Annotated in this window: 887 protein-coding genes, 18 tRNA genes, 4 other RNA genes, 16 pseudogenes, 1 riboswitch and 1 other annotated feature (1 of these 927 only partly in view); of the genes and pseudogenes, 545 read left to right on the forward strand and 380 right to left on the reverse strand. The window is 55.1% G+C overall.

What is annotated here, in order from left to right:
* Positions 1–1,500: the 5' portion of a gamma-glutamyltransferase family protein gene (locus FA91_RS03370; protein WP_034912527.1), read on the reverse strand. 75 nt of this gene lie to the left of the window's left edge; only the first 1,500 of its 1,575 coding nucleotides appear in the window; it begins with the start codon at positions 1,498–1,500; its stop codon lies beyond the left edge, outside the window.
* Positions 1,501–1,644: 144 nt separating this feature from the next.
* Here FA91_RS03370 and FA91_RS03375 point away from each other — a divergent pair, with 144 nt between their 5' ends.
* From FA91_RS03375 to hpxK, 7 genes are all read left to right on the forward strand, one after another.
* Positions 1,645–2,484: a MurR/RpiR family transcriptional regulator gene (locus FA91_RS03375; protein WP_034912528.1), complete on the forward strand. Its 840-nt coding sequence runs from the start codon at positions 1,645–1,647 to the stop codon at positions 2,482–2,484.
* A gap of 262 nt (positions 2,485–2,746) precedes the next feature.
* On the forward strand, positions 2,747–3,532 hold the full coding sequence (locus FA91_RS03380) for a transporter substrate-binding domain-containing protein (RefSeq protein ID WP_034912529.1): 786 nt from the start codon (positions 2,747–2,749) through the stop codon (positions 3,530–3,532).
* Between the two features lie 9 nt (positions 3,533–3,541).
* Positions 3,542–4,210: an amino acid ABC transporter permease gene (locus tag FA91_RS03385; RefSeq protein ID WP_034912530.1), complete on the forward strand. Its 669-nt coding sequence runs from the start codon at positions 3,542–3,544 to the stop codon at positions 4,208–4,210.
* Complete coding sequence (locus tag FA91_RS03390; RefSeq protein WP_034912531.1) at positions 4,207–4,863, forward strand: amino acid ABC transporter permease; 657 nt, start codon at positions 4,207–4,209, stop codon at positions 4,861–4,863. Before FA91_RS03385 ends, FA91_RS03390 begins: the two co-directional genes overlap by 4 nt.
* Positions 4,844–5,581, forward strand: a complete 738-nt coding sequence (locus tag FA91_RS03395; RefSeq protein ID WP_034912535.1) for an amino acid ABC transporter ATP-binding protein — start codon at positions 4,844–4,846, stop codon at positions 5,579–5,581. Before FA91_RS03390 ends, FA91_RS03395 begins: the two co-directional genes overlap by 20 nt.
* A 30-nt stretch (positions 5,582–5,611) precedes the next feature.
* The gene (locus FA91_RS03400) at positions 5,612–6,850 is read left to right on the forward strand and encodes an alanine--glyoxylate aminotransferase family protein (RefSeq protein WP_034912539.1); all 1,239 of its coding nucleotides are present in this window, start codon (positions 5,612–5,614) and stop codon (positions 6,848–6,850) included.
* A complete protein-coding gene (hpxK, locus tag FA91_RS03405) occupies positions 6,850–8,097 on the forward strand; it encodes an allantoate amidohydrolase (protein ID WP_034912542.1) in 1,248 nt (415 codons plus the stop codon). The genes FA91_RS03400 and hpxK overlap by 1 nt, the downstream gene beginning before the upstream one ends.
* A 4-nt stretch (positions 8,098–8,101) precedes the next feature.
* Here the strand turns inward: hpxK and FA91_RS03410 are convergent, their stop codons facing one another.
* Complete coding sequence (locus tag FA91_RS03410; protein ID WP_034912544.1) at positions 8,102–8,896, reverse strand: sulfite exporter TauE/SafE family protein; 795 nt, start codon at positions 8,894–8,896, stop codon at positions 8,102–8,104.
* A 121-nt stretch (positions 8,897–9,017) separates the two neighbouring features.
* Here FA91_RS03410 and FA91_RS03415 point away from each other — a divergent pair, with 121 nt between their 5' ends.
* The gene (locus FA91_RS03415) at positions 9,018–9,806 is read left to right on the forward strand and encodes a helix-turn-helix transcriptional regulator (protein ID WP_034912547.1); all 789 of its coding nucleotides are present in this window, start codon (positions 9,018–9,020) and stop codon (positions 9,804–9,806) included.
* Between the two features lie 3 nt (positions 9,807–9,809).
* Here the strand turns inward: FA91_RS03415 and FA91_RS03420 are convergent, their stop codons facing one another.
* Together FA91_RS03420 and FA91_RS03425 are read right to left on the reverse strand one after the other, a co-directional pair.
* Positions 9,810–10,577, reverse strand: a complete 768-nt coding sequence (locus FA91_RS03420; RefSeq protein WP_034912549.1) for an amidohydrolase — start codon at positions 10,575–10,577, stop codon at positions 9,810–9,812.
* On the reverse strand, positions 10,565–11,725 hold the full coding sequence (locus FA91_RS03425) for a pyridoxal phosphate-dependent aminotransferase (RefSeq protein ID WP_034912550.1): 1,161 nt from the start codon (positions 11,723–11,725) through the stop codon (positions 10,565–10,567). Before FA91_RS03425 ends, FA91_RS03420 begins: the two co-directional genes overlap by 13 nt.
* 138 nt (positions 11,726–11,863) lie before the next feature.
* Here FA91_RS03425 and FA91_RS03430 point away from each other — a divergent pair, with 138 nt between their 5' ends.
* Genes FA91_RS03430 through FA91_RS03440 form a run of 3 tightly spaced genes read left to right on the forward strand, consistent with a single transcriptional unit; the run spans position 11,864 to position 13,703 of the window.
* Positions 11,864–12,478, forward strand: a complete 615-nt coding sequence (locus FA91_RS03430) for a methylthioribulose 1-phosphate dehydratase (RefSeq protein WP_034912553.1) — start codon at positions 11,864–11,866, stop codon at positions 12,476–12,478.
* A complete protein-coding gene (gene mtnC / locus FA91_RS03435; RefSeq protein WP_034912556.1) occupies positions 12,475–13,164 on the forward strand; it encodes an acireductone synthase in 690 nt (229 codons plus the stop codon). Before FA91_RS03430 ends, mtnC begins: the two co-directional genes overlap by 4 nt.
* Entirely contained in the window at positions 13,161–13,703 is a 543-nt protein-coding gene (locus FA91_RS03440) for an acireductone dioxygenase (protein WP_034912558.1), read from the forward strand. The genes mtnC and FA91_RS03440 overlap by 4 nt, the downstream gene beginning before the upstream one ends.
* Positions 13,704–13,712: 9 nt before the next feature.
* On the opposite strand, the gene mtnA is transcribed toward FA91_RS03440, so the two are convergent.
* Positions 13,713–14,738 (reverse strand): S-methyl-5-thioribose-1-phosphate isomerase, encoded by a 1,026-nt coding sequence (mtnA, locus tag FA91_RS03445; RefSeq protein ID WP_034912560.1) that lies wholly within the window; start codon positions 14,736–14,738, stop codon positions 13,713–13,715.
* A 125-nt stretch (positions 14,739–14,863) separates the two neighbouring features.
* On the opposite strand from mtnA, the gene mtnK reads away from it, so the two are divergent.
* A complete protein-coding gene (gene mtnK / locus FA91_RS03450; protein ID WP_034912561.1) occupies positions 14,864–16,054 on the forward strand; it encodes an S-methyl-5-thioribose kinase in 1,191 nt (396 codons plus the stop codon).
* A 56-nt stretch (positions 16,055–16,110) separates the two neighbouring features.
* Here the strand turns inward: mtnK and fadE are convergent, their stop codons facing one another.
* A complete protein-coding gene (gene fadE / locus FA91_RS03455) occupies positions 16,111–18,555 on the reverse strand; it encodes an acyl-CoA dehydrogenase FadE (protein WP_034912564.1) in 2,445 nt (814 codons plus the stop codon).
* Positions 18,556–18,768: 213 nt separating this feature from the next.
* On the opposite strand from fadE, the gene lpcA reads away from it, so the two are divergent.
* The gene (lpcA, locus tag FA91_RS03460) at positions 18,769–19,347 is read left to right on the forward strand and encodes a D-sedoheptulose 7-phosphate isomerase (RefSeq protein ID WP_034912567.1); all 579 of its coding nucleotides are present in this window, start codon (positions 18,769–18,771) and stop codon (positions 19,345–19,347) included.
* 46 nt (positions 19,348–19,393) lie between these two features.
* Positions 19,394–20,161, forward strand: coding sequence for a class II glutamine amidotransferase (locus FA91_RS03465; RefSeq protein WP_034912568.1), 768 nt, complete (start codon positions 19,394–19,396; stop codon positions 20,159–20,161).
* Here the strand turns inward: FA91_RS03465 and dpaA are convergent.
* Positions 20,132–20,863, reverse strand: a complete 732-nt coding sequence (gene dpaA / locus FA91_RS03470) for a peptidoglycan meso-diaminopimelic acid protein amidase (RefSeq protein WP_034912569.1) — start codon at positions 20,861–20,863, stop codon at positions 20,132–20,134. The genes FA91_RS03465 and dpaA overlap by 30 nt on opposite strands.
* Before the next feature lie 238 nt (positions 20,864–21,101).
* On the opposite strand from dpaA, the gene dinB reads away from it, so the two are divergent.
* Positions 21,102–22,157: a DNA polymerase IV gene (gene dinB, locus FA91_RS03475; RefSeq protein ID WP_034912570.1), complete on the forward strand. Its 1,056-nt coding sequence runs from the start codon at positions 21,102–21,104 to the stop codon at positions 22,155–22,157.
* A 41-nt stretch (positions 22,158–22,198) separates the two neighbouring features.
* Here the strand turns inward: dinB and pepD are convergent, their stop codons facing one another.
* Positions 22,199–23,656 (reverse strand): beta-Ala-His dipeptidase, encoded by a 1,458-nt coding sequence (gene pepD / locus FA91_RS03480; RefSeq protein ID WP_034912571.1) that lies wholly within the window; start codon positions 23,654–23,656, stop codon positions 22,199–22,201.
* A 251-nt stretch (positions 23,657–23,907) separates the two neighbouring features.
* Here pepD and gpt point away from each other — a divergent pair, with 251 nt between their 5' ends.
* From gpt to crl, 3 genes are all read left to right on the forward strand, one after another.
* Positions 23,908–24,366, forward strand: coding sequence for a xanthine phosphoribosyltransferase (gpt, locus tag FA91_RS03485; protein ID WP_034912572.1), 459 nt, complete (start codon positions 23,908–23,910; stop codon positions 24,364–24,366).
* Between the two features lie 117 nt (positions 24,367–24,483).
* Positions 24,484–25,734, forward strand: a complete 1,251-nt coding sequence (gene frsA, locus FA91_RS03490) for an esterase FrsA (protein WP_034912573.1) — start codon at positions 24,484–24,486, stop codon at positions 25,732–25,734.
* 45 nt (positions 25,735–25,779) lie between these two features.
* Positions 25,780–26,181: a sigma factor-binding protein Crl gene (crl, locus tag FA91_RS03495; protein ID WP_034912576.1), complete on the forward strand. Its 402-nt coding sequence runs from the start codon at positions 25,780–25,782 to the stop codon at positions 26,179–26,181.
* Between the two features lie 81 nt (positions 26,182–26,262).
* Here crl and ompC read toward each other — a convergent pair whose 3' ends face one another.
* Positions 26,263–27,369, reverse strand: coding sequence for a porin OmpC (ompC, locus tag FA91_RS03500; RefSeq protein WP_034912579.1), 1,107 nt, complete (start codon positions 27,367–27,369; stop codon positions 26,263–26,265).
* A gap of 241 nt (positions 27,370–27,610) precedes the next feature.
* Between ompC and proB the strand changes: the two genes are divergently transcribed.
* The 4 genes from proB to FA91_RS03520 all read left to right on the forward strand — a co-directional run bounded on the left by proB (position 27,611) and on the right by FA91_RS03520 (position 30,846).
* On the forward strand, positions 27,611–28,714 hold the full coding sequence (gene proB, locus FA91_RS03505) for a glutamate 5-kinase (RefSeq protein WP_034912581.1): 1,104 nt from the start codon (positions 27,611–27,613) through the stop codon (positions 28,712–28,714).
* 9 nt (positions 28,715–28,723) lie between these two features.
* Positions 28,724–29,977, forward strand: coding sequence for a glutamate-5-semialdehyde dehydrogenase (proA, locus tag FA91_RS03510; protein ID WP_034912584.1), 1,254 nt, complete (start codon positions 28,724–28,726; stop codon positions 29,975–29,977).
* Between the two features lie 50 nt (positions 29,978–30,027).
* The gene (locus FA91_RS03515; protein WP_034912585.1) at positions 30,028–30,657 is read left to right on the forward strand and encodes a LysE family translocator; all 630 of its coding nucleotides are present in this window, start codon (positions 30,028–30,030) and stop codon (positions 30,655–30,657) included.
* A gap of 113 nt (positions 30,658–30,770) precedes the next feature.
* Positions 30,771–30,846, forward strand: a tRNA-Thr gene (locus tag FA91_RS03520).
* Positions 30,847–30,860: 14 nt separating this feature from the next.
* On the opposite strand, the pseudogene FA91_RS21490 reads toward FA91_RS03520, so the two are convergent.
* Positions 30,861–30,992: pseudogene (locus FA91_RS21490) on the reverse strand (integrase); the annotation flags it as partial.
* A gap of 330 nt (positions 30,993–31,322) precedes the next feature.
* Between FA91_RS21490 and FA91_RS03525 the strand changes: the two are divergent.
* The 5 genes from FA91_RS03525 (at position 31,323) to FA91_RS03545 (ending at position 37,525) form a co-directional block, all read left to right on the forward strand.
* Positions 31,323–31,862 (forward strand): DUF2058 domain-containing protein, encoded by a 540-nt coding sequence (locus FA91_RS03525; RefSeq protein WP_034912588.1) that lies wholly within the window; start codon positions 31,323–31,325, stop codon positions 31,860–31,862.
* 688 nt (positions 31,863–32,550) lie between these two features.
* Positions 32,551–33,141, forward strand: a complete 591-nt coding sequence (locus FA91_RS03530; protein WP_034912590.1) for a fimbrial protein — start codon at positions 32,551–32,553, stop codon at positions 33,139–33,141.
* 67 nt (positions 33,142–33,208) lie between these two features.
* Positions 33,209–33,874, forward strand: coding sequence for a molecular chaperone (locus FA91_RS03535; protein ID WP_034918887.1), 666 nt, complete (start codon positions 33,209–33,211; stop codon positions 33,872–33,874).
* Positions 33,837–36,422 carry a fimbria/pilus outer membrane usher protein gene (locus FA91_RS03540; RefSeq protein WP_082212567.1) on the forward strand — a complete coding sequence of 862 codons (2,586 nt, stop codon included), beginning with the start codon at positions 33,837–33,839 and terminating at the stop codon, positions 36,420–36,422. Before FA91_RS03535 ends, FA91_RS03540 begins: the two co-directional genes overlap by 38 nt.
* An 8-nt stretch (positions 36,423–36,430) precedes the next feature.
* Positions 36,431–37,525 carry a fimbrial protein gene (locus FA91_RS03545; protein WP_034912593.1) on the forward strand — a complete coding sequence of 365 codons (1,095 nt, stop codon included), beginning with the start codon at positions 36,431–36,433 and terminating at the stop codon, positions 37,523–37,525.
* A gap of 198 nt (positions 37,526–37,723) precedes the next feature.
* Here FA91_RS03545 and FA91_RS20920 read toward each other — a convergent pair whose 3' ends face one another.
* The 4 genes from FA91_RS20920 to gcvA all read right to left on the reverse strand — a co-directional run bounded on the left by FA91_RS20920 (position 37,724) and on the right by gcvA (position 40,634).
* Positions 37,724–37,885 (reverse strand): hypothetical protein, encoded by a 162-nt coding sequence (locus FA91_RS20920; protein WP_156103037.1) that lies wholly within the window; start codon positions 37,883–37,885, stop codon positions 37,724–37,726.
* Positions 37,886–37,898: 13 nt separating this feature from the next.
* Complete coding sequence (locus FA91_RS03550) at positions 37,899–38,789, reverse strand: oxidoreductase (RefSeq protein WP_034912596.1); 891 nt, start codon at positions 38,787–38,789, stop codon at positions 37,899–37,901.
* Positions 38,790–38,827: 38 nt separating this feature from the next.
* Positions 38,828–39,655 (reverse strand): DMT family transporter, encoded by an 828-nt coding sequence (locus FA91_RS03555; RefSeq protein ID WP_034912599.1) that lies wholly within the window; start codon positions 39,653–39,655, stop codon positions 38,828–38,830.
* Between the two features lie 67 nt (positions 39,656–39,722).
* Positions 39,723–40,634 carry a transcriptional regulator GcvA gene (gene gcvA / locus FA91_RS03560; protein WP_034912601.1) on the reverse strand — a complete coding sequence of 304 codons (912 nt, stop codon included), beginning with the start codon at positions 40,632–40,634 and terminating at the stop codon, positions 39,723–39,725.
* 152 nt (positions 40,635–40,786) lie between these two features.
* Here gcvA and FA91_RS20015 point away from each other — a divergent pair, with 152 nt between their 5' ends.
* Positions 40,787–41,155, forward strand: coding sequence for a hypothetical protein (locus tag FA91_RS20015; protein ID WP_051936979.1), 369 nt, complete (start codon positions 40,787–40,789; stop codon positions 41,153–41,155).
* A gap of 12 nt (positions 41,156–41,167) precedes the next feature.
* Here FA91_RS20015 and FA91_RS03570 read toward each other — a convergent pair whose 3' ends face one another.
* Complete coding sequence (locus FA91_RS03570; protein ID WP_034912604.1) at positions 41,168–42,082, reverse strand: LysR family transcriptional regulator; 915 nt, start codon at positions 42,080–42,082, stop codon at positions 41,168–41,170.
* Between the two features lie 118 nt (positions 42,083–42,200).
* On the opposite strand from FA91_RS03570, the gene FA91_RS03575 reads away from it, so the two are divergent.
* Positions 42,201–43,352, forward strand: a complete 1,152-nt coding sequence (locus FA91_RS03575) for a M20 family metallopeptidase (protein WP_034912606.1) — start codon at positions 42,201–42,203, stop codon at positions 43,350–43,352.
* On the forward strand, positions 43,340–44,725 hold the full coding sequence (locus FA91_RS03580; RefSeq protein WP_034912609.1) for a Na+/H+ antiporter NhaC family protein: 1,386 nt from the start codon (positions 43,340–43,342) through the stop codon (positions 44,723–44,725). Before FA91_RS03575 ends, FA91_RS03580 begins: the two co-directional genes overlap by 13 nt.
* A gap of 45 nt (positions 44,726–44,770) precedes the next feature.
* On the opposite strand, the gene FA91_RS03585 is transcribed toward FA91_RS03580, so the two are convergent.
* Both FA91_RS03585 and FA91_RS03590 read right to left on the reverse strand, forming a co-directional pair.
* Complete coding sequence (locus tag FA91_RS03585; protein WP_034912612.1) at positions 44,771–45,967, reverse strand: L-talarate/galactarate dehydratase; 1,197 nt, start codon at positions 45,965–45,967, stop codon at positions 44,771–44,773.
* A 274-nt stretch (positions 45,968–46,241) separates the two neighbouring features.
* Positions 46,242–46,736 (reverse strand): CinA family protein, encoded by a 495-nt coding sequence (locus tag FA91_RS03590; RefSeq protein ID WP_034912615.1) that lies wholly within the window; start codon positions 46,734–46,736, stop codon positions 46,242–46,244.
* Positions 46,737–46,896: 160 nt separating this feature from the next.
* On the opposite strand from FA91_RS03590, the gene FA91_RS21425 reads away from it, so the two are divergent.
* Genes FA91_RS21425 through FA91_RS03600 form a run of 3 tightly spaced genes read left to right on the forward strand, consistent with a single transcriptional unit; the run spans position 46,897 to position 49,316 of the window.
* Positions 46,897–47,028 (forward strand): hypothetical protein, encoded by a 132-nt coding sequence (locus tag FA91_RS21425; RefSeq protein ID WP_255350078.1) that lies wholly within the window; start codon positions 46,897–46,899, stop codon positions 47,026–47,028.
* Positions 47,021–48,385, forward strand: a complete 1,365-nt coding sequence (locus FA91_RS03595) for a cytochrome ubiquinol oxidase subunit I (protein WP_051937385.1) — start codon at positions 47,021–47,023, stop codon at positions 48,383–48,385. Before FA91_RS21425 ends, FA91_RS03595 begins: the two co-directional genes overlap by 8 nt.
* Positions 48,378–49,316 (forward strand): cytochrome d ubiquinol oxidase subunit II, encoded by a 939-nt coding sequence (locus tag FA91_RS03600; protein WP_034912616.1) that lies wholly within the window; start codon positions 48,378–48,380, stop codon positions 49,314–49,316. Before FA91_RS03595 ends, FA91_RS03600 begins: the two co-directional genes overlap by 8 nt.
* 2 nt (positions 49,317–49,318) lie before the next feature.
* Here FA91_RS03600 and FA91_RS03605 read toward each other — a convergent pair whose 3' ends face one another.
* The 7 genes from FA91_RS03605 to FA91_RS03635 all read right to left on the reverse strand — a co-directional run bounded on the left by FA91_RS03605 (position 49,319) and on the right by FA91_RS03635 (position 54,601).
* Complete coding sequence (locus FA91_RS03605; protein ID WP_034912617.1) at positions 49,319–50,110, reverse strand: OBAP family protein; 792 nt, start codon at positions 50,108–50,110, stop codon at positions 49,319–49,321.
* Between the two features lie 51 nt (positions 50,111–50,161).
* Entirely contained in the window at positions 50,162–51,082 is a 921-nt protein-coding gene (locus tag FA91_RS03610; protein WP_034912618.1) for a manganese catalase family protein, read from the reverse strand.
* 73 nt (positions 51,083–51,155) lie between these two features.
* Positions 51,156–51,662 (reverse strand): DUF892 family protein, encoded by a 507-nt coding sequence (locus FA91_RS03615; protein WP_197060480.1) that lies wholly within the window; start codon positions 51,660–51,662, stop codon positions 51,156–51,158.
* A 42-nt stretch (positions 51,663–51,704) separates the two neighbouring features.
* Positions 51,705–52,181 (reverse strand): DUF892 family protein, encoded by a 477-nt coding sequence (locus FA91_RS03620; RefSeq protein ID WP_034912620.1) that lies wholly within the window; start codon positions 52,179–52,181, stop codon positions 51,705–51,707.
* 267 nt (positions 52,182–52,448) lie between these two features.
* Positions 52,449–52,619 carry a KGG domain-containing protein gene (locus tag FA91_RS03625; protein WP_034912621.1) on the reverse strand — a complete coding sequence of 57 codons (171 nt, stop codon included), beginning with the start codon at positions 52,617–52,619 and terminating at the stop codon, positions 52,449–52,451.
* 440 nt (positions 52,620–53,059) lie between these two features.
* Complete coding sequence (locus tag FA91_RS03630) at positions 53,060–53,824, reverse strand: SDR family oxidoreductase (RefSeq protein WP_034912624.1); 765 nt, start codon at positions 53,822–53,824, stop codon at positions 53,060–53,062.
* Between the two features lie 84 nt (positions 53,825–53,908).
* Complete coding sequence (locus FA91_RS03635; RefSeq protein WP_197060514.1) at positions 53,909–54,601, reverse strand: SDR family NAD(P)-dependent oxidoreductase; 693 nt, start codon at positions 54,599–54,601, stop codon at positions 53,909–53,911.
* Between the two features lie 135 nt (positions 54,602–54,736).
* On the opposite strand from FA91_RS03635, the gene FA91_RS03640 reads away from it, so the two are divergent.
* The 3 genes from FA91_RS03640 (at position 54,737) to crcB (ending at position 57,781) form a co-directional block, all read left to right on the forward strand.
* Entirely contained in the window at positions 54,737–55,633 is an 897-nt protein-coding gene (locus FA91_RS03640) for a LysR family transcriptional regulator (protein WP_034912629.1), read from the forward strand.
* Positions 55,634–55,795: 162 nt separating this feature from the next.
* Positions 55,796–57,088, forward strand: a complete 1,293-nt coding sequence (locus FA91_RS03645) for an MFS transporter (protein WP_034912632.1) — start codon at positions 55,796–55,798, stop codon at positions 57,086–57,088.
* Positions 57,089–57,403: 315 nt separating this feature from the next.
* Positions 57,404–57,781, forward strand: coding sequence for a fluoride efflux transporter CrcB (gene crcB, locus FA91_RS03650; protein WP_034912635.1), 378 nt, complete (start codon positions 57,404–57,406; stop codon positions 57,779–57,781).
* Positions 57,782–57,786: 5 nt separating this feature from the next.
* Here crcB and FA91_RS03655 read toward each other — a convergent pair whose 3' ends face one another.
* The 4 genes from FA91_RS03655 to FA91_RS03670 all read right to left on the reverse strand — a co-directional run bounded on the left by FA91_RS03655 (position 57,787) and on the right by FA91_RS03670 (position 60,810).
* Entirely contained in the window at positions 57,787–58,554 is a 768-nt protein-coding gene (locus FA91_RS03655) for a hypothetical protein (RefSeq protein WP_034912638.1), read from the reverse strand.
* A gap of 1 nt (position 58,555) precedes the next feature.
* On the reverse strand, positions 58,556–58,753 hold the full coding sequence (locus FA91_RS03660) for a hypothetical protein (protein ID WP_034918898.1): 198 nt from the start codon (positions 58,751–58,753) through the stop codon (positions 58,556–58,558).
* A gap of 87 nt (positions 58,754–58,840) precedes the next feature.
* On the reverse strand, positions 58,841–60,292 hold the full coding sequence (locus tag FA91_RS03665) for a sugar porter family MFS transporter (protein WP_034912640.1): 1,452 nt from the start codon (positions 60,290–60,292) through the stop codon (positions 58,841–58,843).
* A gap of 206 nt (positions 60,293–60,498) precedes the next feature.
* Positions 60,499–60,810 (reverse strand): hypothetical protein, encoded by a 312-nt coding sequence (locus FA91_RS03670; protein ID WP_051936981.1) that lies wholly within the window; start codon positions 60,808–60,810, stop codon positions 60,499–60,501.
* Positions 60,811–61,099: 289 nt separating this feature from the next.
* On the opposite strand from FA91_RS03670, the gene iraP (FA91_RS03675) reads away from it, so the two are divergent.
* The 3 genes from iraP (FA91_RS03675) (at position 61,100) to FA91_RS03685 (ending at position 62,535) form a co-directional block, all read left to right on the forward strand.
* A complete protein-coding gene (gene iraP / locus FA91_RS03675; protein WP_034912643.1) occupies positions 61,100–61,396 on the forward strand; it encodes an anti-adapter protein IraP in 297 nt (98 codons plus the stop codon).
* 82 nt (positions 61,397–61,478) lie between these two features.
* The gene (locus tag FA91_RS03680) at positions 61,479–62,036 is read left to right on the forward strand and encodes a TetR family transcriptional regulator (RefSeq protein ID WP_034912646.1); all 558 of its coding nucleotides are present in this window, start codon (positions 61,479–61,481) and stop codon (positions 62,034–62,036) included.
* A 19-nt stretch (positions 62,037–62,055) separates the two neighbouring features.
* Positions 62,056–62,535 carry a nuclear transport factor 2 family protein gene (locus FA91_RS03685; protein ID WP_034912649.1) on the forward strand — a complete coding sequence of 160 codons (480 nt, stop codon included), beginning with the start codon at positions 62,056–62,058 and terminating at the stop codon, positions 62,533–62,535.
* 4 nt (positions 62,536–62,539) lie between these two features.
* Here the strand turns inward: FA91_RS03685 and FA91_RS03690 are convergent, their stop codons facing one another.
* Together FA91_RS03690 and yjbE are read right to left on the reverse strand one after the other, a co-directional pair.
* Entirely contained in the window at positions 62,540–62,749 is a 210-nt protein-coding gene (locus tag FA91_RS03690; RefSeq protein WP_034912652.1) for a hypothetical protein, read from the reverse strand.
* A 147-nt stretch (positions 62,750–62,896) separates the two neighbouring features.
* Positions 62,897–63,145: an exopolysaccharide production protein YjbE gene (gene yjbE, locus FA91_RS03695; protein WP_034912654.1), complete on the reverse strand. Its 249-nt coding sequence runs from the start codon at positions 63,143–63,145 to the stop codon at positions 62,897–62,899.
* Positions 63,146–63,606: 461 nt separating this feature from the next.
* Between yjbE and FA91_RS03700 the strand changes: the two genes are divergently transcribed.
* Complete coding sequence (locus tag FA91_RS03700; RefSeq protein ID WP_034912656.1) at positions 63,607–63,834, forward strand: hypothetical protein; 228 nt, start codon at positions 63,607–63,609, stop codon at positions 63,832–63,834.
* A 71-nt stretch (positions 63,835–63,905) separates the two neighbouring features.
* Here the strand turns inward: FA91_RS03700 and FA91_RS03705 are convergent, their stop codons facing one another.
* A complete protein-coding gene (locus tag FA91_RS03705; RefSeq protein ID WP_034912659.1) occupies positions 63,906–64,919 on the reverse strand; it encodes an acyltransferase family protein in 1,014 nt (337 codons plus the stop codon).
* Positions 64,920–65,042: 123 nt separating this feature from the next.
* A complete protein-coding gene (locus tag FA91_RS03710; protein ID WP_051936983.1) occupies positions 65,043–65,264 on the reverse strand; it encodes a hypothetical protein in 222 nt (73 codons plus the stop codon).
* Between the two features lie 546 nt (positions 65,265–65,810).
* Between FA91_RS03710 and FA91_RS03715 the strand changes: the two genes are divergently transcribed.
* Both FA91_RS03715 and FA91_RS03720 read left to right on the forward strand, forming a co-directional pair.
* On the forward strand, positions 65,811–66,155 hold the full coding sequence (locus FA91_RS03715; RefSeq protein ID WP_034912662.1) for a DUF305 domain-containing protein: 345 nt from the start codon (positions 65,811–65,813) through the stop codon (positions 66,153–66,155).
* A gap of 84 nt (positions 66,156–66,239) precedes the next feature.
* The gene (locus tag FA91_RS03720; protein WP_034912665.1) at positions 66,240–66,434 is read left to right on the forward strand and encodes a hypothetical protein; all 195 of its coding nucleotides are present in this window, start codon (positions 66,240–66,242) and stop codon (positions 66,432–66,434) included.
* Here FA91_RS03720 and FA91_RS03725 read toward each other — a convergent pair.
* The 6 genes from FA91_RS03725 to FA91_RS03750 form a co-directional block, all read right to left on the reverse strand.
* Entirely contained in the window at positions 66,420–67,097 is a 678-nt protein-coding gene (locus FA91_RS03725; RefSeq protein WP_034912667.1) for an ABC transporter ATP-binding protein, read from the reverse strand. The two genes, FA91_RS03720 and FA91_RS03725, sit on opposite strands and share 15 nt — an antisense overlap.
* On the reverse strand, positions 67,090–67,938 hold the full coding sequence (locus tag FA91_RS03730) for an ABC transporter ATP-binding protein (RefSeq protein ID WP_034912669.1): 849 nt from the start codon (positions 67,936–67,938) through the stop codon (positions 67,090–67,092). Before FA91_RS03730 ends, FA91_RS03725 begins: the two co-directional genes overlap by 8 nt.
* Positions 67,928–68,788, reverse strand: coding sequence for an ABC transporter permease (locus tag FA91_RS03735; RefSeq protein WP_034912671.1), 861 nt, complete (start codon positions 68,786–68,788; stop codon positions 67,928–67,930). Before FA91_RS03735 ends, FA91_RS03730 begins: the two co-directional genes overlap by 11 nt.
* Positions 68,785–69,837: an ABC transporter permease gene (locus FA91_RS03740; RefSeq protein WP_034912673.1), complete on the reverse strand. Its 1,053-nt coding sequence runs from the start codon at positions 69,835–69,837 to the stop codon at positions 68,785–68,787. The genes FA91_RS03735 and FA91_RS03740 overlap by 4 nt, the downstream gene beginning before the upstream one ends.
* The gene (locus FA91_RS03745) at positions 69,837–71,405 is read right to left on the reverse strand and encodes an ABC transporter substrate-binding protein (RefSeq protein WP_034912675.1); all 1,569 of its coding nucleotides are present in this window, start codon (positions 71,403–71,405) and stop codon (positions 69,837–69,839) included. The genes FA91_RS03740 and FA91_RS03745 overlap by 1 nt, the downstream gene beginning before the upstream one ends.
* Positions 71,406–71,532: 127 nt before the next feature.
* Positions 71,533–72,198, reverse strand: coding sequence for a CPBP family intramembrane glutamic endopeptidase (locus tag FA91_RS03750; RefSeq protein ID WP_034912676.1), 666 nt, complete (start codon positions 72,196–72,198; stop codon positions 71,533–71,535).
* A gap of 199 nt (positions 72,199–72,397) precedes the next feature.
* Between FA91_RS03750 and FA91_RS03755 the strand changes: the two genes are divergently transcribed.
* Both FA91_RS03755 and FA91_RS03760 read left to right on the forward strand, forming a co-directional pair.
* The gene (locus FA91_RS03755; RefSeq protein WP_051936984.1) at positions 72,398–75,010 is read left to right on the forward strand and encodes an EAL domain-containing protein; all 2,613 of its coding nucleotides are present in this window, start codon (positions 72,398–72,400) and stop codon (positions 75,008–75,010) included.
* Between the two features lie 280 nt (positions 75,011–75,290).
* Complete coding sequence (locus FA91_RS03760; RefSeq protein ID WP_034912677.1) at positions 75,291–75,587, forward strand: I78 family peptidase inhibitor; 297 nt, start codon at positions 75,291–75,293, stop codon at positions 75,585–75,587.
* 34 nt (positions 75,588–75,621) lie between these two features.
* Here FA91_RS03760 and FA91_RS03765 read toward each other — a convergent pair whose 3' ends face one another.
* Together FA91_RS03765 and FA91_RS03770 are read right to left on the reverse strand one after the other, a co-directional pair.
* Positions 75,622–76,185: a redoxin family protein gene (locus tag FA91_RS03765; protein ID WP_051936986.1), complete on the reverse strand. Its 564-nt coding sequence runs from the start codon at positions 76,183–76,185 to the stop codon at positions 75,622–75,624.
* A gap of 172 nt (positions 76,186–76,357) precedes the next feature.
* Entirely contained in the window at positions 76,358–76,651 is a 294-nt protein-coding gene (locus FA91_RS03770) for a biofilm development regulator YmgB/AriR family protein (protein ID WP_051936988.1), read from the reverse strand.
* A 540-nt stretch (positions 76,652–77,191) separates the two neighbouring features.
* On the opposite strand from FA91_RS03770, the gene cspA reads away from it, so the two are divergent.
* Both cspA and FA91_RS03780 read left to right on the forward strand, forming a co-directional pair.
* Positions 77,192–77,404: an RNA chaperone/antiterminator CspA gene (cspA, locus tag FA91_RS03775; protein WP_013200976.1), complete on the forward strand. Its 213-nt coding sequence runs from the start codon at positions 77,192–77,194 to the stop codon at positions 77,402–77,404.
* A 196-nt stretch (positions 77,405–77,600) separates the two neighbouring features.
* Positions 77,601–78,809: a multidrug efflux MFS transporter gene (locus tag FA91_RS03780; RefSeq protein ID WP_034912678.1), complete on the forward strand. Its 1,209-nt coding sequence runs from the start codon at positions 77,601–77,603 to the stop codon at positions 78,807–78,809.
* Position 78,810: 1 nt separating this feature from the next.
* Here FA91_RS03780 and FA91_RS03785 read toward each other — a convergent pair whose 3' ends face one another.
* Complete coding sequence (locus FA91_RS03785) at positions 78,811–81,876, reverse strand: beta-galactosidase (RefSeq protein ID WP_034912679.1); 3,066 nt, start codon at positions 81,874–81,876, stop codon at positions 78,811–78,813.
* A 250-nt stretch (positions 81,877–82,126) separates the two neighbouring features.
* On the opposite strand from FA91_RS03785, the gene FA91_RS21180 reads away from it, so the two are divergent.
* The 3 genes from FA91_RS21180 (at position 82,127) to FA91_RS03795 (ending at position 84,447) form a co-directional block, all read left to right on the forward strand.
* Positions 82,127–82,288 (forward strand): hypothetical protein, encoded by a 162-nt coding sequence (locus FA91_RS21180; protein WP_197060481.1) that lies wholly within the window; start codon positions 82,127–82,129, stop codon positions 82,286–82,288.
* Positions 82,289–82,428: 140 nt separating this feature from the next.
* Positions 82,429–82,731, forward strand: coding sequence for a PsiF family protein (locus FA91_RS03790; protein ID WP_034912680.1), 303 nt, complete (start codon positions 82,429–82,431; stop codon positions 82,729–82,731).
* Positions 82,732–82,908: 177 nt separating this feature from the next.
* The gene (locus FA91_RS03795; RefSeq protein WP_034912681.1) at positions 82,909–84,447 is read left to right on the forward strand and encodes an FAD-dependent oxidoreductase; all 1,539 of its coding nucleotides are present in this window, start codon (positions 82,909–82,911) and stop codon (positions 84,445–84,447) included.
* Between the two features lie 33 nt (positions 84,448–84,480).
* Here the strand turns inward: FA91_RS03795 and proC are convergent, their stop codons facing one another.
* A complete protein-coding gene (gene proC / locus FA91_RS03800) occupies positions 84,481–85,290 on the reverse strand; it encodes a pyrroline-5-carboxylate reductase (protein ID WP_034912682.1) in 810 nt (269 codons plus the stop codon).
* 96 nt (positions 85,291–85,386) lie between these two features.
* On the opposite strand from proC, the gene FA91_RS03805 reads away from it, so the two are divergent.
* Together FA91_RS03805 and FA91_RS03810 are read left to right on the forward strand one after the other, a co-directional pair.
* The gene (locus FA91_RS03805; protein ID WP_034912683.1) at positions 85,387–85,902 is read left to right on the forward strand and encodes a hypothetical protein; all 516 of its coding nucleotides are present in this window, start codon (positions 85,387–85,389) and stop codon (positions 85,900–85,902) included.
* A gap of 9 nt (positions 85,903–85,911) precedes the next feature.
* On the forward strand, positions 85,912–86,361 hold the full coding sequence (locus tag FA91_RS03810; RefSeq protein ID WP_034912685.1) for a YetF domain-containing protein: 450 nt from the start codon (positions 85,912–85,914) through the stop codon (positions 86,359–86,361).
* 61 nt (positions 86,362–86,422) lie between these two features.
* Here the strand turns inward: FA91_RS03810 and FA91_RS03815 are convergent, their stop codons facing one another.
* Positions 86,423–87,616 carry a zinc-dependent alcohol dehydrogenase gene (locus FA91_RS03815; RefSeq protein WP_034912687.1) on the reverse strand — a complete coding sequence of 398 codons (1,194 nt, stop codon included), beginning with the start codon at positions 87,614–87,616 and terminating at the stop codon, positions 86,423–86,425.
* Between the two features lie 167 nt (positions 87,617–87,783).
* Between FA91_RS03815 and FA91_RS03820 the strand changes: the two genes are divergently transcribed.
* On the forward strand, positions 87,784–88,239 hold the full coding sequence (locus FA91_RS03820) for a YaiI/YqxD family protein (protein ID WP_034912689.1): 456 nt from the start codon (positions 87,784–87,786) through the stop codon (positions 88,237–88,239).
* A 35-nt stretch (positions 88,240–88,274) separates the two neighbouring features.
* Here the strand turns inward: FA91_RS03820 and FA91_RS03825 are convergent, their stop codons facing one another.
* Positions 88,275–88,931, reverse strand: a complete 657-nt coding sequence (locus tag FA91_RS03825; protein ID WP_034912690.1) for a DUF2076 domain-containing protein — start codon at positions 88,929–88,931, stop codon at positions 88,275–88,277.
* 279 nt (positions 88,932–89,210) lie between these two features.
* Between FA91_RS03825 and aroL the strand changes: the two genes are divergently transcribed.
* From aroL to ppnP, 4 genes are all read left to right on the forward strand, one after another.
* Complete coding sequence (aroL, locus tag FA91_RS03830) at positions 89,211–89,735, forward strand: shikimate kinase AroL (RefSeq protein WP_034918908.1); 525 nt, start codon at positions 89,211–89,213, stop codon at positions 89,733–89,735.
* Between the two features lie 95 nt (positions 89,736–89,830).
* Positions 89,831–90,022: a YaiA family protein gene (locus tag FA91_RS03835; RefSeq protein WP_034912691.1), complete on the forward strand. Its 192-nt coding sequence runs from the start codon at positions 89,831–89,833 to the stop codon at positions 90,020–90,022.
* Between the two features lie 228 nt (positions 90,023–90,250).
* Positions 90,251–90,925, forward strand: a complete 675-nt coding sequence (locus tag FA91_RS03840) for an AroM family protein (protein WP_051937391.1) — start codon at positions 90,251–90,253, stop codon at positions 90,923–90,925.
* 54 nt (positions 90,926–90,979) lie between these two features.
* Positions 90,980–91,270, forward strand: coding sequence for a pyrimidine/purine nucleoside phosphorylase (ppnP, locus tag FA91_RS03845; protein ID WP_034912692.1), 291 nt, complete (start codon positions 90,980–90,982; stop codon positions 91,268–91,270).
* Between the two features lie 27 nt (positions 91,271–91,297).
* On the opposite strand, the gene rdgC is transcribed toward ppnP, so the two are convergent.
* Positions 91,298–92,209 carry a recombination-associated protein RdgC gene (rdgC, locus tag FA91_RS03850; RefSeq protein WP_034912693.1) on the reverse strand — a complete coding sequence of 304 codons (912 nt, stop codon included), beginning with the start codon at positions 92,207–92,209 and terminating at the stop codon, positions 91,298–91,300.
* Between the two features lie 142 nt (positions 92,210–92,351).
* Between rdgC and mak the strand changes: the two genes are divergently transcribed.
* The gene (gene mak, locus FA91_RS03855) at positions 92,352–93,263 is read left to right on the forward strand and encodes a fructokinase (RefSeq protein WP_034912695.1); all 912 of its coding nucleotides are present in this window, start codon (positions 92,352–92,354) and stop codon (positions 93,261–93,263) included.
* A gap of 19 nt (positions 93,264–93,282) precedes the next feature.
* Here the strand turns inward: mak and FA91_RS20020 are convergent, their stop codons facing one another.
* From FA91_RS20020 to sbcD, 3 genes are all read right to left on the reverse strand, one after another.
* The gene (locus FA91_RS20020) at positions 93,283–93,675 is read right to left on the reverse strand and encodes a cell envelope integrity protein TolA (RefSeq protein WP_051936990.1); all 393 of its coding nucleotides are present in this window, start codon (positions 93,673–93,675) and stop codon (positions 93,283–93,285) included.
* A 92-nt stretch (positions 93,676–93,767) separates the two neighbouring features.
* Positions 93,768–97,439, reverse strand: a complete 3,672-nt coding sequence (locus tag FA91_RS03865) for an AAA family ATPase (protein WP_034912698.1) — start codon at positions 97,437–97,439, stop codon at positions 93,768–93,770.
* The gene (gene sbcD, locus FA91_RS03870) at positions 97,436–98,659 is read right to left on the reverse strand and encodes an exonuclease subunit SbcD (RefSeq protein ID WP_034912701.1); all 1,224 of its coding nucleotides are present in this window, start codon (positions 98,657–98,659) and stop codon (positions 97,436–97,438) included. The genes FA91_RS03865 and sbcD overlap by 4 nt, the downstream gene beginning before the upstream one ends.
* A gap of 194 nt (positions 98,660–98,853) precedes the next feature.
* On the opposite strand from sbcD, the gene phoB reads away from it, so the two are divergent.
* The 6 genes from phoB to proY all read left to right on the forward strand — a co-directional run bounded on the left by phoB (position 98,854) and on the right by proY (position 106,230).
* On the forward strand, positions 98,854–99,543 hold the full coding sequence (gene phoB / locus FA91_RS03875) for a phosphate response regulator transcription factor PhoB (protein ID WP_034912705.1): 690 nt from the start codon (positions 98,854–98,856) through the stop codon (positions 99,541–99,543).
* Between the two features lie 19 nt (positions 99,544–99,562).
* Positions 99,563–100,876, forward strand: coding sequence for a phosphate regulon sensor histidine kinase PhoR (phoR, locus tag FA91_RS03880; protein WP_034912708.1), 1,314 nt, complete (start codon positions 99,563–99,565; stop codon positions 100,874–100,876).
* A 17-nt stretch (positions 100,877–100,893) separates the two neighbouring features.
* Positions 100,894–101,811 (forward strand): phosphate ABC transporter substrate-binding protein PstS family protein, encoded by a 918-nt coding sequence (locus FA91_RS03885; RefSeq protein WP_034918914.1) that lies wholly within the window; start codon positions 100,894–100,896, stop codon positions 101,809–101,811.
* Positions 101,812–102,009: 198 nt separating this feature from the next.
* Complete coding sequence (locus FA91_RS03890; protein ID WP_034912709.1) at positions 102,010–103,122, forward strand: cobalamin-independent methionine synthase II family protein; 1,113 nt, start codon at positions 102,010–102,012, stop codon at positions 103,120–103,122.
* A 379-nt stretch (positions 103,123–103,501) separates the two neighbouring features.
* Positions 103,502–104,824: a branched-chain amino acid transport system II carrier protein gene (gene brnQ, locus FA91_RS03895; RefSeq protein WP_034918915.1), complete on the forward strand. Its 1,323-nt coding sequence runs from the start codon at positions 103,502–103,504 to the stop codon at positions 104,822–104,824.
* Positions 104,825–104,877: 53 nt separating this feature from the next.
* Complete coding sequence (gene proY, locus FA91_RS03900) at positions 104,878–106,230, forward strand: proline-specific permease ProY (RefSeq protein ID WP_034912712.1); 1,353 nt, start codon at positions 104,878–104,880, stop codon at positions 106,228–106,230.
* Positions 106,231–106,278: 48 nt separating this feature from the next.
* On the opposite strand, the gene FA91_RS03905 is transcribed toward proY, so the two are convergent.
* From FA91_RS03905 to FA91_RS03915, 3 genes are all read right to left on the reverse strand, one after another.
* Entirely contained in the window at positions 106,279–108,231 is a 1,953-nt protein-coding gene (locus tag FA91_RS03905) for an acyltransferase family protein (RefSeq protein WP_034912715.1), read from the reverse strand.
* Between the two features lie 213 nt (positions 108,232–108,444).
* Complete coding sequence (locus FA91_RS03910; protein WP_034912718.1) at positions 108,445–109,047, reverse strand: peroxiredoxin C; 603 nt, start codon at positions 109,045–109,047, stop codon at positions 108,445–108,447.
* A 182-nt stretch (positions 109,048–109,229) separates the two neighbouring features.
* Positions 109,230–109,811: an ACP phosphodiesterase gene (locus FA91_RS03915; RefSeq protein WP_034912720.1), complete on the reverse strand. Its 582-nt coding sequence runs from the start codon at positions 109,809–109,811 to the stop codon at positions 109,230–109,232.
* Between the two features lie 137 nt (positions 109,812–109,948).
* Between FA91_RS03915 and queA the strand changes: the two genes are divergently transcribed.
* Positions 109,949–111,019 (forward strand): tRNA preQ1(34) S-adenosylmethionine ribosyltransferase-isomerase QueA, encoded by a 1,071-nt coding sequence (gene queA, locus FA91_RS03920; RefSeq protein ID WP_034918918.1) that lies wholly within the window; start codon positions 109,949–109,951, stop codon positions 111,017–111,019.
* A gap of 196 nt (positions 111,020–111,215) precedes the next feature.
* Here the strand turns inward: queA and FA91_RS03925 are convergent, their stop codons facing one another.
* Positions 111,216–112,313 (reverse strand): acyltransferase, encoded by a 1,098-nt coding sequence (locus tag FA91_RS03925; RefSeq protein ID WP_034912722.1) that lies wholly within the window; start codon positions 112,311–112,313, stop codon positions 111,216–111,218.
* A gap of 128 nt (positions 112,314–112,441) precedes the next feature.
* Between FA91_RS03925 and FA91_RS03930 the strand changes: the two genes are divergently transcribed.
* From FA91_RS03930 to secF, 5 genes are all read left to right on the forward strand, one after another.
* Entirely contained in the window at positions 112,442–112,696 is a 255-nt protein-coding gene (locus tag FA91_RS03930; protein ID WP_034912724.1) for a hypothetical protein, read from the forward strand.
* Between the two features lie 118 nt (positions 112,697–112,814).
* Positions 112,815–113,939 carry a tRNA guanosine(34) transglycosylase Tgt gene (gene tgt / locus FA91_RS03935; protein WP_034912728.1) on the forward strand — a complete coding sequence of 375 codons (1,125 nt, stop codon included), beginning with the start codon at positions 112,815–112,817 and terminating at the stop codon, positions 113,937–113,939.
* A gap of 24 nt (positions 113,940–113,963) precedes the next feature.
* A complete protein-coding gene (yajC, locus tag FA91_RS03940; protein ID WP_034912731.1) occupies positions 113,964–114,296 on the forward strand; it encodes a preprotein translocase subunit YajC in 333 nt (110 codons plus the stop codon).
* Positions 114,297–114,322: 26 nt separating this feature from the next.
* A complete protein-coding gene (gene secD, locus FA91_RS03945) occupies positions 114,323–116,170 on the forward strand; it encodes a protein translocase subunit SecD (RefSeq protein WP_072032281.1) in 1,848 nt (615 codons plus the stop codon).
* Between the two features lie 10 nt (positions 116,171–116,180).
* Positions 116,181–117,149, forward strand: coding sequence for a protein translocase subunit SecF (gene secF / locus FA91_RS03950; RefSeq protein ID WP_034912737.1), 969 nt, complete (start codon positions 116,181–116,183; stop codon positions 117,147–117,149).
* Positions 117,150–117,192: 43 nt separating this feature from the next.
* Here the strand turns inward: secF and FA91_RS03955 are convergent, their stop codons facing one another.
* Positions 117,193–117,747, reverse strand: a complete 555-nt coding sequence (locus FA91_RS03955) for a DUF3251 domain-containing protein (RefSeq protein WP_051936992.1) — start codon at positions 117,745–117,747, stop codon at positions 117,193–117,195.
* Positions 117,748–117,771: 24 nt separating this feature from the next.
* Positions 117,772–118,212 (reverse strand): peptidoglycan-binding protein LysM, encoded by a 441-nt coding sequence (gene lysM / locus FA91_RS03960; protein ID WP_034912738.1) that lies wholly within the window; start codon positions 118,210–118,212, stop codon positions 117,772–117,774.
* A gap of 212 nt (positions 118,213–118,424) precedes the next feature.
* Here lysM and nrdR point away from each other — a divergent pair, with 212 nt between their 5' ends.
* The 6 genes from nrdR to pgpA all read left to right on the forward strand — a co-directional run bounded on the left by nrdR (position 118,425) and on the right by pgpA (position 122,486).
* Complete coding sequence (gene nrdR, locus FA91_RS03965) at positions 118,425–118,874, forward strand: transcriptional regulator NrdR (RefSeq protein ID WP_034912741.1); 450 nt, start codon at positions 118,425–118,427, stop codon at positions 118,872–118,874.
* Between the two features lie 3 nt (positions 118,875–118,877).
* Complete coding sequence (gene ribD / locus FA91_RS03970) at positions 118,878–119,978, forward strand: bifunctional diaminohydroxyphosphoribosylaminopyrimidine deaminase/5-amino-6-(5-phosphoribosylamino)uracil reductase RibD (RefSeq protein ID WP_034912743.1); 1,101 nt, start codon at positions 118,878–118,880, stop codon at positions 119,976–119,978.
* A gap of 89 nt (positions 119,979–120,067) precedes the next feature.
* The gene (gene ribE, locus FA91_RS03975; RefSeq protein WP_034912747.1) at positions 120,068–120,538 is read left to right on the forward strand and encodes a 6,7-dimethyl-8-ribityllumazine synthase; all 471 of its coding nucleotides are present in this window, start codon (positions 120,068–120,070) and stop codon (positions 120,536–120,538) included.
* Between the two features lie 17 nt (positions 120,539–120,555).
* A complete protein-coding gene (nusB, locus tag FA91_RS03980; RefSeq protein WP_034912750.1) occupies positions 120,556–120,975 on the forward strand; it encodes a transcription antitermination factor NusB in 420 nt (139 codons plus the stop codon).
* Between the two features lie 52 nt (positions 120,976–121,027).
* A complete protein-coding gene (thiL, locus tag FA91_RS03985) occupies positions 121,028–122,002 on the forward strand; it encodes a thiamine-phosphate kinase (protein WP_034912753.1) in 975 nt (324 codons plus the stop codon).
* Positions 121,992–122,486 (forward strand): phosphatidylglycerophosphatase A, encoded by a 495-nt coding sequence (gene pgpA / locus FA91_RS03990; RefSeq protein WP_255350079.1) that lies wholly within the window; start codon positions 121,992–121,994, stop codon positions 122,484–122,486. The genes thiL and pgpA overlap by 11 nt, the downstream gene beginning before the upstream one ends.
* Positions 122,487–122,516: 30 nt before the next feature.
* Here the strand turns inward: pgpA and FA91_RS03995 are convergent, their stop codons facing one another.
* The 4 genes from FA91_RS03995 to xseB all read right to left on the reverse strand — a co-directional run bounded on the left by FA91_RS03995 (position 122,517) and on the right by xseB (position 126,613).
* Positions 122,517–123,491 carry an aldo/keto reductase gene (locus FA91_RS03995; protein ID WP_034912756.1) on the reverse strand — a complete coding sequence of 325 codons (975 nt, stop codon included), beginning with the start codon at positions 123,489–123,491 and terminating at the stop codon, positions 122,517–122,519.
* A 95-nt stretch (positions 123,492–123,586) separates the two neighbouring features.
* The gene (gene dxs, locus FA91_RS04000) at positions 123,587–125,452 is read right to left on the reverse strand and encodes a 1-deoxy-D-xylulose-5-phosphate synthase (protein WP_034912758.1); all 1,866 of its coding nucleotides are present in this window, start codon (positions 125,450–125,452) and stop codon (positions 123,587–123,589) included.
* Between the two features lie 19 nt (positions 125,453–125,471).
* Complete coding sequence (gene ispA, locus FA91_RS04005; protein ID WP_034912760.1) at positions 125,472–126,371, reverse strand: (2E,6E)-farnesyl diphosphate synthase; 900 nt, start codon at positions 126,369–126,371, stop codon at positions 125,472–125,474.
* Positions 126,371–126,613 carry an exodeoxyribonuclease VII small subunit gene (xseB, locus tag FA91_RS04010; RefSeq protein WP_034918922.1) on the reverse strand — a complete coding sequence of 81 codons (243 nt, stop codon included), beginning with the start codon at positions 126,611–126,613 and terminating at the stop codon, positions 126,371–126,373. The genes ispA and xseB overlap by 1 nt, the downstream gene beginning before the upstream one ends.
* Positions 126,614–126,844: 231 nt before the next feature.
* Between xseB and thiI the strand changes: the two genes are divergently transcribed.
* Positions 126,845–128,293, forward strand: a complete 1,449-nt coding sequence (gene thiI / locus FA91_RS04015) for a tRNA uracil 4-sulfurtransferase ThiI (RefSeq protein ID WP_034912763.1) — start codon at positions 126,845–126,847, stop codon at positions 128,291–128,293.
* Positions 128,294–128,329: 36 nt separating this feature from the next.
* Here thiI and yajL read toward each other — a convergent pair whose 3' ends face one another.
* Both yajL and panE read right to left on the reverse strand, forming a co-directional pair.
* A complete protein-coding gene (gene yajL / locus FA91_RS04020) occupies positions 128,330–128,938 on the reverse strand; it encodes a protein deglycase YajL (RefSeq protein ID WP_034912767.1) in 609 nt (202 codons plus the stop codon).
* Positions 128,892–129,806, reverse strand: coding sequence for a 2-dehydropantoate 2-reductase (panE, locus tag FA91_RS04025; protein WP_034912768.1), 915 nt, complete (start codon positions 129,804–129,806; stop codon positions 128,892–128,894). The genes yajL and panE overlap by 47 nt, the downstream gene beginning before the upstream one ends.
* 153 nt (positions 129,807–129,959) lie before the next feature.
* Here panE and FA91_RS04030 point away from each other — a divergent pair, with 153 nt between their 5' ends.
* Positions 129,960–130,451 carry a YajQ family cyclic di-GMP-binding protein gene (locus FA91_RS04030; protein WP_034912770.1) on the forward strand — a complete coding sequence of 164 codons (492 nt, stop codon included), beginning with the start codon at positions 129,960–129,962 and terminating at the stop codon, positions 130,449–130,451.
* A 29-nt stretch (positions 130,452–130,480) separates the two neighbouring features.
* On the opposite strand, the gene FA91_RS04035 is transcribed toward FA91_RS04030, so the two are convergent.
* The 8 genes from FA91_RS04035 to FA91_RS04070 all read right to left on the reverse strand — a co-directional run bounded on the left by FA91_RS04035 (position 130,481) and on the right by FA91_RS04070 (position 139,330).
* Complete coding sequence (locus FA91_RS04035) at positions 130,481–131,845, reverse strand: MFS transporter (RefSeq protein ID WP_034912773.1); 1,365 nt, start codon at positions 131,843–131,845, stop codon at positions 130,481–130,483.
* 156 nt (positions 131,846–132,001) lie between these two features.
* Positions 132,002–132,889 (reverse strand): heme o synthase, encoded by an 888-nt coding sequence (cyoE, locus tag FA91_RS04040; protein WP_034912776.1) that lies wholly within the window; start codon positions 132,887–132,889, stop codon positions 132,002–132,004.
* Between the two features lie 13 nt (positions 132,890–132,902).
* On the reverse strand, positions 132,903–133,232 hold the full coding sequence (locus FA91_RS04045) for a cytochrome o ubiquinol oxidase subunit IV (RefSeq protein ID WP_034912778.1): 330 nt from the start codon (positions 133,230–133,232) through the stop codon (positions 132,903–132,905).
* Positions 133,232–133,840: a cytochrome o ubiquinol oxidase subunit III gene (locus FA91_RS04050; RefSeq protein WP_034912780.1), complete on the reverse strand. Its 609-nt coding sequence runs from the start codon at positions 133,838–133,840 to the stop codon at positions 133,232–133,234. Before FA91_RS04050 ends, FA91_RS04045 begins: the two co-directional genes overlap by 1 nt.
* Entirely contained in the window at positions 133,830–135,821 is a 1,992-nt protein-coding gene (gene cyoB, locus FA91_RS04055) for a cytochrome o ubiquinol oxidase subunit I (RefSeq protein WP_034912782.1), read from the reverse strand. The genes FA91_RS04050 and cyoB overlap by 11 nt, the downstream gene beginning before the upstream one ends.
* 4 nt (positions 135,822–135,825) lie before the next feature.
* On the reverse strand, positions 135,826–136,746 hold the full coding sequence (gene cyoA / locus FA91_RS04060) for a cytochrome o ubiquinol oxidase subunit II (protein WP_034912783.1): 921 nt from the start codon (positions 136,744–136,746) through the stop codon (positions 135,826–135,828).
* 478 nt (positions 136,747–137,224) lie between these two features.
* Positions 137,225–138,706 (reverse strand): muropeptide MFS transporter AmpG, encoded by a 1,482-nt coding sequence (gene ampG / locus FA91_RS04065; protein ID WP_034912784.1) that lies wholly within the window; start codon positions 138,704–138,706, stop codon positions 137,225–137,227.
* A gap of 45 nt (positions 138,707–138,751) precedes the next feature.
* Positions 138,752–139,330 (reverse strand): lipoprotein, encoded by a 579-nt coding sequence (locus FA91_RS04070; RefSeq protein ID WP_034912785.1) that lies wholly within the window; start codon positions 139,328–139,330, stop codon positions 138,752–138,754.
* Between the two features lie 286 nt (positions 139,331–139,616).
* On the opposite strand from FA91_RS04070, the gene bolA reads away from it, so the two are divergent.
* Positions 139,617–139,931, forward strand: coding sequence for a transcriptional regulator BolA (bolA, locus tag FA91_RS04075; protein ID WP_034912786.1), 315 nt, complete (start codon positions 139,617–139,619; stop codon positions 139,929–139,931).
* A 54-nt stretch (positions 139,932–139,985) separates the two neighbouring features.
* Here the strand turns inward: bolA and FA91_RS04080 are convergent, their stop codons facing one another.
* Complete coding sequence (locus tag FA91_RS04080; protein WP_051936994.1) at positions 139,986–141,347, reverse strand: hypothetical protein; 1,362 nt, start codon at positions 141,345–141,347, stop codon at positions 139,986–139,988.
* 381 nt (positions 141,348–141,728) lie between these two features.
* On the opposite strand from FA91_RS04080, the gene tig reads away from it, so the two are divergent.
* From tig to FA91_RS04120, 8 genes are all read left to right on the forward strand, one after another.
* On the forward strand, positions 141,729–143,033 hold the full coding sequence (gene tig, locus FA91_RS04085; RefSeq protein WP_034912787.1) for a trigger factor: 1,305 nt from the start codon (positions 141,729–141,731) through the stop codon (positions 143,031–143,033).
* Positions 143,034–143,364: 331 nt separating this feature from the next.
* Positions 143,365–143,988 carry an ATP-dependent Clp endopeptidase proteolytic subunit ClpP gene (gene clpP / locus FA91_RS04090; RefSeq protein ID WP_034912788.1) on the forward strand — a complete coding sequence of 208 codons (624 nt, stop codon included), beginning with the start codon at positions 143,365–143,367 and terminating at the stop codon, positions 143,986–143,988.
* A gap of 112 nt (positions 143,989–144,100) precedes the next feature.
* Complete coding sequence (clpX, locus tag FA91_RS04095; RefSeq protein WP_034912789.1) at positions 144,101–145,375, forward strand: ATP-dependent protease ATP-binding subunit ClpX; 1,275 nt, start codon at positions 144,101–144,103, stop codon at positions 145,373–145,375.
* A gap of 177 nt (positions 145,376–145,552) precedes the next feature.
* A complete protein-coding gene (gene lon, locus FA91_RS04100) occupies positions 145,553–147,907 on the forward strand; it encodes an endopeptidase La (protein WP_034912790.1) in 2,355 nt (784 codons plus the stop codon).
* 211 nt (positions 147,908–148,118) lie between these two features.
* Positions 148,119–148,391, forward strand: coding sequence for a nucleoid-associated protein HU-beta (gene hupB / locus FA91_RS04105; protein ID WP_034912791.1), 273 nt, complete (start codon positions 148,119–148,121; stop codon positions 148,389–148,391).
* A 221-nt stretch (positions 148,392–148,612) separates the two neighbouring features.
* Complete coding sequence (gene ppiD, locus FA91_RS04110) at positions 148,613–150,484, forward strand: peptidylprolyl isomerase (protein WP_034912792.1); 1,872 nt, start codon at positions 148,613–148,615, stop codon at positions 150,482–150,484.
* Positions 150,485–150,623: 139 nt separating this feature from the next.
* Positions 150,624–150,944: a helix-hairpin-helix domain-containing protein gene (locus tag FA91_RS04115; protein WP_152601435.1), complete on the forward strand. Its 321-nt coding sequence runs from the start codon at positions 150,624–150,626 to the stop codon at positions 150,942–150,944.
* Between the two features lie 106 nt (positions 150,945–151,050).
* Entirely contained in the window at positions 151,051–151,446 is a 396-nt protein-coding gene (locus FA91_RS04120) for a thioesterase family protein (RefSeq protein WP_034912794.1), read from the forward strand.
* Between the two features lie 2 nt (positions 151,447–151,448).
* Here the strand turns inward: FA91_RS04120 and queC are convergent, their stop codons facing one another.
* Both queC and FA91_RS04130 read right to left on the reverse strand, forming a co-directional pair.
* The gene (gene queC / locus FA91_RS04125; RefSeq protein ID WP_034912795.1) at positions 151,449–152,144 is read right to left on the reverse strand and encodes a 7-cyano-7-deazaguanine synthase QueC; all 696 of its coding nucleotides are present in this window, start codon (positions 152,142–152,144) and stop codon (positions 151,449–151,451) included.
* A 29-nt stretch (positions 152,145–152,173) separates the two neighbouring features.
* A complete protein-coding gene (locus tag FA91_RS04130; protein ID WP_034918926.1) occupies positions 152,174–153,232 on the reverse strand; it encodes a PLP-dependent cysteine synthase family protein in 1,059 nt (352 codons plus the stop codon).
* Between the two features lie 117 nt (positions 153,233–153,349).
* On the opposite strand from FA91_RS04130, the gene FA91_RS04135 reads away from it, so the two are divergent.
* From FA91_RS04135 to amtB, 5 genes are all read left to right on the forward strand, one after another.
* On the forward strand, positions 153,350–153,817 hold the full coding sequence (locus FA91_RS04135; RefSeq protein ID WP_034918929.1) for an Lrp/AsnC family transcriptional regulator: 468 nt from the start codon (positions 153,350–153,352) through the stop codon (positions 153,815–153,817).
* A 29-nt stretch (positions 153,818–153,846) separates the two neighbouring features.
* Complete coding sequence (locus FA91_RS04140; RefSeq protein ID WP_034912796.1) at positions 153,847–155,610, forward strand: SmdA family multidrug ABC transporter permease/ATP-binding protein; 1,764 nt, start codon at positions 153,847–153,849, stop codon at positions 155,608–155,610.
* Positions 155,603–157,381 (forward strand): SmdB family multidrug efflux ABC transporter permease/ATP-binding protein, encoded by a 1,779-nt coding sequence (locus FA91_RS04145; protein ID WP_034912797.1) that lies wholly within the window; start codon positions 155,603–155,605, stop codon positions 157,379–157,381. The genes FA91_RS04140 and FA91_RS04145 overlap by 8 nt, the downstream gene beginning before the upstream one ends.
* Before the next feature lie 193 nt (positions 157,382–157,574).
* Entirely contained in the window at positions 157,575–157,913 is a 339-nt protein-coding gene (glnK, locus tag FA91_RS04150) for a P-II family nitrogen regulator (protein ID WP_034912798.1), read from the forward strand.
* A 35-nt stretch (positions 157,914–157,948) separates the two neighbouring features.
* Positions 157,949–159,238 (forward strand): ammonium transporter AmtB, encoded by a 1,290-nt coding sequence (amtB, locus tag FA91_RS04155; RefSeq protein ID WP_034918930.1) that lies wholly within the window; start codon positions 157,949–157,951, stop codon positions 159,236–159,238.
* 48 nt (positions 159,239–159,286) lie between these two features.
* Here the strand turns inward: amtB and tesB are convergent, their stop codons facing one another.
* The gene (gene tesB / locus FA91_RS04160) at positions 159,287–160,147 is read right to left on the reverse strand and encodes an acyl-CoA thioesterase II (RefSeq protein WP_034912800.1); all 861 of its coding nucleotides are present in this window, start codon (positions 160,145–160,147) and stop codon (positions 159,287–159,289) included.
* Positions 160,148–160,356: 209 nt separating this feature from the next.
* On the opposite strand from tesB, the gene FA91_RS04165 reads away from it, so the two are divergent.
* Entirely contained in the window at positions 160,357–160,914 is a 558-nt protein-coding gene (locus FA91_RS04165) for a YbaY family lipoprotein (RefSeq protein ID WP_034912803.1), read from the forward strand.
* A gap of 26 nt (positions 160,915–160,940) precedes the next feature.
* Here the strand turns inward: FA91_RS04165 and FA91_RS04170 are convergent, their stop codons facing one another.
* Positions 160,941–161,252, reverse strand: coding sequence for an MGMT family protein (locus FA91_RS04170; protein ID WP_034912807.1), 312 nt, complete (start codon positions 161,250–161,252; stop codon positions 160,941–160,943).
* A gap of 159 nt (positions 161,253–161,411) precedes the next feature.
* Here FA91_RS04170 and ffs point away from each other — a divergent pair.
* Positions 161,412–161,508, forward strand: an RNA gene (gene ffs, locus FA91_RS20310) — signal recognition particle sRNA small type.
* Between the two features lie 971 nt (positions 161,509–162,479).
* Here the strand turns inward: ffs and FA91_RS04175 are convergent.
* From FA91_RS04175 to FA91_RS04185, 3 genes are all read right to left on the reverse strand, one after another.
* Positions 162,480–162,698 (reverse strand): HHA domain-containing protein, encoded by a 219-nt coding sequence (locus FA91_RS04175; RefSeq protein ID WP_034912809.1) that lies wholly within the window; start codon positions 162,696–162,698, stop codon positions 162,480–162,482.
* Positions 162,699–162,724: 26 nt separating this feature from the next.
* Positions 162,725–163,102: an Hha toxicity modulator TomB gene (tomB, locus tag FA91_RS04180; RefSeq protein WP_034912812.1), complete on the reverse strand. Its 378-nt coding sequence runs from the start codon at positions 163,100–163,102 to the stop codon at positions 162,725–162,727.
* Positions 163,103–163,235: 133 nt separating this feature from the next.
* Positions 163,236–163,589, reverse strand: a complete 354-nt coding sequence (locus FA91_RS04185; protein ID WP_034912815.1) for a hypothetical protein — start codon at positions 163,587–163,589, stop codon at positions 163,236–163,238.
* A 284-nt stretch (positions 163,590–163,873) separates the two neighbouring features.
* Here FA91_RS04185 and FA91_RS21430 point away from each other — a divergent pair, with 284 nt between their 5' ends.
* The 4 genes from FA91_RS21430 to FA91_RS04200 are packed head-to-tail and all read left to right on the forward strand — an operon-like array spanning position 163,874 to position 166,414.
* Positions 163,874–164,002 (forward strand): hypothetical protein, encoded by a 129-nt coding sequence (locus tag FA91_RS21430; RefSeq protein WP_255350080.1) that lies wholly within the window; start codon positions 163,874–163,876, stop codon positions 164,000–164,002.
* Positions 164,002–164,667 (forward strand): ABC transporter ATP-binding protein, encoded by a 666-nt coding sequence (locus FA91_RS04190; protein ID WP_051936998.1) that lies wholly within the window; start codon positions 164,002–164,004, stop codon positions 164,665–164,667. The genes FA91_RS21430 and FA91_RS04190 overlap by 1 nt, the downstream gene beginning before the upstream one ends.
* A gap of 2 nt (positions 164,668–164,669) precedes the next feature.
* Positions 164,670–165,533 carry a metal ABC transporter permease gene (locus FA91_RS04195; protein ID WP_034918935.1) on the forward strand — a complete coding sequence of 288 codons (864 nt, stop codon included), beginning with the start codon at positions 164,670–164,672 and terminating at the stop codon, positions 165,531–165,533.
* 2 nt (positions 165,534–165,535) lie between these two features.
* Positions 165,536–166,414: a metal ABC transporter substrate-binding protein gene (locus tag FA91_RS04200; RefSeq protein ID WP_034912817.1), complete on the forward strand. Its 879-nt coding sequence runs from the start codon at positions 165,536–165,538 to the stop codon at positions 166,412–166,414.
* A 35-nt stretch (positions 166,415–166,449) separates the two neighbouring features.
* Here the strand turns inward: FA91_RS04200 and ykgO are convergent, their stop codons facing one another.
* From ykgO to FA91_RS04220, 4 genes are all read right to left on the reverse strand, one after another.
* A complete protein-coding gene (gene ykgO, locus FA91_RS04205) occupies positions 166,450–166,590 on the reverse strand; it encodes a type B 50S ribosomal protein L36 (RefSeq protein ID WP_034912820.1) in 141 nt (46 codons plus the stop codon).
* A complete protein-coding gene (locus FA91_RS04210) occupies positions 166,590–166,856 on the reverse strand; it encodes a type B 50S ribosomal protein L31 (protein WP_034912822.1) in 267 nt (88 codons plus the stop codon). The genes ykgO and FA91_RS04210 overlap by 1 nt, the downstream gene beginning before the upstream one ends.
* Before the next feature lie 136 nt (positions 166,857–166,992).
* Positions 166,993–170,142, reverse strand: coding sequence for a multidrug efflux RND transporter permease subunit AcrB (locus FA91_RS04215; RefSeq protein ID WP_034912825.1), 3,150 nt, complete (start codon positions 170,140–170,142; stop codon positions 166,993–166,995).
* Between the two features lie 17 nt (positions 170,143–170,159).
* Complete coding sequence (locus FA91_RS04220; RefSeq protein ID WP_034912827.1) at positions 170,160–171,344, reverse strand: efflux RND transporter periplasmic adaptor subunit; 1,185 nt, start codon at positions 171,342–171,344, stop codon at positions 170,160–170,162.
* A 140-nt stretch (positions 171,345–171,484) separates the two neighbouring features.
* On the opposite strand from FA91_RS04220, the gene acrR reads away from it, so the two are divergent.
* The gene (gene acrR, locus FA91_RS04225) at positions 171,485–172,126 is read left to right on the forward strand and encodes a multidrug efflux transporter transcriptional repressor AcrR (RefSeq protein WP_034912830.1); all 642 of its coding nucleotides are present in this window, start codon (positions 171,485–171,487) and stop codon (positions 172,124–172,126) included.
* Here acrR and rsmS read toward each other — a convergent pair.
* Both rsmS and FA91_RS04230 read right to left on the reverse strand, forming a co-directional pair.
* Positions 172,117–172,281 carry a pleiotropic regulatory protein RsmS gene (gene rsmS / locus FA91_RS20315; protein WP_072016870.1) on the reverse strand — a complete coding sequence of 55 codons (165 nt, stop codon included), beginning with the start codon at positions 172,279–172,281 and terminating at the stop codon, positions 172,117–172,119. The two genes, acrR and rsmS, sit on opposite strands and share 10 nt — an antisense overlap.
* A 62-nt stretch (positions 172,282–172,343) precedes the next feature.
* The gene (locus tag FA91_RS04230) at positions 172,344–172,874 is read right to left on the reverse strand and encodes a primosomal replication protein (protein ID WP_034912831.1); all 531 of its coding nucleotides are present in this window, start codon (positions 172,872–172,874) and stop codon (positions 172,344–172,346) included.
* A gap of 57 nt (positions 172,875–172,931) precedes the next feature.
* Between FA91_RS04230 and FA91_RS04235 the strand changes: the two genes are divergently transcribed.
* From FA91_RS04235 to htpG, 6 genes are all read left to right on the forward strand, one after another.
* Positions 172,932–173,309 (forward strand): DUF454 family protein, encoded by a 378-nt coding sequence (locus tag FA91_RS04235; protein WP_034912834.1) that lies wholly within the window; start codon positions 172,932–172,934, stop codon positions 173,307–173,309.
* 156 nt (positions 173,310–173,465) lie between these two features.
* Positions 173,466–174,017: an adenine phosphoribosyltransferase gene (apt, locus tag FA91_RS04240; RefSeq protein ID WP_034912836.1), complete on the forward strand. Its 552-nt coding sequence runs from the start codon at positions 173,466–173,468 to the stop codon at positions 174,015–174,017.
* A gap of 81 nt (positions 174,018–174,098) precedes the next feature.
* A complete protein-coding gene (gene dnaX, locus FA91_RS04245) occupies positions 174,099–176,024 on the forward strand; it encodes a DNA polymerase III subunit gamma/tau (RefSeq protein WP_034912840.1) in 1,926 nt (641 codons plus the stop codon).
* Positions 175,366–175,427 (forward strand) — a sequence feature (DnaX frameshifting element). (Overlaps the previous gene by 62 nt.)
* A 51-nt stretch (positions 176,025–176,075) precedes the next feature.
* Positions 176,076–176,405, forward strand: a complete 330-nt coding sequence (locus FA91_RS04250) for a YbaB/EbfC family nucleoid-associated protein (RefSeq protein ID WP_034912843.1) — start codon at positions 176,076–176,078, stop codon at positions 176,403–176,405.
* Positions 176,405–177,010, forward strand: coding sequence for a recombination mediator RecR (recR, locus tag FA91_RS04255; RefSeq protein WP_034912845.1), 606 nt, complete (start codon positions 176,405–176,407; stop codon positions 177,008–177,010). Before FA91_RS04250 ends, recR begins: the two co-directional genes overlap by 1 nt.
* A gap of 95 nt (positions 177,011–177,105) precedes the next feature.
* The gene (htpG, locus tag FA91_RS04260; RefSeq protein WP_034912849.1) at positions 177,106–178,980 is read left to right on the forward strand and encodes a molecular chaperone HtpG; all 1,875 of its coding nucleotides are present in this window, start codon (positions 177,106–177,108) and stop codon (positions 178,978–178,980) included.
* Positions 178,981–179,024: 44 nt separating this feature from the next.
* Here htpG and FA91_RS04265 read toward each other — a convergent pair whose 3' ends face one another.
* Complete coding sequence (locus FA91_RS04265; protein ID WP_034912852.1) at positions 179,025–179,900, reverse strand: LysR substrate-binding domain-containing protein; 876 nt, start codon at positions 179,898–179,900, stop codon at positions 179,025–179,027.
* A 162-nt stretch (positions 179,901–180,062) separates the two neighbouring features.
* On the opposite strand from FA91_RS04265, the gene FA91_RS20925 reads away from it, so the two are divergent.
* The 5 genes from FA91_RS20925 to FA91_RS04285 all read left to right on the forward strand — a co-directional run bounded on the left by FA91_RS20925 (position 180,063) and on the right by FA91_RS04285 (position 184,237).
* Complete coding sequence (locus FA91_RS20925) at positions 180,063–180,218, forward strand: DUF6024 family protein (RefSeq protein ID WP_156103041.1); 156 nt, start codon at positions 180,063–180,065, stop codon at positions 180,216–180,218.
* The gene (locus tag FA91_RS04270) at positions 180,215–181,117 is read left to right on the forward strand and encodes a DMT family transporter (RefSeq protein ID WP_034912854.1); all 903 of its coding nucleotides are present in this window, start codon (positions 180,215–180,217) and stop codon (positions 181,115–181,117) included. The genes FA91_RS20925 and FA91_RS04270 overlap by 4 nt, the downstream gene beginning before the upstream one ends.
* A 92-nt stretch (positions 181,118–181,209) precedes the next feature.
* Entirely contained in the window at positions 181,210–181,854 is a 645-nt protein-coding gene (adk, locus tag FA91_RS04275; protein ID WP_034912856.1) for an adenylate kinase, read from the forward strand.
* 114 nt (positions 181,855–181,968) lie between these two features.
* Entirely contained in the window at positions 181,969–182,955 is a 987-nt protein-coding gene (hemH, locus tag FA91_RS04280; RefSeq protein ID WP_034912859.1) for a ferrochelatase, read from the forward strand.
* A complete protein-coding gene (locus FA91_RS04285; RefSeq protein WP_034912862.1) occupies positions 182,933–184,237 on the forward strand; it encodes an inosine/guanosine kinase in 1,305 nt (434 codons plus the stop codon). Before hemH ends, FA91_RS04285 begins: the two co-directional genes overlap by 23 nt.
* 35 nt (positions 184,238–184,272) lie before the next feature.
* Here the strand turns inward: FA91_RS04285 and ybaL are convergent, their stop codons facing one another.
* A complete protein-coding gene (gene ybaL / locus FA91_RS04290; RefSeq protein WP_034912863.1) occupies positions 184,273–185,955 on the reverse strand; it encodes a YbaL family putative K(+) efflux transporter in 1,683 nt (560 codons plus the stop codon).
* Between the two features lie 467 nt (positions 185,956–186,422).
* On the opposite strand from ybaL, the gene ushA reads away from it, so the two are divergent.
* The gene (gene ushA / locus FA91_RS04295; RefSeq protein ID WP_034918936.1) at positions 186,423–188,138 is read left to right on the forward strand and encodes a bifunctional UDP-sugar hydrolase/5'-nucleotidase UshA; all 1,716 of its coding nucleotides are present in this window, start codon (positions 186,423–186,425) and stop codon (positions 188,136–188,138) included.
* Positions 188,139–188,175: 37 nt separating this feature from the next.
* On the opposite strand, the gene FA91_RS04300 is transcribed toward ushA, so the two are convergent.
* Positions 188,176–188,613, reverse strand: a complete 438-nt coding sequence (locus FA91_RS04300; protein ID WP_034912866.1) for a multidrug/biocide efflux PACE transporter — start codon at positions 188,611–188,613, stop codon at positions 188,176–188,178.
* An 87-nt stretch (positions 188,614–188,700) separates the two neighbouring features.
* Here FA91_RS04300 and FA91_RS04305 point away from each other — a divergent pair, with 87 nt between their 5' ends.
* Positions 188,701–189,567 carry a LysR family transcriptional regulator gene (locus FA91_RS04305; RefSeq protein WP_034918939.1) on the forward strand — a complete coding sequence of 289 codons (867 nt, stop codon included), beginning with the start codon at positions 188,701–188,703 and terminating at the stop codon, positions 189,565–189,567.
* Here the strand turns inward: FA91_RS04305 and ybaK are convergent.
* The 4 genes from ybaK to FA91_RS04325 form a co-directional block, all read right to left on the reverse strand.
* Entirely contained in the window at positions 189,564–190,043 is a 480-nt protein-coding gene (gene ybaK, locus FA91_RS04310; RefSeq protein WP_034912867.1) for a Cys-tRNA(Pro)/Cys-tRNA(Cys) deacylase YbaK, read from the reverse strand. The two genes, FA91_RS04305 and ybaK, sit on opposite strands and share 4 nt — an antisense overlap.
* Before the next feature lie 20 nt (positions 190,044–190,063).
* Positions 190,064–190,858: a TraB/GumN family protein gene (locus FA91_RS04315; protein ID WP_034912869.1), complete on the reverse strand. Its 795-nt coding sequence runs from the start codon at positions 190,856–190,858 to the stop codon at positions 190,064–190,066.
* 85 nt (positions 190,859–190,943) lie between these two features.
* Positions 190,944–193,445 (reverse strand): copper-exporting P-type ATPase CopA, encoded by a 2,502-nt coding sequence (copA, locus tag FA91_RS04320; protein WP_034912871.1) that lies wholly within the window; start codon positions 193,443–193,445, stop codon positions 190,944–190,946.
* A gap of 200 nt (positions 193,446–193,645) precedes the next feature.
* Positions 193,646–193,942, reverse strand: coding sequence for a TM2 domain-containing protein (locus FA91_RS04325; protein ID WP_034912872.1), 297 nt, complete (start codon positions 193,940–193,942; stop codon positions 193,646–193,648).
* Between the two features lie 305 nt (positions 193,943–194,247).
* On the opposite strand from FA91_RS04325, the pseudogene cueR reads away from it, so the two are divergent.
* Positions 194,248–194,637: pseudogene (cueR, locus tag FA91_RS04330) on the forward strand (Cu(I)-responsive transcriptional regulator); the annotation flags it as partial.
* Between the two features lie 45 nt (positions 194,638–194,682).
* Here the strand turns inward: cueR and FA91_RS04335 are convergent.
* The 5 genes from FA91_RS04335 to tesA all read right to left on the reverse strand — a co-directional run bounded on the left by FA91_RS04335 (position 194,683) and on the right by tesA (position 198,523).
* Positions 194,683–195,135 carry an NfeD family protein gene (locus FA91_RS04335; protein ID WP_034912876.1) on the reverse strand — a complete coding sequence of 151 codons (453 nt, stop codon included), beginning with the start codon at positions 195,133–195,135 and terminating at the stop codon, positions 194,683–194,685.
* On the reverse strand, positions 195,135–196,049 hold the full coding sequence (locus tag FA91_RS04340) for an SPFH domain-containing protein (RefSeq protein ID WP_034912878.1): 915 nt from the start codon (positions 196,047–196,049) through the stop codon (positions 195,135–195,137). Before FA91_RS04340 ends, FA91_RS04335 begins: the two co-directional genes overlap by 1 nt.
* 110 nt (positions 196,050–196,159) lie before the next feature.
* Positions 196,160–197,017, reverse strand: coding sequence for a co-chaperone YbbN (locus FA91_RS04345; protein ID WP_034912881.1), 858 nt, complete (start codon positions 197,015–197,017; stop codon positions 196,160–196,162).
* Between the two features lie 77 nt (positions 197,018–197,094).
* The gene (locus tag FA91_RS04350; RefSeq protein ID WP_034912884.1) at positions 197,095–197,868 is read right to left on the reverse strand and encodes an SDR family oxidoreductase; all 774 of its coding nucleotides are present in this window, start codon (positions 197,866–197,868) and stop codon (positions 197,095–197,097) included.
* Between the two features lie 31 nt (positions 197,869–197,899).
* Complete coding sequence (gene tesA, locus FA91_RS04355) at positions 197,900–198,523, reverse strand: multifunctional acyl-CoA thioesterase I/protease I/lysophospholipase L1 (RefSeq protein WP_034912886.1); 624 nt, start codon at positions 198,521–198,523, stop codon at positions 197,900–197,902.
* Between tesA and ybbA the strand changes: the two genes are divergently transcribed.
* From ybbA to FA91_RS04370, 3 genes are all read left to right on the forward strand, one after another.
* Complete coding sequence (gene ybbA, locus FA91_RS04360; protein WP_034912889.1) at positions 198,494–199,180, forward strand: putative ABC transporter ATP-binding protein YbbA; 687 nt, start codon at positions 198,494–198,496, stop codon at positions 199,178–199,180. The genes tesA and ybbA overlap by 30 nt on opposite strands.
* Positions 199,177–201,594, forward strand: a complete 2,418-nt coding sequence (gene ybbP, locus FA91_RS04365; RefSeq protein WP_034912891.1) for a putative ABC transporter permease subunit YbbP — start codon at positions 199,177–199,179, stop codon at positions 201,592–201,594. The genes ybbA and ybbP overlap by 4 nt, the downstream gene beginning before the upstream one ends.
* A gap of 180 nt (positions 201,595–201,774) precedes the next feature.
* Positions 201,775–202,434 (forward strand): acyl-homoserine-lactone synthase, encoded by a 660-nt coding sequence (locus FA91_RS04370; protein WP_034912892.1) that lies wholly within the window; start codon positions 201,775–201,777, stop codon positions 202,432–202,434.
* Here the strand turns inward: FA91_RS04370 and FA91_RS04375 are convergent.
* From FA91_RS04375 to ppiB, 5 genes are all read right to left on the reverse strand, one after another.
* Positions 202,396–203,139, reverse strand: coding sequence for a LuxR family transcriptional regulator (locus FA91_RS04375; RefSeq protein WP_034912895.1), 744 nt, complete (start codon positions 203,137–203,139; stop codon positions 202,396–202,398). The genes FA91_RS04370 and FA91_RS04375 overlap by 39 nt on opposite strands.
* Before the next feature lie 371 nt (positions 203,140–203,510).
* The gene (purK, locus tag FA91_RS04380) at positions 203,511–204,602 is read right to left on the reverse strand and encodes a 5-(carboxyamino)imidazole ribonucleotide synthase (RefSeq protein ID WP_034912897.1); all 1,092 of its coding nucleotides are present in this window, start codon (positions 204,600–204,602) and stop codon (positions 203,511–203,513) included.
* On the reverse strand, positions 204,599–205,108 hold the full coding sequence (purE, locus tag FA91_RS04385; protein WP_034912900.1) for a 5-(carboxyamino)imidazole ribonucleotide mutase: 510 nt from the start codon (positions 205,106–205,108) through the stop codon (positions 204,599–204,601). The genes purK and purE overlap by 4 nt, the downstream gene beginning before the upstream one ends.
* Positions 205,109–205,263: 155 nt before the next feature.
* Complete coding sequence (gene lpxH / locus FA91_RS04390; RefSeq protein ID WP_034912901.1) at positions 205,264–205,989, reverse strand: UDP-2,3-diacylglucosamine diphosphatase; 726 nt, start codon at positions 205,987–205,989, stop codon at positions 205,264–205,266.
* The gene (gene ppiB / locus FA91_RS04395) at positions 205,989–206,483 is read right to left on the reverse strand and encodes a peptidylprolyl isomerase B (RefSeq protein WP_034912905.1); all 495 of its coding nucleotides are present in this window, start codon (positions 206,481–206,483) and stop codon (positions 205,989–205,991) included. The genes lpxH and ppiB overlap by 1 nt, the downstream gene beginning before the upstream one ends.
* Before the next feature lie 221 nt (positions 206,484–206,704).
* Here ppiB and cysS point away from each other — a divergent pair, with 221 nt between their 5' ends.
* Positions 206,705–208,090 (forward strand): cysteine--tRNA ligase, encoded by a 1,386-nt coding sequence (gene cysS / locus FA91_RS04400; protein ID WP_034912909.1) that lies wholly within the window; start codon positions 206,705–206,707, stop codon positions 208,088–208,090.
* A gap of 41 nt (positions 208,091–208,131) precedes the next feature.
* On the opposite strand, the gene ybcJ is transcribed toward cysS, so the two are convergent.
* Together ybcJ and folD are read right to left on the reverse strand one after the other, a co-directional pair.
* Entirely contained in the window at positions 208,132–208,344 is a 213-nt protein-coding gene (gene ybcJ, locus FA91_RS04405) for a ribosome-associated protein YbcJ (protein ID WP_034912911.1), read from the reverse strand.
* On the reverse strand, positions 208,344–209,210 hold the full coding sequence (folD, locus tag FA91_RS04410) for a bifunctional methylenetetrahydrofolate dehydrogenase/methenyltetrahydrofolate cyclohydrolase FolD (protein ID WP_034912914.1): 867 nt from the start codon (positions 209,208–209,210) through the stop codon (positions 208,344–208,346). Before folD ends, ybcJ begins: the two co-directional genes overlap by 1 nt.
* 184 nt (positions 209,211–209,394) lie before the next feature.
* Here folD and FA91_RS04415 point away from each other — a divergent pair.
* Positions 209,395–209,471, forward strand: a tRNA-Arg gene (locus tag FA91_RS04415).
* A gap of 15 nt (positions 209,472–209,486) precedes the next feature.
* On the opposite strand, the gene FA91_RS04420 is transcribed toward FA91_RS04415, so the two are convergent.
* The 22 genes from FA91_RS04420 to FA91_RS20935 form a co-directional block, all read right to left on the reverse strand.
* Positions 209,487–210,644 (reverse strand): site-specific integrase, encoded by a 1,158-nt coding sequence (locus tag FA91_RS04420; RefSeq protein ID WP_231566795.1) that lies wholly within the window; start codon positions 210,642–210,644, stop codon positions 209,487–209,489.
* A complete protein-coding gene (locus FA91_RS21300; RefSeq protein WP_072032283.1) occupies positions 210,527–210,874 on the reverse strand; it encodes a helix-turn-helix domain-containing protein in 348 nt (115 codons plus the stop codon). The genes FA91_RS04420 and FA91_RS21300 overlap by 118 nt, the downstream gene beginning before the upstream one ends.
* A gap of 39 nt (positions 210,875–210,913) precedes the next feature.
* Positions 210,914–211,465 (reverse strand): hypothetical protein, encoded by a 552-nt coding sequence (locus FA91_RS04425; RefSeq protein WP_034912920.1) that lies wholly within the window; start codon positions 211,463–211,465, stop codon positions 210,914–210,916.
* Positions 211,462–211,686, reverse strand: a complete 225-nt coding sequence (locus tag FA91_RS04430; protein WP_034912921.1) for a hypothetical protein — start codon at positions 211,684–211,686, stop codon at positions 211,462–211,464. Before FA91_RS04430 ends, FA91_RS04425 begins: the two co-directional genes overlap by 4 nt.
* The gene (locus tag FA91_RS04435) at positions 211,670–211,993 is read right to left on the reverse strand and encodes a hypothetical protein (protein ID WP_034912923.1); all 324 of its coding nucleotides are present in this window, start codon (positions 211,991–211,993) and stop codon (positions 211,670–211,672) included. The genes FA91_RS04430 and FA91_RS04435 overlap by 17 nt, the downstream gene beginning before the upstream one ends.
* Positions 211,990–212,199, reverse strand: coding sequence for a hypothetical protein (locus FA91_RS04440; protein ID WP_034912925.1), 210 nt, complete (start codon positions 212,197–212,199; stop codon positions 211,990–211,992). The genes FA91_RS04435 and FA91_RS04440 overlap by 4 nt, the downstream gene beginning before the upstream one ends.
* Before the next feature lie 68 nt (positions 212,200–212,267).
* Complete coding sequence (locus FA91_RS04445) at positions 212,268–213,212, reverse strand: HEPN domain-containing protein (RefSeq protein ID WP_051937000.1); 945 nt, start codon at positions 213,210–213,212, stop codon at positions 212,268–212,270.
* Between the two features lie 75 nt (positions 213,213–213,287).
* Entirely contained in the window at positions 213,288–213,446 is a 159-nt protein-coding gene (locus tag FA91_RS21185; RefSeq protein WP_197060482.1) for a hypothetical protein, read from the reverse strand.
* Positions 213,446–213,898, reverse strand: a complete 453-nt coding sequence (locus FA91_RS04450) for a hypothetical protein (protein ID WP_034912929.1) — start codon at positions 213,896–213,898, stop codon at positions 213,446–213,448. Before FA91_RS04450 ends, FA91_RS21185 begins: the two co-directional genes overlap by 1 nt.
* Complete coding sequence (locus tag FA91_RS04455) at positions 213,891–214,532, reverse strand: hypothetical protein (protein WP_034912932.1); 642 nt, start codon at positions 214,530–214,532, stop codon at positions 213,891–213,893. Before FA91_RS04455 ends, FA91_RS04450 begins: the two co-directional genes overlap by 8 nt.
* On the reverse strand, positions 214,525–214,701 hold the full coding sequence (locus FA91_RS20930) for a hypothetical protein (RefSeq protein WP_156103043.1): 177 nt from the start codon (positions 214,699–214,701) through the stop codon (positions 214,525–214,527). The genes FA91_RS04455 and FA91_RS20930 overlap by 8 nt, the downstream gene beginning before the upstream one ends.
* Before the next feature lie 101 nt (positions 214,702–214,802).
* Entirely contained in the window at positions 214,803–215,240 is a 438-nt protein-coding gene (locus tag FA91_RS04460; protein ID WP_034912934.1) for a hypothetical protein, read from the reverse strand.
* A gap of 48 nt (positions 215,241–215,288) precedes the next feature.
* Complete coding sequence (locus tag FA91_RS04465; protein WP_034912937.1) at positions 215,289–215,771, reverse strand: siphovirus Gp157 family protein; 483 nt, start codon at positions 215,769–215,771, stop codon at positions 215,289–215,291.
* A complete protein-coding gene (locus FA91_RS04470) occupies positions 215,768–216,679 on the reverse strand; it encodes a recombinase RecT (protein ID WP_034912940.1) in 912 nt (303 codons plus the stop codon). Before FA91_RS04470 ends, FA91_RS04465 begins: the two co-directional genes overlap by 4 nt.
* Positions 216,679–216,987 carry a hypothetical protein gene (locus FA91_RS04475; protein ID WP_034912943.1) on the reverse strand — a complete coding sequence of 103 codons (309 nt, stop codon included), beginning with the start codon at positions 216,985–216,987 and terminating at the stop codon, positions 216,679–216,681. The genes FA91_RS04470 and FA91_RS04475 overlap by 1 nt, the downstream gene beginning before the upstream one ends.
* Positions 216,988–217,096: 109 nt before the next feature.
* Positions 217,097–217,225 carry a protease FtsH-inhibitory lysogeny factor CIII gene (locus FA91_RS20325; protein WP_072032284.1) on the reverse strand — a complete coding sequence of 43 codons (129 nt, stop codon included), beginning with the start codon at positions 217,223–217,225 and terminating at the stop codon, positions 217,097–217,099.
* Between the two features lie 20 nt (positions 217,226–217,245).
* Positions 217,246–218,217 (reverse strand): hypothetical protein, encoded by a 972-nt coding sequence (locus FA91_RS04480; RefSeq protein ID WP_034912946.1) that lies wholly within the window; start codon positions 218,215–218,217, stop codon positions 217,246–217,248.
* A 99-nt stretch (positions 218,218–218,316) separates the two neighbouring features.
* Positions 218,317–218,508, reverse strand: a complete 192-nt coding sequence (locus FA91_RS04485) for a DUF551 domain-containing protein (RefSeq protein ID WP_051937002.1) — start codon at positions 218,506–218,508, stop codon at positions 218,317–218,319.
* 10 nt (positions 218,509–218,518) lie between these two features.
* Complete coding sequence (locus FA91_RS20025; RefSeq protein ID WP_051937003.1) at positions 218,519–218,842, reverse strand: hypothetical protein; 324 nt, start codon at positions 218,840–218,842, stop codon at positions 218,519–218,521.
* A gap of 180 nt (positions 218,843–219,022) precedes the next feature.
* The gene (locus FA91_RS04495; protein ID WP_034912948.1) at positions 219,023–219,337 is read right to left on the reverse strand and encodes a hypothetical protein; all 315 of its coding nucleotides are present in this window, start codon (positions 219,335–219,337) and stop codon (positions 219,023–219,025) included.
* Between the two features lie 6 nt (positions 219,338–219,343).
* Positions 219,344–219,628: a hypothetical protein gene (locus tag FA91_RS04500; RefSeq protein WP_034912950.1), complete on the reverse strand. Its 285-nt coding sequence runs from the start codon at positions 219,626–219,628 to the stop codon at positions 219,344–219,346.
* A gap of 37 nt (positions 219,629–219,665) precedes the next feature.
* Positions 219,666–219,914, reverse strand: coding sequence for a hypothetical protein (locus FA91_RS20935; RefSeq protein ID WP_156103044.1), 249 nt, complete (start codon positions 219,912–219,914; stop codon positions 219,666–219,668).
* Between the two features lie 442 nt (positions 219,915–220,356).
* Between FA91_RS20935 and FA91_RS20940 the strand changes: the two genes are divergently transcribed.
* Positions 220,357–220,530, forward strand: a complete 174-nt coding sequence (locus tag FA91_RS20940; protein WP_156103046.1) for a hypothetical protein — start codon at positions 220,357–220,359, stop codon at positions 220,528–220,530.
* 38 nt (positions 220,531–220,568) lie between these two features.
* Here FA91_RS20940 and FA91_RS04505 read toward each other — a convergent pair whose 3' ends face one another.
* Together FA91_RS04505 and FA91_RS04510 are read right to left on the reverse strand one after the other, a co-directional pair.
* Positions 220,569–221,489 carry a hypothetical protein gene (locus FA91_RS04505; RefSeq protein ID WP_034912952.1) on the reverse strand — a complete coding sequence of 307 codons (921 nt, stop codon included), beginning with the start codon at positions 221,487–221,489 and terminating at the stop codon, positions 220,569–220,571.
* A gap of 311 nt (positions 221,490–221,800) precedes the next feature.
* Entirely contained in the window at positions 221,801–222,442 is a 642-nt protein-coding gene (locus FA91_RS04510; RefSeq protein WP_034912955.1) for a S24 family peptidase, read from the reverse strand.
* Positions 222,443–222,545: 103 nt separating this feature from the next.
* Here FA91_RS04510 and FA91_RS04515 point away from each other — a divergent pair, with 103 nt between their 5' ends.
* The 17 genes from FA91_RS04515 to FA91_RS04590 all read left to right on the forward strand — a co-directional run bounded on the left by FA91_RS04515 (position 222,546) and on the right by FA91_RS04590 (position 230,954).
* Positions 222,546–222,761: a helix-turn-helix transcriptional regulator gene (locus FA91_RS04515; RefSeq protein WP_034912956.1), complete on the forward strand. Its 216-nt coding sequence runs from the start codon at positions 222,546–222,548 to the stop codon at positions 222,759–222,761.
* Between the two features lie 109 nt (positions 222,762–222,870).
* On the forward strand, positions 222,871–223,164 hold the full coding sequence (locus tag FA91_RS04520; RefSeq protein ID WP_034912958.1) for a lambda phage CII family protein: 294 nt from the start codon (positions 222,871–222,873) through the stop codon (positions 223,162–223,164).
* A 53-nt stretch (positions 223,165–223,217) separates the two neighbouring features.
* Entirely contained in the window at positions 223,218–224,012 is a 795-nt protein-coding gene (locus FA91_RS04525) for a ParB/RepB/Spo0J family partition protein (RefSeq protein WP_034912959.1), read from the forward strand.
* On the forward strand, positions 224,006–224,920 hold the full coding sequence (locus FA91_RS04530; RefSeq protein ID WP_051937005.1) for a replication protein: 915 nt from the start codon (positions 224,006–224,008) through the stop codon (positions 224,918–224,920). The genes FA91_RS04525 and FA91_RS04530 overlap by 7 nt, the downstream gene beginning before the upstream one ends.
* The gene (locus FA91_RS04535) at positions 224,917–225,678 is read left to right on the forward strand and encodes a replication protein P (protein ID WP_034912964.1); all 762 of its coding nucleotides are present in this window, start codon (positions 224,917–224,919) and stop codon (positions 225,676–225,678) included. Before FA91_RS04530 ends, FA91_RS04535 begins: the two co-directional genes overlap by 4 nt.
* A gap of 46 nt (positions 225,679–225,724) precedes the next feature.
* Positions 225,725–225,991, forward strand: a complete 267-nt coding sequence (locus FA91_RS04540; protein WP_034912966.1) for a hypothetical protein — start codon at positions 225,725–225,727, stop codon at positions 225,989–225,991.
* A gap of 345 nt (positions 225,992–226,336) precedes the next feature.
* Entirely contained in the window at positions 226,337–226,519 is a 183-nt protein-coding gene (locus FA91_RS04545; protein ID WP_034912969.1) for a hypothetical protein, read from the forward strand.
* A 3-nt stretch (positions 226,520–226,522) separates the two neighbouring features.
* Complete coding sequence (locus tag FA91_RS04550; protein ID WP_034912972.1) at positions 226,523–226,972, forward strand: DUF1367 family protein; 450 nt, start codon at positions 226,523–226,525, stop codon at positions 226,970–226,972.
* A 9-nt stretch (positions 226,973–226,981) separates the two neighbouring features.
* Positions 226,982–227,635, forward strand: coding sequence for an MT-A70 family methyltransferase (locus FA91_RS04555; protein ID WP_034912975.1), 654 nt, complete (start codon positions 226,982–226,984; stop codon positions 227,633–227,635).
* Entirely contained in the window at positions 227,632–227,916 is a 285-nt protein-coding gene (locus FA91_RS21190; protein WP_197060545.1) for a winged helix DNA-binding protein, read from the forward strand. The genes FA91_RS04555 and FA91_RS21190 overlap by 4 nt, the downstream gene beginning before the upstream one ends.
* A gap of 150 nt (positions 227,917–228,066) precedes the next feature.
* Positions 228,067–228,594: a hypothetical protein gene (locus FA91_RS04560; RefSeq protein ID WP_034912978.1), complete on the forward strand. Its 528-nt coding sequence runs from the start codon at positions 228,067–228,069 to the stop codon at positions 228,592–228,594.
* Positions 228,587–229,216, forward strand: a complete 630-nt coding sequence (locus tag FA91_RS04565; protein ID WP_034912980.1) for a recombination protein NinG — start codon at positions 228,587–228,589, stop codon at positions 229,214–229,216. Before FA91_RS04560 ends, FA91_RS04565 begins: the two co-directional genes overlap by 8 nt.
* The gene (locus tag FA91_RS04570; RefSeq protein ID WP_034912982.1) at positions 229,213–229,455 is read left to right on the forward strand and encodes a hypothetical protein; all 243 of its coding nucleotides are present in this window, start codon (positions 229,213–229,215) and stop codon (positions 229,453–229,455) included. The genes FA91_RS04565 and FA91_RS04570 overlap by 4 nt, the downstream gene beginning before the upstream one ends.
* Positions 229,456–229,561: 106 nt before the next feature.
* Positions 229,562–230,053: an antiterminator Q family protein gene (locus FA91_RS04575; protein WP_034912983.1), complete on the forward strand. Its 492-nt coding sequence runs from the start codon at positions 229,562–229,564 to the stop codon at positions 230,051–230,053.
* A 104-nt stretch (positions 230,054–230,157) separates the two neighbouring features.
* Positions 230,158–230,232, forward strand: a tRNA-Asn gene (locus tag FA91_RS04580).
* Positions 230,233–230,321: 89 nt separating this feature from the next.
* On the forward strand, positions 230,322–230,498 hold the full coding sequence (locus tag FA91_RS04585) for a type II toxin-antitoxin system HicA family toxin (protein WP_034912984.1): 177 nt from the start codon (positions 230,322–230,324) through the stop codon (positions 230,496–230,498).
* Positions 230,499–230,546: 48 nt separating this feature from the next.
* Entirely contained in the window at positions 230,547–230,954 is a 408-nt protein-coding gene (locus FA91_RS04590; RefSeq protein WP_034912985.1) for a type II toxin-antitoxin system HicB family antitoxin, read from the forward strand.
* A 46-nt stretch (positions 230,955–231,000) separates the two neighbouring features.
* Here the strand turns inward: FA91_RS04590 and FA91_RS04595 are convergent, their stop codons facing one another.
* Genes FA91_RS04595 through FA91_RS04605 form a run of 3 tightly spaced genes read right to left on the reverse strand, consistent with a single transcriptional unit; the run spans position 231,001 to position 232,747 of the window.
* On the reverse strand, positions 231,001–231,843 hold the full coding sequence (locus tag FA91_RS04595; RefSeq protein WP_051937007.1) for a tyrosine-type recombinase/integrase: 843 nt from the start codon (positions 231,841–231,843) through the stop codon (positions 231,001–231,003).
* A gap of 19 nt (positions 231,844–231,862) precedes the next feature.
* The gene (locus FA91_RS20030; RefSeq protein ID WP_051937009.1) at positions 231,863–232,351 is read right to left on the reverse strand and encodes a hypothetical protein; all 489 of its coding nucleotides are present in this window, start codon (positions 232,349–232,351) and stop codon (positions 231,863–231,865) included.
* A gap of 18 nt (positions 232,352–232,369) precedes the next feature.
* The gene (locus FA91_RS04605; protein ID WP_034912986.1) at positions 232,370–232,747 is read right to left on the reverse strand and encodes a hypothetical protein; all 378 of its coding nucleotides are present in this window, start codon (positions 232,745–232,747) and stop codon (positions 232,370–232,372) included.
* A gap of 212 nt (positions 232,748–232,959) precedes the next feature.
* Between FA91_RS04605 and FA91_RS04610 the strand changes: the two genes are divergently transcribed.
* The 6 genes from FA91_RS04610 (at position 232,960) to FA91_RS20340 (ending at position 235,307) form a co-directional block, all read left to right on the forward strand.
* The gene (locus tag FA91_RS04610; RefSeq protein ID WP_034912988.1) at positions 232,960–233,373 is read left to right on the forward strand and encodes a hypothetical protein; all 414 of its coding nucleotides are present in this window, start codon (positions 232,960–232,962) and stop codon (positions 233,371–233,373) included.
* Between the two features lie 2 nt (positions 233,374–233,375).
* Positions 233,376–233,606, forward strand: a complete 231-nt coding sequence (locus FA91_RS04615; RefSeq protein WP_231566747.1) for a hypothetical protein — start codon at positions 233,376–233,378, stop codon at positions 233,604–233,606.
* Entirely contained in the window at positions 233,603–234,142 is a 540-nt protein-coding gene (locus tag FA91_RS04620; RefSeq protein ID WP_034912989.1) for a glycosyl hydrolase 108 family protein, read from the forward strand. The genes FA91_RS04615 and FA91_RS04620 overlap by 4 nt, the downstream gene beginning before the upstream one ends.
* Complete coding sequence (locus FA91_RS04625; RefSeq protein ID WP_034912992.1) at positions 234,142–234,399, forward strand: hypothetical protein; 258 nt, start codon at positions 234,142–234,144, stop codon at positions 234,397–234,399. The genes FA91_RS04620 and FA91_RS04625 overlap by 1 nt, the downstream gene beginning before the upstream one ends.
* A complete protein-coding gene (locus tag FA91_RS04630; RefSeq protein WP_034912996.1) occupies positions 234,396–234,665 on the forward strand; it encodes a hypothetical protein in 270 nt (89 codons plus the stop codon). Before FA91_RS04625 ends, FA91_RS04630 begins: the two co-directional genes overlap by 4 nt.
* A gap of 186 nt (positions 234,666–234,851) precedes the next feature.
* Complete coding sequence (locus tag FA91_RS20340) at positions 234,852–235,307, forward strand: XF1762 family protein (protein ID WP_072032337.1); 456 nt, start codon at positions 234,852–234,854, stop codon at positions 235,305–235,307.
* 64 nt (positions 235,308–235,371) lie between these two features.
* Here FA91_RS20340 and FA91_RS04640 read toward each other — a convergent pair whose 3' ends face one another.
* Positions 235,372–235,650 (reverse strand): hypothetical protein, encoded by a 279-nt coding sequence (locus FA91_RS04640; RefSeq protein WP_034912998.1) that lies wholly within the window; start codon positions 235,648–235,650, stop codon positions 235,372–235,374.
* Between the two features lie 26 nt (positions 235,651–235,676).
* Between FA91_RS04640 and FA91_RS21305 the strand changes: the two are divergent.
* The 38 genes and pseudogenes from FA91_RS21305 to FA91_RS04830 all read left to right on the forward strand — a co-directional run.
* Positions 235,677–235,849, forward strand: a pseudogene (locus FA91_RS21305) (terminase small subunit); the annotation flags it as partial.
* A 27-nt stretch (positions 235,850–235,876) separates the two neighbouring features.
* Positions 235,877–236,251, forward strand: a complete 375-nt coding sequence (locus FA91_RS21195; protein ID WP_034913002.1) for a hypothetical protein — start codon at positions 235,877–235,879, stop codon at positions 236,249–236,251.
* A 2-nt stretch (positions 236,252–236,253) separates the two neighbouring features.
* Complete coding sequence (locus FA91_RS20035) at positions 236,254–237,015, forward strand: terminase small subunit (RefSeq protein ID WP_051937011.1); 762 nt, start codon at positions 236,254–236,256, stop codon at positions 237,013–237,015.
* Positions 236,993–238,300 (forward strand): terminase family protein, encoded by a 1,308-nt coding sequence (locus FA91_RS04655; protein ID WP_034913004.1) that lies wholly within the window; start codon positions 236,993–236,995, stop codon positions 238,298–238,300. Before FA91_RS20035 ends, FA91_RS04655 begins: the two co-directional genes overlap by 23 nt.
* A 4-nt stretch (positions 238,301–238,304) precedes the next feature.
* Positions 238,305–239,723, forward strand: coding sequence for a DUF4055 domain-containing protein (locus FA91_RS04660; protein ID WP_034913006.1), 1,419 nt, complete (start codon positions 238,305–238,307; stop codon positions 239,721–239,723).
* Positions 239,698–240,807: a phage Mu F like family protein gene (locus FA91_RS04665; protein ID WP_034913009.1), complete on the forward strand. Its 1,110-nt coding sequence runs from the start codon at positions 239,698–239,700 to the stop codon at positions 240,805–240,807. The genes FA91_RS04660 and FA91_RS04665 overlap by 26 nt, the downstream gene beginning before the upstream one ends.
* An 87-nt stretch (positions 240,808–240,894) precedes the next feature.
* Positions 240,895–241,593: a hypothetical protein gene (locus FA91_RS04670; RefSeq protein ID WP_034913011.1), complete on the forward strand. Its 699-nt coding sequence runs from the start codon at positions 240,895–240,897 to the stop codon at positions 241,591–241,593.
* Between the two features lie 13 nt (positions 241,594–241,606).
* On the forward strand, positions 241,607–242,590 hold the full coding sequence (locus FA91_RS04675) for a major capsid protein (protein ID WP_034913013.1): 984 nt from the start codon (positions 241,607–241,609) through the stop codon (positions 242,588–242,590).
* Between the two features lie 390 nt (positions 242,591–242,980).
* A complete protein-coding gene (locus FA91_RS04685; protein WP_034913018.1) occupies positions 242,981–244,438 on the forward strand; it encodes a glycosyl transferase in 1,458 nt (485 codons plus the stop codon).
* Entirely contained in the window at positions 244,420–245,001 is a 582-nt protein-coding gene (locus FA91_RS04690; protein WP_034913020.1) for a hypothetical protein, read from the forward strand. Before FA91_RS04685 ends, FA91_RS04690 begins: the two co-directional genes overlap by 19 nt.
* A 7-nt stretch (positions 245,002–245,008) precedes the next feature.
* Complete coding sequence (locus FA91_RS04695) at positions 245,009–245,494, forward strand: DnaT-like ssDNA-binding protein (protein WP_034913022.1); 486 nt, start codon at positions 245,009–245,011, stop codon at positions 245,492–245,494.
* Complete coding sequence (locus tag FA91_RS04700; RefSeq protein WP_034913024.1) at positions 245,494–245,844, forward strand: hypothetical protein; 351 nt, start codon at positions 245,494–245,496, stop codon at positions 245,842–245,844. Before FA91_RS04695 ends, FA91_RS04700 begins: the two co-directional genes overlap by 1 nt.
* A 1-nt stretch (position 245,845) precedes the next feature.
* The gene (locus FA91_RS04705; RefSeq protein ID WP_034913027.1) at positions 245,846–246,430 is read left to right on the forward strand and encodes a hypothetical protein; all 585 of its coding nucleotides are present in this window, start codon (positions 245,846–245,848) and stop codon (positions 246,428–246,430) included.
* Positions 246,427–246,837, forward strand: coding sequence for a phage tail terminator-like protein (locus tag FA91_RS04710; RefSeq protein WP_034913029.1), 411 nt, complete (start codon positions 246,427–246,429; stop codon positions 246,835–246,837). Before FA91_RS04705 ends, FA91_RS04710 begins: the two co-directional genes overlap by 4 nt.
* A 66-nt stretch (positions 246,838–246,903) precedes the next feature.
* On the forward strand, positions 246,904–247,581 hold the full coding sequence (locus FA91_RS04715; RefSeq protein ID WP_034913032.1) for a phage tail protein: 678 nt from the start codon (positions 246,904–246,906) through the stop codon (positions 247,579–247,581).
* A gap of 55 nt (positions 247,582–247,636) precedes the next feature.
* Complete coding sequence (locus FA91_RS04720; RefSeq protein WP_034913034.1) at positions 247,637–247,948, forward strand: phage tail assembly chaperone; 312 nt, start codon at positions 247,637–247,639, stop codon at positions 247,946–247,948.
* Positions 247,948–248,259, forward strand: coding sequence for a DUF1799 domain-containing protein (locus tag FA91_RS04725; protein ID WP_072032286.1), 312 nt, complete (start codon positions 247,948–247,950; stop codon positions 248,257–248,259). The genes FA91_RS04720 and FA91_RS04725 overlap by 1 nt, the downstream gene beginning before the upstream one ends.
* Positions 248,259–251,762 carry a phage tail tape measure protein gene (locus FA91_RS04730; RefSeq protein WP_051937013.1) on the forward strand — a complete coding sequence of 1,168 codons (3,504 nt, stop codon included), beginning with the start codon at positions 248,259–248,261 and terminating at the stop codon, positions 251,760–251,762. The genes FA91_RS04725 and FA91_RS04730 overlap by 1 nt, the downstream gene beginning before the upstream one ends.
* Positions 251,763–251,801: 39 nt before the next feature.
* Positions 251,802–252,149, forward strand: coding sequence for a phage tail protein (locus FA91_RS04735; RefSeq protein ID WP_034913039.1), 348 nt, complete (start codon positions 251,802–251,804; stop codon positions 252,147–252,149).
* A complete protein-coding gene (locus tag FA91_RS04740) occupies positions 252,146–252,901 on the forward strand; it encodes a phage minor tail protein L (protein ID WP_034913041.1) in 756 nt (251 codons plus the stop codon). Before FA91_RS04735 ends, FA91_RS04740 begins: the two co-directional genes overlap by 4 nt.
* Before the next feature lie 2 nt (positions 252,902–252,903).
* The gene (locus tag FA91_RS04745) at positions 252,904–253,635 is read left to right on the forward strand and encodes a C40 family peptidase (RefSeq protein WP_034913043.1); all 732 of its coding nucleotides are present in this window, start codon (positions 252,904–252,906) and stop codon (positions 253,633–253,635) included.
* Positions 253,622–255,967, forward strand: coding sequence for a prophage tail fiber N-terminal domain-containing protein (locus FA91_RS04750; protein ID WP_034913045.1), 2,346 nt, complete (start codon positions 253,622–253,624; stop codon positions 255,965–255,967). The genes FA91_RS04745 and FA91_RS04750 overlap by 14 nt, the downstream gene beginning before the upstream one ends.
* Position 255,968: 1 nt before the next feature.
* Positions 255,969–256,742, forward strand: coding sequence for a hypothetical protein (locus tag FA91_RS04755; protein WP_034913049.1), 774 nt, complete (start codon positions 255,969–255,971; stop codon positions 256,740–256,742).
* Positions 256,742–257,419 (forward strand): DUF6246 family protein, encoded by a 678-nt coding sequence (locus FA91_RS04760; RefSeq protein ID WP_034913052.1) that lies wholly within the window; start codon positions 256,742–256,744, stop codon positions 257,417–257,419. The genes FA91_RS04755 and FA91_RS04760 overlap by 1 nt, the downstream gene beginning before the upstream one ends.
* A 262-nt stretch (positions 257,420–257,681) precedes the next feature.
* Positions 257,682–258,158, forward strand: coding sequence for a type II toxin-antitoxin system YafO family toxin (locus FA91_RS04765; RefSeq protein WP_034913054.1), 477 nt, complete (start codon positions 257,682–257,684; stop codon positions 258,156–258,158).
* 76 nt (positions 258,159–258,234) lie between these two features.
* Positions 258,235–258,618 (forward strand): hypothetical protein, encoded by a 384-nt coding sequence (locus FA91_RS04770; RefSeq protein WP_034913057.1) that lies wholly within the window; start codon positions 258,235–258,237, stop codon positions 258,616–258,618.
* A 1-nt stretch (position 258,619) separates the two neighbouring features.
* Positions 258,620–259,018: a hypothetical protein gene (locus FA91_RS04775; protein ID WP_034913060.1), complete on the forward strand. Its 399-nt coding sequence runs from the start codon at positions 258,620–258,622 to the stop codon at positions 259,016–259,018.
* A gap of 54 nt (positions 259,019–259,072) precedes the next feature.
* Positions 259,073–259,678 (forward strand): tail assembly protein, encoded by a 606-nt coding sequence (locus FA91_RS04780; RefSeq protein ID WP_034918956.1) that lies wholly within the window; start codon positions 259,073–259,075, stop codon positions 259,676–259,678.
* 53 nt (positions 259,679–259,731) lie between these two features.
* Positions 259,732–262,914, forward strand: coding sequence for a host specificity protein J (locus FA91_RS04785; RefSeq protein WP_034913064.1), 3,183 nt, complete (start codon positions 259,732–259,734; stop codon positions 262,912–262,914).
* A complete protein-coding gene (locus FA91_RS04790; RefSeq protein WP_034913067.1) occupies positions 262,914–263,225 on the forward strand; it encodes a hypothetical protein in 312 nt (103 codons plus the stop codon). Before FA91_RS04785 ends, FA91_RS04790 begins: the two co-directional genes overlap by 1 nt.
* The gene (locus tag FA91_RS04795; RefSeq protein WP_034913070.1) at positions 263,225–263,878 is read left to right on the forward strand and encodes a hypothetical protein; all 654 of its coding nucleotides are present in this window, start codon (positions 263,225–263,227) and stop codon (positions 263,876–263,878) included. The genes FA91_RS04790 and FA91_RS04795 overlap by 1 nt, the downstream gene beginning before the upstream one ends.
* 89 nt (positions 263,879–263,967) lie before the next feature.
* Positions 263,968–264,192, forward strand: a complete 225-nt coding sequence (locus tag FA91_RS04800; RefSeq protein ID WP_034913073.1) for a hypothetical protein — start codon at positions 263,968–263,970, stop codon at positions 264,190–264,192.
* 61 nt (positions 264,193–264,253) lie between these two features.
* On the forward strand, positions 264,254–265,429 hold the full coding sequence (locus FA91_RS20040) for a tail fiber domain-containing protein (protein ID WP_051937015.1): 1,176 nt from the start codon (positions 264,254–264,256) through the stop codon (positions 265,427–265,429).
* Positions 265,430–265,450: 21 nt separating this feature from the next.
* Positions 265,451–265,720: a type II toxin-antitoxin system HigB family toxin gene (locus tag FA91_RS04810; RefSeq protein ID WP_034913076.1), complete on the forward strand. Its 270-nt coding sequence runs from the start codon at positions 265,451–265,453 to the stop codon at positions 265,718–265,720.
* A complete protein-coding gene (locus tag FA91_RS04815; protein ID WP_034913078.1) occupies positions 265,720–266,085 on the forward strand; it encodes a helix-turn-helix domain-containing protein in 366 nt (121 codons plus the stop codon). Before FA91_RS04810 ends, FA91_RS04815 begins: the two co-directional genes overlap by 1 nt.
* Before the next feature lie 473 nt (positions 266,086–266,558).
* Positions 266,559–266,978: a translesion error-prone DNA polymerase V autoproteolytic subunit gene (locus FA91_RS04820; protein WP_034913081.1), complete on the forward strand. Its 420-nt coding sequence runs from the start codon at positions 266,559–266,561 to the stop codon at positions 266,976–266,978.
* The gene (gene umuC, locus FA91_RS04825) at positions 266,978–268,240 is read left to right on the forward strand and encodes a translesion error-prone DNA polymerase V subunit UmuC (RefSeq protein WP_034913083.1); all 1,263 of its coding nucleotides are present in this window, start codon (positions 266,978–266,980) and stop codon (positions 268,238–268,240) included. The genes FA91_RS04820 and umuC overlap by 1 nt, the downstream gene beginning before the upstream one ends.
* Positions 268,237–268,536: a hypothetical protein gene (locus tag FA91_RS04830; RefSeq protein ID WP_051937017.1), complete on the forward strand. Its 300-nt coding sequence runs from the start codon at positions 268,237–268,239 to the stop codon at positions 268,534–268,536. The genes umuC and FA91_RS04830 overlap by 4 nt, the downstream gene beginning before the upstream one ends.
* Before the next feature lie 194 nt (positions 268,537–268,730).
* Here FA91_RS04830 and FA91_RS20355 read toward each other — a convergent pair.
* From FA91_RS20355 to FA91_RS20760, 3 genes and pseudogenes are all read right to left on the reverse strand, one after another.
* Positions 268,731–268,934, reverse strand: a pseudogene (locus tag FA91_RS20355) (tyrosine-type recombinase/integrase); the annotation flags it as partial.
* Between the two features lie 107 nt (positions 268,935–269,041).
* Positions 269,042–269,617: a hypothetical protein gene (locus FA91_RS04840; RefSeq protein ID WP_034913085.1), complete on the reverse strand. Its 576-nt coding sequence runs from the start codon at positions 269,615–269,617 to the stop codon at positions 269,042–269,044.
* Between the two features lie 127 nt (positions 269,618–269,744).
* Positions 269,745–270,857 (reverse strand): annotated as a pseudogene (locus FA91_RS20760) (IS3 family transposase).
* Between the two features lie 69 nt (positions 270,858–270,926).
* Between FA91_RS20760 and FA91_RS04855 the strand changes: the two are divergent.
* From FA91_RS04855 to FA91_RS21310, 4 genes and pseudogenes are all read left to right on the forward strand, one after another.
* Positions 270,927–271,394: pseudogene (locus tag FA91_RS04855) on the forward strand (DUF6387 family protein); the annotation flags it as partial.
* A 107-nt stretch (positions 271,395–271,501) separates the two neighbouring features.
* A complete protein-coding gene (locus tag FA91_RS20950; protein WP_072032289.1) occupies positions 271,502–272,128 on the forward strand; it encodes a zinc-ribbon domain-containing protein in 627 nt (208 codons plus the stop codon).
* Between the two features lie 334 nt (positions 272,129–272,462).
* Positions 272,463–273,571, forward strand: a pseudogene (locus tag FA91_RS04865) (IS3 family transposase).
* A gap of 61 nt (positions 273,572–273,632) precedes the next feature.
* Positions 273,633–273,827: pseudogene (locus FA91_RS21310) on the forward strand (integrase); the annotation flags it as partial.
* 428 nt (positions 273,828–274,255) lie between these two features.
* Here FA91_RS21310 and FA91_RS04875 read toward each other — a convergent pair.
* The 3 genes and pseudogenes from FA91_RS04875 to FA91_RS04880 all read right to left on the reverse strand — a co-directional run bounded on the left by FA91_RS04875 (position 274,256) and on the right by FA91_RS04880 (position 275,645).
* A complete protein-coding gene (locus FA91_RS04875) occupies positions 274,256–274,858 on the reverse strand; it encodes a LysE family translocator (RefSeq protein WP_034913095.1) in 603 nt (200 codons plus the stop codon).
* A pseudogene (locus FA91_RS21315) lies at positions 274,849–275,184 on the reverse strand (VOC family protein); the annotation flags it as partial. The gene FA91_RS04875 and the pseudogene FA91_RS21315, both read right to left, overlap by 10 nt.
* Positions 275,185–275,207: 23 nt before the next feature.
* Positions 275,208–275,645, reverse strand: coding sequence for an ATP-binding protein (locus tag FA91_RS04880; protein WP_343205761.1), 438 nt, complete (start codon positions 275,643–275,645; stop codon positions 275,208–275,210).
* Here FA91_RS04880 and FA91_RS21320 point away from each other — a divergent pair.
* The 12 genes and pseudogenes from FA91_RS21320 to pdxH all read left to right on the forward strand — a co-directional run.
* A pseudogene (locus tag FA91_RS21320) lies at positions 275,632–275,829 on the forward strand (LysR family transcriptional regulator); the annotation flags it as partial. The gene FA91_RS04880 and the pseudogene FA91_RS21320 sit on opposite strands and share 14 nt — an antisense overlap.
* Before the next feature lie 853 nt (positions 275,830–276,682).
* Entirely contained in the window at positions 276,683–277,852 is a 1,170-nt protein-coding gene (locus FA91_RS04890; RefSeq protein ID WP_034913102.1) for an iron-containing alcohol dehydrogenase, read from the forward strand.
* Positions 277,837–278,847: an alcohol dehydrogenase catalytic domain-containing protein gene (locus FA91_RS04895; protein ID WP_034913106.1), complete on the forward strand. Its 1,011-nt coding sequence runs from the start codon at positions 277,837–277,839 to the stop codon at positions 278,845–278,847. The genes FA91_RS04890 and FA91_RS04895 overlap by 16 nt, the downstream gene beginning before the upstream one ends.
* A complete protein-coding gene (gene argC, locus FA91_RS04900; protein ID WP_034913108.1) occupies positions 278,844–279,911 on the forward strand; it encodes an N-acetyl-gamma-glutamyl-phosphate reductase in 1,068 nt (355 codons plus the stop codon). Before FA91_RS04895 ends, argC begins: the two co-directional genes overlap by 4 nt.
* Entirely contained in the window at positions 279,901–280,881 is a 981-nt protein-coding gene (locus FA91_RS04905; RefSeq protein ID WP_051937021.1) for a hydroxyacid dehydrogenase, read from the forward strand. Before argC ends, FA91_RS04905 begins: the two co-directional genes overlap by 11 nt.
* 20 nt (positions 280,882–280,901) lie before the next feature.
* Positions 280,902–281,753 (forward strand): phosphoenolpyruvate mutase, encoded by an 852-nt coding sequence (gene aepX / locus FA91_RS04910; RefSeq protein WP_034913110.1) that lies wholly within the window; start codon positions 280,902–280,904, stop codon positions 281,751–281,753.
* Between the two features lie 109 nt (positions 281,754–281,862).
* Positions 281,863–284,022, forward strand: coding sequence for an FAD/NAD(P)-binding protein (locus FA91_RS04915; protein WP_082212572.1), 2,160 nt, complete (start codon positions 281,863–281,865; stop codon positions 284,020–284,022).
* 102 nt (positions 284,023–284,124) lie between these two features.
* Complete coding sequence (locus FA91_RS04920) at positions 284,125–285,378, forward strand: aminotransferase class III-fold pyridoxal phosphate-dependent enzyme (protein ID WP_197060483.1); 1,254 nt, start codon at positions 284,125–284,127, stop codon at positions 285,376–285,378.
* Positions 285,375–286,460 carry a phosphoglycerate kinase gene (gene pgk, locus FA91_RS04925; protein WP_034913118.1) on the forward strand — a complete coding sequence of 362 codons (1,086 nt, stop codon included), beginning with the start codon at positions 285,375–285,377 and terminating at the stop codon, positions 286,458–286,460. The genes FA91_RS04920 and pgk overlap by 4 nt, the downstream gene beginning before the upstream one ends.
* Positions 286,450–287,667: an MFS transporter gene (locus FA91_RS04930; protein WP_034913120.1), complete on the forward strand. Its 1,218-nt coding sequence runs from the start codon at positions 286,450–286,452 to the stop codon at positions 287,665–287,667. The genes pgk and FA91_RS04930 overlap by 11 nt, the downstream gene beginning before the upstream one ends.
* 4 nt (positions 287,668–287,671) lie before the next feature.
* Complete coding sequence (locus tag FA91_RS04935) at positions 287,672–290,611, forward strand: AMP-binding protein (RefSeq protein ID WP_034913123.1); 2,940 nt, start codon at positions 287,672–287,674, stop codon at positions 290,609–290,611.
* Positions 290,612–290,616: 5 nt separating this feature from the next.
* A complete protein-coding gene (pdxH, locus tag FA91_RS04940) occupies positions 290,617–291,204 on the forward strand; it encodes a pyridoxamine 5'-phosphate oxidase (protein WP_051937024.1) in 588 nt (195 codons plus the stop codon).
* Between the two features lie 553 nt (positions 291,205–291,757).
* Here pdxH and FA91_RS21325 read toward each other — a convergent pair.
* A pseudogene (locus FA91_RS21325) lies at positions 291,758–292,049 on the reverse strand (transposase); the annotation flags it as partial.
* Between the two features lie 447 nt (positions 292,050–292,496).
* Between FA91_RS21325 and FA91_RS04945 the strand changes: the two are divergent.
* Together FA91_RS04945 and FA91_RS04950 are read left to right on the forward strand one after the other, a co-directional pair.
* Positions 292,497–293,540 carry a papain-like cysteine protease family protein gene (locus FA91_RS04945; protein ID WP_156103054.1) on the forward strand — a complete coding sequence of 348 codons (1,044 nt, stop codon included), beginning with the start codon at positions 292,497–292,499 and terminating at the stop codon, positions 293,538–293,540.
* A gap of 344 nt (positions 293,541–293,884) precedes the next feature.
* Positions 293,885–294,055 (forward strand): hypothetical protein, encoded by a 171-nt coding sequence (locus tag FA91_RS04950; protein ID WP_156103056.1) that lies wholly within the window; start codon positions 293,885–293,887, stop codon positions 294,053–294,055.
* A 62-nt stretch (positions 294,056–294,117) separates the two neighbouring features.
* On the opposite strand, the gene FA91_RS20380 is transcribed toward FA91_RS04950, so the two are convergent.
* Entirely contained in the window at positions 294,118–295,113 is a 996-nt protein-coding gene (locus FA91_RS20380; RefSeq protein ID WP_034913131.1) for a bifunctional helix-turn-helix transcriptional regulator/GNAT family N-acetyltransferase, read from the reverse strand.
* 685 nt (positions 295,114–295,798) lie between these two features.
* Between FA91_RS20380 and FA91_RS04960 the strand changes: the two genes are divergently transcribed.
* Entirely contained in the window at positions 295,799–296,674 is an 876-nt protein-coding gene (locus FA91_RS04960) for a hypothetical protein (RefSeq protein WP_034913134.1), read from the forward strand.
* Between the two features lie 3 nt (positions 296,675–296,677).
* On the opposite strand, the gene FA91_RS21435 is transcribed toward FA91_RS04960, so the two are convergent.
* The 5 genes from FA91_RS21435 to FA91_RS04985 all read right to left on the reverse strand — a co-directional run bounded on the left by FA91_RS21435 (position 296,678) and on the right by FA91_RS04985 (position 299,881).
* Complete coding sequence (locus FA91_RS21435) at positions 296,678–296,914, reverse strand: DUF6173 family protein (RefSeq protein ID WP_255350087.1); 237 nt, start codon at positions 296,912–296,914, stop codon at positions 296,678–296,680.
* 62 nt (positions 296,915–296,976) lie between these two features.
* Positions 296,977–298,209: a DUF6056 family protein gene (locus FA91_RS04970; protein ID WP_343205749.1), complete on the reverse strand. Its 1,233-nt coding sequence runs from the start codon at positions 298,207–298,209 to the stop codon at positions 296,977–296,979.
* Entirely contained in the window at positions 298,172–298,615 is a 444-nt protein-coding gene (locus FA91_RS04975; RefSeq protein WP_034913142.1) for a hypothetical protein, read from the reverse strand. Before FA91_RS04975 ends, FA91_RS04970 begins: the two co-directional genes overlap by 38 nt.
* On the reverse strand, positions 298,608–299,525 hold the full coding sequence (locus FA91_RS04980) for a glycosyltransferase family 2 protein (RefSeq protein ID WP_034913146.1): 918 nt from the start codon (positions 299,523–299,525) through the stop codon (positions 298,608–298,610). Before FA91_RS04980 ends, FA91_RS04975 begins: the two co-directional genes overlap by 8 nt.
* Positions 299,522–299,881 (reverse strand): GtrA family protein, encoded by a 360-nt coding sequence (locus FA91_RS04985; protein WP_034918970.1) that lies wholly within the window; start codon positions 299,879–299,881, stop codon positions 299,522–299,524. Before FA91_RS04985 ends, FA91_RS04980 begins: the two co-directional genes overlap by 4 nt.
* Positions 299,882–300,793: 912 nt before the next feature.
* On the opposite strand from FA91_RS04985, the gene FA91_RS04990 reads away from it, so the two are divergent.
* The 11 genes from FA91_RS04990 to gndA all read left to right on the forward strand — a co-directional run bounded on the left by FA91_RS04990 (position 300,794) and on the right by gndA (position 315,643).
* A complete protein-coding gene (locus FA91_RS04990; RefSeq protein ID WP_034913147.1) occupies positions 300,794–302,209 on the forward strand; it encodes a mannose-1-phosphate guanylyltransferase/mannose-6-phosphate isomerase in 1,416 nt (471 codons plus the stop codon).
* 14 nt (positions 302,210–302,223) lie between these two features.
* Positions 302,224–303,597, forward strand: a complete 1,374-nt coding sequence (gene cpsG, locus FA91_RS04995; protein WP_034913149.1) for a phosphomannomutase CpsG — start codon at positions 302,224–302,226, stop codon at positions 303,595–303,597.
* A gap of 10 nt (positions 303,598–303,607) precedes the next feature.
* Positions 303,608–304,402 carry an ABC transporter permease gene (locus tag FA91_RS05000; protein ID WP_034918973.1) on the forward strand — a complete coding sequence of 265 codons (795 nt, stop codon included), beginning with the start codon at positions 303,608–303,610 and terminating at the stop codon, positions 304,400–304,402.
* Complete coding sequence (locus tag FA91_RS05005) at positions 304,402–305,625, forward strand: ABC transporter ATP-binding protein (RefSeq protein WP_034913152.1); 1,224 nt, start codon at positions 304,402–304,404, stop codon at positions 305,623–305,625. The genes FA91_RS05000 and FA91_RS05005 overlap by 1 nt, the downstream gene beginning before the upstream one ends.
* Positions 305,622–306,773 (forward strand): FkbM family methyltransferase, encoded by a 1,152-nt coding sequence (locus FA91_RS20050; protein WP_051937028.1) that lies wholly within the window; start codon positions 305,622–305,624, stop codon positions 306,771–306,773. Before FA91_RS05005 ends, FA91_RS20050 begins: the two co-directional genes overlap by 4 nt.
* 2 nt (positions 306,774–306,775) lie before the next feature.
* Entirely contained in the window at positions 306,776–309,868 is a 3,093-nt protein-coding gene (locus tag FA91_RS05015; RefSeq protein ID WP_051937030.1) for a glycosyltransferase, read from the forward strand.
* A gap of 38 nt (positions 309,869–309,906) precedes the next feature.
* On the forward strand, positions 309,907–310,947 hold the full coding sequence (gene gmd, locus FA91_RS05020) for a GDP-mannose 4,6-dehydratase (RefSeq protein ID WP_034913155.1): 1,041 nt from the start codon (positions 309,907–309,909) through the stop codon (positions 310,945–310,947).
* Between the two features lies 1 nt (position 310,948).
* On the forward strand, positions 310,949–311,851 hold the full coding sequence (locus FA91_RS05025; RefSeq protein ID WP_034913157.1) for a GDP-mannose 4,6-dehydratase: 903 nt from the start codon (positions 310,949–310,951) through the stop codon (positions 311,849–311,851).
* The gene (locus FA91_RS05030; protein WP_197060484.1) at positions 311,827–312,990 is read left to right on the forward strand and encodes a glycosyltransferase family 1 protein; all 1,164 of its coding nucleotides are present in this window, start codon (positions 311,827–311,829) and stop codon (positions 312,988–312,990) included. The genes FA91_RS05025 and FA91_RS05030 overlap by 25 nt, the downstream gene beginning before the upstream one ends.
* A complete protein-coding gene (locus FA91_RS05035) occupies positions 312,987–314,102 on the forward strand; it encodes a glycosyltransferase family 4 protein (protein ID WP_034913160.1) in 1,116 nt (371 codons plus the stop codon). The genes FA91_RS05030 and FA91_RS05035 overlap by 4 nt, the downstream gene beginning before the upstream one ends.
* 131 nt (positions 314,103–314,233) lie before the next feature.
* Positions 314,234–315,643 carry an NADP-dependent phosphogluconate dehydrogenase gene (gndA, locus tag FA91_RS05040; RefSeq protein ID WP_034913162.1) on the forward strand — a complete coding sequence of 470 codons (1,410 nt, stop codon included), beginning with the start codon at positions 314,234–314,236 and terminating at the stop codon, positions 315,641–315,643.
* A gap of 333 nt (positions 315,644–315,976) precedes the next feature.
* On the opposite strand, the gene FA91_RS05045 is transcribed toward gndA, so the two are convergent.
* Positions 315,977–316,204 (reverse strand): YgdI/YgdR family lipoprotein, encoded by a 228-nt coding sequence (locus tag FA91_RS05045; protein WP_034913165.1) that lies wholly within the window; start codon positions 316,202–316,204, stop codon positions 315,977–315,979.
* Positions 316,205–316,358: 154 nt separating this feature from the next.
* On the opposite strand from FA91_RS05045, the gene FA91_RS05050 reads away from it, so the two are divergent.
* Positions 316,359–316,595 (forward strand): hypothetical protein, encoded by a 237-nt coding sequence (locus FA91_RS05050; protein WP_034913168.1) that lies wholly within the window; start codon positions 316,359–316,361, stop codon positions 316,593–316,595.
* A 522-nt stretch (positions 316,596–317,117) separates the two neighbouring features.
* On the opposite strand, the gene FA91_RS05055 is transcribed toward FA91_RS05050, so the two are convergent.
* Positions 317,118–318,329, reverse strand: a complete 1,212-nt coding sequence (locus tag FA91_RS05055; protein WP_034913171.1) for a diguanylate phosphodiesterase — start codon at positions 318,327–318,329, stop codon at positions 317,118–317,120.
* Positions 318,330–318,570: 241 nt separating this feature from the next.
* On the opposite strand from FA91_RS05055, the gene iraP (FA91_RS05060) reads away from it, so the two are divergent.
* From iraP (FA91_RS05060) to FA91_RS05070, 3 genes are read left to right on the forward strand one after another with little or no spacing between them, the layout of a single operon-like run.
* Positions 318,571–318,906 (forward strand): anti-adapter protein IraP, encoded by a 336-nt coding sequence (gene iraP, locus FA91_RS05060; RefSeq protein ID WP_034913173.1) that lies wholly within the window; start codon positions 318,571–318,573, stop codon positions 318,904–318,906.
* Positions 318,907–318,921: 15 nt separating this feature from the next.
* On the forward strand, positions 318,922–319,344 hold the full coding sequence (locus FA91_RS05065; RefSeq protein WP_034913175.1) for a DUF4186 domain-containing protein: 423 nt from the start codon (positions 318,922–318,924) through the stop codon (positions 319,342–319,344).
* Positions 319,345–319,398: 54 nt separating this feature from the next.
* The gene (locus FA91_RS05070) at positions 319,399–319,695 is read left to right on the forward strand and encodes a hypothetical protein (RefSeq protein ID WP_034913177.1); all 297 of its coding nucleotides are present in this window, start codon (positions 319,399–319,401) and stop codon (positions 319,693–319,695) included.
* A 29-nt stretch (positions 319,696–319,724) separates the two neighbouring features.
* Here the strand turns inward: FA91_RS05070 and FA91_RS05075 are convergent, their stop codons facing one another.
* Positions 319,725–320,108 carry a DUF1090 domain-containing protein gene (locus FA91_RS05075; protein ID WP_034913180.1) on the reverse strand — a complete coding sequence of 128 codons (384 nt, stop codon included), beginning with the start codon at positions 320,106–320,108 and terminating at the stop codon, positions 319,725–319,727.
* Positions 320,109–320,282: 174 nt separating this feature from the next.
* Between FA91_RS05075 and FA91_RS05080 the strand changes: the two genes are divergently transcribed.
* Together FA91_RS05080 and FA91_RS05085 are read left to right on the forward strand one after the other, a co-directional pair.
* Positions 320,283–320,765, forward strand: a complete 483-nt coding sequence (locus tag FA91_RS05080) for a DUF1198 family protein (protein ID WP_034913183.1) — start codon at positions 320,283–320,285, stop codon at positions 320,763–320,765.
* Between the two features lie 82 nt (positions 320,766–320,847).
* Positions 320,848–321,054, forward strand: a complete 207-nt coding sequence (locus FA91_RS05085) for a DUF2767 family protein (protein ID WP_034913184.1) — start codon at positions 320,848–320,850, stop codon at positions 321,052–321,054.
* 16 nt (positions 321,055–321,070) lie between these two features.
* Here the strand turns inward: FA91_RS05085 and FA91_RS05090 are convergent, their stop codons facing one another.
* The 4 genes from FA91_RS05090 to FA91_RS05105 are packed head-to-tail and all read right to left on the reverse strand — an operon-like array spanning position 321,071 to position 325,673.
* Positions 321,071–322,198, reverse strand: a complete 1,128-nt coding sequence (locus FA91_RS05090) for an ROK family protein (RefSeq protein ID WP_034913186.1) — start codon at positions 322,196–322,198, stop codon at positions 321,071–321,073.
* A 54-nt stretch (positions 322,199–322,252) separates the two neighbouring features.
* The gene (locus FA91_RS05095; RefSeq protein WP_034913187.1) at positions 322,253–323,398 is read right to left on the reverse strand and encodes an amidohydrolase family protein; all 1,146 of its coding nucleotides are present in this window, start codon (positions 323,396–323,398) and stop codon (positions 322,253–322,255) included.
* On the reverse strand, positions 323,391–324,167 hold the full coding sequence (locus FA91_RS05100) for a 6-phosphogluconolactonase (RefSeq protein ID WP_034913189.1): 777 nt from the start codon (positions 324,165–324,167) through the stop codon (positions 323,391–323,393). Before FA91_RS05100 ends, FA91_RS05095 begins: the two co-directional genes overlap by 8 nt.
* 12 nt (positions 324,168–324,179) lie before the next feature.
* Positions 324,180–325,673, reverse strand: a complete 1,494-nt coding sequence (locus tag FA91_RS05105; protein WP_034913191.1) for a sodium:solute symporter family protein — start codon at positions 325,671–325,673, stop codon at positions 324,180–324,182.
* Positions 325,674–325,953: 280 nt separating this feature from the next.
* Here FA91_RS05105 and FA91_RS05110 point away from each other — a divergent pair, with 280 nt between their 5' ends.
* The 3 genes from FA91_RS05110 to FA91_RS05120 all read left to right on the forward strand — a co-directional run bounded on the left by FA91_RS05110 (position 325,954) and on the right by FA91_RS05120 (position 332,724).
* Positions 325,954–331,713, forward strand: coding sequence for an AvrE-family type 3 secretion system effector (locus tag FA91_RS05110; protein WP_034913194.1), 5,760 nt, complete (start codon positions 325,954–325,956; stop codon positions 331,711–331,713).
* A gap of 17 nt (positions 331,714–331,730) precedes the next feature.
* Positions 331,731–332,141: a type III secretion system chaperone gene (locus FA91_RS05115; protein ID WP_034913195.1), complete on the forward strand. Its 411-nt coding sequence runs from the start codon at positions 331,731–331,733 to the stop codon at positions 332,139–332,141.
* Positions 332,142–332,307: 166 nt separating this feature from the next.
* Entirely contained in the window at positions 332,308–332,724 is a 417-nt protein-coding gene (locus FA91_RS05120) for an RcnB family protein (RefSeq protein ID WP_034918984.1), read from the forward strand.
* Here the strand turns inward: FA91_RS05120 and FA91_RS05125 are convergent.
* Positions 332,698–333,639: a LysR family transcriptional regulator gene (locus tag FA91_RS05125; protein ID WP_051937033.1), complete on the reverse strand. Its 942-nt coding sequence runs from the start codon at positions 333,637–333,639 to the stop codon at positions 332,698–332,700. The genes FA91_RS05120 and FA91_RS05125 overlap by 27 nt on opposite strands.
* 96 nt (positions 333,640–333,735) lie before the next feature.
* Between FA91_RS05125 and FA91_RS05130 the strand changes: the two genes are divergently transcribed.
* Entirely contained in the window at positions 333,736–334,596 is an 861-nt protein-coding gene (locus FA91_RS05130; protein WP_034913198.1) for an aldo/keto reductase family oxidoreductase, read from the forward strand.
* Here FA91_RS05130 and FA91_RS05135 read toward each other — a convergent pair.
* Positions 334,593–335,732: an iron-containing alcohol dehydrogenase gene (locus FA91_RS05135; RefSeq protein ID WP_034913201.1), complete on the reverse strand. Its 1,140-nt coding sequence runs from the start codon at positions 335,730–335,732 to the stop codon at positions 334,593–334,595. The genes FA91_RS05130 and FA91_RS05135 overlap by 4 nt on opposite strands.
* 63 nt (positions 335,733–335,795) lie before the next feature.
* Positions 335,796–336,167, reverse strand: coding sequence for a hypothetical protein (locus FA91_RS05140; RefSeq protein ID WP_034913203.1), 372 nt, complete (start codon positions 336,165–336,167; stop codon positions 335,796–335,798).
* A 396-nt stretch (positions 336,168–336,563) separates the two neighbouring features.
* On the opposite strand from FA91_RS05140, the gene pqqU reads away from it, so the two are divergent.
* The 4 genes from pqqU to fetB all read left to right on the forward strand — a co-directional run bounded on the left by pqqU (position 336,564) and on the right by fetB (position 342,677).
* Positions 336,564–338,642 (forward strand): TonB-dependent receptor PqqU, encoded by a 2,079-nt coding sequence (gene pqqU, locus FA91_RS05145; RefSeq protein WP_051937405.1) that lies wholly within the window; start codon positions 336,564–336,566, stop codon positions 338,640–338,642.
* Between the two features lie 98 nt (positions 338,643–338,740).
* Positions 338,741–341,134, forward strand: coding sequence for a glucose/quinate/shikimate family membrane-bound PQQ-dependent dehydrogenase (locus tag FA91_RS05150; protein WP_034918990.1), 2,394 nt, complete (start codon positions 338,741–338,743; stop codon positions 341,132–341,134).
* Positions 341,135–341,260: 126 nt separating this feature from the next.
* Entirely contained in the window at positions 341,261–341,923 is a 663-nt protein-coding gene (gene fetA, locus FA91_RS05155; protein ID WP_034913205.1) for an iron ABC transporter ATP-binding protein FetA, read from the forward strand.
* Complete coding sequence (gene fetB, locus FA91_RS05160) at positions 341,910–342,677, forward strand: iron export ABC transporter permease subunit FetB (RefSeq protein ID WP_034913206.1); 768 nt, start codon at positions 341,910–341,912, stop codon at positions 342,675–342,677. The genes fetA and fetB overlap by 14 nt, the downstream gene beginning before the upstream one ends.
* A 46-nt stretch (positions 342,678–342,723) precedes the next feature.
* Here fetB and FA91_RS05165 read toward each other — a convergent pair whose 3' ends face one another.
* From FA91_RS05165 to FA91_RS05175, 4 genes are all read right to left on the reverse strand, one after another.
* Entirely contained in the window at positions 342,724–342,981 is a 258-nt protein-coding gene (locus FA91_RS05165; protein ID WP_034913209.1) for a CsbD family protein, read from the reverse strand.
* 120 nt (positions 342,982–343,101) lie between these two features.
* The gene (locus FA91_RS20385; protein WP_072032293.1) at positions 343,102–343,266 is read right to left on the reverse strand and encodes a DUF2474 domain-containing protein; all 165 of its coding nucleotides are present in this window, start codon (positions 343,264–343,266) and stop codon (positions 343,102–343,104) included.
* A complete protein-coding gene (cydB, locus tag FA91_RS05170; RefSeq protein WP_034913213.1) occupies positions 343,250–344,257 on the reverse strand; it encodes a cytochrome d ubiquinol oxidase subunit II in 1,008 nt (335 codons plus the stop codon). The genes FA91_RS20385 and cydB (FA91_RS05170) overlap by 17 nt, the downstream gene beginning before the upstream one ends.
* Positions 344,258–344,259: 2 nt before the next feature.
* Positions 344,260–345,681 carry a cytochrome ubiquinol oxidase subunit I gene (locus FA91_RS05175; protein WP_034913216.1) on the reverse strand — a complete coding sequence of 474 codons (1,422 nt, stop codon included), beginning with the start codon at positions 345,679–345,681 and terminating at the stop codon, positions 344,260–344,262.
* A gap of 842 nt (positions 345,682–346,523) precedes the next feature.
* Between FA91_RS05175 and gntT the strand changes: the two genes are divergently transcribed.
* Positions 346,524–347,840 carry a gluconate transporter gene (gntT, locus tag FA91_RS05185; protein WP_034918992.1) on the forward strand — a complete coding sequence of 439 codons (1,317 nt, stop codon included), beginning with the start codon at positions 346,524–346,526 and terminating at the stop codon, positions 347,838–347,840.
* Positions 347,841–348,144: 304 nt separating this feature from the next.
* Positions 348,145–349,212, forward strand: coding sequence for a hypothetical protein (locus FA91_RS05190; protein WP_051937035.1), 1,068 nt, complete (start codon positions 348,145–348,147; stop codon positions 349,210–349,212).
* An 8-nt stretch (positions 349,213–349,220) separates the two neighbouring features.
* On the opposite strand, the gene FA91_RS05195 is transcribed toward FA91_RS05190, so the two are convergent.
* The 3 genes from FA91_RS05195 to FA91_RS05205 form a co-directional block, all read right to left on the reverse strand.
* Positions 349,221–349,862 carry a response regulator transcription factor gene (locus tag FA91_RS05195; RefSeq protein WP_034913221.1) on the reverse strand — a complete coding sequence of 214 codons (642 nt, stop codon included), beginning with the start codon at positions 349,860–349,862 and terminating at the stop codon, positions 349,221–349,223.
* Between the two features lie 48 nt (positions 349,863–349,910).
* Complete coding sequence (locus tag FA91_RS05200) at positions 349,911–351,347, reverse strand: PAS domain S-box protein (RefSeq protein ID WP_231566748.1); 1,437 nt, start codon at positions 351,345–351,347, stop codon at positions 349,911–349,913.
* Positions 351,348–351,569: 222 nt separating this feature from the next.
* Positions 351,570–352,109: an RNA polymerase sigma factor gene (locus FA91_RS05205; RefSeq protein WP_051937036.1), complete on the reverse strand. Its 540-nt coding sequence runs from the start codon at positions 352,107–352,109 to the stop codon at positions 351,570–351,572.
* Between the two features lie 289 nt (positions 352,110–352,398).
* Here FA91_RS05205 and sctW point away from each other — a divergent pair, with 289 nt between their 5' ends.
* From sctW to FA91_RS05270, 13 genes are all read left to right on the forward strand, one after another.
* Positions 352,399–353,550: a type III secretion system gatekeeper subunit SctW gene (gene sctW / locus FA91_RS05210; protein ID WP_051937038.1), complete on the forward strand. Its 1,152-nt coding sequence runs from the start codon at positions 352,399–352,401 to the stop codon at positions 353,548–353,550.
* A 12-nt stretch (positions 353,551–353,562) separates the two neighbouring features.
* Positions 353,563–355,674: a type III secretion system export apparatus subunit SctV gene (gene sctV, locus FA91_RS05215; RefSeq protein WP_034913225.1), complete on the forward strand. Its 2,112-nt coding sequence runs from the start codon at positions 353,563–353,565 to the stop codon at positions 355,672–355,674.
* Positions 355,675–355,684: 10 nt separating this feature from the next.
* Positions 355,685–356,587, forward strand: coding sequence for an FHA domain-containing protein (locus FA91_RS05220; RefSeq protein ID WP_034919000.1), 903 nt, complete (start codon positions 355,685–355,687; stop codon positions 356,585–356,587).
* On the forward strand, positions 356,587–357,945 hold the full coding sequence (gene sctN, locus FA91_RS05225) for a type III secretion system ATPase SctN (protein ID WP_034913228.1): 1,359 nt from the start codon (positions 356,587–356,589) through the stop codon (positions 357,943–357,945). Before FA91_RS05220 ends, sctN begins: the two co-directional genes overlap by 1 nt.
* Positions 357,929–358,390, forward strand: coding sequence for a hypothetical protein (locus FA91_RS05230; RefSeq protein WP_034913231.1), 462 nt, complete (start codon positions 357,929–357,931; stop codon positions 358,388–358,390). The genes sctN and FA91_RS05230 overlap by 17 nt, the downstream gene beginning before the upstream one ends.
* Positions 358,387–359,052 carry a type III secretion system HrpP C-terminal domain-containing protein gene (locus FA91_RS20055; RefSeq protein ID WP_051937042.1) on the forward strand — a complete coding sequence of 222 codons (666 nt, stop codon included), beginning with the start codon at positions 358,387–358,389 and terminating at the stop codon, positions 359,050–359,052. Before FA91_RS05230 ends, FA91_RS20055 begins: the two co-directional genes overlap by 4 nt.
* The gene (sctQ, locus tag FA91_RS05240; protein ID WP_051937044.1) at positions 359,049–360,095 is read left to right on the forward strand and encodes a type III secretion system cytoplasmic ring protein SctQ; all 1,047 of its coding nucleotides are present in this window, start codon (positions 359,049–359,051) and stop codon (positions 360,093–360,095) included. The genes FA91_RS20055 and sctQ overlap by 4 nt, the downstream gene beginning before the upstream one ends.
* 4 nt (positions 360,096–360,099) lie before the next feature.
* Entirely contained in the window at positions 360,100–360,753 is a 654-nt protein-coding gene (sctR, locus tag FA91_RS05245) for a type III secretion system export apparatus subunit SctR (protein ID WP_034913234.1), read from the forward strand.
* Between the two features lie 7 nt (positions 360,754–360,760).
* Positions 360,761–361,021, forward strand: a complete 261-nt coding sequence (gene sctS, locus FA91_RS05250) for a type III secretion system export apparatus subunit SctS (RefSeq protein WP_034913236.1) — start codon at positions 360,761–360,763, stop codon at positions 361,019–361,021.
* A gap of 1 nt (position 361,022) precedes the next feature.
* Complete coding sequence (sctT, locus tag FA91_RS05255) at positions 361,023–361,826, forward strand: type III secretion system export apparatus subunit SctT (RefSeq protein WP_034913239.1); 804 nt, start codon at positions 361,023–361,025, stop codon at positions 361,824–361,826.
* Positions 361,826–362,914: a type III secretion system export apparatus subunit SctU gene (gene sctU / locus FA91_RS05260; protein WP_034913243.1), complete on the forward strand. Its 1,089-nt coding sequence runs from the start codon at positions 361,826–361,828 to the stop codon at positions 362,912–362,914. The genes sctT and sctU overlap by 1 nt, the downstream gene beginning before the upstream one ends.
* Positions 362,915–363,040: 126 nt before the next feature.
* Positions 363,041–363,289, forward strand: coding sequence for a hypothetical protein (locus FA91_RS05265; RefSeq protein ID WP_034913246.1), 249 nt, complete (start codon positions 363,041–363,043; stop codon positions 363,287–363,289).
* Positions 363,290–363,415: 126 nt separating this feature from the next.
* Positions 363,416–363,613, forward strand: coding sequence for a hypothetical protein (locus tag FA91_RS05270; RefSeq protein ID WP_034913250.1), 198 nt, complete (start codon positions 363,416–363,418; stop codon positions 363,611–363,613).
* 244 nt (positions 363,614–363,857) lie between these two features.
* Here the strand turns inward: FA91_RS05270 and FA91_RS05275 are convergent, their stop codons facing one another.
* The 10 genes from FA91_RS05275 to FA91_RS05320 form a co-directional block, all read right to left on the reverse strand.
* Positions 363,858–364,175 (reverse strand): hypothetical protein, encoded by a 318-nt coding sequence (locus tag FA91_RS05275; RefSeq protein ID WP_034913254.1) that lies wholly within the window; start codon positions 364,173–364,175, stop codon positions 363,858–363,860.
* Positions 364,172–364,357 (reverse strand): HrpT family type III secretion system protein, encoded by a 186-nt coding sequence (gene hrpT, locus FA91_RS05280; RefSeq protein ID WP_034913255.1) that lies wholly within the window; start codon positions 364,355–364,357, stop codon positions 364,172–364,174. The genes FA91_RS05275 and hrpT overlap by 4 nt, the downstream gene beginning before the upstream one ends.
* 21 nt (positions 364,358–364,378) lie before the next feature.
* Entirely contained in the window at positions 364,379–366,496 is a 2,118-nt protein-coding gene (gene sctC / locus FA91_RS05285) for a type III secretion system outer membrane ring subunit SctC (RefSeq protein WP_231566749.1), read from the reverse strand.
* Between the two features lie 13 nt (positions 366,497–366,509).
* On the reverse strand, positions 366,510–366,905 hold the full coding sequence (locus tag FA91_RS05290; RefSeq protein WP_034913257.1) for a hypothetical protein: 396 nt from the start codon (positions 366,903–366,905) through the stop codon (positions 366,510–366,512).
* Entirely contained in the window at positions 366,892–367,119 is a 228-nt protein-coding gene (locus tag FA91_RS05295) for an HrpF protein (protein ID WP_034913260.1), read from the reverse strand. Before FA91_RS05295 ends, FA91_RS05290 begins: the two co-directional genes overlap by 14 nt.
* A gap of 106 nt (positions 367,120–367,225) precedes the next feature.
* Complete coding sequence (sctL, locus tag FA91_RS20060) at positions 367,226–367,843, reverse strand: type III secretion system stator protein SctL (RefSeq protein WP_051937046.1); 618 nt, start codon at positions 367,841–367,843, stop codon at positions 367,226–367,228.
* Positions 367,809–368,417, reverse strand: a complete 609-nt coding sequence (locus FA91_RS05305; protein WP_051937047.1) for a hypothetical protein — start codon at positions 368,415–368,417, stop codon at positions 367,809–367,811. Before FA91_RS05305 ends, sctL begins: the two co-directional genes overlap by 35 nt.
* 3 nt (positions 368,418–368,420) lie before the next feature.
* The gene (gene sctJ / locus FA91_RS05310) at positions 368,421–369,200 is read right to left on the reverse strand and encodes a type III secretion inner membrane ring lipoprotein SctJ (protein WP_034913262.1); all 780 of its coding nucleotides are present in this window, start codon (positions 369,198–369,200) and stop codon (positions 368,421–368,423) included.
* A gap of 8 nt (positions 369,201–369,208) precedes the next feature.
* Positions 369,209–369,580 carry an EscI/YscI/HrpB family type III secretion system inner rod protein gene (locus FA91_RS20390; RefSeq protein ID WP_034913264.1) on the reverse strand — a complete coding sequence of 124 codons (372 nt, stop codon included), beginning with the start codon at positions 369,578–369,580 and terminating at the stop codon, positions 369,209–369,211.
* A 254-nt stretch (positions 369,581–369,834) separates the two neighbouring features.
* On the reverse strand, positions 369,835–370,839 hold the full coding sequence (locus tag FA91_RS05320) for a sigma 54-interacting transcriptional regulator (protein ID WP_082212574.1): 1,005 nt from the start codon (positions 370,837–370,839) through the stop codon (positions 369,835–369,837).
* Between the two features lie 436 nt (positions 370,840–371,275).
* Between FA91_RS05320 and FA91_RS05325 the strand changes: the two genes are divergently transcribed.
* Entirely contained in the window at positions 371,276–372,118 is an 843-nt protein-coding gene (locus FA91_RS05325) for a hypothetical protein (RefSeq protein WP_034913266.1), read from the forward strand.
* Between the two features lie 70 nt (positions 372,119–372,188).
* Here the strand turns inward: FA91_RS05325 and FA91_RS05330 are convergent, their stop codons facing one another.
* On the reverse strand, positions 372,189–373,040 hold the full coding sequence (locus FA91_RS05330) for a transglycosylase SLT domain-containing protein (protein ID WP_197060486.1): 852 nt from the start codon (positions 373,038–373,040) through the stop codon (positions 372,189–372,191).
* Positions 373,041–373,074: 34 nt separating this feature from the next.
* Between FA91_RS05330 and FA91_RS21200 the strand changes: the two genes are divergently transcribed.
* Entirely contained in the window at positions 373,075–373,464 is a 390-nt protein-coding gene (locus tag FA91_RS21200) for a hypothetical protein (protein WP_197060487.1), read from the forward strand.
* 33 nt (positions 373,465–373,497) lie between these two features.
* Here FA91_RS21200 and FA91_RS05340 read toward each other — a convergent pair whose 3' ends face one another.
* Positions 373,498–373,749, reverse strand: a complete 252-nt coding sequence (locus tag FA91_RS05340; RefSeq protein WP_034913271.1) for a hypothetical protein — start codon at positions 373,747–373,749, stop codon at positions 373,498–373,500.
* Between the two features lie 1,133 nt (positions 373,750–374,882).
* On the opposite strand from FA91_RS05340, the gene cspE reads away from it, so the two are divergent.
* Entirely contained in the window at positions 374,883–375,092 is a 210-nt protein-coding gene (gene cspE, locus FA91_RS05345; protein WP_004156612.1) for a transcription antiterminator/RNA stability regulator CspE, read from the forward strand.
* 55 nt (positions 375,093–375,147) lie between these two features.
* Here the strand turns inward: cspE and FA91_RS05350 are convergent, their stop codons facing one another.
* Entirely contained in the window at positions 375,148–376,515 is a 1,368-nt protein-coding gene (locus FA91_RS05350; protein WP_034913273.1) for an aminotransferase class I/II-fold pyridoxal phosphate-dependent enzyme, read from the reverse strand.
* Between the two features lie 126 nt (positions 376,516–376,641).
* Here FA91_RS05350 and FA91_RS05355 point away from each other — a divergent pair, with 126 nt between their 5' ends.
* From FA91_RS05355 to tatE, 6 genes are all read left to right on the forward strand, one after another.
* Positions 376,642–377,607: a nitrate ABC transporter substrate-binding protein gene (locus FA91_RS05355; protein ID WP_034913274.1), complete on the forward strand. Its 966-nt coding sequence runs from the start codon at positions 376,642–376,644 to the stop codon at positions 377,605–377,607.
* Positions 377,604–378,392, forward strand: a complete 789-nt coding sequence (locus FA91_RS05360) for a deaminated glutathione amidase (protein ID WP_034913276.1) — start codon at positions 377,604–377,606, stop codon at positions 378,390–378,392. The genes FA91_RS05355 and FA91_RS05360 overlap by 4 nt, the downstream gene beginning before the upstream one ends.
* A gap of 25 nt (positions 378,393–378,417) precedes the next feature.
* The gene (locus tag FA91_RS05365; protein ID WP_034913278.1) at positions 378,418–379,305 is read left to right on the forward strand and encodes an ABC transporter substrate-binding protein; all 888 of its coding nucleotides are present in this window, start codon (positions 378,418–378,420) and stop codon (positions 379,303–379,305) included.
* On the forward strand, positions 379,302–380,255 hold the full coding sequence (locus tag FA91_RS05370; protein ID WP_034913281.1) for an amino acid ABC transporter permease: 954 nt from the start codon (positions 379,302–379,304) through the stop codon (positions 380,253–380,255). The genes FA91_RS05365 and FA91_RS05370 overlap by 4 nt, the downstream gene beginning before the upstream one ends.
* Positions 380,252–381,022, forward strand: a complete 771-nt coding sequence (locus FA91_RS05375) for an amino acid ABC transporter ATP-binding protein (RefSeq protein ID WP_034913284.1) — start codon at positions 380,252–380,254, stop codon at positions 381,020–381,022. The genes FA91_RS05370 and FA91_RS05375 overlap by 4 nt, the downstream gene beginning before the upstream one ends.
* Before the next feature lie 122 nt (positions 381,023–381,144).
* Positions 381,145–381,351: a twin-arginine translocase subunit TatE gene (tatE, locus tag FA91_RS05380; protein ID WP_034913286.1), complete on the forward strand. Its 207-nt coding sequence runs from the start codon at positions 381,145–381,147 to the stop codon at positions 381,349–381,351.
* Between the two features lie 84 nt (positions 381,352–381,435).
* Here tatE and lipA read toward each other — a convergent pair whose 3' ends face one another.
* The 13 genes from lipA to leuS all read right to left on the reverse strand — a co-directional run bounded on the left by lipA (position 381,436) and on the right by leuS (position 394,913).
* A complete protein-coding gene (gene lipA / locus FA91_RS05385) occupies positions 381,436–382,401 on the reverse strand; it encodes a lipoyl synthase (protein ID WP_034913289.1) in 966 nt (321 codons plus the stop codon).
* 155 nt (positions 382,402–382,556) lie between these two features.
* Entirely contained in the window at positions 382,557–383,216 is a 660-nt protein-coding gene (gene lipB, locus FA91_RS05390) for a lipoyl(octanoyl) transferase LipB (RefSeq protein ID WP_034913294.1), read from the reverse strand.
* Between the two features lie 75 nt (positions 383,217–383,291).
* Positions 383,292–383,555: a DUF493 family protein YbeD gene (gene ybeD / locus FA91_RS05395; protein ID WP_034913297.1), complete on the reverse strand. Its 264-nt coding sequence runs from the start codon at positions 383,553–383,555 to the stop codon at positions 383,292–383,294.
* Positions 383,556–383,663: 108 nt separating this feature from the next.
* Positions 383,664–384,875 carry a D-alanyl-D-alanine carboxypeptidase DacA gene (gene dacA, locus FA91_RS05400; RefSeq protein ID WP_034913299.1) on the reverse strand — a complete coding sequence of 404 codons (1,212 nt, stop codon included), beginning with the start codon at positions 384,873–384,875 and terminating at the stop codon, positions 383,664–383,666.
* Positions 384,876–385,018: 143 nt separating this feature from the next.
* Positions 385,019–386,104, reverse strand: a complete 1,086-nt coding sequence (gene rlpA / locus FA91_RS05405; protein ID WP_034913302.1) for an endolytic peptidoglycan transglycosylase RlpA — start codon at positions 386,102–386,104, stop codon at positions 385,019–385,021.
* Between the two features lie 12 nt (positions 386,105–386,116).
* Positions 386,117–387,229, reverse strand: coding sequence for a peptidoglycan glycosyltransferase MrdB (gene mrdB, locus FA91_RS05410; protein ID WP_034913305.1), 1,113 nt, complete (start codon positions 387,227–387,229; stop codon positions 386,117–386,119).
* Positions 387,230–387,231: 2 nt separating this feature from the next.
* A complete protein-coding gene (mrdA, locus tag FA91_RS05415; RefSeq protein ID WP_034913309.1) occupies positions 387,232–389,136 on the reverse strand; it encodes a peptidoglycan DD-transpeptidase MrdA in 1,905 nt (634 codons plus the stop codon).
* Positions 389,137–389,170: 34 nt separating this feature from the next.
* A complete protein-coding gene (gene rlmH, locus FA91_RS05420; protein WP_034913312.1) occupies positions 389,171–389,641 on the reverse strand; it encodes a 23S rRNA (pseudouridine(1915)-N(3))-methyltransferase RlmH in 471 nt (156 codons plus the stop codon).
* A gap of 3 nt (positions 389,642–389,644) precedes the next feature.
* Positions 389,645–389,962 carry a ribosome silencing factor gene (gene rsfS, locus FA91_RS05425; protein WP_034913314.1) on the reverse strand — a complete coding sequence of 106 codons (318 nt, stop codon included), beginning with the start codon at positions 389,960–389,962 and terminating at the stop codon, positions 389,645–389,647.
* A gap of 62 nt (positions 389,963–390,024) precedes the next feature.
* Complete coding sequence (gene nadD / locus FA91_RS05430) at positions 390,025–390,699, reverse strand: nicotinate-nucleotide adenylyltransferase (RefSeq protein ID WP_034913317.1); 675 nt, start codon at positions 390,697–390,699, stop codon at positions 390,025–390,027.
* A complete protein-coding gene (gene holA, locus FA91_RS05435) occupies positions 390,692–391,723 on the reverse strand; it encodes a DNA polymerase III subunit delta (RefSeq protein ID WP_034913318.1) in 1,032 nt (343 codons plus the stop codon). Before holA ends, nadD begins: the two co-directional genes overlap by 8 nt.
* The gene (gene lptE / locus FA91_RS05440) at positions 391,720–392,316 is read right to left on the reverse strand and encodes an LPS assembly lipoprotein LptE (RefSeq protein WP_034913322.1); all 597 of its coding nucleotides are present in this window, start codon (positions 392,314–392,316) and stop codon (positions 391,720–391,722) included. Before lptE ends, holA begins: the two co-directional genes overlap by 4 nt.
* 14 nt (positions 392,317–392,330) lie before the next feature.
* Complete coding sequence (gene leuS / locus FA91_RS05445) at positions 392,331–394,913, reverse strand: leucine--tRNA ligase (RefSeq protein ID WP_034913325.1); 2,583 nt, start codon at positions 394,911–394,913, stop codon at positions 392,331–392,333.
* Positions 394,914–395,274: 361 nt separating this feature from the next.
* Here leuS and FA91_RS05450 point away from each other — a divergent pair, with 361 nt between their 5' ends.
* On the forward strand, positions 395,275–395,535 hold the full coding sequence (locus FA91_RS05450) for a hypothetical protein (protein ID WP_034913327.1): 261 nt from the start codon (positions 395,275–395,277) through the stop codon (positions 395,533–395,535).
* 163 nt (positions 395,536–395,698) lie between these two features.
* Positions 395,699–396,181 (forward strand): zinc ribbon-containing protein, encoded by a 483-nt coding sequence (locus FA91_RS05455; RefSeq protein ID WP_034913330.1) that lies wholly within the window; start codon positions 395,699–395,701, stop codon positions 396,179–396,181.
* A gap of 39 nt (positions 396,182–396,220) precedes the next feature.
* On the opposite strand, the gene FA91_RS20965 is transcribed toward FA91_RS05455, so the two are convergent.
* From FA91_RS20965 to miaB, 9 genes are all read right to left on the reverse strand, one after another.
* On the reverse strand, positions 396,221–396,946 hold the full coding sequence (locus tag FA91_RS20965; RefSeq protein ID WP_034913332.1) for an amino acid ABC transporter ATP-binding protein: 726 nt from the start codon (positions 396,944–396,946) through the stop codon (positions 396,221–396,223).
* Positions 396,947–397,624 (reverse strand): glutamate/aspartate ABC transporter permease GltK, encoded by a 678-nt coding sequence (gene gltK, locus FA91_RS20970; RefSeq protein WP_034913334.1) that lies wholly within the window; start codon positions 397,622–397,624, stop codon positions 396,947–396,949.
* Positions 397,624–398,364, reverse strand: a complete 741-nt coding sequence (locus tag FA91_RS05470) for an amino acid ABC transporter permease (protein WP_034913337.1) — start codon at positions 398,362–398,364, stop codon at positions 397,624–397,626. Before FA91_RS05470 ends, gltK begins: the two co-directional genes overlap by 1 nt.
* A gap of 197 nt (positions 398,365–398,561) precedes the next feature.
* Positions 398,562–399,464 (reverse strand): amino acid ABC transporter substrate-binding protein, encoded by a 903-nt coding sequence (locus FA91_RS05475; RefSeq protein WP_034913338.1) that lies wholly within the window; start codon positions 399,462–399,464, stop codon positions 398,562–398,564.
* 378 nt (positions 399,465–399,842) lie between these two features.
* Positions 399,843–401,375: an apolipoprotein N-acyltransferase gene (gene lnt / locus FA91_RS05480; RefSeq protein ID WP_034913339.1), complete on the reverse strand. Its 1,533-nt coding sequence runs from the start codon at positions 401,373–401,375 to the stop codon at positions 399,843–399,845.
* A 7-nt stretch (positions 401,376–401,382) separates the two neighbouring features.
* Positions 401,383–402,261: a CNNM family magnesium/cobalt transport protein CorC gene (gene corC, locus FA91_RS05485; protein ID WP_034913341.1), complete on the reverse strand. Its 879-nt coding sequence runs from the start codon at positions 402,259–402,261 to the stop codon at positions 401,383–401,385.
* Between the two features lie 83 nt (positions 402,262–402,344).
* A complete protein-coding gene (gene ybeY / locus FA91_RS05490; protein ID WP_034913343.1) occupies positions 402,345–402,812 on the reverse strand; it encodes an rRNA maturation RNase YbeY in 468 nt (155 codons plus the stop codon).
* On the reverse strand, positions 402,809–403,870 hold the full coding sequence (locus tag FA91_RS05495) for a PhoH family protein (protein WP_034913347.1): 1,062 nt from the start codon (positions 403,868–403,870) through the stop codon (positions 402,809–402,811). Before FA91_RS05495 ends, ybeY begins: the two co-directional genes overlap by 4 nt.
* A 211-nt stretch (positions 403,871–404,081) precedes the next feature.
* Complete coding sequence (gene miaB / locus FA91_RS05500; RefSeq protein WP_034919012.1) at positions 404,082–405,506, reverse strand: tRNA (N6-isopentenyl adenosine(37)-C2)-methylthiotransferase MiaB; 1,425 nt, start codon at positions 405,504–405,506, stop codon at positions 404,082–404,084.
* Positions 405,507–405,689: 183 nt separating this feature from the next.
* Here miaB and ubiF point away from each other — a divergent pair, with 183 nt between their 5' ends.
* Positions 405,690–406,868, forward strand: a complete 1,179-nt coding sequence (ubiF, locus tag FA91_RS05505) for a 3-demethoxyubiquinol 3-hydroxylase (protein ID WP_034913352.1) — start codon at positions 405,690–405,692, stop codon at positions 406,866–406,868.
* An 80-nt stretch (positions 406,869–406,948) separates the two neighbouring features.
* Here the strand turns inward: ubiF and FA91_RS05510 are convergent.
* The 11 genes from FA91_RS05510 to nagB all read right to left on the reverse strand — a co-directional run bounded on the left by FA91_RS05510 (position 406,949) and on the right by nagB (position 413,071).
* Positions 406,949–407,023 (reverse strand) — tRNA-Gln (locus tag FA91_RS05510).
* A gap of 39 nt (positions 407,024–407,062) precedes the next feature.
* Positions 407,063–407,137 (reverse strand) — tRNA-Gln (locus FA91_RS05515).
* A gap of 7 nt (positions 407,138–407,144) precedes the next feature.
* Positions 407,145–407,221: transfer RNA gene (locus FA91_RS05520), tRNA-Met, on the reverse strand.
* A gap of 36 nt (positions 407,222–407,257) precedes the next feature.
* Positions 407,258–407,332, reverse strand: a tRNA-Gln gene (locus FA91_RS05525).
* A 36-nt stretch (positions 407,333–407,368) separates the two neighbouring features.
* A tRNA-Gln gene (locus FA91_RS05530) sits at positions 407,369–407,443 on the reverse strand.
* A gap of 23 nt (positions 407,444–407,466) precedes the next feature.
* A tRNA-Leu gene (locus tag FA91_RS05535) sits at positions 407,467–407,551 on the reverse strand.
* Between the two features lie 8 nt (positions 407,552–407,559).
* Positions 407,560–407,636: transfer RNA gene (locus FA91_RS05540), tRNA-Met, on the reverse strand.
* 220 nt (positions 407,637–407,856) lie between these two features.
* Positions 407,857–409,521, reverse strand: coding sequence for an asparagine synthase B (gene asnB / locus FA91_RS05545; protein WP_034913353.1), 1,665 nt, complete (start codon positions 409,519–409,521; stop codon positions 407,857–407,859).
* A 289-nt stretch (positions 409,522–409,810) separates the two neighbouring features.
* Positions 409,811–411,037, reverse strand: a complete 1,227-nt coding sequence (locus tag FA91_RS05550; protein WP_034913355.1) for an N-acetylglucosamine repressor — start codon at positions 411,035–411,037, stop codon at positions 409,811–409,813.
* 7 nt (positions 411,038–411,044) lie between these two features.
* Entirely contained in the window at positions 411,045–412,193 is a 1,149-nt protein-coding gene (gene nagA / locus FA91_RS05555; RefSeq protein WP_034913357.1) for an N-acetylglucosamine-6-phosphate deacetylase, read from the reverse strand.
* Positions 412,194–412,270: 77 nt separating this feature from the next.
* Positions 412,271–413,071 (reverse strand): glucosamine-6-phosphate deaminase, encoded by an 801-nt coding sequence (gene nagB, locus FA91_RS05560; RefSeq protein WP_034913360.1) that lies wholly within the window; start codon positions 413,069–413,071, stop codon positions 412,271–412,273.
* A gap of 340 nt (positions 413,072–413,411) precedes the next feature.
* On the opposite strand from nagB, the gene nagE reads away from it, so the two are divergent.
* The 5 genes and pseudogenes from nagE (at position 413,412) to FA91_RS05585 (ending at position 421,684) form a co-directional block, all read left to right on the forward strand.
* Positions 413,412–415,355: a PTS N-acetyl glucosamine transporter subunit IIABC gene (nagE, locus tag FA91_RS05565; protein ID WP_034913363.1), complete on the forward strand. Its 1,944-nt coding sequence runs from the start codon at positions 413,412–413,414 to the stop codon at positions 415,353–415,355.
* Positions 415,356–415,499: 144 nt separating this feature from the next.
* The gene (gene glnS, locus FA91_RS05570) at positions 415,500–417,167 is read left to right on the forward strand and encodes a glutamine--tRNA ligase (RefSeq protein ID WP_034913365.1); all 1,668 of its coding nucleotides are present in this window, start codon (positions 415,500–415,502) and stop codon (positions 417,165–417,167) included.
* A gap of 287 nt (positions 417,168–417,454) precedes the next feature.
* Positions 417,455–418,789: pseudogene (locus FA91_RS05575) on the forward strand (OprD family outer membrane porin); the annotation flags it as partial.
* A 29-nt stretch (positions 418,790–418,818) separates the two neighbouring features.
* Positions 418,819–419,013: a ChiQ/YbfN family lipoprotein gene (chiQ, locus tag FA91_RS05580; protein ID WP_034913371.1), complete on the forward strand. Its 195-nt coding sequence runs from the start codon at positions 418,819–418,821 to the stop codon at positions 419,011–419,013.
* A 16-nt stretch (positions 419,014–419,029) separates the two neighbouring features.
* Positions 419,030–421,684: a beta-N-acetylhexosaminidase gene (locus FA91_RS05585; RefSeq protein WP_034913374.1), complete on the forward strand. Its 2,655-nt coding sequence runs from the start codon at positions 419,030–419,032 to the stop codon at positions 421,682–421,684.
* 188 nt (positions 421,685–421,872) lie between these two features.
* Here the strand turns inward: FA91_RS05585 and fur are convergent, their stop codons facing one another.
* From fur to ybfF, 4 genes are all read right to left on the reverse strand, one after another.
* On the reverse strand, positions 421,873–422,316 hold the full coding sequence (gene fur / locus FA91_RS05590) for a ferric iron uptake transcriptional regulator (protein ID WP_034913377.1): 444 nt from the start codon (positions 422,314–422,316) through the stop codon (positions 421,873–421,875).
* Positions 422,317–422,594: 278 nt separating this feature from the next.
* Positions 422,595–423,125 carry a flavodoxin FldA gene (gene fldA / locus FA91_RS05595; protein WP_034913380.1) on the reverse strand — a complete coding sequence of 177 codons (531 nt, stop codon included), beginning with the start codon at positions 423,123–423,125 and terminating at the stop codon, positions 422,595–422,597.
* 153 nt (positions 423,126–423,278) lie between these two features.
* The gene (gene ybfE / locus FA91_RS05600) at positions 423,279–423,560 is read right to left on the reverse strand and encodes a LexA regulated protein (protein WP_034913382.1); all 282 of its coding nucleotides are present in this window, start codon (positions 423,558–423,560) and stop codon (positions 423,279–423,281) included.
* 145 nt (positions 423,561–423,705) lie between these two features.
* Complete coding sequence (gene ybfF, locus FA91_RS05605) at positions 423,706–424,470, reverse strand: esterase (RefSeq protein ID WP_034913384.1); 765 nt, start codon at positions 424,468–424,470, stop codon at positions 423,706–423,708.
* A gap of 257 nt (positions 424,471–424,727) precedes the next feature.
* Between ybfF and seqA the strand changes: the two genes are divergently transcribed.
* From seqA to FA91_RS05620, 3 genes are all read left to right on the forward strand, one after another.
* Positions 424,728–425,261 carry a replication initiation negative regulator SeqA gene (gene seqA, locus FA91_RS05610; protein WP_034913386.1) on the forward strand — a complete coding sequence of 178 codons (534 nt, stop codon included), beginning with the start codon at positions 424,728–424,730 and terminating at the stop codon, positions 425,259–425,261.
* A gap of 32 nt (positions 425,262–425,293) precedes the next feature.
* Positions 425,294–426,934, forward strand: coding sequence for a phosphoglucomutase (alpha-D-glucose-1,6-bisphosphate-dependent) (gene pgm, locus FA91_RS05615; protein ID WP_034913387.1), 1,641 nt, complete (start codon positions 425,294–425,296; stop codon positions 426,932–426,934).
* A gap of 246 nt (positions 426,935–427,180) precedes the next feature.
* On the forward strand, positions 427,181–427,387 hold the full coding sequence (locus tag FA91_RS05620) for a YbfA family protein (RefSeq protein ID WP_034913389.1): 207 nt from the start codon (positions 427,181–427,183) through the stop codon (positions 427,385–427,387).
* 54 nt (positions 427,388–427,441) lie between these two features.
* Here the strand turns inward: FA91_RS05620 and FA91_RS05625 are convergent, their stop codons facing one another.
* Entirely contained in the window at positions 427,442–428,908 is a 1,467-nt protein-coding gene (locus tag FA91_RS05625; RefSeq protein ID WP_051937051.1) for a sulfatase-like hydrolase/transferase, read from the reverse strand.
* 382 nt (positions 428,909–429,290) lie between these two features.
* Between FA91_RS05625 and FA91_RS05630 the strand changes: the two genes are divergently transcribed.
* The 10 genes from FA91_RS05630 (at position 429,291) to nei (ending at position 438,110) form a co-directional block, all read left to right on the forward strand.
* A complete protein-coding gene (locus FA91_RS05630) occupies positions 429,291–430,238 on the forward strand; it encodes a DUF523 and DUF1722 domain-containing protein (RefSeq protein WP_034913390.1) in 948 nt (315 codons plus the stop codon).
* Between the two features lie 14 nt (positions 430,239–430,252).
* Positions 430,253–431,698, forward strand: a complete 1,446-nt coding sequence (gene phrB / locus FA91_RS05635; RefSeq protein ID WP_034913392.1) for a deoxyribodipyrimidine photo-lyase — start codon at positions 430,253–430,255, stop codon at positions 431,696–431,698.
* Complete coding sequence (locus FA91_RS05640; protein ID WP_034913395.1) at positions 431,691–432,434, forward strand: type 2 GTP cyclohydrolase I; 744 nt, start codon at positions 431,691–431,693, stop codon at positions 432,432–432,434. The genes phrB and FA91_RS05640 overlap by 8 nt, the downstream gene beginning before the upstream one ends.
* Positions 432,435–432,553: 119 nt before the next feature.
* On the forward strand, positions 432,554–433,210 hold the full coding sequence (gene pxpB / locus FA91_RS05645; protein WP_034913397.1) for a 5-oxoprolinase subunit PxpB: 657 nt from the start codon (positions 432,554–432,556) through the stop codon (positions 433,208–433,210).
* Complete coding sequence (gene pxpC / locus FA91_RS05650) at positions 433,204–434,136, forward strand: 5-oxoprolinase subunit PxpC (RefSeq protein ID WP_034913400.1); 933 nt, start codon at positions 433,204–433,206, stop codon at positions 434,134–434,136. Before pxpB ends, pxpC begins: the two co-directional genes overlap by 7 nt.
* A complete protein-coding gene (pxpA, locus tag FA91_RS05655; protein ID WP_034913403.1) occupies positions 434,126–434,863 on the forward strand; it encodes a 5-oxoprolinase subunit PxpA in 738 nt (245 codons plus the stop codon). The genes pxpC and pxpA overlap by 11 nt, the downstream gene beginning before the upstream one ends.
* 64 nt (positions 434,864–434,927) lie before the next feature.
* Entirely contained in the window at positions 434,928–435,656 is a 729-nt protein-coding gene (locus FA91_RS05660) for a DUF969 domain-containing protein (protein ID WP_034913404.1), read from the forward strand.
* The gene (locus FA91_RS05665) at positions 435,656–436,645 is read left to right on the forward strand and encodes a DUF979 domain-containing protein (RefSeq protein WP_034913406.1); all 990 of its coding nucleotides are present in this window, start codon (positions 435,656–435,658) and stop codon (positions 436,643–436,645) included. The genes FA91_RS05660 and FA91_RS05665 overlap by 1 nt, the downstream gene beginning before the upstream one ends.
* Positions 436,646–436,652: 7 nt before the next feature.
* Positions 436,653–437,300 carry a pyroglutamyl-peptidase I gene (gene pcp / locus FA91_RS05670; protein WP_034913409.1) on the forward strand — a complete coding sequence of 216 codons (648 nt, stop codon included), beginning with the start codon at positions 436,653–436,655 and terminating at the stop codon, positions 437,298–437,300.
* A gap of 18 nt (positions 437,301–437,318) precedes the next feature.
* Entirely contained in the window at positions 437,319–438,110 is a 792-nt protein-coding gene (gene nei, locus FA91_RS05675; protein ID WP_034913413.1) for an endonuclease VIII, read from the forward strand.
* An 89-nt stretch (positions 438,111–438,199) separates the two neighbouring features.
* On the opposite strand, the gene FA91_RS05680 is transcribed toward nei, so the two are convergent.
* Positions 438,200–439,480 (reverse strand): citrate synthase, encoded by a 1,281-nt coding sequence (locus tag FA91_RS05680; RefSeq protein ID WP_034913415.1) that lies wholly within the window; start codon positions 439,478–439,480, stop codon positions 438,200–438,202.
* Between the two features lie 605 nt (positions 439,481–440,085).
* On the opposite strand from FA91_RS05680, the gene sdhC reads away from it, so the two are divergent.
* From sdhC to FA91_RS20415, 25 genes are all read left to right on the forward strand, one after another.
* Positions 440,086–440,475, forward strand: coding sequence for a succinate dehydrogenase cytochrome b556 subunit (sdhC, locus tag FA91_RS05685; RefSeq protein WP_034913418.1), 390 nt, complete (start codon positions 440,086–440,088; stop codon positions 440,473–440,475).
* Positions 440,469–440,816 carry a succinate dehydrogenase membrane anchor subunit gene (sdhD, locus tag FA91_RS05690; RefSeq protein ID WP_034913421.1) on the forward strand — a complete coding sequence of 116 codons (348 nt, stop codon included), beginning with the start codon at positions 440,469–440,471 and terminating at the stop codon, positions 440,814–440,816. Before sdhC ends, sdhD begins: the two co-directional genes overlap by 7 nt.
* On the forward strand, positions 440,816–442,582 hold the full coding sequence (gene sdhA, locus FA91_RS05695; protein WP_034913423.1) for a succinate dehydrogenase flavoprotein subunit: 1,767 nt from the start codon (positions 440,816–440,818) through the stop codon (positions 442,580–442,582). The genes sdhD and sdhA overlap by 1 nt, the downstream gene beginning before the upstream one ends.
* A 17-nt stretch (positions 442,583–442,599) precedes the next feature.
* Positions 442,600–443,316 carry a succinate dehydrogenase iron-sulfur subunit gene (locus FA91_RS05700; protein ID WP_034913424.1) on the forward strand — a complete coding sequence of 239 codons (717 nt, stop codon included), beginning with the start codon at positions 442,600–442,602 and terminating at the stop codon, positions 443,314–443,316.
* Positions 443,317–443,549: 233 nt separating this feature from the next.
* Entirely contained in the window at positions 443,550–446,357 is a 2,808-nt protein-coding gene (gene sucA / locus FA91_RS05705) for a 2-oxoglutarate dehydrogenase E1 component (protein WP_034913425.1), read from the forward strand.
* Between the two features lie 14 nt (positions 446,358–446,371).
* Positions 446,372–447,604 (forward strand): 2-oxoglutarate dehydrogenase complex dihydrolipoyllysine-residue succinyltransferase, encoded by a 1,233-nt coding sequence (gene odhB, locus FA91_RS05710; protein ID WP_034913428.1) that lies wholly within the window; start codon positions 446,372–446,374, stop codon positions 447,602–447,604.
* Positions 447,605–447,698: 94 nt separating this feature from the next.
* On the forward strand, positions 447,699–448,865 hold the full coding sequence (sucC, locus tag FA91_RS05715; RefSeq protein ID WP_034913430.1) for an ADP-forming succinate--CoA ligase subunit beta: 1,167 nt from the start codon (positions 447,699–447,701) through the stop codon (positions 448,863–448,865).
* Complete coding sequence (sucD, locus tag FA91_RS05720) at positions 448,865–449,737, forward strand: succinate--CoA ligase subunit alpha (protein ID WP_034913433.1); 873 nt, start codon at positions 448,865–448,867, stop codon at positions 449,735–449,737. Before sucC ends, sucD begins: the two co-directional genes overlap by 1 nt.
* A gap of 546 nt (positions 449,738–450,283) precedes the next feature.
* Positions 450,284–451,858, forward strand: coding sequence for a cytochrome ubiquinol oxidase subunit I (gene cydA / locus FA91_RS05725; protein ID WP_034913436.1), 1,575 nt, complete (start codon positions 450,284–450,286; stop codon positions 451,856–451,858).
* Entirely contained in the window at positions 451,855–452,994 is a 1,140-nt protein-coding gene (cydB, locus tag FA91_RS05730) for a cytochrome d ubiquinol oxidase subunit II (protein ID WP_034913440.1), read from the forward strand. Before cydA ends, cydB (FA91_RS05730) begins: the two co-directional genes overlap by 4 nt.
* Before the next feature lie 15 nt (positions 452,995–453,009).
* Positions 453,010–453,117: a cytochrome bd-I oxidase subunit CydX gene (cydX, locus tag FA91_RS20400; protein ID WP_072016831.1), complete on the forward strand. Its 108-nt coding sequence runs from the start codon at positions 453,010–453,012 to the stop codon at positions 453,115–453,117.
* Positions 453,117–453,410 carry a cyd operon protein YbgE gene (gene ybgE / locus FA91_RS05735; protein WP_197060488.1) on the forward strand — a complete coding sequence of 98 codons (294 nt, stop codon included), beginning with the start codon at positions 453,117–453,119 and terminating at the stop codon, positions 453,408–453,410. The genes cydX and ybgE overlap by 1 nt, the downstream gene beginning before the upstream one ends.
* Positions 453,411–453,634: 224 nt before the next feature.
* Complete coding sequence (gene ybgC / locus FA91_RS05740) at positions 453,635–454,039, forward strand: tol-pal system-associated acyl-CoA thioesterase (protein WP_034913443.1); 405 nt, start codon at positions 453,635–453,637, stop codon at positions 454,037–454,039.
* A complete protein-coding gene (gene tolQ / locus FA91_RS05745; protein WP_034913446.1) occupies positions 454,036–454,722 on the forward strand; it encodes a Tol-Pal system protein TolQ in 687 nt (228 codons plus the stop codon). The genes ybgC and tolQ overlap by 4 nt, the downstream gene beginning before the upstream one ends.
* A gap of 14 nt (positions 454,723–454,736) precedes the next feature.
* Positions 454,737–455,168 carry a colicin uptake protein TolR gene (gene tolR / locus FA91_RS05750; RefSeq protein WP_034913449.1) on the forward strand — a complete coding sequence of 144 codons (432 nt, stop codon included), beginning with the start codon at positions 454,737–454,739 and terminating at the stop codon, positions 455,166–455,168.
* A 29-nt stretch (positions 455,169–455,197) separates the two neighbouring features.
* The gene (tolA, locus tag FA91_RS05755; protein ID WP_034913452.1) at positions 455,198–456,385 is read left to right on the forward strand and encodes a cell envelope integrity protein TolA; all 1,188 of its coding nucleotides are present in this window, start codon (positions 455,198–455,200) and stop codon (positions 456,383–456,385) included.
* Between the two features lie 120 nt (positions 456,386–456,505).
* A complete protein-coding gene (tolB, locus tag FA91_RS05760) occupies positions 456,506–457,798 on the forward strand; it encodes a Tol-Pal system beta propeller repeat protein TolB (RefSeq protein ID WP_034913454.1) in 1,293 nt (430 codons plus the stop codon).
* 44 nt (positions 457,799–457,842) lie between these two features.
* On the forward strand, positions 457,843–458,367 hold the full coding sequence (gene pal, locus FA91_RS05765) for a peptidoglycan-associated lipoprotein Pal (protein WP_034913457.1): 525 nt from the start codon (positions 457,843–457,845) through the stop codon (positions 458,365–458,367).
* 9 nt (positions 458,368–458,376) lie between these two features.
* The gene (cpoB, locus tag FA91_RS05770; protein WP_034913460.1) at positions 458,377–459,168 is read left to right on the forward strand and encodes a cell division protein CpoB; all 792 of its coding nucleotides are present in this window, start codon (positions 458,377–458,379) and stop codon (positions 459,166–459,168) included.
* A 160-nt stretch (positions 459,169–459,328) separates the two neighbouring features.
* Positions 459,329–459,404: transfer RNA gene (locus FA91_RS05775), tRNA-Lys, on the forward strand.
* Between the two features lie 13 nt (positions 459,405–459,417).
* Positions 459,418–459,542, forward strand: a non-coding RNA gene (locus tag FA91_RS20405) — RtT sRNA.
* 22 nt (positions 459,543–459,564) lie between these two features.
* Positions 459,565–459,640: transfer RNA gene (locus FA91_RS05780), tRNA-Lys, on the forward strand.
* Positions 459,641–459,653: 13 nt separating this feature from the next.
* Positions 459,654–459,778, forward strand: a non-coding RNA gene (locus tag FA91_RS20410) — RtT sRNA.
* A 24-nt stretch (positions 459,779–459,802) separates the two neighbouring features.
* Positions 459,803–459,878, forward strand: a tRNA-Lys gene (locus FA91_RS05785).
* Between the two features lie 30 nt (positions 459,879–459,908).
* Positions 459,909–460,034: non-coding RNA, RtT sRNA (locus tag FA91_RS20415), on the forward strand.
* 213 nt (positions 460,035–460,247) lie between these two features.
* Here the strand turns inward: FA91_RS20415 and FA91_RS05790 are convergent.
* Positions 460,248–461,702: a DNA-3-methyladenine glycosylase 2 gene (locus tag FA91_RS05790; protein ID WP_034913462.1), complete on the reverse strand. Its 1,455-nt coding sequence runs from the start codon at positions 461,700–461,702 to the stop codon at positions 460,248–460,250.
* Positions 461,703–461,882: 180 nt separating this feature from the next.
* Between FA91_RS05790 and FA91_RS05795 the strand changes: the two genes are divergently transcribed.
* From FA91_RS05795 to pnuC, 3 genes are all read left to right on the forward strand, one after another.
* Positions 461,883–462,392, forward strand: coding sequence for a methylated-DNA--[protein]-cysteine S-methyltransferase (locus FA91_RS05795; RefSeq protein ID WP_034913464.1), 510 nt, complete (start codon positions 461,883–461,885; stop codon positions 462,390–462,392).
* 136 nt (positions 462,393–462,528) lie between these two features.
* On the forward strand, positions 462,529–463,575 hold the full coding sequence (gene nadA / locus FA91_RS05800; RefSeq protein ID WP_034913466.1) for a quinolinate synthase NadA: 1,047 nt from the start codon (positions 462,529–462,531) through the stop codon (positions 463,573–463,575).
* Between the two features lie 10 nt (positions 463,576–463,585).
* On the forward strand, positions 463,586–464,308 hold the full coding sequence (gene pnuC, locus FA91_RS05805; protein WP_034913469.1) for a nicotinamide riboside transporter PnuC: 723 nt from the start codon (positions 463,586–463,588) through the stop codon (positions 464,306–464,308).
* Here the strand turns inward: pnuC and zitB are convergent.
* A complete protein-coding gene (gene zitB / locus FA91_RS05810) occupies positions 464,305–465,234 on the reverse strand; it encodes a CDF family zinc transporter ZitB (RefSeq protein ID WP_034913470.1) in 930 nt (309 codons plus the stop codon). The genes pnuC and zitB overlap by 4 nt on opposite strands.
* Positions 465,235–465,386: 152 nt before the next feature.
* Positions 465,387–465,746, reverse strand: coding sequence for a YbgS-like family protein (locus tag FA91_RS05815; RefSeq protein ID WP_034913473.1), 360 nt, complete (start codon positions 465,744–465,746; stop codon positions 465,387–465,389).
* A gap of 280 nt (positions 465,747–466,026) precedes the next feature.
* Here FA91_RS05815 and aroG point away from each other — a divergent pair, with 280 nt between their 5' ends.
* The gene (gene aroG / locus FA91_RS05820) at positions 466,027–467,079 is read left to right on the forward strand and encodes a 3-deoxy-7-phosphoheptulonate synthase AroG (protein ID WP_034913475.1); all 1,053 of its coding nucleotides are present in this window, start codon (positions 466,027–466,029) and stop codon (positions 467,077–467,079) included.
* Positions 467,080–467,124: 45 nt separating this feature from the next.
* On the opposite strand, the gene gpmA is transcribed toward aroG, so the two are convergent.
* The 6 genes from gpmA to modE form a co-directional block, all read right to left on the reverse strand.
* On the reverse strand, positions 467,125–467,877 hold the full coding sequence (gene gpmA / locus FA91_RS05825; RefSeq protein ID WP_034913478.1) for a 2,3-diphosphoglycerate-dependent phosphoglycerate mutase: 753 nt from the start codon (positions 467,875–467,877) through the stop codon (positions 467,125–467,127).
* Between the two features lie 136 nt (positions 467,878–468,013).
* Positions 468,014–469,045 (reverse strand): galactose-1-epimerase, encoded by a 1,032-nt coding sequence (gene galM, locus FA91_RS05830; protein WP_034913480.1) that lies wholly within the window; start codon positions 469,043–469,045, stop codon positions 468,014–468,016.
* A complete protein-coding gene (gene galK / locus FA91_RS05835; protein ID WP_034913483.1) occupies positions 469,039–470,187 on the reverse strand; it encodes a galactokinase in 1,149 nt (382 codons plus the stop codon). Before galK ends, galM begins: the two co-directional genes overlap by 7 nt.
* A 2-nt stretch (positions 470,188–470,189) precedes the next feature.
* The gene (gene galT, locus FA91_RS05840) at positions 470,190–471,236 is read right to left on the reverse strand and encodes a galactose-1-phosphate uridylyltransferase (protein ID WP_034913485.1); all 1,047 of its coding nucleotides are present in this window, start codon (positions 471,234–471,236) and stop codon (positions 470,190–470,192) included.
* A 242-nt stretch (positions 471,237–471,478) separates the two neighbouring features.
* Positions 471,479–472,948: a molybdate ABC transporter ATP-binding protein ModF gene (modF, locus tag FA91_RS05845; protein ID WP_034913487.1), complete on the reverse strand. Its 1,470-nt coding sequence runs from the start codon at positions 472,946–472,948 to the stop codon at positions 471,479–471,481.
* A gap of 71 nt (positions 472,949–473,019) precedes the next feature.
* Complete coding sequence (gene modE, locus FA91_RS05850; protein WP_034913488.1) at positions 473,020–473,799, reverse strand: molybdenum-dependent transcriptional regulator; 780 nt, start codon at positions 473,797–473,799, stop codon at positions 473,020–473,022.
* 144 nt (positions 473,800–473,943) lie between these two features.
* On the opposite strand from modE, the gene FA91_RS20420 reads away from it, so the two are divergent.
* The 4 genes from FA91_RS20420 to modC all read left to right on the forward strand — a co-directional run bounded on the left by FA91_RS20420 (position 473,944) and on the right by modC (position 476,761).
* Positions 473,944–474,102, forward strand: coding sequence for an AcrZ family multidrug efflux pump-associated protein (locus FA91_RS20420; protein ID WP_034913490.1), 159 nt, complete (start codon positions 473,944–473,946; stop codon positions 474,100–474,102).
* Positions 474,103–474,243: 141 nt separating this feature from the next.
* Positions 474,244–475,017 (forward strand): molybdate ABC transporter substrate-binding protein, encoded by a 774-nt coding sequence (gene modA, locus FA91_RS05860; protein ID WP_034913491.1) that lies wholly within the window; start codon positions 474,244–474,246, stop codon positions 475,015–475,017.
* Entirely contained in the window at positions 475,014–475,703 is a 690-nt protein-coding gene (gene modB / locus FA91_RS05865) for a molybdate ABC transporter permease subunit (protein WP_034913492.1), read from the forward strand. The genes modA and modB overlap by 4 nt, the downstream gene beginning before the upstream one ends.
* The gene (modC, locus tag FA91_RS05870) at positions 475,703–476,761 is read left to right on the forward strand and encodes a molybdenum ABC transporter ATP-binding protein ModC (RefSeq protein ID WP_034913493.1); all 1,059 of its coding nucleotides are present in this window, start codon (positions 475,703–475,705) and stop codon (positions 476,759–476,761) included. The genes modB and modC overlap by 1 nt, the downstream gene beginning before the upstream one ends.
* On the opposite strand, the gene FA91_RS05875 is transcribed toward modC, so the two are convergent.
* Positions 476,758–477,576, reverse strand: a complete 819-nt coding sequence (locus FA91_RS05875) for a pyridoxal phosphatase (protein WP_034913495.1) — start codon at positions 477,574–477,576, stop codon at positions 476,758–476,760. The two genes, modC and FA91_RS05875, sit on opposite strands and share 4 nt — an antisense overlap.
* A 142-nt stretch (positions 477,577–477,718) precedes the next feature.
* Here FA91_RS05875 and pgl point away from each other — a divergent pair, with 142 nt between their 5' ends.
* Positions 477,719–478,717 carry a 6-phosphogluconolactonase gene (gene pgl, locus FA91_RS05880; protein ID WP_034913498.1) on the forward strand — a complete coding sequence of 333 codons (999 nt, stop codon included), beginning with the start codon at positions 477,719–477,721 and terminating at the stop codon, positions 478,715–478,717.
* Positions 478,718–478,752: 35 nt separating this feature from the next.
* On the opposite strand, the gene FA91_RS05885 is transcribed toward pgl, so the two are convergent.
* The 4 genes from FA91_RS05885 to bioA form a co-directional block, all read right to left on the reverse strand.
* Positions 478,753–479,229: a kinase inhibitor gene (locus FA91_RS05885; RefSeq protein ID WP_034913499.1), complete on the reverse strand. Its 477-nt coding sequence runs from the start codon at positions 479,227–479,229 to the stop codon at positions 478,753–478,755.
* A 14-nt stretch (positions 479,230–479,243) separates the two neighbouring features.
* On the reverse strand, positions 479,244–479,924 hold the full coding sequence (locus tag FA91_RS05890) for a type 1 glutamine amidotransferase domain-containing protein (RefSeq protein ID WP_034913502.1): 681 nt from the start codon (positions 479,922–479,924) through the stop codon (positions 479,244–479,246).
* Between the two features lie 11 nt (positions 479,925–479,935).
* Positions 479,936–480,979, reverse strand: a complete 1,044-nt coding sequence (locus tag FA91_RS05895; RefSeq protein ID WP_034913503.1) for an NADP-dependent oxidoreductase — start codon at positions 480,977–480,979, stop codon at positions 479,936–479,938.
* A 95-nt stretch (positions 480,980–481,074) separates the two neighbouring features.
* Positions 481,075–482,367 carry an adenosylmethionine--8-amino-7-oxononanoate transaminase gene (bioA, locus tag FA91_RS05900; protein ID WP_034913506.1) on the reverse strand — a complete coding sequence of 431 codons (1,293 nt, stop codon included), beginning with the start codon at positions 482,365–482,367 and terminating at the stop codon, positions 481,075–481,077.
* An 88-nt stretch (positions 482,368–482,455) separates the two neighbouring features.
* Here bioA and bioB point away from each other — a divergent pair, with 88 nt between their 5' ends.
* The 4 genes from bioB to bioD are packed head-to-tail and all read left to right on the forward strand — an operon-like array spanning position 482,456 to position 486,045.
* Positions 482,456–483,487, forward strand: a complete 1,032-nt coding sequence (gene bioB / locus FA91_RS05905) for a biotin synthase BioB (protein WP_034913507.1) — start codon at positions 482,456–482,458, stop codon at positions 483,485–483,487.
* Complete coding sequence (gene bioF / locus FA91_RS05910; RefSeq protein WP_034913510.1) at positions 483,488–484,639, forward strand: 8-amino-7-oxononanoate synthase; 1,152 nt, start codon at positions 483,488–483,490, stop codon at positions 484,637–484,639.
* Positions 484,623–485,378: a malonyl-ACP O-methyltransferase BioC gene (bioC, locus tag FA91_RS05915; RefSeq protein WP_034913513.1), complete on the forward strand. Its 756-nt coding sequence runs from the start codon at positions 484,623–484,625 to the stop codon at positions 485,376–485,378. Before bioF ends, bioC begins: the two co-directional genes overlap by 17 nt.
* Entirely contained in the window at positions 485,371–486,045 is a 675-nt protein-coding gene (bioD, locus tag FA91_RS05920) for a dethiobiotin synthase (RefSeq protein ID WP_034913516.1), read from the forward strand. The genes bioC and bioD overlap by 8 nt, the downstream gene beginning before the upstream one ends.
* 21 nt (positions 486,046–486,066) lie before the next feature.
* Here bioD and FA91_RS05925 read toward each other — a convergent pair whose 3' ends face one another.
* A complete protein-coding gene (locus FA91_RS05925) occupies positions 486,067–486,795 on the reverse strand; it encodes an ATP-binding cassette domain-containing protein (RefSeq protein WP_034913518.1) in 729 nt (242 codons plus the stop codon).
* A gap of 869 nt (positions 486,796–487,664) precedes the next feature.
* Between FA91_RS05925 and uvrB the strand changes: the two genes are divergently transcribed.
* Positions 487,665–489,695 (forward strand): excinuclease ABC subunit UvrB, encoded by a 2,031-nt coding sequence (gene uvrB, locus FA91_RS05930; RefSeq protein WP_034913520.1) that lies wholly within the window; start codon positions 487,665–487,667, stop codon positions 489,693–489,695.
* 32 nt (positions 489,696–489,727) lie between these two features.
* Here the strand turns inward: uvrB and yvcK are convergent, their stop codons facing one another.
* Positions 489,728–490,636 (reverse strand): uridine diphosphate-N-acetylglucosamine-binding protein YvcK, encoded by a 909-nt coding sequence (gene yvcK, locus FA91_RS05935; RefSeq protein WP_034913521.1) that lies wholly within the window; start codon positions 490,634–490,636, stop codon positions 489,728–489,730.
* A 185-nt stretch (positions 490,637–490,821) separates the two neighbouring features.
* A riboswitch (molybdenum cofactor riboswitch) is annotated at positions 490,822–490,956 on the forward strand.
* Here yvcK and moaA point away from each other — a divergent pair.
* The 6 genes from moaA (at position 490,943) to FA91_RS05965 (ending at position 494,855) form a co-directional block, all read left to right on the forward strand.
* Positions 490,943–491,932: a GTP 3',8-cyclase MoaA gene (gene moaA / locus FA91_RS05940; RefSeq protein WP_156103058.1), complete on the forward strand. Its 990-nt coding sequence runs from the start codon at positions 490,943–490,945 to the stop codon at positions 491,930–491,932. It overlaps the preceding riboswitch by 14 nt.
* Before the next feature lie 14 nt (positions 491,933–491,946).
* A complete protein-coding gene (gene moaB / locus FA91_RS05945) occupies positions 491,947–492,462 on the forward strand; it encodes a molybdenum cofactor biosynthesis protein B (RefSeq protein ID WP_034913527.1) in 516 nt (171 codons plus the stop codon).
* A gap of 4 nt (positions 492,463–492,466) precedes the next feature.
* The gene (gene moaC / locus FA91_RS05950; RefSeq protein WP_034913529.1) at positions 492,467–492,952 is read left to right on the forward strand and encodes a cyclic pyranopterin monophosphate synthase MoaC; all 486 of its coding nucleotides are present in this window, start codon (positions 492,467–492,469) and stop codon (positions 492,950–492,952) included.
* A complete protein-coding gene (gene moaD / locus FA91_RS05955; protein ID WP_034913531.1) occupies positions 492,945–493,190 on the forward strand; it encodes a molybdopterin synthase sulfur carrier subunit in 246 nt (81 codons plus the stop codon). The genes moaC and moaD overlap by 8 nt, the downstream gene beginning before the upstream one ends.
* A gap of 1 nt (position 493,191) precedes the next feature.
* Entirely contained in the window at positions 493,192–493,665 is a 474-nt protein-coding gene (gene moaE, locus FA91_RS05960) for a molybdopterin synthase catalytic subunit MoaE (protein ID WP_034913533.1), read from the forward strand.
* A gap of 83 nt (positions 493,666–493,748) precedes the next feature.
* Positions 493,749–494,855 carry a DUF1615 domain-containing protein gene (locus tag FA91_RS05965; RefSeq protein ID WP_034913536.1) on the forward strand — a complete coding sequence of 369 codons (1,107 nt, stop codon included), beginning with the start codon at positions 493,749–493,751 and terminating at the stop codon, positions 494,853–494,855.
* Positions 494,856–494,869: 14 nt separating this feature from the next.
* Here the strand turns inward: FA91_RS05965 and FA91_RS05970 are convergent, their stop codons facing one another.
* Entirely contained in the window at positions 494,870–496,807 is a 1,938-nt protein-coding gene (locus FA91_RS05970; protein ID WP_034913538.1) for a methyl-accepting chemotaxis protein, read from the reverse strand.
* Positions 496,808–497,015: 208 nt separating this feature from the next.
* Between FA91_RS05970 and FA91_RS05975 the strand changes: the two genes are divergently transcribed.
* On the forward strand, positions 497,016–497,720 hold the full coding sequence (locus FA91_RS05975) for a Bax inhibitor-1/YccA family protein (protein WP_034919015.1): 705 nt from the start codon (positions 497,016–497,018) through the stop codon (positions 497,718–497,720).
* Between the two features lie 54 nt (positions 497,721–497,774).
* Here FA91_RS05975 and FA91_RS05980 read toward each other — a convergent pair whose 3' ends face one another.
* The 3 genes from FA91_RS05980 to FA91_RS05990 are packed head-to-tail and all read right to left on the reverse strand — an operon-like array spanning position 497,775 to position 500,745.
* The gene (locus FA91_RS05980) at positions 497,775–498,743 is read right to left on the reverse strand and encodes a lysylphosphatidylglycerol synthase domain-containing protein (RefSeq protein ID WP_156103059.1); all 969 of its coding nucleotides are present in this window, start codon (positions 498,741–498,743) and stop codon (positions 497,775–497,777) included.
* On the reverse strand, positions 498,740–499,987 hold the full coding sequence (clsB, locus tag FA91_RS05985) for a cardiolipin synthase ClsB (RefSeq protein WP_034913542.1): 1,248 nt from the start codon (positions 499,985–499,987) through the stop codon (positions 498,740–498,742). The genes FA91_RS05980 and clsB overlap by 4 nt, the downstream gene beginning before the upstream one ends.
* Entirely contained in the window at positions 499,984–500,745 is a 762-nt protein-coding gene (locus FA91_RS05990) for an endonuclease/exonuclease/phosphatase family protein (RefSeq protein WP_034913543.1), read from the reverse strand. Before FA91_RS05990 ends, clsB begins: the two co-directional genes overlap by 4 nt.
* A 181-nt stretch (positions 500,746–500,926) precedes the next feature.
* Here FA91_RS05990 and FA91_RS05995 point away from each other — a divergent pair, with 181 nt between their 5' ends.
* The 3 genes from FA91_RS05995 (at position 500,927) to dusC (ending at position 503,898) form a co-directional block, all read left to right on the forward strand.
* The gene (locus FA91_RS05995) at positions 500,927–501,316 is read left to right on the forward strand and encodes a YbhQ family protein (RefSeq protein WP_034913546.1); all 390 of its coding nucleotides are present in this window, start codon (positions 500,927–500,929) and stop codon (positions 501,314–501,316) included.
* A 204-nt stretch (positions 501,317–501,520) separates the two neighbouring features.
* Positions 501,521–502,891 (forward strand): ATP-dependent RNA helicase RhlE, encoded by a 1,371-nt coding sequence (gene rhlE / locus FA91_RS06000; protein ID WP_034913548.1) that lies wholly within the window; start codon positions 501,521–501,523, stop codon positions 502,889–502,891.
* Between the two features lie 59 nt (positions 502,892–502,950).
* On the forward strand, positions 502,951–503,898 hold the full coding sequence (gene dusC, locus FA91_RS06005; RefSeq protein ID WP_034913551.1) for a tRNA dihydrouridine(16) synthase DusC: 948 nt from the start codon (positions 502,951–502,953) through the stop codon (positions 503,896–503,898).
* A gap of 11 nt (positions 503,899–503,909) precedes the next feature.
* Here the strand turns inward: dusC and FA91_RS06010 are convergent, their stop codons facing one another.
* The gene (locus tag FA91_RS06010) at positions 503,910–505,511 is read right to left on the reverse strand and encodes an inorganic phosphate transporter (RefSeq protein WP_034913553.1); all 1,602 of its coding nucleotides are present in this window, start codon (positions 505,509–505,511) and stop codon (positions 503,910–503,912) included.
* Between the two features lie 230 nt (positions 505,512–505,741).
* On the opposite strand from FA91_RS06010, the gene FA91_RS06015 reads away from it, so the two are divergent.
* Positions 505,742–507,403, forward strand: a complete 1,662-nt coding sequence (locus tag FA91_RS06015) for a methyl-accepting chemotaxis protein (RefSeq protein ID WP_034913556.1) — start codon at positions 505,742–505,744, stop codon at positions 507,401–507,403.
* A gap of 118 nt (positions 507,404–507,521) precedes the next feature.
* On the opposite strand, the gene FA91_RS06020 is transcribed toward FA91_RS06015, so the two are convergent.
* A complete protein-coding gene (locus FA91_RS06020; RefSeq protein ID WP_034913559.1) occupies positions 507,522–508,757 on the reverse strand; it encodes a L,D-transpeptidase family protein in 1,236 nt (411 codons plus the stop codon).
* A 199-nt stretch (positions 508,758–508,956) separates the two neighbouring features.
* On the reverse strand, positions 508,957–510,771 hold the full coding sequence (locus tag FA91_RS06025; RefSeq protein WP_034913561.1) for a glycoside hydrolase family 15 protein: 1,815 nt from the start codon (positions 510,769–510,771) through the stop codon (positions 508,957–508,959).
* Between the two features lie 122 nt (positions 510,772–510,893).
* On the opposite strand from FA91_RS06025, the gene FA91_RS06030 reads away from it, so the two are divergent.
* On the forward strand, positions 510,894–511,676 hold the full coding sequence (locus FA91_RS06030) for an SDR family oxidoreductase (RefSeq protein ID WP_034913563.1): 783 nt from the start codon (positions 510,894–510,896) through the stop codon (positions 511,674–511,676).
* A gap of 14 nt (positions 511,677–511,690) precedes the next feature.
* On the opposite strand, the gene FA91_RS06035 is transcribed toward FA91_RS06030, so the two are convergent.
* A complete protein-coding gene (locus tag FA91_RS06035) occupies positions 511,691–512,278 on the reverse strand; it encodes a DedA family protein (protein WP_034913566.1) in 588 nt (195 codons plus the stop codon).
* 205 nt (positions 512,279–512,483) lie between these two features.
* Here FA91_RS06035 and FA91_RS06040 point away from each other — a divergent pair, with 205 nt between their 5' ends.
* The 3 genes from FA91_RS06040 (at position 512,484) to FA91_RS06050 (ending at position 516,658) form a co-directional block, all read left to right on the forward strand.
* Positions 512,484–513,071, forward strand: coding sequence for a Yip1 family protein (locus FA91_RS06040; RefSeq protein ID WP_034913568.1), 588 nt, complete (start codon positions 512,484–512,486; stop codon positions 513,069–513,071).
* Positions 513,072–513,243: 172 nt separating this feature from the next.
* Positions 513,244–514,188, forward strand: a complete 945-nt coding sequence (pbpG, locus tag FA91_RS06045; protein WP_156103113.1) for a D-alanyl-D-alanine endopeptidase — start codon at positions 513,244–513,246, stop codon at positions 514,186–514,188.
* A gap of 40 nt (positions 514,189–514,228) precedes the next feature.
* Positions 514,229–516,658 (forward strand): DUF3772 domain-containing protein, encoded by a 2,430-nt coding sequence (locus FA91_RS06050; RefSeq protein WP_034913572.1) that lies wholly within the window; start codon positions 514,229–514,231, stop codon positions 516,656–516,658.
* A 17-nt stretch (positions 516,659–516,675) separates the two neighbouring features.
* Here the strand turns inward: FA91_RS06050 and dld are convergent, their stop codons facing one another.
* Positions 516,676–518,412, reverse strand: a complete 1,737-nt coding sequence (dld, locus tag FA91_RS06055; protein ID WP_156103060.1) for a D-lactate dehydrogenase — start codon at positions 518,410–518,412, stop codon at positions 516,676–516,678.
* A 191-nt stretch (positions 518,413–518,603) separates the two neighbouring features.
* Between dld and bglX the strand changes: the two genes are divergently transcribed.
* The 7 genes from bglX to FA91_RS06090 all read left to right on the forward strand — a co-directional run bounded on the left by bglX (position 518,604) and on the right by FA91_RS06090 (position 528,414).
* The gene (bglX, locus tag FA91_RS06060; RefSeq protein ID WP_034913577.1) at positions 518,604–520,901 is read left to right on the forward strand and encodes a beta-glucosidase BglX; all 2,298 of its coding nucleotides are present in this window, start codon (positions 518,604–518,606) and stop codon (positions 520,899–520,901) included.
* Positions 520,902–520,905: 4 nt separating this feature from the next.
* Positions 520,906–521,772: an oxygenase MpaB family protein gene (locus FA91_RS06065; RefSeq protein WP_034913580.1), complete on the forward strand. Its 867-nt coding sequence runs from the start codon at positions 520,906–520,908 to the stop codon at positions 521,770–521,772.
* A gap of 720 nt (positions 521,773–522,492) precedes the next feature.
* Positions 522,493–523,776 carry an HAAAP family serine/threonine permease gene (locus tag FA91_RS06070; protein ID WP_034913583.1) on the forward strand — a complete coding sequence of 428 codons (1,284 nt, stop codon included), beginning with the start codon at positions 522,493–522,495 and terminating at the stop codon, positions 523,774–523,776.
* 61 nt (positions 523,777–523,837) lie between these two features.
* A complete protein-coding gene (locus tag FA91_RS06075) occupies positions 523,838–525,205 on the forward strand; it encodes an L-serine ammonia-lyase (RefSeq protein ID WP_034913585.1) in 1,368 nt (455 codons plus the stop codon).
* 495 nt (positions 525,206–525,700) lie between these two features.
* A complete protein-coding gene (locus FA91_RS06080) occupies positions 525,701–526,765 on the forward strand; it encodes a mechanosensitive ion channel domain-containing protein (RefSeq protein WP_034913588.1) in 1,065 nt (354 codons plus the stop codon).
* 172 nt (positions 526,766–526,937) lie between these two features.
* On the forward strand, positions 526,938–527,966 hold the full coding sequence (locus FA91_RS06085) for an LLM class flavin-dependent oxidoreductase (protein ID WP_034913590.1): 1,029 nt from the start codon (positions 526,938–526,940) through the stop codon (positions 527,964–527,966).
* Positions 527,967–528,168: 202 nt separating this feature from the next.
* Complete coding sequence (locus FA91_RS06090; protein WP_034913592.1) at positions 528,169–528,414, forward strand: YmjA family protein; 246 nt, start codon at positions 528,169–528,171, stop codon at positions 528,412–528,414.
* Positions 528,415–528,532: 118 nt separating this feature from the next.
* Here the strand turns inward: FA91_RS06090 and FA91_RS06095 are convergent, their stop codons facing one another.
* Positions 528,533–528,973, reverse strand: a complete 441-nt coding sequence (locus tag FA91_RS06095; protein ID WP_034913594.1) for a helix-turn-helix transcriptional regulator — start codon at positions 528,971–528,973, stop codon at positions 528,533–528,535.
* 287 nt (positions 528,974–529,260) lie between these two features.
* Between FA91_RS06095 and FA91_RS06100 the strand changes: the two genes are divergently transcribed.
* Entirely contained in the window at positions 529,261–530,388 is a 1,128-nt protein-coding gene (locus FA91_RS06100; RefSeq protein ID WP_034913596.1) for a suppressor of fused domain protein, read from the forward strand.
* 94 nt (positions 530,389–530,482) lie between these two features.
* Positions 530,483–532,375, forward strand: a complete 1,893-nt coding sequence (locus tag FA91_RS06105; RefSeq protein ID WP_034913599.1) for a methyl-accepting chemotaxis protein — start codon at positions 530,483–530,485, stop codon at positions 532,373–532,375.
* Between the two features lie 75 nt (positions 532,376–532,450).
* Here FA91_RS06105 and FA91_RS06110 read toward each other — a convergent pair whose 3' ends face one another.
* Positions 532,451–533,920, reverse strand: a complete 1,470-nt coding sequence (locus FA91_RS06110; protein ID WP_034913600.1) for an MFS transporter — start codon at positions 533,918–533,920, stop codon at positions 532,451–532,453.
* Between the two features lie 217 nt (positions 533,921–534,137).
* On the opposite strand from FA91_RS06110, the gene FA91_RS06115 reads away from it, so the two are divergent.
* Genes FA91_RS06115 through FA91_RS06130 form a run of 4 tightly spaced genes read left to right on the forward strand, consistent with a single transcriptional unit; the run spans position 534,138 to position 537,920 of the window.
* Positions 534,138–535,058 (forward strand): ABC transporter substrate-binding protein, encoded by a 921-nt coding sequence (locus tag FA91_RS06115; protein ID WP_034919016.1) that lies wholly within the window; start codon positions 534,138–534,140, stop codon positions 535,056–535,058.
* A gap of 43 nt (positions 535,059–535,101) precedes the next feature.
* Entirely contained in the window at positions 535,102–536,262 is a 1,161-nt protein-coding gene (locus FA91_RS06120; protein WP_034913601.1) for an ABC transporter permease, read from the forward strand.
* Positions 536,259–537,191 carry an ABC transporter ATP-binding protein gene (locus FA91_RS06125; protein WP_034913603.1) on the forward strand — a complete coding sequence of 311 codons (933 nt, stop codon included), beginning with the start codon at positions 536,259–536,261 and terminating at the stop codon, positions 537,189–537,191. Before FA91_RS06120 ends, FA91_RS06125 begins: the two co-directional genes overlap by 4 nt.
* 3 nt (positions 537,192–537,194) lie before the next feature.
* Entirely contained in the window at positions 537,195–537,920 is a 726-nt protein-coding gene (locus FA91_RS06130; protein WP_034913605.1) for an ABC transporter permease, read from the forward strand.
* Here the strand turns inward: FA91_RS06130 and FA91_RS20975 are convergent.
* Both FA91_RS20975 and FA91_RS06140 read right to left on the reverse strand, forming a co-directional pair.
* The gene (locus FA91_RS20975; protein ID WP_034944941.1) at positions 537,907–538,011 is read right to left on the reverse strand and encodes a protein YohO; all 105 of its coding nucleotides are present in this window, start codon (positions 538,009–538,011) and stop codon (positions 537,907–537,909) included. The genes FA91_RS06130 and FA91_RS20975 overlap by 14 nt on opposite strands.
* Positions 538,012–538,120: 109 nt before the next feature.
* Positions 538,121–538,870 carry a MerR family transcriptional regulator gene (locus FA91_RS06140; RefSeq protein WP_034913607.1) on the reverse strand — a complete coding sequence of 250 codons (750 nt, stop codon included), beginning with the start codon at positions 538,868–538,870 and terminating at the stop codon, positions 538,121–538,123.
* 485 nt (positions 538,871–539,355) lie between these two features.
* Here FA91_RS06140 and FA91_RS06145 point away from each other — a divergent pair, with 485 nt between their 5' ends.
* The 5 genes from FA91_RS06145 (at position 539,356) to ybiB (ending at position 544,878) form a co-directional block, all read left to right on the forward strand.
* A complete protein-coding gene (locus FA91_RS06145; protein ID WP_034913609.1) occupies positions 539,356–539,838 on the forward strand; it encodes an Ail/Lom family outer membrane beta-barrel protein in 483 nt (160 codons plus the stop codon).
* Positions 539,839–540,015: 177 nt separating this feature from the next.
* The gene (locus tag FA91_RS06150; RefSeq protein WP_051937053.1) at positions 540,016–540,813 is read left to right on the forward strand and encodes a DUF3750 domain-containing protein; all 798 of its coding nucleotides are present in this window, start codon (positions 540,016–540,018) and stop codon (positions 540,811–540,813) included.
* A gap of 178 nt (positions 540,814–540,991) precedes the next feature.
* Positions 540,992–541,576: an Ail/Lom family outer membrane beta-barrel protein gene (locus FA91_RS06155; RefSeq protein WP_156103061.1), complete on the forward strand. Its 585-nt coding sequence runs from the start codon at positions 540,992–540,994 to the stop codon at positions 541,574–541,576.
* A gap of 147 nt (positions 541,577–541,723) precedes the next feature.
* Positions 541,724–543,886, forward strand: coding sequence for an ATP-dependent DNA helicase DinG (gene dinG, locus FA91_RS06160; protein WP_034913612.1), 2,163 nt, complete (start codon positions 541,724–541,726; stop codon positions 543,884–543,886).
* A gap of 17 nt (positions 543,887–543,903) precedes the next feature.
* Positions 543,904–544,878 (forward strand): DNA-binding protein YbiB, encoded by a 975-nt coding sequence (ybiB, locus tag FA91_RS06165; protein ID WP_034913615.1) that lies wholly within the window; start codon positions 543,904–543,906, stop codon positions 544,876–544,878.
* Positions 544,879–544,881: 3 nt separating this feature from the next.
* Here the strand turns inward: ybiB and FA91_RS06170 are convergent, their stop codons facing one another.
* From FA91_RS06170 to hutH (FA91_RS06180), 3 genes are all read right to left on the reverse strand, one after another.
* Positions 544,882–546,036 carry a M20 aminoacylase family protein gene (locus tag FA91_RS06170; protein ID WP_034913619.1) on the reverse strand — a complete coding sequence of 385 codons (1,155 nt, stop codon included), beginning with the start codon at positions 546,034–546,036 and terminating at the stop codon, positions 544,882–544,884.
* Between the two features lie 124 nt (positions 546,037–546,160).
* A complete protein-coding gene (gene hutU / locus FA91_RS06175; RefSeq protein WP_034913622.1) occupies positions 546,161–547,846 on the reverse strand; it encodes a urocanate hydratase in 1,686 nt (561 codons plus the stop codon).
* Between the two features lie 27 nt (positions 547,847–547,873).
* Positions 547,874–549,418: a histidine ammonia-lyase gene (gene hutH / locus FA91_RS06180; RefSeq protein ID WP_034913624.1), complete on the reverse strand. Its 1,545-nt coding sequence runs from the start codon at positions 549,416–549,418 to the stop codon at positions 547,874–547,876.
* 354 nt (positions 549,419–549,772) lie between these two features.
* Between hutH (FA91_RS06180) and hutC the strand changes: the two genes are divergently transcribed.
* Positions 549,773–550,528: a histidine utilization repressor gene (gene hutC / locus FA91_RS06185; protein WP_034913626.1), complete on the forward strand. Its 756-nt coding sequence runs from the start codon at positions 549,773–549,775 to the stop codon at positions 550,526–550,528.
* A gap of 7 nt (positions 550,529–550,535) precedes the next feature.
* On the opposite strand, the gene FA91_RS06190 is transcribed toward hutC, so the two are convergent.
* The 3 genes from FA91_RS06190 to FA91_RS06200 form a co-directional block, all read right to left on the reverse strand.
* Positions 550,536–554,495: a hypothetical protein gene (locus FA91_RS06190; protein ID WP_034913629.1), complete on the reverse strand. Its 3,960-nt coding sequence runs from the start codon at positions 554,493–554,495 to the stop codon at positions 550,536–550,538.
* Positions 554,496–554,640: 145 nt separating this feature from the next.
* Positions 554,641–555,204 carry a HutD family protein gene (locus FA91_RS06195; RefSeq protein WP_051937057.1) on the reverse strand — a complete coding sequence of 188 codons (564 nt, stop codon included), beginning with the start codon at positions 555,202–555,204 and terminating at the stop codon, positions 554,641–554,643.
* Complete coding sequence (locus FA91_RS06200; RefSeq protein WP_034913630.1) at positions 555,201–556,556, reverse strand: formimidoylglutamate deiminase; 1,356 nt, start codon at positions 556,554–556,556, stop codon at positions 555,201–555,203. Before FA91_RS06200 ends, FA91_RS06195 begins: the two co-directional genes overlap by 4 nt.
* 74 nt (positions 556,557–556,630) lie before the next feature.
* On the opposite strand from FA91_RS06200, the gene hutI reads away from it, so the two are divergent.
* Together hutI and hutG are read left to right on the forward strand one after the other, a co-directional pair.
* Positions 556,631–557,851 (forward strand): imidazolonepropionase, encoded by a 1,221-nt coding sequence (gene hutI / locus FA91_RS06205; RefSeq protein ID WP_034913632.1) that lies wholly within the window; start codon positions 556,631–556,633, stop codon positions 557,849–557,851.
* A complete protein-coding gene (hutG, locus tag FA91_RS06210) occupies positions 557,848–558,627 on the forward strand; it encodes an N-formylglutamate deformylase (protein WP_034913634.1) in 780 nt (259 codons plus the stop codon). Before hutI ends, hutG begins: the two co-directional genes overlap by 4 nt.
* Positions 558,628–558,632: 5 nt before the next feature.
* On the opposite strand, the gene FA91_RS06215 is transcribed toward hutG, so the two are convergent.
* Complete coding sequence (locus tag FA91_RS06215) at positions 558,633–559,154, reverse strand: 5'-3'-deoxyribonucleotidase (protein ID WP_034913639.1); 522 nt, start codon at positions 559,152–559,154, stop codon at positions 558,633–558,635.
* Between the two features lie 328 nt (positions 559,155–559,482).
* Between FA91_RS06215 and FA91_RS06220 the strand changes: the two genes are divergently transcribed.
* Genes FA91_RS06220 through hutH (FA91_RS06240) form a run of 5 tightly spaced genes read left to right on the forward strand, consistent with a single transcriptional unit; the run spans position 559,483 to position 564,085 of the window.
* Complete coding sequence (locus FA91_RS06220) at positions 559,483–560,337, forward strand: transporter substrate-binding domain-containing protein (RefSeq protein ID WP_034913641.1); 855 nt, start codon at positions 559,483–559,485, stop codon at positions 560,335–560,337.
* Between the two features lie 12 nt (positions 560,338–560,349).
* The gene (locus FA91_RS06225) at positions 560,350–561,069 is read left to right on the forward strand and encodes an ABC transporter permease subunit (protein WP_034919023.1); all 720 of its coding nucleotides are present in this window, start codon (positions 560,350–560,352) and stop codon (positions 561,067–561,069) included.
* Between the two features lie 11 nt (positions 561,070–561,080).
* Positions 561,081–561,812 carry an ABC transporter permease subunit gene (locus FA91_RS06230; RefSeq protein WP_034913643.1) on the forward strand — a complete coding sequence of 244 codons (732 nt, stop codon included), beginning with the start codon at positions 561,081–561,083 and terminating at the stop codon, positions 561,810–561,812.
* Positions 561,805–562,587, forward strand: coding sequence for an ATP-binding cassette domain-containing protein (locus FA91_RS06235; protein ID WP_034913645.1), 783 nt, complete (start codon positions 561,805–561,807; stop codon positions 562,585–562,587). The genes FA91_RS06230 and FA91_RS06235 overlap by 8 nt, the downstream gene beginning before the upstream one ends.
* Positions 562,588–562,594: 7 nt before the next feature.
* Positions 562,595–564,085: a histidine ammonia-lyase gene (hutH, locus tag FA91_RS06240; protein WP_034913648.1), complete on the forward strand. Its 1,491-nt coding sequence runs from the start codon at positions 562,595–562,597 to the stop codon at positions 564,083–564,085.
* 117 nt (positions 564,086–564,202) lie between these two features.
* Here the strand turns inward: hutH (FA91_RS06240) and FA91_RS06245 are convergent, their stop codons facing one another.
* Positions 564,203–564,838, reverse strand: coding sequence for a flavin reductase family protein (locus tag FA91_RS06245; RefSeq protein ID WP_034913650.1), 636 nt, complete (start codon positions 564,836–564,838; stop codon positions 564,203–564,205).
* Positions 564,839–564,962: 124 nt separating this feature from the next.
* On the opposite strand from FA91_RS06245, the gene rlmF reads away from it, so the two are divergent.
* The gene (gene rlmF, locus FA91_RS06250; RefSeq protein WP_034913653.1) at positions 564,963–565,895 is read left to right on the forward strand and encodes a 23S rRNA (adenine(1618)-N(6))-methyltransferase RlmF; all 933 of its coding nucleotides are present in this window, start codon (positions 564,963–564,965) and stop codon (positions 565,893–565,895) included.
* A 33-nt stretch (positions 565,896–565,928) separates the two neighbouring features.
* Here rlmF and FA91_RS06255 read toward each other — a convergent pair whose 3' ends face one another.
* The 3 genes from FA91_RS06255 to rhtA form a co-directional block, all read right to left on the reverse strand.
* Positions 565,929–566,195 (reverse strand): DksA/TraR family C4-type zinc finger protein, encoded by a 267-nt coding sequence (locus tag FA91_RS06255; protein WP_034919024.1) that lies wholly within the window; start codon positions 566,193–566,195, stop codon positions 565,929–565,931.
* Positions 566,196–566,282: 87 nt separating this feature from the next.
* A complete protein-coding gene (gene dps / locus FA91_RS06260; RefSeq protein WP_034913655.1) occupies positions 566,283–566,786 on the reverse strand; it encodes a DNA starvation/stationary phase protection protein Dps in 504 nt (167 codons plus the stop codon).
* A gap of 319 nt (positions 566,787–567,105) precedes the next feature.
* Positions 567,106–567,990 carry a threonine/homoserine exporter RhtA gene (gene rhtA, locus FA91_RS06265; RefSeq protein WP_034913658.1) on the reverse strand — a complete coding sequence of 295 codons (885 nt, stop codon included), beginning with the start codon at positions 567,988–567,990 and terminating at the stop codon, positions 567,106–567,108.
* 350 nt (positions 567,991–568,340) lie between these two features.
* Between rhtA and ompX the strand changes: the two genes are divergently transcribed.
* From ompX to FA91_RS06290, 5 genes are all read left to right on the forward strand, one after another.
* Positions 568,341–568,853, forward strand: coding sequence for an outer membrane protein OmpX (gene ompX / locus FA91_RS06270; RefSeq protein WP_034913661.1), 513 nt, complete (start codon positions 568,341–568,343; stop codon positions 568,851–568,853).
* Between the two features lie 343 nt (positions 568,854–569,196).
* Positions 569,197–569,649, forward strand: coding sequence for a manganese-binding transcriptional regulator MntR (mntR, locus tag FA91_RS06275; protein WP_034913663.1), 453 nt, complete (start codon positions 569,197–569,199; stop codon positions 569,647–569,649).
* Between the two features lie 160 nt (positions 569,650–569,809).
* Positions 569,810–570,958: an HlyD family secretion protein gene (locus FA91_RS06280; RefSeq protein ID WP_152601381.1), complete on the forward strand. Its 1,149-nt coding sequence runs from the start codon at positions 569,810–569,812 to the stop codon at positions 570,956–570,958.
* The gene (locus tag FA91_RS06285) at positions 570,955–572,523 is read left to right on the forward strand and encodes a DHA2 family efflux MFS transporter permease subunit (RefSeq protein ID WP_034913668.1); all 1,569 of its coding nucleotides are present in this window, start codon (positions 570,955–570,957) and stop codon (positions 572,521–572,523) included. Before FA91_RS06280 ends, FA91_RS06285 begins: the two co-directional genes overlap by 4 nt.
* A 1-nt stretch (position 572,524) precedes the next feature.
* Positions 572,525–574,081 carry an efflux transporter outer membrane subunit gene (locus tag FA91_RS06290; RefSeq protein WP_034913671.1) on the forward strand — a complete coding sequence of 519 codons (1,557 nt, stop codon included), beginning with the start codon at positions 572,525–572,527 and terminating at the stop codon, positions 574,079–574,081.
* Here the strand turns inward: FA91_RS06290 and FA91_RS06295 are convergent.
* The 3 genes from FA91_RS06295 to FA91_RS06305 are packed head-to-tail and all read right to left on the reverse strand — an operon-like array spanning position 574,062 to position 577,862.
* A complete protein-coding gene (locus FA91_RS06295) occupies positions 574,062–574,685 on the reverse strand; it encodes a Crp/Fnr family transcriptional regulator (protein ID WP_051937059.1) in 624 nt (207 codons plus the stop codon). The genes FA91_RS06290 and FA91_RS06295 overlap by 20 nt on opposite strands.
* Positions 574,660–576,174: a sulfatase-like hydrolase/transferase gene (locus FA91_RS06300; RefSeq protein WP_034913673.1), complete on the reverse strand. Its 1,515-nt coding sequence runs from the start codon at positions 576,172–576,174 to the stop codon at positions 574,660–574,662. Before FA91_RS06300 ends, FA91_RS06295 begins: the two co-directional genes overlap by 26 nt.
* Entirely contained in the window at positions 576,171–577,862 is a 1,692-nt protein-coding gene (locus FA91_RS06305) for a solute:sodium symporter family transporter (RefSeq protein ID WP_051937061.1), read from the reverse strand. Before FA91_RS06305 ends, FA91_RS06300 begins: the two co-directional genes overlap by 4 nt.
* A gap of 387 nt (positions 577,863–578,249) precedes the next feature.
* Between FA91_RS06305 and FA91_RS06310 the strand changes: the two genes are divergently transcribed.
* Positions 578,250–579,842: an ABC-F family ATPase gene (locus FA91_RS06310; protein WP_034913675.1), complete on the forward strand. Its 1,593-nt coding sequence runs from the start codon at positions 578,250–578,252 to the stop codon at positions 579,840–579,842.
* 110 nt (positions 579,843–579,952) lie between these two features.
* On the opposite strand, the gene FA91_RS06315 is transcribed toward FA91_RS06310, so the two are convergent.
* The 3 genes from FA91_RS06315 to moeA are packed head-to-tail and all read right to left on the reverse strand — an operon-like array spanning position 579,953 to position 583,487.
* Positions 579,953–581,500, reverse strand: a complete 1,548-nt coding sequence (locus FA91_RS06315) for a sensor domain-containing diguanylate cyclase (RefSeq protein WP_051937063.1) — start codon at positions 581,498–581,500, stop codon at positions 579,953–579,955.
* The gene (gene moeB / locus FA91_RS06320; RefSeq protein ID WP_034913678.1) at positions 581,493–582,251 is read right to left on the reverse strand and encodes a molybdopterin-synthase adenylyltransferase MoeB; all 759 of its coding nucleotides are present in this window, start codon (positions 582,249–582,251) and stop codon (positions 581,493–581,495) included. The genes FA91_RS06315 and moeB overlap by 8 nt, the downstream gene beginning before the upstream one ends.
* A complete protein-coding gene (gene moeA, locus FA91_RS06325; RefSeq protein WP_034913681.1) occupies positions 582,252–583,487 on the reverse strand; it encodes a molybdopterin molybdotransferase MoeA in 1,236 nt (411 codons plus the stop codon). It abuts the gene before it with no gap.
* 245 nt (positions 583,488–583,732) lie between these two features.
* Between moeA and FA91_RS06330 the strand changes: the two genes are divergently transcribed.
* The 6 genes from FA91_RS06330 (at position 583,733) to FA91_RS06355 (ending at position 590,552) form a co-directional block, all read left to right on the forward strand.
* Positions 583,733–584,695, forward strand: a complete 963-nt coding sequence (locus FA91_RS06330; RefSeq protein WP_034913683.1) for an isoaspartyl peptidase/L-asparaginase — start codon at positions 583,733–583,735, stop codon at positions 584,693–584,695.
* Between the two features lie 15 nt (positions 584,696–584,710).
* Positions 584,711–586,543, forward strand: a complete 1,833-nt coding sequence (gene gsiA, locus FA91_RS06335) for a glutathione ABC transporter ATP-binding protein GsiA (RefSeq protein WP_034913685.1) — start codon at positions 584,711–584,713, stop codon at positions 586,541–586,543.
* Positions 586,544–586,584: 41 nt separating this feature from the next.
* Positions 586,585–588,120, forward strand: coding sequence for a glutathione ABC transporter substrate-binding protein GsiB (gene gsiB / locus FA91_RS06340; protein WP_034913687.1), 1,536 nt, complete (start codon positions 586,585–586,587; stop codon positions 588,118–588,120).
* A 62-nt stretch (positions 588,121–588,182) separates the two neighbouring features.
* Positions 588,183–589,103, forward strand: coding sequence for a glutathione ABC transporter permease GsiC (gene gsiC / locus FA91_RS06345; RefSeq protein WP_034913689.1), 921 nt, complete (start codon positions 588,183–588,185; stop codon positions 589,101–589,103).
* Between the two features lie 9 nt (positions 589,104–589,112).
* The gene (gene gsiD / locus FA91_RS06350; RefSeq protein ID WP_034913690.1) at positions 589,113–590,018 is read left to right on the forward strand and encodes a glutathione ABC transporter permease GsiD; all 906 of its coding nucleotides are present in this window, start codon (positions 589,113–589,115) and stop codon (positions 590,016–590,018) included.
* A gap of 84 nt (positions 590,019–590,102) precedes the next feature.
* Positions 590,103–590,552 carry a DUF4385 domain-containing protein gene (locus FA91_RS06355; RefSeq protein ID WP_034913693.1) on the forward strand — a complete coding sequence of 150 codons (450 nt, stop codon included), beginning with the start codon at positions 590,103–590,105 and terminating at the stop codon, positions 590,550–590,552.
* 54 nt (positions 590,553–590,606) lie between these two features.
* On the opposite strand, the gene rimO is transcribed toward FA91_RS06355, so the two are convergent.
* The 3 genes and pseudogenes from rimO to FA91_RS06375 all read right to left on the reverse strand — a co-directional run bounded on the left by rimO (position 590,607) and on the right by FA91_RS06375 (position 593,460).
* The gene (rimO, locus tag FA91_RS06360; RefSeq protein WP_034913695.1) at positions 590,607–591,932 is read right to left on the reverse strand and encodes a 30S ribosomal protein S12 methylthiotransferase RimO; all 1,326 of its coding nucleotides are present in this window, start codon (positions 591,930–591,932) and stop codon (positions 590,607–590,609) included.
* 226 nt (positions 591,933–592,158) lie between these two features.
* Positions 592,159–592,830 (reverse strand): annotated as a pseudogene (locus FA91_RS20425) (IS3 family transposase); the annotation flags it as partial.
* 150 nt (positions 592,831–592,980) lie between these two features.
* Entirely contained in the window at positions 592,981–593,460 is a 480-nt protein-coding gene (locus tag FA91_RS06375) for a type VI secretion system tube protein Hcp (protein ID WP_034913701.1), read from the reverse strand.
* A 79-nt stretch (positions 593,461–593,539) separates the two neighbouring features.
* Between FA91_RS06375 and FA91_RS06380 the strand changes: the two genes are divergently transcribed.
* Positions 593,540–594,352, forward strand: coding sequence for a DUF4225 domain-containing protein (locus FA91_RS06380; protein WP_034913704.1), 813 nt, complete (start codon positions 593,540–593,542; stop codon positions 594,350–594,352).
* 2 nt (positions 594,353–594,354) lie between these two features.
* Here FA91_RS06380 and FA91_RS06385 read toward each other — a convergent pair whose 3' ends face one another.
* A complete protein-coding gene (locus FA91_RS06385) occupies positions 594,355–594,684 on the reverse strand; it encodes a hypothetical protein (RefSeq protein ID WP_034913706.1) in 330 nt (109 codons plus the stop codon).
* 605 nt (positions 594,685–595,289) lie between these two features.
* Between FA91_RS06385 and FA91_RS06390 the strand changes: the two genes are divergently transcribed.
* Entirely contained in the window at positions 595,290–596,405 is a 1,116-nt protein-coding gene (locus tag FA91_RS06390) for a PQQ-dependent sugar dehydrogenase (protein ID WP_034913709.1), read from the forward strand.
* 16 nt (positions 596,406–596,421) lie between these two features.
* On the opposite strand, the gene FA91_RS06395 is transcribed toward FA91_RS06390, so the two are convergent.
* Complete coding sequence (locus FA91_RS06395) at positions 596,422–597,078, reverse strand: HAD family hydrolase (RefSeq protein ID WP_034913710.1); 657 nt, start codon at positions 597,076–597,078, stop codon at positions 596,422–596,424.
* A gap of 274 nt (positions 597,079–597,352) precedes the next feature.
* Between FA91_RS06395 and FA91_RS06400 the strand changes: the two genes are divergently transcribed.
* The gene (locus FA91_RS06400) at positions 597,353–598,558 is read left to right on the forward strand and encodes a serine hydrolase (RefSeq protein WP_051937067.1); all 1,206 of its coding nucleotides are present in this window, start codon (positions 597,353–597,355) and stop codon (positions 598,556–598,558) included.
* A 52-nt stretch (positions 598,559–598,610) separates the two neighbouring features.
* Here FA91_RS06400 and ybjG read toward each other — a convergent pair whose 3' ends face one another.
* A complete protein-coding gene (gene ybjG / locus FA91_RS06405; protein ID WP_034913712.1) occupies positions 598,611–599,216 on the reverse strand; it encodes an undecaprenyl-diphosphate phosphatase in 606 nt (201 codons plus the stop codon).
* Positions 599,217–599,518: 302 nt separating this feature from the next.
* A complete protein-coding gene (locus FA91_RS06410; RefSeq protein WP_034913713.1) occupies positions 599,519–601,207 on the reverse strand; it encodes an aspartate:alanine antiporter in 1,689 nt (562 codons plus the stop codon).
* A 273-nt stretch (positions 601,208–601,480) separates the two neighbouring features.
* Here FA91_RS06410 and ybjM point away from each other — a divergent pair, with 273 nt between their 5' ends.
* Positions 601,481–601,852 carry an inner membrane protein YbjM gene (ybjM, locus tag FA91_RS06415; protein WP_051937070.1) on the forward strand — a complete coding sequence of 124 codons (372 nt, stop codon included), beginning with the start codon at positions 601,481–601,483 and terminating at the stop codon, positions 601,850–601,852.
* Positions 601,853–601,921: 69 nt separating this feature from the next.
* Here the strand turns inward: ybjM and FA91_RS06420 are convergent, their stop codons facing one another.
* Positions 601,922–602,188: a GrxA family glutaredoxin gene (locus FA91_RS06420; RefSeq protein ID WP_034913715.1), complete on the reverse strand. Its 267-nt coding sequence runs from the start codon at positions 602,186–602,188 to the stop codon at positions 601,922–601,924.
* A gap of 196 nt (positions 602,189–602,384) precedes the next feature.
* Here FA91_RS06420 and nfsA point away from each other — a divergent pair, with 196 nt between their 5' ends.
* The 9 genes from nfsA (at position 602,385) to rlmC (ending at position 610,836) form a co-directional block, all read left to right on the forward strand.
* Positions 602,385–603,107, forward strand: a complete 723-nt coding sequence (nfsA, locus tag FA91_RS06425; protein WP_034913717.1) for an oxygen-insensitive NADPH nitroreductase — start codon at positions 602,385–602,387, stop codon at positions 603,105–603,107.
* A gap of 22 nt (positions 603,108–603,129) precedes the next feature.
* Positions 603,130–604,032: a 30S ribosomal protein S6--L-glutamate ligase gene (rimK, locus tag FA91_RS06430; RefSeq protein WP_034913719.1), complete on the forward strand. Its 903-nt coding sequence runs from the start codon at positions 603,130–603,132 to the stop codon at positions 604,030–604,032.
* A gap of 87 nt (positions 604,033–604,119) precedes the next feature.
* Positions 604,120–604,599, forward strand: coding sequence for a YbjN domain-containing protein (locus FA91_RS06435; protein ID WP_034913721.1), 480 nt, complete (start codon positions 604,120–604,122; stop codon positions 604,597–604,599).
* Between the two features lie 387 nt (positions 604,600–604,986).
* Positions 604,987–606,090, forward strand: coding sequence for a spermidine/putrescine ABC transporter substrate-binding protein PotF (potF, locus tag FA91_RS06440; protein ID WP_034913724.1), 1,104 nt, complete (start codon positions 604,987–604,989; stop codon positions 606,088–606,090).
* A 115-nt stretch (positions 606,091–606,205) separates the two neighbouring features.
* Positions 606,206–607,339 carry a putrescine ABC transporter ATP-binding subunit PotG gene (gene potG, locus FA91_RS06445; RefSeq protein ID WP_034913725.1) on the forward strand — a complete coding sequence of 378 codons (1,134 nt, stop codon included), beginning with the start codon at positions 606,206–606,208 and terminating at the stop codon, positions 607,337–607,339.
* 10 nt (positions 607,340–607,349) lie between these two features.
* Positions 607,350–608,291, forward strand: coding sequence for a putrescine ABC transporter permease PotH (gene potH, locus FA91_RS06450; RefSeq protein WP_034913727.1), 942 nt, complete (start codon positions 607,350–607,352; stop codon positions 608,289–608,291).
* Entirely contained in the window at positions 608,288–609,142 is an 855-nt protein-coding gene (potI, locus tag FA91_RS06455; protein ID WP_034913728.1) for a putrescine ABC transporter permease PotI, read from the forward strand. The genes potH and potI overlap by 4 nt, the downstream gene beginning before the upstream one ends.
* A 29-nt stretch (positions 609,143–609,171) precedes the next feature.
* Positions 609,172–609,651 (forward strand): YbjO family protein, encoded by a 480-nt coding sequence (locus FA91_RS06460; RefSeq protein WP_034913731.1) that lies wholly within the window; start codon positions 609,172–609,174, stop codon positions 609,649–609,651.
* A gap of 51 nt (positions 609,652–609,702) precedes the next feature.
* Positions 609,703–610,836, forward strand: coding sequence for a 23S rRNA (uracil(747)-C(5))-methyltransferase RlmC (rlmC, locus tag FA91_RS06465; RefSeq protein WP_034919037.1), 1,134 nt, complete (start codon positions 609,703–609,705; stop codon positions 610,834–610,836).
* On the opposite strand, the gene FA91_RS06470 is transcribed toward rlmC, so the two are convergent.
* The 6 genes from FA91_RS06470 to FA91_RS06495 all read right to left on the reverse strand — a co-directional run bounded on the left by FA91_RS06470 (position 610,827) and on the right by FA91_RS06495 (position 615,259).
* Positions 610,827–611,564, reverse strand: coding sequence for a transporter substrate-binding domain-containing protein (locus tag FA91_RS06470; protein ID WP_034913733.1), 738 nt, complete (start codon positions 611,562–611,564; stop codon positions 610,827–610,829). The two genes, rlmC and FA91_RS06470, sit on opposite strands and share 10 nt — an antisense overlap.
* A gap of 129 nt (positions 611,565–611,693) precedes the next feature.
* Complete coding sequence (gene artM, locus FA91_RS06475) at positions 611,694–612,362, reverse strand: arginine ABC transporter permease ArtM (RefSeq protein ID WP_034913736.1); 669 nt, start codon at positions 612,360–612,362, stop codon at positions 611,694–611,696.
* Positions 612,359–613,078, reverse strand: coding sequence for an arginine ABC transporter permease ArtQ (artQ, locus tag FA91_RS06480; RefSeq protein ID WP_034913738.1), 720 nt, complete (start codon positions 613,076–613,078; stop codon positions 612,359–612,361). The genes artM and artQ overlap by 4 nt, the downstream gene beginning before the upstream one ends.
* 6 nt (positions 613,079–613,084) lie before the next feature.
* Positions 613,085–613,816, reverse strand: coding sequence for an arginine ABC transporter substrate-binding protein (gene artJ / locus FA91_RS06485; protein ID WP_034913740.1), 732 nt, complete (start codon positions 613,814–613,816; stop codon positions 613,085–613,087).
* A gap of 14 nt (positions 613,817–613,830) precedes the next feature.
* On the reverse strand, positions 613,831–614,559 hold the full coding sequence (artP, locus tag FA91_RS06490; RefSeq protein ID WP_034913742.1) for an arginine ABC transporter ATP-binding protein ArtP: 729 nt from the start codon (positions 614,557–614,559) through the stop codon (positions 613,831–613,833).
* 166 nt (positions 614,560–614,725) lie between these two features.
* Positions 614,726–615,259 carry a lipoprotein gene (locus tag FA91_RS06495; RefSeq protein WP_034913745.1) on the reverse strand — a complete coding sequence of 178 codons (534 nt, stop codon included), beginning with the start codon at positions 615,257–615,259 and terminating at the stop codon, positions 614,726–614,728.
* 98 nt (positions 615,260–615,357) lie between these two features.
* Here FA91_RS06495 and FA91_RS06500 point away from each other — a divergent pair, with 98 nt between their 5' ends.
* Together FA91_RS06500 and FA91_RS06505 are read left to right on the forward strand one after the other, a co-directional pair.
* Positions 615,358–615,678 carry a heavy metal-binding domain-containing protein gene (locus tag FA91_RS06500; protein ID WP_034913747.1) on the forward strand — a complete coding sequence of 107 codons (321 nt, stop codon included), beginning with the start codon at positions 615,358–615,360 and terminating at the stop codon, positions 615,676–615,678.
* The gene (locus tag FA91_RS06505; RefSeq protein ID WP_034913750.1) at positions 615,678–616,502 is read left to right on the forward strand and encodes an N-acetylmuramoyl-L-alanine amidase; all 825 of its coding nucleotides are present in this window, start codon (positions 615,678–615,680) and stop codon (positions 616,500–616,502) included. Before FA91_RS06500 ends, FA91_RS06505 begins: the two co-directional genes overlap by 1 nt.
* 4 nt (positions 616,503–616,506) lie before the next feature.
* On the opposite strand, the gene ltaE is transcribed toward FA91_RS06505, so the two are convergent.
* The 6 genes from ltaE to cspD form a co-directional block, all read right to left on the reverse strand.
* Positions 616,507–617,508, reverse strand: coding sequence for a low-specificity L-threonine aldolase (gene ltaE / locus FA91_RS06510; RefSeq protein WP_034913751.1), 1,002 nt, complete (start codon positions 617,506–617,508; stop codon positions 616,507–616,509).
* A gap of 127 nt (positions 617,509–617,635) precedes the next feature.
* Entirely contained in the window at positions 617,636–618,622 is a 987-nt protein-coding gene (gene hcr, locus FA91_RS06515; RefSeq protein ID WP_034913753.1) for an NADH oxidoreductase, read from the reverse strand.
* 11 nt (positions 618,623–618,633) lie between these two features.
* A complete protein-coding gene (gene hcp / locus FA91_RS06520) occupies positions 618,634–620,280 on the reverse strand; it encodes a hydroxylamine reductase (RefSeq protein ID WP_034913755.1) in 1,647 nt (548 codons plus the stop codon).
* 122 nt (positions 620,281–620,402) lie between these two features.
* Entirely contained in the window at positions 620,403–621,302 is a 900-nt protein-coding gene (locus tag FA91_RS06525; RefSeq protein WP_034913758.1) for a lysine exporter LysO family protein, read from the reverse strand.
* A gap of 119 nt (positions 621,303–621,421) precedes the next feature.
* Complete coding sequence (locus FA91_RS06530) at positions 621,422–622,930, reverse strand: 5'-nucleotidase C-terminal domain-containing protein (RefSeq protein WP_034913761.1); 1,509 nt, start codon at positions 622,928–622,930, stop codon at positions 621,422–621,424.
* Between the two features lie 369 nt (positions 622,931–623,299).
* Positions 623,300–623,527, reverse strand: coding sequence for a cold shock-like protein CspD (cspD, locus tag FA91_RS06535; protein ID WP_034913763.1), 228 nt, complete (start codon positions 623,525–623,527; stop codon positions 623,300–623,302).
* 316 nt (positions 623,528–623,843) lie between these two features.
* On the opposite strand from cspD, the gene clpS reads away from it, so the two are divergent.
* Positions 623,844–624,164: an ATP-dependent Clp protease adapter ClpS gene (clpS, locus tag FA91_RS06540; RefSeq protein ID WP_034913765.1), complete on the forward strand. Its 321-nt coding sequence runs from the start codon at positions 623,844–623,846 to the stop codon at positions 624,162–624,164.
* Between the two features lie 28 nt (positions 624,165–624,192).
* On the forward strand, positions 624,193–626,469 hold the full coding sequence (gene clpA / locus FA91_RS06545) for an ATP-dependent Clp protease ATP-binding subunit ClpA (protein WP_034913767.1): 2,277 nt from the start codon (positions 624,193–624,195) through the stop codon (positions 626,467–626,469).
* Positions 626,470–626,561: 92 nt separating this feature from the next.
* On the opposite strand, the gene infA is transcribed toward clpA, so the two are convergent.
* From infA to trxB, 5 genes are all read right to left on the reverse strand, one after another.
* On the reverse strand, positions 626,562–626,780 hold the full coding sequence (gene infA / locus FA91_RS06550) for a translation initiation factor IF-1 (protein WP_002211347.1): 219 nt from the start codon (positions 626,778–626,780) through the stop codon (positions 626,562–626,564).
* A gap of 343 nt (positions 626,781–627,123) precedes the next feature.
* Positions 627,124–627,816, reverse strand: coding sequence for a leucyl/phenylalanyl-tRNA--protein transferase (gene aat / locus FA91_RS06555; protein WP_034913768.1), 693 nt, complete (start codon positions 627,814–627,816; stop codon positions 627,124–627,126).
* 31 nt (positions 627,817–627,847) lie between these two features.
* A complete protein-coding gene (cydC, locus tag FA91_RS06560) occupies positions 627,848–629,575 on the reverse strand; it encodes a cysteine/glutathione ABC transporter ATP-binding protein/permease CydC (protein WP_034913769.1) in 1,728 nt (575 codons plus the stop codon).
* Positions 629,572–631,341, reverse strand: coding sequence for a cysteine/glutathione ABC transporter permease/ATP-binding protein CydD (gene cydD, locus FA91_RS06565; RefSeq protein ID WP_034913772.1), 1,770 nt, complete (start codon positions 631,339–631,341; stop codon positions 629,572–629,574). The genes cydC and cydD overlap by 4 nt, the downstream gene beginning before the upstream one ends.
* 130 nt (positions 631,342–631,471) lie before the next feature.
* Positions 631,472–632,440 carry a thioredoxin-disulfide reductase gene (gene trxB / locus FA91_RS06570; protein WP_034913774.1) on the reverse strand — a complete coding sequence of 323 codons (969 nt, stop codon included), beginning with the start codon at positions 632,438–632,440 and terminating at the stop codon, positions 631,472–631,474.
* Between the two features lie 510 nt (positions 632,441–632,950).
* Between trxB and lrp the strand changes: the two genes are divergently transcribed.
* The 6 genes from lrp to FA91_RS06600 all read left to right on the forward strand — a co-directional run bounded on the left by lrp (position 632,951) and on the right by FA91_RS06600 (position 641,846).
* On the forward strand, positions 632,951–633,445 hold the full coding sequence (lrp, locus tag FA91_RS06575; RefSeq protein ID WP_006118610.1) for a leucine-responsive transcriptional regulator Lrp: 495 nt from the start codon (positions 632,951–632,953) through the stop codon (positions 633,443–633,445).
* A 119-nt stretch (positions 633,446–633,564) separates the two neighbouring features.
* Positions 633,565–636,846, forward strand: coding sequence for a DNA translocase FtsK 4TM domain-containing protein (locus tag FA91_RS06580; RefSeq protein ID WP_034913782.1), 3,282 nt, complete (start codon positions 633,565–633,567; stop codon positions 636,844–636,846).
* Between the two features lie 198 nt (positions 636,847–637,044).
* Entirely contained in the window at positions 637,045–637,656 is a 612-nt protein-coding gene (gene lolA, locus FA91_RS06585; protein ID WP_034913783.1) for an outer membrane lipoprotein chaperone LolA, read from the forward strand.
* Positions 637,657–637,663: 7 nt separating this feature from the next.
* Complete coding sequence (locus tag FA91_RS06590) at positions 637,664–639,007, forward strand: replication-associated recombination protein A (RefSeq protein WP_034913786.1); 1,344 nt, start codon at positions 637,664–637,666, stop codon at positions 639,005–639,007.
* A gap of 98 nt (positions 639,008–639,105) precedes the next feature.
* A complete protein-coding gene (gene serS, locus FA91_RS06595; protein ID WP_034913788.1) occupies positions 639,106–640,398 on the forward strand; it encodes a serine--tRNA ligase in 1,293 nt (430 codons plus the stop codon).
* Between the two features lie 296 nt (positions 640,399–640,694).
* Complete coding sequence (locus tag FA91_RS06600; RefSeq protein ID WP_034919038.1) at positions 640,695–641,846, forward strand: MFS transporter; 1,152 nt, start codon at positions 640,695–640,697, stop codon at positions 641,844–641,846.
* 45 nt (positions 641,847–641,891) lie between these two features.
* On the opposite strand, the gene pflA is transcribed toward FA91_RS06600, so the two are convergent.
* The 4 genes from pflA to ycaO all read right to left on the reverse strand — a co-directional run bounded on the left by pflA (position 641,892) and on the right by ycaO (position 648,105).
* Positions 641,892–642,632, reverse strand: coding sequence for a pyruvate formate lyase 1-activating protein (gene pflA, locus FA91_RS06605; protein WP_034913790.1), 741 nt, complete (start codon positions 642,630–642,632; stop codon positions 641,892–641,894).
* Positions 642,633–642,789: 157 nt separating this feature from the next.
* A complete protein-coding gene (gene pflB, locus FA91_RS06610; protein ID WP_034913792.1) occupies positions 642,790–645,072 on the reverse strand; it encodes a formate C-acetyltransferase in 2,283 nt (760 codons plus the stop codon).
* A 72-nt stretch (positions 645,073–645,144) separates the two neighbouring features.
* On the reverse strand, positions 645,145–646,002 hold the full coding sequence (gene focA / locus FA91_RS06615) for a formate transporter FocA (RefSeq protein ID WP_034913795.1): 858 nt from the start codon (positions 646,000–646,002) through the stop codon (positions 645,145–645,147).
* Between the two features lie 345 nt (positions 646,003–646,347).
* Entirely contained in the window at positions 646,348–648,105 is a 1,758-nt protein-coding gene (gene ycaO, locus FA91_RS06620) for a 30S ribosomal protein S12 methylthiotransferase accessory factor YcaO (protein ID WP_034913797.1), read from the reverse strand.
* Positions 648,106–648,300: 195 nt separating this feature from the next.
* On the opposite strand from ycaO, the gene serC reads away from it, so the two are divergent.
* From serC to FA91_RS06680, 12 genes are all read left to right on the forward strand, one after another.
* Positions 648,301–649,386, forward strand: coding sequence for a 3-phosphoserine/phosphohydroxythreonine transaminase (gene serC, locus FA91_RS06625; RefSeq protein ID WP_034913798.1), 1,086 nt, complete (start codon positions 648,301–648,303; stop codon positions 649,384–649,386).
* A gap of 79 nt (positions 649,387–649,465) precedes the next feature.
* Entirely contained in the window at positions 649,466–650,752 is a 1,287-nt protein-coding gene (gene aroA / locus FA91_RS06630) for a 3-phosphoshikimate 1-carboxyvinyltransferase (protein WP_034919041.1), read from the forward strand.
* A gap of 209 nt (positions 650,753–650,961) precedes the next feature.
* Positions 650,962–651,645, forward strand: a complete 684-nt coding sequence (gene cmk, locus FA91_RS06635; protein WP_034913800.1) for a (d)CMP kinase — start codon at positions 650,962–650,964, stop codon at positions 651,643–651,645.
* 131 nt (positions 651,646–651,776) lie between these two features.
* Entirely contained in the window at positions 651,777–653,450 is a 1,674-nt protein-coding gene (gene rpsA, locus FA91_RS06640; protein WP_034913802.1) for a 30S ribosomal protein S1, read from the forward strand.
* Positions 653,451–653,537: 87 nt separating this feature from the next.
* A complete protein-coding gene (ihfB, locus tag FA91_RS06645; protein WP_013201528.1) occupies positions 653,538–653,822 on the forward strand; it encodes an integration host factor subunit beta in 285 nt (94 codons plus the stop codon).
* Positions 653,823–654,033: 211 nt separating this feature from the next.
* Positions 654,034–656,298, forward strand: coding sequence for a ComEC family protein (locus FA91_RS06650; RefSeq protein ID WP_034913806.1), 2,265 nt, complete (start codon positions 654,034–654,036; stop codon positions 656,296–656,298).
* 35 nt (positions 656,299–656,333) lie between these two features.
* Positions 656,334–658,082 (forward strand): lipid A ABC transporter ATP-binding protein/permease MsbA, encoded by a 1,749-nt coding sequence (gene msbA / locus FA91_RS06655; protein ID WP_034913809.1) that lies wholly within the window; start codon positions 656,334–656,336, stop codon positions 658,080–658,082.
* The gene (gene lpxK / locus FA91_RS06660; RefSeq protein WP_034913812.1) at positions 658,079–659,065 is read left to right on the forward strand and encodes a tetraacyldisaccharide 4'-kinase; all 987 of its coding nucleotides are present in this window, start codon (positions 658,079–658,081) and stop codon (positions 659,063–659,065) included. The genes msbA and lpxK overlap by 4 nt, the downstream gene beginning before the upstream one ends.
* Before the next feature lie 39 nt (positions 659,066–659,104).
* Positions 659,105–660,313 carry a winged helix-turn-helix domain-containing protein gene (locus FA91_RS06665; protein ID WP_034913815.1) on the forward strand — a complete coding sequence of 403 codons (1,209 nt, stop codon included), beginning with the start codon at positions 659,105–659,107 and terminating at the stop codon, positions 660,311–660,313.
* A gap of 85 nt (positions 660,314–660,398) precedes the next feature.
* A complete protein-coding gene (locus FA91_RS06670; RefSeq protein WP_034913817.1) occupies positions 660,399–660,581 on the forward strand; it encodes a Trm112 family protein in 183 nt (60 codons plus the stop codon).
* Positions 660,578–661,324: a 3-deoxy-manno-octulosonate cytidylyltransferase gene (gene kdsB, locus FA91_RS06675; protein WP_034913819.1), complete on the forward strand. Its 747-nt coding sequence runs from the start codon at positions 660,578–660,580 to the stop codon at positions 661,322–661,324. The genes FA91_RS06670 and kdsB overlap by 4 nt, the downstream gene beginning before the upstream one ends.
* A gap of 94 nt (positions 661,325–661,418) precedes the next feature.
* On the forward strand, positions 661,419–662,312 hold the full coding sequence (locus FA91_RS06680; RefSeq protein ID WP_034913820.1) for a YcbJ family phosphotransferase: 894 nt from the start codon (positions 661,419–661,421) through the stop codon (positions 662,310–662,312).
* On the opposite strand, the gene elyC is transcribed toward FA91_RS06680, so the two are convergent.
* Positions 662,289–663,080, reverse strand: a complete 792-nt coding sequence (gene elyC, locus FA91_RS06685; protein WP_034913822.1) for an envelope biogenesis factor ElyC — start codon at positions 663,078–663,080, stop codon at positions 662,289–662,291. The genes FA91_RS06680 and elyC overlap by 24 nt on opposite strands.
* Before the next feature lie 120 nt (positions 663,081–663,200).
* Here elyC and cmoM point away from each other — a divergent pair, with 120 nt between their 5' ends.
* The 8 genes from cmoM to FA91_RS06725 all read left to right on the forward strand — a co-directional run bounded on the left by cmoM (position 663,201) and on the right by FA91_RS06725 (position 676,053).
* A complete protein-coding gene (cmoM, locus tag FA91_RS06690; protein WP_034913824.1) occupies positions 663,201–663,986 on the forward strand; it encodes a tRNA uridine 5-oxyacetic acid(34) methyltransferase CmoM in 786 nt (261 codons plus the stop codon).
* On the forward strand, positions 663,979–665,301 hold the full coding sequence (mukF, locus tag FA91_RS06695) for a chromosome partition protein MukF (protein ID WP_034913826.1): 1,323 nt from the start codon (positions 663,979–663,981) through the stop codon (positions 665,299–665,301). Before cmoM ends, mukF begins: the two co-directional genes overlap by 8 nt.
* Entirely contained in the window at positions 665,282–666,004 is a 723-nt protein-coding gene (mukE, locus tag FA91_RS06700) for a chromosome partition protein MukE (protein WP_034913829.1), read from the forward strand. Before mukF ends, mukE begins: the two co-directional genes overlap by 20 nt.
* Positions 666,005–670,468, forward strand: a complete 4,464-nt coding sequence (gene mukB / locus FA91_RS06705) for a chromosome partition protein MukB (protein ID WP_034913831.1) — start codon at positions 666,005–666,007, stop codon at positions 670,466–670,468.
* 244 nt (positions 670,469–670,712) lie between these two features.
* Complete coding sequence (ldtD, locus tag FA91_RS06710; RefSeq protein ID WP_231566798.1) at positions 670,713–672,461, forward strand: L,D-transpeptidase; 1,749 nt, start codon at positions 670,713–670,715, stop codon at positions 672,459–672,461.
* Between the two features lie 186 nt (positions 672,462–672,647).
* Positions 672,648–673,196, forward strand: coding sequence for a YcbK family protein (locus tag FA91_RS06715; RefSeq protein ID WP_034913837.1), 549 nt, complete (start codon positions 672,648–672,650; stop codon positions 673,194–673,196).
* Positions 673,197–673,238: 42 nt separating this feature from the next.
* On the forward strand, positions 673,239–673,868 hold the full coding sequence (locus FA91_RS06720; RefSeq protein ID WP_034913840.1) for an MBL fold metallo-hydrolase: 630 nt from the start codon (positions 673,239–673,241) through the stop codon (positions 673,866–673,868).
* A gap of 229 nt (positions 673,869–674,097) precedes the next feature.
* Positions 674,098–676,053, forward strand: a complete 1,956-nt coding sequence (locus FA91_RS06725) for a glycoside hydrolase family 3 N-terminal domain-containing protein (RefSeq protein ID WP_034913844.1) — start codon at positions 674,098–674,100, stop codon at positions 676,051–676,053.
* A gap of 40 nt (positions 676,054–676,093) precedes the next feature.
* On the opposite strand, the gene FA91_RS06730 is transcribed toward FA91_RS06725, so the two are convergent.
* From FA91_RS06730 to pncB, 4 genes are all read right to left on the reverse strand, one after another.
* Positions 676,094–677,284, reverse strand: a complete 1,191-nt coding sequence (locus FA91_RS06730) for an amino acid aminotransferase (protein ID WP_034913846.1) — start codon at positions 677,282–677,284, stop codon at positions 676,094–676,096.
* 190 nt (positions 677,285–677,474) lie between these two features.
* On the reverse strand, positions 677,475–678,626 hold the full coding sequence (ompF, locus tag FA91_RS06735; protein ID WP_034913848.1) for a porin OmpF: 1,152 nt from the start codon (positions 678,624–678,626) through the stop codon (positions 677,475–677,477).
* Positions 678,627–678,927: 301 nt separating this feature from the next.
* Positions 678,928–680,328 (reverse strand): asparagine--tRNA ligase, encoded by a 1,401-nt coding sequence (asnS, locus tag FA91_RS06740; protein ID WP_034913851.1) that lies wholly within the window; start codon positions 680,326–680,328, stop codon positions 678,928–678,930.
* Between the two features lie 168 nt (positions 680,329–680,496).
* Positions 680,497–681,717 carry a nicotinate phosphoribosyltransferase gene (gene pncB / locus FA91_RS06745; RefSeq protein ID WP_034913853.1) on the reverse strand — a complete coding sequence of 407 codons (1,221 nt, stop codon included), beginning with the start codon at positions 681,715–681,717 and terminating at the stop codon, positions 680,497–680,499.
* A gap of 236 nt (positions 681,718–681,953) precedes the next feature.
* Here pncB and pepN point away from each other — a divergent pair, with 236 nt between their 5' ends.
* Positions 681,954–684,569, forward strand: coding sequence for an aminopeptidase N (gene pepN / locus FA91_RS06750; protein ID WP_034913856.1), 2,616 nt, complete (start codon positions 681,954–681,956; stop codon positions 684,567–684,569).
* A 35-nt stretch (positions 684,570–684,604) separates the two neighbouring features.
* Here pepN and ssuB read toward each other — a convergent pair whose 3' ends face one another.
* The 3 genes from ssuB to ssuE are packed head-to-tail and all read right to left on the reverse strand — an operon-like array spanning position 684,605 to position 686,748.
* Entirely contained in the window at positions 684,605–685,393 is a 789-nt protein-coding gene (gene ssuB / locus FA91_RS06755) for an aliphatic sulfonates ABC transporter ATP-binding protein (RefSeq protein WP_034913858.1), read from the reverse strand.
* Complete coding sequence (ssuC, locus tag FA91_RS06760; RefSeq protein WP_034913859.1) at positions 685,390–686,181, reverse strand: aliphatic sulfonate ABC transporter permease SsuC; 792 nt, start codon at positions 686,179–686,181, stop codon at positions 685,390–685,392. The genes ssuB and ssuC overlap by 4 nt, the downstream gene beginning before the upstream one ends.
* A 15-nt stretch (positions 686,182–686,196) precedes the next feature.
* Complete coding sequence (gene ssuE / locus FA91_RS06765; RefSeq protein WP_034913863.1) at positions 686,197–686,748, reverse strand: NADPH-dependent FMN reductase; 552 nt, start codon at positions 686,746–686,748, stop codon at positions 686,197–686,199.
* A 331-nt stretch (positions 686,749–687,079) separates the two neighbouring features.
* Between ssuE and pyrD the strand changes: the two genes are divergently transcribed.
* Together pyrD and FA91_RS06775 are read left to right on the forward strand one after the other, a co-directional pair.
* Positions 687,080–688,087 carry a quinone-dependent dihydroorotate dehydrogenase gene (gene pyrD / locus FA91_RS06770; protein ID WP_034913866.1) on the forward strand — a complete coding sequence of 336 codons (1,008 nt, stop codon included), beginning with the start codon at positions 687,080–687,082 and terminating at the stop codon, positions 688,085–688,087.
* Between the two features lie 180 nt (positions 688,088–688,267).
* On the forward strand, positions 688,268–688,810 hold the full coding sequence (locus tag FA91_RS06775; protein ID WP_034913869.1) for a cell division protein ZapC: 543 nt from the start codon (positions 688,268–688,270) through the stop codon (positions 688,808–688,810).
* Positions 688,811–688,813: 3 nt separating this feature from the next.
* Here the strand turns inward: FA91_RS06775 and FA91_RS06780 are convergent, their stop codons facing one another.
* A complete protein-coding gene (locus FA91_RS06780) occupies positions 688,814–689,929 on the reverse strand; it encodes a YcbX family protein (RefSeq protein WP_034913871.1) in 1,116 nt (371 codons plus the stop codon).
* 138 nt (positions 689,930–690,067) lie between these two features.
* Between FA91_RS06780 and rlmKL the strand changes: the two genes are divergently transcribed.
* From rlmKL to rmf, 6 genes are all read left to right on the forward strand, one after another.
* A complete protein-coding gene (rlmKL, locus tag FA91_RS06785; protein WP_034919042.1) occupies positions 690,068–692,191 on the forward strand; it encodes a bifunctional 23S rRNA (guanine(2069)-N(7))-methyltransferase RlmK/23S rRNA (guanine(2445)-N(2))-methyltransferase RlmL in 2,124 nt (707 codons plus the stop codon).
* On the forward strand, positions 692,191–694,095 hold the full coding sequence (locus tag FA91_RS06790; protein WP_034913874.1) for an ABC transporter ATP-binding protein: 1,905 nt from the start codon (positions 692,191–692,193) through the stop codon (positions 694,093–694,095). Before rlmKL ends, FA91_RS06790 begins: the two co-directional genes overlap by 1 nt.
* 17 nt (positions 694,096–694,112) lie before the next feature.
* Entirely contained in the window at positions 694,113–695,387 is a 1,275-nt protein-coding gene (pqiA, locus tag FA91_RS06795; RefSeq protein WP_034913876.1) for a membrane integrity-associated transporter subunit PqiA, read from the forward strand.
* Complete coding sequence (gene pqiB / locus FA91_RS06800) at positions 695,374–697,014, forward strand: intermembrane transport protein PqiB (RefSeq protein ID WP_034913879.1); 1,641 nt, start codon at positions 695,374–695,376, stop codon at positions 697,012–697,014. Before pqiA ends, pqiB begins: the two co-directional genes overlap by 14 nt.
* Positions 697,014–697,580, forward strand: a complete 567-nt coding sequence (gene pqiC, locus FA91_RS06805) for a membrane integrity-associated transporter subunit PqiC (RefSeq protein ID WP_034913882.1) — start codon at positions 697,014–697,016, stop codon at positions 697,578–697,580. Before pqiB ends, pqiC begins: the two co-directional genes overlap by 1 nt.
* 280 nt (positions 697,581–697,860) lie before the next feature.
* Positions 697,861–698,028 carry a ribosome modulation factor gene (rmf, locus tag FA91_RS20430; protein WP_072016874.1) on the forward strand — a complete coding sequence of 56 codons (168 nt, stop codon included), beginning with the start codon at positions 697,861–697,863 and terminating at the stop codon, positions 698,026–698,028.
* 48 nt (positions 698,029–698,076) lie between these two features.
* Here rmf and fabA read toward each other — a convergent pair whose 3' ends face one another.
* On the reverse strand, positions 698,077–698,595 hold the full coding sequence (fabA, locus tag FA91_RS06810) for a bifunctional 3-hydroxydecanoyl-ACP dehydratase/trans-2-decenoyl-ACP isomerase (protein WP_034913884.1): 519 nt from the start codon (positions 698,593–698,595) through the stop codon (positions 698,077–698,079).
* Positions 698,596–698,663: 68 nt separating this feature from the next.
* Positions 698,664–700,418 carry a Lon protease family protein gene (locus FA91_RS06815; protein ID WP_034913886.1) on the reverse strand — a complete coding sequence of 585 codons (1,755 nt, stop codon included), beginning with the start codon at positions 700,416–700,418 and terminating at the stop codon, positions 698,664–698,666.
* A 172-nt stretch (positions 700,419–700,590) separates the two neighbouring features.
* Between FA91_RS06815 and matP the strand changes: the two genes are divergently transcribed.
* Complete coding sequence (matP, locus tag FA91_RS06820; protein WP_034913889.1) at positions 700,591–701,052, forward strand: macrodomain Ter protein MatP; 462 nt, start codon at positions 700,591–700,593, stop codon at positions 701,050–701,052.
* 70 nt (positions 701,053–701,122) lie between these two features.
* Here matP and ompA read toward each other — a convergent pair whose 3' ends face one another.
* A complete protein-coding gene (gene ompA, locus FA91_RS06825; protein WP_034913892.1) occupies positions 701,123–702,196 on the reverse strand; it encodes a porin OmpA in 1,074 nt (357 codons plus the stop codon).
* Positions 702,197–702,546: 350 nt separating this feature from the next.
* Complete coding sequence (sulA, locus tag FA91_RS06830; RefSeq protein WP_034913895.1) at positions 702,547–703,056, reverse strand: SOS-induced cell division inhibitor SulA; 510 nt, start codon at positions 703,054–703,056, stop codon at positions 702,547–702,549.
* Positions 703,057–703,271: 215 nt separating this feature from the next.
* Here sulA and FA91_RS06835 point away from each other — a divergent pair, with 215 nt between their 5' ends.
* Entirely contained in the window at positions 703,272–703,868 is a 597-nt protein-coding gene (locus FA91_RS06835; protein ID WP_034913897.1) for a TfoX/Sxy family DNA transformation protein, read from the forward strand.
* Between the two features lie 26 nt (positions 703,869–703,894).
* Here the strand turns inward: FA91_RS06835 and yccS are convergent, their stop codons facing one another.
* Complete coding sequence (gene yccS / locus FA91_RS06840) at positions 703,895–706,021, reverse strand: YccS family putative transporter (protein WP_034913900.1); 2,127 nt, start codon at positions 706,019–706,021, stop codon at positions 703,895–703,897.
* Between the two features lie 7 nt (positions 706,022–706,028).
* On the reverse strand, positions 706,029–706,475 hold the full coding sequence (locus FA91_RS06845; protein WP_034913903.1) for a YccF domain-containing protein: 447 nt from the start codon (positions 706,473–706,475) through the stop codon (positions 706,029–706,031).
* Positions 706,476–706,597: 122 nt separating this feature from the next.
* On the opposite strand from FA91_RS06845, the gene helD reads away from it, so the two are divergent.
* Positions 706,598–708,652 (forward strand): DNA helicase IV, encoded by a 2,055-nt coding sequence (gene helD, locus FA91_RS06850; RefSeq protein WP_034913907.1) that lies wholly within the window; start codon positions 706,598–706,600, stop codon positions 708,650–708,652.
* Positions 708,653–708,657: 5 nt separating this feature from the next.
* Here the strand turns inward: helD and mgsA are convergent, their stop codons facing one another.
* Positions 708,658–709,116, reverse strand: a complete 459-nt coding sequence (gene mgsA, locus FA91_RS06855; protein WP_034913910.1) for a methylglyoxal synthase — start codon at positions 709,114–709,116, stop codon at positions 708,658–708,660.
* Between the two features lie 83 nt (positions 709,117–709,199).
* Complete coding sequence (locus FA91_RS06860) at positions 709,200–709,838, reverse strand: DUF2057 family protein (RefSeq protein WP_034919046.1); 639 nt, start codon at positions 709,836–709,838, stop codon at positions 709,200–709,202.
* Positions 709,839–710,024: 186 nt separating this feature from the next.
* Between FA91_RS06860 and FA91_RS06865 the strand changes: the two genes are divergently transcribed.
* On the forward strand, positions 710,025–710,441 hold the full coding sequence (locus FA91_RS06865) for a CoA-binding protein (RefSeq protein WP_034913911.1): 417 nt from the start codon (positions 710,025–710,027) through the stop codon (positions 710,439–710,441).
* Between the two features lie 27 nt (positions 710,442–710,468).
* Here the strand turns inward: FA91_RS06865 and hspQ are convergent, their stop codons facing one another.
* Positions 710,469–710,783, reverse strand: coding sequence for a heat shock protein HspQ (gene hspQ / locus FA91_RS06870; RefSeq protein WP_034913912.1), 315 nt, complete (start codon positions 710,781–710,783; stop codon positions 710,469–710,471).
* Between the two features lie 59 nt (positions 710,784–710,842).
* A complete protein-coding gene (gene rlmI, locus FA91_RS06875; RefSeq protein WP_034913914.1) occupies positions 710,843–712,033 on the reverse strand; it encodes a 23S rRNA (cytosine(1962)-C(5))-methyltransferase RlmI in 1,191 nt (396 codons plus the stop codon).
* An 87-nt stretch (positions 712,034–712,120) separates the two neighbouring features.
* On the opposite strand from rlmI, the gene yccX reads away from it, so the two are divergent.
* A complete protein-coding gene (gene yccX / locus FA91_RS06880) occupies positions 712,121–712,399 on the forward strand; it encodes an acylphosphatase (protein ID WP_034913917.1) in 279 nt (92 codons plus the stop codon).
* Here the strand turns inward: yccX and FA91_RS06885 are convergent.
* On the reverse strand, positions 712,396–712,722 hold the full coding sequence (locus FA91_RS06885; RefSeq protein WP_034913919.1) for a TusE/DsrC/DsvC family sulfur relay protein: 327 nt from the start codon (positions 712,720–712,722) through the stop codon (positions 712,396–712,398). The genes yccX and FA91_RS06885 overlap by 4 nt on opposite strands.
* 100 nt (positions 712,723–712,822) lie before the next feature.
* Positions 712,823–713,479, reverse strand: a complete 657-nt coding sequence (gene yccA, locus FA91_RS06890; protein WP_034913922.1) for an FtsH protease modulator YccA — start codon at positions 713,477–713,479, stop codon at positions 712,823–712,825.
* Positions 713,480–713,697: 218 nt separating this feature from the next.
* Between yccA and FA91_RS06895 the strand changes: the two genes are divergently transcribed.
* From FA91_RS06895 to agp, 3 genes are all read left to right on the forward strand, one after another.
* A tRNA-Ser gene (locus tag FA91_RS06895) sits at positions 713,698–713,785 on the forward strand.
* A gap of 215 nt (positions 713,786–714,000) precedes the next feature.
* Positions 714,001–714,088: transfer RNA gene (locus FA91_RS06900), tRNA-Ser, on the forward strand.
* Between the two features lie 293 nt (positions 714,089–714,381).
* Entirely contained in the window at positions 714,382–715,905 is a 1,524-nt protein-coding gene (gene agp / locus FA91_RS06905; RefSeq protein WP_034919047.1) for a bifunctional glucose-1-phosphatase/inositol phosphatase, read from the forward strand.
* Between the two features lie 65 nt (positions 715,906–715,970).
* On the opposite strand, the gene FA91_RS06910 is transcribed toward agp, so the two are convergent.
* The 3 genes from FA91_RS06910 to wrbA form a co-directional block, all read right to left on the reverse strand.
* Positions 715,971–717,341: an NAD-dependent succinate-semialdehyde dehydrogenase gene (locus FA91_RS06910; protein WP_034913925.1), complete on the reverse strand. Its 1,371-nt coding sequence runs from the start codon at positions 717,339–717,341 to the stop codon at positions 715,971–715,973.
* A 164-nt stretch (positions 717,342–717,505) separates the two neighbouring features.
* Positions 717,506–717,736 (reverse strand): YccJ family protein, encoded by a 231-nt coding sequence (locus FA91_RS06915; protein ID WP_034913927.1) that lies wholly within the window; start codon positions 717,734–717,736, stop codon positions 717,506–717,508.
* 18 nt (positions 717,737–717,754) lie between these two features.
* Positions 717,755–718,354, reverse strand: coding sequence for an NAD(P)H:quinone oxidoreductase (gene wrbA, locus FA91_RS06920; RefSeq protein WP_034913929.1), 600 nt, complete (start codon positions 718,352–718,354; stop codon positions 717,755–717,757).
* A gap of 493 nt (positions 718,355–718,847) precedes the next feature.
* Here wrbA and FA91_RS20435 point away from each other — a divergent pair, with 493 nt between their 5' ends.
* A complete protein-coding gene (locus FA91_RS20435) occupies positions 718,848–719,027 on the forward strand; it encodes a general stress protein (protein WP_072016872.1) in 180 nt (59 codons plus the stop codon).
* Between the two features lie 71 nt (positions 719,028–719,098).
* Here FA91_RS20435 and cycA read toward each other — a convergent pair whose 3' ends face one another.
* A complete protein-coding gene (gene cycA / locus FA91_RS06925) occupies positions 719,099–720,493 on the reverse strand; it encodes a D-serine/D-alanine/glycine transporter (RefSeq protein WP_034913933.1) in 1,395 nt (464 codons plus the stop codon).
* A 252-nt stretch (positions 720,494–720,745) separates the two neighbouring features.
* Here cycA and FA91_RS06930 point away from each other — a divergent pair, with 252 nt between their 5' ends.
* The 3 genes from FA91_RS06930 to FA91_RS06940 all read left to right on the forward strand — a co-directional run bounded on the left by FA91_RS06930 (position 720,746) and on the right by FA91_RS06940 (position 724,004).
* Positions 720,746–721,435, forward strand: coding sequence for an extensin family protein (locus tag FA91_RS06930; RefSeq protein ID WP_197060516.1), 690 nt, complete (start codon positions 720,746–720,748; stop codon positions 721,433–721,435).
* Between the two features lie 1,090 nt (positions 721,436–722,525).
* Complete coding sequence (sdiA, locus tag FA91_RS06935) at positions 722,526–723,248, forward strand: transcriptional regulator SdiA (protein WP_034913938.1); 723 nt, start codon at positions 722,526–722,528, stop codon at positions 723,246–723,248.
* A 129-nt stretch (positions 723,249–723,377) separates the two neighbouring features.
* Positions 723,378–724,004 carry an acyl-homoserine-lactone synthase gene (locus FA91_RS06940; protein WP_034913942.1) on the forward strand — a complete coding sequence of 209 codons (627 nt, stop codon included), beginning with the start codon at positions 723,378–723,380 and terminating at the stop codon, positions 724,002–724,004.
* Positions 724,005–724,153: 149 nt separating this feature from the next.
* Here FA91_RS06940 and FA91_RS06945 read toward each other — a convergent pair whose 3' ends face one another.
* Positions 724,154–724,378 carry a DUF2594 family protein gene (locus tag FA91_RS06945; protein ID WP_034913944.1) on the reverse strand — a complete coding sequence of 75 codons (225 nt, stop codon included), beginning with the start codon at positions 724,376–724,378 and terminating at the stop codon, positions 724,154–724,156.
* Positions 724,379–724,609: 231 nt separating this feature from the next.
* Between FA91_RS06945 and uvrY the strand changes: the two genes are divergently transcribed.
* From uvrY to FA91_RS06975, 6 genes are all read left to right on the forward strand, one after another.
* Positions 724,610–725,269, forward strand: a complete 660-nt coding sequence (gene uvrY, locus FA91_RS06950; protein WP_034913946.1) for a UvrY/SirA/GacA family response regulator transcription factor — start codon at positions 724,610–724,612, stop codon at positions 725,267–725,269.
* On the forward strand, positions 725,262–727,094 hold the full coding sequence (uvrC, locus tag FA91_RS06955; RefSeq protein ID WP_034913948.1) for an excinuclease ABC subunit UvrC: 1,833 nt from the start codon (positions 725,262–725,264) through the stop codon (positions 727,092–727,094). The genes uvrY and uvrC overlap by 8 nt, the downstream gene beginning before the upstream one ends.
* Before the next feature lie 71 nt (positions 727,095–727,165).
* The gene (gene pgsA / locus FA91_RS06960; RefSeq protein ID WP_034913951.1) at positions 727,166–727,714 is read left to right on the forward strand and encodes a CDP-diacylglycerol--glycerol-3-phosphate 3-phosphatidyltransferase; all 549 of its coding nucleotides are present in this window, start codon (positions 727,166–727,168) and stop codon (positions 727,712–727,714) included.
* A 152-nt stretch (positions 727,715–727,866) separates the two neighbouring features.
* Positions 727,867–727,942: transfer RNA gene (locus FA91_RS06965), tRNA-Gly, on the forward strand.
* Positions 727,943–727,982: 40 nt separating this feature from the next.
* Positions 727,983–728,056: transfer RNA gene (locus FA91_RS06970), tRNA-Cys, on the forward strand.
* A gap of 11 nt (positions 728,057–728,067) precedes the next feature.
* A tRNA-Leu gene (locus tag FA91_RS06975) sits at positions 728,068–728,154 on the forward strand.
* 899 nt (positions 728,155–729,053) lie between these two features.
* On the opposite strand, the gene FA91_RS06980 is transcribed toward FA91_RS06975, so the two are convergent.
* The 3 genes from FA91_RS06980 to FA91_RS06990 all read right to left on the reverse strand — a co-directional run bounded on the left by FA91_RS06980 (position 729,054) and on the right by FA91_RS06990 (position 731,299).
* Positions 729,054–729,380, reverse strand: a complete 327-nt coding sequence (locus FA91_RS06980; RefSeq protein ID WP_034913952.1) for a hypothetical protein — start codon at positions 729,378–729,380, stop codon at positions 729,054–729,056.
* Between the two features lie 237 nt (positions 729,381–729,617).
* On the reverse strand, positions 729,618–730,760 hold the full coding sequence (locus FA91_RS06985) for an MFS transporter (protein WP_034913954.1): 1,143 nt from the start codon (positions 730,758–730,760) through the stop codon (positions 729,618–729,620).
* Positions 730,757–731,299 carry a TetR/AcrR family transcriptional regulator gene (locus tag FA91_RS06990; protein WP_034919050.1) on the reverse strand — a complete coding sequence of 181 codons (543 nt, stop codon included), beginning with the start codon at positions 731,297–731,299 and terminating at the stop codon, positions 730,757–730,759. The genes FA91_RS06985 and FA91_RS06990 overlap by 4 nt, the downstream gene beginning before the upstream one ends.
* A gap of 110 nt (positions 731,300–731,409) precedes the next feature.
* Here FA91_RS06990 and FA91_RS21440 point away from each other — a divergent pair, with 110 nt between their 5' ends.
* The gene (locus FA91_RS21440; RefSeq protein ID WP_255350081.1) at positions 731,410–731,535 is read left to right on the forward strand and encodes a hypothetical protein; all 126 of its coding nucleotides are present in this window, start codon (positions 731,410–731,412) and stop codon (positions 731,533–731,535) included.
* 6 nt (positions 731,536–731,541) lie between these two features.
* Here FA91_RS21440 and FA91_RS06995 read toward each other — a convergent pair whose 3' ends face one another.
* Both FA91_RS06995 and FA91_RS07000 read right to left on the reverse strand, forming a co-directional pair.
* The gene (locus FA91_RS06995) at positions 731,542–731,949 is read right to left on the reverse strand and encodes a DUF2000 domain-containing protein (protein WP_034913956.1); all 408 of its coding nucleotides are present in this window, start codon (positions 731,947–731,949) and stop codon (positions 731,542–731,544) included.
* A 51-nt stretch (positions 731,950–732,000) separates the two neighbouring features.
* Positions 732,001–732,831 (reverse strand): AraC family transcriptional regulator, encoded by an 831-nt coding sequence (locus FA91_RS07000; protein ID WP_034913958.1) that lies wholly within the window; start codon positions 732,829–732,831, stop codon positions 732,001–732,003.
* Between the two features lie 237 nt (positions 732,832–733,068).
* Here FA91_RS07000 and FA91_RS07005 point away from each other — a divergent pair, with 237 nt between their 5' ends.
* The 23 genes from FA91_RS07005 to FA91_RS21205 all read left to right on the forward strand — a co-directional run bounded on the left by FA91_RS07005 (position 733,069) and on the right by FA91_RS21205 (position 754,440).
* Positions 733,069–733,500, forward strand: a complete 432-nt coding sequence (locus tag FA91_RS07005) for a MarR family transcriptional regulator (RefSeq protein ID WP_034913960.1) — start codon at positions 733,069–733,071, stop codon at positions 733,498–733,500.
* 1 nt (position 733,501) lies between these two features.
* Positions 733,502–735,202: an MFS transporter gene (locus FA91_RS07010; protein WP_034913963.1), complete on the forward strand. Its 1,701-nt coding sequence runs from the start codon at positions 733,502–733,504 to the stop codon at positions 735,200–735,202.
* Complete coding sequence (locus tag FA91_RS07015; RefSeq protein WP_034913966.1) at positions 735,199–736,293, forward strand: HlyD family secretion protein; 1,095 nt, start codon at positions 735,199–735,201, stop codon at positions 736,291–736,293. The genes FA91_RS07010 and FA91_RS07015 overlap by 4 nt, the downstream gene beginning before the upstream one ends.
* On the forward strand, positions 736,293–737,672 hold the full coding sequence (locus FA91_RS07020; protein ID WP_034913969.1) for an efflux transporter outer membrane subunit: 1,380 nt from the start codon (positions 736,293–736,295) through the stop codon (positions 737,670–737,672). The genes FA91_RS07015 and FA91_RS07020 overlap by 1 nt, the downstream gene beginning before the upstream one ends.
* Positions 737,673–737,801: 129 nt before the next feature.
* A complete protein-coding gene (locus FA91_RS07025) occupies positions 737,802–738,182 on the forward strand; it encodes a lipoprotein (protein ID WP_034913971.1) in 381 nt (126 codons plus the stop codon).
* A gap of 192 nt (positions 738,183–738,374) precedes the next feature.
* Positions 738,375–739,100 carry a beta-ketoacyl synthase chain length factor gene (locus tag FA91_RS07030; protein WP_034913973.1) on the forward strand — a complete coding sequence of 242 codons (726 nt, stop codon included), beginning with the start codon at positions 738,375–738,377 and terminating at the stop codon, positions 739,098–739,100.
* The gene (locus FA91_RS07035; protein WP_034913975.1) at positions 739,093–739,878 is read left to right on the forward strand and encodes a lysophospholipid acyltransferase family protein; all 786 of its coding nucleotides are present in this window, start codon (positions 739,093–739,095) and stop codon (positions 739,876–739,878) included. The genes FA91_RS07030 and FA91_RS07035 overlap by 8 nt, the downstream gene beginning before the upstream one ends.
* A gap of 15 nt (positions 739,879–739,893) precedes the next feature.
* Complete coding sequence (locus FA91_RS07040; RefSeq protein WP_034913978.1) at positions 739,894–740,163, forward strand: phosphopantetheine-binding protein; 270 nt, start codon at positions 739,894–739,896, stop codon at positions 740,161–740,163.
* A gap of 22 nt (positions 740,164–740,185) precedes the next feature.
* Complete coding sequence (locus FA91_RS07045; RefSeq protein ID WP_034913981.1) at positions 740,186–740,434, forward strand: acyl carrier protein; 249 nt, start codon at positions 740,186–740,188, stop codon at positions 740,432–740,434.
* Between the two features lie 5 nt (positions 740,435–740,439).
* Positions 740,440–741,003 carry a hypothetical protein gene (locus FA91_RS07050; RefSeq protein ID WP_231566750.1) on the forward strand — a complete coding sequence of 188 codons (564 nt, stop codon included), beginning with the start codon at positions 740,440–740,442 and terminating at the stop codon, positions 741,001–741,003.
* A 1-nt stretch (position 741,004) separates the two neighbouring features.
* Positions 741,005–742,339, forward strand: a complete 1,335-nt coding sequence (locus tag FA91_RS07055) for an AMP-binding protein (RefSeq protein WP_051937072.1) — start codon at positions 741,005–741,007, stop codon at positions 742,337–742,339.
* Complete coding sequence (locus tag FA91_RS07060) at positions 742,326–742,676, forward strand: hydroxymyristoyl-ACP dehydratase (protein WP_034913983.1); 351 nt, start codon at positions 742,326–742,328, stop codon at positions 742,674–742,676. Before FA91_RS07055 ends, FA91_RS07060 begins: the two co-directional genes overlap by 14 nt.
* Positions 742,667–744,358 (forward strand): glycosyltransferase family 2 protein, encoded by a 1,692-nt coding sequence (locus tag FA91_RS07065; protein ID WP_034913985.1) that lies wholly within the window; start codon positions 742,667–742,669, stop codon positions 744,356–744,358. The genes FA91_RS07060 and FA91_RS07065 overlap by 10 nt, the downstream gene beginning before the upstream one ends.
* Positions 744,359–744,360: 2 nt before the next feature.
* Positions 744,361–744,780: a thioesterase family protein gene (locus FA91_RS07070; RefSeq protein ID WP_034913986.1), complete on the forward strand. Its 420-nt coding sequence runs from the start codon at positions 744,361–744,363 to the stop codon at positions 744,778–744,780.
* A complete protein-coding gene (locus tag FA91_RS07075) occupies positions 744,780–745,385 on the forward strand; it encodes an outer membrane lipoprotein carrier protein LolA (protein ID WP_034919056.1) in 606 nt (201 codons plus the stop codon). Before FA91_RS07070 ends, FA91_RS07075 begins: the two co-directional genes overlap by 1 nt.
* A complete protein-coding gene (locus FA91_RS07080) occupies positions 745,357–747,675 on the forward strand; it encodes an MMPL family transporter (RefSeq protein ID WP_034913988.1) in 2,319 nt (772 codons plus the stop codon). The genes FA91_RS07075 and FA91_RS07080 overlap by 29 nt, the downstream gene beginning before the upstream one ends.
* Complete coding sequence (locus FA91_RS07085; protein WP_034913989.1) at positions 747,672–748,241, forward strand: DUF3261 domain-containing protein; 570 nt, start codon at positions 747,672–747,674, stop codon at positions 748,239–748,241. The genes FA91_RS07080 and FA91_RS07085 overlap by 4 nt, the downstream gene beginning before the upstream one ends.
* Positions 748,238–749,395: a beta-ketoacyl-[acyl-carrier-protein] synthase family protein gene (locus tag FA91_RS07090; protein WP_034913992.1), complete on the forward strand. Its 1,158-nt coding sequence runs from the start codon at positions 748,238–748,240 to the stop codon at positions 749,393–749,395. The genes FA91_RS07085 and FA91_RS07090 overlap by 4 nt, the downstream gene beginning before the upstream one ends.
* Complete coding sequence (locus tag FA91_RS07095; protein WP_034913995.1) at positions 749,388–749,864, forward strand: hotdog family protein; 477 nt, start codon at positions 749,388–749,390, stop codon at positions 749,862–749,864. Before FA91_RS07090 ends, FA91_RS07095 begins: the two co-directional genes overlap by 8 nt.
* The gene (locus FA91_RS07100; protein WP_034913997.1) at positions 749,861–750,592 is read left to right on the forward strand and encodes a 3-ketoacyl-ACP reductase FabG2; all 732 of its coding nucleotides are present in this window, start codon (positions 749,861–749,863) and stop codon (positions 750,590–750,592) included. The genes FA91_RS07095 and FA91_RS07100 overlap by 4 nt, the downstream gene beginning before the upstream one ends.
* Positions 750,592–751,821: a beta-ketoacyl-ACP synthase gene (locus FA91_RS07105; RefSeq protein WP_034914000.1), complete on the forward strand. Its 1,230-nt coding sequence runs from the start codon at positions 750,592–750,594 to the stop codon at positions 751,819–751,821. Before FA91_RS07100 ends, FA91_RS07105 begins: the two co-directional genes overlap by 1 nt.
* Positions 751,822–751,934: 113 nt before the next feature.
* A complete protein-coding gene (locus FA91_RS07110; RefSeq protein ID WP_034914003.1) occupies positions 751,935–754,118 on the forward strand; it encodes a TonB-dependent siderophore receptor in 2,184 nt (727 codons plus the stop codon).
* A 154-nt stretch (positions 754,119–754,272) separates the two neighbouring features.
* Positions 754,273–754,440, forward strand: a complete 168-nt coding sequence (locus FA91_RS21205; protein WP_162834959.1) for a hypothetical protein — start codon at positions 754,273–754,275, stop codon at positions 754,438–754,440.
* Here FA91_RS21205 and FA91_RS07115 read toward each other — a convergent pair.
* Complete coding sequence (locus tag FA91_RS07115; RefSeq protein ID WP_051937073.1) at positions 754,428–755,600, reverse strand: beta-glucosidase; 1,173 nt, start codon at positions 755,598–755,600, stop codon at positions 754,428–754,430. The genes FA91_RS21205 and FA91_RS07115 overlap by 13 nt on opposite strands.
* Positions 755,601–755,772: 172 nt before the next feature.
* Between FA91_RS07115 and FA91_RS07120 the strand changes: the two genes are divergently transcribed.
* Positions 755,773–757,236 (forward strand): phospholipase D family protein, encoded by a 1,464-nt coding sequence (locus FA91_RS07120; protein ID WP_034914006.1) that lies wholly within the window; start codon positions 755,773–755,775, stop codon positions 757,234–757,236.
* Here the strand turns inward: FA91_RS07120 and mdoC are convergent.
* On the reverse strand, positions 757,213–758,382 hold the full coding sequence (mdoC, locus tag FA91_RS07125) for a glucans biosynthesis protein MdoC (RefSeq protein WP_051937076.1): 1,170 nt from the start codon (positions 758,380–758,382) through the stop codon (positions 757,213–757,215). The two genes, FA91_RS07120 and mdoC, sit on opposite strands and share 24 nt — an antisense overlap.
* 261 nt (positions 758,383–758,643) lie before the next feature.
* Here mdoC and FA91_RS07130 point away from each other — a divergent pair, with 261 nt between their 5' ends.
* The 3 genes from FA91_RS07130 (at position 758,644) to FA91_RS07140 (ending at position 763,129) form a co-directional block, all read left to right on the forward strand.
* A complete protein-coding gene (locus FA91_RS07130) occupies positions 758,644–760,173 on the forward strand; it encodes a glucan biosynthesis protein G (protein ID WP_197060517.1) in 1,530 nt (509 codons plus the stop codon).
* The gene (gene mdoH, locus FA91_RS07135) at positions 760,166–762,727 is read left to right on the forward strand and encodes a glucans biosynthesis glucosyltransferase MdoH (RefSeq protein ID WP_034914008.1); all 2,562 of its coding nucleotides are present in this window, start codon (positions 760,166–760,168) and stop codon (positions 762,725–762,727) included. Before FA91_RS07130 ends, mdoH begins: the two co-directional genes overlap by 8 nt.
* A gap of 165 nt (positions 762,728–762,892) precedes the next feature.
* Positions 762,893–763,129 (forward strand): YceK/YidQ family lipoprotein, encoded by a 237-nt coding sequence (locus FA91_RS07140; protein WP_231566751.1) that lies wholly within the window; start codon positions 762,893–762,895, stop codon positions 763,127–763,129.
* Between the two features lie 45 nt (positions 763,130–763,174).
* On the opposite strand, the gene FA91_RS07145 is transcribed toward FA91_RS07140, so the two are convergent.
* The 3 genes from FA91_RS07145 to FA91_RS07155 all read right to left on the reverse strand — a co-directional run bounded on the left by FA91_RS07145 (position 763,175) and on the right by FA91_RS07155 (position 765,922).
* The gene (locus FA91_RS07145; protein ID WP_034914013.1) at positions 763,175–763,573 is read right to left on the reverse strand and encodes a MysB family protein; all 399 of its coding nucleotides are present in this window, start codon (positions 763,571–763,573) and stop codon (positions 763,175–763,177) included.
* 185 nt (positions 763,574–763,758) lie between these two features.
* Positions 763,759–764,679 (reverse strand): Kdo(2)-lipid IV(A) acyltransferase, encoded by a 921-nt coding sequence (locus FA91_RS07150; protein WP_034914015.1) that lies wholly within the window; start codon positions 764,677–764,679, stop codon positions 763,759–763,761.
* A 148-nt stretch (positions 764,680–764,827) separates the two neighbouring features.
* Positions 764,828–765,922, reverse strand: coding sequence for an NADH:flavin oxidoreductase/NADH oxidase (locus tag FA91_RS07155; protein WP_034914017.1), 1,095 nt, complete (start codon positions 765,920–765,922; stop codon positions 764,828–764,830).
* Positions 765,923–766,112: 190 nt separating this feature from the next.
* Here FA91_RS07155 and FA91_RS07160 point away from each other — a divergent pair, with 190 nt between their 5' ends.
* Positions 766,113–767,165 carry a rhodanese-related sulfurtransferase gene (locus FA91_RS07160; RefSeq protein ID WP_034919067.1) on the forward strand — a complete coding sequence of 351 codons (1,053 nt, stop codon included), beginning with the start codon at positions 766,113–766,115 and terminating at the stop codon, positions 767,163–767,165.
* A gap of 36 nt (positions 767,166–767,201) precedes the next feature.
* Here the strand turns inward: FA91_RS07160 and FA91_RS07165 are convergent, their stop codons facing one another.
* The 9 genes from FA91_RS07165 to grxB form a co-directional block, all read right to left on the reverse strand.
* Complete coding sequence (locus tag FA91_RS07165; protein ID WP_034914018.1) at positions 767,202–767,777, reverse strand: YceI family protein; 576 nt, start codon at positions 767,775–767,777, stop codon at positions 767,202–767,204.
* Positions 767,778–767,795: 18 nt separating this feature from the next.
* Positions 767,796–768,350, reverse strand: coding sequence for a cytochrome b (locus tag FA91_RS07170; protein ID WP_034914022.1), 555 nt, complete (start codon positions 768,348–768,350; stop codon positions 767,796–767,798).
* 455 nt (positions 768,351–768,805) lie between these two features.
* The gene (gene solA, locus FA91_RS07175) at positions 768,806–769,918 is read right to left on the reverse strand and encodes an N-methyl-L-tryptophan oxidase (protein WP_034914025.1); all 1,113 of its coding nucleotides are present in this window, start codon (positions 769,916–769,918) and stop codon (positions 768,806–768,808) included.
* 104 nt (positions 769,919–770,022) lie between these two features.
* The gene (gene bssS / locus FA91_RS07180) at positions 770,023–770,277 is read right to left on the reverse strand and encodes a biofilm formation regulator BssS (RefSeq protein ID WP_034914027.1); all 255 of its coding nucleotides are present in this window, start codon (positions 770,275–770,277) and stop codon (positions 770,023–770,025) included.
* 225 nt (positions 770,278–770,502) lie between these two features.
* A complete protein-coding gene (locus tag FA91_RS07185) occupies positions 770,503–770,772 on the reverse strand; it encodes a hypothetical protein (protein ID WP_034914030.1) in 270 nt (89 codons plus the stop codon).
* Positions 770,773–770,899: 127 nt separating this feature from the next.
* Entirely contained in the window at positions 770,900–771,145 is a 246-nt protein-coding gene (gene dinI / locus FA91_RS07190) for a DNA damage-inducible protein I (protein ID WP_034914032.1), read from the reverse strand.
* A gap of 82 nt (positions 771,146–771,227) precedes the next feature.
* Positions 771,228–772,277: a dihydroorotase gene (gene pyrC, locus FA91_RS07195; protein ID WP_034914035.1), complete on the reverse strand. Its 1,050-nt coding sequence runs from the start codon at positions 772,275–772,277 to the stop codon at positions 771,228–771,230.
* Between the two features lie 118 nt (positions 772,278–772,395).
* Complete coding sequence (locus FA91_RS07200) at positions 772,396–772,962, reverse strand: lipoprotein (protein ID WP_034914037.1); 567 nt, start codon at positions 772,960–772,962, stop codon at positions 772,396–772,398.
* 144 nt (positions 772,963–773,106) lie between these two features.
* Positions 773,107–773,754: a glutaredoxin 2 gene (grxB, locus tag FA91_RS07205; protein ID WP_034914040.1), complete on the reverse strand. Its 648-nt coding sequence runs from the start codon at positions 773,752–773,754 to the stop codon at positions 773,107–773,109.
* Positions 773,755–774,020: 266 nt separating this feature from the next.
* On the opposite strand from grxB, the gene rimJ reads away from it, so the two are divergent.
* The 3 genes from rimJ to murJ all read left to right on the forward strand — a co-directional run bounded on the left by rimJ (position 774,021) and on the right by murJ (position 777,184).
* Entirely contained in the window at positions 774,021–774,611 is a 591-nt protein-coding gene (rimJ, locus tag FA91_RS07210) for a ribosomal protein S5-alanine N-acetyltransferase (RefSeq protein WP_034914043.1), read from the forward strand.
* Positions 774,608–775,531: a Gfo/Idh/MocA family oxidoreductase gene (locus tag FA91_RS07215; RefSeq protein ID WP_034914046.1), complete on the forward strand. Its 924-nt coding sequence runs from the start codon at positions 774,608–774,610 to the stop codon at positions 775,529–775,531. Before rimJ ends, FA91_RS07215 begins: the two co-directional genes overlap by 4 nt.
* Before the next feature lie 114 nt (positions 775,532–775,645).
* Positions 775,646–777,184 (forward strand): murein biosynthesis integral membrane protein MurJ, encoded by a 1,539-nt coding sequence (gene murJ / locus FA91_RS07220; RefSeq protein WP_034914048.1) that lies wholly within the window; start codon positions 775,646–775,648, stop codon positions 777,182–777,184.
* A 37-nt stretch (positions 777,185–777,221) separates the two neighbouring features.
* On the opposite strand, the gene flgN is transcribed toward murJ, so the two are convergent.
* The 3 genes from flgN to flgA form a co-directional block, all read right to left on the reverse strand.
* Positions 777,222–777,653, reverse strand: coding sequence for a flagellar export chaperone FlgN (flgN, locus tag FA91_RS07225; protein ID WP_034914051.1), 432 nt, complete (start codon positions 777,651–777,653; stop codon positions 777,222–777,224).
* A gap of 4 nt (positions 777,654–777,657) precedes the next feature.
* Positions 777,658–777,954 (reverse strand): flagellar biosynthesis anti-sigma factor FlgM, encoded by a 297-nt coding sequence (flgM, locus tag FA91_RS07230; protein ID WP_034914054.1) that lies wholly within the window; start codon positions 777,952–777,954, stop codon positions 777,658–777,660.
* A 101-nt stretch (positions 777,955–778,055) separates the two neighbouring features.
* Complete coding sequence (gene flgA, locus FA91_RS07235; protein ID WP_034919070.1) at positions 778,056–778,724, reverse strand: flagellar basal body P-ring formation chaperone FlgA; 669 nt, start codon at positions 778,722–778,724, stop codon at positions 778,056–778,058.
* A gap of 156 nt (positions 778,725–778,880) precedes the next feature.
* On the opposite strand from flgA, the gene flgB reads away from it, so the two are divergent.
* The 11 genes from flgB to flgL all read left to right on the forward strand — a co-directional run bounded on the left by flgB (position 778,881) and on the right by flgL (position 788,809).
* Positions 778,881–779,294: a flagellar basal body rod protein FlgB gene (gene flgB / locus FA91_RS07240; RefSeq protein WP_034914056.1), complete on the forward strand. Its 414-nt coding sequence runs from the start codon at positions 778,881–778,883 to the stop codon at positions 779,292–779,294.
* Positions 779,295–779,297: 3 nt separating this feature from the next.
* Positions 779,298–779,702 (forward strand): flagellar basal body rod protein FlgC, encoded by a 405-nt coding sequence (flgC, locus tag FA91_RS07245; RefSeq protein WP_034914058.1) that lies wholly within the window; start codon positions 779,298–779,300, stop codon positions 779,700–779,702.
* Between the two features lie 11 nt (positions 779,703–779,713).
* Positions 779,714–780,385 carry a flagellar hook assembly protein FlgD gene (gene flgD / locus FA91_RS07250; RefSeq protein WP_034914059.1) on the forward strand — a complete coding sequence of 224 codons (672 nt, stop codon included), beginning with the start codon at positions 779,714–779,716 and terminating at the stop codon, positions 780,383–780,385.
* Positions 780,386–780,414: 29 nt separating this feature from the next.
* Positions 780,415–781,641 carry a flagellar hook protein FlgE gene (gene flgE / locus FA91_RS07255; RefSeq protein ID WP_034914060.1) on the forward strand — a complete coding sequence of 409 codons (1,227 nt, stop codon included), beginning with the start codon at positions 780,415–780,417 and terminating at the stop codon, positions 781,639–781,641.
* A gap of 21 nt (positions 781,642–781,662) precedes the next feature.
* Complete coding sequence (locus FA91_RS07260) at positions 781,663–782,418, forward strand: flagellar basal body rod protein FlgF (RefSeq protein WP_034914061.1); 756 nt, start codon at positions 781,663–781,665, stop codon at positions 782,416–782,418.
* A gap of 17 nt (positions 782,419–782,435) precedes the next feature.
* Positions 782,436–783,218: a flagellar basal-body rod protein FlgG gene (flgG, locus tag FA91_RS07265; RefSeq protein WP_034914063.1), complete on the forward strand. Its 783-nt coding sequence runs from the start codon at positions 782,436–782,438 to the stop codon at positions 783,216–783,218.
* Between the two features lie 76 nt (positions 783,219–783,294).
* Positions 783,295–783,996 (forward strand): flagellar basal body L-ring protein FlgH, encoded by a 702-nt coding sequence (locus FA91_RS07270; RefSeq protein WP_034914064.1) that lies wholly within the window; start codon positions 783,295–783,297, stop codon positions 783,994–783,996.
* Between the two features lie 9 nt (positions 783,997–784,005).
* A complete protein-coding gene (locus FA91_RS07275) occupies positions 784,006–785,112 on the forward strand; it encodes a flagellar basal body P-ring protein FlgI (RefSeq protein ID WP_034914067.1) in 1,107 nt (368 codons plus the stop codon).
* Positions 785,112–786,050, forward strand: coding sequence for a flagellar assembly peptidoglycan hydrolase FlgJ (gene flgJ, locus FA91_RS07280; RefSeq protein ID WP_034914068.1), 939 nt, complete (start codon positions 785,112–785,114; stop codon positions 786,048–786,050). Before FA91_RS07275 ends, flgJ begins: the two co-directional genes overlap by 1 nt.
* Positions 786,051–786,169: 119 nt before the next feature.
* Complete coding sequence (gene flgK / locus FA91_RS07285; protein WP_034914070.1) at positions 786,170–787,822, forward strand: flagellar hook-associated protein FlgK; 1,653 nt, start codon at positions 786,170–786,172, stop codon at positions 787,820–787,822.
* A 21-nt stretch (positions 787,823–787,843) separates the two neighbouring features.
* Entirely contained in the window at positions 787,844–788,809 is a 966-nt protein-coding gene (flgL, locus tag FA91_RS07290; protein WP_034914072.1) for a flagellar hook-associated protein FlgL, read from the forward strand.
* Between the two features lie 180 nt (positions 788,810–788,989).
* Here the strand turns inward: flgL and rne are convergent, their stop codons facing one another.
* Positions 788,990–792,400 carry a ribonuclease E gene (rne, locus tag FA91_RS07295; protein WP_034914075.1) on the reverse strand — a complete coding sequence of 1,137 codons (3,411 nt, stop codon included), beginning with the start codon at positions 792,398–792,400 and terminating at the stop codon, positions 788,990–788,992.
* Between the two features lie 649 nt (positions 792,401–793,049).
* Between rne and rluC the strand changes: the two genes are divergently transcribed.
* The gene (rluC, locus tag FA91_RS07300) at positions 793,050–794,009 is read left to right on the forward strand and encodes a 23S rRNA pseudouridine(955/2504/2580) synthase RluC (protein WP_034919073.1); all 960 of its coding nucleotides are present in this window, start codon (positions 793,050–793,052) and stop codon (positions 794,007–794,009) included.
* A gap of 13 nt (positions 794,010–794,022) precedes the next feature.
* Here the strand turns inward: rluC and FA91_RS07305 are convergent, their stop codons facing one another.
* Positions 794,023–794,613: a nucleoside triphosphate pyrophosphatase gene (locus FA91_RS07305; protein ID WP_034914076.1), complete on the reverse strand. Its 591-nt coding sequence runs from the start codon at positions 794,611–794,613 to the stop codon at positions 794,023–794,025.
* A gap of 143 nt (positions 794,614–794,756) precedes the next feature.
* On the opposite strand from FA91_RS07305, the gene yceD reads away from it, so the two are divergent.
* The 22 genes from yceD (at position 794,757) to FA91_RS07415 (ending at position 813,347) form a co-directional block, all read left to right on the forward strand.
* Positions 794,757–795,278 carry a 23S rRNA accumulation protein YceD gene (gene yceD, locus FA91_RS07310; RefSeq protein WP_034914079.1) on the forward strand — a complete coding sequence of 174 codons (522 nt, stop codon included), beginning with the start codon at positions 794,757–794,759 and terminating at the stop codon, positions 795,276–795,278.
* Positions 795,279–795,292: 14 nt separating this feature from the next.
* The gene (gene rpmF / locus FA91_RS07315) at positions 795,293–795,463 is read left to right on the forward strand and encodes a 50S ribosomal protein L32 (protein WP_016192161.1); all 171 of its coding nucleotides are present in this window, start codon (positions 795,293–795,295) and stop codon (positions 795,461–795,463) included.
* A 26-nt stretch (positions 795,464–795,489) separates the two neighbouring features.
* Positions 795,490–796,524, forward strand: a complete 1,035-nt coding sequence (gene plsX, locus FA91_RS07320) for a phosphate acyltransferase PlsX (RefSeq protein WP_034914083.1) — start codon at positions 795,490–795,492, stop codon at positions 796,522–796,524.
* A 6-nt stretch (positions 796,525–796,530) separates the two neighbouring features.
* The gene (locus tag FA91_RS07325; protein WP_034914086.1) at positions 796,531–797,484 is read left to right on the forward strand and encodes a beta-ketoacyl-ACP synthase III; all 954 of its coding nucleotides are present in this window, start codon (positions 796,531–796,533) and stop codon (positions 797,482–797,484) included.
* 17 nt (positions 797,485–797,501) lie between these two features.
* Positions 797,502–798,425: an ACP S-malonyltransferase gene (gene fabD, locus FA91_RS07330; RefSeq protein WP_034914087.1), complete on the forward strand. Its 924-nt coding sequence runs from the start codon at positions 797,502–797,504 to the stop codon at positions 798,423–798,425.
* A gap of 20 nt (positions 798,426–798,445) precedes the next feature.
* Entirely contained in the window at positions 798,446–799,180 is a 735-nt protein-coding gene (gene fabG, locus FA91_RS07335; RefSeq protein WP_034914089.1) for a 3-oxoacyl-ACP reductase FabG, read from the forward strand.
* 154 nt (positions 799,181–799,334) lie between these two features.
* Positions 799,335–799,571: an acyl carrier protein gene (gene acpP / locus FA91_RS07340; RefSeq protein ID WP_004157115.1), complete on the forward strand. Its 237-nt coding sequence runs from the start codon at positions 799,335–799,337 to the stop codon at positions 799,569–799,571.
* Between the two features lie 83 nt (positions 799,572–799,654).
* Positions 799,655–800,896: a beta-ketoacyl-ACP synthase II gene (gene fabF, locus FA91_RS07345; protein WP_034914090.1), complete on the forward strand. Its 1,242-nt coding sequence runs from the start codon at positions 799,655–799,657 to the stop codon at positions 800,894–800,896.
* Positions 800,897–801,049: 153 nt separating this feature from the next.
* Positions 801,050–801,865 carry an aminodeoxychorismate lyase gene (pabC, locus tag FA91_RS07350; protein ID WP_034914093.1) on the forward strand — a complete coding sequence of 272 codons (816 nt, stop codon included), beginning with the start codon at positions 801,050–801,052 and terminating at the stop codon, positions 801,863–801,865.
* Positions 801,862–802,881: an endolytic transglycosylase MltG gene (mltG, locus tag FA91_RS07355; protein WP_034914095.1), complete on the forward strand. Its 1,020-nt coding sequence runs from the start codon at positions 801,862–801,864 to the stop codon at positions 802,879–802,881. The genes pabC and mltG overlap by 4 nt, the downstream gene beginning before the upstream one ends.
* Positions 802,871–803,503, forward strand: coding sequence for a dTMP kinase (gene tmk / locus FA91_RS07360; RefSeq protein ID WP_034914098.1), 633 nt, complete (start codon positions 802,871–802,873; stop codon positions 803,501–803,503). Before mltG ends, tmk begins: the two co-directional genes overlap by 11 nt.
* Positions 803,500–804,492 (forward strand): DNA polymerase III subunit delta', encoded by a 993-nt coding sequence (gene holB, locus FA91_RS07365; protein WP_034914100.1) that lies wholly within the window; start codon positions 803,500–803,502, stop codon positions 804,490–804,492. Before tmk ends, holB begins: the two co-directional genes overlap by 4 nt.
* A gap of 18 nt (positions 804,493–804,510) precedes the next feature.
* On the forward strand, positions 804,511–805,305 hold the full coding sequence (locus FA91_RS07370) for a metal-dependent hydrolase (protein WP_034914103.1): 795 nt from the start codon (positions 804,511–804,513) through the stop codon (positions 805,303–805,305).
* A gap of 287 nt (positions 805,306–805,592) precedes the next feature.
* A complete protein-coding gene (ptsG, locus tag FA91_RS07375; RefSeq protein ID WP_034914104.1) occupies positions 805,593–807,026 on the forward strand; it encodes a PTS glucose transporter subunit IIBC in 1,434 nt (477 codons plus the stop codon).
* Positions 807,027–807,179: 153 nt separating this feature from the next.
* The gene (gene hinT / locus FA91_RS07380; protein WP_034914107.1) at positions 807,180–807,530 is read left to right on the forward strand and encodes a purine nucleoside phosphoramidase; all 351 of its coding nucleotides are present in this window, start codon (positions 807,180–807,182) and stop codon (positions 807,528–807,530) included.
* Between the two features lie 25 nt (positions 807,531–807,555).
* A complete protein-coding gene (locus FA91_RS07385; RefSeq protein ID WP_034919076.1) occupies positions 807,556–807,924 on the forward strand; it encodes a DUF1425 domain-containing protein in 369 nt (122 codons plus the stop codon).
* Between the two features lie 11 nt (positions 807,925–807,935).
* Positions 807,936–808,538, forward strand: a complete 603-nt coding sequence (lpoB, locus tag FA91_RS07390) for a penicillin-binding protein activator LpoB (RefSeq protein ID WP_034914109.1) — start codon at positions 807,936–807,938, stop codon at positions 808,536–808,538.
* Positions 808,498–809,358: a thiamine kinase gene (gene thiK / locus FA91_RS07395; protein ID WP_231566752.1), complete on the forward strand. Its 861-nt coding sequence runs from the start codon at positions 808,498–808,500 to the stop codon at positions 809,356–809,358. Before lpoB ends, thiK begins: the two co-directional genes overlap by 41 nt.
* Positions 809,359–809,387: 29 nt before the next feature.
* Positions 809,388–810,398: a beta-N-acetylhexosaminidase gene (gene nagZ / locus FA91_RS07400; protein ID WP_197060489.1), complete on the forward strand. Its 1,011-nt coding sequence runs from the start codon at positions 809,388–809,390 to the stop codon at positions 810,396–810,398.
* Positions 810,399–810,427: 29 nt separating this feature from the next.
* Positions 810,428–810,970, forward strand: coding sequence for an alpha/beta hydrolase YcfP (gene ycfP, locus FA91_RS07405; protein WP_034914115.1), 543 nt, complete (start codon positions 810,428–810,430; stop codon positions 810,968–810,970).
* Between the two features lie 233 nt (positions 810,971–811,203).
* Positions 811,204–812,508, forward strand: coding sequence for an NAD(P)/FAD-dependent oxidoreductase (locus FA91_RS07410; protein WP_034914118.1), 1,305 nt, complete (start codon positions 811,204–811,206; stop codon positions 812,506–812,508).
* 299 nt (positions 812,509–812,807) lie between these two features.
* Positions 812,808–813,347, forward strand: coding sequence for a glycine zipper 2TM domain-containing protein (locus FA91_RS07415; RefSeq protein ID WP_034919080.1), 540 nt, complete (start codon positions 812,808–812,810; stop codon positions 813,345–813,347).
* 180 nt (positions 813,348–813,527) lie between these two features.
* Here the strand turns inward: FA91_RS07415 and mfd are convergent, their stop codons facing one another.
* Together mfd and FA91_RS07425 are read right to left on the reverse strand one after the other, a co-directional pair.
* Positions 813,528–816,971, reverse strand: a complete 3,444-nt coding sequence (gene mfd, locus FA91_RS07420; protein WP_034914121.1) for a transcription-repair coupling factor — start codon at positions 816,969–816,971, stop codon at positions 813,528–813,530.
* A gap of 76 nt (positions 816,972–817,047) precedes the next feature.
* Positions 817,048–817,257 carry a hypothetical protein gene (locus FA91_RS07425; protein WP_034914124.1) on the reverse strand — a complete coding sequence of 70 codons (210 nt, stop codon included), beginning with the start codon at positions 817,255–817,257 and terminating at the stop codon, positions 817,048–817,050.
* Positions 817,258–817,499: 242 nt separating this feature from the next.
* Between FA91_RS07425 and lolC the strand changes: the two genes are divergently transcribed.
* The 6 genes from lolC (at position 817,500) to FA91_RS07455 (ending at position 823,300) form a co-directional block, all read left to right on the forward strand.
* On the forward strand, positions 817,500–818,699 hold the full coding sequence (gene lolC, locus FA91_RS07430) for a lipoprotein-releasing ABC transporter permease subunit LolC (protein WP_034914125.1): 1,200 nt from the start codon (positions 817,500–817,502) through the stop codon (positions 818,697–818,699).
* A complete protein-coding gene (gene lolD / locus FA91_RS07435) occupies positions 818,692–819,387 on the forward strand; it encodes a lipoprotein-releasing ABC transporter ATP-binding protein LolD (RefSeq protein WP_034914128.1) in 696 nt (231 codons plus the stop codon). The genes lolC and lolD overlap by 8 nt, the downstream gene beginning before the upstream one ends.
* Complete coding sequence (lolE, locus tag FA91_RS07440) at positions 819,387–820,631, forward strand: lipoprotein-releasing ABC transporter permease subunit LolE (protein WP_034914129.1); 1,245 nt, start codon at positions 819,387–819,389, stop codon at positions 820,629–820,631. The genes lolD and lolE overlap by 1 nt, the downstream gene beginning before the upstream one ends.
* Before the next feature lie 3 nt (positions 820,632–820,634).
* Positions 820,635–821,552, forward strand: coding sequence for an N-acetylglucosamine kinase (nagK, locus tag FA91_RS07445; protein ID WP_034914131.1), 918 nt, complete (start codon positions 820,635–820,637; stop codon positions 821,550–821,552).
* Positions 821,549–822,385 carry a Sir2 family NAD+-dependent deacetylase gene (gene cobB / locus FA91_RS07450; protein ID WP_034914133.1) on the forward strand — a complete coding sequence of 279 codons (837 nt, stop codon included), beginning with the start codon at positions 821,549–821,551 and terminating at the stop codon, positions 822,383–822,385. The genes nagK and cobB overlap by 4 nt, the downstream gene beginning before the upstream one ends.
* A gap of 369 nt (positions 822,386–822,754) precedes the next feature.
* The gene (locus FA91_RS07455) at positions 822,755–823,300 is read left to right on the forward strand and encodes an Ail/Lom family outer membrane beta-barrel protein (protein WP_034914134.1); all 546 of its coding nucleotides are present in this window, start codon (positions 822,755–822,757) and stop codon (positions 823,298–823,300) included.
* A 96-nt stretch (positions 823,301–823,396) separates the two neighbouring features.
* Here FA91_RS07455 and FA91_RS07460 read toward each other — a convergent pair whose 3' ends face one another.
* Positions 823,397–824,587: a benzoate/H(+) symporter BenE family transporter gene (locus FA91_RS07460; protein ID WP_034914136.1), complete on the reverse strand. Its 1,191-nt coding sequence runs from the start codon at positions 824,585–824,587 to the stop codon at positions 823,397–823,399.
* Between the two features lie 84 nt (positions 824,588–824,671).
* Here FA91_RS07460 and FA91_RS07465 point away from each other — a divergent pair, with 84 nt between their 5' ends.
* Together FA91_RS07465 and pepT are read left to right on the forward strand one after the other, a co-directional pair.
* Positions 824,672–825,265, forward strand: coding sequence for an XRE family transcriptional regulator (locus FA91_RS07465; RefSeq protein WP_034914138.1), 594 nt, complete (start codon positions 824,672–824,674; stop codon positions 825,263–825,265).
* Between the two features lie 101 nt (positions 825,266–825,366).
* A complete protein-coding gene (pepT, locus tag FA91_RS07470) occupies positions 825,367–826,602 on the forward strand; it encodes a peptidase T (RefSeq protein WP_034914141.1) in 1,236 nt (411 codons plus the stop codon).
* Between the two features lie 29 nt (positions 826,603–826,631).
* Here pepT and FA91_RS07475 read toward each other — a convergent pair whose 3' ends face one another.
* The 8 genes from FA91_RS07475 to rluE all read right to left on the reverse strand — a co-directional run bounded on the left by FA91_RS07475 (position 826,632) and on the right by rluE (position 834,469).
* Positions 826,632–827,759, reverse strand: a complete 1,128-nt coding sequence (locus tag FA91_RS07475) for a cupin domain-containing protein (RefSeq protein WP_034914143.1) — start codon at positions 827,757–827,759, stop codon at positions 826,632–826,634.
* A 72-nt stretch (positions 827,760–827,831) separates the two neighbouring features.
* Positions 827,832–829,286 carry a two-component system sensor histidine kinase PhoQ gene (gene phoQ / locus FA91_RS07480; RefSeq protein WP_034914146.1) on the reverse strand — a complete coding sequence of 485 codons (1,455 nt, stop codon included), beginning with the start codon at positions 829,284–829,286 and terminating at the stop codon, positions 827,832–827,834.
* A 3-nt stretch (positions 829,287–829,289) separates the two neighbouring features.
* Entirely contained in the window at positions 829,290–829,958 is a 669-nt protein-coding gene (phoP, locus tag FA91_RS07485; RefSeq protein WP_034914148.1) for a two-component system response regulator PhoP, read from the reverse strand.
* A gap of 94 nt (positions 829,959–830,052) precedes the next feature.
* Positions 830,053–831,423, reverse strand: a complete 1,371-nt coding sequence (purB, locus tag FA91_RS07490; RefSeq protein WP_034914150.1) for an adenylosuccinate lyase — start codon at positions 831,421–831,423, stop codon at positions 830,053–830,055.
* Between the two features lie 25 nt (positions 831,424–831,448).
* The gene (gene hflD, locus FA91_RS07495) at positions 831,449–832,093 is read right to left on the reverse strand and encodes a high frequency lysogenization protein HflD (RefSeq protein ID WP_034914153.1); all 645 of its coding nucleotides are present in this window, start codon (positions 832,091–832,093) and stop codon (positions 831,449–831,451) included.
* 51 nt (positions 832,094–832,144) lie between these two features.
* On the reverse strand, positions 832,145–833,248 hold the full coding sequence (gene mnmA / locus FA91_RS07500) for a tRNA 2-thiouridine(34) synthase MnmA (protein WP_034914156.1): 1,104 nt from the start codon (positions 833,246–833,248) through the stop codon (positions 832,145–832,147).
* 59 nt (positions 833,249–833,307) lie between these two features.
* The gene (locus FA91_RS07505) at positions 833,308–833,784 is read right to left on the reverse strand and encodes an NUDIX hydrolase (protein WP_034914158.1); all 477 of its coding nucleotides are present in this window, start codon (positions 833,782–833,784) and stop codon (positions 833,308–833,310) included.
* Positions 833,785–833,806: 22 nt separating this feature from the next.
* Positions 833,807–834,469 carry a 23S rRNA pseudouridine(2457) synthase RluE gene (rluE, locus tag FA91_RS07510; protein WP_072032296.1) on the reverse strand — a complete coding sequence of 221 codons (663 nt, stop codon included), beginning with the start codon at positions 834,467–834,469 and terminating at the stop codon, positions 833,807–833,809.
* A gap of 101 nt (positions 834,470–834,570) precedes the next feature.
* On the opposite strand from rluE, the gene icd reads away from it, so the two are divergent.
* From icd to FA91_RS07525, 3 genes are all read left to right on the forward strand, one after another.
* Positions 834,571–835,821 (forward strand): NADP-dependent isocitrate dehydrogenase, encoded by a 1,251-nt coding sequence (icd, locus tag FA91_RS07515; protein WP_034914163.1) that lies wholly within the window; start codon positions 834,571–834,573, stop codon positions 835,819–835,821.
* Positions 835,822–835,996: 175 nt separating this feature from the next.
* A complete protein-coding gene (locus tag FA91_RS07520; RefSeq protein ID WP_034914166.1) occupies positions 835,997–836,614 on the forward strand; it encodes a TetR/AcrR family transcriptional regulator in 618 nt (205 codons plus the stop codon).
* A 70-nt stretch (positions 836,615–836,684) separates the two neighbouring features.
* A complete protein-coding gene (locus FA91_RS07525; protein WP_034914168.1) occupies positions 836,685–837,608 on the forward strand; it encodes an alpha/beta hydrolase in 924 nt (307 codons plus the stop codon).
* Positions 837,609–837,651: 43 nt separating this feature from the next.
* Here the strand turns inward: FA91_RS07525 and FA91_RS07530 are convergent, their stop codons facing one another.
* Positions 837,652–838,095, reverse strand: coding sequence for a hypothetical protein (locus FA91_RS07530; RefSeq protein WP_034914170.1), 444 nt, complete (start codon positions 838,093–838,095; stop codon positions 837,652–837,654).
* Between the two features lie 566 nt (positions 838,096–838,661).
* Between FA91_RS07530 and FA91_RS07535 the strand changes: the two genes are divergently transcribed.
* The 3 genes from FA91_RS07535 to FA91_RS07545 all read left to right on the forward strand — a co-directional run bounded on the left by FA91_RS07535 (position 838,662) and on the right by FA91_RS07545 (position 839,923).
* On the forward strand, positions 838,662–839,042 hold the full coding sequence (locus FA91_RS07535) for a putative holin (protein WP_034914171.1): 381 nt from the start codon (positions 838,662–838,664) through the stop codon (positions 839,040–839,042).
* Positions 839,029–839,319 (forward strand): phage holin family protein, encoded by a 291-nt coding sequence (locus tag FA91_RS07540; protein ID WP_034914173.1) that lies wholly within the window; start codon positions 839,029–839,031, stop codon positions 839,317–839,319. Before FA91_RS07535 ends, FA91_RS07540 begins: the two co-directional genes overlap by 14 nt.
* Before the next feature lie 403 nt (positions 839,320–839,722).
* Complete coding sequence (locus tag FA91_RS07545) at positions 839,723–839,923, forward strand: hypothetical protein (protein WP_034914175.1); 201 nt, start codon at positions 839,723–839,725, stop codon at positions 839,921–839,923.
* Here the strand turns inward: FA91_RS07545 and FA91_RS07550 are convergent.
* Positions 839,920–840,171: a hypothetical protein gene (locus FA91_RS07550; RefSeq protein ID WP_034914177.1), complete on the reverse strand. Its 252-nt coding sequence runs from the start codon at positions 840,169–840,171 to the stop codon at positions 839,920–839,922. The two genes, FA91_RS07545 and FA91_RS07550, sit on opposite strands and share 4 nt — an antisense overlap.
* 107 nt (positions 840,172–840,278) lie before the next feature.
* Positions 840,279–840,524: a DinI-like family protein gene (locus tag FA91_RS07555; RefSeq protein ID WP_034914180.1), complete on the reverse strand. Its 246-nt coding sequence runs from the start codon at positions 840,522–840,524 to the stop codon at positions 840,279–840,281.
* A gap of 162 nt (positions 840,525–840,686) precedes the next feature.
* Here FA91_RS07555 and FA91_RS07560 point away from each other — a divergent pair, with 162 nt between their 5' ends.
* A complete protein-coding gene (locus FA91_RS07560; protein ID WP_034914182.1) occupies positions 840,687–840,911 on the forward strand; it encodes a YgdI/YgdR family lipoprotein in 225 nt (74 codons plus the stop codon).
* A 94-nt stretch (positions 840,912–841,005) separates the two neighbouring features.
* Here the strand turns inward: FA91_RS07560 and FA91_RS07565 are convergent, their stop codons facing one another.
* Positions 841,006–841,665, reverse strand: a complete 660-nt coding sequence (locus FA91_RS07565; protein WP_034914184.1) for an MBL fold metallo-hydrolase — start codon at positions 841,663–841,665, stop codon at positions 841,006–841,008.
* Between the two features lie 15 nt (positions 841,666–841,680).
* Positions 841,681–842,601 (reverse strand): muramoyltetrapeptide carboxypeptidase, encoded by a 921-nt coding sequence (gene ldcA, locus FA91_RS07570; protein ID WP_034919086.1) that lies wholly within the window; start codon positions 842,599–842,601, stop codon positions 841,681–841,683.
* Between the two features lie 265 nt (positions 842,602–842,866).
* On the opposite strand from ldcA, the gene emtA reads away from it, so the two are divergent.
* On the forward strand, positions 842,867–843,493 hold the full coding sequence (gene emtA, locus FA91_RS07575; protein ID WP_082212630.1) for a membrane-bound lytic murein transglycosylase EmtA: 627 nt from the start codon (positions 842,867–842,869) through the stop codon (positions 843,491–843,493).
* A gap of 35 nt (positions 843,494–843,528) precedes the next feature.
* Here emtA and FA91_RS07580 read toward each other — a convergent pair whose 3' ends face one another.
* A complete protein-coding gene (locus FA91_RS07580; protein WP_051937080.1) occupies positions 843,529–844,686 on the reverse strand; it encodes a mechanosensitive ion channel family protein in 1,158 nt (385 codons plus the stop codon).
* Positions 844,687–844,836: 150 nt separating this feature from the next.
* Positions 844,837–845,574, reverse strand: coding sequence for a flagellar brake protein (locus FA91_RS07585; protein WP_034914186.1), 738 nt, complete (start codon positions 845,572–845,574; stop codon positions 844,837–844,839).
* 170 nt (positions 845,575–845,744) lie between these two features.
* Here FA91_RS07585 and FA91_RS07590 point away from each other — a divergent pair, with 170 nt between their 5' ends.
* Positions 845,745–845,993: a GlsB/YeaQ/YmgE family stress response membrane protein gene (locus tag FA91_RS07590; RefSeq protein ID WP_034914188.1), complete on the forward strand. Its 249-nt coding sequence runs from the start codon at positions 845,745–845,747 to the stop codon at positions 845,991–845,993.
* A 64-nt stretch (positions 845,994–846,057) separates the two neighbouring features.
* Here FA91_RS07590 and treA read toward each other — a convergent pair whose 3' ends face one another.
* Positions 846,058–847,722: an alpha,alpha-trehalase TreA gene (treA, locus tag FA91_RS07595; RefSeq protein ID WP_034914189.1), complete on the reverse strand. Its 1,665-nt coding sequence runs from the start codon at positions 847,720–847,722 to the stop codon at positions 846,058–846,060.
* Between the two features lie 568 nt (positions 847,723–848,290).
* Here treA and FA91_RS20070 point away from each other — a divergent pair.
* Complete coding sequence (locus tag FA91_RS20070) at positions 848,291–849,142, forward strand: type VI secretion system ImpA family N-terminal domain-containing protein (RefSeq protein ID WP_197060490.1); 852 nt, start codon at positions 848,291–848,293, stop codon at positions 849,140–849,142.
* Here FA91_RS20070 and FA91_RS07605 read toward each other — a convergent pair.
* Complete coding sequence (locus tag FA91_RS07605; protein WP_051937084.1) at positions 849,139–849,774, reverse strand: GntR family transcriptional regulator; 636 nt, start codon at positions 849,772–849,774, stop codon at positions 849,139–849,141. The two genes, FA91_RS20070 and FA91_RS07605, sit on opposite strands and share 4 nt — an antisense overlap.
* 291 nt (positions 849,775–850,065) lie before the next feature.
* On the opposite strand from FA91_RS07605, the gene FA91_RS07610 reads away from it, so the two are divergent.
* The 6 genes from FA91_RS07610 to FA91_RS07635 are packed head-to-tail and all read left to right on the forward strand — an operon-like array spanning position 850,066 to position 857,032.
* Positions 850,066–850,926, forward strand: coding sequence for an alpha/beta hydrolase (locus FA91_RS07610; protein WP_051937086.1), 861 nt, complete (start codon positions 850,066–850,068; stop codon positions 850,924–850,926).
* Positions 850,927–850,938: 12 nt separating this feature from the next.
* Positions 850,939–852,045 carry a C45 family peptidase gene (locus FA91_RS07615; protein ID WP_034914194.1) on the forward strand — a complete coding sequence of 369 codons (1,107 nt, stop codon included), beginning with the start codon at positions 850,939–850,941 and terminating at the stop codon, positions 852,043–852,045.
* A 15-nt stretch (positions 852,046–852,060) separates the two neighbouring features.
* On the forward strand, positions 852,061–853,614 hold the full coding sequence (locus tag FA91_RS07620) for an ABC transporter substrate-binding protein (protein WP_034914196.1): 1,554 nt from the start codon (positions 852,061–852,063) through the stop codon (positions 853,612–853,614).
* Positions 853,615–853,629: 15 nt separating this feature from the next.
* A complete protein-coding gene (locus tag FA91_RS07625; RefSeq protein ID WP_034914198.1) occupies positions 853,630–854,571 on the forward strand; it encodes an ABC transporter permease in 942 nt (313 codons plus the stop codon).
* Positions 854,571–855,389, forward strand: a complete 819-nt coding sequence (locus FA91_RS07630) for an ABC transporter permease (RefSeq protein WP_034914201.1) — start codon at positions 854,571–854,573, stop codon at positions 855,387–855,389. Before FA91_RS07625 ends, FA91_RS07630 begins: the two co-directional genes overlap by 1 nt.
* The gene (locus FA91_RS07635) at positions 855,389–857,032 is read left to right on the forward strand and encodes an ABC transporter ATP-binding protein (protein ID WP_034914203.1); all 1,644 of its coding nucleotides are present in this window, start codon (positions 855,389–855,391) and stop codon (positions 857,030–857,032) included. The genes FA91_RS07630 and FA91_RS07635 overlap by 1 nt, the downstream gene beginning before the upstream one ends.
* Before the next feature lie 32 nt (positions 857,033–857,064).
* Here the strand turns inward: FA91_RS07635 and FA91_RS07640 are convergent, their stop codons facing one another.
* From FA91_RS07640 to FA91_RS07710, 15 genes are all read right to left on the reverse strand, one after another.
* Complete coding sequence (locus FA91_RS07640; RefSeq protein ID WP_034914205.1) at positions 857,065–857,895, reverse strand: phosphodiesterase; 831 nt, start codon at positions 857,893–857,895, stop codon at positions 857,065–857,067.
* Between the two features lie 9 nt (positions 857,896–857,904).
* Positions 857,905–858,888, reverse strand: a complete 984-nt coding sequence (locus FA91_RS07645) for an ABC transporter ATP-binding protein (protein ID WP_034914208.1) — start codon at positions 858,886–858,888, stop codon at positions 857,905–857,907.
* Positions 858,889–858,890: 2 nt separating this feature from the next.
* Positions 858,891–859,676: an ABC transporter permease subunit gene (locus tag FA91_RS07650; protein ID WP_034914210.1), complete on the reverse strand. Its 786-nt coding sequence runs from the start codon at positions 859,674–859,676 to the stop codon at positions 858,891–858,893.
* Positions 859,673–860,548, reverse strand: a complete 876-nt coding sequence (locus FA91_RS07655; protein ID WP_034914213.1) for an ABC transporter permease — start codon at positions 860,546–860,548, stop codon at positions 859,673–859,675. Before FA91_RS07655 ends, FA91_RS07650 begins: the two co-directional genes overlap by 4 nt.
* The gene (locus FA91_RS07660; protein ID WP_034914216.1) at positions 860,548–861,549 is read right to left on the reverse strand and encodes an ABC transporter substrate-binding protein; all 1,002 of its coding nucleotides are present in this window, start codon (positions 861,547–861,549) and stop codon (positions 860,548–860,550) included. Before FA91_RS07660 ends, FA91_RS07655 begins: the two co-directional genes overlap by 1 nt.
* 26 nt (positions 861,550–861,575) lie before the next feature.
* Entirely contained in the window at positions 861,576–862,574 is a 999-nt protein-coding gene (locus FA91_RS07665; protein ID WP_034914218.1) for a substrate-binding domain-containing protein, read from the reverse strand.
* A gap of 282 nt (positions 862,575–862,856) precedes the next feature.
* Entirely contained in the window at positions 862,857–864,482 is a 1,626-nt protein-coding gene (locus tag FA91_RS07670; protein WP_034914220.1) for a gamma-glutamyltransferase family protein, read from the reverse strand.
* Positions 864,479–865,975 (reverse strand): class I adenylate-forming enzyme family protein, encoded by a 1,497-nt coding sequence (locus FA91_RS07675; protein ID WP_034914221.1) that lies wholly within the window; start codon positions 865,973–865,975, stop codon positions 864,479–864,481. Before FA91_RS07675 ends, FA91_RS07670 begins: the two co-directional genes overlap by 4 nt.
* Complete coding sequence (locus FA91_RS07680; protein ID WP_034914223.1) at positions 865,972–866,754, reverse strand: VOC family protein; 783 nt, start codon at positions 866,752–866,754, stop codon at positions 865,972–865,974. Before FA91_RS07680 ends, FA91_RS07675 begins: the two co-directional genes overlap by 4 nt.
* A gap of 10 nt (positions 866,755–866,764) precedes the next feature.
* Positions 866,765–867,181 (reverse strand): PaaI family thioesterase, encoded by a 417-nt coding sequence (locus FA91_RS07685; protein WP_034914225.1) that lies wholly within the window; start codon positions 867,179–867,181, stop codon positions 866,765–866,767.
* 10 nt (positions 867,182–867,191) lie between these two features.
* Positions 867,192–868,208 (reverse strand): zinc-binding dehydrogenase, encoded by a 1,017-nt coding sequence (locus FA91_RS07690; protein ID WP_034914228.1) that lies wholly within the window; start codon positions 868,206–868,208, stop codon positions 867,192–867,194.
* A 12-nt stretch (positions 868,209–868,220) separates the two neighbouring features.
* Entirely contained in the window at positions 868,221–869,201 is a 981-nt protein-coding gene (locus FA91_RS07695; protein ID WP_034914231.1) for an ABC transporter substrate-binding protein, read from the reverse strand.
* 3 nt (positions 869,202–869,204) lie between these two features.
* Positions 869,205–869,969, reverse strand: coding sequence for an ABC transporter permease (locus tag FA91_RS07700; protein WP_034914232.1), 765 nt, complete (start codon positions 869,967–869,969; stop codon positions 869,205–869,207).
* Complete coding sequence (locus FA91_RS07705; RefSeq protein WP_034914234.1) at positions 869,970–870,725, reverse strand: ABC transporter ATP-binding protein; 756 nt, start codon at positions 870,723–870,725, stop codon at positions 869,970–869,972.
* Complete coding sequence (locus FA91_RS07710) at positions 870,722–871,420, reverse strand: GntR family transcriptional regulator (RefSeq protein WP_034914236.1); 699 nt, start codon at positions 871,418–871,420, stop codon at positions 870,722–870,724. The genes FA91_RS07705 and FA91_RS07710 overlap by 4 nt, the downstream gene beginning before the upstream one ends.
* A gap of 408 nt (positions 871,421–871,828) precedes the next feature.
* On the opposite strand from FA91_RS07710, the gene FA91_RS07715 reads away from it, so the two are divergent.
* The 5 genes from FA91_RS07715 (at position 871,829) to FA91_RS07735 (ending at position 881,130) form a co-directional block, all read left to right on the forward strand.
* Positions 871,829–872,893: an ABC transporter substrate-binding protein gene (locus FA91_RS07715; RefSeq protein WP_034914240.1), complete on the forward strand. Its 1,065-nt coding sequence runs from the start codon at positions 871,829–871,831 to the stop codon at positions 872,891–872,893.
* Positions 872,890–874,185 carry an acyl-CoA thioester hydrolase/BAAT C-terminal domain-containing protein gene (locus tag FA91_RS07720; RefSeq protein WP_034914243.1) on the forward strand — a complete coding sequence of 432 codons (1,296 nt, stop codon included), beginning with the start codon at positions 872,890–872,892 and terminating at the stop codon, positions 874,183–874,185. The genes FA91_RS07715 and FA91_RS07720 overlap by 4 nt, the downstream gene beginning before the upstream one ends.
* Positions 874,182–874,937, forward strand: coding sequence for an ABC transporter ATP-binding protein (locus tag FA91_RS07725; RefSeq protein ID WP_034914245.1), 756 nt, complete (start codon positions 874,182–874,184; stop codon positions 874,935–874,937). Before FA91_RS07720 ends, FA91_RS07725 begins: the two co-directional genes overlap by 4 nt.
* A complete protein-coding gene (locus tag FA91_RS07730; protein WP_034914249.1) occupies positions 874,930–875,703 on the forward strand; it encodes an ABC transporter permease in 774 nt (257 codons plus the stop codon). The genes FA91_RS07725 and FA91_RS07730 overlap by 8 nt, the downstream gene beginning before the upstream one ends.
* Before the next feature lie 348 nt (positions 875,704–876,051).
* Positions 876,052–881,130 carry an autotransporter outer membrane beta-barrel domain-containing protein gene (locus tag FA91_RS07735; protein WP_034914251.1) on the forward strand — a complete coding sequence of 1,693 codons (5,079 nt, stop codon included), beginning with the start codon at positions 876,052–876,054 and terminating at the stop codon, positions 881,128–881,130.
* Between the two features lie 40 nt (positions 881,131–881,170).
* Here the strand turns inward: FA91_RS07735 and FA91_RS07740 are convergent, their stop codons facing one another.
* Positions 881,171–882,361, reverse strand: a complete 1,191-nt coding sequence (locus FA91_RS07740) for an MFS transporter (RefSeq protein WP_034914253.1) — start codon at positions 882,359–882,361, stop codon at positions 881,171–881,173.
* Between the two features lie 127 nt (positions 882,362–882,488).
* Between FA91_RS07740 and FA91_RS07745 the strand changes: the two genes are divergently transcribed.
* The 3 genes from FA91_RS07745 to FA91_RS07755 all read left to right on the forward strand — a co-directional run bounded on the left by FA91_RS07745 (position 882,489) and on the right by FA91_RS07755 (position 885,237).
* Positions 882,489–883,304, forward strand: coding sequence for a helix-turn-helix transcriptional regulator (locus FA91_RS07745; protein ID WP_034914254.1), 816 nt, complete (start codon positions 882,489–882,491; stop codon positions 883,302–883,304).
* A gap of 177 nt (positions 883,305–883,481) precedes the next feature.
* Positions 883,482–884,666: an FAD-binding oxidoreductase gene (locus FA91_RS07750; protein WP_034914257.1), complete on the forward strand. Its 1,185-nt coding sequence runs from the start codon at positions 883,482–883,484 to the stop codon at positions 884,664–884,666.
* Between the two features lie 43 nt (positions 884,667–884,709).
* Positions 884,710–885,237 carry an O-acetyl-ADP-ribose deacetylase gene (locus FA91_RS07755; RefSeq protein WP_034914259.1) on the forward strand — a complete coding sequence of 176 codons (528 nt, stop codon included), beginning with the start codon at positions 884,710–884,712 and terminating at the stop codon, positions 885,235–885,237.
* An 86-nt stretch (positions 885,238–885,323) separates the two neighbouring features.
* Here the strand turns inward: FA91_RS07755 and proP are convergent, their stop codons facing one another.
* Together proP and FA91_RS07765 are read right to left on the reverse strand one after the other, a co-directional pair.
* Positions 885,324–886,760: a glycine betaine/L-proline transporter ProP gene (gene proP / locus FA91_RS07760; RefSeq protein ID WP_034914262.1), complete on the reverse strand. Its 1,437-nt coding sequence runs from the start codon at positions 886,758–886,760 to the stop codon at positions 885,324–885,326.
* A 283-nt stretch (positions 886,761–887,043) separates the two neighbouring features.
* The gene (locus tag FA91_RS07765) at positions 887,044–887,775 is read right to left on the reverse strand and encodes an SDR family NAD(P)-dependent oxidoreductase (protein WP_034914263.1); all 732 of its coding nucleotides are present in this window, start codon (positions 887,773–887,775) and stop codon (positions 887,044–887,046) included.
* Between the two features lie 70 nt (positions 887,776–887,845).
* Here FA91_RS07765 and FA91_RS07770 point away from each other — a divergent pair, with 70 nt between their 5' ends.
* Entirely contained in the window at positions 887,846–888,475 is a 630-nt protein-coding gene (locus FA91_RS07770) for a TetR/AcrR family transcriptional regulator (RefSeq protein WP_034914265.1), read from the forward strand.
* A gap of 76 nt (positions 888,476–888,551) precedes the next feature.
* On the opposite strand, the gene FA91_RS07775 is transcribed toward FA91_RS07770, so the two are convergent.
* The 5 genes from FA91_RS07775 to paoA are packed head-to-tail and all read right to left on the reverse strand — an operon-like array spanning position 888,552 to position 893,817.
* Positions 888,552–889,121, reverse strand: coding sequence for a nucleotidyltransferase family protein (locus tag FA91_RS07775; RefSeq protein ID WP_034914267.1), 570 nt, complete (start codon positions 889,119–889,121; stop codon positions 888,552–888,554).
* On the reverse strand, positions 889,121–890,053 hold the full coding sequence (locus tag FA91_RS07780; RefSeq protein WP_051937413.1) for an XdhC family protein: 933 nt from the start codon (positions 890,051–890,053) through the stop codon (positions 889,121–889,123). Before FA91_RS07780 ends, FA91_RS07775 begins: the two co-directional genes overlap by 1 nt.
* 41 nt (positions 890,054–890,094) lie before the next feature.
* A complete protein-coding gene (paoC, locus tag FA91_RS07785; RefSeq protein ID WP_034914269.1) occupies positions 890,095–892,293 on the reverse strand; it encodes an aldehyde oxidoreductase molybdenum-binding subunit PaoC in 2,199 nt (732 codons plus the stop codon).
* A gap of 4 nt (positions 892,294–892,297) precedes the next feature.
* Positions 892,298–893,248, reverse strand: coding sequence for a xanthine dehydrogenase family protein subunit M (locus FA91_RS07790; protein ID WP_034914271.1), 951 nt, complete (start codon positions 893,246–893,248; stop codon positions 892,298–892,300).
* Positions 893,245–893,817 carry an aldehyde dehydrogenase iron-sulfur subunit PaoA gene (gene paoA, locus FA91_RS07795; RefSeq protein ID WP_034914273.1) on the reverse strand — a complete coding sequence of 191 codons (573 nt, stop codon included), beginning with the start codon at positions 893,815–893,817 and terminating at the stop codon, positions 893,245–893,247. Before paoA ends, FA91_RS07790 begins: the two co-directional genes overlap by 4 nt.
* A gap of 385 nt (positions 893,818–894,202) precedes the next feature.
* On the opposite strand from paoA, the gene FA91_RS07800 reads away from it, so the two are divergent.
* From FA91_RS07800 to FA91_RS07875, 15 genes and pseudogenes are all read left to right on the forward strand, one after another.
* Entirely contained in the window at positions 894,203–895,930 is a 1,728-nt protein-coding gene (locus tag FA91_RS07800; protein ID WP_082212578.1) for a ShlB/FhaC/HecB family hemolysin secretion/activation protein, read from the forward strand.
* A gap of 47 nt (positions 895,931–895,977) precedes the next feature.
* Entirely contained in the window at positions 895,978–904,200 is an 8,223-nt protein-coding gene (locus tag FA91_RS07805; protein WP_034914275.1) for a hemagglutinin repeat-containing protein, read from the forward strand.
* Positions 904,197–904,463: a hypothetical protein gene (locus tag FA91_RS07810; protein WP_034914279.1), complete on the forward strand. Its 267-nt coding sequence runs from the start codon at positions 904,197–904,199 to the stop codon at positions 904,461–904,463. The genes FA91_RS07805 and FA91_RS07810 overlap by 4 nt, the downstream gene beginning before the upstream one ends.
* 12 nt (positions 904,464–904,475) lie before the next feature.
* Positions 904,476–905,605, forward strand: a pseudogene (locus FA91_RS07815) (VENN motif pre-toxin domain-containing protein); the annotation flags it as partial.
* Positions 905,602–905,844 carry a hypothetical protein gene (locus FA91_RS07820; RefSeq protein WP_034914282.1) on the forward strand — a complete coding sequence of 81 codons (243 nt, stop codon included), beginning with the start codon at positions 905,602–905,604 and terminating at the stop codon, positions 905,842–905,844. The pseudogene FA91_RS07815 and the gene FA91_RS07820, both read left to right, overlap by 4 nt.
* 156 nt (positions 905,845–906,000) lie before the next feature.
* Positions 906,001–906,537: a hypothetical protein gene (locus FA91_RS07830; RefSeq protein WP_051937091.1), complete on the forward strand. Its 537-nt coding sequence runs from the start codon at positions 906,001–906,003 to the stop codon at positions 906,535–906,537.
* A complete protein-coding gene (locus tag FA91_RS20440; protein WP_072032297.1) occupies positions 906,534–906,794 on the forward strand; it encodes a hypothetical protein in 261 nt (86 codons plus the stop codon). Before FA91_RS07830 ends, FA91_RS20440 begins: the two co-directional genes overlap by 4 nt.
* A gap of 25 nt (positions 906,795–906,819) precedes the next feature.
* Positions 906,820–908,214: pseudogene (locus FA91_RS20445) on the forward strand (VENN motif pre-toxin domain-containing protein); the annotation flags it as partial.
* Positions 908,186–908,449, forward strand: coding sequence for a hypothetical protein (locus FA91_RS07840; RefSeq protein WP_034914287.1), 264 nt, complete (start codon positions 908,186–908,188; stop codon positions 908,447–908,449). The pseudogene FA91_RS20445 and the gene FA91_RS07840, both read left to right, overlap by 29 nt.
* Before the next feature lies 1 nt (position 908,450).
* Positions 908,451–908,834: a hypothetical protein gene (locus FA91_RS07845; RefSeq protein ID WP_231566754.1), complete on the forward strand. Its 384-nt coding sequence runs from the start codon at positions 908,451–908,453 to the stop codon at positions 908,832–908,834.
* 229 nt (positions 908,835–909,063) lie between these two features.
* Positions 909,064–910,359, forward strand: a complete 1,296-nt coding sequence (locus FA91_RS07855) for a VENN motif pre-toxin domain-containing protein (protein WP_051937093.1) — start codon at positions 909,064–909,066, stop codon at positions 910,357–910,359.
* Complete coding sequence (locus tag FA91_RS07860; RefSeq protein ID WP_197060491.1) at positions 910,356–910,604, forward strand: hypothetical protein; 249 nt, start codon at positions 910,356–910,358, stop codon at positions 910,602–910,604. The genes FA91_RS07855 and FA91_RS07860 overlap by 4 nt, the downstream gene beginning before the upstream one ends.
* A 23-nt stretch (positions 910,605–910,627) precedes the next feature.
* A pseudogene (locus FA91_RS20770) lies at positions 910,628–911,053 on the forward strand (adhesin); the annotation flags it as partial.
* A gap of 58 nt (positions 911,054–911,111) precedes the next feature.
* The gene (locus FA91_RS21330; protein WP_231566755.1) at positions 911,112–911,261 is read left to right on the forward strand and encodes a hypothetical protein; all 150 of its coding nucleotides are present in this window, start codon (positions 911,112–911,114) and stop codon (positions 911,259–911,261) included.
* A gap of 65 nt (positions 911,262–911,326) precedes the next feature.
* Positions 911,327–911,881, forward strand: a complete 555-nt coding sequence (locus FA91_RS07875; RefSeq protein WP_034914297.1) for a chorismate mutase — start codon at positions 911,327–911,329, stop codon at positions 911,879–911,881.
* A 5-nt stretch (positions 911,882–911,886) separates the two neighbouring features.
* On the opposite strand, the gene FA91_RS21335 is transcribed toward FA91_RS07875, so the two are convergent.
* Entirely contained in the window at positions 911,887–912,165 is a 279-nt protein-coding gene (locus tag FA91_RS21335) for a helix-turn-helix transcriptional regulator (RefSeq protein WP_231566756.1), read from the reverse strand.
* Between the last annotated feature and the right edge of the window lie 34 nt (positions 912,166–912,199).

Consider the following 912,199-nt stretch of genomic DNA (forward strand, 5'->3'; position numbering starts at 1 on the left):
GGCGCCCGCATGCCCGACGGCTTCGCTAAAATCGGGCAGCTTTTCAAGCTGATGCCCCAGCGCGCTCAGCGCATCAAAAGTGCTTTGGGGAAAGCGGCCCTCAAGCTTGAGCGAATCAGACGATTCGCCCCAGGTACGGCCGAGCAGCCAGCGCGGCGCGGTAACGCATTGCTGAAGCGGCATGCCCTGCATCACGTAGCGCGTGAAGATCGCTGCCTGCGTCTGCGGCTGCCCGTCGCCGCCCATTGAGCCATAAACCAGCGTGCGGCCATCTTTCAGACGTGCTGCGGCCGGATTCAGCGTGTGGAAAGGCTGCTTGCCCGGTGCCAGCGCCAGCAGGTGGGTGGGATCAAGGCTGAAAGCGGCGCCGCGATTCTGCCAGACGATCCCGGTGCCGGGCAGCACCACGCCGCTGCCAAATTCGTGGTAGATACTCTGAATAAACGAGACGGCCAGCCCGTTTTTGTCGATGACGCCCATCCACACCGTGTCGCCCGGCCCTTTGCCTTCTGCGCCAGGCATGGCGCGCGCATCGTCGATCTGGCTGGCCATCATTGCCAGTCGCTGAGGATCCAGCAGTGACTGCGCCTCTTGCTGCATGTGCCGCGGATCGGTGATGTGGCGATCGCGCAGATCGAACGCCAGTCGGGTTGCCTCAACGATGCGGTGAAGGGTCTGCACCTCGCTGGCCTGGGCCATGTCCAGTTGGTTCGTGATGCCGAGGATGGCCAGTGAAACCACGCCCTGAGTTGGCGGCGGCGTATTAAAAATGTCGCCCATGTCGTGCCGGAGGCGCAGCGGCATGCGGCGCTTTACCTGATGCTGATGGAGATCCGTAAGGGTAATCGGCATGCCGAGGCGCGACATCTCTGCGGCCATCTTCTCTGCCAGCGCACCGCGATAGAAGCTGTCCAGGCCGTGGCGGGCGAGCTGGCTGAGCGTGTCGGCGAGGTCGGGCTGGATAAAGCGGCTGCCCGTGGGCGGCACGTCGCCGTCAGGCATGAACAGGTCAGTAAAACCGGGCAGGTCGGCCAGTTCGTGAACTTTGCTGCGGGTTGCCGCCGCCTGCGAATCTGTTACCGGAAAACCTGCCCGCGCGTAACCCGTTGCGTCGGCTAACAGGCGTGAGAGCGGCAGTTTCCCGCTGCTGAGCGCAAGCGCCCCGGCCCAGCCGCTGACGGTGCCCGCCACGGTCAGCGCCGCTTTTGCCCCGCGATGCGGGATTTTTTCCGCGCCCTGATAAAAAGCGATATCCGCCAGCGAACCCGCCGCGCCGCTGGCGTCGAGAGCAATCGGATCGCCGTCGGGCGGTACGATCAGCCAGAAACCGTCGCCGCCCAGCCCGTTCATATGTGGGTAAACCACCGCGATGGTGGCGGCGGCGGCAACCATCGCCTCAATGGCATCGCCGCCTTCTCGCAGCACCGCCAGCGCGCTCTCGCTGGCAAGATGATGCGGCGTGACGGCCATGCCGGATGGGGCAGTTTTACTGTGGATCATGACGGCTTCTCATTAAGAAATGACATAACCCGTCAAGCAAGAGGTGTTCCAGGTTGCATAAAGCGTTGCGGAAAATAGTGCTTTTGTGCCGCGCCGTTTTGTTTATGCTGTCTGCACTGAAACGAAAGTATCAAAGGTTGAGCCATGAAGCCGCTTGATGAACGTCTGAAACATCACTATTCGCAGCTCTCCGGTCAGGAGCAGCGCATCGCGGATTTCATTTTCGATCACTACGACGACCTGATGGGCTACAACAGCGCCGAGCTGGCGCGTCTCAGCGGGGTATCGAAGGCCACCGTCAGCCGCCTGTTTAAGCGGTTGGGTTATGAAAAATATAAGGATATGCGCGACGAACTGCGAACCCTGCGCCAGAGTGGAATGCCGCTGGCGGGCGACCGTGATGTGGTTCAGGGAAACACGCTGCTGGCGCGTCACTACAAACAGGAGATGGCAAACCTCACGCAGTGGGTGAATCAGATTGATGCAGACGCCTTCAACGACATTATCCAGCGTCTGGCCAGCAGCAAACGCCTGTTTATCATTGGCATGCGCAATGCCTGGCCGGTTGCGCTGCACCTTCGTCAGCAGCTTTTGCAGGTCAGAGGCGACATTCACCTGCTGCCGCAGCCGGGGCAAACGCTCTCCGAAGAGCTGGTGGCGATGAATGAAAACGATATGGCGGTGGTACTGGCCTTTCGCCGTCGCCCGCGAATTATCAAACCCCTTCTGCAACAGATGCAGCAACGTGGCATCCCCTCGCTGGTGATATGCGAGCCGCAGGCGCAGTCGGTACGCGCGCTGGCGCGCTGGGAACTTTGCGTCCCGCTGGACAGCGTTTCCGCTTTTGACAGCTACGCCGCTGCCAACAGTCTGGTAAACCTGTTATCGAATGCGCTGCTGCACGAATTACTGCAAACGGGGCGGCAGCGAATCCATCACATCGCCGATCTTTACGCTGCGCTGGACGAGCTGGAACAACGTTAGTTGGGCACCATTATAGTGCATTGCATTATTTTGACGCAGCGGCAGCGTACTTTTTTTACACGGCAGGGCAAAAGAGCTGAGATGGCTTAAACGCACTTAATTTCATGCAATTATGCTCAAATTCCTTGTTTTTCATTTTCTGTTTTGCATCTGACATTCTGCTGATGGCGGGTTAATGACCCACCGCTTCCTTTGGCACATTAGTTGCAAAGATAAAAATTAAGAATCTTTTGTTTCAATGCTACGCTACCGGGGAAGAGAGATGAAAAAACGATTACTGACCGTACTGGGCGCAATACTGATGCTGATGCAGGTGACACAGGCAATGGCCGATCAGCTACAGGAGATTGAAAAACGCGGCGTCATTCGTATCGCCATTCCGCAGGACTTCCCGCCGTTTGGATCGGTCGGCACCGATCTCCAGCCGCAGGGTTACGATATCGATATGGCAACCTATCTGGCAAAACAGATGAAACTTAAGTTGCAGCTGGTGCCGGTGAGCAGCGCCAATCGTGTGCCTTATCTGCAAACCGGTAAAGTTGACCTGGTGATTTCCAGCCTGGGGAAAAATGCCGAGCGTGAAAAAGTCATCGCCTTCAGCCGCGCTTACGCGCCATTCTTTTTAGGCGTATTTGGCCCCAAAGAGAGCGCGTTACCCGATGCAAAAGCGCTCAGCGGGAAATTAATCGGCGTCACCCGTGGCGCGGTGGAAGATATGGTGTTGAGCGAGGTGGCGCCGAAAGATGCTCAGGTAAAACGCTATGAGGACAACAACACCACCTTATCCGCTTACCTCTCCGGTCAGGTTGAATTTATTGCCACCGGTAATCTGGTGGTGGCGGCCATTGCGCGACAGAACGCCGATAAAGCGCCGGTGGCGAAATTTATGCTTAAAGATTCGCCGTGCTATATCGGCATGAAAAAAGAGCAGCCCGCGCTGAAAGCGAAAGTGGATGCGCTGATCGCACAGGCGATCAAAGACAAGACGCTGAACGGCCTGTCTGAAAAATGGCTGAAAGCGCCGCTGCCTGCGGATCCGGGCGCATAGAGGCGGATAATGATGGGCCAACTTGATTTCGCCGCGCTGCTACCTTACCTGCCGTCCCTGCTGCTGGGGTTGTGGGTAACTATTCAGCTTACCGCGTTGGCCACGGTCGGCGGCGTGACGCTTGGGATTGTCGGTGCAGCGCTGCGCTGCGGCAAGCCGTCGCTGGCGGGCCGGTTATGGGGGATCTACGTTGAACTGATCCGCAATACGCCGTTCGTGGTGCAGCTGTTCTTTATTGTTTTCGGACTGCCAAACCTGGGCCTGAAGCTGACGGCGGGCGAGGCCGCCCTGCTGGCGATGCTGGTCAACCTGGGCGCCTACAGTACTGAAATCATCCGTGCAGGAATTCAGGTGACACCGCAAGGGCAGTGGGAGGCGGGCCGCGTGCTGGGGCTGAGCCGCAGACAGACTTTCCTTCGGGTGATCCTGCCGCCCTCGCTGAAGCGCATTTACCCGGCGCTGGTCAGCCAGTGCATTATCGTGATGTTAGGTTCATCGGTGGTGTCGCAGGTGTCTTATGAAGAGCTGACCTTTGCCGCCAACGTGATTCAGTCACGCACCTTCTTAAGTTTTGAGGTGTATCTGGTCACCACGCTTATTTATCTTCTGCTGTCTGTCGCCATGCGGCAGGTGCTGCTGGCGGCGGGACGCCGCTGGCTGGGAGGCGGTCAATCATGAACACCTTTACCGACTGGGACATTCTGCGCAACCTGCTGCTGGCGGCGCGCTGGACGCTGCTGCTGTCGCTGGTCGCATTTGTCGGCGGCACCGTGGTGGCGATGCCGCTGGTGGCTGTTCGCCTGAGCGGACGTCGCTGGCCGGGACGCGTTGTCCGCGCCTGGAGCGAACTGTTTCAGGGCACGCCGCTGCTGATGCAGCTGTTTCTGGCTTTTTTCGGCGTGGCGCTGTTTGGTATCGACGTGTCGCCGTGGACGGCCGCCTCGCTGGCGTTAACGTTTTACACCAGCGCCTTTCTGGTGGATATCTGGTTCGGCAGCATTCGCGCGCTGCCCAAAGGGCAATGGGAAGCCTGCCGATGTCTTGGGCTGAGCGTGGGACAGGCGCTGTTTCGCGTGGTGCTGCCCCAGGCGTTGCGCATCGCCATTGCGCCGACCGTCGGCTTTGCCGTGCAGGTGGTGAAAGGCACCGCGCTGGCCTCGATCATCGGTTTTGTCGAGCTGACCCGCGCCGGAACGATCCTCAATAATGTCACCTTCGAACCTTTTAAAGTGTTCGGACTGGTGGCGCTCGGCTATTTCCTGATCTGTTATCCGCTGTCGCGATACAGCAAGTACCTGGAGAAGAAATTCAATGCCGCTCATCACCATTAATCAGGTGCAGAAATACTACGGCGAGAACCATGTGTTGAAAGGCGTGGATCTTGATATCGACATGGGCGAGGTGGTCTCGATTATTGGCCGCAGCGGCTCAGGTAAAAGCACGCTGTTGCGCTGTATCAACGGCCTGGAAGCCTATCAGGATGGCAGCATCAAGCTGGGCGGCATGACCATTACCCACCGCGATGCGCAGGCGCGCGAAATCAGCCGCTCCATCGGCATGGTGTTTCAGAACTGTAACCTGTTTCCGCACATGACCGCGCTGGAAAACGTGATGCTGGCGCCGCGTCGGGTACTGAAGAAGAAAGAAACCGCGTGTCGCGAACTGGCGGCGCGCATGCTGGAAAAGGTCGGGCTTGGCGATCGCATGGATTACTATCCTTCCAGCCTGTCCGGTGGTCAGCAACAGCGCGTGGCGATTGCCCGCGCGCTGGCGATGAACCCCAAAGTGCTGCTCTGCGACGAAATCACCTCGGCGCTGGATCCGGAACTGGTTGGCGAAGTGCTGAAGGTGCTGGAGCAGCTGGCGAAAGAGGGCATGACCCTGATCCTGGTGACGCATGAAATGAATTTCGCCCGGGAAGTGGGCGATCGCGTGGTATTTATGCATGAGGGCCGTGTCCGGGAGCAGGGCGAGAGCAAAGCGCTGTTCGCCAGTCCGCAAACCCCGGAACTGAAGCAGTTTATCTCGTCCGTGCGCGGTCTGAGCTGACTCTGAGTATCAAAAAGAAGGAGAGAACGGATGGATATCACCCACTACCCACAAATTAATCCGCCGCCGCGCCTGCTGATGGGGCCCGGCCCGATCAATGCCGATCCGCGCGTGCTGCGCGCCATGTCCAGCCAGCTACTCGGCCAGTACGATCCGGCGATGACGCACTACATGAACGAGGTGATGGCGCTCTATCGCGGCGTGTTTCGCACCGAAAACCGCTGGACGCTGCTGGTGGACGGCACCTCGCGCGCGGGCATCGAGGCGATTCTGTTGTCGGCCATTCGACCCGGCGACAAAGTGCTGGTGCCGGTTTTTGGCCGTTTCGGCCATCTGCTGTGCGAAATCGCCCGTCGCTGTCGCGCGGAAGTTCATACCATTGAAGCGCCGTGGGGCGAGGTGTTCACTCCCGATCGCATCGAAGACGCGCTGAAAACCGTGCGGCCGCGCATGCTGCTGACCGTGCAGGGCGACACCTCAACCACCATGCTTCAGCCGCTGGAGGCGCTCGGCGCGCTGTGCAGACAATATGGCGCGCTGTTCTATACCGACGCCACCGCCTCGCTGGCGGGCAATCCGCTGGAAACCGATGCCTGGGGGCTGGATGCGGTTTCCGCAGGCATGCAGAAATGCCTTGGCGGGCCGTCCGGCACCTCGCCGGTGACGCTCAGTCCGCAGATGGAGGCGGCGATCCGCAGGCGTAAATGCGTGGAAGAGGGCATTCGCACCGCCGATCATCAGGATGGCGACGAAGAGATGATCTGGTCGAACTATTTCGATCTGGGCATGATCATGGATTACTGGGGGCCGGAGCGGCTTAACCACCACACCGAAGCCACCAGCGCGCTGTTCGGCGCGCGCGAATGCGCCCGGTTGATCCTTGAGGAAGGGCTGGAAAACGGCATCGCCCGCCATAAGCTGCACGGCGACGCGATGCTGAAAGGCATCCAGGGCATGGGACTGGACACCTTCGGCAACCTGAAACACAAAATGAACAACGTGCTCGGCGTGTGCATTCCACCGGGCATCAACGGCGACAGCGTGCGCAAAGTAATGCTGGAAGACTTCGGCATTGAAATCGGCACCTCGTTTGGCCCGCTGCACGGTAAGGTCTGGCGCATTGGCACTATGGGCTATAACGCGCGCAAAGAGTGCGTGATGATGACGCTCAGTGCGCTGGAGTCCGTGCTCACCCGGCTGGGCTTTAAAACGCCGCAGGGCGCGGCGATGCAGGCTGCCTGGGATCACTACGCAAACGGGAGCGCCTGATGAATGCGGCAGACGCCGCACGGGCGGCAGCGAGGGTGATGGCGCGCTGTGATGCGCTGGCGGCGATCAGCGAAGCGCCGGACGGGCTGACGCGCGTTTATCTTTCGCCGGAACACCTGCGGGCCAATGCGCTGACCGGCGAATGGATGCGCGCGGCGGGCATGCGCGTCTGGCAGGACAGCGTCGGCAACATCTGCGGGCGCTACGAAGCCAGCACGCCAGGCGCGCCTGCGCTGCTGCTGGGATCACACCTTGATACCGTGCGCGATGCGGGCCGTTACGACGGCATGCTGGGCGTGCTGAGCGCCATCGAAATCGTGCACGCGCTCAACGCCAGCGGGACGCGCCTGCCACATGCCATTGAAATTATTGGTTTTGCCGATGAAGAGGGCACGCGCTTTGGCATCACTCTGCTGGGCAGTCGCGGTATCACCGGGAGCTGGCCGGAAAGCTGGCTGACTCACCGTGACGGCAACAGTATCACCGTGGAACAGGCGATGAGCGACGTGGGTTTCAGCGCGCACAACGTGCAGCAGGCGGCGCGAAAACCCGACGAGATCATGGCCTATCTGGAACTGCATATAGAACAGGGGCCAAGCCTGGAGCAGGAGGGGCTGGCGCTGGGCGTGGTGACCGCCATCAACGGTGCGCGCCGACTGAACTGCCGTTTTCTCGGCGAAGCCGGGCACGCCGGCACGGTGCCGATGGCGCACCGTCGCGACGCGCTGGCCGCTGCCGCAGAATGGATGGTATTTATCGAGCAGGCCACCGCCGCGCACGGCCCGCAGCTGGTCGCCACGGTGGGCGCGCTGCACTGTGCGCCCGGCGCGGTAAACGTCATTCCTGGCGAGGTTTCGCTCAGCCTTGACGTGCGCGGCCCGGACGACGACGCGCTGGCGACGCTGCTTGCCGAACTGCTGACGCAGGGCGAGGCGATAGCCCAGCGGCGCGGGCTGAACTTCAACGCCGAGCAGTATTATCAGATTGCCGCCACGCGCTGCGACGACACGCTACAGGCGGCGCTGCGCCGCGCGGTAACCGGCGTGCAGGGGCGCAGCCTGTCGCTGCCCAGCGGTGCGGGACACGATGCTATTGCCATTGCTGCGCGCTGGCCGGTGGGCATGCTCTTCGTGCGTTGCGCGGGCGGCGTCAGTCACCATCCCGACGAATCGGTGCAGGAAAGCGACGTTGCGCTGGCGGTTCAGGCTTACCTGCAAGCCGTGATTGAGGTCGCGGGCGCGCACTGACTTATCAGAGTGATATCGCGATGGTGACGCCCGTCAGCAGCAGGATGTAGATGCGGGCGTGGAGTAAATCCGGCACCGGCGGAATGAACTTGCGGGTAAAGGCAATGCCCGCAAAGCCGGTCACGATCAGCAGCCCCAGAATTTGCAGGTTAATGTACCCGAGGTAGCCGTTTTCAGGCATGCCATCCGGCGCGCTGAAAATGTAAACCAGTGAAGCAACCACGGCGACGGGCACAGAAAGCGGATTTGCCGCACTGATGCAGTGCTGCATCGCGTAGCCGTGACGTCGAAGCAGCGGCACGGTCATCACGCTGCCGCCCACGCCGAGCAGGGCGGCAACCGTGCCAATAACCACGCCGCCTGCGCTCGCGGTAAATGAAGAAAGGCGTTTTTTCTCCCGCTGCATGAAAAAACCTTTTCGCAGCAGACAATCCGCCACGGTGAAAAGCATATAAAGAATGTAAAGCATCCTGATGCGGTTATCCGGCAGCGCGCCTGCCAGCAATGCGCCAAGAAGCGCGCCGGGTACAATAAAGAAGATCAGTGGACAGAGCGTTTCCGCAAGCAGCGTTCCCGCTTTCCAGTTTTTGTAGCTCGCCAGCGAGGCATTCAGCACCATCACCGCCGTCGAGGTGGCCACCGCAATATGCATCGCCTGGCCCGCCACGGCGTCACCGCCATGATGCGAGATAAAGCGATACACGAAGGGAACAACCACAAAACCCCCGCCAAACCCAAATAAAACGGTCGTCATACCGGTTGCAACACCGGCCAGCACAATTATCACGATGTCGCTCATTTCGCCTGCCCTGTACAGAAGAAAATAGTGGCGGCAAGCATACCGTCTGCCCCTCCGGCTTCCCATTTTCGGCCCGCTCATTTACCCTTGCGAAACGGTCAAAATAAAGGCTGACGAGCTGATGCGTAACGTCCATATTGACGATCATGACAACCTTAAGCGGGACGTGGTGGCGCTGGGAAATGACTATCCCGGCGGCTATCTGCTGTCGAAACACCGCCACCGGCGGGCGCAGCTGCTCTATGGGGCGACGGGCCTGATGGAAGTGATGACCGACAGCGGCTGCTGGATTGTGCCGCCGCAGCATGCGGTCTGGCTCCCGTCCGGCATGGAGCATCGTGTGAAATTTATGGGCGTCACCACCCGCAGCCTGTATATCGAACCGGCAAAAGCGGACGATCTGAACATGGGGAACGCCTGTAAAATCATTGCTGTCTCTTCGCTGCTGCGTCAGTTGCTGATTGAGGCGGTAGATCTTCCCCCTCTTTACGAGACGCAGCGCGATTGCGCGCTGATGACGCTGCTGTTAGCTGAAATGGCGACCATGCCCCGCCGTGCTTTTGACATTCCGCTGCCGCAGGAGAAAAGGCTGCTGCTGAAGTGTCATCGCTTCCTGAACAGGCCGTCGGTACAGGCCGCATCGGTTGACTGGGCCGCCGATCTTTTTATGAGTGAAAGCACCTTCCGGCGTCATTTCAGGCGTGAAACGGGGTTGTCATTCTCTGCCTGGCGACAAAGAGCGTGCGTGGTGGTATCGCTGGCGCGGCTGGTGGAAGGCGAGGCGGTGAACGTTATCGCGCTGGAGATGGGTTATGAAAGCGGCTCGTCATTTTCGACCATGTTCCGCCGGGTGACCGGGCAGTCTCCCTCGCACTATCTTCCCCCGGCGCAAACGCGCAGGGGGACGTAAGCGTTAAAAATAAAACGCGTCCGCATCGCGCCACGCCGGAAAGCGTTGGCGATAATCGCGAAGTGCTTCAAGTGACAGTTCAGCATGAAGCACGGCAGGCTGATGAGGCTCGCCCGCTGCCACGATATCGCCCTGCGGGTTGATGATCCGGCTGTCGCCGCTGTAGTGATGGTCGTTACCGTCGCGGCCCACGCGGTTGCAGCCCGCCACCCAGGCCTGATTCTCAATGGCGCGGGCCAGCAGCAGCGCCTGCCAGTGAGCGGCGCGCGGCGCGGGCCAGTTGGCGACGTAAAGCGCCAAATCGTAGTCATTGCGGTTGCGGGAAAAGACCGGAAAGCGCAGATCGTAACAAACCTGCGGCAGAATGCGCCAGCCGCGCCATTCGACGATCTCACGGCGGCTGCCGGCCAGGTAATGATGATGCTCATCGGCCATGCGGAACAGATGCCGTTTATCGTAACGGTGAACACGGCCGTTTGGCTCGACCAGCAGAAAGCGATTGACGGCACCGTCCGCTGTCTGAATCGCGGCGCTGCCGCCCACCAGCGCGTCGGCCGTGCGGGCTTTCTCGTGCAGCCACTCTGCGACCCGCGCTTCAGGCAGCGAGCTTTTCGCCGCCTCCATCGCAAAGCCGGTGGTGAACATTTCCGGCAGCACAATCAGGTCGCGCCCGTGCAGGCCGGCCAGCAGCGTATCAAAGTGACGCAGATTGGCTTCGCCTTCCATCCACGCCAGCGGCTGTTGCAGCACGGTAAGGTTTAAAGTTGACACAGGCGCTCCGCGGCGGCGTCCAGCGTGGCTTCCTGTTTGGCGAAGCACAGCCGGATCAGCTTATGGGGGAAAGGATCGGCGCAGAATACCGACAGCGGGATCGCCGCCACGCCAACCTCCGTGGTCAGCCACTGGCAGAACGCCACGTCGTCCAGATCGGAAACGGCGCTGTAGTCGGCGAGCAGAAAATAAGTGCCTTCACAGGGCAGCACCTTGAGGCGGCTTTTCGACAATGCCTGCACAAAACGATCGCGCCGCGCACGGTAAAATGCGGGTAATTGTCGATAGTGCTCAGGCTCGGCGTTCAGCATATCCGCCAGCGCCAGCTGTGCGGGCGTGTTTACCGCGAAGGTCAGATACTGATGCACCTTACGAATTTCCGCCGTTAACTCGGCGGGCGCCACGCAGTAACCCACTTTCCAGCCGGTCATATGGAAGGTTTTACCAAACGAGGACACCGCAATGGCGCGCGCACGCAGTTCAGGGTGCGCCAGCACGCTGGCGTGGCCGTCGTCGGCAAAACAGATGTGTTCGTAAACCTCATCGCTCAGCACATAGATTTCCTGCGCGCGAATGGCCTGCCACAGCGACGCATAATCGCTTTTCTGCCAGACGGTGGCGGAAGGATTGTGCGGCGTATTCAGAATGACTAACCGGGTGCGGGAGGAGAGCTGCGTGGCGAAGGCCTGCCAGTCAACGCGAAACGACGGCGGTTGCAGTGCGATGCGCTTCATAACGCCGCCCGCCAGCGTCACCGCAGGCGCGTAGCTGTCGTAGCTGGGATCGAAGCAGATCACCTCATCGCCAGGCCGAACCAGCGCGGTGATCGCGGCATAGAGCGCTTCGGTTGCGCCTGCGGTCACGGTCACCCCGGTCGTGCTGTCCGGCCGGTAGCCATAAAGTTCCGCCGTCTTTGCGACAATCGCGTCGCGCAGCGGCTGCACGCCCGCCATGGGCGCATACTGGTTCGCGCCCGTACTGACATGGTGCGCCAGGCGCGATTTAAGATAGTCGGGGCCGTCGAAATCGGGAAAACCTTGCGACAGATTGATGGCGTTGTGCTGCTGGGCGAGCGCGCTCATCTGCGAAAAAATAGTGGTGCCGAGAGCGGGCAATTTGCTCTCAGGGATCAGGTGAGTCTGGCTCATGAATAGTCATCCTTCGGCGCGGGATTTACGCTCTGTATTGCTGCCACTATAGCCGCGATGCTACTATTTGGCAATCGAGACGCTTAGACGTCTAAATGCCCTGTCGGTTCAGGCGGACGGGCTATGATAAGGAGCGGTATGACCTTGAGTTCACAGTTAGATCAGCTGGTGGCAGCCTGCCACTGGATTGGCGAAAAAGGCTGGGCGCCTGCCACCGGCGGCAATATGTCGGTGCGTCAGGACGCGGAATTTTGCCTGCTCAGCGAATCCGGCAAAGACAAAGGTGCGCTGACGCGCAATGACTTTATTCAGGTGGCGATTGCGACAAACGCGGTGCCGTCAGGGCGTAAGCCCTCTGCCGAAACCGGCCTGCACACGCTGATATATCGGCTCTTTCCTGATGCGGGCGCGGTGCTGCACACGCATACGGTCAACTCGACCGTGCTCTCACGCGTTGAGAAGAGTGCCGCACTGATTCTGCAAGGTTATGAAATGCAGAAAACGCTGGCCGGACAGCACTCGCATCTCAATCGCGTGGCCCTTGCGCTTTTCGATAACGATCAGGATATTGATGCACTGGCAGGACGCATTGCGCATTACGCCGAAACCTCGCCGCTGCGCTATGGTTTTTTGCTGCGCGGCCACGGCCTCACCTGCTGGGGCAGGGACGTGCAGGAAGCGCGTCGCCATCTTGAAGGGCTGGAGTTTCTTTTCCAGTGTGAACTACAACGCCGCGTGCTGGAGGCCAGATGATCCGCGCCATTGTTACCGATATTGAAGGCACCACCAGCGATATCCGCTTTGTCCACAACGTGCTGTTTCCCTATGCGCGTGAAAACCTCGCCGCGTTCATTGCCGCCTTTCAGCACCGCGAAGACGTGGCGCAGGCGTTAAGCGATCTGCGGGACGAAATCGCCCGGCCGCAGGCGACGGTGGAGGATCTGATCGCCGTGCTGTTTGGCTTTATGGATGAAGATCGCAAGTCTACGGCGCTGAAGGCGCTTCAGGGCATGATCTGGCGTGATGGCTACCTCAACGGCAGCTTTACCGGCCATCTCTATCCTGACGTGCTGCCGTCGCTGACCAGCTGGAAGCAGCAGGGCATTGATTTATATATTTATTCCTCCGGCTCCGTCGCTGCGCAAAAATTGTTATTTGGCTACAGCGATGAGGGTGATATTACTGGTCTCTTCAGCGGCTATTTCGATACGCACGTCGGCGCCAAGCGAGAAACGACGTCCTATCGCAACATTGCCGGAAAGATCAACCTGCCGGCGAATACGCTGCTGTTTTTATCAGATATGCGTCAGGAGTTGGATGCCGCTAAAGAGGCGGGCTGGCATACCTTACAGTTACTGCGTGACGACGCGGATGAGCAGAGCCGCCATCGTCAGGTAAACCGTTTTGATCAGATAACCCTGGAGCCGTTTGCTTTATGAGTGCACTGACTATTTTTACCGATATTGAAGCCACCAAACCGATCTGGCACAGCACCGATGCCGAAGAGATACGCCAGAAGCTGAATGCGAAAGCGGTGCGGTTTGAGCGATGGGAAGCGGATCGCGATTTAGGTAAAGATCCCGCGCCGGAAACGGTGATCACCGCCTATCAGCACGCAATTGACCGGCTGGTGGCTGAAAAAGGCTATCAGAGCTGGGACGTCATCAGCATGCGGGCGGACAATCCGCAGAAAGAGACGCTGCGTACTAAGTTTCTCTCCGAGCACACGCACGGCGAAGACGAAGTCCGCTTCTTTGTTGAAGGTTCCGGGTTGTTTTGTCTGCATCTCGACGGACACGTTTACCAGATCCTCTGCGAGAAGAACGATCTGATCTCCGTGCCAGCCGGGACGCCGCACTGGTTCGACATGGGATCGGCGCCCCATTTTACCGCTATACGCATCTTTGATAATCAGGAAGGCTGGATAGCAAACTTTACCGGCGATGCGATTGCCGATGCCTATCCACGCCTGCCGTAGGTCAATGCGTTATCGGGCTGGCTGAAACACGCCTGCCTCAACCTGCGCTGCGGTGACCACGCCGGTGTCCAGCACCCAGCCCGCGATCAGCGCGGCGGGCGTGACGTCAAAGGCCGGGTTATAGACCTGCGCATCGTCCGGCGCCCAGCGAACGTCGCCAAAGCTGCCGGCAACGCCGGTGACTTCGGTCGCGGCGCGCTGCTCAATAGGGATGGCGGCACCGTTGGGACAGGCGGGATCGAGCGTGGTATGCGGCGCGGCAACGTAAAACGGAATGCCGTGAAAATGCGCCAGTACCGCCAGGCTGTAGGTGCCAATTTTGTTCGCCACGTCGCCGTTGGCGGCGATGCGGTCGGCGCCGACCCAAATCGCATCGACCTGCTTTTGCGCCATCAGGCTGGCGGCCATGCTGTCACAAATAAGCCGATAAGGCACGCCGAGTTCGCCGAGCTCCCATGCCGTCAGGCGGCCGCCCTGAAGAAGCGGGCGGGTTTCATCCACCCAGACTTTCTCAACGCGGCCATCCTGCCAGCCGCGCGAAATAACACCCAGCGCCGTCCCCACGCCGGCCGTTGCCAGGCCGCCGGTGTTGCAGTGGGTGAGGAGACGGCTGCCGGGCGCGATCAGTTGGGCACCATGAGCGGCAATTTTATCGCACAGCGCGCGATCTTCCTCCACCAGGCGCAGCGCTTCAAACGTCAGGGCGGTGACATAATTGTCCTGCGCCAGCGCAAGCTTCATGCGATCGAGATTGTTCATCAGATTCACGGCGGTGGGGCGAGCGGCGCGGAGGATTTCCAGCGAGCTGGCGAGTTCCGCTTTCGCCATGCCGTTTTCTGCCAGCAGGGCCAGCAGCAGGCTGGCGGAGAGGCCAATCAGCGGTGCGCCACGAACCCGCAGCGTTTTGATATGTTCTACCAGGTCAGCGACACCGGGCGTTGGACACCAGATCGTTTTTTGCGGCAGCGCCTGCTGATCGAGTATCCAGAGTTGGTTGTCACGAATTCGTAAGCTGGTGGTTTGCAAAGTCTGCATGAACGTTAAATCCTGGTTGCGTTATTGCGGCATATTGTGCCAACATGCCTTTCGGAAGTATAGACGTCTGAACGGCTTATATTAAAAGAATTGTTGGATTCATCGCGATCGAAGAGGGGCAGGCAATGTCGCAATACCGTACGTTCACCGCAGCAGATGCCGTTGAATACGCGCGCCAGTTTGGCGGCGTGGCGGATCTGGTGGATTCCCTTGAGGTGGGTGATGGCAACCTCAATCTGGTGTTTAAAATTTTCGACACGAAGGGCATCAGCCGAATCATCATCAAGCAGGCCCTCCCTTATGTCCGCTGCGTCGGGGAATCCTGGCCGCTGACGCTCGATCGCGCACGCATTGAAGCCGAAGTGCTCAATATACATGGTCAGTTCTGCCCGGAACATACGGTAAAAATCCTGCACTACGATCCGCAGTTAGCGGTGATGGTGATGGAGGATCTCTCCAGCCTTGCCATCTGGCGCGGCGAGCAGGTAAAAGGCGTGGACTATCCGCAGGCTGCCGCGCAGCTCGGCGAGTATCTGGCGAAGACGCTGTTTCACACCTCCGATTTTTTCCAGCATCCGCATCAGAAGAAGGCGGATGTCGCGCGCTTTACCAACCCGGAACTGTGCGACATCACGGAAGAGCTGTTTTTTAACGAACCCTATGAGGTGCATGAACGCAATGGCTATCCGCGCGCGCTGGAGCCGCTGGTAGCCTCGCTGCGCACCGATGACGCGCTGCGGCTGAACGTCGCGGCGCTGAAGCACCGGTTTCTGTCCAACGCTGAGGCGCTGCTCCACGGCGACGTGCACAGCGGATCGATATTCGTGGGTGACAATACGCTGAAGGTCATCGATGCGGAGTTTGGCTATTACGGCCCGATAGGTTTCGACGTGGGCAGTGCGCTGGGTAATCTGCTGCTTAACTACTGCGCGCTGCCGGGCCTGCTGGTGCCGCGGGAAGCCGCCGATGCGCGCGAAAAGCGCCTTAATGACGTGCGCAGACTGTGGCGGCGCTTCTCTGAACGCTTCCTGGCGCTGGCGGCGGAAAATTCACGCGACCGCGCGCTGGCGTATCCCGGCTATGGTGACGCCTTCATGCGTAAAATCTGGCAGGACACGCTGGGCTTCTGCGGTACAGAGCTGATCCGTCGTACGGTGGGCATGTCGCAGGTGGCGGATATTAAAGAAATTGACGATGAAACGATGAAGATCGAGTGCGTGCGTCAGGCGATAACGCTGGGCAGAACGCTGATCCTCGCGGCACATCAGATCGACGATATTGATGCGCTGATCGCCCGCGTCAGGCAGAACGGATAAACGAAACCCCCCGCCTTTCGGCGGGGCGTTATTCCCTCATACTTCAGCGCAACGCGCTAGGCCGCCTCAGTTTTTCTTTCCTGCTCCATCATCTTTACCGGCTGCGTTGCCAGCGCATCCGCCTCAAACTCATCGACGTTGATGGCGCGCAGGCGGCTGGCTTCCGCACGGATCAGCACCGCGGCTTCTTCATCATTGAGCCATTTTTCCGCCAGCCCGCGTTTTGCCAGCTCGTCCAGCCGGGTAAACGGCAGCGGCTTCTTCTGCTCCTTACACAGGCGATCGTGAATAACCTCCGCCGCCATAACGTGACTGAGCGCCTCTTCCAGCTGCCCCGCAGGATTGTGCTCAGACGGCGTCAGGTACTGCCCGCGCCCAAGACGCGTGCGGGTGGCGGAAGGCAGTTGCAGAATGCGTGCCAGTTGGTGATCGAGGCGATCGGACGGCTCACGGCAGTGGCGACCGGTCGGGAAAATCACCGCGTGGAGCAGACCGGCAACCAGTCGATTCGGGAAATTACGCAGCAGCGCTTCCACCGCCGTTTCGGCCTGATACATCGCATCCTGCACGCCCCAATGCAGCAGCGGCAGATCCGCTTCGTTGCGGCCTTCGTCCTCATAGCGTTTCAGCGCCGCCGAGGCCAGATAGAGCTGGCTGAGCACGTCGCCCAGGCGGGCAGAGATGCGCTCACGACGCTTCAGGCTTCCGCCCAACACCGACATCGACATGTCGGCCAGCAGCGCCATGTTGGCGCTCAGGCGGTTCAGATGCTGATAGTAGCGGGCGGTCACGTCGCGGGTCGGCGTGCGGCTGGTGCGGCCGCCGGTCAGTCCAAGCCACAGGCTGCGCGCCACGTTACTCCCGACGTGTCCGACGTGGCTGAACAGCGCGTTGTCAAACGCGTGCAGATCGTGATTGTGCGCGGCGGCCATCTCTGTCAGCACATACGGATGGCAACGGATCGCGCCCTGGCCAAAGATGATCATGCTGCGCGTCAGAATATTGGCGCCTTCCACGGTGATGGCAATAGGCGCGCCCTGGTAGGCGCGGGCCAGGAAGTTGCTTTTGCCGAGCATAATGCCTTTGCCGCCAGCAATATCCATCGCATCCAGAATGGCGCGCTGCCCACGATGGGTACAGTGGTATTTCACAATAGCAGAGAGCACCGCCGGTTTTTCGCCCTGCACGATGCCGTAGGTAATTAATGAAGCGGCGGCGTCCATCACCCAGGCATTACCGGCAATGCGTGCCAGCGGCTCTTCGATGCCCTCCATTTTGCCGATGGGCAGACGAAACTGGCGGCGAATATGCGCATAGGCGCCGATGGCCAGCGCAATGCTTTTGACGCTGCCGGTGGAATTGGAGGGCAGAGTGATGCCGCGTCCGACGGAGAGGCATTCAACCAGCATCCGCCAGCCCTGACCGGCCATTTTCGGCCCGCCAATAATGGTATCAATTGGGACAAAAATATCGTTACCGCGCGTCGGGCCGTTCTGGAAAGGTACGTTCAGCGGGAAGTGGCGTTTGCCGATCTCCACGCCCGGCGTGTGTGCCGGGATCAGCGCGCAGGTAATGCCCAGGTTTTCCGTCTCGCCCAGCAGATGTTCGGGATCGGAGAGCTTAAACGCGAGGCCGAGGACGGTAGCGACCGGTGCCAGCGTGATATAACGTTTGTTCCAGGTGAGGCGCATGCCCAGCACGCGTTCGCCCTGCCATTCGCCCATACACACCACGCCGGTGTCCGGGATGGCACCGGCATCGGAGCCGGCTTCCGGGCTGGTCAGCGCAAAGCAGGGGATTTCGTCGCCCCTGGCCAGACGCGGCAGATAATGATTTTTCTGTGCTTCCGTTCCGTAGTGCTGAAGCAGTTCACCGGGGCCGAGTGAGTTCGGCACGCCTACGGTAATGGCCAGGATGCCGGAGACGCCCGCCAGCTTTTGCAACACCTGCGCCTGCGCATACGCTGAGAATGCCAGTCCGCCGTACTCTTTCTTAATGATCATGGCGAAAAAGCGCTGTTCTTTCAGGTACGCCCACAGCTCAGGCGGCAAATCGGCCATTTCGTGCGTGATGGCGAAGTCGTTCGCCATGCGGCAGGCCTCTTCAACCGGGCCATCCAGAAACGCCTGCTCATCGGCGGTCAGACGCGGCTGCGGATAATTGTGCAGCTTCTGCCAGTCCGGCGCGCCGCGAAACAGCTCGCCTTCCCACCAGGTGGTGCCTGCTTCAATCGCCTCTTTTTCTGTGCGGGACATCGGCGGCATCACTTTCTGAAAGGTTTTCAGCATCGGTTTTGAGAACAGTGACTGGCGCAATGAGGAGAGGTTAAACGGCAGCAGCAGCAGCGCCACCGGGATCACCATCCACATCGTCCAGACGTGCGCCAGCGCCCAGGCCACCGTCCAGACCAGCAGGATCAGACTGCTGAGCCGCAGGCTGATGCGGTGATAAAACAGCACGCCAATCAGCACAAGTGTTGCAACGCAACTGAGAAGCATCATAAAAATCTCCATCATCTAGTAAGAGGTCTGACCTGTTGGCTACAGATTTAGATGAGATGCATTTGCTTAGCAATGCATTTACATAATAATTACAACGTGGGTCACATTCCGCGCGCACTTAATGTCAATGTGACAGCCCAACCGGAAAGGCGCTTTTCGCGCTTCGTCCGGGTTGTTAAACTAAATCTGACCTCACTCTTAAAGGACTCCCCTATGTATCAGGACATCATTCGCGCCGAGCTCAACGAAGCCGCTGAAACGCTCAGTAACTTTCTCAGCGACGAAGCCAATATTCACGCCATCCAGCGCGCGGCGGTGCTGCTGGCAGATGCTTTCAAAGCGGGCGGCAAGGTGCTCTCCTGCGGAAACGGCGGTTCACACTGCGATGCCATGCATTTTGCAGAAGAGCTGACCGGCCGCTATCGTGAGAATCGCCCCGGCTATCCGGCGATTGCCATCTCTGACGTCAGCCATCTCTCCTGCGTCAGTAACGATTTTGGCTATGAGTTTGTCTTCTCGCGCTACGTGGAAGCGGTGGGCAAATCGGGCGATGTACTGCTTGGTCTTTCCACCTCCGGCAACTCGGCCAACGTGCTGAAAGCCATTGAAGCCGCGCGCGCGCAGGGCATGAAGGTGATTGCGCTGACCGGCAAAGACGGCGGAAAAATGGATGGTCTGGCCGACGTGGAAATTCGCGTCCCGCACTTCGGTTACGCCGATCGTATTCAGGAGATCCATATCAAAGTGATCCATATCCTGATGCTGCTGGTTGAAAAAGAGATGGTTAAATAATCCTTTTGCCGCCCCGTGCGCGGGGCATTGTTTGCGAGGTAGCGCTATGTGCGAACTGCTCGGGATGAGCGCGAACGTTCCGACCGATATCTGCTTCAGCTTTACCGGGCTGGTTCAGCGCGGCGGAGGAACCGGCCCGCATAAGGACGGCTGGGGCATTACCTTTTATGAGGGAAAAGGCTGTCGCACATTCAAAGATCCTCAGCCCAGCTTCAACTCGCCTGTTGCGCGCCTGGTGCAGGAGTATCCGATTAAATCCTGCTCGGTGGTGGCGCACATTCGTCAGGCCAATCGCGGCAAGGTGTCGCTGGAAAACACGCATCCGTTTACGCGCGAGCTGTGGGGGCGTAACTGGACGTTCGCACACAACGGCCAGCTAAAAGGCTACCGACGTCTTGATACCGGGCAGTTCCGTCCCGTCGGGGAAACCGACAGCGAACACGCTTTTTGCTGGCTGCTGCACCAGCTGACCCTGCGCTATCCGCGCACGCCGGGCAACTGGCCGGCGGTTTTTCGCTACATTGCCGAACTGGCGGCGGAGCTGCGTAAAAAGGGCGTGTTTAATATGCTGCTGTCGGATGGACAATTTCTGATGACGTACTGCTCAACCAATCTGTTCTGGATCACCCGGCGGGCACCGTTCGGCAAGGCGACGTTGCTGGATCAGGATGTGGAAATTGATTTTCAGAAGCAGACCACGCCGAACGACGTGGTCACGGTAATCGCGACTCAGCCGCTGACCGCTAACGAAACCTGGCACAAAATTGCGCCAGGCGACTGGACGTTATTTTGTCTCGGTGAGCGCCAACGCTGAGCGATCCGTAAAGGTACTGCCTGCGCTGCCCATCACGTAGCGACCGTCGCTAACGCTGACAGCAGGTGGCAGGCGCGTTTTTACAAACTGCGCGTAGCCCGGCTGAAGCTGCCGCCAGAAACTGTAGTAGACCGAGTTGCGGTGGCGTTGCAGGTTGCTGTCGGTCATGCGGAACGGGTAAATGCTGACGTCCACGCGTGGCTGACCGTTACGCAGCGCTGCTTCCACGTAGCGATAAATATCTTCAATGTAGGTATCGGTCATCGCATAGCAGCCGATAGAGACGCAGCTGCCGTGGATCATCAGGTACTTACCTTCGTAACCCTGCTGGCGATCGTATTCATTGGGGAAGCCAACGTTGATCGCGCGATAAAAGCGGCTGTCCGGCTTCAACTGGGAAAGCCCGACGCTGTAGAATCCTTCCGGGCTTTTAAAATCACCCTGACGTCGCTTTGGCCCCAGGCCACCGGAAAAATTACAGATCCGATAGCTGTCGATCAAACGATACTCGGTGCCGATTTTGCCATACAGCTCAAGCGTGCGCTCTTCTTTGAAGATCTGAATATAGACAGGCGTGCCAAGTAACTGTTTCTTTAATTCTTTGCTGACCGGAGCCAGCGGCAGAACCGGTGCGGTCGGTTCGCTGGCAAAAACAACGGCTGGCATTAAAAACATCGCAAACAGCAGTGCGATTTTGCCCATTCTGTTTCCCTTAAAAGAGGGTTGGAGACAGCGTCGGAGACGCCTTTAACTGGCAATATAGGAAAAGTCCTTAATTGCAGCGCCACATTAGCATTGTCTGTTTTTTTATCAAGAGAGCGACGGTGAAAATACGCATAAAAAGCGATCAAAAATCCCTGCCGCTGCGCTTTGACGTTGCACTGAGAGATTGAAAACGGTCTGATTAACTGTATACTTATCCAGTGATGACGGAGGGGGCATGCGCAAGATCATTCACGTTGATATGGACTGCTTTTTTGCCGCAGTAGAAATGCGTGACGATCCTGCGTTGCGCAATATTCCCATTGCTATCGGGGGCAGCCATCTCAAGCGCGGCGTCATCAGCACCGCAAATTACCCGGCGCGAAAATATGGCGTACACAGCGCGATGTCCACGGCGATGGCGCTGAAGCTTTGCCCTCACCTGAAAGTGATCCCCGGTCGCTTTGACGCCTATAAAGAGGCCAGCGCGCACATTCGTGAAATCTTTTCCCGTTTTACCTCGCTGATTGAACCGCTTTCTTTGGATGAAGCCTATCTGGACGTGTCCGACAGCCATCACTGTCGGGGCTCGGCCACGCTTATCGCGCAGGAGATCCGCCGCACCATCGCCCATGAGCTGAACCTGACCGCCTCCGCAGGCATCGCGCCGGTCAAATTCCTCGCCAAAATCGCCTCCGATCTTAACAAGCCTGACGGACAATATGTCATCACGCCGGACGAGATGGCGCCGTTTCTGCTGACGCTGCCGCTGGCGAAAATTCCCGGCGTCGGCAAAGTGACGGCAAAGAAGCTGGAGGAGATGGGGCTGCTCTCCTGCGGCGACGTGCAGAAAACCGACCTGGCCACGCTGTTAAAACGCTTCGGGAAATTTGGTCGGGTCATCTGGGAGCGCAGTCACGGTATCGACGAGCGGGCGGTGATCACCGAGCGCCTGCGCAAATCTCTCGGCGTTGAACGCACGCTGTCGGAAGATATCCATAGCTGGGAAGCCTGTCTGGAAATTATCGATTTTCTCTATGAAGAGCTGGAACGGCGACTGGAGAAGATCAAGCCGGACAAGCTGATTGCCCGTCAGGGCGTGAAGCTGAAGTTCAACGATTTCCAGCAAACCACCCAGGAGCACGTCTGGCCGGTACTGAATAAAGACGACATGATTGCGGTGGCAAAGAAAACCTGGGAGGAGCGGCGTGGCGAGCGCGGGGTCAGGCTGGTCGGGCTGCACGTTACGCTGCTCGATCCTCAACTGGAGAGGCAACTGCTGCTGGGGCTGTAAAAACCGGCGTCTGCCTCATAGCCGACGCCGGTTGGCACGATCTACTTCGCGGGGATCGCCTTCAGCAGGGCGGTCAGCAGCTGCCAGTACAGGCCGACGCTTGCGATATGCACCTGCTCATCCGGCGAGTGAGGGCCGGTGATGGTCGGGCCGATAGAAACCATATCCATGTCCGGATACGGTTTTTTGAACAGCCCGCACTCCAGTCCGGCGTGGATCACCTGAATGTTCGGCGTCCTGTCAAACAGCTTCTTATAGGTGTCGCTCACCAGCGCCATCATCGGTGAGGAGGCATCCGGCTGCCACCCGGGGTAGCTGCCTTTGGCGACGGTTTTCGCACCAGCCAGTTCGCCCAGCGCGGTGAGCGTCTCGACCAGGTACTCTTTACCGCTGTCGATCAGTGAGCGAACCAGACTGTTGATTACCGCCTGGTTCTCCTCCAGCTTGACCACGCCGACGTTCAGCGAGGTTTCCACCACGCCTTTCATCACGTCTGAGTTGCGGATCACGCCGTTTGGCGTGCTGTTCAGCAGCGCAATAAACGCATCGCGGCTGACGTCGGTCAGCGCCTGGCCGGAAGCCGCGACGTTCTCGACCACCAGGTTTATATTCTTCTCTTTCAGGCTCAGCTCGTTTTGCAGCGTTTCCAGATAGCTCAGCGCTGCGCTTTTCAACTGATCGATCTTATCGGCAGGAACGGCAAGCGAGGCGATAGCTTCACGCGGAATAGCGTTACGCAGCGTACCGCCGGTAAAATCGACCAGACGCAGATCCAACGTCTTCGCATGGGCAAACAGGAAGCGCGCCAGCAGCTTGTTGGCGTTGCCAAGTCCGACGTGAATATCGCAGCCGGAGTGGCCGCCTTTCAGCCCCTTCAGGATGAGCTGAATATGCTGATAACCCGCCGGGACGGCTTCACGCTCCACCGGCAGCGTGGCGGTAAAGTCGATGCCACCCGCGCAGCCCATGTAGATCTCGCCCTCTTCTTCAGAGTCGGTATTGATCAGGATCTCTGACTGAAGCCAGCCGGGCTGGAGGCCAAACGCGCCGACCATGCCGGTCTCTTCGGTCATGGTCAACAGCACTTCAAGCGGGCCGTGTTCGACGTTTTTGTCCGCCAGCACCGCCAGCGCGGAAGAGAGGCCAATGCCGTTGTCGGCGCCAAGCGTGGTGCCGCGTGCTTTCACCCATTCGCCATCCACCCACGGCTGAATCGGATCTTTGGTGAAATCGTGCACGGTGTCGTTATTCTTCTGCGGCACCATATCAAGATGCGCCTGCAACGCCACAGGCTTCAGGTTTTCCAGACCGCGGGTTGCCGGTTTGCGGATCAAAATATTGCCCACCGCATCGCGCTCGGCCCAGAACCCCTGCTCTTTTGCCCAGGACAAAATAAAGTTCGCCAGCTCTTCTTCATGGTACGACGGGTGGGGAATAGAGCAGACTTTGGCAAAAATATCCCACAGCGGCTGTGGCGACAGTTGAGACAATTCAGACACGATAACTCTCCTGTGTCAGCATCCCCGGTCAGCAGTGGCCGCGGATAGCAAGCATGATTAGCGGTTGAGAAACTCCCGTCAGTCAATCTGACGCGATGGGCAAAGAATATCACCCTTTGCCTGTCGTTGCTCAAGGGCAGCGGGAAAAACTCAGGTCAGCGCTGGTTTTTGACGGCTCAGATCTCTATAATTCCGCGCAACCACTCCCATTGTACAAATTTTAAGCCAACACCATTGGTCGGGATTCCTTTATGAGCGAAAAATACGTCGTCACCTGGGACATGCTTCAGATCCATGCCCGCAAACTGGCTCAGCGCCTGCTACCCGTTGAGCAGTGGAAAGGCATTATCGCGGTCAGCCGCGGTGGTCTGGTGCCTGCTTCTCTGCTGGCCCGTGAATTGTGTATCCGCTATGTGGATACGGTCTGCATCTCCAGCTACGACCACGACAACCAGCGCGAAATGACCGTGCTGAAGCGTGCGGAAGGCGACGGTGAAGGTTTTATCGTGATTGACGACCTGGTCGATACCGGCGGTACCGCGCAGGCGATCCGCGACATGTATCCGAAGGCGCGTTTTGTGACCATTTTCGCCAAACCGGCCGGTCGTCCGCTGGTGGATGACTACGTGGTCGACATTCCGCAGAACACCTGGATTGAGCAGCCCTGGGATATGGGCGTGGTTTATATCCCGCCGATTGTGAAAAGCTGATTGACCGACATCAATACAACGTCCGGTTCTGCCGGGCGTTGTGGTTTTTACGCTTACCACCGCCAGCCATGCTGCGTTAGACTACGCAGAACCCGTGCGTTGGAGGAGTGTTACGCCATGCCGTCAAAAAATCTGAGTGAAGAACTGTTCAAACCTCGCTTTAAACATCCCGAAACCTCATCGTTAATCCGTCGTATTCAACATCAACCTCTTCAGACTGTCTCTTCTGCGCTGGAAGGCGAAAGCCATCGCGGCTGGTACCGGATGATCAACCGGATGCTGTGGAGCTGGCGCGGACTGCCGCCGCTGGAGCTGGGCGAAGTGATGGCCAGGATCGCCGCCAGCAGCGCCGATCGCACCCGTGAGACGCTGCTGGATACGGTGGTGGGCTATCGTGGCGGCAACTGGATTTATGAGTGGTCAAAACAGGCGGCGGTCTGGCAGCAAAAGGCCTTTGATGCAGACAGCGACGAGGCGGCAGGGCGCTGCTGGCTTCATGCCGCCAACCTGTATGGCGTGGCGGGGTATCCGCATCTGAAAGGCGATGAACTGGCCGAACAGGCGCAGATGATGGCGAGCCGCGCCTATGAGGAAGCGACCGGTCGGCTGACCGGCGAGCTGAAAGAGCTGACGTTTCCTGTTGCTGACGGCGGTTCCATCGTGGGCTTCCTGCATATGCCTTCCGGCGTCAGCGCGCCTTATCCTACCGTGCTGATGTGCGGTAGCCTCGATGCGCTGCAAACCGATCACTACCGCCTGTTTCATGACTACCTTGCGCCGCGCGGTATCGCGATGCTGACCATCGATATGCCTTCCGTGGGCTTCTCGTCGAAGTGGACGTTAACGCAGGACACCAGCTTTCTGCATCAGCAGGTGCTGCGCCATCTGGAAAATATTCCCTGGGTTGATCACACCCGCGTTGCGGCATTTGGCCTGCGTTTTGGCGCCAACGTGGCGGTGCGCATGGCTTTTCTGGAGTCGCAGCGTCTGTGCGCCGTTGCCTGTCTCGGGCCGGTCGTACACAGCCTGCTGAGCGAAACAGCCTTGCAGGATCGCATTCCGCCGATGTATATGGATGTACTGGCCAGTCGGCTTGGCATGCGTAGCGCCTCTGACGACGCGCTTCGCGCCGAACTGAATCGCTATTCGTTAAAAACGCAGGGATTGCTGGGCCGACGCACGCCGGTGCCGCTGCTTTCTGCCTGGTGGCCAGACGACGTTTTCAGTCCGGAAGAGGAGTCAACGCTGATTGTGCGGTCGTCCGGCGACGCGAAACGGTTGCCGATTGCGCGCTCGCCTGCAATGCATAACTTTGATAAAGCATTACGTGATATTGTTGACTGGTTGGCAAAGCGATTGCGCTGCTAATATTGAACCCTTTGCTTTTACAGGCTGATGAATGGAGATTTGACAATGTCGTTACCGAGTGGACATCCTAAAAGCCGCTTAATGAAGCGTTTTGGTGCACTGGGGCCGTATATCCGTGAAGCGAAGTGCGAAGACAATCGCTTTTTCTTTGACTGCCTGGCCGTTTGCGTCAACGTTAAACCTGCTCCGGAACTGCGCGAGTTTTGGGGCTGGTGGATGGTGCTGGATGCACAGCAGGACCATTTTGCCTATGAATATCATTTCGGCCTGTTCGATAAAGAGGGCAACTGGAAGCCTTCTGCGATTAAAGGCAAAGAGAACAACCAGCGGCTGGAAGAGACACTGCGTAATTTCCACGAACGCCTGGTCGCCACGCTGGCCGAACTGGAGCTGGGCCTGAAACCGGCGGCGGGCTTTGCCGATGAGCCAATCAAGCTGACCGCCTGACAACGAACCTGAAAGAAAAAGGCTGGCGATTGCCAGCCTTTGCTTCAGACACAGAATGAGAAGCCGCGCTCCGGCGCCTGCTCAGAACTGATAGGTCAGACCTACCGCAACCACGTCGTCGTTATTCAGACCAAGCGCGTTATCATCATCCAACTGATTGATTTTGTAATCGACAAAAGCGCTCATGTTTTTGTTGAAGTAGTACGTCGCGCCCACATCGATGTATTCAACCAGGTCAACGTCTCCCACTCCTTCAATGTCTTTGCCTTTGGTTTGCACGTAGCCGACAGACGGACGCAGACCGAAATCAAACTGATATTGCGCTACCAGCTCAACGTTTTGTGCTTTATTTGCCGCGCCGGCAACGGATCCCGCCGTGCCCGCAACGGCCGCAGGCACGGTAATCGGCGTCATATTGCGGGTTTCAGTGTAGATCGCCGCCAGATAAACGTTGTTGGCATCATACTTCAGACCGCCGCCCCAGGAATCGGCTTTGTCGCCGCTGCCATACGGCGAGGCCTGCTGCGCATTGGTGCGATCGGAGGTGGTGTAAGCGCCGCTGATGCTCAGGCCGGTGTCGGCAACAGCGTACACGGCTGAAAGACCGTAGCCGTCGCCATTCTGCTTCGTCAGGTCGGTGCGTGATGACGGCTCATTTTTACCCTGGTATTGCAGCGCAAATTTCAAACCGTCAACCAGACCGAAGAAAGTGTTATTACGATACGTTGCCACGCCGGTGGTGCGCTGAGTCATAAAGTTATCGCTGCGTGCCGTGCCGTCGCCGCCGAATTCCGGGAACATGTCGGTCCAGGCCTCCACATCGTACAGCACGCCATAGTTGCGGCCGTAGTCAACCGATCCATAATCGCCGAACTTCAGGCCAGCAAAGCCCAGACGCGTTTTATTGCCGGTGTTGGCGTCTGAACCTTCACTGTTGTTAAGATTGTACTGATATTCCCACTGACCGTAGCCGGTCATCAGGTCGTTAATCTGTGTCTGACCTTTGAAGCCGATACGCGTATAGGATTTGTCGCCATCCGAGCCGGCGTTATCGCTCATGTAATGCATGCCTTTCAGCTTGCCGTAAAAATCCAGCTTGTTGCCGTTCTTATTATAAACTTCTGCGGCATGGGCGGCGGAGGTCAGTGCCAGGGCTGCGATTACCATTGCCAGTGCGCTTTTCTTCATTTTGTTATCAATCCCAAATAAGTAACGTGGTTGTAGCCTTAAGACTTCTCTGAAGACAGCAACGTTTTACGCCGTGATGATTAAAGATTTATTACATTCGGACGCATTTCCTGTTAATTGCAAAACGCGGTTCTGCCCACGCGCCTGTGATTTTCTCCTTTTCATCCACTGCCTGTTGGCTTCCGCTGGCACACCTGCTAAAACGTCCTCTTGCACACTTTTTTACGTAACGGCAGGAAATATGAGCAGCAGCCAGACCCTGGTAGTGAAACTGGGGACCAGCGTATTAACCGGCGGATCGCGTCGGCTGAACCGGGCGCACATCGTCGAACTGGTGCGCCAGTGCGCGCAACAGCACGCGGCGGGCCATCGCATTGTGATTGTGACCTCTGGCGCGATGGCCGCCGGACGTGAACATCTTGGCTACCCGGAACTGCCGCCGACCATCGCCTCAAAGCAGCTGCTGGCTGCGGTGGGGCAGAGCCGGTTAATTCAGCTGTGGGAGCAGCTCTTCTCAATTTATGGCCTGCATATCGGGCAGATGCTGCTGACGCGCGCCGATCTTGAGGATCGCGAACGCTTTCTCAACGCGCGCGACACGCTGCGCGCGCTGCTCGATAATCATATTGTTCCGGTGATCAATGAGAATGACGCGGTGGCGACGGCCGAGATCAAAGTGGGCGATAACGACAATTTGTCAGCGCTGGCGGCAATTTTAGCCGGTGCCGACAAGCTGCTGCTGCTGACCGATCAGCAGGGGCTGTTCACCGCCGATCCGCGCAACAACCCTGAAGCGGAACTCATTCAGAACGTGCACAGTATTGATGACGCGCTGCGTGCGCTGGCGGGCGACAGCGTTTCCGGGCTGGGAACCGGCGGGATGACCACCAAACTTCAGGCGGCGGATGTCGCCTGTCGCGCGGGCGTTGATACAATTATTGCCGCAGGCAGCCGTCCGGGCGTGATTGGCGATGTGATTGCCGGTAATCCGGTTGGCACGCGTTTTCACGCGCTGCAATCGCCGCTGGAGAACCGCAAGCGCTGGATCTTTGGCGCGCCGCCGGCGGGCGAAATCACCGTTGACGACGGCGCGATCTCCGCGATTCTGGCGCGCGGCAGCTCGCTATTGCCGAAGGGCATCCGTGAAATCAGCGGCAACTTCTCCCGCGGCGAAGTAATCCGCATTCGCAGCCTTGAAGGGCGCGATGTGGCGCACGGCGTCTGCCGTTATAACAGCGACGCGATGCGCCTGATTGCCGGGCATCACTCGCAGCACATCAGTGACATTTTAGGCTACGAATATGGTCCGGTGGCGGTTCACCGTGACGATATGATCGTCAGTTAAGGAACCTCCATGCTTGAAGAAATGGGAAAAGCGGCCAGGGCCGCATCGCACCGACTGGCGGTGCTCTCGACCGCCGAAAAGAACCAGGTGCTGATGACCATCGCCGATCGGTTGGAAGCGCAAAGCGCGACGATTCTGGCAGCGAACGAACGCGATCTGGCTGACGCCCGTCAGAACGGGTTGAGCGAGGCGCTGCTGGATCGCCTGATGTTGGATCCGGCGCGGCTGGCTGGCATTGCCCACGACGTGCGTCAGGTCTGTCGCCTGGCCGATCCGGTGGGTGAGATAATTGACGGCGGCCTGCTTGACAGCGGGCTGCGCATTGAGCGTCGCCGCGTGCCGCTGGGCGTGGTCGGCGTGATTTACGAAGCGCGGCCGAACGTCACCGTCGACGTGGCCAGCCTGTGCCTGAAAACCGGCAACGCGGTGATCCTGCGCGGCGGCAAGGAGACGTACCGCACCAACACGGCGACGGTACGCGTGATTCAGGATGCGTTGCAGCAGCACGGCCTGCCTGCCGGCGCGGTTCAGGCGATTGAGAACCCGGATCGCGAACTGGTGAACCAACTGCTAAAGCTGGATCGCTATGTCGATATGCTGATCCCGCGCGGCGGTGCGGGCCTGCACAAGCTCTGTCGTGAACAGTCGACCATCCCGGTGATCACCGGCGGCATCGGCGTCTGTCATATTTATGTGGATCGCGACATGGAGATCGATGCCGCACTGAACGTTATCGCCAATGCGAAAAAACAGCGTCCCAGCGCCTGTAACTCAGTGGAAACGCTGCTGGTGCATTCGGCGGTTGCCGACGGTTTTCTGTCTGCTCTGAGCCGCCGTATGGCGGAGGAGGGCATTGCACTGCATGCCGATCCGCACGCGCTGCCGCTGTTGCGACATGGCCCGGCCGCGCTGAGTGAGGTTACCGACGCGCAGTATCGCGACGAGTGGCTGTCGCTGGATCTGAACGTGAAGGTAGTGGCGTCGCTGGACGAAGCGATTGATCATATTCGCGAATACGGCACGCAGCACTCCGATGCGATCCTGACGCGCAGCATTCACAACTCGCAGCGATTTGTGAATGAGGTCAATTCGTCAGCAGTATACGTCAATGCCAGCACGCGTTTCACCGACGGCGGACAGTTCGGCCTGGGCGCAGAGGTGGCCGTCAGCACGCAGAAGCTCCACGCGCGCGGCCCGATGGGGCTGGAGGCGTTGACCACCTATAAGTGGATTGCCTGGGGCAGCGATACCGTGCGAGGTTAGCCGACTGCCGGGCGGGCGCGACGTATTTTTTCTCTACAGGAGTACAGGATATGGTGACGTTTTCGCAGCTTATTCCTTTCGCCGCCATCGCGCTTGGTATGGTGTTGACGCCCGGTCCGAACATGATTTATCTCATCTCCCGCTCGCTGTGTCAGGGGCGCAGGGCCGGTTATGTCTCACTGCTCGGCGTGGCGCTGGGTTTTATGTTTTACATGCTTTGCGCCGCAATGGGCATTACCGCGCTCATTATGGCCGTGCCGCTGGCGTATGACGCCCTGCGTATTGCGGGCGCGCTTTACCTGCTTTATATGGCATGGCAGGCGGTGTTTGGCGGAAAATCACCTTTCGAAGTCCGCGACCTGCCGCCGGACAGCCCGAAAAAGCTGTTCACCATGGGATTGCTGACAAATTTACTGAATCCAAAAACGGCCGTTATTTACCTCTCGCTGCTTCCGCAATTTATCCATCCTGAGCAGGGGCACGTGCTGGCGCAGTCCCTGACGTTAGGTTTTACGCAAATCATCACCAGCCTGTTGGTCAATGGCATCATCATCTTTGCAGCTGGCAGCATCGCGATTTTTCTGGCGCAGCGGCCCACATGGCAAAAAATCCAGCGCTGGGTAATGGGAACCGTGCTGGCGGGTCTGGCGGTAAGAATGGTATTTGATGGCAAGAAATAGCGCATCGTCTGGAGATTGAGCATCATCGTCGAAAAAAGCCGCAGGCAGCGCGCTGCCTCTTGACTCGCTGCCCGGTTTTTTTTAACGTATCGCCCCGTAGTTCCTTCCTCAACGCCGATATAGCTCAGTTGGTAGAGCAGCGCATTCGTAATGCGAAGGTCGTAGGTTCGACTCCTATTATCGGCACCAGTATTTTCAACGGCTTATGCATCATTAGTTCCTTCCTCGTTTTCCGTGTGGGACAGATTTGCGACACAAGTTCTGAAAATCGCCTCGGTTTGCTTTGCGTATTGCGTCAAAGGGTTCGGCGCCAGCTTTGCATACCTGCAAACCATGAGGCCAGCAAGCGAATTGCAACGGCGAGCGCTGTCGTATTCCTTGATATAAATAGCTCACCCATTACGCCGACTTGAGTCCAGACCCTGCGCAACGCTGCCCGCATGATGTCCCGGTCGCCGACGAAAATTGAGAAGCCATAAAGACTAAGCCCGCCGCTGTCGGGTTTTGTTGTCCTGCCAAAATCCACTCAGATGGGCGTTGTGCCGCCGGTAAAATGGCCCTGACAATCGTCACGGGTATGACATCGGGATGAGGGTGCAACGTGGCACTTCCCGCAAATTTACCGTTATAATCCCACAAATTATTCAACTGGCTCAGAAACGACTATGACAAAACTCACCTTGCAAGAACAGCTGCTTAAAGCTGGGTTAGTAACCAGCAAAAAAATGGCTAAAGTCCAGAAAACGGCTAAAAAATCTCGCGTTCAGACTCGTGAGGCGAGGGCGGCCGTGGAGGAAAATAAAAAAGCCCAGCAGGAGCGTGATAAACAGCTGAGCGAACAGCAAAAGCAGGCTGCTTTATCTAAAGAGTATAAAGCTCAGGTAAAACAGCTGATTGAAATGAACAGGGTTGTCATTTCAAAAGGTAATATTGATTTTAACTTCACCGATAATAATCTGATTAAAAAAATAGTGGTTGATAAGCTGACGCAAACTCAGCTGATCGGTGGCCGTCTCGCCATTGCGCGTTTGGTGAATGATAACAGTGGTGAGAGTGAATACGCGATTATTCCTGCCAGCGTAGCGGACAAAATTGCCCAGAGAGAGGCGAACAGTATTGTATTAAACAGCGCGCTTAGCCAGGAAGAGCAGGATGAAGAAGATCCCTATGCCGATTTTAAAGTGCCCGACGACTTAATGTGGTAATGAACGCACCGATACGAAAGCGCTCCGGGGCTTTTCATTTCAGGCGGATCGCCTCTTAATCCGCCTCTGTTTACCGCAAAGAGTGAACCCTGTTCCTGTGGGGCAATCCTGTCATTGATGATAGAAATGTCTTATAGGAGATCGTCGCCAGCCGCAACATTTTGCGCACTTCTTCGTCGTTTATCGATCGCAGCGCCCTCTGTTGTGCGTTTTTTACGCGAATCGATATTCTTAATTGAAATTATACCGGCGCCTTCTATAACACTTCTGCCTGGTCGTGTATGACTAATTACGTTATTGATGTTAACGGTCTTGGTAAATAAATGAATATTTTAGGCATGGCATTGTATTTAAGTAATATTTAATTTGTAGATTCTGGGAATGTGCAACCAGGCATCAAAAAATGTGCAAGAAGTTAACGTCTGCTTTACCTTATTGTCGGTTGCAGTTCGTTTTTTAATTCACTAGTATAAATAAGTATTGGATATGCAACTTTATATAATGGCATATCAGTCACTTCACATCGTTGCCCCGTTCATTGCCTTACTGGCGATGAGCGCGTTGCGTATATAAAATTAACTGATGGAACGATTCTTAATTTCAGAGGAAGGAGTTGCCGGTAAAAGAGGGTATGCCCAGTGTGGACGCTGCCTGATTATCGGATTATATGTTAAATAAGAGATCTCTAATGAAAACGCAGTTTCGTATTATGGCTTTTGCTGTATCTGTTCTTGTATCTGGTGCGGCAATGGCTGAAAATTCAGGCGTAACCGAAAACCCAAATTCGAATGCCGGTACGCAAAGTACGGGCGGCCAGGTCAGGTTTACCGGTTCTGTCACCGATACGTCCTGTAATATCGATGCTGAAAGCGCCAGCCAGGTGGTTGACCTGGGTAAATGGGCGGGTAATTATTTTACCGCGGCGGGTACGTCAACCACCAAAACCCCTTTCCATATCAAAGTGCAGGATTGCCCCGAGTCCGTTACTTCTGTTGCCGTACTTTTTGATGGCAACCATGATGCCACTGATAAAAATTTACTGGCTATCGACGCGGGTGAAAATGCGGCAACCGGTATTGCGATCGAGCTCTATGAAGCCAACCAGTCTGAAAAAATCAGTGTTGGTTCGATATCAGAAGCCTATCCTGTCAACGCGGGCAGCAATGACAACGATGGCAGTGCCGATCTTACCTTCTACGCCGATTATCGATCCATTGCTGAAAACGTTACGGCGGGCGATGCGAACGGTGTGGCAAATTTCAACATGATCTACAACTGAGTCATCACAGAGCAGGGGCATGACCTGCTTTGTTTCATTCTGTTTTTTCTCCCTTTGGTTGTCACTTATGAAACGGTTAACCGCTGGCATTGCTGGCTTATTTTTATTGTTATCTGGCTCAGTTCAGGCGGGTATTATCGTCGGTGGAACACGGGTGATTTATCAGGAAGGCAGCCGTGAGGCGTCTGTTTCAGTCACCAATGCGGACAGCCATACACCGTATTTAATTCAGTCATGGATAGAGAATTATCACCAGGGCGATAAAACCCGGGCGCCATTTATTGTTACGCCGCCGCTCTTTCGACTCGATCCGGAACAAAAAAATGTTCTGCGTATTAATTTTATTGGTACCACGTTGCCAGCCGATCGTGAATCTGTTTACTGGCTCAACGTTAAAAGTATTTCACCCTCGCAGAAGGGCGTGTCAAATAAGTTACAAGTTAATATTAAATCAAAATTTAAACTCTTTTATCGGCCGGATGGCCTGCCAGGCGATTCGGCGATGGCCTGGCAGGCGCTGCGTTTTCATCTGGAAGGTAAGCGTTTAATTGCGAAAAATCCTTCACCCTGGTTTGTTTCTCTCTTTTCACTGAGCGTCGGCGGAAAAGAGATTGATGAACCCGGCATGATTGGTCCGTTTGAAACCAGAGAATGGCCCGTAACCTCTGCGGGTGAGATCAGATGGCGCGCAATTAATGATTTTGGCGGTATTACTGATTACGCAAGACAGTGAAATGGCGTGCGGCACTGGCAAAGTGAAAAAGACAATAAATCCGCAGCAATTTTCATTGCTATCTGTATCTACAAAAACCGCCCGGTTACTCACCACGTTTCCTGCACTTTTTTTGCTGTTGGGCCACAACAGGCAGGCGATGGCGGATGATTATTTCGATCCGGCGGCGCTGGAGTTAACCGATCCCCAACACGAAACCGCCGATCTGCACTATTTCTCAAGGGCGGGCGGCCAGCAGCCGGGTTTTTACCCGGTAAGCATTGTGGTGAACAACCAGGAAGTCGCGCAGGAAACCATTAAATTTATTGATGATGGCGGCACCCTGAAACCGCTGCTGACTCCGTCACAGTTAACAGCATACGGGATAAACGTCAGCGCCTTTTCATCATTCAGCACGCTTCATGAGGGCGAGACGCTGAGTCAGATCGAGCGCTTCATTCCTGATGCCAGCAGTAAATTCGATTTCGCCGCCCGACGCCTCTCGTTAAGCATCCCGCAGGCAGCGATGGTGGTGCAACGCCGTGGCGATACCGATCCCGCCCGCTGGGATGAGGGGATCCCGGCTGCGTTTGTCAATTACAACCTGACGGGGGCGCAAAGCCAAACGCAGGATGGCGGAACTGATTCAAACTACCTGAACTTACGCAGTGGGATCAATCTGGGCGGCTGGCGCTTACGCAACGTTGCGTCAATGGTCTATGACAAACGCAGCCGCTGGCAGTCGCAGAGCACCTGGCTTCAGCATGATGTGAAAGCGCTTAAAAGCCTTTTACGGGCAGGCGACACCTACACTTCCGGCGATATGTTTGACAGCATTCAGTTTCGTGGCGTGCAGTTGACCTCGGAAGAGGGGATGCTGCCGGACAGCATGCGTGGCTTTGCCCCGGTCATTCGTGGCATGGCGCACAGCAACGCGAAAGTGACGGTTTCACAGCACGGCTACGTTATTTACGAAACCTGGGTTGCACCGGGCGCATTTGCCCTGAGGGATCTCTATCCCACGGCACAAAGCGGCGATCTGGAGGTAAAGGTAACTGAAAGCAATGGCATCGTCCGATCCTTTACCCAACCCTATTCCGCCGTCCCCTTTATGCTGCGTGAAGGACGCAGTAAATTCAGCATAAGCGTCGGACGCTATCATCCCGCGGGTGAGGGAGCCCGAACGCCGTCGTTTATGCAAACCACGTTGTCTTATGGCCTGCCGTATGCGTTTACGCTTTCTGGCGGCGTACAGTTTGCAGAAAATTATCAGGCCTGGGGGGCAGGTATCGGGCGTGGATTTGGTGAACTGGGAGCGCTGGGCGCCGATGCTATTTTTTCAACGACAAAAATGCCTTCCCGACAGCCCGCCGCCGGACAGGCTGTTCGCGTACAGTATCAGAAGGATCTGGAGACGACGGACACCGCCTTCAGCCTCGCCAGCTACCGCTACTCTTCCCGCGGTTATTACAGCCTGAGTGAAGCGAATACCCGCAGCCCCCGCGATCGGGCAGGCAACAAACGCAGCCGAGAAGAGCTCTCAGTGACGCAGTCACTGGGCGTCGCCGGAAGCCTTTCTGCGTCCGTCTACACCCAGACATACTGGCATGGCAGAGGTGACGATAAGACGTTCCATGTGGGGCTTTATAGCGGCTGGAAGGGCGTCTCCTGCGGCCTGGCTTACTACTTCACTCAATCCCCGGAGAGAAAGGCGGATCGTGCCGTTTCGTTCAACATCACTATTCCGCTGGAGCAGTGGTTGCCAGAGCATGCCGTCACCTACACCACCACGTCAGACAATAACGGTTATACGTCACAGCAGGTCTCCCTGAATGGTACCGTGCTGGATAATCACAACCTTTACTACAACATTCAGCAGGGTTACGGTAACAGCGGGCAGGGCAGCAACAGCAGCGCATCGCTTGATTATCATGGCGTATACGGCACATCGCAGCTCGGCTATCGTCACGATTCGCTGAACAACCAAATCACCTGGGGCGCAGCGGGATCGGTTGTTGCTCACCCGCACGGTATTACCTTAGGTCAGCCTACCGGCGACAGCTTTGCCATTGTTCGGGCGCCTGGCGCGGCAAACGTAGCCGTTCAGAACGGCAGCAATATCTATACCGACTCACGCGGCTATGCCATCGTGCCGACGCTCACCACCTGGCGGAAAAATTACATCACGCTCGATACGGGAACGATGGACAACGATACGGACGTTGAACTGGAAGGGCAGACGGTCGTTCCCGGCGGTGGGGCAGTGGTGCAGGCGAATTACCAAACGCATATTGGTAACCGGGTGCTGTTTACCCTGAGCGACCGCCGCGGCCCGCTGCCATTTGGCGCCAGTGCGCATGTCATTCAGCAGAGTAAAGAGGACGGGATGCCCGCCAGCGGGATGGTGGCCGATCGTGGAGAGGTCTATCTGAGCGGTGTTCCGGAACAGGGGACGCTCGAAGCGCGTTGGGATGTGCAAAACGTCACTCATACCTGCACCCTGTCTTTTTACCTTCCCAAAAATCAGCAGCAGAAGGCGGTGAAGACCTTCGGCGGCCTGTGCTTATAAGGAACACAATGTCTCACACGCTTCGCTCCGCCTCTTTTTTCCTCCTGCTTCTGGCGACGGTTTACTGTCAACCAGGCCTGGCAGAAACCTGTAATGCCAGCGTAGGACAAATGACGCTGAATACGCAGAACATCCGCTATCAACCCACCTTGCCGGTTAATACGCAAATGACAAATTCGCTGTCGGTTAACGGAGACGGCATTCACTTTACCTGTGATTTACAGGCTCCCGTGGACACCGTGAAACGCATTATTTATCAACAGATGGATACATCCGGCGCGGGGCTGGTGATTAATGGCCATCACGTCTACGCGTCAAAACTGGAGGGGATAGGTTACTCGCTTGGTTTTCAGTGTGCCGGCGGCGCTATCCGTTACATTGACGACATCGGCTCGCCTGCCGGAAGTGAGTCTGCGACCGTTTGTGAGAGCTCACAGATCCCCGACATGCTTACGCAGCGCGAGCTGATGGTAAAAATCTATATCACATTCTACAAAACGGGCGAGCTGGCGCTGGCAGGCGGAAACCACATTAACGCGCCCGCTCAGCCGCAGATCGGTAAGCTTTATATTGATCAGGGCGCGGGCAACGCGGCAGGCGCATCAACAACGCTCGATCTTGCGGCGCTGAATGTCGATATTGGGGCCAGTGGGAGTTGCCAGGTGACAACATCGACGATCAACGTGAACTTAGGCCCGGTGAGCAAAGCCGAATTTCAGGGTAAAAATACCCGCGCCGGTGCGGCCCGGGACTTTGCCATACCGGTTTTCTGCTCCATGCCGACGGATATCAGAATTGGATTTTTCGGCGTCGCCGCTGATCCAGACTTTACCGATACGCTGGCCCTGAGTGACGTAACGGGCGCGGCAAAAGGCGTCGGCGTAAGGCTGAGCTATGGCAATAATACGGTTCCGGCCCCGGCCCCAGGCACGGCAGTGAAAATTAATGAGGCCAGTAACTTGCCCGTTCTTAAACATGTTGTCGCCGGCAGCGCGGGAAGCGCCGAAAATATTAATTTCGTGGCGCAATTCGTTCAAACGGAAAACACGGTATCAGCCGGCACGGCCAACACCATGGCGACATTTTCGCTGATATATAATTAATGCAGCGGGTTAAGATGGCACTCTTCAGCCAGCGCTATTTGTAGCACTGGCGCAGAGAATAAAAAAGATCTTAAGCGTGAAAGGTGTTAGGGTGGTGGCTCGTAAATTAAAAAAATGAAGGTTTGTATCATAAATTTTAAACTCCAATGTCCCTCTTGCTTCAGCAGTCAGTATCGCTTCTCCCAACTGGACATCACCTCAAAAAATCCTCACGGTGCAAAATGCATTTTCTGTAAATCCATCATGCAGGTAAGCGCTAAACGCCTGACCGCTGCGTAATCCCGCACAAAAAACCGCCCGTTGGACGGTTATTGTTGCGTTCACGCCTGTTTTCCCGGCAAAACGAAATAGCTGAATCATACCCGGACTCTCCTCAGCCCGGCCCGTCGCTCGCCGCAGCCAGTAGCGGCACAATCACATCGCTGATCGGCGTAGAAATGCCATGCGCCTGGCCGTATCGCTGCACAACGCCGTTGCGGATATCCCACTCCAGCGGATGGCCTCCCTCGCGATCCACCAGAATTGAGGTGCCCGTGTCGGCCGGATAGCCCTGAAAGCTCCGGACAATGTCCTGCGGCACGTCATCGCTCAGTTTAGCGCCTGCGGCGCGCGCCACCGCCAGACACTCCTGTAAATAGGCCAAAGCCAGCCCGGTGATATCACTGCGTGAAAACATGCCGGCGCGCCGGCCTGACAGCACCATCAGCCCGGCGACCGCGTTTTGCAGCAGCTTTCTCCATGCGACGGTCGTGAAATCTGCCGCAACATCAACGGCGCAGCGCGTTCCTTCCAGCGCCGTCAGCACCACGCGAGCGGCAGGCAAATCCGGCAGGGTGAGACGCGGCTGGCTCCGTAGCGACACGACGTTATCCGCTTCCCGCTGAGCAGGAAACCACACCACCGAAGGCAGTATCTGGCTGGCGGCGAGCCAGGGCGCAAAGCGCGCTTTCTGCTCCACGCCATTTTGCAGTATGCAGACAACGGTCTTCTCATCGCATAAGGCCGCGAGCCACGGAACAGCCGCTTCCACCTGGGTTGACTTAATTGCCACAAACACCAGGTCGACGGTTTTTTTTATACTGCCGGGATCGGTTTTGACCGGGCCAGGTACCACAATCTGGCCATCCCCGAAGCGCACTTCCAGCAATTGATGCGCAGTGCGGCCAAAAAGGGTTGGCGTGCGGCCGGCTTCATGAAGCGCCGCCGCGATGGTCGCGCCAATCGCACCCGGCCCGACAAGCGCAATACTCAGATTTTCAGCCATACCGTTATCCTCTGTTCATCATGTCTCTCAGACCATCGTCAGCCGATGACCATGGTGCCGACGGCTATCAACATACACGCCAGTATCTTACGAACGCTCAGTTTTTCACCCAGAAAAAAGTAACCGATAAAGGCGGCGAACAGCACGCTGGTTTCACGCAGGGCCGATACCGCGCCCATTGGCGCGCCGGACATGGCATAAATCACCATGCCGTAGGCCAGAAGCGAAACCAGCCCGCCGCCGAAAGCCGCGGAGAATCCGGGCCGCAGCGTAAATAAACTGCGCGCGCCGCGCAGAGAAATGTATACCGCGGGCATCAACACGCCCCAGAGCGCGCTCATCCAGACCGTATAGGCCAGCGCATCGCCGGAAAGCCGTACGCCAATGCCGTCCGTTACGCTATAAGCAGCAATGAAGCAGCCGGTGCCCAGCGCATAGGGCAGATTAGGCGCCGCCAGCCTGCGTCCGTTAAAGGCAAGAAAAATAATGCCACCCGATACCAGCGCAATACCCGCCATCGCGCTTGCCTCTGGCCGCTCTCCGGCGAAAACGGCGGCCGCGAGGGTAATTAACAGGGGTGAAGATCCCCGCGCGATGGGATAGGTTTGCCCGAGATCCCCTGTCTGATAGCTTTTCACCAGAAACAGGTTATAGCCCACGTGCAGCAGTGCTGACAGCGCCGCACACATCCAACTTGCCCTGGCGGGCGGCGCCAGAAACATCGCCATCACGGCGCTGGCAAGCGTAACGGCCAGACACATAACGGTCATCGACCAGAGTCTGTCGCTGCCGCCGCGCAGGAGCGCATTCCAGCTCGCATGCAGAAGCGCTGCAAAAAGCGTCAGTGCAATAATATTAAGAGGCATACCTTAGCTTAAGCATCTCCGACCGTTTAGTGAAACGATGTCTCCTCATCCGGGCATGAGCAAAAACTCATGCCTGTCCATAGCGGTGCTGCGCCTTTTCAGATGCCTGAAGGAGCCAGTGGCGAAAATTAATAATGTGTGGCTGGGATTCAATCCCTTTCGGACAGACGAAATAGTAGGCAACCGGCGAAGAAAAGGGAACGTCAAACAATCTCACCAGCGCGCCGCTGTCGATCTCCGCCTCGACATGCCCACTGCGGGCCAGCGCAATCCCCTGGCCCAACAGCGCCGCCTCAAGGGTCATATTGGTATCCGCAAAGCGGACGCTTTCACGCAGCGCAGAAATCGTGGTACCCACGTGCTGGAACCACACCTCCCATTTTGGCACCAGATCGGCGCCATCGCGCGTCAGCAGCGGATAACGCAGCAGTTCTGCCGGTTCATGCGGTACGCCGAAGCGGTTAAGTAAATCGGGGCTGGCGACCGGGAAGATCTGTTCACGAAACAGGAATTCTGAAAACAGCGCCGGGTAGTTGCCCTGACCAAAACGGATCGCCACGTCTGATTCGCTGTCCGCAAAGTTAATCGCTTTATCGGTGGTTTCCAGCGTGAGCAGAATTTCAGGATGCTGACGTGACAAATCCGGTATACGCGGCAGCAGCCATTTCAGTGCGAAGGAGTAGGTGGTGCTGACGCTCAGGCGCACTTTACCTTTTTGCTCACGCAAATCGGACAGGGTCGCTTCCAGACGGGTAAAAAATTCCCGTACGATGGGCGCGAGCGCCGCACCGGCGGGCGTCAGGCTTAACGACCTGCCGCGTTGAAAGAGCTGCAATCCCCACAGATCTTCCAGATTTTTTAACTGATGACTCACCGCGCTTTGGGTAATGTGCAGTTCTTCGGCGGCGGCGGTGAAGGTTGCGTGCCGCGTGGCAACCTCAAAGGCGCGCAGCGTCGCGCCGGGCGGCAGATCTTTCATGGCAGGGTATCCCGGTTAACGTTTAACACGCGTCGTTGATGAACAGAATGTCATAGTAGAGCATTTCGGCCGTGCGGCGGAAGAGACGCGGTGAGACGTATTTTTGCGTGCTACGCTTTAAGCACTGTTTCCTTCCAGGAGCGCGTCATACGGTGACCTGTAAATCTTATTTTAACCTGCTGTTTCCCCTCTTACTGCTCGCCGCTCATGCCGATGCCGCGAAAAACGACGCGCCGTTTATGACCTGCGGCAAGTTCCTTTTCACCCATTCTTCCGGCAATAAAGAGCAGATCCGCATCAACGGCGTGCAGCCAAAGGTGCAGAAAATCACCTTTCTGAAGAAAGAGGGCGATTGGGATAACGTGAAGGCGCACTGGATCGTTGCCGCGACAAAATTCCAGGGCGATTACAAAATGGACTATGTGAAACAGGGCGGGCCGGGGCAGCTGCATGCAGAGATCGTCAGAACCAGCCGCAGCCAGATAAAAATCTCCGGCGACTACGATTGCGTGCAGCCTTAAGCCGCACGGAAATCATCGCGTTTCAACGGCGTTGAAAAATTTACTCAACAACTGCCAGAGGAAATGCGCGGCGGGTGTGAGACGCCGGTCGGCGCTGCGCAGCAAATGGCACTGGCTTTCCTGCGCAATGCGGTGGTCGATCGGTACCGCCACCAGGCTTCCCTGGCGGAGCGGCATTTTCACCGTATGCGCGGTCATAAAAGCAATCCCCAGACCGGCCTGGCTGAGCGCAATAGCGCTGGAAAACAGGTTGCAACAGTAGTGCGGCGTAAAAATCAGGCCCTCGCTTTTGAACATGGCGTTGATGTGATGTTGCAGCCCAAAGTTATCGCTCATGGCAATCAGTCTGTGATGCGTTAACGCCTCAACGGTGACCTGATTCAGGCGGGCAACAGGATGTTCCGGCTGCACGATGGCGCAAATGGGGCCGCGATGGAAACTGTGGCGCTTCAGGGCCGCAGAGCCCATCGGCCCAAAAGCCACCGCCATGTCGACTTCGCCCCTGGCGATCAGCGTCAGCGTGGTTTGCATGTCACCGGACATAATATCGACAAACACGCCGGGCCAGGCGGCAGAGAACGGCCGGATAACGTGCTGTATCACATCCTCCACCATGCCCTGGCCCACGCGCAGGGAGACGGAGCCGCCGCGCATGTGGCGCAGATCGCTGAGCTGGCGGGAGAGCTTCCTGCGGCGCGCGCTGGTTTGCGCATAATCTTCAGCCAGCATTCTGCCCGCCTCGGTCAGCACCACGCCGCGCCCGCGGCGTTCAAGTAAAGGAAGCTGCATGGTTCGCGACAGTAGCGCAATCTGGCGGCTGACCACCGACGGGTTCACGCCAAGCATATCTGCCGCCCGGCGGATCCCACCCTGAACGCCCACTTCATACAGATAACTTATGGATTTTTCCGGCCATGTAGACGACATCACACTTTCCCGCTAACCGTTGCTCACAGAGCAACAATATTAGCAGTTACGCGACATTCTTTTTGCGCAGAATTTCTGCACATACTGCTTTACTCCACTCTGACAGGCGGGTAATAGCATGGAAAACATAAAAAATTATTTAACGCAGCATGCCGGTGAGATTCTGGCTGATATCAAACGGCTGGTGCGGGCAGAATCGCCCTCGACGGACAAAGACGCGGTGGATCGCTGCGGCGACGTTCTGCAAAGCATCATGCAGCAGCGGCTTGGCATCGCGGCGGAGGTTGAACCTCAGCAGGATTACGGCAACCTGCTCAAATTCTCGCTGGGCGACAGTGGCCCTCAAACCACCCTCCTCGGGCATTTTGATACGGTCTGGGACAACGGCGAGCTGCCGCTGCGCGAAGAAGAGGGCAGGCTGCACGGCCCCGGCGTGCTGGATATGAAGGCCGGCCTGGTGCAGGCCATCTGGGCGGTGCGCGCGCTGGTGGAAACTGAAGGACTTGCCGGGCGAATTGTTTTTCTCTGTAACAGCGATGAAGAGCTGGGCAGCCCCTGCTCCAGCGACTGGATAGCCGATCACGCTCGTGGCTCTGCGCAGGTACTGGTGGTGGAGCCGGCCACGGCGGGCGACGGCGCGCTGAAGATTGCCCGCAAAGGCACCGGACGGTACGACGTTGCCATCACCGGGTTTGCCGCCCATGCGGGGAACAATCCGGAAGAGGGGATCAGCGCAGTCCAGGAAATGGCGCAGCAGATCCTCTATCTGCACGGGCTGAACGACCCGGAATGCGGCACAACGGTCAATGTCGGCATCGCGCGCGGCGGCAGCCGCATCAACGTGGTGGCAGACCGGGCCGAACTTGGCATTGATACGCGGGTCACCAGCGCGGCAGAAGCGCAGCGTATTCATCAGGCCATCAGCCAGCTTTCGCCCTGCCTTGACGGGATTACGCTGACGGTGAACGGCGAGCAGTCGCGTCCTCCGATGCAGCAGACGCCTGCTTCGCTGGCGCTCCTGGCGCAGGCGCAGCGTGTGGCGCAGGCGCTTGGCTTCGCCGTGGAGGGGAAAGCGGTCGGCGGCGGCAGCGACGGCAACTATACCGCCGCGCTGGGCATACCCACGCTCGACGGGCTGGGCGCCACCGGCGCAGGCATTCATGCCAGGCATGAACATATTATCATTGCCGACATCGTACCGCGCACGGCGTTGCTGGCCGGTTTGCTGCTGGAGATCACCCGCGATAAGGAGGACGCATGCCGCAGGTAAACACCAATGCTTCTGCGCCGCCGTCCAGCGAACAAAGCCCCTATCTGTTGCTTTTTATCATTCTGGTGGTGGCGACGATGGCGACGTGGCTGATCCCGGCGGGAAAATTTGATTATGTCACGCGCGATGGGATCAAGTTTGCGGTAAAGGGGAGCCTGCACGCGGTGCCGCAGGCGGGCGTATACCCTTTGGAGATCTTCACCGCTATCGCCAAAGGGATGGTGAAATCTGCCTCGGTGATTTTTCTGATCCTCTTCACCGGCGGCGTGCTGGCAGTGGTGGAGGCGACCGGCGCGATTGCTACGGCGCTCAACGCGCTGTCACGAAGTACGCGCCTGAGCGATACGCGTATTGTGTTAATCTTCGGGGCCATATTCGCCCTGCTGGGCACCACGGGCGTGGTGGTCAATGCGGTGGTGGCGTTCGTGCCTATCGGGCTGCTGGTGGCGCGATCGCTTGGCCTGCCGCCGATTCTCGGCGCGTCGCTGGTCTACCTGACCTGCGCCGCCGGTTTTAACGTCGCCATCATGAATCCGGCCACCACCGGTCTGACTCAGCATCTTGCGCAGCTGCCGCTCTTTTCAGGGATGCTGCTGCGCGGCCTGACCTGCCTGCTGTTTGTGGTCAGCGCCGTGCTGTTTCTGATCCGCAGCCTGCGCCGCGCGCGTCGGGAAGGGAACCTGCGCCCCACCCAGCCGGTTGAGGCGGGTGAAATCCACCAGGTGACGGGGCGCCATAAACTGATCCTCGCCACCGTGGTAGTGGCGCTGCTGATCTTTATCGGCGGCGTGATCCGCTACCATTGGGAAACCAATGAGATGTCGGCGATGTTTGTGCTGCTGGCGGTGGTGGTGGGCATAACCGGGCGCATGTCCGGTTCCGACATTGCCAACACCTTTCTCAGCGGCTGCGCGAAACTGGTCAAAGGCGCGTTTATCGTCGGCATGGCCGGGGCGATTTCGCTGGTGTTGCAGCAGGGCGACGTGCTCGATCCTATCGTTGGCTTCCTCTCTGATTTGCTGGCGCCGATTCCTCCGTCGGGGGCCACCATCGGCATGTTTATCAGCGCGGCGCTGATGCACTTCGGCATCTCCTCAGGCTCCGGAGAGTCGGCGCTGCTGGTACCGATCTTCACGCCGCTGGGCGACAACCTCGGTCTGACGCGTCAGGTGATGGTGCAAACCGTGTTGCTGGGCGAAGGAATTGTCAACAGCATCAGCCCGACCTCTGGCGTGCTGATGGCGGTGCTGGCAACCGCCAACGTCTCCTTTGGCAAGTGGCTGCGTTTTGTCGCGCCGCTGGTCGCCGTCTGGTTTGCGATCTGCGTGGTGATGCTGCTGATCGGTGTCGCCATCAAGTGGGGCCCCTTTTAGTCCAGCCGGTCGCGCACCTTATCAACGGGGCGCGACCGACAACCGTTACGGTTTTTTTCCAAACTCGCACTGCAACACGGTCCATTTACGCGCCTGTTCGCTCAGCGTGAAGCCCAGGCCGTGTCGGTCAGAGATCCACATCCGCCCGTCGCGCAGTTCAAGCTGTTCGTTGAACAACGGATTGAGCCACTCGAAATGCTCCAGCCACGGCTCCAGCGGGTAGGCCGCCGCCAGATGGATGTGCACCTCCATGGCAAAATGCGGCGCCAGTTTGCGGCCGTGCTTCGCCGCCAGATCCATAATTTTCAGGAATGGCGAAATACCGCCGACGCGCGGCGCGTCAGGCTGCACGACGTCGCTGGCGTTGCCAAGGATCAGCTGCTCGTGTTCACGGAAGCTGGTCAGCATCTCGCCGGTAGCGATCGGCGTATCCAGCGCCGCCGCCAGCTGCGCATGGCCTTGTACGTCGTACGCATCCAGCGGCTCCTCAATCCAGATCAGGTTGAACGCCTCCATTTTGCGGCCCATACGAATCGCGGTTTCGCGATCCCACTGCTGATTGGCGTCCACCATTAACGGAAAATCGTCGCCCAGCGCCTTACGTACGCCGGTCAGACGGCGAATGTCCTCAGCGGCGTTGGGCTGCCCGACCTTGAGTTTGATACCGCCGATGCCGCTCTCCTGCGAAATCACCACGTTCTTCAGCACCTGATCGAGTGGTGTGTGCAGGAAGCCGCCGGAGGTGTTGTAGCACTGCACAGAGTCACGATGGGCGCCCAGCAACTTTGAGAGCGGCAGCCCGGCGCGCTTTGCTTTCATGTCCCACAGCGCGATATCGAAAGGCGAAATCGCCTGCACCGCCATGCCGCTGCGGCCAACCGACGCGCCCGCCCAGAGCAGTTTGGTATAAATTTTATCGATATCGTTTGGGTCTTCGCCCAACAGGTTGTCGGCGATCTCTTTCGCGTGGGCGTAGATGCCCTGGCCGCCCGCGCGTTTTGAGTAGCTGAAGCCAATACCTTCAAAACCGTCGCGGCTGCGGATCTCAGCGAAAATGAGGGCAACTTCGGTCAGCGGTTTCTGGCGACCGGTCAGGACTTTGGCGTCGCTGACCGGCGTGGCCAGCGGCAAAAAAGCCAGCGAAAGCTGAATGCTCTCGATACGATCGCCGCTGTCGGCGGCGGTAGCGTTAGCGGTAGAGGTCGCATAGCTCACTGCGTCTGAATTTGCGCTGGAAGACATGGTTGGCTCCTTGTGAACAGGGTTCTGTCACTTGTAACCTGTCTTCATGCTCGGCGCGAAGCGTTCATAACGCTTGTGAACGCGTCATCACGAATTCATCAAAAAGACCTTCGCGGCGGTCACGTTTCACTGAAATTTGGGGAATTGCACGAAGAAACCGCGCGCACAACCCTGTATGACTTTTCGACGTTTTACCCACCGTCAGCGACAGCCCCGCTCTTCACAGCCATTGTGCAACGCCACCATGATGCGAGCAGGTGCCCCGACGATGCAATTACGCCGGGTGATGCAACAGCTGGCGGCAGCGCTCCAGCGCAAACAATGCCGCCTGATGAATAACCGCCTCGCTCTCGCCGCGGAAATACTTCATCTCGCTTTGCACCCGTCCATCGGGAAATGCCCAGGCAAACCAGACGGTGCCCGCTGGCGTACCGTCTTCGCCGCCGTCCGGCCCGGCATAGCCGGTTATCGCCAGGCTCACCGCCTCGCCGGTCAGCGCCTTCGCGCCAGTGGCCATTTCCCGCACGGTGGCTTCGCTGACAGCGGTATACTCACGCAGCGTCCCGGCAGAGACATTAAGCACCCGATGTTTGGCCTCATCGGTGTAGGTCACCAGCCCGGTGGTAAAGAAATCACCGCTGCCCGGCGCGGCGCCGAGCGCCATACTCACCAGACCGGCGGTACATGACTCTGCCGTAACGCTTTTTAACGCCATTGCTTTCAGCGCCTTACCTAACGCTTCCGCCGCATCGACCAGTTGCTTATTCATTGCCGCTCCTTGCCTGACATAAAAAAATCTTATCTGGGAAGTATAGATAATCGCGACAGAGGCGGGATCCCCTGCCAGCGACTACGCTGGAAAGTACATAACGTTGCAAAGAAATGGAAAGGGCGCAGGGAAGCGCGCTTTGCCCTGTCGGAGCCATGAAATGAGCCATATCACCTGCACCCTTACCTGCGAGGGGCAACGGCTGTGGGGGCTGTGTGCGGTTTCCGCCTCGCTGGAGAGCAGCCCGCAAAAGCCCATCACCCGCAATAGTGGGGAAAAAAGCCATGCCTGATGCCGATCTGACGCTGCTACTGTCGCGCGGGCAGTTTGCGGTGACGATCGGGCTGCATATTGTGCTCGCCGCCTTTGCGCTGGGTCTGGCGCAGTTTCTGGCTTTTCTTGAGGGAGTATGGCTCTGGACAGGCGATCGGCGCTATCGCAGCCTCTATCGCTTCTGGCTGAAGATTTTTGCGCTGACTATCGCCGTCGGCACCGTCTCCGGGGTGGTGATGGAGTTTCAGTTTGCCACCAACTGGAGCGAGCTGGTGCGGCGAACCGGCGGCATTCTCGGCCCGCTGATGCTGTATGAGGTGCTGGTGGCATTTTTTATGGAGTCGGCGCTGGCCGGGGTGATGATTTTCGGAATGGATCGCATCCGTCCGGGCGTGCACTTCCTGGTGACGCTGCTGGTGGCGCTGGGCGCGTTGATCAGCGCTTTCTGGATCCTCGCAGCCAACGCCTGGATGCAGACGCCGACCGGTTTTACGCTTGATGCGGCGGGCATCCTTCAGCCGGAGAGCTGGCTGACCATTCTTCGCGCGCCCTCATTCCCGTGGCGGCTGACGCACATGGTGCTGGCCGCGCTGCTGGCTACGGCTTTTCTGGTGGCGGGCGTGGGGGCGTGGCGGTTGCTGAAAGGAATACAGCCGGAAACCGCGCGCCTGATGCTGTCGCTGGCAATGTGGCTGGCGCTGATCCTGATGCCCGTGCAGATTATTATTGGCGATCTGCACGGCGAAAACACACTGGAACATCAGCCGCAGAAAGTGGCGGCGATGGAGGGCAACTGGCGCAGACCGCCGCAGGGTGAAGGCGAACCGCTGCGGCTGTTCGCCATTCCCGATGCAGAGGCGCAGCGTAACCGGGCGGAGGTAGCCATACCGGATATCGCTTCGCTCTATCTGCGGCACAATCTGCACGGCCACATTCAGAGCCTGAGCGAGTTTCCCAAAACCGATCTGCCGCCGGTGGCGCTGGTGTTTTTTGCTTTTCGCCTGATGGTTGGCCTGGGCGTCATCATGTTTGCCGCCAGCCTGGCCGCTTTTCTCCTGCGCCTGCGCAAAAGGCTGTACGGCGCGCGCTGGCTGCTGAAAAGCCTGGTGCTGCTGTCGCCGGCGGGCTTTGCGGCGATGCTGGCGGGCTGGGTGGTCACCGAGGTGGGCCGACAGCCGTGGGCAGTGTGGGGCGTTCTGCGCACCGCGCAGGGCGTTTCGCCGCTGCCTTCCGCCTGGGTCAGCGCGTCGCTGACCGCCGTGGTGATTATCTATGCCATCGCCTTTGCCGCCGGTCTGCGCTACTTCCTGCACTATGTTGCTTCCCCCCTGCCGCCGGACAACGCAGCCGGTAAGGAGAAAGAGGGTGATGCTTAATCTCCCGGATCTGGCCGCCGCCGCGCTGGCCTTTACCCTGATGATGTACGTGCTGCTGGACGGTGCCGATCTTGGCGTTGGCATGCTGTTTGGATGGTTTCACGGTGAGGAGGAGCGGCATCGACTGGCGCTCACCATCCTGCCTCTCTGGGACGCCAACGAAACCTGGCTGGTGCTGCTGGCGGGCGGCCTGCTGGCGCTCTTTCCGGCGGCGGCCGCGCAGCTGTTTACCGCGCTTTATATTCCGCTGTTTATTATGCTTTTTGCGCTGTTTGTCCGCGCCTTTGCGCTGGAGTACCGGGGTCACGCTTCGGCGCGGACGAAGCGCCTGCTGGATCGCGCTTTTGCGCTTGGCTCGGCAACGGCGGCATTCTTTCAGGGCGTGCTGACGGGGGCAATGCTGAACGGCGTGTCGTCCGGCAGTTGGTTCTCATTAACGTCGGCGCTCTGCGGCTGCGGCGCGATGGCCGGTTACCTGCTGCTGGGCTGCTGCTGGACGCGCTGGCGGCTGGGGGGCGAAACCGGCGAACGCGCCAGCCTGCTCGCCGGGTTGTTTCTGGTTATCGCCATTGTGATGACGATCGGCGTGGCGCTGTTGCTTCCTGCGCGACTGGAGGCAACCTGGCACTTTGCGGCCGGGAAAGCGTTCTGCGCAGCGGCGGGCGCGCTGTGCATTGCGCTGCCTGTACTGCTGTACGGTGAGCGTCCTTTTGCCCCGTTGCTGGCGGCGCTGCTGCTCACCGTGTGCTGGCTGGCGGCCGGGATGCTGAGCGTCTGGCCGTGGCTGATCCCCGATCTTCTGCCGCTAAACGCAACCGCCGCGTCGCCGGTTGCGCAGCGCTTTGTGCTGTGGGGACTGGCGGTGGTGATGCCCCTGACGCTTGCCTATAACAGCTGGGCGTTCCGGGTGCTGAAAGGCAGGGTCATCTGACATCAGGGAATTTTGCCTTTTTCCGCCTGCTCAGACGTCGTAAAACCGGTATGGCCTTTGGCATGCTCACCCGCGCCCTTCACGCGTTTGAGCTGAATAACATCGCCCTGTTGCCAGGCGTCAGCGCCTTTCACCACCGGATCGGCGACGATATCGCTGCGTTCCTGACGGATTTTTTTGGTATCGATATCGAATCGCTTATCGCGATCGACCAGCAGACGCGAGTCCATCTGGCCATCGGCGGTGAAGCCCATCATCAGCGAGGGAATGCCGAGCGGGAGCGTCTTGTCGCGATCGGTGTGCCAGGTGTGCCACGTTTTGCCATAGGTGTTCACAATCTTTCTCATCAACGGTTTTTCAGCGGCGGCGGGCAGGCCGGGAGCGATCAGACTGCCGGATTTCACCTCGTACTGATGGCTGTGCCAGAGCTTTTTCTCTTCCGGCGGCAGCGTGGCGAAAAGGCGTGCGCTGATAATGTATTCCACGCCCATCAGATGTGCGTCACGGGTGTTTCCGTCGTAGATCACCGCCTGCATCACGTCATCGTTGAGTATGGTGATGTAGTGGTGCGCTTCCATCTGGCCATTTTTGTCGCCGTTGTAGAAGTGAAAACCGTCGAGATAAGCATTCATCGCATCAATTGGCGGACGTGACTGAAGGAGCGCCGCGCCCGTATCCAGCGCCTGAAGTTTTGCCGAGGTTGGCGCGCCGGGTGAAATCACCTGCGGCGGCGTGTTGGCGCCGCATCCGGCGAGCAGTAACAGGGAACAAAAGAGGGGAGGGAGTCGTTGCATCAGCGTTTTCCTTGCCGGGAAGAAACAGGCGACCGGGAGGCCGCCCTGAAACTATTTCTTTTTTGTCGGTGTGCGACCGGGCTTTTTCGGCGCTGAATCATTCTCAATTGGCGGCACTGCGCCAATATCCGTTCCGGTCACCGGATTAACGGCAGGATCGGAGGCGGTGCGCGCAATCATGCTGTCGAGATTCCTCTGCTGTTCAGCGGGTAACGTAACGCTGGCGCTGCCGTCGCCACCATCCACTGCCGGGCCGGGATCGGCAACATAGTTGAAATTCTCATCGGAATTCCAGCTTCCACGCACTTCACCCCCTTCAGACATGTTGTAGTAGGTGCTGGCGTACTTCTCAATCGGTGGCAGTTTGCCCGGCGGGAAGTTATTGCGAATAGAGTAAAGCGCCTTCTCAAAGGAGATCTGATGCGCGACTTCTCGCGTCATTAAAAAACCCAGCGCGTCTTTTACGCCCGGATCGTCCGTCAGATTAATCAGGCGCTCATAAATGATTTTCGCTCGCGCTTCTGCTGCGATGTTGGAGCGCAGATCGGCCGTCACTTCGCCAATGGTATCAATGTAGGCTGCCGTCCACGGCGCGCCAGCGGAGTTAGTCAGCGCCGGGCCGCCGCCATACAAAAGCGAGGTCAGGTGACTGTCATTGCCCTTGCCACTCAGCGAGCGATAAAGGTCGCCTTCCTTTTCAGTACCTTCAGCAAGGTCGCCCTTCGCGCCCTTATTGAGCATGCCCACCAGCGATCCAATGATTTCCAGATGGCTCAGCTCTTCGGTGGCGATATCCATTAACAGATCTTTACGACCCGGATCGTCATCACTCAGGCCCTGGGTGAAGTAGCGACAGGCGGCAGCCAGCTCGCCCTGCGGGCCGCCAAACTGTTCCAGAAGAAGATTTGCCAGCCCTGGATTGGGGCCAGCCACCCTGACGGTGTACTGCAATTGTTTTACGTGTCTGAACATAGCTCACTCTGCTTAAAGAAAATTTCATAAAAAAGCCGCGCGATGGCGGCCTGTTTCCGTTGGAGTCACGGTTCTATTTCTTGGCTTCTACGCCCGGCGCGGCGGATCGCACCAGGAACTGCTCGGTCACATCCGGCAGGTGTTTCAGCGACCAGTCGGCCATTGCCACTTCCTGCTCGCGGATTTGAGAAAAAATGCGCGCGCCCTCTACGTCGCCCACCACCTGAGCGGCGGCGATCAGCGAGGTATAACTGGCGATTTCGAGATTTTCAAAAACGTAGCCGCTGATAGCGCCTTTAACGACTTCGTCATCGGCCATCATGCCGCCCATCGCCTGCCCAAAAGCAGACAGTTTGCCCAGGGTGTCTTTGAAGGTTGAACTGGAGGTATCAAAGCGGTCGATCACCGATTGCACCATCACCTGTTGCTGACGCGTTTCTTCAATATGCTGTTTAATGCGCGCTTTCAAATCAGGATAGTGCTCCAGACGATCGGCCATTTTTTCCAGCATACTTTCTGCCTGTTTTTCCATGGCGTGCGCGTCTTTCACCCACGCCAGATAATTCTCTTCATGTGTCATGATCCCGGTCTCCGTAAATGTTGTGTCGAAGACGCTGCGCCGTTAAGCCTGCTGCTCTGCAATAACGGTCAACTTCTCATCGGTCGCTTTTTCTTCTTTCAGCGTTTCAGCCAGCAGACGCGCCGCCTCTTTGTAACCCAGCTTCACGGCCAGGGCATAGAGCGTGCCGTAGGTGGCGATTTCATAGTGCTCAACTTTCTGCGCTGCGCCGATCAGGCCTGCATCACGTACCGGGCCAGCCTCAACCGAATCGATAATTTCCTGCGCTTCTTCAGCAAGGCCTTCCAGCGCATGACACTTCATTCGTTTGATTTTTAAACCGTCGGTGATCTCAACCAACTGGTCAAGACGTTCGATCTGCCCCTGAGTTTCTTCAAGGTGTTGTTTAAACGCGGCAACCAGTTTTTCATCCGTTGCGGCACGCGCCATTTTTGGCAAAGCGCGGGTAATCTGTTTTTCTGCACTGTAAACGTCTGACAAATCATGAATAAATAAATCTTCGAGGGTTTTAATTGTCATAATTAACCTTTTTTAATCGTAGGGAAATAAATCCGGAGGTGTTTTTTAAATTCAAATAAAGCATAGTTGATAAAAGGATAAGGAAACGAGAAATGCATAATAAATAAAGTATTAAGACTAATCTTAGATGAAATAAATTTATAAATCAGCCTGTAGCCTGTCTGTCATTAATTTTCATAAAAATAAAACCCGCAATCCATAAAAGTGATGGCGGGTTTTACTTAGCGTTAATGCTAACTACATGTTATGCAAAAGGTTAAAAAGCGACTATTTTTTCTGGCCGCCTTTTTTGCCCGCTTCAGAGGCTTTTTCGGGATCGTTTTTGAAATTACCGCTTCCGCTCCCGCTGTTACTACTTTTTCCGCCTTTTTTACCGGCTTCTGAGGCTTTTTCACGATCTTCGGCAAAATTACCGGCATTTCCACGATGCTGAGTCATATCAATTTATTCCTCTTCATGTTTAAAAGCTCCACCGATTGTCATAATGTTCCGTACCATAATTTCATGGACAGGAATCGGTGAACGTCGTGCATTAATAAATCTAGCAAGCGTTTCGTTATTTGCAATATCTGCAAGAAAAAATCTTGTGCCGGTTTATTTCTATTAACCTGATGAAGTTAAAGCGTATTTAAAATAAGCGAAGCCGCAGTTTATATTTTGAAATACAGAGTTTGTATAAAAATCAACGGATAACGCGGGTGAGAAAATATCAATTAAATTTCAGAGGCGTCCCTTCCTCTGAAGGATAAAACAGGCGGGAACCAGAGCGTGCCGGTACCGCCCTCAGAACACCACACCTGACCAGAGGTGTGGCTGTTTTCATTGGACGCCAGCGTGACATAAAGCGGTGCGATTTCAGCGGGCTGCCCAATACTCGCTTACGCCTGTTTTGGCTGGCCGTTTGATGCGGTCAGGCCGCCGTCAACCGGCAGATTCGCACCGGTAATGTAGCGTGCGTCGTCGCTGGCGATAAAGGCAATGGCATCGGCAATATCTTCCGGCTCGCCCGCGCGATTCAGCGGGATGCGATCATAGAATTTATTCAGCAGCGACGGATTGTTCTTCATCTCTTCCGTGAGGTCGGTAAAGGTGAAGCCGGGGCAGATCGCGTTGACGCGAACGCCATCCTCGCCGTAATCCATCGCCAGCGAGCGGGTGAAATTGGTCACCGCGCCTTTCGCCGCATTATAGACGCTCATGCCCCAGTCGCCGCCCAGACCGGAAACCGACGAGATATTTACCACGTTGCCTTTGCTCTTCAGCAGGGCAGGCATAAAGTAGTGCACGCAGTGATACACGCCGTCCAGATCCACCTTCATCAGCTTTTTCCAGTCGTCCGGTTCGATCTCATGAATGCGCCCCTGCACAATCACGCCAGCGTTATTGACCAGCACGTCAACACGCCCGTACTTTTCCAGCACCTTCTGCGCCAGCGCCTTCACGTCGTCCGCCTCGCCCACGTCGGCGGGGGCGACAAGATGGTCGCCCGCGCCGAGCGTTTTCAACGTTTTTTCCAGCTTGTCGGCCGTACGACCGATTAATACTACGGAGGCGCCTTCACTGGCGAAACGTCGGGCCGTCGCCGCGCCGATCCCGGAGCCTGCACCGGTGATTACCACTATTTTTTTCTCAAAACGCGCCATTTTTTTCCTCCATTTTTTCGCTGAGTCGGTACTAAACCTGGCAAACATGGCGCGAAGTGCAAGCGGGACTTTCCTTCAGAATGTTTACCAGGGCACCTCGCGACCCAGGTAGTCGAGGTAATGCAGGCCGGTGCGGCCCTCGCTGGCGGTAAGGGTATCAACCAGCGCCGGAATGCTCTCCTCAATTGTCAACCGTGCATCGGGGCCGCCCATATCGGTGCGCACCCAGCCCGGCGCCATCAGCAGTAGCGTTTCTGGCGCATCGCCCTGACGTGCGGCAAAACTACGCATAAACATATTCAGCGCGGCTTTGCTGCCGCGGTAGACATCGTATTGTCCGTTGGTGTTATTGGTAAGGCTGCCCTGACCGGAAGACATCACGGCGATTGTGCCGCCCGGCGTCACGCAATCTTTAAGCCGTTCAATCACCCTGATCGGGCTCAGCGCATTTGTCACCATTACCCTGACAAATTCCCCGGTGGAGACGTTGGCGGCCGTTTCGCTATCGTCATTTTTAACGCCAGCGTTAACAAACAGGATATCCACGCGCGTGGCGCCGAGTCGGCTACGCAAGGCGTCGACTTCGTCAGGTTGGGTAATTTCCACCGTTTCGACACGCAGCAGAGCAGGGTAGCGTGCCGCCAGCGCAGAGAGCGCCTTGCGTGAGTTTTCCCGCCCGGTGGCGATCACCTGAACACCACGCTTCAGATACTCTTCCGCCATCGCAAAGCCCAGACCGCGCGAGGCGCCAATCAGTAAAACCGTTTTTTGTGCCATCATCCTTCTCCTCATTGACAGGCAAGCGAGCGTGCTGATGATAAAAGATACGCTGAAGGCAGACAGGGCGGAAGACGCAGGGGATGCATGTTATACCTGCATCAAACGCCATCTGTAACGATAACAGGAGACGAAATGGCCGCACCCGATTTCAACTTGCTGATGGCGCTGGATAACCTGCTGGCGGAGGAGAGCGTGGCCGGCGCCGCGCGGCGCCTGGGGCTCAGCGCGTCCGCCATGAGCCGTACCCTCGCGCGCCTGCGCGCTGTCACCGGCGATCCGCTGCTGGTGCGGGCCGGGCGCGTCATGGTGCTGACGCCTTATGCACAGGCGATCCGTGAGCGAACCCGTCAGGCCGTCTCAGAAGCGCAGGCCATTTTGCGCCCTGCGTTTTCGGAAATAAGTCTCCCGACGCTGGAACGCACCTTCACGCTGCGCACCAACGACGGGTTCGTCGAGGCATTTGGCGCGCAGCTGATCGCGGCGGCGGCGGACGTGGCGCCGCAGGTGCGGCTGTGCTTTACGCCTAAACCGGAAAAAAGCGCAAAGCCGCTGCGTGACGGCACAGTGGATCTTGAAATCGGCGTGCTGGGTGAAACGGGGCCGGAGATCCGTTTACAGGGACTGTTCCGGGATCGTTTTATTGGCGTGGTCAGAAAGGGGCATCCGCTGATAAAAAACGTCACGCCGGAAGGCTTCGCCGCCGCCGCACACGTGGTCGCTTCCCGGCGAGGTATCGCCAGCGGGCCGGTGGACGAGGCACTGGCGAAACGGGGGCTTGAGCGGAAAGTGTCCGCCGTGGTGGCCAGCTTTCAGGCTGCGCTGGCCGTGGCGATAAGTTCCGATCTGGTGGCGCAGGTGCCGGCCTCGTTCATCATGCATCAGCCCGACAGGCATGCCGCGCTGGAGGCGTTTGAACTGCCGGTCAGCGTTGGGGGCTTTACCGTTTCGCAGATGTGGCATCCGCGTTCAGAATCCGATGCAGCGCATCGATGGCTTCGACAGTTGATTAATGAGGTTTGCCGTCAATAAACAGAGCCACATGCCAGGCAATTCCGTGCGCTGACAGAACGCCCTGTACAGATAACACCCTGTCTCTGATGTTTTTTATCCAGGGCTTGCCCCTGCTTATGGATTACGTCTACTGTTATTGTTCTGGTAAATGGTTACCAATAAAGGCGACAGGGAGCCGTAATGAAAAAAGTCCTCGGCACATTCTTACCGCTCTATACCACCACGCTGCTAATGCTGCTCGGCTCCGGCCTGTTGACTACCTGGGTTTCATTGCGCCTTGCCCATGAGCAGGTAAGCGGCGGGGTGATCGGGGCAATCATTGCTGCCCATTACATCGGCCTGGTTATCGGCGGCAAGGTAGGGCATAACCTGATCGCCCGCGTCGGGCATATTCGCACCTATGTCTCCTGTGCCGGGATCATTACCGCCTCGGTGCTCGGCCACGGTTTGACCGAGTTTCTGCCGCTGTGGATCTTTCTGCGGCTGATTATCGGTCTGTGCATGATGTGCCAGTACATGGTGCTGGAGAGCTGGCTTAACGATCAGTCAGAAGCCAGCCAGCGCGGGACGATATTTGGTTTATACATGGTGGCAACCTACCTCGGCCTGTCGGCCGGGCAAATTATTCTGATGTCGCCGCTCGGCACCGACAGCAGCAGCCTGTTGATTGTGGCGCTCTGTTTCGCACTCTGCCTGGTGCCGATTGCACTTACTACCCGCACGCATGCGCATCCGTTGTCGCCTGCGCCAATGGAGCTGGGCTACTTCGTGCATGCCATTCCTCAAATTTTAGTGATGACGCTGGTGATCGGCATGGCGGTCGGGGCATTTTACGGGATGGCGCCGGTCTACATCAGCCAGCTGGGTTTCAGTACCCGGCAGGCCGGTCTGTTTATGGGCATCACCATCTTCGCCGGGCTGGTGTCGCAGTTTCCCCTGAGCTGGCTCTCTGACCGTGTCAGTCGCCCGCGCCTGCTGTTTTATACCGGCGTGCTTTACGTGCTGGCAGCGCTGCCGCTGACGCTACCGGCGCATTTTTCGTTTTTCTGGGTGGCGTTAATTGCTTTTATCGCCAGTATGATGCAGTTCTCACTCTATCCGCTGGTAGTGGCGATGGCCAACGACAGCGTGGTGCCGGAGCGGCGCGTCTCGCTGACCGCCTGCCTGCTGATGGCATTTGGTATAGGCGCGTGTATCGGGCCGCTGGTCACCGGCGCGCTGATGCAGCCGCTGGGCGGCAACATGCTCTATCTCTTTTTCTGCCTTTGCGGCGTGCTGATTGCCACGCTGGCGGGCTTCAGCAGCCGACGCCGCACGGTGAGTAACGAGTTGCCCATTCCGCACGTGCCGATGCCGGATACGATGGCCAGCTCACCGCTGGCGGCCGCGCTCAATCCCAATATTGCCGAAGAGGAAATTCAGTCGGTGATGGTCAATAACGATGAAACCACGGAAGAGAATGTGGCCGGGTGACCAGCGTTTTTTATAAAAAGCGCCGATTCGGCATCAATTTAATAGTGAAATCAACGGATAAACTTTCAAAAAATACGTCGGAAAACAGAGTGGTAGTATCTAAGGAAAATCCGAAAGTTGATCGCATTATCTAAATGTTTATACTCAGATCACTTAAACGCTGCTTCAGGAGTGGTTATGAGGGAACGCCTGTCAGCCAGAGGGAAAATCTGGCTTGTTGTGATCGTCTGCTGTGCGCTGTTCTGGAGTCTGTTGTTCTGGATTTTGTGATAGTAAACTCCACAACGATGTCCAATTTCTGATGATGAGAAGCTGATGGTGAAGTCTTTAGTCGCCGTAATAGTCGGTGGTTCGCTGGGATGCGTTATCCGCTGGCTGTTGGGTGTACGTCTCAACGCGCTCTTTCCTAATCTGCCGCCCGGCACGCTGGTCGTTAATCTGCTTGGCGGGTTTATCATTGGCGGCGCGATGGCCTGGTTTCTGCGTCATCCGCAACTCGATCCGGCCTGGAAGCTGTTGATCGCCACCGGTCTGTGCGGCGGCATGACCACCTTTTCCACTTTTTCTCTGGAGATCATGACGCTGCTTCAGGCCGGTAACTATACGTGGGCAATGGCGTCGGTGCTTATTCACGTCGTAGGCGCATTGCTGATGACCTTCGCCGGTTTCTGGCTGGTGTCGCTGATGCTGTAGGCGAATCAGTCCTCGTTTTGCGACTCTAACGCCAGCGCGCTGGCGGTCGCCGCGTCAAACAGCGAAAGACTCTCTACCTGATCGAGCATGATCACTTTACGAAATGCCATGGCAGATTTCGGCTCGGAATCGAGGGTAATGCCATGCTCAGCGTAATATTTGCTGTAGTTGTGCTCAATGTGCAGGTTGAGCGTTTCACCGTCCCGGTAGCCGCTGAGCATCGGGATCAGCACCAGATTGGCCGTCGAGGGGAGTTCATAATGCGCGGTATGGATCATGCCGATATAGATCCGCCGCGATTTCAGCGTGACCCAGGCCAGCTCACCCTCTTCCATGCACTGATAGAGCAGCCCTTCAACGCCGTTCGCGCGCGTCAGATTTTTATAGAGCTTTTTACGGCCTTCGCTGCTTAATTTAGCGCTGCCTGACCAGTTTGAACGGTAGACGCAGAAGACAATAGCAAAACTCAGCATGACGACAACCGGCGCCTGAATGCCCAAAAAGCTCCAGGTCATAAATTCAATTTGCCAGTGATAATGCACGCCTTCGCCCAGCGCCGGAACCGCATTCATCACCGCCGACGCCGCCAGCAGCAGTATCCAGACGATCCCGGTGGCGATCACCCCCTGCAAAACGAAGATGCAGCCATAGAGCGCCACCAGAAAATAGACGTCCCAACCAAACGAGCGTTTGATTTTGAAGCGGGTAGTGAGGTCGCGGCTGGTGTACCAGTAGCCACAGACCATCAACACCATAAATATCGCCGTTCCCATTTTACGCCCTCTTCAACGCATTCACGTGGCGGGCAAAGTCCTCATGCACTTCTTTGCTGTAAATATTGACGGTTGCGCTGCCGTCTTCATCAATCAGAATGCGCTCGTCATCTTCAATCGATTCGGCGATATCGCGCTGGCTCATCACCTGCAACAGCAGTTCCGGACTTGAAAACAGAGAGAGTAGAAATTTAAACACGGTTTTGCTCCAAATATTGTCTTCACCAAGTCTGGCAGGCGCAGAAGATCTGCGCCATGAGAACAATGTGAATCTGAAACCGCAGGCTTACTGGCCTGACTGCGGTGCCGGGTCATCCTGAAGCTCTTTTTTGAAGTGTTTTTCTAACTGCTCAAGCGATTTGCCCTGCGTTTCCGGGGCAAACATCACTGCGAAAATACCCCCGGCGACGCCGACGGCGGCAAAGATGAAGAAGCTGGTTGTCAGCCCTAATCCCTCAAGCATAATCGGGAACATAAACGCAATGGAGAAGTTAGTCATCTGCATGGCGAAAACCGAAATACCGTTTGCCGTACCGCGAATGCGCATCGGAAACATTTCAGACAGCAGCAGCCAGGTGACCGGCGACAGCGCACCCTGCTGGAAGCAGAGAAATACCAGCATTCCGCCCAGCACCAGGTAGCTGCGCACCACGTCAGGATGCCCGTTTACCGTTTCCGGCATCATCAGCATGATAAGACCGATGACAAACAGCGTACAGGTACAGCCAATCTGACCGACCAGCAATAACGGGCGTCGCCCGAAGCGGCTGAGCAGCATGATACCCACAAAGGTCATGATCACCGAGATCACCCCGTTGGCGATGGTCGCCATCAGCGAGGCGTTGGTGCCCAGGCCTGTCGCCTGAAGCATGGTCGGCGCGTAAAACATAATGGTATTCACGCCCGAGAGCTGTTGCAGCATAGCGATACCGATGCCCAGCGCCACCAGCCGCTTCATCCACACCGAGATGGTTTTCTGTCGACGCGCATGTTTATCATTAAGCGAGGTGAAAGACTGACGAATCTCCTTCATCTCTTTCTCGACATGCCGTGAGGCCCGCGTGCGCTCCAGCACGTCGCGCGCTTCGCGATAGCGACCATGCATGGCGTACCAGCGCGGCGTATCCGGCAGAAAAAGCATGCCAACCCACAGAATGACCGCCGGGACGCAGGCCACGCCGAGCATCCAGCGCCAGGTGGTTTCGCCGCCCCAGACTTCATTGATGGCGGCGTTGCTGGTGTAGGCAATGAGCTGTCCGGAAACAATCATCAGCTCCTGAAGAGTGACAAACTGCCAGCGTCGGTTAGCGGGAACGATTTCCGCAATGTAGATCGGCACAATAGCCGCCGCGCCGCCAACGGCCAGGCCAAGCGTAAAGCGAAACGCGATCATGACCTCAACGTTCGGGGCCATTGCACAGCCCAGCGAGCCGATCATAAAGACGATAGCCATCAGCAGGATAATCTTTTTGCGGCCAAAACGATCCGCAACGCGCCCGGCGCAAATCGCGCCAATCGCCGATCCCAGGATCAGAAAGCTGGTGACCATGCCCGTAGTGACCGATGTCAGATGCAGATCGTGCTTCATAAACAGCAGTGCACCCGCTATAACGCCGGTATCGTAGCCAAACAGCAGCCCGCCCAGCGTGGCGATAAACGCAATGACTTTTACCAGCGGTTCGGTCGCTTGTGTCTTCGACGTCTCATTCTGTGGCCCGCTTTTCAAATTAACCGTCACAACTTACTCCCTGAATAATTGATAGGCGAAATGACATGTGACGTAGATCACACGCATGATAAATCTATGTCACGCTGAGAATTGTGCCAGGAAAAGCATGAATTAAATTTCAGAGAGGGCATTTGCAGGGTGAAAAACGGCGCCGGAGATAGCGCCGGCGCATATTTTATTGTGACCGGGCGTTGGTCAGAAACAGAGCGATCGCGTTAATGCGTCATGGCAACGCGACGAGATTCGCGATTAAACTGTATGACCGGGTTTTCCTGGTGCGTTGAAACTTCACATTCCTGGTTATATTCAGCAAGCCAGTTCAGATACTCTTCCATGACCAGCGTCGTATTCTCTCCGCTCTGGGTGGTGCGAATATAGAGCTGGGCAGCGGGACGCGAGTTGTCCTGAATATAGATTTCGTATTTTTTATCCCATGCTGGCGTATCAGGGCGTTCGCGCAGGATGACATCGTTAAAGCGCAGATGCTGCCAGCGCGTCAGGCGTTGGTAAAAGTGTTTTTTATTCATGACGGATTAACCTCTCCGTTTTTTTTGTCATTACTGTGTTGTTCTCTGCACAATGTGTTTACACCGTTGGGCTGGCGTATTTTTGAGCAGAGGGATAGCGACAGCGCCCCGTTTCAGAGACCCTGGTTGCTTAAATGTAGTAGAAATCCTTCTTCACGCCACTTGGCATCTTGTTTTCAGATATTTCCCTGATGCGATTAGGGTCAAAACGGCGTCTACTTGATTTGGCAGAACTTTTTCGCGGACTCTCTCGGTGCGCGCCTATCAGGATCGGTTTCAGGAGCGGAGTATGAAGCAGTTGGTTATCGATGTTTTAATGAAAATCGCCAATATCGAAGTTGAGGCAAAAGAACTTACCGCGCAGGTTGAAGCACAGTCCTTGCTGGTCGCCGCGCTGTTGCTGACGGCAGGTAAAGAGGGCAATAACAGTGACTCAATTTCAGAAAATATTAATAACGCGATCGTAGTGGCATCCCATTCAGGGAAAGGCTTTTTGCGCTCGGACGTTGACCTGCTGCTGACGCACGTCAATCGTCTGCTGGCGGTGACCAGTTTTGTCGACGAAAAGGCCAAAGAGGAAAAGTAATTTTTTTACACCATCAAACCGATTTAGCCCCTTCTATCAAATAAGGCTTGTGAAGGTAGAACGGTTGTTCTACCTTTGCAGGATGCAAACCACAACCCCGATATACGAACAGCTGCTGGATATCGCTGAACAGCTCATCTATCAACATGGCATTCACGCTACGGGCATTGATATGCTCGTTAAAACCTCCGGCATTTCACGTAAAACTATCTATCGCTATTTCGCCAATAAAGAGGCGCTGTGCGCGGCCGCGCTTGAGCGCCGCGATCGCCGCTGGATGGCCTGGTTAGCGCGTGAATCGCAGGCGGACGATCCTCACGAGCGCATACTGGCGCTGTTTAGCGCGTTGAAAAAATGGTTTGGCAGCGATGATTTTCGCGGATGCGCGTTTATCAATACGGCGGGTGAAATTAGCGATCCGTCGCATCCGCTGCGTCACATCGCCCGCGACCATAAAAACAACCTTAAAACATTTATCACCGGGCTTTGTCGTGAGGCGAATGTCGTTGATTGCGACATCATGGCCAGCCAGCTGTTATTGCTGATTGACGGCGCGATAACCGTTGCGATGGTAATGAACGATGTTTCTGCGGCAGACGACGCGCAACAGATCGCGCGCCGCCTGCTCGCTCCTGTCTGATCCTCCTGAGGAGAAAATGATGTCTGGAAACAGTGAACGTAGACTGCCGCTGCCGCCTTTTACGCATGAAACGGCTATTGAAAAGGTTCGTCTTGCAGAAGACGGCTGGAACAGCCGCGATCCGCAAAAGGTGGCGCTGGCTTACACCGTTGACACACAGTGGCGAAACCGCGCGGAATTTGTCACCAATCGTCAGGAAGCCGCCGATTTTCTGAGCAGAAAGTGGGCGCGCGAACTGGACTATCGATTGATCAAAGAACTGTGGGCGTTTGAAGGCAACCGCATTGCGGTGCGCTATGCCTATGAATGGCATGACGACTCCGGCAACTGGTTCCGCTCTTATGGCAATGAGAACTGGGAGTTTGATGAAAATGGATTGATGGCGCGGCGTTTCGCCTGCATTAACGACCTGCCAATAGCGGAAGCCGGGCGCAAATTTCACTGGCCGCTGGGACGCAGGCCGGACGACCATCCGGGACTGAGCGAGCTGGGTCTGTAGTGTTTCAGTGGATGTGCGTGGTTTCTTCGCTGTCGCTGCCGTGACTGCGGTAAACCTCACCGCAAAGCAGCACAGCGTTGGGGCGTCGTTCTTTGATACGCGCCGCCATACGCTCGCACACTTCCCGCGAGGGAAAAAGATGTTCAGAGATCGGCAGCGCTTCGCAGGCGTCATTCCCGCAGGCGCTGACCAGTAAGACAAAACCAATCAACATGGCTCACTCCGTTGAAAGAAAGTATCGCTAAGTATAGGTGATGAGCGAGACGGTGACGGCAGCATACTGATGGATGTCGTGTGAAGGGCGGTTTTGTTGCAGAAACGGATGATAACGGCCCTTCCGCAGAAGGGCCGTGTGTAACACTTAGTGAGCGACGGTATTGGTCGTCGTGCCGGTGCTGGTGGTAGAGCCATCGCCGTCACCGCCGCCGCCCATGGTGGCTAAAGCCACGCCCAGCAGCGCGCCTACTGCGCCAACGCCCACGGCGTTGGAATCGCCTTCAGACATCGTGGTGGCTTCGCTACCTGCCGCCGCGCCTTCGGTTGTTGCAGCCTGAGCGCCTACGGAGCCGACCAGGGTAATTAACAGTGCCAGTGCAGTCATTTTTTTCATTTTTTATACTCTTCTCAGTCGGGATCGAATCACAATGTGAGGAAGCATAATCGAAAGCGCCGCCTTTGGAAGCGGGCTTTTAGCCGATTTTGTGCGGGTTATGACCGGCATGTGACAGAAACAGATCCGACGTAATATTGAGCTTTTCTTTCACTTTTTAAACGAGGCGTTGCGGTTCCGGTATACGGATCGGCCTGCCGCTGTGCTTTATCGTCGGGAAGCTGAGATTTATCGCAGCGAAGCGGTGCGAAATCTTCTTAAACAGCATAAATTCAGGCGGTCATAAAAAAGCGCCGATCATTATCAGAATTTCTGTCTGCTTTTAGGATTAATTCCCGAGGGGTATTTCTTTCACAATATCAGTGAGATCGCCCTGGTCGCGTTAAGCAGCTTGTACAACTATTGGCAAAGCTGTGCAGCCTTTGCCAGGCTTAGCGTTCACCCAACAACAGGAGGAGACCATGCGAGATGAATCAGAAGCAACCGTAGGCAGTGAGGAAGAGGTGTGTAACATTATTGGTAAAGCGGTGGTTGACCTGAGCATCACAGGGCAGCCGGTAAATAAAGCGACTCTGGTGCTTAAGCTATTAACCATGGCCGATCAGGATGATGATGACGAGAGAATCCTTCTTTACTGGATTGCCCGTAAAGCAATTAACCAACCGCAGAGATTTGCGACAGCCTGGTGATTTTTATGGCATCTGGCATTTCAAGCCTGTCGAACGGCCGCTCATTATGAGCGGTCGTTTTCGTTATTAACTCAGGCAATTTTTCTCATCCAGGGGATAAGCCGCAGAAGCCAGCAAATCAGGGCAGACAGCGCATAAGAGGCGATCGCCACGCCGGGAATAATCAGGACGGAATCGTAGTTATTAAAGCTGAAATTAAATATCCGCAGCAGCGTCTCCAGCACCATCATATGTACAAAGAATATGCCCAGACTTAAACGCGACAGCGTTCTGATGACGGCGATACCTCTTCTGCTCCATGAAAAACGCGCATTTAACAGCATAAAAAAAGCGGAGACGGAGATCGCAACAATAGTGGGGGCAGAATAGAATAAGAATATCGGGTTGGGTGTCTGAGTGCTGACGGAGAGAGAATAAGTCAGAACCGACGTCAGCACGGCGGAAAGAATAAACACGATTGTCGCTATGGTCACCTTGGGATTAATATTAAAGCGCCGTGCCACGCCGCCAAAAATATAGAATCCTGACAGATAAACCACCATATCGATATTACTGAGGATGGCTTCCGTTTTACCCTCAATCAGGTTCGCCTTCACGTTATCAAAAAGCACGTAGACCGACGCCAGCACGAACCAGACGGTAAGCGTATAGTTGATGCGCTGGCGGCTGCCGTTCTGAATGAAGGTGTTCAGCAGCGGCGTAAGCAGGTAAAGCAGGATCAGCGTGTAGATAAACCATAAATGGGGATAGACCGGCTGGCTGAGCACATCCAGCAGGCTGACAGGCTTACTGATCCCGCTGACATAGCGCGCATAAAAAATATAAACAATTGACCAGACAACCAGCGGAATGATCAGATCCAGCACGCGCGTTTTCAGCGCGCTGAGCAGTGATTCATTTTTATTAAGTGAAACGTAACCCGCAATAAGTAAAAAAAGCGGGAACGCCGTGCGGCCGAGCGCTTCATACAGCACCGAAACGGACCAGGCGCGGTGAAAATAGTTAAATGAGAATGCTGCCGTATGCAGCAAAATAACCAGAAACGTCGCCAACAGCGTCAGCAACTTAATATTGATCGTTTTCAACGCCTAACCCCTTGTCAAAAAGCATAAACCGCCCCGGCAGGGCGGGATAGTGCTGCCAGATAAAGGTAACATATTCCTTATGGCTGACGTATCTTCAGACGTGAAAAAAGGCGTTTTAAAGCATTACCCGCGCGATGAAGCGCGTTCGATAGTGATGGCGCCGGGGCAGTTTTCTGCGGGCGGCACCAGCCGATATTCGGCTTTGCCCTGGTGAATATAAATACAGGCGCGTCCAGCTTCGCCGCCGTCCTGCTCCTGCGCCAGCCGCAGCGTGACGGGCTCTGCCTGAGCGGCCGTCCAGCACAGCGCGGTGAATAACAGAGAAGACGTCAGCTTTTTCAACATGCTAAATCCGTTCATTGATATGCGACCAGAAGTAAGAAATTTCAAAAAGTGACAGGGCATAATCCTGTCGGCCGCTATGAAGTTAGCGCCAGCACCGGGCAGGCTGCAAGGTCGTGACTGCATTATCAGACGAAGCCGGTATGAGAAAGCAGGCGTTGAACAGGCGAGTTGAGAGATCTGGTGTTAATTTTTACAGTAAAATCAATAGGATAACGCGTTATGCGCTTCAATTCAGGGCGGCAAACACACGATTTGACTTAGGGAATAAAAGGCAGGAAAAGAGGGTGAAGAAAAAATAGCCTCGGGAAGTGGGAAACCCACATACACTTCCTGAGGCCATGCAAATGCATAATTCGTTACGAGTAATAAACTACCTGAGCCCTTAACATTTGTACAACTTTTTCACGCGCGTTGTACAACTTTGTGTAAGCGAATGTATATCCGTGTAAATTGTAGGGTTTAGGCGAATGCCGTATCTTGACCTTCCCCCTGCTGGAAGGTGGAAGATGCCTCGCGTTACCCACCCACGCCAATGAAGGAAAGAGTATGAACGCCATTAAATGCGGCCTGATTTTTTCACTGTTACTCTCCTGCGCCGCGCAGGCTGAAACCATGAAGAACCACCCGACCGACGCCGCCGCGCAGCAGAGCTATCATGCAGGCATGAGCAAAATGCATGAAGATATGATGGCCGGAATGAAAGAGAGTAATTCTGATGTCGCCTTCGCCAAAGGCATGATCGCTCATCACCAGGGCGCCATCGATATGGCGCAAACCGAGCTGAAATACGGTAAAGATCCGGAAATGCGCAAGCTGGCAGAGGCGATTATCAAAGCGCAGCAGCCAGAAATCGATCAGATGCAGGATTGGCTCAAACAGCAGAAGCGCTGATGACGCGCGCGGACGAGAAAAAATCCGCCCAAAAAAGGGAAAAGCGTTAAAATTACTCTTTTCCCCTTCAATTATGGAATACCTATGTCATCAGAAATCGCACACCCTTCCACCAATCCTAAACAGGCCGCGCTGCAACTGGTCATCGAACTGGTTCGTGCAGGCAAGCTCAGTCCGCTTCAGGGCGATGCGTCGAATATGATCTCCATTTACGAGCAGTTCAAAGCCCATTTCGAAGCGGACAAGCAGAAAAAAGCCTCTGTTTCAGCGATCCTGTAATGCCTGAACGCGGCCGTTATGCATAGTGACGGCGCGATCGCACATATGGTCGATCACATCGGCATCGTGGCTCACCAGCACCATCGTCAGATTATCCTGCTGCTTGAGCCGGTTAAGCAGATTCAGAATCTCTGCCTGCACCGACATATCCAGCGCCGAGGTAGGCTCATCCAGCAGCAGGATCTTCGGCTCCAGCAGCAGCGCCCGCACAATGGCGACGCGCTGCCGCTGGCCGCCGGAAAGCTGATGCGGATAGCGATCCGCCAGCGACGGATCGAGTCCCACATGACGAAATCCGTTTTCTATCCGCGCGTTAATATCGCTTTTCTTTAACAGCTTCAGCGGCTCTGCCAGCGTGCGCCGCAGGCGATGTCGCGGGTGCAGAGATGCGTAAGGGTCCTGAAACACCATTTGCACGTCCTGACGCAGTTGACCGGTAAAGGCGTCCCCCGGCGTCACCGGGCGTCCTGCAAGGTTCATCGCGCCCTGCCAGTGGGGATTCAACCCTGCAAGCACCCACAGCAGCGACGATTTGCCGCAGCCGGACGGGCCGACCAGGCCAAAACACTCGCCGCTGGCAACCGACAGCGAGACGTTATGCACCACGGTTCGGCTCTCATACCCCTGGCGATGCGAGACGCTCAGGTCATTCAGCTCAATCATGTTCACGCAATGCCTCCATCGCCGTGCGATCCAGCACCGGCAGCGGCTTACCGTGCGTCGCCTTGCCCGGTCGACAGGCCCACAGCGTGCTGGTGTAGGGATGCGTGGCATGCGGCAGGTCGGCGGCGGGTAGCCTGTCGAGGATCCTGCCCTGATACATCACCATCACGCGTTCGCAGTGTTCGGAAACCTGTTGGAGGTCGTGACTGATCAGCAGCAGGCCCATATTGCGTTCGTCGACCAGGCGGCGGATCAGCGTCAGTACCTGGTCGCGCATCGCATGATCCAGTGCCGAGGTGGGTTCATCGGCAATCAGCAACTGCGGATCGGCAATCAGCGCAATCGCCAGCATCACGCGCTGGCCCATGCCGCCGGAGAGCTGATGCGGATAGCGATCCATCAGCGTCTTCGGCTGAGGAAGACCGACCGCGTCGAGCATCTCACACACTTTCTCTTTTATTTCTGCCCGGCTCAGGCGGCCATGCAGTTTTAACGGTTCTGCCACCTGCCAGCCGATGGTGCGCATCGGGTTAAGCGCGTATTTCGGGTCCTGCATTACCATCGCCATCTGGCTGCCGCGCAGCTGGCTCCATTGCCGCTCGCTCAACGACGTGGCGTCCTGCCCGGCGACGCTCAGCGTTCGGGCGGTCAGGTGCAGCGAAGGCGCGAGCAGGCCCATCAGGCTGCGCGCGGTGAGCGACTTGCCGGAGCCGGACTCGCCCACCAGCGCCACGCGTTCACGGCCAAGTGAAAAGCTGATAGCGTCCACCAGCGTGCTGCCCGCTGCGGTGGCGATGGTCAGGTCGTTCGCCACGATCAGATTTGAAGTCTCAGTTGCCATGTCGGGTATCCAGTCTGTCGCGCAGGCCGTCGCCCGTCAGGTTAAAGGCCAGGCTGGCAAGCAGGATAGCGCCGCCGGGCGCGGCAGCGACCCACCACTGATCGAAGATCACTTTGCCGCCTTCCGCCACCATCGATCCCCATTCGGCGGTAGGCGGCTGAATACCCATGCCGAGGAAACCCAGACCGGCTGCGGAGAGAATAATACCGCCAAGGCTCAACGCGGCGCGTACCACGGCGCTGGGAACGCACAGCGGCAGAATATGCCCGAACATCAGGCGCGGGCCGGTAATGCCCTGCATTCGCGCAGCGGAAAGGTAGTCACTGCGACGCAGAGCCAGCGTTTCGCCGCGCGCCTGGCGGGCAAACGGCGGCCAACTGGTCAACGCCAGCGCCAGCGCGCCGTTCATCAGGCCGGGGCCGAGCATGGCCACCAGCGCCAGCGCAATCACCAGGTTTGGCAGCGACAGAAAGATATCGGTAATGCGCATCAGCACGCGCTCGGTCCAGCCGCCAAGGTAGCCCGCGCAAATGCCGACCAGCATGCCCACCGGAATGGTCAGCACGAGGATCAGCGAAACCAGCAGCAGGGTGGGACGCGCGCCGTAAATCACGCGGGAAAGCAGGTCGCGTCCGAAGCCGTCGGTGCCGAACCAGTGTGCGGAGGAGGGCGGCATCAGCCTGGCGGACATCGTCTGCACATTCGGATCGAACGGCGCCAGCAGCGGAGCAAAAAGCGCCGCGCAAATCAGCACCAGCACCAGGCCGCCGCCGATAGCCAGCGACGTTATGCGTTTACGTCGATGCCGACGCGGCGCGGCGCTTTCAGCATCGGTTAAATGTTGCGTCATCGTGTTCTCGGATCGCTAAGGTAAGTGAGTGCGTCAGCCAGCGCATTCAGGGTGATAAAGCAGCCGCCAATCAGCAGCGTCGATCCCAGAATGGCGGGCGTATCGGTGGCGAACAGCGCGGAAGTCATATAGCGCCCGACGCCGGGCCAGGCAAACACCGTTTCCGTCAGCACCGATCCCTCCAGCAGCGACGCATAAGCAAGGGCCAGCACGGTAATCAGCGTGCCGCGCACGTTCGGAAAGATATGCAGCAACAGGATCCGGCCACGGCTGGCGCCTTTGGCGCGGGCAAGGGTAACGTACTCTTTGTTGCTTTCTTCAAGCAGAGCGCTGCGCAACAGGCGAGTGATGGATGCCATCGCCAGCAGTCCCAATACCACCACCGGCAGCCAGAGGTGAGCAACCGCGTTGCGAAACATCTCCGCATCGCCCGACAGCCAGCTGTCAACCAGCACCAGTCCGGTTTTGGGTTCCAGCGTATAGAGCCAGATATCATCCAGCCGTCCCGGGCCGGCAGACCAGTGCAGCACGGCGTAGAACAGCAGCAGCCCCAGCAGACCGAGCCAGAACACCGGCACGGAAAAGCCCAGCAGCGAGATCAGGCGCGCAGCGTGGTCCACCACGCTTCCCGGTTTCCATGCGGCCAACAGCGCCAGCAGAATGCCGAAGGTCGCGCCGAAGATCATCGCGCAGGTTGCCAGCTCAAAGGTGGCGGGAAAGGTGCGCAGCAGATCGCTGGCTACCGGCTGATGCGTCAGGCGGGAAATGCCTAAATCGCCGTGGAACAGGTGCACCAGATAGCGCCAGAACTGCGTCAGTACCGGCTGATCCAGCCCCAGATCGTGGCGAATTTGTTGATAGGTAGATTCGCTGGCGTGATCCCCGGCCAGTTGCAGCACGGGATCGACCGGCGACAGATGTGAAAGCATAAAAGTGAAGGCCAGCAGGCCGAGCAGCGTCACCACCAGCGACAGGACGCCGGTCAGCAGCCGCTGGCTTTGTCGCCATACCAGCCGGGCGGACCCGGCTTCTGTTGCAGCGTGCGCCATTACTTACTGACCTGACCGTAGTAAACCATATCCGGATTGATGCCCTGCACGTATCCTTTCAGGTTATCACGCAGCGCAATCAGGTTACGCGCCTGAAGGCCAACCACAAACGGCGAGCTTTTCTGCACGTCGCGCTGCATGTCCTGGTACAGCGCCACGCGCTTCGCTTTGTCATTTTCAGCAGTCGCGGCCAGCGTCTTTTTATTCAGTTCAGGAATATGCCAGTTGGCGCGCCAGGCAAGCGTGGTGCTGCCGTTTTCCGGGTTCCAGGCGAATGCCGACGCGTTGGTATTCGGATCGAAATAGTCTGCGCCCCAGGAGTTCAGCGTCGCTTCATAGCGATGCGATTTCACATTGGTGGAGATTTCATTGCTCAGGCCCGGGAGCAGCTCAACCTTCACCCCGCCTTTAGCAAAGCTGGCCTGAAGCGCCTGCGCAATATCCAGGTATGGCGGCTGGTTGCTGACGACCAGCTTGAAGCTGACGTTCTTCAGGCCGGCCTTGCTGAGAATGGCCTTCGCTTTTTCCGGATCGTACTGATAAGGGTTGTCCTTCAGCGCGCCCAGATAGCCTTCCGGCAGGAACGACTGATGCACCTGGAACTGGCCTTTCAGCAGGTCGTCAGCGATGCCGTGATAGTCGAACAGATAGCGGGACGCCTCCCACAGCGCGGGATTCTTCAGTACCGGATTGGCTTCAGCATTGAACATAAGGTAGTAGAGCGACGCCATCGGGATGGCCATCGGCTTCACGCCCGGTTTGCCTTTCAGCGCGGCCAGCTGGTCGGTGCCCAGGTTACGTGCGATATCGGCATCACCCTGCTCCAGCAGCAAGCGGCGTGCGGCAGGATCGGGAACGTTTTTGATCAAAACATTTTTCAGTTTCGGTGCGCCGCCTGGCGACGTTGGGTTGGCGCTCAGCAATACCACCTCATGCGGCACATATTTGCGGAGCTGGAACGGGCCGCTGCCCGCCGAATGCGCGCCCAGCCACGCGTTGCCGAAATCGCCTTTCTGCACGTGGGCCGAGGCCGTTTTTTCATCAACGATGGAAGAGACCGGTGCCGCCAGCAGGCTGAGCACGTAGTTTGCGCTGACGTCTGCCGTCCAGTTTATCTGCACATGGCTGTCATCGATTTTTTTGAGCTGGCCGTCAACGTTATCTTTTGTCCAGCCCAGCTGCGTCAGAATAAAAGAGGGATCGAGGTTCAGCTTCACCACCCGGCTCAGCGAAAAAATCACGTCTTCAGGACGAACAGGGTTACCGGAAGCGAATTTCGCGCCATCGCGCAGGGTAAAGATCAGGCTGCGATTATCACTGCCCGCCTGCCAGCTGCTGGCCAGCGTCGGTTTCAAATCAACCGGGTTCTGCGGATCGGACTGCACCAGGCGTTGATACAGGTTAGTAAAGGCCTGCACCGACGTCAGCTCAAAACCTTCTGCCGGGTCAAAGCTGCTGGCATCGTCAATGGACTGTGCGATGACCAGCGTATCCGGCGGCGTGGCGGCCTGCGCGGTAAATGAACCAGCCAGCGCGACAGCCAGCATTGACGGAACAATAATCTTCATGACATTTCCTTACCTTTTTTGATTACGCGAGTGTAGATGAGCGGACGTAAGGAAGAATAGTTGATTAATCGCTATCGTTATTCTTTTGCGTTATAACTCGCGCAAAGTAGTTATAAAAATTAATCATTCAGGCGAGCGAATGCGAAAAAGAGCGCCAGATCCACGGCGACATGCCGATTGCGTTATTCAACATATGCAGCATGACGGGCAGCAACAGGCCGCCAGAAAGCAGCCTCGCATAACAGAGCAGCAGCGAAAGCGCGCTGAGGGCAATAATGGTCTGTAAATGTGCATACTGTGTATGCATGGCGGCAAAGAGCAGTGAGGTCAGCAGCGCGCAGGCGAAGCGCTGGTCGGGCGCCCACAGCAGCAGACCCTGAAGTACAAAACCCCGAAACAGGATCTCCTCAAATACCGGCGCAAGTACAATCACCGCCAGCGCGAAAAGCAGAAGCTGTGGCTGTCCGCCGCTGAGCTGGCCGGCGGTCCAGCTCTCCTGCCGCAGGAAAAACGACTGCGAGATAATCAGCGCCAGCAGCAGCAGGCTGAACAGCGCGAGCTGTTGCACCTTCACCGTCGCCAGCGGGATAGTGGCGTAGTGTCGACAGTACCAGTAATAAAGCGGTACCAGTACGCAAAACTCCAGCGCACACAGTAGCGGCATCAGCATACCGTTACTGCGCAGTGCAGTCTGATAAGGCAGCATGCTGATGATAAGGGTGATGGCATACCAGACCACGAACATGCCTGCACACAGCAGGGTGTGGATCACTCTGTCGGAAAGGTTGCGCATGGTCGGTTCTCTGGCCGGGGAGCAGCGGATAGTAACAAGCGCTGCCGGGGCCTGTCGAGACGGCGAGCCGGGTTATCAGCCTAAACTGTTCGCATCACGGGCCGATAACAGATCAATAAGGCGTCGGTAAATCCGGCGCGCAGAGCAAGCTAACGGGTCGCGTTGCTTGATGAGGCAACTGAAAAAGGGTCCGTAGTGAATGAATTATCCTCCGCTGCCAGAACATCAAATCGTCACTGACGATCACAAAGCGGCTTTTTTCACGCGAAGGCTGCTGATGTCGCTGATCCTGCTGCTCTCCGGCGTCATCCTGCTGGCGATGCTGTTGCTTGTGGGCATTGCCTGGCGGCAGAATGAAGACGCCGTGCAGCAGCAGCGTTTCCTGCTCAGCAATATCTGGAAAGACAAGCGGCAAAGCATCCTCACCGATATTCGTGACTACGCCTTCTGGAGCGAGGCGTGGAACCATCTGCATTTACAGGTCGATACGGTCTGGGCCTTCGATCAGCAAAATTTTGGTCCTGGCTTGTTCCAGGAGTATCACTACGAAGGCATTTTTGTTGTGGACGGTCAGGGGCGCACGCGCTATTCGGTGATTAATGGCAAGCTGGATACGTTACCGCTTGAGAGCTGGCTCGGCATCCACGCTGCGCCGTTGATCAGAAAAGCGCGGTCGCTGGCGGCGGCGGAGGGCGCGACAACGCAAAATGTCATTATCGGCACCACGCCCGCGCTGGTCGCTGCCGCCGCCATCACCCCCGGCAAAGTGCCCGGAACCGGCACTCTCCCAGGTCCACCCTCGGTTATGGTCTTTGTCTCTCGCTTCACACCGGAAAAGCTGAAGCAGTTGGGCAACGCCGTCGGGGTAAAAAATGTCAGGGTGCCAACCACCACGCAGGATGCCTTCGTGGCACCTTTTATGGTGGAGGAGGTGGCGGAAGACGCGCCGATTATCATCCGCTGGGATCCGCGCCAGCCGGGGCGCAATCTGCTTATCTGTCTGCTTCCGGCACTTTTTTTTGCCGCGTTCGTGCTGGGCTTGATTGCCCGCAGAGTGATTAACCATGCCATGTCCAGCGCGGTGCTCGCCGACCGGCGATTTGCCCAGTTGAAGCACAGCGAGCGCGAACTGGCGGCAAGCGAAGCGCGTTTTCGCGACGTGGCGGAAACCGCCTCAGACTGGATTTGGGAAACCAATCCGCAGGGCGTGATCACCTATCTTTCCCGCCGCTTCACCTCGGTGACCGGCTTTGAAATAAGTCGCATGCTGGGTCGCTCTGTCGACGATATTCTGCTGCATGAAACGGAAGCGGTTTCACTGTGGATTTTCCAGCAGCGCGCTGACGGGCAGCGCAGACAGCTACGCTGCTACTCGTATTCTGCGCAAAATGAGAAACGTATTTGTAGCCTGGTGGCGAATCCGGTGTTGCTGAAAGGCCAGATTGCAGGCTATCGCGGCACGGTATCGGATATCACCCAGGAGGTCGAGGCCGAAGCGCGACTGCACTATCTGTCGCAGCACGATACGCTCACCGGGCTGCCTAATCGCGTTTACATGCTGGAATTTCTGCGCGGTAAACTTCACGCGCAGCCAACGGCCGAGCGCCCGCTGGTATTGATCAGTCTCGATCTCGATCGCTTCAAGCCCGTTAACGATGCCTTTGGTTATGCGGCGGGCGACAGCGTGCTGGTGGAAGCCTCACACCGACTGCGCGGCGCGCTGAACGCGGGCGATCTGGTCTCCCGGACAGGCGGCGACGAATTTATGCTGCTGGTTTGCGATCTGACCAATGAAGAAGAGATTGATCACTGCTGCGTTCGGTTGCAAAGCGAACTGTGTCGGCCTTTTTATATCGGGCAGCAGGAGCTCTTTATTGGCGTCAGCATGGGGATTGCGCTGGCGCCGGTTGACGCGATGCAGGCAGATGAGCTACTGCGTCTGGCGGACATTGCACTTTATAAATCCAAGCGGGAAGGGCGCAACTGCTGGACGTGGTATCGCCCGGATATGGCGGAGCAACTGATTCATCGACGCGAGCTGGAGCGAAACCTGCGCATGGCTATCGTCAATGACGAGCTGAAACTCTACTATCAGCCGCGCTACTGCCTGCAAAAATCCCGAATGGAAGGGGCCGAAGCGCTGATCCGTTGGGCGCATCCGCCAACCGGCCTGATCATGCCGGACAGCTTTATTCCGCTGGCGGAAGAAACCGGTCTTATCATCGACGTCAGCAACTGGGTGCTGTTACGCGCCTGTACTGACGCGCTGGCGTGGCCGAACATGATGTATGTATCGGTTAATATTTCGCCGGTGGAGTTCCGCAGCGGTAATCTGGCGAAGCGCGTGGCTGATGCGCTGCACAAAAGCGGTCTGGCGCCCAGTCGACTGGAGCTGGAGATCACGGAAAATATTACGCTTGAGAATCCACAAAACGCGCTGACAATGATGCAGGCGCTGAAAAAACTGGGCGTCAGGCTGACGGTGGATGACTTTGGCGCGGGCTATGCCTCGCTCAACTATCTTAAGACCTTCCCGTTTGACGGCATGAAAATGGATCGCTCTTACCTGCATGACTTTCCGCAGTCGCGACAGGCGGTATCGATTGTGGAGGGCATCATCGCCCTTGGCAAAGCGTTCTCGTTGACGGTGACGGCGGAAGGTATTGAGACGCAGGCGCAGTGGGAGGAGCTGAAGGCGATTTCGTGCCAGGAAGGGCAGGGTTACTATCTGGGGCGTCCAATGCCGCTGGAGAGTTTTTTACCCCTGCTGAATACGCCGCTCCTGTTAGAAAGCCACCACGTAGAGCATTAAAAAAGCCCGTCAATACGGGCTTTTTAATTAGCGGACTTTCACCGCGACCAGCGTCATGACCGCTGCAAAAGCAACAAAGCTGAACAGTGCCATTGTGCCCTCCTCATCTGAGATTATTCTTAATTATAATGCAGTACTGCTGATTATTTGAACACTTCGTGCCCCATTTTGTCTCAGGCCAGGTTTTTTAGTCCCTGCGTAAAAGCCGTACGCCTGTTAGCATGAATCTGCTAACCTTTGCCGGGTCTTAAGGTCGTTAAAGAATGAAAAGGAGAGATAAATGATATTTTCCAGAAGGATGATGGTCGCCGCCGCGCTGGTTATGCTGGCGGGATGTCAGTCTGACGCAAAGCCGGACGCTGCCGCTGCGCAGGCCGATCCTGAAATGGATCGCTGTGGCGCATCGCAATACCAGCAGTACGTGGGCAAGCCGCTCTCATCGATTTCATCACTGAAGTTCGGGCATGCCGTGCGCGCTATCCCGCACAACTCGGCGGTCACGATGGACTTCAACCTCAATCGTCTGAACTTCCTGGGCGACGAAAAAAACAACATCACCAAAGTCTATTGCGGCTAGCGTCCGGGCCGGGTTAACCGGCCCTTTGCACCGCTTAGCGATACCATTTACTTGCCCACCACAGACGCAATCGCATCCCGGTATCGCTTGTCCAGCCGCTGGTACTCAGCACCACCTGGCCTTTTGAGACGACGATCAGCGTCGGCATGACGTTAAGCCCCCATTCGGCCACCATCTCGCCCTGCGGATCGTTAACGATGGGTTGCGTCAGATGCCGGCCCCGCAGGAGGCGAATGATCCGGATGTCATCACCCGAGTTCAGCGTTACGGTCAGCACGTTGCCACCGCTCGCGCGCAGCCGTTGAACGTTTCGCGACGCATACTCACAAACACCGCAGGTACCGGACCAGACATAGATCAACAGCGGTTTTTTAGCGCTCAGTTCAGCGAGGGTGACGGCCTTGCCATCAATGGTGTAAAGCGGCCTGTCGGCGAAATCTGTGGGGAGGTGCGGGGCGCGTAGCCAGTCCATGATCGCAAGCGTTGCCACCAGCAGCGCAACCAGTAACAGTACGACGCGGAGATCCTGTCGCTGTTGATGACGACAGGCGTTTTTCCAACTGTCGTTATAAAAAAGGGGTAATTTTCGGCTATCCATGCCAGTGTTTCGCTATCCATAGGCTTCGTTCATTTATCCCGCCATAATAGCCAGCATATTTTCTGTGGCAATCATTTCATACCTGAACCAGACATCTGTCATCCGGCTGTCACACCTGCGCGCTACGCTGCGCTGGCAATTTCTCTCTTATTCTAAAAATGATCAACCCGTCTCATTCCCGCCGCGTGCGGGTTTTTTTTGGATGGCTGACGCCGCGCGACGCCTGCTTTTCATCCATTACCTGCGCCAGCAGATTGCGATAACCGTTCAGCCTTGCTTCGTCCACCTCGCCTTCCAGACGCGCAATAATAATGCTGACGATCGCTTTATTGGTGGCCGGACGCCCGTCGCGCATCAGTTCAATCATCACGGCAGCCAACAGCTCGCTGACATTTGGCGTGTGAAAGGCCGGACTGTTGAAGTAGTCAGTAATAGCGCGTCCCGCGCCGGGGAGAGAGCGGCCCATCGTTAACCTCCGCAAAAGCGCCAGCGACCGCCTTTTGGCGGAGCGAAGAGAGTAAAAAGTGATACAGAGCCGATTCGCCAGAACGGCGGACAGCGACATAGCCTGAAAAATAATCAGGCGGGAATTTTTAAACTCTAGATGTGGCGGTCAGAAAGTCCAGTAACAATCAGAAATATTTTCAACAAGGCCGATTAAAGGCGTTAAAGACATTACAGAAATGTTGCTTCAGCAGGAAAACAGCCAGTAAAGGGATCGGCAATAAGCAGGGGAATTAAAAAAGTACGATAAATAACAATGGCTTATTTTTTATTTGCGATTATTTGCCAGCAAGGGGTTGTACTCCCTCCTCCATTATGAGTAAATGCACCGTCGGTTTTGAAACAGACAGCGTATGCGAGCCATTTTAGTAAAGCAGTTTTCAGTTAAAGCGTTATCTCAGATATCTCTTCTTCCTGACTTCCTTCTTAAGTGCCCCATAAGTCCATCCTGTTCACAAAGCCCCACGCCATTATGGCCTCACACTTATTGAAGGAAAGACACATGTCTAACAAAATGACTGGTTTAGTAAAATGGTTCAACGCTGAGAAAGGTTTCGGCTTCATCTCTCCAACCGACGGCAGCAAAGACGTGTTCGTACACTTCTCTGCTATCCAGAACGGTGGTTTCAAAACCCTGGAAGAAGGTCAGAAAGTTGAATTCTCAATCGAAAACGGCCAGAAAGGCCCGGCAGCTGCTAACGTAACTGCACTGTAATTTCGATTGCTGAATACTCAGCATAAAAAACCCGCCAACTGGCGGGTTTTTTGCTTTCTGACGTCGCGCTGGCTTCAGGTTTGACATCCGTTCTGGTTAGTGTTTCGCTATAAATCTCACCACCTGACCTCTTCGCCCAACGCCAGCGTGTTAGACTTTACGTTCACACGCAATCATAGGTTAAACGCGCCGCGCGATGGAATCCTGGAAAATTAACCTCATTTCAGTCTGGTTTGGCTGCCTTTTTACCGGGCTGGCTATCAGTCAGATCATTCCCTTTCTTCCTCTCTACGTCGAGCAGCTTGGCGTCACCGATCACGATTCGTTAACGCTCTGGTCAGGTCTGATTTTCAGCGTAACTTTTATGATTTCCGCCATCGTTTCACCGATGTGGGGCAGCCTTGCCGATCGCAAAGGGCGCAAGCTGATGCTGCTGCGCGCCTCGCTGGGCATGGGCATCGTGATTTTTCTTCAGGCTTTTGTCACCAACGTCTGGCAGCTTTTCCTGCTGCGGGCGCTGATGGGATTGACCTCAGGTTATATTCCCAACGCGATGGCGCTGGTGGCGGGGCAGGTACCGCGCGAGCGCAGCGGTTGGGCGCTGAGCATGGTATCCACCGCGCAGATTTGCGGGGTGATCATGGGGCCGATGATGGGCGGCTTCCTGGCTGATAAAGTCGGGCTGCGCGCGGTATTTTTCATTACCGCCGCGCTGCTGCTGATCAGCTTTCTGGTCACGCTCTTTTTGATCAAAGAAGGCGGTCGCGTGCAGATAAAGAAAGCGGACAAGCTCAGTGGCAGCATGGTTTTCCGCTCGCTGTCACATCCCGGCCTGATCGTCAGCCTGTTTATCACCACCCTGGTTATTCAGCTGTGCAACGGTTCGATTAGCCCGATCCTGACGCTGTTTGTACGTGAACTGGAGCCGAACGTGCAGAACATCGCTTTTCTCAGCGGCGTGGTTGCGGCGATCCCCGGCGTCTCTGCGCTGTTTTCTGCGCCGGCGCTGGGCAAGCTGGGCGACAGAATCGGCGCGCAGCGGGTTCTTTTTGCCGCGTTGATCCTGACATTTTGCCTGTTCGTCGCCATGTCATGGGCAGGCAGCGCCTTTGAACTGGCGGCACTGCGCTTTATGTTAGGTTTCGCGGAGGGCGCGATGATGCCGGCGGTGCAAACGCTGCTGCTGCGCTACTCCAGCGATCGCGTTACCGGGCGCATATTTGGTTATAACCAGTCGTTTATGTACCTCGGCAACGTGGTCGGGCCGCTGACCGGATCGGCGGTCTCCGCCATTGGGGGCTTCCGCTGGGTTTTTGCCGCCACTGCAACGTTCGTACTGATCAATACGGTTCAACTGATGCTGGTGTGGCGTCGCCGTAAAACGACGCCGGGCCGTATGGAATAGGCTATACCATCGTTAACGTTACCGACCAGACATAGCGTGAACCGTCCAGTAGAAACTCAGGGCTGACGCTCGGACTCCAGGAGTCGTCGCCGCCAACGCCCATGTGATAGCCATCAAGGCTTAACCAGCAACCCTCTTCCTCTTCCAACAGGTGTCTGTGCGAGGTGTCGCGCAGTTGTTCCAGACCATAGCGGCTGAGCGAAAAGTGGAAGTCGCCCGTCACGCGGAGCGCGCCAGCCTGCAACCTTTTTACACCGCCGCGCAGGCCGTTTTCCGACGGAAACACATACGGCGTACAGAGCGCATCCAGCGGCAGCGTCCAGCGGGAAAACTGCGCCGCCAGCCGCCGGTCGGGATAGTTTTCATGCGGCCCCAGCCCCAGCCAGCTTGCCTCGGCGGGCACGTCGCGCAGCCGACAGCGCAGGCCGATACGCGCCGGGAAGGGCTGGCCCGCCGCGACGCTAACGTCCATGGTCACGCAGAGCGCGCCGCTGGCGTCAATTTCAAAACGTTTCTGACTGACAAAGCGGGTTTCCCCGGCGAACTGCCATGCCTGTACTATCGTCACGCGTCCGCCGGGACGGTCGCAGCGCAGATCAATGAGGTGACAGGTCAGATCGTTGTATCCTGCCTGCTGCCAGCGCGACACCCAGGCGTTGGGATCGACTTTCGCCACTTCGCTGATGCCGATGTCGTTGTCCAGCGGCGCCCGCACGAAGAGGTCGCGCAGCGGTGAGAGCAACTGCGGCGCGCCATCCACCCGCCACTGCACCAGATCGCCGCTGCGCGTGCAAAACTGCCAGCATTGCCGCCCGTGCGTGATTTCAAGGCGATCGGGGTGTTCATCTATAGCCGGCGCGATCGGCGATCCCAAGCGAGCAGGCAGCACCAGCGCCGACGGCAATCGCCACTGATCCCAGGCGACGCGATGATCCTCTGGTGACCAGGCGGTAGCCGCTGGCTGAATAACTGAGACATTCAGCCATACGTCGCCGTCTGATTGTGGCGCGTCGCCCAGCGTCAGCGTGACGCTGCCTTGTGGGACAAGGACTAACGCCAGTTCGCCGCCGTCGATCCGCTCACCGTTATGCTCAATGTTCCAGCGCAGACGTTCATTATCTGTCTGGCGAAACAGGTATTCACTGCGCACGGTGAGCGTCAACGGTGCGGTGCTGTCCAGCGTAAACTGAAAAAACTGCTGCGCGCGCTGGGCCTCATACAGCGCCGGATGCGGCGTGCGATCGGCAAAGACCAGCCCGTTCATGCAGAACTGGCGATCGTTCGGGCTGTCGCCGAAATCGCCACCGTAGGCCTGCCAGGCGGTGCCGCGCTGGTCATAGCGCGTCAGACTCTGATCCACCCAGTCCCAGACAAAGCCGCCCTGAAGCCGCGGAAACTGACGAAACGCCTGCCAGTATTTGGCGAAACCACCCAGGCTGTTGCCCATCGCATGTGCGTACTCGCACAGGATCAGCGGGCGCGTCTCCTCCGGCAGGCCGATCCATTTCTTGATCGACCATTTCGGCACCGCCGCAAACGGCTGATCCTGATCCACCCGCGCGTACATGGGACAGATAATATCCGTGGCGGCGGTGTCGGCGCCGCCGCCTTCGTACTGAACCGGCCGGGTGCCGTCGCTACTTTTTACCCAGCGCCACAGCGCATCATGGGTTGAACCGTGGCCGGACTCGTTGCCAAGCGACCAGATAATAATGCACGGATGATTGCGGTCGCGCTGCACCATCCGCGTCACCCGTTCACTGAAGGCGTTAAACCAGACTGGATCGTCGGAGAGACGGTTCATCGGCGTCATGCCGTGGGTTTCAATATTCGCCTCATCGACGACGTAAAGCCCGTAGCGGTCGCACAGACGATACCACAACGGATGATTGGGATAGTGCGAGCAGCGCACGGCGTTGAAATTGTGCTGCTTTATCAGTTGAATATCGCGCAGCATGGTAGACGCGTCCATCACCTGGCCCTGCTCGGGATGGTGTTCATGGCGATTGACGCCGCGGATCAGCAACGGTTTGCCGTTCAGTTTCAGCAGACCTTCATGGATCGCCACCTGACGAAAACCGACATCAAACGCTTCCACCTCCTGCAACTGCCCGTCGTTATCAAACAGGGCAATGGTTGCGCGATACAGATGAGGCGTTTCAGCGCTCCACAGATCGGGGCGATCGACGTGCAGGCTGAGCGTGGTGCGATCCTGATAGCGGCCGCGCTCATCAATGACTTCGCTGCCCATGCGCTGGCGTCCGCTGGCGATAAGCGCTTCGCCGCGCCAGAGCTGGACGGCGGCCTCGGCCTCGCCGGATGAGCACACCACCTTTACCTCAAGACTCGCGGAGAGAAAAGCCGGACCGAGCCGCGTTTCGATCTGCACGTCTTTCAGATGCAGCGCGGGCTTATGCAACAGGCTGACGTCGCGGAAAATCCCGCTCATCCGCCACATATCCTGATCTTCCAGATAGCTGCCGTCGCTCCAGCGTAACACCAGCGCCGCCAGACGGTTTTCGCCCTCTTTCAGACTGTGGGTGAGATCAAATTCGGCGGGAAGCCGGCTGTCCTGCGAATAGCCGATAAACTGCCCGTTACACCACAGATAGAAGGCCGAGCTGACGCCGTCAAACTGAATGCGCGTCTCGCCATGGGCCAGCCAGCCCGCAGGCGCGGTAAAGGTCAGCGAATAGCAGCCGGTGGGATTCCCGGCGGGAACATACGGCGGGTTTACCGGGATCGGATACTGCACGTTGGTATAAACAGGCGCGTCAAAACCAGCCAACTGCCAGTTCGACGGTACGCTGATCGACGAAGCATCGTGAAGATCCTGCATCAGCCAGCGGTCAGGCACGTGCTCAGGCGCAGAAAAATAGCTGAACTGCCAGTCGCCGTTTAACAACAGAAGGCTGGTGCTGGGCACATCGTCGCGGGCGGCGGTCAGATCGCGCCAGCTACTAAAGGGCGGATGGGCAGGAAGGCGATGAATATGCGTAACGGCGGGGTTTTCCCAGTCACGGCGGCTGAGCTGCTGTTGAAGGTTCATTGGCGCGAGCAAGGTCATAACGATCTCTCTGCTGTGGAATGCGCTCACAATGCTGCCCGCAACAAAATTTGTAAAGTGCGGCGCGGGCAGCCTGCGAGCCTGACATCAGGAATTTACCGTGACAGGCAGCTTTTTTGCCGCTTTCCGACAGCAAAGCGTTAAGCGTGGTTACGTCGGGTTAATAGCCGCCCGAACAGGAGAATTCTGCATTGTCGGGGCTGCGGCCGCAGCTTAGTATCAGCGGCACAGCAATGGGAGGTATAAAAATATGAATCGTCTTATTAAAGTAGTGAGTGTGATTGCGCTGGTTACGGCGCTGAGTGGTTGCCTGTTTCCTCCTCCGGGCGGTGGCGGTGGCTGGGGTGGTCACGGTGGCGGCGGCGGCGGCGGCGGCCCGCGCGGTGGCTTCGCCATGGGGCCGGGACGCTAAAAAAATTCATCCGGGGGCGTAATGCCTCCGTTTTTCCATCCCGCTTTTGCGATCCCGCCGCGTTATTTTAACCTCTCTTCTCACCGACAAAAAATTTCCTGCCAGAATTGATCTGACTCACTTACATAAGGAATGCACCAATGAAAGCGATCTGTTTCATCGCAGGACTGGCGGCTATCGTCAGCAGCTACGTAACTGCCGCAGAACCCGGCGTGCAGCAGCAAAAAATGACGCAGTGTAATCATCAGGCCGGCGAAAAATCATTAAAGGGCGATGACCGCAAAACCTTTATGCAGGGCTGCCTGAAAAAAGAGGGCGGCAATATGGAAAAGATGACGCCTCAGCAGATCCGTATGAAAACCTGTAACGCACAGGCGGGCGAAAAAAGCCTTAAGGGCGCTGACCGTAAAACCTTCATGAGCGCCTGCCTGAAAAAAAGCTAATGGGTGGGGCCGTCCGGCCCCGCTTCACTGTTTGCATAAATTTTTTTACGTTTTTAAAGCCCTTTATCAACAAAGGGTTATCCTGCCCTCTTTGCCGTTCCGCCTTCTTCTATGTTGTTCAATTCCTTATCAATGCCAGGCTTAATACTGTTAAATATAAAAATAAGGAGCGCTGTCGTGAGCTATCAGAACGCCCTGGTATTACAGGATTTACCTGAGGGTAAACCGGTCAGAGTGCCCATCGGGGACACTGACATTCTGCTGATCCGTAATGGCGAAGCGGTGAATGCCTTTCAGGCAAAATGCCCGCACTCTGGCGCGCCGCTGGAAGAGGGCGCCATCTGCGAAGGCAAACTCATTTGCCCGTGGCATAAAGCCAACTTTGATATCAGCGACGGCCATCTGTGCGAACCGCTGGCGCTGAGCGATTTGCAACGCTATCCGGTCAACATTGTGAACGGCATGGTTCAGGTTGAACCTGAAGCTCTACCGCCGCTTTATCGTTTTTCAGCCGATCGGGAAGAGCCGGTTTTTGTGGTGCTGGGAACGGGCGCGGCGGGCAGCGCCGCCGCCTGGACCCTGCGTCGTGAAGGTTTTAAAGGGCGATTGGTACTGGTAGATCGGGAAACTGAAGCGCCCTATGATCGCACCGTACTGACCAAATTTGTCCCTGCCGGAAAAATGACCATTGACGAGGTGCCGTCGGTACTTGATGACGACTTTTTTGATGTCGCCGAACGTAAACAGGGTGACGTTGAGCAACTCGACACACAAGCGCAGACGCTGCGCTTCGCTGATGGCTCGACGCTGCGTTATGACAAACTGCTGATCGCCACCGGCGGCATACCGCAGCGCCCGGATCTGGAAGGGAAGGCGCTGTTTGGCGTGCATGTCCTACGCAGTCTCGAACAGGCGGAGACGCTGCTCAACGAGGTGGATAGCAGTAAAAAGCTGGTGATTATTGGCAATAACTTTATCAGCACCGAACTGGCCTCTGCGCTACGCAGTCGTGATATTGACGTGCAAATTATCACCCGCTCACCGCTGCCGTTCGAAAAACAGTTTGGCGAAGAACTGGCGCGCTACTTCCGCAGGCTGCATGAAGAGAACGGCGTGCGCTTTGTCGAAGGTGAACCAGACAAACTTGAAGGCGCAGACGGAAAGGTGAACGGTGTCCGGCTGAAAAGTGGCGTCACCGTGGCGGCAGATGTGGTGCTGTTGGCAACCGGCGTGGCGCCGGGCACGGACTTTATTCACGATATCCCGTTACGTGATGACGGCAGCCTGACCGCAACCGAAACGCTTGAGGTGGCGCGCAACGTCTGGGCGGCAGGCGACATCGTCAGCTATCCGGTCGCAAGCGGCTATCAGCGCATTGAACACTGGCGCGTGGCGCAGCAGCAGGGGCGCATCAGCGCAAAAAACATGCTGGAGAAAACCGAACCGTTTAACCGGGTGCCTTTTTTCTGGACGGCGCAGTTTGGCACGCGCTATGAGTATCTCGGTCACGCCAGCGAGTGGGACGATTACACGCTGTTGGGTTCACTGGAAGACAAAACCTTCGTGGCGCTGTACGGGCAAAAAGGGCAACTGGCAGCGCTGGCCTCCTGCGGGATGTACACCTTTACGGCAGAGATGATACGTCGCATGCAGCATCCGTTAAGCGTTGACGAGGCGGCCTCGCTGGCGCAGAAGGCGCTTGATGAAAAACGCTAGTGCAACAGGGGCGCGAAGCCCCTTTTTTTGGCGTCAGGATTTACCCATGCTTTCTGATTTCGCCATACACTGCTGCATCGCGCCGATCACCGCCGCGCGGAAACCCTTCTCCTCCAGCACCTTCACCGCTTCAATGGTGGTGCCGCCCGGTGAACAGACCATGTCTTTCAGTTCGGCCGGATGTTTTCCGGTTTCCAGCACCATCTGCGCGGCGCCCTTAACCGCCTGCGCCGCAAACTGATAAGCCTGCGCACGCGGCATTCCGCCCAGCACCGCGGCATCCGCCATCGCTTCAATAAATAAAAATACATAGGCGGGCGCCGAACCGCTCACGCCCACTACCGCGTGGATCATAGACTCCGGCACGCGCTGCGCCTTACCGAACCCGTTGAAAATAGCGATGATTTCATTGGCTTCTTCCTCGGTGACCAGCACGTTAGGCGTTACCGAGGTCATGCCTTCATTCACCAGCGCAGGCGTGTTTGGCATCACCCGCACCAGCTTGCGATCGTGGCCCAGCACGCCCGCCAGTGAATCCAGCGTCACGCCCGCCGCAATGGACACCACCAGCGTCTCTTTATTCAGGCTGCCGGAAATCTCCTTCAACACGCTGAGGATCACGTTGGGTTTTACCGCGCCAAAGAGAATGTCCACCTGGCGGGCCAGTTCGTCCGCGCTGTTGGCGGGCGTGATGCCGTACTTCTCGTGCATGGCCTGGTTTGTGGCTGGCTTATGGTCATAAACCCAGATATTTTCTGCCTTAATCTGACCCGCGGAAATCATGCCGCCAATAATGGCCTGGGACATATTGCCGCAGCCAATAAAACCAATTTTCTTGTCCATTTCATGCTCTCTGTTTCGGTTACCTGCGTTTAGCTTACGTCATTCATCTTCTTAATCCAGTTTCGGCTACGCTTAAGCAACAATCAGGAGAAAAATATGCAGCCCAATCCGCAGGATGAAGAGCAAAGCCGACACTACCCCATTGAAGAAAATCTGCGCTGGCAGCGCATAGAGTGGGCCATTCAACGCGTGGGTTACCTGCTGCTGTTCGCCGTGGTGATACTTGGCGCGTGTGGCCTGTTTTCCAAAGGCGTACTCAGCGACGTAACCGCGACCTCGTCCGACGGCACGCTACAGGTCAACTACGAACGTTTTGGCCTGCGTGACAGTGACATGACGATGACTATCCGGGTAAAACCGCACCAGCCGGGACGGTTTACCCTGGTCGTGAGCGGCGAGGAGATGGAGAATTTTCAGATTCAGTCGCTTCAGCCGCAGCCGCAGCGCGCCGTTACGCGTAATAACAGCCTTGAATTAACCTGGGAAACGTCGATGAATGACGGCGCCACGGTATGGATAGGATCGCAGGCGCTAAACCCAGGCCGTTACCCGGTAACCATCACCCTGGATAACGCCGCAAAAGTGAATTTTACTCATTATATTTATCCGTAGGAGTCAGGCATGGAAACGGTAATGCGTGCGGCGAGCATGTATCTGCTGCTGATGATCGTGTTGAAAATTGCGGGCAGGCGCACCCTGCTGGAGATGACCTCGTTTGATTTGATCCTGCTGCTGATTATCAGTGAGGCGACGCAGCAGGCGCTGCTGGGCAACGATTTCTCCATAACCGGTGCATCGCTGACCATCATTACGCTGATCGTGGTGGATATTCTTTTCGGGATGCTGAAATCACGCTTTCCGCGGCTCGATATGCTGATTGACGGCACGGCATTGATTCTGGTGGAAAACGGACGCGTATTGCCTGAACGCGCCCGGCGCGCGGGGATCTCTGAAGACGATATTCTGAATTCGGCGCGCAGTTCCGGCCTCGAACGCCTCGATCAGATCAAATACGCCATCCTTGAAAAGAACGGCAAAATTTCAATTATTCCTGAACAGCAGAACGGGTAGGTTTGGGGGACAAACGTTCCCCTACAAACAAGCCCGGTGTCCGCCGGGCCTGGTTCTGTTTTTACAGCGTGGCCTGCGTTGACTGCATGCCCGGCACCAGAATCACCTTACGGCAATCTTCCTCGCGTTTTTCAAAGATTTCGTAACCCCTTGCCGCATCTTCCAGCGGCAGGTGATGCGTCACGATCTCTTCCGGCTTCAGCAGACCTTTCTCAATGAGCGACAGCAGATCGGGCAGGTAAGCATGCACGTGCGTCTGACCCATTTTAAAGGTCAGCCCTTTATCGAAGGCGTCGCCAAACATAAAGCCGTGAATAGGGCCGGCATAGACGCCTGGTACGCTGACAATGCCGCCCCGGCGTACCGCCGCGATGCACTGGCGCAGCGCTTTGCCGCTGCTTCCCTCGATTTTCAGATTGGTCAGGATGGTTTCAGTGAGGCTGCCTTTCGCCTCAAACCCCACCGCATCAATCACCGCATCAACGCCGCGATGACCCGCTGTGTTATCGATAATCCACGCCGCCGGATCGTCGTTTTCATCGAAGTTAATGGGGATCACGCCATAACGCTCACGGGCGAACGCCAGCCGATAGTCGTTATGGTCGATCATAAAGATCTGTTCGGCGCCTTCCAGACGCGCACAGGCCGCGCTCAGCAGGCCAACCGGCCCGGCACCGAAAATGGCGACGCTCGATCCCTTTTTGATCTCCGCATTTTTAACCGCCTGCCACGCGGTGGGAAGAATATCGGAGAGAAAAAGCACTTTCTCATCCGGCAGCGTATCGGGGACTTTGAAAGGGCCGGTGTTGGCTTTCGGCACGCGCACATACTCGGCCTGCCCGCCAGGGATACCGCCATACATGTCGCTGAAACCAAACAGCGCCGCCGGAGGCGTGATGTTTTTACGGTTCAGTGCGGCGCCTTTACCGCTGTTGGTGCTTTCGCAGGCTGAATACTGCTGAAGGTGGCAATAGAAACAGTCGCCACAGGCGATGACAAACGGCACCACCACGCGGTCGCCTTTACTGACGGCGGTGACGCCGGGGCCGGCTTCAACCACTTCGCCCATAAATTCATGGCCAAAAATATCGCCGTGATGCGTGCCGGGCATCTTGCCGCGGTAAAAGTGCAGGTCTGAACCGCAGATTGCGGTGGCCGTTACGCGGAGAACAATATCATCTGCCGCTTCAATCGTTGGATCAGGAACATTATCGACGCTGACCTTATGCGGGCCATGATAGGTAAGGGCTTTCATATTTTCTCCCGTTCAAAGAATTTCATCGAGCTGTAAATACACAGCCCGGCCTTAAGGCTGCATGGATAAAGGTTAGTCCAATTTTTTTAATGTTGTTCGCTACACTGGATTCAGAGCGGCGATTACGTTCTACTTCTCGCCAGCAAAAAAAATGAAAGGAGAGAGCAATGCCAATCTGGGTGGATGCGGATGCGTGCCCGAAAGTGATCAAAGAGGTGCTCTACCGTGCGGCGGAGCGGGCGGAGATGATGGTGACGCTGGTGGCCAATCAGTCGCTCAGCGTACCGCCGTCGCGCTTTGTGCGTACGCTGCGCGTCGCGGCGGGCTTTGATGTCGCTGATAATGAGATTGTGCGTCGGGTTGAAAAAAACGACCTGGTGGTCACCGCAGACATTCCGCTGGCGGCCGAGGTGATGGAGAAGGGCGCGATTGCACTCAATCCACGCGGCGAGCGCTACAGTGACGCAACCATTCGTGAGCGTCTGACCATGCGCGACTTTATGGATACCCTGCGCGCCAGCGGCGTACAGACCGGCGGCCCGCCGACGCTCAGCCAGCGCGATCGGCAGCAGTTTGCTAATGAGCTGGATAAGTGGCTGGTGGCGCAGAAAAAGAAAAGCTGAACGCGCGGGTGAGCGATGCGCACCCGCGCCCGATATTAAACGAAGGTGTCGTCGTCACCAAAGTCATCATTGTTGTAATCGCTGAAGTCGTCGGCGGCGTAATCCTGCTGAAGATCGTCATTCTGATCCAGAAAGCTTCCCTCGCCTGCATTATCACCCGACGCCTGCGGCTGCGCCGGTTCGTTGATAATATTGACAATCTCCTCTGGCTGGGTGTGATGGAACATGCTGGTCAGCATGTCTGCCATCACCACGCCGCCCGCAACGCCCACCGCCGTTTGCAATGCGCCGCCAAGGAAGCCGCGCGTGGCGGAAGGTGTGCCCGCGCCGCCAAACGGTTGCTGCTGTTGCTGTGGCGCGCTGTTCCAGGCGGGCTGCTGCTGCGGGGCGGGCTGGCGCTGCTGACCGCCGCCAAACAGGCCGGAAAGAAAACCGCCGCTGCTCTGCCGCGCGGGCTGTTGTTCAACCTGCTTGAGTCTGGCTTCCAGTTCGCTGACCCGATCGTTGAGCTGCTTCATGGCCGCTTCCTGAATCAGGACGGTTTGCGCCATATAGTAAACGGCCGCAGGCTGTTGCTGAACCTGCTGATGAATAAGGTTTTCGGCTGCCGCATCGCGCGGGCCTGACTGTGTCTCCGCCTGCTTTAAACGGCTGAACAAACTTTCAATTAGCTGCTGTTCCTGGCTCTGCATAATGTATCCTCTGCCTGTGTGTCATGCTTATCTTGGGGCGGCGACGCCGAAAGTAAACACGCGACGGGTAAGCAAATGTTGCCGGTTAACGTTAAGTCAAGCGCAAGGCCCGGCCTTTTGCAAAATCTGCGTTAACGTCCCCGCAATATTTCACTTTTTCTGAAAGGGCGGCGTCGGCTGGTCGCACAGAAAAAATCCCGGTATGATGCGTCGCAAAGTGGAAAACGGTTGCTGCACGACGCAGAAACCGTTGCAGGCAAGGCTGAGGAAGTTGCTGGTATGGCGTTACCCCTTTATCTTATTGGCGCGCGTGGTTGCGGTAAAACCACCGTTGGACAGAAGCTGGCTGATGCGTTGGGCTACGCCTTTTGTGATACCGATCGTCATCTCCAGCAGGTGAGCGGACGCAGCGTTGAGCAGATCGTGGCCGCAGAGGGATGGCAAAGCTTTCGCCAGCAGGAAACCCTCGCGCTGCATGCGGTAACGGCGCCGGACACGGTGATCGCGACCGGCGGCGGCATGGTGCTGGCACCGGAAAACTGCCGCTATATGCGCGAACACGGGCAGGTTATCTACCTGAACGCCGAGGCCGGCATACTGGCGGCACGCCTTGAGGCCGATCCTGAACAGGCGCAGCGGCCTACGCTCACCGGCAGGCCCATTGTCGATGAAGTGGATGAAGTGCTTGCCGCGCGCGATACGCTTTACCAAAATGCCGCGCATCGGGTGGTTAACGCCATGCAATCGCCTGAAGGCGTGATTGAGGAGATCATCACGCTGCTTTCCCTGGCGCGCGCGGGGTAAAACGCCGTCCGGCAAAAAAAATCGTTGGCATTGTCTATACTTACTAAACCTGTCCCTTACGGACACCCTCTGTCTTTCTTACAGGAGTAAGTTGTATGCCAACCAGACCGCCCTATCCACGCGAAGCGCGCATTGTACCGGTGGAAAAAGGTACAGCAGGCAACCCTGTCACCTGGTACGAGCTGCGCGCCGACCACCCCCGACCTGATACGCTGATCAGCGAACATGAAACCGAGCAGGAAGCACTGGATTCAAAAGCGCGCTACGAGGATGTCGAAAAAGAGTAGTGTGACGCGCCATCCTGATTTATGCGATGTAAAAAAAGTACCTGTATGGATGCGTTATGGATAACGCATCACGTTTTTCGAACGTATTGCAGCCTGCCAAACGCTTTTTCCCCCGCTTTTTCTTGACCCGTGCCTTTCATCCCCTTATTTTCGCCTGAAGCAATGGTTAAACGGGTGCCGGAACTGCGCCTGAGTGACATCAACAGAAAGGACGTTGTGGAAAGTGAAATGATAAAAAATAAACTGGTTGCCCTTTTACCAGGCGGGGTTTCACGCAGCGACATCTTTCCGTTGCTGACTGAACATCTGTCGGAGGAGAAAATCGTCTGCATCGGGCTGCTCGACGGCATCAGCGATGAGGAAATCCAACGACTTTATGCGCCGTCTCAGGGCGAAAATACCCTACACCTGCGACGCAAAGCGCAAGCAACGCTGGCGCTCTCGGCTGAACGCGTTGAGGCCGCGCTGCAAAAGCGTATCCGCGATCTTGAAGCGCAGGGCGCGGAAACCATTCTTCTTCTGAACGCGAACGCGTTTGAAAACCTGCGTGCCGGAAGCACCGTGCTGCTTGAACCGCGCAGGATCGTGCCGCCGATGATTGAAGCGATCGTTAATGACCATCAGGCCGGCATCATTGTTGCCGCAGACGACGCCGCGGCCGGAAGTGCCCATTACTGGCGCAGGCTCAGCAAGCGGCCCCACTTTGCCGTTGCCAGTCCGTGGGAGGATGAGGCGCTGATTGACGCGGCGCTGGCGCTTCAGGAAAAAGGGGCGGATGTGCTGATCCTGGATTGTCTGGGTTACCACCAACGGCACCGTGATTTTTTACAAAAATTATTGGGGATCCCCGTGCTGCTGTCGCATTTGCTGATTGTAAAACTGGCAGCAGAACTGGTGATGTGATGAAGTTTGCATCTGTGTACGTTTTTTGTCTCACTATCATGTAAGGATAAAATAATGCTCAACGTTAGCGAGTACTTCGACGGAAAAGTGAAATCTATTGGTTTCGACAGTGCCAGTACAGGACGTGCCAGCGTGGGCGTAATGGCGGAAGGGGAATATACGTTTGGTACCGGACAGCCCGAAGAGATGACGGTGGTGAGCGGTTCGCTGAAGGTGCTGCTGCCAGACGAAACGGAGTGGACGCTCTACCAGCCGGGCCAGGTATTTAACGTTCCCGGCCACAGCGAATTTCATCTTCAGGTGGCCGAGCCGTCTTCTTATCTCTGTCGCTATCTGAAAGGATAACCGCAGGGCGACGCCGCGCCCCGTTCCTCAGCGCTGTGCTTCGCCGCCCAGCGCTTCAATGGTATTGGCGATCAGCGCGGCAAGCTCACCGGTCATCAGAATAAAGTCGGCATCAAAACGTGCCGCCACGTCTTCGCGGTCGATATCATCATTCTGCTCACGCAGCGCATCGGCGAATTTCAACCGTTTAAACGACCCGTCGTCCGACAGCACAAGCTGAACGCGCTCCTGCCAGTCCAGCGCCAGTTTTGTCACCAGTTTGCCCGCTTCGATATGATTGGCTATCTCATCGCAAACCAGATCCTGCTTTTTACAGCGAATAACGCCGCCGTCTTCCAGCAGCGCCTTCAGCTCGGCTTCATCCATTAACGCAAAACCCGCAGGCGTCTCGCCGGAGCGCACCCATTCCGTCATGGTCAGCTCAATGGGGCTTTCCAGCGTCAGCGGCACCACCGGCAGCGAACCGAGGCTTTTACGCAGCAGCGCCAGCGTGTCTTCAGCTTTTTTTGCGCTGGCTGAATCAACCATAATCAGGTTGTTAACAGAATCGATCCACAGAAAGGTCTGGCTGAAACGGCTGAAGGCGCGCGGCAGCAGGCTGTGCAATACTTCATCTTTCAGCGAGTCCTTTTCCGTTTTCTTCAGCTTGCGCTGCTGCTCTGTTTCAAGCTTGCCAATTTTGGCTTCCAGCGCCTGTTTGATCACCGGAGAAGGCAGGATTTTTTCTTCTTTGCGCGCGCAAATCAGGATCTGGCCGTTGTTAAGGTGCGTAAACGCCTCGCCGCGCGAACCCATTGGCGACACCCAGCCGGTTTTTGCCATATCCTGGCTGCCGCAGGGAGTGAAAGCAAAGGCTTCAAGCTGTTTTTCCATCTCATCAATCGCCAGTGGGATCTCGCGATTCAGACGATATACCATTAAATTTTTAAACCACAGCACTATGCTTTTCCTCTCCGTGCGCCTATCTGGCGCGCCAGTGTAAACGTCAGCGCGCATGATAGCGAATCGGCGGCGACGTTTCATTGCCTTTCCGCCTGCTTCACTCTACGCTCAGAGTCAGGCCATTGAATAGTGAGGAATTATGCGTATCGGGATTGATTTGGGCGGCACAAAAATTGAAGTCATTGCGCTGTCGGCAGAAGGTGATGCACTTTTTCGCCATCGCGTGAGCACGCCGCGCGACGACTATCCAAAAACGCTGGAGGCCATCGTTGGTCTGGTAAAACTGGCGGAAGAGAAAACCGGCCAGCAGGGCAGCGTCGGGCTGGGCATTCCCGGCACGCTTTCGCCGTTCACGCGACGGGTGAAAAACGCCAACTCTACCTGGCTCAATGGCCAGCCGCTGGATAAAGATCTGCATAAAATGCTTGGGCGCGAAGTGCGGATTGCCAACGACGCCAACTGTCTTGCGGTATCCGAAGCGGTTGACGGCGCGGCGGCAGGCTGTCCGACGGTATTTGCCGTGATTATCGGTACCGGCTGCGGCGCGGGCGTGGCGCTCAACGGCAAGGCGCACACCGGCGGCAATGGCAACGCCGGTGAATGGGGGCATAATCCGCTGCCGTGGATGGATGAAGACGAGCTGCGCTATCGCGATGAGGTTCCGTGCTACTGCGGTAAATCAGGCTGTATCGAAACCTTTATTTCAGGCACCGGTTTCGCTGTCGACTACCAGCGGTTAAGCGGCGTTGAGCGTAAAGGCGCGGAGATCATCAAACTTGTCGGGGAGCAGGATCCGGTTGCTGAGCTGGCGATGAGCCGCTACGAACTGCGCCTGGCGAAATCGCTGGCGCATGTGGTGAATATTCTCGACCCGGACGTGATTGTGATGGGCGGTGGAATGAGCAACGTTGATCGTCTTTATCAGACGGTGCCGATGCTGATGAAAAAGTGGGTGTTCGGCGGCGAATGCGAAACGCCGGTGCGCAAAGCGCGACACGGCGACTCCAGCGGCGTGCGCGGTGCCGCGTGGCTCTGGCCTCAGGATAATTGACGGTACGTGCATCGCCGTATTATTTTTCGGGTTTAAATTCCAGTACCATCTCCCCCGGAAGATTTTCAGGCGGCGGCGGCAGATCGTCGGCGCTGCCAATGACGCTCCATGCCTTCAGACACAGCGCTTCGTCGCCGTTTGTGCTTTTAACGCTATAGCGGCCGTTGCCGCTCCAGCCCACCGTCACCAGGCACTCGCGGCCATGATAGCGATCGGCCTCGTTAAAGTTGCGCTGAATGGCGTACTGCATTTTTGCAAAGTAGACGCAGTCGCCCTTTTTAGCGGACGTCTCGTGGCGGCACGCTTTGTCAGCCGCAGCCTGAATCGCCTGCGCGTCAGGCGGCGTTTTGCCGTCCTGTACGGACTGACATCCCGCCAGCACCATCGCGATGCCGATAATACCTGTACGCATTGCCATCCCTTCTTTCATTCTCTGATGCCGCATAGTCTACAGGCTGTATGTCTGTGAAAAAGGCAAGTGCGCTATTTACAGATTTTTCGCGCTCAGGTCGGCGTCTCCAGCCTGCTGTAACCCAGGCCATTTATTTTGCGCACCTTAATCTGTACCGGAATGCGCTCTTTCATCGCTTCGACGTGGCTGATCACGCCAATGGTCTTACCGCTGGCATTCAGCGCATCCAGCGCATCCAGCGCGCTCTCCAGCGTTTCGGCATCCAGCGTGCCAAAACCCTCATCAAGGAACAGCGATTCAATGCGCGTTTTATGGCTGACCAGATCCGAAAGCGCCAGCGCCAGCGCGAGACTTACCAGAAAACTTTCGCCGCCGGACAGCGTACGCGTATCGCGTTCGGCGTCCGCCTGCCAGGTATCGACAACCTGTAATTCCAGCGCCTCCTGAGATTTTCGTTGCAGCAGATAGCGTCCGTGCAGGCGATCGAGCTGCCTGTTAGCCAACCAGACCAGGTGATCCAGCGTCAGGCCCTGGGCGAACTTACGGAACTTGTCGCCCTCTTTTGAACCAATCAGCTGGTTGAGATAGCTCCACTCCTCAACCTGCGCCTCAACGCGGCCGATTTCCGTCAGCAGCGACTGCTGCTGCTGGCGACGGGCGGCATCGCTGGTCAGCTGCTGGCGTGCTTCTCCCTGCCACTGCGCATTGTCGCGGAGCTGGCGGGCAAGGGCGGCAACGGCGTCCTGTATGTTTTCATTTTCCGGCGGCATATCCAGCGGTTTTTGCGCCAGCAGCGCGGCGAGGTTGCTTTCCGCCTGCCGTAAAAGCGCCGTGGTTTGCTGACGCCGCTCGTCATGCTGCTTTTGCAGCGCGCTGAGCCGCAGCATCTGCGCCTCATCCATCAGAGCCGCAGTAAACGCGGCTTCATCGCTGAACTGACTGGCCGTCAGGGCCGTATCAAAAGCCTGCTCAGCCTCTTTCAACCGCGTCTCAAGTACGGACGCGCTTTCGGTTAAGGTGGTCAACTGCCCGTGAAGGGTAGTCAACTGATTCTGCTGCGTTTGCCACTGCTGCTGACGCAGTTGACACTGCTCCGCGTGCTGTGCGGAAAGCGCGCGGAGCTGCTGCTGCCACTCCGCAGTAAGCTTGTCGCCAAACAGCCGCTGACGCTGCTGCGTTAACTCTGCCCGGGATGCCAGCGCCTGCTTCTGCTGTTGCTCCTGCGCGGCAAGTTTCTCCTGCTCGTTAGCGATTGTCTCGTTTATTGCCTTCTGTTCAGAGGCCAGCGTTGCCAGCGCAGGGCCGAGATCGGTAAGCACTTGCTCCGTTTGCCGCCACTGCCGCCATTCGGCCTGCCTCGCCGACAGCCAGCTTTCGTCGCCACCCGGCGTCGGGAGCGTCAGGCCGACATCGGCCAGCGATGCTTCCAGCGCGCTACGCTGCTGCGCATGTTGCTGTTGAACGGCATGCAACTGTCTTTGCAGTTCATCAAGCGATTGCCGCGAAGTAAGCAGTTGCTGACCGCTCAGTTCCCGCTTCTGCTGAAGAGCGCTGAGCGTATTTTGCTGTTGCGCCTGAAGATCCTTCTGCGTCTGTAGCGTGCGGACGGCCTGTTGCAATGCGGCGAGCTGTGCCTGGCGCTGCATTTCCTGCGCGTCCTGTTCTTCCAGCCAGGTCGTAATTGAATCGGTATCATCCGGCGAAAGCGTCAGCGAAAGCGCGTGCGTGGCGAGCTGCCACTGATTTTGCAGCCTGACGCGCTCTGCCTCTGTCTCCGTCCACTCCTGCTGCTGCTGCTCCGACTGCTGGTTGAGGTTTTTGACCTCTTCGCGCTTCGCGGTGCCGCGGTCGTGAAGCTGTTGCTCCTCAGCCCGAAGCCGCGCAAGACGCTGTTGATTTTCCGAAGGCTCAAGCGCCTGGTAATCGGCGATGGCCGGATGCTCGCAGGCGCCGCAGAGCGGGCAGGGCTGCCCGGCCTCAAGGCGGGCGCGATGCTGTTCCAGACTGGCGATGCGCTGCTCCAGTTCGCAGCGCGCTTCAAGATCGGCCAGGTGCTGCCGTTTCTCTTTCCACTCGGCACGCAGTGATTGCAGCGCGTTTTCCGACTGCTGAAGCTGTTGCGTGGTGGCCTGTTGGGCATGCAATACACGCTGACGCCGTTGGTGACACTGCTGCCACTGCGGCATCAGCAGCGCCAGCGCCTGCCGCTGCGGGCGCTGCTGTTGCAGCAAACTCAACGCGTGCTGAACGTCTGCTTCTGCATGCTGCTGCCGGAGCCGGGCCAGCGCCTGCTCTGCCTGCTGAACCGCATTCAGGGACGTTTCTGCCTGCTGCCGTTGCGGCTGGATCTGCACATCCAGCGCGCTGAGCGCCTGCTCCAGTTCCTTTATGCCGTTTTGCTGAGCGGCAATGCGCTGTTGCAGATGGGCGACATCTTCATGATGTTGCTGATGCTGACTCAGAGTCATGCGCCACACCTGAAGCGATTCGCCCCATGCCGCCAGCCGTGTATTATCGGCCTGCCAGCGTTGATGGGTTGACTGTGCAGCCAGCGCCTCTTTCTGCGCCTGCTGATTTTGTAGCAGTGCTGTCTGACGTTCTCGCAAAGAGTGTTGGCGCTCACTAATCTCTTGCGCCAGCTCCGTAAGGCGCTTTTCCAGCGCGGCGAGCTGATTATCAAGCGGTATCACCTGCCCGGCGATCAGCGTTTCCTGCGCCAGGCGTAGCGCTTCATGCTGTTGTCGTGCGTCTTCCGCCTCTTGCAGCGAGGCCGTGCAGCTTTCAAGCGTGCGAGCGGCCTGCTCATGTTGTTGTGCAAGCTGCGCGCGCTGCTGTTGCAACGCGGCGGCGTCCTGCTGTTGACGCTGACGCTGCTGCCAGAGCGGGCGCAGCTTCCCGGCGGGTTCTGCCTGCGCCAGTTTTTGCAGCGTCGGCTGTGCGGTTTGCCAGTCTGCCGCTGCCTGCTGATGTTCGCTACGGGCGGTGTCGGCGGCGCTACGCAGCGACTGATGCTGCTGCTGCCAGTGAAGTAACTGCTGATGGCGTTGCCAGGTTGAAGTAAGCACCTGCTCATCTGCAATAAGCTGCTCTAACCGGGTGTTGAGCTCGCGCAACTGTTCTTCAGGCAGAAGCGACATCCCGCTGGCCTGCGCGCGCAGCGTCTCCAGCGCGGTACGCGCATTTTTATGGCGCTCGAACACGCTGGCGGAGAGGCGTCCATAGATTTCCGTGCCGGTCAGCTCTTCAAGCAGTTCGGCGCGGCTGTTGGCATCGGCGTTGAGAAAGGCGGCGAACTGCCCCTGAGAGAGCATCATCGACCGGGTAAACCGTTCGAAATCCAGTCCGGTCAGGGCGGTGAGCATCTCCAGCTTGTCTTTCACCTTATCGGCAACGATATGATTGTCGCTGCATCGCGCCAGCTCCACGCGCGGCGCCTGAAGATTGCCTTCCGCCGCGCCGCGCGCCCGGTTCTGGCTCCAGAAGGCGCGCCATGCTTCGCCCTTGACCTCAAATTCAACCTCCGCCAGGCACTCTGCTGTGTCGCGGGTCATCAAATCGTTTTGCGACTGCGACAGTTTGCCCAGCCGCGAGGTTTCGTGGTAAAGCGCCAGGCAGATGGCATCCAGCAGGGTGGTTTTTCCGGCGCCGGTCGGCCCGGTGATAGCAAAAAGGCCATTGCTGGCGAACGGTTCTTTCGTGAAATCAATCTTCCACTCGCCCTTCAGCGAGTTGAGGTTTTTAAAACGCAGCGTCAGGATTTTCATTGCGCGACCTCGTCATCGAGTGCCGCCAGCGTCTGATTAAACAGCAGCGTGGCGCGCGCCAGCCGCTCCGGCGTTTCGTTTTCTTCCATCGCCAGCCGACGCGCAAACACCTCCTGTACGCTGAGTTCGCTCAGCGTCTCATTGCTTTGCCGGGCAATGGTCTGTTCGCGCTGCTCACGGCTGCGGCGCAGCAGCACTACCTCCACCGGCAGCGTGTCGGTGAGTGCCTCAATACGGCGCTGAATATCATTCAGCCATGCCTGGCTGACGATTTCGATATCGAGCCACGTTGGTTTGCCGTCTGTGCGCGGCGCGATGGCGGCGAGCTGGCGTTCTATCTCCGCCAGCGAGCCTTTAATCATCTGCATGGGCTGAAACAGCGGGATAGCAAGCGGTTGCACCTGACTGAGTTTCCCCTCCTGAAAATCCACCAGAAAAACGCTCTTTTCTTTGCCCAGTTCATCAAAACTGAGCGGGATCGGCGAGCCGCTGTAGCGAATATGTTCGCTGTTGGCAACGCGCTGCGCGCGATGGATATGGCCCAGCGCGATATAGTCGGCGGGGGGAAACGCGTTCGCAGGAAACGCATCCAGCGTGCCGATATAGATATCGCGCACCGCATCACTTTTCGTCACGCCAACGGTGGTCAGATGGCCGGTGGCGATAATCGGCAACGGCAGGCCAAGCGACTCGCGCTGAAGCAGTGCCGCCTGCCAGCAACGCTGATAGTGGTCAGCAATCGCCTCCAGCAGGGTTTGCTGTTTTTCCCGGCCGGACTGGCCTGCGCGGCTCAGCAGGATATCGCGCGGCCGAAGAAAAGGAACGGCGCAGAGCAGCGCGCCCGGCTGGCCATCACGCGTGTTGAGCAACAGCACCTGTTCGGCCGGATCGTTCATGGCGGCGGCGATCACGCGGGTATTCAGGCAGGCCAACAGCGCGCGTGACTCATTCAGCGTGGCGACCGAGTCATGATTGCCGCCCAGCACCACTAACTGGCAGCCGGTTTGCTGGAGATCAACGACGAAGCGATTATAGAGTTCGCGCGCGTAGCTGGGCGGCGAACCGGTATCAAAAATATCGCCGGCCACAATAATGACGTCGACCTGATGATCAACTGCCTGCGTCAGTAACCAGTTAAGAAACGCCTGGTGTTCAGCCGCGCGGCTTTTGGTATAGAAATGCTGGCCCAGGTGCCAGTCGGCGGTATGAATAAGTCGCATGAAGCCTCTGTGGCAGCGAAGCGGATGCGACGATTATAAACAGCGACGCTAAAAAACCTACCCCGCATGTTGGAAAGCGCTTCGCAAAACAGTCATAAAAGCCGCAGTGTACCCGTGCTTTTTTCATAAAACTGTCATAAAACTGACGCATAATGGCGCCGCAAATCCCAGAAGCATCCGTTGCAGGAGCAATAATGGCTAAGCGTATTTTGGTGGTGGAAGATGAAGCCCCTATCCGTGAGATGCTGTGTTTCGTACTTGAGCAAAATGACTATCAGCCGATTGAAGCGGAAGATTATGACAGCGCCATCAACTTGCTGATTGAACCCTGGCCCGATTTGATCCTTCTGGACTGGATGTTGCCCGGCGGAACCGGCCTTCAGTTTATTAAGCACTTAAAGCGTGAGGCGATGACGCGCGATATTCCTGTCATGATGCTGACCGCGCGCGGCGAAGAGGAAGACCGCGTGCGTGGTCTGGAAGTGGGCGCGGACGACTACATTACGAAACCCTTTTCACCCAAGGAGCTGGTGGCGCGCATCAAAGCGGTGATGCGGCGTATTTCGCCGATGGCGTTGGAAGAGGTGATTGAAATCCAGGGGCTGAGTCTCGATCCCTCGTCGCATCGCGTGATGTCGAACACCCAGCCGCTGGATATGGGGCCGACTGAGTACAAGCTGCTGCACTTCTTTATGACCCATCCGGAGCGGGTATACAGCCGTGAACAGTTGCTTAATCATGTCTGGGGCACTAACGTGTATGTCGAAGATCGTACCGTTGACGTGCATATTCGCCGCTTACGTAAAGCGCTTGAGCACACCGGTCACGACCGCATGGTGCAGACGGTGCGCGGAACAGGCTACCGCTTCTCTGCACGCTACTGATCGCTCGGGAGCCTGAACCGTGTTGGAACGCCTCTCCTGGAAGAGATTGCTGCTGGAGCTGGTACTGGTTTGCCTGCCCGCGCTGATTATCGGGCTGCTGGCGGGCGGACTACCCTGGCTGCTGTTGCTCTCCTTGCTGGCCCTGCTGGGCTGGCACTTCATCAATTTGCTGCGCCTTTCTTACTGGCTGTGGGTCGATCGCAGCATGACGCCGCCCGCCGGTCGCGGTAGCTGGGAGCCGCTTTTTTATGGGCTTTACCAGATGCAGGCGCGCAACCGGCGTCGGCGCCGCGAACTGGGCAATCTGATTAAACGCTTTCGCAGCGGCGCGGAATCGCTGCCCGATGCGGTGGTACTGACCACCGAAGAGGGGATGATTTTCTGGTGTAATGGTCTGGCTCAGCAGATGCTTGGCCTGCGCTGGCCGGAGGATAATGGTCAGAACATCCTCAACCTGCTGCGTTATCCTGAGTTTACCCGCTATCTGCGCCAGCGCGATTTCTCGCGTCCCCTGACGCTGGTGCTGAACAACCAGCGCCATCTTGAGTTTCGCCTGATGCCTTATACGGAAGGGCAGTGGCTGCTGGTAGCGCGTGATGTTACCCAGAGACATCAGTTAGAGGGCGCGCGGCGAAACTTTTTCGCCAACGTCAGCCACGAACTGCGCACGCCGCTGACGGTGTTGCAGGGCTACCTTGAGGTTATGAGCGACTCGGTTCTTGAAGGGCCGCTGCGCGAGAAGGCCCTGCACACCATGCAGGAGCAAACGCGGCGTATGGATGCGCTGGTCAGCCAACTGCTGACGCTGTCGCGCATTGAGGCCGCGCCCGCACTGGATCTGCGTGAAAAAGTCGATGTGCCGCTGATGCTGCGCCTGCTGCAACGCGAAGCGGAAACGCTCAGCCACGGACGCCACGAGATTCGTTTTAATACCGATCCGCATCTTAAAGTCTACGGCAACGATGAGCAGCTGCGCAGCGCCATATCGAACCTGGTGTATAACGCGGTAAACCATACGCCGGACGGCACGCGCATCGATATCAGCTGGCTGAAAACGCCGCTTGGCGCGCAGTTTAAAGTAAAAGACAACGGGCCCGGGATCCCGGCAGAGCATATCCCCCGCCTGACCGAGCGTTTCTACCGCGTGGATAAAGCGCGCTCGCGCCAGACCGGCGGCAGCGGGCTGGGGTTGGCGATTGTTAAACACGCGCTGGGACACCATAATGCACGGCTGGATATTACCAGCCAGCCGGACATTGAAACCTGTTTCAGCTTCCTGCTGCCGCCGGGGTTGATTGTCAGTGGTGAATCGCCACAAAATGCCTCTCGCTGAGGCAATCGGAAAAGATGATGAAAACGCTGTTTCTAGCCGTCGCGCTGCTGTTCAGCACCCTTGCACAGGCTGGCACGCTGGTCGGTAACCTGAGCGGCGTCGGCTCGGATACGCTGGGCAACCTGATGGCGCTGTGGGGCGAAAATTTTAACCGGCAATATCCCGGCGTGAACGTGCAAATTCAGGCTGCGGGTTCTTCGACCGCACCAACCGCGCTGGCTGCGGGCGCCGCACAGCTGGGAGCGATGAGCCGCCCGATGCAGGCTGTAGAGCGTGAACTTTTTGAGGCCCGCTACGGCTATCCGCCGCTGGCGATCCCCGTCGCGCTGGATGCGCTGGTAGTGGTGGTGAATCAGGACAATCCTTTACCGGGCCTGAATATACGCCAGCTCGACGCGATTTTCTCAATTACCCGGCGCTGTAGCGGCACCGCCGCCATCAACCGCTGGGGCGATCTTCAACTGATGCCGCCTGGCTGGAAGGATCGTGTCCTTCAGCGGTTTGGCCGTAACTCCGCCTCCGGCACCTGGGGCTTCTTCCGGCAGCAGGCGCTGTGCAATGGCGATTTCCGCAAAGACGTGGGGGAATACCCCGGCTCGGCGGCGGTGGTGCAGGCCGTTGCCGGAACGTTAAACGGCATTGGCTATGCCAGCATGGGCATTCGCCTGAGCGGTGTGAAGACTCTGCCTGTCGCCCGCGAAGGCACTGCCTGGGTGCAGCCAACGGCGGAATCCATTCGCAATGGCCGCTATCCCTGGGCACGTCCGCTTTACATTTATGTCAACAAAGCGCCAGGTAAACCGCTGGCCCCGCTTACGGCGGCTTTTCTGCGCAATGTCCTTTCGCCAGAAGGGCAGGCGCTGGTGACGCAGGCAGGCTATCTGCCGCTTTCGGAGACGCAGCGTGCACAGGCGCTGACTGCGATGAATGAGTGAAATGGCTGTACCTCGCGTTCATCCCTCTTTCTGAGTGAATTTTTTTCATGCATCATGAATTTTCCTCGTTTGCGTCTGAATCTTTCTCATGACACTCTTCTTCTCAGCCATATAGACATCCAGAAGTCTAAATATAACCAGGCGTAATTATTTCACCGGTAAATTATGCGCATGATGCGCAGGCCAGGAGTAGCCAATATGCAAAACAAGTCCGCTCAGTCACGTGCCGAAGTTGTCGGCAGTTTTCTGCGTCCCGCCGCCGTTAAACAGGCGCGCGAACGGTTTCAGGCTGGCGCGCTTGATGCCACTGCGCTTCGCCGCGTCGAAGACGAAGCGATTCGCGATGTGGTGACCAAACAGCGCGCCTGCGGCCTGAAGGTGGTCACCGACGGCGAATTCCGCCGTGCATGGTGGCATTTTGATTTCTTTGACGGCCTGGAAGGCGTGGAGCGTTATGAGTCTGAGCAGGGCATTCAGTTTAACGGCGTGCAAACCAAAGCCCACGGCATCCGCGTGACTGGCAAACTGGGCTTCGGCAACCATCCGATGCTGGAAGATTTTCGCTATCTGAAAAGCATCAGCGGCGACGCGGTGCCCAAAATGACCATTCCCAGCCCAAGCGTTCTGCACTTTCGCGGCGGACGTAAAGCGATTGATGCCAGCGTCTATCCTGACCTGAATGTTTATTTCGACGATCTGGCGCAAACGTACCGCGATGCTATTCAGGCTTTCTACGCGGCGGGCTGCCGCTATCTGCAACTGGACGATACCGTCTGGGCCTACCTCTGTTCCGAAGATCAGAAGGCGCAGATCCGCGCGCGCGGCGACGATCCGGAAGAGCTGGCTTATATCTATGCTCAGGTGCTTAACAAAGCGATTGAAGGGAAGCCGGATGATTTGACCATTGGTCTGCATGTCTGTCGCGGTAACTTCCGCTCAACGTGGATCTCTGAAGGCGGCTATGAGCCGGTGGCGGAAATTCTTTTCGGCACGGTGAATATTGATGCGTTTTTCCTGGAGTATGATAATGAGCGCTCCGGCGGTTTTGAGCCACTACGCTTTATCAAACCGGGCAGGCAGCAGGTGGTGCTGGGATTAATCACCACCAAAAACGGTGAACCCGAAGATCCGGAAACGGTAAAAAAACGCATCGCTGAAGCGGCGCAGTACGTCAGCCTCGATCAGATCTGCCTCAGCCCGCAGTGCGGCTTCGCCTCAACGGAAGAGGGCAACAGTCTCAGCGAGGAGCAACAGTGGGCGAAACTGCGCCTGGTGGTTGATATCGCCGATGAAGTGTGGAAAAACGCATAGTCATTGATGAAAAGCGCGTGAGAACGCGCTTTTCACGCATTCTGCCCCGAAGTTTTGCAAGAATGCCATTAAGCGAATAAAAAATAAGCAAATCATCTCGCGCATCTGCGCAATAATCTGAACAGTTACGCTGCCTGATGCGTTTTCTACGCGATATCCTTCTGGTTTTCCGATTCAGCATTGCCTTTCGCCGCTATAAACGGTTTACTTAGCGCCGTTTTTCCCGATCGCCTGCAAGTAAAGTAAAACTCAGTGCGAATCTGCTGCCAAAGTGTTAATGGGTTATATATTTCCCTTTAACGGTTTGATTACGTGGTTTTTAAGCACATGCACATGGCATCACTTTTTTATTAACACCGTATGGGCCAATCCACAGCTTATGACTAACCGTTTATCTTCTAAAGACATCCTCGCGCTGGGTTTTATGACTTTTGCCCTGTTCGTGGGGGCTGGCAATATTATTTTTCCGCCTGTAGTGGGGATTCAGTCCGGCGAACACGTCTGGATTGCCGCACTCGGCTTTCTGATCACCGCCGTGGGGCTGCCGGTTGTCACCGTTATCGCGCTGGCGCGCGTTGGCGGCGGCATTGATGCGCTGAGTTCGCCCATTGGTAAAACGGCAGGCGTGGTACTGGCGACCGTATGCTACCTGGCGGTCGGGCCGCTGTTTGCCACGCCGCGTACCGCCACCGTTTCGTTTGAGATCGGCATCGCGCCGTTAACCGGCGAAAGCCCCGGCGCGCTGCTGATTTACAGCCTGATCTATTTCGCGATCGTTATCGGCGTTTCACTCTACCCGGGAAAGCTGCTGGATACCGTCGGCCATTTTCTTGCGCCGCTGAAAATCGTCGCGCTGGCCATTCTTGGCGTTGCGGCGCTGCTGTGGCCGGTCGGCGGGATGGCCCCCGCCACGGAAACCTATCAGCAGGCGGCGTTCTCCAGTGGGTTTGTGAACGGCTATCTGACCATGGATACGCTGGGCGCGCTGGTTTTTGGCATTGTGATTGTTAACGCGGCGCGTTCGCGCGGCATTACCGAAGCAAAACTGCTGACGCGCTACACCGTACTGGCCGGTTTGATTGCCGGTATCGGTCTGACGCTGGTTTATCTGGCGCTGTTCAAGCTGGGTTCCGGCAGCGCATCCATTGTCCATCAGAACGCTAACGGCGCGGCGATCCTGCATGCCTATGTTCAGCAGACGTTCGGTAGCATGGGCAGCATTTTCCTCGGCACGCTGATTTTTGTCGCCTGCATGGTGACGGCGGTAGGCCTGACCTGCGCCTGCGCGGAGTTTTTCGAGCACTATCTGCCGCTGAGCTATCGTCAGTTAGTGTTTACCCTGGGTCTGTTCTCAATGCTGGTATCTAACCTTGGGCTGGCCGATCTGATTAAGTTTTCGATCCCGGTGCTGACCGCCATCTACCCGCCCTGTATTGTGCTGGTGTTACTGAGTTTCACGCTGAGCTGGTGGAATAAAAATTCGCGTATTATTGCGCCAACGATGCTGATAAGCCTGGTGTTTGGTATTATCGACGCGATCAAAGCCAGCGATCTGAAGACGATATTGCCTGCGTTTGCTCAGCATCTGCCGCTGGCCGATCAGGGGCTGGCATGGTTGCTGCCCTCGCTGGCGATGCTGGTGCTGGTGGCAATTTGCGACCGGATGCTGGGACGTCAGCAGGTTAAGGCGCATGAGCAGTGAGTAATAAAATCGCTTCGCCTGACCTCAGGGGAGCTACGGATGCAGAAGCTAAGATGAAAAATAATACCCTCAAAAAGGGATTGAGCACGCGCCATATCCGCTTTATGGCGCTGGGTTCGGCTATCGGGACGGGGTTATTTTATGGCTCCGCCGACGCGATGAAAATGGCCGGCCCGAGCGTCATGATCGCCTACATCATTGGCGGCGCTGTCGCCTATATTATTATGCGCGCGCTGGGTGAAATGTCGGTGAACAACCCGCAGGCCAGCTCCTTCTCCCGCTATGCGCAGGACTATCTGGGCCCGCTGGCGGGTTATATTACCGGATGGACCTACTGCTTCGAAATTCTGATTGTCGCCATCGCCGACGTTACCGCCTTCGGCATCTATATGGGAGTCTGGTTCCCTGACGTGCCGCACTGGATCTGGGTTCTGAGCGTGGTGCTGATTATCGGCGCCATTAATATGGCGACCGTAAAAGTGTTTGGTGAGGTCGAATTCTGGCTGTCGCTGTTTAAAGTCGCCACCATCATTATCATGATCGTTGCGGGCATCGGCATCATTTTCTGGGGGATCGGTAACGGCGGTCAGCCGACGGGCATTCATAATCTCTGGACCAACGGCGGATTCTTCGCGCACGGCGTAACTGGCATGGTGCTGTCGTTGCAAATCGTCATGTTTGCCTATGGCGGCATTGAGATTATCGGCATCACCGCGGGCGAAGCCAAAGATCCGGCGACCTCTATTCCAAAGGCGATTAACACCGTGCCGCTGCGCATTCTGGTGTTCTACGTTGGCACGCTGTTCGTCATTATGTCGATTTTCCCATGGGATCAGGTTGGCACCAACGGCAGCCCGTTTGTGCTGACCTTCCAGCATATGGGCATCGCGGCGGCGGCGGCCATTCTGAATTTTGTGGTGATTACCGCGTCATTATCTGCCATCAACAGCGACGTATTCGGCGTGGGTCGTATGCTGCACGGTATGGCGGAACAGGGACATGCGCCGAAAGCCTTTGCCACCGTTTCGCGTCGCGGGATACCCTGGGTGACCGTATTGGTGATGATGATGGCGATGCTGATCGCCGTCTGGCTTAACTACCTGATGCCGGAGAAAGTCTTCCTTGTTATCGCGTCGCTGGCGACCTTTGCGACCGTTTGGGTGTGGATTATGATCCTGTTTGCGCAGATCGGTTTCCGTCGCTCACTCACCAGCGAGCAGACAAAAGCGCTGAAGTTCGCCATGCCCGGCGGACGCTACACCGCAATGGTGGGTATTCTGTTCCTGGCCTTTATTATTGGTTTGATCGGTTACTTCCCGGATACGCGCATATCACTCTATGTCGGCGTTGGCTGGCTGTTACTGTTGTTGATAAGTTGGCTTTTTGTCAGAAAGACCACCGCTTAAAAGCGAAGCCGGAACCTGTTCCGGCTTTTTTATGCGCTGCGGTCATGACTAATTCAGACGATTTCGCAACGCGATGGTGCTGCCCAGCGCCGTCAGGTGATGCGTATCGTAATAAACGGGCAAACCGCGATTGGCAATCAGGCAGCCCTGCTGGCTACAGAGGTTGTCTTTCAGCCTGATCACCTTCACGCCCGGCTGTGCGTACCGGTCAAGCAGCGTGTCAACGTGGTCGGTTTCCGGGTAAAGGCGGAGTGTGCGTTCGGGATCGGCTGAGGATACCGTGTTTTCGGTCAGCAGCGCGTGGATTCGCTTACGCAGCGGAATTTGCTGAATGTTGTTAAAACGCAGCGGATCGATATCCAGACGAGGGGCATCCTCAATAATGGTGACCTTTTTATTTGCGGCACGCAGTTTCGCCACGGCATTTTTCAACCCCCGATCCAACGCCTGATAATTATCGGTGACGCGTCTGTCGAGCGAGTTGTAGCCGTAGCCACGCGTCGGCAGGAATCCGGAAGACCAGTAGGCGGCAATGATGACTTCATCAACCTTGTTGCTGAGTAAAATTTTCAGCGTCTCTTCGTTGAAGGCCTGGCACTGCGCGCCGTGTTTAGGGTGATCGACCATATAGCGGCTGGCGCCCACCAAAAACGGGCAGGAAGATTTGGTCAGTTCGAATAAAGGTTTCTTTTTGTTTTCAGCGTATTGTGCGACAGCCGTATGCAGCGCGGCGGCATGGCTATCGCCCACCAGCGCCACGGCAGGCACGTCTGATGATGGCAGACAGCGGCTACCCGGTACCGGCAGCTGCGGGCCATAATCAATCAGGCAGGGGTTTTTCTCGGCGGAAACTTTGAACATTTCACCTTCATTGACCAATGGATTGACCCTGTCCGGCAGGCCGCCCAGTGTATAAATCGCGGTGAAAGATAAAATTCCTGCGGCGCACAGCGCACAATAAACGGAAATAACACGCTGACGCGGGCGCGCCGGTTGGCGGAAAGGTTTTTCGACAAAATACCAGGAGAACGCCGCAATGATAAAGGCAGCGGCGCTAATGGAGAGTCCCTGTATGGCAGTGAGATCGTGGTCGGCGGAGAGGCGGGCCAGGCTCAGCAATGGCCAGTGCCAGAGATACCATGAGTAGGAGACTCTGCCGATAAATACCATGACACGATTCTCCAGCAGCCAGCGGCTCAGGCTACTGCGGGCGAAAATAATCAGTACGCCGCCCAGCACCGGTAACAGGGCCAGATAGCCCGGAAAGACGCTGTCTTTATTCAGTACTGCGGCGGGGATCAGAATCAGTAAAAAACCAGCCAGTGAAAAAGGCAGGCTTTTCGCACCGGTAAGCGGCCTGCTGCGGTAAAGCGCCAGCAGTACGCCAGCGCCTAATTCCCACGCGCGCGTATGCAGCAAATAAAAAGCGTTGTTCGCATCGTTTGGTGTAACAACAATATTCACTGCCAGCGAAATCAGACTGATAATCGCAATAAACAGCCTGATGGAAAAACGGATGCGACGCGCGAAAAGCATGATGACCGGCAGGAAAAAGTAGAATTGCTCCTCAATGCCCAGCGACCAGGTCATCAGCAGCGGATTAAGATCCGCATTGGGATTAAAATAGTCAATTCCCTTTAATAACATGATATTAGGCACGCAAAGCAGTACCGAAACAATATACTTTGCCATATCGCGGAATTCCAGCGGCGACAGCATGCTATAGCCGAGCGCGCTGATACAGAGCAGCATAAAGAACAGCGCCGGCGCGATGCGGCGAATTCGCCTGACATAAAACCGCTGATAGGAAAAGGCATTATTGTTTATTTCGCGATAGATGATATTGCCAATCAGGAAACCTGAAATAACAAAAAAGACATCTACGCCAATAAACCCGCCGCTGAATATATTGGCACCTGAGTGAAAAAGAACAACTAACAGAATCGCCAGCGCGCGCAGACCGTCAATATCCGCTCTGTATTCGGGATTTTTATCAGACATGAGAGGCTTATCCTTATTTTTTCCCACACCATAAAGCAAGTTGTGAGTGTTTCCAATATAGAAACAAAAAATAGGGTAATTCCCAGGAAAGGCTGTTAAAACCTTCTAAAGCGAGGGGAGGTGAAGGAAGAGGGAAAGGCGTTATAAAGCAAGGATCAGGCGGGAAAGGCATAAAAAAACCCGCCGAAGCGGGTCTTGAATGAGGACGCGGAATTACAGCTTTGTCGCGTGCTCAGAGAGGAATTTGGCAACGCCGTCCGGAGACGCGCCCATGCCTTCTTTCCCTTTTTCCCACTGTGCCGGGCAAACTTCACCGTGCTCTTCGTGGAATTGCAGCGCGTCAACCATACGCAGCATTTCGTCAATGTTACGGCCCAGCGGCAGATCGTTAACCACCTGGTGACGAACGACACCCGCCTGATCGATCAGGAATGAACCGCGCAGCGCAACGCCAGCGTCCGGATGTTCAATGCCGTAAGCTTTCTGAACTTCACGTTTGATGTCAGCAACCATGGCGTATTTGACTTCGCCGATGCCGCCTTTTTCGATAGGGGTTTTACGCCATGCGTTATGAACGAACTCAGAGTCAAAGGAAACGCCCACAACTTCAACGCCGCGTTTCTGGAATTCTTCGTAACGCTTGTCGAAGGCGATCAGCTCAGATGGACATACAAAGGTAAAATCCATTGGCCAGAAGAACACAACGGCGGCTTTACCGGCGGTGTGTTTTTTAAAGTTAAAGTTATCGACGATTTCACCGTTGCCCAGTACGGCGGCGGCAGTAAAATCAGGGGCTTGACGAGTTACCAGGACCATGTTTACTCCTGTAAAAGTGGTTTGTGAATAAAACAGGACGCAAGTATACGTGTGGCGTCCATCCTTGAACCAGCCGGAGAGACCGATTGCTCAGATAGGTTTAACCTATCGAAAATACTGTATTTTCAAAGTTGCTTTATACAATACCCGTTTTTAGCGAAAGGGCAAGCGGCAGCATGCTCTCAAAGTTTTTTTTGCGTAGCAAGTTCCATCATCCGCGGATAGAACTGCCAGAAAAAATCATTAAGCACCTGATAGTTATCAATGAAATCCTGCCAGGACGCTTCAAGCGCCGCCAGCCGGGGCCGTCGGCTGGCCATGCCTGACAGCACCTGTTGCAGGTAAACCGCTTCTGCGTAGCGTTCCATCCAACGCTCACGCCACAGATAACGATTCAGATTCTGAAAGCGCGCCGGCGTGCCGGGCAGGTCGGGCCGGATTGCCGCCTGCGCCTGCGCCAAAAAACGAGGCAGGGGCAGGGCGGGATGCAGTGTGTCCCAGTGCAGGGAAAGAAAGTGATCCCACACGACGTCCAGCGTGATGGGTGCGACGCGGCGCGTCTCTGCGCGAAAATAGCGTTTCGCCGCCAGCACTTCGGGTAGCGAGTCGGTCATCACATCAATACGACGATGTAGCAAAATGCCTTCCACGATATCGGCAGGCCAGTCGGCACAAGGGTTGCCACGAACAAAATCCGCCATCAGGTTGCCGGTAAGGGAACTGTTGGCAAGCGTGGCCAGGTGAAGATGCGCAAGAAAGTTCATGCTGCGAGTATATCGCCTGTTAGGACGGTGTGTTAGCGGCACCGTTGCATTATTGCAGCGGGAATGACGGCGAATGTTTAGATACGCGTGTTTTTCAGCTAGAATGTGCGCCCTGATTTCCCGAACTGTAAATAATGATGCGCGTTGCCGATTTTTCCTTTGAGTTGCCAGAATCTCTGATTGCCCGTTATCCGCAGGCCAGCCGCAGTGGCTGCCGTCTTCTTTCGCTTAACGGCCCTGACGGCGCGCTGACGCACGGCGTGTTTACGGATCTGCTGGACAAGCTGAATCCGGGCGATCTGTTGGTATTCAATAATACGCGCGTTATTCCGGCAAGAGTGTTTGGCCGCAAGGCCAGCGGTGGAAAGATTGAGGTGCTGATTGAGCGTATGCTCGACGATCGGCGCGTACTGGCGCATGTTCGCGCCTCTAAAGCGCCGAAAGCCGGAGCAGAACTGCTGTTGGGCGATGATGAAAGCGTTAAAGCGACCATGTTTGCACGCCATGATACGCTGTTTGAACTGCATTTTGACGACCCGCGTCCGGTGCTTGATATTCTTAACGACATCGGTCATATGCCGCTGCCGCCGTACATTGATCGCCCTGACGAAGAATCCGACCGCGAGCTTTATCAGACCGTCTACAGCGAGCGTCCCGGCGCGGTGGCTGCCCCCACGGCCGGTTTGCACTTTGATGAGCCGCTGCTGGCTGCGCTGCGTGAGAAAGGTATTGAAACGGCCTTTGTCACGTTGCACGTTGGCGCGGGCACCTTCCAGCCAGTCCGCGTGGAGAGCATTGAAGATCACATTATGCATGCCGAATACGCTGAAGTGCCGCAGGAGGTGGTTGACGCGGTGCTGGCCTGTAAAGCGCGCGGCAAGCGCGTGGTTGCGGTCGGCACCACGTCGGTACGCTCGCTGGAGAGCGCGGCGCAGGCGGCAGAGCATGCACTGATTGCCCCCTTCTTTGACGATACGAAAATTTTTATCTATCCGGGCTATCGCTATCAGGTGATTGACGCGCTGGTGACCAATTTTCACCTGCCGGAATCGACGCTGATCATGCTGGTTTCCGCCTTTGCCGGCTACCGCAATACATTACATGCTTACCAGCAGGCCGTGGCGGAGCAGTACCGCTTCTTCAGCTATGGCGATGCCATGTTCATCACCCATAATCCGCAGGCGGTCGACGAGCGGGTGGGCGACTAATTTTATTCCGCCGCATCCTGCGGTGGAAATTTTAATTGTAAGTATCCCGCATAATTGTGCCATTCACATTCAGAGATCTTCCGGCATAACAACACCAATCTTTGCCGGGGCCGCAAAAAGCGCTGGAACTAAAACGGGTGTTTTCACACAACCTTCGATTACTTGCATTACAGAATGAGCACTATCTACTTAACTTTTATTTAATCAAGTTAGCAGGGGGCGGGCTGGCAACCCGTTTCCCCAGTTGTAAAGAGCGCATTTCTATGGTGAGGTGAATAAAATAAGCACACATAATTGATAATGAAGCAGCAACGAAAAATGACAGGGAGAAACTGTACCCAAGCCTCATCATAATATTTATAGAGTAATATCCCAAAACAGAATGTATTAAATAGAGCGGATAGCTTATATTTGCAAGGAAATCTAACAGCAAGCCGCTCTTGAATTTTTCTCGAAACAGATAACAGGTTGCGAACAATATTATCGCAATGGCATAATTTACAACCACTATCCTTTTAATAAGGACGTTATCTGAAATTAATTCAGTAGCAAAGAAAATAAAGCAACTAAACACTATAAAGCTAATGCCTGTAACAGAGCCGCAACTCCTCTCAAACACCCTGTTTAAATAAAAGCCAACAAGCATAAATGGTAAATATTTAAAGTCCTGCAAAAAAAATTCAAGATAGCCTCCGCCATAACTACCGTGCACAATTAAGTAAAAAACACATAAAACCAGAGACATCGCCAATGTAGCGGTGAGCCTGTTTTTTTCAGGGAACCTGTACATTAAAGCCATTAAAATATAAAATTTTAACTCGACGGAAAGGCTCCAGCTTACAAAGTTAATATCAGGAATGCCAACGGTCTGATTGACTAAGAGAAAGTTAGAGATAATATATTTAGCGTCTAAGTAATCAGGTAGCTCACCATGCGAAAACATATTAAACGCACATATCAATCCCAGACATACTGCGAGACAGAATATGTAGGTAGGGTATATTCTGAAGAATCTTTGAGTAAGAAAATCGCCTGTGTTTAACTTTTTCAGTGAGTAGTCAATAACGAATCCACTTATCAAAAAGAACACGGCGACACCGATTACGCCAATGTTGAAAACGTTATTGCAGAACCAGATAAATGAGTGATTTGAAGTGCTTGTGACACGTTCAAACCCAAGCCTTCCGGAAATGTAAGCGTTGCTGTCGAAATATACTGCGCAAAGGTGCGCTATCATCACGGACACAGCTGCCAGACCACGAAGGCTGTTAGCGAAAACGACCTTTCTTTTCATTGCCAACCCTCAAATCTTTAGCTTTATTCTAAAGCAAAAGTTAACTAAATTCCTGATGAATTGCTCCTTAAATCTAAGCCATTGATGTTATTAGTTATGAAAAATTGCTGGAGTTAACAAGGAGGTGAATGAGTGATAGCCTCACATACATTTATGTAATTATATACAGTGTTTCCTGTGAATTATTCGGCGAGGCAGACACGGGCAAACTGATGGGCTGCGCTATCGTAACAAGGAACGGCGATGCGATTGCAGGCGGCGCGCAGGAAGATGTGATCATCATCGGCAGGGTGACGCTGATGATCCAGACGATGTTGGATGACAAGTGGCCAGTCATTCAGGTGTGCCAAATTTGTGCCGGAATCGTGACACAAAAAGGCTGAAAGCTGTATGCGTGATATAAACGCTAACTTCGCGGGCTGGCTTGTGTAGCGGCTTCAACGGTTGATAGAATGCGCTCCTTTTTACTAATCATCAGACTGTTTCTCTGGTGGAGGCAACGTGAAGTTTGAACTTGATACCACTGATGGACGCGCGCGTCGCGGACGTCTGATCTTTGAGCGCGGCGTGGTGGAAACGCCGGCCTTTATGCCCGTCGGCACCTATGGCACGGTAAAAGGCATGACGCCGGAAGAGGTGCAGGAGACGGGAGCGCAGATTATTCTGGGCAACACTTTTCACCTCTGGCTGCGTCCGGGCCAGGCGATCATGAAGCTGCATGGCGATCTGCATGATTTTATGCAGTGGAAAGGGCCGATCCTCACCGATTCCGGCGGTTTTCAGGTGTTCAGCCTGGGCGACATTCGTAAGATCACCGAAGCGGGCGTGCATTTTCGCAATCCGATTAACGGCGACGCTATTTTTCTCGATCCTGAAAAATCGATGGAGATACAGTTCGATCTCGGCTCCGATATCGTCATGATCTTCGACGAATGCACGCCTTATCCATCCGACTGGGACTACGCCAAACGCTCGATGGAGATGTCGCTTCGCTGGGCACAGCGCAGCCGCGATCGCTTTGATTCGCTGGGAAATAAAAACGCGCTGTTCGGGATTATTCAGGGCGGCGTTTACGAAGATTTACGAGATGTCTCCGTGAAAGGGCTGGTAGATATCGGCTTTGATGGTTACGCTGTGGGCGGCCTGGCGGTCGGCGAGCCAAAAGAGGATATGCACCGTATTCTGGCGCACGTTTGCCCACAGATCCCGGCAGATAAACCGCGTTATCTGATGGGCGTCGGTAAACCGGAAGATCTGGTTGAGGGCGTGCGTCGCGGCATTGATATGTTTGACTGCGTGATGCCGACGCGTAACGCCCGTAACGGCCATCTTTTTGTGACCGACGGCGTGGTGAAAATCCGCAACGCCAAATATAAAGACGACGTATCCACGCTGGATGCCGAATGCGATTGCTATACCTGTCGTCATTACAGTCGTGCCTATTTGCATCATCTCGATCGCTGCAATGAGATTCTGGGCGCGCGGCTGAACACGATTCATAATCTGCGCTATTACCAGCGTCTGATGGCGGGTTTACGTCAGGCTATTGAAGAGGGTAAATTAGAGCACTTTGTTACCGAATTCTATGACCGGACGGGCAAGGCGGTTCCGCCTTTAAACGACTGATAATTAAACAATGAGGGAAATTTAATGAGCTTGTTCATTTCTGACGCAGTGGCTGCCGCAGGCGCGCCGTCACAGGGAAGTCCTTATTCACTGGTCATCATGCTGGTGGTATTTGGCCTGATTTTTTATTTTATGATCCTGCGTCCGCAGCAGAAACGTGCGAAAGATCATAAAAAGCTGATGGACTCCATCGCGAAAGGTGACGAAGTGCTGACCACGGGTGGCCTGGTTGGACGCGTGAACAAAGTTTCTGATACCGGTTATGTAACCATCGCGCTGAATGAGACGAATGAAGTTGTCGTCAAACGTGATTTCGTGGCTGCCGTTCTGCCGAAAGGTACGATGAAGGCGCTTTAATTTTTGTTTTCCCGAAGGGAATTGCCGTGCTAAACCGTTATCCTTTGTGGAAGTACATTATGCTTGCCGTCGTATTGATCGTCGGCCTGCTCTATGCGCTCCCCAACCTCTATGGTGAGGATCCGGCTGTTCAGGTGACTGGTGCGCGCGGAAGCGCCGCCAGTGAACAAACGCTGGGTCAGATTCAGACCGCCTTAAAAGAAGAAAATATCCAGAGCAAATCGCTGGCGCTGGAAAATGGCGCCATCATGGCGCGATTCGCCAACGGTGACGTACAGCTTCGCGCCCGCGATGCCATCACTAAAGTGCTTGGCGAAGACTATGTCGTCGCCCTTAACCTTGCGCCAGCCACCCCACGCTGGCTCACGCTGCTGGCCGCTGAGCCGATGAAGCTGGGCCTGGATCTGCGCGGCGGCGTGCACTTCCTGATGGAAGTGGATATGGATACTGCCCTGGGCAAGCTTCAGGAGCAGAATATCGACAACCTGCGCAGCGATCTGCGTGACAAAAGCATTCCTTACACCAACGTCCGCAAAACCGATAACTATGGCATGGAAATCCGTTTCCGCGATGCGCAGGCGCGCGACGATGCCGTGAGCTATCTGACCGGACGCCACCGCGACCTGGTGATCAACAGCGCCGGCGGTAATTTGCTGCGTGCGGTAATGACCGATGACAGGCTGCGTGAAGCGCGTGAATATGCCGTTCAGCAGAACATAACCATCCTGCGCAACCGCGTAAATCAGCTCGGCGTGGCTGAGCCGCTGGTGCAGCGTCAGGGGGCCGACCGTATCGTGGTTGAGCTGCCGGGTATTCAGGATACCGCGCGTGCGAAAGAAATTTTAGGCGCGACCGCTACGCTGGAATTCCGTCTGGTGAATACTACGGTTGATCCGAATGCTGCCGCCAGCGGCCGCGTACCGGGTGATTCAGAAGTAAAAAATACCCGTGACGGACAGCCGGTAACGCTGTTTAAGCGCGTTATTCTGACCGGCGATCATATTACCGATTCCACCTCCAGCCAGGACGAGTACGGGCAGGCGCAGGTTAACATCTCGCTCGACAGCGCCGGTGGCAACACCATGTCCAACTTCACCAAGGACAATATCGGTAAGCCGATGGCGACGCTGTTTGTTGAATATAAAGACAGCGGCAAGAAGGACGCGAACGGCAGAGCCATTCTGGCGAAGCAGGAAGAGGTGATCAACGTGGCGAATATCCAGTCGCGTCTCGGTAACAGCTTCCGCATCACCGGTATTAACAATCCGAATGAAGCACGCCAGCTCTCGCTGCTGCTGCGCGCCGGTGCGTTGATTGCGCCGATTCAGATTGTTGAAGAGCGCACTATCGGCCCGACCATGGGACAGCAGAATATTACCCAGGGTCTGGAAGCGTGTCTTTGGGGCCTGATCGCCTCCATCGTCTTCATGGTGGTTTACTACCGTAAGTTCGGCGTGATCGCCACCACGGCGCTGATTGCCAACCTGGTGCTGATTGTGGGTATCATGTCGCTCCTGCCGGGCGCCACGCTTACCATGCCGGGTATCGCCGGTATCGTACTTACGCTGGCGGTTGCGGTGGATGCGAACGTGCTGATCAACGAACGTATCAAGGAAGAGCTGAAGAACGGACGATCTGTTCAGCAGGCGATTCATGAAGGTTATAAAGGTGCGTTCTCCAGTATCATCGATGCCAACGTCACCACGCTGATTACGGCGATTATCCTTTACGCCGTGGGCACCGGTTCGATTAAAGGCTTTGCCATCACCACCGCAATTGGTGTGGCAACCTCGATGTTCACCGCCATTGTCGGCACCCGCGCCATCGTAAACCTGTTGTACGGCGGCAAACGCATTAACAAGCTGTCTATCTGAGGAGTGCGTTGTGGCACAGGACTATAGCGTTGAACAATTAAACTACGGGCGTAAAGTATATGACTTTATGCGCTGGGATAAACTGGCCTTCTCCCTTTCCGGACTGCTCCTGATCGCCTCTCTGGCGATCATGGGCATTAAGGGTTTTAACTGGGGCCTGGATTTCACCGGCGGTACGGTCATCGAAATTACCCTGGAAAAACCGGCCGAACTGGATAATCTGCGCGATGCGCTGCAAAAATCGGGCTTCGCCGAGCCGCAGGTGCAAAACTTCGGCAGCGCCCGCGACGTGCTGGTTCGCATGTCGCCCGCTGAGGGCAATGCCGGTCAGGAGTTGGGAAGCAAGGTGGTGAGCGTCATCAGCCAGGCAACCCAGCAGAATGCTACCGTTAAGCGAATCGAGTTTGTAGGGCCAAGTGTGGGCGGCGATCTGGCGCAGGCGGGCGGTATGGCGCTGTTGGTTGCGCTTATTGCCATCCTGATTTACGTCGGCTTCCGCTTCGAATGGCGCCTGGCGCTCGGGGCGGTACTCGCGCTGGCGCACGATGTGGTGATCACCATGGGCATCCTTTCGCTGTTCCATATTGAAATCGATCTCACCATTATTGCGTCACTGATGTCGGTCATCGGCTACTCGCTGAACGACAGCATCGTGGTATCGGATCGTATTCGTGAGAACTTCCGCAAAATTCGTCGAGGTACGCCTTACGAAATCTTTAACGTCTCGCTGACGCAGACGCTAAGCCGAACCATTATGACCTCGGCGACCACGCTGGTTGTGGTGCTGATGCTGTTTATTTTCGGCGGCGCGTTGCTGGAAGGGTTCTCGCTGACCATGCTGATTGGCGTATCAATTGGTACGATCTCATCAATCTACGTTGCCTCGGCGCTGGCGCTGAAGCTGGGTATGAAGCGTGAACATATTATTCAGCAGAAGGTTGAGAAAGAGGGCGCCGATCAGCCTTCAATCCTGCCGTAATCATCATAACTGAATAAAAAACGCCGCAATCGCGGCGTTTTTTTTAAGGTGCTGAAGGCGTTTGCACCACAATGTTGTGAATGCGCACGTAGCCCAGTTGGTCGGGAGCAATCGTGGTTAAATGCAGAGAAACGGTAACGTCGCTTTGCGGCAGCAGCGGGGGCGTAACGCGTATCGGCTGACTTTGCGCCGACAGCGGTTTCCCTGTTGCGCTATCCAGTTCACCCCATTCAATCTGTGCATCAAAAGCAGGAACCGGCTTTCCACTGGTAGCGCCGATGTGCAACACCGCGCGCGTCCCGTTGGCTTCGCCATCAATATCGCTCAGCGACAGACGAAGTTCACCGGCCTGACTGTGTAGCAGCACCGCCGTTTTTGTGGCGGGTAGCAGCCACGCACCCTGCGCCGAGTGACCGTTCAGGCTGTTTTGCTGTTCAAGCGAAGCGGCCTGCCGGGTCAACTGATGCATCTCGTTATTGAGCTTACTCACTTCACTATGCAGCTGATTTAATTCCGGCTGCTTTTGCGGAGAGACGCATCCCGCCAGCAACAAAATAATCGGTAACGGATAAAACCGGCTTAATGCTCTGCTTGCCATAGCCTGAACGCTCTCCTGAATGACTTAATCAGGAATACGCAGCGTCTGGCCCGGATAGATCTTGTCCGGATGCGACAGCATTGGCTTGTTGGCTTCGAAAATTTTGTTGTACTTGCTGGCATCGCCATACACTTCTTTTGAGACCGCGCTCAGCGTATCGCCCTTTTTCACCGTATAAAAACGCGCTTCTTTTGCAGGCTCAGCGACGTTTACATTGTCTTCCACCGCGGTGATGCCGGCGACGTTACCCGCAGCCACAAGGATTTTCTCTTTCAGTTCCTGAGAAATGGCATCGCCAGTAATCGTGGCTTTGTCATTTTCAACCTTTACGTCAACTTTATCGCTGCCGGGAAGACCCAGTTTGGTAATGTGCTCCTGAAGCTTTTTAGACTGATCGTGAGCCTCACCGGTGACGCTGTCCCACAACTTTTCACCCGCTTCTTTTACAAAATTAAATAATCCCATATATCCTCCTGTTAATCCCCGATTAGGGAAGAAATTAAGCTAAAAGCAACAGGAACTATAGCGGATAAATAATATTTGCGCCTTCAGACGCGCTCTGAAAGTCTACAGGTAAGCATTACGCGAGTCGGGCCGCAAATATGCCGCATATTATTTTGTTGCCAGCCACTTCGCGTTACACTATCCGTCACTTTCATGAATACTCAGGGATCATCATGCATTGCCCGTTCTGTTCAGCCGTGGATACTAAAGTGATCGATTCCCGCCTGGTGGGCGAAGGAACCTCGGTACGTCGTCGTCGCCAGTGCCTGGTGTGTCATGAGCGTTTTACCACGTTTGAAGTTGCCGAGCTGGTTATGCCGCGGGTGGTGAAAAGCAATGATATTCGCGAACCCTTCAATGAAGACAAGCTTTGTAGCGGAATGTTGAGAGCCCTGGAAAAGCGCCCCGTCAATTCAGAGGACGTGGAAAACGCCATCAGCCACATTAAAAGCCAACTGCGTTCAACCGGCGAACGCGAAGTGCCCAGTAAAATGATCGGTAATCTGGTAATGGATGAGTTGAAAAAGCTCGATAAAGTCGCCTATATCCGCTTCGCTTCGGTTTATCGCAGCTTTGAGGATATTCGCGAATTTGGCGAAGAGATCGCCCGCTTACAGGACTGACACATGCGCGATGAACATTATATGGCGCGCGCCCTTGAGCTGGCGCGCCGTGGACGCTTTACGACCTCGCCAAATCCCAACGTCGGCTGCGTGATCGTTCATAACGGCAATATTGTCGGCGAAGGCTATCATTTTCGTGCAGGCGAACCTCATGCTGAAGTTCACGCGCTGCGCATGGCGGGCGACCGCGCCCGCGGCGCCACGGCCTATGTGACGCTGGAACCGTGCAGCCATCATGGGCGCACGCCGCCGTGCTGTGATGCGCTGATTGCCGCTGGCGTCGGGCGGGTCGTGGTGGCGATGCAGGATCCCAATCCGCAGGTGGCTGGTCGCGGCCTTTACCGTTTACAGCAGGCGGGTATCGAGGTCAGCCATGGCCTGATGATGCAGGAAGCCGAGGCGCTGAATCGCGGTTTTCTCAAACGGATGCGCACCGGGTTTCCTTTCGTACAGCTTAAAATGGGCGCGTCGCTTGATGGACGCACCGCCATGAGCAGTGGCGAAAGCCAGTGGATCACCTCTGCGGAAGCCCGTCGCGACGTGCAGCGGCTGCGTGCGCAAAGCTCGGCTATTCTCAGCAGCAGCGCCACCGTGCTGGCAGACGATCCGTCGCTGACCGTACGCTGGAACGAGCTGAGTGCCGACAGCCAGAGCGTCTTCTCCGAGGGCGATCTTCGTCAGCCGGTACGCGTTATTATCGACAGCCAGAACCGCGTGACGCCGCAGCATAAGATTATCAGTCAGCCGGGGCAAACCTGGCTGGCACGCCTACAGCCAGACGTGCAGCCCTGGCCGGAAGGCGTCGAACAGTTTACCGTACCGCTGCACAACGGCAGGCTCGATCTGGTGGCAATGATGATGTTGCTGGGGCGTCGTCAGATCAACAGCGTCTGGGTGGAAGCCGGGGCGCAACTGGGCGGCGCACTGATTTCCGCCGGCGTGGTGGACGAGCTGATCGTTTATCTGGCGCCGACATTATTGGGCGACGCCGCGCGCGGCCTGTGCCATCTGCCGGGTTTAACACAGCTTGCTGAGGCGCCCGCATTTACCTTTCGTGATGTCCGCCAGGTTGGGGCGGATATACGGCTGACGCTTACCGCTTAAACGCAAACGAAAAGCGGAAGCAGACCGGCCGGGAATGTGATAGAATCCGCCCCCCTGCGGGGCCACAACTGAACCCTTGAAGGAAGATTATGAACGTTATTGAAGCTGCTGTTGCCACACCTGATGCGCGCGTTGCCATTGTCATTGCGCGTTTTAACAATTTTATCAATGACAGCCTGCTTAGCGGTGCCCTTGACGCGCTGAAACGCATTGGCCAGGTGAAAGATGAAAATATCACCGTGGTCTGGGTGCCCGGCGCCTATGAAATGCCAATGACGGCACGCGCGCTGGCTAAAGCAAACAAATATGACGCTGTCGTTGCGCTCGGCACGGTTATCCGTGGCGGCACTGCCCATTTCGAATACGTTGCGGGCGAAGCCAGTTCTGGCCTGGCCAGCGTGGCGATGCACAGCGACATTCCGGTCGCCTTTGGTGTATTGACCACGGAAAACATCGAGCAGGCCATCGAACGCGCCGGAACGAAAGCGGGTAACAAAGGGGCGGAAGCCGCGCTGACCGCACTTGAAATGATTAACGTATTGAAAGCTATCCACGCCTGATTTGTAAGGGGAATTTTGTGAAACCTGCTGCTCGCCGCCGCGCCCGTGAATGTGCTGTCCAGGCGCTTTACTCCTGGCAGTTATCTCAGAACGACATCGCTGATGTCGAATACCAGTTTCTGGCGGAGCAAGACGTCAAAGACGTTGATATCGGCTATTTTCGTGAGCTGCTTAATGGCGTTGCGACTAACAGTGACTATCTTGATGGTCTGATGAAGCCCTGGCTGTCCCGTCAGTTAGAAGAGCTGGGCCAGGTCGAAAAGGCCGTTTTGCGCATTTCACTTTATGAACTGAGCAAGCGTGCCGACGTGCCGTATAAAGTAGCTATCAACGAAGGCATTGAGCTGGCAAAAACCTTCGGCGCCGAAGACAGCCACAAGTTTGTCAACGGCGTGCTGGATAAAGCCGCTCCGCAAATCCGCCCCAACAAGAAGTAATCCTCCGAGGCCGTTTTCGCGGCCTCTGTCATTTTCAACTCTGGATTAGCCTATGGCATGTGGAGAATTCGAACTAATCACACGCTATTTTGACCGCGTGACCAGTTCCCGTCGTGATGTGGAAAAAGGCATTGGCGACGACTGTGCGTTACTGACGGTGCCTGAAAAGCAGATGCTGGCGATCAGTACGGACACGCTGGTTGAAGGCGTACATTTTCTGCGTGACATTCATCCTGCGGATCTGGGCTACAAGGCGCTGGCGGTAAATCTCAGCGATCTGGCGGCAATGGGCGCCGATCCGGCGTGGCTGACGCTGGCAATGACGCTGCCATCAGTCAATGAGGCCTGGCTGAAGGACTTCAGCGACAGCTTGTTCGAGCTGCTGGACTATTACGATATGCAGCTGATAGGCGGTGACACCACGCGCGGCCCGCTGAGCCTGACGCTGGGTATTCACGGCATGGTACCGGCAGGCAAAGCGCTGAAGCGTGCCGGTGCGCGACCGGGCGACTGGATCTATGTGACCGGGACGCTGGGTGACAGCGCGGCAGGCCTGGCGCTGTTGCAGCACCGCGTGAAAATCAGCGATCCTGCCGCGCATGAGGCCTTGATCAAGCGTCACCTGCGACCGATGCCGCGTATCTTGCAGGGGCAGGCGTTACGCTCGCTGGCCAGCGCGGCAATTGACATTTCAGACGGCCTGATTTCTGACGTTCAGCACATTCTTCGCGCCAGCGGCTGCGGCGCGCGGATCAATATCGATGCGCTGCCGCTCTCGCCGGCCATGAAGCAGCATTTTGAACCTGAGCAGGCGCTTCGCTGGGCGCTGGCTGGCGGAGAAGATTACGAGCTGTGCTTTACCGTACCGGAAATCAATCGCGGCGCGCTGGACGTGGCGCTCAGCCATTTTGGCGTGCCTTTTACCTGTATTGGTCAGATGGCACCGCAGTCAGAAGGGCTGACGCTGCTACAGGATGGCAAACCAGTGGATATCGACCTGAAAGGATTTGACCACTTTGATCAGTGATAAATTTGTGGCAAAGAGCCGCCTGAAAATGAGCAATCCGTGGCATCTGCTGGCCACCGGTTTCGGCAGCGGGCTCAGCCCTTACGTACCCGGAACCGTCGGCTCGCTGGCCTCTCTGCCTTTCTGGTATCTGATGACCTTTCTGCCGGCGGACATCTACTCGCTGGTGGTTATGTTCGGTATCTGTATCGGCGTATATCTCTGCCATCGCACGGCAAAAGATATGGGCGTCCACGATCACGGCAGCATTGTCTGGGATGAGTTTATCGGCATGTGGATCACGTTGATGGCGATCCCGGTCAACAGTTGGCAGTGGGTGTTGGCGGGATTTGTGATTTTTCGCATTCTGGATATGTGGAAGCCGTGGCCAATCCGCTGGTTTGATCGTAATGTCCACGGCGGTATGGGGATCATGATCGATGATATCGTGGCGGGTATTATCTCAGCAGGCATCCTTTATTACGTCGGTCACCACCTGCTGTAATGAAAAGGCGACCACCGTCGCCTTTAACTTTTATTCAAATCCAACCACGCTGTGAGGCTGATAGACGCTCTCCAGTTCAATAATTTCCTGGCGGGTCAGCGTCACCTCCACTGCCTTTACCAGATCCGCCAGTTGCTCTGCGCGCGATGCGCCGATGATGGGTGCGGTCACCGCCGGTTTCGCCAACATCCACGCCAGCGCGACCTGCGCCCGGCTGATGCCTTTATCTTCTGCGATGCGCGCCACGCGTCCGGCAATCGCGCCGTCATTCTCCTCCGTAGTGGCGTAGAGCGTGCTGCCAAACTCATCGGAAACCGAACGGGCGGTCGTCTCTCCCCACGGTCGCGTCAGGCGTCCGCGCGCCAGCGGGCTCCAGGGGATCACCGCGATGTTCTCTGCCTGGCAAAGCGGATGCATTTCGCGTTCCTCCTCACGCTGGATCAGGTTGTACTGATCCTGCATGCTGGCGAAACGCGTCCAGCCATTAGCATCGGCCGTGTAGAGTGCTTTGGCGAACTGCCACGCATACATTGATGATGCGCCGATATAGCGCGCCTTGCCGGATTTCACCACGTCATGCAGCGCTTCCAGCGTCTCTTCCAGCGGCGTGTCGTAGTCCCAGCGGTGGATTTGTAACAGATCGACGTAATCCATGCCCAGCCGGCTCAGGCTGTCATCAACAGATTGCAGAATGTTTTTACGCGACAGACCGCCGGAGAGGTTGCTCATGGGAAAGTAAACCTTGGTGGCCACAACGATCTCATCGCGACGCGCAAAATCCTTCAGTGCACGACCGACAATCTCTTCGCTGCTGCCGTCGGAATAGCTGTTTGCGGTATCAAAGAAGTTAATGCCTGACTCCAGCGCCTGCCTGATCAGCGGGCGGCTGCTCTCTTCCGGCAGCGTCCATGCGTGGCGTCCGCGATCCGGTTCGCCAAAGGTCATGCAGCCCAGGCAAAGGCGGGAAACGGTCAGGTCGGTGTTGCCTAATGGAATGGTTTTCATGCTGGCTCCTGCTTATCGGTGTGCGGCCTTCAGGTCGATTTTGATAAGTAAGGATAGCAGGTGAAAGGCTTCCCGAAGAGGAAGCCCTGTGAGCATTATTGTGCCAGCCAGCGGCTGATTTGCTGCTCAATGCCTTCAGCATCCAGTTGATAGTCCTGACGGATCTCCTCCTGGGTGCCCTGTGGAATAAACTCATCCGGCAGGCCAATCGTCAGCACCGGCACCAGCAGGCGCCGCGCCATCAGCGCTTCAATCACGCCGCTGCCCGCGCCGCCTTTGATGGTGCCTTCTTCTAACGTTATCAGAGCCTCATGGCTGGCGGCCAGCTCAGCAATCAGCGCGTCGTCCAACGGTTTAACAAACCGCATATCCACCAGCGTGGCGTTGAGCGATTCGGCAACGGCTTCTGCTTCCGGCAGCAGCGTACCGAAATTCAGGATCGCCAGTTTTTCGCCTTCACGTTTCATCACGCCCTTGCCTAACGGCAGCGATGCCAGCGGTTGCAGATCGGCGCCGGTACCGGTACCGCGCGGGTAGCGCACCGCGCTTGGCCCCTGCATATAGTGATACCCGGTGTAGAGCATCTGGCGACATTCGTTTTCGTTACTGGGCGTCATGATCACCATATTCGGGATACAGCGCAGAAACGCGATATCAAACGCGCCCTGATGCGTCTGTCCATCGGCACCGACAATGCCGCCGCGATCGATGGCAAACAGCACTGGCAGCTTCTGGATGGCCACGTCATGGATCAGCTGATCGTAAGCGCGTTGCAGGAAGGTGGAGTAGATCGCCACCACGGGGCGATAACCGCCAATCGCCAGGCCGGCAGCGAAGGTGACAGCGTGCTGTTCGGCGATGGCCACATCAAAATACTGTCCCGGATAGTCGCGCGAAAAGCTCACCATGCCGGACCCTTCACGCATGGCAGGCGTTACCGCCATCAGTCTGGCGTCATCGGCGGCGGTTTCGCACAGCCACTCACCAAAAATTTTCGAATAGGTTGGCAGGCCGCCTGCGGATTTTGGCAGCAGGCCGCTGACCGGATCGAATTTTGGCACGGCGTGCCAGGTAATAGGATCCTTTTCCGCCGGGGCGTAACCCTTGCCCTTTTTCGTCATGATGTGCAGAAACTGCGGGCCTTTCAGGTCGCGCATGTTTTTCAGCGTACTGACCAGCGCAAGCACATCGTGTCCGTCCACCGGGCCGATATAGTTGAAGCCCAGTTCTTCAAATAGCGTGCCGGGCGCCACCATTCCTTTAAGATGCTCTTCGGTGCGCTTTACCAGCTCCTTAATCGGCGGCAGGCTGGTCAGCACTTTTTTGCCGCCTTCACGAAAGCGTGAATAGGTTTTGCCCGAGAGGATCTGCGCCAGACGGTTGTTCAGCGCGCCGACGTTTTCGGAAATAGACATTTCGTTGTCGTTGAGCACCACCAGCAGATCGGCTTTGATGTCGCCCGCGTGGTTCATGGCTTCGAAGGCCATACCGGCGGTGATGGCGCCGTCGCCGATCACGCAAACGGTGCGGCGACCCTGGTCTTCCTTACCTGCGGCCACGGCCATGCCAAGCCCGGCGCTGATAGAGGTGGAAGAGTGACCGACGTTGAGCACGTCATATTCGCTCTCGTCGCGCCATGGAAAGGGGTGTAAACCATTTTTTTGCCGGATGGTGCCGATGCGATCGCGGCGTCCGGTCAGAATTTTGTGCGGATAGGCCTGGTGGCCGACATCCCATACCAGATGATCAAACGGCGTGTTATAGACGTAGTGCAGCGCAACGGTCAGTTCGACCACGCCCAGCCCTGAAGCAAAATGCCCGCTGGAGCGGCTGACGCTGTCGAGCAGGTACTGGCGCAGCTCATCGCAGAGTTTTGGCAGGCTCTCTTTCGGAAGCAAACGTAATTCCGTTGCTTCGCTGGCCTTTGCCAGCGTTGGGTATTTCGCAGTATCAAAACTCATCAGAGACTCATTGTGGAAGTTATTTATCGCGTTCAATGATGTAACTCGCCAGCGCCTGAAGCGGGGCCGTGTCACAGGATTGCGCAGAAAGCTGTTCTAAAGCGCTCAGCGATTCATGGTAAAGATCGCGTGCTTTGGCCCGTGCGCCGTCCAGCCCCAGCAGTGCCGGATAGGTGCTTTTTCCCAGATCCTGGTCGGCGCCCTGACGCTTGCCGATAATCGCGGTATCGCCAATAACATCCAGAATGTCATCCTGCACCTGAAATGCCAGGCCGATGGCGTTGGCATAGCGATCCAGCGCCGGTAGCGCGGCGCGGCCGCGTTCACCCGCGGCCAGCGCGCCGAGACGCACGGCGGAGCGGATCAGCGCGCCAGTTTTATGGCGGTGGATCTGTTCAAGAGCCGTAAGGTCAATCTGTCTGCCCTCGGCCGCCAAATCAAGCGCCTGTCCGCCGCACATACCACGCGCGCCGCTGGCCTGGGCCAGCTCGGCGATCATCGCAAGACGGCTTTCCGTGGATACATTCGGCATATCCGCCTCAGCCAGAATCGAAAAAGCCAGCGTTTGCAGCGCATCTCCCGCCAGAATGGCGGTGTCCTCGCCAAATTTCACGTGGCAGGTGGGCTGGCCGCGGCGCAGGCTGTCGTCGTCCATGGCGGGAAGATCGTCGTGGATCAGCGAATAGGCGTGAACGCATTCAACGGCGGTGGCGGGCGCATCAAGCGCGGTGCCATCGGCATCAAGCATTTCACCTGTCGCATAGACCAGAAACGGGCGCAGGCGCTTACCGCCCAATAGTGCACCGTACGCCATGGCCTCTAACAGCGGAGAATGCTGAAAAGGGAGCGGGGCGATAAACCGGGTAAGCGCCTGGTTTACGCGAGCGTGATGCGCGTTCAGAATGGCAGCAAAATCCATTACTCATTTTCCGGCGTAAAGGGCGACAGTTCTGCATCTTTATCATCGCTCAGCAGGATCTGCACGCGCTGCTCCGCCTGCTGGAGTTTTTGCTGGCCGGCACGCGCGAGCTGGACGCCGCGTTCAAATTCGCCAAGCGCCTCTTCAAGAGGAAGGTCACCGCTTTCAAGGCGAGAGACAATGTGCTCAAGCTGCTCAAGAGAGGTTTCAAAGCTGGCAGGCTGTTCGGCTTTTTTCGGCATAATAGCGTTACGTCTGGTTATTTTAATCGGCATGAAGTCATTCATGTTAGCCGACTCAATCCGATTAGCAAAATAATGATCCGCGCCGCCATTGAATAAGCAGTCAGCGGAAGAGTGTGGTAGACTCCCGTCCCGGAATGTAAAGGGCGAACGTCGCTTTGCAAAACATCAATTTTATCTGTCAGCGACAGATATTTCAGCACTTATCTTACTTAACGAACCCGTGCCGCCATGAAGTTTATTATTAAGCTGTTTCCTGAAATTACCATCAAAAGTCAGTCTGTTCGCCTTCGTTTTATCAAAATTTTGACCACCAACATCAGAAATGTGCTGAAGCATCTGGATGAGACGCTGGCCGTTGTGCGCCACTGGGATCATATTGAGGTGCGCTCAAAAGACGAAAGCAAACGCAGTGTCATCGTTGACGAACTGACGCGTATTCCCGGCATCCACCACGTGCTGGCGGTAGAAGACAGCGCTTATACGACCATGCATGATATTTTTGAGCAGACGCTGGCGCTCAATCGCGAGCGAATTGAAGGGAAAACGTTCGCCGTGCGCGTTAAGCGCCGCGGTAAGCAAGACTTCAGCTCGCAGGACGTTGAGCGCTACGTTGGCGGCGGGTTGAATCAACACGTTGCCAGTGCGCAGGTCAGGCTCAACCGGCCGGAGGTGACGGTCAATCTGGAAATCGAAGACGATCGGCTGGTGCTGGTTACCGGACGTTTCGAAGGTATTGGCGGCTTCCCCATCGGCACACAGGAAGACGTGTTGTCACTGATCTCGGGCGGTTTCGATTCCGGCGTGTCGAGCTACATGCTGATGCGTCGCGGCTGCCGCGTGCACTATTGCTTTTTCAATCTGGGCGGCGCGGCGCACGAAATCGGCGTGCGTCAGGTTGCGCATTATCTGTGGCACCGTTTTGGCCGCTCCCATAAAGTGCGCTTCGTGGCGATCAATTTTGAGCCGGTGGTGGGCGAGATCCTGGAAAAAGTGGAAGACGGGCAGATGGGCGTGGTGTTGAAGCGGATGATGGTGCGCGCAGCATCGCAAATTGCAGAGCGTTATGGCGTGCAGGCGCTGGTAACCGGTGAAGCGCTGGGCCAGGTCTCCAGCCAGACGCTGACCAACCTCCGCCTGATCGACAATGCTTCTGACACGCTGATTTTGCGTCCGCTGATCTCGCACGATAAAGAGCACATCATTAACCTGGCGCGGGAAATAGGGACAGAGGATTTTGCGCGCACCATGCCGGAATACTGTGGCGTGATTTCGAAAAGTCCAACGGTGAAGGCGGTAAAAGCCAAAATAGAAGAGGAAGAGCAGAATTTTGATTTTGCGATTCTGGACCGCGTGGTGCAGGACGCCACCAACGTGGACATTCGAACCATCGCGGAAGAGACGCAGCAGGAGGTGGCTGAAGTGGAAACCGTTGCGTCCTTCACCGCTAATGATGTGGTGCTTGATATTCGATCCCCCGACGAGCAGGACGATCGCCCGCTGGCGTTAGAGGATGTTGAGGTGAAAGAGCTGCCGTTCTATAAGCTCGCTACGCAATTCGGCGACCTCGATCAGAACAAGACCTGGCTGCTTTACTGCGAGCGCGGCGTGATGAGTCGGTTGCAGGCGTTGTATTTGCACGAGCAAGGGTTTACGAACGTGAAGGTGTATCGTCCATAGAAAGTCACCGGGGCCGCACGCCCCGGTTTGTTATTCTCAGGCTTCTTCCTGGTCACGATAATCATAGATACCGGCGGCCAGCACCAGCTGTTGCGCCACTTCATGCGCCTTCGCTCTCCCTGCCAGAAGGTCAATCAGCTTGAGCGCGAAATCCATGGCCGTGCCGGGCCCCTGGCTGGTAAGCAAATTGACGCGACGATCCCACACTACGCGTTTGTCCTGCCATTTTTCTTCCGCAATGGTCTCTTTCAACCCTGGAAAACCGGTCATATTTCCTACCGGGAAAAGATCGTGCGGCTCCAGCACCGTTCCCGCCGCGGCGCAAATGGCGGCAACGATACGGCCCGATTGATGAAACTGGCGAACGGTTTCCACTAACAGCGGACTGTCGCGAAAGGCTTGCGCGCCTTTCAGGCCGCCCGGCAATACAATGGCATCAAATTCATTATCCGCAACCTCTATCAACGGCGCATCGGCCAGCAGCCGGACGCCACGCGAGCAGACAATGTCGGTACTGCCGTCATCGGTCACGCTGGCGGTGGTGACGCGCACTCCGCCGCGAACCAGCAGGTCAATCGTCGTTACCGCTTCAGTTTCTTCACTGCCAGGTGCCAGGCAAACCAGCACCGATGGAATCGTGCTCATTGTAATGTTCCTTTCGTTTAACCATCTCAAAAAGACGGGTGTTTTCCGGCAGGCTCAGGCCCTGCGCGCGCGCCCGACGGATCACATAACCAGTAATATAATCAATCTCGGTTCGCCGGCCCGCGCGGATGTCCTGCAACATCGAAGAGATGTTTGCCGCCGTGCTGTCGATAACGTCCATTACAAAAGACAGCAGCGCTTCCGGTGAGGTGTGCTGCCCTTCACGCGCCATGATCATCGCCAGTTCGCGACAGAGCGCGGCAATCTCCTGCGGATGGTTCAGCAATTCGCCGTTTGGACAGTCGTATTGCACGGTAAGCGGATTTATCACGCAGTTAACGGCCAGCTTTTGCCAGGCGGCGGAAGCGACGTTGTTGTGCCAGGCGACATCCGGCAGAGCCTGATGCAAAACTTCAGCCAGATAGCTGAGTGCCGCACCTTCCGGAGAGAGGGGACCAATATGCGTGGTGCCTGAGGCGACATGCACTACGCGCGAACCGTCGCGCATTGCCGCATGGGTGGTCACGCCTTTCAGCACCGGTTGGCGCAGCGATTTTAATTCATCCAGCGTGCCCATACCGTTATGCAGCAGCAAAATGGGGCAGCGATCAGGCAAAGGTAAGTTTTTTACCGCTTCAGAAACCTGCCACGCTTTTAACGTGACCAGCAGCAGATCGCTTCCGGCAAGAAACTGCGCATCGTTTGCCATAAAGGTTTTGCTGTAGGTAATACCGTGTGGCGTCACCACCTGCACGGCGCAGTGGGATTGCGGAACGCGCAGCCAGCCTTGTACGCTGTGTCCCTGCTTATCCAGCGCCGCCAGCCAAATTTGTCCTAATGCACCGCACCCCAAAACGGTTATTCTCATTTCGCCTCCCTGTCCGTAAAAAGCATTGTCGCAGTTCGCCTGCGATGGGTTTTACCTGCATGCTGTCTCTATTATAGCTTTCAACGCCCATGGTTTTTTTAAAACGCCTAAGTAGGTATTATGCATGTCACTTTAGAATTTGGAGAAAAAATCATGCCTTCTTTCGATATCGTTTCAGAAATTGACATGCAGGAAGTGCGAAACGCGGTGGAAAATGCCAACCGCGAACTGGCAACCCGGTTTGATTTTCGCAACGTGACCGCCAGTTTTGAGCTGAATGAGAAAAACGAATCCGTTAAGGTGCTCAGCGAATCAGATTTTCAGGTTAAGCAGCTTGTCGAGATCATGCGTGAAAAACTGCTGAAGCGCGGCATCGAGGGTGCCGCGCTGGACGTGCCGGAAGAGATTGAGCATAACGGCAAGCTCTGGAGCGTTGAGGCCAAACTGAAATCGGGCATCGCTACCGAGGTGGCAAAAAAAATCGTCAAGCTGATTAAAGACAGTAAAATTAAGGTTCAATCGCAGATTCAGGGCGAAGAAGTGCGGGTCAACGGTAAGTCACGTGACGATTTGCAAAGCGCGATGGCGCTGGTACGCGGCGGCAATCTGGGCCAGCCGTTTCAGTTTAAAAACTTCCGCGACTAAAAATAGGCGGGGAGTGGCTCCCCGCTGTATCAGCCGGACGCGACCAGCGCTTCCAGCTCAACCCGGTTGGTCACTTTGCTGTCGATTTTTACATAGGCGCTTTTCTCTTCCGGTACAATTAATACCGCCTTCACGCCGGGCTGCGCCCACAGTCGTTTCTCCAGCTTCGCCGTATCATGATGGTTTTCACCCAGCAAAATACGCAGGCTGCTGACATACGGCGGCTCTTTCATCGTGCAACTCAGCAGCAGCCAGGCGGTAGCGATAACTGCTCCGCCAGCGAAAACCATCTGCGCGTCAAAATGGCCATAGAGCCAACCGCCAAGGCTGCCGCCAATGGCCACGCCAATAAACTGGCTGGTTGAATAGATCCCCATCGCCGTACCTTTGTAGCCGGGCGGCGACTCTTTGCTGACCAGCGAAGGAAGGATCGCTTCCATCAGGTTGAAACCAATAAAAAAGATCTGCACGCCGATCACCAGCGTCCAGAAATGGTCGCCTGCGCCCCACAACACGATCTCGGCAATCAACATCAGCGCCACGCAGCAGACAAACACACGCTTCATGCGGCGTTTCACTTCTGCATAAATAATGAAAGGAACCACGCTGGCAAAGGCGACCAGCATTGTTATCAGATACACTTTCCAGTGTTGTTCGGCAGCGAAGCCCGCCTGCTCAAAAACGCCGGGTAAGGCCACAAAGCTCGACATCAGCAGAATATGCAGGCAAAGAATCCCCACGTTCAGCTTTACCAGACGCGCATTCGCCAGCACGTGGCGGATGCTTCCCTTTACCATGCCGGATTCACGATTAAGTATATGGTTGGGCGCGGCAGGCACCACCGACAGGGTGATGATAATTCCGCCGGTCGCCAGTAGCGCAATCATCCAGAACAGCGCGTGCAGTCCCAGCGCGTGGGTGATGATGGGGCCGAGCACCATCGCTATGGCAAAGGTGATACCAAAGCTGATGCCGATAAACGCCATCGCCTTGGTGCGATTCTGCTCACGCGTCAGGTCGGAGAGCAACGCCATTACGGCCGCCGCGATAGCGCCGGAGCCCTGTAGCGCACGGCCAAGGATCACGCCCCAGATCGACGTTGTCATCGCGGCAATAACGCTGCCCAGGACGAAGATCAGCAGTCCGCCGATTATCAGCGGCTTACGGCCAATACGATCCGACAGCAATCCAAACGGGATCTGAAAAACAGCCTGCGCCAGACCATAAATACCAATAGCAAGGCCAATTAAGGTTTCACTGGCTCCCTGAAGAGCCATGCCGTAAGTGGTGAGTACGGGGAGTACCATAAACATGCCAAGCATACGCAGAGAAAAAACAGTCCCTAAACCCCATGTCGCGCGCAGTTCGACCGGCGTCATTTTGTTATCGTTCATTACTACCTCGGTTCATCTGGTGCGGGTATTTTAAGGGGGCAGGGGAGGGCGGTAAAATGAAAGTCGTAACAAAAAGAAAGATACCCTGCATATCTGACGCTGTCGCTGCGCAGAGATGAAGGGTATCGGGTATTACGTGGTAAAACGCGTTGTGCATTACCAGACGTAAGTCAGCAGATCCTTTGACGCTGGCGTCATAAAGTCAATCGACATCATTACGCTCAGAGCGGTAATCGCCACGATGGAGAAAACGAACAGCTTACGTGCCCAAACGCGATCGTTCTGCGTTTTATAGCCGGACAGCGCCATTCCTAACCACCACAGGCTGACCGCGGACGCCACAATCAGATATTTGTAGCCCGCGTAGCCCACCAGCGTCAGCATCAGGGTTGCCACCATAAACGCCACGATGTACAGCGTGATATGGTTTTTCGCCACGGAGATGCCTTTCACCACCGGCAAAACCGGGATGTTTGCCGCCTGATAATCCTTAAAGCGGAAGATGGCAATCGCGTAGGAGTGCGGCATCTGCCAGAGGCTGAAGATCGCCAGCAGGATCAGCGCGCCCGCATCAAACTGTCCGGTGACGGCACAATAGCCAATCACCGGTGGTGCCGCGCCGGACAGGCTGCCAATCAGCGTGCCGTAAACGGATTTGCGTTTCATGTACAGGCTGTAAACGCCGACATACACCACAAAACCCATCACTGACAACCACATAGCCAGCGGATTAGCGCCAAAGTACAGCAGTGCGAAACCAGCAATACCCAGAACGGTGGCATAAACCAGGGCGACATTAACGGAGATGAGACCTTTGACCAACACCCGATTCCTGGTCCTCTCCATTTTTTTGTCGATGTCCCGGTCAATCAGGTTGTTATAAACACAGCCTGACGCAATCACCAGTGAGACGCCCACTAAGGTGGAAAGAAACAGGGCGTAGTCGATGCTGCCTTTGGAAGCCAGCAGGAATCCCCCGATGACAGAAATTAAATTGCCAAAAATAATTCCTGGTTTCGTTACTTGCAGGTATTGCTTCATCATCACGGTAGCCCGGTTAGTCCGCCATCATGTTGTAGTTGAGGTTCCACATGATCCACAGCGAGCCAGCAACAACGATCAAGATGATTATCGAAGAGAAGACAATTGCCACGAGGTTCCATCTCTCTTCGGACGAGGTGTTGAGATGCAGGAAGTAGACCAGGTGCACCAGCACCTGAACCACCGCACAAACAATGACAACACCGAGAATGGTCGCTTTTGACGCGCTGCCGTCCATCACCATCCAGAAGGGAATGGCGGTTAGAATGATCGACAGGATAAAGCCGACCATATAAGACTTCACGCTGCCATGCGAAGCGCCATGTTCGTTTACAGAATGACTCATTACATGGCCCCCATCAGATAAACAATGGTAAATACGCAGATCCACACCACATCCAGGAAGTGCCAGAACAGGCTCAGACACAGGATTCGGGTGCGGTTAGTCGCGGTCAGACCGCGCGTCGCAATTTGATACATCAGCACCAGCATCCAGATCAGACCGGACGTGACGTGCAGACCGTGGGTGCCGACCAGCGTAAAGAACGCCGAGAGGAAACCGCTGCGCTGCGGGCCAAAGCCCTCTTCAATCAGGTGATGGAATTCATAGATTTCCATGCCGATGAAGCCCAGACCGAACAGGAAGGTCAGAGCCAGCCAGCCGATGACGGCGCTTTTATTTTCCCGGTTCATGTTGATGACGGCAAAGCCGTAGGTAATCGAACTCAACAGAAGCAGGGCGGTTTCTACCAGTACAAACGGCAGTTCAAAAATATCTTTACCCGCCGGGCCGCCGGCGGTGTTGTTCACCATGACGCCGTACGTGGCGAACAGGGTGGCAAAGATAATGCAGTCACTCATCAGGTAGATCCAGAAACCAAACACCTTGTTGGATCCTGAATCGTGATGGTGTTGCCCATGCTTAGCATGGGCGTCCAGGTTTTCAGTTACCATTTTTCAGACCTGCTTTGCTAATTTCGTCAAAATGCTGATTTTCGATTTTCTCAATCTCGGCGACCGGAACGTAGTAATCCACGTCTTCGTCAAAGCTCTTGATAATCCAGGTCAGGATCATGCCGAGGAAAGAGAGACCTGCCAGCCACCAGATATGCCAGATCGCGGCGAAACCAAATACGATGCTGAACAGGCCGATGATCAGACCCGCGCCGCTGTTTTTCGGCATATGGATCTCTTCATAATGCGCAGGCTTCTTATACGCTTCGCCTTTCTCTTTCATTTCCCAGAACGCGTCGCGCTCATCAACCAGCGGCACTTCTGCAAAGTTATAGAAAGGAGGCGGAGAAGAGGTTGACCACTCCAGCGTACGTGCGCCCCACGGATCGCCCGTCAGATCGCGGTTCAGATGACGGTCGCGTACCGATACCCAGAACATGATCAACTGGCACAGAATACCGATAGCGATCAGTCCCGCGCCGACTGCGGCAATTACCAGCAGAGGATGGAACTGCGGATCGATGTCCTGACTCAGGCGACGGGTCATGCCCATAAAGCCCAGCGCGTACAGCGGCATAAAGGCCACGAAGAAGCCAATAATCCAGAACCAGAAGGCGCGTTTACCCCATGTTTCATTCAGGGTGAAACCAAACGCTTTCGGGAACCAGTAGGTTACGCCAGCCATACAACCGAACACCACGCCGCCGATGATAACGTTGTGGAAGTGCGCGATCAGGAACAGGCTGTTGTGCAGCACAAAGTCCGCGCCCGGCACGGCCAGCAGTACGCCGGTCATGCCGCCTACGGAGAAGGTGACCAGGAAGCCTACGGTCCACAACATCGCCGAGTGCATCTGGATGCGGCCCTGATACATGGTGAACAGCCAGTTGAAGATCTTAACGCCGGTTGGAATGGCGATAATCATCGTCATGATACCGAAGAAGGCGTTAACGTTGGCGCCTGCGCCCATGGTAAAGAAGTGGTGCAGCCAGACAATAAAGGAAAGTACGGTAATCACCACCGTTGCCCATACCAGCGAGGTATAGCCAAACAGGCGTTTTTTCGAGAAGGTTGCCACGACTTCGGAGAAGACGCCGAACACAGGCAGAACCAGGATGTACACTTCCGGATGACCCCAAACCCAAATCAGGTTGACGTACATCATCATGTTGCCGCCCATGTCATTGGTGAAGAAATGGAAGCCTAAATAGCGATCCAACGTCAACAATGCCAGAGTAACGGTAAGCACCGGGAAGGAAACAATGATCAGCACGTTAGTACAGAGCGAGGCCCAGGTGAACACCGGCATTTTGAACATGGTCATGCCAGGCGCGCGCATGTTCAGAATGGTCACGAAGAAGTTAATCCCGGTCAGCGTCGTTCCGATCCCGGACAGCTGTAAACTCCATATCCAGTAATCAACCCCGACGCCCGGACTGTACTCGCTGCCCGACAGCGGCGGATAGGCCAGCCAGCCGGTCTGCGCGAATTCACCCACGCCCAGCGACAGGTTAACCAACACCACGCCCACCACCGTGAACCAGAAGCTCAGGTTATTCAGGAACGGGAAGGCCACGTCACGCGCGCCGATCTGCAAAGGAACCGCAATGTTCATCAGACCGATAACAAACGGCATCGCCACGAAGAAGATCATGATCACGCCGTGCGCGGTAAAGATCTGGTCGTAGTGGTGCGGCGGCAGGAAGCCCGCTTCGCCCGCAGAGGCAAGCATCTGCTGGCTACGCATCATGATGGCATCGGCGAAGCCGCGGAGCAGCATCACAAACGCCACAAGGATATACATGATACCCAGTTTTTTATGGTCGACCGACGTCAGCCACTCAGACCACAAATATTGCCATTTACCGAACCAGGTAATGGCACCAACAACAGCCACACCACCAAGAATGATGGCGGCTACCGTGATCATGATAATGGGTTCATGATACGGTACAGCATCAAGGGTTAATTTTCCCAACATCGTCTTATTCCTCGGCTCCCGCGTGAGAGACTTCGCTCATGCCTTCATGTTCAGACATGTTCATTTTCCCGTGGCTCATCTTGTATTTGCCGATAACCTGCTTAAACAGCTCAGGATTTGCCGTAGAGAAAAACTCAACCGGATGGTTTTCGCTTGGCGCAGCCAGCTTCTCGAAGTCATCCATCGTCGTCAGCGTATGAGACGAGGTCTTCGCATTGGCTACCCACTGCTCAAACGCAGCGTTATCCGGGGTGGCAATCGCTTTAAACTTCATACCTGAGAAGCCGCGACCGCTGAAGTTAGAGGAGATACCGTTGAACGTACCAGGTTCATTCGCAATCAGGTGCAGTTTGGTCTGCATGCCTGCCATGGCGTAGATCTGGCTGCCAAGCGTAGGAATGAAGAAGGAGTTCATTACGCTGTTAGAGGTGATCTTAAAGTTCACCGGCGTATTGGCGGGGAAAGCAATCTGATTAACCGTAGCAATACCCTGTTCCGGGTAGATAAACAGCCACTTCCAGTCCAATGCAATCACGTCGATTTCTATCGGCTTCACATCAGAAGCAATCGGCTTACCCGGCTCCAGCGCGTGCGTGGATTTCCACGTCAAAATAGCGAGAAACAGGATAATCAGGATAGGAACCGTCCAAACCACGGCTTCCACTTTATTAGAGTGTGACCAGTTCGGGCTGTATTTTGCATTGGTATTGGATGCCCGATATTTCCAGGCGAACACCACGGCCATTAAGACTGCGGGAATAACGACGATCATCATCAGGCCAAAGGCCGTCAGGATCAGCGAGCGTTGCTCCATTGCAATCTGTCCTTTGGGACTTAACAATGCACTATCACAGCCACTTAACACTAAAGTGGCCGTAATTAATGACAAAATCCCCAAACTTTTATTGTATTTCATGAGTCTCATTTAACGACCTCAATGACAAGGGCTCTATGTCGTTTAAGTGTGGCGGCATTTTACGGGAAGGTTTCAGGACTGTAAACCAGCAACAGGTAGTGTCAGCGCCGTGTTGACGCCTTTTGCAAGGGTTGTCACAGATGTTACATAAGGTGACAAGATATGAATACTAGCAGCTATTTCGGGGTTATATAACAAAAACCGATGAAAGATTTGTCAGGAAAATCAGCTTTGCTATAACCACAAAAAATAACGCCCAATTATTTAACATCCCTGCATCATTTTGTGCGATAAGATGCCATTTAATATAATTACGCACCGGTTTTAAATACCGATAAAGTGTGTTCAGGCATATCGAAAAGCGCAATTAATCGAGCATGATAAAAATTAACTTTCGCAAAAAATGTTAAAAAATTGTCTCTAACATAGATATGTCATTGCTGTTTTGCCGGGCGCTAATGGCCTCTGAATGAGGGAACGATTAACATTACTCCCTCAAAGACGGTTTTCGCATCGCCATATAGTCCAGCAGGCTACCGACTATCACCCCAAGCAGCGTAAGCGCCAGGCCAGCTTCTGGTAACAGATCGAGTAAACCGCCCGCATTAAAAACTGTCAGTGCGCGTGCCGCCAGCAAAAGCAGCCAGATGCCTAGCAGTACACCTCCGGCTTTTAGCGCTCTTAGCGCCCAGCGATAGCCGGATGTAAAGTGCTCTCGTTGGGAAAAATGTTGTTCTGATTGGGCCTGCTCCAGCGTGTTGCTGCAACCCGCCAGCAACAGCAGGCCGGGGAGTGCGGCCACCACAGAAAAAGCATAAAAGGTGGGCCAGCCCCAGGATTCAACAAACCAGCCCGCTACCGGCCCGACGTAGACGCGACCTGTTGCCGACAGGGCAGACAGCAACGCAAACTGCGTGGCGGAAAATGACTTATTACACAGCGTCATCAGCAACGCGACAAACGCCGCCGTGCCCATCCCGCCGCAGAGGTTTTCAACAAATACCGCAGACGCCATGCTCCACAGATGCTTATCGGTAACGGAGAGCAGCCAGTAGCCCAGATTAGAGATCGCCTGCAAAATACCAAACAGCATCAGCGCACGAAACAGATTCAGGCGCTGCATCAACAGACCACCGAGAAGCGCGCCAACGATGGTGGCGATCAGCCCCAGGCTTTTATTCACCAGGCCGACGTCGCCGGCATCAAACCCCACGCCGCGAATAAGGAAAATGGTGGTAAGACTGGCGGCAAAAGCGTCGCCGAGCTTATAAAGAACGATAAGTGAGAGGATCAGCCAGGCGTTATTACGATTGAAAAAGTCACGCAGCGGCGCAGACACCGCCTCTTCAAGGCTGCGTGGCCGGGCTGTCGCTCCCTCCGGTTCCTTCGCCAGCAGCGTGGCGATGACGCCAGGGATCATCATCGCCGCCATCAGCCACCAGATTGCCTGCCAGCCCAAAAAACGGTCCGCCAGCCACAGTGCCAGCCCGCCGGAAACCAGCATCGCAAGGCGATAGCCGAGTACGCTGATCGCCGCGCCGCTGCCGCGTTCTTGCGGCGGCAACACGTCCGTTTTCCATGCGTCGAACACAATATCCTGCGAGGCGGAACAGAAGGCGATCAGCACCGCCAGCGCAGCCAGCAGCGTCAGATCGCGGGCGGGCGTCATAAATCCCATCAACGCGATGCCCACGATCAGTAAAATTTGCGTCACCAGTAGCCAGCCGCGTCGGCGTCCGGCGATCGGCGGCGTGTAACGATCCATCAGCGGCGACCAGAGAAACTTAAAGACGTAGGCCTGGCCGACCAGGGAAAAGAAGCCAATCGTTTTAATATCGACATTTTCAACGGCCATCCACGCCTGAAGCGTTCCGGAGGTTAGCGCCAGCGGCAACCCGGAGGCAAATCCAAGGATGAGAAGCAGCGCGGCGTTGCGTTGTGTGAAGATTTTAAGATACTGGCTGTCCATAGAAACCTTAAAATAGCGCCCGCCGATGGACGGCGGGCGAAGAGATTATCGAGCGTTCTGCTTGATAAACTGGTGAATGCTGGTGTCCTGCGCCATGTCGGCGATCACGTCGCTGAGCGTGGCATTAACCGCGTTAGTGATTTTTGTGTTGTTTGCATTGAAGGCGCCTTCAACGCTGTAGGTCTGACGATAGTTTTTAACCTGCTTGTTACCGTTTTTGGCGGTGGCAATAATCGAGATATCCGCCCTGGTAGTGATGCTGTAGCGCACGTTGCCCTGGGTAACGTCAGAATAGAGATTGTTCACCACGATCTGTAGATCAACGGCGCCGTCAGGGCCAATCATGTAACCGCGCGCGCCCATCTGTTTTTCTAACACTTCCTGAAGCAGGAAGCGAAGATCGCGCGATGGCGTCAGGGTGACTAACTGATTATCGCGGGTGACTTTCGCCAGCGCCTGATCGCTGCGCTGATCGGCACCGTTAATGCTGACGGTAATGCCCATCAGGCTTGGGTCTTGCTGCGGCAGCTGAATTTTAGGCGTAACGTTAAGAGTGTTGCTGTTGCTTGCACAGCCAGCCAGAATCAGAGCGGCCAGAAGAGGGAAAAACAGTTTTTTTAACATGCTTATTTTCTCGTTTGCGTAAGAGGTGATGCAGATAAAACTGCGGCTATCATAACATCGCCTGAGGCAAGAGGAAGCCCCCGGCTGCGCGTAAATTCATCATATTTCGTTAATTCCTGGCAAGCGCCGGGCGCTCAATCATTCAGGGTTGCAGCATTGGCCGAAAAAATGCAGAGTAGCTCGCTTTTAGTGCGGGTTATTTTTCGTCAAGTGAAACCTGAAGCGGCGTAAACCAGCTAATATTTAAAGCAATGAGGCGCGGCTCAGGTTGCAGAGGAGTAGGGGTATGATGCGTGAACGTATTGAAGAAAAGTTAAGAACGGCATTTTCACCCGTACATCTGGACGTGCATGATGAAAGCTATCGTCATAATGTCCCTGCCGGCGCGGAAAGCCATTTTAAGGTCGTTATCGTCAGCGACAGCTTCGTGAACCAGCGCTTCCTGCAACGTCATCGCGCCATTTACGGCCAGTTAACGGAAGAACTTGCCGGCAGCGTCCATGCGCTGGCGCTGCACACTTATACCGTGAAAGAGTGGGAAAGCTTGCAGGATACCGTACCGGCTTCGCCCGGCTGCCGCGGAGCCGGTACGCTGGCGTGATTTTCCGGTCAACATAAAGCGGCAATTATGCCGCTTTGGTTTTTGATACTTCCTTTATACCTGACGTTCAGCCTGATTGAGTGAGGTGGTTTGGCGGTCAATGCCGCGCCGAAGCTGGTTGGCAGCCCAGTCAGTGGCGCTGTTCAACGCCTCAGGAAGTTTCTCTTGTAAAAGTTCTACCGCTTTATCGGCCAGGGGGCCACCCATGATCTCAGCGGGAGGCACTGCGCTAAACACTGGAGCTGAGGTGACTACGTTGACGAAATGACTCATAGCAGCGATCGACGCCGCATTGTAGCCCCGACTGGCCATTGCCGTACTGACTGCACTGCGCGCTGAGAGAACACCAGCGAAACCGCCGCCAATGCCTGCGGTTTTAGCCAGGCTGCCAGCCGAGAAGACGCTGGCGAGCGCCTTAGGTGTATCAGTCACAATATCAACAGGCAATTTTGCAAGGCGTTTTGCCACGCCTTTAACCGGATCGGTATACGGATTAGTGGCCTTTAACGCCAGATACTGTTCTTTCCAGTCCGTACGCGCCAGCATATATTCCGGCCCAATGCGCCCTTTTTTATTATCCAGTTCATTCAGCCCTGCGCCGACCAGTCCTCCCGCCGCCAGGCCTCTTGCTCCGGTAAGCCAGGTATCAAAATTGCTTCCCGCCGCCGCGCCGTAAAAATGCGTAACAGCGGGCGTGGCGCCGAGACGCACTGTATTACCAAGTGTATAAGCCTGGAAGGCGGCTGAAATTTCCTTCGCGGTTTGCCAGGGCGTTGGCTGTTTCTCCAGCAGTGCATCGCGTATTTCAGGTTCAAGTTGTGCGGCGTTCGCTGTAAACCAGTGGGTATTGCTTGTCGCGCGATCGATCAGTCCAATCCCGACAGTATCGGCAAGCGAAGCTTGAATGCCGGCATGCAGGCCCAGTTCGGCTGCACTGTTGGCAAATGAACTGAGTAAGGGGATTTTATCAAACGCGACTGAGGCCACGGCAAAAGGAAAAGCGCGGGCACTCACCCTGGCCACCGATGCCAGGCGGTTAAGGTTTGTCCCTTTTGAAAAAACAGCGTCGATATCTGCCGGACTCTCCTTCATCGCGTGTAACTCTCGCGTACGATCGGCAATCAGGCCGATAAATTTCTCGCGATTATCGCTGGTAATATGTTTCTCATATAAGAGACTAATTTTCTGGTGAATATTCACTTCGTCAGCGGTGGCATAGCTGACGCCGTCTACTGTATGAGCCGTACTCTCCTCCGAAGGAGCCTGAGTCTGCTGTAAGGATTCATGGCTCAGAGCAGAGGCTTGTGATCCAGGCGGGGTAAGTTGAAGAGGGTTATGAGCGTCATTATCAAGGTCAAACGCACGATCGCAAATGCGTTCAAAGCTGGTTCTTTGAGAAGGAGGTAACAGTGCCATTTTACGGATTTCCATTAATACAAATAATCAAAATGTGAAACTCAGAAAGTGATAGGTAGGCCGTATGTCACTTGTGGTTCCATCCTGTATTCTGAAATAACGGCAGTTCGTGTTTTAACCTCAGGCAGTCTCGCAGGGGTTTGATTAAAAAAGAGGCAGTGAAATCACGCTCGCTGCGAAACGGCGTGTTTGCTTTCTCGACTCGCCCGAACGTTGCCGCTATAATGCTGCGTCTATTTTTCCAGAATGTCTTCGGGACGCTTCTGGCAACAGGGAACGCGGTTCTGACATCAGAGGCCGTCCCGGTTCCGGGCCGTTTGTCCGCCTGGCGGAATGAAGGGCCCGAAGTTGACCGAGCACGTGATTTTTTGAGGTAATAAGATGCAAGTTTCAGTAGAAACAACTCAGGGCCTGGGCCGTCGCGTAACGATTACCGTAGATAAAGATGTGATCGAAACCGCAGTGAAAAATGAGCTGGTCAACGTCGCTAAGAAAGTGCGTATCGACGGTTTCCGTAAAGGAAAAGTACCTATGACCGTTGTTGCGCAGCGCTATGGCGCATCCGTTCGTCAGGACGTGTTAGGCGATCTGATGCAGCGCAACTTCGTTGACGCGATCATTAAAGAAAAGATCAATCCGGCCGGTGCGCCGAACTACGTACCGGGCGAATACAAGAACGGCGAAGACTTCACTTTCGCGGTTGAGTTTGAAGTTTATCCGGAAGTCGAACTGAAAGGCCTGGAAACAATCGAAGTTGAAAAACCGGTTGTTGAAGTGACCGATGCAGATGTCGACACCATGCTGGACACCCTGCGTAAGCAGCAGGCGACCTGGAAAGATGTCGATCGCGCTGCGGAAGCCGCTGACCGCGTGACCGTGGACTTTTCCGGCTCCGTAGACGGCGAAGAGTTTGAAGGCGGTAAAGCGTCTGACTTCGTTCTGGCCATGGGCCAGGGCCGTATGATCCCGGGTTTTGAAGAGGGCGTCATTGGCCACAAAGCGGGCGAAAATTTCACCATCGACGTGAATTTCCCGGAAGATTACCACGCTGAAAACCTGAAGGGTAAAGCGGCTAAATTCGACATCGTGCTGAAGAAAGTTGAAGAAAGCGAGCTGCCTGAGTTTACCGAAGAGTTCATCAAGCGCTTTGGCGTGGAAGATGGCTCCGTTGCCGGTTTGCGTACCGAAGTGCGTAAAAACATGGAGCGTGAGTTAAAAGGCGCCGTGCGTAACCGCGTTAAGTCGCAGGCCATTGACGGACTGGTTAATGCTAACGAAATCGACGTACCGGCTGCGCTGATTGACGGCGAAATTGACGTGCTGAAGCGTCAGGCCGCACAGCGCTTCGGTGGAAACGAGCAGCAGGCGCTTGAACTGCCTCGTGAACTGTTCGAAGAGCAGGCAAAACGTCGCGTTGTCGTTGGCCTGCTGCTGGGCGAAGTGATTCGCACGCACGAGCTGAAAGCAGACGAAGATCGCGTAAAAACGCTGATCGAAGAGATGGCTTCCGCCTATGAAGACCCGGCAGAAGTGATCGAGTTCTACAGCAAAAACAACGAGCTGATGAACAACATGCGTAACGTTGCGCTGGAAGAGCAGGCGGTTGAAGCCGTTCTGGAAAAAGCAAAAGTGACTGAAAAGGCCACTAACTTCCAGGAACTGATGAACCAGGCTCAACCGGCTTGATTTCACCGTTCATGACGCGTTAATGAAAGCCCGTGGCCGCTATGGCCGCGGGCTTTTTGCTTTAATCATGCGGCCGGAAGTACCTTATGCTGTTTATTCGCGCATTAAAACCGCAAAAGATCGGCTAAGCTAATTTCCTTGTTAGCAGTTGATATAAACGTTGTTATGCTTGAAACAGCGGGGCAGCATCCCCAAATAGTAGCTTTAGTTGTACTGAATCTTGATTGGCCTGTGATTTTTAGGCGTGGAGTTGGTGACATTGTGTTTCCGATCGCTCTCAACCGGAATCGGTACGGCATGTAGCCAAATGAAATTTATCCAGGAGACGGTAATGTCATACAGTGGCGAACGTGAACAAACTGCACCTCATATGGCTCTGGTGCCGATGGTGGTCGAACAAACCTCTCGCGGAGAGCGTTCTTACGACATCTTTTCCCGCCTGCTCAAGGAACGTATTATCTTCCTCACCGGTCAGGTTGAGGATCACATGGCGAACCTGATCGTTGCCCAGATGCTGTTCCTGGAAGCAGAGAACCCGGAAAAAGATATCCATCTTTATATTAATTCGCCTGGCGGGGTGATCACCGCTGGCATGTCGATTTACGACACCATGAAGTTCATCAAGCCCGACGTCAGCACCATTTGTATGGGCCAGGCGTGCTCAATGGGCGCGTTTTTGCTGACGGCCGGCGCGAAAGGCAAGCGTTACTGCCTGCCGAATTCACGCGTAATGATCCATCAGCCGCTGGGCGGCTATCAGGGTCAGGCGACGGACATTGAGATCCATGCGCGCGAAATTCTGAAAGTGAAACAGCGCATGAACGAGCTGATGGCTGAACATACGGGCAAAACTCTTGAAGAAATCGAGAGAGACACCGAGCGCGACCGTTTCCTCTCCGCCAGCGAAGCTGTAGAGTATGGTTTGGTTGATTCAATCCTGACGCATCGCGCTTAGTGCCCGTCAGTCGACTATATTGATAGTTGACATACGTGACGATTAAGGGTGTCGCGGGGCGACACCATCGCCGCAACCAAGTGCGGACGAAGATAACAGAAGAGGTTAACTGATGACAGATAAGCGCAAAGACGGTTCAGGAAAGCTGCTGTACTGCTCTTTCTGTGGCAAAAGCCAGCATGAGGTGCGCAAGCTGATTGCCGGCCCGTCAGTGTATATCTGCGATGAGTGTGTCGATTTATGCAATGACATCATTCGCGAAGAGATCAAAGAAGTTGCGCCGCACCGCGAACGCAGTGCGTTACCGACACCGCATGAAATTCGCCACCACCTTGATGACTATGTTATTGGTCAGGAGCGGGCGAAAAAGGTGCTGGCGGTAGCGGTTTATAACCACTACAAGCGCCTGCGTAACGGCGATACCAGCAACGGCATTGAGCTTGGTAAAAGTAACATTCTGCTGATTGGTCCAACCGGTAGCGGTAAAACGCTCCTGGCAGAAACGCTGGCCCGCCTGCTGGACGTGCCGTTCACCATGGCTGACGCCACCACGCTGACCGAGGCCGGTTACGTGGGTGAAGACGTTGAAAATATCATTCAGAAGCTGCTGCAAAAATGCGACTACGATGTGCAGAAAGCGCAGCGCGGCATCGTTTATATCGATGAAATTGATAAAATTTCCCGTAAGTCTGACAACCCTTCTATTACCCGCGACGTCTCGGGCGAAGGCGTGCAGCAGGCGCTGTTGAAGCTGATCGAAGGCACGGTGGCAGCGGTGCCGCCACAGGGTGGCCGCAAGCATCCTCAGCAGGAGTTTTTGCAGGTGGATACCTCCAAAATCCTGTTTATTTGTGGTGGCGCTTTTGCCGGACTCGATAAAGTGATTTCCCAGCGTGTTGAAACCGGTTCAGGTATTGGTTTTGGCGCCATGGTGAAGGGCAAATCGCAGAAGGCAACCGAAGGCGAACTGCTGGAGCAGGTGGAGCCGGAAGATCTGATCAAATTTGGCCTGATCCCGGAGTTCATCGGCCGTCTGCCGGTTGTGGCAACGCTGAATGAGCTGAGCGAAGAAGCGCTGATTCAGATCCTGCGCGAGCCGAAAAACGCCCTGACTAAGCAGTATCAGGCACTGTTCAATCTGGAAGGTGTCGAGCTTGAGTTCCGTGAGGAGGCGTTGAACGCCATTGCCAAAAAGGCGATGTCGCGTAAAACAGGCGCGCGTGGTTTGCGTTCGATCGTTGAAGGCGCGCTGCTGAACACGATGTATGATCTGCCTTCAATGGATGACGTTGAGAAAGTGGTTATCGATGATTCCGTTATCGACGGACAAACCGACCCAATGCTGATTTACGGTAAACATGAAGCGCAGCAGGCTTCTGGTGAATAAATAAGCAAATCTTTCCAGTCAGTTAACTCAAAAAGGGAGAATTTATTCTCCCTTTCGTTTTTCTCAGGCACAGGCCGTTGAATGTCGCATGTTCATCCCCATATACTCAACTATCTGTGGGATAACCGTCCATTGCGGTACCCTTGCCCTGGCGGAAATTAACTAAGAGAGAGCTCTATGAATCCTGAGCGTTCTGAACGCATTGAAATCCCTGTGTTGCCGTTGCGTGACGTAGTGGTTTATCCGCACATGGTCATTCCGTTGTTTGTTGGTCGTGAAAAATCGATCCGCTGCCTTGAAGCCGCCATGGATCATGATAAAAAAATCATGTTGGTCGCTCAGAAAGAAGCTTCAACGGATGAACCTGGCATCAACGATCTCTTCTCCGTAGGGACCGTCGCATCCATTCTGCAAATGCTTAAATTGCCCGACGGCACGGTGAAAGTGCTGGTGGAAGGCCTTCAGCGCGCGCATATCACCACGCTTGCTGATAACGGCGACCATTTTACCGCTCAGGCCGAATATCTGGCCTCGCCTGAAATTGACGAGCGCGAGCAGGAAGTGCTGGTTCGTACGGCTATTAATCAGTTTGAAGGCTATATCAAGCTGAACAAAAAAATCCCGCCGGAAGTTCTTACCTCGCTGAACAGCATTGAAGATGCCGCTCGCCTGGCGGACACGGTGGCTGCGCATATGCCGCTGAAGCTTGCCGATAAGCAGTCCGTGCTGGAAATGTCTGACGTTAACGAACGTCTCGAGTTTCTGATGGCGATGATGGAGTCGGAGATCGACCTGTTGCAGGTTGAGAAGCGCATCCGTAATCGTGTCAAAAAGCAGATGGAAAAAAGCCAGCGCGAATACTATCTGAATGAGCAAATGAAGGCGATTCAGAAAGAGCTGGGCGAAATGGACGATGCGCCTGATGAAAACGAGGCGCTGAAGCGGAAAATCGACGCGGCGAAAATGCCGAAAGAAGCGCGCGAAAAAACCGAAGCCGAGCTGCAAAAACTGAAAATGATGTCGCCGATGTCTGCCGAAGCTACCGTAGTACGCGGCTATATCGACTGGATGGTTCAGGTGCCGTGGAACGCGCGCAGCAAAGTGAAAAAAGATCTGCTGAAGGCGCAGGAGACGCTGGACACCGACCACTTCGGTCTGGAGCGCGTCAAAGATCGCATCCTCGAATACTTAGCCGTACAGAGCCGCGTCAGCAAAATTAAAGGGCCAATCCTCTGTCTGGTTGGGCCTCCCGGCGTAGGTAAAACCTCGCTGGGCCAGTCCATTGCGAAAGCAACCGGTCGTAAATACGTTCGTATGGCGCTGGGCGGCGTGCGCGATGAGGCGGAAATCCGCGGACATCGCCGCACCTATATTGGCTCTATGCCGGGCAAACTTATTCAGAAAATGGCGAAAGTTGGCGTGAAAAACCCGCTTTTCCTGCTGGATGAGATTGACAAAATGTCCTCGGACATGCGGGGCGATCCGGCTTCGGCGCTGCTTGAGGTGCTGGATCCGGAACAAAATATTGCCTTTAACGATCACTATCTGGAAGTGGATTACGATCTCTCCGACGTGATGTTTGTGGCAACGTCGAACTCAATGAACATCCCGGCGCCGTTGCTGGATCGTATGGAAGTTATTCGTCTTTCCGGCTACACCGAAGACGAAAAGCTGAACATCGCTAAACAGCATCTTTTGCCGAAGCAGATTGAACGCAACGCGCTGACCAAAACTGAAATAACTGTCGACGACAGCGCCATTGTCGGCATTATTCGTTACTACACCCGCGAAGCGGGCGTGCGTAGCCTTGAGCGCGAGCTTTCCAAACTTTGTCGTAAAGCGGTTAAAACGCTGCTGATGGATAAGACCATCAAGCATATCGACATCAATGGCGACAACCTGAAAGATTTCCTTGGCGTACAGCGCTTCGACTACGGCCGCGCCGATAGTGAAAACCGTGTAGGACAGGTTACCGGCCTGGCGTGGACGGAAGTGGGCGGCGATCTGCTGACCATTGAAACCGCGTGCGTGCCGGGCAAAGGTAAACTGACCTACACCGGCTCGTTGGGCGAAGTGATGCAGGAGTCAATCCAGGCGGCATTGACCGTTGTGCGCGCGCGGGCGGAGAAGCTGGGTATTAATGGCGACTTCTACGAAAAACGCGACATTCACGTTCACGTGCCGGAAGGCGCAACGCCAAAAGATGGCCCGAGCGCCGGTATCGCCATGTGTACCGCGCTGGTATCATGCCTGACCGGTAATCCGGTGCGTGCAGACGTCGCGATGACCGGCGAAATCACGCTACGCGGTCAGGTATTGCCCATTGGCGGCCTGAAAGAAAAACTGCTGGCAGCGCATCGCGGCGGCATCAAAACCGTCTTGATCCCGGACGAGAACAAACGCGATTTGGAAGAGATCCCTGACAACGTCATCGCCGACCTGGATATTCATCCGGTAAAACGTATCGATGAAGTACTGACGCTGGCGCTGCAAAACGCGCCTTACGGCATGCAGGTCGCCACGGCAAAATAGTGATTTAAGACAAAAACACGGGAAAACCAGAGCTGGTGAGCAAAAAGTGACTTGCCAGCTTTTTTTTGTGCCGCTAATTTAGAGAGCGGTTTAGCCAGTAACGGCAACGTTTTGAGCGTTACGGCTCGACAGGCGCAATCTTGATAACTGGCACACATAGAGGGTGATCAAACCCCATTATGTTGTGAATAATAACAGAGGGGATGGGTGAGTGAATAAGTCACAGTTGATCGACAAAATAGCTGCTAATGCGGATATTTCTAAAGCAGCCGCCGGACGTGTTTTAGATGCTTTCATGGATGGCGTTTCAGATTCTCTTAAAGCTGGCGATGACGTCGCGTTGGTTGGATTTGGTACTTTTTCCGTACGCGAACGTGCAGAGCGCACCGGCCGCAATCCGCAAACCGGCAAAGAAATCACGATCCCGGCGGGTAAAGTTCCCGGTTTCCGCGCCGGTAAAGCGTTGAAAGACGCTGTAAACTAACGTATTGCTTCCCGCAGAGTAATTTCTTTGGCGGAGAGAAGATTGTCATAGCGTTCTCATGTACCATACGGGGCACTTCAGGATTCTGATGTGCCTTTTTTTATGTTTCAATGATTGAGACGGGCTGACGTGTTGGCACGCAGCGGCGCGAAGCGTTCTCCGGATCACAGGACGCAGGCGCAAAGTTTTACATTCACATTACAGCGGAGTGTTGTCACACTATGATGGACAATTTACGTGCGGCATCGAACCATGTCGTGCTCAAAATTCTACTGGCTTTAATTATCCTGTCGTTTGTACTGACGGGCGTGGGCAACTATCTGATTGGCGGTAACGGTGATTACGCCGCTAAAGTTAACGGCGACGAAATCAGCCGCGCGCAGCTTGAACGCGCCTTCACTAATGAACGTTCCCGTCAGCAGCAGATGCTCGGTGAACAGTTCTCTCAGCTTGCCGGTAACCCGGGCTATATGCAGCAGATCCGCCAGCAGGCGCTTTCTCAACTGGTTGATGAAAAATTGCTCGATCAGTATGCAAAAGAGCTTCGTCTGGGGATCAGTGACGATCAGATCAAACAGGCGATATTCACTCAGCCTGCGTTCCAGACCAACGGGAAATTCGATAATGCAAAATACCTGAGTATTATCAATAATATGGGTTTCTCTGCCGATCAGTATGCAGAAGCGTTGCGCAAGCAGCTTACCACGCAGCAGCTTATCGCCGCGGTCACCGGCACTGATTTCACCCTGACCGGCGAAACCGATGCGCTTGCCGCTTTGGTGGCGCAACAGCGTGTTATACGCAAAGCAACTATCGATGTTGGCGCGCTGGCAGCAGGCCAGCCTGTCACGGACGAAGAAATTAAAAATCGCTACGAGCAGAATAAAAACAGCTTTATGGCCCCTGAGCAGTTCCGCGTCAGCTATATCAAACTGGATGCGGCGGCCATGCAGCAAACCGTCAGCGACAGTGATGTTCAGGCCTGGTACGAGCAGCATCAGGATGACTACACGCAGCCGCAGCGCAGTCGTTACAGTATTATTCAGAGCAAAACCGCAGCGGATGCGCAGGCGGTACTGGATGAACTGAAAAAGGGGGGTGATTTTGCTGCGCTGGCAAAAGCGAAGTCCAGCGATCCGATCTCGGCTCGCCACGGCGGCGACATGGGCTGGCTGGAGCCCGCCACCACGCCTGACGAGCTCAAAACGGCTGATCTGAAAGAAAAAGGCCAGCTTTCCGGCATCATCAAGTCATCCGTCGGTTTTATCGTTGCGCGACTGGACGATATTCAGCCGCAGCAGATCAAGCCACTGAGCGCCGTGCGTGATGACATTACGGCGAAGGTGAAGCAGGAGAAAGCGCTGGATGTGTACTATAAGCTGCAACAAAAAGTAAGCGATGCGGCCAGCAATGACAACGAATCGCTGGCTGGCGCTGAAGAGGCGGCAGGTGTTAAGGCGGTGGAAACCAACTGGTTCGATCGCGACAGCCTGCCCGCTGAGCTGAACTTTCCTAAGGTTGAACAGGCGATCTTCAGCGGCGATCTGGTCGGCAACAACGGTTCGCCGGGAAGCAACTCTGATATCATCACCGTTGATGGCGACCGTGCTTTCGTGCTGCGCGTCAGTGCGCACAAGCCTGAAGCGGTCAGGCCGCTCAACGATGTCAAAGCGGAAGTTACCACCCTGCTCAAACGTGAGAAAGCGCAAAAAGCGGCAAAAGAGCAGGCCGATAAAGTCCTTGCGGCATTGAAGGCAGGCAGTGGCGATCCGGCGATGAAAGCAGCGAACCTGAGCTTTGGCCCGCAGCTGACGCTGGAACGTAATAGTCAGGATGCGCTGACGCAGAAAGCCTTTGCGATGACGCCGCCGGCGAAAGATAAAACCAGTTATGAGATCGGCGAAGACGGGCAGGGTAACGTTGTGCTGCTGGCGCTGGAAAGCGTGAAGAGCGGCACCATGCCAGAGGCGCAGAAGCAGGCGATGGTTCAGGGCGTGACGCAAAACAACGCGCAAATCGCTTTCGAAGCATTGCTCAGCAATCTGCGCAAGGACGCCAAAATTAAATACGGTGCGGCGGCTGAAGCTCAATAAGACGCGCAATTTTTTTGTAACGCACTGCAAACCTGAAGGCCGCTTTCGCGGCCTTTTCCATTTCTGATTTCCATCGTTTGTTCAATATACCGCGCTGACGTAGGGTAAGGCTGCTGTCACACACATGGAGGAAAACAGCATGACATACAGGATCTTTACTGCGCTTTACCTTGCCTTCACCCTGGTGCCGCTGGCTGCCGCTTCGGTCCAGGCCGCACCGGTTGAAAACAGCATCGTTGTTGAGGCAAAAGAAGCGGCAACGCCTGCCAGCGTCAGCATCAATCAGGCCAGTGCGCAAGAGCTTGCCGCGGTACTGAACGGCGTTGGACTGAAAAAAGCGGAGGCCATTATCCGCTATCGGGACGAATTTGGGCCCTTTACGCAGATTGAGCAACTCAGAGAGGTGCCCGGCATCGGCAACGCGCTGGTAGAGCGAAATCTGTCGCGGCTGAAATTGTGATCGCTATCGCGCGGTCAATGTGTGCCGCTTCAGGCGACGTAAACCGCTGCTAATATGGGGAGGTCATACCAGTGAGTATGGCCTCATCTTTAACGTTAAGGCGGTTATGCAAACAACAATAAAAGTACGCGGCTATCATCTGGATGTTTATCAGCACGTCAATAATGCCCGCTATCTCGAATTTCTCGAAGAGGCGCGCTGGGCGTGGCTGGAGCAAACGGAGGCGTTTAACTGGCTAACGGAAAACCAGTTCGCTTTTGTAGTGGTAAACATCAATATTAACTACCGCAGGCCAGCGGTGCTGGGAGACGTGCTCCATGTTAACAGCACGCTGCTGGAGCTGGGCAGAAAAAGCGGGGTGATCGGCCAGACGGTGACGCTGGCGCCCGGCGGCGAGACGGTCGCGGACGCCGCATTGACTTTTGTCTGTATCGACCTGCGTACGCAAAAGGCGCAGCCGATAGAGGGCGAACTGAAACAACGCCTGGAGGAGATGATGTGATGTCAGCCCAGGCCGGTTTTACGCTTCATCTGCTGCATAATGGCGCTGGCGTGTGACTGATAGTCGTTCAGCCCGTTTGCCCGAAGCGTGCACGCGGCGCATTCCCCGCATCCGTCGCCCTTGATGCCGTTATAGCAGGTCAGCGTTTCATTACGTATCAGCGTCAGTTGCTGCCAGTAGTCAGCAAGCGCCCAGGTTTCCGCTTTATTCAGCCACATCAGCGGTGTTTCAAAGCGTACCGGACGCGCCATGCCAAGCATCACCGCATGATTTAAGGCTTTTACAAATTCATCGCGGCAGTCAGGATAGCCAGAAAAATCGGTTTCACAGACGCCGGTAATCACCGCTTCTGCTTCAACCTGATAAGCATAAATTGAGGCGAGCGTCAGAAACAGGATATTGCGACCGGGCACAAACGTGCTGGGCAGGCCGCTGGCATTCGCATCGTAAGCAGGCACAGGGATGCTGTCGCGCGTGAGGCTGCTGACCGCCAGTTCATTAAGCAGGGTGGTATCCAGTACCTTGTGGGCACGCGCACCCAGCGCATGCGAAAGCTGGCGCGCGATGTCGATCTCCGCACGGTGACGCTGACCGTAATCAAAGGTTATGCAGTGCACTTCATCGTACTGCTTTAACGCCTGAATCAGACAGGTTGTTGAATCCTGTCCGCCGCTGAACACCACCACTGCACGTCTCATTCTTTTCACCTTATGACTTTTATTGCGCTCTATGGTACTGCCTGAAGAAGCGGAAGTGTAGCCAGCTCATGCTGCCAGCGGCTGATATCACCAATGTTTTCCGCCACCCAGGCGGGATGATAATAGCTTTCAAGGTAGCGTTCGCCGCTGTCGCAAAGCAGCGTAACGATGGCACCGCTGCGCTTTTCTGCCGCCATTTTTTTGGCAATTTGCAGCGCGCCCCACACATTAGTGCCGGTGGATGCGCCGGGTTTACGCCCCAGCTGTTTTTCCAGCCACAGCATGGCGGCAATACTGGCGCCGTCCGGCACTTTGATCATCTCGTCCACGACGTCTGCAATAAAGGACGGCTCAACACGGGGCCGCCCGATCCCCTCTATTTTGCCGCCGCGCGGGTTGCTCAGCGTGGCATCACGCTGATGCCAGTAATCATAAAATACCGAGTTTTCCGGGTCGACGACCGTCAGGCGCGTATTGTGCCCCTGGTAGCGTAAATAGCGGCCAATAGTAGCTGACGTGCCGCCGGTGCCCGCGCTCATTACGATATGTGCAGGGATTGGACAAGGTTCATTTTTCATTTGTTGAAAAATGCTGTCGGCAATGTTGTTATTGCCGCGCCAGTCAGTGGCGCGCTCCGCAAAAGTGAACTGATCCATAAAGTGGCCTTTCAGTTCACCTGCCAGCCGTTCGGATTCAGCATATATCTGGCAGGGATCGTTCACAAAATGGCAACGTCCACCGTAGAAGGTAATCTGCTCAACCTTACGCTTTGCCGTACTGGCAGGCATAACGGCGATAAAGGGAAGGCCGAGCAGGCGTGCAAAATAGGCTTCCGATACCGCGGTGCTGCCCGACGACGCCTCAATGACTGGCGTTCCCTCTTTGATCCAGCCATTACATAAGCCATACAGAAACAGCGATCGCGCCAGCCGATGTTTCAGGCTACCGCTGGGGTGCGTGCTTTCATCTTTCAGATAGAGCCAGATACCCGGTAAGCCCGGCAGCGGCAGGCGGATCAGGTGCGTATCGGCCGAACGTTGAATGTCGGCGTTAATCTCTTTTATAGCCTGCGAAACCCATCTGTCCATCTGCATCATCACCGTGTTATTGATTTGTCGCAGCGTACGGCATTATCAGGAAAATAGGTTTGCCATTTTTCCTGTATAATGGCCCAATATGAGAAAACTTTTCTCCCGGACGACGGTATGACAGATAAAACCGATCTTAAACTGCTCGATCTGCTGCAACAGGACTGTACGCTATCGCTTCAGGCGCTGGCGGATGCCGTTCACCTCACCACCACGCCGTGCTGGAAGAGGCTGAAAAAGCTCGAAGAAGAGGGCTATATACGCGGGCGCGTGGCGCTGTTGGATGCCGACAAGTTAGCACTTTCGCTTACGGCTTTTATGCTGATCAAAACTCAGCAGCACAGTAAAAGCTGGTATCAGCAGTTTGTTGATCAGGTCAATGCCATGCCGGAAGTCATGGGATGTTACCGAATGGCGGGCGAATATGACTATTTGCTGCGGATTCAGGTGGCGGATATGAAAAGTTATGACGCCTTCTATAAGCGCTTAGTGAACGGGGTGCCGGGTTTACTGGATGTGACTTCGAGCTTTGCGATGGAAGAGATAAAATACACCACGGCGCTGCCGCTTGCGCGCGCTCAGTAATCACCTTACGCCTGCCCGGGACGGTATTTGTGCGATTGTTTAGTCAACTACGTTGGTTTTTTTTTCGTGAATGGCGGCGTTACCTCGGCGCCGTCTTGCTGCTGATTATTATTGCGATCCTTCAACTGTTGCCGCCAAAAGTGGTTGGCGTGATCGTGGACGGTATAACCCGGCAGCAGATGAGCACATCACAGCTGTTTATCTGGACGGGTGCCATGCTGGCTACGGCAGTGGTGGTTTATCTGCTGCGCTACGTCTGGCGCGTGCTGCTTTTTGGGGCATCTTATCAGCTTGCCGTCGAGCTCCGACAGGATTTCTACCGTCAGCTCAGCCGCCAGTATCCTGAATTTTACCTGCGTCACCGCACCGGCGATCTGATGGCGCGTGCGACAAATGACGTCGATCGCGTGGTCTTCGCCGCAGGCGAGGGCGTACTGACGCTGGTGGATTCGCTGGTGATGGGCATTGTGGTGCTGGTTGTCATGAGCACACAAATTAGCTGGCAGTTGACCCTGTTGGCCCTGCTGCCGATGCCGGTGATGGCGCTGGTGATCAAACGTTATGGCGATAAGCTTCATCAGCGATTTAAGCTTGCGCAGGCGGCCTTCTCCTCCCTTAACGATCAGACCCAGGAGAGCCTGACCAGCATTCGTCTGATTAAGGCTTTTGGGCTTGAGGATCACCAGTCCGCGCAGTTTGCCGGTATTGCGCGCGAAACCGGACAAAAAAACCTGCGCGTGGCGCGGGTGGATGCCCGTTTCGATCCCACAATCTATATCGCCGTGGGCATGTCGAATCTGCTGGCCGTCGGCGGCGGCAGTTGGCTGGTCTGGCATGGCGATATGACGCTGGGTCAACTCACCAGCTTCGTGATGTACCTTGGATTGATGATCTGGCCGATGCTGGCGCTGGCCTGGATGTTTAATATCGTCGAACGCGGCAGCGCCGCCTGGAGCCGCATTCAGTCTCTGCTGGCAGAGCGCCCAACGGTGGTGGATGGCGAGAAAATCCTGCCTGAGGGGCGTGGCGAACTGCGTGTCGCAATAAATACATTCAGCTATCCGGGCGCGCAGCAGGCGTCGCTCACGGGGATCGACCTCAACCTTGCGCCGGGCCAGATGCTTGGCCTGTGCGGCCCAACCGGATCGGGGAAAAGTACGCTGCTCAGCCTGATCCAGCGGCATTATGATGTTACCGACGGCGACATTCGCTATCACGACATTCCGCTGTCGCAGCTGCAACTTGAGAGCTGGCGCGGGCGGCTGGCGGTGGTCAGCCAGACGCCGTTTCTCTTCTCTGATACCGTCGCCAGTAACATCGCGCTGGGGCGCCCTACCGCCAGCCAGAGTGATATTGAGCAGGCGGCGAGGCTGGCGAACGTGCATGACGACATTCTGCGTCTGCCGCAGGGGTACGAAACCGAGGTAGGCGAGCGGGGCGTGATGCTGTCAGGTGGTCAGAAGCAGCGAATCTCTATTGCGCGGGCGCTACTGCTGGATGCGGAAATATTGATCCTTGACGATGCGCTGTCGGCGGTCGACGGCAGAACGGAGCATGAAATTTTGCACAATCTCCGCCAGTGGGGCGAAGGACGCACCATTATCATCAGCGCACATCGTCTGTCGGCGCTGAATGAAGCCAGCGAGATTCTGGTGATGCAGCGCGGCGGCGTCATGCAGCGTGGAAATCATGAGCAGCTTGCTGCGCAGCCGGGGTGGTATCAGGAGATGCATCGCTATCAGCAGCTTGAGGCTGCACTGAACGACGACGAAACGGAGGTCGCTCATGGCTAATACCGTTCAACTCTGGCCGACGGTAAAACGCCTGCTGGCCTACGGTTCACCGTGGCGCAAATCGCTGGGGCTGGCGGTACTGCTGCTGTGGATTGCTGCCGGTGCGGAAGTACTGGGGCCGGTTCTGGTCAGCTACTTTATTGATAATCTGGTGGCAAAACACCGCCTGCTGCCGGGCGTTATCGCCGGCCTCGCGGTGAGTTTTATTTTACTGCAACTGCTGGCCGCCGCGCTTCATTACTGGCAGGCACTGCTGTTTAACCAGGCGGCGGTGGGCGTGGTGCAGCGGTTACGTACGGACGTGATGGATGCGGCGCTGCGTCAGCCGCTTAATGCCTTTGATACGCAGCCCGTCGGGCAGATTATTTCCCGGGTCACCAATGATACGGAAGTCGTGCGCGATCTGTACGTCACGGTGGTGGCGACGGTGATGCGCAGCGCGGCGCTGGTCGGCGCCATGCTGGTGGCGATGTTCAGCCTGAACTGGCGCATGGCGCTGATCGCGATAATGATTTTTCCGGCGGTGCTGACGGTGATGCTGATTTACCAGCGCTACAGCACGCCGATCGTGCGCAGCGTGCGTGGTTATCTGGCGGATATCAATAATGGCTTCAATGAGGTCATCAATGGCATGAGCGTTATCCAGCAGTTTCGCCAGCAGGCGCGCTTTGGCGAGCGGCTGGGCGCGGCAAGCCGTTCGCACTATCTTGCGCGAATGCAAACGCTGAAGCTGGACGGCTTCCTGCTGCGGCCGTTGCTGAGCCTGTTTTCGGCGCTCATTCTGTGCGGACTGATGCTGTTGTTCGGCTTTTCCCCGACCGGAACGATTGAAGTGGGCGTGCTTTACGCCTTCATCAACTATCTCGGCAGGTTAAACGAGCCGCTAATTGAGCTGACCACGCAGCAGTCAATGCTTCAGCAGGCGGTAGTGGCGGGAGAGCGTATTTTTGAACTGATGGATGCGCCTCGCCAGCACTATGGTGATGATGCGTCATCGCTGAATTCGGGCAGTATCACAATTGCCGATTTGAATTTTGCCTACCGTGACGATCGTTACGTGCTGCACGATATTAATCTTACCGTACCGTCGCACAGTTTTGTTGCCCTGGTAGGCCACACCGGCAGCGGGAAAAGTACGTTGGCAAATCTGCTGATGGGCTATTATCCGATTGAGCAGGGCGAAATCCTGCTTGATGGCCGCCCGCTCAGTATGTTCAGCCATGCGGCGTTAAGGCAGGGCGTGGCGATGGTACAGCAGGACCCGGTAGTGCTGGCGGATACCCTGATGGCTAACGTGACGCTGGGCCGCAATATCGCTGAAGACACGGTATGGCAAGCGCTGGAGACGGTGCAGCTGGCCGAACTGGCGCGCGGTCTGGTAAACGGTATTCACACCCGACTCGGTGAACAGGGAAACACGCTCTCCGTCGGGCAAAAACAGCTGCTGGCGCTGGCTCGCGTGCTGGTTGCCGCGCCGCAGATCCTGATCCTCGACGAGGCCACCGCCAATATCGACTCGGGGACGGAACAGGCGATTCAAAAAGCGCTGCATGCTGTTCGACAGCAGACCACGCTGGTGGTGATCGCTCACCGCCTTTCAACGATCACCGAAGCCGATGCGATTGTGGTGCTGCACCGTGGGCGTATTGTTGAGCAGGGCAATCATCATGATCTTCTGGAAAAACAGGGGCGCTACTGGCAGATGTATCAACTCCAGCGGGCAGGTGAAGATTTGCACGTTACTCCACTGCACCAGGAAAATGCGTTGTAAGAAAATTCTGCACTGACGGAACGCATAACGCACCGAAATGGTGCGTTTTTTTTACTCTTCCTGACCACCTGACTCCTTTTTTTCATTGCTGCCCCGCGCTGATGCGCTAAATAACTCCAGACGGCGTTATGGCACAGCCTTTGCTTTAACCAATCCATATTCCATATAGCGGCCGTTATCTGAAGGGGATCGTATGAAGCTGGTTACCGTGGTAATTAAACCATTCAAATTGGAAGACGTGCGCGAAGCGCTCTCCTCCATTGGCATTCAGGGATTGACCGTAACAGAAGTAAAAGGGTTTGGACGCCAGAAGGGGCACGCAGAACTTTATCGGGGTGCAGAATACAGCGTGAACTTCCTGCCAAAGGTAAAAATTGATATCGCCATTGCCGACGATCAGCTTGATGAAGTGATTGATGTGATCAGCAAAGCCGCCTACACCGGGAAAATCGGTGACGGCAAAATTTTTGTCGCAGAGCTGGAACGGGTTATCCGTATTCGCACAGGCGAAACTGACGAAGCCGCACTGTAATTTCGGGGCGAAGTATGATGATGGGATGGGATAAAATGAATAAAAAAATTGCAGCAGTCGGCCTTGCTGGCCTGGCATCGTTACCTTCACTGGCGATGGCCGCTACGCCTGCGGTAGCGGATAAAGCCGATAATGCCTTTATGATGATCTGCACCGCGCTGGTGCTCTTTATGACGCTGCCTGGCATTGCGCTGTTTTACGGCGGTCTGATCCGCGCAAAAAACGTGCTCTCCATGCTGACGCAGGTCTCGGTTACGTTTGCGATGGTGTGCGTGCTATGGATGATTTACGGCTACTCGCTGGCGTTTAGCGAAGGCAACGCGTTTTTCGGCGGGTTCAGCATGGTTATGCTGAAAAACATACAGCTGACGGCGCTGGTAGGGAGTTTCTATCAGTATATTCACGTTTCTTTCCAGGCGTCGTTCGCCTGTATTACCGTCGCATTGATTGTTGGCGCACTGGCTGAGCGCATTCGCTTTTCCGCACTGCTGATCTTCGTTGCTATCTGGTTCACCTTCTCCTATTTGCCGATTGCGCATATGGTTTGGTCAGGCGGTCTGCTGGCACAGGATGGCGCGCTGGACTTTGCGGGCGGCACGGTGGTGCACATTAACGCTGCGGTTGCCGGGTTGGTTGGCGCTTACCTGGTAGGTAAACGCGCAGGCTTTGGCAAAGAAGCGTTTAAGCCACACAACCTGCCGATGGTATTCACCGGCACGGCGATCCTCTATGTTGGCTGGTTTGGCTTCAACGCCGGTTCTGCCAGTGCGGCGAACGAAATCGCCGGACTGGCGTTTATCAATACCGTTATGGCGACGGCGGGCGCGATGCTGAGCTGGACATTTGCCGAATGGGCGCTGCGCGGCAAACCTTCACTGCTGGGCGTCTGTTCCGGTGCCATTGCCGGACTGGTCGCCGTCACTCCGGCCTGTGGTTATGTGGGCGTGGGCGGCGCGCTGATTATCGGTATCGTTGGCGGTCTGGCGGGCTTCTGGGGCGTAACCACGCTGAAAAAATGGCTGCGCGTTGACGATCCCTGCGACGTCTTCGGCGTGCATGGCGTTTGTGGCGTTGTGGGATGTCTGCTGACCGGTGTTTTCGCTTCCTCCTCTCTGGGCGGAGTAGGTTATGCCGAAGGCGTGACGATGGGGCATCAGGTCTGGATCCAGCTGTTCAGCGTGGGCGTGACTATTGTCTGGACGGCGGTTGTGGCGTTTGTTGCTTTCAAAGTGGCGGACATGATGGTTGGCCTGCGCGTGCCTGAAGAGCAGGAGCGTGAAGGACTTGACGTTAACAGCCACGGTGAAAGTGCCTATAACCAGTAATGGGTTTGCTGTAAAAGTACAACGGCCTCGCGAGAGGCCGTTTTTGTATTAATGCCTGTCGCGCATTACGCCTTCCTGCACGGTCGAAGCCACCAATACGCCATCCTGCGTAAAAAACTCGCCGCGCACAAACCCTCTGGCGCCGGATGCTGACGTGCTTTCCACGCTATAGAGCAGCCACTGATTTAAGTCGAAAGGCCGGTGGAACCACATCGAATGGTCGATGGTCGCCACCTGCATTCCCGGCTCAAGAAAACCTTTGCCGTGTGGCTGAAGCGCCACGGGCAGGAAGTTGAAATCGGACGCATAGCCCAGCAGGTACTGATGTATGCGTTTATCATCCGGTATCGGGCCGTTGGCTCTTATCCAGACATGTCTGACCGGCTCATCAGGATCGCCTTTTAGCGGGTTATGAAACTTAACCGGCCGGATTTCGAACGGCTTTTCGGAGAGAAATTTCTCGCGCGCGCGTTCAGGAATGAAATGCGCCAGCTTTTTGGCGATCTCGCTTTCGCTGGGCAGATTGTCCGGGCCGGGCACTTCAGGCGCCGATTTCTGATGTTCAAAACCGCTTTCGGGCGCCTGAAAAGAGGCGGTCATATAAAAAATGGGATGGCCGTTCTGAATAGCGCTAACGCGTCTGGCGCTGAAGCTCTGTCCGTCGCGCAGGTTTTCAACGTCATAAATGATGGCTTTCTGGCTGTCGCCCGGACGTAGGAAATAGCTGTGGAATGAGTGAATAATGCGTTCCGCTGGCACACTCTGTTTAGCGGCATACAGCGCCTGGCCCACCACCTGACCGCCAAAGACCTGACGCAGGCCGAGGTCTTCACTCTGCCCGCGAAACAGCCCTTCCTCTAATTTTTCCAGATTAAGCAGATTAACAAGATTTTTAAGCGCCTGGCTCATCGCGGCTTCCTCAGTAGTCGTCTCGCCTTAAGTTTGCGAGATCCGACCAGTTATCGCAACGATATGGAGGGAAATCTTGTTCAAACAGCGGGCGTGGATGGAAAAATCAATAACTTGTGCCAGAATGAACAGTAAAGACGTAGTGAAATTCTGTCTCATGCAGCCCGCTGAGGCAGCGATAATTGCATTGATCTGAAGGAGAATAATCAATGAAAGTCTGGCCAATGGTAACCGGCGCCGCTCTGGCAGTGGCGCTCTCAGGATGTGCTGATAAGAGCAGAGATGTGCCAACGGCAACGCTGGCATCGCAGGTCGCAGGGCAGCAGGCAACGATTCGTCAGCCCAATGTGAGCGGATCGATATTTATCAGACAGCGTATCGCTCTGCCGCCGGATGCCGTCCTGACCGTAACGCTCTCTGATGCCTCCGTTGCAGATGCGCCTTCAAGAGTGATTACGCAACGCGTGGTACGCACCGATGGTAAACAGGCGCCGTTTAACTTTATTCTGCCTTACAATCCTGCGGATATTAAACCCGACGCACGTATTTTGCTGAGCGCGGCGATCACCGTTAACAACAAAATGATGTTTATTACCGATGGCGTTAAGCCCGTTATTAATAACGGTGGCACGAAACAAGAACTGACGCTGGTACCGGTTCCTTCCGTTGCGATGCAGACGCAAAGCGGCGCGGCGACCACCGTTCCTTCTACCTCGCCTACGCAGGTTTCCCCTTCCTCTGCGATACCTGCGCCAACCTCTCTGTAAGCCGATTTGCCGTCCCTTCGGGGCGGCTATCCTTCCCAGCGATAGCGGCTCAGCACGATTTTGCCTTCCGGGCTGACGTCAATCCCCTCATCGATGAGCGCATTGCGCTGGCGTTCAAGGTTATCGCCGGTAAGAGAGATCATGCCTGCACGATTAATCACGCGATGCCAGGGAAGCTTGCTGCCCTCCGGCAGACGTTTCAGCACGCCGCCAACCTGACGTGCGGCGCCGGGTGAACCCGCAAGACGCGCAATATCGCCGTAGGTGGCGACTTTTCCGCACGGAATAGCGGCAACGATTTGCCAGATGCGCTGGCGCAAGGAGTCTTCTTCATGCATGTAAATTTTCCCTGTCATCTCAATGCTTATTGGACAGAAAGAACTTACCTGAAAGGATCGTACAAGAAAAGAACGGTCATCCGGAGATGGGTTGCAATTACCATAGCGTTCAAAGATAATGCCCTCGCTCCATAGCATGGAGCTAGCCAATGGGGGCCCGGTTGGTTCTCCCGCAACGCTAACTTGTGAACTCGGTCAGGTCCGGAAGGAAGCAGCCGCAGCAGGTGACGCGTGTGCCGGGATGTAGCTGGCAGGGCCCCCACCCAATTCTGCTGACGCCACAATGGCCGCCCAAATCACTACTATCGTACGGTTTCCCCGAAACGCTGATAAATTCGATTTCCTCTGCACAGATGTTCAAAACGCGAATTGCGCTACATGACTTCACAACCTTCCCAACGCCTTCCGCAGTCCATCCATGCCCGATAATGTCTCTCTGCCTTACATGGAAAAAGCTGTAGTCAACCATGCTGATTATCCCTCGTTATCTTTTCCTGGCGCCACATAGTGATGATTCTGACAAGTTACGTAATGCACTTCAGAAAACATCAAAAAAATGATGCTTTTCACTGTCAGCTCCTGTTTCCTGACCAGCAAAATAGTTAGCGTCCACAATGGAAGCAGTGACAGGCTTTAACCCGCTTTTAACAATCGTTTGCTAACGGTTCATTATAAAAAAGCGCAATCAAAAGGAATGTCTACGCGCCTGTTCCGATTTATATGTGGCTTAAAAATACTGAGGGCTATGGACGTGCAGGCACGTAAAAGAAGTACTGAGTTCATGGGATTCAGGCGTGTAATGAACCTTGCACAACACAGGTTTTTGAAGTCTGACGGCTTGCGAAACATTCGAAATAATGCAAAGAGGATTTTTCTGACGGGCTGAACAGGGCTGGAACGGATGTTAAAATTTGAGAACGCCTGATAATGTTAGTCAGCTTTATTCCGGGCTGCAGTCGGGGAAGCGACAAAGCTTACAATAAAGCGCTAAGGCATCCTGTCACGCTATTCATGTGCAATACGCAATGAAAATTCCCTTTAGCGTGCATGTTTTATGATTCTCAGGTCACTTGCCCGAGCCATAATGTGGCAGGACATGTCAGATGGGCCGCCACCGTATAATACATTGAAATGAAAGATTTTACCGGATGCGTTACCGGATAGCAGGAACCACACACTTCTTCTTCAGGCAGGCCCATTTTATCTTCCCTGACTCCACGCTTCCTGTTAGCGAACGTATTTCCAAACCGAGACGGGAACTTTGTCGTAAAGCTTATTCATTGTCAGTTCAGCCAAACGATGATCCGCCGCCGAATAAAATACTGCTAATTCATTTTCAGATAATTCATATTTATTTTTTTCAATAACACGCTCAAGCGTATCAATAGAACGGCACCGTCTCAGGCGCATCAGGTAGTCCGTCTTTGTCAGGCATTTATCTGTCATTGTTAAACCATAAAATTAAGAGGTTACTAAAACGAATGGCTGGTCTGGATCGTCGGCGCGCATTCTTTAGCAAAAATGTTAAACAGCCTTTTTACTGACTTTTGCCAGCGCTGTAAGTCTTGTACGTTAATACCGTAATTACTAAAAAGCATAAACGTATCATCCAGATATTCATCAACCTGGGTAATGAGCTCATCGTCTTCAGTATGTTTGATTTTGTAAACCATAGTAAAGGCAGCAATATGCTCAATCAGATCGTTAATCTGTAAATTAATTGCTGAAGTAGGATCGTTTACCCAGCCGTGATGACTATCGCCAATGGTGGCCAGGCTTTCATCATACAAGCTTTCACAAAGAAATTTCAACTGGGCGATATCATGCCTTTTTGGTGAGTATTCGTCCATCTTTTTCCCCTCCATAGCGATTGAAATATGCCGCCGATGCGGGCTATTCAGCAGGTGGTATGCCATGAAGCGATACGTATTATTATAGTATAAATCCGAATGGTTATTTACCGCCACTCAGAAAACAACATTATCATTGCGCTTTAGCAGAAGATTCAGGTTCATCGCCCGGAAACTCAAAAACAATCGCACCGGGAAATCGTTCAAAATTAACCTTATCGGTCATGGTTTCATCACTATCAATATCGAGGCAGGCATTGAAAACGCGCCAGGAGAAGCTGTAGGTCATTTTATAACGCGCAGGCTGCATCTCTTCTATAGAAATAATTTTAATGCTTTCCGGCACATATTGGGCATTAGAAGAATAATAAAATATGGAATCTGTGAGTTCATCAACTATTTCAGGGATAATTAGCGCAACAACCTGTTTCAGATTTTCTCCATCCCCTTCATTCAGGTCTGGATTAATGGCGATTCTTTTGCGCATTTCTTCCTCGCAGAGTTCATTTCTTCTTATACAGATCATTGCCCCGCAACGCTAAAGATGCAAGTTAAGGATACGCTTTTTTTCTATCTCTATGATTTATTTGTCGTTAATTTTTTGCTTATTTTTTTCGGTAAATTTTTTGCTGCTGCTGACTTCCAGTATTTTTATCAAATGTTGACGGCATATAAATCTTGATGAGTAATGTTTAGATACATTTAGCCGTTCACAGTCAGCACAAAAACGCGTAAAGTATTGTTATGTTATAACGTACTTAAGTATCAACAATGATGAAAGTTCTCCTCTCAATGCATCCAGCTCACAGCCTGCTGACGCTTCCGGCAGGGTGTCGTCTGCTGCTGGCTTTCCTGCTCTCTCTGATTCTACTGGCCCTGACGTGGTGGACGCTTAGCTGATGATCAGATTAAAAAACTTAACCGTTGGCTATCAGGGAGTAGCCGTTACGTCAGCGCTCAACGGCGAGTTTAAACACGGGTCGATGACGGCCCTGACCGGTGCCAACGGATCGGGAAAATCAACGTTAATTAAAACACTTGCCGGGTTGCAGAGACCGGTGTCGGGGGAGATCGCCTTTTCCGATCCGCTACCCTCCATCGCCTGGCTTCCGCAGCAGTCTGACATTGAAAAAAACTTTCCGGTAAGCGTGTTTGACGTCGTAGCCATGGGTTGCTGGCAACAAAGCGGCTGGTTTAAAGGAATTGGCCGGCAACAGCGGCAGGCCGTTATGCATGCGCTGGAGCAGGCAGGCGTGCAGAATCTCGCGCACGCCAGACCGGGAACGCTTTCCGGCGGTCAACTTCAGCGCGTTATGTTTGCGCGGCTTTTGATGCAGCAGGCTGAGTTGTTACTGCTGGATGAACCCTTTGCGGGTATTGACAGCGCGACCACCGGGCAGTTGCTGGCGCTACTGGAGGCGCTGAATCGTGCCGGACGTACGCTGATTGTCGTGCTGCATGATATGTCGACCGTGGAAAAATATTTTCCTCAGACGCTGCATCTGGCAGAGCGCCCTGCCACAGCGTGCGACAGCACCTGCGGTCGCGTACCGGAGGCAGGTTGATGGTGACCGTACTGCATCCGTTTATTGAGTTTGGCTTCATGCGCCGCGCGCTGGTTGCCTGCGTGGCGCTGTCGATCAGCGCCACGCCGCTTGGCGTTTTCCTGTTGCTGCGCAGAATGAGTCTGGTGGGCGATGCGCTCTCTCACGCGGTGCTGCCAGGCGCTGCGATTGGCTATCTGATTTCAGGGCTTTCACTGGTGGCGATGGGAACGGGCGGGGTGATTGCGGGCCTTTCGGTCGCGCTTCTTTCCGGCGCCGTCAGCCGTTATACGCCGCTGCGGGAGGATGCCAGCTTTGCGGGTTTCTACCTCGGCTCGCTGGCGCTTGGCGTGACGCTGGTTTCACTGCGCGGCTCAAGTATTGACCTGTTGCATGTGCTCTTCGGCTCATTGCTGGCGGTTGATAACGCCGCTGTTTTGCTGGTAAGCGGCATCGCTGTTGTATCCCTGATGGTGTTGGCGCTGATTTATCGTCCGCTGGTCATTGACGCTTTCGATCCGGGTTTCCTCCGTGCGCAGAACCGCTGGGCCGCGCCGCTGGTGCACGGCATTTTTCTGGTGCTGGTAGTGACCAACCTTGTGGCGGGCTTTCAGGTGCTTGGCACGCTGATGTGCGTCGGCCTGATGATGCTGCCTGCGGCGGCCTCGCGTTTCTGGAGCCACCGTTTATCAGGCATCCTCGTTGCCGCCATGAGCCTGGCGCTGCTGGCCAGTTTCAGCGGCCTGGTGGCCTCCTTTTATCTTTCGCTTCCGGCAGGGCCGGCGGTGGTGTTGTGCGCCGCCATCTTATTCTTTATCTCAATTCTGCTGGGGCCCTGTGGCGGGATCTTTCGTTCGCACGGCTTTTTATCCATTCGCAAGGAGTAAACATGAAAAAATTACCTGTTGTTCTGACGCTTGCCGCCGCCTTCAGCGCGCCGCTGGCGATGGCAAAAACCGTGGATACGGTTGCCAGCTTCTCCGTTCTTGCCGATATCGTGAAAGAAGTGGGCGGCCCGCATGTGAAAGTGAAAAGCCTCGTCGGACCGGATGGCGATCCACATGGTTTCGAGCCGACGCCGCAGGACAGCCAGTCGCTGGCAAACGCTGATGTGGTGTTTGTCAGCGGGCTTGGTCTTGAGGGCTGGATGGATCGTCTGGTTTCCGCGTCGGGTTATAAAGGAAAGGTGATCGTTGCCTCAGACGGCATTGAAACACGCACCATGGACGAAGAGGGGAAAACCGTCACCGACCCTCATGCATGGAACAGCATGAAGAACGGCGTGGTTTACGCCACCAATGTGATGAATGCGCTCATCGCCGCCGATCCAGAGGATGCGGATGCCTTCCGTCGACAGGGCGCGGACTATATCGCAACGCTGAAAAAGCTGGATAGCTGGGCGCAAACAAGTTTCAGGGCCATTCCGCAGCAAAAGCGAAAAGTGCTGACCAGCCACGATGCATTCGGCTATTTTGGCCAGCGCTATGGGGTAACGTTTATGTCTCCGGTCGGGTTTTCAACCGAATCTGAAGCCAGCGCCGGCGAGGTGGCCGGACTGGTGACGCAGCTTAAAAAAGAGCATATTCATCGTTACTTTATTGAAAACCAGACCGATCCGCGTCTGGTCAAACAGATAGCGTCTTCCACCGGCGCACAGCCTGGCGGCGAGCTCTATCCCGAAGCACTCACAAAGCCGGGTGGCGAGGCCGACACCTACGTTGCAGCCTTCAGTCACAACGTTAATGCTATGATTAACAGCATGAAGTAAAAAGAAAGGCCGCTGATTAGCGGCCTTTTTGACAATCATCGCTTTTTCTTTCTTCCCTGAACCGCTTTGAAGCGGGGATTGCTTTTGCAAATCACATAGACACGGCCATGACGGCGAACCACTTTGCAATCCTTATGGCGTTTTTTGGCGGAGGCCAGTGAACTGAGAACCTGCATTATTGCTCCTTAGTCGATTGAGAGAAAAAACGGCCAAAGCGCTGATTGAAACGGTGCGCGCTGCCTTCTTTGGCAAACTCTTTCTGCTTGCCGGTGTAGTAGGGATGCGATGCAGACGAAACATCCAGCGCGACGTAGGGGAGAACTTCACCATTCAGTTCTACGGTGCGGTCGGTCTTTATTGTGGAGCCAACGGTAAAGTACGTATTGGTGCTGGTGTCGTGGAACGCCACGGTACGGTAGGCCGGATGGATATCTTTTTTCATAAATACTCGCTCATATTTTGTATGTTATAACATAACAATAATTATGCGCGCGTCGTTTGAGCAATGCAACCGGGAGGGGAGAGAAAAGCACAGAGAAAGGATAAAAAAAGAGGCCGCGATGGCGGCCTCTGGAGGGTTACTGTTCCCGTTGCTGCGGATGTCCGTGTTCAACTTCATCACGATGCTTGCTGAAGCGGCGGCGAACCACCACAAAGAACACCGGCACAAAGAAGATTGCCAGAATGGTTGCCGTTACCATCCCGCCCATTACGCCCGTACCCACTGCGTTTTGCGCGCCGGAGCCTGCGCCGGTACTGATGGTCAGCGGCAGAACGCCGAGAATAAAGGCCAGCGACGTCATCAGAATCGGGCGTAAACGCATACGCACCGCTTCCAGCGTCGATTCCACCAGCCCCTTGCCCTCTTTCTCCATCAGATCTTTGGCGAATTCCACGATCAGTATCGCGTTCTTCGCCGACAATCCAATGGTTGTCAACAGCCCTACCACGAAGTAGACATCGTTGCTGAGCCCGCGCAGCGTAGTGAAGATTAGCGCACCAAATACGCCGAGTGGCACCACCAGCATTACCGCGAACGGAATGGACCAGCTCTCATACAGCGCAGCCAGGCAGAGGAAGACCACAATCAGCGAAATGGCATAAAGCGCCGGTGCCTGATTGCCGGAAAGCCGTTCCTGATAGGACATGCCCGTCCAGTCAAAGCCAATCCCTTGAGGTAGCTTAGATGCCAGCTGTTCCATCAGATCCATCGCTTCACCCGAGCTTCTGCCTGGCGTCGGCTGACCGAGGATCTCCATCGCGGGCAGGCCGTTGTAGCGCTCAAGGCGCGGCGAGCCATACTGCCATTTTGCGGATGCAAACGAGGAGAAAGGCACCATCGAGCCGTTTGAGGCGCGGACATACCATTTGTTGATATCGTCCGGCATCATGCGGGAGTCGGCTTCACCCATCACGTAGACTTTCTTCACACGACCGCGATCGATAAAGTCGTTGACATAGGAACCGCCCCAGGCCGCGCCCAGCGTGGTGTTGATATCGGAAATGGTGACGCCAAGCGCCTCGGCTTTTTCCTGATCGATAGTCAGTTTATATTGTGGCGTGTCTTCCAGTCCGTTCGGACGCACGCCCACTAACGTATCGCCGTGTTCCGCGATCATGCCTAAAAGCTGGTTACGTGCCTGGGTGAGTTTATCGTGACCCAGGTTGCCCTGGTCGATCAGCTCAAAGTCAAAACCGGTTGCGTTACCCAGCTCGATAATTGCTGGCAGGTTAAACGGAATAACCATACCGTCTTTGATTGCGCCCAGCGCCTGCATGGCACGGCCTGCAATAGCCGGCACGCGGTTGTCGCTGCCGCTGCGCTCATCCCAGGGTTTAAGACTGACGAAGGCGATACCGGTATTCTGCCCGCGTCCGGCAAAGCCAAAGCCGCCAACGGTAAACACCGAGTTCACGTTGGCTTTTTCTTTGGTCAGGAAGTAGTCAGAAACCTGTTCGAGCACTTTCTGCGTACGTTCCTGCGTTGCGCCTGCCGGGAGTTGCGCCTGTGCCAGCAGCAGCCCCTGATCTTCTTCCGGCAGGAAGGAGGTGGGCAGCTTCAGGAACAGCCAGGCCATACCGACGACGATCAGCAAATAGATCACCAGGTAGCGACCGGTACTGCGGATAATGTGGCCTACGCTGTCGGTATAGTGATGCGTGCTCTTATCGAACATGCGGTTAAACCAACCGAAGAAGCCGGTGGTTTTACCATGATCGCCTTTCTGAACTGGCTTCAGCATGGTGGCACACAGGGCTGGCGTCAAAATCAGCGCCACAATCACCGACAGCACCATCGCGGAAACGATAGTAATCGAGAACTGACGATAGATAACGCCGGTTGAACCGCCAAAGAACGCCATCGGCACGAACACGGCGGAGAGCACCAGCGCAATCCCTACCAGCGCGCCCTGAATCTGTTCCATCGACTTGCGGGTTGCCTCTTTTGGCGGCAGACCCTCTTCGGCCATCACGCGTTCGACGTTCTCCACCACGACGATGGCGTCATCCACCAACAGGCCGATGGCCAGCACCATCCCGAACATGGTCAGCGTGTTTATTGAATAGCCAAAGGCGTTGATGATGGCGAAGGTGCCGAGCAGAACAACCGGTACCGCGATAGTCGGGATCAGCGTGGCACGGAAGTTTTGCAGGAACAGATACATCACCAGGAACACCAGCACGATCGCTTCTATCAGCGTTTTTACCACTTCGTTGATAGAGATGGTGACGAACGGCGTGGTGTCATAAGGGAACACGGCCTTCATACCGGCAGGGAAGGTGGGGGCCATTTTCGCCAGTTCTGCTTTTACCGCCGCAGCGGTATCCAGCGCATTGGCGCCCGTGGCCAGCTTGATACCCAGTCCTGCGGCTGGCTGACCGTTGTAACGCGCCACGATTTCGTAGTTTTCACCGCCCAGCTCAATGCGCGCCACGTCGCGCAGGCGAACCTGCGAGCCGTCGCTGTTCACTTTCAGCAGGATCTTGCCGAACTCATCCGTAGAGGTGAGACGGGTTTGCGCAATAATCGACGCGTTAAGCTGTTGTCCTTTAACCGGCGGCGTACCGCCGAGCTGGCCAGCGGCAACCTGCGCGTTCTGATTATTAATCGCGGAAACCACGTCAACCGGCGTCAGTTGATAGTTGTTCAGCTTGTGCGGGTCCATCCAGATGCGCATCGCATACTGCGCGCCGAACAGCTGGGTGTCACCCACGCCGGTGACGCGGCTCAGCGGATCCTTGATATTGGACGCCACAAAATCGGCAATGTCGTTTTGCGACATGGTGCCATTTTCGTTAACGAAGCCGGCAACCATCAGGAAGCTACTGGACGATTTCTGAACGCGAATACCCTGTTGTTGCACTTCCTGCGGCAGCAAAGGCATCGCCAGTTGCAGTTTGTTCTGCACCTGAACCTGCGCGATATCCGCATCCGTACCGGACTCGAAGGACATGGTCAGCGTCAGCGTCCCGGAAGAGTCGCTGCTCGAACTCATGTACATGAATCCGTCGATGCCGTTCATGTTCTGCTCAATGACCTGCGTCACCGAATCCTGCAACGTTTTCGCATCCGCGCCCGGATAGGTCGCCTGAATCTCAATCGCCGGCGGCGCAACATTGGGATATTGCTCAATCGGCAGCTTCAGGATCGACAGCACACCTGCCAGCATGATGATGATGGCGATAACCCACGCAAATATGGGGCGATCGATAAAGAACTTAGCCATGTATCAGCGGCTCCTGTTTAAGACTGCGGTTGTTCAGGCTTGGCCTTATTGGCTTCGTCTGCACTCACTTCCTGCGGTGTAACCTGCGCACCCGGTTTGGCACGCATAATGCCGGTTGTGATCACCTTCTCGCCTTCCTTCAAACCTGACGTCACCAGCCATTTATCGCCGATTGCCTGATCGGCCGTGAGCGTACGGGCCTCAACTTTATTGTCAGCGCCAACGACCATCGCGGTTGCCTGGCCGGTTGGCGTACGGGTCACCGCCTGCTGCGGCACCAGAAGCGCGTTCGGATTGATGCCTTCTTCCAGGCGGGCGCGAACAAACATGCCCGGCAGCAGAGCGTGATCCGGGTTCGGGAACACGGCGCGCAGGGTAATAGAACCGGTGGTTTCATCAACGGTTACGTCAGAGAACTCAAGCGTACCGCTCTGCGCGTGCTCGCTGCCATCCTGAAGCAGCAGTTTAACCTGCGCTTTGCCGTCAACCTGTTGCAGCTTGCCGGATTTCAGCTCGTTGCGCAGACGCATAAAATCTTCACTGGACTGCGTCACGTCGACATAAATGGGATCGAGCTGCTGCACGGTGGCCAGCGCATCGGTCTGCGCGCTTTGCACAAGAGCGCCTTCGGTAACGGAGGATTTACCAATGCGGCCGCTGATCGGCGAGGTCACTTTGGTGTAGGCCAGATTAATACGGGCTGTTTCTACGTTAGCTTTTGCTCCCTGTGCTGCGGCAGCGGTCTGGCTCTGTGTGGCTATCGCCTGGTCGTAATCCTGCTGGCTGATATATTTGGTGCCGAGCAGCGGCTTATAACGCTTCACGGTTACCGCAGCAATCTGGGCGTTGGCCTGCGCCTGCGCCAGGTCGCCTTTCGCGCTGTCATACGCCGCCTGATAGGTGGCTGGATCAATCTGATAAAGGGATTGTCCCGCTTTGACGTCGCTGCCTTCAATGAAGTTACGTTTTAAAATAATGCCGGAAACCTGGGGGCGCACTTCAGCGATGCGGTACGAAGAGGTTCGTCCCGGTAAATCTGTTGTGATTTTAAGCGGGGCGCTTTTCAGGGTGACGACGCCAACTTCCGGCGCCTGTTGCTGACCACCCTTTGGCGCTTCTTTATTATCACATCCTGTCAGCGCTAAGCTGCCGGAAAGCATCAGAACGGCCGCCAGAGGCGTTAACCCTCTGTTCATGTTCATAAAGTACCCTCGAAAGTCCAATATCGATTGATTGACGGGTCACAAGTCTGAGAACCCATTAATGTGTTTAAATCAGGGATGTGCTATGGTACATACATTCGCAAATGTATGTAAGTCCACCATTTTGTAAAAATACACCTATGGCACGAAAAACTAAACAACAGGCGCTTGAGACGCGAAACCAGATACTTGACGCGGCAATTGAGCGATTTTCAGAATATGGTGTATCCCGTACTTCGCTGGCCGATATTGCCGCGGCGGCAGGCGTAACGCGTGGCGCGATTTACTGGCATTTTAAAAATAAAACCGATCTGCTTAACACCATCTGGGCGCAATCGGAATCCGGTCTGGAAGACGTAGAGCAAGAGTATCAGTCAAAATACCCCGCCGATCCACTATCCGTTATGCGCGCGATGCTGTTGCATGTGCTTGAGGCTGCTGAAAGAGATCCCAGAAGACGTGCGCTTATGGAGATCATTTACCATAAATGCGAATTTGTCGGCGAAATGACCACGTTACAGCAAATGCAGCAAACACTTTATCTGGAATGTTACGACAGGATTGAAGATATTTTATGTCAGTGCATGTCGGCCGGCCAGCTACCGCCAAATCTTGATACGCGTCGCGCGGCGGTAGTCATAAGAGGCTACATCAGCGGCCTGATGGAAAACTGGCTGTTCGCGCCGGATGGCTTTGCGCTTGCCTCTGAAGCGCCGCCGCTTGTTGATGTGCTCATCGACATGCTTAATTGCAGCCCGTCACTGCGTCGCGCTCAGGGCTGACGCCCGGCTTCCGGCGCGTCGCGTTTCTTCTCAAAATCTTTTTGCACAATTAACAGCGCCGCCAGCGCTGTCTCGGGGGCGATATCGTTCTCTTCCAGCAGCATAATCAAATCTACGGCCAGTTTCACTTCATCTGGTGCGTTTTCCAGCGACATCGTTGCCTCTTTTTCATCATTATCTTACGTTTACCAATCGGTGAGAATAGCGGATTACTGCGCTAGTTTTCCTGCTTCTCAATGGCACGCTCAATCCGTTTTAACGCCTGCAAACAGCGCTGCAAACGCCCCTCAATGGCGGCGATTTCACGCTGTAGATTTTGTTGTTGCACCAGCGTATCGCACGATGCCAGCAGGCTTTCGCGGTCGGCTACCATCGCACGCAGGCGACGTTCATAATCCTGATGCTTTGCCAGCTTCTCATAGAAATTTTCACCGACTGGTCGGGCGCGCGCGTCTGCTTTACGCAGCTTTTGCGTCGCCAGTTCGCGCTGGAGCGCACCCATCTGTAGCACGACGCGTTCAGCCATCCACGCCACGCGCTCGGCGCGGCCGCCATTGACGCTGTGCCTGAGCTGCGCCAGACTTTGCCGTATCTCAGCCAGATAGTCACCTAAACGCAATGCGCGGCAGTGAAACAGCTGCTGGTCGAAGCGGGCTTCGGTCATTCGCGTATTCGCATGAGGCTCAACGGCCGTTGCCAGTTGGTTAAGCTGTGCGTCTAATTGCTGAAGCAGAAAGGCGCTTTTCATTTTTTCTCTCCGATCGGCGGTGTGATACTCTTTCGGTCATTCTGAGGAAATCAAACTGTGCAACGTATCATTCTACTGATTATTGGCTGGTTAGCGATGGGATTAGCCACGCTGGGCGTGGTTTTGCCGCTATTACCAACCACGCCCTTTTTGCTGGTGGCCGCCTGGTGCTTTGCCCGCTCTTCGCCACGGTTCCATCACTGGCTGCTCTACCGCTCCGTTTTTGGCCGCTATTTGCGGCACTGGCAGCAGCACCGGGCGCTGCCGCCGCGCACCAAAGGAAGAATGATCGTCGTTACCCTCGCCACCTTTGCCCTCTCGCTATGGCTGGTAAATATTCTCTGGGTGCGGCTGATGCTGATTTGTCTGCTGGCTGGCCTGATTATTTTTATGCTTCGACTGCCGGTGGTTGATGACGAGCAACAAAAGCCCTGATTTTTCGTTGTACGGTTGCAATTGCCCGGCGCTTTGCATAGATTTGGTCGTTTTCATGCGCAGCTTCTCCTCTGTATTGCCATTTTGACCGGCGAAACTTTTTTCCGGGCAATGGAAGCTGCGTGAGTCAGATTTGTATTCACCAGGCACACTATTATGACCGCAACTGCGCAGCAGCTTGAATATTTGCAAGAAAGCATTAAAAGCATCCCGGATTACCCGAAACCGGGCATTCTTTTCCGTGACGTCACCAGCCTGCTGGAAGATCCGAAAGCGTTCGCGCTGAGCATCAGCCTGCTGGTTGAGCGCTATCGCCATGCCGGTATCACTAAGGTGGTTGGTACGGAAGCGCGCGGCTTTCTGTTTGGCGCGCCGGTTGCGCTTGGGCTGGGCGTAGGATTTGTGCCGGTGCGCAAACCGGGCAAGCTGCCGCGTAAAACCTTTGCCGAAACTTATCAGCTTGAGTACGGCAGCGACCAGCTTGAACTGCATTGCGATGCGATCAAGCCCGGCGACGTCGTGCTGGTTATTGACGATCTGCTCGCCACCGGCGGCACCATTGAGGCCACGGTGAAGCTGATTCGTCGCGCGGGCGGCGAAGTCAAAAACGCGGCGTTTATTATTAATTTATTCGATCTCAGCGGCGAAACGCGGCTGAAAGTGCTCGGCGTCGAAAGCTACAGCCTGGTGAACTTTCCCGGTCACTGATCCCGACACCGCAAGCCTCGCCGTCAGGGTGGGGCTGTGTTAGCATGGCTCTCCGGTTCACTCAACATATTCTGCGAATTAATGAGCTATCAGGTACTGGCCCGCAAGTGGCGTCCACAAGCGTTTAGTGATGTCGTCGGACAGGAGCACGTCCTGACCGCGCTGGCGAACGGCCTGTCGCTTGGCCGTATCCATCACGCCTATCTTTTTTCCGGCACGCGCGGCGTGGGTAAAACCACCATTGCACGCCTGCTGGCGCGCGGCCTTAACTGCGAAACCGGTATCACCGCCACGCCCTGCGGCACCTGCGACAACTGCCGTGAAATTGAGCAGGGGCGCTTCGTCGATCTGATTGAAATTGACGCCGCCTCGCGCACCAGGGTTGAAGATACGCGCGAGCTGCTCGACAACGTGCAGTACGCACCCGCTCGCGGTCGTTTCAAAGTCTACCTGATTGACGAAGTCCACATGCTTTCCCGGCACAGCTTCAACGCGCTGTTGAAAACGCTGGAAGAGCCGCCCGCACACGTTAAATTCCTGCTCGCCACCACCGATCCGCAAAAGCTGCCGGTGACCATCCTGTCGCGCTGCCTTCAGTTTCACCTGAAAGCGCTGGATGTTGAACAAATTCGCGGGCAACTGGACTATGTCCTGAAAGAAGAGCAAATCGCTTCGGAGCCGCGCGCGCTTCAACTGCTGGCACGCGCGGCGGACGGCAGCATGCGCGATGCTCTCAGCCTGACCGATCAGGCCATCGCCATCGGGCAGGGGCAGGTGACCACGGCGTCGGTCAGCGCGATGCTGGGCACGCTTGACGATGAGCAGCCGCTGGCGCTGATTGAAGCGCTGGTCGACGCGCAGGGCGAGCTGGTGATGTCGCTACTCAACCAGGCCGCTTCGCGCGGCGTTGAGTGGGAGGCGCTGTTGGTGGAAATGCTGCGGCTGCTGCACCGTATCGCGATGATACAGCTTCTGCCTGCGGCGCCGGGCGACGATCCTGCCCCGGTTGAACAGCGCCTGCGGGAGCTGGCGCGCGTGCTGCCGCCTGCTGATGTACAACTTTATTATCAAATGCTGCTGACCGGCCGAAAAGAGCTGCCGCTGGCGCCGGATCGGCGCATGGGCGTTGAAATGACGCTGCTGCGCGCGCTGGCATTTCACCCGAAACAGGTGATTGCCGAACCGGTCGCGCGACCGGTGATGACGCCACAGGCCGCGCCTGAGCCGGCGGTTCAACCCGAAGCCGCCGCACCGCCTGCCGCCGCCGCGCCTGCACATACCGTTCAGCAGGCGACGCTGCCGGATGCCACCAGCCAGTTACTTCAGGCGCGAACCCAGCTGATGCGGCAGAAGGGAGCAACCACGCCAAAAAAGGATGAACCGGCGGCGCACACTGCGCGGCCGGCAAGCTCGGCGCTGGAGCGGCTGGCCAATGTTACCGAACGCGGGCTCAGGCGACAGGCTGCCGCCGCGCAGGCCGAACCGGTAAAAAAAGAGGCGTACCGCTGGAAAACGCAAAAAACCGAAGAGAGCAAACCTGCGCCGGTCGCCACGCCCAGGCTGCTGCGCTCGGCGCTTGAGCACGATAAAACGCCGGAGCTGACGGCGAAGCTGGCCGAAGAATCCTTGCTTCGCGATCCCTGGGCGGCGGAAATCGCCGGGCTGGCGCTGCCGAAACTGGTGCAACAGCTGGCGCTTAACGCCTGGAAAGAGGTGACGGACAACGGCGTTTGCCTGCATCTGCGCACCAGCCAGCGCCATCTGAATTCGCCGTCGGCGCAGAAGACGCTTCAGGACGAAATGAGTAAGGCGGCGGGGCAGCCCGTCGCATTGAGCATTATTGAAGACGACAATCCGGACGTGGCAACGCCGCTGGAGTGGCGGCAGGCAATATATCAAGAGAAGCTGGCGCAGGCGCGCCAGTCGATTACAGCGGATAATCATATTCTGACGCTGCGTCGGTTGTTTGATGCGGACGTGGATGAAGAGAGTATTCGCCCCCTTTGAATCGCTGCTACAACGCTTCGGCGTCAACGCAGCCTGATGTGAGAGAAAACTATGTTTGGAAAAGGCGGATTGGGCAACCTGATGAAGCAGGCCCAGCAGATGCAGGACAAAATGGCGCAGGTTCAGGAAGAGATCGCCGCGCTGGAAGTGACCGGTGAATCGGGCGCGGGCATGGTAAAAGTGACCATTAATGGCGCACACAACTGCCGTCGCGTAGAGATCGACCCGAGCCTGATGGAAGACGACAAAGAGATGCTGGAAGATCTGGTCGCCGCCGCATTCAATGATGCCGCGCGCCGCATTGCTGAAGAGCAGAAAGATAAAATGGCCGCCGTTTCCAACGGCATGCAGCTTCCACCCGGCTTCAAGATGCCGTTCTGATGCAAACCAGCCCGCTTCTGGAAAGCCTGATGGAGTCGCTGCGCTGTCTGCCGGGCGTTGGCCCGAAATCGGCGCAGCGCATGGCGTTTCAGCTGTTACAGCGCGACCGCAGCGGCGGTATGCGTCTGGCGCAGGCGCTGACGCGCGCGATGTCCGAGATCGGCCACTGCCGCGACTGCCGCACCTTCACAGAGCAGGAGGTGTGTACCATTTGCGCCAGCGCGCGCCGTCAGCAAACCGGGCTGATCTGCGTGGTGGAGAGTCCGGCCGATATTCACGCCATCGAGCAAACCGGGCAGTTCGCCGGCCGCTACTTTGTGCTGATGGGGCACCTCTCGCCGCTTGACGGCATCGGGCCCAACGATATCGGTCTGGATCGTCTGGAACAGCGCCTTGCCGGCGAAGCCATCCAGGAAGTGATCCTTGCCACCAACCCAACGGTGGAAGGGGAAGCCACGGCGAACTATATCGCAGAACTGTGCGGTCAGTACGGCGTTGATGCCAGCCGGATCGCCCACGGCGTTCCGATGGGCGGCGAACTGGATATGGTCGACGGCACCACGCTGTCCCACTCGCTGGCAGGCCGTCAAAAGATCCGTTTTTAATGACTTAACGGCACGATTTGTCGTGCCGTCTTGAAATCCTTCATATTGCCCCCACCTCACTTCACAACACAGACCAATCGTTAGCTGAGGTAGCAATGACTATGAAAGGACAAGAGACGCGTGGCTTCCAGTCAGAGGTTAAACAGCTTCTGCACCTGATGATCCATTCCCTCTACTCAAATAAAGAAATTTTCCTGCGTGAGCTGATCTCCAACGCCTCCGATGCCGCCGACAAGCTGCGCTTTCGCGCGCTCTCCACGCCGGATCTCTATGAAGGCGACGGCGATCTGCGGGTACGGGTTTCGGTCGATAAGGAAAAGCGCACGCTGACGCTGAGCGATAATGGCATCGGCATGACGCGTGACGAAGTCATTGAAAATCTGGGCACCATTGCCAAATCCGGCACCAAATCTTTCCTTGAAACGCTCGGCTCCGACCAGGCGAAAGACAGCCAGCTTATTGGCCAGTTCGGCGTCGGGTTTTATTCGGCGTTCATCGTGGCTGATAAGGTTTCCGTCCGCACGCGCGCGGCGGGCGCCAGCGCCGACGACGCGGTGTTCTGGGAATCCGCCGGTGAAGGCGAATATACCGTTGCGGATATTTCTAAAGCCGACCGCGGCACCGAGATCACCCTGCATCTGCGTGAAGGCGAGGACGAGTTTCTTGATGCCTGGCGCGTGCGCAGCATTATCAGCAAATATTCCGACCACATCGCGCTGCCGGTAGAGATTGAGACTCATAACGAAGAAGACGACACCACCAGCTGGGAGAAGATTAACAAAGCCCAGGCGCTGTGGACGCGAAACAAATCTGACATCAGCGACGACGAATACAAAGAGTTTTATAAGCATGTGTCGCACGACTTCGCCGATCCGCTTACCTGGAGCCACAACCGGGTTGAAGGTAAGCAGGAGTACACCAGCCTGCTTTATATCCCGACGCAGGCGCCGTGGGATATGTGGAACCGCGACCACAAGCACGGCCTGAAACTCTATGTTCAGCGCGTGTTCATCATGGATGACGCCGAGCAGTTTATGCCGAACTATCTGCGCTTCGTGCGCGGCCTGATTGACTCCAGCGATCTGCCGCTCAACGTATCGCGCGAAATTTTGCAGGACAGCCGCATCACCCAGAACCTGCGTAACGCGCTGAGCAAACGCGCATTGCAGATGCTGGAGAAGGTGGCAAAAGATGATGAAGAGAAATATCAGCAGTTCTGGCAGCAGTTCGGTCTGGTACTGAAAGAAGGCCCGGCGGAAGACAGCGCCAATGGCGAAAGCATTGCCAGACTGCTGCGCTTCGCCACCACCAGCAGCGAAGGCGCTGCGCAAACCGTCTCGCTGGAAGATTATGTCAGCCGCATGGTGGAAGGGCAGGAGAAAATCTTCTACATCACCGCCGACAGCTATGCCGCCGCGAAAAGCAGCCCGCATCTGGAACTGTTCCGCAAAAAAGGCATTGAGGTGCTGCTGCTCTCCGATCGCATCGACGAATGGATGATGAGCTACCTGACAGAATTTGACGGCAAAGCATTCCAGTCGGTCAGCAAGGCCGACGACGCGTTGAGCAAGCTGGCTGACGAAGAGAGCGACGAGCAGAAAGAAGCGGAAAAGGCGCTGGAACCGTTTGTGGAGCGCGTGAAAACGCTGCTGGGCGAGCGCGTGAAAGAGGTGCGCCTGACGCATCGCCTGACCGATACGCCTGCCATCGTCACCACCGACGCCAACGATATGGGCACGCAGATGGCGAAGTTGTTCGCGGCCGCCGGTCAGCCGGTGCCGGAGGTGAAATATCTGTTTGAAATCAACCCGGAACATGCCCTGGTAAAACGCGCGGCCGATACGCAGGACGACGCGCGCTTTGCGGAATGGGTGGAGCTGCTGCTGGATCAGGCGATGTTTGCCGAGCGCGGCACGCTTGACGATCCCAATCAGTTTATTCGTCGTATGAATCAGCTGCTGCTGGGCTGATGCGTTAAACAGGCGGGACGATACCTTTCGTCCCGTTTTTCTTTTCAGCCGGTCATGGCCGCCTCTTCCAGCAGCCAGCGGCGAAACAGGTCAATCTCCGCTTCTTCTTTCCGCGATGCTTTCACCATCATCCATGTCGCTCTGTCCACTTCGGCAAAGCCTAACGGCGCAATCAGCGTGCCTTCCCGGATCTCTTTCTTAACCAGAATTTGCGGCGTCATAATAATACCGAGCCCGTTTCGCGCTGCCTGAATAGCCAGCGTCAGGTTATCAAAATGCTTGCCCGCCCAAAAATCACCGCGCGCGCCGGTCTTTTTGGCCCACTCCGCCCAGGCGTGCAGTTTGGTATCGGCATGCAGCAGCGGCAGGGTGGAAAAATCGGTTGCGTAGGTAAAACGGTTGCTGAACATCGGCGCGCAAACCGGGCCAATGTAATCCACGGTGATCAGCGTGGCGGCGATATCTTCCTGCACCGGCTGCTCGTGACTGAGGATCAGCACATCCGACTGTTCGCTGCGTATACGCTCAATGTCGCCATGTGTTTGAAAAGTCAACGCAATATCTTTATGACGTTCGGAGAAGCGTCCTATGCGGGGGATCAGCCACTGCGCCAGAAAGCTGGGCGCGCAGGAGATGGTCAGGCTGTTGGCGTTACGCGCGCGAATCTTCTCACAGGTGGTCTCAATATCGCGGAAAGCCTGCATACAGCACACCTTCAGCCGCTCACCGTCAGAGGTGAGCTGCACCCGCCCGTTAGCGCGTAAAAAGAGAGGCTTGCCCAGCCACTCCTCCAGTTGCTTGATCTGATGGCTGACCGCGCTGTGCGTGACGTTCAGCGATTGGGCGGCAAGACTGAAATTTTGGTGCAGCGCTGCCTTGTGGAAATAGCGCAGGGCGCGCAGGGAAGGAAGGCCGGGCATAAGTATTCTCTGTGAGAAAAACTAACAGCCAGTGTCTGTTTATATCATTTCAAAGTCCAGCGTCTTTTCCCTAATCTGATTACGAAGAGGGGAAAACTCTTATCACGGTAATGGCGTTTTACCCTCCTGTTAGCCGCATTTCTCCTCAAATTGAACGCGTTTATGTTTAACAGCACCGTGAAGGCAGCCGGCGCCAGCTACTTTCCTCACGCCAGAACGATAAGACTCTCCTGCTGGGCGCGCGGCGATGGTAAAAAGCCGGTGGACATGACCGCCACTATTGAAAAGGAAATCAGTAAGCTATGGGAGCAACAATGAAACGCACGTCATCGATCAACGGCAATGTTATTGGCATGCTGGGCGGTTTGATCCTCAGCCTTGATTCCGTGTTTATTCGCCTGATGAACATCGAAAATTCATGGACCATTGTGATGCTGCGCGGCTTATTTATGTGGGCTGTTTGTCTGCTGGTGCGGACGCTGTGGCGCGGAAGCCGCTCTGCGATTGGTAAACCGTGGCTGACGCGCGATAATGCGTTGTCGACGCTGTTCTTCGCCGTGTCGTCGGCCTGCTTTGTCAATGCGCTGAATCGCGGCAACGTGGCAACGGTGCTGGTGATTATCTCCTCCACGCCGTTCATTTCTGCGGTGATTTCGCGCCTGTTTTTCAACATGAAAAGCGAGCGAAGCGTGATGATTGCCGCGCTGGCGGGAATTATTGGCGTGATCGTGGTGATGTCGGGCCGCGCCGCCGGGCAGGACGCGCTTGCTAACGTCTTCGCGCTGGCCACGGCGGTGTCGATGGCGCTGGCCTTTATCTTCACCTCGCGCGTCTCTGGCGGCACGATTGGTCTGCCGTCGCTGGGCGGGCTGGTTGCCTCGCTGGTGATCCTGGTGTGGTCGGGAGACGACCTGCTACAAAATCTGAAAATGCTCTCGATGGCGCAGTATGGCTGGTCGCTGGCGGAAGGCATGCTGATCATGCCGCTGGCTATGGGGTTAATCGCGTTATCAACGCGTTTTGTCTCACCGGCTAACGCCGGCCTGTTTTTGCTGCTGGAAACGGCGCTGGGGCCGCTATGGATGGCCATTTTCATGGATGAGATGCCTACAATACAGGCAGTTATCGGCGGGGCGATCATTATTGTCGCCGTGGTTTCGCAAACGCTCTACGCGCGCCGTCAGGTTTCGCTTTCGCGCTATGCGGATGCCGGATAACCGCCGCATTCCTTGTGGATAAAGGGCCATGATGGTATGTTCGTGGCCTCGACAAATTGAACATTTAAGCAATTCGCAAGGGGATTTACGCAATGCGTATTATTCTGCTCGGTGCACCGGGTGCAGGTAAGGGGACTCAGGCTCAGTTTATTATGGAGAAATACGGTATTCCGCAAATCTCCACGGGCGACATGCTGCGTGCGGCCGTTAAGGCCGGCAGCGATCTGGGTAAACAAGCCAAAGAGATCATGGATGCCGGTAAACTGGTGACCGACGAACTGGTGATTGCGCTGGTAAAAGAGCGTATTGCTCAGGACGACTGCCGCAACGGTTTTCTGCTGGACGGCTTTCCGCGCACCATTCCTCAGGCGGATGCGATGAAGGAAGCGGGCATTAAAGTGGATAACGTGCTGGAGTTCGACGTGCCGGACGCGCTGATCGTTGAGCGTATCGTGGGCCGTCGCGTCCATGCGCCATCAGGCCGCGTGTATCACGTCACCTTCAATCCACCGAAGGAAGAGGGCAAAGACGACGTCACCGGCGAAGCGCTGACCACGCGCAAAGACGATCAGGAAGAAACCGTGCGTAAGCGTCTGGTGGAATACCATGAGATGACCGCGCCGCTGATCAGCTACTACCGCAAAGAAGCCGATGCGGGCAACACGGCGTATCACAAAATCGACGGCACCCGCAACGTGTCCGAAGTCAGCGCCGAGCTGGCTAAAATCCTCGGTTAATCTTAACAGGGCCGGCAGTTGACCGGCCCTGTTGCTGCAACAGGTTTTTCCCCCGCCATTTTCCGCTAGAATAGTTTTCGTTTTATCCCTGCTTTTGCCGACTAAGGAATGATGATGAGGCAAGATACTCCTGGCGTACTATTGGTTAACCTTGGCACACCTGAAGCGCCGACCACGCCTGCCGTGAAGCGCTACCTGAAACAGTTTCTTAGTGATAAACGCGTTGTTGATACGCCGCGCTGGCTGTGGTGGCCTGTTCTGAACGGCGCGATCTTACCGATTCGTTCCCCGCGCGTGGCGAAGCTGTACGCCTCTGTCTGGATGGACGAAGGATCGCCGCTGATGGTCTACAGCAAACGGCAGCGTGACGCGCTGGCGGCAAAACTCGACATGCCTGTGGCGTTGGGAATGAGCTACGGTAAGCCAAGCCTGAAGAGCGCCATCGACGAACTGATGGTGCAGGGCGTCACCCGTCTTATTGTGCTGCCGCTTTATCCACAGTTTTCCTGCTCAACCGTCGGCGCCGTCTGGGATGGGATTACCGCTGTCTTTGCAGGCTATCGCAGTCTGCCGTCGGTGCATTTTATTCGCGATTATGCGGAACATCCGACTTATATCGCTGCGCTGAAGGCGTCGGTTGAGCGCTCTTTCGCCACGCACGGCCGGCCCGACCTGCTGGTCATGTCGTTTCACGGCATTCCGCAACGTTTCGCCAACGAAGGTGACGACTACCCACAGCGTTGCTTTGACACCAGCGAAGCGCTGAAGGCGTCGCTGGGGCTGAACAGCGAGCAGGCGATGCTGACCTTCCAGTCGCGCTTTGGCCGTGAGCCCTGGCTGACACCTTACACCGATGAAACCATGAAGTCGCTGCCGTCGAAAGGCATTAAACACGTACAGATTATGAGCCCTGGCTTTTCGGCCGACTGCCTGGAAACGCTGGAAGAGATCAGCGAGCAGAACCGCGAGTTCTTCCTGCATGCGGGCGGCACGAAATTTGAATATATTCCGGCGCTCAATGACGACGCGCTGCATATCGACATGATGGTCGACCTGGTAAACGATCAGAGAAAGCAGTATGAAATTTCCCGGCAAGCGTAAGTCAAAGCACTATTTTCCGGTCAGCGCGCGCGATCCGCTGCTCAAGCAGGCCCTGCCCGAAAGTGAAGTGGCGAACAGCTGGATTGTTGGCATCGATCAGACGCTGGTGGATATTGAAGCCAAAGTGGACGACGCGTTTATTGCCCGTTACGGACTCAGTCCGGGGCATTCGCTGGTGATTGAAGACGACGTGGCGGAAGCGCTTTACGCCGAACTGACGCGGGAGAAACTGATTACGCATCAGTTCGCGGGCGGCACCATTGGCAATACGCTGCACAACTACTCGGTGCTGGCGGACGATCGCTCCGTGCTGCTGGGCGTGATGTGCAGCAACGTGCAGATCGGTGGCTACGCCTACCGCTATCTCTGCAACACCTCCAGCCGTACCGATCTGAACTACCTTCAGGGCGTTGAGGGCGCGATAGGGCGCTGTTTTACGCTGATTGGCGAACAAGGCGAACGTACCTTTGCGATCAGTCCGGGAATGATGAACCAGCTCCGACGTGAAAGCATTCCTGAAGAGGTGATTGCCGGCGCATCGGCGCTGGTACTGACTTCCTATCTGGTGCGCTGCAAGCCGGGCGAGCCGATGCCGGACGCCACTATGCAGGCCATCGCCTGGGCGAAAAAATATAACGTGCCGGTGGTGCTGACGCTCGGCACGAAATACGTGATCGGCGATAATCCGGGCTTCTGGCGCGAGTTTCTGCGCGAGCACGTCTCCGTTGTGGCAATGAACGAAGAGGAGGCGGAGGCGCTCACCGGCCTCAGCGATCCGCTTCAGGCGGCGAACATTGCGCTGGACTGGGTGGATCTGGTGTTGTGCACCGCCGGGCCGAATGGCCTTTATATGGCGGGTTTCACCGAAGAAGAGGGGAAACGGAAAACGCAGCATCCGCTGTTGCCCGGCGCGATCCCGGAATTCAATCAGTATGAGTTCAGCCGCGCCATGCGCCATCAGGATTGTCAGCAGCCGCTGCGTATTTTCTCCCATATCGCGCCCTATATGGGCGGCCCGGAGAAAATTATGAATACCAACGGCGCAGGCGACGGTGCACTGGCGGCACTGCTCCACGATATCACCGCCAACAACTATCACCGCTCGAACGTGCCGAATTCGAGCAAGCATGGGCGTAACTATCTGACCTACTCATCGCTGGCGCAGGTGTGCAAGTACGCCAATCGCGTCAGCTATCAGGTGCTCAACCAGCATTCGCCGCGCCTGACGCGCGGCCTGCCGGAGCGGGAAGACAGCCTGGAAGAGTCTTACTGGGAAAGGTAACAGGAGAGTCCGTCCCCCGGCGGGGGACGGAACCGTCAGATGGGGCACTGCTGCGGATCGTACGTCGCATCCACCTTCATCAGCGTCAGCATACTGCTGGCAATTTCACGTTCGCCCATCACCACCCCGTTGGCGCCACGCTCGGTAATGTAGTCAACTTCATCGTCATAGTGCGCGCGGGCAATAATCTCGATGGTGGGGTATTTTTCGCGTGCGGCGATCACCACTTCACCGGCTTCATAGCCGTTCGGGATGGTCAGCAGCAACCAGCGCGCGCAGTTCAGGCAGGCCAGCTCCATGATTTCTGGTCGTGCAGCGTTACCTAAAACCGCCTTAATGCCCTGTTCCCGCAGCGCCTCGACGCGGCTTCGGCTGTTCTCGACCACCACAATCGGCACGCCCTGCTCAAGCAGTTTCTTGCCCAACAGGCTGCCGACGCGCCCGTAACCTACCACCACAGCATGTCCGCAGATATCAACCGGGATCTGCTTCTCTTCTTCGATCGCCTCTTCCAGTGTCTGCTCTTCAATGGTTTCGGTCTTATCAAGATAGCGCTGGAGCACGGCAAACAGAATGGGATTGAGCATAATCGAGAGGATCGCACCCGCCAGCACCAGGTTTCGTCCTTCATCAGGCAGCAGCTTCAGCGAGATCCCCAGCCCGGCAAGAATAAATGCGAATTCGCCGATCTGCGCCAGGCTCACCGAAATGGTCAGCGCGGTGCGTTTTGAATGGCCAAACAGGCGCACCAGCAGCAGCGCGGCAAGGGATTTGCCGACAACAATAATGGCCAGTACGCCCATCACCGCCAGCGGCTCGTTTACCAGCACCATCGGGTCAAAAAGCATGCCCACCGACACGAAAAACAGCACGGCAAACGCATCGCGAAGCGGCAGCGTGTCGTGCGCGGCGCGATGGCTCAGTTCAGATTCGTTCAGCACCATACCGGCAAAAAACGCGCCGAGCGCAAAGGAAACATCAAAAAATTCTACCGCGCCAAACGCAATGCCCAGCGCCAGAGCAAGCACGGCAAGGGTAAAGAGTTCACGGGAGCCGGTCGCGGCGCTGCGTGCCAGAATCCACGGCACGACGCGACGGCCCACCACCATCATCAGCACCATAAAGGCCGCCACCTTACCAATGGTGATCAGCAGATCGAACAGGATAAGACCCGGGCTGGCGTTGCCCTCTTCAAACATCCCGGCAATGGCGGGCAGCAGTACCAGCGCCAGTACCATCACCAGGTCTTCGACAATCAGCCAGCCAATGGCAATCTGTCCGCGCTGGCTGTCAATTAACTGGCGTTCCTCAAGGGCGCGCAGCAGCACCACCGTACTGGCGGTTGAAAGACACAGCCCAAACACCAGCCCGGTCAGCCAGGGCCAGCCCATCGCGGCCGAAAGCCCCATTCCCAGCAGCGTCGCCACGGCGATCTGCGCAATTGCGCCGGGAATGGCAATCGTCTTTACCGCCATCAAATCCTTCAGGGAGAAGTGCAGGCCAACGCCAAACATCAGCAAAATCACGCCTAACTCAGCCAGTTCCGGCGCCAGGTTAGTATCAGCGACAAAGCCGGGGGTAAACGGGCCCGCCAGCACGCCGGCCATCAGATATCCCACCAGCGGCGATATCCTGAGACGGTTGGCGATCATGCCAAGGAGAAAGGCAAGAACCAGCCCTCCAACAATAGTGGTGATAAGCGGAGTGGTGTGATGCATGCTTGTCTCCTTGTGTATGCAAATGTGTCTGATTGTAATTATTTAGTGTAAGGCATATTCGCCAGCGGCGCTTGACTTAAACGGCTAAAAAGTTAAAAAAACAATCAATGAACGAAGAAACGATCGGGAAAGGGATTTTTCGATCTTATCGGCAGGCAGGCTTGATGACGCCAGTGAAAGGCAGGGCACGAAGAGCAATTATCCACAGGGCGAACGGTAGATTTTCACTGCGGGCAGACAGTAAAACGGTAAGTATGTCAGGTCAGGCCTTGTAAGGGAGGATTTGGTACAAATGAAGCACTTAAAGCAGAAACAGCGAGGTCAAAAGCGCTTCTTTTATACTCTCGTCAGATAATCCTGCATCATAATCGCCGAAGTGTCACAATAAAATTCAGAGAATAGTGTTAAATTTCAGTCATGCTTTTCGCTCTGTCGTTTTATTAACAAGGAGATTTACCGTGTTTTTGATGAAAAAAATGTCGCTGGTTTTGGTGATTGCGCTCAGCGTTCCGGCGGCAGCGCACGCGTGGGTAAAGGATCACGTTTACAAATTCACCGTGCTGCACACCAACGATCATCATGGCCGCTTCTGGAATAATGAACACGACGAGTATGGGCTGGCGGCACAAAAAACCATGATGGATCAGATCCGCTACGACGTGCAGGCGCATGGTGGGCAGGTGCTGATCCTCTCCGGCGGCGACATCAATACCGGCGTGCCGGAGTCCGATTTACAGGACGCCGAACCTGACTTTCGCGGCATGAACCTGATTGGCTATGATGCCATGGCGATTGGCAACCACGAGTTCGACAATCCGCTCACGGTGCTGCGTCAACAGCAAAAGTGGGCCAAGTTCCCGCTGCTTTCCGCCAATATCTATCAAAAAAGCACCGGAAAACGGCTGTTCCAGCCTTACGCATTGTTTAACCGTATGGGACTCAAAATCGCCGTCATCGGCCTGACCACCGACGACACGGCCAAAATTGGCAACCCGGAATTCTTTACCGATATGGAATTCCGCAAACCTGCTGACGAAGCCAAATCCGTTGTTGAGGCGTTGCGGAAAAAAGAGAAGCCGGACGTCATCATCGCGGCCACCCATATGGGGCATTACGATAACGGCCAGCATGGCTCCAATGCGCCTGGCGATGTGGAAATGGCCCGCGCGCTGCCGGCAGGCTATCTGAATATGATTGTGGGAGGGCATTCCCAGGATCCGGTCTGCATGGCGAAGCCAAACGTTAAGCAGGCTGACTATGTGCCGGGCACGCCATGCCAACCGGACCAGCAAAATGGCACCTGGATTGTGCAGGCGCATGAGTGGGGAAAATACATTGGCCGCGCCGATTTCACCTTCCTCAACGGCAAGTTGACGCTTGAGCATTATGAACTTGTACCGATTAACCTGCGCCATAAGGTGAAAAACGCCGATGGCAGCAGCAGCTGGATTAACTACACGCAGGAGATCGCCAAAAATCCGGGGATGATGAAGCTGCTGACGCCGTTCCAGAAAAAAGGTGAAGCGCAACTGGGCGTGAAGATCGGCAGCGTTAACGGTCATCTTGAAGGCGATCGCAGCAAAGTGCGTTTCAAACAAACCAATCTGGCGCGCGTGCTGCTGGCTGCGCAAATGGCGCGAACCGACGCCGACTTTGCGGTAATGAGCGGCGGCGGCGTGCGTGACTCTATCGAGGCGGGCGCCATCACCTATAAGGACGTGCTCAAAGTGCAGCCGTTTGGCAACACCGTGGTCTATGCCGATATGAAAGGCAGCGAGGTGAAAAAATATCTGGGCGTGGTGGCGAATATTAAGGTCGATTCAGGAGGCTATGCGCAATTCGCCAACGTCAGCCTGGTGGCCGACGGAACGGGCGTCAGCGCGGTGAAGATCAACGGTAAACCGCTTGAAGATGAAAAAACTTACCGCATGGCGACGCTCAGCTTCAACGCCACCGGTGGCGACGGCTATCCTGCCATTGATAAACTGCCTGGCTATGTGAACACCGGTTTTGTCGATGCTGAAGTGCTCAAGCAATATATTCAGAGCCACTCACCGCTGGATGCCAGTGCATTTGAGCCGAAAGGCGAAATTGTTTATCAGGAAAAACCGCAGCAGGAGGAAGAGAAGCCTGCACCGCATAAAAAATGGCATCTGCCAAAAATATTTACCGCGATGCGTTGAACCGTTAAAACGGCCCTCCTGGAGAGGGCCGTTTGCTTTACTGCGAGCGGCACATTTTATATTTAAGCCATCGCGCATGGAGCAGGTCGAAAAGCCAGTTATAAAAAACGGTATAAGGAAGGTAAGCAAGGAAAAATGCGATCTCAATTAACAGCGCCTGCCCCAGTGAGATGCCGAGCATCGCGGCGGCAATCGGCAGACCGATCAGGATAAATCCGCCCTCGAAGCCCAGCGCCTGTAGCACGCGCAGCGCAAGGCCGCGCGTAACCTTATCACGGGGGAAGAGTTTATCGAATCCGGCGTTATAAATAACGTTCCAGATCATCGCCACGGTGGAGAGCATGACGGCCAGGGAACCCATTTGAAAAAGCGGCTTATCCAGAGCCCAGGCCGCAGCAGGCGCCAGTAGCAAAATCGCCACGCTCTCGTAGCCAACGGCGTGAATAACGCGCGTTTTAATATTCCAGGTACGCATAATTTCTCCTGATAAGTCAGGCCTGCCATTCTCTGCCACTTTTTTGCTAAGATGAAACGAATATCCATCGATAAAAGCGATATGTTAATGCGTTACTCTCCTGAATCCCTGGAAGCCTTTGTTCAGACGGTCGAAAGCGGTTCTTTTTCCGCCGCGGCCCGTGCGCTGCGTAAAAGCCAGTCCACCATCAGCGCGGCGGTGGCAAATCTGGAGGCTGACCTGGGCTTTACGCTTTTTGATCGCCAGGGGCGCTATCCGCTGCTGACGGAAAACGGCAAACGCGCGCTGGCGCAGGTACGTGAAATTCTGTCGGCGAGCGTGCAGCTTGATACGCTGGCCGTTCGGCTGGCGGGTGAGGTGGAACCCTGCCTGAGCATGGTGGTATCCGATTTCTGGCAGACGGTTTATCACGAGCGGCTGTTGACGCGCTTTGCTGAGCGCTACCCGGATATCGAGTTTGAATGCATGATCGCTGAAGATGCCGACGCCATCGATATTCTCCAGTCGGGCAGGGCGCACCTGGCGGTCATTGGCGCACAGCCGTTTTACCCCGGCGATATTGCGACCGCGCGGCTTCAGGTAGATGCGGAAATGGCGATCTGGTTGCATCAGGCGCATCCGCTGGCACAGCAGGAGAACATCAGTGAAGCGGCACTGAAAACGGTGCGCCAGCTCTGCCTGAATACATGGGTTGAGCAAGGTCGACGACAAACCGGTAAGGTCTGGTCTGCGCCCTCCTACCTGCTGCTGCTGGAGATGGCTGAGCAGGGGTTTGGCTGGAGCATACTGCCGCGATGGATGGTTACCCGCTTCGGGCACCACGTGCTGCGCGAACTACCGCTGCAAGGCTGGCCGCAGCACATTGCGCTTGACGCGGCCTGGTCCCGCCGCACGCCGCCCGGCCCGGCGGGTCGCTGGATGATCGATCATCTGCTGGCCCAGCAGCCGGTTTAATCGCGGCGGGAGATGTCGGCGAAAAGGGCGCTCAACTGACGGGCCAGATCCTGCGGCGACAGTTCAATATCCAGGCCGCGTTTGCCGCCGGAAACAAAAATAGTGGCGAAGGCCTTCGCGGGCGCATCAATCACGGTGGGTAAACGCTTTTTCTGCCCCAGCGGACTGATACCGCCCAGCAAATAGCCGGTGGTGCGCTGGGCAATCTGCGGATCGGCCATTTCCACTTTTTTTTCGCCAAATGCTTTGGCAACCTTTTTTAAATCCAGCTGGCCGGCGACCGGCGTGACCGCCACGGCCAGCGTTTTATTGTCCCCGTTCAGGGCAACCAGCAGAGTTTTATAAACCTGTTCGGCGTTGAGGTTCAATTTTCGCACCGCCTCATCGCCAAAATTTGCTTCGTTTGCGTCATGTTCGTACGCGTGAAGCTGAAAGGGAATACTGTTTTTTTCAAGGAGTTTTACCGCTGGCGTCATCGTGAAGATCCTTACGCTGTTTACCCGTTATTTTTCAGTAATTCAGGCAGATTGCCATCGCCATAAAGGTGTAGCGCGCCGACGGCCACGACATAGTTTCCCGCGGGCAGCGCTGGTAACATTTCACTCCAGCGCTGATTACGCTGAAGCATCAGCACGTCGTTAAGCGCATTATTAAAGGTGCTGGGTAACATGGCAGCGCCGCGAGGCGGCCTTTCCAGCCACCAGCTCATCATGGTTTGCAGCAGCCGCGCATTGGTGTCCCAGTGCTCCAGCGTATCGCGCAGCAGCGACAGACCGTTATCGGGCAGCGCCTGAAGCAGCGCCAGCTGCGCTGCCGGGCCTTCAAGCTCAATTACCTGCTTCTGCTGCGCGCGCGCGGCGTTAAGGAGCTGCATATCAATGCCGTATTCTGTCCGCAGACCAAGGCGTTGCGCCTGCTGCGCCTGAAGCATCAATGCAATCTGCCATCCGGAAAGCGTATCGATCGCTTCAGGCGCAATCGCCACCGTTTCGCACAGGCGTTCAAGGCGGCACAGCTCCTCCGCTGTTAAGCGCGTGCTGAGCGGCGGGCAAATTTCACTTTCGCCGAAGGGAGAAGCGCCTGATGTAATGTCAGCTTCCACGATCAGCGCGTCAGCGCGGGCAAGACGCGCCTGAAGGGCGGCGGGCAAGGGCATCATGCCCTGCGTACCCATATGGATGCTGCCGACCAGATGAAACTCGCTGTCGCCGACGTTTATATCCTGCGCCGGATAAGCATAGCGTGGCTGCCCGCGCCAGAAGGCTTTGAGGATGCGTAATATTTTTCCCATAGTGTCCGTCTCCAGCCCGTTATTCAGTCATGCTAACGGTTTAAGTGGCTGAGTAACAGGAGAAAACGGCCCTGGCTGCGGGCGCTTACGGCTTAAAGCGTATCAGGCGATTGGCGTTGCTCACCACGGTAATTGAAGAGAGCGCCATCGCCGCGCCCGCCACTACCGGGCTGAGCAGCGTGCCGGTGAAGGGATAGAGCACGCCAGCGGCGAGCGGAATGCCGATAACGTTATAAATAAAAGCGCCTGCAAGATTCTGCTTCATATTGCGCAGCGTCGCTTTGGCGATCGCCAGCGCATCCACCACCGCGTTGAGATCGTGGCGCATCAGCGTCATCGCGGCGGTTTCAATCGCCACATCGCTGCCGCTACCCATTGCGATGCTTACATCCGCCTGCGCCAGCGCGGGCGCATCGTTGATGCCATCGCCGATCATTGCCACCTGCCTGCCCTGCTGCTGAAGACGCTTGATCGCGTCCGCTTTTTCCTCCGGCAGAACACCGGCAATAACTTCATCCAGTCCGGCCTCGCGGGCAATGGCCCCGGCGGTTAATGCGTTATCGCCGGTCAGCATGACCAGTTGATATCCCTGCTCTCGCAAACGGGCCAGCGCGGCCACGCTCTCCTTGCGTAACGGATCGCGCACAGAAAACATCGCGACCACCTTGCCGTCAGCGGCCAGCAGCACGGGCGTTATGCCCTGACCAGCCTGTTTTGCCAGACGCTCATCCAGCGCTGAAGTGTCAATTTGCTGCTGCGCCATCAGGGCACGACTGCCCAGCAACAGCGTAATGCCGTCTACATTACCGCTGACGCCCAGCCCGCGTATTGTACGAAATTGCTTAGTATCCGGCAGCGCGGCTTGACCTGCACGCGCCAGGATCGCCTGCGCCAGTGGATGATGTGAGCCCTGTTCAAGCGCGGCCGCCCAGCGTAGCGCCTGTTCCTCGCTGACATTGTTAAACAAAGTAATATCAACCACCTGCGGCTCACCCGCGGTCAGCGTGCCGGTTTTATCGAACACCAGCGTTGAGAGCGTACTGGCCCGCTGAAGCGCATCGGCATCGCGTACCAGTACGCCAAATTCCGCAGCGCGCCCCACGCCAGCAATAATCGACATCGGCGTTGCCAGACCCAGCGCGCAGGGGCAGGCAATAATCAGCACGGTCGTGGCGATAACCAGCGTGTACACGGCCTGCGGCGCAGGGCCGAAGATATACCAGACCGCCGCGCTGAGCAGCGCGATAGCGACCACGGCAGGCACAAACACCGCCGAAATGCGGTCTGCCAGCTGACCGATTTCTGGCTTACTGCTTTGCGCTTCGCGTACGCGGTTAATAATGCGCGATAGCGTGGTGTTTTTCCCGACGGCCTGCGCGATAAAAAGCACGCTGCCGTCCTGGATCACCGTGCCTGCGTGAAGGTGATCGCCCGGCGTTTTTTGTTGCGGCATGGCTTCACCGGTCAGCATGGCCTCATCGAGAAGGGCTTCGCCCTGACCGATCACACCATCAACCGGCACGCGATCGCCGGTACGCAGGCGCAGCGTCATGCCGGGCACCACCTCGCTCAGGCTGCACTGTTTTTCGCCCGCTTCACTGACGACAAGCGCAGTGGGCGGCGTCAGATCCAGCAGGCGTTCCAGCGCCTGAGACGAGCGCTGGCGCGCACGCTGCTCCAGCATGTGACCCAGGTTGATCAATCCGATAATCATTACGCTGGCTTCGTAATAAAGATGTCGCGCCTCAAGTGGGAAAACCGCCGGCCAGAGGTTAACAATAATGGAATAGAGCCAGGCCGCGCCGGTACCCAGCGCCACCAGCGTATCCATGGTCGCCGTACCGTTGCGCAGGCTTCTGGCCGCGCTGCGATAAAAATGACCGCCCGCGACAATCATAATGAAAAACGTGAGGATCCCCACGGCAAGCCAGCCGCTGCGGTTGGTTTCTGTCAGCATCATATTGTCGCCGATCATCCCCCACAGCATAAGCGGGATGCCAACTGCCAGCGCCAGCGCAGCCTGCCAGCGAAACCGACGCGTTGCCTGCATGGCCGTTTTTTGCTGTTTTTCACGACGCCTGGCATCATCTTCGATGATTTCAGCAGCATAACCGGCTTTTTTAACTGCTTCCGTCAGCGCATGCGGCGAAGTATCTCCCATCACCAGCGCGCTTCGCTCGGCAAGATTGACGCGCGCCTGACGCACGCCCGATACCTGTTGCAGCGCATGCTGCACCCGGCTGACGCAGCTGGCGCAGCTCATGCCCTCAATCAGTAAATGGAAGCTTTCGCTCTCCTGAGCCGGAAGCTGTTGAGTGGCCGCTGTCAGCGCTTCCGGCTGAGATAGTGAGTCTGCCAGCGGTTCAGGCTTTGGGTGAGAAGGATGCTGAAGAAAAGCGGCATGATAGCCAGCCGCTTCGACGGTGGCGATCAGCTCTTCTGTGCTGGCGCTGCCGTTAACGGTGGCTTCGGTCAGGGTGATTTCGGCATTCTGAACGTCGTCGCGCTGTTCCAGCGCCTCTTTTACGCGCCTGATGCAGTGCCCGCAGGACAGGCCATCAAGCGTAAGCAGGGTCGTCTGTGACATGATAAGGACTCCCAATCCCGGGGTAACCCGGAAAGTATTTTACAGTAGTGATACAGAATAAACCTTCCATCAACGGGAAGGTCAATATTTTATCCCGTATCGCTGCTGTAAAATCGGCGTTCCCTATAATAATTATTATTAACGTTTTTGAAATTAAGTCCCGCAATATCGCGAGACTCATTAACGCTCCCGGGGTTTTCTTAACCAAACTTGCGGGCGAAATCTTCTTCGGAAGTGCAGAGATAGATAATGAATTCGACAAAAGCAATCAGAGCCGGGATAAACGTCCAGAAGAACAGAAGATAGAGTATACCCTGGCCCGTTTTACCCAGATAAAATTTATGCGCACCTAAACCGCCAAAGAAGAAAGCCAACAGCGTTGCGGTTAATTTACTCTTTGTGCCCGCTGTTTTTTGTGGCGCTCCACAGCCGGGGCAGGCTGCCGCATCTTTATGAATCTCTTTTCCACAGCCGCGGCAGAAAGCCATATTGCTCATAAAAAAACTCCTGTATGAAATACTTACCATTTTTAATTTCCCAGAAATGTATTTTATAATGAAGTCGCAATTTCGGTAAATAAAAACAGGCTGGTAATTTCTTTTTTAATTAATGCAAGGTTGCATGGTGTAATTGGTTTTTTAACTTGTTGAGTTTTGATTTTTTTTGCGTGTGGAAGGGTGAAGATAGTCGTTAATAACATGTCATGAATGCGTTAATTATTATATAATGCCATTAAGGCAGACTCGTGGTTTGAGTGAGTGTTGTTTACGGGGTGTAAAATGCGCAAGTGCAGGAGAGTGGAATGAACATCAGCGACGTCGCCCGAAAAACCGGCCTGACCAGCAAAGCTATTCGTTTTTACGAAGAAAAAGGGCTGGTTACCGCACCGCTACGCAGTGAAAACGGCTATCGGAGCTATACCGCCAGGCACCTTGAGGAGCTGACTTTATTGCGTCAGGCACGCCAGGTCGGCTTCAACCTCGAAGAGTGTCGCGAACTTATCGCGCTGTTTAATAATCCCCGGCGACACAGCGCGGACGTAAAAGCGCGCACGCTGGATAAAGTTGCGGAAATCGAGAACCATATTCGCGAACTCAGTGAAATGCGCGAACGGCTGCTGATGCTGGCGGAAAGCTGCCCTGGCGACGACAGCGCCGATTGTCCGATTATCAACAATCTCGCTGGCTGCTGCCGCGCCGGACATTCAGGCGGAGTACAGGCAGTCACTGCTCCTTGTTCAGCCGGTGCGCCTGATGATTTGCAGGGTGATCCCTTCCACCCCGACCACGGTAACGGGCGTTCCCGCCGGTAAGTTCTCTGCGGCCTGAACGCGCCAGTCGCTGTCACCGATGCGCACCCGGCCAAAACCGTCCACCAGCGTTTCATCCAGCGTCAGCTGCTGTCCGATAAGCTGGCTGCCGCGCTGATTAAGCATGGACTGCGGTTGCCTGCCGGCGCGGCCCTTAAGCCAGCGATACCACCAGAGCGCAGACAAAACCGTTAACAGTGCGAAGCTGAGGCCTTGCCACTCCCACGGCAGCGGCACCAGCCAGACCAGCAGGCTCACCAGTATTGCCGCGATGCCGCTCCACAAAAGATAACCGCTGGCACCCAGCATTTCTGCCGCCAGCAATGCGCCGCCGAGCGTCAGCCACAGCCGCCAGGGATTGGCTAGCAGGTCGCTCAACATTAGCGGCTCCGCTCTTTACCGGACTGGTTCAGCAACTCAGCAATACCGGCAATGGAGCCCATCAGGCCACTGGCCTCAAGCGGCAGCATCACCATTTTGCTGTTGTTTGCTGTACCGATTTTCTTCAGCGCCTCAGTATAGTTTTGCGCCACAAAGTAGTTAATGGCCTGAATGTCACCGGCGGCAATTGCCTCAGAAACCATTCTGGTTGCGGCGGCTTCGGCTTCCGCGCTTCGCTCACGGGCTTCTGCCTGGAGAAACGCCGACTGGCGTTCACCTTCTGCTTTCAGGATCTGCGATTGCTTTTCGCCCTCTGCGCGCAGGATTGCTGCCTGACGCACGCCTTCTGCTTCCAGGATGTCCGCACGCTTGGTTCGTTCGGCTTTCATCTGCGCATTCATTGAGGCGATCAGCTCGGCGGGCGGACGCACATCGCGAATTTCAATACGGGTAATTTTCACCCCCCATGGATTGGTGGCCTCGTCGACGATACGCAGCAGGCGCGAATTAATGTTATCGCGCTGCGACAGCATTTCATCCAGCTCCATTGAACCGAGTACGGTACGCATATTGGTCATCGTCAGATTAATGATCGCCAGCTCAAGGTTGCTGACTTCATAGGCGGCGCGAGCGGCGTCCACGGCCTGAATAAAACAGACGGCGTCGATGGTGACGCTGGCGTTGTCCTTAGAGATGATCTCCTGCGAGGGAATATCGACCACGCGCTCCATCATATTGATTTTGCGGCCCACGCGATCCATAAACGGCACAACAAGATTCAGGCCAGGCTGGAGGGTGGTGGTATAGCGGCCAAAGCGCTCCACCGTCCACTGAAAGCCCTGAGGAACAATTTTTATGCCTGACCAGACGACGATCAGGGCCAGAACGATAATAACCGGTATCACAGCGAGCATAAATTAACCTCCCAATTGTTAAAAGCCTTGGGCCAACTCATTTGGCCCCTGTCACTTGTCTTTAGCGCGACGATCTGCTCGCTGGCTATATCGAGCGAACCGGAGAAGCGCTAATAAAGCAGCGAGTAGAGCTGCCGACGATATTTTGCAGCGAGCGCATCACCGGTGCCAAGCGCGGCAAGGATCTCCTGCAACATTTTACGTGCATCGCCGTTTGCCGCAGCAAGATCTTTTTTCAGGTGACTGAACAGCAGCTCAAGCGCCTCTTCGTTTCGTCCAACCTGATGCAGTTGCAGCGCCAGCTGCGTGGCAAGCTGCGCGTTTTCCGGATCCGCTGCGCTCTGCTGCTGAAGCTGCTGGATTTCAGGCGTATCCGCGGCCTGCTTTAACAGATCGATCTGCGCAATCAGCCCCTGGTAACGCGTATCTTTATCCTGTAACGGCACCTCGGCCAGAACGGTTTCGGCTTCGTCACTGCGATTCAGGGCAATAAGCGCTTCTGCCAGAAGAAAGCCCATCTCGCTGTTTTTGTTGCTGAGTGTCCAGGCATCCTTCAGTAGCGGCAGGGCATCCAGCACCTTGCCTTCCTGCATCAGTTTCATGCCCTCCTGCGCCTTCAGCTCTTCCTCTTTCGGCAGAACCTTATGCAAAAGCGCGCGAATGGCCTCTTCTGGCTGCGGCCCCTGGAAACCATCCACAGGCTGACCGTTCTGGAAAAGATAGACGGTGGGGATTGAACGCAGGCCAAACTGCTGGGCAACGGCCGGTTGCGCGTCGCAATCCAGCTCGGCAAGCACGAACTGTCCGGCATACTCCTGCGCCAGGCGTTCAAGTACCGGCGTCAGCTCCTGACAGTGCTGGCTGCGTGCAGACCAGAAATAGAACAGGACCGGCACCTGCATGGACTGCTCAAGCGTCTCGTGCAGGTTGGTTTCATCAATAGTAATAATGGCAGCTTGTGGTGACATGCATTCGTCTCGCAATCAGAGTTTGTTACTTTATGGGGGCGCCACGGCGCGCTTCAAGTCTTTTTGCCGCTGTGTGGCTATTTCCCGCGCAAAATGCGATCCAGCATCCAGCCCGGAAGCAAACGGCGTAATATCGACATCGTATGGGCGACGAGGGTTACGGGATAGCGCAATCGCGGATGTTTACTCTCTAAAGCATGGCGTAATTTCGGCAAAACTGCCTCAGGCGGCAGAGTGAAACGTGCGGCGATGCCGGGATTCTTCACTGGCTTATCCTGCTCGCCCTGGCTAACGTTATCGGTGAAGCGGGTTTTAATCGGGCCCGGCTCAATCAGACTGACCCGCACGCCGCTGCCGTGCAGTTCCATACGCAACGCGTCAGACCAGGCCTCAAGCGCGTATTTGCTGGCGGCGTACATGCCGCGACCGGGTGTGGAAATCAGCCCCAGCACCGAACTGGTGTTAATAATTCGAGCCTGCGGGCTGGCTTTGAGGGCGGGAAGCAGCAGCATAGTGAGCTGGTGCGCGCCAAAAACGTTGGTGGCAAACTGCCGCTCCATCTGCTCGCGTGACAGCGTCGCCAGCGGGCCATAAACGCCATAGCCGCCGTTATTGAACAGCGCGTAGAGGCGGTTATCGCACTGCCGGAGGATCGCTGCGGCGCCACGCGCCACGCTGGCGCTGTCGTTTAAATCCAGCTCGATGCCGGTAAAGCCCAGCGCATTCATGCGTTGAACATCTTCCGGTTTTCGACAGGCGGCCAGGACGCGATAGCCGCGACGCAGCAGATCGTTGGCGGCGACCAGACCAATTCCGCTCGAACAGCCGGTAATGACAATATTTTTTTGCATAACTTTACCTGTGAATCCGTCAGTTAACGGGTCACTCATGCTTAACTAGAGGGGCCAGTTCTTTTGCCATGACGTCGGCAATGAACGGTTGTGCATCAGGATTCGGATGAATTCCATCCTGCTGCATCCACTCCGGTTTTTGATAGACCTGCTCCATGAAAAAGGGCAGCAGCGGGATCGAAAAAGTTTTTGCCAGCCTTGGGTACATGGCGCTGAACGATTCCGTATAGCGGCGGCCATAGTTTACTGGCAAACGCACCTGCATCAGCAGCGGCTGCGCGTTCGCAGCCTTAACCTGGGTAATGATTGCGCTGAGATCTTTCTCAATGCTTTGCGGCGGGAAGCCGCGCAGACCGTCGTTGCCGCCCAGCTCGATCAGCACCCAACGAGGCTGATGCTGCTTCAGCAGCGCAGGCAGACGCGCCAGCCCCTGCGTCGCCGTATCGCCGCTAATGCTGCCATTGACGATGACCGGCGATTTTTGCCATTTATCATTCAGTAATGCCGGCCACGCCACGGTTGCGGACATGCGATACCCCGCGCTCAGGCTGTCGCCCAGCACCAGCAGCGTATCAGCCGCCGCCACACGCAGTGTAAACAGAGCCAATAATAACAGGAAAGGAAAATGCCAGCGGAAAACAGTATTGAAGTTCATCGTCTTAGTAAGTCCGTCGGTCAGGGGGATCATCAGCTTTCCATCCTTACCGGAGTTGAGCTGGTTGTCAAACCTGCTGAAACTATTGCGCTAATTGGCGAATCGGGGTCGGGAAAATCGACCTTGCTGGGTATTCTTGCCGGACTGGATGACGGGAGCGAAGGCGAGGTCTTTCTGCTCGGTTCACCGCTGCATCAGATGGATGAAGAACAGCGCGCGAATTTACGGGCGCAAAGCGTGGGATTTGTTTTTCAGTCTTTTATGCTGGTGCCAACGCTTAATGCGCTGGAAAACGTACAGCTCCCCGCGTTGCTGCGCGGCGAGAGTGATAAGCAGAGCCGCGACCAGGCAAAAGCGCTGTTGGCGCAGCTTGGTCTGGCAGAGCGTTTAACGCATTTACCTTCTCAGCTTTCAGGGGGCGAACAGCAGCGCGTGGCGCTGGCGCGCGCCTTCAGCGGCCGTCCTGCACTACTGTTTGCCGATGAGCCAACCGGCAACCTTGACCGCAAAACCGGCGATCGCATAGCCGATCTGCTGTTCTCCCTCAACAGAGACTTCGCCACCACGCTGATCCTGGTGACGCATGACGAGCAGCTGGCCGCGCGTTGCGACCGGCGGCTGCGGGTGCGTGACGGCAAGCTATGGGAGGAAGCATGATCTGGCGGTGGTTCTGGCGGGAGTGGCGATCGCCGTCACTGCTGATCGTCTGGCTGGCGCTGACGCTGGCGGTTGCCTGCGTGCTGGCGTTAGGGTCGCTCAGTGACCGCATGGAAAAAGGGCTGACGCAGCAGGGCCGCGACTATATGGCGGGCGACCGCACGTTACAAAGCTCGCGTGAGGTGCCGCAGGCATGGCTGGATGAAGCGCGGCAATCGGGGCTGACCGTAGCCAGACAGCTCACCTTTATGACCATGACCTTCGCGGGCGATACGCCGCAGCTGGCGTCGGTTAAAGCCGTAGACGACCTCTATCCGATGTTTGGTGCGCTGAGTACGGCGCCAGCGGGCCTGAAACCCAAAGCCGGAACGGTGCTGGCGGCGCCAAGGCTGCTGGCGCTGCTCAATCTTAAATCAGGCGGAAACCTCGACGTAGGCGATACCACGCTGCGAATCGCGGGCGAGGTTATTCAGGAGCCTGACGCCGGTTTTAATCCCTTTCAGACCGCGCCGCGGCTGCTGATGAACCTTGCCGATGTAGAAAAAACCGGTGCGATTCAGCCCGGCAGCCGCCTGACATGGCGCTATAAGTTTACCGGGACACCCGAACAGCTCGGCCGCTACGATAGTTTTATCGCCTCAAATATTAAACCGGATCAGCGTTGGATAAGCATTGAGAACTCCGAGGACGCGCTGGGCAAATCCATGCAGCGTGCCAGTCAGTTCCTGCTGCTGTCGGCGTTGCTGACGTTGATGCTGGCCATCGCGGCGGTGGCGGTGGCCATGAATCACTACTGCCGCAGCCGTTATGATTTGGTTGCGGTGCTGAAAACGCTGGGCGCGAACCGCGCCGCGCTGCGAAAGCTGATTGTCGGGCAGTGGCTGGCGGTGCTGCTGCTGGCAGCCACTTTTGGCAGCCTGTGCGGTAAGGGATTCGAAATTGTACTGCTGCATATGCTGAGGCCCGTCCTGCCCGGCGAGCTTCCGCCCGCCAGCGGCTGGCCATGGTTATGGGCGATCGGCTCGCTGTTTATTATTTCGCTGCTGGTGGGGTTGCGTCCTTATAAACTGCTGCTTGCCACACAGCCGCTGCGCGTGCTGCGACGGGACGCGGTTGCTAACGTCTGGCCGTTAAAGGTCTTTCTTCCGATAACGGCGCTGGTGATTGTCGCTCTGCTGGCGATGCTGGTCGGCGGCAGCAAAATGCTGTGGGTACTGATAGCGGGCATCGTACTGCTTTCGCTTCTGCTGGGCGGTTTGGGTTGGGGCGGGCTACTCATTTTGCGGCGGCTGGTGGTGCGCAACATGGCGTTTCGTCTGGCGGTAAATCGTCTGCTGCGCCAGCCGTGGACCACGCTCAGCCAGCTTGCGACTTTCTCTCTGTCCTTTATGCTACTGGCGCTGCTGCTGGTGATGCGTGGCGATCTGCTCGATCGTTGGCAACAGCAGCTTCCGCCGGAGAGCCCGAACTACTTTCTGCTTAATCTGACGCGCGAACAGGTGCCGCAGGTCAAAACTTTCCTTGAACAGCATCAGGTTGAGCCGCAAACCTTTTACCCGATCGCGCGCGTACGTTTAACCGAAATCAATCAACGGAAAGCCGATCCGTCGCTGGATAATGCGCTGCAACGCGAACTTAACCTCACCTGGCAGGCGCAGCGGCCGGAGCATAATCCGTTAACCGCAGGTAGCTGGCCGCCGAAACAGGGCGAGGTTTCGATGGAGGAAGCACTGGCCGACAGGCTGGGCGTGAAGCTGGGTGACACGCTGACTTTTACCGGTGATACGCAAACCTTTACTGCCAAAATCAGCAGCTTGCGTAAAGTGGACTGGGAAAGCCTGCGGCCTAACTTCTTCTTTATTTTCCCTCCCGGCGCGCTGGATGCGCAGCCGCAGACCTGGCTTACCAGCTTCCGGCTTGATGGCAACACGGCGCTGCTGGCTCAGCTCAATCGCGCTTTCCCGACGCTCAGCCTGCTTGATATTGGCAGCCTGTTGAAGCAAACGGGTCAGGTGATGGCGCAGGTCAGCCAGGCGCTGGAGGTCATGGTGGTGCTGGTGACCGCCTGCGGCGTACTGCTGTTGCTGGCGCAAATTCAGGTGGGAATGCGCCAGCGCAGGCAGGAACTGGTGGTCTACCGCACGCTGGGCGCCGGGAAGAAACTGCTGCGCGGCACCCTCTGGTGGGAGTTCATTCTGCTGGGCGGCGTATCCGGCCTGGCCGCTGCCGCCGGCGCAGAAGCGGCGCTGTGGGGGTTGCAGCGTAAAGTTTTCGATTTCCCCTGGCAGCCTGATTTTGTGTTATGGCTGGCATTGCCGTTAACCGGCGCAATACTGCTGTCGCTGTGCGGCGGCTGGCTGGGCGGGCGGCTGATCAAAGGCAAAGCGCTGTTCCGCAGCTATAACGCATCATAAATGTCGGGCCGCAACGGCCCGTTTTTTATGACTGCTAGCGGTTGAAACAAAAGTAAAACTTAAGTTTTCTGCTTCCAAAAAGCGTTTTCAAATTTACTCAAAGATAACTATCTGATACATTTTTTCCCACAGGGGAATCACGACTCAGTGATGATAAAATTGAGAATGGAATAAATTGAAATGCTTGAATTATTTGATGTAAATCATGGTTTATTATCTGAAGCAAGATCAAAAGAGCTATTTACATTAAGGAAGAAGGTATTCAAGGATCGTCTCAACTGGATTGTTAACAGTGAAAATAACATGGAATATGACGAATATGATAATTATCGTACAAATTATATTCTCGGGTTATACAACAATCTGTCCGTGTGCGGTGTAAGGTTCATTGAATTGCAGTTTAATAATATGATCCTTGGAACCTTCAAAAGCTATTTCAAAAAAATAGAACTGCCTGAAGGGAATTATGTTGAAGCCAGTCGTCTTTTTATTGATAAAGGAAGGATTAAGTCGCTTGCTTTACAGCATCAGCCGGTTAGCGCGCTGCTTTTTTTGTCAATGATAAATTACGCGCGCCATTTTGGTTATGAGGGCATTTACGCTATTGTCAGCCATCCGATGTATATTATTTTTAAACGCTCCGGCTGGGCGGTTTCAGAAGTTGAAGAGGGTCTTTCGGAGAAAGATCAAAAGATTCACCTTATCTTTATGCCGGTTGATGATGCCAACCAGCGTACGCTGATTGAGCTGGTTAAAGCCAGAGCATTACCGTGCAGCGCGAAACTTGATGGCTGGCCGCTCTCATTTCCCATCAAGAGGGACGGGTCTGATCAGCTGTAGCTCAATGCCAAGCCGTATCGCGTGTTTTGCATTGGTAACGCCCAGCTTTTTAACGGCGTTACCAACGTGAAATTTCACGGTGGTCAGCTTGATGCCAAGAATTATCGCAATCTCCTGATAGGATTTGCCCAGGCTCGCCCAGTAAATAATTTCATTTTCACGTTTAGAGAAGATTTCTCTGGCATTCATCTCTTCAAAATCTTTTTTACTGGTTTGTTCCTGATAGTGTTTCGTCAGTTTTTCATGCGTGGTGATTAATATCATCTGAAGACGATCTTTCTGGCTTTTAATCGTTTCTTCTGCATTATCATCGCAGTCTTTATCCAGCATAATTGAAAGCACGGCAAGATTATTATTATTATCATGCACGACAAAAGTATAACCATTGATAATGCCGTGATTTCTTGCCATATCAAAAAGTTTGGGCACTTTAACGCCCTGGTTAAGCTGGAGGTTTTCATCCCATGAAAACGGCGTTAACCGATAAAGCGCAGTAATCAAAACAGGGTCGATAAACTGAAAGTTGTTCTCAACGTAAACCTTAAACCACTCTTTTCTGTTTGAAATAATAGAAAAATCAGCAGGATTACGCTTATTCATAATGGCGTAGGCATATTTGATGTTCGGATAGGTCGCCAGTTCGCTTTCAAGATCCTCCTTTATCGCTGCATTGATTGCATTATCGGCAAAAAATGATTTCAACACGGTACTGCCTCCCTGAAAGGTGAATGCTTTCCTGAACGATTAACAACTTTATCATAACTTTCAAAATTCATCTAACAGCATAGGGAAACTTATGTAACCTGATGGCGTGATGAAAATGGCAAGCTTACGACACACCCGCGCTGAAAAGAGGCGGACAGGGAGGGGAGGTGAGTGAGAGGGGAAAAACAGAGGGAGCAGACTGGCTGCTCCCTCTTATTGTTAAGATAAACTGACGTGGTGTCTGTTTAAATGATTTCCCTGGTAGTTGGCAATTAAAAACTTAACATTATAATTATAAAAGGTATTTATCTTTCTTGTTGCAGATACAATACGGTGTTCTGACGCCCGAAGATAGCCATACTTAAGTATAGTTATGCACTTTTATTTATCATTTCCTCTTGCAGACGCGCCTGCGCCCATTGCAAACCATGGTGATATTCCGCTGGCAAGGTGGTTGCCAGCGCGTCCAGCGTCCGGGTAATGGCGTCTGCCGACGGATCGCAAAGATTCAGGTGACCGACCTTACGTCCGGGGCGAACTTCTTTTTCATACCAGTGAAGGTTGACCAGCGGTTGTGCCAGCCACTGCAAATTCACCGCCGTGCCGATTAAGTTGATCATCACCGCAGGGGAACTCACTACAGGTTTGGGCATCGGCAGATCAAGGATGGCACGCAGGTGCAGTTCAAACTGGCTAATCGACGCGCCATTTTGCGTCCAGTGTCCACTATTGTGTACGCGCGGCGCCAGTTCATTGATCAGCAATCCTTCCGGGACGATGAAACACTCCATCGCCATCACGCCAACGTAATTAAGCTCATGCATAATGGCTGACAGCATCTTTTCGGCCTGACGCTGACGTGCGCTGTCCGGCTCCGGCAACGCTACGCTGGTACGCAGGATGCCATCCTGGTGCAGGTTATGCGTCAGCGGATAGAAGACGGTACGGCCGTCATGCGCGCGTGCGCCAACCAGCGAAACCTCACCAGAGAAATGAATTCCCTGTTCAACGATACATTCGCCGTAGCAGTCGGCGGGAAGCGTTTCGGTTTCATTGACGTGCAGACGCCACTGGCCCCGGCCGTCGTAGCCGCCGGTGCGGCGTTTAACGATAGCCAGCTCACCGAGGGAGGCGAAAACCTGCGGCCACTGGCTCGTATTTTCCAGCAATTGCCACGGCGCGGTGGCGAGACCCAGCCGATCGAGAAGCTGCTTCTGCGTCAGGCGATCGGCGAGAAGAGGAAAAATATCGCGATTAACGAAGGCAGAGTGGCTCGCCAGCTCGCGCGTCAGAGCGGTTTCGGGCCAGCGCTCGATCTCCGCTGTTATCACGCTTTGTTGGATCGGCAGCGCCTGCGGCTCGGCATCCAGCCCGACAGGGTAAACGGCGATGCCCAGCGGCTCGCCCGCCTGACGCAGCATGCGCCCCAGTTGACCGTTACCTAATACGCAAACCGGCTTCATGCTTCCTCCTGCGGATTCGGATTATTCAGCACGTCATCAGTTTGCGCCTGTCGCCAGCCTGCCAGGCGTGACGCCAGCTCGGTATCGTGCAGTGCCAGAATCTGGGCGGCCAGCAGTGCCGCATTGGCCGCGCCCGCTTTGCCTATCGCCAGCGTGCCGACGGGGATGCCGCGCGGCATCTGGACGATCGAGTAAAGGCTGTCAACGCCGCTGAGCGCCGCGCTCTGCACCGGAACGCCAAGCACCGGCACCAGCGTTTTTGCCGCCAGCATGCCCGGCAAATGTGCCGCGCCGCCCGCACCGGCGATAATCACCTGAAAACCGTTTTTTTCGGCATCCTCAGCGAAGGTGAAGAGCTTGTCCGGCGTGCGGTGTGCGGAAACCACCTCGCAGTGAAAAGGCACGGCCAGGCTGCTGAGGATTTCCGCGGCGAATTGCATGGTTGCCCAGTCACTTTTGGAACCCATAACGATAGCAATTCGGGCCGGGGCGGCAGTAGATGACATGCGGATCTGACTCCTGTGATTACAAAAACGTTGTCGGAACATCCTTTTTAATAAAAATGGATGTCGGCCAGGAAGGGCAAAGAGAATAGCATGACCAGGCAGCAAGGAAAACGGTTGCGCAGCGGTAATTACGGCAAAAAAGCGTGTTTATATCGTCAGAAGGGAAAGGTGATGAGCGTCGCTCCGGTGGCGTCAAGGCGGATCATTGAGCCTTCCTCATGCCATGCGCCAAGCACCAGCCGCTCGGCGCGCTGGCCGTCGAGATTGCATTGATGAACCGCAGGACGATGCGTATGACCGTGGATCAAACAGTGAACGCGCTGACGCGACATGGCCTGGTACACCGCGTGATCGTTAACGTCCATAATCGTCAGCGATTTGCCGCTGTTCGCCTGCCTGCTGTCCGCACGCATACGCGCGGCAATCTTCTGGCGAAGTGAGAGGGGCAGGGCGAGAAACAGTTTTTGCAGCCAGCGCTGATGAACGCGACGGCGAAACTGCTGATAGGCTTCATCATCGGTACAGAGCGTGTCGCCGTGCATAATCAACACGCGGTGGCCATACAGCTCCAGCACCTGCTCTTCCGGCAGCAGCGTCATGCCTGCGGCAGCGGCAAAGCGATTGCCGAGGAGAAAATCGCGGTTACCATGAATGAAATAGCAGGGAACGCCATGCTGGTGCAGATCGTTCAGAGCGGCAGCAACCTGCGCATGAAGCGGGGTGGGATCGTCGTCGCCAATCCACGCTTCGAACAGATCGCCGAGAATATAAAGTGCATCGGCGTGCAGGGCATCACGGCGCAAAAAAGCAAGAAAACCGGCTGTGATTGCCGGTTCAGTTGTACTCAGATGCAGGTCCGCGATGAACAGCGTGTGGGGCATTATTCGCTGACGGTCACTTTCTGAATGATAACGTCTTCTTTTGGCACGTCCTGATGCATACCGCTGCGGCCGGTAGAAACGGCTTTGATTTTCTCAACCACGTCCATGCCTTCGACCACTTCAGCGAACACGCAGTAGCCCCAGCCTTGCAGGCTTTCGTCACGGAAGTTCAGAAAATCATTATCCGCAACGTTAATAAAGAACTGCGCGGTCGCCGAGTGAGGAGCCTGGGTGCGGGCCATCGCCAGCGTGCCTTTGGTGTTTTTCAGACCGTTATTCGCTTCGTTACGAATCTCTTCTTTCGTTGCTTTCTGATTCATGCCGGGTTCGAAACCGCCGCCCTGAACCATAAAACCGTTGATCACACGGTGAAAAATGGTGTTGTCGTAGAAGCCTTCACGGCAGTAATCCAGGAAATTTTTAACGGTTGCTGGCGCTTTGTCGTCAAAGGTTTTAATGACGATATCGCCATGATTAGTCTGGAAAGTGACCATGTTCTCATCCTGTAAAGGTTGAAATGTTTATCGGTAAGCTGGCGTCGGGAGTCCACCGCTTTTAACAAGCCGCTTTTATATCACAAATTCTGATGACGAGTTAGTCCTGGCGCATAAACGACCACCGCGCCGGCCTTGCTTTGCGTGGCGCTTACGTTAAGAATACGGCAGAATAAAGGCTTATGGCCGTATCCCGCACACGTATAAAACGGAATGTCTCAATGCTTAAGATTTTCAACACCCTGAGTCGTCAAAAAGAGGAATTTAAACCTATTCATGCTGGTGAAATCGGCATGTACGTGTGCGGCATCACCGTTTATGACCTCTGTCACATTGGTCACGGCAGAACCTTCGTTGCTTTTGATGTCGTTGCGCGCTATCTGCGTTATCGCGGCTATACGCTGAAATATGTCCGCAATATTACCGATATTGACGACAAAATAATTAAACGCGCGCATGAAAACGGTGAGTCTATTGAGGCGCTGACCCAGCGTACCATCGCCGACATGCATGCTGACTTTGCCGCGCTGAACATTTTGCCTCCGGATCGGGAGCCGCGCGCGACGCATCATATTCCCGAAATTATTGAAATCGTCGAAAAACTCATTTCACGCCATCATGCTTATGTTGCCAGCAACGGCGACGTGATGTTTGCTGTCGACAGCGATCCCGAATACGGCAAGCTGTCGCGACAGGATCTTGAGCAGCTTCAGGCTGGCGCGCGCGTGGACGTGGTGGAAAACGTCAAGCGCAACCCGATGGATTTTGTGCTGTGGAAAATGTCAAAAGAGGGCGAGCCAGGCTGGCCGTCGCCGTGGGGCGTAGGGCGTCCTGGCTGGCATATTGAGTGTTCGGCCATGAACTGCAAGCAGTTGGGTGAGCACTTCGATATTCATGGCGGCGGTTCTGACCTGATGTTTCCGCATCATGAAAATGAGATCGCCCAGTCCAGCTGCGCGCACGACGGCCCGTACGTCAACTACTGGATGCACTCTGGTATGGTGATGATCGATCGGGAAAAGATGTCTAAATCGCTGAATAACTTTTTCACCGTTCGCGACGTGCTGGCGCATTACGATGCGGAAACGGTGCGCTATTTTCTGATGTCAGGTCACTATCGCAGCCAGTTGAATTACGGCGAAGACAACCTGAAGCAGGCGCGCGCCGCGCTGGAGCGCCTCTATATCGCTATCCGCAACACCGACGCTACCGCAGAGGCATCGGGGTTTGAGGCGTTTGAGACGCGTTTTTGCGAGGCGATGGACGACGATTTCAACACGCCTGAAGCCTATTCTGTGCTGTTTGATATGGCGCGGGAAATCAACCGCCTGAAGGCTGACGATATGACGGTGGCCAACGCGCTGGCGGCGACGCTGCGTAAACTGGCTGGCGTACTTGGCCTGCTGGAGCAGGATCCGGAACAATTCCTGCAAAGCGGCGCCCAGAGCGATGACGACGTGGCGGAAATTGAAGCGCTGGTGCAGATGCGTATTACGTCGCGCAAGGAGAAAAACTGGGCGCAGGCTGATATTGCGCGCGATAAGTTAAACGCGCTGGGGATTGTACTTGAGGATGGCCCGCAGGGAACAAGCTGGCGACGTAAATAAGATTTACCGCCTGCGCATACTCAGCGCAGGCGATATCAGAGTCAGGCGACGATTTTTATACTGTTGCCATCAAATACAACGGTCTGCCCGATAACGATTTTACAGCGTTTACGGGTTTCCACCGTACCGTCCACCGTGACCAGCCCCTCCGCGATCAGCGATTTTGCCATTGCGCCGCTCTCCACCCAGCCTTCCAGCTTAAGCAGATCGCAGAGATCGACGTGAGGATGTTTACCTAAAGAAAACGTTGCCATTAGCCTGTCGCTCCATCATGAAATTCTTCACATGCCTGTAAGGTATTTTGTATCAGCGTGGCGACCGTCATCGGGCCAACGCCGCCGGGAACCGGCGTGATATAAGCGGCGCGAGACGACGCCTCTTCGAAATTCACATCGCCCACCACTTTGCCGCTGTCGAGGCGATTGATGCCAACGTCAATGACGATTGCGCCCGGCTTTATCCACTCGCCGGGTATAAAGCCGGGTTTACCAACGGCAACGATCAGCAAATCGGCATGCTCAACGTGATGACGCAGATCCTTAGTGAAGCGGTGAGTGACGGTGGTAGTGCAGCCTGCCAGCAGCAGTTCCATGCTCATTGGTCGACCCACGATATTGGAGGCGCCCACCACGACCGCGTTCAAACCGTAGGTGTCGATATGGTAACGCTCCAGCAGCGTGACGATGCCGCGCGGCGTACAGGGGCGCAGCATGGGCGCACGCTGGCACAGGCGACCGACGTTATAGGGATGGAAACCATCCACATCTTTAGACGGGGCGATGCGTTCCAGAACCTTGACGTTGTCGATGCCCGCCGGCAGCGGTAGCTGCACCAGAATGCCGTCGATCTCGCCGTCGCCGTTCAGCTTATCAATAAGCTGAAGAAGTTCGGCCTCGCTGGTGGTAGCGGGAAGATCGTAAGAGCGTGAGATAAAACCCACTTCTTCGCAGGCACGGCGTTTGCTGCCAACATAAATTTGCGATGCCGGATTTTCCCCGACCAGCACCACTGCCAGACCGGGAGCGCGTTTACCGGCGCTCAGACGCTGCTGTACCTTCGCAGCCACTTCCTGCCGTACCTGCTGCGCAATCGTTTTACCGTCAATAATTTTTGCTGCCATCTCAGAGGGGATCCATCTGGTTGAGTGAGTATGGGGGAACAGGGCGCTATTTTGTCAGAAGCGGGCGCTGCTGTCAGGCAGAGATTGCCGGCAGACTGCTCACCCGTTAAGCAACGGAGCGGACATCGGAGTAAAATCGTTGACTCGACTGGCTCGCACCGTATAATTCGACGCAGTTCACTATGCGCCCTTAGCTCAGTTGGATAGAGCACCGGCCTTCTAAGCCGTAGGTCACAGGTTCGAATCCTGTAGGGCGTACCATTAAATATCAATGAGTTACGCAAGCTTCAACCCCACCTGATTTTCTCTTTGTGTCGTATTTGTGTCGCTCTCTCCCAAAAGCGAGTCAATTTTACGCGCATGTTCCGTCAGATGGTTCGGCGCAAGATGCGCATAACGGCGCACCATTTCGATGCTCTCCCAGCCGCCCATCTCCTGAAGCGCGGAAAGTGGTACACCTGACTGAATCAGCCAGCTTGCCCATGTGTGTCGCAGATCATGAAAGCGAAAATCCTCAATGCCTGCCCGCTTAAGCCCGATCCGCCATGCTGTGTTATCATCACAGCGCATCTTCCTGATTGCTGCCGTTTTGGTTCCGTCCGGTCGCGTTGATGGTTTGGTGTGAACGAACACCCAGCGCGAATGCTTACCTATCTGAGCCTTCAGCACCTTGCACGCTGTATCATTCAGAGCCACGCCAATAGCCTTGCCCGCTTTGGCGTTCTCTGGATTTATCCAGGCGACCTTCCTTTGCATATCCACCTGCGTCCATTCAAGATCCAGAATGTTCGAACGGCGTAGCCCGGTCGAAAGCGCGAAGATAACCACTGGTCGGATACTGACCGGCGTACAGTCAATGAGCCTGGCCGCTTCTTCACGCGTGAGCCAGCGTATCCTTTTGCTCAACGGTTTTTTCGTCTTTATCACCGGCGCGATTTTAATCCATCCCCACTCATTGGCAGCTGCGCGCAGCAGCCCGCGCATGAAAGAGAGGTAATGGCTTCTGGTGCCAGCGCTAACCGGCTTATCTTTGAACGAAGGGACCGGCCTGTCATCCCGCAGAGCCGCTTCGCGTTGTATCTCCCATTTTCTGCGGTGATTCCTGTTAACCATTTTGCTGACGATCTTCTGAACTTCTTCACCGGTAATAGTGGCAATGTCTCGTCCGGAGAAGTGGCCCAGGAAGAACTCAATTTTTACCTTATCATCGTCCAGGCTGCGCTTGTGCTCTTTCTCATCCAGCCAGCGCACGCAGGCCTCTTCAAATGATCTGCCCGGCAGGTCGCCCAACTCCTCCACCCGCCACGCTTCAGATTTCAGTTTGTCGTGCAACTCCTGCGCTTGCCTCTTGTCCGTGGTGCCAAGCGATCGCCTAACTCTTTTGCCATTCGGGGTAAAGAAATGACAGTGCCATACCCCGCCTCTGAGGGTGATTGACATAGTGCTTCTCCTTTTGCGCCATCACCCATGCTCGCAGGGCGATTCTGAGATGGATTCGAAAGATAATCAATACAGGCCGATCGGAGAACGAGATACTTACCGGCGTTTCCGCCTGTCTGGCGCCCGATGAGATCGCCTCGCTTAATCAGGTTGCTGACGGTGCGCGGAGACACTTTTAAAAAGGCAGCCGCTTCCGCGAGCGTCAATGGCTCGTCGTGGTTCATGGTGACCTCTGTTAACTTGCGGTAATCGCCGCGGTGGGGTTATTGCTGCGGGCGGAGGATTAAATCGCCATTCATCAACGCTTCTTTGATTGCGTTGAACTCCCAACAGTAGATATTTGCGTCAACATAGATGCGCAGCCCATCACGGTAGTCGTGCTGCTTGCGCTTAATGAATGCTTCGGCAGCTTCGCGGGTGAAATGGCTGTTAACGTACTCCCATTCCCACTGATACCCGGTAACGGTGTGGTATTCCAGTTCACCTATCACATACCACTGGTCTCTGGCGTCAGACTTCATGAACTGTTTATCGCACCAGTCCTGAGATTTTTTATTAAGTTCAACCTGTGATTCATAGTCCAGATCATCCCAGTATTCCTGGATACTGAACCAGTGATTATCATCGCAATAAATCATCAGCTGATCCGTATAGTCGGGGTCAATACCGCTCACCAGCCGTCTGCGCTCAACGATAAAAATCGCATCAGCAGTACAGTGATCGCTAACGCCTTCTCCCTCGCAGTGGTATTTCAGTCGGTTTACAAAATCGGCAAATGTTTCGGGCGTGAGTTTGTTGCCAGTCGCTAAAGTCATGCTTTCATTTCCTTATCCACCACGCGCACGTAATAAACCAGCCACTGACGGGCAGGAAATTTATCTGGCGGCAGGGCGGCTATTTGGTTGGTGTATTTGTCTAACAGAAGGGTGGTAATACGGTCGTGCTCTGATTTGGGTTTCCCGGATGTGGCTTTAAGTATTTCGGCGCGGCACTTTCTGGCCGTTGACCGTAGCGCGTTCTCAGCTTCCGGCGTCATCGGTCAGCCTTATGCCGGGGATTTTACCGGCAGCGATGGCATCATAGATTATCTGAGGGTCGCTGTAGTCGCCGATATTCAACTGCTTCATAGCCGCAATTGCGACTTCTTCTTTCCTGTCCTGTGCAGTGATAAGGCTGAAATCTCCTGTTTCTCCTGACGAGGCGAGGTAACCAATATCCACCGTCGCCCCTTTCTTTCCTGAATAAACGACAATCCCTTTTTTATATTCAGAGCGCTCATCAACCCAAAATTTGATTTCTGCGCCTACTGGTGGGAAACCTTCGCCGCTCCATTCAATATTCATGATAATTTCCTCTGCTGTTCTGCGCGCACCATACGCTCATGGTCTTCACGGCACTCAGGGCTGCAAAAATGCCCGCTGCTGATTGGCTCTTCGCACCAATGACAGTCGCCGGTAAATACCATCTGCGGCTTAGTGCGGTTCGCCAGCGCCACGGCAATCATCTGTTCCGAGCGCGCTGCGGCCTCGTCAATTGGGTCTGCATACATAGGGATTTCTCCAGATAGGGGCAATAAAAAAACCCGCCGAAGCGGGCCTGGTCATATAATAATTTAATTTATTCAGGAAAAGATTTTTTCAACTTTACTTCAAGTTGATCTGTAAATTTATCGACATTGTCTATTAGTTCAATAATCTCATTATTTGTAATGTCTAAAGGCCGTCCCGACTTGGTGTGACCCGCTCTGTGTATAATGTCATTACGTATCTGTATGGCGCCCAGTATTTTTCCAAACTCCGGTAGCTCAATTTTTAATCCGTCTTCAATTGCTGGTTTTAGTTTGTCTAGTCTATGCCAAACTGTATTTTCAATAAGAATATTCATTACGTCTTTTTTGAATTTACCTATATTTTTAAAAACGTCTGTTATTTTAAAATCTTTGGGATTGCAAATGTTCGATGAAATTCTGAATAGCACCCAGTCGTCTTGTTTAGACCAATATATGACCGTGTCAGCTAAGTATGCCTCTAAGGAGGTTATAACCATGCAATAAGACATTTGCTTTATAAGCTGGTCTGATGTGTTTAGAAACGGCGATATTTCAAAAAGATTTCTAATTTCATGAACTCTTTGCTCATACTTAAGCTTGGGTAGATCACGATCATCAATCAAATCGTCATATTCATAAAAATCGCTTTCATCATGCCATGTGATGGGCGCCCATTCATCTCCGACTTCCGATTCAAGGTCCTCAATAACTTCATCAATGACATCATCAGGAACATGTTCGCCGAATCTTGCATTTAATTCTTCGCTTGGGTTGTATGGGCCGCCATGAATATATAAGTAACCGCCCTCCCTGCCGTTGAAAGGAGTTTCTTGTGCGGGGTCACAATAACGATCTGTAAACCATTCCCTCACTGCTGTTAATTGATCTTCTCTACTTGCGTTAGATAACCACTCGTTATTAAATTCTGCTGGTCCATCGTTATTAAAAGGCATATCGAAAGCATCACACGGAAAGTTGGTGTGGTCGGGATAATTAATATGGCGATCATTCATTGTCATGTATCCTCGATAGTATTCCGGTTAAAAACGAAATGTATTAAAAAATACCAACCTCTGAATACCATACTCTTATTGCCAAACTTCACCACACTCCAGCGCAACATTGGGACGCCGATCAAGAATCCGCGCTTTCATCTGCTCGCATACTGCTCTGGTGGGGTAAATGGTTTCACTGACTGGCGCATATTGAGGAAGGGAGATGATGAGGAGGACGTAGCCGATGAGCATCAGTCACCCTCCACCTGCGCGCCAGCAGCGCGGATGGCTTCCTGATATTTGTAGTGCGCCTCGGTGCGGTCACAATCAGCCGGTAAATCAGGAATCTTTACCGGCTTGACCACTGGCGCGTCGGCGTTAAGGCGCTGGACTTCGGCAAGGCAGGTGTTCCACCAGCGCGACGCTACAACGGCGTCTCCAATAGACATTGATTGCCCGTGTTTTTTTCTTTCCTGCTGTAAATTAAAAGGTGTTTTTTCCGACGGCAACCGCAAAGCAGGTACGGGCGGCTCCGCCTCTAGGCTCGCCAGCGCGATTTGCTGGCGTTCTAACTGGCTTTGAAGTAATTCAATACGCATTGCTGAATTTCCTTTCCGGCCTAGCTTCTTTTGAAGGGTTTTAATTGAGTATTCGCAGTCCGCTATGAGTAGCAGCCGCCGTTGCTCTGTTAATTGGTTAATCATTATCAATCCTCCTGAATTCGATTACCCACACCCACGGGTTAGCCTGCCAGCTGCTAGCGCCGTAAATGGATTGCCAGATATAATGGAAGTGCTCATGTGGTGTGGCGCTGTATATGTAATGGGGGATAGAGCCGTGCCCGCCATTGCACCCCTCAGCAAGCGCATCGCTCTCGGTCATACTATTTAAACGCTCAACCCGGAGGCCGGTAATCTCCAGCGTTATGCGCGAAGCCCAGCGCGGCATGTGGATGGATGGCGTCCATCGCTCATAGTTGTAAATAGTCGGGTTGTAAGTGGCTGGGGCAATCTTCTCTAACTGCGCTCCACCCCGGTAAGCAATGTTCCACTTCGTTTTTTTTGGAGGAACTGACTGCGGTTCTAAAGGCGCTGGGAAAAATGTCTCACGCACCCACAGGCGATCACCTATTGCACCGAACGGGCACCATTCGCAGTAATAGCTCTGGCTATTCGCATGATGCTTACCTGACTCCAGAGGATAGCATTCACCGATGCTTGAGGCCGCATCGATCATTTTCAATTGGCGAGGAGACAACATGCGCCGCGTCTGCGTCTTGCGACCATCCAGAACAGCTCGCACCATATCGGCGTTGAAGATTATTCCGCGCTCACGCATGGCTGGCCTCCTTTTCGCACTCGCACATGCCGACGATAGACAGGGTTAAAGCTGAAGGCTCATCCGGGCATGACACCGCATCAGAGTGATAAACCTTACCGCGATAGATAACGCTGAAACCATCAGCGTTTATCAGCATTAACTTACCGGTGCGTACAGATATACGCATACTCCGTACATCCCCTCTGACGATAGTGAAGTCAACGTGTTCTCCGACTTTGGGCTGGCGTGGCTGCCCCGTGAAGCGTCGGCAATTCTGGCAGCGTTCCATCACACACCCCCTTCATTGCGGAGTTGATTGGCGACTGTCATGAGGTATAGAGCTGCTGCGTGAAAATACTCTGACGACACAGGCTCGCTACGTGTAGCCAGATCCTTAAGTTCATTAACGGAAATATCCACCCCCTGCGCCTGCAATTCACGGATGGCGGCGTCTGTGGCTGGCACTGAAACATAATCAGGAAGAAGCTTTCGCATCAGTCCACACTCAACTGTCAGCGCGTTCACCTGCTGCTTGAGTGCGTCCATTGCTTTGAGATGCGTCATTGCAGATTCGGCAGATAATCTGTCGTGACAGTCGAAAACTGCACGGCTCACTCCCTCCGAGTCGCGCTCATACACTGTCCAGAATTGCGCTACATCATCAGCGCACATCTCGCAATTACCGTCAGCGTCTGATATGACGCCGCTTACGTAGTATTTTTCCATTTCATTGCTCCGGTAACGGGCCAGCGCGAAAGCCGCCAGCCGGGAGGTTTATTTGATAATGAGGGAAGGTTTGCCGATTTTGATTTGTGCGCCGGGGACATCCTGTCCGGCAGTAAGTAGGTGCTTGATAGCCATTTTGTCGGGTTTGATAGTTGTTTCATATTCGACAAGATCAGAGGGCAGGGCGCCGGCGTCAGTAATTTCAACTGACTTTGACGGCGCTCTCACAGTTACCTGATGGAGGCCAGCTTTAAGCGATTTCATACCCGCCGTTTCGAGTGAGTTAGCGATGTACTCTTTGATGCTGGCAACGCGATTTTCCTCCGCTTTAGCGCGCTCTGAAAAGCGGCGGCTCTCTTCCTTGAGGGCATCTGAGTATGCCGTCTGGTTTTTGCAGATTGCCAGAAGCTGCTCCACCTTATCGCTCAGCTCGCCTGACATCCCTTCGAGCGTATCGGCGATAAATTCAGGATCTAAATCCTCCGCGACCAGCTTGGCGTAATCGTTCGCAATTTGATAAAGGGCTGTCATTGTGCAATCTCCAGTTTATTTTTGGCTTCGGCATAAATGGCCTGGACGTTTTTCTGAACTGGCAGGCCGGAGGTAAGGCGGTAGGCTTTCTGAAAAAGGGATTTCAATTCGTTGATGCTTTCAGCAAGCGGCATTTTGTCGCAAAGTTCGGTAAGCTCACCTTCAAATTCCTTTTGTTTATGCTGTTCGTCCTGAATAATTTTTTCCTCTGGCACGTACGCCATTACTGGCTCTGTGAAAATTCCTTCACTTTCATTAAGCATATCCACTGCATTATCAAGTCGGTCAGCGCGAGGCCAGTATTTATGAGCACGCTTTACAATTGTTTTTCTTGCCATTTCAGACCAGAAGTTAACCCAAGGTCCTTTTGGATGTGCCCCTGACTTGCTGACCTTTCGTATATCCTCGATTTCCGACAGGCTCATCTCTTCCGTGAGATAATCACCGTCAACAGTCTTGACTGTGCAGTAGCCCCCAATGACTGCGCCACGATCTTCAGGATTGGCGTAAGGGTTGTATTTATGGAAGGGTGCTTTATCGAGGCCTGATGTTTCATACGTATCGCTGGCATAAACTAACTTGCACTGGCCCCATTTTATTACGCCGGCAGACTGAGCTATGTGCAGGAGGCCCATATAGCTAATATCAAGGCATACCATGCCGTCACGAGGCACCAGATATGCTAACTTGCTCGCTGGGTTTAAGCTGATGCCAATCGCCGCAACGTTGATAATCGCATTCTGAGCGCTTATAGGGTTGGCTATAGCTGTCTCAGCCAGTTTCTGGTTGCGCTGAAAGTGCTGTATCGCAAATTGGCATTCCTTTGCCCAAGACACTGACGAGTCAGTCAGCGCCCCGACAAACAAAGATTCCTGCTGCTTCACAAATTCAATAAGGTTGAAGCTCATTACGCTACCTCCCCGTAGCTGTTCTTATCGCGCCACATACGGATCGCATACTCACGCGTAACGCGGTACGTCAGCGCGTCCCAAAACATCTCGTCGAGCTTCTGCTGATAATCAACGTCCGACTCGTCCAGCCATTCACAGGCGGCGCCGGTAAACTCGTCGGCATCGTGGCCGCGCACCGCTGCAAAGAACGGGTTGCGCTTGTCAGCCAGGCGTTCAACCTCTTCGTGTAAGTGCTCCCGCTCGACGTCGGTAAATGCGGAAATAATGGCGTCGATTTCCCTGTTGTCTTTCAACGTGAGCCTCATAGAAGGCACCCCCTTGCGATGTTATGAGCAGCGGCCCACATAATCGGGTCATGAGTGAGCAGTGCAACGCGCGCCATCTGACGCGCCATAGTGAGAATTTCGTTCATGGTTATGGGTTCCCCGGTCTGGTCAGGGCATCAATCAGATTGCGCCAGCCGGTACGGAGGCGGCGGGTAATGGTGTCGAGAAGGGATTCAGAGCGGCCAGCAACAGGCCACCCTGCAATAGCGAGTTGCATGGCGTTTCCTTAAAAGTTGATTAGTAGTTAATGCTGGTGTGCGGGATTTTGTTGTCTTTCAGGGCAGTGAGGGTGACGATAGCTTGCTCGCGCGTAAGGCCAGCGTGAGCCATCAGGCCTTTCACTACAGCGGTTCCGATCGCTTTGCGGTGCGTTTCATTGGCTTCACGCTTCGCCTTTTCATCGGCCAGGCGTTTCTCTTCAGCCAGTCGGCGCTGCTCTGCTTCTGTGGCTTTACGCTGTTCAGCCTCGATAGCCTCCTGCTTCTCGCGCTCGGCGCGCTGGCGGGCTTCCTCTGCTTCACGCTGCGCCCGCTGTTCGGCGGCGATGCGGTCACGCTCGGCCTGTTCAGCTTGTGCTTTCAACACAGACTCACGGTGGGCTGCTTCTTCACGTTCACGCTGAGCTCTCAACTCTACCTCGCGACGGGCCGCATTCTCTGCCAGCCGCTTTAATTCTTCTTCGTACTCAATACGTTGGCGCTCAGCCGCCTCTTTCGCCGCCGCCGCCTCCCGGTCGAACTTGTCGTTCAGCAACAGGGCGATTTCGTGATCTGATTCGAATTTTTCAGCTGCCGCTTTATCGAATGCGATGTTCATTTCCAGCGCTTCAGTATGCCAGTCGAGCATCTGCTGCTCCGCCTTGAGCCGATCCTGCTCGTCTTCCCAATCCGTTAAAGGCTTGCGCACTTCATCACGCAGCGCGTCACACTCGGTTACCCAGCGGCGCAATTCAGCTTCAGCAGGTTTAACGGCCTCCTTCAGGTGACGAAGGTAATCACGGCCAGGCTTTTCCACTGCGGTTTTACTGCGTGATACCTGCGCCGCGAGTGAGGCTACGCGGGCGCGGCCCTTCGCTGTTGTCAGGTCTGGCACTTCGTTGACCTGCTGGCGAATCTGCTCAAGAAATCCGTCCAGGCCATTCGGCACGTAAAGCGCTGGTGCCTGCTCCGGCTTAATTTCCAATACTGCAATTTCCGTTGTTTCGCTCATCAATTTCTCCTTGCTGAGGGCATAAAAAAGCCCCCGGTGTCAGGCGAGGGCGGTAGGCAGTAATATCGTCGAGCTGACTCGTAAATCAGCTCTGCGATGTCACTCAGTGGGTGGTAATGGGAGCGGCATCCAGTGGGTCGGATTGCAGGCGGCTCTCTTATCATCCACATATGCGTATTGAAAATATTTTCCTAAACGGAAAGCCACGAATTGTTCTTTGGTATCAGAGCAATAAACTTGTACATCAACACCAAGTTCCGGTTTTTTTTCGCTGCACTTAATCCACTCCATCTTCCTCTCCTTACTGCGGTTGGCCGAGTGCTTTGCATATCACAGCGTCAACTTGTGCTGCGTTATCCTCAACCGGATTCAAAGAGCCAGCCTTCGACTCGACTCCTGCCTGCCGGAACTGAGCTTGAATGCGCAAGCACGCCTCCAGCAATTCAGGTGCCGCGGCGATTAGTGCCATATCCTCTTTATTGCAACTAACATGCGGGAAACCTGTTTTGTCCTTATACGCATAAAGCACATCGCCATCTTTTCCCGAAAGAATACTGCTCAGGCGTATGTGGCTGTTGCTAGTGAACCACTTCCACGGCCCCGGCGTACCCATAAATTCACTCATTTTCCCTTACTCCTCTCTATTTGAATGCGCCGCTCAGTGAAGCAGCGAAATGCCATTGCGTAATTGCCCTGGCGTCGGTACTCAAGGCCAAGACGGTGTGCTCTGACCGCCATAGCGTGAAAGTGTCTGCGCGTATGGCTGGTCATCGCTTTCCCCTGGTGAGGGCGTAAAAAAAGCCGCTCAATTGGCGGCTTTAATGAATTTGTTAAATACGATGTGCGCGTGCTTTGGCTTGAAGTCGCGAATGTCTTGCAGCACGTCGCGAAACTCGCTTAACTTCATGCCGCGCCGCTTTGCCTCGGCCTTTATCAGCCCGTTATCCATCAGGTCGTAAAGCAGTTTTGCTTCGGCTTTTGCATTGTTGAATATTGTTTTCCGAACGAATAATTCGTCATCTTTACGGCGCTTTTCTGCCGTCAAGTGGTCATCAAGTTCCTTATGAAAGTTTCCGCGCTTATCCAGCGGGACATTTAACATGCCGTGGTCAAGTGCCATAAATCCTCACTTAATGATGTGTGTTGCGTCCTTACGGACAGTTCGATAACCAGCGGCGTACAAGGCCACCTCTGGTAAACACGCGCTGCCTGACTGCCGCACCGCCCGGCGCTCACATGCGCCATTTACCGCACGTGCCACCTTCACGCTGCAACCTGCGCCCGCTGCTTCAATACGGCGCGCTAACCGTGCATCTTCCTGATGCTCTGCCTGACGTTCAGCACGGCGCGCTTTGTAGCGGCTTTTAGCTGTGCCTTGCGGCTTAGGTTCTTTCCAGATGATGGTTGCCATGATTGACCCCACTTTTGCCGGTTGAATGGCTGAATATTTATTCAGAGATAGAAAATTTTTCCGTTAACGCTTTTTTGGCCGCTTCAATACGAGCTGCGGTTCCTGCATTAGGCTCAATCTGCTGAATTCTCTGAGCATCTTGCATAAGCTGAGCAATCAGCATCTTAATGTCGTCTTCGTTCATCTCTTTTACCTCCGGGTTAGATGATTTTGGTGATTGGATGGCCGAAGTAGGAATTCGGCGCCATGCTGTTCTGTCGCCAGAAGCTTTTCCCGGCTGCGTCATTCTGACGGTCTGTTCAGCCCGCATTCACCCAATCCCAAAACCATCTGGTTCTGGCTCCGCCTGTTAGAGCGGAAGTTCATCAATGTTAAAGAGCGGTAAAACTGTTCAGACGCCCGGTCTATTTGCACAGTGGCATTCGAGAGAAGTACCTGCCTGATCACTACCTTCTCTGGTACATGCGGTGTTTTGCATGCGGGTTACGCTCATTTGCCAACTCACCCGGTCTTACTCACCCTCCAGGGCTACCATCTGAACCATCAGCTGAATCACTCTCTGGTGAGTAGTGCGTCCTGCTGATGGGTTTAAATTACAATAAAGTTTGTATTCAGTAAACAATAAATATTGTAATTTTAGCTGTAAAATACTCACTTGTTTGTTTTTAAAGGTTATTTATTTTTTGTGGGATTTGTTTTAGGGTAATGATTCATCTAAAGGAGGCATTATGGACATGGAAGAAACTCAAGCGGCGGTCGCTCAGGTGATCGGAGAGGCAGCATTGCAGGTGTTGGCAGAGGGCAGGGAACTGTCAAACGAGACGGTGAGAAATATGGTGCTGTTGCTGGCAGAGGCCGTCCCGGATTTGTCAGTGGAGTTTGCGCTGGATTTGCTCAGGTGAAAGGCACAAAAAACCCGGCGCGGGGGCCGGGTTATGTATCAATTCCCTTTAGGCAGTTGGGGGCGCTTAACTTGTGTGAGTAATGTTGCTGCGTTGACTTGCGGGATTGAACCGTCTTTTATTTTACTCACTATGTAAGCTGGGAATTTAGTCGGAAGATAAGATTGCTGCATCCATCTTCTAAACTCACCTAATGCATCATCAGGATAGACCCAAACGTCAATAGGACCCGCTTTACTCTGAGGAAACCATTCAGGATAAACATGTGGCGATTTTATTCTTTGTCCATATTTTTCATCAAGATTCGATGATAGCCAATGCTTTCCCCAAACCTTTCCTATACTTATATCGGGTACTGCACTTGGCCCAAAATTAAAACCGCCGCTAATCATTTTTAATGACAAATCGGCCATCTCAACAAAAACTGAGAAATATCCAAAGGGTATTTGCGAATTGAGTTGCAACCTATCTTGAAATGCCTGCCATGACCCACGCTGAGGATTTTCCGGATCAATCCCAACGCTTAAAAATATCAATCTTCTTAAAGCTGTATCACCAAGTGCTCTGAAATTTTTGAGAGCAATAGTTCTGTCAGTTTGTTCTGACTCGAAAGCGTAGTATTCAAGAATAGCCATGCATACAGAAGATGGATAGGCACGTGCATCTGAACCATTTTCAGTGATGGGCCAATATAAGTGAGTAAGTTTCAGCCCCTTATTTTGCAGAATCGCATCTATCTTTCGACCACGAGGCTTCTGTCTTTGATCTATCCAATCTGTTGTCAGTCGTGAGATAGCTGTAGGGTCTACACCACAAAGGCGAGACAGCCCTCCCATTGTGAGATAGGGAATGCCGTGATTGAGCACGCCCATTTGAATTCCTTCAACCTCCACTTCTTTGACTGGAAAGATTGACATATCTAACTGTTGACCGGGTAGGTACTTATCTTCGCTATCCATTTGATTTCCTTATATAATGCACTATTGACCGAAATGGTCTTTCCCTGTAAACAATTTACGACCCGATCTAATGCCGGATTCGTTTGATGGACATTAAATCGTCAATTCGACCCAAAACTTTACCACTTTTTACCCACCAGGTCCCCATGCCCCTGAAGCCAAAAACCACACCATCACCCCCAAGGCCACCACTCCCCCGAAGCGAGGAACAGCACAAACTCCAGCGCCAGCACAACCATCAGCAGCACACCGAGCTTGTGATTGCAGATCCAGTTAACCATGGGTCACCCAAACGTCTCGTCCGGCCATTGTCAGACAAGCCTTAGTTTTGTCTCAATCGCCACACCAATAATTCGGCAGTTACCGTTGATAGGCTTTAAAGGCCATGCAGGGTTGAGGCCCTTCAAAAATCTTTCGCTACCATCAATCACCAACTTCTTGAAAGTAGCTTCGTTGTCATCTGTCAGCTTAGCGACGACCAAACTGCCGTTGATGGCTTCCCGTCCTGTGTCGAAAAGCACAAAAGTACCTTCCGGTATGCTGAGGCCCATCGGTGCCGTCATTGAGTCGCCCTCAACCTCCAGCCAGAACGCATCACCCTGGATATGAGCATCGGATTCAAGCCAAAGGCTGATATCCCTTAAAGAGTAAACCTCAACAGCCTCAGCCCATGCGCCAGCCTGCACTTTGCTAATTACCGGATACTTTTTACCCTGAATATAGGGCTGGAAATTTGCAACGTTAGCATCCGGGCCCGATCCGTTCCCTTCCAAAAGCCATTGAATATCGCAGCCAAGAGCTTTTGCCAACTCAGGCAGATACCTTGGTCTTTTAGTTTTCCCGCTTTCAAGCTGCACAATGGCCTGCTGAGAGGTGCCGGTTTTTTCAGCAAGCTCTGCCTGCGTCCATCCTAACTCATTTCTTTTCGCTAAAACGCGAGACGCAATAGTCATCAAATCACCTCATTTCCTGCAAGAGATGTTCACAAGAAAAGCTGTAATTGACAAACAAACTATATTGTATTTAAAATACAAGAAAGTTTGTCAAGGAGGCTATATGCAAACTATCTCTGATCGCCTCAAACAGAAACGGTCAGAACTGAATTTGACGCAGTCCGAACTGGCTCTGAAGGCCGGCATAAAGCAGCAGTCAATTCAGCAGATCGAAGCGGGCGTAACCAAACGTCCTCGCTTCCTGTTTGAAATTGCTAACGCATTGCAGTGCGACCCGATCTGGCTGCAATACGGTAATGGCGGCACTAACGCCGCATAGTTTCACCGCTCTTTACCAACTTGGCCGCCCGCCTAACCGCGAGCACAAACACAGTGGCAAGCCCCACGGCTTGCTCACGAAACTACTTAACACAACGGAATATTACGAAATGGAACACGCAAAGAAACGCAATGAAGCGTTGCGCATTGAGAGCGCATTACTCAACAAGATCGCAATGCTTGGAACAGAAAAAACAGCCGCTGCTGTCGGCGTCGATAAGGCGCAGATCAGCCGCTGGAAACGTGACTGGATTCCGAAGATGTCAATGCTGCTCGCGGTGCTGGAATGGGGTGTCATTGATGACGATATGGCCCGCCTCGCTGCACAGGTAGCAAAAGTGCTCACAAATAAAAAATGCCCGGCGGCAACCGAGCATTCTGAACAAATCACTATCAATTTCTGAAGGCAATTATATGTCTAAATCCACAGTAATTACAAACAAAGGAGCCGCAGCGCATGGCTAAATCTTCAAAAGACGCATATGGCGCGAGCGGCCAGACAAATCTGCTGATGTTTGTGCCGGAATCATTGCACCTCATCACCGAACGCACGCACCCACTCTACGATGAACGCGTTCACCTGCCGCTCGAAGAGTCGATGGTGCTCAATATCATGGAGTTCGGCGTTCTACAGCCGATTATGGTGTGGAAAGATCCTGAAACGGGGCTTGCCTGCGTTGTAGCAGGTCGCCAGCGTGTTCGTCATGCACTGGAAGCGAATGTCAGGCTCATGGCTGAAGGTAAAGAGCCACTACAGATTCCGGGCGTCGTTAAACGCGGTTCTGCTGTTCGAATGGCAGGTTATCGCGACAGCGAAAACGAGATCCGCCAGGCTGATACCCCACTGGGCCGCGCTAAAAAAATGTCCGGCCATCTCGACCGTGGTCACGACGAGAATGACCTGGCGTTGATGTTCGGTTGCACAGTAAAAACTGTCCGCGACACTCTGGCGCTTCTTGAATGCACGCAGGCGGTTCAGCAGGCTGTCGAGTCCGGCGAGATTAATGCCACCATCGCCAGACAGCTGGCAGACCTGCCACCAGAAGAGCAGCGAGAAACAGTTGCTCAGCTGCGTCAGGCAGGTGAGGGCGCGAAGGGACATGAAAAATCCCGCAGACAGCGCTTGGTTATGGGAACCGATAAACCACGCCTCAAGACCCGCAAACAGATCACAAATGCTCTCGACAGCGCCACCGGCGATTATGCCGCTGCGTTGCGCTGGGTGCTGGGTGAAGCTCAGGAGGGATCATGAATCTCGCCACCGTCATCAATTTCCCTAAAAAAACCGAGCAAACGGGAGGTCATATGGCCGACCTGTCCAACGGGTACACCAAAGTCGCCAATGAGATACAGCAGTTTAAGCCCCGCCTGAGAATGTCAGGAAGGGAATGGCAATGTTTCGAAGCGGTGATTTGGCTTACCTACGGATGGAATAAAAAACAGGACAGGGTGACAAACACAGTGATTGCTGAACTTACTGGGCTCAGCGATACGCATGTTTCAGACGCTATCAAAGCTCTTGCGCAGCGAAAAATCATCTTCAGCCAGAAGCAGGGGATGATGAAATTAGTGGGCGTAAATACTGAGCTTTCAGCATGGATTTTAGAAAAACCGGAAACGGGAACAAAATTCCCGAAAACGGGAAAATCCTTCCCGAAAAAGGGAAAAAGGTTCCCGGAAACGGTAGACACCCAATACAAGAACAAGAACAGTAATAAAAACACTACGTCTGAGAATTCTGACGAATCCTCAAACCCTCCCAAAAGACTTCCAGTTTCTCGTCCTGAATCAGCCATCCAGTCACCCAAGGGCGATAAGTGGGGAACTGCTGATGATTTGAAAGCTGCTGAGTGGCTGTTCAGCAAGGTGCAGGTTGTTGCCCCTACGGCGCAGGAACCTAACTGGCCTTCCTGGTCGAACGATATTCGCCTGATGAGAAATGCTCTTCATGTCACGCACCATGAGATCTGCGAAGTTTTCAAATGGGCAAATTCGGATCACTTCTGGCAAACCAACGTCATGAGCCCGTCAAAGCTTCGGGAAAAATGGGACACGCTGAAAGCCCAAATGAGCCAGCCTAATCGCAACAGGCCATCATCTGCGCCACAGCCAGAAACTCCTCACTGGAACAGCCCTGAAGGTTGGGAGGATTTTCTATGAGTACTCAACTCATGCATGCGATTAACAATCGCGATGGATCCGCCCTGTCCAGAATGTCAGGGGGTAACAGCGATCCGCAGAAGGTAATCAATCCTGATGCTGAACGACTGGTTGACGCGCTCTTCAATCAGCTTAAGCAGATTTTCCCTGCGGCAATGAGTACCAGCCTGCGTGATGAAGAACGCGAGAAGACAACGAAACGCCAGTGGGTGGTAGCTTTTGCTGAGAACGGGATACGCACCCGTGAGCAGGTTTCCGCAGGTGTTCGTCATGCGCGGGCAAGCGATTCGGCATTCTGGCCGTCGCCAGGGCAGTTTATCAAGTGGTGCAAAGACAGCAGTACGGTGTTGGGTGTAACGCTGGATGATGTCATGACGGAGTTTCGCCGTTACAGCAACGAGAAGGGTTTACATTCTGGCGGGCCTGAGCGCTTCCCCTGGACAAAGCCGGTAATGTACTGGATTGTCTGCGATACCCGCAGGGCGATGTACTCACGCCAGCTTAGCGAGGGGGAGGTGGAAAAGTTCGCCAGCAAGCAGCTTGCCGAATGGTCAAAGAAAGTTTCTGAAGGCCAGTCTATACCCGATCCTGTTGCCCGTCTGGAGTCGAAAAACGAGGTGATACCCACCGGCAATCTTGTAGCGGCGGATGAAAAGAAATTTCGTTACATGCCTGATGCTCGCGTGCTGGGCTCAGTAACGCCAGCGCAATGGCTCTATGCAGAATACAAGCGGCGCAAAGCACTGGGTATGGTTTAAAATTATGACTGCGGGAATAATCCGCTCCAAAATTTAGGACTGAAAAATGACAGCGAAAAAATTAGATGTTGAGGGATATGTAGCGAGGGAGCGGCAGTTATTGTCTCAGGTAACGATGGATGAAACGCACATCATCCTGTCATTACCCGAAGGAGCCATTGGAGAAAGTTACGAGATCGCCTTAGATACAATTAAAACACCTGAACAGGTTGTGTCGTGGATCTTCCACTTGAGCTCAAAGCAGTGGGTGGACAGAGAAATGCTTAGGCGCTTCATCAAGCTGGCCTCTGAGCATGCAGGCATTGAGCTTTAAGGGAGGTCAGAGTAAGAGTAATAAACAAGGCCGCTTCTGAAGCGGTTTTTTTGTGCCAAAAATTCGGAATGGATCAGCAGGCGGCTCGCGCAGAACGAGATTCACGGCAGCAGCCACAAAAGAACAGAGGTGGATTCTGATGAATTACTGGATTAAGTGCAGTGAGCGTGTGCCACGCGATAGGCAGGCAGTCATTATCAGTGATGGGCATGAAGTTGGGGTCTGGCGCTGGCGAGGATTTTGGCCGAACAGGGAAGGCGATAGCTGCTCAGTAGAGCATAGCGCTACCGTTTTACTGGGGACGGTAACCCACTGGCAACAACTCCCATCACCACCGGAGGCATCATGACCGCAGAAGTAATCCCATTCAAAAAGACATGTCCGCATCTGGAAAACGTTCATGCAGGTATGACGCTGTTGAAGAAGTTCAACAACGAGGGCGGACACAGCCAGCAAACTACAGCGATGATTCTGGAGCAGATAGAGATTGATCTCGCTCTGCATCAGGCGGAGAACGAGCGGAGGTAGACTGTGCAAATCGACCTGGTTAAACATCCAGGCGGCGTATTTTCTCCAGTAAACGACAGTGACATCGAACGACTCCATCGATTCAAAAACGGCGAAACCTACTGCGCCGACATCAAGCTCTCCCGCAACCCCCAGTTTCACCGCAAGGTAATGGCCTTCTTTGGCTTCTGTTTCGAGCACTGGTGTGCTGACAGGGCCGGGATGGGTAATGCCGACGAACACACGCAGCGCAACCGGTTCAGGAAAGACCTGACGATATTGGCAGGATTTTACGACACGGTTGTAAACATTCGCGGTGAGGTGAGGGCAGAGGCTAAGAGCCTGGCGTATTCGAACATGGATCAGGAAGAGTTTGAGCGCTGCTATTCAGCACTGATTAACGCCGCCATTAAGCATGTGTTCGCCGGAACACTTGATCCCAATATTCTCAACCAGCTTCAGAGCTATTTCTGAGGAGCAACCATGAAAAAGTACAGGCTGATTTACGCCGATCCGCCGTGGGAATACGGCAACGAGGTATCGAACGGCGCGGCCAAAAACCACTATTCAACAATGAAACTTGAAGACCTGAAGCGCCTGCCTGTTTGGGATTTAACCGATGATGATGCGCTGCTGGCTATGTGGTACACGGGCAATCATTCGCAGGAGGCGCGAGAGCTGGCGGAGGCTTGGGGCTTCAAGGTCAAGCAGATGTTCCTCTTTACCTGGGTGAAGCTTACCGAGAAGGCCGAGCGCACTATCAATGCCGCCCTGAGCAAGCAGGAGGTTGTCGATTATTACGACTGGCTCGATCTGCTGGATACGGTCACCCGCATGAATGGCGGCAATTACAGCCGGCAAAATCAGGAAAGCGTGCTGATCGCCCGGCGTGGGAAAGGCCTGGAGCGTCAAAGCGCATCGGTGAAGCAGATTATTTACTCCCCGCTTTCAGAGCACAGCGCTAAGCCTGGTGAGGCCCGGCACCGATTGAATGTTCTCTATGGCGACGTGCCGCGCATCGAACTGTTCGCGCGCGCGCAGGATGATGGCTGGGACAGTTGGGGCAATCAATGCGATCGGTCGGTAGATCTGCTACCCGGCGTCGCGGTGAAAAACGTAGCGGAGAAAGCAGCATGAGCAAAATGAAAATAGCAATAATGGAATCAGCATCTGAAAGTGAATGGAGAGGTTCAACTGAACTGGCACGACGCGCCTGTTTTCCTGCTTCTTCGGTACGAGTATCGCTGGTTGCCCTGTGTACTGCCGGACTGTTAGAGCGCAGGACTGACCCTAATAACCCGCGCCACACACAGTACAGGAAGACCGAAAAACAATGCGGATTTGGCGTAAATGCCAACATGGCAGAGTTTCAGCGCCTGATAAGCACAGCGAGGATCAGCCATGCGACAGCAGGTTAGCATCACCCACCTCGCCTGTGAGCACGCCAAATTAAAACCACCCCGCCAGAAGCCAAAGCGCCAAAAAATCCCCAACGAATCGGAAGTCGAAACCTGCTTTTATGCAGAGCGTTTGCGGCTGGCTGTTGCGGACAAAATGAGGATGCCGAGATGAGGGAACCTTTGTTAAAAATTACCCACGATGAGCTGTGTCTCAGAGCGGAGCGATTCCTCAAATCAAACGGATTCGGCGTGGCGTTTCACGATAAGTTCCGGGCTTATTCAGGCACTGGCGAATTGCCGGACGCTCTCGGGTTTCGTAACGGCGTTTCATGTCTGATTGAAGTTAAGTGCTCCCGTTCTGATTTCCTCGCCGACCGTAAAAAGCATTTCCGTATTGACCCAATTGTGGGTATGGGGGACTGGCGTTTTTTCATGTGCGAGCCGGGCATTATCGCGGTGGAGGACTTACCACAAGGCTGGGGGCTGCTTTACGTGAAGGGAAATCGGGTTCTGAAGGTTCACGGCTGGCCTGCGAACACGATGTGGTTTTATCAGAAACCCTTTGCTGCAAACAAGCAGGCTGAGTGCGATTTCATGTATAGCGCCTTGCGCCGAATGGTGGTGCGCGGCCACTTCAATGAAATTTATGACGGCCTGCCCGGTAAACCAGAATTAGCGGAGGTTGCCAATGGCTAAAGGCGCAACGCCGAAAAAGCCGAAGCCTAAGACCTGCCCGATCTGCTCCACGCAATACACTCCCCGAAGTTCTCTCCAAAAAGTCTGCCACAACTACCGCTGCGCCATTGCGTTCAATAAGCAACGCGATGCAGAGAATGCTGCGCGCGAACAGCGCAAGCAGGAACGTATACAGCGAGATGATTTACGGCAAAGAAGGGAGAAGCTCAAAGGTAAGCCGGAGTGGAACAGAGAGGCTCAGGCAGCGGTTAACAAGTTCATCTTTTGGCGGGACTATGGCAAGCCCTGCATATCGTGCGGCAGGCAGCTTAATTACGGCGTCCGGGGTGGTGCAGTCGATGCCAGCCACTACCGCTCACGAGGAGCAGCGCCCTGGCTAAGGTTCAACGTCTTCAACAATAACGCCAGTTGTGTCCACTGCAATCGCGACTTATCAGGCAATCCCATTCCCTATCGTATCAACCTCATCGAGAAGTTTGGCCTCGACCGGGTTGAGCGCATTGAGCACGACAATACCGTGCGGAAATTCGACATTGAGTACATGAAGCGAGTGAAAGCGATATTCACACGCCGGGCGCGGCATTACGAAAAACTTCGCAAACGTCATCAGGAGGCGGCATGACCAGAGAATACGTCAAGAAAATCCATTATCCATGCGAAACGGCGTCAATATTTCAGGGTGTCATTTTCGTAATACGACCGCAGCATGCTTCAGAACTGCTTTGTGAGGCGGACAAAGCGACTGAGTTCTACCTGAATTATTTCCCCTACGTGACACTGGAAAACATCCGGGAAGGCATTCGCTACAGCTTCGGAGGGCTTTATTTTACCGACGATCAGCTAATTCGGGAGGCGGCATGAACTGGCTAACCCGACTACTCACACCTTTCACACCGATTATTCCGACAATCCAGCAGCCATGCAGGCGCGGCAGCTATCCAGTTAACACCAGACTGAGGAAGAAGCGATGAGCATACGCGAGCTAAATCTCACCAAGGAGCAACACGACTGGCTGAACGGCTGGCTTGAGTTGTGGGGATCATGGGTTTACAGCGGCAGGCTTGAAAGGCGGCAAAGCAGCATGATCGCCGTATGGATGGCATCGGTAGAGCCTCAACCCGGTATGACTAGGCCAATGTGCAATGACGATGACGGAATGTTGATTTCTCAGGTCGTAGATTCCGTCATCTGCATTGATAAAAAAGCGTTTGGCATCCTGCTAAGTTACTACGCTCACGGCTCTTCTAAGCGAGCTATTGCATCGTACTACCACAAGACCGCAAGTCCCCGCAAAATAACGCGCGGTCGGGGAGGGGAAGGCTGGCGCAAACCATCTGAAGAGGCGTGCCGTAAGGAAATCACCGAAATACTTAATGCCAGCCTGTTTTTGCTGTATCAACCATTGCAAGATGCTTTCAACGGTCGCAAACGCTTGGACAAAATTAAGAAAGTTGCATAGATAATGCTTGACTTTGTTTTACCCATTTACCCATAATGTAAGGGTAAGCTGCCGTACGTGTCCTTAGGGATGTGACGGCGGCTTTTTTTTATGTCCAGAATTCTGGGTGAGAAGCACAGAGGTTGTGCGTTCGGCTGTTAACCGATTGGTCGCTGGTTCGAATCCAGCCTTGCCCGCCAAATAAAATAACTCCTCAAGTAAACAAATATGTTGACCGTATAAGCATTATTGTTTACTATAGCTACATGTTCAACAGACAGGAGGAGTAGTGAAGCAAAGCGAGTTCAGGCGGTGGCTTGAATCTCAGGGAGTTGAAGTTTCAAATGGCACAAACCATCTGAAGCTAAGATACAACGGGAAGCGAAGCGTAATGCCAAGGCATCCCGGATCTGAGATTAAAGAACCACTCCGAAAGGCCATACTCAAGCAGCTTGGCCTGATATAAAAAACCAGCCCTTCGGGGCTGGTACTCGCGGAGATTCACTAACACGATATGCGATACCCGATAAAATTAGAGCCAGACAGCGGCGGCTTCGTGGTTTCGTTCCCGGATATACCGGAAGCGCTTACCCAGGGCGATACGCGAGAGGAGGCGCTGGCGATGGGGTTGGATGCGCTGGTCACATCCTTTGAGTTTTACTTTGAGGACAGCAGGCCCGTGCCGCCTCCAGGCGATATTGCAGATGATTTTGTTGAAGTGCCGGCCAGCGTGGCGGCGAAAGTGCTCATGCTTAATGCTTTCATCGCTTCCGGCTTAACTCAGGTTGAACTGGCTGCGCGCATGGGGGTAAAAAAGCAGGAAGTAACACGTCTTTTCGATCTGAATCACTCGACCAAAATCGACACGGTACAAAAAGCGTTGTCCGCGCTTGGTAAGCGGCTTGAATTAGCCGCTGCCTGATAGGAAAAAATCATTAAAGGCTCACTTCGGTGGGCCTTTTTTATACTTACTGGTCAACAAATACCCAGTCTCGCCCTCTACTGTCATGGTATTTATCAGTCGTGTACTGAGATTTATGACCCAGTAATCTCATTGTATTTACGCCCTGACTACGATATAGCCGCTCTGACAGTGAGCGTTGTTCATGAAATGATGGTGGATTCCCTTGCCAGTAGTTATCTGGGTAGGCTAGCCGTCGCGCTCGCATAAATCCAACTGTCAGGGCTGCGGTTGTTGCGGCGCGACCACAGTCGAATCGTAAAATATTTCCAGACGCAGGGGAGATCCGGATGACGTCATTCAGGCTCGTACCAATCGCATCTAAATGGAGCGATAACGGCAGGGCAACCTTTGCACCAGTTTTTTCCTGTTCAACGAACAAATAGCCATCGCGTATGTTATCAGATGACATTTTCTGAATGTCGCCCCGTCGCTGACCTGTTATCAGGGCAAGTAGCATGCTGAGGTATGTGTACTGGAATCCATGTACACTCGCCGCGCGAAAAATCCGCAACCATTCGTTCAGGTTTAAGCGCGACCTCTGAGGTGAGGTGCGAGGAGAACGGATAGGTGCTGCCGGATTGTGGGTAATCAGCCCAAAGGAACACGCCTCACTAAAAATATCTGAGATAACTGAGTGCGCTGTTTTGGCAGCAGACGCATGGCTTTCAAGCGCCTTGGCCCGGATTATCTGGTGTAGTTCTGATGTCTGGATATTATGGAGCATTCGATGACCAAATTTCTCATCAAGGCGATCCAGCCAGATTTTTTTATTGTATATAGTTTTATTGGACAGCCCGCGCTCAACTAGCAGGCTGGTGTAAGTCGATAACCACTCAGAAAAAAACACGGCTCCCTCCGTAAGGCAGTCAGTCAACCTGGTTTTTTGGATCGTTAACATATTTAAAAAAAGCGTCACGCAGATCTAATATCGAAGCGCCTTTTAGCTCAGTGTCATTACCATGCAGGTCAACAACACGATCAGATTTATTGATGCAATATATAAATCCGTTAACATCGAAACATAAAAAATCATGTGCATCGCTACCCAGGCGTTCCTGTAGTGGCAAGCGCCCTTCAAGGAATAAAACCTTCATGTCTTTAAAATCCGGGTCTGTGTCGAATTTCATTTCTCTGATGAGTCTGTCAGCCTCTCTGTGCATTAAATATGCGCGGTCACGCAAATGAGACACCATTGCCCGAACCATTGATGCCGGTAAACGGCGCTCCTCTGATACCCACTGCCGAACTGAGCGATCATTGATACCAAACACGCGTGCAAGTTCTGATTTCCAGTTCGAGCCATAGGCGGCCTCACCTGCACGTGTGAATAACTCTATTTTTTTGTCGTTATTCATAATGAGCTCCTAAAATTTTTAGCGGGTGTAAACATAGCAAATTTGTTCGCCTAACCAGGAATTCGGCGCGCCAAAAAACAAATCGCGCTCACCACCCCAGGAACTAAACATCAAATTATTTTCTGCACAGACCCATTCCTGACCGTGGTTGAGATTGTTTTCTTCTGCAACAGTAAGTAGCTCGATATATCGAGATTTTCTTCCAATAGCATTTTTTCTATTTTCTTCGTGCTGCATTAATTGATTACGGGCATCAATAGCGTCCTGCCATGCTTCGCCAAGCTGGAAGACAAACCGCTGACGAAGAGTTTTAGCAGAAGGATTTTTTGCATACGCTACGCGGGCCTTAGCCCAGGCATTCTGCATAATTAATTTGGTGTCGTAGATGTATTTCATATTGTAGCCCTTTGGCTGTTGGAGTTGGCTTGTTCCCCCTCCCTTGAACCCAATAATACTATGTACCGGATTTCGGTACAATATATTTCTTGTTATTTAAGCAAAAAAATCCGCACATGGCGGATTCTTCTTCGGTTACTCCCTCAGCGCATTAGCGCATTCATTTTAAACAGCATAAGAGCCGGTCTTACCGGGCTGCCGGAGACGGCCGTATGGCAATTGAGTTTTTTACCAAAGAAACGTTACTTGGACTGGGTGGCGCACTTTCCGTTGGTCTGAATGGATGGATGGCGTTTGGACGTTATTGGGTAAGTAACAAGGCGCGTAACGCCAACGATATTCAGCAGATAGATATGCTTGAACGACAGGAGCAGTACATAGAGCGTTTGGAGAAAACAAACACTGAACTGCGTTCTGACAACGCCGCCAAAGATGAAACCATCCGACAGTACTGGAAAACTATTGCTGATACCCAAGCCAGATTGCAGATTATCGAAAGCTCGCAAAAACATCTTGAAGAGCAAAACGAGGCGCTGAAACACCAGGTATCTGAGCTGACATCCTCAAACATGAATCTGGTTAGCCAGATAGCACAACTACGCACATCGCTGGAGGTGACGCGGTGAACATGAAACGAACCCCCGACGAGTTTTCAATAAGCTGGCGAATGTGGATCGTCATGTTCGCGACGTCATTTGGAATTTACCTCGGCGGAGTAACATCCGGATATTTTATTGCCCGCGCGGAGTACTCGCAATACGCACTAAAGCGCGACGCCACTGTGAACGAGATTAAGCGCAGGGTTGAGCAGTTGCCCCAGCGTACAGCAGAAGCGGTAAAGGAGGATGAGGCCAAATGACGCGACAGGAAATCTTTGACGGCATCCTCGGAAAAGAGGGCGGCTACGTCAACAACCCAAACGACAAAGGCGGCCCGACTAACTGGGGAATCACCCAGGCAGTGGCCCGCGCGCATGGTTACACCGGCGACATGCGTAACCTCACCAGAGAGAAAGCGCTCATTATCCTTGAGGCTGATTACTGGTATGGCCCGCGCTTCGATCAGGTTGCAGCGCTCAGCGAGAGTATCGCAACCGAGCTTACTGACACTGGCGTGAACATGGGGCCAGCCATGGCGGCTAAATTTCTCCAGCGCTCCCTGAACGTGTTCAACAATCAGGGCAAGCTTTACCCGGACATCACCGCTGACGGTCAGATCGGCCCGCGTACCATCGCGGCATTGAATGCGTTCCTGTCAGGCCGGAAGCAGGCAGGCGAAACCGTGATGCTCAAGGCCCTGAACAGCCTTCAGGGTGCCCGGTACATCGAACTGTCTGAGACGCGCGCGGCAAACGAAGAATTCACCTACGGCTGGTTTGAACGGGTGACTGTCTGATGGCATTAGCGGACATCGTAAAAAGCGTTGGGGATGGCAAGCACTCCCTGAGCAAATGGACGCAGACCATCGCCTTCCTGACCTGCACCGGTGTTATCTGCTGGTATGCCTACAACCTGCAATTAAGCGAGTGGATGTTTGGTCTTTACTTCGGCGTGGCCGTAGGCGGTAACATCCTCAACAAAAAGATTGCGGTGGATAAGGTGGTTGAAGAGAAGAAGATTGATGCCGCTATCGAACCGGAGAGATCCTCATGAGTTGGGAAATAATCATTGGAGCCATCGGCGCGCTGATTGCTGCTCTTACTGCGGCATTTGGTATCGGTCACGCCAGAGGTAAGGGCACAGCCGAACAGGCCGCCACTGAGCGAGAAGCACAAGCAAACATTGAATCACAGCAGGCCGCCGCCCGGCATCAAAGCGAAGTATCCAAAGGAGCCGCAGATGTACAGGACACTGTTACCCGCATGTCTGATAGCGCTGTTGACGACGAGTTGCTCAGGGACTGGACGCGTAAGGACTGAAGTAGTCGATACGGCGTGCCTATGGGTCAACCCCATTATCCTGACGCGCGCTGATGTACTGACGCTCTCAGATCCAACCAAGCGCGCCATCCTAACGCATAACAAATCGTGGCAGGCCAACTGCCAGCCGGAGAGCAAATAGCCGGGTTGCAGCAATGCATCACTGATCAGTGCATGAGGTGAATGATGGTTATTGTCCCCGTAACATTTCGCCGGGCATCTGATTTTGTCCGTGATTTGCATCGCCACAATAAGCCTCCAACAGGCCACAAATTTAGCATTGGGCTGGAAGATGATGGCGTGCTGGTAGGCGTCGCAATGGCTGGGCGTCCAGTCGCAAGACATTTCGACGATGGCTTGACCATTGAAGTGAACCGCACCTGCACTGACGGAACCCGAAATGCTAATTCAATGCTTTATGGGGCAGTTCGTCGTGCAGCATGGGGAATGGGATACCAAAGAATAATCACCTACACTCAAGCAGACGAGTCTGGTGCATCTCTGCGGGCTGCTGGTTTCAATCAGGTTAAAAAGCTTCCTGCGCGGTCAAGCTGGTTTGATTCGTCAGTGAAGCTAAAGGCGAGTCGCGATCCAGTTGGCAATGGTGGAGTTGAACGTGTGCTTTGGGAAGTAAAGCGTTGACCATCACAAGGCGCATTTGCGAGTGCGCCTTAGGAAAGCTAATTAGCTACTTACACGTACTGGCCTATTGGAATCCACCATCCTTTAAGAAATGGATTCCGGATGAGAATATTCGAGTCTTATGGATGTTAACTTCATATATCCTCGGCTCGTGGTCATAGTCTATATAGATCGCGGTTTCAATATATCCCAGCTCTTCCAAAAGCTTAAAATGGCCAGCCACTTTTCGCCCGTCAGTTTGTCCAGAGCAGACTCTTTTAAAAGCCTCTTGGCTCATGGTGCCGGGGTATTCTTCCGCAAGTTCGCTTAATATTTTATTCAAAAAATCGTTATCAATTTGCATGAATACTGCTCTCCAAAGGTATAAATATGGCACTCACCGACAAACAACAAATGTTCTGTCGCGAGTACATCATCGATTTGAACCCACGGCAGCGGCCATTCTGGCGGGGTAAAGCAAATAGACCGACCGCGCTGCTGGTTGTGAAAACCTAACAAAAACTGATATCAGAAACCGTATCGCAGATCTCAAAGCGGAGCGGTGAAACCAATGAATTAAGGGTAATGATATGGCAAAAGCGAAATGGCCTAAATTACCAAGATTTTTTGTGCCTCTTTTCCATTGCGCAAATATCTACTTCTGCCGCAGTAGAGAAGAGTGGATGCAGGCAGAGGCGTCGATTGGACTACACCCTGCTGATATTTCTCACTGCGCTGGAAGGTGCAGGCATTTCATCGATGATGAAACAGGAGAGAACCTTTATTTGATAGGTGTCTTTGACAATAGCCTGCCAACTCTGGTTCATGAGTGCGCGCATGCAACATTTTACTGCTGTAGCGATGCTGGAGTTACTGTCCAAACAGACCAGCCCAACGAGACCTACTGCTATCTACTTGACAGGATGTTTAGCCACTTTATGCCTCACATAGTCAAAAAGGATTAATTATGGCAAAACCGGGTTGGGAGGCTATTGAGCGCGAATATCGTGCAGGCGATTCCTCAATCCGTGCTCTGGCCGAAAAGCATGGCGTGAGTGATACAGCTATTCGCAAGAAGGCTAAATCAGAAGGATGGGTGAAGCCTGCAAAGGTTCGCACTAACCCTGCTGAAGAAGTTCGCACTGCGAACCAAAATGCGAACCTGCGAACCAGCGCCGAAGAAATTATTGAGGATGAAGACCTTGCCCCCATGCAGGCCGCATTCGTCCTTGAATACGTCAAAGACAGAAACGGTACTCAGGCGGCTATCAGGGCTGGCTATAGCGAAGACTCTGCATCCGTTACCGCATCCCGACTGCTAAGCAAGGCTAAGGTCAGGACGGCTGTTAACCGGCAGCTTCAGGCGGCGGCAGAGAGACAACTCATCACGGCTGATCGTGTCATCGCTGAGATGGCAGCAATCGGCTTCTCCAACTTTCAGGACATCCTAGATAGTCGCGGCGATTTAACCAACGTCAATGATCTGCCACGTCAGGCGGCGGCGGCCATAAAAGAGATCAGGGTGAAGGTGACGACTCGCGGCGATGATGACATTGAAGAGACAACTTACAAGCTCCACGATAAGCGGGCAGCACTGACTGAACTGATGAAGCACTTGCAACTGTTTGGGCCTGAACAGGAAGGTGGAGACACAGAGCCGACACCGGTACAGATCAATGTGAATGTAGTAGATGCGAGGAACTACGATGGGGATCAGCCCGACGCTTAATATCCCGCAGGCTCGCTTCCTTTCCATGCCTCACAAATTCAAAGCTTATGTTGCAGGCTTCGGTTCCGGTAAGACGTGGATTGGCTGCGGCGGCATCTGCAAAGGTTTTTGGGAGTTCCCAAAGGTCAACCAAGGATACTTTGCTCCAACCTATCCTCAGATAAGGGACATCTTCTACCCCACGGTTGAGGAAGTGGCCCACGACTGGGGGCTGAATGTAAAAATCAACGAGAGCAACAAGGAAGTCCACTTTTACGAAGGCCGCGTCTATCGCGGCACGACGATCTGCCGCTCGATGGAAAAGCCAGAGACGATAGTTGGCTTCAAGATCGGCAACGCTCTGGTTGATGAGCTTGACGTGATGAAGGCGATAAAAGCGCAGCAGGCATGGCGCAAAATCATTGCCCGTATGCGCTACAAACGCGACGGACTGAGAAACGGCATAGACGTTACTACCACGCCCGAAGGTTTTAAGTTCGTCTACCAGCAATTCGTAAAGGCGTTGCGGGAAAAGCCTGAACTTGCTTCCCTGTACGGACTCGTCCAGGCGAGCACATTTGACAATGAGAAAAACCTTCCGGCTGACTACATCCCATCGCTGATGGGCTCTTATCCTGTTGAATTGATAAAGGCGTATCTTCGCGGTCAGTTCGTGAACCTCAATAGCGGCACTGTTTATCACGAGTTCGATCGCGTGCTTAACAACTGCAAAGATGAGGAGCAGCCAGGTGAGCCGATCTTTATCGGCATGGACTTCAACGTAGGGAAAATGGCCGGGATTGTGCACGTTAAGCGTGACGGGCTCCCGCGCGCTGTGGCCGAAATCACCAACGGCTACGACACGCCGGACATGATAAAGCGTATTAAGCGCCAGTTCTGGAAAGAGACGACCGAAAACGTGTTTGAGAAAACGCGTGAAATTTATATCTACCCTGACGCCTCAGGCGATTCGCGTAAATCAGTTAACGCCAGCCAGACCGATCTATCACAATTGCGTGACTCCGGCTTCTCTGTGCGCGTGGATGCTGCTAACCCTCCAGTTAAAGACCGGGTCAACACGATGAACGCCATGTTTTGTAATGCCATCGGCGAACGCAGGTACAAGGTGAATGTGCAACGGTGTCCCACCTATACCGACAACCTTGAGCAGCAGATATGGGCTGTTAATGGCGAGCCCGACAAAAAGGCGGGGAACGACCACACCAACGACGCCGCTGGGTATTTCATCCTGAAAGACTTTCCAATAGTGAAACCAGTACCTAAACCGATCACTTTCAAATGGTAGAAACATGGCTGATACCAATATTGACTACCGCCATCCTGCATACGCTGAGTTTTTACCTGAATGGGAGATGATCGGCGACTGTGTTGATGGTGAGCGCAAGATTAAGAAGAAGGGTGCAAAGTACCTGCCGCATCCGAGCAATGACAGCACCAACGATGATCCAAGCGGTGAGCGTTATGAAGCATACAAACTTCGAGCAGCGTTCATCAACGCCACGGGGCGAACACTGTCCGGCCTGATTGGCATTGCTTTCAATAAACCTCCAAAGATAGAGCTAAGTGGCGGTATTGAAGAGATTGAAAACGATGCTGACGGTGAAGGCCAGCCGCTGGAGCAGATGATACGCGATGCTCTGGGGCAGAATCTTCAGCGTGGACGCGCGGGAATTATGACTGATTTTACCGGCTCAGGAATACAAACACAGGCGACTAAAGGCCGTCCAGTTCTGCGATTGTTTACTGCCAAGGAAATAATCAACTGGAGAGTAACCAAAGGCAAAACCTCGTTGGTGATAATTCACTACCTTGAGCCGGTGGACGATCCGGATGAATTCGAGTTGACGTTAAAGCGTCACTGGATTGAGTTGCGCCTGATTAACGGCGTTGCTCATGCTCGTAAATGGGAAGAGGGAACTGAGCGGATAGAGGGGCGAGAATTAATTCCACTTAAAGATGCCGACGGCATTGTACTGAATGAGTTGCCATGGTCATGGATTGGCGCAAGCAATAATGACCACACGCCAGATTCGCCGCCTCTGGCTGATATCGCCTATGTGAATATCCACCACTACCAGGCAGAAGCCGATATCGCGGAGTCTGCGCATACAGTCGGTCAGCCGATGGTCGGCTTAACCGGCCTTACAGATGAGTGGGCGGATAAGTATCTAAGTGATGGATTTACAGTTGGTTCCCGAAAAGGCGTGTTGTTGCCGGTTGGCGGCGATCTCAAATTCGCTCAGCCAGAGGAACGTAATGTGTTAATTACGCTGGCTGAGCGACGGGAAAACCAGATGGCAATGTTGGGGGCAAAACTGGTAGAGCGTAATACTGCTGCCAGAACGGCCACGCAGGCTGGTGACGAAGCGCAAACTGATAACTCTATATTGTCACTTTGTGCGGGGAACGTTGAGCAGGCCATCAATCGTGCGTTGACGTTTGCTATCCGTTTTGCGGGCAGTGGGGAAGGCGGGGTAGAGCTTAACAAGAAATACGAAATCGCCAACCTCGACTCCCAGGCGATTGCCGCGCTTCTGAGTGCTGTTCAGTCCGGGAAAATGAGGCTGGTTGATTTTGTTCGCTACCAGCAGCGAATCGGCCTGATAGGTCAGGACGAAAAGCCTGATGATGTGGTTGATGAGCTGATGAACCTCGCACCAACAATGCTGGCCGGAGATAACAATGACCCTCAACGAGAGGTTGCGTGACGAAACGATAGCGCACTCCTTATTCGTCAGCCGCTATGGCACTGGCACTGCTAATCGCATGGTGAAGTTGCTCAATCAAAGTGATTCAGAGCTAACCGCACGGCTGCTGATAGCGATGGATAATTTACCACGCGACAGCTTCACCGTGAGTAGACTGGAAAGCCTGCTTGGAAGCGTCAGGCAGGCTAATCAGAAAGCTATTGAGTCAATGCATGCCGGACTAACGAATGAGTTGCTGGAGTTCGCAAAACATGAATCTGGTTATCAGGTAAGTCTGTTTGAATCGCTGCTGCCTGAAGCGGTGCTATCCCGTTATCCTCTCACCTCATTATCCGCTGAAATGGTATATGCCGCAGCAATGGCACAGCCATTTCAGGGGAGGCTACTGAGCGAGTGGGCGTCCAACCTTGAATCGGACAGGCTGGCTCGAATAAGCAATGCCGTCCGTTCCGGTTTTTTGCTGGGCGACACAACGGAGAGAATCGCCCGGAAGGTGCGCGGTCTTGCATCAAATGATTATCAGGATGGCGCTTTGCAGATAAGCCGCGCAAACGCTGCAAGCATCACAAAGACGGCAGTAAATCACGTTGCTTCCGTTGCCCGAAGAAGCTTTGCTGATGCAAATGGCGACATCATTGACAGTAAACAATGGCTTTCCACGCTGGACAATAAGACTTCACGCGACTGCATTATCCGCGACCGGCTGAAATACACTCTGGACGGTAAACCGGTTGGGCATAAGGTTCCCTATTTGCAGGGGCCAGGCCGCATTCACTTCTGCTGCCGCAGCATGGAAACGTTCGTCACCAAGTCGTGGCGGCAACTTGGTTTCAATGTTGATGAGATGGATGCCGGAACCCGCGCCAGTATGGACGGTCAGGTAGCCAGTGATACTTCCTATGGCGAGTGGCTCCAGCGCCAACCTCTGTCGCGTCAGATTGATGTACTCGGTGAGAAGCGCGCCCGGCTGATGCGAGAGGGTGGCATGCGAACATCAGAGTTTTTCAGTGATAAAGGGGAATGGTTATCGCTGGAGCAATTGCGAGAAACAGACAGTAGGGCATTTGAGGATGCCGGACTGTAATCAAATCCAATCATAAAAGGCTGCCATCTGGTGGCCTTTTTTATTTCCCGCAGTCCGAGACTGCAAACATCTGACCCGAGGTTATAGATGCTCAAGTTCAAACTGTCCAAAGAAGAGTTCGACGCGCTGGATGATTCTCAGAAAGCATTTTATGCCGAAGCTGGCGAAAGTTATCAGTTCGCTATCGAAGGCGCACCGGACGTTTCAGGGCTGGAAAAAAAAGTAAACGAACTGCTTGGTGAGAAGAAAGCCGAACAGGAAAAACGTCGTCTGGCTGAAGATGAAGCTAAAAAAGCAGCTGAAGAGCAGGCCCGCAAGAAAGGCGATCTGGATACGCTTGAAAAAAGCTGGGCTGAAAAGCTTTCCACTCGCGAGAAAGAGCTGCTCGCTCAGATTGACGAGCGCGATAGTCGCTTGCATACGCTGCTGGTTGACAATGTCGCTCAGTCACTGGCTACCAAGCTGGCCGGTGACAGTGCGGCAGTAATGACACCGCATATTAAATCCCGCCTCATTGTTGAGGAAGGAAAAACACGAATCGTTGACGCTGAAGGCAAGCCTTCGGCAGCAACTCTTGATGACTTAGAAAAAGAATTCCGTAACAACAAGCTTTTTGCGCCTGTTGTTATCGGCAGTAAGGCATCCGGTACCGGTGGTATTGGTAGCCCGACGTTCGCCAGCGGCGGCGGCAAAAAATGGAGTGATTTAACTGAGGCTCAACGCCTCAAGCTTTTCCAGGAAGACCGCGAGGCTTTTGATCGTCTTGCGGCCACGCAGAATCAATAAGAGGTAACGCCGCATGGCAACTAATGCAACCCGTCTTTCAGACATTTTCGTCAGCGATTACTACCAGACCATCGCACCGGTCAACAGCCCGGAGAAAACTGCTGTATACGATTCCGGCATCATCACCCGACTTCCTTCGCTGGATGCTATTGCGCAAAACGGCCAGGGCACAGCGACTGTTAGCTACTGGCAGGACCTGGACGCAGATGAAGCGCCAAATGCGTCTACTGATGACCCTGACGAGATTGGCAAAGTAGGCAAAGCCACACAGGGCAACATGCGCGCGCGTACCCTGTTCCTGAACAAGGGCTATGGCGTAGCCGATTTGGCCTCTGAGCTGGCAAACAGCGACCCAATGACTCAGATCCGTAACCGCTTCGGTACCTACTGGACTCGCCAGTGGCAGCGCTATCTGATTGGTGCTGCTCGTGGTGTCATTGCATCAAACATCGCCAATGATGATAGCGACATGGTCATTCAGGCTGGCGCAAGAATCAATGCGCAGAACTTCATTGATGCCGCCTATACGGCAGGTGATGCTGCTGACGGATTCTCTGCACTCGGTGTTCACTCAGTCATCATGAAGCAGATGGCTGAGCAGGATTTGATTGAATACCTGCGCGACTCAACCGGCAACATCATACTGCGCACTTATCTCGGCAAGCCCATCTTCATGGATGACAGCCTGAAGTATGCAGATGGCAGCTATCTCTCTGTATTCTTCGGCTCAGGTGCTTTTGGTTACGGGGTCGGTACTCCTCATACCCCTTCCGAATTACAGCGTAAACCTGACGGCGGCAATGGTGGTGGTGCGGAAATCTTGTGGGAACGCAAGACATACATCATCCAGCCAGCCGGCTTTAGCTGGAAGGGTGAAGACGATCCGAACAAGACGCCGACTTACACCCAGATGGCCGCTGCCGGAAACTGGGAGCGTGTGTTTGATCGTAAGCAGGTGCCATTCGCCGCCGTGCTTTCACAGGCTGCGGGTTCTTAAGTCAAAGTCAGATTGTTTTGCTAATGCCCGTTTAACCGCCATAAATATCTTATTGACGCACTTTACAATGAAGAGTAACAATTGCGTTGATAACAAGCGGCGGTTGCCTTACGAGAATGGTACTTACTTATGTAATAGTGGGCGCAAGTGGCGGCATACTTGCGTTTCTTTTAAATTTTGCCGTGGCTGAATTAATTAGTCTGGTTTCTGTCTATCTCATGAATAAAATTAAGGGGGCGCTTATGTCTAAATATATTATGGAAAGTTATAAGGATATTAAAAACAAATTTGGCCTCCGCGGCTTCGGGTATTCCCGCTGATGAGCTTATTCAACTAAGCGAAAGCCAGTTATCACTAACCGCCTCCGGGCGGTTTTTTATTGGAGAGAATATGGACGTTGTTATCGATGGCGTTCGTTACGCCCCAGTCACTAATCGTACCTCTAATATTGGCATCGCCATTTCTACCCATAACCGCCATGACGTTTTAGTCAGTGCAATGAATCAGCACCTGAAGCATCTGCCAGTAGGTGCGCAGGTGGTGGTCATTGATGACGGTTCATCTAAACCGGTGATTGTGCCTGATGGCGTGAAATTGATCCGACAAGATGAATCCCTTGGCATTGTAGCGGCTAAAAACCGAAGCCTCGAAGTACTGATGAACGCTGGCTGTGAGCATCTCTTTCTTTGGGACGATGATGCATGGCCCATTACTGATGGTTGGGAGCGCCCGTACGTCGAGTCGGCAGAACCGCACCTTGCATACCAGTTTAAGGACTTCGCCACCGGGCAGAAGTTAAACGATATCGCAGTGCTGTACTGCGACGATAAACACGTTGCCTACACAGGCCAGCGTGGTGTGATGCTTTATTATCACCGCTCAGCGATAGAGAAGGTTGGCGGTTTCGATCCGGTCTATGGACGCGGCATGTACGAGCACAGCGATTTAGCCCTGCGCATTCACAACGCCGGATTAACCACCTGGGCCTTTGCTGACGTGAAAGGATCGGAAAAGCTGATTCACTCGCTGGACGAACATCAGGCAGTAGAGCGCTCAGTACCGCGCACGGATCGAGAACAGCAGGTAAGGAACAACGTCCGCATTCACAACGAACGGCGAGAAGCTGGCTATACCGGCTACGCGGATTATCGGCAGCAGCGCAATGTAGTGATAACCACCTTACTGACAAGCCAGCCAGATCCGCAGCGCGGCTCCAGGCTGGTGGCATCACCTGAACTTCTAAGCAAATGGGCCTCATCGGTGACAGGCGCTGATTCTGTTGTGCTGGTGGACGAACTCGAATCAGCGCCAGCAGGCGCAACTCTTTTCCGCGTTCCCGATGTGCAGATGAATGTCTACTTCCGGCGCTGGTTGCATATTTGGCAGCATTTGCGCGAGCATCCCGAATACCACTTTGTATGGTGTACCGATGGTACTGACGTTGAGATGCTCCGAGAGCCATGGAATGAAATGGAGCCTGGCAAAATTTATGTTGGCTCCGAACCAAAAACCTACGCTGACCCATGGGCATCAACACACCATCCCGAACGCATATATCAGGAATTTGTCGAGCAAAATCGCAATGAACTGATGCTGAATGCTGGTTTACTTGGCGGTGCTCGTGCCGATGTGATGGCGATAGCTCACGGCATTATCAGACTCTTTTACCGCATCGAGAGTAATCGATTCTGGAAGAAAGAGCAGGAGGCCGCAGCGATTGGTGACATGTTAGCTTTCGGCATCGTTAGTTATCACCATCGCGACAGGTTAATCACCGGCCCGTTAGTGAATACGGTCTTTAAATCCAATGGAGCCGGCAGGGAGTTCGCATGGTGGCAGCACAAATAAAGTTTGTGGTGGTCGGCCATCACTCCCGGCGCGATAAGGCGAATGATTTGGCTGAATCACTTGGGGCGCTGACCCTCATTGATAAAGGTGACAACGGCGCAGCTTGGAACCATTTCCGCGCCATTGAGTGGGCAGGGCAGCAGAATTGCCGTGTAGTGATAGTTGAAGATGATGCGCTGCCGGTTCCGGAATTTAAAGATAAAGCCGTTGGCTGGCTGGCGCGATACCCCGATGATCTACTGAGTTTCTATCTTGGCACAGGCAGGCCGCCGCAATGGCAGTCAGAGATTAAGCGCAAACTCGCTGATAACGCCGATTTTATTACTCTGCCAACGCTAATTCACGGCGTCTGCTACAGCATCCCGCAGCAGCATATTCAACGCATTCTCGATAAATGGCCCCTGCATCTTGCGGCTGATTATGCCATTGGCCGGGCATGGGGGCGAGATGTGATCTACCCCTCCTATTCGCTCGTTGACCATGCAGACGGCGAAAGCGTTGAAAAACACCCTGACGGTGCGAAACGAACAGAAGTCAGGCGGGCATGGCAACTGGCAAGCTGAGGACATAATGCTTAACACCGACCCTACATCACCGGATTTTAACAGTTATGCCAGCGTAAGCGATTTACGCGACTTCTCTACAGCGCGAGGTTATGACATTCCCACCGATGACACTACCTGCAAGCAGTTACTGGTGCAGGCTATGGACTATCTCGATTCTGTGAACTGGAAAGGCTCCCGTAGCGCCATCGGTCAGCCGCTGGCGTGGCCGCGAGATCGGGTGTTTATTGATGGCGAAGAGATCGATAAGTCAATTATTCCGACGCGCATTAAACAGGCTCAGTGCCGCCTGGCTGTTGAGGCGCAGGAAACAGACCTTAACCCAACACAAAGCGGCGGAGCAGTAACGATGGAACGCATTGAAGGGGCTGTGACGGTGCAATATGACGGCTCAAGTAATGATGGCACTGTGTCTTTCCCGTGGCTCAATGCGATGCTTCGTGGCCTGACAAAAAGTGGCTGTGTGTTCAACTTCGACGTAAGGCGCGGCTAATGGCAATGAACTATCTCAGGCTTCGCGCCAAATCGAAAAGGTTGCTCACCGAAAATGGAATGCAGTACAGCGTGATCCGTAAAGGCAAGGTCACCGTGGTGGCAGGAAAAGAAATCAAAGAACCCGATAGCATATTTACCGCAGTTGGAGTACGTACAGAATATGCACCTTCAGAAATTGATGGCTCGCTCATCAAAGCTGGCGATACGCGTATTGTGTTCAGCGCTGATACTGACCTGGTGATTGGTGACATGGTGCTTGTCGATGAGAAGCAGTATCGGATTGTGCAGCCTAATCCCGTTAAACCTGCGAGCCTTGTCCTCTGCTATAAGGCTCAATTGAGGGCATGATATGTCAGACAACCAGTCTTTCGTAGCAGCTGTTAATGCGTTCGTGAACCAGGCGAAAATGAATCAGGAAGCCGTAGTTCGCACTGTCGGTATAAAGATTCTTGCACGATTGGTCGAGATGTCCCCGGTTGGCAATCCCGAATTATGGGAGGTTAATCAGACGGCGGTCTCTTATAACAACGCTGTTACTGAGCACAATAGCGCACTCCGCGATGATCCTGACAACCTGACAAAAACAGGTCGCCTGAAGCGCGGGCGACTGATTAAAGACAGTATGGATATAAGAGTGCCGGCAGGCTATACGGGCGGACGATTTCGCGGTAATTGGCAGGTAGGCTTTGATGCTGCGCCAGATGGTGAAACGGGTCGCATCGACAAATCCGGAAGTATGACAAAGGCTATCGGAAATCTTGTGATTGAAAGATTCCGTGTGGGCATGAATGCCGTCTATTTCACTAACAATGTGCCTTATGCCTACCCGCTTGAGATGGGCCATTCAAAACAAGCGCCTGGCGGCATGGTGCGAATCACCGCAGCAGAGTTTCAAAGGTTTTTCGAAGAAGCCGTAAGGAAGGTGTCAACATGAGCAGGCCAGCTATTACAGAACTGCTTGAAGAGCGGCTTGGTGACTGGGCAGCCGCAAACGGCATCCAGGTCGCCTACGACAACATTGACTTTGAACCACCCGACAGCATCTACCTGACTTCGCATGATCTGCCTGCCACTCCATACGCCATTGACCTGAGTCAGAGAAGCAAAGTTTTCATCGGCGTGTATCAGGTCAATGTGATTATTCCTGCCGGAATTGGCAGAAGCGAAGGGAGGCGGATTGCCGGCCTAATTGAAGAAAGATTCGTGAACGGTGCGGAGATGCAAGGTGATGGCTTTATTTGCTACATCACGGGCGAGCCAGCGCAGTTCGCTGGCATAACGAACGACACTGCTTATACCATCCCCATCAGCATGAATTATCGCGCTGACATCATCGCTTAAACCTGAGCGATACAAACATACCGGCGAAAGCCGGTTTTTTTACGTCCAAATAATGGAGAAACCATCATGGGCTTTGCTTTACCTAATGGCGCGACCGTGTTCGTGGGCTCAGAGTTGGCGACTGCGATTGCCGTCTCCGATGTCTCTAACGCTGACGGCGCAGTATTTAAAGTTGCGAGTGGTCACGGTCTGGTGGTGGATGATGTTGTACTCATCTCATCTGGCTGGGGGCTGATTGATAACCTGGTAGCGCGCGTTTCAGCGCAAACCGCAGCCAGCGTAACAATTGGTGTGATTAACAGCAGCGATACGAATTTCTTTGCCCAGGGCGCAGGGGCTGGCACGTTACGCAAAGTGACCGGCTGGACTGAAATCCCACAAATCACAGAAGTAGCTCAGTCCGGTGGCGATCAGCAGTATGTCCAGATTCAGTTTCTTTCGGATGACCGCCAGCGCAACCTTGCCACGTATAAGGCTGCAAAATCTCAAACATTCACCCTGGCACATGACTCAACGCTACCGATATACCCGATTCTCAGTGCTGGCGATCGCTCCGGCGATACACTGCCGCTGCGAATGTACGTACCGAAGGCCAAAGAGATGCGTTACTGGTCGGGTGTCCCGTCATTCGATCCGCAGCCTACGACAGCAGTTAATGCCGTTGAAACTGTCCAGGCGGCATTCTCTGTGCAGTCGCGCGACATGACCTTTTATAAAGATCAAGAAGTGCAGCCCGGCAGCTAAGTACCGCCGAATATTTTCAGCCCGGTAACGGGCTTTTCTTTCTGCCGAGGAAATTATGGCATCGAAATTTCAACTACATCCCAATCCCACCTTCAAGGCTGATGTAAAAATCCCCCGAGCCGGGGAAGAGGACGGCATCGTCACTTTTACGTTTCGTCACAAGCCACTTAAAAGCCTGGCGGAGCTGGAAGGACTCGAGGGTAAAACCGCCGTGGATTTTCTGATGGAAATCACTGAAGGCTGGGCTCTTCCTGATGAGTTCGAAAGAAATAATCTTGAAACGTTACTGGATAACTATCCCCGCGCGCTTGAGGCCATTACCCGTACTTATTACACCGAATTGATGTCCAATCGCGAAAAAAACTGATAGCGGTTGCCTCACAGTTCTATACGCCTGAACCAACCAAAGAAGACTATTCAGCCTTCGGCCTTAGCGCTGACGATTACACCGAGGAAGAAACCACGGTAGATGTATGGCCGGATGCATGGGCTGCTTTCAACGTGTTCCGGTCAGCCAGCACACAGTGGCGAGTTAGTATGGGCGGCGTGACAGGACTGGATTATAACGTCATGCCCTGGCTGATGAAATTGTATGGTATAGAGGATGAGGCAACCGCGCTAAACGATATTCGCGTTATGGAGCGTGCAGCGCTGAACGTCATTCACAAGGGGGCATGATGTCCGACATTGCAACAATATCGCTTCGTGTGAATACCTCGGAGCTTGAGCGCGGCAACAAAGCGCTGGATGAGTTCCAGAGTGCGGCTGGTAGTGCAGCCGGTAAAGCTGATGATCTCAACCGAGTATTTAAAGCCGGTACAGAAAGTCAAAAGCGCAGCACCGAATCGACGCGCCAGCAGCAGCAGGAACTTCAGGCGCTGCTAAACAAAATCAGTCCGGTAAATCGTGCATTTAATCAACTTGATGACTTACAGAAGAGTCTTTCAAATTTTCGCCTTAAGGGAATGGTGGATGATGAGGACTTTGCTCGCTACAACTCGGTACTTGAGACGACCAGACTTAAACTTGCTCAGATTATGGAGGCTGAAACCGACGAAGGCCGGGCGCGAATTGAGCAGGCACAAACGGCAGAGCGGGCTGCTGTTTCTCAGCGTTCTTTTCTTCAGGGGCTTTCAGAGCAGGCTGCAACCTTTCGAGCATCGAAAGCTGATATTGCTGAGTACCGCGCTGCGCAATTAGGACTTTCTCAGGAAGCGGCACCCTTTATCAATCAGCTCCGTGAGACAGAGCACGCAATCGCTAACCAGGCTTTGCAGGCCAAAATTTCCGCAGCAGCACTGCGAGAAAAAGAGTCTGCTGAAAAGCAGGCTGCAAGCGAGCAGGCCCGGCTGCAATCGCAACAAGATAATTTTGTAAAATCCCTGCAAAACGAATCAGTAGCGATTGGTAAATCTCGCTCGGAACTGCTGGAACTTAAAGCTGCTCAGATGGGCCTGTCAGCACAGGCTGCCCCCTATATTGTCCAAATCCGCAATCAGGAACTTGCTCAGGCACGCGAAGCTGATCAGAAGCGTGCAGCAGCCATTGCGGCAAAGGGCTTGAAGCAGGCTCTTGCTGAGCAGGAAGCCGCAGAACGAGCGCTGGCAGTTGAAACAGCTCGTTTAGTTGCATCTCAGCAGAATTTTGTTAATTCCCTTCAGGAGCAGGTTAACTCCATAGGGAAGACGCGCTCTGAGCTTTTAGAGCTGAAAGCGGCACAACTCGGAGTGTCTACCCAGGCAGCTCCGATGATTGCCCGGCTCAGGGAGCAGGAGAACGCCTGGAAGAATGGCTCCATTTCTGCCGGGCAATATCGCCAGGCTATGCGAATGCTTCCTGCTCAGTTCACAGATATTGCGACCTCCATTGCTGGTGGTATGCCCATCTGGATGATAGCCATCCAGCAGGGCGGTCAGATTAAAGACTCATTCGGTGGCGTAGGTAATTCTATTAAAGCCCTGCTGAGTCTCATTACGCCATTGCGTCTGGCTTTTGGAGGATTAGTCACTGCCGGGGCATTGGTGGCATATCAGTTTTATAAAGCCGATGCACAGAACGAGGAACTGCGTAAATCTTTAGCTTTGACTGGTGGCTATTCAGGCCTGACAGCCACCTCAATACTGCGAACGGTTTCAGCAGCCAATCAGGCAGGGATTTCATATTCCAACGCTGCCGATTCACTCAATGCACTGGTCAGGGCTGGCGTTCCTGCTGGTGCAAATTTTGAAAATCTGACCGTCTCGCTGTCGAAGTTTTCCAAAGAGTCTGGTGTTGCTCTTGATGAGCTCGCCAGGGACTTTGTTGCCATCGCTAATGATCCGACGAAAGGGATTCTGGCTCTAAACGAGAAATATCATTTCCTGTCGGCCGCTCAGTACGAACACATTGCCGCTTTGCAGGAAGAGGGTAAGTATACTGAGGCGCTGGCCGCAGCCAACCAGGCTGCATCACAGAGCATGGATCGCGCTGCCAGCAACATGAAAGATTCACTAGGTACTGTATCAACTATAATCCGTGGCCTGACAGATATGGCTAAGGGTATGTGGGATGCGATCGAAGGTATCGGACGCGCACCAACGCAAAATGAGGCACTAAAAACACTTACGAACCGCCGAGATAGCATACAAGCGCAGATCAGCAACTCAGAGGCTACCGGATATAACAGAAATAACGGCAGACTTGATGAGTGGCGAAAAGAGCTTGGGGTACTTAATGCACAAATTAACGCATTTACTCTTCAGGGCGACATCCAGGTTGCCAAAGAAGAGGCAGCCAGCGAAGCTCGAGCCCAGCACAATCAGAATCTCAAAGATGCTATCGATTTACAGAATGGTTTAAACCAGGGACTTACCAATGCGGAAAAACGTACAAAGGCTATAGCTGAATTAGATCGACAGCGCATCAGGATGAACTCGGCGGCCTCTGCTGATTCGAAAAGCAATGTTGGCATGTCTGATGCTGAATACAATAAGCGGCTGGCGAACATCAACAATCAGTATAAAGACCCGAAGACACCAAAAGGGCGTGCTTATACAACGCCAGCCGGTGAGCGCGCTGAGGACTCATCTCTAGGCGAACTGTTGGCGTTACAGGCTCAGTTGCAAGTGCTGAAGCAGCATAGCAGCATTACAGATGTCATCAGTCAGCAGCGAAAAGACCTTTGGAAAACCGAAGCTCAGTTCGCTGTCCTTGAAGCAGCGGCCAGCAATCGGCAACTTTCTAAACAGGAGCAATCACTCTTATCCAGTAAAGATAAGGTGCTTGCCCTGGCACGTCAGAAAGCTGAACTGGGTGACCAGATTACCGCTCAGGAACGGCTGAATAAGCTGCAAGATACATCGTCAAAGTACGTCACTCAGATGGCTGAGAAACAACGGGCTTTAACCGTCGGCTCGACATTAAGTGATCGGCAAGCAGGTCGGGAAAGCACTTTTGCTCAGTTGCGCAGTGGTTGGCAAAACGCTGGCGGCAGCCTCGAAGACGATGGATACCAGAAAGAACTCAAGGCGGCAGAAGATTATTACTCTGCGGAGGATGCCTTACGATCTGACTGGGTTTCTGGGGCGAAAAAAGGGTGGGCGGAATTCGCTGATAGTGCAACCAACATATATGGGCAGGTACAGGACATCTCCAAAAGCGCATTCATGGGTATGGCATCCACGCTAACGGACTTCTTCACAACCGGCAAAGCCAGCTTCAAGGACTTTCTGACGACCTTTCTTAAAGGCATTGTGCAGATGATCACCCAACTGATGGTGTTGCGCTCTGTTCAGGCGGGAGCCTCGGCGCTGGGCTACAGCTTCGACGTTGGTGGCTATACCGGCGACGGTGGTAAGCATGATCCTGCTGGAGTTGTACACAAAGGCGAATTTGTTTTCACCAAAGAGGCCACGCAGCGTATTGGGGTTTCAAACCTCTACGGCATGATGCGCGGCTACGCCGATGGTGGGGTGGTAGGCGGAAACGCACCGATGTATGGGCTTCAGTCTTCTGGTTCCGCTGGCGTCAATGTGCAGACATCAGTGGTTGTGCAGGGTGATAACAGCCAGCAAATGACATCCGGCAGTAATGATGCATTAGGTAAGGCATACAAACAAACGATAGACCGTGCTGTGATGGATGGCATACAGAGAGAATCCCGCCCTGGCGGACTTATCTGGTCGGCAAACAAATCACGTTAATGACCCGCTTCGGCGGGTTTTCTTTTGCCGGGAGGAAAAATGGCAATTGAAACGTTCACCTGGCGCACACAGACGCAGGGAAACATGGAGGGTTCCTTTGATCATCGGATCAGAGAAGCCCAGTTTGGTGATGGCTATAAGCAGGTAAGCGGCGATGGCATCAATCCTGAAACACAAAGCTGGCCCGTAACTCTAACAGGTCGACAGCGCGACATACTTCCTGCCCTGACATTTATCCGCAACCACACCGTTAAGTCTTTCATATGGACGCCACCCTTTGGCGGACCAGGGCTTTATCGCGCGGTAAAGGACTCAATCAAGGCTCTTCCGATAGGCGGCAATGCCATGACTATCACTGCAACCTTTGAACAGGCATTTGCTCCATGACAATTAACAGTGATCTGCAAAAACTTGAACCCGGTAACCGTATCCGGCTCTTTGAGGTTGATGGGGCGGCCTTCGGTGCGGACATTCTTCGATTCCATGCGCATACCATCGCGCATACACCAGCAGAAATTGAGGCGGCGGGAGGTGATGAAGCAAAGTTACCGGCTAAATCCATCTGGTGGCAGGGCAAAGAATATGGCGCCTGGCCTGTTCAAATCGAAGGGATTGAGGCCTCAACGGGCGGCACAAGCGCTCAGCCCCGTCTTACTGTCGCCAACCTGAACGGGTCAATAACCACCCTGTGTCTGGCTTACGATGACATGCTTCAGGCTACAGTGACCATTCATGACACGCTAGCTCAGTATCTGGATGCCAGAAATTTCACCTCCGGGAACGCTACGGCCGATTCGACTCAGGAGAAGTTGCAGGTTTTCTACATTGACAGCAAAAGTCAGGAAAACAATCAGGCGGTAGAGTTCACGCTTACCAGCCCAATGGACTTGCAGGGACTGATGATTCCCACGCGGCAACTGCATTCGCTTTGCACCTGGTGTATTCGCGGCAAATACCGCTCAGGTGACGGTTGCGACTATGCCGGAACACGATATTTCGATAAGCATGGAAATCCGGTCTCAGACCCGTCTCAGGATGTATGCAACGGGACGCTTAACAGCGGATGCAAACCGCGCTTCGGAGCAAATAACCCGCTGCCTTTTGGCGGATTTCCCGGCACCTCACTCATCAAGAGCTAACTATGCGACAGAAAACTATTAAGGCCATTATGTCCCATGCGGCTGATTGTTACCCGCAAGAATGTTGTGGGGTGGTTGCGCTAAAAAGCAGGGTTGAACGTTATTTTCCTTGCCGCAATTTAGCTTTGGAGCCCGATGAGCATTTCCACCTCAGCCCTGAAGACTACGCAGCCGCAGAGGACTGGGGAACCATTACAGCTGTGGTTCACAGTCATCCAGATGCAACCACACAGCCGAGCGAACTGGACAAGGCTCAGTGTGATGCCACCGAATTACCATGGCACATAGTAAGTTGGCCTGATGGTGATCTGAGCACAATTATACCGCGCGGCGAATTACCGTTAATCGGACGCCCTTTTGTTCTGGGACACTATGATTGTTGGGGGCTGATAATGAGCTATTTCCGGCAAACACACGGCCTAGAGCTGGCGGACTATCGCGTTGATTATCCGTGGTGGGAAGATCAGTACGCTGAAAATTTCTATCAGGATTGCTGGCATGAATGTGGTTTCCGTGAATTCGATGGCCCGCCCCAGACCGGCGACATGGTCATCATGCAGGTGCAATCCATTAAGTGGAACCATGCCGGGATCATCCTCGAAGACAATATGTTGCTTCATCATCTTTATGGCGCGCTTAGCCAGCGAGTCCCATATGGCGGGTATTGGCGAGAGCGCACAATGAAAATCGTCCGCCACACTTCGATGCCAAAGGTGAAATATGAGTCTCACTGAAATTTCGGGCATATTCAAATCGCCAGACGGCCTGCCGTTATCCAGCGTATCAATCACTATCACTTCGACGCGCTTAACTTCGCACAGCTTTGCCAATATTAACCTGTCGCAGGTTACTGACGACGGTGGAAATTATGCGTTCTCTCTGGCACCGGGCAGTTACAAAGTGATAGTGAAAATGCCAGGCGATAAATCATCCCTGATCATTGGCAGGATGGAGATTGAAGAAGGCAGCGAAACCGGCACTCTCAATGACTACATCCAGTTTGCAGCTCCTGAGTTAGCCACCCCGACAATCTACTCCGAAATCAAAGTCTGGTATGAGTCTACACGCAATATATCTTCAGGCATTGAAGATAAAATAAGCATAGCTACAGGGGCAGTGCAGCAATCAGCTGAAAATGCCGCCGCCGCTGCACAGGCAGAGGAAACCACGGCATCACATTCAGGCATTGCGGCTGACGCAGCAGCTCAATCCGAAGCCAACAGGCAAGCCGCAGAGCTGGCTCGCAATGAGGCAGTTTCGGCCCGCGATGTGGCGCAGTCCGCAGCCGCTACTTCTGGCATGGTGAAGGATATTGCTGCTGGTCTGGCCGCCACCATTAACGGCCAGTCATTTTCCGTTGCGCAGGGCGCTGATTCAGATATAGCGATCCGCACGTACCTGAACAACAACGGTATGGCGCAGGAGACATCACGCATCACCGGGCAGGCCGCCGTCGAACGCATCAGCGCGCGAGTGGCGCCCGGCGCGCAGGAGGCTATTCAGTTCCGAGCCGCAAACGGCGTCATCGGTCAGTTTCGCAACGATGCGACGCTTGAGATTATCTCGCTGGAGTCTGGCGACGTTAAAACGCCACTGGTGCAGAGTGCGCAGGTCAACGCCACCGGCATCAGATCCAATCTGTTGACGCTCGGCACCGGCACAACCGCAAAAGAAGGCCTGTTACCTTTCGCTCTGTTCGGTAAAAACGGGCCGGTGCTGGCGTACTATAACGACGCGCTGCACTGCGTGGCCGCTGATTTCACAGAGATACGGCTGGGAGGCGTGGACATCACCACACTGTTCAATCAGCACGACCCTGAGCCGGTTTACCCGATTGAGCCGCCCGGCATACTGGATGGTTACGAGCATATCCCGTATTACGGCCAGAGCCAGGTGATCGGTACAACAAACGGCGTTATTCACAACGTTCCGTTCGACCCTGACACGCTCATGCCTGCGGGCGGCCTGCGCGCCTTTGGCGTGACCGGCTACAACACAGCGGTGACACAGGCTATTTTCTACACCTCACTTGTGCCGATTGCTGATCGCTATGGTGAGACATTCATCCCCGGCCAGGCCATCCAGGCGCGCAAGCTGCTGACACGCGATAATCCCGATCGCACTGTTCGACCCGTGTTTACCGTAGCAGGACAGGGCGGCGCTGATATCAGTCTGCTGAAGAAAGGCACAACCTCTTACAGCCAGTTCGTCACGCAGTGGGCAGGCGTCATTAATGCCATCACCGCGCTGGGCGAGCAGTATCGCTGTCACACGTTGAACTGGTGCCAGGGCGGCTCAGATGACGGGCTGGCCACTCCGGCAGCCGTCTGGCAGACGCAGGTCGAGAAACTGCGCGCTGACCTGAACGCCGATATTCTGGCCGCGACCGGTCAGCACGTTGATCCGGCCTGGATTGTCATCCAGATCAACAACTACATGCGTTATCCCGCGCTGAACGGTAAACCCAATATCGGGCTTAAACAGTACGATCTGGCCGTGAACGCTGATGGCTATTTCGGTGCCTGCCCGACGTATATTCTGGATTTTATCGACGTGGCTCACTGGACTAAAGAGTCACAGGTGAAAGTGGGGGCATACATCGAGCGCGTGCATCGCAACATTCTCATAGAAGGCGGAACGTGGAAACCTCTTCATCCGATCTCAGTTATCACGCGCGGTAAATTCTCTCTGGTTAAATTCCACCTGCCGCAGGGCGGCAAACTGGAGCTGGATACCACCATTGTTAGCCAGGCCACCAGCTACGGATTCAGCGCGGCACAGGCGGACGGCACAGCCATCCCGGTCAACCGCGTGCGCCTGGTATCCGCTGATACCGTTGAGCTACATTTCGACGCGACACCGTTGGCGGGAGCAGTGGTGATGTACGGCCAGACCGGCCAGGTTGGTGATCCTAACGCCGCTGACGGTTCCGGCCTGGGCCGCATTAACGGCATGCGCGGCAACCTCCGCGATGACGCGGGCTACAACGACACGATTAGCATCAACGGCGCGGATTACCCGCTGCATAACTGGTGCTGGATGTTCAATCAGCCGATGGAGTTTTAAAATGGGACTGACGATTAACGGCGACTTCACAGCCTCGCGCGTACTGGACATCAAACTGGATCACGTTCAGAAAGCGGCAATGACGTACCTGGGTCTGTACGGGCCTGACCGTGCATCGCTGCTGCTGAACCAGACGCCCGGCACGGTAGCATCAGCCGTTTCGCTCTATGAAGAGGCGGGCATTCAGTACGGCAAAAACTATTTCACCATGAACGCGGCCACGTCCGCTGGCGTGCAGGCGGCCGACCAGCCGAAGCTGCTGCCAGCAACCATCTTCACTGTGTTCAATGCTGACGCGCATACCGGCACGGCTGATGTGGTGAGGCAGGTCAGCGCCCTGTGGGGAACGAATCCCAGCACGGCGGCAAACCCCGGGCTGCTGGCGATCAGCCTGCTCAAGGCCAGCGATGCGAACTATGTAATCCTTCAGTGGGGAACCGGCACGGACATCCCGTTTAAAACCTGTGCTGTTAAGTTCGACTGGACGACAGCTACCGGGCCGATCATGGCAATCGGCAGCCGCGATGACACGGGCAAGATGCGCCTGGAAGTTCGCGCCGCTGGCGTCGCTTACAAAGCCGCTGCCGCTGTTACGCCGGTCGCAATTCCGTCATCTACCGCGTCCTGGCGGTTCTTTACCGGGCAGATTTCCGCGCGACCACTGAACGGCCTGAAAATCTTTGCGAATGCGTGCTGGTCAGTGACGATGACAGCAGAGGAAATGTCGGCGGAACTGGACGTAATGCAGATGAATCTGGCGGCGAGGCTGGTTTAATGGTCACAGTAGCAAAAGAGATTGGCGAGTGCATGATCACGCACGGCGATCGAGATTATTTTTTTCGGCCGTCATTTGCAAACATGATGCGCATTGGCGAACCGAATCAGATTGTTGAGGCCTTTCACCACCTACACAACGACGAATTCTCTGCGCTGATTAACCGGGCAGTTGTGGCATATGGCATCGTGCCGCAGTGGCTGATGCGCCACGTTGCGCGCCCGCAGTTCAGTAAGCAGGCCGTCTATTCCGCGATGAGTGTGCTCACTGCATGCTGTGACGACGACGTAGCGACGTTGATTGGTGAGCTGCGACCGGGAAAATCCGGCAAGTGGGCATTCGTTTACCGCAAAGGTGTAATGCCTGTCGGTGACATGATCCTGATAGCGCAGTCGCTCATTCAGCACGGCATTATTGGCAAAGCTAAAGTGCGCCAGCTTCAGCGCCATGAAAGCGGGCAGGCGACGACCGAATTTAACGCTTTCGAGTACATCAGCGCCGCCCGCAACCACTTCAGCATGAGCCGGGCAGAGGCTGAGCAGCTCACCATGACCGAGTTTCAGCAGTTACTCACAGCGAAATACCCGGATCAGAAGGGTTTCACGCGGGAAGAGTATGACGCTGTAGCAGATGACTACATGGCGAAGAAGGCGAGAAGGCTGGCTAAAGCCGCATGAATTCCGAAAGGATTACCGGTCGGATTGCCGTTATATTATCGTTGATAATATCGAACGGGTGTCCTAAACTGACGTTAACGTCAAGTACATATTTAAACAAATTACACGTTGCTATAGTTAAGGAGGAGCGAGTGATTCAGAATAATGAAGTTAAAGCTAGCGCTAAGCCGCGCACTACCATTCGTCGCTCTGCTGACCATAAGGCTCGTCTCAGCGCAGCATCAAAATTATTGGCTGAGAAAATGGAAGAGAAGCGACTTGTATGGGGTTCAAAATAAGCAGATCGCAAGCTTTAACTGAAGTCATCACCCAGTTCCCTGAGACCGAATTTACTGTTAATGAATTTGAAGAGTATAAGCGCATATGCATGGATTTTGGTGATATTCCTGCACCGCTGATCCATGTCCAGCTAAATCACCCGGCCCACATCGAAACTATAGGGAAAGATAAGTTGATGGAAGGGCCGCCAGAAGCGCGTGCCGAATGGCTTCATCATACTCATATTTGGCAGGAAGGCTGCTGCTGGGAGGATGCTGATGGACTCAAGGTCCAGTGGGCATCAACAAGTGACAGTTACGTTGTATATTCCTACTTCATCGATAGTGATAAAGAACATCATTTTTATTTGATCGATTTTTGTCGAGATAAGGCACACACTATCATCAAGGACAAAGGGCAGGTCGCAGATTGGACTAGGCAAGCCAAAGAATTCAGATGTCAAAATAGCGAACCTACTTAACGGTGGGTTTCTTGCTTCCCTTTCCATCAGTTTCGCTTTAGGATTTATCCCATCGTTTACTGATGGGGATAGGGATGTGAAAAAAATAATATTGATTGGCGCGACTGTTGTTCTTCTAAGCGGCTGTGCTGCGAAAGTTGATCCTGCTTTACAAGCTGAAGCAATGAAGCCGCTTGCTTGTCAGGATGAGAAACAATGTGATTTATATTGGAAGAGATCGCAATTTTGGCTGGCAAACAATTCTGCATGGAAGATCCAAACGGCCACTGATACGCTGATTTCAACTTACAATCCAACACCTAACAGTCCTTTGCTGGCATATCAGATCAGCAAGATGCCTAATGAGAACGGGTCATCACAAATATTCATAAAACCTTTCTGCGATAATATGTTTGGTTGCCAGCCCAACATTTATCAAGCCGTTGTCAGTTTCAAAAACTTCGTAAGAAATGGCTCTTGATATGCAAAAAATACTTCTGGCGCTATGCGCTTTGGGATTGTCTGGGTGCGCTGAGAAACCTTTCGAACCAACCAAAACAATTTATGAACCATCACTAATGACGAGAAGTGACGATGCAACCCACGTGCGTGTTCATAGGGTAAAGCAGATATCTGGTTCCGGATTGGGTGAAGGCTGTCCCTTAATTCTGAAAGTGGATAACAAAGAGGTGGCTGGCCTACAACAGAATCAATATGCAGATCTGTTTCTCCCTGGAGGGAAACATACTCTCTCAGTAAGGTTTAAATGTGCTCTGACTGAATGGAGAAAATCCATTGATTTGGAAGCAAATGGAAATTATCAAGAGTATGAAACAGAGCTTGGCGCTGCCGGTCAATATCGAATGTGGCAAACTAAATAACTATCAGGGTCGCTTAGGCGGCCTTTTTTTATGGAGATTAGAATGATGGAAGCAATTCCAGAAAGAATGACTACTATCGAGTTATCGGGCCCTTTAGCAAAAGCATTCGGTAAAAAACATCATCGCCTTGTCAGGACTAAGGCAGAAGCCATTCACGCCCTTTGCAAAACGATTGATAATTTCGAGCGATTTCTTAATAGCAGTAAGATACGCGGGTTGACGTATGCGGTCTTTGTGGGAAAGAAAAATGTTGGCTTAGATGATTTGGATTATCCCGCCACGGAGGAGGTGATAAAAATTGTTCCTGTGGTAATAGGCAGTAAGCGTGCCGGAGCATTGCAAACTATTCTGGGAGCCGTTTTGGTAGTTGTTGGTGTCGTGGTTGGGGTTGTAGGTGGATGGACTGGAGTAGGTGGCGCTGTGGCTGCCGGGATGATTAAAGTTGGAGCTGCGATGGCTCTCGGCGGGGTAATCCAGATGCTATCCCCTCAAACCGCAGGCCTCGCCAGCAAGCAGGACTCTGACAACCAGGCATCCTATGCTTTCGGCGGCGTAACGAATACTTCCGCTCAGGGCTACCCTGTTCCATTGCTTTATGGCAAGCGCCGAATCGGCGGGGCGATTATTTCAGCCGGCATTTATGTCGAAGATCAACAGTGAAAAAATTCATCCAATCATTTAGTCGCTAAGGCGGCTTTTTTTATGGGCGCAATATGGCAACTGCAACAGCAATTAAAGGTCGTAAAGGCGGCGGCTCATCCTCGCGCACGCCTGTTGAACAGCCGGACGATCTCCAGTCCATCGCCAAAGCCAAGCTGCTTATCGCATTAGGTGAAGGCGAGTTTGGCGGCGAACTGTCAGGGCAGACGATTTTTCTTGATGGCACTCCACTGCTGAATGCAGACGGCTCAAGCAACTTCAGCGGCGTCGCATGGGAATTTCGACCCGGCACGCAGGCACAAACATACATCCAGGGCTTGCCAGGCACAGAGAACGAGATAAGTGTTGGCACAGAAGTGAAAAGCTCGGTTGCGTGGACGCATACTTTTACTAATACCCAATTGTCAGCAATCCGGTTACGGCTTAAATGGGCGTCGTTGTTTCGTCAGGAAGATGACGGAGATCTGGTCGGAAACTCAGTTAGTTATGCCATCGATGTGCAGACGGATGGTGGGGCCTTCAAGACGGTTGTGAATACTGCCGTAACCGGCAAAACCACTTCTGGCTATGAGCGCAGCCACCGTATTGACCTGCCGCAGGCCGGAAGCACCTGGACAGTGCGACTACGTAAAATCACAACCGATGCTAACAGCGCCAAGACTGGCGATGCTATGAGCATCCAGAGCTATACCGAAGTCATTGATGCCAAGCTTCGTTATCCAAATACCGCTCTGTTATATATCGAATTTGACTCAAGCCAGTTTAATGGCTCAATCCCTCAGATCGCATGTGAGCCAAAGGGTCGCGTTATCCGCGTGCCGGATAATTATGATCCGAACGCGCGGACATATAGCGGGACATGGACGGGTTCCTTCAAGTGGGCATGGACGGATAATCCGGCCTGGGTTTTTTATGATCTCGTTGTGAGTGACCGTTTTGGCCTCGGCAACCGCCTTACAGCCGCTAATATTGATAAATGGGAGCTATACCGCGTCTCCCAGTACTGCGACCAGACCGTGCCGGATGGTAAAGGCGGCAGCGGAACTGAGCCTCGTTATAAATGCGATGTTTATGTGCAGAGCCGCAACGAGGCTTATACCGTTCTGAGGGATTTCGCTGCCATCTTCAGGGGAATGACCTACTGGGGCGGAAACCAGATCGTCTCTCTTGCCGATATGCCCCGTGATATTGATTACAGCTATACGCGTGCGAACGTCGTTGATGGCCTGTTCACTTACTCAAGCAGCACAACCAAAACTCGCTACACCACTGCGTTGGTGTCATGGTCTGACCCGGCTAATGCCTACTCTGATGCGATGGAACCCGTATTTGAGCAGGCTCTTGTCTCGCGGTACGGTTTCAATCAGCTTGAGCTCACGGCCATTGGCTGTACCCGTCAGTCAGAAGCAAACCGTAAAGGGCGATGGGGAATTCTGACCAATAATAAAGATCGGGTTGTGACTTTTGCGGTAGGTCTTGACGGTATGATCCCGCAGCCCGGATACATCATTGCCGTTGCTGATGAAATGCTCTCCGGTAAAGTGACTGGCGGTCGCATCAGCAAGGTCAGCGGCAGGTCGATAACGCTTGACCGTATTGCTGACGCTGTTGCAGGTGACAGGTTAATACTTAACCTGCCATCCGGTGCGTCACAGAGTCGAACCATCCAGTCGATCTCTGGAAAGGCTGTGACGGTGGCGACCGTCTACAGCGAAACGCCCCAGGCTGAGAGCGTGTGGGTGGTTGAGTCCAGTGAATTGTTTGTTCAGCAATATCGGGTTATCAGCGTTACTGACAATAACGACAATACATTTACTATTTCCGCCGCTTATCATGACCCGGACAAGTATGCACGCATCGACACCGGTGCGATTATTGACGAGCGTCCGATTAGTGTTATACCACCCGGAAGCCAGACTGCCCCCGACAATATTAAAATCGGCTCGTATTCTGTCGTTAATCAGGGAATCAGCATCCAGACAATGCGCGTCACATGGGATAAGGCCGACAATTCCATTGCGTACGAAGCTCAGTGGCGGAGGAACGACAGTAACTGGGTAAATATGCCTCGCAGCTCCACAACGTCCTTTGAAGTACCTGGTATTTATGCCGGGCGCTATCTTGTACGTGTACGTGCAATCAACGCAGCCGAGATATCCAGTAACTGGGGATATTCAGAAGAGGTTGTGCTGACCGGAAAAGAGGGGAATCCGCCGAAACCTGTAGGATTTTCAGCAACCGGAATTAACTGGGGGATGCAGCTTAACTGGGGATTCCCGGAAAACACGTCCGACACGCTAAAAACGGAAATTCAGTATACGCCGAATGCTGACCAGTCTGATCCGTTACTGTTATCAGACGTACCTTATCCGCAGGCCACCTATACGCAGCTTGGGCTCAAAGCGGGCCAGATCTTCTGGTATCGCGCGCAACTGGTGGACAAAACCGGAAACGAGTCCGGTTACACCGACTGGGTACGCGGCATGGCAAACGACCAGGCTTCGGACTATCTGGGCGATATAGCCGATCAGTTCCTCACCGCTGAAGATGGTAAGGCTTTACTAAGCCAGGTGCAGACCAACCCGGAAGCGCTTTTACAGACTATGCTGGCCGAATATGATTCCGTGAACCAGCAGTGGGCGCAGTACGGAGAAAACCGCGCAGGTGTGCTTCAGGCGCAGAAGGCTGTTGCCGATGCTGAGAAGTCACTGGCACAACTTGAAACTGACGTGGTAGCGCAGTTCGCCCAGCAGGAAGCAGCAATTCAGCAAAAGATGACAGCCTACGCTGATGCCAATGGCGGGTCTGCCATCTACACGCTGAAGGCGGGAATCAAATACGGCGGCACGAACTACGACGCCGGACTTTCGGTGGCGGTCACTATCAACGGGTCTCAGGTAGACACGCGTGTTGCGGTTAATGCTAACCAGTTTGTGGTGATGAGCGGTTCCGGGGATGTGCGGTACTCTCCATTCGCTGTTGTCGGTGGGCAGGTATTTATTAACAGTGGATTTATCCAGGACGCCTCGATAACAAACGGCAAGATCGGTAATTACATTCAGTCAAATAATTATGTGGCTGGCTCTGTGGGATGGCGGCTGGATAAAGGCGGCACGTTTGAAAACTATGGCTCAGATGGCGATGGTGCGATGAAACAGACCAACACAACAATAAGTGTAAGGGACTCCGCAGGAGTACTCAGGTTTCAGGCAGGAAAAATCACGGGGGTATTCTGATGGCGTGGGGAGTACAAACGTGGGATGCGGCAGGGAAGCCAAATAACTATGGGCTGGTTCCGGTATCATTACTCAGTCAAATTTCGCTTGATACTGCTCAGGTTAGTGGTTCCTGGTCATTCAATGTACCTGCCGGTTACCGGCTTGATTATATTCATATTCCAAAAATATTCGCCTATACCACAACGCGACGACTTATAACCGTCAACGGTTCGTCAATCACATTAAGTAGTGCCGAGCAGAGCAACTATGGTTTTGGTTCTGAGTTTGCTCACGCGGCGTTTCTTGTGGTTTTTCTCAGGAATGATTAATGGCTAATTATGGTGTTTATCTGACAACAACGGATGGTCGCCCCTTTATAACCCCTGATAGCATGCCGATGAATTTGCTGACAAAAGTGACAGCGTCAGGAAATGGTATGGCGTCGGCGACGATTAATATCGATTCAGGCGCTATTAACCTGCCATTCATTATCTCTGACGCACTGGCATATGCCTCATATTCCATGAGTGGTAACACAATGACGCTGACAGCGCATACAACAGATGATAATGGTGGCGCTGTGAATATGGAGGCCTATGTGTTTTCAGTCAAAGAGCCTGCACTTCCTAAATGGGGCGTGGCTATCTGGAATGCGCAGGGAAGATGCATTCTGACTAATGAGACCAGAGTGCTCAGGGACATAAAAACTATAGGAACAAAGGGTGGCACTGGTTCTGCCGGCACGAGCATTAACCAGACTATTGCGGGAAAGTGGGCCATACTCCCTGAAATTGCCGGTGTTATGTCCGGCGTTTTTCAGCAGCGCCCGATAAGTATCGTTCAGCCTTTCTTTTCAAGATATATCAACGGGAGTTCTCAAATAAGCTCAATAATGGCAAGTACGCCGCCCACGGGAACCCAGGGAACGCTAACCAGCACTCTCAACAGCGTTAAAGCCATTAATGCGGCTTTATATGATTAGCAAATTCGATCATTTCGATCGATTCAGCGATTTGATTGATTTTCCAGTGAGTTATCTAATGTGTTCATACCCAGTTAATGAGCGCAGCCATGAAATTTATCTTGATTTTGATGTCAGCAATCCTGTTGTCTGCATGTCAGAAATTGCCAGCACCAGCCTGTACGGGAACGGCCATCGTAGGTGGTCAGGAAACGTCTGTGAATATTTACGATATCCGTAAAATAGCGAATCAGACGGAATATAAAGCGGGGCCGCCATTTAACTGGCGGTGGGTGAGTAAAACAAACTTTACCCATACAACCTGCGATAAATAATTGATTTTAAAATAAACAGACCCGGCCACCGCGCCGGGTTTTTTAATGCCCGGAGATAATTATGCCAGCAGGTACTATTTCAGTAACCAATAATTCAGCCACTGTTTCCGGTACAGGAACGAGTTTTACCAGTGAATTAAAGCCTGGCGACTTCATCGGGATTATTGCGGGTGGCGCGCCTTATACGCTTGTAGTTGCGTCGATCGCATCAGATACGCAACTTACAATAGGCACGGCGTACACTGGTCCAACAACGAGTAATCTCGCCTGGTATGGAGTGCCAGCGACGCTGATGTTTGCTATCACACAGCAGACGCTCAATGATATGGCAGCTAACCTGCGTGGTATGAATACGCAAATGGTTAACTGGCAGAAAATCTACAGTGACGCTCAGTCGGTCACTGTTGAGCGGTCAGACAAAACAACGTTTACCGGGCCCAGCTGGGGATACATGGCCGCGCAGTATGCGAACAAGGTTGACAAGACATCTTTGGGAAACTCGGCCACACGTAATGTCGGAACAACAGCCGGGACTGTAGCCGCAGGGGACGATGCTCGCCTCAGCAGCATAAACGGCATGAGCGGGGGCGGAATAACCAGTAGTCTGGCTATTTTGAATAATGGAAACCTGACCATAGATACAGGCTCTGACTATCTGGCAAAAGCGCGGCTATCAATAAATTCTTCAGGTGCTTTGTTGCTGGATGGTAGCGGATCTCCCGCATTTGATGCCGGGTTCGGCTTCAGATGCAGGGCAGGTTCTGGCGGAGCCGCCTCTGGCAGCACATTCCTGTTCAACTGGACTGGATCAGTTCTTCAGGCATGGGTCAATAACAACAGCATAGGAAACGTAACAGTAGCAACCAATTCGGATATATTATTAAAAAAAGATGTGGCATATCGTGATGACTACGAAGAATCTCTTGCAGAAGTTATAAGGTGGCGTCCAGCAGTATTTAAATATAAAGCCCGAGGCTTTATTCCAGAAACGGAAGAACTTTTAGGCTTCATTGCAAACGATCTGATTAAAGTATCTCCTGAGTGTGTTAAAGGCGAGGGACTCAAAGAAGGGTATGATGACAAAAATCCGGAAGGAGCCTATTACCTCGATCAGGTTGCCATGATAACAAAATTGGCCGGTGCTGTTATGGCTATTAACGAGAAGTTGGAGCAGCGTGATGCCGCAATCACTGAATTACAGAGCCGCCTAAAGGCTTTTGATGGGCTCGACGCATAAATAAGCCCCGGCGACGGGGCAATGACACTTCCGCGCTTTTTCGACCACGCACGTGGGGAATACTTGGTCGCGAATGTACTGCTGCAAATAGTTCACGGTTTAACCCCTGACATCAAAAAAAGATATCCATCAGCAGATTTTGTTGGCAATAATAAGGTGATTTTTAGCATCAAAGGTAATGATTACAGGCTTATTATTGCCGTTGCATATCATTTTAAAGCAGTGTATGTGAAATTTATCGGAACTCACGCTGAAAATAATAAAATAGATGCTAATACGGTAGGTACATAATGAAATATCAAGTTAAACCGATTCGTACTGAAAGCGATTATCAGGAGGCGTTAGAGGCGGTTTCACCACTTTTTGATCAACAGCCTGACGTCGGCACACCTGAGGGTGATTTTCTCGAGGTAATGATTTTACTCATCGAACAATATGAGAACGCACATTACTCCATTGATGCGTCAACGCCCGTTGAGGCGATTAAATTTCGCATGGATCAGCAGGGGTTAACCGCAAAAGATTTGGAGCCTGCGATTGGTCGTGTGAATCGCGTCTATGAGATCCTGAATGGCAAGCGCAGCCTGACATTACCGATGATCAGAAAATTGCATCGCGATTTTGGTATTTCCGCAGAGTGCCTTATTGGCACATAAAACTGAAAAACTGATGGTTTTTACTCAAGTGCAGGCTGTAATGCTTTAGAAAAGTTATGTGCGGAAGATTAATTACAGATTTAATTTAATGTTTTCAACCTGACTGGTTTGATATGCCAGTATGGATGCACCTTTATATGACAGAAGCTCAGAACCTGTTAAAACTGAAAACGGTTTAACCGCATCTATGTTGGGAACACCGGCCGGAAGGTTCTGCATTCGCAATACAAGACGGTTTAACCCCCGCAGACGCGTGGAACACATTGCCGTGTACGCGCTCAATATACTCGCCGACGATTCAACCCCAAGCTTAGGGGATGCAGTTGACTTAAGTATAGCTCCCGCTTCCCACCAAAAAATAAATTCCCCTGCACTTCAACGCCATCGTCAGATCTGTACAAAAAGCCAGTTGCCTGCCCACAATGAATGCTACTACTGTGTTTACATACAGCAATAAGTGGAGGACAACTATTATGCAGTTCATCAGACCAGTCGAAATTCGTGCAGTACTTCATTTACCCATGTTTATTGAGCGTGTGCCATGTGGCTTCCCCAGTCCGGCACAGGATTATGTAGAGCAACGTCTCGATCTAAACGACCTGATGGTGAGCCATCCCAGCGCGACCTATTTCGTTCGTGTCAGTGGCGATTCAATGATTGAGGGCGGCATTAGTGATGGAGACATGCTGGTTATTGACAGCTCTCTGACCGCTGAGCACGGCGACATCGTTATTGCCTCAGTTGCCGGGGAGTTTACTGTTAAACGCCTTCAGCTTCATCCCGTCATTCAACTGGTGCCAATGAACAGCGCATACAGTCCCATAATTATTGGCAGTGAGGACGCGCTTGAGGTTTTTGGCGTGGTTACCTACACAATAAAATCCAATAAATAATGTTTGCCCTGGTAGATGTAAATTCGTTTTATGCGTCATGTGAAACGGTGTTCCGCCCGGATTTGCGTGGGCTGCCAGTTGTCGTTTTGTCAAATAATGACGGCTGCGTAATCGCACGCAGTGCCGAGGCAAAAAAATTAGACGTAAAAATGGGCGTGCCGTATTACCAGATGCGCGATTTAATCCGGCGCCATAGGGTACAGGTGTTCAGCAGCAACTACGCGCTGTACGCCGATATGAGCCTGAGAGTGATGACGGTTTTAGAGGAAATGGCACCAGCCGTTGAAATCTATTCGATTGATGAGGCATTCATGAACATCAGCGGCGTCAGCAACTGCATATCGCTGGATCAGTTTGGCCGCGACGTTCGCGCGCGCGTTCAGCGAGAAACGCATCTGACTGTTGGTGTCGGCATTGCTCAGACCAAAACGCTCGCCAAATTAGCCAACCACGCGGCAAAAAAATGGAGCAAAACAGGCGGTGTGCTCGATCTGTCAAATCCGGAACGTCAGCGCAAACTCATGGAGTTGGTGCCGGTTGAGGATGTGTGGGGCGTTGGGCGGCGCATCAGCAAAAAATTAAACCTGATGGGTGTTAAAACCGCGCTCCATTTATCTGAATGCTCGACATGGTTTATTCGCAAAAATTTTAACGTTGTACTGGAGCGCACGGTGCGGGAGCTGCGCGGTGAGCCATGCCTTGAACTGGAAGAGTTTGCGCCCACCAAGCAGCAGATTGTCTGTAGTCGTTCATTCGGACACCGCATCACCGATTTTAACGACATGCGTCAGGCGATCTGCACCTACGCAGAGCGCGCAGGTGAGAAACTACGGGGTGAGAAACAGTATTGCAGGCAGATATCCGTTTTCGTGAAAACTAACCCGCACGCTGTTGACGAGCCGTATTACGGTAATCAAATCACAGGCAAATTGTTAACGCCCTCCAATGACACGCGTGACATCATCCGCATGGCAATGGACTGCCTGGATCGCATCTGGATAGACGGCCACCGCTATATGAAGGCGGGCGTGATGCTCGGCGACTTTTTCAGCCAGGGCGTGGCGCAACTTAATCTTTTTGACGAAAACCAGCCGCAAAAAAATAGCGAAACGCTGATGCGGCTCATTGATGGCATTAACCAGAGCGGCAGGGGGCAGTTATGGTTCGCAGGGCAGGGTATTCAAAAATCATGGGCAATGAAACGGGAAATGCTGTCGCCGGCGTACACGACGCGTTACAGCGACCTTCCTGTGGTCAGGTGACATTTATTCATCATCCTTTAAATAAAATCATCCAGACTGGGGATGATTGCTTTCTCACAGAGCTGCACGGAGAACTGTGCATTGTCGATCGCACTATCCGGCCTGTCGATGGCTCCCGTGTTTTATTGGACATGTATGGAATCAATGACTGGGGTCGGGTGATATTACGACCTGAAAGGATCATTACAGATGATGGCCTTCTTCTTGAGGGCGACCTGCTCGACGGGGTGATCATTATTGGTGTCGTGACGCTGATGATTCAGAAAATGTGGGATGATGAGCGGCCAATAATTTGATGTGTCGTAATTGTGTCGTTAATTTTCGCATGCTAAAGCCAATGAATGGCAGTCAACGACGATTAACGACACAAATCCAGTTGCGAGCATGGATTCAGGCTTTAATTTCAATTAGTTATGAGGTGATCTACTATCTTCTAAGCCGTAGGTCACAGGTTCGAATCCTGTAGGGCGTACCATTAAATATCAACGATTTACGCAAGCTTCAACCCCACCTGATTTTCTCTATGTGTCGTATTTGTGTCGCTCTCTCCCAAAAGCGAGTCAATTTTACGCGCATGTTCCGTCAGATGGTTCGGCGCAAGATGCGCATAACGGCGCACCATTTCAATACTCTCCCATTCGCCTATTTCCTGAAGGGCCGAAAGTGGAACTCCGGACTGAATGAGCCAGCTCGCTCACGGGGAGCGGGTCACTCCAGGAACGAGCAATAAAAAAAGGCCAGATATTATCCTGGCCTTTATTGAAATGCGTGTTATCAATTATTCATTTTTCTAAACCAGGATCACATTGGCGCATTAATAAAGCTGGCGGCTGCAAATTCCGGTGCGCTTTCCTTGGCTATTCTCTCAGCTTCGTTAGTAATCCGACTCTCAAAAACTTCGTTCTTATCAACGATGAAATTTTCATTTTTAATCATAAGAGTATACATTGGCATGTTTTCAGATCTGTAATTCATGTATGTTTTTACAGTTAATTCAAATGGCACCTTACCAGACAAACTCTCTGGTTTTAATGCTTTCTCACCAGTGAGGCCCTGACTCTCGTTGACTTCTCTGGCAATTTTGAACAAGGCGTCATGAAGTTCTTTCGAGAAGTTATTAGGGTCAACGTTTGTTAAATCTAATGCTGCTGCTGACTTTTCTGAGGCATCATGTAGAGTAATGTTCATTCCTCGACTTTCACTGTATACCTTGCCTAAATTCACATGACCTACCGTGGTTGTCAGGATGTTTTCTTTGGGTTGAACCTTCTCTTTTTGTAAAATAAGGCCACTTTTTACCATCGCTGAGAAAAATATCGCCACCCCCAAGATGACAGATGCAGATACTAATGAAGTTCCTATGCTTTTACTATTCATGATTCCAGCCCGCGTTTTTATGGTATTAGATTGCTCAATTCTACTAAGCAACGCCAGCGTTAAATCAATGAACAGGCCTAATTAAATTGCTCTATTAATGCTTTTATTAAGAAATTTAGGGTTGGTTCTACTTATCAGCCGGTGGTATATAATCACTCGAGCCATGCCGATGCTTACTGTCATAAAACATTTCGACGTAATCAAAAATATCGCTCAGGGTTTCTTCCCGCGTTCTGTAGAACTTTTTTTATCCGTTCACGCTTCAGTAGCTGGAAAAAGCTTTCTGCAACTGCGTTGTCGTGACAGTTACCACGACGGCTCATACTGCCCTCCAGGCCGTGTGATTTCAGGAACGACTGCCACTCATGGCTTGTGTACTGACTACCTTGGTCAGAATGAACCAGCACCTGTTTTTGGGGATTACGTCGTCACACGGCCATCAACAGCGCATTCAGAACAATATCTTTTGTCATCCGGAGTTGCATTGACCAGCCAATAACTTTGCACGAGAACAGGTCAACAACTACGGCCAGATACAGCCAGCCTTCGTGGGTTCGGATGTAAGTTATGTACGTTACCCAACGTTCATCCGGTGCTTCCGGGTTGAACTGACGCTGGAGTCTATTGGGTGCCACGATACTGGCTTCACCTTTATGCGCTCGTGGGCTTCGATACCCGACCTGAGCCTTTATCCCGGCACACTTCATCAGCCGCCAGACCCGGTTAATCCCACATTGTTGCCCGCTATCTTTCAGGTCGAGATGGATCTTGCGATAACCATAAACGCAACCGGACTCCAGCCAGAACTGTTTGATTTGTCCTGTCAGCCTGAGAGCCGCCTGATGCTATGGTGAATGCGGCTGCTGAAGCCAGGCGTAAAAACCACTCGGATGAACATGCAGCACCCGGCAGAGCAGACGAACAGACCAACAACAGGAGTTGTCACGGATAAAGGCATACCTCAGTCGGACAGCTTTGCGAAGTACGCCGCGGCTTTTTTTAATATGTCCCGTTCGTCAGTAACCCGCTTCAGCTCCTTCTGGAGTCGGCGGATCTCGGCCTGAGCATCTGACTGCTCTTTGTTGGTGGAAGAGTCCGGCCCGTACTTCTTTATCCAGGCATAAAGACTGTGGGTAGTGATATCGAGACGTGTTGCAACACTGGAAACAGAATGGCCACGATCAACAACCTGTTTGACAGCTTCAATTTTAAACTCTTCAGGATAACGCTTACTGCTCATATGCACCTCTCTTTAAGCCATTTTAAATGACTCCGAGGTGTCTGTTAAACCTGTGGCGATTCAGAGGTCAAAGAGCAGAAACTAACTCAAAGTATGAGAGCCGTTTTTATGAGAACCAATGAAAGCCGTGTGTATACACACTTTGACTTGGAGAACTCATCTGATGAGGAAATCATAGGCTCGCTTCGTGCACTACTTCCGGTATGGAGGAAAGAGTATGGAATCAAGGGCAGGAAGCAAGAGGCTTTCGGTCTGGGAAAGATTCTAAAGTTGGTTGACTACCGTATCCTTCCAATGATTGATTTGCTCATGTGGGCTAAGTTAAATGATGTCTCTCTTTCTAACACCATCCTTTCCAGGGTGCTTTATCCTAAGCTCACTGATGAGGTTAGAGGAGATGAACAACTCAAGGACATAGACCGTCCAATAGCTGCGAAGGCCATGTCAGGTGAGACCTTTAGAAACATTGAGAGTTTCATTAACAAGAATCGTCATCTTAGCGATTTGTCAGTATTACAATTGAGGGACATTACCTAGTCATGTAATATTAGTTGTCTAAGTAACATCAGCTTTCAGTGCTGATATTAATGGTGAAATTCCAAAAATAATTAGTAATTCTTTTAGAGTGAAAAAAAGGGGCTGCGATGTTTTGTAATAAATGTGGTTCATCAATATCTGAGACTGTTAATTATTGTGGGCAGTGCGGAGAGGATTTAAGAGTTACAAAAGGCGGAGTGAATCAATCTATAGCAGGTGATAATGGATTTAGCGCCGGACAGCACAATGTTTTTACAGGCAATAACATTAATTTAGGTATGAGAGATGAAAAGCCAAAAGCATTCATTGACAGGGAAAGTGTGAAGCCAGTTAAGTTAATGGGGAAGCATATAAAAACAGCATGGTTAATGGTGGTCGGCTTTGTTGGGTTTTTTGCCAATGTAGCAACAATTTTCACATCAATTGGAACTCCTAATAATTACAATATGATATTATGGTTGCTATGTAGTTTCAGTGCTTTTCTTTTTATTTTGGGGTTTTTACTGAAGCGATTCCGTTTTATTCCTTTGATTTTTCAAAGAAATGCCGAATCCGATAGGTCTGGGTATGTCTATATTACAAAACTATCAGGTAATTGTGCTCTTTGTGATGGAGAATTGAAGCTTAGGCATTTGGGACCTAAAAATAATAAAAAAATGTTTCTATGTTGTACAAGGAATCCTGAACATCGGTGCCATTTTGATCCGACCATCCTAAATGATCTTATAAATTAAAAAATAAAAGCCTATGATGAAATAAAAAAATAATCTCAGGCTGTGAAAAATATTAAATACAATGGATACACAGTAAAAAATCGATGGTCAGCAGCACAAGGGTGGAAGAGAACTGGTTTTCAGAATCTAAGTTTATCTGTTTCCATAAAATGCGCTCGATGTCAAGAGAGTGTGAAGGATTATTATTCTCCCCCACAATAGTTCTTTAACGATCTCCCACAAGAGACTCATCCGCTTACCTGAAGGGCTACATATGACTCTGACCCGAAATCCTGCTCCATTCAGAAACAGAATTCCGGCATGATAAACACTCCCCTGAGCGAAGGTGGTGCCGATGAAAAAGTCACGATTCACCGAAGAGCAGATTGTCTTTGCCCTGAAGCAGGCTGAGCTGGGGACGTCCGTGCCGGATGTCTGCCGCAAGCTGGGCATTTCCGATGCCACTTTTTACGCGTGGCGTAAGAAATACGGCGGAATTTCCCCGTCTGAACTCAAACACATGCGCCAGCTGGAAGAGGAAAATCTGCGGCTGAAGAAGCTGGTTGCAGACCTCAGCCTCGACAAGGCCATGCTGCAGGACGTGCTGGCAAAAAAGAGCTGACGCTGGCACGCCTGCGCGAGTGGGTCAGGGATTTGCAGGCCCGCTACGGTGCCAGTGAGAGACAGGTCTGTTTTGCACTGCGGGTCAGCCGCAGCTCGTTCAGATATCGTTCAGTTGCTGCCGATGACAGCGCACTGCGGCTGCGCATCCGTGAGATCACCGAAACCCGGGTGCATTACGGTTACCGCCGCGTACACGTCATGCTCAGGCGGGAAGGCTGGTGCGATAACCATAAAAGGATTTACCGGCTTTACAGCGAACAGGGGCTGTCGCTGCGCCTCAAACGGCCACGCCGCAATAAATCCGCACAGCGCCGGCAACCGCAGCCTCAGGGCGTGTATCCGAATCACGTCTGGGGCATGGATTTTGTCTCTGATGCGCTGTTTGACGGGCGACGACTGCGCCTGCTGACGGTTATCGACCTGTACACCCGCGAATGCCCGGGGATCTGCGTGGGGCAGAATCTGCGTTCAACAGAAGTGGCAGAAATGCTGAACAGCATAGCGCTCAGACGGCCTTTACCTCAGTTGCTGAAAACCGATAACGGCTCTGAATTTGCAGGGAAAATGCTGGACAGATGGGTGTACGAAAGAGGCATCAGAATCGACTTCTCACGCCCGGGAACACCGACGGACAATGCGACGGTGGAGTCCTTCAACGGCAGGTTACGGCAGGAATGTCTGAACGAGAGCTGGTTCATGTCTCTGGAGGATGCACGGTGCAAAATCGAGGCCTGGCGCATACACTATAATCAGAGACGTCCCCATTCTGCGCCGGGCTGGATGACCCCGTCAGAATTTGCTGAGAAGTCTGCCGGTTGCCAGAAGATGCAGCCAGAATGAAGCCGGTTATTCCTGATTATGACTGGATCATATTCGGGGTCAGGGTCATCAGGTGTTGAAACTGAGAACCATCTTGCATGAGCAGGGGGGCAACACGGCTTGGATCGAGTTGCAGTTGGCACATGCGTATAAGAATACGATTCGCGGGACATATAACCATACGCAGTATCTGGAACAGAGAAAGGAGATGTTGCAGTGCTATGCGGATTATGTGGATGGATTGCGATTTAATGAAAAATTTGCCAGAGTTTGTTAATAAAGCGCCGGTTTGAGTCCGACTCTTCGGCACTATCGGGATATAAACAGACGTCAACGTTCGTCTTTTTTGTGCATAAAATCCAGTGCTTATTTATCATTCCCGCTATATTAACGCTATCGACTCCAACGTACATCTACCAACAGATGTTGGTTTAGATGATGGTATTTCCGGTTCGATAATGCTTGTACCAACAGCTACCGTGTGAAGTTCCGTGCCTCTCGCTGAAAGATATGATTAACACCCCCTGAGAGTCAGCAGCAAGCTGTTGCCGACAGATCCTAAATCACGCCCTTCACGTCGCAAGCGCCATGAAGAAGGCCGGGTTTCGCACTGCTCGCCTGCCAGTATCACTTTAAAAGAGGATTTTAAGGAGACCCTACGTCCGCTGTGTGCCAGAAGCGGACGTGGTTGCTACAGGTGATGAATTACTGGGTCAGGCTGTGCAGAGAAAAAGCAATTAACAATATCCCGCCGGCAATGTTGACGTATTTTTTGAGCAACAATGGATTAGTTTTTTTTACTGAAAAGATCAGTGTTTGACTGACTGCGAAAAGCCAAACGCTCATAACCACAACATGTACTGATGCCAGTGTCAGATAGTCGCAAACGCCTCCCTGTATCCCTGCGAACTGCGAAACGACAGTCAGATAGAAAATGATGGCCTTAGGATTCAAAACATTCGCTATCCAGGCCTCTCTTAAAGTCACTGAATGCTTCGTATCAGCAGCCCCTCCAGGAGCTGCCCTTATGCCGTTGCAAATGTGCATCGCTCCTAACCAGAGCAGATAAGCGGTTCCGAAAAATTTCAACACAGCAAAAGTTGCTGGAGACGAGATGAGTACCGCAGTTATACCAAGCCCTATAAGAACTGCGTGGGTGTATATGCCCAAAGCTGTTCCGGCAAGAGTCCTGAACAGTCCTTTGTGACCGCCTGCCAGAGCACCGCTCATAATAAGAGTGAAGCTTGCTCCGGGAGACAGTGCAACAGGGAGTAGTACTGGCATAAAGCCAAGAAGGTTTAGATCCATAGATTTTGGATAGTAATTGACGCTCTGCTGTATTGCCAGTCAAGGTGCTTCAGGGATGTTATATTCAACGTAATGGAAACACATAGCTGCTGACCGTATGAAAGCTCAAGCGTGTTGCCATCAGGATCAGCGAAGAACGCCCAATAACCCACTGGAGCGGATGATTGCTGTGCTGTTCGGCGTAACACACCTTCGCCTTCTGCCAGAGCCACTTTGGCATCAATCTCTTCTTTGCTGTTACATGCAACGCCAATGTGATTAAACGGACCCAAAGGCGTATCCTCCGTTGTCTGAGATTGCACCAGCACAAGAGCAAACGGACGCGTCAACTATTCTGGCCGCCATAGGATTACTGCTTAACTGACTGCTGGGTTACTGCTTTCGAGGTTTTCTTTCTGTAGCTTTCTCCTGTTACCTCGAAGAGGTATCCGTGGTGGATCAACCTGGCGGCCGCTGCCACCGCCATCGTCTCATCTACGATGCTGCCCCACGTGCTGAACGGATGGTTGCTCGTGATTATCAGACTTCCTCTTTCGTACCGGTGGGCTATAAGCTCTAACAGCGCCCCGGTTTCCGCATTATCCCGTTTGACGTAGCCCAGGTCGTCTATCACTATCACCCGGTAGCGATCCAGCTTCAGAAACACCTCGTTCAGCCTTATTAACGAGCGGGCCTTACGCAGATCCTGTAGCAGTTCGCCTGCACCGTAGACCCGGGTCCGGTAGCCCTGACGCCGTCCACTATCGCTGCGACAAGGTGGCTCTTGCCCAGACGGTTTGGGTTTAATCCAGGCCGGCTATCCAGCGCTCGCTCTCCATATTCAGTGCGGCATGCTGGTTGAAATCCTGCCCGATCTGCGCCCCGCGCCGCTCACTGCCTCTTTCGTTTGCGCGCACCGGCGCAATCTGTCACGACGCGTCAGGGTTTTTATGAGCTGGACGGAGGAGGGCTTGAAACCTTATTTTAACTGATACCCGTCTGAATGGGGCAAGTGCTCGCAGTGAAAGACGGCGTACAGAGGAAATGCAGCAATTGATTTGCACGGGCAACGGTTCATTAATGCACCGGTTTAATCATTTCGCTATGCTAAACCTCCTGACCCGGATGGAGAATAATTTCAGCCTTGTGAAAAGCGATAATGTTATGCGTAAAGCAGGAAAACTAAGTAGAAAATAGTCTTATCCTTAAATTAATCTGTAGGCTCGCCGAAATACTTCACTTAATATGATACATAAAATTACAATTGTATTACCCTTCTAACGCCCTACTCAGATGTGCGAAGAATTATCTATTCCTTCTTTCAGGAATTAATAAATATAAAATTACGTATTAACCCTTTATTTTCTTCTTTCCTGTCTGTTTACCGATGAAATTATTCCCGCCCGTTTTCTGATTATATTGTTGCGGTGCAGGAAGAATTTTTGTAACGAAAATTGAAAAAAGTTGCAAGCGTGAACATTTAAAAAAAAGCCTAATCGCTTTGTCAAGAAACAACATATCTATCAGTGATGTATGATTTTATCTTGATAAAAGGCTGTTAGGAAAATTCTCAATGTGAAGTTAATCATCAGAAAATCTAAACAATGTATCGTAAAATTTAATATAAAAATCAAATATTTACCCATAAATGTTATTTATGTGACGCTAATATTGCAATATTGTTAAGCGTGGTTTAGATTGTTTTAGCGCTTATAGATAAGCATTTCTGAATGATTCCGGGCGCTGTCTAAAATTCAGATATTACCCCTGGCGCTTATTGTTTTGGGTAATGAGCGACAGCTAATAATTTTAAAGTTTCTGCACCCTACGGAACAGGAGTCATTAATGTTTGAAAAATCTATTTCCCATGAGGCTAAAAACTTCGCTTTTTCATTGCCAGTTCGCATAATTTTCGAGGTTTTTGGGCTAAATAATTTAAGCGCGTATCTGCGGGATGCGGGTAAAAGTGATGCGCTGATTGTGCTGAGCGAATCGGCGAAAGAAAGATTTAGTTCGCTGATAAATCATAATGAAAATTCGTCTGATCCGGTCAGATTTACTTACTGGACAGTTGAGAATAATTTTAAAGCCTCGACAAAGGCGCTTCATGCTATTCAGTCCCATCTGCGCACTAATAATTACGACGCAATAGTGTCAATTGGCGGCGGAAATATTATTGATTTTGTGAAAGTAGCGGCCATTAGTTTAAGCAGCGCCATTGATATTGATACGGTGGTGGGCAAAACTTTCGACAAAGTAGATAAGAAAATCCTCCATGTAGCCGTACCGACGACCTTTGGCACCGGCTCCGAAGTGACGAAAGGGGCCATCATTTACGACAGTAAGCGGCACATAAAAGAGGGCGTGCGTGGCGATGCCATCTTTCCTGATATCGCACTGGTTGACCCGCAACTCGGTGCGAGCTTACCCGATGCGGTACTGCGTGAAACGCTGTTCGACAGTTTTACCCATGTGTTTGAAGCCCTGCACGCCGTCAAAAGTAACCCGTTGACGGAAACACTGGCTGTTGCGTCTCTCAAGAGACTGAATGGCAATATCGCGCGCTATTCGGCCGGGCAGTTGGATGCCGATTTTTATTCAGAAGCCGCGTTAATCTCCCTGGCTGGCGGCATTTGCGTTTGCCATAACAGCACCTGTTTGCCTCATCGCTTTGAGCAGGCCTTCGCGCCTTTTTATCAGCTGTCGCACGGCGCCGGCCTTGCGGCAATTTACCCTGCCTGGGTAAGGGCGCTGGAGCGGGAGAAGAAAATTTCTCCGCTGCTGGCGCAGTTCAGTGAAGGCAAAAGCGCCTCAGACTATGTTGCGAATATTCTGCGTGAATTGAAGCTGGATGATGCCCGTGAACGGCTTGCTACCGCTGAATTATCGGCTACTGATATGGTTAAAAGAGTAACCGGCAATGTCTCTAACGATCCGCTAATTGATGCGGATAGCAAGGTCATTCCCGCGCTTCTGTCTGAAATTATCAGGGGGGAAGCATGTACTACTCTCTGACCTGCCACAGTAAACATAATCAGACCTATGAACCCGAAGCGGCGCCCGTTGTCCCGGCAGGTTTTTTGCAAATTGAAGTGGTAAAGGCCGCCATCTGTGGCTCGGACTTAATGGTGTTTAATCAGACACACCCTTATAAACAGTACCCGGCGATTTTGGGCCATGAGTTTATTGGTAAAATTGCCGATTCTGCGGGAAATTCGGCGTTTCGTCAGGGCCAGTGGGTTACCGGCCTCTCGTTTGGCTTCTGCGGAAATTGCGTCAGTTGCGAACAGGGGATGAGTAATCACTGTCTGAATAAGGTGACCTATAACACCGCCGGCACCAGCGGCGCATTTACCCGCACGATGATTGCTCATCACAGTTCATTACTGCCGCTGCCTGAAGACACCGCAATCGTGGATGAATATGTGCTGTCTGAACCCCTGAGCATTATTGTCCATGCTATGCGTAAAGCGACTTTTTTTTCAAAGGCCCGAGTCGTCATTATTGGGGCGGGGGCAATGGGCATACTCAGCGCGATTTACTGTCGCGAAGAGATGGGTATTGCGTCGTTAACGCTGATTGACAATACCGCTTCACGCCGCGAATTTGTGCGATCGCTGGGTTTTGACAGCGAGGAGACGCTTGCGGGCAGGGAGCCTGACAGTATAGATATTCTTATCATCGCGGGCGGGCATAAGTTGGACATCAACAACTATATTGCATCGCTACGCCCGGCGGCTCAGGTTTTACTGATCTCTTATTTTGATAGTGAATCAACGATTGATATGAACATGCTGGTCAGAAAAGAGATCACGTTACGTGGCTCTTTTCTCAGCGACAAACGCGATCTGGCGACGGCTATCAATATTATTGGACAGGCAATAAAGAAAGAATCCGCACTGAAAAAGGTGATAACCGATGTTATCGCTTTCTCCGAACTGCGCGACTTTATGCTGAATAAAAACAGTAAGGGTAAAGTTCTTATAAATGAACCGGGAGTTCTGCTATGAATTTAACGGCTTTTGTCATTGGTGCAACCGGCTGGACGGGCGCTGAAATAATTCGTTTGCTGGCGCAACATCCTCAGGTGGGTGAGATATATGCTGTGTCACGTGAGGGAGAGAATAGTCTGGAGTCTGTTCATCCCAACCTGACCGGCATTAATAAAAAAACCTGGACGCTGGATAACCTGCCGGACGTCACGCCCGATGTGGTCTTTATCTCGCTGCCATCGGGCAAGGCGCATGAGGTTGCCGCCCGTTTCGCCACGGGTACGACGCGTATCATCGATTTAGGGGCGGATTTCCGCTTTAGCGAACCGGCGCAATTCGAACGTATTTATGGCAAGCCGCATCAGGCGCCAGCATTGCAGGATACGTTTCGCTACGGTTTTCCTGAAGCCTTTCGCGAGAGTATTGCGCAAAGCCGCTATATTGCCAATCCGGGATGCTATGTGAATGCGGCGCTTTGTGGTCTGTTGCCGCTAATACAGCACAACATAATCAAAACGCAGCCTGTTTTCATTAGCGCTGTTAATGGCACCTCCGGCGCGGGAAGCAGTTCAAAACGCGAACTTTTGCATTACAACATGACCAATAATATGTTGGCCTACTCGCTCAATGGTCATCGCCATACGCAGGAAATTGAGCAGGTTATTAAAACGGTAACCGGAAAAGAGACCGATGTGTCTTTAATTACCTCTCATGGTAATTTTGCTCGTGGCATATTTATGATCATCGCCGCGAAGCTTGAAGAGGGCATTTCAGAAACGCGTGAGAGCATCCTGGCCACTCTTGACGATTATTATACTGATAATCCGTTCGTTTTTATTACCGGTAAAGAGAAAGGATCGAACGGTATTGAAAAAGAGTATGGGATCTATCCTCAACTGGCAAAAGTCATTGGATCGAATGCGTGCCATATTTCCGTGGATATTGTTGCGGATAAACGGGAGATTCGAATTGTCAGCGTCATTGATAATCTCGTAAAAGGTGCGGCAGGCACTGCTATCCAAAATATGAATATTATGCTGGGGCTGGACGAAACTACGGGGTTGAGCCGCTATGGATTATAATCAAAAAATACTTATTGTTGACCCGATTCATCAGAAATTACTCTCCTATCTTAAGAAAAATTACGATGTGACCGTTAAACATCCTGTTAGCAGAGAAGAGCTGCTTAATAGCATCGCTGATTACGGTATGCTTATTTTACGTAGCGGTGCGAAGGTAGATAAGGCGCTGCTCGATAAAGGTAAAGCGTTACATACTATTATTCGCGCCGGAACGGGAACGGATAATATCGATCTCGCTGCGGTAAGCGATCGTGGTATTGGATTTTATAATACGCCGAGCACTAATTCACGAGCGGTCGCAGAACTCAGTTTCGGTATGATGCATTGTCTGTATCGGCATATTACGCGTGCCAGCAATGAAATTCGGAATAATATTTGGGACAAAAAATCGCTGTTGGGTTTTGAACTATCGCATAAAAAGATAGGACTGGTGGGATTCGGCAGTATTGCTAAAGAGATTGCCGATATCGCCAGAGGTTATCATATGGATATTCACTGCACCGTCTCAAACTATACGCCAGCGCGGGCGTCGCAACTGCATGAGCGAAATATCACGCTGCATGCTGATATAAAAGCGATGTTTAAAGCGTGCGATATTGTGGTTGTCTGCTGCCCGTACACCGAGGCTACCCACGGTTTAATTAATGCACAGGCACTGGCCTGCCTTAATCCTCACGCCATTCTGGTGAATGTTGCCCGCGGCGGTGTGATTAACGAAGCGGATTTATATGACGCGCTGAAGGAAAAACAGATATGGGGCGCGGCCAGCGATGTCTTTGTTAATGAACGGCAGCCTTCTCCCTTGTTCGACATGAACAATTTTATTGGTACGCCTCATATCGGCGCAATGTCTCATGAATCGCAGCAAAAAATCGCCGATCTGATTATTCAGTATCTGCAAAAGCAGAGTCATAACAGCAGTACAGGGGAGAGGGTCACCCCACGTCTCAGTACGACAACTTACCCATAATCATCATCAACGAGGTAACTATGAATATTCAACAACGTCTGGCCCGCGGCGACAACACGCAGTTTATGGAAGCGCATAATGGTTTAAGCGCAAAAATTGTCGAGCATGTAGGTTTTGAAGCGATCTGGGCATCCGGGTTATCAATGAGTGCGGCGATGGGGCTGTCAGACAGAAATGAAGCATCGTGGTCGCAGGTGATTAACGTGCTGGAGCAAATGGCGGATAACACCTCCGTCCCTATTTTAGTGGACGGCGACTCAGGCTTTGGCAACTACCTGAATGTGATCCGTTTTGTAAAAAAACTGCAACAAATCAACGTGCTTGCCGTATGTATTGAAGACAAAATGTTCCCTAAAGTAAACTCCTTCATCGGCGAGAACCAGGCGCTTGCCCCCATTGATGAATTCTGTAATAAAATCAAAGCGGCGAAGGATACCGGCGGCAGTGATTTTACCGTGGTCGCGCGCGTGGAAGCGTTAATTTCAGGACGCTCTATGGAAGAAGCGCTTGAGCGAGCCGAAGCGTATAAAGAAGCTGGCGCGGATGCGATACTGATCCACTCTAAAAAGGCTGATGCATCTGAAGTCTTTACATTTTCAGAACGCTGGGGTGGCAAACTTCCGCTGTTCGCGGTGCCCACCAAATATTACAAGACGGAATACAAGGAGTTTGTCAATCACGGTATAAGCAATTTGATCTGGGCAAATCATCTCATTCGTAGTTCCGTGCGCAGTATGAAAGAAACAGCCGAGCGTATATTTAAAGAAAAATCTCTGGTTAATGTGGAAGAAAAAGTTTCTTCTCTGGAAGAATTGTTCTCATTGACTAATGAACGCTATATGGACGATCTGGAGGCTAAATATAATCCGTAATTTTAGTAATACGTGATTTCTTACCCTGTATCTTGCTTATTAAAAATTACGTCAGAAAAACTGGCAGCCTGTTGCTACGTTTAAAACGTTTATTCTGTCGGAGAAAATTATGATCAATATAGCCATCGTGGGCGGAGGCCCAAATGGGATGTATTTCCTTAATGGATTACTAAGCGTATTTAAAGAACTCAAAATCAGCAATAATATTGGCATAACCGTATATGATAAGTATGGATACTTTGGCTCGGGCTGGCCGCATTCACCTGCGCAGGCAAAAACCAGCATGCTTAATCGTATTGTTGGTCAAATCTCTTTTGCACCGGACAAAACGAATATCGCAAGCCATTATTTCCCACAGAGTACGCGAATTACGTTTAATGAATGGCTGAAGAAAAAGTATCAAACCACGCAAAATGAGCGATACAGTCTTAACCCGGATGACTTTCCTACTCGTGAGCTATATGGCGAATCACTGGTAGAAATTTGTCAGGATCTGATTAATGAAGTCAGGCAGGCGGGCATTGACGTTAAACTTGTCAAAGACACGGTAAAACACGTCAAAAAAGCCGAGGGCAAATATCAGCTTTTTCGGGAAAGTAACGCTGGAGCGGATGAGTTCGATCTGGTGATGTTAGCTACCGGTCATCAGGAGTCAAAAAATAACTTTTACCTCGCTGCTTCTCTTAAAGAATATGTTGAGTATTACAATTTTGCCTATCCGCTGTTTGATGTGCCCGACTGGCAAAACAAGCGCATTGCCGTCATCGGCATGGGCCTCACCTCCATTGATACGCTACTTTACTACACGGAGAATAAAGGCGGCACCTTCTACCGCGATCAGGGGAAACTCCACTATACGCCCAGTGGCCAGGAGCCGAAAAAGCTTTATGCGCTCAGTCGTTCCGGTTACTTCACCTACAGCCGACCCCACAATGCCAAAGAGGTTGACCTGGCAAAATATGAGCATCAGGGTTACTTCTTTACCCGCCCGCTGATTGACAGGCTGCGGCAAAATGTAGGTCAACCCGCTCACCCGGATAGCTCCACTGAAAACCATGCGTTACAGCTCGATTTTGATGTGCACGTTTTCCCTCTGTTAATACTGGAGCTACAGCTTTGCTATTACCGCATTCTGTTTGGCCCGGAGGTGCTCTCAATTATGATTGCCGAGAGCCGTCCGCTGGTTGAGCAGTTTATTGCCTGTAACCGTGCTTTTAATTCACAAAAAGAGAGCGCCATTAACTGGCTGACCCAGGCCACCGAACGCCTGGCGCGCGAAGCCATTTTCCTGATCCGATGCTTTCTTAACGACGGAACCACGGCCTCTTTTCATGGCGTGCCGGTTGAAACACTCGTTTCGCGCTTTGTTTATGTCGTCAGCGCGCAGCAGACCACCACACCGGGCGACGTACAGAATTTCGCGCTGGCGGCGCTGGCTCAGCAAAGCCCCTGGGAGCACAAACGCGATCCTGAAGCGCACCTGTTTAACTGGGATATGATTGTCGATCCTATCCGGCTTATGGATTTTACGGCGGAGACGCCTTGGCGCGAACGGCTGCTTGCTTTTATGCACTGGGATCGGCGTCAGTCCGAGCAGGGTAATCTTGATAATCCCTATAAAGGCGCCTGTGACGATGTATTTCGCGATTTGCGCCAAACGGTGGTGTATGCCGTGGATTTTGGCGGTATCACGCCGGCATCCTACAACAATATGCTGAAAGACTTTTATGCGGTGCATAACCGGGCGGCGAACGGCAACTGTATTGCGCTCATGGAGAAAATGGAGGCGCTGATTGAAGCTGATGTCGTCGACGTTACCTATGCCCAGGCGAATATTCAGATCCAGAACCAACAGGTCTGGCTGCACAGTCTGAGTGATGCCGGGAAATATACCCGCGTTGACGCCATGATCGATGCCAAATTGCATAATTTCAGCGTAATGAAAGCCCGGAATGACCTGTTCCGCGACTTAATCGAGGAGGGGATTGCCAGTTACTGGGTGCATAAAGATCAAAATGGGGTCGAGTGTTCAGCCTCGGGATTTAATATTACGCGTCAGTTCCAGTTTATTAATCGTGACGGAAAGCGCGAACGCTTTTTCTGCGTAGGCCAGCCTTCTGAGGGAATTATGTTTTTCCAGAACGGCTCTATTCGCCCCAATGTTAACCATCATGTTGCCAATGACATTCTGGCCTGTATGACGTCAGTGAAAAACGAGCTGCAAACGTTGTTAACCGGGCAGCAGAAACAGGTATCGCTGACAAGCTAATGGCGCGCGGGAACAATAGCGCTGTCTTATTCACTTTCCGTTACAGAGGTCGCACATATGTATATGTATCCTTTTAAAGCTTACCAGCCAGATGTTCCCAGGGTGACACGCGCCAAAGGTATCTGGCTCTATGATGAAGATGGTAAAGGTTATATCGACGCCACTTCCGGGCCGATGACGGTGAATTTAGGCCACTGTCATCCCGATATTATCGCGGCGATGCATGCACAGGTGGAGCGTCTGCATTTTGCCTATCGTTTTCATTTCCGCAGCAATGAAGCCGAGCAGCTAGCCGACCGACTGGTTTCACTGTCGGATGATAATAAACGCTACGCTTTTTTTATGAACAGCGGATCGGAAGCATCAGAAGCGGCGTATCGTATCGCGCTGGATTATTTTCGCGCGCACGGTAACGATAAAAAGACGCTGGCCGTGGGGAGGCGTATCTCCAACCACGGCAATACCATTCAGTCATTAACCTATGGCGACGATCGGGCGCGCAAGGTTAACCTGCTTGATAAAGCTATCGATACCGCTGTCAGCGAAATACGCTTACCGCCTTATTACGATCTCCATAAGCCCGGCAACATTTCGTCCGACGACTATTTGCAGGCCTGCCTGAAGGAGACATTCGATACCATCGACCGCGTGGGCGCGGAAAAAATTGCCTGCGTTTTCGCTGAGCCGATAACGGCTTCATCAGGCGGTGTATTGATCCCGCATCCGGGCTATTTCAAAGCGCTTAAAGCCGGTCTTGAAGCGCGTAATATTTTATTGATCGCCGATGAGATTGTTACCGGGCTGGGCCGAACCGGCGAATGGTTCAATATGAAAACCTGGGGCGCGGAATCGGATATTACCATTATTGGTAAAGGGTTAGGCGCGGGATTTACGCCAATATCCGGCGTCCTGATTTCACAGCAGATTGGTGATGCCCTGGCATCGCTGGCGCCGCCCCATTTTATCGGCCACACCTATTCCGGGAACCCGCTGTCGGCGGGCGTGGCGCTGGCGGTGCTTGATACGCTGGAGCACAAAATCAGTCTGGAGGCTATCCGCTCAAAAGGGGTTTACTTCGGGCGGCTGCTCCACGAGCTGGCCGGTGGGCTTGAGGGCGTGGTGGATATCCGTGGTCAGGGGCTGCTCTGGGCGGTGGAAACCTCGCTCAGCCGCCAGCATGCCGACGCCTTTGTGCAGGCAGGCCATCACCATGGCATTAATCTTTATCCCTGCCGATCCTCCGGTAAAGAGGGCGATGCGTTGACCTTCCTGTTTACGCCGCCGTTAGTGATCACCGAAGCGGAAATGGATGAACTGGTCGGCCGCTTTGCCCGTGTACTCAAAGACCGGCTATGAGTGGATTGCCGCGAATTCTTTTTAGCGCAGGCATCAATATCAGCGCCGGGGTGCGCACGCATCCCAGAATTGATGAAGATGCCGACGCGCTACGGCCGCTGTTGCGCGAGCAGGCAACCCTTCTTATCTTCAACCATCAGGGGGATTATGCGAAGGGCACGGCGCAGGCCACCCCCTGGCTTGCGCCGCTGCTCAGCGAGCAGTTACAGCGGCCGGTACACTATTGTTCACACAGTATCGGAGCCGAGGCTCGGGAATTTATTGCGCAACTGCCGCCCGACGCTATCGGGCTGATGGGCAATACGCGCGCCTATGCTCAGGAGCAGCAGAATGACGCGGATTTTGCCCGTGAGCTGGCGCGATCCGGCGATCGTCTGGTTATTGGCGGATTCTCTAAACTGCACCGGAAAAATGCGTCTAACTGCGCCATTAAACAGTTTATTCCCTGGCGCTACTCACAGGGCGTGCTGGCGCAACTGGATGCGCTGGAAAGTCTGCGCACTGCGCATTACCAGCACAAATCCACGATATTGCTCCTGGGCGGCAATAAAAAAGAGAAGGTGCAGTTTCTCTTTAATCATGCACGCCTGCCGCACGTGGATCGCGTTATCGCAGGCGGGGCCGTGCTCAACAGCTTGCTTAAGGCGCGCGGCTTTGCGGTAGGCCGTTCTGACTGCCTGCCGCTGCCAGCGGGCATTTTGTCCCCACTGCCGGTCTATCAGCCTGATACCGTTATTGTCGCCACCGTCAGCGGCAGGCTCGAGCCGCGCCCGGTTCGGCAGGTACGCGACAGCGACAGGATTGTGGATTTCATCTTTGACGAGCGCTTTCTGGACGATATCAACAGCCCTGACGCCTGCTCCTTTTTTGCCGCCGGGCCCTTGAGTCTGCCGCAAAGTCAGTACGCTCATGCCGCTTATCGGTGTCTGGCGAGAAAAGGCATTGAGGGGCTGTTTATGGGGGGGGATACGCTTTCCGAAGTGGAAACCTTCTCATCGCGATCGTCAGGAGGCGGGGCGGTGCTGCACTTTTTTTCAGCAGGCTATGGCGACATTTTACAGCCGGAGACGTATGCCACATAAAATGCAAACCCTGACGGGAACACTGATTGATGTACATAAACGCTGCGGTAAAGAGCTTGCGGGCACCTTCTTTATCCGGCTGATATATTTTATCGCCTGGCCTTATATGGTGCTGGTCTTTCAGCAGGAGTACGGGCTGGACGCGCTGCACACGGGAGCGCTGCTTTTTATTGCCACGCTCACCGCATTCTTTGCGACCCAGGTTGCCGGCAGCGCTATTGATCGCGGCAGGCTTCACTTAATTTTCCCCGTCGCCAGTCTGCTACTGATGTCCGGCCTGGCGCTGCTGCTGGTTCATAGTCTGAGCGCGGCGGTGGTGGGGCTTAATCTGCTGGTACTGGCGACCCGCACGCTGGAAACCGGCTTTAAAGTTAATCTCAGCGACCGCGCATCCCGTGAGATTGTTGAAAGCGCTCACAACGCCCGCTACTACTATGTCAACGTGAGCGGCGCGCTGGCGCCAGCGCTGGTGGCGCTGCTCGGCCTGCAAGGTCGCGATTACCTGCTTTATGGCTCGCTGGTGCTGGCGCTGCTGATTGGTTTGTATACCCTTTTTTATCGCGCCGCGCCGCGCCAGAACGCCTCATCGCCGGGGCTCGGCGCCAGTCTGCTGCGTATTTTTCGTGACAAAGCCTTTTTACAGCTGTGCGCATTCAGCATTCTGTTTTATATGGTGATGGCCAGCAATGACACCGTCCTTCTCATGCTGTTAAGCCAGCATCTTCCCCAGCGTACCGCACTGCATTTCTATGCCACCATTCAGGTAATCAATACGCTGATGGTGTTGATAGCCTATTTTCCTCTTAACCACGCCGTGCAGCGATTTACCTTACGCACCCGCATCTCTGTCGCGCTGTTTGTCATGATGCTGAGCCAGTTAATGATTTTCTTTCATTGGCTGCAAAATGGTCTCACCGTCGCGCTGTTCGCGCTGGTGTTTACCTTCGGCGAGTTAGTGGCGATTTCCGCGTCCAACTATGCGATGGAGCTGCTCACGCCGACCGCCTTCAAAGGAGGGTACTTCTCGTTTTACAACATCTACATGACCGGTATGGCGCTGGCGCCACTTCTGGGCGGCGCCTTTATCAACGCCGGGATCGGCGACAGCTGGTATCTCTTTACAACCGGTACATTGCTGGTCGCTGCCATCATTTTTAATCGCCTCTTTGCAGACAGAGACGCGGTGATATCTACTGAGGCGAGGTAAGAGTATGCGTTTTTTCTCCCTGCCAGCCGGCGCTGAGACGGCTATTCTCTTTAACGATCGGCGCTTTTCACGCGATCGGGTGCGGCATCTGACTCATTGCCTGGCCGATCGGCTGTTAAACCGATGGTCGGCGCCGTTGCGCCGCGTGGCCATGCTGGTTGATCCCTCTCCCGAGCAGCAAATATGCGTGCTGGCGTTGCACCATGCGGGCATTACCTGCGTGCCGCTTGCCAAAAGCCTGCCCGTTGAGCGCATCGCGGCTATCACGGAGATGCTGGCTATCGATCTTATCGTCACCGATCGGCAGTTGGCTGCTGGCGAGGCGATCCCCCTCAGCAGCCTGTTTGAAAACCTCGACAATGAAGCCAGCGAGCTGACTGAACCGGTAGACATCGCCGGGGAAGCTGACTGCCTGATCCTGCATACATCAGGCAGCACGGGGGTGCCGAAGGCCATTGCGCTGAGCCGCGACAATATTTTTGCCATGCTGGAGGCGTTTGTAAAAACCCCGCTCTTTGGCGCCTCATCACTGGCAAACCGTATTTGCAGTTTTGATTTCTCAGTTATTGAAACCTTGCCCTATCTTTATCATGGACGACTGCTGCATATCGTCGATCAGAGTACGCGCGATTCGCCGCAACGGCTGGCTGAAGCGATTCTCTCCTCCCCGGCTGAGGTGGTGGCCATGACGCCCTCGTGGTTTTACGAAGTGGCACGGCAGATGCTTCAGCAACGTAGCGACTATCCCGACAGCGTGCCAAAAAAGATTGTTTTCGGCGGTGAGAAAATTAATTATGCCGCGCTGGCGCCTTGGTGGATGCAGTTTGTGGAGCAGCATGGCTATCAGGTCTTCAATATTTACGGCCCCACGGAGTGCAGCGTATTCGTGACCTGGCACCCGGTGACGGCAGCGGATACCCGCTCGGGTGAGGCGAAAATCGGCGACGTATTTGGCGAAAACCGCCTGCTGATACTGGATGAGAAAAATCATGAGATTGCGCAGGAGAGGCAGCCGGGACGGCTGATCGTGCAGGGCCGCTCGGTGGCGAGCGGCTATTTAAATGCCAGCGCGGGCGACCGTTTTGCGATGCGTGGAGATGAAAGGAGCTATGACACCGGCGATATCGGCTACCGCGTGGGCTCCTCGTTCTATATCGTCGGCCGCAGCGATAATCAGGTTAAAGTTCGCGGGTTTCGCGTCGATCTGGATGAAATTTCCCGGCATATTACCTCGGTTGACGGCGTGAAGGATTGTCACGTCGCCGTATTCAATAATGCCCGTACCGATCATATCGTCGCTTTTGTCACCGGCGGCAGGCGAGAGATGGCTGAGGGGATCTATCAGTATCTGGCAAAGCATCTCCCTGAATATGCGCTGCCGAATCATATTTGCCAGCCGGAAAAAATACCAACCAACGCGAATGGCAAAACGGATGAGCACGCCCTGCGGCAGCTCTATCTGCGTACTCTTGAAGAGAAAAACGTCCGTCTGCTGGCCCGGCGTATTAAATCCCGGGCTTTTCCTTCGCACTATACGCTTGCCGATCTGCATCTTACCTCACTGGAGAGCGTGGAGTTGTTTATCGAACTGGAAATGGCCTACGGCATTCGGCTTCGCGATCCCGATAAAAATCAGCCCTTGCGTGAACTGGCTGCGCTGTGTGAGTCGCTGCCGACGGAGCGGGAGGCAGATGCCGCGCAGGAGACGCCGCAGGCCAGCCGCACGCTGCCCGCGCAGGGATACTACTGCGATAACTATTTCAAATATCAGATCCGCCGTGATGCGGTCTCCGTATCGCTACAGTTTCCGCCAGCTTATTCAGCTGCCTTGCTGCGGGAAGGGATCCTGGGGCTGTTGAAGGCGGTGCCTTCACTGCATGTCTCACTTCGCGAACATGCGGGTGAAATCTGGCAATATGACACGCCGCTAGCGGCAGACGTGCAGCAATATGAACTGGCAGGTTCGCCCACGCCCGTGCTGATGCAGGATTTTGATTTTGAAGCAGGAAAGTTGTTTTACTATCAAATTTACGAGGCTGCGCAGGGGCCGGTGCTGACGCTGCATATCGCGCACGTTATTTCCGATGGCTACGCCTGCCGATTCTTGATTAACGGCCTCTTACAAATACTGGAGCAAAAGACGCCGCCCGTTATTACCAACCTTCACGCTTATGCCACTCAGGTCTGGCAACGACAGCCAAAAGATTTGCAGCCGCTGCGGCAATTTTGGGCAGAACAGGCGAGCCAGAAACGCCCGACAACGCTTTTTAGAAATATTCCCGCGGCTGTCAGGCCTGGCAGCGTTGAAGGGTATACCCATCAGCTACAGTGCCGCTATTTATCAATGCCCGTTATTAACAGGCGGATTGTTGAGGCCGGTATTTCGCTGCACGCGTTTGTGGCTTATGCCGTATGGCGCGTGCAGCAGCATTTCTCTTCCGCGCCGCGCGTTGAGTTTCACTCGCCAATCGGCAATCGCAATCGCGAGAATCATGCGGTTATTGCGAATATGATTACGATTGTGCCATTCAGCATAGAGATAGCATCAGATGTTGAAACGCCCCTTCAACTTCTGCAAATGCATCAGGCTATTACCGGGAGTATCGAGCGCTGCCAGCTCAGCTGGGCGGAAACGGCCGCCTTAACGGGACGTGAACGCATCTCGTTAATCGTGGCGGAGAGCCCGAAACCGTTTAGCGACAGCCAGCGCGGCGTTTATGAAACCGCGATACCCGGCCCGGTCATTGCAAAAAATGCGCTCTCCTTTTTTTACTGCGCTCATGCAGAGGCGTTACATATCGATATTCGCTACAACGCCTCGGTCGCGGATCAGGAAACCATCACCCAACTCGGCAAGACGCTCGATCGGGTATTAACAGACATTGTGGCGGAGCTGGCTGACGGCGCTTCGTCCGAATTTTCACAACCACAAAGCAGGGAGTAAGAATAATGTTTGAGGATCCAATAGCTCAGTTTCACGGCTGGTGGGATGAGGTTAAACGTGACGTTCAGCCTGAACATCCCGGCGCGATGTGTGTTTCAACGGTTTCAGCAAGTGGTATGCCCAGCGCGCGCTTTGTCGCTCTGAAGTCAGCGGATGCCGAAGGTTTTGTCTTTTGCACCTGGTTTGACTCGCGCAAGGGAAAAGAGCTGGCAAGCAATCCTAACGTGGCGCTAACCTTCTGGTGGGAAGAGAAGGGCTGGCAGGTGCGGGTTGAAGGCGTTGTCGAATCTGTCAGCGAGCAGGAGTCTGAGGAGGCATGGGCCTCTCGCTCCCGGGATGCCCAACTGGCCACCTTGTGTTTTCAGCAGAGTCAGCCGCTGGCTTCTGAGGCGGCGCTTGAAGAGAAACTGCATCAGGCGCAAAGGGATAACGCCGGTAAACCCATAGAAAAACCCCCTCGCTGGGGAGGCCTGCGCGTCATACCCCGTTCAATTGAGTTTTTAACCTTCCGGGAGAATCGCCTGCATTTACGCGAGTACTATACCCGTTCCGGGCAGCAGTCAGACTGGGAAAAGCAGCTGCTTCAACCCTGAGTCTGTCGGCGCTGTGTGCGATTCGCCTCAACGCCGCCGCGAAAGAGTGCCGGCCGCAGTGGGGCAGGGAATGCATGTTGCGCGCTGAACGCTCCTCGCTTCAGCCACTACTGAGGTACCGCAAACGGGCGAAATCATGCGTATTTAAGGTAACGCCGCATGGATTCAGGCGGTGGTCGGAAGCGAGGTTTTACGCGTTAGAGATATTTGTGCAATAAATCACCATTAAAAACAGTAAAATCATGACCAACATGGCGCCTTTTAAATCGAAACAGAGAACACAGGCGTGGCGATAAATTGTTTTCAGGCACCTTTTCTCGCCTGACGTGATTCTCCGCTCGACCGCGCATCAGACTCCATCTTGTCATGCTGCGGGGACGTGACGTAAAAGAAATTCAAACCATCCGTACCCCTGAGCCAGGTAGTGAAATTTTCATCAGACTGGAATGCCGGGGCTGACAAGCGCTCTGCGCTCAGGATGGGCGGTTTTTTTTTATACCGGTACTGACTGTTTTACAAACGATGACTGAGCAACAGACAGATCTGCCCTGCGTCAGGGCGGCACGTACCGCATCAGGCTGATATTCCGCGCATGCGCTTTAAGGGCCTGCACATTAAGACCCGCGATAGCACGACGGTAAGACAGGGGCCCGCATTCAAACGGATCGCGACGCAGGAGCTGCTTACTCAGCTCACACCTTCATCACCGCCGTGGGTTTCTCCATCCCCAGCGTACTGTAAACCTGTAGCCGTTTTTCGCCGCATACGCGGTTGGGCAGAAAACCAAAATATCGCACCATCCGGAAGTGCTTCTCCGGGATATGCTGCTTCAGGCGTGCCATCAGAAAGTCCTGTACTGCCTCTACGGTGAAAAGAAGTTTGGCGGGGCAGGGTGTATGCATGGGACAGAGTATAAAACGGAGTTCCGGCCATGCAAACTCCCGAAGCTGCGCAGCGCCGCTCACGCCGCAGGCGTGCTACGTTCTCTTTGACTACGTTCGGCGTCTTCATGCCGCTGAGGGGCTATCAGAGAAAGAGAAAATTGCCTGGCATGCGTTTTCGTTCCGCTGAGCGCCAGCCCCCGGACTCCGTTTATGGAACTAAACCGGTTTTCGTATCACTCAGTCGCCTGAAAGCTTCGTTGTGTCCGCTCTCATGGAACAAATGACACACATCGCGCAGCAAAAAATGCCGGCGCGCCTCTCCCTGACAACCCGTATATCGTCAAAATGAGTATGTCGGCGACAGGGGCGCTAACGGATACCTGCATCAGTGACAAGAGGTAAAAAGCTTTGTTTAATCCCAATAAATATAACCAGTCTAATTATTCCGGTTACAGTTATGGCACAGGAAGCAATCAGACATCTGCACAGCCGGAAACTTACTCAGGAGCTCCGATCCAGCAGTCAGCATATTCTCAGTCATCTTCTGTGACGGCTCAGTCAACCTCCACCGCTCAAATGACAGGTCATTCGAGCCTGCCGCCCGGATGGGAATCGTCAACCGATCCGCAGTCCGGAAATGAGTACTATGTGCACTCCAGAAGCGGCCATACTCAGTGGCAAAAGCCGTCATCGCTACAGGCAGGATGGCATCATGCCATACATAAACATGGCAGCCAGAAAGGACAGCTCTACTATTACAATCCCAATACCAGAGAATCACGTGATGCCAGTCAGAGACCAGAGGTGATGCAGCTACCGGCAACTTCTGGTCAGTACGCGACTCAGCAGTATGTGGCACCTCAGTCGGGAACCATCGCAGCCGGTACATCAGGCCAGTCGGGGTTTTCTGTGGCGGGACCATCCTCATCATCTTACTTACAGGGCAGCAGCGGGCAGCAGCGCGAAGTATTTTTTGAGGTTCCCTCCAAACGGCAGGGCCGAATCTCTGATTGCTGGTATGCGGCCATGCAGATGGTGCTTTCGTGGCAGTCAGGTGAAAAAACGAAGCCTCAAGGCGATGCGGTTAAGAGCCACCGTAAGCTACCTGTTGTTGGCAACAGGCTGTCGTTCGACAGTGATACAGGACGTCGTATTCTTGAAGAGAATGGGCTAAGGCCAATGGGCTCAAAGCTGGATCTGAAGGACATCGGCTCGATTGCGAGAATACTGAATACTCACGGGCCATTTATAGTATGTGGTCAATTCAACGACCTCGGATTTGGACATGACCTGGTAGTTTGCGGCGTTAAACCGGACCAGGGGCTGGTCGCGTATATAGATCCAACTTATGGGGGTAAGGCAAAGTGGCGAAAATATGACTATTTTAACCTTGTCCATAAATATAAAGGCTCTGATAATCCTACAGAGGAATCCGTAATCGTTCTGAAATAAAATAATTACAAATCTAAACGAGCCGCCGTAGAGACTATCTCGGATCCATCCAGGGAGGCCAGTGACGTCACTCCCTGGAATCACCATCTTTACAGGCCGTCCTTGTGCTTCATGGGTGAAGGCGCGATTTCGGCAATCGCAGACGCGCCGACTTTGAATGCCACCTTGTATTCTGGATCAGCATGCCGGGCGTGATCCGATCGTAGCTGCCGCGCAGCGCCGCTCACGCCGCCGGCGTGCTACGTTAATGTTATGGGGGCGCCCCAAAAGTCCGTTGGGATTCTGCGCTGAGGAATTCATCGTTGCAGGCGGGATATTTTATTATTGCAGCCAGGCTGCTTGCCATGGATATCAACCCAATGCTGGGTTTTGATGAGCAGTCGCTGAATACCGCCTTTTTCCCGGACAGCAATATCCGCGTCAATAGGGTGTCAACGCCAGAATATGGCGAGCCGTTCACACTTTATGCTCGGGCTCCACGCTTTGGCTTCGAAGAAGTGAATCAGATTATATGAATACGGGGTTCAAAGCCCATTAGGGCGAAAATGCACCTTATTGAATGAACATATGTGATATGTCATAAAGATTTCTCCATAAAAACAAAACGCAAATTGGCCGTAACGGGTGTACCGAATCGTGTGTCAGTTGATGGAAAGGGTTCAGTTTCACCTGTCTGATGATAACCGCGTCTTTCATACCATTTAATGAGCGAATCGCGAACTTCCAGCACCGTCATTTGTATCCTGCTTCCGCCACGGGAACGACACCATTGTTCTGCCGCTGTCATTAGTCTCCTGCCGTACTGTGCGTTTTGTAATTGTGGATCAATCGCAAGAGAACCCAGATACCAGATGCCATCGCTCACAGGCTCAAGCCAGACGCAACCTGTGACTTTTTCCTGCCTCTTCCATACCAGCAATGTTGCCTCTGGTTTTGTTATAATTTCCTGCCTTAATGTCTCTTCACTTATACGATCCCCGTCGATGATACCGACTTCTGTCGTCCATCCGCCTTCCCCACCAACACACCGGTATGATCGGTTTAGCAATGATACGACGTCTGTCACATCCTCTTCGGTCGCTGGCTGCAACTCCGGAGAGGAAAGGCGGAAAGCACGTTCAGGAAGCGGCTCCGCCTCAAGACGTTTTTCCAGCTCAGCAAGTTGGTCAGGAAACGAACCGCTAAGACCTTCGGTCAGCTCCCGCACAACCGTATCAAGCAGTGGCCAGACAATCTTTTCTCCACGTGAAACAACAGATGCACCAGCAGCTGTCAGTGCCACAACAGATTTACGCTTATCACTATTATCAGCACGATTGCTGACCAGCCCTGCTTCAACCAGTTTGCTGATACTTTTTGTCATTGCAGGCTGACTGACCCGGATAGCGCGGGCAAGTTCGCCAATTGTCATGCTGGTTTCTTTTTTAAGGACAGCAAGTGTGGGATAGAGACCCGGAGGTACATGGGTATTGTTCGCACTGGCCAGCAGACTCGAGTCTGCCTGCATATGCTCTGCGAGCCGCTTCAGCCGGCTTCCGAGAAAAACAAAGGGCATTTCTGCAATAATATCCACGTCGTCTCCGGATAATAAGAATCATCAAAATTGAATAACCGGTTATATTTTCTTGCCGCCGTTCTGTCAATACGATTTTTCAGGGTGAACGGTAAGTTATTCAGGAAAAATGCGGCCAGGCGCTGAATTGTATCTATCTGGTCTCTGATTTATCTCCTTTCAGCAGGACACGCATGCGCGCTAGCGGTGAGCTTTCCCGAAGTGATGCTATTTTTTTAATCGCAGGTTTGAAGTCCAATGGAGCGACAATGTAAATTAAGAGTGTAATAGATTGTTTATACTGATTTTAATTGTATTTTTTTGAATGGGCCGGAAAATCACGTCAATAGGTTTGAGAAGGTAGTTGCCCCGCTCAACCGTTTGACTCTGACCCGAAATCCTGCTCCATTCAGAAACAGAATTCCGGCATGATTGACCCGCTCCCTTGAACGGAGGTAGTGGCCGACACTGCCTGCACCTGAGTAAAGCCGATCCGCGTCACCGAAGCTGACATCCTGTCTATAGATGAGCGAACAAAACGCGCCATACTGATCCACAACAAAACCTGGAAGGTAAGTTGCCAGGTTAAAAGCCAATAGCAGGATTGCAGCCGTACATCACTGAGCAGCGCCAAAAATGAATTTAATGCCTGATTCGACACCAATACGAGTTAAAACCCCTACGCACTTTTAATAAAGGAATGCTCATGAAGAAATTACTCTTACTGTTAGCTTGCTTATCTGCCGCATCTGCAATTGCTGAGACATATACTACTTACAAGCCAGTTGTTGAGCCGACAATTGGATTTGCTAAATCGGTTGTCCAATATAATCCTGGTGAGGGCGCCTCTGGTGTGGGCGCAGTAACAAATAAAATCTTAGGCGCACCCGATGATCCTAATACTGGCGCGAATGCACCGTTTAATTTTCTATCTATGGGTATGGGTGGGAATGTAATCGTTGAGATGGATAGTCCATTGCAGGCTGATAGTACGAGCGCAAATGAATTATATGTTTTCGAATCGCGCTCATACGAAACATTTGATGTTTATGTTTCCGTTGATCAAACTACCTGGACTAAGCTGGCTATCACAAGCTCAGCAATCCAAAACGGTGCTGGTTCATGGGTTGGATTCAATCTGGATGGTCAGGTCACTCAAGGGATTTTATATCCCTATGTCCGTATTGTCGATACTGGCAAACAGGGAAGTACAGTAGCAGGAACATATGGAGCGGATATTGATGCAGTAGTTGCCACGGCTGCATCGCCCTCTCAGGCAAGCTATAAGTTTATCGATACAGATTCGCGTAATGGAAAAGTTTATGACCTGTATCAAAACACGGCTACCGGTGCTATAGGCGTAAAAATAATTGATAAAAACGATCAGGTTTCTTATATACCTTTCACTTCAGATGGTTCGATGGATGCCTTAGCGATTTCTCTTCAGGGTGATTTCAATTGTGACGACCAAAAGGACATCAACGTCCTTGCCACTCGAAAAGCAGATAACGTTCAGCTAAACATCATTAAGCAGCAGGATGGAACTGCTATCAAAACAATCGATAACAGCGTCACCAGGTAATCATCACAAGGCGCATTTGCGAGTGCGCCCGATGATGATCCTGGAATCAGAAAAATTATGCGATAATTTATGTGGCCAGGAGGTTTGCCACTCTTCAACTTGCTGGTCATACTCATCCCAACCAGCAAAACCTATGAGACGCTTAGGCTCATCTGGACGCTGTGTTTTTATCCTGACCAAAAGAACGCTAATTTGGGATACATGCTGCCCAAGCTCAACGGGGTTACCATCATCTCTGATACTGAATAGCTACGGGCAATCCAGACACTTTAATTATTCTGGCCAGTCATAAATCAAACAAATCATGCTTTAGTCATTGGCTTTTTTGGGAGTACTTTTTTCACACACGCCATTGCGACCAAAAGAATCATGCACTCAAACAAGAATAACACTCTGTCAGCCGAAGCATAGACTGTCGGTGAGAAACCGATCATAATCACAGTGGCGGGAGCAAAAATAACCGTAAAAACGGTAACGTAATCATTAACAGTATTAAATACTCTGCAAATAATATATATTATACATACATAAAATATCAGTGCTACTGTGTATCTTAAATAAAATGAAAAGTTTATCCAATCTCCGGGTTTCATGAATTGGACGGGTAATAAATTATTCATTTTTGCGATTTGAAATACAAAAATTATCGTGCAGACGATTGTTCCAAAAACATCCGGATGGAACCTCACTTTTTTGAAGTATAGCAGGATTAGTAATGCTGAGATTATTAAGAGTAAGCTATTGCTGGCGTTTATAACCACGCCAAGCCTGTCCATGCCTAAGCCTATTTTATCTATTATTCCATAGTCTGCAAATTCTGGGATTCTTCTTGACTCTCCCAGGAATCTTAATTTGTTTCCGGGGGCAAGCATTAAGATTAGAAATGATAATAATGTTACTGTAAGAAAGGTTGTTTTATAAGCGTTTATTTTTTTATCAATAATTAAATTAGTACCTAATAAGGCTATCATTGTTACTGCCATTTGCTCGTTGGAGCAAGCGACAGGTAAAGCTAAAATAGATGTGAATAATTTAAAATTGCTTTGTGATCTGTAATGAATAACAACAGAGATCGCATATATTCCAAATGATACAGGTAAAAGGTAGTTGTAAAAGCCAGTCACCCACCAGGCGCCTTCCGTCAATGTTTTGGATGGCATGCTATGAAATAAAATCAGGCAGATTAAAACGTATTGTGGATGAGTTTTTTCGCCATTATCAATGGTTTTACATATCGAATAGCAGAGTAAAAGCAGACATAATGGGATTGAAATTCTCCACACCATATGATGATTTATTGTAGTAACAAGTATGTATTCAATGAAAAATCTTCCACTCCATGTCATATACCGCATGTGCAAAAAATCAAAGAGGGATGTGTTATCCAACGCCTTTACAAAGTAAACATCATCGTCCATGTAAGTACGAAGATCCAGCGAGGCCCCAATGCGATACAAAATAATTGCCATCACGACAAAAATTAACGTAGTGTAGATCTTATTGGCACTTATATTTTGTTTCATGAATTCTGCCATCCATATCTTCAACTGAAATTATAACAGACAGGTTGTCTGTTGAACTGTCAATTCGCGTTGCACCATAAAAAGCTGACATTCCATGTTTTTTTCCTTCCCCGAACAAACGCTTGAGATCGTCTGATTTCAATGTTTTTTTATAAACAGGAAATAGCTCGCCATTTGTTTCAAGGTATAGCCGGGTAAGTTTCTCCGGGCTTCCCTTCGTCAAAATCGCCCATCCTCTAATCACAAATACACCATTCTTTAAACTGCATTCATCAATTGAATAACGTATATCGTTCAAATGATCAGGCATGTGATGCGCTATTTTAGGGTGCGTATTATGGAAATACAACGCAATAGTAAATAATGCGATAGCAAGTAAAGCGGACGAGAAGAGGATGTTTAGTATACGACTATTCATTATCTCTGGCCTTAAGAAGATATTTCGGGCGTTGTTTTACTTCCGTATAAATTCTCCCTGTATATTCGCCCAATACACCTATCCCTATAAGCTGCACACCACCTAAAAAAAGTACAGAAACCAGAAGTGATGGATAGCCTCGTACAGGGTTACCGAACGCGAGAGTGTTAATTATCATCCATGCCCCATACAAAAAGGATAAACCAGCAACAGCCAATCCTATGTAGGTCCATATGCGTAAGGGAAAGGTGGAGAAACTGGTAATACCCTCAAGTGCTAAATTCCAGAGCTTCCAACCATTAAATTTTGATGTGCCTGCAACGCGTTCTGCACGCGTATATTCTACAATCTGCACTCGGCCGCCTACCCATGAAAGAATTCCTTTCATGAACAGGTTACGCTCAGGCAGTAATTTGATGTGCTCGACAATTTCCCGGGACATCAGTCGAAAATCGCCGACATTCTCTTCTATGGTCGGTGAGCTAATTTTGTTGTGCAGGCGATAAAACCACTCTGCGGTTTTGCGCTTCATATGACCGTCAGTGTTTCGGTCAGTGCGCTTTGCCAACACTACGTCAGCGCCTGACTGCCAGCGTTCAATGAGTTGAGGAATGATTTCGATGGGATCCTGCAAATCAACATCAATCGGAATGACCGCATCGCCGGTAGCATGTTCTAAGCCGGCAAAAAGTGCAGGCTCTTTGCCGAAATTACGCGTAAAGGATAGCGAATTAACCAGCCGATCGGCGACAGACAAGGCATTGATAATTCCCTCAGTACCGTCTTTGCTACCATCGTTAATGAATACAATTTCCACCTCATAATCGTTCAGTTTACTTCGCACTGTCTGGTAAAAAATGGGAATGGCTTCCTCTTCGTTGAAGACGGGCACAACCAGAGATATTTTCATTTCGCTTCCCTGAACACGATAAATTTAGAATATATGAAGCCACAGACCAGGCTTATCAAGGAAAAGACCACAAGTGTTACAAGGGGAGGGAGTACGCATTTATCAGCTACCCAGCCCACAACAGATGCAACTACGCCCATGAATGCGACGTAAAGCATATAACGTAGAGCAGTAGTCTCAGATTTGAATGTCCATTTGGCATTCACAAAAAATGAGAATGTCACTGCGATGCAGAAGGCACCGAAATTCGACATCGTTTGATTCGCGCCATAATAGAACATGACGGCAAATACGAACCAATGTATCAGCGTGTTTATAACGCCGACGGACGCGTATTTAGTAAACAGTTTTAACATGCTATTTATCAATAGTTGAAAGTGAAGCGATCGTGACATCAGGCAATGTAAATGGCAAGGAATCATCATGAAAGAACAGGCTTTTTAGGTGCGATGAGCAAAAAATACCCGGCGAGGGAGCCATGAACAAGCCGCGCCATTTTCCGTCAGGTTCACGGGATGCCGTAGGTGAAGCAAAGCTCCTGTAACCCCCATCAAAATAATTTACTTCATACTTCGACGCCATATCAGAACTGTGCAAAAAGCCAGTGTTAAGCATGAAGCCTGAAAGTGCTGTATGTAAAAACAGTAACGAGAGCGGGCAAAACTCATGGCAAAACGAAACGAGATTACAGGCGCATTTGCGAACAGCCTCTATCACGAATCAACGGTCGCCGCTCGGGTTAGTACTGTGGATCTTTTGCGTGAACTAATGAGGTCAATCACCGGGCAAGGCGCAAAGCGCATCGGGTAGAACCGCCCGCTTTCGCTTCGTGGAGAATACTGATGTTCCGTTGGTTGGAAAAACGCTTCTCATGAGATGGCCTCACAGGGCTTATGAAGGCATGACTCACAGCGGGGAGGAGGTCAGCAGGACTCAATTAACTCTACTATACTGTTTTTTCACTGATTAGATTGTCTACAATTTGGAGAAGCCATAGTTTAATAAAAATTAAGCGTTGGTATGGGGGGAAAGAAAAGGCGTATGCTTTTTGCCGCACAAATTGTATTATTTACCCGGGTCCAAAACCACTCAGTGGTTAAAAATAAAATTGCTTTAATATCAATAACTTGCCTTGAATTGACAAGGTTTTGCCATAGGCATATTGGTTTGTGCGAACCAGGGCGGTAGCGTGGCTGTTTATTCATAGTGAATAAAAATTGACCCGCAAGATGTGTAACAGATTGTTCAAATTTGTTAGAGGATATGGAATGTTACTTCCCGTAATTATGGCCGGAGGAACTGGCAGCCGCTTATGGCCTCTTTCCCGCGAACTTTACCCCAAACAGTTCATCTGCCTGCATGGCGAGCACTCAATGCTTCAGGAGACGGTTAACCGTCTTGTTGGTATTGAAGCGCGCGCACCAATGGTAATTTGCAATGTAGAGCATCGCTTTTTAGTTGCTGAGCAGTTGCGACAAATTAACAAGCTATCCCATAACATTATTCTTGAACCGGTAGGGCGCAATACTGCTCCGGCCATTGCGCTTGCCGCGCTGAACGCAATAGAGCAAGGCGACGATCCGGTACTGCTGGTGCTGGCCGCAGACCACGTTATTGAAGATCGTGCCGCGTTTCATCAGGCTATTAACATTGCAATTGCTCATGCCAAACAGGGCAAGCTGGTTACCTTTGGCATCGTGCCAACCGGCCCGGAAACCGGATATGGTTACATTCAGCGTGGCGAAGCATTGCCAGGCGGCGAGAGCGGCCCTTATCAGGTTCAGCGTTTTGTCGAAAAACCTGATCAGAGCACTGCGGAGGAATATCTTGCGTCCGGTGAGTACTACTGGAATAGCGGTATGTTCATGTTCCGGGCAAAACGCTATCTTCAGGAGCTCGAAAAATTCCGTCCTGATATCCTTGAAGCATGTCGTCGCGCTATGGCTGACGTTAAAGAAGGCAATGACTTTATCAATATAGATAAAGATGACTTCACCGCCTGTCCGGACGAGTCGGTTGATTATGCCGTAATGGAGCAAACCGATGCTGCCGTTGTGGTTCCATTGGCTGCGGGCTGGAGTGATGTGGGCTCCTGGTCGGCGCTGTGGGAAGTGAACGATAAAGATACTTACGGCAACTCTTTAAAAGGCGATACCTTCCTTCATAACACCAAAAATTGTTACATCAATAGCGAAGATCAATTGGTCGCAGCAATCGGTGTAGAGAACCTGGTTATTGTTAATACCAAAGATGCTGTTCTGGTTGCTCGTAAAGATCAGGTTCAGGATGTAAAGCGCATAGTGGAGTTTCTCAAAGGTGAGTGCCGAAGCGAATATCGCCGTCACCGCGAAACTTACTGGCCGTGGGGACGCTGTGATCTGGTGGTTAATACCGGACGGTTCAACGTCAACCGCATTACGGTTAAACCGGGTGAAAAATTTGAGTTGCAGATGCATTATCACCGCGCCGAGCACTGGGTAATTTTGTCCGGCACGGCAAAGGTCACTATTCAGGATAAGACACTGTTGCTGACAGAGAACCAGTCAACTTTTATTCCAATCGGCCATCTACATACTTTAGAAAACCCGGGAAAAATTCCATTAGAGTTGTTGGAGATCCAATCGGGTTCCTATCTCGGTGATGACGATCTCATTTTAATTAAACAACTACTCGAAAGTAAGTAAGGACCGTCAAGATCATGGCAACGCTGACCTGTTTTAAAGCTTATGACATCCGAGGCGAATTAGGTACAGAACTGAATGACGATATTGCTTACCGCATCGGTCGCGCTTATGGTGAATTTATCCGACCCAGGACGATAGTGCTGGGTGGAGATGTACGTCTAACCAGTGAATCATTAAAAGTGGCACTGGCAAACGGACTCAGGGATGCGGGTACTGACGTTCTGGATATTGGCATGAGCGGAACGGAAGAGATCTATTTCGCCACTTTTCATTTAGGTATTGATGGCGGCATCGAAGTAACAGCCAGCCATAATCCGATGAACTATAACGGCATGAAGTTAGTACGCGAAGGTGCTCGTCCTGTTAGTGGTGATACAGGATTGCGTGACGTTCAGCGACTTGCGGAAGCCAATGATTTTGCCCCGGTAGATGAGAGCAAACGCGGTAGCTATAAGCAAATCTCTGTCTTAGATGCTTATATTGATCATTTAATGAGTTATATCGACCTGAAGAATTTCACCAAACCGATGAAGCTGGTAATTAATTCAGGTAACGGTGCTGCCGGCCACGTGATCGATGAGATTGAAAAGCGCTTCCGACAGGCAAACGTACCGATTATGTTTATCAAAGTGCATCACGAGGCCGACGGTAACTTCCCGCATGGCATACCTAATCCATTACTGCCAGAATGTCGTCAAGACACATCTGAGGCAGTGCATGATCACCAGGCAGACATGGGCATTGCCTTTGACGGCGATTTTGATCGCTGTTTCATGTTCGATGAAAAAGCTGAGTTTATTGAGGGGTATTACATTGTTGGTTTATTGGCTGCCGCTTTTCTTAAGAAAGAACCTGGCGCAAAAATCATCCATGACCCTCGTTTGACCTGGAACACTATTGACGTAGTGACCAAAGCGGGGGGCATTCCAGTGATGTCTAAAACTGGCCACGCCTTTATCAAAGAACGAATGCGTGAAGAAGATGCGGTATATGGGGGGGAGATGAGTGCACATCACTATTTCCGCGACTTCGCCTATTGCGACAGTGGCATGATTCCGTGGCTACTGGTTGCGGAGCTGTTGGCAGTGAAAGACGTAACGCTTTCAGAGCTGGTATCAGAAAGAATGAGAGCATTTCCATGTAGTGGCGAGATTAATTTTAAAGTTAAAAGTATCTCAAAGATTTTAAATCGCATCGAAGTCAAATATTTGAAGACTGCGCTTTATGAAAATAAAACTGACGGACTTAGTATTGAATATGAAGATTGGCGTATGAATATTAGAAGCTCCAATACTGAGCCATTATTAAGATTAAATATTGAGACGCGTGCCAATGAACCATTGATGTTAGAAATGGTCAGGCAATTGATTGCAACAATTAAGGAATGAGAAATTGTTCATAGTTAACGTAACAAGGGCTCTGGTCCAGTATCGAAGTTTTATATTTGGAAGCATTAAAAGAGAATTCCAGACTAAATACCAAAACTCATTACTTGGGGCCGCGTGGAATATAATTAATCCGCTTTCTATGATAGTGGTTTACACATTGATCTTTTCACAAATAATGCGGGCTAAGCTCCCGGGTATTGATAATGCTTTCGCATATAGTATATATCTTTGCGCAGGAACACTGACCTGGGGGCTGTTTAGTGAAATTGTCGGGCGAGGTCAGATGGTTTTTATAGAAAATGCGAACATCATTAAAAAAATAAATTTCCCCAGACTCTGCTTACCTGTAACCATTGTAGCTAATGCGTTACTTAACTTTATAATTGTATTTGGACTGTTTACGCTATTCCTAATAGTTAGTGGTAATTTTCCCGGTTTGGTTTACTTTGCTATGATACCTGTAATAATAACGGTAGTCATCTTTGCAATAGGGCTTGGGATTACACTGGGAGTAATGAACGTTTTTTTTAGAGATGTAGGTCAAACGTTCAATATAATACTACAGTTTTGGTTTTGGTTTACACCAATTGTTTATCCCATTAACATAATACCAGAGAAATTTCATGAAATAATGCGATTCAACCCAATGGTTGGCGTTATTGAAGCTGCACAATCTATTCTTGTTCAAGCTGTTATGCCCAACTGGATCAACCTGTTACCTGCATTAACAGTAGGAATAATATTAATGTTTCTGGGTATGCGGCTTTTCAAAAATAATGTTGGCGAAATGGTGGATGAATTATAATGGCCGCAATTATAGTTGATAATATAGGCAAAGCCTATAAACAATACTCCAGCAAGTGGAAGCGTTTAGTTGAATGGTTTGTGCCGGGAGTTAATAAACAGCACCACCTAAAATGGATTTTACAGGATGTTAGTTTTACCGTTGAGGCTGGAGAAGCAGTAGGTATTATTGGCATTAATGGTGCTGGTAAAAGTACTTTATTAAAAATGATTACTGGTACAACCCAACCGAGCCTGGGAACGATAAAGCTTAATGGACGTGTTGCAGCTTTACTTGAATTAGGCATGGGGTTTCATCCTGATTTTACAGGTAGACAAAACGTTTTTATGGCAGGTCAGCTCATAGGGTTTTCGGTAGCAGAAATACAACGCCTGATGCATGAGATTGAAGAGTTCGCCGAGATAGGTGACTATATTGATCAACCTGTCCGGGTTTATTCAAGCGGTATGCAAATGCGTCTTGCTTTTAGTGTAGCGACTGCCGTAAGACCAGATATCTTGATCGTTGATGAGGCTTTATCCGTTGGAGACACATATTTCCAACATAAGAGTTTCGAAAGAATAAGAGAATATGCGAAAAAGGGAACAACCTTACTTATCGTTTCTCATGATAAGCAAGCCATCCAAAGTATATGCGATAGAGCTATTTTGCTAAATGCTGGCAGAAAAGAGTTTGAAGGTAATCCAGAGGCGGTCATGGATTACTACAACGCACTTTTGGCAGATAAAGAAAAAAAGAACATCGTCCAGAAAACTTCTCAGGATGGGAGAGTTCAAACTATCTCAGGTACAGGCGAGGCCAAAGTACTTGAAACACGTCTGCTCGATAAGCATGGCGAAAGGTCTGAATTCTTGAACGTTGGGGAAGAAGTATCACTCGAAATGGATGTTGAGATATATAAAGATATACCTCGGCTGGTTTTAGGGTATTCGATAAAAGACCGCCTGGGGCAGGTAATCTATGGCACAAATACAGAGTTAAAGAAACAGGCTATAACCTCTGTCCAAAGAGGCAACAAGTATACCTTTAAATTTTCATTTAAACTTAGTTTGGGTGTGGGTAGCTACTCAATACAAACTGCTTTAGTTAGCAGTGAAAATCATCTTGTGAATAATTATGAATGGCGCGATTTAGCCTTAGTATTTAATGTTATTAATACTGACAAAGATCACTTCGCAGGTCTTGCGTGGATAGATCCCAGCATTGAGATTATCAAACTATGAAATTTATAAGTTATTCACAGAACTTTGAAGATGTAATGCTATGGAGAGCATTGAACCATATAAAAAAAGGTTTTTTCATAGATGTTGGGGCGGCCTGGCCTGATAAAGACTCAGTAACCAAAGTTTTCTACGATTCCGGTTGGAACGGAATTAATATTGAGCCGAATCCTTCATTGTATGAAGAATATAAGTTAAAGCGAGAAAGAGATTTAAATTTGCCCTATGCAATATCTGATTACTCAGGTACAGAGTCAATGAGTTTCATCCCAAATACTGGCCTGTCAACACTAAGTAATGATGTTGTTGCAATGCACGCTGTACAGGGCTATGAAAGTTTTGAGAAAGAAGTTGAAATCAAGACGTTAAATCAAATATATGAGAATTATGTTAAACCAGAACAGCAGATACATTTTTTAAAGATTGACGTAGAAGGTTTAGAGTTCAATGTATTGAATGGCTGTGATTGGAAAAAATGCCGGCCCTGGATAGTCGTTGTTGAATCAACTATACCCATGACCCAAAAGGAGAACTACGAGTTATGGGAGTATTTACTAACTGATTCAAATTATCATTTCGCATATCGAGATGGCTTAAACAGATATTATGTTGCAGATGAACATAAAGGACTTATTAAAAAATTTAAAAACCCGCCAAACGTTTTTGATGGGTTTATTTTGTATTCTGAACAAAAGAAGAAAGATGAATTAAGTGAAGTAAAGAAAAGAATTAAAAGACACCTTGCCACTGAACGGCAGCTCAGGAAACTGGTAGCAGATAAAGAACATGAAGCATGGCTTGCCAGACATCAATTAGAAAGCATCTATTTAAGTAGGTACTGGAAGCTTACTACACCTGTAAGATACTTTTTCTTATATGGCCGGAAGCTTTTTAATTTCATTAAATATTTTGATAAAGACAAGTCTCCCAGAGCATTGGTAAACTTTATCTTTATAAGATTAGAGCGTCATCCTTCTATAAGTAATAAGTTGAAAAAAATACTAAAAAAAGTTGGGTTACATAACTTTGCTTCTAAAGCACTTCATAAAAGTATTTCCCCGCCGACTCATTATCAGTTAGATAGTCTTTCTAATGGGGCGAAGAAAATATACAAACGCTTTAAAGCATTCAACGATATGAACAAGGATTGAATATGCGCTTAGTAATTGACATGCAAGGTTGGCAGGGGTCAAGTCGTACAAGGGGAATTGGCAGGTATACAATTTCTATTGTTAAAGAATTAATTAAAATAAATAGAGACAACACTGTTATTTTAACTTTCAACGGAAGCTATACTGATTCTATTAGAGAGTTTAAGGATCTTGTAAAGATTGAGGGTTTCCAAATCGAAGTTTGGTACCCAGTCGAACTCACATCTTTTATTTACGAAGCTAATAAATGGAATAGAAAAGTTTCACAAAAATTATATGAAGAATTCCATACTAGTTTAAAACCAGATTTCTTATTAATGACGAGTATTTTCGAAGGTTTAATTGACCATTCTGTTATTAGTATTTCAGAGAAAAAAAATTATCCTGTTGGCGTTATACTGTATGACCTTATACCCTATATTTATAGAGATATATATCTGACTAACGATGTTTTAAAAGCATGGTATGATACTCAATTGGAGTTCCTGAAAAAAGCTGACTACCTCTTTAGCATTTCATCTTCAGCGGGAAAAGAGGCAGTTGACTATTTGAATTGGGATGTAAGTAAGGTAATTAATGTATCTACAGCAGCAGATGAAATATTTTTCCCGACAAACATCAATGAAGAAAAGAAGTTAGATATAAATAAAAAATATCAGCTTCAGGATGACTTCCTCATGTACACGGGGGGAGTGGATCATCGTAAAAATATGGAGAAGTTAATTGAAAGCTATAGTTTATTATCCAATGATTTAAAGGAAAAACATCAATTAGCTATTGTTTGTTCAATGCCAGATCACGTTAAATTGGATCTCTATAAACTGGGCGAATCGTTTGGATTAGTGGAAAATCAGCTGGTTCTAACGGGTTATGTAAGTGATGAGGAGTTAGTTTGTCTATATAATCTCTGTTATGCTTTTGTCTTTCCTTCGTGGCATGAAGGTTTTGGACTTCCTGTATTAGAAGCCATGCTTTGCGGTAAACCCGTTATAACCAGTAACGTATCAAGTCTCCCGGAGGTTATAGAATTCGAAGATGCCCTCTTTGACCCAAGAGATGTAAACGATATAACTAAAAAAATTACGCAAGTCCTGAACGATGATGATTTCAGAAATAAACTTTTAATACATTCTCAGAAGCAAGTTAAGAAATTTGGATGGGACATTTCTGCAAAAAAACTTTTAGATGGAATTTCTCATTTTACTGAAAATCATAAATATGAAACTGGTATAAGTGAGATTAATGATAAAAAGCAGTTGGCTTTAATTTCTCCGCTTACGCCTGAAAAAAGCGGCATAAGTTATTATTGCGCTGATTTGCTTCCTTATTTGTCTAAGTATTATAAAATAAAAATTGTCAACGATAACATTGATGTGAAAATTCTATGGAAAAAACACTCTGTAGAAGTTATTACTGTCGAAGAATTTAAAAAACAGCATCAAGAGTTCGATAGAATATTATATCAATTCGGTAATTCACATTTTCATAGCCACATGTTTGAACTGTTAAATTTATTTCCGGGCGTTGTAGTAATGCATGATTTTTATCTCTCGGGTGTAATTAATTGGATGTTGCACACAACAAATGGTAGTGCAAAAATAAATGACATTTTATATGATTCTCATGGCTATAATGCGGTGAGATTTAATAATGATAGAATGACAAATGATGATGCGATACTTGAATATCCATGTAATAAAGATGTATTAGAAGGCGCTACATCTATTATATTTCATTCAAAGAGCACCATTAAACTGGCTGAGAGTTGGTACGGTAACTTATTTAAAAGCAAATACAACCATGTTCCGCTTTTGAGGGAACCCGTTTTGGATGTCAATAAAAAAAATGCCCGAAAAAAACTTAATATTGCAGACAATGAACTGCTAATAATAAGCCTGGGTTTTGTTGCGGTAACAAAACTCAATCATAAAATTATTGACGCTTTTAATAATTTACATAACCCTGACGGATCGGTAAAGTTGGTTTTTGTTGGACATAACTCTAAGGGCGATTATGGCCAATTAATAGATGAAAAAATCTCAAAATCTGTCTGTAAGGACTGTATTAAGATTACAGATTGGGTAAGCGATGATGAATACAAGCTCTGGTTAAGTGCAGCCGATATCGGTATACAATTAAGAACCTTGTCGAGAGGAGAAACATCAGCTGCTGTATTGGATTGCATGAATTATGGCCTGGCGACAATTGCTAATTCTAACGGAAGCATGAGCGATCTTGATCCAGAGGCAATAATTTTGCTGGACGATAATTTTGATAATCAAGAATTGACAGCACAACTTCAACAACTTGTGGCAGACAGTACCAAAAGAACTACTCTTGGATCCAGGGCCAGGAATGTTATCCAAACCTTGCATAGTCCATCGGAATGCGCCAAAGAATATTTTAATATAATTGAAGATGCTTATAAAATCGAGGATAAAAGTAAGCTTCTAAATTTTGAAAGCTATGAAAAAGAATTGCTCATTGCTGATGATTCTGCGCTAAAAAGTCTTTCACAATCAATAAGTAACAGTGTTCCCGCTGATGCATCTTCGACTATATATATAGATGTTAGCGTTGTATATGAATGTGACGATTCTCTTGAATTAAATGATGTTGTCATGAATCTTTCAGATGCTCTTAACCGTAATTTTAGACTTGAACCTATTCACTTCGATGGTCATAATTATAAAAAGGCAAAAGGTTATGCGCAGGACTTGTTTGCTCTTTCTGATTTTAATATTCATGACGAAATTATTGATATAGTTAAAAATAGCCACTTTATAATATACAATCCTACAGCAGAGCATATTTTGAAAATTGCTGATGCATGTCATTTTATCTCGATAAATAATCGCATTACGTTTATGCTTTGGGAGGATGATGTAACTTCTCTCGAAGGTGTATTTTCTGAGTTAGGTGAGGATGAAAGAGAAAAGATAATTGATATTATGAGCTGCGGAGATGTCGTTTTCTCTGACAACATGCCTGAGGTCACTCTGGACTCCTTAAAAAATCGTTTCCCGGGTGCTCAACAATGGGTGGTGAAATATTTATCGCCTGAAATGTATATAAAACAGCTCTTAATGCTGTGAAGTTCATAAGCCTGATTACTCATTGAAGAAGGTAAGAAATGACTAATAAAATTGCAATAATAACAGGTATCACAGGTCAGGATGGCGCATATTTAGCTGAACTACTACTTGGTAAAGGCTATAAAGTATACGGTACTTATCGTCGTACAAGCTCTGTAAACTTTTGGCGTATTGAAGAATTGGGCATTAAATCTGATCCTAATCTTCACTTGATAGAATATGACCTCACCGATCTATCATCAAGCATACGCTTACTGCAAGAAAGTCAGGCGACGGAAGTTTATAATCTTGCTGCCCAGAGCTTTGTCGGCGTCTCATTTGATCAGCCATTAACCACTGCCGAAATTACTGGTCTTGGGCCGGTAAATTTGCTGGAAGCCATCCGCATTGTCAATCCAGGAATTCGATTTTATCAGGCCTCGACTTCTGAAATGTTTGGCAAGGTACAAGCTATTCCACAGAAAGAGGATACTCCCTTCTATCCACGGAGTCCTTATGGGGTCGCTAAGCTCTATGCGCACTGGATGACGATAAATTACCGCGAGAGCTATAATATTTTTGCTTCAAGCGGCATTCTTTTTAATCATGAATCGCCACTTCGTGGACAGGAATTCGTGACCCGTAAAATTACTGACTCTGTAGCCAAAATCAAACTTGGTAAGCTTGATGTATTAGAGTTAGGTAATATGGATGCTAAGCGAGACTGGGGCTTCGCAAAAGAATATGTGGAAGGCATGTGGTTAATGTTGCAGGCCGAGGAGCCTGATACTTTTGTGCTGGCGACCAATCGTACTGAAACGGTTCGTGACTTTGTCTCAATGGCATTTAAAGCAGCCGGTATTGAGCTTCGTTTTGAAGGTAAGGAAGATCAAGAAGTCGCCATTGATGTTGCAACTAACAAAGTTGTCGTGAAAGTTAATCCTAAGTTCTATCGGCCGGCTGAAGTCGAACTGCTCATCGGTAATCCGCAGCGCGCGAAAGATATTCTGGGTTGGGAGCCTAAAACAACGCTGGAAGAACTGTGTGCTATGATGGTTGAAGAAGATCTGCGCCGCAACAAACAAGGGTTCTCATTCTGATATGACTAATGGCAAAAAAGCACTGATCACTGGGATCGAGGGCTTTACCGGCCAATATATGGCAGCGGAGTTATCCGCTGCCGGATATGAAGTTTATGGTTTCGGTTCATCCCCCGCCCGCGAATCCTCAAATTATATTCAGGTCAATCTCACCAACGCAGCACAGGTTAAGCAAGCTATTGATGCAGTTCAACCTGACATCGTTGTTCATCTTGCTGCCATTGCTTTTGTTGCACACAGTGATCCTAAAATATTTTATGACGTAAATCTTTGGGGAACGCGTAATTTATTACAGGCTTTAGCCGAATCAACGAAGACGCCTGAGGCAGTTTTGGTCGCAAGCAGCGCAAATGTTTATGGTAATAACACACCGGGTAAATTAGCGGAGACGACGCCGACCAGACCGGCAAATGACTATGCGGTAAGCAAATTGGCGATGGAGTTTATGGCGGGCCTGTTCTATGACACGCTACCAATTATTATTACACGACCATTTAACTACACGGGCGTGGGTCAGGCAGAAAACTTTCTCATTCCAAAAATAGTTAAGCATTTTCGTGAGCGAAAAGAGATAATTAAGCTGGGGAACATCGATGTCTGGCGTGATTTTTCTGACGTGCGAGACGTGGTGAAAAGCTATTTAACGTTACTCAAATCCTCTTCTTTTGGCAACGTTGTCAATGTTGCTTCAGGTAAGATGTACTCTTTGCATGAAGTAATAGTGCTCTGTAAAGAGTTGACTGGCCATGACATCCGTATTGAAGTCAATCCACAATTCGTCCGACCAAACGAAATTAAAGAACTCTGTGGCGATATCACGTTACTGAATAATATAACGGGTAATAATTCTCCGAAAATTCCTCTCAGAGACACACTCAAATGGATGCTGGAAGCAAAAAAATAAACGTCGTTTTTTCTACGGATTGTATTAAATACCCTTTAACCGGTATTGGCCGTTACGCGTTTGAACTTGCAAAACAGCTTCAGAGAAAAGAAGAACTGATGCTGACGTACCTTCATGGCACAAAAGTACATGATTCACTGGTTGTCGCCAGTGAACCAGCTCAATCGGTTCAATCTCTCAAACGCACGTTACAAAAAAGCAAAGCCGTTAGTGAGATCTACCGCCTTACTTTTCCTGCTATGAAAACACTGGCACTACGGAATTTTAAAAACCATATATATCACAGCCCTAACTATTATTTACCCCCTAAAGTTAAGCATTGTGTTGCGACATTTCATGATCTTTCTGTTTTTCACTGGCCACAATTTCACCCAGCCGGTCGAGTTCATTTAATGCAAAAAGAGTTAAGAAAAACAGTTTCCCGTGCACCCATGTTGATTACTGACTCGTACTACACCCGGCAGGAGTTGATTGATTTTTTTGGTATTGAAGATAAAAAAATTGTCGTTGCTCCTCTTGCCTGCAATGAACAATTTCATTGTCGTAATGAAATTGATGTGCAAAATGTACTCAAAAAATACAATCTTAAGTGGCGAAGTTTTTTTCTCTATACTGGTACGATTGAACCGCGAAAAAATATACTTACGCTATTGCAGGCTTATGACAGTCTGGCTTCCCATGATAAAGCCGCATTTCCTTTAGTCATTAGCGGTTATAAAGGATGGGAAAATGAGAAGCTTTTCAAGCTATTCGACAAGGGCGAAAGGGAAGGGTGGCTGAAATATCCAGGTTTTGTCCCTGAAAAAGATTTGCCTGCTCTATTCAGCGCTGCTACAAGTTTTGTCTTTCCTTCGATATATGAAGGTTTCGGGTTGCCAGTGCTTGAAGCAATGGCATCAGGAACAGCTGTAATTTGCTCTAACAGTACTTCACTGCCTGAGGTGGCAGGGGATGCTGCATTAATGCATGATCCAGAAGATATAGATGCCTTGACTAATTATATCCAAATGATGATGGGTAACGCTTATGAAAAGCAACATATGATTGATAAAGGCCTCGCCCGCGCCCGCCAATTTTCCTGGTCATTGTGTGCGGACAAAACCATTGAAGCTTACCAGCAGGTCGCGAAATACATATGACTCGGGTTCTACATTGTTATAAAACATACTATCCTGATACTTTTGGTGGTATTGAACAGGTTATATATCAGCTTGCGGAAGGTGGAATCAAAGAAGATATCAGATCCGTGATTTTCACCCACAGTCCCAGTTTTGAAAATAAAAAAGAGGCCCTGGATAATCATCTTATTTATCGTGTAAAAACACTCTACGAGTTCGCTTCAACGCCATTTTCTTATTCAGCGATAAGACAATTCAAAAAACTTGCAGAGGATTCAGACATTATCCATTACCACTTCCCTTATCCCTTTATGGACTTCATGCATTTTGCAGCAGGGATAAAAAAGCCTTCGGTGGTAAGCTATCATTCTGATATTGTAAAACAAAAGACGCTGCTGAGGCTATATACCCCCTTAATGAATCGTTTTCTTTCCAGCGTAAATCATATTGTTGCGGCCTCGCCGAATTACGTTGAAAGTAGTCCTGTTTTGCAGCGATTTAAGGATAAAGTCGAAGTCATTCCTTATGGTCTTGATAAAGAGTTCTATCAAAACAACGATCCCGCCGTTTTACAAAAATGGCATGCAATATTCCCGAATGGCTTCTTCCTGTTTATCGGGACGTTTCGTTACTATAAAGGCCTGCATATTTTAATCGAGGCGGCAAGGAACAGCCGTTATCCGGTTGTTGTGGTAGGGGCCGGGCCGATTGAAGCTGAACTTAAGTCTCAGGCGCAGCGGTTAGGTGTGAACAATATCCATTTTCTCGGCGCATTAGAAGACAGCGAAAAGTCCGCCTTACTGCAATTATGTACTTGTCTGGTTTTCCCCTCGCACCTGCGTTCAGAAGCCTTTGGAATTTCGCTACTTGAAGGGGCTCTGTATTCTAAGCCGCTCATATCCAGTGAAATCGGTACGGGCACAACTTTCATCAATATTGATTCTGTAACGGGTTTAGTGGTTCCACCATCGGATCCTGCTGCTTTGCGTAAAGCAATGGATGAAATATGGAACAATCCTCAGTTAGCCAGCAGTTACGGCGCGGCTGCCCTGGCCCGCTTCGAGTCGCATTTTACCGCAGATAAAATGGTTAAAAGCTATAACAGGATTTATAAGTCATTGTTAAATAGGTGATTTTTATTATTAATTTCATCTGGCTATCAGACCAATTATTATCTTTAATAAGCTATTCTGAGTTAATCTACTCATCTTTTTAAAATGGTGTTACTTGTAACACCCTGCGAGACCATAAACAGGAGTATGTAATGTCCAAGCAGCAGATCGGCGTTGTAGGTATGGCAGTCATGGGGCGGAATTTGGCTCTTAACATTGAGAGCCGGGGTTACACTGTCTCTATCTTTAACCGTTCGCGTGAAAAGACCGATGAAGTCATCGCTGAGAACCAGGGCAAGAAACTGGCCCCTTTTTACACCGTTGAAGAGTTTATTGAATCGCTGGAAAAACCACGCCGTATCCTGCTGATGGTTCAGGCTGGTGAAGCGACCGATAAAACCATTGCATCGCTGACGCCACATCTGGATAAAGGTGACATTCTGATTGATGGCGGTAATACTTTCTATAAAGATACCATTCGTCGTAACAAAGAGCTGTCTGAACAGGGTTTTAACTTCATCGGTACGGGCGTTTCCGGTGGTGAAGAGGGCGCACTGAAAGGCCCGTCGATTATGCCTGGCGGTCAGAAAGAAGCTTATGAGCTGGTCGCACCGATCCTGAATAAGATAGCTGCACGCGCTGATGATGGCGAAGCCTGTGTGGCTTATATCGGCCCGGACGGTGCAGGTCACTATGTTAAAATGGTTCATAACGGCATCGAATACGGCGATATGCAGCTGATTGCTGAAGCCTATGCATTGCTGAAGAATGCGCTGGGACTGAACAACATTGAGCTGGCTGAAACGTTCACCAACTGGAATAACGGTGAGCTAAGCAGCTACCTGATCGACATCACCAAAGATATATTTACCCGGAAAGACGAAGAGGGTAAATACCTGGTTGATGTGATCCTGGATGAAGCGGCGAATAAGGGCACGGGTAAATGGACCAGCCAGAGCTCACTTGATCTGGGTGAGCCACTGTCACTGATTACTGAATCCGTTTTCGCCCGTTATCTTTCTTCGCTAAAAACTCAGCGTGTTGCGGCCTCTAAAATACTGAGTGGCCCGCAGGCTCAAGCCTTCATCGGTGACAAAGCGGAGTTTATTGAAAAAGTGCGTCGTGCGCTCTACCTGGGTAAAATCGTCTCTTATGCCCAGGGTTTCTCACAGCTGCGCGCGGCTTCAGAAGAGAACAACTGGGATCTGCATTACGGTGAAATTGCTAAGATTTTCCGGGCTGGTTGCATCATCCGCGCGCAGTTTTTGCAGAAGATTACGGATGCCTATGCTGAAAATGCGAGCATTGCTAACCTGCTATTAGCACCTTACTTTAAAGGTATTGCTGACAAGTATCAGCAGGCATTGCGTGATGTCGTCTCCTATGCGATTCAGAACGGCATCCCAACGCCAACATTCTCGGCGGCGATTGCTTACTACGACAGTTACCGTTCAGATGTGCTGCCTGCAAACCTGATTCAAGCGCAGCGTGACTACTTCGGTGCTCACACCTATAAGCGTATTGATAAAGAAGGTGTGTTCCATACAGAATGGCTCGACTAACCACTAAAAATGCTTCCCCAGGGAAGCATTTTTTTTCACATCAAAAATCCACGCTCAAATTCCGCCCCGCCATTATGTCCGCCATTGCAAACCTCTCTCTGAATGTCGTATACAGAATATCCGTCTTGCTCTGTCGATTAGGGCGTAATCATCACAAGATCGCTATTAGCGAGCGCTCCGGCTGCTTCAACGAAATTCGTAAAGTCACCCATACTCATAAATACATATTCATTATTAAAGTTGGAAATATTATATAAGCCATTTTGGGCGGGGGCGTTATTGAAGACGCCAACGTTCACAGGGAAAAATGCCCCTTTGCAGGGGCAAGTTTATTCAGCGCGGAACTTCAGAGACTTTTTCGACTTCATTCTGATTTATCTGCTGTTTGGTGCCATTAGCATCAATATAACCCAGTAAACCGGCTTCAGTTCCTTGTGGTTTACCATCGCTAATAATTGTGCGCCCATCTTTTGTGTGGATAGCGTAATTGCTGTGTGAGCAACCGGCCAGCGCAGCCACGGCAAGTAATGCAGCAACGGACATGCTTAACGTCTTTTTCATAGATACCCTCGTGATTACTTGTTTAAGAACGAGTTAAGTATAGCAGAAGATGGTTGAACATGATTTTTACCCCCGATAAGACTGTGAAGAATAAGGACGGCAGTTCTGCGGAAACGGTGCTTAACTTATTATTCATCTACCGGGGAGACGAGTTATGAATCGAGCTAAACTTGCAGAAACGTTGGGCCTGACTGAGGAAGAAATTGAAGTGCTGGGGCTGCAATCCACGGACTTGCAGGAGGATGCAGATAAATCAGGTGAGACATCGTACTCATACTATTTCACCGTACCGGAAACCACGCCTCAGCGCATATTGGGCAAAAAAGGGTGGTCGATAGGCGACCGTGTCGACGTAGACCCTGCGCTATTTCGCGAGCCCGATCGGGAATAAAATTAGCTAATCGGTAATATCACCTGTCTGTTATCACGAGGCGCATTTTCAGGTGCGCCGATGATGCCTAAAGCGAAAAATCCGGCTTAAATACGGACAAATCACTATTAAATCACCTCACTATTAACTGATACAGATTACAGGAATAACTAATTTTATTTCATTGTTAATCAACAGGTTATGTAAATCGATCGTTTTAAACGATCAATTCAGTGCAATCGATCGGTTATAACTGTTTGTTAAGTTTTTTTATTAAAACTATTGTCTGGAGAGCGTCAGTGTACCCGAGCATGGCACGCAGAAATTGCGCCAAACCGACCAGGGCTTAGCGCGCCTGCCGCTGACAGATAATCCTTATGCGTTTAACTGATAGCAGCACGACTTAACCCGCCGTTATCATTGACCGGCGTTTTGCCGGTTTTTTTTGCCTGATAGCAGGGCGCGCAGTCGATAGATACAACGGAAATGTGCAGGTGAATAAAAAAGAGGGGCCACAACAGTGTGTGACCCATTATGCATACATCAATTTTTTTCCGGCCAGGCCACGGCGGGAAGCCCATTCAGTTTAGGGCTGGCGAATAACGAACCCTGAAAATTATAAATACCGGCCGCTTCCAGCCACATCCACTCTTCAGGTTTCTCAACGCCCTCGGCGATAACGGAAATTTCCAGCGAAGAGCAGCACTTAATAATAGCCAGTATAATTGCCTGCTTAGGGCCGCTTTTATGTACGTCATTAATAATATGACGATCGATCTTTATTTTATCAGGCTGGAAACGGGTAAGCAGTAACAGGCCAGCCGAACCGGCACCAAAACCATCAATTGAAAGGCTGATACCGGCGGCTTTAAGCTTTTTAATTGCCGTTTCGAATGCATCAACGCGCGAAATGGTATCGCTTTCGGTAAATTCGACCACAATCTGCTCGGGCACGAAGCCATAAGCGTCGATCTCCGTCAGCAGAAACTCAACGGCGTCTGGCACCATCACCAGCGACATCGGCAGCAAATTAATCGATAAGGTCAGATGCTGAATATCCAGCTTCCGGGCCTGTGCAAAGGCCAGTTTTTTGGATTTCAAATCCGTCTCGTAGACATTTTCGCGCGGCAGGTTTGAAAGATAGTCTTCGGCTGAACGCCCGTCCAGGCCCTGCATGAGCGCTTCGAAAGAGACGATCTGCTGAGAAAAGGGATCGATGATGGGTTGAAACGTAAAGCAAAAGTCCTCAGAAGCATTCAACGCTGAATCGCCTTCGCGCATCTGATTGTCATCCGCTATAAACGCCCATGAATCGGCCGGCGGCACTTCGTAATAGTTTTCCTTCTCTCTCGCCTCAACAAAAGTGCGGAGAAACTGAAGAGCGCGATCATCATAGGTAAGCTGAAATTTCGATGTGCCTTTATCCAGCACTGATTGAAGCACCGAATCCTTATCAAAATCTCTGAGATCGAAAAGCTCCATGCCGACATTGCCAAAGCGACGTGAAGGCGCATAATCGCGCATTAATTCAACGACGTTATGATGCCGTTCGTCTTCACAAATGCGTCCATATATAGTGCGAACGGCTTCTTCCGGCCCTTCAAGCACCTGAAAAAAATGGGTGCCGTTAAAAAGTAAAATACCGGTGATGTCATATAATTCGTTGACTTTATTAGCAATAACTACCATTTCTTCCAGTTTTTTAACCGGAACCTCATCGCAGAGATGACTGCGATAGACGATTGTTGACAACATGCAGCATTCCAAATGATTACCTTTATGTCACATACATTACCAGAAGTGCTAATGGGGTTGTCCAGATCAATATAAGTAAATAATACGAAGCGCTTTGATAATAATAGGAAAAGTGTGCGTAAAATCAGAGGAATTAATGTTCCAATGAATAATAACCAGAAAAGCATTGAGAAAATTTGCGGTTGCCAGATTTTATACTACGCGTAAAATTGCCCCTTACACCTACCAGGGTTTAAGGCACATGAAGAACATTATCCTTAGTATGCTGGCAAAAATTTCCAAAATTGATGCCGAGAATAAAAAACTTTCCGCGCAGGTTGAGGCGCAGTCTCTGCTGTTGAGTGCATTGGTATTGACCGTAGGGAAAAACGGCGGCGTGACTGAAATGGTCGAATCAGTTAACAAAGCCATCAACTCAGTCCTGGATTCTTCTGACGAAATGATGAAAAGCGACGCGCAGCTGCTGTTAGCCGAATTTCATCAACTGCTCTCAATGACGCAGCTCATTGGAAAAGCGGATTCAGAAGTGGATAATGCAGCATTAAACGATCTGGCGAAAAACGCGCCCGACGCGTAACGCCGGCCATTGCTGATGCGCGCGTCTGACGATCTCTTTCTCCGCCTGTCGCAATCCTCCTTTCGGCAACGCTTCCACCTGGGCCGGGCGGAATACGATTATTGTCTGGAAAAAGGCGAGGCGCTGACAGGCGAACACGCCGCAGCGTTTATCCGGCAGCGTCTGGCACCCGGCGAACCCGCTAACGACGGCAAACAAACGCCGATGCGTGGGCATCCGGTATTCATCGCCCAGCATGCCACCGCAACCTGCTGTCGTCGCTGTCTGAGCAAATGGCACGGCATCCCGCAGCATCAACCGCTGACCCACGAGCAGCAGGCGTGGGTGGTGGCGGTGATAATCCGCTGGCTGCGCCAGGAGATGCAGCGGCCTGCGCCGAAAGCAAAAGCGCCCCGGTCGCGCGCCAACCCTGATAACCCGCAGCCTGACCTTTTTTGAATGCGCCATTTCCGGCGCATGCTACGATAGCAACAAAATGCTGAGGTCATTGCTATGAGAACCATTGTGCCCGTTTTGTCGCTGCTGCTGTTAATCACAGGCTGCACCTCTTCCGTCGGGAAAAATTTTGATGAAGCGCAGCTGGAAAAAATCCATAAAGGCGCCTCGACCAAACGCGATTTGGTCGCGTTGTTCGGCCACCCCACCTCTGAGACGCCATACCCGGAAGATCGCCTGATCCTGCTCTGGACCTGGGCGCAGGCGAGAACGCTCGACACCACGGAAGGAAAAACGCTGACGGTTGAACTGGATAAAGGCAGGGTAAAAAGCTATACGGTGAGTAAATCCTGATGGCAGGCGGGTTGCCGCCTGCCTCACTGTTACTTGTTCAGTGCGTCCTGCGCCTCTTTCAGTTCATCGCGCGCTTCATCCAGCTTCTCCTGCTTTTTGGCGATTTTCTTCTGGCTGCCGCTGTTTTGCGCTGCCATCAGTTCGCGTTCGCGCTCCGCCACTTTGCTCTGCTTCTCTGCGACACGCGCCTGGCGCTGCGTCAACAGTCCGCTGTCGGTGCAATGGTCGTTCACTTCCGCCAGCGCCTTTTGCAATCCGGCGAGACGCTGCGTGTTGCCATGCTGTTTTGCGTAATCAATCTGCTGTTCGATATCCTGTTTTTTCGCGGCGCAGCCGGTGGGTGCGGCGCTGGCGGGCAGCGCAATAAAGGTGAAAGCCAGTAGGCCCGCGGTATAAAAAGCGTTGGTTTTCATGTTCTCAGCTCCATTGGGGACGTGGTGGCGATTATAGTGAACTATCTTAAGAGTTTCTTAACACAGGACAAAACAAGGTGTTTTAACCGGATGTAAAGTGGTTCGGTTGCTGGTTTTACAGCCTGCTGCTACTCTGTCGCCGCGCTTTTTCGCACCACTCAGGAAGGACAATGCATGATCTGGCTGATGCTGTTAACTCTCGCCATTGTATTTTTTATCGGTTTTCGCGTGCTGCACTCGCGCACGCGGCGCGCGGTGAAAGCCTTAACGCGTAAGCTGAATATTGACGTGGTTTGGGTTGAATCGCTGATCGCCATGATGGGCAAAAACGCGGGCGAAGAGTTTGTGGATTATCTTACCGACGATAACGACGCGCACCTGGCAAATGCCGCCAGCGTGTTGCTGATTTATCAGACCTTTATCGTTGATGAATCGGAAGAAAATCTCATCGCCTGGCAGGCGGTGATGCGCAAGGCGCATTTGCCGGCGGCGTTGAGCATCGGTCACGTGCGGCTGGCGCTGAGTTTTCTGCGAGAAATTGAGCCCGATGCGCAGGAGATGCACGCTTTCCGCCAGCGCTACAATGCCCGCTTTGCGCCGGAAGAGGAGATACCCGCCAACGGCAACGTGTTCTCAATCCATTCCCGCCTGCATTAACCGGGCGAGCCGCCGGTTTAAAACAGCGCGGTTTCTGGCATTTCCTCGCCGCTGTGCCAGGTTATTTAGCGGAGGAGACGAAATGAAAAGAGATATTTTAAGCGAAGACGATTACGACGAAGTTTGCCGCGTGGTGGGCGATGCGGTGATCGTACTGGCCGAGAGCGGCCATGAGACGCCGCGCGGCGTGATCGCCGAACTGCTGAAAAAAACGCGTCAGCAGCGCGCCGACAGCGAGCGTGATGAGCAAAAGATCCTCGAACACGCTATCCGCCTGGTGAAGCCGTAAGCGCTTAACGACGGCGTCAGATCGTTGTGGCCTCGTTGCGGGTGATGATCGCCAGCGCCAGGCCGCGCGTCGGCGAGTAATTATCCGTCAGAAAGTTAATCGACGTGTGCTTAAACGTAAAGGCCAGCGTTCTCGCCCTGGCCGTTTCCCGCGCGTATTCGCAAAATGTCGGGCTGATATTCCACGGGCAGTCAATCACCAGCGTTGCCGGATTGAGCAACAGCATGATCTGGCTCAGCGCTTTGCCCAGCGCCTCGCCGGCCTCGCGCATAATGGCGTGGGTAACGTCGGGTGCTTCGTCGCGTTTTTCCCAACTCAAACCGGCCCGCGCGCGGGCAAAGCGCTGACGGATGGCCGGAATACTGATGATGGCCTCCAGACAACCCTGCTGGCCGCAGCGACACTGCGGCCCGTCGGCCACGGTGAGATGTCCGGCTTCGCCCGCCGTCCAGCTACTGCCGGTAAAGATCTCATTGCCGTTTAACAGCGCGCCGCCGGTGCCTTCGCCGACGCGTAAATAAAAACAGCTGCGCGCTGCGCCCTCATTGTGTCGGGGCAGTGACAGCAGCGCGGCGGCCCTGACCGGGTTCATCACCCTGACCGGTGCGCCAACGTCGCGCAGCGCCGACTGAACGTCAACGCTGTGCCAGTTAAGGTGAGAGGAGAGGTGAAGATAGCCACGTTCGGGATCGATAATACCCGGCAGCCCGACGCCGATGCCTAACAGTTCAGGATGCTGTGCAACCAGCTGGCGACAGAGGGCGTTGATTTCGCGCAGCACGCGTTGCGGATCCTGCGTATCCATCGGCCACGTCCGCGTATCAATCACCTCAGAGAAGTAGTCGCATACCGTGAGCTGCGCGCGCTCGCGCTCAATCAAAATGCCTGCGGCCTTCATCTTCTCCGGACGCAGAGCGATCTGGATCTTTGGCCGCCCGGCACCGGCCACCTGCTGTAAACCGCGCTCCTGCACAAGGTCGGCAGCGATCAGCTCCTCAACGATCAACGAAACGGTATTTTTACTGAGCGACAGCGCCTGTGACATATCCTGCCGCGTTGTAATGCGCTGCTGCCGCAGAAAACCCAGTGCCCGCTTGACGTTGTGCACGCGGAGCAGCGCGGGGCCTTTGCCAGATTCTTTCATCTCTTATCCACCCGAATTGCCTCCGGGCTAGTCTGGCAGGCCTGACGCGGGTTGTCATCCCACAACCTTGCGTCCCGCTTTGTAGGTCGCGCGCAGCGAGACGCCATGCGCCTGCGGCGAGAGCAGCAGGAAATCAGCAGGCGCACCGGCACGCAATCCCTGCTGCTGCGGAAGATTGAGCTGTTTTGCCGGCCGCAGCGAGGCCATCGCCAGCGCCTCGCCGACAGAGGCCAGATCGTTCTGTAACAGGTGGTTGACGCCGTGCAGCAGCCCACGCGCTGAACCGGCGAGCAGGGCAGGCGTTTCCGTCACCGCCAGCCGGCCGGATTCACTGAGCGTCACCCGTCCGCCGATCGGCGTCTGGTATTCGCCGGGCGGCATTCCGGCAAAGCAGGTCACGTCGCTGACCAGGAATGCCCGTTCTCCTTTGGCCCGCATGAATACTTTCAGCACCGCCAGCGGCAGATGATCGCCATCGGCGATCATCGCGCAGGCCAGCTCATCCTGCGCAAGCTGTTGCCAGATGTAGTTGGGATGACGCGGCAGATGCAGATGCGCACCGTTGCCCAGATGGGTGGAAAGCGACGCGCCTGCCGCAACGGCATCTGCAATTTGCGCCGCGCTGGCGCTGGTATGTCCGATGGATATCATCACGCCTTCGCCAACGCAGCGTTGAATAAACGCCGTGCTGTTCGCCCACTCTGGTGAAAGCGTCAGTAGCCGAATGCCGCCGCGCGCCGCCTGCTGCCAGCGTCTGAAGCGCGCGTCATCGGGCGCGCTGATATGCGCAAGCGGATGCGCGCCGCGCGGGCCATCTTCCGGCGAGAGAAACGGCCCTTCCAGATGAAAACCCGGTACGGCGGCCGCCACCACGGGTTGCTCGCGTGCGGCAGCCAGGGTGGACAGCGCCTGCTCAATCGACCTGTCGCTGGCGGTGATCACCGTGGGCAAAAAGGTGGTCACGCCCTGCTGCCAGAGCTTTTCGACCACGGCCGCCACCGCTTCCGGGCTGAAAGGATAATGGTTGAAGTCGATACCCGCGTAGCCGTTTACCTGAAGATCAACCAGCCCCGGAGCAATGAGCGGTAAAGGTTCCGTCGTATCGAGCGGCACAATCTTCTCAATCACCCCGTTGGCGGCGGTCAGCCTGATAGCCTGAAGCGAATCAGCGTCCCGTGCGTCAATCACGCAGTCAGCCATGGCGCGGTTCCTCAAACGCATCGTTATCGGTATAAAGCGTACAGTCGGGATGGCGGCGCAGAATCGTTGCCGGGCAGGCGGTGCTGACGGGCTGATGCAGCGCGTCGCTTACCGCCTGGCGCTTGCTGCGGCCCGGCACCATGCAAAACAGTCGGCGAGCGGCCATCAGTGCCGGAATGGTCAGCGTCAGCGCATGGCGCGGCACTGCGTCCAGCGTGGCGAAACAGCCGTCGTTAACCTGCTGCTGGCGGCAGAGCGCGTCAAGCTCCACCACCTTCATCAACTGCGGGTCGTTGAAGTCGGCCACCGGCGGATCGTTAAATGCCAGATGGCCGTTTTCGCCTATGCCCAGGCAAACGATGTCGACGGGCGCTTCAGCGATTTTCGCCGCATAGTCACGGCATATCGTCTCAGCATCACCCTCGGCGGGGATCGGCCACACGTCGCCGGGCCGCACGACGGCAAACAGATGCTGCGCCAGCCAGGTGCTGAACCGCTGCGCAGGCGGGCAGGCGGCACCCAGGTACTCATCCATATGAAAGGCTGTTACGCGCGACCAGTCGATGCCGGTTTCGCGGGCAAGCGTGGCCAGAAACTCAGTTTGCGACGGCGCGGCGGCAAAAATCATTCGCACGCGTGGCTGGTTATTCAGCAGATGCCGCAGATGTGCGGCGGCAGCTTTGCCGGCCTCGTGGCCGAGCGTGTGGCGATCGGCATACACCGCCACCTTCAGACGGTCGTAATGGCGGACAGGATGTGGCGTATTCATCAGTCTCTCCTTTCAGTTTGTCTCGCGCGGTGTGGCGGGCGCGTCCTGATTCAGCGCGTTCAGCAGCGTATCCACCTCCGGCGACACCGGACTGCGGCGCAGCACGCCGCACAGCATGTAAACCGCGAGCGAGGTAAGCACCGGCGAGGCGACGACGGTGGCGGTGGTGACGTCGTTCAGTAAAAATTTCACCGTGAAAAAGACCGAGACGCCGCAGGCCCACGATGCGATGGCGGCGGTACTGCCGCATCGGCGAAACCACGGCAGCAGCCCGAGCAGCATCGGAATCGAAATGGGGCCGACCAGGCCGCCAAACCAGATAATCAGTAGCGACAGAACGCCGCCGAAGCGCCCGGCATTCAGCGCAATAACCAGCGTCAGCAGGATAAACAGTGTGGTGGTGATACGTGCCGCCAGCAGCGAAGGCGTGCGCTGCGAGAAATAGCGCGGCAGCACCACCGGTAAAATATCGCGTGTGACCACGGCGGTGATGGCGTTGGCGTCCGACGACGTCATCGACAGCGTATGAGTGAACATGGCGACCAGCACCAGGCCAGTCAGCCCTTCAGGCAGCAGATCCATTGCCATCACCGAATATGACCGTGACGGATCGGCCAGATCGGGATAGAGCAACGGCGCGGCCCACATCGGATAGAACAGCACCAGCGGCCAGAGCAGATAGAGCGCAGCGGAGAGCAGGGCTGCCTTGCGCGCCGACTGACCGCCGGGCGAGGCGATAAAACGCTGCGCCAGATTCCAGGTGCCGCCGTTGTAGCTCAGCGTGTAAATAATGAAACAGGCAAGAATAAAGCCTGTCGTGTAGGGTTCCTGCACAATAGTGGTGTGCTGCGGCGGCAGGCGATCCCAGATGGTCAGCAGTTCGCTGAAGCCGCCGAGGTGGATGGCGACGGCAATCACCATCACGATGGCGGCGACAAACTGCACAATAAACTGGCCGAAGTCGTTACAGGCATCGGCCCACAGGCCGCCCATTACCGAATAGAACAGGCTCAGCGTGCCGGAAATCAGGATGCCCATCAGCGGTGAAAAGCCGGTAAAGACGTTGATGATCACCGCGATGGCTGCCCACTTTGCGCCGACGTCAAACACCTTCAGCAGCACGCCGCTCCAGGCCAGCACCTGCTGCGTCGGCACGTTATAGCGGGTGGCGAGGTATTCCATCGGTGATTCTATATTCATATGAATACGCAGGCGCGCCCAGCGTGGCGCAAAGATCCAGGCGCCAAGCAGCACGGCGATGGAGATGGGAAACGCCCACCAGAAGTAGATGGTGATCCCTGATTTATAGGCGACAGCGGCGTAGGCCACAAACACCGCCGCGCTGTAGCCGGACATATGGTGAGAGACGCCGGAGAGCCACCAGGGCATTTTTCCACCTGCGGCAAAAAAATCTTTTGTGCTGCCGATACGCCGCATCGCCCAAAACGTAATGCAGACAATCATGATGGCATAGAGAGCCATTACCCCGTAATCAAGCGCGTTCATAGCAAACCCCACAGTGGTCAAATCAGATTGCCGGCCTTACCGCTCACCGACGGACAGTGTCACGTGCTCTCAAACCTCAGTTGATTACTTTTTAATTAATCCTAAATTAGGACAAATTAAAAATAGCATTCCCTTATTGTTTAAAATGTGTGCAGCATCACTGTTTTCTTTTTTTAATTTTCCTTTTTTTCTAAAAAAAGAAACGAAGCCGGGAACCGTCGGTGGCGCCTCACCACACATAAACACGCCCGGAGTGTAAAATCATTCAGGAGAGAACATTGTGTCGTTTGTGACCAGGAATTTTATTTCCGCATTTGGCCTGCACAATACTCAACGCGCCAGCGGCGCACCTTCAACGCAGCGGGGACAGGGCGTTCTTGCCCAGCAGCCCGCAGCACCACGACAATCGGGCGGGGGAACGCCGATCGCCACGGCCGGCGAACACACCTTCGCGCCAGGCGAGGGATTGCACCAGGATCGCGGGACGCGGGCCACCACCGGCGATCGCTTTCGCGCCTTTATCCACAAGCCGCTTTTTCGTAATAAAAATGCCTCTTCGCATCCGTCCGCGCCCGCGGATGAAACACACAACATTGCCATGCGCACTCTTAGCACGCCCGCGCCACAGCTTCAGCTTAATCTGCCCGATCGTGACACGGAAGGATTAGGCCAGGCGCTCGACCGGGTATGGAGTGAGGCTTCCACCGCGTCACCCAATAGCGAAGACGGCGCCTCGCTGCGTCGCTTTGATTCATCGCGCCGCGAAAACAGCCCGCCCGGTTCGGCGCGGAGCAGCGCCCGCGACGGATCGCGCGCATCGGGCGAAACGTCCACCGCGTCCCTTCGCAGCGAAGACGGCGCCTCGCTGCGTCGCTTTGATTCATCGCGCCGCGAAAACAGCCCGCCCGGTTCGGTGCGGAGCAGCGCCCGCGACGGATCGCGTTCATCGGGCGAAACGTCCACCGCGTCCCTTCGCAGCGAAGACGGTGCCTCGCCGCGTCGCTTTGATTCATCGCGCCGCGAAAACAGCCCGCCTGGTTCGGCGCGGAGCAGCACCCGCGACGGATCGCGCGCATCGGGCGAAACGTCCACCGCGTCCCTTCGCAGCGAAGACGGTGCCTCGCCGCGTCGTTTCGCATCGTCGCAGCGGGAGGCCAGCCCGGTCAATTCTGAACGGAACGGCTCGCGCTCTGTCGCGTCCAGCCAGCGCGCCTCCAGCGAAGTATCTACCGCCGCGCCCAACAGCGAAGACGGGATAGAACTGCGTCGCTTTGGTTCTCCCCGCCCGCCCGTCACCCAGGCTGCCATGCCGCGCAACGAGGCGGCGGTTAAACTACGCCTGGACGAGGGTAAAGCAATCCTGCTCCGTGGGCCTGCCATACGGGTTGAGCTGCTGAAGCAAACGATCGGACGTGATAAGCAGCACTACCAGGACATCGCGTCAAGCAGCGATAACCAGCAGCATATTCTGCTGGAGGACAGCGGCAGGCTGCTCGCCGTTCACTCTTCCACTGATGCGTTGACGGGCGTTGCCTCCAGTAAAATAGAGGGAAAATGGCAGCGCACTCCAACGCCCGGATCGGCGTCCTCGCGTTCCACTCAAAGAGGAGCAACCGACCACACGCTGAAGCTCAGCAATGGCAACAACCAGGTCGAGGTCAGTCAAAAGCGCGTGCATACACGCGTTCCTGCCAAAATGAAACTGCCTGACGCTGCCGTTTTGAGCCAGCTCACCGGCGTGTATGCGCAACAGGACGGGAAACAGTCGTGGCGTATTCATGACAAAAAGGCCTATCAGATGGCGCCGGGCGGGGAAGCGTGGAAAGTTGCCACGCCGCCCGGCCTGGAAGCGGATAAAGATATCGCTCAGCTGAGCCGACAGGGCGACAACCAGCTCTATTGCGTCCACGACAGCACCCGCCTTTGCAACCTTGAAACGCACATCCACAGTGAAAAAATGGACGACAAAATCGGCAAGGCTGCCGTCGCGCCTGACGGTAAGGCGCTGCTGCTGCTTAAGAACGAAACCACGCATAAGCAGAGCCTCACACTGCTTCCCCGGCTTGATGCACCGGCGAACAGGCATCAGACGCTGACCGTCAAACCAGCAGATATCGAACTGGCCGCCATCGCCCAGGACCAAAGCCACGTTTTTGCCGCCGATTATCAGGGTAAGCTGCGGGTGGCCAGCCATGCCGATGAGAGCGGCGAGCTGAAATTCAGTGAGGGTGAAGCGCTAACCTTACAGAATCGCCTCAACAATCAGATAAAAAACGTGGTTGGCAACAGGTTTCACGTGGAGGACGTGGTGCATGGCGACGATCGCCAGCTTCACGTTATCGTTAAGGATGGCCAGGATCGCAAACATGCGATTGCCTTAAACCATCCGCACGATATACGGCATGTGCCTTCGACATGGAACCTGAGCGACAGCATGGTCATGGATTTTCAGAAAGGGTTGCCGCAGTTAAAACCGGAACCACAGGATACGGTAAGCGTGGGTCAGGGCGGCCTGGTGACGCTACATGACGATAAAATACACTTTTTTAACGACACCACCCAAAACTGGGAGGCGACAGAGGTTAAAGCGAAAGCGGTACGCTGCGGGCAGGATGGTCAGGCCTGGATACGTACCGAAGGTAACGAACTGAAACGGCTGAAGATGAACTTCACCAGCAACAAAATCAATGCTGAACAGAACGCGTTTGCCCTGAGCAAGGTGAAAAAAAGCTTCAGTGAAGATCTTGCCATGGCCGGACTGGATAAAAACCTGGAACTGGTGGCGATCGGCGCGCTGGATAACGGCCGCTTTGCGGCGCTGGAAGAGAACGGCAACCTGCATATCCGTCACGTTAATGCCGACAACCGTCGCGATCGCCAGGCGCCTGTTGATATCAACCATCAAAGCCTGCAACAGGCGATGATCGGCGCAGAAACGCGAGGCAGTAAAAAACAGGGGCCGGTCGAGGGGCATAAAGCCAAAGATATGGCGATTGGCACGGACAACAGCCTCTTTTTGCTCAGTGATAAAGGCAAAATATTCAGCGTTGCGCAGGCGGACTGGCTGAAAGGCGACCTCAGCAAAATGAAGATGGAGGCGCTTCCTGCAAAAATCGGCAATAACGCCAACCTCGAAGATACGGTCGCCGACAAATTTATTGTCAATCAGCGCAACCGCTTACTGGCTAAAACCACTGACGGTAAGCTTATCGCCTGTGAGAGAGATAACGATAAAAAAACCACCAAATGGAAAGAGATTAATGAGAAAGACATTTTTCCTGCCGGGGATGGCAAAAATTACGCAAGAAAATATTACGATCGTATCAGTTCTGCCACGCCCGAGGGGCGGGTGGGGACATCCGGCCTGACTTACAAACAGGAAGTTAATACTTTCGGTCAGACCGGCCACGATGGCTATAAAGTGCACACGCCGTTCCGTACCCGCCTTAACACCTTTGTATTTCGCCCGGTGGTTCACGGCCGTCCGGTAAAGAATATGGTGGATCTGATGCAGCACAGCTACGGCGGACGCCAGGGATTGAACGCTATCTATCAGGAGCAGGGTAAACAGCTTAACGCGCTTGAACATCACCTCGCTCATCCTCCGCGACGCATCGACGACCAGCCGCTGGATGAGCAGATTTCCGCCCTGTCGATTGCAGGCGCACCGGCATGGCTGGCCGAGGTACAAAGCTTTAGCACCGTGCTGGCGGAGAGCGCGGCGCGTCACGCAACGCAGTTGAAAGATCACTACGGGCAGGATAAAAATGAGGTCAGTAAAGGGTTCACTGCGATGACCAATCACCTGAACCCGGCCAGCACCCGCAACGGCGAGTTAACCGATAAACTCACCCGGCTTTTTGGGGAGTATCCGGCCAGCAATAAAAAACACGCCCATGCGGCCCTGAATACCTTACATACCAAAAACGTCAAACTCTCCCATCAGAAAGCGGGGAACGTGCCGCTGGGGCTGCATCGCGATAAATACGATGAAACGGGACTGATCAAATCGCGTCTGATCCTCGACGGCGTGACCTCTGCAAAGCTGCACGACTTAACCTTTCGGGTGGGCGAGGCAATGAAAAAGCAGGGCGAGGCGAAGACGAAAGAGCTGGCGTCGCTGGAGAAAGAGTTTACCGCGCTGCGGGATAACGGCTGGATGGATAACCCGATCACCCGCATCACGCGGCAGGGCTTTGGCGACAATGACCGGCTGGAGGCCAACTACGACGCCATGAAAACCATGATGAGGGCATTCAGCGAGGAGAACCACGCCGTCAGCGTCACCGCGCGTACCGTCACGCGCTCCGCGAATAATACGGAGCTGGCGGAAAACCTGCGAAAAACCATTTTGTCAATGGAGAAGGATGAAAGCATCTCGTTCAGCCGCGCCTATGGCGTGACCAGCACCGTGACCGGCGTGCCTGACATTCCCGGCAACGAAGTCTTTATCGGGATAGGCGGACGCGGGAGCCTGGACAGAGGCTATAACCTCAGCCTGACGCGTAGCGAAGGCGGTATTAACGTCAGCTTTGGTCGCGACGGCGGCGGCAGCGTAACGGTGATTGGCGGCGCGGGTTACAACATTCTTACCGATCACATGAAAAGTCATCCGGTACACTTAGGCAGCGAACGCGAGCTCTCACCGGGGGTACGCTTCGGCGGCGGGATCTCCGCCACTCCGCTGGATCTGAAAAAACAAAACGGCGTCAGTTTTGAAATTACCGAAGCAGAGTTTCCGGCGTTTATTCAGGGTCTGGCCGAAGGAAAACTCGATCCGCTTTCGCTGCTTGACCGCGGCATCAACCATAGCGTCAGGCATGGTAACGTGATGAGTGTGAGTCTGGACGCCAACCTGGCCGGTATGGCCTCAGTGGGTCTACCGTTCACCTCTAAGGCTGAAAAAGAGACGCCCGCAAGCTTTCGCGCTGGCCTGGGAGGTTATATGTCGGCAAACCTGGCCTATGCATCACGCGAACGCGAAAGCAGCCGTAAAGAAGACGGTAATGCGAAAGGCCGCAGCAATAATCACCTTCAGGCGTTCAACCGAGGCGCCATCGGCGGCAACTTTGCTTTGCCGACCGGCGTGATTATCCAAAACGATAAAGGCCGCATGCCCGTTTTCTCCGGGCCGGCGGCCAGTATCCAGCGCAGCGTGGACAGTACCACCCGGCACAATCTTTCTATGGGAACCAAAGTTCCCCGTCCGCTGGCAGGGACAGATATGGATAAGCTGACCGAGTCGATGGGGAAAAGCTTCACCGATCCCAAAACGGCAAAGCTGATGGAAGATTTAAAAGATCCGAAGAAAGACGAAGACAAAACGGCGATGACGCCAAAGCAGAAGCTGGACAGGCTCGACGCGCACTTTACCCCGCGCAATTATGACAGCCGTAACAATGCGCAGCGGGGCGCGCTTCGCGATCTTGATAAGCATATTCGCCAGCAGAAAGCGTGGGAGGAGGGCAACCTCCTGCTGGACAGCGGTGAGCACAAAGTCACCTTCTCCAACATGAACAAAGTGACCGGCGACAGCCTGAAAGACAACCTGGCGAAGCTGCTTGGCGGCCTGCTGGCCTCTGAAGCGGTAGAAAAGGTGATTCAACTGGCGGAAAACGACGAGCGGCTAAAGGAAACGCTGTCCTCGCTGAAGGACAATACCAGCGCCACGGCGGTAGTGACGCTTGAGATGAAAGATGACGCGCGCGACGATCTTGAAGATCGGCTGCTGAACGGCGGCAAGGTGCCGGATGATTTGAGCCAGGAGCTGGTCGATTATTCAAAAATGCGCGTCAAATCGATCGATTTCACTAAAACCCAGACCAAAAGCGATGGTTTTGCCACGCCTGCTTTCCTGCTGGGCGGCTCAAACAGCGCCTCGGTGGCGATGAAACGCAGCCTGGGGAAAATCAGTTTCAGCTACGGCAAGGATCAGGATCTCCCGACCGGCTACACGCTGGATGGCCGCATCGCTAAAATCAACGACCGTCTTGCCGACACGCTGCGTCAGGCACAGCAGGCTGACTTCGTGCTCAGGTAATCCCTTAAGGAGAAAAAATGTCCATCACCGATAGCGTTAATCAGTACCTTGCCGCCTGGGGGCGTCGCCACAATACGACGCTCAGCCTCAACGACGGCGTTTGCGCGCTGGTCAACGGCGACAGGCAGGAGGTGGCGGTGGTTGAGCTGCCTGCCGACAGCGACTGTGTGCTTTTTCACTGTCAGTTAGAGAATATGCAGGCTACCGCGTCAGAAAACCGTCTGCGTATGCTGCTGGCGCTGAATTTTGAGATGAACGCCATGCGCGGTTGCTGGCTGGCACTGGACGGAGACGACTGCCTGCGGCTGTGCAGCCAGCTCTCCGTCAGCGGGCTGGACGCGCGCACCTTCAGCCAGATGCTGGAGGGGTTTATCACTCAGGCGCAGGAGGTAAGCGAATTCCTCAATGAGATCCGCGAGGCAGCCTGACGCACGCATCACAATCCATTCATAATGTAATGAAAGCGCTAAGGAATGATAAAGTACCGTAAAATATAGGGTTTTAGGACAAGGAGTGGTATTTTTTCAGTAAGGAGTGAACGATAGTGAGCCTCAGCGGCGTACCTGAAGCCGCGTGAAAATTGAGGATATCACCATGAAAAAGACCACTGTGGCATTTCTGATTGCGGCTGTTACCGCAGGTTTTTCCGGCGTAACGCAGGCTGAAGGGCCTCCGGGCCAGCCGCAGTTCAGGCATCAGGCGCAGGGTGGCCACGACGCCAGATCGGATCGTGGTGGCCCGCGCGGCGACAGTCATCACGACGAGCGCCGTCATGACGACCGCCATTATGCGTCACGCGACAGTTTTGCGTGGCAGGGGCAGGATTTCCGTCGCGGCCATCGTTTGCCTGCGCATTTCGACAGCGCGCCTTACCGCGTTAACGACTGGCGCGACCGTGGCCTTGGCGAACCACCGCGTGGTCAGCACTGGGCGTATATCGACGGGAATTACGTGCTGATCGCTGCCGCGACCGGTGTAATCACCTCAATCCTGTTGCATAACGCTCTGTAATACAGGTGAAACGGCCGTCTGTTTCTCGCGCACGAAATCGATAAATGCCTGAAGCGGCGCGGGGATCAGGCGGCGATCCGGGTAATAGAGCCACGGGCCGGAGAAAGTAAGCCACCACTCCGGCAACACCGGCACCAGCCTGCCGCTGTCGAACGTCGGTTGCAGCCACTGCTCAAACAGATAGATAATCCCGCCGCCCGCTATCGCCGTTTCCACCCCCAAATCTACCGCGCCGCCAATGCTGACCAGAAGCTGTCCGCCCGGCTGCACGTTAACGCTTTCGCCTGCTTTCTCAAACTCCCACTCCGGCACGATGCCGCTGGCGAAGCGCCCCTGAATACAGCGATGGTGTATCAAATCTTTGGGATGTTCAGGGCTGCCGTGTCGCGCAAGGTAATCAGGCGAGGCGGCGAGGGCAAAGCGTTGTTCACGCGGGCCGATGGGAATGGCGATGACGTCCTGCTCCAGCCGTTCCTCGTAGCGAATGCCCGCGTCGCAGCCGTCGCGGAACACATCCTGCACGTTGCTCTCCGCCACCACGTCGAGCCGGATATCCGGATAGCGGGCGAGGAAACCAGGCACCAGCGCCGGTAATACCAGCCGCGCCGCGCTGATTGGCACGTTCAGCCGCAGCGTTCCGGCAGGCGTATCGCGGTAGCGGTTAATATCATCCAGCGCAGATTCCATTTCATTCATGGCCGGAAGCAGGCGCTCCATCAGCATTCTGCCCACCTCGGTGAGCGCCACCGTGCGCGTGGTGCGGTTGAACAGCCGCACGCCCAGCTGCTGCTCCGCGCGGCGTACCGCGTCGCTGAGGCGAGAAGGGTTGCTGCCGGTAACGCGCGCCGCTTCGCGAAAACCGCCTGCCTTTGCTACCGCCACCACCGCATGCAACAGGGCCATATCCAGCTTCATTGTGCGTCTCCTCGTACAGCGTGTCATGATTTTGCCGGATAGTGACACAGCCTGACGCCCTGTACAATCATTGAACACTCACTGAGGAGGTCTGCGATGTCAGAACATACACTTTCCTGGACGTTAGGCGATCGTACAATCAGCCGGATGGGCTACGGCGCCATGCAGTTAGCCGGCCCCGGCGTTTTTGGCCCGCCAAAAGATGAACAGGCGGCGGTGCAGGTGCTGCGCGATGCCGTCGCGGCTGGCGTGACGATGATCGATACGTCCGATTTCTACGGCCCGCACGTGACCAACCGCCTGATCAAAAAGGCGCTGCATCCCTATGCCGATACGCTGTGCATCGTCACCAAGGTGGGCGCGAAGCGTGACGAGCAGGGCAACTGGCTGCCCGCATTTTCCGCCAGCGAACTGACCCGCGCGGTGGAGGAGAATCTGGAAAATCTGGGGCTGGAGACGCTGGAGGTGGTTAACCTGCGCAGCATGCTGGATATGGCGAAGCCGGTTGAAGGGTCGCTCGACGCGCCACTGCGCGCGCTGCTGGCGTTGCAGGAGCAGGGGCTGATCCGCCACATCGGCCTGAGCAACGTCACCGCGAAGCAGGTGGCCGATGCGCAGGCGATCGCGCCGATTGTCTGCGTACAAAACCTCTACAATCTGGCGAACCGGCAGGACGACGCGCTGGTTGACAGCCTGGCCGCCCGGGGGATTGCTTACGTGCCGTTTTTCCCGCTCGGCGGTTTTTCGCCGCTTCAGTCGGCGGCGCTGAATGAGGTCGCGCAGTCGCTCAACGCCACGCCGATGCAGGTCGCGCTGGCGTGGCTTCTCCAGCGCTCGCCCAACATTCTGCTGATCCCCGGCACCTCATCAACCACCCACCTGCGTGAAAACCTGGCGGCGGCGGATCTGGTTCTGCCGGAAGCAGCGGTGAAAAAGCTGAACGGTATGGCCGCTTAAACGATATCGTATGCCGCTTCCAGCATCGCGCGCTGTTGCTCTTCGCTGTAGGTCACCAGCGCGTTTTTACTGTTTGAGCGGGCGAGGATCCAGCTCACTTCAGCCTGCGTCAGCGTCTGCGGCGTTTGCCAGAACGGCACGATGGCGTTCTCCTTCAGCCATTCGGCCAGAAGCCTGGCGGGCGGCAGGGTGAAAGCCGGAAACAGCGTATTGGCAAGATCGCTCATCAACGCCTGCTGTTGCGGGTGGTCGCTCTTTCCTGAAATTTCCAGAAAAGGCAGCAGCAGGCGGCCGCAAACCTCGCCGTGGTGATAATCTTTTATCGCGCCCAGCTCACCGGCGATGCCGTGGATCACACCCAGCCCGGCCATACTCAAACTCAGACCGCCAAGCCAGGACGCCATCATCATCTGCTCACGCGCGATGTCTCCGGCTTCGTCGTCGCTGTTCAGGCGGGGCCAGGCAGTGATAAACGACCGCATGCCGTTCAGCGCCATCTGGCGGGTGAACAGGTTGCCCTTCGCAGAAAGGTACGCTTCAAACAGATGGGTAAAGGCGTCGATGGCGCAGCAGGCCAGCACGTGGTCCGGCGCGCCGCGCAGCAGGTCGGGATCGAGGATCGCCACCTGTGGCACGAAGGCAGGATGACGCAGCGAGGCCTTTACCTTGTTATCCGTTTTATCGGTAACCACCGCGTTCTGCGTCACTTCGCTGCCGGTTCCGGCGGTGGTGGGAATGGCGATCAGCGGCAGCGTGGCGCCGGTTACCGCCGTATCGCCCACTTTTTCCAGATAACGCAGCGTGTTTAACGGATGCTGACTGAGGGCGGCAAAAGCCTTTGCCGCATCAAGCACGCTGCCTCCGCCGATGGCCACCACCCGTTGCGCCCTGCCGCGCCAGCGGTCGACCCAGGCGTCGATTTCCACCGGCGACGCTTCATGGCTGACAATCTCATGACCGACCAGCAGCGGCGTCAGGTCGTTTTCCAACGCGGCCCAGGCGTCACCCGCTAAAAAAGACCTTCCGCAGAACAGCAGCGTTGGCTGCGGATCGGCGCTCAGTAACGGCAGCAGTTCGCGCAGGCTTCCACGGCCGAAAAAGGTGTGACGGTTGGCAATCATCTGACTGGCGCTCATGCTTATTATCCTTATTACGCAAACGTAAAAGAAAGGTTATAGCATAACGCCGTCGGCAAGCGCTTAAATCGCGCGGGAAGGGCAGGAGAAGACGATCATTTTGTCCTGCGGCGCGTTAATCACGCTGAAGCGCGTGTCGGAGAGGCGCTGCGCCAGCCAGCCTTCACGGGTTACGGCGGACGGGAAATAGCGTTCCCGGTCATTGCTTTGCAGCAGGCCGCTTTCCAGCGACAGTTCCGGCTCATCAACGTCAACGCTGAACGAGGTGAAGCGATCGGTGACCGTGCCTTCGATATTGCCGAGCGCCTGGCCGGTCAGCGTTTCCATTTTGCCCTGACAGGCCATACCCTTGTCGTCCGAGGCGCAGCCTGCCAACAGCAACAGCGTCAGCCCCACGCCAGCAGCGCGATATAGTGTGTTATCCAGCCTGCGCATAGCTCGTCCTGTCTGTGATCGGAGCGGTTAAGTATAGTCGCCGCTTGCAGCGTATGACATTCGCAAAACCTGCGCAATTGTGATCATTTTGTGGCATTTAACTGAATCAATTCAGCTATCGCATTAACATAACTTCGTAAAGCCGCGACTGAATGCTACAATCCGGCATCTTTTTGGCACGTTCCTCCCGTTTAAGCGCTGATGACAGCCGTAAACCTGTTCTCCGGGCGGCCCGCTGGTTTTTCATAAAAACGACGGCGCGCGGGCAGGTTTTCAGAGTGGTTATATACTAATCTGCATGTGCGTGCCGCAGCCTGAACGCTGAGACGTTTTAAACCTTACTCATACCGAACCGATGCTGTGAACAACAAAACCTTCGCTTTTCTGATCGTCCCGATGTTACTGCCCGCCGTGGTCAGCTATGCGCAGGGCGATTCACTGATCGTTATTGGCCAGCCGCGTGGCCTTTCCGAACTGGACACGCCCGCTGCGGTCAGCGTGATCAACGGCGACGATCTGCGCCGGGATCGCGCGCAGGTAAATTTGTCGGAAGGGCTGAGCGGCGTACCGGGCTTGCAGATCCAGAATCGTCAAAACTACGCGCAGGACCTTCAGCTATCGGTACGCGGCTTCGGCAGCCGATCCATGTATGGCGTGCGCGGTGTGCGGGTCTACGTCGACGGTATTCCGGCGACCATGCCGGACGGGCAGGGGCAAACCTCCAACATTGATATCGGCTCCATCGATCACGTTGATGTCCTGCGTGGGCCGTACTCTGCGCTCTATGGCAACGCCTCCGGCGGCGTGGTCAATATCGACAGCGAAACCGGCAGCGCGCCGACAACCCTCAGTGCGGGCACCTGGTACGGCAGCAACGCGAGCTGGCGCAACAGCGTGAAAGCCAGCGGCGCCACCGGCGATGGCACTCACGTGGGCGACGTCAACTATCTGATCTCCGGTTCGCGCTTTACCACTCATGGTTTTCGCGACCACAGCGGCACGCAGAAAAGTCTGGGCAACGGCAAGCTCGGCGTGCGGATCGACGAGGTCAGCACCCTGACGCTGATGTTTAACAGCGTCTCCGTTGATGCCAACGATCCGGGCGGGCTGACGCGTGATGAGTGGCGGGAGAACCCGCGCCAGTCGCCGCGTGGCGATAGCTTCAACACCCGCAAAACCCTCGATCAAACCCAGCTTGGCCTGCGCTACGCGCGCGAGATGAGCGACAACGATCGGCTGACGCTGACCGCCTGGCACGGCGAACGTCATACCACGCAGTATCAGTCGATCCCAATGGCCCCTCAGTTACGTCCGGCGTATCCGGGCGGCGTTATTGTGCTTGAGCGCAAATACGCCGGCGTGGATACGCGCTGGCAACATGATGACCAGCTGGGCGATGTGCCCTTTTCTCTCACCGGCGGGCTGGATTATGAAACCATGACTGAACGGCGTCAGGGCTTCGAAAACTTTACCCTGCTGAACGACACGCCGCAGTATGGCGAAAAGGGCGGCCAGCGCCGCAACGAAAAGAACGTGATGTGGAACCTCGATCCCTACCTGCAAACCAGCTGGCGGCTGACGCCAAAATGGACGCTGGATGCCGGCGTGCGCTACAGCACCGTCAGTTTTGATGCGGAAGATTACTATATCGCGCCGGGGAATGGAGACGACAGCGGCAGTAAGCGCTATCACAAACTGCTGCCGATGGGCGCGCTCAACTATGCAGTGACCGATGCCTGGAACCTCTACTTCTCCGCCGGGCGTGGTTTTGAAACGCCCACCATCAACGAACTCTCTTATCGCTCGGTTGACGGTAGCCAGACCGGCCTGAACCTGGGGCTGAAGCCGTCCACCAGCGACACCTTCGAGTTAGGCAGCAAAACCCGCATAGGCTATGGCCTGCTCACCGCCGCGTTGTTTCAGACCAATACCGATAACGAACTGGTAGTGGCAGACAGCAGCAACGGCCGCTCCGTGTATAAAAATGCGGGCAAAACCCGTCGTCGCGGCGTTGAGCTCTCTTTTGATCAGCAGTTTGCAGAGAACTGGCGGATGCAGATGGCCTGGACCTGGCTGGACGCCACCTACCGCAATGAAACCTGCGACGACAGCGGTAACTGTACACCGGCGGGCAATCGCTTACCGGGTGTGTCGCGCAATATGGGCTATGCTTCGCTGGGATGGATGCCGGATGCGGGCTGGCACGCAGGTGTGGATATTCGCTATCTGAGCAGCATTCAGGCCAATGACGAAAACAATGCAAAAGCGCCGTCTTACACGGTAGCGGGCCTGAGCAGCGGCTACCGCTTTACGCAGGACAAGTGGTCGCTCGACCTGTCTGGCCGCGTTGATAATCTGTTTGATAAAACCTACGCGGGATCGGTGATCGTCAATGAAGGCAACGGTCGCTATTACGAACCCGCGCCGGGGCGTAACTACGGCGTCGGCGCCTCGCTCAGCTATACGTTTCAATAGAATTCATAACAGCCCCGACCGTGGTGCACGGCGAGGGTGTTTTAAGCGATTTGGCCTGTGCGCTAAATCGAAGGCGTTACATTTTGGTAAGGGAAAATATTATGTCTAAAACATCGGTTTCACGAGCGATCGTGGTACTGACGGCTGTCTTTGCCGCCATCAGCGGAGCGTATCTGCTCATTGGCGGCATCTGGCTGGCGAAACTGGGCGGCTCGGTGTATTACATCGCAGCCGGCGTGGTTGAGCTGATCGTTGCCTGGCTGCTGTTCCGTCGTCGTTCTTCCGCGCTGCTGCTGTACGCGTTGTTCCTGCTGGCTACTTTGATTTGGTCGCTATGGGAAGTGGGCAGCGACTTTTGGGCGCTGACGCCGCGTCTCGACGTCACCTTCTTCCTCGGCCTGTGGCTGGTTCTGCCGTTTGTTTACCGGGGCCTCAGCGAAGGTAAAGCCGCACGCGGCGCGCTTGGCGCGGTGCTGGCGGTGACCGTGGTCGCGCTGGTCTACGCCGTATTTAACGATCCGCAGGAGATCAACGGCTCGCTCAGCCCGGCGCAGGCTTCCAACGTTGCGAAATCAACGGACGGCATTGCCGCAGGCGACTGGCCCGCCTATGGTCGCACGCAGGGAGGCACGCGCTATTCACCCCTGACGCAGATCAACGACAAAAACGTCGGTCAGTTGAAAGAGGCCTGGACCTTCCGCACCGGCGACATGAAGCGCGCCACCGATCCGGGCGAACTGACCAACGAAGTCACCCCGATCAAAATGGGCAACTCACTCTACCTGTGTACGCCGCATCAGATCCTGTTTGCGCTTGATGCCGCAACCGGCAAGCAGAAGTGGAAGTTCGATCCGCAACTGAAGACCGATCCGTCGTTCCAGCACGTCACCTGTCGCGGCGTCTCTTACCACGAAATGCCTGAAGCGGCCGCCGTGCCTGCGGGCAGCCAGCCTGCGCTCTGCGCGCGCCGTATTATCCTGCCGGTCAACGACGGCAACCTGTATGCGCTGGACGCTGAAACCGGTGCGCCGTGCCCTGAATTTGGCGAAAACGGTAAGGTAAACCTGCAACAGAATATGCCGAACGCGCGCGCGGGAGCCTATGAGCCGACTTCGCCGCCGGTGATCACCGACACCACCATCGTGATAGCGGGCGCGGTAACCGATAACTACTCCACCCGCGAGCCGTCTGGCGTCATCCGTGGCTTTGATGTGAACACCGGTAAGCTGCTGTGGGCCTTCGATACCGGCGCGAAAGATCCTAACGTGCTGCCGGAAGGCGAGCAGCACTATGTGGCTAACTCACCTAACTCCTGGGCGCCCGCCGCCTACGATGCAAAACTGGATCTGGTCTATCTGCCGATTGGCGTGACCACGCCGGATATCTGGGGCGGCAACCGCACGCCGGAAATGGAGCGCTTCGCCAGCGGCATGCTGGCGCTGAATGCCACCACCGGCAAGCTTGCCTGGTTCTATCAGACCGTGCATCACGATCTCTGGGATATGGACGTACCGGCTCAGCCAACGCTGGCTGACATCACCGACAAGAGCGGCAATACCGTGCCGGTGATTTACGTTCCGGCGAAAACCGGCAATATTTTCGTGCTGGATCGCCGCACCGGTAAAACCGTGGTGCCCGCGCCGGAAACCCCGGTTCCGCAGGGGCCGGCGAAGGGCGATCGCCTGTCGCCGACGCAGCCTTATTCGGAACTGACCTACCGTCCGAAGAAAAACCTCACCGGGGCGGATATGTGGGGCGCCACCATTTACGATCAGCTGATCTGCCGCGTGATGTTCCATAGCCTGCGCTACGAAGGCCCGTTCACGCCGCCGTCCGAGCAGGGCACGCTGGTGTTCCCTGGCAACCTCGGCATGTTCGAATGGGGCGGCATCTCGGTGGATACCGATCGTCAGATTGCGGTGACTAACCCGATGGCGCTGCCGTTCGTTTCTCGTCTGATCCCGCGCGGGCCGAATAATCCGCTGTGGCCGAATGAGAACGATAAAGGCGGCAGCGGCACGGAAACTGGCGTTCAGCCGCAGTACGGCGTGCCTTACGGCGTGACGCTGAATCCGTTCCTGGCGCCGACCGGTTTTCCGTGCAAGCAGCCCGCCTGGGGCTACGTTTCTGCGGTGGATCTGAAAACCAACCAGATCGCGTGGAAAAAACGTATTGGTACGGTCTACGACAGCTCGCCTCTGCCGCTGCCGTTCAGGATGGGTATGCCGATGCTTGGCGGGCCGATCTCTACGGCGGGTAACGTGATGTTCATCGCTGCGACGGCAGATAACTACCTGCGCGCCTTTAACGTCACCAACGGCGACAAGCTGTGGGAAGCGCGCCTGCCTGCGGGCGGCCAGGCAACGCCGATGACCTATGAGGTGAACGGCAAGCAGTATGTGCTGATCGCCGCTGGCGGGCACGGTTCGTTTGGCACCAAACTGGGCGACTATATTGTTGCCTACGCGCTGCCGGACGACGCGAAGAAATAATTGTCAGTAAGATTGTTTAAAGGGACAACATAACGTTGTCCCTTTTTTTTTGCTCTGGCAAAAAGAGAGGCGTAAACAAAGCCGATTGCGCTATTATCACGGCGACGATTTTTTCAGGACGAAACGATGTCGATTATCTCACCTTTGCTGGACGTGCGTGACGTGACCTGTTCACAGGCAGGCCGCCAGCGTCTCGCCCCCGTCTCCTTTACGCTCAACGCCGGTGAACGGCTGCACGTTACCGGCCCTTCCGGCTGCGGTAAAAGCACGCTGTTGAAGATCCTCGCGTCGCTGCTTGAACCTGCCAGCGGCGCGATTTTCTTCAGCGGACGGCCCGTCAGCGAACTGAAGCCCGAAGCCTACCGTCAGCAGGTTTCCTGGTGCAGCCAGACCCCCGCACTGTTTGGTGAAACGGTGTGGGATAACCTGGCGTTCCCCTGGCAGATCCGGCAAAAACGGCCCGAACGCGCCACGCTGCAACGCTGGCTCCGCCGGGTGAATCTTGCCGACGATCTGCTCGACACGCCGGTGACGCAGCTTTCCGGCGGCGAAAAACAGCGGGTCGCACTGCTGCGCAACCTGCAATTTTTACCGCAGGTGCTGCTGTTGGATGAGGTAACCAGCGCGCTGGATGAGCAGAACAAACGGGTTATTCACCAGCTGATCGACGAGCTTATCAACCAGCACGGCATGGCGGCGGTTTGGGTCAGCCACGATCCATCGGAGATCGCGCAGGCCTCCCGCCTGTTAGCGCTCAGGCCCGTCGGGAGGCAGCATGAATCAGCCTGATATCACCACGCAGTCATTAGGAATGGCGTTGATGCTGGTGGCGATTGCGCTGGCGATCAGCGCAAAAGAGCGGCTTGGCCTGGGGCGCGATATTCTCTGGAGCGTGTTTCGCGCGGTCGTCCAGCTACTGATCGTCGGCGCGGTACTGAAAATGCTTTTCGCGGTCAGCAACGTTACGCTGACGGTGGCGATGGTGCTGTTTATCTGCCTGAATGCCGCGCTGAATGCGCGCAAACGCAGTCAGCACAGCGATCGCGCCTTTGCCATCGCTTTTCTGGCGATTACCGCCAGCACCGTGACCACCCTGATGATTTTGACCTTAAGTCGCGCGATCCATTTTGTGCCTGGGCAGGTGATACCGCTTTCGGGGATGATCGCCGGTAACGCCATGGTGGCGGTTGGCCTGTGCTTCAGCAATCTGGATCGGCGTTTTTACAGCGACAAACAGCAGATTATGGAGAAACTGGCGCTGGGCGCCTCAGTAAAACTGGCTTCGGCGGAGATCGTCCGTGACAGCATTCGCGCTGCGCTGATCCCAACCGTCGATGCCGCTAAAACCGTCGGGCTGGTCAGCCTGCCGGGCATGATGTCCGGACTCATTTTTGCCGGTATCGATCCCTTGCTGGCGATTAAATATCAGATTATGGTGACGTTCATGCTGTTAGGGACTGCCAGTCTCGCAACCGTGTTAACCGCCTATCTGACGTCTCGTCGCTTTTACACGCCGCGCGCGCAGCTCAGGATTGAGGAATAAAAAAAAGGCCGACAGCGTCGGCCTTTTTATCAAAGCGGGGACTGGCTTAGCGACGACCACCAAAGATCTTCGCAACCAGGAATCCAACGCCCGCGGCAAAGGCCAGCGCGGCGAAAGGGGAATCCTGGGTTTTGCTTTTCACGCAGTCCAGCGCGTCATCAACAGCGTAAGAGGCTTTTGCGGCGGTCTGGCGCGCTTTGCCTTTCAGCTCATGCTCTGGCGAATCGGAAGCTTTACCGAACTGCTCCTGGCCTTTACCCAGCGCTTCTTCAGCTTTATCGTTAGCTTTATCTAATAAACTCATACTTCCTCCTTCTTGATGGCATGATTTCCTCATGAACAGGATTAAGCATAGACCATCATGGCAATCTTACCGCTGCGGTAGTGTTTAAAATTATGACAGCAGTAAGAAGGAGTGACTGCGCTAGTGTGACTTCATGCCAGCGGCGGTCATCATCAGGCGAAACAGCGTAGCGACCACGCCGAGCGCCATCACGCTGCCCGCATAGATAACCACCAGCCACATCAGGCGTTTCCAGAGTGGAGAAACCATATCACCTCCCGTCAGTGAATCAGTGATAACCCGCATCCGGCTTGATTTTCCCCCGGAAAACGTAGTAGCTCCAGAAGGTGTAAACCAGGATCACAGGAATGATAATCAGGCTGCCAACCAGCATAAAGCTCAGGCTCTGCGGCGGTGAGGCGGCCTGCCAGATGGTGATGGAGGGCGGAATGATATCGGGCCAGATGCTGATGCCGAGGCCGGTAAAACCCAGGAAGACCAGCGCCAGCGTCAACAGGAAAGGCGCATAGTGCGCGTGGCGTCTGAGCGCGCGCAGCAGCAATACTGACACCAGCAGCACCAGCACCGGCACCGGCAGGAACCAGAACAGGTTCGGCAGGGTAAACCAGCGGTGCATGATGTCCGCGTGCTGAAGCGGCGTCCAGATGCTGACCACAACAATAATAGCCAGCAGCGCCAGCAGCAACGGACGCGTCAGCGCGGTCATTTTACGATGCAGCTCGCCTTCGGTTTTCATAATCAGCCAGCTGCTACCGAGCAGCGCGTAGGCAACCACCAGGCCCAGACCGCAGAACAGCGCAAACGGCGTCAGCCACAGCAGCTCAGGGCCGCTGTACGCGCGGCCGGTCACTTCAAAGCCGTTAATGAAAGAGCCGAGCACAACCCCCTGACTAAAGGTGGCTAAAAACGATCCGGCGATAAACGACTTATCCCAAAAAGGGCGGTGCTCTTCGGTGGCTTTGAAGCGGAATTCAAAGGCCACGCCGCGAAAAATCAGCCCGATCAGCATCACCGTCAGCGGCACCGAAAGGGCGTCGATAATGACCGCATAGGCCAGCGGAAACGCCCCGTACAGACCTGCGCCGCCGAGCACCAGCCAGGTCTCGTTGCCATCCCACACCGGCGCGACGGTATTCACCATCATGTCGCGCTCGGTGGCATCTTTATTGAACGGGAAAAGAATGCCGATGCCCAGATCGAATCCGTCCATCACGATATACATCAGCGTGGAAAACACGATGATGGTAAACCAGATAATTGGGAGATCGATGCCCACGATTAGCGACCCTCTTCGTTAGTAAGTTTTTCTTTCGCTGCGGAAAGCGGACGTGCTGGCGTGTGCGTTGTGCCGGGACCACCGTGATCGGTGCCGTCGCCTTCCCCTTGCTGCGGGCCTTTTTTGATCAGATTAAAAAGATAGATATAACCCACGCCGAACACCGACGAGTAAACCAGAATAAAGGCGAGCAGGCTGAGGCTCATATGCAGATCGCCATGCGCCGAGACCGCGTCGCGCGTGCGCATCAGGCCATAAACCACCCACGGCTGCCGGCCAATCTCAGTGGTAAACCAGCCTGCCAGAATGGCGATCAACCCGGACGGCCCCATCAGCAGCGCAAACCACAGAAACGGACGCGAGTTGTAAAGACGACCACGAATACGCAGCCACAGGCTGACCACGCCGAGCAGCACCATCAGCATGCCAAGTCCGGCCATAATGCGAAACGACCAGAAAATAATGGTGGAGTTGGGCCGATCCTCTTTCGGGAATGACTTCAGCGCCGGCACCTGCTTATCCAGACTGTGGGTCAGGATCAGGCTGCCGAGGTAAGGGATTTCCAGCGCATAGCGGGTCTTCTCCTGCTCCATATCCGGCAGGCCGAACAGGATCAGCGGCGTTGCTTCGCCCGGCGGGTTTTCCCAGTGGCCTTCCATTGCGGCGATCTTCGCCGGCTGATGCTTAAGCGTGTTCAGGCCGTGCGCATCGCCGAGCATCGCCTGAATGGGCGCGACGATCAGTGCCATCCACAGCGCCATCGAGAGCATTTTGCGAATGGCAGGCGTATCATTTTTGCGCAGCAGATGCCACGCTGCCGACGCGCCGACAAAGAACGCGCTCGCCAGAAAAGCGGCAGTAGACATATGCAGCAAACGGTAGGGGAACGACGGGTTAAACACAATTTTGAACCAGTCAACCGGCACCACGATACCGTTTTCAATGGCAAAACCCTGCGGCGTTTGCATCCAGCTGTTTGATGCCAGGATCCAGAAAGTTGAGATCAGCGTGCCGAGCGCTACCATGCAGGTGGCAAAAAAGTGCAGGCCCGGGCCAACGCGGTTCCAGCCAAACAGCATCACGCCCAGAAATCCTGCCTCAAGGAAGAAAGCGGTCAGCACTTCATAGGTGAGCAGCGGGCCGGTGATGCTGCCGGCAAATTGTGAAAAGCCACTCCAGTTGGTGCCGAACTGGTAGGCCATCACCAGCCCGGAAACCACACCCATCCCGAAGTTCACTGCGAAAATTTTTGACCAGAAGTGATAGAGATCGCGGTAGTCGCGGTTATGGGTTTTCAGCCACAGCCCTTCAAGCACCGCCAGAAAGCTGGCCAGCCCGATGGTGATGGCGGGAAAAATAATATGAAAGGAAACGGTGAAAGCGAACTGAATCCTTGCCAGATGAAACGCATCTAATCCAAACATGGCTTACCTCGAACTGACCTGTGCTGCTCTTTATTTTAATAACCTGCTGTTAACAAGCTGGCCGCATTTCATCGTGACGGACAGAAGAAACGCGGTAAATTAACGACGGGCGGAATAATAAGAAGGAGCGGTAACCATAACGTTATTCTGGTTTGACGGGATTGTGCCTTTGCGAAGAATTGTTTCACCGCGTCGGTAAATAATGTCTCTGTTTTGTTAAATTTAATTATCAGGGTGATAGTAATGTGTGAAATTAATGTATCCGTATGGTTTGAAAGAGGTTTGTTTTACAGCCCATAATTGTGATCATGATACCGTTTGACAGCCGGTATGCAGTTTTAAACCGTGGAAATTTTCTTTCATTGCACATACCTGACGATAAAAAATAATAAACCCTGCGGTTATGTAGCGAAAAATATTCATTTTTGCACGCGTTCCCACCTTTAACGCTCTGCCAGTCACGCAAACGTAACGGTTGCCCTGTGTTATGCCGTTTTCATAACGAACCACCGGCATAAATTGTTAAAAAATGACGGCCTGAAAACGTTTGTTTTGACATATCAAGTTACATTTAGTTGTGTTTATTAATCGGTATTCTTGTTTCATGTCAATAACCGGTTTTTCAAATAATGCTTACCAGGCGGCACGGCGGCGTCTGTTGAAAGTTTGATCCCCCTCGCAAAATGTAAATTCCGTCTCTTCAGTGCGTATCCGTTGAGCAGGGTTATCGTTAACATGTTCCCGGTAACAACTGAGCCCTGAAACTGCGTAGCCACGCTCAGGGCGAAAAATAATAGTGTGTCTGCGGCAGGCCGCAGAACATGCGCATCGGAGAAAACGTTATGCCTTTAGTCATCGTTGCGATTGGCGTGGTGCTGCTGCTACTGCTGATGATCCGCTTCAAGCTGAATGGATTTATTGCACTGATACTGGTCGCGCTGGCGGTGGGTATCATGCAGGGAATGCCGGTTACCAAAGTTATTGCCTCAATCAAAGCGGGCGTTGGCGGCACGCTGGGCAGTCTGGCGCTGATCATGGGCTTCGGCGCTATGCTCGGTAAGCTGCTGGCGGACTGCGGCGGCGCTCAGCGTATTGCCACCACGCTCATCAGCAAGTTTGGTGAAAAATATATTCAGTGGGCGGTGGTGCTTACCGGTTTTACCGTTGGTTTTGCGCTGTTCTACGAAGTGGGCTTTGTGCTGATGCTGCCGCTGGTATTCACCATCGCCGCCGCCGCACGCGTACCGCTGCTCTTTATCGGTGTGCCAATGGCCGCTGCGCTGTCGGTAACGCACGGCTTTCTGCCGCCGCATCCCGGCCCGACCGCTATCGCCACGCTGTTCCATGCCGACATGGGCCGCACGCTGCTGTTCGGCACCATCCTGGCCATTCCCACCGTTATTCTTGCTGGCCCGGTCTATGCACGCTTCCTGAAAAAGATTGATAAACCGATCCCGGAAGGCATGTATAACTCGAAAAACTTTACCGAAGCGGAAATGCCTGGCTTTGCGGTCAGCGTCTGGACGTCGCTGGTGCCGGTGATCCTGATGGCGCTGCGCGCCGTGGCTGAAATGATATTGCCGAAAGGACATCCGCTGCTGGGCTGGGCGGAATTTTTCGGCGATCCGATCATGGCGACGCTGATTGCCGTGCTGATTGCGCTGTTCACCTTTGGCCTGAACCGCGGCCGCAGCATGGATGAGGTGATGCAAACCCTCACCGATTCCATCAAAATCATCGCCATGATGCTGCTGATTATTGGCGGCGGCGGGGCGTTCAAGCAGGTTCTGGTTGACGGCGGCGTGGATAAATATATCGCGGGCCTGATGCAGGGCAGTGCGATATCTCCGCTGCTGCTGGCCTGGTCCGTTGCTGCGGCGCTGCGTATCGCGCTGGGGTCGGCAACGGTCGCGGCGATCACCGCAGGCGGCATCGTGGCGCCGATTATCGCCACCACCGGCGTGAGCCCTGAGCTGATGGTGATTGCGGTGGGTTCTGGCAGCGTGATCTTCTCACACGTTAACGATCCGGGCTTCTGGCTGTTCAAAGAGTATTTCAACCTGACCATTGGCGAAACACTGCGCTCGTGGTCGGCGCTGGAAACCATCATCGCCGTGTGCGGGCTGGTGGGTTGCCTGGTGCTACAGCAGTTTATTTGATCCTCTAAACCGGCGCGTGCTGCGCGCCGGTTCTCTCCCTTATCGCTCTCTTTATGCTTCCTTTCACTGTGGCTATTGCGCTTAATAATGCATCGCAAGTATACTATCACCTTGAAAATGCTTGATTTTTTGACTAAAGCCAAATTTCTTATTCGATAAAAAAAACCTTTCATGGCACCAGGGGATCTTCTTCTGCCGGCCGTGGGCAACCTGTTGTTTTTCCTTAACGTCGTTCGGCGTTAGCGGTTTGAAATCCTTTATCTTTATATCTTGTTGATGGCAAGCGACTTTGGGGATATGCAGTATGGAAAGTGAACACAGCAGCGCGCCTGAGCTCTCTATGGAGGGGATCCCCCAGCCGATTCTGGCGCTGGGGAAACGGCTGGCCGATACCAAATTTCAGATCGATGTACTGGGCAAAAACGGCTGGGCCGACCTTACTGCCAATCTGCATGGCCTGGAAGCGAGTGGTGAGTGGAGCGGCCCGGACGATGCGCTGACTTTTTTCAGTAAAATTGTTCCGTTTGCCAGCCTGCCAGCACAGACGGAGCCGCTGGGCATTTTTCAGGTGCCCGTGGAGCGCGTAATCAGCCGCAGTGGTCAGTGGTGGCCTGAACACCTTAGCGCCAGCAGCGAAGCGCGACTGGTTGAGCATCTGCAAAGCCCTTCCGCCGCGGAAAGTACCTCCTACTATTTTATTCCGGCGCTGGGCGTGCTGCTGGCCGCGCAGGGGCAGAGCAGAGTGAACTACTGTCGCTATCGGCATATTCCTTTGCTCACCGCGCGCGTCACCCTGTTGACCTATCCGCCGGCGGATCGTTTCCGGCTCTATCACGTCAGCCAGGGAGAAACGCGTCAAAGCTGGGTGGTGCTGAACGATCGCTATCTCCAGCCGGTGCTCTGGCCCCGAATTACGCTGCCAGCGCTGACAACCTATGGCGTGCATGCCGGTAGCTGGCCGCTGACTTTTCCGCCGGTCAGTCGGGTTTTTGACGCGCTGCACGATCCCTCCGCCGAACAGGACTTTCTGCTGCGCAGTATTGATCTGCACGCGGTGGAACAAACCATGCGCAGCGAGCAGGAGGCTGCCAGAGAGGCGAGGCTGCCGGTAAAAATGGCGCTCAGCGATATGGATATCAGCAACATCTGGCCGATTGGCCTGACGCTGACATTCTTCTTTTTGCTGTCGATGGTGATTGCCGGCCTGACGGCGGGCACCGGCTGGGCTGGCCATATCAGCCTGCTGACCTGCGGTATGACGGGCAGCCTGCTGCTGTTTATGGCGCTGCCGGTTTTTCTTGCGAACCGACAGCTACGCCGCAGCGTGACCTTCGTTGAGGCGAAGACCCTCGGCGAGGCAAAAGAGCAGTAGCCCGCAGGCTACTGCACGAGATGATGGCTGATGGCGTACTTCACAATATCGGCATTGCTGGCGAACTGCATTTTGTCCATCATGCGCGATTTATAGGTGCTGACGGTTTTGTTGCTGATTGACAGCGCCTCGGCAATGGCATTGATGGTTTCGCCATGTGCCAGCATCAGCAGTATCTGCCGCTCGCGCGTGGTGAGCGTTTCGTGCAGCGCGCGATTCCCGTTCTGGTACTCGGCAAAGACAATTTCCTGCGCCAGATCGTGATCGATGTAGCGTGAACCGGATGCCACGCTGCGGATCGCGGTCAGCAGTGCGTCAGGATTTTTGTCTTTGGTAATGTAGCCCAGCGCGCCGCAGTTAAGCACGCGTCGCGCGATCTGTGGCTCATTAAACATACTGAGAACCAGAATCGGCAGATTTTCATACTGCGCATGAATGCGGTTGATTAAATCCTCGCCGCTGATGCCGGGCATGGAAATGTCCAGCAGCAGCAGATCGATGCCGCCCAGCCGCAGGCGCTCCAGCACTTCGCCGCCGTCCCCGGCCTCGCCGACCACGTCAATCATCTTGTCCAGTGCAAAAATCTGTTTCAATCCTTCACGCATTAACGCGTGATCGTCGGCAATGACTAACCGTATAACTTCACTCATCCTGTTTCCCGGTTCACTATTGCGACGGTAAAGTCACAGCATAGCAGTTCAGTGTGACGGATTGGCAACCAGCGGCAGCGTGAGTTCAAGCTGGGTGCCTTCGCCGGGTGTACTTGAGATGTTCACTTCACCCTTGAGCATGCCCACGCGCTCACGGATGCCGAGCAGCCCAAAAGCATCGTGACGCACCGACTGCATCTGAAAGCCGCGACCGTTATCACGGATCTGAATCACGATGGCGTCCCGCGTGGTCTGCACGATAATGGACACCCTGGTGGCCTGCGCATGTCGCGAAATATTGGTCAGCGACTCCTGTACGACCCGGAAAACCGCCGTCACCGCCTGATCGTCCAGCGTCACCGGTTTTTTATCGGGAACAATCAGCATACAGCTACAGCCGCTGTTCTTCACAAATTCATCGCGCAACCATTCCAGCGCGGGAACCAGCCCCATATTCAGCATATTTGGCCGCAGACGGGTAGAGACGTCGCGCACTACCTGAATGGTGCTGTCAATCAGCGTCATCAGGTAGTCAACCTGCTGGCTAACCTGCTGCGGATCGTGGGGCTGCATGCCGATGACCGACAGGCCGGCGCGCAGGCTGGTGAGATGCTGCCCCAGCTCGTCATGGATTTCACGCGCGATGTGTTTGCGCTCATCCTCGGTTTGCTGCTGCTGATTGCTGGCCAGCAGTCGCAGCTGTTGATGCGCGGCGCGAACCTGATTTTCCACGTCGCGCAGCCGGGTGATATCACGTCCGACCGCCAGAATGGTGGTCACCTCACCGTTCAGATTAAACTCGGGCACGCAGCGAACGTGCAGCACCATGGTGCGATCGTCATAGTTCGCTTCCAGCTCAGCCTCGCTTTTTTCGCCGCTGGCCAGCGTGTTGGAAACCAGCCGGAAAAGACGCATGCCGGTTTCATCAAAAGGAATGGTATCGGTCAGATGCCAGCCATGCGCCTGCTCCGCCGTGCAGCCAACCAGCTCAAGCACCAGCGGATTCACGTACAGACACCGCAGATCGGTATCGAAACGGGCCATCAGATCAGGGGAGTTTTCAACCAGCGAGCGGAACTGCTGCTCCTGTTGCAGATAGCGCTCGGTACGCTGCTTAAGCTCGCGTACGTCACGCACCACGCACAGCACCATGTTTTGCTGCTGATGCACATAGGCGCTGGAGCTGACCTCAACCGGGATGATTTCGCCGCTTTTCATGCGGTGCTGAGAAGTGAAGCGGATACCTTCCGGGCGCTGGCTGAGTTTCCACCACAGCGCGGCCACGTCAGGATCCAGCAGTTCCTCCTCCACGTTGGAATACTTAAGACGGATCAGTTCCCGATATTTATAGCCTAACATTTCGCACGCTTTATTATTAATATAAGCAAGCCTGGCGTCAGGACCAACTAAATAGAGAGCATCATTAACTTTGTCAAGGGCAAAGTCGGGGAGGATTGAGCGGCCATCCTGTGAGTTTCTATTCACATTAAGGCTGAATATTTCAGGCGAATGCATTTTTCTCTCTGAAAACGGAAAAGTAAATTTACCATCTGTATTATTACCGCTTAGTGTGCCATTTGAAAACTGAACCATTAAGCGGTAATTACAGCAAATAATTTCCCTGATGACCATTAACATTCATCTGAAAATTGATCCAACCCTCAGATAAATATTTTCATCGAATTCAGACTAAAAAATTAGCTTAATTCAGCTAATCGTGCTTCTGAGCGACTCACGTACGCGCGACAGACGAGATTTTACCGTGCCAAGCGGAATATCCAGCGTAGAAGCCACGTCCTGATAGCTGCCGTTGCGCTCTACAAGGATGGTCAGCATTTCGCGGGTGTCGTCAGGCAGTTTATCGATGGAGCTGGCCATAACGTTAAGCAGCTGATCGTTGGCGATAATATCGCTGGGATCGCAATCCTGAACCAGCTCCAGCGGATTGTCCTCATTCAAACTGTCAAACAAAAAACGGTTGTGATGCGTTTTGTAGTAGTTACGGATCAGGTTGGCGGCAATGCCGAACAGCCAGGTTTCCGGACGTGACGCGCCGAGAAATTTATGACTGTTGCGCAACACTTCCACGCAGGTCATTTGTGCGATGTCTTCAACATCTTCACGGTTAGAAACGCGCTTGCGAATAAAATTATGTAGCTTACGATTTTGCTGACAAAGAATTTCCTGCCACAAAATAACCGTGGGTGCTTCAGGTGAAAATGACAATTCAACGGATGAAGTTAACATAGTAACGCTCCTGAAATTAATTAACAGCCTGCAATGGTCATATAGCAAGGAGCGTGCCAGCCGATAAAAAATAGCGCGAGGCTGATTATTACTGGCTTTTATTTTTAACTTAAGAATCATCTGAGACAAAAAATGGCCGCCGGGTCAGATTAACTGTGCAACTTTTTACACAAAAAGAATTGTCGCTTAAATCTGTCCTTTTAAATGCATCTTTAGTTTATTTTTATCCGGGAACTTATTGCTCTCTTTGTCCACGTAACATAACTACGAAAACAACGCAGAGGCCGCGATGATAAAAGTTCAGTCCTCCTTGCAGTTTCAGCAGGCCATGGCGAAAAGTCTGCTCAAACAGGACAGCCCGTTATCTACCGCTGCGGGAAACGAGACGCGTCCGCGTGCGGTCAATACCCAGTCGCCGGCGGGCATCCCGCTCGATTCACTGGAAGAACTCGGTTCGCTGTTCAGTGAAAAAATGGAGAAAAAAACCAAGGGACTGAACCGCCGGCAAATCAACACGGCGCATTTGCGCAGCAATCGTAAGTCGGTCGAGCGAATCGAGAGCCTGATCGAGCTGTATCAGATGCTGGACGATCAGCAGCAGGATCGCCTGGAAACGCGTCTGGGCGAGATGAGAAGCGCGCTGGGCAAGCCGGGCGAGCAGAGTGCGGATTCGCTGGTAGAAGCCGCAGAAGGCGATCCGGCGCGCTGTGACCTGATGCTGCGCATGGCGCTGCGCGAGGCCGATCGTACGGGCGATCACCAGCTCGCGGCCGCGGCCAGCAGCGGGCTTGATAAGCTGCATGAAGCGTTCGGCGGCGAAGTCAAGGCCGGTCTGAATACCGCAAAGGCCATTGCCAGCTTCACCACCGATCCTGATGAAAAACAGTCAATTCGCAATCTTTATTATAAAGGCATCGTCAGGCAACAGTCCGCCGCCGCCATTTTCGACAGCCTGCTTGAGCGCTTTGGTCACGAGCAGATGGTGCCCGGCCTGCGAACGCTTCAGCGCGCGCTGTCGGAAGACATCGCCGCGTTTACGCCGTCGCTCAAGTCCAGTTCGCTGCGCCGCATCCACCTCGGACTGGCCGAATCGAGACATGTCGGTCAGTTGATTACGCAGAGCACCGAGCTGCTCGACCGTCTGCGGTCGCGCGGCAAGATTCCCGTGGTCGCCGCAGGCGGCATCGATATGGCGCGGCGGGTGCTCTCCTTCGCGGCAAACGGCATGGAAGTGAATGATTTAAAAAATATTGGTAACGACTACGCTGGCCAGCATCCCGCCGCACAGATGATATTTTTCAACGGGCTGCTGCCGCTGGTGAATAAGCTTCCTCTGCCGCTCTGGAAAGACATCAAATGGCGCGGATCGGCACTGCAAAAACTGAGTGTCGCCATTGATGTGTTGGTAAAGAAAGAGAACAACGCGGCAGCGAAAAGCTAGCAGGAGACGGGTATGAACGGCATTTTTTTGATTTTAAATCGTATCGCGCTTGGCGCCATGCAGCGCTCCGAAATTATCGGCGCCATGTTTGCCATGGCGATCGTGTTTATGCTGATCATCCCGCTGCCGCTGGGGCTGATCGATACGCTGATTGCCGTGAATATCTGTATCTCCTCGCTGCTGGTGGTACTGGCAATGTACCTGCCCAAGCCGCTGGCGTTCTCCACCTTCCCGGCGGTGCTGCTGCTGACCACCATGTTTCGCCTGGCGCTGTCGATTTCAACCACGCGTCAGATCCTCGTGCAGCAGGACGCCGGACACATCGTTGCCGCTTTCGGGACGTTCGTGGTAGGCGGTAATCTGGCCGTGGGGATGGTCATGTTTTTAATCCTCACCGTGGTGAACTTCCTGGTCATTACCAAAGGTTCGGAGAGGGTGGCTGAAGTGGCTGCGCGCTTCACGCTGGATGCGATGCCGGGCAAACAAATGTCCATTGACAGCGACCTGCGCGCCGGAATGATTGACGTAAATACGGCAAAACGCCGCCGTGTCGATCTGGCGAAAGAGAGCCAGCTGTTTGGCGCGATGGACGGCGCAATGAAATTTGTGAAAGGCGATGCCATCGCCGGACTGGTGATCCTGTTTATTAACCTGATTGGCGGTTTCAGTATCGGCGTAATGCAGTTGGGGATGCCCGCCGGCGACGCGATGCACACCTATTCGGTACTGACCATCGGCGATGGCCTGATTGCGCAAATTCCGGCGCTGCTTATCTCGCTTACCGCCGGAATGATCATCACCCGCGTCTCCTCAGACAGCGACGCAAACAGCATTGATAACAACATTGGCCGGGAAATCGCCGAGCAGCTGACCAGCCAGCCAAAAGCCTGGATCCTCTCTTCTATCGGCATGTTTGGCTTCGCAATGCTGCCGGGCATGCCGACCGGCGTCTTTGTCATTCTGGCGGTGCTGACGCTGGCCACCGGCAGTTTTCAGGTCTGGCGCGCCCGGCGCGAGCTGATTGCCGGTCAGCCGCAGATGGAAAACGAAGTGATTCCGCCAGAGCTGAACGGCACCGAAGATCTGCGGCAGTTCAATCCGACGCGTCCTTATCTGTTGCAGTTTCACAGCAGCGCACGGGGCACGGCGGAAACGCTGGATCTGGTGCAGGCGATTCGCCGGATGCGTAACAGCATCGTCTACAACTACGGCTTTACGCTGCCCGCATTTGATATTGAGTTCCAGGATCAGCTGCCCGCCGACGAGTTCCGCTACTCGGTTTACGAAATCCCCAGGGTGGTCGGCACCTTTAACGTGCCGCTTCAGGCTGTAAACCGCCGCGAATATGCCCACCTGGCGGAAGAAGAAGGGGTGGTGGAAGGCAGTGAAGCGCGCCGTGAAAGCGAGCTGCTGTGGCTGCCGCCCGATCATACGCTGCTGCAAAATGAAGACGTGCCGCGTCAGAATTTCCACGATGTGCTGATGCAGCGGATGGAAAACGCCATTCACGCCAGCGCACCGCATTTTATCGGCCTACAGGAGACGCGGGCGCTGATGGGCTGGCTGGAAGCGGAGCAGCCGGAGCTGGCGCAGGAGCTTCAGCGCGTCATGCCTATCGCGCGCTTCTCCAGCGTGTTGCAAAACCTGGTATCAGAACGCATCCCGCTGCGCTCGGTGCGCGCGATAGCCGAAGCGTTGATTGAACACGGTCAACATGAACGCGATATCAGTCTGCTGACCGATCTGGTGCGTATTTCGATGAAAGAACACATCTGCTACCAGTACAGCCAGGATGATGGTCTGCACGTCTGGCTGCTGACGCCGGAACTGGAAGAAGATCTGCGCGACGCGCTGCGGCAAACGCAGAGCGAAGTCTTTTTTGCCCTCACGCAGGAGCAGAACATGGCCATTCTGGCGCACCTGCGTAACGCTTTTGCCCCTGGCAATCCGGCTTTTGCCGTGCTGCTGGTAGCGCAGGATCTGCGCAGTCCGCTGCGTGGCCTGATTCAGGATGAGTTCCATCAGGTACCGGTACTGTCGTTCGCTGAACTACAGTCGAACCTGTCGATAAATGTGGTGGGTCGACTCGATCTGGAAGATTCAGCCGAATCCTTTGATGCTTAGGGAGCTGATTATGTTTGAGTTACGCGTGCTTACGGGCCGTCACCAGGGGGCGGCGCTACCGGTTATGGGCGGTGAATGGACGCTCGGCCAGGGCGAAGAAGCCGATCTGTTGCTGACCGACAGCGGCGTGGCCGCACATCACGCCACGCTTTTTTTTGCCGACGAACGCTGGCAGCTTCGCGCGGCGGAAGGAAAGCTGTATACGCCCGACGGTAAAGAGAGCGAGCTGTTCGATCCGCTGCCGCCTGACCAGCCGTTTGCGCTGGGTGACGTGTGGCTGAGCCTGTCGCCTGCGGAACAACCGTGGGAAGCGATGACCGCCGCGCCGCAGCCGCTGGCTGACGCGGCGCCAGCAACGGCTGCGGCGGTGCAGGAAGCGGCGCCTGCGCCGTCGCGCACCTTCTCGCGCGGCGTGCAGGTGCTGTCAGTAAGCCTGATCCTGCTGCTGAGCTTCACCATTATCAGTTGGATCCTTCAGCCGACCGTCGCGCAAACGTCGACCACCGGTTCGAATCGCCAGGTGCTGGAAACGCTTCAGGAAGTGCGCCCGCCGCTGCTGGCAATGCTGCGCGATCGTGGCCTGACGCCCGGCGTGAAAATTGATATGGGCAAAGGGAAAATGGTGCTCAACGGCGAACTGAATAAAGATCAGTTGCAGATTCTGGAACGGATGCTGGTGCGATTTCAGGCGCAGTACAACGTCATTCCTAAACTGGTTAACAATACGCGCCAGTACAATGCGAAGCTGCCGTTTCGCATCGTGCAGATTACTACCGGCAAACGCGCCAACGTGGTGACCGATACCGGAGAGCGCCTGTTTATTGGCGATCAAAAGGATGAACTGCGCCTGGTGGCGATCACCTCATCGGAGGTGGAATTCGCCGGACGCGATCATATCAAGGTGAACTGGTAATGCAGGCGCAGCTTGATGCATGGTTTGACGCGCACCAGCAGCGTCTGGCGGGTTTCGCGCCGGTAGAGATTTTTGGCCGTATTACCGGTATCAGCGGCATCCTGCTGGAGAGCAGCCTGCCCGGCGCGCGTATTGGCGATCTCTGCCGCATCGAGGGCAAAAACAATACCCGCGTGCTGGCGGAAGTGGTGGGTTTTAATCCTCAGCACACGCTGCTTTCGGCGCTGGGCCAGCTTGATGGCATCGCGCAGGGCGCGCGCGTGACGCCGCTCTATCTGCCGCACAGCATCCGCGTTTCTGACGATCTCCTGGGCAGCGTGCTTGACGGCTTTGGCCGGCCGATTGAGGCGGGCAGCATCAGCGCCTTTGCGCAGCCGGAAGACCGCCACCGCGACGGCGTGAAAACGGTACTGGGCGACGCGCCGCCGCCGACCGAGCGCCCGCGCATTGATACGCCGCTGCCCACCGGTATGCGGGCGATTGATGGTCTGCTGACCCTCGGCGTCGGCCAGCGCGTCGGCATTTTCGCCGGTGCGGGCTGTGGTAAAACCACGCTGCTGGCGGAACTGGCGCGCAACACGCCCTGCGACGTGATCGTCTTTGGCCTGATTGGCGAGCGTGGACGCGAACTGCGCGAATTTCTCGACCACGAGCTGGACAGCGAACTGCGCAGTCGTACGGTGCTGCTCTGCGCTACCTCTGACCGCAGCAGCATGGAGCGCGCCCGCGCGGCCTTTACCGCTACCGCCATTGCCGAAGCGTTTCGCGACGAGGGTAAGAGCGTCCTGCTGATCCTTGACTCGTTGACACGTTTTGCCCGTGCCCAGCGTGAAATTGGTCTGGCGCTGGGTGAACCGCCGGGGCGCGGCGGCCTGCCGCCGTCGGTGTATACGCTGTTGCCGACGCTGCTTGAGCGCGCCGGCCAAACCTCGACCGGCGCTATTACCGCGCTCTATTCGGTGCTGATTGAGCAGGATTCGATGAACGATCCGGTGGCCGATGAGGTGCGATCGCTGATTGACGGTCATATCGTGCTGACGCGAAAACTGGCGGAGCGCGGGCACTATCCGGCCATTGACGTACTGGCCAGCCTGAGCCGAACCATGACTAACGTGGTGGAGCGACAGCAGGTCAGCGAAGCCACGTCGGTTCGCCGACTGATGGCGGCCTGGCAGCAGGTGGAGATGCTGATCCGCCTGGGCGAGTACCAGCCGGGCAACGACAGCCTGACCGACGCCGCCGTGGACGCGCAGGACGCCATTAACGGCTATCTGCAACAGGCGATGCGCGATCCTTCCACGTTTGACCAGACCTGTTCTCAACTTTCCGAGGTAAGCCGCTATGCGCCGTCACGCTAATCCAGAACCAGAAATTGAAGCCGATGCCGCTGCCATTGAGCTACAAAAAACGTTGAATATGCTGCTGCCGATCCGCCGCCAGCGCCTGAATCGCAGCGAGCGTCAGCAGCGCGAACAGGAGAGGGCGCTTCAACAGGTCATTGATAAAACGGCCGAGGGCGAGGTGCGGCTGACGCAACGCCAGCAGGATTATCAGCAGATCCGTCAGGGATTTGATGGAAAAAATCGCGGTATCAGCCAGGCAAAGTTCCGTCTCGATCGCGCGCTGGAAAGCGAACATCAGGCGCTTGAGCGCGTGGATAACGAACGGCTTGGCCTGCATCAGCTTGCGGTTGAGCAGCGCGAACGGCAGAGTAAAGTCGAGCAGGCGCAGCAGGAGACGCGCCTGCGCATGCGCGAAATGGAAAAACTGGAATATCTGTTGCAGCAGGAGGTGTTGGGATGATTCGTTCGCTTGCTCAGGCGGCTGTACAGCAGCGGATTAAAGAGGCAAATCAGCAGCAGGCTCAGCAACAGGCCGGTCGTCATCGTGCAGAAGCGCAGCTGGCCCGGCTGCGCACCAGCGAACAGCGCCGTGAATCACGCGCCACGCTGGCGCCGCAGCCCTCTCGCAGCCAGGACGAGGCCGCGCCCGCGCGCAGCACAGCGCGCAGCGAGTCGAAACGCCCGCAGCAGGAAGACAACGCGCTGTTCAGTGCGCTGCTGGATGAGAGCGATGACGTAATGACGCCGCTGTTGGCCTTTGGCGAAAGTGGATCGGGCCAACAGGGCTTTGGCGAATTAGAAGAGACCGCGACACAGGGCGGCCCACCGGCAATGGCGCTGTGGCAGGAGATTGAGCCCGCGCTCAGCGCCGCGCTCCACGATGTGCCGCCGGGCGAGATGATGCTCACTCTGATGCTGCCGAAGCTGGGCAACGTTGATGCCCATATGGCGGCGCTGCCCGGCGGCGGGTGGGATATTGCGCTTCACCTGCAACCCGGCGCCTGGCAGGCGTTGCTGCCGCACCAGGAACGCTGTCGTCTGTCGCTGCGCCAGCGAATGAACAGCCGCGTTCGCCTGCGTTTCGAGCGTCGTTCGCCGGATGAGCAGGAGCAGGCAGGATGAGCACATTATTGCGTAACGTCAGCGCCAGCGAGGCCAGGCTCAGAGAGCGGCTCGGTGGCGGCCTGTTTTATCATTATACGCTGGACGGCGAGCCTGGCGTTTTACGGCTGGCACTGGCGGAGGATCGTCACCCGACCGACCTTACCGCTTTTCGCTGCGAGGCAGGTGCCCTCGCGCTCTCTGAGCCGGAACCTGTTCTTGCGCTGATGTCCACCTGCCCCGGTTTTGCCGCCGCGCCGCAGACGCCGGAGCAGGCGTGGTACTGGCCGTGGTGGAATCAGCAACTTTCTTTCGAACTTCTTGCGCTATTCGGCCACTTATCCGTAGAGACGGAAAATGCCGGGACGGGCGATTTCCTGTTGTCGTTAACGCTGGAGTGGGGCACACAGCGCGCACAAAGCCTGCTGGCCCTCTCTTCAGCGAGTTTATCACTGCTTTTGGATAAATCAGGTTGGCAGCAGGACGCGTCACCGTTACCGGAAAGCATGATGCTTACGCTGCCGATGATTATCGGCGAATTAGTGCTGTCGCCTGCCGGGCTACAGTCCCTGCGCTGCGGGGACGTGGTGCTGCCGGATACGCAGTGGTTCACCCCTGACGGACGGGGAACCCTCCGAGGCAACGGCTGGCACCTGCAAGGCGAATTGCAGATGCAGCCCGGCGAGATGGCTCATTTTTATCTTAGCGAGACGGAGAGAATTAACGTGACCCTGACACCTGACGAGTTTGAGCACGACCACCAACATCATTCCGATCCTCAATGGGATGACGGGGCGGCCGGGGGCACCGCGGATTTTACGCCGCTGCCGCTCTCCCTTTCCGTTCGCTGCGGCCAGTTAAAGCTGACGCTGGGCGAATTGTCCACGCTGACGCCCGGCGCGATGGTGATGATTGAAAACGTCACGCCGGGCGAAGCCGTGCTCTGCCACGGTGACTATCCACTGGCGAAAGGTGAACTGGTGGACGTGGAGGGCAGGCTCGGTTTGCAAATTACGCACGTGCTGCCGGTCAGCAAAAACCCGATGAACGGGGGCGCCTGGTAGCCGTATGGATTCACTGTCGATGAACCCGATGACGCTGGCCCTGTTTCTTGGGGCGCTGTCGCTGGTGCCGATTCTGATGATTGTCTGCACCTGCTTTTTAAAAATATCGATGGTGCTGATGTTAACGCGTAACGCCATGGGGGTGCAGCAGATCCCCCCGAATATGGCTATTTATGGTATTGCGCTTGCCGCCTCGCTGTTTGTTATGGCGCCGGTATTTAACGACATAAGCCAGCGGGTGAAAACGGTGCCGATTGACACCCAGTCCGCAGAAAGGCTGGATTATACCGTCAGCAACGCCGCCGAACCGCTGAAGCGCTTTATGGTGAAAAACACCGATCCGGATATCCTGATCCATCTTCAGGAAAACGCGCAGCGCATGTGGCCGAAAGAGATGGCAGACAGCGTTTCGCATGAAAGCCCGCTGCTACTGATCCCCTCTTTTGTGCTCTCGGAATTGCAGAACGGTTTTAAAATCGGCTTTTTGATTTTCATTCCCTTTATTGTTGTCGACCTGATTGTCTCCAACGTGCTGCTGGCGTTGGGTATGCAAATGGTGTCGCCGATGACCATTTCGCTGCCGCTGAAAATTTTACTGTTCGTGCTGGTCAGCGGCTGGACACGGCTGCTCGACGGCCTGTTCTATAGCTATTTATGAGGGAACGATGGATATTTTGACGCTGTTTCGCCAGGCAATGCTGTTAGTGGTGGTGCTCTCTGCGCCGCCGCTGATCGTGGCCGTTATCGTTGGCGTCATCGTGTCGCTATTGCAGGCGGTGATGCAGTTGCAGGATCAGACGCTGCCGTTCGCCATCAAGCTGGTGGCGGTGGGCGTGGCGCTGGCGCTCTCCGGCCGCTGGATCGGCGTCGAGCTGATTGAACTGGCGCAAAGCGCATTCGCCATGATGCCAAACGTAAAGTACTGATATGTGGAATAACCTCCTGCACGATGGCTACTACTTCATTCTTGCCCTTGTGCTGTCGATGGCGCGTATCTTCCCCTGCCTGCTGCTCTCACCGGTCTTCTCTTTCAACGCGATCAAAGGCGGCCTGCGTTCCGCTATTGTGCTGTCGCTGGCGCTGTTTCCGGCGCCGATGATCCAACAACAGATTGCCATTAATGACCCTTCGATGTTTCTGATGGCCGCACTGGCGGTAAAAGAAGTGATCATCGGCGTGATAATTGGCCTGCTCATGGCAATGCCGTTCTGGCTGTTTGAGTCGGTTGGCGCGCTGTTTGATAACCAGCGCGGCGCGTTGATGGGCGGTCAGCTCAACCCGCAGTTGGGGCCGGACGCCACGCCGCTGGGCTTTTTGATGCAGCAGACCGTTATTCTGCTGCTGGTGGTTGGGCTGGGCCTTTCAACGCTGACGCAAATTATCTGGGACAGCTACAGCCTGTGGCCGCCGATGCAGTGGCTGCCGCTGCCTTCAGAGGCAGGTTTTAACGTCTATCTCGATCTGCTGGGCGGGATATTCACGCATATCGTGCTGTATGCCGGACCGCTGGTAGCGCTGCTGCTGCTGGTCGATTTCAGCGTGGGCATTCTGAGTATCTACAGCCCGCAGCTTCAGGCGACGGTGCTGGCGATGCCGGTAAAATGCCTGTTGGGCATGCTGTTTTTCGTTCTCTATTTTCCAATTCTCAATTATGTTGCCGACGAGCGCCTGTTCGACCTGAAAGATCTGGTCCCTCAGCTTACGGATATATTGGGTAAAGGGAGCCGGTAATGGCAGAAAAAACGGAAAAGGCCACCTCCCAAAAACTGAAAGAATCGCGAAAAAAAGGCCAGGTCGGGCAAACGCCCGATATTCCTAAGCTGCTTATCTGTATTGGCGTAATGGAGACAATTTTTGCGCTGGCCGAGGGGGGAATGCAGCGCATGCAGGCAATGATCATGCTGCCGCTGAGCCGTCTGAGCGATCCTTTTGGTCATGCGGTGCAGGAAGTGGTGCTGGATGGGCTGATGGTGCTGCTCTATTTCTGCGGCATCGTCTGCGCGCTGATTTTTCTGCTGCGTATCATCGGCGGCTGGGTGCAGTTTGGTCCGCTGTTTGCTACCGAAGCGCTCGAGCCAAAATTTGAAGCGCTCAATCCTGTCGGTCAGATAAAAAATATGTTTTCCGCCAAACAGTTCACGACGCTGCTGACCAGCGTGCTGAAATCTATCGCTATTGGCGTGGTGTTTTATCTGGTCATCAAACCGGATCTGGGCCCGCTGGCGCAGCTGGCATACAGTGATAACCTCAACGGCTTCTGGCTGTCAGTGCTGGCGCTGTTTAAGAAGATCGTGCGGGAGACGCTGGTGCTGCTGCTGGTGATGAGCCTGCTCGATTTTGGCCTGCAAAAGTATTTCTTCCTCAAGCAGCAGCGCATGAGCCATGAAGACATCCGCAACGAATATAAGCAGAGCGAAGGCGACCCGCACATGAAAGGCCATCGTAAATCAGTGGCGCATGAAATCCTTAATGAGGCGCCAAAGCCGCTGAAGCGCGACGTGACCCTGGAGGATGCCGATATGGTGTTGGTCAATCCTACGCACTTTGCCGTCGGGCTCTACTATCGTCCCGGCGAGACGCCGCTGCCGCGAATGGTATTTAAGTCCGAGGGGTATGAAGCACAGGATATTATTGAGGAGGCGCAAAACCGCAATATGCCGGTAATCCGTTTTGTCTGGCTGACGCGCACGCTGTTCCGCACCGTAGAAGAGGGCGACTATATTCCACGCGAAACGCTAAAGGCCGTTGCTCAGGTTTATCGTCTGCTGAAGGAACTGGAAAATCAGGAGCTGGACGGCATCGTTGAGATTGAAGATTAACGACTTAGTTTTTAAGCCGAAAAAAAAACGAAAATTAAGATATTTTTTTGGAACCATCCGGTGGGTTCTCCCACTTAATAATCGAATGCATGAGTATTCATATATCAACTTCGAGAGGATATTAACATGGGTTACGATAGCGTCGGCACATCCCTTGGTGGTGCTTCCAGCAGCTTACAGTCTAATAAAACTCAGCTTGAGCAAAGCCAGAGTGGCTCAGATTACGCCTCTGATATGGCTGGTATCATGAAGCAAACGCAGCAGGATAACCTGCAGAAAGCAGAAATGGACCGTCAGTTGGCGAAATCCAACGGTCAGGCAAACAGCGCAACAACCGCTGCTTCTGCGGCGAACCAGAACAAAATTACGTATTAATCATTCATACGTACTGAATATCGAATTTAAAAAAGGGCCGTATGGCCCTTTCCAATTATTTAAACGGTAAAACGTTGCCGTATGATTATTGATACCAACAGATACCCAGGATAAGCGGAGCGTTATATGTCATATAAAAGCTTAAGTTCACCCGGTGATGCCCAGTCCGATTATGCTCAGCAAATGGATAATATCCGGCTGAAAACGCAGCAGGATATGTTGGAAAAAAACCAAACGGATTTTGAAAACTTACTGACAAATACTGTTGCCAGTGCGTCATCGCAGGAAAATACGGCAATTACCCAAAGTAAACTGCAATTCTGATTACCCTGACCCTTCTGACAGCGTACGCACACAGCTCTACCTCTAATCGCAGCGCCGCCGACAGGTCAGCCCCTCATACTTTCTCCGTTAACATCAGCAGACACGACAGGCATTCTCTGCGGCGGATAACAGGCTATCCGACGCAAAGAATGCGTTGAAACCTCTGTATTTCATTACTTCACCGTTGTGATTTTACTGTCAGCGTTTATGGCCGGGATGAGGCTTCTTACGGGGAACGATAGCGCTACTGCAAATTCAGCAGCGAACTCAGCATGCTGATTAAGGCATAGGGATCGTCATCAGACGAGGGATGACAGCACACAGCAAGCGAACCATCCGCCTCTATACTGATAAAGCAGCCATCATAGCGGTCTGGGTGTTGAAAGCGCCAGGTGAGTACCTGGCGTAGCAGTGAGTCGCTCAGAAAAGAAGGCAGGATGCGGAGCGTTAGCGTGGGTTGCGGCTGCGGCGAAAAAGCCAGTTCGCTGCCGGGTCGAAACGTCTGGCAACAGCCTTCGCCGCGCTGCCAGGCCGTCAGGAAAGCCGCAATCCCCTCGCTCATTCGTTAACCGACGCCTGCGTATAGTCGAAGGGACCATTGCGCATATCCGGCTGCCACCAGATCGTCATCGCGTGATCGTCCGATACCGGACGACAGGAGACATCGTTACAGCCGGGCAGTCGTGGGTTGGCGCAGGCGGCCAGCAACATGGCCAGCGCCAGCACACACAGCGGTTTTTTCATCTTCATCTCTTCCTTTCTTCATTAGCGCGACAGCATGCGGGTTGACGATGTACTGACGGCGGCCGGTGCCGGCACGTAGCCATCCTGCGATTTCAGCAGCGAAACGCGGGACGGTCGCGCCGGGATCTGCGTGTCATAGGCCACGTAAACCTCGGTGGATTCGCCTGGCTTCAGGCGGGTATGTGGCCAGGCCGACACGGCAAGCGTACGATCGCTGCGGCAGGAAGCTTCGTCGAAACGCGCCTCTTTGCCGCTGGTGTTGGTCAGCACGCCTACCGCGATCTGCATTGAGCTGTTGCCATACCACTGGTGCCTTGCACTGCTGCGGAAAGTGAAAGGTATGTTGCACAGTGAGCCCAGATTCAGCCCGTTCTGGCTGGCGCTCAGCCCGCCCGGCACGCGGCCTTCCGCCAGATCCTGCATCGCGCTTTCAATGGTCCGTTTCATGTCGCCAAACTGATGGCGACGACTGATATCGCGCAGCGTATCATTGACCTGATCGCGGTTTTCCGCGTCAACATAGCGCGAAGGATCGACCTGGTCGCCGATCAGATGCGGCGTAATAATAAACAGCCGCTCGCGCTGCGTTGCAGTGCGGTTATTCGAGGTGAAAAGCTTACCGATCAACGGGATTTTACCCAGAATCGGTATCCGCTCTTCATTATCGCCGCTTTCTTTGGTGTGGAATCCACCCATCACCAGCGAGCGTTTTTCCTGCACCAGCGCCTGCGTGCTGATCACGCCGTTTTCCGTGCCCTGGGCGCTGCCGTCGGTATTTTGATTCAGCTTGCCGTCTTCCACGTCCACCACCAGCTGCACCGAGGTTTTGCCTGGCGTATCGCCGATGGAGCGCGGCGTTACGCGCAGGCTGGTGCCAGCGGTGATCTCGCGGATATCCGCCACGCGCTCGCCAATTGCGGTAATGAAAGCGGTATTGCTGAAGTCGATAACGGCCGGCTGATTTTCCAGCGTCAGTACCGAAGGGTTGGCAATAATAGAGGCCGTGCCTTCACCCTCCAGCGCCTGAATATCGGCGAAAAAGCGGTTGAAGTCGGTGACGAACAGCGTGCTGGTGCCGCCCAGCATGGACGAGCCGCCGGTGACGTTGCCAAAGCGGCCCGACCAGTTGGAGGAGAGTCGTGCCAGTTCGTTGCGATCGATATCAATAATCACCGCGTCAATTTCCACCAGCTTCTGCGGCACGTCAATCATCTGCACCAGTTGCTGATATTCGCTGCGCAGTTTTTTATTGTCGCGCACCAGCAGGGTATTGTTACGCACGTCGGCGGAAACTTTACCCTGCAATTCGGCGCCGTCCACCCGGCTTTCGTCTTTATTACGATTCAGACGGGTGTTGCGGCCTATCATTTGACTAAGGATGTTGCGACTTTGACTTTGCATGGCCTGATAGGCACTGTCTTCGTTGCTGTTTTGATTATCCTGCGTCAATGTCATGCCACTTGCTGAACCGCCGGCATTTTGCCCTAACAGCTCATTGAGCATGGTCGCGACACCGGGAACCACCAGCGTCTGATCGCGGAATTTTATCGTGCGATCCGCCACATCGGCATATTTCAGCGGAAAAGCCATCATTTGTTTATCTTCTTTCGGCTCTTCCGGCTCCGATTTCTTACTGAAATCGGCGATCATGTCGACATATTTGGGCGGCCCGGACACCAGCACCACGCCCTCATCCGGCAGTTCGCCCCAGCCGAAACGCGGCTCAAGTAGCCCCACGCCTTCAAGCGCCTGTTTGATATCCGGCGCAGCATCTGCGCTGATTTTCAAACGGCGAGAGGTCTGTTCTGATTGCGGGCTGACGTAGAGCGTATTGTTATAAACGAACCACTGAAAGCGATATTCCAGCGCGAGACGATTGAGGAAGGCTTCGGCGGAATCGGAGCGGAGACGGGCGGTCACAAACGTATCCGGCAGACCGGTAACGTTGGCATCCACACCATGGCTGCTGGCAAAGTCCTGAAGAATGACGCTGAGCGGCGTGTTGTCTGCGGAGTAGGCGTAAGCGCCATCTTTCCAGTCGTCGGGGGTATTCGCGTAGCTGTGTGAAACAGATAATCCAATCGCCACTGCCAGTAAGAGTGGACGAAATGGTCGTAAAGTGGTCAGCGTCTTGCGCACGCTTCTCTCCTTGTTATACGGACATCTTAACGCGTTGCTGCGTTAACACACTTAGCAGGGTTTCCTGCCAGACTTCACACTGGTTGCAGATGCTTTCCAGCAGAGACAAAGCATAGTCGGTCTGATCGTTCTTAAGGCGTACTATCAGGTTCAGCGTCTCATTCTGCGGATTAAAGCAGAGCGCCGCGGCATTAGCGGTAAAATGCACCAGCGCAGGGGCGGTAAGACGCAGCGCGAGCTCAATCACCTGCAAGCTGATCTCAACGCCGAGGGTTAATTCAACAAGATAAAACCAGCCGCCGGGCCGGCGCTGTAGACTGACAGGCATATCATCAATCAACAGCGCCAGCTCGCCGCTGGTTTTCTCTAACTGTTGCTCAATCAGCGCGGCAACATCAGTTGATGGCATCAATGATCGCCTTGCGCATACCGTGCTTGAACTGGGTATACTGCGAATTCGCCCAGTTGGCGCCGGAAACATTCATCATTTCATTCTGGAAGGCGTAAATGTCGCTAACGTTTACCGATCCATTCTGGCTGTCTTGTGCGAACTGATACATATCATTTCGCGCATGGTTCAACTGATTGCTTAAACGGCGTTGGATTGCATCGTTGTTGCTCATCGTGTTATCTCCTGTGAGGGTCTGGAGTTGAGTGGCGCGAAACGATGCACGGTTCCCGTTGCCGGAAAAAATGTTAACAGACAAGGAACGTTCGGGAAAGAGAAGGTTAATTAGCCGGTAATAATGCGTCGAAAATGTGTTTCCAACTGAGGTGAAGTTCACCGCGCCCGGTGGTGAGGATTAACGCATCATCATCCAGTGCTGCGTCAGTACTGACTTCCCATGTCAGTTGTGGATGTGCCGCCAGCCATTCTTCAATGGCGGACTGCTGAGCCGGGGCGCAAATCAGCGTGGCAGCGCCCTGGCGACCCTGCGCTTTGACTAACTGACTGAGCATTGCCTGCAAGCGAGCCGCATCGGGCTGTTCATCAAGCAACTGACTCATTGCCTGGGTGAGCAGCGCTTCCGCCCTGGGCATCAGCGCATGCTGCCACTGCTGTTCCTGCTCCTGCCAATGGTCAAAAAGCTGCTGTGCCTGGGTGATAAAATCCTGTTGTTGTTGGATCATCTGCTCTTCCAGCGCCTGTTCAACGCGCTGACGAGCCTCATCGAGCAACACGCTGGCCTGGCGTTCAGCCTGTTCGATACGCTCCAGAGCCTGCTCTTCAGCACGTTGAACCACCGTCAGCGCCTGCTGATGTTCCGCAATCGCTTCACGCGTCAGCACATTACTTTGCGATAGCTGCGGGTCACTCAGCAGGGTTATTTTCTTGCGGATCCACATGTAGAGCACTCTCCGGTTGCTGAATTTGCCAAATTACCGCATCCCATAACGCGGCCAGCCGGGAGGCCGGGAGCGCAACGGCGGGATACTCATCGACTTGCATTGCCCACCCTCGGGGAAAAAGCAGGCGCAGCCGTGGCCAACTCTCCGGCGACAGACCGCGCAGCAATAACAGGCTGCCCGTTGTCCAGGGATGAAAACAGTCATTGCTCAACCAGTTGTCACAGCGTAGCGCCTTTGTCAGGCGCCGGCACCAGATCAGATTGGCCGAGGTGAGCATCTCCGGCGCTGACTGTGGCGCGCAGATCCCGGCCAGCAGCCCCAGCGAATGCGCGCGCGCGTCGGCAGGCAGGTCGATAAAGGCGAGCAGGCGTGCCTGCGGGGCCGGTGGCAGAGCAGGGCGAATGGCAAACCCCGTGGCGACTGCCTGCGGATGCTGCCAGCAAAGCCGCTGCTGCTGTTCCGGGGGCAGAGCAAAGAAACTGTTTTCCTGCCAGCTGGCATCCGCCTGCTGCCAGTAACCCTGGTGCCACCAGTGCAGCCAGCGCCCGGCCTGCTCTTCACTCCACTCCATCCTTTACTTGCCTGCCGCCGTTGCGGGTTTTGTCTTGCCCGCCTTCAGCTTTTTGCCAGGCTTCAGGAACATAATGCCGAAAGCAATCATTAACATAATGGCAAACAGCGAAAAGACCCATTTCACCGTGGAGTACTCGCCCGGCGTCAGCTGGAACGGCCCCATTTTTACCACTTCGATACGATCCTCGTAGGTCTGCGCCGGAACAAACACAATGGCCAGATCTTTACTGGTTTTGCCAGCCAGGCCGGGAATGCTGGTGGCGACCATCTGGCGAATACGCGGCTCAATACTGTCGGGATCGAGATTGTTGTGGTATTTAATAAATACCGAAGCCGAAGCGGGCTGCATCGGTTCGCCCGGCGCCAGACGCTCAGGCAGCACCACATGCACGCGCGCCACTACCACGCCATCAATCTGCGCCAGCGTCGACTCCACTTCCTGGGAAAGCGCGTAAATATAGCGCGCGCGCTCTTCCATCGGGCTGGAGATGACGCCACTCTTCTGGAAGACCTCGCCCAGGTTAGTACGCGCCTTGCGGGGAAGACCGGCAGAATCAAGAATCTTTACGCTTCGCTGAATATTTTCTGCGTCTACCGACACCGATATACCGCTTTTATCAATCAGTTTTTCCGCCGCAATCTGATGCTGATTCAACTCCGCAACAATATCGTTGGCGTCATTCTCAGCCAGTCCGCTGTAGAGCACGGTTTTATCGCCGCAGCCCGTAAGCAGCAGCATCAGCGACAGCAGCGGCAGCCATTTCAGCAGAAAGTTTTTCATTTTATTCGCTATTGTAAGTTGGTCAGTTTATCAATGCTTTGCACGCCTTTAGAGACGATCTTGGCATTCATTAAGTTTTCAATGTAATAGTCGGATAAGGCAGCGCTGGCCTGATTAAATTCGGCCATATTGGAAGATCGGGACGCCGTTTGTAACTCTTTGAGCGTCTCTTTTCGTTGTTGATCGTTGTTATGCATTGAATCAGCCAGACCTTTAAACATATTCGTCACATTTCCTGGCGCTGAGACTTTTTCGACCTGTGGCTCCTCCTTCAACTGGGCAGAGAAGAAATCAATATCGGTTTGTTCAGGTTGTAGCAGTGCTGATTGCCCGGAAAAATCGTTTTGTGCCAGTCCTGAGTCTGATGATGATATTTTCATGATTATTCGCTCATGCTGATGAAAAGAGTGAAGAAATAGTGCAAATCAATGGCTGCGTTCGGCTGAAGAGATCGCTATTGCGTTTCAACCTGTGTTGCAGTGGAGCCGTTGTCCCTGTCGGTGTGGCTACGCCAAACCTCATGCTGCTGACGGCTCCTCTGAGGTGGATCTCACACTGCATTCCTGTGATTAAGTGGCAGCGAAATGTGCAGGGTTCCAAAATTATTTTTTTATCCCATTCCTCCGGCGCTGGTTCAGGCCACGATGTTCAGTATTTTGATACGGTGATAAAGCGTGCGACGAGGAATGCCCAGTTCGTGAACGACGTTATCAATTTTGTGACCGTGACGATCCAGGCACTCTTTTATCAAACTGCGTTCGATACGGCGCAGGCGATCTTTTAGCAGTGTTGCTTCGCCATCCATGGGGGAAATATCACGCAGCGGCGGCAGGCGCAGCACATGGCGCTCCGCAGCGGCTTTCAGTTCGCGGATATTTCCCGGCCAGCTATGCAGCAGCAGCGCTTCATCCAGCGGCAGCGAGCGCGGCGGCACCGACTGCTTTAACCGCATTGCCGCTTCCTGCGTAAAACGACGAAACAGCGGGATGATCAGCTCCGCGTGCGCGCGCACGGTTGGCGTTTCAATTTTGATGGTGGAGAGGCGGAAGAAGAGATCGCTGCGAAAACGGCCCTGTTCCACCAGCTCTGCCAGCGGCGTCTGTGAGGCAGCAATCACGCGCAGATCCAGCCCAACAGGCTGCGTCGATCCCAGCCGCTGTATTGAACGTGTTTCCAGCACGCGTAGCAGCTTGGCCTGGAGAATAAGCGGCATGCTGTCGATTTCATCAAGGAACAGAATGCCTTTGTCCGCCGTTTCAATGTAGCCTGCACGTGAGTGACTGGCGCCGGTATAGGCACCGGCCATCACGCCGAATAATTCGCTTTCGGCGAGGTTTTCCGGAATGGCGGCGCAGTTAACCGGCACCAGCGGTCCTTTCGCGCCGGATAGCTGATAGATGCGGCGGGTGAGGGTATCTTTCCCTGTGCCGGTTTCTCCTTCCAGCAGCAGATCCACTTTTAACGGCGCCAGCGTATTCACTATTTGATGCAAATGCGCATGAATATCCGGCGCAGCGGCGTCGTTTGCCGCCGTTGGGATGCCCGCATCACAGGCGGTTAGAGAACTTTCCTGACGACGACCGGTAACATCACGGCAGGTAATCTGGCCTTTTAGCTGTTTTTCACTACCCGTAATCATATGCTCTCCTGTCTTCCCTCAGACGAATTATGAAAATTCAATGCTTGACCTGATGTGAAATAAGAGATGGAGCGGTGTCTGGTTCGGATTGCTCCGTAAAACGACACTCAATTTTCGTTTACTATTTACCACCCTCGCACAGGCCGCCTATCAGTTTCATCTGAAGTTGTTGTGGGGATCTCCGACGGGCAAGGTAGGGATATCCCTACAAAAATTCGCTATCCTGCTGATTAAATAATGTAAATAAGTGCATTGTTTCGATTACTAATCGTAAAGAAAGTGTGATGAAGATTGCGGAAAATTTTCCTTTAGATCGCCCCGATGGAACTCTCTTCCCTCTCTTACCACCCATTAACCGAGAAGAAAGCTGCGACAAAACGCTCCCATCACGGCGAATTGCTCGCAGAAATATGCATTTCAATCAACGGAGGTCTCTATGGGTGGTATGAAAATTGGCGGCGGTAACGGCGGCATGTTCAGCGGCAAGACGGGTGGAGATATGCCGGGTCCTGATGTGTCCGGTAAAGGCAGACAGGATATCGGCCCCAATGGCGCGCGCAACAATGGTTCGCAGGGCGGCGGGAGTATCGGCGGCAAGGCGCTCGACTATGGCTCTAACATGCTTTCTCAAACGACTGGCAAGAGCGACGGATTGAGTTTCGGCACGCAGCCGGGAAGTAATTTATTCTCCGCCAAATCCAGCAAGGGTAGCGAAGGCAGTCAGGGCGCTGATGGTCAGGCTGACAACAACGTCATGAGCAATATCACACAACTGCTGAATGCCATCGTGCAACTGCTGAAGGGTCAAAGCCAGGGCGGGGAAAAAGCCGGTAACGGCGAGTCGAACGCCCCAACCGAGGGCAGCAAGACTGAGGGCAGCAACGGAACGCAAGGCAGCGGCGATATCATGACTCAGCTGATGGAGATGATTAAGAAGATGCTGGGCCAGGAGGGTGAGGGCAGCAAGACCGGCGAGGCGACCAGCGAGCAGCAGCCCAGCAGCGAAAGTACTCAGAATGCTTCCGGCGGCGATACGCTGACCCAGTTAATGGATATGATCAAGAAATTGCTGGGCCAGTCTACGGAAGGCGGCGAGTCTACCGGTAAGTCAGGCGGTGAAGGATCCACGCCAGCGGCGGCACAGAATACCAATGACAATCAGGAAGGTGGCGTTACTGGTAAGCTGGGCACCGCGCTGCAAATGCTGGGTCTGGGCACTCTTCTTTCTGCCCTTCAGGGCGGTGCTGGCGGCGCGCAGGGTGGAGAGAGCACCAAATAATTCTGCTGAACATACTGCAAAACAGAGGGGGCTTCGCGCCCCCTTTTTTAGTGCCTGCAACCTGTGACGATCAGGCTGGCAGCGTGCCTTTGCCGGTGGCAATGGTATTGGCAAAGCCCATAACTTTATCAACGTAGGTTGAATCACCCGTGCCGGTTTTTGAAATATCGCTGAGGTCGGCGAGATTGACGTTATTTGGCCCTGAGTTATAAGCACGCAGCGCCGCGCCCATGTTGCCGTCAAAGGTGTTGAGTTGTTCTTTCATGTAAAGAGCACCTGCCATGACGTTGTCGCGAGGATTGTTCGGACTGGCGTTAGCGCCAAGCAGATCGGGATTTTTGCTTTGTAAATCGGCAAACGTATTGCTGTTCACCTGCATCAGTCCCGCATCCTGCAAGCCGTTGCCGCCGTTCACCGTGCTGGCGCCCAGATTGCCGCGTGACTCCTGCCAGATTTGCGCGGCCAGCAAATTAGCAGGCACGCCGGTTGATTGTGCAGCGTGTTGAATATCTTTTTCATAAGGTTTCAGAGACTCGGGCAGATGTAAATCGCTGCCGCTGCTGGTAGATATTGCCGGTGAATTTGCCGTGGTTTCGGCGGTGGCAGGCGGTGTGGCGTTTTGTGTGTCCTCAGCGGAGAGCACCGGCATATCTGGCGCGCTGGCCGGCGGTGAAGCCGCTGCTGGCGTATCGCTGGCATCTGCCTCCGAATTGCCCGATGGCGTTTGCGCACTGCCTGCACCGATGCTGCCTGCCTGCGCGTTACTATCCGTATTTCCGCTCTGCTGGCCCTGCATAATTTGTTGTAGCAGCGGCATCAGCGCCTTCATGATTTCAGCGACCAGCTGCGCTATTCCCTGAGAAAGTTCGCTATTTTGTCCCTTATCCAAACCATCCGTCTCCGGGTTCAGAAGGCTTGCCATTGAGGTTCCTTTGCTACCGGACTGGCTAAAATCAATGAGATTACTGCCGTTTGCGGTTGGCTGCTGCGCAGCACTTTTCGGGCCTGACGAGAACGATTTTTCGTCCAGAAAACTGAAGTCCAGCCCCGGTGAGGCAGAATTAATGAATGAATTGGAAACAGGTGTATTCATGGTTTTTTCCTGTATACAAGAGGCAAACGTGGGCGAAAAAAGAGCATTCGCTGAAAATGAGTGGCTGCTTTATCCGCCGGGTTCCCGCAGCGGAACGCAAACGGGATTGTTGACACAGGAGAAGGGGGAACGCTCAAGGGAAAGATGCGTGCGGGCAGGCATAGCCAGCGCGACTCAATATCAGTGCAATACGCAGTTTGAAAGGTTTATTCACCAGAGGGAAAAGGTATCATTCAGTATGGCGGCCGTCTGATAATCAGGGCCTCGTGAAGAGGCCCACGGAGTGTCAATGCTGATGCGTTACATCAAAGCCGGCGTCAACCATCCGCTCCCGAAAAGCGTTGGCGATGGCCCGATTACCGCCGGTAACCGGGTAAACAACATTGTTGATGACATCATCAAGGTCATGCTCATCAAACTCCTGCCGGGTAAGCTGCGCGCCGCCCTCGTCGTTAATAGCTATTGAACCCTGAATATGATTGCCAGCATGCTCAGCTTTCAGGCTGTATCGGCCCATGCTGCTGTCTATCGTGCTCATAAAGTCTCCTGTCATTAACCAATTGTATCAGTGACGTTAAAGCAAATTATCCACATTCATTTTAGCCAGGGAAAAAGGCGCTAACTAAGAATTTTCTGCAAAGAAAGATAAATCGTGATCGCAATCCCGAAAAAATATTATTTTAAATTATTATTATTTTTCAGGTGGTTGCAGCACTCTCTTTATGTCAGGAGACGATAACTAGCTGGTGCGAATACAAAAATCCTGTCGTATGAGGCGAGTTAACAGCGAAGCCGCGAATCGTCTTCTATACTCAAATAACGACATCGCTTGTTCACTAAATGTATTGAGGAAAATGGAATGAAAATTATTCTTTGGATTATTGCTATTATTTTCATTGTCGGGCTGCTGACACTGACCGGCGTATTTAAGGTACTGTTCTGATCAATCGTGAGGTGGCGGATTTCCCGTCACCTTTCATTTTTAGCCTGCTTTTCATCTCTTCCTATCCTGACTGTTAACTCCCTGGCTGGGCGCCCCCGCGTGGTTTTTCCTGCTGAATCTTCACCCTCATCGTTGTTAAACGACATATCCATTAACGTTAGTGGCTTATTACAATTAAAACAAACGGCACCATGATGCGTAGCGTTTCGTTTTGCGCAAGGTGTAAAAGTGAAGCCTCTACATCCGCACTTACTGCATTTCAGTACCACGTTTGCTGCTCCTGCACGTTAAGAGATTTATCGTAACGGCAGCTATACTATCAGATAATTCCTTAAAATCGATAAGCCACGTTAATTAGTATTGGATCTAAACTATAAGTGTAATTGATCTGGATCAAGGCAAGCAACGTAGGCGTATATTTTAAAAGGCTTTTTTTTAGCATTAAAAAGAAGTGAAAATTTGCACAAGAGGTTGCATTAATGATGGTTATAAATCAATGAGTTATGCAGAGGTGCAGCAATGGCGCTGATTATCAGCGTATCAGGCTTTGCCTTTCGCGCCTGATGAGTATCCTCTTCTTCGTTATACGGCGTGGATCGTGGGGCAAGAATAAAAAAAAGCGATATTTATCACTTTTTCATCATCGGTTACTGGACAAAAGCCTCGGCAATTGCTGTACTAACTCCCGACACAGTTTAGTGTCCATTTTTCATGTAAAGGTAATATTGATGTCCAAGATTAAAGGTAGCGTTAAGTGGTTTAATGAGTCCAAAGGATTCGGTTTCATTACTCCTGAAGATGGTAGCAAAGACGTGTTCGTACACTTCTCTGCCATCCAGAGCAACGGTTTCAAAACTCTGGCTGAAGGTCAGCGCGTAGAGTTCGAAATCACAAACGGCGCCAAAGGCCCATCTGCTGCTAACGTTGCCGCTATTTAAGTTATCAGACAGAATTCTAAAAACCCGCCGCTGGCGGGTTTTTTTTCGTTCGTATTCAGTCGCCGGGAGCGTGATCGGTCCACTCATTTATCTCTCTGCCGCTTGCCAGCACCAGCGCATCGGCAATGGCATTAATCTGTTCCGGCTGCATCATGGCCGTACTGACGCGTATAAACTGAATGCCGCCGCTGCGACAGCGTTCGCCCGGCAGCACGGCGATGCCGCGCGCGGCCAGGGTGATCATCGCAAACTGTTCTGACTCTACAGGAATAAAAATACTCAGCCCGTCACGCTCCGGCAGCGTCAGGCCGCGTTGCGCAAGCGCTGTCAGGAGCGCTTTTCTGCGCGTGGCATAGATGGCTTTGGCGTGCTCAATCTGCTGTTGCGTTGCAGGATCGTTTAACATCCATGCCACGGCATGCTGCAAAATGCGGCTGGTCCAGCTTGCGCCGAAGTTGCGCCACGACTGAATGCGTTTCACCAGCGCCATCGGCCCGGAGAGCACGCCCAGGCGTAAATCCGGGCCATACGCTTTAGAAAATGAATGAACGTGCAGCGTACGATCGGGAAAATAGCTGCCCAGGCTGTAGATCGCCTGCGCGGCCAGATCGCCAATGCCGTTATCTTCAATAATCAGCGTGCGGCTCTCTTTTAATGCCTCTGCAAGCTGCTGGCTGCGCGTTTTGCTTACTGTCTTACCGGTTGCTGAATGCGTACCCGGCTGATAAATCATTGCCGTCGCCCCTTTTTTTAATAATATCGCCAGCGCGCCGGGCAGGGGGCCTTCCTCATCGCAGGCCAGCGGCATCATTTCCGCACCTACGTTATCCAGCATATCCAGCAGCCGGGTGGCGGTGGGATCTTCGATAATCACGCGATCGCCGGGCGTTATCAGCGTCTGGACAATGCAGTTCATGGCGTCAAAGCCGCCATCCGTCGCCAGCCAGGCTTCGGCCGCGCAGGGCCAGCGCGGCCTGATGGCTGCCAGCAGGCCCGGTGCAATCGCATCGCGCTGATAGCTGTTAAGCTGCGCGCACTGAACGCCTTGCAGCATCGCTTCACGCAGGTCGGGAAGCAGGGCAGGATCGGGTGACGCCATCGCCAGATCGGCGCGAATAGCGCTGCCGTAGTTACCGATTTTTTCGAAACGCACCGGACGCGGCGTGACGTTATCGCCACACACCCACACGCCGCTGCGCCCTTTACCGGCAATGACTTTCTGCCGCTTAAGCTGGCCCCATGCCGCCGAAACCGTGGCCGGACTCACACCCAACCGCTCGGCCAGATCCCGCACCGCCGGGAGATGTGCGCCAACCGGGATTTCACCTTCACGAATTAATACGCCGGTGGCCGCCGCAATCCCTTTCACAGAGGTATCCGCAATTCGCGCAGCAAGCCAGTTTACGTCAAGAGGCAAAGTCATAAGAAATCCATTTGTTCAGTAACAAAGAAAACATTGTACAGATATTATTATCGATCTAGTATCAAATTTAAGCATTATCTGTGCATATTTTGTGCTTATGACATGAGCTAAAAAAAAGAGGCAAAAATGGTCACAATCAGGCTGGCGGTGCGCGACTGGGATTATTTTACCCCCCTTGCGCTGGGCGATATCAAACCGCAGGGTTTCCATCTGGAGGTGGACCGCGTGGGTACGCTGGTAGGCGATTTAGCGACCAGCACGCAATACGATGCGGCTGAGGTTTCCTTCAGCCGCTACGCGCAGGCCAGAGCGAAAGGGGATGATTCCCTGCTGGCGCTGCCGCATTTTCTTATGCGCGGCTTCCGCCAACGCTGCATCATCACCGCCCAGGACAGCCCGATCACGTCGCTTGATGGGCTGAAAGGCAAAAAAATTGGCGTCACGGGCTGGCAGGATTCGGGCAACACCTGGACCCGCGCGCTGCTGTATGAAGCCGGCGTGCGCATTGAAGACGCCTACTGGTTTGCAGGACGACTGACCGCCGAACATCCGATTGTCGATCGCCTGAGCGGTTTTGGTCAGCCGGGCCGTATCGAAGCCGCGCCGGGCGAGCATCCGCTGATTGACCTGCTCAGGGCAGGCGAGCTGGATGCGGTGTTTACGCCCTTTATGCCAGCCGGTTTCTTTTTAAAAGACTCCGGGCTGCGCCAGCTACAACCGGACTTCCGCCAGGCGGAGCTGGATTACTTTAATCGGGTGGGTTACATCCCCGGCCACCATCTGTTGGCTTTCAGGTCTGACATCGCCAACACGCATCCCGGCCTGCCGCAGGCGCTGAGCGCGTTGATTGAGCAGTCCGCTGCCCTGTGGCTTGAAAAACGGGAGAAGTACGCCGACACCACGCCCTGGCTGTTTGATGATTTGCGACGCACTGCGCAGGATTTGCCCGCCAACTGGAATCAGAACGGTTTTACCGCTAATAAGAAGATGATTGCCGACTTCGGCAAAGCGCTTTATGACCAGGGCCTGACCGCGCAGTGCCTCACGCCTGACGATCTTTTTCCCATGCAGAGCGAAGGAGCATCACGATGAAAGTTGCATTAGGGCAGTTTGCGGTCAGCCGCGACTGGCAGGAAAACAGTGCCACCTGCACCCGTTTGATGGCGGAAGCACAGGCGGAAGGTGCCGATCTGCTGGTGCTGCCGGAAGGCATTCTGGCGCGTGATATTGCCGATCCGGATCTGGTTCTGAAAGCGGCCCAGCCGCTGGACGGCCCCTTCCTCACCGCGATCTGCGCCGCCAGCCGCGGCAATGCGCTGACCACCATGATGACCGTGCATGTCCCCGCCGGCGATGGCAAAGCGCTGAATGTACTGGTGGCCATTCGCAATGGCGAAATCATCGCCCGTTACGACAAACTTCATCTTTACGATGCCTTCGCCGTACAGGAGTCGCGCAACGTGACGCCGGGCAATCAGGTGCCGCCGCTGGTTGAAGTGGCAGGCATGAAAGTGGGCCTGATGACCTGCTATGACGTGCGTTTCCCCGAGCAGGCCCGCCGCCTGGCGCTGGACGGCGCCGAGGTGTTGGTGCTGCCCGCAGCATGGGTAAAAGGCCCGCTGAAAGAGAAGCACTGGGAGGTACTGGTTACCGCGCGCGCGTTAGAGAATACCTGCTATGTGGTGGCCGTCGGCGAATGCGGCCCGCGCAATATCGGCAACAGTATGGTCGTTGATCCGATGGGTGTCGCCATTGCCAGCGCAGCCGAAGCGCCAGCGTTGGTCTTCGCCACGCTGGAGGCGACGCGCATTGCACAGGTTCGCGAGGTGCTGCCCGTATTGCAAAATCGGCGTTTCGCACGTCCTGAGTTAAATTAACGTGACCACACCGGGGAAACTGACCATGACCATAAAAACAACGGCTGCTGCGCTGGTTCTGGGTTTAACTGCGGGTTTTGCTCAGGCTGCCGACGCGATCCCGACACAAAAAGTTGACCAGGCGCTGCACGATCGCCTGCCTGAAGGGATTAAAAAAGCGGGCAGGATGATCTCCGTGAATAACGGCTCTTTTCCGCCCTATGAAATTGTAGAAAGCCCGACCTCAATGAGCGGTGCCTCTGCTGATTTAACCGAGGCGCTGGCGCAGCTGCTGGGGGTGAAAATCGAACACGCCACCGTCAGCGGGCTTTCCGGCGTGCTGGCCGGTATCAAGTCTGGCCGGTATCAGTTGGCAATAGGCCCGGTTGGCGATTATCCCGATCGCCAGCAGAAAAACGACTTTATTGATTTTGTGCAGGAGTTTGTGGTGTTTGCCGTGCAGAAAGGCAATCCGGCGAAGATCAACTCGCTTGACGACACCTGCGGCAAACGCATTGCCGTGATGGCTGCCGGCTCCGCCGAACAGGTGATCCGTAAGCAGTCGAAGGTCTGCACCGATGCGGGCAAACCCGCGGTGACCGTGCAGTCATTTACCGATCAGCCTTCGTCCATTCTTGCCGTGCGGTCAAAACGCTCGGACGCCTTTTTCTCTTCTCAGGCACCGCTGATTTACTTTGTCGAACAGGCGCATGGTCAGCTTGAGCTGAGCGGGAAAGGGCAGAAAAACGGCTTCGGTGATATTTTCCAGGGCACCGTGGTGCCAAAAGATTCCGCGCTGGGAAAAGTCGTGTTAGATGGCTACCAGGCGCTTTTTGATAATGGCACCTACGCCGCGATCATGAAGAAGTGGAAGCTTGAAGGCAACATGATTAAAGCACCTGGCGTCAATCTGGCGAAGGGGGAGGTAAAATGAATAAAAGCGCCGCGAGCAGGACAAACGCACAGCATCGCGATGTGGCGCTGGCCCGTAACGCGCCGCGCTATGGTCGCCTGATCTCCTGGATTGTGGTGCTGCTGATTGCCGCTAACTTTCTCTGGCTGGTGGCAACCAATCCCAATTTTGAGTGGCATGTGGTGCTTGAGTGGTTTACTGAAGGCTCCGTTCTCAAGGGGCTTGAGGTTACGCTTGGCTTGACGGTGGTGTCGATGATCCTTGGCACGCTGCTGGGGCTGCTGTTGGCGGTGGCGCGCCTTTCGGATAATCGCCTGCTCAGCGGTTTGTCGGGTCTCTATATCTGGTTTTTTCGCGGCACGCCGCTGCTGGTGCAGCTGATCTTCTGGTACAACATGTCCACCCTGTTCCCAACGGTGACGCTGGGTATTCCGTTCGGCGGGCCGACCTGGGCCACCTGGAACACCAACGATCTGATCACGCCGCTGACGGCTGCGATTGCCGGGCTGGCGCTCAATGAAGCGGCCTATATGGCGGAGATTATTCGCGCCGGGCTGCTCTCAGTCGATCAGGGGCAGGTGGAAACAACGCAGGCATTCGGGATGAGTCGGGCACGCGCGCTGCGCCGCATTATTATCCCGCAGGCGATGCGATCGATTATCCCGCCTAGCGGTAACCAGTTGATTAGTATGATTAAAGCCACCTCGCTGGTGAGCGTTATTGCGATGGGTGACCTGCTCTATTCGGTACAGTCCGTCTACAACCGCACCTTCGAAGTGGTGCCGATGCTGATGGTGGCGGTGATCTGGTATCTGCTGATCACCTCGGTTCTTAATGTCGGCCAGTCCGCGATTGAGCGCTACTATTCGCGGGGTGTTCGTCGCTCGGTTTCCAGCGCCCGCCGTCGCGCGCCCGCGGTCAAGGCGGCACCCATCGTTAATCGTCCTTATTTCCCCCGGGAGGATGTATGAGTGAGATGCAGCCGCTGGTCCAGGCGCGAAACGTGCAGAAAAACTATGGCGACAATGCGGTGCTGCGTGGCATCGACCTGGATGTGATGGCCGGTGAAGTGGTGGTGATCCTCGGGCCTTCCGGCTCCGGGAAATCAACGCTGCTGCGCTGTATCAACCATCTTGAGGATCTGAACGCGGGTTCCATTATGGTTGGTGATCACCAGGTGGGATATGAGTTGCGCAACGGCCAGCTACACCGCCTTTCGCCGCGCAAGATCGCCCGCCAGCGTCAGGAAATTGGGATGGTGTTCCAGCAATTCAATCTTTATCCACACATGACGGTATTGGAAAATATCATCGAAGCGCCCGTTGGCGTACACAAGCGCCCGCGAGATGAAGCCATCCGCGAGGCGACGGAGCTTTTGGCGACGGTGGGTCTGAGCGATAAAGCCGATGCATGGCCGCAGCATTTGTCGGGCGGTCAGCAGCAGCGCGTAGCCATCGCTCGCGCGCTGGCGATCCGCCCAAAACTGATGCTGTTTGACGAGCCAACGTCGGCGCTGGACCCGGAGCTGGTCGGCGAGGTGCTGGCAACGATGCGCACCCTGGCCGATCGGGGGTTAACCATGGTGGTGGTAACGCACGAAATTGGCTTTGCTCGTGAGGCGGCGGATCGGGTGGTGTTTATGGATGGCGGCGTCGTTGTAGAGCAGGGGCCGCCGGAAGAGGTGCTGGTCAATCCTCGTCATCCACGCTTTCAGGCTTTCCTGAGTCGCTTTATCTGATATTATCTGCGGGCTAAATATTACTCTGTTACAGATTATGATTGTATCAGGCGCCATTCCGCGCGTTAATAGAGCTTACCGTAAGCGACTCGTTGCGGGTCAGGTTTGAAGAGAAGGTATTTATGGAAGGTATCAGTATTGCTAAGCTGCTGATTATCGGCGCGCTGATCGTTTTATTGTTCGGCACAAACAAGCTGCGTTCACTCGGTGGCGATTTAGGATCGGCCATTAAAGGCTTTAAAAAAGCCATGAGTGAGGACGATACGTCCGCAAAAAGAACGCCTGCTGCTGATGAAAAGCCTGTTGAGCAGGTTGTTCATAAAGATTGATCGCCTCGCGAAGCCATAAAAAAAACGGATGACCCATCATCCGTTTTTTTTGCGCGGCACGTTACTGTAAACAGATGTAACGCGCTACTTAACTTCCAGACCTTTTGCCTGCATGTCCGCATGGTAGGAGGAGCGCACAAACGGACCACAGGCGGCGTGCGTGAAGCCCATATCCAGCGCGGCCTCTTTCATTTCATCAAATTCCGCCGGGCTGACGTAACGCTGCACCGGCAGATGGTGACGGCTTGGCTGGAGATATTGTCCCAGCGTCAGCATGGTCACGCCGTGACGACGCAGATCGCGCATCACCTCAACAATTTCCGCATTCGTTTCGCCCAGGCCCACCATCAGACCGGACTTGGTTGGAATAGCAGGATGTGCCTCTTTAAAGCGCTCCAGAAGCTTCAGCGACCAGTCATAGTTCGCACCGGGGCGAACCTGACGGTACACGCGCGGCACGTTTTCCAGATTGTGGTTAAACACGTCCGGCGGCGTGGCGGTGAGGATATCCAGCGCGCGATCCATTCTGCCGCGGAAGTCGGGCACCAGCGTTTCAATTTTAATCGCCGGGTTTTTTACGCGAATAGCAGAAATACAGTCGGCAAAGTGCTGTGCGCCGCCGTCACGCAGATCGTCTCGGTCAACGGACGTGATAACCACGTAGCGCAGGCCCATATCGGCGATGGTTTGTGCCAGTTTTTCCGGCTCGTTGTTGTCCGGCGCGACGGGGCGACCATGCGCCACGTCGCAGAACGGGCAGCGGCGCGTACAGATGGCGCCGAGGATCATAAATGTTGCGGTGCCGTGGTTGAAGCATTCGGCAAGATTAGGGCAGGAGGCCTCTTCACAAACGGAGTGCAGACCGTTTTTGCGCATCGCGGCTTTGATGCCCTGGATACGACTGGAGTCCGCCGGAAGTTTGATTTTCATCCACTCCGGTTTACGTAAAACCTCCGTTCGCTCCGTGACCACCGTTTTAACCGGGATCAGCGCCATTTTGTCTGCGTCGCGGTACTTTACGCCGCGTTCCATCTGTATAGGTTTACTCATAATCTTGCATAGTCCAGGTTGGTATGCGCTCAAAAAAGCCGCATCAAACGCAATGAGTTATTAAACTTTTTTTGATAAAAGCGTCAAAATTATATCATTCCGGGCGACGACTTTCAGCCACGGAATGTAACGGATTTGTAAATCCGCACGTGCGGTCACCAAACGGGCAGGCGGTTATCGCTCTGCCAGCTCAGCGAGGGTATCGCCAACAGACGCGCGAAATGTTCAACCAGCCGCGGACGCACCGCTTCCGTTGTCACGCCGGGACGCAGCGCGCTCAACTGCGTCATCTCCAGTCCGGCGTAGCCGCAGGGATTGATGCGCAGAAAAGGCGTCAGATCCATATCCACATTTAACGCCAGCCCGTGAAACGAGCAGCCGTTGCGTATGCGTAGCCCCAGCGAGCAAATTTTCTTGTCGCTGACGTAAACACCAGGCGCATCGGCACGGGCGGCGGCGTCAATGCCGAAGTCCGCCAGCGTATTAATTACCGTTTGTTCAATCGCGGAAACAAGCTGGCGAACGCCCACTTTACGACGCTTCAGGTTGATCATCACATACATCACCTGTTGGCCGGGGCCATGATAGGTCACCTGGCCGCCGCGGTCGCTTTGCATCACGGGAATGTCGCCGGGCATCAGCAGATGTTCAGCCTTACCGGCCTGGCCCTGGGTAAAAACGGGATGATGTTCAACCAGCCACAGCTCGTCCGGCGTTGCATCGTTACGGCGATCGGTAAAGGCATGCATCGCCTGTGAGACGATATCCCAGGGCTGAAGGCCAGGTTGACGAACAATTAAGGTATCTGGCAGCAAAACGGGCAGTCCGTTCAGAAGTGAAAATTGCGTCAGCCAAGAGCGACGCGCGGTCGCTCTTTACGCCATACTCTCTTACAGCACCATGCGGACAATTTCAATTTTGCCCAACTCTTCATAGAGCGTTTCCACCTGCTCAATGTGAGTGGCGGTGATGGTGATCGAGACAGAGTGATAGTTGCCTTTGCTGCTTGGCTTGATGTCGGGAGAGTAGTCGCCAGGCGCATGGCGCTGGACAACTTCAACCACTTGATCAACCAGTTCTGGCTGCGCCAGACCCATGACTTTGTAGGTAAAAGGCGTGGGGAATTCGAGCAGTTCTTTAAGATTGGTTTTCATAGGGGCTCCGGTAACGCCAAAACAAAGACTCCTGCCGCAGCAGGAGTCTGAATATACCACAGATATGGTGGCGTGGAGCACGAAATCAAGAGGGGCTGGCTGCCCCGATCAACCAAACCAGTGATGGAACATCAGCTTGATATAGTCAACGATGCGGCCGAAGAATCCGCCTTCAGGCATGTCATTCAGCACCACCAGCGGATGCTGTTCAATGGTTTTGCCATCAAGCTGGAAGTTAATACTGCCGACAACCTGATTTTTCTTCAGCGGCGCGTGCAGTTCAGTATTGCTCAGCGTGTAACTGGCCTTCAGGTCTTTCATGCGGCCGCGCGGAATGGTCAGGTAGACATCTTTTTCCACGCCCAGCTGCACGCGATCGCTGTTGCCAAACCAGACCGGCTCGGACGCAAACTCTTTGCCGGCTTTGAGCGGCGCAACGGTTTCAAAGAAGCGGAAGCCCCAGGTCAGCAGCTTTTTGCTTTCGGTTTCACGTCCTTTGTAGGTGTGACCGCCCATTACCGCCGAGATCAGACGCATCTGGCCTTCGGTTGCGGAGGCAACCAGATTGTAGCCTGCGGCTTCAGTATGGCCGGTTTTAATGCCGTCAACGTGCAGGCTGGTATCCCAGAGCAGGCCGTTGCGGTTGGTCTGACGGATATTGTTGAAGGTAAACTCTTTCTCTCTGTAGACCGCGTATTCGTCCGGCACGTCGCGGATCAGCGACTGACCAATCAGCGCCATGTCGCGTGCAGAGCTGTACTGTCCTTCCGCGTCCAGGCCGTGAACGGTCTGGAAATGCGTGTTTTGCAGGCCCAGCGCTTTTACGTAGTTATTCATCAGGCCGACAAAGGCATCCTGACTACCGGCAACATAGTCCGCCATTGCCACGCAGGCGTCGTTGCCCGACTGAAGCACGATGCCGCGGGTCAGTTGCGAAACCGGTACGCGGTCGCCGGGTTTGAGAAACATCAGTGAAGAGCCTTTAAAGACCGGATTGCCGGTTGCCCAGGCGTCTTTACCTACGGTCACCACATCTTCCTGATGAATTTTACCCGCTTTAACCGCCTGACCAATCACGTAGCTGGTCATCATTTTTGTCAGGCTGGCAGGATCGCGACGCGCATCGGCATTTTTTTCTGCCAGCACTTTGCCCGAGTTGTAGTCGATCAGGACGTAAGCTTCAGCATCAATATCCGGAACGCCCGGGATCATGGTTTTGATATTGACGTCGTCGGCGTGAGCGAAAGTGGTCAGGCTGAGCGCAATCAGCGATCCTGCCGTCAGGCGTTTGATCAGTAGGGAAGAGGTGAAATTGTTCATGTTAAGGACTACAACATCCATGGGCTGAGTTAAAAAAAGTGACTCACTATAGCAAAAGCCGTAACGCCCGGCATCCGTCTTTATCGGCAGTATGTAACAGGTTTAGTCGGCCGGTGACGGCATGCCGGAGCAGTTTGCCTTTGCTAAGGGGCGGCGGTGATAAAAGATTGCTGCTGCGCTTCGTTAAGCAAGCGCTGCTGAAGCGCAGCGGCCTGCTGGCGAGAAGAGAAACGGCCGAGCTGAACCCGATAGACGTTGCCCTGATTGCTGACTGCGCCAGGCACGCCGAATTTGTCGCTCAGCGATGTCTTCAACTGCTGGGCACGTGCGCTATCGCTGAGCGCGCCGACCTGTACCGACCAGCCGCTGCCAGAGGCGGCTGGCTTGCTGTCAGCAACAGGCGCCGCAACCGGTGCAGCAGCAACGGCGGGCGCAGCGGCAGGTGCAGGCTCACTGCCTTCCAGCACGCCAGCGCGCAGAGGCTGCGCAGCGCCTAAAAAGCCGCTGGAACGCACCGGCGCACCCATTTCGTCACCGGCGGGGTTGCCGTTATCTACCGGATGAGCTTCCGCCTCAGGCTGCGCTGGCGCTGTTTGTGACGCGCCGCCGCCCATAGTGGTCATGCCGCCGGCAAGGTCAGGGCGAGGCGGCAGGGCATAGCTCTGTTTTGCCACGGTCGTGCCGATGGTGCCGGGGCCGGACAGCGTGCCGTCGGGCGCGACGTTGATAAAGTCCACCTTCACACGCGTATTATTAGAGATATTCAGGCGATCGCCAGCGGCGCGGGAGAGGTCGATAATCCGCCCCGGCGTGTAGGGGCCGCGATCGTTCACGCGTACTACGATTTGCCGGCCGTTAGCGAGATTGGTTACACGAACATAGCTGGGCAGCGGCAGGGTGGGATGCGCGGCAGTCAGCGCATCGGGGTCAAACTGTTCGCCCGTCGCCGTACGGCTGCCGTTGGCCTCTTCGCCATACCAGGTCGCCAGGCCGGTTTCGCTAAAATTAGCGGGATCTTTAACAATACGATAGGTTTTACCGTTAACGCTGTAGTCCTGCTGCGTAGCCGGATTGACCGGTTCATAGCGCGGTTCAACACCGCCGATTTCCACCACCGGCCCGTTATAGGCAGGCTGCTGGCTCTGCTGCACCGGCGCCTGCTGCTCATTTGTAGTACAGGCTGCCAGCAGTGCCGACGCCAGGCCAATCCAAAGCCAATCCTTACGCATGTTTAAGCCTCTTTAAACGCTTTTCGACAATAGTTTCCGGTGGGTATGAATCGACATAATAATGCCAAACCCGGCCATCAGCACAATTAAAGCAGAGCCTCCGTAGCTGACCAGCGGCAGAGGAACGCCTACCACCGGCAGAATGCCGCTGACCATGCCAATATTAACAAAAACATACACAAAGAAAATGAGCATCAGCCCGCCCGCCATCACGCGCCCAAAGGTGGTTTGCGCCCGCGCCGCCATCACCAGCCCACGCATAATCAGCAGCACGTAGAGTATCAGCAGAACCAGTACGCCGACCAGGCCAAGCTCTTCGGCTAACACGGCAAATATAAAGTCGGTGTGGCGCTCGGGTAAAAACTCAAGCTGCGACTGGGTGCCGTGCAGCCAGCCTTTGCCGCGCAGGCCGCCTGAACCAATGGCAATTTTCGACTGAATAATATGATAGCCCGCACCCAGCGGATCGGTTTCCGGATCGAGCAGCATCATCACGCGAGCGCGCTGATAGTCGTGCATCAGGAAGAACCAGAGCACCGGTATGAATGCGGCCACCAGCAGAACCGCAACGGCAATCAGTTTCCAGCTCATGCCGGAAAGAAACAACACAAACAGGCCGGAAGCGGCAATCAGGATCGACGTACCGAGATCCGGCTGCGCCGCGACCAGCAGCGTAGGCATAAAGATCAGTACCAGCGCGATGGCGGTGTTTTTAAGAGTCGGCGGGCATACGTCACGATTAATAAAACGTGCCACCATCAGCGGCACGGCGATTTTGGCAATCTCCGAAGGCTGGAAGCGGACCACGCCAAGATCCAGCCAGCGCTGCGCGCCTTTACTGATGTGACCAAACGCATCCACCGCAATCAGCAATATCACACAGACAATATAGAGGTAGGGCGCCCAGCCCTCATAGACGCGCGGCGGAATTTGCGCCATCACCATCATGACCACAAAGCCCATCGCAATCTGACCGATTTTGCGCTCCATCATGCCCGGATCCTGGCCGCTGGCGCTCCAGATGACCAATCCACTGTAAATCAGCAGCGCGGCGATCAGGATTAAAAACGTCGGATCGACGTGAATTTTAGCCCAGATCGTGCGTTTTTGATGACGATCGTTCATCGTTATTCACCTTCATAGCCTGGCGGCACCGGAGCAGCGTCAGGCAGGTTAGTGTTGTTATCGCCCAGCATGATGTGGTCGAGGATCTGGCGCATAATGGTGCCTACTGCCGGGCCGGCGCCGCCGTTTTCGAGGATCATCGTTACCGCCACGCGGGGTTTATCGTAAGGGGCAAAAGCGGTCATCAGCTTATGATCGCGCAAGTGTTCCGCTATCTTGTGCGCATTATAGGTTTCATTTGCCTTCAGGCCGTAAACCTGAGCGGTACCGGACTTGGCGGCGATTTTATAAGGCGCATCCTGAAAGCTCTTCCGCGCCGTGCCGTTAGGACGATTCGCCACGCCATACATGCCATCTTTCGCAATTTCCCAGTAGCCGGAGTGGACATCGGCAACGGGTGGCTCCGCCGGCTCACGCCAGGGCACTTTCGCATTATTGACGACTCTCGACATCATCAGGTGCGGCGTTTTAATGACACCGTCGTTAATCAGGATCATCATCGCCTTATTCATCTGCACCGGCGTCGCCGTCCAGTAACCCTGGCCGATACCCACCGGGATGGTGTCGCCCTGATACCACGGTTTTTTGTAGCGCTTCATTTTCCATTCGCGCGTCGGCATGTTGCCGGGCGTCTCTTCCGTCAAATCGATGCCGGAAAGCTTGCCGTAGCCAAATTTAGTCATCCACGAGGAGAGGCGGTCGATACCCATATCGTACGCCACCTGATAGAAGAAGGTGTCCGCGGACTCTTCCAGCGATTTTGTAACGTTCAGACGACCGTGACCCCAGTGTTTCCAGTCGCGGAAGCGTTTCTCAGAGCCTGGCAGCTGCCACCAGCCGGGATCGAACAGGCTGGTATTACGGTTGATGACGCCGCTGGTCAGGGCAGAAACGGCAATATAGGGCTTCACCGTCGATGCCGGCGGGTAAGCGCCTTGCGTGGTGCGGTTAATCAATGGACGGTTAGGGTCGTTTAGCAGCCTGTTATAATCTTTGCTGCTGATGCCGTCCACAAACAGGTTAGGGTCATAGCTGGGTGTGGAAACCAGCGCCAGAATGTCGCCATTACGCGGATCGGTCACCACTACCGCGGCGCGGCTGCCCGCCAGCAGCGTCTCAATATACTGTTGCAGTTTCAGATCGATGGTCAGGTAAATATCCTGTCCGGCCTGCGGCGACTGCTCGTGCAATTGACGGATTACCCGGCCGCGGTTGTTCACCTCGACTTCTTCATAACCGGTTTTGCCGTGCAGCGTGTCTTCGTAATAGCGCTCAATGCCGAGCTTACCGATATCATGCGTGGCGGCGTAGTTAGGCCATTTTCCCTCTTTATCGAGGCGTTCGACGTCACGATCGTTGATTTTCGATACATAACCCAAAACGTGGGTGAGGGCGGAATTATAGGGATAGTAGCGGCGCTGATAGCCTTTGACTTCGACACCGGGGAAAGCGTACTGGTTAACCGCGAAGCGCGCCACCTGAACATCGTTCAGACCGGTTTTCAACGGAATAGAGGTAAAACGACGTGAGCGCTTGCGTTCTGTTTCAAACGCGGCCAAATCGTCGTCGCTGAGATCGACAACAGGCCGTAGCGCCTCAAGTGTCTGCTTGAGGTTATCCACTTTTTCCGGCACCAGTTCCAGCTGATAAATGGTGCGGTTGAGCGCCAGCGGAATACCGTTACGATCGAAAATAATGCCGCGACTCGGTGCCACGGGCACCAGCTTGATACGGTTCGCGTTAGATCGCGTGCTGTAGTCGCTGTAACGAAGTATCTGAAGATGATAGAGATTAACCACCAGCACGCCGGAGAGCAGCAAAATGCCCAAAAATGCGATCAGCGCCCGGCGAACAAACAGCGTCTGTTCAGCGGTATAGTCACGAAATGAGTTGCGTTGTAATTTCATCCGCTGCTTAAGTATATCCGGTTAACCCTGTCGCCTATTCGCGATGATAAGGATGGTTCGCAGTAATGCTCCACGCGCGGTACAGGCTCTCGGCAACCAGCACCCGTACCAGCGGATGGGGCAGGGTCAGCGCAGAGAGAGACCAGCTTTGTTCCGCTGCGTCTTTGCAGGCGGGAGACAGCCCTTCAGGGCCGCCGATCAGCAGGCTGACATCTCGTCCGTCCTGTTTCCAGCGTTCGAGCTGTTCAGCCAGATGCGGCGTTTCCCATGGCTGGCCGGGAATATCCAGCGTGACGATACGGTTGCCTTTGCCGGTCGCCGCCAGCATCAATTCACCTTCTTTTTCCAGAATGCGCTTGATGTCTGCGTTTTTTCCACGCTTGCCGGCCGGTATTTCAACCAGCTCAAGCGGCATGTCTTTGGGAAAGCGACGCAGATATTCCATGAAGCCGGTTTGCACCCAATCCGGCATTTTCGTGCCGACGGCGATCAGTTGCAGCTTCATGGCTCAGCTCCAGAGCTTTTCAAGCTCATAGAGCTGGCGGCTCTCTTCCTGCATAACGTGCACAATAACGTCACCGAGATCGACAACAATCCAGTCAGCGGTTGCTTTACCGTCCACACCCAGCGGCCGTAATCCCGCAGCGCGGGACTCTTCCACAACATGCTCGGCAATCGAGGCCACGTGGCGCGTGGAAGTGCCGGTGCAGATAATCATGCAGTCGGTAATGCTGGATTTGCCCTGAACGTCTAAAGAGACGATATTCTGGCCTTTCAGATCGTCAATCTTATCAATGACGAAGTCTTGGAGTGCTTGACCTTGCAAAAGGTTCCCCCTCGGGTTTGTAAGTCTGAAACAGGACGATTTTTTCCGCGAACCCGGAAAATTTAGCGGCGCAGTATACCATGAGGCACCGGGTTTCGATATAAACCCGCGTCATTGATGTAGGAGAGCACGGCGGGCGGCAATAACGCATCACAGGACTGGTTCTGGTGAAGCCGCTGGCGAATTTCCGTTGCTGAGATGGCCAGCAGCGGCGTGGTCGCCAGAAAAACCTTTCCGGCCGGTGAGGCATGTAGCAACTGCGGATCGACCGTCTGATGCTGTTGCAGCCAGCGCTGCATCTCAGTCGTTTCCAGCGTGCTGTTATAGCCAGGACGTTTGCAAACCAACAAATGACACACCTTAAGCAGATCCTGCCAGCGATGCCACTTATGTAAGCTTAGCAGTGAATCCTGCCCGATAATAAACGCCAGGGGTTGATCGTTTCCGCGCTCTGCCCGCAGCGCCGTTAACGTATCAATTGTCCACGAAGGCGTTTCGCGCTGCATTTCGCGCAGGTCGACGTTAAAAAGCGGTGCATCGGCAACGGCCAGTCGCACCATTTCCGCACGCTGTTGCGATGACGCCTCTGGCTGAGGCCGATGCGGCGGCACGTTATTTGGCAGCAGCGTGACGCTCTTCAGACCGATCTGCGCGGCCAGCGCCTCAGCCGGTCTGAGATGGCCATAGTGAATGGGATCGAAAGTGCCGCCAAGAAGCGCATGAAGTGGCTCAGACATCACAAAAACTTTCCGGAAAAGAGGGGCTACAGAGCAGCAGCGTTAACGTTTCCAGTTCTGGCCACACGTCCTGGCCATAATCCTGTTTGAGGGAGATCTCAATGCGCGTCAGCAGCCTGATGGCCTGAGCAAGCTGCCTTGCCGATAATCGCTGAAGCGCCTCAGAAAACAGCGGTCGGCGATTCTGCCAGACGCGATGTTTGTCAAACAGCGCTCTGAGCGGCGTGGTGGCGCTTTGGCGCTGAAGCGTCAGCAATGTCATCACCTCGCGTTGCAGCGTGCGTAACAGAATGACCGGCTCGCTATCCTCTGCCTTCATCTGCCTGAGAATATGCCTCGCCCGTTTGCTTTTTCCGGCCAGAAGCGCATCCACCCAGTGGAACGGCGTGAAATGTGCCGCATCGTTAACCGCTTCTTCCACTCTCGGCAGCGTGAGCTTGCCGTCGGGCCAGAGCAATGAAAGCCGCTCCAGCGCCTGCGTCAGCGCCAACAGATTGCCCTCGTAACAGTAGCAAAGAAGCTGTGTGGCCGCGTCATCCAGCGTGAGTTTATACTTTTTCGCCCTGGCCGATACCCAGCGTGGAAGCTGCGCCGGTTCCGGCGTCTGGCACGGCACCATCACAGCCTGCGCGCTCAGTGCTTTGAACCAGGCGCTGTTTTCCTGGGCTTTGGTGATCTTCGCCGCGCGAAGCAGCAGCAGGATATCAGCATGAAGCAGCGTGGAGAGCGTAACAAGCTGTTCGCTCATCGCTGCGTTTGGACCATTTTCGGGGAGGGTGAGGAGCAGCGTCTGCCGGCTGGCAAACAGGCTCAGCGACTGACAGGCAGAAAAGATCGCTTCCCAGTCGGTGTTGGCCTCAACCGCCATACTGAAATGTTCGGTGAAGCCCTGCTGCTGCGCGGCGTTGCGGACGGTATCCTGCGACTCCTGAAGCAACAGCGGCTCATTGCCGGTAAGAATATAACAGGCGCGCAGTCCTTCATTGAGCTGCGCGCCGAGCTGTTCGGGATAAACCCTGATCATCTTGCCAGCGAGTTGTTGGGGAGCATCGATTCAGGCGAGTTCTCATCAACAGCCGCAGGCGTGGCGTCCAGCGTATTGATCGAACTGTCATCCTCTGCGGCGTGTACCGTCAGCAGCTTACGCACCAGCTGTTGTGCGGCCTGAGCGCGCATTTCACTGGTGATAATGGTCTGCTCCGAGTCCTTCGCCAGCGCGGCCAGCGGGTTATCGAAGAATGAACGATAAACCGTCGCACTGATTGGATAGATGCCTTTATTCGGCACCAGAACCTGTGCTCTGACCGTCATGACCAGCGAGTACTCCGCCGTTTTACCGTCCTGGAAAATCGAGGCCGTATCACGCCCCTGAGTTTCTCCCATCAGGCGCAGCGAAGGGACATCTTTGCGCAGCCCGGCATCATCAAGAATGGTCACGTCGTTCAGGCGAAGCTGCTCACGAACGGCGCGGGTCAGCGGCCCGTAAGGATCGTTGGTGTCCAGAATCATTGTTTTCATTTCAGGCGGTACAGACGTTGTACCGCGAAGATGAAAGCCGCAGCCTGCGGTGATCAACACCAGCAGACTGACAAACACAGAGATAATCGGATGTCGCACAGTTCCTCCTGACATCAACCCACGACCAGATTTAACAGCTTGCCCGGTACGTAAATCACTTTACGGATGGTGACGCCAGCAAGATATTTGGCGACCAGATGTTCCTCTGCGGCACGCGCTTGCACCTGCTCCTGCGTGGCGTCCGCCGCAACGGTTATTTTGCCACGTACTTTACCATTGACCTGTACAACAACCAGTATGGAATCTTCCACCATTGCCTGTTCATCAGCTTCAGGCCAGGCGGCATTATCGATATCTTCGATGCCGCCAAGCGTCTGCCACAGCGTAAAGCTGGCATGCGGTGTGAAAGGATAAAGCATACGGACAACGGCAAGCAGCGCTTCCTGCATCAGCGCGCGATCCTGCTCTGATTCTTGCGGCGCGCGCGCCAGTTTATTCATCAGCTCCATAATAGCGGCAATGGCCGTATTGAAGGTCTGACGGCGTCCAATGTCATCGGAAACTTTAGCAATTGTTTTATGCAAATCGCGACGCAGTGATTTCTGTTCGTCGTTCAGAGTCGCCACGTTTAATGCGGCGACAACGCCTTTGCTGGTGTGTTCATACACCAGTTTCCAGACGCGCTTCAGGAACCGGTTAGCCCCTTCAACGCCTGACTCCTGCCACTCCAGCGTCATATCGGCGGGGGAGGCGAACATCATAAACAGGCGAACGGTATCGGCGCCGTAACGCTCAACCATTACCTGCGGGTCGATACCGTTATTTTTCGACTTGGACATTTTGCTCATGCCCGCGTAAACCAGTTCACGGCCGGTCGTATCGGTTGCTTTGACGATACGTCCTTTTTCGTCGCGCTCCACGGTGACGTCAACCGGAGAAACCCAATTGCGCTCGCCGTTCACGCCGTGATACCAGAACGCATCGGCCAGTACCATGCCCTGACACAGCAGGCGTTTGGCCGGTTCGTCAGACGTCACCAGGCCCGCATCGCGCAGCAGCTTATGATAAAAGCGAAAGTAGAGCAGGTGCATAATCGCGTGCTCAATACCGCCAACGTACTGATCGACCGGCAGCCAGTAATTGGCCGCAGCGGGATCCAGCATCCCCTGGTCATAGTCCGGGCAGGTATAGCGAGCGTAATACCACGATGACTCCATGAACGTATCGAAGGTGTCCGTTTCGCGCAGAGCGGGCTGGCCGTTTACGGTGGTCTTTGCCCACTCAGGATCGGCTTTAATTGGGCTGGTGATGCCGTCCATGGTGACGTCTTCCGGCAGAATAACCGGTAACTGATCTGCTGGCGTGGGCATCACCGTGCCGTCTTCCAGGGTTACCATGGGGATAGGCGCGCCCCAGTAGCGCTGACGGGACACGCCCCAGTCGCGCAGTCGGTAGTTTACTTTGCGTTCACCGACACCTTTCTCAGCCAGTTTGTCAGCAATGGCATTGAAGCCGTCTTGATAGGAAAGTCCGTCAAATTCACCTGAATTAAACAGCGTGCCTTTCTCAGTCAGCGCGGCTGCACTGATATCCGGTTCGCTGCCGTCGGCGGCGAGGATCACAGGCTTGATCGTCAGGTTATATTTGGTGGCAAACTCCCAGTCGCGCTGATCGTGGGCAGGAACCGCCATAACGGCACCCGTGCCGTACTCCATCAGCACGAAGTTGGCGACCCACACCGGCAGCCTTTCGCCGCTGAGCGGATGCACGGCGTATAAACCGGTTGCCATGCCTTTTTTCTCCATGGTCGCCATTTCCGCTTCGGCAACTTTGGTATTGCGGCACTCGGCGATGAAGTCGGCCAGCGCCGGATTAGAGGCTGCCGCTTGCGCAGCCAGCGGGTGGCCAGCCGCAACGCCGAGATAGGTGGCACCCATAAAAGTGTCGGGGCGCGTAGTGTAGACGGTCACCTTTTCGCTGCTTTCAGCAACGTCAAAGGTGATTTCAACGCCTTCTGAGCGCCCAATCCAGTTACGCTGCATGGTTTTGACCTGCTCAGGCCAGCTCTCCAGCGTGTCCAGATCGCTGAGCAGTTCATCGGCGTAGGCGGTAATTTTGACAAACCACTGCGGGATCTCTTTACGCTCAACCGGCGTATCGCAGCGCCAGCAGCAGCCATCAATAACCTGTTCGTTCGCCAGCACCGTCTGGTCATGAGGACACCAGTTAACGGCGGACGTTTTTTTGTAGACCAGACCTTTTTCATACAGGCGGGTAAAGAACCACTGTTCCCAGCGGTAATATTCAGGCTGACAGGTTGCCAGTTCACGGCTCCAGTCATAGCCAAAGCCCAGTAGCTTCAGCTGGTTTTTCATGTAATCAATGTTGTCGTAGGTCCAGGGCGCGGGCGCGGTATTGTTCTTTACCGCCGCGCCCTCCGCGGGCAGACCAAAGGCATCCCAGCCGATAGGTTGCAGCACGTTTTTACCCAGCATGCGCTGGTAGCGGGAAATAACGTCGCCGATGGTGTAATTGCGTACGTGGCCCATATGCAGGCGGCCAGAAGGATAGGGCAGCATGGAGAGGCAGTAATACTTCTCTTTGCCTTCATCTTCCGTAACTTTAAAGGTTTGCTTCTCTTCCCAATGGTGCTGAACGTGGGATTCTATCTCTTCCGGGCGGTATTGCTCTTGCATGGCAGCCTGTGATCCTTTGTAAATAAGCGCTCTTCTCTTTGTCCGTAAGCATGTTGGTTTTGAAACGACAAAGAGTTAACTTTTGCTGTGTTCGTTAAGATCCGCATAGCATAGCTGATAAGCACTCAGCGCAACAACAGTAACCGCCCTGCTGACGGCCATTTCTCATAAAGGTGGAAGGCGGCAGGCAAAAAAAGCTGTCTGCCTAATCGCTCAGTAAACAATAAGTTATCTGCTTCGCAAAAATTATCAGGAACCCGGCGCAGGGAATGAACACTTATGAACATCAACAGGGCGTGATTTCAACTGAAAAGAAAGGGAATTTTACGTTCAACTAATGGCCTCTGTGCCGGGAGATTTTATGAATCCAATTAAACGTTCGCTACTGGCAGTCGCACTGACGTTAACCAGTTCTGTGGCGTTGGCCAGCGTTCACTCGGTATCCCAGTCGCAGTCTGACACTCGCCATAATGACAGTGTGGCTGACAGCATGGCGGATGCGGTCAGTGCCATTAACGGCGCAGGTGCGGGCTCTTCAATAGGCAGCGGTGGAAACGGTGCGGGCGCGGGCTCCTCAATTGGCAGCGGCGGAAACGGCGCTAACCCGGTTGGCGGCGGCTAATCTGTTCAGGCTGCCTGCCCGTACCGCGATCAACGCGGGCAGGCGGCCCTGTTTTATCCCATCTTTTAGCACCAGAACGTTATTTCTCCGCTGCTTTCCCTCACAGTTGTCGTTTTACCGCTAAAATTAAAACGCTAACGTGCCGGTACGTTAAGGAGAAAAAATGAACAAGGTTGCTCAGTATTATCAGGAACTGGTTGCATCACTGACCGAACGCATTAACCAGGGCGAGCATGATATTGATGCACTGGTTGAGAGCGCGAGGCTACGGATGATCAATCGCGGCGAATTGACCGACAGTCAGATTGACGATGTCGTGCGCGCCGTGCGCCGCGATCTGGAAGAGTTTGCCCGCAGCTATACCGAACGTCATGTTGATGCTGGCGACAGCGTCTTTTTACGGGTTATTCGTGAAAGCGTTTGGAAAGAACTGGCCGATATTACCGACAAAAGCCAGCTGGAATGGCGTGAAGTCTTTCAGGATCTGAACCATCATGGTGTCTATCAGAGCGGTGAAGTGGTGGGATTGGGCAATCTGGTCTGTGAAAAATGCCGCTTCACACGGGCAATTTACACGGCAGAAACGCTGACCCGCTGTCCGGAGTGCGGGAACGATCAGTTCCAGCGCCAGCCTTTCGAACCGTAAATCTGCCGGGCGGGGCTAATCCGCCCGGCAGGCGCTACGTTAATGCAGGATTTTCGCCAGGAAGTCCTTAGCGCGATCGGATGCCGGATCGTTAAAGAACGCATCTTTTGGCGAATCCTCCACGATTTTCCCTTCATCCATAAAGATCACCCGGTTAGCCACTTTACGAGCGAAGCCCATTTCGTGCGTCACCACCATCATGGTCATGCCTTCGTTGGCCAGTTCCACCATGACGTCCAGCACTTCGTTGATCATCTCCGGGTCAAGCGCGGAAGTTGGCTCATCGAACAGCATGGCGATGGGATCCATACAGAGCGCGCGGGCGATTGCCACACGCTGCTGCTGACCGCCGGAAAGCTGGCCGGGATGCTTGTTGGCATGCGCTGAAAGTCCAACGCGCTCCAGCAGTTTCAGCCCCTTTTGCCGCGCGGCTTCTTTGTTGCGCTTGAGTACTTTGACCTGGGCAATGGTCAGATTCTCAATAATGGACAGATGAGGAAACAGCTCGAAATGCTGAAACACCATGCCGACTTTTGAGCGTAGCTGGGCCAGATTCGTGCGCTTATCGTTCACGGCAATGCCGTTCACTTCAATGCTGCCTTGCTGAATCGGCTCCAGGCCGTTCACCGTTTTTATCAGCGTGGATTTACCCGAACCGGACGGGCCACAAACCACGACCACTTCGCCTTTTTTCACTTCGGTTGAGCAGTCGGTCAGCACCTGAAAGTGACCATACCACTTAGAAACGTTTTTCAGGGAAATCATTTAAACTGTCCTTTTTTTCTTTAAATAGCTGACCAACAGTGAAGCGCTAAGGCTGATAACAAAGTAAACCGCACCGGCAAACAGCACCATTTCGATTTCGGTACCGTTGTTGATGCCGATGGTGTCGGCGGTACGGAAGAAGTCGGCAAGACTGAGCACGTAGACCAGTGAGGTATCCTGAAACAGCACGATACCCTGCGTGAGCAGCAGCGGCACCATGGCGCGAAAGGCCTGCGGCAGGATGATCAGCTGCATTGATTGCCACGACGTCATGCCAAGCGCCAGCGCAGCGCTCCCCTGTCCGCGAGCAATACTGATGATCCCGGCACGGATAATTTCCGAATAGTAGGCGGCCTCAAAGAGTGAAAAGGCGACCATAGCGGAAATCAGGCGAATATCGGTTTTTGGCGACAGGCCCAGCACCTGTTGTAAAAAGCTGGGTACAACCAGGTAAAACCACAGCAGCACCATGACCAGCGGCACCGAGCGGAACAGGTTTACGTAAAGCCGGGCGAACCAGCTGATCGGCTTAAAGCGCGACAGGCGCATTACCGCCAGAAGGGTTCCCCAGACGATGCCAAATATCACCGCGGTCACGGTGATTTTCAACGTGATGATCATGCCGTTAATCAGGTAGGGCAGGTTCGGCGCGATGGTGCTCCAGTCAAATTCGTACATTATTTACCTCCCATTCCACCGGGCAACCGGACTTTTCGCTCCACCAGGCTCATCAAAAACATCACCACCAGATTAATAGCGATATAGGCCACGGTAATGGCAGTGAAGGATTCATAAGCGTGTGCGGAGTAGTCGAGCAGCTTGCCCGCCTGCGCGGCCATATCAACCAGACCAATGGTTGAGGCGATAGCGGAGTTTTTCACCAGGTTCAGCATTTCTGATGTCATCGGCGGCACGATAACGCGATAAGCGTTCGGCAGCAGCACATAGCGATAGGTTTGTGGCAGCGTCAGCCCCATGGCCAGGCCGGCGTTCTTTTGTCCACGCGGCAGCGACTGAATAGCGGCGCGAACCTGCTCGCAGACGCGGGCAGCGGTAAACAGACCCAGGCAACAGACGGAACAGACAAAGAACTGGATGTCAGGATCCAGTTCGGACTTAAACCAGATGCTAATATCTTCTGGCAGCAGTTCAGGTATCACCAGATACCAGATAAAGAACTGCACGATCAGCGGAACGTTACGAAACAGTTCCACGTAGCAGGTGCCGATCCCGGAGAGCAGGCGGTTAGGGACGGTGCGCAGAATACCAAACAGAGAGCCGACGCAGAAGGCGAGTATCCAGGCGCAAAAAGAGACGGCAAGCGTCACCTTGAAGCCTGACCACAGCCAGCCCAGATAGGTGGTGTTCCCGAACGGAGCCTGTTGTAAAAAAATGCCCCAGTTCCAATCGATTGACATAACGTACTCCGTTAAAAAAAGGGTAGCGAAGCTACCCTGAAGATTGGTGAGAGCCTGTATCCGGACGCGATGGGGAACGACCACCGCGTTCAGTAAACCCAACGTCAGCCGCTGTCAGCGCAGCCTGCGGTCGGGGTGTCTGTCCGGCCCGTATTCAACAATCAGAAGGCGACATGAGCCGCCCTTATTTTCTTTATTTAGTTAAGCGCTTTGTCGTTCGGCGTTTTGAACGTTGCTTTCATGTCATCCGACAGCGAAAAATCCATGTTCAGATTTTTAGGTGGAATAGGCTGCTTAAACCACTTATCAAACCATTTTTCCGCTTCGCCGGAAGTCTGTGCTTTGGCGATGGTGTCATCCATCAGCTTTTTAAAGTCTGCATCGCCTTTGCGCAGCATACAGCCATAGGCTTCTTTGGATTGTGGCGTGCCGATAATGTCCCAGTTGTCAGGTTTTTTGGCCTTAGCGCGTTCACCGGCCAGCAGTGCGTCATCCATCATGAAAGCAACGGCACGACCGCTTTCCAGCGTGCGGAAGGAGTCGCCATGATCCTTCGCACTGATGATGCGCATGCTCATTTTTTTCTCGTCGTTCAGCTTGTTGAGCAGAATTTCAGACGTGGTGCCGGAAGTAACAACCACGGTTTTCCCTTTCAGGTCCGCGAAGTCTTTAATCGGGCCGCCTTTTTTCACCAGCAGGCGCGTGCCGATAACAAAGATGGTATCGGAAAAAGCGGCCTGTTTCTGACGTTCGAGGTTATTGGTGGTGGAACCACATTCAAAATCATAGGTGCCGTTTTGCAGCAGCGGAATACGGTTTTGCGAGGTGATTGGCAGCATTTTTACCTGAAGGTCGGGCTTATTCAGTTTGGCTTTGATAGCTGCCACAATGGCGTTTGAATAATCCTGAGAGTAGCCAACGACTTTTTGCTGGTTATCATAGTAAGAGAAAGGTACAGATGACTCGCGATGACCGACAACGATAACGCCATTTTTGGCAACTTTATCCAGCGTGGACATCTGCGGTGCGTCTTCTGCACGAGCAATACCGGATGCCAGACCCGCCAGAGCCAGGCAAAGTCCCAGTTTCCGTAATTTCATCTCTAACTCCTTCATTGTGTGGCGCGCAAAAAACGTGCCGATTATGATGTTATGTTTATTGCCTGCTGCTTTCTTTCAAATCCCAAGCCGTAACGCGCTTTGAACAGCCATAACATAGCTGATTGTTAACAATATGAAACAGGAAAGTTTCTTTTTTGCGAGATGCCCCGCACCAAATAATGGCATTTCTGCCACGCTGCGCTTTTATGGCGCATCGGGTGAGCTTTTATGGTGCAAAAGTATCGTTAACCGGGCGTCACGGCGGTTTTAAAGCGATTTCGCCGTAATATTTTGCAAAGGTCATGCCAGATAGGACAGGGAGGAGGGACTGGAAGAGAGAAAAAACGCTGAATCCGTGATGAATTCAGCGTTTAAAGATTAACGGCGTTTTCTTACGCTGACGATCGCAGCGATAACAGCAAACAGCGCGGTCACTATCCAGACCGACAGGTTGCCAAAGCGCGCATACGGCGTCAGCCCCCGTGTTGGCGTCACCTGAGCCGTCAAAACCTGCGTGGTAAACTGCGGGATCATCTCCTCCGCATCGCCGTTGGCATCAATCACTGCCGTTACGCCATTATTGGTGGCGCGCAACAGCGGACGACCCAGCTCAAGCGCGCGCATTCTGGCCATCTGGAAATGCTGCCATGGCCCGATAGAGTGACCAAACCAGGCGTCGTTAGAAATAGTTAACAAAAAGTCCGTGTCGGGGCGGAAGTTATCCCTGACCTGCTGGCCAAGCACGATTTCATAGCAGATGGCCGCCGTGAGTCGCATCCCGGCTACCTTTAACTGCGGCTGAACATAGGCGCCCCGGCTGAAGGAAGACATTGGCAGATCGAAAAACGGCGCGAGCGGCCGCAGTAGGGTTTCCAGCGGCACAAACTCTCCGAACGGCACCAGATGATTCTTTTGATAGCGATTCTGGCTGTTGTAGCTGTAAGGCTGCTCGCCGCCCAGTACGATAATTGAGTTGTAATCGTGATAGCGATTGTTTTCCAGGCGCGAATCGACAATGCCGGTTACCAGACTGCTTCCGCTGGCGCGCAGCTCACGATCGATGGTGGTGAGAAACGGTTGCTGATTGCTTTCCAGATCGGGAATAGCGGATTCCGGCCAGACGATCAGCGGAGTTTTGCCCACCAGCGGGCGGCTCAGAGAGGTGTAGGTTTTCAGCGTGTTGATCAACTGCTGAGGATCCCACTTCATGGATTGCGGAATGTTTCCCTGCACCAGCGCGACGTCGACAGCGCGATCCGGTTCAGGCTGGTACCAGCTTATTTGCTGCATGGGCCAGGGAAGCAGCAGCACGGCAAAGGCCGCCATTCCCGCAACCCAGCGGCGCTTAACCATGGCGAAAACCATCAGGCCGCAAATAACAGAAAGAAGGAAGGTAATTCCTTCAACGCCAACCAGCGGCGCCAGGCCTTTTAGCGGGCCGTTTATCTGGCTGTAGCCAAACTGAAGCCACGGAAAACCGGTCAATATCCAGCCGCGCAAAAACTCAGTGACCTGCCACAGCACCGGCGCGGCAATCACCAGCCGCACAACGCTGGCGGCGGGAAACAGGCGATTAAGCAGCGCGGTGAACAGCAGCGGATAAAGCGCCAGGTAAGCCGCAAGCAGAATGACGAGGAAAACGTTGATCGGCCCCGGCATGCCGCCAAAGGTTGCGATACTGACGTAGACCCAATTAATACCGCTGCCAAACAGGCCAAGGCCCCAGACAAAACCAATCGCACTTGCCTGACGCGTCGAGCGGTTAAGCGTCAGGCCCAGCAGGCCAGACAGCGAAACAATTGCTGCGGGCCAAAAATCATACGGTGAAAATGCGCACGTGCCAACGGCACCCGTCAGCAGCGCCAGCAAAAGGCGAACGCGCTGGCGCTGATATAAAGAGGCAATAGCCATAGAGCGATTATTCTTCCATTATGGGTTGCGGTGCGTCTTCCGGGATCCTGACATGAACCTGAATAATACGACGGCTGTCGGCCATAGCGACCTTAAAGTGATAGCCGTCAATTTCAATGCTTTCGCCGCGCGCAGGGAGGTGACCAAACGCCTGCATCACCAGACCGCCGATGGTGTCGACCTCTTCATCGCTGAAGCTGGTTTCAAAGACGTCATTGAAATCTTCGATAGGCGTCAGGGCGCGGATAGTATAGGTGTGACGGCTGAGCTGACGGATATCGCGATCTTCTTCATCGTCATATTCATCTTCAATTTCGCCAACGATCAGCTCCAGAATATCTTCAATCGTCACCAGGCCGGAGACGCCGCCGAATTCATCAATCACAATCGCCATGTGATAGCGCTGCGAGCGAAACTCTTTCAGCATGCGGTCAACGCGCTTGCTTTCCGGCACCACGACGGCGGGGCGCAGAACCTCTTCCATGCTGAACGGCGCCGACTCGCTGCTCATAAAAGGCAGCAAATCCTTCGCCATCAGGATGCCTTCAACGTGATCTTTGTCTTCGCTGATCACCGGAAAACGGGAATGTGCCGACTCAATAATCACCTCCAGACACTCTTCTAAGGTCTGGTTACGCTTAAGGGTAATCATCTGGGAGCGGGGGATCATGATATCGCGCACGCGCTGCTCGGCGATATCCATCACCCCTTCGAGCATATCGCGGGTATCGGGATCGATCAGGTCGTTCTGCTCGGAATCGCGGATGAGTTCCAGCAGGTCGTCACGGTTTTTGGGTTCGCCGTGAAAAAGCTGATTGAGGATAAGGGTGAAAAATCCCTTTTTACTGCCGGGACTGTCATTATTCTGTGAATGGTCATCGCTCATGGCGTTTTGGTTTCTGTCACTCATGTTGTGAGGGGGAAGTGTCCCTTACCGGCAAAGGCACGGCCGGGACGATAAAATCAGGATTACGCTTTCTCCGAAATGTACGGGTCGTCATAACCAAGAGCAAGCATTATCTCGGTTTCAATCGATTCCATCTCTTCGGCTTCATCATCGTCTATATGGTCATAGCCCAGCAGGTGCAGACTGCCGTGAATGACCATATGCGCCCAGTGCGCCAGCAAGGGTTTATCCTGTTCAACGGCTTCTTTCTCTACCACCTGACGACAAATAATCAGATCGCCGAGCAGCGGCAGTTCAATGCCGGGCGGCGCTTCAAACGGGAAAGAGAGCACGTTGGTAGGCTTGTCCTTTCCGCGATAGGTGTGGTTCAACGTATGGCTTTCGGCCTCGTCAACCACGCGAATCGTCACTTCACTTTCTGCCTGGAACTGGGGCAGAACCGCTTCCAGCCAGCGTTGAAAATCAGCTTCAGGCGGAAGCCCTTCCGCGCTGTCGCAGGCAAGCTGAAGATCCAGGATCACCACGCTCATTTCTGCTCCTGCGCGGCCAGTTGAAGCGCCAGCGCTTCACGTTTGCGCTCTTCCGCCTGGGCGTCTCGGCGTTTCTGCTCAGCGGCTTCCCATGCTTCATAGGCGACAACCACGCGTGCAACCACCGGATGGCGTACCACGTCTTCGCTGTGGAAGAAGTTAAAGCTGATCTCTTCCACCTCCGCGAGCACCTCGATAGCGTGACGCAGGCCCGATTTCTGATTGCGTGGCAGGTCAATCTGCGTGACGTCGCCGGTGATCACCGCCTTTGAGTTGAAGCCGATGCGGGTCAGAAACATTTTCATCTGCTCAATGGTGGTGTTCTGGCTCTCATCGAGAATGATAAAAGCGTCATTGAGCGTGCGGCCGCGCATATAGGCCAGCGGGGCGACCTCAATCACGTTGCGCTCGATGAGTTTTTCAACGCGCTCGAAACCCAGCATCTCGAACAGGGCGTCATACAGCGGACGCAGGTAAGGATCCACTTTTTGACTCAGATCGCCCGGTAAAAAACCGAGCTTCTCGCCAGCTTCAACGGCGGGACGAGTCAGCAGAATACGACGAACTTCCTGACGTTCCAGCGCATCAACGGCGGCGGCGACGGCAAGATAGGTTTTCCCGGTGCCCGCCGGGCCCACCCCGAAGGCAATATCATGATCGAGGATATTCGCGACGTACTGTGCCTGGTTCGGCGTGCGCGGTTTAATCACACCGCGGCGGGTCTTGATATTTACCGCCTTACCGTACTCCGGCACGCTGTCGTCAGACTGCTCCAGCACCCGGCTCTCTTTAATTGAGAGATGGATCTGCTCAGGATCGATATCAGGCACGTTACCGCGAATCGGGGCGGTATCGACGTACAGATCGCGCAGGATGTTCGCAGCAGCATTGACGTTTAGCAACTTGCCGACCAGTTTGAAAACATTGTCGCGACGGTTGATCTCAATGCCCAGACGACGTTCAAGTTGTTTCACATTGTCGTCGAAGGGGCCGCACAGGCTGAGCAGACGTCGATTGTCGGCAGGTTCTAAAGTGATTTCTCGTGTTTCAATATTCAAACTAATCCTTTGGGTCGCTCAGGGCCAGTTAAGGATGGCATTTTCATCGGGACATCGCTGCGGTTAACCGCCATGTCACAGGAGAATTATTTATGGCTGTGCGCTAATGCGCAAGCGCAGGAAAAGATATTTGGGCGCTGCTTTCAGAAAGCAAGTGTAACGCGGTGAATAGATGCAGCGAACCCGGAAGGCCCGCCGCATTCATTAGCGATCAGGGCTGGAAAGTACCGACGCCCAGCTCATTTTCTTTGCGCGTACGCGCGATGACGGATGCAGGCGTTTCCATGCTGCGCAGATCCATCTGGTCTTCACTTCTCACCACCACGCCGCGCAGCGAGTTTGAATAGACGTCAACGATCTCCACATCCACGAACTTACCCACCATCTCAGGCGTGCCTTCAAAGTTGACCACGCGGTTGTTTTCGGTGCGTCCTGACAGCTCCATCACGTTTTTACGCGAGGTGCCTTCCACTAAAATGCGCTGAACGGTGCCCACCATGCGTCGGCTCCAGGCCATTGCCTGCTGATTGATACGTTCCTGAAGTATCCACAGACGCTGCTTTTTCTCTTCTTCAGGCACGTCGTCTGGCAGATCTGCCGCCGGCGTGCCGGGGCGCGCCGAGTAGATAAAGCTGAAGCTCATATCGAAATTGACATCGCCGATCAGTTTCATGGTCTGCTCGAAATCCTGCTGGGTTTCGCCAGGGAAGCCGATGATGAAATCTGAGCTGATCTGAATGTTGGGACGCGCGGCGAGCAGTTTGCGGATGATCGATTTATATTCCAGCGCCGTATGCGCGCGCTTCATCAGCGTCAGAATACGATCGGCACCGCTCTGCACCGGCAGGTGCAGGAAGCTCACCAGCTCAGGCGTGTCGCGGTAAACCTCAATAATATCATCGGTAAATTCGATAGGATGGCTGGTGGTGAAGCGAATGCGATCGATACCGTCAATGGCCGCCACCAGACGCAGCAGATCGGCAAACGTGCAGACCTCGCCTTCAAACGTCTCGCCGCGATAGGCATTGACGTTCTGGCCGAGGAGGTTCACTTCACGCACGCCCTGCGCCGCCAGCTGGGCTATCTCAAACAGGATATCGTCGCATGGACGGCTCACTTCTTCGCCGCGCGTATAAGGTACGACGCAGAAGGTACAGTATTTGTTACAGCCTTCCATAATGGAAACAAACGCCGTCGGGCCGTCCGCTTTCGGTTCAGGCAGGCGATCGAACTTTTCGATTTCAGGGAAGCTGATATCCACTACCGGGCTTTTTGAACCGGCGACGGTGTTGATCATTTCCGGCAGACGGTGCAGGGTTTGCGGGCCGAAAACGATATCGACATAGCTGGCGCGCTGGCGGATGTGATCGCCTTCCTGCGATGCCACACAGCCGCCGACGCCGATAATTAAATCCGGGTTGCTTTCCTTGAGTGTTCTCCAGCGACCAAGCTGATGGAATACCTTTTCCTGGGCCTTTTCACGGATTGAACAGGTGTTGAGCAGCAGAACGTCGGCTTCTTCTGCTGCGTCTGTCAGGATGAATCCGTGGGTGCTGTTTAACAGGTCAGCCATTTTGGATGAATCATACTCATTCATCTGGCAGCCCCAGGTTTTGATATGCAGTTTTTTAGTCATCTGATTGCCGTTTATCATGCGGAACAAGGTGCAGGGCGCGTATTGTAATGCTTTGACGCGGTTGTGACCAGCGTACGACCTTTTAAAGCGTAATGGTATGGCAAATTCCGTTACACTACGCGTAAAAGAACCGCTTCTGAGCGTATAAAAGACAGGGGCCGTCCATGGGACAGGATAACGATCATGCCAGATTCAATACCGAAATATGATATCGCCGTTGTGGGCGGCGGCATGGTGGGCGCCGCGCTGGCCAGCGGGCTTACCGCGCAAGGCTTCACAGTGCTGGTGCTTGAACAGCAGGCACCGGCAGAGTTTGACTGCGACAGCCAGCCTGACCTCAGGATCTCCGCCATCGGCGCCGCATCGGTGGGGCTGCTTAAGCAGCTTGACGTGTGGCAGGCTGTGCAGCAAATGCGCTGCGCGCCTTACCGCCGGCTGGAAACCTGGGAGTGGCACTCCGCGCGCGTGAACTTTGATGCACAATCGCTTGGCCTGCCGGAACTGGGCTATATGGTGGAAAACAGCGTGTTACAGCGCGCGCTGTGGGAGCGTTTGCAACGGCAGCAGGTAAATATACTCTCCCCGGCGCGGCTGAGCGATTTGCAGCCGCACAGCGGCGGATGGCATCTGCGGCTGGAGGGCGGTAAAACGGTTTCCGCGCGGCTGGTGGTGGGCGCCGATGGCGCTAACTCACAGGTACGCCAGCTCGCCGGCATTGGCATTCACGGCTGGAATTATACGCAATCCTGCATGCTGATTAGCGTCAAATGCGGACGCGACGCGGGAGATTGCACCTGGCAACAGTTCACGCCGGACGGCCCGCGCGCCTTTCTTCCTCTTTTTGACGGTTGGGCTTCGCTGGTGTGGTATGACAAACCAGCGCGTATTCGGCAGCTTCAGGCAATGAACATGCTGCAACTGGAAAAAGAGATTCACGCGCACTTTCCCGCACGGCTGGGCCAGGTGACGCCCGTTACCGCAGGTGCCTTCCCGCTGGTGCGACGCCATGCCACGCGCTATGTATTGCCGGGGCTGGCGCTGGTGGGCGACGCCGCGCATACCATCAATCCGCTGGCGGGGCAGGGGGTGAATCTGGGCTATCGCGATGTGGATGCGCTGATTGAGACGCTGACGGCGTCGCGCGCGCGCGCGGAGAACTGGGCGTCTGAAGCGACGCTGCTGCGTTATCAACGCCAGCGGCAGAGAGACAATTTGCTGATGCAAAGCGGGATGGATCTGTTTTACTTTACCTTCAGTAATCAGGTGGCGCCGTTGCGGATTATGCGCAATCTGGGGCTGATGGTTGCTGAGCGTTCAGGCGTGTTGAAGCGCCAGGCGCTGCGCTATGCGTTGGGCTTATAGCATAAGCGGGGGAAGCATTCTCCCGCGTTGCTGACGCACAGCAATAAAAAAAGCCCACATAAGCGGGCTTTTTTATTAAGTGGCTGGGGTGCAGGGATTCGAACCCCGGAATGCTGGTATCAGAAACCAGAGCCTTACCACTTGGCGACACCCCAATTTTTCGTTGCGACCCGCAAGGCAGGTCGTCTTTTTTATGGCTGGGGTGCAGGGATTCGAACCCCGGAATGCTGGTATCAGAAACCAGTGCCTTACCGCTTGGCGACACCCCAATAAAATTGGTGGCTACTACGGGAATCGAACCTGTGACCCCAGCATTATGAGTGCTGTGCTCTAACCAGCTGAGCTAAGTAGCCAAATTTTACTGCGTACAACGTTAACATACTTTTGCGTGGCTGGGATACCTGGATTCGAACCAGGGAATGCCGGTATCAAAAACCGGTGCCTTACCGCTTGGCGATATCCCAATGTCCGTTTCACAAAGTACAGCGACCATCAAAAACTGGCTGGGGTACCTGGATTCGAACCAGGGAATGCCGGTATCAAAAACCGGTGCCTTACCGCTTGGCGATACCCCATCCGTGCATTACCGATTTGGAAATGGTGCGGGAGGCGAGACTTGAACTCGCACACCTTGCGGCGCCAGAACCTAAATCTGGTGCGTCTACCAATTTCGCCACTCCCGCAAAAAAGATGGTGGCTACGACGGGAATCGAACCTGTGACCCCAGCATTATGAGTGCTGTGCTCTAACCAGCTGAGCTACGTAGCCATCTTTTTTCGCGCAACCTTCATCGGCGTTGCGGGGCGCATTATGCGTATTGCGTCTTTTAGCGTCAACAAATTTTTTCCCGTTTTTGCCCTGAAACGGGTTGTTTGTCTGGCTTATAACCAGCCTGCCGATTAAATCAGCAAATTCCCGCGCTGACAGCGGAATAACAGAAAATAACGGGCTGAATATCAGCCCGTTATTTATCGTGTCTTACCGTGTATTAATAGGCGGACTGGTGAACGCCTACCGCACGTCCTGACGGATCGTCCATGGTTTTGAACGCTTCATCCCATTCAATGGCTTTTGCGGATGAACAGGCCACGGAAGGGCCGCCCGGCACGCATTCTGCCGCGCTGGGCAGCGGGAACAGCTCTTCGAAGATTTCGCGATACACGTAGCCCTCTTTTGAGCTCGGCGTATTGTGTGGAAAGCGGAAGTGCGCCGTTGCCAGTTGCTGATCGCTGACCTGCTTCGCGGCGATCTCTTTTAGCGTGTCGATCCAGCTGTAGCCCACGCCGTCGGAGAACTGCTCTTTCTGGCGCCACGCCACGCTCTCCGGCAAATAAGAGGAGAAGCATTCACGCAGAATATGTTTTTCCATTTTGCCGTTTTGCCCGCACATTTTATCCTGCGGGTTGATGCGCATGGCAACGTCGAGGAACTTTTTGTCCAGGAAAGGCACGCGCGCTTCAACGCCCCAGGCAGACATTGCTTTGTTGGCGCGAGCGCAATCAAACATATGCAGCGCGAGCAGCTTGCGGACGTTTTCTTCGTGGAATTCCTTCGCGTTGGGCGCCTTATGGAAATAGAGATAGCCGCCAAAGACTTCGTCCGCGCCTTCGCCGGAAAGCACCATTTTAATGCCCATTGCTTTGATTTTACGCGACATCAGGTACATCGGCGTTGAGGCGCGAATGGTGGTCACATCATAGGTTTCAATGTGATAGATCACGTCGCGAATAGCGTCGAGGCCTTCCTGCACCGTAAAGTGTATTTCATGGTGTACGGTGCCCAGATGATCCGCCACGGATTTCGCGGCTTTCAGATCGGGCGAGCCTTCCAGGCCTACGGCGAAAGAGTGCAACTGCGGCCACCAGGCTTCGCTCTTGTCCTGATCCTCAACGCGCTTGGCGGCGTACTTTTTGGTGATCGCTGAAATAATCGATGAATCCAGACCGCCTGACAGCAGTACGCCGTAAGGCACGTCGGACATCAGGTGCGTTTTAACCGACTCTTCCAGCGCGTCTTTCAGCGCAACAGCATCCGTTTTGTTGTTTTCAACGGCTTCATAGCTGAACCAGTCGCGCTGCCAGTAGCGACGAATTTCGCCGTCGGTGCTGGACATATAGCTTCCCGGCGGGAATTCTTTAATGGTTTTGCACACCGGCACCAGCGCCTTCATTTCTGAAGCGACAAACAGGTTACCGTGTTCGTCATTGCCCATATAAAGCGGAATGATCCCGATGTGGTCGCGGCCAATCAGCCAGCTCTTTTTCACGCTGTCGTAGAGAACAAAGGCAAACATTCCCTGTAGGTCGTCAAGGAAATCAACGCCTTTTTCCTGATACAACGCCAGGATCACTTCGCAGTCAGAACCGGTCTGGAATTCATAACGATCGCCCAGTTCAGCGCGCAGCGCCTGGTGGTTGTAGATTTCACCATTGACGGCCAGCACGTGCGTGCGTGCGGCATTAAACAGTGGCTGCGCGCCGTTGTTAACGTCGACAATTGACAGACGTTCGTGCGAAAGAATGGCGTTATCGTCCGCATAGATGCCGGACCAGTCCGGGCCGCGATGACGCATCAGACGGGAAAGCTCCAGGGCTTTCTTACGCAACTCAACAGGATCGCTTTTCAGATCCAGCACGCCAAAAATTGAACACATAGCTAACTTCCTCCCGACATCCCTGAATAACATTATTCTTTAATGGCGACCTATTTCGCCCGATAGATAAGAAAATGCGTCAGACGCAGGCATGATGCAAGCAATTTAGCTTTTCTGTGAAAAAAAGTCTGTTGCGTGGCGCGGATTATTGATGATTATTCATTTTTATACGCGAAAAATTATCGGATCGATAATAAACAGGGAGAGCTGTTCATTATTTAATCGACGAACTGAAGATTCGTTTATTAAAAAAGGAGATGCGCAGGCCAGGCTGCGCATTGAGAAAGCGTTATGGGCGGCCTTCAAGAAGATGTTGTAGCAGGATACCGTTCAGCATGGCGCGCTTTGCCAGCGCGAAGGCGCCAATCGCAGAGCGGTGATCGATTTCGGAGCGCACGACCGGCAAATTTTTACGGAAAGCTTTTAATACCTGCGTATTGATGCAGCCCTCGATGGCGGGCAACAATACGCGGTCAGCCTCAATGATTTCACCGGCAATCACGACTTTTTGCGGGTTGAACAGGTTAATGGCTATCGCCACCGCTTTGCCCAGATGGCGCCCCACAAATTCAATGACCTCGGTTGCCAGCGCGTCGCCGCGATTGGCCGCTTTACAAATTTGCGGCATATGGCAATCCTCCAGCGTCAGCGAGCTGGGATAGCCCTGCGTTAGCAGATTGCGGACGCGGTTCTCTATGGCACCATTCGCAGCAATGGTTTCCAGACAACCGAAATTGCCGCAGTGACAGCGTTCGCCCAGCGGATCGACCTGAATATGACCAAGCTCGCCGACGTTGCCGTTGCTGCCGAGAAAAATGTGGCCGTTGGCGATAATACCCGCTCCTGTGCCGCGATGAACGCGCACTAAAATTGAGTCTGCGCAATCGCGCGACGCACCAAAATAGTGCTCCGCCAGCGCCAGGCTGCGTATATCGTGGCCGACGAAGCTGGTGACGTTAAAGCGCTCCTGGAGTCTTGCCACCAGCGGCCAGTAGCTCACGTTGATATGCGGCATATAGCGGATTACGCCGTTATTGGGGTCAACCAGGCCCGGCAGGATCACCGCAATTGCGATCAGCTCACGCAGCTTGCGATGGTGCAGTTCGCTGAAGGTGGCAATGGCGTTAAAAAGGGCGAGTTCCAGATCCTCCTGCGAGCGTTCCGGCAGGGGATAGTCTTCCTGCGCCAGCGATTTGCCGCTCAGGTCGAAAAGCGTCAGCGTGGCGTCATTGCGGCCGAGGCGTACGCCAATGGTATGAAAACCCCGTGTTTCGGTAATAATTGAAATAGCGCGGCGGCCTCCGGTGGAGGCCTGCTGATCAACTTCTTTGATCAATCCGCGTTCAATAAGCTGGCGGGTGATTTTGGTGACGCTGGCGGGCGCAAGCTGGCTGTGCTCGGCAATCTGAATGCGCGAAATGGGCCCCTGCTGGTCAATCAACCGGTAGACGGCCGCGCTGTTAAGTTGCTTTACAAGATCGACATTTCCGATTTGAGCCAGGCCGCCATTGGTCATTCAGTATCTACTCACTTAAGACTTCATCGCCATTAACGATAGTCTGGATTATTTTATAGTCGCGCGTGAAAACCGTCAGGTTTGCCACTTTTCCGGCTTCAACAGTACCCAATGTTTTATCGATTCCCATTGCTTTGGCCGGATAAAACGTCGCCATGCGCAACGCTTCGTCGAGTGCAATTCCAACATGTTCGACGCTGTTCGCAACCGCTTCGATCATTGTCAATGCAGAACCGCTCAGCGTGCCGTTTTCATCCACGCACAGTCCGTCGCGATAGTATATTGTTTTTCCTGCAAAAATGAACTTGTCAATTGCGGCACCCGCCGGCGCAGTCGCGTCTGTCACCAGGATCAACTTGTCGCCTTTAACGCGTTTGGCATTACGGATATTGGCGTAATGAACATGCAGTCCGTCAGCGATAATGCCGCAGTACACCTCTGGCGCATCCAACAACGCGCCGATCAGGCCGGGTTCACGACCAGAAGTGGTGGGCATGGCGTTATAGAGATGCGTCGAAAAACGGATGCCGGCAGCAATGCCGCAGCGTGCTTCATCATAGGTAGCGTGGCTGTGACCACTGGAAATAATGATACCGGCGTCGGAAAGCTGGCGAATAAAGCGGCTGTCAACCTGCTCAGGCGCGAGGGTGATTTTAGTAATGACGTCGGCATTGGCGCAGAGAAAATCGACCAGTTCCTGAGTGGGTTTACGAATCAAAGCGGGGTTGTGCGTGCCGGGTTTACGCGGGCTCAGCCACGGGCCTTCCAGGTGTAGCCCCAGCGCTTTATTCTCATTTTGAGAAAGCCACGCGCGCATCACGTCAACTGCACGCTTCATCATCTCGTCGGTACTGGTGATAAGCGTTGGTAAAAAACTGGTGCAGCCTGATTTTTCGTTCGCTTTCTGCATGATGCTCAGCGTTTCAATGCTTAGCGCGCCGATGTCGTCATTGAACTGTACGCCGCCGCAGCCGTTGAGCTGCAAATCGATAAAGCCGGGAGCAATGATTGCGCCATTTACATCACGCGTGTTCACGCCAGCAGGCAGTGCGTTCAACGGACAGACGCGTTCAATCAGACCCTCTGCAATGACAACGGCATGATTATCCAGAATCTCGTGGCCGGTATAGATACGGCCATTGGTTAAAGCGTACATAGTTTCCCCCCGGAAATTTTCGACGCGACGACCGCCTGTGGTCCTGGCGTCACGCCGTTAAACACTGTGCTGGCAACTTACAGATCTTTCACGTTTTCCGCTTCCATTTCACGGAAGTATTTAACGGTTTTCACCTTCAGTTCCATGGTGGCAGGCTCGTCACAAACGACCACGGCTTTCGCATGCAGTTGCAGGCAGCTGATGGTCCACATGTGGTTAACATTGCCTTCAACGGCAGCCTGAAGCGCCTGCGCTTTCACGTGGCCGATAACCAGAATCATCACCTCTTCGGCGTCCAGCAGCGTGCCGACGCCGACGGTCAGGGCATATTTCGGCACCTGATTGACATCGCCATCAAAGAAGCGAGAGTTCGCTACGCGCGTATCGTGGGTCAGCGTTTTGATGCGGGTGCGGGAAGCCAGTGAAGAGGCTGGTTCGTTAAACGCGATATGACCGTCGTTGCCCACGCCGCCCATAAACAGATGGATTTTGCCATAAGCACGAATTTTTTCTTCATATTGACGGCATTCGGCATCAATATCTTCTGCGTTACCGTTAAGCAGGTTGATGTTTTCAGGTTGAATATCAACGTGATCGAAGAAATTTCTGTACATAAAGCTGTGGTAGCTTTCCGGATGCTCTTTCGGCAGGCCGACATATTCATCCATATTGAACGTTACAACGTGTTTAAAGCTGACCTGGCCCGCTTTATGCATCTCAATCAGATGTTTGTAGGCTTCAAGCGGCGTTCCGCCAGTAGGAAGTCCAAGAACGAACGGGCGTTCAGCGGTGGGTTTGAAGGCATTGATACGATTAACGATATGGCGGGCGGCCCATTTGCCAACCTGTGTTGGCGTAGCCAGAGGAATCAATCTCATGTAGCACCTCATTTAAACAGAAACAAAAACAGGAAGAAGGATGGAACGGCGATTGCGATAGTGTCAAATTAACACAGCTTCAGGTTAAGACTTCCGAAGAACTTATCCGTTCTGATTTTTCGGATCATAAAATAAGTTTACAGCGATAGCCAGTCATGTCGTCTCTTTCGCACCAATTTTGGTGATAAAAGTCACATATACGGCGGTTTTAATTTGCGGAGCGAATTAATTTTTCAATACACTCCGTTTCAGGGTTTTTGATGTCATATAAAAAACCACACAGCCGTGATAACAAAACAAAACGGCCACGTGCGCCTTAACAGGTCTCATAGGGGGAAAGGTGAATATACTTGGATTTTTTCAACGGTTAGGTCGCTCATTGCAGCTTCCTATCGCGGTTTTACCGGCTGCGGCGCTCATGCTGCGTTTTGGTCAACCCGACTTACTTAATATGCCTTTCATCGCGCAGGGCGGTGGGGCAATTTTCGATAACCTCGCGCTGATATTCGCTATCGGCGTGGCATCAACCTGGTCTAAAGATAATGCCGGTTCAGCGGCCCTCGCGGGTGCGGTAGGCTATTTCATCCTGACTAAGGCGATGGTGACCATCAACCCGGCAATCAATATGGGCGTGCTGGCCGGTATTATTTCCGGGTTGATTGCAGGGGGAACGTATAACCGCTGGTCAGATATCAAACTGCCTGACTTCCTCAGCTTCTTCGGCGGCAAACGTTTTGTCCCGATTGCGACGGGCTTTTTCTGTCTGGTACTGGCTGCAATCCTGGGCTATGTCTGGCCGCCCGTTCAGGCCGCTATTCATGCCGGTGGTCAGTGGATCGTTTCCGAAGGCGCGTTCGGGGCCGGTATCTTTGGTTTTGTTAACCGTCTGCTGATCCCTACCGGCCTGCATCAGGTGCTGAATACTATCGCCTGGTTCCAGATTGGTGAATTTACCAACGCCGCAGGCGCCGTGTTCCACGGTGATATCAACCGTTTCTACGCGGGCGATGGCACGGCGGGCATGTTTATGTCCGGTTTCTTCCCAATCATGATGTTCGGCCTGCCCGGCGCGGCGCTGGCCATGTACCTGGCGGCGCAAAAAGAGCGCCGTCCTATGGTCGGCGGCATGCTGCTTTCGGTGGCCATCACGGCTTTCCTGACCGGGGTAACGGAACCGCTTGAATTCCTCTTTATGTTCCTGGCGCCAATGCTGTATCTGATCCACGCCATACTGACCGGCATCAGCCTGTACGTCGCGACATTGCTCGGTATCCATGCAGGGTTCTCTTTCTCTGCCGGCGCCATTGACTATGCACTGATGTATAACCTGCCCGCCGCCAGCAACAACGTCTGGATGCTGCTGGTGATGGGCGCGGTGGCGTTTGTACTCTACTTTGTTCTGTTCACCGCCGTGATTCGTATGCTCGATCTGAAAACGCCTGGCCGTGAAGAGGTTGTAGTTAGCGAAAGCGATCTTAACAGCAATACCGAAGAAGGCATGAGCCAGCTTTCTCAGCAGTATATCTCTGCCGTAGGCGGCTCTGACAATCTGAAGGTAATTGATGCCTGCATCACCCGTCTGCGTCTTTCCGTTAAAGATGCCGGGCTGGTTAACGATGCGGCCTGTAAGCGCCTTGGCGCGTCTGGCATTGTGAAACTTAACAAGCAGACCGTACAGGTTATCGTCGGCGCGAAAGCAGAATCCATTGCCGAAGAGATGAAAAGACAGATTGCTAAAGGCCCGATTGCCGCAGCATCTGCCGCTGCTTCCGTTGCCGCACCGCAGGCGGTAAATCGCCAGGCGATACCCAACGCCGCCAAAGGTATTGTCGCCACGCTGGTTGCGCCGGTGAGCGGCGATGTTGTCGCGCTGGAGCAGGTACCGGATGAAGCTTTCGCCAGCAAGGCCGTTGGCGATGGTCTGGCTATCCAACCTACCGGTAATACCGTGGTTGCGCCTGTTGCCGGGACGATAGTGAAAATTTTCACTACCAATCATGCCTTCTGTCTGGAAACGGCCAGCGGCGCTGAGATAGTGGTGCACATGGGGCTGGATACCGTTGCGCTTTCTGGTAAAGGCTTCTCGCGCCTGGTGGAAGAGGGCGCGCAGGTCACCGCAGGTCAGCCGGTGTTGGAAATGGATCTGGCCTGGTTGAACGCCAATGCCCGATCAATGGTCAGTCCGGTTGTCGTCAGCAATATTGAAGATTTCAGCGGCATTACGCTGCTGGCGGGCGACAAAGTGGTTGCCGGAGAAAGCCGTATTTTTGAGATTAACGGTTAACCTCTTGTCGCATCAGTCAACAGGGCGGGAAGTGATTCCCGCCCTTTTTTTATCGCAGCCTGTAACTAACGGTTGTTTCCGCTCCCGGCTTTGTGGATCATACTCCGTTATTTCACGTACTAATTGCGCCCTGAGGAAATTAAGATGAGTGAGGCAGACGCCCGCCCAACTAACTTTATTCGTCAGATTATTGACGAAGATCTGGCGAACGGTACGCACGCAAGCGTGCATACCCGCTTCCCGCCTGAGCCTAACGGCTATCTGCACATTGGCCATGCTAAATCAATCTGCCTGAATTTTGGCATTGCTCAGGATTATCAGGGGCAATGCAACCTGCGTTTTGACGATACCAATCCGGTGAAAGAAGACCTGGAGTATGTTGAGTCAATCAAACAGGACGTAAAGTGGCTGGGTTTTGAGTGGAACGGCGACGTTCACTACTCTTCAGATTATTTCGATCAGCTTTTTAATTATGCCGTGGAGCTGATCGGTAAAGGTCTGGCCTATGTTGATGAACTGACGCCTGAACAGATCCGCGAATATCGCGGCACGTTAACCTCGCCGGGGCAAAACAGCCCTTATCGCGAGCGTAGCGTGGAGGAGAATCTGGCGCTTTTTGAGAAAATGCGCAACGGTGAATTTGCCGAAGGTACCGCCTGCCTGCGTGCAAAAATCGATATGGCGTCCAGCTTCATGGTGATGCGCGATCCGGTGCTTTATCGGATTAAATTTGCCGATCACCATCAAACCGGTAGCAAGTGGTGCATCTATCCGATGTACGATTTCACCCACTGCATTTCCGATGCGCTGGAAGGGATCACGCATTCACTTTGCACCCTGGAGTTCCAGGACAATCGCCGTTTGTATGACTGGGTGCTGGACAACATCACCATTCCCGCGCATCCGCGTCAGTACGAGTTTTCACGCCTGAATCTTGAATATGCGATCATGTCCAAGCGTAAGCTGAATCTACTGGTCACGGAAAAAGTGGTGGAAGGATGGGACGATCCGCGCATGTTGACCGTTTCCGGCCTGCGCCGTCGTGGCTATACAGCCTCGTCCATTCGTGAATTCTGCCGCCGTATTGGCGTAACCAAGCAGGATAACCTTGTGGAAATGGCATCGCTTGAATCCTGCATTCGCGACGATCTGAATGAAAATGCGCCGCGTGCCATGGCCGTGCTGGATCCGCTGAAGGTCGTTATTGAAAACCTGCCATCGAATCACGAAGAAATCATCAGTATGCTCAATCATCCGAATAAACCGGAGATGGGCACGCGTGAAGTCCCCTTCAGTCGTGAAATTTATATCGATCGCGCCGATTTCCGCGAAGAGGCCAACAAGCACTATAAGCGTTTGGTGTCAGGCAAAGAAGTTCGCCTGCGCAATGCCTACGTGATCAAAGCTGAACGCGTGGCGAAGGACGAAGAAGGTAACATCACCTGCCTGTTTTGCACCTGCGATGTCGATACGTTGAGCAAAGATCCTGCTGACGGTCGTAAAGTTAAGGGTGTTATTCATTGGGTTTCAGCTGAACATGCGCTGCCTGCCGAGTTCCGCCTTTACGATCGGCTGTTCAGCGTGCCAAATCCCGCTGCCGCTGAGGACTTTCTCTCAACCATCAACCCGGAGTCGCTGGTTGTCCGTGATGGTTTTGTCGAACCAGGTTTAAGTAAAGCCGTAGCAGGATCGCCTTACCAGTTTGAGCGGGAAGGATACTTTTGCGCCGACAGCCGCTATTCGACGCCGGTAAAACTGGTGTTTAACCGCACGGTAGGCCTGCGTGATACGTGGAACAAAACAGGCGAATAATTAGCCTGATTAGTTATTTAAGCAGCCGTCGGGCTGCTTTTTTTTGGTTAATGTAATAGGACGCATAACATCATTAAAAGTGTGGTCGCCGTCAAGATTTAGTGATTATTGTCAAATTACACATTGATAATTCGCGCTGCGAAAAATAATATAATCGGGATGACTGGCGTTGTTTTATCGCTATTTATATTATGGAATAATTTATTTGAGAGGGAATTCTCATGCAGTGGTCAGCTCTATTTCTTAGCGCGTTACTTTCTCCCTTATTTATTGGTGTGTTTTATTTTCCACCGGCTAATGCAACAGGATTCGTGGACGAATCCGAGCTGAGCGGTAGCGTTTATTACTGGCAGCGCCATCGCGAGAGAAAAGATCGCGATCCCGGAAGTGATAAAAACGGACAATATCAACAAAACCTCCATCACTCCACTTTTAACGCTAACCTCGATTTTTCTTCCGGCTATGCCGCTGATTTTGTCGGTATCGATCTGGCCGCTTTTGGCGCGCTTGAGCTGTCTGATAAGGGGCCGGCTGCCCCAAACGAAATTGGCTTCAGCGATGCAAATACTCGCTGGGACGAAGCGTGGACGGGAGATAAAAACGGCCTGAGCCTTTATAAAGCGGCGCTGAAAATTAAACATGATAAATATTGGCTACGGGGCGGTTATATCCAGCCTGTCGGTCAGTCGCTGATTGCTTCCCATTGGAGTTTTCTGCCCGGCACCTATCGCGGCATAGAGACGGGAGCCAGCTATGATTTTGCCGATGTGGGAGCGCTTTCTTTTTCCTGGCTCTGGAGTGATAAATATAAGGCGCCCTGGTATCAGCACATGTATAACTTTCGCAAGGCGGATGGAGAAAGCGGAATAAGCTATTTGCATTCACTGGGCGCTAAATATGATTTTAAAAACGGAATAGTATTTGAAAGCGCATTTGGTCAGGCAGCGAATTATATGGATCAGTATTTTACCAAAGTTGCCTGGACTTTCCCGCTCTCTGAAAACAAGTTACTGACTACCTGGCAGTTTTATGGCGCTAAAGATAAAGAAAGCGGTGGTGCCGGAAACGCTAATGACGTTTATAACGGTCTTGCCTGGCTTCAGGCCGTGACGTTGGGCTATACCGCCGGGCCGTTTGATTTCCGGCTGGAAGGAACCTGGGTAAAAGCCGAAGGTAATCAGGGCTTCTTTTTACAGCGAATGACGCCTGGCTATGCCACATCAAACGGTCGACTCGATGTGTGGTGGGATTCGCGTTCGGACTTTAACGCGAACGGCGAGAAAGCGCTCTTCGCGGGAGTTATGTACGACCTGACAAACTGGCGGTTACCTGGCTGGGCCGTCGGCACCTCTTATGCCTGGGGATGGGATGCGAAACCCTCGTCTAATCCGTTATATGACCAGAACAGGCGCCTGAAAGAATCTGCCTGGAATTTGGATCTCCTCTATACCGTGCAGCAGGGGCCGATTAAAGGAACCTTAGTCAAACTGCACTACACACGCTATGACAACCACTCAGATCTTCCAGACTGGGGCGGCGGTTATGGCAACATTTTTCAGGACGAGAAAGACGTTAAGTTCATCGTGATAGCGCCTTTCACACTATTTAGTGCAGGTAAATAAGATCGCTGCCGGTCAAGGGAGAATGCCATATGAAATCTATGCTAGCGCTCATCGCCATGCTGATGCTCAGCGCGTGTGCAACAAAAAGCGCGGAGCAGCCACAGGAAACCATCCCCGGCCTTGATTATCAGCGCTGTCTGGATGCTGAACAGATGGGCGGCGCGGAGAACATTGAGGCACGATGCGGCAAGCTTCAGCAGGAAACAGAACACACCTCTTACTAGTGGACAAGGAAAACGGATGAACACGTTCAAAGCCAGCCTTATTGCGGTTGCGTTGATGTCAGCATCAGGAAGTGGCTACGCGAAGGCGAACCAGAAAATTGTCGATCAAATCAGCCAGTTTGGCGTGAAGTACAAGGTCACCGATAATCAGGCCGCACAGCATGGCGTTGACTGCGCGGCTCTGGGCGCCGACTGGAGCGCCTGTAATCGTGCAACCATTACCCTGACCAACCATGGTCCGGCAATCCACAGCAAAGACTGGGCAATATATATGTCCAACGTCCACGAAACGTTAAAGGTCGAAAGCGATCAGTTTCGTATGGTGCATATTGTTGGGGATTTGACGCGACTGGAACCCACGGACAAATTCAGGGGATTCGCTGCCGGTGAGTCCGTAGAGATCCCCATCATTAACGAATACTGGCAGCTTTTTATCACCGATGTCATGCCGCGATGGTATGTGACCTCAGGTGATGCGAAACCGAAAATCATGATCGATACCGACTCGGACGATCTGACAACGTTCGTCGAACCCTTTGGCGAACAGTGGAAGCGCACCCAGGACGACAAAAATGTGCTGATGGTGGCTTCCAGTCGCTTTGATAAAAACAGCGACGTGGCGTTGCTTCCCGCTTCGGCGCTAAGAGGGCAGATTGTTCCGACGCCATTGCAGATTGAGATTACGGCCGGGGACGCTGACCTGTCGAAAGGCGTAAAGCTCGATCTCTCCGGTTTGTCGGCTGATAAAGCGCAGGCGGTAAAGCAGCGGTTCCAGCTACTGGGACTGAAAGAGCACGCCAGCGGTTATGAGATTTCCACGCGAATTGACAGCAACATGTTGAATGCTGAGCTGGCGATTGCCGGTGGCTATCAGTTGGTGATTGATAAAGAAAAAGCACAGGTGGTTGGCTACGATCAAGGCGGTGTATTTTACGGCCTTCAGTCGATCCTCTCACTGCTCCCCGCGGACGGCAGCGCAAAAATTGCCACTCTGAAAGCCAGCGACGCGCCTCGTTTTCCCTATCGCGGTGTTTTCCTGGATGTTGCACGTAACTTTCACAGCAAAGCGGCGATTCTCCGCATGTTGGATCAGCTTGCCGCGTGGAAAATGAACGTATTTCACTTTCATCTGAGCGACGATGAAGCCTGGCGTATTGAGATTCCTGGCCTGCCTGAACTTACCGGGGTGGGTGGAAAGCGCTGTCACGATCTGACCGAGCGGCGCTGCCTGTTGCCGCAGTTGGGCTCCGGCCCGGACACCAATAATAACGGCACCGGTCATTTCAGCCGTCAGGATTACATTGATATTTTGAAATACGCCGCGGCAAGAAATATTGAGGTGATCCCGGAGATCGACATGCCGGCTCATGCCAGGGCTGCCGTAATCTCAATGGAAGCCCGCTATCATCGTCTGATGAAAATGGGCAAAACGTCCGAAGCCTCAGAGTATCGGCTGGTCGATCCCACGGATAATTCCAACACGACCTCGGTGCAGCTTTACGATCGTACCAGCTATCTGAACCCCTGCCTGGATTCTTCGCTGCGCTTTACCGATAAGATAATCGGTGAAATTAACAAAATGCACGGTGAGGCCGGGCAACCGCTTAAAACCTGGCACTTCGGCGGCGACGAAGCAAAAAATATTCGTCTGGGCGCCGGTTATTCCGACATTAACAAGCCGGTAGCGGGTACGGGCTTACTTGATATGCGCAAAGAAGACAAACCGTGGGCGAAATCGCTGGTTTGTCAGAAAATGATTAAAGAAGGCAAGGTGGCGGATCTGGAACATCTGCCCAGCTATTTTGCATTGCAGGTCAGCAAGCAGGTTAAGCAACACGGCATTGAAAAAATGCAGGCCTGGCAAGACGGGCTGAAGGATGCGGAAAATGCTAAAGCGTTTGCCACTGAACGCGTTGCCGTTAACTTCTGGGATACGCTCTACTGGGGAGGCTTTAACTCTGCCAACGACTGGGCAAACAAAGGTTATGACGTCATCATCTCCAACCCTGATTATGTCTATGTGGACTTTCCCTATGAAGTGAATCCGCTGGAACGCGGCTACTACTGGGGAACCCGTTTTAGCGATGAGCGGAAAATGTTCAGTTTTGCACCTAATAACCTGCCGCAGAACGCCGAGACCTCGGTCGATCGCGACGGTAAAACTTTTACTGCAAAATCTGACAAAGCCTGGCCGGGCGCGTATGGCTTGTCCGCCCAGCTTTGGAGCGAAACGTCGCGCACTGACGACAACACAGAATATATGATTTTCCCTCGTATTCTTTCAGTGGCTGAACGCGCCTGGCATCGTGCCGCATGGGAGCAGGATTACCAGGCGGGCAGGGAATATATCGGTGGAGAAACTGGGCACGTTGATCGCCAGGCGTTGCATCAAGACTGGCAGCGATTTGCCAACCTGCTCGGACAACGCGAACTGGCAAAACTGGATAAGCGGGGCATTCACTATCGTCTGCCGGTTCCTGGCGCGCGTATTGTTGATGGGAAATTAAACGTCAATATCGCCTTACCAGGCGTGGCCATTGAGTACAGCGTGGATCAGGGAAAAAACTGGCAGCGTTATGATGCCGGTGCAAGACCGTCCGTGACAGGCAATGTGAGCGTTCGCGCTGTCAGCGCGGATGGGAAACGTTTCAGTCGCACTGAAATACTGTGAGATTAACGGCCCGAAACAGGGCCGTTTTCACTTAGCGGAGCGTTTAAAGAGCGTAAATTACCGGTAGTCGAGGGTAATGCGACCGGTGAGATCTTTACACGCTAAAAACAAAAACTGCACCTTACTTGTCGGATAGCCAACTTTTCGGGTGCAGTTCATCTTACTGATACTTATGGCGTCAGGGCCGATTACTCGTCGTGCAAAGACTCATCTTCACGACAGTCGCCTGTTGCGCAGTGACCATACAGATAGAGACTGTGATTACTGAGCTTGATGCCATGCCGCGTGGCGATATCACGCTGGCGTGTTTCAATGGATTCGTCAGTGAATTCGATCACTTTTCCACAGTCCAGGCAAATCAGATGATCGTGATGATGCTGCTGCGTCAATTCAAATACGGATTTACCGCCTTCAAAGTTGTGGCGCGTCACAATCCCTGCGTCGTCAAACTGGTTCAGCACGCGGTAAACCGTGGCCAGACCAATTTCTTCGCCCATATCAATCAGGCGTTTATACAAGTCTTCCGCACTGACGTGATGGCCCTCTGGTTCCTGAAGGACTTCCAGAATCTTTAAGCGTGGAAGCGTGACTTTCAGGCCGGCCTTCTTTAATGCGGTGTTATTGTCAGTCATGCGGATATTATCCTGTTACTTTGCTAGTCACTAAGTGGCTGAAAAACCGTGAACATCGGTCGACACAGAAAGCAAACTGCGTCTCATTATAGAACTGATACGTTGAAATGGAAACGGGCTGCCGTAGTCGCCGCCAGAGCAAACTGCTCAAAAGGCTGGATAACCGATGCGGGTATTCTACAGTTATGCGGGCAAAAGTTACAAATATGTATCTATCACTTCTATAGGAAAAACCACTGGCTTGATGTGACTTCTCTCACATCAAGCTAAAGTGTTCGTTATGCTTCAAGGATCTCTTTGAGCTGAAGCTCTTCATAAATCTGCTTTACCCACTGTTCCGTACGGGAAGCGGTCAACTCGGGTTGACGATCTTCGTCAATAGCCAGACCAAGGAAATGCGTATCGTCCGCAAGCCCTTTAGAGGCTTCAAAATTGTAACCTTCGGTCGGCCAGTGACCAACAATCACCGCGCCGTTAGGCTCGATAATGTCGCGAATGGTGCCCATCGCATCGCAGAAATATTCAGCATAGTCTTCCTGATCGCCGCAGCCAAAAAGGGCAACCAGCTTACCGTTGAAATCAATCTCTTCCAGCGTAGGGAAAAAGTCGTCCCAGTCGCATTGCGCTTCACCGTAGTACCAGGTCGGTATGCCTAAAAGCAGAATATCAAAGGCTTCAAGATCTTCTTTGCTGCTTTTAGCGATATCATGAACTTCAGCAACGTCAGAACCGAGCTGCTTCTGAATCATTTTTGCAATGTTTTCCGTATTGCCCGTATCGCTACCAAAGAAAATGCCTACGATTGCCATGCGTCTAGTAACCTCTTGAAACGTATTGATATGGTGGCTGCTGATAAAACAGATTCAGGCAATAATAGCAGAGAGGCAGAAGGGTATAAACGTGAAATGCTCCTGCTTTTGTCGCTTTGTGCTGTGAGATAACGCATTCTGTAAGGTTAAAACTCAACGCTGCTGGCGGGTTAACTGTGCCAGCACCATCTCTTCAATCAACTCGCTACGACTGATATTTCGCGCTTCGGCAAGCTGATTGAGCGCATCAACAGCTTCGGCGTTTATTTTCAGCTCAACGCGCTTCAGGCCGCGCACTTTGTCCCGTCTGAGCTGATTGCGCTTATTAATACGCAACTGCTCATCGCGCGTGAGCGGGTTGGTCTTTGGACGTCCCGGACGTCGTTCATCGGCGAACAGGTCGATCGTCGTGCGGTCCGTGTTCTCTTTTGCCATAGGATCGTACTAATGAAAGGCTGAAGGGTTAATAAATGGGCTCTTAACGCCTGAAATACAACCAGCGGCCCTTAATGAGCGCGCCATCATACCCTGGCAAAACTTACCGCGACAACGATTTAACAAATCGACTGAATATTTCTGTTTATTGTGCAAGAAAGCGTCGGATACCGCGTAAAACGGCATCGGGTTTCTCAGCATGTACCCAGTGTCCGGCACCGCTGATAACGTGCGCGCGTGCCTGCGGAAACTGGGAAAGCAGCGCATCACGGTAAGCGTCGTCCAGATAAGGTGAGCGCTCCCCCCGAATAAACAAAGCCGGATGCGGCCAGGCCGGAACGGCATTCCAGCCAATAAGATCGTCGTAGTGCTGCCATAAAACCGGCACGTTAAAACGCCACTCACCTTCATGGAACGATTTCAACAGGAATTGAATAACACCCTCTTCATTGAGCATCTCCCGCATCAGGTCGGCAGCGTCGCTGCGTCGCGTAATACCTGCCTCGGTAACGGCGTTCAGCGCGGCGAAAATGGCGTCATGATGCCGTTCCGGATAGGCAACGGGCGCCATATCAATCACCACCAGCTTACTGACGCGCTCCGGCGCAAGGGCAGTTAACGCCATGGCGATTTTACCGCCCATTGAGTGGCCCACCACCGAGAATTGCCCGATAGCCGCATCGTCCAGCGTATCAAGAATGTCCTGCGCCATGGCCGGATAATCCATCTCCTCCGCGCGGGGAGAAAGGCCGTGATTACGCACGTCAACCAGCACAAGCCCACAGGTATCTTTCAGCCCCCTTGCCAGCACGCCAAGGTTGTCCTGGCTGCCGAAAAGGCCATGGATTAGCACGACTGGGGCATCGGTCAGTTCAGATTGTTCAGTTTGCAGGCGGGCATTCAATTTCATAGCAAAGTTCTTACGGATGGGCCGAAGGGTTAGGGTATCATAAATGCATATTTCCCTGTCGGCATGGCGAAAAACCTTATCGCGAACTTTTTGCGGCATATTCTGACTTTTGCCACTATTAAGGCCTGGCGCTACACCCCGGCAGGATTTAACTTTATAATCCTGATGTTAGAGCAGGTTTGCCCATCGTTCAGGAAATTTATCGACTGCATAAGGTGCAGATCGGCTCTTATAAGCAATAATCGTACTGGATCATGATGAAAACTATTGAAGTCGACGAAGAGCTATACCGTTATATTGCCAGCCACACGCAGCATATTGGCGAAAGCGCATCTGACATTTTACGGCGTATGCTGAAATTTTCCGCCGGTCAAAGCGTTGCAGCCTCATCGGCAACCGGCGCAAAACAGACGGCGTCAGCGAGTGTGGAGGCACGGCCTCAGGATCGCGTTCGCGCGGTTCGTGAACTCCTGCTTTCAGATGAATATGCGGAACAGAAAAAAGCGGTTAATCGCTTTATGCTTATTCTCTCGACCTTATATACGCTTGATCCCAAAGCATTCGCCGCCGCCACCGAGTCTCTGCTTGGCCGCACGCGCGTTTACTTTGCGGGTAATCAACAGACTCTGGTTCAGAACGGCACCCATACCAAGCCGCAGCACATTCCGGGCACGCCGTACTGGGTAATTACTAACACTAACACAGGTCGTAAACGCAGCATGGTGGAACATATCATGCAGTCGATGCAGTTCCCGGCGGAGCTTATCGACAAAGTTTGCGGCACCCTCTAACTGATAACATAAGCGTCAGGGAGAAGCGCCCCATGGCTAATCATCCCCGTGCCGGACAGCCAGCACAGCAGAGTGATTTGATTAACGTTGCACAACTGACTTCACAGTATTATGTCCTGCAACCGGATTTGACCAACCCTGAACACGCGGTGAAATTTGGTACATCAGGCCATCGTGGCAGTGCAGGGCGTCAGAGCTTTAATGAGACGCATATCCTGGCAATTGCGCAGGCGATCGCGGAAGAACGTAAAAAGAACGGCATTACCGGCCCGTGCTTTGTAGGTAAAGACACGCACGCGCTGTCAGAACCGGCGATCATTTCGGTACTGGAAGTGCTCGCCGCCAACGGCGTTGACGTTATTGTGCAGCAGGAAAATGGCTATACGCCGACGCCCGCTATCTCTAACGCTATTCTTGAGCACAATAAAGCGGGCGGCCTCCAGGCTGACGGCATCGTGATTACGCCTTCGCACAATCCCCCAGAAGATGGCGGCATCAAATACAATCCGCCAAACGGCGGCCCGGCGGACACTAACGTTACAAAAGTGGTTGAAGATCGTGCGAATGCGCTGATCAAAGACGGCCTGAAAGGCGTTAAGCGCATCGCGCTGGATAAAGCCTGGGCAAGCGGCCACCTTCAGGAAAAAGATCTGATCCAGCCTTACATTGAAGGTCTGGCGGAGATCATTGATATTCCTGCAATTCAGAAAGCGGGCCTGAAAATCGGCGTCGATCCGCTTGGCGGTTCCGGTATTGCTTACTGGCAGCGCATCGCTGAATTTTACAATCTTGATCTGACCATCGTTAACGACGCGGTCGACCAAACCTTCCGTTTCATGCATCTGGATAAAGATGGCGTGATCCGCATGGACTGCTCATCCGAAAGCGCTATGGCTGGCCTGCTGGCGCTGCGCGATAAGTTTGATCTGGCCTTCGCTAACGATCCTGACTACGACCGCCATGGCATCGTTACGCCTGCGGGACTGATGAATCCCAATCACTACCTGGCCGTTGCCATCAACTATCTGTTCCAGCATCGTCCACAGTGGGGCAAAGAGGTGGCGGTTGGCAAAACGCTGGTTTCCAGCGCGATGATCGATCGTGTGGTGAATGACATTGGCCGCAGGCTGGTGGAAGTGCCGGTGGGCTTTAAGTGGTTCGTTGACGGCCTCTACGACGGCAGCTTCGGTTTTGGCGGCGAAGAGAGCGCGGGCGCTTCATTCCTGCGTTTTGACGGCACGCCGTGGTCGACGGATAAAGACGGTATCATCATGTGTCTGCTGGCGGCGGAGATCACTGCGGTGACCGGCAAAAATCCCCAGCAGCACTACGATGAGCTGGCAGAACGTTTCGGCGCGCCAAGCTACAACCGCCTTCAGGCGTCGGCCACGTCTGCGCAGAAAGCCGCACTCTCTAAGCTGTCGCCGGAAATGGTCAGCGCCGATACGCTGGCAGGCGATCCTATCACCGCACGCCTGACGGCTGCGCCTGGCAATGGCGCTTCTATCGGCGGACTTAAAGTGATGACGGAAAACGGCTGGTTTGCGGCGCGTCCTTCCGGCACGGAAGATGCCTATAAAATCTACTGTGAAAGCTTCCTTGGCGCGGAGCACCGCGAAAAGATTGAGAAAGAAGCGGTAGAAATCGTCAGCGAAGTGTTGAAAAACGCCTGATACAGTACGTTTTCTCATCTTCGAAAAAGCCCGACGCTGGTCGGGCTTTTTTTTTGTGTAAACATGCTGCGTTAAAAATATGTAAAAAATAATCGTACTTTTAACGGCTCTGTAACTTAATTACGCGACAGAAAAATAAAAGCTGTTTTTTTATACGTAAAGTGGTCGGATGAGTAGTAAAATTACACAATAAGCGTTATTATTTTGCGCAGACAACGCAATTTTATTTATCTTCCGGGAGGATGTATGGACCTTTATAGAGTTTATCCGCTGCACCGCATCGTCCTTCGACGCATTGCTGTCGCCGTCGTTGGCATTGTTGCCCTGCCTGTAATGCTGTTTCGCAGCGATCGAGCGAGATTTTACAGCTATCTGCATCGCGTATGGAGCAAAACCAGCAGCCAGCCGGTATGGATGGCACAAACGGAAGCGGCAGGCTGTGATTTTTATTAACCACGTCTCTTCCTGAACGCCCGGAAATATCACCGTTTCCGGGCCGCTCGCGTCTTAATCCATATCAAAAAGCGGTGCTTTTTTCTCACCCAGTGAGGCAACATAACGCTGCGCATTCAGCTTCATATTCTTTATTCGCACCGGCTCGGCTGCGGCGAGATCCTGCTCTTCGCTCACGTCCTTCGTTACGTTATAAAGCAGCGGCGCCGCCAACGGCGCAGGTTTACCGTCTTTCAACGCATTCAGCACGATTTTGTAGTCGCCTTCACGCCACGCCATCAGTTCGCCCATAAAAAAGTAAGGCACGCTGGTACGGGGAGAGTTTGTATCGCCGAACAGGGCAGGCGAGAGATCGACGCCATCCAGATCTTTCTGCGCGTGCTCGGTATGGCTCAGAGACATCAGCGTAGGCAAAATGTCCAGCGTGCTGCCAAGACCACTTTTCACCGCCGGCACAATTTTACCTGGCCATTTAATGATAAACGGCGTGCGCTGACCGCCTTCAAACACGCTACTTTTACCATCGCGCAGCGGCACCGCCGAACCGGACAGGCCCCACTTATCAAACGGCAGCCAGGGGCCGTTATCTGAGGTGAATATGACAATGGTGTTCTTATCCAGACCACGTGCTTTTAATGCGTTATTTATCTGACCCACCGACCAGTCAACCTCGGCCATAGCATCGCCATAGCGATTATGTCCTTTGCCAATAAATGCGTCCGAGGTAAAAATGGGTACATGGTTTTGCGGCCATGCCATATACATAAAAAACGGTTTTTCACTCTGCTCATTAATATAGTCGACGGCTCGCGCAGTAATATCCTGCGTAAAGTCTTTTTGCCGTAGTCCACCGGGAACCTGATAATCCACATAGCGCCCTTTTTGTCGGTAAGAATCATACAGCGGCACGTCCCAATATTTTTGATCGGGTACGGCCATCTGCTGCATCTGTATTTTCCGTGCGTTGGCAAAGGCTTCCGGCGAGGCAGGATTTTTAGCTGACAGCAGCGTTTTAAAATCAGGCGCGGTGGTATGCCATAAATCATTACTGGTCGGAATACCGTACCACTGGTCAAAACCATGGCGCGTTGGCAGGCCGTCCGGCTGTGAGCCTAAATGCCACTTGCCAAACATGATAGTGCGGTAGCCGCCGTCGCGTAGCGACTCCGCGAGGCTGACTTCTTCATCGGGGAAACCATCCGGGTCAGACTCAAAAAAAACCGGCACCGTACTGCCGTACAGGCCTGTTTTGGTCTCGACCCTGCCGGTCAGCAGGGAACCACGGCTTGGGGAGCAAACGGGCGATGCGACATAAAATTGTGTCCAGCGCTGGCCCTCCTTCGCCATCATATCCAGATTTGGCGTGGGCGTTTTTCCACCTTGAGAAGAGATATCCGCCCATCCCATATCATCGGCGAGCATTAAAATAATATTTGGTTGTGAGGCGGAAAAAGCGGCATGACTGAAACCGGAGGCAAGCGCAATACTTACCGCTAATGCGGAAACTAACTGTCTTTTCATCATATCTTCCCTGTTATTTAACGAGCGTAAAATCGCAGGCAGTATGTTTATATCTTGCCTGTTTTTATGTGTTGAAGATCACAAAAAAGCAGGTGCGTTTAAATTAACTTTTTGGCTGCGAATAAGTTAGCTTTTTAATTTACTTTCTTATGTTATCTGTAATTAATTATGTGAGGATTCACATTGTCGTTAATAATATTTAACTGGTAAATGTCATGCAGTTAATAAAAACTCAATGAGAAAACGCATTTTCACAACCTTTACTTTTTACTTGCCGCCCCGCTATCAAACCTGAGGCGCACAAACTTGTACAACTTTTTGATTGTTGTATAACTTGGCGTAAGCGTCTACACTGGTCGTACGGTTTAAAAAGGGGGTGGATATGAACAGAAAAATTCCTGTCGGCATCAGTGCCTGTTTGTTGGGTAACAATGTTCGTTTTGACGGCGGCCACAAGCGCTGTGAATTTGCGTCGGTCGATCTCGCCCCCTTTGTGCGTTATCAGCCTGTCTGCCCGGAAATGGCTATTGGCTTGCCGACGCCGCGTCCGGCGCTGCGCCTGACCGAAAATGCCGCGGGGACAGTCGAGCTCTGTTTCAGCAATGGTCAGGGCGAGCCGATCACTGAAGAGATGCGCAGCTTCTCGGATAAAGTCATCGCCAATATGCATCACCTTTGTGGCTACATTGTTTGTGCGAAATCGCCCAGCTGCGGTATGGAACGCGTGCGTATTTATCAACAGGACAATAACAACAACCGGAAAGAAGGCGTGGGGATCTTTACGCGTCAACTGATGGAGCAGATGCCCTGGCTGCCGGTTGAAGAAGATGGTCGTCTTCACGATCCGCTTCTGCGTGAAAACTTTGTTGAACGTGTTTACACGCTGCATGAATTCAATGAGATGTGGCGGAGCGGATTGACGCGCGGCAAGCTGATTGCCTTCCACAGCCGTTACAAGCTGTCGCTGTTGGCCCATTCGCAGCCGGATTACCGGTCGCTGGGGCGCTTTGTCGCAAATATCGAAAAATGGGACTCGCTGGAAGCCTTTGCGATGGAATATCGTCAGCGCCTGATGGATCTGCTTAAAAACAACGCGACGCGCGGTAACCATACCAACGTTCTGATGCACGTTCAGGGATATTTTCGCCCACAGCTTAATACCAAACAGCGTCACGAACTGACGTCGCTGATTGAAAATTATCGTCAGGGAACGCAGCCGTTGCTGGCTCCGATGACGCTGCTTAAACACTATATGTCCGAGTACCCCGATCCGTATCTCTTGCAGCAGCGCTATTTTACGCCCTATCCGGAAGCGCTGCGTCTGCGCTAAGGCCATTAACGTTCATGGCCACGCATCTGGTTTGGCTGCGCAGCGACCTGCGCATTCATGATAACTATGCTCTTCATGCCGCCTGCCGCGATAAAGACGCCACGGTACTGGCGCTGTTTATCGCCACCCCGAAACAGTGGGCGGCGCACGACATGGCGCCACGGCAGGCCAGGTTTATCTTTTGCAGCGTGCAGGATGTTCGGCAGTCGCTGGCTGAAAAGGGCATTGCGCTGCACACGATTGAGTGCGAAGACTATACGGCTTCCGTTGCACGACTAACGGAATTCTGTCAGCAGCACAGCGTTGATCGCCTGTTTTACAACTATCAATACGAAGTTAACGAACGCAAGCGCGACGCCGCGGCCGAGCGGGCACTGTTTGATATTGATGTTATTTCACAGGGTTTTGACGACAGCGTGCTGTTGCCGCCGGGCAGCGTATTGACCGGTAACCGCGAAATGTACAAAGTGTTTACGCCCTTCAGTCGTGCGTTTGTGAAGCGTCTGCATGAAGGACTGCCTGAATGCGTTCCGGCGCCTGCTGCGCGCCACGGCGCGCCATTAAACGACATGCCAGCGCTCAGGCCTTTCGACTACCCGTTACAGGACATCGATGAAGAGATGTTTCCGGTGGGTGAAGGGAAGGCGTTACAGCGTTTACGCGCCTTTTGTCAGGCACCGGTCATCGACTATCCTCAGGCGCGCAACGCTCCTTCAGTAAATGGCACCAGTCGCGTCTCGGCCTATCTCACCGTTGGCGTGCTCTCGCCACGTCAGTGTTTGCATCGGTTATTAAGAGAACATCCGCATGCGCTGGTAGACAGTAAAATTTTTAGCTGGCTTAACGAGCTCATCTGGCGGGAATTTTACCGTCATTTGCTGGTGGCTTTCCCCGATCTGTGTCGGCATAAACCCTTTATTGACTGGACGAGAAAGGTTCAGTGGCAGCAGAACGATGCGCATCTCAAGGCCTGGCAGGCGGGGAAAACCGGTTATCCCATTGTGGATGCTGCTATGCGCCACTTAAACGCACGTGGCTGGATGCACAACAGATTACGTATGATCACCGCCAGTTTTTTAATCAAGGATCTGCTGATCGACTGGCGCATCGGCGAGCGCTATTTTATGACCCAGCTTATTGATGGCGACCTGGCGTCTAATAACGGTGGCTGGCAGTGGGCCGCATCAACCGGCACCGACTCCGCTCCCTATTTCCGCATCTTTAATCCCACCACGCAGGGCGAACGCTTCGACAAAGACGGCCACTTTATTCGCCAGTGGCTGCCGGAACTGCAAGACGTGCCTGATAAATACATTCATCAGCCCGGCGAATGGGCAGAAAAAAAAGGTATCACGCTGGATTATCCTGCGCCGATTGTCGATCATAAAGCAGCGCGCAGGCAAACGCTTGACGCCTTTGAGGCCGCACGACAATCGCAAACCAGGAATATTTATGCGTAATACCGAGCTTGAAAATCTTGTTAATCAGCAACTTGCTACCGCCAGCTTTAATGATTACGCGCCAAACGGGCTTCAGGTTGAAGGCCGTAGTGATATCAAAAAAATCGTTACCGGCGTGACCGCCTGCCAGGCGCTGCTGGATGAAGCGGTGCGTCTGGAGGCCGATGCGGTACTGGTGCATCACGGCTACTTCTGGAAGAGTGAATCGCCGGTGATCAAGGGCATGAAGCGCAACCGCCTGAAAACGCTGCTGGCCAATGACATCAACCTGTTTGGCTGGCACCTGCCATTGGATGCGCACCCGGAACTGGGCAATAACGCGCAGTTAGCAAAGCTGCTGGGCATTGATGTGCAGGGACATATTGAACAACTGCTGCCCTGGGGCGAACTTCGCGAACCGTTAACAGGCAGCGCGCTGGCGGCGCGCATCGCTTCCGTACTGGGTCGCGAACCGCTGCACTGCGGCGATAACGCGCCTGAAACAATCCGCCGTATTGCCTGGTGTAGCGGCGGCGGGCAGGGATTCATTGACGCTGCCGCCGCGCACGGCGTGGATGCGTTTATTACCGGCGAAGTTTCGGAGCAGACTATTCACAGCGCTCGCGAGCAGGGCCTGCATTTTTTTGCTGCCGGGCACCACGCCACCGAACGCGCAGGTATCCGGGCGCTGGGCGACTGGCTTGCCGATGTGCACGCTCTTGACGTTACCTTTATCGACATCCCCAACCCCGCCTGATCTTCGATGGGCGGCCCAGCGCCGCCCGCAGCATGTATTGACACATCCCCCACATTTCCGCATAACTATTTGCCAAAAGTCGCTACAGGCCTGCTCATCTGGCCCGAAGGAGAAGTATTTTGCAACGAGCACGTTGTTACCTGCTAGGCGAACGCGCTGTGGTGCTTGAGCTGGAACCCCCCGTTTCGCTCAGCAGCCAGCAGCGGATCTGGGGATTATCCGACCAGTTAAAAGACAGACCGGAAGTGGTGGAAGTGGTTCCTGGAATGAATAACATCACGGTGATACTCAGCGATCCGCAGAGTACGGCGCTGGATGCCATTGAATGGTTGCAAACCTGGTGGGAAAAGAGCAGCTCGCTGGAGGTCGCTTCACGTCAGGTTGAAATCCCGGTGATTTACGGTCTGGAGGCCGGGCCGGATCTGGCCGAGGTGGCCCAGCACAGCGGCCTTACGCCCGCGCAGGTGGTGGAAGCCCATGCCGCCAGCCAATACGTCGTCTTTTTTATCGGCTTTCAGCCAGGTTTCCCCTATATGGCCGGGCTGGATGCGCGTCTTCATACGCCGCGTCGCGCTGAGCCACGCATCCAGGTACCCGCCGGTTCAGTGGGCATTGGCGGCAGCCAGACCGGCGTCTATCCGCTGTCCGCGCCCGGCGGCTGGCAGCTGATTGGCCGTACCGATATCAAATTATTTAATCCGGCACATCAGCCGCCAACGTATTTACGGCCCGGCGACAGCGTGCGCTTTGTTCCGCAGAAGGAGGGCATATGCTGAAAATCCTTCGTGCCGGCATGAGCACCACGCTTCAGGATCGCGGACGCACCGGCTGGCGACAATTCGGCGTGGGGCCGGGCGGCGTGCTGGATCAGCCCGCCATGGAAACGGCGAACATGCTGGTCGGCAATGCCCGAAACAGCGCGGTGCTGGAAATCACGCTGGGGCAGTTCAGCGCTGAATTTGGCCGCGACGGCTGGATTGCGCTGACCGGCGCCGGTTGCCATGCCGATGTTGATGGCGAACCGGTGTGGACCGGCTGGCGCACACCGGTTCGGCGCGGGCAGCGGCTGACGCTGAAGATGCCGACGCGCGGCATGCGCAGCTACCTGGCGCTGGACGGCGGGTTTGCCATCGAGCCGGTGCTTGGCTCATGCAGTACCGACGCGAAAGCCGGTTTTGGCGGCTTCAAAGGCCGTAAAATTGAGGACGGTGACAGCCTGCCGCTGGTGACGCCTGCACATCATTTCACCGAACCGGCAGGCGTGCGACAGTTACTGTTTGGCAATCGCGTGCGCGCGCTGGCGGGGCCGGAATATCATGAATTCAGCGAAGCCAGCCGCGAGGCGTTCTGGCGGACGTCATGGAAGCTCAATCCGCAGAGCAACCGGATGGGTTACCGCCTTCAGGGACGGCCTCTGGAGCGCGTCCAGGATCGGGAGATGCTGTCGCACGGCCTGCTGCCCGGCGTGGTGCAGGTGCCGCCGAATGGCCAGCCAATCGTACTGATGGCGGATGCGCAAACCACCGGCGGCTATCCGCGCATCGCCTGCGTCATTGAAGCCGATCTTTATCATCTTGCCCAAATTCGTCTGGGCGAACCGATTCATTTTGTTCACTGCACGCTGGACGAGGCGCTGAAGGCGAAGCGCGAACGTGAACGCGCGCTTGAGCAGATGGCATGGGGGTTAGAACATGAAAGTTGATCTTAATGCCGATCTCGGCGAAGGCTGCGCCAACGATCGCGCGCTGCTTCAGCTTGTCACCTCAGCCAATATCGCCTGCGGCTTTCACGCCGGCGATGCCGACACCATGCTCCAGAGCGTACGCTGGGCGCTGGAGTTTGGCGTGGCGGTGGGCGCACATCCCAGCTTCCCCGACCGGGAAAACTTCGGTCGTACCAAAATGCAGCTTCCCACGGAAACCGTTTACGCGCAGGTGGTGTATCAAACCGGCGCGCTGAAGGCGCTGGTGGAGAGTGAAAACGGGCGGCTGGTGCACGTCAAGCCGCACGGCATGCTTTATAACCAGTCCGCCCAGGAACCCGCGCTGGCTGAGGCGATCGCCCGTGCGGTGAAAGCGGTCGATCCCGCGTTAACCCTGGTGGGACTGGCGAACAGTGAATCGATCCGGGCCGCGCGCCACATCGGCCTCGCCACGCGTGAAGAGGTGTTCGCCGATCGCGGCTATCAGGCCGACGGCTCGCTGGTCCCGCGATCGCAGCCCGGCGCGCTGGTGGAAAGCGACGAGCAGGCGATTGCGCAGACGCTGAACATGATCCAGCAGCAGCGCGTGCAGAGCCTGAGCGGCGAATGGGTGAACGTGCGCGCCGATACCGTTTGTTTACACGGCGACGGCGCGCACGCGCTGGCATTCGCCACAAAGCTTCGGCAGGCCTTCAGCCAACATAATATAAACGTGACCAGTCAGTAAAATTCGCTGGCACCTGAAGCGCCGTAAAAACCGATTTATCGACATTTGAACATCAGGAGATGAAATGGAAAGTGCAGTTAACCTCTGGCCGCTGGCCGGGATCGTGGCTATCGTAATTGGATTCTTGTTACGATTTAACCCGGTACTGGTGGTGATTGTCGCCGGACTGATCACCGGTCTGGCGGCAAAAATGCCGATTGGCGATATTCTCGAAAAGCTTGGTTCCGGCTTTCTCAACACCCGCAATCTTCCGCTGATCCTGTTGCTGCCGCTTGCCGTTATCGGCCTGCTTGAGCGGCACGGCCTGAAAGAGCGCGCGCAGGCATGGATTGCGCAGATCAAAACCGCCACGGCGGGCCGACTGCTGATCGTCTACCTGTTCGTGCGCGAAGCAACCGCCGCGATGGGGCTGACCAGCCTGGGCGGTCATCCGCAGATGGTACGTCCGCTGCTGGCGCCCATGGCCGAAGGCGCAACGGAAAATCGCTACGGCGAGCTGCCGCCTGAAGTGCGTCACCGGTTGCGCGCCATGTCGGCGGCAACGGACAACGTCGGGCTGTTTTTCGGCGAGGACATCTTTGTCGCCTTCGGCGCAATTATCTTTATGCACAACTTTATGCAGGAGTCGGCAGGCATCCAGACCGAACCCCTGCATATTGCCGTCTGGGGCATCCCAACGGCCGTGTGCGCCTTTGTGATCCACGCGGTGCGCCTGCGTCGTCTGGACAAAAAGCTTGCCGCTGAGCTTTCCGCGTTGAACGCCAGCGCGTTGAAGTCGAAGGGAGATCGCTAATGGTCCAGCAACAATATCTTTACTGGCTGGCGGGTGCGATCCTGCTGGTGGTAGCAGTGATGTCCTGGCGCGACAAGGCAAACCCGCGTCGTCTGACTACCGGCCTGTTCTGGGCGCTCTACGGCCTTGTCTTTTTGATTGGCGACTGGACGGCAACCTTTTTTGCTACCCGCACGCTGCACATACTGACCGGCGCGATCGTGGTGGTGATGGCACTGATCGCTGGCCTTGGCGGCGTAAAGCTCGGTTCATATCACCAGCGCAGCCAGGCGCAACGTAGTGAAAGCGCGCAGAGGCTGCGCAACCGTCTGTTCCTGCCTGCGCTGGCAATCCCGGTCGTCACGGTCATTGGCGTGCTGACGTTTAATAACGTTCCCGGTTTGCAGGAGCGGGTATTTGGCGCGGGCAATCATTCCACGTTAATTACGCTCTTTTCGATGATGCTGGGCTGCGTGGCGGGCTGGCTGATCGCACTGAAAATGACGCGGGAAAGCCCGGCGCAGTCGGTACAGGAAGCACGACGCCTGCTTGATGCTATCGGCTGGGCATTTATTCTGCCGCAAATTCTGGCCACGCTCGGGCTGCTGTTTACCACGGCGGGCGTTGGCTCGGCGATTTCTCATCTCACCGAAACTTACCTGGCGGTAGACAACAAATTTGTCGCCGTGGCGACGTATACGATCGGCATGGCGCTGCTGACGATGGTGATGGGTAATGCCTTTGCGGCGTTTCCGATTGTCACTGCGGGCGTGGGTATTCCCATTCTGGTGTTGCAGCATCACGGCAACCCGGCGGTGATGGCGGCTATCGGCATGTTTTCTGGCTACTGCGGCACGTTGATGACGCCAATGGCCGCTAACTTTAACATCGTACCGGCTGCGCTGCTTGAGTTGCCGGATCGCAACGCGGTGATTAAGGCTCAGGTGCCAACCGGCGTGCTATTGTTAATTGCCAACGTGTTTTTACTCTATTTCCTGATGTTCCTGTGAGGCTGCAATGAAAACGGTTCTGATTACCGCCTTTGAGCCTTTTGGCGGCGAGCGGATTAACCCCTCCTGGGAGGCGGTAAGTACCCTGAACGATCGCATGCTGGCTGGCGCGCGCGTGGTGGCGAAAGAACTGCCGTGCGTTTTCGGCGAGTCGCTGGAGGTGTTAAAAGCAGCGCTTGATGAGTTGAAACCCGATCTGGTGATTGCGGTGGGGCAGGCGGGCGGGCGTACCGATATCACCGTTGAACGCGTGGCGATCAACGTTGACGACGCGCGTATTGCGGATAACGCCGGCAACCAGCCCATTGATGAGGCCATTATTGCCAAAGGCCCGGCCGCGTATTTTTCCACGCTGCCGATTAAAGCGATCGTTGACGGTATCCGTGAGGCGGGCATTCCCGCCACGGTATCGCAAACGGCGGGCACCTTCGTCTGCAACCATGTGATGTATGGCCTGCTGCACTTTTTATCGAAATCCCGACGAAAAGTGCGCGGCGGCTTTATTCATATTCCTTATCTGCCGGAGCAGGCGGTACATCATCCGGGTATGCCCAGTATGCCCGCGCAAACGGTGACCCTGGCGCTTGAAATGGCGCTGAGTATTGCGTTGAGAGTTGAAGAGGATATTCGCCTTGAGGGCGGAGCGACACACTAACGCGGAAGGAAATAAGGCATGCCGGAAGGGCCGGAAATCCGTCGTGCGGCGGACAAGCTGGAAAAGGCGATCAAAGGGAAAACGCTCACCGAGGTCTGGTTTGCCTTCCCCGCGCTGAAAAATTATGAGGCCTCGCTGCTGGGCGAGCAGGTTGATGCGATAGAAACGCGCGGCAAAGCCATTCTGACGCATTTCTCAAATGGCCTGACGCTTTACAGCCATAACCAGCTTTACGGCGTGTGGCGGGTGATTAAGAGCGGTAAACAACCGGAATCGAATCGCATACTGCGCGTTAAATTAGCTGCCGCGGACAACACCATCCTGCTTTACAGCGCTTCGGACATCGACATGCTGGATCGCGACGCGCTGGCGGCGCATCCGTTCCTGCTGCGGGTGGGGCCGGACGTGCTGGATATGTCGCTGACCGTGGAGCAGGTGGCGGAGCGGCTGCTCTCTCCGCGCTTTCGTCGGCGACAGTTCAGTGGACTGCTGCTCGATCAGGCTTTTCTTGCCGGGCTGGGTAACTACCTGCGGGTGGAAATCCTGTGGCAGGCGGGGCTGGCTGCGCAGCATCGTGCGATGGATCTCACGCCAGAACAGGTGGAGCAACTGGCCGGTGCGCTGCTGAGGATACCGCGTCTTTCTTATCAAACACGCGGGAGGGTAAATGATAAGAAACATCACGGCGCGCTGTTCAGCTTCAGGGTTTTTCACCGTCAGGGTAAGCCCTGCGAACGCTGCGGCGGAATAATTGAGAAAACGACGCTTTCGTCACGCCCTTTTTACTGGTGTCCGGGCTGCCAGAAATAATTTTTCGGGCATGATTTACTACCCGAACGCGCAACAGTGATAAAAAAAGGGCCGTTCATTTCTGAACGGCCCTGGTTAACTTCAAACATTTATTTGAGCGCGGATTTAAAATCACGCTGATCGTAACCGGTATAAAGCTGGCGAGGACGCGCGATTTTAACGCCGTCGTCGTGCATCTCTTTCCAGTGAGCAATCCAGCCTACGGTACGCGCCATTGCGAAGATCACCGTGAACATGGAGGAAGGAATGCCCATCGCTTTCAGGATCAGCCCTGAATAGAAATCGACGTTTGGATAAAGTTTACGTTCGATAAAGTAGGGGTCGTTCAGCGCGATGTTTTCCAGCTCCATCGCCACTTCCAGCAGGTCGTCCTTCATGCCGAGTTCATTCAGCACTTCATGGCAGGTTTCACGCATTACGGTGGCGCGCGGATCGTAGTTCTTGTACACGCGGTGGCCGAAGCCCATCAGGCGGAAGGAGTCGTTCTTGTCCTTGGCGCGCTTCAGGAATTCAGGAATATGTTCAACGGAGCTGATCTCTTCCAGCATACGCAGACAGGCCTCGTTCGCCCCGCCGTGAGCCGGCCCCCACAGAGAAGCAATACCGGCCGCAATACAGGCAAACGGGTTGGCGCCGGAGGAGCCGGCGGTGCGTACGGTAGAGGTTGACGCGTTCTGCTCGTGATCGGCGTGCAGGATCAGAATACGATCCATCGCGCGCTCCAGCACCGGGTTCACCACGTACTCTTCGCAAGGCGTGGAAAACATCATATTGAGGAAATTACCGGCGTAGGAAAGATCGTTACGCGGATAGACAAAGGGCTGACCAATCGAATATTTATAACACATTGCCGCCACGGTCGGCATTTTCGACAGCAGGCGGAACGCGGCGATTTCGCGGTGGCGTTCAATATTAACATCCATCGCATCATGATAAAATGCAGCCAGCGCCCCGACCACGCCGCACATCACCGCCATTGGGTGCGAGTCGCGACGAAAACCGCGGAACAGATGGTGGATCTGCTCATGGATCATGGTGTGGCGGGTGACGATGGTTTTGAATTCTTCATACTGCTCTTTGGTCGGCGCTTCGCCGTTCAGCAGGATGTAACAGACTTCAAGATAGTTAGAGTTGACTGCCAACTGATCGATAGGAAAACCACGGTGCAGCAGAATGCCTTCGTCACCGTCAATATAGGTGATTTTTGATTCGCAGGATGCCGTAGAGGTGAAGCCCGGATCAAACGTGAAGTAGCCCTTCGAACCCAGGTTACGGACATCAATCTCTTCCTCGCCCAGCGTGCCTTTAAGCACATTGAGTTCGATAGGAGCTTCGCCTTCAAGCGTTAGCGTTGCTTTTTTATCAGCCATTTACAGTCTCCTTAGCGCCTTATCTATGAACCTTTGACACCTGAAAAGCGATTATGTCCGTGCCGACGCTGACCCCGTGGCATCTTTTTATGTGCAGGGTACAGAGTCAATGGCGCGTGCGGGCCGGTGGGCACAATGTGGCTGCGTTTCGCGGTTGTTAAAGATCCGGTCTGGTCATAACTTATGAGTAACCTTTACCTGATACTTTCTGCTTATTTCTTATCAATGTTACATAACTTGTGCTTAGGGGAAAGTGTATCCCCATAACTTTTGTGCATTACAGAACTTTTGAGCGTCAGTTTGTAACAGGAATGTTGAACTTTTGTCAAATCAGATAATTGAATTTGTATGAATTGTGAAAAACGTGAAGGCGATCACTGTTCCACCTAAATGTTTCCAAAGTGTTTGTAGGGGAATTGTAATGAGAATGTGATCCCCCTATACTTCGGCCAGGTCTCCGGTATACCTGCTGTAGGAGCCACCCAGCGTTATATACGCGTCGTTTTTGACACTGGACGTTGCAGTTTTGGTGCCTGGCGCAGTGCTTTACTTAACGCTGATTGACCCGTCCTCAGGACCGGAGGAAGCAAAATAAGAAAGGCTGTGTGGGCAAAACCGTGAAAAAACAAAGACCTGTCAACTTGGATCTCTCAACGATCCGGTTTCCCGTTACTGCAATAGCGTCTATTCTCCACCGTGTCTCCGGCGTGATTACTTTGGTGGCCGTTGGCATTCTGCTCTGGTTACTGAATTTGTCACTCTCCTCTCCTGATGGTTTTCTTCAGGCATCCGCCATTATGGGCAGCTTCTTCGTGAAATTTATCGTCTGGGGCATTATGACCGCGCTGGCTTTTCATATTGTCGGCGGCATTCGCCATATGATGATGGATTTCGGCTACCTGGCAGAAACGCTGGAGGTGGGCAAGAGCTCAGCCTGGGCAAGCTTTGGTATCACCGTCGTGCTTTCAATTCTGGCTGGAGTTCTCGTATGGTAAGCAATGCTTCATCACTGGGTCGCAATGGCGTACACGACTGGCTGCTGCTGCGTGCGGCGGCGATTATTATTGCGCTTTATGTGATTTATATTCTTGGTTTTTTTGTGGTGTCGGACACGCTGACCTTTGAGACCTGGCACGCTTTTTTCGCCTCGACCACCACGAAAGTTTTCACACTTCTGACGCTGTTCTCCATTCTGGTACACGGCTGGATCGGAATGTGGCAGGTGCTGACAGATTATATTAAATCGCTGGCGCTGCGGCTGACGCTGCAACTCGTGGTGATTGTTGCGCTGTTGGTGTATGCAATTTATGGAACTGTCGTTGTGTGGGGTGCGTAATGAAATTGCCAGTCAGAGAGTTTGACGCCGTTGTGGTCGGCGCTGGTGGTGCAGGCATGCGTGCCGCGCTGCAAATTTCCCAATCGGGCCAGACCTGCGCCCTGTTATCAAAAGTTTTTCCAACCCGTTCCCATACCGTCTCCGCACAGGGCGGCATTACCGTTGCGCTGGGCAATACCCATGAGGACAACTGGGAATGGCATATGTACGACACGGTAAAAGGCTCCGATTATATCGGTGATCAGGACGCGATTGAATATATGTGTAAAACCGGCCCGGAAGCGATTCTGGAGCTTGAACACATGGGGCTGCCGTTTTCCCGTCTTGATGACGGCCGCATTTACCAGCGTCCGTTTGGCGGCCAGTCGAAGAATTTCGGCGGCGAGCAGGCGGCGCGTACCGCAGCGGCGGCTGACCGTACCGGTCATGCTCTGCTGCACACGCTCTATCAGCAGAACCTGAAAAACAAAACCACGATTTTTTCTGAATGGTATGCGCTGGATCTGGTAAAAAACGCCGACGGCGCGGTAGTGGGCTGCACCGCGATTAATATTGAAGACGGCGAAGTCGTTTATTTTAAAGCGAAAGCGACGGTATTAGCCACCGGCGGCGCGGGCCGTATTTATCAGTCCACCACCAACGCGCATATCAATACCGGCGACGGCGTGGGTATGGCGCTGCGTGCGGGCGTGCCGGTGCAGGACATGGAGATGTGGCAGTTTCACCCGACCGGCATCGCCGGGGCGGGCGTACTGGTAACCGAAGGCTGTCGCGGAGAAGGCGGCTACCTGCTCAACACGCACGGCGAACGCTTCATGGAGCGTTATGCGCCCAATGCAAAAGATCTGGCGGGCCGCGACGTGGTGGCACGTTCAATGATGATCGAAATCCGCGAAGGCCGCGGCTGTGAAGGTCCGTGGGGGCCGCACATCAAGCTGAAGCTGGACCATTTAGGCAAAGACGTGCTGGAAGCGCGCCTGCCCGGCATCCTTGAGCTGTCGCGCACGTTTGCGCACGTCGATCCGGTCAAAGAGCCGATTCCGGTTATTCCAACCTGTCACTATATGATGGGCGGCATTCCTACCCGCGTGACCGGTCAGGCATTGACGCTGAATGAACAGGGTGAGGATGTCGTGGTAGCGGGCCTGTTTGCGGTTGGTGAAATCGCCTGCGTCTCGGTACACGGTTCCAACCGACTGGGCGGCAACTCGCTGCTCGACCTGGTGGTGTTTGGCCGCGCGGCGGGCCTGCATTTGCAGGAGTCTATTCAGCAGCAGGGCGAACTGCGCGACGCCACGGACGAAGAGATTGATGCCGCGCTGGCGCGCCTGAACCGCTGGAATAACAACACTACCGGCGAAGATCCCGCCGAGTTGCGTAAAGCGCTGCAAACCTGCATGCAGAACAACTTCTCGGTATTCCGTGAAGGCGACGCGATGGCAAAAGGTCTTGAAGAGCTGAAAGTGCTGCGCGAGCGGCTGAAAAGCGCGCGTCTGGACGATCGTTCTGCCGATTTCAATACCCAGCGTATTGAGTGCCTGGAGCTGGATAACCTGATGGAAACGGCCTTTGCGACGGCGGTGGCGGCGAACTATCGCACTGAAAGCCGCGGCGCGCACAGCCGCTTCGATTACCCTGACCGTGATGATGCAAACTGGCTGTGCCACAGCGTGTACCTGCCGCAGAGCGAAAGCATGACGCGCCGTGAAGTGAACATGGCACCGAAACTGCGCGCGGCGTTCCCGCCGAAAGCACGTACCTACTAGTTTGCGGAGAGAAGACGATGAGACTCGAATTTTCAATTTATCGTTATAACCCGGACGTTGATAACGCGCCGCGTATGCAGGATTACAGCCTGGAATCGGAAGAAGGGCGCGACATGATGCTGCTGGACGCGCTGATCCGCCTGAAAGAGAAAGATCCGACGCTGGCCTTCCGTCGCTCATGCCGTGAAGGCGTTTGCGGTTCCGACGGCATCAACATGAACGGGAAGAATGGCCTGGCCTGTATCACGCCGGTTTCAGCGCTGGGCGGCGGGAAGAAAAAGATTGTGATCCGTCCCCTGCCGGGCCTGCCGGTTATACGTGATCTGGTCGTAGACATGGGGCAGTTCTATACTCAGTATGAGAAGATTAAGCCTTACCTGTTGAATAATGGAGAGAACCCGCCAGCGCGTGAGCACTTACAGGCTCCTGAACAGCGTGAAAAGCTGGATGGTCTGTACGAATGTATTCTTTGCGCTTGCTGTTCAACCTCCTGTCCGTCTTTCTGGTGGAACCCGGACAAGTTCATCGGCCCGGCGGGGCTGCTGGCAGCCTACCGCTTCCTGATTGACAGTCGTGATACGGAAACCAACGCGCGACTGGACAATCTGAACGATGCTTTCAGCGTATTCCGCTGTCACAGCATTATGAACTGTGTGAGCGTGTGTCCCAAAGGGCTCAACCCGACGCGCGCCATTGGTCATATTAAATCGATGCTGTTGCAAAGAAGCGCATAACGAAACGTCGCCGGGAACCTCAGGTTCCCGGTGTTTCAGGAAGCCTTTCAAAGCCGCCGGCGACGGTTTTAAAAGGTTCCCTTACGGGCCAGAGTACGCTCGTACTGATGAACTTTCAGGCCGTGTCTCGCTCATGACACGACCGGGGGCAAGCCGCCTGTGCGGCGCGGGGCCTGCGAAGGCTCCATTACACAATCACGGCGAAAGAAAGCAAAATTGCTTAAGGGATCACAATGCAGAACAGCGCGATGAAGCCCTGGCTGGACTCTTCCTGGCTGGCCGGCGCGAACCAGACCTACATAGAGCAACTCTATGAGGACTATCTAACCGATCCTGACTCTGTTGATGTTGCCTGGAAATCGCTGTTTCAGCAGCTTCCGGGGAATGGGGTTAGACCTGAACAATTCCACTCGACCACCCGCGAATATTTTAAACGCCTGGCAAAAGACGCCACGCGCTACACCGCCTCCGTCAGCGATCCCGATACCAACGCGAAACAGGTTAAAGTTCTCCAGTTAATCAACGCCTTCCGTTTTCGTGGCCATCAGCAGGCTAATCTTGATCCGCTGGGGTTATGGAAACAGGATGACGTGCCCGATCTCAACCCGGCCTTTCACGATCTGACCGAGACGGACTTCCAGGAAACCTTTAACGTCGGTTCTTTTGCCTTTGGCAAAGACACCATGAAGCTGGCCGATCTGTTTGCGCTTCTGCAACAGACCTACTGCGGTTCCATTGGTGCGGAATATATGCACATCACCAATACCGAAGAGAAACGCTGGATCCAGCAGCGCATCGAATCGGTGGCGGGGCAGGCTTCTTTCTCTTCTGAAGAGAAAAAAGGGTTCCTGAAACAGCTCACCGCAGCCGAAGGTCTTGAGCGCTATCTGGGCGCCAAATTCCCCGGCGCCAAACGCTTCTCGCTTGAGGGCGGCGACGCGCTGGTGCCGATGCTGAACGAGATGATCCGCCACGCCGGCAAAAGCGGCACCCGCGAAGTGGTGCTGGGCATGGCGCACCGTGGTCGTCTGAACGTGCTGATTAACGTGTTGGGCAAAAAGCCGCAGGATCTGTTCGACGAATTCTCCGGCAAACACAAAGAGCACCTCGGCACCGGCGACGTGAAGTACCACATGGGCTTCTCGTCGGACGTTGAAACCGAAGGCGGCATGGTGCACCTGGCGCTGGCGTTTAACCCGTCGCACCTTGAAATCGTCAGCCCGGTGGTGATGGGCTCAGTGCGTGCGCGTCTCGATCGTCTTGACGAGCCAAGCAGCAACAAAGTGCTGCCGATCACCATTCATGGCGACGCGGCGGTCACCGGCCAGGGCGTGGTGCAGGAAACGCTGAACATGTCGCAGGCGCGCGGCTATGAGGTGGGCGGTACGGTACGTATCGTTATTAATAACCAGATTGGTTTTACCACCTCCAACCCGAAAGATGCCCGCTCGACGCAGTACTGCACCGATATCGGCAAAATGGTGCTGGCGCCGATTTTCCACGTCAACGCTGACGATCCGGAAGCGGTGGCATTCGTCACCCGTCTGGCGCTCGACTTCCGTAACACCTTCAAGCGCGACGTCTTTATCGATCTGGTGTGCTACCGCCGCCACGGCCATAACGAGGCCGATGAGCCGAGCGCCACCCAGCCGGTGATGTACCAGAAGATCAAGAAGCAGCCAACGCCGCGTAAAATTTACGCCGATCGCCTGGAGCAGGAAAAAGTGGCCACCCTCGAAGACGCTACCGAAATGGTCAACCTGTACCGCGATGCGCTGGACGCCGGCGAATGCGTGGTGCCGGAGTGGCGTCCGATGAGCCTGCACTCCTTTACCTGGTCGCCGTATCTGAACCACGAGTGGGATGAAAGCTATCCCTCCACGCTGGAGTACAAACGGCTTCAGGATCTGGCAAAGCGCATCAGCACCGTGCCGGAACAGATTGAAATGCAGTCGCGCGTGGCGAAAATCTACGGCGACCGTGCGGAAATGGCCGCAGGCAATAAACCGTTTGACTGGGGCGCAGCCGAAAACCTCGCCTATGCCACGCTGGTCGATGAAGGCATTCCTGTGCGCCTGTCCGGTGAGGACATGGGCCGCGGCACCTTTTTCCACCGCCACGCGGTGATCCACAATCAGGCGAATGGTTCCACCTGGACGCCGCTGCAACATGTGCACAACGGTCAGGGCAGTTTCCGCGTGTGGGACTCCGTGCTCTCTGAAGAAGCGGTACTGGCATTCGAATATGGCTACGCCACGGCAGAGCCGCGCACGCTGACCATCTGGGAAGCGCAGTTCGGCGATTTCGCCAACGGCGCGCAGGTGGTGATTGACCAGTTCATCAGCTCTGGCGAGCAGAAATGGGGCCGCATGTGCGGTCTGGTGATGCTGCTGCCGCACGGCTACGAAGGGCAGGGGCCGGAGCACTCCTCTGCGCGTCTGGAGCGCTACCTGCAACTCTGCGCCGAGCAGAATATGCAGGTTTGCGTGCCGTCCACGCCCGCGCAGGTTTACCACATGCTGCGTCGTCAGGCGCTGCGCGGTATGCGTCGTCCACTGATTGTCATGTCGCCAAAATCGCTGCTGCGTCATCCTCTGGCTATCTCTTCCCTGGAAGAAATGGCTAACGGCGGCTTCCAGCCTGCCATCGGCGAGGTGGACGATCTTGATCCGAAAGGCATCAAGCGCGTGGTGCTCTGCTCGGGCAAGGTGTACTACGATCTGCTGGAAAAACGCCGTAAGAATGAGCAGACCGATGTGGCGATTGTGCGTATCGAACAGCTCTATCCATTCCCGCACAAAGCGGTTCAGGATGCGCTTCAGCCTTATTCGCACGTGCATGATTTTGTCTGGTGCCAGGAAGAACCGCTCAACCAGGGCGCCTGGTATTGCAGTCAGCACCACTTCCGCGAAGCCGTTCCGTTTGGGGCTTCATTACGTTATGCCGGCCGTCCTGCTTCGGCCTCGCCGGCAGTTGGCTATATGTCCGTCCACCAGCAGCAGCAGCAAGATCTGGTTAATGACGCGCTGAACGTTAATTAATTAAAGGAAAAATAATGAGTAGCGTAGATATCCTCGTTCCCGACCTGCCTGAATCCGTTGCCGATGCCACCGTGGCAACCTGGCACAAAAAACCGGGCGACGCTGTGCAGCGCGATGAAGTGCTGGTTGAGATTGAAACTGATAAAGTTGTACTGGAAGTACCTGCATCCGCCGACGGCGTACTGGAAGCGATTCTCGAAGACGAAGGCGCAACCGTGACTTCCCGCCAGGCGCTGGGCCGCCTGAAAGAGGGCAACAGCGGCGGTAAAGAGAGTTCCGTTAAATCTGAAGCGCAGCAGGCAACGCCTGCACAGCGCCAGAGCGCCTCGCTCAGCGATGACGAAAGCAATGACGCGCTCACGCCGGCAATCCGCCGTCTGATTGCCGAGCACAGCCTCGATCCGGCCGCCATCAAAGGCACCGGCGTCGGCGGCCGTCTGACCCGTGAAGACGTTGAGAAACATCTGGCCTCTGGCTCACAGGCTAAAGCGCCTGAAGCGAAAGCGCCGGAAACGAAAGCGCCTGAGTCCGCGCCTTCGCTGGCTGGCCGTAGCGAGAAACGCGTGCCGATGACCCGTCTGCGCAAGCGCGTGGCCGAGCGTCTGCTGGAAGCGAAGAACAGCACCGCCATGCTGACGACCTTCAACGAAGTCAATATGCAGCCGATCATGAGCCTGCGTAAACAGTACGGCGAAGCGTTTGAAAAACGTCACGGCGTGCGCCTGGGCTTCATGTCTTTCTACCTGAAAGCGGTAGTGGAAGCGCTGAAACGCTTCCCGGAAGTGAATGCGTCTATTGATGGCGACGACGTGGTTTATCACAACTACTTCGACGTCAGCATCGCGGTTTCCACACCGCGCGGTCTGGTGACGCCGGTACTGAAAGACGTCGACGCGCTGGGCATGGCCGATATCGAGAAGAAAATCAAAGAGCTGGCAATCAAAGGCCGCGACGGCAAACTCACCGTTGACGAGCTGACCGGCGGCAACTTTACCATTACCAACGGCGGCGTATTTGGCTCGCTGATGTCCACACCGATTATCAATCCACCGCAAAGCGCGATCCTCGGTATGCACGCGATCAAAGATCGCCCCATGGCGGTAAATGGCCAGGTGGTGATCCAACCGATGATGTATCTGGCGCTCTCCTACGATCACCGTCTGATCGATGGCAAAGAGTCAGTGAGCTTCCTGGTGGCGATAAAAGATCTGCTGGAAGATCCGTCCCGCCTGCTGCTGGACGTTTAACCCTGCGGGCGCGGCCTGATGCCGCGCCCGAACCTATGTATGGCCGACGCGTTTAACTCGGCTGAGTCTTTTCCGACCTGGATGGATTATCAACATGAACTTACATGAATATCAGGCAAAGCAGCTTTTTGCGCGGTATGGCCTGGCGGCGCCAACCGGTTATGCCTGCACCACGCCACGCGAAGCTGAAGAGGCTGCCTCAAAAATTGGCGCCGGTCCGTGGGTAGTGAAATGTCAGGTTCATGCCGGAGGCCGCGGTAAAGCGGGCGGCGTGAAAGTGGTTAAGAGTAAAGAAGAGATCCGCGCTTTTGCTGAACAGTGGCTGGGCAAACGTCTGACCACCTACCAGACCGACGCCAACGGCCAGCCGGTTCACCAGATCCTGGTGGAAGCGGCTACCGATATCGATCAGGAGCTGTATCTCGGCGCGGTTGTCGATCGCGGCACGCGTCGCGTGGTGTTTATGGCCTCGACCGAAGGCGGCGTGGAAATTGAAAAAGTGGCGGAAGAGACGCCGCACCTGATCCACAAAATGGCGCTCGATCCGTTAACCGGCCCGCAGCCTTATCAGGGCCGCGAACTGGCTTTCAAACTGGGCCTGAGCGGCAAGCAGATTGGCCAGTTCACCAAAATCTTCATGGGGCTGGCAACGCTGTTCCTTGAGCGCGATCTGGCGCTGGTGGAAATCAACCCGCTGGTGATCACCAAACAGGGCGATCTGGTTTGTCTCGACGGCAAGCTGGGCGCAGACGGCAACGCGCTGTTCCGCCAGCCTGAACTTCGCGAAATGCGCGATCCAAGCCAGGAAGATTCCCGCGAAGCGCACGCCGCGCAGTGGGAACTGAACTACGTTGCGCTGGAAGGCAACATCGGCTGTATGGTTAACGGCGCCGGCCTGGCGATGGGCACCATGGATATTGTCAAGCTGAGCGGCGGCCAGCCGGCAAACTTCCTTGACGTGGGCGGCGGCGCAACAAAAGAGCGCGTGACCGAAGCCTTCAAAATTATCCTCTCGGATGACGCGGTGAAAGCGGTATTCGTTAACATCTTCGGCGGTATTGTACGCTGTGACCTGATCGCTGACGGTATCATCGGCGCGGTAGAGGAAGTGGGTGTCAACGTGCCGGTGGTGGTGCGTCTGGAAGGAAATAACGCCGAGCTGGGTGCGCAGAAACTGGCGGACAGCGGTTTAAATATTATTGCAGCAACCAGCCTGAGCGACGCGGCGCAGCGCGTTGTTGCCGCAGCGGAGGGTAAATAATGTCCATTTTGATCGATAAAAACACCAGGGTGATCTGCCAGGGCTTTACCGGCGGACAGGGAACCTTCCATTCAGAACAGGCGCTGGCTTACGGTACGCAGCTGGTTGGCGGCGTAACGCCCGGCAAGGGCGGCACCGAGCACCTCGGCCTGCCGGTTTTCAATACCGTGCGCGAAGCCGTGGAAGCCACGGGCGCTACCGCGTCGGTGATCTACGTTCCTGCGCCGTTCTGTAAAGACGGCATTCTGGAAGCGATCGAAGCCGGTATTAAACTGATCATCACCATTACCGAAGGCATTCCAACGCTGGACATGCTGACGGTAAAAGTGAAGCTGGATGAAGCCGGCGTGCGCATGATCGGCCCGAACTGTCCGGGCGTGATCACGCCGGGCGAGTGCAAAATCGGCATCATGCCTGGTCACATTCACAAACCCGGCCGCATCGGTATTGTTTCCCGCTCCGGCACACTGACCTATGAAGCCGTGAAGCAGACCACCGACATCGGCTACGGCCAGTCAACCTGCGTGGGCATCGGCGGCGACCCGATTCCGGGCTCTAACTTTATTGATATCCTGACGCTGTTCCAGGACGATCCGCAGACTGAAGCTATCGTGATGATCGGCGAAATCGGGGGCAGCGCGGAAGAAGAAGCTGCCGCCTTTATCAAAGAGCACGTCACCAAGCCGGTTGTGGGTTACATCGCCGGTGTGACCGCGCCGAAAGGTAAGCGCATGGGTCATGCCGGCGCGATCATCGCGGGCGGAAAGGGCACGGCGGACGAGAAGTTCGCTGCGCTGGAAGCGGCCGGGGTGAAAACGGTTCGTAGCCTTGCTGACATTGGCGACGCGGTTAAAGCAGTCTTACCTCAATAAAAATCTGTGTCTGAGATTTTGCTGGCCGCCTTCGGGCGGCCTTTTTTTTGCCATTGTTGCGCCAGCCAACTGAGAAGACACAATAGTTAAATTAACGCCCTGTTTAGCAGCTTATTAAATCAATTATATTTACCTTTAACACAATATGATAACAATGTGCGGCGTTGCCCTGTTCCAACGCATTGCCGTCTCGATTCATATCATTAAATAAAGCTGCTCAGGTGTCGAACAGGGGGATAATTCGTGATTTTTGGCTAAATTGTTCTATATCAAAAAAGCGGCTTTTCCTGATTTGAGCAATGTTTGATCCAGGTAAAAAATTAGCACTCGTAACTCAAAAATGTGTTTTCTCCCCGGCAATTAACGGCGTAGAATAACCCCGAAATTCATCCGGTTTTTATTACTAACTTGTTAAATTTAAACGTTCGGAAAGAAGTTTATTCTCTTTCTATTAACGTATATGCAGCATTTTCAGGTTACTGACGATGACAGCAGCGTTTTTCTGCGGCTGCGTCGAAATCTTCGTGTGAGGAGCAAGGAGTCAAGATGTTTGATATTGTCGAACTGTCGCGCTTACAGTTTGCTCTGACGGCGATGTACCATTTCCTTTTTGTCCCGTTAACGCTGGGTATGGCGTTTCTGCTGGCCATTATGGAAACGGTTTATGTCCTGTCAGGCAAACAAATATATAAAGATATGACTAAGTTCTGGGGCAAGTTATTCGGTATTAACTTTGCTCTGGGCGTGGCGACCGGCCTGACCATGGAATTCCAGTTTGGAACCAACTGGTCTTATTACTCGCACTACGTGGGTGATATTTTCGGCGCGCCGCTGGCGATAGAAGGGCTGATGGCCTTCTTCCTTGAATCCACCTTTGTCGGCCTGTTTTTCTTCGGCTGGGATCGTCTGAGTAAAGTGCAGCACATGGCCGTGACCTGGCTGGTTGCATTGGGTTCGAACCTCTCCGCACTGTGGATTCTGGTGGCGAACGGCTGGATGCAGAACCCGGTAGCCTCCGACTTCAACTTCGAAACCATGCGCATGGAAATGGTCAGCTTCAGCGAACTGATTTTCAACCCGGTTGCGCAGGTTAAATTCGTGCATACCGTGGCGGCGGGTTATACCTGCGGTGCCATGTTCATACTGGGCATCAGCGCTTACTATCTGCTGCGCGGACGCGACAAGGCGTTTGCTAAACGTTCATTCGCTATCGCGGCCAGCTTCGGTATGGCCTCCATCCTTTCCGTTATCGTGCTGGGCGACGAGTCCGGCTATGAGATCGGCGACGTGCAAAAAACCAAACTGGCCGCTATCGAAGCCGAATGGGAAACGCAACCTGCGCCAGCCGCCTTCACGCTGTTTGGCATCCCCGATCAGGACACGCAGGAAAACAAATACGCCATTCAGATCCCGTGGGCGCTCGGCCTGATTGCCACGCGTTCGGTAGACAAGCAGGTGACCGGCCTGAAAGAGCTGATGGGCCAGCACGAAGTCCGTATTCGTAACGGGATGAAAGCGTACAGCCTGCTTGAGCAACTGCGCTCCGGCAGCAAAGATCCGTCCGTACGCGATGCGTTCAACGACGTGAAAAAAGACCTGGGCTATGGCCTGCTGTTAAAACGCTACACGCCGAACGTCGCCGATGCCAGCGAAGCGCAAATCAAGCAGGCAACGAAAGATTCCATTCCTCGTGTCGCGCCACTCTACTTCTCCTTCCGTATCATGGTGGGTTCTGGCGTGTTAATGCTGCTGATTATCGGCTGCGCGTTCTGGAGCGTGCTGCGTAATCGCATCGGTAAGAGCACTTTCCTGCTGAAATGCGCGCTGTATGGCATTCCTCTGCCGTGGATCGCCATTGAGTCAGGCTGGTTCGTGGCCGAATATGGCCGTCAGCCCTGGGCAATTGGTGAAGTCCTGCCGACCGCCGTCGCGAACTCCACCCTGACGGTGGGCGATCTGCTGTTCTCGATGATCCTGATCTGCGGTTTGTATACGATGTTCCTGGTGGTTGAAATGTACCTGATGTTCAAATTTGCGCGCCTCGGACCAAGCAGCCTGAAAACCGGCCGCTATCACTATGAACAATCCACTATCGCCACCCACACAGGAGCTATTCAATGATCACCTATGAACTGCTGCGATTCGTCTGGTGGGTACTGATTGGCGTGTTGCTGATTGGCTTCGCCGTTGCCGACGGATTTGATATGGGCGTAGGTATGCTTTCCCGCATTATGGGCCGCACCGACACCGAACGCCGTATCATGATCAACAGTATCGCCCCGCACTGGGACGGAAACCAGGTCTGGCTGATCACCGCAGGCGGCGCGCTCTTTGCCGCCTGGCCGATGGTTTATGCGGCCGCGTTTTCCGGCTTTTACGTCGCGATGATTTTAGTGCTGGCCTCGCTGTTCTTCCGCCCGGTGGGGTTTGACTACCGTTCGAAGATTGAAGATCTGCGCTGGCGTCGCACCTGGGACTGGGGCATTTTTATCGGCAGTTTCGTTCCGCCGCTGGTGATTGGCGTGGCCTTCGGCAACCTGCTTCAGGGCGTACCGTTTCATGCCGATGAGTACCTCCGTCTGACCTACACCGGCAACTTCTTCCAGCTGCTCAATCCGTTTGCCCTGCTGGCAGGTATCGTCAGCCTGACCATGATCTTATGTCAGGGCGCGACCTATTTGCAGATGCGCACCGTTGGCGAACTGCACCTCCGCTCACGTGCGGCGGCGCAGATCTCCGCGCTGGTGATGATGGTTTGCTTTATTCTGGCAGGCGTTTGGGTGATGCACGGTATTGATGGCTACGTGGTGAATTCCGTTCTGGATCATAACGCGGCGTCAAATCCACTGGCGAAAGAAGTATCGCGCGAGGCGGGCGCCTGGCTGGTGAACTTTAATCGTATGCCGGTGCTGTGGACGATCCCTGCGCTGGGCGTGGTGCTGCCGCTGTTCACCGTCCTTTGCTCACGTCTGGAGAAGGGCGCCCTGGCGTTTCTCTTCTCTTCCCTGACGCTGGCCTGCGTGATCCTGACGGCGGGCGTGGCGATGTTCCCGTTCATCATGCCTTCCAGCACGGTGCCGAACCTGAGCCTGACCATGTGGGATGCCACATCCAGCCTGCTGACGCTGAAAATCATGACCGTGGCGGCCATCATATTTGTGCCGATCATCCTGGGATATACAACCTGGTGTTACTACAAAATGTTCGGTCGCCTGACCAAAGAGCAGATTGAGAGCAACACCCATTCACTTTACTGATTGAGGAGCTGAACCATGTGGTATTTTGCCTGGATTCTCGGCACGCTGTTGGCCTGTGCATTTGGTATCGTCACCGCGCTGGCTATCGAACATATCGAAGACAGCGACGTTAAAGAGCAATAATGGCCGGTATGATCAGCCGTCTTTATACGATGATGGACAGACGCCCGATCAGGGCGCTGTCTCTTATCATGGCGCTGCTGCTGGCGGGCTGTATGTTCTGGGATCCCAGACGCTTTGCCGCCAGCAGCAGTTCGCTTGAGATCTGGCAGGGATTATTGATGATGTGGGCCGTGTGCACCGGCGTTATCCACGGCGTGGGCTTCAGTCCGCGTCGCCTGCGCTGGCAGGCATTTTTTTCGCCGCTGCCGGCATGGTGCGTACTGCTGCCAGGTCTGATCTTCTTCTTTAACTGACAGGCAGGGCAAAACGCCGTTTTGCCCGTTTATTTCCCCGTTATCTCACTGCACATTTATCTTTTTTCATCTCCAGTTGTGTCAAACAAAGTCTAAGAATCTTCTTTAATCACCTCAGCTTGTTTACATAAGATAATTATTTTCTTTACCCTCTGGCAATCCATTCCCAAGGCGTTTGCTCTTGCGTATAGTAGCAGCGTCATAACGCATTACCGGGATGTAGAGTGAGTACAACGCTGTTTCGATGGCCGGTGCGTGTCTACTATGAAGATACCGATGCCGGAGGCGTGGTTTACCATGCCAGCTATGTCGCTTTTTATGAACGGGCACGAACTGAGATGCTGCGCCAGCACCATTTCAATCAGCAGGCGCTGCTGGAACAGCAGGTCGCGTTTGTCGTGCGTCGGATTACGGTCGACTATCTTGCGGCTGCACGCCTTGATGATTTGCTTGAGGTGCAGAGCGAGGTGGTGAAGATGACCAGAACGACCATGACATTCGCGCAACGTATTGTAAGTGCAGAAGGGCGAACGCTGAACGAGGCAGAAGTCCTGATCGCCTGCATCAATCCACATCTGATGAAGCCAATTGCGCTTCCCAAGTCTATTGTCGCGGAGTTCAAGCAGTGACTGACATGAACATTCTTGATTTGTTCCTGAAGGCGAGCCTTCTGGTCAAACTTATCATGTTGATTTTAATTGGATTTTCCATCGCCTCCTGGGCAATTATCATTCAGCGTACGCGCATTCTGAACGCCGCAGGGCGCGAAGCGGACGCCTTTGAGGACAAGTTCTGGTCTGGGATCGAGCTGTCCCGCCTCTATCAGGAGAGCCAGGCGCGCCGCGATGAGCTGGGCGGTTCTGAGCAGATCTTCTACGCAGGCTTTAAAGAGTTTGCCCGACTGCATCGTGCAAATAATCACGCGCCCGAAGCGGTCGTTGAAGGCGCGACGCGAGCGATGCGCATCTCCATGAATCGTGAGCTGGAAACGCTGGAAAACAATATCCCTTTCCTCGGCACCGTTGGCTCAATCAGCCCTTATATCGGCCTTTTCGGCACCGTTTGGGGGATTATGCACGCCTTTATCGCCCTTGGCGCGGTGAAACAGGCGACGTTACAGATGGTCGCGCCCGGCATTGCCGAAGCGCTGATCGCCACGGCTATCGGCCTGTTTGCGGCCATTCCGGCGGTCATGGCCTATAACCGCCTGAACCAGCGCGTGAATAAACTTGAACAGAATTACGATAACTTTATGGAAGAGTTCACGGCTATTCTGCATCGTCAGGCGTTCTCCAGCGAGAGCAGCAGGTAAGAGCGGAGGTTTTTATGGCCAGAACGCGTGGTCGCGGCGGTCGCCGCGAGATGAAATCTGAAATTAATATCGTTCCGCTGCTGGACGTGCTGCTGGTGCTGCTGCTGATTTTTATGGCAACGGCACCGATTATCACCCAAAGCGTTGAGGTCGACCTGCCGGATGCAACGGATTCAAAAACCGTTTCCAGCGATGACAATCCGCCGGTAATCGTTGAGGTTGCCGGCGTCGGGCAATACAGCCTGGTGGTCGATCACGACCGGATGACGCAGTTGCCGCCGGAGCAGGTTGTGGCAGAGGCGCAGCGTCGTATTCAGGCAAACCCGAAAACGGTATTCCTGATTGGCGGAGCAAAAGATGTTCCGTATGACGAAATCATCAAGGCGCTGAATCTCCTGCACCAGGCAGGCGTGAAATCAGTTGGCCTGATGACGCAGCCGATTTAATTCATTCGAACCGTTTTTGGGAACCGAGCGTGTCAAAGGCAACCGAACAGAACGATAAGTTGAAACGCGCCATTATTATTTCAGTAATTTTGCATATCTTTTTGATTGCATTACTGATCTGGAGCTCGTTCGACGAACATATCGAAGCCAGCGGTGGTGGCGGCGGTAGCGATATTGACGCCGTGATGGTCGATCCCGGCGCGGTGGTCGATCAGTACAATCGTCAGCAGAATCAGCAAAACGACAGCAAGCGCGCCGAGCAGCAGCGTCAGAAGCAGGCAAAGCAGCAGGCGGAAGAGCTACAGCAGAAACAGGCCGCCGAGCAGCAGCGCCTGAAAGAGATAGAAAAAGAGCGCCTGGAGGCGCAGCAGGCAGCGAAAGAGCAGGCTGCTGAGCAGAAGAAGGCGCAGCAGGCCGCCGAGCAGGCGCAGGAGCAGCAGAAACAGGCCGAAGCGGCTGCGGCAAAAGCGAAAGCCGATGCTAAAGCACAGGCGGATGCGCAGGCGAAAGCCGCAGCGGATGCGAAAAAGCAGGCGGACGCCGAGGCAAAAAAAGCGGCCGCTGATGCCAAAAAAGAGGCGGAAGCTGAGGCCAAAAAAGCCGCTGCCGAAGCGGCGAAAGTAAAAGCCGCCGCGGATGCAAAAGCCAAAGCCGAGTCTGATGCTAAAGCGAAAGCCGCTGCGGATGCCAAAGCGGCGCAGGAAGCCAAAGAGAAAGCGGCCGAAGAGGCGAAAGCCAAAGCGGAGGCGTCGGCGAAAGCGAAGGCTGATGCAGCGGCGAAAGCGAAGGCGGCGGCTGACGCGAAGAAAAAGGCTGCGGCAGAAGCCGCTAAAGAATCCAGCGACGTTGACGATTTACTGGGTGGGCTCTCTTCCGGTAAAAACGCGCCGAAGCAGGGCAAGTCCGGCGGCGCGGCAGGACAGGGCAATCAGAAAAAGTCGGGCGCATCAGGCGCGGCGATCGATAGCTACCTGGGGCAGGTGCAGGGCGCGATCCAGAGCAAGTTTTATGATGCCGATACGTTTAAAGGGAAAACCTGTAACGTACGCGTCAAGCTGGCGCCCGACGGATTATTGATTTCCGCCACGGCGGCAGGCGGCGATCCGGCGCTTTGTCAGGCAGCGATCAACGCGGCGCGCATGGCCAGAATTCCGAAACCGCCCAGTGATGATATTTATCAGGCTGTAAAAGATGCAACATTAGAATTCAAGCCATAGACTTCGTTAACGGTCGGCATGTTGAACTCTGTTCAACATGCCGTACTCTATAAACGCATAACTGGTTGGTTGAAACACTGCTAATTATCATGAACGTCACGTTCAGGTAAGGGAGAAAAGATGAAGCAGGCATTTCGTATCGCATTGAGCTGTTTATTGCTGTTTGTCGCTGCGGCGCACGCAGAAGTTCGTATTGAAATTACCCAGGGTGTCAACACGGCGCGCCCTATCGGCGTTTTGCCGTTCAAATGGGAAGGGCCGGGCGCTGCGCCTGAGGATATCGGCGGCATCGTCGCAGCCGACCTGCGCAACAGCGGAAAATTCAACCCGCTCGATCGCTCCCGCCTGCCGCAACAGCCCACTTCCGCTGCTGAAGTGCAGCCTGCTGCCTGGACCGCGCTCGGTATTGATGCCGTTGTCGTGGGTCAGGTGCAGGGCGGCGCAGACGGCAGCTACGTGGTTTCTTACCAACTGGTGGATACCTCCGGCAACCCTGGCGCCGTTATCGCGCAGAATCAGTTTAAAGTGACCAAACAGTGGCTTCGCTATGCGGCGCATACTGCCAGCGACGAAGCCTTTGAGAAACTGACAGGCATTAAAGGCGCGTTCCGTACGCGTATCGCCTACGTTGTGCAGACCAACGGCGGCCAGTTCCCTTACGAACTGCGCGTTTCTGACTACGACGGTTACAATCAGTTTGTCGTGCACCGTTCGCCACAGCCGCTGATGTCGCCTTCATGGTCGAAAGACGGCAGCAAGCTGGCCTATGTGACCTTTGAAAGCGGCAAATCCGCGCTGGTTATCCAGACGCTGGCGAATGGCGCGATCAAGCAGGTTGCTTCATTCCCTCGTCATAACGGCGCGCCGTCTTTCTCCCCGGACGGTTCAAAGCTGGCGTTTGCTCTCTCTAAAACCGGCAGTCTGAATTTGTACGTGATGGATGTGGCATCCGGTCAGATCAGTCAGATTACCGATGGCCGCTTCAACAGCACTGAACCGTCGTGGTTCCCGGACAGCCAGACGCTGGCCTATACGTCCGATCAGGCGGGTCGTCCACAAATTTATAAGATCAGCGCGAGCGGCGGTACGCCACAGCGTCTGACCTGGGAAGGTTCACAAAATCAGGATGGCAACGTCAGTTCTGATGGTAAATCACTGGTGATGATCAGCACCAATGGCGGTGCGCAGCACGTCGCCAGACAGGATCTGGAAACGGGAGCCGTTCAAACGTTAACGGACACGTTCCTGGATGAATCGCCAAGCCTGGCGCCAAACGGCACAATGGTAATCTACAGCTCTACACAGGGCATGGGTTCCGTACTGCAACTGGTGTCAACGGATGGTCGTTTCAAAGCGCGTCTTCCGGCAACTGATGGACAGGTAAAATCACCTGCCTGGTCGCCGTATCTGTGATGCATGTGTAAATATGTATGGCAAACAATAATAGGATTGTAGAAATGCAACTGAATAAAGTGCTGAAAGGCTTAATGCTGGCACTGCCAGTAATCGCAGTGGCTGCATGTAGCTCACACAAAAACAACAACAACGACCAGACCAACGGTATGGGCGCTGATGGTGGTGCTAACGGCGGTATGGGCATGAACAGCGGTAACATGTCTTCCGACGAGCAGGCGCGTCTGCAAATGCAGGAGCTCCAGAGAAACAATATCGTTTACTTTGGTCTGGACAAGTTTGACATCCAGTCTGAGTTTGCTCAGATGCTGGATGCGCATGCCACTTTCCTGCGTAACAACCCATCATACAAAGTGACCGTTGAAGGTCATGCGGATGAGCGCGGTACGCCAGAGTACAACATCGCCCTGGGCGAACGTCGTGCTAACGCCGTTAAAATGTACCTTCAGGGTAAAGGCGTTTCTGCTGACCAGATCTCTATCGTGTCTTACGGTAAAGAGAAGCCAGCGGTGCTGGGTCACGACGAGTCGGCCTATGCTAAAAACCGTCGCGCCGTACTGGTATACTAAGAGAATCACATGATTAGTAACTTCAGACTTCACCTGTTGGGTCTGTCGTTATTGGTTGGCGTAGCGGCCCCCTGGGCCGCTAGTGCCCAGGCGTCAATCAGTAACGCTGGCTCAGGCTCGGTCGAAGACCGCGTCACTTCACTTGAGCGTATTTCTAATGCTCAGGGACAACTTCTTCAACAGCTTCAGCAGCAAATTTCCGATAATCAACGTGATATCGACTCGCTCCGTGGGCAGATTCAGGAAAGCCAGTACCAGCTGAATCAGGTTACCGAACGGCAGAAAGGCCTCTATCAGCAAATTGATACGTTAAGCAGCAGCAACAGCGCGCAGACTGGCGCTTCTGGCGCAGCAGATGCAGCAGCGGCGGGTGGAGCGGCTGCGGCAAGCGGCGGTGACGATACTGCCAGCGCGCCGACGCAGAGTGGCGATGCGAATACCGACTACAACGCAGCGGTTGCGTTGGTGTTGGAGAAAAAGCAGAACGAGCAGGCGATAACGGCGTTTCAAAACTTTGTGAAGAAGTACCCGGATTCAACCTATCAACCTAATGCGAATTACTGGTTGGGGCAGTTGAATTACAACAAAGGAAAAAAAGACGACGCCGCGTATTACTTTGCGACAGTGGTAAAGAAATATCCTAAGTCACCGAAAAGCGCCGATGCGTTATACAAAGTTGGGGTGATCATGCAGGAAAAGGGTGATGGCGCGAAAGCCAAAGCTGTCTTCCAGCAGGTGATCAAGCAGTACCCTGATAGCGAAGCGGCAAAAAACGCACAAAAGCGCGCAGCATCACTTTAGTATTGTGTATCGCCAGATATCGAATGTTTTCTGTTCTGTACGCATGAAAGCCAGGCAGTTGAATGGTTTATCTGAAAATAGTGGTTGCGCTGAATCGTCAAATCAGTAATATATGCCGCCGTTGCCGGGACATATGTTGATAGCCTGACAGCGCAAAAGTGGGTCGTTAGCTCAGTTGGTAGAGCAGTTGACTTTTAATCAATTGGTCGCAGGTTCGAATCCTGCACGACCCACCACTTTAAAGCCAGTAACGGATGTTAAGCGTGCAGGGTTTCAACCTGCCGCAGGTCGAGTCTCACGCAGTGAGACAATGCTGCCGAAGGCAGCAGCGCGGAGGGCGAGGCGCAAGCCGGTTCATCCTGCACGACCCACCCCTTTAAAGTACGCCACATTTGTGGGTCGTTAGCTCAGTTGGTAGAGCAGTTGACTTTTAATCAATTGGTCGCAGGTTCGAATCCTGCACGACCCACCATTTTAAAGCCGGTTACAGAAGTTGAGCGTGCAGGGTTCGAGCCTGCCGCAGGTTCGGGTCGAACGCAGTGAGACAACGTTGCCGCAGGCAACGGCCCGCAGGGCAAGGCGAAGCCTGGTCATCCTGCACGACACACCACTTTACAGTACACCGCATATTTGCGGGTCGTTAGCTCAGTTGGTAGAGCAGTTGACTTTTAATCAATTGGTCGCAGGTTCGAATCCTGCACGACCCACCAGTGTAGAAAGGCGCCCTAAAGGCGCCTTTTTGCTGTGCAAAATCGGGCGGGGTTCGAACCTGCCGCAGGTTCGGGTCGAACGCAGTGAGACAACGTTGCCACCGGCAACGGCCCGAAGGGCAAGGGCGAAGCCGGGTCATCCTGCACGACCCACCAGTGTAGAAAGGCGCCCTAAAGGCGCCTTTTTGCTGTGCAAAATCGGGCGGGGTTCGAACCTGCCGCAGGTTCGGGTCGAACGCAGTGAGACAACGTTGCCTGAACGAACGTTTCAGGTCTCTGATGGCGCGCCTTACGTGGAACACAAAGTAAAACCTTCCGCGACGCAATGACATGTTCAGGATCCAGCATTTTCAGGGAAGACGCGAACCTTCATTTCGCCAGATTTTTCCAGATATGCATCACCGCATAGCTGCGCCACGGGCGCCAGGCTTGTGACAGCGCTTCCGCTTCTTTTGCCGTGACGCCGCCAAGGTTTTTTCTGATCACCACGTCTCCTTCAGGGAAGGCGTCAGGCCAGCGCAGCGCGCGCATGGCGATATACTTTGCCGTCCATGCGCCAATCCCCGGCAATGCGATTAAGCGCTCAATAATCTCTTCCGGGTGAACAGCCGTGTCCAGCGATAAAGAACCCTCCACGCATGCCTCTGCGCAGGCAATCAGGGTTTTCGCCCGCGCGCTGATGATGCCAAGACTGGCTATGGCATCCGTACTCGCGGCAGCAACCCGTTCCGGCTGCGGTGCAAGATGAGACAGGGCCGGGAACGGCGTGACGATGGGTTCGCCAAAGGCTTCGGCAAAACGACCGCCGAGCGTCGTCGCTGCTTTAACCGTGATCTGCTGGCCCAAAATGGCGCGGGTCACCATCTCGAAACCATCAAATGCCCCCGGCACGCGTAAACCGGGACTCTTTTCCACACTCGCGCTGAGCAACGGATCCTGACTGAGATGGGCGATGATGCGATCGGGATGCGCGGTAAGATCGAAGAGATTCCGCAAGCGCCTGAGCAGCGCGGGCAGCACCGGGGTCAGCGAATGGGTGAATTCAACGCGCAAACCATTTTTCTCCGGCGCGTGCGTTACGCGCACCCAGCCGGTATGTGCGCCTGAACGCACGGTACGGGCATAGCTGCTTTCATCCACACTCTCCACGCCCTTCATGGCACGCAGCCGTAGAAAAGCCAGCAGAGAGAGCCAGTCGAACGGTGGTCGATAGCTCATCAGCAGCGTTGACGTCCCGCCGCTGAGCAGCGCATCGGGTGACTGACGAATGTGCTTACGCAGTCGACCGGGCGGCATACGGTAATGTTTACTGAAGGCATCATTAAACCGTCGCAGACTGGCGAAACCGCTGGCCAGCGCGATTTCAGTCACCGGCAAATCGGTTTCTGTCAGCAACTGCTTTGCAAGCAGCAGGCGGCGCGTCTGTCGCAGCGCCAGTGGTGACACGCCCAGTTCTTTATGGACGATACGCCGCAGCTGACGGGGACTCAGCGCAAACAGGGCGGCGATTTCATCCAGGCCTTCCGCGTCGTCGCTCAGCCCATCCTCAAAACGCTGCACCAGCCGATCGGCAATGCGCTGGCTGCGCTCCATCGGCGCATTGCCGGGTGCCAGTTCCGGACGACAACGAAGGCAGGGGCGAAAGGCGGCCTTCTCGGCGGCCTCTGCGGAGCTGAAAAAAAGGCAGTTCTCCGGACGCGGTGGCTTAACCGGACAAACCGGTCGACAGTAGATCCCAGTTGAGGTCACGCCGACATAAAACACGCCATCAAATCGCGCATCGCGTGAGATCAGCGCACGCCAGGCTATCGTCTCATCAATCATTTTCGGCCTCAGATGCAGTCGTCTTTCCCGGAGAATAACGCTATTCCGTCACCTGTGCTGGCGGTTTTCGGACACCATATAATTATTTATATCAATGTCCGAAAACGGCTGGCACCGCCTCTTTGATTACGGATAATACGCTTTATCGGTTCGACAGAGCGTGATAAAGGGAGAAACCTCATGCACTATTTCTTTAAAACAATGCCTTCGCCCGTCGGGCTCCTCACGCTGATTGCCAGCGATCGCGGGCTGGCCGCTGTGCTGTGGGAAAATGAAAACCCTCAGCGCGTGCGCCAGATGTCACCGCAGGAGGATCCACAGCATACGGTACTGCTTGAGACGGAGCGCCAGTTAAATGAATACTTTGCCGGGCAGCGCACGCGCTTTACCATGGCGCTGGATTTTGTTGGCACCGACTTTCAAAAAAAGGTCTGGCAGGCACTGGTACGCATACCCTTTGGCGAAACCCGCAGCTATGCGCAAATTGCGCGTGAAATCGGCCATCCGACGGCGGTGCGCGCGGTGGGCGCCGCCAACGGTAAGAACCCGATTTCTATTATTGCGCCCTGTCACCGCGTAATCGGCTCAAACGGTAAACTCACCGGTTTTGCCGGTGGACTGGAAAACAAAGCGCTGCTGCTGAAAATCGAAGCGGACACGGACGGAAAAAAAGCATTTATTCTTCGCTAACTGCCAATAAAAAATAGCGACATCGCGCGTTGTTTTCGCTATCTTGTTTAGCATATAAAACAAGCCTGCGGCCAGAAACGTCGATTGCAGGTTTTCACCGCCAAATGAGTTAAGTCGAGAAAACGTGAGCCGAGCGATGAGCCTGATGTCCTTTAATGCCGATGCCGCTGTTTATCCCTTTCCGCCAAAACCCGCGCGGCTTTCGGCTGATGAAAAAAACGATTACCGGGAAAAAATTAAGCGTTTATTAAAAGCGCGTAATGCGGTGATGGTCGCGCACTACTATACCGATCCTGAAATACAGTCGCTGGCGGAAGAAACCGGCGGCTGCGTGGCGGATTCGCTTGAAATGGCGCGCTTCGGAAGCCAGCATCCGGCCTCGACCCTGCTGGTCGCTGGCGTGCGATTTATGGGCGAAACCGCCAAAATCCTCAGTCCGGAAAAAACCATTCTGATGCCGACGCTGCACGCTGAATGCTCGCTCGATCTTGGCTGCCCGATTGATGAATTTTCCCGTTTCTGCGATGCGCATCCCGACAGAACCGTGGTGGTGTACGCCAACACCTCGGCGGCGGTAAAAGCACGCGCAGACTGGGTGGTGACCTCAAGTATTGCAGTCGAACTGATTGAACATCTGGACAGCCAGGGCGAAAAAATCATCTGGGCGCCGGATCGCCACCTGGGACAGTATGTTGCCCGCCAGACCGGCGCCGATATTCTCTGCTGGCAAAGCGCCTGCATCGTTCACGATGAATTTAAAACGCAGGCGCTGCGGCGAATGAAAACGCTGTTTCCCGACGCGGCCGTGCTGGTTCATCCTGAATCGCCGCAGGCGATCGTCGAACTGGCCGATGCGGTGGGTTCCACCAGCCAGCTGATTCAGGCTGCAAGAACGCTGCCTCATAAGAAGCTTATCGTGGCGACCGATCGCGGCATTTTTTATAAAATGCAGCAGGCCTGCCCGGAAAAAGAGCTGTTGGAAGCGCCCACCGCCGGCGAGGGCGCCACCTGCCGCAGCTGTGCGCATTGTCCGTGGATGGCAATGAACGGCCTCAAAGCGATAGCGGAAGGTCTGGAGCAGGGCGGAAAACAGCACGAGATTATTGTTGATGCGGCACTGCGTGAAGGCGCGTTGATACCGTTGGATCGTATGCTAACCTTTGCTGCACGTTTAAAAGGATAAAAGGGCGGTTATGGATTTTTTCAGCACGCAAAACATACTGGTTCACATTCCGCTGGGCGCAGGCGGTTACGATCTCTCATGGATTGAAGCCGTCGGCACGCTGGCGGGGCTGCTCTGTATCTGGCTCGCCAGCCTGGAGAAGATTGTTAACTATGCGTTCGGGCTGGTCAACGTCACTCTGTTCGCGATTATTTTCTTTCAGATACAGCTTTATGCCAGCCTGCTGCTCCAGGTGTTTTTCTTTGTGGCGAATATTTACGGCTGGTATGCCTGGAGCAGGCAAACCGCAGACAATCAGGTCGCGCTGAAAATTCGCTGGATGAGTCTGCCAAAAGCGCTGGCGTGGCTGGCTGTTTCTGCGGTGTCGATTGCTCTGATGACGCACTACATCAATCCGGTTTTTGCCTGGCTGACCCGCACGGCGGTGGCGCTGATGCATGCGCTGGGGCTGCGCGCAACGATGCCTGAACTCCAGCCGGACGCTTTCCCCTTCTGGGATTCGTGCCTGATGGTGTTGTCGATAGTGGCGATGATTTTGATGACGCGTAAATTCGTCGAAAACTGGCTGCTTTGGGTGGTGATCAACGTTATCAGCGTGATGATTTTTGCCCGACAGGGGGTCTACGCAATGTCGCTGGAGTACGTCATTCTGACGGTGATTGCGCTGAACGGCTCAAGGATGTGGATCAAAAGCGCGCACGAGCACGGCTCACGCGCGCTGGAAAGAACTTAGTGATGATGATGGGAATGTGTCAATGTTCCCGTCGTCAGCCCACACAGGTTCGCCTCACACTGCTGATACTCCATCTGCACGGTAGCGTGTTCAATCTGATAGTTTTCGTGCAGATAATCGTGGATACGGTGCAGCAGCGCATCGTGATCGTAAGGCGGAATGACCTGTACATGCAGCGTCATCACAGGTTTTTCACCGACCAGCCACAGATGAATGTGATGCACGTTACGTACTTCAGGGATATTGCGCGTCAGCATTTTTTTCAGTTTCTCAACGTCCATACTGCCCGGCGCGCCTTCCAGCAGCTCATGAACACTCTCCTTCATTAGTGCCCACGCGCTACGCACCACCAGTAGCGAAACCAGAATCGATAAAATCGGATCGACGGGCGTCCAGCCGGTAAACATAATAATCAACGCGGCGGCGATCGCACCCACCGAACCGAGCAGATCGCCGAGAACGTGCAGCGCTGCCGCGCGAACGTTGAGGTTTTTCTCTTCGCTGCCGCGATGCAGCAGCCAGAAAGAGAGCAGATTCGCCAGCAGCCCGGCGATCGCGATACCTAACATAAATCCGCCCTCCACCGGATGCGGATGAATGAAACGCTGAATGGCTTCCCATACGATCAACACCGTAATCACCAGCAGCGCTATCGCGTTGACGAACGCGGCCAGCGTGGTCAGCCGTAGCAGGCCGAAAGTGTGCCGCGCATTGGGCTTGCGTCGGGCCAGCTGTACCGCCAGAAGCGCCATCAGCAGTGCGGCGGCGTCGGTCAGCATGTGTCCTGCATCGGCCAGCAGCGCAAGCGAGCCGGAAAGGAGTCCGCCAGCCACTTCGGCAACCATAAACACGGCGGTCACTAAAAAGGCCGCCAGCAGGCGATTGCGATTACTGTTCGTCTCTGAATGGGTATGAGCGTGCGCCATAGAAGTCCGGTTGGAGGTAAAAAAGGCCTGGTTATCTTAACAAGAAAATGATGACAGCGGCTATGTTGTGAGGCGGGGAAATGCATGCAGAGAAAAGCAGGCGTGCAAAGCAAAAAGGAGAGCCAGGCTCTCCTTTTTTAACGTGCCGACAATTAATTCGTGGTGCCGTCGGTTTTGGTGTCTGCATCCGCGCCAACTTTTTTGTTAACGTTTGGACACTTGCCGTCTTTACACTGTGTATTCTGATCGATTTCGTTAGCAGTCATTTTTTTATGATGCTTCATTGTTTTATGGGTGCTCTTGGTCGTGGTGTTGGAAGTGCCACTGTTGTTGATTTTGCTGTTATCAACGTTGTTTGGTGGCAAATTCTGCTTAGCACCGCCTGATACTGCACCGGCATCAGCCGCCTGATTAGAGGTGCCGTTGCTGTCACCGCTGTCCGCAGCCATGGCCGCACCGCTACCTAAAGTCATCGCTGCTGTAAGAAATACGATTGCAAACTTATTCATCATTATGCTCCGTTAATATTTGAACAGGGGCTAACCAATTGGCCAGAGTAGATATGAAACACCGTAATTAAAAACTAACGCATGGCGTTCACAGTGCTGAAAGTTCGTGATCTTTATGCGTTTTTTCTAATCGTTTACCTGTTTAAGTGTAGTAAAGAATGCAAAAACAGCAAATGCGATTGTTACTGTTTATCTGAAGCTGATTTACAGCACAGAAGGCACACGATAAATTAGACGGGATGCGCCTGGTGTGCAGTTTGGCTTTGAAACGACTGGAATAATTATGAATTATCAGAATGATGACTTAAGAATCAAAGAGATAAAGGAACTTCTCCCGCCTGTTGCCCTGCTTGAAAAATATCCTGCCACGGAAACGGCAGCAAAAACCGTTTCCGATGCCCGCCAGGCTATTCATCATATTCTCAATAAAAGTGATGACCGTTTGTTGGTGGTTATCGGGCCTTGTTCTATTCATGACATCAAGGCGGCAAGCGAGTACGCCGCACGTCTGATGGCGCTGCGTGAAGCGCTAAGCGACTCGCTGGAAATCGTGATGCGTGTCTATTTTGAAAAGCCGCGCACCACCGTCGGCTGGAAAGGCCTGATTAACGATCCGATGATGGACGGCAGCTTCCAGATCAACGACGGACTGCGTATTGCCCGTAAGCTACTGCTGGAGATCAATGATACCGGCATGCCGACCGCTGGTGAATTTCTGGACATGATCACGCCGCAGTATCTTGCCGACCTGATGAGTTGGGGCGCCATCGGCGCGCGGACTACCGAGTCGCAGGTGCACCGTGAGCTCTCTTCCGGCCTGTCCTGCCCGGTTGGATTTAAAAACGGCACCGACGGCACGATTAAAGTGGCGATTGATGCCATCAATGCCGCCAGCGCGCCGCACTGCTTCCTATCGGTGACCAAATATGGCCATTCCGCCATCGTTGAAACCAGCGGTAACGGCGATTGCCACATCATCCTGCGCGGCGGCAAAGAGCCAAACTACAGCGCAGAGCATGTCAGCGCGGTAAAAGAGGGGCTGGAGAAGGCGGGCCTTGAAGCGCAAATCATGATCGACTTCAGCCATGCTAACAGCAGCAAGCAGTTTAAGAAGCAAATGGTGGTGGCAGAAGACGTCGCACAGCAGATTGCGCGTGGCGATAAATCGATCATCGGCGTGATGATCGAAAGCCATCTGGTGGAAGGTAACCAGAGCCTTGAAAGCGGCGAACCGCTGGTTTACGGTAAAAGCGTTACCGACGCCTGTATTGGCTGGGAGGATACCGAGAAGGTGCTTCGCCAACTGGCGCAGGCGGTGCAGGCGCGTCGCGGCTGACAATCGCGCGCCGGAAAGTAAAAATCCGCCTTTCGGCGGATTTTTTTACTTCGCTTTACCCTGGTTGGCGACGGCAGCGGCTTTCGCTGCGATTTCGTCGGCATCGCCCAGGTAGTAATGTTTTACCGGCTTGAAGTTTTCGTCGAACTCATACACCAGCGGCACGCCGGTTGGGATATTCAGCTCAAGAATCTCTTCTTCGCTCATGTTGTCGAGATATTTAACCAGCGCGCGCAGTGAGTTACCGTGCGCAGCGATGATCACTTTCTCGCCTTTTTTCATGCGCGGAAGAATGGATTCATTCCAGTAGGGCAGCACGCGATCGATGGTCAGCGCCAGGCTTTCGGTGGTTGGCAACTGCTCAGCGGTCAGCGCGGCGTAGCGCGGATCGTGACCAGGAAAACGTTCGTCGGCGCGATCCAGTTCCGGCGGCGTAACGGCGAAGCCGCGGCGCCACTGTTTTACCTGATCGTCGCCATATTTCTGTGCGGTTTCCGCTTTATCCAGACCCTGAAGGGCGCCGTAGTGACGCTCGTTCAGACGCCATGATTTCTCAACCGGCAGCCATGCCTGATCAACTTCATCAAGAATGTTCCACAGGGTATGGATCGCACGTTTCAGCACGGAGGTATAAGCGAAGTCGAAGGTAAAGCCTTCTTTTTTCAGCAGTTGACCTGCTGCTTTCGCTTCGGTACGGCCCTTGTCGGACAGATCCACATCATACCATCCGGTAAAGCGGTTTTCGTTATTCCACTGGCTTTCGCCGTGACGTACCAGAACCAGCTTCGTTACAGCCATAGCTTAACTCCTTAATAATCTTGACGTGTCTGTGATAGTGGGAAACTGCCGTCGCAGTTCAGGGCACTACCATAGCCGAATTCTTCGCGTCGTGTAAGTCTGAAACATACGCGACGCGCGTTTTTCATGCGCTTAATCAAACTGCCGTCAGGCAATAGCGCGTCACCGACTGAAACGATTCACCCGGAGCCAGCCAGCAGGTCGGCTGCGGCCATTCGGGATGGTTAGGCGAGTCGGGCAGAAACTCACTCTCCAGCGCGATGCCCTGAAAAGCAGTATAGACGCCCTGTTCACGGGCGGGCGTTCCGGCCAGGTAGTTGCCGCTATAAAACTGAAGGGCAGGCGCCTCGGTAAAGACGGTCAGCTTCAGCCTGCCATCGGCAGAGTAGAGCTCAGCGGCAGGCTGCTCGCGGCTGCTGAGCAGAAAGGCGTGATCGTACCCCTTCACCGCGCGCTGATCGTCGTCCTGAAGGAAATCCTGCGCCACGCGTTTCGGCTGGCGGAAGTCAAAACTGGTGTTTGCCACGGATTTTAACGCGGCACCGGGAATGCCATCGCTGTCAACGGGCAGATAGCGGTCGGCATTGAGCCGAAGCGTGTGCTGACGCGCATCGCCATGCTCTGCGTCCAGGTTGAAATAAGCATGGTTAGTCAGGTTTACCGGGCAGGCTTCATCGACCGTGGCGTGGTAAGCGATGGAGAGCGTGTTGTCCTCCGTCAGGCTGTAAGTCACCGTCGCCAGCAGGCGGCCGGGAAAGCCCTGGTCGCCAGCCGGAGAATCAAGCTGATACACTACGTTTTGCGCCGACTGGCTGAGAATTTGCCAGCGACGTGCGTTAAACCCTTCCGGGCCGCCATGCAGTTGATGTTCGCCCTGATTGGCCGCAAGCTGGATGGTCGCGCCGTTGACGCTGAGGCGCGCCTGAGCGATGCGGTTAGCGTAACGTCCCACCGTCGCCCCCAGATAGGCGGTCTGATGCAGGTAATCGGACGGCGTGGCGCAGCCGAGCAGCGCTTCACGCACCGTTCCGTCTTTCATCGGCACCCGCGCCGAGAGCCAGGTTGCGCCCCAGTCCATCAGGCTGACGACCATGCCTGCGGCATTGCGCAAGGTGGTTATACGCCACGGCTGGCCGTCGGGCGCCAGCGCCTCAGTTCCGGTCAGCATTGGCCCGCTCCTTCAGAGGCTTTACAGACGTAAAACGTCTCTTTAATGCCTGATTTGGCTTCATACCGATCCGCAACCGCCGAGCGCACCTCTTCCACCAGCGCCTGCGGCACCAGCGCCACCACGCAGCCGCCAAAACCGCCGCCGGTCATGCGCACGCCGCCGCGATCGCCAATGGTGTTTTTCACAATCTCCACCAGCGTATCGATAGGGGGAACGGTGATTTCAAAATCGTCGCGCATTGATGCATGAGAGTCAGCCATTAACTCGCCCATACGCGCCAGATCGCCTTTCGCCAGCGCATCTGCCGCCTCCAGCGTACGGGCGTTTTCGGTCAGGACATGGCGAACGCGCTTCGCGACCACCGGATCCAGTTCATGCTCAACGGCCTTGAACTGGCTCAGTTCGACGTCACGCAGTGAAGGCCGGGTGAAGAAGCGCGCGCCGGTTTCGCACTGCTGGCGGCGCGTGTTGTATTCGCTGCCCACCAGGTTGCGGCGGAAGTTGGAGTTGATAATCACCACCGCGACATCTTTCGGCATTGGCACCGGACGCGTCCCCAGCGTGCGGCAGTCAAGCAGCATCGCGTGATCTTTTTTACCCAGTGAGGAGATCAGCTGATCCATGATGCCGCAGTTACAGCCGACAAACTGGTTTTCCGCTTCCTGCCCGTTAACCGCGATCTCGGCACCGTCCAGCGGCAGATGGTAAAGCTGCTGAAACACGGTGCCGACCGCTACTTCCAGCGAAGCGGAGGAGCTGAGGCCCGCGCCCTGCGGCACGTCGCCGGCGATCACCATATCCACGCCGTCAAAGTCTTTATTACGCTGTTGCAGATGTTTTACCACGCCGCGCACGTAGTTCGACCACATCTGATCCTGATGAGTCAGAATCGGCTCATCCAGTGAGAAACTGTCCTGCTGATTGTCATAGTCGGCGGCAATCACCCGCACCGTACGATCGTCACGTTTCGCACAGGCGATCACCGTCTGATAGTCGATGGCGCAGGGCAGCACGAAACCGTCGTTGTAGTCAGTGTGTTCACCGATCAGGTTGACGCGGCCCGGCGCCTGAATGGTGTGGTCGGCGTCGTAGCCGAAGGTGTCTTTGAAAATCTGATGGGTAGAGGTCTTTAAAGTCATTGTTATGCTCCCGTCTCGCGGAAATGAATATCATTGACGGCACGCAGGCGTTCGGCCGCCTGCTCCGCCGTTAAATCGCGCTGGGTTTCCGCCAGCATCTCGTAACCGACCATAAATTTGCGCACCGTGGCGGAGCGTAGCAGCGGCGGATAAAAATGCGCATGAAGCTGCCAGTGATCGTTGCTCTCACCGTTAAACGGCGCGCCGTGCCAGCCCATCGAGTAGGGGAAAGAGCACTGGAACAGGTTGTCGTAGCGGCTGGTGAGCTTTTTAAGCGCCAGCGCCAGATCCTGTCGCTGTGCGTCGGTCACATCGACGATGCGCTTAATGTGCGCCTTCGGCAGCAGCAGCGTTTCGAACGGCCATGCCGCCCACCATGGCACCACGGCCAGCCAGTGTTCGGTTTCCACCACCGTACGGCTGCCATCGTTCAGCTCGCGCCTGGTATAGTCCACCAGCATCGGTGAGCCGTGCTGCGTGAAATACGCGCGCTGCAAATCGTCTTCGCGTTTGGCTTCGTTCGGCAGAAAGCTGTTTGCCCAAATCTGACCGTGCGGATGCGGGTTGGAACAGCCCATCGCCGCGCCTTTGTTTTCAAATACCTGCACCCAGGGATAGTGTTGTCCCAAATCGGCGGTCTGTTCCTGCCAGGTTTTGACCACCTGTTCGATACCGCTAACGGGAAGCTCCGGCAGGGTTTTGCTGTGATCGGGCGAGAAGCAGATAACGCGACTGGTGCCGCGCGCGCTTTCACAGCGCATCAGCAGGTCGTCGCTCTCTGGCGCATCCGGCGTATCCGTCATCAGCGCAGCATAATCATTGGTGAACACCCAGGTGCCGGTGTAATCCGGGTTTTTGTCGCCGGTTGCGCGGACGTTGCCGGGGCATAAAAAGCAGTCCGGATCGTGCGCAGGCAGCGTCGCCTGTGAAGGCGTTTCCTGGGCGCCCTGCCACGGACGCTTCGCGCGATGTGGAGAAACCAAAATCCACTGGTCGGCCAGCGGGTTGTAACGGCGATGCGGGTGATCGACCGGATTGAATGTCTGCATGTTGAGTCCTGGTAACTTTTTTTATACGGCGTTGCTACTAAAAAGTAGCACAGCGCGAAAAATGAAATCGTGATCGAGTCTGGATAAATGGAATCGTTTACACAAGCTGATAATTCCTAACCTACAGGGTTAGTGGCAAAATAATCCATAGAGAGACTAGCCAGGTCAGCGAAAATTGGTAGCGGTTACATTATGGGAGCGGCGCAGCGGTTACCGCGCCGCTCAACAGAGAGGGAAGCCTTTTAACGCAGCGTATCCTGCTGATAACGATAGCTTTCGCCATCAGGTACAAAGCTCAGACGGTGGGTGATACACTGCGGCGCATCTTCCGCATGGTGCGAAACAAAAAGCAGCTGCGTTTCACCCTCGCCAATCAGCACGTCGATAAAGCGGCGGATCAGCTGTCGGTTGATCGGATCTAACCCTTGCAGCGGCTCATCGAGGATCAGCAGGGCAGGGTGCTTCACCAGCGCGCGGGCAATCAGCACCAGACGCTGCTGTCCCCATGACAGACCGTGGAAAGGGGCGTCGCCTGCCTGCGCCATACCCAGAAGGTGCAGCCACTGCGCAGCAAGAAAATGCTGGCGGTCAGACACCGCCTGATAAATGCCGATCGAGTCAAAGTAGCCGGAAAGGATCACGTTGCGTACGCTGCTGCTGACGCGGTAATCCAGATGCAGGCTGCTGCTGACGTAGCCGATATGCTGCTTGATGTCCCAGATGGTTTCGCCGCTGCCGCGACGGCGGCCAAACAGCGTCAGATCGTTGCTGTAGCCTTGCGGATGGTCGCCGGTGACCAGGCTGAGCAAGGTGGATTTGCCAGCGCCGTTCGGCCCGACGATCTGCCAGTGCTCGCCGGGTTTCACTTCCCAGCTCAGGTGATTCAGAATCGGGCGATCGTTATAGGAGACCACGCCGTCGCGCAGCGTGATAAGCGGCGCGTCGGCAGCAGGTTTCGTTCTGCCTGCGGTATCGTCCGCCTCCGGCAGCGTCATGCCTGCCAGCGTCTCGCTGTGCGCCAGCTGTGCGACCAGCGCTTCCGCCATAATCGCATCGCGTGCGCCAACGTGCGTCAGCGTGCACTCCGCCAGTACGCCCACTTTTTCAATAAAATCAGGGATATCGTCAAAGCGATTCAGCACCAGGGCAATCGTATAACCGCGCCGGTTAAGCTGATGCAGCACGTCGGCCAGATTTTTACGTGACGCCACGTCCAGGCCGTCAAAAGGTTCATCAAGAATGAGCAGATCCGGTTCGGACATCAGTGCCTGGCACAGCAGCGTTTTACGCGTTTCGCCGGTCGAGAGATATTTAAAGCGGCGCGTCAGCAGCGGCGTGATGCCGAACAATTCGGCCAGCTCTGCGCAGCGCGCCGCGTTTTTTACCTCATCCTGAATGATCTCCGCCGCGGTGCGGCCGGTGTCTTCTTCGCCGGGACTGAGCAGGTCGGTGTTATTGCGCTGCCATTCGTCGGAGACCAGCTTTTGCAACTGCTCCAGCGACAGGCGCGCCGGGCGGAGGAACGTGCTGGAAAAGCTGCCTTTAGCGGGCGGCAGTTCGCCCGCCAGCGCCCTGGCGAGCGACGATTTGCCGCTGCCGTTCGCGCCGACGAAGGCCCAGCTTTCGCCACCGTTAAGCGTCAGCGCATCCAGCGTCAGCGTGCGGGTTGCGCTAAGATGAAATATGCCTTGCGAAATATGCAACGTTGTCATGATTCATTCCATTTTATGCATTGTTCTTTCACTAATAGCCCCACACGCTGGCGATGTCAACGCGCGCCTGGTCAGAGTAGCGTGGCGATAATCACCCGATCGGCATCGAAATGCGCAATAACCTCCAGCCCCGGCCGCAGTTTTTGCTCGGTAACCCGTTGGTTAGCCAGGGTGGCGCAGAGCGTTTCGCCGCCGGGCAGGGTGACCAGCACTTCGCTCTGCTCCTCGCCCGTTTCAAGATGGCTGACAATGCCGCTGAGCTGATTGTCTGCGTCAGAGGACGCGCAGGTGATGTCAATCCATGGCGCCTTGATCAACACCAGCACCTCTTTGCCGCTGTCCAGCGCCAGGCGATTGGCGCTGCGTTCGGTCAGCGCGGCGGTAATGCGGGTTGCGCCATCGGCCAGCAGGATTTCAACATGCTGCTGTACGGCGCGCGCATCACGCTCCACCACGCTGCCGAACAGCTGGTTACGCGCGCTGGTCTGCAACGAAAAGCGTGCAATCGCGCCCAGCAGGCTGCCAGGCGGAACGTCATCCTGAAGCACGTCAAAGGCGCGCTGCTGGATCTGCTCCATTAACGCATAGAGCTGAAGCAGCCTTTCGCCATACGGCGTGAGCAGCGCGCCGCCACCGCCTTTGCCGCCGGTCGCCCGCTCAACCAGCGTCCGATCGGCCAGCGTGTTCATTTCGTTAATCGCATCCCAGGCGCTTTTATAGCTGACGCCAGCCTGCTTTGCGCCCTGGCTGATCGACCCGGTGAGCTGAATCTGTTTCAACAGCGCTATCCGGCGCGGATCGGCAAACAGACGCTGTTGCGATTTCAGGATCAAAGAGAGTTCGGCCTGCATGGTTGTTCCTCGTGCAACGTCTTAATGCGCAAAGTGTACACCTTTGCGCGCCGCAGGCGTAAAAACAGGTAAAGCGCACAAAAGGTCAGTGCACTTTTTTTTGGCGTGGTTACAATAACTTTTTGTTCAGCAACGGAGGCTACAATGCTGGAATTATTGAAAGGTCTGGCTGTTGCCATTCTGATGGTGCCGGTGGTCATGGCAATCATCCTTGGCCTGATTTACGGCCTTGGCGAAGTGTTCAACATCATTTCGAAAATTGGTCATCGTGATGACGGCGCCCCGGCGAAAAATCGTCAGTAATCTCTTCACTCACGCCCGCCCCGCCGGGCGTGCGTTTTTTTGCGCTTCCTCAACCTTCCCGCTCTTCCTCTGAAAAATTCATGACACTGTTTTCCGACTCGTTATATCATCCGTTGCATAACGTAAACCCTGGAGAACACCATGTCTGTTGAAATGCGTCCTTACCTTGTTGGCGCGGTACTGAGCCTGAGCGTCGCGGGTCACGCCGTGGCGGCGGAGAACATCACCGTTTTTGCTGCCGCGTCATTAACCAACGCCTTGCAGGATATCGCCACGCAGTATGAAAACGGCAAAGAGGTGAAAGTGGTCTCTTCCTTTGCCTCGTCTTCCACGCTGGCGCGCCAGCTTGAGCAGGGCGCACCCGCCGACCTCTTCATTTCAGCCGATCAGCAGTGGATGGATTATGCGGTTGAGAAGAAAACCATTGATGATTCAAGCCGCTACACGCTGCTCGGCAACGATTTGGTGCTGGTTGCGCCGGAGAAAAGCCACGCGAAACCGGTGACCATTTCTAAAGACACCGACTGGAAAAGCCTGCTGAAAGGCCAGCGTCTCTCCGTTGGCGATCCCGATCACGTGCCTGCCGGTATCTATGCTAAAGAAGCGTTACAGAAACTCGGTGCCTGGGACACGCTTTCCCCGATGATGGCGCGCGGCAACAGCGTGCGTGCGGCGCTGGCGCTGGTGGAACGTGACGAAACGCCTTACGGCATCGTCTATGGTTCTGACGCGGTGGCCAGCAAAAAAGTGACGGTGGTCGGTACCTTCCCGGAGGAGAGCCACAAGCCGGTCGAGTATCCGATGGCAATGGTGAAAGATCATAACAGCGCCAGCGTCACCGCCTTTTACAACTACCTGAAAGGGCCGGAAGCGGCTGCCATCTTTAAACGCTATGGATTTACGCCGAAACAATGATGTTGAGCGATCCCGAATGGCAGGCCGTTGCCCTGAGCCTGAAAGTCTCCTCGGTGGCGGTGTTGTTCAGCCTGCCGTTCGGGATTTTGATGGCATGGGTGTTGGTTCGCTGTCAGTTTCCCGGCAAAACCCTGCTCGACAGCCTCATCCATCTGCCGCTGGTGCTGCCACCGGTGGTAGTGGGCTACCTGCTGCTGCTGGGATTTGGCCGGCGCGGGGTGATTGGCGAATACCTCTACGACTGGTTTGGCTTCAGCTTTGCCTTTAGCTGGCGCGGCGCGGCGCTGGCGTCGGCGGTGATCGCCTTCCCGCTGATGGTACGCGCCATTCGCCTCGCGCTGGAAAACGTGGACGGTAAACTGGAGCTGGCGGCGCGCACGCTGGGCGCCGGGCGCTGGCGGGTGTTTTTTACCATCACATTGCCCCTTACGCTGCCCGGCATCATTGTCGGCACCGTGCTGGCCTTTGCCCGCTCGCTGGGCGAGTTTGGCGCCACCATCACCTTTGTGTCGAACATTCCCGGCGAAACGCGCACGCTGCCCTCGGCAATGTATACGCTGATTGAAACGCCGGGCGCGGAAGGCGCGGCGGCGCGTCTGTGCGTTATTGCTATCGCGCTGGCGCTCTGCTCACTTCTGCTCTCCGAATGGCTGGCCCGCTGGGGCCGCAAACGGCTGGGGGGCTGATGCTCGAACTCAATTTTACCCAGCGGCTTGGCGACCATACGCTCTCTCTTGACGTGCAGCTCCCCGCGCAGGGCATTACCGCCGTTTTCGGCGTTTCCGGCGCGGGTAAAACCTCGCTGATCAACGCCATCGGCGGGCTGACGCGCCCGCAGCAGGGACGCCTTGTGCTGAACGGCAGAACCCTGAGCGATGCCGACGCGGGCATCTTCCTGGCGCCGGAGAAGCGCCGGATTGGCTATGTCTTTCAGGACGCACGGCTCTTTCCGCACTATCGCGTGCGCGGCAACCTTGAATACGGCATGGCAAAAAGCATGCGCGCGCAGTTTGACGCTATGGTGGCGTTGCTGGGGCTGGAAAAACTGCTGACGCGCTATCCTGTCTCGCTCTCCGGCGGCGAGAAACAGCGCGTGGCGATCGGGCGTGCGCTGCTCACCGCGCCGGAAATTCTGTTGATGGATGAACCGCTTGCCTCGCTCGATCTGCCGCGCAAACGCGAGCTGTTGCCTTATTTGCAAACGCTGGCGAAGCAGGTCGATATTCCGCTGCTCTACGTCAGCCACAGCCTTGATGAAATCCTGCATCTTGCTGACCAGGTGCTGGTGCTGGATGAAGGGCGGGTGAAAGCGTTCGGCGCGCTGGAAAGCGTCTGGGCCAGTAGCGCCATGCGTCCGTGGCTGCCGCCTGCCGACCGCAGCAGCATTCTGCGGGTGCAGGTGCTTGAGCAGCATCCTCATTATGAGATGACCGCGCTGGCATCAGGCGATTGCGTTCTTTGGGTCAGCCGGGTGGATGCGCCAGTGAAGACGCCGTTGCGTATTCGCATTCAGTCCGCCGACGTGTCGCTCGCGCTGCAACCGCCCGTCAACAGCAGCATTCGCAACGTGATACCGGCGCAGGTGGCGGAACTGCTGGACGTTAACGGGCAGCTTGAGGTCAGGTTATTGCTCGGCCAGAGCGAACTCTGGGCGCGGATCACGCCCTGGGCGCGCGATGAACTGGCGATCAAAAGCGGCATGTGGCTTTATGCGCAGATCAAAAGCGTGGCGATTGTGGCTTAAAGGATCTCTTTATAGAGCGTTTCCGCGATGCCCGGCTCCAGGTTGGTGCCGATAACGCGGCCGGCACGGGCTTTGATCGCCTCATCGGCATTGCCCATCGCCACGCCAAGCCCAGCCGTTTCCAGCATGCTCAGATCGTTATAGTTATCGCCAAACGCCAGCACGTCGCGCATCTGCAAGCCTTCAGCCGCTACCCACTGCGCCAGCCGCTTGCCTTTGCTGTTGCCGGCTTTGGCGATGTCCACCTGATCGTGCCATGACCATTCGCAGGCCAGCCCCATCTCTTTTTCAACGCTTTCGGCAAACTGTTGCAGCGCACGCGTATCGGGATGGGAAAGGGCGAATTTCCAGATGGAATCCGCCTGTTCGGCCGCGCGGGCCAGGCTGTCAACCTGCCGGAATACCGGACGCTGATGCGGCGGCAGCGACAGTCCCCAGTTAATGGTGCGGGTCACGTGGCCGGTTTCGGTTTCATACAGCATGGCATCATCGACGTACAGCAGGCCATGAATGGCGGCGTCATCCAGCATGCGGATCACCCTTAGCGCCTGATCCTGCGGCAGTGGATCGGAATCAATGACTCTTTTGTTGTGATAGTCGTATAAACAGGCACCGTTGCAGCAGATCGCTGGCGTATCCAACGCCAGCGCCTGATAAAACGGATGGATAGCGACGTGATGACGCCCGGTCACAATCACCACTTTAACGCCCGCCTCGCGGACTTTTTTTAACGCCTCAAGCGACTCAGGCAGGATGGTTTTGCGCGGCGTCAACAGGGTGCCGTCGAGATCCAGCGCGACAATGCGATAGCTCATCATGATTTTCCGATAGCGACAGGAGAACCGCCGAGTTTACACCCTGCGGCCTTGCCGACAAAACCGTGCGCCATAATTCCTCCACCCTGAGGGCAAAAACGCGCTACCCTTTGCCACTCACCACCCGCAAAAAGGAGACGATATGCAACAGGTTGTTTACACCGCCAGCCCTAAAAGCCAGCAGATCCACGCGTGGCAGCTTCACGACGACGGCGCGCTGACGCTGCTTCAGGTGGTGGACGCGCCCGGCGAGGTGCAGCCGATGGTGGTCGGCCCCGACGGACGTTTTCTCTACGTTGGCGTACGCCCCGGATTTCGTATCGTCGCGTATCGTATTGATGCAGAAGGCAAACTGACCGAAGCCGGACAGGCTTCGCTGCCGGGCAGTCCAACGCATATTTCCACCGACCGTCGCGGTCGCTTTATTTTTGTCGGTTCCTATAACGACGCCTGCGTCAGCGTCTCGCCGGTGGGCGAAGATGGCCTGCCGGGCGAGCCGCTTCAGGTGATCAACGGCCTCGACGGCTGCCATTCAGCCAATATTGATTTGAATAATCACACGCTCTACGTGCCTGCGCTGAAGCAGGATCGCATCTGCCTGTTTGATTTGCAGGAGAACGGCACGCTGACGCCGCACGCACAGCCGCAGGTGACTACGGTTGAGGGTGCCGGGCCGCGGCATATGGTTTTCCATCCCAATCAGCAGTATGCCTACTCGGTTAACGAGCTGGACAGCACCGTGGACGTCTGGCGCCTGCGCAATCCGCATGGCGAGATGGAGCGCGTGCAGAGCCTGGATATGATGCCGGAAGGGTTCAGCGATACCCGCTGGGCGGCGGATATTCATCTTACGCCGGATGGTCGCCACCTTTACAGCTGCGATCGCACCGCCAGCGTGCTGGCTGTTTTCAGCGTCAGTGAAGACGGCGGTCTGTTGACGCCGGAAGGGCATCAGCCTACCGAAACGCAGCCGCGCGGCTTTAATATTGATAATACGGGCCGGTATCTGATCGCCGCCGGACAGCTATCGCATCATATCGAAGTGTATAACATTGCGGGCGTGCGGGGATTGTTGCAGCCGCTGGGGCGTTATGCGGTAGGGCAGGGGCCGATGTGGGTGGTGGTTCACTCACTTCGCTGAGCAGAGCGGGCACCCGCTAAGGGGTGCCCGATGAATCAGATATAGAGCGCCGTGATGGATGCGCTGGCAAGCTGATGGAAATGGACGTTAAAGCCCAACATCGCGCCGCTGGCGTTTTCATCCACCTCAAGCTTTTCCACATCCAGCGCGTAAACGGTGAATATATAGCGATGGCTTTCGCCGCTGGGCGGCGCCGCGCCGCCGTAGCCGCTGGTGCCGAAGTCGGTACGGGTCTGTACCGCGCCGGACGGCAGTTCGGCGGTGCCGGAGCCTGCGCCCTGCGGCAGCACGCGCGTATCGGCAGGCAGATTCGCCACGCCCCAGTGCCACCAGCCGGAACCGGTCGGCGCATCAGGATCGTAGCAGGTTACCACAAAGCTCTTTGTGCCAGACGGCACGTCATCCCACGTCAGATGCGGAGAAAGGTTGTCGCCCTGATAGCCCATTCCGTTAAACACGTGACGTTCGGGCAGCTTGTCGCCATCGTTAAAATTGTGGCTTAACAGTTTCATTCCACCTCCTTGCATTATTGATGAAGCAGTTTTAGCAGCTCCTCGGCTGCGGCGGCAGAGGATGCGGGATTCTGGCCGGTCACCAGATGGCCGTCGGTCAGCGTAAACACGCCCCAGTCATCGGTTTTTTCAAACTCCGCGCCCAGCGCCCTGAGCGCATCCTCAACCAGGAAAGGTACCACATTTGTCAGCCCCACGGCGGCTTCTTCACTATTGGTAAAACCGGTAACGCGCTTGCCCTGCACCAGCGGCGTGCCGTCAGGTTTTTTGGCGTGACGCAGTACGCCCGGTGCGTGACACACCGCGCCCACCGGCTTGCCGTTGGCGTAAAAATTCTCAATCAACTCAATGCTTTTTCTGTCGGTCGCCAGATCCCACAGCGGGCCGTGGCCGCCGGGATAGAAAATAGCGTCAAAGGTGCTGCTGTCGATATTCTCCAACTGTTGGGTGTTAGCCAACGCCTGCTGCGCTGCGATGTCCTGACGGAAGCGTTCTGTATCGGGCGTCTGCGCATCGGGCTCATCGCTTACCGGATCGAGCGGCGGCTGTCCGCCAGCGGGCGAGGCCAGCACCACGTTAATACTGGCATCGCGGAACACATACCAGGGCGCGGCGAACTCCTCCAGCCAGAAGCCGGTTTTCTTGCCGGTTTCACCAAGTCGATCGTGGGAAGTTAAAACCATTAACACTTTCATCAGGCGTTCCTTTAAGGTTTGTCGCCGGCGACGCGGATCAGCACCTTGCCGAAGTTTTTACCCTCAAGCATGCCGATAAACGTCTCCGGAGCGTTGTCCAGACCATCGATCACGTCTTCGCGGAAAACAAAGCGCTCTCCGGCCACCCACTGACTCATCTGGGTGAAAAATTCGCCGAAGCGGTTAGCGTAATCCTGGGTAATAATAAAGCCCTGCACGCGCAGCCTTTTACGCAGAATGGCGCTCTGAAAGGCAGGCAGCAGGTTTGCGCCGGGCGCGGTGTCGGTGCTGTTGTAGTCGGCGATCAGTCCGCACACCGGAATGCGCCCTTTGGTGTTCATCAGCGGCAGCACGGCGTTAAATACCGCACCGCCGACGCTCTCAAAATAGACGTCGATGCCGTCGCGGCAGTGGCGACGCAGCGCTTCACTCAAATTGGCAGAACGGTGATCGAGACAACGGTCGAAGCCAAGCACCTCTTCGGCGTAGCGACATTTTTCTTCGCCGCCCGCGATGCCCACCACATAACAGCCTTTGAGTTTCGCAATCTGACCGACCATTGAGCCTACTGCGCCGGTGGCCGCGGCAACCACGACGGTTTCGCCAGGCTGCGGATTGCCGATATCCAGCAGGCCCATATAGGCGGTAAAACCGGTCATACCTAAAATACCCAGCGCCCGGGAGGGATGCTTCAGCACCGGGCCGCTCAGTTTGAACAGATCGTTGCCCGTCGACAGCGCAAAATCCTGCCAGCCGCTCTGGCTGACCACCCAGTCGCCCTCGGCGTAATCAGGATGGTTTGATTGTTCAACCACGGCGACGGTGCCGGCGCTCATCACGTCATTGACGGCGATCGGCGGCACATAGGAAGGCGCGTCGCTCATGCGGCCGCGCATATAGGGATCCAGCGACAGCCAGACGGTACGCAGTAAAACCTCGCCCGCGCCGGGCGTCGGCACGTGCTGCGACTCCAGGCGGAAATTGCTTTCAACAGGCGCCCCGTGCGGGCGGGAAGCCAGCACGATGCGGCGATTAGTGTGTTTGTCTTGCGGCATAATTTACTCCTTCTGCGGGACGGTGCCCCGTAAAAGCGTAGTGCATCAACGCGCCGCCTGCCTGGCGCTGTGTCGCAGGATGCCGGCCGCGAAGGCTAGGGAGCGGCAAACAGCGCGGGTTTGGAGAGCGCCGCGCCGATGGCGTCGGTTAAGCGTTTCAGCGCATCGGGCCGGATAATATAGGGCGGCATCAGGTAGATAAGCCTGCCAAATGGACGGATCCACACGCCCTGCTCAACAAAAAACGCCTGTAACGCCGCCATGTTTACCGGACGATGAGTCTCGATCACGCCAATGCTGCCGAGCACGCGGGCGGCCCTGACGTCGCTGCTGTCGGCCAGCGGCAACAGATCGCGCGTTAACTGTGCTTCAATGGCCGCCACCTGCTGCATCCAGTGGTTCTCCTGGAGAATCGCCAGGCTTTCACTGGCGACCGCACAGGCGAGAGGATTGCCCATAAAAGTCGGCCCGTGCATAAAACAGCCCGCCGCGCCGTTGCTGATGGTGTCCGCCACGTGGCGGGTGGTCAGCGTGGCGGAGAGCGTCATGGTGCCGCCGGTCAGCGCCTTGCCGACGCACAGAATATCCGGCGAAATGCCTGCGTGTTCACAGGCAAACAGCTTGCCGGTGCGCCCGAAACCAGTGGCGATCTCATCGGCAATCAGCAACACGCCGTGCGCGTCGCACAGCTCACGCACGCGCCGCAAATACGCAGGATGGTAAAAGCGCATTCCGCCAGCGCCCTGTACGATGGGCTCCAGGATCACCGCCGCCAGTTCGCCCGCGTGCCGGGCGATCAGAGCGCTGAAATCCTGAATATCTTCCGGCTGCCATTCCTCGCCAAAGCCGCAGGCGGGCGCGGCGGCGAACAGATGATCCGGCAGGTAGCCCTGATAGAGACTGTGCATTGAGTTTTGCGGATCGCACACCGACATGGCGGCGAAGGTATCGCCGTGATAGCCGTTGCGCAAGGTTAAAAAACGCTGCCGCTTCTGCCCGCGCGCCTGCCAGTATTGCAGCGCCATCTTCATCGAGACTTCCACGGCAACCGAGCCGGAGTCCGCCAGGAACACGCACTCCAGCCCTGCTGGCGTCATCTCCACCAGTTGGCGGCAGAGCGCCACGGCGGAAGGGTGCGTGATGCCGCCGAACATGACGTGTGACATCTGCGCAATCTGCCTGCTCATCGCCTGATTCAGGCGCGGATGGTTATAGCCGTGGATCGCTGCCCACCATGACGACATACCGTCCACCAGCTCACGCCCGTCCGCCAGATAAAGCGAGGTGCCTTTCGCCGCCGTCACCGGGTAAACCGGCAGCGGCTTGCTCATCGAGGTATAGGGATGCCAGATATGGTCACGATCGAAAGCCAGGTCGTCAGGTGTCATAAAATTCTTGTAAACCAAATTCAAAAAAATTAGTTTACAAGTATAACCACGCAATGATTGTTGACGACAGATCTTTTTGGAGCATGCAATGACGACCCGTTGGACTCTTTCTCAGGCGCAGGCCCTGTTTGATAAGCCCTTTCTCGAACTGATGTTTGAAGCGCAGCAGGTGCATCGCCAGCACTTCGATCCGCAACAGGTGCAGGTGAGCACGCTGCTGTCGATTAAAACCGGCGCCTGCCCGGAAGACTGCAAATACTGCCCGCAGAGCGCCCGCTACAAAACCGGGCTGGCGTCAGAGCGCCTGATGGAAGTGGAAGAGGTGTTAACCTCCGCCCGTAAGGCGAAAGCCGCCGGTTCAGGCCGCTTCTGCATGGGCGCCGCGTGGAAAAACCCGCACGACCGCGACATGCCTTACCTTGAGCAGATGGTCAAAGGCGTCAAAGAAATGGGCATGGAAACCTGTATGACGCTTGGCACGCTGAGCGATGAACAGGCGCACCGTCTGGCCCACGCCGGCCTGGATTTTTATAACCACAACCTGGACACGTCGCCGGAATTTTACGGCAACATTATCACCACGCGCTCCTATCAGGAGCGACTGGATACGCTGGGTAAAGTACGCGACGCGGGGATCAAGGTCTGTTCCGGCGGCATTGTCGGGCTGGGCGAAACCGTTGACGATCGCGCAGGGCTGCTGGTGCAGTTGGCTAATCTGCCGACGCCGCCGGAGAGCGTGCCGATCAACATGCTGGTGAAGGTGAAAGGCACGCCGCTGGCCGACAACGACGACGTGGATCCTTTTGATTTTGTGCGCACCATCGCGGTCGCGCGGATCATGATGCCGTCCTCGCACGTGCGGCTCTCCGCCGGGCGCGAGCAGATGAGCGAACAGACCCAGGCGATGTGTTTTATGGCGGGCGCGAACTCCATTTTCTATGGCTGCAAGCTGCTTACCACGCCAAACCCTGAAGAGGATAAAGATCTTGTTCTGTTCCGCAAACTTGGCCTGAATCCGCAGCACAACACCACCACGGCGGGCGATAACGAGCAGCAGCAGGTGCTGGCCGGACAGTTACTGAACGCCGATACCGAACAGTTTTACAACGCGGCGCTGTAAATGAGCTGGCAGCAACGCATCACCGACGCGCTCGCTGTGCGGCGCGGAAAAGGCCAGTTTCGCCAGCGGCAGGTTTTTCAGCCGCACAGCGGCGCCTCGCTTGACGTGAACGGCCAGCGTTATCTCAACTTTGCCGCCAACGACTATCTGGGGCTGACTCGCGATCCGCGTATCGTTCGCGCCTGGCAGCAGGGCGCAGAGCGTTACGGCGTGGGCGCGGGCGGATCGGGCCACGTCACCGGTTACGGCGCGCCGCACGCCGCGTTTGAAGAGGAACTGGCCGACTGGCTTGGCTATCCGCGCGCGCTGCTGTTCATTTCAGGTTTTGCGGCAAATCAGGCGGTTATTGCGGCGATGATGGCAAAAAACGACCGCATCTTCGCCGACAAATTGTCACATGCCTCGCTGCTGGAGGCCGCGGCGCTGAGTCCGGCCACGCTGCGCCGTTTTGCACATAACCAGCCCGATGCGCTGGCCGCGCTGCTGACGGGCGCCGACGGTGGAGAAACGCTGGTGGTAACCGAAGGCGTCTTCAGCATGGATGGCGACAGCGCGCCGCTGTCCGCCCTGCACGCCCTTACTCGCCAGCACGGCGGCTGGCTGATGGTGGACGATGCGCACGGCATCGGCGTCACCGGCGAAGAGGGGCGCGGCAGCGCCTGGCAGCAGCAGGTGCAGCCGGAACTGCTGGTGGTCACCTTCGGCAAAGCCTTTGGCGTCAGCGGCGCGGCGGTACTTTGCCAGACCGAAACGGCGGACTATCTGATCCAGTTCGCCCGCCATCTGATCTACAGCACGGCGATGCCGCCCGCCCAGGCATGCGCGCTGAGCGCCTCGCTGGCTTGCGTCAGGCAGGGCGATGCGCAGCGCCAGCGGCTGGCAGAGAATATCGCCCTGTTTAAAGCCGGTGCCGCCGCGCGCGGCTTCAAACTGACGCCTTCGCTGACGGCGATCCAGCCGCTGATAGTGGGCGACGAAGCGCGCGCGCTGGCGCTGGCCGATACGCTGCGCGCGCAGGGCTGCTGGGTGACGGCGATCCGACCGCCAACGGTGCCGCCCGGTACGGCGCGGCTGCGCATCACGCTCAGCGCGGCGCATCGGCCGGAAGAGATCCAACGGCTGCTGGAGGCGCTGAATGACGCAAGAGGTTAACAAGCAGGCGGTGGCGCAGGCGTTTGGCCGCGCGGCGACGCACTACAATCAGTTTGCTGAACTCCAGCGCATGAGCGGCGAGGCGCTGAAGGCCTTTGCCTCGCGCCACGGCGGGCTGGCGGTGCTGGACGCCGGCTGCGGTACGGGCTGGTTCAGCCGTCAATGGCGAGAGGCGGGCAACCGGGTCACCGCCCTCGATCTCTCGCCGGTGATGCTCCAACAGGCCGAGACGCAGCAGACGGCGCACGGTTACCGGCAGGGCGACATCGAAGCGCTGCCCTTCGGTGAGGCGGAATTTGATCTCTGCTGGAGCAATCTGGCGGTGCAGTGGTGCGCCGATCTGCGCCAGGCGCTGCGCGAGATGCGGCGCGTGACGCGTCCTGACGGCCAGGTGCTCTTTTCGACGCTGGCGGCGGGATCGCTCAGTGAGCTTTCGTTCGCCTGGCAGCATCTTGCCATGCCTGCGCCCGTTAACCGCTTTCTTACCGCCGAGGCCATTGCCGAAGCGGGTAAGGATCTGCCGCTGACGCTGCACCCGCAGACGCTGACGCTGGCTTTCCCGGACGTGCTGAGCGCGCTGCGTTCGCTGAAGGGTATCGGCGCAACGCATCTGCATCAGGGCCGCCGCGCGTTGCTGACCCGCCAACATCTTATCCGGCTGGAGCAGGTCTGGCCGCGCGACGCGCGCGGTTGCCTGCTCAGCTATCAGCTTATTTATGGAGTAATTGAACGTGACTGAACGCTGGTTTATCACCGGAACCGATACCGAAGTGGGTAAGACCGTGGCAAGTACCGCGCTGCTTCAGGCGGCGCGCGCGGCGGGCCTGCGCGCCGTGGGATATAAACCGGTGGCGTCGGGCTGCGAGATGACACAGGACGGACTGCGTAATGAAGACGCGCTGGCGCTGCAAAAAAACAGCGCGCTGTCGCTGCCCTATGCACAGATCAATCCGCTGGCCTTTGCGGAACCCACCGCGCCGCATATCGTCAGCGCGGAAGAGGGCAGGCCGATTGCGTTTGAGCAGCTCTCTGCCGGCCTGGCAACGCTGACGGAACGCGCAGAGTGGGTGCTGATTGAAGGCGCGGGCGGCTGGTTTACGCCGCTCTCAGAGAGCACGACCTTTGCAGGTTGGGTGGAGCAGGAGCAGCTTCCGGTAGTGCTGGTGGTTGGCGTGAAGCTGGGCTGCATTAATCACGCAATGCTCACCGCGCAGGCGATTCAGGCCAGCGGACTGCGGCTGGCCGGCTGGATTGCCAACGCTGTCGAGCGCCCCGGAAAACGCTATGCGGCGTATCTGGAGACGCTGAAACAGCGGCTGCCTGCGCCGATGCTCGGTGAGATCCCGCATCTGACCGCGCCCGACGCGTTTGAGCGCCTCGATCGCTATGTGCGCCTGCCGACGTAAACCCCGACGCGCAGCGCATCGTTAACCGGTGCTCTGCGTGGTCAGCCAGGTATCCACCATGCTCTCATTGAGCTGCGCAACCTCGCCGCGGGCCACGCCCCGTCCCCGGTGCAGCAGCAAAAAGTAATCGGCCACCTTACGAATAAACGAGATGCGCTGCTCCAGCAGTAAAATCGTCAGACCAAAGTCATGATTCAACCGGTGAATTAAATTTCCCATCTCCTCTTCCAGCCACGGCGACATGCCTTCTACCGGCTCATCCAGGATCAGCAGCCTGGGCTGGAGCACCAACGCACGCGCCAGCGCCAGCTGTTGCTGCTCATCCAGCGAGAGATCGCCGCTGCGGCGGTGGCGCAGCGACCAGATCAGTGGAAAAAGCTCAAACACCATCGGCGGAATGCCCCGATGTCGCGCTTCGCCCGCGCCGGAGAGCAGAGCGATGTGCAGGTTATCCTCCACGCTGAGCTGTGAGAAGATCTGCCGTCCCTGCGGCACATAGCCGATACCCAGCGCCGCGCGACGCTCGACGGGTTGATGCAGCAGATCCAGCGGCGGCAGGTTACCCTCCTGCCAGGTGATGGAGCCGCTGTTGATCGGTAAATGGCCCATAATGCAGTTCACCAGGGTTGTTTTGCCCATGCCGGTGCTGCCCACCACGCCGGTACAGGTACCGGGCGACAGATCCAAATCAACATCCCATAAGATGTGATTCTGACCATAGAACTGATTAATTGAACGTAAGCTGAGCATCTTCCACTCTCCTTCAGACAGTTTTCGATCGCCTCTGCTTGCGTCCGCTCTGCGTCGTCTTGCAAACAGTTGTGTTAAACGTGCCGCGGCTTCGTGAACTGGCGAAAAGAAAGCGTGCAGCGGTGTAATCAGCATTGCAAGTTATGGGCCAGTTGTCTGATAACAACGCGAAATAAGCCCCCGTCGCCGCTTTTTTCAGGGCCAGCGGGTGATAGACAGTTAATCATTTGCTTCGCTGCACCCGCACGGGGCATTTCTTCGGTGCAGCAGCAAAAAAACGCCCGGGCGCGCGCGTTAAAAAAAAGCGCCGGGGGCTGGCTGAACGGGCCGATTTGTGCCAGGCAGGGCGGCCCGCAGGCAAACGCCAATCGAAAAAAAACGAAAAAAATTTTTTTGCAGGCGCGTGGGACTGTTTGCGGCGATTTATGCACATGAGATGGTTCGGGCGCTGCCGTCAGTTATCCACTATTCCTGTGGATAACCATGTGCATGAGTGACTTAAAACCCTCGCCAGGCGAGAGCGGACGCGGCCTGGAGTCAGATTGGTGCGAAACGCGCCTTGTTACCTAAAGTTTTTTAAATCAATGAGTTGTATAAAATCAAGAGCCAAAAAATTGGCTTAACACTGCTGACATAGTTTTTATTCGACAGGCTTGACAAATGTTAAAGCGCTTGCCCGTTCTGGGGATAACCGTTTACGCGCTATTCTCATTTTTAATGCCGTCTTTGGCATAAGCGCAAATGGCGAGTAAGTAAACGGATCCGGCTTGAGGACTGTGTATATATCCACTGTTTTTTGCTGGAAAAATCGCCGTAGCAGAGTAGAATTAATCTCCTGTCCGCGCTTTAACCATCAGGTACGTAACGTAATGAGCAAAGTCTTTAAACTCAACTCCGATTTTAAACCTTCCGGCGACCAGCCTGAGGCTATCCGTCGTCTGAAAGAGGGGCTGGAGGATGGGCTGGCTCATCAGACGCTGCTGGGCGTAACCGGCTCAGGAAAAACCTTCACCGTGGCGAACGTCATTGCCGACCTTAATCGCCCGACGATGGTGCTGGCACCGAATAAAACCCTGGCGGCGCAGCTCTATGGCGAAATGAAAGAGTTTTTCCCGGATAACGCGGTGGAATACTTCGTTTCCTACTACGACTATTATCAGCCTGAAGCTTACGTCCCCAGTTCAGATACCTTTATCGAGAAAGATGCTTCGGTGAACGAGCATATCGAACAGATGCGTCTCTCTGCCACCAAGGCCCTGCTGGAGCGTCGCGACGTGGTGGTGGTGGCGTCAGTGTCGGCAATCTATGGCCTTGGCGATCCCGATCTTTACCTGAAAATGATGCTGCATCTGACGCGCGGCATGGTGATCGATCAGCGTGCTATTCTGCGCCGTCTTGCCGAGTTGCAGTACACGCGCAACGATCAGGCTTTCCAGCGCGGCACCTTCCGCGTGCGCGGCGAAGTGATCGATATCTTCCCGGCGGAATCGGATGAATACGCCCTCCGCGTGGAGCTGTTCGACGAAGAAGTGGAGCGGTTGTCGATTTTCGATCCGCTGACCGGCCACATTGATTCGGTGATCCCGCGTTATACCATCTATCCCAAAACGCACTACGTCACGCCGCGCGAGCGCATTCTTCAGGCCATGGAAGACATCAAGGTTGAACTGGTCGAGCGTAAAAAAACGCTGCTGGAGAATAACAAACTGCTGGAAGAGCAGCGCATTTCGCAGCGCACGCAGTTCGATCTGGAGATGATGAACGAGCTGGGTTACTGCTCCGGTATCGAAAACTACTCGCGTTACCTGTCAGGTCGCGGACCGGGCGAAGCGCCGCCAACGCTCTTTGACTACCTTCCTGCCGACGGGCTGCTGGTCGTCGATGAGTCGCACGTTACCATTCCACAGATTGGCGGCATGTACCGTGGCGACCGCGCGCGTAAAGAGACGCTGGTTGAGTATGGCTTTCGTCTGCCCTCCGCGCTGGATAACCGCCCGATGAAATTTGAAGAGTTCGAAGCGCTGGCGCCACAGACTATTTACGTTTCCGCCACGCCGGGCAACTATGAGCTGGAGAAATCCGGCGGCGAGGTCATCGATCAGGTCGTGCGGCCAACCGGCCTGCTCGATCCGCTGATTGAAGTGCGTCCGGTCACTACCCAGGTGGACGATCTGCTGTCTGAGATCCGCAAGCGCGTGGCCATTAACGAGCGCGTGTTGGTGACGGTACTGACCAAGCGCATGGCGGAGGATCTTACCGAATATCTGACCGAACACGGCGAGCGGGTGCGCTATCTGCACTCCGACATTGATACCGTGGAGCGCGTTGAAATCATCCGTGATTTACGCCTTGGCGAGTTCGACGTGCTGGTGGGGATTAACCTGCTGAGGGAAGGGCTGGATATGCCTGAAGTGTCGCTGGTAGCGATTCTGGACGCCGACAAAGAGGGCTTCCTGCGTTCCGAGCGTTCGCTGATCCAGACCATCGGCCGCGCAGCGCGTAACATCAACGGGAAGGCGATATTGTACGGCGACAAAATTACGCCGTCGATGGCGCGGGCTATTGATGAAACCGAACGTCGTCGCGAGAAGCAGACAATCTACAATGCGGAAAACGGCATCGTGCCGCAGGGCCTCAACAAGAAAATCGCTGATATTCTCGAACTGGGGCAGGGGCTTAACAAACTCAACAAAAACAAAGGTCGCGGCAGCAAGTCGGCCCGCGATATCGTTGAGGATGACAGCGCCTGGCTGGCGCTGACGCCGCAGGCACTCCAGAAGAAAATCCGCGAACTGGAGGCGAAAATGCAGCAGCATGCGCAGAATCTTGAGTTTGAAGAGGCGGCGCACGTTCGCGATCAGCTCCACGAGGCGCGCGAGCTGTTTATCGCTGCGTCCTGAGTGCGGCGCGGCATCTGCCGCGCCCGCCACCGTCAGCCAATGGACTGGATCGCGTGTTCCAGCGCGGTGTGCAGCAGTTGACGGTCATGACGATAGGGAATATCAGCAGCGTCAAGCGGCTCCTGAATAATTAACCGATCGCCCACGCCCTGCGTGTTCACGTGCGGGCCAATCACCACTGCATCGATCACTTTTTTGCCGATGGCTTTTTCCATTATCGCCAGCTTATCAGCCAGCGTCAGACGCGCGGCAGCAGGGCTGAGTTCTTTTCCGAGGTTGCCGATAAATACCATGGTGGCGGGCGTGCGGCGCAGCGCCTGCGCCATATCCGGCATCAGCAGCACTGGCATCAGGCTGGTGTAAAAGCTACCGGGGCCGATCAGAATTAAATCTGCTTCGCCTACTGCCTCAATCGCCTCGCGCGTGGCGTTGACCGTGGGCGACAGCCGGAGCGCCTGTGGCGCGTTCTGCATCTGGTCAATGGCCGTTTCGCCATAAATCATGTTGCCTTCATCGTCGATCGCCAGCAGATCGACCGGCTGCTCCGACATCGGGATCAAAAAGGCATCGACCTTGAGCAGATTGCGGATCAGATTAATCGCTTCGACCGGCCGGACGCTGAGGTGATCCAGCGCCTTCAGCATCAGGTTGCCAAGGTTGTGTCCCGCCAGCTCGCCGTTCCCGGCAAAGCGATATTCAAACATGGCCGATGCCACGCTGGGCTCGGTGATCAGCTGATTCAGGCAGTTGCGCATATCGCCCCAGGCAATGCCGCCCTCAGAACGCCGGATACGCCCGGTGGAACCGCCATTGTCCGTGGTGGTGACCACGCCGGTCAGTCGTGAACCAAGAGTAGAAAGTGCCGACATGACGCGGCCCAGACCGTGTCCGCCGCCGATGGCCACGACGCGATCGAGATCGGCTAAGGTGCGATTGCGCATAAATCTCCTTCAGTGTTGTAACGGTAACTTGACCCGGCGCAACGCAGCGGGTTATCGACTATTTTACCTTATCGTGCAGGGAAAATGCGGTTAAAATCCGATATATAGCAAAATATACAACGAAAGGTCGTTCTGGTAACCCGTTCGTATTCGCGGTAGAATTTTCTCAACCTGTTCTACCTGAAACAGGTAAAACACACTTAGCCTGGACAGCCTACGTCGCATGATATGGAGGCCAGGCCGCAACAATTTTGTTGCCAGGGTGCAGAAAGAAATGCCTGCATCCCCCGTATTTGGAAAGGTGTTCTGGTGCCACAATTTACTGACAGCTTCGATCGCCGTTTTTATTATCTGCGGCTGTCGATCACCGACGTGTGCAATTTTCGTTGCAACTATTGCCTGCCCGACGGCTACAAACCGCACGGCACGGCCAACAAAAGCTTCCTGTCGCTGGATGAAATCCGTCGCGTCACGCGCGCCTTTGCGGCGGCGGGCACGGAGAAAGTCCGTCTGACCGGCGGCGAGCCCACGCTTCGTCGCGACTTTACCGATATCATTGCCGCCGTGCGTGAAAACGCCGCGATCCGCCAGCTGGCGGTGACCACCAACGGCTATCGTCTGGCGCGTGACGTGGCGAAATGGCGCGATGCGGGCCTGACCGCGCTTAACGTCAGCATCGACAGTCTCGATGCGCGGCAGTTTCACGCCATCACCGGACAGGACAAATTTCATCAGGTAATGAGCGGCATCGATGCCGCTTTCGAGGCTGGTTTCAGCAAGGTCAAAGTGAATACCGTGCTGATGCGCGATGTCAACCACAGCAGCCTTGACACCTTCCTCGACTGGATCCGCAGCCGCCCGATTCAACTGCGCTTTATTGAGCTGATGGAAACCGGCGACGGCGGCGCGCTGTTTCGCAAATACCATATTTCCGGCGAGGTGATCCGCGATCGCCTGCTGATGCAGGGCTGGACGCAGCAGGCCCGCGCGCGCAGCGACGGCCCTGCGCAGGTATTTCGCCATCCGGACTATCAGGGCGAAATCGGCCTGATCATGCCTTACGAGAAAGATTTTTGCGCCAGTTGCAATCGCCTGCGCGTGTCGGCCACCGGCAAGCTGCATCTGTGTCTGTTTGGCGACGGCGGCGTTTCGCTCCGCGATCTGCTTCAGTCCGACGACCAGCAGACGCAGCTTCAGGCACGCATCGCCGCCAGCCTGCACAGCAAGAAGCAGACGCATTTCCTGCATCAGGGCAATACCGGCGTCACGCAAAATCTCTCATTCATTGGCGGTTAATAAGGAACGTAATAATGGCTAAACCCGCAGCAGAATTCATTCCGCTTAACGCAGCGGTGCTGACGATTTCCGACAGCCGCGACGCGGCCAGCGACACCTCCGGCGACTATTTTCGCGAAGCCCTCATCGACGCGGGGCATCACGTATTCGATCGCGCCCTGGTAAAAGATGACCGCTACCGCATCCGCGCGGTGGTCTCCAGCTGGATTGCCAGCAGCGACGTACAGGTGGTGCTGATTAACGGCGGCACCGGTTTTCACAGTAAAAACAGCACGCCGGAAGCGCTTCTGCCGCTGTTTGACCGCGAGATAGACGGCTTTGGCGAACTGTTTCGCATGGTTTCCTGGGAGGAGATCGGCAGCGCCACGCTGCAATCGCGTGCGGTGGCCGGGCTGGCGAATCAGACGCTGATTTTCGCCGTGCCGGGCTCGACCGGCGCCTGCCAGAGCGCGTGGGAGCAGATCATCATGCAGCAGCTCGACGCGCGCACCCGCCCGTGTAACTTTGTCGCTCATCTGAAGAAGCCGTAACGCTATGTCACACCTTACCCATATCAACGCCGCAGGCGAAGCGCACATGGTGGACGTTTCCGCCAAAACCGAGACGGTGCGTGAAGCGCGTGCCGAAGCCTTTGTGGTCATGAACGCCGACACGTTGCAAATGATTATCGACGGCAGCCACCACAAGGGCGATGTCTTTGCTACCGCGCGCATTGCCGGTATTCAGGCCGCCAAGCGAACCTGGGAGCTCATCCCACTTTGTCATCCGCTGCTGCTCAGCAAGGTTGAAGTCACGCTGGAAGCAGAGCCGCAACACGGCCGGGTGCGCATAGAATCCCTCTGCCGCCTGACGGGTAAAACCGGCGTGGAGATGGAGGCGCTCACCGCCGCGTCGGTGGCGGCGCTGACCATTTACGATATGTGTAAAGCGGTACAAAAAGATATTTCAATCGAGCGCTGTCGGCTTTTAAGCAAAAGCGGCGGCAAATCCGGGGATTTTCAGGCGGTAAGCAATGATTAACGTGCTGTTTTTTGCGCAGGTGCGCGAGCTGGTTGGCACCGCCAGCCTGGCGATCGAGGATGAGTTTTCCACGGTGGAGGCGCTGCGGGCGGCGCTGGCGGCGAAGGGCGACCGCTGGGCGCTGGCGCTGGAGTCGGGCAGGCTGCTCTCTGCGGTCAACCAGACGCTGGTTTCCCCACAGCATCCGCTGAGGGCAGGGGATGAAGTGGCCTTTTTCCCGCCGGTGACCGGAGGCTGACATGGAAACGCGCATTCGGGTCGGTCAGGCTCCTTTTGATATGGCTGAAGAGTACCGCTGGCTGGCCGCCTGCGATGAAGACGGCGCGGTGGTCACCTTCACCGGTAAGGTGCGAAATCACAACCTTGGCGATAACGTCTCTGCGCTGACGCTGGAACACTATCCCGGCATGACCGAAAAGGCGCTGGAGGAGATCGTTACTGAGGCGCGGACGCGCTGGCCGATGCAGCGTGCTACGGTCATTCACCGTATCGGTGAGCTGTTTCCCGGCGACGAGATCGTGATGGTCGGCGTCAGCGGCGCGCATCGCGGTAGCGCTTTTGCCGCTGCGGAATTTATTATGGATTACCTTAAAACCCGCGCGCCCTTCTGGAAGCGCGAGGCGACGCCGGAGGGCGAGCGCTGGGTTGAATCGCGCGACAGCGACCGTGATGCGGCCGCGCGCTGGCAACAGACGAAAAATGGAGCAAAATGAACCGTGCGGCAGGGGATTTTTAATGGATAAAAGCCGCCTCGCTGTGTAACCTCAGCGCTTTCCTCAAAAATTCAGGAAACGCGATGATCTCCTCCGCGATTCGACGTGTGTCGCTACTGGCGCTGCTGGTGTTGGCAGGCTGTAGCAGCGAACCAAAAAAAACGCAGCCTGAACGCCAGCCTGCCGACGTAAAAGCGCAGATTGTGGCGCTGCTTCCGCCGCAGGCGAACGATCGCCAGGGCTGGGCAAACGATATCTTTGCCGCCTTTAACAGTCAGCAGTTGGATCCGACCAGCGCCAATCTCTGTTCGGTGATCGCCGTCACCGGACAGGAGTCCAACTTCAGTGCGGATGCCAACGTGGCCGGCCTGCCGAAAATCGCCTGGGGCGAAATTGACCGCCGCGCGGGAAAGCTGCACATTCCCGCTTTCGTGGTGCGTACCGCCCTGATGATTAAATCGCCGAACGGCAAAAGCTATACAGACCGCCTCGACAACGTGCGCAGCGAAAAAGAGCTGAGCGCCATTTTTGATGACTTCATCAACATGGTGCCGATGGGCCAGACGCTGTTCGGCAATCTTAATCCGATCCATACCGGCGGCCCGATGCAGGTCAGCATCGCCTTTGCCGAAGCGCATGCCAGGGGCTATCCGTATCCGGTTGACGGCTCCATTCGCCGGGAAGTGTTCAGCCGACGCGGCGGGATCTGGTTCGGCACGCTGCATCTGCTGGGGTATCCGGTCAGCTATACCCGACCGATTTATCGCTTTGCGGATTTCAATGCTGGCTGGTACGCCAGCCGAAATTCGGCGTTTCAGGCGGCGGTCTCGCGCCTCAGCGGTATTAAACTGGCGCTGGACGGCGATCTGATTGTTTATGGTTCCGACACTGCCGGATCGACCGAGCTGGCGGTACGAACCCTCGCTAAACGCCTGGATATGAGCGAACGGGCGATCCGCAGCGCACTGGAGAAGGGCGACAGCGAGGCGTTTGAAAAAACCGATCTGTGGGAGAAGGTGTTTGCGCTGGCGGACAAAAATGGCGGCGCGCGGCAGCCGCGCGAAAGGCTGCCCGGCATTACCCTGAGCAGCCCGAAGATCACCCGCAATCTGACGACGGCGTGGTTTGCGCAGCGGGTTGAAAGCCGCTATCAGCGCTGTATGTCGCAGGCCAGCGCGGCGCAAAAGTAACGCCGGGCCGGGCCTCAGGCGGCGTTGAGCCTGAACAGCTGAACGGTCTGCGCCAGCTGCTGCGCCTGGTCTTCCAGCGAGGCCGCCGCGGCAGACATCTGCTGTACCAGCGCGGAGTTCTGCTGCGTGGTGCCGTCCATCTGATTCACCGCGACGGTGACCTGGCCGATACCCTGCGACTGCTCGTCTGAAGCGTTAACGATTTCATTGATAATGGTTTTCACCGAGTTGACCGCGCCGCTCATCTCCTGCATGGTTTTCCCGGCATCCTGCACCAGCGTGACGCCCTGATCGACGCGCTGCGTCGATTCGGCAATCAGCGCGGAAATATCTTTCACCGCGTTGGCGCTGCGCTGCGCCAGGCTGCGCACCTCTGAGGCGACCACCGCAAAACCGCGCCCCTGCTCTCCTGCACGCGCCGCTTCTACCGCAGCGTTTAGCGCCAGAATATTAGTCTGGAAAGCAATACCATTGATAATGCTGGTAATTGCGCCTATCTTCTGCGAACTCTCATCAATCTGCTGCATAATCAGCACAACCTGCTGCACAAGATCTTCACCGCGTTTGGCGATATCGGTGGCGGTATTGGTCAGTTCGGTGGCGTGATGAGCGTTGTCGGCGTTGTGTTTAACCGTCGCCGTCAACTGCTCCATGCTGGCGGCCGTCTCTTCCAGCGCGGCGGCCTGCTGTTCGGTACGCGAGGCAAGATCCAGGTTGCTGGCGGCGATTTCACCTGCGCCCTGGCGAACGGAGTCGCTGGCGGAGATGATTTCACCCACCATAGTTCGAAGCTGATGCTGCATGGTTTGCATGGCGTAAAAGATGCTCTGACGATCGCGGCTTTCAACCGGAATAGCGGCGCTCAGGTTGCCTTCCGCCACGCCAAGCGCAATTTCAGCCGCCTGAGACGGTTCGCCGCCGATCGGTTTTGCAATCTTGCGGTTAAAGATCAGGCCCAGCACGGTGCAGACCAGAACGATGCTGATAACCATCATGATCAGCGCGTGCATCAGTTGGCGGTTCGCCGCCGCCATCACGGCGCTCACCGGCGCGACCACGCCGAGATACCAGGGACGATCGCTGGTGCCAACCAGCACCGGACGCCACATTTCCAGCACGTCCTCACCCAGCGACGCGTCAAAATGCTGCACCGCTTTGGTGGAGTAATTATTGGTTTCACCTTTGTAGGCTTTGCCCGCCTGCGCTTTGTCAGGGCTGGAGACCACCAGGCCGGTATGAGAGAGTAGCAGCGCGTAGCCGGTGCCCTGCCAGGGTTTAATCGCGCCAACGGTTTTTTGCAGCGAGGCGAGAGAGATGTCCGAGGTGACTACCGCCTTCAGCTTACCGTCGTCAATCACCACCGCTGCCACCGAGGTCAGCAGGGTCGGCACGCCGTTATAGGCGTAGCTGTAAGGCTCGGTCAGCACGTCTTTTTGCAGCTTCTGTGGGATCAGGTAGTAATCACCCTGGCCCGGCATCAGAAAGGAGTCGAGATTGTGCAATGCAAATTTACCGGTGCTGTCGCGATCGACAAAACGGGCAAAGCGCCCCTCCGGCGCTGAGCCGGGAAGTTTAGCGAATTCAGCGTCTTTACCGTCAAACGCATTTTGCTCAAAAATCACCGACATGGAGAGGTAGTCCGGGTTCTGTTTGAGCGAGTATTTCATCAGCTCTTCGCCCACCTTGCGATCGGTGATCCCGCTGTCGGGCAAGGCGATCAGGCTCTGGCCCAGATCCTTCGCCACCGTACGCGCGTACTCCAGATCTTTCTGCACGCTCAGCGCTTTGCTTTCGGCGATCTGTCCGAGATAGTCTTCGGCGAGCGCGCGCTGCTGCTGACTGGACTGCCAGCTCAGCAGGCCAATAGTGACGGTAAAGCCAAGAGAGATTGTTAAGGCGCCCGTCAACAGCATCATCGTGCGGGTGCTCATTTTCTTTTTGCGACTGTTCATGGAAGTTCCCCGGTAAAAGCGTGCTCAGTTAGTGGACTTCCTGTACAGCGATCTCCCTGTATCTGATTTATCGGCATTTGACCACGCAGCTTTAATTGTGGCGCGTGACTGTTTGCGCGCCGCGCTGAAAAAACAGCCGGACAGGCTGGCAAGCTCACGGGACTGTGCCAGACTTGCGGAGAGCTTAATTCTGGAAATGGAGACAACCATGGCACTGCGCCCCAACGACACACTTGTTTCTTCGGCCCGTACCGGCCTGCAAACCTATATGGCACAGGTTTATGGTTGGATGACCTGCGGCCTGCTGCTGACCGCGTTTGTTTCGTGGTTCGCCGCCAATACGCCCGCCGTGATGGAGCTGGTTTTCGCCAACCGCATTACCTTTTATGGCCTGATTATTGTCCAGCTTGGCCTGGTGTTTGTGCTCTCCGGCATGGTGCATAAGCTGAGCGGTGCGGCGGCGACCGGGCTGTTTATGCTCTATTCGGCGCTGACCGGCCTGACCATGGCCAGTATTTTCCTGATGTATACCTATTCGTCCATTGCCAGCACTTTTCTGGTGACCGGCGGCATGTTCGGCGCCATGAGCTTCTGGGGTTACACCACAAAGCGCGATCTGAGCGGCATGGGCAGCATGCTGTTTATGGGGCTGATTGGCATCGTGCTGGCGTCGCTGGTGAATATCTGGCTGAAGAGCACCGCGCTGATGTGGGCGGTGACTTATATCGGCGTGGTGGTGTTTGTTGGCCTGACGGCTTATGACACACAGAAGCTGAAAAATATCGGGGAAGGGATTAACGTTGACGATAAAGAGAACCTGCGCCGTTACTCCATCATGGGCGCGTTGACGCTCTATCTGGACTTTATCAACCTGTTCCTGATGCTGTTGCGTATTTTCGGCAATCGTCGTTAATGTCGCCGATATACATAAAAAACCCCGGTCGGTGACCGGGGTTTTTTGTCTCTGTCAGGCGGACTTCTCCATCTCCTGCACGTTCTTTTGCCTGAGCGACTTCGCTTTGCTTTCCAGCAGCAGATAGAGCACCAGCGCCAGCAGCAGCGGGGCAATAAAGTAGAGAACACGGTAGGCAAGCAGCGCGGCAATGATCGCGCCGTGAGAAACATGTTCGCCGCCCAGTAGCGCCAGGAACACCGCCTCCAGCACGCCGATCCCGGCCGGAATATGAATAATCACTCCGGCAATACTGCTGATCAGCAGCACTCCCAGCACCTGGGGATAATCCACTTTCTCCGCCAGTAACAGCCAGATAATCATGCCCATCACCAGCCAGTTGGCGCTGGAGACGACGAACTGAATCCCCGCCATGCGCAGCGAGGGAAGCGCCAGGGTATGGCCCTTCACCGTCCAGCGGCGACGTTTTGAAAACGCGCAAAAGGCAAGATAGACCACCACAAACGCCAGCAGACCCATGCCGATAGCCCGCAGCGCCCCTTCACCAACAAACCAGCCGGAAGGGATTTCTACCATGCCAGCGCTGAACACCACGCCGGAAACCAGTACGTAGCCCAGCCAGTTGGTGGCGATGCTCAGCGAGAAGATGCGCGTAATAGTGCTGCCGTCGAGGCCGAGTCGCGAGTAGAGACGATAGCGCATCGCCACGCCGCCAACCCAGGTGCTGAGCGTCAGGTTGAAGGCATAGCAGATAAACGACACCAGCATCACCTGGCGCTTCTGCAATTTGTGTCCGCAGTAGGATTGCCCGATCAGATCGTAAACGCCATAGGTGAGGTAACTGATCACCACCAGCGCCACCGAGGCGAGGATCGCCAGTCGGTTGTAGTTGACCACCACTTCAATTACGTCGTGCCAGTTAACTTTGCGGGCGTACAGCACCAGCAACACGATAACGGCGATGAAAAACAGCCAGGTGAGGATTTTCTTCGCCAGTTTCCAGCGTGGATGATCGGCCATCAGGATTTCACTCTCTCATTATCGTTTTTCACGCGATCCTGCGTTTCCATTTCGGGATGCACCGGTGGCGAAATCTGCGCCAGCTTTGGCGTGTGTGCGGGTAACCAGCCGGCAATGGCCGGGAAGTGGCGCAAAAAGTGGAAAACCACCACGCTTTTACTTAACTGCCACCAGTTTTGTTTTGGCAACTGGCTCTCCTCAACGCGCTGGCAGTCTTCCGTCAGCAGACGGTTGAGATTGTCGCGCAGCGTCTGGTTAAAGGCGCGATCGTGCACAACCAGGTTGGCCTCCAGGTTTAGCGACAGGCTCAGCGGGTCAAGGTTGCTGGAGCCTACCGTCGACCAGTAGTTGTCCTGTACCGCGATTTTGGCATGCAGCGGGCGGCGGATGTATTCATAAACCTCAACGCCGCCGCCCACCAGATAGTTGTAAAGCAGCTCGGCGCCCACTTTCACAATCGGCATATCCGGTTCGCCCTGCACGATCAGCTTTACCCTGACGCCCCGCTGGGCCGCGCTGCGCATTTCGCGCAGCAGCCGGTAGCCGGGGAAAAAGTAGGCGTTGGCGATGATCACTTCCTCTTTTGCCTTGTGCAGCATATCCATATAGTGCTGCTCGATATCGTCGCGGTGCTCGTCGTTGTCGCGCCGGACAAACAGCACCTGCGCATCGCCAGGCGTTGCGTTTCGCGCCATGCGGTGTGAACGCTGACTCCACCAGTGACGCCGCACCGGCTGCTCGCTGTTGATTGCCTGCTGAACAAAGCGGGTGATGTCGTCAACCACCGGGCCTTTCACCTCCACGGCATAGTCCTGCTTGGCCTGGGGGCCGTAGCTGCTGTTATGCTCGGAAGAAAAGTTAATGCCGCCGACAAAGGCAATCTCGCCATCACACACCACGATTTTGCGATGCAGACGACGGAAGATATTGGTACGCATACCGAAAACCAGCGGGCGCGGATCGTAATAGATGAAGCGCACGCCTGCCGTGATCAGGCTGTGAACAAACGCCTCTGAGAGATCGTTTGATCCGTAGCCATCAACCATGATTTCAACCTTGACGCCGCGTTGAGCCGCCTCAAGGATCACGGTATGCAGTTCATCGCCCACCTCATCCTCAAAAAGGATAAAGGTTTCCAGCAGCACGTTCGACTGCGCACGGCGTATCGCTTCAAAAACCCGTGGGAAAAAGGTTTCGCCGTTTTCCAGCAGGCGCAGGCGGTTACCATTGCGCCATTCCATATTCATAGGTGGATCTCCACCGCCAGCGGCGCGTGATCGGATAAATGGGACCAGGGCCGCAACGGGATAGTCTGCGGATGGCTGGCGCCTGCATTTTTAACATAAATGCGATCGAGACGCAGCAGCGGAAAACGCGCCGGAAATGTGCGTGCCGGGCGACCGCTACGCTGGCTGAAGACTTCTGTCATACCGGCTTCATGTTGCAAAATAGCATTCGCCTTTTGTTGCCAGTCGTTAAAGTCGCCGGCCACCACGACGGGCGCGTCGGGCGGCAGGCTGTTTACCAGTTCGCTCAGCATTTTAAGCTGCGCGTGACGGTGCGCGTCACGCAGCCCGAGGTGCACGCAGATAGCATGTAGCGTGACGTCGTGATGGGGCAGGATGAGCCGACAGTGCAGCAGCCCGCGCTTTTCGGTTCCTTCCACGGAAATGTCGCGGTTCTCATATTCTGCAATCGGAAAACGGGACATGACGGCATTGCCGTGGTGGCCTTCCGGGTAAACCGCGTTGCGGCCGTAAGCAAAATCGTTCCACATGGTATCAGCTAAAAATTCGTAATGAGGTGTGTCCGGCCAGTTCTCAACCTTAAGTTGATTCACATCGTGGCTGCCCATTACCTCCTGTAAAAACACAATATCCGCCGAGGTTGCGCGAACGGCATCACGCAGTTCAGGCAGGATGAATCGGCGGTTAAAGGCGTTAAAACCCTTATGGGTATTGATTGTCAGGACTTTTAATGAAAATTTCCCCGGGTTTTGTGACATACTGTGCGCGCTCTCCTTTTCGGCGAGAAAAGGTAAAGTGTAGTCTTTGTCACAAAAGAGTGCTTTGAACCTGCGAAGGTTGCGGCATTATTCGACAACTGCGTTAGTCTGAGGAAATTCGTTAATACGTTTCGTGTTAACAAAGCTGGGCGACCTCTGTTGGGTCTGCCAGGAGAAGAAAATGAAATGGTCTAATCGTATCCAGATTGTCACCGGACAAACCTGCGTACATATCATGCTCCACCTGCTGCTTCTGGCCGCACTGGTGTGGGGATGGAAGCATCAAGCCTTGCTACAGGTCAGCACGGTGCTACTGGCAATGTACGCCAGCATCTTTGCCGCCATGCTGCTGACCCAGCGCCTGCCACGCTTACGCCGCGTTGGCGACTTCTTTGAAGACGTGACCACCACGTACTACTTCGGCGCTGCCATGCTGGTGCTCTATCTGCTCTCCCGCGTGATCCACAATAACCTGCTTTTGGGCTGTGTTGGCGTGCTGATGCTTACCGGACCCGCCGTGGTCTCGCTGCTGGTGAAAGAAGCGCCGCGCGCGCATCACCGCCATCGCTGATGCACCACAGGCCACCCGCGTGGCCTGTTTCTTTTCCTTACTAAAAATAGCCCCTTAACCGTATCACTTCTGTTATAATCCGCCGCTTACGCACCGTGGTTTGTGCTCCCTTTCAAACGTCAGGCCAGGCCTGGCGTCATATTTCTCCCCCCGGAAACTACATCGCTGAGCGCGATCGGGGCGGATCTGGAGTCAGTCAACTTTATGTCATTCGATTCTCTCGGCCTGAATGCCGATATTTTGCGCGCGGTAACCGAACAGGGTTACAGCGAGCCTACGCCTGTCCAGCGTCAGGCGATCCCCGTGGTACTGGCAGGTCGCGACCTGATGGCCAGCGCCCAGACCGGCACCGGTAAAACCGCCGGTTTTACGCTGCCTCTTCTGCAAAAGTTAAGCAGCGGCGACACGAATCCAAAAGGACGTCGCCCGGTGCGCGCCCTGATTTTAACGCCAACCCGTGAGCTTGCGGCGCAGGTGGCGGAAAACGTCCGTGACTACAGTAAGTACCTGAATATCCGCTCACTGGTGGTCTTCGGCGGCGTCAGCATTAATCCACAGATGATGAAGCTGCGCAGCGGCGTCGACGTGCTGATCGCTACGCCGGGTCGCCTGCTTGATCTTGAACATCAGAACGCGGTAGACCTTTCTCAGGTAGAAATTCTGGTGCTGGATGAAGCCGACCGCATGCTGGACATGGGCTTTATTCATGACATCCGCCGCGTGCTGGCTAAGCTGCCGGCCAAACGTCAGAATCTGCTCTTTTCCGCCACGTTTTCTGATGAAATCAGAGGGCTTGCCAGCAAGCTGCTGCACAATCCTGAAGAGGTTTCCGTGGCGCGCCGCAATACCGCGTCAGAGCAGATTGCCCAGCACGTGCACTTTGTTGATAAGAAACGTAAGCGGGAACTGCTGTCGTTTTTGATCGGCCGCGACAACTGGCAGCAGGTGCTGGTTTTCACCCGCACCAAGCACGGCGCCAACCATCTGACCGAGCAGCTGAGTAAAGACGGCATCACCGCCGCTGCTATCCACGGCAACAAAAGTCAGGGCGCGCGCACCCGCGCGCTGAGCGACTTTAAAGAAGGCAAGATCCGCGTGCTGGTGGCGACGGATATCGCCGCGCGCGGTATTGATATTTCCGAGCTGCCGCACGTAGTGAACTATGAGCTGCCTAACGTGCCGGAAGATTACGTTCACCGCATTGGCCGTACCGGACGCGCGGCCGCAACCGGCGAAGCGCTGTCGCTGGTTTGTGTCGATGAGCACAAGCTGCTGCGCGATATCGAACGCCTGCTGAAGCGTGAGATCCCACGTATTGCTGTGGATGGCTACGAGCCGGACCCGACCATTAAGGCCGAACCGATCATCAACGGTCGTCAGCAGCGTGGCGGCGGCGGACGCGGCGCGCCTCAGGGCAACCGCGGCGGCGGTCAGGGCAACAGCCGCGGCGGCGAGCGTAGCCAGAGCACCGGCCAGCGTCGTCCGGCGGCAGGCGCAGGACGTGGCGCAAAACCAGAAGGCGCCGGTGGCGCAGCGCGTAATAAAACCCGCCAGCGCCGTTCTAATCCGGCGTAAACAGGTTATCATTCAGGGGCCATTCGGCCCCTTTTTCAACGCTTCGAACAGGTTGCATCATGCGCGTTATACTGGCCCCGATGGAGGGCGTCCTTGATTCTCTCGTGCGAGAGCTGCTGACCAGCGTCAACGATTACGATCTCTGCATCACTGAATTCCTGCGCGTTGTCGACCAGCTTCTGCCGGTTAAATCCTTTTATCGCCTTTGCCCTGAACTTCGCCATGCCAGCCGCACGCCTTCCGGCACGCTGGTGCGCGTGCAGCTTCTCGGCCAGCATCCTGACTGGCTGGCGGAGAACGCCGCGCGCGCGGTGGAACTGGGTTCTTATGGCGTCGATCTGAACTGCGGCTGCCCGTCGAAAACGGTTAACGGCAGCGGCGGCGGCGCCACCCTTCTGAAAGATCCTGAACTGATTTATCGCGCCACCAAAGCGCTACGCGAGGCAGTGCCCGCTGCGCTGCCGGTGACGGTGAAGGTGCGTCTCGGCTGGGACTCAGGCGAGCATCAGTTTGACATCGCCGATGCGGTGCAGCAGGGCGGCGCCAGTGAGCTGGCGGTGCACGGTCGCACCAAAGAGGAGGGTTATCGTGCCGAGTGCATCAACTGGCAGTCGATTGGCGAGATCCGCCAGCGTCTGCGCATTCCGGTCATCGCCAACGGCGAAATTTGGGACTGGCAGAGCGCGCAGCGCTGCCTGGCGGTAACCGGTTGCGATGCGGTGATGATCGGTCGCGGCGCGCTGAACGTGCCTAACCTGAGTCGGGTGATTAAACAGAACGCGCCGCGCATGCCGTGGCCGGAAGTGGTAGCGCTGCTGCGTCGCTACACGCAGTTGGAGAAACAGGGCGATACCGGCCACTATCACGTGGCGCGCATCAAACAGTGGCTCGGCTATCTGCGCAAGGAGTATGAAGAAGCGTCCCAGCTTTTTGCGGAAGTGCGCGCGCTGAAGAAATCGCAGGAGATTGCTCAGGCCATTGAGCGCATCAGCTACACGCTGGCTTAACCCGCTCGTCGTTAAAAATGCGTGAACAGCCAGTAAAGTGACGCAGAGAGTAGAATCGATATTGGCAGCGTCAATATCCATGCCATCAGTAAATTGCGTACCGTAGCCATTTGCAGACCTGACCGGTTTGCCGCCATGGTGCCCGCCACGCCGGAAGAGAGGACGTGCGTGGTGGAAACCGGCAGCCCGAAACCGTCAGCGGCACCGATGGTCACCATTGCCACCAGCTCTGCGCTGGCGCCCTGAGCGTAAGTCAGGTGCGATTTACCGATTTTTTCGCCAACCGTGACCACAATCCGCCGCCATCCCGCCATTGTGCCTGCACCCAGCGCAATAGCGACTACGACTTTCACCCACCAGGGAATGAAGCGTGTCGCATTATCCAGCTCGGCTTTGAGCGCGTCCAGATCCTGCTGCGTCTGTGCAGGCAGCGTCAGCTGCTTCTCGTTTTTCAGCTGCTTGATGGTTTCGGAAACCAGATACATCGCGTTGCGGGTATTGGTTACTGCCTGCGCCGGGATTTTCTCCACCGTACCATACTGTCGGATCTGCTCGCCAATGGCGCCGCTGATCTGTGCCAGCGCGGGCAACACCGACGGCGTCAGCGTACTGGTGCGCACATAGGTGGTCAGCGTGCTGTAAGAAGAGGCGGGCGGCGCGGCGTTGTTCGACTCTTCTATCAGCGCCTGCCGTGTAACCGCTGCCAGCGCGGCAACGCGAGGGCTCTGTTCCTGCGGGATGGATCGGTTAAGCGCATAGGCCATGGGCATCGTGCCGACCAGAATCAGCATAATCAGCCCCATTCCTTTCTGGCCGTCGTTGGAGCCGTGGGCGAAAGAGACGCCGGTGCAGGTGAGGATCAGCAGGCCGCGGATCCACACCGGAGGCTGGTTTTTACCGTCCGGCGCGCGATAAAGCGTACGGTTCTTCACCACGCGCCGCATCACCAGCAGCAGCACCGCTGCGCAGACAAAGCCGATGACAGGGGAGAGCAGCAGCGCGTAACCGACTTTCAGCGCCTGATCCCAGTCGACGCCGCTGGTGCCGGTACGGCCATGAATGAGCGCATTTGCCACACCAACGCCAATAATGGATCCAATCAGCGTATGGGAAGAAGACGCGGGCAGGCCAAACCACCAGGTGCCGAGATTCCAGATAATCGCGGAGAACAGCAGCGCATAAATCATAGCAAAACCGCCGCCGGTGCCGGCCTGGAGGATCAGCTCAACGGGCAGCAGGGAGATAATGCCAAACGCCACCACACCCGATGAAAGAAGCACGCCTAAGAAATTAAAAAAGCCGGACCAGATAACCGCCACCGTCGGCGTCAGGGAGTGGGTATAGATAACGGTGGCAACGGCATTGGCCGTGTCGTGAAAACCGTTTACGAATTCAAACCCCAGGGCGATCAGTAGCGCCATCGCCAGTAACAGGAACGGTACATAGCGGGTGAGGTCACCGCCCGCGTTGCTGACATCCCGGAACAGGTTAATACCGGCGAAAGCAATGCCCAGAACGATGAGAAGAATGAACAGCGTAACGGAGAGGCGGCTGTTCTTTTTATAGAGCAGAGGATGGCTGGAGCTCTGTTGAATCGCGCTGTTATGGCTCATAAAACCTCTTTATCTCATCGGCTGCGATTTTCGCGGTGTCAGGACGGTGATACTCAGGTTTAATGACAGAAAGATGACGCCTCAAATCCTTTACGGCTCGGCTCACGTTAAAAAGAGTTAAATAATTTCACTCCGACATTATCCTTTTGTACAGGTAGTGATTCTTGTTCCTTTGCCGATAAACAGTACAAATAAAAGAAACAATAACGCTGTCGGGCTGGAGAAAAATGATGAAAATACTGAAAAATTATACGATCCGCGCTGTCATGCTGTGGATATTGAGCCTGTTCTGTTTACTTCTGTGCGGCGTGGTTTTTTACAGCGTGAATTCACTGAATAAAATGAGCAGCGCTAATGAAAAGGGCAATATGCTGGTTAGCGAGATGACCACGCTCAGTCAGGGAAACGAACAATATTTTCGTTTTGTTTTGCGTCTCTATCGTGTGGTCAATCAGCGCGAGCAGGGCACGCAGCCACCGCAGGCGGAAGTTGACCTGGTCAAAAAGGCGCTGGATGGGCTTCAGACGCGGCTTAATGAATTTAAAGCGTATCCCGCAACAACCTTGGATCCTGACCTTAAACAGGCCGTAACGGCGAGTTGGGAAACGCTGATCCAGCAGGGCATTCAGCCACAGTTTCGGCTGGCCCAGGCAGCGGATTTGACCGCCTATCATCATCAGGCGAACCTGGTGACGCCGCCTTTGAGTCGTGACTTCGGAGCAAAAATTGAACACTTTAATCAGGCTGCCAATGCCGCGCTTCAGGCTGCACGGAGTGACGTTGTGCAGCGCAGCGCATGGACAAAGCGTGCTCTGATTGCTGCGGTGATTGTCGGTGCATTAATTCTGCTTTTCACCGATCGCTATCTGGTCGTTATGGTGGTGCGCCCGCTGGATAAAATCCGTCTTTATTTTAATCAGATTGCTGCGGGCGATTTATCACAGCCCTTCGAAGACATTGGCAAAAACTGCGTTGGCAGGCTGATCCCGCTGCTGCGCACCATGCAGGACAGCCTGCGTGGCGCGGTCAGCTCAATTCGTCGCGCCAGTGAAAAGATCCATCACGATGCCGGGCAGATCTCCGGGCGCAATAACGACCTTTCCGCCCGTACGGAACAGCAGGCGGCAGCGCTTGAACAGACGGCGGCGAGTATGGAGCAATTATCCTCTACCGTGAAGTTAAACGCCGAGAATGCACAGCAGGCCAGTCAGCTGGCCGAGGCGGCCTCTGTGACGGCCGGTAAAGGCGGGCAGCTTGTTCAGCACGTGGTGGTTACCATGAAAGGTATCGCAGAGAGTTCCCACAAAATTGCGGATATCACCAGCGTCATTAACAGCATTGCTTTTCAGACCAACATTCTGGCGCTGAACGCCTCGGTGGAAGCGGCCAGAGCGGGTGAGCAGGGGCGGGGTTTCGCGGTGGTTGCCAGCGAGGTGCGCAATCTTGCGCAGCGTAGCGCGAATGCCGCAAGAGAGATCGAAGCGTTGATCGCCGAATCGGTCAGTCGGGTGGATAGCGGCACGCAGCAGGTCAACAGCGCGGGCAGCACCATGAGCGAGATGCTGGCGTCAGTAGAGGCCGTGACCGATCTGATGAAGCAGATCGCGGGCGCCACCGAGGAGCAGAGTAAAGGGATCAATCAGGTCGGGCTGGCGATGACTGAAATGGACAGCGTGACGCAGCGTAATGCGTCGCTGGTCTCTGACATGGCGGCAGCGGCCGGCGCGCTGGAGCATCAGACCAATGAGTTGACGCATTCCGTGGCGCATTTTCGGCTTGAAGAGCAGGCTTCTGGCCCGTCGGTGAGGGTTACTACACCGCGTTCGCCGGTGGTAAAACCGGATGCCCGCGCACGCAAGGGAGCAGCGTCAGAAGAGTGGGTTGCGTTTTAAACACGTACAGGCAACGCCATTCACAAAATCTCTGTTTACTGTCACTTCCATAAAAAAAGCCATTCGCCTGCGCGAATGGCTTTTCTGCCGATATCCTTCAGCTTTTCAAGCAAACAGCTTAGTTTGCCGCCGTTTTTATGCGTGCGGCTGAGGTCGTGTTCTCATAAACCGGGCCCGGCTGGGAAGGCACGACGAAGGTGCTGTCACCGTTCTCTTCTGACGGCGCCTGAACCGGTGCCGGCGCGGCTTCCGCTGGCGCATCGCCGGTGGTATCGCCCTCAACAGGCGCAGAATTATCAACCGGCGCCGGTTCGGTGCTCTGGCTGGCGTCATGCGCGCCCTGCGGCGTGGCTGGCGTCATCGGCTGCTCGTTCGGCATGTTGCCATCGGTGGCCGGTGCAGCGATCGGGGCGGCTGGCGTATTGTTTGCCTCACCGTTCACTTTGATCGGCATACCAGAGCGGGTTTTCATTGCCGCATCAACCGCAGCAGGGTCGACGCTGGCATCGCCAATCACTTTGTTTACGACGGAAGTGATGGTCAGCGGCACCGGCTCGCGTGAGTTGAACTGCTCTTCGGTCTGCGACAGCGGATTATGCACTTCCATCAGGCGCGAACCGTCCGGCTCAACGCTGGCTTTCACCGGCTGATCGATAAACTGTACGCGCGTGCCCACCGGCACGTTATCGAACAGCCATTTAATATCTTCCGTACGCAGACGCACGCAGCCGTGGCTTACGCGCAGGCCAATACCGAAGTTGGCGTTGGTGCCGTGAATAGCATACAGGCGGCCAATATAGAGCGCGTAAAGACCCATTGGGTTATCGGGGCCGGCAGGAAAGACCTCGGGCAAATTCTCGCCGCGCGCAGTGTACTCTTCGTGCATCTTCTTGGTGGGCGTCCAGGTCGGGCCGTCTTTCTTGCGCTCAACGCTGGTCGTCCAGTTAATCGGCGTATCTTTACCCAGCTCACCGATGCCAATCGGCAGCACCACAACGGTTTTTGTGCCTTTAGGATAATAATAAAGGCGCATCTCCGCGCTGTTAATCACAATGCCTTCACGCGGCGCGTCAGGCAGCAGCAGCTGCTGAGGAATAATCAGCTTACTGCCGGGCTTAGGCAGGTAGACGTCCACGCCCGGATTAGCTTCCAGCACGTTGCTCAGGCCCATTTGATACTGAGCGGCAAAGGCTTCCAGCGGGAGCGTACTGTTGGCGGGTACGGTGATTTCAAGATTCTCACCCACCAGGCGGCTGTTAGCGGCCGGAAGGGAATAGACCACGGCAGAAGCGGAGTGGCTGTATGCTGTGATGGCCAGAACTAAGGTTGCTAACGCGCGAATGCTTATTTTCATATTGTTAAGGTAAAGTGCCAGATTAGGGGTGGATAAACAACTCAGAGCCTGAGCAAACCGGCTCAAAAGCCGCTCCGTTGTGAGCGGCTGCACATTATATGGTCATTTGCGAGCCGGAATAAACCAGCATTTATAACAATCGAACTAACTTTACGTAAAATTGTCATGAAATTTAACGCCAGGCCCCTAAAGAGTGAAATCAGGGCTGCCAGAGCGGATCGTCGCCGCTGAGCTTGCGGTTGAGAAAAAACGCCGCGCTGATTAAGGCCAGATGGCTTAACGCCTGCGGTGTATTCCCCAACGCGCGGCCCTGTTTATCAAACTCTTCCGCGTACAGCCCCAGCGGATTGGCATAGCTTAACAGCTTTTCAAACTCAAAATGCGCTTCGCTTACCCGTCCCGCGCGGGCCAGACATTCCACGTACCAGAAGGAACAGGCCACAAAGGCGCCTTCTTCGCCTTCAAGCCCGTCGGAAGGCGTCTCAGCAATGTTATAGCGCTTCACCAGACCATCCGTCACCAGATTCTCTTTGATGGTATCCAGCGTTGCCAGCCAGTCGGGATCGGTCGCACCGACGAAACGCACCAGCGGCATCAGCAGCATCGAGGCATCGACAAAATCGCCGTGGCGGGTGGCGACAAAATGGCCGCGATCGGCATTCCAGAAGTTTTGCCAGATATCGTCACGAATAGCATCTCTGGCCTTGCCCCAGCGCTCCCAGTTGACCGACAGCGAGCGCTTATCACCGAGGCGCAGCGCGCGATCCAGGGCTACCCAGCACATCAGCCGCGAATGAAGAAAGTGTTGCGGTTCGCCGCGCATCTCCCAGATGCCGGCATCAGGCTGATTCCAGTTATCGCAAACGTAGTCAATCATTTTACTGACGTGAAGCCAGCCGCGATGCGAAATCGCTTCACCATATTTATTGGCTAAATAAACGGCATCCATCAGTTCGCCATAAATATCCAGCTGGGTCTGATTCCAGGCGTCGTTACCAATCCTGACCGGCGTCGAGTCAGCATAGCCTGACAGGTTCAACAGCTCGGTTTCATGCAGCTCGGTGCCGCTGTCCAGACGGTACATCACCTGAAGCTTTTCAACATCGTGATGGCTGTTCTCCACGCAGCGACCCACCCAATGGGTGAAATGCTTTGCCTCTTCGATGTAGCCCAAACGCATCAGCGCATAAACGCTGAAGGAAGCATCGCGCAGCCAGGTGGCGCGATAATCCCAGTTACGCTCGCCGCCCGGCTCTTCCGGCAGGCCGAACGTTGCCGCTGCCGCGATAGAGCCATGTTTCCACGAGGTCAGCAGCTTCAGCGTCAGCGCCGAACGGTTAACCATCTCCTGCCAGCGGCCTTTGTAATTGCTTTTGGCGCTCCAGTTGCGCCAGTAATTGAGCGTCTCTTGAAAGCAGCGTTCGGTCACCTCTTCATCAAGATGCTTATCGTCGGCGCATCCAAATATAAACTCACGGTGTTCGCCGTTTTTGAGCGTGAAGCGCGCTTCCGCTGCGTTGCCGTTGAGGGTGAACGCCACATTGCCGCACAGTCGCAGCGTCGGTTGACCTTCGGCGCTGAACAGTACGCTGCCCTCTTTTTGGCTGGCCTGCGTGTTGGCGCGCGCATAGTCATGTACCGGCGCGCAACGCAGGGTGAAATTCGCTTCGCCATGCACCATTTTTATGCGGCGAATAATACGCGGCCGATCGTCCTCCTGGTGGCAAATCGGCATGTAGTCGGTGATTTCCGCCACGCCGTCATCGCCAAGCCAGCGGGTTTGCAGCAGCGTGGTATCGGGCAGGTAAAGCTGTTGTCGACGCGCGTCCGGCCAGTCTGGCGCGATGCTGAAAATACCGGCTTCATCGCCGTCAAGCAGCGCGGTAAACACGGAAGGACTGTCGAGATCGGGCCAGCAAAAATAATCAATGGTGCCGTCGTTGGCGATAAGTGCGCAGGTTTGCAAATCGCCTATTACGCCGTGGTCTTCAATCTTACGTTTTATTTCACTCATGCTTTTCCCCGGTTACGGCAATAGTTAAGGCGGCAGCAGTAACTATAGTCACTGCCGCTGAGGCTGGCGTAATGACGCGATCATCTATACTCACTGGCTTACCACTGAATAAGGAGACACCCATGAGCACGACAGCTAACAGAGTGGCCATCGTGACCGCTTCAGATTCGGGCATTGGCCAGGCCTGCGCCATCATGCTGGCAGAGCAGGGGTTTGACGTTGGCATCACCTGGCGCTCTGACGAAAAGGGCGCACAGCAAACGGCGGAAGCGGTGCGCAAGCACGGTAAAAAGGCGGAGGTGGCCAGGCTTGACCTTGCCGATCCGCAGAAGGGCGGCGAAATGCTGGAGGCGCTGATTGCCCGCTTTGGCCGCATCGATGCGCTGGTGAATAACGCGGGCACGAATGTTAAGGCCGATTTTCTGGAAACCACCTTTGAGGACTGGCGCAAAGTGTTTTCCGTCGACGTGGATGGCGCATTTATTTGCGGGCAGATCGCCGCGCGCCACATGGTTAAGCAGGACGAAGGCGGCAGAATTATCAACATCACCTCCGTTCATGAACACACGCCGCTGCCGGGTTCGGTTGCCTATACCGCTGCCAAACATGCCATGGGCGGTCTGACAAAATCGATGGCGCTGAGCCTGCTGCCGCACAAGATCCTCGTTAATGCCGTGGCGCCTGGCGCGATTGCCACCCCCATGAATGAGATGAGCAATGACGATGCTCACAACATCAGCATGCCGGAGATCCCGGCGGGACGGCCTGGCGATACGCGTGAAATCGCCAGCATGGTGGCCTGGCTGTGCTCACAGTGGTCGAGCTATACCACCGGCCAGTCGTTTGTGATCGACGGCGGTTTCACGCTGGCGAACCCGCAGTTTTTTATGCAAAAAGCGAAGTGACGCCGGGGGGAGCGCTACTCGCTCCCTTCCTCTTTCTCACGCTCTGCGCGGCGCTTCAGCCAGAGCCGCACGCTCCACACCAGCAGCAGGATCAACGCCAGCCAGACGAGATATTTCAGATGGTGATTCAGCGCATGCAGCCACGGCGCAATGATCTGGCCGCCCATGTAGCCCAGCGAAACGAAAATGAGCGCCCAGGCAATGGCGCCTGCCACGTTAAGCAAAAGAAACTTCTGCGGCTTCAGCTTGCTGGCCCCGATGATCACCGGCCCGACAATACGCAGGCCGTACATAAATCGCACGCCAATCACAAACAGCACCGGCCGCCTGCGGATCATACGGTTTGCTTTCGCGATCTGCTTTTGGTGTTTTTTGAAACGTTTAAGAATCGGTTCGCCATAGTAGCGACCCAGAAAAAACAGCCCGGTATCACCCAGAATGCCACCCAGCATCGCCACCAGCAGCACCCAACCGTAATGCAGTAACCCTTCATGTGCCGCCACGCCGCCCAGCAGCGTGAACGTTTCCCCTTCGGCAATGCAGCCGATAAAAAGCGCCAGATAACCGTACTGAACAATCAACTGGTTTATATCCATATGCAAATCCCTTCCGGTTTGTGCGCTAAAACCCTAAGTCTAACGGCTTTACCGTAAATCGCGTCCGGGAAGATCATTTTTTTAGTGTAATCAGAAGGGATTAGCGCAAAGTTGCAGTGATTAAAAAATAAACACTGCACAACCGCTTATACTTGAGGAACTGCCGTCTGACGGTCGTCAGGCGGGGCGTCAGTTACAGAGGAGTCATAAGATGAGCCATGTATGGGGACTTCTTGCGCATCCCAACCGGGAGATGCGTAGCATCAGGCAAGAGAATGAAACGCTTTCTTATCACTACACCCATCACGTTCTGCTGATGGCGCTGATCCCGGTAGTCTGTGCATTTATTGGCACCACGCAAATTGGCTGGGACGTGGGCGCCCGGCAGACTATCCCGCTGACGTTATTAAGCGCGGCCGGTCTGGCGATACTGTTCTATGCGCTGATCCTCGGCGGTGTGGCGGTCATGGGGCGGGTAATCTACTGGATGGCGAGGGATTATCCCCAGCGGCCTACGCTGCGTCGCTGCACGGTGTTTGCCGGTTATGTTGCCACGCCGCTGTTCCTCAGCGGGCTGGTCGCGCTCTATCCGCTGGTCTGGCTTTGCGTATTTGTCGGCGCGCTGGCGCTGGTCTATACCGGCTATTTGCTCTACGTGGGTATTCCGCTGTTCCTGAACATCGATCGTGAAGAGAGCCTGCGTTTATCAGGTTCAACGCTGGCCATCGGCGTGCTGGTATTTGAAGTGCTGCTGGCGCTGACGGTGGTGATTTGGGGCTATGGCTACCGGCTGTTCTGATTTTTACGCCGCCGCGCGCGTCGGCGGCTTTTTGGTAATGCCCGGAAATGATTATCATGTAGTCAACATGTTAACGAAAAGCGTATGATGCGCGGGCCAGCTCCCGCTACGTATGCATGGGAGCAGCGTGTGGGATCTCCGCACCTGAATCACTCTCGCTAAGTTTTGAATGATGCCTGAAAAAATTCGTCTCCTCTGGTCCGCACTGGCACTGATGGTTGCCGCCCCTGCAATGATGACTCCGGCCGCCGCCAGTCCGCGTCAGGCCAGCGTGGTTGCTGCCGCGCAGCCTGAAATTGCCTCCGGCAGCGCCATGATTGTCGATCTCAATACTAACAAGGTGATCTACGCCAGCCACCCCGATCTGGTGCGGCCGATGGCCTCTATCACCAAGCTGATGACGGCGATGGTGGTGCTTGACGCGCGCCTGCCGCTGGACGACATGCTCAGCGTGGATATCAGCCATACGGCAGAGATGCGCGGCATCTATTCACGCGTGCGGCTGAACAGCGAAATCAGCCGGAAAGAGATGCTGCTGCTGGCGCTGATGTCGTCGGAGAACCGCGCAGCGGCCAGCCTTGCACATCACTATCCCGGTGGCTACGACGCGTTTATTCGCGCCATGAACGCCAAAGCGCAGTCGCTGGGCATGACCCACACGCGCTACGTTGAGCCGACCGGACTCTCGACGATGAACGTCTCCACGGCACGCGATTTAACAAAGCTGCTGATCGCCACCAAACGCTATTCGCTGATTGGTCAGCTCAGCACCACGCACGAAGACATGGCCACCTTCCGCAGCCCGAACTACACGCTGCCTTTCCGCAATACCAATCATCTGGTCTACCGGCCGGACTGGAACATCCAGCTCACCAAAACCGGGTTTACCAATGAGGCCGGACATTGCCTGGTGATGCGCACGGTGATCGGTAAACAGCCCGTTGCGCTGGTGGTGATGGACGCTTTCGGAAAATATACCCACTTTGCTGATGCGAATCGCCTGCGTTCATGGATAGAAACGGGTAAAATTTCGCCGGTGCCAGCCGCTGCGTTGAGTTATAAAAAGCAGAAGGCTGCCGAAATGGCGAATATCGACGCATCGGCGTCCAACGAGTAGCGGCGCATGCCGCCAATCTGTTATCCGGGAAAGTAGCGTTATGTCCAGGTTAGTTCTTTTTCTTCGCGTCTGTCTGCTGGCGCTGTTGGTATTATCGCCGGTTGTTGCTCAGTCGGCCGGGGCGGATAATTCACAGGGCGAAGAAGCGCCCGTCAAAATCAATGCTGCCGTTGAACTGCCTAAGATGCAGAAGGTGCTGGATAAAATTAAGCAGCAGGTATCGGGCGAAACCAACGACAGCAAACTCAGCGCGCTGGACGATCTGGCGAAGGAGCTTTCCGGCGACGCCGATACGCTGATCCAGAGCATCACGCCGCAGCGCGAACAGCTTCACGCGCAGCTGGCGGTGCTGGGCCCGGCGCCCAAACCGGAAAGCGGGGTGAAAGAGACGGCGGAAGTCACGCAGAAGCGTAAAAGTCTTGAAAGCCAAAAAAGCAAGATGGACGACCAGATCAAACAGGCCGAAGCGATTAAGAGCGGCGCGATCAATCTGTCATCACAAATCGTCAATCTGCGCCGCGACGCGCTGAAAACGCAGCTGGCGCTGAACGCGGGCAGTATTTTCGGCCCGCGCTTCTGGGCGCCGGTGTTTAACGACCAGAACGGCGACGGCGACAAACTGCGCAGTTTTTGCGATGAACTGCTGGGCACCGCCGCGCTCTCCTGGGAGCCAGGCTGGCGCGCGGGCACCGCATTATGGATTGTCGCGGCGCTGCTGGTGGCCTCGCTGGGACGCCGCTATCTGGAGCAGTTTCTGGCCTGGGTCGGCATAAATCTGCTGCCGGAAGGACGTCTGCGCCGCAGCTTCCTGGCCGCTGCCACTGCACTGACCACGCTGGTGGCTATCGTGCTGGCCTTTAACTTTCTCGATCTTGCGTTTACCCGACATGATGAAGTGGGCGACGGCGTCAGAAACTTTGGCGACAATCTGGTGCGCCTGAGCGTATCCTGCGGGCTGATTGCCGGGCTGGGCAGGGCGTTTCTCTCCACGCGTCGCCCCTCATGGCGACTGCCGAACATCTCTCACGACGTGGCGCTGGCGCTGAAGCCTTTTCCGCCGCTCACCGCCGCGCTGGTATTTATTTTCCAGATGGTCGAGGCGCTTAACAGCAGCGCCAATACCAGCGTGAGTACCACGGTATTTGCCAACGGCCTGACCGCGCTGCTGATTGGCGCGACCGCGCTCTCGATCAGCTTTCGTACCAAACGCGTACGTCGCCAGATGATTCTGGCCGGTACGCCGCCGGAGGCGAAATCGACGCTGGTGGGCCTGATCCAGATGGCGATCACCCTGGTGGGCGTCGCCATCATGGTGACCCTGGTCATCGGCTACGTCACCTTCGCCCGTTTTCTCAGCTATGAGCTGATCTGGATGGGCATCGTATTCGGTTCGTTCTATATACTCACGCAACTGGTGACGGATGGCTGTGAAAGTCTCTTCTCCATGAACAACGCGTCCGGTAAAAGTATTCAGCGATCGCTGAATATCGATGAACGTCACCTTCAGCAGGTTGCGGCGGTGCTGGCGGCGCTAGGTAAAACTTTCCTGGTGCTGGCTGCGGCGATGGCGGTGCTTAACGGTACATTCAGCAGCGCCACGCCGATTGAGCTGGTGCAAAAAGCCATTGAGTTCTGGGGCGGTAAAGGACTTGAATCGCTGAATATCGTCCCGGCCCACGTCCTGAATGCGCTGCTGTGTCTGATCGTCGGCATCTACATACTGCGTTCGGTAAGGCGCTGGCTGGAGCATGACTTCCTGCCTAAAACCACCATGGACGTCGGCATGCGTGTGTCACTGACCACGCTGTTAAGCAACCTTGGCTACGTCACCGTCTTCCTGCTGGCGCTGTCGGTGATGGGGCTGCAATGGAATAAACTGGCATGGATCGTCAGCGCCCTGTCGGTGGGTATCGGTTTCGGTCTTCAGGAGATTGTGAAGAACTTTATTTCCGGCCTGATCCTGCTGACCGAACGACCGGTGAAAGTGGGCGATCTGGTAAGCATCAGCGGCATCGAAGGCGATATTCGTCGCATCAACGTGCGCGCCACGGAAATCCAGCTTGGCGACAAATCAACGGTAATTGTACCGAATTCGCAGTTGATCTCGCAGAACGTGCGCAACGCCACCATGGGCAACGCGCAGGGTGTGGCGACCATCACGCTGACGTTTCCGCTGGATATCGATCCGCAACAGGTGCGTGAACTGCTGCTGGACGTGTTCAACCAGAACGAACGCATTCTTGAAAACCCGGAGCCGTCGGTCACCTTTAAGGATCTGACGTCGACGGGCATCGTGATGTCGGTTACCGGCAATGTCGCCAGCCCGCGCCAGGTGGCGGGCGCGAAAAGCGATCTGCTGTTCGATATTCTGACGCGCCTGCGCAAAGAGGGCGTGGTGCTTTCCACGCCGCAGACGATGATCGTCGAACAGCGCAACGGCAACGTGGTGATGAAAGAACCCGAAGCCTGACGCCAGAGCCGGGCGGTTTAGATGGCCGCCCGGCGCGCCTGGTGGGGCTTCCCGCAGCAGCCCCAGCCTTTGGCCTTGCTGGTTTTACCAATGCCCGGGTTAAAGCTGTTGGTGGGATCGAGCTGCTGATAAAATGCCTTAAGCTGCGGTTTCGCTTCGTAAAGATGACCAACGTTGTGCTCGGCGGGATACTCCGCGCCGCGCGCCGCAAGGATCGCCAGCATTTTCTCTTTCAGCGCATGCGCATCAACGCCTTTCTTCACGATATAGTCCTGATGGAAGACATGGCAGAAAAAATGGCCGTAGTAGAGTCGATGCACCAGCGCGTCATCAAACTCAGGCGGCAGCCGTTCAAACCAGTCGCGATCGTTACGGCGTAGCGCGATATCCAGCGCCAGAATATCCTCCACCTCATCGTGATGCACCGCGTGGTAGCGCACGGCCGCGCCGGCGGCGGCAAAGCGATGCAGAAAGGCCTTCGCGCCCTCTTCAGGGCTACATTCAAAAAACTCGCCTTCCGCCTGGCTGAAAAACTGATTTAAATAGCGGCGCGCCTCGTCGACGCCCGGCCCGGACATCTTCAGCATCAGGTGATGTTCAAAACGATCGCGATACTGTTTCAGCCGCTTCGGCAGATGCGCAGGCAGCAGCGCGCTGATTTTTTGCAGCAGGCGATCGCTGAAATGCGGGCGCACAAAAGAGAGATTATTGAGCAGCGCGTCCACGCGGCCTTTCAGCGAAAAGAACAGCGGCATTTTGTCGGTGCCGAGCTTGTCGATCATCACAAAGGTGTCTTTGCCATAGACGTTGGCGATATCGAAAATATCGCGATGCAGATACTCGCCGGCGACCGGCAGCTCACTGAATTCGCTCAGGATGTGGCGACGGATTTCGCCCAGCACCTGCGTATCGTTGGTGCCGATATAAAAGACCTGCTGGGCGCGTTCGGCGGCAAACGTATCAAGCCGTACCGCAAACACCGCCAGCTTGCCCGCGCAGCCGGAGGCTTCATACAGCCTGCGCGCATCGGCGTTGAAGCGCGATGGCGTATCCGCTGCCACATCGCGCACCCGCGCGGCGTAATCGTGGTCGGAGGCGAGCCGCTGGTCATGGCGCACGTCGCCCGGTTGCCAGGTTTCATCATCCAGGCGGCGTAATATCTCTTCCGGCGAGTTCCCGAGTTCGATGCCGAGATGGTTGACCAGCCGCAGCCTGCCCTGTGAGTCGATTTGCGCAAAAAGCGCCATTTCGCTGTAGGCCGGCCCGCGTTTTACCAGCGCGCCGCCTGAGTTATTACACACCCCGCCGAGGACAGACGCGCCGATGCAGGAGGAGCCAATCACCGAATGCGGCTCGCGTCCCAGCGGCTTCAGCACTTTCTCTAACTGGTAAAGCGTGCTGCCCGGAAAGGCCAGCACCTGTTTCCCTTCCTCAATAAGCTGAATTTTATCCATTCGCCGCGTGCTGACGATCACAATGTCGCGATCGTAATCGTTGCCATTCGGCGTGGAGCCTTCCGTCAGGCCGGTATTGGCCGCCTGCATTAATATAATCACGTCGGCCGCCACACAGGCCTGCAATATTCGCCACTGCTCCAGCAGCGTACCGGGAAAAACCACCGCCAGGGCGTCGCCCTGACCGGAGCGGAAGCCTTTACGATAGCGTTCTGTTTTGCGGGGATCGGTCAGTAAATGCGCGCCGCCGACGATACGGCGCAGGTCTGCTATCAGCGGTTGTCCTGAAGCGTTTTGCATATCCATTGTCCTCTGAGATGTCACGCCTTTACTTTAGCACCACTTCATCGTTCACTCAGGAGCAAAACCTGGAGCCAGATCGCGGCAATCGGTAGAAAACTATCTGCTATCCTCAACTTATGGCACACTGCAACGGTGATTTTGCCAATTCGTGATTTCCTGTCCGACTCTATTTGAGAGAAACCAACCTGATGAAATGGATTTGCTCTGTCAGCCTTGCTGTGACCCTGGCGCTGCAACCTGCGTTTGCTGAAAATCAACCCGTTAAACATCCGTTAACACCGGAAGCGCGCGACGCATTCGTAACCGATCTGCTGAAAAAAATGACGCTTGATGAAAAAATTGGTCAGCTCAGGCTGATCAGCGTCGGGCCGGATAATCCGAAAGAAGCCATTCGCGAAATGATCGGGAAAGAGCAGGTTGGCGCCATCTTTAATACCGTTACGCGCAAAGACATTCGCGCGATGCAGGATCAGGTCATGCAGTTGAGCCGCCTGAAAATCCCTCTGTTTTTTGCCTATGACGTGATACACGGACAGCGTACCGTTTTCCCCATTCCATTAGGGCTGGCGGCAAGCTGGGATCTGGACGCGGTGGCGACAGTCGGGCGGATTTCCGCTTATGAAGCAGCCGACGATGGCCTGAATATGACCTGGGCGCCGATGGTGGACGTCAGCCGCGAGCCGCGCTGGGGCAGGGTGTCGGAAGGGTTGGGTGAGGATACTTATCTGACTTCAAGCATGGGCCGCACGCTGGTTGAATCCATGCAGGGCAAGAGCGCGGCCGATCGCTATTCTGTCATGACCAGCGTGAAGCATTTCGCCGCCTATGGCGCGGTGGAGGGCGGGCGTGATTACAACACGGTGGATATGAGTTCACAGCGGCTGGCGCAGGACTATTTGCCGCCGTATAAAGCCGCGCTGGACGCAGGCAGCGGCGGCGTGATGGTGGCACTGAATTCGCTCAACGGCGTGCCTGCGACCGCCGACAGCTGGCTGCTTAAGGATGTGCTGCGCGATGAGTGGAAGTTTAAAGGCATCACCATCAGCGATCACGGCGCCATTAAAGAGCTGATTAAACACGGCGTGGCCAGCGATCCGCAGGATGCGGTGCGCATTGCGATCCAGTCCGGCGTCAACATGAGCATGAGCGATGAGTATTACAGCAAATATCTGCCGGATTTAGTGAAGCGCGGCAAGGTGAGCGAGCAGGAAATTGACGATGCCACGCGCCACGTGCTGAACGTAAAATATGACATGGGCCTGTTTAACGATCCCTACAGTCATCTGGGGCCGCAAGAGAGCGATCCGCAGGATAATAATGCCGAAAGCCGTCTGCATCGCGAGGAAGCGCGAGACGTTGCGCGTAAAAGTATCGTGCTGCTGAAAAACCGCCTCGAGACGCTGCCGCTGAAGAAATCCGGCACCATCTCGCTGGTCGGGCCGCTGGCGGACAGCCAGCGCGATATCATGGGAAGCTGGTCTGCGGCGGGCAGGGCAGAGCAGTCCGTTACCGTGCTCCAGGGGCTGAAAAACGCCATCGGCGACAAAGCAACCCTCCTTTATGCCAAAGGCGCAAACGTCACCGATAACAAAGGCATTCAGGAATTTCTTAACAAATATGAACAAGCGGTAACGGTCGACAGCCGCTCGCCGCAGCAGATGATCGACGAAGCGGTTGAGAACGCGAAAAAAGCCGATGTGGTGGTGGCGGTGATCGGCGAGGCGCAGGGCATGGCGCATGAAGCGTCAAGCCGCAGCGACATTACTATTCCGCCGAGCCAACTGGCGCTGGTCGATGCGCTGAAAGCCACTGGCAAACCGCTGGTGCTGGTGCTGATGAACGGCCGCCCTCTGGCGCTGGTGAAAGAAAATATGCAGGCCGATGCGCTGCTGGAAACCTGGTTTAGCGGCACCGAAGGCGGCAACGCCATCGCCGACGTGCTGTTCGGCGATTACAATCCATCGGGCAAGCTGCCGATGTCCTTCCCGCGCTCGGTGGGGCAAATCCCGATTTATTATAATCACCTCAACAGCGGACGCCCTTATGACGCCGACCATCCCAATAAATACACCTCGCATTACTACGATGCGGCAAACGGCCCGCTGTTCCCGTTTGGCTATGGGCTGAGCTATACCACCTTTACCGTTTCGCCCGTGACCCTGTCGTCGAAAACCATGGTGCGTGACGGCAGCATTAACGCCAGCGTGACGGTCACCAATACCGGTAAGCGCGAGGGCGCAACGGTGGTGCAGATGTACCTGCGCGATCGGGTCGCCAGCATCAGCCGACCGGTGAAAGAGCTGAAAGGCTTTAAGCGTATTATGCTGAAAGCGGGTGAGGCGCAAACGGTCACCTTCCCGATTGACGTTAAGGCGCTGTCGTTCTGGAATGCGAAAATGCAGCACGTGGCGGAGCCGGGTAAGTTCAGCGTGATGATCGGGCTGGATTCGGTACGCACCCGCGACGCTGAATTCGACTACCGGTAGCATCATGCCGTCGCTGCGGGACAGAATTCAACAGCAGGTGTTTCGCCTTAACGGGCTGGCGCTGAACGAATTCGATCTCTCACAGCCGCCGGGCGATCCGGGCCTGTATGGCCCGGAAAGCGTTATCTGGCGCGTACATGGCGATTTCCCTTCAATGCTGTGCGGCGGGATTTCTGCGCTGCTGATGCAGATGCTTCATCCACTCGCGCTGGCGGGCGTATGGGATCACTCCACCTTCCGGCAGGATATGATGGGCCGTCTTCGGCGCACCAGCCAGTTTATTGCCGTCACTACCTTTGGCAATCGTGCCGATGCGCAGACGCTGATTGAGCGTGTCAAACGTATTCATTTGCAGGTGAGCGGCACTGACACCGATGGCGTTCCCTATGCCGCCAGCGATCCCGCGCTGCTGACCTGGGTGCACGTTGCCGAAACCAGCCGCTTTCTCGCTGCCCATCTGCGCTATAAAAATCCCGGCCTGAGCCTGGCGGAGCAGGATCGCTACTACGAGGAAGCGGCGCGCGTAGCGGAAGCGCTGGGCGCAACGGCGGTGCCGAAAACGGTGCGCGACGTGGAGGACTATCTGCTGGCGATGCGGCCTGCGCTACGCTGCGACGCGCGTACGCGTGAAGTTCTGACGCTGTTATTAAACGTGCCCGCGCCCTCGTGGCAGGCGCGTCCGGCGATGACCGTGATGATGATGGGCGGTATTGAGCTGCTGCCCGACTGGGTGCAACAGCAATTTGGTTTCCACTTTTCAGGCCCGCGACGCTGGTTTATTCAGCAGCGTATGCGCCTGCTTGCGGTGACGCTGCGCTGGGCAATCCGACGCGGCGCTTATCAGCGGGCGATGGAAAGAGTGGGGCGCTGAATTTAAGACCACTATATTAATGTAAACAATGCGCAACATCAGAAAGAAAAATACCTTAAAGATTTTCCCACGCGGCTGATTATTGGATAGCGATCTGCTATGGGTATGATATATGGCATTGTGGTTTGGTTCGTTTTATAAAGTACAGGGGAGGAAAAGAAAACAGTAAAAAATACGATTACATGTTGGAAGATTATTTACAGTGCCTGTGAGTATGAAATAGTAGATTATCATCTGCACGATTGTTCTTCCCGATTTTCACGGTTATAAATATCAGGTGCCGCAGACTTGTCGCGCTGACGTTCATATATCAAGATACCGTCTGTGCCAGCGTCGCCCGTGGTGACGACGAAAAATCAGCTTTCCGTTAAGCTCTCTCCGCCACTTGAAAAGAGGAAAGTATATTTCCTCCAGGTCGCCAGTTTTCAACTTTTTTCACCCATCATGAATAAAGAAAACAACAGTAAAAGTGGACAGTGATTAGCAGGTTGTTTTTTGTTCTGATAACAGGATGCAATGGTAATCTCAGTGGATAAAGTATTAAAAGTGATACCGAGAGGGAATAATTATTTTACGTATTAGTTTTGATGCGTTAATAGTACCATTGATGAACGATGTAGTGTGATCTGAATGCATATTTAAGAACGGTAATTTGTATTACTATAGTGAAAGTTAAATATACCACTATTTTATTCAAAATATAGATATCACAGAGGTTTTATGGATACCGTTCAAAATACGCTTGCCACGCATAAGGCCAGTAGTTGGAGAAAAAGCGATATCGTCTGGATGTTGGGGCTGTACGGAACCGCCATTGGCGCAGGCGTGCTTTTCCTGCCAATTAATGCCGGCGGCGGTGGAATGCTGCCGCTGATCGTGATGGCCGTGCTGGCTTTTCCGATGACGTTCTTCGCCCATCGTGGGCTTACGCGTTTTGTACTGTCGGGAAAAAATCCGGGAGAAGATATTACTGAAGTGGTTGAGGAACATTTCGGTATTGGCGCAGGCAAGCTGATTACCCTGCTCTATTTTTTTGCTATCTATCCCATTCTGCTTGTTTACAGCGTGGCGATCACCAATACGGTTGAAAGCTTTTTGTTGCACCAGCTTCACCTTACGCCGCCGCCCCGTGCTGTGCTTTCACTGATTTTAATCCTCGGAATGATGACCATTGTCCGCCTGGGCGAGCAGATGATTGTTAAAGCGATGAGCGTGCTGGTTTTTCCCTTCGTTGCCGTGCTGATGCTGCTGGCCTGCTATTTGATCCCGCACTGGAACAGTGCCGCTTTCGACACGCTCTCCTTCAACAGCGCGTCGTCTACGGGCAACGGCCTGTGGATGACGCTGTGGCTGGCCATCCCGGTCATGGTTTTCTCCTTTAACCACTCGCCTATTATCTCCTCTTTCGCCGTGGCGAAGCGCGCAGAGTACGGTGAAAATGCCGAACGAAAATGTTCGAAAATACTGGCCTGCGCGCACGTTATGATGGTTCTTACCGTGATGTTCTTCGTGTTCAGTTGCGTACTCAGTCTCTCGCCTGCGGATCTGGCTGAAGCAAAAGCGCAGAATATCTCTATTCTCTCTTATCTCGCGAATCACTTTAATGCGCCGGTTATCGCCTGGATGGCGCCGATCATTGCCATTATCGCCATAACTAAATCTTTTCTTGGTCACTATTTAGGCGCCCGTGAAGGTTTTAATGGCATGGTGATTAAATCACTGCGCAGCCGGGGTAAAAGTATTGAAGCAGGCCGTCTCAACAGGCTAACCGCGCTGTTTATGCTGGTGACCACCTGGATTGTCGCAACGCTTAACCCCAGCATCCTTGGAATGATTGAGACGTTAGGTGGGCCGATTATTGCCACCATTTTGTTCCTGATGCCAATGTATGCCATTCAGAAAGTCCCTGCGATGCGCAAATACAGCGGTCATATCAGCAACGTCTTTATCGTGGTAATGGGACTCATCGCCATTTCGGCCATTGCTTATTCACTGGTTAATTAATTTAATTTCCTCATTTCAGGGATACCCTCAGCGTGTCCCTGTCATTGCACACAGGTGCTTTATGATCAGCGTTTTCGATATTTTCAAAGTCAGCATTGGCCCGTCCAGTTCACATACCGTCGGGCCAATGAAAGCAGGAAAACACTTCACCGATTGTCTGCGTGAAAAAGGGCTGTTGGATAGCGTGACGCGACTGGTGGTCGATGTCTATGGTTCGCTTTCATTAACCGGCAAGGGTCATCACACCGACATTGCTATTATTCTCGGTTTGTCCGGTTATCTACCCGATACGGTCGATGTCGACGCCATACCGGCGATGATTAAAGACGTTAACGATAAAAATCGTTTAATTATTGATGAAGGTCGGCGTGAAATTGCCTTTCCCGTTACGGAATGTATGCGATTTCATAATGAATTTCTTCCGCTGCATGAAAATGGCATGAGTATTACTGCTTTTATTGACGGCAGAATGATGCATTCTCAAACCTATTATTCTACGGGCGGTGGATTTATTGTCACGGAAGAGGAGTTTGGTAAAAATCAGGAAAGTGAGTGCGCTATCCCGTTCCCTTTTTACTCCGCACGCAACCTGCTGACGCATTGCCATGATAATTGTTTATCGATTTCAGCCGTAATGATGAAAAATGAAGTTGCCCGCCACGGCAGAAGCGACGTTGAGCGACAGATGGCGGCGATCTGGGAAACGATGAAAAATGCGATTCATCGGGGAATGAAAACCGAAGGTACGCTCCCCGGCCCGTTGAAAGTGCCGCGTCGGGCTTCCGCACTGCATCGCGTATTAGAACCCCAGGGACAACATGTGACGCCGCTGAGCGCGATGGACTGGGTGAATATGTTTGCGATGGCCGTCAGTGAGGAGAATGCCTCTGGCGGGCGGGTAGTCACCGCCCCCACCAATGGCGCCTGCGGTATCATTCCGGCGGTCATCGCCTATTATGATCGCTTTGTACAGCCTGTGACGCCTGAAATTTACACGCGCTATTACCTGACCGCCGGTGCCATCGGGATACTTTATAAAATGAATGCCTCTATTTCCGGCGCGGAAGTGGGCTGTCAGGGCGAGGTGGGCGTGGCCTGTTCAATGGCGTCTGCTGGCCTGGCCGAACTGCTTGGCGGCAGTCCTGAGAAAGTGTGCATCGCGGCGGAGATCGGCATGGAACATAACCTGGGGCTGACCTGCGATCCTGTTGCAGGACAGGTTCAGGTACCGTGCATTGAACGCAATGCCATCGCCGCCGTAAAGGCCATCAATGCAGCAAGCATGGCGATGTACCGTACCAGCGATCCTAAAGTCTCGCTGGATAAAGTCATTGAAACCATGTTTGAAACCGGCAAAGACATGAACGCCAAATACCGTGAAACCGCGCGGGGCGGCCTGGCGATTAAAGTTGCCGTTTGCGAAGCCTGAACAGGCGAACAACCGTCTGGCTGGCAGGCGGTTGTTCTTTGTTGCCAGTCAGAACGACATTCCTTCCGTCAATCCCCGGTTATATTCCTGTAATGAAGCAACGGGCGCAAAGTGTGGACATGCACAGCCATGCTGACAGTGCGGCCTTCGACTTTTGACCTTTTTGGCCTGTCGCGCTCCGCCGTGCCCAACCTGTACCTCCGCGTTGCGTCTGGTACAGGCCGATGACGCCAGGTGGGTTTAAGCGCACCCATCCAGTTACCCTGACAGGGAAATAAGAATTTCTCATAAATTTCAGTAGATTGTGTTTGCGCGTTCATAAAGCATCGCTGCCTGTGTGAGGTTTTATGGGTTAAGGAAGTTAATTAATTAGATTTTTGATAAACTAATGTGCATTAATTATATAAACCTCAGATAACCGTGAAGACAACGGTTACTGGATTTTCGTGACTTATCAGACAACTACAGGTTGTTGGCTGAATATAAGGGAAAATAATGCCATTAATATTTGGTGAGTTATCTGGCGCTCCGATATGGGTGCCTGCTGTATTGCTCGTCACGCTCTCATTCGCACTGGGTTTCCTGGCCCGGTTTATACTTCTCAGATTCATCCGCTACTGGCAGAATCGTGACAGGAAATTATTCAAATCGCTTGAAATGCATCTTCGTGGATCAATGTTTTTTTTCATTCCCTTACTGTTAATAAATGTAGGGATTAATTATATTAATATTCATCCTGACTCTCTTGCGTTTATCACAACCATTATTAATGTTTTTATAATATTATCATTTTGCTCGGTATTAATTCGATTAACTAATGTTGCGCAGGATATGCTTTTTATACGCTATGACATTAATCTCTCGAATAACCTACGTGCGCGGAAAATTCGCACTCAGATAATATATGTCAAAAAGGTCGCTATTGTAATTCTGGTGGCCTTCTGTCTTACTCTGATTCTGCTCAGCTTTCCTGGTGTTCGAAAATTTGGCACGACAATTCTGGCCGGTGCCGGTGTTGCAGGAATAATCATTGGATTCGCCCTTCAGAAGTCTCTTGTCAATCTTTTTGCCGGCATTCAGATAGCCTTTACACAACCTATAAAAATCGATGATGCCGTGGTCGTTGAAAATGAATGGGGCTGGATTGAGGAGATAAACCTGACCTATGTTGTTGTGCGTATCTGGGATCTGCGCCGACTGGTCTTGCCCATTACATACTTTACAGAAAATGCCTTTCAGAACTGGACGCGTAATAACGCACAAATACTAGGCTCTGTTTTTCTTTACCTTGATTATTCGATGCCATTAGAACCACTGCGTAAGCATTTTGAAAAAATACTCAGTGAAACAAAACTCTGGGATCAACAGACTCAGGTGCTTCAGGTTACCGATGCTAATGACAAAACCATGACCATCAGATTGTTGATGACTGCGCAGAATTCCCCCATCGCCTGGGATTTACGCTGCCACGTTCGGGAAAAAATGATTGAGTTTATTCAGCAAAATTACCCGCAGAGCCTGCCTCACGTAAGGGCTACGCTGACCGATTCCAGTGTTTGATAGTCCGGGAGCTCACTCGGTCAATTTATTTGATGCATTATGTTAAACAAACGATATTTATTCTCATCAGGTAACGCGTAAAGTAGGGATAACACGAGGCGGGGAAGGCTTGTTTGAGCATCAACACTGCCAACCTGCTGAGAATTTCCCGCGAGATCAGGATAAATACGTCATGAAAAAGATTGGATTTTTGTCATTTGGTCACTGGACGCCGTCGCCGCAGTCCGGAACCCGTTCGGCCGCTGACGCGCTGCTGCAATCCATCGACCTGGCGGTTGCCGCTGAAGAATTGGGGGCGGACGGCGCGTATTTCAGGGTGCATCACTTTGCCCGACAGCTCAGCGCGCCGTTTCCTCTGCTGTCCGCGATCGGCGCAAAAACCCGCCGTATTGAAATCGGCACGGGCGTTATCGACATGCGCTATGAAAACCCGCTGTATATGGCGGAGGATGCAGGGGCAGCGGATTTGATCGCTGGCGGACGTTTACAGTTGGGGATCAGCCGCGGTTCCCCGGAGCAGGTGATTGATGGCTGGCGCTATTTTGGCTATGCCCCTTCCGAAGGAGAAAACGAGTCTGATATGGCGCGCCGTCACACCGAGGTGCTGTTGGACGTGCTGCGTGGCGAAGGTTTTGCGAAACCCAATCCGCAGCCGATGTTTCCGAACCCGCCAGGCCTGTTACGCCCTGAGCCACATTCTGAAGGTTTACGCGACCGTATCTGGTGGGGCGCCGGTTCAAATGCGACGGCGGTGTGGGCCGCGAAACTGGGCATGAACCTGCAAAGTTCCACGCTGAAAGACGATGAAACAGGTGAACCTTTTCACATTCAGCAGGCAAAACAGATCCGGGCGTACCGCGAGGCCTGGGCGGAAGCGTGGCATACACGTATGCCACGCGTCTCGGTCAGCCGCAGTATTTTTGCCCTGATGGACGATCGTGACCGGATGTATTTTGGTGCAGGCCGTGAAGATAATGATAAGGTCGGTTTCCTGGATGAGAAAACGCGCGCGATTTTCGGGCGCAGCTATGCCGCAGAGCCGGACAAGCTGATCGCACAGTTGAAACAGGATGAGGCAATTGCCGAAGCGGATACGCTATTGCTGACCGTGCCGAATCAGCTGGGCGTGGATTACAACGTCCACGTTATCGAGTCCATTCTGAAGCACGTCGCGCCGTCAATGGGCTGGCGCGAGGCATAAGTCTGGCAGGAAAAACGCCGCGCATGTTGTACACTATGCGCGGCATTTAATCGCAACCCGCAGGCTGGATTATCTTATGGCTCAGTCAGTAACGGATAAATCGCCTCCGGTGCCCTTGTTGAGCCCACAGATATTTCCTCTCTTCAAGCGACCTGATACCAGAAGTAAATACTCGCCATCACTTACCCTTCAGAGGTGACTTATGACTAAAGATGTACCGCTTAAATTTTATGACATCGTGGATGAGTATTCGACGGAATCTGCAACACCAGTGAGCGAGTCAGAACGTGAACATCTGGCCCATTATTTTCAGTTACTGATCGCCCGCCTGATGAATAATGAAGAAATCAGTGAGAATGCGCAGGCAGAGATGGCCAGCGAAGCCGGCATTGACGCGCTTCGTATTGATGAGATAGCGACGTTTTTGAATCAATGGGGCAATGAGTAGCGCCTGGCGGGTTCATTATGCGCACCCTGCGAAGTAGCCAGGGTTATCTCCGCTCCGTGCCGATCATCAGCTTTTTTTTCAGGAGATTTCGGCGGTTTTATTCATTACGTCGCCGCCTTTATTTTTCCGGCTCTTTTGAACCAAAAGACCAGACCAGATTGCTGGTCGCCGAAGAAACAAACCATTCATTGATGCCGCTCTCGTTTTTTGTTCCCTCTTCTTTTGTTAAAGCAGAGCAGCGCTCTTTCAACGGCGTCTGTTTTTTACGGATCCGGATCCGCGCGCATGAATCCTTGCTGAACTGCGCATTAAACGTGCGAATATGCGAATCAAATAAAATCGACTCCAGCTGATGCAGGCTCTCCAGACCACGCAGGAGACCTATCAGCGTGCTCAGCGTCACCGATTCACCTAATTCAACGCGCTTGATCGTGGCAATACCTACGCGCGAACGTTCCGCCAGCTCAATTTGCGAAAGCCCCAGCTGCATGCGAGTTTCTTTAATCCGGTGACAGAGTTCAGCAATAATTTCACTGTCCGACATGGTGCTGAAACGCATCTTAACTCCTGTAGTGTTTTCTCAAACAAGCGCGGTATGGCCTGCAAAGTGAACGGCAGCGATCATAACAGAGCCATTTTCCTCAACGGAATTTTTCAGCGCAATACTTAACCAAAATCAGAAAAGGACAAAAAACAGGCGTTGTGAAGGTGATCAGGCGCGATGTGGCGCCAGCACCGCGCGTTTTGAGACTCTTCTCCTTGTCGTGATATGGCGTGACATATCATCCTTCTTTACGCTAAGGGAAACTTCAGGAAAAGGATTCCGCCCTATCACGTCGAGGCTTTATGACACAGTCGTACCGCATTGCTGAGTTCCCTAATCAGCAGCAAACGCTTATCGCTACGGTTGAACAGGATGAGCGCACCGCCTATTTTTATATCTGGCCAGCCGAACCGTTTCGTACGCAGTTTGCCGTGCGCGGTTGTTGGCTGCGTAACTTGCTGCCCGCACCGTCCCGCGAAGACGTTGAAGCGATGGAGCAGGGCATTGCGCCGCTGTTAAGCGCGGAACATTGCCGCACGCTCGAAGCGGAACCTGCGCTGGACCCCGCCGGTTTGCAGGTGATATGGGAACCGGCCGATGACGGCGCCGCGCTGTGGTATCAGGGGCAACTGCTGGCGGTGATCCCCGGCTGGAGCCTCTATCAGAATCGACAGGTCAGCTTTTCCGCAGGCTGCATCAGGGAAAACCGGCTTACCGCGCCGCTCGGTTCGGCCTCCACCAATGACTACTACGCCCGAGCCGAGTCGCATCGTCACTTCTGGCGCGACTGGCACGATGGACACCTCTGGGAACCGCTTCAGCGGGAACTGCTTAAGCGCTATGAATCACACTATGGCGATTCGCTCAAATACTACACCATAGACCAGGGCAGCTGGCCACCGATGGCCATCTCTCAGCACTTTCATCAGGGCTGCTGGTATTTTCTCACCGTTGGTATGTGCATCCGCCCGATGCCGTGGGTTGATTTTCTTTACGAGGATCTGGCGCCTCAGTATCGGCGCACCGAGCTGGCGATGGCGATTGATGCAGAGGTGATGACCGAAGAGAACGCGGTACAAATGGCCAGCGCGCTGGCGGGTTTTGCGCACTATCCCTGGGCGCGGCTCAGCTGGTTAGGTGAAGGGCACACGCTGGAATCTGCCGTTGCGCCGGTCGGCTTCGACGGCTTTATACTGTCTGGGGCGCTCGCGGGCGAAGCGGGGCAGCTTGCGCTGCCGAAGCGTGACGGTGAGAAGGTTAACCTGCTGTGGACGACGCCCGTCACCGCCGCCGAGCGCGAATTTGCCGAGGCCGCTGACAACGGCGGTCTGCGGTTGATCGAGAAACTGCGGGAATACGGCGCACACCATATTTTCCTTCCCCGTCAGCAGGTGGTGGAGCCGCCAGCGCCAGGCGCCCCAGCGTCATAAAGAAAATCTGACGCCGTCCTCTCAAGTTATTTTCCGCTGCGCCGTTAACTCGATCAGGCAATCATGCCTGATTGAGTTGATCGGGGCTTATACTATGTTAAAAACAACCCAGGCCAGATTTACCCTACTGATCGTTGGTTTCTTCGTGTTGCTGCTACTGATCACGGTGACGGTGATCAAAATGTTTGTCGCGCCACAGCTCAGCGCCAGCGAAAGCCGTCTGGTGCGCTATGAAGTGGAGACTATTGGCGCACGCATCAGTGAAATGATGAACCGTATTCAGGCGCAGCAGCGCAGCATTACCGAATCCGTCGCGGTACTCGATAGCGACAATATCGATAAAGTGCTGCCCGCGCTGGTGAATCAGTACAAAGATGTGAACGTATTTGGCGGCGGCGTCTGGCCGTTGCCGAAAATGCGCGATCCGGCAAAGGATAAGTTCAGCACTTTCTTTGCCCGCGACAGCAACAATACCCTCCAGGTCAACACCTTCTGGAACTCTGCCGACGCGCCCAACTACTATGAGCAGTCATGGTATAAAGACGGCCAGAACGCGCCGGAAGGGCAGTGTGCCTGGGCAAATGCCTATCAGGATGCGGCCAGCCCGCAGCCGCGCACCAACTGCGCGATGGCGATTTATCGCAACGGTGCGGTATGGGGCGTGACCACCATCGACGTTACGCTTGGTTTCTTCAATCATCTCGCCAAAGAGATGGGCGAGGCGATCCACGGCAAGGTGCTGATTGTTGAAGCGGACGGCAAAGTGGTTGGCGACGCCGCTCTGGCCGACGCAACGCCAAAACTGAGTAATCTGAGCGAGCAGTCCGATCCGATGGCGGTTTCACTGCGGGCGATGCTGAGCGGCACAGGCGACGGCAGAGAAAGCACTTACGAGGGCAATGACGGCGAGCATACGCTGATGGTGCAGCCGATTGCCGGCAGCCCGTGGTTAATCGCCAGCGACGTGCCCACCGCGCTGCTCGCCGCGCAAACAAACTCCATTTTAACGCGCCTTGGCCTGGTACAGATCCCACTGGCCATTATGCTGCTGCTGGTGCTGCTTGGTTTTGTCCGCGCCATGATGAAACGGCTTAACGGCCTCAATGATAATATCCTGGCGCTCTCCTCCGGCGGCGCGGATCTGACGCAGCGTCTGCCCGCCAGCAGCAGCCCGGAATTTAATGCGGTGTCGCAAAGCTTTAACAACTTCATCGGCTATTTACAGGAACTGCTGCGTCAGGTGGGCGAGAGCGCGACGGCGATCACCTCTGCGTCGCGGGAGATCGCCAGCGGTAACCTCGATCTCTCTGCGCGGACAGAAAGCCAGGCCAGCGCGATCGTCGAAACGGCGGCGTCGATGGAGCAACTCACCGGCACCGTTCGTCAGAACGCCGACAACGCCACGCACGCCAACCAGCTGGCGGGCGATGCGTCACAGGTGGCAAATCGCGGCTCGAACGTGGTGAAACAGGTGGTCAGCACCATGGGCGAAATCAACGCTTCCTCCCGCAAGGTGGTTGATATTATCAGCGTCATCGACAGCATCGCTTTCCAGACCAATATTCTGGCGCTGAACGCGGCGGTTGAAGCCGCCCGCGCCGGCGAGCAGGGCAGAGGGTTCGCCGTCGTGGCGTCGGAGGTGCGTAACCTTGCGCAGCGTTCCGCAAACTCGGCGCGGGAGATCAAAAAGCTGATTGAAGAGTCCGTCGCCAATATCGATAAGGGCAGTCATCTGGTGAATGAAGCAGGTAACACCATGGATGAACTGATGAGCGGCGTCAGCAACGTGACCACGCTGATGGCGGAAATCATGTCCGCCAGCCGCGAGCAGAGTATCGGTATCGATCAGGTGAATACCGCCATCAACCAGCTTGACAGCACCACGCAGCAAAACGCCTCACTGGTTGAGCAGGTCTCCTCGGCGGCACAGGCGATGGATGAGCAGAGCGTCCGGCTGGCGCAGGTCGTTGGCGGCTTTAAACTGTAATGCGCGGGTCGGGGAGCAGCGGGCTCCCCGACGATGGTCTCAGGCAGCGTCATGCTGCCTTTTTTCGCCTGATGTTTACGGCGCAAAATCTTCCGCGTCTACGTCATAACCTGACGGCTCCCAGCGAATCGCCAGCAGCGCCACCAGCCCGGCCAGCGGCGCCAGGGCAATCACCCAGAACACATCGGTACTTAACGCCGCCGACAGCAGCGGAAAGGTAAACAGTGACACCGTTGAGCTTCCGCGCATCAGCGTCTGGTTAAAGCCGACGCCGACGCCGCGCAGCGACGTCGGGTAGCTGAGCGAGGCGAATGTCATGGTGTGCGAACCCGGTCCGAAACCCTGGCCAAGTAAAAACAGCGCCAGCATGGCGATGGAGATCGCCGCTTCTGCGCCGCTGTCCGGCTTGCCGATCAGCGCCAGGCCGAGCAGCGCCGCAAACTGACAGACATAACCGAGCACGGTCATTTTCCACGCGCCGAAGCGCGGTACCAGCCGGACGGCCAGCAGGCCGCCGGTAAAGGCGAACAGCAGATTAAGCGCCAGCGAAACCAGAATGGTGCTCAGCATCGACTGCGCAAGAAAGCTGGAGAGAATAACCGGCAGGCCAAAGGCCACCGCGTTATAGGCGAATGCGGAAGCCACGGCCGTAACGGTGGCCAGAATGGTGCGCCGCAGATACATGCCTTTCAGCAGCTCGCCGTAGTTGCGCCAGCCCGCACGCCGCGTTGGCGCAGCGGGCGTCAGGTCGGCGTCGTCGGCAACATGCGCATTGATGCCGTAAGAACTGCGCAGGATCGCCGCCGCGCCGTTCAGGTTGCCCTGATTCGCCGCCCACACCGGCGACTCGCTCATATAGCGGCTGCGAATGGCGATGATCAGCAGCGCAGGCACCGCGCCAAAGCCAAGAATGATGCGCCACAGCCAGCCTGCGTGCTCATCCGGCAGCACGGCGTAGAAAAACAGTACCAGCAGATAGGAGACGGAGATCGCCGCATACCAGGTGGGGCACCACATGGCGATACTTGATGCCTTATTACCGCGCCCCTTCAGTTTTGAAAACTCCGCCAGAAACGCCATCGCCACGGGCAGATCGATGCCCACGCCAAGGCCCATCACGAAACGGGCGCCCGCCAGCACATACTCATTTGGGGCCAGCGCGCAGGCAATCGCGGCAACCACGAAGAAGAACATATCGGCCATGAAAACCCGGTAGCGGCCAATTTTGTCCGTCAGGTAACCGCCAATCAGCGCGCCGACGATCGCGCCGAAAGCAATGGCGGATGCCACCATCCCTGCGCCGCCGGGTGACAGACCAAACTCGCGTGTCACGTCCTTCATGCCAAAGGCCAGCGCGCCGAGATCGTACGCGTCGAGAAAAACACCGCCCAACGCGATGCCGATGACAATCCGCGCGTTACTGCGCGCCTGGGTGCTGGTATTGACGAGCCGGGAGACGTCAGCGGCCCGGCGAATCGTTACCGATTCGCCGGACGGCGCCGTACCTGCGGTGGCGACGTGCGCCGAAGAAGTGAGATCGGTCATAATGTGATGTTCATTTTTTAGAAGTAGCGTCAAGAATACGCCGCGCTTATGCAGAGTTAAATTCCAGCTGGTTATAAGTTACAACCGATTAAACGTTGAAATTATCGTGATAACGGGTTCCTCTTGATCTTAGCGCTTCAGGGTTTTGGTCCGTCTGATTTTACCTGGCGATGAATTAGGCTACGCTTTTAATTATTCTGAAAAAAAGGAAAAGAAAATGGCGAACAAAGCAGGGCGTATCGGCGGGTTGGCGTTGGCGGTGTTACTGGCGATGGCGGGCACGGCGAAAGCGGCTGAACCGGTAAAAGTGGGCTCAAAAATTGATACGGAAGGATCGTTATTAGGGAATATTATCCTGCAAGTGCTGGATAAACACGGCGTGAAAACCATTAATAAAGTCCAGCTCGGCACGACCCAGGTCGTACGCGGTGCCATTACCGCAGGCGAGCTGGATATCTACCCTGAATATACCGGCAACGGCGCGTTCTTCTTTAATGATGAGCACGACGCGGCCTGGAAAGATGCCAAAGCGGGCTACGAAAAGGTGAAAAAGTTAGATCAGGATAAAAATCAGCTCACCTGGCTGACGCCCGCCCCGGCCAACAATACCTGGACCATTGCGGTTCGCAGCGATCTGGCACAGAAAAACAAGCTTAACTCGCTGGAGGATCTGAGCGCGTGGCTGAAAAAGGGCGGAGAATTCAAACTGGCCGCGTCGGCTGAATTCATTGAGCGCCCGGACGCGCTGCCTGCCTTCCAGAAAGCCTATGGCTTCACCCTGAAACAGGATCAGCTGCTGTCGCTGGCGGGCGGAGACACGGCGGTCACCATCAAAGCGGCGGCGCAGCAGACCTCTGGCGTGAACGCCGCGATGGCCTACGGCACGGACGGCCCGGTCGCCGCGCTTGGCCTGCAAACGCTCAGCGATCCCAAACACGTGCAGCCGATCTATGCGCCCGCGCCGGTGATCCGCGAGTCGGTGTTAAAAGCCAACCCGAAAATTGCCGAATGGCTGAAGCCGGTTTTCGAATCGCTGGATGAAAAAACGCTTCAGGCGCTGAACGCAAAAATCGCCGTTGATGGTCAGGACGCCAAAAAAGTGGCCGCAGACTATTTGCAGCAGAAGCACCTGCTCTGAGCCAAAGGCCGGGTAGCCGGCCTGTTATTTCTGCGGAGAAATTTTGCGCCATACTCTCTCAAATCGCGTGTTGCTGACGCTGGTCGTGCTGCTGATGGCGGCGGCAACCGCGCTCCCTTTCCTGAATTACGCGCCGAATCGCCTGGTCTCCGGCCAGCCGCTTTCGCTGTTTCAGTCGCTGCATGGCATAAGCTGGGCGATCCTGCTTCCCGCTCCGGCTTTGCTGCTGCTTGCTTTTTTTCGTGGTTCGGCACGAGTACTGATCCTGACGCTGCTGCTCAGCGAACTGTTATTCATTCTGCTGCTGATGCAAAGCGGCATGGAAGCCACGCGGCTGGCGCAGACCGGCAGCCCGCTGGCACGGACGTCCTTCGGCAGCGGCTTCTGGCTGGCGTCGGCGCTCTGCCTGCTGATTGCGGCGGATGCGGTTTCGCGCCTGACGGCGAAGCCGCTGTGGCAATTACTGCTTAACGGGCAGATCTGGCTGCCGGTTATCTTTCTGCTGCTGAGCGGCACGCTCGATCAGTTGGCCTTACTGAAAGAGTACGCCAACCGCCAGGAGGTGTTCGATCAGGCGCTGACGCGACATCTGCTGCTGCTGGTGGGAACGCTTATTCCAACGCTGGTCATCGGTATTCCGCTCGGCTGGCTGTGCGCGCGCAGGGCCTCCGTGCAGTCGCCGGTCTTTGCCGTGCTAAACGTTATCCAAACCGTACCGTCCATTGCGCTGTTCGGCCTGCTGATTGCCCCGCTGGCCGGGCTGGCGAAAAGCTTCCCGGCGTTATCGAAAATTGGCGTCAGCGGCATCGGCATGGCGCCCGCGCTGATTGCGCTGGTGCTCTACGCGCTGCTACCGCTGGTGCGAAGTGTGGTGGCCGGCCTGCAACAGGTGCCGAAAGACGTGACCGAAACGGCGGTGGGCATGGGCATGACGCCAGCTCAGATCTTCTGGCATGCCGAGGTGCCGCTGGCGCTGCCGGTACTGCTTTCGGGCCTGCGGGTGATCTCAGTGCAAACCGTGGGCATGGCGGTGATTGCCGCGCTGATTGGCGCTGGCGGCTTCGGCGCCATCATTTTCCAGGGGCTGCTGAGCAGCGCGCTGGAGTTGGTGCTGCTCGGCGTCATCCCGGTTATTGCGCTGGCGGTCATCATCGACGCACTGTTCAAATTTCTCATTTCTGTGATCGAGGCGGAGCGCCAATGATTAACTTTAACAACGTGAGCAAACACTTTGCGGGCAAGGCCGCCGTCAGCGATCTGTCGCTGAATATTGCCAAAGGCGAGTTCACCGTGCTGATCGGCACCTCAGGCTCCGGAAAGTCCACCACGCTGAAAATGATCAACCGCCTGATAGAGCATGATGAAGGCACCATTCAGTTTGCCGGTGAAGAGATCCGCAGCTTTAATCCGCAGGTGCTGCGTCGGCGCATGGGCTACGCCATTCAGTCAATTGGCTTGTTTCCTCACTGGACGGTCGAAAAAAATATTGCCACCGTGCCCGCGCTGCTCAACTGGCCGAAGGCCAAAATTTCAGCGCGGATCAGCGAACTGCTCGCGTTGCTGAACCTCGACGAACGCTTTCGCCATCGCTATCCGCACCAGCTTTCCGGTGGTCAGCAGCAGCGCGTGGGCGTGGCGCGCGCGCTGGCCGCCGACCCGGAGGTGCTGCTGATGGATGAGCCGTTTGGCGCGCTCGATCCGGTCACGCGCGGCGCGCTTCAGCAGGAGATTGTGCGTATTCATCAACTTCTGGGCCGAACCATTGTGTTGGTGACTCATGATATTGACGAGGCGCTGGCGCTGGCAGACAGGCTGGTGCTGATGGACGGCGGGCAGGTGGTCCAGCAGGGAACGCCGTATGAGATGCTTACCCGACCAAAAAATGACTTCGTGCGTGATTTCTTCGGGCGCAGCGAACTGGGCGTGCGGCTGCTTGCGCTCGGCAATGCAGGGGCGGCCGCCCGGCGCGGCGAATGGATTGAGGAGGAGGCGATCCCGGAGAGCATGACGCTGCGTGAAGCGCTGTCGCAGTTTATCGCCAGGCAGACCGATCGTCTGGCGGTGCTCGACGCGCAGCAAAAGCCGCTGGGCGTGCTGCACTTTGCCGATCTGCTGCGGCAGCGGGGGAATTAGATCATGCGCATATTACGCGATCCGCTACTGTGGCTGATCCTGCTGTTTTTCGCATTGTTATTAGCGATGCCCTGGAGCGAACCGCTGTTCGCCCACTGGTTTCCCGAGCTGGCCCGCCCGCTTTATCAGCAGGACAGCTTTATGCAACTGGCGCTGGCGCATATCCGGCTGGTGGCGTTGTCGAGCCTGTTTGCCATTGTTATCGGCATGGGCGCGGGTATTATGGTGACCCGCCGCGCCGGGCGTGAGTTTCGCTCGCTGGTGGAAACGCTGGTGGCGGCCGGGCAGACTTTTCCGCCCGTCGCGGTGCTGGCCGTTGCCGTTCCGGTTATGGGTTTTGGCGAAGAACCCGCCATTATTGCGTTACTGCTTTACGGGCTGCTGCCGATCCTGCAAGGCACGCTGGCCGGACTTGGCGCGGTGCCGGCCAGCGCGAAGGAGATTGCCGAAGGCGTGGGGATGAATGGCTGGCAGATCCTGACGAAGGTTGAGCTGCCGCTGGCCGCACCGGTGATCCTTGCTGGCGTGCGCACCTCGGTGATCATTAATATCGGCACGGCGGCAATCGCCTCGACCGTCGGAGCGAAAACGCTGGGATCGCCGGTGATTATCGGCCTGAGCGGCTTTAACACCGCGTATGTGATTCAGGGAGCCTGCCTGGTGGCGCTGCTGGCTATTGTTACCGACCGGCTTTTCGAGCGCCTTCAGAAGCGTTTTAAGAGTGGATAATAATGGAGTAACCCATCAGCATCACGCCGCCGATGCCGCCAAGGGCCATCAGCAGGAAAAGGATAACTACGCTGAATTTTTGCACGTTCATGCCGTTGCCTGTTCGTCGTAAGCGAGGAAGAACGTAAGTATATCGCATACGTTTGCGCCAGGCCATCTCTCTGCCCGCGTCCAGTCACGGGCTGTCCTGCACAGGGCGCTCAGTTCGAAGGGGGATACTGTGGGCCGGTATAGGTGACCGGATAACCCTGTTCGCGCCAGTGCGTCATCTGTTCCTGCTGACGTCGGGAGAGCGGTTTGCCGGTAAAGACGAAGATCTGCTGACCGGGGAAAAGCTCAGGACGCGGCAGTTCTAATGGCTCCGCCAGCACGTCAATACGCCAGCCCTGCTGAGAAAGCCGCCAGGCCTCCAGCCATAAGCGCGTGCGATCGTCGATTGCCCAGCCCATCAGCAGCGCGTCTTTACCCTCTTTTTTACGCGATCCGGTTAAGCAGAATGCCGCATAATCTATCAGTGCGCCGTCAAGGAGGCTGCACATCGCGCGAGCGGTGGTCTGATCGAGTCCTAAGCGCTGCCTGACCGGTAAATAAACGTGATCGATCAGATCGCTGGCGGGATGCTCCCGGCCCATTGTGGCGATTTTTGTTCTGATGCGCGACGGCTTAACCTGACGCAGCACTTTCATGATCTCTTCCTGAAGCGTAGTCCAGCCGTCATGGACGCTGACGTTTTCACCTTCAAGAAGCGCCTTAACTTTACCTACCGGTACGCCGCTGCCTATCCAGCGTTTAATTTCTTCAATGCGCTGGATATCCTCATCATCAAACTGACGATGACCTCCCTCGGTCCGTTGAGGTTTCAATAAGCCGTAGCGACGTTGCCATGCGCGAAGCGTAACGGGGTTAATCCCGCATCGTTCGGCGACGTCACCAATACTGTAAATTGCCATTCATTCTCTCTTAAACTAATCAGCTACACTAACCCTAGCGGACTCTTCATTTCTGTACAAGATTTTTTTGGTTGTACAACTTAGCCTGTACGACAGAAATGGTCAAAATTGTACATGCGGACAGATGCAGATATCCATTCCAGGCTGTCCGGGAAGTGTCTTTCCAGTAGCGGACTTTTCTCATCATCCGTAAAGCTGCCTGAGCGGGCATGCAGCATCACATCGCAAATCGTATTATTCGTCAATATTCCCCTTCAGGCAAAATGAAAAATCTCTTTCCTCCGCAAAGCGGAACGTCACCTTTCTCCCATTCCCCGCAGATAATATCGACATTTTACGACATGCGTCTCACACCTCAGTGGATATAATCACCGCGCGCGGCGGCCTGCCGCCGTACCGTTTTGTAAAATGAACCTGTCGGGCAGCGAAGGGTGCCATCCGTTGCGCTTCAGGAAGCACTCTCAGTTCTCATTAAGGAAGATGTGATGAAAAAGTTAATTATTGCCGGGATGATGATGTCTGGCGTCCTGTTTTCAATGCCGGTATCTGCTGAAAGCCAGACTATTTCTCTGGGTTATGCGCAGAGTGAAGTGGAAGATTTTAAAGATATCAGCGGCATCAGCGCGAAGTATCGCTATGAAGGAAACGCCTCAGCGGTGGGATTGATTGGCTCGTTTAACTGGCTGTCGGGCGAAAAAAGCAACGTTAACGTAAGGCACTACGCATTAATGCTCGGCCCGGCCTGGCGCCTTAACGATCTGTTCAGTCTGTATGCCACCGGCGGCGTCAGCTGGAGCCGTGCCACCTTTGGCAGCTATGGATCCGAGAGCAAATCCGCTTTTGCCTGGGGTGCTGGCGCGCAGTTCGATGTGACTCATAATATCGCCATTGATGTCGGTTACCAGGGCGGTGATATTTTTGATTCATCCAGCCACGGTTTCAACCTTGGCGTAGGCTATCGTTTCTGAGGCCACCACGGAGCCTCAGGGCTCCTTCTTTTTACCAATAATGCCGCGCCCCGGAATAGAGGTTGAAGGTTTGCGCCGCTTTCAGTAAGGTCTTTCGAACGTATTTCACGCAATCTTCTCCACGTCACCCGGTTGTCATCACCTCTTTGCCCGCTATAGCGCGCGGAAAACGGAACTATGGTCTGTCTGAAAGTATGTAGCCTTGCTTTTATCTGTATTCTCCTGCTTTCCTTCGGGCAGAGTTATGTAAAAGCCACCCACAGCGGCGTCAAAATTACCGGCGGCGACTGGGCCACGGCCCGACGCGACTCTGCCGGCATCGCGCCCGATCCCGTCGCGTTAAAAGATACCGCGATTGTGCAGGTTTATACGGCCACCACGTTCGGCTGGCGCGGCCTGTTCGCGGTACATCCGTGGATCATCTTCAAAAGAGCCGGAGAAACGCGCTTCAGCCGCTATGAAGTGATCAGTTGGGGCAGCAACAACGTTGTGCGGCGAAACTACGCGCTGCCGGATGGCTACTGGTTTGGCGCGCGTCCGGGGCTGCTGCTGGAACACCGCGGCAGCGCTGCCGAAGCGATGATCCCGCACATTGAGGCGGCGATAAAAAGCTATCCGTGGCCGCACACCTATCGCGTCTGGCCGGGGCCGAACAGCAATACGTTTCTGGCCCACATTGGTCGGGAAGTGCCTGCGCTGAAGCTGGATATGCCTGCGAACGCCATTGGTAAAGATTTCCGGCCCCTGACGCGCCCCGTTGGGCTGCCGCCGTCCGGACGCGGCGTACAGCTCTCCCTGTTTGGCATAGCGGGCGTGACCCTGGGTATTGAAGAGGGCATTGAACTGAACCTGCTGAGCCTGAACCTGGGCGTGGACGTGAAGTCGCCCGCGCTGCGGCTGCCTTTTATTGGTCGTTTAGGGGTGGATAAATCGCCGGCAACACCGCTGACTGATAAACCGGTTGTGCGTAATTAATCCGGTGACGGTGAAAAGAGAGAACGGGCCAGAAATAATAAATTAAGCGACAGAATTAGTAGTTAATAAAGACAGATTATCATTAATCTGTCTTTTTTTTGGTTATTTGATCTGTATTAAATATTATTACGCCAAACAGACTGTTTCCGGCGAAAATATAAAATGCAACGATGGTACAATGTTGGTTGGCATTCTACTCATCGCATTTAGCCATACAGAAGTAAACTGCGTTTATTATCGCGCGGATAGCGCATTAATGGATTTAATTAAGGACGATTTCATGAAGAAAACGGCATTGACTCTACTTGTGGCCGCTGCGGCTGCTCTCGCCACGCCTGCTCTGGCAGACAATCACACCTACACCCTCGGCTATGCGCAGAGTGAAGTAAATCACTTTACGGATATTCAGGGCATGGCGTTGAAATACCGTTATGAAAAAAGCGCGTCGCCCGCCGGTGTGATTGCCTCTTTTATCTGGATGCAGGGTGATAAAGAACAGGGCAAATTAGAGCGCTATTCTTTACTGGTTGGGCCGGCCTGGCGGCTGAATGATTATGTCAGCCTTTATGCTAATGGCGGCGTAAGCTGGAATACATTCAAGGACAGATATGATAATAGCGATTCAAAGAACGCGTTTGCTTACGGTACAGGCGCGCAGTTCAATCCGGTGGATACGCTGGCAATCGATGTCGGCTATCAGGCGGGTAAAGCGTTTGGATTAACAACGCGCGGCGTTAATATCGGCATCGGCTATCGTTTCTGATCTCTCCCGCCCCGATGAAAATCGTCGGGGCGCTTCACCTGTCTGTGTAACCCCCCACGCAATAATTTAACCCTGGGTGATAAGAAGGCTGACGTCGGCCCCTGTACTGTGTAAAAATACAGGCCATTCTGATCAAAAGTGGTTGTTATGGCGCTTACTGCCGCGTTAAAAACGCAAATTGCGGAGTGGTACAAAACGCTCCAGCAGCAAATTCCCGACTTTATCTCCCGTGCGCCGCAGCGACAGATGATCGCCGAGGTGGCAAAAACGCTCGCGGGTGAAGAAGGGCGCCATCTTGCCATTGAGGCTCCCACCGGCGTGGGAAAAACGCTCTCTTATCTGATCCCCGGCATTGCCGTCAGCCGTGCGGAAGAGAAGCCGCTGGTGGTCAGCACCGCCAACGTGGCGCTTCAGGATCAGATTTTCAGCAAAGACCTGCCGATGCTGAAAAAACTCATTCCCGACCTGCGATTCACCGCCGCCTTTGGACGCGGTCGCTACGTCTGCCCGCGCAATCTTTCCGCGCTGGCGACTGATGAAGAGAAGCAGGGCGATCTGCTACTGTTTCTGGATGACGACATGACCGCCAGCAAAGACGAACGCGCGCTCTGCACCTCGCTGGAAACATCGCTCAACCGACATCAGTGGGATGGCCTGCGCGATCACTGCGACGCGTCAATTGAAGAGTCGCTCTGGCAGCGTTTAAGTACTGACCGGGCGAACTGCCTGGGCGCTAACTGCCACTGGTTTCGCGAATGCCCGTTTTACGTGGCGCGGCGCGAGATCGAACAGGCGGACGTGGTGGTCGCGAATCATGCGCTGGTGATGGCGGCGCTGGAGAACGAGTCGGTGCTGCCGCCGCCGAAAAATTTGCTGCTGGTGCTCGATGAGGGACATCATCTTCCCGATGTCGCCCGTGACGCGCTGGAGATGAGCGGCGATATCACGCCCGGCTGGACGGTGCTTCAGCTCGATCTCTTTTGCCGCCTGGTGGAGCAGTGCATGGCGCAGTTCCGGCCGAAAAAACCGCCTGCGCTCAGCCATCCTGATAAGCTTAAAGCCCATTGCGAAGAGGTGCGCGAACAGCTTCAGATGCTGTCGACGCTTATGACGCAGTGGCTACCGGCAGATAACCACGAAGGCGAATACCGCTTTGAGATGGGGCTGCTGCCGGATGAAATTCTGACGATATGCGCGCGCCTGTTCAAATTAAGCGACGGGCTGCGCGGTCTGGCGGAAGCGCTGCTGAACGATCTCAGTGAAAAATCGGGCCAGTTTGATGTGGTTCGGCTGCACCGCACGCTTATTCAGATCAACAAAGCGCTGGGCTGGTTTGAGGCAAGCACTAAGCTATGGCGGCTGGCGGCGATGACGCAGGCATCCGGCGCGCCGGTGTCAAAATGGGTACAGCGGGAGATCCGCGAAGGCAGCGCGCATCTGCTGTTTCACTGCGCGGGAATTCGCGTCAGCGAGCAGTTGGAAAAGCTGCTGTGGCGTAAAATTCCGCACGTGGTGGTGACTTCAGCAACGCTGCGTTCGCTGAACAGCTTTCAACGGCTACAGGAGATGTCCGGCCTGCGCGAAGAGATCGGGGATCGTTTTGTTGCGCTCGATTCGCCGTTCAACCATCCTCAACAGGGAAAACTGTTGATCCCGCTGATGCGCAATGAGCCGACGCTGGCGACTGAGGCACAGCATCTGGCGGAGATGGCGCATTTTTTTCGCCAGCAGATCAAAGAGGCGAAGCACAAAGGACTGCTGGTGCTGTTCGCCAGCGGCCGCGCGATGCAGCAGTTCCTGGCGTTTCTGCCGGAACTGCGGCTGATGATGCTGGTGCAGGGCGACAAGCCGCGCCCGGCGCTGGTGGCGCTGCATCGCAAGCGGGTGGAGCAGGGCGAAACCAGTATTCTGGTCGGCCTGCAATCTTTTGCCGAAGGGCTGGATTTAAAAGGCGACCTGTTGTCACAGGTGCATATTCATAAAATTGCTTTTCCGCCGGTCGACAGCCCGGTTATTTTAACCGAGGGTGAATGGCTGAAAAGCCTCAGGCGCTATCCGTTTGAAGTACAAAGCCTGCCGAGCGCCTCGTTTAACCTGATACAGCAGGTGGGGCGGCTGATCCGCAGTCACGCCTGCTTTGGCGAAATTGTTATTTACGATCGGCGGCTACTGAGTAAAAGCTACGGTTCGCGCCTGCTGGGGGCGCTGCCGGTGTTTCCCATTGAACAGCCTGCGATGCCGGAAGGCGAGCTGCCGAAAGCCAGCCCTGCCCTGAGCGGGAAAAAACCGTCGCCGCGCCGCCGTCGCTAAAAAGTATGAGCAGAATAATGGATTACAGAAAAATCATTAAAGAGATTGGCCGCGGAAAAAATCATGCCCGCGACATTGATTACGCCACCGCCCGTGAGCTTTACCGACAGATGCTGGCCGATGAGGTGCCCCCGCTGGAGCTGGGCGCGATACTGATTGCGCTGCGCATTAAAGGCGAAGGCGAGGAGGAGATGCCGGGCTTCTATGCTGCGATGCAGGCGCAGACGATCCGACTGACGCCGCCCGCCAACCGGCCAATGCCGATCGTTATTCCCAGCTATAACGGCGCGCGCAGGCAGGCCAACCTGACGCCGCTGCTGGCACTGCTGCTGGCAAAAATGGATTTTCCGGTGCTGGTGCACGGCGTCAGCGACGATCCCACACGCGTCACCAGCGAAGCCATCTTTCAGGCGTTGGGCACAGCCGTCGTGCACGATGCGCCGCAGGCTCAGGCGCAGCTTGATCGCGGTGAAATGGTGTTTATGCCGGTCGCCACGCTCTGTCCGCCGCTGGAAAAACAGCTTTCGCTGCGCTGGACGCTCGGCGTGCGCAACAGCGCCCATACGCTTGCCAAGCTGGCGACGCCCTTTGACGAGGCGGCGGCGCTACGCCTTTCCAGCGTTTCGCACCCAGAGTATCTGCCGCGCGTGGGGAAATTTTTTCACGCCATCGGCGGCCGCGCGCTGCTGCTGAACGGCACCGAAGGCGAAGTTTATGCCAGTCCGCAGCGCTGTCCCGCCATCAGCCTGATTGCCGGTGGAGAAGAGCCGCAGGTATTGCTGGCGCGCCAGGAAGAGCGCGCGCTGGCGCACGATGCGCTGCCCGCAGCGAAGGACGCCGACACCACCGCTGACTGGACAACGCGCTGCCTGAACCGGGAAGTGCCGGTGCCACACGCTCTCCGCCTGCAAGTCGCCTGTTGTCTGATCGCAACGGGCCGGGCCGCAGAAATGGAAAGCGCGCTGGCGCAGATCGCCCGCGCCGGATACTGATCGTTAGCGCGCCACGGGCAGCAACTGTTCCGCCAGCGTGCTCCACACCGCCACGCCGTGCGCCACGATCTCATCGTTGAAGTCGTAATGCGCATTGTGCAGCGGGCGCGACGGCGTGCTGCCGTCGGCGCCAATCCAGAAGTAGGCGCCGGGGCACGCTTCCAGCATGCAGGCGAAATCTTCCGAAGCCATTGACGGATTGACCTGCCAGTGCACCTGATTTTCCGGCAGCAGCGCCAGCGCGCAGTCGCGAATTTTCCGCGCCTCAACGGCGTTATTGTGGGTTACCGGGTAGTCGGTCAGCCAGACAAGCTGGCCCGTAATGCCCGGCGGCGAAGCGGAGACAAACTCTGCAATCAGCCCGCGCACCTTTTCTCTTATATCGCTTTGCAGGCAGCGCACGGTGCCGCGCAGCACCACCTTTTCCGGGATCACGTTAATCGCTTCGCCGCCGTTGATCTGCGTCACGCTGACCACCGCCGAGGCCAGCGGTGACAGACGGCGGGCAGGGATGGTTTGCAGCGCAAGGATCAGCTGCGCGGCCGCCACCACCGGATCGTCGCCGTTTTCCGGCATCGCCGCGTGGCAGCTTCTGCCGCTGAGCGTAATCTCAAACGCGTCCAGCGAGGCCATCATCGCGCCACTGTTGACGGCCAGATGCCCAACCGGCAGTCCGGGCCAGTTATGCAGACCGTAAATTGCCGACATCGGAAAGCGCTCGAACAGGCCATCGGCCACCATTTTACGCGCGCCGCCCAGGTTCTCTTCGGCGGGCTGGAAGACGAAGTGCAGCGTACCGCTGAAGCGGCGCGTGACGCTGAGATGTTTTGCTGCCGCCAGCAGCATCGCTGTATGGCCGTCGTGGCCGCAGGCATGCATAACGCCCGGGCGCGTGGAGCGCCACGGCACGCTGCTCAGTTCGGTGATGGGCAGCGCGTCCATATCGGCGCGAAAGCCGATAGCGGGGCCGGGGCCGTTTTCCAGCGTGGCCACCACGCCCGTTCCCGCCAGGCCGGTGTGCGTCTGTAGCCCAAAACCACGCAGCTTTTCTGCCACCCATTGAGAGGTGTTAACTTCCTGATAGCCCAGTTCAGGCTGCGCGTGAAGTTCTCTGCGCCAGGAAATGGCTTCTTCAATCAGTAAATCGGGGATCGCCATCTCTTCCTCTCCTTACAGGATCTGCTATCCGGCTGATTTAAGGTAGCATAAATGGCGGAGTAAAGCGCTTTGCGGCGTGTTAGAACGCGGGAAATGGCCGGGCAGGGCGCCCGGCCAGCAGGCACTATTTCAGCATCGGCAAATTGAGTTCATGCGTCGCTGCGCATGACTGCGCCAGTTCATAGCCCGCATCGGCATGACGCATCACGCCGGTTGCCGGATCGTTCCACAACACGCGGCCCAGACGTTTATCGGCTTCCGGGGTGCCGTCACAGACAATCACCACGCCCGCATGCTGCGAGAAGCCCATCCCGACGCCGCCGCCGTGATGCAGACTGACCCAGGTCGCGCCGCCTGCGGTATTGAGCAGGGCGTTCAGTAGCGGCCAGTCGGACACCGCGTCCGATCCATCCTTCATCGCTTCGGTTTCACGGTTTGGCGAGGCCACCGAGCCGCAGTCCAGATGGTCGCGTCCAATCACCACCGGCGCTTTCAGCTCACCGTTGCGCACCATCTCATTGAATGCCAGCCCGGCGAGGTGACGCTCGCCCAGCCCCAGCCAGCAAATGCGCGCCGGTAACCCCTGAAACGCGATACGCTCCTGCGCCATATCCAGCCAGCGATGCAAATTTTTATGCTCAGGGAACAGCTCTTTCAGTTTGGCGTCGGTTTTGAATATGTCTTCCGGGTCGCCGGAGAGCGCGACCCAGCGGAACGGCCCTTTACCTTCACAGAACAGCGGCCGGATATAGGCCGGCACGAAACCAGGGAAGTCGAACGCATTTTTCACGCCCTCTTCGAGCGCCACCTGGCGAATGTTGTTGCCATAATCCACGGTCGGAATGCCCATATGGCAAAAGTCGAGCATCGCCTGCACGTGCACCGCCATGGAGGCGCGCGCGGCGGTGGCGACCGCTTTCGGCTGCGTTTTGCGTTCCCCGAACCAGCGCTCCAGGCTCCATCCGGCGGGCAGATAGCCATTGATCGGATCGTGCGCCGAGGTCTGATCGGTAACGATATCCGGCCTCATGCCGCCCGCCTGCGCGCGCTTCACCAGCGCCGGGAGGATCTCCGCCGCATTGCCCAACAGGCCAACGGAAATGGCGCGTTTCTCTTTATTGGCCTGGTCGATTTTTTCCAGTGCTTCATCAATGGTAAAAGCCTTGAAATCGAGATAGCGGGTACGCAGACGGAAATCAATACGCGATTCCTGGCACTCAATCGCCAGCACCGACGCGCCTGCCAGCACGCCCGCCAGCGGCTGTGCGCCGCCCATGCCGCCAAGGCCCGCAGTGAGTATCCACCTGCCGCTGAGATCGTTATTGTAGTGCTGCCGTCCTGCTTCGACGAAGGTTTCAAAGGTGCCCTGCACGATGCCCTGCGCGCCGATATAGATCCAGGAACCGGCGGTCATCTGGCCGTACATCATCAGTCCGGCTTTATCCAGCTCGTGGAAATGATCCCAGTTGGCCCAGTGCGGCACCAGATTGGAGTTGGCGATCAGCACACGCGGCGCATCGGCATGGGTGCGAAACACACCAACCGGTTTACCCGACTGCACCAGCAGCGTCTCTTCCGGCTGGAGCGCTTTCAACGAGCGCAGGATCTGCTCAAAGCATTCCCAGTTGCGCGCTGCTTTACCAATGCCGCCATACACCACCAGATCTTCCGGGCGTTCTGCCACGTCAGGATCGAGATTGTTCTGGATCATGCGAAACGCCGCTTCAATCAGCCAGTTAGCGCAGCTCAGCGTCGCACCGTGCGGCGCGCGGATTTCACGCGCGACGGCGCTTTTTATCGTGTTGCTCATGGTGTGATCCTTTATCGGTCGAAGAAGTTACCCTGCGTTACCAGGAAGAAGGTCGGCAAGCGGCGCAGGCCAGCTGTCGCGCAGCGCCCACAACCGCATCTGCTCAATATCCGGCGCAAGAAGACGGTCTTTATCCAGAAAAGCCACGCGCTGACGCAGTGCGGCGAACTCGCTTTCCATCAGCGCAGAACTTTGTAACGGACGATGGAACTCAATGCCCTGCGCGGCAGCCATCGCTTCAATACCCACAACGGCGGCGGTGTTGAAACACATCTCGCCCAACCGACGCGCGCTATAGGTAGCCATGGAAACGTGATCTTCCTGATTCGCAGAGGTCGGCAGGCTGTCGACGCTGCCCGGATGTGCCAGCGATTTGTTTTCGGAGGCCAGCGCCGCTGCGGTCACCTGGGCAATCATAAAGCCGGAGTTGATGCCGCCTTCCTTCACCAGGAAGGGCGGCAGGCCGGAAAGCCCGGTATCGAGCAGCAGCGCCAGGCGCCGTTCAGAAATGGCGCCGATCTCCGCCACTGCCAGCGCGATAATGTCTGCGGCAAAGGCGACAGGCTCGGCATGGAAGTTGCCGCCGGAGATGACATCGCCGCTGTCGCTGAACACCAGCGGATTATCCGACGCCGCGTTGGCCTCGATTTGCAGCACGCGCGCGGCGTGGTTGAGGTTATCCAGACACGCGCCCATCACCTGCGGCACGCAGCGGATGGAGTAGGGATCCTGCACGCGGCCACAATCGGCGTGAGAATCCAGAATCTCGCTTCCTTGCAGCAGGTCGGAAACGGCAGCGGCCACGGCAATCTGTCCTGTCTGGCCTCGCGCCTTATGGATGCGGGCGTCGTAAGGTTTGATGGAGCCTTTGATCGCCTCCAGCGACAGCGCGCCCGCCAGCAGGCCAGCGGCAAACACCTTCTCGCCTTCAAAAAGACCGCGCAGCGCCAGCGCGGTGGAAACCTGCGTGCCGTTCAGCAGCGCCAGCCCCTCTTTCGGCCCGAGTTCAAAGGGCTGTAAACCGGCCAGGCGCAGGCCGTCAACGGCGGCAATCCGCTCGCCATTGACCCGTACCTCGCCTTCGCCCAGCAGCATCAGCGAAAGATGGGCCAGCGGCGCCAGGTCACCCGACGCGCCAACGGAACCTTTCTCAGGGATGCAGGGCATCACGCCCGCGTTGAACAGGGCGAGCAGGCCGTCAATCAGCGCCATCCGCACGCCGGAATGGCCGCGCGCCAGGCTGATCACCTTGGTGGCCATAATGACGCGCACCACGTTATCGGGCAGCAGTTCGCCAATACCCACGCTGTGCGAAAGCACCAGGTTACGCTGGAGCTCAGCCAGACGCGGCGCGGGAATAGTGGTTTGCGCCAGCTTGCCAAAGCCGGTATTGATGCCGTAGGTAACCGTTCCTGCCTGAACGATGCGGGCAACCGTCGCCTGCGCCTGCTCTATGGCGCTGCGCGCGCCCTCGTCCAGCGTCAGTCGGACGTTACCGTGATAGATGCGTTTCAGCGTGGCTAACGTCACCTCTCCCGGCGTCAGCGTGCAGCACTGTGAATCTGTCGGCATAGTATACTCCTGTATAGACAAGTTTGGTTGCTGTCATCCCTGCAAGGTAATCCAGGCAGCTCATGATGATCGTTGCTCATGAATAAAACAAAGTGAAGCAGATGTGTATAATCTTGTCTATACAATTAGCAATGCTTGTGCCAGGTCGATCACAAAACTTCTTTTCCGTCAGACGTGGCGGTAGCGCCTTTTGCCGAGGCGCAGACGCATAAAAATGCCCGGCACGCGGCGCTATAGCATGCAAAAATGCACCGTCGTGGCGCAGACTGCGCGGCAGGGGTGCAACAGAACACGTCTATACATCCACCGGTCCGCTCAGTAAACTGAACACATTATTCTGATGAGGACGTTTTTATGGTCGAGCAGAGTGCAATCTCGCAACTTTCTGCCGCAATGAGCGATCTGCCCGCGCCGATTTATCAGCGTGTGAAGCAGGCGATTATCAGTCAGATCACCGAAGGCACCTGGAAACCTAACCAGCGCGTGCCCTCAGAAAGCGAACTGGTCAACGAACTGGGCGTCAGCCGGATGACCATCAACCGCGCCCTGCGCGAACTGACCAGCGAAGGCTATCTGCTGCGTATGCAGGGCGTCGGCACCTTTGTCGCCGAGTCCAAAGGCTATACCGCGATGCTGGAGGTGCACAATATTGCCGAAGAGATCGCGCAGCGCGGCCATACGCACAGTTGTAAAGTTATCACCCTGCGCGAAATCAAAGCCGACCCGGAGCAGGCCGGCGTGCTGGGCCTGACCACCGGTCACGCTGTTTTTCATTCGCTGATGGTGCATTACGAAAACGATCTGCCGGTACAGCTGGAAGATCGTCTGGTTAACCCGCTGGTGGCGCCCGACTATCTGCAACAGGATTATCAGACACAGACGCCTTACACCTATCTGATGCGGGTCGCGCCGCTGACCGCTGGCGAGCACATCGTTGAAGCGGTGCTGCCCGACAGGCACCAGTGCGCGCATCTCTCCATTGAAGCCAACGAGCCGTGCCTGCTTATTCGCCGCCAGACCTGGAGCGAAGCAAAAATTGTGACCTGGGCGCGGCTGCTCTATCCCGGATCGCGTTACAAGCTGCTCGGTAAATTCAAGGGGCATGGTTAGCCCGTGATCAGGGCGGCGGGAACTGCATGGCGGTTCTCAGGCCGTCATTATTGCGGTTGCGCTGTATGCGCAGGGCAGAGCGCAGGCCCAGACGAGAGGAGTCTTTTGCGCGTTCGCGAACGATGAGCATCAAAGGGCGCCAGCTTTCGCGGGTCTGCAAAAGTTTATCAACGGCGCCGTCCATTTCCCTGGCCTTCGTTTCATCTCCCCGCTGGCGGAACAGATGCGCCAGTGAGCGGTAGCCGTCAATTTCCGCGCCGGTTTCGCCTTTTAATGAATAGTTAACGTTGAAGAGAGCGTAATGGGTCTGTTGCGACAGCTGCGTTAACTGCTGCTCGAAGTCATCCAGCAAACCTGCGGCCTGTTCGCGAAGTTCAGGCGTATCGCGCTTTTCCGCATCCAGCTCGAGTGTCTCAATACAGCGCATCAGCCAGGCGTCGCGATTCACCGATATCTCTTTTTGCATATCGGCTACGGTGCTGTAGTGGCGATCGAGATCGGCGTCCTGTTTGTCTTCAATGGTGTAAAGCGATAACTCGTTACGCTCCTGATGCCAGCTGAGATCGCGCCCCACGCCTGCCTGAAAGGGCGCAGAGAAGCGTCCTGTCGTTGCATTACCCAGCGTTCCCGGCTGGTTTGATAGCGGTGAAGCGCTTACCGTGCCGTCCAGTCGGGTGGTTTGCGTTGTCGTATCCGCCTGATAACCATTGATCCGCACGGTTCCCTGCGCTTCCTGGCGCGTATCCGTATTGCGCTCGTGCTGTGCGCTCAGGGACATTTCGTTATTTATCCATGCGCCGGTCGTTGCCGATGTCGCCAGGCTGGCGAAAGGAAGCCGACCAAATACCGCCCCACGGAAGGCGGTCGTCTGACTGCTGCTGCTGACGTGGCTCAGTGATACATCGTCACTGCGCGCCAGAATCGCCTCCAGCGGCCCGCTGAATGCCGGGCCCTGGTTTGAAGGCAGACTGTCCCAGCGCACCATGCTTTCCAGCGCGGTATACATTTTTTGCCGCATTTCATCATCATGAAAACGACGTCGAAAAAAACGGATCAGTGTGGCATCCGAATCCGCTTCCTGCTTGCGCAATGTGCCTTTTACGCCGCCCAACAGCGAAACATGCGGAGCAACGCTGCCGCCAGCGGTTAATCCAACGCTGGCTTCGCCCGCTTTGGTTGTGGTTTTACCAAACGACATCTCCATCCCCAGAATGGGCATAAACAGCTGCACGTAGGCTTCATCGCTGCGGGAAAGCTCGAAAGAGAAGGTGGGCACAACAGGGAACAGCGCGTTAAGCGGCAGCGCCGGCAGACCGCCTCCCAGCGTGCCGCCTTCGCCAAGCTTCACGCGATCGCGCAGCCGACTGCCTTCTATCAGCGGTTTGAAAAAGGTCAGAACGTCTTCTTTGTTAGTGAAGTGCCGCGTTTTTAGCAGGCGAAGCGCATCCTGTTCTTCCGCCGACGGGGCGGCAGGCGTTTCACGCTTCTCTGCGGGCAGCGCGTTGTTCAGGTGCTCGCCGAGCTGATTGAGCGCCTCATAGACGCTGAGATGCTGCGTAAACAGTGAAGAGAGGGCCTCAGGCAGATCGGCACGCGAAAACCGCGCGGTCAGCCTGTTCCCGTTATTCGCCTGCATGCGCCGCAGATCGGCCATATGCCTGCCGGTGAGAGGCTGCTGCGACAGATGCTGCCCTTTATCACGCCATTTCAGCAGGAGTTGGGTGAAATGTTCCGCGTGTTCGGCCAGTGCCTGCGCGCTGGCGTCATCACCGGCTTCAGCACGACAGCGTTCTGTCAGATTTTTTATGCGTGCAAGCTGGCCGTCAATCAGCGTTTCGCCTTTGCTGCGCAGCGAGAACATATTCATACCGTCAGTGATATCCATCGCGCGATCGCGCGTTTTGGCGTTGAACGGATTTTTTCTGACGTTAGGAATCGGACGTAACTCAGCCGCTTGCCCTGCGGGAGGACGCGCCATCGCGCGAAATACCCATTCGTTGGTGGCTTTGAGAAGGCGTTTGTTATCCTGATCGTACGCCGAGCCGGGCGCGTTGCTGTAATAGCCGTTCCTTACCGCGTTATAAGCCGCGTGAGCCACATCGTCAAAGGCGGCGCCATCCTTTGCCAGCTTGCTCTTCGCCACGTTTTGCGCGCCCTGCAACCAGGCTTTCACGGCAGGATCTTTCTCTGCCTGTTGGGCAGCATCCGCATTCCAGAAGGTGCGTAAGGCTTTTGACAGCTCGCCATCGGGCGGTTGATCGCCACTGGCGGAGAGAAGCTGGAGAAGATCCGCGCCGCGCGGAAGTTCGCTCAGGCGGTGACAAAACTGGATCAGATCGCGAGTCGTTTCATCATGAGGAGCAGCCAGCGTCGTCCAGTGCTGCGCGGTGTGGGTTGAAAGCTGCTGCAAAACCTTTCCCGCCCGTTCGGGTTTGTCAGCGCACACGGCGCCGAGGGTGCTTTTCACAATATTCGCAATCAGCCAGGAAGGTTGTTTGGTCAGGCTGGCGTCCTCATTCAGGCGGCGGGTTAACTTATCGAGTTGCGCGGAGAGTTCCGCGTCCTGCAACGGTTTAACAACGTCGTTGAAGGAAGCCTGAATTTCCTGCCTGATGCCGCTTAGCGCCGTTTTATCAGGCTGCGGTGCGGGGGATGCTGTTGGCGGCGCAGGCGTTTTTCCCGCCAGCACGCCTTCGGTTTTGCTGGCGTTAACCCACACCCGGCTGGCGCTGGTGCGCTGCTGCATCAGCTCCCCCTGCTCTTTATTGAGTAATTCCAGCGCTTTTTTTATTGAGGACCCGGCCGAGGTGCTGTCGATTTCAAGACTTTCCAACTGATGCATATTATCCAGCAGCAGGCTTTCAGCCGCCTGTTTTAACAGAAGATGGCGACAAACAAGCTCATCCTCCGGCGGCGGATTCTGCTCGTTCAGTTTTTCAAGCGAGACCAGCGCGTTATGCAACTGGCGATAACCTGCCTCCATACTGTTGGCGAGGATCATCAACTGCTTTATTTTCGCTGTATTTGCCGCCAGTTTCAGGTCGGTTGCTGTCAGTGACGTGTGGCTCTGCGTACGGATATCAACGGCTGCGTCAGCCAGTTCCCGCAGCCGCTTTGCGGCAAAATCGCTTTGCAGATCGGCGTTATCGGCAAAATCGCTCAGGCGACTGAGCGCCAGCACGGTGGGATCTTCCAGGCTTTTCAACAGGATGTCCTGATGATGCTGAACCTGTGCCTCCGCCAGTCTTATCTGCTCCTGCAACTGCGCGGTGTGGGCGTTACCCGATTGCGGGCGGGCGGCGGCGCGCGCCTGATACTGCCTTTCCAGTACCTCGGTGGCCGTTTCCAGCTTAAGGCGCTGTTCCGTCAGCGTCTCCTGAAGATGCTGCACCGTACGGGCAATCTCTTCGCGCGGTACAGCCGCATCAATTTTTTCTTCGCCTGAACGTTTCCCTCCGTGAATAGCGGCCACGTCACGCAGCGCCTGCGGCTTCAGGAAGGGGAAAAGCCGCACCAGACGCTGGCGATGTTTATCCGGCGCAGGGCGTTGCCAGAGCGACGTTTTATTTTCTTCCAGCGTCTGCACGCTGGATCGGGCAACGCGCAAAAGCTGCTTGCTGCGCTGGAGCAGGGGGTGATCGGCGTCCTCCTCCTCAACGATGTTCTGCTCTGGTGCCGCATCGCGTAGCGCGCGATCCACCGTACGTTCGGTGCCGGTAAGGCCAGCGGAAACGGTGAACGGACGTGCGGACAGCCCGCCTTTTAGCGCGTTGCGTTTGCCTTGCTTCTGCTGAGGGGGGTTGTGTGAGGACGACGGCGGGTGTTCATTCCGCGCGCGCAGCTTTTGCTCCGCCTCTGTCGACAGCGTTTTTACGTTTCCCGGCGGTAATGGCGTTGTTTCCGTGGGGGCGGGCTGCTCCGTTTCGGCTTGATGACGCACAGAGGTAAGAAACGTAGGCAATCTCATGGCTGACTCATCCTGCAACAAGGAAAGATATTACGATTATCAGCAGAAGGGTGATCGGGAAGGAAATGCTAATTTTAGAAGAGGTTATGCATCCTTAATGAATAAGGACAGCGCTGACATCGGCTGTCCCCGCCGGGTAAAGGCACTATTTTTCTGCCTGACGCCGGGCAAGCGTGACGGCAAGAAGTGAAGCTGATGCTGTTTCGCGGCGCAGTAAAGCGCCGTCTCCGGCATCCCACCAGGCGCCACGATCTGGCGTGAGCCGCCGTTCGCCCAGGCTCCATTCTCCCGACAGAACGTAAACCACACCTGCATTTTCAGGTACGGGTGCAAAGGTCTCATGGTGGACGGCAACGCTGGCGCAGTGCGTAGCGCGACGCGTCATCACGTTGAAATCGCTGCTGATGCCGCCCGTCAGACGACAGAAAATCGCTTCCTCGCCCGCAAAAGCAAACGGCCGATGTCTGACTAATCGCTGTTTTTCTTCGTCATTCGAGTAAAGCGTAACGTCATCGCCCTCCAGCAGAGTAATGACGCGGTCGATCCCCGGAAAAAGCGAGAAGGGGGCGTCGGCAGCAAGGGTGGCGATGCTGATGCGCCAGCTAAAATCGGCGATGTCCGGTGGAAAACTCACCACCTCGCGCGTTTCACCGCCGCCGTTGCGCCAGCGGCTGATCGGCAGCGTATCGCGGCTGAAAAAATGCATCATTTCAGCGCCTCCAGCGCGGAACGGAAGGCCGCAGCAATCTGTGCTTCTTCGGCGTGTTTTCCGCCACGGATAACCGGCCGGCCCGCCACCCAGACGTCCTGAATCTGCCCGCGATGCCCGGCAAACAGCCAGCGGTTGAGCAGCGCGCTGTCTTCCGTGCTGCCCAGCAGCGCATCGTCCGCCAGCACCAGCCAGTCAGCACGCCAGCCGGTTTTGAGGCAGCTCGTCTGTACCCCGCAGGCCTGCGCGCCGCCGGCCAGCGCCTGTTGATAAAGCACATCGCCTACGGCGTTTTGCCGGGCGGTGACGATACGATTGCGGCGACGGTCGCGCAGGCGCTGTCCATATTCCAGCAGCCGCAGCTCCTCCACCACATCCAGCGAAACGTGGCTGTCTGAGCCGATGCCCCAGCGGCCGCCCTGGACGATATACGCTGATGCAGGGAAAATGCCGTCGCCCAGGTTGGCCTCGGTGGTGGGGCAAAGTCCCGCCACCGCCTGGCTTGTCGCCAGTTGTGAGATTTCGTGCTCGTCCAGATGCGTGGCGTGGATCAGGCACCAGCGGGCATTAACGTCAAAGCGCTTAAACAGCCAGTTCACCGGGCGTTCGCCGCTCCAGTCCAGGCAGTCACTGACCTCTTTTTCCTGCTCGGCGATGTGGAGGTGGACAGGCAGGGCGCTGTCGCTGGCGGCGAGCACGTCATGCATTTGTGCTTCGCTGACCGCGCGCAGCGAGTGGAAGCAAAGCCCCTGATTGTGCAGCGGTTTATCGGCAATTAACGCGTTGAGCCGCTGCTGCTGTTGCAGATACTGCTCGCTGCTTTGAATAAAGCGTTTTTGTCCCGGCTGCGGCGGCTGCGCGCCGAAACCGGCGTAGCTGTAAAGCACCGGCAGCAGCGTCTGGCCGATCCCGGCCCGTTCGGCGGCGGCGATCAGCTGGCGCAGCATATCGTCATCCTGATAGGGCTGCCCGTCAGGATCGTGGTGCAGATAGTGAAATTCCGCCACCTGGCTGTAGCCGCCTTTCAGCATATCGACATAAAGCTGCGCGGCGATGGCGCCTACCTGCTGGGGAGAGAGACGCTGCACCATGCGGTACATTAATTCGCGCCATGTCCAGAAGCTGTCCTGCGGATCGCCCGCCACTTCTGCCAGCCCCGCCATCGCCCGCTGGAAGGCGTGTGAGTGTAAATTAACCATTGCGGGCACCACCGCGCCCGTCAGCCGCTCTGCGCCGTCGGCAGAGGCGTCTGGCGTCAGCGCCTCAATCGCGCCCGCGTCATTAACCTCAATAAGAACATCGTGCTGCCAGCCGTCTTCGAGCATGGCGCGTGGTGCAAAATAGCGAGCCATAGGTTGCGTCCCGGACAATGTAGTTGTATATACATATACATACTTATGAATCAACAGTAAAGCCGGGAGAGAAGATGAGCGAGCAACATCGCTGCGACAGCCTGTGGCACGGTGCGGACGTGGTCACGATGCAAAACGGCCGGTACAACATCATCGAAGACGGCGCGATTGCGGTGCGTGACGGCAATATCATCTGGGTTGGCCCGCTGCGTGATGCGCGGGAGATAAATGCCGTACGGCGTATTGATTTCGGCGGCGGCATCGTCACCCCTGGCCTGGTGGATTGCCACACGCATCTGGTGTTCGGCGGCGATCGCAGTCATGAATTTGAGCAGCGGCTCAACGGCGTCAGCTACAGCGACATCGCCGCACAGGGCGGCGGCATTCTCTCGACGGTACGCGCCACGCGGGCCGCTTCGGAAGCGGAACTGGTGAGCAGCGCCGCGTGGCGGCTGCAACGGCTGCTGGCGGAGGGCGTGACGACGCTTGAAATCAAGTCCGGCTACGGCCTGACGCATGACAGCGAGCTGCGCATGCTGCGCGCTATCCGACAACTGGCGCAGCAGACCCCGGCGCAGATCCAGTCCACCTGTCTGGCGGCCCACGCCACGCCGCCCGAGTTTAGCGATAATCCGGACGGCTGGATCGATCTTATCTGCAACGAGCTGCTGCCGCAGGTGGCCGACGAGGGGCTGGCCGATGCGGTGGACGCTTTTTGCGAGCATCTGGCGTTTTCGCCTGAGCAGGTTGCGCGGGTGTTTGATGCGGCGCAGCGGCTTGGCCTGCCGGTGAAGCTGCATGCGGAACAGCTCTCTTCGCTGGGCGGCAGCGCGCTGGCCGCGCGTTACGGCGCGCTGTCCGCCGACCATCTGGAGTATGCCACCGAACATGACGTGGCGGCGATGGCCGCAAGCGGCACCGTGGCGGTGCTGCTGCCCGGCGCGTTTTACCTGCTGCGAGAAAAGCAGGTGCCGCCGGTGGCGTTGTTTCGCCAGTATGGCGTGCCGATGGCGCTGGCCAGCGACGCCAATCCGGGCACCTCGCCCGCGCTCTCTTTGCGTCTGATGCTGAATATGGGCTGCACGCTGTTTGGCATGACGCCGGAAGAGGCGCTGGCTGGCGTGACGCTGCACGGCGCACGGGCGCTGGGGCTGGCCGATACGCACGGTTCGCTGGAAGCGGGCAAGGTGGCCGATTTTGTTCACTGGCCGCTGACGCGTCCGGCAGAACTGGTTTACTGGCTGGGCGGCGAACTGCCGTGTCAGGTTATTTTCAGAGGAGAGGCGATTCGATGAAACCCTATAGTTTTACCGCTGGCACGCTGCCGCTGCTGGTCAGTATTCCTCACGCCGGAACCGCGCTGACGCCCGAGGTGGAACAGGGGCTGAGCGATGCGGCGAAAGCGCTGCCGGACACCGACTGGCATATTCCACAGCTCTATGATTTTGTTGGCGAAATGGGCGCAAATATACTGGTGGGCAACTATTCGCGTTTTGTTATCGATCTTAATCGTCCGCCCGATAACGCCGCGCTCTATACCACTGCCACCACCGGTCTGTACCCTGAAACGCTGTTCGACGGCACGCCTGTGTTTACACCCGGAATGACGCCCGACGCTGCGGCGCGCCAGCGCTACCTTGATACAATCTGGACGCCTTATCATCAAAAGATCGCGCAGGAACTGGCGCGAATGAAGCAGCAGTTTGGCTACGCGCTGCTGTTTGACGCCCACTCTATTGCGTCGGTTATTCCGCGCCTGTTCGACGGCAAACTGCCCGATCTCAACCTGGGCACCAACGACGGCGCAAGCTGCGACGATCTGATAACGCAGGGGCTGATGCAGGTTTGCCAGGCGCAGAAGGCGTTTAACTGGGTGCTGAACGGCCGCTTCAAGGGCGGCTACATCACGCGCGCGTACGGCAGGCCGCGGGAGAGCCAGTATGCCGTGCAGCTGGAGCTGGCGCAGTGCAACTATATGGATGAGGCGCCGCCTTATGGCTGGCGCGGTGACAGAGCGGCTTCGCTCCAGCCGCTGCTGAAAGACATCATTGCCGCGCTGCTCAGACGATAAGCCTGCTACAGCAGCAGCGTTTCTATCTCCTGCCAGTTTTTGACCCGCCGGTAGCCGGTGACGTGCAGGTTATGCGGCGCGGTATAAAGCAGGCCCTCGCCGCAAAAATCGACAAAATTGTGGGCATTATCGTCAATCATGTAGTCAGCGTTGATGATGCTTTTGTTACCGCAAAACACAATATTGCTGGGTTTGATCTGCGGAAAATGTTCGTTCAGCCAGCGAAATTTAGCGTTAAAAGAGGTGGGCACCTCCATCGCGGCGGTCGTGATAAATACCTCATACTGCTTACTCAATTCACCAATGACGCGCTGGCTGTCCGCGATCACCGCCAGATCCGCAAAAAATTCCGGATGACCGGCAAGGCGCATAATTTCTGCCAACATATCGGGTTTTTCATGGCGAAGTCTGAACAGATTGAGCTCATCATGCGTGAGCGTTAATGAGAAGTGCGCGTTAACGGCGCTCAGCATTTTAGGATGGAAATCGGCTATCACTTCATCCATATCGATAGCAATACGTTTCATTGTTGCTCCTTTATCCAATTGTGGTGCACGTTGAAAGGGCGCTGCGCACTTTACTGGTGCATCCCGCCAGCGCGGTGCTGACGCACGCAGCGATTATCCGTTACTCCGCATCCTGGCACAACTCTTGCTGTACTTGTATGTACAAGACATAACATCCGTGGCTACATTCCATTAACATAGACTGAGTCACACTTTTCTCTTTCGCTACAAGAATTGTCAGATGATTGGTTGTATATACATGACATAACACCTGAGATTTTTACGCCATGATGCGTCACGATGGCATAACTTTTCGGCCAACCGGCCTGTCCATTACCAGGAGCGCCCGATGAAACGTCCTCTATTCCGCTGCGTACTGATTAACGCCCTTGTTGCCTCCGCCTTGCTGACTTCGCTATCGCTTCAGGCCAAAGAGTGGAAAGCCATCACCATTGCCACCGAAGGCAGCTATGAGCCATGGAACCTGACGTTGCCGGGCGGCAAGCTGAGCGGTTTTGAACCTGAACTGATGACTAATCTGTGCCAGCGAATGAAAATCGAGTGCAGGCTGGTGGTTCAGAACTGGGATGGCATGATTGCCGGTATGCAGGCGGGTAAATATGACGTGATCATGGATGCCATCGTGATTACGCCGGATCGCCGCAAAGTCATCGATTTTACCGTGCCTTATGCCTCAACGCCCGCCAGCTTCATTACGCTGAAAGGCGATCTGCTGCCCAAAGCGAGCGGTGCGGAAAACATCATTAAGCTGAATGACGATCCGAAAGAGATTGAACCTGCCATTGCCGGTCTGAAAGCGGCGCTGAAGGGCAAAACCATCGGCATCGCTTCCGGCACCGTCTATACGCCGTTTATCGATAACTATTTTAAAGACGTGGCGACCGTGCGCGAATATAACGCCTCGGCGGATGCCATGCTCGATCTTCAGGCCGAGCGCATTGATGCGGTATTCGACGACGTGACTTTTGCGAACTCGATACTCAGCAAGCCGGAAAATAAAGATTTACAGCTGGCGGGTCCACAGCTTGGCGGCCCGATCTGGGGCGAGGGCGAGGCGCTGGGCATCCGCAAAACCGACGGCGAGCTGAAGGCGAAACTCGATGAGGCGATCAACGCGGCACTGGCTGACGGCACGGTCAAAAAACTCAGTGAGAAGTGGTTTAAAACCAACGTCACGCCCTGAGCGGAGGAGGTGATTATGACCATTCCGGGATTTGGTGAAAACGGTTGGGGAAACCTTATTCTCAGCGCGACGCTGACCACGCTGCTGCTCTCGCTGGCGGCGATGGCGGTCGGCGCGCTGGTGGGCGGCGTGGTCGCGGCGGGCAAGCTGTCACCACGGCGTCCGATCCGCTGGCTGGGCGACGGCTACTCGGTGATTTTTCGCGGCATCCCTGAGCTGTTGATTATCTATCTGTTCTATTTCGGCGGTTCAGGGTTGATTTCTCAGGTAGGGCAGCTGTTCGGCGCCGACGGCTTTATCGAAGTGCCGCCGTTTCTGATTGGCGCGCTGGCGATTGGGCTGATTTCCGGTTCGTATCAGGCGGAAGTCTTTCGCGCCGGTCGGCTGGCGCTGAGCCAGGGGGAAATCGAAGCGGCGCAGGCCATCGGCATGCCGAAATGGCGCATTCTGCAACGCATTATGCTGCCTCAGGTGCTGCGCTATTCGCTGCCGGGCATGTCCAACGTCTGGCAGATGAGCCTGAAGGATTCGGCGCTGATCTCCGTGACCGGGATTGTCGAGCTGATGCGCGCCAGCCAGGTGGCGGCGGGTTCAACGCGGCAGTATTTCACCTTTTACCTGATTGGCGGCGCCTGTTATCTGCTGCTGACCGCGCTCTCCAATGCCGCCTTTAAGCGGGCGGAGACGCGTCTGGGTCAGGCCCATCAAAGCCGCACCGCGGCGCAACACTAACGGAGCGCACGATGATCGATTTTGCTTTCCTCAGCGATACGCTTCTGAAGCTCTCCGCTGCGCTGCCGGTGACGCTGGGACTGTTTTTCGCCTCGTTTGTGCTCGGCGGCCTTCTTGCGCTGGCGATCCTCGCGATGCGGATGAGTCGTCATCCGCTGCTGAGCGGTTTCGCCCGTGCTTACATTCTGGTTTTCCGCGGCTCGCCGCTGCTTATTCAGCTTTTTCTCATCTATTACGGTCTCGGTCAGTTTGAGGTGATCCGCCACAGTTTTGTCTGGCCAGTGCTGCGTGAACCGTTCTTCTGCGCGGTGGTGGCGCTGGCGCTCTGTACCGCCTCTTATACCGCTGAAATTTTTCGCGGCGGCCTGCTGGCGATCCCGAACGGGCAAATTGAAGCCGGGCTGGCCTGCGGCATGTCGCGCTGGCTGCTGCTGCGTCGGATTATTGCGCCGGTGATGCTGCGTTACGCGCTGCCCGCTTACTCAACCGAGGCCATTCTGCTGGTGAAGTCCACCGCGCTGGCCAGCCTGGTCACCGTCTGGGACGTGACCGGTGTGGCGCAACAGATTATTCAGCGCACCTATCGCACCATGGAAGTGTTCATCTGTGCAGCGCTGATCTACCTGATCCTGAATTTTATTATTGTGCAGATTTACGCGTGGATTGAGCGCTGTTTGTCACCGCGCCCGCGGCCACCCGCTGCGGATCGACCGTCTGCCCTCGCCGGAGAGAAACATGACTAATCTCGCTCCCATTTCGCTCTCAATGCGCGACATTCATAAATCTTTTGGTTCGCTGGAGGTGCTGAAAGGCATTTCGCTGGATGCGCATAAGGGCGATGTGATCTCAATTCTTGGCGCCAGCGGTTCCGGGAAAAGCACCTTTCTGCGCTGCATCAATCTGCTGGAAACCCCTGATTCAGGCGTGGTCAGCGTGGCGGGCGAAACCATCGAAATGACGCATCATGCGCGCGGGCATCGTCTGGCCGCCAACCATAAGCAGGTGGAGACGCTGCGTTCACGGCTGGGCATGGTGTTTCAGAGCTTTAATTTGTGGTCGCACATGACGGTGCTGCAAAACGTTATTGAGGGGCCGCGCTACGTGCTGAAGCGCGATCGGCAGGCGTGCATCGAACAGGCGGAGGCGATCCTGAACCGCGTTGGCCTGTTAAATCGGAAAGACTTTTATCCATCGCAGCTCTCGGGCGGACAGCAGCAGCGCGTGGCTATCGCGCGGGCGCTGGCGATGGAGCCGGAGGTGATGCTGTTTGATGAGCCGACCTCGGCCCTTGACCCGGAGCTGGTGGGCGACGTGTTAAAAGTGATGCGCAGCCTGGCGGAAGAGGGGCGCACCATGCTGGTGGTGACGCATGAGATGGGTTTTGCACGCACGGTATCGAACCGCGTGGTGTTTATGCATCAGGGAATGATTGATTGTCAGGGCGCGCCAGAGGCGATGTTCGGCGAGGAGAGCTCGCCGCGTTTTCAGCAGTTTATCTCCAGCCACCGGGCAGGTTGAGGTCGCAATGGAAAAAATCGTTTGGGGAGAGTCGCCTCTTCGCTGGCAGGAAGTCGTGAGCGTGGCAAAAGATCGCGCGGTGCTTGCGTTAAGCAGCGGGGCCTGGCAGCGGATCGGCAACGCGCGCGAGATCGTCACCCGTATCGTCGCCGACGGGCAGATCGCCTATGGCATTAATACCGGCCTGGGTGCGCTCTGCAACATTACGCTGGATGAGGCCCAGCTCGGCCAGCTTTCCCGCAACACGCTGTTGAGCCACGCCTGTGGCGTCGGGCCACTGCTGAGCGAGACGCAGGTGCGGGCGATTATCTGTGCGGCGGTTGCCAACTACAGTCACGGCCATTCCGGCGTGTCGCCGACGGTGGTACAGGGGCTGCTGTCGCTGGTGAACAGCGGCATTACGCCGCAGGTGCCGTCGCAGGGGTCGGTCGGTTATCTTACCCATATGGCGCATATCGGCCTGGCGCTGATTGGGATCGGTAACGTTCACTATCGCGGCAAAGTAATGCCTGCGGCTGAAGCGCTGGCGGCGGAAGATCTTGCGCCTTGTGCGCTGGGCGCAAAGGATGGTCTGAGCCTGGTGAACGGCACGCCCTGTATGACCGGACTGGCCTGCCTGGCGCTGGACGAGGCTGCCAGGCTGCTGGCGTGGGCCGACGTAACCGGCGCCATGAGTTTTGAGGCGCTGCGCGGGCAGACCGATGCGTTTGATGCGGAGATCCTCGCCCTGAAGGGCAGCGCCAACGTGCAGGCGGTGGGTGAACGGCTCAGGGCGTTGCTGGATGGCAGCGAGATTCTGGCGGGCAGTCGGGGCATTCGTACCCAGGACGCCCTGAGTCTGCGTTCGATACCGCAAATTCACGGCGCCTGCCGCGACCAGTTCGATCATGCCGCACGGCAGATTGAAACGGAACTGAACGCGGCAACGGATAATCCGCTGATCCTGGGAACGTCAGAACGCTGGCGGGTGGTGTCGCAGGCCAATCCGCATGGTGAATCGGTTGCGATGGCGGCTGATTTGCTGGCGCTGGCGCTGGCAGAGATCGGCAGCGTGGCAGAGCGCCGTCTTGACCGACTGATCAATCCGCTGGTCAGCGCGCTGCCGCCGTTTCTGGTGTCGCAGCCCGGCGTCAATTCAGGCATGATGATTGCGCAGTACGTCGCCGCCTCATTGTGTGGTGAAAACCGACGCCTTGCTCAGCCTGCGGTGGTAGATAACTTTGTGACCTCTGGCTTGCAGGAAGATCATTTGAGTATGGGAACCAGCGCCGCATTAAAGCTGTTAACGCTTGCCGAAAACGTCAGCCAGATCCTCGCTATTGAATATCTGCTGGCCGCGCAGGCGCTGGATTTTCATGAGGCCGCGAAGGGCGAGGGAACGTCACAGGCCTGGGCGCTGCTGCGGGAAAGTGTAGCCACCTGGACGGAAGACCGCTGGCTCGCTCCGGAGATAGCGAAAGCGGCGGCGCTGATAAAGGCGGGGCAGGTTTTGCTTTAGTCTCAAAAGCAGCACCATGATGTGTGGACGGCATAAAGGCTTCAGCAGGACGCGGCAGGGGAAGGCGTCCCGGCGTCTGAACCTCGATGACGCCCTTCACCGGCGCGCGTGTCGCGTTTAAATCTTGCTGCGCGCATCGGGCCGTACAAGGTCAAAGCGTCGATCGTCGCCGATCGTATAGTAGGCGCTGGGCCCGCCGGCGCGCAGAACCGGGTTTGCCTTCGCGGTCTGGTAAATCCCCTCCTCAAGAAGCTCGCTGTCAATGTGAATAACCACCGCCTCGCCCAGCACCAGCCACTGATCGAGCTTTTCCCCGTTGGCGTCCTGAAGCTGGATAATCTGCGTGAGCTTACATTCAAAATTAACCGGGCTTTCCGCCACCATACTCACCGATACCTGCGTTGCGGGCAAAGCCGTCAGCCCGGCGAGAGCGAATTCGTCTTCACCCTGTGCAACAGAAGCCGAACTTTCATTCATTGCCACCGCCAAATCGCGTGTGGTCAGATTCCAGACAAACTCGCCGGTTTCAGCAATGTTCGCCACGCTGTCCTTCCAGCCCTGGCTGGAAAAGCCAATAATTGGCGGCTGATAGTTAAAACAGTTAAAAAAACTGTAGGGCGCAAGATTGCGTTCGCCGCGTGCGCTTTGTGAACTGATCCAACCAATCGGGCGCGGCGCAATAATAGCGTTCAGCGGATTGTGAGGAAGATTGTGCCCGTGACGAGGCTGATAAGAATGGCGGGAACGCGACATCGGAATTCCTTGAGTAGCAAATAATAACTTCATCATAGCGCTTCATTGGCAGGAAAAAAGGCGCAATTGTTTACGATCCTGGCCGCAGCAGGTATCTTACGCGCCTTCAGATAAGAGAATTGCCATGAAAAAAATTGCCGAAAGAACGCCATTCCATCCCCGTAACCGCCATCGCGGACGCTATGATTTTCCCGCACTGATTGCCAGCCATCCGCCGCTGGCGTCCTTCGTGGCGGTCAATCAGTATGGCGATGAAACGGTTGATTTTGCTAATCCGGCAGCGGTTAAAACGCTTAATCAGGCCCTGCTGCACCATTTTTATCAGATTGCTCACTGGTCAATCCCGGAAGGTTTTCTCTGCCCGCCCATTCCTGGTCGGGCCGACTATATCCACCACCTGGCTGATTTGCTGGCTGAGGATCATCATGCCGTTATACCGCGCGATCTCACCGTGCTGGACATTGGCTGCGGCGCTAACTGTATCTACCCTCTGATTGGTTTTCGTGAATACGGCTGGCGTTTCACCGGCAGCGAAGTCAATGAAGAGGCGATGCGCGCGGCAAATGCCATCGTTGCTGCCAATCCGGGGATCAATCGCGGCGTGCGACTGCGTCGGCAGAAAGATCCTCAGGCAATTTTCAGCGGCATCATTCATAAAAACGAACAGTATCATGCGGCAATCTGCAACCCGCCGTTCCATGCTTCAGCCAGCGAGGCCCGCCAGGGCAGCCAGCGGAAAGTGCGCAACCTGGGGCTGGAAAAAAATTCACCGCTGAATTTTGGCGGGCAGCAGAACGAACTGTGGTGCGAAGGCGGCGAGAAAGCCTTTATCAGCCGAATGATTGACGAAAGCGGTACCTTTGCCCGCCAGTGTGTCTGGTTCACGTCGCTGGTGTCACGCAAGGAAAACCTGCCGGAACTGTGGCGGGCGCTGGAAGAGTCTGGCGCCGAGACGGTGCGCACTATTGATATGGCGCAGGGGCAGAAACAGAGCCGGTTTATCGCCTGGAGCTTTATGACAAAACCGGCGCGCGAAAAAGCCCTCAGCCGCCGCTAGCTGTGCAGGATCGCTTCACGACGGGATAGTGCGTTAACGTAGCTGACTATCTTTACTGCCCCGGCGGTTAAACAGGCTACTGGCTGCCTGACGATCGTCGCGCTGCTGCTGGCAGGTTATGCAATACTGCACGCCGGGCAGAGCAAGCCGACGCGCCTGTGGAATCGGCTCGCCGCACTCTTCGCAGAACTCCGCGCTGGTGCCGTGATGCATTGCTCGCCTGGCGCGGCTGACGGCATCATCAATGGTTGAGTCAATTTGCTCCTGTACTGCGTCATCACGTGCCCATCCGCTTGCCATAGTGACCTCCAATAAAAAAGAGCAGGCGATTGCATCACCTGCTCCTGAGAACGTTCCGTAAAGCCGCCTCAAGGACGGCATAAAGGCTTATTCAATATTTGATTCAATAAACCACAGGAATTTGTCCAGATCACGCGAAGCAGCGGTAAAGATATCTGCGGTATCTTCATCTTCCACTTCGGTAATCGCTTTACGCGTATCGTTAGCCACAACGGCATAACGCTCCGCCAATGCTTTCAGGTGATCCTGCACGCTGTGAATATTTAGCGGGTAGCTTTTCAGTGGCGTTCTGTCGTTCACAACCTGCGTGGTACCCAGCGCCACACCGCCAAGCTGCACCACACGTTCAGCAATGGTGTCCTGATGATCGGTAATTGCCGTGCGGAAGCCATCCAGCATTTCATGTACACCAATGAAGTTGGCGCCGCGCATGTTCCAGTGGGCCTGTTTGGTGATCAAAGACAGATCGATAAATTCGGTAACCAGACGATTGAGCACCTCAATGGTGGCTTTTTTCTCGTCGTCAGCCACATTATTGCGGGTGTAAATCAGATCAGAAGATTTTGTTTTAACCAGTTTAGCGGTACTCATCATTAATATCCTCTTAATGTTGGTTGTCCTAATTAATTACCGAATAATTATAGCACCTCTTTGGCAATCTGCCGGAAAGATATTAACTATCGGTCAAATAGTGCTGCCCTTTGGGGTTTCTAATAATGTTAAATGAGAGTTATTAATATTCTCAATCGCGATTTTCATCACAGCGCATTGAATAATATGGCTATTCTCAGCAAAAAAGCCCGATGCGTATTGTCGCAAAAATTTTCAATGAATATGTTTCAAAAATCATCTTTTTTTGACTACTGCGTTTTATTACTGTTAATAAAATGCTCACTTTGGCTGAGGTTCTTTAATCAGGAGATATTATTTTTCCCTTTACAGGGCGCAGCGTGAGTGTCGAACCGGCTGATGCCAGAATAATTGCCAGCAGGCCGAGCCATTGGGTAAACGTTAATAATTCTCCAAGAAAAAGCATCCCGGAAAACGCCGCCAGCGCGGGCTCCATGCTCATTAATGTGCCAAAGCTCTTCGCCGGTAGACGCGTGAGCGCAACCATTTCCAGCGAGTAGGGCAGCGCGGTGGACAGTACAGCGATAGCCAGCCCGATCGGGATCAGGGAGAGTGTCCAGGCGTCGCCGCTGGTAAACGCCACGCCGAGCGGCACAAAAAAGCAGGAGGCGATCAACGAACCCGCCGCCGCCGTGGCGGGGCCATGCTGCGAACCGGCACGCTTTCCTGCCACTATATAAACGGCCCATAATGCCCCTGCCAGCACCGCCAGCAGCGCGCCCTGAGGATCAACATTGGCGATGTTTCCCCGCAGAGGTAAAAGAAACCACAAGCCCGACAGCGCCAAAACAACCCAGATGAAGTCCAGCGGGCGCCGGGAACTGGCTAACGCTAACGCCAGCGGACCGGTAAATTCCAACGCGACGGCGATTCCCAGGGGAACGGTGCGCAACGACAGGTAAAACGCATAGTTCATGCCGCCCAGCGACAGACCATAAAACAGCAGCGGCAAAACCTGTCGGCGGGTAAAACGCAGCCGCCAGGGCTTGAAGATAACAGTAAGGATAAAGGTGCCAAGGCCCAGACGCAGCGCAGTAATGCCCGGCGCGCCGACGGAGGCGAAGAGAGTTTTTGCCAGGGCCGCGCCGCTTTGAATCGATATCATGGCAATAATCAGTACCAGTAAAGGCAGCCATACTGACGAGCGAAAAGAGGAAAAAGACATCCTGCAACCATCCTTAGTCGATCCAGATAAAAAGAGATTTACCAATAGTGTACGTGAAGGGAGGGGTTTGAAACGGCAGGAGGCGAAAAAAAGCTGTCAGACCAGGTCAATTACGTAAATTCAGGTCAATATCGCCTAAGATTAATCCTAATGAACAAATTTTTACATTCTAATGACATGTTAAATTGAACCTGTTCTTTATAAGGAAAAATAATGACATAGCGTGGATCGTTAACCTTCTGTTACACCAACGCAAGCTTGGACAACAAAATCAGAGCAGAGTTTCCTCAATAGTTTTGTTATATTTTGTCCGTTGTCAGGAGAGAAGTTTTTTCACATTTGAGGTGGTTATGAAAAAAATTGCATGTCTTTCTGCGTTGGCTTGTGTACTGGCCGTATCTGCTGGTTCAGCAATGGCGCAAAGCACAGTTTCTGGTGGTTATGCTCAGAGCGATTATCAGGGCGTGGCTAATAAAGCGAATGGCTTCAACCTGAAGTATCGCTACGAAAACGGCAGCGATCCACTGGGTTGGATCGGATCTTTCACTTATACCGAGAAAGATAGCAGCGAGTCTGGCTTCTATAACAAAGGCCAGTACTACGGTGTGACTGCGGGTCCTGCTCTGCGTCTGAACGACTGGGCAAGCATCTACGGTGTGGTTGGTGTTGGCTACGGCAAATTCCAGCAGAACGCTCAGCAGACGCGTGACAAATCTGATACCAGCGATTACGGCGTTGCCTATGGCGCAGGTCTTCAGTTCAACCCAATTGAAAACGTTGCGCTGGACGTAGGCTACGAGCAGAGCCGCATTCGCAACACCGACGTTGGTACCTGGATCGCAGGCGTGGGTTACAGCTTCTAAGCTGTAGGCTTATTGCTTCACCGATCATAAAAATCCGCCCTCGAGGCGGATTTTTTATGCCGTTTTACGGGTCAACATTTCCAGCAGCATCAGTCGTAGCGTAAAAGGCGAACGACAGAAGAGCGTCAGCAAGAGCGGTTTTTTCATTTTTCAGCCTCCTGCGGGCGTTTTTTATCCCAAATGAGTAGGAATGCGTTCGTATTATAATCAGTTATAGCATGGGCTATACTTTGTAGCCAGCGCTATGCAGCGAAATTTTGTGCTTCAGCGGGCTTCGTTTACACTAGGAAACCAAAATCTGACGTGGTCGTAGCGCGTAAGTGTTAATCAATGAGGAAGCTGAATGAGTCGTCGCGCTAAAGGTGCCATCCCCGCACCATTAAAAGATATCGAAGAGCACGTCGAAGGTTTCCGCCAGGTGCGCGAGGCGCATCGCCGTGAGCTGATTGATGACTACGTTGAGCTGATTTCCGATCTCATCCGCCAGTTTGGCGAAGCGCGACAGGTGGATATGGCGGCGCGGCTGGGCGTTTCGCAACCCACCGTCGCTAAGATGTTGAAAAGGCTGGCTCTCGCCGGCCTGGTTGAACAGGTTCCTTACCGCGGCGTATTTCTTACCGCCGAAGGCGAAGCGCTGGCGGAAGAGAGTCGTATACGCCACTCTATAGTGGAAAACTTTTTGCTGGCGCTGGGCATCAGCCCGGACACAGCCCGGCGCGATGCCGAAGGCCTGGAGCATCACGTCAGCGATGAGACGTTGGCCATCTTCCAGAAGTTTTACGAGAATCGTCAGTAACCGTTGTCACCCGCACCCTTTTTTAGTCATTAATGCGATTAATGCGCTACCCGGCGTAAGTTTGTAAAGAAATACTGGAATTTGTCAGTTTACATCGTATTGTTATAGCTGCGTTAATCATGCGAACCGACAACGGGTTCGCCGTAACCTGATGAGAAATATGGCTAATCAATCAACTCCCCCGTCGGATGATGACCAGCGTCATCAGGAAGACAACCCGCAGCAGGACAAGCAAAATGACCAGCAGGATGATCAGGAGCAGCCGGAGCGCAAGCGACCCGGCAAAAAGCCGCTTATCATCCTTGGCGTGGTGGTAGCGATCGCGATCGTCGTGGCGCTGTGGTTCTGGTTCACTACCCGCAATATTGAAAGCACCGATGACGCCTTCACCGACGCCGATGCGGTGACCATTGCGCCAAAAGCGTCCGGCTATGTCACCAGGCTGCTGGTGAAAGATAACCAGCGGGTGAAAAAGGGCGATCTGCTGGTGGTGATTGATCCGCGCGACAACACCGCACAGCGCGATCAGGCACAGGCGCAGTTAGGGCTTGCGGTTGCACAGCTGCATCAGGCTCAGGCCGCGCTGGCGCTGGCAAAGGTGCAGTACCCGGCGCAGAAAGATCAGGCGCTTGCCCAGCAGGCCAGCGCGGAGGCCAACCTGCGTAATGCGGAAGAGGATTACAAACGTCAGCGCGGTGTTGATCCGCGCGCCACGTCACAGCGCAATATTGATGCGGCAAATGCCCAGTTGAGAAGCGCGCGTGCGCAGTTTGAGAGCGCAAAAGCGCAGGTGGAAGTTGCCTCGCAGATCCAACTGCAAATACGCCAGCAGGAAACCAACGTTGAAGCGCGTCAGCAACAGGTTCAGCAGGCGCAGGCGCAGCTCAATACCGCCAATCTTAACCTTTCCTATACCGAAGTCCGCGCGCCGTACGACGGCTTTGTCACGCGTCGCAACGTACAGGTCGGAACGCTGGTGCAGGCCGGCACCTCGCTGTTTTCACTGGTGTCGCCTGATGTCTGGATCACCGCCAATTTCAAGGAATCGCAGCTTGAACGCATGAAACCGGGCGATAAAGTCAACATTACTATTGATGCGTGGCCGGATATGAAGCTGGAAGGGCACGTAGACAGCGTGCAGATGGGCTCTGGCTCGCGCTTCTCGGCCTTCCCGGCGGAAAACGCCACCGGGAACTATGTTAAAATCGTACAGCGCGTGCCGGTTAAGATTGTTATCGATAAAGGTCTCGATCCAAACAAATTACTGCCGTTGGGGCTGTCGGTCGAACCTGAGGTAACGGTGGAATGAGTTCCGGCCAGAGCTGGAAACCGGCCAGCAATCCCTGGCTGGTCGCCATGACGGTGACGCTGGCGGTGTTCATGGAGATCCTCGACACCACTATCGTCAACGTGGCGCTGCCGCACGTCGCCGGGTCGCTGTCATCCAGCTATGACGAGTCCACCTGGGTACTCACCTCCTACCTGGTGGCGAACGGTATCGTGCTGCCCATCTCCGCCTTTCTCAGCCGTATTTTTGGCCGCAAACAGTTTTTTCTGATCTGTATTGTGATGTTCACCGTCTGTTCGTTCCTGTGCGGCATTGCCACCGAGCTGTGGCAAATCATTCTGTTCAGGGTGCTTCAGGGCTTCTTTGGCGGCGGCCTGCAACCGGTGCAGCAATCGGTTCTGCTCGACTATTTTAAGCCGGAAGATCGCGGCAAGGCGTTTGGCCTCTCTTCCATTGCGATTATTGTGGCGCCGGTGCTCGGCCCGACGCTGGGCGGCTGGATCACCGATAACTACAGCTGGCGCTGGGTGTTCTTCATCAACATTCCGGTGGGCATTTTCAGCGTGCTGGCTATTTATCAGTTGCTGGAAGATCCGCCATGGGAACGTAAGTGGGCGAAGGGTAAGCTGAAAATTGACTATATCGGTATCAGCCTGATCACGCTTGGCCTGGGCTGTTTGCAGGTGATGCTCGATCGCGGGGAAGATGACGACTGGTTCAGCTCCGGCTTTATCATCACCTTCGCGGTGCTGACGGCGGTCGGCCTGGTTGGCGCGGTTTACTGGCTGCTCTATGCCAGGAAACCGGTGGTGGATCTGCACTGTCTGAAGGATAAAAATTTTGCGGTCGCCTCGATTCTGATGGCGGGCATGGCGGCGATCCTCTACGGCAGCTCGGTGGTTATCCCCCAACTGGCGCAGCAGGATTTAGGCTATACCGCCACCTGGTCCGGCCTGGTGCTGTCGCCCGGCGCGGTGCTGATCGTCCTGTCGATACCGCTGGTGCTGAAGCTGATGCCGCTGGTGCAAACCCGCTGGATTATCGCCTTTGGTTTTACCTGTCTGTTTCTGTCGTTCCTCTACTCTGCGACGCTGACGCCGAACGTGGATTTCACCACGCTGGTGATGATCCGCAGTGCACAGACCATTGGCCTTGGCTTCCTGTTTGTGCCGCTGACCACTATTGCCTTTGTCACCATTCCACAACGGCTCAATGCTGACGCCTCGGCGCTGTTTACCATGTGCCGCAACGTGGCGGGCTCGATCGGCATTTCACTGTCGACAGCGATGATCACCGAGCGCGAGCAGGCGCGCAGCGCGCAGATGGTGCATAACATGTCGCAGTTTAACGAGCCGTTTAACCTGACGGTGGAGCGCTGGGCGCAGTCGGTAAAAGATTTCTCGTCGATGGTTGGCGATCCGGTAACCATCGCCACCGGGCAGCTTTATCAACAGATGATTGCCCAGGCGCGAATTTTGGCCTATATCGACGTGTTTATGGGTCTGAGCGTGGTCGCCCTGATCCTTATTCCCTTTTGTTTGCTGCTTGCGCCGATTAAGAGCGAGGGCAGTGCAGGAGCACACTGACATGAACGTTCTTATCAACTTCAAGCGTTCGCGCACCGGCGCGCTGTTGATCGCCTCGATAGCGCTGGCGGCCTGCTCCGTCGGGCCGGATTATCAGGCGCGTCAGCCGACCACGCCGTCGTCTTTTAACGATATGCGGTCCGGCAGCGCCTCAAAGCCGCAGGCGGCGCAAACCAGCCCAAACTGGTGGAAATCGTTTAACGATCCGCAACTCGACAGCCTGATTGATCGCGCCATCACCGGTAACCTCAGCCTTCAGCAGGCGGTGTTGCGTATTGCCAGTTCCCGCCAGCAGGTGAATCAGGCGCGCGGCGCGTGGTTTCCGTCGGTAAATGGCAACCTCGGCGTCACGCGTCAACAGCTGGGTGCGAAAGGCATTCTGGAGGCGAACGGCGTGTATGATCAGGTGGATCAGGTTGATCCAAACCTGCGCTCGGCGCTGAACGGCCTGACGCAGCCGATCACCAACTATCAGGGCTCGTTTGATGCCTCGTGGGAGATCGATCTGTGGGGCAAAGTGCGTCGTCAGGTAGAAATGGCCAACGCGCAGCAGCAGCAGCAGATTGAGAACCGTAACGATGCGCTGGTGTCGCTGGAGGCGGAAGTCGCCCGCACTTATCTGCAACTGCGCGGCGCGCAATCGATCGTCAACACGCTGCAAACGCAGATCGATATCGCGCAGCAAACCGTCGGGCTGACGCAGAGCCAGCAACAGAATGGCCTCGCGCCGCAGATGGACGTTGAGAACGCACGCGCGCAGCTCAGTTCGCTTCAGGCGCAGCTTCCGCAGTACGAGGCGCAGAGCCGTCAGGCGATGAATGGCCTGGCGGTGCTCATCGGCAAGCCGCCGGGCGCGCTGGACGGCGAGCTGAGCGCGGTAAAAGCGCTGCCGCCGCTGCCGAAAGCGGTGCCGGTCGGGCTGCCCTCGACGCTGGCGCGTCGCCGTCCTGACGTTCGCGCCGCCGAAGCGCAGCTGCATGCCGCCACGGCCAATATCGGCGTTTCGGTCGCGCAGCTTTTCCCGGATCTGTCGCTGACCGGGCAGTTTGGCATGCGCAACTCCGACATCAGCTATCTGGATAACTGGAGCAGTCACTTCTACAGCTTCGGGCCGTCGATTTCGATCCCCATCTTCCAGGGCGGAAGGCTGGTGTCGAGCGTGAAAATGGCCAGAGCCGAACAGGCCAGCGCGGCGCTGGGCTACCGTCAGACGGTGCTGACCGCGCTTCAGGACGTCGAAAATGCGCTGGTCAGCTATCGTACCGATCAGCAGCGCGTGGAAGGGCTGGATCGCACGGTGGCTTCGCTGCAAAACGCTTATAACCTGGCGAATGAGAGCTATGGAAAAGGGCTGGCGACGTTTATCGACGCGCTGGATGCACAGCGTCAGCTGGCGCAGGCCACGCAGCAGGCAGCCTCGGCGCGGGTGCAGAGCAGTCTGGATCTTGTTGCGCTGTACAAAGCGCTGGGCGGCGGTTGGGAAACCTATCAGAACGTGACGCTGCCGGACTATTCGGTATTCGGCCCGGCGGAGAGCGTCACTCCCGCAACCGAGTAAAATTTTCAGGAAGCAGAGCCTGCATTTTCAACTCGCGGCTGTGGCGGATAGCGGTTTCCGTTTCACAGCCCGCGTATTCCGCAATTTCCCGCCAGGTAAAATCGTAGCCAGGCCAGCGCTCATACAGCGTACTGATGGCGCGCATCACCCGCTGTCGCGATTTATCGTAAGCCATGCTCGCCATTCGTTTTTCTGCTTCGGCAAGATCGCCCGCCAGCCTGCGCACCATAAACGCGTGCAGCGCGGAATAGTGATTCAGAAAGCGGTCAGGATCGTATGGGGTGATCCGCGTGACGCTGGCGGTACGCTGCACGCGGGAAGAGCAGTGATAATAGCTGTCGCCAAAGAGGCTGCGGTAGCCGAAAAACTCGCCGGGGCAGAAGAGGCGAATCAGACAGACCTTGCCGTTTTCCAGCATGTGATAGAGGCCCACCAGCCCGCTGTGCAAATAGTAAAAGGAGGACGCTTCGTCCTCCTGCGGATAGATACGGGTCTGTTTAGGCAGCGCCTCCAGACGGGTTAACAGTGCGTGGGGTGAGCCTGTCAGGCCCGCAAACAGCGCCGGGCCTGACGTTTCCTCAGAACTTTTGTTTCTTTTCCTCAATCTTCACCCCTTTGGTTGGCAAACCGGTATCGTAGTCGCGCACCACCGGCGAGACCAGATCGTCCGGCTTCGGACGGAATGCCCCCATCCATTGAGCATGTCTGCCAGGCCGCCACGGTCGCATCGCCCAGCGATAGCTACGGAACGGATCGCGGATCCTGTCCATATAATCCAGTAACGTATCATGAAGTGCATCGCGGCGCGCGGCGTAGCGCGGATCGTCGATCACATTGTTCATCTCATCGGGATCCGCCTTGCGGTCATAGAGCTCGTCTTCGTCAAACAGATTGATCACCAGCTTCAGCTCATTAGAAACCCACGCGCGCATCGGTATAAAGCCGCCAAAGCTGTCATGCTCGATTTCATAGCGGTTGAATTCCACCATCACCTCGCGGTGCTGCTCTGTCTGCGTTGACTTGAGCAGCGGCAGCAGGCTTTCGCCATGCAGGGCAGGCGGACGCGGAATGTTGGCGATCTCCAGCAGCGTCGGCAGCAGATCGATATGGCTTATTGGCGTATCAATTTCGCGTACGATCAGGCCGGGGCCGTGAATGATAAAAGGAATACGCGTGATATCGTCATATCCGGCGGAACCCTTGCTGATCAGGCGGTGCGCACCCATCATTTCACCGTGATCCGAGGTATAAATCACCCAGGTGTTATCCCACTCTTCGGGCGTCAGGTGATCCAGCACGCGGCCAATCTGGTCATCAACAAAATCATTACAGGCAAAGTAGAGCGGATGGTGATAGCTCTCGCCGTCAGCAACGGGCGACGGCATCGCTTCGGCCCACAGCCTCTGATGCATCGGTTTGCCCTGTAAATCATCCTTCGCTTTCGCGCCCAGCGGATAATGAAAATCTGCGTATCTGTCGAGATAGCGCGGCGGGCAGGTAAACGGGTGATGCGGTTCATCGTAGGAGAGCACCAGCAGAAATGGCCTGTCGTCCTGCTGACGGCGTTCATCCAGAAAAGCGATAGCGCGATCGCTGATGCGGTAGCCCCAGGTGAAGGCGTCGTCGATAGCGTATGCCTCCAGCTCCTCTTTGCTGTTCAGGCCGTTGCGCCACAGGCTTATCTGATCTTCCGACAGATCGGCAAGATAGTTTGCGCCGTCGTACCAGTACTTTTCGTCCCATTCGGGCGGACAAACGCCGGTACCGAAGTAGTCATGACCGTCCAGATGCCATTTACCGATGTAGCCGGTTTTCCAGCCGCTGTTGTGGAAATAGCTGCCCATGGTGCGCATATTTTTCCCCGGCGCGAGGTTATTGGTCCAGGGGCCGCTCTGACTGGAATAGAGGCCGGTAAACAACCCGGCGCGGGCAGGCGTACAAAGTGGAGCCGTGGTGTAGGCCGAGTTGAATTTCGTGCCGCGCGCCGCCAGGCGATCAATATTATCGGTTCCCAGCGGCAGACCGGTATAGCAGCCCACCATATTCGAGGCCTGCGTATCGGTCATAATAAAAATGATATTGGGCTGTTTCATCGGGTGGTCTCCTGTTTTAAGGGTTTATTGCCGCCGAAAAACGCCAGCCGCAGGCAGATACCTACAACCACGGCACCGGTCAGCCAGCAGAGCCAGGCGGTGTTCCATCCGCCGAAACGGGCAAGAAACGCATAGACAAATACCATGGCGGACACCACTGCCACCGAGGCGATTTTGACATTTTTCCAGGGCGTTAAATCAACAGCGAAGGCGTCTTTAAATTCAAACGGCGTTTCGCGCGGCGCCAGGCGGCCCACGATCAGCATCATCAATACGTTCAGCAGGAAGGTGATCGCCAGTAGATAGAGAAAGTGGATATGCGATTCAAAGACATAGTTGATACAGATATAACTCACGATGCCCATAAACAGGGCAAGCTTTGCAGCCAGCGCCGGAATGCGTGGAAAAAAGAAGCCCATTAATACAATGGTCACCAGCGGCACGTTATAGACGCCGTTAAGCTGTTTCATCCAGCTGTAAAGGCCTTCCGGCGCGTTGGCGATGGTGGGCGCCACCACGATCGACATGATGGTCAGCGCCAGCGCAAAATAGCGCCCGACGGCGACCTGCCGTTCCTGCGTTGCATTTTGGTTGAGCACCCGGCTGTATATGCCATAGCTGAACAGCGTACTGGCGCTGTTCAGAAAGCCGGTAAAGGCGCTGATAATGGCTCCAAAAAGCACCGCGCCAAAGAAACCGATCAAGGGATCGGGCAGAACCTGATTCACCAGCGCCGGATAGGCCATATCCGCCTTCGGCAGATTCTTAAACAGATGCCAGGCGATAACGCCGGGCAGCACCAGAATCAGCGGGTCGAGCATCTTCAGCACGGCAGTATAAATGGCGCCTTTCTGCCCTTCGGCAAGGCTTTTCGACGCCAGCGTGCGCTGTACAATGCCCTGATTAGTACACCAGTAAAAGGTGTTGACGAGGATCAGGCCGGTCAGCGCAGCGCCAAGCGGCACGGGATCGTGCGCGCCACCGATTGAGTTGAGCTTCTCGCCGTGATCGTTTGCCAGCCTGTTTACGCCTGCGATAAAGCTGCCGCCGCCCATCGCCATCAGGCCAAACCAGGGCACCATCAGCCCGCCAGTCACCAGACCGATACCGTTGATCACGTCCGCGACGGCTATCGCCCGCAGCCCGCCAATAATGGCATAGGCGGAGCCGATACAGCCCAGCATCGCCACCATCAGGATCAGCGAGCCGGTCTGGCTCAGACCGGTTATGCCGCTGATATTAAACAGGCTGTTCAGCGCCAGCGAGCCGGAATACAGCACGATGGGAAGAAAGCAGATGCCGGTGGCGATCAGAAAGCAGCAGTCCACAACCAGGCGCGTGGTGCGGTCGTAGCGCTCTTCAATGAAATCGGGAATGGTGGCGATACCGCGTTTGAGGTAACGCGGCAAAAATATCAGCGCCAGCAGCACCAGCGGAATAGCGGACATCACCTCCCAGGCCATCACCGACATGCCGAATTTATAGGCCTGTCCGCTCAGCCCGACCAGCTGTTCGGTAGAAAGGTTGGTGAGCATGAGCGAGGCGGCAATTATGGGGGCTTTAAGCGAGCGTCCTGCAAGAAAGTAACCTTGCTGAGAGTGGACATCGTCCTTTCTCACTTTCCACCAGGTCAGCACGCCAACCAGTACGGTGAAAAAGAAAAACGAGGCAATATGCAGCGTATTCATAGAGTAATCCGTCCGGTAAAGTAATCGCTATTCTTCCCTGCCTTTACGTTGTTGAAACGAAGACAGAATTAACTTCATCATTATTAACAACAATTTATGAAAGGCTAATATCGAGTTGACCTGCTTTATAACCAAAAGGCGGGTCGTTGTTACTGCGCAGGGAGAGCGGCTGTTTGCGCAGTTGCCGGTGGAGCAAGTTGTACTCTTTTCAGGGGGCTGTTTTTATGACGATAGTCATAAGCGACATGGGCTTAACTCACAAAACCATAAGAATATGAGTGTCTCTTCAGCCGTTCAGGCTGTCGCGATGAGGTATTCCCCGGCGTATTTTTTTGGCATAATGCGCGCTGGTTCACACATCCCCCATCGCAAACGAAAGGCAATCCTGTGCTAGTTTCCAGCAACGTCACCATGCAGTTTGGCAGTAAGCCGCTGTTCGAAAACATCTCTGTAAAATTTGGCGGTGGAAATCGCTACGGCCTGATCGGCGCCAACGGCAGCGGCAAATCTACCTTTATGAAAATTCTGGGTGGCGATCTTGTTCCCTCCGCCGGTAACGTCTCCCTCGATCCCAACGAGCGTATCGGCAAGCTACGTCAGGATCAGTTTGCTTTTGAAACGTTCTCAGTGCTCGATACGGTGATCATGGGCCACGGCGAACTGTGGGAAGTGAAGCAGGAACGCGATCGCATCTATGCGCTGGCGGAAATGAGCGAAGAAGATGGCTATAAAGTCGCCGATCTCGAAGTGCTCTACGGCGAAATGGATGGCTACACGGCGGAAGCGCGCGCGGGTGAACTGCTGCTTGGCGTTGGCATTCCGCTGGAGCAGCACTACGGCCCGATGAGCGAAGTCGCCCCCGGCTGGAAGCTGCGTGTTTTGCTGGCGCAGGCGCTCTTCTCCAACCCGGACATCCTGCTGCTCGATGAACCGACCAACAACCTGGACATTGATACGATTCGCTGGCTGGAGCAGGTGCTGAACGAACGCAACAGCACCATGATCATTATTTCGCACGACCGTCATTTTCTGAACATGGTGTGCACGCACATGGCCGATCTGGACTACGGCGAACTCCGCGTGTACTCCGGCAACTACGACGAATACATGACGGCGGCCACCCAGGCGCGCGAACGTCTGCTGTCCGATAACGCGAAGAAAAAAGCGCAGATTAACGAGCTGCAATCCTTTGTCAGTCGCTTCAGCGCAAACGCCTCTAAATCGCGTCAGGCTACGTCACGCGCGAAACAGATCGATAAAATCAAGCTGGAAGAGGTGAAAGCGTCCAGCCGTCAGAACCCGTTTATTCGTTTCGAGCAGGGGAAAAAGCTGTTCCGCAACGCGCTGGAGCTGGAGTCAGTCACCAAAGGCTTCGATCAGGGACCGCTGTTTAAAAACCTCAATCTGCTGCTGGAAGTGGGCGAAAAATTAGCGATCCTCGGACCTAACGGGATCGGGAAAACCACGCTGTTGAAAACGCTGGTGGGCGAGCTGCCTGCTGATAATGGCGCGGTGAAGTGGTCTGAAAATGCCAGCATCGGTTACTACGCACAGGATCACGCGCATGATTTTGCCGACGACCTGACCGTTTTCGACTGGATGAGCCAGTGGAAGCAGGAGAGCGACGACGAGCAGGCGGTGCGCAGCATTCTCGGTCGGTTGCTGTTCAGCCAGGACGACATCAAAAAACCGGCGAAAGTGCTGTCCGGTGGCGAAAAAGGCCGCATGCTGTTTGGCAAACTGATGATGCAAAAACCGAACGTGCTGATCATGGATGAACCGACCAACCACCTGGATATGGAATCCATTGAGGCGCTCAACATGGCGCTGGAGATGTATGAAGGTACGCTGATTTTCGTCTCGCACGACCGCGAATTCGTCAGCTCGCTGGCAACAAGGGTGATTGAAATGTCGCCGGGCAAGCTCAACGACTTTACCGGCAATTACGAAGACTACCTGCGCAGTCAGGGCATCGTTTGATCATCAGCAGGAAGCCGGACGGCTTCCTGTTAGCTTTTTTGACCACGGGCTGTTTTCTGTTTTACTCGCTGGAAAAATAAGTTTGTGGGGTGAGCTTACGCACCCCCGTTTCAGAGCATCTCAACGCGGTTTTTGCCAGCAGTTTTCGCCTGATAAAGCGCTTTATCCGCCTCGCTTATCAGCGCCTCGCGCGACGTATTAGTCGCTTCATCCTCCAGCGCATGCACGCCCACGCTGATGGTCACAATCTTCTCCGCCACGTCGCTGCTCTCGTGAGGGATATTCATCAATGCCACCGCGTCAACCGCCGCCTGTGCATAGCGTAAGGCGCCTTTACGGCCGCTGTCGGGCAAAATCACCGCAAATTCTTCGCCGCCGTAGCGTGCAATCAGGTCGTCAGCACGATGAGGAACCTGCTGCAACGCGCTGGCGATCCGCTTCAGACACTCATCGCCAGCAAGATGCCCATAGGTATCGTTAAAGCGCTTAAAGGAGTCGACATCGATCATCAGCAGCGCCACGGGAGACCGCGCTCTTTCCGCCTGCTCCAGGCTGCTGTCGAGGTAAAGATCAAACTGCCGTCGGTTCGCCAGGCCGGTAAGGCTGTCAACCAGCGCGAGGTTTTGTAGCGCGTGGTTCATCTGCGTGAGCTGATCGCGTACTTCAGCCAGCTCGCGCTGATTCTGAATACTTTTACTCAGGTTACGCAGCAGCAGGTAGCCAAGCATAACAATGGCAAGCAGAAGCAGGATGCACAGGACGATATAAACCAGTACGCCGGTCAGCCACGTCTGCAAAAGCTGTTGCTTGCCATAACCAACCGTCACCACCAGCGGATAGCGCTTCATACTGGCGTAGCCAAACACGCGCTCGACGCCGTCGATGGCCGCTTTATAAATCGCGGTTCCGCTGGCGGATTCTTTCAGCAAATGCGTAAACAGCGGGCTGCTGGAAAGGTTGCGATTGATGGTGTCGTCAGGGGAAGGCCTGGCGTAAAAAAGGTTGCCTTTATCGCTGATCAGCGCCATCAGACCGCGTTCGCCCAGCGTATAGTAGCCAAAAACCTGCCGAAAATAATCAATGCGAATGGTCGCCAGCAGTACGCCGCGAAACGAGCCGTCGCTGTTGTTCAGACGCATTGATAAGGGAATAATCAGCTCACCCGTACTGCGGCTGTGGATCACCTTGCTGATGAGCATGCCCGGATCGGTGTGCGTCATATGGTAGCGGAAATAGTCGCGATCGCTGTTGTTAAAATGTTTTTTTGGCATCTCCGCCGCCGAGGTGACCACCCAGTCCCCATTGGCATCGTAAACAAACAGGCCGTGCAGCTGCGGCAGAGAGGCCTTACGCGTGGAGAGCAGATCGTGCAGATAAACCTGCCGCTCACCATCCAGCCCGATGAGCGTAATGCGGTCGCGCAGATCCTGTAACACCAGCTCCACCTGAAGAAATGAATCTTCCGACTGCTGCGACACGGATTGCGAAAGATTACGTGCGTTGTTTTGCGTATCGTCGAGCATGCGTTGCCAGGTATTATTGACTATCCAGCCATTCACCAACACCACGGCTACGCAGATAACCGATAAAAAGATCAGCAGCATTTTACGTAAATTAAGCATGCTGGTGTCGTTCTGCGCCCGTATCTCTTCACTCATGTTTACCACATACCTCGCAGGCCGGGTCTTTCGCTACCTTCATCTCACGAAACTGAAGCGTCATTGCATCATAGATTAGCAGCTTACCGCTGACGCGCTCGCCATAGTGCGTCAGCAGCCGGATGGCTTCCATCGCCTGAAGCGCGCCAATCACCCCCACCAGCGGGGCCATCACGCCCGCTTCGACGCAGCTGAGGGTTGCGTCGCCGAACAGCCGACTGATGCAGCGATAGCAGGGCGCATCGTCCTGCCAGCTGAATACGTTAATCTGTCCTTCCATGCGGATCGCTGCGCCGGAAACCAGCGGAACGCGATGCCTGAAACAGAGCCGGTTTAACTGCTCGCGTGTGGCTACGTTGTCGGTGCAATCGAGCACCACGTCGTGTTTCTTGAGCAGTTCCGCCATTGCTTCGTCGTTAAGCTGTGCATTAACGCTGCTGAGGGAGAGATGGGGGTTGAGCGCGCGCAGCCTGCGGCCAGCCGACGCCACTTTTGGCGTGCCGATGTCCGCATCGGTATGCAGCGTCTGGCGCTGAAGGTTAGACAGCGAAACCGTGTCAAAATCGAGCAGCGTCAGATGACCCATGCCCGCCGACGCGAGGTAGGGCGCAGCCGCGCAGCCGAGGCCGCCAAGGCCGACCACCAGCGCTTTCGACGCTTTCAGCCGCTCCTGCCCGTCAAAATCGAAACCGCGCAGCACAATCTGGCGGTTATAGCGCAGCGTCTCTTCATCGCTCAGTTCCGGCAGCATTTATCCCTCCAGCAGGGCGTTGAAAGGCTCAACCTCAACCCATTCGCCGGCGTTAACGTTGCCGCGCTCGCGCTCAAGCACGATAAAACAGTTGGCCTGGCTGAACGAACTGAACACGTGGGAGCCCTGAGGCCCGGTGCTGCGCACTTCCATTTCGCCCTCCGCGTTGCGGCTGAGGATGCCGCGCTGGAAATCGAGCCGCCCTGGCGATTTTTTCAGCGAGCCCGTCAGCTTAACGCGCTGGCGTGGCGGCAGTACGGCCGACTGCTGGCCGGTGAGCTTCGCCAGCAGCGGCTGCACCAGTTGATAAAAGGTGAGAGCCGCAGAAACCGGATTACCCGGCAGGCCGCAGAACCAGCTATTTTTCAGGCGGCCAAAGGCGAAAGGCTTGCCGGGTTTGATGGCCAGCTTCCAGAAGGTGACTTCCCCTAAGCTTTCCAGCATCTGTTTGGTGTAATCCGCTTCGCCAACAGAAACGCCGCCGCTGCTGAGGGTAACGTCGGCCTGGCTGTCCGCCTGCTGAAACGCGGCGCGCAGCGCGTCAGGATCGTCACGAATGATACCAAGATCAATCACCTCGCAGCCCAGCTTATGCAGCATCAGCGAGACGGCAAAGCGGTTGGTGTCGTAAATCTGCCCGGCACCCAGCGGCTGGCCGACCGGCTGGAGCTCGTCGCCGGTTGAAAATACCGCAACCCGCAGGCGGCGAATGACGTTTACCTCGGCCACGCCTAATGAGGCCAGCAGCGGAAGCTCCGCCGCGCCCAGGCGCGTTCCGGCTCGCAGCACGCGGGCGCCGCGCCGAATATCTTCACCCGGCAGCCGGATATTTTGCCCGGCCGCCACCGGCGCGGTAATGCGGATCGCCTCGCCGTCCTGTTCGGTCTGCTCCTGCATCACCACCGCATCCGCACCCGGCGGCACCGGTGCGCCGGTCATAATGCGGATACAGCTTCCTGCGGGCCATTCGCCGGAAAAGGGCGCGCCGGCAAACGCTTTGCCTGCTACGTAAAGCGGTTTTTCATTCTGTATATCTGCCAGCCGCACGGCATAACCATCCATGGCGGAGTTAGCAAAAGAGGGCACATCAATCGGTGAAATCACCTCTTCAGCGGTTATGCGACCTGCGGCATCGGTAATCGACAGCGTTTCATCATCGGTAAGCGGGGTAATTTGGCCCAGCATCGTGGCCAGCGCGTCATCCAGGGAAATCAGTCCTGTGGTAAAGGGTTCCATACGTTCTCCGGCGCGCCTGCACGCGCGCTAATCAATCAGATGCTTTTATTATGACGGCAATTTGCCTTAGGGTCACGTAAACGCCCCGTCCGGCATGAGTTATAACTTTTCGTTATTATCAGCCAGCAACCTTTGTGCTTTACATCACTTTACAGGCTGCCTATAGTCAAAAACGGCTTATTCCAAATAAATGCAGCCTAACTCAGTGTTTTTCATGCTGATTTGGCGGTCACGACAGAGGCGTTATGGTCAAAGCAGCAATTGCCATCCACGGCGGCGCAGGCGCTATCGCCCGCGCCAGTATGAGCGCGGAAAAAGAGCAGGCGTACATTCAGGCGCTGTCAGACATTGTGTCACGCGGCCAGGCGATGCTGGCGGAAGGACGCAGCGCGCTGGATGCGGTCACCGAGGCGGTACGGCTGCTTGAAGAGTGTCCGCTGTTTAACGCAGGCAAAGGCGCGGTATTTACGCATGCGGGTACGCATGAGCTCGATGCCAGCGTGATGGATGGCCGCACGCTGGAAGCGGGTGCCGTCGCGGGCGTCAGCCGCATTCGCAACCCGGTGCTGGCGGCGCGTGAGGTGCTGGCGCACAGCCCGCACGTGCTGCTGATTGGCGAAGGCGCAGAAAAATTTGCGGCCGAACGCGGCCTTGAACGCGTTGCGCCGGACTTCTTCTCAACCGATGAACGCCGCGAGCAGCTCGAACGCGCGCTGGCGTCTGAGCAGGTGCTGCTCGACCACGATGGCGCCGCACAGTCCTCGGGCGATCCGCTCGACCCGGATCGCAAATTCGGCACCGTCGGCGCGGTGGCGCTCGACCTTGCAGGGGATCTGGCGGCGGCCACCTCAACCGGCGGAATGACCAATAAACAGGCGGGACGCGTAGGGGATTCCCCCGTCATCGGCGCGGGCTGCTATGCCAACAACGCAAACGTTGCCGTCTCCTGTACCGGCACCGGTGAAGTCTATATGCGTACGCTGGCCGCCTACGACATCGCTGCGCTGATGGCGTATGCAGGCCTGTCATTAAAGGAGGCGACCGACCGCGTGATCATGGAAAAAATTCCCGCTTTCGGCGGCAGCGGCGGCCTGATTGCTATCGATCGCGAAGGCAATATCGCGCTGCCTTTTAACAGTGAAGGCATGTATCGCGGCTACGGTTACGTGGGCGACGCGCCAAACGTCGGCATCTACCGTCAACAATAAACAGGCTTGAGCATAATGCAGTCACCAGAGGAACAGGTACTTTCGGTCAAAAATCTGCGCGTCAGTTTTCAGCAGGAAGGCGAAAGGATTCAGGCGGTGAAAAATCTTTCGCTGGAGGTGAAGCGCGGCGAAACGCTGGCGATCGTCGGAGAATCCGGCTCAGGAAAATCGGTGACGTCACTGGCGCTGATGCGTCTGGTGGAGCAGGGCGGCGGCATTATCGACAGCGGCGAGATGTGGCTGCGTCGGCGTAACGGCGAGCTTATTGACCTTGCCACGCTGCGTCAGTCGCAGCTGCGCGGCATTCGCGGCGCCGATATGGCGATGATTTTCCAGGAGCCGATGACCTCGCTCAATCCGGTTTTCCCGGTGGGCGAGCAGATCGCTGAATCCATTCGTCTGCATCAGGCAAAAAGCCATCGTGACGCGCTGAAGGAAGCCGAAAGGATGCTCGACCTGGTGCGTATTCCCGAAGCGAAAAACGTACTTTCCCGTTTTCCGCACCAGCTTTCCGGCGGGATGCGTCAGCGGGTGATGATAGCCATGGCGCTCTCCTGCCGACCGGCGCTGCTGATTGCCGATGAGCCGACCACAGCGCTTGACGTCACCATCCAGGCGCAGATCCTGCAACTGATCCGCGTATTGCAAAAAGAGATGCAGATGGGCGTGATTTTTATCACCCACGATATGGGCGTGGTGGCGGAAATGGCCGATCGTGTGCAGGTCATGTATCGCGGCGACGTAATGGAAACCGGCAGCGTCGACGAGATTTTTCAGCGTCCGCAGCGCGACTATACGCGCGCGCTGCTGGCCGCCGTGCCAAAACTGGGGGCGATGACCGGCAGAGCGCTGCCGGCGCATTTCCCGCTGATTGGGCATGATAATGATGACACTCCCCAGGATACCGTGGTCGCGGACGGTGAGCCGGTGCTACAGGTGCGCGATCTGGTAACCCGCTTCGATATTCGCAGCGGCATTCTGAACCGCGTGACGCGGCGCGTGCACGCGGTGGAGAAGGTTAGTTTTGATTTGCGCGCGGGCGAAACGCTGGCGCTGGTGGGAGAGTCCGGCTGCGGCAAGTCCACCACCGGACGCTCGCTGCTGCGGCTGGTTGAAAGCCAGGGCGGCACCATTACCTTTAACGGCCAGCGAATTGATACCCTCACCGGCCCGGCGCTTTCACATCTGCGGCGTGATATTCAGTTTATTTTTCAGGACCCCTACGCCTCGCTGGATCCGCGACTGACGGTCGGCTTTTCAATTATGGAGCCGCTGCTGGTGCACGGCATCGCAAAAGGGCAGGCGGCGGAAGATCGCGTGGCCTGGCTGCTGGAGCGCGTTGGCCTTTTGCCGGAGCACGCGCGTCGCTATCCCCATGAATTTTCCGGCGGTCAGCGGCAGCGCATCTGTATTGCGCGCGCGCTGGCGCTTAACCCAAAGGTGGTGATCGCCGACGAGTCGGTTTCCGCGCTGGACGTCTCCATTCAGGCGCAGATCGTTAACCTGATGCTCGATCTCCAGCGCGAGTTTGGCATTGCCTTTCTGTTTATCTCTCACGATATGGCGGTGGTGGAACGGATCAGCCACCGCGTGGCGGTGATGTATCTGGGGCAGATTGTTGAGATCGGCCCGCGTCAGTCTGTATTTGAAAATCCGCAGCATCCCTACACGCGCAAGCTGATGTCGGCGGTGCCGGTGGCGGACCCGGCTCATCGACGCCGTGAACGAGCGCTACTGGTTGATGAAATTCCCAGCCCGATCCGCGCCCTGGGCGATGAGCCGGTGGTGGCACAGCTTATTGAAGTGAGCGCAGGACACTACGTTGCCCGCCATGCAGTCGGCGGCTGATTTGCAGCACAACATCGACAAAGGATTAAGAGGAAGACGAGATGATGATTCAAAAACGTAAGTTGCTGTTAACCGCTGGCCTGCTGGGCAGTATTGCGGCGCTACCCGCGTGGGCGGCAAAGGATGCGGTGATCGCCGTAGGGTCCAATTTCACCACGCTCGATCCTTACGACGCCAACGACACGCTGTCGCAGGCGGTAGCGAAATCTTTCTATCAGGGCCTGTTTGGCTTTGATAAAGATATGAAGTTAATTAACGTGCTGGCAGAGAGCTATCAGGCCAGCCCGGACGGATTGACGTACACCGTCAAACTGCGTTCAGGCATTAAATTCCAGGACGGCAGCGACTTCAATGCCGAAGCGGTCAAGGTTAACCTCGATCGCGCCAGCGATCCCGACAGCCATCTGAAGCGCTATAACCTGTTTAAATCCATCGGCACCACCGAAGTGGTCGATCCCGTAACGGTGAAAATCACCCTCAAGCAGCCGTTCTCCGCCTTTATTAACACCCTGGCAAGCCCGGCGGCAGCGATGATTTCGCCCACTGCGCTGAAGAAGTACGGCAAGGACATCGGTTTTCATCCGGTGGGAACCGGCCCGTACGAACTGGAGAACTGGAATCAGACCGATTTCGTCAAGGTGAAAAAGTTTGCCGGCTACTGGAAAAAAGGCTATCCGAAACTGGATACCATCACCTGGCGTCCGGTTGTGGACAACAACACGCGCGCCGCGATGCTGCAAACCGGCGAAGCCAACCTGGCGTTCCCTATCCCTTATGAGCAGGCGAAGCGTCTGGAGAGCAATGCCAAACTGGATCTGACCACGTCGCCGTCGATCATGCAGCGCTATATCAGTTTCAACGTCACGCAGAAGCCGTTTGATAATCCTAAAGTGCGCGAAGCGATCAACTATGCGATCAACCGTCAGGCGCTGGTGAAGGTGGCTTTCGCCGGTTACGCCACGCCTGCCACCGGCATCGTGCCGCCGGCTATCCAGTATTCAGAAAGCTTTGCGGCGCCGCAGTACAATCCGGCGAAGGCGCGCGAGTTGCTGAAAGAGGCGGGTTATCCAAACGGTTTCGAAACCACGCTCTGGTCTTCACATAACCACAGCACGGCGCAAAAGGTGTTGCAGTTCACCCAGCAGCAGCTTGCTCAGGTGGGCATTAAGGTGAAAGTCACGGCGATGGATGCCGGCCAGCGTGCGGCGGAAGTGGAAGGTAAGGGCCAGAAAGAGAGCGGCGTGCGTATGTTCTATACCGGCTGGTCTGCGTCGACGGGCGAAGCGAACTGGGCGCTGACGCCGCTCTTTGATACGCAGTCCTGGCCGCCGACCATCTTCAACACGGCGTTCTACAGCAATCCGCAGGTGGATAAAGACCTGGCCGACGCGTTGAAAACCACCGACGGCGAGAAGAAAGCCTCGCTGTATAAAGACGCGCAGTCGCGCATCTGGAAAGATCAGCCATGGGCGCCGCTGGTGGTCGAAAAGCTGGTTTCAGCAAAAACGAAAAACCTGACGGGCTTCTACGTCATGCCTGACACCTCGTTCAGCTTTGATGAAGCCGAACTGAAGTAACAGCGTTCGCTGCGGCTGCGGCTCCGGAGAGAGGCGCAGCCGCGCGATGCGCAGGATAACGCATGCTTAACTATTTCTTCAGACGCTTACTGGGGCTGATCCCAACTCTGCTGATCGTGGCGGTGCTGGTGTTTCTGTTCGTGCATATGCTGCCCGGCGACCCGGCGCGGCTGGTGGCAGGGCCGGAAGCGGATGCCACCGTGGTGGCGATGGTTCGTCAGCAGTTGGGGCTGGATCAGCCGCTGCTTCAGCAGTTCTGGCATTTTATCAGCCATGCCGTGAGAGGCGATTTCGGCCTGTCGATGGTGTCAAAGCGACCCGTTTCAGAGGAAATCGCGCTGCGATTTTTACCGACGCTGTGGCTGACGCTCAGCAGTATGGTGTGGTCGGTGATCTTTGGTATGACGATTGGGATTGTTTCGGCGGTCTGGCGCAACCGCTGGCCGGATCGGCTCGGCATGACGCTGGCGGTGTCGGGCATCTCGTTTCCCGCCTTCGCGCTCGGCATGCTGATGATGCAGGTGTTCTCTGTCGAACTGGGCTGGCTGCCCACCGTCGGCGCAGACAGCTGGAAACACTATATTCTGCCCTCCATTACGCTTGGTGCCGCCGTTGCAGCGGTGATGGCGCGTTTTACCCGCGCGTCGTTCGTTGAGGTTATGCAGGAAGACTATATGCGTACGGCGCGGGCGAAAGGCGTGCGCGAAAGCTGGGTTGTGGTCAAGCACGGCCTGCGCAACGCGATGATCCCGGTGGTGACCATGATGGGATTACAGTTCGGCTTTCTGCTGGGCGGTTCCATTGTCGTTGAGGTGGTTTTTAACTGGCCGGGGCTGGGACGACTGCTGGTGGATTCGGTAGAAATGCGCGACTACCCGGTGGTACAGGCGGAAGTGCTGCTTTTTTCGCTGGAATTCATTCTTATCAACCTGATTGTCGATATGCTGTATGCCGCAATCAACCCCGCGATTCGCTACAAATAAGGACACGCGATGAAAAACTGGCGACGAAGCGCGGCACAGGCCGCGATGCCAACCATCAATCAGCATCGCGTTCGCACGCCCTGGCGGGAGTTCTGGCGCCGTTTTCGCCGTCAGCCGGTGGCGCTGATGGCGGGCCTGTTCATCTTACTGCTGATCGTCGTGGCGGTGCTGGCGCCCTGGATTGCGCCGTTCGATGCTGAAAACTATTTTGATTACGATCGCCTGACCGAAGGGCCGTCCGGTATGCACTGGTTTGGCGTCGATTCGCTTGGACGCGATATTTTCAGTCGCGTACTGCTTGGCACGCGGCTGTCGCTGATTTCCGGCTTTGTGTCCGTCGCAATCGGTGCCGCTATCGGCACCGCGCTTGGTCTGCTGGCGGGCTATTACGAGGGCTGGTGGGATCGCATCATCATGCGCATCAGCGACGTGCTGTTCGCGTTCCCCGGTATCCTGCTGGCGATTGCGATTGTGGCCATCATGGGCACCGGCATGTCGAATGTGATCATCGCCGTCGCGGTATTCAGCGTGCCCGCTTTTGCCCGTCTGGTGCGCGGCAATACGCTGGTGTTGAAACAGATGACCTTTATCGAGTCGGCGCGCAGTATTGGCGCCTCTGACTTCACGATTATTATGCGGCACATTCTGCCCGGCACCATCTCGTCCATTGTGGTCTATTTCACCATGCGTATCGGCACGTCGATTATTACGGCGGCGAGCCTCTCTTTTCTCGGACTTGGCGCACAGCCACCCACGCCGGAGTGGGGCGCGATGCTGAACGAGGCGCGCGCGGATATGGTGATGGCGCCGCACGTGGCGATTTTCCCCAGCCTGGCGATTTTTCTCACGGTGCTGGCTTTCAATCTCCTTGGTGACGGCCTGCGCGACGCGCTTGATCCGAAACTGAAAACCTGACCTTTCCCTTCAGCGCCCGGTTCCGGCGGGCGCGGCTTCGCCGATTTTGTGCCAGACTGAATGTTTTACTCAGGAGATGGCACGGTGAAGGAATTTGATTATCAGCAGGACTTCAAAACAATCGATTTTCGCAAGCATCCTGAGCGCTATCAGGTGGGACGCGGCGAGCAGGGCGTGCTGATGGTTGAACCTTATAAGAGTGAAATTCTGCCGCACTGGCGGTTTAAGACCGCTGAGATCGCGAAAGTTTCCTCCCGGGCGATCATGACGCTGTTTGAGGAATACCGTGCGAAAGATGATTTTGTGGGGATGGATATGGCGCGCAAGTTTATTCAGATGGGATATACCCGCGCGCGTCGTTATGCCAATCACAAGGGCGGCCGGAAATATGATGCCGATCGCAACGAGCTGCCGCGCGAGCTGAATGATGAAAAAGCCGCAGCCGCCGCAATTTTTAAAGCAGAGTGGGACAAGCTGCGTGCGGATGCAGATTACCTGGCGCGAAAGAAAAAGCATCAGGCGGCGTTTGGCTGATGCGAAGGGCTGCTAAGCGCCAGTCGCCTGGCACAAAGAAAACCACACCCTGCCTCAGATTCTTGTCGCCCAGAGATCGTATTCGTCGGCGTTGTCCACCACCGCATGAATAATATCGCCTGGCTTGAGGTTCGTCTCGCCGTTAAGGTAAACCGCACCGTCAATCTCCGGCGCATCGGCCATGCTTCGGCCAATCGCGCCTTCCTCATCCACTTCATCAATAATGACAGCAATGTTGCGGCCGATTTTTTCCTGCAAACGTTCCGTTGAAATAGCCTGCTGAAGCTGCATAAAGCGGTTGAAGCGATCTTCCTTCACCGACTCCGGGATCGGGTCCGGCAGATCGTTGGCCGTCGCGCCCTCAACCGGACTGTATTTAAAGCAGCCGACGCGATCCAGCCGTGCCTCTTTCAGGAAGTTGAGCAGCATCTGAAAATCGTCTTCCGTCTCGCCGGGAAAACCGACAATAAACGTCGAGCGTAGCGTCAGTTCCGGACAGATTTCGCGCCAGCGCTTGATGCGTTCCAGCGTGCGTTCGACGGCGCCGGGACGCTTCATCAGCTTTAAAATGCGCGGGCTGGCGTGCTGAAGGGGAATATCCAGATAGGGCAACACCTTGCCTGCCGCCATCAGTGGGATCACGTCGTCCACGTGTGGATAGGGATAAACGTAGTGCAGGCGCACCCACACGCCGAGCTTCGCCAGCTGTTCGCACAGGCTGACCATGCTGGTTTTCACCGGCTGGCCGTTCCAGAACCCGGTACGGTGCTTCACATCCACGCCGTAGGCTGACGTGTCCTGCGAAATCACCAGCAGCTCTTTCACACCGGCTTCCACCAGGCGCCGCGCTTCGTCCAGCACCTCGCCTACCGCCCGGCTGTCGAGATCGCCTCGCATTGAAGGAATAATGCAGAAGGTACAGCGATGGTTACAGCCTTCTGAAATTTTCAGGTAGGCATAATGACGCGGCGTCAGCTTCACGCCCTGTTCCGGCACCAGGCTGGTAAAGGGGTTATGCTGCGGCTTTGGTACATAGCGATGCACATGTGAGAGCACCTGCTCGTAGCTGTGTGGGCCGGTGATCTCCAGCACTTTCGGATGCACTTCGCGGATCTGGTTTTCCTTCGCGCCCAGACAGCCGGTTACGATCACCTTGCCGTTTTCGTTCAGCGCTTCGCCAATGGCTTCAAGCGACTCCTGCACGGCACTGTCGATAAAACCGCAGGTGTTAACGATAACGATTTCTGCATCGTCATAACGTGGCACCACATCATAGCCTTCGGTACGAAGTTCGGTCAGGATCCGCTCAGAATCGACCAGGTTTTTAGGGCAGCCTAACGATATAAATCCTACACGAGGGGTATGTATTACATTGCTCATAAGGTCAAGAATTTATCATGTTTATAATTGATAGGGCTGCGATTCTACAGATGTCCAAGTCGAAATTGTATAGCTATATACGCTGGTCAAGTGATAGGCAGCAACAAGGTTCCACCAGAGAACGGCAGATGAGATCTGTTCCTACCCACATATTGTGGAAGCGATCCTGAGCGAGGGGCTGGTTTTCAAACTGTTCCGGGCTGAGTCCGCCGCAGGCACTATGACGTCACCAGCGATTGTAATCGCACCCAATATAATTAAATACCGTGCCTCGCATTATTTCTCGGCTGCTGAAGCGTTCTCCGCAGATACATTCCACCATCAGTGAGTGAAAGTAGCTTTCCGCGAAGGCATTATCGTAACAGCAACTTTTTGCGCTCATGCTGCCGAGCAGATTATATCGCTTCAGCAGCGCCTGATAGTTTGCTGAACAGTACTGTCCTCCGTGATCGGTGTGAGCGATAACATTTTTCGGGCGCTTACTCCGCCAGAGCGCCATCTGCAAAGCATCGCAGGCAAGTTGTGATGTCATCTACGATGACATCGACCAGCCAATGACAGCACGTGACTACAGGTCAATGATCACCGCCAGATACAGCCAGCCTTCTTCCGTGCGCAGATACATGATGTCACCTGCCCACTTCTGGTTTGGGGCGGCGGCACAAAAGTCCTGTTTCAACAGATTTTCTGATACCGTCAGGCCATGCCTCCGATAGCTCACCGGGCTGAACTTCCGCGCGGCTTTCGCCCGCAGTCCCTGACGACACAAACTGGTGGCAATGGTTTTGATGTTGTACTCCGATAGCCCATTAGCAAGGCGCGGAGCACCATAGCGCTGTTTTGCCTCAGTGAATGCCTTACGGACAGCAGCATCACAGATGAGCCAGAACTGCTGACGCGAACCCGTCTGATAAGGAACTGATGGACAGAGAGAACGAGGATTGTGGGTTAAGCTGGGAATCAGACGCATTCTAACGCGTCTGTAATATTAAGGTTCAGTATGATTCTGAAAGTTATTTTAAACCTTTTAGAACGCATCCTATTAAGCTTATTCGCGGTTTTCTTTAATGTTCCAGCTCGATTGAGTTTCAGCACCTCTGCCACCAGTTGTAGACTGTTCCCAGTACTGGGTCTTGACCTTAGCAGCCTGGAATTGGTAGATCATACCAACAAGGTCACGCTGGCTTGCACCATTGAACATAGCATCGATGATCAGTACATCCTCAAGGGTAATACGACAATACTCAATCTGAGTTCCTCCGGCTTTGCATATGGCCAGTTCAACCTTAGTTATGTGTTTACCGTTGGAGAGATAACGCATGATTGCTGGAATTGCCTTGTCGATGTTCGCATGTACAGTGAGATCCCGGTACTGAACCTTGCCAGCTCCACCACCACCACCAACACTCATGTTTGCAGCCTGGCTTGCACCCCAAGAGAATGAGTCGATGTTGATCCAACCCTTGTGGTTAGAATCCTGTGACTCACCGTTGATGCCATCAATTCTCAGGTAAAGATCGGTACTCATATTCAAAACTCCCTTTGATTACTCAATGATATCTGTTTAAATAAAATTACTGAGCATATGATGACACAATGGGACTGTTATGGACAACTACGCGAATTCAGGGAGATTTTCAAATTACTATCAGACAATGGCAAACCTCCAGGCAAATCAGCTTAATAGCATTGCTAATACACTATCATTGCTGCATATCCAGGACGCAATGCTCAGGATGAATTTTAAGGATGAAATTCAATCATTCATCACCCTTCAGCTTAATGCTATTCGCTCAGCCAGTACTGATAATGAGTGCCAGGCTTGCATAAAGAATCTCAAACAAGAGTATGAATATCTAACCATACAAGACAGGATGCTTCGTTCAGGTCACGCTGTAGTGTCTGCTTCAGTTCAGTTCTACCATGATCATGAAAAAATCATCGATTATATAATAGATGGCATAGGTGTTGTAGTGGGCGGATTACAAATGGTGGCAGGTGCTACTTTAGTAGCCGGATCCATAGTAACCGGAAACGTAGTCGGAGTTGTCGCAGGCGGTAGTCTCGTCTTCAATGGCTTCGGTTCGCTAACAGAGAATATCCAGAAAATTGCAGGTAGCACTAACCCTTCAAATTTTGCAAGAGATGCATATGAAGACGTGGCTGAATTCATGGGCTTCGACAAAAGGTTAGGATTATTGGCGTACCAAGCCGTTGATTTTACTACATCGTATTATGGGGTTTTGAAGCTAACTTTAAAACCTGAGGCATGGAGGCTATTCAACTATCTTCCATCAGACTATTACAGAAAAGTTCAGGCAATGAGTAAACCAGCTCTCGCACTAAAAGGAGCTGGTGCGGCAAAGAAAGGAATAGAGATCGGCATTAACATTAAAGATATGAATACTGATCCCAAATAATTTTACTTATTCTTAGCCATGTAACGATAAGCTTTCCAGGCGAGTTTCATAGGAGTAACAATATATACAACCGTTACTCCGAATATGGCACCAATGAAATATGAAATTACTTTGCTTTTTTCATCAGCATGAAGTAAGCCAAAGATGAAACAAATTGCAATGATTGCTAAAGAAATAACTCCACCCCAAAAACGTTTGCTCAAGTCAAGTACTATAGAAGCAAACGTTTGATCCTTAGTAGGAACACTCTCAACTATGTTACGTAATCGACTTATATCTTTGTCAGTAAAGCCATTAGCCTTGAGATCATTTATAAAATCCATATCGTTCAAAATTGGCTCCATCTCTAAACTTCAATGAATTAACATAGAGTATTTTAACATATGGCGGCTAATTAGTACATTCATTAGTTGATTATGAATGATTTTTTATCAGGAGATAAAACCATTTCTTAATACAGCCAAGATTTATCTTGGTGACTTAAATTATAGAAACTGTAGAATACGTATCGCCCTGTATGCTCCATGGGGATTGTTCTGTGACATTTTTGCAACAGGACAACACTTAGAATGGTAGCTCACACCGCTTAACAAACGTCCTGACCCCATCCTTAAAGGGTAAATAACTCTTAAAAAACCGGGCGCTGGCCCGTTTTTTTATATTTGATACGACCATTAATCAAACCAGCGCCAAAATATATTGGTATGGTTAATTTTGCCATTACAGGAATATTGGATGATGCTCAAATATCGGGTTTCAAAAAGTCGAGGGGTTTAAAAAAGATGTTTTTACATTGTCCGAAAGATATTTTTCTGATTTATCGATGATGAAACGTTTACACCATTTAATAGGTCTTCCTTAAGCTTTTGTAAAGTCTCCTCCTTCTCAATATTTTTTCACTAAATTTAAACAACGCTCATCATAAAGAGGAAAAGGCATGTCTCGTCTGCTTACGGCCGCGGCTGTTGCTGCCTCGCTGTTATTCAGCCAGAACGCGCTGGCGGAAAAAGTCAGCGTGGAAGAGGTGCAAACCGGGTTAGATCATCCGTGGGCTGTCGCATTTCTGCCCGACAATCAGGGAATGCTGATCACCGAGCGGTCGGGTAGTTTGCGCTATTGGCGGCAGGGTAAAGGATTGTCCCAGCCCATCAGCGGTGTGCCAAAAGTCTGGGCTGAGCGGCAGGGCGGGCTACTTGATGTGGTGCTGGCGCCTGACTTTACGCGAAGCCGTCGCGTCTGGCTGACGTGGACAGAGGCTGACCATAACGGGCGCGCGGGCGCAGTAGTGGGTTACGGCACGCTCAGCGACGATAACGCGCGGTTGACCAATCTGAAAACCGTGCTTCGTCAGCAGCCGGCGCTTTCCAGCGGGGCCAACCTGGGATCGCGCATCGCCTTCGATAATGATGGCTTTGTCTGGATCACCTTTGGGGATAATTTTCACGCTGAAACGGCGCAGGATCTCTCTGCGCTGACCGGGAAAATCGTCCGGCTGAACGCCGACGGCAGCGTGCCGAAAGACAACCCTTTTGTAAACAAAGCGGGGGCCAGGCCAGAGATCTGGGCGCTGGGCGTGCGCAATCCACAGGGCATCGCGCTGAACCCATGGACGAAGGAAATCTGGGAGAGCGAGCACGGGCCGCGCGGGGGCGATGAGGTGAATATCCCTCGCAAAGGGAAAAACTACGGCTGGCCGTTGGCGACGTGGGGCCTCGATTACAGCGGCGAAAAGGTGCCGGGATCGAAAGGCGGCGAAGTGGCCGGAACCGAGCAGCCTGCTTTCTGGTGGAAGGTATCACCCGCGATCGGCGGCATGGCTTTTTACAACAGTGCGCGTTTCCCGCAGTGGAAAAACTCACTGTTCATCGGCGCGCTGAAGGAAAAAAACCTGATCCATCTGTCGGTGAACGGCGATAGCGTGACAGAAAAAGAACGGCTGCTCAGCGATCGCGGCGAGCGTATTCGCGACGTCAGAATGGGGCCTGACGGCTATCTTTATGTATTGACCGATGAACGTAACGGTAAACTACTCAAAGTAGGCCTGGCAGAGTAGCCAGGCCGGACTGGCGCTATCGCTGCCAGTGACAAATTTCCCAACCGCGCTGCTGTGCCACAAGGTGCAGCGGCTCTGCGGGGTTAATGACAAAAGCGTGATCGGCGTGCTCCAGCATCGGCAGGTCATTCATCGAGTCGCTGTAGGCCCAGGTGCGCTCGTAGGCCGCGTCTTTCTGCTCCGCCAGCCAGTCGTTCAGGCGCGTCACTTTTCCTTCTTTATAGGTCATCGTACCGTAGGTCTGGCCGCTGTAGCGGTCATCAAGGATCTCAACGCCAATGGCCAGCGCGCCGTGAGCGCCCAGACGCTGCGCGATAGGAACAACCAGATGCTCGCCGCTGGCTGACACGACCATCACCTTGTCACCGCGCGCGTGGTGCCATGCCATGCGTTCATGAGCGGAAGGGTAGACGCGCGGCACGATATCACGCTGAATAAAACGTCTGACCCAGCCGGTCACGGTGAGCGTGCCCATGCCGGCAAGCGGAGAAAGCGTCGCGGCCATATACTCTTCCATACGCAACGTGCCCTGATAATACTGCGTCATCAGCGCCTGTTCTTCATCAATAAGCCCGGCTGGTGCGAATCCCTGCGAAACCAGCCAGCGTAGCCAGAGTCCGGTACTGTCTTCGCTGATCACCGTTTCATCAAGATCGAATAAAGCTAAATCCATCGTCGCCACTCCTCTGCGGGTTTGCTTCAGATTAGTAGAATTTTGTGACGAACTTAACAGTGTGACGGTAAATCAGAATTCACCTGGCTTTTTCGACGCTGTAAAGAGGTTGAAAGGGCTGATGAGGCATGTTTCTAATATATTTCTAATAAACTCTAGAAAACTTTACGAATGAACTGTTCTAATCGGTGAGAAGACGCGATAGCGTGGGAAGGTTTACGCTCGCCAGCGCTCCAAAAACAGCGCTCATTCAAATGGATACTTGGGTTCTGCCATGAAGAAAATGCATCATTCTGCCGCCGTCCGCGCCGTTGCGATCTCCGCTACCTTCTCTTTACTTTTTGTTACTCTTGCCCACGCCGAAGAGCCCCCCGCGCCGCCGCAAATTGAAGCGAAAGCCTGGATTCTTATGGACTATAACAGTAGCAAAGTGCTGGCTGAGTCCCATGCTGATGACCGTCTCGATCCTGCCAGCCTGACAAAAATGATGGCCAGCTACGTCAGTGGTCAGGCAATCAAGTCCGGCAAGATCACCACTGACGATATGGTGACGGTGGGTAAAGATGCCTGGGCGACCGGTAATCCCATTTTGAAAGGGTCGTCGCTGATGTTTCTCAAACCCGGCGATCGCATCCCTGTTTCCGAACTGAACAAAGGCATCATTATTCAATCCGGCAACGATGCAAGCATCGCGCTGGCAGATTATGTGGCGGGCAGTCAGGATGCGTTCGTCGGCCTGATGAACAACTACGTCAATGCGCTTGGCCTGCAAAACACGCATTTTAAAACCGTTCACGGCCTTGATTCCGACGGACAGTACAGCACCGCGCGCGATATGGCGCTGATTGGTCAGGCGCTGATCCGCGACGTGCCTGAAGAGTATGCAATCCATCAGGAAAAGGAGTTCACCTTTAACGGCATTCGGCAGCATAACCGCAACCGGCTGCTGTGGAGCAGCAACCTGAAGGTGGACGGCATCAAAACCGGGCATACCGATGGCGCGGGCCATAACCTTGTGGCTTCCGCGGTAGCGGGCGATCAGCGCCTGATCTCGGTGGTGCTCGGCGCAGCGACGGATGGCATTCGCTTCCGGGAGAGCGAGAAGCTGCTGACGTGGGGATTCCGCTTCTTTGAAACCATCACGCCCATTAAATCAGGCAAGCCGTTTGCCAGCCAGCGCGTGTGGTATGGCGACAGCGATACCGTCAATCTGGGGGTGGCGAAAGATGCGGCGATCACGTTGCCGAAAGGACAGGCGAAAAATTTGAAGGCGAGCTTTACGCTCTCACAGCCACAGCTGACCGCGCCGCTGAAGAAGGATCAGCAGGTTGGGACGATTAACTTTCAGCTCGACGGTAAAACGATCGAACAGCGCCCGCTGGTGGTGATGCAGGACGTTAACGAAGGCGGATTTTTCAGCCGTATTGTTGATTTCGTTATGATGAAAATGAACGGCTGGTTTGGGAAATGGTTTTCCTGATAAGTCCTGACCTGAAAAAGGCAGCCGTTGCGGCTGCCTTTTTTGTGCCGGTTTAATTCTGTACCCAGCCTTTACGAATCGGAATGGCAAAGAGTTGGCGATAGAGCCACGAGGTGGTGGCCAGCACGCGTTCACCGCAAAACATCCACGCCATCTGGGCGAACAGGCATGAGAGCATGCCGACCAACAGGCCACCAAGCATATCCATCGGCCAGTGCACGCCGAGATAGACCCGCGACCAGGCGATAGCGGCGCCGACAATCATCAGCACCGCGCCGGACCACACACGATGCCAGCAGATAAAGGCAATGGCAAAGGTAAATATTGCCGTACCGTGATCGCTGGGATAGGAGTCGTCAGGGGCGTGCTTCAGTAACTGATGACCCAGACCGAGCATAAACGGACGTGGATGCGGGAAGAGATTGCCTATGCACCAGGAAAGGCTGAGCGCCCACGCCAGCGCAATGGCGATTTTGATCACCAGCTCGCGCTGCAAAGTCAGTTGCCCCTTTGGCCCCCAAAACCACATCGCCACCACCAGCAGGGGAACAACGGCAATCAGATCGCGTGCAATGAATACCGCCAGCGAAATCAACCACTCCGGCGCACTGGCGCTGGCATTGATCCAGAGAAACAGCGTCCGGTTCAACTCTTCCATTCATTATCTCCTCATCGGTTCGACGACAGCTGCCGTCGGACGTAAAATTCAGGATCAATAAGATAAAACCCGATGTCAGGAAGATAAACGGATTCATTCCGAAATGACGCTGTGGTTAGGGTTTTGTTAAGGTTTAATGACGATCTGACAGGGGAGCAGGTGGTAAACGGGGTGCCAGAAAAAGAAAAACCCGCTAATCATTTGATTAACGGGCTCCACAATTTAGGATTTCAAAGAAAAGCAGTGGCACTAATTAGGACTGCGCGGAGAAATAAAAGTTCTCATGCGTGCTGAAATAATTTTTATCCGCCCAGCGCAGGCCAGATTATTACGATCAGCGTACCTGCCAGCGTAAGCAGGACGTTCGCAATAGCATAGGTGCCCGCATAGCCCAGCGCAGGAATATTACTGCGTGCGGTATCGCTGATAATTTCCATTGCGGGCGCACAGGTGCGCGCGCCCATAATCGCGCCAAACAGCAGTGCGCGGTTCATTTTCAATACCCAGGCGCCAAATAAAAAGCTGGCGATGACCGGCAGCAGGCTGACCATCAGCCCGGCGCCCAGCATCAGCAGCCCCGTATCGCCCAGCCCGCGCGATAAGCCGCTGCCTGCGCTCAATCCTACGCCCGCCATAAAGACCATCAGGCCGAACTCTTTTACCATTGTCAGCGCCGCCTGCGGGATATAGCCAAACGTAGGGTGGTTAGCGCGTAAAAAACCGAGAAGAATTCCTGAAAAAAGTAAGCCGGCAGCGTTACCAATACCAAAATTAAAATTGCTGAACTGGAAGGTCACCATACCGATCATCAGTCCAATAATAAAAAAGGCGCAAAAGGCGAGCAGGTCTGTGACCTGACTATGAATTGAGATGAATCCGATGCGATCCGCAATGGATTTAACCCGTCGGGCTTCACCGCTGATGTGTAATACGTCGCCTTTATTAAGAATAATGCTGCTGTCGATGGGCATCTCAATCTGACTGCGGATCACCCGATTCAGAAAGCAGCCATGATCGGTTAATTTTAACTGGCTGAGCCGCTTATTCACCGCATTATTATTTTTTACCACGATCTCTTCATTAATGATGCGCATGTCCAGCAGATCGCGGTCAAACACTTCTTTGCCGTTGCGAAAGCTGGGATCGAGGCGGGCATGGGCATCGGGATAGCCGACCAGCGAGATCTCATCGCCCGGTTGCAGCACCGCATCGCCGTCCGGGCTGGCCAGAATACCGTTGCGGCGAATGCGTTCGATATAGCAGCCGGTTTGCCGATAAATACCTAACTCGCGCAGATTTTTGCCGTCGGTCCAGGCGACCAGTTCCGGCCCGACGCGGTAAGCGCGAATCACGGGCAGGTAGATTTTGCGCTGGCTGTCCGGATCAAGGCCGCGTTCCCGCGCGATCTGTTGGGCGCAGGTGGGCAGATCCTGATGTTGCAGTTTCGGCAGGTAGCGCGCGCCAAAAATCAGGCTGACGAGGCCGATCAGATAGGTTAAGGCATAGCCAAGACTGAGGTTATCCAGCGCATGATTCAGCGCCGGGCTGGCGTTCAACGTCTGACGCAGCGTATCGCCTGCGCCCACCAGCACCGGCGTTGACGTCATGGAACCCGCCAGCATGCCTGCCGTCAGGCCAATATCCCAGCCAAACAGCTTGCCTAACCCCAGCGCGGTCACCACGGCGGTGATCACCATTACCAGCGCCAGCAGGAGGTAATTTTTGCCGTCGCGAAAGAAAATGGAAAAGAAATTGGGGCCGACTTCGATACCGACGCAAAAAATAAATAACATAAAGCCCAAATTAAGCGCGTCGGTATTCATGCCAAAGTGTTGTTGTCCCAGCAGGAGCGAGACGACTAAAACACCAATGGAATTACCGAGTTGGACTGAGCCAAGTCGTAATTTCCCTAAACAGAGCCCGAGGGAGAGAACAACAAATAATAACAGAATGTCATTATCAATTAACAAATCTGCGACGTTTATATTCACGCTTTAACTTCTTGTTTACGAGTAACATGTTGATAAGTCGGGTTTTTTGAGCTAAATTTATCGCGCTGCCAACAGAGCAGCGGCGGCGTTCAGGTTAATCAGAGAACGACAGCCCAGCGCCATAAATAATGGCCGCCATTTTAATCGCTTCATACTTTTTCAGCCAGTAAAAGCCGTGATGAATTTTAACGGGTCCTTGTAGCATGATTAACCGAACGAATGTGTCGAATTATTTTGACAAACTCACGTCATAAATTACCGGAAGAAAGTTTCATGATGCTGAAAGGCGTGTCGCGGACAAGCGTGCTGGGCAGTTTTGTTCTTTTTTGCCTCGTATTTTTAGCAGTAGGATCGCAGATGTCCAGCGAGAATCCGGCGAAGCTGCATGCGCGGCTTGGTCTGCTGATGTTCATCCTTCCGGGCGTCATGACGGCGCTGTTCTGTCGATCTTCCCCGCTTGTCGCCACGCTGCTTGGCGCGCTGCTGGCAACGCCGGTCTGCCTGATCGCGCTGCATACCTGGTTTACGAACAGCGGTGACCTGGTGCAGGAAGTGGCTTTTGTGACCAGTGCGGTGTTCTGGTGTGGCTCAGGTGCGCTGCTGGTTATGCTCTGGCGAATGATGTTCTGGCAGCAGCATCGCTGACGCACTGCCCGTAACGCACGCAAAAAAAAAGCCGATATTCTCGGCTTTCTTCTTTTATGGGCATCAGCGTTATGACTGAAACAGACCCAGATTCTCTTTGGCGTAGGCTTCAAAATCGGTGAAACCGCCCACGTGGTTCTGATCAAGAAAGATTTGCGGAACGGTTTCGACCGGCTTGCCGACGGTTTTTTCAAGATCGGCTTTGGTGATGCCTTCCGCATGGATATCGACGTAACGGAAGTTGAAGTCTTCACGCTCTTCAGTCAGCTTCTCAGCCAGGTCTTTAGCACGTACGCAGTAAGGGCAGCCCGGGCGGCCAAAAATCACAGCAAACATGGAATTCTCCTTGAGGTAACCATTTTCTATGTGACTTACATCACAATTTATAACTCACTGGCGGTTATCATGCCCGCTTCATTCTGCTAATAAAAGAAGAAATTGCCTGTTGATCTGATTCGTGCAGGCTATGCTACAGGCTGAATTTTACGTTTTACTATTTGCGTGTGCCGAATAAAACCATCAGGAGTGAACCATGACGCCGACCATTGAGCTACTCTGCTCACATCGCTCGATCCGGGCCTTTACCGATGCCGCGATTGATGACGCCCGGCGTGATGCCATTATTGCCGCAGCGCAGTCGGCTTCAAGCTCGAGCTTTTTGCAGTGCTCATCCATAATTCGTATTACCGACCGCAGCCTGCGTGAGCAGCTAGTGACGTTAACCGGTGGGCAACACTACGTGGGGCAGGCCGCCGAATTTTGGGTGTTTTGCGCGGACTTTAATCGCCACCAGCAAATTTGCCCGCAGGCGCAGCTTGGCCTGGCCGAACAGCTATTGCTCGGCTGCGTTGATACCGCGCTGATGGGGCAAAATGCCATGACCGCCGCCGAATCGCTCGGTCTTGGCGGCGTTTTCATTGGCGGTATTCGTAACAATATTGCTGAAGTGACCGAACTGCTGGCGCTGCCGAAGTTTGTTCTGCCGCTGTTTGGCCTCTGTCTTGGCTGGCCCGATCAGTCGCCGCAGCACAAGCCGCGCATGCCGTCGGCGATGCTGGTGCATGAAAATCGCTATCAACCGATCGACCCGGCCGTACTGGCAGCTTACGACAGCGAGCAGGAAGCGTATTATATGAACCGCGACAGCAATCGCCGTCGTGAAACCTGGAGCGAACACATCCAGAAAACCATTATCAAAGAGAATCGTCCTTTCATGCTGGATTATCTGCACAAGCAGGGATGGGCGACGCGGTGAGCGTGCGGAGCGGAGAAAAAGGGTGAAGATTGCGATTCTTTCCAGAGACGGTTCGCTTTATTCATGTCGGCGACTGCTTGAGGCGGGCAAAGATCGCGGCCACAGCATGGAGGTGATCGACCCGCTCTCCTGCTACATGAATATCAATCCGGCGTCGTCGACCATTCACTATCGCGGCAGGCAACTGGCGCATTTCGATGCGGTGATACCGCGCATCGGTTCGGCGATTACCTTTTACGGCACCGCCGTGCTGCGCCAGTTTGAAGTGTGCGGCAGCTATCCGCTCAATGAATCGGTCGCCATTACCCGCGCGCGCGACAAACTGCGCTCTTTACAACTTCTGGCACGGCAGGGCATTGCCATGCCGGTGACCGGTTTTGCACATTCGCCGGACGACACGCACGATCTGATCGAGATGGTCGGCGGCGCGCCGTTGGTAGTGAAGCTGGTGGAGGGCACGCAGGGTATCGGCGTGGTGCTGGCCGAAACGCGGCAGGCGGCAGAGAGTGTGATCGACGCCTTTCGCGGCCTCAATGCGCATATTCTGGTGCAGGAATTTATTAAAGAGGCGCACGGCAGAGATATCCGCTGCCTGGTGATTGGCGGCGACGTGGTGGCGGCCATCGAGCGCGAGGCAAGAGAAGGGGATTTCCGCTCTAATTTGCATCGCGGCGGTACGGCACGGCGCGTACAGATTACCGAACAGGAAAGAGACATCGCCATTGCGGCCGCCAATACGCTGGGGCTGGATGTGGCCGGTGTTGATATTCTGCGCGCCCGCCGTGGGCCGCTGGTGATGGAAGTTAACGCCTCGCCGGGGCTGGAAGGCATTGAGAGCACCACCGGCCTGAATATTGCCGGAATGATGATCGCCTGGATTGAAGAGCAGGCGCGTCCCGGCTTCAGTCTTAAAACGGGGGGTTAATCTGCATATTTAGCGCGTAATCGTGGTGTTTACGTGCTTTTTTCCGTAAGCTAGGGCGCAATTTTCCGGCAGTCAGAGAGCAAGCATATGGATTCACTCGTCGTTCCCGATATCGATCTACTACGACGTTGGCTCGATCAGCAAAGCATCACCTGGTTTGAATGCGATTCATGCCAGGCGCTTCATCTGCCGCATATGCAAAATTTCGACGGGGTATTTGATGCCAAGCTGGATTTAGTCGACAACGTCATTCTGTTTTCCGCGCTGGCCGAGGTCAAACCGACGGCGTTGATCCCGCTGGTGGGCGATCTTTCGCTCATTAACGCCAGCTCGCTTACCGTTAAAGCGTTCGTGGATATCCAGGACGATAATCTGCCAAAGCTGATTGTCTGCCAGTCATTTTGCGTCGAGGCGGGCCTGACCTTCGGCCAGTTCGTTCACTTTATGAAGCAGAGCGAAGAGCAGATCTCAATGGTCATTATGGAAGCCTTCTCCAATCATCTGCTGGCCATTGGCGAAGAAGAAGAGCGCGGTTCGCTTATTGATACGCCCCATCATCTGCATTAAGACCTTCTGTGGATCGATAATGTATCGATCCCCTCTCTTTTCCCGCCGCTCTTCTCTCCCATCGCGCTGTATAATTATGCAAAACCGTCTTTTATTCTGCATTTTGCCCTAAAATGCCAGATATTTATCGCGGGTTATGCCGCCTTCGGCGTATCACATAGAGGAATCATGCCTTTAGATTCGATAAAAGGCGTTTTTTACGCTGAGGGCTGGTCTGAAAAGCCCTGGAGGTCTATTCTTGCCGGGCTGCGTTTCTGGTGCGATGCGGCGGTTCACAGCGCAGTGAATAATCATTCATGATTCGCGCTGCTTTTTTGCAGGCGGCGGCCTCGTTGTTGGCCCTGTCATTCCGGGATTATTACCGATCGTGTCGTGGAGGTGGAAAGCATGTTCAACCAGCGTAAAAAATGGTTGTCTGGCGTGGTTGCGGGCGTAATGATGGTTGCTGGCGCAGGTGCGGCTGATAAAACGCTGCACGTTTATAACTGGTCAGATTATATCGCTGCGGACACGGTGCCCAATTTCGAAAAGCAAAGCGGCGTTAAGGTTGTCTACGACGTGTTTGACTCCAACGAGGTGCTGGAAGGAAAACTGATGGCGGGCAGCACCGGCTACGACGTGGTGGTGCCATCCTCCAGCTTTCTGGCGCGCCAGCTCCAGTCGGGCGTGTTTCAGCCGCTCGATAAAAGCAAATTGCCGAACTACAAAAATCTCGATCCCGACCTGTTGAAAAAAGTTGAGCAGCACGATCCGGGCAACAAATACGCGATACCTTACCTGTGGGCTACCACCGGTATTGGCTATAACGTGGAAAAAGTGAAGGCGGCGCTGGGTAAAGATGCGCCGGTCGACAGCTGGGATCTGGTGCTGAAACCGGAAAACCTTGAGAAGCTGAAAAGCTGCGGCGTCTCCTTCCTTGATGCACCGGAAGAGATTTTCGCTACCGTACTTAACTATCTGGGCAAAGATCCCAACAGCTCTGACGCAAAAGATTATTCGGGCGCCGCCACCGACCTGCTGTTGAAACTGCGGCCGTCAATTCGCTACTTCCACTCATCGCAGTACATTAACGATCTGGCGAACGGCAATACCTGCGTGGCAATCGGCTGGGCCGGCGACATTCTTCAGGCGAAGAACCGCGCGGTGGAAGCTAAGAACGGCGTCAATATCGCTTACACTATTCCAAAAGAGGGCGCGCTGGCGTTCTTCGATATGCTGGCTATTCCTAAAGACGCGAAGAACCTCGATGCCGCCTATCAGTTCCTCAACTATCTGATGGAACCGAAGGTGATTGCCGATGTGTCCGACAAGGTGTTTTACGCTAACGGCAACAAGGCTTCAGTACCGCTTATCAGTGCCGATGTTCGTAACAATCCGGGCATTTTCCCCACGCCGGAAACCATGGCAAAACTGTTTGTGCTGAAAGTACAGGATCCCAAACTGGATCGCGTGCGTACGCGTGCATGGACTAAAGTTAAAAGTGGCAAGTAGCTGACGGCGATTGCACGCCGACAGCAATCTACGCAACAGAGGTTCGGTGCCCGGCCTCTGTTTTGTCTTTTCTACGGCCACGCCGTAATCCGAATAGCGCCGGAGAGTAAAGGTAGTGAATGACGCAGTCCACCGTCCGCAACAAAAAGCAGCTAAGGCGCTGACGCCGCTGCTTGAAATCCGCAATCTGACCAGATCCTTCGACGGACAGCACGCGGTTGATGATGTCAATCTGACGATTTACAAAGGCGAAATATTTGCCCTGCTGGGCCCATCCGGCTGTGGGAAATCCACGCTGCTGCGCATGCTGGCAGGTTTTGAGCCGCCGACATCGGGACAGATTGTCCTTGATGGCCAGGATCTCTCCCATGTGCCGCCGTATCAGCGTCCCATCAATATGATGTTTCAGTCCTACGCGCTGTTTCCGCATATGACGGTGGAGCAGAATATCGCCTTCGGCCTGAAGCAGGATCGCCTGCCGAAAGATGAAATCGCCAGCCGCGTGGCCGAGATGCTGACGCTGGTACATATGCAGGAGTACGCAAAGCGTAAGCCGCATCAGCTATCCGGCGGGCAACGGCAGCGCGTGGCGCTGGCGCGCAGCCTTGCCAAACGTCCTAAACTGCTGCTGCTGGATGAACCGATGGGCGCGCTGGATAAAAAGCTGCGCGATCGTATGCAGCTTGAGGTCGTGGACATTCTTGAACGCGTTGGCGCCACCTGCGTCATGGTCACCCACGATCAGGAAGAGGCGATGACCATGGCGGGGCGTATTGCGATAATGAATCGCGGCAAGTTTGTGCAGATTGGTGAGCCGGAAGAGATCTACGAGCATCCCACCACGCGTTACAGTGCGGAATTTATCGGCTCGGTCAATCTGTTTGAAGGACTGCTGCGTGAGCGGCGGGCCGATGGGTTAATCATTGCCAGCCCCGGACTGGTGCATCCAATGAAGGTGGATTCGGACGCCTCCGTCATGGATGGCGTGCCGGTACACGTTGCGCTGAGGCCGGAAAAGGTCATGCTTTGCGAAGCCGTGCCGGAAGACGGTTGCAACTTTGCGGTCGGCGAAGTGGTGCACATTGCCTATCTCGGCGATCTCTCTATTTATCACGTACGATTGCACAGCGGACAGATGATCAGCGCGCAGTTGCAGAATGCGCATCGCTTCCGTAAGGGCGCACCCACCTGGGGCGATGAAGTTCGCCTCTGCTGGGATGCGGACAGTTGTGTCGTGCTGACGGTATAGCGGAGAAGTCATGAGCCAACATTCAGTGAAATCTGCGCGGCCGTTAAACGCCTTTATCACCCGCATGCAGATGCGTCACGGCCGCAAAGCGGTCATTGCGCTACCTTACCTCTGGCTGATCCTGCTGTTCCTGCTGCCGTTTCTGATCGTGCTGAAGATAAGCTTTGCGGATATTGCCCGCGCCATCCCGCCCTATACCGAACTGCTGTCGTGGGCGGACGATCAGCTGACAATGGTGATGAACGTTGGCAACTACCTGACGTTAACTGACGATCCCCTGTATGTTGATGCCTATCTGCATTCATTGCAGGTGGCGGGCATTTCAACCGTCATCTGCCTGCTGATTGGCTATCCCCTGGCCTGGGCGGTGGCGCACAGCGCGCCGTCAACGCGCAACATTCTGCTGCTGCTGGTGATTTTGCCTTCCTGGACGTCGTTTCTGGTGCGCGTCTATGCCTGGATGGGCATCCTGAACGATAACGGTATTCTTAATCGTTTTCTGATGTGGACGGGCGCGACCGATCACCCGATAGCGATCCTCTATACCAATCTGGCGGTATATATCGGCATCGTTTACTGCTATCTGCCCTTTATGGTGCTGCCGATCTATACGGCGCTGACGCGCATCGACTATTCGCTGGTCGAAGCCTCATTAGATCTGGGCGCCCGGCCGTTGCGTACCTTTTTCAGCGTGATCGTGCCGCTCACCAAAGGCGGCATTATCGCCGGGTCGATGCTGGTGTTTATTCCGGCCGTTGGCGAATATGTCATCCCGGAACTGCTCGGCGGCCCCGACAGCATCATGATTGGTCGTGTGCTGTGGCAGGAGTTCTTTAACAATCGTGACTGGCCGGTGGCCTCCGCGCTGGCGGTGATCATTTTACTGATCCTGATCCTGCCGATTATCTGGTTCCATAAGCATCAGAACAGAGCGACAGGGGAGAAGAAATGAGCGCCTTACCGACAATTCGTTCGCCCTGGCGGACGGCGATCCTCATCGTCTGCTTTTTCTTCCTGTACGCACCGATGGCGCTGTTGGTTATATACTCCTTCAACGCGTCGCAGCTGGCCGCCTGGGAGCGATTCTCGCTGCACTGGTACAGAGTGCTTTTTCACGACGGTGCAATGATAAGCGCCGTGACGCTGAGCCTGTCCATCGCCGCGCTGGCGGCCACGGCGGCGTCGGTGCTGGGCACGATCGCGGCGGTGATCGTGGTGCGTTTCGGACGCTTTAAAGGCTCGACCGGCTTTGCGTTTATGCTGACCGCGCCGCTGGTAATGCCTGACGTTATCACCGGCCTCTCACTGCTGCTGCTGTTTGTGGCGATGGGCAACGCCTTCGGCTGGCCGGCGGATCGCGGCATGCTGACTATCTGGCTGGCGCACGTCACGTTCTGCACCGCCTATGTCGCGGTGGTGATTAACGCGCGCCTGCGCGAGCTGGATCGATCGATTGAAGAAGCGGCGATGGATCTCGGCGCCGCGCCGCTCAAGGTGTTTTTTGTCATTACCGTGCCGATGATCGCACCGGCTATCATCACCGGCTGGCTGCTGGCGTTTACGCTGTCGCTGGATGACCTGGTGATTGCCAGCTTCGTGACCGGCCCCGGCGCCACCACGCTGCCGATGCAGATATTTGCTACCGTGCGTCGCGGCGTAAATCCCGAGATCAACGCGCTGGCAACGCTTATCCTGTTTGTGGTCGGCATTGTCGGGTTCATCGCCTGGCGCGTGATGGCGCATGAAGAGAAACAGCGGCTGCGCGACAGACAGAAGGCACGTGGCGCACATCAGACGTTGTGAGGCATGAGGGCATCCGGCGGAGGAAAGCTATGTCAGACGTGCTCAGAGAAAGTAAAGCGGTACTGCACGCTTCTGCGACCATTCCGGTGCAGGTACTGATTGCCGGTATCGCGATTATCGCTATGCGCTGCCTTAGCGTGGCGTTACAGGTTGGGGAGCTGGGGCTGGATGAGTTGATGAATTTTCTTCATCGCAGCGCACAGGCCTGGGATTCCACGCTGATTTTTATTGCCAGCCAGCTGATGTTCTTTATTGAACTACGCTGCGCCATTGCGCTGATGTATGGCCGCAACTGGGGCCGCTGGGGCTATGCGTTGACGCAGTTGATTAAGCTGTTCTATATGTTTATCGCCTCGATGGGCTGGAGCTATCCGGAAATTTTCAGCATTCACGGAGAGAATAACCTGCAAATCGTTAACGTGCTGATTTCACAAACGTTACCCGATTTGCTGGTGCTGTTTCTGCTGTTCTGTCCGGCCAGCAGCCGCCGGTTTTTCCGTCCGCACTGAACGGTGATATAATGCTAATCCGCACCATGTTTTATGGATTTAACCTTCGCCATGCACTGCGCTCTCTATAATGCCGAACGCTGCCGCTCGTGCCAGTGGCTGCCGCTTCCCTATACCATGCAACTGGAACAAAAGCAGTCGCAGCTGCACGCGCTGCTGGCGCAGCAGCCGGTTAAAACGTGGCTGCCGCCGGTCACTTCGCCCCAGGAAAAGTTTCGCAATAAGGCGAAAATGGTGGTCAGCGGCAGCGTCGAACGCCCGCTGCTAGGTCTGCTGCACCGCGATGGCACGCCGGTGGATCTCACCGGCTGCCCGCTCTATCCTGACACCTTTGACGCAATTTTTACGCAGCTCAAACCGTTTATCGCGCGCGCCGGGCTGACGCCTTATCACGTTGTGCGCAGGCGCGGCGAGCTGAAGTTTATTCTTCTGACCGAAAGCGCCGCCAGCGGCGAACTGATGCTGCGCTTCGTCCTGCGCTCGAAAACCAAACTGGATGCGCTGCGTCGGGCGCTGCCGTGGCTTCAGCAGCAGCTGCCGCAGCTGCGGGTGATCTCGGTGAATATTCAGCCGGTCGCTATGGCGATCCTCGAAGGTGATGAAGAGATCATTCTGACCGATCATCAGGCGCTGCCCGAGCAGCTTAATGACGTGCCGTTGTGGATCCGACCACAAAGCTTTTTCCAGACCAACCCGCAGGTCGCGGCCGCGCTCTATGCCACCGCTCGCCGCTGGGTCAGCGCGCTGTCAGTGACCAGCATGTGGGATCTGTTTTGCGGCGTGGGCGGTTTTGGCCTGCACTGCGCCACGCCGGATATGCGCCTGACCGGTATTGAGATCAGCGCTGAGGCGATTGCCTGCGCGCGACGCGCGGCGGATCAAATGGGATTACAACACGTCAGCTTTGCCGCTCTCGACTCAACCGCCTTTGCGACCGGGGAAGGCGCCGTGGCGGATCTGGTGCTGGTGAATCCACCACGACGCGGCATCGGCGCAGAACTCTGCCGCTGGCTGAGCGAGATGGCGCCGCCCTATATCCTTTATTCAAGCTGCAACGCCAGCACCATGGCCAGCGATATCGCCTTGCTGACTGATTACGCCATTGAGAAAGTACAGCTGTTTGATATGTTTCCTCATACCGCGCACAGTGAAGTATTGACGCTGCTGAAGCGTATTCAATGCTGAATGCCTAACCAGCGGCGATTCAATTTTTCCAGCGTGCCATCTTTTTTCAGGCTTTGCAGTGCGCTGTTAAGGCTGTTTTTCAGCGCGGTATTATTTTTGTGTACCGCAATGCCGATGCCGTAGCCAAAGTAGCGCCCGTCGGTGACAGGTTCGCCAACCTGCGCCAGCTGCGGGTTGGTCTTGAACAGTTCCCGCATGGAGAAGGTGTCGCCAAAAATGCCATCAAGCCGATTGTGCCTGATGTCGAGCAGGGCGTTCTGAAAGCTGTCGTAGTTCACTGCAATAATGTCTGGCTGCGCTTCAGCCAGCCAGGCCTGCTGCGTGGTGCCATTCACCACGCCTACGCGCTTGCCCGCAAGCTGGCTGATGTGTTGAAAGCGGCCTTTAGTGGCAATCAGGGAGCTTGAGTTGGTGCGATAGGGTTCGGTAAAGTCGACATCTTCCTGTCGGGCAGGGGTAATATCCAGCGCGCAGATAGCGGCATCGTAGTGCTCATATTTCAGCGAGGGGAGCAGCCGCTCAAAGGTGTTATTGGTAAACTGACAGGTTACGTTCAGTCGCTGGCAAATCGCCTCAGCCAGATCAATATCAAAACCGGTCAGCGTGTTATCAGCGTTGTAATACTCAAACGGCGGATTAGTGGCGCTGGTGGTGAAGCGAAGCGTCCCGGCGGCCATCGCATTCACGCTGAAGCAGGCGAGCAGAAAGATCTGAACAAGTTGGTGCATGATCTACGGTCCTTGCGTAAAAAACCCAACCATTATGCATCACAACGCTGGCAGGCTATCCGCAGATTAACCGCTCAGGAAAGGCTGTTTCCGGGCGATTCCGACGGCAGCACTGCCGTCAGAAAGAGATTAATTTCGTCGTTCAAACGCCAGCGCGCGACGTTCGATCAGCCGCATCAGCAGCGTGAGCAGGCCGTTTACGCAGAGATAGATCAGACCGGCGGCGGCAAAAACCGTCACGTCATAGGTGCGTCCATACAGAAGCTGCCCGTGTCCCATCACTTCCATCAGGGTGATGGTATAGGCCAGTGACGTGCTTTTAAAGACCAGCACCACCTCGTTGGAATATGAAGAGAGCGCACGCTTAAAGGCATACGGAAGCAGAATGCGCAGCGAACTCTTTCTGTCCATGCCCAGTGCGGCACAGGCGTGCCACTGTCCTGCCGGAATAGCACGTACCGCGCCGTGAAAAAGCAGGGTGGTGTAAGCGGCGCTGTTGAGTGAGAGCGCCAGCAGGGCGCAGAACCAGGGCTGCGACAGGAAATGCCACAGCCACGGAATTGACTGGATTGAAGGAAACTGTCCGGGCCCGTAATAGATTAAAAAGATCTGCACCAGCAGCGGCGTGCCGGTAAACAGCGTGATCCATGCGCGCACTAACGGGCTGAGCAGCGGTGTTTTCAGCGACAGAATCACCGTAAACAGCAGGGCAAACAGCAGCGCCAGCAGCAGTGAGGCGAGCGTCAGCGTCAGGCTGGTTTGCAGCCCCTTCATCAGCTCCGGCAGATAGCTCATCATGATGATTGTCCCCGCTCAAAACGGGTGGCGCGCGCGTCGATGCGCTTCAGTATCTGCTGGCTGAAAAGCGTAATCACCAGATAGACCGCGGCGGCGACCAGATACCAGGTAAAAGGTTGTTGGGTGCGCACCGCAATGCTTTTGGTTTGCAGCATAATATCGTTCACGCTGATTAACGAAACCAGCGCCGTATCCTTCAGCAGAACCAGCCACTGATTGCCCAGGCCCGGCAGCGCGTGTCGCCACATTTGTGGCAGGATCAGGCGAAAAAAACAGGCCGACGTCTTTATACCCAGCGCCCGGCCGGATTCCCACTGGCCTGCCGGCACGGCTTTCAGCGCACCGCGCAGCGTCTGCGAAGCATAGGAAGCGTAAAGAATAGCGAGTGCAATCACGCCGCACAGGAACGGGCTGACGTCAAAATTCTCAATATTCACCTGCATCGGCAACTGTACAAGGCCCAGATTGAGGCTGAAGCCGTCCGAAAGCGTCAGTAAAAGCTGTGAAGCGCCGAAATAGACAAACAGCACCACCAGAATTTCCGGCAGGCCACGAAACAGCGTGACCAGGCCCGTCGTCGGCCATGAAAGAAGTCGCCAGCGGGAAGACTCACCGGCGGCAAAGATCATCGCCAGAATCAGGCCTGCCGCCAGCGCGCAAAGCGCAAGGCCGAGCGTCATCGCGGCGGCGCCTACAAGTGAATAGAGTTCGTTCATGTAAAGTTACTGCTGAAACCATTTGCTGTAGAGCGTTTTATAAGTGCCGTCGGTTTTGATTTTATCCAGTGCGGCGTTGAACTGGCTTTGCAGTTGAGTATTGCCCTGACGAACCGCAATGCCTAAACCGGTGCCGAAGTAGGCTTTGTCCGTCACTTTTTCGCCCACCGGCGCCAGGCTGGCGTTCTGCTTCAGCCACGCGTTTACTACGGCGGTGTCACCAAATACCGCATCAATACGGCCGTTTTTCAGATCGAGAATGGCGTTCTGATAGCTGTCGTACGGCACGGTACTGACGTCAGCCATTTTTTCAGCAAGGTATTTCTGGTGCGTGGTGCCATTTTGCACCCCGACGCGCTTGCCTTTCAGCGCCGCGGCAGAGGCAACTTTACCCTTCTGCGCGATAAACAGTGCCGAGTTGTCATAGTAGGCTTTGGTAAACAGCACCTGTTTTTCACGTTCCGGGGTGATATCCATACCGGCCATCACCGCGTCGAAGCGACGAAATTTCAGGCTGGGGATCAGGCTGTCAAAGGCCTGATTGGTAAAGGTGCAGGTCGCATTCATTTCGCGGCACAGCGCGTTAGCCAGATCGACATCAAAGCCCTGGATTTTATTGTTTGAGTCAACAAATTCAAAAGGAGGGTAGGAGGCTTCGGTGGCAAAACGGATGGTCTGCGCGGCGCTTGCGCTCAGGCTTAAACCGGCTAATACGGCGGCAAGGACGATTTTTTTCATCATAATATCCTGAATTAATGCGAAAGATAGTGGGCAAACGCGTCGGTCTGCGGCCGGGTGAAGAGGCTGGCATCGCCCTGCTCGACCACGCAGCCGTTTTCCATATACACCACGCGACTGGCGGTTTTACGGGCAACCTCCACCTCATGCGTGACGATCACCTGCGTGATATGGGTCTGCGAAAGTTCACGAATGATGGAGACAATCTGTGCGGTGATCTCCGGGTCCAGCGCGGCGGTGGGTTCATCAAACAGCAGCACCGCCGGTTCCATCATCAGCGCACGCGCAATCGCAACGCGCTGTTGCTGCCCGCCGGAAAGATGCAGAGGAAAGCGATCGGAAAAAGAGATCAGGCGCAGGCGCTCAAGCAGCTTGTCGGCGCGGGCGCGCGCCTGTTCTTTGCTCAGTCCCAGCACGCGGCACGGCGCTTCAGTGAGATTCTGCATTACCGTCAGATGCGGCCAGAGGTTGTACTGCTGAAAGACCATGCCAACATTTTGACGCAGTTCGCGAATGGTGGAATCAGACGGCGTTTTGGTAAAATCAATATTTCTGCCCGCAATGCTCATGGTGCCGGAACGTGGCATCTCCAGCAGGTTCAGTACACGCAATAGCGAACTCTTGCCAGCGCCGCTCGGCCCGAGCAGCACCAGCGTTTCGCCTTCAGGGCAGGTCAGATTGATGTCAAAAAGCGCCTGATGAGCGCCATAAAAACAATTGATACCGTTAAGTTGAATACTCATGCGTCAAAAGTGAATAGCCATTAATGCTGCGAATCTTAACGTTGACGGCATAGTTATGCAATCATCGCGCGTAAAAATCATTTTCAGCCATTAACAGAAGCCATGATCTGGCACAAAATCGCGCAATTTGTGCACATAATAACGCGCGCCGAAGCGCGCATTACCGTCATTTCAGCAGCAGCTGGCTGAGCGATCCGCCTTCCAGATGGGCGTTATTGTGCGTATAGCGGATGTCATCCACCGTCCAGCAAGTGCCTTCCCGCACCATTAATACTTCATCCTGCCATTCCGCGCCATTGCTGCCGTCACGGCTTAGCGAGACGCGCAGCGGAATGTTTCGTGCATCGGTATTCGGAATGGTTGAGGCGTCGGCCACGTCGGCAGAAGTAGGGCCGGCGGCGAGGCTTGAGAAGATATCGCCGCTCAGCGCCGGATCGCTTTTACCTTCGCTCCTGGCTTTTAACAACGTTTGATAAAGTTTGTCGCTCAGGTAAGGGCGATATTTTGCCAGCAGTTGTGCATCTGGCAGGCCCTGTGAAGGCTGCGCGGTTCGCAAATCATAGAATTTTTGCGCAACGGTATCCGGGCCGCCGTCAACGCACGGTCCCATGCGGGTGCCGATATCCTTATAAGCGGGTTCAACCGTGGTACAGGCGCTGAGCAGCAGCGCAAGCGGAGCCATTACGGCGAGATATTTCATCTTGATTTCCTTATTGTTTCTGGATGACATTTTTTAGCATACAGTATAGTCGCTTGCTTAGCCGCAAGGGCTATGACAATTACCGACAGGAGCAACTAATGAAGTTTTCTACCACGCCAACGCTTGAAGGTCATGCCATCCGCGATTACTGCGGCGTCGTCACCGGCGAGGCCATTCTGGGTGCCAACATCTTTCGTGATTTCTTCGCCGGTATTCGCGACATTGTTGGCGGCCGCTCTGGCGCTTATGAAAAAGAGCTGCGCAAAGCGCGGCAAATTGCCTTCGCTGAGCTGGAAGAGCAGGCAAAAGCGCTGGGGGCGAACGCCGTGGTCGGCATTGATATCGATTATGAAACCGTCGGCAAAGACGGCAGCATGCTGATGGTGAGCGTGAGCGGCACAGCGGTGAAGGTTGGCTGATGCGGGTTCTGCTGCTGACGGTAATGGCGCTGCTGCTGACCGCGTGCGTATCAAAAGGGTTCGAGCGGCACGACGGCTATGTGGTGGATACGCGCCACCCGGCGCTGGGCGCGCGGCCACGCGTGAAGGTGCTGGTGATTCACTATACCGCTGGCGATTTTGCGTCTTCGTTGAACACGCTGACCGATCGGGAGGTCAGCGCGCACTATCTGATCCCGGCCTCGCCGCCGGAAAAGAGCGGTCGGCCGGTGTTACTCAGGCTGGTGCCGGAAACGGAGCTTGCCTGGCATGCGGGCGCCAGCTACTGGCGCGGCGCAACGCGCATCAATGACACCTCCATCGGCATCGAACTGGAAAACCAGGGCTTCCACAAAACCGCAGCGGGACGCGTCTGGTTTCCTTTCCCGCAGCCGCAAATGGCTGCGTTGATGCCGCTGATGCGCGACATCATTTTGCGCTACGGCATCAGGCCGCAAAACGTGGTGGGGCACAGCGATATCGCCGCGCAGCGCAAACAGGATCCCGGCCCGTTGTTTCCCTGGCAATGGCTGGCGGCGGAAGGCATCGGCGCATGGCCCGATGCCGATCGCGTGACGTTCTATCTGGCGGGACGTGCGCCCATGCAGCCGGTGGATCGGCAACGCCTGCTCGGCCTGCTGGCGCGTTATGGCTATGAGATCGCGCCTGCGATGAGCGCGCGGCAGCAGCAAAGAACCATCGCCGCCTTTCAGATGCACTTCCGGCCGCGCGACTATCGCGGCCTGGCCGATGCTGAAAGCGAGGCGATCGTCCTGGCGCTACTGGAAAAATACAGCGCGGAATAAACCCTCAGCGGCGCAGAAATGCCTGCCACGCCGCCACCAGCGTTTCCAGCGCGTCACGACTGATGTCCAGATGGGTGACCAGGCGCGTGACCGGGCCGGCGCTGAGCCGAATGTCGCGCTCGCGCATCCACGCGGCGAGCGGCTCAACCTGTTCCGGCGGCACGCGAACAAACACCATGTTGGTATCCTGACGTGAAACCTCCACGCCAGCCTCGCGCAGCCGTTCTGCCAGCCACGCGGCGTTGTCATGATCGTCCTTCAGCCGCACCACGTTATGTTCCAGCGCGTAAAGACCCGCTGCGGCCAGAATCCCGGCCTGACGCATGGCGCCGCCGGTCATTTTGCGCCAGCGGCGGGCGCGTTTGATGTACTCCGTACTGCCGCACAGCAGCGAACCGACCGGCGCGCCCAGGCCTTTCGAGAGGCAGATGGTCAGCGTATCGCAATAGCGGGCGATCTCTTCCAGGCCGACGCCGAGCGCAACGGCGGCGTTAAAAATACGCGCGCCGTCGATGTGCAGCGCCAGCCCGCGCTCGCGCGTGAACGCATAAGCCTCTTCAAGGTAGCGCAGCGGCAGCACGCTGCCGTTCCAGGTGTTTTCAAGGCTGAGCAGTTTTGTTATCGCAAAGTGCATGTCGTCCGGCTTGATAAACTGCGCCACAACGTCGAGCGGCAGCGAACCGTCCGCCGCGGCCGTAACCGGCTGTGGTTGAATGCTGCCCAGAACCGCCGCGCCGCCCGCCTCATATTTGTAGTTATGGGCAAGCTGACCGACGATGTACTCCTCGCCGCGCTGGCAGTGACAGAGCAGGGCGACCAGGTTCGCCTGGGTGCCGCTGGGAAGAAAAAGGGCCGCTTCCTTGCCGCTCAGGCGCGCTGCCGTCGCTTCGAGCGCGTTAACGGTCGGGTCGTCGCCATAGACATCATCGCCGGTTTCGGCAGCCATCATGGCGGCCAGCATCGCCGCAGAGGGACGGGTGACGGTATCACTGCGTAAATCGATCACTTTTGCGCTCCTTTTAAGCAAAACTGTCGATGTTTTACCGCAGGCGGTGATTTTTTACCAGCGTCATCAGGAGCAACAGGCGATACGCCGGAGAAAGGCAGGCGGGGGCCACCCCGCCTGGTAAGCGTCAGGAGATAACGATATCGCTGGCAGGATGACAGCGACAGGCCAGTACGTAGCCGGCCGCAATCTCTTCAGCACTGAGCGTTTGCGTACTGTCGGTGCGGTACTCGCCGCGGAGGATCTGTGTCTTACAGCAGCCACACACGCCGGCGCGGCAGGCGGCATCAACGGCAAACTGGTTTTTCTCCAGTGCGTCAAGCAACGTTTCACCTGCGTTAAAGATCCCGACCTCAGCCTTCGTTGCTGAACGCAGCGTATGTTCCGCCGCGTCTGCTTCAGTCACGCTGCTGTCGGCAGGCGTAAACTGTTCAAGGCAGATTTCCGCCGCGCCCAGTTCACGGGCGAAGCCCTCTACCTGCTGCATGTAAGCGGCTGGCCCGCAGATCATCACCGTACGCTGCGTCATATCGGGCACCAGCGCCTTCAGCCGCTCGCGCGTGATGCGTCCTTCAGGCAGATCGGCGGTGGGTCTGTTTTCCACCACCAGCTCCAGCGCCAGCCACGGCTGCATTGCGCGGAGCGCATCGGCAAAAATCACGTCCTGCTCTGAACGCACGCTGTAGCAGAGCGTGACGCGCGCGTCGGGGCGGTGGGCATGCAGCCAGCGGCACATCGATATCACCGGCGTGATGCCGCAGCCTGCCGCCATCATCAGATAGCGATCGGCCGGATGCTGTTCACAGGTAAACTCGCCCTGCGCATCGGAAAGCCAGACGTAGTCGCCCGCCTTAACCTGCTGCGTCAGCCAGTGCGAACCTTTACCGCCTTCGATATGGCGTACGGTCAGCGTGATAAAGTCGCTCTGGCCCGGCGTGGAAGAGAGCGTATAGGCGCGCAGCTGGCTCGATTTGCCAACCTGCACCAGGGCAAACTGCCCCGCCTGCCAGCGGTAAAAATCGTGATTGATCAGCGCGATCGTCCAGACGTCCGGCGTCTCCTGAACCACGTGGTGAACCTGCATGCGCCAGGGGCAAAGAGGATGAGATTGCATGACGGGTCTCCTTAGTGAGCCAGAATAGCGTTAATGTCGTTTTCGACGGTGGTCACCGGCGCCAGACCAAATTCGCGTTGCAGCAGCGCCATAACGTTTTCGCTGAGGAAGCCCGGCGCGCTTGGGCCGGTGCGGATGTTTTTCACGCCCAGCGACAGCAGCGTCAGCAGGACCACAATGGCTTTCTGCTCAAACCAGGAGAGCACCAGCGACAGCGGCAAATCATTAACGCCGCAGTTCAGTTTTTCCGCCAGCTTCACGGCCAGCATGATCGCGGCGTAGCTGTCGTTACACTGTCCAACGTCGAGCAGGCGCGGCAGGCCTTCAAGCGTGCCGAAATCGAGCTTGTTGAAGCGATACTTGCCGCACGCGAGGGTGAGGATCAGGCAATCTTTTGGTACAGCGGTAGCCAGATCGGTGAAGTAGCTACGCTGCTCGCGGCTGCCATCGCACCCGCCAATCAGAAAGACGTGACGCAGTTTCTGCTGCGCAACCAGTTCGATAACGCTGTCGCTGGCGTCCTGAAGTACCTGGCGGCCAAAACCCACGGTAATTTCGTGTGGGATCTCCGTCCACGGAAAGCCCGGCATTCCCTGCGCCTGCTCAATAACCGGCGAGAAGTCTTCGCCGTCAAGGTGATTCACTCCCGGCCAGCCGACGATACTGCGCGTCCAGATACGGGACTGATATTCACCGACAAAAGGATCGATAATGCAGTTAGATGTCATCACGATCGGGCCGGGGAAGCGGGCAAATTCCGCCTGCTGGTTTTGCCAGCCGCTGCCATAATTGCCCACCAGGTGCGGATACTGTTTTAACAGCGGATAGCCGTGCGCAGGCAGCATCTCGCCGTGCGTATACACGTTGATGTCTTTACCCACGGTCTGCTCAAGCAGCAGCTGAAGGTCTTTCAGATCGTGACCTGAAATCAGAATCGCTTTACCGGCCACCGGGCGCACATTGACGGAAACGGGCTGAGGATCGCCGTAGGTGGTGGTCTGCGCTTCATCCAGCATGGCCATAATGCTGAAGTTCATTTTGCCGATCTGCATGGCATGATCCAGCAGATCGCTCAGCTGGTTCGGTTGCGTGCCGAGCCACGCCATAATCTCGTGATAGTGCTGATAAACCTTTTCATCGTAGCGGCCATGCACGTGCGCATGTTCCATATAGGCCGCTGCGCCTTTCAGGCCGTAGAGGCAGAGCAGACGCACGCCAAGAATATCTTCATCTTCTTCATCGCGATTCAGCGCAAAGTCGGCTGCCTGTTTTTGCAGCGCATCCAAATCGTGACTGACCAGCGACAGTTCCGCCATCGGATGCGTGAAGCTGTTCGGAAGCTGCGCGTTGAGACACAGCGTTTTCAACCGCTCGCGCCAGGCGATAGCGGTAGTGGCATAATCAACGATGCGCTGAGAGTCAAAATTGACGTTAGTCAGCGTGGCAAAGAATGCCTGCGGCGCAAAGCTGTCGACCTCATGAATGATGATGCCATGACGCCGCGCTTCCACTGCCCAGGCAGAAAGCCCCTGAAGGACGGCAATCAGCAGGTCCTGTAGATCGGACGTCTGTGCCGTTTTGCCGCACATGCCCTGGGCCCATGAACAGCCGTTGCCTTCGGGAGTTCTGATTGTTTGCTCACATTGAACGCAAAACATAATGTTGCCTTTTTAAAGTTGTATTTTAAATGCAACTTTATGCTATGAGCAAATACCGCCTGTGAAAAGTGGCGGTATGCAGAATCAGAAGTGAGTTTGATCTGGCGCAAACAAAATGCCGATCAGGCAGAAAAGAGCGCCATCAGCAACGGCGCAATCAGGCTGAGGATAAAGCCGTGGACGATAGCGGCGGAGACAATCTCCATGCCGCCGCTGCGTTGCAGCACAGGCAGAGTGAAATCCATCGAAGTTGCGCCGCACAGGCCCAGCGCACTGGCGCGATGGCGGCGGATCAGCGACGGAATAAGCATAATCGCCAGCAGCTCCCGCAGCAGGTCGTTAAAAAAGGCGGCGCTGCCGATCACCGGGCCGAATGACTCGGTCATCATGATGCCGGAAAGTGAATACCAGCCAAAACCGGACGCCAGCGCCAGCCCGGTGCGCAGCGGCAGGCCAAGCGCTAACGAAGCGATTATGCCGCCTGCCAGCGCGCTGAAGACAACCACCAGCGCCACCTGCATGCCGCGTCGGTTGAGCACGATTTGCCGTACAGTCATGCCGTTGCCGCGCAGTTGAAGGCCCACCAGGAAAAGCAGCAGCAGCAGGGCATATTCGCCGATCTGACTGGCGAAGGTGAGTGGCGTCCAGCGGCTCAGGCCAAGACAAAAACCGGCGGCAACCACGCCGCACAATTTAACCGACTCCAGCGCCATACGCAGCCGTGACGGCAGCGCCTCATGCTGCTGCGCGTGCCGCCACGGGTGGCGTGCTTCCAGAAGACGCAGCGCCAGAACGTTACAGATCAGAATGCAGGTGGCGCTAACCAGGCTGTAGCGCAGAATAGCCAGCAGGCTCTGGCCGAGATCGTCAATAAACGCCAGGCTGATGCCCATGAAAAACAGAATGATGTAAACCATCCAGCCGAGCACTTTATTTACCATCCGCATGCGTGCCGCGCCGGAAGGCGGCAGCAGATAGCCAATAAACAGAGGAAGAAGGATGATTAACAGTCCTGAATACATGTGTGGCGCGTCCATTTGAGAATTTGCCGACACGCTAACCAAAAAAGGATGCGCAGTAAACCGTTAATTATTGGGTAAAAAAATGCACCGCGCGTAATCCACGCGGCGCGGGGTAGCGATTAATGAGAGGGCCGCGCCGCGCTGACAGGTTGCAGCCGACTGGCGCTGCCGTCGCGAATCGTAATCCCTGAATTAACGTAGCGGATAAAGGCCGGATAGACGCTGTCGTGCGCTTCACAGCGCAGCGGCGCGTCAGCCGCGATGAAGCGCTGGATCATCAGCATGTCTTTCCGCGTCGCCACCTGATAAACGGCATCAGGACGCACTTTTTCACCCTTTTCCAGCGTGAGTTGAACGATGCGATCGCCGCTTTTCCGGCTGGGATCAAATTTTACGTTGACGCCTGAAACCTGCTGAAAATGGATACTCACCGCTGGCCAGGCCGCCAGGGTGTATTCAATCATCTCTTTCAGTTGTGCGCCGGTATAGGTGAATTTACACAGCGGCTGTTCCGAGCCCAGCGTGCTGAGCAACGTTGCGCGCGTGACCGGGCCGGGCGCAATATCCCGCCGGATTGTCACGCCCGCAGCGAAGGCGACATCCGCCGCCGTAGCTGCACGATAGGCATCGGCGACCAGATCGCCTAAATTGGTCTCCTGCGATCGCACCCGATGGCGTTCGCCTACCAGTTTAACCGGCGTGGTAAACACCACTTCCGCGAGCTGTTGCTGATTGCGGGCGTTTACCTCATCAATGATGGCGCGCACGGTGCTGTCAGGTAGCACAGTTTTGCTCTGCCGCAACTCCGCAAGCGAGAGGGTGCTGGCCGTTTTCTCCACCACCACATCGTCGCGCAGCGTCAGTTTGACCACGCCGAGGTATTGCCCGTATTCGCCCGCTTCGGCAATCAGCACGCCGTTGTGCATTAACCCATTCTTGTGCAGCGTATGACAATGCCCGTCGATAATCGCCGTCAGCCAGGGCGCCTTTTCCGCCAGCCAGGTGCTGCGCATCGTGGGGTCGGCGTCGGTGACGCCCAGGTGCGCAACGGCAACAAAGACGGTTGCACCCTGGCGCCGCGCCTCCTGATGCAGGCGTTCAGCAACGCGCAGCGTTTTCTCAGGAAAGCCTGCGGCGACGGGCGAAGTGGTCAGTCCCAGGAAAGCGATTTTCACGCCATTAATATTTTTAATCAGGTAGTCGCCCGGCGTCGGCAGCGCGGCGCGCAGGGTATCCGGCGCGTTGGCGCCCAGAATGGGGAAGTTTACCGCATCAAAAATACCGCTCAGCCAGTCGGCTTCCATAGCGTATTCATGATTTCCCAGCACCATCATCTCATAGCCCGCTGCGTTCATCACCCTGGCCACGTCCAGCCCTTTGCTCAGTGACGCAAAGGGCACCCCGGCAAAGGCATCACCGGCGGAGAGGGTCACGACCTGCTTGCCTTCGCTTTTCAGCTTATCAACATAGCCTTTAACGAAGGGTTCGATATCTACATGGCCGTGAACGTCGTTGGTGTGCACAAGGTAAATTTCGGCCTCTGCGGCGGCAGGCGTTGCGATAATGATCGAAAGCGTCAGCAGCAGGGCTATTGCTGCAATAGATTTTATCCGGTATTGAAAATGCATACGCTACTCCTTGTAATGATAATGTCCTTGCTGGCAGTCGGCTTGTCCGGTGGGGTAATCAGCACCTTAACCAAATGTGCTTTTTCGGCATGCCAGATATAAAAAAACCATTTGCTTATCAACGGAGGTGCGCGGTTGATAAGCAAATGGTTTAGCTTGAAAATTCAATAACTACCCAGCCTGACCGGACATTAACAGGGTTGCTTTGGCCAGGCAAGCGGCAAAGGAGAAGGGCGTGCGGCGTGTCAAAGGGTTGAAAAAAGAGCGGCTATCCCAAACTATGTTCTGGCGGGCAGGAGAGGCATAAAAATGCCAGCATGGTTGGCTGGCATTTTACTTCGGGGTTGTTCAGAATGAGTGTGATTGAGGTCAGGCACTGGCTGCCAGCGCCATTTCAACCGGGATGATAAGGCTGGCATGATTGCCTTTCGGCCCCTGATGCACATCAAACTGAACCTGTTGCCCGGCTTTTAGCGTTCGGTAGCCGTCCATCTGGATTGTTGAGTAGTGGGCGAAAATGTCTTCGCCGCCGCCAATGGGGCAGATAAAGCCGAAACCTTTGGCGTTATTAAACCATTTAACAGTACCCGTCTCCATGCTTAACATCTCTCATAAGTCGTTCAGGTAGGTGAGGTGATAAAGCGTACAGCTCCTGAGCTGGTTAAGTTACGTCCAACTCATGCCAGTACTGTAGAGAAATGGCATGGAGCGTCAAGCAAATGGGGACGTCAGGACGGGATAAAATCGTCAAAATTTGAGGTAGTTAACGCTATTGCAAATTTTGTGATAAAGGTCGCTTAGCGTGATGCTGTCGACCAGAACTCTCGGCGAGAGCCAGCAGTTGAGGTGTGTTAAACTTAACCTGTCATTTGCCCGCTGACGTTTGCTGGCAGCGTTATCAAATTGGGTACGTATGGGAAAGACTAACGACTGGCTTAATTTTGAACAGCTTGCAGAAGACAAATTGCGTGAAGGCCTTAAGCCACCTTCGATGTATAAAGTTATTTTAAATAATGACGATTATACACCTATGGAATTTGTTATTGACGTACTGCAAAAGTTCTTTTCTTATGATGTTGAACGTGCAACACAGTTGATGCTTACCGTTCACTATCAGGGAAAGGCAATTTGCGGCGTTTTTACCGCCGAAGTGGCGGAAACGAAAGTTGCACATGTCAATAAGTATGCCAGGGAGAACGAGCATCCATTGCTGTGTACGCTTGAAAAAGCCTGAATAAGGCAATCAATTGGGGGAGGTGCCAATGCTCAATCAAGAACTGGAACTCAGTTTAAACATGGCTTTCGCCAGAGCGCGTGAGCACCGTCATGAATTTATGACCGTCGAGCATCTGTTGCTGGCATTGCTCAGTAACCCGTCGGCCAGAGAGGCGCTTGAAGCCTGTTCAGTCGATATCGTAGCGCTTCGGCAGGAGCTCGAAGCCTTTATTGAACAAACCACCCCGGTCTTGCCGGTCAGCGAAGAAGAGCGTGACACGCAGCCTACGCTCAGTTTCCAGCGCGTATTACAGCGCGCAGTATTCCACGTACAGTCCTCCGGCCGCAGCGAAGTTGCGGGCGCCAACGTGCTGGTCGCGATATTTAGCGAGCAGGAGTCTCAGGCCGCTTATCTGCTGCGCAAGCATGAAATCAGCCGTCTGGACGTGGTGAACTTTATTTCCCACGGTACGCGTAAAGACGAGACAGGGCCCGCCTCAGGCGCGGAAAATCCTGTTAACGAAGAGCAGGCAGGCGGGGAGGATCGTATGGAAAACTTCACCACCAATCTCAATCAGCTTGCTCGTGTCGGCGGTATCGATCCGCTTATCGGACGCGATAAAGAGCTTGAGCGCACTGTCCAGGTGCTTTGCCGTCGCCGTAAAAACAACCCGCTGCTGGTGGGTGAGTCCGGCGTAGGGAAAACCGCTATTGCCGAAGGGCTTGCCTGGCGTATCGTGCAGGGCGAAGTGCCTGAAGTGATGAAAGACGCCACCATCTATTCACTGGATATTGGCTCACTGTTGGCGGGCACCAAATATCGTGGCGACTTTGAAAAACGCTTCAAGGCATTGCTGAAGCAGCTTGAGCAGGACAACAGCAGCATTCTGTTCATTGATGAGATCCATACCATCATCGGTGCAGGCGCGGCTTCAGGCGGCCAGGTCGACGCGGCAAACCTGATCAAGCCGCTGCTCTCAAGCGGTAAAATTCGCGTGATGGGTTCAACCACCTATCAGGAATTCAGCAACATTTTTGAAAAAGATCGTGCGCTGGCGCGCCGGTTCCAGAAAATCGACATTACCGAGCCGTCGGTGGATGAGACCGTGCAGATCCTGAACGGCCTCAAGCCGAAGTACGAAGCGCATCACGATGTGCGTTATACGGCGAAGGCGGTACGGGCTGCCGTTGAGCTGGCGGTGAAGTACATCAACGATCGTCATCTGCCCGATAAGGCCATTGACGTTATTGATGAAGCAGGCGCACGTGCGCGTTTGATGCCGGTCAGCAAACGCAAGAAAACGGTCAACGTGGCGGATATCGAATCCGTGGTCGCTCGCATCGCGCGTATTCCAGAAAAAAGCGTTTCTGCGACCGATCGCGATACGCTGAAAACCCTGGGCGAACGTCTGAAAATGCTGGTGTTTGGTCAGGACAATGCAATTGAAGCGTTAACCGAAGCGATCAAAATGAGTCGCGCCGGTTTGGGCCAGGATCGCAAGCCTGTCGGTTCCTTCCTGTTTGCCGGCCCAACCGGCGTCGGTAAGACCGAGGTCACCGTGCAACTGGCGAAGGCGTTAGGCATTGAACTGCTGCGTTTTGATATGTCGGAGTACATGGAGCGTCATACCGTCAGCCGCTTAATTGGTGCGCCTCCGGGCTACGTCGGTTTCGATCAGGGCGGTCTGCTGACGGATGCGGTTATCAAGCATCCGCACGCGGTGGTGCTGCTTGATGAGATTGAAAAAGCGCATCCGGACGTGTTCAACCTGCTGCTTCAGGTGATGGATAACGGCATGCTGACCGATAACAACGGCCGCAAAGCCGATTTCCGCAACGTTGTCGTGGTGATGACCACCAACGCCGGCGTGCGTGAAACGGAGCGTAAATCTATCGGTCTGATCCAACAGGATAACAGCACTGATGCGATGGAAGAGATCAAGAAAATCTTCACGCCGGAGTTCCGTAACCGTCTCGACAACATTATCTGGTTCAAACACCTTGATACTGAGGTGATCCATCAGGTTGTGGACAAGTTCATCGTCGAGCTTCAGGCGCAGCTGGATGCGAAGGGCGTGTCGCTGGAAGTCAGCGACGAAGCGCGTGACTGGCTGGCAGCGAAAGGCTACGACAAAGCGATGGGCGCGCGTCCGATGGCGCGTACCGTGCAGGAAAGCCTGAAGAAACCGCTGGCTAACGAGCTGCTGTTTGGTTCGCTGGTGGACGGCGGTTCGGTCTCTGTCGCGCTGGACAAAGAGCAAAATCAGCTAACGTATCACTTCCTCAGTGCTGAGAAGCGCAAAACGGAAGGCACGGTTCACTGATAACGCGTTAAACCTGCTCAACAAAAAGGCCGGAAATTCCGGCCTTTTTTTATGGGCGCAGCGGCGAAAGCGGCAGCGCGAATGAAAGCATATTAACGACTGCGGAAGACAATGCGGCCTTTGCTCAGGTCGTACGGGGTCAGCTCTACAGTGACTTTGTCGCCCGTCAGGATGCGGATATAGTTTTTACGCATTTTACCGGAGATATGAGCGGTAACCACGTGTCCATTTTCAAGCTCTACGCGGAACATGGTGTTAGGTAACGTATCCAGTACGGTACCCTGCATTTCAATATTGTCTTCTTTGGCCATCGAATCCTCTGGGTGTCACAACCTTGGTTTTAAACCGGCAAGATAATGCCGAATTCCAGGTATTATGTAAACAATTGTTGGTGGTTTCACCAGCATTAACGCCTCTGCGTCAGACAGGCACAGAGGCGTTTACGTTAAAACTGTGTCGTATTTTGGTGTCAGGGTGGGGGGAATTGCGGACAAAGCGTGCTCGCTTAAGCGCGTTATGAAATCGGATAAAGTGCGTTAATATTCCCGGCCAGTCCGGGCCTGCCACAGTAGGGCTCAGGGCGGACGACATACCAAACGGGCATTATTATATCACCCTTATCGGGCTTTGCGTGTAAAACATTGTTCCGCTGCGCTAAAAAAGCGTCTGTTGCTGCCAGCACCCTTCGGCAACCGGCCTCTGCGCCAGCTTATGAACCTGCCTGAGATAATCCACGCGCGCGATCTCTTCCGCGCCGAGCGAGGCGGTATGCGCATTTAATACCTGACAATCGATTAGCCTGCCGCCCTGACGCCGGAAGTAGTCGCTGAAAACCAGCACGGCCGTTTTCGACGCGTTTTCACAGCGGCTGAACATCGATTCCCCGCAAAAAATTTGCCCCAGCTCAAGCCCATACATGCCACCGACCAGCTCTTTTTCAAGCCACACTTCAACCGACTGAGCGTGTCCCGTGTCAAACAGCTGTAGCCAGGCACGTTTAACCTCAGGTGTGATCCAGGTGCCTTCAGCGCGATCGCTGGCGCAGCCTTCAATCACCCCGTGGAAATGTTGATTGAGCGTGACCCGATACGGCGAGCGCTGATGAAAACGCTTCATGCTGCGGCTGAGATGGAATTTTTCCGGGTAGAGCACCGCGCGCGGATCGGGCGACCACCACAAAATAGGATCGCCCGGCGAAAACCAGGGGAAAATCCCCTGCTGATAAGCGTTAAGCAGACGCGGCGGGCTCAAATCCCCGCCCATTGCCAGCAGGCCGTTTGGCTCGCGCAGGGCCATTTCCGGCGGAGGAAAATTGATTGAATCCCGTGAGAGTTGGATCAGCCGCATGTTGAAAATCTCAGTGGTATGAGAGCTATGACTATAGCGTAAACCGCTGATGAAAATACCAGTAGCGTCCGCGTTTTGCGATTAACTCAGCATGATTTCCCTGCTCAAGAATCTGTCCGTTATCCATAACGCAAATTTTATCGAAGTGGTGCAGCCCCTGAAGACGATGCGTCACCATGATCAGCGTTTTGTTTCTGGCAACCTCGCGCAGCAGCGACAATATATGGCGCTCGGTTTCCGCGTCGAGCCCCTCTGTGGGCTCATCCAGTAACAGAAGGCTGCCGTCGTGGAGCAGGGCTCTGGCAAGCGCCAGACGGCGCAGTTCGCCGCCGGAAAGCTGCCTGCCGCCTTCGCCCAGCCACGCATTCAGTCCCTGGCGATCCTCAAGCAGCGTCTGGAGGCCAACCTGCTGAAGCACCTCGCACAGCTGCGCGTCGCTGCTAGCGGGCGATGCCAGCAAAAGATTATCGCGCAGCGTGGCGCTGAACAGATGCACGCGCTGCGTCACCACGCTGGTGGCGGCGCGAAGCGAGGCTTCATCAATCTCGCTCAGGGGCCTGCCGTTAAGCAGGATTGCTCCGGCCTGTGCGTCCCGGCCGCGGGTTAACAGCTGAAGCAGAGTTGATTTTCCGCAGCCGGTGCGGCCGAGTAGCGCAATGTGTTCGCCGCGAGCGACGTCGAGGGAGAAATGATGCAGGGCCGGATTGCCCGCGTCGTAGCTAAAGCTGACGTCGCGCAGCGACAGGCTGACGCTGGCCAAATCCCCACTGCGCCCCTCGGGAAACTGCACCGCCGGCGTCTGAGAGAGAATCTGCGTGATGCGCCGGGCCGAAGCCATCACCTGCCCAAGGTGCTGAAAAGCGCCGCCGACCGGCGCCAGTGCTTCAAATGCCGCCAGCGTACAAAAGACGAACAGGGCAATCAGCGCGCCGGGCTGTGTTTGTGCGCCAACACCGCCCGCCGCCAGCCACAGCATCAACACCAGGGTGCAGCCGGTGATGATAGTTAACAGCGCAACAGAAAAACCGGAAAGCCCTGCCTGCCGCTGTTGCGCCTGCAACCACTGCGCTTCTGTTTCGTCCAGCCTGGCGCGGAAGTCGGATTCTGCACCATACAGCGTCAGTTCCGTCTGCCCGCGCAGCCAGCGGGTGAGCTGCGAACGATACTCGCCCCGTAGCCGGGCAATGGCTTCGCCAGCGGGCCGTCCCGCACGATAAAACAGCGGCGGCAACAGCAGTATGGTCAGCAGCATGATACCGCCCAGCGTCAGGGCCAGCGGCACATCGAGCCAGCTCAGGCCGACGGTGACCACAACCGTGACCAGCAGCGCGCCAACCAGCGGAGAGATCACCCGCAGATAGAGGTGATCGAGGGTATCTACGTCCGCCACCAGACGATTAAGCAGTTCACCCTGTTGATAGCGGCTCAGGCCCGCTGGCGACAGCGGCATCAGCTTACTGAAGGTGAACACGCGCAGGTGTTCCAGCACCCTGAAAGTGCCGTCATGGCTGACCAGACGCTCAAAATAGCGTGCGGCGGTGCGAATAATGGCCGCGCCGCGTACGCCTGCGGCAGGCAGCATATAGTTGAAGGTGTAGAGTCCTGCCAGGCCCGCCAGCGATGAGGCGGCCAGAAACCAGCCTGACAGCGTCAGCAGGCCAATACTGGCCAGCAGGGTGACAATCGCCAGCACCATCCCCAGCGAAAGCCGCCAGAGGTGACGTCGATAAAGCGCTAAAAAAGGCGCCAGAACCTTCATTGAATGGTCTCCTGCCGGTGCGTCATCAGTGCGTTAAACGCGCCGGGCCGTTGTGAAAGCTGCTCATACGTTCCCTGTTGAATAATTTTGCCTTCACGCATCAGCCACACCTCGTCCCACTCATGCAGACGGTCGAGCTGATGGGTTATCAGCAGGGTGGTTTGTCGGAAAGAGGCATCAAGCAGCGCCTGATTGACGTGTTGCTCGCTGCGGCGGTCAAGGCTGGCGCCCGGTTCGTCGAGCAGCAGTAAACGGCAGGATTTATAAAGCGCACGCGCCACGGCAACGCGCTGCGCCTGGCCGACTGAAAGATTGCCCGCCTGCTCGCCGATTTTGCTGTCGAGGCCATTGGACAAGTGAGGCAAAAACTCTGCAACACCCGCCTGCTCAACGATACCGTCGAGCCTGCTGCCGTCTTCTGTGCCGTTCATCACGATGTTCTCACGCAGCGTATCAGCAGGCAGATGCGGATTCTGCCCGACCCAGGCAAGCTGTTGCTGCCAGAAGGACGGCGAAATATCGCGCAGTTCGACGCCGTTAATCTGTAACGATCCCTGATAGGGAAGATAGCCAAGCAGCACGTTGAGCAGTGAGGTTTTCCCCGCGCCGCTTTGACCGACCAGCGCCACGCGCCTGCCGGGCGCAATGTGAAAATTCAGCGGCCCCGCCAGAACGGTTCCGCCAACGCTGGTTATGGTCAGGTTGTCAGCGTGAATTGACATGTTCGCGTCAGCATTAAAAGTTTGCCTGCCCTGACGGATCGGCGAGGCGATTTCTGCATTAAGAAACGCTTCAAGCGCTTCCGCGCCGCCCACCGCCTGCGCTTTGGCATGATAAAACGCGCCCATGTCGCGCAGTGGCTGGAAAAACTCAGGTGCGAGGATCAGCGCCAGAAAGCCTGCGAAGAGCGTGACGCCAGCGCCGTAATGACCAAAATTGAGTTCGCCAAGGTAGGAGAATCCGAAGTAAACCGCCACCACGGCAATCGACAGCGAGGCAAAAAATTCCAGTACCGCGGAGGAGAGAAACGCGAGCCGCAGCACGTCCATCGTTCGTTGACGAAAATCCTGCGAGGCGCGCTGAATATGTACGCGCTCCGCTTCCCCACGGTGAAACAGGCGAAGCGTTTCAAGCCCCTGTAAACGATCGAGAAAATAGCCGCTGAGGCGCGCCAGCGCTTTAAAATTGCGTCGGTTGGCATCGGCGGCGCCCATACCCACCAGCGCCATGAATAACGGGATCAGCGGAGCCGTTGCCACTAAAATCAGCCCGGCTGCCCAGTTAACAGGGAACAGCGCCAGCAAAATTGCGCAGGGAATAAATACCGCCAGCAGCATCTGTGGCTGATAACGCGCATAGTAATCCTGCATGTCGTCGATCTGTTCCAGCAGCAGCGTTGCCCAGCTTCCGGCGGGCTTGCCCTGGATCCACGCCGGGCCAAGCGCGTTCAGCCTGTCGAGCACGGTGCGCCGCAGCGCCTGACGAATAGCGCGCCCGTATTCGAACCCGACTTTTTCGCGCGCCCATGCCAGCAGCGCGCGCAGCAGAAAACAGGCCAGCAGCAAAGCGAAGGACGTGAGCAATTCGGCGCGCGGCGTGCCTGCGACAATCAGCGCCTGAAGCAATGAGGCCAGCAGCCAGGCCTGACAGACAATAAGCAGGGCGCTGAGCATGCCCAGCACTTTCGTCAACTGTAACCAGCGTTTACCCTGCGAGCTCTGACTTTTTAACCAGCGAAGTAGCTGTTGCTGCCGTGTTCTGTCCATCATCTACCGGTAAGCGGGAAGCCGTTCCTGATTTGAACGGAGGAGAAAGTGGCTAATGGTACAATGAGGCAAATAAAAAGGCGACCTGTTGCGGCCGCCTTGGGGAAGGTTGATACATCATTTTAACAACTTAGCTATCGTTTTTAACTAATCCGTCCAGATAGCGCTCCGCATCCAGCGCGGCCATGCAGCCGGTGCCTGCGGAGGTGATCGCCTGACGATAGATATGATCCATTACGTCGCCTGCGGCAAAAACGCCGGGAATGCTGGTTTGCGTCGCGTTGCCTTGCAGACCCGAATGCACTTTGATATAGCCGTTTTCAAGCGCAAGCTGACCGTTAAAAATGGCCGTATTAGGGCTGTGGCCGATAGCAACAAACAGACCGGCAACCTCCAGCACTTTTGTCTGCTGATCGTCACGAGTGGCGCGCAAGCGCAGGCTACTGACGCCCATCTGATCGCCCATAACCTCTTCCAGCGTGTGGTCAGTATGCAAAACGATATTGCCGTTACGCACCTTGTCCATCAGACGATCGATCAGGATTTTCTCTGCTCTGAAGCTGTCGCGGCGGTGGATCAGATGCACTTCTGAAGCAATGTTTGCCAGGTAAAGCGCTTCTTCGACGGCGGTATTGCCGCCGCCGATCACCGCCACTTTTTGATTGCGATAAAAGAAGCCATCGCAGGTTGCGCAGGCGGAGACGCCGCGGCCTTTAAAAGCTTCTTCCGACGGCAGACCCAGATAGCGTGCGGAGGCGCCGGTAGCAATAATCAGCGCATCGGCGGTGTATTCCGCGCTGTCGCCGGTCAGGCGGAAGGGACGATTCTGCAAATCCACCGTGTGAATGTGATCGAAAATGATTTCAGTATTGAACTTCTCGGCGTGCTCCTGCATGCGCTCCATCAGCAGCGGACCGGTTAAGTCGTGAGGATCGCCGGGCCAGTTCTCTACTTCAGTGGTGGTGGTCAACTGGCCGCCTTTTTCCAGCCCGGTAATCAATACCGGATGCAGATTAGCGCGCGCAGCATAGACGGCAGCGGTGTAGCCTGCTGGACCGGAACCCAGAATGAGTAATTTACTGTGTTTGGCCGTGCTCATGAGCCCCTCTTTTTTAATCGGTTATTGTTTTCGATTGTAAGGAATTTACCCTGGCAAAAAAAGTATTGTGCGATTTTGTTAACGATGGGTGCAAAAGGGTAAACCAATTTCCTATCGTGCCACGATGGGGAGCGGTGCGCCACCAGCGTGCATACAATGATGTCTGATGGTGCAAAAAGGTAAAAATATTTATTTAAAAACAGTCGGGAAGGGATGTATCTGGCACGTTGTACTGATTTAAGCTGTTTTGCTTTGACAATCGGCTGATGTTTTGCGAAAACAGTCAGTGAAGCGGAGCGTATTCAGGCAATTCGGGCAGGTTTCTGGCATGCGCGAGTCTTCAGGCCGAATAATCTCAGTCTGTCATTGGTCATGACGCATGCGGCGGACAGGCAGCATGCGTCATACGGATGGGCGTGTTAATCGCAGCAGGCGTTAGTCTTCACCTAAACAACCCTGGCGCATCAGGGTACGGCAGGTAAAGGGATAGCATTAAGAGAGACAATAATAATGGTAGACAATAAAAAACGACCCGGTAAAGATCTCGACAGAATTGACCGTAACATTCTGAATGAACTACAAAAAGACGGACGAATTTCTAATGTCGAACTGTCTAAACGGGTAGGGCTGTCGCCGACGCCTTGTCTGGAGCGCGTGCGTCGCCTTGAAAGGCAGGGATTTATACTGGGCTACACCGCGCAGTTAAATCCGCACTATCTGGATGCGTCATTGCTGGTCTTCGTTGAGATTACTCTGAATCGTGGCGCGCCGGATGTATTTGAACAATTTAACGCTGCGGTGCAAAAACTTGAGGAAACTCAAGAGTGTCACCTTGTTTCCGGTGATTTCGACTATCTGCTTAAAACGCGCGTGCCGGATATGTCTGCCTATCGTAAACTGCTGGGCGAAACCCTGCTCCGTCTGCCGGGCGTCAACGACACCCGCACCTATGTGGTGATGGAAGAAGTGAAGCAAAGTAATCGCTTAGTGATTAAAACGCGCTAAAAGAGGGCAGGTGCAATTGCTGTCAGATTTCGGTACACTCCTGTGAATTCATACAGGTTCAGCGTCGGCAACGTCCGGCGCTGTTGCCTTCATAGTTTACGGGCACCTGGAGAGAACTCTTGAGCCAGGAATACACAGAAGATAAAGAAGTTTCCCTACAGCCACTGAGCAGCGGGCGTCGCCTGCTGGAAGCGCTGTTAATCATTGTCGCTCTTTTCGCCGTCTATCTGATGGTCGCGTTGCTGAGCTTCAATCCTTCCGATCCAAGCTGGTCGCAAACCGCCTGGCATGAACCTATCCATAATCTGGGCGGTGGCATTGGCGCCTGGCTGGCCGATACGCTGTTTTTCATCTTTGGCGTGATGGCCTACGCCATTCCTCCGGTCATACTTGGCCTGTGCTGGATAACGTTCAGGCAGCGCCATTCACAGGACTATATCGACTATTTCGCCGTCTCGCTTCGGCTTATCGGCGTGCTGGCGCTGGTGGTGACCTCCTGTGGGCTGGCAGCACTGAATGCCGATGATATCTGGTATTTTGCCTCCGGCGGCGTTATCGGCAGCCTGATCAGCAGCGCGATGGTGCCGTGGTTTAACGGCCCCGGCGGCACGCTGACGCTGCTCGTGGTATGGGCGGCGGGCCTGACGCTCTATACCGGCTGGTCATGGTTGACCATTGCCGAGAAGATCGGCGGCGCGGTAATGGGCGTACTGACCTTTGCCAGCAACCGCTCCCGCCGCGACGAACGCTGGGAAGAAGACGAAGAATACGTTGATGACGCTGAACCGCTTCTGAAACCGTCCACTGAAGACGATCCGCTGTTGGCCGCACCGAAAAAAGCGCAGGACGATGACGTTCTGTTAGCTGCGCCGCCGCAGACGCACGATGTGGCGGTTGCGCCCGCGCAGATGCCAGAGGATGACGTTCTGCTGACCAGACCGCAGCCGGACAGCGTAAAGGTCTCGCCTGAAGCTGCGCCAGTCGAAAGCGCTATTTCGCCGACTATCGCCGCCGTTGACGAGAAGCCCGAGCTTTACCGTTTTGACGTTCCGGCAGAAACGCCAGCGCCTTCTGTTCCCGTAAAAGCAGAAGAAGACGATGCGCCCCGTATGGGGAACTGGCGCGACGCCGCATCCGCGTCGCCATTTGATTTCTCAACGGCGGCCGCCTCGCAGCCTGCTGACATCATCAGTAACGCTGCCGACCTGAATGATACCGCCAGCGTCGCCGCCGCCTCTGCCGCAGCCATCACCTTTATGCCTGCATTCAGCGCGACCAGTGAAGAGAGCAATCCGCAGGTCAAGAAGGGGATTGGCCCCTCTCTGCCACGTCCGAATCCGGTTAAGCTGCCCACGCGACGCGAACTGGCATCGTATGGCATCAAATTGCCTTCCCAACGCGTGGCCGAGGAAAAAGCGAAAGAAGCTGAACAGCGTGCGCCGGTTGCGCCCGCTAACGTTAATGATGCCGATGCGCTGGAAGAAGCACACCTGCGCGAGGCCTTTATGGCGCAGCAGCAGGCACGCTATGGCGAAGAGGTGTCGGCTCCTGACGACGATGCGCTTCAGCAGGCCGCGCTGGCTCGTGAATTTGCCGCTCAGCAACAGCAGCGTTACGACGACGAAAAAGCGACCGAAGCGCCCACTTTTTCGCTGGATACCGCTGGCGCGTTCGACTTTTCACCGATGGACGATTTGGTGGACGATGGCCCAAGCGAGCCGCTGTTCACGCTTCCGGCGGCGCCGGAAGCGGATGCCGCGCCTGTTGCACCGCAGCAAACGCAATGGCAGCAGCAGCGCCCTGAGCCTGCGCCACAGCAGCCGGCCGCCATACAGCCCGAGGCGCCGAAACCGCCAGCGGCCGATAGCCTGTTCCATCCTTTCCTGGTTCGCCATGAGCAGCCGCTGGAAAAACCCACCACGCCGCTTCCCACGCTGGATCTGCTCACCGCGCCGCCGGTTGAGGCGGAGCCGGTTGATGAGTTTGCGCTGGAGCAAACGGCCCGCCTGGTTGAGGCGCGGCTGGCAGATTATCGTGTCAAAGCCGAAGTGGTCGGCATTTCTCCTGGCCCGGTGATCACTCGTTATGAGTTGGATCTTGCGCCGGGCGTGAAGGCCGCACGTATTTCAAATCTTTCCCGCGATCTGGCCCGTTCGCTTTCCGCCGTGGCGGTTCGCGTGGTTGAAGTCATTCCCGGTAAGCCCTATGTCGGCCTGGAGTTGCCTAACAAACATCGTCAGACCGTTTACATGCGCGAAGTGCTGGAGTGCCCGAAATTCCGCGACAATCCGTCGCCGCTGTCGGTGGTGCTGGGTAAAGATATCGCCGGGCAGCCGGTTGTGGCCGATCTGGCGAAGATGCCGCACCTGCTGGTCGCGGGTACCACTGGCTCAGGTAAATCGGTCGGCGTTAACGCGATGATCATCAGCATGCTGTATAAAGCCACTCCGGAAGAGGTGCGCTTTATCATGATCGATCCGAAGATGCTTGAGCTGTCGGTTTACGAAGGCATTCCTCATCTGCTGACCGAAGTTGTTACCGACATGAAAGATGCGGCCAACGCGCTGCGCTGGAGCGTCGGCGAGATGGAAAGGCGCTATAAACTGATGTCGGCGCTCGGCGTGCGTAACCTGGCTGGTTATAACGAGAAGGTGGCGCAGGCTGAGGCGATGGGCCGTCCGATCCCGGATCCGTTCTGGAAGCCGGGCGACAGCATGGACGCCACGCCGCCGGTACTGGAAAAACTGCCTTACATTGTGGTGCTGGTTGATGAATTTGCCGATCTGATGATGGCGGTGGGTAAAAAGGTTGAAGAGCTGATTGCGCGTCTGGCGCAGAAGGCGCGTGCGGCGGGTATCCATCTGGTGCTGGCGACGCAGCGTCCGTCGGTGGATGTGATTACCGGCCTGATCAAAGCCAACATTCCAACCCGCATTGCCTTTACCGTATCCAGCAAAATTGACTCGCGCACCATCCTTGACCAGGCGGGTGCGGAATCACTGCTTGGTATGGGCGACATGCTCTATATGCCGCCAAATTCCTCAATGCCGGTGCGTGTTCACGGCGCGTTTGTGCGCGACCAGGAAGTTCATGCGGTTGTGCAGGACTGGAAAGCGCGCGGTCGTCCGCAGTATATCGACAGCATTACTGCCGGTGAAGAGAGCGAAAGCGGCGGCGCGGGGCTTGATGGCGACGAGGAACTCGATCCGTTGTTCGATCAGGCGGTGGCCTTTGTGGTTGAAAAGCGTCGCGCGTCTATCTCCGGCGTGCAGCGTCAGTTCCGTATTGGCTATAACCGTGCAGCACGTATTATCGAACAGATGGAAGCGCAGAGCATTGTCTCTTCGCCGGGTCACAACGGTAACCGCGAGGTGTTGTCTCCTCCGCCGCATGAAATGTAGCAGATAAGAGAGTTTTACTGCCGCTGACGGGCCGGATTTATCCGGCCCGTTGATTTTTTGCTTCATGACACCCATAACCTCTTATATTGCCAGCATCATTCAGCGTAATCTTCTGTTGAAATGGCGCTGACCTGGCTACAGTTATCGACGAATGCGCCCCCGCTATCGGGATAAAAGCGTTTTAAAAAGGATGCCGTAATGAAAAAACTACTGATGTCATGCTGTATGATTGCCGCTTTTTCTTCTGCCAGCGTTCTGGCGGATGCTTCCTCTGATTTGCAGCAGCGCCTGGATAAAGTCAAAACGTTCCATGCCAGCTTCACGCAGAAAGTCACCGACGGCGGCGGCCAGTCGGTACAGGATGGCGAGGGTGAACTGTGGGTTAAGCGTCCTAATCTTTTCAACTGGCACATGACCGCGCCGGATGAAAGCGTCATTATTTCCGACGGTAAAACGCTGTGGTTTTATAATCCCTTTGTCGAGCAGGTGAGCGCAACCTGGCTGAAAGACGCGACAAGCAATACGCCTTTTATGCTGATTGCTCGTAACCAGAACAGTGACTGGAAACAGTACAACATTAAACAGCTTGGCGATAACTTTGAGCTGACCCCGAAAGCGGCCGATGGCAACCTGAAACAGTTTACGATAAACGTTTCTTCTAACGGCACCATCAACCAGTTCAGTGCGGTAGAGCAGGACGGTCAGCGCAGCAGCTACACGCTGAAAAGCCAGCAGAACGGTGCGGTCAGCGCGGACAAATTTCAGTTTACGCCGCCAAAAGGCGTGACGCTGGACGACCAGCGTAAGTGAGGTTTGCGTGAGTAACCTGCCACTTGATTTTTCCCATAATGAATTCCAGCCACTGGCCGCGCGAATGCGGCCACGTACGCTGGCGGAATATATCGGTCAGCAGCATCTGCTGGCGCCGGGTAAGCCGCTGCCGCGCGCTATAGAAGCGGGGCATCTGCATTCGATGATTTTGTGGGGGCCGCCGGGCACGGGGAAAACGACGCTGGCGGAGATCATTGGTCGCTACGGCCAGGCCGACGTGGAGCGCATTTCGGCGGTCACGTCGGGAGTGAAAGAGATCCGCGAAGCCATTGAGCGCGCGCGGCAGAACCGCAATGCGGGACGCCGCACCATCCTGTTTGTGGATGAGGTGCATCGCTTCAATAAAAGTCAGCAGGACGCGTTCCTGCCGCACATTGAGGACGGCACCATCACCTTTATTGGTGCCACCACTGAAAATCCCTCCTTTGAACTGAATTCGGCGCTGCTCTCACGCGCGCGCGTTTATCTGCTGAAATCCCTCACCAGCGACGATATCGAAAAGGTGCTGGAGCAGGCGATGAACGACGGCGAGCGGGGCTACAACGGCGGCGACATCGTGCTGCCGGAAAACACGCGCCGGATGATTGCCGAACTGGTCAACGGCGACGCGCGACGCGCGTTGAACACGCTGGAAATGATGGCCGATATGGCCGAGGCAGACAGCAAAGGCAAGCGTGAACTGACCCCCGCACTGCTGAATGAAGTGTCCGGTGAGCGCAGTGCCAGATTCGATAACAAAGGCGACAGGTATTACGATCTCATCTCTGCGCTGCATAAATCCGTGCGCGGCTCTGCGCCAGACGCCGCGCTCTACTGGTACGCACGCATTATAACCGCAGGTGGCGATCCGCTTTATGTGGCGCGTCGGCTGCTGGCGATTGCCTCGGAAGACGTCGGCAACGCGGATCCGCGCGGCATGCAGGTGGCAATTTCCGCCTGGGACTGTTTCACCCGCGTCGGGCCGGCCGAAGGCGAGCGGGCCATTGCGCAGGCGATTGTCTATCTTGCCTGCGCGCCGAAAAGCAACGCCGTTTATACCGCTTTTAAAGCCGCGATGCGCGACGCGCGCGAAAAAGCGGATTTCGACGTGCCTGAACACCTGCGAAATGCGCCCACAAAATTGATGAAAGAGATGGGCCTGGGCGCAGAGTATCGTTACGCACACGATGAGCCTAACGCCTATGCGGCTGGAGAGGATTACTTTCCGCCTGAGATGGCCTTCACCCGATACTACCAGCCGACCGCACGCGGGCTGGAGGGCAAGATTGGTGAAAAGCTCGCCTGGCTCGCTGAGCAGGATCAAATTAGCCCGACAAAACGCTATCGCTAAAAGTGGCGTTGCGGTAAGGTTAGTAACGAATTCAACGCATTCGCGGTGCGAATGCGTCCCCTCATTTAATCACTCAATTTTATAAGCACAGGACAAGCATGCTCGATCCCAATCTGCTGCGTAACGAGCCAGACGCAGTCGCAGAAAAACTGGCACGCCGGGGCTTTACGCTGGATGTTGATACGCTGCGCGCTCATGAAGAGCGTCGTAAAATTTTGCAGGTGGAAACGGAAACCTTACAGGCTGAGCGTAATTCACGATCCAAATCTATCGGCCAGGCGAAGGCGCGTGGGGAAGATATCGAGCCATTGCGTAAGGAAGTTAACGCGCTGGGTGAGCGTCTGGATGCGGCCAAAGCCGAACTGGATACGCTGCAAAATGCCATTCGCGACGTTTCGCTGGCCATCCCGAATATCCCGGCGGACGACGTGCCAATGGGAAAAGACGACAGTGAAAATCTGGAAATCAGCCGCTGGGGCGAGCCGAAAAAATATGATTTCGCCGTCCGCGATCACGTGGAACTGGGTGAAATGGCCGCTGGCCTGGATTTTGCTGTCGCAACCAAACTGACCGGTTCGCGCTTTGTGGTAATGAAAGGGCAGGTTGCGCTGATGCACCGCGCGCTCAGCCAGTTTATGCTCGATCTGCATACCGAACAGCACGGTTATCTGGAAACCTACGTGCCGTACCTGGTGAACCATGCTTCGTTGTACGGCACCGGTCAGCTGCCGAAATTTGGCGAAGATCTCTTCCATACACGTCCGCTGGAAGAAGAAGCATCAAGCAGCGATTACGCGCTGATTCCGACCTCCGAAGTGCCGCTGACCAACCTTGTGCGCGATGAGATCCTGGAAGAGGAGCTTCTGCCGCTGAAGTTTACCGCCCACACGCCCTGCTTCCGCTCTGAGGCGGGTGCCTATGGACGCGATACGCGCGGTCTGATCCGCATGCACCAGTTTGATAAAGTCGAAATGGTGCAAATCACGCGGCCTGAAGAGTCAATGCAGGCGCTTGAAGAGCTGGTAGGGCATGCTGAAAAGGTGTTGCAGCTGCTGAATCTGCCTTACAGGAAAGTGCTGCTGTGTACCGGCGACATGGGTTTTGGCTCCACAAAAACTTATGATCTGGAAGTCTGGCTGCCTGCGCAGGATACCTATCGTGAAATCTCCTCCTGTTCAAACATGGGCGATTTCCAGGCGCGCAGGATGCAGGCTCGCTGCCGTACCAAAACCGAGAAAAAACCGCGTCTTGTTCACACGCTGAACGGTTCCGGCCTGGCGGTGGGGCGTACGCTGGTGGCAGTGTTGGAAAACTATCAGCAGGCCGACGGCCGTATCGCGGTGCCGGAGGTATTGCGGCCCTATATGAAAGGTCTGGCGTTCATCGGCTAGCCATCATGAGCCATAAATCAGACCCGCCACCCGGCGGGTTTTTTTATGGGCGGTTTACATAATCTAAGAAAAATAAATGTTATCGAAAGGAAGCGAGGCGAAACGCCTAAAAGCTTCATTTATCATAAACATAAACCCGCACAATGCCGCTTCGCTTTGCGCTGTAACCCTTTGTAGATAAAAAAATTAAATCGATCGCCAGCAAATTGTGCTGCTTCTGTTTTTCGCCCGTTGACTTTAGGGTTACCGGTGGCATTATGCGCGCAAAATCTTTCCATTTTGGTTATTTACTGATTATGTCCGCCTGGTCCCGTCCTGTCATTCTGCTGCTCTGCGGCATGTTATTAATGACAATTTCTATTGCCGTGCTTAACACGCTGGTGCCGCTCTGGCTGACACATGATGCGCTTCCGACCTGGCAGGTCGGCGCGGTCAGTTCGTCATATTATTCAGGGAACCTGTCTGGCACGCTGCTGGCTGGCTGGACCATAAAACGGCTTGGCTTTAATCGCAGCTATTATCTCGCTTCCTTCGTTTTTGCACTCGCCACGGCAGCGCTGGGGCTGGAAGAGGGCTTTTGGGCATGGACGCTATGGCGTTTTGCTGCCGGAACGGCCTGTGCGCTGATTTGGGTGGTGGTGGAAAGCGCATTACTGTGCAGCGGTACGGTACGCAATCGCGGGCAACTGCTGGCAGCCTACATGATCGTTTATTACCTTGGTACGGTCGCCGGACAGTTGCTGGTCAGCCGCGTCTCAACGGAACTTCTGCATGTGCTTCCCTGGGTTACCGCTGTGGTTATTGCCGCGATCCTTCCGCTGATCTTTACCCGCATCACCGCACAGGGCGATGAGGAAAATGCCGTGCCGGGCCGTATGTGGCCGATGCTGCGCCGCCGGAACGCGCGCCTTGGTATCAATGGCTGCATCATATCCGGCATTCTGCTCGGGTCACTGTACGGACTGATGCCGCTCTACCTTTCGCATCAGGGCATGAGTGACGCCACGGTAGGTTACTGGATGGCGCTGCTGGTCAGTGCTGGCATTGTCGGGCAGTGGCCGGTCGGACGTCTTGCAGACCGCTACGGCCGCCTGTTGGTGCTGCGCGTACAGGTGTTTGTGGTGATTATTGGCGCGATCGCCATGCTGAGCAACGCCGCGATGGCGCCCGCGCTGTTCGTGCTGGGTTGCGCAGGGTTTACGCTCTATCCGCTGGCGATGTCGTGGGCCTGCGAAACGGTGGCGCATCATGAACTGGTGGCGATGAATCAGGCGCTGCTGCTCAGCTACACCGTCGGCAGCCTGGTCGGGCCTGCGATGACCTCCATGCTGATGCAAAACTATTCCGATCGGGTACTTTTTGTGATGATTGCTGCGGTTGCCTTGATCTATCTGGTGATGCTGATGCGTAATGCCGGTAAACACGCGACGCCAATGGCTCACGCCTGATAACGGCAAAGGTAAAAAAGGCGCCCGATGGCGCCTTTTTGCATTTCAGTACATCACTTTGTGGCCATAGCCTTCAAGGATGCCTTTTATTCTGTCCATCGTCTCGGCCTTTGGCGGATGGATACCGTCCAGCTTGTAGTCTTCACCCATTGCGATCCACTTGTGCTTGCCCAGTTCGTGATAGGGCAGCAGCTCAATTTTTTCCACGTTGCCCATATCACGGGTAAACTCGCCCAGGCGATGCGCCGAATCATCATCATCGGAATAACCCGGCACCACCACGAAGCGGATCCAGGTACGGATTTTTTTCTTCGCCAGGTAACGGGCGAAATCGAGGGTGCGATGATTGGATACGCCCACCAGAATCTGATGAATATCATCATTGATCTGCTTGAGATCCAGCATCACCAAATCGGTCACTTCCAGCAGTTCATCGATTACCGGATCGTAGCGACGCACAAAACCATTGGTATCCAGACAGGTATTGATGCCTTCCGCGTGACAGGCGCGAAACCAGTCACGCACAAATTCAGCCTGCAATATTGCTTCGCCGCCTGACGCAGTGACGCCGCCGCCAGAGGCGTTCATAAAGTGGCGATAGGAAACCACGTCCTTCATCAGCTCTTCAACGGTAATCTCTTTGCCGCCGTGCGTGTCCCAGGTGTCACGATTGTGGCAGTAGAGGCAGCGCATCAGGCAGCCCTGAAAAAAGGTGATAAAGCGGATGCCGGGGCCGTCAACGGTCCCGCAGGATTCAAACGAGTGAATACGACCTGTAACTGACATTGCGATGAATTCTCCACGGTAGAGCCTGCCATTCGGCAGGCACGCAGTCTTTGAGCTGCGTTAGTCTGTTTTGCCCGCAACCTGAAAGTCAGACGGCTGGCAAACCACACTATAGAAAAGGCTCCACAAACGTGGAGCCTTTTTTTCTCAGAAGGGTTTACATTGTCTGAGTAAAGGTACGGGTGATCACGTCCTGCTGCTGCTCTTTCGTCAGCGAGTTAAAGCGCACTGCATAACCGGAAACGCGAATGGTTAACTGAGGATACTTCTCAGGATCTTCCATCGCATCCAGCAGCATTTCACGGTTCATTACGTTAACGTTCAGATGCTGACCGCCTTCGATACTGGACTCATGATGGAAGTAGCCATCCATCAGGCCGGCAAGGTTGGTTTTACGTACGTCGTCGTCTTTACCCAGCGCGTTTGGCACGATGGAGAAGGTATAAGAAATACCATCTTTCGCGTAGGCAAACGGCAGTTTTGCAACCGAGGTCAGAGACGCAACGGCGCCTTTCTGATCGCGACCGTGCATTGGGTTAGCGCCAGGACCGAACGGTGCACCTGCGCGACGACCGTCTGGCGTATTACCGGTTTTCTTACCATAAACCACGTTAGAGGTAATGGTCAGCACTGACTGAGTCGGTACCGCGTTGCGGTAGGTTTGCAGCTTCTGAATTTTCTTCATAAAGCGTTCAACCAGATCGCAGGCGATGTCATCAACGCGAGAGTCATTGTTACCAAACTGCGGGTATTCACCTTCGATTTTGAAGTCAACGGCCAGGCCGTCTTCATCGCGAATGGTCGATACTTTTGCATATTTGATGGCAGACAGTGAGTCAGCCGCTACGGACAGACCGGCGATGCCGCAGGCCATGGTGCGATAAACGTCGCGATCGTGCAGCGCCATCAGCGAGGCTTCGTAGCTGTACTTGTCGTGCATGTAGTGGATCACGTTCAGCGCGGTCACGTACTGCTTAGCCAGCCAGTCCATGAAGTGATCCATGCGTGCCATTACTTTTTCGTAATCCAGCACGTCGTCCATCATTGGCGCTTCTTTCGGACCAACCTGCATTTTCAGTTTTTCATCAACGCCGCCGTTAATCGCGTAAAGCATGGTTTTCGCGAGGTTGGCGCGCGCGCCGAAGAACTGCATTTGCTTACCGACGATCATCGGGCTGACGCAGCAGGCGATGGCGTAGTCATCGTTGTTGAAGTCAGGACGCATCAGGTCATCGTTTTCATACTGTACGGATGAGGTATCGATTGAAACCTTGGCCGCGTATTTTTTGAAGTTAAGCGGCAGCTTCTCTGACCACAGAATGGTCATGTTTGGCTCAGGGGATGGACCCATGGTGTACAGCGTATTCAGGAAGCGGAAGCTGTTTTTAGTGACCAGCGTACGGCCGTCAACGCCCATACCTGCCAGTGATTCCGTTGCCCAGATAGGATCGCCGGAGAAGAGTTCATCATACTCAGGCGTACGCAGGAAGCGCACCATACGCAGTTTCATCACCAGGTGGTCGATCAGTTCCTGTGCTTCCTGCTCGTTGATCTTACCTGCTTTGAGGTCACGTTCGATGTAAACGTCAAGGAAGGTTGAAACGCGACCAAAGGACATTGCCGCGCCGTTTTGTGACTTAACCGCAGCCAGATAGCCGAAGTAGGTCCACTGAACGGCTTCCTGAGCCGTGGTTGCCGGGCCGGAGATATCGCAGCCGTATTTGGCAGCCATCTCTTTAATCTGTGAAAGTGCATGATGCTGGTCAGCAATCTCTTCGCGCAGGCGAATAGTGGCTTCCAGATTCACGCCGTTTTCCATATCACTTTGCAGAGAAGTGAACTGGGCGAATTTGTCTTTCATCAGATAATCGATACCGTACAGCGCAACGCGACGGTAGTCACCGATGATGCGGCCACGGCCATAGGCGTCAGGCAGACCGGTCAGCACGCCGGATTTACGGCAGCGCAGGATATCCGGGGTATAAACGTCAAACACGCCCTGGTTGTGGGTTTTACGGTAGTCGGTGAAAACCTGTTTCAGGGCCGGATCCAGTTCACGACCGTAAACTTTACAGGAACCTTCAACCATTTTGATGCCGCCGAAGGGGATCAGCGCACGTTTCAGTGGCGCGTCAGTCTGCAAACCAACGATGGTTTCCAGTTTTTTATTGATGTAGCCCGCATCGTGAGAGGTGATGGTTGAAGCCAGGTCGGTATCAAAATCTACCGGCGCATGGGTACGGTTTTCCAGCTTGATGCCTTCCATCACCTTGTCCCACAGGGCGTTGGTGGCTTCAGTTGCGCCGCTCAGGAAAGATTCGTCACCTTCATACGGCGTGTAGTTTTTCTGAATGAAGTCGCGCACGTTGACGCTTTTCTGCCATTCGCCTTCTGCAAAGCCCGTCCAGGCAACTGCCTGTTTTTCGTTGTGCTCGCTCATTTGATACCTACCTTCTTTAATGGAATTCTTTATCCCGCCAGAGTCAGCGGGCGCCGGACATAAATTTGGAGATCAGTGATGATCGCCGTCGCGTAAATAGATAACCCAGTACGTTAATCCAACCAGCAGGCCGCCGCCGATAATGTTGCCGATGGTCACCGGGATCAGATTGTCGATAATAAAGTTTTTCACCGTGAGATGTGAGAACTGCGCGGCGGTGACGCCTGCTGCCTGCCAGAACTCCGGTGAAGCAAAATCTTTGATGATAATCGCCATTGGGATCATAAACATGTTGGCGATGCTGTGTTCAAACCCGCTGGCGACGAACATGGCAACCGGCAGCACCATAGCCAACATTTTGTCGGTCAGGCTGCGGCCGGAGTAGCTCATCCATACCGCCATGCACACCATCAGGTTCGCCAGGGTGCCAAGGCAGACGGCCTCAATGAAAGTATGGTGCATTTTATGGTCGGCGGTCTGTAATACGTTCAGACCCCAGGCGCCGTTATCGACCATGTGTTGACCCGCAAACCAGATCAGGGCGACGAAGAACATCGCACCGAAAAAATTCCCCACGTAGACGTTAATCCAGTTGCGCATCAGCTGGCCCCAGGAGATATGGCCGCTGGCTTTAGCGACCATGGTCAGTACGGTGGAAGTAAAAAGATCGGCGCCGCAGACCACAACCAGCATCAGGCCCAGTGAGAAGCAGATGCCGCCAATGAGTTTCGTGATACCCCACGGCATCGCTGCGGTACCGGTGGTGGCGGTAATGTAAAAGACAAACGCAATTGAAATAAAAACGCCAGCAGTAATGGCCAGAAAAAAAGTGGTGAAGGGGTGTTTTGTTGCTTTATAGACACCGGCTTCTTCGGCCACTTTAGCCATTTCGGACGGTAAGAGCAGATTAAACGGGTTGCCAGCTTTCACACTAACGTCTCCCTGAATGAGTCAACAGTCAGATACTAACAAAGGAGTATAGAGAAGAATTTGATATGGATCATATTGTATCAGGAGGCTGGTGGGTTTATTGCCAGAGAACACGGTTTTTTATTATTAAGTCTTTGAAAATATTACTATAAATATATTTGAAAATTTAAATAAATAGTTGAGGTTAAATTTTACCACGTGCGGGAAAAGTGAAAAAATAACACGTAATGTTTAATATTTGTAATTATTGGCGCTCGGTTCACTCATAAATAAACGTTAAAATAACGTCTGAGCAAAACAGGCAATATTTGTTGCCTGTTTTGATCGGCGCCCTGCGTAAAAACGCTATTTCCAGTTTTGACGTTTTGCCTGCTGGAGTTTCTCGTAGGCCGCCAGTAAGGACTGATGCGCAGGGAAGGCCGCTAACTGCGCATCCACCGCCTGAAGACCATAGAAGGGGGCTTCGCCGCTCAGCGCCGCCGAAGCAGCGTCTACCGCGTCCTGACCATACATGCGCACGAAAGCCGTATGATACTGAAGCGGATCGCGATCTTCTTCCTGGCTCAGCAGCAGCAGCGTTTGCAGGCAGCGATAGTAGTTTGCGCGCGCCGGTGTGAAGAGGGAACTGTTGAACTCCATGGTCCACTCCGTCCAGATCAGCGCCTGATCCAGATCGCCGCCCGCCAGCGCCAGCATCGCTTTCAGCTCGCCAACGCGTAGCGTATACCAGCCGTTGTCTTTGCCGGTTGCCAGGCCGAGCAGTTCACGCACGCGCGTAAAGTCGTCATGGCCTTCGTCATCAAGACGGTCGATTAGCGCCAGAAAGGCCTCTTTGCTCCAGTTGCTGGCAGGCAAAGAAAGAACGACGTCACGCAGGCCTGCACCCATATTGTTATTGGCCAACAAGAGATCTTCAGCCGGATAGATATCGGACATGCCGGGCACGATGATGCGGCAGGCGTACACATCCAGATGCTGATAATCCGCAATGTAAACCTCTTTACCTTCGGCGTTGAAAATGGCCATCAGCGTAGCAAACTCTTCTGCGGTGGTGCCGTTAAAACGCCAGTCAACAAACGGGTAGTCCGCATCGTCCTTAAACAGATCCCAGGAGATCAGGCCGCTGGAGTCGATAAAGTGCGTTTCAAGATTGGCATGTTCCGCCACTTCCTCATCGTCGAAGGTGGGCGGCGTAAAGACATCGAGGTCTTTCAGCCCGCGGCCCTGAAGCAGTTCTGTTACCGTCCGCTCCAGCGCCACGCCAAAATCCGGGTGCGCGCCAAATGAAGCAAAGCAGGTGCCGTTTTGCGGATTAAACAGCACCACGCAGATCACCGGATACTTGCCGCCCAGCGAGGCGTCGTAAGCGAAAATAGGGAACCCTTCAGCTTCCAGCGTCGCAATCGCTTCCACCACGCCCGGGTAGCGATCCAGCACGGCTTGCGGAATCACGGGCAGGCTGATGGATTCAGCAATAATGCGATTTTTAATATAGCGTTCAAACACCTCTGAAAGTGCCTGCACGCGCGCTTCGGCTGGCGTGTTGCCCGCAGACATGCCGTTTGACACATAGAGGTTGCCAATAATATTCATCGGGATGTAAACCGTCTGATTATCGGACTGGCGGGTGAAGGGCAGCGCGCAGATGCCGCGCGCGGCATTGCCGGACTGTAGATCGATCAGCTCGCTGGCGTTCAGTTCATTTTCAGGATCGTAAAATGCGCGCAGGTGATCATCGAGAATGCCGTCCGGCAGACTTTCATCGTCCGGCAGCGGGAACCATTTCTCATTGGGATAATGCACAAAATCGCCGTTGGCAACCGTGTTGCCCAGCCAGAAGTCGGCAAAAAAGTAGTTGGTCGACAGCCGTTCAAAATATTCGCCCAGCGCAGAGGCCAGCGCGGCTTTCTTGCTGGCGCCTTTACCGTTGGTGAAGCACAGCGGGCAGTCGCGGTCGCGAATATGAACCGACCAGACGTTAGGCACCGGATTCAGCCAGGACGCCTCTTCAATATTGAAACCGAGATCCTGCAATTTTTGCTGAAAGCGCGCGATAGAATCTTCGAGCGCGGCGTCTTTGCCGGGTATATACGTTTGCGTCATAGAGCCCACTTGTGATGAAGAGAGTCGAAAACGCGCAATGATACGGACTTTTTCGCGTCACCGCCATGCGCGGAAAAGGAATTTACCGCACGGGCAAACTGGTCGGCTGACCGGATAAAACATTGCAGCCCCGGGTTGGCAGTGATACAAACAAATGCAGAAAAGTATCGATTGATCTGAAAGTGGTGAGGGGAAATGAGTCAGGTTTTCAATTTTAGCTCCGGCCCGGCAATGCTGCCGGCAGAAGTGTTGCGCCGTGCAGAACAGGAACTGCGTAACTGGCAGGGTTCAGGCACCTCGGTGATGGAAATCAGCCATCGCAGTAAAGAGTTTCTTCAGGTAGCCAACGATGCCGAAAAGGATTTTCGCGATCTGCTGAAAATCCCCCCGAACTATAAAGTCCTCTTTTGCCACGGCGGCGCGCGCGCGCAGTTTGCGGCGGTGCCGATGAACCTGCTCGGCGATCGTACCCGCGCTGACTACGTTGACGGCGGCTACTGGGCGCACAGCGCGATCAATGAAGCGCTGAAATACTGCACGCCAAACGTTATTGATGTCAAAACGACCGTCGACGGGCTGCGCGGCATCACGCCAATGCGCGACTGGGCGCTCTCTGACGACGCGGCCTACGTCCACTATTGTCCAAATGAAACCATTGACGGCATCGCCATTGATGAAGAGCCGGATTTCGGCGATAAAGTCGTAGTGGCCGATCTCTCTTCAACGATTCTTTCACGCCCCATTGATATCAGCCGCTATGGCGTGATTTACGCTGGCGCGCAGAAAAATATTGGCCCGGCCGGTCTGACGCTGGTTGTCGTACGTGAGGACCTGCTCGGTAAAGCCCATAAAGCGTTGCCTTCCATTCTTGATTATCAGGTGCTGAGCGACAACGACTCGATGTTTAACACGCCTCCTACGTTTGCCTGGTATCTCTCCGGTCTGGTGTTTAAATGGCTGAAAGAGCAGGGCGGTGTAGCGGAGCTGGATAAGCGTAATCAGGCCAAGGCCGATCTGCTGTACAGCACCATCGATAACAGCGATTTTTATCGTAATGATGTGGCGAAAGGCAGTCGTTCGCGCATGAACGTGCCGTTCCTGTTGGCAGATGCGTCGCTTGATAACACATTCCTTGAGGAGTCGGCGAAAGCGGGCCTGCACGCATTGAAAGGGCATCGCGTGGTCGGCGGCATGCGAGCGTCCATTTATAATGCGATGCCATTGGAAGGCGTACAGGCGCTGACCGATTTCATGACTGACTTTGCGCGCCGCAACGGCTGACAAGGGCTTTACGATCAAACCCGATGAAACCCTGCCGCTGCGGGGTTTCTCTGTATTTACTTTGGAGAAAACGTTTCACATGCAGGACTCCCTGACTTTACACCCTGTCGCGCGGGTAGACGGCACCATAAATTTACCCGGTTCCAAAAGCGTATCGAATCGCGCACTGCTGCTGGCGGCGCTGGCCACCGGCAAAACCCGCCTGACTAACCTGCTGGATAGCGACGATATTCGTCATATGCTCAATGCGCTTAAGACGCTGGGCGTTGACTACACGCTCTCTGAAAACAGAACGGTATGCGAAGTAACCGGCCAGGGCGGCCCGTTACAGGCGCAGGGTGCGACTGAGCTCTTTCTGGGCAATGCCGGTACGGCGATGCGCCCACTGGCGGCGGCGCTCTGTCTGGGCAGCAATGATATTGTGCTGACCGGCGAGCCGCGCATGAAGGAGCGTCCTATCGGTCATCTGGTTGATGCGCTGCGTCAGGGCGGAGCGGACATCACCTGTCTGGAGCAGGAAAACTATCCGCCGCTGCGTCTTAAGGGTGGTTTTTCGGGCGGTGAACTGAGCGTGGACGGCAGCGTATCGAGCCAGTTTTTAACCGCGCTGTTGATGACCGCGCCGCTGGCGAAAAACGACACGCGCATTGCGATTAAAGGCGATCTGGTTTCAAAGCCCTACATTGATATCACGCTTAAGCTGATGGAAACCTTTGGCGTGAGCGTTGAAAATGATAACTACACTCTCTTTCGCATCGCGGGCAATCAACAATACGTTTCGCCTGGCGACTATCTGGTTGAAGGCGATGCTTCATCGGCGTCTTACTTTCTTGCTGCCGCAGCAATCAAAGGCGGAACGGTGAAGGTTACCGGCATTGGGCGCGACAGCGTGCAGGGCGATATTCGCTTTGCCGATGTGCTGGAAAAAATGGGCGCGACCGTCAGCTGGGGCGACGACTACATTGCCTGTACGCGCGGCGAGCTGAACGCCATTGATATGGATATGAATCATATCCCCGATGCGGCCATGACTATTGCGACCACGGCACTGTTTGCCAAAGGCACAACCGTGCTGCGCAACATTTATAACTGGCGCGTGAAAGAGACCGATCGCCTTGCCGCCATGGCAATTGAACTGCGTAAAGTGGGCGCTGAGGTGGAAGAGGGGCACGACTTCATTAAAGTTACGCCGCCAGCAAAAATCCGACATGCCGATATCGGCACCTGGAACGATCACCGTATGGCGATGTGTTTTTCACTGGTCGCGCTTTCGGACGCGCCGGTCACTATACTTGATCCCGGCTGCACGGCCAAAACCTTCCCTGACTACTTTGCGCGGCTGGCAGAAATTAGTCAGCCAGGATAATTCTGTAAATCCGCTACCGCTAACCACCATGGATAGCGGCTAACCGACGCATACGGCAACAAATATTCTGCTTTTTCGATCGTTTGTCGCCTGAAGCTCTGTCAGCATCCGCGCTTTAACAGTAACGGTCCGGGGCCATGAGGCGTATAATGCGCCGCGATCTTTGTCTGAACAGGTAATATCAGACATCACAGCGACAGGAGAACGACATGACGGCTATGGCCCCGGTGATAACGATTGATGGCCCAAGCGGCGCAGGTAAAGGCACGCTTTGTAAAGCAATGGCGGAGGCGTTGAACTGGCATCTGCTGGATTCGGGCGCAATCTACCGCGTTCTTGCCCTGGCAGCCTTGCACCATCAGGTTGATATCACCTCGGAAGAGGCTATGGTACCGATTGCGGCGCATCTTGATGTACGCTTCATTTCTTCAGAGGGCGAACTGAAAGTAATCCTGGAAGGGGAAGACGTTACCGCTGAAATCCGCACGCAGGAGGTCAGTAATACGGCGTCGAAAGTGGCGGCGTTTCCTCGCGTTCGCGAGGCGTTGCTTCGTCGGCAACGGGCGTTTCGCGATGCCCCCGGCCTGATTGCTGACGGACGCGATATGGGCACGGTTGTTTTCCCCGAAGCGCCGGTAAAGATCTTCCTGGATGCAAGCGCGGAAGAACGCGCGCACCGCCGTATGCTACAGTTGCAGGAGAAGGGCTTTAGTGTTAACTTTGAGCGCCTTTTATCCGAGATAAAAGAGCGTGACGACCGCGATCGTAATCGCACCGTTGCGCCGCTCAGGCCAGCAGAGGATGCGTTGGTGCTGGATTCAACCAGCATGACGATTGAGCAAGTTATTGAGAAATCGCTTAATTTCGCACGAGAAAAGCTCTCTCTGGCATAGCAGCAACCGGGCCTTAGTCGCCCGGCATTTTTTTTAACCCTGTGATAAGGATGTCATGGGGCATGTGAAACAACCCCACCCGTCAGGATGTCAGGTGGACGTTAAATTGAAGAATCCATAAGATTATCAATATGACTGAATCTTTTGCTCAACTATTTGAAGAATCACTGAAAACCATCGAAACCCGTCCGGGTTCCATCGTTCGTGGCGTTGTTGTCTCTATCGACAAAGACGTTGTGCTGGTTGATGCGGGCCTGAAATCTGAATCTGCTATTCCGGCAGAGCAGTTCAAGAACGCAGCCGGCGAACTGGAAATCCAGGTTGGCGATGAAGTTGACGTTGCGCTGGACGCTGTTGAAGACGGCTTCGGTGAAACCCTGCTGTCCCGTGAAAAAGCTAAGCGTCACGAAGCCTGGATCACGCTGGAAAAAGCATACGAAGACGCTGAAACCGTTACCGGTGTTATCAACGGCAAAGTCAAAGGTGGCTTCACGGTTGAGCTGAACGGCATTCGTGCGTTCCTGCCAGGTTCTCTGGTAGACGTGCGTCCAGTGCGCGACACGCTGCACCTCGAAGGCAAAGAGCTTGAATTCAAAGTGATCAAGCTGGATCAGAAACGCAACAACGTGGTGGTATCACGTCGTGCGGTTATCGAATCCGAAAACAGCGCAGAGCGCGATCAGCTGCTGGAAAACCTCCAGGAAGGCATGGAAGTTAAAGGTATTGTTAAAAACCTTACTGACTACGGTGCATTCGTTGATCTGGGCGGCGTTGACGGCCTGCTGCACATTACCGATATGGCCTGGAAACGCGTTAAGCATCCAAGCGAAATCGTGAATGTTGGCGATGAAATTACGGTTAAAGTCCTGAAGTTCGACCGCGAGCGTACCCGCGTGTCACTGGGTCTGAAACAGCTTGGCGAAGATCCATGGGTTGCTATCGCTAAGCGTTACCCTGAAGGCACTCGCCTGACCGGTCGCGTGACTAACCTGACTGATTACGGCTGCTTCGTGGAAATCGAAGAAGGCGTTGAAGGTCTGGTACACGTTTCAGAAATGGACTGGACCAACAAAAACATTCACCCATCTAAAGTTGTTAACGTGGGCGATGTGGTTGAAGTTATGGTTCTGGATATCGACGAAGAACGTCGTCGTATCTCCCTGGGCCTGAAACAGTGCAAATCTAATCCGTGGCAGCAGTTTGCAGAAACCCACAACAAGGGCGACCGCGTTGAAGGTAAAATCAAGTCAATCACTGACTTCGGTATCTTCATCGGCCTGGACGGCGGCATCGACGGCCTGGTTCACCTGTCTGACATCTCCTGGAACGCTACCGGAGAAGAAGCCGTTCGTGAATACAAGAAAGGCGACGAAATCGCAGCCGTGGTTCTGCAAGTTGACGCAGAGCGCGAGCGCATCTCCCTGGGCGTTAAGCAGCTGGCAGAAGATCCGTTCAACAACTACATCTCTCTGAACAAGAAAGGTGCCATTGTTAACGGTAAAGTGACCGCTGTGGACGCAAAAGGTGCTACAGTTGAACTGGCAGACGGCGTTGAGGGTTACCTGCGCGCTTCTGAAGCTTCACTGGATCGCGTTGAAGATGCAACGCTGGTTCTGAACGTCGGTGACGACGTTGAAGCCAAATTTACGGGCGTTGACCGTAAAAACCGCGTAGTGAGCCTGTCTGTTCGTGCTAAAGACCAGGCTGACGAGAAAGAAGCCATCAACACTGTTAACACCAAACAGGAAGACGGTAACTTCTCCAGCGCGATGGCTGAAGCCTTCAAAGCTGCTAAAGGCGAATAATTGCGCTTGCCGCAGGGCGGTGTTGAGCCGCCCTGTAACAGCCGTTGCTGTCAGAGCTTTTCCCTAAGGAATTAACCGGAGGATTTAATGACCAAGTCAGAACTGATTGAAAGACTTGCCGGCCAGCATTCCCATATTCCGGCGAAAGTCGTTGAGGATGCGGTTAAAGAGATGCTTGAGCACATGGCAACCACCCTGGCCCAGGGCGAACGCATCGAAATCCGGGGCTTCGGCAGTTTCTCTTTGCACTATCGCGCACCACGTACCGGACGTAACCCGAAAACGGGAGACAAAGTGGAACTGGAAGGTAAATACGTTCCCCACTTCAAGCCCGGTAAAGAACTGCGCGATCGCGCGAATATTTACGGCTGATGCATAGCGCTACGCGATAAAACGACACTTCGGTGTCGTTTTTTTTTGCCTTAACATTCCTGCCAATCTCGGAGCCTGCTCGCAAAAGTCGCCCTGTCTTTCAGTAATAGCAGAAAAATCTTCCAGCGCGCTGCGCATTCAGGATCTTAAGCAAAGGCACGAATGATAAATATCCGGCACACTCTTTTCTATGGAATAAAGGAGTGTCCCGATGCCCGTCTCTCCGGTTCGCCTTGCAGCATGGATGATTATTGCCGCGTTGCCGTTGAATTTGCTGCCGCAACTTCCTGCGGAACATTTCGATCCTGCGCTGATGCTGTGCGCGCTGTTTTTACTGAAGATAAACAGGCGTTGGGCTGGCGACCTGGCTGTAGTGATGTTGCTATTCCTGTGGTCTGTCAGCGCGGCGCGCAGCACGGTACAGCAGATCAACGCGCTCTCTGACAAACCCGTTGAAGCACGAGTGCAAATCGGGCAGATCAATCCTGTGACAGACAGGGTGAAAGTATGCATCCTCAGTGCGGATAACGTCCGCTTTTTCCCGCCGGTTTACGCCTTACTGAACAGGCCCGAAACAGCAGGCGAGATCTGTACCGGCCAGCGCTGGCAGATGCGTCTGAAGCTGAGACCCGTCCATGCTCACCTCAATGAAGGCGGTTTTGACGCGCAGCGTTTCGCGATAGCAAACGGTATGCCGCTCAGTGGCAGAGTGCTGTCGGCCACACCTGAAGACAGTCAATGCGGCTGGCGCGATCGGATCATCAGCAGCAGTCATAACAATTATCAGATGCTGCCCTGGCACGCATTTATCTCTGCGCTGGCGTTTGGCGAGCGTGGCGAGGTCAGCAGAGAAATGAACCAACTGCTGCGTGAAACCGGCACCGCGCACCTGATGGCCATTTCCGGCATGCATATCAGCCTTGCGGCGGGCGTGGGCTGGCTGCTCGGGCGGCTTCTTCAGTCGGTGATGACTGCGCGCCGGATAGGCTACCGCTTTCCGCTGGCGCTCAGCCTGATCGTGGCGCTGATCTATACCTGGCTGTCCGGCGGTAATCCACCGTCGGTGCGGGCGATGCTGGCACTGAGCGTCTGGAGCGCGCTGCGCCTGAGCGGGAAAAGCTGTAACGGCTGGCAGGTGTGGCTGTTGTGCATCGGGCTGATACTGTTTTTCGATCCGCTCAGCATTTTGTCAGACAGCCTGTGGCTGTCTGCGGTTGCCGTCGCCGGTTTGCTGTTCTGGTTTCACTGGTTTCCTTTGCCGGGCCGTTTTATGAAGAAAAAGCGTTGGCTGCTGCTGCGGTTGCTGCACCTGCAACTGGGGATGTTTTTGCTGCTGATGCCCATTCAGGTACTGACTTTTCACGGCATCAGCTTCAGTGCGCTACTGGCAAATGTATGGGCGGTGCCGAGCATCTCTCTACTCACCGTGCCGCTTATTCTTTGTGCCCTGTTATTTCATGCAGTGACGCCGCTCAGTCAGCTACTCTGGTGGGGAGCAGACAGAACGCTGGCGCTGGTTTTTATCCCGCTAGGCGCGTTGCCAGCAGGATGGATAAACGTAGAGGAGGGCACGCTGCCGCTGAGCATGCTGGCATGGGTGCTGGTTATTGCGTGGCGACTAAGTGGGTGGCGCAGTTCGCCGGTAACGCTGTTTGCGTTTGGTCTGGCTGCTCTGTGCTGGCGAGTCCAGCCCGACCGGGCCAACTGGCGGGTAGATATGCTTGATGTGGGACACGGGCTGGCCGTGGTTATTTCACGTAACGGCGAGGCCACGCTTTACGATACCGGCAACCGCTGGGCCAGCGGCGATGCAGCGCGGAGCTATATCCTTCCCTGGCTGAACTGGAAAGGACTGACCGTCAGGCACGTCATCCTCAGTCATGGCCATCTGGATCACATCGGCGGGCTGAACACTATTCAGACGGCCTTTCCCCTCGCCCGGCTGCACAGCAACACGGATGACAGTACACATTTTCCCTGCCATCGCGGTGTTGTATGGCGCTGGCAGTCGCTGAAGTTCCGCGTTGTCTGGCCGGAGGCGGGCGAACGCCAGACAGGCAACAACCAATCCTGCGTGGTCATGATCAGCGATGGCCAGCGGCGGGTGTTGCTGACCGGTGATATTGAGGCGTCCGCAGAACGGACGATGATAAAAAAATATCGACAAGAGCTTGCGGCTGACGTGATACAGGTGCCGCATCACGGCAGTGGCACCTCGTCTGTCGCGCCTCTTCTGCGTACTGTCGCTGGCCGGGTCGCGATTGCTTCGGCAGCCCGCTACAGCGCCTGGCGACTACCGGCTGAGCGAATCATTAAGCGTTACAAAGAGAATCATTACCTGTGGCATGACACGGCACTGGAAGGCCAGATCAGCATCACTTTTTCCACTAATAACTGGCAGGTTAAGGGCTTAAGAGACCAAATAATGCCCCGCTGGTATCATCAGTGGTTTGGCGTAACCCGTGATTCCAGGTAGAATGAGCGGCTATTTCTTCTAAAGCTGGTTTAATAATGCAACAGGATAAAGATCTCTCCACCTGGCAGACGTTCCGTCGCCTCTGGCCGATGATTGCGCCATTCAGAACGGGTCTGATCGTGGCGGCGGTTGCGCTGGTAATTAACGCAGCGGGTGATACGTTGATGCTGTCACTGCTGAAACCGCTTCTTGATGACGGTTTTGGCAAAGCAGATTCCTCAGTGCTGATATGGATGCCGCTGGCGGTCATCGGTCTGATGCTGATCCGTGGCGTGACCAGCTATATTTCCAGCTACTGCATCTCCTGGGTATCAGGCAACGTGGTGATGACCATGCGTCGTCGTCTCTTCAGCCATATGATGGGCATGCCGGTTGCTTTTTTTGATCAGCAGTCCACCGGTACGCTGCTCTCCCGTATTACCTACGATTCTGAACAGGTCGCGTCGTCTTCATCCAGCGCGCTGGTGACGGTGGTACGCGAAGGTGCGTCGATTATTGGCCTGTTTATCATGATGTTCTGGTACAGCTGGCAACTCTCTTTAATCCTTATTTTGCTGGCGCCGATTGTTTCCTTTGCCATCCGCATGGTATCCAAGCGCTTCCGCAACATCAGTAAAAGCATGCAGAACACCATGGGACACGTGACCACCAGCGCCGAACAGATGCTTAAAGGGCATAAAGAAGTGTTGATCTTTGGCGGTCAGCAGGTAGAAAGCGAACGCTTTAACCGCGTCAGTAATCGTATGCGTCAACAGGGCATGAAGCTGGTTTCCGCGTCGTCAATTTCCGATCCGATTATTCAGCTTATCGCCTCGCTGGCGCTGGCATTTGTGCTTTACGCCGCCAGCTTTCCTTCGGTAATGGAAACGCTGACCGCCGGGACGATCACCGTTGTGTTTTCTTCAATGATCGCACTGATGCGCCCGCTGAAATCGTTGACCAACGTTAACGCGCAGTTTCAACGCGGCATGGCGGCCTGCCAGACGCTGTTTTCAATTCTTGATAGCGAGCAGGAAGAAGATACCGGAACGCGCACCATTGAGCGGGCAAGGGGCGATATTGAGTTCCGCAATGTAACCTTTACCTATCCAGGCCGCGAAGCGCCTGCGTTACACAATATCAATCTTGCGATCCCTGAAGGCAAGACGGTCGCACTGGTCGGGCGCTCAGGCTCGGGCAAATCAACCATTGCCAGCCTGCTCACGCGATTCTATGACGTGCAGCAGGGCGAGATTCTGATGGACGGCCACGATCTGCGCGAATATACGCTCAGCTCGCTGCGTAATCAGGTAGCGCTGGTTTCGCAGAACGTACATCTGTTTAACGATACCGTAGCAAACAATATTGCCTACGCGCGTAACGAGCACTACAGCCGTGAAGATATTGAAAAAGCGGCGGTTATGGCGCATGCGATGGATTTTATTAACAAAATGGATAACGGGCTCGATACCGTTATTGGCGAGAACGGGGTGCTGCTCTCCGGCGGGCAGCGCCAGCGCATCGCCATCGCGCGCGCGCTGCTGCGCGACAGCCCGGTGCTGATTCTGGACGAGGCGACCTCCGCGCTGGATACCGAGTCTGAACGCGCGATTCAGGCGGCGCTGGATGAGTTACAGAAAAACCGTACCTCGCTGGTGATCGCGCACCGACTTTCCACTATCGAACAGGCGGATGAAATTGTGGTGGTTGAGGACGGCCATATTGTTGAACGCGGCAGCCATCAGGTGCTGCTGGAGCAACGAGGCGTCTATGCGCAGCTTCATAAAATGCAGTTTGGTCAATGATTGAGCGCATATGGAGCGGCAAATCGCCGCTTTATCTGCTGCTCTTGCCGTTCAGTTTTCTGTATGGCCTTGTCAGCAAACTGATCCGCCTGAGTTACGTGCTGGGATGGCGCAAAGCATGGCGTTCACCGGTGCCGGTGGTGGTGGTGGGCAACCTGACCGCTGGTGGCAACGGCAAAACGCCGGTCGCCATCTGGCTGGTGGAAGCATTACAGCAGCGCGGCCTGCGCCCCGGCGTGGTTTCGCGTGGCTATGGCGGTAAAGCGGCGCGCTATCCGCTGCTGCTGAATACGCGCACCACCACGCGCGAGGCGGGTGACGAACCGGTGCTGATTTATCAACGCACCGGCGCGCCGGTTGCTGTTTCTCCCGTCCGGCGCGAGGCGGTGCAGGCGCTGCTTGAACAGGGCGATATCGACATCGTTATTACCGATGACGGGTTACAGCACTACGCACTGGCGCGCGACATTGAAATTGTGGTGGTGGACGGTACGCGTCGCTTCGGTAACGGCTGGTGGCTTCCGGCGGGGCCGATGCGCGAACGCGCTGCAAGGCTCAAAAGCGTGGATGCGGTGATTACCAACGGCGGTGAAGCGAAAGCCGGTGAAATTCCCATGACGCTTGCGCCTGGCGACGCGGTCAATATCAAAACCGGCGAAACCCGGCCCGCCAGCACCCTGACGCAGGTGGTGGCGATGGCGGGCATTGGTCACCCACCGCGCTTTTTTACCACGCTGAAGCAGCAGGGCATTACACCGGTTAAAGAGATTGCTTTTGCCGACCATCAGAACTACAGCGAGGCGCAGCTTCACGCACTGGCCGGGCCTTATCAGACGCTGCTGATGACCGAAAAAGACGCGGTAAAAGCGCGTCCCTTCGCCGCCGGGAACTGGTGGTATTTGCCGGTGGATGCCAGCCTACCTGACCCGCAGGCCTCGGCGCTGCTGGACAGTATTACCCGGATCTGCCGCTCCCCGCGCTGAGACGCTACACTCAATACGTCTCTGGCAATCAGGTGCATTATGTCGTTACCGCAACTTTCACTGAAGCAGGCCCGCCACCTCCATCTTTCCGCGCAGGGTATGCTGCGCGCACCGTCGCGCAAGGCAACTTTCGCCGACGTATTAGCCGCAATCCGGCGCATGTCGTTGCTGCAAATCGATACCATCCATGTTGTTGCGCGCAGTCCTTACCTGGTTCTGTTCAGTCGCCTCGGCGAGTACGATCAGACATGGCTGAACGATGCGCTCGCTTCCGGCAGCCTGTTCGAGTATTGGGCTCACGAGGCCTGTTTCATTCCTTCGGAAGACTATCCGCTGCTGCGCCATCGCATGCTCGATCCACAACGTCTGGGTTGGAAATACAATCACGCATGGATGGAAACGTGGCAGCAGGAGATTGGCGAGCTTTTGCAGCATATTGAGCAAAACGGGCCGGTGAAATCGGCTGACTTCGCCGCGCCGGAAGGGCAAAAGGCTGGCTGGTGGGCATGGAAGCCGCACAAAAGGCATCTGGAAAATCTCTTTACCGCCGGGGAACTGATGGTGACGGAGCGACGCAATTTTCAGCGCGTGTACGATCTCAGACGTCGCGTGCTCCCGGACTGGGACGATGCGCGACATGCGCTGAGCGAGCAGGAGGCGGTGCAGCAGATGCTGCGCAACAGCGCCGCCGCGCTGGGATTGTTTCGCGCCAGCTGGCTGGCGGACTACTATCGGCTTAAGCGCGCACCGGTTAAAGCAACCCTCGACGACTGGGTTACACAGGGCGAGGTGGTGGAGGTGGAGGTCGAAAAACTGGGCCGCTGCTATCTGCACTCTGCGCTGCTGCCACAGCTTGAAGCGACACCTGCGGCAACGCATACCGCTCTTCTTTCGCCGTTTGATCCGGTGGTCTGGGATCGTAAACGGGCGCTGGAACTGTTTGATTTCGACTATCGTCTGGAGTGCTACACGCCAGAGGCGAAACGGCAGTTTGGCTATTTTGTTCTGCCCGTTTTGCACCGTGGCGCGCTGAAGGGAAGGCTGGACGCAAAAATGCTGCGTAAAGAGAAGGTTCTGCTGATAAAGGCATTCTGGCTGGAACCGGGCGTGCGCGTCAGCCAGGCTTTTCTCAACGACATGCAGCAGGCGCTTTCACGTTTTGCCCGCTGGCAGGGCGCTGAAACGGTGGTGTTGGACCGGCTGCCCGACGCGCTGGAGCATACCTGGCAAAAAGGGTGGTCGCTGTAATTTTGCCTTTCGCGCAGGGTAACCTCCTGATGCAAGCTGTGATATTCTGACGCTCTGTCTGACCGGGTTCTGTTCAGGAGCTAATATGGATCACCGTTTACTTGAAATTGTTGCCTGTCCGGTTTGCCACGGCAAACTCTATTATATTAAAGATCAGCAGGAGCTCATCTGTAAACCAGATGGCCTGGCGTATCCCGTGCGCGACGGCATTCCTGTGCTGCTGGAAAGCGAATCTCGTGCGCTGACGCTGGAAGAGAGCCATCCATGAGTTTTATCGCTATTGTACCGGCACGCTTTGCCTCAACGCGGCTGCCGGGAAAACCGCTGGTTGATATCAACGGCAAACCAATGGTGCTGCACGTAATGGAACGGGCGCTGGAGTCCGGCGCGTCGCGCGTTATCGTTGCCACCGATCACGCTGACGTGGCGCGCGTTGTTGAAGCCGCCGGTGGCGAAGTGTGCATGACCCGCGCGGATCACCAGTCCGGTACGGAACGTCTGGCGGAAGTGGTGGAACGCTATCAGTTTGCCGATGACACCGTCATTGTTAACGTGCAGGGCGACGAGCCGATGATCCCGCCGGTGATTATTCGCCAGGTGGCCGACAATCTGTCGCGCAGCGCAGCCAACATGGCGACGCTGGCGGTGCCGATTGACACGGCGGAAGAGGCGTTCAATCCTAACGCGGTGAAGGTGGTGATGGATGCGAACGGCTATGCGCTCTACTTCTCACGCGCCGCTATTCCCTGGGATCGCGAACGTTTTACCCATTCGCGCGAGACAATAGGTGAAACCTTCCTGCGGCACATTGGCATTTACGCCTATCGTGCCGGTTTTATTCGTCGCTACGTGAGCTGGGCGCCCAGTCCACTGGAGCAGATCGAGCTGCTTGAGCAGCTTCGCGTGCTTTGGTATGGCGAAAAAATTCACGTTGAGGCGGCGAAGGCTGTTCCCAGCGTGGGCGTTGATACGCCTGAAGATCTCGCACGTGTCCGAATCGCTATGCGATAACGCAGATTCACTTTTATCCCACTTCCTTGATCTGCTTCCATGCAATCCTCCTGAACGGGTCCATCATTAAATGATTGCCTGACAGGAGGTAACAATGGAACAGCTTCGTTCAGAGCTTTCGCTGGTGCTGGGTGAGCCCCTCAGCCGCCTGGAGTGTATCAGCGAACAGCCGTATGCCAGCCTTTACTCGCTCTATGACGGGAAAGGCACCGCCATGCCGGTGGTGGCAAAATACTTCAACGTGAAAGGCGTGGCAGCACAGGAAGCGTACAAGCTCTCGATGCTGGCGCGTGAAAGTCTCGTTCGTTTGCCGTCAGTTTATGGCCTGGTGGTCAGCCAGCGTTCGCCGCAGCATGAAGTGCTGCTTATTGAGCGCATGGGCGGCGTGTCCGTCGAGGCGCCAACGCGCACGCGCGACCGCTGGCTACAGCTTCAGGAACAGATTGTTGAAGCGCTACTGGCCTGGCACCGGCTGGACAGCCACGGTCTGGTGGGGCGCGCCGACAGCACGCAGGAGAACAACTGGACCGCCTGGTATACGCAACGCATCGAAGTACTGTGGTCAACGCTCAAATTTATGCGTCCGGCAGGGCTGACCGACGACGATCTCCACATGCTCAGGCGCAGCCGGGAAAATCTTTCCGATCTGATGGCGGATTTCGACGATCCCTGCGTGCTGGTGCACGGCAACATTACGCTGCGCAGCATGCTGAAAGAGGCCAGAGGCGATCAGCTTCTGTCGATGATCAATCCGGGCATGATGCTGTGGGCGCCGCGTGAATATGAGCTTTTTCGCCTCAGCGACGAAGGACAGTCGCAGGCGCTGCTCTTCCACTATCTGAAGCAGGCGCCGGTGGCGGAAGGGTTTATCGCCCGCCGCTGGCTCTACACGATGTGGGATCAGGTCGATAATATGATCCATACCGGGCAGTTCGAACCCACCCGCTTTCATCAGGCAGCACAGTCACTTATGCCCTGGCTCCGTTGACGGTATATCGCTTTGCGCCGTCAGGCGCTGCCAGATGCGCCCCAGCGTTTCATAAATCGCGCGTTCGCTGTGTCCAAGCCAGAACGAGGCGGGAATGGCTCTCTCCCAGGCCGGAAGCGGCGAGTTAATGGCGAGCTGATTGGCCGGAGCAGGGATGGGATGAAGTCCCTGTTTCTCAAACCAGATAATAGCGCGCGGCAAATGTGAAGCCGACGTCACCAGCAGGAAAGGGCGTGCACCGACGATGTTTGCCACCTCCTGCGCCTCCTGTGCGGTATCGCGCGGGTGGTCGAGCGTAATAATTTTTTCTTGCGGTACGCCAAGCGATTGCGCGACGCGCGAGGTGACTTCCGCTGAACTGACCGGATTATGCGGCGCGGCACCGCCGGTAAAAATCAGACGCGCCTGCGGATGTTGCCGCCACAGACGAATGCCTTCGGTCAGTCGGGGCAGGCTGTTATTCAGCATATTCGAACTGGGCGCCCACGCGTCATTCCACGTATAGCCCCCGCCCAGCACCACAATGTAGTCAACGTTATGGGTCTCGCGCTGCGTGGCATAGCGATCTTCAACCGGGGCCAGCAGCCGATCGGCTATCGGTTGCAGGCTGAGCAGCGTCAGGAAAAGCCAGCTGCAAGAGAGGATGATTTTGCCGGTTTTCTGCCAGCGGCTGAACCAGAGCAATAAAATGCCAGTCGCCATAAGAATGAGCAGGAAGGGCAGGGGAAGCAGCAGGCCGCCGACGATTTTTTTCAGGGTAAAAAGCATGAAAACGGACTCCTTTTGTCCGAAAAAACGCCACTTACTCACCACGTGGCGACGGAAAGGTTCATTATCGCGCCGTGTATGTCAAAATAGCCACCTGACTGAGTCTCGTGGGGCCGCGGCATGCAGGATCGCAACTTTGATGATATCGCCGACAAGTTTTCGAAGAATATCTATGGCACCACTAAAGGCCGTATCCGGCAGGCGATCGTCTGGCAGGAGCTTGAAACAATTTTAGCCAGCCTGCCGCGCCGGGCGCTACACATTCTTGACGCGGGCGGCGGCGAGGGTCAAATCAGTAGCGGACTGGCCGCACAAGGGCATCAGGTGCTGCTTTGTGACCTCTCGGCGGAAATGTTAGCGCGTGCGCGCCTCAACGCCGAAGAAAAAGGTGTGAGCCATCACATGCAATTTAAACAAATTAGCGCACAAGACGCCGCGCAACATTTGGATAAGCCCGTCGATCTGGTATTGTTTCACGCTGTGCTCGAATGGGTTGCGGAACCCGAAGCGGTTCTGACCGCGCTCTATGCCGCGCTGGCGCCGGGCGGCGTGCTCTCGCTGATGTTTTACAACGTCAACGGATTAATGATGCAGACGCTGGTGCTGGGAAATTTCGGCTACATGCAGGCCGATTTACGCAAGCGGAAAAGAAAAACGCTTTCGCCCGACTTCCCCCGCGAGCCGCAGCAGGTTTATCGCTGGCTGGAACAGGCCGGCTTCATCGTTGAAGAGAAAGCGGGGATCCGCGTTTTCCACGATTACCTGCGCGAAAAAAATAAGCAAACCGAGCGATTTGAGGAAATTCTGGCGCTGGAAAAGCGTCTGTGTCGCCAGGAGCCCTTTTTAAGTCTGGGCCGTTACATCCATGTGACGGCGCGGAAACCCGTAAGGACGAACAATGAGTGAATATTCCCAGACGGTGCCTGAACTGGTTGCCTGGGCGAGAAAAAACGACTTTTCTGTCTCATTGCCCACTGAACGTCTGGCTTTTTTGCTGGCTGTCGCCACCCTTAACGGCGAGCGCATGGACGGAGAGATGAGCGAAGGTGAGCTGATTGATGCCTTCCGTCACGTCAGCGAAGGCTTTGATCAAACCAGCGAAACCCTGAATACGCGCGCGAACAACGCCATCAACGATATGGTGCGCCAGCGGCTGCTTAACCGCTTTACCAGCGAGCTTTCCGAAGGGAATGCGATTTATCGCCTGACGCCGCTGGCGATTGGCATCACCGATTACTATATCCGCCAGCGCGAATTTTCCACTCTGCGGCTCTCCATGCAGCTGTCGATTGTGGCCAGCGAACTGAAGCGGGCTGCCGATGCCGCCGCAGAAAACGGCGACGAATTTCACTGGCACCGCAACGTTTTCGCACCGCTCAAATACTCGGTTGCGGAGATCTTCGACAGCATTGATATCTCACAGCGCATTATGGACGAGCAGCAGCAGGCGGTAAAAGATGATATCGCGCAGTTGCTGAATAAAGACTGGCAGGCGGCCATCTCCAGCTGTGAGCTGCTGCTGAGCGAAACATCCGGGACGCTGCGCGAACTTCAGGACACGCTTGAAGCGGCAGGCGATAAGCTTCAGGCCAACCTGCTGCGCATTCAGGAGGCGATCATGAACAGCCCGGATCTTCACTTTATCGACAAGCTGGTGTTCGACCTTCAAAGCAAACTCGACCGCATCATCAGTTGGGGCCAGCAGGCGATCGATCTGTGGATTGGCTATGACCGCCACGTGCATAAATTTATCCGAACCGCCATTGATATGGATAAAAACCGCGTCTTTGCGCAGCGCCTGCGTCTGTCGGTGCAAAACTATTTCGATATGCCGTGGACGCTGACCTGTGCCAACGCCGACCGTTTGTACGACGTGCGCGACGAAGAGCTGACGCTGCGCAACGAAGAGGTGACCGGCGAGCTGCCGTCCGAGCTGGAATATGAAGAGTTTAATGAGATCCGCGAGCAGCTTGCCGCGATGATTGAAGAGGCGCTGGCCGTCTACAAAACGCAGCAAAAACCGCTTAATCTCGGGGCGGTCATGCGCGACTATCTCGCGCAGTATCCACGGGCGCGTCACTTTGACCTGGCGCGCATCGTGGTCGATCAGGCCGTGCGCTTAGGCGTGGCCGAAGCAGATTTCTCGGGCCTGCCGGCAGAATGGCAGGTCATTAATGATTACGGAGCCAAGGTGCAGGCGCATGTCATCGATAAATATTGAACAAGTGATGCCGGTTAAGCTGGCGCAGGCGCTGGCAAATTCCCTTTTTCCGGCGCTGGATAGTCAGCTACGCGCGGGTCGCCACATCGGCATTGAAGAGTTAGATAATCACGCGTTCCTGATGGATTACCAGGAGTATCTGGAAGAGTTCTACGCGCGTTATAACGTTGAGCTGATCCGCGCGCCGGAAGGTTTTTTCTATTTACGCCCTCGCTCAACCACGCTTATCCCGCGATCGGTGCTCTCTGAGCTGGACATGATGGTCGGGAAAATTCTCTGCTATCTCTACCTGAGTCCGGAACGGCTGGCCAACGAGGGGATCTTCACCCAGCAGGAGCTTTACGACGAGCTGCTGACGCTGGCCGATGAAAACAAGCTACTGAAGCTGGTGAACCAGCGATCGACCGGATCGGATCTGGACCGACAGAAGCTTCAGGAGAAAATGCGCGCCTCGCTCAACCGCCTGCGCCGTCTGGGCATGGTGTGGTTTATGGGCAACGACAGCAGTAAATTCCGCATCATTGAGACGGTTTTCCGCTTCGGCGCCGACGTTCGCAGCGGCGACGACGCGCGAGAAGCGCAACTGAGGATGATCAGGGACGGCGAAGCGATGTCGATTGAAAATGGCCTGGCGCTGAACGATGACAGCGATGAGGAGGGAGAGGCTTCGGGCCGTCCGTCCGACAACGCGGAGAATGAGTAAATGATTGAACGCGGGAAGTTTCGTTCGCTGACGCTGATTAACTGGAACGGTTTTTTTGCGCGAACCTTTGACCTTGATGAGCTGGTCACCACGCTTTCCGGCGGCAACGGCGCCGGTAAATCAACTACCATGGCGGCGTTTATCACCGCACTGATCCCCGATCTTACGCTGCTGCACTTCCGCAACACGACGGAAGCAGGCGCAACCTCAGGCTCGCGTGACAAAGGGCTGCACGGCAAGCTGCGTCCGGGAGTCTGTTATGCGGCGCTGGACGTGGTGAATTCGGTTCACCAGCGGGTGATCGTCGGCGTGCGTCTGCAACAGGTGGCCGGCCGCGATCGTAAAGTTGATATTAAACCCTTCAGCATTCACGGCCTGCCCACCTCGATCAACCCGACGGAGATCCTCACGGAAACCGTTAACGCACGCCAGGCGCGCGTGCTGCCGCTCAGCGAGCTGAAAGAGAAGTTCGAGGCGATGGAGAGCGTGCAGTTTAAGCAGTTCAACTCCATTATCGATTACCATTCGCTGATGTTCGACCTGGGCATTGTGGCGCGCCGCCTGCGCTCCGCCTCGGATCGCAGCAAATATTACCGGCTGATCGAAGCGTCGCTTTACGGCGGTATTTCCAGCGCCATTACCCGCTCGCTGCGTGACTACCTGTTGCCGGAAAACAGCGGCGTGCGCAAGGCGTTTCAGGATATGGAAGCCGCGCTGCGCGAAAATCGGATGACGCTGGAAGCGATCCGCGTGACGCAGTCCGATCGCGATCTGTTCAAACATCTGATCTCCGAAGCAACCAGCTACGTGGCGGCAGATTACATGCGCCACGCCAATGAGCGGCGCATCCATCTGGACGGTGCGCTACAGCAGCGTCATGACCTTCTCGACAGCCGCAAGCAGCTCAGCGTCGAGCAATATCGCCACGTGGAGATGTCGCGCGAGTTGAGCGAGCACGTCGCGGCAGAAAGCGATCTCGAAACCGATTATCAGAGCGCCAGCGATCACCTGAACCTGGTGCAAACCGCCATGCGTCAGCAGGAGAAGATCGAACGCTACGAGGGCGACATCGATGAGCTGACCTACCGCCTGGAAGAGCAAAACGAGGTGGTGGCGGAAGCGCGTGAAGTGCAGGAAGAGAACGAAGCGCGTCTGGAAGGCGCCGAAGCGGAAGTGGACGAGCTGAAAAGCCAGCTTGCCGATTACCAGCAGGCGCTGGACGTGCAGCAGACGCGCGCAATTCAGTATCAGCAGGCGCTGGCGGCGCTTCAGCGCGCGCAGGCGATTTGCCAGCTTCCCGATCTCGCTATCGATAATGCAGAAGAGTGGCAGGAAACTTTCCAGGCGAAAGAGCAAGAGGCCACCGCACGACTGCTGATGCTTGAACAAAAAATGAGCGTGGCCGAGGCGGCGCACAGCCAGTTTGAACAGGCGTTTGATCTGGTTACCCGCATTAACGGGCCGGTCAGCCGCAGCGATGCGTGGCAAACCGCGCGCGATCTGCTGCGTGAAGCCGCCAACCAGCGCTATCACGCTGAGCAGATGCCCTCGTTGCGCTCACGCATTGCCGAAATGGAACAGCGCCTGCGCGAGCAGCAGGAAGCTGAACGCCTGCTGAACGAGTTCTGCAAGCGGCAGGGGCAGGCGTATCATCCGCAGGAGCTTGAAGATTATCAGCAGTCGCTGGAAGCGCAGATCGAACAGCTTTCCGAAAGCGTCTCTCTCGCGGGCGAGCGTCGTATGGAGATGCGTCAGACGCTGGAGCAGGTGCGGGAACGCATTGCCCGCCTGACCCGCCAGGCGCCGCAGTGGCTGGCCGGACAGGAAATATTAATCCAACTGCGCGAGCAAACCGATCAGCCGCTGGAAAACAGCCAGCAGGTTACCGAATTCATGCAACAATTGCTGGAGCGCGAGCGCGAAACCACCGTTGAGCGCGATGAGGTTTCGACCCGTAAGCGCGATGTGGAGGCGCAGATCGCACGTCTGAGCCAGCCCGGCGGCGCGGAAGATGCGCGGCTTAACCACCTGGCCGAGCGCTTTGGCGGCGTGCTGTTGTCGGAAATCTATGACGACGTCACTCTTGAAGACGCACCCTATTTCTCGGCGCTTTACGGCCCGTCGCGTCATGCTATCGTGGTGCCCGATCTCTCCAGGGCGCGCGAGCAGTTGGAAGGGCTGGAGGAGTGCCCGGAAGATCTCTATCTGATTGAGGGTGACCCGCAGTCCTTTGATGACAGCGTATTTAACGTAGAAGAGATGCAGCGCGCGGTGGTGGTGAAGTCCGGCGAGCGCCAGTGGCGCTACTCGCGTTTCCCGAAAGTGCCGCTGTTTGGCCGTGCCGCGCGCGAAAACCAGCTTGAACTGCTGCACGCCGAGCGCGAAACGCTGGCCGAGCGTTATGCCACGCTGTCGTTCGACGTGCAGAAAACGCAGCGGCTGCATCAGTCTTTCAGCCGCTTTATCGGCAGTCACCTTGGCGTGGCTTTTGAGGCCGATCCGGAAGCGGAAATTCGTCAGCTTAACGGCCGTCGTACCGAACTGGAGCGCGGCCTTGCGCAACATGAAAGTGAAAACCAGCAGCAGCGTCAGCAGTTTGAGCAGGCGAAGGAGGGCGTATCCCAGCTTAACCGTCTGATGCCGCGCATCAGCCTGTTGCTGGATGAGACGCTTCAGGATCGCTACGACGAACTGCTGGAGCAGCTTGATGAAGCGCAGGAAGCGACACGTTTTCTGCAACAACACGGCAGCCAGCTGGCAAAACTGGAACCTATGGCGTCGGTGTTGCAAAACGATCCTGAACAGCACGAGCAGCTGAAGCTGGATTACGAAGAGGCGCGCCAGACGCAGCAGGCCGCGCGTCAGCAGGCGTTTGCGCTGACCGAAGTCGTGCAGCGCCGCGCGCATTTCAGCTATGTGGATTCCGCTGGCATGCTCGACGGCAACAGCGATCTGAACGAGAAGCTGCGTCAGCGGCTGGAGCAGGCCGAAGCCGAGCGTGCCCGCGCGCGCGAACAGCTACGTGAACATCAGGCACGCTTTACGCAGTACAGCCAGCTTCTCGCGTCGCTGAAAAGCTCATTCGATGCCAAACGTGACATGCTGAAAGAACTTCAGCAGGAGATGCAGGACATTGGCGTCAACGCCGACGCCAGCGCGGAAGAGCGCGCCCGCGTCCGTCGCGATGAACTGTATAACGCGCTGAGCAATAACCGTGCGCGTCGCAATCAGCTGGAAAAACAGCTCACCTTCTGCGAAGCAGAAATGGACGCGTTGCAGAAAAAACTCAAACGCGTCGAACGTGAATATCATCAGAGTCGCGAGCAGGTGGTCAGCGCGAAAGCGGGCTGGGTCGCCGTGTTGCGGCTGGTGAAAGACAACGGCGTCGAGCGCAGGCTGCATCGTCGTGAGCTGGCCTACCTGAGCGGTGATGAGCTGCGCTCAATGTCGGATAAGGCGCTGGGCGCGCTGCGCCTGGCGGTGGCAGACAACGAACACCTGCGCGATGTGCTGCGCCTGTCGGAAGATCCGAAGCGGCCGGAGCGAAAAATTCAGTTCTTCATCGCTGTTTATCAGCATCTGCGCGAGCGTATTCGTCAGGATATCATCCGCACCGACGATCCGGTCGAGGCCATTGAGCAGATGGAGATTGAGCTGAATCGCCTGACCGAAGAGCTGACGGCGCGCGAACAGATGCTGGCGATCAGTTCCAAAAGCGTGGCTAACATCATCCGTAAAACCATCCAGCGCGAGCAGAACCGTATTCGCCAGTTGAATCAGGGCCTGCAAAGCGTCAGCTTTGGCCAGGTGCGGAGCGTGCGGCTTAACGTTAACGTGCGGGAGTCCCACGCCACGCTGCTGGATGTACTGTCTGAACAGCATGAGCAGCATCAGGATCTCTTCAACAGCAATCGTCTGACCTTCTCTGAGGCGCTGGCAAAGCTCTATCAACGCCTGAATCCGCAGGTGGATATGGGACAGCGTACGCCGCAAACCATCGGCGAAGAGCTGCTTGATTACCGCAACTATCTGGAGATGGAAGTTGAGGTAAATCGCGGCTCGGAAGGCTGGCTGCGTGCGGAAAGCGGCGCGCTCTCCACGGGTGAAGCGATTGGTACCGGGATGTCGATACTGGTGATGGTGGTGCAGAGTTGGGAAGACGAGTCGCGCCGCCTGCGCGGGAAAGATATCTCGCCGTGTCGCCTGCTGTTCCTCGATGAAGCGGCGCGTCTTGATGCCCGGTCAATTGCCACACTTTTCGAGCTCTGCGATCGTCTGGAGATGCAGCTCATTATTGCGGCGCCGGAAAATATCAGTCCGGAAAAAGGCACCACCTATAAACTGGTGCGTAAAGTCATTAACAACGTTGAACATGTGCACGTGGTGGGGCTTCGCGGCTTTGCGGCCGACACGGCGGCGGTCAACGCCACCTCGGAAGGTCACGAGCAACAGGTATCTTCCTGACAATGGGTTAAAAAAATTCCACTGTCAGATATAGATAAAAATCTGTCAGCGCATTAATCTACGTAACGGCATTTGCTGGTTTTACAGCAAATGCCGTTTTCTTTTCTAAACTTATAACAACGACGCTACAACAGATGGGGTCTGTCTGTTGATAAACTACAGGAGGCAAGGGATGTTGCTGACAAAATCGCTTTCCGCAAAGTTACCACTGCTGGGCTGCTGCCTGGCGCTCTTTATGGGGGAAATGGCCCCCGTCGCTGCGGGCATACCTCCTGTTTCGGCACCGGTCAACGCTACGCGTTCACACGCTGAGGCGCAATCACAGCTGTTAGCCCATTTCGCGCATGGCTACCGGCCCGTTTATCTCAGCACGCTGGCGACGATCTATGCCGCGCGCGATATGCAGCCTCTGTGGCAGGATCGTGAGGCGGTGCAGCAGTTCCAGCAGCAGCTGGCGGAAGTGGCCCTCTCCGGCGTGCAGCCGCAGTTTACGCAGTGGATCAAACTGCTGACCGATCCGGCCATTACCGGTGAAGCGCGCGATATTGTCTTATCCGACGCGATGCTGGGCTATTTGCAGTTTGCCTCCACCGTGCCGACAAAAGGCGAAACCTGGCTCTACAGCAACGTGCCTTACAAAATTGAGCTACCGGCGCTGTCGGTGATCAATCAGTGGCAGCGTGCGGTAAACGGCGGGGCCGCCGCCGCTTTTGTCGCGTCGTTAACGCCTCAGCATCCGCAGTACACCCGCATGCACCAGGCGCTGAAAACGCTGCTGGCGGACAATCGTCCGTGGCCGCAGCTCAGCGGTCAAAAAACGCTGCGCCCCGGTCAGCTCAGCCAAGACGTCCCGGCGCTGCGTGAAATCCTTCAGCGTACCGGCATGCTCACGGCAGCAACGGAAGCGCCGCAGCCAAATGAGGACGCGGTCGCCGCGCCCGACGTGCCCGTCGATGTTAACGATGGCGATGATGTGGCGGTCAGTCCTTCTGCTACCGCCATAACCGACACCGCTCAGGCTGGCGCACCCGCAGATCCGGGCGAGGTTCAGGGCGAAAGCGCAACGGCGCCGGCTGACCCGACGCATATCTACAGCGCCGATCTGATTGAAGGCGTGAAGCGTTTTCAACGCTGGCAGGGGCTTGAAGCCGACGGCGCGATTGGCCCGCGTACCCGCGAATGGCTGAACGTCTCACCACAGCTTCGGGCTGCGCTGCTGGCACTCAATATTCAGCGTCTTCGCCTGCTGCCGGATGATATGCATAACGGCATCATGGTGAACATTCCTGACTATTCGCTGAATTATTATATTAATGGCAATCAGATTCTGGCCTCGCGGGTTATTGTCGGCCGACCGGATCGTAAAACACCGCTGATGCGCAGCGCGCTGAACAACGTGGTGCTCAATCCGCCGTGGAACGTGCCCACCACGTTGGTGCGGCAGGATATCGTGCCGAAGGTGAAGCAGGATCCCACCTATCTCTATAAGCACAACTACACGCTGCTGTCGGGCTGGAGCAGTGATGCAGAGGTCATCGATCCGTCGATGATTGACTGGCGAATGGTGTCGGCAGCGTCCTTCCCGTACCGGATTCGCCAGGCGCCAGGCGCAACCAATTCGCTGGGGCGTTACAAATTTAATATGCCCAGCTCTGACGCTATCTACCTTCATGACACGCCGAACCATACGCTGTTTGCTAAAGACATTCGCGCGCTAAGCTCCGGCTGCGTGCGGGTAAATAAAGCATCCGATCTGGCGAATCTGCTGCTTCAGGATGCAGGCTGGAATGATTCACGCATCTCCAGCACGCTGAAAGAGGGTGATACGCGCTATGTGTCAATTCGTCACCGCATCCCGGTAAACCTTTACTACCTGACGGCGTGGGTGGCAGAAGATGGTATGCCGCAATTTCGTACAGATATTTACAATTATGACATGACCGCACGGTCGGGCGCGCAGGTGCTGACCACCGCTGGTCAATTATTGCTCTAACGGTTGATTTTTCTGGCTTTCAGCGGCCGCCTGTATATCAATCGCTTTCCGCGGCGCAGTCGTTCATTTTTGAATTGCTGCGCCGATCACGTTTCCCCGGTTGACTCCGCTTTTCTCCACGGTTATGGTTCCCGACGGTAACTGATAAGCACCGTTTCTGAACATCTAGCCGGGTATCACAGATTAATGGATAAATTTGACTCTCATCGTCGCAGGCTGCTGGTATTGGGTGGCGCTGCATTGGGCGTTGCGCTCCTGCCGCAGCAGGCTTTCGCTTCGCTTTCAACCTCTCGCCCACGCGTTTTAACGCTCAGTAACCTTAATACGGGTGAAAGCCTCAAAACGGAATTTTTCAACGGTAAGAAATACGATAAAGATGAACTGGCGCGGCTGAATCATTTTTTTCGCGACTATCGTGCTAATAAAATAAAAAGTATCGATCCCCATCTTTTCGATCAAATATTCCGTTTACAGTCGCTGCTGGATACGCGCAAGCCCGTTCAGCTGGTTTCAGGCTACCGTTCGCTGGCGACCAACAATTCATTGCGCAGCCACAGTAAAGGCGTGGCGAAGCACAGCTATCACACGCTCGGGCAGGCAATGGATTTCCATATTGAAGGTATCGAATTAAGCAATGTCCGCAAAGCTGCGCTTTCCATGCGCGCGGGTGGTGTAGGATACTATCCAAAGAGTAACTTTGTGCACATTGATACCGGGCCAATGCGGCACTGGTAAAGGCGATCCCCGGATGTCTCTGGCAGCCGGTAACGGAGTAATATGGAGTATCAAACTATCCCGGTGACGGCGTTCGCACAGAACTGCTCGCTCATCTGGTGCCCGCAAACGCGGCAGGCCGCTATTGTCGATCCTGGCGGCGACGCCGAAAAAATCCAGGCAGTGGTGGCGGAAAAGGGCGTTGAAATTACGCAAATTTTATTGACGCATGGTCACCTTGACCACGTTGGCGCGGCGGCGGCGCTGGCCGGGTCGTACGGCGTGCCGATTGTTGGCCCCCACAAGGCTGATGCTTTCTGGCTGGAAGGATTACCGGAGCAGAGCAGAATGTTTGGCCTGCCGGAATGCGCGCCGCTGGAGCCGGATCGCTGGCTGGAAGAGGGCGACACCGTTAAACTGGGTGAGCTCTCCTTTGATATTTTCCTCTGTCCCGGCCATACACCGGGTCATATTGTCTTTTTTGAACGACGTTCCCGCCTGCTGATCTCTGGCGATGTTATTTTCAGCGGGGGCGTGGGCCGTTCGGATTTCCCGATGGGCAGCCACAGCGATCTCATCGCGTCCATTAAAAACACGCTGCTGCCGCTGGGCGATGAGGTGATTTTTCTGCCCGGTCATGGCCCTTCGTCGACGCTGGGACGTGAACGTATTTCGAATCCTTTCCTGCAATAGCTGTCGCCGATCACATTTCAGGAAAAGCGTTCTGTGAGGCAGCACCGGATATGATAACGTCTTTACTGTCTGGTTAATTTATCATCAGATATTGGATTGTTACCGTTAAGAGAAAAACGGGCAAAACCTGAAACCGCTTCTGCGCTAAATGCAGCGTGCGGGTTCAGGTTTTTTTTATGCCGTTGTCACAACCCCTCATTATCTTATCAATGAACCAGGAAGGTGAAAGATGAAGATCAATCCGCTTTTATTCGTCATCGGTACATCATATTTATTACCCTTAGCAGGCCAGGCGACTGAACAGATCAAACTGGGGCACAGAGTAGTTTCTGTTATCCAACAGGATGGGCTGCTATTTAAGGATCTTAATAAAGATGAAACGCTGAACCCCTATGAGGACTGGCGATTATCACCCGAGGCGCGGGCCCGCGATCTGCTTTCCAGAATGACGCCTGAAGAGAAAGCCGGTGTCATGATGCACGGTTCTGCGCCGGCGCCAGGCAGTATTATCGGGATTGGCAGCGAATACGATCTGACGGCTTCGGCCGCAATGATTATTGATGAAAGGGTAAATACTTTTATTACGCGATTAAGTACAGAACCGGCTAAGCTGGCTGAGCAAAATAATCGCTTACAGGAAATTGCAGAAGGCGCGCGCCTCGGCATTCCTTTAACAATCAGTATTGATCCGGTCAATACCTATCGCTATCTGCCCGAAAAAACCGCTACCCCGGACGCCTTTTCTAAATGGCCGGAAACCACCGGCCTTGCCGCCATCGGAGACGAAAATTTAGTGAAGCGTTACGCGGACATCGGCCGTCAGGAGTATCGCCTGCTGGGCATCACCCAGGCGCTGTCGCCAATGGCTGACCTGGCAACAGAACCCAGATGGTCGCGGTTATCCGGCACCTTTGGCGAGGATGCTCAACTGACCAGACGGATGGTGCGAGGGTATGTAGCGGGAATGCAAAACGGCACGTCAGGTCTGAATGCCGGGAGCGTCAGTACGGTGGTAAAACACTGGGCGGGCTATGGCGCATCGGAAAACGGCTTTGACGGCCACAGTGTTTATGGCAAATATGCTGATTTTTCCGGTAATAATCTGGATGAACATCTTATCCCATTTACCGGCGCATTTGAGGTCAATACGGCAGGCGTAATGCCAACTTACGCCATTCTGAAAAACCTGGTTTATAAAGGGAAAAAGATTGAACAGGTCGGCGCCGGATTTAACCACTATTTGCTCCAGGATTTACTCCGTCAGCACTATAAATTTGATGGCGTGATTATCAGCGACTGGATGATTACCGCTGACTGTGTCGATAAATGTATTCATGGTCACCCTGAGGGAGAAGCGCCCGATCCCAGCAGCCTGGGCATGCCGTGGGGCGTTGAATCACTGACCGAGGTTGAACGTTTCGCCAGGGCCGTTAATGCAGGTATCAATCAGTTTGGCGGCGTCACTGACACCACGCCACTGCTTAAGGCGCTCAAAGCGGGCAAAGTCAGCGAAGAAAAAATCAATGACTCGGTAAGACGCCTGCTGGAGCAGAAGATTGCGCTTGGGTTATTTGAAAACGCTTATGTGGACGTCAATGCGGCAAAAAAATTACCCAATGCGGCATGGCAGCAGGAGGCAGACAGAGCACAGCGTCTGTCGCTGGTTTTGTTAGAGAAAAAAACGGGCGTGTTGCCCGTCAAAGCCAGAACAAAGGTCTGGCTGCATGGCGTTAATGCTGACGAGGCGAAAAAAGCCGGTTTGGTGGTGGTTGATCAACCCCAAAAAGCGGATATTGCCATTGCGCGTATTGTTGCGCCCTTTGAGCAGCCGCATAAGAACTATTTCTTTGGCGCCCAGTATCATGAGGGCTCTTTAGCCTTCCGGAACGATGATGCCGATATCGCCGCCATCGCAAAGCTGGCTGAAAAAATGCCGGTTATTGTGACCGTTTACCTTGACCGGCCAGCGATCCTTACACCCTTAAGAGATAAAGCCAGTGTGTTAATCGGTAATTTCGGCGTGAGTGATACTGTCTTGTTTACTGCGCTGATGGATGGCGCCGCGTTCTCAGGGAAGTTACCTTTCGAACTGCCTTCATCAATGGAGAGCGTGCTGAAACAGCATTCAGATCGCGCTGCTGATAGCGAGCATCCGCTCTATACGCTTGGGTTTGGTCTGAAATAGCTGCGGCATAAAAATAGCGGGGCCAGGCCCCGCTTGAGGATTACAGTACAGCGACAATGGCTTCACACAGTGCCGACATGTTGTCTGGCGTCATGCCTGCCACATTAACGCGTCCGGAGTTCACGGCGTAAATACCAAATGCTTCCCGCAGACGAACGACCTGATCTTTGGTCAGTCCGCTGAAGGAGAACATACCGTTCTGGTTAATAATAAAACTGAAGTCTCTGTCTGCGCCTTTCTCCTGAAGCGTATTCACGAAGAGCTGACGCATGCGATGAATGCGCTGACGCATGTCGGTCAGTTCCTGCTCCCAGACAGCGCGCAGATCGTCATTGCCGAGAATGGTCGCAACCACCGCCGCGCCATGCGCCGGTGGGTTAGAGTAGTTTGCGCGGATGGTGTATTTCACCTGGCTGAACGCGGTATCTGCAACCGCGTCATCACTGGCGACCAGCGTCAGTGCGCCAACGCGCTCGTTGTACAGACCGAAGTTTTTAGAATAAGAGCTGGCGACAATCAGTTCCTGATGACTGGCGGCAAAAATACGCAGCCCTTCTGCATCTTCCTCAAGACCGCGAGCGAAGCCCTGATAGGCGAAATCGAACAGCGGCAGCCAGCCGTTCGCCTGAGAAAGGGCGGCAAGCTGCTGCCACTGCTCAGCGCTCGGGTCCACGCCGGTAGGATTATGGCAGCAGCCATGGAAGAGAACGATATCACCGGCCTGCACGTCACGCAGTGAACTGACCATCGCCTCAAAGTTCAGCGAGTGGTTTACGGCGTCATAATACTGATATTCACAGACTTCCAGCCCGGCAGCATGAAAGACGTTTTTATGGTTTGGCCAGCTTGGATTGCTTATCCAGATGCGTTTCGCGGTGGTTTGCGTGGCGATAAAATCAGCGGCAACGCGCAGGGCACCGGTTCCGCCCGGCGTTTGCGCAGTAAGGGCGCGTTTACTGCTGATGATGGCGCTCTCTTTACCGAACAGCAGCGCCTGGGTGCAGCGGGCAAAGTCGGCCAGGCCGTCAATGCTTAAATAATTTTTTGTGGTTTCATTTTCCAGCAGGTACTGCTCTGCTTTTTTCACGCTGGTGAGCACCGGCGTTTTGCCCGTTTCGTCTTTATATACGCCAATACCGAGATTGATTTTATTAGGACGGTCGTCGGCGCGAAAAAGATCGGCTAAGCCAAGAATAGGATCGGCAGGGGCGGCTGCAATGCGTTCAAACATAGTCAAAGTCCGTTAGCGTAATCTGAAGCGAAGTGAAGGTTCAGGTTACCGCCACAGCGCACAAAATGCCAACCGTTTGCGTGAAAAAGAGCGGGGGAAACAGGGAAGTAAATCAAAGAAAATAAAAATGGAGCCGAAGGCTCCATTTTTTACGATGAACGGCGGTGAGGTTATCACCCCGGTAGCGTTTTTAGAACTGGTAAACCAGGCCTACTGCTACGGTGTCATCAGTGTTCAGACCCAGTGGATTATCATCATCCAGCAGGTTGATCTGGTAGTCGACATAGGTAGACATGTTTTTGTTGAAGTAGTAAGTCGCACCTACGTCAGCATATTTGATCAGGTCAGCATCGCCGATACCGCTGCCAATGTCTTTGCCTTTAGACTGCACGTAGCCGAGAGAAGGACGCAGACCAAAGTCGAACTGATACTGAGCCACTAACTCAATGTTTTGCGCTTTGTTAGCGAAAGAGGACATGTTGCCGGTCACGCCGTTGTCAAAAGTTACACCGGTAGCGCTAATAGGCGTTGCATTACGCGTTTCACCGTACATCGCGGCCAGGTAAATATTGTTAGCGTCGTATTTAACTGCGGTTGCCCATGCTTCAGCACGTTCGCCTGCGCCGTTGTTGATGGTGCCAACGGTATCGCCATCAGCATTCGTTACGTTACGCACGCCCGCTTCCTGAGCGTTGGTACGGTCATAAGAACCGTACGCACCAGACACACCTAAGCCGATTGGCGAGGTATAGGTGGTAGAAACCGCATAGCCATCACCGTTAGAGCGACGAGGATCATCACGGTCATTTTTACCCTGATATTGCAGAGCGAAATCCCAGCCATCAACCAGGCCGAAGAAGTTGGTGTTACGGTAGGTCAGTACGCCAGTGGTACGGCCGCCGGTTACGCCTGTATCAGTGTAAGCTGAGTCGCCGCCGAATTCTGGCAGCATATCGGTCCAGCCCATTGGATCGTACAGCAGCGCGTAGTTACGACCGTAGTCGATTGAACCCGCGTCGCCGAATTTCAGACCAGCAAAGCCCAGACGGGTTTTGTTGCCGTTCTGCGCGTCTGAACCTTCAGAGTTGTTGGTGTTGAACTGGTATTCCCACTGGCCGAAACCGGTCAGCTGGTCGTTAATCTGGGTTTCGCCTTTGAAACCTAAGCGCGCATATGACTGGTCGCCATCATTGCCGTCGTTATCAGAGAAGTAGTGCAGGCCAACAGCTTTACCGTACAGGTCCAGTTTGTTGCCATTCTTGTTATAAACTTCGGCTGCATTGGCTGCGCCTGCTGCTAACAGGGCTGGGATAACCAGTGCAAGAATGTTGCGCTTCATCATTTTTTATTACCCTCATTGGAGTTATTTGGACACCTGCCACTGCCGTCAAAAATTCTTTACAGAACTCTGAAGAGAGTTTGGTGTCTTCCTGTGTCTGCACGCATCTTTCCATTCACTGAGACGTTAATCTAGCGCGAAAATGCTACTAATAGCTTATTCTGGTAACAGGAAGAAAATTTGTATTACAAAATGTAATAATCACGGAACTTTGTGAAGTACTTCATAATTTACAAAAATAAAAAAAGGCCAGCAGCGCTGACCTTGATTATATATATGAATTTCTTATGTTTTATGCCGAAAATCAGAAACTCGCATTTCGCGGCGTGCGCGGGAAGGCAATCACGTCCCTCACATTTTGTACACCCGTAACATAAGCAATTAAACGTTCAAATCCTAAACCGAAACCAGAATGTGGCACGGTGCCATAGCGACGCAGATCGCGATACCACCAATAATCTTCTTTATTAAGGCCCATTTCGTTCAGGCGCGCATCCAGCACATCAAGACGTTCTTCACGTTGCGAACCGCCAATGATTTCACCTATGCCTGGCGCTAAAACATCCATGGCCGCGACGGTTTTGCCGTCGTCGTTCAGGCGCATATAAAACGCTTTGATGTCTTTGGGATAGTTTTTCACCACCACCGGCGCTTTAAAATGCTTTTCAGCAAGGTAACGTTCGTGTTCAGACGAGAGATCGATACCCCAGGCTACCGGATTTTCGAATTTCTCGCCGCAGTTCATCAGGATCTCAACCGCCTCGGTGTAATCAACCTGCGCAAAATCGGTTGTTACAAAACGCTCCAGGCGAGAAATCGCCTCTTTATCTACGCGTTCGGCAAAGAACGCCATATCATCAGCGCGCTCGGCCAGAACGGCCCTGAACACATACTTCAGCATCGCTTCCGCCAGCGCGGCGGCGTCATTCAGATCGGCAAACGCCACTTCAGGTTCGAGCATCCAGAACTCAGCGAGATGACGACTGGTATTGGAATTTTCGGCGCGGAAGGTCGGGCCGAAGGTATAGATTTTAGAAATCGCGCTGGCGTAGGTTTCGCCGTTGAGCTGGCCCGATACGGTCAGGAATGCTTCACGGCCAAAAAAGTCTTCATCAAAATTCACTTTGCCGTCCGGCGTGCGCGGCAGGTTTGCCAGATCCAGCGTGGAGACGCGGAACATTTCACCCGCGCCTTCGGTATCGGAGGCGGTGATCAACGGCGTGGAAACCCAGAAATAGCCTTGCTCATCAAAAAAGCGGTGCAGGGCCTGCGCCAGGGTATGACGAACGCGCGCAACCGCGCCGATCAGGTTGGTGCGAGGACGCAGGTGCGCCACTTCGCGCAGGTACTCAATACTGTGGCGCTTGGCCGCCATTGGATAAGTATCAGGATCGTCGACCCAGCCGACCACCTCGACGTGGCTGGCCTGAATTTCAAAGCTCTGACCTTCACCGGGGGATTCAACCACCTTACCGGTGATGGCTACCGAGCAGCCGGTGGTCAGGCGCAGCACTTCATCCTGATAATTATTCAGAGAATTATTGACGACAGCCTGGACGGGATTGAAGCAGGAGCCGTCGTAAACGGCGATGAAGGAAATACCAGCTTTCGAATCTCTTCGTGTACGCACCCAACCACGTACGGTGACTTCGCTGTCAACCGCGACACGGCCATGCAGTACATCCGTTACAGGCACAACGCTCATAAGTGTCTCTCACTTTTAATCAGAATTAGAAAATAAATACCCAAATTCAGGGTAGTGCTATGTTACTTGTCGATCGGCGAGACACAAGCAGATTTCGTTACCGTGCGGGAGATTTCTTTTACAAACAGAAAAGAGGCGATGCAGCCGCCTCTTTATGATGAAGAGAGGCTAGCTGGCTTTTTTAACCAGCGGCAGGTCAAACGCTTTGCGCAACGCGCGGACAAAGGCTTTGTCCTGGCATATGGTTTTACCGGGACTGTCGGAGAGTTTGGCAACGGGTTTGCCGTTGCATTCCACCAGTTTAATCACAATATTCAGCGGCTTAACCTGCGGAATATCGCAGGTGAGTCGCGTGCCGATACCGAAAATGACCTCGGTGCGCTGGCCGAAGTGCCGGTAAAGATCGACGGCTTTATCCAGATCGAGGTTGTCTGAAAAGACCAGCGTTTTGGTTTTCGGATCGATATTCAGTCGCTGATAGTGAGCAAGAGCTTTTTCGCCCCATTCAACCGGGTCGCCGGAATCGTGACGCAATCCCTGATAGCGGCTGGCGAAGTTCATCCCAAAATCACGCAGGAAAGCGTCCATCGTGATGCAGTCGGTGAGGGCGATGCCCAGGCTGTCGGGATACTCTTCCAGCCACGCCTGCAACGCCGCGCGCTGGCTGTTGGCGAGCACCGGGCTTATCTGCTGATGCGCCTGAAACCATTCATGCGCCTGCGTGCCTACGGGCGCGATCGCCAGTCGGCGGGCGATGTCGTAGTTGCTGGAGCCAACCAGCCACGGGAAATCCTGTTGAAGCGTGCTGACAATCGCCAGCTGCACGTCGCGCGAGAAGCGGCGGCGGGTGCCGAAGTCCATCAGCTTAAAACGAGAGAGATCCATTCCGTCGGTGGTTTGACGAAATCCGGCCAGCTTGCTTTGTAACTGTTCGACCGCTGTCTCAACCGCGATCTGTGGCGAGCGGTGACGATGCACCACCTCGCTTATCAGGGCCAGCAGCGGCACTTCCCACATAATCACCTCAAGCCACGGGCCGCTGATGCGAATATCCAGCTTGCCTTTGTGATTGCGCACGCGTACCTGAGAAGGATCGTAGCGGAACTGACGTAGCCAGCTGAGATAGTCGTCTTTAAAGAAGGGAAGGCCGGCCAGATAAGTGGCTTCTTCATCAGTCAGCCTGAGAGCACGCATCATTTCAATTTGCTGCACGATCTCATCGGCGTACACACCCAACAGATCGTCGCCCCGGCAGCGAAATTCGGCAACCACAGAAATATTTTGATAACGGTGAAACACGGCCTGCTGCATATGTAGCTTGTAGGCATCCGTATCCAGTAACGTGGTTAAAATCGGGTTATCGTAAGATGTCATGGTGCGTTTCAGCATCCTCTGGCGAAGAGCGTTATCCCCGGTAAAAAAACGAAAGACGCAGGAGTATAACGTGAATACTCATTTATTGAACCCGATCACAACATAATTCGCCGCCAGAGGTCGAGGGCAATCCGTGCGCAGGTATCGTTTTTTATGTTTTCTGGCCTGCGGCGCGGTGATTCGTCGTGGCAACATTGCGCTAACAGGAATAGACTTTATCCGACTAACTAATATCGACGTGAGAAGGACTTATGACGCAACTGCCACAAGCCAAAAATCGGCATGATTATCGTGCGCCGGATTACACCATTACCGATATCGACCTGACATTCAATCTTGATGCCAGCGTCACGCAGGTTACCGCCGTGAGCCGCATCAAAAGGCTGGGCGCAGACGGTGCCGCGCTGCGCCTCGACGGCGAAGATCTCACGCTGGTTTCGCTTGAGGTGGATGGTCAGCCCTGGTCGCATTATCGGCTGGAAGAGGGCGCGCTGGTGCTGGAACACCTGCCGGAAACCTTTACGCTGACGGTGGTGAACAACATTCACCCCGACAAAAACACCGCGCTGGAAGGGCTTTATAAATCCGGCGAAGCGCTCTGCACGCAGTGCGAGGCGGAAGGCTTTCGCCATATTACCTGGTATCTGGACAGGCCAGACGTGCTGGCCCGCTTTACCACTACGATTATCGCCGAGAGCACGCGCTATCCTTATTTACTGTCGAACGGCAATCGCATTGACGGCGGCCAGATGGAAGACGGTCGCCACTGGATGAAGTGGGAAGATCCCTTTCCGAAACCCTGCTATCTGTTTGCGCTGGTGGCGGGCGATTTTGACGTGCTGCGCGACAGCTTCACCACCCGATCCGGGCGCGACGTGGCGCTGGAGATTTTTGTCGACCGCGGCAACCTCGATCGCGCCGACTGGGCGATGACATCGCTGAAAAACAGCATGAAATGGGATGAAGAGCGCTTCGGTCTGGAGTACGACCTCGACATCTTTATGATCGTTGCCGTCGACTTCTTCAATATGGGCGCGATGGAGAACAAAGGACTTAACGTCTTTAACTCTAAATACGTGCTGGCAAAAGCTGAAACCGCGACCGATAAAGACTATCTGGGCATTGAGGCGGTGATTGGCCACGAATATTTCCATAACTGGACCGGCAACCGCGTCACCTGCCGCGACTGGTTCCAGCTCAGTCTGAAAGAGGGGCTGACCGTTTTCCGCGATCAGGAGTTCAGTTCCGATCTCGGCTCCCGGGCGGTTAACCGTATCGATAACGTGCGCGTCATGCGCGGCGCGCAGTTCGCTGAAGATGCCAGCCCGATGGCGCACCCGATCCGACCTGAGCAGGTGATCGAGATGAACAACTTTTACACCCTGACGGTGTATGAAAAGGGTTCTGAAGTGATCCGCATGATGCACACGCTGCTCGGCGAAGAGAATTTCCAGAAGGGCATGCAGCTCTATTTTGAGCGCCACGATGGCAGCGCCGCGACCTGTGACGATTTCGTGCAGGCGATGGAAGATGCCTCCAATGTCGATCTCTCACAGTTCCGCCGCTGGTATAGCCAGTCCGGCACGCCGGTGCTCTCCGTACGTGACGACTACAATCCTGAACTTGAGCAGTACACGCTGCACGTCACGCAGATGACGCCGCCCACCGCCGATCAGAAAGAGAAGCGTCCGCTGCATATTCCGCTGGATATTGAACTGTACGATAGCGAAGGGAAGGCGATCCCGCTTCAGCGCGACGGTCACCCGGTGCATCACGTGCTCAACGTGACCGAAGAGTTTCAGAGCTTTGTTTTCGACAACGTTTACTTCCAACCGGTGCCCTCGCTGCTGCGTGAATTCTCTGCGCCGGTGAAGCTGGACTATCACTGGAGCGATGCGCAGCTCACCTTCCTGATGCGTCATGCGCGAAATGATTTCGCCCGCTGGGATGCGGCGCAAAGCCTGCTGGCAACCTATATCAAACTTAATGTTGCCCGCTATCAGCAGGAGCAGCCGCTCTCCGTGCCGCTGCACGTTGCTGATGCGTTCCGCGGCGTGCTACTGGAAGAGAACAGCGATCCGGCGCTGATGGCGCTGATCCTGACATTGCCGGGTGAAAACGAGATCGCTGAACTGTTCGACATTATCGATCCCATTGCCATTGCGGAAGTACGTCACGCGCTGGTGCGCCTGCTGGCAAACGAACTGGCTGACGAATGGCTCGCGGTGTATAACGCCAACCAGAGCGCCGATTATCAGGTAACGCATGCCGATATTGGCCGTCGCGCGCTGAAAAACGTCTGCCTGGGTTACCTGGCACATGGCGAAGTGTCGCTGGCGGACAAACTGGTGAAAGCGCAGTTTGTGCAGGCGAATAACATGACCGATTCGCTGGCGGCGATGGCAGCTGCCGTGATGGCGCAACTGCCGTGTCGCGAAGCCTTACTCACCGCGTTTGACGAACGCTGGCATCAGGATGGCCTGGTGATGGATAAATGGTTCGCGTTACAGGCGACCAGCCCGGCCGCAGACGTATTGGGCCGCGTGCGGGGTTTGCTGAACCATCGCTCATTCAGCCTGAGCAATCCAAACCGCATTCGTTCGCTGATTGGCGCTTTCGCCTCCGCCAATCCGGCCGCCTTCCATGCGGAAGATGGCAGCGGTTATCATTTTCTGGTGGAAATCCTTACCGATCTGAACCGTCGCAACCCGCAGGTCGCCGCGCGCATGATTGAGCCGCTGATCCGCCTCAAACGCTACGATGAAGGACGTCAGGCGCTGATGCGTCAGGCGCTGGAGCAGCTCAAGGGGCTGGAAAATCTCTCCGGGGATCTCTACGAGAAGATCAGCAAGGCGCTGAGCGCCTGAGGAAACGGGCGAAGCAATTCGCCCGTTTTTCGACCTTAACGATGGGCATAACGCTTATCGGCTTCAGCTGATGAGCGTTTCATTACCCGGTCGAGGACTTCTGCTTCCAGTTCAGCAAGCTTTGCCGAACCTTTACGTCGCGGGCGAGGCAGATCGACCATCAGATCCAACCCCGTTTTTCCCTCTTCAATCAGCAGCACCCGATCCGCCATCGCCACCGCTTCACTCACGTCATGCGTCACCAGCAGCACGGTAAAGTGGTGTTCCTGCCAGAGCGACGCGATAAGATCCTGCATCTCAATGCGGGTCAGCGCATCCAGCGCACCGAGCGGCTCATCAAGCAGCAGCAGGCCGGGACGATGAATAAGCGCGCGGGCGAGCGCCACACGCTGCTTCTGACCGCCGGACAGCGCGGCAGGCCATTCATTAGCGCGCTCGGCCAGACCGACGGCGGCAAGCGCATCTCTTGCCGCATGCTTCCACGCGCGGCCCTTCAGGCCAAGCCCGACGTTATCAATAACGCTCTTCCACGGCAGCAGCCGTGCATCCTGAAACATCAGTCGCGTATCTTCTCTGGCCTCGCTCAGGGGCGCGCTGCCCGCCAGAAGCTCACCCGATGACGTTTTCTCCAGCCCGGCCAGCAGCCGCAGCAGCGTGCTTTTACCGCAGCCGCTGCGCCCGACCACGGCAACAAACTGGCCGGAAGGAATATGCAACGTCAGATTGTCCAGCACCGTACGGCCGTTGTATTGTTTACTGACGCCGTTGATAACCAGCGGCGTGCCAGCGTTCAGTCGCGCCGGCGAGGGGGCAAGTGCGCTCATGCGTTTTCCTCCTTCAATTGATAAGCCGGATGCCAGCGCAGCCAGATCCGCTCAAGCAGCAGCGCGCTGACGTCGGCCAGTTTCCCGAGCAGGGCATACAAAATAATGGCCACCACCACCACGTCTGTTTGTAAAAATTCGCGCGCGTTCATCGCCAGATAGCCAATGCCGGAATTGGCAGAAATGGTTTCCGCCACAATCAGCGTCAGCCACATCAGGCCCAGCCCGAAGCGTACGCCAACCATAATAGAAGGCAGCGCGCCCGGTAACACCACCTGAATAAACAGGCTCCAGCCAGACAGGCCATAGCTGCGCGCCATCTCCACCAGTCCGCGATCGACATTGCGAATGCCGTGATAGGTATTCAGATAGATGGGAAAGAGCGTGCCGAGCGCCACCAGGAAAATTTTTGCCGATTCGTCAATGCCGAACCAGAGGATCACCAGCGGGATCAGCGCGAGATGCGGAACGTTACGCAGCATCTGCACCGAGGTATCGAGCAGCCGCTCGCCGAGACGCGACATGCCGGTGATCAGGCCCAGCGTCAGACCAATCGAGCCGCCGATGCAGAAACCGATGGCGGCGCGCCAGCCGCTGATCGCCAGATGCTGCCAGAGCTCGCCGCTGGCGGAGAGACGCCAGAACGTCAGCACAATGGCCTCGGGCGAGGGCAGAATGCGCGTAGAGAGCCAGCCCGTTTGCGACGCGATTTGCCACACAACCACCAGCAGAATTGGCAATGCCCACGGGATCAGGGGCTGAGTAATGCGTTGAAGCGATCTGTTCATAGCGTGCTTTCCCCTTTAAACCGCCAGCGCCAGCGGCTGATGCCGACGCGCCAGCGCCTGCCAGAAGGTGTCCAGTGATTCATTGAGGCGCGCGTCCAGCACCGGCGAGAGCACCGGCTGGCGATCGTAATGCGTCACCTGGCTGTCATCGGCAAAGACGCCATGCAGCACTTCCTGCGCTTTCAGGGCGTTCAGCACCGGTTTCAGCGCATAATCCACGGAGAGCATATGCGCGATGGTGCCGCCGGTCGCCAGCGGCAGCACCACCTTATGCTCCAGCGCACGTTCCGGCAGCAGGTCGAGCAGGGTTTTCAGCGCGCCGGAAAAAGAGGCTTTATAGATAGGCGTCGCCACAATCACGCCGTCCGCTTTTTCCAGATCCTCATTGAGCGCCAGCAGGGCAGGCGAATCGAATCGGGCGCAAATCAGATCTTCAGGATGGAAATTATGCAGATTCCACGGAATAACCTCGACGCCGCGCTGTTCCAGCCGATGCTGACAAAGCGTGAGCAGGGCCGTTGAACGTGATGGATAGCGAGGGCTTCCCGCCAGGGTAATAACGCGCATAATCTCTCCTTTTAACCGGATGTTAATTATTCAACAGATCGTGTAACAGAGAGGGTTATCCTGACAGAGCCCATAAAGAGCCTTAAATGATTTATCCGGTATTGATAAGCTGCTTTACGAATAAGAAAACGTTTGCGCGCGCGTGCAATCGTTTACATTGCAGCTAAAGCGCTTTACCATTTTGTGCCGCACCCGTCGCGTTTCTGCGCCAATCCTGACACCACACCGCCAGACTGGAATAGCCGATACGCGCTCGCACGGCGTTTGTCGGGGGTCGACCGACGCGCGTTTTCATCTTACTTTCCCGCACAGTCGGGCTTCAGGAGCATTCATGTATCACCTGGTTCGTCAGGCACTTTTCCAACTTGATGCCGAGCGCGCGCACGAACTTACGCTGCGTCAGTTGCAGCGCGTTTCCGGTACGCCGCTGATACAGCTGGTTCGCCAGTCTCTTCCTTTACGTCCGGTAAACTGCATGGGGCTGACGTTTAAAAATCCGCTTGGCCTCGCGGCTGGCCTGGATAAAAACGGCGAATGCATTGATGCCTTTGGCGCAATGGGATTTGGTTCTGTTGAAATTGGCACGGTCACGCCGCGGCCCCAGCCGGGAAATGATAAACCCAGAATGTTTCGCGTGCTGGAAGCGGAGGGGATCATTAACCGGATGGGATTTAATAACCACGGCGTCGACAGGCTGGTTGAAAACGTTAAAAAAGCCCGCTTCGATGGCGTCCTCGGCATCAATATCGGTAAAAATAAAGATACGCCGGTTGAGCAGGGCGCCGAAGATTATTTAATCTGTATGGAAAAAATCTACCGTCATACCGGTTATATCGCTATCAATATTTCGTCGCCCAATACGCCAGGATTACGCACTTTACAGTATGGTGATGCGTTAGATGAATTGTTAAGGGCGGTTAAACAAAAACAGAAAGATCTTGAAACGATCCATCACAAATATGTTCCCGTTGCGGTGAAAATAGCGCCGGACCTTTCTGAAGAAGAACTGATCCAAATTGCAGACAGCCTTGTTCGACATAATATTGATGGCGTGATTGCCACCAATACCACGCTCGACCGATCGCTGGTCAGCGGATTGAAATATGCAGACGAGGCGGGAGGGTTAAGTGGACGCCCGCTACAGCTTTCCAGCACGGCAATCATTCGCCGTCTGGCCGACGAGTTGCAGGGCCGACTGCCAATAATTGGCGTTGGCGGAATTGATTCTTTGATCTCTGCCAGAGAAAAAATGGCGGCAGGCGCATCGCTGATTCAAATATATTCCGGGTTTATTTATAAAGGGCCGCCGTTGATAAAACAAATTGTGACCCATCTTTGAAGAATATTGGTTTAAACCAGGCCAGGGGGTTTATTTTCCCCGCTGGCTCGTTTATATTTTGGGATGTTTTCGCAATATTCAGATTTACAGGCGCATTCTCTGTCATTACGGCTTCGCCTGAATTTACAAAAATTGAAGTTTGCGACCGGAATGTAAACAAGTATGACAACAGGACACATCATGAAAATAAAACCCGACGACAGCTGGCGCTGGTTTTTCGATGCGGAACACGATCGCATGATGCTGGATCTGGCTGATGGGATGCTGTTCCGCTCCCGCTTTCCCCGTAAGATGTTAACCCCTGATGCTTTCAGCGAAACCGCCTTCTGCGTTGATGAAGCGGCGCTGTTTTATAGCTTCGCCGAACACTGCCGCCGCTGCACGCTTGACGACAGCCAGCGTATCGAACTGGTGCTGAATGCGCTGGTCGCCAGCCGCTTCCTCAAACCGCTGATGCCTAAGAGCTGGCACTTTACTACCTGTCGCGATTATCTCTCACCCAAAGAGGGCGAGCTGGTTTGCGTGACGCTGTGCGAAACGGGCGAACAGGCAGTAATGATGGTGGCGGAGGCCGGCGAGAGCGCCGCGCTGTGCGTGCTGGCTCAGCCGCAGCTAACGCTGGCTGGCCGCAGCATGGTGCTTGGCGACGCGATCAAAATCATGAACGACAGGCTGCAACCCAGGGCGGATGAGCAGCATCTGCTGCTGGCCAGCGCGGTCTGAGTCCTACTTCCCACGTAAAACAACGTCGCCGGCGGGAATGCAGCTGCAGCTCAAAACGCGACCGTCGGCGCCAATAGCCTCTTTCTTCAGGGGCCGCACCTCTCCCGATACCAGCGTGATTTTGCAGCTACCGCAGATGCCCGCACGACACGAGTAAGGAATGCGGTAACCCTGCATCTCCAGTTGCTCCAGCAATATCTGCTGATTATTGCCGGTAAAGGTGTTTCCCTGCCAGTTGATGGTGAGCTTTTGCGAGGCGCTGTGGACGACCTCCAGCGTTTCGCTCACCTTTCCTGCGCCATACGGGCGCGGCGGTTTATTCGCCAGCACCTCCAGTTCATCACCCACGCGCAGTATGCCACTGCTTCTGGCGATTAAATTCAGGCCAAAATCGATATCGCCGCTGTCATCAGCGGCGGTTCGAAATTTTTGTAAGGTCGTCAGCGGCTCGCCGGACGGGTGCTTTTTGCCGCCCTCGGGACTGACGGTGGTGAAGACGCAACGGCTACAGGGTTTCGGCACATCAAAAATAATGTTGCCGATGCGCAGGGTTGACCAGGCGTCCTCAGCCCAGGCGCCGGTGCCGGTGACCACCAGATTGGGGCGGAACTGCTCCAGGCGGATACCCGCCGGGCAGCGCTGGCGAAGATCGTTGAGCGAGGCCTCATTGATCAGCAGAAAGGGAAAGCCGTCGGCAAAGCCTAACGGCACCTGCTCGAAGCGCTTCACGCGACGGCTCATCTGTTGGCCGACCCAACGCAGCTGCACCGGTCGCGGAAAGAACCCGCTCAGCCACTGATTTATTTCATCGGGGGCAATCAGCGCAGTAAAGGTACTGCCCCAGACTTCCGTGGAGGCGGCATCGCCGGAAAAGTCAGCCAGCCGGATAGTGGCGCTGGTGCCATCCGGCGCGGAGAGAAACAGGCCATCCTGCATCAGCGCTGGCGTGAACAGCACCATATCCGGATACTGACGCGCGGTGATAAATGTCCCGTTGGTATCGGTGATCATAAACACGCGGTCAAAAGCAAGGCCGCTTTCCAACGCCTGCGCATGGGAAACCTGCGTACCTCGCATTGATTTAACCGGATGAATATAAAGACGAGACAGGGTAACCATCACACGCTCCTGATAAAAACTGTCGCGCTGCGGCGCATCAAACCGCAATAAGACGCGATCAAAAGAAGCTAACTTTATGACATGCGCCTGCGATTAGCTATAATGCGCAACTATTTTCTGAAGACGATAAGTGACGTTATGAATTCTCTGTTTGCCAGTACGGCGCGTGGGCTCGAAGAGCTGTTAAAAAGTGAACTGGAAGCGCTGGGAGCCGAAGGCTGCCGGGTGGTTCAGGGCGGCGTACATTTTCAGGGCGACGATCGTCTGATGTATCAGAGTTTACTGTGGAGCCGTCTGGCTTCGCGCATCCTGTTGCCGCTGACCGAATGCGGCGTTTACAGCGATCTTGATCTTTACCTCGGCGTCCAGGCCATCGACTGGCCAGCGCTGTTCAGCAGTGAAAAAACCTTTGCCGTGCACTTTAGCGGGCTGAACGAGGTGATCCGCAACAGCCAGTACGGCGCGTTGAAGGTGAAAGACGCCATTGTCGACAGTTTTACCCGTAAAAACCTGCCGCGTCCCGATGTGGATCGCGAGCTGCCGGATATTCGCATCAACGTCTGGCTGAATAATGATACCGCCAGCATCGCGCTCGACCTGAGCGGCGACGGTCTTCATCAGCGCGGCTACCGTCAGCAGGCCGGGCAGGCGCCGTTGAAGGAGACGCTGGCGGCGGCGATCGTGCTGCGTTCCGGCTGGCAGGCTGGCACACCGCTGGTCGATCCGATGTGCGGTTCCGGCACGCTGCTGATTGAAGCGGCAATGATCGCCAGCGATCGCGCGCCGGGCCTGCATCGCACCCATTGGGGCTTTACCGGCTGGCGGAAATTCAATAGCGAACTGTGGCGCGAAATCACCAGCGAAGCGCAGGTGCGCGCCCGCCGTGGGCTTCAGGAAACGGCTTCGCGCTTTTACGGCTCGGATAATGACGCGCGAGTGATCGAACGGGCGCGCGCAAACGCCCGTCGCGCCGGCCTGGCGGATCTGATTGAGTTTAGCGTGAAGGATGTCATCAGGCTTGAGAACCCGCTGCCGGATGGCCCGTCAGGTACGGTACTGAGCAACCCGCCATATGGCGAGCGGCTGGACAGCGAACCGGCGCTGATTGCGCTGCACAGCCAGCTGGGCCGCATCATGAAAAGCCAGTTTGGCGGCTGGAACCTGTCGCTGTTCAGCGCCTCGCCAGAGTTATTAAGCTGTCTGCAACTGCGTGCCGGACGTCAGTTTAAGGCGAAAAACGGCCCGCTCGACTGCGTGCAGAAAAATTATCAGCTGGCGGTCAGCGCGTCGTCCGAAGGACGCGGACAGATTGCTGAAGATTATGCCAACCGTCTGCGTAAGAATCTTAAGAAGCTGGACAAATGGGCGCGCCAGGAAGGGATCGAATGCTATCGCGTTTACGATGCCGACCTGCCGGACTACAACGTGGCGGTGGATCGCTACGGCGACTGGATCGTGGTGCAGGAGTACGCGCCGCCAAAAACGATCGAGCCGGCAAAAGCGCGCCAGCGCCTTTTCGATGTCATATCCGCCACGCTCAGCGTGCTGGATCTGCCCTCGAATCGTCTGGTGCTGAAAACCCGCGAGCGGCAGAAGGGTAAAAGCCAGTATCAGAAGCTGGGCGAAAAAGGTGACTTCATGGAAGTCTCAGAGTTTAACGCGCGCCTGTGGGTCAATCTTACCGACTATCTGGATACCGGCCTGTTCCTCGATCACCGCATTGCCCGCAAAATGCTGGGCGAAATGAGCGACGGCAAAGATTTCCTGAATCTGTTTGCCTATACCGGTAGTGCCAGCGTGCATGCCGGCCTGGGCGGGGCGCGCAGCACCACTACGGTGGATATGTCGCGTACCTATCTGGAATGGGCGGAGCGCAATCTGCGCCTTAACGATTTGACCGGACGGCAGCATCGCCTGATGCAGGCCGACTGCCTCAGCTGGCTGCGTGAATCAGACGAACAGTTCGATCTGATTTTTATCGATCCGCCCACCTTCTCCAACTCTAAACGCATGGAAGAGAGCTTCGACGTGCAGCGCGATCATCTGCAACTGATGAAAGATTTAAAGCGGCTGCTGCGCCGGGGCGGCACTATTATGTTCTCCAATAACAAACGCGGTTTCAAAATGGATCTTGCCGGACTCGCTGCGCTGAATTTAACCGCGCAGGAAATAACCGACAAAACCCAGTCGCAGGACTTTGCCCGCAACCGTCAGATCCATAACTGCTGGCTGATTACTCATGCCGGTAAGGAAGATGTTTAATGTCACTGATCAGTATCCATGGCGCCTACCTCTCCTTCAGCGACGCGCCGCTGTTAGATAATACCGAACTTCATATTGAAGAGAACGAGCGTGTCTGTCTGGTGGGCCGCAACGGCGCGGGCAAATCCACGCTGATGAAGATCATCAATCGCGAACAGCCGCTGGACGATGGTCGCATCATTTATGAACAGGATCTGGTGGTTTCGCGTTTGCAGCAGGACCCGCCGCGCGATGTTCAGGGTTCGGTTTATGACTTCGTTGCCGAAGGCGTCAACGAGCAGGCGGAATATCTGAAAGCCTATCACGCCATTTCTCATCTGGTGATGACCGATCCCAGCGAAAAAAATCTCAATGAGATGGGTCGTCTTCAAAGCATCCTCGATCATCAAAACCTCTGGCAGCTTGAAAACCGCATTCACGACGTGCTGAAGCAGATCGGGCTGGAGGCGGATGCGCCGCTTTCATCGCTCTCGGGCGGCTGGCTGCGTAAAGCGGCGCTGGGCCGCGCGCTGGTCAGCAATCCGCGCGTCCTGATGCTTGATGAGCCCACTAACCATCTTGATATCGAAACCATCGACTGGCTGGAAGGCTTCCTGAAAACGTTTCAGGGCAGCATTATTTTTATCTCGCATGACCGCTCGTTTATTCGCAATATGGCGACGCGCATCGTCGATCTCGATCGCGGCAAACTGGTCTCCTGGCCAGGCGATTACGATCTCTACCTGACGTCAAAAGAAGAAGCGCTGCGTGTGGAAGAGATGCAGAACGCGGAGTTCGACCGCAAGCTGGCGCAGGAAGAAGTGTGGATCCGTCAGGGCATTAAAGCGCGCCGCACCCGCAATGAGGGCCGCGTCCGCGCGCTCAAAGCGTTGCGTAACGAGCGTGCAGAGCGCCGTGAAGTGCTGGGCAAAGCCAATATGCAGGTCGAAGAAGCCAGCCGCTCCGGGAAGATTGTGTTTGAACTGGAGAACGTCAGCTATCGTGTGGCCGAAAAACAGCTGGTGCGGGATTTCTCCTCGCAGGTGCAGCGCAGCGACAAGATTGCGTTGATTGGGCCTAACGGCTGCGGGAAAACCACGCTGCTGAAGCTGATGCTCGGTCAGCTGAAAGCCGACAGCGGCCGCGTGCATATCGGTACCAAACTGGAAGTGGCCTATTTCGACCAGCATCGCGCCGAGCTGGACCCCGATCGTACCGTGATGGACAACCTCGCTGAGGGCAAGCAGGAAGTAATGGTGAACGGCAAGCCGCGTCACGTGCTTGGCTATTTGCAGGATTTTCTGTTTCATCCTAAACGCGCCATGACGCCGGTAAGAGCGCTCTCCGGCGGAGAACGTAACCGTCTGCTGCTGGCACGCCTGTTTCTCAAGCCCAGCAACCTGCTGATCCTTGATGAACCGACCAACGATCTGGATGTGGAAACGCTGGAGCTGCTGGAAGAACTGATCGACGGCTATCAGGGCACCGTGCTGCTGGTCAGCCACGATCGTCAGTTTGTGGATAATACCGTGACGGAATGCTGGATATTTGAAGGCAACGGCGATATCGGTGCCTTTGTCGGTGGTTATCACGATGCGCAGCAGCAGCGCGCGGCATCAAAGCAGTCGCGCGCGGCGATCAAAACCTCATCCGTTCCGCAGGAAAGCGTAAAAGCCGAGCCGGCAAAACGTGCAGCCGCTAAGATGAGTTATAACTTACAGCGCGAACTGGAACAGCTGCCGCAAAGAATGGAAGAACTGGAGAAGCAGCTCGAAACGCTTCAGGCGCAGGTCGCTGATGCCAGCTTTTTCAGCCAGCCGCATGAGGTAACGCAGCCCGTGCTGGATGCGCTGGCGCAGGCGGAGCAGGATCTGGAAGCCGCCTTTGAACGCTGGGAATATCTTGAATCGTTGAAAAACGGCTAACCGCGAAGAGGTTGACTATGTGCGGTTCTCACCACCCCGACCGCTGGATGCTTTGCCCGCAGTGCGACCTGATGACCGAAGTGCCTGAGCTTGCGCCGGGCAGCAAAGCCAGTTGTCCGCGCTGCGATACCACGCTGGCCGCCGCCTGGGTGGAGCCGCAGCGTCGGCCAACGGGTTACGCGCTGGCGGCGCTGTTTATGCTGCTGCTGGCAAACCTGTTTCCCTTCGTTAATATGCACGTTGCCGGATTGAGCAGTCAGATTAGCCTGTGGCGTATTCCACAGGTGATGGTCTCTGAAGATTACAGCAGCCTGGCGACGCTGTTTATTCTGTTCGTGCAGGCGATGCCCGCCGTGTGCATGGTGGGGATTGTGCTGCTGGTCAATCCTGTTCGTCTGCCGCAGTCGCTCAGGCGAGGCATGGCGCGCGTGCTGTTTCAGTTGAAAAACTGGGGCATGGCCGAAATTTTTCTCGTCGGCGTGCTGGTGAGTTTCGTGAAGCTGATGGCCTATGGCGATATCGGCATTGGCACCAGTTTTGTTCCCTGGTGCCTTTTTTGTGTGCTGCAACTGCGCGCGTTTCAGTGCGTTGATCGGCGCTGGCTCTGGCAGCGGATCGCATCGCCGCCGCCTTTGCCGGCAGAGCCCGTGCCGGCCATCAGCGGGCTGCGCCAGGGGTTGCGCTCCTGCCGCTGCTGCACGGCGGTGCTGCCTGTTGATCAAACGGTTTGCCCACGCTGCGGCACCGCAGGCCACGCGCGTCGCAGACACAGCCTGCAATGGACAATGGCGCTGCTCATCACCGCTTTTATGCTCTATATTCCGGCGAATCTGTTGCCGATCATGGTGACGGAATCGCTGGGCAGTAAAACCCATTCGACGATTATGGCGGGCGTGGTGCTGCTGTGGAGTGACGGTTCGTATCCGGTTGCGCTGGTGATTTTTATCGCCAGCATCATGGTTCCCTCGTTGAAAATGCTGGCGATAGGCTGGCTCTGCTGGGATGCTCGCAGCAACGGGCCGACGCATCACGACAGCGAAAAAATGCACAAAATTTATGAGGTGGTCGAATTTGTTGGCCGCTGGTCGATGATCGACGTTTTTGTGATTGCCGTCCTCTCGGCGCTGGTGCGCATGGGCAGGTTAATGAGTATTTATCCCGCCATCGGGGCGTTGCTGTTTGCGATAGTGGTTATTCTGACCATGTTCGCGTCAATGACGTTCGATCCCCGACTGACGTGGGATCGATTACGTGAAAAGAGTTTTGAGGAGCCGAGCATTGAAGGAAAATAACCACCACAGCGCGAAGGTTGAGCAGATCAAACGCTGGTCGCCGGTCTGGATTGTCCCGATTGTCACCGTGCTTATCGGCGCGTGGATCCTGTTCTATCACTTCAGCCATCAGGGGCCGTTAGTTACGCTCATCACCACCAATGCGGAAGGCATCGAAGGCGGCAAAACCACCATTAAAAGCCGTAGCGTTGACGTTGGCGTGGTCGAAAGTGCCGTGCTGACCGATGACCTGCATCATGTTGAAATTACCGCCCGGCTCAATTCCGGCATGGAAAAATTGCTGAAGGAAGACAGCGCCTTTTGGGTGGTGAAACCTTCTATCGGCCGAGAAGGCGTGACCGGACTGGGAACATTGTTGTCCGGCGCCTATATCGAACTGCAACCCGGCAATAAGGGCGGTAAAAAAGAGCAGTATCAACTGCTGGATTCACCGCCGCTGGCATCGCCAGATGCAAAAGGCGTCCATATCACCCTGGACAGCGCAAAAGCGGGGCAGCTAAACCCTGGCGATCCGGTGCTGTTCCGCGGTTATCGCGTGGGATCGGTTGAAACCAGCCAGTTCGATCCCGATAAGCGGATGATGACCTATCAACTGTTCATCACCGCGCCTTATGATCGCCTGGTTACCACCAACGTGCGTTTCTGGAAGGACAGCGGCATCGCCGTGGATATGTCCGCTTCCGGCATGCGGGTTGAAATGGGATCGCTCACCACGCTGTTCAGCGGCGGGGTCAGTTTTGATGTGCCCAACGGCTGGGAGCTGGGCGACGTGGCGGCCAATAAAGCGGAGTACAAGCTGTTTGACGATCAGCGCAGCATCCAGGATTCGCTTTATACCCTTCACAAAGATTTCCTGATGTTCTTCAGCGACTCGATTCGCGGCCTGCAACCCGGCGCGCCGGTAGAGTTCCGCGGTATTCGCCTGGGCACCGTGGCTGAAGTTCCGTACAAATCCAATAAAGTGGCGCAGCAGTTGGACAACGACTACCGCATTCCTGTGCTGATCCGTATCGAACCGGATCGCTTCCAGAGCATGCTCGGTAAAGATTTTGATATTGATCAGCATCTGAAAGACGGTATCAAAAATGGCCTCCGTGCTTCGCTGAAATCAGCGAACCTGCTGACCGGCTCGCTCTATATCGATCTGGATTTCTATAAAAATGCCAAACCTGTTGATGGTGTCACGGCGTTTGCTGGCTATAAACTGATTCCCACGGTGAGCGGGGGCCTCGCGCAGATCCAGCAAAAACTGATGGATGCGTTGGATAAGATTAATAATCTGCCGCTCAATCCGGTACTTAATGAGGCGACCGGCACGCTGAAAGAGAGCCAGCGGACGCTGCGTGAACTGCAAAAAACGCTGGATAATGTGAATCAAATCACTTCAAGCCAGTCGATGAAGGACTTGCCTGCGGATATGCAGCAGACTCTGCGTGAGCTGAATCGCAGCATGAAGGGCTTCCAGCCTGGCTCACCGGCATATTCGCGTATGGTCGGTGATATGCAGCGTCTGGATCAGGTGCTTCGTGAACTTCAGCCCGTGCTGAAAACGCTGAACAGTAAGAGTAACGCGCTGGTATTTGAAGCGAAACCCGGTCAGGACCCACAGCCGAAGAGAGCGAAATAATGATGAGATGGATCCCCGTGGCGTTAGCGCTGGCCTTAACCGCCTGTAGCAGCACGCCAGAGACAAACTACTATCAGTTGCCTGCGGGCAATAGGCTGGCGACGGTCAGCAGTCAGGTTGATGCCGGTCGTCCGACGGTGTGGGTGGAGCATGTTAGCGTACCGGATTATCTGGCAGGCAATGGCGTTGTCTATCAAAGCAGCGATGTGCAGTACGTTATCGCCAGCAATAATCTGTGGGCCAGCCCGCTTGACCAGCAGCTACAGCAAACGCTGCTGGCGAACCTCAGCCAGGCGCTGCCGGGCAGTCTGGTTTCCGCGTCGCCGCTGGGTCAACAGCAGGACAAGCTGAACGTTAACGTTACTGGTTTTCACGGTCGCTACGACGGTCAGGCGATTGTCAGCGGTGAATGGGTGCTGGAACATCAGGGCAAAATAGAGAAACGCAGCTTTGCCCTGACCATGCCGCAGAACGAAGATGGATACGATGCGCTGGTCCGCACGCTGGCGAAAGGCTGGCAGCAGGAAGCGAATGAAATCGCTAATGCGATCCGCAACAATCAATAAAAACTATTAATCTTAAGCACACAATCCCTGTGCGCTGCAAACACGTTTTTGCATCGCACAGGGATTTTTCTTTTTTAACCAACTGCTTGCCGTTCTTTTTCACACCTTTAAACCGCTGAAGATGCCTTCCCACGTTTCATCCTGATGACGAAGCGGTGAAATTTGCGCATTGATTTTTATTTTTAAAGGCAGTAAAAAAGAAAGGTGGTTGCACGTTATTTAACCACTGATTTCTTTCCACCAGAGTCCACCTGACCTGAAAAAGAGGATTACAGGCATGATGAAGAGACAGAAACGAGATCGACTTGAACGGGCACATTCACGAGGTTATCAGGCCGGGATCTCCGGGCGATCCAAAGATATGTGCCCCTATCAACTGATAGATGCGAAATCTCACTGGTTGGGAGGCTGGCGACAAGCCATGGAGGACAGATCGGTTACCGTGTAGCCGGGTGTCAGTAAAGGGAAAACCTCCGCAAAGCGGAGGTTTTTTGATTCAGAAAGCAGAAGTATCTTTAAAAAGTCCGACTTTAAGATCGGTGGCGGTATAGATCACGTGACCATCTACCAGCACTTCGCCATCGGCCACGCCCATTACCAGTTTACGGTTGATAACGCGTTTGAAGTGAATACGATAAGAGACTTTTTTCGCGGTTGGCAAAACCTGGCCAGTGAACTTCACTTCACCCACGCCGAGCGCACGGCCTTTGCCTTCAGCGCCCAGCCAGCCCAGATAAAATCCAACCAGCTGCCACATCGCATCCAGACCCAGACAGCCAGGCATCACCGGATCGCCAATAAAATGGCAGCCAAAGAACCAGAGATCGGGTGAAATATCCAGTTCTGCTTCAACAAAGCCTTTACCGTAGTTACCGCCGTCTTCGGTCATTTTTACCACGCGGTCCATCATCAGCATGTTGCCGGCAGGTAATGGCGGGCCTTCCGCGCCAAACAACTCTCCGCGACCAGAGGCAATGAGGTCTTCTTTTGTATAGGATTCGCGTTTATCTACCATGTTTTAAATAAGCCTTATTTTAGTGAACCACGAAGGTTAGCGAACAGGTGTATGCTGAACAAGTCCGATCAGCGCTGGTTAAACCAGTTGAGCCAGCGTAGCGGCCATGCGCGGTGGCGAGCATCCAGCTGATTAATATGTGCGATACGCTCCTGAATAGATCGTAGCAGACAGGGGCCCGTTTCTTTATCCCACTCTGCTCCCGTCAGCAGAGGCAGCGCTTCGTAAACGCTATTTACCGCCCAAATATGGAATTTTTCTTCACGCACGGCGTCAACAACCTCCTGCTGAAGCGAAAGATGTCTCACATTCGCCGCCGGAATGATAACGCCTTGTTTACCATCAAGATTGCGCTGATTACAGATGTGGAAAAAGCCCTCAATCTTTTCATTAAGACCGCCAACGGGCTGGACGCGGCCAAATTGATCGACCGACCCGGTCACGGCAATATGCTGAAAGATGGGCTGACTGGCCAGCGCGCTGATCAACGCACAAAGTTCTGCAAGCGAGGCGCTGTCGCCGTCTACTTCCGAATAGGACTGCTCAAAAACCAGTGATGCAGAGAAGGGAAGCTGTTGATCCAGTTCCAGTTCTGCTATCAACCAGGCCTGCATAATCATCATGCCTTTCGCATGAATATTGCCACCCAGCTCGGCTTTGCGCTCGACGTCGGTGAATTCGCCGTCGCCTACATGCACAACGCAGCTGATACGCGACGGTTCGCCAAAGGCGCGTGGATGACCAGGAAACTCTATCACGGAGAGCGCGTTAATCTGGCCGATGGTTTCGCCTTCGGTTTCAATAACAATCTGATCCAGCAGGATTTCATCACGCACGCGTTCGGCGAGAAAGCCCTCGCGCCAGGCCCGGCTCTCAAGCGCAGATTCAAGATCTTCACCTTTGATTTCAGCATCCGTGCAATACAGCGCCGCATCCTGAAGCTGGCGTGCAATCCACGCGGGACAGAGCGGCAGCGTATCCTGATCGCCGGTATAGCGTACGGCTTCGCGGATCAGTACGGGCCAGACGCTTTCCGCAACCGGCGGCAGGGCTTGGCGCGCGATAAGGGCAAAAACCCATTTGGCCCACAACACCAGCTCTTCCTCGCTGACAATCTGAATGTTCTCTTCAAATTCGCTGTAAATCGCCAGCGCAGTAAGTTCGGGCTCCATCTCCTGAAAATCAGCCAGCGCATCGCGTTCACCGGTCAACACCAGACGGAATTCCATTGGCATTGAAGGAATCGATAAAGGAAGCGGGCGCGTTTCGTCAGGAGAAAGCCATTCGAAGCGCTTGCTGGTCATGATCTGCTTTAAGCGAAGCCAGAGCAACGGCTGTGCCAGCAGGGTGCGAATGGAGAGGATCACTGTTCCGCCGTTCGCGCGGTGAAGCAGGCCTGGTTCAAGTTGAACCCTGTTTTGCTGAAGGCGAACGCAGCCAAAAAGCTGTTCGGCTTCAATCCAGTCAGCACGGTGCACGCCGCCCACGCTGGCAAAATTATCCTGCGCAGAACCGGCTGGCTGCCAGGTCACCGACGCGCCGTCAACGGTATAGCAGCCGCCGTAAATCTCAGGGGCATTGCCGTCGTCAAGCGTGGCAAGCTCATGCTGAAGCAGCGCCTGATAATCAACGGTTTCTGATGTTTTTACCATCATCAGCGGCATGCTTGCTGAGGTTGCCAGCAGCAGTTTTAGCCCGTCAAAAAGACGTGATTGAACCAGCGAAAAACAACTGGGGTCGGCGTCATATGCCTGTGCAAAAAAGGGCAGGATGCTGTCGGTATCAGGCTGTAAGTTACGCCATTCAAGTCGGTTGCTGGTCAAAGTTATCGTATTTATTCTCAATGAAAAGCGGCATTATACAAGATCTTAGTCCGTTAAGCATCGTAGACATACGCCGCTCTTCATGTTGAGATGATAACGATTCTGTTTTATCTGCGGTTGCGTAAGAAAAAACTGTTATTCTAACCCTGTTACGTGGACAGATGAGATTCCGATGAAATATCAGCAACTGGAAAATCTTGAAAGCGGTTGGAAATGGAAATATCTGGTGAAAAAGCACCGGGAAGGCGAGCAGATAACCCGCTATCTGGAGTTCAGTGCGGCGCAGGTTGCCGTAGAAGAATTACTGGCAATGGAAAATCGCCCGGTTGAAGTGCTTGCCTGGATCGAGGAACACATCAACCCTGCGCTGCAAAACAGAATGAAGCAGACCATCCGCGCTCGTCGCAAGCGTCATTTCAATGCCGAGCATCAGCATACACGCAAAAAATCTATCGACCTGGAATATCTGGTGTGGCAGCGCCTGGCAGGCCTCGCGCAGCGCAGAAGCAGCACGCTATCAGAAACTATTGTTCAGCTGATTGAGGATGCTGAAAGAAAAGAGAAATATGCCAGCCAGATGTCATCCCTTAAGCAGGATCTGAAAGCCATACTTGGCAAACCAAATCCATCATAACGGTATTTTCCGCACAATTTTCAGCAAAAAAAAACCCCGCAGCTGCGGGGTTTTTTCTGAATGAGGTAGCTTAGCCCTGAGGCTGAGTCACAACATCTTTGATACCTTTAACTTCGATTTCTACGCGACGATCCGGTGCCAGGCAATCGATCAGGGCGTTACGGCCTTTCACGCTGTCACAGGTGTTGCCGGTAACAGGGTTAGTTTCACCCATACCGCGTGCAGAGATCTTGTTAGAAGGGATGCCTTTAGAAACGAGGTAGTCAACAACAGACTGAGCGCGTTTTTCAGACAGCTTCTGGTTGTACTGGTCAGAACCGATGCGGTCGGTGTAACCCAGAACAACAACGGAACCATCTTTAGGATCCATTGAGCTCAGCTGGGTGTACAGCTGATCCAGAGCCTGCTGACCTTCTGGCTTCAGAGAAGCTTTGTTGAAGGTGAACAGAACGTCAGACTTCAGTGTGAAACGCTTGGTTTCAACAACTGGCGCTGGCGCTGGAGCCGGAGCTGGTGCTGGAGCAGCAGCTTCATCCTGACCAAAGCGGTAAGACACGCCCAGGCTCAGCATGCCGTTATCAGGACGGGTGCCAACAGTCTGCGCATCGCCGATGTTGTTAACCCACTGATAGTCCAGACGCGTTGCCCAGTTTTTGTCCAGCGCATATTCGAAACCTACAGCAGCCAGCGGAGATACGCCGGTGTCGTGGTCGCTGATGCGGTTGCCAGTAGCGGTGTTCTGCTGAGTAGAGTCTGCACGCCATACCATACCACCCAGACGCGTGTACACGTCCAGATCGTCAGCAATTGGGTAGCTCAGTTTAGCAGCCAGCTGAATGCCCTGTGCTTTGAATGCGCCGTTGACGTTGTTGCCTTTGTTAGGCATACGACCCAGCCAGTCATAACCCAGTTCGAAGCCCAGGTATTCGTTAGCCTGATAGCCACCGAATGCACCGGCGCCCAGCTGACTTTCATGAGTTGGGCCATCATTGTTGGTGTAACCGTTACCGTAGTAACCAGTGTCGTGATACTGAGACCAGCCCAGTTTCGCACCGGTATACCAGGTGTTATCTTTTGGGGCGGCCTGCGCTACGGTAGCGAAGCCAGCCAGTGCCACTGCAATTGCGATAGCTGTCTTTTTCATTTTTTGCGCCTCGTTATCATCCAAATAGGCAATGAGCTTTCATTAGCTCTTTGATTAAAATCCTTCGCCGGGTTATGTAAGCTCGATTGTGTCTCATCCAAAAAAGGTGATTATTGAGCACCCTGGCGACGTAAAGTCTACAACGTACCAGCAAAGTTACAAGTAAGATGTTACGTGAGTCAGTAAAAAAAAAGAGGTTTTCTACATAAATTTTCACATTTTCAGTGAAAATTTCTCAGGACTATATGATGCGAAATAGAGCTAACTCCTTGTCCGGCCGCGCCATAGCAATATCAGACGGTTACCGGTACAGGAAATAAAGGGCGCGCTGAGAAAAATCTTATTTTTACTTAATGATACAAAGTTGAGTGAATTTTTAACCCATTAAGCGGTCTTGAAGGCGCACAATTTGCGCGATCCGGACACATGATCAGGCCTAAAGCCTGACCTGAACGCGCAGCCTGTTGAAGTCTGCACCGTTCACTGACCGAAATTTCTTCAGAAATCCAACCCAGCACAACACTGTAATTCCCCGTTTGTAGCGCTTTAATCATTGCTTCAACCGTGGTTATCGTTTGCGTTGGCGGCACCTGCATAACTTTATTCAATGGCAGGCCGGCATCACGTAACCAGTTACGGCTAAGTTTGTGCGGCGGCGTCAACCAGAGCTGCCAGCGCGATTGCGTGCCCAGCTGCTGTAGCAGAGGCAGCAAAAGCAATTGGGTCAGTCCGGGCTGATTTTCACTATAGACGAGTTCGCTAATTAAACCCGGCGCAGCGGAAAAATCAGAGATCGCGCTGGCAGAGGTCTCACTGTACCTGCGGTTAACGCGATGTTTTTTCAGAGAGTGAGTTTGCATGGTAGCTTCGCCTGTAGTGATACTGTATGGATAAACAGTATCCTGTGCGAAACTAAAGATCAACATGAATTTTTTGAAAATGCTTCGCAAAAATGCGATGAAAATGGCCGTAACGCTAATTAGTAATTGAACCTGTAATCGCTATTGCATACTTTCTCTCTTGCATAAGGAAACGCCTTCGGACTCTGGTAGCTGAAGGCAAAAAGGAGAAAAAGATGTATCACTCAAAAATAAAAATAGCACAGGCCAAACAAGAACTTATCGAACTGGGTAATATAGACAGCAGAAGCCAGTTTGGTGGGTACAGTTTAGCGATTGATAAAGTTGTTTTTGCGCTGGTATCGGAAGGAGAGCTCTATCTTCGCGCTTGTGAACAGGTGAAACCCTACCTTATTGAACACAACATGCAGCCGCTATGCCTCAAGAAAAGGGGCATTCCAATTATTCTTGATTACTATCGGGTAGATTCGGAACTGTGGAAAGCGCCCGGGCAGCTTCTGACGCTAAGCCAGTTATGTCTTGAGGGCGCTCGCCAACAGCGTGCGCTTGATTCAAGCAACATAAGGCTGAAGGATTTACCTAACCTCAGTATACGTATCGAACATCAGCTTCGCAGAGTGGGTATTGATACCGTTGAGCGGCTGAAGCAGGAGGGCGCAAAAGCATGTTGGCTCAGATTGCGCGCCAGCAATACCAACCTCAGTCTCAATGTCTTATATGCCCTGGAAGGTGCTATTCGCGGCCATCACTGTCAGGCATTACCCCAGTCAGTGAAAGATGAGCTTTTCTGCTGGTATTGCCAGACGGTGTAAGCGCATATTGCCGCTTTAGCACTGAGTTAATGGTTCTGAATGTGGGTCTTTAATTGCGCTATTTCCGGCAGCAGCGTTACCAGTAATCCGACCTGCTGCAAAATTAATGGCTCTTTTGTTTCAGGATCGGCGTCCAGAATGGCAATCTGATGCGCAAGATCGGCAAGTTGACGCTGTGCCTTCTCTTTATTAATGGGATCGCTATGCAGAATGTCGTCGACATAGCAAACGGCGTCATCCATCAGCGTCAACATTGCCTCCCGGGGAATTTTTTCACGGTGGGCACCTAACGCAGAGATATAACTCAAAAACGAGTGATTCAGACATAACAAGCGAAAGGCTGCCTCCCGAGTACCCGGCAACGTATTTTTTTCTGCTGAAATATTTGACACGACTGAAGCCAGTTCTGCATCGCCGTTATGAGCATCACGCCGCGCAATGCGATAATCAAGGCGATTGTCTTTACCCTGATGGTATTGCACAAGGATGGCATCGAGATAACGGCAATTGGCCTTTAGCGTCCGTTCTGCAACCGAAGAGAGACGTCGAAAGCGCCAGTCCGGCCAGATAAAAGCCACCGCCAGCCAGGCAATGCCGCAGCCGAGAAGCGTATCCACCACGCGCGGCAACGCCACCTCAAAACCTTCACCGAGCAGGTTGAAACAGAAAAGAACCAGCAGGGTAATGAACATCGTGGCATGCGCATATTGTGACTGACGAAATGCGAAAAACAGCACGCCGGAAGCCACAATTAATACAAGCTGACCCTCAACGGAGGGCACCAGCCAGAGTAGCGGCAGGCCCGTAACGATACCTGCCAGCGTACCGGCGATGCGCAGCGCCAGGCGCCGTCGGGTTGCGTTATAGTTTGGCTGGCAAACAAAAAGGCTGGTCAGCAATATCCAGTAGCCGTGTTGCATACCCGTTAGCTGAATAAAGGTGTAGCCAGCGCACAGCAGCAAGGACATCCGCACCGCGTGGCGAAAAAGGGGAGATTCCGGTGAAAGATGTCGACTGAATCGCAGCCTGATATCTGCCCAGCCGTTCAGCCCTTCGCTTGAGAGGGTGTTATCAACGCCTGCGGCCAGAGCCTGTTCAGATTCAACCGTCGCCAACTGTGCGTCTATAGCTTTCAGGTTGTTAAGAAGATAATGCATCGCTTTGATATCGCTGTTTGCCGGCCGGGCTTTTTCCAGACGATCGAGCGTTTCATTCAGATGCAAGAACGCGCGTTCGAAGCGCGGATCGTGTTGATAGGTATCCCGCATTAGAATGCAGCCTGCAAGTTGCTGACAGGCTCTTGACTGCATAGAGAGCAGGCGCTGGAAGCGAAACAAAACGTCGCTGTCGCGATATTCATGGCGCAACGCATGATATTGCGCGTGAGAGGAGCTGACACGCTCATGAATATCCTGCGCAATGAAATAGTAGTGCAGCGTTCTGCGGGTGCCGCGCTGGCCGCGATCGCCGCGCAGGCGGGACTGAATGGAGTTTTTTGCCTGATTAAGCGTAGCCACGAGCTTGCCGTTGGCCATCGCCATTTCAATCAGTGACGGGCTGTCATCCTCTAAATCGGGATCGAACAATCCTGCCTTCGCTTCCAGGCATACCGCCAGTTCTTCAAAGCAGCGCGCCATGTTTTCCTGAAGCGGGCGTACCGGAAAAATGAGGTGTCCGGCCAGCGTCAGCAGGTTGTACCAGATGGCACCCGTCAGCAAAAGAATGGGTTGCACATACCACTGTGGAAAGAGCTGAATGCCCAGCAGCGTATAAATGGCGATCAGCAGCGCACCAAAGGCGATGGTGGCATAGCGCTGCCCCAGCGAACCTAAAAGGATAAATCCCCAGGTGGATACCGCCAGCCCCAGCGTAAACAGCCACGGCGTCGGGGCAAGCAGCTCAACAGAAACCGAGGCAACGCAAAAGCATACAAGTGTAATCAACAGGTTGCGCAGTCTGCCCGCCAGGCGGTCGTCCAAATCTGCCAGCGCCGCCGCCACCACTCCAAGCGTAAGGGGGATGGTCCACGTTATCTGATCCATAAACCAGGGCACGCTCGCCGTACCCGCAAGCGCAAAGAAAATTCGCAGGTTGTAGAAAAGCGCGCTGTTATAAGCATACCGACGCAGGCCGGAGGTAAACGTTAGGCGCATGTCGATCTCAGTTAAAACGGCTGCGGGCGTTTGCCTCGCGAGCGGCCTGAGCCACTTCCACTGAAACCACGCGGCGCCCTACGGGCCACAAAGCAATGGCGGCAATTTTAAAATGCGCAATACCGACAGGAATACCGATTAACGTCAGGCACTGCGCTATACCAGTGAGGACATGTAAGATGCACAGCCACCAGCCAAAAAAGATCAGCCAGATAATATTCAGCAGGCTGCCGCTGGTGCTCAGCAGAGCATTTTTTCTGTCCGGATAGAGCGCATCAACGTGTACCGCTTCATTGCCGTAGGGCAGAAGGGATAGTTTGGTTATCTCCCAACAGGAGCGGGTTAACGGTAGGGTAAAAACAAAAACAATGCTGGCTACCGTGGCAAACAGCCAGCAGAGCGTGAGGAAAAATCCACCCAAAAAGAAATTCAGAACATTTAAAACGGTACGCATAGTAGTTTCCCTGGAACGTGCAGAACGCAATGCGCTGATTGTACCGCGTTTTAAGGCTGGAGCGGTACACTGTGGACGGGTAAACTAGCGCCAGAACCGTTAACAGCAGCCAGGGTCTCTTCATGGAACTGAAAGCAACATCGTTGGGTAAGCATCTGGCGCAGCATCCATACAACCGTGTGCGGCTGCTGACCGCTGGCGTTGAAGTCAGCGGAGAGAAGCATCAATACCTGATCCCGTTCAATCAACTGCTGGACATCACGTGCAAACGCGGCCTGGTGTGGGGCGAGCTGGAATTTACCCTGCCGGACAAAAAAGTTGTGAGACTACACGGCACGGAATGGCAGGAAACCCAACGCTTTTATCATGTGCTAAGCCAGCAGTGGCGGCGCTGGAGCGAAGAGATGAGCGCGGTCGCAGCAGGTGTTCTGGATGAGCAGGTGACAAAACTCAGCGGGTTTGAACAGCAGGACAAGTGGCTGAAACGTAAAGATATGGCGGGGTGCCGTGAGAGCATTCTTCAGGCATTTGCGTCGCTACCGTTACCCACGTCGCGCCTGGACGCGTTCGATAACTGCCGGGAAGCTTATCATCACTGCCTGCAATGGCTGGACAGCAGTGAAGCAACGCGACAGAAGAGAAACGCTCAATGGACTGAAAAAATGCTCGACGCGCATGCTGACTTTTTCAACCATGTAGAAACTTCACCTCTCAATGCCTCTCAGGCAAAAGCGGTGGTCAACGGCGAAGAGGCGCTGCTGGTGCTGGCAGGCGCGGGCAGCGGCAAAACGTCGGTACTGGTCGCGCGCGCAGGATGGTTGCTGCTTCGTAAGCAGGCGACGCCGCAGGAGATCCTTCTGCTGGCCTTCGGGCGCAAAGCCGCTGAAGAGATGAACGAGCGTATCAGCGCGCGTCTTGATGCCAAAGGCATTGAAGCGCGAACATTTCATTCGCTCGCGCTGAACATTATTCAGCAGGGCAGCAATAAAGCGCCCGCTATCAGCAGGCTGGAAACTGACACCGCGCTGCGCCATAAATTACTTATTGATACCTGGCGTCAGCAGTGTAGCGAGAAAAAAGCGCACGCCAACGGCTGGCGTCACTGGTTACAGGACGAGCTGGACTGGACCTCGGATGAAAGCGCCTTCTGGCAGGACGATCGGCTTGCCGGCAGGCTGGCGGGACGGCTTGAGCGCTGGCTTGGGCTGATGCGGATGCACGGCGGCGCGCAGGCAGCAATGATTGACTCTGCGCCTGAGGAGGTTCGCGAGCTGTTCAGCAAACGCGTAAAACTGATGGCGCCCATCATGAAAGCCTGGAAAGGCGCGCTAAAAGAAGAGGGCGCGGTTGATTTCTCAGGGCTTATCCATCAGGCGGTGAACATCCTTGATAAGGGACGTTTCATCAGTCCCTGGAAGCATATTCTGGTTGATGAATTTCAGGATATTTCACCGCAGCGCGCGGCGCTGTTGACGGCACTGAGAAGACAAAACAAACAAACCACGCTGTTTGCTGTGGGGGATGACTGGCAGGCCATCTATCGCTTCAGCGGTGCGGAAATGACGCTAACCACCGCTTTTCATCACTATTTTGGCGAAGGCGATCGTTGCGTACTGGATACGACTTACCGGTTCAACGATCGCATTGGTGAAAAAGCCAATGGCTTTATCCAGCGCAATCCGCATCAGTTAAAAAAAGCGCTGAACAGTCTGAGCAAAGGCAATAAAAAGTCCATTTCACTGCTGCCTGAATCCCAGCTGGAAGACCTGCTTAATAAAATTAGCGGTTATGCCCGGCCAGAGGAGCGGGTTTTGATCCTCGCGCGTTATCATTTTCTGCGCCCTGCGCTGATGGACAAAGCAAAAACCCGCTGGCCAAAACTTAAAGTTGAATTTTTAACTATCCATGCCAGTAAAGGACAGCAGGCGGATTATGTATTGCTGCTTGGATTAGAAGAGGGCCGGGAAGGATTTCCGGCACCGACGCGGGAATCGGTAATCGAGCAGGCCCTGCTCCCAACGCCGGAAGATTTTCCCGATGCGGAGGAGCGCCGGCTTGCCTATGTCGCGATTACACGCGCAAAGCAGCAGGTGTGGCTGCTTTACAATAAAGAAAATCCGTCGGTATTTGTTGAAGAACTCAGGCAGCTCGGCGTGCCGATACTGCGCAGGCCCTAGCGCAGCTACTTCAGGCGCTCTGCAAGATAGCGCTGATAATCAGGAATGCTGATATCAATCTGCTGTGCAAAAAGCGGCGAATGGATAATAAAATCGGCGGTGCTGCGGTTTGTGGCCACCGGGATATTCCAGACGGTTGCCAGCCGCAGCAGGGCTTTAACATCAGGATCGTGCGGAACGGCATTCAGCGGATCCCAAAAGAAGAACAGTACATCAATTTTCGATTCAGAGATTAGCGCCCCCACCTGCTGATCGCCACCCATCGGGCCGCTGAGCATCGCTTCAACCGGCAGGCCGGTTGCACGTTGAATAAGATTGCCTGTGGTGCCCGTCGCATAAAGAGTATGCGCTTTCAGCACGTCTTTATGGATATCAACCCACTGCATCAGCGACGTTTTGCAATGATCGTGCGCAACCAGCGCGATGTGTTTTTTCTTCTGAATTGTACGGGTGGTAAGATCCATGCCGGTTTCCTGGTTCGTGGCAGATGACGACAGAACAGGTCTGCCCAATCGCGTATCGAGTTTAGGCTGTCAAACGACAGACATCAACTGGTTCGCAGCGCCTGCATCAGCAGAACCAGGCGTTGACGCGTGGCGGAGTCCACCTGACGATACCAGAGCTGAAGCAGACGACCGGTAGGATGCTCCATGCTTACCATGTCGGTGGACATATCGTCAGCCGGCGCGTTGGAGAGATGGGGTTGGGCAAAACGCGGAACGGAAGCAACGTTACGCTGAAGATTATAGGCGATCATCGCCTGTTCGAAGTTGCTCTCATTACTCGAAAGATAATCACGCTGGCTATTGATGGTCGCGCCGTGCTCGTCAATCAATTCAAAAGAAGGATGTTTATCAAAGGCTTTCCCCTGCTGGAGCGTCTCCAGCGGCGGCAGTTTGATAGCGATTGATTCTGCCTGGGCTGTAAACGTTACAATCTGCGGAACAGAGATCCATGATGAGCCCCTGTGCGAATTTTTTTGCAGATCCTTTTCAACGCGAAACAGTAGTTGATGCTGCCCGCGATCAAGCTCCAGGCCGTCGGCACCTTTGAGTAGCGAACCGGAAATTTTACGTCCATCAAGGACCAACAGGTCAATATCCGAAGCGAGCTTAAGGGTGGTTGCCTGCGAAGATGCCGCAGTTACCATTATCAATAAGCCTGCCATGACCAGACGCAGCTTCATTCTTTCTCCAATGCGCAGCAGTGCGTAAGCGCTGAATGTATCAATTTTTTTCAGTAAAGCAGAATGTTTACATTTTAACATATTTATTTGTGCGGTATGGCCTTATTTTTTGCTGTTATGACGCTGGTTTATTCCATAAATGCTGTCAGCGCATAGACTAAAAGGGAAGGTCATAAGGAGAAAGTCATGAATGATAAAATGATTGCTGAACTGCTGACATCTACGCACCATATCGCGCTGGTTGGGGCGAGCGATAAAACCCATCGGGCAAGCTATGGCGTAATGAAGTGGCTGCTTTCGCAAGGTTATAAAGTGACGCCGGTGAGTCCAAAGCTTGACGGGCAGATGCTGTTGGGGCAGAGAGTTTATAGCAGCCTGGAAGAGATCCCCGAAGCGGTGGATATGGTGGATGTTTTCAGAAACAGCGAAGCGGCGTATGGCGTGGCGCAGGAAGCGATTGCCATCGGGGCAAAATCGCTCTGGTTACAGCTGGGCGTCATCAATCAGCAGGCTGCTGAACTGGCAGAAAAAGCCGGACTGAAAGTCGTGATGGATCGCTGTCCTAAGATCGAAATTCCACGCCTTGGTCTTGAAAAGCGCTGAGTAAAAACCCCGCCCGGCGGGGTTTTGTTAATTTCTGAGACGAGGCGCCTGAAGCTGATGACGTATTGAGGCCGCCAATTCATCCATCGAAGGTTGTTCAGGATGCCCGTCCGGCTGCTCCCAGGATAGCTGTGCTTCAGCCAGATAGGTCTGGACAGTCATACCGTCTTCATCCTCAATCACCACGTGATACCAGGGCGCATTACGCAGCGATTCGCTTTCGGCGAGATCATCGTGCGAATCCTCCAGGGAATAGTGTGGATCGACATCAACCACAACACCTAAAAAACCCAACAGCCTGTGGCGAACCTGCTGACCCGGGCCAAATTTGCTGGTAATCATTGTGACCTCCTGTAAAACATGCACACCTCTGAAATGGGGACAAAGGCGGCGTTTTCAAGTCACAGTACGCGGCAGGCAAATCCTTTTAAATAGAGTCCTTCCGGGTAGCTGGCGATGACCGGATGATCTGCCGACTGCCGGAACTGTTCTATAAATTGTACGTCACGCTGCGCATCCAGCGCGGCGTCGGCGATGATTTTTTGAAAAAGATCCGTTGGCATCAGCCCGGAACAGGAGAACGTTAACAGCGTTCCTCCTGGTTTAAGTAACTGTATCGCCAACATATTTATATCTTTATAACCCCGGCAGGCGCCCGCAAGCTGATTCTTGTTTTCTACAAACTTGGGCGGATCCATCACAATAAGATCGAACTGCTCGCCTTCTTCGCGATAGCGGCGCAGCAGCTTAAAGACGTCATCGCGCACGAACTCCGCTTTAGACAGGTCTAAGTGGTTAAGCTCGACGTTTTGCCTGGCGACATCAAGCGCGGCCTGGGAGGTGTCAACGCTGATGACCTGCTGGCAGTTGCCCATCAGCGCTGAAACGGCAAATCCCCCGGTATAGGAGAAACAGTTCAGGACGCGACCACCTTCAGCATAGCGACGCGTGGCCAGGCGACTGTCGCGCTGGTCAAGGTAATAACCCGTTTTATGGCCGGTTTGAATATCCACCAGAAGCTTCATTCCATGCTCGGTGATGGGCAACAACGCAGGCGGCATATCGCCCAGCACCACGCCTGAGGTGAGCGGCAGCCCCTCTTTTTTACGCACGGAGACGTCTGAACGGTCGTAAATCGCGCAGGAGGGGTAGCAACGTTGAAGGGCAGTGATGAGCGTCGCGCGCTGATACTCGGCACCCGCCGAAAGCAGTTGCAGCACCAGAAAATTACCAAAGCGATCGATAGTAATGCCGGGCAGACCGTCCGATTCGCCTGCAATCAGGCGATAGCTGTCCAGGTTATCGCGTTGGGCCAGCCAGTCGCGAAGCCGCTGTGCGGTCGTCAGACGACGCACGAAAAATTCGGTATCGACAGCCTCGTCCTGCTGCCAGCTCCAGGCGCGGGCACGAATTTGCGAAGAGGGCGACCAGGCGGCACGGGCCAGCCAGTTACCGTGGCTGTCGCAGACGTCAATAGTTTCGCCAGAGCTGGCCTGGCCTTCAAGGCGGGCAACAGCGCCAGAGAAAATCCAGGGATGGCGACGCAGTAAGGACTTTTCACGTCCTTTGGCAAGAATCAAACGAGCGGTCATATTTGCTATGCTTAAAGTCAGAAAAACAGGCGCTATTGTCCGGTGCCTGGCGACAAATTGCAAACTACGTCTCTGCCGGAGGAGTGTATGACAACTGTATGTACGCGTGCCTGGGTGCACGGCCTTGTTCAGGGCGTTGGATTTCGCTACAGCACGCAGCATGAAGCAAAATCGCTGGGAGTGAAGGGCTACGCAAAAAACCTTGATGACGGTAGCGTCGAGGTGCTGGCGTGCGGCGAAGCAGAGCAGGTAGAAGCGCTGATTGCGTGGTTAAAAGCAGGCGGGCCACGCAGCGCGCGGGTAGATAAGGTGTTGTGTGAACCGCATCAGCCGCGCGATGAGCACGCGGGTTTCACCACGCGCTAGAGGCACTTTGCCGGTTTTGGCAGGCCGGCAATTTTCGTTGCCTGTTTTGCCGGCCCCTCAGGGAACAGGCGGAACAGGTAACGGCTGTTCCCTTTCTCTTCGCCGTACTTTTGCGCCATCGCCTTGACCAGCATTCTTACCGCAGGCGAGGTATTGAACTCCAGATAGAACGCACGAACGAAATGCACAACTTCCCAGTGAGCATCGGTTAGCGTAATGCCTTCCTCTTCTGCCAGCAGCGGCGCCAGCGCCTCATGCCAGTCATTGATGGATTTCAGATAACCCTGCGCATCTCGCTCGATACGCTTACCGTCAAATAACACCGTCTTTCTCCTGCATTGAAATCATCCGCAAGTTTATCAAAATTTCCTGCTGCAAAAAACAAAGCCCCGCATGGCGGGGCTTTATGTTTTGCTGAGGCAATCAGTTATTACGAGACAGACCGAAGATGCTTAGCAGGCTGACAAATATATTATAAAGGGAGACGTACAGGCTGACCGTAGCACGAATGTAGTTGGTTTCGCCGCCGTGGATAATGTTGCTGGTTTCCCACAGGATCGCGCCGGAAGAGAACAGCACGAACATCACGCTGATCGCCAGATGCAGCGCAGGAATGTGTAAGAACAGGTTAGCCACCACCGCGACCAGCAGCACCACAAAACCGGCCATCATCATGCCGCCGAGGAAAGACATGTCTTTACGGGTCGTCAGCACGTAGGCCGAGCAGCAGAAGAACACCAGCGCGGTGCCGCCCAGCGCCAGCCCGATGACGTCGCCCATGCCCGCAGACAGCAGCGCGTTTAGCATTGGGCCCAGGCTGTAGCCCAGAAAACCGGTGAAGGCGAAAGCAGCAAGAATGCCTGCCGGACTGTCAGCCAGGCGATAAGTCAGAAACATCAATCCGTAAAAACCGGCAAGCATCAGCAGCAGGCCGGGAGCGGGCAGAGCAAAGACGGTGCTCAGCGTTGCCGTTACGGCAGAAAACGCCAGCGTCAGGCCCAGCAGGAAGTAGGTATTGCGCAAAACCTTGTGCGTAGAGATTAACGAGCGCTCGCGTGCGCCAGTAACAATGCGATCCATATAAATGCCTCTCAGGGTCATTAAATCAGCGTTGAGAATAAGGAGCGGAGCGCGGGAGGGGAAGGCGTTTTACCCTTCTTTACGCCGCAGGTTGCCGCTTCCTTACTCCGTGTGGTGAAAATAGCGCCAAACGAAACAGAGTTGACGTTTTTTCAGGCGGTTGAGACAAAACTTGCTTTACATGATTGGGGTGGATTGTTTATAGTGCGCCTCATTGCGGAGGGGTGGCCGAGTGGCTGAAGGCACCGGTCTTGAAAACCGGCGACGGGAAACCGTTCGAGAGTTCGAATCTCTCCTCCTCCGCCATCAAATTTAACGGGTCAGCAGCGTGCTGGCCCGTTTTGCTTTCTGCAATTAATCCAACATTCTCTTCATACATGCCTTGCTGTAAAAAATCATATAAAAGCGCATAAATTCAACAAAGTAAGCAAAATCGTGCTTGGCAAAGCTGTCGTGTTACTTTATACTGCGCGCCATCAGTTGCCTGACGCGTTAAACCGTCCTGTTGCTGATAAAAGTGCGGAGGGGTGGCCGAGTGGCTGAAGGCACCGGTCTTGAAAACCGGCGACGGGAAACCGTTCGAGAGTTCGAATCTCTCCTCCTCCGCCAGCACATTTAACGGGTCGGCAAATTGCCGGCCCGTTTTGCTTTCCGGCGTTCACTCAGCGCGGCCCGCCAGCCACAGGATTGTTAATCACTCCTAAAATATCCCTTTCCTTTTCAATCTCCTGATGCGTCAGAACGGTAAAAGCGATACTCTGCTATATTCTCACTATGACGGGCAGCGGGTCCGTTTTCTCTGGAATAGCGTTACGAGTATTATGAAGTTTGTTGCTGTCTTATCCTCTTAACAGCACGCTCCACACGCACGGATCATTTACCTATAAACGACGGAAAAAAACATGATTAAAAAGCTTAGTCTCTGCGCGTTAGCGGTTTGCTCGGCGCTTACCGGGGTTTCAGCCTCAGCCGCCGAGGGTGATTACCAGCTTGAGCAGGTTTTAATGATGAGCCGCCACAACCTACGCGCGCCGCTGGCTGATAACGGGAGCGTGCTGGCGCAGTCAACAAAAAAAGCCTGGCCGAAATGGGATGTGCCGGGCGGTCAACTGACCACCAAAGGCGGCGTACTTGAAGTCTATATGGGGCGTTATACGCGCGAATGGCTGGCCCAACAGGGGCTGGTCAAAGATGGCGAATGCCCGGGCAGCGATACTGTTTACGCTTACGCTAACAGCCTGCAACGCACCGTCGCAACCGCGCAGTTCTTTATTACCGGCGCCTTCCCGGGCTGCGACGTGCCTGTCACGCATCAGGATGCGATGGGCGAAATGGATCCGGTATTCAATCCGGTCGTGACGGACGGCAGTGAAGAATTCAACAAAAAAGCGCTGACCGCTATGAACAGCGCCGACGAAAAGCAGTCGCTGAAGCCTGCTTTCCAGCGTCTGGAAAAGATTATCGACTATAAGAACGCCGCCGCATGCGAGGGTAAAAAGCAGTGCGATCTCTCTGGTGAAAAACAGAATCAATTCAGCGCAGAAAATGGCAAAGAGCCTGGCGTTTCCGGGCCGTTAAAGGTGGGCAACTCGCTGGTTGACGCCTTCACGTTGCAATATTATGAAGGCATGCCGCTGGATCAGGTGGCGTGGGGGCAAATCAAAACCCCGGAACAGTGGAAAGAGCTGTCGGCGATTAAAAATGCCTATCAGGACACGCTGTTTACCTCGCCAGAGGTTGCGCGTAACGTCGCAGCGCCGCTGGTTGACTATATCCGCAGCATGCTGGTTGATGAAGACCAGGCCGCTGCGCCGAAAGTGACGCTGATGGTCGGGCATGATTCAAACATCGCCTCGCTGCTGACCGCGCTGGATTTCAAATCTTATACGTTGCCGGATCAAAATGAGCGGACGCCTATTGGCGGCATGATCCAGTTTCAGCGCTGGCACGATAAGAAAAATGATAAAGAACTGGTGAAGGTTGAATATGTTTACCAGAGCAGCGATCAGCTGCGCGATGCCACACCGCTGTCGCTGGAGACGCCGCCAAAACGCGTCACGCTACAAATGAACGGCTGCCCCACCGATGCGAACGGTTTCTGTTCCTGGGATCAGTTTACTCAGGTGCTGAACAAAGCGATTGAAGGCACGCCAATGGCGGCTAACGTTGCTGAAAGCGTTAAACCAGCAGCGAAAGAGGCGACAGAGCAGAAGGACAACGCGGCAAAAGCGCCCGCAGGCGATGCAGCGCCAGCCGACGCAGTAAAAAGCGCCGAGCCTGCCCCTGCTGATAAAGCTGCTGCTGACAAAGCGGCAGCAGAGAAAGCTGCCAAAGAGAAAGCGGATGCCGACAAGGCTGCAAAAGACAAAGCGGATGCTGAAAAGAATAAAACCGCTCAGCCGCAGGCAGCGCAGAAATCATCCTGATGAGGCGCAAATGAAAAAGAAAAAGCCGACGAATACGTCGGCTTTTTTATGTTTCCGATAAACCTTTACTGGCTGACAACCACCAGCTTCTGGTTAACAAATTCCTTAATGCCTAAATCGGAAAGCTCCCGTCCGTACCCGGAACGTTTCACGCCGCCGAAAGGCAGTTCTGCCGCAGTGTTGCTGGCGGAGTTGATATAAACCATGCCGGTTTCGATACGGGAAGCGAGCGTTTTACCGCGTTCAATGTTATTGGTGAAGACCGCACCGCCCAGGCCGTAATGTGAGTCGTTAGCCAGCGCAACCGCGTCATCATCATTTTTGACTACGTAGACCTGCGCTACCGGGCCAAAGAACTCTTCAAACCATGCCGGATTATCGCGAGTGATGCCGGTTAAAATAGTGGGTTCGTAAAAGCAACCTTCGCCCGCAACGGCTTTTCCGCCGAGATGCAGTTTCGCGCCCCTGGCAACGGCCTCATCCACCTGTTTTACCAGCGTATCTCGCGCGGAAGCGGAAGAGAGCGGGCCGAGCGTCGTGCTTTCATCCAGGGGATCGCCGATTTTTACTTCACGAAATGCCTGGGTGAATTTTTCCAGAAAGGCATCGGCCACTTTTTCATGAATAATAAAGCGTTTCGCTGCGGTGCAGACCTGTCCACAGTTGCTCAGGCGCGCGCCGACGCCAGCCGCAACGGCTTTATCGAGATCGCAATCGTCCAGCACCATAAAGACATCGTTACCGCCCAGTTCCAGCGTGGTTTTTTTCAGGTATTTTCCTGCCTGCTGCGCGACGGCGCTCCCGGCACGCTCTGAGCCGGTCAGGGCCGCGCCTTTGACGCGATCGTCTGCGATCAGGTCAGCAATTTGCTCGTTACTGACGAACAGGTTTGTCCATGCCCCCTCCGGCGCGCCCGCTTCTTTTACCAGCGCTTCAAACAGCGTTGCGCAGTGCGGGACGTTAGCTGCATGCTTCGCCAGCACCGGGTTGCCCGCCGCCAGATTTGGCGCCAGCACACGCATGAGCTGGTAGTACGGGAAATTCCACGGTTCGACGGCCACCAGCACGCCAATCGGATGATTCTCAACCCAGGCTTCGCCCAGATCGGTTGGATATTTTGTCGGGGCCAGGAAGCGCCCGGCATTTTCCGCGTAGTAGCGGGCGATCTGCGCGCAAAGCTTCACTTCGCTGCGGCTCTGGGCAATCAGTTTACCCATTTCGGTGCTGGCAACTTTCGCCAGCTCTTCAACCCGGCTGTCGATCAGGTCGGCCATCTTCTTCAGAACCTGAAGACGTGGCTGTATCGGGCCTTTCGACCAGGCCGAATGGAAAAGATTATCAGCAGCGGTTAATGCCTGCCCAACCTGTTGAGCGCTGTGTGCGGGCCAGGACTTGATCAGTTTATTACTGGCGGGATTAATGGTCTGGTAAGACATTGTTGCGCTCCTTTCACTGTTTTCTGCCCGGTTGTGGGCTTTGACGTGGGTAAGCGTAGTAAAAGGAGCGCTGATTACTCAACGTAACTATGTTGAAAGGAGAATTATCTGTATGCACAAAAAGAAAAAAGGCGGGTAGACCCGCCTTATTTTAATCCGGACAATTAAACGTTTTTACGTTCGACGACCTTGTTGTCCCAGGTCAGCTCGTTGGCGTCCGTTTTTTCAAATGCGCGGATCAGCACATCATCGCTGCCCTGTTGCTCCCAAATTTCTTCGGCAAGCTTTTCATCATAATCCGCCACTTCAAAAATGGCCTCAGCAATTTCCGGGGACGTTGCGCGCAGGCTTGCCCACTCTCCTACACGATGCTCTTTAGATTGTTGCGTTGCCATAATATTCTCCTGATGAGTTTATCCATTGAGTTTAACGGCCAGACCAGCGACCAGTTGTCCCTGATAGCGGGCAATATTTAATTCGGCCTCGCTGGGCTGTCGGGAACCATCGCCCCCTGCAAGCGTGGTCGCACCATAAGGCGTGCCGCCGCGCACCTGCGAAATATCAAAAAGCTCTTTTGCACCGTAGCCAATGGGCACAATCACCATGCCGTGATGGGCGAGGGTGGTCCAGGTGGAAGAGATGGTATGCTCCTGACCGCCACCGGTGCCGGTAGAAGAAAATACGCTGGCAAGTTTCCCTTGCAGCGCGCCGGAAGCCCAGAGCCCGCCGGTGCGATCGAGAAAAGTACGCATCTGTCCTGCCATGTTACCGAAGCGGGTTGGTGTACCGATTATGATCGCATCGTACTGCGGCAGCTCTTCCGTGGTTGCAATCTCCGCCGACTGATCGGTTTTGCCGCCCACCTGGGCAAATCGTTCGGCGTCCATTGTTTCCGGGACGCGTTTAATGGTGACGTCTACGCCCTCAACGCCTTTTGCGCCTTCGGCCACGGCCTGCGCCATTGTCTCGATATGACCGTACATGGAGTAATAAAGAACTAAAATTCGTGCCACCGTCTCTCTCCTTGAAAATAGGTTTTAAATATACGCAAAAACGGCTGGCACCTGCGTGCACAGCCGTTCAGTTACGATTTTTTTGGGGACTTTTGCGAATTATCAGAGGGCATTTTATCACCTGATTCAGGCGCATTCCGCGGGTCATCCTTCGCGATTGGACGCTTTTCTGATTCAGCCATAGCACGCTCCTTATCATTGTGGTTGATGAATGTTTCACTGATTAAGTATAGAAGATCGGTGTGACTCTGCTGTGTCTGCGCTGTGGCCAGGTGTTTCATACCCAACAAAAAAAGAGTCTTAACAGCAGGTTAAAAAAATCATTACCACTAAAAAAACAGCGTTTTTACGCGTAATAGATTAAATTACGCGCGCTTTATCTCAGTCATCTATGCTTAATAATGCGTCAGGGGAATAAAATTCTGAACGCGAACGCAGGTAAACTCAGTGATACTTATTGGCACTTAACCGTTTAACGATTTGGAGGTGAGAAATGGCAGAACATCGTGGTGGATCTGGAAATTTCGCTGAAGACCGAAAAAGAGCGTCAGAAGCGGGACGTAAAGGTGGCAAAGTCAGCGGAGGAAACTTCAAAAACGATCCTCAACGGGCTTCAGAAGCCGGAGTGAAAGGGGGACGCAACAGCCGTGGAAATCGGGAGACCGCAGAATAACGCTGAACGTATTTTTATCCGGCGGCGACGGGACGCTGATATAACGTCATCCCGTCGCCGAACGGCTTCGGTTATCCTTTTTTACGCTTTCGCAGCCACCAGCCAATACTCAGCATTACAAACCACAGCGGCGTAACCATCAGCGCCTGTCGTGTATCCTCTTGTAGCGTCAACAACACCAGTACAAAAGCAAAAAAAGCTATGCAAACCCAGCACATAATTATTCCAGCCGGCATTTTGTAGGTGGACTCTATGTGCTGCTGCGGACGCTGCTTCCGCCACGCCAGGTAGGAGCAAAGAATGATCGTCCATACAAACATAAAGAGTATGGCCGACACGGTGGTGACCAGCGTAAACACCGTCATCACGTTGGGGATCAGATAGATCAGCGCCACGCCGGCAAGCAGACAAAAACAGGAGAAAAACAGGCCGGTTGTGGGCACTGCGCGCCCTGAAAGAAGACCAAAACGGCGATGCGCCACGCCCTGTTGCGCCAGACCATACAGCATACGGCTGGTTGAAAAAATACCGCTGTTGGCAGATGAAGCCGCTGAAGTCAGCACCACAAAGTTGACGATACTGGCGGCAGCGGGCAGACCGATCAATACAAACATCTCAACGAACGGACTGCGATCGGCGACAACCTGGTCCCACGGCGTTACCGCCATAATCACCAGCAGCGACAGAACGTAAAACATAATAATGCGTAGCGGTATCGCGTTAATGGCACGCGGCAACACGGTTTTCGGATCGTGCGTTTCTGCGGCGGCGGTGCCGACCAGTTCGATACCGACAAAGGCGAATACCGCTATCTGAAAGCCCGCAAAAAAGCCGCTCAGGCCTTTGGGGAACATCCCGCCATGACTCCAGATATTACTCAGCGCAGCGGTACCTCCGCCGGGCGAAGGGAAATGCATGGCAACCAGAACAATACCCACCGCAATCAGCGCGATAATGGCGATGATTTTAATGATGGCGAACCAGAACTCCATTTCGCCAAATAATTTCACCGTCGCGATATTCAGCGTCAGGAAAACGACGACGCAGAGCAGGGCGCTCATCCAGATGGAAAAGTCGGGAAACCAGAGCTGAAAATAGGCGCTGATGGCAACCACGTCGGCAATGCCGGTCACCACCCAACAAAACCAGTAGGTCCAGCCGGTAAAGTAGCCTGCCCAGGGCCCCAGCAAATCTGCGGCAAAGTCGCTGAATGATTTATATTCCAGATTTGAAAGCAGCAACTCGCCCATGGCGCGCATAACGAAAAACAGCATAAAGCCGATAATCATATAGACAAATATGATTGAAGGGCCGGCCAGGCTGATGGTCTTGCCTGAACCCATAAACAGGCCGGTGCCAATAGCGCCGCCGATAGCGATGAGCTGGATATGACGATTGTGCAGGTTTCGCCGAAGCTCCTCCGGCTTCTCCTCCGCCAAAGGCGTTTTATTTAACTGGTCAACCATTACGAATTATCCGTCCTTTACGTGATGTTGTTTAAGCTCTGAAGGCTTTTATTTAATGAGATAAAAGGCAGTGAGCGAAGACGTGAGTCAGTTCCCGCGACTTAACGCTCAACGCGTTTTTCAGGCGCAAAGCTTAACGCAAATGTAGAGCGGATACAGGTAAAGTTAGGTAGAACCGGCTCGATTGCGCAAAAACACCGCTAAGCTTTTTGAATCAGCCGCCTGGAGGGAGATCCATCACAGATGAAATTTTTGATAACGATTGGCGTTCTGATCCTCTTTGGCGTAGCCATTACGCCGGTGCTGCAACGCTATTTGCCCGCAGCCTGGAATCCCTTCCTGCCGCTCAATGTAACCGACGCGCCTTCATTTATTACACGCTACAAACTTAAGCGGCTTTCTGGCGATCCGGCTGCCTGCCTTGCGGTACTGCAACGCGCGCAGAAAGCAGGCGCTATTCGCTATACAGAACCCGGCTCTGTAGACGGCAACTGCCCGCTTTCATCGCCCGTGCGGGTGGTCAGCTTTGGCGAAGTACGGCTGAGCACCAGTTTCCTGGCAAGTTGTCCGTTAGCATTGAGTTCAGCGATGTATGTCACCCAGGTGGTTAAACCGTTGGCGGCAAGCGAAATGGGCTCGCCGTTGGCGCGTATCGATCATGTGGGGAGCTACGCCTGTCGTAATATTTACCACCGCGCACAGGGCAGGCTGAGTGAGCATGCCACGGCCGATGCGCTGGACGTCACGGCATTTCAACTGAACAACGGCAGACGTATCAGCGTCGCGGGTGCCTGGACTGCGACAAATGCCGCCTCGCCCTGGCTCAAACAGATATTTCAACAAAGCTGCCGCTATTATGGTAATGCGCTGGGGCCTGATTATAATGCCGCCCATGCCGGTCATTTTCACCTTGGTATGCAAGGTTTTGGTATTTGTCGATAAGGCATGCAGCAGGGTTTCAAACAACAGGCAGCCTGTTGGCACCTGAGTCAGCGGCTAATAGGGAAAAAACTGTTTTTTCCAGCATAAAACGCCCGCCGGTGAGCAAGCGGGCCACTCTTACCTGAATAAAAGTGCAATCGCCAGGTTAACAAGCCCGGAAAATGCCAGTATTAAAAAAAGCAGAGAAAAAAATTTGATTTAATTGCGTGTGTCGACATTGAAAACCGTTTACAGCAGCCTCACTGTATTTTGTACTAAATATATGCGCGGTCTTAAACCGGAACCGGATTTTCAGCGTGCCAGAGCCAGCCATTGTTATAATCATGAGCGCATTAATTTATAAAAATATAGCTTATAGCCAGAGAGTCTCTGTTCAGGCCGCGCTGTTAACGCCAGGGGGAGGAATTGAGCGTGTAAAAGCCTTATGAACAGAGTGCAAAACGTTCGCTTCACTTTTATTGAGACCAAAAATTTTTCTTGAATGGTGCTGATTGCGCGATGAGGCGGCATGTAAAATCAACGATACGCAGACCTTGCAGACAGTGGCGAATCCTCAGGTCTTCCGGGATGTGGGCTGTCAACGCCTTAACGGATGGCTGTTCTGCTTTGAATGATTAACCTCAATTTAGTGATACTCTCTTAAAATTAATGCATTTGATAAAGCCAAATTGGACAAAAGGATTTTATTGATATAGCTATTAATGGGTTACTCATTGATCTAAGCCAAATTTCTTTTTAGATGAAAAAAATTGATTAACTGGCTCAAAAAATTTAGACCTTATCAGGTATGAAATAATGTCAAAAATATTGAATATTTCCAGGAAAAATCCTATTCTTGTTCCATTAAGAGAGCTGCTCAGAGGCAGGTGGTTACAGACAGGGAGCACAGGAATAATTGTCTGTTAACGCGAACATTGCGCCGGGCTGAGTTGATGATACATTTTTTGCGAAGCCGGAAGCGACGGAAGCCGCTTTATTTTCCGTCTCACCTTAGCGTCTGTAATTAACTGTTACGGAAGTGGAATTTTGTTTTGCGGAGAAGCCCTGACCTGTCGGATAAGGGAAAGTCTGCCATTTCGATGAGGCGTTAATGACTGCTGAAGATTATTTCAGTTGGCGCAATGAAATGCGGTTCAGTTTTCATCATGCTCAAAATGGCGCTGATGTAATTTATCTTATTGAACAGCAGATCCAAATGCTGGGGTTTGAATATTATGCTCTGTATATTCGTCATCCCATACCTTTTACCCGGCCGAGGATTTTCATATACAGTAATTATCCTAAAAAATGGGTTCGGATTTATCAGAAAGAAAAGTTTGCGGAAAAAGATCCCGTAATCCGGCATTGTCTGATGCCCGGGAAAATATTGTTATGGAATGATGACCTTGTTAGTGAAGGGCAGGGTGTGTTTGAAGCAGCAAAAAAACACGGAATTCATTCGGGTTTTTCCTGCTCATCCATGACTAAAAATCGTGCCCTGTGTATTTTATCGGTCGCTTCGGAAAAGACATTTGATAACAGTGGGTTGACAGAAGAAAAGCAGCTAAAGATACAGCATCTGATGGTGGCGATGCTTGAAGCACTACAGCGGGTAAATGATATATCGGTATCGGTTCTGGACATGGAATTAAGTCAGCGTGAGCTGGAAATACTTAAATGGACGGCAGAAGGTAAAACCTCTGTGGAAATATCGTTGATCCTCTCCATCTCTGAACATACCGTTAATTTTCACCAAAAAAATATGCAAAAGCGATTTAATGCGACAAACAGAACCCAGGTAGCCACCTATGCTGCGGCAATCGGACTACTCTGAACAGCGCAGCAACTACTAAATTTAGTAGTTTCGTATTGCTAATTGGTTGTCTACCCTGCGCCGGGGTTGCAGCCCCTGCTCAAGCCGTCAGGAGCGGCATTCACGAAGGAATGCGGGAGAGGAATTATAATGAAAATCATTCAAACAAAGCTGAAGGATATGCCTTCCTCTTTACTGGCTGAACTGGGCAGCTATCGTTACAGCGTGTATGCGCGGGAAGAGGGATGGTCGATACCTTCGCGGCTCAGTACGCCGGGCCAGGAATACGATCGCTTTGATCGCTCGGATGTAACCTGGATAATCGCATGGAATGCCCAGCATGGCATCTGTGGCTGCGCGCGTTTGATTGAGTGGCACAGGCCGGAGGGAGAGGTGCTGGAGGAGGCGGGAGAAAAACCGGCGCTTCCGCATGCGTTACCGATCTGGGAGATGTCACGTTTCTCCGCCAGGCTTGATATCGATGCCACGCTACCTTTGAGTATTTTATGGCACAGCGTGCAGTTGGCAGAACAGTCCGGCGTAAAATATCTGTACAGCGCCGCCACGCCCATGCTGGAACAGATGTTTGCAGAAAACAACGTGGTTTATGCGCCGTTGTCTGCCGGTGTTATCCAGTCGGAGGATAATCTGTTTGCCATCAGCATTCCGGTTGAGCAGCCTCACCTGGCTGCTAAGTTCCACGGTGCACGGCGTTTCAGTCCGGCGGAAGTGCTGCCTTCGCTGGGCGTCTCTGCTAACTGGAATAAAACGCGTTAGGCGCGCCGTCTGGCCTGTAAAAATCAGTACTCAGGCGGCCGCGACCCGGGTAGCGCCTTAAAGGGTAAGCCTGTTGTCACGGCCGGTCTGAAAAGTTATCACTCTGGCTCGTTGAGGCGCGATCGACGGGCCTCATCGGACACGGAAAACTATTTGCGATAGGCTTCTTTAATCTGCCCGATCGTATCAGTAAATACGTCGGCCTGACGGCGATCGGTGAGCTGATTAATATATTTTTCCATATTAATTATCACCTTACCTGCATCGGCCTGGCCCATTCCTTTCAGCATAAATGTGACCAGCGCCTTCATACAGGCCATCTCTTCGGCCAGGGTTTTTGTCTCTTCACTGGTTGAAAAGTCAGTATTGCTCATAGTTACTCCTTATCAGTCACTATCATTTCACCAGCGCAAAATGCGGCTGATAACGTTGATTAATAACAAGTATATCACATAATCATCACATAAATCGGTAACCTGTATGATAATGACGCGATGCCGCCGCGCAAACTAATTTTATGTTCAACCCACCCGCAAAAAGAGGTAAGATCTCTGACCTGAAAAATGCCCAAATGTGTATGGCATTACTCATCTGGAGACACCGGTTTGATTAGCGTTCTTCTTGTTGATGACCATGAACTCGTTCGCGCCGGGATCCGCCGTATACTGGAAGATATTAAAGGCTTTCACGTTGCGGGAGAGGCAAGCTGCGGTGAAGATGCGGTAAAGTGGTGTCGCTCAAACAGCGTCGATGTGGTGCTGATGGATATGAATATGCCGGGGATCGGCGGACTCGAAGCAACGCGAAAAATTGTGCGCTACCGCCCCGACATCAAAATCATCATGCTCACCATTCATACCGAAAATCCCCTGCCTGCGCGCGTCATGCAGGCCGGTGCTGCCGGCTATCTCAGTAAAGGCGCCGCGCCGCAGGAGGTGGTCAGCGCCATTCGATCCGTTAACGCCGGTCAGCGCTATATCGCTTCTGATATTGCTCAGCAGATGGCGCTCAGCCAGATAGAACCGCAGAAAACCGATTCGCCTTTCGGGAGTTTGTCGGAACGTGAATTACAGATTATGCTGATGATCACCCGGGGCCAGAAAGTGGCGGAAATTTCCGAACACCTCAACCTGAGCCCAAAAACCGTCAACAGCTACCGCTATCGTATGTTCAGCAAGCTTAATATCAGCGGCGACGTTGAATTAACGCACCTTGCCATCCGCCACGGCCTGTTCAATCCGGAGTCGTTAATCAGTAGTGAATGATGTATTTGATGCGCCATCCTTCCTGAAATCCGTAACCAGCCAGCCGGGCGTCTATCGTATGTACGATGCGGGCGGCACGGTTATCTATGTGGGCAAAGCAAAAGATCTCAAAAAGCGGCTTTCCAGCTATTTCCGGGTCAATCCGGGTAGCCGAAAAACCGAAGCGCTGGTCGCGAGTATCCGGCAGATTGATGTCACCGTGACGCATACCGAAACGGAAGCGCTGCTGCTTGAACACAACTACATCAAGCTTTATCAGCCGCGCTACAACGTACTGCTGCGCGACGACAAATCCTATCCTTATATATTTCTCAGCGGCGACACCCATCCACGGCTGGCCAGCCATCGTGGTGCAAAACATGTGAAGGGCGAGTATTTTGGCCCGTTTCCCAACGGTTACGCCGTGCGTGAAACCCTGTCGCTGTTGCAGAAAATTTTTCCGATCCGCCAGTGTGAAAACAGCGTCTACCGCAACCGTTCGCGTCCGTGTCTGCAATACCAGATCGGACGCTGCCTTGGGCCGTGCGTCGCCGGGCTGGTCTCGGAGGAAGAGTATGCGCAGCAGGTGGCGTGGGTACGCCTGTTTCTTTCCGGCAAAGACGATCAGGTGTTGAATCAACTGGTTGGAATGATGGAAGCGGCCAGTCGTGAGATGCGTTTTGAAGAAGCGGCGCGATTGCGCGATCAGATTCAGGCGGTGCGCCGCGTCACGGAAAAGCAATTTGTATCGAACAATGGCGACGATCTGGACGTGATTGGCGTTGCCTATGACGCGGGCATGGCCTGCCTGCATGTGCTTTTTATTCGCCAGGGCAAGGTGCTGGGCAGCCGCAGCTATTTCCCAAAAGTGCCGGGAGATACCGAATTGTCGGAGGTGGTGCAAACCTTTGTCGGCCAGTTTTATCTCCAGGGGAGCCAGGCACGCACGCTGCCATCCGATATCCTGCTGGACTTTGCGCTGCCGGAAAAAACGCTGCTGGCGGATTCGTTGACCGAACTCGCCGGACGTCGCGTCTCCATTCAAAGCAATCCACGCGGCGACCGGGCGCGCTACATGAAACTCGCGCGCACTAACGCCAGCACGGCGCTCACCAGCAGGCTTTCTCAGCAATCAACTATTCATCAGCGGCTTACTGCGCTGGCTGGCGTACTGAAGCTGCCCGACATCAAACGCATGGAGTGCTTTGATATCAGCCATACGATGGGGGAGCAGACCGTTGCTTCCTGCGTGGTGTTTGACAGTAATGGCCCGCTGCGCGCGGAGTATCGCCGCTATAACATCACCGGTATTACGCCGGGTGATGACTATGCGGCGATGAATCAGGTGCTGCGTCGCCGCTATGGTAAAGCGCTGGAAGAGAGCAAAATTCCGGATGTGATCCTGATTGATGGCGGAAAAGGGCAGCTCGGTCAGGCGAAAAAAGTATTTGCCGAACTGAATGTCGAGTGGGATAAGTCACATCCCATTTTACTCGGCATTGCTAAAGGCACCGACCGTAAAGCCGGACTGGAGACGCTGTTCTTTGAACCGGAAGGTGAGGGTTTCTCCCTGCCGCCTGATTCGCCAGCGCTGCATGTCATTCAGCATATTCGTGACGACTCTCACAATCATGCAATTACCGGGCATCGCAATAAACGCGCGAAAGCGAAGAACACCAGCGCGCTGGAATCAATTGAGGGGATAGGGCCAAAAAGGCGCCAGCAGCTGCTGAAATACATGGGCGGCCTGCAACCGTTGATGAACGCCTCGGTGGATGAAATTGCCAGCGTTCCGGGAATATCCCATGCGCTGGCAGAGAAAATCTTCCATTCGCTGAAACACTAAGCATTGCAACCCTTCGGGCAATGTAGGAACATAAGGACAAATTCTACCCTGCCCAGACAGTTAGCGTATCTATGCATCTTAATATTCCGACGTTGCTTACACTGTTTCGTGTCGTGCTGATCCCCTTCTTTGTTCTGGCGTTTTATCTGCCTTTTCAGTGGGCTCCCCTGGCGTGCGCGCTCATTTTTATTGTCGCAGCTATTACCGACTGGTTCGATGGCTATCTGGCTCGCCGCCTGAAGCAAACGACGCGTTTTGGCGCTTTCCTCGACCCGGTAGCTGACAAGGTGATGGTGGCGATCGCGCTGGTGCTGGTGGCGGAGTATTTTCATTCCTGGTGGATCACGCTGCCGGCGGCAACGATGATTGCCCGCGAGATTATCATTTCTGCACTGCGGGAGTGGATGGCGGAGATAGGCAAGCGCAGCAGCGTGGCGGTCTCCTGGATTGGTAAAGTGAAAACCACCGCGCAGATGCTGTCGCTGGTGGCGCTGCTCTGGCGTTATGACACGATGGTGATCGGCATTGGCGTGGTGGCGTTCTATATCGCCGCAGTGCTCACCTTCTGGTCAATGTTCCAGTATCTCAATGCAGCACGCGGCGACCTGTTTGAAGGGTGACGCCGTAAAAAGCAGCAAACGGACAGAAAGTGAGGATTATTTTATTGACTCGTTCGACCAGGTCAGTAGAATGCAACGCATCGAAAGGCAGTGTGTTTGCCAGAAGATAAAGTAAATCAGCAGCTTCTGTTCATTCAGGTTCGTTGATAAAGGCGGGAATAGCTCAGTTGGTAGAGCACGACCTTGCCAAGGTCGGGGTCGCGAGTTCGAGTCTCGTTTCCCGCTCCAGATTTGGCTCTCAGGCGTTGCCTGGCAGCGAAGCAGTTACGGCGCGTTGGCAGAGTGGCCATGCAGCGGATTGCAAATCCGTCAACCTCGGTTCGACTCCGGGACGCGCCTCCACTTTATACCCTGCCCGGGTGGTGAAATCGGTAGACACAAGGGATTTAAAATCCCTCGGCTTTATGGCTGTGCGGGTTCAAGTCCCGCCCCGGGCACCACGCCGAATATTCAATAAAAATAAAGTAATATGAGCAATGTTGATACCGCCGTAAGGCGGTTTTTTTGCGTCTGAAATCTACCTTTCCTGATATTATCCGTTCTTTTTCTGACCACCTGCAACAGGCACGAGGGTGATTTCGCCCTGGCCGCGTGCCGCGCTCATCCGCTTATCAGACGCATGAAGGCAAAAAAAAAGCCCGCAATGTGCGGGCTGAGCAGAAAAAGTGCTGTGTGTATTCTTAGTATTATCCTGAAAATACGACCTCAGGTAATGATGTTATCGGCCTGCAAAATTAAATACTTGAGTTTGGTGCACAAAAAAACCGGCCGGTACGGCCGGCAAAATTATTGTGCTTAACACTACACTCACGCGCATTCATCAGTGCGCGTAGGAGAAGTAGTGTAGTCGGCCATGCAAAATCAGAGTGTAAGAATTATGTAATAGTGAAAAATTTGAAACGACATAGTCTGAATTTGCCTTTCCGCCGAAAAAAAACGGGCGGTAAGCCGATTCTGCCCGCGTATTTTCAGGTTTTTTTGCAATTATACCTGCCACAGACGAAAAAAAGCCCACCACCAGGGCGGGCTTCTTCTCACTTGCCAGATGGTAGGAGCATCTGACATGTTCAGAATTCAATTCATCTCTAAAAAATCCCGCGTTACACGGGAAATAATTTACAAGGGTAATCCAAAATCTCAGCTCATCAGAGATGAGAACACCCAGCATACAGTGATATAGCGTAATAGATATGCCTGAGAAGCGCTCAGCCACGATTAAGCACGTAATGGGTGTCCGACTGGCAAAAGCGTCAGGTTGCATGCGCAGAGAAGATGAGCCGGACTGGCTATAATAAGTGCTTGTGGGTAAAAGGGCCTGCGGGTTGACCCTTTTTGAATATCAGTTACCGTTATACCAGTCAATAAAGCGAAACACCCCGCGGTAGAACGATAAAATGCCAATCAACATGAAGAAAAGAATAATAAAATCAGTAGGGTAACAAATTAAATTCGATGTTTTAACACTACTTACAGCTACTATTTGCTGGAATGTGTATAAGCTCAGCATGGCTGTAATAAAGTTGCGATGTTTTTTATGCTGGGGATGTTCACTGTGGAAAAGTGAATTGATCAACTCTTTTACCCTCCGCCAGACGTATTGCACTATATAGCGAGAGCCGTTGCCAAAGAGAGTGGTGAGCGCGCTGAAACGCGATAATCTTTTCATCGTATATCCCTATTTTGTTCCAGGAGCCCTCCGGCTCTCTGACAATTCATACCTCAACACATCGCGGTGTGCAATAGCGTTTTTACGAGGTTTTCCGGTTAAAACCTCGCAAAAATAACCCGTTGCGAGCGGGCTCGCAATTCGCTGCTTTTATATTCCCCACAGACTAAAAAATTTGTGAAGTAAATCATCCTGTCGGTTTTCGCCTTTAATAATCTCCTGAGGCAGAAATGGCTGTCAGCGCGAATGCCCGCCGATGCCCGGCGGGAAAAACGTCATCAGCAGCGGAAGCGCCGAAAACATCATCAACGCCGCACCTGCGCCTGCGGCGTCATAGATCACGCCAAAAATCACCGAACCCGCGATTTGTCCCGCTGCCAGCATAAAGAAAGCGGTAGCGACGCCAGCCGCGGGCGCATTTGCGGTGGCGGACGCGCCGCAAACCAACAGGACGCCTGACAGGGTGACATAGCCGGCCCCGCATAACGCAACGGCAGGAAACAGCCACCAGGAGAAGTGATGGCTCAGCGCAAGGAGTAACAGTGGCGCTGCCATACACAGTTGAGAAAGCCGGTAAATCTGTATCAGGCCGGTACGCGCCGCGACGGGCCCGGTTAGCGCGCCGACAATGCCCGCGCCGCCGCTTACCAGCCATAGCGCGCTGGTGAGCGTATCGTTAACGTTGATATGCTGGCGCAGCACATCCGGGCCGAAACTCCACCAGGCCGCACTGGCCATGCCGCTGATAAAAGCAGTTGTCCCCAGCCGCGCAATGGATTTTTGCAGCAGCGTTGCCCGCCAGCTCACTTTCTCATTGCCGCGTGCCGGGCGCCCGGCAGGCAGATAGCGCAGCGTGGGGATAACACAGATCAGTGCGATAACAGCGAAGAGAAGGCAGGCTGCGCGCCAGCCGCCGGGCATAAACAGAAGTATCGGCACCGAGAAAATAATCCCGGCGCTGGTGCCGGCGTTGATAATGGTGTTCACCTGCGGCTGCCGTTTTATATCGATCATCAGGCTTACCGCATCGGCCAGCGCTGGCGAGGCAAGCCCGGCACTCAGACCTGCGATAAACAGTCCGTTCGCCAGCATCAATGGGGAAGAGGATAAGGCCAGCAGCAGCAGACCAACCGCGGCACAAAGCGCGGCGATGATGGCCGGCAATCGCGGGCCGATGCGCTGCGCCAGCAGTGATGCCGCAATGATGGAAACACAATAGGCCGCAAAACTACAGGCCGTTAGCACGCCAGCCAGCCGGGAACTGAAAGGAATATCGTGGGCAACCTCTGGCAGCATCAATCCCCAGGAAAATCTGGCCATGCCATAGGTGACGGCAATCAGTGAGAAACCGGTCACGCCGAGCGCGGCGGACGCTCTCACAGGCACCTCTTATTTGCAGCGATAAGCAGGCTCGCGGCTTCACCGGCGCGGCTGGCTGCCTCTGCGCCAATAAGTAACGCAGAGGTAATCGCGCCTTCAAACAGAATCCACACGGCATCGGCGAGGGCGCCGTTTGGTTCGCCGCAGGCATGAGAGACGCAGGCTGCGATGTAGTCACGCATGGCGTAGCGATAATCGAGCGCCAGCGCCGACAGCCGCAGATCCTGCTGCGCATATTCGCCCCACACTTTCAGAAAAAAGCACCCCAGCGCACCGTGCTCCTGCATCCACTGGTCGAAGGTGGTAAAGAGATGAGGGATAGCCTTCGGGTGGTCGGGCGCGTGCAGCGCCGCAAAGAAACGGGCTTTACGCTCGTCCATTACCGCTTCGGTCAGCGCTTCCCGCGAGGGGAAGTAGCGATAGAGCGTGCGGGTGGAGACCTTCGCTTCGCTGCAAATCCTGTCGGTGCTGGTGGCGTGGAAGCCGTTGGTATAAAACAGCCGCTCGGCGGCCCGGATGATGTCATGTTTTTTATTCATCCTTAAAAAGTAAACCGATCGTTTTACTTTGGCAAGTTTGTTGTTAAGAGTGGTTTTAAAAGACATTAACGTCTATCTTTCACCTCACTCAGTCATCGTGGGAAGTAAATATGAAGACGCTAATGGTTTTACTGGCCTGCCTGATTGTTTCCGGCTGCTCCGGAATGGGGGCGTTTATTCCGTCCAGCGACGTCTGCCCGAATGGTATCGACAGCGTTACCGGCCAGTGCAGATAACCGGAATTAACCGAACAGCTTCAGCTTCGCCGTCAGCTTGCGCAGCGCTTTTTTTTCACCGGTAATACCGATGCCCAGATGATGCAGTTGCGCCTCGGGGATCTCACTGACCGCCTGACTGAACGCCGCGTAGTCGACGGTCATCTGTCCTTCAACAGGAAACAAAATCACGTCAAACTGTCGTTCGCGGCACGCCTCAACCAGCGATCGTAGCTGGTCATTGCTGGCAGTTAACACCGGAATGCCGACCGGGATCAGTCCTGGCCAGACAGAACCATTGCCGTCGACCAGTTCCGGGCCAACAAAATGCGGATGACGCTGACCCAACGTCAATGAAATCACCGCTGCCGCGTTGGCGGCCTTACCGGCGGGCAAATCTGAATTAAGGATGACAACACAGCGTAAATCGCTCATCTGACTCTTCTCCATGCAGGTGAAAAGTGCAGGGTAGCGTTGCATGTCGCTTCAGTCTGGAAGATTTGTGCAGCGTTGGTAGCGGGCTGGCGTCAGTTGATAAGCGCGTCGAAACCAGCGCCCCAGATGACTTTGGTCGGCGAAACCTGACCGTGCGGCCACGTCGGCGGGCGCAATGCCCGCAGCCAACAGGCGACGCGCATGGGTTAACCGCAGCTGGATAAGCCATGCGTGAGGCGGCAGACCAAACGCGGCCTGAAATTCGCGCGAAAGTCGAAAGCGATCGACCCCCAACGCGACCGCCATATCGCTCAGCCCGATGTTGTCGGCAAGGCGATCCTGCATAAAGGCCCGCGCCTGATGCGCCAGAGGGTTGTCATGATAAATCCGTTGCGGTTTCCGCCAGTACGAATGGCGCGTCAGCGCGGAAAAAAGTTGCCCCAGCGCGGCCTCTCTGACCATTTTTCCTTCCCCGTCGTGGAGCATTTGAAACGCGTCGAACGTGGCGCGGGCAAGCCCGACATCGCCGGAAAGCGTGCGGGCAAACAGCAGCTCAACGCTTTGCGGCGCGTCAGTGAACTGATCGAGAAGCTGCTGGCGAACGAAAGCGGGATCGAGATAGAGCATACGATAGGTAAAGCCCTGCTCATCGATCGCGTCGCCGTCATGCAGTTCGCCAGGCTCCAGCATAAACACGGTGCCGGGGCGGCTGCGGTGCTGTTTGCGGCGTGAGTGGAACTGCTGCACGCCCTGTTCGGTGACACCAATCAGATAGCTGTCGTGCCAGTGCGGATCGTAAGCGTGTCCGGTAAAATGCGCCCGGATGGCTTCAATCGGCATATCTGCATCTCTGGAAAGCTCCAGCCAGGTGGGCTGATCCATTCGTGCTGTTCTCGCGTCAGGGCTAAACCCGTAAGGTAATCCGGAATCGCCGTGATGAGCAACCCATGAAGCGCCTTTGCCTCTGCAATCTGTGGATGTTCTGCTAGATTTAATCGGGAATGGAGGCGCGACTGCGCTGTCGCGACGAGCCTGACGCCACCTTCACAATTACCCTTAACATTGATTATAATCAGCGGCTCTACTTCGTTAGAGTTCTAATTATCAGGTCTCTACATTTTGAATGCTTCCGAACTCAATTTTTCCCGGCTGCTGCACCTTACCGCGCATGCCTGGCGTCAGGCGATCGATCGTCGTGTTAAGGAGAACGGTCTCAGCATGAGTAGCTGGATGGCGGTCGCCACGCTTGCCGTTCAGGAAACCCCCTTAACGCAGAAAGAGCTGGCGCAGGCGCTGGGGCTTGAGGATGCCAGTGTGGTACCGCTTATCGATCGCCTGGTCAGGCAGGAGCTGGTGGTGCGGGTTCAGCCGGGCGATGACCGTCGTAAGCGGCTGCTGCACGTCACTCCGCAGGGTAACGCGCTCTACGACAAGTTAAAAATTGAAGCGGACAGTCTGCGACGCGAGCTGCTGGCAGATATTCATCCCCAGGAACTGGCGATCACCCAGCGCGTGCTACAACGTCTGTTGACCGCGACCGAGGCGAAATAGCATGCGTGGAGACAGGCCCGATCCCTTTGCACCGCGCGAATGGGCGCCGGGTGAGAAGCCCATGTTGCCCGGTTCGCCCTCGACGCCGCTGCATCCGACGCCCAGGCGCATCGCTTTTGGCATTATCGGCCTGCTGATCGCCATCACCGGCGCGCTGAGCAACGCGCTGGTGACCGCGAATCTGACCAATCTTCAGGGCGTTTTCGGCGCGTACAGCAACGAAATCGCCTGGCTGCCCGCGGTTTACGTCATGGGCAACATCTCAATCAACCTGCTGCTGGTGAAGTTTCGCCAGCAGTTTGGCCTGCGCGTATTCACCGAGGCCTTTCTGGTGCTTTACGTGCTGGTCTCGTTCTTTCACCTGCTGGTGAACGATCTCAGTTCAGCGATTGCGGTGCGTGCCGCGCATGGCATGGTGGGAGCGGCGCTCAGCTCGCTCGGCATCTACTATCAGATTCAGGCATGGCCGGCGAAGCATCGCCTGAAGGCGCTGACCATCGGTATGTGCGCCTCGCAGCTGGCCATTCCGCTGGCGCGTCTGTTTTCCTCGGAGCTGCTTCAGCTTGAGCAGTGGCGCGGGCTTTATCTGTTTGAGCTGGGTTTAGCGATGATCTGTCTTGGCGCGGTGCTGGTGCTGAAGCTGCCGCCGGGCGACCGCATTAAAGTCTTTGAGAAAAAAGACTTTCTGACCTTTTTCCTGATGGCGCCGGGCATGGCCTTGCTCTGCGGCGTGCTGTCGCTGGGGCGCATCGAATGGTGGACGAGTACGCCGTGGCTCGGCGTCTGCCTGGCGCTGGGGCTGGTACTGATCGTGGCTGCGGTGGTGCTGGAGCATAACCGCAGCAACCCGCTGATTAACACCCGCTGGCTGCGTACCGGGGCGATTTTTCGCTTTGGCATCGTGATGATCATGCTGCGCGTCACCCTGGCGGAGCAGAACACCGGCGCGATTGGCTATCTGCAACAGATCGGCCTGCTTAACGATCAGATGCAGGGGCTGGCGCTGGCAATCCTGGCGGGCGTGGCGACCGGCATCGTGGTAAGCGCGCTGACCATTAACGTTAAGCATCTCAGCTGGCCCATTGTGGTGTCGCTGGTGCTGATTATGATTGCGTCGCTGATGGATTCGCAGTCCAGCCCGTTGACGCGCGCCAACAACATGTACTTCAGCCAGTTTCTGCTCGGTTTCAGCAGTACTTTCTTTATTGCGCCCGCCCTGCTGCTGAACATCGGCAGCGTGGTGACGCAGCCGAAAAATCTGGTGAGCCTGGTGGTGCTGTTCGGCATGAGCCAGAACCTGGGCGGTCTGATGGGCTCGGCGCTGCTGGGCACCTTTCAGGTCTGGCGCGAAAAATATCACTCCAGCCTGCTTGGCGACCAGCTTTCATACCTCAATCCGTTTGTCACCGAGCGGCTGACGCAGTACACCAACTTATACGCTACTTTTCTTGATGACGGCACGCTGCGCAGCGCACAGGGCGCGGCACAGCTTCAGACGGCGGCAACCTTACAGGCCAACGTGCTGGCCTGGAACGATACCTATATGCTTACCGCCGGCATGGCCTTTGTGACCCTGATTTGGGTTTTATGGCGTCTTTCGCGGCTGCGCTACCTTAACTGGCAGCAGGCAAAGCGCGAGGCGGAAGCGGAACGGCGTGCAATGCTACAAACGACTACTTCACTCAGTATGGAGAAACAATGAGCCAGCAGGAGCAAAGCCAGATTTCAGAACGCGAACGGACCAACAAACTGCGCATTTTATCGATCGCGTTCGGTGCAGGGATCGCCATTGTTGGCGTACTGGTCATTTTGTACGCGTGGCAGCTGCCGCCGTTCACCAGCCAGACGCAATCTACTGAAAACGCCTACGTGCGCGGCCAGATAACCTTTATCAGCCCGCAGGTTAGCGGCTATGTGACGGCGGTCAATGCGCTGGACTATCAGCCGGTGCACAAAGGCGACGTGCTGATGACCATTGACGATCGCATTTATAAACAGCGCGTTCACCAGGCGCAGGCGCAAGTGGCGATGAAAAAGGCCGCGCTGGCGAACAACATCCAGCAGCGACGCAGCGCGGCGGCGGTGATTGAGCGCAACAAGGCCGCGCTTGATAATGCTAAAGCGCAGGCGGTGAAAAGCGGCCTGGATCTGAAACGCGTGGAAAATCTTGTCTCAGACGGTTCGCTGTCGATCCGCGAGCGCGACGCGTCTCGCGCCAGCCACAGCCAGACCGACGCCGACGTGCAGCAGGCGAAAGCCACGCTGGAAGTTTCACGTCAGGATCTGCAAACCTCGGTGGTCAATCAGGCTTCACTTGAGGCGGACGTCGCGAACGCGCAGGCCTCGCTGGAACTGGCGCAAATCGATCTCAACAATACCAAAATCATCGCGCCGCGCGACGGCCAACTGGGGCAGATCGCCGTGCGGCAGGGCGCTTATGTGACGGCGGGTACACGTCTCACCTCGCTGGTGCCGGATCAGCTGTGGGTGGTCGCCAACATGAAAGAGACGCAGATGGCGCGTATCCGGCCCGGCCTGCCGGTCACCTTTACGGTAGATGCGCTGGATGGCGAACAGTATCAGGGCGTCGTCGAATACATTTCGCCTGCGGCGGGTTCAGAGTTCAGCGCCATCTCGCCGGACAACGCCACCGGCAACTTCGTTAAAATCGCCCAGCGCATTCCGGTGCGTATCAACATCACCAGCGACAATGCGGCGCGCCTGCGGCCCGGCATGTCGGTGGAGGTGAATATTGATACGGCGGCAGAGCCGCAAAATCGGGAGAAGAAGTGATGCGCTATCGCAATTTTTTATCAGGCGCTCTCTGCATCGCGACGCTGGCCGGCTGCGCTACCCACGTTGAGAAAGCGCCACAGGCGCTGCCGATCCCGGCACAGTGGCGCGGCCAGGTCGGGCCGTCGGCACCGGTAGAAATGGGCTGGTGGCGGGCGTTTGGCGACGCCGATTTAAACCGACTGGTGGATCAGGCACTGCGTAACAATCTGGACATTCTCACTGCCCGCTCACGGGTCGATCAGTACCGTGCCGAACTGCGCGCGGCGCAGGGCGATAATTTCCCCACGCTCGACGCGGGCGTCAACGTCGCCCATTCGCGCTCGCTATCCTCAGCGACGGGCCAGCCTTACGAAACCGCCGTGTTCCAGGGGCTGTTACAGAGCAATTACGATGTCGATCTCTGGGGCTCAAGACGCAGCAGCATTACTGCCGCAGAAAGCTCGCTGGCCGCTCAGCAGGCCGCAGCAGCGGCGGCGGAGCTGACGGTCGCCAGTTCGGTCGCATCGGGCTACATGACGCTGGTGGCGCTGGATGAGCAGCTACGCGTCACCGAAGCCACGCTGGCCACGCGAGCCGACTCGCTGCGTCTGGCGCAGCGCCAGTTTGAAACCGGCTACACCTCAAAGCTCGAATGGGTGCAGTCCGAATCAGAATATCAAACCGCCAAAGGACAGATCCCGGCGCTGAAACATCAAATCGCTCAGCAGGAGAACGCGCTCAGCATTCTGGCGGGCATGAACCCACGTGAAATCGCCCGTTCACGCCGTTTCGACCGCGTTGCGCCGCAGACGCTGCCTTCACTGTTGCCGTCGGAACTGCTGCGTCGCCGTCCTGATATCGCCCAGGCCGAAAGAACGCTGGTGGCGGCCGACGCCTCGCTGATCTCGTCGCGCGCGAAGCTGCTGCCGTCGCTCAACCTTACCGCCAGCGGCACGCTGCAAAGTTCCAGCCTGCATCAGCTACTGGATAATCCGTTCCGCCTGTGGAGCATCGGCGGCAGCGTGCTGGCGCCCTTACTCAACCGCGAGGCGCTGACGGCGCAGGTTGACGTGGCGATGGCGTCGCGCAATCAGGCGCTTTATGGCTATGAAAAAACCGTGCGCAACGCCTTCAGCGAGGTGAACAACGATCTGGATGCGATTTCGCGCTATCAGGAGCAGCTGGTTGAGCTGCAAAAACAGGAAGAGGTGGTGAGCGAAGCGCTGCGCATTGCGCGCAATCGTTATCAAAACGGTTATGCCTCCTACCTGGACGAGCTGGACGCGCAGCGAACGCTGTTCAGTACGCAGTTAAACCTGGTACAGCTCAAAAACAACCTGCTTCAGGCACAAATCGATCTCTATCGCGCGCTGGGCGGCGGCTGGAAAAATCCTTAAGTTGTTTCCTTTTGCCTGCGCTTTATTCTTTCGTCTTTTTAGCATCGAGTGCTATTATGCGCGCCTTCACGATGAACAAAATCGGGCGCCGCATTTCCCGGGCGTCAGCCCGAATACAGGGAAAATTTGATGAAACGCTTATTATGTTGCGCCGTAGCAATAATGGCGCTGGCGGGCTGCGCGCGCACCGAGCCGGTTAAAAACGTGAAAGAAACCGTTTCTGCAAAGTACAGCGGCGAGCAGATTAAGAAAGCCGTTACAGAAGCTGGCCTGGCGCGTCAGTGGGTGATGCAGCCCGCAGGGCCGGGCGTGATTAACGGCCACCTGATGCAGCGCGGTCACCGTGCCGATATTCGCGTCACCTATGGCACCGGGCAGTACGCGATTGACTATGTCAGCAGTCAGAATTTGCTGGCTGAAAACGGCCAAATCCATCGTAACTACAATCGCTGGATCGCTAATCTCGATCAGGATATTCAACTGCGGTTAGCATCGCAGGGCGTGAATTAAACGATCGAACGCCATACAGGATAAAAATGAGCGGCAGCATGTAAAGATATGGGTCGGCCCGCCGACAACGTATTTACGCTGTCTCTCTGCGAGAACCGTTGATCGCGGCGGTATTATCAGCCGCCGGAGCAGAGTCAAACGGGAAGCGCTGAACGCAGCCAACCCGGCTTGCTCTCTGAAGAAGATCGACGTATGAAATTAGCTTTTACACTTCTCGACTGGCAGGCCAGCGCGCCAGGGCTCAGCGAAACAACCGACTGGCAGCAGTGGGCGTCGCGACCGTTGCAGATGGATGCATCGCTGCCGATGGGGAAGGCGCGCTACCTGCCAATGATGACGGCGCGTCGCCTGACCGGCGGCAGTCGCGCTGCCGTCGACAGCGGCCTGGCGATCATGCAGCGCCAGCGCGTCGACGCCGTGGTGTTCAGCAGCCGTCACGGAGAGCTTGAGCGAAACCTGCGCATCCTGACCGCGCTGCAACGACAGGAGAGCCTCTCGCCAACGGATTTCGCCATGTCGGTGCACAATTCCGCCGTCGGCAGCCTGACCATCGCCGCCGCCGCGCCGGTAATGAGCACGTCGCTCTCGGCGGGCGCCGATACCTTTCAGCAGGCGCTGGTTGAGGTCACCGCACTGCATTCGGCGGGATATCAACAGGTGCTTCTGGTCGATTCTGAAGGTGCCATCCCTGAATTCTATCAGCCGCATTTACCCGCAGGCGCCATGCGCAGCCCTTATGCGGTTGCGCTGCTGCTGGGGCAGGGCGATAACCTCTGCTGTCAGAGCGCGACGTCGGTAAATGCGCCTGACGTTATGCCGCAAAGTCTGCTCTTCCTGCATGCATGGCTGGCCCGCGTTGCCGCTTTTACGATTAACGGCGAGCGGCTGATATGGCGGTGGGCGTGTCGCTATGAATGAAAGAGGCGCATCTGCCGCACGGCTCAACGCCTGCTGGCGGCTGCTGATGACCCTGGTCTGCTTTACGCTGTTCGGGCTGGGCGGGCTGCTGTTATCGCTCTGCTTTAACGTGCTGTTGCTGGTTCAGCGCGATCCGCATCGCCGTCGACGTCTGGCGCGGCGCGGCATCTCCTTCAGCTTCCGCTGTTTTTTACGCACCACGCGCGCGCTGGGCGTGCTGGATTATCGTATTGACGGCGCTGAACAACTTAAAACCGACCGGCGATGTCTGGTGGTCGCAAACCACCCTACGCTGATTGATTACGTGCTGCTGGCTTCGGTCATGCCGGACGTGGACTGTCTGGTCAAGGCGGAGCTGCAACGCAATCCGTTTGTCTGCGGGGTAATCCGCGCCGCCGATTACCTGGTGAACAGCCAGGCGGAGACGCTGCTGCCGGACTGTCGCAGACGGCTGGATAACGGCGATGCCATTTTGATTTTTCCCGAAGGCACCCGCACCCGCTACGGCGAGGCGCTGAAGCTTCAGCGCGGCGCGGCCAATATCGCCGTGCGTAGTCGCTGCGATTTGCGTATTGTGCATATTCGCTGTACGCAAAAATTTCTTGATAAACAGAGCCGCTGGTATCAGGTGCCGGCGGCAAAACCGCTGTTCACGGTCAGCGTCCGCGATCGTATCGACAGCGTGCCTTTTACCGTGGGAAACGAGGAGGCGCTGCCGCTGGCCGCGCGTCGTCTGACCCACTTTTTGCAGCATGCGCTTACGCCAGAGCATCAATAAAGAATCGGAACAGGTATGGAAGAGTTATCGCTTGAAATTAAACAGATGATTATCGACACGCTCAATCTGGAAGAGCTGTCGGTGGACGATATCGACAGCAACGCCCCGCTGTTCGGCGACGGGCTGGGGCTCGATTCAATTGATGCGCTGGAGCTGGGGCTGGCGGTGAAAAATCGCTACGGTGTGATACTGTCCGCCGAAAGCGAAGAGATGCGCCTGCATTTTTACTCCGTTGCGTCGCTGGCGGCGTTTATTCAGACCCAGCGCCCGGCGTCGGGTGCCTGAACCACACTATCGCGAGTAAGTTATGGATAAGAATGAAATTTACCAGGAAATCACCGATCTGCTGGTGAAACTGTTTGAGTTGGATGCCGGTGACATCAAGCCGACGTCCCGCCTTTATGAAGATCTCGAGCTGGACAGCATCGACGCCGTTGATATGGTGGTTCATCTGCAAAAGCGCATCGGGCGTAAAATCAGGCCTGAAATCTTTAAGTCGGTGCGTACCGTGCAGGACGTGGTCGACGCCGTCGAACAGCTGATCCACGAAGGCTGATCGCTGTGGCGCACCCTGTGATGCCGTTGCTGAATGCGCTGCTGATGGCCGCCTGGCCGCTGCTGGTCTGGTTCACGCTCACTCATCCCGCATGGCGCTGGCTTTTGCCGCTGGCGATCGTGCTCTTTCTTTTGCGCCTGCTGGCGCTGCGCGGGCGCGCCGGAGAAAGGGCGCTGGTGGGACGCTGGCTTGCCGCTACGGGCGCCGGTCTGAGCCTTGTCAGCCTGTTGCTGAATAAAGGCCATCTGCTGATGTGGTATCCGGTGGTGGTTAACGCTCTGATGCTGCTGCTTTTCGCCGCGTCATTGCTCAGCGACATGCCGCTGGTGGAGCGCATCGCCAGACTGAAAGAGCCTGCGCTGCCGGCAGCGGCGATCCGCTGGACGCGGCGCGTGACGCAGGTATGGTGTCTGTTTTTTATCGTTAACGGCGGTGTCGCGTTGATGACCTGCCTGGCAGACGATCTTCGCTGGTGGACATGGTGGAACGGGCTGTTCAGTTATTTGCTGATGGGATCGCTGATGGCCGGAGAATGGCTGCTGCGCCAGCGTCACAGGGCGCGGGCATAAAATGCTGACGCAGCCGATCAACGCCTGGCTGACCCGGCAGCACGCAGGCATCGTCGCCCGCCGGGGAGGCCAGACCCTGCTGCGCGCGGAATGGCAGCGGCATATCGTCACCCTCGGCCACCGGCTGATGGCGGAGCCGCAGCGGCGCTGGGCGTTGTGCTTCGACGACAGCTATCTCTTCAGCGTGGCGCTGCTCGCCGCGCTGCACGCGGGAAAAACCCCGGTGATACCCGGCCACTGCCGCGAAGCGCTGCTACAGGAGCAACGCGATGATTTTGACGGCGTGCTGACCGACCTTGATTTCGCGCTCGACTGCCCGGTGGTGACGCTTCCGCTGGCGGAAAACGGGCCGCTGCCGCCGCTGCCCGCCATCGCGCCCGATGCGGCGGTGATCCTCTTCACCTCCGGTTCCACCGGCAGGCCGGAGCAGGTGATCAAACCGCTACACTGCCTCGACAGGGAGGCCGGCTGGCTGGCCAGGCGCTGGTCGCCGCAGTTGCAGGACGCCACCGTGATCGCCTCGGTCAGCCATCAGCATCTTTACGGGCTGACCTTTCGCATTATTCTGCCGCTGGCCTGCGGCATTCCCTTCGACAGCCGCCAGGTGCTTTACAGCGAACAGCTCGCCGCGCAGGACGCTCATCAGCGCTACGTCTTTATCAGCAGTCCGGCCTTTTTGCGTCGTCTGGATCGTTCGCTGCGCGCGCCCGCGTGTCAGCTGATCGTCTCGGCAGGCGGCACGCTGGCCTGGGAGCATGCGCAGGCGGCGGGGCAGTGGTTCGGTCAGCCCGTGGATGAAATATACGGCAGCACGGAAACCGGCGTGCTGGCGACGCGGCGCTTTGTCCATGAAGGGCAACCCTGGCAGCCGTTCGACGGCGTCGCCTTCTCGCAGGACGCACGCCAAAACTGGCGGGTACGTTCGCCGCTGATCCCGCAGTCCGGCGGGCTGCTGCTGAATGACAAACTCCGGTTCAGCACCGATGGCTTCCGGCTTTGCGGTCGTCACGACAGAATTGTTAAAATTGAGGACAAGCGCGTGTCGCTGAGCGAAATCGAACGCCGCCTGCTGGCGCTGCCGGGCGTGGTGGACGCCGCCGCGCTGGTGATCACGCGGCCTGAACGCTGCGGCGTCGGCGTGGTGCTGGTGCTGGACAGCGATGTCACCGCGCGACAGTTACTCAGCCTTCGCCAGCAGTGGCGGCAGGCGCTGCACCGCTGGCTGGAACCGGTTGCCATGCCGCGCTACTGGCGGGTGGTGGAATCAATTCCACAAAACAGTCAGAGCAAACGTGCCTGGCCGCAAATACAGGAGTTATTTTATGCTGCCCGTTGAACTCTCCCGCCAGCGGGAAGAGAATTCCGCCGTGCTCACGCTGCGCGCCGATCCCTGTCTCTTCTGGTTTCGCGGCCATTTTCCCACTCAGCCGATCCTGCCCGGCGTGGCTCAGATCGACTGGGTGATGCACTACGGCACGGCGCTGCTGGCGCCGGCGTACCGCTTCAGCGCCATAGAAAACGTCAAGTTTCAGCAGCCGGTGCTGCCTGGCGCGACGCTTGTCCTGACGCTGCGCTGGCAGGTTGAAACCAACCGGCTGCTGTTTGAGTATGCGGTAACCGGCGCAGACGCGCCGCAGCGCGCCAGCAGTGGGAAAATTCTCCTGTGTCGCTAACTGAATTTAACCCCTGCGTGGTGATCCCCTGTTATAACCACGGCGAAACGATCGCGGAGGTGCTGGAGAGGCTTTCGCCGTTCGGGCTGTCGGTGTTTATCATTGATGATGGCAGCGACGCGCCTGCGCGCGCGCGATTGGACAGTCTGCGTGATGAACGTGTCACGCTGATCCGCCTGCCGCGCAACCAGGGAAAAGGCGCGGCGGTGATGCGCGGATTGCAGTCGGCGGCGGCGGCGGGCTTTACCCACGCGCTTCAGGTGGATGCGGATGGCCAGCATCAGATCGAAGACTGCCCGCGCCTGCTGGCGGAGGCCAAAGCGCATCCGGACTGCCTGATTTCCGGTCAGCCGCTGTATGACGATTCAGTTCCCAAATCCAGGCTGTACGGGCGCTACGTCACCCACTTTTGGGTATGGATAGAGACGCTGTCGCTGTCGATTAAAGACAGCATGTGCGGTTTTCGCGTCTATCCATTGCCCGCCACGCTGGCGCTGGCGACGCGGCATCCGCTGGGGCAGCGGATGGACTTCGATACCGAGGTGATGGTGCGTCTTTACTGGGCGGGCACCCCCAGCCGCTTTATCGCTACCCGCGTCATCTATCCGCAGAACGGCCTTTCGCATTTCGATGCGCTCCGCGATAACCTGCGTATTTCGTGGATGCACACGCGGCTGTTTTTCGGCATGCTGCCGCGCATTCCCGCGCTGCTTAAAAAGCGGCGCGGCGCGCACTGGGCGGGCGTTGAAGAGCGTCGCGGGCTGGCTGGAATGAAGTTTATGCTGTGGATCTACCGCCTGGCGGGACGCCGCGTCTTTACGCTGTTCCTCTGGCCGGTCACCGGTTTTTACTGGCTGAGCGGCGGCGAGCAGCGGCAGGCGTCGCGGCAGTGGCTGAAAACCATACAGCAGCATGCGGCGGCGCAGCAGATTGCGCTGCCCGGCCGCCTCAACAGTTTTCGCCACTTCCTGCGTTTTGGCGATGCGATGATTGAAAAGATTGCCAGCTGGCGCGGCGATCTGCGCTGGGGAAAAGAGATCGATTTCGCGCCGGGCGCTGAAGCGCTGCTGCAAGCGCCCGGCGGTCGGCTGATCCTCGCCTCGCACCTGGGTGATATTGAAGCCTGTCGGGCGCTGGCGCAGCAGGTCAGCGGGCTGGTTATCAATGCGCTGGTCTTTACCGATAACGCGCAGCGTTTCCGTCAGGTGATGGACGAAATCGCTCCCGAGGCCAGCGAGCATGTAATTCCGGTGTCGTCGATCGGGCCGGATACCGCCATCCTGCTGAAGCAGAAGCTCGACGCCGGGGAATGGGTGGCCATCGTCGGCGATCGCACCGCGGTGAACCGCCAGCGCGGCGGCGTGCGGAGGGTTTGCTGGAGCAATTTTTTAGGGCGGCCTGCGCCTTTCCCGCAGGGGCCGTTTGTGCTGGCGGCGGCGCTGCGCTGCCCGGTGCTGCTGATGTTCGCCATCCGCCAGCAGGGCAAACTGCGGCTGCACTGCGAACATTTTGCCGATCCGCTCCTGCTGCCCCGCGCCAGCCGCGAGCAGGCGTTGCAGGAGACGGTGGATCGCTATGCGTCCCGGCTGGCCGCGCATGCTTACCTTGCGCCGCTCGACTGGTTTAACTTTTTCGATTTCTGGCAGTTGCCGGACCAATCCCGCACGGAAAATAAGGAGTAACAGTGTTAAACGATGCGCGTTTTACCGTTGACGTTGAACTGAGCATTCCGTTTCACGATGTGGATGCGATGGGCGTTGTCTGGCATGGCAACTATTTTCGCTATTTTGAGATTGCTCGCGAGGCGCTGCTGGCAACCTTTAACTACGGCTATCGGGAAATGAAAGCCTCCGGCTACCTGTGGCCCGTGGTGGATACGCGGGTGAAATACCGTGCGCCGTTGACCTTCGAGCAGGCCATTCGGGTGCGGGCGACGCTTGAAGAGTATGAAAACCGACTTCGTATTGGTTATCAGATCTTTGACGCGGCGAGCGGACAGCGCACCACCAGCGGCTATACCATCCAGGTGGCGGTAGAGGAAAACAGCCAGGCGCTGAGCTTTGTCTCTCCGCCCATCCTGTTTGAACGACTGGGAGTGGCATGATGTTCAGAGTTGTTTTTGCCGCGCTGCTGCTGTTCAGCGCCGCTGCGCCAGCGGTGACGCTGGAGGCACTTCAGCAACGTTTCGCCGGCCAGCCGGTGGTGCGGGCAAACTTCAGCCAGATCCGCGAGATCAACGGCATGGCGCAGCCGCTGAAATCCAGCGGTGAGCTGCTTATCGCGCGCGAAAACGGCCTGTGGTGGCATCAGGCGAAGCCTTTCCCGATGACGCTGGTGCTCGACGACACGCGCATGGTACAGGTCATGAACGGCCAGACGCCGCAGATCGTCACCAAAGAGAGCAATCCGCAAATGTTCCAGTTTAATCATCTGCTGCGCGCGCTGTTTCAGGCCGACAGAGAGGTGCTGGAGCAGAACTTCCGGCTGGATTTTCAGGATGAAGGGCAGGAGAAGTGGCGGCTGGTGCTGACGCCGAAAACTTCGCCGCTGGACAAGCTGTTTAACTCGCTGACGCTGACCGGCGCGACCTGGCTGGAGACGATCCAACTGCGGGATCGGCAGGGCGATAATACGCTGATCCTGCTCAGCAACCAGCACGCGACGCCGGAAACGCTCACCGATGACGAGCGGCAACGTTTTGTTTTCTGAACCGCACAAGCGCCTTGCGCTCGGCTGGCTGACGCTCTGTCTGCTGATGGCGGCGGCGCTGGCGGTGATGCTGCCGCGCGCCACAGTAAACAGTAGCGTGCTGGCTCTGCTGCCGCAGCAGGCGATGGGTGAGATGCCCGCCGCGCTGCAACAGGGCTTTATGCAGCGGCTGGATCGCCAGATGGTGTGGCTGGTGAGTCCCGGCAGGCAGGCGGATGCGAGCGTGGCGCAGTGGTGGCAGCAGCGGCTGATGGCGCTGCCCGCATTAACAGCGATCAAGGGGCCGATGACGGCGGAGCAGCAGCAGACGTGGGGGAAATTCGCCTGGCAGCACCGCAATGCCATGCTGGATGCGGCGACGCGCGCCAGGCTGCAACATCATGGCGCAGCGCAGGCCGACTGGGTGCTGGCGCAGCTCTATTCCGCTTTCGCGGGCGTCGGCGCGCAGGAGCTGAATCACGATCCGCTGCTGCTGGTGCGCGGCGCGCAGCTGGCGATGCAGCAAAATGGCGGCCGCCTTGGCCTCAGCGACGGCTGGCTGACCACCATCGATGCGCAGGGCCGCGTCTGGTATTTCCTGCACGGCGAGCTTAACGGCAATTCGTTTGATATGCAGCAGAGCCACGCGCTGGTTGAACAGATGGCGGCGTTGAAAACGGCGCTAATCGCGCGCTACCCTGACGCACAGCTGTTGTCGCGCGGTACGGTTTTTTTCAGCGATTACGCCAGCCAGCAGGCGAAACACGATATTTCCACGCTGGGCGCGGCGACCGTTTGCGGCGTGCTGCTGCTGATCTTCGCCGTGTTCCGCTCGCCGCGACCGCTGGTGCTGTGCGCCGTTTCGGTCAGTATCGGCGCGCTGGCGGGCGCCGTGGTCACGCTGCTCTGCTTTGGCGAGCTTCACCTGATGACGCTGGTGATGAGCATGAGCATCGTCGGCATTTCGGCGGACTACACGCTCTATTACCTGACCGAGCGAATGATCCACGGCGCTGACGCCACGCCGTTGCAAAGCCTGCGCAAAGTGATCCGTGCCTTATTGATGGCGCTGGCAACGGCGGCCATTGCGTATCTGATTATGATGCTGGCGCCGTTTCCCGGCATTCGCCAGCTGGCCGTGTTTGCGGCGGCGGGGCTTTCGGCCTCGTGCCTGACGGTTATCTGCTGGTATCCGCTGCTGGTAAAAGGGCTGCCGGTCAGGCCGGTGCCTCTGCTGGCGGTGATGGGGCGCTGGTTAAGCGGCTGGCGTCGCCGTCGATGGCTGCGTGTCGGGCTGCCGCTGCTGGTGGCAGCAATCTCCGCCGGCGGCCTGATGCAGCTACGCATTGATGATGATATTGCGCAACTGCAAGCGCCCCCGCCCGCGCTGCTGGCGCAGGAGAAGCAGATCGCGGCACTGACCGGGCAGCGCGCAGATCAAACCTGGCTGGCGGTGTGGGGCGACAGCGCGCAGCAAACGCTGGAACGTGTTGAGGCGCTGGCGCCGCAGCTTGCCGCCGCGCGCGAGAAGGGCTGGGTGGCGCATTATCGCCTGCTGCCGCTCTTATCGCAGGCGCAGCAGGCCAATGACCTGCGGCTGCTGAAGCAGGCGGCGCCCACGGTGATGAGTCGCCTGCGTGACGCGGGCGTCACGGTAAGCGATGCGGATCTCTCTTCAATGACGCTGACGCCGGAGGCATGGCTCGCCAGCCCCAACAGCGAAGGCTGGCGGCTGCTGTGGATGTCGCTCAGCGATGGCCGCAGCGCGGTGCTGGTGCCGGTTGAAGAGGTAAAAAATCCTCAGGCGATGAAATCACTGGCGGCATCGCTCCCCGGCGTCAGTTGGATCGATCGTAAAGCGACTTTTGACCAGCTGTTTGCCTTTTACCGGGGGCTGATGAGCTGGCTGCTGGGCGCGGCGCTGCTGGCGATTGCGTTAAGCTTTATCATACGGCTTGGCCTGCGTCAGGGCGTGCGGGCGTTTCTGCCTTCGCTGCTGTCGCTGGGCGGCGGCCTGGCGGCGCTGGCGCTGAGCGGGCATGCGCTGAACCTGTTTTCGCTGCTTGCGCTGGTGCTGGTGCTGGGGATCGGTATTAATTACACGCTGTTCTTCAGTAATCCACGCGGCACGCCGATAACCACCTTACTGGCGGTGACGCTGGCGATGACCGTCGCGCTGCTGACGCTTGGCATGCTGGTATTCAGCAGCACCCAGGCCATCGCCAGTTTTGGTATTGTGCTTTGTAGCGGCATTTTTACCGCCTTCCTGCTTGCGCCGCTGGCGATGCCGACGACAAGGAAAAAGAGATGAGGATCGTTGCCCTGGCCGCACTGGCCATGCTGCTGCTAACCGGCTGCGCCGGAAAGCAGGAGAGTACCCGTCCGCAGGCCTGGCTGAAGCCGGGCGTGCGCGTAACGCTGCCCGCGCCGGATATCGACCCGCCATTCAGTCGTCAACAGTTGCTGACCGGCACCTTCAAAGGCAAACAGCAGTCGCTGATGGTGCTGCTGAGCGCTGACGGACAGCGTCTGACGCTGGCAGGGCTCTCTGCGCTGGGCATTCGTCTGTTCAGGGTCAGCTACGATCGGCACGGCGTGCAGAGCGAACAGTCGGTTGTGCTGCCGGAGCTGCCGCCAGCCAGCCAGGTGCTGGCTGATATCATGCTCAGCCACTGGCCGATCGACGCCTGGCGTTCACAATTGCCTGGAGGCTGGACGCTGGTTGATGAGGGCGACCGTCGCCTGTTACGCGATGAAAACGGCAAAACGGTAACGGAAATTCGTTACATGCAGCGCGGCGCAACGCGCGAGCCCGTTTCTGTTCAGCAGTTTGTCTTTGGCTATCACATCACTATTCAGGATCTGGATTCGCCATGATCTACATTTCAGCCGTCGCCATGCTTAACGCGCTGGGTAACGACATGGCGCAAATAGCGCAAAACCTCAGCCACGGCAATGCGCCGGGCATGCGCGCCGACAGCGGCTGGCTGCTGGCTGGTAAACCGTGCTGGACCGGGCGGGTAGAGGCGGATCTGCCGACCGTTCCCGCAGCGCTGGCCGCCAGCAACAGCCGCAACAATCAGCTGCTGCTGGCGACGCTGGCGCAAATTCGTCCGCAGATCGACGAGGCGATAGCCGCTTATGGCGAAGATCGCGTGGCGGTGGTGCTTGGCACCAGCACCTCCGGGCTGGATGAGGCGGACTGCTATATCTCAGAAGCACGCGCGACCTGGCGCTACGCTCAACAGGAGCTGGGCGATCCCTCGCGCTTTGTCGCCGATTACCTTGGACTGAACGGCCCCTGCTATACGCTCTCCACCGCCTGTTCTTCAAGCGCCCGCGCGCTGATCAGCGGCGCACGTTTGATTGAGGCCGGGCTGGCGGACGTCGCTATCGTCGGCGGTGCGGATACGCTGAGCCGCATGCCGATAAACGGCTTTGACAGTCTGGAGTCGCTCTCGCCGCTGCGCTGTGCGCCGTTCAGCAAAGGGCGAGACGGCATCACCATTGGCGAAGGCGCGGCGCTGATGCTGCTGACGCGCACGCCGCAGGAGATTGCGGTGCTGGGCGTGGGCGAATCGTCGGACGCCTGGCACATGTCGGCACCGCATCCGCAGGGAGAAGGCGCTGTTAAGGCCATCAATATGGCGCTCCGCCAGGCCCGTTTACCGCCGGAGGCGCTGGGTTACATTAACCTGCATGGCACCGCCACGCCGCTCAACGATCGCATTGAGGCCGACGTGGTGCGCGCTATCTTTGGTGAAGCCGTGCCCTGTAGCTCAACCAAGCATCTGACCGGGCACACGCTTGGCGCGGCGGGCATTTGCGAGGCTGCGCTGTGCTGGCTGCTGCTGACGCAGGATCTGCCGCTGCCGCCGCAGGATTTCAGCGTGCGCGATCCGGACGACACGCTGGCGCCGTTTGGCCTGTTGGTTACGCCGCAGCCGCTTCAGCGACCGTTCATTCTCAGCAACTCCTTTGCCTTCGGCGGTAACAATACCTGTTTGATTTTAGGGAAACACAATGGCTGAATTTGACGAGGCGGTGGATTATCTGCCGCATGAAACGCCGATGGTGCTGCTTGAACGGGTGCTGGCGGTAAGCGACGAAGGCGCAACCTGTCAGGTCGTGGTGTCGCCAGACGGCGTTCTGGCACCGTTTTTAGACGTGGACGGCGCGCTTCCGGCCTGGTTTGGCGTGGAGATGATCGCCCAGGCCATTGGCGTGTGGTCGGGTTGGCATCACCGCCAGCATACCGACGGCAAACCCGTGCTGGGCATGCTGCTTGGCGCACGGGCTTTCCGCTGCGACAGGGCCGCTTTTCCGGCGGGTGCCACGCTCACCGTGTCGGTACATCTGCTGATGCGCGATGAAAAAATCGGCAGCTTTGAGGGCGAGATCGACGCTGAGGGGCAGCATCTGGCCAGCGGTAGGCTCAATACCTGGCAGCCCGATGAAAACGAATTACAACAACTTCTGCAACAGGGTAAAAAAGGATGACGCGTTCTGTTTTGGTGACGGGCGGCAGTAAAGGCATCGGGCGGGCTATCGCGCTGCGGCTGGCGGCGGACGGCTTTGCTGTTACCGTGCATTATCATCGCGATGAGGCTGGCGCAGAGGAGACGCGCAGGCTGATCGTACAGGCGGGCGGCACGGCGCGATGTATCGGTTTTGATATTGCCGATCGCGCAGCCTGCCGGGAAGGTCTTGAGGCGCATATTGCGCAATACGGCGCGTGGTACGGTGTGGTCAGCAACGCCGGGATCGCCCGCGACGGCGCATTTCCCGCACTGAGCGAAGAGGACTGGGACAGCGTCATCAGCACCAACCTCGACGGCTTTTACAATGTCATCCAGCCCTGCATCATGCCGATGATCGGCCTGCGCAAAGGCGGGAGGATCATCACGCTCTCTTCCGTTTCCGGCCTGATGGGCAATCGCGGGCAGGTGAACTACAGCGCCGCCAAGGCAGGCATCATCGGCGCCACGAAAGCGCTGGCGATTGAGCTGGCGAAGCGCAGGATCACGGTGAACTGCATCGCGCCGGGACTAATCGATACCGGCATGCTCAACATGGAGGCGGCCGCAGCGGAAGAGGCCATGCGCATGATCCCAATGAAGCGCATGGGCGAAGCGGAGGAAGTGGCCGGACTGGCAGGCTATCTGATGTCGGACATCGCGGGCTACGTCACGCGACAGGTTATTTCCATTAACGGAGGCATGCTGTGATGCGGCGCGTGGTGGTCACCGGGATGGGGGGCGTTACCGCATTTGGCAACGACTGGGAACAGGTGAGCGAAAAGCTGCGCGCCGGACGCAACGCGGTGCGTAAAATGCCGGAATGGCAGGTTTACGACGGACTGAATACGCTGCTTGGCGCGCCGGTAGAGAATTTCACTCTGCCTGAGCACTATACGCGCAAGCGCATCCGTTCCATGGGCCGCGTCTCGCTGCTGGCGACGCGGGCCACCGAACTGGCGCTGGCCCAGGCAGGCCTGCTGGAGCATCCTGTCCTTACCGGCGGAGAAACCGGCATCGCCTATGGATCGTCAACCGGCAGCACCGGGCCGGTCAGCGAATTCGCCACCATGCTGACCGAAAAGCACACCAATAATATTACCGGCACCACCTACGTGCAGATGATGCCGCACACCGCAGCGGTGAACGCCGGGCTGTTTTTTGGCCTGCGCGGTCGGGTGATCCCCACCTCCAGCGCCTGTACCTCCGGCAGCCAGGCGATTGGTTATGCCTGGGAAGCGATCCGCCATGGTTATCAGACCGTGATGGTGGCGGGCGGCGCGGAAGAGCTGTGCCCCTCCGAAGCCGCCGTTTTCGACACGCTGTTTGCCACCAGCCAGCGTAACGATGCGCCAGAGAGCACGCCTTCGCCGTTCGACAAAAACCGCGACGGTCTGGTGATCGGCGAGGGAGCCGGCACATTGATTCTGGAAGAGCTTGAGCATGCGCGCGCGCGCGGCGCAACGATCTGTGCAGAGGTGGTGGGCTTTTATACCAACTGCGACGCTGCGCACATCACCCAGCCTCAGCGCGAGACGATGCAGATTTGCATCGAAGGCGCGTTACGCATGGCCGGACTGACGCCGCAGGACATTGGCTATATCAGCGCGCACGGCACCGCGACCGATCGCGGCGACGTGGCGGAAAGCCTTGCCACGGCGGCGTTGTTTGGCAACCGCACGCCCATTTCCTCTTTAAAAAGCTACTTCGGCCATACGCTCGGCGCCTGCGGCGCGCTGGAGGCGTGGATGAGCATTGAAATGATGCGCGAAGGGTGGTTTGCGCCCACCCTGAACCTCACGCAGCCGGCCGACGACTGCGGCGATCTGGACTACATCATGCATCAGCCGCGCGTACTGCAAACCGACTACATTCAGTCGAACAATTTTGCCTTTGGCGGTATCAATACCTCACTGATTTTCCGCCGCTGGCGCGACTGAAAGGTTAAGTAAAGTGACACGCTGTCATTTTTGCTTGCAATTAGAAGCACTCTGACGATAATCGCAATTCGAATAAAAACTATTATCAATTGCATTATTATCAGGGTAACGAAATGGCACACCTCACGACCTCCTGCACCGGCTTCAGACTTACGCTGCTGTCGGTGCTGATTGGCGCAGCGATCCCGCCTGCATTTGCCGCTCCTGCGGCTGACAACTCAGACAACACCATGACCGTGGAAGCCATGCCGGAAAATTTTAAGCCGGGCGGCGATGAGCTGGTTCCCGCCTGGCTGGACGGACAGATTGCTAACGGTGGCCGTCTTGGCATGCTCGGCGAGCAGAATGCGCATAACGTACCTTTCAACGTCGTCGGCTACACCTCGAAAATGATTCAGGATCAGCAGGCCAACACGCTGAAAGAAGTGGTGGCTAACGATGCGTCCGTACAGAATGTTCAGGGTTATGGCAACTTTGCCGAAACCTACCGCATTCGCGGCTTTACGCTTGACGGCGACGATATCACCCTGGGCGGGCTGCCCGGCGTTATGCCGCGCCAGGTGGTGTCCACCCAGATGATCGATCGCGTTGAAGTGTTCAAGGGTTCAAATGCGCTGATCAACGGCGCGGCCGTTTCCGGCGTCGGCGGTATGATCAACCTCGAACCAAAACATGCGGAAGACACGCCGTTAACGCGCCTCGGCGTGGATTACACCTCGGCGTCTCAGGTTGGCACCTCGCTGGACAGCGGACGTCGTTTTGGTGACAACAACGAGTGGGGCGCGCGCGTCAATCTGCTGCATCGCGAAGGCGAAACGGCGGTGGATAACGAGAAACGTCGCACCACGCTGGCGTCGCTCGGGCTGGATTACCGCGGCGACAAACTGCGTACGTCGCTGGATATGGGTTATCAGAAACAGGCGTTTCACGGCGGGCGGCTTGGCGTAAACATCAGCGGTGTGGACTTCATTCCTGAGGTGCCGCGCGGCACCAGCAACTACAGCCAGGACTGGGTCTACAGCGATCTGGAAAGCGAATTCGGCATGGCGCGCGTGGAGTACGATCTGCTGCCGGACTGGACGCTCTACGGCGCCGTGGGTGGGCAGCATTCGCATGAAACCGGCGCCTATGCCTCGCCAAAAGTCACTGATCAAACGGGCGCCGCCACTATTGGCAACATGAATACCAATAAAATTGTCGATGCCTTCAGCGGCATGACCGGCGTGCGCGGAAAATTCGACACCGGCATGGTCAGCCACAGCGTGAACGTCGGCTACTCTGCGCAGACGAAGCGTGAAAAAACCGCCTATGGTATGGCGCTGTCGCCGGTTGCCACCAATATTTATCAGCCCGACGCGGTTGAGAAACCGGCGAACACCTTCTTTGGCGGCGATCTGGACGATCCGCGTGCTACCAGCCGCATCAGAACCCAGGGCGTTCTGCTGGCCGATACGCTGGGCTTTGTTGACGACAAAATCCTGCTGACCGTCGGCGCGCGTCATCAGAAAGTGGTGGTGCGCAACTATGCGTACGGAACGCAGACTGAAGACAGCGATGCCCGCTTTACTAAATCGCGCTGGACGCCGGGCTATGGGCTGGTGGTCAAACCCTGGGAGTCCGTCTCGCTTTATGCCAACCATATTGAGGCGCTCCAGCCTGGCGAAAGCGCATCAAGCGGCGCGGTTAACGTCGGTCAGGTAACGGGAATTTCGCTCTCCAAACAGAATGAAGTGGGCGTGAAACTCGACTATGGTCGCGTCGGCGGATCGCTGGCGCTGTTTGAAATCAAAAAACCTACCGGGATTATCGATCCGCAAACCAATATTTTTGGCCTGTATGGCGAACAGCGTAACCGCGGCGTGGAGCTGAACGTCTTTGGCGAGCCGGTTTATGGCGTGCGCCTCAACGGCAGCGCCACCTGGCTCGATCCAAAAATGAGCAAAACCCAGGACGGGCAGTACGATGGCAATGATGCCGTGGGCGTGGCGAATTTCTACACCGTACTGAGCGCGGAGTATGATATCAAGCCGGTTGAAGGGCTGACCGCGCTGGCCCGTCTGACGCACTCCGGCTCACAGTATGCGGATCAGGCCAACACCAAAAAGCTGGACAGTTACACCACGCTGGATTTGGGTATGCGCTACCGGATGCGCGTTAAGGAAAACGATTTAACCTGGCGCCTGGCGGTGGAGAACGTGACCAACGAGAAGTACTGGTCAGGCGTTGAAAACTACGGCACCTATATCTATCAGGGCGATCCGCGCGAGCTGAAGCTCTCGCTCTCTTATGATTTTTAAGCTGTCGGGCCGCAGATGCGGCCCTTTTTATTGCCCGCGCGCCACGCTTTATCATCACCTTTAGTACAGGTTGCAGTAACAGGTTTTGCACTTATACTTTGCGTGCGGCTGACGAGCTGCCGAAGAGAGGCCACCTTTAAGGAGCAAGACAAGAATGGATGCGAAAGACGATAAGCTGCTGGCGCTGGTAGGACTGCTGACCGCCTGCCTGATCACCATCATTGTGATGTTTACCCTCACATGGATCTCAGACATGCGCCTGACTTCCGAAGAAGCAACCCTCCCCGAAAAATGCATAAAAGTGGACACTCACGTTTCCTGAGCGCCACGTCCTCCGTTTCTGAATCTGATTTGCTGGCTGCGAATGGTCAGCGCATAGGGCTCATACAGGGTGCGATTGCCGTTGGCATCGGGCAGGCCAAACAGCCCGCCGGGCGAGCGTCGCGCGTCGGCCCATGTCGGGTAGTCAACCGCCGGAAAAAGGGATATGCCTTCCACCTGCACGCCGAGATCCATCGCCTGAGTCACCTGTTCCACCACGCCGTTCAGCCAGGCCACGCGCGCGTTGCCCTCTGCGCCCGTTTCCGCCAGGAGCAGAGGGCGCTGATAGCGCTGCCACACGTCCTCCAGCAGGCTGGCGAGACTGCGCCTCGCGGTGTTATCGATATCCAGCGGATCGCCGTTGCTGAACCACTGATTATCCGGATAGTAGTTAAGCCCGATGATATCCAGCAGAGACGCCTCGCCGCCCAGTTCTGGTTCGCAGCGACCGGCCAGCATATCCCAGGCGGTGAACTGCGCGTTGTGCTGACGTTCCGCCTCCTCACGGGCGGCGGCAGAATCATCAACGGGCGCGACGTAGACCAGCGGATCGGTTAATACGAACCGGGCGGCGGGCAGCTCTTCCCGGATCGCCCGCATGGCGGCAATGGAGGCTCTGACCAGTTGCTGCTTCAGCGTGTGTCCGCGTCCGCTTACGCCAGGATTGAACCAGGCGACATCCGCCCCGGCCCATGACCAGAAGGAGATCTGATTCACCGGCGTGAAGAAAGGGGCCGTATAGCCTTCGTTGCGCATCAGGATCGCCATGGCGCGCGCAAAAGCGGCAAAGCTGTCGACAAACGCGGGTTGCCAGATATCCAGATGCGACGGCCAGCCGAAGTGCGCCAGCTCCCAGATGATTTCCAGCCCCTGGTTCTCCGCCGCATGCAGCATTGGCAGGAAGGTCGACCAGTCATATTCGCCAGGTTTCTCTTCAATCAGATACCAGCGCGCACCGTCACGCGCCGTCAGCAACTGCGCTTCCGCCAGACGGGCGTAGTCCTTGTCCAACAGCATATCGTGGCCGCTGTTAATGACCAGGTCAACGCGCCGCCCCTCATCACGGCAGGCGGTTGAGCAGGCAAAACTGCCCTGAAAAAAGCTTTTAAACAGCGTTGGGCGATGCGGCGTCGTTTTTACAGCCTGCGTTGGTGCGATCATAGCGATTCCTCATTACACGTACTGACGCGGATCTATCGGCTAAGTCTAGACTAAAGGCCGTTGCAGGCAGCAGGCAACCTGCTGAATTTGACAGCGAAGCGATAAATAACGCCTGAGGCTGCCGGACACAGGCTATATTGGTTTATCGCGTCATAAAATTTAAGGACAAACTATGGCAGAAGCTCTGCTACCGGATGAAGAGGTGGGCGCTCAGACGCGACTGACGCGCGCCATTGCGCCAAGGGTGAAACAGCACCCCGGCCTGAGCGGTATTCACCCGCTTGAAGAAGGGCTGGATGCGTTCGCGGCCCGCTATCTGCTGATCTCAATGGCTGAGTTCACGCTCGATATTCAGTACTACATCTGGCAGAACGATATGTCCGGACGGTTGCTGTTCAGCGCGGTGCTTGAGGCGGCCGATCGTGGCGTCAGGGTGCGCCTGCTGCTGGACGACAACAATACGCTCGGGCTGGACGAAACGCTGAGCGAGCTGTGCCGTCACGAGAATATTGAGGTACGGCTGTTCAATCCCTTCTCCTTTCGCACGCTGCGCGCGCTGGGTTACCTCAGCGACTTCGCACGGCTGAATCGCCGTATGCACAATAAAAGCTTTACCGTCGATGGCGAGGCGACCATTGTCGGCGGGCGCAACGTCGGCGATGAGTATTTCGGTGCGGGCGATGAACCGCTCTTTTCCGATCTTGACGTGCTGGCGGTCGGGCCGGTGGTCGGGGAGGTCACGCGCGATTTTGAAGGCTACTGGCAAAGCCGCGCGGTGCAGCCGCTTAACAGCGTGGTTGAGGTGGATAAAGCAAACGGGCGCGATGCGGTCACGCTGCCGACGGCATGGCGCAACGATCCGCAGGTGCTGCGCTATCTGGAAAAAATTAACGCCTCGGCTTTTGTTCAGGAACTGGAGAGCGGCGATCTGTCGCTAACCTGGGCGGTGACGCGCCTGCTCAGCGACGATCCGCGTAAAGGGCTGGGACGCGCGCGCGCAAAAACCATGCTGCCGCAGCGCATGATGGAGGTGATCGGCAAGCCGCAGACGCAGTTTGATATCATCTCAGCCTACTTTGTGCCAACCCGGGCGGGCGTGGCGCAGCTGCTGTCGCTGGTGAGAAACGGTGTGAAAATCGCCATCCTGACCAACTCGCTGGCGGCGAATGACGTCTCGGTGGTGCATGCCGGTTACGCCAGGTGGCGGAAAAAACTGCTGCGTCACGGCATCACGCTGTATGAACTCAAGCCCCACCACGCGCGTGAGCCTTCACACGATCGCGGCCTGACCGGAAACTCAGGCTCAAGCCTGCATGCCAAAACGTTCAGCGTGGACAGGAAAAAAGTTTTTATCGGTTCGTTTAACTTTGATCCGCGCTCGGCGATGCTGAATACAGAAATGGGATTTGTGATCGAGAGCGAAGCGCTGGCGGATAACATTCACCAGCGTTTTATCAACAGCATGCGCGATCGCGCCTGGACACTGCGGCTGGATAAATGGGGCCGCGTCAACTGGGTGGAATTTCCCGGCGAGGGTGACAAAGAGCGGGTACACAAGCATGAGCCGCGTACCCGCTTTATACAGCGGCTGCTGGTACGGCTGGTATGGCGTTTACCGATCGAGTGGCTGCTGTAGCGATTTTCCGGTATCGGCCGCCGCAGGGCGCTGCGGCTTGCCGGAAAAGAGAAAACGCAGCAGCGGAATACGCAGGTGGATCTCATAGAGCAGAAAGGCGATGCCGAACACAAACGCCAGCCCGACGAAAAAGCCCAGCGTGTTGCTGCTGATGGTCGGCACGATAAAAATGCCATAAAGAATGGTCAGCGGATGGTGAACCAGATAAACGAAAAGCGATGCGTTGACCAGGTAAGTCACGCGCGGCGAATGGCTGTTGAGCAGCCGATGCCCAAGTGAAAACACCACATTGACCATCCATAGACCCATCATCATCGACATGACCCCGTCAATTTCGTACAGCCAGCCTTCACCTTTGCTCCACGTCTGGTTGGCGACGTAGCCGATAAACGCCACCAGCGCGCCGAAAAAGATCCAGGGAACCGGTTTGATAAACAGCGCTTTGATTGCCGGATATTTCCACGACATCGCGCCAAGGATGAAAAACGGCAGGAAAAACAGCGACTGCATTACCGCATAATTAAACAGGCCATCGCTTAATAGCTGCGGCTCGAAAACAAACAGCATGCGACGCAGCGTTCCCCACGCGAGACTGCACAGCAGAATAATCAGGCTGAGTTTGCCCCACGTCAGGTCGGAATAGTCTGTTTTTGCCACGCCGTCGCGCAGCCGTTTGAACATCCAGACGCCAGCAAGAGTCAGCACCGAAAGAACCAGCAGGAACCAGAGATGGGAGATGAGATCCCAGGAGAGCGCATTGAGTTTTTGATACAGCGTCAGCCCGTGCCAGTCGCCAATTTTAGTGGTCCAGGCTTTGATCATAAAAAACTGTGGCACGGTAATCAGCGGCACGGCCGCCAACATTGGGATGCTGACGCGCTCCAGCCTCACCTTCAGCCATTGTTGCGGGCTGTAGCGTAAAAAAAGCATGTAGGAAAAATAACCGGAAATAACAAAAAACACCTGCATACGAAATGCATGAATGAAATCATTAAAAATGGTCAGCCACACCGAGGGCGCAAGGCTGTTTACTGACCAAATCTGCGTGGAATAAATCAGGGAAACGTGAAAAGGAATACCTAACAGCATTAACCAGGCCCTGACAGAATCAAGGAAATATTCTCTTTGCTGGGTCTTTTTTATCATATCTATCCGCAATTCAATAAGTTGCTAAAACAGTTCACCCTGAACCAGGCTAAAGCGTAACGCTTACTTTATGTGATCAAACACAGATATACTATCAGGGGAATCTGTATACGGTGGATGTCAGTTACCCGCGTGATAAACATGAACAAAGTGAGCGTTACGCTGTCGGAAAGCTGAATTATCCATTAATATGGATGCGATTGATTTAAGCACACGAAAGGGGGGGATGTGCTGATTAAAATGAAAAACACGCCAAAACTGATGAGCCAGATCGGCATAACGGTTTTGCTTTCACTGTATGCCAGCGCAGGTTGGGCATTCAGCATTGATGACGTTGCAAAACAGGCGAAGGATTTGGCCGGGAAAGGGTATGAGGCGCCGAAAAGCAATTTGCCTTCCCAACTGCGTGAAATGAAATATGCTGACTATCAGCAGATTCAGTTCAATCGCGACAAGGCCTGGTGGAGTAAGTTGAAGTCCCCATTCAAACTTGAGTTTTACCATCAGGGAATGTACTTCGACACGCCGGTGCAAATTAATGAAGTTTCTGCATCGACGGTTCGACAGATTAAATATTCACCCGACTATTTTAATTTTGGCAACGTTAAGCATGACCCTGAAACGGTCAAAAACCTGGGCTTTGCCGGGTTTAAAGTGCTCTATCCGCTGAATAACAAAAATAAAAAAGACGACGAAATCAGCAGCTTCCTCGGCGCCAGCTATTTCCGTGTTATCGGCGGCGGCCAGGTGTATGGTCTTTCCGCACGTGGCCTGGCGATTGATACTGCTTTACCCTCCGGCGAAGAGTTCCCGCGCTTTAAAACCTTCTGGGTGCAGCGGCCAAAACCGTCGGATAAGCAGCTTGTCATTTATGCGCTGCTGGACTCCCCGCGAGCAACCGGCGCTTATCGCTTCCTGATTAAACCGGGAAGTGAGACCACCGTAGACGTACAGTCCAAAGTCTATCTGCGTGATAAAGTCGGCAAGCTGGGCGTTGCGCCGTTGACCAGCATGTTCCTGTTTGGGCCGAATCAGCCATCCCCGACAACCAATTTCCGTCCGCAGCTCCATGACTCCAACGGTCTCTCTATTCATGCCGGCAACGGTGAGTGGATCTGGCGTCCGCTGAATAATCCAAAACATCTGGCGGTAAGCACTTTTACCGTTGAGAATCCGAAAGGCTTTGGTCTGCTTCAGCGCAGTCGTGATTTCAATCAGTACCAGGATCTTGATGACCGCTACGATCTACGCCCAAGCGGCTGGATTGAACCGCAGGGCGACTGGGGTAAAGGCCGCATTGAACTGGTCGAAATTCCTACCGCCGATGAAACCAACGACAACATCGTTGCTTTCTGGACGCCGGAAAGCCTGCCGGAACCCGGCAAAGAGATGAATTTTAAATATCGCCTGCACTTTACGCGCGATGAAAGCCAGCTGCATTCGCCGGAAACGGCCTGGGTCAGCAATACGCTGCGCTCAACGGGTGATGTGAAGCAGTCCAACCTGGTTCGCCAGCCGGACGGCACGCTGGCCTTTATCGTTGACTTTACCGGTCAGGAGATGAGTCAGTTACCGGAAAACACCCCGGTTACGCCGCAGGTGAGCATCGGTGATAACGGTGAGCTGGTGGAAAACAGCGTTCGTTATAACCCGGTAACCAAGGGCTGGCGTCTGGTGATGCGTATGCGTATCAAAGATGCAAAACAGCCAACGGAAATGCGTGCTGCGCTGGTCAACGGCGACAAAACGCTGACTGAAACCTGGAGCTATCAGTTGCCTGCCAATGAATAAGACTACTGCAACACCCAGTGATTATATCGATGTGCTCCCGCTTTCGCCCGATCGAAAGCGTGGATTACAGGCCTCGATACCTGCCGAATCGGATGAGGTTTTCAGCCAGCTGCATCAGTCGCTGGCTGACGGCGGGCCGATTGAGTGTCGGCCTGACGACGCGCCGCTTGAGTCGGTTAAAACGCGTATTGAGATGAGCTGGCCTGACTCGCTCGGCGAGCAGGGCGAACAGTTCGATAAAGATCATCTCGATCGCACCACGCTGAAGGCGATGCCGCCGCATAAGCGCTCGTCCATGTACCCTGAAGCGTGGCGCACCAACCCGGTTGCGCGTGCGTGGGACTCGGTGCGTGGCCGCAAAAGCGTTCCGCGCTACAGCAGCGCGGAAGAGCGTCGGGCGGAGGAGAAGTGGCGTCATGTTGGATCGATTCGCCGCTATATCCTGTTGATTCTGACTATCGCGCAGACCATCGTCGCTACCTGGTATATGAAAACCATCCTGCCTTATCAGGGCTGGGCGCTGATCGATCCGATGGATATGATCCATCAGAACTGGCAACAGTCTGCTTTGCAGCTCCTGCCTTATGTCCTGCAAACCGGAATACTGTTCCTGTTCGCGGTGCTGTTCTGTTGGGTCTCAGCCGGGTTCTGGACGGCGCTGATGGGCTTCCTGCAATTGCTGATAGGCAAAGACAAATACAGTATTTCCTACGGCACAACCGGTAACGAGGCTATCGATCCGGCGCACAGAACGGCGCTGATCATGCCCATCTGCAACGAAGACGTCGAGCGCGTCTTCGCTGGCCTGCGCGCCACCTGGGAATCGGTGGTCAGAACCGGCGAGCAGCAGCACTTCGATGTGTATATTCTCAGCGACAGTTACAACCCGGACATCGCCGTGGCTGAACAAAAAGCCTGGATGGAACTGGTGCGTGATGTCGGCGGGGAAGGGCGAATTTTTTATCGCCGCCGTCGCCGTCGCGTGAAACGTAAAAGCGGCAACATTGATGATTTCTGCCGCCGCTGGGGCAGCCAGTACAGCTATATGGTGGTGCTGGACGCAGACAGTGTGATGAGCGGCGAGTGTCTGACCGGCCTGGTGCGCATGATGGAAGCCAACCCGAACGCGGGTATTATCCAGTCATCGCCGAAGGCGTCAGGCATGGATACGCTCTATGCGCGCTGTCAGCAGTTCGCGACCCGCGTCTACGGGCCGCTGTTCACCGCCGGTCTGCACTTCTGGCAACTGGGCGAGTCGCACTACTGGGGGCACAACGCCATCATTCGCGTGCAGCCGTTTATTGAGCACTGTGCGCTGGCGCCGCTGCCGGGTGAAGGTTCGTTTGCCGGCTCTATTCTTTCACATGACTTTGTGGAAGCGGCGCTGATGCGTCGTGCGGGATGGGGAGTGTGGATCGCTTATGATCTACCGGGTTCTTATGAAGAACTGCCGCCAAACCTGCTGGACGAGCTGAAGCGCGACCGCCGCTGGTGTCACGGCAACCTGATGAACTTCCGTCTGTTCCTGGTGAAAGGCATGCATCCGGTTCACCGCGCGGTGTTCCTGACCGGCGTGATGTCCTACCTTTCCGCGCCGCTGTGGTTCCTGTTCCTGGCGCTGTCGACGGCGTTGCAGGTGGTGCACACGCTGATGGAGCCGCAGTACTTCCTTCAGCCGCGGCAGCTCTTCCCGGTCTGGCCGCAGTGGCGTCCTGAACTGGCCATTGCGCTCTTCTCTACCACGCTGGTGCTGCTGTTCCTGCCGAAGCTGCTGAGCGTGATACTGATCTGGTGTAAAGGCGCAAAACCTTACGGCGGCGCATTGCGGGTGTTCGCCTCGCTGTTCCTGGAGATGCTTTTTTCGGTGCTGCTGGCGCCGGTGCGCATGCTGTTCCATACGGTGTTCGTGGTCAGCGCTTTTCTCGGCTGGGAAGTGGTCTGGAACTCGCCGCAGCGTGATGATGATGCCACGCCGTGGAGCGAAGCCTTTAAACGTCATGGTTCGCAGATGGCGCTGGGCCTGGTATGGGCTATCGGCATGGGCTGGCTGGATCTGAACTTTCTGTGGTGGCTGGCGCCGATCGTCTTTTCGCTGATCCTCTCGCCGTTTGTTTCGGTCTTTTCCAGCCGATCAACCACCGGTAACGCCTCGAAGCGTGCGAAATTGTTCCTGATCCCGGAAGAGTTCGATCCGCCGAAAGAGCTGCTGGATACTGACCGCTATCTGGAACTGAACCGTGAGCGCGTGTTAAAAGATGGCTTTATGCACGCGGTGCTCAATCCGTCCTTTAATGCGCTGGCAAGCGCGATGGCGACCTCCCGTCACCTGAAAAGTGACATCCTGGAATTTGCCCGCGATCGCCACGTTGAGCAGGCGCTGAGCCGTTCACCGGTTAAGGTCGATCGCGATCTGCGGCTGGTGCTGATGAGCGATCCGGTGACGCTGTCGCGAATGCACTATCGTTTGTGGCAGCATGCGGATAAGTATCACGACTGGTTTGATTACTACAAAACGCTGACGCTGAATCCACTGGCGCTTCCGCCAGCGAAGTAAGCATTTGATGCCGTAATACGATGCCGGTCAGTTATTCTGACCGGTATTTTTTTGTGCGTCGTACTGGTTTGACGCGGCGGGCATGGAATAACCTCTTTTCGTCCGATTGCCTGCACGGCGATGCGCTAAGATGACATTTTTCTCAGTAACGGAGTCGTAATGATAATGAGGATACTACGTGGATTGGCGCTGTCGGCGTCGCTGGTCGTGCTGACCGGCTGCGGTAGTATTATCAGCCGCACGGTTCCAGGGCAGGGGCACGGTAATCAGTTCTATCCGGGCGTACAGTGGGATATTCGCGATACGCCGTGGCGTTTTCTGACGATTATTGATCTACCGCTGTCGATGGTGGTAGATACGCTGCTGCTGCCGGTGGATGCGCATCACGGCCCTTATGAATAACGCACCCGAATAAGCGTGCGTTTGGTCAGATATCGGGATTAGCAATTACGCCCAGCGATCGGAATCGGTATTGTCATCTTCCCACTCTTCCGCCGCCGCCGCGCCCTCTTCGCTGTCTGCGGGCGGTTCAAGCTGGAATTCGCCTTCGTCCCACTCGTGCAGCGTATTTTCCGGCTGCCACTCCTGACGAAGTTCGATCTCATCAAAGTCGCCGTCGAAAATGGCCTGTGCCGCCTCGCCGCTGCGCAGTGACAGGCACTCGCCCTCGTCGCCCTCATCGGTAAAGAATTCAGCCTGCCACATGATGTCGCCATCCTGCATGACGTACTTTTGCAGGTTGAACTGGCTGATCGATACGTCCTCTTCATTCAGGTCCGGATTAGCCGCCAGATACTCTTCACGTGCGGCGTCGATAGCCTCTTCCAGCGTTGCAAACATGCTCATCGCATTCTCCATAAAAGTTTTTGCAGGTTTTTAGAAAGGATAGTCGAAGATTTCCGGGTAGAAAGCGCGGAAGCTAAAAAAATATCCACGGATTTTTGGTCTATTAATCAACCAATTAATTACCTGCAATCCGTTGCGCCTGCACGATGGAGGAGGTTACGGCAGACGCGCTGCCGCTGACACCACTAATAGAGAGAGGTTTCGCCGGGCGGGCGGGTTTTGAAGCGGCGGTGCAGCCACATGTACTGTTCAGGTGCCATCAGCACACCGTTTTCGACCACTTTATTCATACGCGCGGCGGTGGCGGATTCATCGTCAACGGGCATCGCCTGCTCTTCCGGCAGAATCACCATTTCATAGCCCTTACCGTGGGGCAGACGGCGCGGGACAAACGGGATCACCGCCGGCTGGCCGCTGCGGATCAGCAGATAGCTACCTTTGGTTGACGCCGCCTTATCCACCGCAAAAAAGGGCACGAAGACGCTGCTTTTCGGGCCATAGTCATGATCGGGCGCGTACCAGATGATGTCACCGTTTTTCAACGCGCGGATCATGCCTTTCAGGTCTTTGCGATCGAGCATGCTTTTATTGGAGCGCATCCGGCCCCACGTTTGCAGCCAGTCCAGCAGCGCGTTATCGTTTGGCCGGTAAACGCCAATTCCCGGATTGTGGATGCCGAAAATGCGCGCGCCCAGTTCGAGCGTCAGAAAGTGCATGCCAATCAGCAACACGCCTTTGCCGTCGGTGCGCGCTTTCTCAATGTGCTCCAGACCGCTCACGTGAAACCATTTTTTGATGCGCCAGTCCGGCCAGAACCAGGCCATGCCTGTTTCAATCAGCCCCATTCCCACGGACTCAAAATTTCTCATGACCATTGCTTCCCGCTCTGCGGCGGGCATATCGGGAAAGCAGAGTTCGAGGTTCCGTTGCGTCACCTCCAGCCGACGTCGCAAAAAACGCATTGAAAGACGACCAAGTCCGCAGCCAAGGTGATAAAGCACGGGATAGGGCAGCAGCACCAGCAGATAGAGCGCGCCGATGCCCAACCAGGTAAACCAATAACGTGGATGCAGCAACGCACGGGTGAATTGAGGAAGCTGAGTCATGAGTTTCCAGATCGAAAAAAAGGGGCACCATTATGCTGCCCGCTAAGTATGAATTATCGCTTATTGTGCCATTTTTTGGGGATGAACTGAAACATGCTGCCGAATCGATAGCATATTTTACCGCCCCGGCTGACGGGGCGGTAACATCTTATGATTTAAAAAGACCTTTTACCTCGTGCGGTTCGCTGCGCCAGTATTGTTCCGGCGCGCGCACTTTCTCACCCAGTCTGGCGGCAGCGTGCCACGGCCAGCGCGGATCGTAGAGCATGCCGCGCGCCAGCGCCACCATATCGGTTTGCTGGTTCGCCAGCAGCGTTTCCGCCTGTTCCGCGTCGGTGATCAGGCCAACGGCGATAACCGGAATGTCCACGGCGTCTTTGATCGCAGCGGCGAAGGGCACCTGATAATTCGGGCCAACGGCGATCTGCTGCGCTGGCGAGAGGCCGCCGCTGGAGACGTGGATATAGCTGCATCCTTCTTTACCCAGCGCCTGGCTGAGCGCAATGGATTGCGCAATATCCCACCCGCCTTCAACCCAGTCCGTGGCGGAAATGCGCACGCCCACCGGCTTATCGGCTGGCGTCACGCGACGTACTTCACGGAACACCTCCAGCGTCAGGCGCATGCGGTTTTCGAGCGAACCGCCATACTGGTCATCGCGCTGATTTGCGAGCGGTGAGAGGAACTGATGCAGCAGATAGCCATGCGCCGCGTGCACCTCAATCAGATCCAGCCCCAGCCTGTCGGCACGGATCGCGGCGTCAATGAAGGCTTGTTTGATCTCCTCAATGCGCGCAAGCGTCAGGGCCTGCGGCGTGCCGTCAGACTCATTGAAGGGCAGGGCAGAAGGTGCGGAGGTCTGCCAGCCGCCCTGCTCGGGTTGCAGAAAACCACCGCCGCGCCACGGCACGTCGGTGGACGCTTTACGCCCGGCGTGCGCAAGCTGAATGCCAATCGGCATTGCGGAATAGCTGCGCACGTCTTTCAGCACGTCGGCCAGCGCCTGTTCGGTGTCGTCATTCCAGATGCCCAAATCCTGCGGCGTGATCCGTCCCTGCGCTTCAACAGCGGCGGCTTCAATAATTAGCAGACCTGCTCCGGAAAGCGCCAGATGACCCAGATGAATGCGATGCCATGCGGTCGCCCGGCCCTGCTCGGCGGAGTACTGACACATGGGTGCGATGACAATGCGGTTCTCGAGGTGTAACTTGCCCAGCGTAATCGGGTTGAAAAGGTGACTCATACAGCGTTCTCCGTAGCGATCGTTTATTTCATTAACAGGGAAACTATAGGCGCTAATTGCCGGCGTGATGATCCGGTTATGCTTTCAGTTCGACGGAAAAGATTCTTTTTATCAGGACGGTTTGATTTTTCATGAGATCGGGTATCATAGCCGCCGCAAAATTCTTCTCAAAAACGCAGGAAAAAACACCATGCCAGTGTTACATAACCTTGTTTCCAATGAAGAGCTGAAAGCGCGCATGCTGGCCGAAACCGAGCCGCGCACGACGGTCTCTTTTTATAAATATTTCACCATTGACGATCCCAAAGCCTTTCGCGATGCGCTCTATGTGGCGATGACGTCCCTGAAAGTCTTTGGCCGCGTCTATATTGCCAGCGAAGGCATCAATGCGCAGATCAGCGTGCCGGCCAGCCAGTATGAGGCGATGAAGTCGATGCTGTATGGTTTTCATCCGGCGCTCAATGCGCTGCGAATGAATATCGCGCTGGATGACGATGGCAAATCCTTCTGGGTGCTGCGTTTAAAAGTCCGCGATCGCATCGTGGCCGATGGCATTACCGACGAGCGTTTCGATGCCAGCGACGTGGGCGCTTACCTGAAAGCAGGCGACGTCAATGCGATGCTCGACGATCCCGATGCGGTGTTCGTCGATATGCGTAACCACTACGAGTACGAAGTAGGCCATTTTGAAAACGCAATGGAGATCCCCGCTGATACCTTCCGCGATCAGCTGCCGATGGCCGTTGAGATGTTGCAGGAAAAACGGGACAAAAAAATCGTAATGTACTGCACCGGCGGTATTCGCTGTGAAAAGGCCAGCGCCTGGATGCGGCATAACGGTTTTAGCAATGTTTATCACGTTGAGGGCGGCATTATTGAGTACGCGCGACGCGCCCGGGAGCAGGGATTGCCGGTGCGTTTCAAGGGCAAAAACTTTGTCTTTGACGAGCGGATGGGCGAGCGCATCTCCGACGACGTGATTGCCCATTGCCATCAGTGTGGCGCGGTCTGCGATACCCATGTGAACTGTAAAAACGACGGCTGCCATCTGCTGTTCATCCAGTGTCCTGACTGTGCAGAGAAATATCAGCACTGTTGCAGTCCGCTGTGCATGGAGGAGCTGGCGCTTTCGCCGGAAGAGCAGCGTGCCCGTCGCGCCGGACGAGAAAACGGCAATAAAGTATTCAACAAGTCGCGCGGCCTGCTGAATATGACCCTCAAAATCCCTGAGCCGGACAGGTAAAGTCAACAAGGCCGATGATATCGGCCTTGTTGTCGCTTACTGACGAACGCCTTCAAGCGAAATAATCAGCTCCACGCTCTGCGAGGCCGGCCCGAGGTCGGTGGTGATATTGAAGTCCTTCAGGGCGAATTTCCCTTCTGCCTCAAAGCCTGCGCGGTAGCCGCCCCACGGATCTTTACCTTCCCCCAGTTTTTTCGCTTCCAGCGTCACCGGTTTGGTCACGCCATTCAGCGTCAGGTTACCGGTGATATCCAGTTCGTCGCCGTCTTTTTTCACGCCCGTTGAAACAAAGGTGGCTTTCGGAAATTTAGCAACGTTCAGGAATTCGGCGCTGCGCAGGTGCTTATCGCGTTCGGCATGGTTGGTATCAATACTGTTGGTATTAATGGTGACGTTAACTTTATCTTTAGCGGGATCGGCCTCGTCAAAGGTAAAATTACCGTCGAAGTCTTTAAATGAGCCGTAAATCCAGCTGTAGCCGAGGTGCTGAATGCGGAACTGCACAAAGGCATGCTGTCCCTGTTTATCGATTTTATAATCCGCTGCGGAGGCGGCACCGGCGCTGATCAACATCGCGGCGGCGGTAATGCTTAACAGGCTTTTTTTAAACATGGTCTTCTCCCTTAGAGATTAATCGATGCGGCTACCCAGCATCCGTTTTAATGTGACGTCACGATCGATAAAGTGGTGCTTCAGTGCGGCCAGACCGTGCAACACGGAGAGGATCACCACGCTCCACGCCAGCCACAAATGAACCTCGCCCGCCACGTCCGCCTGCTCGGCCAGCCCCTGAAAGGTGGCAGGAACGCTAAACAGGCCGAAGACCTCAACAGGCTGGCCGTCGGCGGTAGAAATCAGATAGCCACTGATAAACAGGGCAAACAGGATGCCATAAAGCAAAATATGTACGGTAACCGCACTGACACGCGTCAGGGCGGAATAGCTGCTGAGGGGTTTCGGTGGCGGTGAGAGAAAACGCCAGACGGTTCTGAAAATCATGATAGCGAACAGCGTAATGCCGATGCTTTTATGCAGTTCAGGCGCAGGATGATACCAGCTATCGTAATAACCCAGCGTGACCATCCACAGTCCGAGCGCAAACATACCATAGATAAACAGCGCCATTCCCCAATGCAGCAGCACGCTGATGTGGCCGTAGCGGCGGGTTGTGTTTTTAAGCAGCATGTTGAAAACCCTGTGGTCTTTTTGAAAAGAATGGACAAGCGGATACTTAAAATCAACAACTAAATTACGTTGTGCAATAAAAGATATTTTTATTCAAATTAATTGAGTAAGTTAGCGAATTTACTTCTCATAATTTGCTTGTTAATTGCGTTTATTGGCTATGTTGATGCATTTAAAGGGAATGTAACTACAAAAAAAGACGTATTTTTATCGATTTTTTTGATTGTAGTTAAAAGATTTGTCAGCACACCGTCATTTTACGTTTACGGTAAAGCATAAAAGATATGCATGTATCAGCACGGGCGGTGAATCAGCGCAGATTAATTCAGTGCGTGTAAAACTATTATCCGCTCGTCGCAATTAAAAAGCGGCAGAAATGACGCTATTAGCCTGCTTATTATATTGAGGCCGCTTCTCAACATGAAAAAGATCGGCCTGGAGCAAGGCCGGATCAATTATTGTAAACGGGAAAGCATAAAGGGCGAGAGGTCAAACGGGCTTTCTTTATCTTGCGCAAACGCGGCGGCAATTTCACCCAAAACCGTGGCGAATTTAAATCCGTGACCACTCAGTCCGCTAATAATAAGCCGGTTCGGCGAGCCGAACGTATCAATAATAAAGTCTTCGTCCGCGGTATTATCATAGGTACAAGCCGCGCCGCGCAGGCAAACGCCCACGCCGGGCAAAAATTGACGTAAAAATGAGAAAAGTTCGCTGCCGTCGGCGGCAACCGCACCAAAAGGCTTGCGTTCTTCAGGTGCATTTATTGGCTGGCCGCCATCATGTCTGCCAATTTTAAGCGCGTTATTATCTGCCGGAAATCCATAAAAGTGCGATCCGTCCGGGGTTTCGACGGTGAAAGCGGGAAATCTGTTATTTTCACTGTAGCGGCCATCGGCCTGATGCCAGGCGAACACTTTTCTGACCGGCGTTACCGGCAGTTCAGGCATCAGCGTTTTAACCCAGGTGCCAGCGCTGAGCAGCAGTTTACGGCTTCGATAAGCGCCATCAGCGGTATTCACAACCTGCAATCCGCTCTCTTCGGTGAGAGAATCAACGCCGCAGTTAAACAGTTGCGCACAGCCTGCCTCTTTACTCAGGCGTATCATCTGGCGAATGGCGATCTCTGATTTCAGGTAGCCCGAACGGGGTTCGAAAATGCCCGTGTAGCCTGAAGGCACGCTGATTTCCGGCCAGCGACGCGTAACGTCTTCACCGCTAAGCGTTTCGGCTTCAAGTGCAAACTGGCTGGCGCTCTGGCGTACGTTATGGATAAACGCTGAAGCGGCGGGGGCAAGGTTAATCACGCCGCAGCGGTGCATCAGCTGTTCGCCGCACTCTTTTTCTAATTCGTCCCAGAGCTGCTGGGCGCGAAGTACCATCGCGACGTAATGCGGCCCTTCGCCGTAGGCGTGGCGAATAATGCGGGTTTCACCGTGGTGGCTGCCGTCCTGATGCGGGGGGTGACCACGGTCAATCATCAGCACCTTTAAGCCAGCCCGCGTGGCATAAAGCCCTGCGGCAGCGCCCACTGAACCGCTGCCCACTACAATCAGATCGTACACCATCTCTCACCGGCTCCGTTTTTGTATTAATCAGCTGAGGATAGCAAAATCCAGCGCCAATGAAAAAGGCACCCCGAAAGGTGCCTTTAAGATAAACTAAATAAAAATCAATGCTTTTTGAAATCCCGATCCAGATAATCAGTTGCTTCAATCTTTGCAATGCCGGCTTCAAGAATAGAGATAAATTGTCTGGCTACGTCAGTGGTCAGCCAGTAAGTCTGGCCCACTTCGGCCTCATCGGTTTGCTGCTCATCAGCTGATGGTGAATGTAGACGGATCATCATGGCGTCATAGCTGTCGACGGTGCTGATATCCCACCCAATCAGGGGATGTGTCTGGATAACATCTTTATTTCTGTCCATTATAACCCCCTTTATAACTCGTGTTAAAATGCCAACGAAGTGATTTATCGAGGTTCAATGCGGTCTTATTTTCTTTAGAACACGCTAATTATAACAGGCTTCATCATTCGCGCAGAACGAAATTTTTAACAGAGTTAAGTGCGCTTTCTCAACTCTCTGCTATGAAAAGTCCCGCTGAACTATTTATATATATCGACACGAAACGGGAAAAGTTAAGTATTAACGCTACTGAGATGGCGAAATATTCACCACAGCGAGACGCTGTTCTAAATGTTCCGCAAGACGAGCAAAATGCTGCTGCATATTTTCGTCACGATCCTGATTCTGCGCTTCAAGCCGTAAACTCTGAATCAATAAGCCGCTCGCTTTTTCATCAAGGCAGAATGAGAGGGCCGAAAAAGCGCTCTCCAGGGCAGTCAGACGGCGTTGCTGATCGGCAATCAACGTTAGCAGTTCACCAAAGGTCATTGTCTCTTCGGGGTTCTCATTCACCATCGCAACACCTCATTGTAAAGCGGGGAAGGGTCTGACTGAGTCAGTCTACAACGGCAGGATAAATTCGGCGAGGAAAAGTGCGATGGAAAAAAGCCGGACGGCGAAATCCGGCAAGGACAACAATGCGTTACCCGGTGATGAACCAGTCGTCTGCGCTCTCCCAGGTTTCCTGTAGGATCTCGGTAATGCGGTCTTTGGCCTCTTTGCCACCACCCATCACCGTCAGATTATTTGCGCCAGCATAGCGAACGGATACGCTGTTCATTGATTCGGGAAAGTGTTTATCAATACGTTTGCTGAGCTCACCTGTTAACGCATCAATAGCGCCGGCAGGTAAAGACGTTGTTTTGGCTACCGTGACTTCAACACGCATAAAAACCTCCGGTTAATTTACTGTGAATATATACAGTATATTGACCAGAGGCAATCTTTTTTGCTGATATGGCTGAGAAGTTTCAGTTTGCTGACACGGACCAGTTCAGCGTTTCGCCCGCCAGGAATGGCACCAGCTCATCATCGCCGAGCATGACACGCTCCGGCACCGTCCACGGCTTGCGCTCCAGCGTAATGGTCCCGTCATTCAGCGGCAGGCCATAAAAGCGCGGGCCATTTTCAGAGCAGAACGCTTCAAGATGCTGTAACGCATTCATCTCTTCAAAGACCGTTGCGTAAGCAGGCAACGCGGACGGTGCGTTAAATACGCCTGCGCAGCCGCAGCTGGCCTCTTTACGATGACGCAGATGCGGCGCGGTGTCCGTTCCTGAAAAGAAGCGTGGATTGCCGCTGGCGATCACCTCCCGCAGCGCCTGCTGATGCACGTTGCGTTTCAATATCGGCAAGCAGTAGAGGTGCGGGCGTACGCCGCCAACCAGCATGTGGTTGCGATTGAACATCAGATGCTGGGGGGTAATGGTCGCCGCAACATGAGAGTCTGCTGCCAGCACCCACGCTGCGGCTTCGCGCGTGGTGATATGCTCGCAAACAATTTTCAGTTCAGGAAACTGCCTGCGTAGCGGGGTCATCACCGTTTCAATGAAGCGCGCTTCCCGGTCAAAAATATCGATATGCGCGTCGGTCACCTCGCCGTGAACCAGCAGCGGCATGCCGATTTTCTGCATGCGTTCAAGCACGCCGGCAATGGCGGCAATATTGGTGACGCCGTGGCTGGAGTTGGTGGTGGCGTGCGCCGGATAGAGTTTGGCGGCGGTAAAGACGCCTTCACTGAAGCCTTTTTCCACCTCATCGGCGTTCAGCGAGTCGGTCAGGTAACAGGTCATCAGCGGCGTAAAGCGGTGCTCAGGCGGGAGCGCGGCGAGAATGCGATCCCGGTAGGCTATCGCTGCGGCAACGCTGGTGACCGGCGGCACCAGATTCGGCATCACAATAGCCCGTCCGCAAACCTCGCTGGTAAACGGCAGCACCGTCCTGAGCATATCATCATCGCGCAGATGGATATGCCAGTCGTCAGGGCGGCGAATAGTCAGTTGCTGAGATTGTGCTGTCATCGTGATGCTCCGGCTGAGGTGAAAGGGGATTTGGCCGGGTATCAAGCATAGGGACAAAGCCATTTAATTGCACCCGCTTTATCCGCGAGGCGTGAAAAAAATGGCTTTGGTTCTGCCGTTAACGCGCCGTAAAAGGGATCACCAGCTCGCCGGGCTTCACTTCCAGACCTTTTGCAAAACGCTTAGCCAGCGACTCGGCTTTGCTGCGATCGGTGCTGAGGACATAAGCGGGTTTCTGATTGAAATACTCTTTCAGCGACTGATTCAGCCAGGGCGTCAGCGTTTTCAGCACGCCCTGCATTTTCTCCGGCTGCACCCGGGCGTCAACCAGCGTCATATCTTGCAGAAAAACCGCGCCCTGCTGCTTATCAAAAAACGGCTGTGCCTTCATGGTCAGAAACATCTCAGCCTGCTGCGGGCCAAACAGCGAGCTGATATTAACGTTTGCCTTGCCGGAAAGCGTGACCACGCCCGGCTCCTGACGGCCAATCTGGCTGGTGAGTTCTGTCAGGGTGATCTTCGCATCCGCCAGACCAGCGACGCTGAGCTGCTTTTCATAATTATTATGTTTTTGCAGCGCCTGGTTCACTTCCTGTTCGCTGATGGTGTACTGCGTAAGCTGATTACAGGCGCTCAGTAAAAATGCCAGCACGATGACGCACGGCGTCAGAAAACCTTTTTTCATTGTTATCCTCATGGTGTAAAAATCGCCAGCAACCCTTCTGGCGCACGGCATAAGCTTGCCCGACATTGACGTGCGAGTCACCAGGAGAAAGAAGATCGTCGGGGAAAATGGAAGCAGGGCCGCACAAAAACGGCCCTGAAACAATCAGGAAGCAATAGAGGAAAGCAGGTTGACCTGCGTTTGTTTGGCAAGATTGTCGCGGTATTCGGCGACGCGCGTCGGATACTCAATACCGCTTATCAGGCTCAACGCGCGCAGGACAGGGAAGAGATTGATATCGTCCAGCGACGGCTCGCCGTTCACCGCATTCGGTTTAACAATCAGCTTGTCGAGTTTGCGCAGATCGTCGTTAACGTTTTTGATAAAACCGTCAGCGTGCTGACGAAGTTCATCAAAGTTGCCTGCATTCGCTTCTTTTTTCTCTTTAAAGTACGTTCGCGCTTCCGGCGTGGCGAATTCGGCAAAGGAGGCGGTGGCGATACGCGGGAGCAAAAGCTTGTTCACATAACCGTTAATGTGGCGTAGCCAGTCGCTGATTGCCGGGTTTGTTTTTCCGGTCAGCAGCGGTTCGCCGTCTTTATTATCGATATATTTCACGATATCCAGACTCTCGGCCATGCAACTGCCATCTTCCTTCATCAGGATTGGCGCGATTTTCTGTCCAATCAGTTTCTTCGGCGTCTCTTCATCATCATTGAGCATAACGACCAGTTCAATCGGCACGTTCTTCATGCCAAAAATCATGCGGGCTTTGACGCAGAACGGGCAGTGATCATAGATAAAAAGTTTCAAAAGCACCTCCTCATAGCAATAAACTTCCAGTTTTTTTAAGACGTTAAGTGAGTATGGAAGAGATTTGGCAAGAGGGCAAAGCGAAGCGGGGATGGCTTGCGGCCATTCAAAACCACGCCGGCAGACACTATTTCTCTGCTAAACGCCCTTTTTTTGTTTCACCGTTTTACCCGTTGGCGTTCAGACGGTTATAGTAAAATGGTTACCCGAAACAGCGCGATGTGCGAAATCTGCGACCGTCTTCGTTCGCCGGATCAGGAGAAAAAATGTTTGGCTATCGTTCCGCCGCGCCTAAAGTGCGCCTGACGACTGACCGGCTGGTAGTGCGGCTTGTACACGAGCGCGATGCCTGGCGGCTGGCTGATTACTACGCTGAAAATCGTGCCTTCCTCAAGCCCTGGGAGCCGGTACGCGATGAGAGCCACTGTTATGCTTCAGGCTGGCAGGCGCGGCTTGGCATGATCGTGGAGATGCACAAACAGGGCAATGCTTACTACTTTGCGGCGATGGACCCGGAAGAGAACGAGATTCGCGGCGTGGCAAACTTCAGCAATGTGGTACGCGGATCGTTCCACGCCTGCTACCTTGGCTATTCGCTGGGCGAGAAGTGGCAGGGGCAGGGAATGATGTTTGAAGCGCTCCAGCCGGCGATCCGCTACATGCAGCGCCAGCAGCGCATTCATCGTATTATGGCGAATTATATGCCGCACAATCAGCGCAGCGGTAATCTTCTGGCGCGCCTGGGTTTTGAAAAAGAGGGCTATGCTAAAGATTATCTGCTGATTGACGGTCAGTGGCAGGATCATGTGCTGACCGCACTGACGGCCAGAGAGTGGACACCGGAGCGACGTGGATGAAGAAACCTCGTATTGGACTGGTCGGGCTGGGAGGTATTGCGCAAAAGGCCTGGCTGCCCGTAATAACCCGAAGCGCCGACTGGGCGCTGGCTGGCGCATTTTCGCCTGATCAGCAAAAAGCAAAAATTGTTTGCGACAGCTACCGTCTTCCGCTCCACAGCAGCCTTGACGCTCTGGCCGCCGCCAGCGATGCGGTTTTCGTTCATACCTCGACCGCAACGCATTTTGAGGTGGTCAGGCAACTGCTGCAAAGGGATGTGGATGTCTGCGTCGATAAGCCGCTGGCCGCCACGCTCCACGAAGCAGAACAGCTGGTTGAACTGGCGCACCGGCGTGGCCGCAAACTGATGGTGGCTTTTAATCGTCGCTTCGCGCCGCGCTATGTGCAGTTAAAGGCGCAGCTTGCGGGCCTTGCATCGCTGCGGATGGATAAGCACCGCAGCAATAGTGTCGGCCCGCACGATCTTTTCTTTACGCTGCTGGATGATTACCTGCATGTTATCGATACGGCGCTGTGGCTGGGCGGCGGACGCGGCGTGTTGCAAAGCGGCACGCTGACTACCACCGAGGCGGGAGAGATGCTCTATGCTGAGCACCATTTCCGCGTGGACGACGCGCTGATCACCACCAGCATGCACCGCCGGGCGGGTACGCAGCGCGAATCGGTGATGGCTGTCGCCGACGGGAGCGTGTTACATGTGGATGAGATGCGCGAATTCCGGCAGGAAAAGGCCAACCAGCTGATTGTGGAGGCGGTACCCGGCTGGCAAACCACGCTTGAACAGCGCGGATTTGCCGGTGCAGCGCAGCATTTTATCGCCTGCGTGCAAAATCAGACTATGCCGCAGACCAGCGGAGAACAGGCGCTGCTGGCGCAGCGCATTGTGGAGAAACTCTGGCGGGACGCCGACCGTGAATAATCTGCAACACTAAACGTCTGTGGTTATTTGCCGCAGCATCAGTAGACTATGCCGTTTTCTGACCGCGCCGCCATTGCGTGCCGCGCGGCCTCTGTCCAATAACTCAGGAAAAACATGAACCTGTTAAAATCGTTAGCAGCGGTCAGCTCCATGACGCTGTTTTCGCGCGTGCTCGGTTTTGCTCGTGACGCTATTGTGGCGCGCATTTTTGGCGCAGGTATGGCGACGGATGCTTTTTTTGTCGCGTTTAAACTGCCGAATTTGCTGCGCCGTATTTTTGCTGAAGGCGCTTTCTCACAGGCCTTTGTACCGATTCTGGCGGAGTATAAAAATCAGCAGGGCGAGGAGGCGACACGCATCTTCATTGCTTACGTTTCCGGTCTGTTGACGCTGGTGCTGGCCGTGGTGACCGTGTTGGGCATGCTGGCCGCGCCGTGGGTGATCATGATCACCGCGCCCGGTTTTGCCGACGCGGCTGATAAATTTAACCTGACTTCCTCGCTGCTGCGCATCACCTTTCCCTATATTCTGCTGATCTCGCTGGCGTCGCTGGCGGGCGCCATTCTGAATACCTGGAACCGTTTTTCCGTCCCGGCCTTTGCGCCCACCCTGCTGAATATCAGCATGATCGGTTTCGCGCTGTTTGCCGCGCCGTACTTTCATCCACCGGTGCTGGCGCTTGCCTGGGCCGTGGTGGCGGGCGGCGTGTTGCAATTAGGCTATCAGCTGCCGCATCTGAAGAAGCTCGGCATGCTGGTGCTGCCGCGCCTGAACCTGAAAGACGCTGGCGTCTGGCGGGTGATGCGACAGATGGGGCCGGCGATCCTCGGCGTTTCCGTCAGCCAGATCTCACTGATTATTAACACGATTTTTGCGTCTTTCCTGGTGTCCGGTTCCGTGTCGTGGATGTACTACGCGGACCGCCTGATGGAGTTTCCCTCCGGCGTGCTGGGCGTGGCGCTGGGCACTATCCTTCTGCCGTCGCTGGCAAAAAGCTTTTCCAGTGGCAATCACGATGAGTATTCACGACTGATGGATTGGGGGCTGCGGCTCTGTTTCCTGCTGGCGTTGCCGAGCGCGGTAGCGTTGGGCATTCTGGCTAAACCGCTCACCGTGGCGCTGTTTCAGTACGGGAAATTTACCGCGTTTGACGCCGCGATGACCCAGCGCGCGCTGGTCGCCTATTCGGTCGGCCTGATGGGCTTGATTGTGGTTAAGGTGCTGGCGCCGGGATTCTACTCGCGGCAGAACATCAAAACGCCGGTAAAAATCGCTATTGTCAGTCTGATTATGACGCAGTTAATGAATCTGGCGTTTATCGGGCCGTTAAAACACGCCGGACTGGCGCTGTCGATCGGTCTGGCGGCCTGTCTCAATGCCGGATTGCTCTACTGGCAGCTGCGCAAGCAGAAAATTTTTCAGCCGCAGCCGGGCTGGTACAGTTTTCTTTTCCGTCTGCTGCTGGCGGTGCTGGCGATGGCTGCGACGCTGGCAGGGCTGATGATGGTAATGCCAGACTGGGCCACGGGCAATATGTCCTGGCGCCTGCTACGCCTGGCAGGGGTTTGCGCCGCCGGCGGTGCCGTCTATTTTGCGGTGCTGGCGCTGCTCGGATTCCGTCTGCGGGACTACGCGCGCCGCACCGTGGTCTGAAATGAAACAACGACCCCGGCACAGGGCCGGGGCGTGGTTAAATTTTACGGCTGATAAAGCTGCTTGAGCGGGCCTGTCCATCCGGGCCATAGAACTTTTGCGTCTGATGAGGTTTCAACACCGCAAGCGCCTGTTCGGTAAAGCCAATCTGATGATTAAGCAGCAGGCCGTTGTGCAGATTGGTATCGCGCAGCTTAACGGTCTGCTCCTGAATCGCGGCCCAACGGCGCGCCATATCCGGCTGGCGGCTGTAAGGGGCAAACAGGCCGGACTCCTTTTCTGCATCGCGACGCATCTGCTCAATAAAGTTGAGCGTTGCGAGCAGTGAGCTTTTATCTTCCGTAATCCGTTGCAGTAAGCTGCTGTTGATGTGACCGCCTGAGAGCTGTTGTTGCTCTGCCGTCATTACGTCGGCCAGGCTGGTAAGAACTTCAAGCATTTTGTTCAGCGCGGTCAGCAGCTTTTCCATGGGATTAATTACCTTCTAAAGAATCTTTTGCCTGTTGAATCAGGGCATCGGCAATTTTGCCCGTGTCCATCTTCAGTTCGCCGTTACGAATAGCGGTTTTCAATTGTTCAACGCGCGCGGTATTAATGTCCTGCGCGCTTGATTTGGTTAACTGCGCCTGTGCGCCGCTTAATACGACCTGCGTGCCTGACTCGCTACGCTTCTGCTCGACCTGACGAACCTTTGGTGCCGCCGTTTCGTTAACTTCACGCTGTTGCACGGTGCTGGCTGGTTTAGTCGGTTGAGTTCTGTCGATGCTCATGTTTCGCTCCTGTCTGCTCAGATTCTTAATTAACCTGATGGGCTAAGTGTAATGTATCAGTTACCTAGACTATCGGCAGAAACAGGGTCATCTTTAGGCGGTTATAGCGATATAAGAATATTCCCATCCGGGGCGACTTTTCCGCTGACAATCTGCCCTGAGTTCATTCTTACCCGCACGGGCTGCGTGGCGGTCGCGTTATTCATGGCGCGCCCCTCGCTGGAAATATTAAAGCCCTCTCCGCTGGCGGTAACAACGACGTTTTGTCCGGCTTTCACCCGCCACGGCTGCCTGACCATCATCAGCGTAACCGGCTGGCCCGGCGTAATATCGCGCAGGGTGACGGCGTCTGTCACTTCATCGGCGGTGAGCGCCGTGCGGGCAGGCAGCGTATCTAAGCGCCCCTGCTGAATTTTTACATCGTCAGCGGTCAGCGCCGTGCCGCGCGGCACCTGGCGGGTCGCAACGAGATAGCTGCCGGTCACCTGCACCTCAACCTGAATGTAACGGCGATTCTGATCGCAGTTCGCCGCCACGCTCATCATGCCCCAGACGCGGCTGTTACCCGGCAGTGAAAACTGTGGGGCGGCGCAGGTTGGCCACTGTGAAGACGGCGACTTCACCACAACGTTCAGGGTATCGGCACGCAGACCGTTTTCACCATAGCGGTTTTTAAAAAATTGATTGAGCTGCCCGCTGAGATCGTCCGCACTGACCGACATGGACGTCAGGCCTGCCACACAAAGCAGCAAGAAGGTGAACCCTCGCATATTTTCATCCCCTCTTAACATCATGGCAGCCATTCTATCTGACCCCTTCTCAGGTCAATGCGCAAATTAGCGACGTTTTTTAGCGCTATTCAGACAATCGCCACTTGCATTCTGCAATTAAGCTGACAGCACTGAATTCTTGTGAGTGGAGGAAACATGCTCGACAAACTGGACGCCGCACTGCGATTTAACACCGAGGCGCTGAACCTGCGGGCTCAGCGGCAGGAAGTGTTGGCATCTAACATCGCCAATGCGGATACCCCTGGCTATCAGGCGCGCGATATCGATTTCGCCAGCCAGCTGAGCAAGGTGATGGAGCAGGGGCGCGCGCAGGGATCGGGTATGTCGCTGGCGGTCACCTCGGCGCGCCATATTCCTGCGCAAACGTCACAACCTCCTTCTATTGATCTGATGTACCGCGTGCCGGATCAGCCTTCAATGGATGGCAACACGGTTGATATGGATCGCGAACGTACGCAGTTCGCGGACAACAGCCTGAAATACCAGACCGACCTGACCGTTATCAGCGGTCAGATCAAGAGCATGATGTCTGTGCTACAGGGGCAATAATTTATGGCTTTACTGAGTATTTTCGATATTGCCGGTTCGGCGATGAATGCGCAGTCGCAGCGTCTTAACGTCAGCGCCAGTAACCTGGCCAACGCCGACAGCGTGACCGGGCCTGATGGTCAGCCTTACGTGGCCAAGCAGGTGGTGTTTCAGACTGCCGCGCAGCCAGGCTCGCCAACCGGCGGCGTGCGTGTGGCGCAGGTGGTTGACGATCCCACGCCGGCCAAACTGGTTTACGAACCGGGTAATCCGATGGCGGACGCTAAAGGTTACGTGAAGATGCCAAACGTGGACGTGGTGAGCGAAACGGTTAACACCATGTCGGCTTCGCGCAGCTATCAGGCCAACGTTGAAGTGTTGAATACCGTCAAGCAATTGATGATGAAAACCCTGACATTGGGTCAATAAGGAGCACGCGGATGGGCATTGCAGTAGGCGTAAATGAGTCGTTAGACAACACGGCGATTACCTCGTCGTCTTCAACGACTGATAAAACGGCGGCGGATTTACAAAGTAACTTCCTGACGATGTTGGTGACCCAGTTAAAAAACCAGGACCCGACTAACCCGATGGACAACAACCAGTTGACCACCCAGCTGGCGCAGATCAATACCCTCAGCGGGATTGAAAAACTGAACACTACGCTGGGCTCTATTTCCGGCCAGATCAGCAGCGGACAGTCCTTGCAGGCTTCAACGCTGATCGGTCATGGCGTGATGGTGGATGGCAGTCAGGTTCTGGTAGGCAGCGGGCAGACCACGCCGTTCGGCGTCAGCCTGGAGCAGGCGTCAAGCGCCACTACCGCAACCATTACCGACGCATCGGGCAAAGTGGTGCAAACCATTAACCTGGGCGGCCTGAGTTCGGGCGTACATACCTTCTCCTGGGACGGTAGCACGCTGGATGGCACCACGGCAGCAGACGGTAAATACAAAGTTTCAATCAGCGCCAGCAATGCAGCCGGTCAGCTGGTTGCGCAGCCGCTGAACTATGCGTTGGTATCGGGCGTGACCAACAATAGCAGCGGCGCCCTGTTAGATCTGGGCACGATGGGATCGACTACCGTTGAGAAAGTTCGGCAGATTATTTAACACATTAACCTTTTTTCTGGAGTGAACACATGGCATTTTCACAGGCAGTCAGTGGCTTAAACGCCGCCGCCAGCAATCTCGACGTTATCGGCAACAACATCGCTAACTCTGCGACGGTGGGCTTTAAATCCGCTACCGTTTCCTTCGCTGACATGTTTGCCGACTCTAAAGTGGGCCTGGGCGTAAAAGTTGCTGCGGTAACGCAGGACTTTAACGACGGTACGACAACGTCGACCAGTCGTGGTCTGGACGTGGCAATCAGCCAGGCGGGCTTTTTCCGCATGACGGACACCAGCGGCGCGGTTTATTACAGCCGTAACGGCCAGTTTACCCTGGATCAGAACCGCAACATCGTTAACGCAAACGGCCTGCAACTGACTGGCTACCCGGCAACCGGTACGCCGCCAACGGTGCAAACCGGTGCTAACCCGGTTGCGCTGAGCGTGCCAACAACGGCGATGTCAGCCAAAGCCACCACCACGGCCGGGCTGGTAGCCAACCTGAACTCCACCGACAGCGTGCCTACCGTTACGCCGTTTGATTCCGCCAACGTCGACAGCTACAACAGCAAAGCGTCGATGACCACCTATGACTCACTGGGCAACGCGCACACGATTAACCTTTACTTCGTGAAGAATGCGTCGGATACCACCAATGCCGCTAATCCAACCACCACCTGGAACGTGCACGCCGTTGACTCCAGCACCGGTCAGAGCGCGGGCGACTTCGACATGACGTTCAACAGCAGCGGCCAGTTGACCTCTACCCCAGACCAGACGCTGAGCATGGCTTCACTGAACGGCAGCGCAGCGCAGACGTTCTCTCTGACCATGCTGAACAGCCAGCAGCAGAACACCGGCACCAGCACCTTTGGTAACCCAACGCAGGATGGTTACAAGCCGGGCGAACTGACCAGCTACCAGATCAATGACGACGGCACCGTGGTCGGCAACTACTCCAACGAGAAAACCCAGGTACTGGGACAGATCGCGCTGGCGAACTTCGCTAACCCGGAAGGCCTGAAGTCTGAAGGCAACAACGTCTGGTCCGCCACCAACTCTTCCGGCCAGGCGCTGGTTGGACTGGCCGGCACCGGTAACCTCGGCACCCTGACCGCAGGCGCGCTGGAGTCATCCAACGTGGATCTGAGTAAAGAGCTGGTCAATATGATCGTCGCGCAGCGTAACTATCAGTCCAACGCGCAGACCATCAAAACTCAGGACCAGATCCTCAATACCCTGGTCAACCTGCGCTAATACGGCTAACAGGATCGTCTTATGGATCACGCGATATATACCGCCATGGGGGCTGCCAGTCAGACCCTCGATCAGCAGGCAGTGACGGCCAGCAACCTGGCCAATGCCTCAACGCCGGGCTTCCGCGCGCAGCTTAACGCGCTGCGCGCCGTGCCGGTCGAAGGGCTTTCTCTGCCGACGCGCACGCTGGTAACGGCGTCGACGCCCGGTGCCGACATGACGCAGGGCGCACTTGATTACACCGAGCGTCCGCTGGATGTCGCGGTACGTGAAAACGGCTGGCTGGCCGTACGCGCACCGGACGGCACCGAAGCCTATACCCGCAACGGTAACATGCAGTTGGATTCAACCGGACAGCTCACCATCCAGGGAAACGTGGTGATGGGCGACGGCGGGCCGATTGCCGTGCCGCAGGGCGCAGAGGTAACCATTGCTGCTGATGGCTCCATTACCGCGCTGAACGCAGGCGATTCACCTAATGCCACCGTGCAGTTAGGTCGTCTGAAGCTGGTGAAAGCCATGGGTTCTGAAGTGACGCGCGGCGACGACGGCCTGTTCCGTCTGACTGCGAGTGCCCAGGCGCAGCGCGGCGCCGTGCTGCAAAACGATGCGACCATTCAGGTGATGCCTGGCGTGCTGGAGGGCAGCAACGTCAAGCCGGTCGATACCATGGTCGATATGATCGCCAACGCACGTCGCTTCGAGATGCAGATGAAGGTGATCTCCAGCGTCAATGAAAACGAACAGCGTGCTAACCAGCTCCTGTCAATGAGCTAAGCGCAGAGGAAACTACCATGATCCGTTCTTTATGGATTGCTAAAACCGGTCTTGATGCCCAGCAGACCAATATGGACGTCATCTCGAACAACCTGGCAAACGTCAGCACCAACGGCTTTAAACGCCAGCGCGCGGTGTTTGAGGATCTGATGTACCAGACCATCCGCCAGCCGGGCGCGCAGTCGTCCGAGCAGAGCACGCTGCCGTCGGGTATGCAGTTAGGTACGGGTACGCGTCCGGTCGCCACCGAGCGCCTGCACACGCAGGGCAACCTGAACAAAACCGACTCGTCGAAAGACGTGGCGATCAGCGGTCAGGGTTACTTCCAGGTACAGATGCCTGACGGTACGTTGGCTTATACCCGCGATGGCTCGTTTCAGACCGATCAGAACGGCCAGCTGGTGACCAACGCCGGTTTCCCGGTGCAGCCTGCGATCACCATTCCCGCTAACTCGCTGAGCATGACCATCGGTCGTGACGGCGTGGTCAGCGTCACCCAGCAGGGCCAGACGCAGCCGGTGCAGGTGGGACAACTGACCCTCAGCACCTTTATTAACGATGCGGGTCTTGAGAGCAAAGGCGAAAACCTGTACGCGGAGACGCAGTCATCCGGCGCGCCAACCGACAGCACGCCGGGCAACAACGGCGCGGGCCTGCTTTATCAGGGCTATGTCGAAACATCCAACGTCAACGTGGCTGAGGAGCTGGTCAGCATGATCCAGACCCAGCGCGCTTACGAGATCAACAGCAAGGCAATCAGCACGTCCGATCAGATGCTGGCCAAGCTGACGCAGTTGTAATACGCGGTCTATGCCGTAGCGGCCGGGTTCGCCCGGCCCTGAATAAATAACGCTTAATGATAAAGGTCGTGATTCCATGGCGAAGCAAATCTCAATGCCTGGACGTTTGTTGGTGGCTTCAATGCTGCTGACGCTTAACGGTTGTGCTTTAGTTCCACGTACTCCGCTGGTTGATGGCTCGACAACGGCTCAGCCGCTGCCTGCTTCGCCGCCGGTGGTTAACGGCTCAGTTTTTCAGGGCGTGATGCCGATGAACTACGGCTATCAGCCGCTGTTTGAGGATCGACGTCCGCGTAATATCGGTGACACGCTCACCATCGTGCTACAGGAAAACGTCAGCGCCAGCAAAAGCTCTTCGGCTACCGCAGGACGCGACGGCAGCAGCACGCTGGGTCTGACCGCCGTCCCAAGCTCGCTGAATGGCCTGCTGGGCGGAGACAAAACCAATCTTGACGCCAGCGGCAAGACTGATTTTGCCGGTAAGGGCGGCGCCACGGCGAATAACACCTTCACCGGCACCATCACCGTCACCGTCAACCAGGTACTGCCGAACGGCAACCTGAAAGTGGTGGGTGAGAAGCAGATTGAGATCAACCAGGGAACCGAATTCATTCGCTTCTCCGGCGTGGTTAACCCGCGCACCATCAGCGGCAGCAATACCGTGATTTCGTCGCAGGTGGCGGACGCGCGCATTGAGTACGTCGGCAACGGCTACATCAATGAAGCGCAGACAATGGGCTGGCTGCAACGGTTCTTCCTGAACCTGTCACCGTTTTAAGAGGTTGTTATGCGTAAGATCATCATTCATTTTGCTCTGCTTCTGCTGGCCGGCGTCACCACGCTGGCCCAGGCGGATCGCATTCGTGACCTCACTACCGTGGGCGGCGTGCGCGACAACTCGCTGATCGGTTACGGTCTGGTGGTCGGGCTGGATGGCTCGGGCGACCAGACCACGCAGACGCCGTTCACCACCCAGAGCCTGAATAACATGCTCTCTCAGCTGGGGATCACCGTACCGGCCGGCACCAATATGCAGTTGAAAAACGTCGCGGCGGTAATGGTGACCGGCAAGCTGCCCGCTTTTGGCCGCCAGGGGCAGGTGATTGACGTCGTCGTTTCCTCAATGGGTAACGCCAAAAGCCTGCGCGGCGGTACGCTGCTGATGACCCCGTTGAAGGGCGTGGACAACCAGGTTTACGCACTGGCGCAGGGTAATATTCTGGTTGGCGGCGCGGGCGCGTCGGCGGGCGGCAGCAGCGTTCAGGTCAATCAGGTCAACGGTGGACGCATCACCGGCGGCGCCACCATTGAGCGCGAACTGCCCAACAGCTTCGGCACCAGCAACGTCATTAATCTGTTCCTCAATCAAGAAGATTTCAGTATGGCGCAGCGTATCTCCGACGCGATCAACGCGCGTGGCGGCTACGGTGCTGCTCAGGCGCTGGATGGCCGCACTGTGCAGGTACAGGTTTCCGCCAACAGCAGTTCGCAGGTTCGCCTGCTGGCCGACATCCAGAATATCGATGTTTCCGTGCCGATTCAGGACGCGAAAGTGATAATTAACTCACGCACGGGTTCGGTGGTGATGAACCGCGAAGTGATGCTCAGCAGCTGTGCTATCGCGCAGGGCAACCTTTCGGTCACGGTGAACCAACAGCAGAACGTCAGCCAGCCGAACACGCCATTTGGCGGTGGTCAGACCGTCGTGACGCCACAGACTCAGATCGATCTTCGTCAGAGCGGCGGCGCGCTGCAAAGCGTCAACGCCAGCGCCAACCTGAACAGCGTTGTTCGTGCGCTGAACGCGCTGGGCGCCACGCCGATCGATCTGATGTCCATCCTGCAATCCATGCAGAGCGCAGGCTGCCTGCATGCAAAACTGGAAATTATCTGATGAGCGAAACTCCCTCTCTTTCTGGCGCGGCGTACGACAGCCGCTCACTGAACGACCTTAAGCGCCAGGTTAGCGGCGATCCCAAAGCTCACGCTAAAGAGGTTGCGAAACAGGTGGAAGGGATGTTCGTGCAGATGATGTTGAAAAGCATGCGTCAGGCGCTGCCGCAGGATGGCATGCTCAGCACCGAACAGACGCGCCTGTATACGTCGATGTACGACCAGCAGATCGGCCAGCAGATTGCCTCCAAAGGGCTGGGCCTTGCCGACATGATGGTTAAACAGATGGAGCAGGCGCAGCCGCCTGATGAGAGCGCCGGCACCGTGCCGATGATGCTGGACAAAAACTTCATCAATACGCTGCCGCCGCTGGCAATGGAGCAGATTGTGCGTCGCGCGGTGCCGCGCCTGCCGTCCTCTGACAATCCGCTCAGCGGCAGCAGCAGCGATTTCATCGCACAGCTTGCGCAGCCCGCAAAGGCGGCGAGTGCGGAGAGCGGCATTCCTCATCATCTGATCCTCGCTCAGGCAGCGCTGGAATCAGGATGGGGGCAGCGGCAAATCATGACGGCGGACGGCAGACCCAGCTACAACGTTTTCGGCATCAAGGCGAGCGGCAGCTGGCAGGGTAAAACCACCGAGATCACCACGACCGAATACGAAGGCGGCGTGGCGAAGAAAGTTAAAGCGAAATTCCGCGTTTACGACTCCTATTTCGATGCGCTGAATGACTACGTCAAGCTGATCGGCAATAACCCGCGCTATTCGGCCGTGACCACCGCAGCCAGCGCGGAGCAGGGCGCGAAAGCCCTTCAGGACGCGGGCTACGCGACCGATCCGAAATACGCGCAGAAGTTAGTTGGCATGATCCAGCAATTTAAAAATATGGGTGAAAAAGTGGTGAAAGCCTACACCCAGGATATTGGCGATTTGTTCTGATTTTGGCTCAAGTTTATCGGACGTAAGCCGATAAATAGCAGAGGCCGGGGCTTCGTCAAAACGAACCGGCACCCTATTGATATCGACCCGCGCCGCGGCCTGGGTAACAAGGAACCGAGATGGCTAACTTAATTAACACCGCGATGTCCGGGTTAAGCGCTGCCCAGGCCGCGTTGAATACCACCAGCAACAACATCAGTAACTACAGCGTTGCCGGTTATTCGCGCCAGACCACTATCCTTAACCAGGCAAACAGCACTCTGGCCGGCGGCAGCTACGTGGGTAATGGTGTCTCGGTCTCGGGCGTTAATCGTGAATACGATGCGTTTATCACTAATCAGTTACGCAGCGCCAGCACGCAGTCCAGCGCGCTGTCTACGCAATACAGTCAGATTTCCAGCATTGATAATATGCTCTCCGGCACCACCAACACGTTATCAACCAATATTCAGGACTTTTTCTCGTCGCTCCAGACATTGGTGAGTAACGCCTCCGATCCTTCCGCCCGCCAGACGGTGCTGGGCAAAGCCGATGGGTTGGTTAACCAGTTTCAGGTGACAGATACCTATCTGCGCAACCTTGACAGCAACCTCAACACCTCGGTCAGTTCCAGTGTTGATCAGATCAACAGCTATGCAACACAGATTGCTAACGTCAATCAGCAGATCGTGAAGCTTCAGGGCGCAGGCGGCGGCAATGCGCCGAATGACCTGCTCGATCAGCGCGATCAGTTGGTGAATCAGCTGAATACGCTGGTGGGCGTTACCGTCAGTCAGCAGGACGGGGGAAGTTACAATATCAGCATTGGTAACGGCATTTCGCTGGTGCAGGGTGACGCGGTAAACAAGCTTGCCGCCGTACCGTCTTCAAGCGATCCAACGCGTACCACTATCGCCAGCGTGGATTCAGCGACCGGCGCCAAAACCGAGATCCCGGAGAAGCTCATCACCACCGGTTCGCTGGGCGGCTTGCTGGCTTTCCGTAAAGATCTTGATTCTGCCCGTAACCAGCTTGGTCAAATGGCGATGGCGCTCGGCGACAGTTTTAACAAGCAGCATGAGGCGGGCTTTGATGCCGATGGCAATGCTGGCGAAGCCTTTTTCGCGTTGGGCAGCCCGTCGGTCACCGCCAATACCAAAAATGCCGGTACCGCTACCGTCAGTGCAGCATGGACGGACACCAGCAAGGTAGAAGCCTCAAACTATAAAGTGGACTATGACGGCACCAACTGGAGCGTGACGCGCCTCTCTGACAACGCTGCTATAACGCCGACTAAAGGTACTGATGCCAGCGGCAACGCCACGTTGAGTTTCGATGGGCTTCAGTTGAGCGTCGCCGGCACGCCGACGGCGCGTGACAGTTTTCTGGTCAAACCGGTCTCTGACGTTGTGGTTAATATGGATGTGAATATCACCGACGAGTCTAAAGTTGCGGCGGCCAGTGCCGATGATGGAGTAAGCAATAACCAGAATGCGCAGTCGCTGCTGGATTTGCAGACTAAAAAAGTGGTTTCCGGCGGCAGCACGCTGACGCAGGCCTATGCGAGCATGGTGGCAGACGTGGGTAACAAAACCAGCAGTTTGAAAACCACCAGCGCCACGCAAACTAACGTGGTAACGCAGTTAAGCAACCAGCAGCAGTCGATTTCCGGCGTAAACCTGGATGAAGAATATGGCAATCTGACGCGCTATCAGCAGTACTACATGGCAAACGCGCAGGTGCTTCAAACCGCCAGCAGTATATTTGATGCTCTTCTCAGCGCGGTGCGCTGATAACTGAATAAGGAACCTGTCATGCGTCTCAGCACTACCATGATGTACGAACAGCAGATGCGCGGCGTGACCAACTCCCAGGCGAGCTGGTTGAAGGCTGGTGAACAATTATCGTCAGGCAAGCGCGTTGTTAATCCTTCAGACGATCCGGTCGCAGCCGCGCAGGCGGTTGTGCTGGGCCAGGCTCAGTCGCAGACCAGCCAGTTTAAAACAGCGCGCACTTTTGCCACTAACAGCATTTCGCAGGAAGAGACTACGCTCCAGCAGGTAACCAGCGCCATCTCTTCAGCGCAAAGTACCCTGGTTGCCGCAGGCAGCGGCACGCTTTCAGACGATGACCGCGCTTCCTATGCTACGCAGTTAGAAGGGATCCGTGCTCAGCTCCTGAACCTTGCCAACTCAACGGATGGTAACGGACGCTACATCTTCGCAGGTTATAAAAGCGACAGCGCGCCGTTTACTGAAGATGCCAGTGGTGCAGTGGTTTATAACGGCGGCGATACCGCGATTACGCAAAAAGTGGACGCCAGCCGTACAATGGTTACCAGCCATACGGGCAGTGATATCTTTATGACGCTGACCAGCAATGCCAAGCCAGAGCCGGATGGTAGCGCCAGCGAAACAAACATTTTCAACACGCTTGATACCGCCATTGCCGCGCTCAAAACACCTGTTCAGGATGCTGATGACGCGACGAAAGCACAAGCTTCAGCAGCGTTGGATAAAACTAACCGTGGGCTTAGCAATTCCTATAACAATGTTCTGAAGGTGCGCTCTGAGCTGGGTACGCAGTTAGACGAACTGGATAAGCTTGATTCCAAAGGCGATGACACGGCATTAAATCAGGCGTCGCAGATGAGCGGGCTGGTTGATGTCGACTATACCAGCGCTATTTCCACCTATACGATGCAACAGGCGGCCCTACAGGCGTCATACAAAGTCTTTACGGATATGTCCAGCATGTCCTTGTTCAAACTGAATGCGTAAATAATTTTAAAATTTGAACGCGCTTAAACCGGGTGCGTTCAGTTTCTCCCGCTCTCAGCATTACCTGCTGATAGCGGGTTTTTTTTGCCCTGAATATACTCACCTGCGATGCTGATAGTGCCGTATAGCGGGCAATAAAAAAGCCCCGATAGCAATCGGGGCTTGTCGGAACAGCGTGGCTTACTCGCCGGGGCGCGTGGCCGGTGCCGTTGCCTGATGAGTCGCAGCGTGCCCACCGGCCGAGCCTTTGCCTTCAAAGTTGAAAGCAGGGCGCACCCAGTCGCTGTGACGTGCAGGCTCAGGCTGATACGCTGGAGCTGGCGCTTTAGTCATCGGCGCCGTAGCGTGATGTTTCCAGCGGCTTTCAGTCGATTTCGCCTCCGCAACTTCCGTTACCGGTACATCACGGGCCGGTACTGGCGCATGAGGCTCGGTGGTAGTCACCGGCGCTTCGGCGGCTTCAGGCGCGTTCAGTACTTCTTCAACCTGGCTGGCGGTTTCATCGCTGACGTCTGCCGCACTGAAGGTCGCCTGCTGGTTTACCTTATCGGCAATACGCTGCTCTTCAACCTGACGGGCTTCCTCGACGATCTCCTCAACGGCTTCAACAAAGGCTTCAACGGCCTGCCTGGGTTCTTCCGTTGGGGCAACGTCGGGATTTGCATCATCCATGGCCGCCGGTTCATCAGCTGCTACTTCTTCAGCAGGTACGGCCTCGCTGGCGACGACGTCGGCAATGGCTTCGTCAGCGGCGGAAACTACCGCAGGCTCTTCGTTGACCGGCGCCTCAATGGCGGAAACATCGTCGGCGATAACCGGCGTCGTCTCCGTTTCAGTCTGCGGCTCAGCAATCTGTACCGGCTGAGCTTCATCCTGCGCCGTTTCCGGCAGCGTATCAGCAGCGACGGCAATGGCCGCTGCTGTTTCGTGATGGCCGTAATCCGGCACGACGGACTCTTCAGGCTCCGCGTGCTCATCGGTAATTTGCGCCACCGGATAAGAGACCCAAACTTTGCCGGAGGCCATCTCTGGCGAGGCTGCCGCAAAGGTTAACGGCATAGGTGACTGATTTGGGTAGCGTTCATCGCGATAGCGACGACGGCGCTGTCCGCTTACGCGCAGATGGCGCGGCGAACGGCGTGAACGGCGCGGCATACTGTTGGTATCGCGCTCTTCCGTCTCTTCAGCTTCCGCGACAGGCGCGACATCCTGCACCGGCTGCTCCGGCACCGCTTCCGGCTCGAAACGCCGTGCGGCGGTCTGTTCAGCCGTTTCAATGCGAACTTTTTGATTAAGCTGGCGCGGCTTGCGGCGCGGCATCACCTGCACGACTTCGTCGGCGTTTTCTGCGATATCCTGTTCAATCACGGCATCAGGAATTTTCTCTTCCTGCGGCACGCGTTTTTCATCAGGACGACGACGCGAGCGGCGTGGCTGCTGCTGTTCGCTGCGTGCTTCGTCAGTTGTCGTCAGCGTTTCTTCACGAATATCGCTCTGAGGCGCGTTATTGCGACGATTGCGGCGCGTGTCGTCGCGGCCTTCCTGCGTGGTGGTATCACGATCGCGCACCATGCGGTCGTTGCGATTGCTGTTGCGAACGCCACGGTCGTTATTTCGATCGCCACGATCATTGCTGCGTTCGCCACGGTCGCTGCCGCGCTCATTACGCTCAGTATTACGCGCGTTCCGATCGTTATTACGATCGCCGCGGTCATTATTGTAATCACGACGATTGTTCTGGCGACGGTTGTTGCGTCGGTCGCCGCGCGGTGGTGTGGCAGACGTGGCAGGCGTCGTAACGTCGGCGTCGGTTTTTTCTTCTTCAACCGCTGCTGGCTTCTCTTCGCTGGCGAAAAGATTTTTCAGGCCACGCACAAACCGTCCGAGCAGGCCTGTGCCGGAGGCGGCTGGCGCAGGCTGCTGTGGTGCAGGCGCCACGGCGACAGGTTCCTCAGCAGCGGGCTCCTGTGGTGCTGGCGGCGCGTCAGGCATGACGAAGGCCGCGAGCGCGGGTTGCTCCGGGCGTTTGCGCTCGGCGTTCTCTTCTTCAGACGGCAGCGCCATCTCCGCTTCATGCAGTTTCGGCAGATGATAGCTCAGCGTCTGCGTCTCTTCGCCGCTGCGAACGCGCAGTACGGAGTAGTGAGGCGTCTCCATGCGGTCATCCGGCACAACGATCGCGCGGACGCCGCCCTGGCGTTTCTCGATAGCGTTTACCGCTTCGCGTTTTTCGTTAAGCAGATAGGAGGCGATCTGCACAGGGACAATCGCGTGAACTTCTTTCGTGTTTTCCTTCAGCGCTTCTTCTTCGATTAAACGCAGAATAGAAAGCGACAGCGATTCGTTATCACGGATAGTCCCGGTGCCGCTACAGCGCGGGCAGACGTGATGACTGGATTCGCCAAGGGAAGGGCTGAGACGCTGGCGGGACATCTCCAGCAGGCCAAAGCGTGAAATATGGCTGATCTGAATGCGGGCGCGATCCTGACGTACCGCTTCGCGCAGACGGTTTTCAACCGCGCGCTGGTGGCGTACCGGCGTCATATCGATAAAGTCGATAACGATCAGGCCGCCGAGGTCGCGCAGGCGCAGCTGGCGAGCAATCTCATCGGCTGCTTCCAGGTTGGTATTGAATGCCGTCTCTTCAATATCGCCGCCGCGCGTCGCACGGGCGGAGTTGATATCGATGGCGGTCAACGCCTCGGTGCTGTCAATGACAATTGAACCACCGGAGGGCAGACGGACTTCGCGCTGGAAAGCGGATTCAATTTGCGACTCAATTTGATAATGGCTGAACAGCGGAATTTCACCGGTGTAGAGCTTGATTTTACTGCTGAAATCGGGGCGGCCCAGCGCGGCGATATGCTGACGCGCCAGTTCCAGTACCTTTGGATTATCAATAAGTATCTCGCCGATATCCTGACGCAAATAGTCACGGAAGGCGCGGACGATAACGTTGCTCTCCTGATGGATCAGGAACGGAGCAGGGCGGTTTTCTGCCGCTTTCTTAATGGCTTCCCAGTGCTTCATGCGGAAGCTTAAATCCCACTGAAGCGCCTCTGCCGATTTACCGACGCCAGCGGTGCGGACGATCAGGCCCATGCCATCCGGCAGTTCAAGCGCAGAGAGCGCTTCTTTAAGTTCGGTGCGATCGTCGCCTTCGATACGACGCGAAATACCGCCCGCGCGCGGGTTGTTCGGCATCAACACCAGATAGCTGCCGGCAAGGCTGATAAAGGTGGTTAACGCTGCGCCTTTGCTGCCACGCTCTTCTTTATCGATCTGGACAATAACTTCCTGTCCTTCACGCAGCACGTCTTTAATGTTCGGACGGCCATGAGAAGCGTAATTGGCGGGAAAGTATTCGCGGGAGATCTCTTTCAGAGGGAGGAAACCGTGCCTTTCGGCGCCATAGTCAACAAATGCGGCTTCGAGGCTGGGTTCAATACGGGTAATCTTGCCTTTATAAATATTCGCTTTTTTCTGCTCGTGCCCGGGGCTTTCGATGTCCAGGTCGTACAGACGCTGTCCATCCACAAGGGCAACACGCAACTCTTCCTGTTGAGTTGCGTTGATTAACATTCTTTTCATCGTAACTTACTCATTAATTTTTTCATTAGTGACAAAGCTACGGGCAATAGTAACGCTGGACGCGATCGACCGATGACCCCGTGTCTTATCGCAACGCCGTCAACCTCACGGTTGTCAGTTGCAGAAGGGGCGCAAAATCTCGGCAGCTTGTTTTACATTAGGCCAAACAACGCTTTTAAAAAGGGGAACCGTCAGTCAGTAACCAGAGTGAACCAATCCCGTCTTATCGTCCAGGCCGCAACCCGCAGCCCGCTAAATGCCTGATTGCACAATACGTCTTACGCCATTGCTGCGTGTATGAGCTATCCGGCAAAATCGTGTATTACTTTTCATTCTGCCTTACAAAAGCCATATGGCGTGGACTGTTTTCGTCCATCACCTGAAGAGGCTTTCTCCTGTACAGAACGTATTTCATGCTTCACACGTTATATACGTAGAACATTCGCATTATTCCATTGCTAAGCTTGTGATAGCAAGGTGACTTTTCCTGCTCTGTGAACTTTATTCCAGCTTTCGGCATAACCTGCGTTATCTGCAACCAAACTGCCTGAATATCGGACACAAAAAAGCATGAAAGCGCCATCGATAATCAGTTAAGCACATAAAAAGAAGTGGCGCTATGATAGCGCCCTATTTAGAATCGCCGACCATGAAAACCATGACTCCAGCCGTACGCACCGTTACCGTCACAGCCGATGAGGCCGGGCAACGCATCGATAATTTTTTACGCACGCAGCTTAAAGGCGTGCCCAAGAGCATGATTTACCGTATTTTGCGCAAAGGCGAAGTGCGCGTAAATAAAGGGCGTATCAAGCCGGAATATAAGCTACAGGCCGGTGATGAAGTACGCATTCCGCCCGTTCGCGTCGCCGAACGGGAAGACGCCGCCGTCTCGCCGAAGCTGGACAAAGTCGCCGCGCTGTCCGCAGCCATTCTCTATGAAGATGACTATCTGCTGGTGATGAATAAACCCTCCGGCACCGCGGTTCACGGCGGAAGCGGGCTGAGCTTTGGCGTCATTGAAGGACTGCGGGCGTTACGACCGGAGGCGCGCTTCCTTGAGCTGGTGCATCGTCTCGATCGCGATACGTCCGGCATTTTGCTGGTCGCAAAAAAGCGTTCGGCGCTGCGCTCGCTGCATGAACAGCTGCGCGAAAAGGGCATGCAAAAGGATTATCTGGCGCTGGTGCGCGGGCAGTGGCCTTCGCATGTGAAAAGCGTTCAGGCGCCGCTGCTGAAAAACACGCTGCAAAGCGGCGAGCGGGTGGTGCGGGTGAGCAGCGAAGGCAAGCCTTCCGAGACGCGCTTCAAAGTCGAAGAGCGTTATGCGTTCGCCACGCTGGTCAAGGCCAGCCCGGTGACCGGCCGCACGCACCAGATTCGCGTGCATACTCTGCATGCCGGACATCCTATTGCTTATGACGATCGTTACGGCGAGCGCGATTTTGACGCGCAGCTGGCGGCGACCGGCCTGAAAAGACTCTTCCTGCATGCGGCGGCGTTGACCTTTACCCATCCCGGCAGCGGCGAAGTCATGCGCGTTGAAGCACCGCTGGATGCCGGACTGAAGCGTTGTCTGGAAGCCTTGCGCAACGCTCAGGCAGGTTGAACGTTAAGGGGAGCTAAACGCCATACACAAGCGGATTAACCTCCCTTTCACGCAGCATCTCACCCAGAGCGATAAGGGGCAGGCCCACCAGCGCATTAGGATCGCGGCCTGTCAGGCGTTCAAAAAGCATAATGCCCAATCCTTCGCTTTTGAAACTGCCCGCGCAGCCGAACGGCTGTTCTATCGCAACGTAGCGGGCAATCTCCTGTTCGGTGAGAGGGCGAAAATCCACCTGGAAAGGCTCACAGGTCACGCTTAGCTGCTGCGTACGGCTGTCCAACAGCGCCAGACCGGTATAAAAGATAACGCTGCTGCCGCTGGCAGCGCGCAGTTGCGCCCGTGCGTTCTCTTCATTATAAGGTTTGCCGGTAATATTACCGTTGAGCACGCATACCTGGTCAGAACCAATAATCAGATGATCCGGGAAACGGTCGCGCAGCGCAGCTGCTTTCGCTGTCGCCAGGCGCCTGACCAGCGCCTCTGCGCTCTCGTGCGTCCTGGCGGACTCATCAACCTCGGGTGATGCGGTCACAAAAGGCATACCCAGTTTCTCCAGCAGCATCTTGCGGAAGAGCGAGGTGGAAGCCAGTACCAGTCGGGACATAAATTTTTCCAAATAGTGATGGCGAATTAATAACGTGCATTTTAAACTGTGCGCCGCATCGAATGCGAATAATGGGTGAAAGATGCCGTTTTCCGGCCTTTTTCTTTGACTCCATGTCGTTACAAAGTTAATATGCGCGCCCTATGCAAAAGGTAAAATTACCCTTAACTCTCGATCCGTTTCGCACCGCGCAGAAACGCCTGGACTATCAGGGCGTTTATCTGCCTGAACAGGTGGAACGCGTTGCCGAATCGGTCGTGAGTGTGGACAGTGATGTTGAGTGTTCGATGTCGTTCGCCATTGACAACCAGCGTTTAGCAGTACTGAACGGTACTGCGGCGGTTTCCGTGACGCTTAATTGTCAGCGCTGCGGCAAAGATTTCCCGCATCATGTCCAGGTGAAGTATTGCTTCAGTCCGGTCGCCAGTGACGACCAGGCAGAAGCGCTACCGGAAGCCTACGAGCCGGTCGACGTTAACGAATTCGGTGAAATCGATCTGCTGGCGGTGGTTGAAGATGAAATTATCCTCGCTCTGCCTGTAGTTCCGGTGCATGATTCTGAACACTGTGAAGTGTCCGAGGCGGACATGGTCTTTGGCAAATTGCCGCCTGAGGCGGAAAAACCAAACCCATTTGCCGTATTAGCCAGTTTAAAGCATAAGTAATAGGAGTAAGGTCCATGGCCGTACAACAGAATAAACCAACCCGTTCTAAACGTGGCATGCGTCGCTCTCACGATGCGCTGACCACCACCACTCTTTCCGTAGATAAAGTTTCTGGCGAAACGCATCTGCGTCACCACATCACTGCGGATGGTTACTACCGCGGTCGCAAGGTCATCACTAAGTAATTCCTGCGGAACAGCGCGGCAATACTTTGACAAGGTTGACCCTGGCGATTGATGCCATGGGCGGGGATTTCGGTCCCCGCATTACAGTGCCTGCTGCCTTGCAGGCACTGGCTTCGCATCCGCATCTGCAACTCCTTCTGGTCGGCGATCCCGACAAAATTACGTCATTTCTTGCAAAAGCTGATTCAGCGACTTTGGCACGTCTGGAAATTATCCCTGCCGAGTCAGTTATTGCCAGTGATGCTAAACCCTCGCAGGCCATTCGCCACAGCCGCGGCACGTCTATGCGTCTGGCGCTGGAGATGGTAAAAGAGGGGCGGGCGCAGTCCTGTATCAGCGCGGGCAATACCGGCGCGCTGATGGGGCTGTCCAAACTTTTATTGAAGCCGCTTGCGGGCATTGAGCGTCCGGCATTGATGACCGTACTGCCGCATCAGCAAAAGGGTAAAACGGTCGTGCTGGATTTAGGCGCGAACGTGCAGGCGGATAGCGCTATGCTGGTACAGTTCGCCGTGATGGGCGCGGTGATGGCCGAAGAAGTACTGACCATCAGCCAGCCCCGTGTCGCGCTGCTGAATATTGGTCACGAAGAGACCAAAGGCGTAAGCAGTATCCATGATGCGGCGGCAGTGCTGCGAGAATCACCTGAAATTAACTATATTGGATACCTTGAAGGCAACGATCTTCTTACCGGTAAAACGGACGTGCTCGTGTGTGACGGTTTCAGCGGCAATGTGGCGCTGAAAACGATGGAGGGAGTGGTAAGAATGTTTCTTTCGCTGCTGAAATCGCAGAGTGAAGGGAAAAAAAGGGCATGGTGGCTGTCGATGCTGGGGCGTGTGATAAAAAAACGCCTTAACAAACGCTTCGGTCACCTTAATCCCGACCAGTATAACGGGGCCTGCCTGTTAGGATTACGCGATACCGTGATAAAAAGTCACGGCGCGGCCAATGAGCGCGCTTTTTTGGCCGCCATAGAACAGGCAGAGCAGGCGGTGCGGCGGCAGGTTCCTGAGCGAATTGCCGCCCGCCTTCAGGCTGTATTACCTAAAAGTGACTAAGCGTACATGTATACGAAAATTCTCGGTACGGGCAGCTATTTGCCCGAACAGGTGCGGACTAACGCCGATCTGGAAAAAATGGTAGAGACATCGGACGAGTGGATTGTCACCCGAACCGGCATTCGTGAACGCCGCATCGCCGCGCCAGAGGAAACGGTCGCGTCAATGGGGTTCCGCGCCGCTGAGAAAGCGCTGGAAATGTCCGCCGTTGATAAAAACGATATCGGGCTGATCATCGTTGCCACCACTTCATCCAGCCATGCGTTCCCCAGCTCGGCCTGCATGGTTCAGCATCTGCTGGGCATCAAAGATGCAATCTCCTTCGATCTTGCTGCGGCCTGCGCCGGTTTTACCTACGCGCTCAGCGTGGCCGATCAGTACATTAAAAATGGCGTGGTAAAAAACGCGCTGGTGGTGGGTTCAGACGTGCTGGCGAGGATGCTTGACCCGGAAGATCGCGGCACAATCATTCTGTTTGGCGATGCCGCAGGAGCCGCAGTACTGGGCGCCAGCGAAGAGCAGGGCATTATCTCCACGCATCTTCACGCCGACGGCAGCTACGGCCAACTTCTCACCCTCAGCTATCAGGATCGTCAGAATCAGGCGCAGCCTTCTTACGTCACCATGGCGGGTAATGAAGTCTTTAAAGTGGCGGTAACAGAGCTTGCCCATATCGTCGAGGAAACCCTTCAGGCGAATAATCTTGAGCGCGAGGCGATTGACTGGCTGGTGCCGCATCAGGCGAACCTGCGCATTATCAGCGCCACGGCACGCAAGCTGGGCATGGAGATGGATAAAGTGGTGGTGACGCTTGATCGTCACGGTAACACCTCTGCCGCTTCCGTACCCTGCGCGCTGGATGAAGCGGTGCGCGACGGACGCATTCAGCGCGGCCAGCTGCTGCTGCTTGAAGCGTTTGGCGGTGGCTTCACCTGGGGATCGGCGCTGGTTCGTTTTTGATTCAAAGGAAAAAAACAATGACGCAATTTGCAATGGTTTTCCCCGGACAGGGTTCGCAGACGGTGGGCATGCTGGCCGAGCTGGCGAAAGAGTACTCGTTGGTTGAAAAAACGTTCGCTGAGGCTTCTGACGCGCTGGGTTATGATCTCTGGGCGCTGGTGCAGAACGGCCCGACAGAAGAACTGAATAAAACCTGGCAGACCCAGCCTGCGCTGCTTGCCGCCTCTGTTGCTATTTTCCGCGTTTGGCAGGAAAAAGGCGGCAAAGCGCCGGCAATGCTGGCAGGTCACAGCCTGGGCGAGTATAGTGCGCTGGTTTGCGCTGGCGTCCTCGATTTTACCGATGCCGTTAAGCTGGTTGAACTGCGTGGCAAACTGATGCAGGAAGCGGTGCCGGAAGGAACGGGCGCCATGCAGGCCATTATTGGCCTTGACGATGACGCCATCGCCAAAGCGTGCGAAGACGCCGCGCAGGGCGAGGTGGTTTCGCCGGTGAATTACAACTCGCCGGGCCAGGTGGTCATCGCAGGTAACAAAGAAGCCGTTGAGCGTGCAGGCGCGGCGTGTAAAGCCGCAGGCGCTAAACGTGCGCTGCCGCTGCCGGTGAGCGTGCCTTCTCATTGCGCGCTCATGAAGCCCGCAGCGGATAAGCTGGCGAAGGCGCTTGAAGAACTGACCTTCAATGCACCGGCTATTCCGGTGGTCAACAACGTTGACGTCAAATGCGAAACCTCTGCGGAAGCCATTCGCAGCGCGTTGATCCGCCAGCTTTATAGTCCGGTTCGCTGGACGGGATGCGTGGAATACATGGCTGCGCAGGGCGTCACATCGCTGTTAGAAGTTGGGCCGGGTAAGGTTCTGACCGGACTGACTAAACGTATCGTCGACAGCCTGACCGCCAGTGCCGTTAACGATCCGGTCAGCCTGTCTGCGGCGCTTTAACTGTCAGAAGAGGATGAAGGATGAGCTTTGAAGGAAAAATCGCGCTGGTTACCGGCGCAAGCCGTGGGATCGGCCGTGCTATCGCTGAAACACTGGTGGCGCGCGGCGCAAAAGTGATCGGTACAGCGACCAGCCAGAGCGGCGCTGATGCGATTAGCGCTTATCTCGGCGACCGCGGTAAAGGGATGTTGCTGAACGTCACCGACGCGGCGTCTATTGAGAGCGTGCTTACCACCCTTCGCGCCGAATTTGGCGAAGTGGACATTTTAGTGAATAATGCCGGCATCACGCGTGATAATCTGCTGATGCGCATGAAAGACGATGAGTGGGAGGATATCCTCAACACCAATCTGACTTCCGTTTTCCGCCTGTCAAAAGCGGTAATGCGCGCTATGATGAAAAAACGCGTGGGCCGAATTATTACCATCGGTTCCGTTGTAGGAACCATGGGTAATGCGGGGCAGGCAAACTACGCGGCAGCAAAAGCGGGTTTGATTGGCTTCAGCAAGTCACTGGCGCGCGAAGTTGCGTCACGTGGTATTACCGTTAACGTTGTGGCGCCTGGTTTCATTGAAACCGACATGACGCGTGCGCTGAACGAAGATCAGCGTACGGCCATTCTGGCGGAAGTGCCAGCGGGTCGCCTCGGCGATGCGCAGGAAATCGCCAACGCCGTAGCATTTTTAGCCTCTGACGAGGCAGCGTACATCACTGGTGAGACGCTGCATGTCAACGGCGGAATGTATATGGTCTGACGATCGCGAAAATAATTTGCGTTATTTGCGGTAAAACCCGCAAAATAGCGTAAAATCGTGGTTCGACCAGCGGGTATTTAGTTGCATCTTTTTCAACATTTTATACACTACGAAAACCATCGCGAAAGCGAGTTTTGATAGGAAATTTAATAGTATGAGCACTATCGAAGAACGCGTTAAGAAAATCATTGGTGAGCAGCTTGGCGTTAAGCAGGAAGAAGTTGTTAACACTGCTTCTTTTGTAGAAGATCTGGGCGCTGATTCTCTTGATACCGTTGAGCTGGTAATGGCTCTGGAAGAAGAGTTCGACACTGAGATTCCAGACGAAGAAGCTGAGAAAATCACTACCGTTCAGGCAGCGATTGACTACATCAATGGTCATCAGGCTTAAGTGAACATCTCTAGGCGGTCGCCCGACCGCCTGCGTTTTTTTTGATTGCACCGTACCAATTTCCCTCTCTCTGGAGGACGAACGTGTCTAAGCGTCGTGTAGTTGTGACTGGTCTTGGCATGTTGTCTCCTGTCGGCAATACCGTAGAGTCTACATGGACTGCTCTTCTTGCCGGTCAGAGTGGCATCAGCCCGATTGAATATTTTGATACCAGCGCCTACGCAACGCGTTTCGCTGGCTTAGTAAAAGATTTTGACTGTGAAGAGTACATTTCGCGCAAAGATCAGCGCAAAATGGATCTCTTTATTCAGTATGGAGTTGTCGCTGGCATTCAGGCCATGCGGGATTCTGGCCTGGTCATTACCGACGAAAACGCCGATCGCATCGGCGCCGCGATTGGTTCCGGCATTGGCGGTTTAGGTCTTATTGAGGAAAACAACGCAGCGCTGGTAAACGGCGGGCCGCGTAAAATCAGCCCATTCTTCGTTCCTTCTACCATTGTGAACATGATTGCCGGACATCTGACAATTATGTACGGCATGAAGGGGCCCAGCATTGCCATCTCGACCGCCTGTACCACCGGCGTACACAATATCGGCCAGGCAGCGCGTATGATCGCCTATGACGATGCCGATGTGATGCTGGCAGGCGGTGCGGAAAAAGGCAGTACCCCACTGGGTATTGGCGGCTTTGGCGCAGCGCGCGCCCTCTCAACGCGTAACGATAATCCGCAGGCGGCGAGCCGTCCGTGGGATAAAGATCGTGACGGCTTTGTATTGGGCGATGGCGCAGGGATCGTGGTGCTTGAAGAGTACGAGCATGCTAAAAGGCGCGGTGCGAAAATTTATGCCGAGCTGGTTGGTTTTGGCATGAGCAGCGATGCTTACCATATGACTTCGCCACCGGAAAACGGTGCGGGCGCGGCCCTGGCGATGGTCAATGCCCTGAAGGACGCCCGGCTTTCGCCAGAAAAAATCGGCTATATTAACGCGCATGGTACTTCGACGCCTGCCGGTGACAAAGCTGAAACCCAGGCGGTTAAAGCGGTATTTGGCGCCAGCGCAATGGACGTTATGGTGAGCTCCACGAAATCGATGACCGGTCACCTGCTGGGTGCCGCTGGCGCGGTTGAGGCGATCTACTCCATTCTGGCGCTGCGTGACCAGGCGATCCCGCCGACGATCAACCTGGACAATCCGGATGAAGGTTGCGATCTGGATTTCGTGCCGCATACGGCGCGTCAGGTCAGCGGTCTGGAGTACACGCTCTGTAACTCCTTTGGCTTCGGCGGCACGAACGGATCGTTGATTTTCCGTAAAGTCTGAGTTCTGCGCCGTTGCCACTCAAGGCCCGCCCTTCGCGGGCCTTTTTCATATTCACCGTTTAACTTCACCGCAGCATGAAGCTCTTAAGGCGCCAGACAAACTCAGCATCACAGGGAATACGCTTCCCGGTAGGTAAAATTTCAGGGAGAAAAAATGGCCTGGATCAATGGTAAGTCTCAGGACTGGCTCACGGCATCCGATCGCGCCGTACAGTTTGGTGATGGCTGTTTCACCACGGCACGCGTCCTTAACGGTGCCATTAATGCTCTTGACGCGCATCTGGTGCGGCTACAGGCAGGCTGTCAGCGCCTGCGCATCGCGGACGTGGACTGGTCAACGCTGCAAAAAGAGATGCGCGAGGTCGCCGCGCCGTGCAGCGATGGCGTAATAAAAGTCATCATCTCGCGCGGGCAGGGCGGCAGAGGTTACAGCCCGGCAGGTTGCCAGCAACCCACGCGCCTCCTCTCCCTCTCTCCCTATCCTGCACATTATCATACGCTCAGGCAGCGAGGCTGCCGGCTGGCATTGAGTTCGGTGCGGCTGGCGCGCAGTCCGCTGCTGGCGGGGATCAAGCATCTCAACCGGCTTGAACAGGTTTTGATCCGCGCAGAGCTTGAACAGAGCGATGCCGACGAGGCGCTGGTGCTTGACACTGAAGGTTCGCTGGTGGAATGCTGTGCCGCGAACCTGTTCTGGCGTCGGAACAATGACGTTTTTACGCCGGATCTCAGCCATTCAGGCGTTGAGGGCATTCAGCGACAGCAGGTAATACGGCTGCTGAAAGCGCAGGGCGTGACCACGCATATCGTCACTGCGCCGCCTGAAATCCTTGCTGATGCGGACGAAGTAATCATAACCAATGCACTCATGCCCGTGCTGCCGGTTAATCAGATTGAAACGTGGCGTTACAGTAGTCGCCAGCTATTCGATCAACTTGCCGCCACTGCGAATAACATGGATATTTCATGACATCACAGCGAAAATTTATTATCGGAGCGATCTTTATCGTACTGGCCGTTATTGCCTTTAGCGCGTGGCAAATTCGACAGCTTGCCGGTTCCACACTCACCATAACGAAAGAGACAATCTTTACGCTGCCTGCCGGTTCAGGCCGCGTAGTGCTGGAGGCAGAGCTTAACCGGCAGCATATTATTCCGCAGACCATCTGGTTTGGCTGGCTGCTCAGGATGGAGCCGGAACTGGCAAAATTCAAAGCGGGTACCTATCGTTTCACGCCGGGCATGACCGTGCGTCAGATGCTGATGCTGCTGGCCAGCGGCAGAGAGGCACAGTTCCCGGTGCGCTTTATCGAAGGATCGCGGATGCGCGACTGGCTGGCGACGCTGCGATCTGCGCCTTACGTTCGCCACACTTTGCCGGATGATCAACTGCGTTCCGTCGCCGAAGCGTTAAAGCTTGATGAGGCGGGCGTAGAAGGCTGGTTTTATCCCGATACCTACTCGTACACCGCCAATACCACTGATGTTGCGCTCCTGAAGCGGGCGAACGAGCGCATGGTAAAAATGGTTGACGGCTTGTGGCAGCAGAAGGCGGAAGGCCTGCCTTATAAAGACAAAAACGATCTGGTCACCATGGCCTCAATTGTTGAAAAAGAGACGGCGCTGGCGGAAGAACGCAGTAAAGTCGCCTCGGTGTTTATTAATCGCCTCCGGCTTGGCATGCGTCTTCAGACCGACCCGACGGTGATTTATGGTATGGGCGAAAACTATACCGGCACGCTTGTCCGCAAAGATCTGGAGACGTCGAGCGCCTATAATACCTATATTATTGCTGGCCTGCCGCCGGGCCCGATAGCGATGCCAGGCAAGGCTTCGCTGGAAGCCGCAGCGCACCCGCTCAAAACGGATTTCCTTTACTTTGTCGCTAACGGCGAAGGCGGACATACATTTACGACCAATCTCGCCAGCCATAATCGTGCGGTACAGGCATGGCGGCAGGCCGTCAGGGAAAAAAATGAACGGTAAATTTATTGTTATCGAAGGGCTGGAAGGCGCGGGTAAAACCACCGCTCGCGATCGGGTAGTGGATGCGCTTCATCTGCATGGTATTCACGATATTGTCTATACCAGAGAGCCGGGCGGTACGCCGCTGGCGGAAAAACTGCGCGATCTGATTAAACAGGGCATCGCCGATGAGCAGGTCACGGACAAGGCGGAACTGCTGATGCTGTATGCGGCGCGCGTGCAGTTGGTTGAAAACGTGATCAAACCCGCCCTCAATCGCGGGGCGTGGGTGGTTGGCGACAGGCACGATCTCTCCTCGCAGGCCTATCAGGGCGGCGGGCGAGGCATGGATACCGAACTGATGCATCAGCTCAGACAAAGCGTACTGGGCGATTTTTCACCCGATCTGACGCTCTATCTCGACGTCACACCGGAGATCGGTCTTCAGCGCGCCCGCGCCCGCGGTGAACTGGACCGCATTGAGCAGGAGTCGCTGAACTTCTTTATACGTACGCGCGAGCGCTATCTCGCCCTCGCCGCAGACGACGCCCGCATAAAAACCATTGACGCCACGCAGCCGCTGGAGAGCGTCGCCGCTGCAATAGCAGAGACGCTCTCTGCCTGGCTGCGGGAACAGGCATGAACTGGTATCCCTGGCTTAACCAGCCTTACCGGCAGCTCATCGGCCAGCATCAGGCAGGACGAGGGCACCATGCTGTATTGATCCACGCGCTGCCCGGTATGGGCGACGCCTCGCTGGTGTGGGGGATCGGCCGCTGGCTGATGTGCCAGCAGCGTGACGGCCTGAAAAGCTGTGGACGCTGTCACGCCTGTCAGCTTATGCAGGCGCATACCCATCCGGACTGGTATGCGCTTTCGCCGGAAAAAGGCAAAAGTGCGCTGGGTATTGATGCGGTGCGTAGCGTGACCGAAACGCTGTATCACCATGCGCAGCAGGGCGGAGCAAAAGTGGTCTGGTTGCCGGATGCCGGACAGCTGACAGAAGCGGCGGCAAACGCACTGCTGAAAACGCTGGAAGAGCCGCCAAAAAATACCTGGTTTATGCTGTGTAGTGCTCAGCCTGCCGCGCTGTTGGCAACGATACGCAGCCGCTGTCAGAATCTTCATCTGGCGCCTCCGGCAGAGAATCAAAGCCTGCTCTGGCTGCAAAAGCAGTTAAGCGGCGCCGTTGAGACGGATTGCATCACGGCGTTGCGTCTGAGCGGCGGCGCGCCTGCGGCAGCGCTGGCATTACTGGATGAAAAAAGCTGGAACGCGCGGAAGGCGCTGTGCGATGCGCTGCCCGACGCGCTTCGGGGCGATATACTCGACCTGATGCCTGTTCTTAATCATGATGATGCAGCGCAGCGCGTCGGCTGGCTCTGTGCGCTGCTGGTTGATGCGCTTAAGTGGCAGCAGGGCGGTGGACAATTTCTTACTAACGTTGATCGGCAGGCGCTGATTGCTGATATGGCGATGCGGCTGCCGGGCAGCGCATTAGATGAAAGCGTGCGTGGCTGGATGACCTGCCGCCATCGCCTGCTTACCGTGATAGCGGTTAATCGCGAACTGCTTCTGACCGATCGGCTGCTGGCGTGGGAGCAGATGCTGCACGCCTCTTCAGTGATCTAAACGATTCCGGGAATTATTATGTTTTTAGTCGATTCACACTGCCATCTTGATGGCCTGGATTATGAAACGCAGCATAAGGATGTGGCTGATGTGCTGGCAAAGGCTGCTGCGCGTGATGTGAAATTTATGCTTGCGGTGGCAACGACGCTGCCCGGTTATCGCGCCATGACGCAGCTTCTGGCAGATTATGACAATGTTGCCTGGTCATGCGGCGTGCATCCGCTCAATCAGGATGCACCTTACGATTTTGCCGAGTTACGGCAGCTTGCTGCGGACGATCGCGTGGTTGCGCTGGGAGAAACCGGGCTGGATTATCACTATCAGCCAGAGACGAAGGCGCAGCAGCAGGCTTCTTTCCGTGAGCATATTCGCACGGGACGCGCGCTCAATAAGCCGGTAATTGTGCACACGCGGGAAGCACGTGAAGATACGCTGGCCATCCTGAAAGAGGAGCAGGTTGAAGGGTGCGGCGGCGTGCTGCACTGCTTTACGGAAGATCGTGCTACGGCAGAAAAACTGCTTGATTACGGCATGTATATCTCTTTCTCCGGCATTGTTACCTTTCGCAATGCGGAAACCATTCGCGACGCCGCGCGCTATGTGCCACTGGACAGAATTCTGGTAGAGACCGATTCACCTTATCTGGCGCCGGTGCCAAACCGTGGCAAGCCGAATCAGCCTGCCTGGACGCGTGACGTCGCAGAGTATATGGCCGTCCTTAAAGGCGTTTCCGTTGAGGAGCTGGCGCAAACGACCACCCGGAACTTCTCGCAGCTTTTTCATGTCCCGATGGACAGGTTAACCGAACGCTAATAATTTTATTCCTCGTAATAATCTCTTTTAACGCATAGAGTGCATCGCCGCAATCATGGCGCGATGCGCTTTTTTGCGGTTGGAATTGGCGCTTTTCGCCGGTTAATTACGCAGGCGAGCAGGATCAGCGAAGGAAACGTGATTGTTGTCAAACTAATTGCAGGCTATTTATTTTAGACTTCGTAATAAATACCGAGAGCGCATCAGCGCTCCATCGGCGTCGGGTCTCCCCCTGACGCCGCGCGCATCGCGCGTTAAAACGCATTCATACTCAGGAGTTTCTCATTATGTTTAAAAACGCATTTGCAAACCTGCAAAAGGTCGGTAAATCGCTGATGCTGCCGGTATCGGTTCTGCCGATTGCCGGTATTTTACTGGGCGTAGGTTCCGCTAATTTTAGCTGGCTGCCGCTGGTTGTTTCGCATGTCATGGCCGAGGCGGGTGGGTCGGTCTTCGCCAATATGCCGCTGATCTTTGCTATCGGCGTGGCGCTGGGCTTTACCAATAACGACGGTGTTTCGGCGCTGGCAGCAGTGGTAGCTTACGGCATCATGGTGAAAACCATGGCGGTCGTTGCGCCGCTGGTGCTGCACATCACGTCCGCCGAAATTGAAGCCAAACATCTGGCAGATACCGGCGTGCTGGGCGGCATCATCGCAGGTTCCATCGCAGCGTATATGTTCAACCGTTTTTACCGCATCAGGCTGCCTGAATACATGGGCTTTTTTGCCGGTAAACGCTTCGTGCCGATTATTTCAGGTTTGGCCGCCATCTTTTTGGGCGTGATCCTCTCCTTTGTGTGGCCGCCGATTGGCACCGCCATTCAGGAATTTTCCCAGTGGGCAGCCTATCAGAATCCGGTAGTGGCTTTTGGCCTGTATGGTCTGATTGAACGTTCGCTGGTGCCTTTCGGTCTGCATCACATCTGGAATGTGCCTTTCCAGATGCAGATTGGCGAGTTCACCAACGCGGCGGGCCAGGTTTTCCACGGCGATATTCCTCGCTATATGGCAGGCGATCCTACCGCAGGCAAACTGTCCGGCGGCTTCCTGTTTAAAATGTACGGTCTGCCAGCGGCGGCTATTGCTATCTGGCACTCAGCAAAGCCGGAAAACCGCGCCAAAGTGGGCGGTATCATGATCTCCGCCGCGCTGACCGCGTTCCTGACCGGCATCACAGAGCCGATTGAGTTCTCATTTATGTTTGTGGCGCCGGTGCTCTATGCCATCCACATTTTGCTGGCGGGTCTGGCGTTTCCCATCTGTATTCTGCTGGGTATGCGTGACGGCACCAGCTTCTCGCACGGCCTGATCGACTTTGTGGTACTGAGCGGCAACAGCAGTAAAATCTGGCTCTTCCCGATTGTCGGCATCCTGTACGGGCTGATTTACTACAGCCTGTTCCGTCTGGTCATCGTTAAATTCAACCTGAAAACACCGGGACGGGAAGAGACGAGCAGCGCGCAGACCACCGGTTCTGCTAATGAAATGGCAGGCAACCTGGTTGCCGCCTTCGGTGGAAAAGAGAACATCACCAATCTTGATGCCTGCATTACGCGTCTGCGCGTCAGCGTGGCGGACGTGACTAAAGTGGATCAGGCTGGCCTGAAACAGCTTGGCGCGGCGGGCGTTGTCGTGGCGGGCTCCGGCGTTCAGGCGATTTTCGGGACTAAATCCGATAACCTGAAAACGGATATGGATGACTATATCCGCAACAGCTGATCGCCATTGCTGAAATGAAAGGGGACGCCGGGCGTCCCTTTTTTATTGGGCGCGCCTCGCAGGCCGTAAAAGAAAAATGACGGTAAGGTTGAAAGAAAACAAATTTCTCGCTCATACTGCCACTACATAAATTGCCGCTAAAGGACATGCATCATGGCTGAAGAAACGCTGTTCAGTAAAATTATCCGCCGCGAGATCCCGGCCGACATCGTCTACCAGGATGAACTGGTTACTGCCTTCAGGGATATCGCCCCAAAAGCGCCTACCCACATTCTGATCGTGCCGAATATCCTGATCCCCACCGCCAATGATGCGGTGGCGGGTCACGAAGCGGCGCTGGGCCGTATGATTACCGTGGCAGCAAAGATCGCCAAAGAGGAAGGCATTGCAGAGGATGGCTATCGTTTAATCATCAACTGTAACCAGCACGGCGGGCAGGAGGTCTATCATATTCACCTGCACCTGGTGGGCGGACGTCCTTTAGGCCCAATGATTGCTCATTAAGCGCAGCACGGACACAACATTTATGATGCGGACTACCGTTGCGGTCATCGCCTGTACACTGCTGCTCAGCGGATGCAGCAGCGACGTTACCACCATTAATACGTCGCAGGCGCTGATCATGGAATCGTCTGTGCTCTCCGCAGGCATTACCACCAATCAGCCGGTGCTTTCGGAAAACCGGGGGCAGCAGCGCGCGTCAACGGTGCTCAATAATCAGCAGGAAAAAGCCGTGACGCTGCACTATCGTTTCTACTGGTATGACGACAGAGGGTTGGAGATCCTGCCCTTTGAGCGCCCGCGCACCATTTCGGTTCCGGCGCATGGCGATGTTGAAATATCGTCGCAAACGGGTAACCTGACCGCCAGCAAGGTCAGACTTTATTTGTATCTGTAAGAGGTTAATACGTGACAAGGAATATCAAACTCTCCGGCGTCTTTGCCCTGGCGCTGATGCTCAGCGGCTGTATCACGCCGCAGCAGCAGGAGGAGCCGCAGCAGCCTGCGCCCGTTGAACCCGCTCAGCCGACCCAGCCTGAACCGATCCCGGCTCCTGTTCCGACGCCGGGCGAAACGGTGCCGCAGCCGCCGAAGATGAAGTCGATCAACTGGGATGCCAGCGTCACGCCGCCGATCTCGCAGATGCTGAAGGCTGATGGCGTCACGCCGGGCAGCGTATTGCTGGTGGACAGAGTGAAAAACAGCACCAACGGCAGCCTGCAAACGTCAAAAGCCACCGCGGCATTAAACAACGCGTTGGCGAATAACACCCAGTTCACGCTGGTGACGCCGCAACAGCTCGCGACCGCAAGACAAACGCTGGGGCTTTCCGCCGAAGACAGCCTGACAACCCGCAGCAAAGCGATCGGCCTGGCGCGCTACGTCAACGCGCAGTATGTGCTGTACAGCAACGTGACGGGCGACGTGAAATCCCCGGAGCTGCAAATGCAGCTGATGCTGGTGCAGACGGGTGAAATTATCTGGTCAGGCAACGGTGTCGTCCAGCACTGATGACGCGCTGAACAGGCTGATTGCGCAACAATTTCCGGCGGCCTCCGCCGCCGGTTCTTTTTCCAGGCTGGATGGGCTCACCGGCCTGGCGGTTAAAGTTGAACTGAACGACCGGACGCTGCTCGCGCGCGCCCGGATGCCTGGCAATCCTATACCCGGCGTGGACAGACGACGCGAACACGCTATTCTGCGCAAGCTGGCCGGCAGCGGTCTGGCGCCTGACGTCTGCGGCTACAACGCCGACTGGCTGCTGCTGGCATGGCAGCCGGGTGAGACGTTAAGCAGCGATGAGTTTGAAAAACGTTTGCCAATGCTGGCGGAGCGTCTCGCCCGGCTCCACCAGCAGCCACCCAGCGGTTACCGGTTACGGCTGCTGCCCTTGCTGGAACGTTACTGGCAGCTCAGCGATCCGATGCGGCGGCACATTGCCTGGCACCGCGCGCTGCGGCGCTGTCGTCAACAAGGCGAGCCGCGTCCTCTCCGGCTGGCGCTGCTGCATCTGGATATTCATGCAGGTAACCTGATCGCGCATCGTGGCGATATTCATCTGATCGATTGGGAATATGCCAGCGATGGCGATGTGGCGCTGGAGCTGGCGGCAATCGTGGCGGGTAATGGGCTGGCAGAAAGCTACCGCACGCAGCTCACGCAGCGCTATGCCACGCTGGCAAATATGGATACGCACAGATTGCATCAGCAAACAGAACGCTGGTTGCCATGGGTGCGGTTGCTGATGGCGAGTTGGTATGAACGACGCTGGCAACACAGCGGCGACGAAACATTTTATACGCTGGCGGCGGAGGCCTGGCAGCGGGTGTAGTCTGAAACGAGGTGAAAGTGGGACCGGTAATGTTAGACGTGCTCGGTTACGAGCTAGATGCAGTCGATCGCGAAATTCTTGACCATCCGCTGGTGGGTGGATTAATTCTTTTTACCCGCAACTATCACGATCCTGAGCAGCTGCGGGAGCTGGTCAGGCAGATTCGCGCGGCGTCTCGCCATCGCCTGGTGGTGGCGGTGGATCAGGAGGGAGGGCGCGTTCAGCGCTTTCATGAAGGCTTTACCCGCCTGCCGCCGATGCAATCCTTCGCTGAACTCAACAACCAGGCCGACGCGCAGCGTCTGGCACAGCAGGCTGGCTGGCTGATGGCGTCAGAGATGATTGCGATGGATATTGATATCAGCTTTGCGCCGGTACTGGATATTGGTCACAGCAGCGCCGCCATCGGCGAACGAAGTTTTCATCAGGACCCGGCCATTGCGCTGACCCTGGCGCGACACTTTATTGACGGCATGCACAGCGCGGGCATGAAAACCACCGGCAAGCACTTTCCCGGCCACGGCGCGGTCGCGGCCGATTCACACAAAGAGACGCCGCAGGACAATCGCAGCGAAGCGGAAATTCGCCAGCACGATATGCAAATTTTTAAACAGCTCATTGCTGAGGGCGCGCTGGACGCGATCATGCCCGCCCACGTTATCTATAATCAAATCGATCCCCGACCGGCAAGCGGATCGCCGCACTGGCTGAAACGCGTTTTGCGAGAGGAGCTGGGCTTTGAGGGCGTGATTTTTTCCGACGATCTCTCAATGGAAGGCGCCGCCGTAATGGGTACGATGCCGCAGCGCGCGCAGGCGTCGCTGGAGGCCGGCTGCGATATGATTCTGGTCTGCAACGATCGCGCAGGCGCGGTCAGCGTGCTGGATAATCTGTCGCCGATCAATGCAGAGCGGGCGACATCGCTCTATCATCGGGGAACCTTTACCCGCCAGCAGCTGTCTGGCTCATCACGCTGGAAGGAGGCGAGTCAGGCGTTGACCACGCTTCAGGCACGCTGGCTGGCGCATCAGCGCCGCTGACAGGCAAGCACCCTACAGGATGGCAAGCAATGATTATCTATCTGCACGGTTTTGATTCAACCAGCCCCGGAAATCATGAAAAAGTACTGCAATTGCAGTTTATCGATCCGGATGTACGCCTGCTGAGCTACAGCACGCTGCATCCCAGGCATGATATGCAGTTTTTGCTGAAGGAAACGGACAAGCTCATTCGCAGCGGCGGCGACGAGAGGCCGCTGATCTGCGGCGTCGGCCTTGGCGGGTTCTGGGCCGAACGCATCGGTTTTCTCAGCGATATCCGTCAGGTAATGTTCAATCCGAATCTCTGGCCGGAAGAGAAGATGGTGGGCAAAATCAACCGTCCGGAAGAGTACGTGGATATCGCGACCAAATGCGTTGAAAACTTTCGCGAAAAAAACCGCGATCGCTGCCTGACCATCCTCTCCCGGCGTGATGAAGCGCTGGATAACCGCCGTTCGGCTGATGCGCTTGGCAGCTTTTACGAAATCATCTGGGACGAGACGGAAAGCCATAAATTCAAAAATATCGCTCCCCATCTTGAACGCATTAAGGCGTTTAAAACCCTCGGTTAACCGCTTTACAGGACGCGGCAGCGATTTTCGGCTGCACGTCCGATGCCCGCTGTGTGCCTGAAGTTTCCGGCTTTGTCTGATAAAAATTGACCTGCATCAATTTCTACGCGACCACTCATTTCCTCCATGCTATTCTGACCGCAGATAGCGAATTAATATCGCCAACCCTATGTTAATTAAGGATATTTATTTAACCTTTAATTAACGATTGGTTCACATTTTGAGGGGGTCTTTTGACTACACCAATTAAGAAAATTGTTATCGTCGGTGGCGGTGCCGGCGGGCTGGAGCTTGCCACGCAGCTTGGCCGCAAGCTGGGGCGCCGAAAAAAAGCAGAAATCATCCTGGTGGATCGCAATCACAGCCACCTGTGGAAACCGCTGCTGCATGAAGTGGCGACCGGTTCGCTGGATGAGGGCATTGACGGGCTGAGCTACCTTGCCCACGCGCGCAATCACCATTTTCAGTTCCAACTGGGCACGCTGACCGAACTCGATCGCGAAGGCAAGCGGCTGCATCTGGCTGAAATCCGCGATGCGCAGGGCGAGCTGCTGGTGCCGGAGCGTGCGCTGGCCTACGACACGCTGGTGATGGCGCTGGGCAGCACCTCCAACGATTTCGGCACGCCGGGCGTCAAAGACAACTGTATTTTCCTTGATAATCCGCACCAGGCGCATCGCTTTCACAACGAGATGCTCAATCTGTTCCTGAAGTTTTCCGCCACGGGGAACCCGCAGAGCAAGGTGAATATTGCCATTGTGGGCGGTGGCGCAACCGGCGTGGAGCTCTCCGCCGAACTGCATAATGCCGTGAAACAGCTGCACAGCTATGGTTATAAAGGCTTAAACAATCAGGCGTTAAATGTCACTCTGGTTGAAGCGGGTGAACGCATTCTGCCTGCGCTGCCGCCGCGCATTTCCGCTGCGGCACACCAGGAACTGAGCAAGCTTGGCGTCAGAGTGCTGACGCAAACGATGGTAACCAGCGCTGATGAGCATGGCCTGAATACCAAATCAGGCGAGGCGATCGCCGCCGATCTGATGGTATGGGCGGCAGGGATTAAAGCGCCAGATTTTATGAAAGATATTGGCGGCCTCGAAACCAATCGCATCAATCAGCTGGTCGTGGGATCCACACTGCAAACCACACGCGACCCGGCCATCTACGCCATCGGCGACTGCGCATCCTGCGCGCTGCCATCGGGCGGATTTGTGCCACCGCGCGCTCAGTCAGCGCATCAGATGGCATCGTTGGTGCTGAACAACATTCTGGCGGAGATGAAGGGTAAATCGCTTAAGCCTTACGTTTATAAAGATCATGGTTCGCTGGTGTCGCTGTCACGCTTCAGTACCGTGGGCAGCCTGATGGGTAACCTGATGCGCGGCTCAATGATGGTGGAAGGGCGAATTGCTCGCATGGTGTATATTTCTCTTTACCGCATGCATCAGGTGGCGCTGCATGGTTATTTCAAAACCGCGCTGATGATGCTGGTCGGCAGTATTAACCGCGTCATCCGCCCGCGCATGAAACTGCACTAAATCGATTCAACACCGGCGGTTACTTGACTCAACCGCCTGTTTTTCGGCCCGTCTGGCGCAGTGCCGCTGCGGGCCTTTTTGCTCTCAGCCCCCGCCACAGCGTGCTTCAGAACTCTCTTAAAAGCATTCTCTTATGACCCGGCAACGCTATTTCTTCCTGTTTTCTTATTGTCACATTTGGGCCTGTTGCGCAAAATCTGTTTCATCTAAACGGCGCGTCGCGCACGCCGATTATAAGCCTCCGCACAGGGACAATGCAGCAGGCAATAATGCGCGGTAACAATTCAGGAGGTTTTCCTGTGAATAAATCAATGTTGGCAGGTATTGGGATTGGCGTCGCTTCAGCGCTGGGCGTAGCGGCCGTAGCAGGTATGAACGTCTTTGACCGCGGGCCGCAATATGCGCAGGTCATCTCGGCAACGCCTATTAAGGAAACGACTAAAAACCCACGTCGCGAATGCCGTAATGTCACTCTGACGCACCGTCGCGCCGTACAGGATGAAAATCGTATTACCGGTTCCGTACTGGGCGCGGTAGCTGGTGGCGTTCTGGGCCATCAGTTTGGCGGCGGACGTGGACGCGATGTGGCGACGGTTGCCGGTGCGCTGGCGGGTGGCTACGGCGGCCATCAGGTTCAGGGCGCGATGCAGGATAATGATACCTACACCACGACCGAGCAGCGCTGCAAAACGGTGTACGAGAAGCAGGAAAAAATGCTGGGCTATGACGTCACCTATAAAATTGGCGACCAGCAGGGGAAAATTCGCATGGATAACGATCCCGGCACACGCATTCCCGTCGACAGCAACGGCCAACTGGTGCTGAATAACCAGGCATAAATTAAATAACAAAAAACGAACGGCTTAATTTTTAAGCCGTTCGTTTTTTTGTTTCACCGAAAAGAATTCCGCTCATTTTTTTATTTTAACTTTCTGACGCTTAACGTCTGAACATACAGGCGCTGAGCAAAAAAAGAGGCACCGGCGTGCCTCTTTTGAATAAATGAATAGCCAACCAACCTATGTCGCATTCGCCACGATCTGCGCCAGAAAATCCCGCACCCAACCGATTCGCGCTTTGCGATCGGCCATGTCACGAATAAAGCGCAGCTTTGTCGGGCCATCAAGCCGCCAGTGCTGCGGCTCCTTTTGTAACAACCCGATCAGCCAGCCCGGATCGGCTTTGTTCTTCTCGGCAAACTCAATAAAGCCGCCTTTTTCGCTGGCTTCAATGCGCCGGATGCCAATAGTCTTCGCGGTCAGGCGCAGCGCGGCGGTATCCAGCAGATTGCGCGCCGCATCTGGCAGCAGACCGAAACGGTCAATCAGTTCGGCTTTCAAATCGTCCAGTTCGCCTTCTGCCTGCGCGCTGGCAATGCGCTTATAAAACGACAGGCGCGTGTTGACGTCAGGAATAAAGTCGTCCGGCAGCAGCGACGGCATTCGCAGTTCAATATCGGTCTGGCTGCTGGTCAAATCCTCCAGCGACGGTTCACGGCCCTCTTTCAGCGCATCAACGGCGTTCTCCAGCAGCTCCATATAGAGTGAGAAGCCGATGGTTTCCATCTGCCCACTTTGATCTTCACCAAGAAGCTCCCCGGCGCCACGGATCTCCAGGTCATGGGTCGCCAGCGCGAAGCCCGCGCCCAAATCTTCCAGCGACGCAATCGCCTCCAGACGCTTATGCGCATCTTTGCTCATCGCTTTAGGATGCGGCGTCAGCAGCCAGGCATAGGCCTGGTGATGCGAACGGCCTACGCGACCGCGCAGCTGGTGCAGCTGAGCAAGGCCAAAGTGGTCGGCGCGCTCAATGATAATGGTATTGGCGGTAGGAATATCGATACCGGTTTCAATGATGGTGGTGCAGACCAGCACGTTGAAACGCTGATGGTGAAAGTCGTTCATCACCCGTTCCAGATCGCGTTCGCGCATCTGACCGTGGCCAATCGCCACGCGCGCTTCCGGCACCAGTTCCGCCAGGCGACCGGCCGCCTTTTCGATATTTTCCACGTCATTGTAGAGATAATAGACCTGGCCGCCGCGCAGCACTTCGCGCAGTACCGCCTCGCGGATCACCAGGCTGTCGAACTGGCGAACAAAAGTTTTAACCGCCAGACGACGCGCGGGCGGCGTCGCGATAATCGACAGGTCGCGCATGCCGCTCATCGCCATGTTCAGCGTGCGCGGGATCGGCGTGGCGGTCAGCGTCAGAATATCCACATCGGCACGCATGGCTTTAATGCGCTCTTTATGACGCACGCCAAAGCGGTGCTCTTCATCAACGATCAGCAGCCCCAAATCGCGCCATTTGATCTCGTCCGCCAGCAGCTTGTGTGTGCCAACAAGGATATCGATTTTGCCTTCGCGTGCGTCGTTAAGGATTTGCGTTTGCTCTTTCGCGCTGCGAAAGCGCGAGATCATCTCAATACGTACCGGCCAGTTGGCGAAGCGATCGCGGAAGTTGTCGTAATGCTGTTGGGCGAGCAGGGTGGTCGGCACCAGCACCGCCACCTGCTTGTGGTTTTCCACCGCCAGAAAGGCCGCTCGCATGGCCACTTCGGTTTTACCGAAGCCAACGTCGCCGCAGACCAGACGATCCATCGCCAGCGGCTGGCACATATCGCTCAGTACGGCATTGATGGCCTGCGCCTGGTCGGGCGTGGTTTCGAACGGAAAGCTTTCGCAGAAAAGCTGATACTGTTCACGATCGTGCTTAAAGGCAAAACCGGCTTTGGCCGCGCGCTGTGCGTAGATGTCCAGCAGTTCCGCCGCCACGTCGCGCACTTTCTCCGCCGCTTTCTGTCGCGCGCGCGACCACGCATCGCTGCCAAGCTTGTGCAGCGGCGCGTTTTCATCGGCGCCGCCTGCGTAACGGCTGATCAGATGCAGCGACGAAACGGGCACGTACAGCTTTGCGTCTCCGGCGTAGGTGAGCATCAGGTATTCCGCCGTAATGCCGCCGGTTTCCAGCGTGGTCATGCCCATATAGCGGCCAACGCCATGCTCCAGATGTACTACCGGCTGGCCGGGATGCAGCTCCGCCAGGTTGCGGATCAGCACGTCCGGGTTGATGGTGCGGCGGTTGTCCTGACGGCGATGGCTGACGCGCTCACCCAGCAGATCGCTTTCGCAAATCAGCGCGCGCTGACGCGGCTCGTCGATAAAGCCACGCTCGCTGGCGCCAATCATCAAATAGTGCCCCGATTCTGCCGCATCGCTGAGGGCGCGAATCGGCTTCGGTATAATTTTAATGCGCGCCAGCAGTTCCTGTAGCGCTTCACGTCGGCCTTCGCTTTCAACGGAGAAGACGATGGCGCCGGAAAAATTTTCGCTAAAGCGGCGTAGCGCGTCGAGCGGCGCTTTAGCCTGCGCCTGCACGGCGATGTCCGGCAGTGCCTGATAACCAAGGTTGGTGTTGACGGCTTTGTCGGCAAGCAGGTCGGTCTTCAACTGCACGCGCGGCCAGCGCTTTAACTCGCTAAACAGCGCGTCGGTTCGCAGCCAGAGCGTTTCCGGCGGTAAAAGCGGGCGCATCGGATCAACGCGGCGGCTGTCAAAACGCGACGTCACCTCCTGCCAGAATCGTTCGGCGCCGCCTTCGAGATCGCCGGTGCTCACCAGCAGCGCGTTGTCCGGCAGGTAGCTGAACAGCGGCGGCAGCGGCTGCGAGAAAAAGAGCGGCTGCCAGTATTCAATACCGGCGGGCAGCGTGCCCTTGCTCACCTGTTGATAGATATGCTCCGCTTCGCGCCGCACGTCAAAGTGTTCGCGCCACTGGCTGCGAAACAGCTCAATCGCGGTTTTATCGGTCGGGAATTCATGCGCGGGAAGCAGGTTAATGGCCTCGACTTCTTCCAGCGTGCGCTGGCTGTCGGGATCGAACAGGCGCAGGCTGTCTGTCTCATCATCGAAGAAGTCAATGCGATACGGCTGCTCGCTACCCATCGGGAAGAGATCCAGCAGCGCGCCGCGCGTGGCGTATTCGCCGTGCTCCATCACCTGATCGACATGGCGATAGCCCGCCTGTTCAAGCTGCGTGCGCAGCGTATCGCGCGAAAGCAACTGGCCTTTCTGCATCACCAGCGCATGACCGTGCAGGAAACTGTGCGGGCAAACGCGCTGCATCAGCGTATTCACCGGCAGGATCAGTACGCCCTGCGTCATGGACGGCAGACGATAGAGCGTGGAAAGACGCGCTGAAATAATATCCTGATGCGGAGAAAAACTGTCGAAAGGCAGGGTTTCCCAGTCGTTCAGGCGGCTGACCGGCCGATCGGTGAACTGTTTGATCTCGTCGTGCAGCCGGAGCGCGTGCTGCATGTCGGCGACGATCAGCACCACCGGGCCGCTGTGACGCTCAATAATTTCCGCGCATTCAACCGCGCAGGCGGCGCCGGTAAGCTGTCCCAACTGCCGCTGGTCACCGGGTTTTAAGGGCAGGGTATATCGACTCTTTTCAGGCATAATCAGTCAGAGGATCTCTTTGCTGCGGGTAGAACAGGACACCCACGGTCCCGTTTTGGCTCATCGGAGTATACCGCTATTTTGGCGATTGTTGAGTGTAGTGCATTCTGGGTCGGTCAATGTTTGCCCAGACGAGCTCTTTTTCGCCGTGATAGCTGTGATTGCCGTCATCCCACTTCACGTAATAGCCCGCTGGCGCATCGCCCGGTTCGAACACGTTAATCACCATTCCTTTGATGTCGCCGGTTTTATGCCTGACAATACTGCCTTTTGGAAATTTTGGCATCGTGCTTCTCCTGTACGCGTTTCCCGTTTTAATTGTAGGGTTTAAACACGCTTCTGCCGTCTTATAGTGAAGAATTTCGCCGGGCTGCGCTAAATTTAATCAACATGCATTTTTTCCGCCACGATGTCATGCCTGCTGACAAAACTAAGCAGAATAGTCAGCGGGTTATGGTTCCATAACGTTCCGCTAACCTTTATTATCTTCGATCACTTTTGCTAACGCTTCGCTACAAGACGGATCCTATGTATCAACCTGTCGCGTTATTTATTGGTCTGCGCTACATGCGTGGACGCGCGTCGGACCGCTTCGGGCGGTTCGTCTCCTGGCTCTCCGCCATCGGTATCACGCTGGGCGTGCTGGCGCTGGTGACCGTTCTGTCGGTTATGAACGGCTTCGAACATGAACTGGAAAAAAGCACCCTGAATTTGATGCCGCAGGCGCTGATCACCAGTGAGAAAGGCTCAATCAATCCGCAACAGACGCCCGCAGCGTCGCTTAAGGTGCACGGCGCCAGTAACATTACGCCGCTGACCACCGGCGACGTGGTGCTTCAGAGCGCGCGCAGCGTTGGCGTTGGCGTAATGTTGGGCATCAATCCGGACGAGCCGGATCCGCTGTCGCCTTTTTTGGTTAACGTCGAGCAGGGCGATCTTCAGTCCGGCAAATACAATGTGATTATGGGCGAGCAGCTTGCGGCCCAGCTTGGCGTGAAGCGCGGCGAGCAGATCCGCCTGATGGTGCCGTCCGCCAGCCAGTTCACGCCAATGGGCCGTCTGCCCAGCCAGCGCCTGTTTACCGTGATTGGCACCTTTGCCGCCAACAGCGAGGTCGACGGCTATCAAATTCTTACCAATCAGCAGGATGCATCAAAACTGATGCGCTATCCGCCGGGCAATATCACCGGCTGGCGACTGTGGCTGGATAAGCCGCTTCAGGTTGATACGCTCAGTAAACAGACGCTGCCGGACGGTCTGGTATGGAAAGACTGGCGCGAGCGCAAGGGCGAACTTTTCCAGGCGGTACGCATGGAAAAAAACATGATGGGCCTGCTGCTCAGCCTGATCGTCGCGGTGGCGGCGTTTAATATTATTACCTCGCTTGGCCTGCTGATTATGGAGAAGCAGGGCGAAGTGGCTATTCTGCAAACCCAGGGACTGACGCGGCGGCAAATCGTGATGGTGTTTATGGTACAGGGCGCGACGGCGGGCATTGTCGGATCGCTGCTGGGCGCGCTGCTCGGCCTGTTGCTGGCCAGCCAGCTTAATAATCTGATGCCGCTGATTGGCGCCTTCCTTGACGGCGCGGCGCTGCCGGTTGAGATTTCTCTGCCGCAGGTGGCGACCATCACCCTTATTGCGATGGTCGTTGCGCTGCTTTCAACGCTTTATCCTTCCTGGCGCGCTGCCGCCGTTCAACCCGCTGAGGCTTTACGTTATGAGTAGTTCGATTCTGTTGCAGTGCGACAACCTGTGCAAACGCTATCAGGAAGGCAGCGTGCAGACCGATGTCCTGCGCAACGTCTCTTTTAACGTGGCACCGGGCGAAATGATGGCCATCGTCGGCAGTTCCGGCTCCGGTAAAAGTACGCTGATGCATCTGCTGGGCGGGCTTGATACGCCAACCTCCGGCGATGTGATATTTAGTGGCAAGTCGCTGAACGGCATGTCCCAGGCGGCAAAAGCCGACATGCGTAACCGCGAGCTGGGCTTTATTTATCAGTTTCACCATCTCCTGCCGGACTTCAGCGCGCTGGAAAACGTTGCCATGCCGCTGTTGATCGGGAAAAAAAGCAAGGCGGAAGCGGAAGCAAAAGCGCGCGAAATGCTGGCCGCGGTGGGGTTAGAGAAACGTGCCGCACATCGTCCCGCTGAGCTTTCCGGTGGTGAACGTCAACGCGTGGCGATAGCCCGTGCACTGGTGAACACGCCGCGTCTGGTACTGGCCGATGAGCCGACCGGGAACCTTGACGCGCGCAACGCCGACGCCATTTTCGATCTGCTCGGCGAGTTGAATGTGCGACAGGGCACGGCGTTTCTGGTGGTGACGCACGATCTGCATCTGGCGAAGCGGCTGACGCGGCAGATGGAGATGCGCGACGGCCAGCTGACTTCCCCGACAGGGGCACGGTAATGGCTGGTTCGCTCTCACTTTTACTGGGCCTGCGCTTCAGTCGTGGGCGTCGGCGCAGCGGCATGGTTTCGCTGATCTCCATTATCTCAACCGTTGGCATCGCGCTGGGCGTGGCGGTGCTGATCGTCGGCCTCAGTGCGATGAACGGCTTTGAACGGGAGTTGAATAACCGCATTCTGGCGGTGGTGCCGCATGGCGAAATCGAGCCGGTCAACCAGCCGTTCAGCGGCTGGCAGGCGTTACTGCCGAAAGTCGCGAAGGTGCCGGGCATCGCTGCTGCCGCGCCCTATATCAATTTTACCGGCCTGATTGAGAGCGGCGCGAAGCTCCAGGCGGTGCAGGTGAAAGGCGTTGATCCTCAGCAGGAGACAAAACTGAGCGCGCTGCCTTCCTGGGTGCAAAACGGCGCCTGGCAACGTTTTGGCGCAGGCAAGCAGCAAATTATTTTAGGTCAGGGCGTGGCGAACAGCCTGAAAGTGAAAGAGGGCGACTGGCTCACCATCCTGATCCCCAACAGCGATCCTGAGCATAAACTGTTGCAGCCGCAGCGCGTACGGCTTCAGGTCAGCGGCATTCTGGCGCTGAGCGGCATGCTCGATCACAGCCTCGCGCTGGTGCCGCTGAAAGATGCGCAGCAGTATCTCAGTATGGGTGACAACGTCACGGGCATTGCGATGAAAATGAATAACCCGTTTCTTGCGCAGAAACTGGTTCGCGATGCGGGCGAGGTGACGCAGTCGTACGTTTATATCCGTAGCTGGATTGGCACCTACGGCTATATGTACCGTGACATTCAGATGATCCGCGCCATTATGTATCTGGCGATGGTGCTGGTGATCGGCGTGGCCTGCTTCAATATTGTCTCCACGCTGGTGATGGCGGTCAAAGACAAGAGCGGCGATATCGCGGTGCTGCGCACGCTGGGCGCGGGCGACGGCCTGATCCGCGCCATTTTTATCTGGTACGGCCTGCTGGCCGGTTTGGTGGGCAGCGTCAGCGGCGTGGTGGTCGGCGTGCTCGCCGCCTTTAACCTTTCTCCGATCATTCGCGGTATTGAGTCGCTGACCGGTTCGCACTTTCTGTCGGGCGATATCTATTTTATCGATTTCCTGCCGTCGGAAGTGCACTGGCTGGACGTCGTCATCGTACTGGGAACGTCGCTGGTGCTGAGTCTGGTTGCCAGTTGGTATCCGGCAAGACGCGCCAGCCGCATCGATCCTGCGCGTGTACTGAGCGGGCAGTAAACGATGTATTACGGCTTTGATATTGGCGGGAGCAAAATCGCGTTGGGCGTTTATAACCGGCAACGGCGGCAGGTGTGGACTAAACGCATTGCTACGCCGAAAGAAGATTATGCGGCGTTACTGGATGCGCTGACTTTGCTGACGCAGGAAGCTGACGCGTTTTGCGGCGAGCGTGGCAGCGTGGGCATTGGCGTGCCGGGGTTGCCGGTGCCCGATGACGGCACGCTTTTTACCGCCAACATTCCCGCCGCGCGCGGCAAAACGCTACAGGCCGATCTCAGCAGGCGGCTGTCGCGCGAGGTGCGCATTGATAACGATGCAAACTGCTTCGCGCTCTCTGAAGCCTGGGATGATGAGTTTCAGGTCTACCCGGTGGTGCTGGGGTTAATACTCGGCACGGGCGTCGGCGGAGGCCTGATCGTTGATGGCAAGCCGGTGACCGGCCGAAATTATATTGTGGGTGAGGTGGGACACATGCGCCTGCCGGTGGATGCGCTGGAGATCCTTGGACGCGACGTCACCCTGCCGCTGTGCGGCTGCGGAAAACGTGGCTGTATTGAAACCTGGCTCTCCGGGCCGGGTTTTTCGCGCCTGTGGCAGCAGCATAATCAGTGCGCTCTCAGTGCGCCTGAAATCATTGCCCGCTATTATCAGGGAGACGAACGGGCCATTGCCCATACTGCGCGCTTCAGGGCGCTGTTGGCGATCTGCCTGGGCAACCTGCTGACGGTGCTGGATCCGCATCTGGTGGTGCTGGGCGGTGGCCTTTCAAATTTCGACGCGCTTTATGAGGGGCTGGCTGAAAGCGTTACGCCGCATCTTTTGTCGGTTGCCAAAGCGCCCCGCTTTGAGAAAGCGCGTCACGGAGACGCGGGAGGAATGCGCGGTGCCGCCTTCCTGCATGTTGAGGATAGTTTATGATTCGTACGCCCCGTCGCCGCCTGCGGTTGGCACGTTATAAAAAAAATCGTCGTCAGGTCCATCAACGCTTTCGTCAGCGTATTTTTGAGCGCGATCGTAATCTGGAGATCGCCCGCAACCCGCTGCCGCGTGTGGTGGTGCTGACCGGCGCAGGCATTTCGGCGGAGTCGGGCATTCGTACCTTCCGCGCCGCCGACGGTCTGTGGGAAGATCATAAAGTGGAGGAGGTGGCGACGCCGGAAGGCTTCGCCCGCGATCCTGCTAAAGTTCAGGCATTCTACAACGCCCGCCGTCGTCAGCTCCAGCAGCCGGAAATCCAGCCCAATGCTGCGCATCTGGCACTGGCTGAGCTGGAGTCGATGCTCGGCGATCGTTTTTTACTGGTGACGCAGAATATCGATAACCTGCATGAGCGCGCCGGCAACCGTAACGTCATCCATATGCATGGCGAGCTGCTGAAAGTACGCTGCGCCAACAGCGGGCAAATCCTGCACTGGACGGAAGACGTCGGGCCCGACGATCGCTGCCACTGCTGCCAGTTTCCTTCCGCACTGCGGCCGCATGTGGTGTGGTTTGGCGAAATGCCGTTGCAGATGGATGAGATCTACGACGCGCTGGCGCAGGCGGAGTATTTTATTGCTATCGGTACCTCCGGGCATGTCTATCCAGCGGCGGGCTTCGTGCATGAGGCAAAATTACACGGTGCACATACCGTTGAATTGAATCTGGAGCCCAGCCAGGTCGGCAGCCAGTTTGAGGATGTGAAGTACGGACTGGCAAGCGAAATTGTACCGGCATTTGTGCAGGGCCTGCTGCAAAAAGTTGGCCGTTAGGCCGCTTCTGTTATCATAAAAGCGATCGCATGACGATCGCTCTCTCACTTGACAGTAATAAACTCAACAACCCCGGTATATTTATTACTACGCCTGTTACGTTAATTTATTACTTTTCTTTGTGATAAGGGGTTATTTTAATAATACCCGTCTCTATTTTATTTATCGTTTATGTAACATTAACGTTTAATAAACCATTACTGTTTTATTGTGTTTTATGAAATACCTTGATTTTTATTTTCAGATAATGAAAATTGAGGTTATTCTATTGATGTCATGGAGGCCGTTAATAAAATAAGCAGAAGATTATTAACGCAATAACTCTCTAATAAACAGTTGTATTTAATATATTAAGGACGATAAGTATTTATGAAATACGCTATTTTAGCTGCCGGACTTTTTGCTGTTACCCTTACACCTTGCACAACCTTTGCCGGAGACCATACCGTCACGCTCGGTTATTCACACATTAAAGCGAGCAATTTGCCTGCAACGAAAGGCGCTACGGTGAAATATCGCTATGAATGGGACTCGCCGATAAGCGTGATCGGTTCACTTACCTATGCACGTGGAGATGATGAACAGCGCTATGGGTATGACAACACCGCTTATGCAAAAGACAAAGTAACCTACGCTTCTCTGATGATGGGGCCTGCGTGGCGCGTGAATGATTATGTCAGTCTGTACGGTCTTGTTGGTGTAGCGCGTGCAAAAGAGCAATTCAGTTATAAAGAAACCTATTATGGATCGCGTGTTGCTTATAACGCTACCGCCACAGAAACGAAAGCGGCCTGGGGCCTCGGCGTGCAGATTAACCCGTGGGAAAATGTCGCTATCGATATCGGCTACGAAGGGGCGAAATTTGAACAGGTTAAAGCCAACGGTTTCAACGTTGGTGTAGGCTACCGTTTCTGACGTTTCTTTTGTCTGTCAGGTGGGCAGCGTCCCACCTGTATTGCCTCCCTACGATTGATAACGAGGATCCCGTCAACTTTCAGCGAATATCCGTCTTTATAACAACCGCTTTTTCCTCTCCGGAAGCCTCAGCGCCAGATGTGCTATCACACCGCCCAATACGCCCCAAAACGCTGCGCCAATGCCGAGCAGGCTGAGTCCTGAAGCGGTAATCAGAAAGGTGATAACCGCTGCATCACGCTGTGACTCGTCCGCCAGCGCGCGTTGCAGGCTGCCCGCAATCGTCCCCAGCAGCGCCAGCCCGGCAAGAGTATGAATTAACGCTGGCGGAACGGCGTTGAAAAGCTGCACTACCGCAGCACCAAAAATACCCGCAACCAGATAGAAAAAACCCGCGCAGACGGCGCCCCAGTAGCGGCGTTGCGGATCGGGGTGCACTTCCGGCCCCATGCAAATGGCGGCGGTAATGGCCGCGATGCAGACGGAAAATACGCCAAAAGGCGCGAGCAGCAGCGCAGCCAGGCCGGTCCAGCTCATCAGTGAAGAAACCGGGGTGGGATAACCTGCCGCCCTGAGCGTGGCGATGCCCGGTGCGTTTTGCGAAGCCATGGTAACAATAAAAAACGGCAGGCCGATGCCCAGCAGCGTCGCAAACGTGAAGTGCGGCGCGGTGTACGCTGGCAGAGAAAAACGCAGCGGCTCATCGCTGAAATGAATGCTGCCGCTCAGTGCCGCCGCCAGCAGCCCGGTCAGCAGGGCAATAACAACGGCGTAACGCGGCAGATAGCGTCGACACAGCAGCCAGGCCAGACACATGCTGCCCGCCAGCGGAAAGTCGAGCGATAAGGAAGTAAATGCATCCATGCCGAAGCGCAGCAGAATACCGGCCAGCATCGCGGCAGAGATCGCCTGAGGAATATGATTCATCAGGCGGGCAAACAGGCCGGTGACGCCACACAGCAGGATCAGCGCGGAGGCGAATATAAATACGCCGACCGCCTCAGCGACGGACGTTCCCGGCAGGCTGGTTGCCAGCAATGCTGCGCCTGGCGTAGACCAGGCGGTGAGGACAGGCGTGCGATACCAGAGCGACAGGCCGATTGAGGTCACGCCCATCGCCAGGCCAAGCATGGTCAGCCAGCCACCAGTTTGTAGAGCGGATGCCCCGGCGGCCTCTGCCGCCTGGAAGATCAGCGCGGCGGAGCTGGCATAGCCCACCAGCACCGCCACCAGACCAGCAGTGATGGCAGGAAAAGTCAGATGACGTAGCGAGGGGTGAGAGAGCATAATAAACCGGCTGTTGTGCGTTATAACGTCCAATGTAGCATTGTGCGTTATAACGCACAAACTGAATCTTGTCAGGGAGCCGCCATGAGTGATTTACCGCCCGATCCGGGATCAACGCTGAAAGCGCTGCGCGCCGCGCGCGCCTGGAGCCTGAGCCAGACTGCCGCGCAAACCGGCGTCAGTAAAGCGATGCTGGGGCAAATCGAGCGAGGAGAATCCAGCCCGACGGTCGCCACGCTGTGGAAAATCGCCACGGGTTTTAACGTGCCGTTTTCGCTGTTTATCACTTCGCGGTTACCTGATGCCCCTGGCAAAGCGACGCCTGGCGCACCGCAGCCTGTCTGGCAGCAGCACAGCGCTGCCATGCGCGCGGCGTCAATGTTTCCCTTTGATGACGAGCTGCGCGTCGACATGCTGATCGTTGAGCTGGCTGCCGGGCAATGCAGCGTGTCCTCGGCGCATGAACGCGGCGTCATTGAACACGTTATCGTGATCGAGGGCCAGCTGATGCTGAAGGTCAGTGACCAGTGGCATACGCTTGAGGCAGAGCAGGGGCTGCGTTTTCAGGCCGATCGACCGCATACGTATCGCAATGATGGCAGCCAGACGGCGCGCTTTTACAGTCTCATTCACTACGGCGCGCAGAAAATATGGCCCGACGATGCCACAAGCCGCTAAAGTTAACAGTGCATGGATTTTTCGCTGCGGAAGTGACCTGACGCAAAACTCCGGGGCGCTGAGATGTTAATAATATGTGCTCGTATTCAGAGGGACGACAGATGAACAAATTACTCGATCGCTTCTTAAACTATGTTTCTTACGACACGCAGTCCAAAAGTAATGTGCGGCAGGTGCCAAGCACGGAGGGGCAGTGGACGCTGGCTCGCGTGCTCAAAGCGGAGCTTGAAGCGCTGGGGCTGTCAGACGTTACGCTAAGCGATCACGGAATTGTTATGGCGACGCTGCCTTCCACCGTAGCGTGGCCGGTGCCGACCATTGGATTTATCGCCCACATGGATACGTCGCCAGACTTCACGGCAAAGCATGTGACGCCACAGATTGTTGAAAACTATCGCGGCGGCGACATCGCTTTAGGCATGGGCGATGAAATTCTCTCGCCGGTGATGTTTCCGGTGCTGCACAGTCTGACCGGGCATACGCTGATCACCACCGACGGCAAAACCCTGCTGGGCGCGGATGATAAAGCCGGCGTGGCGGAAATTATGACTGCGCTGGCGCGTTTAAAAGGTGAAAACATTGCGCATGGCGACATTCGCATCGCTTTCACGCCGGATGAAGAGGTAGGACGCGGCACCCGCAGCTTTGACGTCAACGCGTTTGGCGCGGCGTGGGCCTACACCGTTGACGGCGGCGGCATGGGCGAGTTTGAATATGAAAACTTCAATGCCGCTTCGGTGACCGTTAAGATCACGGGTAATAACGTTCATCCGGGCACAGCGAAGGGCGTGATGGTTAACGCGCTGGATCTGGCGATGCGTTTTCATGCGGCGATGCCAGAGAAAGAGGTACCGGAGCAGACGTCAGGCTATGAAGGCTTTTATCATCTGCACGGCATCAAGGGCGTGGTTGATAAGGCGGAGTTGCACTACATTATTCGCGATTTTGACCGTGACAGTTTTGCAGCGCGCAAACAGACCATGCAGAATATTGCTGCATCGCTTTCAAAAGGGCTTCATGCCGACTGCTCAATTGAGGTGCAGATCGACGACAGCTACTTCAATATGAAAGAAAAAATTGAGGCGCATCCACATATTATTGATATTGCGCTTCAGGCGATGCGGGATCTGGATATTGAACCGGACGTGAAGCCCATACGCGGTGGAACCGACGGCGCGGCGCTCTCATTTATGGGGCTGCCGTGTCCAAATTTGTTTACCGGCGGCTACAACTATCACGGTAAGCATGAGTTTGCTTCGCTGGACAACATGGAAAAAGCGGTGGCGACCATTACGCGCATCGCCGCGTTAACCGCCGAGCGCGCCCGCAAGCAATAAACATCCGGCCCGTTCAGGGCCGGAGAGTATTACTCTTCTTCGCTAAAAAACCAGTAACCGCAGTTGACCAGTGCGGTGAGCTGCGTCAGGAAAGAGGGATCGTCCAGCGCGACACCCAGCGCTTCAGCATTCAGAACCTGCTGGTTCGCCATGCTCATCAGCGCAGCGTGCTGTGAAGATTCCACCTGCTCGCCATTAACAAAAACGGTCTGCCCAATTTGCAGTACGCGCAGGCCGCCCAGGCGGGTCAGTGAGTCACCTTCGTGCAGCGCATCGTATATTTCATCCGGCTGATAAGGCGGCTCCGGCGGCGCGGCATCAAGCTCGTGGCGTGACTGGGAGATAAACTCGCCGAACCACTGGTTAAACTGTTCCGGCTGATTCACCACCTCAAGCATCATGGCGCGAATGCCGTCGATCTCCTGTGGCAGGATCTCGGCCGGGTTGTCGCGCGGTTGAATATCCGGATCGGCAAAGCGATAGCTGCCCAGCTCGCGTGACAACACATAGTCGGCGAAGCCGCTGATCAGCTCGCGTCCGCTCGGCGCACGGAAGCCAACGGAGTAGTTGATGGCATTTTCCAGCGAATAATCTTCATGCGGGAAGCCCGGCGGAATATAGAGGATGTCGCCCGGTTCCAGCTCTTCGTCAATGATCGCTTCAAAAGGATCGACCTGTAACAAATCGGGGTGCGGGCAGTGCTGTTTCATCGGCACTTTTTCGCCCACGCGCCAGCGGCGACGGCCGGTTCCCTGAATGATGAAGACATCATATTGATCGAGATGGGGCCCGACGCCGCCGCCCGGCACCGCGAAGGAGATCATCAGATCGTCGATGCGCCAGTCCGGCAGGAAGCGAAACGGTCGCATCAGCGCGGCAGAAGCCTCATGCCAGTGATCGACCGCCTGTACCAGCAGCGACCAGTTATTCTCACCAAGGTGATCGTAGCTTTCAAACGGGCCGTGGCTGACCTGCCACTTGCCGTCCTGATGGCTGACCAGGCGGCTGTCCACTTCGTTCTCCATCGCCAGCCCGGCCAGTTCATCCGGCGAGATGGGATCGATAAAGTCTTTAAATCCGCGCTTGAGCACTACCGGACGTTTCTGCCAGTAGCGCTGAATGAAGTCGGGCCAGTTGAGATCGAGCTGATAATCCATGAGCAATTTTCCTGTGACGCTGAATTTAACCGAGTATAACAGCACTGTGAGCGCCAGGCATTTGCCGCATGGTCAGGGATCGTCGTGCAGCACGCCCTGGCGGCGAAAAACCACCTCCATCTTTGCGCCGCCGAGCGGGCTGGTCGTCGCAATAATATCGCCGGTGTACTGTTCCAGAATATCGCGGGCAACCGACAGTCCCAAACCCTGACCCGGTCTCAGCGTGTCGGCGCGCTGTCCGCGAATAAAAATCATATCCCGCTTGCTTTCCGGGATGCCGGGGCCATCGTCCTCGACGATCAGATGCAGCTGATCGTCCGTCTGTCTCGCGCTGATCTCCACAAATTCAAGGCAGTATTTGCAGGCGTTATCCAGCACGTTGCCCATCACTTCCATAAAGTCATTTTGATCGCCGATGAAGGTCAGTTCAGGAGAAATATCCAGCGTGAGCGTCACGCCTTTGTGTTGATAAACTTTATTCAGCGCCGAGCAGAGGCTGTCGAGCAGGGCAGGCACCGAATGAAGATCACGCTTAAGCACGTTGTGATCCGCCTCCATGCTGGCGCGATGCAGATAGTAGCCAATTTGCTGCGAAATACGGCTGATCTGCTCTAACATGATTGGTTCTGCCTGTTCAATCGGCAGCGTGCCGCGCAGCGATCGCAAGGTGGTTTGCAGCACCGCCAGCGGCGTTTTCAGGCTGTGGGTGAGGTCGCTCAGCGTGGTGCGATAGCGCGTATGGCGCTGATGTTCGTTATCCAGCAGCAGATTGAGATTGCGTACCAGGCTGCGCAACTCCTGCGGTGGGTGCGGCTCAAGCGTGTCGCGGCTGCCGCTCTCCAGCTCGCGAACCTGGCCGGCCAGCGTGCCGATCGGACGCAGGCTCCAGTGCGCCGCCAGCCACAGCAACGGAATAACCAGCAGCAGATTGACCAGCAGCACATAGCTGAACCACGACCACACCACGTCGGCGTGCTGAAGCTGCTGCGGAATGGTATCGACCACGACGATGGTGAGCGCGGGCAGCGAGGCAGTCGCCGTATAGCGATTGACCGCGACAGAGTGCGTGAACGTGTCGTTATTGTCATCGTCATAGGCGGTGAGTCGGTTCTGCGCTTCCTGATCGTTACCCAGCGCCTGGCGGCTGGTGCTGTTATCGGTATCGATTTCATAAAAATCGGCGTGCTTCAGCCAGTTCTTTTTGATTTTTTTGCGGATTTCCGGCACGTCGCGTAGTTGCCACAGCAGCTTGCCTTTATCGTTATAGATAAACACCAGGGTGGGGAAATTAAGCGAGACGCGCTCTGGTTTAGCGATAGTCAACCGATCGTCCTGCCACTGTGCGAGGGTAAAGAACAGATTGCTTTCGCCGCGCATCACCCGATAGCTGTTTTTATCGAAACTGACCACGTAGCCGAAGACCGCCACCATGCCCCAGGAGAGCGACAGGATCAGCACCACGGCGGCGGTAGCCAGCAGAAAACGGGCGCGCAGCGAGAAGGGGCGGGCAGAGCGAAAGCGCTTCATCGGTCAGAGATCAAACCGGTAGCCCTGACCACGCACGGTCGTTATCACGTCGCCCGGATGCTCGGCCAGCATCTTTTTACGCAGCCGGCCCATCAGTACATCAATGGTATGGCTTTCGCGCAGTTCCGCGTCCGGGTAAAGCTGAAGCATCAGGGAATCTTTGCTGACCACCTTGCCTGCGTTGCGGATCAGCGTTTCGATAATGGTGTATTCAAAGGCGGTGAGTTTAATTTGCTGCTCGCTGATTTTGAGTTCCCGGCGCGAAAGGTCAATCTGAAATGCGCCCAGCGTGACCACCTGCGAGGCGAGGCCGCTGTTGCGGCGCATCAGCGCCTGCATGCGTGCGACTACTTCCTCAATGTGAAAAGGTTTGGTGACGTAGTCGTCGGCACCGGCTTCCAGCGCTTCAACTTTCGCCTGCCAGCCGTCCCGCGCCGTCAGCACCAGGATCGGCTGTTTCGCCGCCTGTGCGCGCCAGCGGCGGATCAGCGTCATGCCGTCTTCATCAGGCAGGCCTAAATCGACCAGCGTAATATCCGGCGTATGTTCGCTGAGGTAATAGTCCGCTTCTTTGGCATCCTCCGCAGCATCAACCTGATGGCCCATCTCGCGTAGCTGCACGGCGAGGTGGTGGCGGAGCACAGAATTATCTTCCACAATCAGTACACGCATATCAATACTCTTAAACAAGGTGATCCGGCTGAGTATAGAGTAAAAGAGCTAAACCATGCGTTAACGCGGGCCGGGGAAACCGGCCCGGCGGGGGTTACTTCAGATCGTCAACCATCTGCACGGCGCGGCCGAGATAGTTGGCCGGCGTCATCTGCTTCAGCCGGGTTTTTTCTTCTTCCGGCAGCGCCAGACCGTCGATAAAGGCCTTCATGCCTTCCGCGTCCACGCGTTTGCCGCGCGTCAGCTCTTTCAGCTTCTCATAAGGTTTTTCGATGCCGTAACGGCGCATCACGGTCTGGACAGGCTCTGCCAGCACTTCCCAGTTATGATCCAGCTCGTCAAGCAGGCGGTCGCGGTTCACTTCCAATTTGGAGATGCCCTTCAGCGTGGCCTGATAGGCGATGATCGCATAGCCGACGCCGACGCCGAGGTTGCGCAGCACCGTCGAATCGGTCAGGTCACGCTGCCAGCGGGACACCGGCAGCTTGCTCGCCAGATGTTGCATCACCGCATTCGCCAGGCCCAGATTGCCTTCTGAGTTTTCGAAGTCGATCGGGTTGACTTTATGCGGCATGGTCGAAGAGCCGATCTCGCCGGCAATGGTTTTCTGTTTGAAGTGGTTAAGCGCCACGTAGCCCCAGATATCGCGATCGAAATCGATCAGGATGGTGTTGAAGCGAGCGATGCAGTCGAACAGTTCTGCAATGTAATCGTGCGGCTCAATCTGCGTGGTGTAAGGGTTCCAGGTGATCCCCAGCGAGGTCACAAAGCTTTCGCTCAGTTGATGCCAGTCCACGTCCGGATAGGCGGCGATGTGCGCATTATAGTTACCCACCGCGCCGTTAATTTTGCCCAGTATTTCAACGCGCTCAAGTTGACGCAGCTGGCGTTCGAAACGGTAAGCCACGTTCGCCATCTCTTTGCCGAGCGTTGATGGCGTGGCGGGCTGACCGTGGGTGCGTGAGAGCAGGGGAATGTCGCGATACTGTGTGGCAAGCGCCTTCACCGCACCGATGATCTGCTGCCAGTAAGGCAGGATCACCTCACGGCGGGCCGTTTCCAGCATCAGGGCGTGCGACAGATTATTGATATCTTCAGAGGTACAGGCGAAGTGAATAAATTCAGACACGGCGTGCAGCGCCGGAACGTTCGCAACTTTTTCCTTCAGGAAATATTCGACGGCCTTCACATCATGATTGGTGGTGCGCTCAATGGTTTTAATACGTGCGGCGTCTTCCTGATTAAAATCAGCGACAATGGCATCGAGGAAAGCGTTTGCGTCGGCGTCAAATGCAGGAACTTCCCCGATCTCTGCGCAGGCGGCCAGCTTTTGTAACCAGCGAACCTCAACCTCCACGCGAAACTTCAGCAGGCCATATTCGCTGAAGATGCCGCGTAGCGGGCTGACTTTGTCGCCATAGCGGCCGTCAACGGGTGATACAGCGGTCAGAGAGGATAATTCCATCAGTGCGACTCCTGGACAATTAAGTTTAAAGTGAAGGCCCGGACATGCGGGACAGCATTTGCTTTGCTTCTCTGGCAAGGCGGTTGCGCGAAAACATCAGTTGCAGGCGGCCGCCGCCAACCTGATGCCACAGCACGGCGGCGCGAATACCGGCCAGCAGCGTGGCGCGAACTTTGCTCTGGATCTGGCTGTTTTGCAGCACGGCGGGCGAACCGGTCACCTGAATACGCGGGCCGAGCGGGCTGATCACGTCAACATAAATGGCCGCCATGGCGCCCAGCAGCGTATCGGAATTCAGATCGTAGTGCGCCAGCTGGCGATCCAACTGCGCAATGCGTTCCGCTAGCGTATTGATAGCGGTTTTACTGGCGCTGAGCTTACGCTCCAGCACCATCAGGCTGAGGGTATAGCGCGTCAGTTCTGCCCCGGCACCGCGTCGGCTGCTGCTGTTCAGCATGCCTAAAAGCGACTCCAGTCCGGGCCGCAGATTGCTTTCATCGTTGCCGAAAACCGCCAGCGTGGAGGGCGGATTCAGATCGATAACGCTTTTCAACGAGGTATCAAGCGCCTCGCCGGCGCAGTGCCCCTGATGCGCAAGCTGCTGCACCAGATGGGCCGACTGACAAATCCCGGCCAGCGCCAGCGTGATGTCATAATAATTTTTAGCCACGGTTACTCCTGTAAAACCGGCACGCCTGAGACGTCGCGCGGCAGCGGTAAATCAGATTAACGGCAAACGCGCTTCGATTATGCCGCCGCCGAGACAAATTTCATCAAGATAAAATACCGCTGACTGGCCGGGCGTAACGGCGGCAACCGGTTCATCGAAGCGCACTTCAATACGATCGTCGGATTCCGGGTGAAGCGTGCAGGGAATGTCTGTCTGACGATAGCGCGTTTTCACCGTGCAACGCAGCGGTTCGCGCAGCGTCTCGCGATCGACCCAGTGAAGCTGCTGTGCGATAAGGCCAACCGACATCAGGCGCGGATGCGTGGGCCCCTGTGCTACCACCAGCAGGTTGTTTGCCACATCCTTATCAACCACGTACCACGGATCTTCGCTGCCTTCTTTGGTGCCGCCGATACCCAGCCCTTTGCGCTGACCAAGCGTATGATACATCAGCCCCTGATGCTCGCCGACGGTTTCACCGTCGGTATTCACAATCAGGCCGGGACGCGCGGGCAGATAGCGCCCAAGGAAGTCGCGGAATTTGCGTTCGCCGATAAAGCAGATGCCGGTAGAGTCTTTTTTCGTGGCGGTAGCCAGTTCCAGCTCTTCCGCCAGACGGCGCACCTCCGGTTTGGCGAGTTCGCCTACGGGAAACAGACTCCGGGCAATTTGCTCATGGCTCAGCGTATAGAGGAAGTAGCTCTGGTCTTTGTTATCGTCCAGACCGCGCAGCAAACGGCTTTTACCGTTAATCTCCTGACGGCGAACATAGTGACCGGTGGCGATAAAATCAGCGCCGAGATCGTCGGCGGCAAAGTCCAGAAAGGCTTTAAATTTGATCTCTTTATTACAGAGAATATCCGGATTAGGAGTACGGCCTGCCTTATACTCTTCAAGGAAGTGTTCGAAGACGTTGTCCCAGTATTCGGCGGCAAAGTTGACCGTGTGCAGGCGAATCCCCAACCGGTCGCAAACCGCACGCGCGTCGGCGAGGTCTTCCGCCGCCGTGCAGTACTCTTCTCCATCGTCCTCTTCCCAGTTTTTCATGAACAGGCCTTCAACCTGATAGCCCTGCTGCTGCAAAAGCCAGGCTGAAACGGAGGAATCAACGCCGCCGGACATGCCGACGATCACTTTTTTCTGACTGAGAGACATGAGAAGGTCCTGACGTAGTGTGGCGGTTCAAAGGTTGCCCTTTAAAATTGCGGCGTAGTTTACCACGCGTCAGCGGCGGGCGCATCCTCGCTAAAGGGCCAGTGAAACGCGCGAAGCAAATCCAGCGGGAAACGTTCGCCCTGCTGATAGATCAGGATGCTTTCCGCAACCAGCGGAGAACGCAGCTTTTTTGCCGTCAGGATCTGCTCCGGCGGCAGCCACCAGCAGCGGTCAATGTCGCGATCCTGCGGATAAGTGGGCAGCATTTTTGGTAAATCCAGCGCGAAGAGAAAGCGCAGAAAGGGCGTGTTATCCGGTGCTATCCACTGATGCAGCTTCAGAAACGCCTGCGGTACGCCTTCCAGTCCCGTTTCCTCATACAGCTCACGCGCGGCGGCCTGAAGCAGCGTTTCGTCTGCCTCAAGATGCCCGGCAGGCTGATTCCAGGTAGCGCGCCCGCGCACCATCTCCTCGACCACCAGAAAATGACCTTCCGCCTGAACGACCGTCGCCACGGTTACGTGGGGTTTAAACATACCTGCCTCCTTGTTCGACTATTTAGCGGATGCTTTCGCCGCTTATCTCACGCCATTCGCCGGGCTGCAAGTCGCCCAGCTCCAGCGCGCTCACTGCGAACCTGATCAGGCGCAGCGTGGGGAAACCAATGTGTGCGGTCATGCGCCGTACCTGCCTGTTGCGCCCTTCATGCAGGGTTATTTTCAACCAGCTCACCGGGATGCTTTTGCGCTCACGAATGGGCGGATTACGCGGCCAGAGCCAGTCAGGTTCCGTTACGCGCTCAACGCTGGCAGGCAGCGTTGCGCCATCTTTCAGATTAACGCCATCGCGCAGCCGTTGCAGGCACTCTTCAGCAGGCTCACCTTCAACCTGCACAAAGTAGATTTTGCCGGTGCGCTGGCCCGGCTGGGTGAGCTTTGCCTGGAGCGCGCCATCGTTGGTTAATACCATCAGGCCTTCGCTGTCGCGGTCAAGTCGCCCGGCCGCGTAGACATCGGCCACGGGCACAAAATCCTTCAGCGTTTGACGCCTGGCTTCGTCGGTGAACTGCGGCAGCACGTCGAAAGGCTTATTGAAAACGATAACGCGGCGTGGCCCTTTGGCCGGCGGTTTTGCTGCGCTGGCAGGGCTGAATCGTTTAACGCGGTGATTCTTAACGAAAGATTTACGCATGTTATTTGCACCCGATAATAATGAGCGCATTATAACGTAAACCTGAGATGATTGGCGCGACGGCAATATTCAAGTAGTATTGACGCGCATCTTACAAATCATTAACAAATAAGCGCTCGAAGGAGAGGTTGATGGAAAGCAAAGTAGTTGTTCCGGCGGAAGGTCAGAAAATTACCCTGGACCAGGGGAAACTGAACGTACCTAACAACCCAATCATCCCGTTTATCGAAGGCGACGGCATTGGCGTGGACGTCTCTCCCGTGATGATTAAAGTGGTCGATGCTGCCGTGAAGAAAGCCTACAACGGTGAGCGTAAAATTTCCTGGATGGAAATTTACACCGGTGAAAAATCCGTTGAGCTGTACGGTCAGGACGTCTGGCTGCCAGAAGAAACGCTTGATCTGATCAAAGAGTACCGCGTTGCCATCAAAGGCCCGCTGACTACGCCGGTTGGCGGTGGTATTCGTTCATTGAACGTGGCGCTGCGCCAGCAGCTCGACCTTTATATCTGCCTGCGTCCGGTTCGCTACTACACCGGCACTCCAAGCCCGGTTAAACGTCCTGAAGATACCGACATGGTGATTTTCCGTGAAAACTCTGAGGATATCTATGCAGGTATCGAATGGAAAGCGGGTTCTGCTGAAGCAGATAAAGTGATTAAATTCCTGCGCGACGAGATGGGCGTGAAGAAAATTCGCTTCCCTGAGCAGTGCGGTATCGGCATCAAGCCATGCTCTGAAGCCGGCACCAAACGCCTGGTTCGCGCGGCAATCGAGTATGCAATCACCAACGATCGTGATTCCGTGACCCTGGTCCATAAAGGCAACATCATGAAGTTCACCGAAGGCGCTTTCAAAGACTGGGGTTACCAGCTGGCGAAAGAAGAGTTCGGCGGCGAGCTGATTGACGGCGGCCCGTGGATGAAAATTAAGAACCCGAACAGCGGCAAAGAGATCGTGATTAAAGACGTGATTGCCGATGCGTTCCTGCAACAGATCCTGCTGCGTCCTGCGGAGTATGACGTTATCGCCTGTATGAACCTGAACGGCGACTACATCTCTGACGCCCTGGCGGCTCAGGTGGGTGGTATTGGTATTGCTCCTGGCGCCAACATCGGCGACGAGTGTGCGCTGTTTGAAGCCACGCACGGCACCGCGCCAAAATATGCCGGACAGGATAAGGTGAACCCTGGTTCCGTTATTCTCTCAGCTGAAATGATGCTGCGTCACATGGAATGGTTCGAAGCCGCTGACCTTATTGTTAAAGGCATGGAAGGCGCAATCGCCGCCAAAACCGTGACCTACGACTTCGAGCGTCAGATGGAAGGCGCTAAGCTGCTGAAATCTTCAGAGTTTGGCGATGCGATGATTAAACACATGTAACGCTCGCTTCGAATGATAAAGCCGACATAAGTGTGAATTTATGTCGGCTTTCTGTTTTCAATATCCTTAACCAACAGCATAAAATAAGCCGATTCTCACCGACGCGTAGAGATAACTTGCGTGTGGGGTGCTTATGACTATAATTTGGATACGATCGTTTCCATAAAGAATCACGATGAACAATTCAGTTTCGACCCAAACGCCGCGCAAAGATCGCGGACGCCCCAGAGAATTCGACACCGATCGCGCGCTGGAGAGGGCCATGCAGCTCTTCAGGCAGAAGGGCTTTCATGCCGCCTCCATCACCGATCTCAGTGCAGCAATGATGCTGACCTCGGGCAGTATTTATAAAGCGTTTACAGACAAGCGCACGCTGTTTCTTCGCGCGTTTGAACGCTATACCTCCTGTCGTAATACAGAACTGCGTCGCAGGCTTGAAAGCCTCGCTGATGGCCGGGAACGGCTGATGGCGCTGCTACGATTTTATATTGATTCCGCGCACGATGTGGAAGGCAGGCGAGGGTGCCTGGTGGTGGGTAGCGTGGTGGCGTTAACGGGGCTGGATAAGGAACTGGCGGAGCTGGTGGAGCAGGCCGTGATGCGCAACAAGCGCCTGATTGTCACTCTGGTCGAGGAAGGGCAGCAGGACGGATCGTTTTCTCAAAGGCTGAACGCTGAAGCGGCGGCGCAGCTAATACTCTGCCTTGTTTTCGGTATGCGTGTGGTAGGGAAAATTGAGAACATTATTGATCCTGAAGACACCCTGCGGCTGGCAATGAAGCTGCTGGATTAAAAATTTCATTAATTTGGACACGATCGTTACCGAAAGTGCCCGCGCCTGTAAACTCAGTTGAGGAATAACCATGCAAAATGACAAAGACGCGACGCCCCGCCTTACCGGGGCGCAACCTGCTACCCGACGTGATAGCGAACTTAACGGGTTTGAGCACCGCTACGCGCTGGTCGACGGTGTGCGCATGCACTACGTGATCGGTGGAAACCATTCAGGTGAAACAGTGGTGCTGCTGGCGGGATTTCCGCAGAGCTGGTATGCCTGGCGGAAAGTGATGCGCCTACTCGGCGATCGCTATCGTGTTATCGCCCCCGATCTTCCTGGTCAGGGCGACTCCGATCGGCCCGAAACCGGCTATGATACGCGCACGCTGGCAGAGACGGTGCACGGGCTGCTGGCGCAGCTCGATATTCGTCAATACTTTCTGGTCGCGCACGATGTGGGCGCCTGGGTGGCCTGGCCTTATGCAGCGCTTTACAGCAACGAGGTGAAACGTATGGCGTTACTGGACGCCGGTATCCCTGGCATCACTTTACCCGACGCGCTGCCCGTTTCAGCGGATAAAGCGTGGCGAACCTGGCATTTTGCCTTTCACGCCATCCCGGATTTGCCCGAAGCGTTGATCACCGGTCGCGAGCGAACCTATCTTGCGTGGTTTTTAAAAAGGAAAACGGCCAATCCCGAAACCTTCCAGGAGAGTGATATTGAGGAGTATTTGCGGGTAATGAACCGCAGCGGCGGGCTGCGTGCTGGCCTGGCTTACTATCGCGCTGCCGAACTTTCTGCGGAACAGAACAGGGCGCTTCAGGCTGAAGGTAAACTAAAGGTGCCGGTGCTGGCGGTCAGCGCAGACTATGGCTCCATTAATGACATGGCCGCTCCATTGCGCGCTTTCGCCGAAAACGTGTCGGGCGTCGTTATTCCGCACTGCGGGCATTTTATTCCCGAAGAACAACCCGCCGCGCTCGCCAGGGAACTGCGCGAATTTTTTTAAACCCAACCGGGTAATACGGGCGCACAGCGCGCCCGCAGCCTGCTTATTTCTGCTTCAGGAAGACGGCGTTTTCGCGCGGATCCCAGTCTTTTTCCGAGAAGTCATGTACCGGATAGGAAACGTTTTTAATGCCCTGTTCACGGATGAAAATAACCGCGTCAGAAGGAAGATTCTCCTCTCTGAAAAGTTCTGCAATGACAAACATTGCATCACTCAGGGAGAGCGATTTCGCTTCAAAAGGTCGCCATCCGGTTCTTTTGAACACCAGATGATGCAGTGCCTCTTCTCCCGTTAAGGGAAAGAAAACGCTGGCATATTTTTCGCGATGTCTTTCCAGCAGTATTTCCAGGATGAAAATTTGCGCAATACGTTGTATTGCCGCCTGGCCTCTGACATTCCCTGAATCGCTAATCTCTGCGTGACTGATGTCATTGTTTTCCCGCACTCGCATATCAATAACGTGCCACAACTCTTCATAGCTGGCCATGGTGCTCTCTCTCAGGGTAGCGATTTAATAAAAGTATCAGACAGGGCAGGTTGCTGCCATAACGTTTGTCTTACCAAAACCACGAAGACATAGCAAAACAGTAGATAAGGGTGACAGAGAGCAACGCTAACTCAACAGGTTTAATTAATTGCATGATGTTCGATGACTGTTCTGGTGTCGTGCTACATACATCGGTCAGGTGGATAGGAACTTTAATAAAACATCGACGTTACCGGTCCAGACATTCATCACACAATCATCTCCTTTCACCTGGTTAATGATCAGGGGTATGACGAAGGCGCCGTTTTGTTTAGCTGTTTGTTTGAAAGATCAATAAAACGTCTGTTCCACTGAGGTTATATACAACGATAATTTTTATCTTGTTGATTTAAAAAACGAAAAAAAATTATAAAATTTTGAGAAAAATGCTCACGCGTACGCGATTCTCAAGATAGAGTGATAACATTCGCTGCATCAGCAATGACCGATACCTTTAAAAATCCTGGCCCTGACCGGGATTTTTTTATCTCTGCTTTTTTGAAGGCGCTGTAGTCATAGGGGGCAATATGTCTGGACATCTGTTAGCAGTCACCATGGGCGCTGTGGCGTCGGCAGGAGCAAGCGTGACTGGTCATATGGATGGTATCAATTACAGCGTAATTTTTGGGGCATTTGCTGGTGCGGTTTTCTATGTGGCCGGCGCGCAGGAATTACGTCTTTTTGTACGTGCGGCCTATTTCCTTGTTTCAATGATGGTTGGCGTATTTGGCGCGGGGCTGGCTGGCACCAAGCTTGCTCAACTAGTGGGCTACAGCGATACACCATTGGATGGTCTTGGCGCTATTTTGCTTTCGGCACTGGCGATTAAAACCTTAACCTTTATTAGTCAGCAGGACCCAGCCGCATGGTTAACACGCTGGAAAGGGGGATTCCATGGTAACAAATGATTTATTGATGGTGTGGGCAAACGTGTCCATCTGTACAGCAATCGTCCTGCGCTTGATGCTGTTTCATAAGCCTGGCGCCAGAGATCAAAAATGGGCATCCTGGCTGGCATACCTGATTATTCTTGCTTACGCCACCGTGCCCTTTCGCTTTTTTTTTGATACCTACACTCATGCGAGCTGGTCATCCATCACGTTTAACCTGATATTTTGTGGAACGGTGTATCGTGCAAAAGGGAATGTGGCACTGATTTTTGCCGTTCTTAAGCCTGATAAGTGATTGCAGCGGCTAACGTGCTGTTCAGACTTTAAAAGTTCTTAAAAGAACGTAATTATTGTCTCAGACGTTTCTATATTAGAACGGATCTGCTCATAACACACTGCTATGATGGCGCCGTAATTGAACATGAATGTGTAAATAATTGTTTATTTTTAAAAGTAAAGGAAGCTAACGTCTGAGAAGAGTAATTTTACGTTGCGCAGGAGGAAAACCCGCGTGTACGCCAGAGTGCGGGTTGTCTGATAATACAGCGACAATGTACAGAGGTAGTCTGTCTGGCGTCTTTTTTCTAGCAAAAAGTGCCTGATTGAGCTTTGTATTCACTTATAGTTATAAGAGAAGGGTTGAGCTGACGCGTTTCAGAAACGTAAAATAGGACCAAAACACAAATCAGGAGAATCATGTGTCCGAGGCTGCGTCTGTTCAATCACAACCCGATCGGCTTGAAGAAGCAAAAAATATCGCTCTGGGATGGCGAATCGTCGGTCAGATAGAACCGCAAACGCTCGAAGATGCGATTCAAATGCTGCGCGATAGTGCCGGGTATGCAACCCAGGTCTATGAACTGCTGTATAGCGAAATTAACGATCGTTCAAAAAATTAACCATAGCTTAACCCGGAAGGTGACTGTGGGCGGCTACGGTAGCGCGACCACTCTTCCCAGCATTTTTGCGGATCGATATCGTTGTATCCACAGGCGGGTTCCATACTTCTGGCGATAAAGTCCGGTACAGAAATGCAAACGCTGCCATCGCGGATCGCTTCTACTTCCAGGCGCGTCAGTACGCTACCTTTTCGCTGTTCGGCGTTGATCAGTAAACCGATCAACGACGGTATATAAACAAGGGCCATCGTGCTTGTCCGCCTGCTGAAATCGTATACTGTTTATTTCGGCGCGACGGGGTAAAACTTTATTACTGCGGGTTAATAAACTCCAAAAAGGCAGACCGCAGCCAGCATTAATACTCGCCGGAAACCATCCACTGATCGGCTTCGTCGAACATCTCTTCAATAATACGCGCCATCACGGCCTTATCATTTTTGCTGGCATCCGTTTTCACGCTGTTTGCCTGCATCGGCTTAACTTTCACTTCTGCATCAGGAAAAACGCGCTGAATACGCTTTTCAAGCTCGTTGAGAATAATTTCCTGCGCGTTTGGCAAGCCGGCAACGTTGCGCTTATCGTAAATCAGTTCAATAAACATGGAGTGTTCCTGGTTATAAATGCTGGACAAAAATACAGTATTTTCAGGCGATCATCAACCGGAATTTGTTGCATCAGAAAATGCTTAATTGTTATCCAACAGGCTGATTCATCAACAGGAACAGCTACACTGAAACCTGAAATAGCAAAAGGGATCATTAAAATGAAAAAGACACTTCTTTTACTCAGCGTTCTTGCAGCAGGATCGGTGCTGGCGGGCTGTTCAAACGACCATATTATGCATATGAAGGATGGCAGTACCGTGGTGGTTCAGGGTAAGCCAAAAATTGATGATGCCACCGGCATGGTGCTCTATACCGACGAAAACGGTAAAGAACAGGCTGTAAATCAAAATAACATCAAGGACATGAACTCAATCAACGATTGAGTCATGGCATCTCACCGCGCCGCCGTATGGCGCGGTTTCAGCTATGCTTCCCGCACGTCGTTCCCGTAAAAATCTTTGCTAACGCAGCGCCTGCTCAGTTCAGCACGCGCTGTCGGCGATCGCGCGGCGTGGTCTCTGCTTCATCCAGTAGCGCCAGCCAGTCACGAATCGTTACCTCTTCCCAACCGCGATGGTCTTGTGTTGTCCCCATTAAAATCACATCCGGCCTCAGCGCCCGATAAAACTCCAGCGAATTTGCCAGGTCCGCTTCATTGCTGTCGGTTTCAAGCACCGTCACCCAGCGATCGCTGGAACGCGTAATCGTATCGCCAACAAAGAGGTAGGTTTTGCCGAAAGGCGAAGCATACAGATAGCTGGTGCTGCCTGGCGTATGGCCTGGTGTGGGTACTACGTGAAAACTGCCGCAGTGAACTTCGGCCCGACTAAAGGTATCGTCTGCTTCAACAAAGTTACTGATTGGCCCCAGTGTGCGAATATGGCAATAGAGGGCCGAACTGAAACGCTGTTGCAACGCGCGGGCGCCGGGCCCGGCTTCGTGCCAGTGCGTAAGGTAGTGACGTATGATGCCGCCCTGTTCAGCAATGGCCTGGTGATCCTCCTGATTTTCGATTCGTGAAATCAGAATGTTACCGCGAGGATGCTTTAATAAAAAACCATGCATGATCTCCTCGTGCCCGGATTCGGACAGCGCTTCCGGGGTGGAAACCCAGAGATCCTCATACAACTGTTTCATGAGCGCTCCCGGATGTCAGCGTAGCGTAGGGAAATCATTTAATATCAGTGAGGCCGCGCCGTTTTCAACGAGCAGCCGTCCTTGTGCGCCCAGCGGCAGGGTAACGGTGCGCCACCCGTGGCCGAATTCAAGACCGGTGACCACCGGCAGGCCGGTTATCTTACGCACCAGCGTCCACACGCTTTCAATATCATAACCGCAATCGTAGTCAGTCAGGTGTGCGCCGGTGAAGCTGCCGGCAACGATGGCTTTTTGCCGCGCCAGAACGCCGCTTTGCGCCAGCTGAAGCATCATTCTTTCAACTTTATAGGGATGTTCATTGACGTCTTCAATAACCAGTATGCCATCGGGAACGTCAGGCATCCACGGCGTGCCAACCAGCGAGGCGATCATTGCCAGGTTACCGCCCCAGACCGTGCCGGTGAGATCAACCGATTGCGCTTCTGTCTGCCACTCCAGCGTCAGCTCAGGCGAGGTGAGCGCACGCCAGAAATGCTCCACGGTAAAATCAGCAAGGGTTTCCGCGCCGAAATTGCCTGCCAGCATAGGGCCGCTGACGCTTTTCACGCCGTGACGCAGCAGCGCCAGCTGTATAGCGGTAAAGTCGCTATGGCCGCAGAGCACCAGCGGCTGGTCGCGCAGGCGTGCCGACAGTCCGGCATAGTCAATATGTGGCAGCAGCCGCGTTGCGCCGTAGCCGCCGCGTACGGCCAGCACGATATCCGGCAGTGTGGGGCACTCTGCCAGGGCATTCAGATCCTGCACACGTACCTCATCCGCACCGGCAAAACGCCGATCGCGGCGGGCGATAACGTCAGTATTGTTAACCTGGTGCCCCTGCGCGCGCAGACGCTCCACGCCCAGCCAGGCAGCCTCCTGATTATGGCAGTATCCGGATGGCGCAATCAGATGCACAGTGCGGGGAGTAACCGACATGATATTCACTTATTACCTCTGGATGCGGCCTTATTGAACATACGCTTCTCATCGGGCCATGCGCAGTTTGTGTACAAATTGATTGCTTTTTATACGCATTCTGATGAATTATGCTACGCAGCAGGCAGTTTTCCTGCCCTGATGATGACGAAAAGCCCGCCGGAAGTCATCATTCACTTTTCAGAATTCAGAGAAACGGTAATTTTCTCCCGACCGGCGCCAGGTATGATAGGTGCCAGACCAGGGCGCAGAGGATAAATATAGCGTGAAAAAAGTGGCCATATTAGGCGTTCTCCTTCTGGCGGGATGTGCCAGTGAACCTCATAAACAGACGATCACCCGGCAGCAGCAAACGCCGCTGACGACAGCACCGCCGCAAAAAGTGGCTCAGGCCTGGTCAATCTTTACTGAAAGCGCCGCCAACAGCTACGGCATTGACAGAAAGCTGGTCGACGCGATTATTTCAGTAGAATCGGGCGGCAATCCAACGGTAGTCAGCAAGTCGAATGCTGTTGGATTGATGCAGATTAAAGCCTCAACGGCCGGGCGTGAAGTCTATCGGATTCAGGGACGCGGCGGTCAGCCGAGTACTTCTGAACTCCGCGATCCGGCCAGGAATATCGACATCGGCACGGCCTATCTGAAGATTTTGCAGGATCAGTCGCTGGCAGGCATCCGCGATCCGGAAACGCTGCGCTATGCCACCATCGTCTCTTACGCCAACGGCGCGGGCGCGCTGCTGCGTAGCTTTTCGCGCGATCGCGACCGGGCAATAGCGATGATAAACGCCATGTCGCCGGATGAATTTTATCGACATGTGCAAAACAAACATCCCGCCGCACAGGCACCGCGCTATCTGTGGAAAGTGACCACCGCCTACCGCACTATCTGAACAGCGTTACCGGCTGTTGCCGGTAACGACTTACCTTAAAACGCGCCGCGCGAAGGGCTTGATGACTCTTCTTCATCCTCTTCGTCTTCAACTTCATTTGACGCTAAACCGGCAACGTTCACCTGTGGCAGCGTGCCGCCGGTAAACTCGACGCGGCGGGTTGGGAAGGCGTAGCGGACGCCCAGCGCGCTCAGCCGCTCCATCAGTTGCAGGTTGATCTCCTGCTGCACGTCCATGTACTGGTTATAATCGGCAACCGTCACGTAATAGACAACTTCAAAAGTAAGCTGATTTTGCTCAAAAGCGAAAAAGTGGCCGCGATCAAAGCGGGTTTTCTCAATACCTTCAATGATTTCACGCAGCGACTGGCTGACCTGGCGCACTTTCTTTGCCGGCGTTTCATAACTGATGCCGAATTTGAATACGATGCGACGTTCCTGCATGCGCTTATAGTTATGAATGGTCTGCTGCAACAAAATGGTATTCGAGCAGACAATCTGTTCACCGCTGAGGCTGCGAAGACGGGTGGTTTTCAGGCCAATATGCTCGATTGAGCCAGCAATGTCGCCGAAAACGATAAAATCGCCATGTTCGAAAGGCTTGTCGAAACCGATTGCCAGCGAGGCGAACACGTCACTGAGCACGGTCTGAATGGCCAGCGCAATCGCGATACCGCCGACGCCCAGACTTGCCACCAGCGCGGTAATGTTAATGCCCATATTCGACAGAATGGCCAGCAGCAGCATGGCCCAGACCACCACACGCACCATGATACCGAGAATGACGGTGGTAACGGGATTGCGCAGGTGGGTCGGATCGCGCCGCATATTGCTGAGCCAGAGACGAATACTGCAATCCACCCACAGCGCTATCTGAAGCAGCAGGGTGATAAACCAGCCGTGCGATGCGGCGGTGCTCCAGTCGCGGGGCAGGGTGATAAATTTAATGGCGATCAGGAAAGAGAAAACCAGCAAGAGCAGCTGGCTGGTGCTGCGCAGGATCTCAATCGCGTTGTTATAAAAAAGCTGGCTGCGATGATGACCGGATTTGATTGAGCGATTAGAAATAAAACGGATCAGCGAGCGCAGAAGCCAGTAGATAATAAGCGTGCCGCCAATCACAATGGCGGTATCGATCCACAGCGTCCTGTTCAGCAGAAATGAGAGATTTTGTTCGTTAAGCCAGTTTTTCATCGGTGATTCAATCTGTTCTGTTAAGACGACAGGAAGGGTAAGCCTGGTGCATAACAGAACGCTTTGCAAAAACGACGCATGGCGGCGGATAAAACAGACGATAAGGCGAAGTAACCTGCCAACGGTGAACGGCGACAGGTTATCGTCGATTTACTGGAAGCGTCTGACTTTGTCGCGCGCCAGACGTTCGAGCGAAAAGATGACCTGCTGGAGCTGGCGCTCCTGTCCGGCGGTTAGCGTATTAAAGCGCAGGCTGAGACGCGGCGTGGCGACAGTTTCATTTTTATTGCTGACCACGGTGCGTTTGCCGATGGCGATCAACTCTGCATCAACCTCAAAATTGCCATATTCATTGAGTTCTATACGAATTTTTTTAAACCGCTCGCCGTTGTGCAGAGTTTCAGGCAGGGCTGACTCCGCCAGTACCCCGATACCGCCTAATGACAAATCCTGGATCCGCATCCGGCTCTCGCCGCTGCCGCCAGGCCATGTGATGTGGCAATAGAAAACAGGGTCCAGCGGAGCGTTAACGCGAAAAAATTCGCGGCGCTGGATCTGCCAGAGCACTTCCGGCAGGGCCGCGCCAAAGGCGGGCAAGCCTTCGTAGTCATCGGCTTCGAGTAGCGGCAGCGCGAACTCCACCTTCGCGCCGTTCGTTTCCGCACTCAGATGCAGATTATCCACGTTCATCGCCAGCTGATTTTCATAGTCGTTACTGCCATAGTCGACCAGAAGTCTTTCCTTGTCCGCAAAGAGCAGGCGAGTAATAAATTGTCCCCTGACGTGCGACACCATCACCGGGGTTTTGTTATCGACGAGCTCTCTCAGAACGTTCAATACCGCAAGCGGACCACGTTTCAGGAACTGTTCTTTATCATCCTCTTTCACAGCTTTTTCTCCAGATGAAGGTCAGGCAAGGACTCCGTTGAAGTATCGGCGTTAATGCGTAACGCTTCAGTCTTACTGTTATAAATAAGTAAAAATCGCAAGAAAATACTTACAAAGCTGAAATGTGCACTATAATCACCCCGAACATTTTGAGATAAGGAAGAGAAAAAATGGGTATTTTGTCATGGATCATTTTTGGCCTGATCGCAGGGATCCTTGCTAAATGGATTATGCCGGGTAAAGATGGCGGCGGTTTTATCATCACTATCATCCTCGGTATTATCGGGGCCGTAGTGGGCGGATGGATCAGCACCTTCTTCGGTTTCGGTAAGGTGGACGGCTTCAATTTCGGCAGCTTTGTGGTGGCGGTGATTGGCGCGATTGTTGTGCTGTTTATTTATCGTAAAGTCAGAAGCTGACGGACGTCATACAGAAAAGGGAGGCCTGATGGCCTCCCTTTTTTATGCCTGTTGCGTAATAATGTTACTGCCGAATATCGCTGACGTTATTGCAGGTGACATTCCTGGGGCAGTAAAGATCCATCAGCTTAAGCGTCACGCCGTTAGTCCAGCCAAACCCGTCCTGTAATGGATACTCGCCGCCGCCGCCTCCGCCTAATCCTTTGCCTTCGACAACGTATTTTTCCACCAGCTTGTGCTCTTTGTCGTAGGTGGTCTGCACGTTTTTCAGGAAGCGCATGCCAATATCCTTCGCCAGCGCCTGTTCGCCATAATTATTCAGCCCTTCAACCGCAGCCCACTGTAGCGGTGCCCAGCCGTTTGGCGCATCCCACTGCTGACCATTATTCACCGTGGTGGTCACCAGGCCGCCTTCTTTCAGCAACTGCGCCTTAACCGCCACGGCGGTTTTCTTTGCCTGCTTATCGGTTGCTGCATGCAGATAGAGCGGGAACACGGCGGCAGCGGTTAACTGCGGGCGAACGCGCGCCTGCTGCCAGTCATAATCAGCATACCAGCCCTGTTTTTCATTCCACAGATAATGATTGATCGCCGCTTTTCGCTTCTTCGCCAGCGCATCAAAACGCTCACTGACGTCTTTACGCTGCGACAGCTGGTTTGCGTGAGCCAGCGTTTTTTCCAGGTGATACATCAGCGCATTCAGATCAACCGGTGCGATGCGCGTGGTCTGAATGGTTGAGAGATTATCCGGCGTAATAAACCAGCGTGAACTGAAGTCCCAACCGGAGGCGGCCCCCGCGCGCAGGTTACGGTAAAGCGCACCTTTGTTGGCGTCGCTGGTGTTCTGCGCCGTGGCGATGTCATCCATCCAGGATTCGGTTCGCGGCACATCGCGCGCGTCCCAATAGCGGTTAAGCAGGGTGCCGTCCTTCAGCTTCACCACGCGCTTGCCTGCTTCTCCGGCCCGAACGCTATCGGCATCAGCCATCCAGTAGTCGTACTCTTTTTGTAATTGAGGCTGATATTTCCGATAGGTTTCATCACCCGCATGCTGCGCCAGCAAATCAACCATCAGGCTGAAGAAGGGCGGTTGAGAGCGGCTGAGATAGTAGCTGCGGTTACCGTTAGGAATATGACCGTATTTATCCAGTTCAGTAGCAAAGTTATCCACCATTCCCTGCACGCGATCCCAATGGCCGCTCTCGGCCAGCCCCAGCATGGTGAAATAACTGTCCCAGTAATATACCTCGCGGAAACGCCCGCCCGGCACGACGTAAGGCTGCGGTAGCGGCAGCAGCGAATCCCACTGGTTTGCCTGTTTTGCCGAACGGGTCAGAACAGGCCAGAGGCCGTTGATGTGTTCGCGCAGGCTCTGTCCGGCAGGCGGTACATATTTCTCGCCATCAGCAGGCAGGATAAAGTTTGCTTCAACAAAACGTCGCAAATCGAAGTTGCGCTGCGTTCTCTGCATCTGCCAGTCGGCGAGAATGCTGGAAGGGCTGTTTTTCGGCACCGCATCGGCAAACGTCTTCTGGTCGGGGAACAGTTTTGCTGACTGTACGGCGACAAACAGCGGCCCCAGACGGACATCAGGTGGCTGAGGGGACGAAGTCAGCATGTGCTGCTGATCGTTCGCCGTGGCTACCGGCGCTTCTGCGGCAATGGCTGAGGATATCAGTAGCGGAAGTACCAGCAGCGCTGTCCATTGAGATTTCTCGGCTCTTTGCATTCGTCGTTCTCCATGTCCAAATCGGTAAGTTGTTGACCCTTAAAAACTTTAGACGAACTTTACAATTTATCCCGTAATCGAACCGGGAAATGTGACCGCGGGTTGCTTTTAATGCCCGTTGCTGACCAAAAAGAGATCGGGGGATAACATCAGAACATTATTCAGATGTTTTAAGAAAGGGTGGGGGATTTATTGGGTTTAATCAACACTGCGATAAAATCAACCATAATAAAGATTCCGATCATTTTTTTATTTATTCTGAAGCTAATTGTGAAAAAAGGAGTGATTATGTGACGTTATTGGGAGTTATTATTTTATTAATCATGTTTATCAGAATAAATAAATTCCTGAAAATTTCAGTCAATATTTTAATTTATCGGAAACGCGGAAATTAATTCTTCAGAGTGAGATTATTCCTGGTTAATAACCACACAGTTGCTGGTAAAAATGATTGCGACATGATTTTGGTTAAATAACTTCATTGTGCTGCTTTATGAAAATTGATCTGAATATCAATTTACGTAGCCGCGAAGATGCCCATAGCCGAAATGAAAAAGGAATTTATGCCATGAATGCCACCTTTCTCAATCATTCTTATCCCGGGCAGGCGCCGCAGACCACGCGCGAATTTAAAATGCTGCAAAATGAAATAATGGGGCCCGGCAAATTACGTTGTAATATCGACTGGTATAAAGTTGAGCGCCTGTCGTGCAGTTTGTTTCGATTAAACGGCATGGATCTCCAAACGCTTTGCTGGTTCACATTATGCGAAGCACATATTAAAGGGCTTAACGGATTATGTGACGGGTTAGAAAAAATGATTACGCTGATGCAGCATAACTGGTCGACGTTATGGCCCGCATCATTGCCTGAACGGTTAATCGCATTGAGCTGGCTGTATGGTCAGCTTCAGCACTATTTAACGGATGTTCAGCCAGTCGCCAGCGATCTTATAGAAATTTATCGCCTGGAAAAAATACTGGTCGTCACCGAAGAGACGTTGGGTGTGCAGGCGCTGAAACATCTCAGCCAACTCAGCCGCCTGAAAGTTCAGGTCAACCGGCTAATCCATTCACTGGAGCAGAATGCGGCACTGGCTAACGCAATAAAAAAAGGAACGAATGAAGACGCGGTAACGTCTGCCCATTTCCCATCCTTAAGAAATTTGCTGCGCTATAGCTGCGGCTTTCTGGCCGGCCTCAGCGTCATGGTGGCCTTCAGCGGCACGGGATGGGTGAACGGCCCGGTTACGTCATTCAGGTCGGCGCTCTTCTGGCAGGGAGCGCCCAACGTTATGCCGCAGCCAGAAAATGAGGTGGAAAAACGGCGCGGGCAGAACGCATTCCTGTGCGATCGTCTGCCGGAGTCAGAGCAGGATGATGCAGCGTGCGCCGTTGGCCTCACGCGCGATCGCGGTTAGCCATGGCGCTGAGGATTATCCTCCTGATGAATATGCTGCCCGATCAGCTGAGCCAGATCCTCTGCGTTGCCGCGCTCAATCGCGTCAACCATCGCAAAATGCTCGGCGGAGGACTTCACCACGCGCGCATGTGAATTCCACTGTCCCAGCGCAGCCGAGGGCACCCGGCTGCGTAAATCAAAAATCAGTTCGACCATATCCTGATTGGAGCAGGGGGCCAGCAGCGCCCGATGAAATGCCAGATTGGCTTCATACTGTTCCAGAAGCGTGCCGTGATGGGTGCAGTGCTCAAACTGCGCGGCGCAGCGTCGCAGCGTCGCCAGAGAGTCCGGGCTGCTGTTTGCCACGATATCCACCGCCGACGCGCACTCCAGAATCGCACGGATCGATGAAATATTGCGCCGCTGCTCGATATTCGGTGAATAGACGTGATAACCGCGATTCGGCACATGCTGAACCAGGCGCTCAATCACCAGCTGATCGAGCGTGCGGCGAACCTCGCTTCGGCTGCACTGATAACGCTCGGCCAGTTCCACCTGCTTAAGCCAGGCGCCGGGCAGAAATTCACCCCTGTTGATATCCATCGCCAGGCTGTTAGCGACATCCACCCGACTACTCTTGCGAAGCTTCATGTACATCATCCTTTTTCCCACGGTGCCGGACAATAATGCTGGGATTTCACCGTTTTCGCCAGTTTTCACCCTGTTAGTATCAGTTTTTTGTCTGCCTTAAAAACGCTCAATTCGCTATAATTTCATTTCAAAACAAACAATTACCGTCTTTTTCGCCGCCCGGCGTTTCACTGTCAGGGTGAAACTGTGACATGAACCAGATCTTTTGTTAATAAATTGTTTTTTAAATTGGCGCCAATTTTGGTTTTGTGTTTATATCGATTTGAACCGTCATTTAGCAGGAAATCGAAAATGCAGAACGTTGAGGTGAATAAAGGAAACGAAAGCGCAACGCAGCGCAGTCACGCACTCTACTTTCGCGGCAGCACCACCATCTTCTCAAGCCGACAGGATCCACGCTTTCAGTACTGTCTGTACGTGCCGCCCGCCTTTGACAACGACCGCAGCGATTATCGGCTGATTGTGGCAATGCATGGTACAGGACGCTCAATGACGCAGTATCGCGACGCGTTTGCCGAATTTGCCCGCTATAACCGCTGCGTGGTGCTGGCGCCGCTCTTTCCCGTCGGGCCGCTGGGCGACGGTAATTCGCACGGTTTTAAATACATCATTGAGCAGGAAATTCGATATGACGACGTCCTGCTCAGCATTATCGATGAGGTCAGCGAACTGCTGGCGCATGACTTCGGCAAATTCCTGCTGTTTGGCTACTCCGGTGGAGGGCATTTCGCCCATCGCTTTTTCTACATTCACCCTGAAAAACTGCTTGGCGTCTCCATTGGCGCACCGGGTTCGGTCACCTTACTCGACGAAGACAAAGCGTGGTGGCCCGGCGTACGCGATTTTGAAGCGCGCTTCAACAAGCCGCTCAACTATGAGGCGATGCGCCAGGTCGCGGTGCAGCTGGTGGTGGGGAAAGTGGATCTTGAAACCTGGGAAATAACCCATCAACCGGGCGGGAAATATTACCAGCCGGGCTGTAATGATGCCGGTGAAACGCGCGTTGAGCGCAACACCGCGCTGCTCAACAGCCTGCGCGATAAGGGCATCGACGCCACGCAAAATATTGTGCCAAACGTCGGACATGACGGCATGAAAGTGCTCGACTGCGTGAAAGATTTCTTCCTGGATACCCTACAAAAAACGCGCTGAGGAGCCTTTATCATGACGCAACCCTTTCCCCTGATTGAGATTAGCGGTGCGCCTCTGGCGCGCGGCCGCCAGTACGGTGAGCAGGCCCGCGCGCGTATCCATGCCAGCGTGGCGATCTATGGCGATCAGCTCGACAGTTTGCACATCAGTCAGACGCAGCGCAGCGATCTGATCGAAAGCTTCACCAGCATCATTCACCACTTCGATGCCGACTATCTGGAAGAGATGCGCGGTATTGCTGAAGGCGCAGGCGTTTCGCTGGAAGCGATCATTATGATTAACGCGCGAACCGAGGTGATTGCTCAGGCGCGGCGGCTGAAAGAGATAGCCGATCCCCACGACAGCACTATTAAAGATGGCTGTAGCGGCGCGGTGATCCTGCCGGAGCGCAGCGCGCACGGTAAGCTTATTCACGGCCAGAACTGGGACTGGCGCGCCGAATGCGCCGAAAGCTCGGTCGTGGTAAAAATCCGTCGCGAGGACGGCCCGGACGTCCTGACCTTTGTTGAAGCCGGCGGACTGGGGCGCAGCGGTTTGAACAGCGCCGGAATCGCCATCACGGCCAACTATCTGCGCTGCGAGCGTGACTATATGCAGCGCGGCGTGCCGCTCTCACTGATCCGCCGCAAGGCGCTTGAGCAGCAGCATATGGCGCTGGCGATGCGCGTGGTCGCCACCACGCCAAAATCCTGCTCCAACAATATGATCCTCAGCACCAAAGCCGGCTTCGCTATCGATTTCGAATGTGCGCCGGATGAAAGTTTTACGCTCTATCCGCAGGACGGCCTGCTGGTACATGCCAACCACTGGGAAAGCCTCGCGGCGCGCTGCAAGGTGCGTGAAGAGGGCATTGAGGCCTCGCCGGATTCACTCTATCGCAGCTGGCGCGTCAGCAAACGCCTTGCGGAAAGCGCACAGCTTGACGAAGACGCAATGAAAGCGGCCTTTTTTGATGATTTCGGTTCGCCATACTCCGTTTGCCGTCCGCCAAGGCCTGGCTTTAGCAGCGATCTTTCGGCGACGGTGGCGATGATCGTCATGACCCCGGAAGACGGCGTGATGGACGTTGCGCCGTTGCCCGCCATCAATAAAACCTTCACGCGCTATGCGCTCGACTAAACCCGCGAGGACAGTATGAAAAAATTACCATTAAGCGCCGCCATCGCTTTCCCTTTTTTACTGGCGGTGTCCGCGCAGGCGGCCGATCAAAGCGTGATCCGTTTTGCCCTGAACCAGGACATCCGCAGCAGTCAGCCGGGCGTTAATCGCGACGGCAACACCGACGACGTGCTGATGCACGTGGTGGAGGGGCTGGTGGGCTACCGTGAAGACGGCACCGTCGGGCCGATGCTTGCGTCAGGCTGGAAACGCTCCGACGACGGCAAAACCTATACCTTTACGCTGCGCGACGGCGTGAAGTTTCATAACGGCGACGCGATGACCGCCAGTGACGTGGTCTGGAGCTGGAAACACTGGAACGATCCGAAAACGCAGTGGCGCTGCCTGCGTGAGTTCGACGGCAGCGGCCTGATCCACGTGACCTCGGTCAGTGCGCCCGATGCTAAAACGGTGGTGATGACGCTGGAAAAACCGGTGGCGCTGTTTCTGGATTCGCTGGCGCGCACCGACTGCGGCGCGACGGCGGTGGTCAGTCCGAAATCGGTGGACGCCGATGGCAAATGGCAACAACCGATTGGCACCGGGCCGTTCCGTTTTGGCGAATGGAAACATGGCGAATATGTCTCGCTGCTGCGTTTCAATGACTATGCGTCGCTGCCGGGCAAGCCGGATGGTTTTGTCGGCGGTAAGCAAGCGTTGGTGAATGAAGTGCGCTTTATGGCCGTGCCGGACGCGGCCACGGTCAAAGCCGGGCTCAGCTCCGGCGCCATTGACGTTGCCCAGGTCAGCCCGATTGACGCCAGCGATCTGAAAAAAGATGCCAACCTCGCCATCGAAGTCGCGGCCAACGCGCAGCGTCACGGCCTGCTTATCCAGACCAACGATCCGCTGCTGAAAAACGTCAAGCTGCGGCAGGCTATCGCCTCGGCGCTTGATACGCAGCAAATCGCGCTCGGCACCAGTCAGGGCATGGCGACGCCTGGCAACGCCAATATCTCCACCGCGTCAGCCTTTTACGGCGCGACGGAAAAACAGGGCTACAAATACGATCCGGCGCAGACCGCAAAACTGCTGAAAGAGGCGGGCTACAAAGGCGAAACCATCGAAATCATCGCCAACAAGCGCTCTACCGTGCCGAGCTTTGATATGGCAATCATTGCCCAGGCGATGCTTCAGGCGGCGGGCATTAACGCGAAAGTCACCACCATGGAATGGGCGACGCAGCTTGAGCGTTACCAGGCCGGGCGCTACCAGATGATGACCTTCACCTATTCGGCGCGCTTCCATCCGGCGCTGGCCTTTGAGCAGATCGTCGGCGACAAAGCGAAGCAGTCGCGCAAAGTGTGGGACGATCCCGAGGCGATCAGGCTGACCGACAGCCTGGCGTACATGGACGATCAGAAACAGATCCAGAGCACGGTAGACACGCTGCATAAGCAAATGATTGAGCAGGTGCCGCTGATTTTCTTCTATCCGGGGCTGGATATCGTCGCGCACCGCAAAGCCATCGGCGGCTATAAAGCGTGGCTGGCCGCATCGGCCAGACTGTGGAACGTTACCAAATCCTGATCATAAGGAGCGCGCATGTTGCAGTTTCTCATTACCCGCATCATGGCTGCCATTCCGACGCTGCTGCTGGTGACCGTGCTGGTGTTTCTGTTGACGCGGCTGGTGCCGGGCGATCCGGCCTTGCTGATGCTGGGCGATATGGCGACGGAATCAAGCCTGGCCGATTTGCGTCACAGCATGGGGCTGGATCAGTCGCTGCCGCAGCAGTTCATTATCTGGTTCAGCCAGATGATCCACGGCGATTTTGGTCACTCCATACAGACCGGCCAGCCGGTACTGCCGCTGATCCTTCAGCGCTTTGGCGTCACGCTCAGCGTGGTGCTGGTGGCGGTGGTGATCGCCTCGCTGCTCGCGGTGCCAGCGGGCATGCTGGCGGCCTGGAAACAGAATTCGTCGTGGGATGTCGGGCTGGTGATGTTTTCCACCTTTCTGCTCTCTGTGCCGAGCTTCTGGATGGGGCTGCTGATCCTGCTGACGCTCGGCCTGTGGCTGGGCTGGCTGCCGGTGGTGGGGTATGTGGCGGTCAGCGATAACCTGCACCAGGGCATTCTCTATTTGTTAATGCCGATTCTGACGCTGGTGCTGGTTGAGGTGGGCGCGCTGGTACGCATGATGCGCGCCAGCACGCTGGAAGTGCTGCGTCTTGACTACGTGTCGCACGCGCGGGCAAAAGGGCTGCGTGAGCGAACCGTGCTGTCACGGCACGTTTTCCCCAACGCCTTTGGCCCCACCTGGACACTGATTGGCCTGACGCTGGGCAACCTGCTGAGCGGCGTGGCGGTGACGGAAACGGTATTCAGCCTGCCGGGCCTTGGCCGGTTGCTGGTTGATGCCATCTACGCCCGCGACTATCCGGTGATTCAGGGCTGCATGCTGTTTATCGCCACGCTCTACGTGCTGACCAACCTGGTGATCGACGCGCTCTATCCACTGTTCAATCCGAGGGTCTCCGCCTGATGAAACGAAGAATGGCTGTGTCGCCCAACGCGCTGCTGGGCACGATACTGATTGGATTGATCGCCACGGCGGGACTGGTCGGTTTTTTCTGGACGCCGTTCGATCCGGGCAGAATAAACATTCTGGCGCGGTTGCAGGAGCCAACGGCGACGCACTGGTTCGGCACCGATGAGTACGGGCGCGACGTGCTCAGCCGGTTGCTGCTCGGCGCCAGCGCCAGCCTGTCGATCTCACTGATTACGGTGTCGTTCGCGCTGCTGGTCGGCGTGATTTTCGGCCTGATCAGCGGCTATCTGCGCGGCGTGGTCGATCGGCTGATCATGATGATTACCGACACCTTACTGGCCTTTCCGGGAATTTTGCTGGCGCTGGGCCTGCTGAGTATTTTGGGCAACAACCGCTACGGCATCATTATCGCGCTGGGGCTGGCCTATACGCCTTCGGTGGTGCGCATCGTGCGCGGAACGGTCATGGGCCTGCGCGAGGCGGATTTTGTCGCCGCCTCCAGAGTGATGGGGCACAGCGAGCTGGCGATTTTGCGTCGGCACGTTCTGCCTAACTGTATCGCGCCGCTCACCGTGCTGGCGACGTCAATGCTGGGCTGGGTGCTGATCTCCGAAAGTGCGCTCTCTTTTCTGGGGCTGGGCGTGCCGCCGCCGGAGCCGACCTGGGGCAATATGCTGTCGGCCAGCCGCACCTACCTTGCGCAGGCGCCGTGGCTGGCGCTGCTGCCCGGCGCATCGATCTCGCTGGCGCTGCTGGGCGTCAATCTGCTGGGCGACGCCCTGCGTGATTATCTCGATCCGAGGATGCAATAATGAAAACGCCTTCCAGTCCGTTACTTCAGGTCAGCAATCTGCGCGTAACCATCAACGAGCGCGAGGTGGTAAAAGGCATCTCTTTTAACGTTGCGGAGCGGGAAGTGCTGGCGGTGGTGGGCGAATCCGGCAGCGGGAAAACGCTGGCGATGCGATCGTTAATGCACCTGTTGCCCGGCGGCATTGATTTCGACGCAGCCGGGATGATTTTTGATGGTCAGAGCCTGCTTAATCTGACGCCGGAGCAGCTGCGCCAGGTGCGGGGAGCGGGCATCGGCATGGTGTTTCAGGAACCGATGACCTCGCTCAACCCGGCGATGACCATCGGACGCCAGCTTGATGAAGGGCTGGCACTGCATACCACGCTTGACGCGGCGGCGCGGCGGGTAAAAATTGTCGCCATGCTGGAGCGCGTTGGTCTGGCGCAGGCGGCAACCTTACTCAATCGCTATCCGCATGAGTTTTCCGGCGGCATGCGCCAGCGGGTAATGATCGCCTCGGTCATGCTGCCAGAACCTAAACTGATCATTGCCGATGAGCCGACCACCGCGCTGGACGTGCTGGTGCAGCACGAGGTGATGGATCTGATGCTGTCGCTGACGGCGGAGAAGGGCAGCGCGGTGATCCTGATCAGCCACGATCTGTCGATGGTGGCGAACTACGCATCGCGCATTATGGTGATGGAGCAGGGCGAGCTGGTGGAGCAGAACAGCAGCCAGGCGCTGCTCGCCCGCCCGCAGCATCCCTACACCTGCCGGTTGCTGGATGCGCTACCGGTGCGAAAAGCGCCGCCGGATCGCAAAAAGCTGCTCGCCGCCGAAAGCGTGATCGCGCTGAGCAATATCGATATCACCTATCGCGGCCGCAAGGCGTGGTTCAAACCCGTTACCGTGACGCAGGCGGTGAAGGGCGTCAGCTTTAACGTGCGCGCGGGTGAAACGGTGGCGCTGGTCGGGGCCAGCGGCTCCGGAAAAACCACCATCGGCAAGCTGATCGCCGGCATGCTGACCGCCAGCGCGGGTACGCTGGCGTTCAAGGGCAGGCTGCTGACTACGGCCAGCAAGACGGAACGCAAAGCGTGGCGCCGGGAGTGCCAGATTATTCAGCAGGACCCGTTTTCATCGCTCAATCCGCGTATGCGCATTGGCAAAATTCTGGAAGAACCAATGCTGCTGGTGAAGACGCTGAACGCGTCGGCGCGACAGCAGCGGGTGCGGGAGGTGCTGGCCGAGGTCGGGCTGGAGGACATCTTCCTGACGCGTTACCCGCATCAGCTCTCCGGCGGCCAGCGGCAACGCGTGGCGATAGCGCGCGCCATCATTCGCCGTCCGGCCTTTATCATTGCCGACGAACCCACGTCGGCGCTGGATATGACGGTGCAGAAGCAGATCCTGCTGTTGCTGAAACGCCTTCAGGAGAGCTACGGTTTCGCCTGCCTGTTTATCACTCACGATCTGAGCGCCGTGGAGCAGATTGCCGATCGCATTATGGTGATGGAGAAGGGCGAGCTGGTGGAGAGCGGCTGGAGCGACGAGGTGCTGGATGCGCCACAGCATCCTTACACGCAGCGGTTGCTGAACTGCCTGCCCGCGCTGAAGCCGCTGGCGGGCGGCGGTTATCAGCTCCAGCAGAAAAGCGCGTAGCCAGACGGGCGGCGCAGGATGCGTTTCAGCCCTCAGTCAATCAGCCCCTGCGCATCGTAGAAAGGCCACGGGCCGGGGTAGTTGCCAATGGGCAGGTAGTGCGTGACCATTGGCTGATCCTCATGCCACCGGTGCAGCAGCATGCCCGGCGGCTCCAGCACGAAATTTGCCGGGCCGTCCGGGGTGAAATCCGCCGCCACCTGGTGCGACGTACCCGGCGCGCTGCACACTACCACGCCAGCCAGCTGCGACACCATATAGCGATGCACGTGACCGCACAGCACACGCATGACCTGCGGCGCCTGCATGAGGATCTGCGCCAGGCGATCGGCGTCCTTCAGATTCTGGCGATCCATGTGGTCGATGCCGCTGATAAACGGCGGGTGGTGCAGCATCAGCAGGGTGGGTTTTTCCGTCTCTTCGGCCAGCCGGGCGCTGAGCCAGGCCGCACGCGCTTCGCACAGTTCGCCCCAGGGTTTTTCCGGCACGGTGGAATCAAGGCCGATCAGCCGCAGCGGATAGTCATTCACTTCCCAGTGCAGGAATTCTCCCTCTGACGGCATCCAGCTTTTGTCGGCAAAGGCGCGGCGAAAGGCAGGGCGCGCATCGTGATTGCCCGGAATGGCGAACCACGGCAGCGTCAGTTCATCCAGCAGCGCGCGTACCGTGGCGTACTCCTCCTCCTTACCAAAATCGGTCAGATCGCCGGTGATGACCACCGCGTCCGGCGCGGGGCGCAGCGCGTTGAGTTGGTCGATACCTGTTTTCAGCGCGCGCCAGGTATCCACTTTCCGATAGGAGAGGCGGCCGGCGGTTCTGACATGCAGATCGCTTATCTGCGCAAGTACAAAAGAACGTTTCATCACAGCTCCTTAATGTTGACCGGGAAGGCGAAACAGGCTGCCCGCGTCTGCGCGCAGGCCGACCGTTTTTCCTTGCGGCCAGCGTTCACGGGCCGGGCCATCAACCTGAATGCGCTGCCCGCTGGCAAGCTCCACCAGCACGCGCTGGCTTTGACCAAAAAACGTACTGTTCAGCACGCGGCCTTCCAGTAGCGCGCCCGCGCGTTCGCCGAGGCGAATATCTTCCGGGCGGCAGTAAACGTTGCCGTCGGCCAGCGGCAGTTGATTCATCGCGCCGACGAAATCCGCCACGAATGGCGTGGCCGGATGGAAATAGATGTCGCGCGGCGCGCCGATTTGCTCAATGCGACCGTGCTGCATGACCGCGATGCGATCGCCCAGCGCCATCGCTTCCTGCTGATCGTGCGTAACGTACACCGCCGTGATCCCCGACTGCGCCAGCAGCGCGGCGATATCCTCCCGCAGCCTGTCGCGCAGGCTGGCGTCCAGCGCCGCCAGCGGCTCATCAAACAGCAGCACCTTCGGACGGGCAGCCAGCGCGCGGGCCAGCGAAACGCGCTGCTTCTGCCCGCCGGAGAGCGCCTGAACCGAACGATCGGCAAAGGCCAGCAAATCGACCATCTCCAGCATCTCGCCAACCCGCTGACGAACGGCGCTCTCGCTCATGCGCTGGATGCGCAGGCCGTACGCCACGTTTTGCGCCACGTTGAGATGAGGAAACAGCGCATAGTTCTGGAACACCATGCCGACGCTGCGTTTTTCAATCGGCAGGGCGGTGACGTTGCGATCGTTAAACCACACGTCGCCACCGGCGTCGCAGCGCTCCAGTCCGCTGATGATGCGCAGCGTGGTGGTTTTACCGCAGCCGGACGGGCCAAGCAGCACCAGCGTTTCGCCGGGGTGGATATCCAGATCGAGCGGAAAGAGCGCGGTATGATCGCGGTCAAAGGTGCGCGCGCACTGACGCAGGCGAATGGCTACAGGATGGGTCATGGTCAGCCCTCTCTTTTACGCTGGCTGATAAAGTGCATCGCCAGCAGCAGTGGAATAATCATCATTAAAAACAGCGTGGTATAGGCCGAGCCAATTTCCAGACGCATAGAGGCATAGCTGTCGGCGAGGCCAACCGGCAGCGTTTTGGTCAGCGGCGTGTGCAGCATCCAGGTGATATTAAATTCTCCGATGGAGAGCGTGACGACCATAAACGCCCCGGCCAACACGCCCGACAGACAGCCAGGGATCACCACGGTGAAAAAGCGCCGGACGCCGCCCGCGCCGAGGCTGGCGGCGGCTTCCTCAACCGAACGCAAATCGGCGGTCTTCATCACCGCCAGCACCGGGCGCACCATAAACGGCAGCGTAAACAGCACGTGGCCGATGAGAATAAACAGCCAGCTACCGCGCAGCCCGCTGACGCCGCCATAAACCAGCAGCAGGCCGAGCGCCGTGGCCAGGCCAGGAATGGCGACCGGCAGCATCAGGCACTCTTCGATCCAGCCCGCCAGCCGCGACGGGCTTTTCAACAGTCCCCAGGCGGCGGGGACGCCGAGGGTTATGGTGCAGAACAGGCAGGCAAGGGCGATGCCCAGCGACAGCCAGAACGTGGGGGCATATAGCGCCCACACTTCTTCAAGCCAGCGCAGCGTCAGTCCGCTTTTCAGGCCGGTGAAATAGTTTTCGGTAAAACCCGCCATGACCGACATGCCAATCGGCACGATCAAAAACAGACAAACCAGTAGCGTCAGCGTCAGTTGCAGCGCAAAGCGCAGCGGGCGGTTCATAGCATGGCTCCTGATCGATTACCGGAGACGCGGCGCGTAAGCAGCAGCGCGCCCCAGGTCACGACACCCATCACCACCGACAGCGCGGCGGCGGTGGCAAAGTTGGCGTAGTTGGTGAATTCGCCGTAAATGGTCAGCGGCAGCACGGTCAGTTCGGTGCCGAGGGTAAAGGCGGTGCCGAACGCGCCCATGCTGGTGGCGAAGCAGATGGCGCAGCATGACAGCAGAGCGGGCGCCAGGCCCGGCACAATCACGTCCCACACGATGCGCCAGCTACCTGCGCCCAGCGATCGCGCGGCTTCCTCCAGGCTGCGGTCGAGTTTTTCGCAGGCGGCGACCAGCGTCATGATCACGCGGGGAATGGAAAAGTAGAGATAGCCCAAAAACAGGCCGCCGAGGCTGTAGGCGAAGATCCAGCGCTCGCCGGTCAGCGCCTGACCCGCCAGCGCAAAAATCCCCTGGCGGCCGCCGAGCATAATGATCAGAAACCCGACCACCACGCCGGGAAAGGCAAGCGGAAAGGTGAGCAGCGCCAGCAGCAGCCCCTTTCCGGTAAAGCGGTGGCGCGCCAGAAAGCAGGCCACCACCGCAGAAATCGCCACCGCCGCCACCGACACGCTTGCTGACAGGATCAGCGTGGTGACCAGGCTCTGCAAATAACGCGGTTGGGTAAGGATCGTCCAGTAAGCATTTTGCCGGGTGGCGCTGTCGGGCAGCGTGCCCAGCACCACCAGATACCCGAACGGGATCAGCCAGAACGCGGTAAAGACGATCAGCGCAGGGATCAGGGCGAACAGGCCCGCGCGCGGCAGCGTAACGCGGCGAGCGCGTCGCCCTCCCGCACGGGAGGACGATGTGCAGAACGCCGACATTACTTCACCTCGTTCAGATACTGCGTGGAGAAGGCTTTTTGCGCGGCCGCCATCTGTTGATAGTTGACGGTACGGGCGCGCTGGTAGTCGCTGTCCGGCAGGAACTGCGCTTTCGCCGCCGCGGTCATCGCGCTTTCACGCACCGGGCGCAGCCAGGCGTTGGCCCAGATCGCCTGTCCGCGATCGGAGAGCACGTAGTCGATCACTTTTTTACCTTCGCTGGCGTGCGGCGCGTTTTTCACCAGGCTGATGACGTACGGTACTCTGATGCTCCCTTCTTTCGGGATGACGAACGCTACATTGGCGTTATCTTTATACTTCGCACGATACGCATTGAAATCGTAATCGAGCAGGATCGGAATTTCGCCGGATAACACGCGTGCATAGGCGGTTTGCTTCGGCACAATCGGGCGGTTTTTGATCAGTTTTTTGAAGTAGTCGATGCCGGGTTTAACGTTCTCCAGCGTGCCGCCTTGGGCGAGGTTCGCCGCCGTGGCCGCTGCATAGCCGACAAACGCGCTGGCCGGATCGAGATAGCCGACCATGCCTTTATATTCAGGTTTCAGCAGGTCATCCCATGACTGCGGCACCGGCGCGCCGTTCAGCGCGTCCACGTTAACCATAAAGCCGATGGTGCCGGAATGCAGCGCCACCCATTTTCCATCAGGATCTTTCATATCCGCCGGGATCTGCGCCCAGCCCGCAGGCTTGTAGCTCGCCAGCACGTCGGCGTTTGCCGCCTGAATGCCGAAGGTGATGCCGAGATAGACCACGTCCGCAACCGGGCTGGCTTTTTCCGCCACGATCTGCGCCAGCGCCTGTCCAGAGTTTTTGTTGTCCTGCGGCACCACAATGCCGGTATCGTTGGCGATGGCTTTTAGTTGTGTTCCCCAGTCGGCCCATTCCGGCGGACAGTTGTAGCAGATGGCGGGCGCGGCGATCGCCTGCGCTGACAACAGCGCTGCGCTGACGAGCGATAAGGCAGTAAGCGTCTTTTTCATGGGTGTTTCCTGGTGTTGGTCGGTCATCAAAACCGCGCCGGGGCGATGCTTTCACCCTGGCGCAGCGTAAAATCGAGCGTTTGCGAGCGGACGCTGACGTTCGCCAGCAGGTTCATCATGCTGTCCATCGCGGCGGCGCCCAGTTCGCGCTGCGGCTGCACCACCGAGCAGAGCGACGGATGCACCATTTCGCCCAGCGCGATGCCGTCAAATCCGATCACAGAGATATCGGTCGGTACGCGCCATCCCAGCCGTTGCAGGTTGCCGATGGCGCTGAGCGCCAGCAGGTCATTGGTGCAGATCAGGGCGGTCAGCGCGCTTCCTGACGCAAGCCAGGGGCGCAGTAACGCCACATCCACGCGGGTGTGATGCGCCATTTCTATCAGCGGCTGTGCGGGCAGGCCCGCAGCGGTCATTGCGTCGCAGTAACCCTGATAGCGCAGCGCGGCGCGGTCTGACTGCCGCACCGGCCCGGCAATCATCGCGATTCGCCGGTGACCCAGCGCCAGCAGGTGGCGGGTGGCCTGGCAGATCGCCTGGCGGTTATCGACGCTGATGGTGATAAATTCTGGCGAGGCGGCAGGGTTGTGTACCAGCACCGCCGGCAATGACTCCTGCGCCAGCAATCTCAGGCAGGCGCTTTCGCACGCGTTGGCGACGGTGAGGATCATGCCGTCCACGCGTTGACGCAGCATGTTCTCCAGCACCCTGGATTCGCGGTCGGCGTCGTAATCGGTGGTGGCGATCATCAGCGAGTAACCGCGTTCGCGTGCGCTGTTTTCCATGGCCTGGAGCTGTTCGCAGAAGACCGGGTTGCGCAGCGTGGGCAGCATCACGCCGATGATGCGCGTTGACCGCGTGCGAAGCTGGCGTGCCACGTAGTTGGGGCGAAAACCCAGGGTTTCGGAGGCGGCATAGACTTTGTCACGCGTCGCTTCACGCACCTTTTCCGGTTCGGAAAACGCGCGCGCTGCGGTGGTTCTTGATACGCCCGCCAGACGGGCAACGGTCAGTAAATCGGTCATGCTTCCGCTCGCTTTGAGAAAATGGGATCGATCCCATCCACGGCTATCCTGCTGGCGGAACGTGTCAGTGAGATGACGGGAAGATGACGGGGAAATGTCGGCGTGCGGGGCAGGGATTTTAAAGACAACGCTGTTATCAGCGGACGACATAAAGGCGCCACAAGCGCCGGGACGCTGCCACAGGGATGCGGCAGCGAAGCCCTTATAGATGAGTTTACGGCGTCCAGGTGTGACGCCTGTCACCACAGCAGGCTGTTGGGTTTACTGTGTTTTTAAGTCACATCAAAAACCAATCGCCTGACCGTCCCGTCGGCTGTCGCTGGCGATCACATAACCGTGATCGGCTTCCGGCGAAAGCTTCCAGATAAACTGACCGGAACCGAAATCCATATAGGGATCGTTAACGGACTTGAACTGATGGCCTCTCTCTGCCAGCGCCGTAGAGGCCGCGTCATCAAAGCCGGCTTCAAGATCCAGGGTGAAATCGCGGTTGACCTTCCAGCGCGGCGCATCGCAGGCAGCCTGCGGTTGCTGCTGATAATCGAGCATGCGTACCAGCGTCTGCACATGCCCCTGTGGCTGCATGTCGCCGCCCATCACGCCAAAACTCATCTGCGGAAGGCCATCTTTGGTCAGAAAACCGGGAATGATGGTATGGAACGGGCGTTTGCCGGGCGCTACAACGTTGGCCGAACGCGGATCGCCTGAAAAACCTGCCCCGCGATTTTGCAGACTGATACCGTACTCGGGCACCACCACGCCAGAACCGAACCCCATGTAGTTTGACTGAATAAACGACACCATCATGCCGCTCTCGTCAGCGGTGGTCAGATAAACGGTGCCGCCGCTGGCCGGCATTCCCGGCAGCGGCAGGCTTGCCCGGTTTAAATCGATAAGCTTTGCGCGCTCCTTAAGATAGCCATCATCCAGCATCTGGGCAGGCGTCACCGCCATGGCGCGCGGATCGGCAACGTAGTTATAGATGTCTGCAAACGCCAGCTTCATTGCTTCAATTTGCAGATGCTGAGAGGCCGCGCTGTCCAGCGGCAGGCTCGCCAGATCAAACTGTTCAAGGATCCCTAACGCGATCAGCGCAGCAATCCCCTGGCCGTTGGGCGGCAGTTCATGCACGTCGTAGCCACGATACCGGCGCGTTACCGGCGTCACCCACTCCGGCTGGTAGGCGGCCAGATCGCTGCGCGACAACGGCACGCCGCTCGCTTGTGCAAAGCGCACAATTGCCTCAGCAGGTTCGCCCTCATAAAACGCGCGTGCGCCCTGGTCGGCCAGCAGACGCAAGGTGCGGGCCGCACCCGGCATGACAAACTTTTCGGCAACGGCAGGCGCACGGCCATTCGGCATAAAGGTTTGGGCAAAACCAGGCTGGTCATGCAGCAGCGGCACGGCAGCCTGCCACTTACGCGCGACCATCGGCGCGATGGTCACGCCGCGCTCGGCGATCTCAATGGCCGTCTCCAGCAGGCGCGAGAAGGGCAGCCTGCCAAAACGCGCATGCAACGCGCCCCAGGCCGCAATGGCGCCGGGAATGGTCACGCTGTCCCAGCCGCGCTCGGGCCGACGCGCGTGACCGTGCGCGTCAACGCCATAGCGTTTGGCAAACCACGCCGTATCCCAGTGCGAAGGCGCGGTGCCGGAGGCGTTCAGTCCGTGCAACTGCTGGCCATCCCACACCATGGCGAAGGCATCGCTGCCCAGCCCGTTCGACACCGGTTCAACAATCGTCAGCGTTGCCGCCGCCGCAATCGCCGCATCCACCGCGTTGCCGCCGTTCAGCAGAGCCTGATTCCCTGCCTGGGCTGCCAGCGGGTGTGAAGTGGCGACGGCGTTGCGCGCAAACAGCGGCGTGCGCGTGGTCAGATAGGGATTGTCCCAGTTAAAATTTATCATCGCTTCTCCTGACTTCTCATATTCGCTATGGCGTCTTCAGCCGCCGCGCGCAGCGCCTGTTTATCCACTTTGTTGGTGCCCGCCAGCGGAAAATGGTCAACCAGCCAGATATGGCGCGGATGCAGATAGGCCGGGCCATTAAGCAGCGTCCAGGCTTTGATCGCCTCCGGCTGCGGTGTGCGACCCTCGCGCGGAATAACCCAGGCCACCGGCTTGCTGCCCTTTATCTCATCCTTCACTGCCACCACACACGCCTGCTGCACGTCGGGGTGCAGCTCGAGCAGCTTCTCCACCTCGCCCGGATAGATGTTTTCACCGCCGCAAACAAACATATCGTCACGGCGACCGACAAAGGTGTAAAAACCGTTTTCGTCGCGAGAAAAAACATCGCCGGTCACGTAATAGCCGTCGTCGGTAAAGGGGGAGGGCACGTCAGGCCGCTGATGATAACCCTGCATCAGCGCCGGACTGCGGATCTCCAGCACGCCGTGATCGCCTGGCTCTCCCTGCTCATCGCGCAGCCGCAGCGACACCGCCGGATGCGCACAGCCGTTTGCCTGAAGCGGCGCGGCAAGCCCCTGCGGATGCGGCCCGAACACCACCGGCCCGCCTTCGGTGGTGCCGTAGGCGTTGATGATCCTCGCCTGCGGCCAGAGCTGACGGATCTGATTAAACAGCCCTTCATTTACCGGCGCGGAGCCCATGCGTACGGTGCGTACCGTGGAGAGATCGCTGGCGTCGAGCAGGGCTTTTTCCTTCATCATCATGGCGATCATCGGCGGTACGGCGGTGATCCAGCTACAGCGATAGCGGGCGATGGCATCAATGTACGTCCGCGCCTCAAACTGCGGGAGCAGAATAGTGGTCACCGAACTGGCCAGCGTCAGCAGCGCCAGCGCCAGCGCATTCATATGATAAAACGGCGCGGCGATCAGCACCCGTTCCCCGGCCAGTTCGTTCTGCGCCAGCCGCGTTTCCACCACCCAACGATGGCTGGCGTGGGTCAGGCGCACGCCCTTCGGCATCCCGGTTGAGCCGGAGGTATATAACAGCATAGCGAGATCTTCCGGCTGCGGCTGAAAAACCTGAAACGCCTCAGCAGGCGGAAGATTGGCCAGTTCACTGAAGGCCTGGCGGCTGCGCGAGGTGGTCAGCCGCGCGAGCGGCGCATCGTCGCCCATCACCAGCCGCGCATCGCAGTCGTCGAGGATCTTATCCAGCGTGGCGGCGGGAAATTTGATGCTGACCGGCACCGCCACCAGGCCCGCGCGCAGGATGCCTAAAAATGAGACGATAAAGTCGATGGAGTTTCGTCCCAACAGCGCCACGCGTTCGCCGGGACGCAAACCGCGCGCGGTAAGCGCGGCGGCCAGTCCGTCGGCGCGGGCGTCCAGCGCCGCAAAGGTGATGTCAGGGCCGGATGGCATAATAAACGCCGGTTGCTGATTGTGGCGCGCCGCCGCTGGCAACGCACCCAGATTGGTGACGGTCATAGCCTGAACTCAAGTAAGGTGTGAAGGGCGGGAAGGGCAATCAGTAGCCGTTCCGCATCCTGATAGTGCGGCAGCCTGAAACGAAGCGCGGCCTGCTTCAGGCGGGACAGTTCACCGCCGGTAAAGGTAATGGCGGCAAACTGGCTGCGACGCGTTTCATCAAGGCCCGGTAAACCGGCAGAAAAGTCGTGCCAGTCGGCACGCGTAAGCAGTTGTAGCGTCATGTTGGTGCTGCCGAGGCGCTGCCACTCATTGCGTTCGCTGTCGATATCGTCGGTCACCAGCGTCAGCGTGGTCATGGCGGAAACGCCGTTCTCATGCCGCTGCCAGGGCGCGCGCCAGATCCACTCCGGGGTGTGATGCTGGCAAAAGTAGACGCGGCCCGCGGTAAAGCTGCCGGGCGCGAGTCGCACCGCACTGAAGCGTGCCTCGCCCCGTTCGCCGTCGGCTTCCACCTCGCGCGAAAAATGCTGAACGGGCAGGGCGTCGAATCCCTGTTCCCGTAGCTGCCGTTCGGTTTGTGCGGCGTCCTCGCTGCGAAAAACCAGCCCGTCAATGCCTGGCGGGCTGTCAAGCAGTTCCTGCCGGATGCGCTGCCCATGACGCGGGACGCCAATCAGCTCCAGGTAACGATCGCCAAATACAATCAGCTGATTCGATGAGCCGAGCGTGTGATGGCTTTCCGGCGTCAGCGTGAAACCCAGCGCAACAAACAGTTCGCGCGCTGTCGCCAGGTCGAAATGGTTATTCAGCACCAGATGGTCAACTACCTGCGTCATGGGTATCTCCTCAGGCGGCGGGCATGGCGTAAAGACCGCGGCCGCTCGCCACCAGCCGATCTTCACTGTCGTAAACCCAGGCTTCGGCGCTGGAAAACTGCTTGCCGACCTTAAGCACTTTGCCTTTAACGCGCAGGTCGCCGCGCGCCGGGCGATGGTAATCCACCCGCATATCCAGCGTCGGCACGCCCTTGCCCGCCCAGGCGACCAGCGCCCAGTCAGCGGTTAAATCCACCAGCGCCGCCAGGATGCCGCCGTGAATGTAGCCGCCGGCCGTGTTCACCACCCACTCGTCGCGAAAGCGCGCGCGCAGGGTAATTTCGCCCTTCGCCACGCTCTCCACTTCCAGCCCCAGCCACTGATGATACGGCCCTTTCAGCAGCTTTTCCTGCACTTCTGCGGCGCTCAGTTCAAACGATTCGCTCATGTTCTTCTCCTTAAGGCGTCACAATGACTTTGCCGAGGACTTCACGGTCGCGGATCAGCCGCAACCCTTCCGCCGCTTCTTCCAGCGGGACTTCGCGGTCGATCAGCGGTTTTATCTCGCCCTGCGCCACCAGGTCGAGCAGCGCCTCAAGATCGTCCTGATAGAAACTGTTAGAGCCTTTGATAGTCAGCTCAAAGCTCCAGATGTAGCGCAGATCTTCGGCCGGGTCATAGCCTGCGGTGGCGCCGCATACCAGCAGCGTGCCGCCGCGCTTCAGACACTTAAGCGACGGGCGCCAGGTATCGCCACCGGTAAAGTTGATCACCACATCCACGCCGCCCTCATAGGTGCGGCGCTGCGGTTTACCGTAACGGGCAATCGCCCAGCGTGAAAAATCCTCTTCGCGATAGTTCACAACGTGGTCGGCGCCGAGTTGGGTAAGCGCTTCGCCTTTTTCAGCGCTGCCGACGCAGGCGATCACCTCTGCGCCGAGTTTTTTCGCCAGCACCACGCAGGCAGTACCCACGCCGCCGCTGGCGCCGAGGATCAGCACGCGGTCGCCCTGTTTGATGGTGTTGTGCGTCACCAGCATACGGTGCGCGGTCCCGTAAGCCACCGGCAGCGCCGCCGCCTGGGTGAAGCTCACCGCGTCGGGCAGGGCGATCAGCTGCGCAGCGTCCACCAGCGCATACTCCGCCATGCCGCCATCGATCATCTCACCCATCAGGCCAACGCCGGGCTTCAACGGGTTAATCAGCACGCGGTCGCCGCTGTTCCAGCCCGTCACATCATCAGCCACCTCATCAATCACGCCCGCAAGATCAAGGCCCGGTACCACCGGCAGCGGCACCTTGATGCCCGGCATGCCGTTCACGGTAAACACATCGTGATAGTTAAACGAGGAGGCTTTAACGCGCACGATAACGTGTCCGGCCTGAAGCGTCGGGCGCGGCCTGTCGGTGACGACCGAGAGGTTTTCCAGATCGCCGTGCTGATTGAGCACCAGCGCTTTCATTGTCTGAGTCACATATTTCTCCTGTTATTTAATGGATTTAGCAGCCTGCCAGGCAGCGCTGTCATAAAGGTTGTCCGGCACGTCGCCTTTCACGGTGCCGTTGGCGACAAACACCTGATGCTGACGCTTCAGCGTGTCGATATCGGCCGGTTCAAAGGTGATACGGTTCATGCTGTCCCAGCGGCTGAAGTAAATTTCCGCATCGCGCTGGGGCAGGTTAGCTTTCTGCTGAAGCAGGGTGACCACCTCCTGACGGTGATCTTTGCCCCACGCCAGCGTGTCGCGCAGCGCGGCGACCACGCGCGCTACCGTCTCCGGATGCTGCTCAATCAGCTGGCTGCGCACGGCGCCCACGCCGATATAGGGCACGGCTTCGCTGTGGGTGAGCTTTTTCCACTCGTCGGCAAAGCTGCCAAGCGACGTCACCTTCAGTTCATCCAGCTGTTCGATAGTCAGGGAGCGAAGCGCGGCGGCATTGACCTGCTTCTGCACCAGGAACTGCGCCAGGCGCGATTCGTTGCCGCCAATCAGCTGAAAATCATTGGGGCCAATATGGTTGTTACCCTGTAACAACGTGGCGGCGATCACCGCCACCGAGGAGCCCGCAGGCGACATGCCCACTTTTTTACCTTTGAGCTGATCCAGCGAGGTAATGGGCGAACCCTGCGGCACCACAAACTGCACGTCAGCGGGCTGCGTCGCCGCAAATATTTTGATCGGCACCCCTTCCGAGGCGCTGCTGAACACGCCCGCCAGCGGCGCGCCAAAGGCAAGGTCGATGGAGCCGGCTGCCAGCGCTTTGATCGGTGCATTGACGTCCGGGAAGTGCACGAACTCGGCATCAATGCCGCGTTTGGCTAAAAAGTCTTTATTTTCCAGCACCGTACCGTAGCCAAGGCTCACGCCGCTGCTCCAGTAACCGATGCGCACTTTTTCAGCTGCGGATGAATTCAGGGCGAAGAAGGCCCCGGCAGCCAGCACGGCCGCTTTTAATACGTTTTTCATGGGTTATTCCTGTGTGTGAGATTTCCAGCGAAAGAGATGGCGCTCCAGCGGCTTCAGCAGCCCGCCTTCCAGCAGCAGCATCAGCGAGACCAGCAGCAGCGTCCACGCAAAAACCTGATCCGTTTGCACCAGATCGCCCGCCTGCCGCAGTCGGTAACCGATGCCGTCCGATGCGCCCAGCGTTTCCGCCACCAGCGAGACGCGCCAGCCAAAGCCAAAGGCCAGACGCGCGCCGGAAAAGAAGTAAGGCAATATGGTGGGCAGATAAATTTTTGTCAGCGTTTGCAGGCGGCTCATGCGGAAACTGCGCGCCAGTTCGACGTACTGCCGCTCCACGGTTTGCGCGCCCTGCCAGACGTTGGTCAGGATCAGCGGCATCGCGGTCATAAACACCACAAAAATGGTGGTGGCATTGGAGATGCCAAACCAGATGATGGCGAAAATGGCCCAGATGGCGGACGAAACCGTATTGAATACCGCCAGCAGCGGCTCAAAAAACTGCGCCAGACGACGACTTGCGCCCAGCGCCAGCCCGGCCAGCGTGCCTGCTACCGTCGCCAGCAGGAAACCGCTCACCACCCGCGAAAAGGTGGTGCCAATATCGTGCAACAGCGTATGGTTGCGCCACAGCATCAGCACGGCATTGAAGGTTTTTTCCGGGCCCGGCAGTACGAACGACGGCATATTCCGCGCCGCCACCAGCCATATCGCAATAAAAATCGCCAGCAGCGCCAGCCGCTGTATCAACAGCGAGAAAGTAAACTTCATTTATACCTCCATTCGCAGCAGACGGACGTTTTCCGCCACGTCCCGGCCGGTCGGCAGACGCGGGCGGGGCAGCGGCATGTCAACAATCTGGCTGATACGTCCCGGCGCGGGTTGCAGAATGACGATACGGTCGGCCAGAATCACCGCCTCTTCAACGTCATGAGTGACCATCACCACCGTCATATTTTTTAGCTGGCAGATGCGCAGCAGCTCGGCATGCATGGCGCTGCGCGTTTGCGGATCGAGCTTGGAAAACGGCTCGTCCATCAGCAGGATCTCCGGTTCGGAAACCAGGCTGCGCGCCAGTGCGATGCGGCTGCGCATGCCGCCGGAAAGCTGATGCGGCCACTTGTTGCCGACGCTCTCCATCCCAACCAGCGCCAGCGCGTCATCAATACGCGTGCGGCGCTCCGCACGGGGCAGCGTGCTGTTTTCCAGCGCAAATCCAACGTTCTGCCGTACCGAGCGCCACGGCAGCAGCCGGTCTTCCTGAAACAGGTAACCCAGCCTGCGCCACTGGCTGAACCGCGCGATGCTTTCGCCCTGAAGGGTAATCGTGCCGCTGTCGGCAGGCAGCAGGCCAGAGATGATATTCAGCAACGTGCTCTTGCCGCAGCCGGATGCGCCCAGCAGCGCCACGATTTCGCCGGGCCAGACGCTGAACGAGATCTCCTGTAGCACGGTTTGCGTGCCGAAACGTTTGCTGACCTTTTCCAGCCCGATGGTCGGGGCCAGTACGTCCGCCTGTGCGCTCATGAAAAAATACTCCTGTGCTGAATGGGTAACAGCGTGCCGTCAGAGGCGAGCGTGGCGTAGATTTTCTCCAGCGTCATCGCCTGAAACGTCTCAATATGCTTGCGCGCGATGGTCTCGACGCGCTTGCGGTCACCCTCTTCAAAGGCCTGAATCATCGCATTGTGATCGTGGCGGATCTCCGGTTTGGTGCGCTGAACGTTAAAGCCCAGCGCCACCAGCCGCGCCATCTCATCCATCAGCGTGGACAGGGTGCGTAGCAGGTGCTGATTGCCCGCCGCCTCCGCAATCGCCAGATGAAAACGTTTGTTGGCATTCATAAAGACGTCGATGCGCGTGGAGAGCGGCGCGGCCAGTTCGACGCGGCAGTCCGCCTCCAGCTTTTTCAGCAAGTCGATATCCACCTTGCCGACGGCAAGCCTGGCCGCCAGCGGTTCGAGCTGTGCGCGCAGGGTAAAGATCTCCTCGACGTCCTGAAGGGTGATAGGCGCAATGCGGTAACCCTTACGCGGACGCGACTCCACCAGAAAATCATGGCTGAGCCGCGCCAGCGCCAGGCGACAGGTGCTTTTACCCAGCTGGTAATGGGCCATCAGCTCGGATTCGGTGATAAGCGAACCCGGCATCATCTGACAGGTCAGAATGTCGCGGCGTATCGCCAGGTATGCTTTGTCGCTTAACGAGAGAGATTGCGTCACGTTGGCCTCCCGGCCCCTCTTTGTGAGCGGCTCACCGCCGCCATTTAACCTGCTCAATGCGATCATTCTGTGTCAGGTCGGCACCTGCTTCTAATAATTAAAACTGCATTAGATTCCCGAAATTCGCATCATCTGGGCTGCTCAGGGTGTTGATGAGAGCAGGTTAATAACGCGCATTAATGAATCAACAATGGCCTGCGCGCAATGAACCTGATGGCGTGCGGGCCAGGCCCGGCTGCACTGATTCGTTTTATTAACGGATCCACACAGGATTTTGGTGAGCAGCCCAGTTAACGCCGAATTCTCATAAAGTTAGTTAAAAGGATTCTTTTCGATTCGTCAGCGGATCGCCTAACCTGGCCGCCACGCTTTTCAACAATACTGCCGTTGCCTGGTTAAGGAGTTCCCGTGCGTTTGAAGTACCTGGTGCTTTCCCTCTCACTTATTGGCGTCGTGCCGGCGCATGCGCTTGATGACGTCACCGTCGCGCTGGCGATCCCGCCTGCGGTGCATGACGGCGCGCCCTATGCGGCGGCGGAAGAGTTAGGACTGTTCCGGCAGCAGAACCTCGCGGTCAGGCTGCTGGTTTTTCAGGGCGCGGGCGCGCTGCTGCCGCAGGTAGCCAGCAAGCGCGTGACCTTTGGCTACCCCGTTTCTGAACCGGTGATTTCCAGCTATTTCAACGGTAAAAATCCGCTGCCGCTGCGCTACTTCTATAATGGCACCCCGCAGCAGACGCTGGAATATACCGTACTGGCGGACTCCTCCATCAAAACGCTGGCCGATCTGAAAGGTAAAAAGATCGGCGTTGGCGCGCTGACCTGGGGCACGCTGCCCAACAGCCGGGCTGCGCTGCGGGTGGCCGGTCTTGAGCCGGGTAAGAACGTGGAGTTTGTCGCGGTGGGCTCGCTGGGTTCGGGGTTTCAGGCGCTGCGCAGCAAAAAGATTGACGCGCTGAACTACAACAGCAGCTGGGGCGATATTTTTGAACTCACCGGCACTAAAATTCGCCGCATCGCCTATCCCGCCGTATTTCAGGAAAACCCTGGCAACGGGTTTATTGCCCATCAGGACACCTTTAAAGAGAACCCCGATCTGATCCGCCGCTTTGGTCGCGCCTGGACCGAGGCGCAGTATGTTTGTGAGATCAATCCCGAATATTGCGTGAAGGCGTTCTGGCGGCAGCATCCTGAGAGCAAACCCGCCGATGCCGATGGCAAGGGGCTGGAGGACGCCAAAACGCTGCTGTCACGCCGCCTGGCTCGCACACTCTACCGCTCTGACGGTTCGCCCAGAGTGCCGGGCGAGTACGATCTGAAGGTTATTCACAATGCCCTCGCGGCAATGGCGAAAGCCGGGGAATTTCCCGATGCTAATGTGCCGCTTGAGAAAATTTTCTCGAACGAGTTTGTCGCGGCGTTCAACGATTTTGATAAAAAGGCGCTGCGCGCCAGAGCGGAGGCGGCGAAATGAGCATCACGTTAGAGATTGATATTGCCGACGATTTGATTGATGTCCCCCGGCGGATCCACGCGCACGGTCTGGCGGCAGGCGCGGCGCAGTTAACGGTTTCAACGACGCATCCCGACGGCAGCGTCTGGCAGAGCCGGGCCGACTACCACATTACCGCCGACGGCACGTTCAATCCGGAGATCGCCTGTCCGCAGAGCGGCGACTGGCAGGAGGCGGGATCGATGACGCCGGTGGAGGCGCTGCGACAGGTCACGCCGCCGCACAATCCGGCGCTCACCGACAGCGTGCTGCCGCGCCGCATTACGTTTCGGATCGAGGATGCCAGAGGCGCAGTCGCTGAAGCGGTGCTGATCCAGCGCTTTCTGGCGCCCGGCGTCACCCGACGGGAAACGCGAGAGCCGTCCGGCGTGCTGTTTTTGCCCGCCGCGCCCGGACCGCATCCGCTGGTGATAGTGCTGAACGGCTCCGGCGGCGGCACGCCTGAGCAGAAAGCGGCGCTGCTGGCCGCCCAGGGCTATATCGGCTTTGCGCTGGCGTACTTTAAAGCGCCAGGACGGCCGGCGCATATCTCCAATACGCCGCTGGAATATTTCCAGCAGGCTATCGACTGGGTAGCCAGCGAGGTGCCGATCCGCGCCAATTTTGTGGCGGTGATGGGGCACTCCAGAGGCGGCGAACTGGCGCTGCTGCTCGCTGCCACCTTCCCGGAACGTATTGCGGCGGTGATCGGCTACGTACCCAGCGCGGTCATTCACGGCACGCTGCGCGCGGGCGCCCCGGACGAGCCGCGCGATGCCACCGCCTGGCGCTGGCGCGGCGAGCCGCTGCGCAATATCTGGCAGGATAATCCGTACGCGGACTGGCATGCCTTCGACCATCCGCCGCAGCCCGACGCGCCGATCCGCCAGGCGCCTGCCTTCATTAACGTGGAGCGCGATGCGCAGCGCCTCGCCGATGCCCGCATCCCGGTTGAGCGTATTCACGGGCCGGTGATGCTGATTTCCGGCACCGATGACGGCTTCTGGCCTTCCACCGCCTGGTGTGAACGCATTGTCGACGATCTGAAGGAGAGCCGCTGGCCGGTTATCCATCTTTGCCATGAGGGCGCAGGCCATGCGATTGGCTTTCCCTGGGTACCAACCACCAACATTGCCAATGTGCATCCGGTGGCGGGCGTGCGAATTGACGGCGGCGGCACGCCTTCGGCCAACGCGCGTGCCAACCGCGAGAGCTGGCCGCAGGTGCTGGCGTTCCTGACGGCGGCAGTGGCGGCGCATGAGGGCAAAGCATGACGGCGCTGGAACTGAAAGACGTCGGGCTGACCTATGCCACCCGACGCGGTGAAATTGATGCGCTGGCGCAGGTCAATCTGCGGGTGGAGGAGGGCGAATTCGTTGCGTTGCTCGGGCCATCCGGCTGCGGAAAATCCACGGTGCTGAAGCTCGCCGCCGGGTTGATCTCCGCCACGCGCGGAGAGGTGCAGCTTGCCTCGCGCGCGGTAAACGGGCCGGGGCGGGCGGCGGGCGTGGTATTTCAAAAGCCAAATCTGCTGCCGTGGAAAAGCGTGCTGAACAACGTTCTGCTGCCCGCGCGCACGCTGGGGTTGCCGAAAGCGGACGCCCGTCGACGCGCGCTGGCGTTGCTGGATCTGGTCGGGCTGGCGGATTTTGGCGACGACTATCCTTTTGAACTGTCAGGTGGCATGCAGCAGCGCGTCGGCATCGCCCGCATGCTGCTGCACGATCCCGCGCTTTTGCTGATGGACGAGCCGTTTGCCGCGCTGGATGCGCTTTCACGTGAAGCGCTGACCCTTGAACTTCAGCGCATCTGGAGCGAGCAGCGGAAGTCGGTGCTGTTTATCACCCACAGCATTCAGGAAGCGGTATTTCTGGCGGATCGCGTGCTGGTTATGTCCCCGCGTCCGGGAACCATCGTTGAGGAACTGAGCATTCCACTACCGCGTCCGCGCACGCTGGATACCCTGGCGGACGCTGAGTTTATGGCCCTGTGCCAGCATCTACGGAGATTTTTCACCCATGCGTAAAGTGATACCGCTACTTTATCCGCTGATCAGCCTGGCGGCGCTGATTTTGATTTGGTTTCTCTGCGTGCGTTTTTTTGCCATCCCGGATTATTTGCTGCCGTCGCCGGTGGCCGTCTGGAACGCGCTGGCGCAGGGGTTCAGCGACGGCAGCCTGTGGCCGCATATTGCCACCACCCTTGGCGAAACGCTCAGCGGCTATCTGATCGGCAGCCTGCTGGCCGTGCTGTTTGGCGTGGCACTGGCGGAGTCGCAGACCTTTGAACGCTTTGTGTACCCACTGTTGATCGCGTTGCAATCCACGCCAAAGGTGGCGCTGGGGCCGATAATTCTGGTGTGGTTTGGCTTTGGCGCGGCGTCAAAGATCGTGCTGGTGGCGCTGGTGTGCTTTTTTCCACTGTTTGTTAATACGGTTAACGGCATTCGCCGCACCGATGCCGAGCTGTTGGACGCCTGTCGCGCCTTTTCCGCCTCCCGCCGCTATCTGCTGTTACACGTCAAGCTGCCTTCCGCCGCAGGCGAGATCTTCGCCGGGTTACAGATTGGCGTGGCGCTGGCGCTGATTGGCGCGGTGGTGGCGGAATTTCTTTCCGCGCAGAGCGGACTTGGCTATCTGATCGCCTCCAGTTCGGTCAGCATGAGTCTCTCCACGATGTTTTCCGGCGTGGTGCTGCTGGCAATTATTGGCATGACGGGCGCGCAGCTGGTGCGCTGGCTTCAGCGCCGGGTGGTATTTTGGGAAGCGAACCGGCAGGGAGACCATAAATAAAGGCTGTGTTATAAAGCGATATTGAAAAATAAGTATTTTAGAACAGATCGATGAATAAAATTTCATTAGGGTAGTGCGCTAAATAATAATATTTATCTTATAAAAATCAATGTTGGTTATTATGAGGGTAGTGCCGATATTTAATGGGGTGCTGTCAGGATTATTCTTAATTTCTGATTATTGCTAACCGTTACTATGAATTAATGTGGACGCGTTGTCGCAAAATGGCGATATTGAGCGAAGTAGTTGGTCAACTGCTTCGCCGTTCGGCGTTTATATCCATAAATACTTCCAACCCTAACGGTAAATATCTTTTTAGCATTGCATTTTTCTCTGGAGTAAAATGTTATGTTTAAATTTCATCCGGTTTTTATCAGCCTTGTTACTGCCTGTGGCATTATCGCGCCAGCCTCTTCCTTGTCCGCTACGCTTAAGCCTTTTACGCCTGAATTCAATGACAATCGTGCTGGCGTCTTTTGTGTTTGCAATGGTTCCACACAAACTCTGCACGGCAATCAACACTTTGCGCCAGGGCAGGATGGAGGCGGAAGCATCCCCATTGGGGTATTACTGCATACGGGCAGAATTATTTCCGACGATTTGGTGATCGGCGCCGATCGTCTCGACCTGGGGCCGCAGAATTATATTATTAATATCCCGGAAGAAAACGGCAGTGCAAATAATACATTATCGGTTTATAACTCTGCCGCCATAAATGCCCTTGCACGTATTGATGAAAATACCGTGCTGCCCAATTTTTTTAATGTTAATGACGGGCAATATATTGATAGCCGGGTGGCACAGGTCAGTAACGGCACGATTAATGTCGATATTGGGCAGCGTGGTGCATCCACTACGGCCGCGACCAACGGCTGGACGATGGCAGCCAAACAGAGCGATCTCTTTGCCGCCAGAGGCACGGGCACAATGAACTGGAATTCTGCTAATCGCATTGGCTTTTTCGGCGCCTATACGCCCTATACCTATAATCTGGGATATTGGGTGGACAACGTGGTCACCTGGCAGGATGAATTTACGGTTAGGACGCGGGATAATACCGTCACCGCCTTTACTATCCGCAGCGTTGGTGAATTGCAGAAATATAACGACTGGTTAATTGCTCAACTTCAACATGGCAATCTTGGTGCAGACAGCTACAACGGTGAACTGAATAAAGCATTTGCTATTCGCAGCGATGTTATCGCTTACGTTATTGATGCCGATGAGTTTTATGATGAAATCACTCAGCCGATCGGCGAACGCGTCGTATTAAGCGCCGATGGCCCCGGCGCGAAAGTGACCATCGGGCGGCAGGGTACGCTGGAGGTGGTCAATGCTATCGGCGGGGCAATGCGCGCCTCCAACGGCGCCAGCACGCGTATTGACGGCAAGCTCGCCAGCACCAGCAGCGAGGCGCTGGTGCTGCTGAACGGCAGCAGGGGCGTGAATAACGGCGTGATTAATGGCGGTTTCTTTAACCGCGCCAGTGGACGCGGCGTCGATCCCACCACGGTGGGATCGGGCAGTACGGCTGTCTTTGCAGCAGACGGCAGTCGTTTTGTGAATAACGGAGTCATTAACGGTTCCGATAACAGCACCGCTGTGGTGCTGAATAATGCCAGCGGCATCAATAAAGGCGTAATTAACGTGGGCACCACTGAAAACAGAGGCGGTGCCAGCGCGGGCGTGGCGATGAACGACGACAGCGCCAGCTTTATCAATGCGGCCAGCGGACTCATCTACCTGGGACGCACACCGCAAAATTATGTGACGGATCCGACAAGCGATATTGCCATCGCGCACAGCAGCGGCATCGTACAACATTATAATTCCAGCGCTATCAATAACGGCCGTATCATTATTGGCTCAAAAGTGCAGGACGGTGTGGCGATGCGCGTCAGCGATGGCCCGACGGCTCAAACGTTGAACAACGGCGTCATTACCGTTAACGGCAAAGGAAATACCGGCATGCTGGCGGTGAATTCAGGTAGCGGCGGGCAGGTTGGCAACGCTGGCATCATCAATGTTAACGGCAAAAATAATACCGGCATGGGTGTTATCGCCACAGAGGGTAACAGCGCCAGCGCCTGGTCGACTGGCGTGATCAACGTGGCAGGCGGCTCGCGCAGGCAACCTGATCAGGGCGTGACGGTTACCGGCAGGCAGGCCAGTTTTTATCAGAACGGTACTCTTAACCTTACCGGCAGGCACGCCGTCGGCGTCGACGTCCGCGAGGGCGCTACGCTTAACACAGGTGATACCGCGTCGGTTATTTTCCATAAGCCCGATCAAACGGGTTATCAGGCCGCGAACTACGCCTTTGTGAACAGTGCGGGAGGAAGTTACAACGTCACTACCGACCGCTCCACGCTTTATCACCTGAGCAGCGGCACCATTTTTAACCCGCAGACGGCAGCGAATGTCACCCTGAGCGGCGCCAATACCACCGGTATTTTCGCCGACGGCTGGGGAAACGGGCTGTATGGCACCACACTGTATGGCACCGACAACTACATCGTGAACGGCAAAGGCGCGACCGCTATTCGTGCGCAGGAAGGGGCTGATGTGACGATAACCAGCCCCATTGTGTTGAACGGCAATAACACCACCGGCGCGGTGGGTAAGTATGGCGCTGGCAGGCTGGCCAGTACCGCGCCGGTTACCGGCGGCGGCAAGAACGCTGTCGCGTTTGATATTGGTGACGGCATCACCTTTGCTACCACGCCGGCCGGGACGGTGGATCTGACCGGGCGCAACAGCACCGGCATCCGCGTGAAGGGCGGCAGCGCCATCTTCAATCACGCCCTGATAAATGTGCCCGCCGGTATCGGGATGGATATTTCTGACGGCGAGGCGCGCTATTTTCCCGAGGAGTCCCGCCTGACGGCTGGCGGCGTCGCGGCGGTGCGCGTGGGCAATGCAGGCAGTCTCACCATTTATGGTGACACCGCCGAAGGCGCGTATCCGCTCAGCAGCATCGACGCGACCGGCAACGCCGATACCCTCTTACTGACGAAGGGCGCTTCGGCGTTAACGGCCAGTGATATTCAGCTGACGGGTTCTCAGGGCGGAACGGTGATCAACAACCGCGCGGAAACCAGCAACATTTCGCTGAAAAACGTGCGTATTGAGGTTAATAACGGCATCGGCATCCGCACGGCGACGCCGATTGATGCGAACGGCTCCGTTTACGCTGTGGTGGTGGGTGACCAGGCCACCGGATACGCTTTCGGCAATGAGGATGGTTCCGTTACCCACAGTGATTTAATTATTCCCGCTGGCTACAATATTTTTACCTACGGTGCCGCCACGGGCGTGCGCGCAAACACCACCGGGCGGGTGATCGCTGACGGACTGATCTACATTAATGACGCGAATGGCGGTTCGGCCATTGTCACCAGCACCGCGAGCGAGGTGATAAACCGGGGCGCCATTGTCGCGCTCAGTGTCACGTCGCCGGTTATCGATCTGCGCGGCGGTCAGTCGGTGTTTATCAATCAGGGCGATATTTTCGCGCCTTACCCGGAAACCGTGGTAGTGGCGGGAGGCGCATCCAACGATCAGGTTGCCCTGGTTGGCGGCAGCGTGGTAGGCGAGGTGAATACCGGCAACGGCACGGACGTTGTTGAACTGAGCGGCGGCACCTTTAACGGCAGCCTGACGCTGGGCAGCGGTAAAAACAACGTGGCCACCGTGTCGAGGGTGAGCCTGGCAAACACTCGTCACATTACCACCGCAGGCGGCGAAGGCAGCACGCTCAACTTCAGTAACATCACTGCACAGGGCGGCTCCTTCGCTGACGGCGACGATCTGCGCAGAGGCGTTAACCTTGGCGCGGGCTGGAGCACTCTCAACTTCTACAACACCGACTGGACGCTGACCGACAACCTGAAGCTGGCGCACAGCACCATTAACATTGACGCCGGTTCCACGCTGTACGTCGGCAATAACGTTAACCCGCAGCTTTCAGGCGCGACGGAAGACTCGCTGGTGGTAAACAACGCCGGTACGCTGGATTTGACCAACGGCGGCGCGCCGGGCAGCACGCTGACCATTAATGGCGATCTCGTTTCCTCAGGCGGCCGCGTGATCGTGCATTCGCGGGTGGATGAAACCAGCGCACAGAGCGACAGCCTGCGGGTGAACGGCAACGTAAGCGGCACCACGCTGCTGAACGCCACGCTTACCGGCGGCGCATTAAGCGATCGCAATAACAACGGCGTGACGGAGGCCTCGGAAGGCGTCTCTGTGGCACAGGTGACCGGCAATGCCTCGCCTGCCAGCTTTGCATTGCAGGGCGGCTACGCAACGAACGGCGCATGGCAGTATGGCCTTTACAGTTTTGCGCCCGGCGGCGGCAGCACACTCCGCGATTACCGCCTGGCGAACACCTTTGTCTGTGAGGATGGCTCGCTTTGCCAGCCGCAAACGGCGGGAGGCAACCGGGCGGTGCGTCCGGCAGTGGTGCCGCAGCTCCCTTCTTACCTCTCCGCACCGATTGGCCTGGCTTACTACACCCTGGCGGTGACCGACGATCTGCACAAACGGCTGGGCGAACTGCGCGATGCACGGCGTGAATCGGCTGACAGCAGCGGTGAGATGTTTATTCGCTATCTCGGCTCGAATCAGAAATACAAGAGCAACGCTGACCTGCGCCACTATGGCTATGATTTCGATCTGGACTACAACGCCGTCCAGCTCGGCGGTAACCTGGTAAGGCTGGATGGCCCGCAGGACAGCCTGCGCGGCGGTCTCGCCTTCACGCGTGGCAATACGCGCATCCGTCCGCATGCGGCGGATGGCTACAGCTCGACAGACGTCGACAGCGACAGCCTCGCGCTCTATGCCACCTGGCAGCGTGACAGCGGCTTTTACCTTGACGGCGCGCTGGCTCACGACTGGCATCGCGGCGATACCGACATTGCCCGACAAAAAGAGGTGGCGACGCTGAAAGGCCAGGGATGGAGCGCCTCGCTGGAGAGCGGCTATCCGTGGCAGTTGGGTAACGGCGTTCGTCTGGAGCCGCAGGCGCAGGTGATGTATCTGCATTTACGGATGGATGACGTCACCGATAAGGATCGCACCCACGTTGCCTGGGATGATTACGATCAGACCATTGGGCGACTGGGCGCGCGCCTTGATCGCACCTGGCGGGACGATGCCAACCGTCAGTACACGCCTTATTTGCGCACCAACTATTTTCGTGGCTGGGGCGGGACGGCAAAAATGCGGGTGAGCGCAGACGACAGCAGCAGTCAGGATTTCAACAGCGGTAAATTTGGTCAGATGTGGGACGCAGGCGTTGGCGGCACCACCACGTTTAAAAACGGCGTGGCGCTCTATGCCGAAGCCGACTATCGCCAGGAGATTGACGGCAACGGCACAAAAGGGTGGCGCTACAACGCCGGGGTTCGCTGGACCTTCTGAGTGCGGCATAGGGAGGCCGGGCAATCATCACTCTCCGGCGTTACTCACTGACCAGCACACGCTGCCGTCCGGCCAGATAACCCATCACCGCCTGCGCCAGCGCCAGCAGGGTACAGACGGTGAGCGGCACCGTCCAGCCGTCCATCCGGTCATGCAGCAGCCCGGCCAGCGGCGGGCCGCCCGCTGCCAGCAGATAGCCTACGCACTGTGCCATGCCGGACAGCGCGGCGGCCTGAACGGCGTTTCCGGCGCGCAGGCTGATAAATGCCAGCCCCAGAATGATGCCTGCGCCGGTGCTGATGCCAATCAGCACCACCCAGAGCGTCGCCAACACCGGTAGCATAAGCAGCCCGGTGAGGCCGACGGCGCCGGTCAGAGCAATCGCCACGCCCAAAACGCGCTGGTCGCGAAGTCTGGCGACAATCGATCCGATAAAAAAGCCGGGAATGGCGGAGGCGAGCTGGAGCACGCCGTGCAGTGAACCCGCCTGCGCCGCGGTAAAGCCCAGATTTTGCAGCATGGCAGGCAGCCATGAAACAATGATGTAGTAGATGACAGAGTTAAGACCGAAGAACAACGACACCTGCCAGGCCAGCCCCGATCGCCATACGCGCGCCGGAGCGTGGGGATGCGCAGCGCCGTGTGTTGCGGCCACCGGATCGCGCTTCAGGCGCGGCAGCCAGACGATAAGCGCCACCATCGGCAGCGCCAGAGTCATCAGCAGTGCGGATGACCATCCCGTATGAAAGAACGTTGTAAAGGGGATCATCACGGCTGAAGCCAACGCGGCGGCCAGCCCCATGGTCAGCGCGTACAGGCCGGTCAGGCTCGCGGCCCGGTGGGGAAGGTCCCGCTTTAGCAAACCCGGCAGCAGCACGTTGCCCAGCGCGATCCCCAACCCGATCAACAACGTGCCACCGAATAACCCCGCCAGCCCGGCGCAGGAGCGTATCACAATGCCCGCGACGACGATCAGCAGGGCAACAAACAGCGTGCGCTCCATGCCCAGACGGCGGCCAAAACCCGCCGCCAGCGGTGAGAAGAGGGCGAAGGCCAGCAGCGGCAGAGTCTGAAGCACGCCTGCCCTGGCGGCGGATAATGAGAAATCGTCGCGAATGCTTTCTAAGAGCGGCGCCACGCTGGTAAAGGGCGCCCGCAATGAGGTGGCAATCAGTAAAATACCGATGATTAACCCCAGGTGTTTCCCGGAACTTTTTATTTTTTTACGCATGTTTATTGCTCAGGATCGAAAATCAGCCGCCACTATATCGGGTTGTGTTTATGACCTGATACCGATATAACATCAATCTGTCGCTAAATATCGCCACCCAATCACTCTCCACCCGGAAGGGAAACGCGTGCAGTCGCTGCCTGATTCACTGAAAGATTTCGACATCGATCTCAATCCTAACCCGGCCGTGGCGCTGAAGGTGCGCTCGGTGGACAACGAGGAGGAGATCCCGTTTCATGTTCATCGTAAAGGACAACTGATTTTCACCCTGCACGGCGGCGTCACCTGCCTGGCGCCGAAGGCATGGTGGATGGTGCCGGCAAACTGCGCCGCCTGGATCCCCGCAGGCTCGCTGCACTGCAACCGGGTGACCAAAAACGGCCAGGTGCTGTTTTTATACATCGAGCCGGACGTGTCAGGGATGCCCGAGGAGTGTTGCGCGCTGCACATCAGCCCGATGCTGCGTGAAATGCTGAAGCACTTTGCCACGTTGCCGCAGGACTACACCGCCACCAGCCAGACTGCCCGATTTGCGCAGGTGATGCTGTATGAGCTTTCGCTGATGCCCGTTGAACGGTTGAATCTGCCGATCAGCGATAACCCAAAAATTAAGCGGCTCGCCGACGCCCTGATGGCGAATCCGGCAGACAGCAGCTCTCTGGCGGTGTGGGCGGGTCGCCTGGCGATGAGCAAACGCACTTTTGAACGCTTCGTACTGAAAGAGACCGGCATGACCTTTGGCCGCTGGCGACAGCAGCTTCAGGTACTGGTGGCGATCCGCCTGCTGGTCACCGGCACCTCGGTGCAGAATACCGCCTGGGAGTTAGGGTATGACTCCGTCACCGCATTTATTACCATGTTCAAAAAAACGCTGGGGAAGACGCCGGGACGGTATTTAAATGACTTATCTTATCTTTCCCGCCAGACAGCCCGCTGCTTCTAATATATTCCTTATGCCTCACCAGCCAGCCCGACAGGCGTTGGCAGGCTGCGGTTGCAGAGCGTCGCCATGCTGAGATCGATAAATAGTATCAGGTTGGATTCACTGCATAACGCGGCGGAATATCTCTACACTTACAAAGAGCCTGAACAACAGACCGAAATTATACCGGGAGCAGAGATGGCAGCGAAGAAAATAGCAGTGATTGGTGCCGGAGTGCTTGGGCTTGCGGTTGCCCGCTCGCTGGCGCTGAAAGGCGCTGAGGTTACCGTTTTCGAACGGGGTGACATTGGTGCCGGAACCAGCACCACCACCTTCGCCTGGATTAATTCCAACGGGAAAAGCCCTGAAAGCTATCACCGGCTTAACGCGCTGGCGATCGACGAACACGTCAGGCTTCAGCGTGAAAGCACCACCGAAGGGCGCTGGTTGCTTGAAACCGGCACCTGGGAGTGGGCAACAAACTCTGACGATCGAAGGCGACTCAATGCGCGGGCAAACGAACTGATAGCGGCCGGCTATCCGGCCAGGCAATTCTCGCCTGAAGAATTACAACGTCATATTCCTGAATTGCATCTGGTTTCGCAGGAGGCTGACCGCTGGTATTTTCCGGGCGAGTGTCTGGTCACGCCGGGGGTGTTTCTGGCGTGGCTGACGTCAGAACTGCGCGCGCATAACGTGGAGCTGAACACGCACCGGGCGGTTGTTGCTTTGCAGGAGAACGATCACGGCGCCACGATCCATCTTGCCGACGGCAGCGCGTGGCATGGCGACAGCATCGTCATTGCTGCCGGGCGCTGGTCGGCGGAGCTGGCGGCGATGCTCGGCCAGCAGTTGGCCATGATTGACACCTCCCGACCCAATAAAATCGCCTGCGGCTTTCTGGCGACAACCACACCGGTATTGACGCAGCTACGATCAAATCTGATTACGCCCGGCCTGAATATCAGACCAGAAGGCGGCGGTCGGCTGCTGTTACAGGCAACGGATCTGGACGTTTCAGCCGATCCGGCCAGGCCGCCTGAGCCAGGGGATAGTGTTGGCGAGGAAATGCTGAAAAGGCTGCGCCGCGTAATGGACAATATGGCGTCGGCGCGCATTGAGCGGATTGTGGTCGGCCAGCGATCACGGCCTGCCGATGGCCTGCCGGGGCTTGGCTATATTTCTTCACGGCGCCGCGTCTACCTGATGGTGACGCACAGCGGCATGACGCTGGCGCCGCTGGTGGGGCGCGTGTGCGCGGATGAGATCGTCGATGATGAACGGTCTGCGCTTCTTGATGATTTTTCGCCGCAGCGGCTGCTGGGTAAGCGGGCAGAAGATTTTCCGGCTTTCCCCACGCAACACTATCCCGCCGCGCAATAGCATCTTCCGCGCGGCACGAACCTGTAGGAAGAGGACAGAGCGCATGCAAAGAATCGAATTAATACAGGGTGATATTACCCGAATCGCAGCAGGCGCCATTGTGAATGCCGCTAATTCCTCTTTGCTGGGCGGCGGCGGCGTGGATGGCGCGATACACCGCGCCGGCGGCCCTGAAATTCTGGCGGCGTGTCGGGCGATTAAAAACCGCCAGGGAGGATGTGAACCGGGTGACGCCGTTATTACCCCGGCAGGCAGGTTACCCGCAGACTATGTGATACATACTGTCGGGCCTGTATGGCAGGGAGGAGACCGCGATGAGGCCAGACTGCTGAAAAATGCCTATATGCACTGTTTCCGGCTGGTTGAAGACTATGCGATCAAAACCGTCTCTTTTCCCAATATCAGCACGGGGGTTTATGGTTTTCCCAAAGCGCTCGCGGCTGACATCGCGCTGAAGGTTATTGACGCCTGCCTGCGTGAAAACAAGCGGATAGAGAAGGTCAACGTGGTCTGCTTTGAGTCAGATAACTACGAGATTTATCAAAAACTGCTCGCCGGGCGCGCAGAATAACCGCGCGTTTTTTAACGTCGTCGCGTCGTGCAGTGAAAGCGCATGTCCGGCAGCGCATGCACCGCCGGACATCATACTCAGCAGGATCAGCGGGCTTTGGCTTTCTTTTTACCGCGTAGCTTGTCAATCAGCTTTTGCGCTTCCGCCTGCGTTGCCACCGCAGGCGATGAGCCGCTGAGCGGCTTACGCGCGGTTTCACGCAGCGTCAGCACAGTGATCAGGCCAATCACGCCCGCGCCCATCATATAATAAGCAGGCATCATCACGTTATGCGTGGTGTCCACCAGCCAGGCGGTGACCAGCGGCGTGGTGCCGCCGAACAGCGAAACGGAAACGTTAAAACCAATGGCCAGTGCGCTGTAGCGAATATCAGTAACGAAAAGCGCCGGCAGCGTGGCGGGCATGGTGCCGCTGAAGCAGGTATGCAGGAAGCCGAGGATCGCCAGGCCAATAAACACCCACAGCATGTTGCCGGAACCAATCAGCATAAAGCTGGGGATCGCCAGCAGCACCAGGCCGGCCGCACCCAGCGCGATAACCGGGCGGCGTCCCAGACGGTCAGTCCAGTGACCCCACATCAGCGTCAGCGGCATCATCACAAACATAATAACCATCACCAGCAGCAGGCCGGTCATCTCGCTCATGCCCAATACGCCGGTCAGATAGCTCGGCATATAGGAGGTCAGCATGTAGTTGGAGACGTTAAAGATCAGCACCAGGCCGATACATTTGAGCAGCTGCTTGCGGTGTTTATTCAACATCTGGAACAGGCCGAGCTGCGGCTTGCTGTGCTCCAGCGCTTCCTGCTTATCCATATGCTCTTTGAACGCCGGCGTTTCTTCCAGTTTGAGGCGAATATAAAGCCCGAAAAGGCCCAACGGCGCGGCAAGAAAGAAGGGAATACGCCAGCCCCAGGACATCATGTCCTCGGTGGACAGCAGCGCAATCATTGCCGTCACCAGGCTGGCGCCCAGCAGATAGCCGCCCAGCGTACCGAACTCCAGAAAGCTGCCCATAAAGCCACGGCGTTTGTCCGTTGAATATTCGGCGATAAAGGTTGCCGCGCCGCCATACTCGCCGCCGGTTGAAAAACCCTGAACCAGACGGGCGACCAGCAGCAGAATCGGTGCGGCGATGCCGATGGTGCCGTAATCGGGGATCAGCCCGATAGAGAAGGTCCCCACCGACATCATAATCATGGTGATGGCCAGGATCTTCTGACGGCCAAAGCGGTCACCCAGCGGGCCAAACACCATTCCACCAATCGGGCGCACCAGAAAGGCGGCGGCGAAGGTGCCGAAAGAGGCGATCAGCTGCGCCGCGCCGCTGGCGCCGGGGAAAAACACCTTGCCGATGATAACGGCCAGATAACTGTAAACGCCAAAGTCGAACCACTCCATGGTATTACCCAGCGCGGCGGCGCCAACGGCGCGTTTCAGCAACGTTTTATCTATAACGGTAATATCATCGACGGTTAACTGACTTGATGGTGTTGGCTGGGAGGAGACGGTTTCGGTGCTCATATAACTCCTGAAAAAGCGAAGGGAGCAATCTTATAGCTTTCGCAGCCGTAATCTGAGGGGAAGAGAAAGCTATAAGAAGCGGGAGGCGATAGTGGTCACACAATAAATCAGCCAGCCACCTTAAAGAAAACTCTGATTGATCGCAACATGCTGGCTAAATATTCCTTACATAATAAGTATACCCCGGCAATCTGTCGGGGTATTTGAGACTTAACGTTATAATGGTTCAGGCGACTTTAGCGTCGCAGAGGTGAATAAAAGGTCGGATTGGCGCCGCGCCTCATCACCACGGCGTAGGGCCTTCCGGCGCGACAAACTGCCCTGAAACCGCATTTTCACCCAGCAGGGCATACTCCACCGGCAGTCTTGCGCCTTCTTCGACCGTGATATAGCCGCTGTGTCCGTTAAGATCGGTTTTCACATAGCCGGGGCTGACGGAGTTCACCACAATGCGCGTACCCCGTAACGCCTGTGTGAGCTGGACGGTGAGCATGTTCAGCGCGGCTTTAGACGCGTTGTAGCCCAGCAGCTGCGCGGAGTAATACGGAGAAGCAGGATCGCCGTTCAGGGTCAGCGAGCCGAGAGAGCTGGACAGGTTTACGATGCGCGCCGCCGCAGAGTTGTGCAGCAGCGGCAGCATGGCCTGCGTGACCGCCAGCGTGCCAATAAAGTTTGTTTCCATGATACGACGTACCGCATCGGCTGAGGTCAGGGTCGGCGGGCCGTCTTGCGCATCGACGATGCCCGCATTGTTGATCAGAATATCAAGCCGACCATACTCTTCAGCGATACCGGCGGCGGCGGCGGCAAGGGTGGCGTGGTTGGTGAGATCGAGAGAAACGGTTTGCACAGAGAGCCCTTGCGACAGAAGCGCGGCGGCGGCCTCCTGTCCGCGCGCCGCATCGCGGGCGCCAATGATAACGAACACGCCGGCCCGTGAAAGCTGACGTGCGATTTCCAGTCCGATGCCTTTATTGGCGCCGGTGACAAGCGCAATACGCTGGGGAACGTTCATGAATGAATCCTTCTGATAATGGATGGCAACGATTATGATATGAAGGATCCTTCAGTTTGAGTATTCGCTTATGACATTACCTTCACCTTCCCACCTGAGCGCCCGAAAAAAGCCGCGTCAGGCGCGTGCTGTGGCCACGCTGGAGGCCATTTTCGACGCCACTATTCAGGTTCTGGTTACCGAAGGTCCACAGCGACTCACCACCACCCGCGTGGCGGAACGTGCGGGCGTCTCGGTAGGCAGCATGTATCAATATTTTCCGCATAAGCAGGCGCTGTTTTATGCCCTGAATGAACGCTACCTGGTGATGCTGGCGGACAGGGTAGTGGAGGCATGTCATTCCCGGCACGGCGGGAAGATTGCGCAGATGGTGACGGCGTTGGTTACCGTCTACTGGGAAGCCAAAATGGCGCAGCCGGCGGTGACGCGCGCGCTCTATCGCTCGGTAGTGGAACTGGATAATCAGTCTTTGATTCAGGCGTTTATTCAGCGGGTAGATGCGGCGGCGAGGGAGATGTTCGCCAGTGCAGCCGACGCGACCTTTATCAATCTGGACGTTGTTGTGCTGACGCTGCTGACCACCATTTTTGGTACGGTGCGCAGCGCGTTTGAACGCGATCTCAGCGCAGAGGATGCCCGCGCCGTGCATGAGCAACTGATCGTGATGTGTAAAGCCTATCTGCGCGTGTGTCAGCCGTAAATCTGCGCATAAGCGAGGGTGATACCAACAGAAACTGAATCAGCCGCCTGAAATGCAGATCAAGGCTGTGAAGGGGTCAAACGTCAGATGAACGGCGATCGTTTAACCGTTCACGCGCTGCGTTAAGATCGTCAAGGGTATCGATATCGTGAACGATCCCGGCATCGTTGAGCATGACGTCCTGCACCTCGCCATGCGTTCGGGCTCTGCGCACGATGGCGGCGGCACCCACATCGCCGGAGAGCGCCAGCAGCGCTTCGCGATAGTGCTGACCAAAGCCCACCGGATGGCCCTGGTGCCGATCGTAGTGCGGTACAACGACAGGGGAATCCTTCAGCGCCATCGCGACATGTTGCAGCGTGGCTGCGCCAATCAGCGGCAGATCGCCCGGCAGAATGAGCCATCCGCTGGCGTCTGCCGTAGCCCGTACGCCCATCGCAATCGACGCGCCCATGCCCACGGTGCCGCCTGGTGGTCGCACAACGTAGCTCTCCAGGCCGGCAGCGGCGACCGCAGCGAGGGTGCGATCCAGCACGGATCGTCCTGCCAGCATCGCCTCCAGCTTATGCCCCTCGCCGCCGGACGCCGTAAAGCGCTCGCCGCGACCAGCGGCCAGGATCAGCACCACCGGCCCGTTACCTGACATCAGGAAGAGGCCTGCTGCCCGCGTGCCAGGGCGATATCGGCCATGACCGAGAACGCCAGCGAAACGGCATCTCTGGCTTTCGGAAAGATGCCAATAGGCGCTTTGATACGGGCGATATCGTCAGGCGACAGACCCCGCTGTGTCAGCAGCGCCGTTCGCCGTTGATGGGTCCGGTCGCTACCCAGCGCACCGATATAAAACGGCGCGGCCTTTAGTGCGGCCTCCAGCACGGGCAGCTCGCGCTCAAGGTCGTGATAGAGCAGAACAACCGCGCTGTCTGCGTCTATCAGCGCACCGTCCGCGCAGCGGTGAGCGCCGTCGTGAGTATGCACCTCGTAACCTGCCGCCTGCGCGATGCGGGCGGTAGTGTCAATCGCCGCACTGCGGCCAAAAACGATGACGCGGGTGGTCGGACGATAGCCTGCTTCAAAAACGTTTTCCGTCCAGCCGGTTTGCGTGGCGCCGGAAAGGTGGCAAAGGGTTTGTGACTCAGCGTGGTAGCCTAATCCCGCCGGTTGACGTTGTGCGGTCGCGCTCAGCACCGCCAGCAGCGGTTGGGCCGAGCGTAATTTATGGATGTTCAGGACGATGCCGCCGCCGCACGGCAGCACAATATCTATCCACGGCGAACCCTGACCATAAACAATGTCGCGGTCGCGGTCGGTATGGATAACGTTCAACGCCTCATGTGCGGCAGCAGCCTCCACGCAGCCGCCAGAGATCACGCCGCAGTAAAGGCCATCTTCGCGCACGGCCATCTGCGCCCCCAGCGGGCGGGCCGAACCGCCGTCGATCCTGACTAAGGTGACCAGCGCGGCGGCCAGGCCGGCCTCCAGCGCGTCGGCGGCAAAACGCAGCACCGCCAGCGCGTCTTCGGTGAGAAAGGCGGCCTGCGGCGTCGGTCTGTCGTCGCGCGCGTCAATCCGTGAAATATCGTGCAGCACGGTTTTACTCCTCACAAATGCGGTATCCGTCACACGCTCTCCGGCAGCCTGTCGAGCAGCTTATCCAGCGTAATGGGATAATCGCGCACCCGCACGCCGGTGGCATTGTAGACCGCGTTGGCAATGGCCGCGCCCACGCCGCACAGGCCCAGTTCACCCACGCCTTTGGCCTTCATAGGGGAGGAAACAGGATCGTCATCGTCGAGGAAAATCACCTCCTGCTCGCCGATATCAGCATGGACGGGCACCTCGTAGCCTGCCAGATCGTGGTTAACGAAATAGCCCTGATGCGTATCCACGACCAGTTCTTCCATCAGCGCCGCGCCGACACCCATGGTCATTGCGCCGATAACCTGACTGCGTGCGGTTTTGGGGTTGAGGATACGACCCGCCGCGCAAACGGCCAGCATGCGGCGGATGCGCACTTCACCGGTCGCAACATCGACGCCCACCTCAACGAAATGTCCGGCGAAGGTGGATTGCTGAAACTGTTTATCCAGATCGCCAAACTCAATGGCGTCCTCAACCGTTATTTTGCCCGCGCGGGCGGCGTCAGTCAGCGGCACGCGTTTGCCTTGCGCCTGTACGTAGCCATCGGCAAACTCTGCCTGCTCCGCGTCCAGTCCGAGCTGCTGCGCTATGGTTTCGCGCAGCCTGACGCACGCCGCGTACACGCCCGCGGTCGAGCTGTTGGCTCCCCACTGGCCGCCTGAACCCGCCGATACCGGGAAGTCGGAGTCGCCCAGCCGCACCACAACCTTGTCCAGCGGCACGCCCAGCATCTCCGCTGCCGTCTGACCGATAATGGTATAGCTGCCGGTGCCGATATCGGTCATATCGGTTTCAACGGTGAGGGTGCCATCTGTCTCAAGATGCACGCGTGCGCCAGATGGCGACACCTGGTTATTACGAAAACCCGCCGCCACGCCCATGCCGACCAGCCAGCGCCCGTCGCGCACCTGCGCGGGCTGTGCAACGCGACGCGACCACTCAAAACGCGCCGCGCCCTGGCGCAGGCAGGCGACGAGCTGGCGGCGGGAAAAGAAGCGTTCCGGATTGTTGGGATCGACCTGGGTATCGTTCAGAATGCGAAACTCAACCGGATCGATACCCACTTTTTCCGCGATCTCATCAACGGCAATTTCTAAGGCCAGCAAACCCGCCGCCTCGCCGGGCGCACGCATGGCGTTGCCTTCAGGCAGATCGAGCTGCGCCAGACGCAGGCCCGTCAGGCGGTTAGCGCCCGCATAAAGATAATTCGTCTGTTCGACCGCCGTTTCCGGCGTGCCGCCGGGCAGGTTGCCGGACCAGCTCTCATGCGCGATAGCCGCGATCTGCCCGTTTTCGTCAGTACCGATGCGAATGTGCTGAATAGTGGCCGGACGATGCGTGGTGTTATTGGCGATAAAGGGGCGGGTCAGCATTACCTTGACCGGGCGTTTTGCGGCCCGCGCGCCCAGTGCCGCCAGCAGCGCGTCGCTGCGCAGAAACAGCTTGCTACCGAAACCGCCGCCAATAAATGGCGAGTAGATGCGCACTTTCTCTTTATCGATGCCCAGCGTGGCGGCCAGCTCTTTACGGCACCAGGCAATCATCTGGTTAGAAGTCCACAACGTGACCCTGTCACCGTCCCAGGCGGCCATTGACGCGTGCGGTTCCATCGCCGTATGAGACTGGTCGGGCGTGGTATAAGTGGCCTCATGCTGCACCGCCGAGGCGGCATAAGCGCTGGAAAAATCGCCGGTGATGGTGTCTGGCGTATCCTCTGGCGCGCCCTTCACACCCGGTTTCGCCGCCGCCAAATCATAGTTACCGTCCTGCCGTTCGTATTCCACCTCAATCAGGTGGGCAGCCGCGCGCGCCTGCTCAAAGGTTTCGGCTACCACCAGCGCAATGGCCTGATGGTAATGTTCAATTTTCGGGCCGCCGAGCAGGTGGGCAGTATTCATCTCGCCTTTGCCCAGCTTACCGGCGTTTTCCGCGGTCACGATGGTGATCACGCCGGGCGAGCGTTGCGCAGCAGCAAGGTTCATTGACGCAATCCGACCCTTCGGGATCGCGGAACCGATGGCGTAGCCACAGGCCACGTTGGCGACCTCGTCGTGCCACTCGTACGCATAGCGGGCGGTGCCGGTGGTTTTCAGCGGCCCATCAATCCGGTCGTGGGGCTGACCAATAACCTTCAGCCGATCGACAGGGTTTGTCGTTGCGGGTTTCTCAAATTTCATCGTGTCAGGCCCTCGCTTCCGTCAGCACGGCGGCGATCGTTCGCTCCGCCAGCAGCAGCTTGTAGGTGTTTTCGCGGGTGGGATGGGCATCGGCGAAAAGATGTTTGCAGACGGCCTGCGCGCCCTGGGGCAGCGCGGCGTCGGCATCATCAACGCGCCACGGCTGATGCGCCACGCCGCCCAGTGCGACGCGACCGCTGCCGTCCGGCTGCACGATGGCCGCGACGGAAACCAGCGCGAAAGCATAAGAAGCTCTGTCGCGCACTTTACGATAGAGCTGCGCGCCACCGACCGGCGGGGGCAGCGTCACTGCCGTAATCAGCTCGCCCGGCGCCAGCACCGTTTCCAGATGCGGCGTGTCGCCCGGTGCACGATAAAACGCCGCAATCGGGATAGTACGCTCCGCTCCCTGTGGGTCGACCGTTTCAATCGCGGCATCAAGCAGACGCATGGCCACGGCCATATCGCTGGGGTGGGTGGCGATACAGGCTTTGCTGGCGCCGACCACCGCGTGCTGACGGCTGTAGCCGTTCAGCGCCGCGCAGCCGCTGCCCGGCTGGCGCTTATTGCAAGGCTGATTGGTGTCGTAAAAATAGGCGCATCGGGTGCGCTGAAGCAGGTTGCCCGCCGTGGTCGCCTGATTACGGAGCTGGCCGGATGCCCCGGCAAACAGCGCGCGCGAAAGCACGGCGTAATCGCGCCTTACGCGCAGATCGGCGGCCAGGTCGGTATTGCGTACCAGCGCGCCGATACGTAATCCGCCTTCGGCGGTGGCGTCGATTTTATCCAGCGGCAGGCCATTAACATCGATGATGTGAGCAGGCGTTTCTATCTCCAGTTTCATCAGATCGAGCAGGTTGGTGCCGCCTGCAATAAACCGAGAGCCCAGTTTGTCGGCCGCGCTGCTGGCGGCCTGCGCGGCGCTGTTGACGCGTTCATAGGTAAAGGTTTTCATTCAGGCTGGCTCCCGGCCACGTCAGTGATGGCGGCAAGAATGTTGCTGTAGGCGCCGCAGCGGCAGATGTTGCCGCTCATCCGCTCGCGGACTTCGTCGGCAGTGAACTGCGGGGTCGCGAGGAGATCATCAGTCACGTGGCTGGGGATGCCAGCCTGTAATTCCTTCAGCATGCCGACCGACGAACAGATCTGGCCTGGCGTACAGTAGCCGCACTGATAGCCATCGTGCTTAATGAAGGCAGCCTGTAGAGGATGAAGATTGTCCGGTGTGCCCAGGCCCTCAATGGTGGTGATCTCCGCATCCTGATGCATCACGGCGAGCGTCAGGCAGGCGTTGATCCGCCGTCCGTTTACTATTGTGGTACAGGCACCGCACTGACCATGATCGCAGCCTTTTTTGGTGCCGGTGAGATGCAGATGCTCGCGAAGCGCATCCAGCAGCGTGGTGCGCGTATCAAGATCAAGTTCATGACGTTCGCCGTTGACGGTAAATTTCAGGTGCGCCATTGTCGGGGGTGATGCTGTTTGATCGTGCGCTTTGCTCGTGCTTGCACCTTGTTTACACATGGTGAGCCTCCAGTATTGAAAAACTATAAAAGTGACATGCTGGCGTGTTCTTCAGAGATACCGACACGCTTCTGTTTACGAATAGTTAATAGTAGTCGGCTTTGCATGAAAGACCGCTGAACAGAAGGGACATTCAGCAATAACCGGCATGCCCGGCAGCACCAAAATGTTTATCCACGGAGTCTGATTCAGGTTAACGGTCGTTTTATGAGGGAAGGGGTGTTGAGTTTTAAACACTATTTGTCTACGATACAGGCAAAATTACCTGTTAAACGGGTTTAAAAAAAGGCGTTTAACAGGCGATTTCGCCTACTCAGGTAGTAAAATCAGGGAAATGTCGACGGGATTGTCGGCGGATACAGGCATTTTTAACAAGGATTGTTTTATGTTGCGTTGCACGCTTGTTTCACGGTGCCTGACTGGCGCGCCGCCGATTGTTTTTCTTACCTCGCTGTTTGTCGCTGGCGTCTCCCACGCCGCCGCAGGCGACAACCGTATTCCCTCCCTTGCCCTCAGCGACGAACCGCTTATTCAGCAACAGCAGCGGCAAAAAGCGCTGGAGCAACAGCTTATGCCTCCCGCGCCTGACGTACGACTCTCAACGTCAACGCCCGATCCCAGGCGTATCATTTTCCCGCAGGAACCCCCCTGCTTCCCGATTGATCGGGTGCTGCTCAGCGGCAAAGATGCACTGCCTCACTGGCTGCCGTTGCAGCGCCTCAGCAATCAGGCGGCAGGGCAGTGCGCTGGCGGTAATGGCATTAATCTGCTGATGCGCGCTTTGCAAAATCGTCTGGTCGATCATGGTTACATCACCACCCGGGTGCTGGCGCCAGAGCAGGACCTGAAAAGTGGTGAGCTGAAGCTGGTTATCGTACCAGGCAAGGTGCGGAAGGTGGCGCTGACGCCGGACAGCACTCACTCTGTCTCACTGTATGGTGCGTTTCCCGTTCACGCGGGCGATCTTCTCGATCTGAGGGACATTGAACAGGGGCTGGAGAACTTACAGCGCCTGCCGACGGTTCAGGCCAGCATGGAGATGGTGCCGGGCGAGCAACCGGGCGAAAGCGACGTGCTGTTAAGCTGGCAGCAGACAAAAATGTGGCGTATCGACGCCTCGCTGGATGATGCAGGGACGCGCAGCACCGGACGCTATCAGGGAGGGTTAACGCTGTCGCTGGATAACCCGTCCACGCTCAGCGATCTTTTCTATATTTCCGGCAGCAGCGATCTGGAAAATCACGCTGATAAAGGCACCCGTAACCTGACCGGGCACTATTCGGTACCGCTGGGGTACTGGACGGCAGCTATTACCGCCAACAGCTACCAGTATCATCAGACCGTCGCCGGCCTCAATCAGGACTATCGCTACAGTGGAAAAAGCCACAGCGTGGACGTTCAGCTCAGCCGGGTGCTGCACCGCAGCAGCAACCAGAAAACCACCTTTAACTGGCATGTGCTGGCAAAAACCGCGAAAAACTTTGTGAACGACACCGAGGTTAAAGTGCAGCGCCGCCGCACGTCTGCCTGGCGCATAGGTTTGCAGCACCGTCACTACATCGCGCAATCCACGCTGGATGCGGGCATCAGTTATCAACGCGGCACGCGCTGGTTCGGCGCACTACCTGCTCCAGAAGAATATGTTGGCGATGCCACTGCGTTGTCAAAAATCCTGCAATTTAACGCGCAGCTTGACGTCCCGTTTACCCTCGCCAGCCAGCGCGTTAACTACAGCCTCCGCTATCAGCGTCAGTTGAGCAACACGCCGCTGACGCCGCAGGATCAGTTTGCCATCGGCGGGCGCTGGACGGTACGCGGCTTTGACGGTGAGCGCAGCCTGAACGCCAATCGGGGCTGGTTTGTGCGTAATGATATTGGCTGGAGAACGCCGATCCCGTCGCAGACGTTATATCTGGCGGTGGATTATGGCGAAGTGGGCGGAAACGGCACGCAACATCTTGTGGGCAACCATCTGGCCGGTGGGGCAGTCGGCATGCGCGGCGCGGCCTTTACCATGAATTATGACCTGTTTGTTGCCGTGCCTTTCTCTAAACCCGACGGCTTCAAAACCGATCCCGTTTCACTGGGTTTTGCCATGAACTATTCGTTTTAACAGGTCGGGAACGCTGACCCGGTCACCTCTTCAGTAAGGATGCTGTGATGAACAAAAATTGCTTTCGTGTCATTTTTAATAAAGTGAGAGGCATGCTGATGGTGGTGGCGGATATCACCGTTTCCGGCCGGGTCGCTTCTTCCTCCTGTACGGACGTCGGCCCGACGCCGTGTAGCCGCCTTTTTGTATATCCAACGCTGCACTTTGCGCTGTTGCTGTCGCTGGGCTGCGTGACCCTTTCGGCGCAGGCGGGAGTGGTGGCCGATGCCAGGGCGCCCGGCAACCAGCAAGCGACAATCATCAACGCTGCTAACGGTACGCCGCAGGTTAATATTCAGCCCCCCAGCCGTGGCGGCGTATCCCGCAACGTTTACAGCCAGTTCGACGTGGATCAAAAAGGCGTGGTGCTGAACAATGCCCGCGCCAACACGCAGTCGCAACTGGCTGGCATGATAGCGGGCAATCCTAACCTTGCACGCGGGGAAGCGAAGGTGATCCTGAATGAGGTGAACGCCGCCAATGCCAGCCAGCTGAACGGGTTTGTCGAGGTTGCCGGGCAGAGGGCGCAGGTGGTGATCGCTAACCCGTCGGGGATCACCTGCAACGGCTGCGGGTTTATTAATGCGAATCGCGCCACGCTGACCACCGGTCAGGTACAGATGAATAACGGACAGATCGCGGGCTACGACGTTAACACAGGTGAAATCGTGGTGCAGGGCGCGGGCATGGAAAGCAGCCAACAGGACAGCACTGATTTAATTGCTCGCGCGGTCAGCGTCAATGCCGGGATCTGGGCCAGAGAGCTGAAGGTCACGACGGGCCGCAACACCGTTAACGCGGATCATAATGAGGTCACGGCAAAAGCGCCTGACGGCAGCACATCGCCGCGCGTGGCCGTCGACGTCTCGGCGCTCGGTGGGATGTATGCCAATAAAATCCGCCTGCTGGGAACGGAAAAGGGCGTCGGCGTTCATAATGCCGGTCATATCGGGGCATCGGCCGGGAACGTTGTCGTTAACGCAGATGGCAGCATCACCAACAGCGGCAGCCTGACGGCATCAACGCATCTTCAGCTTACCTCGCAAGGCAGCATCGGTAATAGCGGTAAGGCGTATGCCGCCGGCAACACGGATATCCATTCACGCGGTGCGCTGAATAACAGCGGGATAATCGCCGCCGGCCGTGACACCACGCTGAACGCTGCCGCCATCAACAGCAATGCTGTCAGTACGCTCGGTGCCGGTATTGACGTTAACGGTACAAAAGGCGGCGCCGGTAATCTCACACTGAGCAGCCAGGCAGACCTGACGGTAAACGGTAAGGCGATAGCAACGGGGCAGCTCGTGGCGGAGGGCGCGGCTGTCAACGTCAGCGCCAGCCAGATGCAGAGCCGTGATATTTCTCTGCGGGCGGATAGCGGCGATATCAGTACGTCAAATGCCGTAGTGGAAGCGACGAACGGCTTCACCGCTTCTGCGAAGGGGAAACTGACTAACCGCAGCGGTAGCATCTCGGCAGGCACGCTGACGTTAACCGGTGCTGCGCTTAACAATCAGCAGGGCGTGCTCCAGCAACTGGGGCAGCGTGACCTCTCCCTGTCATTCGTTAACGGCATTGATAATGCGGGTGGTACGCTTGCCGCCAATGCGAAAAATTTCACGATCAACGCCCCGATTTTTAATAACCAGCGGGGTTCGCTACTGCATCTGGGTGAGGGCGATCTGACGCTTTTCAGCGCAGAGACAGACGGTTCGCAGGGTGCAATGCTGAGTAAAGGCACTCTGAATCTTAACAGCGGGAAACTGGTGCTGGATAACGCGACCACCGAGGCCAGTCGCCTTTCGTTAACGGCAACCTCCTTTTCTCATCGTCAGGGCGAAATGCGCCAGATCGGCAGCGGCGCAATGTCTGTCGCCGTTGACGGCACGCTGGATAATCAACGCGGCAGCATCGCCACCAATGGCGATCTCTACCTGCGTGCGGCAGACCTCAATAATCAGGCCGGTAAACTGCTCACCGGCCAACAGAGTGGGATGCAGATTGAGACGCAGAACCGGCTCAACAATGAGCAGGGCATGGTAGCGGCGGCTGGCGCGCTATCGCTGCTCGGCAACGGGCTGAATAATCAGGCAGGATTGCTCCAGTCCGGTGCCGTCATGACGATAGATCTACACAATGGCGATCTTGATAACCGCAACAGCGGCAGTAACGGCGGCATTGTCAGCTACAGCACGCTTTCACTCAGTGCGGGCAATATCGATAACGCGGCCGGATTTATCGCAGCGGGCGATGATGCGGCGATCACGGGACGCCGCATCAGTAATCAGCAGGGAGTGATGGCAAGCGATGCAGGTCTGAATCTGACCAGCAGCGTGATGGATAACCAGGGCGGCAGGGTGCAGGCAGGCAACGCGCTGATCGCGACGGCGGGTGCAGGCATCGATAATACCGCAGGACTGTTTCGCAGCGGAAATAGCCTGCTGCTCACGACAGACAAGCTCATCAACAGCGAGACTCAGGGTGAAAACAGCGGTATTGCCGGTGCGTCGGTAACGCTTAACAGCACCGTTGTGGATAACACTATCGGTACCGTATGGGCGAGCGATCTGCTGGAGATCAATACCGCCACCTTGCTGGATAACAGCGGTGGAATTTTATCTTCCGGTTCGGTGTTGGCGGTTAACGGGGGAAATACGCTGACGTTTACCAACGGTGCGGGGATGCTGATCGCCGGAAGCGCGCTCAACCTTAATGCAAATGCACTGAGCGGCGACGGCCGCGTGCTCTCTCAGAATGCGATGACGCTGGTCATGCAACAGGCATTTTTCAATCAGGGCGAGGTGATCGCCAGCGGTGATATGACCTTTAACCTTGGCGGCAGCGGGCTGGTGAATCAGTCACTTATTCAGGCTGGCGGCAGCTTAACACTCAGCGCCGGAAGCCTGGACAACCAGCAATCCGCCGAAATCAGCGCCACAGAAAATCATCTGTTGATCAGCGGTAATCTGATCAATCGCGGGCTGCTTGACGGTGGTTTTACACATATTGTCTCGGCATTACTGACTAATATCGGCAGCGGTCGCCTGTATGGCGACCGGATTGCGCTGCAAACCAGCACGTTAAATAACCTCGCTGAAAACGGTCAGGCGGCGACGATCGCAGCCCGCGAGCGGCTGGATATTGGCGCGCAAACGCTGAACAACCGTGATCATGCGTTGATCTACAGTGGCGGAGACGTTGTTACTGGCGGCCTGCTGGACGGCAATCAGAAAGCCACCGGTAAAGGTTCTGTACTCAATAATCACAGCGCGATGCTGGGATCCGCAGGAAACATGACGCTCGACATCGCAGAAATTAACAACATTAATGACCATCTGGTGACGGAAACAGTCGTGGTTGAGCAATCTTTCCACCATGAAGCCGTGCTTAAGGATTCCACAAACCGTTTCGACTGGGCGGACATCGATACCAGTGGTAAAAATAAATATGGCGTACATGAGGCCATCATGCCGGACGGCACGCGTGGACGCACGTTTTACGAATATGAATATCAACGCACTATTACCGAAACGCAGGTGAAAGAGAGCGATCCGGGGCAGCTTATTGCGGGTGGTAATCTGACCATCAACAGCAATCGGGTAAACAACCATGACAGCCGCATCGTTGCGGGTGGTCTGCTCGGCGGCGCAATCGGCGCACTGAATAATATCGCCACCGTGGGCCAGCGTATTATCACTGATGTGGGTACTCAGGTGCGCTGGTACGCCAAAAAGACCAGTAGTTCGACCGGGCCGACCAAAACCTCTCAGGGAAAAGATCGCAGTGGTTACCAGCCAGCGACAATCATGCAAACCATCGACCTGCAAACAATGGCCTGGCAGGGGAATACATCGGCAAACAGCAACGGCGTCACGATTGGCAACCGAGAGACAACGGTGAAAGTTATTGACCCCGACGCGGCGGACATCGGGCAGACGGCCATATCCCTGCCGCCAGGGCAGATTGTGGAAATCGTCCAGCCGAAGGACAGTAGCGATAGCATGGTTATTCGCGCCATCGCACCGGACACCACGCTGCCTGATAACAGTCTTTTTACGCTTCACCCCAACAGCGATGTGCCTTATCTGATCGAAACGGACCCGCGCTTCACTCATCAGAATAAGTGGCTCGGCAGCGATTACATGCAGAATCAGTTCACACAGGATGCGAATAACGTGCTGCGGCGACTGGGCGATGGCTATTATGAACAGCAGCTTATTCGTCAGCAGGTGCTGGCGGTGACGGGTAACCGTTATCTGGCGGGCTACCACAGCGACGAGGCGCAGTATCAGGCGCTGATGGATGCCGGGGTGACCTTTGCTAAAGCACACGGGCTGAAGCCCGGCGTGGCGTTATCGGCGCAGCAAATGGCGCTGCTGACCAGCGACATGGTCTGGCTGGTTGAACAGACGGTCACATTGCCGGACGGCCGCCCGGAGAAGGTGCTGGTGCCGCAGCTATACGCACGCGTGAAGCCGGGCGATCTGGACGGCAGCGGCGCGCTGCTGACGGGGAACGGCGTTGCACTGGCGGTCAGCCACGATCTGACTAATAGCGGACATATTAATGGCCGTTCCGTCATGCAACTGACAGCGGATAACCTCAACAACAGCGGTTTTATTGGCGGCGACAGCGTTGACCTGCGCGCGCGCGCCGACATCAATAATATCGGCGGTACGTTACAGGGCGGCAGCAGCCTGATAGCCATCGCGGGTCGCGATCTCAACAGTATCAGCACAACGGGCGGCAGCGGCGGCAACATCACCTTTGACCGCCCGGCGGGCATTTACGTGCAGGCGGATAACGGTACGCTTGGCTTACAGGCGATGCACGACATCAACCTGACCGCGACGCAAATCAGCAATGCGGGTACAGAGAGCCGGACGCAGATTGTTGCCGGACACGATCTGAACCTGAACACGCTGACCGTCACGAAAAGCGAACGCGGCGACTGGGGCGGCGGTAACAACCGCAGCCTGACGCAGAGCACGGATGTGGGCAGCCAGATAAACGGCGGGGGCGATGTGTCGCTGTCGGCCGGTCATGACCTGAACGCCCGTGCGGCGGCAGTGACCGCAGAGGGCAGCCTCAGCGCCACGGCGGGGAATGATATTGCGCTGACCAGCGGCAATGCGTCATATCACCTGATTGATAACAGCCACCAGCGCAGCGGCGGAATGCTTTCGCATAAATCGGTGACCACGCATGACGAGGTGCAAAGCCAGACTGCCGTCGGCAGCAGTTTCAGTGGTGACAGTATCATCATGCAGGCCGGACGTGACCTGACGATGAGCGGCAGCAGCGTGGTGGCGACGCAGGATGTGGCGTTGTCTGCCGTGCGTAACATCACCCTGACCACCGCCGATGAGACGCGGCAGGAGAATCACTGGCGTAAAGAGAAAAAAAGCGGGCTGTCGGGCACGGGCGGTATTGGCGTCACGGCAGGCAGCAGCACGCTGAAAATCACCGACGTTGCGGCAACACACAGCAGCGCGGGCAGCATTGTCGGCAGCACCCAGGGCAGCGTTAATCTCAGCGCAGGCAGCGCCCTGACGGTGAAAGGTTCTGACGTGCTGGCGGCCAAAGACCTGCACCTGACCGGTAAAGAAGTGAACATTCTGGCGGCAGAGAACAGCAGCACGCAGACGCACACGGTGGAGCAGAAGCAGAGCGGCCTGACGCTGGCGCTGTCCGGTACGGTGGGCAGCGCGATTAATACGGCGGTGTCGGGCGCCAGCGATGCCAGCACGGAAAGCAGCGGTCGTCTGGCCGCCCTGCTGGGGATGAAATCGGCACTCAGCGGTGTGCAGGCTGCGCAGGGCATATCGCTGGCTGAAGCGGGCGGCAGCGAAGGCAGCGTGATTGGCGTCAACCTTTCTTACGGCAGCCAGTCGTCAAAATCAGAACAGACGCTGACGCAGAACCAGAGCCAGGGCAGCACGCTGACGGCGGGCAATAACCTTAACCTTCACGCGACCGGCACCGATATTAACGTTCAGGGCAGCCAGTTGCAGGCAGGGAAAGATGTGGGCCTGAGTGCGGCGCGGGACGTGAATCTTTCCTCCGGACTGAACAGCCAGACGCTTGACGGCAAAAATGAGAGTCACGGGGCGTCAGTGGGCGTGGGGATCAATTTCGGCCAGGGTGCCAATGGACTGTCGCTGAACGCCAGCGTTAATAAAGGCAAAGGCTCTGAGACCGGCAACGGCACCCGTCATGTTGAGACCACCGTTAACGCCGGGAAAAACCTGACCATCAGCAGCGGTCGCGACACCACCCTGACCGGCGCACAGGTCAGCGGCGAGAAAGTCACGCTGGACGTGGGGCGTAACCTGACCCTGACCAGCGAGCAGGATACCGATAACTACGACTCGAAGCAGCAGAATGCCAGCGCGGGCGGCAGCGTGAGCATGGGCGGTGGTGGCAGTGGTTCGGTGAACCTGAGTCGCGATAAAATGCACAGCACTTACGAGAGCGTGCAGGAGCAGACGGGTATCTTCGCCGGTAAGGGCGGCTTCGATATTACGGTCGGGGAGCACACGGAATTAACGGGTGCGGTTATCGGCTCGACGGCGTCAGCGCATAAAAACCGGCTGGAGACGGGCACGCTGGGCTTCAGCGATATCCGCAACAGCGCGGAATATGAGGTTGAGCACCAGAGCGCGGGCGTCAGCAGCGGCGGTAACACGGGCAGCCAGCTTATGGGCAACATGGCCAACAGCCTGCTGGTGGGCGTCAACGGCAGCGGAAGCGACAGCTCCACAACGAAATCGGCGGTGAGTGACGGCACGATAACTATCCGCGATAAGGACAATCAGAAGCAGGACGTGGGTGAACTGAGCCGCGATGTTGAGCATGCGAATCAGACGCTGAGTCCGATATTTGATAAAGAGAAGGAGCAGCAGCGGCTGAGGGAAGCGCAGATTATTGGCGAAATTGGGGTTCAGGCCGGTGATATTGCACGGACGCAGGGCCGGATAATCGCGACGAAAGCCGCGAATGAGAAGATAAAGGATGTCTCACCGGAGCAGCTGAGAACGGCAGAGGCGGAGTGGCGGAAAGCGAATCCGGGCAAAACGCCGACAGATACGGACATCAGCGGCCAGGCGTATCAGAACTTCTACAATCAGGCGTTCACCGAAAGCGGGTTCGGCACCGGCGGTAAGGTACAACAGGCCATCCAGGCTGCGACAGCGGCGGTGCAGGGTCTGGCCGGGGGCGACCTTGCGAAAGCCATTGCGGGCGGCCCAGCGCCGTATCTGGCCGAGCAACTCCATAAAATGACCGAAGGCAACCCGGAAGCAAACCTGATGGCCCATGCGGTTGTTGGTGCGGTAGTGGCACAGGCATCAGGCAACTCAGCGCTGGCCGGGGCCGCAGGTGCGGCAACTGCATCTGCCACGACTGCCGTGATAGCGAAAACGCTGTACGGCACGGATGATTACAGCAAACTGGATGAAACGCAGAAGCAGACCATATCTGCACTGAGCACGCTGGCGAGCGGACTGGCGGGCGGTCTTGCCGGAGACAGTACAGCTTCAGCCATTGCAGGAGCCCGGGCCGGAAAGAACACCTCCGAGAACAACGACATGTTCACTCTGCCAAAAGGACTTACGGATTATGGCCAGTCAGCCTCAACGTTGGGAACCTCAATGACCGGAACCGGAGCAACAGCGAAAGAAATCAGTACGGCGCTGAGCAAAAATGCAAAAGGTGATTTGCTTGCCGCCCGGAATCCGGCCACTGGTCTGATAACTGCGTGGGGCGCGGGTATGACCACTGTAATTGCACCTGTCCTGCTGCCCGCGACTGCAACCGCGGGAAGCGTTATTGGTGCGGGAGCAATAGGCGGTTCAGCGAATGTGTTTAACCAGTTAAACAGCGAGGACCCTTTCAGTGCCACTGATGCACTTATAGCGACAGGCGTGAGTGCTTTAACTCAGGGTAAAGGGTTCTGGTTCACTGAAGTTGCGAGTGTTACTGGAGCGTATGCGGGAGCTAAATTACAGGGGAAAGATGTTCTTGCACCGGTGATTGGGGCAGGCTTTGGTACGGCTGTTGGTGCCGCAGGCAGTAAGTTGATTTCGGTTGGAAATAATTTGTCTCCTATTATGACCGATAAAACAGCTAGTACAGTTGGTACTATCGGCGGTTCATTAATAAGTGAAGTTAGTGGAAATAAAACTCAAAATATAATCTCTCAACATGAGCAATCTGGAGATAACAAATGAGACGTGGTTCAGTCAGAGTATGGCTATTAGTTAAATTAATAGCCTGCTTTATAATCTTATTTACCGTAATGGTATTTTTGACTAATTTGGCTATAGCTATAATATTTTATTTTAAATATAGCGATATTAATTTTAATTTTTTGGACGATGGGTTATCTTCTTTGAGGTCAGGAATAGCGACAGGCATCCCAACTGGTATTGGCATCTGGATCATGTCCAAACTGAAAGAAAAAAAAGAAGATTCTCCATCCGATCCGCAGTAAACAAAGATCCTGGCAGAGCTGAACCGCGATGTCGAGCATGCCAACCAGACGCTTTCCCTATCTTTGATAAAGAGAAGGAGGAGAACCGGCTGAAAGAAGCGCAGCTGATTAGGGACATCGGGGTTCAGGCTGGTGATATCGCGAAAGCCATTGCGGGCGGCTCAGCGCCGTATATCGCGAACGTTATCGGCAGCAGCGGACTGGATGATGCGGGTAAAGTGCTGGCCCACGCGACGGTCAATGCGGCTCTGGCGGCTGTTCAGGGTAACAACGCGCTGGTGGGTGCAGCGGGCGCAGCCACGGCAGAACTGACCGGAATGATCGCGCTGGAGGTCTACGGCAGGAGCGCCGGGGAGCTGAGCGAAACCGAGAAGCAGACGGTGAGCGCGCTGGCCACGCTGGCGGCGGGTCTGGCGGGCGGGTTGATTGGTGGCAGTACGGCTGATACGATGGCGGCGGCTCAGGCGGGTAAAGCGACGGTTGAGAATAACCTGCTGGGTGGGAATGAAGATGCTCAGGCCACATGGATACGCCAGCATGGAATAGACATGGCAAGTTGCGCTGATGCACCGGGTTCAGCAAGTTGCCAGAAAGCGATGAATGAACGTGATGCTGTTGGGCTGGCACTGGCAACGGGAAGCGTAGCATTGCTACCTGGCGGTGCTCAGGCAATGTGGGGACTGGGTGCGGGGGCGAATGCAGGTATCGGTTATCTGGCCGATGGGACGATAGATCCGGCAAACGCAGCGATAGCGGGCTGGGTGAATGTTATCAGCATGGGTAATGGCCTGGCGGGTACCGTTGGCTGGAATGCAGTCGGTGGTGCATTTGGTAACTGGATTGATGACAAAGATCCACTAACTGGAGCAATAACAAATGGTATTGGTGCAGGCATTGGTTACGGTATAGGCAAAGGAATTTCTTGGAGTACAAATGCAGGGACAAACTGGTGGAAAGATGGCTGGGATCCAAAGTTTAATCCGATTTTGCAAAAGTATACTGAGATTAAAGGCGATTTTGGTATATCAAAAGAAGTAACACCCAGTAATATTTCTGGCAGTTTTGGCGACATTGGAGCGTCTTTCTCTTCCGAGTATGGAGGGAAAAAATTCGAACCAATCATTGAGGATAAATTCAAATGAAAATCTTCGATGAGGAAATATTAAACCTGCTGATTCTATTTATCGGCTGTATGCTGGGGATTGTGGTCAGTTTCCTGTGTATAGCCTTGTCTATAGACATTTTAGTTTGGATGCTAACAGGAGCTTTCGATTTGACAAAAGCCGATGTTCTTAAAACCATTAAAATTGGTTTTGTGATTGGTACTTTCACTGGTGCTGTTTTTGTTATTGCTAGGCTATTTAAACTAAAAGGATTTTAGAGTGAAGATAGCATAAAATTTCATCCAAAGTTTTGGTGTTGTTGAGAATAACTGGCTGAGTGGTCTGGAAGGCTTCGGTACCGGCTTCCAGAATAATGTTCAGGCCCAGGGATCGCTGGTGAATAATACCAATCTCACTGATAAAAATGGAAGGTTTTGAATCCGGCAACACCAGAGCAAATTAAGTATGCTTCTGACAAGCTGGTGACGGGTGAATTACCGGAAGGTGCCAATATCACTAAAGCTATTGTTGATGGATATAAAGATGGCGTGCTGATAGCGGGAGCGGCTTATTTAGGACCAGCGGCAAGCATCGGAAAAGTTGTGGCAGGTGCCACAATAGCGGAAATCGCGAACGGGACTTATCAGTGGTTTGATATAAATAGTGAAAAGAACCAAAGCCTGCCTGAAAATCAGCAAAAGACATGGGAGTACTGGGGTAGCGCATCATCTGCTGTAACTGGGGCGCTGGCCCCAAGACGTAGCGTATTGCCAAATGTGGGCATCGCGGCAGGAGGTGCGGTATTTACTGATGGGGCGGATACTGTGGCTGCTGGCATTGAAAAAATCATGGGGGATAACAAGAGCCCTGATATTGTTTATGACTATTGGGGCGGGGTTGCATCTGAGTTTTCATCCGGATTTATAAAGGAAATAGGCAAGCCAAAATCAGATATGGAAGATAAGAAATGAGCAAGAATATATATAGATATATAGCGCTATTTTTATACAGCTGTTTATCTTCTATAGTAATGCTGCTGGTATTAGGTCTTGCTCTTTCGTCCTTCTATTATTTCAAAGAAGGATTCTTTGACTTTCCTGAATCTCAGAGGATAAGAGCAACAGTATTTGGCTGTATTGCTGGAACTGCTATCACTTTGTATGTGTTAGTCGTAAATTTAATAGATAAATTTAAAGCCCGCAAATCTCCCCCCTCCGATCCACAGTAAACAACGATTCCGGCCATTGATACCAGGCGGCTTCGATATTAAGGTCGGGGAGCACACGGAATTAACGGGAGCGGTTATCGGCTCGACGGCGACAGCGGATAAAAACCGGCTGGAGACGGGCACGCTGGGCTTCAGCGATATCCGCAACAGCGCGGAATATGAGGTTGAGCACCAGAGCGCGGGCGTCAGCAGCGGCGGTATCCAGGCGGCCACTACGGCGGTGCAGGGTCTGGCCGGGGGCGATCTTGCGAAAGCCATTGCAGGCGGCTCAGCGCCGTATATCGCGAACGTTATCGGCAGCAGCGGACTGGATGATGCGGGTAAAGTGCTGGCCCACGCGACGGTCAATGCGGCTCTTGCGGCTGTTCAGGGTAACAACGCGCTGGTGGGTGCAGCGGGCGCAACCACGGCAGAACTGACCGGAATGATCGCGCTGGAGGTCTACAGCAGGAGCGCCGGGGAGCTGAGCGAAACCGAGAAGCAGACGGTGAGCGCGCTGGCCACGCTGGCGGCGGGTCTGGCGGGCGGGCTGATCGGCAACTGTACGGCGGATGCTGTTGCCGGGGCGCAGGCGGGTAAAACGACGGTGACCAATAACCTCCTCGGTGCCACCTCCTCTGACAAACTCGACAAAGCTGTGGAGAAAATCAAGCAGGGTGATAAATCGCTGGCGGCCGCCAGTGAGCTGATTAAGCTGGAAAACGCCGATAAACGCAGCGATGCCCTGGTGGATAAATTCACCAGAGACCCGTCGGAGATGAACAGCACAGACCGGGCTGAACTGGCGGGTTATTTGCGGATTTATGCCAGTGAAATGGAGAAAGAATATGGTCCGGCAGTGTCGCAGGAACTGGTTAAAGGCCTGCTGTCAGGTCAGGATTATATCAAACGTACTCCTGAGTCTGAAGCAATGGCCAGCGCTCAGAAAATAATGAATACCTGGGGCTACCATAAATCGAATGCCAGCATTGGCGATGCGCCTGTAATGTTCGGAAGCAGTGTACTGGGGCTTACAGTGAAAGGTATGGCAGCTAATGTCCCAATTGGTGTTGGAGTCAACTCTGCTGCTCAGCTTGCAGGAAAAGACCCATTTAGTTATGTGGATGCGATAATAGCTGGCGTAACAGCAGCAGCGACAACAGGAAAAGGTATTATTATCTCAACTCCGATCAATATGGGTGGTGCGGCAATTGGTAGTAGTATTAAGGGGGAGGATCCGACGAATTCAGTCATTGGAACTGGATTAGGTTCAATATTTGGTGGCGGAATGGGAAAAGTCATATCAGGGTCTATGGGATCGTCTGTCAAAGAGGGAACAGCGGATATCATTAGCAATATTGGGGGCTCGATTACTAGTGAAGCTATTGGCAATACTACAAAAGGAACACTTGATGAAGCTGATAAATCCATTAAAAAGTGATCAGGGGGTTAATTTGAAGACCCTCATTATGCTAATAACACGGTGTATAATATGCATTTTTATTCTAGCTATGGTTGGCTGTCTTCTTGGTAGGTTAATGGCATTTTTTAAAACTAACGCTTTATTTTTTGATTGGGGAAAGGATGTTTTTTATTCTTTGAAAGTAGGTGTTTCTGCTGGTGTGTTAGCAGGGTTCGGTATTCGGATAAAAGCAAAACTACAAGAAAGAAAATAAAATGTTAAATAAGTCAATAATAATCTCAGTTTTTTATTGGGATTGTTGTTACAGCGATGACCCTTTCAGTGCCACTGATGCACTTATAACGACAGGCGTGAGTGCTTTAACTCAAGGTAAAGGGTTCTGGTTCACTGAAGTTGCGAGTGTTACTGGAGCGTATGCGGGAGCTAAATTACAGGGGAAAGATGTTCTTGCACCGGTGATTGGGGCAGGCTTTGGTACGGCTGTTGGTGCCGCAGGCAGTAAGTTGATTTCGGTTGGAAATAGTTTGTCTCCTATCATGAACGATAAATCGGCTAATTTAGCAGGGACTGTGATTGGTGCTGGAGCTTCAGAAGTAGCAGGTTCTGAGGTTCAAAAACAGCTGGAGAGTAATAAATGAAAGACATCGTGCTCGCGATAAAATTGATGCTTTCATTTTTTTTGCTTATTACTTCAATACTATTTTTTATTAGGCTCGGTGTAGCCATTATATTTTTTATTAAAAATGGTTGTTTTTATTTTGAATGGATAATCAGCATAACTAACTCATTAGAAAGAGGTGCGGCCATTGGTTCTGTATTAGGTCTTGGTATTTGGCTTCTATCTAAAATGAGAGAAAACAAGAACTGATGGGGGAAATCGGGGTTCAGACCGGGGATATTGCACGGACACAGGGCCGGATAATCGCGACGAAAGCCGCGAATGAGAAGATGTCCGGAACCACCCAGAGCGACCGCAACAAGGCACTGACTGACCTGAAAGCGAAGGATCCGACAAAGCAGTACAGCGACGAAGACGTCAGCAAACAGGTCTATAACAACTTCTACAATCAGGCGTTTACCGAGAGCGGGTTCGGCACCGGCGGCAAGGTACAACAGGCCATCCAGGCCGCCACTGCGGCGGTGCAGGGTCTGGCGGGCGGAGACCTTGCGAAAGCCATTGCGGGCGGCCCAGCGCCGTATCTGGCCGAGCAACTCCATAAAATGACCGAAGGCAACCCGGAAGCAAACCTGATGGCCCATGCGGTTGTTGGTGCGGTAGTGGCACAGGCATCAGGCAACTCAGCGCTGGCCGGGGCCGCAGGTGCGGCAACTGCATCTGCCACGACTGCCGTGATAGCGAAAACGCTGTACGGCACGGATGATTACAGCAAACTGGATGGAACGCAGAAGCAGACCATATCTGCACTGAGCACGCTGGCGAGCGGACTGGCGGGCGGTCTTGCCGGAGACAGTACAGCTTCAGCCATTGCAGGAGCCCAGGCCGGAAAGAACACCTCCGAGAACAACGACATGTTCACTCTGCCAAAAGGACTTACGGATTATGGCCAGTCAGCTTCAACGTTGGGAACCTCAATGACCGGAACCGGAGCAACAGCGGAAGAAATCAGTGCGGCGCTGAGCAAAAATGCCAAAGGTGATTTGCCGGACGGTGCAAATATCACCAAAGCCATCGTTGACGGTTATAAAGATGGCGTGCTGATTGGAGGAGCAGCTTACTTAGGGCCAGCTGCAAGTATTGGTAAAGCTGTAACCGGTGGTGTAATAGCGGAAATAGCCAACGGTACTTATCAGTGGTTCGATTTAAACCAGCCCGGTAATGAAAATAAAACGTGGGATTATAAGAGTAGCGGCTCGGCGTTTGTGATGGGAATGTTGGCTCCGGGACGTGGTATCGGGCAGAACGTTGGCATAGCGGCAGGTGGCGCAGTGTTTACGGATGGAGCTGATGTCGGAGCTGTGGGTGCTGCGACGGCTGGAGCCTGGGCTGGCGGAATGTTCGGAGAATATGCGCCGGGTATTGTAAATTCAGTACCAGGAAAAGAACTCCCGGGCTTTATATATGATATTAGGGGTGCTTTCGCCTCAGAAGCTGCAACAGACGCAGGAAAAAGCATTATCAAAAAGCAGGAGGGCGATAAGTGATGAAAACCTTTCTCAAATACATACTGCTTTTTAGCTATTTTACAGTTGGTTTTTTCTTATTGGGTTTAGCTATAAAAATTGTCATTGGCTTTATATATATGGGTGTATTTTTCTTGCCATCTGAGGAGATCACAGGAAATTTTATCAAAAGTATTATTGCAGCTTCAGCCATAACAAGTGCTGCAATAATCTTTAATCTGATAGATAAATTCAAACCCCGAAAATCGCCCCCATCCGATCCGTAGTAACCAATGATCCCGGCTAACCGCGCCGGGAACTGAGCCGCGATGTTGAGCATGCGAATCAGACGCTGAGTCCGATATTTGATAAGGAGCAGCAGCGGCTGAGGGAAGCGCAACTGACAGGGGAAATCGGGGTTCAGGCCGGTGATATCGCACGGCCGCAGGGCCGAATAATCGCGACGAAAGCCGCGAATGAGAAGATGTCCGGAGCCACCCAGAGCGACCGCGACAAGGCACTGGCTGACCTGAAAGCGAAGGATCCGACAAAGCAGTACAGCGACGAAGACGTCAGCAAACAGGTCTATAACAACTTCTACAACCAGGCGTTTACCGAGAGCGGGTTCGGCACCGGCGGCAAGGTACAACAGGCCATCCAGGCCGCCACTGCGGCGGTGCAGGGACTGGCCGGGGGCGACCTTGCGAAAGCCATTGCGGGCGGCTCAGCGCCGTATTGGTATTGATAAGGCGACGTGTTCCGACAATCCGAGTGGTGCCGCATGTCAGAAAGCAATGAATAAACGTGATGCAGTAGGGCTGGCACTGGCAACGGGTAGTGTTGCCCTGTTACCGGGTGGTGCTCAGGCAATGTGGGGTCCTGGAGCAATGATTTTTTATGATGCTTTTCTTATATCTGATGAAATAATACAGGTCATTGATTAACATATTCCGACAGAAAGATCGTCGCACAGCGTTGTGTATCGCCAGTAAGAAAAAAGAGGATTAGCATGACCAACAACCAGCAGGTTCTTCGCGGCCGTACTCTTAAAGGTATGGTTATCTTGCTGGCGGTAGTTTCATTTACCGCCAGTGCCAACACGCAGGGCTATAAAGATATTGTGCAACTGATTAATCAGCGTCTGGGCTGGATGAAGGACGTGGCGGGATATAAAGCCAAAAACCACCAGCCCGTTGAGGATCTGACTCAGGAAGACAAAGTGCTGACGTCGACCGTGAAAAAAGCGGAAGAGCTCGGGCTTGACGCGGAATCCGTCAGACCCTTCATTCAGGCGCAAATGGATGCCGCGAAAGCCATTCAGTATCGCTATCGGGCAGACTGGTTATTCACACCAGAAAAAAACTGGAAACCTCAGGATCTGGAAACGGTAAGGAAAGAAATAAGCCGCCTTAGTGATGACATTCTCGATAAAACGGCAGAAACCCTAAAACAGGGTGATACAAGCGATGATTGTTCATTTATGCATACAGTGCAACAGCATAATTTGCATAAAGCCGACAAAGACGCAATCTGTCAGTCTCTGCGAAAAGTTAAATTGAAATAAATATTTTAAATAGCAATATCAAACATGCGTGTCTCTGCCAGCAGGCAATAAAGCTGGCAGTCGCTCTGCACGCCAGGTTTTTCCATGGCGCGCAGCTTGTGGGCGCTGACCGTCTTATTGCTCAGATTCATTTTTTCTGAGATAGCGGTCAGGGACAGCCCGCGACACAGCATCCGCAATTCATCATTTTCCCGCGTTGTCAGCTCCTGGCCCGCGAGTGTATCGCGACGTAACAGCGAGTCCATCAATCCACGCTCAATATAGACCTCTTCATCCATTGCCATGGTTATTGGTATTGCGGTAAGGCGAAAGCACCAC

This window comes from Erwinia sp. 9145, assembly GCF_000745075.1.
GTDB classification, from domain to species: domain Bacteria; phylum Pseudomonadota; class Gammaproteobacteria; order Enterobacterales; family Enterobacteriaceae; genus Erwinia; species Erwinia oleae.

Bases quoted from the DNA above. Each gene is read 5' to 3' on its own strand.
- FA91_RS07735 (WP_034914251.1), top strand. From the start codon at position 876,052: ATGTTTAAATTTCATCCGGTTTTTATCAGCCTTGTTACTGCCTGTGGC.
- FA91_RS04455 (WP_034912932.1), bottom strand. From the start codon at position 214,532: ATGCGTGAGCGCGGAATAATCTTCAACGCCGATATGGTGCGAGCTGTT.
- FA91_RS05875 (WP_034913495.1), bottom strand. From the start codon at position 477,576: ATGAGCTATCGCATTGTCGCGCTGGATCTCGACGGCACCCTGTTGACG.
- FA91_RS06115 (WP_034919016.1), top strand. From the start codon at position 534,138: ATGGCGAACAAAGCAGGGCGTATCGGCGGGTTGGCGTTGGCGGTGTTA.
- cspD (WP_034913763.1), bottom strand. From the start codon at position 623,527: ATGGAGACGGGTACTGTTAAATGGTTTAATAACGCCAAAGGTTTCGGC.
- yajL (WP_034912767.1), bottom strand. From the start codon at position 128,938: ATGAGCACGATTCCATCGGTGCTGGTTTGCCTGGCACCTGGCAGTGAA.
- FA91_RS07700 (WP_034914232.1), bottom strand. From the start codon at position 869,969: ATGAAGTTTACTTTCTCGCTGTTGATACAGCGGCTGGCGCTGCTGGCG.
- FA91_RS07150 (WP_034914015.1), bottom strand. From the start codon at position 764,679: ATGACTCAGCTTCCTCAATTCACCCGTGCGTTGCTGCATCCACGTTAT.
- FA91_RS04480 (WP_034912946.1), bottom strand. From the start codon at position 218,217: ATGAGCGAAACAACGGAAATTGCAGTATTGGAAATTAAGCCGGAGCAG.
- FA91_RS21430 (WP_255350080.1), top strand. From the start codon at position 163,874: ATGATGAAAGTTCTCCTCTCAATGCATCCAGCTCACAGCCTGCTGACG.
- FA91_RS06680 (WP_034913820.1), top strand. From the start codon at position 661,419: ATGGAACAGCTTCGTTCAGAGCTTTCGCTGGTGCTGGGTGAGCCCCTC.
- FA91_RS04175 (WP_034912809.1), bottom strand. From the start codon at position 162,698: ATGACAGATAAATGCCTGACAAAGACGGACTACCTGATGCGCCTGAGA.
- FA91_RS04840 (WP_034913085.1), bottom strand. From the start codon at position 269,617: ATGAATAGTAAAAGCATAGGAACTTCATTAGTATCTGCATCTGTCATC.
- FA91_RS05990 (WP_034913543.1), bottom strand. From the start codon at position 500,745: ATGTCACAAAACCCGGGGAAATTTTCATTAAAAGTCCTGACAATCAAT.
- FA91_RS07675 (WP_034914221.1), bottom strand. From the start codon at position 865,975: ATGACCGTCACCAATCTGGGTGCGTTGCCAGCGGCGGCGCGCCACAAT.
- FA91_RS07680 (WP_034914223.1), bottom strand. From the start codon at position 866,754: ATGACGCAGGTAGTTGACCATCTGGTGCTGAATAACCATTTCGACCTG.
- FA91_RS05700 (WP_034913424.1), top strand. From the start codon at position 442,600: ATGAGACTCGAATTTTCAATTTATCGTTATAACCCGGACGTTGATAAC.
- FA91_RS07770 (WP_034914265.1), top strand. From the start codon at position 887,846: ATGACATTACCTTCACCTTCCCACCTGAGCGCCCGAAAAAAGCCGCGT.
- agp (WP_034919047.1), top strand. From the start codon at position 714,382: ATGATTAAAAAGCTTAGTCTCTGCGCGTTAGCGGTTTGCTCGGCGCTT.
- sucD (WP_034913433.1), top strand. From the start codon at position 448,865: ATGTCCATTTTGATCGATAAAAACACCAGGGTGATCTGCCAGGGCTTT.
- pabC (WP_034914093.1), top strand. From the start codon at position 801,050: ATGGCCTGGATCAATGGTAAGTCTCAGGACTGGCTCACGGCATCCGAT.
- rlmKL (WP_034919042.1), top strand. From the start codon at position 690,068: ATGAATTCTCTGTTTGCCAGTACGGCGCGTGGGCTCGAAGAGCTGTTA.
- FA91_RS03910 (WP_034912718.1), bottom strand. From the start codon at position 109,047: ATGGTCCTGGTAACTCGTCAAGCCCCTGATTTTACTGCCGCCGCCGTA.
- gsiA (WP_034913685.1), top strand. From the start codon at position 584,711: ATGCAGTCACCAGAGGAACAGGTACTTTCGGTCAAAAATCTGCGCGTC.
- proC (WP_034912682.1), bottom strand. From the start codon at position 85,290: ATGGACAAGAAAATTGGTTTTATTGGCTGCGGCAATATGTCCCAGGCC.
- flgJ (WP_034914068.1), top strand. From the start codon at position 785,112: ATGAGCGAAACTCCCTCTCTTTCTGGCGCGGCGTACGACAGCCGCTCA.
- FA91_RS06865 (WP_034913911.1), top strand. From the start codon at position 710,025: ATGAATGATAAAATGATTGCTGAACTGCTGACATCTACGCACCATATC.
- bssS (WP_034914027.1), bottom strand. From the start codon at position 770,277: ATGGACAGAAATAAAGATGTTATCCAGACACATCCCCTGATTGGGTGG.
- FA91_RS06730 (WP_034913846.1), bottom strand. From the start codon at position 677,284: ATGTTTGAACGCATTGCAGCCGCCCCTGCCGATCCTATTCTTGGCTTA.
- mtnA (WP_034912560.1), bottom strand. From the start codon at position 14,738: ATGCAGACTTTGCAAACCACCAGCTTACGAATTCGTGACAACCAACTC.
- FA91_RS05665 (WP_034913406.1), top strand. From the start codon at position 435,656: ATGGTCCAGCAACAATATCTTTACTGGCTGGCGGGTGCGATCCTGCTG.
- FA91_RS05115 (WP_034913195.1), top strand. From the start codon at position 331,731: ATGTCCATCACCGATAGCGTTAATCAGTACCTTGCCGCCTGGGGGCGT.
- FA91_RS21185 (WP_197060482.1), bottom strand. From the start codon at position 213,446: ATGCTCATCGGCTACGTCCTCCTCATCATCTCCCTTCCTCAATATGCG.
- proP (WP_034914262.1), bottom strand. From the start codon at position 886,760: ATGAGCACCGAAACCGTCTCCTCCCAGCCAACACCATCAAGTCAGTTA.
- clsB (WP_034913542.1), bottom strand. From the start codon at position 499,987: ATGAATATGGAATGGCGCAATGGTAACCGCCTGCGCCTGCTGGAAAAC.
- rluE (WP_072032296.1), bottom strand. From the start codon at position 834,469: ATGCGCTCATTATTATCGGGTGCAAATAACATGCGTAAATCTTTCGTT.
- ompX (WP_034913661.1), top strand. From the start codon at position 568,341: ATGAAAAAAATTGCATGTCTTTCTGCGTTGGCTTGTGTACTGGCCGTA.
- purB (WP_034914150.1), bottom strand. From the start codon at position 831,423: ATGGAATTATCCTCTCTGACCGCTGTATCACCCGTTGACGGCCGCTAT.
- FA91_RS06400 (WP_051937067.1), top strand. From the start codon at position 597,353: ATGAAGAAAATGCATCATTCTGCCGCCGTCCGCGCCGTTGCGATCTCC.
- sctJ (WP_034913262.1), bottom strand. From the start codon at position 369,200: ATGAAAAACTTTCTGCTGAAATGGCTGCCGCTGCTGTCGCTGATGCTG.
- aroG (WP_034913475.1), top strand. From the start codon at position 466,027: ATGAATTATCAGAATGATGACTTAAGAATCAAAGAGATAAAGGAACTT.
- pyrD (WP_034913866.1), top strand. From the start codon at position 687,080: ATGTATCACCTGGTTCGTCAGGCACTTTTCCAACTTGATGCCGAGCGC.
- sucC (WP_034913430.1), top strand. From the start codon at position 447,699: ATGAACTTACATGAATATCAGGCAAAGCAGCTTTTTGCGCGGTATGGC.
- ybbP (WP_034912891.1), top strand. From the start codon at position 199,177: ATGATCTGGCGGTGGTTCTGGCGGGAGTGGCGATCGCCGTCACTGCTG.
- modC (WP_034913493.1), top strand. From the start codon at position 475,703: ATGCTCGAACTCAATTTTACCCAGCGGCTTGGCGACCATACGCTCTCT.
- mrdA (WP_034913309.1), bottom strand. From the start codon at position 389,136: ATGAAATTACAACGCAACTCATTTCGTGACTATACCGCTGAACAGACG.
- ribE (WP_034912747.1), top strand. From the start codon at position 120,068: ATGAACGTTATTGAAGCTGCTGTTGCCACACCTGATGCGCGCGTTGCC.
- FA91_RS07045 (WP_034913981.1), top strand. From the start codon at position 740,186: ATGGATAAGAATGAAATTTACCAGGAAATCACCGATCTGCTGGTGAAA.
- FA91_RS06235 (WP_034913645.1), top strand. From the start codon at position 561,805: ATGACTAATCTCGCTCCCATTTCGCTCTCAATGCGCGACATTCATAAA.
- sulA (WP_034913895.1), bottom strand. From the start codon at position 703,056: ATGCAAACTCACTCTCTGAAAAAACATCGCGTTAACCGCAGGTACAGT.
- adk (WP_034912856.1), top strand. From the start codon at position 181,210: ATGCGTATTATTCTGCTCGGTGCACCGGGTGCAGGTAAGGGGACTCAG.
- yajC (WP_034912731.1), top strand. From the start codon at position 113,964: ATGAGCTTGTTCATTTCTGACGCAGTGGCTGCCGCAGGCGCGCCGTCA.
- phoQ (WP_034914146.1), bottom strand. From the start codon at position 829,286: ATGAAGCGCTTTCGCTCTGCCCGCCCCTTCTCGCTGCGCGCCCGTTTT.
- FA91_RS20925 (WP_156103041.1), top strand. From the start codon at position 180,063: ATGTTTAACAGCACCGTGAAGGCAGCCGGCGCCAGCTACTTTCCTCAC.
- FA91_RS05230 (WP_034913231.1), top strand. From the start codon at position 357,929: ATGCGCCGTCACGCTAATCCAGAACCAGAAATTGAAGCCGATGCCGCT.
- FA91_RS05450 (WP_034913327.1), top strand. From the start codon at position 395,275: ATGAATCCAATTAAACGTTCGCTACTGGCAGTCGCACTGACGTTAACC.
- ybaL (WP_034912863.1), bottom strand. From the start codon at position 185,955: ATGCATCACACCACTCCGCTTATCACCACTATTGTTGGAGGGCTGGTT.
- galM (WP_034913480.1), bottom strand. From the start codon at position 469,045: ATGCTGACCGGAACTGAGGCGCTGGCGCCCGACGGCCAGCCGTGGCGT.
- FA91_RS03620 (WP_034912620.1), bottom strand. From the start codon at position 52,181: ATGACAATTAAAACCCTCGAAGATTTATTTATTCATGATTTGTCAGAC.
- FA91_RS06290 (WP_034913671.1), top strand. From the start codon at position 572,525: ATGAACGTTCTTATCAACTTCAAGCGTTCGCGCACCGGCGCGCTGTTG.
- flgL (WP_034914072.1), top strand. From the start codon at position 787,844: ATGCGTCTCAGCACTACCATGATGTACGAACAGCAGATGCGCGGCGTG.
- FA91_RS05620 (WP_034913389.1), top strand. From the start codon at position 427,181: ATGGACCTTTATAGAGTTTATCCGCTGCACCGCATCGTCCTTCGACGC.
- FA91_RS06315 (WP_051937063.1), bottom strand. From the start codon at position 581,500: ATGAGTGAAGAGATACGGGCGCAGAACGACACCAGCATGCTTAATTTA.
- FA91_RS03590 (WP_034912615.1), bottom strand. From the start codon at position 46,736: ATGAATAAGCAACTGGTCGATGCGGCGGAAGCGTTAGGTAAGGCGCTG.
- cmk (WP_034913800.1), top strand. From the start codon at position 650,962: ATGACGGCTATGGCCCCGGTGATAACGATTGATGGCCCAAGCGGCGCA.
- FA91_RS03465 (WP_034912568.1), top strand. From the start codon at position 19,394: ATGTGCGAACTGCTCGGGATGAGCGCGAACGTTCCGACCGATATCTGC.
- FA91_RS04710 (WP_034913029.1), top strand. From the start codon at position 246,427: ATGAGCAGGCCAGCTATTACAGAACTGCTTGAAGAGCGGCTTGGTGAC.
- cyoB (WP_034912782.1), bottom strand. From the start codon at position 135,821: ATGTTGGGAAAATTAACCCTTGATGCTGTACCGTATCATGAACCCATT.
- FA91_RS05340 (WP_034913271.1), bottom strand. From the start codon at position 373,749: ATGAGCACGATAGACAGCAGCATGGGCCGATACAGCCTGAAAGCTGAG.
- cycA (WP_034913933.1), bottom strand. From the start codon at position 720,493: ATGGTTGACCAGTTAAATAAAACGCCTTTGGCGGAGGAGAAGCCGGAG.
- FA91_RS07075 (WP_034919056.1), top strand. From the start codon at position 744,780: ATGTTCAGAGTTGTTTTTGCCGCGCTGCTGCTGTTCAGCGCCGCTGCG.
- FA91_RS07165 (WP_034914018.1), bottom strand. From the start codon at position 767,777: ATGTTTAAAAAAAGCCTGTTAAGCATTACCGCCGCCGCGATGTTGATC.
- FA91_RS03745 (WP_034912675.1), bottom strand. From the start codon at position 71,405: ATGAAGATTATTGTTCCGTCAATGCTGGCTGTCGCGCTGGCTGGTTCA.
- FA91_RS05125 (WP_051937033.1), bottom strand. From the start codon at position 333,639: ATGAAGCTGGATATGGCCCTGTTGCATGCGGTGGTGGCGGTAGCAAAG.
- FA91_RS07840 (WP_034914287.1), top strand. From the start codon at position 908,186: ATGAAGCTGATAAATCCATTAAAAAGTGATCAGGGGGTTAATTTGAAG.
- FA91_RS03885 (WP_034918914.1), top strand. From the start codon at position 100,894: ATGAAAACGCTGTTTCTAGCCGTCGCGCTGCTGTTCAGCACCCTTGCA.
- FA91_RS05295 (WP_034913260.1), bottom strand. From the start codon at position 367,119: ATGAGCAACAACGATGCAATCCAACGCCGTTTAAGCAATCAGTTGAAC.
- FA91_RS04170 (WP_034912807.1), bottom strand. From the start codon at position 161,252: ATGCATGAAGAAGACTCCTTGCGCCAGCGCATCTGGCAAATCGTTGCC.
- tmk (WP_034914098.1), top strand. From the start codon at position 802,871: ATGAACGGTAAATTTATTGTTATCGAAGGGCTGGAAGGCGCGGGTAAA.
- FA91_RS06600 (WP_034919038.1), top strand. From the start codon at position 640,695: ATGTCCGCCTGGTCCCGTCCTGTCATTCTGCTGCTCTGCGGCATGTTA.
- trxB (WP_034913774.1), bottom strand. From the start codon at position 632,440: ATGAGCACGGCCAAACACAGTAAATTACTCATTCTGGGTTCCGGTCCA.
- FA91_RS20440 (WP_072032297.1), top strand. From the start codon at position 906,534: ATGAGCAAGAATATATATAGATATATAGCGCTATTTTTATACAGCTGT.
- FA91_RS07610 (WP_051937086.1), top strand. From the start codon at position 850,066: ATGCAGAACGTTGAGGTGAATAAAGGAAACGAAAGCGCAACGCAGCGC.
- FA91_RS05075 (WP_034913180.1), bottom strand. From the start codon at position 320,108: ATGAAAACCAACGCTTTTTATACCGCGGGCCTACTGGCTTTCACCTTT.
- FA91_RS06915 (WP_034913927.1), bottom strand. From the start codon at position 717,736: ATGGCAACGCAACAATCTAAAGAGCATCGTGTAGGAGAGTGGGCAAGC.
- FA91_RS04500 (WP_034912950.1), bottom strand. From the start codon at position 219,628: ATGGCAACCATCATCTGGAAAGAACCTAAGCCGCAAGGCACAGCTAAA.
- dps (WP_034913655.1), bottom strand. From the start codon at position 566,786: ATGAGTACCGCTAAACTGGTTAAAACAAAATCTTCTGATCTGATTTAC.
- FA91_RS07620 (WP_034914196.1), top strand. From the start codon at position 852,061: ATGAAAAAATTACCATTAAGCGCCGCCATCGCTTTCCCTTTTTTACTG.
- FA91_RS05165 (WP_034913209.1), bottom strand. From the start codon at position 342,981: ATGAGTTTATTAGATAAAGCTAACGATAAAGCTGAAGAAGCGCTGGGT.
- cyoE (WP_034912776.1), bottom strand. From the start codon at position 132,889: ATGATGAAGCAATACCTGCAAGTAACGAAACCAGGAATTATTTTTGGC.
- rsmS (WP_072016870.1), bottom strand. From the start codon at position 172,281: ATGTCGCTGGAAAACGCACCAGATGAAGTGAAACTGGCCGTAGATTTG.
- moeB (WP_034913678.1), bottom strand. From the start codon at position 582,251: ATGCTGCCGGAACTGAGCGATGAAGAGACGCTGCGCTATAACCGCCAG.
- FA91_RS04345 (WP_034912881.1), bottom strand. From the start codon at position 197,017: ATGTCACCACAAGCTGCCATTATTACTATTGATGAAACCAACCTGCAC.
- clpX (WP_034912789.1), top strand. From the start codon at position 144,101: ATGACAGATAAGCGCAAAGACGGTTCAGGAAAGCTGCTGTACTGCTCT.
- asnS (WP_034913851.1), bottom strand. From the start codon at position 680,328: ATGAGCGTTGTGCCTGTAACGGATGTACTGCATGGCCGTGTCGCGGTT.
- proY (WP_034912712.1), top strand. From the start codon at position 104,878: ATGAAAAATAATACCCTCAAAAAGGGATTGAGCACGCGCCATATCCGC.
- FA91_RS03600 (WP_034912616.1), top strand. From the start codon at position 48,378: ATGCTTAATCTCCCGGATCTGGCCGCCGCCGCGCTGGCCTTTACCCTG.
- rlmC (WP_034919037.1), top strand. From the start codon at position 609,703: ATGCACTGCGCTCTCTATAATGCCGAACGCTGCCGCTCGTGCCAGTGG.
- ompF (WP_034913848.1), bottom strand. From the start codon at position 678,626: ATGATGAAGCGCAACATTCTTGCACTGGTTATCCCAGCCCTGTTAGCA.
- FA91_RS03575 (WP_034912606.1), top strand. From the start codon at position 42,201: ATGGAAAACATAAAAAATTATTTAACGCAGCATGCCGGTGAGATTCTG.
- FA91_RS06390 (WP_034913709.1), top strand. From the start codon at position 595,290: ATGTCTCGTCTGCTTACGGCCGCGGCTGTTGCTGCCTCGCTGTTATTC.
- mgsA (WP_034913910.1), bottom strand. From the start codon at position 709,116: ATGGATCTTACCACCCGTACAATTCAGAAGAAAAAACACATCGCGCTG.
- flgB (WP_034914056.1), top strand. From the start codon at position 778,881: ATGCTCGACAAACTGGACGCCGCACTGCGATTTAACACCGAGGCGCTG.
- cysS (WP_034912909.1), top strand. From the start codon at position 206,705: ATGCTTAAGATTTTCAACACCCTGAGTCGTCAAAAAGAGGAATTTAAA.
- yvcK (WP_034913521.1), bottom strand. From the start codon at position 490,636: ATGCGCAATCGCACCTTAGCCGATCTCGATCGCGTCGTGGCCATCGGC.
- FA91_RS06670 (WP_034913817.1), top strand. From the start codon at position 660,399: ATGGATCACCGTTTACTTGAAATTGTTGCCTGTCCGGTTTGCCACGGC.
- FA91_RS06140 (WP_034913607.1), bottom strand. From the start codon at position 538,870: ATGGCAATTTACAGTATTGGTGACGTCGCCGAACGATGCGGGATTAAC.
- FA91_RS05090 (WP_034913186.1), bottom strand. From the start codon at position 322,198: ATGAAAGAATCTGGCAAAGGCCCCGCGCTGCTCCGCGTGCACAACGTC.
- FA91_RS07460 (WP_034914136.1), bottom strand. From the start codon at position 824,587: ATGCTCTCTCACCCCTCGCTACGTCATCTGACTTTTCCTGCCATCACT.
- FA91_RS05205 (WP_051937036.1), bottom strand. From the start codon at position 352,109: ATGTTAACTTCATCCGTTGAATTGTCATTTTCACCTGAAGCACCCACG.
- queC (WP_034912795.1), bottom strand. From the start codon at position 152,144: ATGAGACGTGCAGTGGTGGTGTTCAGCGGCGGACAGGATTCAACAACC.
- ybaK (WP_034912867.1), bottom strand. From the start codon at position 190,043: ATGACGCCAGCGGTAAAACTCCTTGAAAAAAACAGTATTCCCTTTCAG.
- FA91_RS04700 (WP_034913024.1), top strand. From the start codon at position 245,494: ATGGCAATGAACTATCTCAGGCTTCGCGCCAAATCGAAAAGGTTGCTC.
- lolA (WP_034913783.1), top strand. From the start codon at position 637,045: ATGAAAAAACTACTGATGTCATGCTGTATGATTGCCGCTTTTTCTTCT.
- FA91_RS07820 (WP_034914282.1), top strand. From the start codon at position 905,602: ATGAAAATCTTCGATGAGGAAATATTAAACCTGCTGATTCTATTTATC.
- FA91_RS07810 (WP_034914279.1), top strand. From the start codon at position 904,197: ATGAGACGTGGTTCAGTCAGAGTATGGCTATTAGTTAAATTAATAGCC.
- ompC (WP_034912579.1), bottom strand. From the start codon at position 27,369: ATGAAGAAAAGCGCACTGGCAATGGTAATCGCAGCCCTGGCACTGACC.
- ybgE (WP_197060488.1), top strand. From the start codon at position 453,117: ATGGCCGGTATGATCAGCCGTCTTTATACGATGATGGACAGACGCCCG.
- FA91_RS04505 (WP_034912952.1), bottom strand. From the start codon at position 221,489: ATGGATAGCGAAGATAAGTACCTACCCGGTCAACAGTTAGATATGTCA.
- mukF (WP_034913826.1), top strand. From the start codon at position 663,979: ATGAGTGAATATTCCCAGACGGTGCCTGAACTGGTTGCCTGGGCGAGA.
- FA91_RS07385 (WP_034919076.1), top strand. From the start codon at position 807,556: ATGCGGACTACCGTTGCGGTCATCGCCTGTACACTGCTGCTCAGCGGA.
- FA91_RS06085 (WP_034913590.1), top strand. From the start codon at position 526,938: ATGAAAAAGATTGGATTTTTGTCATTTGGTCACTGGACGCCGTCGCCG.
- FA91_RS03655 (WP_034912638.1), bottom strand. From the start codon at position 58,554: ATGGGAACGGCGATATTTATGGTGTTGATGGTCTGTGGCTACTGGTAC.
- hutI (WP_034913632.1), top strand. From the start codon at position 556,631: ATGAGCGAGCAACATCGCTGCGACAGCCTGTGGCACGGTGCGGACGTG.
- aat (WP_034913768.1), bottom strand. From the start codon at position 627,816: ATGCGGCTGATCCAACTCTCACGGGATTCAATCAATTTTCCTCCGCCG.
- FA91_RS06195 (WP_051937057.1), bottom strand. From the start codon at position 555,204: ATGATGCATTTTTTCAGCCGCGATACGCTGCCGATCAGCCGCTGGCGC.
- FA91_RS06130 (WP_034913605.1), top strand. From the start codon at position 537,195: ATGCGCATATTACGCGATCCGCTACTGTGGCTGATCCTGCTGTTTTTC.
- cydA (WP_034913436.1), top strand. From the start codon at position 450,284: ATGTTTGATATTGTCGAACTGTCGCGCTTACAGTTTGCTCTGACGGCG.
- ldtD (WP_231566798.1), top strand. From the start codon at position 670,713: ATGGCCCCCGTCGCTGCGGGCATACCTCCTGTTTCGGCACCGGTCAAC.
- FA91_RS21335 (WP_231566756.1), bottom strand. From the start codon at position 912,165: ATGGCAATGGATGAAGAGGTCTATATTGAGCGTGGATTGATGGACTCG.
- FA91_RS06015 (WP_034913556.1), top strand. From the start codon at position 505,742: ATGAAAATACTGAAAAATTATACGATCCGCGCTGTCATGCTGTGGATA.
- FA91_RS04145 (WP_034912797.1), top strand. From the start codon at position 155,603: ATGGCTAATACCGTTCAACTCTGGCCGACGGTAAAACGCCTGCTGGCC.
- FA91_RS05550 (WP_034913355.1), bottom strand. From the start codon at position 411,037: ATGACCAATGGCGGCCTGGCTCAAATCGGAAATGTCGATCTTGTAAAG.
- FA91_RS07605 (WP_051937084.1), bottom strand. From the start codon at position 849,774: ATGAAGCTTCGCAAGAGTAGTCGGGTGGATGTCGCTAACAGCCTGGCG.
- flgA (WP_034919070.1), bottom strand. From the start codon at position 778,724: ATGCGAGGGTTCACCTTCTTGCTGCTTTGTGTGGCAGGCCTGACGTCC.
- FA91_RS03785 (WP_034912679.1), bottom strand. From the start codon at position 81,876: ATGACCTTGCTCGCGCCAATGAACCTTCAACAGCAGCTCAGCCGCCGT.
- FA91_RS04050 (WP_034912780.1), bottom strand. From the start codon at position 133,840: ATGGTAACTGAAAACCTGGACGCCCATGCTAAGCATGGGCAACACCAT.
- FA91_RS20030 (WP_051937009.1), bottom strand. From the start codon at position 232,351: ATGAATAACGACAAAAAAATAGAGTTATTCACACGTGCAGGTGAGGCC.
- FA91_RS07685 (WP_034914225.1), bottom strand. From the start codon at position 867,181: ATGAGCGAATCGTTTGAACTGAGCGCCGCAGAAGTGCAGGAAAAGCTG.
- ampG (WP_034912784.1), bottom strand. From the start codon at position 138,706: ATGGACAGCCAGTATCTTAAAATCTTCACACAACGCAACGCCGCGCTG.
- FA91_RS04625 (WP_034912992.1), top strand. From the start codon at position 234,142: ATGGCATTAGCGGACATCGTAAAAAGCGTTGGGGATGGCAAGCACTCC.
- tolB (WP_034913454.1), top strand. From the start codon at position 456,506: ATGAAGCAGGCATTTCGTATCGCATTGAGCTGTTTATTGCTGTTTGTC.
- FA91_RS04960 (WP_034913134.1), top strand. From the start codon at position 295,799: ATGAAGAAATTACTCTTACTGTTAGCTTGCTTATCTGCCGCATCTGCA.
- FA91_RS04705 (WP_034913027.1), top strand. From the start codon at position 245,846: ATGTCAGACAACCAGTCTTTCGTAGCAGCTGTTAATGCGTTCGTGAAC.
- FA91_RS06665 (WP_034913815.1), top strand. From the start codon at position 659,105: ATGTCGTTACCGCAACTTTCACTGAAGCAGGCCCGCCACCTCCATCTT.
- FA91_RS07740 (WP_034914253.1), bottom strand. From the start codon at position 882,361: ATGCGTAAAAAAATAAAAAGTTCCGGGAAACACCTGGGGTTAATCATC.
- pdxH (WP_051937024.1), top strand. From the start codon at position 290,617: ATGTTTGAGGATCCAATAGCTCAGTTTCACGGCTGGTGGGATGAGGTT.
- mfd (WP_034914121.1), bottom strand. From the start codon at position 816,971: ATGCCTGAAAAGAGTCGATATACCCTGCCCTTAAAACCCGGTGACCAG.
- aroL (WP_034918908.1), top strand. From the start codon at position 89,211: ATGGCGTTACCCCTTTATCTTATTGGCGCGCGTGGTTGCGGTAAAACC.
- FA91_RS04655 (WP_034913004.1), top strand. From the start codon at position 236,993: ATGGGGATCAGCCCGACGCTTAATATCCCGCAGGCTCGCTTCCTTTCC.
- FA91_RS05290 (WP_034913257.1), bottom strand. From the start codon at position 366,905: ATGCCATCAACTGATGTTGCCGCGCTGATTGAGCAACAGTTAGAGAAA.
- FA91_RS06470 (WP_034913733.1), bottom strand. From the start codon at position 611,564: ATGCACCAACTTGTTCAGATCTTTCTGCTCGCCTGCTTCAGCGTGAAT.
- hemH (WP_034912859.1), top strand. From the start codon at position 181,969: ATGAGGCAAGATACTCCTGGCGTACTATTGGTTAACCTTGGCACACCT.
- FA91_RS06075 (WP_034913585.1), top strand. From the start codon at position 523,838: ATGATCAGCGTTTTCGATATTTTCAAAGTCAGCATTGGCCCGTCCAGT.
- mrdB (WP_034913305.1), bottom strand. From the start codon at position 387,229: ATGAACGATCGTCATCAAAAACGCACGATCTGGGCTAAAATTCACGTC.
- FA91_RS05100 (WP_034913189.1), bottom strand. From the start codon at position 324,167: ATGAATACGCCACATCCTGTCCGCCATTACGACCGTCTGAAGGTGGCG.
- FA91_RS04815 (WP_034913078.1), top strand. From the start codon at position 265,720: ATGAAATATCAAGTTAAACCGATTCGTACTGAAAGCGATTATCAGGAG.
- rluC (WP_034919073.1), top strand. From the start codon at position 793,050: ATGAAAACCATGACTCCAGCCGTACGCACCGTTACCGTCACAGCCGAT.
- yceD (WP_034914079.1), top strand. From the start codon at position 794,757: ATGCAAAAGGTAAAATTACCCTTAACTCTCGATCCGTTTCGCACCGCG.
- nagK (WP_034914131.1), top strand. From the start codon at position 820,635: ATGTATTACGGCTTTGATATTGGCGGGAGCAAAATCGCGTTGGGCGTT.
- FA91_RS07800 (WP_082212578.1), top strand. From the start codon at position 894,203: ATGTTGCGTTGCACGCTTGTTTCACGGTGCCTGACTGGCGCGCCGCCG.
- FA91_RS05130 (WP_034913198.1), top strand. From the start codon at position 333,736: ATGTCAGAACATACACTTTCCTGGACGTTAGGCGATCGTACAATCAGC.
- dxs (WP_034912758.1), bottom strand. From the start codon at position 125,452: ATGAGTTTTGATACTGCGAAATACCCAACGCTGGCAAAGGCCAGCGAA.
- ybfF (WP_034913384.1), bottom strand. From the start codon at position 424,470: ATGAAATTGAATGCCCGCCTGCAAACTGAACAATCTGAACTGACCGAT.
- FA91_RS06860 (WP_034919046.1), bottom strand. From the start codon at position 709,838: ATGAAGCTGCGTCTGGTCATGGCAGGCTTATTGATAATGGTAACTGCG.
- FA91_RS06775 (WP_034913869.1), top strand. From the start codon at position 688,268: ATGAAAATAAAACCCGACGACAGCTGGCGCTGGTTTTTCGATGCGGAA.
- FA91_RS04745 (WP_034913043.1), top strand. From the start codon at position 252,904: ATGCGACAGAAAACTATTAAGGCCATTATGTCCCATGCGGCTGATTGT.
- ompA (WP_034913892.1), bottom strand. From the start codon at position 702,196: ATGAAAAAGACAGCTATCGCAATTGCAGTGGCACTGGCTGGCTTCGCT.
- FA91_RS03710 (WP_051936983.1), bottom strand. From the start codon at position 65,264: ATGTTGAAAAAGCTGACGTCTTCTCTGTTATTCACCGCGCTGTGCTGG.
- ldcA (WP_034919086.1), bottom strand. From the start codon at position 842,601: ATGTCGGTTACTCCCCGCACTGTGCATCTGATTGCGCCATCCGGATAC.
- FA91_RS07625 (WP_034914198.1), top strand. From the start codon at position 853,630: ATGTTGCAGTTTCTCATTACCCGCATCATGGCTGCCATTCCGACGCTG.
- FA91_RS04370 (WP_034912892.1), top strand. From the start codon at position 201,775: ATGCTTGAATTATTTGATGTAAATCATGGTTTATTATCTGAAGCAAGA.
- FA91_RS04535 (WP_034912964.1), top strand. From the start codon at position 224,917: ATGAGTACTCAACTCATGCATGCGATTAACAATCGCGATGGATCCGCC.
- cspA (WP_013200976.1), top strand. From the start codon at position 77,192: ATGTCTAACAAAATGACTGGTTTAGTAAAATGGTTCAACGCTGAGAAA.
- mdoH (WP_034914008.1), top strand. From the start codon at position 760,166: ATGAATAAGACTACTGCAACACCCAGTGATTATATCGATGTGCTCCCG.
- apt (WP_034912836.1), top strand. From the start codon at position 173,466: ATGACCGCAACTGCGCAGCAGCTTGAATATTTGCAAGAAAGCATTAAA.
- FA91_RS04915 (WP_082212572.1), top strand. From the start codon at position 281,863: ATGATCAATATAGCCATCGTGGGCGGAGGCCCAAATGGGATGTATTTC.
- iraP (WP_034913173.1), top strand. From the start codon at position 318,571: ATGAAGAACATTATCCTTAGTATGCTGGCAAAAATTTCCAAAATTGAT.
- FA91_RS21330 (WP_231566755.1), top strand. From the start codon at position 911,112: ATGAATAAACGTGATGCAGTAGGGCTGGCACTGGCAACGGGTAGTGTT.
- FA91_RS06020 (WP_034913559.1), bottom strand. From the start codon at position 508,757: ATGAAAATAAGCATTCGCGCGTTAGCAACCTTAGTTCTGGCCATCACA.
- FA91_RS05475 (WP_034913338.1), bottom strand. From the start codon at position 399,464: ATGAAATTACGGAAACTGGGACTTTGCCTGGCTCTGGCGGGTCTGGCA.
- FA91_RS05925 (WP_034913518.1), bottom strand. From the start codon at position 486,795: ATGCTCAGCTTACGTTCAATTAATCAGTTCTATGGTCAGAATCACATC.
- holB (WP_034914100.1), top strand. From the start codon at position 803,500: ATGAACTGGTATCCCTGGCTTAACCAGCCTTACCGGCAGCTCATCGGC.
- FA91_RS03380 (WP_034912529.1), top strand. From the start codon at position 2,747: ATGAAAAAACGATTACTGACCGTACTGGGCGCAATACTGATGCTGATG.
- sctU (WP_034913243.1), top strand. From the start codon at position 361,826: ATGGCAGAAAAAACGGAAAAGGCCACCTCCCAAAAACTGAAAGAATCG.
- FA91_RS03535 (WP_034918887.1), top strand. From the start codon at position 33,209: ATGAAACGGTTAACCGCTGGCATTGCTGGCTTATTTTTATTGTTATCT.
- ybeY (WP_034913343.1), bottom strand. From the start codon at position 402,812: ATGAGCGTGGTGATCCTGGATCTTCAGCTTGCCTGCGACAGCGCGGAA.
- cydD (WP_034913772.1), bottom strand. From the start codon at position 631,341: ATGGACAGAACACGGCAGCAACAGCTACTTCGCTGGTTAAAAAGTCAG.
- FA91_RS07660 (WP_034914216.1), bottom strand. From the start codon at position 861,549: ATGAAAAAGACGCTTACTGCCTTATCGCTCGTCAGCGCAGCGCTGTTG.
- FA91_RS07705 (WP_034914234.1), bottom strand. From the start codon at position 870,725: ATGAGCGCACAGGCGGACGTACTGGCCCCGACCATCGGGCTGGAAAAG.
- FA91_RS05375 (WP_034913284.1), top strand. From the start codon at position 380,252: ATGAGTGAGATGCAGCCGCTGGTCCAGGCGCGAAACGTGCAGAAAAAC.
- FA91_RS07170 (WP_034914022.1), bottom strand. From the start codon at position 768,350: ATGCTGCTTAAAAACACAACCCGCCGCTACGGCCACATCAGCGTGCTG.
- FA91_RS03890 (WP_034912709.1), top strand. From the start codon at position 102,010: ATGCAAAACAAGTCCGCTCAGTCACGTGCCGAAGTTGTCGGCAGTTTT.
- FA91_RS04640 (WP_034912998.1), bottom strand. From the start codon at position 235,650: ATGCAAATTGATAACGATTTTTTGAATAAAATATTAAGCGAACTTGCG.
- FA91_RS07640 (WP_034914205.1), bottom strand. From the start codon at position 857,895: ATGAAACGTTCTTTTGTACTTGCGCAGATAAGCGATCTGCATGTCAGA.
- nagB (WP_034913360.1), bottom strand. From the start codon at position 413,071: ATGAGATTGATTCCTCTGGCTACGCCAACACAGGTTGGCAAATGGGCC.
- FA91_RS04890 (WP_034913102.1), top strand. From the start codon at position 276,683: ATGTTTGAAAAATCTATTTCCCATGAGGCTAAAAACTTCGCTTTTTCA.
- tatE (WP_034913286.1), top strand. From the start codon at position 381,145: ATGGAAGGTATCAGTATTGCTAAGCTGCTGATTATCGGCGCGCTGATC.
- ushA (WP_034918936.1), top strand. From the start codon at position 186,423: ATGAAAAAAATGTCGCTGGTTTTGGTGATTGCGCTCAGCGTTCCGGCG.
- FA91_RS04250 (WP_034912843.1), top strand. From the start codon at position 176,076: ATGTTTGGAAAAGGCGGATTGGGCAACCTGATGAAGCAGGCCCAGCAG.
- FA91_RS20055 (WP_051937042.1), top strand. From the start codon at position 358,387: ATGATTCGTTCGCTTGCTCAGGCGGCTGTACAGCAGCGGATTAAAGAG.
- FA91_RS03995 (WP_034912756.1), bottom strand. From the start codon at position 123,491: ATGAAAACCATTCCATTAGGCAACACCGACCTGACCGTTTCCCGCCTT.
- FA91_RS06105 (WP_034913599.1), top strand. From the start codon at position 530,483: ATGTTAAAAACAACCCAGGCCAGATTTACCCTACTGATCGTTGGTTTC.
- nfsA (WP_034913717.1), top strand. From the start codon at position 602,385: ATGACGCCGACCATTGAGCTACTCTGCTCACATCGCTCGATCCGGGCC.
- FA91_RS04980 (WP_034913146.1), bottom strand. From the start codon at position 299,525: ATGAAAATATCTCTGGTTGTGCCCGTCTTCAACGAAGAGGAAGCCATT.
- FA91_RS03545 (WP_034912593.1), top strand. From the start codon at position 36,431: ATGTCTCACACGCTTCGCTCCGCCTCTTTTTTCCTCCTGCTTCTGGCG.
- sctT (WP_034913239.1), top strand. From the start codon at position 361,023: ATGTGGAATAACCTCCTGCACGATGGCTACTACTTCATTCTTGCCCTT.
- FA91_RS04335 (WP_034912876.1), bottom strand. From the start codon at position 195,135: ATGTTGAGCGACCTGCTAGCCAATCCCTGGCGGCTGTGGCTGACGCTC.
- yccX (WP_034913917.1), top strand. From the start codon at position 712,121: ATGACAACTGTATGTACGCGTGCCTGGGTGCACGGCCTTGTTCAGGGC.
- FA91_RS03585 (WP_034912612.1), bottom strand. From the start codon at position 45,967: ATGTCTTCCAGCGCAAATTCAGACGCAGTGAGCTATGCGACCTCTACC.
- frsA (WP_034912573.1), top strand. From the start codon at position 24,484: ATGCCGTCAAAAAATCTGAGTGAAGAACTGTTCAAACCTCGCTTTAAA.
- FA91_RS06500 (WP_034913747.1), top strand. From the start codon at position 615,358: ATGAAGTTTTCTACCACGCCAACGCTTGAAGGTCATGCCATCCGCGAT.
- hutH (WP_034913624.1), bottom strand. From the start codon at position 549,418: ATGCCGACAGATTCACAGTGCTGCACGCTGACGCCGGGAGAGGTGACG.
- rlmF (WP_034913653.1), top strand. From the start codon at position 564,963: ATGAAAAAAATTGCCGAAAGAACGCCATTCCATCCCCGTAACCGCCAT.
- FA91_RS07200 (WP_034914037.1), bottom strand. From the start codon at position 772,962: ATGAAAAAAGGTTTTCTGACGCCGTGCGTCATCGTGCTGGCATTTTTA.
- FA91_RS04800 (WP_034913073.1), top strand. From the start codon at position 263,968: ATGAAATTTATCTTGATTTTGATGTCAGCAATCCTGTTGTCTGCATGT.
- FA91_RS06780 (WP_034913871.1), bottom strand. From the start codon at position 689,929: ATGGTTACCCTGTCTCGTCTTTATATTCATCCGGTTAAATCAATGCGA.
- FA91_RS04735 (WP_034913039.1), top strand. From the start codon at position 251,802: ATGGCAATTGAAACGTTCACCTGGCGCACACAGACGCAGGGAAACATG.
- htpG (WP_034912849.1), top strand. From the start codon at position 177,106: ATGACTATGAAAGGACAAGAGACGCGTGGCTTCCAGTCAGAGGTTAAA.
- yccS (WP_034913900.1), bottom strand. From the start codon at position 706,021: ATGCGCCTAACGTTTACCTCCGGCCTGCGTCGGTATGCTTATAACAGC.
- FA91_RS06170 (WP_034913619.1), bottom strand. From the start codon at position 546,036: ATGGCGATCCCCGATTTACTGATTGAAGAAGCCATTTCCTGGCGCAGA.
- FA91_RS04985 (WP_034918970.1), bottom strand. From the start codon at position 299,881: ATGTTAAAACTGTTTACTAAATACGCGTCCGTCGGCGTTATAAACACG.
- crl (WP_034912576.1), top strand. From the start codon at position 25,780: ATGTCGTTACCGAGTGGACATCCTAAAAGCCGCTTAATGAAGCGTTTT.
- mtnK (WP_034912561.1), top strand. From the start codon at position 14,864: ATGTCGCAATACCGTACGTTCACCGCAGCAGATGCCGTTGAATACGCG.
- FA91_RS06420 (WP_034913715.1), bottom strand. From the start codon at position 602,188: ATGTTTGCTGTGATTTTTGGCCGCCCGGGCTGCCCTTACTGCGTACGT.
- FA91_RS07695 (WP_034914231.1), bottom strand. From the start codon at position 869,201: ATGAAAAACGTATTAAAAGCGGCCGTGCTGGCTGCCGGGGCCTTCTTC.
- fabG (WP_034914089.1), top strand. From the start codon at position 798,446: ATGAGCTTTGAAGGAAAAATCGCGCTGGTTACCGGCGCAAGCCGTGGG.
- FA91_RS05355 (WP_034913274.1), top strand. From the start codon at position 376,642: ATGGTCACAATCAGGCTGGCGGTGCGCGACTGGGATTATTTTACCCCC.
- purK (WP_034912897.1), bottom strand. From the start codon at position 204,602: ATGAAGCCGGTTTGCGTATTAGGTAACGGTCAACTGGGGCGCATGCTG.
- moaC (WP_034913529.1), top strand. From the start codon at position 492,467: ATGTCACACCTTACCCATATCAACGCCGCAGGCGAAGCGCACATGGTG.
- rpmF (WP_016192161.1), top strand. From the start codon at position 795,293: ATGGCCGTACAACAGAATAAACCAACCCGTTCTAAACGTGGCATGCGT.
- aroA (WP_034919041.1), top strand. From the start codon at position 649,466: ATGCAGGACTCCCTGACTTTACACCCTGTCGCGCGGGTAGACGGCACC.
- tomB (WP_034912812.1), bottom strand. From the start codon at position 163,102: ATGGACGAATACTCACCAAAAAGGCATGATATCGCCCAGTTGAAATTT.
- FA91_RS20950 (WP_072032289.1), top strand. From the start codon at position 271,502: ATGTTTTGTAATAAATGTGGTTCATCAATATCTGAGACTGTTAATTAT.
- thiL (WP_034912753.1), top strand. From the start codon at position 121,028: ATGGCATGTGGAGAATTCGAACTAATCACACGCTATTTTGACCGCGTG.
- FA91_RS03820 (WP_034912689.1), top strand. From the start codon at position 87,784: ATGCCAATCTGGGTGGATGCGGATGCGTGCCCGAAAGTGATCAAAGAG.
- FA91_RS07105 (WP_034914000.1), top strand. From the start codon at position 750,592: ATGCGGCGCGTGGTGGTCACCGGGATGGGGGGCGTTACCGCATTTGGC.
- FA91_RS04485 (WP_051937002.1), bottom strand. From the start codon at position 218,508: ATGGAGTGGATTAAGTGCAGCGAAAAAAAACCGGAACTTGGTGTTGAT.
- FA91_RS03630 (WP_034912624.1), bottom strand. From the start codon at position 53,824: ATGGCGCGTTTTGAGAAAAAAATAGTGGTAATCACCGGTGCAGGCTCC.
- FA91_RS03625 (WP_034912621.1), bottom strand. From the start codon at position 52,619: ATGACTCAGCATCGTGGAAATGCCGGTAATTTTGCCGAAGATCGTGAA.
- FA91_RS07730 (WP_034914249.1), top strand. From the start codon at position 874,930: ATGCGTAAAGTGATACCGCTACTTTATCCGCTGATCAGCCTGGCGGCG.
- helD (WP_034913907.1), top strand. From the start codon at position 706,598: ATGGAACTGAAAGCAACATCGTTGGGTAAGCATCTGGCGCAGCATCCA.
- FA91_RS03760 (WP_034912677.1), top strand. From the start codon at position 75,291: ATGATATTTTCCAGAAGGATGATGGTCGCCGCCGCGCTGGTTATGCTG.
- FA91_RS20435 (WP_072016872.1), top strand. From the start codon at position 718,848: ATGGCAGAACATCGTGGTGGATCTGGAAATTTCGCTGAAGACCGAAAA.
- FA91_RS04905 (WP_051937021.1), top strand. From the start codon at position 279,901: ATGGATTATAATCAAAAAATACTTATTGTTGACCCGATTCATCAGAAA.
- rimJ (WP_034914043.1), top strand. From the start codon at position 774,021: ATGTTTGGCTATCGTTCCGCCGCGCCTAAAGTGCGCCTGACGACTGAC.
- FA91_RS03925 (WP_034912722.1), bottom strand. From the start codon at position 112,313: ATGAAAAGAAAGGTCGTTTTCGCTAACAGCCTTCGTGGTCTGGCAGCT.
- FA91_RS05350 (WP_034913273.1), bottom strand. From the start codon at position 376,515: ATGACTTTGCCTCTTGACGTAAACTGGCTTGCTGCGCGAATTGCGGAT.
- FA91_RS07635 (WP_034914203.1), top strand. From the start codon at position 855,389: ATGAAAACGCCTTCCAGTCCGTTACTTCAGGTCAGCAATCTGCGCGTA.
- FA91_RS04570 (WP_034912982.1), top strand. From the start codon at position 229,213: ATGACCAGAGAATACGTCAAGAAAATCCATTATCCATGCGAAACGGCG.
- FA91_RS07670 (WP_034914220.1), bottom strand. From the start codon at position 864,482: ATGATAAATTTTAACTGGGACAATCCCTATCTGACCACGCGCACGCCG.
- corC (WP_034913341.1), bottom strand. From the start codon at position 402,261: ATGAGCGATGACCATTCACAGAATAATGACAGTCCCGGCAGTAAAAAG.
- FA91_RS21425 (WP_255350078.1), top strand. From the start codon at position 46,897: ATGAGCCATATCACCTGCACCCTTACCTGCGAGGGGCAACGGCTGTGG.
- gndA (WP_034913162.1), top strand. From the start codon at position 314,234: ATGTCCAAGCAGCAGATCGGCGTTGTAGGTATGGCAGTCATGGGGCGG.
- galK (WP_034913483.1), bottom strand. From the start codon at position 470,187: ATGACTTTAAAGACCTCTACCCATCAGATTTTCAAAGACACCTTCGGC.
- fabD (WP_034914087.1), top strand. From the start codon at position 797,502: ATGACGCAATTTGCAATGGTTTTCCCCGGACAGGGTTCGCAGACGGTG.
- hutH (WP_034913648.1), top strand. From the start codon at position 562,595: ATGGAAAAAATCGTTTGGGGAGAGTCGCCTCTTCGCTGGCAGGAAGTC.
- FA91_RS07115 (WP_051937073.1), bottom strand. From the start codon at position 755,600: ATGATCGCACCAACGCAGGCTGTAAAAACGACGCCGCATCGCCCAACG.
- FA91_RS06010 (WP_034913553.1), bottom strand. From the start codon at position 505,511: ATGAGCCATAACAGCGCGATTCAACAGAGCTCCAGCCATCCTCTGCTC.
- ybjG (WP_034913712.1), bottom strand. From the start codon at position 599,216: ATGGAAGAGTTGAACCGGACGCTGTTTCTCTGGATCAATGCCAGCGCC.
- FA91_RS06945 (WP_034913944.1), bottom strand. From the start codon at position 724,378: ATGAGCAATACTGACTTTTCAACCAGTGAAGAGACAAAAACCCTGGCC.
- chiQ (WP_034913371.1), top strand. From the start codon at position 418,819: ATGAAATCTATGCTAGCGCTCATCGCCATGCTGATGCTCAGCGCGTGT.
- ybjM (WP_051937070.1), top strand. From the start codon at position 601,481: ATGATGCTGAAAGGCGTGTCGCGGACAAGCGTGCTGGGCAGTTTTGTT.
- FA91_RS03810 (WP_034912685.1), top strand. From the start codon at position 85,912: ATGGAAACGGTAATGCGTGCGGCGAGCATGTATCTGCTGCTGATGATC.
- lolC (WP_034914125.1), top strand. From the start codon at position 817,500: ATGTATCAACCTGTCGCGTTATTTATTGGTCTGCGCTACATGCGTGGA.
- FA91_RS04520 (WP_034912958.1), top strand. From the start codon at position 222,871: ATGGAACACGCAAAGAAACGCAATGAAGCGTTGCGCATTGAGAGCGCA.
- FA91_RS03515 (WP_034912585.1), top strand. From the start codon at position 30,028: ATGGTGACGTTTTCGCAGCTTATTCCTTTCGCCGCCATCGCGCTTGGT.
- FA91_RS20965 (WP_034913332.1), bottom strand. From the start codon at position 396,946: ATGATTTCCCTGAAAAACGTTTCTAAGTGGTATGGTCACTTTCAGGTG.
- FA91_RS07465 (WP_034914138.1), top strand. From the start codon at position 824,672: ATGAGTGATTTACCGCCCGATCCGGGATCAACGCTGAAAGCGCTGCGC.
- moaE (WP_034913533.1), top strand. From the start codon at position 493,192: ATGGAAACGCGCATTCGGGTCGGTCAGGCTCCTTTTGATATGGCTGAA.
- acpP (WP_004157115.1), top strand. From the start codon at position 799,335: ATGAGCACTATCGAAGAACGCGTTAAGAAAATCATTGGTGAGCAGCTT.
- sctW (WP_051937038.1), top strand. From the start codon at position 352,399: ATGATAAAAGTTCAGTCCTCCTTGCAGTTTCAGCAGGCCATGGCGAAA.
- FA91_RS03525 (WP_034912588.1), top strand. From the start codon at position 31,323: ATGACAAAACTCACCTTGCAAGAACAGCTGCTTAAAGCTGGGTTAGTA.
- FA91_RS04510 (WP_034912955.1), bottom strand. From the start codon at position 222,442: ATGACTATTGCGTCTCGCGTTTTAGCGAAAAGAAATGAGTTAGGATGG.
- FA91_RS07645 (WP_034914208.1), bottom strand. From the start codon at position 858,888: ATGACCCATCCTGTAGCCATTCGCCTGCGTCAGTGCGCGCGCACCTTT.
- FA91_RS06155 (WP_156103061.1), top strand. From the start codon at position 540,992: ATGTTGGTTGGCATTCTACTCATCGCATTTAGCCATACAGAAGTAAAC.
- FA91_RS03415 (WP_034912547.1), top strand. From the start codon at position 9,018: ATGCGTAACGTCCATATTGACGATCATGACAACCTTAAGCGGGACGTG.
- FA91_RS07650 (WP_034914210.1), bottom strand. From the start codon at position 859,676: ATGAACCGCCCGCTGCGCTTTGCGCTGCAACTGACGCTGACGCTACTG.
- FA91_RS20385 (WP_072032293.1), bottom strand. From the start codon at position 343,266: ATGCGGGTTATCACTGATTCACTGACGGGAGGTGATATGGTTTCTCCA.
- FA91_RS03645 (WP_034912632.1), top strand. From the start codon at position 55,796: ATGAAAAAAGTCCTCGGCACATTCTTACCGCTCTATACCACCACGCTG.
- icd (WP_034914163.1), top strand. From the start codon at position 834,571: ATGGAAAGCAAAGTAGTTGTTCCGGCGGAAGGTCAGAAAATTACCCTG.
- FA91_RS03570 (WP_034912604.1), bottom strand. From the start codon at position 42,082: ATGTCGTCTACATGGCCGGAAAAATCCATAAGTTATCTGTATGAAGTG.
- FA91_RS04670 (WP_034913011.1), top strand. From the start codon at position 240,895: ATGCTCAAGTTCAAACTGTCCAAAGAAGAGTTCGACGCGCTGGATGAT.
- ycfP (WP_034914115.1), top strand. From the start codon at position 810,428: ATGATTATCTATCTGCACGGTTTTGATTCAACCAGCCCCGGAAATCAT.
- gsiD (WP_034913690.1), top strand. From the start codon at position 589,113: ATGAAAAACTGGCGACGAAGCGCGGCACAGGCCGCGATGCCAACCATC.
- FA91_RS05265 (WP_034913246.1), top strand. From the start codon at position 363,041: ATGGGTTACGATAGCGTCGGCACATCCCTTGGTGGTGCTTCCAGCAGC.
- FA91_RS03440 (WP_034912558.1), top strand. From the start codon at position 13,161: ATGAGTGCACTGACTATTTTTACCGATATTGAAGCCACCAAACCGATC.
- FA91_RS06070 (WP_034913583.1), top strand. From the start codon at position 522,493: ATGGATACCGTTCAAAATACGCTTGCCACGCATAAGGCCAGTAGTTGG.
- FA91_RS06940 (WP_034913942.1), top strand. From the start codon at position 723,378: ATGAAAATCATTCAAACAAAGCTGAAGGATATGCCTTCCTCTTTACTG.
- FA91_RS20420 (WP_034913490.1), top strand. From the start codon at position 473,944: ATGCTGGAATTATTGAAAGGTCTGGCTGTTGCCATTCTGATGGTGCCG.
- FA91_RS04470 (WP_034912940.1), bottom strand. From the start codon at position 216,679: ATGAGCTTCAACCTTATTGAATTTGTGAAGCAGCAGGAATCTTTGTTT.
- rlpA (WP_034913302.1), bottom strand. From the start codon at position 386,104: ATGCGTAAGGATTGGCTTTGGATTGGCCTGGCGTCGGCACTGCTGGCA.
- FA91_RS05025 (WP_034913157.1), top strand. From the start codon at position 310,949: ATGACTAATGGCAAAAAAGCACTGATCACTGGGATCGAGGGCTTTACC.
- FA91_RS04685 (WP_034913018.1), top strand. From the start codon at position 242,981: ATGGACGTTGTTATCGATGGCGTTCGTTACGCCCCAGTCACTAATCGT.
- FA91_RS04545 (WP_034912969.1), top strand. From the start codon at position 226,337: ATGACCGCAGAAGTAATCCCATTCAAAAAGACATGTCCGCATCTGGAA.
- sdhA (WP_034913423.1), top strand. From the start codon at position 440,816: ATGAAATTGCCAGTCAGAGAGTTTGACGCCGTTGTGGTCGGCGCTGGT.
- FA91_RS03530 (WP_034912590.1), top strand. From the start codon at position 32,551: ATGAAAACGCAGTTTCGTATTATGGCTTTTGCTGTATCTGTTCTTGTA.
- flgC (WP_034914058.1), top strand. From the start codon at position 779,298: ATGGCTTTACTGAGTATTTTCGATATTGCCGGTTCGGCGATGAATGCG.
- pxpC (WP_034913400.1), top strand. From the start codon at position 433,204: ATGCTGAAAATCCTTCGTGCCGGCATGAGCACCACGCTTCAGGATCGC.
- FA91_RS05175 (WP_034913216.1), bottom strand. From the start codon at position 345,681: ATGTTTGGATTAGATGCGTTTCATCTGGCAAGGATTCAGTTCGCTTTC.
- lnt (WP_034913339.1), bottom strand. From the start codon at position 401,375: ATGGCTATTGCCTCTTTATATCAGCGCCAGCGCGTTCGCCTTTTGCTG.
- FA91_RS07270 (WP_034914064.1), top strand. From the start codon at position 783,295: ATGGCGAAGCAAATCTCAATGCCTGGACGTTTGTTGGTGGCTTCAATG.
- modE (WP_034913488.1), bottom strand. From the start codon at position 473,799: ATGCAGGCCGAACTCTCTTTGATCCTGAAATCGCAACAGCGTCTGTTT.
- dinB (WP_034912570.1), top strand. From the start codon at position 21,102: ATGCGCAAGATCATTCACGTTGATATGGACTGCTTTTTTGCCGCAGTA.
- FA91_RS05965 (WP_034913536.1), top strand. From the start codon at position 493,749: ATGATCTCCTCCGCGATTCGACGTGTGTCGCTACTGGCGCTGCTGGTG.
- FA91_RS05050 (WP_034913168.1), top strand. From the start codon at position 316,359: ATGAATCGAGCTAAACTTGCAGAAACGTTGGGCCTGACTGAGGAAGAA.
- FA91_RS04775 (WP_034913060.1), top strand. From the start codon at position 258,620: ATGCAAAAAATACTTCTGGCGCTATGCGCTTTGGGATTGTCTGGGTGC.
- cspE (WP_004156612.1), top strand. From the start codon at position 374,883: ATGTCCAAGATTAAAGGTAGCGTTAAGTGGTTTAATGAGTCCAAAGGA.
- fabA (WP_034913884.1), bottom strand. From the start codon at position 698,595: ATGGTAGATAAACGCGAATCCTATACAAAAGAAGACCTCATTGCCTCT.
- FA91_RS06025 (WP_034913561.1), bottom strand. From the start codon at position 510,771: ATGAGTGAAATAAAACGTAAGATTGAAGACCACGGCGTAATAGGCGAT.
- FA91_RS04425 (WP_034912920.1), bottom strand. From the start codon at position 211,465: ATGACTTTAGCGACTGGCAACAAACTCACGCCCGAAACATTTGCCGAT.
- FA91_RS03540 (WP_082212567.1), top strand. From the start codon at position 33,837: ATGATTTTGGCGGTATTACTGATTACGCAAGACAGTGAAATGGCGTGC.
- FA91_RS05095 (WP_034913187.1), bottom strand. From the start codon at position 323,398: ATGGCTGACTGCGTGATTGACGCACGGGACGCTGATTCGCTTCAGGCT.
- lpxK (WP_034913812.1), top strand. From the start codon at position 658,079: ATGATTGAGCGCATATGGAGCGGCAAATCGCCGCTTTATCTGCTGCTC.
- FA91_RS04515 (WP_034912956.1), top strand. From the start codon at position 222,546: ATGCAAACTATCTCTGATCGCCTCAAACAGAAACGGTCAGAACTGAAT.
- ppiB (WP_034912905.1), bottom strand. From the start codon at position 206,483: ATGGTCACTTTCCAGACTAATCATGGCGATATCGTCATTAAAACCTTT.
- FA91_RS05895 (WP_034913503.1), bottom strand. From the start codon at position 480,979: ATGCCGCAAGACAAACACACTAATCGCCGCATCGTGCTGGCTTCCCGC.
- FA91_RS07580 (WP_051937080.1), bottom strand. From the start codon at position 844,686: ATGAAAAACTGGCTTAACGAACAAAATCTCTCATTTCTGCTGAACAGG.
- FA91_RS04130 (WP_034918926.1), bottom strand. From the start codon at position 153,232: ATGGACAGATGGGTTTCGCAGGCTATAAAAGAGATTAACGCCGACATT.
- mnmA (WP_034914156.1), bottom strand. From the start codon at position 833,248: ATGTCTCTCAGTCAGAAAAAAGTGATCGTCGGCATGTCCGGCGGCGTT.
- pepT (WP_034914141.1), top strand. From the start codon at position 825,367: ATGAACAAATTACTCGATCGCTTCTTAAACTATGTTTCTTACGACACG.
- moeA (WP_034913681.1), bottom strand. From the start codon at position 583,487: ATGGAACCCTTTACCACAGGACTGATTTCCCTGGATGACGCGCTGGCC.
- FA91_RS07520 (WP_034914166.1), top strand. From the start codon at position 835,997: ATGAACAATTCAGTTTCGACCCAAACGCCGCGCAAAGATCGCGGACGC.
- gpmA (WP_034913478.1), bottom strand. From the start codon at position 467,877: ATGGCTGTAACGAAGCTGGTTCTGGTACGTCACGGCGAAAGCCAGTGG.
- mntR (WP_034913663.1), top strand. From the start codon at position 569,197: ATGAGTCGTCGCGCTAAAGGTGCCATCCCCGCACCATTAAAAGATATC.
- FA91_RS03840 (WP_051937391.1), top strand. From the start codon at position 90,251: ATGATAAAAAATAAACTGGTTGCCCTTTTACCAGGCGGGGTTTCACGC.
- FA91_RS04990 (WP_034913147.1), top strand. From the start codon at position 300,794: ATGTTACTTCCCGTAATTATGGCCGGAGGAACTGGCAGCCGCTTATGG.
- FA91_RS04305 (WP_034918939.1), top strand. From the start codon at position 188,701: ATGCGTTACTCTCCTGAATCCCTGGAAGCCTTTGTTCAGACGGTCGAA.
- FA91_RS03400 (WP_034912539.1), top strand. From the start codon at position 5,612: ATGGATATCACCCACTACCCACAAATTAATCCGCCGCCGCGCCTGCTG.
- FA91_RS07590 (WP_034914188.1), top strand. From the start codon at position 845,745: ATGGGTATTTTGTCATGGATCATTTTTGGCCTGATCGCAGGGATCCTT.
- FA91_RS07540 (WP_034914173.1), top strand. From the start codon at position 839,029: ATGGTAACAAATGATTTATTGATGGTGTGGGCAAACGTGTCCATCTGT.
- FA91_RS03815 (WP_034912687.1), bottom strand. From the start codon at position 87,616: ATGAAAGCCCTTACCTATCATGGCCCGCATAAGGTCAGCGTCGATAAT.
- FA91_RS03755 (WP_051936984.1), top strand. From the start codon at position 72,398: ATGAATTATCCTCCGCTGCCAGAACATCAAATCGTCACTGACGATCAC.
- FA91_RS04120 (WP_034912794.1), top strand. From the start codon at position 151,051: ATGCAAACAACAATAAAAGTACGCGGCTATCATCTGGATGTTTATCAG.
- FA91_RS07085 (WP_034913989.1), top strand. From the start codon at position 747,672: ATGAGGATCGTTGCCCTGGCCGCACTGGCCATGCTGCTGCTAACCGGC.
- FA91_RS06220 (WP_034913641.1), top strand. From the start codon at position 559,483: ATGAAACGTCCTCTATTCCGCTGCGTACTGATTAACGCCCTTGTTGCC.
- FA91_RS21190 (WP_197060545.1), top strand. From the start codon at position 227,632: ATGAGCAAAATGAAAATAGCAATAATGGAATCAGCATCTGAAAGTGAA.
- FA91_RS03735 (WP_034912671.1), bottom strand. From the start codon at position 68,788: ATGACGCAACATTTAACCGATGCTGAAAGCGCCGCGCCGCGTCGGCAT.
- FA91_RS04270 (WP_034912854.1), top strand. From the start codon at position 180,215: ATGAAACGCACGTCATCGATCAACGGCAATGTTATTGGCATGCTGGGC.
- pepN (WP_034913856.1), top strand. From the start codon at position 681,954: ATGACGCAACTGCCACAAGCCAAAAATCGGCATGATTATCGTGCGCCG.
- FA91_RS03725 (WP_034912667.1), bottom strand. From the start codon at position 67,097: ATGATTGAGCTGAATGACCTGAGCGTCTCGCATCGCCAGGGGTATGAG.
- FA91_RS07530 (WP_034914170.1), bottom strand. From the start codon at position 838,095: ATGGCCAGCTATGAAGAGTTGTGGCACGTTATTGATATGCGAGTGCGG.
- FA91_RS05470 (WP_034913337.1), bottom strand. From the start codon at position 398,364: ATGTCAATCGATTGGAACTGGGGCATTTTTTTACAACAGGCTCCGTTC.
- artM (WP_034913736.1), bottom strand. From the start codon at position 612,362: ATGATGAGCTATCTGCCGGAGCTGATGAAGGGGCTGCAAACCAGCCTG.
- FA91_RS07305 (WP_034914076.1), bottom strand. From the start codon at position 794,613: ATGTCCCGACTGGTACTGGCTTCCACCTCGCTCTTCCGCAAGATGCTG.
- FA91_RS20020 (WP_051936990.1), bottom strand. From the start codon at position 93,675: ATGCGTACAGGTATTATCGGCATCGCGATGGTGCTGGCGGGATGTCAG.
- galT (WP_034913485.1), bottom strand. From the start codon at position 471,236: ATGCAGACATTCAATCCGGTCGATCACCCGCATCGCCGTTACAACCCG.
- FA91_RS06190 (WP_034913629.1), bottom strand. From the start codon at position 554,495: ATGAGATTGCCTACGTTTCTTACCTCTGTGCGTCATCAAGCCGAAACG.
- FA91_RS05885 (WP_034913499.1), bottom strand. From the start codon at position 479,229: ATGAAACTGTTAAGCCACAATTTTAACGATGGCGACAAGCTGCCCGAA.
- rhtA (WP_034913658.1), bottom strand. From the start codon at position 567,990: ATGTCTTTTTCCTCTTTTCGCTCGTCAGTATGGCTGCCTTTACTGGTA.
- FA91_RS04560 (WP_034912978.1), top strand. From the start codon at position 228,067: ATGAGGGAACCTTTGTTAAAAATTACCCACGATGAGCTGTGTCTCAGA.
- FA91_RS04970 (WP_343205749.1), bottom strand. From the start codon at position 298,209: ATGGCAGAATTCATGAAACAAAATATAAGTGCCAATAAGATCTACACT.
- uvrB (WP_034913520.1), top strand. From the start codon at position 487,665: ATGAGCAAAGTCTTTAAACTCAACTCCGATTTTAAACCTTCCGGCGAC.
- FA91_RS04810 (WP_034913076.1), top strand. From the start codon at position 265,451: ATGACACTTCCGCGCTTTTTCGACCACGCACGTGGGGAATACTTGGTC.
- sdiA (WP_034913938.1), top strand. From the start codon at position 722,526: ATGACTGCTGAAGATTATTTCAGTTGGCGCAATGAAATGCGGTTCAGT.
- yjbE (WP_034912654.1), bottom strand. From the start codon at position 63,145: ATGAAAAAAATGACTGCACTGGCACTGTTAATTACCCTGGTCGGCTCC.
- FA91_RS07505 (WP_034914158.1), bottom strand. From the start codon at position 833,784: ATGTTTAAACCCCACGTAACCGTGGCGACGGTCGTTCAGGCGGAAGGT.
- FA91_RS06995 (WP_034913956.1), bottom strand. From the start codon at position 731,949: ATGAGCGATTTACGCTGTGTTGTCATCCTTAATTCAGATTTGCCCGCC.
- FA91_RS04790 (WP_034913067.1), top strand. From the start codon at position 262,914: ATGGCGTGGGGAGTACAAACGTGGGATGCGGCAGGGAAGCCAAATAAC.
- artQ (WP_034913738.1), bottom strand. From the start codon at position 613,078: ATGAACGAACTCTATTCACTTGTAGGCGCCGCCGCGATGACGCTCGGC.
- FA91_RS05325 (WP_034913266.1), top strand. From the start codon at position 371,276: ATGGGTGGTATGAAAATTGGCGGCGGTAACGGCGGCATGTTCAGCGGC.
- fetA (WP_034913205.1), top strand. From the start codon at position 341,261: ATGTCGATTATCTCACCTTTGCTGGACGTGCGTGACGTGACCTGTTCA.
- FA91_RS07155 (WP_034914017.1), bottom strand. From the start codon at position 765,922: ATGAGTCACCTTTTCAACCCGATTACGCTGGGCAAGTTACACCTCGAG.
- FA91_RS06395 (WP_034913710.1), bottom strand. From the start codon at position 597,078: ATGGATTTAGCTTTATTCGATCTTGATGAAACGGTGATCAGCGAAGAC.
- gsiC (WP_034913689.1), top strand. From the start codon at position 588,183: ATGCTTAACTATTTCTTCAGACGCTTACTGGGGCTGATCCCAACTCTG.
- FA91_RS05220 (WP_034919000.1), top strand. From the start codon at position 355,685: ATGTTTGAGTTACGCGTGCTTACGGGCCGTCACCAGGGGGCGGCGCTA.
- FA91_RS05065 (WP_034913175.1), top strand. From the start codon at position 318,922: ATGCGCGCGTCTGACGATCTCTTTCTCCGCCTGTCGCAATCCTCCTTT.
- FA91_RS04200 (WP_034912817.1), top strand. From the start codon at position 165,536: ATGAAAAAATTACCTGTTGTTCTGACGCTTGCCGCCGCCTTCAGCGCG.
- artP (WP_034913742.1), bottom strand. From the start codon at position 614,559: ATGAGTATTCAACTTAACGGTATCAATTGTTTTTATGGCGCTCATCAG.
- pncB (WP_034913853.1), bottom strand. From the start codon at position 681,717: ATGCTGAAACGCACCATGACATCTTACGATAACCCGATTTTAACCACG.
- leuS (WP_034913325.1), bottom strand. From the start codon at position 394,913: ATGCAAGAGCAATACCGCCCGGAAGAGATAGAATCCCACGTTCAGCAC.
- dld (WP_156103060.1), bottom strand. From the start codon at position 518,412: ATGCAAAACGCTTCAGGACAACCGCTGATAGCAGACCTGCGCCGTATC.
- FA91_RS04950 (WP_156103056.1), top strand. From the start codon at position 293,885: ATGGATATCAACCCAATGCTGGGTTTTGATGAGCAGTCGCTGAATACC.
- acrR (WP_034912830.1), top strand. From the start codon at position 171,485: ATGGCACGAAAAACTAAACAACAGGCGCTTGAGACGCGAAACCAGATA.
- ssuC (WP_034913859.1), bottom strand. From the start codon at position 686,181: ATGAACAGATCGCTTCAACGCATTACTCAGCCCCTGATCCCGTGGGCA.
- FA91_RS20940 (WP_156103046.1), top strand. From the start codon at position 220,357: ATGGACATGGAAGAAACTCAAGCGGCGGTCGCTCAGGTGATCGGAGAG.
- odhB (WP_034913428.1), top strand. From the start codon at position 446,372: ATGAGTAGCGTAGATATCCTCGTTCCCGACCTGCCTGAATCCGTTGCC.
- lipA (WP_034913289.1), bottom strand. From the start codon at position 382,401: ATGAGTAAACCTATACAGATGGAACGCGGCGTAAAGTACCGCGACGCA.
- FA91_RS05055 (WP_034913171.1), bottom strand. From the start codon at position 318,329: ATGTTGTCAACAATCGTCTATCGCAGTCATCTCTGCGATGAGGTTCCG.
- gntT (WP_034918992.1), top strand. From the start codon at position 346,524: ATGCCTTTAGTCATCGTTGCGATTGGCGTGGTGCTGCTGCTACTGCTG.
- FA91_RS05035 (WP_034913160.1), top strand. From the start codon at position 312,987: ATGACTCGGGTTCTACATTGTTATAAAACATACTATCCTGATACTTTT.
- FA91_RS05330 (WP_197060486.1), bottom strand. From the start codon at position 373,040: ATGGCAAGCCTTCTGAACCCGGAGACGGATGGTTTGGATAAGGGACAA.
- FA91_RS04315 (WP_034912869.1), bottom strand. From the start codon at position 190,858: ATGGGAAAAATATTACGCATCCTCAAAGCCTTCTGGCGCGGGCAGCCA.
- FA91_RS05270 (WP_034913250.1), top strand. From the start codon at position 363,416: ATGTCATATAAAAGCTTAAGTTCACCCGGTGATGCCCAGTCCGATTAT.
- FA91_RS03835 (WP_034912691.1), top strand. From the start codon at position 89,831: ATGCCAACCAGACCGCCCTATCCACGCGAAGCGCGCATTGTACCGGTG.
- FA91_RS06845 (WP_034913903.1), bottom strand. From the start codon at position 706,475: ATGCGTACCGTTTTAAATGTTCTGAATTTCTTTTTGGGTGGATTTTTC.
- FA91_RS04300 (WP_034912866.1), bottom strand. From the start codon at position 188,613: ATGCGTACCTGGAATATTAAAACGCGCGTTATTCACGCCGTTGGCTAC.
- dacA (WP_034913299.1), bottom strand. From the start codon at position 384,875: ATGAACAATTTCACCTCTTCCCTACTGATCAAACGCCTGACGGCAGGA.
- sucA (WP_034913425.1), top strand. From the start codon at position 443,550: ATGCAGAACAGCGCGATGAAGCCCTGGCTGGACTCTTCCTGGCTGGCC.
- flgK (WP_034914070.1), top strand. From the start codon at position 786,170: ATGGCTAACTTAATTAACACCGCGATGTCCGGGTTAAGCGCTGCCCAG.
- mltG (WP_034914095.1), top strand. From the start codon at position 801,862: ATGACATCACAGCGAAAATTTATTATCGGAGCGATCTTTATCGTACTG.
- FA91_RS04080 (WP_051936994.1), bottom strand. From the start codon at position 141,347: ATGGCACTGTTACCTCCTTCTCAAAGAACCAGCTTTGAACGCATTTGC.
- FA91_RS06080 (WP_034913588.1), top strand. From the start codon at position 525,701: ATGCCATTAATATTTGGTGAGTTATCTGGCGCTCCGATATGGGTGCCT.
- matP (WP_034913889.1), top strand. From the start codon at position 700,591: ATGAAATATCAGCAACTGGAAAATCTTGAAAGCGGTTGGAAATGGAAA.
- ybeD (WP_034913297.1), bottom strand. From the start codon at position 383,555: ATGAAAACCAATCTTAAAGAACTGCTCGAATTCCCCACGCCTTTTACC.
- ybiB (WP_034913615.1), top strand. From the start codon at position 543,904: ATGGATTACAGAAAAATCATTAAAGAGATTGGCCGCGGAAAAAATCAT.
- ihfB (WP_013201528.1), top strand. From the start codon at position 653,538: ATGACCAAGTCAGAACTGATTGAAAGACTTGCCGGCCAGCATTCCCAT.
- FA91_RS06230 (WP_034913643.1), top strand. From the start codon at position 561,081: ATGATCGATTTTGCTTTCCTCAGCGATACGCTTCTGAAGCTCTCCGCT.
- FA91_RS04615 (WP_231566747.1), top strand. From the start codon at position 233,376: ATGAAACGAACCCCCGACGAGTTTTCAATAAGCTGGCGAATGTGGATC.
- FA91_RS05070 (WP_034913177.1), top strand. From the start codon at position 319,399: ATGAGAACCATTGTGCCCGTTTTGTCGCTGCTGCTGTTAATCACAGGC.
- proA (WP_034912584.1), top strand. From the start codon at position 28,724: ATGCTTGAAGAAATGGGAAAAGCGGCCAGGGCCGCATCGCACCGACTG.
- mukE (WP_034913829.1), top strand. From the start codon at position 665,282: ATGTCATCGATAAATATTGAACAAGTGATGCCGGTTAAGCTGGCGCAG.
- FA91_RS03395 (WP_034912535.1), top strand. From the start codon at position 4,844: ATGCCGCTCATCACCATTAATCAGGTGCAGAAATACTACGGCGAGAAC.
- FA91_RS05135 (WP_034913201.1), bottom strand. From the start codon at position 335,732: ATGAGCGCCAGTCAGATGATTGCCAACCGTCACACCTTTTTCGGCCGT.
- cpsG (WP_034913149.1), top strand. From the start codon at position 302,224: ATGGCAACGCTGACCTGTTTTAAAGCTTATGACATCCGAGGCGAATTA.
- pgl (WP_034913498.1), top strand. From the start codon at position 477,719: ATGCAACAGGTTGTTTACACCGCCAGCCCTAAAAGCCAGCAGATCCAC.
- FA91_RS07035 (WP_034913975.1), top strand. From the start codon at position 739,093: ATGAATGAAAGAGGCGCATCTGCCGCACGGCTCAACGCCTGCTGGCGG.
- FA91_RS03425 (WP_034912550.1), bottom strand. From the start codon at position 11,725: ATGAGCCAGACTCACCTGATCCCTGAGAGCAAATTGCCCGCTCTCGGC.
- aepX (WP_034913110.1), top strand. From the start codon at position 280,902: ATGAATATTCAACAACGTCTGGCCCGCGGCGACAACACGCAGTTTATG.
- FA91_RS05140 (WP_034913203.1), bottom strand. From the start codon at position 336,167: ATGCGCAGGCTGGATAACACACTATATCGCGCTGCTGGCGTGGGGCTG.
- FA91_RS03595 (WP_051937385.1), top strand. From the start codon at position 47,021: ATGCCTGATGCCGATCTGACGCTGCTACTGTCGCGCGGGCAGTTTGCG.
- FA91_RS03555 (WP_034912599.1), bottom strand. From the start codon at position 39,655: ATGCCTCTTAATATTATTGCACTGACGCTTTTTGCAGCGCTTCTGCAT.
- proB (WP_034912581.1), top strand. From the start codon at position 27,611: ATGAGCAGCAGCCAGACCCTGGTAGTGAAACTGGGGACCAGCGTATTA.
- miaB (WP_034919012.1), bottom strand. From the start codon at position 405,506: ATGACTAAAAAACTGCATATCAAAACCTGGGGCTGCCAGATGAATGAG.
- FA91_RS07455 (WP_034914134.1), top strand. From the start codon at position 822,755: ATGAAATACGCTATTTTAGCTGCCGGACTTTTTGCTGTTACCCTTACA.
- ribD (WP_034912743.1), top strand. From the start codon at position 118,878: ATGCGCGATGAACATTATATGGCGCGCGCCCTTGAGCTGGCGCGCCGT.
- treA (WP_034914189.1), bottom strand. From the start codon at position 847,722: ATGCAAAGAGCCGAGAAATCTCAATGGACAGCGCTGCTGGTACTTCCG.
- dinG (WP_034913612.1), top strand. From the start codon at position 541,724: ATGGCGCTTACTGCCGCGTTAAAAACGCAAATTGCGGAGTGGTACAAA.
- FA91_RS06990 (WP_034919050.1), bottom strand. From the start codon at position 731,299: ATGAATAAAAAACATGACATCATCCGGGCCGCCGAGCGGCTGTTTTAT.
- FA91_RS06530 (WP_034913761.1), bottom strand. From the start codon at position 622,930: ATGCATTTTCAATACCGGATAAAATCTATTGCAGCAATAGCCCTGCTG.
- FA91_RS05045 (WP_034913165.1), bottom strand. From the start codon at position 316,204: ATGAAAAAGACGTTAAGCATGTCCGTTGCTGCATTACTTGCCGTGGCT.
- FA91_RS04785 (WP_034913064.1), top strand. From the start codon at position 259,732: ATGGCAACTGCAACAGCAATTAAAGGTCGTAAAGGCGGCGGCTCATCC.
- zitB (WP_034913470.1), bottom strand. From the start codon at position 465,234: ATGGCGCACGCTCATACCCATTCAGAGACGAACAGTAATCGCAATCGC.
- rlmH (WP_034913312.1), bottom strand. From the start codon at position 389,641: ATGAAGCTGCAACTGATCGCCGTCGGCACGAAAATGCCGGATTGGGTG.
- gmd (WP_034913155.1), top strand. From the start codon at position 309,907: ATGACTAATAAAATTGCAATAATAACAGGTATCACAGGTCAGGATGGC.
- FA91_RS05015 (WP_051937030.1), top strand. From the start codon at position 306,776: ATGCGCTTAGTAATTGACATGCAAGGTTGGCAGGGGTCAAGTCGTACA.
- FA91_RS03770 (WP_051936988.1), bottom strand. From the start codon at position 76,651: ATGGGCCGCTCTCTCCCCGGCGCGGGACGCGCTATTACTGACTACTTC.
- FA91_RS03580 (WP_034912609.1), top strand. From the start codon at position 43,340: ATGCCGCAGGTAAACACCAATGCTTCTGCGCCGCCGTCCAGCGAACAA.
- queA (WP_034918918.1), top strand. From the start codon at position 109,949: ATGCGCGTTGCCGATTTTTCCTTTGAGTTGCCAGAATCTCTGATTGCC.
- FA91_RS04665 (WP_034913009.1), top strand. From the start codon at position 239,698: ATGACCCTCAACGAGAGGTTGCGTGACGAAACGATAGCGCACTCCTTA.
- FA91_RS06910 (WP_034913925.1), bottom strand. From the start codon at position 717,341: ATGTCTTACCAGACCATTAATCCCGCCAGTAATAAACTGATCAAGTCC.
- FA91_RS07015 (WP_034913966.1), top strand. From the start codon at position 735,199: ATGAGCCAGCAGGAGCAAAGCCAGATTTCAGAACGCGAACGGACCAAC.
- lpcA (WP_034912567.1), top strand. From the start codon at position 18,769: ATGTATCAGGACATCATTCGCGCCGAGCTCAACGAAGCCGCTGAAACG.
- FA91_RS04620 (WP_034912989.1), top strand. From the start codon at position 233,603: ATGACGCGACAGGAAATCTTTGACGGCATCCTCGGAAAAGAGGGCGGC.
- FA91_RS03410 (WP_034912544.1), bottom strand. From the start codon at position 8,896: ATGAGCGACATCGTGATAATTGTGCTGGCCGGTGTTGCAACCGGTATG.
- FA91_RS04045 (WP_034912778.1), bottom strand. From the start codon at position 133,232: ATGAGTCATTCTGTAAACGAACATGGCGCTTCGCATGGCAGCGTGAAG.
- FA91_RS06110 (WP_034913600.1), bottom strand. From the start codon at position 533,920: ATGACCGATCTCACTTCTTCGGCGCACGTCGCCACCGCAGGTACGGCG.
- cydC (WP_034913769.1), bottom strand. From the start codon at position 629,575: ATGAAGGTTCTGGCGCCTTTTTTAGCGCTTTATCGACGTCACCTCTGG.
- FA91_RS04605 (WP_034912986.1), bottom strand. From the start codon at position 232,747: ATGAAATACATCTACGACACCAAATTAATTATGCAGAATGCCTGGGCT.
- FA91_RS06720 (WP_034913840.1), top strand. From the start codon at position 673,239: ATGGAGTATCAAACTATCCCGGTGACGGCGTTCGCACAGAACTGCTCG.
- FA91_RS06100 (WP_034913596.1), top strand. From the start codon at position 529,261: ATGACACAGTCGTACCGCATTGCTGAGTTCCCTAATCAGCAGCAAACG.
- sbcD (WP_034912701.1), bottom strand. From the start codon at position 98,659: ATGCGACTTATTCATACCGCCGACTGGCACCTGGGCCAGCATTTCTAT.
- FA91_RS21180 (WP_197060481.1), top strand. From the start codon at position 82,127: ATGAATCGTCTTATTAAAGTAGTGAGTGTGATTGCGCTGGTTACGGCG.
- fadE (WP_034912564.1), bottom strand. From the start codon at position 18,555: ATGATGCTTCTCAGTTGCGTTGCAACACTTGTGCTGATTGGCGTGCTG.
- sctR (WP_034913234.1), top strand. From the start codon at position 360,100: ATGGATTCACTGTCGATGAACCCGATGACGCTGGCCCTGTTTCTTGGG.
- purE (WP_034912900.1), bottom strand. From the start codon at position 205,108: ATGTCATCTACTGCCGCCCCGGCCCGAATTGCTATCGTTATGGGTTCC.
- pxpA (WP_034913403.1), top strand. From the start codon at position 434,126: ATGAAAGTTGATCTTAATGCCGATCTCGGCGAAGGCTGCGCCAACGAT.
- bioB (WP_034913507.1), top strand. From the start codon at position 482,456: ATGACGACCCGTTGGACTCTTTCTCAGGCGCAGGCCCTGTTTGATAAG.
- FA91_RS20070 (WP_197060490.1), top strand. From the start codon at position 848,291: ATGAATGCCACCTTTCTCAATCATTCTTATCCCGGGCAGGCGCCGCAG.
- FA91_RS06375 (WP_034913701.1), bottom strand. From the start codon at position 593,460: ATGAGTACCGATCTTTACCTGAGAATTGATGGCATCAACGGTGAGTCA.
- FA91_RS04350 (WP_034912884.1), bottom strand. From the start codon at position 197,868: ATGCAAAAAAATATTGTCATTACCGGCTGTTCGAGCGGAATTGGTCTG.
- FA91_RS04495 (WP_034912948.1), bottom strand. From the start codon at position 219,337: ATGGCACTTGACCACGGCATGTTAAATGTCCCGCTGGATAAGCGCGGA.
- FA91_RS06125 (WP_034913603.1), top strand. From the start codon at position 536,259: ATGATTAACTTTAACAACGTGAGCAAACACTTTGCGGGCAAGGCCGCC.
- FA91_RS04215 (WP_034912825.1), bottom strand. From the start codon at position 170,142: ATGGCTAAGTTCTTTATCGATCGCCCCATATTTGCGTGGGTTATCGCC.
- FA91_RS07110 (WP_034914003.1), top strand. From the start codon at position 751,935: ATGGCACACCTCACGACCTCCTGCACCGGCTTCAGACTTACGCTGCTG.
- FA91_RS05815 (WP_034913473.1), bottom strand. From the start codon at position 465,746: ATGATGAATAAGTTTGCAATCGTATTTCTTACAGCAGCGATGACTTTA.
- FA91_RS05365 (WP_034913278.1), top strand. From the start codon at position 378,418: ATGACCATAAAAACAACGGCTGCTGCGCTGGTTCTGGGTTTAACTGCG.
- FA91_RS07845 (WP_231566754.1), top strand. From the start codon at position 908,451: ATGTTAAATAAGTCAATAATAATCTCAGTTTTTTATTGGGATTGTTGT.
- FA91_RS03825 (WP_034912690.1), bottom strand. From the start codon at position 88,931: ATGCAGAGCCAGGAACAGCAGCTAATTGAAAGTTTGTTCAGCCGTTTA.
- xseB (WP_034918922.1), bottom strand. From the start codon at position 126,613: ATGCCGAAAAAAGCCGAACAGCCTGCCAGCTTTGAAACCTCTCTTGAG.
- FA91_RS07560 (WP_034914182.1), top strand. From the start codon at position 840,687: ATGAAAAAGACACTTCTTTTACTCAGCGTTCTTGCAGCAGGATCGGTG.
- FA91_RS20325 (WP_072032284.1), bottom strand. From the start codon at position 217,225: ATGCAACTCGCTATTGCAGGGTGGCCTGTTGCTGGCCGCTCTGAATCC.
- FA91_RS06050 (WP_034913572.1), top strand. From the start codon at position 514,229: ATGTCCAGGTTAGTTCTTTTTCTTCGCGTCTGTCTGCTGGCGCTGTTG.
- FA91_RS06330 (WP_034913683.1), top strand. From the start codon at position 583,733: ATGGTCAAAGCAGCAATTGCCATCCACGGCGGCGCAGGCGCTATCGCC.
- msbA (WP_034913809.1), top strand. From the start codon at position 656,334: ATGCAACAGGATAAAGATCTCTCCACCTGGCAGACGTTCCGTCGCCTC.
- FA91_RS06300 (WP_034913673.1), bottom strand. From the start codon at position 576,174: ATGAAACAGCCCAATATCATTTTTATTATGACCGATACGCAGGCCTCG.
- FA91_RS06460 (WP_034913731.1), top strand. From the start codon at position 609,172: ATGTCAGACGTGCTCAGAGAAAGTAAAGCGGTACTGCACGCTTCTGCG.
- fur (WP_034913377.1), bottom strand. From the start codon at position 422,316: ATGACTGACAATAACACCGCATTAAAGAAGGCCGGCCTGAAAGTCACG.
- FA91_RS07100 (WP_034913997.1), top strand. From the start codon at position 749,861: ATGACGCGTTCTGTTTTGGTGACGGGCGGCAGTAAAGGCATCGGGCGG.
- FA91_RS03640 (WP_034912629.1), top strand. From the start codon at position 54,737: ATGGCCGCACCCGATTTCAACTTGCTGATGGCGCTGGATAACCTGCTG.
- hinT (WP_034914107.1), top strand. From the start codon at position 807,180: ATGGCTGAAGAAACGCTGTTCAGTAAAATTATCCGCCGCGAGATCCCG.
- gltK (WP_034913334.1), bottom strand. From the start codon at position 397,624: ATGTACGAATTTGACTGGAGCACCATCGCGCCGAACCTGCCCTACCTG.
- FA91_RS04555 (WP_034912975.1), top strand. From the start codon at position 226,982: ATGAAAAAGTACAGGCTGATTTACGCCGATCCGCCGTGGGAATACGGC.
- clpP (WP_034912788.1), top strand. From the start codon at position 143,365: ATGTCATACAGTGGCGAACGTGAACAAACTGCACCTCATATGGCTCTG.
- mtnC (WP_034912556.1), top strand. From the start codon at position 12,475: ATGATCCGCGCCATTGTTACCGATATTGAAGGCACCACCAGCGATATC.
- FA91_RS03930 (WP_034912724.1), top strand. From the start codon at position 112,442: ATGAGTGATAGCCTCACATACATTTATGTAATTATATACAGTGTTTCC.
- hcr (WP_034913753.1), bottom strand. From the start codon at position 618,622: ATGCAATCTCATCCTCTTTGCCCCTGGCGCATGCAGGTTCACCACGTG.
- pgm (WP_034913387.1), top strand. From the start codon at position 425,294: ATGGCTAATCATCCCCGTGCCGGACAGCCAGCACAGCAGAGTGATTTG.
- FA91_RS03375 (WP_034912528.1), top strand. From the start codon at position 1,645: ATGAAGCCGCTTGATGAACGTCTGAAACATCACTATTCGCAGCTCTCC.
- sctV (WP_034913225.1), top strand. From the start codon at position 353,563: ATGAACGGCATTTTTTTGATTTTAAATCGTATCGCGCTTGGCGCCATG.
- lysM (WP_034912738.1), bottom strand. From the start codon at position 118,212: ATGGGATTATTTAATTTTGTAAAAGAAGCGGGTGAAAAGTTGTGGGAC.
- glnS (WP_034913365.1), top strand. From the start codon at position 415,500: ATGAGTGAGGCAGACGCCCGCCCAACTAACTTTATTCGTCAGATTATT.
- FA91_RS03780 (WP_034912678.1), top strand. From the start codon at position 77,601: ATGGAATCCTGGAAAATTAACCTCATTTCAGTCTGGTTTGGCTGCCTT.
- FA91_RS07750 (WP_034914257.1), top strand. From the start codon at position 883,482: ATGGCAGCGAAGAAAATAGCAGTGATTGGTGCCGGAGTGCTTGGGCTT.
- FA91_RS07665 (WP_034914218.1), bottom strand. From the start codon at position 862,574: ATGACCGATTTACTGACCGTTGCCCGTCTGGCGGGCGTATCAAGAACC.
- FA91_RS03905 (WP_034912715.1), bottom strand. From the start codon at position 108,231: ATGTCTGATAAAAATCCCGAATACAGAGCGGATATTGACGGTCTGCGC.
- FA91_RS03730 (WP_034912669.1), bottom strand. From the start codon at position 67,938: ATGGCAACTGAGACTTCAAATCTGATCGTGGCGAACGACCTGACCATC.
- FA91_RS04475 (WP_034912943.1), bottom strand. From the start codon at position 216,987: ATGAGGCTCACGTTGAAAGACAACAGGGAAATCGACGCCATTATTTCC.
- cpoB (WP_034913460.1), top strand. From the start codon at position 458,377: ATGATTAGTAACTTCAGACTTCACCTGTTGGGTCTGTCGTTATTGGTT.
- gcvA (WP_034912601.1), bottom strand. From the start codon at position 40,634: ATGAAAGATCTGCCGCCCGGCGCGACGCTGCGCGCCTTTGAGGTTGCC.
- FA91_RS04450 (WP_034912929.1), bottom strand. From the start codon at position 213,898: ATGATTAACCAATTAACAGAGCAACGGCGGCTGCTACTCATAGCGGAC.
- FA91_RS04185 (WP_034912815.1), bottom strand. From the start codon at position 163,589: ATGCGCAAAAGAATCGCCATTAATCCAGACCTGAATGAAGGGGATGGA.
- FA91_RS04740 (WP_034913041.1), top strand. From the start codon at position 252,146: ATGACAATTAACAGTGATCTGCAAAAACTTGAACCCGGTAACCGTATC.
- lon (WP_034912790.1), top strand. From the start codon at position 145,553: ATGAATCCTGAGCGTTCTGAACGCATTGAAATCCCTGTGTTGCCGTTG.
- FA91_RS07130 (WP_197060517.1), top strand. From the start codon at position 758,644: ATGAGCCAGATCGGCATAACGGTTTTGCTTTCACTGTATGCCAGCGCA.
- FA91_RS06980 (WP_034913952.1), bottom strand. From the start codon at position 729,380: ATGAAAAGATTATCGCGTTTCAGCGCGCTCACCACTCTCTTTGGCAAC.
- FA91_RS07425 (WP_034914124.1), bottom strand. From the start codon at position 817,257: ATGCCAAAATTTCCAAAAGGCAGTATTGTCAGGCATAAAACCGGCGAC.
- FA91_RS07090 (WP_034913992.1), top strand. From the start codon at position 748,238: ATGATCTACATTTCAGCCGTCGCCATGCTTAACGCGCTGGGTAACGAC.
- ybbA (WP_034912889.1), top strand. From the start codon at position 198,494: ATGCCAGCGGAAAACAGTATTGAAGTTCATCGTCTTAGTAAGTCCGTC.
- FA91_RS20975 (WP_034944941.1), bottom strand. From the start codon at position 538,011: ATGAACGTGCAAAAATTCAGCGTAGTTATCCTTTTCCTGCTGATGGCC.
- hrpT (WP_034913255.1), bottom strand. From the start codon at position 364,357: ATGAAAAAACCGCTGTGTGTGCTGGCGCTGGCCATGTTGCTGGCCGCC.
- potF (WP_034913724.1), top strand. From the start codon at position 604,987: ATGTTCAACCAGCGTAAAAAATGGTTGTCTGGCGTGGTTGCGGGCGTA.
- copA (WP_034912871.1), bottom strand. From the start codon at position 193,445: ATGTCACAGACGACCCTGCTTACGCTTGATGGCCTGTCCTGCGGGCAC.
- sctL (WP_051937046.1), bottom strand. From the start codon at position 367,843: ATGTGGATCCGCAAGAAAATAACCCTGCTGAGTGACCCGCAGCTATCG.
- FA91_RS05680 (WP_034913415.1), bottom strand. From the start codon at position 439,480: ATGGCTGATAAAAAAGCAACGCTAACGCTTGAAGGCGAAGCTCCTATC.
- FA91_RS04265 (WP_034912852.1), bottom strand. From the start codon at position 179,900: ATGCCCGGCCTTCCTTCCCTGCGCGCCCTGCGCTATTTCCACAAGGCA.
- nadA (WP_034913466.1), top strand. From the start codon at position 462,529: ATGAGCCTGATGTCCTTTAATGCCGATGCCGCTGTTTATCCCTTTCCG.
- clpA (WP_034913767.1), top strand. From the start codon at position 624,193: ATGCTCAATCAAGAACTGGAACTCAGTTTAAACATGGCTTTCGCCAGA.
- FA91_RS07790 (WP_034914271.1), bottom strand. From the start codon at position 893,248: ATGAAAACCTTTACCTATGAACGCGTCAACAGCGCCGCGCAGGCCGCC.
- FA91_RS03635 (WP_197060514.1), bottom strand. From the start codon at position 54,601: ATGGCACAAAAAACGGTTTTACTGATTGGCGCCTCGCGCGGTCTGGGC.
- FA91_RS20935 (WP_156103044.1), bottom strand. From the start codon at position 219,914: ATGACGCAGCCGGGAAAAGCTTCTGGCGACAGAACAGCATGGCGCCGA.
- FA91_RS04975 (WP_034913142.1), bottom strand. From the start codon at position 298,615: ATGAATAGTCGTATACTAAACATCCTCTTCTCGTCCGCTTTACTTGCT.
- FA91_RS03385 (WP_034912530.1), top strand. From the start codon at position 3,542: ATGATGGGCCAACTTGATTTCGCCGCGCTGCTACCTTACCTGCCGTCC.
- pcp (WP_034913409.1), top strand. From the start codon at position 436,653: ATGAAAACGGTTCTGATTACCGCCTTTGAGCCTTTTGGCGGCGAGCGG.
- FA91_RS05195 (WP_034913221.1), bottom strand. From the start codon at position 349,862: ATGAGTGAAGTTATACGGTTAGTCATTGCCGACGATCACGCGTTAATG.
- FA91_RS07720 (WP_034914243.1), top strand. From the start codon at position 872,890: ATGAGCATCACGTTAGAGATTGATATTGCCGACGATTTGATTGATGTC.
- FA91_RS04165 (WP_034912803.1), top strand. From the start codon at position 160,357: ATGAAAGTCTGGCCAATGGTAACCGGCGCCGCTCTGGCAGTGGCGCTC.
- FA91_RS07080 (WP_034913988.1), top strand. From the start codon at position 745,357: ATGACGAGCGGCAACGTTTTGTTTTCTGAACCGCACAAGCGCCTTGCG.
- FA91_RS07025 (WP_034913971.1), top strand. From the start codon at position 737,802: ATGAAACGCTTATTATGTTGCGCCGTAGCAATAATGGCGCTGGCGGGC.
- FA91_RS07755 (WP_034914259.1), top strand. From the start codon at position 884,710: ATGCAAAGAATCGAATTAATACAGGGTGATATTACCCGAATCGCAGCA.
- flgM (WP_034914054.1), bottom strand. From the start codon at position 777,954: ATGAGCATCGACAGAACTCAACCGACTAAACCAGCCAGCACCGTGCAA.
- FA91_RS04930 (WP_034913120.1), top strand. From the start codon at position 286,450: ATGCCACATAAAATGCAAACCCTGACGGGAACACTGATTGATGTACAT.
- FA91_RS07185 (WP_034914030.1), bottom strand. From the start codon at position 770,772: ATGGTGAATGAGAACCCCGAAGAGACAATGACCTTTGGTGAACTGCTA.
- FA91_RS04460 (WP_034912934.1), bottom strand. From the start codon at position 215,240: ATGGAAAAATACTACGTAAGCGGCGTCATATCAGACGCTGACGGTAAT.
- FA91_RS07550 (WP_034914177.1), bottom strand. From the start codon at position 840,171: ATGGCCCTTGTTTATATACCGTCGTTGATCGGTTTACTGATCAACGCC.
- cobB (WP_034914133.1), top strand. From the start codon at position 821,549: ATGATTCGTACGCCCCGTCGCCGCCTGCGGTTGGCACGTTATAAAAAA.
- rimO (WP_034913695.1), bottom strand. From the start codon at position 591,932: ATGAGCAATGTAATACATACCCCTCGTGTAGGATTTATATCGTTAGGC.
- argC (WP_034913108.1), top strand. From the start codon at position 278,844: ATGAATTTAACGGCTTTTGTCATTGGTGCAACCGGCTGGACGGGCGCT.
- asnB (WP_034913353.1), bottom strand. From the start codon at position 409,521: ATGTGTTCAATTTTTGGCGTGCTGGATCTGAAAAGCGATCCTGTTGAG.
- FA91_RS06095 (WP_034913594.1), bottom strand. From the start codon at position 528,973: ATGCGTTTCAGCACCATGTCGGACAGTGAAATTATTGCTGAACTCTGT.
- gpt (WP_034912572.1), top strand. From the start codon at position 23,908: ATGAGCGAAAAATACGTCGTCACCTGGGACATGCTTCAGATCCATGCC.
- tesB (WP_034912800.1), bottom strand. From the start codon at position 160,147: ATGAGCCAGGCGCTTAAAAATCTTGTTAATCTGCTTAATCTGGAAAAA.
- paoA (WP_034914273.1), bottom strand. From the start codon at position 893,817: ATGTGTAAACAAGGTGCAAGCACGAGCAAAGCGCACGATCAAACAGCA.
- FA91_RS04035 (WP_034912773.1), bottom strand. From the start codon at position 131,845: ATGAACGATAACAAAATGACGCCGGTCGAACTGCGCGCGACATGGGGT.
- infA (WP_002211347.1), bottom strand. From the start codon at position 626,780: ATGGCCAAAGAAGACAATATTGAAATGCAGGGTACCGTACTGGATACG.
- FA91_RS04690 (WP_034913020.1), top strand. From the start codon at position 244,420: ATGGTGGCAGCACAAATAAAGTTTGTGGTGGTCGGCCATCACTCCCGG.
- FA91_RS03610 (WP_034912618.1), bottom strand. From the start codon at position 51,082: ATGTTCAGACACGTAAAACAATTGCAGTACACCGTCAGGGTGGCTGGC.
- FA91_RS03690 (WP_034912652.1), bottom strand. From the start codon at position 62,749: ATGTTGATTGGTTTTGTCTTACTGGTCAGCGCCTGCGGGAATGACGCC.
- FA91_RS06030 (WP_034913563.1), top strand. From the start codon at position 510,894: ATGAGCACGACAGCTAACAGAGTGGCCATCGTGACCGCTTCAGATTCG.
- FA91_RS03765 (WP_051936986.1), bottom strand. From the start codon at position 76,185: ATGGATAGCCGAAAATTACCCCTTTTTTATAACGACAGTTGGAAAAAC.
- FA91_RS04630 (WP_034912996.1), top strand. From the start codon at position 234,396: ATGAGTTGGGAAATAATCATTGGAGCCATCGGCGCGCTGATTGCTGCT.
- lrp (WP_006118610.1), top strand. From the start codon at position 632,951: ATGGTAGACAATAAAAAACGACCCGGTAAAGATCTCGACAGAATTGAC.
- ybfE (WP_034913382.1), bottom strand. From the start codon at position 423,560: ATGGCAAAAGAGAACACGGACCGCACGACGATCGACCTGTTCGCCGAT.
- FA91_RS06280 (WP_152601381.1), top strand. From the start codon at position 569,810: ATGGCTAATCAATCAACTCCCCCGTCGGATGATGACCAGCGTCATCAG.
- FA91_RS04285 (WP_034912862.1), top strand. From the start codon at position 182,933: ATGAAATTTCCCGGCAAGCGTAAGTCAAAGCACTATTTTCCGGTCAGC.
- FA91_RS07775 (WP_034914267.1), bottom strand. From the start codon at position 889,121: ATGTCAGGTAACGGGCCGGTGGTGCTGATCCTGGCCGCTGGTCGCGGC.
- FA91_RS05005 (WP_034913152.1), top strand. From the start codon at position 304,402: ATGGCCGCAATTATAGTTGATAATATAGGCAAAGCCTATAAACAATAC.
- nadD (WP_034913317.1), bottom strand. From the start codon at position 390,699: ATGTCTGAGCCACTTCATGCGCTTCTTGGCGGCACTTTCGATCCCATT.
- FA91_RS04540 (WP_034912966.1), top strand. From the start codon at position 225,725: ATGACAGCGAAAAAATTAGATGTTGAGGGATATGTAGCGAGGGAGCGG.
- bioF (WP_034913510.1), top strand. From the start codon at position 483,488: ATGAGCTGGCAGCAACGCATCACCGACGCGCTCGCTGTGCGGCGCGGA.
- FA91_RS04220 (WP_034912827.1), bottom strand. From the start codon at position 171,344: ATGAACATGAACAGAGGGTTAACGCCTCTGGCGGCCGTTCTGATGCTT.
- FA91_RS07145 (WP_034914013.1), bottom strand. From the start codon at position 763,573: ATGAGCATGTTTGCAACGCTGGAAGAGGCTATCGACGCCGCACGTGAA.
- yccA (WP_034913922.1), bottom strand. From the start codon at position 713,479: ATGGATCGCATTGTTACTGGCGCACGCGAGCGCTCGTTAATCTCTACG.
- FA91_RS07630 (WP_034914201.1), top strand. From the start codon at position 854,571: ATGAAACGAAGAATGGCTGTGTCGCCCAACGCGCTGCTGGGCACGATA.
- FA91_RS04660 (WP_034913006.1), top strand. From the start codon at position 238,305: ATGGCTGATACCAATATTGACTACCGCCATCCTGCATACGCTGAGTTT.
- potI (WP_034913728.1), top strand. From the start codon at position 608,288: ATGAGCGCCTTACCGACAATTCGTTCGCCCTGGCGGACGGCGATCCTC.
- FA91_RS03700 (WP_034912656.1), top strand. From the start codon at position 63,607: ATGCGAGATGAATCAGAAGCAACCGTAGGCAGTGAGGAAGAGGTGTGT.
- FA91_RS06090 (WP_034913592.1), top strand. From the start codon at position 528,169: ATGACTAAAGATGTACCGCTTAAATTTTATGACATCGTGGATGAGTAT.
- phoB (WP_034912705.1), top strand. From the start codon at position 98,854: ATGGCTAAGCGTATTTTGGTGGTGGAAGATGAAGCCCCTATCCGTGAG.
- FA91_RS07120 (WP_034914006.1), top strand. From the start codon at position 755,773: ATGGCAGAAGCTCTGCTACCGGATGAAGAGGTGGGCGCTCAGACGCGA.
- ppiD (WP_034912792.1), top strand. From the start codon at position 148,613: ATGATGGACAATTTACGTGCGGCATCGAACCATGTCGTGCTCAAAATT.
- FA91_RS04820 (WP_034913081.1), top strand. From the start codon at position 266,559: ATGCAGTTCATCAGACCAGTCGAAATTCGTGCAGTACTTCATTTACCC.
- ptsG (WP_034914104.1), top strand. From the start codon at position 805,593: ATGTTTAAAAACGCATTTGCAAACCTGCAAAAGGTCGGTAAATCGCTG.
- FA91_RS04675 (WP_034913013.1), top strand. From the start codon at position 241,607: ATGGCAACTAATGCAACCCGTCTTTCAGACATTTTCGTCAGCGATTAC.
- hspQ (WP_034913912.1), bottom strand. From the start codon at position 710,783: ATGATTACCAGCAAATTTGGCCCGGGTCAGCAGGTTCGCCACAGGCTG.
- lolD (WP_034914128.1), top strand. From the start codon at position 818,692: ATGAGTAGTTCGATTCTGTTGCAGTGCGACAACCTGTGCAAACGCTAT.
- FA91_RS04115 (WP_152601435.1), top strand. From the start codon at position 150,624: ATGACATACAGGATCTTTACTGCGCTTTACCTTGCCTTCACCCTGGTG.
- cmoM (WP_034913824.1), top strand. From the start codon at position 663,201: ATGCAGGATCGCAACTTTGATGATATCGCCGACAAGTTTTCGAAGAAT.
- recR (WP_034912845.1), top strand. From the start codon at position 176,405: ATGCAAACCAGCCCGCTTCTGGAAAGCCTGATGGAGTCGCTGCGCTGT.
- holA (WP_034913318.1), bottom strand. From the start codon at position 391,723: ATGATCAGGGTTTATCCCGAACAGCTCGGCGCGCAGCTCAATGAAGGA.
- fldA (WP_034913380.1), bottom strand. From the start codon at position 423,125: ATGGCAATCGTAGGCATTTTCTTTGGTAGCGATACGGGCAATACGGAA.
- FA91_RS21300 (WP_072032283.1), bottom strand. From the start codon at position 210,874: ATGAACCACGACGAGCCATTGACGCTCGCGGAAGCGGCTGCCTTTTTA.
- FA91_RS03740 (WP_034912673.1), bottom strand. From the start codon at position 69,837: ATGGCGCACGCTGCAACAGAAGCCGGGTCCGCCCGGCTGGTATGGCGA.
- crcB (WP_034912635.1), top strand. From the start codon at position 57,404: ATGGTGAAGTCTTTAGTCGCCGTAATAGTCGGTGGTTCGCTGGGATGC.
- FA91_RS07805 (WP_034914275.1), top strand. From the start codon at position 895,978: ATGAACAAAAATTGCTTTCGTGTCATTTTTAATAAAGTGAGAGGCATG.
- dinI (WP_034914032.1), bottom strand. From the start codon at position 771,145: ATGCGTGTTGAAGTCACGGTAGCCAAAACAACGTCTTTACCTGCCGGC.
- FA91_RS04030 (WP_034912770.1), top strand. From the start codon at position 129,960: ATGCCTTCTTTCGATATCGTTTCAGAAATTGACATGCAGGAAGTGCGA.
- phrB (WP_034913392.1), top strand. From the start codon at position 430,253: ATGGCCACGCATCTGGTTTGGCTGCGCAGCGACCTGCGCATTCATGAT.
- FA91_RS07020 (WP_034913969.1), top strand. From the start codon at position 736,293: ATGCGCTATCGCAATTTTTTATCAGGCGCTCTCTGCATCGCGACGCTG.
- FA91_RS04695 (WP_034913022.1), top strand. From the start codon at position 245,009: ATGCTTAACACCGACCCTACATCACCGGATTTTAACAGTTATGCCAGC.
- FA91_RS07010 (WP_034913963.1), top strand. From the start codon at position 733,502: ATGCGTGGAGACAGGCCCGATCCCTTTGCACCGCGCGAATGGGCGCCG.
- FA91_RS04440 (WP_034912925.1), bottom strand. From the start codon at position 212,199: ATGTATGCAGACCCAATTGACGAGGCCGCAGCGCGCTCGGAACAGATG.
- modB (WP_034913492.1), top strand. From the start codon at position 475,014: ATGATGTTGAGCGATCCCGAATGGCAGGCCGTTGCCCTGAGCCTGAAA.
- serC (WP_034913798.1), top strand. From the start codon at position 648,301: ATGAGTCAGGTTTTCAATTTTAGCTCCGGCCCGGCAATGCTGCCGGCA.
- FA91_RS07215 (WP_034914046.1), top strand. From the start codon at position 774,608: ATGAAGAAACCTCGTATTGGACTGGTCGGGCTGGGAGGTATTGCGCAA.
- FA91_RS05190 (WP_051937035.1), top strand. From the start codon at position 348,145: ATGGAAAGTGAACACAGCAGCGCGCCTGAGCTCTCTATGGAGGGGATC.
- FA91_RS05585 (WP_034913374.1), top strand. From the start codon at position 419,030: ATGAACACGTTCAAAGCCAGCCTTATTGCGGTTGCGTTGATGTCAGCA.
- hutG (WP_034913634.1), top strand. From the start codon at position 557,848: ATGAAACCCTATAGTTTTACCGCTGGCACGCTGCCGCTGCTGGTCAGT.
- tig (WP_034912787.1), top strand. From the start codon at position 141,729: ATGCAAGTTTCAGTAGAAACAACTCAGGGCCTGGGCCGTCGCGTAACG.
- FA91_RS03955 (WP_051936992.1), bottom strand. From the start codon at position 117,747: ATGGCAAGCAGAGCATTAAGCCGGTTTTATCCGTTACCGATTATTTTG.
- FA91_RS05105 (WP_034913191.1), bottom strand. From the start codon at position 325,673: ATGAACGCGCTTGATTACGGGGTAATGGCTCTCTATGCCATCATGATT.
- FA91_RS07535 (WP_034914171.1), top strand. From the start codon at position 838,662: ATGTCTGGACATCTGTTAGCAGTCACCATGGGCGCTGTGGCGTCGGCA.
- FA91_RS20050 (WP_051937028.1), top strand. From the start codon at position 305,622: ATGAAATTTATAAGTTATTCACAGAACTTTGAAGATGTAATGCTATGG.
- FA91_RS20390 (WP_034913264.1), bottom strand. From the start codon at position 369,580: ATGAAAATATCATCATCAGACTCAGGACTGGCACAAAACGATTTTTCC.
- rlmI (WP_034913914.1), bottom strand. From the start codon at position 712,033: ATGACCGCTCGTTTGATTCTTGCCAAAGGACGTGAAAAGTCCTTACTG.
- FA91_RS05975 (WP_034919015.1), top strand. From the start codon at position 497,016: ATGGCACTGCGCCCCAACGACACACTTGTTTCTTCGGCCCGTACCGGC.
- FA91_RS05120 (WP_034918984.1), top strand. From the start codon at position 332,308: ATGAAAAAGACCACTGTGGCATTTCTGATTGCGGCTGTTACCGCAGGT.
- FA91_RS04210 (WP_034912822.1), bottom strand. From the start codon at position 166,856: ATGAAAAAAGATATCCATCCGGCCTACCGTACCGTGGCGTTCCACGAC.
- FA91_RS06715 (WP_034913837.1), top strand. From the start codon at position 672,648: ATGGATAAATTTGACTCTCATCGTCGCAGGCTGCTGGTATTGGGTGGC.
- FA91_RS05370 (WP_034913281.1), top strand. From the start codon at position 379,302: ATGAATAAAAGCGCCGCGAGCAGGACAAACGCACAGCATCGCGATGTG.
- FA91_RS05080 (WP_034913183.1), top strand. From the start codon at position 320,283: ATGATCTGGCTGATGCTGTTAACTCTCGCCATTGTATTTTTTATCGGT.
- artJ (WP_034913740.1), bottom strand. From the start codon at position 613,816: ATGAAAAAAATCGTCCTTGCCGCCGTATTAGCCGGTTTAAGCCTGAGC.
- FA91_RS03715 (WP_034912662.1), top strand. From the start codon at position 65,811: ATGAACGCCATTAAATGCGGCCTGATTTTTTCACTGTTACTCTCCTGC.
- ssuE (WP_034913863.1), bottom strand. From the start codon at position 686,748: ATGCGCGTTATTACCCTGGCGGGAAGCCCTCGCTATCCATCACGTTCA.
- FA91_RS06215 (WP_034913639.1), bottom strand. From the start codon at position 559,154: ATGAAACGTATTGCTATCGATATGGATGAAGTGATAGCCGATTTCCAT.
- flgN (WP_034914051.1), bottom strand. From the start codon at position 777,653: ATGGAAAAGCTGCTGACCGCGCTGAACAAAATGCTTGAAGTTCTTACC.
- ubiF (WP_034913352.1), top strand. From the start codon at position 405,690: ATGCCAGATTCAATACCGAAATATGATATCGCCGTTGTGGGCGGCGGC.
- FA91_RS05360 (WP_034913276.1), top strand. From the start codon at position 377,604: ATGAAAGTTGCATTAGGGCAGTTTGCGGTCAGCCGCGACTGGCAGGAA.
- glnK (WP_034912798.1), top strand. From the start codon at position 157,575: ATGAAGCTGGTTACCGTGGTAATTAAACCATTCAAATTGGAAGACGTG.
- FA91_RS21195 (WP_034913002.1), top strand. From the start codon at position 235,877: ATGGCAAAAGCGAAATGGCCTAAATTACCAAGATTTTTTGTGCCTCTT.
- FA91_RS05320 (WP_082212574.1), bottom strand. From the start codon at position 370,839: ATGATTACGGGTAGTGAAAAACAGCTAAAAGGCCAGATTACCTGCCGT.
- FA91_RS06380 (WP_034913704.1), top strand. From the start codon at position 593,540: ATGGACAACTACGCGAATTCAGGGAGATTTTCAAATTACTATCAGACA.
- amtB (WP_034918930.1), top strand. From the start codon at position 157,949: ATGAATAAAAAAATTGCAGCAGTCGGCCTTGCTGGCCTGGCATCGTTA.
- FA91_RS07370 (WP_034914103.1), top strand. From the start codon at position 804,511: ATGTTTTTAGTCGATTCACACTGCCATCTTGATGGCCTGGATTATGAA.
- FA91_RS06650 (WP_034913806.1), top strand. From the start codon at position 654,034: ATGCCCGTCTCTCCGGTTCGCCTTGCAGCATGGATGATTATTGCCGCG.
- FA91_RS04230 (WP_034912831.1), bottom strand. From the start codon at position 172,874: ATGAAAAGCGCCTTTCTGCTTCAGCAATTAGACGCACAGCTTAACCAA.
- serS (WP_034913788.1), top strand. From the start codon at position 639,106: ATGCTCGATCCCAATCTGCTGCGTAACGAGCCAGACGCAGTCGCAGAA.
- FA91_RS04875 (WP_034913095.1), bottom strand. From the start codon at position 274,858: ATGGATCTAAACCTTCTTGGCTTTATGCCAGTACTACTCCCTGTTGCA.
- mdoC (WP_051937076.1), bottom strand. From the start codon at position 758,382: ATGATAAAAAAGACCCAGCAAAGAGAATATTTCCTTGATTCTGTCAGG.
- FA91_RS04430 (WP_034912921.1), bottom strand. From the start codon at position 211,686: ATGACGCCGGAAGCTGAGAACGCGCTACGGTCAACGGCCAGAAAGTGC.
- FA91_RS04575 (WP_034912983.1), top strand. From the start codon at position 229,562: ATGAGCATACGCGAGCTAAATCTCACCAAGGAGCAACACGACTGGCTG.
- FA91_RS06525 (WP_034913758.1), bottom strand. From the start codon at position 621,302: ATGTATTCAGGACTGTTAATCATCCTTCTTCCTCTGTTTATTGGCTAT.
- FA91_RS07555 (WP_034914180.1), bottom strand. From the start codon at position 840,524: ATGTTTATTGAACTGATTTACGATAAGCGCAACGTTGCCGGCTTGCCA.
- FA91_RS04760 (WP_034913052.1), top strand. From the start codon at position 256,742: ATGGTCACAGTAGCAAAAGAGATTGGCGAGTGCATGATCACGCACGGC.
- moaB (WP_034913527.1), top strand. From the start codon at position 491,947: ATGGCTAAACCCGCAGCAGAATTCATTCCGCTTAACGCAGCGGTGCTG.
- modA (WP_034913491.1), top strand. From the start codon at position 474,244: ATGTCTGTTGAAATGCGTCCTTACCTTGTTGGCGCGGTACTGAGCCTG.
- bglX (WP_034913577.1), top strand. From the start codon at position 518,604: ATGAAATGGATTTGCTCTGTCAGCCTTGCTGTGACCCTGGCGCTGCAA.
- tesA (WP_034912886.1), bottom strand. From the start codon at position 198,523: ATGAACTTCAATACTGTTTTCCGCTGGCATTTTCCTTTCCTGTTATTA.
- FA91_RS04525 (WP_034912959.1), top strand. From the start codon at position 223,218: ATGGCTAAATCTTCAAAAGACGCATATGGCGCGAGCGGCCAGACAAAT.
- FA91_RS06495 (WP_034913745.1), bottom strand. From the start codon at position 615,259: ATGAAATATCTCGCCGTAATGGCTCCGCTTGCGCTGCTGCTCAGCGCC.
- FA91_RS06725 (WP_034913844.1), top strand. From the start codon at position 674,098: ATGAAGATCAATCCGCTTTTATTCGTCATCGGTACATCATATTTATTA.
- FA91_RS20035 (WP_051937011.1), top strand. From the start codon at position 236,254: ATGGCAAAACCGGGTTGGGAGGCTATTGAGCGCGAATATCGTGCAGGC.
- flgG (WP_034914063.1), top strand. From the start codon at position 782,436: ATGATCCGTTCTTTATGGATTGCTAAAACCGGTCTTGATGCCCAGCAG.
- FA91_RS07160 (WP_034919067.1), top strand. From the start codon at position 766,113: ATGCCAGTGTTACATAACCTTGTTTCCAATGAAGAGCTGAAAGCGCGC.
- FA91_RS05795 (WP_034913464.1), top strand. From the start codon at position 461,883: ATGCACTATTTCTTTAAAACAATGCCTTCGCCCGTCGGGCTCCTCACG.
- FA91_RS06285 (WP_034913668.1), top strand. From the start codon at position 570,955: ATGAGTTCCGGCCAGAGCTGGAAACCGGCCAGCAATCCCTGGCTGGTC.
- FA91_RS07875 (WP_034914297.1), top strand. From the start codon at position 911,327: ATGACCAACAACCAGCAGGTTCTTCGCGGCCGTACTCTTAAAGGTATG.
- FA91_RS03750 (WP_034912676.1), bottom strand. From the start codon at position 72,198: ATGCGCAACCTTTCCGACAGAGTGATCCACACCCTGCTGTGTGCAGGC.
- rne (WP_034914075.1), bottom strand. From the start codon at position 792,400: ATGAAAAGAATGTTAATCAACGCAACTCAACAGGAAGAGTTGCGTGTT.
- mak (WP_034912695.1), top strand. From the start codon at position 92,352: ATGCGTATCGGGATTGATTTGGGCGGCACAAAAATTGAAGTCATTGCG.
- elyC (WP_034913822.1), bottom strand. From the start codon at position 663,080: ATGCTTTTTACCCTGAAAAAAATCGTCGGCGGCCTGCTGCTTCCCCTG.
- paoC (WP_034914269.1), bottom strand. From the start codon at position 892,293: ATGAAATTTGAGAAACCCGCAACGACAAACCCTGTCGATCGGCTGAAG.
- pyrC (WP_034914035.1), bottom strand. From the start codon at position 772,277: ATGACAGCACAATCTCAGCAACTGACTATTCGCCGCCCTGACGACTGG.
- FA91_RS07475 (WP_034914143.1), bottom strand. From the start codon at position 827,759: ATGGATTATCAGCTCGATCTCAACTGGCCCGACTTCATTCAGCGCTAC.
- gsiB (WP_034913687.1), top strand. From the start codon at position 586,585: ATGATGATTCAAAAACGTAAGTTGCTGTTAACCGCTGGCCTGCTGGGC.
- mukB (WP_034913831.1), top strand. From the start codon at position 666,005: ATGATTGAACGCGGGAAGTTTCGTTCGCTGACGCTGATTAACTGGAAC.
- fetB (WP_034913206.1), top strand. From the start codon at position 341,910: ATGAATCAGCCTGATATCACCACGCAGTCATTAGGAATGGCGTTGATG.
- solA (WP_034914025.1), bottom strand. From the start codon at position 769,918: ATGGTGTACGATCTGATTGTAGTGGGCAGCGGTTCAGTGGGCGCTGCC.
- FA91_RS03865 (WP_034912698.1), bottom strand. From the start codon at position 97,439: ATGAAAATCCTGACGCTGCGTTTTAAAAACCTCAACTCGCTGAAGGGC.
- sctQ (WP_051937044.1), top strand. From the start codon at position 359,049: ATGAGCACATTATTGCGTAACGTCAGCGCCAGCGAGGCCAGGCTCAGA.
- FA91_RS07040 (WP_034913978.1), top strand. From the start codon at position 739,894: ATGGAAGAGTTATCGCTTGAAATTAAACAGATGATTATCGACACGCTC.
- tolR (WP_034913449.1), top strand. From the start codon at position 454,737: ATGGCCAGAACGCGTGGTCGCGGCGGTCGCCGCGAGATGAAATCTGAA.
- FA91_RS06505 (WP_034913750.1), top strand. From the start codon at position 615,678: ATGCGGGTTCTGCTGCTGACGGTAATGGCGCTGCTGCTGACCGCGTGC.
- pnuC (WP_034913469.1), top strand. From the start codon at position 463,586: ATGGATTTTTTCAGCACGCAAAACATACTGGTTCACATTCCGCTGGGC.
- FA91_RS03605 (WP_034912617.1), bottom strand. From the start codon at position 50,110: ATGCAACGACTCCCTCCCCTCTTTTGTTCCCTGTTACTGCTCGCCGGA.
- cyoA (WP_034912783.1), bottom strand. From the start codon at position 136,746: ATGAGACTCATGAAATACAATAAAAGTTTGGGGATTTTGTCATTAATT.
- FA91_RS06835 (WP_034913897.1), top strand. From the start codon at position 703,272: ATGTATCACTCAAAAATAAAAATAGCACAGGCCAAACAAGAACTTATC.
- clpS (WP_034913765.1), top strand. From the start codon at position 623,844: ATGGGAAAGACTAACGACTGGCTTAATTTTGAACAGCTTGCAGAAGAC.
- FA91_RS03430 (WP_034912553.1), top strand. From the start codon at position 11,864: ATGACCTTGAGTTCACAGTTAGATCAGCTGGTGGCAGCCTGCCACTGG.
- FA91_RS04445 (WP_051937000.1), bottom strand. From the start codon at position 213,212: ATGAATGATCGCCATATTAATTATCCCGACCACACCAACTTTCCGTGT.
- FA91_RS07525 (WP_034914168.1), top strand. From the start codon at position 836,685: ATGCAAAATGACAAAGACGCGACGCCCCGCCTTACCGGGGCGCAACCT.
- FA91_RS04070 (WP_034912785.1), bottom strand. From the start codon at position 139,330: ATGTTAAAAAAACTGTTTTTCCCTCTTCTGGCCGCTCTGATTCTGGCT.
- FA91_RS04895 (WP_034913106.1), top strand. From the start codon at position 277,837: ATGTACTACTCTCTGACCTGCCACAGTAAACATAATCAGACCTATGAA.
- FA91_RS03805 (WP_034912683.1), top strand. From the start codon at position 85,387: ATGCAGCCCAATCCGCAGGATGAAGAGCAAAGCCGACACTACCCCATT.
- FA91_RS05305 (WP_051937047.1), bottom strand. From the start codon at position 368,417: ATGGAGTGGAGTGAAGAGCAGGCCGGGCGCTGGCTGCACTGGTGGCAC.
- FA91_RS04935 (WP_034913123.1), top strand. From the start codon at position 287,672: ATGCGTTTTTTCTCCCTGCCAGCCGGCGCTGAGACGGCTATTCTCTTT.
- FA91_RS05030 (WP_197060484.1), top strand. From the start codon at position 311,827: ATGGATGCTGGAAGCAAAAAAATAAACGTCGTTTTTTCTACGGATTGT.
- FA91_RS07615 (WP_034914194.1), top strand. From the start codon at position 850,939: ATGACGCAACCCTTTCCCCTGATTGAGATTAGCGGTGCGCCTCTGGCG.
- pqiA (WP_034913876.1), top strand. From the start codon at position 694,113: ATGTGCGGTTCTCACCACCCCGACCGCTGGATGCTTTGCCCGCAGTGC.
- FA91_RS21200 (WP_197060487.1), top strand. From the start codon at position 373,075: ATGAGATTACTGCCGTTTGCGGTTGGCTGCTGCGCAGCACTTTTCGGG.
- FA91_RS20025 (WP_051937003.1), bottom strand. From the start codon at position 218,842: ATGAGTGAATTTATGGGTACGCCGGGGCCGTGGAAGTGGTTCACTAGC.
- nei (WP_034913413.1), top strand. From the start codon at position 437,319: ATGCCGGAAGGGCCGGAAATCCGTCGTGCGGCGGACAAGCTGGAAAAG.
- FA91_RS04765 (WP_034913054.1), top strand. From the start codon at position 257,682: ATGGGGTTCAAAATAAGCAGATCGCAAGCTTTAACTGAAGTCATCACC.
- dnaX (WP_034912840.1), top strand. From the start codon at position 174,099: ATGAGCTATCAGGTACTGGCCCGCAAGTGGCGTCCACAAGCGTTTAGT.
- ybcJ (WP_034912911.1), bottom strand. From the start codon at position 208,344: ATGGCAACGTTTTCTTTAGGTAAACATCCTCACGTCGATCTCTGCGAT.
- folD (WP_034912914.1), bottom strand. From the start codon at position 209,210: ATGGCAGCAAAAATTATTGACGGTAAAACGATTGCGCAGCAGGTACGG.
- FA91_RS04750 (WP_034913045.1), top strand. From the start codon at position 253,622: ATGAGTCTCACTGAAATTTCGGGCATATTCAAATCGCCAGACGGCCTG.
- FA91_RS20920 (WP_156103037.1), bottom strand. From the start codon at position 37,885: ATGATTCAGCTATTTCGTTTTGCCGGGAAAACAGGCGTGAACGCAACA.
- FA91_RS03390 (WP_034912531.1), top strand. From the start codon at position 4,207: ATGAACACCTTTACCGACTGGGACATTCTGCGCAACCTGCTGCTGGCG.
- FA91_RS06200 (WP_034913630.1), bottom strand. From the start codon at position 556,556: ATGGCTCGCTATTTTGCACCACGCGCCATGCTCGAAGACGGCTGGCAG.
- FA91_RS20040 (WP_051937015.1), top strand. From the start codon at position 264,254: ATGCCAGCAGGTACTATTTCAGTAACCAATAATTCAGCCACTGTTTCC.
- FA91_RS03680 (WP_034912646.1), top strand. From the start codon at position 61,479: ATGCAAACCACAACCCCGATATACGAACAGCTGCTGGATATCGCTGAA.
- FA91_RS04325 (WP_034912872.1), bottom strand. From the start codon at position 193,942: ATGAGCAATATGGCTTTCTGCCGCGGCTGTGGAAAAGAGATTCATAAA.
- iraP (WP_034912643.1), top strand. From the start codon at position 61,100: ATGAAGCAGTTGGTTATCGATGTTTTAATGAAAATCGCCAATATCGAA.
- FA91_RS05085 (WP_034913184.1), top strand. From the start codon at position 320,848: ATGAAAAGAGATATTTTAAGCGAAGACGATTACGACGAAGTTTGCCGC.
- dpaA (WP_034912569.1), bottom strand. From the start codon at position 20,863: ATGGGCAAAATCGCACTGCTGTTTGCGATGTTTTTAATGCCAGCCGTT.
- umuC (WP_034913083.1), top strand. From the start codon at position 266,978: ATGTTTGCCCTGGTAGATGTAAATTCGTTTTATGCGTCATGTGAAACG.
- rhlE (WP_034913548.1), top strand. From the start codon at position 501,521: ATGTCATTCGATTCTCTCGGCCTGAATGCCGATATTTTGCGCGCGGTA.
- FA91_RS03790 (WP_034912680.1), top strand. From the start codon at position 82,429: ATGAAAGCGATCTGTTTCATCGCAGGACTGGCGGCTATCGTCAGCAGC.
- FA91_RS07325 (WP_034914086.1), top strand. From the start codon at position 796,531: ATGTATACGAAAATTCTCGGTACGGGCAGCTATTTGCCCGAACAGGTG.
- FA91_RS06065 (WP_034913580.1), top strand. From the start codon at position 520,906: ATGCCGTCGCTGCGGGACAGAATTCAACAGCAGGTGTTTCGCCTTAAC.
- cydX (WP_072016831.1), top strand. From the start codon at position 453,010: ATGTGGTATTTTGCCTGGATTCTCGGCACGCTGTTGGCCTGTGCATTT.
- bioC (WP_034913513.1), top strand. From the start codon at position 484,623: ATGACGCAAGAGGTTAACAAGCAGGCGGTGGCGCAGGCGTTTGGCCGC.
- nagZ (WP_197060489.1), top strand. From the start codon at position 809,388: ATGTTAGACGTGCTCGGTTACGAGCTAGATGCAGTCGATCGCGAAATT.
- FA91_RS03670 (WP_051936981.1), bottom strand. From the start codon at position 60,810: ATGAATAAAAAACACTTTTACCAACGCCTGACGCGCTGGCAGCATCTG.
- sdhD (WP_034913421.1), top strand. From the start codon at position 440,469: ATGGTAAGCAATGCTTCATCACTGGGTCGCAATGGCGTACACGACTGG.
- pgk (WP_034913118.1), top strand. From the start codon at position 285,375: ATGAGTGGATTGCCGCGAATTCTTTTTAGCGCAGGCATCAATATCAGC.
- nrdR (WP_034912741.1), top strand. From the start codon at position 118,425: ATGCATTGCCCGTTCTGTTCAGCCGTGGATACTAAAGTGATCGATTCC.
- rpsA (WP_034913802.1), top strand. From the start codon at position 651,777: ATGACTGAATCTTTTGCTCAACTATTTGAAGAATCACTGAAAACCATC.
- ycaO (WP_034913797.1), bottom strand. From the start codon at position 648,105: ATGACGCAAACGTATATACCCGGCAAAGACGCCGCGCTCGAAGATTCT.
- murJ (WP_034914048.1), top strand. From the start codon at position 775,646: ATGAACCTGTTAAAATCGTTAGCAGCGGTCAGCTCCATGACGCTGTTT.
- FA91_RS04190 (WP_051936998.1), top strand. From the start codon at position 164,002: ATGATCAGATTAAAAAACTTAACCGTTGGCTATCAGGGAGTAGCCGTT.
- FA91_RS05660 (WP_034913404.1), top strand. From the start codon at position 434,928: ATGGAAAGTGCAGTTAACCTCTGGCCGCTGGCCGGGATCGTGGCTATC.
- pflB (WP_034913792.1), bottom strand. From the start codon at position 645,072: ATGAGCGAGCACAACGAAAAACAGGCAGTTGCCTGGACGGGCTTTGCA.
- phoP (WP_034914148.1), bottom strand. From the start codon at position 829,958: ATGCGTGTACTGATTGTGGAAGATAATTCTGTGCTCCGCCACCACCTC.
- FA91_RS07030 (WP_034913973.1), top strand. From the start codon at position 738,375: ATGAAATTAGCTTTTACACTTCTCGACTGGCAGGCCAGCGCGCCAGGG.
- FA91_RS07260 (WP_034914061.1), top strand. From the start codon at position 781,663: ATGGATCACGCGATATATACCGCCATGGGGGCTGCCAGTCAGACCCTC.
- FA91_RS05630 (WP_034913390.1), top strand. From the start codon at position 429,291: ATGAACAGAAAAATTCCTGTCGGCATCAGTGCCTGTTTGTTGGGTAAC.
- dusC (WP_034913551.1), top strand. From the start codon at position 502,951: ATGCGCGTTATACTGGCCCCGATGGAGGGCGTCCTTGATTCTCTCGTG.
- lolE (WP_034914129.1), top strand. From the start codon at position 819,387: ATGGCTGGTTCGCTCTCACTTTTACTGGGCCTGCGCTTCAGTCGTGGG.
- ispA (WP_034912760.1), bottom strand. From the start codon at position 126,371: ATGGATTTTGCTGCCATTCTGAACGCGCATCACGCTCGCGTAAACCAG.
- cydB (WP_034913440.1), top strand. From the start codon at position 451,855: ATGATCACCTATGAACTGCTGCGATTCGTCTGGTGGGTACTGATTGGC.
- FA91_RS21440 (WP_255350081.1), top strand. From the start codon at position 731,410: ATGAAGACGCTAATGGTTTTACTGGCCTGCCTGATTGTTTCCGGCTGC.
- bolA (WP_034912786.1), top strand. From the start codon at position 139,617: ATGATGCGTGAACGTATTGAAGAAAAGTTAAGAACGGCATTTTCACCC.
- FA91_RS04715 (WP_034913032.1), top strand. From the start codon at position 246,904: ATGGGCTTTGCTTTACCTAATGGCGCGACCGTGTTCGTGGGCTCAGAG.
- brnQ (WP_034918915.1), top strand. From the start codon at position 103,502: ATGACTAACCGTTTATCTTCTAAAGACATCCTCGCGCTGGGTTTTATG.
- pal (WP_034913457.1), top strand. From the start codon at position 457,843: ATGCAACTGAATAAAGTGCTGAAAGGCTTAATGCTGGCACTGCCAGTA.
- seqA (WP_034913386.1), top strand. From the start codon at position 424,728: ATGAAAACTATTGAAGTCGACGAAGAGCTATACCGTTATATTGCCAGC.
- FA91_RS07725 (WP_034914245.1), top strand. From the start codon at position 874,182: ATGACGGCGCTGGAACTGAAAGACGTCGGGCTGACCTATGCCACCCGA.
- hpxK (WP_034912542.1), top strand. From the start codon at position 6,850: ATGAATGCGGCAGACGCCGCACGGGCGGCAGCGAGGGTGATGGCGCGC.
- pgsA (WP_034913951.1), top strand. From the start codon at position 727,166: ATGCATCTTAATATTCCGACGTTGCTTACACTGTTTCGTGTCGTGCTG.
- rmf (WP_072016874.1), top strand. From the start codon at position 697,861: ATGAAGAGACAGAAACGAGATCGACTTGAACGGGCACATTCACGAGGT.
- moaD (WP_034913531.1), top strand. From the start codon at position 492,945: ATGATTAACGTGCTGTTTTTTGCGCAGGTGCGCGAGCTGGTTGGCACC.
- FA91_RS03615 (WP_197060480.1), bottom strand. From the start codon at position 51,662: ATGACACATGAAGAGAATTATCTGGCGTGGGTGAAAGACGCGCACGCC.
- ssuB (WP_034913858.1), bottom strand. From the start codon at position 685,393: ATGAGCGCACTTGCCCCCTCGCCGGCGCGACTGAACGCTGGCACGCCG.
- pflA (WP_034913790.1), bottom strand. From the start codon at position 642,632: ATGTCAGTTACAGGTCGTATTCACTCGTTTGAATCCTGCGGGACCGTT.
- FA91_RS07140 (WP_231566751.1), top strand. From the start codon at position 762,893: ATGAGGATACTACGTGGATTGGCGCTGTCGGCGTCGCTGGTCGTGCTG.
- hutC (WP_034913626.1), top strand. From the start codon at position 549,773: ATGGTCGAGCAGAGTGCAATCTCGCAACTTTCTGCCGCAATGAGCGAT.
- FA91_RS06790 (WP_034913874.1), top strand. From the start codon at position 692,191: ATGTCACTGATCAGTATCCATGGCGCCTACCTCTCCTTCAGCGACGCG.
- panE (WP_034912768.1), bottom strand. From the start codon at position 129,806: ATGAGAATAACCGTTTTGGGGTGCGGTGCATTAGGACAAATTTGGCTG.
- FA91_RS03685 (WP_034912649.1), top strand. From the start codon at position 62,056: ATGTCTGGAAACAGTGAACGTAGACTGCCGCTGCCGCCTTTTACGCAT.
- FA91_RS20930 (WP_156103043.1), bottom strand. From the start codon at position 214,701: ATGCGTATATCTGTACGCACCGGTAAGTTAATGCTGATAAACGCTGAT.
- FA91_RS07855 (WP_051937093.1), top strand. From the start codon at position 909,064: ATGGGGGAAATCGGGGTTCAGACCGGGGATATTGCACGGACACAGGGC.
- hutU (WP_034913622.1), bottom strand. From the start codon at position 547,846: ATGAGCAACACGATAAAAAGCGCCGTCGCGCGTGAAATCCGCGCGCCG.
- FA91_RS04590 (WP_034912985.1), top strand. From the start codon at position 230,547: ATGCGATACCCGATAAAATTAGAGCCAGACAGCGGCGGCTTCGTGGTT.
- FA91_RS06150 (WP_051937053.1), top strand. From the start codon at position 540,016: ATGGTCTGTCTGAAAGTATGTAGCCTTGCTTTTATCTGTATTCTCCTG.
- FA91_RS07565 (WP_034914184.1), bottom strand. From the start codon at position 841,665: ATGAAACAGTTGTATGAGGATCTCTGGGTTTCCACCCCGGAAGCGCTG.
- lpxH (WP_034912901.1), bottom strand. From the start codon at position 205,989: ATGCCCCACACGCTGTTCATCGCGGACCTGCATCTGAGTACAACTGAA.
- FA91_RS06435 (WP_034913721.1), top strand. From the start codon at position 604,120: ATGGATTCACTCGTCGTTCCCGATATCGATCTACTACGACGTTGGCTC.
- FA91_RS05790 (WP_034913462.1), bottom strand. From the start codon at position 461,702: ATGATTGATGAGACGATAGCCTGGCGTGCGCTGATCTCACGCGATGCG.
- FA91_RS07275 (WP_034914067.1), top strand. From the start codon at position 784,006: ATGCGTAAGATCATCATTCATTTTGCTCTGCTTCTGCTGGCCGGCGTC.
- FA91_RS05970 (WP_034913538.1), bottom strand. From the start codon at position 496,807: ATGAACAGTCGCAAAAAGAAAATGAGCACCCGCACGATGATGCTGTTG.
- potH (WP_034913727.1), top strand. From the start codon at position 607,350: ATGAGCCAACATTCAGTGAAATCTGCGCGGCCGTTAAACGCCTTTATC.
- FA91_RS05625 (WP_051937051.1), bottom strand. From the start codon at position 428,908: ATGAAAAGACAGTTAGTTTCCGCATTAGCGGTAAGTATTGCGCTTGCC.
- FA91_RS04795 (WP_034913070.1), top strand. From the start codon at position 263,225: ATGGCTAATTATGGTGTTTATCTGACAACAACGGATGGTCGCCCCTTT.
- bioA (WP_034913506.1), bottom strand. From the start codon at position 482,367: ATGACACCTGACGACCTGGCTTTCGATCGTGACCATATCTGGCATCCC.
- FA91_RS07095 (WP_034913995.1), top strand. From the start codon at position 749,388: ATGGCTGAATTTGACGAGGCGGTGGATTATCTGCCGCATGAAACGCCG.
- FA91_RS04610 (WP_034912988.1), top strand. From the start codon at position 232,960: ATGGCAATTGAGTTTTTTACCAAAGAAACGTTACTTGGACTGGGTGGC.
- thiI (WP_034912763.1), top strand. From the start codon at position 126,845: ATGAAGTTTATTATTAAGCTGTTTCCTGAAATTACCATCAAAAGTCAG.
- kdsB (WP_034913819.1), top strand. From the start codon at position 660,578: ATGAGTTTTATCGCTATTGTACCGGCACGCTTTGCCTCAACGCGGCTG.
- FA91_RS04135 (WP_034918929.1), top strand. From the start codon at position 153,350: ATGACAGATAAAACCGATCTTAAACTGCTCGATCTGCTGCAACAGGAC.
- FA91_RS04565 (WP_034912980.1), top strand. From the start codon at position 228,587: ATGGCTAAAGGCGCAACGCCGAAAAAGCCGAAGCCTAAGACCTGCCCG.
- pqqU (WP_051937405.1), top strand. From the start codon at position 336,564: ATGTTACTGCCCGCCGTGGTCAGCTATGCGCAGGGCGATTCACTGATC.
- FA91_RS06040 (WP_034913568.1), top strand. From the start codon at position 512,484: ATGAGCCATGTATGGGGACTTCTTGCGCATCCCAACCGGGAGATGCGT.
- FA91_RS04340 (WP_034912878.1), bottom strand. From the start codon at position 196,049: ATGCTCGCTGTGATACCGGTTATTATCGTTCTGGCCCTGATCGTCGTC.
- FA91_RS07000 (WP_034913958.1), bottom strand. From the start codon at position 732,831: ATGGATCAGCCCACCTGGCTGGAGCTTTCCAGAGATGCAGATATGCCG.
- FA91_RS04435 (WP_034912923.1), bottom strand. From the start codon at position 211,993: ATGAATATTGAATGGAGCGGCGAAGGTTTCCCACCAGTAGGCGCAGAA.
- pqiC (WP_034913882.1), top strand. From the start codon at position 697,014: ATGATGAGATGGATCCCCGTGGCGTTAGCGCTGGCCTTAACCGCCTGT.
- FA91_RS20340 (WP_072032337.1), top strand. From the start codon at position 234,852: ATGGTTATTGTCCCCGTAACATTTCGCCGGGCATCTGATTTTGTCCGT.
- ykgO (WP_034912820.1), bottom strand. From the start codon at position 166,590: ATGCAGGTTCTCAGTTCACTGGCCTCCGCCAAAAAACGCCATAAGGAT.
- FA91_RS07060 (WP_034913983.1), top strand. From the start codon at position 742,326: ATGCTGCCCGTTGAACTCTCCCGCCAGCGGGAAGAGAATTCCGCCGTG.
- FA91_RS06255 (WP_034919024.1), bottom strand. From the start codon at position 566,195: ATGGCAAGCGGATGGGCACGTGATGACGCAGTACAGGAGCAAATTGAC.
- sctN (WP_034913228.1), top strand. From the start codon at position 356,587: ATGCAGGCGCAGCTTGATGCATGGTTTGACGCGCACCAGCAGCGTCTG.
- FA91_RS07055 (WP_051937072.1), top strand. From the start codon at position 741,005: ATGCTGACGCAGCCGATCAACGCCTGGCTGACCCGGCAGCACGCAGGC.
- FA91_RS05890 (WP_034913502.1), bottom strand. From the start codon at position 479,924: ATGAAAGTGTTAATGGTTTTAACTTCCCACGATCGACTTGGTGAAACC.
- FA91_RS04755 (WP_034913049.1), top strand. From the start codon at position 255,969: ATGGGACTGACGATTAACGGCGACTTCACAGCCTCGCGCGTACTGGAC.
- FA91_RS21205 (WP_162834959.1), top strand. From the start codon at position 754,273: ATGGATGCGAAAGACGATAAGCTGCTGGCGCTGGTAGGACTGCTGACC.
- flgD (WP_034914059.1), top strand. From the start codon at position 779,714: ATGGGCATTGCAGTAGGCGTAAATGAGTCGTTAGACAACACGGCGATT.
- FA91_RS04730 (WP_051937013.1), top strand. From the start codon at position 248,259: ATGTCCGACATTGCAACAATATCGCTTCGTGTGAATACCTCGGAGCTT.
- FA91_RS03550 (WP_034912596.1), bottom strand. From the start codon at position 38,789: ATGGCTGAAAATCTGAGTATTGCGCTTGTCGGGCCGGGTGCGATTGGC.
- FA91_RS06305 (WP_051937061.1), bottom strand. From the start codon at position 577,862: ATGAATACGCTGCATATTGCCTCGTTTTTCTTTTTCACCGTACTGGTT.
- ppnP (WP_034912692.1), top strand. From the start codon at position 90,980: ATGCTCAACGTTAGCGAGTACTTCGACGGAAAAGTGAAATCTATTGGT.
- modF (WP_034913487.1), bottom strand. From the start codon at position 472,948: ATGACAACGTTGCATATTTCGCAAGGCATATTTCATCTTAGCGCAACC.
- flgE (WP_034914060.1), top strand. From the start codon at position 780,415: ATGGCATTTTCACAGGCAGTCAGTGGCTTAAACGCCGCCGCCAGCAAT.
- FA91_RS04720 (WP_034913034.1), top strand. From the start codon at position 247,637: ATGGCATCGAAATTTCAACTACATCCCAATCCCACCTTCAAGGCTGAT.
- FA91_RS06245 (WP_034913650.1), bottom strand. From the start codon at position 564,838: ATGTCGCGTTCCCGCCATTCTTATCAGCCTCGTCACGGGCACAATCTT.
- FA91_RS05640 (WP_034913395.1), top strand. From the start codon at position 431,691: ATGCGTAATACCGAGCTTGAAAATCTTGTTAATCAGCAACTTGCTACC.
- FA91_RS07655 (WP_034914213.1), bottom strand. From the start codon at position 860,548: ATGTCGGCGTTCTGCACATCGTCCTCCCGTGCGGGAGGGCGACGCGCT.
- hcp (WP_034913755.1), bottom strand. From the start codon at position 620,280: ATGTTTTGCGTTCAATGTGAGCAAACAATCAGAACTCCCGAAGGCAAC.
- sctS (WP_034913236.1), top strand. From the start codon at position 360,761: ATGGATATTTTGACGCTGTTTCGCCAGGCAATGCTGTTAGTGGTGGTG.
- FA91_RS03915 (WP_034912720.1), bottom strand. From the start codon at position 109,811: ATGAACTTTCTTGCGCATCTTCACCTGGCCACGCTTGCCAACAGTTCC.
- FA91_RS05995 (WP_034913546.1), top strand. From the start codon at position 500,927: ATGAAATGGTCTAATCGTATCCAGATTGTCACCGGACAAACCTGCGTA.
- pbpG (WP_156103113.1), top strand. From the start codon at position 513,244: ATGCCTGAAAAAATTCGTCTCCTCTGGTCCGCACTGGCACTGATGGTT.
- FA91_RS05275 (WP_034913254.1), bottom strand. From the start codon at position 364,175: ATGAGCGAGGGGATTGCGGCTTTCCTGACGGCCTGGCAGCGCGGCGAA.
- FA91_RS05455 (WP_034913330.1), top strand. From the start codon at position 395,699: ATGAACAAGGTTGCTCAGTATTATCAGGAACTGGTTGCATCACTGACC.
- FA91_RS03720 (WP_034912665.1), top strand. From the start codon at position 66,240: ATGTCATCAGAAATCGCACACCCTTCCACCAATCCTAAACAGGCCGCG.
- FA91_RS06145 (WP_034913609.1), top strand. From the start codon at position 539,356: ATGAAAAAGTTAATTATTGCCGGGATGATGATGTCTGGCGTCCTGTTT.
- FA91_RS07765 (WP_034914263.1), bottom strand. From the start codon at position 887,775: ATGAACGTTCCCCAGCGTATTGCGCTTGTCACCGGCGCCAATAAAGGC.
- FA91_RS04465 (WP_034912937.1), bottom strand. From the start codon at position 215,771: ATGACAGCCCTTTATCAAATTGCGAACGATTACGCCAAGCTGGTCGCG.
- nagA (WP_034913357.1), bottom strand. From the start codon at position 412,193: ATGTACGCTTTAACCAATGGCCGTATCTATACCGGCCACGAGATTCTG.